General features: G+C 62.4%; 824 protein-coding genes, 7 tRNA genes and 17 pseudogenes (2 of these 848 cut by a window edge). 448 read left to right on the top strand and 400 right to left on the bottom strand.

All coding sequences use genetic code 11. The annotated features are described in order from the left end of the window. Positions 1–337, top strand: the final stretch of a protein-coding gene (locus DV532_RS17005) for an alpha/beta hydrolase (RefSeq protein ID WP_056801380.1). The gene continues 632 nt to the left of window position 1, outside the view; the window shows 337 of its 969 coding nt (coding positions 633–969); its start codon lies beyond the left edge, outside the window; it ends in the stop codon at positions 335–337. A gap of 133 nt (positions 338–470) precedes the next feature. On the opposite strand, the gene DV532_RS17000 is transcribed toward DV532_RS17005, so the two are convergent. Beyond that, positions 471–1,763 carry an aminotransferase class V-fold PLP-dependent enzyme gene (locus DV532_RS17000; protein WP_056801378.1) on the bottom strand — a complete coding sequence of 431 codons (1,293 nt, stop codon included), beginning with the start codon at positions 1,761–1,763 and terminating at the stop codon, positions 471–473. Between the two features lie 17 nt (positions 1,764–1,780). Continuing rightward, on the bottom strand, positions 1,781–3,127 hold the full coding sequence (locus tag DV532_RS16995; RefSeq protein WP_056801376.1) for a dipeptidase: 1,347 nt from the start codon (positions 3,125–3,127) through the stop codon (positions 1,781–1,783). 211 nt (positions 3,128–3,338) lie between these two features. Between DV532_RS16995 and DV532_RS16990 the strand changes: the two genes are divergently transcribed. Next, complete coding sequence (locus DV532_RS16990) at positions 3,339–4,958, top strand: hypothetical protein (RefSeq protein ID WP_056801374.1); 1,620 nt, start codon at positions 3,339–3,341, stop codon at positions 4,956–4,958. 35 nt (positions 4,959–4,993) lie between these two features. On the opposite strand, the gene DV532_RS16985 is transcribed toward DV532_RS16990, so the two are convergent. Genes DV532_RS16985 through DV532_RS16975 form a run of 3 tightly spaced genes read right to left on the bottom strand, consistent with a single transcriptional unit; the run spans position 4,994 to position 9,538 of the window. Further along, positions 4,994–6,397, bottom strand: a complete 1,404-nt coding sequence (locus DV532_RS16985; RefSeq protein WP_056801372.1) for an efflux transporter outer membrane subunit — start codon at positions 6,395–6,397, stop codon at positions 4,994–4,996. A 3-nt stretch (positions 6,398–6,400) separates the two neighbouring features. After that, the gene (locus tag DV532_RS16980) at positions 6,401–8,365 is read right to left on the bottom strand and encodes a MacB family efflux pump subunit (RefSeq protein WP_056801370.1); all 1,965 of its coding nucleotides are present in this window, start codon (positions 8,363–8,365) and stop codon (positions 6,401–6,403) included. Further along, on the bottom strand, positions 8,366–9,538 hold the full coding sequence (locus DV532_RS16975; RefSeq protein WP_056801367.1) for an efflux RND transporter periplasmic adaptor subunit: 1,173 nt from the start codon (positions 9,536–9,538) through the stop codon (positions 8,366–8,368). It lies immediately after the preceding gene. Between the two features lie 225 nt (positions 9,539–9,763). On the opposite strand from DV532_RS16975, the gene DV532_RS16970 reads away from it, so the two are divergent. The 3 genes from DV532_RS16970 (at position 9,764) to DV532_RS16960 (ending at position 12,283) form a co-directional block, all read left to right on the top strand. Then, positions 9,764–10,240, top strand: a complete 477-nt coding sequence (locus DV532_RS16970) for a sigma-70 family RNA polymerase sigma factor (protein ID WP_056801365.1) — start codon at positions 9,764–9,766, stop codon at positions 10,238–10,240. Positions 10,241–10,408: 168 nt separating this feature from the next. Next, positions 10,409–10,888, top strand: coding sequence for a response regulator (locus DV532_RS16965; RefSeq protein WP_056801363.1), 480 nt, complete (start codon positions 10,409–10,411; stop codon positions 10,886–10,888). Positions 10,889–10,960: 72 nt separating this feature from the next. Continuing rightward, complete coding sequence (locus DV532_RS16960) at positions 10,961–12,283, top strand: MFS transporter (protein WP_056801361.1); 1,323 nt, start codon at positions 10,961–10,963, stop codon at positions 12,281–12,283. Between the two features lie 87 nt (positions 12,284–12,370). Here the strand turns inward: DV532_RS16960 and DV532_RS16955 are convergent, their stop codons facing one another. Next, positions 12,371–14,053 (bottom strand): electron transfer flavoprotein-ubiquinone oxidoreductase, encoded by a 1,683-nt coding sequence (locus DV532_RS16955; RefSeq protein ID WP_082477002.1) that lies wholly within the window; start codon positions 14,051–14,053, stop codon positions 12,371–12,373. 537 nt (positions 14,054–14,590) lie between these two features. Between DV532_RS16955 and DV532_RS16950 the strand changes: the two genes are divergently transcribed. From DV532_RS16950 to DV532_RS16910, 9 genes are all read left to right on the top strand, one after another. Next, positions 14,591–15,340 carry an electron transfer flavoprotein subunit beta/FixA family protein gene (locus DV532_RS16950; RefSeq protein ID WP_120715358.1) on the top strand — a complete coding sequence of 250 codons (750 nt, stop codon included), beginning with the start codon at positions 14,591–14,593 and terminating at the stop codon, positions 15,338–15,340. Then, positions 15,341–16,270, top strand: a complete 930-nt coding sequence (locus DV532_RS16945) for an electron transfer flavoprotein subunit alpha/FixB family protein (protein WP_120715357.1) — start codon at positions 15,341–15,343, stop codon at positions 16,268–16,270. A 76-nt stretch (positions 16,271–16,346) separates the two neighbouring features. Next, positions 16,347–17,168 (top strand): ABC transporter substrate-binding protein, encoded by an 822-nt coding sequence (locus tag DV532_RS16940; RefSeq protein ID WP_056803478.1) that lies wholly within the window; start codon positions 16,347–16,349, stop codon positions 17,166–17,168. Positions 17,169–17,177: 9 nt separating this feature from the next. Next, positions 17,178–17,531, top strand: a complete 354-nt coding sequence (locus DV532_RS16935) for a DUF4398 domain-containing protein (RefSeq protein WP_056803476.1) — start codon at positions 17,178–17,180, stop codon at positions 17,529–17,531. Next, positions 17,528–18,340 carry an OmpA family protein gene (locus DV532_RS16930; protein WP_056803475.1) on the top strand — a complete coding sequence of 271 codons (813 nt, stop codon included), beginning with the start codon at positions 17,528–17,530 and terminating at the stop codon, positions 18,338–18,340. The genes DV532_RS16935 and DV532_RS16930 overlap by 4 nt, the downstream gene beginning before the upstream one ends. 252 nt (positions 18,341–18,592) lie before the next feature. Continuing rightward, positions 18,593–20,035 (top strand): PLP-dependent aminotransferase family protein, encoded by a 1,443-nt coding sequence (locus DV532_RS16925; protein WP_056803472.1) that lies wholly within the window; start codon positions 18,593–18,595, stop codon positions 20,033–20,035. Positions 20,036–20,098: 63 nt separating this feature from the next. Beyond that, positions 20,099–20,578, top strand: coding sequence for a hypothetical protein (locus tag DV532_RS16920; protein ID WP_056803470.1), 480 nt, complete (start codon positions 20,099–20,101; stop codon positions 20,576–20,578). Between the two features lie 130 nt (positions 20,579–20,708). Further along, a complete protein-coding gene (locus DV532_RS16915) occupies positions 20,709–20,963 on the top strand; it encodes a YkgJ family cysteine cluster protein (RefSeq protein WP_056803467.1) in 255 nt (84 codons plus the stop codon). 33 nt (positions 20,964–20,996) lie between these two features. Continuing rightward, positions 20,997–21,602 carry an START domain-containing protein gene (locus DV532_RS16910; RefSeq protein WP_056803463.1) on the top strand — a complete coding sequence of 202 codons (606 nt, stop codon included), beginning with the start codon at positions 20,997–20,999 and terminating at the stop codon, positions 21,600–21,602. A gap of 61 nt (positions 21,603–21,663) precedes the next feature. On the opposite strand, the gene gltA is transcribed toward DV532_RS16910, so the two are convergent. After that, on the bottom strand, positions 21,664–22,953 hold the full coding sequence (gene gltA / locus DV532_RS16905; protein WP_056803460.1) for a citrate synthase: 1,290 nt from the start codon (positions 22,951–22,953) through the stop codon (positions 21,664–21,666). A 352-nt stretch (positions 22,954–23,305) separates the two neighbouring features. On the opposite strand from gltA, the gene sdhC reads away from it, so the two are divergent. The 11 genes from sdhC to DV532_RS16845 all read left to right on the top strand — a co-directional run bounded on the left by sdhC (position 23,306) and on the right by DV532_RS16845 (position 37,411). Beyond that, the gene (sdhC, locus tag DV532_RS16900) at positions 23,306–23,692 is read left to right on the top strand and encodes a succinate dehydrogenase, cytochrome b556 subunit (RefSeq protein ID WP_008091902.1); all 387 of its coding nucleotides are present in this window, start codon (positions 23,306–23,308) and stop codon (positions 23,690–23,692) included. Further along, the gene (sdhD, locus tag DV532_RS16895) at positions 23,686–24,054 is read left to right on the top strand and encodes a succinate dehydrogenase, hydrophobic membrane anchor protein (RefSeq protein ID WP_003254214.1); all 369 of its coding nucleotides are present in this window, start codon (positions 23,686–23,688) and stop codon (positions 24,052–24,054) included. The genes sdhC and sdhD overlap by 7 nt, the downstream gene beginning before the upstream one ends. Positions 24,055–24,057: 3 nt before the next feature. After that, positions 24,058–25,830, top strand: a complete 1,773-nt coding sequence (gene sdhA, locus DV532_RS16890; protein ID WP_056803458.1) for a succinate dehydrogenase flavoprotein subunit — start codon at positions 24,058–24,060, stop codon at positions 25,828–25,830. Positions 25,831–25,841: 11 nt separating this feature from the next. Continuing rightward, positions 25,842–26,546 carry a succinate dehydrogenase iron-sulfur subunit gene (locus DV532_RS16885; protein ID WP_008091906.1) on the top strand — a complete coding sequence of 235 codons (705 nt, stop codon included), beginning with the start codon at positions 25,842–25,844 and terminating at the stop codon, positions 26,544–26,546. 246 nt (positions 26,547–26,792) lie between these two features. Further along, positions 26,793–29,624, top strand: a complete 2,832-nt coding sequence (locus DV532_RS16880) for a 2-oxoglutarate dehydrogenase E1 component (protein ID WP_056803455.1) — start codon at positions 26,793–26,795, stop codon at positions 29,622–29,624. A gap of 42 nt (positions 29,625–29,666) precedes the next feature. Then, positions 29,667–30,887 (top strand): 2-oxoglutarate dehydrogenase complex dihydrolipoyllysine-residue succinyltransferase, encoded by a 1,221-nt coding sequence (gene odhB / locus DV532_RS16875; protein WP_056803453.1) that lies wholly within the window; start codon positions 29,667–29,669, stop codon positions 30,885–30,887. A 96-nt stretch (positions 30,888–30,983) separates the two neighbouring features. Continuing rightward, positions 30,984–32,420, top strand: coding sequence for a dihydrolipoyl dehydrogenase (lpdA, locus tag DV532_RS16870; protein ID WP_056803450.1), 1,437 nt, complete (start codon positions 30,984–30,986; stop codon positions 32,418–32,420). 172 nt (positions 32,421–32,592) lie between these two features. Continuing rightward, a complete protein-coding gene (gene sucC, locus DV532_RS16865; protein ID WP_056803448.1) occupies positions 32,593–33,759 on the top strand; it encodes an ADP-forming succinate--CoA ligase subunit beta in 1,167 nt (388 codons plus the stop codon). Further along, positions 33,759–34,643: a succinate--CoA ligase subunit alpha gene (gene sucD, locus DV532_RS16860; RefSeq protein WP_004376004.1), complete on the top strand. Its 885-nt coding sequence runs from the start codon at positions 33,759–33,761 to the stop codon at positions 34,641–34,643. Before sucC ends, sucD begins: the two co-directional genes overlap by 1 nt. Positions 34,644–35,125: 482 nt before the next feature. Then, a complete protein-coding gene (brnQ, locus tag DV532_RS16850) occupies positions 35,126–36,439 on the top strand; it encodes a branched-chain amino acid transport system II carrier protein (RefSeq protein WP_056803445.1) in 1,314 nt (437 codons plus the stop codon). 222 nt (positions 36,440–36,661) lie between these two features. Next, a complete protein-coding gene (locus tag DV532_RS16845; protein WP_056805335.1) occupies positions 36,662–37,411 on the top strand; it encodes a DUF599 domain-containing protein in 750 nt (249 codons plus the stop codon). Between the two features lie 67 nt (positions 37,412–37,478). On the opposite strand, the gene DV532_RS16840 is transcribed toward DV532_RS16845, so the two are convergent. Beyond that, positions 37,479–37,760, bottom strand: a complete 282-nt coding sequence (locus DV532_RS16840; RefSeq protein WP_056803442.1) for a hypothetical protein — start codon at positions 37,758–37,760, stop codon at positions 37,479–37,481. A 152-nt stretch (positions 37,761–37,912) separates the two neighbouring features. Here DV532_RS16840 and DV532_RS16835 point away from each other — a divergent pair, with 152 nt between their 5' ends. The 4 genes from DV532_RS16835 to DV532_RS16820 all read left to right on the top strand — a co-directional run bounded on the left by DV532_RS16835 (position 37,913) and on the right by DV532_RS16820 (position 41,648). Continuing rightward, a complete protein-coding gene (locus tag DV532_RS16835; RefSeq protein ID WP_056803440.1) occupies positions 37,913–38,389 on the top strand; it encodes a PaaI family thioesterase in 477 nt (158 codons plus the stop codon). Next, on the top strand, positions 38,386–38,868 hold the full coding sequence (locus DV532_RS16830) for a PaaI family thioesterase (RefSeq protein ID WP_056803438.1): 483 nt from the start codon (positions 38,386–38,388) through the stop codon (positions 38,866–38,868). Before DV532_RS16835 ends, DV532_RS16830 begins: the two co-directional genes overlap by 4 nt. A gap of 70 nt (positions 38,869–38,938) precedes the next feature. Continuing rightward, positions 38,939–40,843 (top strand): molecular chaperone HtpG, encoded by a 1,905-nt coding sequence (gene htpG / locus DV532_RS16825; RefSeq protein WP_056803436.1) that lies wholly within the window; start codon positions 38,939–38,941, stop codon positions 40,841–40,843. A gap of 79 nt (positions 40,844–40,922) precedes the next feature. Continuing rightward, positions 40,923–41,648 (top strand): dienelactone hydrolase family protein, encoded by a 726-nt coding sequence (locus tag DV532_RS16820; protein ID WP_056803432.1) that lies wholly within the window; start codon positions 40,923–40,925, stop codon positions 41,646–41,648. A gap of 31 nt (positions 41,649–41,679) precedes the next feature. On the opposite strand, the gene DV532_RS16815 is transcribed toward DV532_RS16820, so the two are convergent. Beyond that, positions 41,680–42,543: a pirin family protein gene (locus DV532_RS16815; protein WP_056803429.1), complete on the bottom strand. Its 864-nt coding sequence runs from the start codon at positions 42,541–42,543 to the stop codon at positions 41,680–41,682. A 117-nt stretch (positions 42,544–42,660) separates the two neighbouring features. Here DV532_RS16815 and DV532_RS16810 point away from each other — a divergent pair, with 117 nt between their 5' ends. Then, a complete protein-coding gene (locus DV532_RS16810) occupies positions 42,661–43,665 on the top strand; it encodes an amidohydrolase family protein (RefSeq protein ID WP_056803428.1) in 1,005 nt (334 codons plus the stop codon). 174 nt (positions 43,666–43,839) lie between these two features. Here DV532_RS16810 and fabB read toward each other — a convergent pair whose 3' ends face one another. The 5 genes from fabB to DV532_RS16780 form a co-directional block, all read right to left on the bottom strand. Further along, positions 43,840–45,060 carry a beta-ketoacyl-ACP synthase I gene (gene fabB / locus DV532_RS16800; RefSeq protein ID WP_056803426.1) on the bottom strand — a complete coding sequence of 407 codons (1,221 nt, stop codon included), beginning with the start codon at positions 45,058–45,060 and terminating at the stop codon, positions 43,840–43,842. Positions 45,061–45,071: 11 nt separating this feature from the next. Further along, on the bottom strand, positions 45,072–45,587 hold the full coding sequence (fabA, locus tag DV532_RS16795) for a 3-hydroxyacyl-[acyl-carrier-protein] dehydratase FabA (RefSeq protein ID WP_008089108.1): 516 nt from the start codon (positions 45,585–45,587) through the stop codon (positions 45,072–45,074). Between the two features lie 207 nt (positions 45,588–45,794). After that, positions 45,795–47,726, bottom strand: a complete 1,932-nt coding sequence (locus DV532_RS16790; RefSeq protein WP_056803423.1) for an ATP-binding protein — start codon at positions 47,724–47,726, stop codon at positions 45,795–45,797. Then, on the bottom strand, positions 47,723–48,610 hold the full coding sequence (locus DV532_RS16785) for a hypothetical protein (protein ID WP_056803422.1): 888 nt from the start codon (positions 48,608–48,610) through the stop codon (positions 47,723–47,725). The genes DV532_RS16790 and DV532_RS16785 overlap by 4 nt, the downstream gene beginning before the upstream one ends. Further along, positions 48,610–50,757 (bottom strand): TonB-dependent siderophore receptor, encoded by a 2,148-nt coding sequence (locus DV532_RS16780; RefSeq protein ID WP_177339543.1) that lies wholly within the window; start codon positions 50,755–50,757, stop codon positions 48,610–48,612. The genes DV532_RS16785 and DV532_RS16780 overlap by 1 nt, the downstream gene beginning before the upstream one ends. Before the next feature lie 402 nt (positions 50,758–51,159). Between DV532_RS16780 and DV532_RS16775 the strand changes: the two genes are divergently transcribed. The 14 genes from DV532_RS16775 to DV532_RS16710 all read left to right on the top strand — a co-directional run bounded on the left by DV532_RS16775 (position 51,160) and on the right by DV532_RS16710 (position 65,338). Next, positions 51,160–52,185 (top strand): NAD(P)H-dependent glycerol-3-phosphate dehydrogenase, encoded by a 1,026-nt coding sequence (locus DV532_RS16775; protein ID WP_056803419.1) that lies wholly within the window; start codon positions 51,160–51,162, stop codon positions 52,183–52,185. A 35-nt stretch (positions 52,186–52,220) separates the two neighbouring features. Then, a complete protein-coding gene (locus tag DV532_RS16770; protein ID WP_056803416.1) occupies positions 52,221–52,568 on the top strand; it encodes a DUF4389 domain-containing protein in 348 nt (115 codons plus the stop codon). Further along, the gene (sixA, locus tag DV532_RS16765; RefSeq protein WP_056803414.1) at positions 52,565–53,023 is read left to right on the top strand and encodes a phosphohistidine phosphatase SixA; all 459 of its coding nucleotides are present in this window, start codon (positions 52,565–52,567) and stop codon (positions 53,021–53,023) included. Before DV532_RS16770 ends, sixA begins: the two co-directional genes overlap by 4 nt. Positions 53,024–53,157: 134 nt before the next feature. Continuing rightward, positions 53,158–53,532 (top strand): hypothetical protein, encoded by a 375-nt coding sequence (locus DV532_RS16760; RefSeq protein WP_056803412.1) that lies wholly within the window; start codon positions 53,158–53,160, stop codon positions 53,530–53,532. 93 nt (positions 53,533–53,625) lie between these two features. Beyond that, on the top strand, positions 53,626–54,414 hold the full coding sequence (locus DV532_RS16755) for an alpha/beta fold hydrolase (RefSeq protein ID WP_056803409.1): 789 nt from the start codon (positions 53,626–53,628) through the stop codon (positions 54,412–54,414). Then, positions 54,411–55,265: an alpha/beta hydrolase gene (locus DV532_RS16750; RefSeq protein ID WP_056803406.1), complete on the top strand. Its 855-nt coding sequence runs from the start codon at positions 54,411–54,413 to the stop codon at positions 55,263–55,265. Before DV532_RS16755 ends, DV532_RS16750 begins: the two co-directional genes overlap by 4 nt. Positions 55,266–55,374: 109 nt before the next feature. Next, on the top strand, positions 55,375–56,169 hold the full coding sequence (locus DV532_RS16745; RefSeq protein ID WP_056803404.1) for a DUF4892 domain-containing protein: 795 nt from the start codon (positions 55,375–55,377) through the stop codon (positions 56,167–56,169). A gap of 12 nt (positions 56,170–56,181) precedes the next feature. After that, positions 56,182–57,234, top strand: a complete 1,053-nt coding sequence (locus DV532_RS16740; RefSeq protein WP_056803401.1) for an AI-2E family transporter — start codon at positions 56,182–56,184, stop codon at positions 57,232–57,234. Positions 57,235–57,410: 176 nt separating this feature from the next. Beyond that, positions 57,411–57,500 carry a K(+)-transporting ATPase subunit F gene (gene kdpF, locus DV532_RS16735; protein WP_056803398.1) on the top strand — a complete coding sequence of 30 codons (90 nt, stop codon included), beginning with the start codon at positions 57,411–57,413 and terminating at the stop codon, positions 57,498–57,500. A gap of 9 nt (positions 57,501–57,509) precedes the next feature. Beyond that, entirely contained in the window at positions 57,510–59,204 is a 1,695-nt protein-coding gene (kdpA, locus tag DV532_RS16730; RefSeq protein WP_056803395.1) for a potassium-transporting ATPase subunit KdpA, read from the top strand. Between the two features lie 9 nt (positions 59,205–59,213). Further along, entirely contained in the window at positions 59,214–61,268 is a 2,055-nt protein-coding gene (kdpB, locus tag DV532_RS16725) for a potassium-transporting ATPase subunit KdpB (RefSeq protein ID WP_056803391.1), read from the top strand. Positions 61,269–61,279: 11 nt separating this feature from the next. Beyond that, the gene (gene kdpC, locus DV532_RS16720; protein ID WP_056803388.1) at positions 61,280–61,831 is read left to right on the top strand and encodes a potassium-transporting ATPase subunit KdpC; all 552 of its coding nucleotides are present in this window, start codon (positions 61,280–61,282) and stop codon (positions 61,829–61,831) included. A gap of 160 nt (positions 61,832–61,991) precedes the next feature. Then, a complete protein-coding gene (locus DV532_RS16715; protein WP_056803383.1) occupies positions 61,992–64,646 on the top strand; it encodes a sensor histidine kinase KdpD in 2,655 nt (884 codons plus the stop codon). After that, positions 64,643–65,338: a response regulator gene (locus DV532_RS16710; protein WP_056803380.1), complete on the top strand. Its 696-nt coding sequence runs from the start codon at positions 64,643–64,645 to the stop codon at positions 65,336–65,338. Before DV532_RS16715 ends, DV532_RS16710 begins: the two co-directional genes overlap by 4 nt. Positions 65,339–65,604: 266 nt before the next feature. Here the strand turns inward: DV532_RS16710 and DV532_RS16705 are convergent, their stop codons facing one another. The 9 genes from DV532_RS16705 to gloB form a co-directional block, all read right to left on the bottom strand. Next, positions 65,605–66,510, bottom strand: a complete 906-nt coding sequence (locus DV532_RS16705; protein WP_056803377.1) for a LysR family transcriptional regulator — start codon at positions 66,508–66,510, stop codon at positions 65,605–65,607. Positions 66,511–66,691: 181 nt separating this feature from the next. Next, complete coding sequence (locus tag DV532_RS16700) at positions 66,692–69,622, bottom strand: aminotransferase (protein WP_056803374.1); 2,931 nt, start codon at positions 69,620–69,622, stop codon at positions 66,692–66,694. Between the two features lie 259 nt (positions 69,623–69,881). After that, positions 69,882–71,489 carry an ABC transporter ATP-binding protein gene (locus tag DV532_RS16695; RefSeq protein ID WP_056803371.1) on the bottom strand — a complete coding sequence of 536 codons (1,608 nt, stop codon included), beginning with the start codon at positions 71,487–71,489 and terminating at the stop codon, positions 69,882–69,884. Between the two features lies 1 nt (position 71,490). Next, positions 71,491–72,510: an ABC transporter permease gene (locus DV532_RS16690; RefSeq protein WP_056803368.1), complete on the bottom strand. Its 1,020-nt coding sequence runs from the start codon at positions 72,508–72,510 to the stop codon at positions 71,491–71,493. A 1-nt stretch (position 72,511) separates the two neighbouring features. Beyond that, the gene (locus DV532_RS16685) at positions 72,512–73,585 is read right to left on the bottom strand and encodes a microcin C ABC transporter permease YejB (RefSeq protein ID WP_056803365.1); all 1,074 of its coding nucleotides are present in this window, start codon (positions 73,583–73,585) and stop codon (positions 72,512–72,514) included. Position 73,586: 1 nt separating this feature from the next. Continuing rightward, a complete protein-coding gene (locus DV532_RS16680) occupies positions 73,587–75,422 on the bottom strand; it encodes an extracellular solute-binding protein (RefSeq protein WP_056803362.1) in 1,836 nt (611 codons plus the stop codon). After that, positions 75,419–77,248, bottom strand: a complete 1,830-nt coding sequence (locus DV532_RS16675) for an extracellular solute-binding protein (RefSeq protein WP_201785248.1) — start codon at positions 77,246–77,248, stop codon at positions 75,419–75,421. The genes DV532_RS16680 and DV532_RS16675 overlap by 4 nt, the downstream gene beginning before the upstream one ends. A 166-nt stretch (positions 77,249–77,414) precedes the next feature. Next, complete coding sequence (locus DV532_RS16670; protein ID WP_056803356.1) at positions 77,415–78,845, bottom strand: lytic transglycosylase domain-containing protein; 1,431 nt, start codon at positions 78,843–78,845, stop codon at positions 77,415–77,417. Positions 78,846–78,944: 99 nt separating this feature from the next. Continuing rightward, positions 78,945–79,724 (bottom strand): hydroxyacylglutathione hydrolase, encoded by a 780-nt coding sequence (gloB, locus tag DV532_RS16665; RefSeq protein WP_056803353.1) that lies wholly within the window; start codon positions 79,722–79,724, stop codon positions 78,945–78,947. A gap of 85 nt (positions 79,725–79,809) precedes the next feature. On the opposite strand from gloB, the gene DV532_RS16660 reads away from it, so the two are divergent. The 4 genes from DV532_RS16660 (at position 79,810) to DV532_RS16645 (ending at position 84,245) form a co-directional block, all read left to right on the top strand. Then, positions 79,810–80,583 (top strand): class I SAM-dependent methyltransferase, encoded by a 774-nt coding sequence (locus tag DV532_RS16660; RefSeq protein WP_056803350.1) that lies wholly within the window; start codon positions 79,810–79,812, stop codon positions 80,581–80,583. 15 nt (positions 80,584–80,598) lie between these two features. After that, positions 80,599–81,045, top strand: a complete 447-nt coding sequence (gene rnhA, locus DV532_RS16655) for a ribonuclease HI (protein ID WP_016498736.1) — start codon at positions 80,599–80,601, stop codon at positions 81,043–81,045. A 51-nt stretch (positions 81,046–81,096) separates the two neighbouring features. Beyond that, complete coding sequence (dnaQ, locus tag DV532_RS16650) at positions 81,097–81,855, top strand: DNA polymerase III subunit epsilon (RefSeq protein ID WP_056803347.1); 759 nt, start codon at positions 81,097–81,099, stop codon at positions 81,853–81,855. A gap of 140 nt (positions 81,856–81,995) precedes the next feature. Beyond that, positions 81,996–84,245 carry an Orn/Lys/Arg decarboxylase N-terminal domain-containing protein gene (locus tag DV532_RS16645; protein WP_056803344.1) on the top strand — a complete coding sequence of 750 codons (2,250 nt, stop codon included), beginning with the start codon at positions 81,996–81,998 and terminating at the stop codon, positions 84,243–84,245. Here the strand turns inward: DV532_RS16645 and DV532_RS16640 are convergent. Further along, positions 84,229–84,447 carry a hypothetical protein gene (locus DV532_RS16640; RefSeq protein ID WP_056803342.1) on the bottom strand — a complete coding sequence of 73 codons (219 nt, stop codon included), beginning with the start codon at positions 84,445–84,447 and terminating at the stop codon, positions 84,229–84,231. The two genes, DV532_RS16645 and DV532_RS16640, sit on opposite strands and share 17 nt — an antisense overlap. A 157-nt stretch (positions 84,448–84,604) precedes the next feature. On the opposite strand from DV532_RS16640, the gene chrR reads away from it, so the two are divergent. Further along, complete coding sequence (gene chrR, locus DV532_RS16635) at positions 84,605–85,165, top strand: class I chromate reductase ChrR (RefSeq protein WP_056803339.1); 561 nt, start codon at positions 84,605–84,607, stop codon at positions 85,163–85,165. A gap of 54 nt (positions 85,166–85,219) precedes the next feature. Here chrR and DV532_RS16630 read toward each other — a convergent pair whose 3' ends face one another. Further along, positions 85,220–87,286, bottom strand: coding sequence for a TonB-dependent receptor domain-containing protein (locus tag DV532_RS16630; RefSeq protein WP_056803336.1), 2,067 nt, complete (start codon positions 87,284–87,286; stop codon positions 85,220–85,222). Between the two features lie 220 nt (positions 87,287–87,506). On the opposite strand from DV532_RS16630, the gene DV532_RS16625 reads away from it, so the two are divergent. Genes DV532_RS16625 through DV532_RS16615 form a run of 3 tightly spaced genes read left to right on the top strand, consistent with a single transcriptional unit; the run spans position 87,507 to position 88,470 of the window. After that, positions 87,507–87,755, top strand: coding sequence for a response regulator transcription factor (locus tag DV532_RS16625; protein ID WP_056803333.1), 249 nt, complete (start codon positions 87,507–87,509; stop codon positions 87,753–87,755). Between the two features lie 12 nt (positions 87,756–87,767). Continuing rightward, positions 87,768–88,115 carry a head completion/stabilization protein gene (locus tag DV532_RS16620; protein ID WP_056803330.1) on the top strand — a complete coding sequence of 116 codons (348 nt, stop codon included), beginning with the start codon at positions 87,768–87,770 and terminating at the stop codon, positions 88,113–88,115. Further along, positions 88,108–88,470: a hypothetical protein gene (locus DV532_RS16615; RefSeq protein WP_056803329.1), complete on the top strand. Its 363-nt coding sequence runs from the start codon at positions 88,108–88,110 to the stop codon at positions 88,468–88,470. Before DV532_RS16620 ends, DV532_RS16615 begins: the two co-directional genes overlap by 8 nt. On the opposite strand, the gene DV532_RS16610 is transcribed toward DV532_RS16615, so the two are convergent. Next, entirely contained in the window at positions 88,467–88,859 is a 393-nt protein-coding gene (locus tag DV532_RS16610; protein WP_056803326.1) for a helix-turn-helix domain-containing protein, read from the bottom strand. The genes DV532_RS16615 and DV532_RS16610 overlap by 4 nt on opposite strands. Before the next feature lie 200 nt (positions 88,860–89,059). Here DV532_RS16610 and DV532_RS16605 point away from each other — a divergent pair, with 200 nt between their 5' ends. Continuing rightward, positions 89,060–89,323 carry an ogr/Delta-like zinc finger family protein gene (locus tag DV532_RS16605; RefSeq protein WP_082477057.1) on the top strand — a complete coding sequence of 88 codons (264 nt, stop codon included), beginning with the start codon at positions 89,060–89,062 and terminating at the stop codon, positions 89,321–89,323. A gap of 97 nt (positions 89,324–89,420) precedes the next feature. On the opposite strand, the gene nuoN is transcribed toward DV532_RS16605, so the two are convergent. The 16 genes from nuoN to DV532_RS16525 all read right to left on the bottom strand — a co-directional run bounded on the left by nuoN (position 89,421) and on the right by DV532_RS16525 (position 108,169). Continuing rightward, positions 89,421–90,890, bottom strand: a complete 1,470-nt coding sequence (gene nuoN, locus DV532_RS16600; RefSeq protein ID WP_056803316.1) for an NADH-quinone oxidoreductase subunit NuoN — start codon at positions 90,888–90,890, stop codon at positions 89,421–89,423. Between the two features lie 7 nt (positions 90,891–90,897). After that, positions 90,898–92,430 carry an NADH-quinone oxidoreductase subunit M gene (gene nuoM, locus DV532_RS16595; protein ID WP_056803313.1) on the bottom strand — a complete coding sequence of 511 codons (1,533 nt, stop codon included), beginning with the start codon at positions 92,428–92,430 and terminating at the stop codon, positions 90,898–90,900. 40 nt (positions 92,431–92,470) lie between these two features. Then, positions 92,471–94,324, bottom strand: coding sequence for an NADH-quinone oxidoreductase subunit L (nuoL, locus tag DV532_RS16590; RefSeq protein ID WP_056803310.1), 1,854 nt, complete (start codon positions 94,322–94,324; stop codon positions 92,471–92,473). Then, on the bottom strand, positions 94,321–94,629 hold the full coding sequence (nuoK, locus tag DV532_RS16585; protein ID WP_003251446.1) for an NADH-quinone oxidoreductase subunit NuoK: 309 nt from the start codon (positions 94,627–94,629) through the stop codon (positions 94,321–94,323). The genes nuoL and nuoK overlap by 4 nt, the downstream gene beginning before the upstream one ends. A gap of 3 nt (positions 94,630–94,632) precedes the next feature. Beyond that, positions 94,633–95,133, bottom strand: coding sequence for an NADH-quinone oxidoreductase subunit J (gene nuoJ, locus DV532_RS16580; RefSeq protein ID WP_019438098.1), 501 nt, complete (start codon positions 95,131–95,133; stop codon positions 94,633–94,635). A gap of 10 nt (positions 95,134–95,143) precedes the next feature. Beyond that, positions 95,144–95,692, bottom strand: coding sequence for an NADH-quinone oxidoreductase subunit NuoI (nuoI, locus tag DV532_RS16575; protein ID WP_027592814.1), 549 nt, complete (start codon positions 95,690–95,692; stop codon positions 95,144–95,146). 11 nt (positions 95,693–95,703) lie between these two features. After that, positions 95,704–96,711 carry an NADH-quinone oxidoreductase subunit NuoH gene (gene nuoH / locus DV532_RS16570; RefSeq protein WP_056803307.1) on the bottom strand — a complete coding sequence of 336 codons (1,008 nt, stop codon included), beginning with the start codon at positions 96,709–96,711 and terminating at the stop codon, positions 95,704–95,706. Then, positions 96,708–99,422: an NADH-quinone oxidoreductase subunit NuoG gene (gene nuoG, locus DV532_RS16565; RefSeq protein WP_056803305.1), complete on the bottom strand. Its 2,715-nt coding sequence runs from the start codon at positions 99,420–99,422 to the stop codon at positions 96,708–96,710. Before nuoG ends, nuoH begins: the two co-directional genes overlap by 4 nt. A gap of 133 nt (positions 99,423–99,555) precedes the next feature. Continuing rightward, a complete protein-coding gene (gene nuoF, locus DV532_RS16560) occupies positions 99,556–100,920 on the bottom strand; it encodes an NADH-quinone oxidoreductase subunit NuoF (RefSeq protein ID WP_056803302.1) in 1,365 nt (454 codons plus the stop codon). After that, positions 100,917–101,414, bottom strand: coding sequence for an NADH-quinone oxidoreductase subunit NuoE (gene nuoE, locus DV532_RS16555; RefSeq protein WP_003251433.1), 498 nt, complete (start codon positions 101,412–101,414; stop codon positions 100,917–100,919). The genes nuoF and nuoE overlap by 4 nt, the downstream gene beginning before the upstream one ends. 2 nt (positions 101,415–101,416) lie before the next feature. Then, entirely contained in the window at positions 101,417–103,198 is a 1,782-nt protein-coding gene (nuoC, locus tag DV532_RS16550; protein ID WP_056803299.1) for an NADH-quinone oxidoreductase subunit C/D, read from the bottom strand. 79 nt (positions 103,199–103,277) lie between these two features. After that, entirely contained in the window at positions 103,278–103,955 is a 678-nt protein-coding gene (locus tag DV532_RS16545) for an NADH-quinone oxidoreductase subunit B family protein (RefSeq protein ID WP_003251429.1), read from the bottom strand. Between the two features lie 9 nt (positions 103,956–103,964). Next, positions 103,965–104,378, bottom strand: coding sequence for an NADH-quinone oxidoreductase subunit A (locus DV532_RS16540; protein ID WP_003251427.1), 414 nt, complete (start codon positions 104,376–104,378; stop codon positions 103,965–103,967). A gap of 382 nt (positions 104,379–104,760) precedes the next feature. Beyond that, positions 104,761–105,423, bottom strand: coding sequence for a lysoplasmalogenase (locus tag DV532_RS16535; RefSeq protein ID WP_082477055.1), 663 nt, complete (start codon positions 105,421–105,423; stop codon positions 104,761–104,763). 195 nt (positions 105,424–105,618) lie between these two features. Next, a complete protein-coding gene (gene aceA, locus DV532_RS16530; protein WP_012273289.1) occupies positions 105,619–106,944 on the bottom strand; it encodes an isocitrate lyase in 1,326 nt (441 codons plus the stop codon). 490 nt (positions 106,945–107,434) lie between these two features. Further along, positions 107,435–108,169, bottom strand: coding sequence for a secretin N-terminal domain-containing protein (locus DV532_RS16525; RefSeq protein WP_056803294.1), 735 nt, complete (start codon positions 108,167–108,169; stop codon positions 107,435–107,437). Between the two features lie 226 nt (positions 108,170–108,395). On the opposite strand from DV532_RS16525, the gene DV532_RS16520 reads away from it, so the two are divergent. Beyond that, positions 108,396–109,838: a SulP family inorganic anion transporter gene (locus DV532_RS16520; RefSeq protein ID WP_056803291.1), complete on the top strand. Its 1,443-nt coding sequence runs from the start codon at positions 108,396–108,398 to the stop codon at positions 109,836–109,838. A gap of 68 nt (positions 109,839–109,906) precedes the next feature. On the opposite strand, the gene fusA is transcribed toward DV532_RS16520, so the two are convergent. Both fusA and DV532_RS16510 read right to left on the bottom strand, forming a co-directional pair. Next, positions 109,907–112,018, bottom strand: coding sequence for an elongation factor G (fusA, locus tag DV532_RS16515; RefSeq protein WP_056803288.1), 2,112 nt, complete (start codon positions 112,016–112,018; stop codon positions 109,907–109,909). Between the two features lie 73 nt (positions 112,019–112,091). Then, positions 112,092–112,517 carry a hypothetical protein gene (locus DV532_RS16510; RefSeq protein ID WP_056803286.1) on the bottom strand — a complete coding sequence of 142 codons (426 nt, stop codon included), beginning with the start codon at positions 112,515–112,517 and terminating at the stop codon, positions 112,092–112,094. 214 nt (positions 112,518–112,731) lie between these two features. Here DV532_RS16510 and DV532_RS16505 point away from each other — a divergent pair, with 214 nt between their 5' ends. Beyond that, positions 112,732–113,034, top strand: coding sequence for a hypothetical protein (locus DV532_RS16505; RefSeq protein WP_056803283.1), 303 nt, complete (start codon positions 112,732–112,734; stop codon positions 113,032–113,034). Positions 113,035–113,037: 3 nt separating this feature from the next. On the opposite strand, the gene DV532_RS16500 is transcribed toward DV532_RS16505, so the two are convergent. Beyond that, positions 113,038–114,288, bottom strand: a complete 1,251-nt coding sequence (locus DV532_RS16500; RefSeq protein ID WP_056803280.1) for an aspartate aminotransferase family protein — start codon at positions 114,286–114,288, stop codon at positions 113,038–113,040. Between the two features lie 190 nt (positions 114,289–114,478). After that, the gene (gene gcvA, locus DV532_RS16495; RefSeq protein WP_056803277.1) at positions 114,479–115,375 is read right to left on the bottom strand and encodes a transcriptional regulator GcvA; all 897 of its coding nucleotides are present in this window, start codon (positions 115,373–115,375) and stop codon (positions 114,479–114,481) included. 255 nt (positions 115,376–115,630) lie between these two features. On the opposite strand from gcvA, the gene DV532_RS16490 reads away from it, so the two are divergent. From DV532_RS16490 to DV532_RS16480, 3 genes are all read left to right on the top strand, one after another. Continuing rightward, complete coding sequence (locus tag DV532_RS16490) at positions 115,631–117,013, top strand: amino acid permease (protein ID WP_056803275.1); 1,383 nt, start codon at positions 115,631–115,633, stop codon at positions 117,011–117,013. A 57-nt stretch (positions 117,014–117,070) separates the two neighbouring features. Continuing rightward, a complete protein-coding gene (locus DV532_RS16485; RefSeq protein ID WP_056803270.1) occupies positions 117,071–117,568 on the top strand; it encodes a PaaI family thioesterase in 498 nt (165 codons plus the stop codon). A gap of 87 nt (positions 117,569–117,655) precedes the next feature. Further along, the gene (locus DV532_RS16480; protein WP_056803268.1) at positions 117,656–118,351 is read left to right on the top strand and encodes a glutathione S-transferase N-terminal domain-containing protein; all 696 of its coding nucleotides are present in this window, start codon (positions 117,656–117,658) and stop codon (positions 118,349–118,351) included. Positions 118,352–118,401: 50 nt separating this feature from the next. Here DV532_RS16480 and DV532_RS16475 read toward each other — a convergent pair whose 3' ends face one another. Beyond that, positions 118,402–120,018 carry an inorganic phosphate transporter gene (locus DV532_RS16475; protein WP_056803265.1) on the bottom strand — a complete coding sequence of 539 codons (1,617 nt, stop codon included), beginning with the start codon at positions 120,016–120,018 and terminating at the stop codon, positions 118,402–118,404. Between the two features lie 128 nt (positions 120,019–120,146). Here DV532_RS16475 and DV532_RS16470 point away from each other — a divergent pair, with 128 nt between their 5' ends. Together DV532_RS16470 and DV532_RS16465 are read left to right on the top strand one after the other, a co-directional pair. Further along, positions 120,147–120,533, top strand: coding sequence for a DUF488 domain-containing protein (locus DV532_RS16470; RefSeq protein ID WP_056803263.1), 387 nt, complete (start codon positions 120,147–120,149; stop codon positions 120,531–120,533). A gap of 68 nt (positions 120,534–120,601) precedes the next feature. After that, entirely contained in the window at positions 120,602–121,033 is a 432-nt protein-coding gene (locus DV532_RS16465; RefSeq protein ID WP_056805328.1) for a GNAT family N-acetyltransferase, read from the top strand. Positions 121,034–121,084: 51 nt separating this feature from the next. On the opposite strand, the gene DV532_RS16460 is transcribed toward DV532_RS16465, so the two are convergent. Next, positions 121,085–121,324, bottom strand: a complete 240-nt coding sequence (locus tag DV532_RS16460; protein WP_056803260.1) for a hypothetical protein — start codon at positions 121,322–121,324, stop codon at positions 121,085–121,087. A 134-nt stretch (positions 121,325–121,458) separates the two neighbouring features. Then, positions 121,459–121,902 (bottom strand): hypothetical protein, encoded by a 444-nt coding sequence (locus tag DV532_RS16455; protein ID WP_056803257.1) that lies wholly within the window; start codon positions 121,900–121,902, stop codon positions 121,459–121,461. Positions 121,903–122,044: 142 nt separating this feature from the next. Between DV532_RS16455 and DV532_RS16450 the strand changes: the two genes are divergently transcribed. After that, the gene (locus tag DV532_RS16450) at positions 122,045–122,368 is read left to right on the top strand and encodes a hypothetical protein (protein WP_056803254.1); all 324 of its coding nucleotides are present in this window, start codon (positions 122,045–122,047) and stop codon (positions 122,366–122,368) included. Between the two features lie 70 nt (positions 122,369–122,438). Here DV532_RS16450 and DV532_RS16445 read toward each other — a convergent pair whose 3' ends face one another. After that, the gene (locus tag DV532_RS16445; RefSeq protein WP_056803251.1) at positions 122,439–122,834 is read right to left on the bottom strand and encodes a hypothetical protein; all 396 of its coding nucleotides are present in this window, start codon (positions 122,832–122,834) and stop codon (positions 122,439–122,441) included. Between the two features lie 319 nt (positions 122,835–123,153). Between DV532_RS16445 and DV532_RS16440 the strand changes: the two genes are divergently transcribed. From DV532_RS16440 to DV532_RS16420, 5 genes are all read left to right on the top strand, one after another. Continuing rightward, entirely contained in the window at positions 123,154–123,543 is a 390-nt protein-coding gene (locus tag DV532_RS16440; protein ID WP_056805325.1) for a helix-turn-helix domain-containing protein, read from the top strand. Between the two features lie 63 nt (positions 123,544–123,606). Further along, a complete protein-coding gene (uvrY, locus tag DV532_RS16435; protein WP_003251380.1) occupies positions 123,607–124,245 on the top strand; it encodes a UvrY/SirA/GacA family response regulator transcription factor in 639 nt (212 codons plus the stop codon). A 6-nt stretch (positions 124,246–124,251) separates the two neighbouring features. Further along, the gene (gene uvrC, locus DV532_RS16430; protein ID WP_056803247.1) at positions 124,252–126,075 is read left to right on the top strand and encodes an excinuclease ABC subunit UvrC; all 1,824 of its coding nucleotides are present in this window, start codon (positions 124,252–124,254) and stop codon (positions 126,073–126,075) included. 33 nt (positions 126,076–126,108) lie between these two features. Beyond that, a complete protein-coding gene (gene pgsA / locus DV532_RS16425) occupies positions 126,109–126,669 on the top strand; it encodes a CDP-diacylglycerol--glycerol-3-phosphate 3-phosphatidyltransferase (protein WP_056803244.1) in 561 nt (186 codons plus the stop codon). Between the two features lie 63 nt (positions 126,670–126,732). Next, positions 126,733–126,808 (top strand) — tRNA-Gly (locus DV532_RS16420). A gap of 209 nt (positions 126,809–127,017) precedes the next feature. Here the strand turns inward: DV532_RS16420 and DV532_RS16415 are convergent. From DV532_RS16415 to DV532_RS16405, 3 genes and pseudogenes are all read right to left on the bottom strand, one after another. Continuing rightward, positions 127,018–127,203, bottom strand: a pseudogene (locus tag DV532_RS16415) (transposase); the annotation flags it as partial. Next, positions 127,170–127,340, bottom strand: a complete 171-nt coding sequence (locus tag DV532_RS16410) for a hypothetical protein (RefSeq protein ID WP_082477053.1) — start codon at positions 127,338–127,340, stop codon at positions 127,170–127,172. The pseudogene DV532_RS16415 and the gene DV532_RS16410, both read right to left, overlap by 34 nt. A 34-nt stretch (positions 127,341–127,374) precedes the next feature. After that, entirely contained in the window at positions 127,375–127,521 is a 147-nt protein-coding gene (locus DV532_RS16405) for a transposase (protein ID WP_056803238.1), read from the bottom strand. Positions 127,522–127,767: 246 nt separating this feature from the next. Between DV532_RS16405 and DV532_RS30965 the strand changes: the two are divergent. Then, a pseudogene (locus DV532_RS30965) lies at positions 127,768–127,868 on the top strand (acyl dehydratase); the annotation flags it as partial. Positions 127,869–127,992: 124 nt separating this feature from the next. Here DV532_RS30965 and DV532_RS16395 read toward each other — a convergent pair. The 3 genes from DV532_RS16395 to DV532_RS16385 form a co-directional block, all read right to left on the bottom strand. After that, positions 127,993–130,275, bottom strand: coding sequence for an RHS repeat-associated core domain-containing protein (locus tag DV532_RS16395; RefSeq protein WP_056803235.1), 2,283 nt, complete (start codon positions 130,273–130,275; stop codon positions 127,993–127,995). A 63-nt stretch (positions 130,276–130,338) separates the two neighbouring features. Next, positions 130,339–130,647, bottom strand: a complete 309-nt coding sequence (locus DV532_RS16390; protein ID WP_056803230.1) for a DUF202 domain-containing protein — start codon at positions 130,645–130,647, stop codon at positions 130,339–130,341. Positions 130,648–130,658: 11 nt separating this feature from the next. After that, positions 130,659–131,039, bottom strand: a complete 381-nt coding sequence (locus tag DV532_RS16385; protein ID WP_056803227.1) for a YidH family protein — start codon at positions 131,037–131,039, stop codon at positions 130,659–130,661. Positions 131,040–131,284: 245 nt separating this feature from the next. Between DV532_RS16385 and DV532_RS16380 the strand changes: the two genes are divergently transcribed. From DV532_RS16380 to DV532_RS16365, 4 genes are all read left to right on the top strand, one after another. Then, positions 131,285–131,779, top strand: a complete 495-nt coding sequence (locus DV532_RS16380) for a cupin domain-containing protein (protein ID WP_056803225.1) — start codon at positions 131,285–131,287, stop codon at positions 131,777–131,779. Between the two features lie 158 nt (positions 131,780–131,937). Beyond that, a complete protein-coding gene (locus DV532_RS16375; protein WP_082477051.1) occupies positions 131,938–133,014 on the top strand; it encodes an MBL fold metallo-hydrolase in 1,077 nt (358 codons plus the stop codon). A gap of 2 nt (positions 133,015–133,016) precedes the next feature. Continuing rightward, positions 133,017–134,450, top strand: a complete 1,434-nt coding sequence (locus tag DV532_RS16370) for an MFS transporter (RefSeq protein ID WP_056803222.1) — start codon at positions 133,017–133,019, stop codon at positions 134,448–134,450. A 200-nt stretch (positions 134,451–134,650) separates the two neighbouring features. Next, the gene (locus DV532_RS16365) at positions 134,651–135,928 is read left to right on the top strand and encodes an OprD family porin (RefSeq protein WP_056803219.1); all 1,278 of its coding nucleotides are present in this window, start codon (positions 134,651–134,653) and stop codon (positions 135,926–135,928) included. Between the two features lie 40 nt (positions 135,929–135,968). Here the strand turns inward: DV532_RS16365 and DV532_RS16360 are convergent, their stop codons facing one another. From DV532_RS16360 to antA, 4 genes are all read right to left on the bottom strand, one after another. After that, entirely contained in the window at positions 135,969–136,823 is an 855-nt protein-coding gene (locus DV532_RS16360) for an alpha/beta hydrolase (protein ID WP_056803214.1), read from the bottom strand. Between the two features lie 90 nt (positions 136,824–136,913). Further along, the gene (antC, locus tag DV532_RS16355; RefSeq protein WP_056803213.1) at positions 136,914–137,939 is read right to left on the bottom strand and encodes an anthranilate 1,2-dioxygenase electron transfer component AntC; all 1,026 of its coding nucleotides are present in this window, start codon (positions 137,937–137,939) and stop codon (positions 136,914–136,916) included. 18 nt (positions 137,940–137,957) lie between these two features. Beyond that, complete coding sequence (antB, locus tag DV532_RS16350) at positions 137,958–138,449, bottom strand: anthranilate 1,2-dioxygenase small subunit (protein WP_056803209.1); 492 nt, start codon at positions 138,447–138,449, stop codon at positions 137,958–137,960. A gap of 2 nt (positions 138,450–138,451) precedes the next feature. Beyond that, on the bottom strand, positions 138,452–139,852 hold the full coding sequence (antA, locus tag DV532_RS16345) for an anthranilate 1,2-dioxygenase large subunit (protein WP_056803206.1): 1,401 nt from the start codon (positions 139,850–139,852) through the stop codon (positions 138,452–138,454). A gap of 229 nt (positions 139,853–140,081) precedes the next feature. Between antA and DV532_RS16340 the strand changes: the two genes are divergently transcribed. Next, positions 140,082–141,071: an AraC family transcriptional regulator gene (locus tag DV532_RS16340; RefSeq protein WP_056803203.1), complete on the top strand. Its 990-nt coding sequence runs from the start codon at positions 140,082–140,084 to the stop codon at positions 141,069–141,071. Positions 141,072–141,425: 354 nt separating this feature from the next. Here DV532_RS16340 and DV532_RS16335 read toward each other — a convergent pair whose 3' ends face one another. From DV532_RS16335 to DV532_RS16320, 4 genes are all read right to left on the bottom strand, one after another. After that, the gene (locus DV532_RS16335; protein ID WP_056803200.1) at positions 141,426–142,424 is read right to left on the bottom strand and encodes a transketolase family protein; all 999 of its coding nucleotides are present in this window, start codon (positions 142,422–142,424) and stop codon (positions 141,426–141,428) included. After that, a complete protein-coding gene (locus DV532_RS16330) occupies positions 142,421–143,269 on the bottom strand; it encodes a transketolase (RefSeq protein WP_056803195.1) in 849 nt (282 codons plus the stop codon). The genes DV532_RS16335 and DV532_RS16330 overlap by 4 nt, the downstream gene beginning before the upstream one ends. 20 nt (positions 143,270–143,289) lie before the next feature. Then, the gene (locus DV532_RS16325; protein WP_056803191.1) at positions 143,290–144,588 is read right to left on the bottom strand and encodes an MFS transporter; all 1,299 of its coding nucleotides are present in this window, start codon (positions 144,586–144,588) and stop codon (positions 143,290–143,292) included. 76 nt (positions 144,589–144,664) lie between these two features. Further along, positions 144,665–145,414, bottom strand: coding sequence for an SDR family NAD(P)-dependent oxidoreductase (locus DV532_RS16320; protein ID WP_056803188.1), 750 nt, complete (start codon positions 145,412–145,414; stop codon positions 144,665–144,667). Positions 145,415–145,610: 196 nt separating this feature from the next. Here DV532_RS16320 and DV532_RS16315 point away from each other — a divergent pair, with 196 nt between their 5' ends. Next, positions 145,611–146,531, top strand: a complete 921-nt coding sequence (locus tag DV532_RS16315; RefSeq protein WP_056803185.1) for a LysR substrate-binding domain-containing protein — start codon at positions 145,611–145,613, stop codon at positions 146,529–146,531. Between the two features lie 39 nt (positions 146,532–146,570). On the opposite strand, the gene DV532_RS16310 is transcribed toward DV532_RS16315, so the two are convergent. Next, positions 146,571–147,086 carry a DUF4880 domain-containing protein gene (locus DV532_RS16310; protein WP_056803182.1) on the bottom strand — a complete coding sequence of 172 codons (516 nt, stop codon included), beginning with the start codon at positions 147,084–147,086 and terminating at the stop codon, positions 146,571–146,573. Between the two features lie 439 nt (positions 147,087–147,525). Continuing rightward, on the bottom strand, positions 147,526–147,852 hold the full coding sequence (locus DV532_RS30960; protein WP_082477135.1) for a DUF6124 family protein: 327 nt from the start codon (positions 147,850–147,852) through the stop codon (positions 147,526–147,528). A gap of 114 nt (positions 147,853–147,966) precedes the next feature. On the opposite strand from DV532_RS30960, the gene DV532_RS16300 reads away from it, so the two are divergent. Continuing rightward, the gene (locus DV532_RS16300) at positions 147,967–148,623 is read left to right on the top strand and encodes a LexA family transcriptional regulator (protein WP_056805322.1); all 657 of its coding nucleotides are present in this window, start codon (positions 147,967–147,969) and stop codon (positions 148,621–148,623) included. Positions 148,624–148,969: 346 nt separating this feature from the next. On the opposite strand, the pseudogene DV532_RS16295 reads toward DV532_RS16300, so the two are convergent. Then, positions 148,970–149,113: pseudogene (locus DV532_RS16295) on the bottom strand (acetyl-CoA carboxylase biotin carboxyl carrier protein subunit); the annotation flags it as partial. Between DV532_RS16295 and DV532_RS30955 the strand changes: the two are divergent. Next, positions 149,104–149,250 (top strand): annotated as a pseudogene (locus DV532_RS30955) (Cro/Cl family transcriptional regulator); the annotation flags it as partial. The pseudogenes DV532_RS16295 and DV532_RS30955 overlap by 10 nt on opposite strands. 364 nt (positions 149,251–149,614) lie before the next feature. On the opposite strand, the gene DV532_RS16285 reads toward DV532_RS30955, so the two are convergent. Genes DV532_RS16285 through DV532_RS16270 form a run of 4 tightly spaced genes read right to left on the bottom strand, consistent with a single transcriptional unit; the run spans position 149,615 to position 155,173 of the window. Then, positions 149,615–151,567 (bottom strand): acetyl/propionyl/methylcrotonyl-CoA carboxylase subunit alpha, encoded by a 1,953-nt coding sequence (locus DV532_RS16285; RefSeq protein WP_056803179.1) that lies wholly within the window; start codon positions 151,565–151,567, stop codon positions 149,615–149,617. Beyond that, entirely contained in the window at positions 151,564–152,379 is an 816-nt protein-coding gene (locus DV532_RS16280) for a gamma-carboxygeranoyl-CoA hydratase (protein WP_056803176.1), read from the bottom strand. Before DV532_RS16280 ends, DV532_RS16285 begins: the two co-directional genes overlap by 4 nt. 3 nt (positions 152,380–152,382) lie before the next feature. Continuing rightward, positions 152,383–153,990, bottom strand: coding sequence for a carboxyl transferase domain-containing protein (locus DV532_RS16275; RefSeq protein WP_056803172.1), 1,608 nt, complete (start codon positions 153,988–153,990; stop codon positions 152,383–152,385). Between the two features lie 19 nt (positions 153,991–154,009). Further along, positions 154,010–155,173 (bottom strand): isovaleryl-CoA dehydrogenase, encoded by a 1,164-nt coding sequence (locus DV532_RS16270; RefSeq protein WP_056803169.1) that lies wholly within the window; start codon positions 155,171–155,173, stop codon positions 154,010–154,012. 209 nt (positions 155,174–155,382) lie between these two features. Between DV532_RS16270 and DV532_RS16265 the strand changes: the two genes are divergently transcribed. Further along, complete coding sequence (locus tag DV532_RS16265) at positions 155,383–157,065, top strand: AMP-binding protein (RefSeq protein ID WP_056803166.1); 1,683 nt, start codon at positions 155,383–155,385, stop codon at positions 157,063–157,065. Between the two features lie 122 nt (positions 157,066–157,187). On the opposite strand, the gene DV532_RS30405 is transcribed toward DV532_RS16265, so the two are convergent. After that, positions 157,188–157,349, bottom strand: coding sequence for a hypothetical protein (locus DV532_RS30405; protein ID WP_162948977.1), 162 nt, complete (start codon positions 157,347–157,349; stop codon positions 157,188–157,190). Positions 157,350–157,489: 140 nt separating this feature from the next. Between DV532_RS30405 and DV532_RS16260 the strand changes: the two genes are divergently transcribed. The 3 genes from DV532_RS16260 to glgB all read left to right on the top strand — a co-directional run bounded on the left by DV532_RS16260 (position 157,490) and on the right by glgB (position 165,175). Continuing rightward, the gene (locus DV532_RS16260; protein WP_056803164.1) at positions 157,490–159,508 is read left to right on the top strand and encodes an alpha-1,4-glucan--maltose-1-phosphate maltosyltransferase; all 2,019 of its coding nucleotides are present in this window, start codon (positions 157,490–157,492) and stop codon (positions 159,506–159,508) included. Between the two features lie 139 nt (positions 159,509–159,647). Continuing rightward, the gene (gene treS / locus DV532_RS16255; protein ID WP_056803162.1) at positions 159,648–162,968 is read left to right on the top strand and encodes a maltose alpha-D-glucosyltransferase; all 3,321 of its coding nucleotides are present in this window, start codon (positions 159,648–159,650) and stop codon (positions 162,966–162,968) included. Then, on the top strand, positions 162,965–165,175 hold the full coding sequence (glgB, locus tag DV532_RS16250) for a 1,4-alpha-glucan branching protein GlgB (RefSeq protein WP_056803159.1): 2,211 nt from the start codon (positions 162,965–162,967) through the stop codon (positions 165,173–165,175). The genes treS (DV532_RS16255) and glgB overlap by 4 nt, the downstream gene beginning before the upstream one ends. Positions 165,176–165,292: 117 nt before the next feature. Here glgB and DV532_RS16245 read toward each other — a convergent pair whose 3' ends face one another. From DV532_RS16245 to DV532_RS30400, 9 genes are all read right to left on the bottom strand, one after another. Beyond that, positions 165,293–166,369 (bottom strand): autotransporter outer membrane beta-barrel domain-containing protein, encoded by a 1,077-nt coding sequence (locus DV532_RS16245; RefSeq protein ID WP_056803156.1) that lies wholly within the window; start codon positions 166,367–166,369, stop codon positions 165,293–165,295. A 319-nt stretch (positions 166,370–166,688) separates the two neighbouring features. Beyond that, complete coding sequence (locus DV532_RS16240) at positions 166,689–167,483, bottom strand: endonuclease/exonuclease/phosphatase family protein (protein ID WP_056803154.1); 795 nt, start codon at positions 167,481–167,483, stop codon at positions 166,689–166,691. Between the two features lie 54 nt (positions 167,484–167,537). Continuing rightward, entirely contained in the window at positions 167,538–169,691 is a 2,154-nt protein-coding gene (gene glgX, locus DV532_RS16235; RefSeq protein WP_056803152.1) for a glycogen debranching protein GlgX, read from the bottom strand. A gap of 136 nt (positions 169,692–169,827) precedes the next feature. Then, positions 169,828–170,112, bottom strand: a complete 285-nt coding sequence (locus tag DV532_RS16230) for a DUF2934 domain-containing protein (RefSeq protein WP_056803144.1) — start codon at positions 170,110–170,112, stop codon at positions 169,828–169,830. Between the two features lie 14 nt (positions 170,113–170,126). Continuing rightward, complete coding sequence (locus DV532_RS16225; RefSeq protein ID WP_056803141.1) at positions 170,127–172,901, bottom strand: malto-oligosyltrehalose synthase; 2,775 nt, start codon at positions 172,899–172,901, stop codon at positions 170,127–170,129. Next, positions 172,898–174,967 carry a 4-alpha-glucanotransferase gene (gene malQ, locus DV532_RS16220; RefSeq protein WP_056803138.1) on the bottom strand — a complete coding sequence of 690 codons (2,070 nt, stop codon included), beginning with the start codon at positions 174,965–174,967 and terminating at the stop codon, positions 172,898–172,900. The genes DV532_RS16225 and malQ overlap by 4 nt, the downstream gene beginning before the upstream one ends. After that, the gene (gene treZ, locus DV532_RS16215) at positions 174,964–176,706 is read right to left on the bottom strand and encodes a malto-oligosyltrehalose trehalohydrolase (RefSeq protein WP_056803135.1); all 1,743 of its coding nucleotides are present in this window, start codon (positions 176,704–176,706) and stop codon (positions 174,964–174,966) included. The genes malQ and treZ overlap by 4 nt, the downstream gene beginning before the upstream one ends. A 14-nt stretch (positions 176,707–176,720) precedes the next feature. Beyond that, entirely contained in the window at positions 176,721–178,280 is a 1,560-nt protein-coding gene (glgA, locus tag DV532_RS16210) for a glycogen synthase GlgA (RefSeq protein ID WP_056803132.1), read from the bottom strand. A 538-nt stretch (positions 178,281–178,818) separates the two neighbouring features. Further along, a complete protein-coding gene (locus DV532_RS30400; RefSeq protein WP_236707537.1) occupies positions 178,819–178,986 on the bottom strand; it encodes a DUF6026 family protein in 168 nt (55 codons plus the stop codon). Between the two features lie 182 nt (positions 178,987–179,168). On the opposite strand from DV532_RS30400, the gene gnd reads away from it, so the two are divergent. The 5 genes from gnd (at position 179,169) to DV532_RS16185 (ending at position 184,620) form a co-directional block, all read left to right on the top strand. Next, positions 179,169–180,176, top strand: a complete 1,008-nt coding sequence (gene gnd, locus DV532_RS16205) for a phosphogluconate dehydrogenase (NAD(+)-dependent, decarboxylating) (protein ID WP_256659134.1) — start codon at positions 179,169–179,171, stop codon at positions 180,174–180,176. Then, on the top strand, positions 180,173–181,678 hold the full coding sequence (zwf, locus tag DV532_RS16200; RefSeq protein ID WP_056803127.1) for a glucose-6-phosphate dehydrogenase: 1,506 nt from the start codon (positions 180,173–180,175) through the stop codon (positions 181,676–181,678). The genes gnd and zwf overlap by 4 nt, the downstream gene beginning before the upstream one ends. An 83-nt stretch (positions 181,679–181,761) precedes the next feature. Continuing rightward, positions 181,762–183,558 (top strand): glycoside hydrolase family 15 protein, encoded by a 1,797-nt coding sequence (locus DV532_RS16195; RefSeq protein ID WP_056803124.1) that lies wholly within the window; start codon positions 181,762–181,764, stop codon positions 183,556–183,558. Between the two features lie 85 nt (positions 183,559–183,643). Then, on the top strand, positions 183,644–184,000 hold the full coding sequence (locus tag DV532_RS16190) for a VOC family protein (RefSeq protein WP_056803122.1): 357 nt from the start codon (positions 183,644–183,646) through the stop codon (positions 183,998–184,000). Then, the gene (locus tag DV532_RS16185) at positions 184,000–184,620 is read left to right on the top strand and encodes a TetR/AcrR family transcriptional regulator (RefSeq protein ID WP_056805319.1); all 621 of its coding nucleotides are present in this window, start codon (positions 184,000–184,002) and stop codon (positions 184,618–184,620) included. The genes DV532_RS16190 and DV532_RS16185 overlap by 1 nt, the downstream gene beginning before the upstream one ends. A gap of 46 nt (positions 184,621–184,666) precedes the next feature. On the opposite strand, the gene preA is transcribed toward DV532_RS16185, so the two are convergent. The 3 genes from preA to hydA form a co-directional block, all read right to left on the bottom strand. Next, positions 184,667–185,941 carry an NAD-dependent dihydropyrimidine dehydrogenase subunit PreA gene (gene preA, locus DV532_RS16180; protein WP_056803119.1) on the bottom strand — a complete coding sequence of 425 codons (1,275 nt, stop codon included), beginning with the start codon at positions 185,939–185,941 and terminating at the stop codon, positions 184,667–184,669. Further along, a complete protein-coding gene (locus DV532_RS16175) occupies positions 185,942–187,309 on the bottom strand; it encodes an NAD(P)-dependent oxidoreductase (RefSeq protein ID WP_056803116.1) in 1,368 nt (455 codons plus the stop codon). 65 nt (positions 187,310–187,374) lie between these two features. After that, entirely contained in the window at positions 187,375–188,814 is a 1,440-nt protein-coding gene (hydA, locus tag DV532_RS16170) for a dihydropyrimidinase (protein ID WP_056803113.1), read from the bottom strand. A gap of 341 nt (positions 188,815–189,155) precedes the next feature. Here hydA and DV532_RS16165 point away from each other — a divergent pair, with 341 nt between their 5' ends. Both DV532_RS16165 and DV532_RS16160 read left to right on the top strand, forming a co-directional pair. Continuing rightward, entirely contained in the window at positions 189,156–190,658 is a 1,503-nt protein-coding gene (locus DV532_RS16165) for an NCS1 family nucleobase:cation symporter-1 (RefSeq protein WP_056803109.1), read from the top strand. 125 nt (positions 190,659–190,783) lie between these two features. Further along, positions 190,784–192,067 (top strand): Zn-dependent hydrolase, encoded by a 1,284-nt coding sequence (locus DV532_RS16160; protein WP_056803106.1) that lies wholly within the window; start codon positions 190,784–190,786, stop codon positions 192,065–192,067. Positions 192,068–192,272: 205 nt separating this feature from the next. On the opposite strand, the gene DV532_RS16155 is transcribed toward DV532_RS16160, so the two are convergent. The 3 genes from DV532_RS16155 to nhaB all read right to left on the bottom strand — a co-directional run bounded on the left by DV532_RS16155 (position 192,273) and on the right by nhaB (position 196,342). After that, positions 192,273–193,232 carry a ribonuclease Z gene (locus DV532_RS16155; RefSeq protein WP_056803103.1) on the bottom strand — a complete coding sequence of 320 codons (960 nt, stop codon included), beginning with the start codon at positions 193,230–193,232 and terminating at the stop codon, positions 192,273–192,275. A 74-nt stretch (positions 193,233–193,306) separates the two neighbouring features. Further along, complete coding sequence (locus tag DV532_RS16150; protein WP_056803100.1) at positions 193,307–193,852, bottom strand: lipocalin family protein; 546 nt, start codon at positions 193,850–193,852, stop codon at positions 193,307–193,309. Between the two features lie 987 nt (positions 193,853–194,839). Next, positions 194,840–196,342, bottom strand: coding sequence for a sodium/proton antiporter NhaB (nhaB, locus tag DV532_RS16145; RefSeq protein ID WP_056803097.1), 1,503 nt, complete (start codon positions 196,340–196,342; stop codon positions 194,840–194,842). Between the two features lie 150 nt (positions 196,343–196,492). Between nhaB and DV532_RS16140 the strand changes: the two genes are divergently transcribed. Continuing rightward, the gene (locus DV532_RS16140) at positions 196,493–197,305 is read left to right on the top strand and encodes a crotonase/enoyl-CoA hydratase family protein (protein WP_056803095.1); all 813 of its coding nucleotides are present in this window, start codon (positions 196,493–196,495) and stop codon (positions 197,303–197,305) included. A gap of 36 nt (positions 197,306–197,341) precedes the next feature. Then, positions 197,342–198,172 (top strand): NAD(+) diphosphatase, encoded by an 831-nt coding sequence (gene nudC, locus DV532_RS16135; protein WP_056803092.1) that lies wholly within the window; start codon positions 197,342–197,344, stop codon positions 198,170–198,172. Here nudC and DV532_RS16130 read toward each other — a convergent pair. The 11 genes from DV532_RS16130 to DV532_RS16080 all read right to left on the bottom strand — a co-directional run bounded on the left by DV532_RS16130 (position 198,140) and on the right by DV532_RS16080 (position 211,427). Next, the gene (locus DV532_RS16130; protein WP_056803089.1) at positions 198,140–198,919 is read right to left on the bottom strand and encodes a TSUP family transporter; all 780 of its coding nucleotides are present in this window, start codon (positions 198,917–198,919) and stop codon (positions 198,140–198,142) included. The two genes, nudC and DV532_RS16130, sit on opposite strands and share 33 nt — an antisense overlap. Before the next feature lie 140 nt (positions 198,920–199,059). Further along, positions 199,060–199,890 carry an alpha/beta fold hydrolase gene (locus tag DV532_RS16125; protein ID WP_056803085.1) on the bottom strand — a complete coding sequence of 277 codons (831 nt, stop codon included), beginning with the start codon at positions 199,888–199,890 and terminating at the stop codon, positions 199,060–199,062. Positions 199,891–199,996: 106 nt separating this feature from the next. Further along, a complete protein-coding gene (locus tag DV532_RS16120; RefSeq protein ID WP_056803083.1) occupies positions 199,997–201,286 on the bottom strand; it encodes an FAD-binding oxidoreductase in 1,290 nt (429 codons plus the stop codon). Positions 201,287–201,394: 108 nt separating this feature from the next. Continuing rightward, entirely contained in the window at positions 201,395–203,338 is a 1,944-nt protein-coding gene (locus DV532_RS16115) for a DNA topoisomerase III (protein WP_056803080.1), read from the bottom strand. A gap of 171 nt (positions 203,339–203,509) precedes the next feature. Further along, positions 203,510–203,938, bottom strand: coding sequence for a GNAT family N-acetyltransferase (locus DV532_RS16110; protein WP_056803078.1), 429 nt, complete (start codon positions 203,936–203,938; stop codon positions 203,510–203,512). Further along, the gene (locus DV532_RS16105; protein WP_056803075.1) at positions 203,931–205,097 is read right to left on the bottom strand and encodes a cupin domain-containing protein; all 1,167 of its coding nucleotides are present in this window, start codon (positions 205,095–205,097) and stop codon (positions 203,931–203,933) included. Before DV532_RS16105 ends, DV532_RS16110 begins: the two co-directional genes overlap by 8 nt. 81 nt (positions 205,098–205,178) lie before the next feature. Next, the gene (gene purB / locus DV532_RS16100) at positions 205,179–206,549 is read right to left on the bottom strand and encodes an adenylosuccinate lyase (RefSeq protein WP_056805315.1); all 1,371 of its coding nucleotides are present in this window, start codon (positions 206,547–206,549) and stop codon (positions 205,179–205,181) included. Between the two features lie 200 nt (positions 206,550–206,749). After that, a complete protein-coding gene (gene hflD / locus DV532_RS16095; RefSeq protein ID WP_015270973.1) occupies positions 206,750–207,376 on the bottom strand; it encodes a high frequency lysogenization protein HflD in 627 nt (208 codons plus the stop codon). Further along, complete coding sequence (gene mnmA / locus DV532_RS16090; RefSeq protein WP_056803072.1) at positions 207,373–208,497, bottom strand: tRNA 2-thiouridine(34) synthase MnmA; 1,125 nt, start codon at positions 208,495–208,497, stop codon at positions 207,373–207,375. Before mnmA ends, hflD begins: the two co-directional genes overlap by 4 nt. 59 nt (positions 208,498–208,556) lie before the next feature. Beyond that, on the bottom strand, positions 208,557–208,997 hold the full coding sequence (locus DV532_RS16085; RefSeq protein ID WP_025339778.1) for an NUDIX hydrolase: 441 nt from the start codon (positions 208,995–208,997) through the stop codon (positions 208,557–208,559). A gap of 204 nt (positions 208,998–209,201) precedes the next feature. Next, positions 209,202–211,427 (bottom strand): NADP-dependent isocitrate dehydrogenase, encoded by a 2,226-nt coding sequence (locus DV532_RS16080; RefSeq protein ID WP_056803069.1) that lies wholly within the window; start codon positions 211,425–211,427, stop codon positions 209,202–209,204. Between the two features lie 428 nt (positions 211,428–211,855). On the opposite strand from DV532_RS16080, the gene icd reads away from it, so the two are divergent. Next, the gene (gene icd / locus DV532_RS16075) at positions 211,856–213,112 is read left to right on the top strand and encodes an NADP-dependent isocitrate dehydrogenase (RefSeq protein WP_056803066.1); all 1,257 of its coding nucleotides are present in this window, start codon (positions 211,856–211,858) and stop codon (positions 213,110–213,112) included. 74 nt (positions 213,113–213,186) lie between these two features. Here icd and cspD read toward each other — a convergent pair whose 3' ends face one another. Then, positions 213,187–213,447, bottom strand: a complete 261-nt coding sequence (cspD, locus tag DV532_RS16070; RefSeq protein WP_056803063.1) for a cold shock domain-containing protein CspD — start codon at positions 213,445–213,447, stop codon at positions 213,187–213,189. 230 nt (positions 213,448–213,677) lie between these two features. Here cspD and clpS point away from each other — a divergent pair, with 230 nt between their 5' ends. Both clpS and clpA read left to right on the top strand, forming a co-directional pair. After that, positions 213,678–214,040: an ATP-dependent Clp protease adapter ClpS gene (clpS, locus tag DV532_RS16065; protein ID WP_056803059.1), complete on the top strand. Its 363-nt coding sequence runs from the start codon at positions 213,678–213,680 to the stop codon at positions 214,038–214,040. A gap of 30 nt (positions 214,041–214,070) precedes the next feature. Beyond that, complete coding sequence (clpA, locus tag DV532_RS16060; protein ID WP_056803056.1) at positions 214,071–216,341, top strand: ATP-dependent Clp protease ATP-binding subunit ClpA; 2,271 nt, start codon at positions 214,071–214,073, stop codon at positions 216,339–216,341. 139 nt (positions 216,342–216,480) lie between these two features. Here the strand turns inward: clpA and infA are convergent, their stop codons facing one another. From infA to aat, 3 genes are all read right to left on the bottom strand, one after another. Beyond that, complete coding sequence (gene infA, locus DV532_RS16055; protein WP_002553999.1) at positions 216,481–216,699, bottom strand: translation initiation factor IF-1; 219 nt, start codon at positions 216,697–216,699, stop codon at positions 216,481–216,483. A 101-nt stretch (positions 216,700–216,800) separates the two neighbouring features. Next, entirely contained in the window at positions 216,801–217,508 is a 708-nt protein-coding gene (locus DV532_RS16050; protein WP_056803053.1) for an arginyltransferase, read from the bottom strand. Positions 217,509–217,564: 56 nt separating this feature from the next. Continuing rightward, complete coding sequence (aat, locus tag DV532_RS16045) at positions 217,565–218,245, bottom strand: leucyl/phenylalanyl-tRNA--protein transferase (RefSeq protein WP_056803051.1); 681 nt, start codon at positions 218,243–218,245, stop codon at positions 217,565–217,567. Between the two features lie 346 nt (positions 218,246–218,591). On the opposite strand from aat, the gene DV532_RS16040 reads away from it, so the two are divergent. The 6 genes from DV532_RS16040 (at position 218,592) to cysG (ending at position 226,257) form a co-directional block, all read left to right on the top strand. Continuing rightward, a complete protein-coding gene (locus tag DV532_RS16040) occupies positions 218,592–221,159 on the top strand; it encodes a DNA translocase FtsK (RefSeq protein ID WP_372339973.1) in 2,568 nt (855 codons plus the stop codon). Positions 221,160–221,221: 62 nt separating this feature from the next. After that, complete coding sequence (lolA, locus tag DV532_RS16035) at positions 221,222–221,845, top strand: outer membrane lipoprotein chaperone LolA (RefSeq protein WP_056803045.1); 624 nt, start codon at positions 221,222–221,224, stop codon at positions 221,843–221,845. Positions 221,846–221,857: 12 nt separating this feature from the next. Continuing rightward, positions 221,858–223,183, top strand: coding sequence for a replication-associated recombination protein A (locus DV532_RS16030; protein ID WP_056803042.1), 1,326 nt, complete (start codon positions 221,858–221,860; stop codon positions 223,181–223,183). After that, on the top strand, positions 223,180–223,554 hold the full coding sequence (crcB, locus tag DV532_RS16025) for a fluoride efflux transporter CrcB (protein WP_056803039.1): 375 nt from the start codon (positions 223,180–223,182) through the stop codon (positions 223,552–223,554). The genes DV532_RS16030 and crcB overlap by 4 nt, the downstream gene beginning before the upstream one ends. Before the next feature lie 30 nt (positions 223,555–223,584). Continuing rightward, positions 223,585–224,865, top strand: coding sequence for a serine--tRNA ligase (serS, locus tag DV532_RS16020; protein WP_056803036.1), 1,281 nt, complete (start codon positions 223,585–223,587; stop codon positions 224,863–224,865). Next, the gene (cysG, locus tag DV532_RS16015) at positions 224,866–226,257 is read left to right on the top strand and encodes a siroheme synthase CysG (protein WP_056803033.1); all 1,392 of its coding nucleotides are present in this window, start codon (positions 224,866–224,868) and stop codon (positions 226,255–226,257) included. A 33-nt stretch (positions 226,258–226,290) separates the two neighbouring features. Here cysG and DV532_RS16010 read toward each other — a convergent pair whose 3' ends face one another. From DV532_RS16010 to DV532_RS15975, 8 genes are all read right to left on the bottom strand, one after another. Beyond that, positions 226,291–227,250, bottom strand: a complete 960-nt coding sequence (locus DV532_RS16010) for a glutathione S-transferase family protein (RefSeq protein WP_056803030.1) — start codon at positions 227,248–227,250, stop codon at positions 226,291–226,293. Between the two features lie 91 nt (positions 227,251–227,341). Further along, positions 227,342–228,346, bottom strand: coding sequence for a glycosyl transferase family protein (locus DV532_RS16005; RefSeq protein WP_056803027.1), 1,005 nt, complete (start codon positions 228,344–228,346; stop codon positions 227,342–227,344). Continuing rightward, the gene (locus tag DV532_RS16000; protein ID WP_056803024.1) at positions 228,343–228,678 is read right to left on the bottom strand and encodes a TusE/DsrC/DsvC family sulfur relay protein; all 336 of its coding nucleotides are present in this window, start codon (positions 228,676–228,678) and stop codon (positions 228,343–228,345) included. Before DV532_RS16000 ends, DV532_RS16005 begins: the two co-directional genes overlap by 4 nt. Next, positions 228,675–228,971, bottom strand: a complete 297-nt coding sequence (gene tusB, locus DV532_RS15995; protein WP_056803021.1) for a sulfurtransferase complex subunit TusB — start codon at positions 228,969–228,971, stop codon at positions 228,675–228,677. Before tusB ends, DV532_RS16000 begins: the two co-directional genes overlap by 4 nt. Further along, on the bottom strand, positions 228,971–229,330 hold the full coding sequence (tusC, locus tag DV532_RS15990; RefSeq protein ID WP_056803019.1) for a sulfurtransferase complex subunit TusC: 360 nt from the start codon (positions 229,328–229,330) through the stop codon (positions 228,971–228,973). Before tusC ends, tusB begins: the two co-directional genes overlap by 1 nt. A gap of 1 nt (position 229,331) precedes the next feature. Next, positions 229,332–229,724, bottom strand: coding sequence for a sulfurtransferase complex subunit TusD (tusD, locus tag DV532_RS15985; protein ID WP_056803015.1), 393 nt, complete (start codon positions 229,722–229,724; stop codon positions 229,332–229,334). A 136-nt stretch (positions 229,725–229,860) separates the two neighbouring features. Then, positions 229,861–231,240, bottom strand: a complete 1,380-nt coding sequence (locus tag DV532_RS15980; protein WP_056803012.1) for a nucleobase:cation symporter-2 family protein — start codon at positions 231,238–231,240, stop codon at positions 229,861–229,863. A 253-nt stretch (positions 231,241–231,493) separates the two neighbouring features. Beyond that, complete coding sequence (locus DV532_RS15975) at positions 231,494–232,165, bottom strand: Bax inhibitor-1/YccA family protein (protein WP_056803009.1); 672 nt, start codon at positions 232,163–232,165, stop codon at positions 231,494–231,496. A gap of 134 nt (positions 232,166–232,299) precedes the next feature. On the opposite strand from DV532_RS15975, the gene DV532_RS15970 reads away from it, so the two are divergent. Next, positions 232,300–232,387 (top strand) — tRNA-Ser (locus DV532_RS15970). A 257-nt stretch (positions 232,388–232,644) separates the two neighbouring features. Here the strand turns inward: DV532_RS15970 and DV532_RS15960 are convergent. The 6 genes from DV532_RS15960 to DV532_RS15935 form a co-directional block, all read right to left on the bottom strand. Beyond that, positions 232,645–232,998 carry a DUF5329 domain-containing protein gene (locus DV532_RS15960; RefSeq protein WP_372340002.1) on the bottom strand — a complete coding sequence of 118 codons (354 nt, stop codon included), beginning with the start codon at positions 232,996–232,998 and terminating at the stop codon, positions 232,645–232,647. 61 nt (positions 232,999–233,059) lie between these two features. Beyond that, entirely contained in the window at positions 233,060–234,634 is a 1,575-nt protein-coding gene (locus DV532_RS15955; RefSeq protein ID WP_056803003.1) for a phospholipase D family protein, read from the bottom strand. A 165-nt stretch (positions 234,635–234,799) separates the two neighbouring features. Continuing rightward, a complete protein-coding gene (locus DV532_RS15950; RefSeq protein WP_056803000.1) occupies positions 234,800–235,243 on the bottom strand; it encodes a DUF421 domain-containing protein in 444 nt (147 codons plus the stop codon). 9 nt (positions 235,244–235,252) lie between these two features. Next, positions 235,253–235,705 carry a hypothetical protein gene (locus DV532_RS15945; protein WP_236707536.1) on the bottom strand — a complete coding sequence of 151 codons (453 nt, stop codon included), beginning with the start codon at positions 235,703–235,705 and terminating at the stop codon, positions 235,253–235,255. 64 nt (positions 235,706–235,769) lie between these two features. Beyond that, positions 235,770–236,273, bottom strand: a complete 504-nt coding sequence (locus DV532_RS15940) for a CinA family protein (protein WP_056802995.1) — start codon at positions 236,271–236,273, stop codon at positions 235,770–235,772. 155 nt (positions 236,274–236,428) lie between these two features. Then, positions 236,429–237,286 (bottom strand): SDR family oxidoreductase, encoded by an 858-nt coding sequence (locus DV532_RS15935; protein ID WP_056802991.1) that lies wholly within the window; start codon positions 237,284–237,286, stop codon positions 236,429–236,431. Between the two features lie 196 nt (positions 237,287–237,482). On the opposite strand from DV532_RS15935, the gene DV532_RS15930 reads away from it, so the two are divergent. After that, positions 237,483–238,007 (top strand): hypothetical protein, encoded by a 525-nt coding sequence (locus DV532_RS15930; RefSeq protein ID WP_056802988.1) that lies wholly within the window; start codon positions 237,483–237,485, stop codon positions 238,005–238,007. 81 nt (positions 238,008–238,088) lie between these two features. On the opposite strand, the gene DV532_RS15925 is transcribed toward DV532_RS15930, so the two are convergent. From DV532_RS15925 to DV532_RS15910, 4 genes and pseudogenes are all read right to left on the bottom strand, one after another. Then, positions 238,089–238,628 carry a type 1 glutamine amidotransferase domain-containing protein gene (locus DV532_RS15925; protein ID WP_056802985.1) on the bottom strand — a complete coding sequence of 180 codons (540 nt, stop codon included), beginning with the start codon at positions 238,626–238,628 and terminating at the stop codon, positions 238,089–238,091. Between the two features lie 306 nt (positions 238,629–238,934). Then, positions 238,935–239,216, bottom strand: a pseudogene (locus tag DV532_RS30710) (short-chain dehydrogenase); the annotation flags it as partial. A 138-nt stretch (positions 239,217–239,354) separates the two neighbouring features. Continuing rightward, positions 239,355–239,996: a 3-oxoacid CoA-transferase subunit B gene (locus DV532_RS15915; protein ID WP_056802979.1), complete on the bottom strand. Its 642-nt coding sequence runs from the start codon at positions 239,994–239,996 to the stop codon at positions 239,355–239,357. Between the two features lie 8 nt (positions 239,997–240,004). Beyond that, positions 240,005–240,700, bottom strand: a complete 696-nt coding sequence (locus tag DV532_RS15910; protein ID WP_056802975.1) for a 3-oxoacid CoA-transferase subunit A — start codon at positions 240,698–240,700, stop codon at positions 240,005–240,007. A 370-nt stretch (positions 240,701–241,070) separates the two neighbouring features. On the opposite strand from DV532_RS15910, the gene DV532_RS15905 reads away from it, so the two are divergent. Beyond that, positions 241,071–243,257, top strand: coding sequence for a methyl-accepting chemotaxis protein (locus DV532_RS15905; RefSeq protein ID WP_372339972.1), 2,187 nt, complete (start codon positions 241,071–241,073; stop codon positions 243,255–243,257). Positions 243,258–243,350: 93 nt separating this feature from the next. On the opposite strand, the gene DV532_RS15900 is transcribed toward DV532_RS15905, so the two are convergent. Together DV532_RS15900 and DV532_RS15890 are read right to left on the bottom strand one after the other, a co-directional pair. Beyond that, positions 243,351–243,536, bottom strand: a complete 186-nt coding sequence (locus tag DV532_RS15900; RefSeq protein ID WP_056802970.1) for a hypothetical protein — start codon at positions 243,534–243,536, stop codon at positions 243,351–243,353. 704 nt (positions 243,537–244,240) lie between these two features. Continuing rightward, positions 244,241–245,146 carry a LysR family transcriptional regulator gene (locus DV532_RS15890; RefSeq protein ID WP_056802966.1) on the bottom strand — a complete coding sequence of 302 codons (906 nt, stop codon included), beginning with the start codon at positions 245,144–245,146 and terminating at the stop codon, positions 244,241–244,243. Between the two features lie 98 nt (positions 245,147–245,244). Here DV532_RS15890 and DV532_RS15885 point away from each other — a divergent pair, with 98 nt between their 5' ends. Further along, positions 245,245–246,006 carry a TSUP family transporter gene (locus DV532_RS15885; protein WP_056802964.1) on the top strand — a complete coding sequence of 254 codons (762 nt, stop codon included), beginning with the start codon at positions 245,245–245,247 and terminating at the stop codon, positions 246,004–246,006. Positions 246,007–246,013: 7 nt separating this feature from the next. Here DV532_RS15885 and DV532_RS15880 read toward each other — a convergent pair whose 3' ends face one another. The 4 genes from DV532_RS15880 to DV532_RS15865 all read right to left on the bottom strand — a co-directional run bounded on the left by DV532_RS15880 (position 246,014) and on the right by DV532_RS15865 (position 250,193). Next, complete coding sequence (locus DV532_RS15880; protein WP_056802961.1) at positions 246,014–247,438, bottom strand: GGDEF domain-containing protein; 1,425 nt, start codon at positions 247,436–247,438, stop codon at positions 246,014–246,016. A 132-nt stretch (positions 247,439–247,570) separates the two neighbouring features. Then, complete coding sequence (locus DV532_RS15875) at positions 247,571–249,400, bottom strand: SLC13 family permease (protein ID WP_056802958.1); 1,830 nt, start codon at positions 249,398–249,400, stop codon at positions 247,571–247,573. A gap of 138 nt (positions 249,401–249,538) precedes the next feature. Further along, positions 249,539–249,931, bottom strand: coding sequence for a glycine zipper domain-containing protein (locus tag DV532_RS15870; RefSeq protein WP_056802955.1), 393 nt, complete (start codon positions 249,929–249,931; stop codon positions 249,539–249,541). Positions 249,932–250,004: 73 nt separating this feature from the next. Further along, entirely contained in the window at positions 250,005–250,193 is a 189-nt protein-coding gene (locus DV532_RS15865; RefSeq protein WP_056802952.1) for a hypothetical protein, read from the bottom strand. 224 nt (positions 250,194–250,417) lie between these two features. Between DV532_RS15865 and DV532_RS15860 the strand changes: the two genes are divergently transcribed. The 3 genes from DV532_RS15860 to DV532_RS15850 all read left to right on the top strand — a co-directional run bounded on the left by DV532_RS15860 (position 250,418) and on the right by DV532_RS15850 (position 252,987). After that, the gene (locus DV532_RS15860) at positions 250,418–251,578 is read left to right on the top strand and encodes a GGDEF domain-containing protein (protein ID WP_056802949.1); all 1,161 of its coding nucleotides are present in this window, start codon (positions 250,418–250,420) and stop codon (positions 251,576–251,578) included. A 73-nt stretch (positions 251,579–251,651) separates the two neighbouring features. After that, positions 251,652–252,002, top strand: coding sequence for a hypothetical protein (locus DV532_RS15855; protein WP_056802946.1), 351 nt, complete (start codon positions 251,652–251,654; stop codon positions 252,000–252,002). 163 nt (positions 252,003–252,165) lie between these two features. Further along, positions 252,166–252,987, top strand: coding sequence for a bifunctional 2-polyprenyl-6-hydroxyphenol methylase/3-demethylubiquinol 3-O-methyltransferase UbiG (locus DV532_RS15850; RefSeq protein WP_056802943.1), 822 nt, complete (start codon positions 252,166–252,168; stop codon positions 252,985–252,987). Here the strand turns inward: DV532_RS15850 and DV532_RS15845 are convergent, their stop codons facing one another. The 4 genes from DV532_RS15845 to DV532_RS15830 form a co-directional block, all read right to left on the bottom strand. Beyond that, positions 252,988–253,755, bottom strand: a complete 768-nt coding sequence (locus DV532_RS15845; RefSeq protein WP_056802940.1) for an SDR family oxidoreductase — start codon at positions 253,753–253,755, stop codon at positions 252,988–252,990. It abuts the gene before it with no gap. Positions 253,756–253,791: 36 nt separating this feature from the next. Then, positions 253,792–254,859, bottom strand: coding sequence for a phosphotransferase family protein (locus DV532_RS15840; RefSeq protein ID WP_056802937.1), 1,068 nt, complete (start codon positions 254,857–254,859; stop codon positions 253,792–253,794). 202 nt (positions 254,860–255,061) lie between these two features. Next, entirely contained in the window at positions 255,062–255,379 is a 318-nt protein-coding gene (locus DV532_RS15835; protein WP_056802935.1) for an SCP2 sterol-binding domain-containing protein, read from the bottom strand. Positions 255,380–255,435: 56 nt separating this feature from the next. Next, the gene (locus tag DV532_RS15830) at positions 255,436–256,146 is read right to left on the bottom strand and encodes a histidine phosphatase family protein (RefSeq protein WP_056802931.1); all 711 of its coding nucleotides are present in this window, start codon (positions 256,144–256,146) and stop codon (positions 255,436–255,438) included. 197 nt (positions 256,147–256,343) lie between these two features. On the opposite strand from DV532_RS15830, the gene sohB reads away from it, so the two are divergent. Further along, positions 256,344–257,363 carry a protease SohB gene (gene sohB, locus DV532_RS15825; protein ID WP_056802928.1) on the top strand — a complete coding sequence of 340 codons (1,020 nt, stop codon included), beginning with the start codon at positions 256,344–256,346 and terminating at the stop codon, positions 257,361–257,363. Between the two features lie 154 nt (positions 257,364–257,517). After that, positions 257,518–257,591 (top strand) — tRNA-Cys (locus DV532_RS15820). A 168-nt stretch (positions 257,592–257,759) separates the two neighbouring features. On the opposite strand, the gene adhP is transcribed toward DV532_RS15820, so the two are convergent. Further along, complete coding sequence (gene adhP / locus DV532_RS15815) at positions 257,760–258,770, bottom strand: alcohol dehydrogenase AdhP (protein ID WP_056802925.1); 1,011 nt, start codon at positions 258,768–258,770, stop codon at positions 257,760–257,762. 57 nt (positions 258,771–258,827) lie between these two features. After that, positions 258,828–259,532, bottom strand: coding sequence for a hypothetical protein (locus DV532_RS15810; protein WP_056802922.1), 705 nt, complete (start codon positions 259,530–259,532; stop codon positions 258,828–258,830). A gap of 426 nt (positions 259,533–259,958) precedes the next feature. Between DV532_RS15810 and DV532_RS15805 the strand changes: the two genes are divergently transcribed. Continuing rightward, on the top strand, positions 259,959–260,156 hold the full coding sequence (locus DV532_RS15805) for a hypothetical protein (RefSeq protein WP_056802916.1): 198 nt from the start codon (positions 259,959–259,961) through the stop codon (positions 260,154–260,156). 1 nt (position 260,157) lies between these two features. On the opposite strand, the gene DV532_RS15800 is transcribed toward DV532_RS15805, so the two are convergent. Next, positions 260,158–260,571, bottom strand: coding sequence for a DoxX family protein (locus tag DV532_RS15800; RefSeq protein ID WP_056802913.1), 414 nt, complete (start codon positions 260,569–260,571; stop codon positions 260,158–260,160). A gap of 104 nt (positions 260,572–260,675) precedes the next feature. After that, positions 260,676–260,760: transfer RNA gene (locus tag DV532_RS15795), tRNA-Leu, on the bottom strand. 358 nt (positions 260,761–261,118) lie between these two features. Here DV532_RS15795 and DV532_RS15790 point away from each other — a divergent pair. Genes DV532_RS15790 through DV532_RS15780 form a run of 3 tightly spaced genes read left to right on the top strand, consistent with a single transcriptional unit; the run spans position 261,119 to position 264,095 of the window. Then, entirely contained in the window at positions 261,119–262,279 is a 1,161-nt protein-coding gene (locus DV532_RS15790) for a nitrogen regulation protein NR(II) (protein ID WP_056802910.1), read from the top strand. A 5-nt stretch (positions 262,280–262,284) separates the two neighbouring features. Continuing rightward, positions 262,285–263,730 carry an ATPase domain-containing protein gene (locus tag DV532_RS15785; RefSeq protein ID WP_056802908.1) on the top strand — a complete coding sequence of 482 codons (1,446 nt, stop codon included), beginning with the start codon at positions 262,285–262,287 and terminating at the stop codon, positions 263,728–263,730. An 11-nt stretch (positions 263,731–263,741) separates the two neighbouring features. Beyond that, the gene (locus DV532_RS15780; RefSeq protein WP_056802905.1) at positions 263,742–264,095 is read left to right on the top strand and encodes a response regulator; all 354 of its coding nucleotides are present in this window, start codon (positions 263,742–263,744) and stop codon (positions 264,093–264,095) included. A 46-nt stretch (positions 264,096–264,141) separates the two neighbouring features. Here the strand turns inward: DV532_RS15780 and csrA are convergent, their stop codons facing one another. From csrA to DV532_RS15745, 8 genes are all read right to left on the bottom strand, one after another. Then, a complete protein-coding gene (gene csrA, locus DV532_RS15775) occupies positions 264,142–264,339 on the bottom strand; it encodes a carbon storage regulator CsrA (RefSeq protein WP_004375914.1) in 198 nt (65 codons plus the stop codon). Positions 264,340–264,592: 253 nt separating this feature from the next. Continuing rightward, positions 264,593–265,615, bottom strand: coding sequence for a DNA topoisomerase IB (locus DV532_RS15770; protein ID WP_056802901.1), 1,023 nt, complete (start codon positions 265,613–265,615; stop codon positions 264,593–264,595). 57 nt (positions 265,616–265,672) lie between these two features. Continuing rightward, positions 265,673–266,764, bottom strand: coding sequence for a molybdenum ABC transporter ATP-binding protein (modC, locus tag DV532_RS15765; protein ID WP_056802898.1), 1,092 nt, complete (start codon positions 266,762–266,764; stop codon positions 265,673–265,675). A 1-nt stretch (position 266,765) separates the two neighbouring features. Beyond that, complete coding sequence (modB, locus tag DV532_RS15760; RefSeq protein ID WP_056802896.1) at positions 266,766–267,446, bottom strand: molybdate ABC transporter permease subunit; 681 nt, start codon at positions 267,444–267,446, stop codon at positions 266,766–266,768. Further along, positions 267,446–268,204 (bottom strand): molybdate ABC transporter substrate-binding protein, encoded by a 759-nt coding sequence (modA, locus tag DV532_RS15755; protein WP_056802893.1) that lies wholly within the window; start codon positions 268,202–268,204, stop codon positions 267,446–267,448. Before modA ends, modB begins: the two co-directional genes overlap by 1 nt. A gap of 118 nt (positions 268,205–268,322) precedes the next feature. Next, the gene (locus tag DV532_RS15750) at positions 268,323–269,399 is read right to left on the bottom strand and encodes a nitronate monooxygenase family protein (RefSeq protein ID WP_056802891.1); all 1,077 of its coding nucleotides are present in this window, start codon (positions 269,397–269,399) and stop codon (positions 268,323–268,325) included. 46 nt (positions 269,400–269,445) lie between these two features. Next, entirely contained in the window at positions 269,446–269,616 is a 171-nt protein-coding gene (locus DV532_RS30395; protein ID WP_162948976.1) for a hypothetical protein, read from the bottom strand. Between the two features lie 7 nt (positions 269,617–269,623). Then, a complete protein-coding gene (locus DV532_RS15745; RefSeq protein ID WP_056802889.1) occupies positions 269,624–269,926 on the bottom strand; it encodes a DUF1883 domain-containing protein in 303 nt (100 codons plus the stop codon). Between the two features lie 159 nt (positions 269,927–270,085). Between DV532_RS15745 and DV532_RS15740 the strand changes: the two genes are divergently transcribed. The 8 genes from DV532_RS15740 to DV532_RS15695 all read left to right on the top strand — a co-directional run bounded on the left by DV532_RS15740 (position 270,086) and on the right by DV532_RS15695 (position 277,562). Then, positions 270,086–270,445, top strand: coding sequence for a hypothetical protein (locus DV532_RS15740; protein WP_056802886.1), 360 nt, complete (start codon positions 270,086–270,088; stop codon positions 270,443–270,445). 77 nt (positions 270,446–270,522) lie between these two features. Continuing rightward, complete coding sequence (locus tag DV532_RS15735; RefSeq protein WP_056802883.1) at positions 270,523–271,173, top strand: cytochrome c; 651 nt, start codon at positions 270,523–270,525, stop codon at positions 271,171–271,173. Further along, on the top strand, positions 271,170–272,084 hold the full coding sequence (locus DV532_RS15730; protein WP_056802880.1) for a c-type cytochrome: 915 nt from the start codon (positions 271,170–271,172) through the stop codon (positions 272,082–272,084). The genes DV532_RS15735 and DV532_RS15730 overlap by 4 nt, the downstream gene beginning before the upstream one ends. Positions 272,085–272,322: 238 nt before the next feature. Further along, the gene (gene galU, locus DV532_RS15720; protein ID WP_056802878.1) at positions 272,323–273,162 is read left to right on the top strand and encodes a UTP--glucose-1-phosphate uridylyltransferase GalU; all 840 of its coding nucleotides are present in this window, start codon (positions 272,323–272,325) and stop codon (positions 273,160–273,162) included. 187 nt (positions 273,163–273,349) lie between these two features. Then, on the top strand, positions 273,350–274,705 hold the full coding sequence (gene gorA / locus DV532_RS15715) for a glutathione-disulfide reductase (RefSeq protein WP_056802875.1): 1,356 nt from the start codon (positions 273,350–273,352) through the stop codon (positions 274,703–274,705). Between the two features lie 246 nt (positions 274,706–274,951). Further along, complete coding sequence (gene ahpC / locus DV532_RS15705) at positions 274,952–275,515, top strand: alkyl hydroperoxide reductase subunit C (protein ID WP_004375926.1); 564 nt, start codon at positions 274,952–274,954, stop codon at positions 275,513–275,515. Between the two features lie 125 nt (positions 275,516–275,640). After that, on the top strand, positions 275,641–277,203 hold the full coding sequence (ahpF, locus tag DV532_RS15700; protein ID WP_056802871.1) for an alkyl hydroperoxide reductase subunit F: 1,563 nt from the start codon (positions 275,641–275,643) through the stop codon (positions 277,201–277,203). 170 nt (positions 277,204–277,373) lie between these two features. After that, positions 277,374–277,562, top strand: a complete 189-nt coding sequence (locus DV532_RS15695; RefSeq protein ID WP_056802869.1) for a hypothetical protein — start codon at positions 277,374–277,376, stop codon at positions 277,560–277,562. A 4-nt stretch (positions 277,563–277,566) separates the two neighbouring features. Here the strand turns inward: DV532_RS15695 and DV532_RS15690 are convergent, their stop codons facing one another. The 3 genes from DV532_RS15690 to nhaR form a co-directional block, all read right to left on the bottom strand. Continuing rightward, positions 277,567–278,214, bottom strand: a complete 648-nt coding sequence (locus DV532_RS15690) for a YceH family protein (protein ID WP_056802867.1) — start codon at positions 278,212–278,214, stop codon at positions 277,567–277,569. An 88-nt stretch (positions 278,215–278,302) separates the two neighbouring features. Continuing rightward, on the bottom strand, positions 278,303–279,514 hold the full coding sequence (gene sstT, locus DV532_RS15685; protein ID WP_056805312.1) for a serine/threonine transporter SstT: 1,212 nt from the start codon (positions 279,512–279,514) through the stop codon (positions 278,303–278,305). Between the two features lie 133 nt (positions 279,515–279,647). Beyond that, on the bottom strand, positions 279,648–280,541 hold the full coding sequence (gene nhaR, locus DV532_RS15680; protein ID WP_056802864.1) for a transcriptional activator NhaR: 894 nt from the start codon (positions 280,539–280,541) through the stop codon (positions 279,648–279,650). 132 nt (positions 280,542–280,673) lie between these two features. Between nhaR and DV532_RS15675 the strand changes: the two genes are divergently transcribed. After that, positions 280,674–280,913: a hypothetical protein gene (locus DV532_RS15675; protein WP_056802861.1), complete on the top strand. Its 240-nt coding sequence runs from the start codon at positions 280,674–280,676 to the stop codon at positions 280,911–280,913. A 28-nt stretch (positions 280,914–280,941) separates the two neighbouring features. Continuing rightward, positions 280,942–281,694: a TerC family protein gene (locus DV532_RS15670; RefSeq protein WP_056802857.1), complete on the top strand. Its 753-nt coding sequence runs from the start codon at positions 280,942–280,944 to the stop codon at positions 281,692–281,694. Between the two features lie 69 nt (positions 281,695–281,763). Here DV532_RS15670 and DV532_RS30390 read toward each other — a convergent pair whose 3' ends face one another. Continuing rightward, positions 281,764–281,940, bottom strand: coding sequence for a hypothetical protein (locus DV532_RS30390; protein ID WP_162948975.1), 177 nt, complete (start codon positions 281,938–281,940; stop codon positions 281,764–281,766). 223 nt (positions 281,941–282,163) lie between these two features. Between DV532_RS30390 and DV532_RS15665 the strand changes: the two genes are divergently transcribed. Further along, complete coding sequence (locus DV532_RS15665; protein ID WP_056802853.1) at positions 282,164–282,850, top strand: peptidase C39 family protein; 687 nt, start codon at positions 282,164–282,166, stop codon at positions 282,848–282,850. A 120-nt stretch (positions 282,851–282,970) separates the two neighbouring features. On the opposite strand, the gene DV532_RS15655 is transcribed toward DV532_RS15665, so the two are convergent. Then, positions 282,971–284,254, bottom strand: a complete 1,284-nt coding sequence (locus DV532_RS15655; RefSeq protein ID WP_056802850.1) for an FAD-binding oxidoreductase — start codon at positions 284,252–284,254, stop codon at positions 282,971–282,973. Between the two features lie 203 nt (positions 284,255–284,457). Here DV532_RS15655 and DV532_RS15650 point away from each other — a divergent pair. The 8 genes from DV532_RS15650 (at position 284,458) to DV532_RS15615 (ending at position 291,162) form a co-directional block, all read left to right on the top strand. After that, positions 284,458–284,534, top strand: a tRNA-Val gene (locus tag DV532_RS15650). Positions 284,535–284,744: 210 nt separating this feature from the next. Further along, a tRNA-Val gene (locus DV532_RS15645) sits at positions 284,745–284,821 on the top strand. A gap of 155 nt (positions 284,822–284,976) precedes the next feature. Then, positions 284,977–286,347 carry an oligosaccharide flippase family protein gene (locus DV532_RS15640; protein ID WP_056802848.1) on the top strand — a complete coding sequence of 457 codons (1,371 nt, stop codon included), beginning with the start codon at positions 284,977–284,979 and terminating at the stop codon, positions 286,345–286,347. 80 nt (positions 286,348–286,427) lie between these two features. Then, positions 286,428–287,402 (top strand): DUF535 family protein, encoded by a 975-nt coding sequence (locus DV532_RS15635; RefSeq protein ID WP_056802843.1) that lies wholly within the window; start codon positions 286,428–286,430, stop codon positions 287,400–287,402. Positions 287,403–287,639: 237 nt separating this feature from the next. Beyond that, on the top strand, positions 287,640–288,782 hold the full coding sequence (locus DV532_RS15630) for a hypothetical protein (RefSeq protein WP_056802840.1): 1,143 nt from the start codon (positions 287,640–287,642) through the stop codon (positions 288,780–288,782). 32 nt (positions 288,783–288,814) lie between these two features. Next, positions 288,815–289,930 carry a glycosyltransferase family 61 protein gene (locus tag DV532_RS15625; RefSeq protein ID WP_056802837.1) on the top strand — a complete coding sequence of 372 codons (1,116 nt, stop codon included), beginning with the start codon at positions 288,815–288,817 and terminating at the stop codon, positions 289,928–289,930. A gap of 120 nt (positions 289,931–290,050) precedes the next feature. Beyond that, complete coding sequence (locus DV532_RS15620; protein ID WP_056805307.1) at positions 290,051–290,620, top strand: SPOR domain-containing protein; 570 nt, start codon at positions 290,051–290,053, stop codon at positions 290,618–290,620. A gap of 116 nt (positions 290,621–290,736) precedes the next feature. Beyond that, complete coding sequence (locus DV532_RS15615) at positions 290,737–291,162, top strand: GTP pyrophosphokinase (RefSeq protein WP_056802834.1); 426 nt, start codon at positions 290,737–290,739, stop codon at positions 291,160–291,162. Positions 291,163–291,165: 3 nt separating this feature from the next. Here DV532_RS15615 and DV532_RS15610 read toward each other — a convergent pair whose 3' ends face one another. From DV532_RS15610 to DV532_RS15600, 3 genes are all read right to left on the bottom strand, one after another. Next, positions 291,166–291,858: an endonuclease gene (locus DV532_RS15610; RefSeq protein WP_056802831.1), complete on the bottom strand. Its 693-nt coding sequence runs from the start codon at positions 291,856–291,858 to the stop codon at positions 291,166–291,168. A gap of 6 nt (positions 291,859–291,864) precedes the next feature. After that, the gene (locus tag DV532_RS15605) at positions 291,865–292,107 is read right to left on the bottom strand and encodes a DUF1654 domain-containing protein (protein WP_056802828.1); all 243 of its coding nucleotides are present in this window, start codon (positions 292,105–292,107) and stop codon (positions 291,865–291,867) included. 345 nt (positions 292,108–292,452) lie between these two features. Then, positions 292,453–293,541 carry an asparaginase gene (locus tag DV532_RS15600; RefSeq protein WP_056802825.1) on the bottom strand — a complete coding sequence of 363 codons (1,089 nt, stop codon included), beginning with the start codon at positions 293,539–293,541 and terminating at the stop codon, positions 292,453–292,455. 401 nt (positions 293,542–293,942) lie between these two features. On the opposite strand from DV532_RS15600, the gene DV532_RS15595 reads away from it, so the two are divergent. The 7 genes from DV532_RS15595 (at position 293,943) to DV532_RS15565 (ending at position 300,881) form a co-directional block, all read left to right on the top strand. Beyond that, entirely contained in the window at positions 293,943–294,899 is a 957-nt protein-coding gene (locus DV532_RS15595; protein ID WP_056802822.1) for a sugar ABC transporter substrate-binding protein, read from the top strand. A 20-nt stretch (positions 294,900–294,919) separates the two neighbouring features. Next, entirely contained in the window at positions 294,920–296,473 is a 1,554-nt protein-coding gene (locus DV532_RS15590; RefSeq protein ID WP_056802819.1) for a sugar ABC transporter ATP-binding protein, read from the top strand. Continuing rightward, positions 296,470–297,468 (top strand): ABC transporter permease, encoded by a 999-nt coding sequence (locus DV532_RS15585; RefSeq protein ID WP_056802818.1) that lies wholly within the window; start codon positions 296,470–296,472, stop codon positions 297,466–297,468. The genes DV532_RS15590 and DV532_RS15585 overlap by 4 nt, the downstream gene beginning before the upstream one ends. 1 nt (position 297,469) lies before the next feature. Continuing rightward, positions 297,470–298,492, top strand: coding sequence for a LacI family DNA-binding transcriptional regulator (locus tag DV532_RS15580; protein WP_056802815.1), 1,023 nt, complete (start codon positions 297,470–297,472; stop codon positions 298,490–298,492). A 15-nt stretch (positions 298,493–298,507) separates the two neighbouring features. Next, a complete protein-coding gene (gene rbsK / locus DV532_RS15575; protein ID WP_056802812.1) occupies positions 298,508–299,416 on the top strand; it encodes a ribokinase in 909 nt (302 codons plus the stop codon). Beyond that, positions 299,413–299,811, top strand: coding sequence for a D-ribose pyranase (rbsD, locus tag DV532_RS15570; RefSeq protein WP_056802808.1), 399 nt, complete (start codon positions 299,413–299,415; stop codon positions 299,809–299,811). Before rbsK ends, rbsD begins: the two co-directional genes overlap by 4 nt. A 101-nt stretch (positions 299,812–299,912) precedes the next feature. Continuing rightward, positions 299,913–300,881 carry a nucleoside hydrolase gene (locus DV532_RS15565; RefSeq protein WP_056802806.1) on the top strand — a complete coding sequence of 323 codons (969 nt, stop codon included), beginning with the start codon at positions 299,913–299,915 and terminating at the stop codon, positions 300,879–300,881. Here DV532_RS15565 and DV532_RS15560 read toward each other — a convergent pair. After that, a complete protein-coding gene (locus tag DV532_RS15560; protein ID WP_056802803.1) occupies positions 300,853–301,065 on the bottom strand; it encodes a hypothetical protein in 213 nt (70 codons plus the stop codon). The genes DV532_RS15565 and DV532_RS15560 overlap by 29 nt on opposite strands. Before the next feature lie 259 nt (positions 301,066–301,324). Between DV532_RS15560 and DV532_RS15555 the strand changes: the two genes are divergently transcribed. Further along, positions 301,325–301,645 (top strand): I78 family peptidase inhibitor, encoded by a 321-nt coding sequence (locus DV532_RS15555; RefSeq protein WP_056802800.1) that lies wholly within the window; start codon positions 301,325–301,327, stop codon positions 301,643–301,645. Positions 301,646–301,717: 72 nt separating this feature from the next. Here DV532_RS15555 and DV532_RS15550 read toward each other — a convergent pair whose 3' ends face one another. Continuing rightward, complete coding sequence (locus DV532_RS15550) at positions 301,718–301,930, bottom strand: cold-shock protein (RefSeq protein WP_003250656.1); 213 nt, start codon at positions 301,928–301,930, stop codon at positions 301,718–301,720. Between the two features lie 162 nt (positions 301,931–302,092). Then, complete coding sequence (locus DV532_RS15545) at positions 302,093–302,398, bottom strand: hypothetical protein (RefSeq protein WP_056802797.1); 306 nt, start codon at positions 302,396–302,398, stop codon at positions 302,093–302,095. A 337-nt stretch (positions 302,399–302,735) separates the two neighbouring features. On the opposite strand from DV532_RS15545, the gene thrS reads away from it, so the two are divergent. From thrS to DV532_RS15495, 9 genes are all read left to right on the top strand, one after another. Beyond that, positions 302,736–304,658 carry a threonine--tRNA ligase gene (thrS, locus tag DV532_RS15535; RefSeq protein WP_056802793.1) on the top strand — a complete coding sequence of 641 codons (1,923 nt, stop codon included), beginning with the start codon at positions 302,736–302,738 and terminating at the stop codon, positions 304,656–304,658. Continuing rightward, positions 304,658–305,209: a translation initiation factor IF-3 gene (infC, locus tag DV532_RS15530; RefSeq protein ID WP_012052879.1), complete on the top strand. Its 552-nt coding sequence runs from the start codon at positions 304,658–304,660 to the stop codon at positions 305,207–305,209. Before thrS ends, infC begins: the two co-directional genes overlap by 1 nt. Before the next feature lie 60 nt (positions 305,210–305,269). Continuing rightward, complete coding sequence (gene rpmI / locus DV532_RS15525) at positions 305,270–305,464, top strand: 50S ribosomal protein L35 (RefSeq protein WP_003250667.1); 195 nt, start codon at positions 305,270–305,272, stop codon at positions 305,462–305,464. A gap of 27 nt (positions 305,465–305,491) precedes the next feature. Next, positions 305,492–305,848: a 50S ribosomal protein L20 gene (gene rplT, locus DV532_RS15520; protein ID WP_003250671.1), complete on the top strand. Its 357-nt coding sequence runs from the start codon at positions 305,492–305,494 to the stop codon at positions 305,846–305,848. 109 nt (positions 305,849–305,957) lie between these two features. Continuing rightward, the gene (gene pheS, locus DV532_RS15515; protein WP_056802790.1) at positions 305,958–306,974 is read left to right on the top strand and encodes a phenylalanine--tRNA ligase subunit alpha; all 1,017 of its coding nucleotides are present in this window, start codon (positions 305,958–305,960) and stop codon (positions 306,972–306,974) included. Between the two features lie 34 nt (positions 306,975–307,008). After that, positions 307,009–309,390, top strand: a complete 2,382-nt coding sequence (pheT, locus tag DV532_RS15510; protein ID WP_056802788.1) for a phenylalanine--tRNA ligase subunit beta — start codon at positions 307,009–307,011, stop codon at positions 309,388–309,390. A gap of 4 nt (positions 309,391–309,394) precedes the next feature. Beyond that, positions 309,395–309,697, top strand: a complete 303-nt coding sequence (gene ihfA, locus DV532_RS15505; RefSeq protein ID WP_003250679.1) for an integration host factor subunit alpha — start codon at positions 309,395–309,397, stop codon at positions 309,695–309,697. Continuing rightward, positions 309,678–310,034, top strand: coding sequence for a MerR family transcriptional regulator (locus DV532_RS15500; RefSeq protein WP_003250681.1), 357 nt, complete (start codon positions 309,678–309,680; stop codon positions 310,032–310,034). The genes ihfA and DV532_RS15500 overlap by 20 nt, the downstream gene beginning before the upstream one ends. Positions 310,035–310,134: 100 nt before the next feature. Next, a tRNA-Pro gene (locus DV532_RS15495) sits at positions 310,135–310,211 on the top strand. Positions 310,212–310,290: 79 nt separating this feature from the next. On the opposite strand, the pseudogene DV532_RS15490 reads toward DV532_RS15495, so the two are convergent. Beyond that, positions 310,291–310,866: pseudogene (locus DV532_RS15490) on the bottom strand (tyrosine-type recombinase/integrase); the annotation flags it as partial. 387 nt (positions 310,867–311,253) lie between these two features. Between DV532_RS15490 and DV532_RS15485 the strand changes: the two are divergent. The 4 genes and pseudogenes from DV532_RS15485 (at position 311,254) to DV532_RS15465 (ending at position 313,759) form a co-directional block, all read left to right on the top strand. Then, on the top strand, positions 311,254–311,610 hold the full coding sequence (locus tag DV532_RS15485; RefSeq protein WP_120715353.1) for a hypothetical protein: 357 nt from the start codon (positions 311,254–311,256) through the stop codon (positions 311,608–311,610). Positions 311,611–311,812: 202 nt separating this feature from the next. Next, positions 311,813–312,076, top strand: a pseudogene (locus tag DV532_RS30950) (hypothetical protein); the annotation flags it as partial. A 96-nt stretch (positions 312,077–312,172) separates the two neighbouring features. Then, positions 312,173–312,967, top strand: a complete 795-nt coding sequence (locus DV532_RS15475; protein WP_056802780.1) for a hypothetical protein — start codon at positions 312,173–312,175, stop codon at positions 312,965–312,967. A 594-nt stretch (positions 312,968–313,561) separates the two neighbouring features. Continuing rightward, positions 313,562–313,759 (top strand): hypothetical protein, encoded by a 198-nt coding sequence (locus tag DV532_RS15465; protein ID WP_056802775.1) that lies wholly within the window; start codon positions 313,562–313,564, stop codon positions 313,757–313,759. 229 nt (positions 313,760–313,988) lie between these two features. On the opposite strand, the gene DV532_RS15455 is transcribed toward DV532_RS15465, so the two are convergent. Continuing rightward, positions 313,989–314,192, bottom strand: a complete 204-nt coding sequence (locus DV532_RS15455; protein ID WP_056802770.1) for a DUF6434 domain-containing protein — start codon at positions 314,190–314,192, stop codon at positions 313,989–313,991. A 289-nt stretch (positions 314,193–314,481) separates the two neighbouring features. Between DV532_RS15455 and DV532_RS15450 the strand changes: the two genes are divergently transcribed. From DV532_RS15450 to DV532_RS15430, 5 genes are read left to right on the top strand one after another with little or no spacing between them, the layout of a single operon-like run. Continuing rightward, positions 314,482–315,018 carry a chalcone isomerase family protein gene (locus DV532_RS15450; RefSeq protein ID WP_056802767.1) on the top strand — a complete coding sequence of 179 codons (537 nt, stop codon included), beginning with the start codon at positions 314,482–314,484 and terminating at the stop codon, positions 315,016–315,018. 2 nt (positions 315,019–315,020) lie between these two features. Further along, the gene (locus tag DV532_RS15445; protein ID WP_056802764.1) at positions 315,021–315,557 is read left to right on the top strand and encodes a DUF3833 domain-containing protein; all 537 of its coding nucleotides are present in this window, start codon (positions 315,021–315,023) and stop codon (positions 315,555–315,557) included. Further along, positions 315,554–315,859, top strand: a complete 306-nt coding sequence (locus DV532_RS15440) for a DUF6482 family protein (RefSeq protein WP_056802761.1) — start codon at positions 315,554–315,556, stop codon at positions 315,857–315,859. The genes DV532_RS15445 and DV532_RS15440 overlap by 4 nt, the downstream gene beginning before the upstream one ends. An 8-nt stretch (positions 315,860–315,867) precedes the next feature. After that, positions 315,868–317,394 (top strand): cryptochrome/photolyase family protein, encoded by a 1,527-nt coding sequence (locus DV532_RS15435; protein WP_056802758.1) that lies wholly within the window; start codon positions 315,868–315,870, stop codon positions 317,392–317,394. Next, positions 317,391–317,537, top strand: a complete 147-nt coding sequence (locus DV532_RS15430; RefSeq protein ID WP_082477043.1) for a DUF2256 domain-containing protein — start codon at positions 317,391–317,393, stop codon at positions 317,535–317,537. The genes DV532_RS15435 and DV532_RS15430 overlap by 4 nt, the downstream gene beginning before the upstream one ends. Here DV532_RS15430 and DV532_RS15425 read toward each other — a convergent pair. The 7 genes from DV532_RS15425 to DV532_RS15395 form a co-directional block, all read right to left on the bottom strand. Then, on the bottom strand, positions 317,511–317,999 hold the full coding sequence (locus tag DV532_RS15425) for a DUF2878 domain-containing protein (RefSeq protein ID WP_056802756.1): 489 nt from the start codon (positions 317,997–317,999) through the stop codon (positions 317,511–317,513). The two genes, DV532_RS15430 and DV532_RS15425, sit on opposite strands and share 27 nt — an antisense overlap. After that, positions 317,999–319,261 (bottom strand): cyclopropane-fatty-acyl-phospholipid synthase family protein, encoded by a 1,263-nt coding sequence (locus DV532_RS15420; protein WP_056802753.1) that lies wholly within the window; start codon positions 319,259–319,261, stop codon positions 317,999–318,001. Before DV532_RS15420 ends, DV532_RS15425 begins: the two co-directional genes overlap by 1 nt. Further along, complete coding sequence (locus tag DV532_RS15415; RefSeq protein WP_056802750.1) at positions 319,236–320,045, bottom strand: DUF1365 domain-containing protein; 810 nt, start codon at positions 320,043–320,045, stop codon at positions 319,236–319,238. Before DV532_RS15415 ends, DV532_RS15420 begins: the two co-directional genes overlap by 26 nt. Further along, positions 320,042–321,289 carry an NAD(P)/FAD-dependent oxidoreductase gene (locus tag DV532_RS15410; RefSeq protein WP_056802747.1) on the bottom strand — a complete coding sequence of 416 codons (1,248 nt, stop codon included), beginning with the start codon at positions 321,287–321,289 and terminating at the stop codon, positions 320,042–320,044. Before DV532_RS15410 ends, DV532_RS15415 begins: the two co-directional genes overlap by 4 nt. 6 nt (positions 321,290–321,295) lie before the next feature. After that, positions 321,296–322,048 (bottom strand): SDR family oxidoreductase, encoded by a 753-nt coding sequence (locus tag DV532_RS15405; protein ID WP_056802745.1) that lies wholly within the window; start codon positions 322,046–322,048, stop codon positions 321,296–321,298. Next, positions 322,045–322,467 (bottom strand): nuclear transport factor 2 family protein, encoded by a 423-nt coding sequence (locus DV532_RS15400; protein ID WP_056802742.1) that lies wholly within the window; start codon positions 322,465–322,467, stop codon positions 322,045–322,047. Before DV532_RS15400 ends, DV532_RS15405 begins: the two co-directional genes overlap by 4 nt. 101 nt (positions 322,468–322,568) lie before the next feature. After that, positions 322,569–323,015 (bottom strand): PAS domain S-box protein, encoded by a 447-nt coding sequence (locus tag DV532_RS15395; RefSeq protein ID WP_056802739.1) that lies wholly within the window; start codon positions 323,013–323,015, stop codon positions 322,569–322,571. Positions 323,016–323,169: 154 nt separating this feature from the next. On the opposite strand from DV532_RS15395, the gene DV532_RS15390 reads away from it, so the two are divergent. Beyond that, on the top strand, positions 323,170–324,054 hold the full coding sequence (locus DV532_RS15390) for a MerR family transcriptional regulator (protein WP_056802736.1): 885 nt from the start codon (positions 323,170–323,172) through the stop codon (positions 324,052–324,054). A 414-nt stretch (positions 324,055–324,468) separates the two neighbouring features. Beyond that, complete coding sequence (locus DV532_RS15385) at positions 324,469–324,816, top strand: DUF2834 domain-containing protein (RefSeq protein WP_056802733.1); 348 nt, start codon at positions 324,469–324,471, stop codon at positions 324,814–324,816. A 101-nt stretch (positions 324,817–324,917) separates the two neighbouring features. Here the strand turns inward: DV532_RS15385 and arfB are convergent, their stop codons facing one another. Both arfB and DV532_RS31235 read right to left on the bottom strand, forming a co-directional pair. Then, a complete protein-coding gene (gene arfB / locus DV532_RS15380) occupies positions 324,918–325,331 on the bottom strand; it encodes an alternative ribosome rescue aminoacyl-tRNA hydrolase ArfB (RefSeq protein ID WP_056802729.1) in 414 nt (137 codons plus the stop codon). A gap of 56 nt (positions 325,332–325,387) precedes the next feature. Further along, a pseudogene (locus DV532_RS31235) lies at positions 325,388–325,482 on the bottom strand (IS5/IS1182 family transposase); the annotation flags it as partial. Positions 325,483–325,612: 130 nt separating this feature from the next. Here DV532_RS31235 and DV532_RS15375 point away from each other — a divergent pair. Together DV532_RS15375 and DV532_RS15370 are read left to right on the top strand one after the other, a co-directional pair. Further along, positions 325,613–326,038, top strand: a complete 426-nt coding sequence (locus DV532_RS15375) for an SRPBCC family protein (protein ID WP_056802725.1) — start codon at positions 325,613–325,615, stop codon at positions 326,036–326,038. After that, the gene (locus tag DV532_RS15370; protein WP_056802722.1) at positions 326,035–326,469 is read left to right on the top strand and encodes a MarR family winged helix-turn-helix transcriptional regulator; all 435 of its coding nucleotides are present in this window, start codon (positions 326,035–326,037) and stop codon (positions 326,467–326,469) included. Before DV532_RS15375 ends, DV532_RS15370 begins: the two co-directional genes overlap by 4 nt. A 35-nt stretch (positions 326,470–326,504) precedes the next feature. Here the strand turns inward: DV532_RS15370 and DV532_RS15365 are convergent, their stop codons facing one another. Then, positions 326,505–328,028: an FAD-dependent oxidoreductase gene (locus DV532_RS15365; RefSeq protein WP_056802720.1), complete on the bottom strand. Its 1,524-nt coding sequence runs from the start codon at positions 328,026–328,028 to the stop codon at positions 326,505–326,507. A 261-nt stretch (positions 328,029–328,289) separates the two neighbouring features. On the opposite strand from DV532_RS15365, the gene DV532_RS15360 reads away from it, so the two are divergent. The 3 genes from DV532_RS15360 to DV532_RS15350 all read left to right on the top strand — a co-directional run bounded on the left by DV532_RS15360 (position 328,290) and on the right by DV532_RS15350 (position 331,272). Further along, the gene (locus tag DV532_RS15360; protein ID WP_056802717.1) at positions 328,290–329,504 is read left to right on the top strand and encodes an MFS transporter; all 1,215 of its coding nucleotides are present in this window, start codon (positions 328,290–328,292) and stop codon (positions 329,502–329,504) included. Between the two features lie 161 nt (positions 329,505–329,665). Further along, on the top strand, positions 329,666–330,568 hold the full coding sequence (locus tag DV532_RS15355) for a LysR family transcriptional regulator (RefSeq protein ID WP_056802714.1): 903 nt from the start codon (positions 329,666–329,668) through the stop codon (positions 330,566–330,568). 95 nt (positions 330,569–330,663) lie between these two features. Next, positions 330,664–331,272, top strand: coding sequence for a DsbA family protein (locus DV532_RS15350; protein ID WP_082477041.1), 609 nt, complete (start codon positions 330,664–330,666; stop codon positions 331,270–331,272). Between the two features lie 94 nt (positions 331,273–331,366). On the opposite strand, the gene DV532_RS15345 is transcribed toward DV532_RS15350, so the two are convergent. Continuing rightward, positions 331,367–332,461: an acyltransferase gene (locus DV532_RS15345; RefSeq protein WP_082477133.1), complete on the bottom strand. Its 1,095-nt coding sequence runs from the start codon at positions 332,459–332,461 to the stop codon at positions 331,367–331,369. Between the two features lie 351 nt (positions 332,462–332,812). On the opposite strand from DV532_RS15345, the gene DV532_RS15340 reads away from it, so the two are divergent. From DV532_RS15340 to DV532_RS15330, 3 genes are all read left to right on the top strand, one after another. Further along, positions 332,813–333,109: a hypothetical protein gene (locus DV532_RS15340; protein WP_056802705.1), complete on the top strand. Its 297-nt coding sequence runs from the start codon at positions 332,813–332,815 to the stop codon at positions 333,107–333,109. 36 nt (positions 333,110–333,145) lie between these two features. Further along, the gene (locus DV532_RS15335; RefSeq protein WP_056802702.1) at positions 333,146–333,367 is read left to right on the top strand and encodes a hypothetical protein; all 222 of its coding nucleotides are present in this window, start codon (positions 333,146–333,148) and stop codon (positions 333,365–333,367) included. 87 nt (positions 333,368–333,454) lie between these two features. Beyond that, positions 333,455–333,751: a hypothetical protein gene (locus DV532_RS15330; protein WP_056802700.1), complete on the top strand. Its 297-nt coding sequence runs from the start codon at positions 333,455–333,457 to the stop codon at positions 333,749–333,751. Positions 333,752–333,974: 223 nt separating this feature from the next. On the opposite strand, the gene DV532_RS15325 is transcribed toward DV532_RS15330, so the two are convergent. The 5 genes from DV532_RS15325 to DV532_RS15305 all read right to left on the bottom strand — a co-directional run bounded on the left by DV532_RS15325 (position 333,975) and on the right by DV532_RS15305 (position 339,485). Next, positions 333,975–335,210, bottom strand: coding sequence for an MFS transporter (locus tag DV532_RS15325; RefSeq protein ID WP_056802697.1), 1,236 nt, complete (start codon positions 335,208–335,210; stop codon positions 333,975–333,977). Positions 335,211–335,284: 74 nt separating this feature from the next. Beyond that, complete coding sequence (locus DV532_RS15320) at positions 335,285–336,331, bottom strand: DUF3445 domain-containing protein (RefSeq protein WP_056802693.1); 1,047 nt, start codon at positions 336,329–336,331, stop codon at positions 335,285–335,287. Between the two features lie 17 nt (positions 336,332–336,348). Beyond that, a complete protein-coding gene (locus tag DV532_RS15315) occupies positions 336,349–337,317 on the bottom strand; it encodes a PDR/VanB family oxidoreductase (RefSeq protein ID WP_056802690.1) in 969 nt (322 codons plus the stop codon). After that, positions 337,314–337,919 (bottom strand): dimethylamine monooxygenase subunit DmmA family protein, encoded by a 606-nt coding sequence (locus tag DV532_RS15310; RefSeq protein ID WP_056802686.1) that lies wholly within the window; start codon positions 337,917–337,919, stop codon positions 337,314–337,316. The genes DV532_RS15315 and DV532_RS15310 overlap by 4 nt, the downstream gene beginning before the upstream one ends. 141 nt (positions 337,920–338,060) lie before the next feature. Next, positions 338,061–339,485, bottom strand: coding sequence for a gamma-aminobutyraldehyde dehydrogenase (locus DV532_RS15305; protein ID WP_056802683.1), 1,425 nt, complete (start codon positions 339,483–339,485; stop codon positions 338,061–338,063). Positions 339,486–339,700: 215 nt separating this feature from the next. On the opposite strand from DV532_RS15305, the gene DV532_RS15300 reads away from it, so the two are divergent. From DV532_RS15300 to DV532_RS15285, 4 genes are all read left to right on the top strand, one after another. Then, a complete protein-coding gene (locus DV532_RS15300; RefSeq protein WP_056802680.1) occupies positions 339,701–340,450 on the top strand; it encodes a FadR/GntR family transcriptional regulator in 750 nt (249 codons plus the stop codon). A gap of 42 nt (positions 340,451–340,492) precedes the next feature. Next, entirely contained in the window at positions 340,493–341,239 is a 747-nt protein-coding gene (locus tag DV532_RS15295; RefSeq protein ID WP_056802677.1) for a cache domain-containing protein, read from the top strand. A gap of 398 nt (positions 341,240–341,637) precedes the next feature. Continuing rightward, positions 341,638–342,879 (top strand): cytosine deaminase, encoded by a 1,242-nt coding sequence (codA, locus tag DV532_RS15290; protein ID WP_056802673.1) that lies wholly within the window; start codon positions 341,638–341,640, stop codon positions 342,877–342,879. Positions 342,880–343,165: 286 nt separating this feature from the next. After that, the gene (locus tag DV532_RS15285; protein ID WP_236707535.1) at positions 343,166–344,479 is read left to right on the top strand and encodes an amidohydrolase; all 1,314 of its coding nucleotides are present in this window, start codon (positions 343,166–343,168) and stop codon (positions 344,477–344,479) included. Between the two features lie 45 nt (positions 344,480–344,524). Here the strand turns inward: DV532_RS15285 and DV532_RS15280 are convergent, their stop codons facing one another. Next, positions 344,525–345,451 (bottom strand): LysR family transcriptional regulator, encoded by a 927-nt coding sequence (locus tag DV532_RS15280; RefSeq protein WP_056802667.1) that lies wholly within the window; start codon positions 345,449–345,451, stop codon positions 344,525–344,527. Positions 345,452–345,700: 249 nt separating this feature from the next. On the opposite strand from DV532_RS15280, the gene DV532_RS15275 reads away from it, so the two are divergent. Beyond that, positions 345,701–346,525: a phytanoyl-CoA dioxygenase family protein gene (locus DV532_RS15275; RefSeq protein ID WP_056802664.1), complete on the top strand. Its 825-nt coding sequence runs from the start codon at positions 345,701–345,703 to the stop codon at positions 346,523–346,525. Positions 346,526–346,605: 80 nt separating this feature from the next. Then, positions 346,606–347,997: an amino acid permease gene (locus DV532_RS15270; protein ID WP_056802662.1), complete on the top strand. Its 1,392-nt coding sequence runs from the start codon at positions 346,606–346,608 to the stop codon at positions 347,995–347,997. Between the two features lie 118 nt (positions 347,998–348,115). Here DV532_RS15270 and DV532_RS15265 read toward each other — a convergent pair whose 3' ends face one another. After that, positions 348,116–348,880: a hypothetical protein gene (locus DV532_RS15265; RefSeq protein WP_056802660.1), complete on the bottom strand. Its 765-nt coding sequence runs from the start codon at positions 348,878–348,880 to the stop codon at positions 348,116–348,118. A gap of 74 nt (positions 348,881–348,954) precedes the next feature. Beyond that, the gene (locus tag DV532_RS15260) at positions 348,955–350,232 is read right to left on the bottom strand and encodes a bifunctional O-acetylhomoserine aminocarboxypropyltransferase/cysteine synthase (protein ID WP_056802657.1); all 1,278 of its coding nucleotides are present in this window, start codon (positions 350,230–350,232) and stop codon (positions 348,955–348,957) included. 236 nt (positions 350,233–350,468) lie between these two features. On the opposite strand from DV532_RS15260, the gene DV532_RS15255 reads away from it, so the two are divergent. After that, a complete protein-coding gene (locus DV532_RS15255) occupies positions 350,469–351,662 on the top strand; it encodes an ATP-binding protein (protein ID WP_056802654.1) in 1,194 nt (397 codons plus the stop codon). A gap of 41 nt (positions 351,663–351,703) precedes the next feature. On the opposite strand, the pseudogene DV532_RS30945 reads toward DV532_RS15255, so the two are convergent. The 8 genes and pseudogenes from DV532_RS30945 to DV532_RS15215 form a co-directional block, all read right to left on the bottom strand. Beyond that, a pseudogene (locus DV532_RS30945) lies at positions 351,704–351,979 on the bottom strand (tyrosine/phenylalanine carboxypeptidase domain-containing protein); the annotation flags it as partial. A 4-nt stretch (positions 351,980–351,983) separates the two neighbouring features. After that, on the bottom strand, positions 351,984–353,387 hold the full coding sequence (locus DV532_RS15245; RefSeq protein ID WP_306109954.1) for an MFS transporter: 1,404 nt from the start codon (positions 353,385–353,387) through the stop codon (positions 351,984–351,986). A gap of 311 nt (positions 353,388–353,698) precedes the next feature. Beyond that, positions 353,699–356,131 carry a TonB-dependent siderophore receptor gene (locus DV532_RS15240; RefSeq protein ID WP_056802649.1) on the bottom strand — a complete coding sequence of 811 codons (2,433 nt, stop codon included), beginning with the start codon at positions 356,129–356,131 and terminating at the stop codon, positions 353,699–353,701. 98 nt (positions 356,132–356,229) lie between these two features. After that, on the bottom strand, positions 356,230–356,727 hold the full coding sequence (locus tag DV532_RS15235) for a RidA family protein (protein WP_056802647.1): 498 nt from the start codon (positions 356,725–356,727) through the stop codon (positions 356,230–356,232). A gap of 16 nt (positions 356,728–356,743) precedes the next feature. After that, a complete protein-coding gene (locus tag DV532_RS15230) occupies positions 356,744–358,324 on the bottom strand; it encodes an FAD-dependent oxidoreductase (RefSeq protein WP_056802643.1) in 1,581 nt (526 codons plus the stop codon). A gap of 44 nt (positions 358,325–358,368) precedes the next feature. Beyond that, positions 358,369–360,522 carry a TonB-dependent receptor gene (locus DV532_RS15225; protein ID WP_056802640.1) on the bottom strand — a complete coding sequence of 718 codons (2,154 nt, stop codon included), beginning with the start codon at positions 360,520–360,522 and terminating at the stop codon, positions 358,369–358,371. Positions 360,523–360,753: 231 nt separating this feature from the next. Next, the gene (locus tag DV532_RS15220) at positions 360,754–361,773 is read right to left on the bottom strand and encodes a 5'-nucleotidase (protein WP_056802636.1); all 1,020 of its coding nucleotides are present in this window, start codon (positions 361,771–361,773) and stop codon (positions 360,754–360,756) included. Between the two features lie 59 nt (positions 361,774–361,832). Next, positions 361,833–362,078: a hypothetical protein gene (locus DV532_RS15215; RefSeq protein ID WP_056802633.1), complete on the bottom strand. Its 246-nt coding sequence runs from the start codon at positions 362,076–362,078 to the stop codon at positions 361,833–361,835. Between the two features lie 276 nt (positions 362,079–362,354). Between DV532_RS15215 and DV532_RS15210 the strand changes: the two genes are divergently transcribed. After that, positions 362,355–363,233: a YafY family protein gene (locus DV532_RS15210; RefSeq protein ID WP_056802630.1), complete on the top strand. Its 879-nt coding sequence runs from the start codon at positions 362,355–362,357 to the stop codon at positions 363,231–363,233. 254 nt (positions 363,234–363,487) lie between these two features. On the opposite strand, the gene DV532_RS15205 is transcribed toward DV532_RS15210, so the two are convergent. From DV532_RS15205 to DV532_RS15195, 3 genes are all read right to left on the bottom strand, one after another. Further along, a complete protein-coding gene (locus DV532_RS15205) occupies positions 363,488–364,465 on the bottom strand; it encodes a D-2-hydroxyacid dehydrogenase family protein (RefSeq protein WP_056805304.1) in 978 nt (325 codons plus the stop codon). Between the two features lie 61 nt (positions 364,466–364,526). Next, on the bottom strand, positions 364,527–365,018 hold the full coding sequence (locus DV532_RS15200; RefSeq protein ID WP_056802627.1) for a DUF1543 domain-containing protein: 492 nt from the start codon (positions 365,016–365,018) through the stop codon (positions 364,527–364,529). A 68-nt stretch (positions 365,019–365,086) separates the two neighbouring features. Continuing rightward, a complete protein-coding gene (locus tag DV532_RS15195; protein WP_056802624.1) occupies positions 365,087–365,995 on the bottom strand; it encodes a LysR family transcriptional regulator in 909 nt (302 codons plus the stop codon). Positions 365,996–366,090: 95 nt separating this feature from the next. Between DV532_RS15195 and DV532_RS15190 the strand changes: the two genes are divergently transcribed. Continuing rightward, positions 366,091–367,266 (top strand): MFS transporter, encoded by a 1,176-nt coding sequence (locus tag DV532_RS15190; protein ID WP_056802622.1) that lies wholly within the window; start codon positions 366,091–366,093, stop codon positions 367,264–367,266. Between the two features lie 76 nt (positions 367,267–367,342). On the opposite strand, the gene DV532_RS15185 is transcribed toward DV532_RS15190, so the two are convergent. Beyond that, positions 367,343–367,966, bottom strand: a complete 624-nt coding sequence (locus DV532_RS15185) for a glutathione S-transferase family protein (protein ID WP_056802618.1) — start codon at positions 367,964–367,966, stop codon at positions 367,343–367,345. A 198-nt stretch (positions 367,967–368,164) separates the two neighbouring features. On the opposite strand from DV532_RS15185, the gene DV532_RS15180 reads away from it, so the two are divergent. Then, the gene (locus tag DV532_RS15180) at positions 368,165–368,467 is read left to right on the top strand and encodes a DUF3077 domain-containing protein (RefSeq protein ID WP_056802614.1); all 303 of its coding nucleotides are present in this window, start codon (positions 368,165–368,167) and stop codon (positions 368,465–368,467) included. Positions 368,468–368,546: 79 nt separating this feature from the next. Then, positions 368,547–369,269, top strand: a complete 723-nt coding sequence (locus tag DV532_RS15175; RefSeq protein WP_056802610.1) for a hypothetical protein — start codon at positions 368,547–368,549, stop codon at positions 369,267–369,269. A 73-nt stretch (positions 369,270–369,342) separates the two neighbouring features. On the opposite strand, the gene DV532_RS15170 is transcribed toward DV532_RS15175, so the two are convergent. From DV532_RS15170 to DV532_RS15145, 6 genes are all read right to left on the bottom strand, one after another. Then, on the bottom strand, positions 369,343–370,278 hold the full coding sequence (locus DV532_RS15170; protein WP_056802608.1) for a cyclase family protein: 936 nt from the start codon (positions 370,276–370,278) through the stop codon (positions 369,343–369,345). 98 nt (positions 370,279–370,376) lie between these two features. Beyond that, positions 370,377–370,919, bottom strand: coding sequence for a WYL domain-containing protein (locus DV532_RS15165; RefSeq protein ID WP_056802606.1), 543 nt, complete (start codon positions 370,917–370,919; stop codon positions 370,377–370,379). A gap of 108 nt (positions 370,920–371,027) precedes the next feature. After that, positions 371,028–372,014, bottom strand: coding sequence for a zinc-binding dehydrogenase (locus tag DV532_RS15160; protein WP_056802603.1), 987 nt, complete (start codon positions 372,012–372,014; stop codon positions 371,028–371,030). A gap of 171 nt (positions 372,015–372,185) precedes the next feature. Next, the gene (locus tag DV532_RS15155) at positions 372,186–372,593 is read right to left on the bottom strand and encodes an SRPBCC family protein (RefSeq protein ID WP_056802601.1); all 408 of its coding nucleotides are present in this window, start codon (positions 372,591–372,593) and stop codon (positions 372,186–372,188) included. 21 nt (positions 372,594–372,614) lie between these two features. Next, complete coding sequence (locus DV532_RS15150; protein ID WP_056802599.1) at positions 372,615–373,412, bottom strand: SDR family NAD(P)-dependent oxidoreductase; 798 nt, start codon at positions 373,410–373,412, stop codon at positions 372,615–372,617. Positions 373,413–373,504: 92 nt separating this feature from the next. Beyond that, positions 373,505–374,422 (bottom strand): LysR family transcriptional regulator, encoded by a 918-nt coding sequence (locus DV532_RS15145; RefSeq protein WP_056802597.1) that lies wholly within the window; start codon positions 374,420–374,422, stop codon positions 373,505–373,507. Positions 374,423–374,538: 116 nt separating this feature from the next. Here DV532_RS15145 and DV532_RS15140 point away from each other — a divergent pair, with 116 nt between their 5' ends. After that, positions 374,539–375,549 carry an aldo/keto reductase gene (locus DV532_RS15140; RefSeq protein ID WP_056802594.1) on the top strand — a complete coding sequence of 337 codons (1,011 nt, stop codon included), beginning with the start codon at positions 374,539–374,541 and terminating at the stop codon, positions 375,547–375,549. 115 nt (positions 375,550–375,664) lie between these two features. Here the strand turns inward: DV532_RS15140 and DV532_RS15135 are convergent, their stop codons facing one another. Together DV532_RS15135 and DV532_RS15130 are read right to left on the bottom strand one after the other, a co-directional pair. Continuing rightward, entirely contained in the window at positions 375,665–376,060 is a 396-nt protein-coding gene (locus tag DV532_RS15135; RefSeq protein ID WP_056802591.1) for a hypothetical protein, read from the bottom strand. Positions 376,061–376,233: 173 nt separating this feature from the next. Beyond that, positions 376,234–377,658 carry a PLP-dependent aminotransferase family protein gene (locus DV532_RS15130; protein WP_056802589.1) on the bottom strand — a complete coding sequence of 475 codons (1,425 nt, stop codon included), beginning with the start codon at positions 377,656–377,658 and terminating at the stop codon, positions 376,234–376,236. Between the two features lie 325 nt (positions 377,659–377,983). Between DV532_RS15130 and DV532_RS15125 the strand changes: the two genes are divergently transcribed. Further along, complete coding sequence (locus DV532_RS15125; protein ID WP_056802586.1) at positions 377,984–379,393, top strand: amino acid permease; 1,410 nt, start codon at positions 377,984–377,986, stop codon at positions 379,391–379,393. Between the two features lie 196 nt (positions 379,394–379,589). After that, positions 379,590–380,366: a trans-aconitate 2-methyltransferase gene (gene tam / locus DV532_RS15120; protein ID WP_056802583.1), complete on the top strand. Its 777-nt coding sequence runs from the start codon at positions 379,590–379,592 to the stop codon at positions 380,364–380,366. Here the strand turns inward: tam and DV532_RS15115 are convergent. Together DV532_RS15115 and DV532_RS15110 are read right to left on the bottom strand one after the other, a co-directional pair. Beyond that, positions 380,356–380,727, bottom strand: a complete 372-nt coding sequence (locus DV532_RS15115) for a DUF2784 domain-containing protein (protein WP_056802581.1) — start codon at positions 380,725–380,727, stop codon at positions 380,356–380,358. The genes tam and DV532_RS15115 overlap by 11 nt on opposite strands. Before the next feature lie 50 nt (positions 380,728–380,777). After that, a complete protein-coding gene (locus tag DV532_RS15110; RefSeq protein WP_056802578.1) occupies positions 380,778–381,647 on the bottom strand; it encodes a LysR substrate-binding domain-containing protein in 870 nt (289 codons plus the stop codon). Positions 381,648–381,890: 243 nt separating this feature from the next. Here DV532_RS15110 and DV532_RS15105 point away from each other — a divergent pair, with 243 nt between their 5' ends. From DV532_RS15105 to DV532_RS15085, 5 genes are all read left to right on the top strand, one after another. Then, positions 381,891–383,207 (top strand): MFS transporter, encoded by a 1,317-nt coding sequence (locus tag DV532_RS15105; RefSeq protein WP_056802576.1) that lies wholly within the window; start codon positions 381,891–381,893, stop codon positions 383,205–383,207. 15 nt (positions 383,208–383,222) lie between these two features. After that, the gene (locus DV532_RS15100) at positions 383,223–384,614 is read left to right on the top strand and encodes an FAD-dependent oxidoreductase (protein WP_056802573.1); all 1,392 of its coding nucleotides are present in this window, start codon (positions 383,223–383,225) and stop codon (positions 384,612–384,614) included. Positions 384,615–384,711: 97 nt separating this feature from the next. After that, entirely contained in the window at positions 384,712–385,422 is a 711-nt protein-coding gene (locus DV532_RS15095; protein ID WP_056802571.1) for a YebC/PmpR family DNA-binding transcriptional regulator, read from the top strand. Positions 385,423–385,551: 129 nt separating this feature from the next. Beyond that, positions 385,552–386,496, top strand: a complete 945-nt coding sequence (locus DV532_RS15090; protein ID WP_056802568.1) for a LysR family transcriptional regulator — start codon at positions 385,552–385,554, stop codon at positions 386,494–386,496. 127 nt (positions 386,497–386,623) lie between these two features. Then, the gene (locus DV532_RS15085) at positions 386,624–388,036 is read left to right on the top strand and encodes a DOPA decarboxylase (RefSeq protein WP_056802565.1); all 1,413 of its coding nucleotides are present in this window, start codon (positions 386,624–386,626) and stop codon (positions 388,034–388,036) included. 35 nt (positions 388,037–388,071) lie between these two features. Here the strand turns inward: DV532_RS15085 and DV532_RS15080 are convergent, their stop codons facing one another. Beyond that, a complete protein-coding gene (locus DV532_RS15080; RefSeq protein ID WP_056802561.1) occupies positions 388,072–389,445 on the bottom strand; it encodes an MFS transporter in 1,374 nt (457 codons plus the stop codon). A 288-nt stretch (positions 389,446–389,733) separates the two neighbouring features. On the opposite strand from DV532_RS15080, the gene quiC reads away from it, so the two are divergent. Continuing rightward, on the top strand, positions 389,734–391,641 hold the full coding sequence (gene quiC, locus DV532_RS15075; RefSeq protein WP_056802558.1) for a 3-dehydroshikimate dehydratase QuiC: 1,908 nt from the start codon (positions 389,734–389,736) through the stop codon (positions 391,639–391,641). Between the two features lie 138 nt (positions 391,642–391,779). On the opposite strand, the gene DV532_RS15070 is transcribed toward quiC, so the two are convergent. From DV532_RS15070 to DV532_RS15045, 6 genes are all read right to left on the bottom strand, one after another. After that, positions 391,780–392,448 (bottom strand): bifunctional 2-polyprenyl-6-hydroxyphenol methylase/3-demethylubiquinol 3-O-methyltransferase UbiG, encoded by a 669-nt coding sequence (locus DV532_RS15070; RefSeq protein WP_056802555.1) that lies wholly within the window; start codon positions 392,446–392,448, stop codon positions 391,780–391,782. A gap of 27 nt (positions 392,449–392,475) precedes the next feature. Then, positions 392,476–393,837, bottom strand: a complete 1,362-nt coding sequence (gene chrA / locus DV532_RS15065; protein WP_056802553.1) for a chromate efflux transporter — start codon at positions 393,835–393,837, stop codon at positions 392,476–392,478. 17 nt (positions 393,838–393,854) lie between these two features. Further along, positions 393,855–394,718 (bottom strand): GGDEF domain-containing protein, encoded by an 864-nt coding sequence (locus DV532_RS15060; protein WP_056802549.1) that lies wholly within the window; start codon positions 394,716–394,718, stop codon positions 393,855–393,857. Between the two features lie 96 nt (positions 394,719–394,814). After that, the gene (locus DV532_RS15055; RefSeq protein WP_056802546.1) at positions 394,815–396,143 is read right to left on the bottom strand and encodes a TolC family outer membrane protein; all 1,329 of its coding nucleotides are present in this window, start codon (positions 396,141–396,143) and stop codon (positions 394,815–394,817) included. Position 396,144: 1 nt separating this feature from the next. Next, positions 396,145–397,485: an HlyD family type I secretion periplasmic adaptor subunit gene (locus DV532_RS15050; RefSeq protein ID WP_056802543.1), complete on the bottom strand. Its 1,341-nt coding sequence runs from the start codon at positions 397,483–397,485 to the stop codon at positions 396,145–396,147. A 5-nt stretch (positions 397,486–397,490) separates the two neighbouring features. Continuing rightward, positions 397,491–399,227, bottom strand: coding sequence for a type I secretion system permease/ATPase (locus DV532_RS15045; RefSeq protein WP_056802541.1), 1,737 nt, complete (start codon positions 399,225–399,227; stop codon positions 397,491–397,493). A 532-nt stretch (positions 399,228–399,759) separates the two neighbouring features. Here DV532_RS15045 and DV532_RS15040 point away from each other — a divergent pair. Beyond that, on the top strand, positions 399,760–410,523 hold the full coding sequence (locus DV532_RS15040; protein ID WP_056802538.1) for a peroxidase family protein: 10,764 nt from the start codon (positions 399,760–399,762) through the stop codon (positions 410,521–410,523). Between the two features lie 56 nt (positions 410,524–410,579). Here the strand turns inward: DV532_RS15040 and DV532_RS15035 are convergent, their stop codons facing one another. From DV532_RS15035 to DV532_RS15025, 3 genes are read right to left on the bottom strand one after another with little or no spacing between them, the layout of a single operon-like run. Then, positions 410,580–410,876, bottom strand: a complete 297-nt coding sequence (locus DV532_RS15035; RefSeq protein ID WP_056802535.1) for a chorismate mutase — start codon at positions 410,874–410,876, stop codon at positions 410,580–410,582. A 42-nt stretch (positions 410,877–410,918) separates the two neighbouring features. Then, complete coding sequence (locus tag DV532_RS15030; protein WP_056802532.1) at positions 410,919–411,620, bottom strand: ATP-binding cassette domain-containing protein; 702 nt, start codon at positions 411,618–411,620, stop codon at positions 410,919–410,921. Beyond that, complete coding sequence (locus tag DV532_RS15025; RefSeq protein ID WP_372340001.1) at positions 411,617–412,360, bottom strand: hypothetical protein; 744 nt, start codon at positions 412,358–412,360, stop codon at positions 411,617–411,619. The genes DV532_RS15030 and DV532_RS15025 overlap by 4 nt, the downstream gene beginning before the upstream one ends. Before the next feature lie 473 nt (positions 412,361–412,833). Between DV532_RS15025 and DV532_RS15020 the strand changes: the two genes are divergently transcribed. Then, entirely contained in the window at positions 412,834–413,328 is a 495-nt protein-coding gene (locus DV532_RS15020; RefSeq protein WP_056802527.1) for an isochorismatase family protein, read from the top strand. Between the two features lie 135 nt (positions 413,329–413,463). On the opposite strand, the gene catA (DV532_RS15015) is transcribed toward DV532_RS15020, so the two are convergent. Together catA (DV532_RS15015) and DV532_RS15010 are read right to left on the bottom strand one after the other, a co-directional pair. Further along, on the bottom strand, positions 413,464–414,363 hold the full coding sequence (gene catA / locus DV532_RS15015) for a catechol 1,2-dioxygenase (RefSeq protein ID WP_056802523.1): 900 nt from the start codon (positions 414,361–414,363) through the stop codon (positions 413,464–413,466). Positions 414,364–414,530: 167 nt separating this feature from the next. Next, entirely contained in the window at positions 414,531–416,219 is a 1,689-nt protein-coding gene (locus DV532_RS15010; RefSeq protein WP_056802520.1) for a sigma-54-dependent Fis family transcriptional regulator, read from the bottom strand. A gap of 370 nt (positions 416,220–416,589) precedes the next feature. Between DV532_RS15010 and DV532_RS15005 the strand changes: the two genes are divergently transcribed. The 7 genes from DV532_RS15005 (at position 416,590) to DV532_RS14975 (ending at position 422,184) form a co-directional block, all read left to right on the top strand. After that, positions 416,590–416,847 (top strand): phenol hydroxylase subunit, encoded by a 258-nt coding sequence (locus DV532_RS15005; RefSeq protein WP_056802518.1) that lies wholly within the window; start codon positions 416,590–416,592, stop codon positions 416,845–416,847. A gap of 55 nt (positions 416,848–416,902) precedes the next feature. Next, the gene (locus DV532_RS15000) at positions 416,903–417,898 is read left to right on the top strand and encodes an aromatic/alkene monooxygenase hydroxylase subunit beta (RefSeq protein WP_056802511.1); all 996 of its coding nucleotides are present in this window, start codon (positions 416,903–416,905) and stop codon (positions 417,896–417,898) included. After that, a complete protein-coding gene (locus DV532_RS14995) occupies positions 417,895–418,164 on the top strand; it encodes an MmoB/DmpM family protein (RefSeq protein WP_056802508.1) in 270 nt (89 codons plus the stop codon). Before DV532_RS15000 ends, DV532_RS14995 begins: the two co-directional genes overlap by 4 nt. A 31-nt stretch (positions 418,165–418,195) precedes the next feature. Then, positions 418,196–419,710, top strand: coding sequence for an aromatic/alkene/methane monooxygenase hydroxylase/oxygenase subunit alpha (locus DV532_RS14990; RefSeq protein ID WP_056802505.1), 1,515 nt, complete (start codon positions 418,196–418,198; stop codon positions 419,708–419,710). A gap of 64 nt (positions 419,711–419,774) precedes the next feature. Then, the gene (locus DV532_RS14985; protein ID WP_056802502.1) at positions 419,775–420,134 is read left to right on the top strand and encodes a phenol hydroxylase subunit P4; all 360 of its coding nucleotides are present in this window, start codon (positions 419,775–419,777) and stop codon (positions 420,132–420,134) included. Positions 420,135–420,145: 11 nt separating this feature from the next. Then, entirely contained in the window at positions 420,146–421,207 is a 1,062-nt protein-coding gene (locus tag DV532_RS14980) for an NADH:ubiquinone reductase (Na(+)-transporting) subunit F (RefSeq protein ID WP_056802499.1), read from the top strand. Between the two features lie 77 nt (positions 421,208–421,284). Next, on the top strand, positions 421,285–422,184 hold the full coding sequence (locus DV532_RS14975) for a transporter (protein ID WP_056802496.1): 900 nt from the start codon (positions 421,285–421,287) through the stop codon (positions 422,182–422,184). A gap of 170 nt (positions 422,185–422,354) precedes the next feature. On the opposite strand, the gene DV532_RS14970 is transcribed toward DV532_RS14975, so the two are convergent. Next, positions 422,355–423,053: a pirin family protein gene (locus tag DV532_RS14970; RefSeq protein WP_056802494.1), complete on the bottom strand. Its 699-nt coding sequence runs from the start codon at positions 423,051–423,053 to the stop codon at positions 422,355–422,357. Between the two features lie 176 nt (positions 423,054–423,229). Between DV532_RS14970 and DV532_RS14965 the strand changes: the two genes are divergently transcribed. The 5 genes from DV532_RS14965 (at position 423,230) to DV532_RS14945 (ending at position 430,056) form a co-directional block, all read left to right on the top strand. Then, positions 423,230–425,746: a UvrD-helicase domain-containing protein gene (locus tag DV532_RS14965; RefSeq protein ID WP_056802492.1), complete on the top strand. Its 2,517-nt coding sequence runs from the start codon at positions 423,230–423,232 to the stop codon at positions 425,744–425,746. 186 nt (positions 425,747–425,932) lie between these two features. Then, positions 425,933–426,859, top strand: coding sequence for an alpha/beta fold hydrolase (locus DV532_RS14960; RefSeq protein ID WP_056802487.1), 927 nt, complete (start codon positions 425,933–425,935; stop codon positions 426,857–426,859). Positions 426,860–426,933: 74 nt separating this feature from the next. After that, complete coding sequence (locus DV532_RS14955) at positions 426,934–427,359, top strand: VOC family protein (RefSeq protein WP_056802484.1); 426 nt, start codon at positions 426,934–426,936, stop codon at positions 427,357–427,359. Beyond that, positions 427,356–428,135, top strand: a complete 780-nt coding sequence (locus tag DV532_RS14950; RefSeq protein ID WP_056802482.1) for an alpha/beta fold hydrolase — start codon at positions 427,356–427,358, stop codon at positions 428,133–428,135. The genes DV532_RS14955 and DV532_RS14950 overlap by 4 nt, the downstream gene beginning before the upstream one ends. A gap of 241 nt (positions 428,136–428,376) precedes the next feature. After that, a complete protein-coding gene (locus tag DV532_RS14945) occupies positions 428,377–430,056 on the top strand; it encodes an MFS transporter (protein WP_056802479.1) in 1,680 nt (559 codons plus the stop codon). A gap of 107 nt (positions 430,057–430,163) precedes the next feature. Here DV532_RS14945 and DV532_RS14940 read toward each other — a convergent pair whose 3' ends face one another. Further along, complete coding sequence (locus DV532_RS14940; protein WP_056802476.1) at positions 430,164–430,733, bottom strand: hypothetical protein; 570 nt, start codon at positions 430,731–430,733, stop codon at positions 430,164–430,166. Positions 430,734–430,856: 123 nt separating this feature from the next. On the opposite strand from DV532_RS14940, the gene DV532_RS14935 reads away from it, so the two are divergent. After that, a complete protein-coding gene (locus tag DV532_RS14935) occupies positions 430,857–431,522 on the top strand; it encodes a response regulator (RefSeq protein ID WP_056802473.1) in 666 nt (221 codons plus the stop codon). Between the two features lie 81 nt (positions 431,523–431,603). Here DV532_RS14935 and DV532_RS14930 read toward each other — a convergent pair whose 3' ends face one another. Next, positions 431,604–431,990, bottom strand: a complete 387-nt coding sequence (locus tag DV532_RS14930) for a VOC family protein (RefSeq protein WP_056802469.1) — start codon at positions 431,988–431,990, stop codon at positions 431,604–431,606. 253 nt (positions 431,991–432,243) lie between these two features. Between DV532_RS14930 and DV532_RS14925 the strand changes: the two genes are divergently transcribed. Continuing rightward, positions 432,244–433,149 (top strand): LysR family transcriptional regulator, encoded by a 906-nt coding sequence (locus DV532_RS14925; RefSeq protein WP_056802467.1) that lies wholly within the window; start codon positions 432,244–432,246, stop codon positions 433,147–433,149. A gap of 51 nt (positions 433,150–433,200) precedes the next feature. Here DV532_RS14925 and DV532_RS14920 read toward each other — a convergent pair whose 3' ends face one another. Beyond that, positions 433,201–433,674 carry a YMGG-like glycine zipper-containing protein gene (locus DV532_RS14920; RefSeq protein ID WP_056802464.1) on the bottom strand — a complete coding sequence of 158 codons (474 nt, stop codon included), beginning with the start codon at positions 433,672–433,674 and terminating at the stop codon, positions 433,201–433,203. Positions 433,675–433,825: 151 nt separating this feature from the next. Here DV532_RS14920 and DV532_RS14915 point away from each other — a divergent pair, with 151 nt between their 5' ends. Genes DV532_RS14915 through DV532_RS14900 form a run of 4 tightly spaced genes read left to right on the top strand, consistent with a single transcriptional unit; the run spans position 433,826 to position 437,235 of the window. Further along, the gene (locus tag DV532_RS14915) at positions 433,826–434,422 is read left to right on the top strand and encodes a paraquat-inducible protein A (protein ID WP_056802461.1); all 597 of its coding nucleotides are present in this window, start codon (positions 433,826–433,828) and stop codon (positions 434,420–434,422) included. Then, positions 434,419–435,063 carry a paraquat-inducible protein A gene (locus tag DV532_RS14910; protein WP_056802458.1) on the top strand — a complete coding sequence of 215 codons (645 nt, stop codon included), beginning with the start codon at positions 434,419–434,421 and terminating at the stop codon, positions 435,061–435,063. Before DV532_RS14915 ends, DV532_RS14910 begins: the two co-directional genes overlap by 4 nt. Continuing rightward, complete coding sequence (locus DV532_RS14905) at positions 435,047–436,687, top strand: intermembrane transport protein PqiB (RefSeq protein WP_056802454.1); 1,641 nt, start codon at positions 435,047–435,049, stop codon at positions 436,685–436,687. Before DV532_RS14910 ends, DV532_RS14905 begins: the two co-directional genes overlap by 17 nt. Positions 436,688–436,698: 11 nt before the next feature. Next, positions 436,699–437,235 (top strand): membrane integrity-associated transporter subunit PqiC, encoded by a 537-nt coding sequence (locus tag DV532_RS14900; protein WP_056802451.1) that lies wholly within the window; start codon positions 436,699–436,701, stop codon positions 437,233–437,235. Positions 437,236–437,259: 24 nt separating this feature from the next. On the opposite strand, the gene DV532_RS14895 is transcribed toward DV532_RS14900, so the two are convergent. Beyond that, positions 437,260–439,023 (bottom strand): phosphoethanolamine transferase CptA, encoded by a 1,764-nt coding sequence (locus tag DV532_RS14895; RefSeq protein ID WP_082477039.1) that lies wholly within the window; start codon positions 439,021–439,023, stop codon positions 437,260–437,262. 155 nt (positions 439,024–439,178) lie between these two features. Here DV532_RS14895 and DV532_RS14890 point away from each other — a divergent pair, with 155 nt between their 5' ends. Further along, the gene (locus DV532_RS14890; protein WP_082477037.1) at positions 439,179–439,325 is read left to right on the top strand and encodes a DUF2986 domain-containing protein; all 147 of its coding nucleotides are present in this window, start codon (positions 439,179–439,181) and stop codon (positions 439,323–439,325) included. 39 nt (positions 439,326–439,364) lie between these two features. Here DV532_RS14890 and DV532_RS14885 read toward each other — a convergent pair whose 3' ends face one another. After that, positions 439,365–439,745 (bottom strand): hypothetical protein, encoded by a 381-nt coding sequence (locus DV532_RS14885; RefSeq protein ID WP_236707534.1) that lies wholly within the window; start codon positions 439,743–439,745, stop codon positions 439,365–439,367. A 232-nt stretch (positions 439,746–439,977) separates the two neighbouring features. On the opposite strand from DV532_RS14885, the gene DV532_RS14880 reads away from it, so the two are divergent. Continuing rightward, positions 439,978–440,469, top strand: a complete 492-nt coding sequence (locus tag DV532_RS14880) for a GNAT family N-acetyltransferase (RefSeq protein ID WP_056802441.1) — start codon at positions 439,978–439,980, stop codon at positions 440,467–440,469. 14 nt (positions 440,470–440,483) lie between these two features. Here DV532_RS14880 and DV532_RS14875 read toward each other — a convergent pair whose 3' ends face one another. Further along, entirely contained in the window at positions 440,484–441,392 is a 909-nt protein-coding gene (locus DV532_RS14875; RefSeq protein WP_056802438.1) for a LysR family transcriptional regulator, read from the bottom strand. A gap of 93 nt (positions 441,393–441,485) precedes the next feature. Here DV532_RS14875 and DV532_RS14870 point away from each other — a divergent pair, with 93 nt between their 5' ends. Genes DV532_RS14870 through aroE form a run of 5 tightly spaced genes read left to right on the top strand, consistent with a single transcriptional unit; the run spans position 441,486 to position 445,324 of the window. Further along, positions 441,486–442,433, top strand: coding sequence for a ketopantoate reductase family protein (locus DV532_RS14870; RefSeq protein ID WP_056802435.1), 948 nt, complete (start codon positions 441,486–441,488; stop codon positions 442,431–442,433). Beyond that, positions 442,430–442,828 (top strand): VOC family protein, encoded by a 399-nt coding sequence (locus DV532_RS14865; RefSeq protein ID WP_056802432.1) that lies wholly within the window; start codon positions 442,430–442,432, stop codon positions 442,826–442,828. Before DV532_RS14870 ends, DV532_RS14865 begins: the two co-directional genes overlap by 4 nt. Next, positions 442,825–443,280: a MaoC family dehydratase gene (locus tag DV532_RS14860; RefSeq protein WP_056802430.1), complete on the top strand. Its 456-nt coding sequence runs from the start codon at positions 442,825–442,827 to the stop codon at positions 443,278–443,280. Before DV532_RS14865 ends, DV532_RS14860 begins: the two co-directional genes overlap by 4 nt. Further along, on the top strand, positions 443,277–444,509 hold the full coding sequence (locus DV532_RS14855) for a CaiB/BaiF CoA-transferase family protein (protein ID WP_056802427.1): 1,233 nt from the start codon (positions 443,277–443,279) through the stop codon (positions 444,507–444,509). The genes DV532_RS14860 and DV532_RS14855 overlap by 4 nt, the downstream gene beginning before the upstream one ends. Further along, entirely contained in the window at positions 444,506–445,324 is an 819-nt protein-coding gene (gene aroE, locus DV532_RS14850) for a shikimate dehydrogenase (protein ID WP_056802424.1), read from the top strand. Before DV532_RS14855 ends, aroE begins: the two co-directional genes overlap by 4 nt. A 111-nt stretch (positions 445,325–445,435) precedes the next feature. Here aroE and DV532_RS14845 read toward each other — a convergent pair whose 3' ends face one another. Beyond that, the gene (locus DV532_RS14845) at positions 445,436–446,794 is read right to left on the bottom strand and encodes an 8-oxoguanine deaminase (protein ID WP_056802422.1); all 1,359 of its coding nucleotides are present in this window, start codon (positions 446,792–446,794) and stop codon (positions 445,436–445,438) included. A gap of 2,100 nt (positions 446,795–448,894) precedes the next feature. Continuing rightward, complete coding sequence (locus DV532_RS14840) at positions 448,895–450,277, bottom strand: APC family permease (RefSeq protein WP_056801203.1); 1,383 nt, start codon at positions 450,275–450,277, stop codon at positions 448,895–448,897. Positions 450,278–450,558: 281 nt separating this feature from the next. Here DV532_RS14840 and DV532_RS14835 point away from each other — a divergent pair, with 281 nt between their 5' ends. The 3 genes from DV532_RS14835 (at position 450,559) to DV532_RS14825 (ending at position 454,427) form a co-directional block, all read left to right on the top strand. Beyond that, positions 450,559–451,401 carry a helix-turn-helix transcriptional regulator gene (locus tag DV532_RS14835; RefSeq protein WP_056801205.1) on the top strand — a complete coding sequence of 281 codons (843 nt, stop codon included), beginning with the start codon at positions 450,559–450,561 and terminating at the stop codon, positions 451,399–451,401. 42 nt (positions 451,402–451,443) lie between these two features. After that, positions 451,444–452,826, top strand: coding sequence for an aspartate aminotransferase family protein (locus DV532_RS14830; RefSeq protein WP_056801207.1), 1,383 nt, complete (start codon positions 451,444–451,446; stop codon positions 452,824–452,826). A 107-nt stretch (positions 452,827–452,933) separates the two neighbouring features. Then, positions 452,934–454,427: an aldehyde dehydrogenase gene (locus DV532_RS14825; protein WP_056801209.1), complete on the top strand. Its 1,494-nt coding sequence runs from the start codon at positions 452,934–452,936 to the stop codon at positions 454,425–454,427. A gap of 36 nt (positions 454,428–454,463) precedes the next feature. Here DV532_RS14825 and catR read toward each other — a convergent pair whose 3' ends face one another. Next, a complete protein-coding gene (catR, locus tag DV532_RS14820; RefSeq protein ID WP_056801210.1) occupies positions 454,464–455,336 on the bottom strand; it encodes an HTH-type transcriptional regulator CatR in 873 nt (290 codons plus the stop codon). A 135-nt stretch (positions 455,337–455,471) separates the two neighbouring features. Here catR and DV532_RS14815 point away from each other — a divergent pair, with 135 nt between their 5' ends. From DV532_RS14815 to DV532_RS14800, 4 genes are all read left to right on the top strand, one after another. After that, entirely contained in the window at positions 455,472–456,593 is a 1,122-nt protein-coding gene (locus DV532_RS14815) for a muconate cycloisomerase family protein (RefSeq protein ID WP_056801212.1), read from the top strand. Positions 456,594–456,727: 134 nt separating this feature from the next. Then, entirely contained in the window at positions 456,728–457,018 is a 291-nt protein-coding gene (gene catC, locus DV532_RS14810) for a muconolactone Delta-isomerase (protein ID WP_056801214.1), read from the top strand. Between the two features lie 43 nt (positions 457,019–457,061). Further along, entirely contained in the window at positions 457,062–457,997 is a 936-nt protein-coding gene (gene catA / locus DV532_RS14805) for a catechol 1,2-dioxygenase (RefSeq protein ID WP_056801216.1), read from the top strand. Positions 457,998–458,151: 154 nt separating this feature from the next. After that, the gene (locus DV532_RS14800) at positions 458,152–458,646 is read left to right on the top strand and encodes a GNAT family N-acetyltransferase (RefSeq protein ID WP_056801218.1); all 495 of its coding nucleotides are present in this window, start codon (positions 458,152–458,154) and stop codon (positions 458,644–458,646) included. Positions 458,647–458,670: 24 nt separating this feature from the next. Here the strand turns inward: DV532_RS14800 and DV532_RS14795 are convergent, their stop codons facing one another. Continuing rightward, positions 458,671–459,495: an aldo/keto reductase gene (locus tag DV532_RS14795; RefSeq protein ID WP_056801220.1), complete on the bottom strand. Its 825-nt coding sequence runs from the start codon at positions 459,493–459,495 to the stop codon at positions 458,671–458,673. Positions 459,496–459,742: 247 nt separating this feature from the next. On the opposite strand from DV532_RS14795, the gene DV532_RS14790 reads away from it, so the two are divergent. Continuing rightward, positions 459,743–460,621, top strand: coding sequence for a DMT family transporter (locus tag DV532_RS14790; protein ID WP_056801223.1), 879 nt, complete (start codon positions 459,743–459,745; stop codon positions 460,619–460,621). Positions 460,622–460,684: 63 nt separating this feature from the next. On the opposite strand, the gene DV532_RS14785 is transcribed toward DV532_RS14790, so the two are convergent. The 3 genes from DV532_RS14785 to DV532_RS14775 all read right to left on the bottom strand — a co-directional run bounded on the left by DV532_RS14785 (position 460,685) and on the right by DV532_RS14775 (position 463,859). After that, positions 460,685–461,587, bottom strand: coding sequence for a LysR family transcriptional regulator (locus DV532_RS14785; protein WP_056801225.1), 903 nt, complete (start codon positions 461,585–461,587; stop codon positions 460,685–460,687). A gap of 90 nt (positions 461,588–461,677) precedes the next feature. Further along, positions 461,678–462,127, bottom strand: coding sequence for a GNAT family N-acetyltransferase (locus DV532_RS14780; protein WP_056801227.1), 450 nt, complete (start codon positions 462,125–462,127; stop codon positions 461,678–461,680). A gap of 43 nt (positions 462,128–462,170) precedes the next feature. Continuing rightward, positions 462,171–463,859, bottom strand: coding sequence for an NAD(P)H dependent flavin oxidoreductase family protein (locus tag DV532_RS14775; RefSeq protein ID WP_120715351.1), 1,689 nt, complete (start codon positions 463,857–463,859; stop codon positions 462,171–462,173). A gap of 78 nt (positions 463,860–463,937) precedes the next feature. Here DV532_RS14775 and DV532_RS14770 point away from each other — a divergent pair, with 78 nt between their 5' ends. The 3 genes from DV532_RS14770 (at position 463,938) to DV532_RS14760 (ending at position 467,279) form a co-directional block, all read left to right on the top strand. Beyond that, positions 463,938–465,437, top strand: coding sequence for a PLP-dependent aminotransferase family protein (locus DV532_RS14770; protein ID WP_056801232.1), 1,500 nt, complete (start codon positions 463,938–463,940; stop codon positions 465,435–465,437). 142 nt (positions 465,438–465,579) lie between these two features. Next, positions 465,580–466,485, top strand: coding sequence for a LysR substrate-binding domain-containing protein (locus tag DV532_RS14765; RefSeq protein ID WP_056801233.1), 906 nt, complete (start codon positions 465,580–465,582; stop codon positions 466,483–466,485). Between the two features lie 89 nt (positions 466,486–466,574). Further along, positions 466,575–467,279: an SDR family oxidoreductase gene (locus DV532_RS14760; RefSeq protein WP_056801236.1), complete on the top strand. Its 705-nt coding sequence runs from the start codon at positions 466,575–466,577 to the stop codon at positions 467,277–467,279. Between the two features lie 6 nt (positions 467,280–467,285). On the opposite strand, the gene DV532_RS14755 is transcribed toward DV532_RS14760, so the two are convergent. Continuing rightward, positions 467,286–467,684 carry a tetratricopeptide repeat protein gene (locus tag DV532_RS14755; RefSeq protein ID WP_056801238.1) on the bottom strand — a complete coding sequence of 133 codons (399 nt, stop codon included), beginning with the start codon at positions 467,682–467,684 and terminating at the stop codon, positions 467,286–467,288. A 253-nt stretch (positions 467,685–467,937) separates the two neighbouring features. Between DV532_RS14755 and DV532_RS14750 the strand changes: the two genes are divergently transcribed. Then, positions 467,938–469,563 carry a methyl-accepting chemotaxis protein gene (locus tag DV532_RS14750; protein WP_056801240.1) on the top strand — a complete coding sequence of 542 codons (1,626 nt, stop codon included), beginning with the start codon at positions 467,938–467,940 and terminating at the stop codon, positions 469,561–469,563. Between the two features lie 91 nt (positions 469,564–469,654). Here the strand turns inward: DV532_RS14750 and DV532_RS14745 are convergent, their stop codons facing one another. Beyond that, the gene (locus DV532_RS14745; RefSeq protein WP_056801241.1) at positions 469,655–471,496 is read right to left on the bottom strand and encodes a potassium transporter Kup; all 1,842 of its coding nucleotides are present in this window, start codon (positions 471,494–471,496) and stop codon (positions 469,655–469,657) included. Positions 471,497–471,761: 265 nt separating this feature from the next. Between DV532_RS14745 and DV532_RS14740 the strand changes: the two genes are divergently transcribed. Both DV532_RS14740 and DV532_RS14735 read left to right on the top strand, forming a co-directional pair. Further along, positions 471,762–472,508 carry a hypothetical protein gene (locus DV532_RS14740; protein WP_156675991.1) on the top strand — a complete coding sequence of 249 codons (747 nt, stop codon included), beginning with the start codon at positions 471,762–471,764 and terminating at the stop codon, positions 472,506–472,508. A gap of 56 nt (positions 472,509–472,564) precedes the next feature. Beyond that, the gene (locus DV532_RS14735) at positions 472,565–473,137 is read left to right on the top strand and encodes a hypothetical protein (protein WP_056801245.1); all 573 of its coding nucleotides are present in this window, start codon (positions 472,565–472,567) and stop codon (positions 473,135–473,137) included. 74 nt (positions 473,138–473,211) lie between these two features. Here the strand turns inward: DV532_RS14735 and DV532_RS14730 are convergent, their stop codons facing one another. Continuing rightward, on the bottom strand, positions 473,212–473,529 hold the full coding sequence (locus tag DV532_RS14730) for a hypothetical protein (RefSeq protein WP_056801247.1): 318 nt from the start codon (positions 473,527–473,529) through the stop codon (positions 473,212–473,214). A 411-nt stretch (positions 473,530–473,940) separates the two neighbouring features. Between DV532_RS14730 and DV532_RS14725 the strand changes: the two genes are divergently transcribed. Next, positions 473,941–474,729, top strand: a complete 789-nt coding sequence (locus DV532_RS14725; RefSeq protein WP_256658900.1) for a transporter — start codon at positions 473,941–473,943, stop codon at positions 474,727–474,729. Between the two features lie 23 nt (positions 474,730–474,752). On the opposite strand, the gene DV532_RS14720 is transcribed toward DV532_RS14725, so the two are convergent. Next, positions 474,753–475,979: an MFS transporter gene (locus DV532_RS14720; RefSeq protein WP_056801252.1), complete on the bottom strand. Its 1,227-nt coding sequence runs from the start codon at positions 475,977–475,979 to the stop codon at positions 474,753–474,755. Between the two features lie 255 nt (positions 475,980–476,234). After that, positions 476,235–477,110 carry a universal stress protein gene (locus DV532_RS14715; protein ID WP_056801545.1) on the bottom strand — a complete coding sequence of 292 codons (876 nt, stop codon included), beginning with the start codon at positions 477,108–477,110 and terminating at the stop codon, positions 476,235–476,237. A 270-nt stretch (positions 477,111–477,380) separates the two neighbouring features. On the opposite strand from DV532_RS14715, the gene DV532_RS14710 reads away from it, so the two are divergent. Beyond that, on the top strand, positions 477,381–478,166 hold the full coding sequence (locus DV532_RS14710) for a 2-keto-4-pentenoate hydratase (RefSeq protein ID WP_056801254.1): 786 nt from the start codon (positions 477,381–477,383) through the stop codon (positions 478,164–478,166). 34 nt (positions 478,167–478,200) lie between these two features. Here DV532_RS14710 and DV532_RS14705 read toward each other — a convergent pair whose 3' ends face one another. Then, positions 478,201–479,025, bottom strand: a complete 825-nt coding sequence (locus DV532_RS14705; RefSeq protein ID WP_056801256.1) for a helix-turn-helix domain-containing protein — start codon at positions 479,023–479,025, stop codon at positions 478,201–478,203. Positions 479,026–479,133: 108 nt separating this feature from the next. Here DV532_RS14705 and DV532_RS14700 point away from each other — a divergent pair, with 108 nt between their 5' ends. Then, on the top strand, positions 479,134–479,559 hold the full coding sequence (locus tag DV532_RS14700) for an MAPEG family protein (protein ID WP_056801259.1): 426 nt from the start codon (positions 479,134–479,136) through the stop codon (positions 479,557–479,559). Positions 479,560–479,770: 211 nt separating this feature from the next. Further along, positions 479,771–480,004, top strand: a complete 234-nt coding sequence (locus DV532_RS14695) for a hypothetical protein (RefSeq protein WP_056801261.1) — start codon at positions 479,771–479,773, stop codon at positions 480,002–480,004. Positions 480,005–480,094: 90 nt separating this feature from the next. Here the strand turns inward: DV532_RS14695 and DV532_RS14690 are convergent, their stop codons facing one another. After that, positions 480,095–480,475 (bottom strand): hypothetical protein, encoded by a 381-nt coding sequence (locus DV532_RS14690; RefSeq protein WP_056801263.1) that lies wholly within the window; start codon positions 480,473–480,475, stop codon positions 480,095–480,097. 201 nt (positions 480,476–480,676) lie between these two features. Here DV532_RS14690 and pstS point away from each other — a divergent pair, with 201 nt between their 5' ends. The 9 genes from pstS to DV532_RS14645 all read left to right on the top strand — a co-directional run bounded on the left by pstS (position 480,677) and on the right by DV532_RS14645 (position 491,856). Next, a complete protein-coding gene (gene pstS / locus DV532_RS14685) occupies positions 480,677–481,708 on the top strand; it encodes a phosphate ABC transporter substrate-binding protein PstS (protein ID WP_056801265.1) in 1,032 nt (343 codons plus the stop codon). Positions 481,709–481,780: 72 nt separating this feature from the next. Then, the gene (pstC, locus tag DV532_RS14680) at positions 481,781–482,746 is read left to right on the top strand and encodes a phosphate ABC transporter permease subunit PstC (protein WP_056801267.1); all 966 of its coding nucleotides are present in this window, start codon (positions 481,781–481,783) and stop codon (positions 482,744–482,746) included. Beyond that, a complete protein-coding gene (gene pstA, locus DV532_RS14675) occupies positions 482,746–483,639 on the top strand; it encodes a phosphate ABC transporter permease PstA (RefSeq protein ID WP_056801269.1) in 894 nt (297 codons plus the stop codon). The genes pstC and pstA overlap by 1 nt, the downstream gene beginning before the upstream one ends. Before the next feature lie 75 nt (positions 483,640–483,714). Next, a complete protein-coding gene (gene pstB / locus DV532_RS14670; RefSeq protein ID WP_056801547.1) occupies positions 483,715–484,476 on the top strand; it encodes a phosphate ABC transporter ATP-binding protein PstB in 762 nt (253 codons plus the stop codon). A 19-nt stretch (positions 484,477–484,495) separates the two neighbouring features. Next, positions 484,496–485,194: a hypothetical protein gene (locus DV532_RS14665; protein WP_056801271.1), complete on the top strand. Its 699-nt coding sequence runs from the start codon at positions 484,496–484,498 to the stop codon at positions 485,192–485,194. Next, positions 485,194–485,793: a hypothetical protein gene (locus DV532_RS14660; RefSeq protein ID WP_056801273.1), complete on the top strand. Its 600-nt coding sequence runs from the start codon at positions 485,194–485,196 to the stop codon at positions 485,791–485,793. The genes DV532_RS14665 and DV532_RS14660 overlap by 1 nt, the downstream gene beginning before the upstream one ends. A 257-nt stretch (positions 485,794–486,050) precedes the next feature. After that, a complete protein-coding gene (locus tag DV532_RS14655; RefSeq protein ID WP_056801275.1) occupies positions 486,051–487,235 on the top strand; it encodes a porin in 1,185 nt (394 codons plus the stop codon). Positions 487,236–488,825: 1,590 nt separating this feature from the next. Further along, positions 488,826–489,989 carry a nitric oxide-sensing protein NosP gene (gene nosP / locus DV532_RS14650; RefSeq protein ID WP_056802416.1) on the top strand — a complete coding sequence of 388 codons (1,164 nt, stop codon included), beginning with the start codon at positions 488,826–488,828 and terminating at the stop codon, positions 489,987–489,989. After that, on the top strand, positions 489,919–491,856 hold the full coding sequence (locus tag DV532_RS14645) for a NahK/ErcS family hybrid sensor histidine kinase/response regulator (RefSeq protein WP_372339971.1): 1,938 nt from the start codon (positions 489,919–489,921) through the stop codon (positions 491,854–491,856). Before nosP ends, DV532_RS14645 begins: the two co-directional genes overlap by 71 nt. 82 nt (positions 491,857–491,938) lie before the next feature. Here DV532_RS14645 and DV532_RS14640 read toward each other — a convergent pair whose 3' ends face one another. The 6 genes from DV532_RS14640 to DV532_RS14615 form a co-directional block, all read right to left on the bottom strand. After that, positions 491,939–492,604, bottom strand: coding sequence for a response regulator transcription factor (locus DV532_RS14640; protein WP_056802409.1), 666 nt, complete (start codon positions 492,602–492,604; stop codon positions 491,939–491,941). A 56-nt stretch (positions 492,605–492,660) separates the two neighbouring features. Beyond that, positions 492,661–493,221 (bottom strand): PQQ-dependent catabolism-associated CXXCW motif protein, encoded by a 561-nt coding sequence (locus tag DV532_RS14635; protein WP_056802407.1) that lies wholly within the window; start codon positions 493,219–493,221, stop codon positions 492,661–492,663. Between the two features lie 142 nt (positions 493,222–493,363). Continuing rightward, positions 493,364–494,155, bottom strand: a complete 792-nt coding sequence (locus tag DV532_RS14630; RefSeq protein ID WP_056802404.1) for an ABC transporter permease — start codon at positions 494,153–494,155, stop codon at positions 493,364–493,366. After that, a complete protein-coding gene (locus tag DV532_RS14625) occupies positions 494,155–494,892 on the bottom strand; it encodes an ABC transporter ATP-binding protein (protein ID WP_056802401.1) in 738 nt (245 codons plus the stop codon). Before DV532_RS14625 ends, DV532_RS14630 begins: the two co-directional genes overlap by 1 nt. After that, positions 494,889–495,878, bottom strand: a complete 990-nt coding sequence (locus tag DV532_RS14620; RefSeq protein WP_056802398.1) for a YVTN family beta-propeller repeat protein — start codon at positions 495,876–495,878, stop codon at positions 494,889–494,891. The genes DV532_RS14625 and DV532_RS14620 overlap by 4 nt, the downstream gene beginning before the upstream one ends. Positions 495,879–495,910: 32 nt before the next feature. After that, complete coding sequence (locus tag DV532_RS14615) at positions 495,911–497,104, bottom strand: ABC transporter substrate-binding protein (RefSeq protein ID WP_056802396.1); 1,194 nt, start codon at positions 497,102–497,104, stop codon at positions 495,911–495,913. A 155-nt stretch (positions 497,105–497,259) separates the two neighbouring features. Here DV532_RS14615 and DV532_RS14610 point away from each other — a divergent pair, with 155 nt between their 5' ends. After that, complete coding sequence (locus tag DV532_RS14610) at positions 497,260–498,537, top strand: histidine kinase (protein ID WP_056802394.1); 1,278 nt, start codon at positions 497,260–497,262, stop codon at positions 498,535–498,537. Then, complete coding sequence (locus DV532_RS14605; RefSeq protein WP_056802392.1) at positions 498,534–499,172, top strand: response regulator transcription factor; 639 nt, start codon at positions 498,534–498,536, stop codon at positions 499,170–499,172. The genes DV532_RS14610 and DV532_RS14605 overlap by 4 nt, the downstream gene beginning before the upstream one ends. A 357-nt stretch (positions 499,173–499,529) precedes the next feature. Here DV532_RS14605 and DV532_RS14600 read toward each other — a convergent pair whose 3' ends face one another. Next, entirely contained in the window at positions 499,530–500,189 is a 660-nt protein-coding gene (locus tag DV532_RS14600; protein WP_056802390.1) for a pentapeptide repeat-containing protein, read from the bottom strand. Between the two features lie 63 nt (positions 500,190–500,252). Beyond that, positions 500,253–502,148, bottom strand: coding sequence for a quinoprotein ethanol dehydrogenase (gene exaA / locus DV532_RS14595; RefSeq protein ID WP_056802388.1), 1,896 nt, complete (start codon positions 502,146–502,148; stop codon positions 500,253–500,255). 254 nt (positions 502,149–502,402) lie between these two features. Here exaA and pedF point away from each other — a divergent pair, with 254 nt between their 5' ends. The 12 genes from pedF to DV532_RS14535 all read left to right on the top strand — a co-directional run bounded on the left by pedF (position 502,403) and on the right by DV532_RS14535 (position 514,690). Next, positions 502,403–502,876: a cytochrome c-550 PedF gene (pedF, locus tag DV532_RS14590; protein WP_056802385.1), complete on the top strand. Its 474-nt coding sequence runs from the start codon at positions 502,403–502,405 to the stop codon at positions 502,874–502,876. Positions 502,877–502,881: 5 nt separating this feature from the next. After that, positions 502,882–503,757, top strand: a complete 876-nt coding sequence (locus DV532_RS14585) for an ABC transporter substrate-binding protein (protein ID WP_056802383.1) — start codon at positions 502,882–502,884, stop codon at positions 503,755–503,757. Positions 503,758–503,935: 178 nt separating this feature from the next. After that, positions 503,936–504,697, top strand: a complete 762-nt coding sequence (locus DV532_RS14580) for a quinoprotein dehydrogenase-associated SoxYZ-like carrier (protein WP_056802381.1) — start codon at positions 503,936–503,938, stop codon at positions 504,695–504,697. Between the two features lie 41 nt (positions 504,698–504,738). Further along, positions 504,739–505,698, top strand: a complete 960-nt coding sequence (locus DV532_RS14575) for a quinoprotein relay system zinc metallohydrolase 1 (protein ID WP_056802379.1) — start codon at positions 504,739–504,741, stop codon at positions 505,696–505,698. A gap of 119 nt (positions 505,699–505,817) precedes the next feature. Beyond that, on the top strand, positions 505,818–507,632 hold the full coding sequence (gene pedH / locus DV532_RS14570) for a PQQ-dependent alcohol dehydrogenase PedH (protein WP_056802377.1): 1,815 nt from the start codon (positions 505,818–505,820) through the stop codon (positions 507,630–507,632). 135 nt (positions 507,633–507,767) lie between these two features. Further along, positions 507,768–509,288: an aldehyde dehydrogenase family protein gene (locus tag DV532_RS14565; RefSeq protein WP_056802374.1), complete on the top strand. Its 1,521-nt coding sequence runs from the start codon at positions 507,768–507,770 to the stop codon at positions 509,286–509,288. 272 nt (positions 509,289–509,560) lie between these two features. Further along, positions 509,561–509,632, top strand: a complete 72-nt coding sequence (pqqA, locus tag DV532_RS14560; protein ID WP_003253598.1) for a pyrroloquinoline quinone precursor peptide PqqA — start codon at positions 509,561–509,563, stop codon at positions 509,630–509,632. Between the two features lie 64 nt (positions 509,633–509,696). Then, positions 509,697–509,969, top strand: a complete 273-nt coding sequence (gene pqqD / locus DV532_RS14555) for a pyrroloquinoline quinone biosynthesis peptide chaperone PqqD (protein ID WP_056802372.1) — start codon at positions 509,697–509,699, stop codon at positions 509,967–509,969. An 89-nt stretch (positions 509,970–510,058) separates the two neighbouring features. After that, complete coding sequence (gene ercA / locus DV532_RS14550) at positions 510,059–511,222, top strand: alcohol dehydrogenase-like regulatory protein ErcA (protein WP_056802369.1); 1,164 nt, start codon at positions 510,059–510,061, stop codon at positions 511,220–511,222. Continuing rightward, positions 511,206–512,870, top strand: a complete 1,665-nt coding sequence (locus DV532_RS14545) for a NahK/ErcS family hybrid sensor histidine kinase/response regulator (RefSeq protein WP_056802367.1) — start codon at positions 511,206–511,208, stop codon at positions 512,868–512,870. Before ercA ends, DV532_RS14545 begins: the two co-directional genes overlap by 17 nt. 247 nt (positions 512,871–513,117) lie before the next feature. After that, positions 513,118–513,435 carry a helix-turn-helix domain-containing protein gene (locus DV532_RS14540; RefSeq protein WP_056802353.1) on the top strand — a complete coding sequence of 106 codons (318 nt, stop codon included), beginning with the start codon at positions 513,118–513,120 and terminating at the stop codon, positions 513,433–513,435. Further along, complete coding sequence (locus DV532_RS14535; protein ID WP_056802350.1) at positions 513,428–514,690, top strand: type II toxin-antitoxin system HipA family toxin; 1,263 nt, start codon at positions 513,428–513,430, stop codon at positions 514,688–514,690. Before DV532_RS14540 ends, DV532_RS14535 begins: the two co-directional genes overlap by 8 nt. 110 nt (positions 514,691–514,800) lie before the next feature. On the opposite strand, the gene DV532_RS14530 is transcribed toward DV532_RS14535, so the two are convergent. The 5 genes from DV532_RS14530 to DV532_RS14510 all read right to left on the bottom strand — a co-directional run bounded on the left by DV532_RS14530 (position 514,801) and on the right by DV532_RS14510 (position 520,384). After that, positions 514,801–516,162 carry a D-serine ammonia-lyase gene (locus tag DV532_RS14530; protein WP_056802348.1) on the bottom strand — a complete coding sequence of 454 codons (1,362 nt, stop codon included), beginning with the start codon at positions 516,160–516,162 and terminating at the stop codon, positions 514,801–514,803. 286 nt (positions 516,163–516,448) lie between these two features. Continuing rightward, positions 516,449–517,171: a hypothetical protein gene (locus DV532_RS14525; RefSeq protein WP_056802346.1), complete on the bottom strand. Its 723-nt coding sequence runs from the start codon at positions 517,169–517,171 to the stop codon at positions 516,449–516,451. Between the two features lie 73 nt (positions 517,172–517,244). Then, positions 517,245–518,024, bottom strand: a complete 780-nt coding sequence (locus tag DV532_RS14520; RefSeq protein WP_056802344.1) for a transglutaminase family protein — start codon at positions 518,022–518,024, stop codon at positions 517,245–517,247. After that, positions 518,021–518,971, bottom strand: coding sequence for an alpha-E domain-containing protein (locus DV532_RS14515; RefSeq protein ID WP_056802342.1), 951 nt, complete (start codon positions 518,969–518,971; stop codon positions 518,021–518,023). Before DV532_RS14515 ends, DV532_RS14520 begins: the two co-directional genes overlap by 4 nt. Positions 518,972–518,974: 3 nt before the next feature. Next, entirely contained in the window at positions 518,975–520,384 is a 1,410-nt protein-coding gene (locus tag DV532_RS14510) for a circularly permuted type 2 ATP-grasp protein (RefSeq protein ID WP_056802339.1), read from the bottom strand. A gap of 939 nt (positions 520,385–521,323) precedes the next feature. Between DV532_RS14510 and DV532_RS14505 the strand changes: the two genes are divergently transcribed. The 3 genes from DV532_RS14505 (at position 521,324) to xth (ending at position 523,164) form a co-directional block, all read left to right on the top strand. Next, a complete protein-coding gene (locus DV532_RS14505) occupies positions 521,324–521,938 on the top strand; it encodes a hypothetical protein (protein ID WP_056802337.1) in 615 nt (204 codons plus the stop codon). Between the two features lie 189 nt (positions 521,939–522,127). Then, positions 522,128–522,370, top strand: a complete 243-nt coding sequence (locus DV532_RS14500; protein ID WP_056802328.1) for a hypothetical protein — start codon at positions 522,128–522,130, stop codon at positions 522,368–522,370. Beyond that, the gene (gene xth / locus DV532_RS14495) at positions 522,367–523,164 is read left to right on the top strand and encodes an exodeoxyribonuclease III (protein WP_056802326.1); all 798 of its coding nucleotides are present in this window, start codon (positions 522,367–522,369) and stop codon (positions 523,162–523,164) included. The genes DV532_RS14500 and xth overlap by 4 nt, the downstream gene beginning before the upstream one ends. Positions 523,165–523,210: 46 nt before the next feature. Here the strand turns inward: xth and DV532_RS14490 are convergent, their stop codons facing one another. The 4 genes from DV532_RS14490 to DV532_RS14480 form a co-directional block, all read right to left on the bottom strand. Continuing rightward, a complete protein-coding gene (locus DV532_RS14490) occupies positions 523,211–523,567 on the bottom strand; it encodes a hypothetical protein (protein WP_056802325.1) in 357 nt (118 codons plus the stop codon). A 124-nt stretch (positions 523,568–523,691) separates the two neighbouring features. Further along, positions 523,692–524,801, bottom strand: coding sequence for a mechanosensitive ion channel family protein (locus DV532_RS14485; RefSeq protein WP_056802323.1), 1,110 nt, complete (start codon positions 524,799–524,801; stop codon positions 523,692–523,694). A 170-nt stretch (positions 524,802–524,971) separates the two neighbouring features. Continuing rightward, on the bottom strand, positions 524,972–525,115 hold the full coding sequence (locus DV532_RS30385) for a hypothetical protein (RefSeq protein ID WP_156675995.1): 144 nt from the start codon (positions 525,113–525,115) through the stop codon (positions 524,972–524,974). Between the two features lie 24 nt (positions 525,116–525,139). After that, on the bottom strand, positions 525,140–525,604 hold the full coding sequence (locus DV532_RS14480) for a hemerythrin domain-containing protein (protein WP_056802321.1): 465 nt from the start codon (positions 525,602–525,604) through the stop codon (positions 525,140–525,142). A 342-nt stretch (positions 525,605–525,946) separates the two neighbouring features. Between DV532_RS14480 and DV532_RS14475 the strand changes: the two genes are divergently transcribed. Genes DV532_RS14475 through DV532_RS14465 form a run of 3 tightly spaced genes read left to right on the top strand, consistent with a single transcriptional unit; the run spans position 525,947 to position 527,777 of the window. Further along, on the top strand, positions 525,947–526,546 hold the full coding sequence (locus tag DV532_RS14475) for a hypothetical protein (RefSeq protein WP_056805301.1): 600 nt from the start codon (positions 525,947–525,949) through the stop codon (positions 526,544–526,546). Further along, positions 526,546–526,974, top strand: coding sequence for a phage holin family protein (locus DV532_RS14470; protein ID WP_082477035.1), 429 nt, complete (start codon positions 526,546–526,548; stop codon positions 526,972–526,974). The genes DV532_RS14475 and DV532_RS14470 overlap by 1 nt, the downstream gene beginning before the upstream one ends. Next, positions 526,971–527,777 carry a DUF3618 domain-containing protein gene (locus tag DV532_RS14465; protein WP_056802317.1) on the top strand — a complete coding sequence of 269 codons (807 nt, stop codon included), beginning with the start codon at positions 526,971–526,973 and terminating at the stop codon, positions 527,775–527,777. The genes DV532_RS14470 and DV532_RS14465 overlap by 4 nt, the downstream gene beginning before the upstream one ends. 75 nt (positions 527,778–527,852) lie before the next feature. Here DV532_RS14465 and DV532_RS14460 read toward each other — a convergent pair whose 3' ends face one another. From DV532_RS14460 to DV532_RS30940, 7 genes are all read right to left on the bottom strand, one after another. Then, positions 527,853–530,933, bottom strand: coding sequence for an efflux RND transporter permease subunit (locus DV532_RS14460; protein WP_056802314.1), 3,081 nt, complete (start codon positions 530,931–530,933; stop codon positions 527,853–527,855). Further along, positions 530,930–532,036 (bottom strand): efflux RND transporter periplasmic adaptor subunit, encoded by a 1,107-nt coding sequence (locus DV532_RS14455; RefSeq protein ID WP_056802311.1) that lies wholly within the window; start codon positions 532,034–532,036, stop codon positions 530,930–530,932. Before DV532_RS14455 ends, DV532_RS14460 begins: the two co-directional genes overlap by 4 nt. An 80-nt stretch (positions 532,037–532,116) precedes the next feature. Beyond that, positions 532,117–532,731, bottom strand: a complete 615-nt coding sequence (locus DV532_RS14450) for a TetR/AcrR family transcriptional regulator (RefSeq protein WP_056802310.1) — start codon at positions 532,729–532,731, stop codon at positions 532,117–532,119. A 303-nt stretch (positions 532,732–533,034) separates the two neighbouring features. Beyond that, positions 533,035–533,472: an acetyltransferase gene (locus DV532_RS14445; protein WP_056802305.1), complete on the bottom strand. Its 438-nt coding sequence runs from the start codon at positions 533,470–533,472 to the stop codon at positions 533,035–533,037. A gap of 425 nt (positions 533,473–533,897) precedes the next feature. Further along, positions 533,898–534,206 (bottom strand): hypothetical protein, encoded by a 309-nt coding sequence (locus DV532_RS14440; RefSeq protein WP_019579374.1) that lies wholly within the window; start codon positions 534,204–534,206, stop codon positions 533,898–533,900. Positions 534,207–534,250: 44 nt separating this feature from the next. Further along, positions 534,251–534,964: a YafY family protein gene (locus DV532_RS14435; protein ID WP_056802302.1), complete on the bottom strand. Its 714-nt coding sequence runs from the start codon at positions 534,962–534,964 to the stop codon at positions 534,251–534,253. Then, the gene (locus DV532_RS30940) at positions 534,957–535,178 is read right to left on the bottom strand and encodes a hypothetical protein (RefSeq protein WP_056802299.1); all 222 of its coding nucleotides are present in this window, start codon (positions 535,176–535,178) and stop codon (positions 534,957–534,959) included. Before DV532_RS30940 ends, DV532_RS14435 begins: the two co-directional genes overlap by 8 nt. Before the next feature lie 193 nt (positions 535,179–535,371). Between DV532_RS30940 and DV532_RS14425 the strand changes: the two genes are divergently transcribed. Further along, positions 535,372–536,118: an enoyl-CoA hydratase gene (locus DV532_RS14425; protein ID WP_056802296.1), complete on the top strand. Its 747-nt coding sequence runs from the start codon at positions 535,372–535,374 to the stop codon at positions 536,116–536,118. A 7-nt stretch (positions 536,119–536,125) separates the two neighbouring features. Here the strand turns inward: DV532_RS14425 and DV532_RS14420 are convergent, their stop codons facing one another. Further along, positions 536,126–537,460, bottom strand: a complete 1,335-nt coding sequence (locus DV532_RS14420; RefSeq protein ID WP_056805298.1) for an MFS transporter — start codon at positions 537,458–537,460, stop codon at positions 536,126–536,128. Beyond that, a complete protein-coding gene (locus DV532_RS14415; protein ID WP_056802293.1) occupies positions 537,457–538,440 on the bottom strand; it encodes a flavin reductase family protein in 984 nt (327 codons plus the stop codon). Before DV532_RS14415 ends, DV532_RS14420 begins: the two co-directional genes overlap by 4 nt. A 186-nt stretch (positions 538,441–538,626) precedes the next feature. Between DV532_RS14415 and DV532_RS14410 the strand changes: the two genes are divergently transcribed. The 5 genes from DV532_RS14410 to DV532_RS14390 all read left to right on the top strand — a co-directional run bounded on the left by DV532_RS14410 (position 538,627) and on the right by DV532_RS14390 (position 545,976). Next, positions 538,627–540,063 (top strand): coniferyl aldehyde dehydrogenase, encoded by a 1,437-nt coding sequence (locus DV532_RS14410; RefSeq protein WP_056802291.1) that lies wholly within the window; start codon positions 538,627–538,629, stop codon positions 540,061–540,063. 32 nt (positions 540,064–540,095) lie between these two features. Further along, positions 540,096–541,676: an amidase gene (locus tag DV532_RS14405; RefSeq protein ID WP_056802288.1), complete on the top strand. Its 1,581-nt coding sequence runs from the start codon at positions 540,096–540,098 to the stop codon at positions 541,674–541,676. 141 nt (positions 541,677–541,817) lie between these two features. Then, positions 541,818–543,539, top strand: coding sequence for an FAD-binding protein (locus tag DV532_RS14400; RefSeq protein ID WP_056802285.1), 1,722 nt, complete (start codon positions 541,818–541,820; stop codon positions 543,537–543,539). Then, positions 543,536–545,212, top strand: coding sequence for an FAD-binding protein (locus DV532_RS14395; protein ID WP_056802283.1), 1,677 nt, complete (start codon positions 543,536–543,538; stop codon positions 545,210–545,212). Before DV532_RS14400 ends, DV532_RS14395 begins: the two co-directional genes overlap by 4 nt. Then, a complete protein-coding gene (locus DV532_RS14390) occupies positions 545,209–545,976 on the top strand; it encodes an SDR family oxidoreductase (RefSeq protein WP_056802279.1) in 768 nt (255 codons plus the stop codon). The genes DV532_RS14395 and DV532_RS14390 overlap by 4 nt, the downstream gene beginning before the upstream one ends. A gap of 131 nt (positions 545,977–546,107) precedes the next feature. On the opposite strand, the gene DV532_RS14385 is transcribed toward DV532_RS14390, so the two are convergent. Continuing rightward, positions 546,108–546,893, bottom strand: coding sequence for an enoyl-CoA hydratase (locus DV532_RS14385; RefSeq protein WP_056802276.1), 786 nt, complete (start codon positions 546,891–546,893; stop codon positions 546,108–546,110). Positions 546,894–547,030: 137 nt separating this feature from the next. Between DV532_RS14385 and DV532_RS14380 the strand changes: the two genes are divergently transcribed. From DV532_RS14380 to DV532_RS14335, 10 genes are all read left to right on the top strand, one after another. Next, a complete protein-coding gene (locus DV532_RS14380) occupies positions 547,031–547,804 on the top strand; it encodes an SDR family oxidoreductase (RefSeq protein ID WP_056802273.1) in 774 nt (257 codons plus the stop codon). 57 nt (positions 547,805–547,861) lie between these two features. Beyond that, positions 547,862–548,830 carry a bifunctional MaoC family dehydratase N-terminal/OB-fold nucleic acid binding domain-containing protein gene (locus DV532_RS14375; protein ID WP_056802272.1) on the top strand — a complete coding sequence of 323 codons (969 nt, stop codon included), beginning with the start codon at positions 547,862–547,864 and terminating at the stop codon, positions 548,828–548,830. A gap of 12 nt (positions 548,831–548,842) precedes the next feature. Then, positions 548,843–549,976, top strand: a complete 1,134-nt coding sequence (locus DV532_RS14370; protein ID WP_056802269.1) for an acyl-CoA dehydrogenase family protein — start codon at positions 548,843–548,845, stop codon at positions 549,974–549,976. Further along, on the top strand, positions 549,948–550,367 hold the full coding sequence (locus DV532_RS14365; protein WP_056802268.1) for a MaoC family dehydratase: 420 nt from the start codon (positions 549,948–549,950) through the stop codon (positions 550,365–550,367). The genes DV532_RS14370 and DV532_RS14365 overlap by 29 nt, the downstream gene beginning before the upstream one ends. 14 nt (positions 550,368–550,381) lie before the next feature. Beyond that, positions 550,382–551,560 carry a lipid-transfer protein gene (locus DV532_RS14360; protein ID WP_056805295.1) on the top strand — a complete coding sequence of 393 codons (1,179 nt, stop codon included), beginning with the start codon at positions 550,382–550,384 and terminating at the stop codon, positions 551,558–551,560. 10 nt (positions 551,561–551,570) lie between these two features. Beyond that, positions 551,571–552,740: an acyl-CoA dehydrogenase family protein gene (locus DV532_RS14355; protein ID WP_056802266.1), complete on the top strand. Its 1,170-nt coding sequence runs from the start codon at positions 551,571–551,573 to the stop codon at positions 552,738–552,740. Positions 552,741–552,826: 86 nt separating this feature from the next. After that, a complete protein-coding gene (locus tag DV532_RS14350; protein ID WP_056802264.1) occupies positions 552,827–554,032 on the top strand; it encodes an acyl-CoA dehydrogenase family protein in 1,206 nt (401 codons plus the stop codon). Beyond that, a complete protein-coding gene (locus DV532_RS14345) occupies positions 554,029–555,183 on the top strand; it encodes an acyl-CoA dehydrogenase family protein (RefSeq protein ID WP_056802262.1) in 1,155 nt (384 codons plus the stop codon). The genes DV532_RS14350 and DV532_RS14345 overlap by 4 nt, the downstream gene beginning before the upstream one ends. A gap of 22 nt (positions 555,184–555,205) precedes the next feature. Next, the gene (locus DV532_RS14340; RefSeq protein ID WP_056802260.1) at positions 555,206–556,894 is read left to right on the top strand and encodes a class I adenylate-forming enzyme family protein; all 1,689 of its coding nucleotides are present in this window, start codon (positions 555,206–555,208) and stop codon (positions 556,892–556,894) included. A 108-nt stretch (positions 556,895–557,002) separates the two neighbouring features. Beyond that, a complete protein-coding gene (locus DV532_RS14335; protein ID WP_082477031.1) occupies positions 557,003–558,361 on the top strand; it encodes a DUF1329 domain-containing protein in 1,359 nt (452 codons plus the stop codon). A 1,701-nt stretch (positions 558,362–560,062) separates the two neighbouring features. Here DV532_RS14335 and DV532_RS14330 read toward each other — a convergent pair. After that, positions 560,063–561,388 carry an MFS transporter gene (locus DV532_RS14330; RefSeq protein WP_056801277.1) on the bottom strand — a complete coding sequence of 442 codons (1,326 nt, stop codon included), beginning with the start codon at positions 561,386–561,388 and terminating at the stop codon, positions 560,063–560,065. Between the two features lie 240 nt (positions 561,389–561,628). Between DV532_RS14330 and DV532_RS14325 the strand changes: the two genes are divergently transcribed. From DV532_RS14325 to DV532_RS14275, 11 genes are all read left to right on the top strand, one after another. After that, positions 561,629–562,711, top strand: a complete 1,083-nt coding sequence (locus DV532_RS14325) for an alkene reductase (RefSeq protein WP_056801279.1) — start codon at positions 561,629–561,631, stop codon at positions 562,709–562,711. Beyond that, complete coding sequence (locus tag DV532_RS14320) at positions 562,708–564,561, top strand: long-chain-acyl-CoA synthetase (protein ID WP_056801281.1); 1,854 nt, start codon at positions 562,708–562,710, stop codon at positions 564,559–564,561. Before DV532_RS14325 ends, DV532_RS14320 begins: the two co-directional genes overlap by 4 nt. Further along, positions 564,554–565,708 (top strand): MBL fold metallo-hydrolase, encoded by a 1,155-nt coding sequence (locus DV532_RS14315; protein ID WP_082477007.1) that lies wholly within the window; start codon positions 564,554–564,556, stop codon positions 565,706–565,708. The genes DV532_RS14320 and DV532_RS14315 overlap by 8 nt, the downstream gene beginning before the upstream one ends. Next, positions 565,686–567,362, top strand: a complete 1,677-nt coding sequence (locus DV532_RS14310) for a DUF1302 domain-containing protein (RefSeq protein WP_056801283.1) — start codon at positions 565,686–565,688, stop codon at positions 567,360–567,362. Before DV532_RS14315 ends, DV532_RS14310 begins: the two co-directional genes overlap by 23 nt. 49 nt (positions 567,363–567,411) lie before the next feature. Continuing rightward, entirely contained in the window at positions 567,412–568,623 is a 1,212-nt protein-coding gene (locus tag DV532_RS14305; RefSeq protein ID WP_056801285.1) for a thiolase family protein, read from the top strand. A gap of 5 nt (positions 568,624–568,628) precedes the next feature. Then, on the top strand, positions 568,629–569,573 hold the full coding sequence (locus tag DV532_RS14300; RefSeq protein ID WP_056801286.1) for an OB-fold domain-containing protein: 945 nt from the start codon (positions 568,629–568,631) through the stop codon (positions 569,571–569,573). Between the two features lie 252 nt (positions 569,574–569,825). Beyond that, positions 569,826–570,794 (top strand): YCF48-related protein, encoded by a 969-nt coding sequence (locus tag DV532_RS14295; protein WP_056801288.1) that lies wholly within the window; start codon positions 569,826–569,828, stop codon positions 570,792–570,794. 10 nt (positions 570,795–570,804) lie between these two features. Beyond that, positions 570,805–573,207, top strand: coding sequence for an RND family transporter (locus tag DV532_RS14290; RefSeq protein ID WP_056801290.1), 2,403 nt, complete (start codon positions 570,805–570,807; stop codon positions 573,205–573,207). Positions 573,208–573,362: 155 nt separating this feature from the next. Further along, positions 573,363–574,598, top strand: coding sequence for a helix-turn-helix transcriptional regulator (locus tag DV532_RS14285; protein WP_056801292.1), 1,236 nt, complete (start codon positions 573,363–573,365; stop codon positions 574,596–574,598). 93 nt (positions 574,599–574,691) lie between these two features. Beyond that, on the top strand, positions 574,692–575,459 hold the full coding sequence (locus DV532_RS14280; protein ID WP_056801294.1) for an SDR family oxidoreductase: 768 nt from the start codon (positions 574,692–574,694) through the stop codon (positions 575,457–575,459). Between the two features lie 12 nt (positions 575,460–575,471). Further along, positions 575,472–576,305 carry an SDR family NAD(P)-dependent oxidoreductase gene (locus DV532_RS14275; RefSeq protein ID WP_056801296.1) on the top strand — a complete coding sequence of 278 codons (834 nt, stop codon included), beginning with the start codon at positions 575,472–575,474 and terminating at the stop codon, positions 576,303–576,305. A gap of 104 nt (positions 576,306–576,409) precedes the next feature. On the opposite strand, the gene dmpG is transcribed toward DV532_RS14275, so the two are convergent. The 4 genes from dmpG to DV532_RS14255 form a co-directional block, all read right to left on the bottom strand. Further along, entirely contained in the window at positions 576,410–577,432 is a 1,023-nt protein-coding gene (dmpG, locus tag DV532_RS14270; RefSeq protein WP_056801298.1) for a 4-hydroxy-2-oxovalerate aldolase, read from the bottom strand. A 10-nt stretch (positions 577,433–577,442) separates the two neighbouring features. Further along, positions 577,443–578,366 carry an acetaldehyde dehydrogenase (acetylating) gene (locus tag DV532_RS14265; RefSeq protein WP_056801300.1) on the bottom strand — a complete coding sequence of 308 codons (924 nt, stop codon included), beginning with the start codon at positions 578,364–578,366 and terminating at the stop codon, positions 577,443–577,445. A gap of 21 nt (positions 578,367–578,387) precedes the next feature. Further along, positions 578,388–579,179: a fumarylacetoacetate hydrolase family protein gene (locus DV532_RS14260; RefSeq protein ID WP_056801302.1), complete on the bottom strand. Its 792-nt coding sequence runs from the start codon at positions 579,177–579,179 to the stop codon at positions 578,388–578,390. A 77-nt stretch (positions 579,180–579,256) separates the two neighbouring features. Beyond that, entirely contained in the window at positions 579,257–580,030 is a 774-nt protein-coding gene (locus DV532_RS14255) for a glucose 1-dehydrogenase (RefSeq protein ID WP_056801303.1), read from the bottom strand. A gap of 207 nt (positions 580,031–580,237) precedes the next feature. Between DV532_RS14255 and DV532_RS14250 the strand changes: the two genes are divergently transcribed. Genes DV532_RS14250 through DV532_RS14230 form a run of 5 tightly spaced genes read left to right on the top strand, consistent with a single transcriptional unit; the run spans position 580,238 to position 587,050 of the window. After that, a complete protein-coding gene (locus DV532_RS14250; RefSeq protein WP_056801305.1) occupies positions 580,238–581,425 on the top strand; it encodes an acyl-CoA dehydrogenase family protein in 1,188 nt (395 codons plus the stop codon). A gap of 26 nt (positions 581,426–581,451) precedes the next feature. Beyond that, the gene (locus tag DV532_RS14245) at positions 581,452–582,474 is read left to right on the top strand and encodes a ferredoxin--NADP reductase (protein ID WP_056801306.1); all 1,023 of its coding nucleotides are present in this window, start codon (positions 581,452–581,454) and stop codon (positions 582,472–582,474) included. A gap of 20 nt (positions 582,475–582,494) precedes the next feature. Continuing rightward, complete coding sequence (locus DV532_RS14240; RefSeq protein WP_056801308.1) at positions 582,495–584,102, top strand: FadD3 family acyl-CoA ligase; 1,608 nt, start codon at positions 582,495–582,497, stop codon at positions 584,100–584,102. A 48-nt stretch (positions 584,103–584,150) separates the two neighbouring features. Then, positions 584,151–585,791, top strand: a complete 1,641-nt coding sequence (locus DV532_RS14235) for a DUF1302 domain-containing protein (protein WP_056801310.1) — start codon at positions 584,151–584,153, stop codon at positions 585,789–585,791. Positions 585,792–585,820: 29 nt separating this feature from the next. Next, positions 585,821–587,050, top strand: coding sequence for an NADH:flavin oxidoreductase (locus DV532_RS14230; protein ID WP_056801312.1), 1,230 nt, complete (start codon positions 585,821–585,823; stop codon positions 587,048–587,050). A gap of 79 nt (positions 587,051–587,129) precedes the next feature. Here the strand turns inward: DV532_RS14230 and DV532_RS14225 are convergent, their stop codons facing one another. Then, entirely contained in the window at positions 587,130–587,963 is an 834-nt protein-coding gene (locus DV532_RS14225) for an alpha/beta fold hydrolase (RefSeq protein WP_056801313.1), read from the bottom strand. Positions 587,964–588,200: 237 nt separating this feature from the next. On the opposite strand from DV532_RS14225, the gene DV532_RS14220 reads away from it, so the two are divergent. The 3 genes from DV532_RS14220 to DV532_RS14210 are packed head-to-tail and all read left to right on the top strand — an operon-like array spanning position 588,201 to position 590,355. Further along, on the top strand, positions 588,201–588,935 hold the full coding sequence (locus DV532_RS14220; protein WP_056801315.1) for an SDR family NAD(P)-dependent oxidoreductase: 735 nt from the start codon (positions 588,201–588,203) through the stop codon (positions 588,933–588,935). Between the two features lie 14 nt (positions 588,936–588,949). Beyond that, complete coding sequence (locus DV532_RS14215) at positions 588,950–589,720, top strand: SDR family NAD(P)-dependent oxidoreductase (RefSeq protein WP_056801318.1); 771 nt, start codon at positions 588,950–588,952, stop codon at positions 589,718–589,720. Between the two features lie 5 nt (positions 589,721–589,725). Beyond that, positions 589,726–590,355, top strand: a complete 630-nt coding sequence (locus tag DV532_RS14210) for a nuclear transport factor 2 family protein (RefSeq protein WP_056801320.1) — start codon at positions 589,726–589,728, stop codon at positions 590,353–590,355. Between the two features lie 209 nt (positions 590,356–590,564). Here DV532_RS14210 and DV532_RS14200 read toward each other — a convergent pair whose 3' ends face one another. Next, positions 590,565–591,755 carry an acyl-CoA dehydrogenase family protein gene (locus DV532_RS14200; protein WP_056801321.1) on the bottom strand — a complete coding sequence of 397 codons (1,191 nt, stop codon included), beginning with the start codon at positions 591,753–591,755 and terminating at the stop codon, positions 590,565–590,567. After that, positions 591,752–592,912 carry an acyl-CoA dehydrogenase family protein gene (locus DV532_RS14195; RefSeq protein ID WP_056801323.1) on the bottom strand — a complete coding sequence of 387 codons (1,161 nt, stop codon included), beginning with the start codon at positions 592,910–592,912 and terminating at the stop codon, positions 591,752–591,754. Before DV532_RS14195 ends, DV532_RS14200 begins: the two co-directional genes overlap by 4 nt. 285 nt (positions 592,913–593,197) lie before the next feature. Between DV532_RS14195 and DV532_RS14190 the strand changes: the two genes are divergently transcribed. From DV532_RS14190 to DV532_RS14100, 18 genes are all read left to right on the top strand, one after another. Next, positions 593,198–594,088 (top strand): VOC family protein, encoded by an 891-nt coding sequence (locus tag DV532_RS14190; RefSeq protein ID WP_056801549.1) that lies wholly within the window; start codon positions 593,198–593,200, stop codon positions 594,086–594,088. Between the two features lie 13 nt (positions 594,089–594,101). Further along, complete coding sequence (locus tag DV532_RS14185; protein ID WP_056801325.1) at positions 594,102–594,977, top strand: CoA transferase subunit A; 876 nt, start codon at positions 594,102–594,104, stop codon at positions 594,975–594,977. 23 nt (positions 594,978–595,000) lie between these two features. Beyond that, positions 595,001–595,798 (top strand): CoA-transferase subunit beta, encoded by a 798-nt coding sequence (locus DV532_RS14180; protein WP_056801327.1) that lies wholly within the window; start codon positions 595,001–595,003, stop codon positions 595,796–595,798. A 10-nt stretch (positions 595,799–595,808) separates the two neighbouring features. Then, on the top strand, positions 595,809–596,726 hold the full coding sequence (locus DV532_RS14175) for an enoyl-CoA hydratase (RefSeq protein ID WP_056801329.1): 918 nt from the start codon (positions 595,809–595,811) through the stop codon (positions 596,724–596,726). Next, positions 596,723–597,847 carry a nitronate monooxygenase family protein gene (locus DV532_RS14170; RefSeq protein ID WP_236707522.1) on the top strand — a complete coding sequence of 375 codons (1,125 nt, stop codon included), beginning with the start codon at positions 596,723–596,725 and terminating at the stop codon, positions 597,845–597,847. The genes DV532_RS14175 and DV532_RS14170 overlap by 4 nt, the downstream gene beginning before the upstream one ends. Further along, positions 597,844–598,596, top strand: a complete 753-nt coding sequence (locus tag DV532_RS14165; RefSeq protein ID WP_056801332.1) for an enoyl-CoA hydratase family protein — start codon at positions 597,844–597,846, stop codon at positions 598,594–598,596. The genes DV532_RS14170 and DV532_RS14165 overlap by 4 nt, the downstream gene beginning before the upstream one ends. A 9-nt stretch (positions 598,597–598,605) precedes the next feature. Next, a complete protein-coding gene (locus tag DV532_RS14160; RefSeq protein ID WP_056801334.1) occupies positions 598,606–599,769 on the top strand; it encodes an acyl-CoA dehydrogenase family protein in 1,164 nt (387 codons plus the stop codon). Between the two features lie 10 nt (positions 599,770–599,779). Beyond that, on the top strand, positions 599,780–600,838 hold the full coding sequence (locus tag DV532_RS14155) for an acyl-CoA dehydrogenase family protein (protein WP_056801336.1): 1,059 nt from the start codon (positions 599,780–599,782) through the stop codon (positions 600,836–600,838). Positions 600,839–600,841: 3 nt separating this feature from the next. Then, on the top strand, positions 600,842–601,993 hold the full coding sequence (locus DV532_RS14150) for an acetyl-CoA C-acetyltransferase (protein ID WP_056801338.1): 1,152 nt from the start codon (positions 600,842–600,844) through the stop codon (positions 601,991–601,993). A 35-nt stretch (positions 601,994–602,028) separates the two neighbouring features. Next, the gene (locus DV532_RS14145; protein ID WP_056801341.1) at positions 602,029–602,907 is read left to right on the top strand and encodes an SDR family oxidoreductase; all 879 of its coding nucleotides are present in this window, start codon (positions 602,029–602,031) and stop codon (positions 602,905–602,907) included. 39 nt (positions 602,908–602,946) lie between these two features. Then, positions 602,947–603,732: an SDR family oxidoreductase gene (locus DV532_RS14140; RefSeq protein WP_056801342.1), complete on the top strand. Its 786-nt coding sequence runs from the start codon at positions 602,947–602,949 to the stop codon at positions 603,730–603,732. A 10-nt stretch (positions 603,733–603,742) separates the two neighbouring features. Beyond that, positions 603,743–604,213, top strand: a complete 471-nt coding sequence (locus tag DV532_RS14135; protein ID WP_056801344.1) for a MaoC family dehydratase — start codon at positions 603,743–603,745, stop codon at positions 604,211–604,213. Between the two features lie 6 nt (positions 604,214–604,219). Continuing rightward, entirely contained in the window at positions 604,220–605,428 is a 1,209-nt protein-coding gene (locus tag DV532_RS14130) for an acetyl-CoA C-acyltransferase (RefSeq protein WP_177339535.1), read from the top strand. 298 nt (positions 605,429–605,726) lie between these two features. After that, complete coding sequence (locus DV532_RS14120; protein ID WP_056801346.1) at positions 605,727–606,722, top strand: hypothetical protein; 996 nt, start codon at positions 605,727–605,729, stop codon at positions 606,720–606,722. Next, on the top strand, positions 606,719–609,085 hold the full coding sequence (locus DV532_RS14115; protein WP_056801348.1) for an RND family transporter: 2,367 nt from the start codon (positions 606,719–606,721) through the stop codon (positions 609,083–609,085). The genes DV532_RS14120 and DV532_RS14115 overlap by 4 nt, the downstream gene beginning before the upstream one ends. A gap of 72 nt (positions 609,086–609,157) precedes the next feature. Beyond that, complete coding sequence (locus DV532_RS14110; RefSeq protein ID WP_056801350.1) at positions 609,158–610,375, top strand: helix-turn-helix transcriptional regulator; 1,218 nt, start codon at positions 609,158–609,160, stop codon at positions 610,373–610,375. Between the two features lie 87 nt (positions 610,376–610,462). Then, entirely contained in the window at positions 610,463–611,875 is a 1,413-nt protein-coding gene (locus DV532_RS14105) for a DUF1329 domain-containing protein (protein ID WP_056801351.1), read from the top strand. Between the two features lie 139 nt (positions 611,876–612,014). Then, positions 612,015–613,055, top strand: coding sequence for a Rieske 2Fe-2S domain-containing protein (locus DV532_RS14100; RefSeq protein WP_056801353.1), 1,041 nt, complete (start codon positions 612,015–612,017; stop codon positions 613,053–613,055). Here the strand turns inward: DV532_RS14100 and DV532_RS30380 are convergent. The 4 genes from DV532_RS30380 to DV532_RS14085 all read right to left on the bottom strand — a co-directional run bounded on the left by DV532_RS30380 (position 613,036) and on the right by DV532_RS14085 (position 615,554). Further along, entirely contained in the window at positions 613,036–613,242 is a 207-nt protein-coding gene (locus DV532_RS30380) for a hypothetical protein (RefSeq protein ID WP_056801355.1), read from the bottom strand. The two genes, DV532_RS14100 and DV532_RS30380, sit on opposite strands and share 20 nt — an antisense overlap. Before the next feature lie 120 nt (positions 613,243–613,362). Beyond that, positions 613,363–614,307 carry an electron transfer flavoprotein subunit alpha/FixB family protein gene (locus DV532_RS14095; protein WP_120715350.1) on the bottom strand — a complete coding sequence of 315 codons (945 nt, stop codon included), beginning with the start codon at positions 614,305–614,307 and terminating at the stop codon, positions 613,363–613,365. Between the two features lie 16 nt (positions 614,308–614,323). Beyond that, positions 614,324–615,073, bottom strand: a complete 750-nt coding sequence (locus DV532_RS14090; protein WP_120715349.1) for an electron transfer flavoprotein subunit beta/FixA family protein — start codon at positions 615,071–615,073, stop codon at positions 614,324–614,326. A 121-nt stretch (positions 615,074–615,194) separates the two neighbouring features. Then, entirely contained in the window at positions 615,195–615,554 is a 360-nt protein-coding gene (locus DV532_RS14085) for a response regulator (RefSeq protein WP_056803481.1), read from the bottom strand. A 147-nt stretch (positions 615,555–615,701) separates the two neighbouring features. Here DV532_RS14085 and DV532_RS14080 point away from each other — a divergent pair, with 147 nt between their 5' ends. After that, positions 615,702–616,832 carry a sensor histidine kinase KdpD gene (locus tag DV532_RS14080; protein WP_056803484.1) on the top strand — a complete coding sequence of 377 codons (1,131 nt, stop codon included), beginning with the start codon at positions 615,702–615,704 and terminating at the stop codon, positions 616,830–616,832. A 122-nt stretch (positions 616,833–616,954) separates the two neighbouring features. Here DV532_RS14080 and DV532_RS14075 read toward each other — a convergent pair whose 3' ends face one another. The 6 genes from DV532_RS14075 to DV532_RS14050 form a co-directional block, all read right to left on the bottom strand. Next, positions 616,955–619,390: a TonB-dependent receptor gene (locus tag DV532_RS14075; RefSeq protein WP_056803486.1), complete on the bottom strand. Its 2,436-nt coding sequence runs from the start codon at positions 619,388–619,390 to the stop codon at positions 616,955–616,957. Positions 619,391–619,465: 75 nt separating this feature from the next. After that, on the bottom strand, positions 619,466–620,302 hold the full coding sequence (locus DV532_RS14070; protein ID WP_056803488.1) for a FecR family protein: 837 nt from the start codon (positions 620,300–620,302) through the stop codon (positions 619,466–619,468). Continuing rightward, on the bottom strand, positions 620,299–620,823 hold the full coding sequence (locus DV532_RS14065) for an RNA polymerase sigma factor (protein WP_056803491.1): 525 nt from the start codon (positions 620,821–620,823) through the stop codon (positions 620,299–620,301). Before DV532_RS14065 ends, DV532_RS14070 begins: the two co-directional genes overlap by 4 nt. A 141-nt stretch (positions 620,824–620,964) precedes the next feature. Then, positions 620,965–621,981, bottom strand: coding sequence for a GlxA family transcriptional regulator (locus tag DV532_RS14060; RefSeq protein ID WP_082477060.1), 1,017 nt, complete (start codon positions 621,979–621,981; stop codon positions 620,965–620,967). Between the two features lie 226 nt (positions 621,982–622,207). Further along, on the bottom strand, positions 622,208–623,593 hold the full coding sequence (gene gabP / locus DV532_RS14055) for a GABA permease (RefSeq protein ID WP_056803495.1): 1,386 nt from the start codon (positions 623,591–623,593) through the stop codon (positions 622,208–622,210). 83 nt (positions 623,594–623,676) lie between these two features. Further along, a complete protein-coding gene (locus DV532_RS14050; protein WP_056803498.1) occupies positions 623,677–624,450 on the bottom strand; it encodes a creatininase in 774 nt (257 codons plus the stop codon). A gap of 328 nt (positions 624,451–624,778) precedes the next feature. On the opposite strand from DV532_RS14050, the gene DV532_RS14045 reads away from it, so the two are divergent. The 6 genes from DV532_RS14045 (at position 624,779) to DV532_RS14020 (ending at position 631,035) form a co-directional block, all read left to right on the top strand. Next, complete coding sequence (locus DV532_RS14045) at positions 624,779–625,906, top strand: extracellular solute-binding protein (RefSeq protein WP_056803501.1); 1,128 nt, start codon at positions 624,779–624,781, stop codon at positions 625,904–625,906. A gap of 24 nt (positions 625,907–625,930) precedes the next feature. After that, the gene (locus DV532_RS14040; RefSeq protein ID WP_056803504.1) at positions 625,931–626,851 is read left to right on the top strand and encodes an ABC transporter permease; all 921 of its coding nucleotides are present in this window, start codon (positions 625,931–625,933) and stop codon (positions 626,849–626,851) included. After that, entirely contained in the window at positions 626,848–627,657 is an 810-nt protein-coding gene (locus DV532_RS14035) for an ABC transporter permease (RefSeq protein WP_056803507.1), read from the top strand. The genes DV532_RS14040 and DV532_RS14035 overlap by 4 nt, the downstream gene beginning before the upstream one ends. A gap of 28 nt (positions 627,658–627,685) precedes the next feature. Next, positions 627,686–628,774, top strand: a complete 1,089-nt coding sequence (locus DV532_RS14030) for an ABC transporter ATP-binding protein (protein ID WP_056803510.1) — start codon at positions 627,686–627,688, stop codon at positions 628,772–628,774. A 91-nt stretch (positions 628,775–628,865) separates the two neighbouring features. Next, entirely contained in the window at positions 628,866–629,429 is a 564-nt protein-coding gene (locus tag DV532_RS14025) for a hypothetical protein (RefSeq protein ID WP_056803512.1), read from the top strand. 394 nt (positions 629,430–629,823) lie between these two features. Further along, positions 629,824–631,035 carry a M24 family metallopeptidase gene (locus DV532_RS14020; RefSeq protein WP_056803515.1) on the top strand — a complete coding sequence of 404 codons (1,212 nt, stop codon included), beginning with the start codon at positions 629,824–629,826 and terminating at the stop codon, positions 631,033–631,035. A gap of 145 nt (positions 631,036–631,180) precedes the next feature. Here DV532_RS14020 and DV532_RS14015 read toward each other — a convergent pair whose 3' ends face one another. Continuing rightward, positions 631,181–631,426, bottom strand: a complete 246-nt coding sequence (locus tag DV532_RS14015) for a hypothetical protein (RefSeq protein WP_056803519.1) — start codon at positions 631,424–631,426, stop codon at positions 631,181–631,183. Between the two features lie 374 nt (positions 631,427–631,800). On the opposite strand from DV532_RS14015, the gene DV532_RS14010 reads away from it, so the two are divergent. Further along, positions 631,801–632,577: an ABC transporter ATP-binding protein gene (locus DV532_RS14010; RefSeq protein ID WP_056803522.1), complete on the top strand. Its 777-nt coding sequence runs from the start codon at positions 631,801–631,803 to the stop codon at positions 632,575–632,577. Positions 632,578–632,636: 59 nt separating this feature from the next. Here the strand turns inward: DV532_RS14010 and DV532_RS14005 are convergent, their stop codons facing one another. From DV532_RS14005 to DV532_RS13995, 3 genes are all read right to left on the bottom strand, one after another. Next, positions 632,637–633,875, bottom strand: a complete 1,239-nt coding sequence (locus tag DV532_RS14005) for an SfnB family sulfur acquisition oxidoreductase (RefSeq protein ID WP_056803525.1) — start codon at positions 633,873–633,875, stop codon at positions 632,637–632,639. Between the two features lie 12 nt (positions 633,876–633,887). After that, on the bottom strand, positions 633,888–634,499 hold the full coding sequence (locus tag DV532_RS14000; RefSeq protein ID WP_082477062.1) for an OmpW family protein: 612 nt from the start codon (positions 634,497–634,499) through the stop codon (positions 633,888–633,890). Between the two features lie 283 nt (positions 634,500–634,782). Further along, positions 634,783–636,021 (bottom strand): acyl-CoA dehydrogenase family protein, encoded by a 1,239-nt coding sequence (locus DV532_RS13995; RefSeq protein ID WP_056803528.1) that lies wholly within the window; start codon positions 636,019–636,021, stop codon positions 634,783–634,785. A 339-nt stretch (positions 636,022–636,360) separates the two neighbouring features. On the opposite strand from DV532_RS13995, the gene msuE (DV532_RS13990) reads away from it, so the two are divergent. From msuE (DV532_RS13990) to DV532_RS13960, 7 genes are all read left to right on the top strand, one after another. Further along, positions 636,361–636,921 carry an FMN reductase gene (gene msuE, locus DV532_RS13990; RefSeq protein ID WP_056803531.1) on the top strand — a complete coding sequence of 187 codons (561 nt, stop codon included), beginning with the start codon at positions 636,361–636,363 and terminating at the stop codon, positions 636,919–636,921. A gap of 26 nt (positions 636,922–636,947) precedes the next feature. Then, on the top strand, positions 636,948–638,039 hold the full coding sequence (gene sfnG, locus DV532_RS13985; protein ID WP_056803533.1) for a dimethylsulfone monooxygenase SfnG: 1,092 nt from the start codon (positions 636,948–636,950) through the stop codon (positions 638,037–638,039). Positions 638,040–638,050: 11 nt separating this feature from the next. After that, on the top strand, positions 638,051–639,175 hold the full coding sequence (locus DV532_RS13980) for an AMP-binding protein (RefSeq protein WP_056803536.1): 1,125 nt from the start codon (positions 638,051–638,053) through the stop codon (positions 639,173–639,175). Between the two features lie 9 nt (positions 639,176–639,184). Further along, entirely contained in the window at positions 639,185–639,967 is a 783-nt protein-coding gene (locus tag DV532_RS13975; RefSeq protein WP_056805344.1) for an ABC transporter ATP-binding protein, read from the top strand. Positions 639,968–639,987: 20 nt separating this feature from the next. Then, a complete protein-coding gene (locus DV532_RS13970; protein ID WP_056803539.1) occupies positions 639,988–640,869 on the top strand; it encodes a branched-chain amino acid ABC transporter permease in 882 nt (293 codons plus the stop codon). A 12-nt stretch (positions 640,870–640,881) separates the two neighbouring features. Next, a complete protein-coding gene (locus DV532_RS13965; RefSeq protein ID WP_056803542.1) occupies positions 640,882–641,949 on the top strand; it encodes a branched-chain amino acid ABC transporter permease in 1,068 nt (355 codons plus the stop codon). A 72-nt stretch (positions 641,950–642,021) separates the two neighbouring features. After that, positions 642,022–643,347: an ABC transporter substrate-binding protein gene (locus DV532_RS13960; RefSeq protein WP_056803545.1), complete on the top strand. Its 1,326-nt coding sequence runs from the start codon at positions 642,022–642,024 to the stop codon at positions 643,345–643,347. A gap of 67 nt (positions 643,348–643,414) precedes the next feature. Here the strand turns inward: DV532_RS13960 and DV532_RS13955 are convergent, their stop codons facing one another. The 6 genes from DV532_RS13955 to DV532_RS13930 form a co-directional block, all read right to left on the bottom strand. Beyond that, positions 643,415–644,263 (bottom strand): amidohydrolase family protein, encoded by an 849-nt coding sequence (locus tag DV532_RS13955; RefSeq protein ID WP_056803548.1) that lies wholly within the window; start codon positions 644,261–644,263, stop codon positions 643,415–643,417. Further along, positions 644,260–645,390 (bottom strand): FMNH2-dependent alkanesulfonate monooxygenase, encoded by a 1,131-nt coding sequence (ssuD, locus tag DV532_RS13950; RefSeq protein ID WP_056803551.1) that lies wholly within the window; start codon positions 645,388–645,390, stop codon positions 644,260–644,262. Before ssuD ends, DV532_RS13955 begins: the two co-directional genes overlap by 4 nt. Positions 645,391–645,480: 90 nt before the next feature. Next, complete coding sequence (locus DV532_RS13945) at positions 645,481–646,584, bottom strand: sigma-54-dependent Fis family transcriptional regulator (RefSeq protein ID WP_056803553.1); 1,104 nt, start codon at positions 646,582–646,584, stop codon at positions 645,481–645,483. A gap of 8 nt (positions 646,585–646,592) precedes the next feature. Further along, the gene (locus tag DV532_RS13940) at positions 646,593–647,780 is read right to left on the bottom strand and encodes an acyl-CoA dehydrogenase family protein (protein WP_056803557.1); all 1,188 of its coding nucleotides are present in this window, start codon (positions 647,778–647,780) and stop codon (positions 646,593–646,595) included. 13 nt (positions 647,781–647,793) lie between these two features. Further along, positions 647,794–648,357: an FMN reductase gene (msuE, locus tag DV532_RS13935; RefSeq protein ID WP_056803559.1), complete on the bottom strand. Its 564-nt coding sequence runs from the start codon at positions 648,355–648,357 to the stop codon at positions 647,794–647,796. A gap of 365 nt (positions 648,358–648,722) precedes the next feature. Further along, positions 648,723–650,102 (bottom strand): LLM class flavin-dependent oxidoreductase, encoded by a 1,380-nt coding sequence (locus DV532_RS13930; protein WP_056803562.1) that lies wholly within the window; start codon positions 650,100–650,102, stop codon positions 648,723–648,725. 544 nt (positions 650,103–650,646) lie between these two features. Between DV532_RS13930 and DV532_RS13925 the strand changes: the two genes are divergently transcribed. The 11 genes from DV532_RS13925 (at position 650,647) to DV532_RS13875 (ending at position 665,322) form a co-directional block, all read left to right on the top strand. Then, positions 650,647–651,216: an acyl carrier protein gene (locus DV532_RS13925; RefSeq protein WP_056803564.1), complete on the top strand. Its 570-nt coding sequence runs from the start codon at positions 650,647–650,649 to the stop codon at positions 651,214–651,216. Positions 651,217–651,227: 11 nt separating this feature from the next. Then, positions 651,228–652,502, top strand: a complete 1,275-nt coding sequence (locus tag DV532_RS13920) for a beta-ketoacyl-[acyl-carrier-protein] synthase family protein (RefSeq protein ID WP_056803567.1) — start codon at positions 651,228–651,230, stop codon at positions 652,500–652,502. 169 nt (positions 652,503–652,671) lie between these two features. Beyond that, a complete protein-coding gene (locus tag DV532_RS13915) occupies positions 652,672–653,586 on the top strand; it encodes a hypothetical protein (RefSeq protein ID WP_056803570.1) in 915 nt (304 codons plus the stop codon). Next, positions 653,583–654,881, top strand: a complete 1,299-nt coding sequence (locus tag DV532_RS13910) for a beta-ketoacyl synthase (protein ID WP_056803573.1) — start codon at positions 653,583–653,585, stop codon at positions 654,879–654,881. Before DV532_RS13915 ends, DV532_RS13910 begins: the two co-directional genes overlap by 4 nt. Next, positions 654,878–656,089 (top strand): beta-ketoacyl synthase N-terminal-like domain-containing protein, encoded by a 1,212-nt coding sequence (locus DV532_RS13905; RefSeq protein ID WP_056803576.1) that lies wholly within the window; start codon positions 654,878–654,880, stop codon positions 656,087–656,089. Before DV532_RS13910 ends, DV532_RS13905 begins: the two co-directional genes overlap by 4 nt. A gap of 38 nt (positions 656,090–656,127) precedes the next feature. Then, positions 656,128–658,998 (top strand): aminotransferase class III-fold pyridoxal phosphate-dependent enzyme, encoded by a 2,871-nt coding sequence (locus DV532_RS13900; RefSeq protein WP_056803578.1) that lies wholly within the window; start codon positions 656,128–656,130, stop codon positions 658,996–658,998. 9 nt (positions 658,999–659,007) lie between these two features. Beyond that, on the top strand, positions 659,008–659,745 hold the full coding sequence (locus DV532_RS13895) for a 3-oxoacyl-ACP reductase family protein (protein WP_056803582.1): 738 nt from the start codon (positions 659,008–659,010) through the stop codon (positions 659,743–659,745). Beyond that, positions 659,742–660,506 carry an SDR family NAD(P)-dependent oxidoreductase gene (locus DV532_RS13890; RefSeq protein WP_056803585.1) on the top strand — a complete coding sequence of 255 codons (765 nt, stop codon included), beginning with the start codon at positions 659,742–659,744 and terminating at the stop codon, positions 660,504–660,506. Before DV532_RS13895 ends, DV532_RS13890 begins: the two co-directional genes overlap by 4 nt. 2 nt (positions 660,507–660,508) lie before the next feature. After that, positions 660,509–661,792, top strand: coding sequence for a DUF1302 family protein (locus DV532_RS13885; protein WP_056803587.1), 1,284 nt, complete (start codon positions 660,509–660,511; stop codon positions 661,790–661,792). Between the two features lie 50 nt (positions 661,793–661,842). After that, positions 661,843–662,679 carry an outer membrane lipoprotein-sorting protein gene (locus DV532_RS13880; RefSeq protein ID WP_020192855.1) on the top strand — a complete coding sequence of 279 codons (837 nt, stop codon included), beginning with the start codon at positions 661,843–661,845 and terminating at the stop codon, positions 662,677–662,679. Positions 662,680–662,712: 33 nt separating this feature from the next. Continuing rightward, entirely contained in the window at positions 662,713–665,322 is a 2,610-nt protein-coding gene (locus DV532_RS13875; protein WP_056803589.1) for an RND family transporter, read from the top strand. A gap of 69 nt (positions 665,323–665,391) precedes the next feature. On the opposite strand, the gene DV532_RS13870 is transcribed toward DV532_RS13875, so the two are convergent. The 3 genes from DV532_RS13870 to DV532_RS13860 form a co-directional block, all read right to left on the bottom strand. Then, positions 665,392–665,775, bottom strand: a complete 384-nt coding sequence (locus DV532_RS13870; RefSeq protein ID WP_003253954.1) for a MerR family transcriptional regulator — start codon at positions 665,773–665,775, stop codon at positions 665,392–665,394. A gap of 166 nt (positions 665,776–665,941) precedes the next feature. Then, positions 665,942–666,520 carry an NAD(P)H-dependent oxidoreductase gene (locus DV532_RS13865; protein WP_056803592.1) on the bottom strand — a complete coding sequence of 193 codons (579 nt, stop codon included), beginning with the start codon at positions 666,518–666,520 and terminating at the stop codon, positions 665,942–665,944. Between the two features lie 621 nt (positions 666,521–667,141). After that, positions 667,142–668,245, bottom strand: coding sequence for a helix-turn-helix transcriptional regulator (locus DV532_RS13860; protein ID WP_056803595.1), 1,104 nt, complete (start codon positions 668,243–668,245; stop codon positions 667,142–667,144). A 236-nt stretch (positions 668,246–668,481) separates the two neighbouring features. Here DV532_RS13860 and DV532_RS30935 point away from each other — a divergent pair, with 236 nt between their 5' ends. Together DV532_RS30935 and DV532_RS13850 are read left to right on the top strand one after the other, a co-directional pair. Beyond that, positions 668,482–682,272, top strand: coding sequence for a putative Ig domain-containing protein (locus DV532_RS30935; RefSeq protein ID WP_120715348.1), 13,791 nt, complete (start codon positions 668,482–668,484; stop codon positions 682,270–682,272). A gap of 166 nt (positions 682,273–682,438) precedes the next feature. Then, positions 682,439–682,718, top strand: a pseudogene (locus DV532_RS13850) (transposase); the annotation flags it as partial. Positions 682,719–682,892: 174 nt separating this feature from the next. On the opposite strand, the gene DV532_RS13845 reads toward DV532_RS13850, so the two are convergent. The 6 genes and pseudogenes from DV532_RS13845 to DV532_RS13820 all read right to left on the bottom strand — a co-directional run bounded on the left by DV532_RS13845 (position 682,893) and on the right by DV532_RS13820 (position 687,747). Further along, positions 682,893–683,354 carry a type II toxin-antitoxin system YhaV family toxin gene (locus tag DV532_RS13845; RefSeq protein ID WP_056803623.1) on the bottom strand — a complete coding sequence of 154 codons (462 nt, stop codon included), beginning with the start codon at positions 683,352–683,354 and terminating at the stop codon, positions 682,893–682,895. Continuing rightward, positions 683,354–683,670, bottom strand: a pseudogene (locus DV532_RS13840) (type II toxin-antitoxin system PrlF family antitoxin). The gene DV532_RS13845 and the pseudogene DV532_RS13840 overlap by 1 nt, the downstream one beginning before the upstream one ends. Before the next feature lie 378 nt (positions 683,671–684,048). Next, positions 684,049–684,510, bottom strand: coding sequence for a type II toxin-antitoxin system YhaV family toxin (locus tag DV532_RS13835; protein WP_056803623.1), 462 nt, complete (start codon positions 684,508–684,510; stop codon positions 684,049–684,051). Beyond that, a pseudogene (locus DV532_RS13830) lies at positions 684,510–684,826 on the bottom strand (type II toxin-antitoxin system PrlF family antitoxin). The gene DV532_RS13835 and the pseudogene DV532_RS13830 overlap by 1 nt, the downstream one beginning before the upstream one ends. Positions 684,827–685,172: 346 nt before the next feature. After that, the gene (locus DV532_RS13825; protein WP_056803626.1) at positions 685,173–686,480 is read right to left on the bottom strand and encodes an MFS transporter; all 1,308 of its coding nucleotides are present in this window, start codon (positions 686,478–686,480) and stop codon (positions 685,173–685,175) included. A gap of 430 nt (positions 686,481–686,910) precedes the next feature. Beyond that, entirely contained in the window at positions 686,911–687,747 is an 837-nt protein-coding gene (locus tag DV532_RS13820; RefSeq protein ID WP_056805347.1) for an IclR family transcriptional regulator, read from the bottom strand. Between the two features lie 82 nt (positions 687,748–687,829). On the opposite strand from DV532_RS13820, the gene DV532_RS13815 reads away from it, so the two are divergent. The 7 genes from DV532_RS13815 (at position 687,830) to DV532_RS13785 (ending at position 697,040) form a co-directional block, all read left to right on the top strand. Then, a complete protein-coding gene (locus tag DV532_RS13815) occupies positions 687,830–688,636 on the top strand; it encodes an enoyl-CoA hydratase/isomerase family protein (protein WP_056803630.1) in 807 nt (268 codons plus the stop codon). A gap of 3 nt (positions 688,637–688,639) precedes the next feature. Beyond that, positions 688,640–690,721, top strand: a complete 2,082-nt coding sequence (locus DV532_RS13810; protein ID WP_056803633.1) for an acetate--CoA ligase family protein — start codon at positions 688,640–688,642, stop codon at positions 690,719–690,721. Positions 690,722–690,938: 217 nt separating this feature from the next. Further along, a complete protein-coding gene (locus tag DV532_RS13805; protein ID WP_082477086.1) occupies positions 690,939–691,766 on the top strand; it encodes an ABC transporter ATP-binding protein in 828 nt (275 codons plus the stop codon). 26 nt (positions 691,767–691,792) lie between these two features. Continuing rightward, the gene (locus DV532_RS13800; RefSeq protein WP_003258714.1) at positions 691,793–692,560 is read left to right on the top strand and encodes an ABC transporter permease; all 768 of its coding nucleotides are present in this window, start codon (positions 691,793–691,795) and stop codon (positions 692,558–692,560) included. A gap of 36 nt (positions 692,561–692,596) precedes the next feature. Then, entirely contained in the window at positions 692,597–693,595 is a 999-nt protein-coding gene (locus DV532_RS13795; RefSeq protein ID WP_056803637.1) for an ABC transporter substrate-binding protein, read from the top strand. A gap of 80 nt (positions 693,596–693,675) precedes the next feature. Continuing rightward, entirely contained in the window at positions 693,676–694,929 is a 1,254-nt protein-coding gene (locus DV532_RS13790; RefSeq protein ID WP_056803640.1) for an OprD family porin, read from the top strand. Positions 694,930–694,955: 26 nt separating this feature from the next. After that, complete coding sequence (locus tag DV532_RS13785) at positions 694,956–697,040, top strand: 3-hydroxyacyl-CoA dehydrogenase NAD-binding domain-containing protein (RefSeq protein ID WP_056803642.1); 2,085 nt, start codon at positions 694,956–694,958, stop codon at positions 697,038–697,040. A 10-nt stretch (positions 697,041–697,050) separates the two neighbouring features. On the opposite strand, the gene DV532_RS13780 is transcribed toward DV532_RS13785, so the two are convergent. Continuing rightward, positions 697,051–698,160 (bottom strand): AbrB family transcriptional regulator, encoded by a 1,110-nt coding sequence (locus tag DV532_RS13780; RefSeq protein WP_056803646.1) that lies wholly within the window; start codon positions 698,158–698,160, stop codon positions 697,051–697,053. Between the two features lie 100 nt (positions 698,161–698,260). Between DV532_RS13780 and DV532_RS13775 the strand changes: the two genes are divergently transcribed. After that, entirely contained in the window at positions 698,261–699,163 is a 903-nt protein-coding gene (locus DV532_RS13775) for a LysR family transcriptional regulator (protein ID WP_056803649.1), read from the top strand. Positions 699,164–699,266: 103 nt separating this feature from the next. Beyond that, the gene (pcaF, locus tag DV532_RS13770) at positions 699,267–700,484 is read left to right on the top strand and encodes a 3-oxoadipyl-CoA thiolase (RefSeq protein WP_056803652.1); all 1,218 of its coding nucleotides are present in this window, start codon (positions 699,267–699,269) and stop codon (positions 700,482–700,484) included. Between the two features lie 78 nt (positions 700,485–700,562). Here the strand turns inward: pcaF and DV532_RS13765 are convergent, their stop codons facing one another. Further along, the gene (locus DV532_RS13765; RefSeq protein WP_056803655.1) at positions 700,563–701,489 is read right to left on the bottom strand and encodes a LysR substrate-binding domain-containing protein; all 927 of its coding nucleotides are present in this window, start codon (positions 701,487–701,489) and stop codon (positions 700,563–700,565) included. Positions 701,490–701,640: 151 nt separating this feature from the next. Between DV532_RS13765 and DV532_RS13760 the strand changes: the two genes are divergently transcribed. Continuing rightward, positions 701,641–702,564 carry a carbon-nitrogen hydrolase family protein gene (locus DV532_RS13760; RefSeq protein WP_056805351.1) on the top strand — a complete coding sequence of 308 codons (924 nt, stop codon included), beginning with the start codon at positions 701,641–701,643 and terminating at the stop codon, positions 702,562–702,564. A 141-nt stretch (positions 702,565–702,705) separates the two neighbouring features. On the opposite strand, the gene DV532_RS13755 is transcribed toward DV532_RS13760, so the two are convergent. From DV532_RS13755 to DV532_RS13725, 8 genes are read right to left on the bottom strand one after another with little or no spacing between them, the layout of a single operon-like run. Continuing rightward, positions 702,706–703,434 carry an alpha/beta fold hydrolase gene (locus DV532_RS13755; protein ID WP_236707540.1) on the bottom strand — a complete coding sequence of 243 codons (729 nt, stop codon included), beginning with the start codon at positions 703,432–703,434 and terminating at the stop codon, positions 702,706–702,708. A gap of 15 nt (positions 703,435–703,449) precedes the next feature. Further along, complete coding sequence (locus DV532_RS30930) at positions 703,450–703,599, bottom strand: hypothetical protein (protein WP_236707541.1); 150 nt, start codon at positions 703,597–703,599, stop codon at positions 703,450–703,452. After that, the gene (locus tag DV532_RS13750) at positions 703,596–704,408 is read right to left on the bottom strand and encodes a substrate-binding domain-containing protein (protein WP_056803663.1); all 813 of its coding nucleotides are present in this window, start codon (positions 704,406–704,408) and stop codon (positions 703,596–703,598) included. The genes DV532_RS30930 and DV532_RS13750 overlap by 4 nt, the downstream gene beginning before the upstream one ends. Before the next feature lie 25 nt (positions 704,409–704,433). After that, positions 704,434–705,369, bottom strand: coding sequence for an SMP-30/gluconolactonase/LRE family protein (locus DV532_RS13745; RefSeq protein WP_056803666.1), 936 nt, complete (start codon positions 705,367–705,369; stop codon positions 704,434–704,436). Positions 705,370–705,405: 36 nt separating this feature from the next. Further along, positions 705,406–706,350 (bottom strand): amidohydrolase, encoded by a 945-nt coding sequence (locus tag DV532_RS13740; protein WP_236707542.1) that lies wholly within the window; start codon positions 706,348–706,350, stop codon positions 705,406–705,408. 59 nt (positions 706,351–706,409) lie between these two features. Continuing rightward, positions 706,410–707,228, bottom strand: coding sequence for an SDR family NAD(P)-dependent oxidoreductase (locus DV532_RS13735; RefSeq protein WP_056803670.1), 819 nt, complete (start codon positions 707,226–707,228; stop codon positions 706,410–706,412). A 10-nt stretch (positions 707,229–707,238) separates the two neighbouring features. After that, entirely contained in the window at positions 707,239–707,799 is a 561-nt protein-coding gene (locus tag DV532_RS13730; RefSeq protein ID WP_056803673.1) for a carboxymuconolactone decarboxylase family protein, read from the bottom strand. Positions 707,800–707,810: 11 nt separating this feature from the next. After that, positions 707,811–709,163, bottom strand: a complete 1,353-nt coding sequence (locus tag DV532_RS13725) for a cation:dicarboxylate symporter family transporter (RefSeq protein WP_056803676.1) — start codon at positions 709,161–709,163, stop codon at positions 707,811–707,813. A 166-nt stretch (positions 709,164–709,329) separates the two neighbouring features. Between DV532_RS13725 and DV532_RS13720 the strand changes: the two genes are divergently transcribed. Continuing rightward, positions 709,330–710,256, top strand: a complete 927-nt coding sequence (locus tag DV532_RS13720; protein ID WP_056803679.1) for a LysR family transcriptional regulator — start codon at positions 709,330–709,332, stop codon at positions 710,254–710,256. A 212-nt stretch (positions 710,257–710,468) separates the two neighbouring features. Further along, complete coding sequence (locus DV532_RS13715) at positions 710,469–711,350, top strand: alpha/beta fold hydrolase (protein ID WP_056803682.1); 882 nt, start codon at positions 710,469–710,471, stop codon at positions 711,348–711,350. 436 nt (positions 711,351–711,786) lie between these two features. Here DV532_RS13715 and DV532_RS13710 read toward each other — a convergent pair whose 3' ends face one another. Beyond that, positions 711,787–712,701 carry a LysR family transcriptional regulator gene (locus DV532_RS13710; protein ID WP_056803685.1) on the bottom strand — a complete coding sequence of 305 codons (915 nt, stop codon included), beginning with the start codon at positions 712,699–712,701 and terminating at the stop codon, positions 711,787–711,789. 206 nt (positions 712,702–712,907) lie between these two features. Here DV532_RS13710 and DV532_RS13705 point away from each other — a divergent pair, with 206 nt between their 5' ends. The 5 genes from DV532_RS13705 to DV532_RS13680 all read left to right on the top strand — a co-directional run bounded on the left by DV532_RS13705 (position 712,908) and on the right by DV532_RS13680 (position 721,246). Next, on the top strand, positions 712,908–713,930 hold the full coding sequence (locus DV532_RS13705; RefSeq protein WP_056803689.1) for a zinc-dependent alcohol dehydrogenase family protein: 1,023 nt from the start codon (positions 712,908–712,910) through the stop codon (positions 713,928–713,930). Between the two features lie 547 nt (positions 713,931–714,477). Beyond that, the gene (locus DV532_RS13695) at positions 714,478–715,863 is read left to right on the top strand and encodes a hypothetical protein (protein WP_056803692.1); all 1,386 of its coding nucleotides are present in this window, start codon (positions 714,478–714,480) and stop codon (positions 715,861–715,863) included. Then, the gene (locus DV532_RS13690) at positions 715,863–717,224 is read left to right on the top strand and encodes a GntR family transcriptional regulator (protein ID WP_056803695.1); all 1,362 of its coding nucleotides are present in this window, start codon (positions 715,863–715,865) and stop codon (positions 717,222–717,224) included. The genes DV532_RS13695 and DV532_RS13690 overlap by 1 nt, the downstream gene beginning before the upstream one ends. Before the next feature lie 99 nt (positions 717,225–717,323). Further along, positions 717,324–718,979, top strand: coding sequence for a VRR-NUC domain-containing protein (locus tag DV532_RS13685; RefSeq protein ID WP_056803697.1), 1,656 nt, complete (start codon positions 717,324–717,326; stop codon positions 718,977–718,979). Beyond that, positions 718,976–721,246 (top strand): ATP-dependent DNA helicase, encoded by a 2,271-nt coding sequence (locus DV532_RS13680; protein ID WP_056803700.1) that lies wholly within the window; start codon positions 718,976–718,978, stop codon positions 721,244–721,246. The genes DV532_RS13685 and DV532_RS13680 overlap by 4 nt, the downstream gene beginning before the upstream one ends. On the opposite strand, the gene DV532_RS13675 is transcribed toward DV532_RS13680, so the two are convergent. After that, positions 721,243–722,424, bottom strand: a complete 1,182-nt coding sequence (locus tag DV532_RS13675) for an NnrS family protein (RefSeq protein ID WP_082477088.1) — start codon at positions 722,422–722,424, stop codon at positions 721,243–721,245. The two genes, DV532_RS13680 and DV532_RS13675, sit on opposite strands and share 4 nt — an antisense overlap. 214 nt (positions 722,425–722,638) lie before the next feature. On the opposite strand from DV532_RS13675, the gene xerC reads away from it, so the two are divergent. From xerC to ureG, 9 genes are all read left to right on the top strand, one after another. Next, entirely contained in the window at positions 722,639–723,553 is a 915-nt protein-coding gene (gene xerC, locus DV532_RS13670; RefSeq protein ID WP_056803703.1) for a tyrosine recombinase XerC, read from the top strand. A 278-nt stretch (positions 723,554–723,831) separates the two neighbouring features. Next, positions 723,832–724,665: an urease accessory protein UreD gene (locus tag DV532_RS13665; RefSeq protein WP_056803706.1), complete on the top strand. Its 834-nt coding sequence runs from the start codon at positions 723,832–723,834 to the stop codon at positions 724,663–724,665. 9 nt (positions 724,666–724,674) lie between these two features. Next, a complete protein-coding gene (locus DV532_RS13660) occupies positions 724,675–724,977 on the top strand; it encodes an urease subunit gamma (RefSeq protein ID WP_003256923.1) in 303 nt (100 codons plus the stop codon). Positions 724,978–724,996: 19 nt separating this feature from the next. Beyond that, positions 724,997–725,314: an urease subunit beta gene (locus DV532_RS13655; RefSeq protein WP_056803709.1), complete on the top strand. Its 318-nt coding sequence runs from the start codon at positions 724,997–724,999 to the stop codon at positions 725,312–725,314. Next, positions 725,311–727,014 (top strand): urease subunit alpha, encoded by a 1,704-nt coding sequence (gene ureC, locus DV532_RS13650; RefSeq protein WP_056803712.1) that lies wholly within the window; start codon positions 725,311–725,313, stop codon positions 727,012–727,014. Before DV532_RS13655 ends, ureC begins: the two co-directional genes overlap by 4 nt. Before the next feature lie 10 nt (positions 727,015–727,024). Then, the gene (gene ureE, locus DV532_RS13645) at positions 727,025–727,522 is read left to right on the top strand and encodes an urease accessory protein UreE (RefSeq protein ID WP_056803715.1); all 498 of its coding nucleotides are present in this window, start codon (positions 727,025–727,027) and stop codon (positions 727,520–727,522) included. Positions 727,523–727,539: 17 nt separating this feature from the next. After that, positions 727,540–728,085 carry a HupE/UreJ family protein gene (locus DV532_RS13640; RefSeq protein ID WP_056803718.1) on the top strand — a complete coding sequence of 182 codons (546 nt, stop codon included), beginning with the start codon at positions 727,540–727,542 and terminating at the stop codon, positions 728,083–728,085. Further along, a complete protein-coding gene (locus DV532_RS13635; protein ID WP_056803721.1) occupies positions 728,085–728,759 on the top strand; it encodes an urease accessory protein UreF in 675 nt (224 codons plus the stop codon). The genes DV532_RS13640 and DV532_RS13635 overlap by 1 nt, the downstream gene beginning before the upstream one ends. 11 nt (positions 728,760–728,770) lie before the next feature. Then, entirely contained in the window at positions 728,771–729,394 is a 624-nt protein-coding gene (ureG, locus tag DV532_RS13630) for an urease accessory protein UreG (RefSeq protein ID WP_056803724.1), read from the top strand. A 36-nt stretch (positions 729,395–729,430) separates the two neighbouring features. On the opposite strand, the gene DV532_RS13625 is transcribed toward ureG, so the two are convergent. From DV532_RS13625 to mcpP, 11 genes are all read right to left on the bottom strand, one after another. Then, positions 729,431–730,159 carry a thioredoxin family protein gene (locus DV532_RS13625; protein ID WP_056803727.1) on the bottom strand — a complete coding sequence of 243 codons (729 nt, stop codon included), beginning with the start codon at positions 730,157–730,159 and terminating at the stop codon, positions 729,431–729,433. Positions 730,160–730,253: 94 nt separating this feature from the next. Further along, positions 730,254–732,455 (bottom strand): LTA synthase family protein, encoded by a 2,202-nt coding sequence (locus DV532_RS13620; protein ID WP_056803730.1) that lies wholly within the window; start codon positions 732,453–732,455, stop codon positions 730,254–730,256. 136 nt (positions 732,456–732,591) lie between these two features. Next, complete coding sequence (locus tag DV532_RS13615) at positions 732,592–733,872, bottom strand: hypothetical protein (protein WP_056803733.1); 1,281 nt, start codon at positions 733,870–733,872, stop codon at positions 732,592–732,594. Positions 733,873–733,918: 46 nt separating this feature from the next. Continuing rightward, positions 733,919–734,671, bottom strand: coding sequence for a hypothetical protein (locus tag DV532_RS13610; protein WP_056803737.1), 753 nt, complete (start codon positions 734,669–734,671; stop codon positions 733,919–733,921). A 44-nt stretch (positions 734,672–734,715) separates the two neighbouring features. Continuing rightward, complete coding sequence (locus DV532_RS13605; RefSeq protein WP_056803740.1) at positions 734,716–735,396, bottom strand: C39 family peptidase; 681 nt, start codon at positions 735,394–735,396, stop codon at positions 734,716–734,718. Positions 735,397–735,458: 62 nt separating this feature from the next. Continuing rightward, a complete protein-coding gene (locus DV532_RS13600; RefSeq protein ID WP_056803744.1) occupies positions 735,459–737,003 on the bottom strand; it encodes a hypothetical protein in 1,545 nt (514 codons plus the stop codon). 51 nt (positions 737,004–737,054) lie between these two features. Beyond that, positions 737,055–737,633, bottom strand: a complete 579-nt coding sequence (locus tag DV532_RS13595) for a hypothetical protein (RefSeq protein ID WP_056803747.1) — start codon at positions 737,631–737,633, stop codon at positions 737,055–737,057. 1 nt (position 737,634) lies between these two features. Then, entirely contained in the window at positions 737,635–738,069 is a 435-nt protein-coding gene (locus DV532_RS13590) for a hypothetical protein (protein WP_056803749.1), read from the bottom strand. A gap of 297 nt (positions 738,070–738,366) precedes the next feature. After that, a complete protein-coding gene (locus DV532_RS13585) occupies positions 738,367–738,936 on the bottom strand; it encodes an AAA family ATPase (protein ID WP_056803752.1) in 570 nt (189 codons plus the stop codon). Next, positions 738,933–739,499 (bottom strand): nicotinamide riboside transporter PnuC, encoded by a 567-nt coding sequence (gene pnuC / locus DV532_RS13580; protein ID WP_056803754.1) that lies wholly within the window; start codon positions 739,497–739,499, stop codon positions 738,933–738,935. Before pnuC ends, DV532_RS13585 begins: the two co-directional genes overlap by 4 nt. A gap of 134 nt (positions 739,500–739,633) precedes the next feature. After that, positions 739,634–741,268: a methyl-accepting chemotaxis protein McpP gene (gene mcpP, locus DV532_RS13575; RefSeq protein ID WP_056803757.1), complete on the bottom strand. Its 1,635-nt coding sequence runs from the start codon at positions 741,266–741,268 to the stop codon at positions 739,634–739,636. 299 nt (positions 741,269–741,567) lie between these two features. On the opposite strand from mcpP, the gene DV532_RS13570 reads away from it, so the two are divergent. Both DV532_RS13570 and DV532_RS13565 read left to right on the top strand, forming a co-directional pair. Then, positions 741,568–742,398: an undecaprenyl-diphosphate phosphatase gene (locus DV532_RS13570; protein WP_056805360.1), complete on the top strand. Its 831-nt coding sequence runs from the start codon at positions 741,568–741,570 to the stop codon at positions 742,396–742,398. Beyond that, a complete protein-coding gene (locus DV532_RS13565; RefSeq protein ID WP_056803760.1) occupies positions 742,391–742,804 on the top strand; it encodes a DUF1294 domain-containing protein in 414 nt (137 codons plus the stop codon). The genes DV532_RS13570 and DV532_RS13565 overlap by 8 nt, the downstream gene beginning before the upstream one ends. Positions 742,805–742,901: 97 nt before the next feature. Here DV532_RS13565 and DV532_RS13560 read toward each other — a convergent pair whose 3' ends face one another. Both DV532_RS13560 and DV532_RS13555 read right to left on the bottom strand, forming a co-directional pair. Next, positions 742,902–743,261 (bottom strand): MmcQ/YjbR family DNA-binding protein, encoded by a 360-nt coding sequence (locus tag DV532_RS13560; RefSeq protein WP_056803763.1) that lies wholly within the window; start codon positions 743,259–743,261, stop codon positions 742,902–742,904. Then, entirely contained in the window at positions 743,254–744,156 is a 903-nt protein-coding gene (locus DV532_RS13555) for a LysR substrate-binding domain-containing protein (RefSeq protein ID WP_056803766.1), read from the bottom strand. The genes DV532_RS13560 and DV532_RS13555 overlap by 8 nt, the downstream gene beginning before the upstream one ends. Positions 744,157–744,289: 133 nt before the next feature. Here DV532_RS13555 and DV532_RS13550 point away from each other — a divergent pair, with 133 nt between their 5' ends. Continuing rightward, entirely contained in the window at positions 744,290–744,901 is a 612-nt protein-coding gene (locus tag DV532_RS13550; RefSeq protein WP_049277030.1) for an FMN-dependent NADH-azoreductase, read from the top strand. Positions 744,902–744,995: 94 nt separating this feature from the next. Here the strand turns inward: DV532_RS13550 and DV532_RS13545 are convergent, their stop codons facing one another. Beyond that, on the bottom strand, positions 744,996–745,595 hold the full coding sequence (locus tag DV532_RS13545) for a helix-turn-helix domain-containing protein (RefSeq protein WP_056803768.1): 600 nt from the start codon (positions 745,593–745,595) through the stop codon (positions 744,996–744,998). Positions 745,596–745,634: 39 nt separating this feature from the next. Continuing rightward, a complete protein-coding gene (locus tag DV532_RS13540; protein ID WP_056803770.1) occupies positions 745,635–747,587 on the bottom strand; it encodes an FAD-dependent oxidoreductase in 1,953 nt (650 codons plus the stop codon). Between the two features lie 273 nt (positions 747,588–747,860). Here DV532_RS13540 and DV532_RS13535 point away from each other — a divergent pair, with 273 nt between their 5' ends. The 4 genes from DV532_RS13535 to DV532_RS13515 all read left to right on the top strand — a co-directional run bounded on the left by DV532_RS13535 (position 747,861) and on the right by DV532_RS13515 (position 750,162). Continuing rightward, positions 747,861–748,745, top strand: a complete 885-nt coding sequence (locus DV532_RS13535; protein WP_056803774.1) for an EamA family transporter — start codon at positions 747,861–747,863, stop codon at positions 748,743–748,745. Positions 748,746–749,063: 318 nt separating this feature from the next. Further along, positions 749,064–749,384, top strand: coding sequence for a YbjQ family protein (locus tag DV532_RS13525; RefSeq protein ID WP_008098148.1), 321 nt, complete (start codon positions 749,064–749,066; stop codon positions 749,382–749,384). Between the two features lie 136 nt (positions 749,385–749,520). Next, entirely contained in the window at positions 749,521–749,709 is a 189-nt protein-coding gene (locus DV532_RS13520; RefSeq protein ID WP_056803777.1) for a hypothetical protein, read from the top strand. Positions 749,710–749,850: 141 nt separating this feature from the next. Then, positions 749,851–750,162 (top strand): hypothetical protein, encoded by a 312-nt coding sequence (locus DV532_RS13515; RefSeq protein WP_056803779.1) that lies wholly within the window; start codon positions 749,851–749,853, stop codon positions 750,160–750,162. Positions 750,163–750,207: 45 nt separating this feature from the next. Here the strand turns inward: DV532_RS13515 and DV532_RS13510 are convergent, their stop codons facing one another. Both DV532_RS13510 and ampC read right to left on the bottom strand, forming a co-directional pair. Further along, the gene (locus tag DV532_RS13510) at positions 750,208–750,540 is read right to left on the bottom strand and encodes a hypothetical protein (protein ID WP_056803782.1); all 333 of its coding nucleotides are present in this window, start codon (positions 750,538–750,540) and stop codon (positions 750,208–750,210) included. Between the two features lie 301 nt (positions 750,541–750,841). Then, entirely contained in the window at positions 750,842–751,984 is a 1,143-nt protein-coding gene (gene ampC, locus DV532_RS13505; protein WP_056803786.1) for a class C beta-lactamase, read from the bottom strand. A gap of 119 nt (positions 751,985–752,103) precedes the next feature. Here ampC and DV532_RS13500 point away from each other — a divergent pair, with 119 nt between their 5' ends. Continuing rightward, a complete protein-coding gene (locus tag DV532_RS13500; RefSeq protein ID WP_056803789.1) occupies positions 752,104–753,090 on the top strand; it encodes a bile acid:sodium symporter family protein in 987 nt (328 codons plus the stop codon). 25 nt (positions 753,091–753,115) lie between these two features. Here DV532_RS13500 and DV532_RS13495 read toward each other — a convergent pair whose 3' ends face one another. Continuing rightward, the gene (locus tag DV532_RS13495) at positions 753,116–753,709 is read right to left on the bottom strand and encodes a DUF4157 domain-containing protein (protein WP_056803790.1); all 594 of its coding nucleotides are present in this window, start codon (positions 753,707–753,709) and stop codon (positions 753,116–753,118) included. Beyond that, complete coding sequence (locus DV532_RS13490; protein WP_056803793.1) at positions 753,696–754,259, bottom strand: TetR/AcrR family transcriptional regulator; 564 nt, start codon at positions 754,257–754,259, stop codon at positions 753,696–753,698. Before DV532_RS13490 ends, DV532_RS13495 begins: the two co-directional genes overlap by 14 nt. An 89-nt stretch (positions 754,260–754,348) precedes the next feature. On the opposite strand from DV532_RS13490, the gene DV532_RS13485 reads away from it, so the two are divergent. Further along, positions 754,349–755,080 carry an SDR family oxidoreductase gene (locus tag DV532_RS13485; RefSeq protein WP_056803796.1) on the top strand — a complete coding sequence of 244 codons (732 nt, stop codon included), beginning with the start codon at positions 754,349–754,351 and terminating at the stop codon, positions 755,078–755,080. Between the two features lie 29 nt (positions 755,081–755,109). Continuing rightward, the gene (locus tag DV532_RS13480; protein WP_056803799.1) at positions 755,110–755,724 is read left to right on the top strand and encodes a 2-hydroxychromene-2-carboxylate isomerase; all 615 of its coding nucleotides are present in this window, start codon (positions 755,110–755,112) and stop codon (positions 755,722–755,724) included. Here DV532_RS13480 and DV532_RS13475 read toward each other — a convergent pair. From DV532_RS13475 to DV532_RS13455, 5 genes are all read right to left on the bottom strand, one after another. Then, positions 755,697–755,978, bottom strand: a complete 282-nt coding sequence (locus DV532_RS13475; RefSeq protein WP_236707543.1) for a hypothetical protein — start codon at positions 755,976–755,978, stop codon at positions 755,697–755,699. The two genes, DV532_RS13480 and DV532_RS13475, sit on opposite strands and share 28 nt — an antisense overlap. Positions 755,979–756,039: 61 nt before the next feature. After that, the gene (locus tag DV532_RS13470) at positions 756,040–756,585 is read right to left on the bottom strand and encodes a cupin domain-containing protein (protein WP_003248033.1); all 546 of its coding nucleotides are present in this window, start codon (positions 756,583–756,585) and stop codon (positions 756,040–756,042) included. 79 nt (positions 756,586–756,664) lie between these two features. Further along, positions 756,665–757,870, bottom strand: a complete 1,206-nt coding sequence (locus DV532_RS13465) for an MFS transporter (RefSeq protein WP_056803801.1) — start codon at positions 757,868–757,870, stop codon at positions 756,665–756,667. An 86-nt stretch (positions 757,871–757,956) separates the two neighbouring features. Continuing rightward, entirely contained in the window at positions 757,957–758,490 is a 534-nt protein-coding gene (locus tag DV532_RS13460; protein WP_056803804.1) for a cytochrome b, read from the bottom strand. Then, the gene (locus DV532_RS13455) at positions 758,487–759,539 is read right to left on the bottom strand and encodes a catalase family peroxidase (protein WP_056803807.1); all 1,053 of its coding nucleotides are present in this window, start codon (positions 759,537–759,539) and stop codon (positions 758,487–758,489) included. The genes DV532_RS13460 and DV532_RS13455 overlap by 4 nt, the downstream gene beginning before the upstream one ends. 124 nt (positions 759,540–759,663) lie before the next feature. On the opposite strand from DV532_RS13455, the gene DV532_RS13450 reads away from it, so the two are divergent. After that, positions 759,664–760,185 (top strand): sigma-70 family RNA polymerase sigma factor, encoded by a 522-nt coding sequence (locus tag DV532_RS13450; RefSeq protein ID WP_056803810.1) that lies wholly within the window; start codon positions 759,664–759,666, stop codon positions 760,183–760,185. Further along, positions 760,182–760,934, top strand: coding sequence for an anti-sigma factor (locus DV532_RS13445; protein WP_056803813.1), 753 nt, complete (start codon positions 760,182–760,184; stop codon positions 760,932–760,934). Before DV532_RS13450 ends, DV532_RS13445 begins: the two co-directional genes overlap by 4 nt. Positions 760,935–761,259: 325 nt before the next feature. On the opposite strand, the gene xthA is transcribed toward DV532_RS13445, so the two are convergent. Further along, positions 761,260–762,072 (bottom strand): exodeoxyribonuclease III, encoded by an 813-nt coding sequence (gene xthA, locus DV532_RS13440; protein WP_056803815.1) that lies wholly within the window; start codon positions 762,070–762,072, stop codon positions 761,260–761,262. Positions 762,073–762,237: 165 nt separating this feature from the next. On the opposite strand from xthA, the gene DV532_RS13435 reads away from it, so the two are divergent. Genes DV532_RS13435 through DV532_RS13425 form a run of 3 tightly spaced genes read left to right on the top strand, consistent with a single transcriptional unit; the run spans position 762,238 to position 768,354 of the window. Next, a complete protein-coding gene (locus tag DV532_RS13435) occupies positions 762,238–762,888 on the top strand; it encodes an N-acetyltransferase (RefSeq protein ID WP_056803817.1) in 651 nt (216 codons plus the stop codon). 52 nt (positions 762,889–762,940) lie between these two features. Then, positions 762,941–764,683: an autotransporter assembly complex family protein gene (locus DV532_RS13430; RefSeq protein WP_056805367.1), complete on the top strand. Its 1,743-nt coding sequence runs from the start codon at positions 762,941–762,943 to the stop codon at positions 764,681–764,683. After that, entirely contained in the window at positions 764,680–768,354 is a 3,675-nt protein-coding gene (locus DV532_RS13425) for a translocation/assembly module TamB domain-containing protein (protein WP_056803822.1), read from the top strand. Before DV532_RS13430 ends, DV532_RS13425 begins: the two co-directional genes overlap by 4 nt. A gap of 72 nt (positions 768,355–768,426) precedes the next feature. Here DV532_RS13425 and DV532_RS13420 read toward each other — a convergent pair whose 3' ends face one another. The 3 genes and pseudogenes from DV532_RS13420 to DV532_RS13410 all read right to left on the bottom strand — a co-directional run. After that, entirely contained in the window at positions 768,427–768,744 is a 318-nt protein-coding gene (locus DV532_RS13420) for an RHS repeat domain-containing protein (protein ID WP_056803826.1), read from the bottom strand. Between the two features lie 106 nt (positions 768,745–768,850). After that, positions 768,851–769,114, bottom strand: a complete 264-nt coding sequence (locus tag DV532_RS13415) for a PAAR domain-containing protein (RefSeq protein ID WP_056803829.1) — start codon at positions 769,112–769,114, stop codon at positions 768,851–768,853. Between the two features lie 39 nt (positions 769,115–769,153). Beyond that, positions 769,154–769,273: pseudogene (locus DV532_RS13410) on the bottom strand (IS5/IS1182 family transposase); the annotation flags it as partial. Between the two features lie 12 nt (positions 769,274–769,285). On the opposite strand from DV532_RS13410, the pseudogene DV532_RS30925 reads away from it, so the two are divergent. Further along, positions 769,286–769,409, top strand: a pseudogene (locus DV532_RS30925) (IS5/IS1182 family transposase); the annotation flags it as partial. A 70-nt stretch (positions 769,410–769,479) separates the two neighbouring features. On the opposite strand, the gene DV532_RS13405 reads toward DV532_RS30925, so the two are convergent. From DV532_RS13405 to DV532_RS13390, 4 genes are all read right to left on the bottom strand, one after another. Further along, positions 769,480–770,040 carry a DUF2589 domain-containing protein gene (locus DV532_RS13405; RefSeq protein WP_120715346.1) on the bottom strand — a complete coding sequence of 187 codons (561 nt, stop codon included), beginning with the start codon at positions 770,038–770,040 and terminating at the stop codon, positions 769,480–769,482. 68 nt (positions 770,041–770,108) lie between these two features. Further along, entirely contained in the window at positions 770,109–770,792 is a 684-nt protein-coding gene (locus DV532_RS13400; RefSeq protein ID WP_056803835.1) for a DUF2589 domain-containing protein, read from the bottom strand. 65 nt (positions 770,793–770,857) lie between these two features. Beyond that, the gene (locus DV532_RS13395) at positions 770,858–771,238 is read right to left on the bottom strand and encodes a Mor transcription activator family protein (protein ID WP_056803838.1); all 381 of its coding nucleotides are present in this window, start codon (positions 771,236–771,238) and stop codon (positions 770,858–770,860) included. Positions 771,239–771,489: 251 nt separating this feature from the next. Beyond that, on the bottom strand, positions 771,490–771,948 hold the full coding sequence (locus tag DV532_RS13390) for a hypothetical protein (RefSeq protein WP_056803839.1): 459 nt from the start codon (positions 771,946–771,948) through the stop codon (positions 771,490–771,492). A 151-nt stretch (positions 771,949–772,099) separates the two neighbouring features. Between DV532_RS13390 and DV532_RS13385 the strand changes: the two genes are divergently transcribed. Beyond that, complete coding sequence (locus DV532_RS13385; RefSeq protein WP_003248064.1) at positions 772,100–772,288, top strand: hypothetical protein; 189 nt, start codon at positions 772,100–772,102, stop codon at positions 772,286–772,288. Positions 772,289–772,323: 35 nt separating this feature from the next. On the opposite strand, the gene DV532_RS13380 is transcribed toward DV532_RS13385, so the two are convergent. Further along, positions 772,324–772,698: a hypothetical protein gene (locus tag DV532_RS13380; RefSeq protein WP_056803842.1), complete on the bottom strand. Its 375-nt coding sequence runs from the start codon at positions 772,696–772,698 to the stop codon at positions 772,324–772,326. Between the two features lie 214 nt (positions 772,699–772,912). Between DV532_RS13380 and DV532_RS13375 the strand changes: the two genes are divergently transcribed. Then, the gene (locus tag DV532_RS13375; RefSeq protein ID WP_120715345.1) at positions 772,913–775,201 is read left to right on the top strand and encodes an acylase; all 2,289 of its coding nucleotides are present in this window, start codon (positions 772,913–772,915) and stop codon (positions 775,199–775,201) included. Positions 775,202–775,314: 113 nt separating this feature from the next. On the opposite strand, the gene DV532_RS13370 is transcribed toward DV532_RS13375, so the two are convergent. Next, positions 775,315–776,037, bottom strand: a complete 723-nt coding sequence (locus tag DV532_RS13370; protein WP_056803848.1) for a UDP-2,3-diacylglucosamine diphosphatase — start codon at positions 776,035–776,037, stop codon at positions 775,315–775,317. Next, positions 776,034–776,534: a peptidylprolyl isomerase gene (locus DV532_RS13365; protein ID WP_056803850.1), complete on the bottom strand. Its 501-nt coding sequence runs from the start codon at positions 776,532–776,534 to the stop codon at positions 776,034–776,036. The genes DV532_RS13370 and DV532_RS13365 overlap by 4 nt, the downstream gene beginning before the upstream one ends. Before the next feature lie 248 nt (positions 776,535–776,782). Here DV532_RS13365 and DV532_RS13360 point away from each other — a divergent pair, with 248 nt between their 5' ends. After that, positions 776,783–778,486 (top strand): glutamine--tRNA ligase/YqeY domain fusion protein, encoded by a 1,704-nt coding sequence (locus tag DV532_RS13360; RefSeq protein ID WP_056803853.1) that lies wholly within the window; start codon positions 776,783–776,785, stop codon positions 778,484–778,486. A gap of 9 nt (positions 778,487–778,495) precedes the next feature. After that, positions 778,496–779,878: a cysteine--tRNA ligase gene (gene cysS, locus DV532_RS13355; protein ID WP_056803856.1), complete on the top strand. Its 1,383-nt coding sequence runs from the start codon at positions 778,496–778,498 to the stop codon at positions 779,876–779,878. A gap of 33 nt (positions 779,879–779,911) precedes the next feature. Here cysS and DV532_RS13350 read toward each other — a convergent pair whose 3' ends face one another. The 3 genes from DV532_RS13350 to csiR form a co-directional block, all read right to left on the bottom strand. Continuing rightward, positions 779,912–781,303 (bottom strand): HAMP domain-containing sensor histidine kinase, encoded by a 1,392-nt coding sequence (locus tag DV532_RS13350; protein ID WP_056803858.1) that lies wholly within the window; start codon positions 781,301–781,303, stop codon positions 779,912–779,914. Continuing rightward, positions 781,281–781,961: a response regulator transcription factor gene (locus DV532_RS13345; protein ID WP_012272507.1), complete on the bottom strand. Its 681-nt coding sequence runs from the start codon at positions 781,959–781,961 to the stop codon at positions 781,281–781,283. Before DV532_RS13345 ends, DV532_RS13350 begins: the two co-directional genes overlap by 23 nt. A gap of 127 nt (positions 781,962–782,088) precedes the next feature. After that, positions 782,089–782,784 carry a DNA-binding transcriptional regulator CsiR gene (gene csiR / locus DV532_RS13340; protein WP_056803860.1) on the bottom strand — a complete coding sequence of 232 codons (696 nt, stop codon included), beginning with the start codon at positions 782,782–782,784 and terminating at the stop codon, positions 782,089–782,091. A 195-nt stretch (positions 782,785–782,979) separates the two neighbouring features. Between csiR and glaH the strand changes: the two genes are divergently transcribed. The 6 genes from glaH (at position 782,980) to proP (ending at position 790,730) form a co-directional block, all read left to right on the top strand. Continuing rightward, the gene (gene glaH, locus DV532_RS13335; RefSeq protein ID WP_056803864.1) at positions 782,980–783,957 is read left to right on the top strand and encodes a glutarate dioxygenase GlaH; all 978 of its coding nucleotides are present in this window, start codon (positions 782,980–782,982) and stop codon (positions 783,955–783,957) included. Between the two features lie 114 nt (positions 783,958–784,071). Then, entirely contained in the window at positions 784,072–785,322 is a 1,251-nt protein-coding gene (lhgO, locus tag DV532_RS13330; RefSeq protein ID WP_056803867.1) for an L-2-hydroxyglutarate oxidase, read from the top strand. 150 nt (positions 785,323–785,472) lie between these two features. Continuing rightward, positions 785,473–786,864, top strand: coding sequence for a GABA permease (gabP, locus tag DV532_RS13325; protein ID WP_056803869.1), 1,392 nt, complete (start codon positions 785,473–785,475; stop codon positions 786,862–786,864). A gap of 87 nt (positions 786,865–786,951) precedes the next feature. Continuing rightward, positions 786,952–787,845, top strand: coding sequence for a PA4780 family RIO1-like protein kinase (locus tag DV532_RS13320; protein WP_056803872.1), 894 nt, complete (start codon positions 786,952–786,954; stop codon positions 787,843–787,845). Between the two features lie 216 nt (positions 787,846–788,061). Further along, entirely contained in the window at positions 788,062–789,036 is a 975-nt protein-coding gene (gene hemB / locus DV532_RS13315) for a porphobilinogen synthase (protein WP_056803875.1), read from the top strand. A 191-nt stretch (positions 789,037–789,227) separates the two neighbouring features. Further along, positions 789,228–790,730: a glycine betaine/L-proline transporter ProP gene (proP, locus tag DV532_RS13310; RefSeq protein ID WP_056803878.1), complete on the top strand. Its 1,503-nt coding sequence runs from the start codon at positions 789,228–789,230 to the stop codon at positions 790,728–790,730. Here proP and DV532_RS13305 read toward each other — a convergent pair whose 3' ends face one another. The 4 genes from DV532_RS13305 to DV532_RS13290 form a co-directional block, all read right to left on the bottom strand. Next, positions 790,731–791,432: a YoaK family protein gene (locus DV532_RS13305; RefSeq protein ID WP_056803881.1), complete on the bottom strand. Its 702-nt coding sequence runs from the start codon at positions 791,430–791,432 to the stop codon at positions 790,731–790,733. Between the two features lie 9 nt (positions 791,433–791,441). Continuing rightward, entirely contained in the window at positions 791,442–792,068 is a 627-nt protein-coding gene (locus DV532_RS13300) for a riboflavin synthase (RefSeq protein WP_056803884.1), read from the bottom strand. 103 nt (positions 792,069–792,171) lie between these two features. Then, positions 792,172–794,238 (bottom strand): maltose alpha-D-glucosyltransferase, encoded by a 2,067-nt coding sequence (treS, locus tag DV532_RS13295; protein ID WP_056803887.1) that lies wholly within the window; start codon positions 794,236–794,238, stop codon positions 792,172–792,174. Positions 794,239–794,372: 134 nt separating this feature from the next. Then, a complete protein-coding gene (locus DV532_RS13290) occupies positions 794,373–795,290 on the bottom strand; it encodes a LysR family transcriptional regulator (protein WP_056803890.1) in 918 nt (305 codons plus the stop codon). Positions 795,291–795,409: 119 nt separating this feature from the next. Here DV532_RS13290 and DV532_RS13285 point away from each other — a divergent pair, with 119 nt between their 5' ends. From DV532_RS13285 to DV532_RS13250, 8 genes and pseudogenes are all read left to right on the top strand, one after another. Then, the gene (locus DV532_RS13285; protein ID WP_056803893.1) at positions 795,410–796,168 is read left to right on the top strand and encodes a 5-oxoprolinase subunit PxpA; all 759 of its coding nucleotides are present in this window, start codon (positions 795,410–795,412) and stop codon (positions 796,166–796,168) included. An 89-nt stretch (positions 796,169–796,257) separates the two neighbouring features. Next, complete coding sequence (locus DV532_RS13280) at positions 796,258–797,145, top strand: allophanate hydrolase subunit 1 (RefSeq protein ID WP_056803896.1); 888 nt, start codon at positions 796,258–796,260, stop codon at positions 797,143–797,145. Further along, entirely contained in the window at positions 797,142–798,113 is a 972-nt protein-coding gene (locus DV532_RS13275) for a biotin-dependent carboxyltransferase family protein (RefSeq protein ID WP_056803899.1), read from the top strand. Before DV532_RS13280 ends, DV532_RS13275 begins: the two co-directional genes overlap by 4 nt. Before the next feature lie 182 nt (positions 798,114–798,295). Next, entirely contained in the window at positions 798,296–799,165 is an 870-nt protein-coding gene (icmH, locus tag DV532_RS13270) for a type IVB secretion system protein IcmH/DotU (protein ID WP_120715344.1), read from the top strand. A 12-nt stretch (positions 799,166–799,177) separates the two neighbouring features. Beyond that, positions 799,178–799,978: pseudogene (locus DV532_RS13265) on the top strand (type VI secretion system Vgr family protein); the annotation flags it as partial. A gap of 143 nt (positions 799,979–800,121) precedes the next feature. Then, a complete protein-coding gene (locus DV532_RS30270) occupies positions 800,122–800,823 on the top strand; it encodes a hypothetical protein (protein ID WP_156675998.1) in 702 nt (233 codons plus the stop codon). Then, positions 800,820–801,635: a DUF6708 domain-containing protein gene (locus DV532_RS31230; RefSeq protein WP_330219491.1), complete on the top strand. Its 816-nt coding sequence runs from the start codon at positions 800,820–800,822 to the stop codon at positions 801,633–801,635. The genes DV532_RS30270 and DV532_RS31230 overlap by 4 nt, the downstream gene beginning before the upstream one ends. Continuing rightward, positions 801,632–801,889 (top strand): PAAR domain-containing protein, encoded by a 258-nt coding sequence (locus DV532_RS13250; protein ID WP_056803911.1) that lies wholly within the window; start codon positions 801,632–801,634, stop codon positions 801,887–801,889. Before DV532_RS31230 ends, DV532_RS13250 begins: the two co-directional genes overlap by 4 nt. Positions 801,890–801,918: 29 nt before the next feature. Here DV532_RS13250 and DV532_RS13245 read toward each other — a convergent pair whose 3' ends face one another. Continuing rightward, complete coding sequence (locus tag DV532_RS13245; RefSeq protein WP_056803914.1) at positions 801,919–802,767, bottom strand: TIGR03915 family putative DNA repair protein; 849 nt, start codon at positions 802,765–802,767, stop codon at positions 801,919–801,921. After that, entirely contained in the window at positions 802,758–803,978 is a 1,221-nt protein-coding gene (locus DV532_RS13240) for a putative DNA modification/repair radical SAM protein (RefSeq protein ID WP_056803917.1), read from the bottom strand. Before DV532_RS13240 ends, DV532_RS13245 begins: the two co-directional genes overlap by 10 nt. Before the next feature lie 178 nt (positions 803,979–804,156). On the opposite strand from DV532_RS13240, the gene mqo reads away from it, so the two are divergent. Next, a complete protein-coding gene (mqo, locus tag DV532_RS13235) occupies positions 804,157–805,734 on the top strand; it encodes a malate dehydrogenase (quinone) (RefSeq protein WP_056803920.1) in 1,578 nt (525 codons plus the stop codon). Between the two features lie 19 nt (positions 805,735–805,753). Here mqo and DV532_RS13230 read toward each other — a convergent pair whose 3' ends face one another. The 6 genes from DV532_RS13230 to DV532_RS13205 are packed head-to-tail and all read right to left on the bottom strand — an operon-like array spanning position 805,754 to position 811,608. Beyond that, positions 805,754–807,274 (bottom strand): glycosyltransferase family 39 protein, encoded by a 1,521-nt coding sequence (locus DV532_RS13230; RefSeq protein WP_056803922.1) that lies wholly within the window; start codon positions 807,272–807,274, stop codon positions 805,754–805,756. A gap of 3 nt (positions 807,275–807,277) precedes the next feature. Next, complete coding sequence (locus DV532_RS13225; RefSeq protein WP_056803926.1) at positions 807,278–807,550, bottom strand: lipid-A-disaccharide synthase N-terminal domain-containing protein; 273 nt, start codon at positions 807,548–807,550, stop codon at positions 807,278–807,280. Continuing rightward, a complete protein-coding gene (locus DV532_RS13220; RefSeq protein ID WP_056803929.1) occupies positions 807,547–808,290 on the bottom strand; it encodes a glycosyltransferase family 2 protein in 744 nt (247 codons plus the stop codon). The genes DV532_RS13225 and DV532_RS13220 overlap by 4 nt, the downstream gene beginning before the upstream one ends. Before the next feature lie 34 nt (positions 808,291–808,324). After that, positions 808,325–809,299 (bottom strand): NAD-dependent epimerase/dehydratase family protein, encoded by a 975-nt coding sequence (locus tag DV532_RS13215; protein WP_056803932.1) that lies wholly within the window; start codon positions 809,297–809,299, stop codon positions 808,325–808,327. Then, complete coding sequence (locus DV532_RS13210) at positions 809,287–810,624, bottom strand: UDP-glucose/GDP-mannose dehydrogenase family protein (protein WP_056803935.1); 1,338 nt, start codon at positions 810,622–810,624, stop codon at positions 809,287–809,289. The genes DV532_RS13215 and DV532_RS13210 overlap by 13 nt, the downstream gene beginning before the upstream one ends. A 48-nt stretch (positions 810,625–810,672) precedes the next feature. Further along, the gene (locus DV532_RS13205; RefSeq protein WP_056805369.1) at positions 810,673–811,608 is read right to left on the bottom strand and encodes a LysR family transcriptional regulator; all 936 of its coding nucleotides are present in this window, start codon (positions 811,606–811,608) and stop codon (positions 810,673–810,675) included. Positions 811,609–811,725: 117 nt separating this feature from the next. On the opposite strand from DV532_RS13205, the gene DV532_RS13200 reads away from it, so the two are divergent. After that, on the top strand, positions 811,726–812,589 hold the full coding sequence (locus DV532_RS13200; protein WP_056803938.1) for a type 1 glutamine amidotransferase domain-containing protein: 864 nt from the start codon (positions 811,726–811,728) through the stop codon (positions 812,587–812,589). 120 nt (positions 812,590–812,709) lie between these two features. Continuing rightward, positions 812,710–813,756, top strand: a complete 1,047-nt coding sequence (locus DV532_RS13195) for a class I SAM-dependent methyltransferase (protein WP_056803941.1) — start codon at positions 812,710–812,712, stop codon at positions 813,754–813,756. Positions 813,757–813,814: 58 nt separating this feature from the next. Here the strand turns inward: DV532_RS13195 and DV532_RS13190 are convergent, their stop codons facing one another. The 6 genes from DV532_RS13190 to yghU all read right to left on the bottom strand — a co-directional run bounded on the left by DV532_RS13190 (position 813,815) and on the right by yghU (position 820,995). Then, positions 813,815–815,059: a saccharopine dehydrogenase family protein gene (locus DV532_RS13190; protein ID WP_056803944.1), complete on the bottom strand. Its 1,245-nt coding sequence runs from the start codon at positions 815,057–815,059 to the stop codon at positions 813,815–813,817. Between the two features lie 33 nt (positions 815,060–815,092). Next, on the bottom strand, positions 815,093–816,190 hold the full coding sequence (locus DV532_RS13185; RefSeq protein ID WP_056803947.1) for a carboxynorspermidine decarboxylase: 1,098 nt from the start codon (positions 816,188–816,190) through the stop codon (positions 815,093–815,095). A 346-nt stretch (positions 816,191–816,536) separates the two neighbouring features. Next, positions 816,537–817,454 (bottom strand): pyridoxal-phosphate dependent enzyme, encoded by a 918-nt coding sequence (locus DV532_RS13180; RefSeq protein ID WP_056803950.1) that lies wholly within the window; start codon positions 817,452–817,454, stop codon positions 816,537–816,539. Next, positions 817,451–818,125, bottom strand: coding sequence for a transcriptional regulator (locus tag DV532_RS13175; protein ID WP_056803954.1), 675 nt, complete (start codon positions 818,123–818,125; stop codon positions 817,451–817,453). Before DV532_RS13175 ends, DV532_RS13180 begins: the two co-directional genes overlap by 4 nt. 178 nt (positions 818,126–818,303) lie before the next feature. Further along, the gene (locus DV532_RS13170; protein WP_056803957.1) at positions 818,304–820,007 is read right to left on the bottom strand and encodes an amidase; all 1,704 of its coding nucleotides are present in this window, start codon (positions 820,005–820,007) and stop codon (positions 818,304–818,306) included. Positions 820,008–820,155: 148 nt separating this feature from the next. Continuing rightward, positions 820,156–820,995, bottom strand: coding sequence for a glutathione-dependent disulfide-bond oxidoreductase (gene yghU / locus DV532_RS13165; protein WP_056803961.1), 840 nt, complete (start codon positions 820,993–820,995; stop codon positions 820,156–820,158). Positions 820,996–821,194: 199 nt separating this feature from the next. On the opposite strand from yghU, the gene DV532_RS13160 reads away from it, so the two are divergent. Further along, positions 821,195–822,241 (top strand): dienelactone hydrolase, encoded by a 1,047-nt coding sequence (locus DV532_RS13160; RefSeq protein ID WP_056803965.1) that lies wholly within the window; start codon positions 821,195–821,197, stop codon positions 822,239–822,241. On the opposite strand, the gene DV532_RS13155 is transcribed toward DV532_RS13160, so the two are convergent. From DV532_RS13155 to DV532_RS31070, 6 genes and pseudogenes are all read right to left on the bottom strand, one after another. After that, positions 822,203–823,396 (bottom strand): MFS transporter, encoded by a 1,194-nt coding sequence (locus DV532_RS13155; RefSeq protein ID WP_056803967.1) that lies wholly within the window; start codon positions 823,394–823,396, stop codon positions 822,203–822,205. The genes DV532_RS13160 and DV532_RS13155 overlap by 39 nt on opposite strands. A 248-nt stretch (positions 823,397–823,644) precedes the next feature. Beyond that, entirely contained in the window at positions 823,645–825,231 is a 1,587-nt protein-coding gene (locus tag DV532_RS13150; protein ID WP_056803969.1) for an ABC-F family ATPase, read from the bottom strand. A gap of 20 nt (positions 825,232–825,251) precedes the next feature. Continuing rightward, a pseudogene (locus tag DV532_RS13145) lies at positions 825,252–825,640 on the bottom strand (site-specific integrase); the annotation flags it as partial. A gap of 116 nt (positions 825,641–825,756) precedes the next feature. Beyond that, positions 825,757–827,010, bottom strand: a complete 1,254-nt coding sequence (locus tag DV532_RS13135; protein ID WP_056803977.1) for an arsenic transporter — start codon at positions 827,008–827,010, stop codon at positions 825,757–825,759. 7 nt (positions 827,011–827,017) lie between these two features. Beyond that, the gene (locus DV532_RS13130; protein WP_056803980.1) at positions 827,018–828,262 is read right to left on the bottom strand and encodes an MFS transporter; all 1,245 of its coding nucleotides are present in this window, start codon (positions 828,260–828,262) and stop codon (positions 827,018–827,020) included. Positions 828,263–828,343: 81 nt separating this feature from the next. Further along, positions 828,344–828,479 (bottom strand): annotated as a pseudogene (locus DV532_RS31070) (integrase); the annotation flags it as partial. A gap of 125 nt (positions 828,480–828,604) precedes the next feature. On the opposite strand from DV532_RS31070, the gene DV532_RS13125 reads away from it, so the two are divergent. The 4 genes from DV532_RS13125 to DV532_RS30920 all read left to right on the top strand — a co-directional run bounded on the left by DV532_RS13125 (position 828,605) and on the right by DV532_RS30920 (position 831,381). Beyond that, entirely contained in the window at positions 828,605–828,826 is a 222-nt protein-coding gene (locus tag DV532_RS13125) for a hypothetical protein (RefSeq protein ID WP_056803982.1), read from the top strand. Positions 828,827–829,055: 229 nt separating this feature from the next. Then, a complete protein-coding gene (locus DV532_RS13120) occupies positions 829,056–829,817 on the top strand; it encodes an SDR family NAD(P)-dependent oxidoreductase (RefSeq protein ID WP_082477092.1) in 762 nt (253 codons plus the stop codon). Between the two features lie 119 nt (positions 829,818–829,936). After that, positions 829,937–830,377, top strand: a complete 441-nt coding sequence (locus DV532_RS13115; protein WP_306109953.1) for a GFA family protein — start codon at positions 829,937–829,939, stop codon at positions 830,375–830,377. 26 nt (positions 830,378–830,403) lie between these two features. After that, on the top strand, positions 830,404–831,381 hold the full coding sequence (locus tag DV532_RS30920) for a DUF6196 family protein (RefSeq protein ID WP_236707545.1): 978 nt from the start codon (positions 830,404–830,406) through the stop codon (positions 831,379–831,381). Between the two features lie 81 nt (positions 831,382–831,462). Here DV532_RS30920 and DV532_RS13105 read toward each other — a convergent pair whose 3' ends face one another. The 4 genes from DV532_RS13105 to DV532_RS13090 form a co-directional block, all read right to left on the bottom strand. Continuing rightward, entirely contained in the window at positions 831,463–832,728 is a 1,266-nt protein-coding gene (locus tag DV532_RS13105; RefSeq protein ID WP_056803987.1) for an MFS transporter, read from the bottom strand. Between the two features lie 33 nt (positions 832,729–832,761). Next, entirely contained in the window at positions 832,762–833,832 is a 1,071-nt protein-coding gene (locus DV532_RS13100; RefSeq protein ID WP_056803990.1) for a sugar phosphate isomerase/epimerase, read from the bottom strand. Positions 833,833–833,944: 112 nt separating this feature from the next. Continuing rightward, positions 833,945–835,450 carry a PLP-dependent aminotransferase family protein gene (locus tag DV532_RS13095; RefSeq protein WP_056803993.1) on the bottom strand — a complete coding sequence of 502 codons (1,506 nt, stop codon included), beginning with the start codon at positions 835,448–835,450 and terminating at the stop codon, positions 833,945–833,947. A 168-nt stretch (positions 835,451–835,618) separates the two neighbouring features. Continuing rightward, a complete protein-coding gene (locus DV532_RS13090; RefSeq protein WP_056803996.1) occupies positions 835,619–836,752 on the bottom strand; it encodes an aminotransferase class V-fold PLP-dependent enzyme in 1,134 nt (377 codons plus the stop codon). Positions 836,753–836,955: 203 nt separating this feature from the next. Between DV532_RS13090 and DV532_RS13085 the strand changes: the two genes are divergently transcribed. Beyond that, the gene (locus tag DV532_RS13085; protein ID WP_056803999.1) at positions 836,956–837,666 is read left to right on the top strand and encodes a tellurite resistance TerB family protein; all 711 of its coding nucleotides are present in this window, start codon (positions 836,956–836,958) and stop codon (positions 837,664–837,666) included. 104 nt (positions 837,667–837,770) lie between these two features. Here DV532_RS13085 and DV532_RS13080 read toward each other — a convergent pair whose 3' ends face one another. Further along, positions 837,771–839,153: a PLP-dependent aminotransferase family protein gene (locus DV532_RS13080; protein WP_056804001.1), complete on the bottom strand. Its 1,383-nt coding sequence runs from the start codon at positions 839,151–839,153 to the stop codon at positions 837,771–837,773. A 121-nt stretch (positions 839,154–839,274) separates the two neighbouring features. Here DV532_RS13080 and DV532_RS13075 point away from each other — a divergent pair, with 121 nt between their 5' ends. Together DV532_RS13075 and DV532_RS30915 are read left to right on the top strand one after the other, a co-directional pair. Further along, the gene (locus DV532_RS13075; RefSeq protein WP_056804004.1) at positions 839,275–840,144 is read left to right on the top strand and encodes a DMT family transporter; all 870 of its coding nucleotides are present in this window, start codon (positions 839,275–839,277) and stop codon (positions 840,142–840,144) included. Positions 840,145–840,317: 173 nt separating this feature from the next. Continuing rightward, positions 840,318–840,611: a hypothetical protein gene (locus DV532_RS30915; protein WP_056804006.1), complete on the top strand. Its 294-nt coding sequence runs from the start codon at positions 840,318–840,320 to the stop codon at positions 840,609–840,611. A 28-nt stretch (positions 840,612–840,639) separates the two neighbouring features. On the opposite strand, the gene DV532_RS13065 is transcribed toward DV532_RS30915, so the two are convergent. Then, entirely contained in the window at positions 840,640–841,305 is a 666-nt protein-coding gene (locus tag DV532_RS13065; protein WP_056804009.1) for an SOS response-associated peptidase, read from the bottom strand. Positions 841,306–841,762: 457 nt separating this feature from the next. Between DV532_RS13065 and DV532_RS13060 the strand changes: the two genes are divergently transcribed. Both DV532_RS13060 and DV532_RS13055 read left to right on the top strand, forming a co-directional pair. Next, positions 841,763–842,131 carry a hypothetical protein gene (locus DV532_RS13060; RefSeq protein ID WP_056804012.1) on the top strand — a complete coding sequence of 123 codons (369 nt, stop codon included), beginning with the start codon at positions 841,763–841,765 and terminating at the stop codon, positions 842,129–842,131. Between the two features lie 131 nt (positions 842,132–842,262). Then, a complete protein-coding gene (locus tag DV532_RS13055; protein WP_056804014.1) occupies positions 842,263–842,574 on the top strand; it encodes a hypothetical protein in 312 nt (103 codons plus the stop codon). Between the two features lie 11 nt (positions 842,575–842,585). On the opposite strand, the gene DV532_RS13050 is transcribed toward DV532_RS13055, so the two are convergent. Beyond that, on the bottom strand, positions 842,586–843,443 hold the full coding sequence (locus DV532_RS13050; protein WP_056804017.1) for a LysR family transcriptional regulator: 858 nt from the start codon (positions 843,441–843,443) through the stop codon (positions 842,586–842,588). Positions 843,444–843,533: 90 nt separating this feature from the next. Between DV532_RS13050 and DV532_RS13045 the strand changes: the two genes are divergently transcribed. The 3 genes from DV532_RS13045 to DV532_RS13035 all read left to right on the top strand — a co-directional run bounded on the left by DV532_RS13045 (position 843,534) and on the right by DV532_RS13035 (position 845,950). After that, positions 843,534–843,959: a VOC family protein gene (locus DV532_RS13045; protein WP_056804020.1), complete on the top strand. Its 426-nt coding sequence runs from the start codon at positions 843,534–843,536 to the stop codon at positions 843,957–843,959. 17 nt (positions 843,960–843,976) lie between these two features. Beyond that, the gene (locus DV532_RS13040) at positions 843,977–845,236 is read left to right on the top strand and encodes a cation:dicarboxylate symporter family transporter (protein ID WP_056804024.1); all 1,260 of its coding nucleotides are present in this window, start codon (positions 843,977–843,979) and stop codon (positions 845,234–845,236) included. Between the two features lie 354 nt (positions 845,237–845,590). Further along, positions 845,591–845,950: a hypothetical protein gene (locus tag DV532_RS13035; RefSeq protein ID WP_056804027.1), complete on the top strand. Its 360-nt coding sequence runs from the start codon at positions 845,591–845,593 to the stop codon at positions 845,948–845,950. A gap of 1 nt (position 845,951) precedes the next feature. On the opposite strand, the gene osmE is transcribed toward DV532_RS13035, so the two are convergent. Beyond that, entirely contained in the window at positions 845,952–846,314 is a 363-nt protein-coding gene (osmE, locus tag DV532_RS13030) for an osmotically-inducible lipoprotein OsmE (RefSeq protein WP_056804030.1), read from the bottom strand. A 48-nt stretch (positions 846,315–846,362) separates the two neighbouring features. Beyond that, positions 846,363–846,569: a hypothetical protein gene (locus DV532_RS13025; RefSeq protein ID WP_056804034.1), complete on the bottom strand. Its 207-nt coding sequence runs from the start codon at positions 846,567–846,569 to the stop codon at positions 846,363–846,365. Positions 846,570–846,796: 227 nt separating this feature from the next. Between DV532_RS13025 and DV532_RS13020 the strand changes: the two genes are divergently transcribed. The 7 genes from DV532_RS13020 to DV532_RS12990 all read left to right on the top strand — a co-directional run bounded on the left by DV532_RS13020 (position 846,797) and on the right by DV532_RS12990 (position 853,164). Further along, positions 846,797–847,777: a quinone oxidoreductase gene (locus tag DV532_RS13020; RefSeq protein WP_056804037.1), complete on the top strand. Its 981-nt coding sequence runs from the start codon at positions 846,797–846,799 to the stop codon at positions 847,775–847,777. A 13-nt stretch (positions 847,778–847,790) separates the two neighbouring features. Continuing rightward, positions 847,791–848,639, top strand: a complete 849-nt coding sequence (locus tag DV532_RS13015) for a TauD/TfdA family dioxygenase (protein ID WP_056804040.1) — start codon at positions 847,791–847,793, stop codon at positions 848,637–848,639. A gap of 51 nt (positions 848,640–848,690) precedes the next feature. Further along, entirely contained in the window at positions 848,691–849,743 is a 1,053-nt protein-coding gene (locus tag DV532_RS13010; RefSeq protein WP_056804044.1) for a 3-keto-5-aminohexanoate cleavage protein, read from the top strand. A gap of 121 nt (positions 849,744–849,864) precedes the next feature. After that, the gene (locus DV532_RS13005) at positions 849,865–851,178 is read left to right on the top strand and encodes an MFS transporter (RefSeq protein ID WP_056804046.1); all 1,314 of its coding nucleotides are present in this window, start codon (positions 849,865–849,867) and stop codon (positions 851,176–851,178) included. Further along, positions 851,175–851,828: a DsbA family protein gene (locus DV532_RS13000; RefSeq protein ID WP_056804049.1), complete on the top strand. Its 654-nt coding sequence runs from the start codon at positions 851,175–851,177 to the stop codon at positions 851,826–851,828. The genes DV532_RS13005 and DV532_RS13000 overlap by 4 nt, the downstream gene beginning before the upstream one ends. Further along, positions 851,825–852,151 (top strand): Rieske 2Fe-2S domain-containing protein, encoded by a 327-nt coding sequence (locus DV532_RS12995; protein ID WP_056804053.1) that lies wholly within the window; start codon positions 851,825–851,827, stop codon positions 852,149–852,151. Before DV532_RS13000 ends, DV532_RS12995 begins: the two co-directional genes overlap by 4 nt. Further along, positions 852,148–853,164, top strand: a complete 1,017-nt coding sequence (locus DV532_RS12990) for a YeiH family protein (protein ID WP_056804057.1) — start codon at positions 852,148–852,150, stop codon at positions 853,162–853,164. The genes DV532_RS12995 and DV532_RS12990 overlap by 4 nt, the downstream gene beginning before the upstream one ends. A gap of 293 nt (positions 853,165–853,457) precedes the next feature. On the opposite strand, the gene DV532_RS12985 is transcribed toward DV532_RS12990, so the two are convergent. Then, complete coding sequence (locus DV532_RS12985) at positions 853,458–854,486, bottom strand: AraC family transcriptional regulator (protein ID WP_056804059.1); 1,029 nt, start codon at positions 854,484–854,486, stop codon at positions 853,458–853,460. A gap of 207 nt (positions 854,487–854,693) precedes the next feature. Here DV532_RS12985 and DV532_RS12980 point away from each other — a divergent pair, with 207 nt between their 5' ends. From DV532_RS12980 to DV532_RS12945, 8 genes are all read left to right on the top strand, one after another. Further along, complete coding sequence (locus tag DV532_RS12980; protein ID WP_056804063.1) at positions 854,694–855,272, top strand: alpha/beta hydrolase; 579 nt, start codon at positions 854,694–854,696, stop codon at positions 855,270–855,272. 74 nt (positions 855,273–855,346) lie between these two features. Beyond that, positions 855,347–857,302: a DUF1302 domain-containing protein gene (locus DV532_RS12975; RefSeq protein ID WP_056804066.1), complete on the top strand. Its 1,956-nt coding sequence runs from the start codon at positions 855,347–855,349 to the stop codon at positions 857,300–857,302. A gap of 38 nt (positions 857,303–857,340) precedes the next feature. After that, a complete protein-coding gene (locus DV532_RS12970; protein ID WP_056804069.1) occupies positions 857,341–858,699 on the top strand; it encodes a DUF1329 domain-containing protein in 1,359 nt (452 codons plus the stop codon). A 21-nt stretch (positions 858,700–858,720) separates the two neighbouring features. After that, a complete protein-coding gene (locus tag DV532_RS12965) occupies positions 858,721–859,716 on the top strand; it encodes a YCF48-related protein (RefSeq protein WP_056804072.1) in 996 nt (331 codons plus the stop codon). Between the two features lie 15 nt (positions 859,717–859,731). Beyond that, a complete protein-coding gene (locus tag DV532_RS12960) occupies positions 859,732–862,197 on the top strand; it encodes an RND family transporter (protein ID WP_056804075.1) in 2,466 nt (821 codons plus the stop codon). Next, a complete protein-coding gene (locus tag DV532_RS12955; RefSeq protein WP_056804078.1) occupies positions 862,190–863,968 on the top strand; it encodes an acyl-CoA dehydrogenase C-terminal domain-containing protein in 1,779 nt (592 codons plus the stop codon). Before DV532_RS12960 ends, DV532_RS12955 begins: the two co-directional genes overlap by 8 nt. A gap of 11 nt (positions 863,969–863,979) precedes the next feature. Then, positions 863,980–865,626 carry a fatty acid--CoA ligase gene (locus DV532_RS12950; RefSeq protein ID WP_056805382.1) on the top strand — a complete coding sequence of 549 codons (1,647 nt, stop codon included), beginning with the start codon at positions 863,980–863,982 and terminating at the stop codon, positions 865,624–865,626. Positions 865,627–865,750: 124 nt separating this feature from the next. Continuing rightward, complete coding sequence (locus DV532_RS12945; RefSeq protein ID WP_056804080.1) at positions 865,751–866,251, top strand: methylated-DNA--[protein]-cysteine S-methyltransferase; 501 nt, start codon at positions 865,751–865,753, stop codon at positions 866,249–866,251. Positions 866,252–866,272: 21 nt separating this feature from the next. On the opposite strand, the gene DV532_RS12940 is transcribed toward DV532_RS12945, so the two are convergent. Then, positions 866,273–867,004 (bottom strand): carbon-nitrogen hydrolase family protein, encoded by a 732-nt coding sequence (locus tag DV532_RS12940; protein WP_056804083.1) that lies wholly within the window; start codon positions 867,002–867,004, stop codon positions 866,273–866,275. A 76-nt stretch (positions 867,005–867,080) separates the two neighbouring features. Beyond that, entirely contained in the window at positions 867,081–867,596 is a 516-nt protein-coding gene (locus DV532_RS12935) for a DUF3016 domain-containing protein (RefSeq protein ID WP_056804085.1), read from the bottom strand. 75 nt (positions 867,597–867,671) lie between these two features. Between DV532_RS12935 and DV532_RS12930 the strand changes: the two genes are divergently transcribed. Further along, positions 867,672–868,397, top strand: coding sequence for a metallophosphoesterase (locus DV532_RS12930; RefSeq protein ID WP_056804088.1), 726 nt, complete (start codon positions 867,672–867,674; stop codon positions 868,395–868,397). On the opposite strand, the gene DV532_RS12925 is transcribed toward DV532_RS12930, so the two are convergent. Next, positions 868,345–868,959: a LysE family translocator gene (locus DV532_RS12925; protein WP_056804091.1), complete on the bottom strand. Its 615-nt coding sequence runs from the start codon at positions 868,957–868,959 to the stop codon at positions 868,345–868,347. The two genes, DV532_RS12930 and DV532_RS12925, sit on opposite strands and share 53 nt — an antisense overlap. A 130-nt stretch (positions 868,960–869,089) precedes the next feature. Continuing rightward, the gene (locus tag DV532_RS12920) at positions 869,090–869,899 is read right to left on the bottom strand and encodes an AraC family transcriptional regulator (protein WP_056804094.1); all 810 of its coding nucleotides are present in this window, start codon (positions 869,897–869,899) and stop codon (positions 869,090–869,092) included. Between the two features lie 130 nt (positions 869,900–870,029). Between DV532_RS12920 and DV532_RS12915 the strand changes: the two genes are divergently transcribed. After that, the gene (locus DV532_RS12915; RefSeq protein ID WP_056804095.1) at positions 870,030–870,653 is read left to right on the top strand and encodes a LysE family translocator; all 624 of its coding nucleotides are present in this window, start codon (positions 870,030–870,032) and stop codon (positions 870,651–870,653) included. Here DV532_RS12915 and DV532_RS12910 read toward each other — a convergent pair. The 14 genes from DV532_RS12910 to DV532_RS12845 all read right to left on the bottom strand — a co-directional run bounded on the left by DV532_RS12910 (position 870,650) and on the right by DV532_RS12845 (position 886,326). Next, the gene (locus DV532_RS12910; RefSeq protein ID WP_056804098.1) at positions 870,650–873,076 is read right to left on the bottom strand and encodes an autotransporter outer membrane beta-barrel domain-containing protein; all 2,427 of its coding nucleotides are present in this window, start codon (positions 873,074–873,076) and stop codon (positions 870,650–870,652) included. The genes DV532_RS12915 and DV532_RS12910 overlap by 4 nt on opposite strands. Before the next feature lie 134 nt (positions 873,077–873,210). Next, positions 873,211–873,486, bottom strand: coding sequence for a peptidylprolyl isomerase (locus DV532_RS12905; RefSeq protein WP_056804101.1), 276 nt, complete (start codon positions 873,484–873,486; stop codon positions 873,211–873,213). A 127-nt stretch (positions 873,487–873,613) separates the two neighbouring features. Beyond that, positions 873,614–874,093 carry a serine protease inhibitor ecotin gene (gene eco, locus DV532_RS12900; RefSeq protein ID WP_056804104.1) on the bottom strand — a complete coding sequence of 160 codons (480 nt, stop codon included), beginning with the start codon at positions 874,091–874,093 and terminating at the stop codon, positions 873,614–873,616. A 55-nt stretch (positions 874,094–874,148) separates the two neighbouring features. Continuing rightward, positions 874,149–874,919, bottom strand: a complete 771-nt coding sequence (gene hbdH, locus DV532_RS12895) for a 3-hydroxybutyrate dehydrogenase (RefSeq protein WP_056804108.1) — start codon at positions 874,917–874,919, stop codon at positions 874,149–874,151. A 10-nt stretch (positions 874,920–874,929) separates the two neighbouring features. Then, complete coding sequence (locus DV532_RS12890) at positions 874,930–876,321, bottom strand: GntP family permease (RefSeq protein WP_056804110.1); 1,392 nt, start codon at positions 876,319–876,321, stop codon at positions 874,930–874,932. A gap of 220 nt (positions 876,322–876,541) precedes the next feature. Then, positions 876,542–877,936: a sigma-54-dependent Fis family transcriptional regulator gene (locus tag DV532_RS12885; RefSeq protein ID WP_120715343.1), complete on the bottom strand. Its 1,395-nt coding sequence runs from the start codon at positions 877,934–877,936 to the stop codon at positions 876,542–876,544. A 76-nt stretch (positions 877,937–878,012) separates the two neighbouring features. Next, a complete protein-coding gene (locus DV532_RS12880; protein WP_056804116.1) occupies positions 878,013–879,029 on the bottom strand; it encodes an ABC transporter permease in 1,017 nt (338 codons plus the stop codon). Continuing rightward, positions 879,029–880,087 carry a microcin C ABC transporter permease YejB gene (locus DV532_RS12875; protein WP_056804119.1) on the bottom strand — a complete coding sequence of 353 codons (1,059 nt, stop codon included), beginning with the start codon at positions 880,085–880,087 and terminating at the stop codon, positions 879,029–879,031. Before DV532_RS12875 ends, DV532_RS12880 begins: the two co-directional genes overlap by 1 nt. After that, on the bottom strand, positions 880,084–881,895 hold the full coding sequence (locus tag DV532_RS12870) for an extracellular solute-binding protein (protein ID WP_236707546.1): 1,812 nt from the start codon (positions 881,893–881,895) through the stop codon (positions 880,084–880,086). Before DV532_RS12870 ends, DV532_RS12875 begins: the two co-directional genes overlap by 4 nt. A gap of 126 nt (positions 881,896–882,021) precedes the next feature. Further along, positions 882,022–882,303: a peptidylprolyl isomerase gene (locus DV532_RS12865; RefSeq protein ID WP_056804125.1), complete on the bottom strand. Its 282-nt coding sequence runs from the start codon at positions 882,301–882,303 to the stop codon at positions 882,022–882,024. Positions 882,304–882,384: 81 nt separating this feature from the next. Beyond that, complete coding sequence (locus tag DV532_RS12860; protein WP_056804126.1) at positions 882,385–883,446, bottom strand: 3-deoxy-7-phosphoheptulonate synthase; 1,062 nt, start codon at positions 883,444–883,446, stop codon at positions 882,385–882,387. 552 nt (positions 883,447–883,998) lie between these two features. Then, complete coding sequence (locus DV532_RS12855; protein ID WP_056804129.1) at positions 883,999–884,550, bottom strand: YbhB/YbcL family Raf kinase inhibitor-like protein; 552 nt, start codon at positions 884,548–884,550, stop codon at positions 883,999–884,001. A 47-nt stretch (positions 884,551–884,597) separates the two neighbouring features. After that, positions 884,598–884,918, bottom strand: coding sequence for a hypothetical protein (locus DV532_RS12850; RefSeq protein ID WP_056804132.1), 321 nt, complete (start codon positions 884,916–884,918; stop codon positions 884,598–884,600). 112 nt (positions 884,919–885,030) lie between these two features. Beyond that, positions 885,031–886,326 carry an MFS transporter gene (locus DV532_RS12845; protein WP_056804135.1) on the bottom strand — a complete coding sequence of 432 codons (1,296 nt, stop codon included), beginning with the start codon at positions 886,324–886,326 and terminating at the stop codon, positions 885,031–885,033. A gap of 263 nt (positions 886,327–886,589) precedes the next feature. Between DV532_RS12845 and DV532_RS12840 the strand changes: the two genes are divergently transcribed. Next, a complete protein-coding gene (locus DV532_RS12840; RefSeq protein WP_056804138.1) occupies positions 886,590–887,465 on the top strand; it encodes an AEC family transporter in 876 nt (291 codons plus the stop codon). 112 nt (positions 887,466–887,577) lie between these two features. On the opposite strand, the gene DV532_RS12830 is transcribed toward DV532_RS12840, so the two are convergent. After that, positions 887,578–890,094 carry an excinuclease ABC subunit UvrA gene (locus DV532_RS12830; RefSeq protein ID WP_056804141.1) on the bottom strand — a complete coding sequence of 839 codons (2,517 nt, stop codon included), beginning with the start codon at positions 890,092–890,094 and terminating at the stop codon, positions 887,578–887,580. Between the two features lie 248 nt (positions 890,095–890,342). On the opposite strand from DV532_RS12830, the gene DV532_RS12825 reads away from it, so the two are divergent. Further along, on the top strand, positions 890,343–892,403 hold the full coding sequence (locus DV532_RS12825; protein WP_056804144.1) for a TonB-dependent receptor: 2,061 nt from the start codon (positions 890,343–890,345) through the stop codon (positions 892,401–892,403). A 156-nt stretch (positions 892,404–892,559) separates the two neighbouring features. On the opposite strand, the gene DV532_RS12820 is transcribed toward DV532_RS12825, so the two are convergent. Further along, entirely contained in the window at positions 892,560–893,216 is a 657-nt protein-coding gene (locus DV532_RS12820; RefSeq protein WP_056804147.1) for an HAD family phosphatase, read from the bottom strand. Positions 893,217–893,308: 92 nt separating this feature from the next. Here DV532_RS12820 and lexA point away from each other — a divergent pair, with 92 nt between their 5' ends. The 4 genes from lexA to DV532_RS12800 are packed head-to-tail and all read left to right on the top strand — an operon-like array spanning position 893,309 to position 899,048. Further along, positions 893,309–893,926 (top strand): transcriptional repressor LexA, encoded by a 618-nt coding sequence (gene lexA, locus DV532_RS12815; protein ID WP_056804150.1) that lies wholly within the window; start codon positions 893,309–893,311, stop codon positions 893,924–893,926. After that, on the top strand, positions 893,926–894,546 hold the full coding sequence (imuA, locus tag DV532_RS12810) for a translesion DNA synthesis-associated protein ImuA (RefSeq protein ID WP_056804152.1): 621 nt from the start codon (positions 893,926–893,928) through the stop codon (positions 894,544–894,546). Before lexA ends, imuA begins: the two co-directional genes overlap by 1 nt. A gap of 6 nt (positions 894,547–894,552) precedes the next feature. Then, entirely contained in the window at positions 894,553–895,971 is a 1,419-nt protein-coding gene (locus DV532_RS12805; protein ID WP_056804154.1) for a DNA polymerase Y family protein, read from the top strand. Next, positions 895,968–899,048 (top strand): error-prone DNA polymerase, encoded by a 3,081-nt coding sequence (locus tag DV532_RS12800; RefSeq protein ID WP_056804157.1) that lies wholly within the window; start codon positions 895,968–895,970, stop codon positions 899,046–899,048. The genes DV532_RS12805 and DV532_RS12800 overlap by 4 nt, the downstream gene beginning before the upstream one ends. A 133-nt stretch (positions 899,049–899,181) precedes the next feature. On the opposite strand, the gene DV532_RS12790 is transcribed toward DV532_RS12800, so the two are convergent. Beyond that, positions 899,182–900,003, bottom strand: a complete 822-nt coding sequence (locus tag DV532_RS12790) for an aldo/keto reductase (protein ID WP_056804160.1) — start codon at positions 900,001–900,003, stop codon at positions 899,182–899,184. Beyond that, positions 899,991–900,896, bottom strand: coding sequence for a LysR family transcriptional regulator (locus DV532_RS12785; RefSeq protein ID WP_056804163.1), 906 nt, complete (start codon positions 900,894–900,896; stop codon positions 899,991–899,993). The genes DV532_RS12790 and DV532_RS12785 overlap by 13 nt, the downstream gene beginning before the upstream one ends. A gap of 140 nt (positions 900,897–901,036) precedes the next feature. On the opposite strand from DV532_RS12785, the gene DV532_RS12780 reads away from it, so the two are divergent. From DV532_RS12780 to DV532_RS12745, 9 genes are all read left to right on the top strand, one after another. Then, entirely contained in the window at positions 901,037–901,735 is a 699-nt protein-coding gene (locus DV532_RS12780; RefSeq protein ID WP_056804166.1) for a CoA transferase subunit A, read from the top strand. 35 nt (positions 901,736–901,770) lie between these two features. Continuing rightward, entirely contained in the window at positions 901,771–902,427 is a 657-nt protein-coding gene (locus DV532_RS12775; RefSeq protein ID WP_056804168.1) for a CoA transferase subunit B, read from the top strand. A gap of 151 nt (positions 902,428–902,578) precedes the next feature. After that, a complete protein-coding gene (locus DV532_RS12770; protein WP_056804171.1) occupies positions 902,579–903,997 on the top strand; it encodes a short-chain fatty acid transporter in 1,419 nt (472 codons plus the stop codon). Positions 903,998–904,084: 87 nt separating this feature from the next. Then, positions 904,085–904,627 (top strand): helix-turn-helix domain-containing protein, encoded by a 543-nt coding sequence (locus DV532_RS12765; RefSeq protein WP_056804175.1) that lies wholly within the window; start codon positions 904,085–904,087, stop codon positions 904,625–904,627. Between the two features lie 262 nt (positions 904,628–904,889). Then, positions 904,890–905,066 (top strand): EPS-associated small membrane protein EppA, encoded by a 177-nt coding sequence (eppA, locus tag DV532_RS30265; protein ID WP_162948974.1) that lies wholly within the window; start codon positions 904,890–904,892, stop codon positions 905,064–905,066. A gap of 251 nt (positions 905,067–905,317) precedes the next feature. Beyond that, a complete protein-coding gene (locus tag DV532_RS12760; protein ID WP_056804178.1) occupies positions 905,318–905,875 on the top strand; it encodes a polysaccharide biosynthesis/export family protein in 558 nt (185 codons plus the stop codon). 24 nt (positions 905,876–905,899) lie between these two features. After that, positions 905,900–907,015, top strand: a complete 1,116-nt coding sequence (locus DV532_RS12755) for a hypothetical protein (protein ID WP_056804181.1) — start codon at positions 905,900–905,902, stop codon at positions 907,013–907,015. 19 nt (positions 907,016–907,034) lie between these two features. Then, a complete protein-coding gene (locus DV532_RS12750) occupies positions 907,035–908,597 on the top strand; it encodes a Wzz/FepE/Etk N-terminal domain-containing protein (protein ID WP_056804184.1) in 1,563 nt (520 codons plus the stop codon). Between the two features lie 11 nt (positions 908,598–908,608). After that, positions 908,609–909,415 carry a CpsD/CapB family tyrosine-protein kinase gene (locus tag DV532_RS12745; RefSeq protein WP_056804187.1) on the top strand — a complete coding sequence of 269 codons (807 nt, stop codon included), beginning with the start codon at positions 908,609–908,611 and terminating at the stop codon, positions 909,413–909,415. A gap of 139 nt (positions 909,416–909,554) precedes the next feature. Here the strand turns inward: DV532_RS12745 and galE are convergent, their stop codons facing one another. Continuing rightward, positions 909,555–910,504 carry the 3' portion of a UDP-glucose 4-epimerase GalE gene (galE, locus tag DV532_RS12740; protein WP_056804190.1) on the bottom strand. 25 nt of this gene lie beyond the right edge of the window, so only the last 950 of its 975 coding nucleotides appear in the window; its start codon lies beyond the right edge, outside the window — the gene reads right to left on this strand; it ends in the stop codon at positions 909,555–909,557.

Raw genomic sequence — 910,504 nt, 5'->3', positions numbered from 1 at the left:
CGAGGGTTACCTGCTGGAGACGCCCACGCTGGAGTGGTTCTACCGGCATTATGCGCCGCAGCCAGAGCAGCGCCTGGACTGGCGGGTGTCGCCGTTGCTGTCGACGCTGCGCGAGCCGCTGGCGCCGACGTACTTGTGGGTGGCCGAGTATGACCCGTTGCATGACGAAGGCATGGCCTATCGCGACTGGTTGCGGGCGGGCGGGACGGCGGTGACCTTTGCGCGGGGGGAGGGGCTGACCCATGACTTCCTGCGCATGTCGGGGATTGTCGGGCAGGTGGAGGGGATTTATCGAGATGTCGGGGAGTGGCTGCAGGCAATCGGGGGCCAGTCCTGACTTGCGATTGCCGAGGGCGCTGTGCGCCCCTATCGCCGGCAAGCCAGCTCCCACTGCCCCACTACAGATTTCAAGCCGTGTGGCGTATCTGTGGGAGCTGGCTTGCCGGCGATAGGGCCGGTCCAAGCAAACCTTAAGCGCGCAGGTGGCGCTTCAGCACCGCCACCAACCGCTCGATCTCGGCCTCGGTATTCAACAACCCGGGCGCCGTCCGCACTACCGGCCCCACATCCCGCGACACCGCGTCCACCACAATGCGCTGGCTATTGAGATGCTGGGCCACCTGATCGGCATCCTGCCCCTTGACCCGGAAGAAGGTGAACCCCGCTGAATACCGCGCGCTGTGCGGTGTCACTAGCTCGATTGCCGGCAGGGCCTGCAGCCGCTGCCGGAGGTAGTCATTAAGCCCATGAATCCGCGCCTGCACCTTGGCCTTGCCCAACTGCAGGTGCAACTCGAATGCCTTGCCCAGCGCCCAGCGATGCTCGAACGCGTGGTAGCCCCCAGGCGTCATGACCGTGGCGAAGTCTTCGTTCTGCGAAAACGTGGCAAGGGTCGGGGTCAGTTGCTTAATCTCGGTGGACGCCGCGCAGATGATCCCGGTACCTCGCGGCCCGAACATCCACTTGTGCGTGCCGGCGATGAAGTAATCGCAGTTGAGGTCGGCAAAGCGCATGTCCTCGACGCCAAAACCATGGACACCGTCGATCACGTAGATGATCTGGTCGTGCTCGTCACGCTGGCGGTTGACCTCACGCACCAGCGCGCCGATTTCGCCCACCGGCAGCTTGACGCCACTGCCCGAGTGCACCCAGGTCATGCCCAGCACCCGGGTTTTCGGCGCAATTGCGCCGGCAATGGTGGCCAGTACCTGGTCGCTGCTGACCTTGGCCGGGTCGTCGAACAGGCGCAAGCGGCGCACCGGGGTGCCGTCACGCGTGGTGCGAAAGCCCAGGGTATGGCGCGCGGCCGAATGCTCGTGCACGGTGGTGAGAATTTCCTGCCCCGGTGCAATTTTCAGCCCGCCGTAGATCAGCCCCAGGCCTTCGGTGGTGCTGCCGGTCAGGGCAATTTGCCGGGGCGTCACTTCGAGGTAGCGGGCCGCCCATTCGCGCACGGCGGCTTCGTGCTTCCATTCTGACTGGCTGTCCCAGTCGACCATGCGGGCCGGGTGGCGGTCGAAGCGGGCACGCAGGGCCTCGATGGCTTCACGCACTGGCCTGGGGTGCGAGGTGATCAAAAAGTTGGCGAAGTGTGCGTAGGTCGGGTCCAGCTCGAACAGGCCGCGAAACGCGGCCCAGTCATCGGCAGTGGCGGGCTTGGCAGGTGCCGCGTGGGCGGCTGGCAGTAACGGGCCGGGGCCGCTCAGGGGCAGGGCGGCGGCCAGCAGGCCAGCCTGCTTGAGAAAAGTGCGACGGTCGTTCATCACGTTGCTCGCAAGGGTCAGGGAGAGGAGCTGGCAACAGGTTGCGCGGCGCGCTGCACCTGTTCCCACACCCGCAGGAAGTTGCCGCCCCAAAGCTTGGCAATATCGGCTTCGGAGTAGCCGCGGCTGATCAGCTCGGCGGTGACATTGCGTGCTTGGCTGGCGTCCTGCCAGCCGTCGATACCGCCGCCTTCGTTGAAGTCCGAGCTCAGGCCGACGTGGTCGATGCCGACCTTGCGTACGGTGTAGTCGATGGCGTCGCCATAGTCCTTGAGCGTGGCCACGGGCTCCTCCTCGAGAATGCCGTACAACGCGTTGGCGTACGCGCCGACCTTCTGCTCGGGCCAGCCGGCGATCACCGGGTCGCCGGGCATCAGCGCGTAATTGAGGTTGGCCAGCGGCGGCAGGTCGTAGCGGGCGCGCAGGGCGTTGAGTTGGTCCTGGGTTTTGCTGCTCAGCGGCTTGAGGTAGGTGGAGAAGGCCACCAGCTGGACCACCCCGCCGCTGTCCTTGATCAGTTGCAATTCCTTGTCGGAGAGGTTGCGGTCAATGTCGACCATGGCCCGTGGCGCCGAGTGCGAGGCCACCACCGGGGCGCGGCTAAGGGCCACGGCTTGGGCCAGCGCCTTGCTCGACATCTGCGACACATCGATGATCACGCCCAGCTCATTGAGCCGTTGCACCGCGCGCTTGCCCAGCGCTGACAGGCCCTCCAGGGCATCGGCAGTGTCATTGAAAAACGGCAGCGGGCGCGAGGAGTCGGCCCAGCTGTTGTTGCCCACGTAGCTGAAACCGAACATGCGCACACCGCGTGCGGCCCAGCGGTCGAGCTGGTCGATGTCGTCGCCCAGGGCGTAGGCGTTGAGCATGCTGATGAACACCGCAAACTTGCCTTCGCCGTGCAGACGCCGCAGGTCTTGTGGCGTATAGGCAATGCCGACTTGTTGCGGGAAGTCGCGAACCATGGCGGTGATGGCGTTGTAGCGCACTTCCTGAGTATGCCGGGCGGCCTCGACGAAGCCTGGGGTAGGGCGGTGCGGGCCATCGTTGCCGGTCCAGGACTCTGGCCAGGCGAAGACGGTAAGGGCGGCGCCCGACAAGCGCCCGCGTGCGGCCTTGGCCAGGTCGAAGCGGCCATTGCCATCCTTGTCGGCCTCACTGCCCTCGGTGCCGAAGGTCAGCGGCAGGGTGACGTGGCTGTCGAACGAGATGATGCGTGCCTGCAGGTCGTTGGCTTGGCGGGTCACCTCCCTGGAATAGCCGGCAGGTGTGGCGAAGTAGTGCCAGGCGGCAAACCCGGCACCGGCGGCAACCGCCGCGGCCAGGCTGATAAACAGGGCTTTGTTCCAGCGTGGAGTCGTCATCTTGGTCTCAGTTGGTTCACCGTCGAGGGATGGGCACGAAGGCCGCCGCTACCTGCAGTGAACGAGCTCGCAACCCGGAAATTTAGTGCCTGCAGGGGGCCGCCTTGCGGCCCCATATGCAGACAGCGAGTCTATAAATTTCGCCGGCAGTGCAACGTTCTAGGCTTGGACGGGCCGTGTTCCATGGCCGCAATGAATGCACAGGTATGCAATGACGATTTCCCGACGCGGTTTCATCGCCGGTGTGGCATTGACGGGTGTGGTGGTGCCCGGTGCGGTGGGTGCGCTGTATGTGCAGCGCCAGCGTGCCGCCGAGCAATTCCCGGAAACGCCCGGCGAGGCCGTCGTCGAGCTGGCCGATACCCGCCTGCAGCAGTTGGGCGATACCTTGCGCGGCATCTGGCGCTGCACTTTGCAGGGCCAGGACGCGGGCTTGCAAGGCTTGCCGGCGGGCGAGCTGGAGCTGTTCCTTGACGTTGCCGCCAGTGGGCGCGCCCTGCGCGGCTACCTGGATACCCCCGAGCGCCTGCGCGCAGATGCAGAACCGCGCTACCGCGTGGTGGGTGACCTGCTGGCGGACAAGCCAGGCACTTTGCGCTGGCGGTTGTTCTCGGCCCAGGCGCGTTATGAATGCCATGTCGTGCTCGACGAGGTGTGGGGGCGCTTCGGCAACGCCGGGCCGGCGACGCTCAACGGGCGCATTGCGCGGCTGGACCGGGCGCTGTCGTTGCCGGTGCAGGACAATCAGTTTTTGGCCTTGAAGCGCACTTTCCCCGAAGCCCGTGAACGAACCCCGCTGAACCCGCAACTGCTGGCCTGGCTGATCGCCCCGGAGCATCGCCTGTTCCACCAACTGTGGCACGCGTCGCGGGACAAATGGCACAAGCTGGACAAACACAAGCAGGGCGCCCTGCGTGGCCTGGGCTGGCAGCCCGGGCCGCGTGACCGCGAGCGTGATGCGCGTGGCCGACACAAGGACCGTAATGGCTCGGGCGAGGACTTCTTGTTCATGCACCGGCATATGCTCGGCAGCGCCCGTGCCTTGCAGGACCTGCCTTCCTGGCCACGTTTCCCGCTGCCGCAGCCAGAGCTGGAGCGTGACCGCGCAGGCTTCGCCCGCTACTTCGACAACCATGACGGCAACGCCCTACCGCCCACCTGGCTGGCCAGCGGTGACGCGGAGTACACCCAGTGGGTACGCGATATCAAAACGCCGGATACCTTCCATGGCAACTTCCAGGTTTGGGAGTCGCGCTACACCGACCCGGAGTACTTGAGCAGCCTGACCCTGGGGCAGTTCGGCGCGGAAGTGGAGTTGGGCCTGCACGATTGGTTGCACATGCGCTGGGCTTCGGTGCCGCGTGACCCGTCCAACGGCATGCCGGTGCCGACGGCGCGCACGCCGGACGACTTTGCCGAACGCTGGTTCGCCGCGCACAACGACTTCCTCGGTGACCCGTTTTCATCCCATGTAAACCCGGTGTTCTGGCACTTCCATGGCTGGATCGATGACCGCATCGAGGACTGGTTCCATGCCCATGAGCGGCTGCACCCTGGCGAAGTACGGCGCTTGCAAGTCAACGGTGTGCCTTGGTTTGCGCCGGGGCGCTGGGTGGAAGTGGCAGACCCGTGGCTGGGGCCGGATACCCACGGTTGTTCGACGGTGCCAGGGCTGCGGCCCGGGCGCAGCGTGGAGATGGACCCAGAGACCATGAAGCTGGCGTTGCGCATCATCTACAGCGATGAGGGCTTGTTCGACAAGCTGCGGCCCAAGGTGCCGCAGCGGCCGTGGTATGCGCGCAACCTGAAGGGTGTGCAGCGCTCGCCCTGACAGGGCTGCGCAGCAGCCCCAGCAGGTAACGCGGTCTAGCGCTCGACTTGCCACCCCCCACCCAATGCCTTGTACAACGCCACGCTCCCCTGCAACCGGGCCAAGCGCAGTTGCGCCTGCTGGTCCTGCGCCACATACAAGGTGCGCTGGGTTTCCAACACACTCAACAAGGTCTCCGCCCCCGCCCCATAACGCTGTTGCGCCAGGTCGAATGCCAGCCGCGCCTGCTGCAGCTCTTCATCCTGCCAGTGCCGCTGGCGGTCCACCCCCTCGATCGCATTGAGCGCTTTTTCGACATCGGCAAAGCCGGCCAGGATGCTGCTGCGGTAAGCCTCGAGCAATTCCGCCTGTTCGGCCTCGGCCAGTTCACGCGCAGCGCGCAGCCGGCCGTTGTTGAAGATTGGCGCGATCAGGCCGCTGGTGAGGGTGTAGTAGGCGCTGTCGAGCACGTGGGCAAAGCTAGTGGCGCCAGCCCCCAGGTTGGCCCCGAGGGTGAGCTTGGGCAGCATGGCGGCACGGGCGACCTGCACGTTGGCGCTGGCGGCGGCCAGCCGTGCTTCGGCGGCGGCAATGTCTGGGCGGCGGGTGAGTAGTGCGCTAGGCACGCCGCTGCCAATGGCCGGCCATTGCAGGTTGGCAATCGCTTCCTGGCTGGCGGGCAGCGCCTGCACGGGGTCACCGAGCAGGGTCGCCAGGATGACCCGGCTGTCCTGCCACTTCTGTTCCAGCAAGGGCAACTGGCGTTGCTGGGCGGCTACCAGGCTGCGCTGCTGAGCCAGCTCCAGGCGTGTGGCGGACCCGCTGCGCTGGCGTGCCTCGACCAGCCCCAGCACGTCCTGGGCATTGCGCAGGTTCAGGCGGGCGATGCGCAGCTGCTCTTCCACGGCCAGCCCCTGCAGGTAGCTGTCGGCCACCGCGCTGACCAAGGTCAGTTCAACGGTCTGGCGGTCGAAACGGCTAGCATCCAGGCTGCGCAGGGCATTGTCGCGGGTCGCCCGCAGGCCGCCCCAGAAGTCGATTTCGTAGCTGGCGCTGAGCTGCATGTCGAACGAGGTGCTGGTGGGTTCGCTGCGGCTGACGTCGAGCTGGTCGTTGCCCTCGCCGTGCAGCAGGCGTTGGCGGCTGCCGTCCAGGCCCAGCTTCAGCTCCGGCAGCAACGGTGCGCCGGCGATGAGCGCGCGGGCCTGGGCTTGGCGCACGCGCGCGGTGGCGGCGGCCAGGTCGTGGGCATTGTGCAGGGCATGCTGCACCAGGCGGTCCAGTTCGCGGCTGGCGAAGGCGTGCCACCACTGGCGCGTCGGCAGGTGTGCCGAGGGTGATGCGGCTTCGCCTTGCCAGGCGAGCGGCGCGCTGACGCCGCTGGTGGGGGTGGGCGGCGTGCTGCAGGCCACCAGGCTTACACACAGGGTCAACAAGCTGATGCGGCTGGGCAGGGTCATGGGTTATTCGCTGGTAAGGGCTTTGACCGGGTCGAGGCGGGCAGCCTTGCGCGCTGGCATGAAGCCGAACACGATGCCGGTGACGACGGCGCAGGCGAAGGCCCCGAGCATGGCGGGCAGGGCAAAGGCCACCGCCACTTCGGCCACTACCAGGGCGCCGCCGATGGCCAGGGCCAGGACGATGCCGGCCACGCCGCCGACCATCGACAGCATCACCGCCTCGCTGAGAAATTGCCGCAGAATGTCGCGCTGGCGTGCGCCGGTGGCCATGCGGATGCCGATTTCGCGGGTGCGCTCGCGCACGGTCATCAGCATGATGTTCATCACGCCGATGCCGCCCACCAGTAGCGAGATCGCGGCAATGGCCCCGAGCATCAGCGACAGGCTGTTCTGCGTGCGCGCTTCGGCCTGGATCAAGGCGGCGTCGTTGGTCAGTTCGAAGTCCTGGCGGCCGCTATGGCGTTGGCGCAGCAGCTTGTCGATGGCCGCTTCGGCTTGGTTGACTTGGGTGGAGTCGAGGGCGGCGACGGCGATGTAGTCCGGGTCGCGTTGGCCGAACAGGCGGATGGCGGCGGCGGAGTAGGGCACCACGATGCGCCCGTCGCTGTCCTGGTCGCCAGAGCTGGCGCCCTTGCCGGCGAGGATGCCGACTACCTGGAACGGCACATTGCCGATCAGAATGTACTGCCCCAACGGGTCGCGCCCGGGGTCGAGCATCTTTTCCCGCACCTTCTGGCCAATCACCGCCACTGCTGCGGCGTTGGCTTCATCGGCAGCGGTGTAGAAACTGCCTTCCACCGCCGGCCAGTTGAAGATATCGGGGAACTCGGTGTTGTTGCCGCCCACATAGAACTGCTGGCTGTTGTTGCCGTGGCGCACCATCATCTTTTCGCCGATCACCGGCATCACGTGCTTGACCTGCGGTAGTTGGCCAATGGCGGCGACATCGTGAAGGGTGATGGTGCCGGCCTGTTCACCCAGGCTCGCCGGCTTGCCGTTGAGATAGAGGATGTTCGAGCCAAAGGCGGCCATCTGCGCCATGACCTGGCGCTTGCTGCCTTCGCCCACGGCCAGCATCACCACCACCGAGGCCACGCCGATGACGATGCCGAGCAGGGTCAGGGCGGTGCGGAAGCGGTTGACCCACATCACCCGCCAGGCAGCCTGCAGGGCTTCGAGCAATTCGCCTTTCCAGGCCCCGCGCAAGGTCGCGCCACGGTCCAGGCGCTGGCGCAATTCGTCGGCCTGCAGGCCTTGTCCGTTGTCGGCTGGGGGCGGGGCGGTGGCCGAATCACGGGTGATCAGGCCGTCACTGATCTCGATCACGCGCTGCGCCCGCGCCGCCACGTTGCGGTCATGGGTGATCAGGATGATCACGTGGCCCTGGCTGGCCAGTTCGTCGAGCAATGCCATTACCTCGGTGCCGCTGTGGCTGTCGAGGGCGCCGGTGGGTTCGTCGGCGAGGATGATATGGCCGCCGTTCATCAAGGCCCGGGCAATCGACACCCGTTGCTGCTGGCCGCCGGACAACTGGTGCGGGCGGTTGCCCGTGCGGCTGGCCAGGCCCAGGCGGCCAAGCAGGGCATTGGCGCGGGCGTGGCGTTCGCTGGCGGCGATGCCGGCATAGATGGCTGGCATTTCGACGTTTTCCTGGGCCGAACCTGAGGGGATCAGGTGGTAGCCCTGGAACACGAAGCCAAACGCCTCACGGCGCAGCCAGGCCAACTCGTCGCTGCCCAGCGTGGCCACGTCCTTGCCGGCGAAGCGGTAGTGGCCAGAGGTGGGCTGGTCGAGGCAGCCGAGGATGTTCATCAAGGTCGACTTGCCGGAGCCGGAGGCGCCGACGATGGCGACGAATTCACCGGGGTAGATGCGCAGGCTGATGCCATGGAGGATATCGACCTTGGGTGTATCGACGCCGCCGTAGGACTTACGGATGTCGACCAGCTCGATCAAGGGCGTGCTCATTTAGCCTCCGTTTGCGTCGGCGGCGCCGATCACCAGGCGTTCACCTTCGTCGAGGCCGTCCAGCACCTGTACCCGTAGGCGGTCGCTGAGGCCGGTGCGTACCTGGCGCTGTTCGACCTTGCCGTCGCGGCTCAGCACATGCGCCAGGCGCGTGCCATCAGCGTCGTCCAGTGCCGCCAGCGGCACGGTCAGCACTTGGCGGGCTTGGCCTGCAACAAAGAACACTTGGGTGGTCATCTCGGCCATCAGCGCGCCGTCGGGGTTGTCGACATCCAGCAACACGCTGTACTGCACCACCTGGCTGCCGGCGCTGCCATTGCTGACGCTGGCCGGGCTACCGCCGCCCTGGCTGGCTTGCTCCAGCGGCTTGGGTGGGATCGGCAACACTTGCCGCACGGTGCTGGTCCAGCGGCGCTTGCCGCCGGCCAGGGTGGTGAAGTAGGCGGTCATGCCGGGTGTGACATTGCCGATGTCGGCCTCTGACACCTGGGCCCACACCGTCATGGGCGAGAGCTTGGCAATGCGCAGGATCAGCGGCGTTTGCTGCTGGGCGTTGAGGGTTTGCCCTTCCCGGGCATCCACCGCCACTACGGTGCCGTCCATCGGCGCGTAGATGCGTGTGTAGCCCAGTTCGGCCTCGTCGCTGCGCAGGCTGGCCTGGGCCTGGCGGATTTGCGCCTGGAACATGTCGATGCGGGCCTGGGTGACTTTGAGCTGCGCTGCGGCGGTTTGCACGTCTTCGGCGCGAGTGGCACCGGCAGCGGCCAGGTCGCGTTGGCGCCTGAGCTGTTGCTGGGCCAGTTGGAACTGCGCGCGCTGTTCGGCCAACTGGGCTTTGAGGTTGTCGATCGAGTAGCGCCCGGCGTCCAGCCGTGCCTGCTGGGTCGAAGGGTCGATCTCGACCAGCAACTGGCCTTTGCGCACCGTGTCGCCGACTTCGACGTGCAGCGTGTGGATCTGCCCGGACGCCTGGGCGCCAACGTCCACGTAGCGCCGTGGTTGCAGGGTGCCCAGTGCGGTGACGCTGCTTTCGATGTCGGCGCGGGTCACGGCGACCGTGCTGAGCGGCTGTGCGCCATAGGGCAGCGCCTTCCACGCCAGCAGGCTGCCCAGGCTGAGCAGGCCCAGGCCGGTGAGCAGGGCTCGGCGACGGGTGTTGGATAAAGGTCTCATGCAGGCATCCAGCCGAGGGGGTGCCAGATAGACGAAAGCGCCAGGAAGGGATTTAGCGTGCAGGGTTGGCGCGTGCTGTGGGAACGCGCGACGGTCTAGCGCCGTGCACGTTATTGCTGAGAATCATTATAATTTGTAAGATTGCACATTGATATCACTGGGTCCCGCGTTACTGCCTGAAAGGGCTTTCGGGTAGTGGCTGGCAGGACGATCTCAGGTAACGTCGTGGAACATTACTATCGCGAACTGGTGGGTTTCCTTTCTGCGCGCCTGGGCAATCGTCAGGCCGCCGAAGACGTAGCGCATGATGCCTACCTGCGGGTGCTGGAGCGCACCGGCGCCGAGCGCATCGAGCACCCGCGTGCCTTTCTTTACCGCACCGCGCTCAACCTGGTAGTCGACCGCCACCGGCGCCACCAGGTGCGCCAGGCCGAACCGCTGGAGGTGCTGGACAGCGACGAACGCTGGCACACCCCGGCGCCAGCCCACGGCATGCAGCTTGACCAGCGCCTGGCGCTGATGCAGCGCGCCCTGGATGAGCTGAGCAAGGTGTGCCGCGAGTGCTTCCTGTTGCGCAAGCTCGAGGGCCTGTCACACCAACAAATTGCCCAGCATTTGGGCATTTCCCGCAGCCTGGTGGAAAAGCACATCGTCAATGCCATGAAGCACTGCAGGATGCGCATGCGCGAATGGGAATGCTGATTGCCGGGTCAAAGGCAAATGAAAATTCCGTCAGTCACTCACTTGATTTCTGCCGCTTTCCCGACTTCTATCAAAGAAGACCCCTGCCACAGGTAGCCTTGGCAGCAGCCGTTACTGGTGCCGTATGGTCGTGGAGCGTACCCATTACCCAACTGCCCAGGTCCGACCATGGCAAACAAGTCCCTGCGCATTCTCATCGCCGATGCCCACCTATGCCAGCGCCTGCAGCTGGAACGGCTGCTCAATGGCCTGGGCTACTACCGGATAGCGCCGGTGGACAGCTTCGAGGAGCTGCAGCGCTTGGTGCTGTGTGCTTTGCAGCCCTTTCACCTGCTGCTGGGCAATATCGAGCTGGCCAGCCACGCTGGGGTCGACCTGGCGCGCTTCTGCCGCGTCAGCACGCAAATCCAGCACGCGCTGCTTTATCACTCCAGCCAGTTGAAAGTGCCCTCGGTACCGCAGGCCGAGCGCCAGGCCGTCAGCCTGAGCCTGCCACAGGCACCCGATAACGAGGCGTTGGAGGCGTTCATGGCGATCATCGACACGCCGCTGGTGGTCGGCAAGCTGCCGCTGCCGGGCGCTTTGCCAGCGCCGTCGGGGCGGCCACGGCCACGGGCCAACTTCGCGCACACGGTGTTCAACCGCTAGCGTTGCCGCCAGCGGGGCAAGCGGGCAGCTATTTGCTATCCTCTTGCCCTTTGCCGATTTGCGGACCCTGCCATGACAGCCATCGATACCGCTCGCCCGCCCCGGTTCAGCCGCGGCGACCACCGGACCTTGGGCCTGGCGGCATTGGGCGGCGCGCTGGAAATTTACGATTTCATCATTTTCGTATTCTTTGCGCTAACCCTCAGCCAGCTGTTCTTCCCGCCTGAGATGCCCGAATGGTTGCGCCTGTTGCAAAGCTTCGGGATCTTCGTCACCGGCTACCTGGCGCGGCCGTTGGGCGGCATCCTGATGGCGCACTTCGCCGACCACCTGGGGCGCAAGCGGGTGTTCAGCCTGAGTATCCTGATGATGGCCCTGCCGTGCCTACTGATCGGGGTAATGCCGACCTACGCCGACATCGGCTATGCCGCACCGCTGCTCCTGCTGGGCCTGCGTATCCTGCAGGGCGCAGCGGTGGGCGGCGAAGTGCCGAGTGCCTGGACCTTCGTCGCCGAGCATGCCCCGGCCGGGCGGCGCGGCTACGCCTTGGGCTTCCTGCAGGCCGGGCTAACCTTCGGCTACCTGCTGGGGGCGCTGACCGCGACGTTGCTGGCGCAGCTGTTCACCCCGCAGGAAATCCTCGACTATGCCTGGCGCTACCCGTTCCTGCTGGGTGGGGTGTTTGGGGTGATTGGCGTATGGCTGCGCCGCTGGCTCAGCGAAACACCGGTGTTCCTCGCCCTGCGCGCACGCCAGGACCAGCCAGTAACCTTCCCGCTGCGGCGGGTGATTAGCGAGCACCGCCGGGCGTTGATCCCGGCGGCGCTACTGACCTGTGTGCTGACCTCCGCCGTGGTGGTGTTGGTGGTGATTACCCCGACGGTGATGCAGCAGCGCTTCGGCATGACAGCTGGGCACACCTTTGCTCTAAGCAGCGTGGGCATCGTCTTCCTCAACATCGGCTGCGTACTGGCCGGGCTGCTGGTCGACCGCGTGGGCGCCTGGCGTGCGCTGATGCTGTACAGCCTGTTGCTGCCGCTGGGTATTGGCGTGTTGTACGCCAGCCTGGTGGGGCAATGGGGCATGACCTGGCTGGCCTATGCGCTGGCGGGGTTAAGCTGCGGTGTGGTGGGGGTGGTGCCATCGGTGATGGTTGGGCTGTTCCCGGCGGAGATCCGTGTGTCGGGCATTTCCTTCACTTACAACGTGGCCTACGCGCTGTGGGCCAGTACCACGCCGCTGGCGCTGATTGCGCTGATGCCGTGGAGCCCGTGGGTGTGTGTCGGTTTTTGCCTGATCATGGGCGCGGTGGGGTTGCTGACGGCGTTGTATTTCGGGCGGCGTGAGTCGCTGACAATGATCGAGGCAGACTTGCCGCTGACGCGGGCTTTGTAGCAGCGGCCAGGGCAGCCAGAACAGGTAAAACAAAAAGCCCCCGGCTCGAGAGAACCGGGGGCTTTTCGTTAGCGCAAGGGCAGGGCCTTACATGTTCGGGTAGTTCGGCCCGCCGGCGCCTTCAGGGGTAACCCAGGTGATGTTCTGGGCTGGGTCCTTGATGTCGCAGGTCTTGCAGTGCACGCAGTTCTGCGCGTTGATCTGGAAGCGCTTGTTGCCGTCTTCCTGGGTGACCACCTCGTACACGCCCGCTGGGCAGTAGCGCTGGGCTGGCTCGTCGTACAGCGGCAGGTTGCTGGCGATTGGCACGTTAGGGTCGGTCAGTTTCAAGTGGCAGGGTTGTTCCTCTTCATGGTTGGTGCTGGAGAGGAATACCGAGCTGAGCTTGTCGAAGCTGAGCTTGCCGTCTGGGCGTGGGTAGTCGATTTTTTTCGAATCGGCCGCCAGCTTCAGGCAGGCGTAATCTGGCTTGGTGTCGTGCAAGGTGAATGGCAGCTTGCCGCCAAACCAGTTCTGGTCCACATAGTTGAACGCCGCGCCCAGCAGCGGGCCGAACTTGTGCATGGCCGGGCCGAAGTTGCGGCTGGCGAACAGTTCTTCGTACAGCCAGCTGGCCTTGAAGGCGCTGACGTAGCCGTTCAACTGGTCACCGCCTTCGCTGCCGGCGAGCAGGGCATCGGCCACCGCTTCGGCGGCGAGCATGCCGGACTTCATCGCGGTGTGGCTGCCTTTGATCTTGGCGAAGTTCAGGGTGCCAAGGTCACAGCCGATCAGCGCGCCACCGTTGAAGACCATCTTCGGCAGCGAGTTGAAGCCGCCCTTGCAGATGGCCCGGGCACCGTAGCTGATGCGCTTGCCGCCTTCGAGGTACTGGCTCATCACCGGGTGGTGCTTGAGGCGTTGGAATTCGTCGAACGGCGACAGGTACGGGTTGGCGTAGGACAGGTCGACGATCAGGCCGACCACCACCTGGTTGTTTTCCAGGTGATAGAGGAACGAACCACCGGTATTGTCCTTGGCCATCACATCCAGCGGCCAGCCGGCGGTGTGCACCACCAGGCCCTGCTCGTGCTTGGCGGGGTCGATTTCCCAGATTTCCTTAAGGCCGATGCCGTAGTGCTGGACGTCAGCTTCGCTGTCGAGGTTGAAGCGCTTGATCAGCTGCTTGCCGATATGGCCACGGCAGCCTTCGGCGAACAGGGTGTACTTGGCACGCAGCTCCATGCCTGGGGTGTACAGGCCGTCCTTCGGGTTGCCTTCACGGTCGACACCCAGGTCACCGGTGACGATGCCGCGGACTACGCCGTTTTCGTCGAACAGTGCTTCCTGCGCGGCGAAGCCTGGGTAAATTTCCACGCCCAGGTTCTCGGCCTGCTGGGCCAGCCAGCGGCACAGGTTGCCCAGGGAGATGATGTAGTTGCCCTGGTTATGCATGGTCTTGGGCACGAACAGGTCAGGCACCTTGGTCGAGCTGCCGGCATCCTTGAGCACATAGATGTCGTCGCGCTTCACTTCGGTGTTCAGCGGCGCGCCGAGCGCTTTCCAGTCAGGGAACAGTTCGTTCAGGGCGCGGGGTTCGAACACCGCGCCGGAGAGGATGTGGGCGCCGACTTCAGAGCCTTTTTCCACCACGCAGACGCTGATTTCGCTACCGGCTTCGGCGGCCTTCTGCTTCAGGCGGCAGGCGGCGGACAGGCCTGCCGGGCCGGCGCCGACGATGACCACGTCGAATTCCATGTATTCGCGTTCCACTGGTTCTCTCCTACTCATCAAGGCTCGTGCTGTTGCTTTGTCTTATTGGGTGCGCGGGCATTCGCAGCGGTTCTACGCAACGGCGGAACTGTAGCTGGACAAATGACGGACTACACCGTTTTGTCTTGGCCGCGCATTATATCTACACCACTTGGCGGGTCCAATACAAACGTTTGTTTGAATTTGCCGCAGGCCAGTAAAATCACAGGAACGCGGCTGGAGGGTGACCGATTTGCCGTATTGACCGGATTGGGTGTTACGGTCAAGATACGAGCGGTTTTACGTTCGCCGTAGGCTTGCAGCCGGGCGCAGGTACACCTCTAAAGACCAGGTGTGGAGCAGGGTTCAGCGGCCTTGGGCCGGGTTGTAGTGGAGTTTACACGCCACGACAGAAAATGACCCGTGAGTATTTGTCGCAAAGGTCCGAACCAGACTGTTCGGTCACTGTGAAGTTATTCGCTCCCGGTACGTTTTTAGAGGTGCCCTTGTACCCACGCGCATCGCCGGGCATGGCCCCAGGCGACTATCTATTCACCGGAGAGTAACGAGGAATCCATGAAGGTTCTTGTAGCTGTCAAACGAGTGGTCGACTACAACGTCAAGGTTCGCGTCAAAGCGGACAACTCCGGCGTCGACCTTGCTAACGTCAAGATGTCCATGAACCCCTTCTGCGAAATCGCCGTGGAAGAGGCCGTTCGCCTGAAGGAAAAAGGCATCGCGACCGAGATCGTCGTCGTTTCCGTCGGCCCGACCACTGCTCAGGAGCAACTGCGTACTGCTCTGGCCCTGGGTGCCGACCGTGCCATCCTGGTCGAAGCTGTTGACGAACTGAACTCCCTGGCCGTGGCCAAGGCGCTGAAAGCCGTTGTCGACAAAGAACAGCCGCAGCTGGTCATCCTCGGCAAGCAGGCCATCGACAGCGACAACAACCAGACCGGCCAGATGCTCGCCGCGTTGACCGGCTACGCCCAAGGCACCTTCGCCTCCAAGGTTGAGGTGGCTGGCGATAAGCTGAACGTCACCCGTGAAATCGACGGCGGCCTGCAAACCGTTGCGCTGAGCCTGCCCGCCATCGTCACCACCGACCTGCGCCTGAACGAGCCGCGCTATGCGTCGCTGCCGAACATCATGAAGGCCAAGAAAAAGCCGCTGGAAACCCTTGCGCCAGACGCGCTGGGCGTTTCCCTCGCCTCCACCAACAAGACCCTGAAGGTTGAAGCGCCGGCTGCCCGCAGCGCTGGCGTCAAGGTCAAATCGGTGGCCGAACTGGTCGAGAAGCTGAAGAACGAAGCGAAGGTAATCTAAATGACTATCCTGGTTGTCGCTGAACACGAGAACGGTGCCGTAGCCCCGGCCACCCTGAACACTGTTGCCGCAGCTGCCAAGATCGGTGGTGATGTGCACGTGCTGGTCGCTGGCCAGAACGTGGGCGGCGTTGCCGAAGCCGCTGCCAAGATCGCCGGTGTGGCCAAGGTGCTGGTTGCCGACAACGCAGCCTACGCCCACGCCCTGCCGGAAAACGTCGCGCCGCTGATCGTCGAACTGGCAAAGGGTTACAGCCATGTGCTGGCCCCGGCTACCAGCAACGGCAAGAACATCCTGCCGCGCGTTGCCGCGCTGCTGGACGTGGATCAGATCTCCGAGATCATCGCGGTCGAGTCCGCAGACACCTTCAAGCGTCCGATCTATGCCGGTAACGCCATTGCCACCGTGCAATCGAGCGCGGCCATCAAGGTCATCACCGTGCGTAGCACCGGCTTCGATGCCGTGGCTAGCGAAGGTGGTTCGGCTGCTGTTGAAGCGGTTGGCGCTGCGCACAATGCCGGTATCTCGGCCTTTGTAGGTGAAGAGCTGGCCAAGTCCGACCGCCCAGAGCTGACTGCTGCCAAGATCGTCGTTTCCGGCGGCCGTGGCATGGGCAACGGGGACAACTTCAAGCACCTGTACAGCCTGGCCGACAAGCTGGGCGCGGCCGTCGGTGCCTCGCGCGCCGCCGTCGACGCCGGCTTCGTGCCCAACGACATGCAGGTCGGCCAGACCGGCAAGATCGTTGCACCGCAGCTGTACATCGCAGTCGGTATCTCCGGCGCGATCCAGCACCTGGCCGGCATGAAAGACTCCAAGGTGATCGTGGCGATCAACAAGGACGAAGAAGCGCCGATCTTCCAGGTAGCCGACTACGGCTTGGTCGCTGACCTGTTCGAAGCCGTGCCAGAACTGGAAAAGCTGGTCTGATCCGGCTGCTTCACTTATAAAGAACCCGGCCCTCGTTTGGAGGGCCGGGTTTTTTTATGCGCTTGAGGAGCAAGGGATGAGGTTGCACGGAACGGGCAGAGTGCTGGCATGCTTGGCGGTTTTGCTGTCGCCGTTGGCCATCGCGGCAGGCAAGTGCGAACGCCTGGTGGCAACGGGAAGCCCCGATGCTCCGCCCTATTCCTGGCAAGACCCGCAAGACCCGAAACACCTGATTGGTACCAACGTCGACCTGTTGCGCCAGGTGGCTGGCGAGTTGGGCGTGAAGGTCGAGGTGTTGAATGCCGGTCGTCGTGACCAGGCGCTGGAAGAAGTACGCAGCGGGCGCATCGACCTGCTGCTCGACACCCCCATGCAGGTAGAGCAACTGACAGCGCTGGATTACATCCACCCACCCCTGCAACTGAATGAATACCTGGTATGGACGCGCCATGACGCTGCGCTGAGCTTTGATGGCCCGGCAGACCTGGGTAAATACCAGGGCAGTGTGTCTGAGCGGGCGCGCCTGACCCCGGCCTTCACCGCCTTCGCCAAGGCCCAGCTCAAGCTGGTGCCGGCGCAGAACCTGACCCAGGCGTTCCAGAAGCTGGTGCTTGGCCAGGTGGACTATGTGCTCGCCGGCCGCTATTCGGGCATGGCCATGGCCCAGAGCCTGGGCATGAGCAATGACCTGATCGCCCGCGGCCTGCCGGTGGATCGACCGGGCCTGTACCTGGCCGTTTCGCACAATTCGGCCTGCAATGACAGCTGGTTGCGTGGGCAATTGGCGAAAAAACTGACAGAATTGCCGATCTCCGGTGCGTCCGAGGCCGTGTTGCAACGTAATGTCGAGCGCTGGAAAGCGCAGTTGCACGTGTCGCCGGATGCCCCCAAACACTAGGAAGATTGCGTGAGAACCCAACCACTAATCCTTGCCCTGGCCGTGTTCGGCCTGGCTGGCTGCGCCAACGATCCGGCTCCCAACGAGCAGATGCGCATTTCCGAGCAAGCACTGGAACAGGCCAGGGCTGTCGGTGCCACCGAGCAGGTCGAGACGCTCAAGCTGGCAGAAGACAAGCTGGCCCGGGCCAAGACCAACATGCTCACCGAGGACTACCGCGATGCGCGCATGCGCGCCGAGCAGGCCGAGTTGGATGCGCGCCTGGCCGAAGCCCAGGTGTTGAACCAGAAGAGCGAAGAGCAACTGCAACTGCTGCAATCGCGGGTCAAGCGCCTGCGCAAGCAACTGGAGGTGCAGCCATGAACCGCCGTATGCCATTAGCGGCGCTGGCAGTGCTGGCGCTGGCGGCAGGTTTGCAAGGTTGCGCCAGCCAGCGCAGCAGCGCAGCACTGGATGATGCCACCGCGGCGTTCCAGAAGGTCAAGGACGATTCCGATGTACTGCGTAGCGCACCACGTGACGTGATCCGCGCCGGCGAGTCGCTGGCCCGTGCCGAGCGCCTGTCCAGTTACATCGGCACCGGGACCGATGTACGTCATTACGCCTACCTCAGCCAGCGTTACAGTGAAATCGCTAGCGAGCATGCCAAGTTGGCGCTGAGCCAGGAGCGCCAGGCCAAGCTCGACCTGGAGCGCCAGCGTCTGCAGTTGGCGCTGCGTGAGGCCAAGCTCGCCAGCGTGCAGCAGCAGGGCAAATGGCTGGAATCGCAGATTGCCGCACTGGCCTCCGAGCAGACCGACCGCGGCCTGGTGATGACCCTGGGCGATGTGTTGTTCGACACTGGCCGTGCCGACCTGAAGAACTCTGCGAGCCGTACGGTGCTCAAGCTGGTGCAGTTCCTTCAGCTCAACCCACGCCGGGTGGTGCGTATCGAGGGTTATACCGACAGCACCGGCACGCCGGAGGACAACCTGAAGCTGTCCAGCGACCGGGCACAGGCGGTGGCCGACATGCTGGTGGATCTGGGGATCGATGAAAAGCGCCTGCAGGTGGAAGGGTATGGCGACCAGTACCCGATCGAAGCCAATGCCTCGGAGCGGGGCAGGGCGCAGAACCGCCGGGTAGAGATCGTGTTCTCCGATGACAAGGGCAAGCTCGCGCCAGCGCGCTGAGTTTTCTGAACGCGGGGCCGCGTTGCGGCCCTTCGCGGGCAAGCCCGCGAACGAAGTCGGTGCCATGCTGCGCACCTACGCTTCTGCAGGCTCTGGCAATTTGTGGCTTAATCGTTTCTATAGCTGTCACGCAACTGTATTGTTGACTATCCTGCGATCTGTCCCAGTACACTTTGCAACTGTTACGGTATTCTCTACTGTCAGTGAACCGCACAAGAATAACGAGCCCGTCCCGCGCGTCGAGATCCAGCCATGACCAACCTGCTGCTGTACCAGCGTATCGCCCAGCAACTGGCCGATGACATCCGTCGCGGTGTCTACCAGCCAGGCGAGCGGGTACCCTCCGTGCGCAAGATGAGCGCCCAGCTCAATGTCAGCCATGCCACGGTGTTGCAGGCCTACGCCAACCTCGAGGACCAAGGCCTGATCCGCGCGCGGCCGCAGTCCGGCTACTATGTGCACCAGACGCCGGCGCTGACCGCGCAAACCCCGGACATCGCCCGGGTGGAACGCCCCGGCCTGGTCACCCGCGCCAGCATCATCCAGCAGGTGCTGACCGAGGCGCGCCGCGACGGCGTATTCCCGTTCGGCGCCGCGGTACCGCACGTCGATTACTTGCCGGTGCGTGCCTTGCACCAGCAAATTGCCAAAGTGACGCGCTTTCACAGCCCGCGCGCCTTCAGCTACATGTTCAGCCCCGGTTTTGAGCCGTTACGCCGGCAAATTGCCATTCGCATGCGTGATGCCGGTGTGCTGGTCGACCCGCGCGAAGTGATCGTGACCCATGGTTGTGTCGATGCGCTGCAGATGTCGCTGCGCGTGCTGACCCGCCCCGGCGACCTGATCGCTGCCGAGTCCCCGGCTTATTACGGCCTGTTACAACTGGCTGACCTGCTGGGCCTGAAGGTGATCGAGATCCCCAGCGACCCCTCCACCGGGATTAGCCTCGAGGCCTTGCAGTTGGCGGCTAACCAGTGGTCGATCAAGGCCCTGGTGCTGACGGCGCGGCTGAGCAACCCGCTGGGCGGCACGGTGCCGGAAGAACGGCAGAAGCAGTTGCTGCGCCTGGCATCGGACTTCGATATCCAGATCGTCGAGGACGATATCTATGGCGAGTTGATGTTCGAGCAGGGCAAGACCAAGGCGCTGAAGGCGTTCGATCGGCTGGATCGAGTGATCTATTGTTCGAGCTTCTCCAAAACCCTGTCTCCTGGCGTGCGCGTTGGCTGGATGATCGCTGGGCGCTACCAGGACGAAATCCAGCGCTTGCAAACCTTCACCACCCATTCGGCCTGCAGTGTGACGCAAATGGGGGTGGCGGCTTACCTGGAAAATGGCGGTTACGATCGGCACCTGCGCTACATCCGCCAGGAGTATCGCAAGAACCTCAGTGCGTACCAGTTGGCGGTGCAACAGCACTTCCCCGAGGGTACCCAGATGACCCGGCCGACGGGTGGTTTCATCCTTTGGGTGAGCCTGCCTGGGCGGGTCAATACCCAGGAGCTGCATGTGCGGGCACTGGAGCAGGGCATTAGTATTGCGCCGGGGCTAATCTTTAGTAACACCGAGCAATTCAACCACTGTATTCGTCTTAACTGCGCCATACCGTGGAACAAGGAAGCCGAGCGGGCTGTGATCACCCTCGGTTTGTTGGCCCAGCAACTATGCCGGGAGCCTGTAGGTTCACTGTTGTAGGCTTGCCAGGCGCTTGCGGAACAGAGAGCATACGCACTTTTCTTGCCAGCCTGTCCATTTGCCATGAATGTTTTGCGCCTATTCGCCCTTGTCTTGTGCCTTGCGCCGTTGTGCTACCTGGGTGCTGCGGCCCAGGCTGCGCAACCGGTTGGCCAGGCGCAGGCGGCCCAGGGCAAACTGGTGCCCAAGGCGGCGCACACGCCTGCGCAGAAGCAGCCAGTGAAAAAAGCCGCTCACCGCCAGGCCAAGCCTGCGCGCAAAGCGGTGAACAAGGCGGTGGCCAAGCCGTTGCCTGCGGCCAATATTGACCTCAGCCTGCCGGCGGACTTGGTCGACGATTTGGAGCCAAATGTTGGCAACCCATCGCCCATCCGGCGGCGCAAGCCTTTGCTACCGCCCATGTTCACCGAAAAACCAGAGGCCAGCGACAGCCCGTTCCAGCTCAATGGGCGGCTGATCAATAACGAAATGCAGCTGCAACTGCGCAATGACAGCCGTCATGATGTGGAGGGGGCGGCCATCGAGTTCGAGTACCGCCAGTAGTCGTCGAACTGACTGGTGGGTCATGGCACATTTCCGTGTGCCAGTAATTTCAAACGCCTGTTTGAGCGAGTACTATCCAGGGACGTTCGTCCCATTGTGTTCCAGGGAGTCCTGATTTTGGTGAGTAGCCATGAATTGCCGTGAGGGTTGTGGTGCCTGCTGCATCGCCCCGTCCATCACTTCTGCCATGCCGCGCATGCCCAATGGCAAGCCTGCTGGCGAGCGCTGCCTGCACCTGACGCTCGACAACCTCTGCGACTTGTTTGGCAAGCCCGAGCGGCCAGCCGTGTGTGGCGGTTTCAAGGCAGATGTCGAGGTGTGTGGCAATGATCGCGACGAGGCCATCAGGATTCTGGGTTGGTGGGAGCAGATGACGGCGGCGTGACAGGCTGGATCTTCGACAACAAGGATAAATATGATGAGATCGTTCAAGCGTATTGCACTGCTGTGTGGCATGGGTGTTCTGCTGTCGCCGGTGGCCTGGGCCGAAAACTGGCAGCTGGCCAAGGACGAGGACGGGATCAAGGTCTCCCTCAGCGAAGTAGCGGGCTCCAAGTACAAGGCCTACCGTGGGGTAACCGTGATCAAGGCGCCGCTGGCCAAGGTCGAGGCGCTGCAGGAGGATGCGGTGGGGGCTTGCGCCTGGATTCACGAATGCAGGACGCAAAAGGTGCTCAAGCATGAGGGCGATCAGACCTGGACCTACACCCAGTTCAATACCCCCTGGCCGGTGACGCCGCGTGACTCGGTGCTGCATGTGACCACGGTCAAGGAGGCCGACGGCAGCTTGGTGCGCAACCTGAAAGAAGAGCCGGCCTATGTCCCGGAGGAGAAGGGCTTTGTGCGGGTGACGAAAGTTGAAGGCTTCTGGAAACTGGTGCCCAAGGGCGATAGCACTGAGGTGACGTACCAGGTGCACACCGAGCCGGGTGGTAGCGTGCCGGCGATGGTGGCCAACAAGTTCGTGGTAGACGCGCCGTTCAATACCCTGAAGGGGCTGCGTGAGCGGGCTGAGAAAAACTGAGGTTCTGCGTCAATAAAAAAGGCTGCCCGAGGGCAGCCTTTTTGCGTTCGGCTATTAAAGCTTACTTGCGGTCCTGCAGCGCAACGATGTCGCGCTTCTGCTCGCCGGTGTACAGCTGGCGCGGGCGGCCAATCTTGTACGGGCTGGAGAGCATTTCTTTCCAGTGCGAGATCCAGCCGACAGTGCGTGCCAAGGCGAAGATCACGGTGAACATGCTGGTCGGAATGCCGATCGCCTTGAGGATGATCCCCGAGTAGAAGTCGACGTTCGGGTACAGCGAGCGCTCGATGAAGTAAGGATCGGTCAGGGCGATCTCTTCCAGGCGCATGGCCAGCTCCAGCTGCGGGTCGTTCTTGATGCCCAGCTCGCGCAGGACTTCGTCGCAGGTCTGCTTCATCACGGTGGCGCGCGGGTCGCGGTTTTTGTACACGCGGTGACCGAAGCCCATCAGCTTGAAGGGGTCGTTCTTGTCCTTGGCCTTGGCGATGAACGTGTCGATGTTCGAAACATCGCCGATTTCATCGAGCATGGTCAGTACGGCTTCGTTCGCACCGCCGTGGGCCGGGCCCCACAGTGCGGCGATACCGGCGGCGATACAGGCGAACGGGTTGGCACCCGACGAACCGGCCAGACGAACGGTGGATGTGGAGGCGTTCTGCTCGTGGTCAGCGTGGAGGATGAAGATCCGGTCCATCGCCTTGGCCAGCACTGGGCTGATCGGTTTGATCTCGCACGGGGTGTTGAACATCATGTGCAGGAAGTTTTCCGCGTACGACAGGTCGTTGCGCGGGTACATCATCGGCTGGCCCATGGAGTACTTGTAAACCATCGCGGCCAGGGTCGGCATTTTGGCGACCAGGCGCACCGCGGAAATTTCGCGGTGTTGCGGGTTATTGATGTCCAGGGAGTCGTGATAGAACGCCGACAAGGCGCCGACCACGCCGCACATCACCGCCATCGGGTGGGCGTCGCGGCGGAAGCCGTTGAAGAAGGACTTCAGCTGCTCGTGAACCATGGTGTGGTTCTTGACGGTGCTGACGAACTGCGCCTTTTGCTCGGCATTCGGCAGTTCGCCGTTGAGCAGCAGGTAGCAGGTTTCGAGGTAGTCGGACTGTTCGGCAAGCTGCTCGATCGGGTAGCCGCGGTGCAGCAGGATACCTTTGTCGCCGTCAATGTAGGTGATCTTCGACTCGCACGAGGCGGTCGCCATGAAACCAGGGTCGAAGGTGAAGTGACCAGTGGCCCCCAACCCGCGGACGTCGATTACATCAGGACCAACGGTGCCGGTTAAAATGGGCAGCTCGACGGGGGCAGCGCCCTCGATGACCAACTGCGCTTTTTTGTCAGCCATGTGGCCTCCTATTAATGCTTGAAATCATCAGACAGACCCCCCACGCAGGGCCCGCACCACTATAGAGGGATAAATTCAGATGTCAATTTGCCTAAAGGCTTGTTGAAACAGGCATTGGGGCCTGTTTTTTCGCGAAATTCTCGCCCATTTACGCCTTTTGTTCGCTAAAGGCAATGCGCTATTTGGGCTACCCCGTCACGTTGTCATAAGCAGCCTAACTGTCTATACTCGCAACCCGACCGCCAGGGGCTTGCAAGCCCGAACTGCTGGGGGTCGCCGTTCCCTGGGTGGTGGGTACCTGACCAGTACACTTACCAACAACTTTGCCCTGATTCGCTAGGGGCTCTTCAGTGTGAAAAAAGCCGTGAAAAGCCAACGACCTGTAAACCTAGACCTAAGGACCATCAAGCTCCCCGTCACTGCGTACACGTCCATCCTGCACCGTATCTCCGGCGTCATCCTGTTCATCGGCCTTGCCATCATGCTTTATGCACTGGGCAAATCGCTGGGTTCCGAGGAAGGCTTCGGTGAGGTGAAGGCGTGTCTGACCAGCCCGCTGGCCAAATTCGTGACCTGGGGCCTGCTGTCCGCCCTGCTTTATCACCTCGTGGCAGGTGTACGTCACCTGATCATGGACATGGGCATCGGTGAGACGCTGGAAGGCGGCAAACTGGGCTCGAAAATCGTGATTGTCATCTCCGTGGTGCTGATCGTTCTGGTGGGAGTTTGGGTATGGTAACCAATGTCACGAACCTGTCGCGTTCGGGCCTCTATGACTGGATGGCGCAGCGCGTTTCTGCGGTCGTTCTCGCGGCTTACTTCCTCTTCCTGATCGGCTACGTGGTCGCCCACCCAGGCATCGACTACACCCAGTGGCATGGTCTGTTCTCCAACAACGCGATGCGGATCTTCAGTCTGCTGGCCCTCGTTGCCCTGGGCGCTCACGCCTGGGTTGGCATGTGGACCATTGCGACCGACTACCTGACGCCAATGTCGTTCGGCAAGTCGGCAACTGCGATTCGTTTCCTGTTCCAGGCGGTATGCGGCGTTGCGATGTTCGCTTACTTCGTCTGGGGTGTGCAGATTCTCTGGGGTATCTGATCCATGGCTAGCATTCCAACCATTTCTTTCGACGCCATCATCATCGGTGGCGGCGGCGCCGGCATGCGCGCAGCGCTGCAGCTGGCTCAAGGCGGCCACAAGACTGCCGTAGTCACCAAGGTCTTCCCGACCCGTTCGCACACTGTATCCGCCCAGGGCGGCATCACCTGCGCCATCGCTTCGGCCGACCCGAACGACGACTGGCGCTGGCACATGTACGATACCGTCAAAGGCTCCGACTACATCGGTGACCAGGACGCTATCGAATACATGTGTCAGGAAGGCCCGGCTGCGGTCTTCGAGCTGGACCACATGGGCCTGCCGTTCTCGCGTACCGAAACCGGCCGTATCTACCAGCGTCCGTTCGGTGGCCAGTCCAAGGACTTCGGTAAAGGTGGCCAGGCCGCCCGTACCTGCGCCGCTTCCGACCGTACCGGCCACGCGCTGCTGCACACCCTGTACCAGGGCAACCTGAAAGCCGGCACCACCTTCCTCAACGAGTACTACGCTGTTGACCTGGTGAAGAACCAGGACGGCGCGTTCGTTGGTGTGATCGCGATCTGCATCGAAACCGGCGAAACCCTGTACATCAAGTCCAAAGCCACCGTTCTGGCTACTGGCGGTGCGGGCCGTATCTACGCCTCGACCACCAACGCCCTGATCAACACCGGCGACGGTATCGGCATGGCCCTGCGTGCAGGCGTACCGGTACAGGACATCGAGATGTGGCAGTTCCACCCGACCGGTATCGCCGGCGCCGGTGTACTGGTTACTGAAGGTTGCCGCGGTGAAGGTGGTTACCTGATCAACGCCCACGGCGAGCGCTTCATGGAGCGTTACGCGCCGAACGCGAAAGACTTGGCCGGCCGCGACGTTGTCGCCCGTTCCATGGTCAAGGAAATCATCGCCGGCAACGGCGTGGGCCCGAACAAGGACCACGTACTGCTGAAGCTGGACCACCTGGGTGAGGAAGTGCTGCACAGCCGCCTGCCAGGTATCTGCGAACTGTCCAAGACCTTCGCCCACGTCGACCCAGTTGTCGCGCCGGTGCCGGTCGTTCCAACCTGCCACTACATGATGGGCGGCGTTGCCACCAACATTCATGGCCAGGCCATCACCATGGACGCCGAAGGCAAGGACCACATCATCCCGGGCCTGTTCGCCGTTGGCGAAGTGGCGTGCGTATCGGTTCACGGTGCCAACCGCCTGGGCGGCAACTCGCTGCTCGACCTGGTGGTGTTCGGCCGTGCTGCCGGCCTGCACCTGGAGAAGGCGCTGACCGAAGGCGTCGAATACCGCGATGCCAGCGACACCGACGTCGATGTTGCCCTGAACCGCCTGAACAAGCTCAACGAGCGTACCAGCGGTGAAGACGTTGCCAGCCTGAAGCGCGAGCTGCAGAGCTGCATGCAGAACTACTTCGGTGTATTCCGTACTGGCGAATACATGCAGAAGGGTATCGAGCAGCTGGCCGGTCTGCGTGACCGTATCGCCAACGTCAAAATCAACGACAAGTCCCAGGCCTTCAACACCGCGCGTATCGAAGCGCTGGAGCTGCAGAACCTGCTGGAAGTCGCCGAAGCTACTGCCATCGCGGCCGAAGCCCGTAAAGAGTCCCGCGGCGCTCACGCCCGTGAAGACTTCGAAGACCGTGACGACGAAAACTGGCTGTGCCACACCCTGTACTACCCGGGTGAGAAGCGCGTTGCCAAGCGCGGCGTCAACTTTGCGCCGAAGGCCGTTCCGGCCTTCGAGCCAAAAATCCGGACTTACTAAGGGTGGCTGCTATGTTGAAAGTCGAAGTTTATCGTTACAACCCCGACACCGACTCGGCGCCCAAAATGGAGTCGTTCGACGTCGATACCGGCGGCAAGGACCTGATGGTTCTCGATGTATTGGCGCTGATCAAGGAAAAGGACGAGGGTTTCTCGTACCGTCGCTCCTGCCGTGAAGGCGTGTGCGGTTCCGATGGCATGAACATGAACGGCAAGAACGGCCTGGCCTGCATCACCCCGCTGTCGGGCGTGGTCAAGGGCAACAAGCTGGTGCTGCGTCCGTTGCCGGGCTTGCCGGTCATTCGTGACCTGGTCGTCGATATGAGCATCTTCTACAAGCAGTACGAGAAGGTGAAGCCGTTCCTGCAGAACGATACCCCGGCGCCAGCCATCGAGCGCCTGCAGTCGCCAGAAGAGCGTGACAAGCTGGACGGCCTGTACGAGTGCATTCTGTGTGCGTGCTGCTCGACGTCCTGCCCGTCGTTCTGGTGGAACCCAGACAAGTTCCTGGGCCCCGCTGCACTGCTGCAGGCCTATCGCTTCCTGGCCGACAGCCGCGACACCAAGACTCAGGAGCGCCTGGCGTCCCTGGATGACCCGTTCAGCGTATTCCGCTGCCGCGGGATCATGAACTGCGTAAACGTTTGCCCGAAAGGTCTGAACCCGACCAAGGCGATCGGTCACGTACGTAACATGCTGCTGCAAAGCGGCACCTGATACAAAGCGTTGTACCTGCAGTAAGCCGAGGTGCGGGTGGTGAGCCCGCACTGAGGTAAAACCCGAACAAGGGCCCACAAAGCCCGCGTTCATTACCTATGAAGATATGAGACCAGCAGGGGCTTTCCGGGCTGGTACCCGGAAAATCAGCAGGATCCAAGTGGCGTGGTTCAGTCGCTGTATTCGGACTTTTCCAGGTTTGCTGTGGCTCTCGCCGATCAGTCCCCTAATCGAGGGTGACCAAGCATGCAAGAAAGCGTGATGCAGCGCATGTGGGATAGCGCCCACCTTTCAGGTGGTAACGCTGCATATGTGGAAGAGCTCTACGAGCTCTACCTGCACGACCCTAACGCTGTGCCAGAAGAGTGGCGCACTTACTTCCAGAAGTTGCCAGCCGACGGCAGCACCGCTACTGATGTATCGCACTCGACAATCCGCGACCATTTCGTACTGCTGGCAAAGAACCAGCGCCGCGCCCAACCGGTATCTGCCGGAAGCGTGAGCAGTGAACACGAGAAGAAGCAGGTTGAAGTTCTGCGACTGATCCAGGCCTATCGTATGCGCGGCCATCAGGCTGCCAAGCTCGACCCGTTGGGGTTGTGGCAGCGCCCTGCGCCTGTAGACCTGTCGATCAATCACTACGGCTTGACCAATGCCGATCTTGATACGACCTTCCGTGCCGGCGACCTGTTCATCGGCAAAGAGGAGGGGAGCCTACGCGAGATCTTCGAGGCGCTCCAGAAGACATATTGTCGCACCATTGGCGCCGAATTCACCCATATCGTCGATTCCGAGCAGCGCAGCTGGTTCCAGCAGCGCCTGGAAAGCGTGCGCGGCCGTCCGGAGTTTTCCGCTGACGTGCAGGCTCACCTGCTCGAGCGCGTGACCGCTGGTGAAGGCCTGGAGAAATACCTGGGCACCAAGTACCCGGGCACCAAGCGTTTTGGCCTTGAGGGCGGCGAAAGCCTGATCCCGATGCTGGACGAAATGATCCAGCGTTCCGGTTCCTACGGCACCAAGGAAGTCGTGATCGGCATGGCTCACCGTGGCCGCCTGAACGTACTGGTCAACACCTTCGGCAAGAACCCGCGCGAGCTGTTCGACGAGTTCGAAGGCAAGAAGATGAACGAGCTGGGCTCCGGTGACGTGAAGTATCACCAGGGCTTCTCCTCGAACGTGATGACCCCGGGTGGCGAAGTGCACCTGGCCATGGCGTTCAACCCGTCCCACCTGGAAATCGTCTCGCCAGTGGTCGAGGGTTCGGTGCGCGCCCGTCAGGACCGCCGCAACGACACCGTTGGCGACAAGGTGCTGCCGATCTCGATCCACGGCGACGCAGCATTCGCCGGCCAGGGCGTGGTCATGGAAACCTTCCAGATGTCGCAGACCCGCGGTTTCAAGACCGGCGGTACCGTGCACATCGTGATCAACAACCAGGTTGGTTTCACCATCAGCAACCCGCTGGACTCGCGTTCTACCGAGTACGCCACCGACGTTGCCAAGATGATCCAGGCGCCGATCCTGCACGTGAACGGCGACGACCCGGAAGCAGTGCTGTTCGTCACCCAGCTGGCCATCGATTACCGCATGCAGTTCAAGCGTGACGTGGTCATCGACCTGGTTTGCTACCGCCGTCGCGGCCACAACGAGGCCGACGAGCCGAACGGCACCCAGCCGTTGATGTACCAGCAGATCAGCAAGCAGCGCACTACCCGTGAGCTGTACGCCGAGGCACTGATCCAGGCCGGCCGTATCGATGCCGAGCGCGCTCAGGCCAAGGTCGATGAGTACCGCAACGCGCTGGACAACGGTCTGCACGTGGTTAAAAGCCTGGTCAAGGAGCCGAACCGCGAGCTGTTCGTCGACTGGCGTCCATACCTGGGCCACGCCTGGACCGCGCGTCACGACACCCGCTTCGACCTCAAGACCCTGCAGGATCTGTCGGCCAAGCTGCTCGAACTGCCAGAAGGCTTCGTCGTTCAGCGCCAGGTTGCGAAGATCTACGAAGACCGCCAGAAGATGCAGGCCGGTGGCTTGCCGATCAACTGGGGTTATGCCGAAACCATGGCCTACGCCACCCTGCAGTTCGAAGGCCACCCGATCCGCATGACCGGCCAGGACATCGGCCGTGGCACCTTCTCGCACCGTCACGCGGTGTTGCACAACCAGAAGGACGCCAGCACCTACATTCCGCTGCAGAACCTGTTCCCGGGCCAGCCACGTTTCGACCTGTACGATTCGTTCCTGTCCGAAGAAGCAGTGCTGGCCTTCGAATACGGCTACTCCACCACCACGCCGAACGCGCTGGTGATCTGGGAAGCCCAGTTCGGCGACTTCGCCAACGGTGCCCAGGTTGTAATCGACCAGTTCATCACCAGCGGCGAGCACAAGTGGGGCCGCCTGTGCGGTCTGACCATGCTGCTGCCGCACGGTTATGAAGGGCAGGGACCGGAGCACTCCTCCGCGCGTCTGGAGCGTTACCTGCAGCTGTGCGCTGAGCACAACATTCAGGTTTGCGTACCGACCACCCCGGCACAGATCTACCACCTGCTGCGTCGCCAAGTGATTCGCCCGCTGCGCAAGCCGCTGGTGGTCCTGACGCCGAAGTCGCTGCTGCGCCACAAGCTGGCCATCTCGACGCTGGAAGACCTGGCAGAAGGCTCGTTCCAGACCGTGATCCCGGAAATCGACGCGATCGATCCGGCCAAGGTCGAGCGCCTGGTGCTGTGCAGCGGCAAGGTCTACTACGACCTTCTGGAAAAACGCCGTGCCGAAGGCCGCGATGACATCGCCATCCTGCGTATCGAGCAGCTGTATCCGTTCCCGGAGGACGACCTGGTCGAAATCCTGGCGCAATACAGCAACCTCAAGCATGCCGTCTGGTGCCAGGAAGAACCGATGAACCAGGGCGCCTGGTACAGCAGCCAGCACCACATGCGCCGTATCCTGGGCCGCCACAACAAGGCACTGGTCCTGGAATACGCCGGCCGCGACGCTTCTGCCGCGCCAGCTTGTGGATACGCTTCGAAGCACGCCGAACAGCAGGAAAAACTGCTGCAAGACGCCTTCACTGTCTAACGCCTTCGCGCACCTGAAACCGAATTTAAGGAAACACAGATAATGGCTATCGAGATCAAAGCCCCAACCTTCCCGGAATCGGTTGCCGATGGCACCGTTGCCACTTGGCACAAGAAGCCGGGCGAAGCCGTCAAGCGTGACGAGCTGATCGTCGACATCGAAACCGACAAGGTTGTTCTGGAAGTGCTGGCTACCGCTGATGGCGTGCTGGGCGACATCGTCAAGGGCGAGGGTGACACCGTCCTGTCCGACGAAGTGCTGGGTTCGATCGTTGAAGGCGGTGCTGCCGCTGCACCTGCTGCTGCCGCTCCGGCTGCCGCGCCGGCCGCTGCCGCCGCTGATGCTGGCGAAGATGACCCGGTTGCTGCCCCGGCCGCGCGCAAGCTGGCTGAAGAAAACGGCATCGACCTGGCTGCCGTTGCCGGTACTGGCAAAGGTGGTCGTATCACCAAGGAAGACGTGGTGGCTGCGGTTGCCAACAAGAAGTCGGCACCAGCCGCTGCAGCGGCAGCCAAGCCTGCCGCTGCCGCTGCCGCTCCGGTGGTAACCGCTGCTGGCGACCGCACCGAGAAGCGCGTGCCGATGACCCGCCTGCGTGCCAAGATCGCTGAGCGTCTGGTCGAAGCCCAGTCGAACATGGCCATGCTGACCACCTTCAACGAAGTCGACATGACCGAAGTCATGGCCCTGCGTTCGAAGTACAAGGACCTGTTCGAGAAGACCCACAACGGCGTACGCCTGGGCTTCATGTCGTTCTTCGTCAAAGCCGCCACCGAAGCCCTCAAGCGCTTCCCAGCGGTCAACGCCTCGATCGACGGCAACGACATCGTCTACCACGGCTTCGCTGACGTGGGTGTTGCGGTTTCCAGCGACCGTGGCCTGGTGGTACCGGTCCTGCGTAACGCCGAGTCGATGAGCCTGGCTGAAATCGAAAACGGCATCGCCACCTTCGGTAAGAAAGCCCGTGACGGCAAACTGTCGATCGAAGAAATGACCGGCGGTACCTTCACCATCACCAACGGCGGCACCTTCGGCTCGATGATGTCGACCCCGATCGTCAACCCGCCGCAGGCCGCGATCCTCGGCATGCACAACATCATCCAGCGTCCGATGGCCATCAACGGCCAAGTGGTGATTCGCCCGATGATGTACCTGGCGCTGTCCTACGATCACCGCCTGATCGATGGCAAGGAAGCAGTCACCTTCCTGGTCACCATCAAGAACCTGCTGGAAGATCCGTCTCGCCTGCTGCTGGACATCTAATCGCGCAGCTGTAAGCTGCGAGCCGCAAGCTTCAAGCCGAAGCCTGCCGGTCTCGCGGTTTGCAGCTTGCTGCTTGAAGCTAAAAAGGAATCTTTTATGACCCAGAAATTTGACGTAGTGGTAATTGGTGCAGGTCCTGGCGGCTATGTTGCTGCCATCAAGGCCGCACAACTTGGTCTGAAGACTGCCTGTATCGAAAAGTACACCGACGCCGAAGGCAAGCTGGCGTTGGGCGGCACCTGCCTGAACGTAGGCTGCATTCCATCCAAGGCGCTGCTGGACAGCTCCTGGAAGTACAAGGAAGCCAAAGAGAGCTTCAACGTCCACGGTATCTCCACGGGTGAAGTGAAGATGGACGTCGCCGCGATGGTTGGCCGCAAGGCTGGCATCGTCAAGAACCTGACCGGTGGCGTTGCTACCCTGTTCAAGGCCAACGGCGTTACTTCGATCCAGGGCCATGGCAAACTGCTGGCTGGCAAGAAAGTCGAAGTCACCAAGGCTGACGGCACCACCGAAGTCATCGAAGCCGAGAACGTGATCCTGGCTTCCGGCTCGCGTCCAATCGACATTCCGCCGGCCCCGGTCGACCAGAACGTCATCGTTGACTCCACCGGCGCCCTGGAATTCCAGGCTGTACCGAAGCGCCTTGGCGTAATCGGTGCCGGCGTGATCGGCCTGGAGCTGGGCTCGGTATGGGCTCGCCTGGGTGCTGAAGTGACCGTGCTGGAAGCGCTGGACACCTTCCTGATGGCTGCCGACACCGCCGTGTCGAAAGAAGCCCAGAAGACCCTGACCAAGCAAGGCCTGGACATCAAGCTGGGCGCGCGCGTCACTGGCTCGAAAGTCAACGGCAACGAAGTTGAAGTGACCTACACCAACGCCGAAGGCGAGCAGAAGATCACCTTCGACAAGCTGATCGTGGCCGTCGGCCGTCGCCCAGTGACCACCGACCTGCTGGCTGCTGACAGCGGCGTGACCATCGACGAGCGTGGCTACATCTTCGTCGACGACTACTGCGCTACCAGCGTGCCGGGCGTATACGCCATCGGTGACGTGGTACGCGGCATGATGCTGGCCCACAAGGCCTCGGAAGAGGGCATCATGGTTGTTGAGCGCATCAAGGGCCATAAAGCCCAGATGAACTACGACCTGATCCCGTCGGTTATCTACACCCACCCGGAAATCGCGTGGGTCGGCAAGACCGAACAATCCTTGAAGGCCGAGGGTGTTGAGGTTAACGTAGGCACCTTCCCGTTCGCGGCCAGCGGCCGTGCGATGGCTGCCAACGACACCGGTGGTTTCGTCAAGGTCATCGCCGATGCCAAGACCGACCGCGTCCTGGGTGTACACGTGATTGGCCCATCGGCTGCCGAACTGGTGCAGCAGGGCGCAATCGCAATGGAATTCGGCACCAGTGCCGAGGACCTGGGCATGATGGTCTTCAGCCATCCGACCCTGTCCGAAGCGTTGCATGAAGCAGCGCTGGCAGTGAATGGCGGCGCCATTCACGTGGCCAACCGTAAGAAGCGTTAATTATAAGAAACCACGGCGGGCTGCCCGTCGTGAGTCTTGCGTGCATGACTCACCGCGGAAAGTCCGCCGGACCGGATCACACGGGAAAACCCGGGGTCAACGGTCACAGGTGGTGCGGCGCCAGTAATGGCGCAGCGCCGAAGCGCAGTACCTAACGAAGACGGTAAAAAGCATGAATCTTCACGAGTATCAGGGTAAGCAGCTGTTCGCTGAATACGGCCTGCCAGTTTCCAAGGGTTTCGCAGTCGACACCCCTGAAGCTGCAGCAGAAGCCTGCGACAAGATCGGCGGGAACGAGTGGGTAGTAAAAGCCCAGGTTCACGCGGGTGGTCGCGGTAAAGCGGGCGGCGTCAAGCTGGTTCGCAGCAAGGAAGACGCCAAGGCGTTCGCTGCACAGTGGTTGGGCAAGAATCTGGTTACCTACCAGACCGATGCCAACGGTCAACCCGTCTCCAAGATTCTGGTCGAATCCTGCACTGACATCGCCAAAGAGCTGTACCTGGGCGCTGTAGTGGATCGTTCGAGCCGCCGTATCGTGTTCATGGCCTCCACCGAAGGTGGCGTGGACATCGAGAAAGTTGCGCACGAAACTCCTGAAAAAATCATCAAGGCTACTATCGACCCACTGGTTGGCGCTCAGCCGTTCCAGGGTCGTGAGCTGGCGTTCCAGCTGGGCCTGGAAGGCAAGCAAGTTCAACAGTTCGCCAAGATCTTCGTGGGCCTGGCCAAGCTGTTCAAGGATCACGATCTGGCCCTGCTGGAAGTGAACCCGCTGGTGATCAAGGCCGACGGCGACCTGCATTGCCTCGATGCCAAGATCAACATCGATGCCAACGCCATGTACCGTCAGCCTAAGCTGAAAACCTTCCACGACCCGTCGCAGGACGACGCCCGTGAAGCCCACGCTGCCAAGTTCGAACTGAACTACGTTGCCCTCGAAGGCAACATCGGCTGCATGGTCAACGGTGCCGGCCTGGCCATGGGTACCATGGACATCGTCAACCTGCACGGCGGCAAGCCGGCCAACTTCCTCGACGTTGGCGGTGGTGCTACCAAAGAGCGCGTTACCGAAGCGTTCAAGATCATTCTGTCCGACAGCAATGTCGCGGCCGTTCTGGTCAACATCTTCGGCGGCATCGTTCGCTGCGACATGATTGCCGAAGGCATCATCGGTGCAGTGAAAGAAGTCGGCGTTAAAGTTCCGGTCGTCGTTCGCCTCGAAGGCAACAACGCCGAACTGGGCGCTAAAGTACTGGCAGAAAGCGGTTTGAACATCATTGCGGCCACCAGCCTGACCGACGCTGCTCAACAAGTTGTTAAAGCTGCGGAGGGCAAGTAATGAGCGTCCTGATCAATAAAGACACCAAAGTTATCTGCCAGGGCTTCACCGGCTCGCAGGGTACTTTCCACTCCGAACAAGCCATCGCCTACGGCACCAAGATGGTTGGCGGCGTGACCCCAGGCAAGGGTGGTACTACCCACCTGGGCCTGCCAGTGTTCAACACTGTAAAAGAAGCTGTAGAAGCTACCGGCGCTGACGCTTCGGTCATCTACGTTCCGGCGCCTTTCTGCAAAGACTCGATCCTGGAAGCGGCCTTCGGCGGCATCAAGCTGATCGTGTGCATCACCGAAGGTATTCCTACCCTGGACATGCTGGATGCCAAGGTCAAGTGCGACGAACTGGGTGTTACCCTGATCGGCCCTAACTGCCCAGGCGTCATCACCCCAGGCGAGTGCAAGATCGGCATCATGCCAGGTCACATTCACCTGCCAGGCAAGGTCGGTATCGTTTCGCGCTCCGGCACCCTGACCTATGAAGCTGTGAAGCAGACCACCGACGCCGGCTTCGGCCAGTCGACCTGCGTCGGCATCGGCGGTGACCCGATCCCAGGCTCCAACTTCATCGACATCCTGAAGCTGTTCCAGGAAGACCCGAAGACCGAAGCGATCGTCATGATCGGTGAGATCGGCGGTTCGGCTGAAGAAGAAGCTGCGGCCTACATCAAGGCCAACGTTACCAAGCCAGTGGTTTCCTACATCGCTGGTGTTACCGCACCTGCGGGCAAGCGCATGGGCCACGCTGGCGCCATCATCTCCGGCGGCAAGGGCACTGCAGACGAGAAATTCGCTGCACTGCAGGACGCTGGTGTGAAGACCGTGCGTTCCCTGGCTGACATCGGCAAGGCCTTGGCCGAGCTGACTGGCTGGGAAGTCAAGAAGTAATACTGCTACACCCCCCCACGCGCACAGAGGCCACCTTCGGGTGGCCTTTGTCGTTCCTGGGGCTGGTATTTCCTGCACCGGCCTCTTCGCGGGTAAACCCGCTCCCACAGGATCGCCACGGCGGCAGCGGTTTATGCAGTACCTGTGGGAGCGGGTTTACCCGCGAAGCAGTCGGAACTGACGACATAGATTTTTCGATGGGTTTGATAGGAATTTTCACGCAGACGAATGTTTCAATCTGAGGATAATTCCGCCTGTCCCCGGTCGCACAGACGACAAACACATACGCACATCGGACAAGCAGCACTGTGCCAGTGCGTTTAAGTGGTAAAACAGTTACCCTACGCGCTCACTCTGTGCCCGTCCCCCAAAAGGGAACGACACGCTAAACGGGTCTGGCTCACCAAGCCGGGCAGCATTTCCCTCATCCATAGGGAAGTCCCTTCTCGAATCCCGATTTCAGCAGTGTGGTACTACTTCAAATGAAAGTTTTAAAAGGCCAGGACATCCTGGCACTTGGCTTTATGACGTTTGCGCTTTTCGTAGGCGCGGGCAATATTATCTTCCCACCTATCGTCGGTCTGCAGTCTGGCCCGAATGTATGGATGGCCGCCCTAGGCTTCCTGGTTACTGCAGTAGGCCTGCCGGTCATTACCGTGGTCGCGCTGGCCAAGGTCGGTGGCGGCATGGATGCCCTGAGCAGCCCGATTGGCAAATTCTTCGGTGGCCTGTTGGCAGCCGTGTGCTACCTGTCGGTCGGCCCATTGTTCGCCACCCCGCGCACCGCGACCGTGTCGTTCGAAGTGGGCGTAGCACCGCTGACCGGTGAAAGCCCGCTGGCGCTGTTCCTCTACAGCTTGGTGTATTTCATCGTGGTGCTGGCAGTGTCCATGTACCCGGGTAAGCTGCTCGACACCGTGGGCCGTTTCCTGGCACCGTTGAAGATCATCGCCCTGGCGGTACTGGGTATCGCGGCCTTCGCGCTGCCTGCCGGTGGTATTGGCGAAGCGCAGCCGGCCTATGCCGCCGCCGCGTTCTCCAAAGGCTTCTCCGATGGCTACCTGACCATGGATACCCTGGGTGCCCTGGTGTTCGGTATCGTCATCGTCAACGCCATCCGCTCGCGTGGTGTCGAGTCGCCGAAGCTGATCACCCGCTATGCCATCATCGCCGGCTTGATCGCCGGTGTCGGCCTGGCCCTGGTGTACATCAGCCTGTTCCGCTTGGGCGCTACCAGCCACGACATCGCGGCTGACGCCACCAACGGCGCGGCGGTACTGCATGCCTACGTGCAGCATACCTTCGGCTCGCTGGGCAGTGGCTTCCTTGCCGTGCTGATCGCCTTGGCGTGCCTGGTGACCGCGGTAGGCCTGACCTGCGCTTGCGCCGAGTACTTCAGCCAGGTTCTGCCGCTGTCGTACCGCGCATTGGTGGTGATCTTGGCCGGCTTCTCGCTGCTCATCTCCAACCTCGGCCTGACCAAGCTGATCATGTTCTCCATCCCGGTACTCACTGCCATTTACCCGCCGTGCATCGTGGTGGTTGGCCTGAGCTTCGTGAAGGACCTGTGGAACTCGCCGACCCGCATCCTGGCGCCAGTGATGCTGGTGTCGCTGGTGTTCGGTATGGTCGATGCAATCAAGGGCAGCAGTATTGCCCACGTGCTGCCGGACGTTCTGGCGAACCTGCCGTTGAGCGACCAGGGCCTGGCCTGGCTGGTGCCGTCGGTGGTGACCTTGGTTGGTGCTGTGGCCTGCGACCGCATGCTCGGCAAGCCGCGCGAGGCGCTGGCCTGATAGCCCACGCCTGAGGGCGGCATCGGCCACAAGCCGCAAGGTGCTCGCCAAGGGTGGAAGCCTGAAAGCCCCGTATCCCAGACGATGCGGGGCTTTTTGTTTGCCTGGAGTTGCCTCGTCGCCGGTAATGAAGATTTCAACGCCCAAGTGTGCCTTTTGCTGCTTGCCAGCGTCGAAATCCGGTCCCTATCCTTTAGGCACCTGGCCCTCTTGGAACCCTGCATGAATTTCATCCAAAGCAACCTCAACAACCTGTTGGCCATCGCCTGGTTCGCCCTGTGCTGGGGCGGGTACACCCGCTATGCCATTTGGAAGGGCCGTGACACCGCATGCCTGGCCAGCGTACTGCACTTGTACCGCGAGGATTGGATGCGCCGCATGCTACTGCGCGACAACCGCATCGCCGATGCCAGTGTGATCGGCAATCTCGAGCGCAACGCATCGTTTTTCGCCTCCAGCACTTTAATCATTCTCGCCGGTATCCTCACTGTACTCGGTGCCTCCGACCGGGCACTGTCGCTGCTGGCTGACCTGCCGCTGGTGCAGCAGACCTCCCAGGGCATGTCAGAGATCAAGCTGCTGTGCCTGGCCACGGTCTTCGTCTACGCCTTCTTCACCTTCAGCTGGTGCATGCGTCAATACAACTTCGCCGCTGTACTGGTGGGCTCGGCGCCAATGATTGGCGAACGGCTGGTCAATGAACTGGAACGCAAGGCGTTCGCCTCGCGAGCGGCCCGGGTGCTGTCTTTGGCTGCCAACCAGTTCAACTTCGGCCTGCGTTCGTACTACTTCGGCATGGCCATGTTGAGCTGGTTCATTAGCCCCTGGTTGTTCATGGCCATGAGTGTTGGGGTTGTGCTGATTTTGTACCGTCGCGAGTTCCATTCGGATGTGTTGGATGTGATGGTGTTCACACCGACTGAGAGTGCACCGGTTGAACTTGCCAAGGAAAATGCCGCACCCGGCGCCTGAAACGTTTAATCCAAAAGTTGCAGGTATAAAAAAACCCGACAATGTCGGGTTTTTTTGTTTTAGCCGATCACTGCTTGGCAGGTTCGGCCGGAGCAGCTGGTGCTTCCGGAGCCGGAGTAGCCGGTGCGGCTTCTTCGGCAGCCTTCTGCTCAGCTTCAGCCTGATCTTTGGCGGCTTCGGCGTTTTCCTTAGCGGCTTCGTTCATCTTATCCTGAGCTTCGCCCATTTTTTCCTGGGCTTGCTCGGCGTGTTGCTGTGCGTCCTGGGCTTTGTCTTCGCTCGCTTTATCGCAAGCAGCCAGGCCCATGGCAGCGGCCAGCATCAGAGCAAAAGCAAAAGGTTTACGCATGGGGGTGTTTCTCCTTGGTGGAATAAGTGACTTGTTCCTTCGAGTGCAACTACGCGGAAGAAGTTCCACGCATATTAAAGATATATAACGCCCCGTTCTATATAGACTTTTTTACGGTTTTATGCAGTTGCGGCATGCCGGTGGAGCAGCGAATGAGCGATTCAACCCTGATGGCCATGGCCGAGCGTTTCCTCTCGGCCCTGCAACATTGCCAGTTGTTGCAAATGCGCGTGGTGCAGGCCGACGGCGATGGTATGACCCTGGTACTGCCTTGGTCACCGCGCATTGTTGGCAACCCGCAGACTGGCGCCGTGCATGGCGGAGCCTTGACCACGCTGATGGACACCACCTGTGGCATGGCCACACTGTGCGTGCTGCCGCGCTTCGAGGTTTGCCCGACCCTGGACCTGCGTATCGACTACATGCACCCGGCCAAACCGGGCCAGGACATTTATGGTCATGCCCAGTGCTATCGGGTCACTCGCGATGTGATTTTCACCCGTGGCACTGCCTACCAGGATGACCCCGCTGAGCCGATCTGCCAGGTGGTGGGCACGTTTATGCGGCTGGGCCAGGAGATCAAAGGTGGCATCCGCTTTGGCAACAGCCTGAAGGAGGGCGGCGCATGATCCCGCACGCGGTTCGGCAGAAACTCAATGCTGCCCATGCGCAGGGCGACTACCGGCCTTTGCTGGCACTGATCCCCTACGCCGGCTTGATCGGCATCGAGTGCGAGCGCCAGGGCGATGACTTGTTGTTCCGCTTGCCGGCCAGCCAGGCCAACATCGGCAACCCACTGCTGCCGGCTATCCATGGCGGTGTGATTGCCGGCTTCATGGAGCTGTCCGCAGCGTTGTACCTGCTGATCTACAGCGAGAGTGCGAGCATCCCGAAAATCATCGACTTCTCTATCGATTACCTACGCGCTGGGCACTTTCGCGATACTTACGCCCAGTGCCAGCTGTGGCGCCAGGGGCGGCGGGTGACCAATGTGGCGATCACTGCCTGGCAGGGCGACAGGCAGTCGCCAATTGCCACGGCGCGTGCGCATTTCAAGATCGAACCGGAAAAGCCCTTGAAATCATCTGGGCAGCCCCCATCTGAATGACATCCGCCGTTAACGCAGGCCACAGTGGCCGCCCGGCGCCAACTGCCATCAGATCGGAGTTTTGAAGACCATGAGTGTGGAGACTCAAAAAGAAACGCTGGGCTTCCAGACCGAGGTAAAGCAACTGCTGCACCTCATGATCCATTCCTTGTATTCGAACAAGGAGATCTTCCTGCGTGAACTGATCTCCAACGCCTCCGACGCCGCCGACAAGCTGCGTTTCGAGGCACTGGCCAAGCCAGAGCTGTTCGAAGGCGACGCCGAGCTGAAGATTCGCCTGAGCTTCGATAAGGATGCCGGTACCGTCACCCTCGAGGACAACGGCATCGGCATGAGCCGCGAAGAGGTCATCGCACACCTGGGCACCATCGCCAAGTCCGGCACTGCGGACTTCATGAAAAACCTCACCGGTGACCAGAAGAAGGACTCGCACCTGATCGGTCAGTTCGGTGTTGGCTTCTACTCTGCGTTCATCGTTGCTGACAAGGTCGACGTGTACAGCCGCCGCGCCGGTCAGCCAGCTGCCGAAGGCGTGCACTGGTCGTCGAAAGGTGAGGGCGAGTTCGAAGTCGCCACAATCGACAAGCCACAGCGCGGTACCCGCATCGTCCTGCACTTGAAGAAGGACGAGCAGGAATTCGCCGATGGCTGGCGCCTGCGCAACGTGGTCAAGAAGTACTCCGACCACATCGCCATGCCAATTCAGCTGCCGAAAGAGCAAGCTGCTGCAGAGGGCGAAGCACAGCCGGCTGAAGAGTGGGAAACCGTCAACCGTGCCAGCGCCCTGTGGACTCGTCCGCGTACCGAGATCAAGGACGAGGAATACCAGGAGTTCTACAAACACATCGGCCATGACTTCGAAAACCCGCTGGCCTGGAGCCACAACAAGGTTGAAGGCAAGCTCGAATACAACTCGCTGCTGTACGTGCCGGCCCGTGCGCCGTTCGACCTGTACCAGCGCGAAGCGCCACGCGGGCTGAAGCTGTACGTGCAGCGCGTGTTCATCATGGACCAGGCCGAGTCGTTCCTGCCGCTGTACCTGCGTTTCATCAAGGGCGTGGTCGATTCCAACGACCTGTCGCTGAACGTCTCGCGTGAAATCCTGCAGAAAGACCCGATCATCGACTCGATGAAAACCGCGCTGACCAAGCGCGTGCTGGACATGCTGGAGAAGCTGGCCAAGAACGAGCCCGAGCAATACAAGGGCTTCTGGAAGAACTTCGGCCAGGTGCTGAAGGAAGGCCCAGCCGAAGACTTCGCCAACAAGGAAAAAATCGCTGGCCTGCTGCGCTTCGCGTCTACCCAGGACGAAAGCGGTGAGCAAGGCGTTGCTCTGGCTGACTACCTGGCCCGCGCCAAGGAAGGCCAGGACAAGATCTACTACCTCACCGGTGAGTCGTACGCGCAGGTCAAGAACAGCCCACACCTGGAAGTCTTCCGCAAGAAAGGCATCGAAGTGCTGCTGCTGACCGACCGCATTGACGAGTGGCTGATGAGCTACCTCAATGAGTTCGATGGCAAGGCCTTCGTCGACGTCGCCCGTGGCGACCTGGACCTGGGCAAGCTGGATTCGGAAGAAGACAAAAAAGCCCAGGAAGAAGTCGCCAAAGACAAGGAAGGCCTGGTCGAGCGCCTGAAGGGTGCGCTGGGTGAGAGCGTGGCTGAGGTGCGCGTGTCGCACCGCCTGACCGACTCGCCGGCGATCCTGGCTATTGGCGAACAGGACCTGGGCCTGCAGATGCGCCAGATCCTTGAAGCCAGCGGGCAGAAGGTGCCGGAGTCCAAGCCGATCTTCGAGTTCAACCCGACCCACCCGCTGATCGAGAAACTGGACAATGAGCAGAGCGAAGACCGCTTCGCCGAGCTGTCGCATATCTTGTTCGATCAGGCGGCCCTGGCGGCTGGCGACAGCCTGAAGGACCCGGCGGCTTACGTTCGTCGCCTGAACAAGCTGTTGGTCGAGCTGTCTGCTTGAGTTGATGGTTAGGAAAGCCCGCTTCGGCGGGCTTTTTTCATGGCGGGCGTTTTCAAGATGAGAGCCAAAGGAGTGCTTGATGAGCAAAGTAATCGTCGAATCGCTGGTCTATCACCTGTCCGGCAAGGCGTATGAAAGCCGCCTGGTGTACGAGCCGGGTGCGCTGGGCCGCCCAGGCCTGGTGATGGCGCCGAACTGGATGGGCATTGCTGAAGGGGCCGAACGCATCGCCAAGGAAGTGGCCGAGAAGGGCTATGTGGTACTGATTGCCGACCTTTACGGGCAATCGGTGCGCCCGTCCAATGCCGATGAGGCCGGCGCGGCGATGATGCCGCTGAAGAACGACCGTGGTGAACTGCGCAAGCGCATGCAAGAGGCCTTGGCGCAGTTGTTGGGGCAATCGAAGGCGCTGTTGGAGCCGGGCAAGGTCGCCACCTTTGGTTTCTGCTTCGGTGGTTGCTGTGCGCTGGAGTTGGCGCGAACCGGTGCCGATTTGCGTGCGGCTGTATCGTTCCACGGTACCTTGGACACACCGAACCCTGAGGATGCCAAGCGCATCAAGGGCTCGGTGCTGGTGCTGCATGGCGCTGCCGACCCGTTGGTGCCGAAAGAGCAGTTGCCGGCGTTCGAAGAAGAGATGAACGCGGCCAAAGTCGACTGGCAGTTGTTGAGCTATGGCGGTGCGGTGCACTCGTTTACCGACCCGGGCGCCAATGTGCCGGGCAAGATGCAGTATGACCGGCGCACCTCGGAGCGGGCGTTCCGCTCGATGCATAACCTGCTGACTGAGGTGTTCCAGCGCTGAGATTGCAAGGGGCTGCAAAGCAGCCCCGAAATCAACGCGGCAATTCGATTCTTGAGGTTTCCCCCGGCACCCTCGGCCAGTCCCCTGCTGCCCACCTGGCCCTGGCCTGCTCGATCAGCTCCGGGTCGCTGGCGACAAAATTCCAGTTCATCCGCCGCGGCCCATCCAGTGGCGCACCGCCAATCAGCACCAGTTGGCATTCCTGTTCCGCATACAGCGTTACCTCTTCACCCTCCGGCAACACGATCAGGCAGCAGGCCTCAACCTGTTCATCGTCCATCATCAGCTCACCATCGAGCAGGTACAGCGCCCGCTGCGGCTGCTCATTCGGCACCTGCAAGGTCGTCGCCGGCTGCATCTGTACGTGCGCGTAAAGGGTGGGGGAGAGTACCGGCACCGGCGATTCCAGGCAGAACCCGCTGCCGGCAATCATGCAGATACGCACCCCCAGGTTGTCACTGACCGGCAGGCTGGCAGCCGGGTGGTGGCTGTAGCTCGGCGGGCCTTGTTCGTGCTCGCGCGGCGACGCCAGCCACACCTGCAACCCATGCAAGCGTGAACCATGGGCCAGGGCATCTGCAGGCGTGCGCTCGACGTGGGCCACGCCGCTACCTGCGGTCATCCAGCTGACGTCACCGGGTAGCACCCGCTGCGCCGAGCCTAGGCTGTCCTTGTGCAGGATTGCCCCTTCGAACAGGTAGGTCAGGGTAGACAGGCCGATATGCGGGTGCTGGCGGATGTCCATGCCATGCCCTGGGGCATAGTCGGTTTCGAGCATATGGTCGAAGAACACGAACGGGCCAACGCTGCGGCACTGGGCCGACGGCAGCGGGCGCAGGATCGGCTGGCCCTCGACCGATTCAGCGCGCGGGCGGATGACCAAAGGGCTGCTCATGGGAGTGGCTCCAGGCAAGGTGGAAATGCCCCAAGCATAGCGGTTTGCCCAGCCCGGCTGAACCGTCTCGTTTGTTGGCCGGTCTACTGGGTTCGCACTTGGAAAAGGACGCTGCCCATGATAGCCAGAGCGCTGGCCGGCGCGCTGTTGTTCGCTTGGCTATGCCAAGTGGTACAAGCACGTGACTACCGCTACAGCGATGCCCACCTGCACTATGTCGATTTCTTCCAGGAAAGCGAAGGCATGCCGGCGTTAATCAAGGCCATGGACGCCGCGGGCATCGAGCAGTCGATGATTTCTGGCATTCCGGTGGCTAAGAAATGGCATGAAGACGAGCCCAAGCGCCCGCGCTATTACGCCGGTGACGATGCCGATGCTTACTGGTACAGCGCCACCGACATCTACGTGGCGGCGGCGTTGCAGCAATTGCCTGGCGACCAGCGCAAGCGTTTTCATGCTTTTTTGACCGGCTTCAACCCGGTGGACAAAAATGCGGTTAGCCATATTGAGCGTATGCTCGCCTTGTACCCAGGGCTGTGGCAGGGCATTGGCGAGGAATTCACCCGCCACGATGACCTCACGGCACTGACCAGCGGTGACACGCCGCGCGCCAACAACGAAGCCATGACGCGTATCTACCACCTGGCGGCCGAACGCGACCTGCCGGTGCTGCTGCATTCCAACATCACCTCCAAGCGCGAGCGCAACCCGCTGTACCTGGCAGAGATTGAAGAGCCGCTGCGCAACCACCCGCACACGCGGTTCATCTGGGCGCACGCCGGCAGCAGCCTGGAAATTCACCGCCACCAGACGCAGATGGACTTTCTGCTGCCGGTGCTGACGCGGTTGCTGGAGGAATACCCAAACCTGTATGTCGACCTGTCGTGGAGCGTGCTGGAGCCTTATCTGCTGGATAGTCGGGGCGTACCCCGCCAGGAGTGGGTAGCGTTGGTCGAGAAGTACCCGGAGCGGTTCATGCTGGGGTCGGATGTGGTGGGGCGGTTTGGTAGCCTGGGGGAGCAGATGCACGGCTTCAGGCCGTTTCTGGATGCCTTGCCGGAACAGGTGGCCAACAAAGTGGCCAGGGATAACTTCCTGGCTGTGCTGCCCAAGCAGAGATAATGGTTGCCTGTGCTGGCCCTATCGCCGGCAAGCCAGCTCCCACAGGGGGGCGCAGATCCCAAAGCCTGTGCAGTGCCTGTGGGAGCGGGCATGCCCGCGAAGAGGCCGGCACAGGCGACACAAATGAAAACGCCCCGAACCAGTCGGGGCGTTTTCGGTTACCGCGTCAGCGTCTTACTTGCCTTCCCAGCGCTTGAGCACCAGGGTGGCGTTGGTGCCGCCAAAGCCGAAGCTGTTGCTCATGACCGTGTCGATCTTGGCGTTTTCTTCGGTCTTGCGCAGGATCGGCAGGTCGGCGACCTCCGGGTCCAGCTCGTCGATGTTGGCGGAGCCGGCGATGAAGTTGTTTTCCATCATCAGCAGGCAGTAGATCGCCTCGTGCACGCCTGCGGCGCCCAGCGAGTGGCCCGACAGGCTCTTGGTCGAGCTGATTTTCGGTGCCTTGTCGCCGAATACCGCGCGAACGCCCTTGATCTCGGCAACGTCGCCGACCGGGGTCGAGGTGCCGTGGGTGTTCAGGTAATCGATCGGCGTGTCGACGGTGGACAGCGCCTGCTGCATGCAGCGAATGGCACCTTCGCCGCTCGGGGCAACCATGTCGTAGCCGTCGGAAGTGGCACCGTAGCCCACGATTTCGGCGTAGATCTTGGCGCCACGGGCCAGGGCGTGTTCCAGCTCCTCGACCACCACCATACCGCCACCACCGGCGATGACGAAGCCATCGCGGTCGGCATCGTAGGCGCGCGAGGCCAATTCCGGGGTTTCGTTGCGCTTGGTCGACAGGGCGCCCATGGCATCGAACAGGAACGACTGGCTCCAGTGCTCTTCTTCACCGCCACCGGCGAAGACGATATCCTGCTTGCCCCACTGGATCTGCTCCATGGCGGTGCCGATGCAGTGTGCCGAAGTCGCGCAGGCCGACGAGATCGAGTAGTTGATGCCCTTGATCTTGAACGGGGTGGCCAGGCACGCCGATACGGTGCTGCCCATGGTGCGGGTGACGCGGTATGGGCCGACGCGCTTGACGCCTTTCTCGCGCAGGGTATCCAGCGCTTCCATCTGGTTCAGGGTCGAGGCGCCGCCAGAGCCAGCCACCAGGCCGGTACGCGGGCTGGAAACCTGCTCTTCGGTCAGGCCAGAGTCCTTGATCGCGTCCTGCATCGCCAGGTAGGCGTAGGCAGCAGCGTGGCCGACGAAGCGGTAGACCTTGCGGTCGATCAGTTCTTCGAGGTTGAGGTCGATGGACCCGGAAACCTGGCTACGCAGCCCCATTTCCTTGTATTCCGGGTTGTAACGGATACCCGGACGGCTGTTGCGCAGGTTTTCGGTGACGGTAGCTTTGTCATTGCCCAGGCACGATACGATGCCCAGACCAGTGATAACGACGCGGCGCATGCGAATAACCCTTAGAAATTGTCAGTGGAGGTGAACACGCCGACCCGCAGGCCTTCGGCAGTGTAGATCTCGCGGCCGTCGACGCTGACCGAGCCATCGGCGATGGCCATGTTCAGCTTGCCCTTCAGGACGCGCTTGATGTGAATGTTGTAAGTGACTTTCTTGGCGGTAGGCAATACCTGGCCGAAGAACTTCACCTCGCCCGAACCCAGGGCGCGACCGCGGCCCGGCAGGCCCTGCCAGCCGAGGAAGAAGCCTACCAACTGCCACATGGCGTCGAGGCCCAGGCAGCCCGGCATCACTGGATCGCCTTCGAAGTGGCAGGCGAAGAACCACAGGTCTGGGGTGATATCCAGCTCGGCGACCAATTCACCTTTGCCGTACTTGCCGCCTTCTTCGCTGATATGGGTGATGCGATCGACCATCAGCATGTTCGGCGCGGGCAGTTGCGCATTACCTGGGCCGAACAGCTCACCGCGACTGCAGCGCAGCAGGTCTTCCCGAGTAAAGGCGTGTTGTTTGGTCATGCGAGCTCCTCAATAACCCCCTGTGGCAGGGGATGAATCTTCCCGACCGGCCCGAAAACCTACAGCTTCGGGGCGGCAGCCTACAGGTAGACTATTGCGTTGTGGTGAAAGTCACAGTGCACCTGGCGAAAGAAGTACAGGTGTGCACTGAAACGTCTATTTTCAGGTCCGATGAAGGTCCTGTCCAGTGTTTAAGACTGCCGCACTTTAGCATTTATCGCCAGTCGCGGTTGTCTGACCGGGTAGCCAGCGCTGCAGCACGCGCTGCAGTTCGGTGCGGCGCAAGGGTTTGCTCAGGTAGTCGTCCATGCCGGCGGCCATGCAGCGCTCGCGGTCGCCCTGCAAGGCGTTGGCGGTCAGGGCGATGATCGGTAGCCCGGTGCCGTTGGGCAACTGGCGGATGCGCCGGGTGGCTTCATAGCCGTCCAGATGCGGCAGGCGGCAGTCCATCAGCACGGCAGCAAAGCGCTGCTGGCTGACCCGTTCGACCGCCTCCAGGCCGTCTTCGACCGTGCATACCGCCAGCCCCAGGCTGCGCAGCATGGCCGCGATGACACTCTGGTTGACCGGATTATCCTCTACCAGCAGGACCTGATCATTGTCGGCCACCGTCGCTGGCGCATCCATGGGCGCCGTCAGCTGAACGAGGGCAGGGCTGGCCAGAGCCAAAGGCATTTCCAGGGTAAAGGTCGAGCCCAGGCCTTCACGGCTTTCGCCGCGAAGCTTGCCGCCCATGCGTTCGGCCAGGGTACGGGCGATCGACAAGCCCAGCCCGGTGCCACCATAGCGACGGGAAATCGAGCTGTCGGCTTGCTGGAAGGCGACGAACATCATTTCCAGGCGCGCGTTGTCGATGCCAATACCGGTGTCGCGCACGCTGCAGCTTAGCCAGATCAGTTGGCGGTCCAGCACCTGCCAGCGCGCCTCGACCTGCACCTGGCCGCGTTCGGTGAACTTCAGGGCGTTGCCTATCAGGTTCAGCAGAATCTGGCGGATGCGTGTGGGGTCGCCATTGACCTGCAACTGCTCGATCCCCGCCGGTAATTGCAAGTGCAGACCGAGGCCGCGCTGCTGGGCGCTGTGCTGGAACGACTGGACGCTGCTGGTGATCAGCTCGCCCAGGTTGAAGTCGATGTGTTCCAGTTGTAGCGCGGCGCGCTCGATGCGCGAGAAGTCGAGGATGTCGTTGATGACCTTCAGCAGGTGCCCAGTGGATTCACTGGCCACCGCGGTGTAATCGGCCTGCTCGTTGCTCAAAGGCGTGGTTTCCAGCAACTGCAGCATGCCCAGCACGCCATTCATCGGTGTGCGCAGCTCGTGGCTCATCATCGCCAGAAAGTCCGATTTGGCACGGTTGGCCTGTTCGGCTTCTTCGCGAGCCTGGACCAGTTCGGCAATGGCCTGCTTCTGTTCCGCGCTGGCCTGCTCCAGGGCGTGGGCCAGGTTGTTGATGTGGCGCGCCAGGTGGCCTAGCTCACTGTCATCGACCACCGGTAACAGGGTGCTGTACTCGCCCTGCTGGATAGCCTTGACCGCATCGCCCATGTCGCTGATCGGCTTGGCCAGGCTCAGGGCCAGGCGGCGCGCCAGCAAAAAGGTGAACAGTAGGGCGAACAGCGCGAGGATGCCGGCCTTGATCACGATTTCTTTCTGGCGCTGGCTGAAGGCACCATCGGACATGCCAACGATCACCCGCCCTAGGTAGTCGTCGCCGATGGCCGGGGTGGTGGCCTTGCCCTGTTGCAGGAAGTCGTTGTCCAGGCGGATTTGCTGCAGGCGAATGGGCGCCTGGAATACTTCCACCTGCTGCGCACGGTTGGCGCTTTCGTCGGACTGCTCGACGTACACCAGAATGTGGTTGCGGCTGTCCTGCACCTCGAGGAAGCGCACGTGGGGGATGCTGAGGGTGGCGCGCATCAGGCCTTCGAGCACTTCGTTATTACCCGAAATCACACCGTATTCCGAGGCCGGCGCCAACTGGTTGGCGATCAGCTGCCCGGTGTGGTTCAGTTCCTGGCGCAGGTCTTGGATACGCACGAAGGTGAAAAAGCTGATCAGCAGCAGGGTCAGCAGCAGGGCCGGGCCGAGGCTGATGATCTGCGTGCGAGTGTGAATGTCCCAGCTCAGGCGCTTGCTCATGGGGTCGGTTCTCCTGCGGCCAGGGCCTTGGCGGCGGCGTTCGGATCGATCGGTTCCAGGCCTAGGGCGCGCGCCACCTGCTGGTTGCCACTAACGCCGAAGCGTGCCGGGTACACGCTACGCGGCCAGCGCGCTGGCGGCTGGTCGAGCAACTGGTCGAGCACCGCCAGCCAGTCGTCCTGGTCGCTGTAAGTGCTGGCCAAAGCGCCCGCGCGGACGAAGCCCGCGTTCGGGCCTATCAGCGCCATCTGCCGGCCGTAACTGCTTAACAGCAGGTTCTTGGCGGTCTTGGAGTTGTACAGGTCGGGGTCGTCCAGGCCTAACAGCACGTCACTGTTGGCCAACAACGCTTGCAGCGGCCGGCTGTCGCGCGGGTCGGGCCAGTTCTGCGCAATGATCTCCAGGCCCAGCGGGCGGGCGGCATGGCGCAGCTCTTCGAGCAAGAAGCCGCTGTGCTCACCGTACAGCACACCAATGCGTTGGGCTTGTGGCAGCAGGTAGCGCGCCAGGCGCAGTTGCCGGCCCAGCGGCGGGTCACTCCACAACAGGGTGAGGAACGGAGGGCGCGACTTTCCCAGGCGCTGTTCAGCCTCTACCCGGCTCACCCGCATAGCCAGGGCCGGCGGGCCGGCGTTGTCCCCCAGGCGCCACTCCAGTGCGGCATTGTCGAGTAACACCAGGCGTTGGTCGGTCTTTAGCTTACCTGGGCGTGGTAGCTCGGCGGTGGTCTGGAAATGCACATGATCGTGCGGCCGGCGGCTTTCCAGCGCTGCGACGAAACTGCGAATGCCGGGCTGGTCTTGTGCGCCCACCAGCAGGATTTCGCTGGCAGACAGTGGCCCCAACGGCCATAGGCACAGCAACAACAGGCGCAGCAGGGCCATCAGAACTCCAGCTCCGCACTGACGCTCAGGCGGTGGCGGCTGTCAAAGCGGTTCTGGCTCGCCGTGGTCGGTTCATCGTCCAGGCGCTGTTGCCAGAGTGCCGCCAGCTCCAGGCTACTGCCGTACACCTGTAAGCGTTTGGCCAAGCGCAGGTCCAGGCGCTCATAACGGTACTGGTTGAGCGCATCGTCGCCGTAATAGAACAGCGCGCTCGACCAGCCGTCGCCCCATTCGCGCATCCACCCGGCCGAGCCGCTGTTGCGCGCACTGAGGCGGCGGTCGTCGGGGTTGCTGGCCCAGGCATCGACATAGGCGTAGGTCAGGCGCAGGCGGTCGCGCAGGCTGAGGCGCCAGTCCAGCTGCGCCTCGCTGCCGCTGAACCGGGCCTTGTTGGCGTTGCTGGCGATGTACTGGTTGTTTTTCAGGGGCTCGCTGATCATGCCGGTGATCTCGTCGTAGAACAGCTTCACGTCCATGCTCAGGTCGATGTCGCTGAAATAGCCGTTGTAGCCCAGCTCGCGCGAGCGCATGCGTTCTTGATCGAGGTCGCCCGGGCCGCGGGTCTTGACGAAGTACTCGCCGTTTTGCAGGCCGAACGCATTCGGGGTCAGGTTCTTGACCGTATAGCTCCAGTTGACGTTGTTCTCGAACATGTCAGGCGAGCGCACCGCCTCGGAATACACTGCGCGCAAGCCATGACGCGGGGTGATCAAGTAGTTGACTGCCACCCGTGGGGTCAGCGAGCTGCCCGACAGCCGCGAGTCCTCGAACATGGCGCCGCCCTGCAGGATCCAATGCTCGTCGGCACGCCATTCCAGCTGGCCGAACAGGCGCCAGGTCTGGTCGTCGAGGCTGCCGTTGAAATAGGTCTGCGAGTCGGCACGATCATAGCGGTAGTTCATGCCGCTGAGCAGGCGCAGGTTGTCGGTCAGGCTCAAGGTGTCCTGGATTTCCAGGTCGTAGCGGGTTTCGCGGGTGCTCTGGTCGACATCGCCGCACACTTGCTGCTTACCGCCGTTGGCCCATTGCTGTTGCACCTTTTGCACAAGCCCTTGGAGCACCGGGTCGTTGGTCGAAAGAGGCACTCCGGTAGCGATGCCGCGTGCCACTTTTTCGGCGAAGTCAGGGTTCGTTTGCCAGAGCTGGGTCAATTCAGGGCTGAACGACTGCAACGCGTCACAAGCGCGCCACACCTGTTGACGGTCAAAATGCTGGGCGGCGCCTTGGATATAGAGACTGTGCTCGGAGCTGAAGTCCTTGGTCCAGCGCAAAGACCCGGCGTAGTCCTTGGCGCTGACGTCAGCGTCGTTGCCTGCCTCGTATTTGGCGAAGACCGGCTGGTAGGTATAAGGCCGTTGGTTACTGCCTTCCTTTGCCGCCAGTTGCCATTCCAAGGTCTGGTCGACCGCCAGGTTGTGGCTGGCGCTGAGGTTGAAGCGGGTAAGCCGGCGGCTGTCGCGGTAATCCTGGCCGAACTGGTTCTCGTCGAAGCCATCGTCCTGCTGGCCGGACAGCGACAGGCGCATGTCGCCGCCATCCCAGCCGAAGCCGTGGCTGCTATAGAAGTCGTTGATGCCATCCTGGCCGCGGGTGATTTTCAGCCGCGTGCCATGGCTGTCAGCGGGGTTGCGGGTGAGGATGTTGACCACCGCCATCAGCGCGTTGGCGCCGTAACTGACCGTGTTGGGGCCACGGAACACCTCGATACGCTCGATGTCCTCCATGGCCAGGGGGATGTCGCTCCAGTCCACCGTGGCCAGGCCAGCGCGGTACACCGAACGGCCATCGATCAGCACCTGCATGCGTCGTGCGTCGTTGACGTTGCTGCCGTGGTAGTTGACCGTGGGTTGGTTGCCGGCGCCGTAGCCGATCATCATGCCCGGCACCAGGCGCAGCAGTTCGGGGATGTCACGGGCACCGCTGGCACGGATCAGCGCGCTGTCGAGCACGGTCATGCTGCCCGGGGCTGCCGCCGGGGATTGTTTCAGGCGCGTGGCAGTCAGAACCTGTGGCAGGTCTGTGTTGTCGATGAACAGATCGTCGGCCATGGCCGGGCCACCGAGCAGGGCGGTCAGTATCAGCAGGCGCGGGTGCGGGGGCGTGCCAGGGAACACGGTGTAGCCTTGTTTCAGGATTGAAACAGGCATGGTAACTGACCTTGGGGGTTTTGCCAGTGATCTGTCGGTGTACGTCTTGAAATGTGCAGCGTGGCGGAAATCGAGCGCCGCCCGCGCGGCGCTTCGCGGCACAAGGCCGCTCCCACATCTGTTTCGGGCCAATTGTTCCTGTACCAGGTGGGTTGCAGCCTTACTGCATGCCTTGAGACTGATGATAAGCAGCAGCGCAACCTTCAATATCAGATGGAACAAACAAGGCGGACAGCGCCGAACTCACAGGAGTGACTGGCCCGAAACAGATGTGGGAGCGGCCTTGTGCCGCGAAGCGCCGCGCGGGCGGCGCTCGATCTCAAGCGCGCAGATGAACACTCGTCATGCACTGCCGTATAATGGCGGGGTCGCCACTTAACTTTTGGCTTTAATGGACTGGATATGACTGAACAGCAACCTGTTGCAGTTCTGGGGGGCGGTAGCTTCGGCACCGCCGTGGCGAACCTGCTGGCGGAAAACGGTGTGCCGGTGCGCCAATGGATGCGCGACCCGGCGCAGGCCGAGGCCATGCGCGTCAACCGCGAGAATCCGCGCTATCTCAAGGGCATTCGCCTGCATGATGGCGTCGAGCCGGTCACCGACCTGTTGGCCACCTTGCAGGCCAGCGAGCTGGTCTTCGTTGCCCTGCCCTCAAGCGCCCTGCGCAGCGTGCTGGCGCCGCATGCCGAGTTGCTGCGCGGTAAGGGCCTGGTCAGCCTGACCAAGGGCATCGAAGCGCAAAGCTTCAAGCTGATGAGTCAGATCCTCGAAGAAATTGCCCCGGATGCCCGCATCGGCGTGCTGTCTGGCCCCAACTTGGCCCGTGAAATCGCCGAGCACGCGCTGACCGCCACGGTGGTCGCCAGTGAGGACGAAAAACTGTGTCAGCAGGTTCAGGCCGTACTGCATGGGCGTACCTTCCGTGTCTACGCCAGTGCCGACCGCTTTGGCGTCGAGCTGGGCGGGGCGCTGAAGAACGTATACGCCATCATCGCTGGCATGGCCGTGGCCCTGGGCATGGGCGAGAACACCAAGAGCATGCTGATTACCCGTGCCCTGGCCGAGATGACCCGCTTCGCCGTCAGCCAGGGCGCCAACCCCATGACCTTCCTTGGCCTGGCCGGCGTCGGTGACCTGATCGTCACCTGTTCTTCGCCCAAGAGCCGCAACTACCAGGTGGGCCACGCGCTGGGCCAGGGTTTGAGCCTGGAGCAGGCAGTCAACCGCTTGGGCGAAGTGGCCGAAGGCGTCAACACCATCAAGGTGCTCAAGGCCAAGGCCCAGGAAGTGCAGGTGTACATGCCACTGGTGGCGGGCCTGCATGCCATTCTGTTCGAAGGCCGTACGCTGAACCAGGTGATCGAGCACCTGATGCGCGCCGAGCCCAAGACCGATGTCGATTTCATTTCCATCAGCGGTTTCAACTGAGCCCTTGGGGCTCTGACAAGAGCAAGGAGCAACACATGAACGATACGCCCGAACACGCCCAGCGCGAGTCGATCATCCTGCGGGTACTGTGGATGCTGGTGTTCCTGGTGGTCTGGCAGCTGGCCGAACTGCTGCTCGCTGGGCTGGTGCTGGTACAACTGATCTATCGCCTGGTGTACGGCTCCCCCAGCGCTAGCCTGATGAACTTCGGCGACAGCCTCAGCCAGTACTTGGCGCAGATCGGCCGCTTCGGCAGCTTCCACAGCGACCAGAAACCGTGGCCGTTCGCCGATTGGCCGGCACCGCGTGCTCCGGAAGGCGAGGCGCCGCACGCCGTGGCCCCGGCCCCGCACCCGGTGCGTGACGAGGAGCCCAAGCTGTGAAGTTGTGGGTGTTGCGCCATGGCGAAGCGGAGCCAAGGGCCAACAGCGATGCCGAACGCCGGTTGACCGCCCATGGCCGCGAGCAGGTGCTGCACAGCGCCGCGCGCCTGCTGGGGCAGCCGTTGCAGGCGATCATCGCCAGCCCCTATGTGCGCGCCCAGCAAACGGCAGCTTTGGTGCATGACACCCTGGGCTTCACCGAGCCGGTGCGCACGGTGCCCTGGCTGACGCCCGAAAGTGATGTGCAGCAGGTCATCGGCGAAATCGAGCGGCTGGGCCTGGAGCATGTACTGCTGGTCAGCCATCAGCCGCTGGTCGGTACCTTGGTTGGGGTGTTGGAGCATGGTCACCAGCAGCAACCGGCGGGCATGAGCACTGCAAGCCTGGCAGAGCTGGAAGGGGAGTGGCCGCTGGCTGGGCTGATGACACTTCTGGCGATCAGCTCACCCGCCTGAAACCGGGCCGCTATGCGGCCCATCAGCCTCGCCATTCGCAAGGCAACTGGCATTTTTGTCAGTTGCCAGGCTTTCCCAGCCCTTGCTAGCGTTGCCCAAAACCAGCGGTCAGGGAGTGGCGAATGAGTGGTGTGATGGCGGAGCTCTTGAGTTCCTTGGAGCTGCAAGCCACCGTGGATAAGGTCCAACAAGGCGTCGCGCTGGATTTCGCCCAATACAGCCTGCTGCGCGAATCGGCTGACGCCAAGCTTTACCAACTGATGCACAAAGTGCAAGGCAACGGCCAGCTGGAGCCCGCCGTAAGGCAGCAAAGCGAGGACGACCTGCGCACGCTGCAGGCGGCTTGCCTGCGTGTCTCGCACCTGCTGCAAACCAGCTGCCTGGCCCTGCGTCGACTGCAGCTCGACTACCCGGACCAGCGCCTGGCACGCGAAGCACTGGAGAGCCAACTGGCCTGCATGCAGGCCTGTTTGCGCCGTTCACTGGCCAGTTTCGACCGCTCGGCATGACCTGATAGCCCTCGCCGATGACCTTTCCAGACATTGCCGAAGAGCCCCGTGATGCCGACAATGGGCCATCCTCCCCCAATCGGACCCGGCGCCATGTCGCAGCAGATTTTCTTCGCCCATGCCAACGGTTTCCCATCGGCTACCTACAGCAAACTGTTCGCTGCCCTGGCGCCGGACTACCAGGTGCAGCACCTGGCCCAACACGGGCACGACCCACGCTTTCCGGTAGACGATAACTGGCAGAGCCTGGTCGATGAGCTGTTGCACCACTTGGCCCAGCAGGGCCAGCCGATATGGGGTGTTGGGCATTCCCTGGGCGGTGTATTGCACCTGCACGCGGCGCTGCGCCGCCCTGAGTATTACCGCGGCGTGGTGATGCTCGATTCGCCAGTGCTCACCCGTGCCGACCAGTGGCTGCTGCGCACCGCCAAGCGCTTTGGCTTTATCGACCGTATCACCCCGGCCGGCCGCACCTTGGGGCGCCGTGAAACCTTCGCTGACCGCGACAGCGCCCGGGATTATTTCGCTAGCAAGTCACTGTTCCGCCATTTTGACCCCGACTGCCTCGATGCGTATGTAGAGCATGGCCTGCAGGCGATGGAGCAAGGGCTTCAACTGCGCTTCAACGCCACTACGGAAATCAGCATTTACCGCAGCATCCCGCATACCAGCCCCGCGCCTGCGCGGCAGTTGCAGGTGCCACTGGCCATGGTCCGGGGCGAGCGTAGCAACGTCATTCGCCGTCACCACACCCTGGCTGTGCGCGGCATGCCCACGGGCGAATACCACAGCGTGCCGGGCGGGCACATGTTCCCGCTGGAGCGGCCAGCCGACACCGCCAGCCTGATCAAGGGCCTGTTCGACCGCTGGAGCCAGGCATGAGCGCGCAGGTCGAGGAAATCCGCCTGAGCCTGGGCCACATCGAACTGGCCGCGCATGTGTTTGGCTGCGAAGACGGGCTGCCGGTGATTGCCCTGCACGGCTGGTTGGACAACGCCAACAGCTTCGCCCGCCTGGCGCCGCAACTGAAAGGCCTGCGCATCGTCGCTCTGGACCTGGCCGGGCATGGTTATTCGGAGCACCGACCGCGCGGCGCCGGCTATGCCTTGGCCGATTATGCCCATGACGTGCTACGCGTGGCCGAGCAGCTGGGTTGGCAACGTTTCGCCCTGCTGGGCCATTCGCTGGGCGCGATCATTTCGGTACAGCTGGCTGGCGCGTTGCCGGAGCGGGTCAGCCACCTGGCCTTGATCGACGGTGTCATCCCGCCGACGGGCGCTGAGCAGGATGCCGGTGAGCGGCTGGGCATGGCATTGCAGGCCCAGCTGCGCCTGGATGGCAAGCGCAAGTCGGTGTACACCACCCTGGAGCAGGGCGTGCAGGCGCGCATGAAAGGCATGGTCGCGGTCAGCTGTGAGGCTGCCGAGCTGCTGGCCCAGCGCGGCCTGATGCCGGTACCCGGTGGCTACAGCTGGCGCAGCGACAGCCGCCTGACCCTGCCTTCGCCAGTGCGCCTGAACCAGGCCCAGGCCATGGCCTATGTGCGGCGGGTGAGTTGCCCGGCCTGCCTGGTGGTGGCCGCCGACGGCATGCTGGTACGCCACACCGAGTTGCTGGAGCAGCTACCCTTCGAGCAGGTGACGCTGCCGGGTGGCCATCACTTGCACCTGAACGATGAGCAGGGCGCGGCCCTTGTCGCAGACTGTTTCAATCGCTTCTTTGGCTTTGCTTGACTTGCATCGGACAAGTGTCGAGGCTTGGCGGGTTGAACAGGGAGACAACCATGCAACTGCCAGACATCCTGGAGCTTCACCTCGGCGCTGAGCGCCGCCTGGGTCGCCAATGAGCGCACCTGTAGTCATCCGTCATGCTGTCGCCGCCTGCCTGGTATTGGCCAGCCCCGTACTGTGGGCCGGCAGCCTGCCGGTACCGTTGGATGCCAAGGTGGTCGACCAGCGCCCGGCCGTGGAGCAGGAACGCGTCTACCCGATGGGCCCGCTGCGCAAAATCAGCGGCCGCTTGCGGGTCGAGGACAAGGTCGAAAGCCGTGGCCAGGTTAGCTCGGTTACCTACGAACTGCCGGTCGAACGCACTGCCCGCGAAGCCTTCACCAGCGCACGCGAAGCACTGCAGCGTGACGGCGGCTACCCTTTGTTCTGGTGCCAGGGCCGCGATTGCGGCGAGGCCAGCTTGTGGGCCAACGACGTGTTCGCCAATGCTCGGCTCAACGGTGGCGACGAGCAGCAGGCATTCATCCTGCTGCGCCGCTCGGCGGAGCAGGCCGACACCTTGGTCGCGCTGTACAGCGTCACCCGCGGCAACCGCCGCGCCTATTTGCATGTTGAAGAGTTCGTCGCCGGTAGCCCGTTGGGTGAACTGTTGCCGACAGCCGCCACCGTGCTGCGCGAAATGCGTGACACTGGCAAGCTCGACTACCCTGACCTGGCCTCGCCGCAGGACACCTGGGTGAGCCTGCTGGCCCGCAGCCTGAACCTCGACAGCACCCTGCGTGCCAGCCTTAGTGGCGCCCAGGCAGAAGCCTGGCGTGAGGCGCTGGTCAAGGCGGGGGTGCGCAATGGCCGCCTCGAAGTCGGTAGCACGCCTACCGACGGGCTGCACCTTGAACTGATCCGTTGAACGAGCACCACCATGGTTAACAATGACCGCCTGCTGATCCAGATTTTGCTACTGGCGTTGCTCGGTGCTGGCCTGTGGGTGATGGCACCCTTTATTTCGGCATTGCTGTGGGGGGCCATCCTGGCTTTTGCCAGCTGGCCGTTGATGCGCTTGCTAACGCGGGCGTTGGGCGGGCGTGAAACCCTGGCAGCAAGCCTGCTGACCATGGCCTGGATCCTGATCGTGGCGCTGCCGCTGGTATGGCTGGGGTTCAACCTGGCTGACCACATCCGCGATGCCACGGCCTTTGTACGTGACGTGCAGGTGGACGGCCTGCCTGATGCGCCGGCCTGGCTGGGTGGCATTCCACTGGTTGGCGAGCGCCTGGTCAGCGGCTGGCAGTCGCTGGACCAGCAGGGCGCGGCCTTGCTGGCCTCGGTCAAGCCGCACCTGGGGCAGGTGGGCAACTGGTTGCTGGCCCGCAGTGCACAGATCGGCAGCGGGGTGCTGGAGCTGACCCTGAGCCTGGTGTTCGTATTCTTCTTCTACCGCGACGGCCCGCGCTTGTCGGCATTCGTCTTGCGCTTGCTGCACCGCTTGATGGGCGATCGCGCTGAGTACTACCTGGAGCTGGTAGCGGGTACGGTGCAGCGGGTGGTCAACGGGGTGATCGGTACGGCTGCGGCGCAGGGCGTGCTGGCGTTGATTGGTTTCCTGATTGCCGGGGTGCCTGGGGCCATCGTGTTGGGCTTGGTAACCTTCATGCTCAGCCTAATCCCCATGGGCCCGCCACTGGCCTGGATCCCCGCCACGGGCTGGTTGGTGTGGAAGGGCGAGTACGGCATGGCGGTGTTCCTGGGCATCTGGGGCACCTTCGTCATTAGCGGCGTGGACAACGTGCTCAAGCCGTACCTGATCAGCCGTGGCGGCAACCTGCCGTTGGTGATCGTGCTGTTGGGCGTGTTCGGCGGTTTGCTTGCCTTTGGCTTCATTGGCCTGTTCATCGGGCCGACCTTGCTGGCGGTCGGTTACAGCCTGCTGTTGGACTGGAGCCGCAACGCAGTGCAACAGCCGCCCCAGCAGTGAGCCTGTACCGGCCTCTTCGCGGGGTCACCCGCGAAAGGGCCAGTACAGACAACCCAAACCCCTAATCTTTACATCTTCTTTATTCCCATCCCCACCCCTCAATCTCGCCCCTTTACGCCCCTCCCGCGGACAATTTCCCCAAAGCGGCCCAAGCCGCATCACGGGGAGCTTCACACATGAACATGCTCGACGGGCTGTCACTGCTGCTGGCAGGGGCATTGGCGTTTTATCTGCTGGTGGCGCTGCTGCGCGCCGATCGCAGCTAGGGAGCGGCCATGCACAGTTACGATTTCGCCTTGCTCCTGGCCTTTTTCGCCATCGTGCTGCTACCTGCACCCTGGCTCGGGCGGTTCTACTACAAGGTCATGGAAGGCCAGCGCACCTGGCTGTCGCCGCTGCTCGGCCCGGTCGAGCAGGCCTGCTACCGGCTGGCTGGGGTAAACGCCAGCCAGGAGCAGAGCTGGCGGCAGTACACCCTGGCCTTGCTGGCGTTCAACCTGGCCGGCTTCCTGCTGCTGTTCGCCGTACTGCTATTGCAGGGCTACCTGCCATTCAACCCCCAGCACCTGCCTGGCCAGGAATGGTCGCTGGCTTTCAACACCGCCGTCAGCTTCGTGACCAACACCAACTGGCAGGCCTACAGCGGTGAAGTGTCGGTCAGCTACCTGAGCCAGATGCTCGGCATGACCGTGCAAAACTTCGTCAGCGCCGCCACCGGCCTGGCCGTGCTGGTCGCCCTGTGCCGTGGCATTGCCCGGCGCAGCGCGACGACGCTGGGCAACTTCTGGGTCGACATGACTCGCGCCACCCTTTACGGCCTGCTGCCACTGTGCCTGCTACTGGCACTGCTGCTGGTAGCGCAAGGGGTGCCGCAAACCCTGGCCGACTACGCCCACGCGGTCACCCTGCAAGGCACCGAGCAGACCATCCCACTGGGCCCGGCCGCTAGCCAGATTGCCATCAAACAACTGGGCACCAACGGCGGTGGCTTCTTCGGTGTCAACTCGGCGCACCCGTTCGAGAACCCCACGGCCTGGAGCAACCTGTTCGAGGTGGCTTCGATCATCCTCATTCCAGTGGCGCTGGTATTCACCTTTGGCCACTACGTGAAGGACCTGCGCCAGAGCCGTGCCATCCTCGCCTGCATGCTTGCCCTGTTCCTGATCAGCGGCAGCACGGCGTTGTGGTCCGAGCACCAGCCCAACCCGGCCTTGGCAAGCGCGCAAGTACTGCAAAGTGCGCCCATGGAAGGCAAGGAAAGCCGCTTCGGCACCACCGGTTCGGTGCTGTGGACAGTGACCACCACTGCCGCCTCCAACGGTTCGGTCAACGCCATGCACGACAGCCTCAACCCACTGACTGGCATGCTGGCGATGGTCAACATGATGGTGGGTGAGGTGATCTTCGGCGGCGTTGGCGCAGGGCTGTACGGCATGCTGCTGTTCGTGTTGATTGCGGTGTTCCTGGCCGGGCTGATGATTGGCCGCACCCCAGAATACCTCGGCAAGAAGCTGCAAGCCCGCGAGGTGCAGCTGCTGGTGGCAACACTGCTGGTGATGCCGGTCGGCGTGCTGGTGCTCGGTGCCATCGCCGCCAGCCTGCCCGGCCCGGCGGGGGCGGTCAGCAACCCCGGTGCGCATGGCTTCAGCCAGCTGCTGTATGCCTACACCTCCGGCACGGCCAACAACGGCTCGGCCTTCGCCGGCTTCGCCGCCAATACGGTGTACCACAACCTGATGATTGGCCTGGCCATGTTCATCGGCCGCTTCGGCTACATCCTGCCGGTGCTGGCGCTGGCTGGCAGCCTGGCAGCGAAAAAAAGCGCGCCGCAAGGGCTGAACAGCTTCCCCACCCATGGCCCGCTTTTCACCGGCCTGCTGCTGGTCACCATCCTGCTGGTCGGTGGCCTGACCTTCCTGCCAACCCTGGCCCTTGGGCCAATCGCCGAACACCTGAGCCTGGGTTTTTGAGGACCGACCATGAACATGCCCATCCCTGAAACACAAGCCCGGCACAATGCCAAGGACCAGACCCGTTTCGCCGCGCTGTGGCGCTCGGCGCTGGTGCAGGCCTTCATCAAGCTCGACCCGCGCCAGCTTAAACGTACGCCGGTGATGCTGGTAGTTGCCCTGACCGCGGTGTTGACCACGGTCCTGTGCTTCGCCCCCGGCAGCGGCGTGAGTACCGGCGTTGCCGTACAGATCGCTCTGTGGCTGTGGTTCACCGTGCTGTTCGCCAACTTCGCCGAAGCCCTGGCCGAAGGCCGTGGCAAGGCCCGCGCCGACAGCCTCAAGGCCGGCAGCCAAGGCCTGACCGCCCAGCGTCGCAAGGGCGATGGCAGCTACCAGATCGTTGCGGCCAGCGCCTTGCGCAAGGACGACGTGGTGCGCGTGGTGGCTGGCGAAATGATCCCCGCTGACGGCGAGGTACTTGACGGCATTGCTGCGGTCAACGAAGCCGCCATTACCGGCGAGTCCGCGCCGGTGATCCGCGAATCCGGCGGCGACCGCTCGGCGGTGACCGGCAATACCCGGCTGGTCTCCGACTGGCTGTTGATCCGCATCACCAGTAACCCGGGCGAATCGACCCTCGACCGCATGATTGCCCTGGTCGAAGGCGCGAAGCGGCAGAAGACCCCGAACGAAATCGCCCTCGACATCCTGCTGATCGGCCTGACTCTGATCTTTCTGATCGTGGTAGTGACCTTGCAGCCGTTCGCCCATTTCGTAGGGGGCAGCCTGCCGCTGATCTTCCTCGCTGCGCTGCTGGTGACGCTGATCCCCACCACCATCGGTGGCCTGCTGTCGGCCATTGGCATCGCCGGTATGGACCGCCTGGTGCGGCTGAACGTGATTGCGCGCTCGGGCCGCGCGGTGGAGGCGGCGGGTGACGTGCACACGCTGATGCTCGACAAGACCGGCACCATCACCTTCGGCAACCGCCGCTGCAGCGCACTGCATGCCGCCCCGGGCATCACCGCCCGCGAGTTGGGGGAGGGCGCCTTGCTGGCTTCGCTGGCGGACGACACCGCCGAGGGCAAGTCGATTGTCGAGTACCTGCGCCAGCTGCACGACTTCGTCGAACCACCCGCTGGGCAGTTCGAGGCCGTGGCATTCAGTGCCGAGACGCGCCTGTCGGGAATCGATTTGCAGCAGCACCGTTACCGCAAGGGCGCCGTCGATGCCGTGCTGGCGTTCGTCGGCATGCAGCGCCTGGAAATGCCCGTGGCGTTGGCCCGTGAAGTGGAGCGCATCGCCCAGAGTGGCGGCACCCCCTTGCTGGTGTGCATCGACCAGCGCCTGCTCGGCGTGATCCACCTCAAGGACGTGGTCAAGCCCGGCATCCGCGAGCGCTTTGCCGAGCTGCGCAAGTTGGGCATCCGCACGGTGATGGTGACTGGCGACAACCCGCTGACCGCCGCTGCAATCGCCGCCGAAGCCGGCGTGGATGATGTACTGGCCGAAGCCACGCCGGAGAAAAAGCTGGCACGCATCCGCCAGGAGCAGAACGACGGCCGCTTGGTGGCCATGTGCGGCGATGGCGCCAACGACGCCCCGGCGCTGGCCCAGGCTGACGTGGGCATGGCCATGAACGACGGCACCCAGGCCGCACGCGAGGCGGCCAACATGGTCGACCTGGACAGCGACCCGACCAAGCTGCTGGACGTGGTGCAGGTCGGCAAACAACTGCTGGTGACCCGCGGGGCGTTGACCACCTTCTCGATCGCCAACGATGTGGCCAAGTACTTCGCCATCCTGCCGGCGCTGTTCGCCGCCATCTATCCGCAGTTGGGCGTGCTCAACCTGATGCACCTGGCCAGCCCGCAAAGTGCAATTTTGTCGGCCATCGTGTTCAACGCTCTGATCATCATCGTGCTGATCCCGCTGGCACTGCGCGGGGTGCGGGTGCAGGCGGCCAGCGCAGCGCACCTGCTGCGGCGCAACCTGCTGATCTACGGGCTGGGCGGTATTGCCGTGCCGTTTGCTGGGATCAAGCTGATCGATCTGCTGCTCAATGCCTTGCACCTGGTCTAAAGGAGGCCACCATGAATGCTTATTTACGCCCGGCGTTGAGCCTGGCCCTGTTGATGACCCTGGTCACCGGCGCGCTGTATCCGTTGGCGGTAACAGGTATTGCCCAGGTTGCTTTCCCCAGCCAGGCCAACGGTAGCCTGGTGCGCGATGACCGGGGCCAGGTGCGTGGTTCGGCGCTGATCGCCCAGGATTTTCAGGGCGATGGCTGGTTCCATTCGCGGCCCTCGGCAGGCGCTTATGCCACCCTGGCCAGCAGCGCCAGTAACCTGTCGCCTAGCAACCCGGCGCTGGCCGAGCGGGTCAAGGGCGATGCGGCGGCGCTGTATCAGGGGCAGCAGGGGCCGGTGCCTCAGGCGCTGCTGACCACCTCGGGCAGTGGCCTCGACCCGCACCTGCCGCCGGAAGCCGTGGCCTACCAGATTCCGCGGGTGGCGGCGGCACGGCAACTGCCGGTAGCGCGCTTGCAAGGCTTGCTGGAAGAGGCCACCCTCCACCCATTGATCGGCCCGCCGCTGGTCAATGTGCTGGCCTTGAACCAGGCACTTGAGCATCTGAGCCACTGATATTGGGGCCGCTTTGCGGCCCATCGCCGGCAAGCCAGCTCCCACAGGTATTGCGCAGCATGTAGCGCTGTGCTGTACCTGTGGGAGCTGGCTTGCCGGCGATGGCCTGCAAAGCAGGCCCAAAACGGCTGCAGGACGCCGCCACACCAAAGGATGAAAGATGAGTGACTCCACCCGCGCAGACGCGCTGTTGGCTACCCTCCCGCACACCGGTCGGGGCCGGCTGAAGGTGTTCCTCGGTGCCGCCCCCGGCGTCGGCAAGACCTTCGCCATGCTTCAGGCCGCCCACGCCCAGCAACGCCAAGGCGTGCAGGTGCTGGCTGGAGTGGTCGAAACCCACGGCCGCGCCGAAACCGAGGCGCTGCTCGGTGGCCTACAGCAACAACCGTTGCTGCGCAGCCAGTACCGTGGCGTCACCCTTGAGGAAATGGACCTCGATGGCTTGCTCAAGGCTGCGCCGGCCCTGGCCCTGATCGACGAGCTGGCCCACACCAACGCCCCCGGCAGCCGCCACGCCAAGCGCTGGCAAGACGTGCAGGAACTGCTGGCCGCCGGCATCGACGTGTACACCACGGTCAACGTCCAGCACTTGGAAAGCCTCAATGACAAGGTCCGCGACATCACCGGCGTGCAGGTGCGCGAAACCCTGCCGGACTGGGTGTTGCAAGAAGCCTTCGAGCTGGTACTGATCGACCTGCCACCGCGCGAGCTGCTCGAACGGTTGCGCGAAGGCAAGGTGTACGTGCCAGAGCAAGCGCGGGCCGCCATCGACGCTTATTTTTCGCAAACCAACCTTACTGCCCTGCGCGAGCTGGCCATGCAGACCGCTGCTGCCCAGGTGGATGCAGACCTGGCCAACGGCTATCGCCAACGCGGGCAGGAAGCCCCGGCCTTGCGCGGGCGGTTGCTGGTGGGTGTAGATGGCGACGACCAGGCCGAACGCCTGGTACGCCATGCCAGCCGCGTGGCCCAGCGTCGTCACTTGCCTTGGAGCCTGGTGCACGTGGACAACGGCAGGCTGCGCGACGAAACCGCGCGCCAGCGCCTGCAGGCCGCGCAGCAACTGGCCCAGCGCCTGGGTGGGGAGGTGGTGCTGCTGCGGGCTGGCGAAGTGGCGCACACATTGATTCAGCATGCTGCTGAGCGGCGGGCCAGCCTGGTGCTGGTTGGGCAGTCCCGCGACCGCCTGCGCCGGCGCCTGTTAGGTGCCGGTGTGGCCGCGCGGCTGCTGCGCGAAAGCCACGGCCTGGAAATCAACGTGCTGGACCGCGACGTGCAGCCGCAAGCACCCCGGTCGGCGGTGCGACGGGTGTGGGTCTGGCGCCATTACCTGCTGGCGCTGTTGGCCACCGGCATGGCTGCGGGCCTGGCCTGGGCGGTGTCGAGTGTGCTGGCGCTGCCCAATATCTCGCTGGTGTTTCTGGCTGCGGTGTTGCTGGTCGCGGTGCGTAGCAGCCTGGGGCCTGCGTTGGCTTGTGCCGCGCTGTCGTTCCTGACCTACGACTTTCTGTTCATCCCGCCCAACTTCTCGTTCAGCATCCAGCGGGAAGAGGACGTGCTGACCTTGGTGTTCTTCCTGTTGATGGCGGCGCTTACCGGCAACCTGGCCGCGCGCCAGCGCCGCCAGTTGCAGGCCTTGCGCGAGACCCAGGCGCAGACCAGCCAGTTGCTCGACCTGTCGCGCCGGCTGACCGTGGCCACCGACCGTCAGGCAGTGTTCAACGCCGCCGGCCAGCACTTGAATGGCTGGCAGGACATGCAGGTGTGCCTGCTGGAGCGCAATGCCGAAGGCCAGCTGCAGGTGGCCAGCGGCGAACCCCATGCCTTCAGCGACACCGAGCGTGCTGCCGCCGAGTGGGCCTGGCAGCACGGCCAGGCCGCCGGCCATGGCAGTGACACCCTACCCAATGGCCGTTGGTGGTGGTGGCCGCTGGCGGTCGACGAACAGCCCTTGGCATTGCTCGGCGTGCGCCCACGCTCCGGCCAGCCGCTCAGCGACCCGCGCCGACGCCTGCTTACCGCCCTTGGCCAGCCACTGGCTCAGGCCCTGGCGCGCGCCCGCCTGGCCGAACAATTGGAGGCCGCGCGCTTGCATGGCGAAACCGAGCAACTGCGCAGCGCCTTGCTGGCCTCGGTATCCCATGACCTGCGTACCCCGTTGACGGCCATGCGCGGCAGCATCGACAGCCTGCTGGCGCTGGGCGAGGCGATCCCGTCCGCTGACCGCCGCGAACTGCTGGAGGGCACCCGCAACGAGGCCGAACGCCTCGACCGCTACATCCAAAACCTGCTGGACATGACCCGTCTGGGCCACGGCGGCCTCAAGCTGGCGCGCGACTGGGTGGCCCCGGCCGACATCGTCGGCAGCGCCCTCAACCGCCTGCGCGTGGTGCTGGCACCGCTGCGTGTGCACACCGACGTGCCCGCCGAGTTGCCGTTGCTGTTCGTGCATGCGGCGCTGATCGAGCAGGCGCTGGTCAACGTGCTGGAAAACGCTGCGCGCTTTTCGCCGGCCAATGGTCGGCTGGAACTGCAAGTGTTCGTGCAAGGAGAGCAATTGCGCTTCGCCGTCTGCGACGAGGGCCCCGGCATTCCGCTGGCCGACCGCGAAAAGGTCTTCGACATGTTCTATACCGCTGCCCGCGGCGACCGCGGCGGGCAGGGCACCGGCCTGGGCCTGGCGATCTGCCAGGGAATGATCGGTGCTCATGGCGGGCAGATCCTGGTGGACGAAGGCATCGATGGCCAGGGCACTCGCATCACTTTATGCTTGCCGCTACCCCCTCAACCTGAAGCCGAAAGCGAAACCCGATGAGCCAGTCCGCCACCCTATTGGTCATCGACGATGAACCGCAGATCCGCAAGTTCCTGCGCATCAGCCTGGTTTCGCAGGGCTACAAGGTGCTCGAGGCCGCCACCGGTAGTGAAGGGCTGGCCCAGGCTGCGCTGGGCAAGCCGGACCTGGTGGTGCTCGACTTGGGGCTGCCGGACATGGACGGCCAGCAGGTACTGCGTGAACTGCGCGAATGGAGTGCGGTGCCGGTGATGGTGTTGTCGGTGCGCGCCAGTGAAGTGCAGAAGGTTGATGCGCTGGATGGCGGCGCCAATGACTATGTGACCAAGCCGTTCGGTATCCAGGAGTTTCTGGCGCGGGTGCGGGCTTTACTGCGCCAGGTACCGCAGTCCGGTGGCTCGGAGGTGGCGGCCAGCGTAGGGCCGTTGACCGTGGACTTTGCCTTTCGCCGGGTGACCTTGGGCGGCGTGGAAGTGGCGCTGACACGTAAGGAGTATGCGCTGCTGGCGCAACTGGCCGGGCACCCGGGGCGGGTGATTACCCAGCAACAATTGCTCAAGGACATCTGGGGGCCTACCCATGTAGAGGACACCCATTACCTGCGCATCGTGGTTGGGCATTTGCGGCAGAAACTGGGCGATGACCCGACCGCGCCGCGTTTCATCATCACTGAGGCGGGGGTGGGATACAGGTTGATGGCACCGGTTGCATGACTCGGGCTCACGCGGCCCCATGTAGGAGCGGGCTTGCCCGCGAAGAATGTGACACGGTGCTTGGCACCGGCTTTGCCGGTGTTCGCGGGTAAACCCGCTCCTACAGCAGCCTGGTGGGCTCAGGGAGCTGTTCTTGACTCCAGATCCATTTCCGCTGGCCATACTACTCTGGGCGCCAGGCGCAGGGCGAACGCCCACCAGAGCACATCGTTGTGATCCTTGGGTTCCCCGGGTGGCGGCAGGGGGCAATAGATTACCAGCCATATTCAGGCCCGTGGCGGCTCCTTCTCGAACAGCTGGCGGATCACCTCCAGGTAGCGCCGCGCACCCAACCCGAGCGGGCGCGGCTTGACCCAGATGATGTCGACCCACAACCGCAACCGGCTGGCCATGTTGTCGAAGCGCACCTCCGCCAACGCGCCCGAAGCAATCAACGGTTCAACCAAAGGCTGTGGCAGGTAGGCCCAGCCGAGGCCGGACTGCACCAAATCCAGCGTGGCCAGGTAGCTGTCAGTCAGCCAGATGCGCCGTGACAGCACCATGCGCGGGTCCGAACCGGTGGCTTTACCTGAGGCCACGATGATCTGCCGCTGTTCGGCGAAGGCCTCCTCGGGCAACGGCGTGCCGTTGTTCTGCCCGGCCGGGTGGCGCGGCGAGGCGACGGCCACCAGCAGCTGGCTGCCGGCTTCGAGGAATGACTCGCGTTCATCGATGCCCGGCCGCTCGAACACCAGCGCCAACTGCACGCTACCGTCGTGTAGCAGGCGGATGGCTTCGGTCTGGGTAGCCGAGCGCACTTCGATTTCCAGGCTGGGAAATTCTTGGGCGAGGATTTCCAGCGGCTGGCTCCAGCGACCGGTCTGCAGCTCGGGCGCCATGGCAATGGTCAGGCGCTTTTCCAAGCCCTTGTGCAATTGCAGGGCCTGGGCGTCGAGCAGGTTGAGTTGGCAAATCACCTGCCTGGCCTGGGGTTCCAGCGCCAGCGCGGCACTGGTGGGCAGCGCCTTGCGTGTGGCCCGGTCGAACAGCGGCAGGTCCAGCTCCGCTTCCAGCTGGGCAATCGCCATGCTCACGGCTGAGGGCACTCGGCCCAGCTTGCGGGCGGCGGCGGAGAACGAGCCGGCATCCAGCACCGCGAGGAAAATTGCCAGGGAGTCGCTGGTGAAGGCCATGTTCATTGAACCTGATATCGGGGGCGTTGTGAGCGAAGAGTAATGGATTGATGTATCTGGGGGGGCTAAAGGTTGGTTTGAGATTTTCAGCGCCTGGGAGATCGAGCGCCGCCCGCGCGGCGCTCGATCTCACAGGCGCTGAAAAACCACCGCCAAGCGCCTTGAGCCCTCACCCAATCCCCTACAACCCTTCGCCCAGCACCCGGTCAATGCTGTCGACAAAGTAATCCACGCTCGCCTTCGTGGTGCACATCGGCGGCTTGATCTTGAGGATGTTCAGGTAGTCGCCGGTCGGCTGCATGAAAATACCCAGGTCACGCAGGCGGTCGCACAGGGCCATGGTTTCCTCGGTGGCCGGCTCGAGCGTTGCGCGGTCACGCACCAGCTCTAGCCCCAAATAGAAGCCCGAACCATGCGCCGCGCCAGCCAACGGGTGCTTGTCGACCAGTGCCTGCAGGCGCGCTTTGAAGTAGCGCCCGGTATCGCGGGCGTTGTCCCACAGGCCTTCCTCGTGCATCACATCCAGCACCGCCATGCCGATGCGGCAACTGACCGGGCTACCCCCGGCTGAGGAGAAGAAGTAGCCCTCGGCCTCCAGCGCTTCGGCGATCTCGCGGCGGGTGATGACCACACCCAGCGGCTGGCCGTTGCCCATGCCTTTGGCCATAGTGATGATATCGGGCACCACGCCCTGTTCCTCGAAGCCCCAGAAGTACTCGCCCAGCCGGCCATAGCCCACCTGAACTTCGTCGGCGATGCACACCCCGCCGCGGGCGCGAACCTTGGCATAGGCCTCTTGCAAATAGCCAGCCGGTAGCGAAATACCACCGGCATTGCCGTACACCGGCTCGCAGATGATGCCCGCCAGCTGGCGGCCACGGGCATCGAGGTCGGCCAGCTTGGCGTCGACGTCGCGCAGGTAGTCGGCGGCGCTGTCGGCACCACGGAAGCGGCCGCGGAAGGTGTTCGGCGCTTCGACCGGGTGCACCCAGTCCGGGCGGGTTTCCAGGGCCTGCGGGTTGTCGGCGATCGAGGTAGAGATGGCATCGGTGGCCACCGACCAGCCGTGGTAGGCCTCCAGCACGCTGAGCAGGTCGCGCCCGCCGCTGTAGGCCCAGGCCAGGCGAATGGCCAGGTCGTTGGCCTCGGTGCCACTGTTGACCATGAACACCCGGTCGAAACCTTCGGGCGCCAGCTTGAGCAGGCGTTCGGAGAACTCGGTGATGGCGGCGTAGTGGAAGCGCGAGTTGGTGTTCAGCAGCGACCACTGCCGCGCTGACTCGGCGACCATGCGCGGGTGGCCGTGGCCCAGCACCGCGACGTTGTTGAGCATGTCCAGGTACGAGCGGCCCTGCATGTCGATCAGGTAGTTGCGCCAGCCACGTTCGATGTGTGGTGGTTGGGCGTAGTAGTGCTTCTGCGAACGGGCGAAGCTGGCATCGCGGCGGGCCAACAGCGCCTGCGGGTCGGGCAGTGGCGCGGCATCGCAGTCGAAGCCCAGCAGCGCGGCCGGCGACGGGCACAGGGCCAGCCAGGCGGCAGCGTGCGACGGGGTGGCGAAGAACGGCGGCTGGGTGCCGCTGGCCAGGCACAGCTGCACGCTGAGGAAGCCACAGCTGCTGCCCAGCGACTGGCCTTTTTCGACCGCCTGGCCATCTGCCGGGGCGTCTTCCAGGCCCTGCAGCCACAACGCCCAGTGCGCGCTGCGCAGGCAACCACGGCCATCGCCATGGCGCTGCCAGGTGCCGCTATCTGGCGCTTGCACCCGGCTGCCGTTGGGCACATGCAGTTCGACGCCAAGGGCGCAGGTGGCAGGCTCTTCGGGGCGGTCGATATGGGTTTGCGACAGGCGATACTGCCCGTGCAGGCTGCAGGCCGGGGCCGGTTGCGCGCTCAGCAGGTACTGATCGAAGCCGGGTTGTTGCCAGTTGCCCGCCTCGCAATGCACGCTGAGCACACCCAGGTCGACACGTGTTACAGCCTGCCCGTTCAGCTCGGGCAGCAGCGGCGCGCAGCCGCTCAGGTCCGGTGTGGCGGGTTGCAGGCCGGCAGCCTGGAGGATGGCCGCCTCCATCAGCGCGAAAGGCACAGCGGTGGCGGTGTCGAAAATTTCCCATTCATGGGCGATGTTGTCGCGGGTGTACTGGTTGCCGGGGTCGACGCTAAGTTGTTGCTCGCTGCTCAATACCAGCACGGCAGCGCGGTTCAGTACCAGCGGCCAGAGCGCGCGCAGCTCGGCCTCGGTCAAGGGGTTGAGCGCTTGGTAGGCACGGATAGCTGGCAGAATCCGCAGCGGGTCGCCTTCGGCGTGGTGTAGCAACGCCGCGCAGGTCACCGACAGGTCGGCGATGCGCCAAGTGCGCAGCAGGTCGCCGAAATCGATCACCCCTTGCAGTTGCCACTGGCGCTCGCCGTCGCGGGCCCACACGGCATTGTCGTCAGTGATGTCCAGGTGCACGGCCTGGCTTGGCAGTTGGTCGACCAAAGGCGCCAGGTGGGCGGCGGCCAAGCGGGCGGCCTGCTCAATGCGGGCGCGTTGGTCGGCGTTGTGCAGCACGGGCAGCAGGTGCTGGATCAGCGCTTGGGCGTGTTGCGGGTCCCATTGCAGGGTGCGCTCAAGGCCTGGGTGGTCGAACGTGGCCAGGGCCTTGTCCAGTCGCGCGCAGAGCCCGCCCAGTTCGGCCATCAGGCGGGGTTGCATGTGCTTGAGGCGGGTCAGTGGCTGGCCTTCGATGTAATCGAGCAGGCGCATGCGCAGCGGTTGCCCGTCGATGTCCAGTTCCAGCAACGCCTGGCCGTTATTGGCCGTGCGCACGGCTGGCACTGGCAGGCCCTGTTCGCGCAAGAAGGCCAGGGCGGCATGCTGGGCTTCCAGCTCCAGTTGGGCGTAGCTGCCGTGGCAGGCCTTGAGCACGAAACGGCCGTGTGCGGTGTCCACGCGGAAGTTCAGGTCCTGCTGGCTACCCAGTGCCGACAGGTCGCCGGCAAGGCCGTAGTGCGTCTGCAGCACGGCGTGTGCCTGGGGCTCGCTGAGTGAAGGGCTGGGCAGACTGGAGCGCTGGATCAGTGTGGCTAGGGCGGGGGAGGAGGGCTGCTGTTGTGGGCTGGACATGGGACTCTACCGTTGCTGCTGGGGTCGACGGTGGAGAATTTATGCTTGGTACGGCTGATGATGAAAGACGATTGTTGTCAGAAAAATTGATGACCACCTAGATTTCTCGGGTGCCTGGGCGGGCTCTTTCGCGGGTAAACCCGCTCCCACAGGATCACCACAGGTTTCAAGGTAGACGCGGTAGCTGCGGGTTTACCCGCGCAGCAGGCACCGCGGTGGATGGCATGGGCTTCGCCCGTGTTCGCGGGCAAGCCCGCTCCTACGAAGCCTCCACCTGCAAAAACGCCGCCTCCAGCAACTGCCGGGTATACGGATGCTGCGGTGCATGGAAGATCGCCTGCGCATCCCCTTGTTCCACCACCTGCCCATGCTTGATCACCATCAACTGGTGACTCAACGCCTTGACCACCGCCAGGTCATGGCTGATGAACAAGTACGTCAGGTTGTACTTCTGCTGCAGATTGCGCAGCAACTCCACCACCTGCCGCTGCACCGTGCGGTCCAGCGCCGAGGTAGGCTCATCCAGCAGAATCAGCGCCGGCTTCAACACCAGCGCCCGGGCAATTGCAATGCGCTGGCGCTGACCACCGGAAAACTCATGCGGATAGCGATGTCGGGTGCGCGGGTCCAGCCCCACTTCTTCCAGGGCCGCAACAATCGCTGCTTCTTGTTCTTGCGCCGTACCAATCTTATGTATGCGCAGGCCTTCACCGACAATGTCCTCCACGCACATGCGGGGGCTCAGGCTGCCGAACGGGTCTTGGAACACCACTTGCATTTCGCGCCGCAGCGGTCGCACGGCCTGCTGGTTCATGCCTTGCAGATTCTGCCCATGAAAACGAATGCCGCCCTGGCTGGAGATCAGCCGCAAGATCGCCAAACCTAACGTCGACTTGCCCGACCCGGACTCGCCGACAATCCCCAGTGTCTGCCCCTGCGGCAAGCTGAAGTTCACCCCATCGACCGCCTTCACATGGTCAACCGTGCGCCGCAGCAAGCCCTTCTTGATTGGGAACCACACCTTGAGGTCATCCACCTCCAGCAATGGCGCCCCCACTGGGTTGTGCGCGGGCAGCCCGCTGGGCTCTGCATTGATCAGCATCTGCGTGTAGTGGTGCTGCGGCGCGCTGAACAGCCTGGCACATTCAGCCTGCTCGACAATTTGCCCGTGCTGCATCACGCACACACGGTGGGCGATGCGGCGTACCAGGTTCAGGTCATGGCTGATCAGCAACAGCGCCATGCCCAGGCGGGCCTGCAGTTCCTTGAGCAGCTCGAGAATTTTCAGCTGTACGGTCACATCCAGCGCCGTGGTCGGCTCATCGGCAATCAGCAACTCCGGCTCGTTGGCCAGCGCCATGGCGATCATCACCCGCTGACGCTGACCGCCAGACAGCTCATGCGGCAGCGCCTTGAGGCGCTTGCGCGGCTCGGGGATGCCGACCAGTTCCAGTAGTTCCAGCGTGCGCGCGGTAGCTTCCTTGCCGGTCAGGCCCTTGTGCAGCAGGAGGATTTCGTTGATCTGCTTTTCGATGCAGTGCAACGGGTTAAGCGAGGTCATCGGCTCTTGGAAGATCATCGCAATGCGGTTGCCGCGAATGCGCTGCAGGGCCTTCTCGCTCTGCTGCAGCAGGTCCTTGCCCTCGTAGCGGATGCTGCCGCTGGGGTGACGGGCCAGGGGGTAGGGCAGTAGGCGCAGGATCGAGTGCGCGGTAACCGATTTGCCCGAACCACTCTCGCCCACCAGGGCCAGGGTTTCACCCTTGCGGATATCGAAGCTGATACCGTCGACCACGCGGTGAGCCTGGTCACCGGTGACGAATTCCACCGCCAGGTCGCGCACTTCGATCAGGTTCTGTTCACTCATGTCACTTCCTCGGGTCAAAGGCATCGCGGGCGGATTCGCCGATGAACACCAGCAGGCTCAGCATCAACGCCAGTACCGCAAACGCGCTGATACCCAGCCATGGAGCTTGCAGGTTGGACTTGCCCTGGGCCACCAGTTCGCCCAGCGATGGCGAGCCTGCGGGCAGGCCGAAGCCGAGGAAGTCCAGGGCGGTGAGGGTGCCGATGGCGCCCGTGAGGATGAACGGCATGAAGGTCATGGTCGAGATCATGGCGTTGGGCAGGATATGCCGGTACATGATTGCGCCGTTGCGCATGCCCAGGGCACGGGCAGCGCGCACGTATTCCAGGTTGCGCCCGCGCAGGAACTCGGCACGCACCACATCCACCAAGCTCATCCACGAGAACAGCAGCATGATGCCCAGCAGCCACCAGAAGTTCGGTTGCACGAAGCTGGCGAGGATGATCAGCAGGTACAGCACCGGCAGGCCCGACCAGACTTCCAGGAAGCGCTGCCCGGCCAGGTCGACCCAGCCGCCATAAAAGCCCTGCAAGGCGCCAGCGATGACGCCGACGATGGAACTGGCCACGGTCAAGGTCAGGGCAAACAGCACCGAAATGCGGAAGCCATAGATCACCCGCGCCAGGACGTCGCGGCCTTGGTCGTCGGTGCCCAGCCAGTTGTCCGCCGAGGGTGGGGCAGGGGCGGGCACGCGCAGGTCGTAGTTGATGCTCTGGTAGCTGAACGGGATCGGCGCCCACAGCACGAAGCTGTGTTTTTTCTCCAGCAGGTCGCGGATGTATGGGCTCTTGTAGTTGGCCTCCAGCGGGAATTCACCACCGAAGGTGGTTTCCGGGTAGCGCTTGAACGCCGGGAAGTACCAGGCACCGTCGTAGCGCACGGCTATCGGTTTGTCGTTGGCGACCAGCTCGGCGCCCAGGCTCAGGCCAAACAGGATCAGGAACAGCCACAGCGACCACCAGCCACGGCGGTTGGCCTTGAAGCGCTCGAAGCGCCGACGGTTGAGGGGGGACAAGGCCATGTCAGTGCTCCCGGCTCGCGAAGTCGATGCGTGGATCGACCAGGGTGTAGGTCAGGTCGCCGATCAGTTTCACCACCAGCCCCAGCAGGGTGAAGATGAACAGGGTGCCGAAGACCACCGGGTAATCGCGGTTGATGGCCGCCTCGAAACTCATCAGGCCTAGGCCGTCGAGGCTAAAGATCACCTCGATCAGCAAGGAGCCTGTGAAGAAAATGCCGATGAACGCCGACGGGAAGCCGGCAATCACCAGCAACATGGCATTGCGGAACACGTGGCCGTACAGCACCCGTGGCCGGCTCAGGCCCTTGGCCTTGGCGGTGACCACGTACTGCTTGTTGATCTCGTCGAGGAAGCTGTTCTTGGTCAGCAGGGTCATGGTGGCGAAGTTGCCAATGACCAGCGCGGTGATCGGCAGCACCAAGTGCCAGAAATAGTCGAGAACTTTGCCGGTGGTGCTTAGTTCGTCGAAGTTGTTGGAGGTTAGGCCGCGCAGCGGGAACCAGTCGAAGTAGCTGCCGCCGGCGAACAGTACGATCAGCAGGATGGCGAACAGGAACGCCGGGATGGCATAGCCGACGATGATCGCTGAACTGGTCCAAACGTCGAAGTGGCTGCCGTGGCGCACCGCCTTGGCGATACCCAGCGGGATCGACACCAGGTACATGATCAGCGTGCTCCATAGCCCCAGCGAGATCGACACCGGCATCTTTTCGATGATCAGGTCGATTACCTTGGCATCGCGGAAGAAGCTGTCGCCGAAGTCCAGCTGGGCGTAGTTCTTGATCATGATCCACAGGCGCTCGGGCGGCGACTTGTCAAAACCGTACATGCGCTCGATCTCGGCGATCAGCGCCGGGTCCAGGCCCTGGGCACCACGGTAGTTGGAGCCGGCTACCGACACCTCGGCACCGCCACCGGCAATGCGGCTGGTGGCGCCTTCGAAGCCTTCGAGCTTGGCGATCATCTGCTCGACCGGGCCACCGGGGGCGGCCTGGACGATGATGAAGTTGATGATGAGGATACCGAACAGAGTCGGGATGATCAGCAGCAGGCGGCGCAGGATGTAGGCCAGCATGTTAGTTGGCCTCGTCCGCAGGGGCTTCGCTGACCGCTGGGGTCACGCCCGGCTTGATCCACCAGGTATCGATGCCGATGTCGTACTTGGGCGAAACGCTCGGGTGGCCGATGTGGTTCCAGTAGGCCACACGCCAGGTCTTGATGTGCCAGTTGGGGATTACGTAGTAGCCCCATAGCAGCACGCGGTCGAGCGCGCGACAGTGGTCGATCAGGCTCTGGCGCGAGTCGGCGTTGATCAGCTGGTCCACCAGCTGGTCGATGGCCGGGTCGCGCAGGCCGATGAAGTTACGGCTGCCAGGGTTGTCGGCGGCGGAACTGGACCAGAACTCGCGCTGCTCGTTGCCCGGCGAATTGGACTGTGGGTAGCCGCCGACGATCATGTCGTAGTCGCGTGAACGCAGACGGGTGATGTATTGCGACACGTCGACTCGGCGGATGTTCAGCTCGATGCCGAGGTCGGCGAGGTTGCGCTTGAACGGCAGCAGGATGCGCTCGAACTCGGTCTGCGCCAGCAGGAACTCGATGCTGACCGGCTTGCCTTGAGCGTCGACCATCTTGTCGTCGACGATTTTCCAGCCGGCTTCCTGCAGCAGCTTGTAGGCCTGGCGCTGCTGCTCGCGAATCATGCCGCTGCCGTCGCTGACCGGGTTATGGAAGGTTTCGGTAAACACCTGCTCGGGCACTTTGCCGCGCAGCGGTTCGAGGATTTTTAGCTCGCTGGGGCTGGGCAAGCCGCGGGCGGCCATTTCCGAATTGTCGAAGTAGCTGCCGGTACGGGTGTAGGCGCCGTTGAACAGCTGCTTGTTGGTCCACTCGTAGTCCAGCAGCAAGCTCAGCGCCTGGCGCACACGCACGTCCTGGAACACCGGGCGGCGGATGTTGAAGATGAAACCCTGCATGCCGGTGGGGTTGCCGTTGGGCAGTTCTTCCTTGATCAGGCGGCCCTCGCGCACGGCGGGTACATTGTAGGCAGTGGCCCAGTTTTTCGCGCTGACTTCCAACGCGTAGTCGAACGCACCTGCCTTCAGTGCCTCCAGGGCGACGGTGGTGTCGCGGTAGGCATCGAAGGTCATGACATCGAAGTTGTAGAAGCCGCGGTTGATTGGCAGGTCCTTGGCCCAGTAGTCCTTGACCCGTTCGTAGCGCACCGAGCGCCCGGCCTTGACCTCGGCAACTTTGTACGGCCCGCTACCCAGCGGGATTTCCAGATTACCGCGGTTGAATTCGCGGTTTTCGTACCAGTGCTTGGGCAATACCGGCAGCTGGCCAAGAATCAGCGGCAGTTCGCGGTTGTTCTTGTGCTTGAAGGTGAACAGCACCTTCAGCGGGTCTTCGGCGACCACTTCGGCAACGTCGGCGTAGTACTGGCGATACAGTGGCGCGCCGTCCTTGATCAGGGCATTGAAGGTGAACACCACATCGTCGGCACGCAGCGGGTGGCCGTCGTGGAAGCGCGCCTCCGGGCGCAGGTAGAAGCGTACCCAGCTGTTGTCCGGGGCCTTTTCGATCTTGCCGGCGACCAGGCCGTACTCGGTGAATGGCTCATCCTGGCTCTGGCGCATCAGGGTGTCGTAGATGATGCTGATGTTTTCGGCCGGCACCCCTTTGTTGATGAATGGGTTGAGGCTATCGAAGCCACCGAAGCTGGACTGGCGGAAAGTACCGCCCTTGGGCGCTTCAGGGTTGACGTAATCGAAGTGTTTGAAGTCGGCAGAGTACTTGGGCGGCTCGTCGTAAAGGGTGAGCGCGTGTTGCGGTGCGGCCAGGGTGGGAAGGCTCAGGCAGGCGAGCAACAGGCTGCCTGCCAGCCGGCGCAGTCGGTGCGTTGGCGTCATTGGGCTTTCTCCGAAGTCTTGATCCACCAGCTGTTCAGCCCGAGGGTGTAGGGCGGCGTGGTGACGAAGGCGAACCGGTTGCGATAGGCCAGCCGGTGGTTGTCGAGGTACCAGTTGGGGATCATGTAGTAATGCCATGAGAGCACGCGGTCAAGGGCGCGGGCTGCAGCCACCTGGTCATCGCGGGTGCGGGCCGCCAAAAGGGTGTCGAGCAGGTGGTCGACCACCGGGTCCTTGACCCCAGCATAGTTCTTGCTGCCCTTGGTCGCGGCCTGGCTGGAATGGAAGTACAGCCACTGTTCCAGGCCGGGGCTCAGGGTTTGGTTCAGGGTCATCAAGATCATGTCGAAATCGAACTGGTCCAGGCGTTGTTTGTACTGGGCGCGGTCCACGGTGCGCAAGCGCGCATCAATGCCGATGCTGGCCAGGTTTTCGACGTAAGGTTGCAGGATGCGTTCAAGGTTGGGGTTTACCAGTAGCAGCTCCATGCGCAGTTGCTGGCCTTTGCTGTCCACCAGGCGCTGGCCGTTCAGCTTCCAGCCGGCCTCGGCGAGCAGGCCTAGGGCCTGACGCAAGGTCTGGCGGCTGACGCCACGGCCATCGGTCTGGCTGACTTTGTAGGTTTCGCTGAACAGCTTGGCGGGCAACTGGTCACGGAACGGCGCCAACAGCAGCCACTCCTTGCCGGTGGGCAGGCCGCTGGCGGCGAATTCGCTGTTGGGGTAGTAACTGGTCGAGCGGCGGTAGGCACTGCTGAACAGGGCGCGGTTGGTCCACTCGAAGTCCAGCATCAGCCCCAGCGCCTGGCGTACCCGTGGGTCGCTGAAGCTGGCCCGGCGGCTGTTCATGAACAAGCCCTGGGTTTGGGTGGGGATGCGGTGCGGGATTTGCGCCTTGATCACCTCGCCACGCCGCACGGCTGGGAAGTTGTAGCCGTTGGCCCAATTCTTTGCTTGATGCTCGATGTAGATGTCGAACTCGCCTGCCTTGAACGCTTCGAAGGCTACCGTGGCGTCGCGGTAAAACTCGTATTCCACGCGCTTGAAGTTGTACTTGCCGCGGTTCACCGCCAGGTCCTTGCCCCAGTAGTTCTTCACCCGCTCGAACACCAGGCGCCGGCCTGGCTGCACTTCAGTGATGCGGTAGGGGCCGCTGCCCAGCGGCGGCTCGAACGTGGTCGCCTTGAAGTCGCGCTTTTGCCAATAGTGCTTGGGCAGTACTGGCATTTCGCCCAGGCGCAGAATCAGCAGCGGGTTGCCGGCGCGCTTGAACACGAAGCGAATGCGCAGCGGGCCGAGGATGTCGACCCGTTGCACTTCCTGCAGGTTGGTGCGGTAGATCGGGTGGCCGTCCTTGAGCAGCGTGCGGTACGAGAAGGCCACGTCTGCCGAGGTGATCGGCTTGCCGTCATGCCAGCGGGCTTCCGGGCGCAAGTTGAACACCACCCAGCTGCGGTCTTCGCTGTACTCCACCGAGCGGGCGATCAGGCCGTAGCTGGAAGTCGGTTCGTCACCGGACGGGTCGTACTGGCCGGTGCCGACCATCAGCGGCTCGTTCAGCTCGCTGACGCCGTACTGCTGGAAATTGGGTGTAGTAATCGGGCTCGACCCCTTGAAGGTGTAGGGGTTGAGGGTGTCGAAGGTACCGAAAGCCATGGCCCGCAAAGTACCGCCCTTGGGCGCTTGCGGGTTGACCCAGTCGAAATGGGTGAATGTGGCTGGGTACTTGAGCGTGCCGAACTGCGCGTATCCGTGGCTTTCGCTCACCATCGCGGCTACGGGAAAGCTCAAGGCCAGGCTGAGTGACAGCAGGAGGGGACGTATCAAGTCGGCATCCGATCCAGAGGCGTTGGGCTTTGATCGGGGTACAGTAACAGCTTGGTGGGGTTGGAAAAAGAGAGGCTTTGCAGGAGGGGGTAGCGGGTGTGCCCGCTTCCGTCTAGCTAGGGGGGCGCGGCTGCTGCTACAGGGGCCGCGCCATCCCCCCCGGGGATCAATGCGAGAGGTAGACGGTCAGGGTTTGCCCTGGCTTGAGAGCATGGCCGCTGCGCGGGTTCCAGCGCTTGAGGTGTTTCATTTCCACGTTGAAACGCTTGGCCACCAAGTACAGCGAATCGCCTTTGCGTACCTTGTATTGCGTGGAGCGCTGGGCGGATGCAGCCACCCGGTTACCGGCACTGCTCGGTGCGTTGGCGCCGCGCAGGGCCAAGACCTGGCCGGCACGCACGCTGTTGCCGGACAGACGGTTCCAGCGTTTGATGTCCTTGACTGAAACGCTGTTGGCCTTGGCAATTGCGCCCAGGTTGTCGCCGCGCTTGACCCGATAGCTGCGTGCCGCCACTGGCACCTTGCCCTCAGCCACCGCACGTGCGAACACGGCCTTGTTCGGCTGCAGGCTGACCAACTGCTCGGGCTTCAGGTTGGACAGGCTGTCGCTCAGCAATTGCGCCTTGGCGGTGGGTACCAGCAGTTGCTTGGGGCCGTCCACGGTCATGCGTTTTTTGAACGCAGGGTTCAGCTGGATCAGTTCGTCTTCGTCGATGTTGGCGAAAGCCGCCACACGCGACAGGTCGAGGCGGTCGTTGATGGCGACGGCTTCGAAGTAGGGTTCGTTGGCAATTGGGTTGAGGTTTACGCCGTAGGCTTCAGGCGTGGACACCACCTGCGACAGCGCCAGTAGCTTGGGCACGTAGTCGCGGGTTTCCTGCGGCAGCGGCAGGTTCCAGTAGTCGGTCGGCAGGCCGAGCCGTTCGTTGCGCTCGATGGCACGGCTGACCGTACCTTCGCCAGCGTTATAGGCAGCCAGGGCCAGTAGCCAGTCGCCGTTGAACATGTCGTGCAGGCGGGTCAGGTAATCGAGCGCGGCGTTGGTCGACGCGGTGATGTCGCGACGGCCATCGTAAAAGTTGGTTTGGCGCAAGTTGAAGTGGCGGCCGGTCGCCGGCATGAACTGCCACATGCCAGCGGCGCTGGCGCGTGAGTAGGCCATCGGGTTGTAGGCGCTCTCGATGGCCGGCAGCAGGGCCAGTTCCAGCGGCATATCGCGCTCTTCAAGGCGCTCGACGATGTAGTGCAAGTACAGGCTGCCGCGCTCGCCGGCGCTTTCGATGAAGCGTGGGTTGCTGGCGAACCACAGGCGCTGCTGTTCGATACGCGGGTTGACGTCGATGCTGTCTTGCAGCACGAAGCCCTGACGCATGCGTTCCCACACATCCTGCGGTGCCTGCTCGACAGGCTTGACCAGCAGTGGGGCCGGCTTGTGCTTGATACGTGCCTGATAATTGTGCGCGCGAACGCTGTCGGATTCGTCGAGCTGACGGGTGCTCTGGCAGCCCACCAAGGTGGCGGCCAGAGCCAGCGCACTGATTTGGGCCAGGCGCGTCAGGGCGACGGAATGAGAGGTTCTGCGGCTACGTAAAGACATCGGCTGATACAGGTATCCGGGCGAAAATTTCGGCGATTCTAGAAACCGCACCCGGCCTGGTCAACCTTTGACCCGTCTATGCGATATATCTTGAGGTTATCAGAAGGTGTCCTTCCAAGACCTCAAGGCAGCAAAAACAGCGACATGCGTGTCGTTTGAATGTCCCTTCCATTCGTCTGCTTTTTGTTTAACTAATGTTTCAGAAGTACGCAGGAAGGGGTTGGTAAGCCGTTCCAGGCCAATCGTTGATGGCAATGTGATGCGATTTTCGGCACGCAGACGGGTAACGTCATCAAATCGTTGTAGAACGTGCGGATTAGTAGGTTCCACCGCTTTGGCGAAGCGCAGGTTGCTGAGCGTGTATTCGTGCGCACAGTACACCTCGGTCTGCTCCGGCAAGGCTGCCAGGCGGGCGAGGGCGGGCTGCATCTGCTCAGGGGTGCCCTCGAACATGCGCCCGCAGCCGGCTGCAAACAGCGTGTCGCCGCTGAACAGGACGGGTGTTGGCGACTGGTCGCTAAACAAGGCGATATGCCCCAGCGTGTGGCCGGGCACCGCCAGCACCCGGAAGGTCACCCCCAGCACCTCTACCTGGTCGCCTTCGGCCAGCGCCAGGTCACGGCAGGGAATGGCTTCGTTGGCCGGGCCGCAGACTCTGGCGTCCGTCAACTGCTTGAGTCGCGCCACCCCGCCAACGTGATCGTTGTGATGGTGGGTAACGAGGATGTCGCTCAGCACCCAGCCGGGGTTCGCTGACAGCCAGCGCTCCACTGGGCCGGCGTCACCCGGATCGACCACCGCACAGCGGCGTTTGGCAGTATCCTGTAACAACCAGATGTAGTTGTCGGAGAAAGCGGGGAGAGCATCGATCTGTATCATGGTGCGGATCCGATTCGCCTAGCGTGGCACATGAGGGCATCTTATCCGCGATGGCGCGGTGCGAGAACCTTCGAGGGAGAGCGCAATGACCGACCAAGCCTTTGCCCAGGCCGACCCGGACTGGGTCAAGCTGATCAGCCTGGCCCGTGAGTGGTTCAATGGCCCACTCGGCCAACTGATGCTCAAAGAGGAAGAAAAACTGCTGGAAGAAGAGCTCGGGCGCTTCTTCGGTGGTTACCTGGTGCACTACGGCCCCTGCGCCGAGCCGCCGCCCAGCGCCCCCCAGGTGCAGCGCAACGTGCGCCTCGGCGCGCCGCTGCCGGGGGTGGAAATCGTTTGTGAAGAGCAGGCCTGGCCACTGAGCGAGCACGCTGCCGACGTGGTGGTGCTGCAGCATGGCCTGGATTTTTGCCTCTCGCCCCATGGCCTGCTGCGCGAGGCCGCCAGCGCCGTGCGCCCGGGCGGGCACTTGTTGGTTGTCGGGATCAACCCCTGGAGCAGTTGGGGTATGCGCCATTTCTTCAGCCATGGCGCCCTGCGCAAGGCGCGCTGTATTTCGCCTTCGCGGGTGGGTGACTGGCTCAACCTGCTGGGCTTCGCGCTGGAGAAACGCCGCTTCGGGTGCTATCGTCCGCCGCTTGCTTCACCGGCCTGGCAGCAACGCCTGCAAGGCTGGGAGCGGTTGGCCGGCGGCTGGCAGGGCTCCGGTGGCGGGGTGTACCTGCTGGTGGCGCGCAAGATGGTGGTAGGCCTGCGGCCGTTGCGCCCAGAGCGCCGTGAGCCGATGGGCAAGCTGCTGCCGCTGCCGCTGGCCAAGGTCAACCGCACGGCGGCCAACCCTGAAACTGACAAGCACTGACTTCAAGAGTGGTACATGAGCGATAGCGTCGAGATGTTTACCGATGGTGCCTGCAAGGGCAATCCCGGCCCAGGCGGCTGGGGGGTCCTGATGATTTACAAGGGCGTCGAGAAGGAACTGTGGGGCGGCGAGCGTGAGACCACCAACAACCGCATGGAGCTGATGGCGGCTATTCAGGGCCTGATGTCGCTCAAGCGTGAGTGCGAAGTGGTGCTGACCACCGACTCGCAATATGTGATGAAAGGCATCAACGAGTGGATGGTCAACTGGAAGAAGCGCGGCTGGAAGACTGCGGCGAAGGAACCGGTGAAAAACGCCGACCTGTGGCAGCAGCTGGATGAGCAGGTCAACCGCCACAAGGTGAGCTGGAAGTGGGTACGCGGCCATATCGGCCACCCCGGCAACGAACGCGCCGACCAGTTGGCCAACCGTGGGGTCGACGAGGTGCGCGCCCAGCGTTGAGCTGGGGTACAATCCCCGGCTTTGTAACTGATGCAAGTTGGAGCGCCCCGCGTGGAGCAGCAGCAAGATAAACGGTTCGTCATTCTCGATACCGAAACCACGGGTATGCCGGTCAGCGAAGGCCACCGGATCATCGAGATCGGCTGTGTCGAGGTGATCGGCCGGCGCCTCACCGGGCGGCACTTCCACGTCTATCTGCAGCCGGACCGCGAAAGTGATGAAGGCGCCATCAACGTCCATGGTATTACCGATACCTTCCTGGTCGGCAAACCGCGTTTCCGTGAAGTAGCCGAGGAGTTTTTCGCGTTCATCCAGGGCGCCACGCTGGTCATCCACAACGCGGCGTTCGACGTTGGCTTCATCAACAACGAATTCGCCTTGATCGGCCAGCAGGACCGCGCAGACATTTCGCAGCACTGCACCATCCTCGACACCCTGCTGCTGGCACGCTCGCGCCACCCAGGGCAGCGCAACAGCCTGGATGCGCTGTGCAAACGCTACGACATCGACAACTCTGGCCGCGAGTTGCACGGCGCGCTGCTTGACTCGGAGCTGTTGGCTGACGTCTACCTGGCGATGACCGGTGGCCAGACCAGCCTGTCGCTGGCCGGGCACGGGGCAGACGCCGAGGGTGACGGGCAGGGCGTTGGTGGCAGCGAGATCCGCCGGATCACCGGCCGTGCGCCGGGGCGGGTGATCATGGCCAATGCCGAAGAACTGGCGGCGCATGCCGAGCGCTTGGCGGCCATTGCCAAGTCAGCGGGTGGGCCCTCGATGTGGCAGGCCCTTACCGAGGTACCTGCCAGCTGATTGGTCGCCTGTTCCGGCCCTTTCGCGGGTAAACCCGCTCCTACAGGTGAAAATACCTTACCTGCGAAGAGGCCAGTACAGGCAATACCAGGCTCAACTACCCTGAAATGGACGATATGTCCTTCGGAGGTAGCCACCTGATGTACAAGGACCTCAAGTTCCCGATCCTCATCGTCCACCGTGCCATCAAGGCTGACAGTGTCGCCGGCGAGCGCGTCCGGGGCATTGCCGAGGAACTGCGCCAGGACGGCTTCGCCATCCTCGCCGCCGCCGACCACGCCGAGGCCTGCCTGGTCGCCGCCACCCACCACGGCCTGGCCTGCATGCTGATTGCCGCCGAAGGCGTCGGCGAGAATACCCACCTGCTGCAAAACATGGCCGAGCTGATTCGCCTGGCTCGGCTGCGTGCACCCAGCCTGCCGATTTTCGCCTTGGGCGAGCAGGTGACCCTGGAAAACGCCCCCGCCGAGGCCATGAGCGAGCTCAACCAGCTGCGCGGTATCCTCTACTTGTTCGAAGACACCGTGCCGTTTCTTGCCCGCCAGGTGGCACGCGCCGCGCATATCTACCTCGACGGCCTGTTACCGCCCTTTTTCAAGGCCTTGGTGCAGCACACCGCACAGTCCAACTATTCCTGGCACACCCCGGGCCACGGCGGTGGTGTGGCCTACCGCAAAAGCCCAGTAGGCCAGGCCTTTCACCAGTTTTTCGGGGAGAATACCCTGCGCTCTGACCTGTCCGTTTCGGTGCCGGAACTGGGCTCGCTGCTTGACCACACCGGCCCCCTGGCCGAAGCCGAGGCCAGGGCTGCGCGCAACTTCGGCGCCGATCACACCTTTTTCGTCATCAATGGCACTTCCACGGCCAACAAGATTGTCTGGCACGCCATGGTCGGCCGTGACGACCTGGTGTTGGTGGACCGCAACTGCCACAAGTCGGTGGTGCATGCGATCATCATGACCGGCGCTATCCCACTGTACCTATGCCCCGAACGCAACGAGCTGGGCATTATCGGGCCGATCCCGCTCAGCGAATTCAGCCCCGAGGCGATTCAGGCGAAGATCCACGCCAACCCACTGGCTCGCGACCGTGGGCAGCGTATCAAGCTGGCGGTAGTCACCAACTCCACTTACGACGGCCTGTGCTACCACGCCGGGCTGATCAAGCAGACCCTGGGCGCCAGTGTCGAGGTGCTGCACTTCGACGAGGCCTGGTTCGCCTATGCGGCATTCCACGACTTTTTCACCGGCCGTTATGCCATGGGCACGGCCTGCGCAGCAGACAGCCCGCTGGTGTTCAGCACCCATTCCACCCACAAGCTGCTGGCCGCCTTCAGCCAGGCTTCGATGATCCATGTGCAGGACGGGGCCCGGCGCCAACTGGACCGGGACCGCTTCAACGAAGCGTTCATGATGCACATCTCGACTTCGCCGCAGTACAGCATCCTCGCCTCGCTGGACGTGGCCTCGACCATGATGGAAGGGCCCGCCGGGCGTTCGCTGCTGCAGGAAATGTTCGATGAGGCGTTGAGCTTTCGCCGTGCCTTGGCCAACCTGCGCGAGCACATTGCCGCACACGACTGGTGGTTCAGCATCTGGCAGCCGCCGAGCGCCGAAGGCATTCACCGCCTGGCCGCCGAGGACTGGCTGCTGCAGCCGGGGGCAGAGTGGCATGGCTTTGCTGAAGTAGCGGATGATTATGTGCTGCTCGACCCGCTGAAGGTAACCCTGGTGATGCCCGGCCTGAGCGCAGGCGGTGCGCTGGGCGAGCATGGCATTCCGGCCGCGGTGGTCAGCAAGTTTCTCTGGGAGCGCGGGCTGGTGGTAGAGAAAACCGGCCTGTACAGCTTTTTGGTGCTGTTCTCCATGGGCATCACCAAGGGCAAGTGGAGCACCTTGCTCACCGAGTTGCTGGAATTCAAACGCCACTATGACGGCAATACGGCGCTAAGCCACTGCCTGCCCAGCGTGGTGGTTGCCGATGCCTCACGCTACCAGGGTATGGGCCTGCGTGACCTGTGCGAACAGTTGCATGGCTGCTACCGCGCCAATGCTACGGCCAAGCAGCTAAAGCGGCTGTTCACGCGCTTGCCGGAGGTGGCCGTGAGCCCGGCCCGGGCCTACGACCTGATGGTGCGCGGTGAGGTAGAGGCAGTGCCGATCGAGGCGCTGCTGGGGCGGGTGGCGGCGGTGATGCTGGTGCCGTACCCGCCGGGCATTCCATTGATCATGCCGGGGGAGCGGTTCACCGAGGCGACCCGCTCGATACTTGACTACCTGGCCTTCGCCCGCGCGTTCAACCAAGGCTTCCCTGGTTTCGTCGCTGACGTGCACGGTCTGCAGAATGAAAGCGGCCGTTACACCGTGGACTGCATTAGGGAATGCGAATGATCTCGACGCCGCTGCGGGCCAGTTCGAAACGGTTTTCACCCAGGTGGTTGACCTTGTCACCGATAGCAAGGCGGTAGGTGGTGACGGGGGCGCCCAGCGTGCTGCCGTCGAGTTGCAGGGTGGACTCCTGGAACTCGTGCACGGGGTAGATGCGGCCTTCGGCGTCACGGGCGTGGAATTGGCCGACCATTACTGCTGCCATTTGGGTGGAAACCTCTGAATTACGTAGGAAATGTTTGAAGTCATAGACCGTGGAACTGCGTTGGAAGTTTTCGCCTTGCGGAAAAAAAAACAAAGCGCCGAGGAACGGTCATCTATAACTACAACGTCACTTTACCCAGCAAAGGTTGGAAATTGCCATGAGCCAGGTGTATTCAGTTGCGGTTGTCGTCGGCAGCTTGCGCAAAGAGTCCTACAACCGCAAGGTCGCCCGCGCGCTTTCGGAGCTGGCGCCGTCCAGCCTTGCGCTGAAGGTCGTCGAGATTGGCGATTTGCCGTTGTATAACGAAGACGTCGAGGCCGAAGGAGTGCCAGAGGCCTGGAAGCGTTTTCGCGAGGACATCCGCCGCAGTGATGCGGTGCTGTTCGTTACCCCGGAATACAACCGTTCGGTGCCGGGGTGCTTGAAGAATGCGATCGATGTGGGGTCGCGGCCTTATGGGCAAAGTGCCTGGAGCGGCAAGCCGACAGCGGTGGTGAGTGTATCGCCGGGGGCGATTGGCGGCTTTGGTGCCAACCATGCCGTGCGTCAGTCGCTGGTGTTCCTGGACATGCCGTGCATGCAGATGCCCGAGGCCTACATTGGCGGTGCGGCTAGCCTGTTCGAGGAATCGGGCAAGCTCAACGACAAGACCCGGCCGTTTTTGCAGGCATTTGTCGACAAGTTCGCTTCTTGGGTGAAGTTGAACAGGGCGGTTTGAGGCCTGTCCATTCGGTGTCAGTCTTCATTGGGGCCGTGCAGCGGCCCCAGCGGTTTAGCGGAAGCTGTAGGAAACGCCGGTATATACGGCAAACCCTTCGCCCGGCGTCGAGCGGGCATTATCGTCGCCGGCATCGTTGTAGCCCGGCGTTACCGTTGCCGCGTAACGCTTGTTGGTCAAGTTGCGCAGGTCCAGCCAGGTTTGCCAGTCCTGTTTCGGTGAATTCCAGCCAATGCGGGCGCCGAGCAAGGCATACTCATCGGCGTGGTAGCTGTTGGCATAGTCGACCTGCACCTTCGACGCCATCTGTGTATTGACGCCGGCATACAAGCCGTTCGGCCAGTCGTAGCGCAGCTCGGCCTGGTAGTAGTGCATGGGGATGCCGGGCAGGCGGTTGTCGCCGAACTGATCGTCATCACGGTAGTGGAAGTCACTGAAGGTGTAGGCCTGGCGCAGGCTCAGCTTGCCGCTGCCGGCGCGCTCCCACAGGGTGCTGTCGAGGCCGGCTTCGACGCCCTGGTGCACGGTGGCGCTGGCGTTGAACTCCTTGGCCGGAGCACCTTGCACGATTTCCACCGCCAGCAACTCATGACGAACTTGCGAGTAGTACCATGCCAGGTCCCAGCGGCCCAGGGCCGATTCGCCGCGCGTGCCCAGCTCCAGCGTTGTGGCTGTCTGGTTTTGCATTTCGATCGGTTGGTTGGCAGTTGGCGCGCTCCAGATCAGTGCCCAGGGGTGGGGCGGTTCGACCGAGCGGCTCAGGTTGCCGTACACCTGCAGGTCCGGGCGGATGTCATAGCGCAACCCCAGGCGTGGTGCATAGTCCCAGTCATGCTGGCTGACTTTGCCGCCCCCAGCAGGGTGGTAAGTCACATCACTTTCGCGGCGGGTATAAATCATCGCCAGGCCGGTGGTCAGCCACAGGTCAGGGAGCAGCTCCAGGTCATTGCCGAAATGCAGCACCGTGTCCGACCCCTGGTAGGTGAAGTCACGGCTGCGTGCACCGAACACGTCGCCATTGCGGGCGAACTGCGAAGCGCCGCTGTTGGGCAGGTGTTTGGTGGTACGCCAGCCGAGGGTGGTCTTGCTCTCGTGGCCGAACAGGGTGTCGCGGCGCAAGTAGTTCAGCGTGCCGCTGACATCGGTATAGGCCACCTTCAGGCGCATAGGGCCTTCGCGCAGGTCCATCGGGTAGTCGTGATAGACCAGGCCGGCTTCCAGGCGCGCATCGTCGTCGAGGTAGAAGGTGGTCTTGTTACCCACCCAGGTGCTGCCCGGTTGCGGGCGGCTGTCGTCGCGGGCCAGGTAAGCCGGGTTGGCTGCACGCGGGTGGTGCTTGATCTGCTCCTTGGTCAGGCGCCCGGCCAGTTCGTTCTCGGTTTCGCGGTAGCGCAAGTAGAAGCGGGTTTCCAGGTTCGGGTTGAAACGGTAGCCGACGTTGGCGGCAATGCCCTTCGCGCTGCCGCTGCTGTGCGCCTGGTAGCCGTCATATTCCGCATCGGTCAGGGCCACATAGTAGTCGAGGTTGCCCAGCACCTGCCCCGAGCTGACGTGCCGGTGCTGGTAGCCGCGGCTGCCGACTTCGTAGCGCACCTGCAGCGGCGCGGCGTCGTAGCCGGTGTGGGTGACGTAGTTGATCGCCCCACCCAGGGCCAGTGCGCCTTGGTCGAAGCCATTGGCGCCGCGCAGTACTTCGGCACGGCTCAGCCACAGCGGCTCGAACAGTTCGTAGGGTGTGCCACCCGGCCCGGTCAGGGGCAGGCCGTCGAACATCGTATACACCCCGGAGCCGTGGGCGCCGGGCGCGCGGTTGATGCCCGAGCCGCGGATCGACAGCTTGATGCCATCGTTGCCCGCCGACTGGGCGAACACCCCGGGCTGGTAGGCCAGCACGTCCTGGTTGCTGGCCACCCGGCCTTGCCCCACGCGCTGCATGTCCACCAGGTTGCTGGCACCTGGCACTTCGCGCAGGCGTTCGCTGGCCGCCGTCAGGTCGTTCTGCTCTGCGTCGGTGATCAACACCTGGCCCAATTCGACCGAAGCTGCCGCCAAAACGGGCTGGGTGGCGCCGAAAGCAGCCAGCAGGCCAAGGCAGGGCGATAGGGGTAAAGCGCAACGCATTGTACGACTCCAGGCGAAAGACGAATGGACAACGGCGGTGAGACGAGCGAAACGGCGCTTGGAGCACGCAGAAAGTCAGCTAATTTCGTGCTGTCTTCGTCAGACGGCTTTGTATGAAAGTTCTTTACAGGCCGCGGTGGTGGAGCGGGGTGGCAGGTGCTCCGTAAGGTGACTGCAGATCGGCAGCGATGCCTCTCTCAATCACCCGTGGAGTTCAAACATGATTGACAACACACGACTGTCGCAGCAACCCATGGCGGATATTCCGGTTCGCCTGACGCCTCGTGAACAGCAAGTACTGTTGTGGTGCGCCTATGGCAAAAGCTCATGGGAGATTGGCCAGATCCTGGCGTGCAAGGAATCGACGGTGAACTTTCATGTGTCCAACATCCTGCGCAAGTTCGATGTGCCCACCCGGGTGGCGGCGGTGATCAAGGCCATTCGCTACGGCATGCTGGCTGAGCAGTGAGGGAGCTGACGCATGAGCAACGATCCTCTGTTACCGCGTTTTGCCGACAGCCATGACCCATTTTGGCCACGGGTGGACCTGGCCCAGCTACGCGAGCGGCTGAACCTGCAGCCGATTGTGAGCGAAGCTGCACTGGAAGTGGCCGCACGCTGCGCGGCCATCGCTGCGGCACGCGAATTTGCACGCTGGCGAGCGGTATTTCGAGAGCGGGGCTACAAGCGCCTCGAAGATGTGGCCGGGCACGACCATGGGCGTGCCTTGCGTGTGTGCTACCTACGCTTTGTCGAGGCTGCGGTCATGTACAACTTGGGCTCGGCTGCTTACTTGCCCGCTGCACGTCGAGGGCGCAACCATGCCTGAAGCATCCTTTTTCGACGCGCTGTTTGCAGCGCTAGTGGTGTTGCTGGGGGCGGATGGCAGTGTGCTATTCGCGGCGCTGTTGGGGGCGTTGCTGGTAAGCGCGGCGCGCGACCGTTTGATTACCAATACGGCCAGGCGCCTGAAGCTGGGCAAGAAACTGTTGCTCGTGTTCGTGACCATGGGCGTGGGCCACCTGTTCGAGCCTCTGGTTTCGTCACTGGCGCCCATGCTGACCCGTGGCATGGCGGCATTCGTGGCCGCCGTGGTCGTGATCCCCATCAGCCTCAAGGTCATGGTCTGGCTGGATACGCTGGACCCGCGCGAACTCATCCAACGCTGGCGCCGCCGCGGTTAGCCCTTGGCGACATCGGGTAGGTGGTGGGCCAGCCTACGCAGTTGCTGTTCCAGCTGCTGGATCCGCTGCTTGTCCTGAATTAGCAGCAAAACGGTTTGACGGTCAGGCAGCGACAACGTGCGCAGGCGCTCGAGTGTGTCGCGTTCCCAGGCTTCCTCGTCCTGGCAGGTGCGATGTTGTTGGGAGCTGCCCAGCAATAGCCAGTCCAGCGAGCAGGCGTATTGCCTGGCTACGTCTACGCAAAGTGAATATGGAATGCTGTCGCGTACCTTCCAGCTGCTCAGTGTTTGCGGGCTGATCGACAGCGCGCGAGCAAGCTCGGCGTCAGATTCCGTAGCGGTCAAAAGCTTCAGCCGGGCCAGCACCGAAGCAAGGACGTGGGTACTCATAACAAATATCCATGACTGGTTTAATGATATTCCATGGGCTTAAACTACTCGCTATGAATACAGCCCTGCGTTTCAAGGAGCATTTTTGCAATGAGAAGCATCAAACGGAAGAATACACCTACCTGTGTAGTCAATACTGACAAAACTAGGCGACCATTCTTGCAGAGAGGCCGCCTGAACCATGCTTGCAGGTACTTGCCGTGAGTACTTACAAGCTTGTTTGCCCCCATTGCCAAAGCCGAATGCGTATACGCACCAGTGAAGGGCGCCATATTTTCCTGCGCATCGCCTATTTGCAATGCACCAACGAGGCGTGTGGCTGGTCAGTGCGTGCCGAGTTCGAAATGACTCATGAACTTTCCCCCAGCGGAATGCCTAACCCGGAGGTGTACTTGCCGTCGGCCAATGGTGATTTACGTAGGGCGGCGCTGCCGGCGGCTGCCCAGGGTACCTCTGAGGAATGAGGTGCGATTGGATGCAGATAAAAGAACGTGCAGATAAAAAAACGCGCAGATAAAAAAACACCCCGCATAAGCGGGGTGTCTTGTTTTGCCGGTGCAATCAGCCGATCAGTTGCAGGCCCGCTTGCTGGACCATTTCCAGCAGCGGTTGCGGGTAAACGCCGAGCACGAAGGCGAGAATCGCGATGGCCAGCAGCATGACGCCGCCGGTGCGCTGTTCCCACTTCAGCGGGGCGTCGTGGCGACGCAGGTTCGGCTCGACCAGGTACAGGGTGACCATGACACGCAGGTAGTAGTACACGCCGATGGCGCTACCGATTACCAAGGCGCCGACCAGCCACCACAGGTGCGACTCGACGCCGGTGGCGATGATGTAGAACTTGCCGATGAAGCCAGCAGTCAGCGGGATACCCGCCAGCGACAGCATCATCACGGTCAGTACCGCGGTCAGGTACGGACGGCGCCAGAACAGGCCGCGGTACTCGTACAGCGCATCGGCGTCACGGCCGCCGTACGGCGAGGACATCAGGGTGATGACACCGAAGGCGCCCAGGCTGGTGATCACGTAGGTGACCAGGTACACGCCCATGGCTTCCAGGGCCAGGCCCTTGCTGGCGACCAGGGCAATGACCAGGTAGCCGAAGTGGGCGATGGACGAGTAACCGAGCAGGCGCTTGAGGTTGCTCTGGGTCAGCGCCAGCAGGTTGCCGATCAGGATCGAGGCCACGGCAATCACTGCCAGGACGGTGCTCAGCACGCCGCTGCTGGCAGCAGGGGAGAGCATGAACAGGCGCACAACCACGGCGAACACCGCGACTTTGCTGGCGGTAGCCAGGAACGCGGCGACCGGCGCCGGGGCGCCTTCGTACACGTCTGGTGTCCACAGGTGGAAAGGTACCAGCGACAGTTTGAAGGCCAGGCCAACCAGCATCATGCCCAGGCCCAGTTGCGCCAGCAGGCTTGGCATGCTGGTGGTGGCCAGGGCCTTGCCGATTTGGTCGAAGCTCAGGCTGCCGGCGTCGGCATACAGCAAAGCCATGCCGAACAGCAGGAAGGCCGAACCCGCGGCCGACAGCACCATGTACTTGATGCCGGCTTCCAGCGAACGCTTGTTGAAGAAGGCATACGCTACCAGGCCGTAGACCGGCACCGACAGCAGCTCCAGGCCGATGAACAGGCCGGCCAGGTGGTTGGCGCTGACCAGCACCAGGCCACCGAGGGCCGACATCAGCAGCAGCAGGTACAGTTCTTCACGGTTGCCCGGGAAGCCTTTGGCACCTTCGCCAAGGTAGGCGTGGGCGAGGGTGACGCAGGCCAGCGTCGCCACCAGGATGATCGCCATGTACAGGCAGGCGAACTTGTCGATGGTGATCAGCGAAGTGACCGCCAGCGGCGCGACCTTCAGTGCCGGCAGGATCGACAGCAGGGCCAGGTTCAGGCCCACGGTGGACAGCAGGAAGGTCTGCGAGTGGTTGCGCTTCCAGGCGATCGCCAGCATCACCACCACCGTGGTGATGGTGGTGATCAGCATCGGCGCCAATGCGATGAAGTGTTGAGTGGTGAATTCCATAGCGCTCTTACCGGGCCGAAGCGAGTTGAGTGAAAGCGGAACCGAGCCACTGCTGCACACCACTCATGGTGGCGGCAGAGGTGTCGAGGAATGGCTGCGGATACACGCCCAGCAGGATCAGCAGTACCGCCAGGCCCAGCACCATGACCAGCTCGCGAGTGTCCATGCCGGCCAGTACGGTGTCGGTCTTGGCCGGGCCGAAGTAGGCGCGGTGGATCATGATCAGCGAGTAGACCGAACCGAACACCAGGCCGGTGGTGGCAATTACGGTGACCCACGGTACATGCACGAAGCTGCCGATCAGGATCAGGAACTCGCCGACGAAGTTACCGGTGCCTGGCAGGCCCAGCGATGCCGCTGCGAAGAACAGGCTGATGGCCGGCAGGTAGGCGATGCGGTGCCACAGGCCACCCATTTCACGCATGTCACGGGTGTGCAGGCGCTCGTACAGTTGGCCGGCCAGGATGAACAGCGCGGCAGCCGACAAGCCGTGGGCCAGCATCTGGATCACCGCGCCTTGCAGGGCTTGCTGGCTGCCGGAGTAGATACCGATCAGCACGAAGCCCATGTGCGAGACGCTGGAGAAGGCGACCAGACGCTTGATGTCGGTTTGCGCGAAGGCCAGGAAGGCACCGTAGAAGATACCGATCAGGCCCAGGGTCATGGCGATTGGCGCAAACTCGGCCGAGGCATTCGGGAACAGTGGCAGGGCGAAGCGCAGCAGGCCATAGGCCGCGGTCTTCAGCAAGATGCCCGCCAGGTCCACGGAACCTGCGGTCGGTGCCTGGGCGTGAGCATCAGGCAGCCAGGAGTGGAACGGCACCACCGGCAGTTTCACCGCGAAGGCGATGAAGAAGCCCAGCATCAGCACGTACTCGACGCCAGCCGGCAGTTCGGCCTTGAGCAGGTCACTGTAGTTGAAGGTGAGCACGCCGGTAGTGTTGTAGTTGACCAGTACCAGGCCGAGGATCGCCACCAGCATGATCAGGCCGCTGGCCTGGGTGAAGATGAAGAACTTGGTCGCCGCGTAAATCCGGGTCTTCTTGCCGTCTGACGAGCTGTGACCCCAGAGCGCGATGAGGAAGTACATCGGCACCAGCATCATTTCCCAGAAGAAGAAGAACAGGAACAGGTCCAAGGCCAGGAACACACCGACCACGCCGCCAAGGATCCACATCAGGTTGAGGTGGAAGAAGCCGACGTGGCGCTGGATCTCTTTCCAGGAGCACAGTACCGACAGCACACCGAGCAGGCCGGTGAGCAGGATCATCAGCAGCGACAGGCCGTCGAGGGCCAGGTGGATACTGATGCCGAAGCGCTGGATCCACTGGATTTTGTATTCCAGGGCCCAGGCTGGTTCGGCGCCAGGAGCAGGGGCGAGGGTGTAGTCGCCGTTAGCCCACAGCCACAGGCCAATGCCGAGCAGCAGGGACATGGTCAGCAGCGCGATCCAGCGCGGCAGGGTGGCGCCGAAGCGCTCACCCAGCCAGCACAGGAAGCCGCCGATGAAGGGGATCAGGATCAGCCAAGGCAAAATCATGACGGGTTGGTTTCCTTTGGCAAAGTCGCAAGATTCATAGTCATACCGCAGCCACTACCACGGCACCGAGCACCAGCACGGCACCAACGGCGATAGAGGCGGTGTACCAGCGCAGTTGGCCAGTCTCGGTCTTGCTCATGGCGACGTGGCCGCCACGCGCCATCCGAGGAATCAGGCCAATGGTGCGGTCAACCGGGTCCTTGCGCAGGATGTGGCTGATCAGCAGGTACGGTTTGACGAAAAGCTTGTCGTAGATCCAGTCGAAGCCCCAGGCAGCGAACCACCAGGCCGACAGGACACGACCGATGCCGCTGTTGGCCACGGCGCTGACGAAGCGGCGTTTGCCCAGGAACAGCAGGGCCGACAGCAGGATACCGGCGATGGCGATGGCACCCGAGGTGATCTCCAGCGCATGCTTGGCTTCGCCACCGGCGTGGCCGGCGCTTTCAGGCAGCACGCCTGCCAGCGGCGGGGTGATCCAGGCGCCGACGAAGGTCGACAGCACGATCAGCACGCCCAGCGGCAGCCAGTGGCTGATGCCGTGGCCGGCGTGAGCTTCGGTCTTGGCTTCGCCGTGGAAGGCGATGAAGATCAGGCGGAAGGTGTACAGCGAGGTCATGAACGCGCCAACCAGGCCGGCATACAGCAGGCCAGTGTTGCCGCTGGCGAAGGCTTCCCAGAGGATCTCGTCCTTGGAATAGAAGCCCACGGTCACGATCGGCAGGGCAGCCAGGGCCGCGCCACCGACCACGAAGCTGGCATAGGCCAGTGGTAGCTTCTTCCACAGGCCGCCCATCTTGAAGATGTTCTGCTCGTGGTGGCAGGCAACGATCACCGCACCGGAAGCAAGGAACAGCAGGGCCTTGAAGAAGGCGTGGGTCATCAGGTGGAAGATCGCCGCGTCCCAGGCGCCAACGCCCAGGGCCAGGAACATGTAGCCGATCTGGCTCATGGTCGAGTAGGCGAGGATACGCTTGATGTCGGTCTGTACCAGCGCGGCAAAGCCGGCCAGTACCAGCGTCACGCCACCGACCACGCCCACCAGGTGCAGGATGTCCGGCGCCAGCAGGAACAGGCCGTTGGTACGGGCGATCAGGTACACGCCCGCGGTTACCATGGTCGCCGCGTGGATCAGTGCCGAAACCGGGGTTGGGCCCGCCATTGCGTCGGCCAGCCAGGTTTGCAGCGGCAGCTGGGCCGATTTACCGACCGCACCACCCAGCAGCATCAGCGTTGCCAGTACCATCCAGGTGTCGCCAGCCTGGAACTTCTGCGGTGCCAGCACCAGCAGCTCTTGCACGTTCAGGGTGCCCAGCTGGGCGAACAGGATGAACAGGCCGATGGCCATGAACACGTCGCCGATGCGGGTGACGATGAACGCCTTGAGTGCGGCGTTACCGTTGTTGCGGTTGCTGTAGTAGAAACCGATCAACAGGTACGAGCACAGGCCCACACCTTCCCAGCCGAAGTAGATGAACAGCAGGTTATCGCCGAGCACCAGGAACAGCATGCTGGCGATGAACAGGTTGGTGTACGAGAAGAAGCGCGAGTAGCCGGCTTCGCCACGCATGTACCAGGACGCGAACAGGTGGATCAAGAAGCCCACGCCAGTGACTACGCCCAGCATGGTGACGGACAGGCCGTCGACATACAGGGTGAAGTTGGGCGCAAAGCCGTCCACCGACATCCACTGCCACAGCAGCTGGCTGTAAGCGCCGCCCTCAGGTGGGGCGACGTTGAACTGCCAAATGACGTAGGCGGCCACGGCCGCCGAGAGGCCGACCGAACCGACGCCGATCAGCGCGGACAGGTTCTCCGAAAACCGCCCCCGCGAGAACGACAGCAGCAGGAAGCCGATGAGGGGGAAGACGAAAGTCAGGAAGATAAGGTTCATCCGCGCATCTCACTGGCAGCATCGATGTCGAGAGTGTGGAAGCGGCGATACAGCTGCAGCAGGATGGCCAGGCCAATACTGGCCTCGGCAGCTGCCAAGCTGATCACCAGAATGAACATCACCTGGCCGTCGGGTTGGACCCAACGGGCACCGGCGACGACGAACGCCAGGGCAGAGGCGTTCATCATGACTTCCAGGCTCATGAGCACGAAGAGGATGTTGCGGCGGACCATCAGGCCAACCAGACCTAAGCAGAACAGGATACCGGCGACCGCCAGACCATGCTCGAGAGGGATAGCACCCATGATTTACTCCTTCGCCTCGTTGCGGCCCAGGTGGAAGGCGGTGACGGCTGCAGCGAGCAGCAGCATCGAAGCCAGTTCGACCACCAGCAGGTACGGGCCGAACAGGCTGATACCTACTGCTTTCGGGCCCACGGTGGTACCGCTGATGCCAGCGCCGCTCGGGGTGACGAACAGCACATACAGCAGCTCAGCCAACAGCAGGGCGCCGAGGATTACCGGCCCGGCCCAGATGCCGGGCTTGAGCCAGCCGCGTTCCTGGGCGACCGAAGCCGGCCCCAGGTTGAGCATCATGACCACGAACACGAACAGCACCATGATGGCGCCGGCGTAGGCGATTACTTCCAGGGCGCCGGCGAACGGCGCACCCAGGGCGAAGAAGATCATGGCCACGGAAATCAGCGAAATGATCAGGTAAAGCAAGGCGTGCACGGGGTTGGTCCCGGTCACCACCCGAAGGGTGGAGACCACGGCGATCCCGGATGCGAAATAGAAAGCGAATTCCATCTTTCTGTCCTTAAGGGAGCAAGCTCTTCACGTTGATCGGCTCGGCTTCGTTCTGGGCGGAGCCTTTCGGCTTGCCAGCGATCGCCATACCCGCAACACGGTAGAAGTTGTAGTCAGGGTTCTTGCCGGGGCCGGAGATCAGCAGATCTTCTTTCTCGTACACCAGGTCCTGACGCTTGAACTCGGCCATTTCGAAATCCGGAGTCAGCTGGATCGCGGTGGTCGGGCACGCTTCTTCACACAGGCCACAGAAGATGCAGCGCGAGAAGTTGATGCGGAAGAATTCCGGGTACCAACGACCATCCTCGGTTTCGGCCTTCTGCAGCGAGATGCAGCCGACTGGGCAGGCCACCGCGCAGAGGTTGCACGCTACACAGCGTTCCTCGCCATCGGGGTCGCGGGTGAGGACGATGCGGCCGCGGTAGCGCGGCGGCAGGTACACAGCCTCTTCGGGGTACTGCAGGGTGTCGCGCTTGCGGAACCCGTGGGAAAACACCATTGCCAGGCTGCGCAGCTGGGTGCCGGTGCCCTTAACGATGTCGCCGATATACTTGAACATGGGTCAAATCCTCACTGGGCCGCGACGGCTGGCGTGTTGTAGAGCACAACCGCAGCGGTCACCAGCAAATTGATCAGGGTCAGCGGCAGGCAGAACTTCCAGCTGAAGTCCATCACCTGGTCATAGCGCGGGCGCGGGATCGACGCACGCAGCAGGATGAACAGCATGATGAAGAACGCGGTCTTCAGCGCGAACCACAGGAACGGTACCTGCGGCAGGACGCCGAACGGGCCGTGCCAGCCGCCGAAGAACAGGGTTACCAGCAGCGCCGAGATGAGGATGATGCCGATGTACTCACCGACGAAGAACATGCCCCATTTCATGCCGGCATACTCGATGTGGTAGCCGTCGGCCAGTTCCTGTTCTGCTTCTGGCTGGTCGAACGGGTGACGGTGAGTCACGGCGACGCCAGCAATGAAGAAGGTGCAGAAGCCGAAGAACTGCGGAATGATGAACCACAGGTTCTGGGCCTGGTATTCAACGATGTCGCGCATGTTGAACGAACCCACCTGCACTACCACGCCCATCAGCGCCAGGCCCAGGAACACTTCGTACGACACGGTCTGTGCCGAAGCGCGCAAGCTGCCCAACAGGGCGTACTTGTTGTTCGACGACCAGCCGGCGAACAGCACTGCGTAAACCGACAGGCCGGCCATGGCGAAGAAGAACAGCAGGCCGATGTTCAGGTCGGCAACGCCCCACAACGGCGTGATCGGAATCACGCAGAAGGCGATCAGCAGGGCACTCATGGCCACGACTGGCGCCAGGGTGAAGATCATGCGGTCGACGAAGGGTGGGTTCCAGTCTTCCTTGAAGAACATCTTCAGCATGTCGGCTGCGATCTGGAACATGCCGAACGGGCCAACGCGGTTAGGACCGTAACGGTCCTGCCACCAGCCCAGCAGGCGGCGCTCGACAAAGCTGAGCAGGGCGCCGCAGACCACCACGGCGAGCAGGACCACGATGGCCCGGATCACGGTGAGGATCACATCGATCACTTCGGGGGTGAACCAGCTCATTGTGCTGCCTCCTGCAGGCCTTCAACGGATGCACCGAAGATGGCAGGTGGGATACCGGCCAGGCCTTTCGGCAACGCAACCAGGCCAGCGCCCAGTTGTTCATTGATGCGCAGCGGCAAGCGCAGGGCCACACCAGCCACGTTCAGGCTAAGCAGTGCACCGTCGTTGACGCCCAGGCGGTCGGCCTCGGATTTGGCCAGGCCGACGTAGGCTGCCGGTATGCGCTGTTGCACCGGGGTGGCGCGCGAGGAGCTTTCTTCGCTGCCGAACAGGTGGAAGAACGGTACCGCCGTCCAGGTGCCACGGGCCGGGCTGAAGGCAGCCGGAATGGCGTTGAACCAGTTCAGGCGGTCGCCTTGCGATTCGATCAGGCGTACGCCCGGGTCACCGGCACGCAGGTGGCCACCGACCTCGTCCTGGAACTTGTTCCAGGCTTGCGGCGAGTTCCAGCCCGGCGACCAGGCGAACGGCACCTGCTGGCGCGGTTCAGCCGAACCCGAGTAGCCTTCCATGGAGAAGGCGAACGCGGTGTCCTTGTCTTGCGGGGTACGTGGCTCGTGCACGCTGATGTTGGCGCGCATGGCGGTACGGCCGGAATAGCGCAGCGGCTCGCGGGCCAGTTTCATGCCCTTGATGCGGAACGCGGCGCTTGGTGCGGCATTGACGATACCGGCCAATTGCGGAGCGGCTTCGGCGCAGGCGCTGGTGACGTGGTCCAGTTGGGTCCAGTCGACCGGCTTGTTCAGCAGGGTGGCACGCAGGGCGTGCATCCAGCGCCAGCCTTCGTGCACCAGGATGCTGCTGTCCAGGTACTGCGGGTCGAACACCTGGAAGAAGCGCTGAGCACGGCCTTCCTGGCTGACCAGGGTACCGTCGCCTTCGGCGAACGAGGCGGCTGGCAGCACCAGGTGGGCGCGGTCGACGGTAGCGGTCTTGGAGTGGTCGGCAACGATCACTACTTTGGCGGCAGCCAGGGCGGCGTCGACCTTAGCGGCCGGTACGCGGGCGTACAGGTCGTTTTCCAGCACGACGATGGCATCGGCCTTGCCGCCGATGACAGCGTCCAACGCGGCATCGACGGACTCGCCACCGAGCATGGCCAAGCCGAGGCTGTTGGCTTCAGGCACCACCAGGCTCAGCGAGCCGTTCTTCTCGCGCAGCTTCAGGGCCTTGGCGATGTTGCCGGCGGCTTCGATCAGCGCCGGGTCGGCCAGCGAGGTGCCGGCGACCACCAGTGGGCGCTTGGCAGTGACCAGGGCGTCGGCGATGCGCTGGGCCAGTGCTTGCGCGTCGGCGTCCAGGCCGGCGACGGCAGGCGCGCTCGGGTCGATGGCGTGGGCCACAGCGAAACCGATGCGGGCCAGGTCGGCTGGGGCGGCGTGTACGCACTCTTCGGCGACGTCGTCCAGCTTGGTTTCAGCCAGCGAAGCGATGAACAGCGGGTACAGCGCGTGCTGGCCGATGTTCTTCACGGCGGCGTCGAGCCACGGCTGCACCTTCATCGCTTCGGCCATGGCCTCGGCCTTGCCTTTGGTGGCTTGGCGCACGGCCAGGGCAACGCGGGCAGCGGTTTGGGTGAGGTCTTCACCGAGCACGAACACAGCGTCGTGGTCTTCGATGTCACGCAGGGTTGGTACAGGCAGCGGGCTGTTGTTCAGCACGTTCAGGGCCAGGCGCACGCGGGCCAGCTCGCCAGCCTCCATGCCCGAGTAGAAGTACTCGGCGCCGACCAGCTCACGCAGGCCGTAGTTGCTTTCGAGGCTGGCGCGTGGCGAGCCGATACCGACGATGGTACGGCCGCGCAGCAGGTCGGCGGCCTTGTCCAGGGCAGCGTCCAGGCCCAGCTTGGTGCCATCGGCCAGGTGTGGCTGGCGTGGGCGATCCTTGCGGTTGACGTAGCCGTAGCCGAAGCGACCGCGGTCGCACAGGAAGTACTGGTTAACCGAGCCGTTGAAGCGGTTTTCGACTCGGCGCAGTTCGCCGTAGCGTTCACCCGGGCTGATGTTGCAGCCACTGGAGCAGCCGTGGCAGATGCTCGGGGCGAACTGCATGTCCCACTTGCGGTTGTAGCGCTCGGAGTGGGTTTTGTCGGTGAACACGCCGGTCGGGCAGACCTCGGTCAGGTTGCCGGAGAATTCGCTTTCCAGCACACCGTCTTCAACGCGGCCGAAGTACACGTTGTCGTGGGCGCCATACACGCCCAGGTCGGTACCACCGGCGTAATCCTTGTAGTAGCGCACGCAGCGGTAACAGGCGATGCAGCGGTTCATCTCATGGGCGATGAACGGGCCGAGGTCCTGGTTCTGGTGGGTACGCTTGGTGAAACGGTAGCGGCGCTCGTTGTGGCCGGTCATTACCGTCATGTCTTGCAGGTGGCAGTGACCGCCTTCCTCGCACACCGGGCAGTCGTGCGGGTGGTTGGTCATCAGCCATTCGACGACGCTGGCGCGGAACGCCTTGGACTCGTCATCGTCGATGGAGATCCAGGTGCCGTCGGAGGCGGGGGTCATGCAGGACATGACGATACGACCACGGGTGTCGTTCTCGTCGGTGTACTGCTTGACCGCGCACTGCCGGCAAGCGCCAACGCTACCAAGCGCGGGGTGCCAGCAGAAATAAGGGATGTCGAGGCCGAGTGACAGACACGCCTGTAACAGGTTGTCTGCACCGTTGACTTCGAGCGCTTTGCCGTCTACGTGGATAGTGGCCATTGTTCAAAGTTCTTCGTTGGCCCGCGTGAGCGGGCGTGGCTAATGGAAATCGGTGAGCCTGTGGCACGCCACGAATCAATCGGGCCTGCCGGCAAGCTGGCGAGTGGCACGGGCCACCCGCCTTATCGTCTTGTTATGCGCCGACCACGATCGGCTTGGCCAGGTTCGGGCGCAGGGTGTCGGCAGCGGATGCTGGAGCGACACCGGCCTCGAACTCGGACCGGAAGTATTTGATGGCACTGCCCAGCGGCTCGACGGCACCCGGTGCGTGAGCACAGAAGGTACGGCCTGGGCCGAGGAAGTTGACCAGGCCCAGCAGCGTCTCGATGTCCTCGGCGCGGCCTTGGCCTTTTTCCAGTGCGCGCAGCATCTTCACGCTCCACGGCAGGCCGTCACGGCACGGGGTGCACCAGCCGCACGATTCGCGGGCAAAGAACTCCTCCATGTTGCGCAGCAGCGAAACCATGTTGATGCTGTCGTCCACCGCCATGGCCAGGCCAGTACCCATACGGGTGCCGACCTTGGCGATGCCACCGGCATACATCTGCGCGTCGAGGTGCTCGGGCAGCAGGAAGCCGGTACCGGCACCGCCTGGCTGCCAGCACTTGAGCTTGAAGCCGTCGCGCATGCCACCGGCGTAGTCTTCAAACAGCTCGCGGGCGGTGACGCCGAACGGCAGTTCCCACAGGCCCGGGTTCTTCACCTTGCCGGAGAAGCCCATCAGCTTGGTGCCGTGGTCTTCGCTGCCTTCGCGGGCCAGCGATTTGTACCAATCGTTGCCGTTAGCGACGATGGCTGGCACGTTGCACAAGGTTTCGACGTTGTTCACGCACGTTGGCTTGCCCCACACGCCAACAGCGGCAGGGAAGGGCGGCTTGGAGCGTGGGTTGGCGCGGCGGCCTTCCAGCGAGTTGATCAGTGCGGTTTCTTCACCGCAGATGTAGCGGCCGGCACCGGTGTGCACGAACAGCTCGAAATCGAAACCACTGCCGAGGATGTTCTTGCCCAGCAGGCCGGCGGCCTTGGCTTCATCGATGGCGCGGTTGAGGTTTTTCGCTGCGGTGGTGTATTCGCCACGCAGGAAGATGTAGCCACGGTAGGCCTTCAGGGCGCGGGCGCTGATCAGCATGCCCTCGACCAGCAGATGGGGCTGTTGCTCCATCAGCATGCGGTCCTTCCAGGTGTTTGGCTCCATTTCGTCCGCGTTGCACAGCAGGTAGCGGATGTTCATGGATTCGTCTTTGGGCATCAGCCCCCACTTCACGCCAGTGGGGAAGCCCGCGCCGCCACGGCCCTTGAGGCCGGAGTCTTTGACCGCTTGCACGATATCGTCCTGCGACATCTGCGCCAGTGCCTTGCGGGCAGCGGCGTAGCCGTTCTTGGACTCGTACTCGGCCAGCCATACCGGCTCGCCGTCGTCACGCAGGCGCCAGGTCAGCGGGTGGGTTTCAGCCGAGCGCGCAATGCGGTTGGCCGGGCCGAAGGAAGTAATGGTCATACGTAACCCTCCAGCAGTTTGGAAACGCCAGCCGGCTGTACGTCGCCAAAGGTATCGTCGTCGATCATCAGCGCCGGGGCCTTGTCGCAGTTACCCAGGCAGCACACTGGCAGCAGGGTGAAACGGCCGTCGGCGGTGGTCTGGCCGAGGCCGATGCCCAGCTCGCTTTGGATCTGGCTGACTACCGACTCATGGCCGCCGATGTAGCAGACCATGCTGTCGCACACGCGGATGATGTGACGGCCGACCGGCTGGCGGAAGATCTGGCTGTAGAAGGTGGCCACACCCTCGACGTCGCTGGCCGGGATGCCCAGCACTTCGCCGATGGCGTGGATGGCGCCGTCTGGCACCCAGCCACGTTCCTTCTGGACGATCTTCAGGGCTTCGATGGACGCCGCGCGCGGATCCTCGTAGTGATGCATTTCGTGCTCGATGGCCGAGCGCTCGGTTTCGCTCAGGGCGAAACGGTCTGTTTGGATAAGCGTGCTGTTCATGCTTAGCGGTCCACGTCAGCCATAACGAAGTCGATACTGCCCAGGTACGCAATGAGGTCGGCGACCATGCTGCCTTTGATCACCGAAGGGATCTGCTGCAGGTGCGGGTAGCTCGGGGTACGGATCCGGGTGCGGTAGCTCATGGTGCCGCCATCGCTCGTCAGGTAGTAACTGTTGATGCCCTTGGTCGCCTCGATCATCTGGAACGACTCGTTGGCCGGCATGACCGGGCCCCACGAGACTTGCAGGAAGTGCGTGATGAGGGTCTCGATGTGCTGCAGGGTGCGCTCTTTCGGCGGCGGCGTGGTCAGCGGGTGATCCGCTTTGTACGGGCCTTCCGGCATGTTGCGCAGGCACTGGTCGATGATGCGGATACTCTGGCGCATCTCCTCGACACGGACCATGCAGCGATCGTAGGCATCGCCGTTGTGGGCCAGCGGCACTTCGAACTCGAAGTTCTCGTAGCCGGAGTAAGGGCGGGCTTTACGCAGGTCGAAGTCGCAACCGGTGGAGCGCAGGCCGGCACCGGTGGTACCCCAGGCCAGCGCTTCCTTGGTGTTGTACGCGGCAACGCCAATGGTACGGCCCTTGAGGATGCTGTTCTGCAGGGCAGCCTTGGTGTATTCGTCGAGGCGCTTGGGCAGCCATTCGACGAAGTCCTTGACCAGCTTGTCCCAGCCGCGCGGCAGGTCGTGGGCGACGCCACCGATGCGGTACCAGGCCGGGTGCAGGCGGAAACCGGTGATCGCTTCGATCACGGTGTAGGCGCGCTGGCGGTCGGTGAAGGTGAAGAACACCGGGGTCATGGCGCCAACGTCCTGGATGTAGGTACCCAGGAACAGCAGGTGGCTGGTGATGCGGAAGAACTCGGCCAGCATGATGCGAATCACGTCGACCTTCTGCGGCACCTTGATACCGGCCAGCTTCTCGACCGCGAGCACGTATGGCAGGTTGTTCATCACCCCGCCAAGGTAGTCGATACGGTCGGTGTAGGGGATGAAGCTGTGCCAGGACTGGCGCTCGGCCATTTTCTCGGCGCCACGGTGGTGGTAGCCGATGTCCGGTACGCAGTCGACGATTTCTTCACCGTCCAGCTGCAGGACGATACGGAACGCACCGTGCGCCGAAGGGTGGTTGGGGCCGAGGTTGAGGAACATGTAGTCCTCGTTGGCGCCCTGACGTTTCATGCCCCAGGCTTCCGGGTTGAAACGTGCCGATTCCTCTTCAAGCTGCTGCTTGGCCAGGGTCAAGCTGTAGGGGTCGAACTCGGTCGCGCGGGCTGGGTAGTCCTTGCGCAGCGGGTGACCTTCCCAGGTCGGCGGCATCATGATGCGGCTGAGGTGCGGGTGGCCGGCAAAGTCGATGCCGAACATGTCCCAGACTTCGCGCTCGTACCAGTTGGCGTTAGGCCAGATACCGGTCACGGTCGGCAGGTTCAGGTCGCCTTCGCTGAGCGACACCTTGATCATCACGTCGCTGTTACGCTCGACCGACAGCAGGTGGTAGAACACGCTGAAGTCGGCGGCTGGCAGGCCACGGCGCTGGGTGCGCAGGCGTTCGTCGACGCCGTGCAGGTCGTACAGCATGCTGTACGGCTTGGCCACGCCACGCAGGAAGCTGAGCACCTCTTTGAGCTGGGCGCGTTTTACCCACAACACGGGCATGCCGGTGCGGGTTTCCTGGGCGACGAATGCTTCGGCGCCAAAGCGGTTGTGCAGTTCGACGACCACATCTTGGTCGTCAGCCTTGTAAGGCGGAATGAAAATAGCGTTGTCCGCTGTCATGGTCTCGGTCGCTTTGGGTCAACGTTAAGAATGAAGCCAGGCCGCCGGCTCCTTGGGGAGCGGGCGGCAGGTCGCTGGATCAGACTTCGTCGGGGCTGCGCAGGTTGGTTACGGCAATGCGCTGCTCACGACGCAGGTCTTTCTGGGCTGGCATCTCGGCACGGTAAATACCTTGATCACCAACAACCCAGGAAAGCGGGCGTCGTTCTTGGCCGATCGACTCCTGCAGCAGCATCAAGCCTTGCAGGAAAGCCTCAGGGCGTGGCGGGCAGCCAGGCACATAGACGTCCACGGGGAGGAACTTGTCGACCCCCTGAACGACCGAGTAGATGTCGTACATGCCACCGGAGTTGGCGCACGAACCCATGGAGATAACCCACTTCGGTTCGAGCATCTGCTCGTACAGGCGCTGGATGATCGGCGCCATTTTGACGAAGCAGGTACCGGCAATGACCATGAAGTCGGCCTGACGCGGCGAGGCCCGGATGACTTCGGCGCCGAAGCGGGCGATGTCGTGGGGTGCCGTGAAGGCCGTGGTCATTTCCACGTAGCAGCAGGACAGGCCGAAGTTGTACGGCCAGAGGGAGTTCTTGCGACCCCAATTGACCGCGCCACGCAGCACATCTTCAAGCTTGCCCATGAAGATGTTCTTGTGGACCTGGTCCTCTAGCAGTTGATCGGTGACGGTTTCCCGTTCACCGACCGGGTACTGCTCGTTGGGCGCATCCGGATCGATTCTGGTGAGATTGTATTGCATGCCAAAGCCTCATTGTTTCAGCTTCGCTTGCCGCTTGCGGCGACCTTCGGGAGCCCAATCAAGTGCCCCGACGCGCCATAGGTAGACAAGACCAGCCAACAGAATTGCTATGAAAACGAGTGCTTCGACGAATCCGGTCCAGCCGCTTTCGCGGACGGACACAGACCATGCAAAGAGAAAGAGGGCTTCGATATCGAAGATCACGAATAACATCGCGACCAGATAGAATTTGGCGGACAGGCGCAGGCGGGCGCTGCCGACGGGCAGCATGCCGGATTCGAAGGGTTCGTTCTTGGCGCGGCCCCAGGCCTTGCTACCAAGCAGGCTGGACAGGCCGAGCATGAAGGCACACAGGCCGACGACACCCAGGAGGAAGATGGCAAAGCCCCAGTTGTGGGCGATGAGTCCTGCCGAATCGGACATGCTAGAGATCCTTATACAGAGACCCAGCTCTGCAGTCTGAAATAAGTGTAGAGCGGCGACTTGGCGTCGCACATGCAGTGACCAAATGTCGCAGCTGAATCAATCGCGCTGATTTTATGGGTAAACCCGGTGCAAGTAAAATTTCTGTCGCAAATTTATTCGTAGGATTAAGTACAAAACCCGCTCGTAACCAGCTGAAAGCCTTGAGATTCGGGCATTGGGTGCGATTTTGTTAATTATGTTTCTTGCCACTGGTAACGAATTATAATCTTCGTAATGATAATTAATATCATTTAACCTGCTGCCGTATATTTCCCTTGTTCTGCGCCTTGTAAAGATCATCTGGCGAGTCCCCCTACTTGCAAATGGAAAAACGCCTTTTCTAACAGCTGCCAACGCTGCGTGCTCCGCTCTGGGTCAATACTTTGTCGATTGAACGATGTCTGGCGGAGGTTGCGATCGCCCACTGACCGAGCCAGTAGGTGAGGATAATCAAGTACGGCGCGGCGGCGAACGGGCTGACGAAGCGGTCGATACCGATCAAGCTGTCGGAGCATACGAACAGCGCGGCACCAAGTGCAGCCGGCCCGCTGCAGGCCAGCGCGCGCCAGAGCATGGCGCTGATGGCCAAAGCGTAGAGGGCTACTGGAATCAGCAGCGGGCCGAGGTCGTGGCTGGCGAGTACGCTAAACAGGCTGACCCCGGTAATGGCGCTGAGCGCCAGCGCGGGCGAGGCCGGGCGCAGGGTTATGCTGCAATAGGCGCGCAGGTAGGCCAGGTGGGCGCAGAGGAAGGCGACCAGGCCGAACACGAACAGGTCGGCGGGTATGGCCAGCAAGATGTCGCCCAGTACCGAGAAGGCCAGGCCGATAGAGATCCACTTTCGATAGGGTGAGGCGGGGGCGCTGCGCAGCCAGGCGATCAGCGCCAATACGGGGAAGGGTTTGACCGTCAGGCCCAGCAGCGTGTTGTTGCTAGCCTGTGCATATATATAGAGGGCAGCGGCGGCCAGGGCGAGAATCATCAGGTGGCTTGGGCGAGGCATGGGCGGTCCTTGCTGCGATGCTGCCTCAAGCATAGACCTTATCCTGGGATCTGCTTTGCCTGTGCCGGCCCTGTCGCTGAAGTACTGGTGCAGTAGCGGTAGGCGCGGGTTTACCCGCGAAAGGGCCCGGCCAGGCAAAAACAAAGGCCCAGGGCTTTCGCAAGCCCCGGGCCGTTGTTCACCAGCAACCCACTATCAGTGGAACTGCTCTTCCTCGGTCGAACCGGTCAGCGCAGTCACCGACGAAGCCCCACCCTGAATCACAGTGGTCATGTCGTCGAAGTAGCCAGTGCCCACTTCCTGCTGGTGCGCCACGAAGGTGTAGCCTTTGCTGGCGTCAGCGAATTCCTGCTCCTGCAGCTTCACGTAGGCGGTCATGTCGTTGCGGGCGTAGTCGTGCGCCAGGTTGAACATGCCGTGCCACATGTTGTGGATGCCGGCCAGGGTGATGAACTGGTGCTTGTAGCCCATGGCCGACAGCTCGCGCTGGAACTTGGCGATGGTGGCGTCGTCCAGGTTTTTCTTCCAGTTGAAGGAAGGCGAGCAGTTGTACGACAGGATCTGGTCCGGGTATTCCTTTTTAATCGCTTCGGCGAAGCGGCGGGCTTCGTCCAGGTCTGGCTTGGCGGTTTCGCACCAGATCAGGTCGGCGTATGGCGCATAGGCCAGGCCGCGGGAGATCGCCTGGTCGAGGCCAGCGCGTACCTTGTAGAAGCCTTCACGGGTGCGCTCGCCAATCACGAACGGCTGGTCGTACGGGTCGCAGTCGCTGGTCAGCAGGTCGGCGGCGTTGGCATCGGTACGGGCGAGGATGATGGTCGGTACGCCCGAAACGTCAGCTGCCAGGCGCGCAGCCACCAGCTTCTGTACAGCTTCCTGGGTTGGCACCAGCACCTTGCCGCCCATGTGGCCGCATTTTTTCACCGAGGCCAGCTGGTCTTCGAAGTGCACGCCAGCGGCGCCCGCCTCGATCATGTTCTTCATCAGCTCGTAGGCGTTCAGTACGCCACCGAAACCGGCTTCGGCGTCAGCCACGATCGGCGCGAAGTAATCGATGTAGCCTTCGTCGCCTGGGTTCTTGCCGGCTTTCCACTGGATCTGGTCGGCGCGGCGGAATGAGTTGTTGATGCGCTTGACCACGGTCGGTACCGAGTCAACCGGGTACAGCGACTGGTCCGGGTACATCGATTCGGCCGAGTTGTTGTCGGCGGCAACCTGCCAGCCGGACAGGTAGATGGCCTGGATGCCAGCCTTGACTTGTTGCACTGCCTGGCCGCCGGTCAGGGCACCCATGCAGTTGACGAAATCTTTTTCTGGGCGGAAGGACGGGTGGGCACCTTGGGTGACCAGCTTCCACAGTTTTTCTGCGCCTTGGCGAGCCAGGGTGTGCTCGGGCTGCAGGGAGCCACGCAGGCGAACGACATCAGCGGCGGTGTAGGTACGGGTCACGCCTTTCCAGCGCGGGTTCTCGGCCCAGTCTTTCTCGAGGGCTGCAATTTGCTGTTCGCGTGTCAGTGCCATGGAAATAAACCTCGTCGCATCGATCTTGGGTTAATTGTGCTGATGCTCGGAGCAAATCAGGAGCCAGGCGGCTGTCCTGTTCGCAGGAGTGCGGCGGCGAACGCGAAGGCTCGAAGGGGAAGGGTGTGCAGCTTAGGCGAAAGGGCGCTCCGGCAGGTTGGCTCGTGGTTGCCTTGCTGCGGTGCTACGCGATTGCCTGGACTGCGGTGATGCGCTTCCGTCCCTCGGGACAACTTCTTCGTTGCAGTCGCAATCCCGTCGAACCGCCTTGTGGGCCGTATAGACACGAAGCGCCTCCAGGGGTGAGAGGAGCGCGCCTCGAAGGCCCTTGCCAGGGCCCCTGATTAGCGGGAGCGAGGCCATCATGCCCTTGGGAAAAAGACCCTGTCAAATGTTTTGTAGTGCTTTTTTTCACTTACTACATCTTTGGTCTAATACGACTTGTTAGTCAGTTTCAAGGCCTTTGGTCGAGGCCTTGAATTGCCTGGCATCAGTCGACAAGGTCGACTTTTACCCGCAAAGTCATGTTTTCACCGCGTTGGGTGCTGTAACTGTGGCTTGACCCGCTGCGCTCAGCTTGGCTCTGCTGGTTATAGCCCGCCAGGGTGATCCATTCGCCGAGCCTGCCGGTAACCGTCGTGTCGGTACTTTGCACTTTCACTACATCTGCACGTTCCTGGCTGATGCGGTCATTATTGCTGCTTATTTGCAGACGAACCGTATCACCGCTCAGGCTCGGGGTGACGTAAAAACCCTGGGTCACGTTCCGGTATTCGGTGTTGCTCTGGATGCGCCCGTAACCGTCAGTGCTGGTGCTGGTAATCGGGATGCTCTGGCCAACCTGGATCAGCGCTGGCTGGCCTTCGCTGGCTTGTATCTGCTGCATGCCGCCGTCGCGGTTGCTGGTGCCGTAGTGGATGACCTGCGCGTTGCCCCGGTTGTCCTGGAAGTTACTGTCGTTGTTGTCGACGCTGATCAGCAGGCGCTTGGGGGCAGTGTCCAGTTGCAGCAGCACGGTGCGCAGGTCGTCGATGCGCTCGGGGCTGGCGTTAACGATCAGCTTGTTCTCGAACGCGCTGACCGTGCCGTCCTTGCCGATGAACGCCTGCGCTGCGGGCAGCAGTTCGGCGCTACTGCGGTGCTGCAAGGGCACGACCTCGGTGGCGGCGTGGGCGGTGAGGCTGGCGACCAGCAACAGGGAAGCAAAAACGGGGCGTAGCGGCATGTCCATGATCTCCGCGAGGTGAAACCGCCATGATGGCACATGAAACTATAGGCCTTGCCAGGCCGCTGCAGAACATTGCGCGGTGGCCGCTGTCAGACAAATTCCGTAACATCCGCCCCTCGATTTTAATCCGCTCTAAGGGCCGTACCGGTGCCTGGGGTACACCAGCGCCCCCGGGGCAGCGGGGAGTGCTTCTGGCTGCTGTTCGGCTTCACACAGGACTTTCATGAAACCCGCCCGACTCCGCGCCGACCTGCTCGCCGGCCTGACCACCTCGTTCGCCCTGGTGCCCGAGTGCATCGCTTTCGCCCTGGTGGCCCACCTCAACCCGCTGATGGGCCTGTATGGCGCCTTCATCATCTGCACACTGACTGCCGTGTTTGGTGGGCGACCCGGCATGATTTCCGGCGCTGCCGGCTCGATGGCGGTGGTGATCGTCGCGTTGGTGGTGCAACACGGTGCGCAGTACCTGCTGGCCACGGTGCTGCTGGGGGGCGTGGTGATGATGCTGTTCGGCCTGCTGCGCCTGGGCAAGCTGGTGCGCCTGGTGCCGTACCCGGTCATGCTCGGTTTCGTCAACGGCCTGGCGATCGTCATCGCCATGGCCCAGTTGGAGCACTTCAAGCAAGGTGAGCGGTGGCTCAGTGGCACACCGCTGTACCTGATGGTGGGGTTGGTAGCGTTGACCATGCTGGTGGTCTATGTGCTGCCGAAGCTGACCCGCGCGGTGCCGCCAGCGCTGGTGGCGATCCTGGGTGTTGGCGTACTGGTGTACCTGCTCGACCTGCCCACGCGTACCCTTGGCGATATGGCGCAGATTGCCGGCGGCCTGCCACAGCTGGCCCTGCCGGACGTGCCGTGGAACCTTGAAACCTTGACCATCATCGCCCCGTACGCCTTCTTGATGGCCATGGTCGGCCTGCTGGAAACCCTGCTCACGCTTAACCTGACCGATGAAATCACCGAAAGCCGTGGCTTCCCAGACCGCGAGTGCGTGGCGCTGGGTGCGGCGAACATGGTTTCGGGGTTGTGCGGTGGCATGGGGGGTTGCGCGATGATCGGCCAGACCGTGATCAACCTCAGTTCAAATGGTCGGGGGCGGTTGTCGGGGGTGGTGGCCGGGGGCATGGTCCTGCTGTTCGTGCTGTTCCTGGCCCCGCTGATCGAGCGCATTCCGCTGGCAGCGCTAGTCGGGGTGATGTTCGTGGTGGCGCAGCAGACGTTCGCCTGGGCGTCCTTGCGGGTACTGCACAAAGTGCCGCTGAACGATGTGCTGGCGATCATTGCGGTCACCGTGGTCACGGTGTTTACCGACCTGGCCGTGGCGGTGCTGTTCGGCATCATCATCGCGGCCCTGAACTTTGCCTGGCAGCATGCTCGGGAGCTGTATGCCGACAGCCATGAGGATGGGGCCGGCGGCAAGCATTACCAGGTGCATGGCACGCTGTTCTTTGCCTCGACCACCACGTTCCTCGAGCAGTTCGACGCAGCCAACGACCCCGCCCGGGTCACGCTGGACTGCCAGCATTTGAGCTTTGTCGACTACTCGGCGATTGCTGCGTTGCAGACGTTGCGTGAGCGCTATGCCAAGGCGGGCAAGCATTTGCGCGTGGTGCACGTGTCGGAACGGTGCAAGAAGCTGTTGAAGCGGGCTGGGGAGCAGCACTGAGAAGGTTGGTTGCCTGTGTCGGCCTCTTCGCGGGCGCGCCTGCGAAGAGGCCGGTGTAGGAGAAGGGTTTATTCCCCGCGGCTCTTTTTGACGATGGTATCGGCAATGCTCGCCGGGGCCTCGGCATAGCGGGTGAACTCCATCGAGAAACTGGCCCGGCCCTGGGTCATCGAGCGCATCGAGGTGGCATAACCGAACATCTCGCCCAACGGCACCTCGGCACGGATCACTTTGCCGGCCGGCGTTTCGTCACCGTCCTGAATCATCCCGCGGCGCCGGCTAAGGTCGCCGAGGATATCGCCCTGATACTCCTCGGGCGTCACCACCTCCACCTTCATCACCGGCTCCAGCAACACCGCGCCGCCTTTCTGTGACAACTGCTTGGTGGCCATCGAAGCGGCGATCTTGTACGCCATTTCGTTGGAGTCGACGTCATGGTACGAGCCGTCGAACACCGCCGCTTTCAGGTTGATCAGCGGGTAGCCGGCGAGCACGCCGTTCTTCATCTGCTCCTCGATGCCCTTCTGGATCGCTGGGATGTACTCACGCGGCACCACGCCACCAACGATTTCATTGATGAATTCCAGGCCTTCCTTACCCTCATCGCCCGGGGCGAAGCGGATCCAGCAATGGCCGTACTGGCCGCGGCCGCCGGACTGACGGACGAAGCGGCCCTCGATCTCGCAGGTGTTGCGGATTTTTTCGCGGTAGGCCACCTGTGGCTTGCCGATATTGGCCTCGACGTTGAACTCGCGGCGCATGCGGTCGACGATGATGTCCAGGTGCAGCTCGCCCATGCCCGAGATGATGGTCTGGCCAGTTTCTTCGTCGGTGCGCACGCGGAAGGACGGGTCTTCCTGGGCCAGCTTACCCAGGGCGATGCCCATTTTCTCTTGGTCGGCCTTGGTCTTCGGCTCCACCGCCACGGAAATCACCGGGTCGGGAAAGTCCATGCGCTCGAGAATGATCGGCTTGTCCATGTCGCACAGGGTGTCGCCGGTGGTCACGTCCTTCATGCCGATCAGCGCGGCAATGTCGCCGGCGCACACGTCCTTGATTTCGGCACGCTGATTGGCGTGCATCTGCACCATGCGGCCAATGCGTTCCTTCTTGCCCTTGACCGAGTTGAGCACCGCGTTGCCGGAGCTGAGCACCCCGGAATACACCCGGGCAAAGGTGAGCGTGCCGACGAACGGGTCGGTGGCGATCTTGAAGGCCAGGGCCGAGAACGGCTCGCTGTCGTCAGCGTGACGCTCCAGGTGCTTCTCTTCGTCATCCGGGTCGGTGCCGCGGATGGCTGGAATTTCCGACGGTGCGGGCAGGTAATCGATGACCGCGTCAAGCATCAGCGGCACGCCTTTGTTCTTGAACGATGAACCGAGGATGGTCGGCACGATTTCGTTGTTCAGTGTGCGTTTGCGCAGCCCGGCCTTGATCTCTTCGATGCTCAGTTCTTCGCCATCGAGAAACTTCAGGGTCAGTTCGTCATCGGCTTCGGCAGCCGCCTCGATCATGTGTGCGCGCCATTCGTCGGCCAGCGCCTGCAGCTCGGCGGGGATGTCTTCTTCGCGATAACTGGTGCCGTGATCGGCGTCGTTCCAGTAAATGGCCTTCATTTTCACCAGATCGATCTGGCCGATGAAGTTCTCTTCGCTGCCGATGGCCAACTGGATTGGCACTGGGTGGTGGCCCAAGCGCTGGTCGATCTGCCGGACCACCCGCAGAAAGTCGGCGCCCTGGCGGTCCATCTTGTTGATGTAGGCCAGGCGCGGCACATGGTACTTGTTGGCTTGGCGCCACACCGTTTCGGACTGTGGCTCTACCCCGTCAGCGCCGCTGAACACCACCACTGCGCCATCCAGTACGCGCAGCGAGCGCTCCACCTCGATGGTGAAGTCAACGTGGCCGGGCGTGTCGATGATATTGAAGCGGTACTTGTGGGCGAACTGCTTGCTCGAGCCCTGCCAAAAGGCAGTGGTCGCCGCCGAGGTGATGGTGATGCCGCGTTCCTGCTCCTGGGCCATCCAGTCCATGGTCGCGGCGCCATCGTGCACCTCGCCCATCTTATGGTTGACCCCGGTGTAGAACAGGATCCGCTCGGTGGTCGTGGTTTTGCCGGCGTCCACGTGGGCGACGATGCCGATATTGCGGTACAGCTCGATGGGCGTTGTGCGGGCCATGGCGGACTACCTGCGGGTGGGCGGATTCCCCCACGTTAGCAGACCGGCAGAATCCTGCCGTGCCGCCGGGCCGTCAGTCAACCTGTGCCTGCAGCATCCACTGGCCATCCACTTCGCGGGCCAGGCCGCTGGCTGGTAGCAGGGCCAGCAGGCGTGTGTGCAAGGTGGCTTCGGTGAAGGTTTTGAGGGTGCTCAGGTCCAGGCTGCCGACCAGGTTGAGGTCGGCCTTGGTGTACGACAGCCAGGCCTTTTTCAGGGCCTGGGCGACATCGCTGCCGGAGGTGCTGGCGAAGCGACGGTGCCACTGGCGGCCGTCGAAGGTGAAGCTGTGGGCGTGGCTGTAGGTGCTTTCGTCACCACCTTCGCTGCAGCGGTGGCACTGGCACGGGCCTTCGCCGAAGGCGTTGCGCAGGTAGTTGTTGAAGTCCACCACGGGCTTGAGGGACAGGCGTTTGTCGACTTCGAACAGGTCGGCGATCAGGGGTTCTTCGGCGCTCACTCGGGATCCTCGTGTGGTGTGGCGTGCATCGGCGGGCACCCTAACAGATCAGGCCCTTCAGATCACCTGTTGCAGGCCCCACCGCATCGGCCTCAAGCCTGGTGCAGTACCTGTGGGGGCTGGCTTGCCGGCGATGAGGCCGGTAGAGACAACGGAGACCGCCTGCCGTACTCTACGCGCCCATACGCCTACCCACCCACCGAGGTAACCCCGCTTGAGCACCAAGTACCCGTACATCGCCACCGTCACCATCAGCGCCGAAGACCGCGGAGGGGATACCGAAGCCTCGGAAAACCCCAACATGCGCGTTGGCCTGGAGGCGGTGACCGAAACCCTGAAAAAGGTGCATTTCGTCGGTACGCTCGCGGCGCCGGAAAAAAACGCCACGCACATCTGCGTGACCCTGGAGAACGGCCTGACCTACTATGGCCCGATCGTTAACGGCCACGCCGAACTCGAAGGCGGCTGGATTGCCTTCGAGTCCGACATGCTCACCCCGCAAGAGCTGGGCTTGTAAGCTTCAGCTCAGTTCTGCCAGGCACTGCTCGAGGATATCCAGGCCGTCTTCGAGCACGTCGGCCTCGATGGTCAGCGGTGCCAGCAGGCGGATGATGTGCCGCGCCTTGCCGCTGGGCATCAGCAGCAAACCCTTCGCCCGCGCCGCCTCCATCACCTTGGCCAATTGGGCCGGTGCTGGGCTGCCGTCGGCGTTGACCAACTCGATGCCGCGCATGGCGCCCACGCCAGTCAGGCGGCCAATGAACCGGCTCAGGCCCGAGGCCTTCCAGCGCTGATGGCGGCTGACAATTGCCTGCTCCTGGCGCTCGCCCCAGGTGGCGAGGTTCTCGTCGGTCATTTGCGCCAAGCTAGCCAGGGCCGCCGCACAGGCGATCGGGTTGCCCGAATAGGTGCCGCCCAAGCCGCCCTTGGGCAGCGCCGCCATGAGCTCTTTGCGCCCAACCACCGCACCTAATGGCATGCCGCCGGCAATGCTCTTGGCTAGCAGCAGCAGGTCGGGCTCGATGCCCAGGCGCGGGAAGGCAAAGCGCTGGCCGGTGCGGCCGAAACCCGATTGGATCTCGTCGATGATGATCAGGATCCCGTGCGCGTCGCAGAAGCGGCGCAGGGCTTGGGCGAAGGCGGGGTCGAGGGCGAGGAAGCCGCCTTCGCCCTGCACTGGCTCGAAAATGAACGCGGCCACGTCCTCAACGGCCAGTTCGACGCTGAACAGGCGGTCCATGGCCTTGAGGGCCTGCTCGCAGGTAACCCCAGTGTCGGCGCTGGGGTAGGGCAGGTGGTACACCGGCCCAGGCAGTTCACCGACCCGTTGCTTGTACGGGGCGACCTTGCCGTTGAGGTTCAGGGTGGCCAGGGTGCGGCCGTGGAAGCCGCCGTCAAAGGCGATGATGGCGCGCTTGCCGGTAGCGCCACGGGCCACTTTCAGGGCGTTTTCCGCCGCTTCCGCGCCGCTGTTGGTGAGCATGCCGGCCAGCGCATAGCTGACCGGTACGAACTGGGCCAGTTGCTCCATCAGCGCCAGGTACGGGCCGTGCGGGGCTGCGTTGAAGGCGTAGTGGGTCAGGCGGCTGGCCTGGGCCTGGATCGCCTCCACCACCGCCGGGTTGCAGTGGCCCAGGTTGAGCACGCCGATGCCGCCAACGAAGTCGATGTAGCGTTTACCGTCGGTGTCCCACACTTCGGCATTACGGCCATGGGAAAGTGTGATCGGGTGAACGATGGCAATGGATTGGCTGATACTTTCCTGGTTCATGGGGCACGCGGACCTTGTTCGAGTTTCTTATTATCCAAGCGTGCCGGCGGGTTATTCCGCAAACGAATTATTCGATTGCGGTCATTCCATGGATTCATGAATTGGTCATTAACAGGTTCGCCACAGGCCCGGGCAGTGTGCGATCCCTGTAGGGGCGGGTTCGCCCGCGAAAAGGCCGGCACAGACGGCATCAATCCCCCTCTGCCACCCGCTCCCGAATCCACTGCACAAAGGCCCTGATCTTGGGCACTTCGGCAGCATGCTCGGCATGCGCAATGAAGTGCCGGCCATTGCTCGCCACTGGATGGTCCCAGGCCACCACCAGCTTGCCTTCGCTCAGTTCCTCGGCCACCAGGTAGCGTGGAATCAGGGCAATGCCGCAGCCGGCGATGGCGGCGCGGATGCACAGGTAGAACGTGTCGAAGCGCGGCCCGTGGTAGCTGTTCTGGCTGTGCAAACCCAGCCCCAGGAACCATTCGTGCCAGGCCTCCGGGCGTGACACGCACTGCAACAGGCGGTGCTCGGTTAGCGCCTGGGCGCTGTCGAAACGGTGGTTGGCCAGTAGCTGCGGGCTGCACACCGGCAGCACTTCTTCACTGAACAGCTCGATGCAGGTTGCCCCAGGCCAGGTGCCTTGACCAAAGAAAAACGCAATATCGGCTTTGGCCTGGACCAGGTCGAACGGCTCCAGTTCGTTGCGAATGTCCAGGTGAATACGCGGGTAACGGTCGCCAAAGCCCTTTAGCCGAGGTACCAGCCAGCGCGCGCCGAAGGTGGGCTGGGTGGCGATGCGCAGCACTTCGGTTTCGTCGCCGTAACTGAGGATGTAGCGGCTGGAAATGTCGATTTGGGTGAGGATCTTGTTCACTTCGGTGAGGTACAGCGCGCCGGCTGGGGTCAGGTGCAGGCGCCGGCGAATGCGCTGGAACAGCGAGTGCGACAGCATGTCCTCGAGCTGCGCCACCTGCTTGCTGACGGCGCTCTGGGTCAGGTGCAGTTCCTGGGCCGCGCGGGTGAAGCTGAGGTGACGGGCGGCCGCTTCGAAGCACTGAAGGGCGGTGGTCGAAGGCATCAGGCGTTTGGACATGACGGGCAAATACCGAGCAAAAAAGGAAGGAGTTCATTCCGTAATGGAATCATGTGTTTCGAAAAGGTCGTTTGTTGACCCTGCCCTATAGATTAATACTGACCTGGATCAACGATTACAACCGGTCGTGCGAAGAGGAGGTCAGTACCCGCTTTCGGCATCTGCAAAACAACAACAACGATTATCAGAAATTTATAAGAATTCTGCTCCAACCTTCAGCCGCCTCGCTGCGGCCGACCCATTCGAGGGTTCTTCATGGCTTCGCTAGACAACAAGAAACAGCGCTCCCTGCAGCACGGCCTGACGTCCCGTCAGGTTTCCATGATCTCCATTGCCGGTATCATCGGCGCCGGCCTGTTCATCGGTTCCTCCAACGCCATCGCCACCGCCGGCCCGGCCATCCTCATTTCCTACGCCATGACCGGCCTGCTGGTGCTGCTGGTGATGCGCATGCTGGGCGAAATGGCCATCGCCAACCCTAACAGCGGTTCGTTCTCCACCTATGCCTCCGAAGCCATCGGCCCTTGGGCAGGCTTTACTATCGGCTGGCTGTACTGGTGGTTCTGGGTGTTGATCATTCCGGTCGAGGCGATTGCCGGCGCCGATATCCTGCATGCCTACTTCCCCGGTGTGCCGTCCTGGCTGTTCGCCTTCCTGATCATGCTGGTGCTGTCGGGCACCAACCTGATCAGCGTGAAAAACTTCGGTGCCTTCGAATATTGGTTCGCGTTGGTCAAGGTGGTGGCGATCATTGCCTTTATCGTGGTCTGCACCCTGGCGGTGTTCGGCGTTTGGCCGCTGGCCGAAGTGTCCGGGGTCAGCCGGCTGTGGGACAACGGCGGTTTCATGCCCAACGGTTTCGGCACCGTGCTGGGTGGCGTGCTGATCACCATCTTCTCGTTCTTCGGCGCGGAAATTGTCACCATTGCCGCAGACGAAACCGCTAACCCGAAAGACAAGATCCGCCGTGCCACCAACCTGGTGGTGTACCGCATCGCTATCTTCTACTTGGCGTCGATCTTCCTGGTGGTATCGCTGGTGGCTTGGAACGACCCGCAGCTCAAAGCAGTCGGTTCGTTCCAACGCGTGCTGGAAGTGCTGAACGTACCGGGCGCCAAGCTGTTGGTTGACCTGGTGGTGCTGGTGGCCGTTACCAGTTGCATGAACTCGGGGCTGTACACCGCGTCGCGCATGCTCTATTCGCTGGGCGCCCGTGGCCAGGCGCTGAGCGTGACCAAGCGCATTTCCGGTTCGGGCGTGCCAACCGTGGCGGTCATCTTCTCTACCCTGGCCGGCTTTGCCGGGTGCTTGGTCAACTACGTGTTCCCAGGCAAGGTATTCGGCTTCCTGCTGTCTACCACTGGCGCCATTGCCTTGCTGGTGTACCTGGTAATTGCCGTGTCGCAACTGCGCATGCGTGCCCGTGCCGAGCGTGAAGGGCGGCCGCTGGAGCTGAAGATGTGGCTGTTCCCGTGGCTGACCTGGCTGGTGATTGGCACCATTGTCATGGTGCTGGGCTACATGCTGTTCAGCGATGCCTACCGCTACGAGACGCTGATGACCGCCGGGGTAACCGCGTTCATCCTGCTGGTTTCGCTGACCCAGCGGCGCGCCAAGGTGGTTGCCCAGACCGCCTGATGTTTCTGCTTTAATGGGGGCGTTGCGCGCCCCCATATCTATAAGCACAGGAAGCGTATGAACGACCATTCCCTTTCCCTTCAGGCCCTGGCTGCGCCGGATGGCACCTGCTACGGCTGCGGTTGCTCCCACCCCAGCGGCCTGCACCTGCAAAGCCACTGGGACGCCGACGGCATTCACCTGGTGTGCCGGCACGCACCCGACAGCACCTTTATCGGCTGGCCCGGCCTGGTCTACGGTGGCCTGTTGGCAATGCTGGTCGACTGCCACTCCAACTGGACAGCCATGGCTTACCACTACCGCAACGAAGGCCGCGAACCGGGTAGCCTGCCACGCATCGACTGCGTCACCGGCACGCTCAACCTGACCTACCTGAAACCTACGCCAATGGGCGTCGAGCTGTTGCTCAAGGCGCGGGTGGAAGGCGAAGTGGGGCGCAAGAGCCGGGTGATATGTGAAGTCTGGGCCGACGATGTGCTGACCGTGGCCGCCGACTCGGTGTTCGTCCGGGTCGATACCGAAAAGCTAAAGCTCAAGGCCCACGGGCAAGCCTGAACCGCCCGTGCAGATGAGTGGCCGGTGATGGTCAGCAGCCGGGGATGTCTCTACAGTGATGGGTTCATTCCCCAGGCAAGGCTGATCATGACCGATCTCAGTGCGTTCCCCGTTACCCACAAGTGGCCCGCCAAATACCCCGAGCGCTTGCAGCTGTATTCGCTGCCCACGCCCAATGGGGTCAAGGTGTCGATCATGCTTGAAGAGATTGGCTTGGCCTATGAAGCGCACAAGGTCAGCTTCGACAATGATGATCAGCTGAGTCCCGAGTTCATTTCGCTCAGCGCCAACAACAAGATCCCCGCCATCCTCGACCCCAACGGCCCGGGCGGCCAGCCGCTGCCACTGTTCGAGTCGGGGGCGATCCTGCAGTACCTGGCGGAGAAAAGCGGCCAGCTGCTTAGCCAGGACCCTGCACAGCGCTACCAGACCTTGCAGTGGCTGATGTTCCAGATGGGCGGTATCGGGCCGATGTTCGGCCAGGTCGGGTTCTTCCACTTCTTTGCCGGCAAGGAATATGAAGACAAGCGCCCGCGGGACCGTTATGTCAACGAATCCAAGCGCCTGCTCGGTGTGCTGGACCGGCATTTGAAAGGCCGGCAGTGGATGGTCGACGAATACAGCATTGCCGACATCGCGATATTCCCCTGGGTGCGTAACCTGGTGGAACGTTACGACGCCCGTGAGCTGGTGGGCTTTGATGAGTTCAGGGAAGTGCAGCGGGTGCTGGCGGTGTTTCGCGAGCGGCCGGCGGTGCAGCGCGGGCTTAAAATCCCCGGCTGAACAGGCACCACCGAGCTTGTAGGCCGATCTTACAGGGGTTACTCCAGCGGTTAGAGAATCTGGTGCAGCAACCAGTACAGGCTGCCCGCCAACAGCATCGCCGCCGGCAATGTCAGCACCCAGGCCATCAGCAAATTGATCAGCGTGCGCTTCTGAATCCCCGAACCGTTGGCCACCATGGTGCCGGCCACCCCCGAGCTGAGCACATGGGTGGTCGACACCGGCAGCCCGAACATGTCTGCTGCGCCGATGGTGCACATCGCCACCACTTCGGCCGAAGCACCTTGGGCATAGCTGAGGTGGGTTTTGCCGATCTTTTCGCCTACCGTCACCACGATGCGCCGCCAGCCGACCATGGTCCCCAGCCCCAGCGCGATGGCCACGGCCACTTTCACCCACAGCGGGATATAGCGGGTAGCGTCGTCAAGCTGCGTCTTGAGCAACTGCACATGGCTGCGGGTGTCGGCATCGAACGTCACCAGCTGGTGCTTCTCGATCAGTCGGATCGCTTCGCTGGTCAGGTACATGTCATTGCGCACGTTGGCCATGGCCTCGGCGGGTACGCGCTTGAGTGAACCGTAGCCTTTGACTTCTTTGCCTATCATGCCGGTCAGCGCCGCCAGTGCGGGCACCAACTGCGGGCCGGCCTTGGGTTCGGCCACGAATGCACTGAGTACCTGGCGCGGGTCGGCTGGGGGCGCTTGCGGGTCATTGCGTACCAGCGCCTGGCGGGTTACCTCGGCGACGGCAGAAAACTGCAGGGCCTGCTCATTGGGCATGGTCTTGTTCAGCGCGTAAGCCATCGGCAGGGTGCCAACCAGAATCAGCATGATCAAGCCCATGCCTTTCTGGCCGTCGTTGGAACCGTGGGCAAAGGACACGCCGGTACAGGTCAGAATCAGGGCGCCGCGTATCCACCACGGCGGTGGCGTCTGGCCTTCTGGCGCCTGGTACAGCGCCTTGCGCTTTACCAGCGCGCGCAGCGCCAGCAGCAGCAGGGCGGCGCAAGCAAAACCAATCAACGGCGAGAACAGCAGGGCATAACCAACCTTGCTGGCCTGGGCCCAGTCCACGCCGCTGGTGCCGTCGCGCCCGTGCATCAATGCATTGGCCACGCCCACACCAATGATCGAACCGATCAGGGTGTGCGAGGATGACGCAGGCAGGCCCAGCCACCAGGTGCCGAGGTTCCAGATGATTGCCGCCAGCAGCAGGGCGAAGACCATGGCGAAGCCGGCCGAGGAGCCGACTTGTAGAATGAGCTCCACCGGCAGCAGGGCGATGATGCCGAACGCCACCGCGCCGCTGGAAAACAGCACCCCAAGGAAGTTGCACAGCCCGGACCACACCACCGCGACCGGGGCCGGCAACGAGTGGGTGTAGATGACCGTGGCCACGGCGTTGGCGGTGTCATGAAAACCATTGACGAACTCGAAGCCCAGGGCTATCAGCAACGCCAGGCCCAGCAGCAGAAACGGCGTGACCGTGGTGATTACCGTGCCGCTGGCCGTTACATCCTGTTTCAGGCTCCAGGCGGTGTAGGCGATACCGGCCAACAGCAGGGCGAAGAACAACACCAGGGTGGCGCGCCCAGGCTTGTGGGCAAGCTGCGGGCGGGCGTCGCGTTGGGCCAGTTGCGGCTGGCTGGCCAGTGACGGGGTTGCCATGGGGGCTCCGGTTGGCGTTGGGCAAGGGTGCCGAAGGCCTTGAGCATAGAAACAATTGGTAAACCGGCCGTGACCTTGATCAATGAATTATCTAGGCTCAAGACGGACGGTAAATGCGGGAGAAGCCCATGATTCGCTGCAAGCGTGTTTACGATGCGGTTGAGCAGGACGATGGCCAGCGCGTGCTAGTCGACCGCCTGTGGCCGCGTAACAAACGCAAGGAAGACCTGCACGGGCAGTGGTTGCGTGAAGTGGCCCCCTCGGGCGAACTACGCAAAGCATTTCACCAGGGTGAGGTGGACTTTGCCGGTTTCACCCAACGTTACCAGCACGAGCTGGCAGCCCACCCCGAGCATTGGTACCCGCTGCTGGACCTGGCCGGGAAGGGCACGCTGACATTGCTTTATGCTGGCAAAAACACCGAGCACAACAATGCCCGGGTGTTGGCTGAATGGCTGGAAGATGAACTGGACCGACGTGGCCCTGGGAGTTCGCCAGTGTGTTATGCCCGATGAATGATATTGGCTATAGCGGCCTTATCGCCGGCAAGCCAGACCTGCCAAACGCGAGAGCCCATTGTGCGATGTCCCTACAACTAACTCCTGCCGATGACAGCTACCGTACCTTCGCCCGCGACCTAACGCGCCGTGCCATGCTGCCGTACTACCGCGAATACGACCTGCTGTGGATCGAGGAAGCTTTCGATGAAGCCTGGGGCTGGCGCGAGCAGTGGCTGGTGACTGAAGGTGAAACCGTGCTCGGCTTCTGCAGCCTCAGCCAGGACCGTCAGGCATTGTTCATTCGCGAGTTGCACTTGCTCCCCGAACACCGCGGGCGCGGCGTTGGCAGCTGGGTGCTGGAACAATTGGCCCTTTGGGCCACGCAGCGGCGCCTGCCGCTGCTGCGGCTGATGGTGTTTATCGGTAACCCGGCGCGGCTGCTGTACCAGCGTCACGGCTTCGTCGAAATGGGGCAGGACGAATGTTTTGTGCGCATGCAGCGAACGCTGGATTGAAACCTGGCGCATAATGCATGCGGGTTGGAACAGCTTGGGTGCAAATGTCAATTAAGGCTTTGTCATGTTGAAGCTGCCCTTGACATGGTAAGACTTGTTCTCGGCTTCGAAGGTGAACTCAAATGTGCCACTGACATTTTTATCGGATTGATACTTTTCGATTTCAAGCGTCCCTTTGCCTCCTCCAGATACATTATTTTCCCCATCCATAACCCAAAAACCACAATGGTCTCTCCCTTGTCGAATTTCAAAGCCTCCGCTGTCGAATTCGGCAGAAGTTAATGCGATCATGAGTGACGATCCGGTGGTTGCTTCCGAGCCATTGCTTGCGTTGAGGGAGGAGCACCCAGCTCGCCGGTTTGCTATGTGGGCTATGTAAGTAAGCAGTTATAAGGCAATGGCCTTCTACTGGCTGCAAGCCCTGTTCAGGGTGTGATTCTGAAAGTGCCGCTAATTGTGTGTATGGTGCCAGTGCCTTCATCATAGGTTAGATGGTAGTTGCCCATGATAATCAGGTTGCTGATTTCAGTGATGTTTATATATCCTTTTGTTGCAAGGGCGGATATAGTGATCCCTTCCTTCTCAAGCTTAATGTCGAGCTGTGAGCGCATTGTGTTGGCGTCGAATTTATTTTTGTTTAGCTTGAACTCAGAGTTGGAGCTCAACGTAATATGGTACCAGTCGTCCGGGCCGTCCTTGCCTCTGCCGGTAATGGCCATTTTTGAGAAGGTTACTTCACGGAGGGACTGGGCTTTGAGTTTCCGAGATGCCTTGCCATCTGGTCTGTAGAGTGTGCCTGTTAACTCGATGAAGCCGTTTGCTTTGTGTGCAGAAGGTGTGTGATCCACTGGGCTGAGTTTCGTATTCATGGCTGCCTCTGAGTGGTGGGTAGAGTGCTTACCCTAAAGTGGTTTTGCGATCTACTGTAACTGGCAACTTTGTCAGGTGCCTGAGTGGCGGCGCCGCGGTAGAATGATGGATTGTCTACTAGAGTCGCCTGGGTGTATTTGTATGGCCTGCAAACTACCTCCCGCCGATGACAGCTACCGAACCTTCGCCCGCGAGCTCACGCGCCGCGCCATGCTGCCGTACTACCGCGAATACGACCTGCTGTGGATCGAGGAAGCCTTCGATGAAGCCTGGGGCTGGCGCGAGCAGTGGCTGGTGACTGAAGGTGAAACGTTAGCCGGTTGGGCGGTTCAGCGGCACCTGCCATTGCTGCGGTTGATGGTGTTCAATAGCAACCCTGCGCCGGCACTGTACGCGCGCAATGGGTTCGTAGCGGTGGGTCAGGACGACTGCTTCATCCGCATGCAACGTGTCTTGGCGGGGTAGCCTTGGCCATTCGCCTGCTTCCATGATGGCCAGGGCAGTCACCTGTCAACGCTCATTGCGGGAGTCGGGGTCATTCAACCTTAATCAAATTGAGCTTTCCATTCACGTTCTGCGTTTGGTTGTTGCGCACGAAGCTGAGTTCGTAATCGCCCTCTAGTTTCCTATAGGGCAGGTACTCTCGGATTGTCAGTGTTCCACTGGCAAGTGTGCCTTCATTGTTCTCTCCGTCGCTAATTGCAAAGTAGACTTTATCGTTTTCGGGGTGGAAGGACAGTGTTGTGTGTTGTTCAAATGTTTGACTGGGAAGATAGAATAATAGATCGACTTTTTCATCGATGCTAAATGCCTGGATCCTATTTTGGGAGATTCTAATGTTTGTCAAGTTTCCCTGCCATAATGGCTTGCTGTCCGTGGTCGCGTCGGCGGAAATAGTGCCTCCGATAGGCAGGGTATCGTTGTCTTTCATGGCGTGTTCCGCTTGGTCTGTTCGGTATTTAAGTTTGATATGAAGGGTGCGTTGGCGAAACTGGTAAAACTGTCAGTTGGCTTCAGTGTTGTAATGTGAAAGCCTGGTAGTTTTGAAGCATTTGTTACTTCACGCATTTTGCTGTGCGAGAAAGCGGGAGGGCTAGTGCACCCCTTTACGCTGGCGGCGTTCCTTGGATGGCATAATAGTGGCTTGCAGCTGTTGGTCGCCAAGAGCATAGTGGTCGCAGCCTGTAGCTGCTCTAGTACGTCGTCAGCGGCTCGGCGCGATGGCAAAGTAAATGACGGAGAAACGCTTCATGAACGGATTCGGACCGCGGCTAAGAAATGAGCGCGAGCGTTTGGGTATGACCCAGCGGGTTTTTGGCGAAATTGGTGGTGTAGAACCTAACGCGCAGGGCAAATACGAAAGCGGCCTGCGGGCGCCAAGAATCGATTACCTGGCGGCCTTGGCCGCCAAAGGTGTGGATGCGCTTTACGTGCTAAGTGAGGTTCGCACACCGGTACCACTGGGCGGCATGTCACCGGATGAAGCCAGCCTGCTCGGTGCATTCCGACGCTTGGCCGCAGCCGATCAGGCCGCACTCTGGCATTTGCTGAGGCGTCTGTCGGCGGAGGGCAATCACCCCGAAACGGTGAGCCCCCTCACAGTTGCAAGATCGTCATTTCTGACAGAAGGAATGCGTTAGGCCCACCTTGAAAAATTTTGTTAAGGTGGCGGGATCCAATCGCCCTGCTGACGAGGTGTGTGCTTGATTAGGGTCTTAGTGGTCGACGATCACGATCTGGTACGAACCGGTATTACCCGCATGTTGGCCGACATCGATGGCCTGCAGGTGGTGGGTGAGGGTGATTCGGGCGAGTCGGCCCTCAAGCTGGCCCGTGAGCTGAAGCCGGACGTGGTCCTGATGGACGTGAAAATGCCCGGTATCGGCGGCCTGGAAGCCACCCGCAAGCTACTGCGTAGCCACCCGGACATCAAGGTGGTTGCCGTGACCGTGTGCGAGGAAGACCCGTTCCCCACCCGCCTGCTGCAGGCCGGCGCCGCCGGCTACCTGACCAAGGGGGCCGGCCTTGACGAAATGGTCCAGGCCATCCGCCTGGCCTTTGCCGGCCAGCGCTACATTAGCCCGCAGATCGCCCAGCAGCTGGCGCTGAAACCCTTCCAGCCACAGGGCTCGCCGTTCGATGCCTTGTCTGAGCGGGAAATCCAGATCGCCCTGATGATCGTCGGTTGCCAGAAAGTGCAGATTATCTCCGACAAGTTGTGCCTCTCGCCCAAGACCGTCAATACTTACCGTTATCGGATCTTTGAAAAACTCTCGGTCACCAGCGACGTCGAACTGACCTTGCTGGCCGTTCGCCACGGTATGGTCGACGCAAGCCTGTAAAACCTCATGTCCCAAGTTTTCGATGCCAGCGCATTCCTCGCGACCTGCAGTGGTCGCCCGGGCGTCTACCGGATGTTCGACGCCGAAGCCCGGCTGCTTTACGTGGGCAAGGCGAAGAACCTCAAGAAGCGCCTGGCCAGCTATTTTCGCAAGACCGGCTTGGCGCCCAAGACCGCCGCGCTGGTAGGCCGTATCGCCCAGGTCGAAACCACCATCACCGCCAATGAAACCGAGGCGCTGCTGCTGGAGCAGAACCTGATCAAGGAATGGCGGCCGCCGTACAACATCCTGCTGCGCGATGACAAATCCTACCCCTACGTGTTCCTGTCCGACGGCGAATTCCCGCGGCTGGGCATTCACCGTGGGGCGAAAAAGGCTAAGGGCCGCTACTTTGGCCCGTACCCCAGCGCCGGGGCCATTCGCGAAAGCCTCAGCCTGCTGCAAAAGGCCTTTTCGGTGCGGCAGTGCGAAGACAGCTACTACGCCAACCGCACCCGCCCGTGCCTGCAGTACCAGATCAAGCGCTGCAAAGGGCCCTGCACGGGCCTGGTGAGCGCCGAGGAATATGCTGAGGACGTGCGCCACTCGGTGATGTTTCTCGAAGGGCGTAGCCAACAATTGGGCAACGAGCTGAATGCCGAGATGGAAAAGGCCGCCATGGCCCTCAATTTCGAGAAGGCCGCCGAGCTGCGCGACCAGATCGCCCTGTTACGCCGCGTGCAGGACCAGCAGTACATCGAAGGCGGCAGTGGCGACGTCGATGTCATTGCCGCCTTCGTCAACCCCGGTGGCGCCTGTGTGCACTTGATCAGCGTGCGCGGCGGGCGGGTACTAGGCAGCAAGAACTTCTTCCCCCAGGTGGGCATCGAGGAGGAGGTGGCCGAAGTGATGGCGGCCTTCCTTTCTCAGTACTACCTGGGCAATGCCGAGCGCGAGTTGCCAGGCGAACTGATTGTCAACGTGGTGCATGAAGACTTCGAAGCCATCATCGAAGCTCTGCACACGCTGCGCGGCCGCGAGCTGAGCATCAGCCACCGGGTACGCGGCACCCGCGCGCGCTGGCAGCAGCTGGCGGTGACCAACGCCGAGCAGGCGCTCAACGCCCGCCTGGCCAACCGCCAGCACATGGCCGCACGTTTCGAGGCCCTGGCCGAGGTATTGGGCCTGGACGAAGTACCGCAGCGCCTGGAGTGCTACGACATCAGCCATTCCAGCGGGGAAGCCACGGTGGCCAGCTGCGTGGTGTTCGGCCCCGAAGGCCCGCTCAAGTCCGACTACCGGCGTTTCAACATCGAAGGCGTTACTGGCGGCGACGACTATGCCGCCATGCACCAGGCATTGAACCGCCGCTATGGGCGCATCCGCGACGGCGAGGGCAAGCTGCCCGATGTGCTGCTGGTAGACGGTGGCAAGGGCCAGCTGAACATGGCCCGCGACGTCATGCAGGAACTGGGCTTCACCGACCTGACCCTGCTCGGCGTCGCCAAGGGCGTCACCCGCAAGGCAGGTTTCGAAACCTTATACTTGAACGATGTGCACCACGAGTTCACCCTCAAGGGCGATTCACCGGCCCTGCACCTGATCCAGCAGATTCGCGACGAAGCTCACCGTTTCGCCATCACCGGCCACCGCGCCCGTCGTGGCAAGGCCCGGCGGGTGTCCAGCCTGGAGGACGTGGCCGGGGTAGGGCCCAAACGCCGGCGCGACCTGCTGAAACATTTCGGCGGCCTGCAGGAGCTCAACCGTGCCAGTATCGATGAAATCGCCAAAGCCCCCGGCATCAGTAAAAAGCTTGCCGAGTCGATTTATGCCAGCCTGCATAGCGAGTAGAATGCCGGGCTCAACTTGCGGCCAGTCGTACCGATGAATATTCCAAACCTGCTCACCGTTCTACGCGTCCTGCTCATCCCCATCTTCATCCTGCTGTTCTACATGCCGTACCACTGGAGCTACACCGCGGCCAGTAGCGTGTTCGCCGTTGCCGCCGCCACCGACTGGCTGGACGGCTACCTGGCGCGTCGCCTGCAGCAGAGCACGCCGTTCGGGGCGTTCCTCGACCCGGTGGCCGACAAGCTGATGGTGGCGGTGGCCTTGGTGCTGCTGGTGCAAACCCACGCCAACTTCTGGCTGACCCTGCCGGCGGCGGTGATCATCGGTCGCGAAATCGTGGTATCGGCCCTGCGCGAGTGGATGGCCGAGTTGGGCGCGCGGGCGCATGTGGCGGTGTCCAACCTTGGCAAGTGGAAGACAGCAGCACAGATGCTGGCGCTGGTGATCCTGCTGGCCAACGCGCCGGCGGTGACGTTCTGGGTGATCCTGGGCTATGCGCTGCTGCTGGTGGCGGCGGGGCTGACGCTGTGGTCGATGGTGCACTACCTGCTGGCTGCCTGGCCGCACCTGCGCGAAGGCTCCGAACAGAAATAAAAGTTTTTTGAATCAAGGGGTTGACGCCGTTTTAGAAATCGCTAGAATGGCACCCATCACGACGCGGGAATAGCTCAGTTGGTAGAGCACGACCTTGCCAAGGTCGGGGTCGCGAGTTCGAGTCTCGTTTCCCGCTCCAAATATAGATCTACAGAGTTCCATGGAAGTCTGTAAGTCGTTGAAATCAGACGCTTCGGCGTCTTTTTTCGTTCCAGCGCAGTCTGCCTGAATCCACCAGTAGCCACGAAATTTAAGTACATTTTTAAGTACAGCGATTCCGGGTAGTTGGCGTAACGGATTGATGGCTGAGCTGGGCCTCTGGCATCGATATACATCTCCTCGACCTTACAACCAATTCTTTCTGCCGATCACGAAGGGCCGGATGGCGCGTTCGGCAGCGTTGTTATCCATGGGCAGGAACCCTTCCTCGACGTACCGCTCGAGTTTGCTCCAGTTGCTCGCCAAGTAGTTGATCGCTTTGCCCAAAGCGTTCTGCGCGGTCACTTGCGGCTGGGTCTTTTCCATCCAGCCTCGTTAAACAGCGCCATTTGTGGCGTCAGCGGGTCCGCTGACTGCTCGGACTTGCGTCCGAACAAACGCTGGCGCAGCAAGGCATTTTCCTCTTCGAGGTGAACGATCTTGCCCTTGTCCGATTCACGCTCACTGATCATCTGCCCGAGCAATTGCTTGAGCAGAACAGGATCGTCAGGGAGGTCTTAAAAGTACCGGGTCGAACACGGCCACCTTGATATCAAACTCCACCAGAGCGGCCAGCCCATCAATGGATTTTCGGAAGTTGACGGGCTTGGGATAGAGGTAAACCTTTTCGACTTTGGCGTCGGGTCGCATCATGGTGAACGGGCTCCTGAGAAAACGGAGCACAGCATCGGGCATCAACAAGCGGCTTTGAATGTGGGGTTCATGGCGCGCTTACGTTCATACCCTATCCAAGAGAGCTACCAATGCATCCGCATCCCATAACCCGCTTCGGCGTCAAAACCCAAGGCAGGAGCCGTATGCGGTAATTCTGCACGTACGGATCTGTGCGGGGGGTGGCAGGTGACTGCCATTCCTACCGCGACCAAGGCGGTCGAGCTGAACCAGCGCGGCACCCAGCTGACTCTGGAGATCAACACCCATGTGGTTGGCCAGCAGCGGCCGTCGGTGATCATGACCTGGTGATCCTTTACCAGCGTTGATAGTTGGATGGCACCGGCTGCGCCGGTGTTCGCGGGCATGCCCGCTCCTACAGGTACTGCGCAAGGCCCAAGGGCTGTGCAGATTCCTGTGGGAGCGGGTTCACCTGGGTAGGGGACGCATGCATTAGCCCAGGTAACTAATGACAGGGGCTAGATTATAAGTGTGAAGCAAGCGCTCGTCATTCCTTGAGAAGCAGTATGCATGAACATGATGGCCTGCAAGAGACTCCCATTGATCGAGCTGGGCACGGGTGACCCCTTTGAGATCGCTACCTCTCAGATCATGAATGTAGATCTTACGGTTGCGTAAGTTTTTGCGCACATCTCGATAGTCATAGTTGGTCCCATTCAGAATATTGTAGCTATTAACATCACCTTTTGTGACTAATCTACGCAAGCGGTCGCTGGGTTTGGAATGGGAAAAGGCCGCTTTGTCTTCAAAAAGGAATTCTGCGTCGTTGAGATAAGGATCGCGTCTGACTGTAACTTTACCTGTGGGGCTTCGGTAGCTAGTGAAGTTATCTCCAACCTTATCGCCGTGAGCACCTGTATAAGCATGGATGTCACTATTTGAGTTGCGCCTCGATATTTTAATGAGTGCATCTTTTACGTCGCTTTGGGTTACAGACATGTCAGCGGTCCATAGTGTTCTTTGCAGGGGGCCGGGCAGTGGGTCCTGATACCATACGGGAACCCTACCGGGGGCTGTGTGAGAAATCACTTGTTGGGACTTGTTTCCGAATACCTTGAGCCCTGGAGTTTTACCTCCCATAGGATTGCCTGGATATGAGGTTGGTCGCGGAGCATGGGGTGATCTAACGGCATATTTGAACGGTTTTTGCCGCAGCGATGCGCGCAAAACACGCAGCTCTTGAAACCCTTCGCGAAGCACCGAACTCAGCTTCTTCACTCCAGCATGGGCGAGGTCAACCAAGCCAGCAGCCATCGCCGCCCATCCCAGTTTCTCTGCCAGTTCAGGGTTGCTCTGTTGCACCGCTAGCTGAGCGATGGTCAAACCTGTATACGCCATCGTCGATCCGTACATTACCGCCTTCGCCACCCCGACCATCTGCGAACCGAATGCCGGCGCACTGGCCAGTGCCATCATCACTTGCCCCACGGGCTCCAACATCCGCGACAGCTCCGGGTCCGACTGCCTCAGTGCCATCCCCGTCGCCGCGACTGCGGCACCCATTGTGTAGCCGATCATCAGGCCTGCGATCACCGGCGTACTGAGGGTGCCCGCCGAAGCTATGATCATCACTGCGCCAAAAAACGCCAGGCCAGCGAACAACAGCCATTCCCCCATGCTGGCAGCCTGGGGCGGCGCCGTGCTGGGCGTCAGCGCGGCAATAATGGTATCGAGCCTTGCCAGGCTGGCTGTCTGGGCCTGGTGGCTGACCATGATATGGCCACTGGGGTCCTCGAAGTTGACCGGATCGGCCTTCGGGCAGTAGGCACGGTCATTCGGGCCGGCTGCACCCAAGGGGCTCCAGTCGTCGGGCTGGCAGAACACTTTGTGCTGGGCGTCGTAGTAGCGGTAGCCGTCGCCCAGATGGAAACCGCCCGTCACCCGATCCACCCGCTGGCGGTTGTAACCGACGCCCACCGATTGAGCGTTGAGGGTGGTCGAGCATTGAGTCATGCTGCCCAGTTCGTCGTATTTGTACGTCTCTTCCTTGATGGCATGCCCTTCGTCATCCTTGACCTCCTCGCCATCCACTGCGTTCACCGTCCATTTCTGCAATTCATCGCTGGTGCCGGTCACGCTGGTGTAATAGACGAATGTCTCGGTTCTTGCCCGCGTGCCGTCACGGTACAGCGTCTTGCTTAGCAGCTGGCTGGTCGGTGACCAGGTTTGCTCGTAGCGCACCTTTTCCTGGCCGTTCAGCGCATAACGGCGCGTGGTCTCGCGGCCGAAGGCATCGTAGTCGTGCAGCACCTGCAAGTGCTGGCCGCTGCGCATGTCCTGCACCGTCAGGCAGGCCAATTGGCCCAGTGCGGTGTAGGTGTAATGGTATTCGAGTGACCCGCGGCGCAACCGGCTGCGGTAGCCTTGGGCATTCTCCCAGGCCTGCAGGGGCAGGCCGTTGCTGTGCCATGTGCCGGTCACGGCGCCGCGCAGGGAGGCCAAACCCTCATTGCGCAGCTGTTGGCCGTGCACCGTCCGGTTGAAGCGCCAGGTGCCCAGCAGCAGCGGCTGCAAGGTTTCGCTGGTGACCAGGCTTTGATGATCACCCTGCACCGGGCGTTCGGCCTGGATGGCCTGCGTGACGGAGTTCAACTTGAAGGTGACCAACGCTGTCTTGGCTGTCTTGCTAGCGGTGCTGTTGCCTGTTTGTGCATACCAGGACAGGCTGCCATCGTCGTTGCGTGCATGGTAAAGGCTGGTGCCGTCTGGTTTCACGTAACCGTCTGGTCGGGTTCGCAGCGTTTGGCTGGTATCGCTGCCCCTGACCAGCGTCGCCGATCAAGCGCCGTACAATGCTGCAATACTCAGCACCGTAACGCCCAACCCCAATGCCAGCACAGTGCCCAGCCGGGGTGCCGAGCGTTCTTCGCGGATATGCCGCGCCGACCTGCGATAGCCGCCGCTGATCAACAGCGAGTAGCCCAAGCCGATAGCCAATGCCATGAGCAAGAGCGTGGTCATGGCAAGGTTATGTGCCAAGTCATGACGAAAAACGATGCATCCCAATACCAGGGTGGACAGTACCGTGCGCTCCCAGGTCAGCGCCGTGCGCTCGGGCTGCAGGCCGTGGTCGTCATGCAGGGCCATGTAGGGTGTCTTCAAGGCAGTAACAGCAAGGTGGAAACGATCAGCCCGAACACGCCCAACAGCGGTGCCAGGATTGGGTACGGAAGCGCTTGCCGATGGCGCAGGGCGCGCTCGACATTGAGCCAGCGTAGGGTTGCACTGACGCTGAGCAGCAGCGCCATGCCAGTCAGGGCATAGGACAGCAGCATTTGTGGGCGCCCGGCCAACAGCCCCAGCGGCAGTGCATCCAGTGCGATGCCGCTGGCCAGCAGGGCAAGGGCTGTGCGAATCCAGGCCAGAAAGGTGCGTTCATTGGCGAGCGTGAAGCGCGGGTCGGGCTCGCAGCCATCGGCCAGTGCTAAGACCTGACGGAATCTGGCTTTAAGCGTTTTTTCAGTGGGTGGATGCAGCATGGCAGCGAACCTTCTATTCAAACGCCGGTGTTGTGCAGTCGTTCGACCGCCTGCGTTGCCATTCTGAATGGTTTTGCTTGCTTGGCTAGCGCAGTTCTTGCTGAACCCTATGCACTTCTTGGCAGTGGTCTTACTAAAAAAGCACAGCGTTAATCGAATATCTGCATAGCCCGCACGCCGGGCAGTTGGCTAAGGTCAGGCTGAGTAAAACATCCGACCCATTATATTTTAACGAGGTGAACTAGATGACGTCAGATAACTTGCACTCAGCGCAAAACGTGCCACTGCCTTTTGGTGTTGACGACATAAAATCCATGATCGGCCGTAAAGTCTGGAACGTCTTGGGTACTTCGTATTGGCCGATTCTGGGCGGGGATGACCAAAGCAGTTTTGCCTGGTTGACCTATGACCCGCCCGGCAGTTTCATCCCGCCGCATACGCACCCGATCCAGGATGAGCATGTGTTCGTTCTGGAAGGCGAGTATTCGCTGTACAAAGATGGCGAGTGGACTACCGCCAAGCCGGGCGATTATGTCTGCTGGCCGCGCGGTTCGAGCCACGGGTACCGCATCGATGCCGACAAACCCGCCCGCGGGTTGTTCTGGGTAAGCCCGGGTAACGACCTGTCCAGCCTGTTCGATGAGCTGCACAACCAGGCCAGCCCCGAAGAGGTGGTCCGGCTGTCTGGGCTGCGCAACATCCTGTTTGCCAAGCCCGGTACGTCGCCCAATTTCGAATGATCCTGTGGCTCAGCCATCCCGCCGGGGGTGGCTGTTGGCACAAAGCAGAAATGAATATAAACCCAGCGAAAACCGCATAGTGATATACCCAGTTCCTGAATTAGATTGATTTGGCAATAACCCGCATCGTTAATTAATTAGAATAAAAAGGTAGTCCAATGAGCCAGGCAAATCATTCCGGAATGACTGTTCACACGCTCGGCACGGGTGGTGGTCCAGTCGTATCTGCCAGCCGCGCCGGTATCTCGACAGCGGTTGTAGTTGATGGCTGTTCCTACGTGTTTGACTGTGGCATGGGCAGTATTCGTAACTACCGCTCGCATTGCACGTGGGATCAATTACGCGCGATCTTCATCACCCATCACCATTCTGATCATATTTACGACCTGGGCTCTTATTTGCTGACCGGCTGGCAGGTACCGGGCGAGTCTTTCAGCCAGCCGATTCACGTTTATGGCCCGGCCAAACCACCGCGCGTACCGGCCCTGCATAGTCACAGTGATCACCCGGTGGTGCCCGGTTGCTGCGGCGGCGACCACCCGATGGTCGGCACGGCGGATGTGGTGGATGCGTTGATCAACCGGGTATTCGCCTCTGACGTCGCCATTCGCATGGCCGACGAAGGGCGCTCCAGCCCCAGCCAGTGGGTGTATGGCCACGACATCGAAGTACCGGCCGAAGCCAAGGCGGACCCCGTGCTGGCCCGTCACCCGGCCATGGACCCCTTCGAAGTTTACCGAGACGAAAAAGTCGTGGTATCGGCCATTCTGGTCGATCACCGCCTCTGCTACCCCGCCTTCGGTTTCCGTATCGATAGCCAATACGGCTCGGTGGTGATTTCCGGTGACACCACCTATTCGCAAAACTGCATCCGCCTGGCCCAGGGAGCCGACGTGCTGCTGCATGAAGTCATCGACCTGGATGCTATTCTCGCGACCTTCCCCGAAGGGCCGACTCGCCAAGGTATTGCCGTGCACCTTGAGGAGTCGCACACCTCGTACGAGCAGGTCGGCAAGGTGGCGCAGGCAGCCGGTGTCAGCCAATTGATCCTGCACCATATCGTGCCGAATGTGCCGGGCGCGGCAGACATCGAAAAAATGCTCCGGGCCGCCCGCCGTGACTTCAATGGCATGGTTTGCGCAGCAGAGGATAACGACAGCTTCCGCGTTGGCGGCACTGCCACTGTAGCCTCCCCAAACACTGTGTTGCATGCGTCTGAAGCCGCCGAGGTGTGAACATGACAGAGCTGACTCAAACCGCATATCCGCCTCATACACTGCGTGCTGCGGTCGCCACGGGGCAGATGAACCGCCGCGCCTGGTTGATCACCGGCATGCTGGTGATCTTTCAAATGATCAACTTTGCCGATAAGGCTGTTCTGGGATTGGTTGCCGAGCCTGCGATGCGTGAGCTCGGTTTGTCGGCGAGTGAGTTCGGTTTTATCGGCAGTGCTTTTTTCTTTCTGTTTGCAATCAGTGCAGTGTGTGTAGGTTTTCTCGCGGCGAGGGTGCCTACCCGCTGGATCTTGTTGACCATGGGCGTGCTGTGGTCGGTGTTGCAGTTTCCGATACTGTTTGGCGGCGGCGCTGCAGTACTGCTGGTGACCCGCATCGTGCTTGGTGCCGCCGAAGGGCCCGCTACGCCGACGACCTTGCACCATGTGCACGGTTGGTTCCCCGCGCGGGAGCGCGGTTTGCCTAGCACGCTGGTGGCCATTGGCTCTACCTTGGGGCCGATCGTTGCAGCGCCAATCCTGGCCTATATCATCGCCCACCCGCAGTGGGGCTGGCGCTGGGCATTCGGTTTTCTCGGGTTGGTCGGTTTCATTTGGTCGGTACTCTGGCTGCTGGTCGCCAAGGAGGGCCCTTACAGCCATCTGAAGGGCAAGCATCAGGAGGGCGCTCAAGGCGCGGAACCCGCGCAAGACCAAGCCCCTGGCAAGGAGCGAGCAAGCATTGCAGAAAACGCCGACACGCTTAAACAGGTGCCTATTTTCCGAGTGTTCTGCTCGCGGATGTTCATCATTGCCACGCTGGCCGGTGCCGGTTGCTTCTGGGCGCAGGGCTTCCTGACCACTTGGTCGCCCCGTTACCTGGGGGCGGTGGTGTCGCTATCACCCGAGATGGTCGGGCTGGTATCGACCTTTCCGTGGTTGTTCGGCGCGCTGACCTTGGGTGTGCTGGGTTATGCGTCACGGGTAATGATGCGCCGCGGGGTTTCGGTTTACCTGTCTTTGGGGGCCTCGTTCGGCCTGGTCCTGCTGCTGTCCGGGGTGTGCTTTTTGATTCTTCCGCACCTGCAAGGGTACGCCGCAGTCACCGTGCTGGTTGTTGCCGCAGGGTTGGCGATGACCTTTCCGCTCGCGCCAACGGCAGTGGCCTTTTGCGTGGCTTCCAAGCAACGTGGGGCGGTGATGGCGACGCTGACGGCCGTAGCGTCGCTAGGCGGCATCGTAGCGCCGGTCATGGTCGGCTTTTTGATGGAGCGGGCAGGTTACCTGCAAGCGGGCAAGGGCGCGCCACAGAGCATGGAAATGACTGCACGGCTGGCCGAAGGGATGAATGCTTCGTTCGCCTACATTGGTTGTTATCTGGTGGTCGTGGGCTTTGTCAGCATCTTTTGCCTTAACCCTGACCGTACAGCGAAGAAACTCCAGAAGCGTTTTGCCTGACGCACCGGGGGCTCGCTCCCGCCCCGCGTAGGCGCGACACAAGGTTGCGCCTACGCGCGCGCGCACGCACCGGCGGGCCCCTCCGATGCCGTAAGTGGTCATAACAATAACAAGGTAGGTCGAGTGCCCGAACGCTGCCTTTCGGCCCACTGATCTGCTTCCACGGCTGTGCTTTGCACTCCTCAGAAGGGCTCACCTCGATGTTCCATAAAAATTGGCTGGCCAGCGGCGTTGCCGCGGGCTTGATGGGGATGTTCGTGCCGATTTCTGCCCAGGCAGACTTCGTGAAAGACCGCCAGATCAGTCTGGGGCTGCGCAACTTCTACCTGGATCGCGACTTCAAACAAACCGGGGCGCCACAGTCACGGATCGGGAGTTGGACCCAGGGCTTCGATTTTCGGGCGATCTCTGGTTACACCGAAGGCCCCGTGCAGTTCGGGCTCGATGTGTCGGGGCAGTATGCCTATCGCCTTGATGGCGGCGGCGGTCGCGGGCCGGATAGCGTCATTCCCTACGATGACAGCAAAGGCCAACCGGTACACGACTACGGCCGCGCGGCCTTGACCGGCAAACTGCGCTATTCCAAGACCGAGCTGAAAGTGGGCGAGCACCGGCCATTGCTGCCGGTTGCCTTCATCGACGATACGCGGCAACTGATTACCACTTACCACGGTCTGTTGCTGGAGTCGCGGGAAGTGGACGGCTTGGTCCTGACGGGCGGGCGCTTTACCGAAATCAGCAGCCGCGAGTCTTCCAATCGCGAAAAGATGTACCTGTTCACCGGGCCCAATGGCCCGCGCCGCACCAGCGATGGGCTGAACTTCGCCGGCGCCAGCTACGCATTCACCCCGCGCCTTTCGGCTACCTACTTCTATGGGCAACTGGAAGATATCTATCAGCAGCAATACCTAGGCCTCACCCAGAGCAACGACCTGGGTAATGGTTTCGCGTTGAAGACCGATTTACGCTATTTCGACAACAAGGAGGATGGGCAGGCCCTGTATGGCAACATCGACAACCATTCCTACGGTTTGCTCAGCAGCCTGAGGAAAAACTCGCACACCGTCTCGGTCGGTTATCAGCGCATGCTTGGCGAAAGCACATTCCCCACCCTCAATGGCTATGCGCCGCAACCCTACCTGGTGAACTGGTCTGCCGTCGGCTTCGTCAAACCCAACGAAAGCTCATGGCAGTTGCGTTACGACCTGGACTTTGCCGGCTACGGTGTGCCGGGCCTGAAGCTGATGACCCGCTACCTGCGCGGCACCGGTATCGATCGTGGCAACAATGCCCTGGACCAGAACGTCGAGAGCGAGCGCAATCTCTTCATCAGCTACGTGGTGCAGAGTGGCCCGCTGCAGGGCGTTGCGTTCGAGTGGCGCAACATCGACGTCAAGACCCGCTATGGCAACGCTGCGGCCGCAGGGATGGATTACCAGGAGAACCGCTTGATTACCAGTTACACCTTCAAGTTCTAGTGACTCGCAGGCCGCCCTCAGGGGCGGCCGCGTTCATGCATCAGGCTGTTTCAGTAGTAGGGCAGACTGCTTGGTACAGGTTGTCGATCAGCCCAAGCAGCATGCCGCCCGGCCCCGCGAACTCCTGCAAAACCGTGAAATGATCACGGCCTGCGACCTCCAGGCAGATCGCCGGGCTACCTGTCAGCGTCCATGCCTCCATCATGTTGCGGTTCTGCTCAAGAAACGCTGGCGTTTCCTCACCCCCGACGACAAAAGCTGCCGGCACCAGATCACCGCTCACGCGGGCCAGTGGCGAGCAAGCCTGCGCCTGGCGCATGTCCAGGCGTAGTTTGTCATTCAGGCTGGTTTCCAGCAGCGGCGCTAAATCGTAGATCCCGCTGATCGGGACTATCGCTGCGATAGGGCGCTGCTGCGGCGCGAGCGCGGTTTGCGCCATGGCCAACTCGACCGCAAGGTGTCCCCCCGCCGAATGCCCGGCAACTATCAGCGGCAACCGCTGGTCACTGGCCGCAAGTGTCGTGAGGCTGAACAGTAAACCGTGGCTAACGCTGGCGACTATTTGCTCGACAGCTACATCAGGGCACAGTGGGTAGTTCAGTAGGGCGACGTTATAGCCGCGTGCACTCAGCGCCGAGGCGATAAAGCGAAACTGCACCTTGTCCCGCGACTGCCAGTAGCCGGCATGCAGATACACCAGGTTGGCTTTGGCGCTGCCTTTGGCAAAGCACACATCCAGGGTCTGCCTGGGATGTAGACCGTAGCGCACGTCCAAAGCCCAGGGGCGCTCGCGTAGTACCTGGTCGTTGGCTAATTGGTATTGCTCGAACAGCGCGGTGAAGCTGGGGCGATACTGCCCGGTGACGTATTGGTATTCAGCGGTGTTGTTTGGCATGGCGCAGTCTCTTGCGTTGAAGGCAGGTTCAACAGAAAAAACCGAACCGCCAAGCGGCGGTTCGGCATTCGAACAATGCTCCCTGAGGGCTCAGGTGTTGCTCTGGGCGAATTTTTCGTAGTAGAGGTGGCTGTTTTCCAAGCCTTGCTCATTCAGCCAGTTTTTCACCGACTCGACCATCGGCGGCGGCCCGCACAGGTACATGTCGAACGGCGTGGCGTGCAGGCTCGGCAAGTCGAAATGTTGCGTGACATAGCCGCACTTGCCGTGCCACAGCGGGTCGGCGTCGCTGATCACCGGGGTGAAGCTGAAGCCTGCAATGCGCTTGGCGTAGCCCGCGATCCGCTCCAATTCGCAGAGGTCCGCCGCCTGGCGAACGCCGTAGTAAAGATGCACGGGTTGGCCACACCCACCACGTTCGGCAATCTCGTCGAGCATGCCGAGGAACGCCGACAGGCCGGTACCGCCGGCAACCATCACCAGAGGCCGGGTGATGTGGCGCAGGTAGAAGGCGCCCAACGGCGCCTCGAATAGCAACTCATCGCCAACCTGGCAACGTTCACGCACGTAGTTGCTCATCACCCCGTCGGGCAGCAGGCGAATCAAGAACTGCAACTGGTTAGCGCTGTTGGGCTGATTGGCGAAGGAGTACGAACGTTTGTGATCGGTGCCTGGGACCTGAATGCGGGCGTACTGGCCGGGCAGATAATCCAGGCGCTGCGCTGCCGCGCTGGCATCCACATGAAGAATCGCCGTGGTCGGCGAAACCTGCACCACGGCGCTGACAGTGCCGCGTTGTTCATGGGTGCCCGCGCCATGGCAAAGCGTGGAGTCGAAATCGAAATAGAACGCTGCGTCCGACTGCACGCGCGTCTGGCAGGTCAGCACTTTGCCCTGGGCAAGGTCTTTGGCCGAGAGCGCCTCGTCGTCCACATAGTCCTGGGTGTACTGCCCCGACTCACAGCGGCCCTGACAGGTGGCGCACACCCCTTCGCGGCAATCCAGCGGAATCTTGATGCCTGCACGCAGCGCCGCATCCAGCAGCACTTCGTTGCCCTGAACGGTGCAGAACAGTGTTTTTCCATCGGCAAAGTTAAAGGCAACCTTGTACGTCATGATGGCTAACCCGCCCAGTCAAAGATGGTAGAAATCGAGCACCGAATTGATCGTGTCGTTGAGCAGCACCACATGCTTGCGGGCAATCTTCCAGCTGTCGCCGTGGGGCCGCAGGCGGTAGGTGGCGCGGCCGAAGAATTGCTCGGCGTTCTGCAGGCGGTAGTACAACGTGTGCCAGTTGACCTTCACTTCCAGCTCACCCCCTTCCAGCGGGGCAATGCGCACGTTGCTGATCAGGTGCAGGGTGCGCGGCATGGGAATGGTCGAAGCCGCTTTGCCGGTGCGAATGCGAAACACCCGATCTTCCAGCCCGCCGCGGTTGGTGTAGTAGATCAGCGACATGCCTTTCTTTGGGTCAAGCGTGTAGACGTGCTCCGAATCCCACTGCGGCAGGTGAAATTCGCTGTCCTCACTGAACATCGCCAGGTAGGCATCCCAGTCCTGGGCATCGCAGGCCTCGGCGTTACGGTAGAAAAACTGTTCGACGCGGTATTGCAGTTCGCCATTCATGTTCACACCTCTTTGAGCTTGAGGGATTGTTGTTCTTCGGCCTTGCGGGCCAGGCCCTCGAGCAGGAAGCGCTGCCAGTTGCCATGTTGGTTGACGTACAGGCCTTCGTGGGTGAACTCGGTGCCGGTCAGGGCCGGGGCGATGCCGATGGTCTCGCTGTTGCGGGTAGGGCCTTCGACCCATTTGTCGCTGCCGCGGGAAATGTCGCTCCAGCGCTCCAGGCGCGCCTGGAAACCGCGTTGCGCTTCACGAAACTCCACCAGGTCGTCTGGCGTACCAAGGCCCGAGACGTTGAAGAAATCCTCGAACTGGCGGATGCGGTTCTCGCGGTCGGCGTCGGACTCACCTTTGACGCCCAGGCAAAAACTGTGGATCTCGGTTTTGTTCCAGGCCAGTGGGCGGATGATGCGCAGCTGCGAACTGATCTGGTCGAGGAAGAACATGCTGGGGTAGATGTTCAGGTTGCGCAGGCGGTGCATCATCCATTCGGCCTTGTCCTGGCCATGCTCTTCAACCAGGCGCGGCATGATCGCGGCGTAGCCGGGGCGCACGGCTGGGTTGGGCATGTCACTGAACAGCACGCTATGGCCGTTGTGGAAGGCAAACCAGCCATCGTCGGTTTCCTTGTCACCGGCCCCCAGTTTGCTGTAGTCCAGGGTGCCGCTGGCGGTCAGGCCTTTCTCGGCGTTGACCTGCTGGCGATGCTGCACGGTGGCGACGTAGTTGTAGTGCACGGTGCTGACGTGATAACCGTCCAGGCCATTTTCGTTCTGCAGCTTCCAGTTGCCGTCGTAGGTGTAGGACGACTTGCCCGGCAGCACTTCAAGCTCGCCAGTGCTGGACTGCGCAACCATCATGTCGAAGAACACCCGTGCGTCGCCCAGGAAATCTTCCAGCGAATCCTTGCCGTGGATATCGAGGCTGACGAAGACAAAGCCTTTGTAGCTTTCGATGCGGGCTTTTTTCAGGCCGCGAGTGGCCTTGTCGAAGTTTTCCGGGTATTCACCCGGCGCCTTGACCTTGACCAGGCGCCCGTCGCTTTTGTAGCACCAGGCATGGAAGGGGCAGGTAAAGGTCGATTGGTTGCCCTTGCCGACGCGGGTCAAGGTGGTACCACGATGCTGACAGGCGTTGATCAGCGCGTTGAGCTGGCCGTCGCCGTCGCGGGTGATGATCAGCGGCTGTCGGCCGGCGCGCAGGGTGACGAAGTCGTGCTTTTCGGCGATTTCGCTTTCGTGGCACGCATAGATCCAGTTTTTCTCGAAAATCAGCTCCATCTCGAGATCGAACAGCGCCGGCTCAGTGAACATGTCACGGGCGATGCGGTACACGCCCTCCACGGGGCGAAAGTCGAGGCAGCCCTTGATGAAGTCCTGCCACTGGGCAATTGATTTGGTGCTCATGGAGTCTGACCTTTGCTTGCTGCGGGAATGGCTTGATTAAACCCCCCAGCCCGCCCCGGCACTATTCGGCTAACACGTGATTGCTATGCAGTTTTGCGACTTTCAGCTGGCCGCCGGCTGGACTGATGGTGCTTGACGTGGGCGCGTGTGAGAAATAGCGTGGCCCTGCGTGCTACCGCCAAAGCGCATAAATCAGACGTTCGCGGTTCGAGCTCCATGAGGAAATGCCATGCGTTACCCCCACAATAAAAACAATGCCAGTCGTCAGCAGTTCTCAACCGTTCTCAACACGCCCGCGCAAGCCGTACAGTGGATGTTGAACATCAACGGGCCACATGACCTTGACGTGCCCAAGCCTAGCGAGCTGGATTTTCGTCATCACGGCACGATCATTGGCAATGCCGCTATCGGGGAAATCGAATATTCGACTTTGGTGAGCGTCAAGATCCAGGACTTGCAAGAAAGCTACAGCATCAACTTGCCCGTGTTCGGGGAGCAAAGCATCGAGCATCAGGGCAAGGCCTTCGTTTCCAACCCATCCGTGGGCGTGGTGCTCTCGCCCAACCAGCCCATGCGCATGACCATTGGTGAGAAGTGCCGAAAGAAAATGGTCAAGCTCTCGCGCAGCGCGCTGGAGGCAAAGCTAGCGAAGTTGCTGGGTCGGCAAATTGCGCAGCCGATAATTTTCGAACCCATGGTGTATGTGGAAGGGGCGATGCAAGAGTGGTGGAAGCTTGCAGAAAGTGTTCAGGCGATGCTGCAGGCCGAGAACTCTTTGTGCGACCTGCCCGAAGTGTGGAGCAACTTTGAAGGCAGTTTGGTCACGAGCCTGCTGTTCTCTCAACGGCATAATTATTTTGATGAATTGCACGCGCGGCAAACCGGGCGTCCGCAGTACTTGGCCCAGCTGGAAGCGCTGTTCAATGCGTCCCTTGAAGCGCCACTGACGCTCGAAGATCTCGAGCACGCTGCTGGGGTTTCACGCGAGCGCCTGTATCGTGATTTTCATACCCATTACGGTATGACGCCGATGGCGTATTACCGCCAGTTACGCTTTGAACAGGTACGTGTGCGCCTGACCCAGGCACGCGCTTCGGAGAAGGTCTCGAGTATTGCCATGGATTACGGTTTTCAGCAGTTCGGCCGGTTTTCCAAGGAGTACAAGGAGCGTTTTGGCGAGTTGCCTTCGCACACGCTGAAGGCGCATCGTACCCGCTGAAGGCCGATGGGTAGGTTTGTCATGGGGTGCAAAGCCGAGAGTAACAGGGAGAGATTATCCACAAGGACTATTCACTTAGTCCGTCTCGGGAGGTCCAGTGATGACGAGCGACATGCTGAGTGGAGTCGGGAATCCACTCTAGTCTCGGAAATTGCCTCAATGCGGACACGGGCCATTCCCGCTTCTCGTCCTGACGCATGAACTGCTTCATACGTCCCGAAACGCATGATCCAGCACCCGCGAACACCGGCGAAGCCGGTGCCATCCGCGGCGTGGCCTGTTTCACGGGCAAGCCCGCCAACAGGCTTCATGCTGCCTTCGCGCCTTTTCCGGTAGCGCCGGGAACAGGCTCGGCTACAACCACCCCTTGATCTGCTTCGACACCGCGTTCGTGGAAATCCCGTAGCGGTCATGCAGCGTCGGCAATGCCCCTGCATCGAGAAATGCATCCGGCAGCGCGATCTGGCGGAAAGTGGGGGTAACGCCATTGCGCAGCAGCACGCCCGCTACAGCCTCACCCAGGCCCCCGATAATCGAGTGGTTCTCCGCTGTGACCACCAGGCGCCCTGGCTTGCGGGCCTCGGCGAGGAGGGTCTGTTCGTCGAGGGGCTTGATGGTCGGCACGTGCAGCACCGACACGTCCACGCCGTCCTTTTGCAATTGCTCTGCAGCCTCGAGTGCGCGCATGGTCATCAGGCCGCTGGCAATCAGCAGCACGTCTCGACCACCGCGCAACACCTGGGCCTTACCCAGTTGAAACCGGTAGTCGTAGCGGTCCAGCACCAAGGGTACGTTGCCACGTAGCAGCCTCATGTAAACCGGGCCTTGATGGGCGGCGATCGCTGGCACGGCCTGTTCGATTTCCAGCGCATCGCAGGGGTCGACGATCATCAGGTTGGGCATCGCCCGGAAGATGGCCAGGTCATCGGTGGCCTGGTGGCTCGGGCCATAACCGGTGGTCAGGCCAGGCAGCCCACAGACGATCTTGACGTTGAGGTTCTCTTCTGCGATCGCCATGCAGATGAAGTCATAAGCCCGACGCGAAGCGAACACCGCATAAGTGGTAGCAAAGGGGGTCATGCCTTCCCTCGCCATGCCGGCGGCAGCGCTCATCAGCAACTGCTCGGCCATGCCCATTTGGTAGAAGCGCTCGGGGTGGGCTTTGGCGAAGATGTGCAAATCGGTGTATTTGGACAGATCGGCGCTCAGCCCGACAATATCGTCGCGTTGCTCGGCCAGGCTGGCCAAGGCATGGCCGAACGGGGCAGGGCGGGTCGGTTGGCCGTCGGCAGCAATCGAGGCGATCATCGCCGAGGTGGTCAGGCGTTTCTTCGGTGAGTTTACAGTGCTCATGCTTGGCTCCCGGCGTCCAGCGCTTTGAGGGCGAGGTCCCATTCGTTTTCATCGACGCGAATGAAGTGCGTCTTGTCGCGGTTTTCCAGGAAAGGCACGCCTTTGCCCATGCGGGTATCGCAGATGATCACGCGCGGTTGTGCGCCCGAATGGGCGCGGGCTTGGTCGAAGGCGTCGACCAGGGCGCCCAGGTCGTTACCATCCACCCGTTGCACGAACCAGCCGAAGGCCTGCCAGCGGTCGACGATCGGCTCGAAGGACAGCACCTCGCTAGCATGGCCATCGGCCTGCTGGTTGTTCACATCGATGATGGCGATCAGGTTGTCCAGGCGCCAATGGCTGGCCGACATGGCGGCCTCCCAGGTCGAGCCTTCGTTCAGTTCGCCATCGGACAGCAGGTTGTACACCCAGCTGTCCGACCCCTTGCGTTTGAGCCCGAGGCAAGCGCCGACGGCGATGCCCAGCCCGTGGCCGAGCGAGCCACCGGTGATCTCCATCCCCGGGGTGTAGGCCGCCATACCGGACATCGGCAGGCGGCTGTCATCGCTACCGTAGGTTTCCAGCTCTGCCTCAGGGATGACACCGGCCTCGATCAATGCGGCATAGAGGGCGATCGCGTAGTGCCCGATGGACAGGTAGAACCGGTCGCGCTGCTCCCATTCGGGGTTGCTGGGGTCAAGGCGCAGCGCATGGAAATACGCTACTGCCAGCAAGTCGGCGGCGCCAAGGGCCTGGCCGACATAGCCCTGGCCCTGGACTTGGCCCATGCGCAATGCGTGGCGGCGGATATTGCGAGCGCGCACAGCCAGCGGCAGCGCCTCAGTGTAGGTAGGCACAGCAGTCATTGGGGTGACTCCTTTTCGAATCAACGGTTGACCAGATGAGCCGGCACTCGCGACACCAGGAAGGCGCCAAACACGAGTACCGCGGTGATGAGATACATGCCGATGGCATTGCTGCCCAACGTGGTGGTGACCCAGCCGATCAGGTAGGGCGAGAAGAACCCGGCGAGGTTGGCAAAACTGTTCACCGCAGCAATGCCGGCTGCTGCCGAAACCCCGCCCAGCAACGTGGTGGGCAGCATCCAGAACAGCGAAGAGGCGGACAGCACCCCTGCCGCAGCGAGGCACAGGCTGAGGATCGACAGTGTCAGGCTGCTGCCCAGTGCTGCCGCCAGGCTCAGACCCAGTGCACCGAACAGCATGGGGATTGCCAGGTGCCAGCGGCGTTCACGGTGGCGGTCGCCACTGCGCCCGGCCAACAGCATTGCGACGATGGCGCACAGATAGGGCAGGCTGGTCAGTAGGCCGATGTGCAAGGGTTCGCTGACACCGGCATTGCGCACGAGTGTGGGTAGCCAAAAGGTGATCGCGTACTGGCCCATCACCACGCAGAAGTAGATGCCGGCCAACAACCAGAGCCGCCGGTCGCGAACAAAGTCCGCTACCGAGCCGTGCTTGACCTTGTGTTGCTCGTCCTCAGCCAGTTCCTTGCGTACCAGGGCTTTTTCTTCATCGCTCAGCCAGTGCGCCTGGTCAACGCCGTCCTTCAGGTAGCTCAACACCAGGATGCCCACCAGCACGGTGGGGATGGCTTCTAGCAGGAACATCCACTGCCAGCCCGCCCACCCGTGCACGCCGGCAAAGCGCTCCATGATCCAGCCCGACAGCGGGCCGCCGATCATGCCCGAGAGCGGGATGGCGATGAACCACAGCGCGGTCATCTTTGCCCGGCGGTAAGACGGGAACCAGTAGGTCAGGTACAGCAGCAGCCCCGGCGCCAGGCCTGCCTCAGCGATCCCCAGCAAGAAGCGCAGGGCATAGAACTGCCAGGCGGTCTCCACTAGGGCGAACATCGCCGAGATGATGCCCCAGGTGATCATGATACGGGCGATCCAGCGCCGAGCGCCGACCTTGTGCAGGATGATGTTGCTGGGCACTTCGCAGAGGAAATAGCCAATGAAGAACATGCCGGCGCCCAAGCCATAGACCGCTTCGGACAGGGCCAGGTCGTCCATCATCTGCAGCTTGGCAAAGCCGACATTGACCCTGTCCAGGTAGGCGCACAGGTAGCAGAGCATGAGAAAAGGCATCAGTCGCCAGGCCGTTTTACGGTAGGCGCTGCTGCGAGCGGCGGCTGCCGCGTCGAGCGCGAGTGTGGTCATTTCGTTCTGATCTCTTGTTGTTATCGAACGCGTGACCTGCGCCGGGCTCGGGCGCCGGTCACGGTGCAGCGGGTGCTCAGTGGATCAGCATCCCGCCGTTGACATCCAGGGTAATGCCCGTCAGGTAGCTGGACAGGTCACTGGCCAGGAACAATGCCGCATTGGCAACATCCCGCGCCTCACCCAGGCGGCCCAGCGGGATGCCTTCGATGATGGCGTGACGGCGCTCGTCCTGCATCAGGCCGCCGGTGATGTCGGTGTGAATCAGGCCTGGGGTGATCGAGTTGACGCGAATGTTGTCCGGCCCCAGCTCGCGGGCCATCGCCTTGCCCAAACCCAGCACGCCAGCCTTCGCTGCGCTGTAGTGGGGGCCACCGAAGATACCCCCACCCCGTTGGGCAGACACCGAGGACATGCAGATGATGCTGCCGGCGCGTTGCGCACGCATGGTGGGGATCACCGCCTGGGACATCAACAGTGTGCCACGCAGGTTCACGTTGAGAATCCGGTCATAGTCCGCCCCGGTGATGTCCAGGGTTTTCACCGGTTGGGTGATGCCGGCGTTGTTGACCAGCACGTCGATCCGACCGAAGTGCGCGAGTACCTGGGCGATGGCATCACGCACCTGGGCTTCATCGGCAACGTTGGCCGCCAGGCCAAGGTGGCCTTCGCCCATTGACGCGGCCGCCTCGGCTGCGGCAGTAGCGTCCAGGTCCAGGATCGCGACTTTGGCGCCCTGGTCGGCAAACGCCTGGGCGGTTGCCCGGCCGATACCTCGGGCAGAGGCCGCGCCAGTGATCACGGCAAATTTTCCTGTTAACAGCATCGAAGTGGCTCCCGCTGATTATTGTTGTGAGCGACGGTTCCGGCAGAACCGATAGGCACAGCTTCGTGCCAGGCGGCAGCCCAAGCAACGCTGCCTCTTTCACCCGATGCTGAAAAAAATTCAGCCCTCGGCTTGTGCCCGGGGCTTATGCGAAGGTACAAGCCTTGGTACCGCTGCAAACCTTTCAGGAATGGTCATGAGCCTGGACACCCTTCGAAAATCTCCACCCATCCCCTCGCTGAAAGCCATTCAGGCCTTTGAACAAGTCGCCCGCTTCGGCAACGTTGCCCGTGCCGCCGAGCAGTTGAACCTCACCCCCTCGGCGGTCAGTCACCAGATTGCAAATCTGGAAGCCTTGATCGGTCGGCCATTGTTCATTCGCGAGGCGCGCGGTGTTGCCCTCACCCCGGCAGGCGAGCAGTACCTGCGCGAGGTGTCAGGCATATTGCAGAGCTTGGCCACGGCCACCGAGCGCGCCGGTAGTTCGGTGGGTTTCGATTGCTTGCGGCTGCATTCTGCGCCTAGCTTCGGCCTGCTCTGGCTGCTGCCGCGTCTGGACCACTTTCGTAACAGCCACCCGCACATCCAGATCAACCTGTCGTGCTCCTACGAGTCACTGCACTTTGGCCGCCATCAGATCGACCTGGATATCCGCCACGGCTACCCCAACTGGCCCAGCCTCGAGGTGCGCACCATTCGGCATGAGCGTGCCACGGTGCTGGCTTCGCCAACGCTTCTCGAGCGCACACCGGTCAGGCAGCCTGGCGACTTGCTGGGGCACAACCTGATCTTGTCGGAAGCCGCGTTGGTGCAATGGCCCCAATGGTTTGCCCAGCAAGGTGTGGCGTTGCCTCAAACGCCGTACGCACTGAGCTTCGATCGCTCCTACATGAGCCTAGAGGCCGCCAGCCACGGCTACGGGCTGGCCTTGGAGAGCTCCTTGCTGGCCCAGGACTACATCGCTCGGGGTACGTTGGTGCCGGTGTTCGCAGACGACCTGGCGACACCGGTCAGTGCACACCATCTGGTGTTTCCTCGGGGCCATGCTGACACCCACAGGGTTCGACAATTTCTTGAATGGGTGCAGGGCCAGCTAGGTCATGATTTCACTTACTGAGGGCGGTGGGCTCTGCCGCCTTCGTGAGCTGGGATGTTATCAGGCCCAGAAGCCAAACAGCACCAACACCGCCACACCCAACCCGACGGCAACCGAACAGCCCCCCAACGACAGCGCCGCCCGACCGTGCCGGTACCAGCCGTCCTGGCCTAGCTGCCGTGCCGGTGCCAACAAGCTGCGCCAGCGCAGTTCCGTTTCGTGAAACGCCTGCAAATTCCCGGTGTCCGCATCCAGCCAGCGGCGGAAGTCGATTCGCTCGCATGCGGTCACCTGTGGGCTCTGCAAGCGCACATACCATCGCCCGGCAACGCTCGCCAGCACATCCCGGCGCGGGCGGCCGGCCTGTAGCGCCTGGCCCATGTAGCGCTCGATGCTCGCCACTGGCAGTTCAAGGCGGGTAGCGATGCTGGCGAAGCCCAATTGGTCGAGGCGGTTGAGCAAGAACACTTGTTGAACCCGCCGTGGCAGGCGCTTGAGTGCATGCAGCAAGGCATCATCGGCATCGTGTTCAGCCACAACGGGTGGGTGCTCAAGGGGCAGTAGCAGACGGGTCATGGACAGCTCCTTGCTCTACACAGGGGAGGGGGTGGGGGCATCGTCCTTGATGCGAGATCAGCGTAGGCGAAACGAGATTGATTCTCAAGTGCTAATTCCGCAAAGTTTTGTAACGAGCGTTCACGCCCTGAAACACCTTTGCTATCATGCGCGCCATCACGATCTTCATTAGCCTGAAGAGCCAAAAAAAAGACCCGGCAATAAGCCGGGTCAAAAACCGTGATTAGCCTGATGAGGAGATAATCTGAGAGCGACCTAAGCTCCAGGTTATCCAGCGGATCTCGCGATCAGCTGAGCGCAATAATAATGGTTATCATTTGCCAGTCAAATGAATTTTCGCTACTCCGGTAAAAAATCTTTTACCGGTGCGCCTCCTTGTCCCGGCAATCGGGGCCTTTGCCGTTACGCGGCCATCACGTTCTCTCCCTTCTTTTGCGGTCTACAAGCTCGGGGGCACGGTGCGTTTGTGTTCCAGCAGCGCGCGGGCCATATCCATCATGTGCATCAGGGCGAACGTCAGCTCGCGCTGGCTACCCTGCTGGTGGGTGGCGGTTTCCTGGGCGGTGGCGGCGGCGCAGCGCAGCAGGGCGATGGCGTGCTCCTGGGCCTGGTCGGCGGTGACACCCTCGTGCAGGGTCCAGATCTTGTTGTCGAGGGTGGGCCGTGGCGGGTTGGGGTTGAGGTAGTAGTCGAGGGCGCGGCGGGCGGCTTCGCTGTCGAGATCTGTTTCGTCGTTTTCGGTTGTTTCATCGCGATACCTACTGATTTCCCTTCAAACACAATGAAATCAGAAGATAGGTCAATCTGTATTGTTGTGCTTGTCACAAATAATTCAGAGTGTGTATTGAAGCTGGTAATACAGTCCGTATTGTTGCCGCTCATGGAAAACTGGAACGCATTTCTCAAGCGCTACAAGCGCGAACACGGGCTCAGCCAGCTCAAGCTGGCCGAACGCCTGGGTATGACCCAGGGCGGCGTAGGGCATTGGCTGCGCGGCACGCGGCGGCCGACGCTGGAAACCATCAATGAAAAGCTGGAAAAGCTTGGGCTGGTATTTCTGGAAGCCCAGGTCATGGTGGTTGAGCGTGACCTTGTGCGTGAAGCGCCTGGGCGTTATGCGGCGGAGCAGCCGGTGTCGGCCGAAGCGTTGCTTTATGCGAGCTTTCGCTTCCCGGTGCTGGCATGGGCTGATTTGCACGGGCCCTTACCTGGCACGAGCAAGTTCCATGAACAGACGGACTACATGCCCGCCGGCAATGCGTTCTGGCTGGTAGTGGAAAACGACTCGATGAATGCGGCCAGTGGCAGGAGCGTGCCTGAGGGGATGCGGGTGCTGGTGGATACTGGTCTGCCGGCAGAGCCAGGCAGGCTGGTGATTGCGCGGCAGCCTGGGCGGTCGGCAGTGTTGCGGCAACTGGTCGAGGAGGGCGGCGACAAGATGCTCAAACCGCTGAATACGCGCTATCCGACTGTTCTCTGTGAAGAGGGTTGCGAGTTTCTGGGTGTGGTCGTGCGGGTGCATGGAATCTGTTTATAGGTTTCAGAATGCATTTCGGCTGCTAAGTGCTCGTCACGACATTCTGGTTGCCTTTGAAATCGAGCGCCGCCCGCGCGGCGCTTCGCGGGACAAGCCCGCTCCCACATCTGTTTCGGGCCAGTCACGCCTGCGCCATAGACGCGCGCCCCCGGAGTGCACGGCTGAAGGTTGATGCAGAGCAACGACACTAACCTGGATCTCGGATGGAACAGACAAGGCGGGCAACCCACCTGGCACAGGAGTAATTGGCCCGAAACAGATGTGGGAGCGGGCTTGTCCCGCGAAGCGCCGCGCGGGCGGCGCTCGATCTCACAGGCACCACAAAACCCCAGCCAAGCAGCCTTGGTCACTCCACCAGCTCGACCAGCACCGTCCCTTCGCTGACCATATCGCCTTCTTGGCAGAACAACACCTTCACCGTCCCGCCATGCGGCGCACGAATGCTGTGCTCCATCTTCATGGCCTCCAGCACCACCAGCGGCTGACTTGCATGGCCCTTTGCCTGAAATCAGTAATGTTCACGAACAAACGGACTACATGCCCGGCGGCAATGCGTTCTGGCTGGTAGTGGAAAACGACTCGATGAATGCGGCCAGTGGCAGGAGCGTGCCTGAGGGGATGCGGGTGCATGGAATCTGTTTATAGGTTTCAGAATGCATTTCGGCTGCCAAGTGCTCGTCACGACATTCTGGTTGCCTTTGAAATCGAGCGCCGCCCGCGCGGCGCTTCGCGGGACAAGCCCGCTCCCACATCTGTTTCGGGCCAGTCACGCCTGCGCCATAGACGCGCGCCCCCGGAGTGCACGGCTGAAGGTTGATGCAGAGCAACGACACTAACCTGGATCTCGGATGGAACAGACAAGGCGGGCAACCCACCTGGCACAGGAGTAATTGGCCCGAAACAGATGTGGGAGCGGGCTTGTCCCGCGAAGCGCCGCGCGGGCGGCGCTCGATCTCACAGGCACCACAAAACCCCAGCCAAGCAGCCTTGGTCACTCCACCAGCTCGACCAGCACCGTCCCTTCGCTGACCATATCGCCTTCCTGGCAGAACAACGCTTTCACCGTCCCGCCATGCGGCGCGCGAATGCTGTGCTCCATCTTCATGGCCTCCAGCACCACCAGCGCCGTGCCCGCTTCCACCACCTGGCCAGGCTCCACCAGCACGCGCACGATACTGCCGTTCATGGGCGCACCCAGGCCGCCTTGGTGGCTGTGGCTGGCTTCTGCTTCGGCAATCGGGTCAAACGCTGCAACGGCGTGCATCTCGCCGTCCCAGTGCAGGTACAGCGTGCCACCGCGGCGGATCGCCAAATGCTGGCGGCGCACGCCGGCCTGGTCATGCACCAGCTGCTCACCCCGCAACTGCCAGGTGGACGCGGCGCTACGTTCCAAGGCTACCGCCTGGTTCTCCCCGCCACTCGCCAAGTGCAAGCTGCTGCGCGCCGGCAGGCCCAAGCGCAAGCCGTTGCGCTCGGCCCATGGCGAGTGCAGGTCGTCACCCCGCGCATGCCCGGCCTGGCCCTGCAGCCAGGCCTCGGCCGCTGCCTCCCAGAAGCTGGCCGGCAACGCCTGTGGCGCTGGCAGCAATACGTCCTGGTGGCGCGGAATAAAGCCGGTATCCAGCTCGGCTGCGGCAAACGCCGGGTGCGCCAGGATGCGACGCAGGAAGGCGATGTTGGTCTTCAGCCCGCCAATGGCAAACTCGTCAAGCATGGCCAGCAAGCGCAGGCGGGCCTGTTCGCGGTCTTCGCCCCAGGCAATCAGCTTGCCCAGCATCGGGTCGTAGAAGGGCGACACCACATCACCCTCGCTGACCCCACTGTCCACCCGTCGCCCTTCGCCAGGTGCCGACTCACGGTACAGCGCCAGCGTGCCGGTCGCCGGCAGGAACTCGTTGGCCGGGTCTTCGGCATACAGGCGCACTTCGATGGCATGGCCGATCAGCGGCACCTGCGCCTGGGTGATCGGCAGGGCTTCACCGCAGGCCACGCGAATCTGCCAAGCCACCAGGTCGAGCCCGGTAATGGCCTCGGTCACCGGGTGCTCCACCTGCAGGCGGGTGTTCATCTCCATGAAGAAGAACTCGCCACGGGCGTCGAGCAGGAACTCCACGGTGCCGGCGCCCACGTAGCCGATGGCTTGGGCCGCGCGTACTGCCGCCTCACCCATGGCCCGGCGCAATTCGGCTGACAAGCCTGGCGCCGGGGCTTCTTCCACCACTTTCTGGTGGCGGCGCTGGATCGAGCAGTCACGCTCGTTGAGGTACAGGCAGTTGCCGTGCTGGTCGGCGAATACCTGGATTTCCACGTGGCGCGGCTTGAGTACGTACTTTTCCACCAGCATGCGCGCATCGCCGAACGATGACTGCGCTTCACGCTGGGCCGAGGCCAAGGCGTCCGCCAGCTGGCTTTCTTCCTCGACCACTTTCATGCCCTTGCCACCGCCGCCAGCACTGGCCTTGAGCAGCACCGGGTAGCCGATGCGTTCGGCGGCGGCGCGGAAGGTGTCCAGGTCTTGGGCTTCGCCGTGATAACCCGGCACCAGTGGCACCCCGGCGGCTTCCATCAGCGCCTTGGCTGCCGACTTGCTGCCCATGGCGTCGATGGCACTGGCCGGTGGCCCGAGGAAGATCAAGCCGGCTTCTTCGATGGCGCGGGCGAAGCCTGCGTTCTCGGACAGGAAACCATAGCCTGGGTGAATGGCTTGTGCGCCACTGGCCTTGGCAGCGGCCAGCAGCTTGTCCACCAGCAAGTAGCTTTCGGCGGCCTTGGTGCCGCCAAGGTCGACGCGGATATCGGCTTCGCGGCTGTGCCGGGCGTCACGGTCGGTGGCGCTGTGCACGGCGACGGTGGTCAGGCCCATGGCCTTGGCGGTGCGCATTACCCGGCAAGCGATTTCGCCGCGGTTGGCGACCAGCAGGGTGGTCAAAGCGGGGCGGCTCATGGGCGCGGTTCCTTCTTGTCGTCGGTTTGCCAGGCGGGGCGGCGTTTTTCCAGGAAGGCGCGCAAGCCCTCCTGGCCTTCGGCGCTGACGCGGATGCGGGCGATGGTGTTTTCGCAGTAACGGCGCAGGGCCGGGCTGAGCTCGCCGTCGTCCACTTCGCGCAGCAGGTCCTTGGTGGCACGCAGCGCTTGCGGGCTGTTCTGCAGCAGGTTGGTTACCCAGGCTTCGACCTGCGTGTCCAGCTCGCTGGCCGGGTACACCTCGGCCAGCAAGCCCAGTTCACGGGCGCGCACGCCGCTGAAACGCTCGGCGGTGAGGGCATAGCGGCGCGCCGCGCGCTCGCCGATGGCCTTGACCACGAACGGGCTGATCACCGCCGGGGCCAGGCCAATGCGCACTTCCGACAGGCACAACTGGGCATCTTCGGCGCCAATGGCCATGTCGCAGCAACTGATCAGGCCCAGTGCGCCACCAAAGGCCGCACCTTGCACCACGGCCAAGGTTGGCGCCTTGAGACGGTGCAGGGCGTACATCAGCTCGCCCAGCTCGTGAGCGTCATCCAGGTTGGTGTTGAAGTCCAGCTGCGCCGACTGCTGCATCCAGGCCAGGTCGGCACCGGCGCTGAAGTGCCGGCCGCGGCCGCGCAGCAGCACAAAGCGCAGGCCGGCATCTTCGGCCAGCTGGTCGAGGGCGACGATCAGCTCGCGGATCATCTGTGCGTTGAAGGCGTTGTTCTTGTCCTCGCGGCTCAGCCACAGGGTGGCGAAGCCGCGCGGGTCGCGGATCACTTCGAGGGTGCTGAAATCGCTCATGGGTCACATCCGGAAAATGCCGAAGCGGCTCTGTTCGATTGGTGCGTTCAGCGCGGCAGACAACGCCAGGCCGAGCACGTCGCGGGTTTGTGCCGGGTCGATGACACCGTCGTCCCACAGGCGGGCGCTGGAGTAGTAGGGGTGGCCCTGGTGCTCGTACTGGTCGAGGATCGGCTGCTTGAGCCTGGCTTCGTCTTCGGCGCTGAACGGCTGGCCACTGCGCTCGCTTTGCTCGCGCTTGACCTGGGCCAGCACGCCGGCGGCTTGCTCTGCACCCATCACGCCAATCCGCGCGTTGGGCCACATCCACAGGAAGCGCGGGTCGTAGGCACGGCCACACATGCCGTAGTTGCCGGCACCAAAGCTGCCTCCGATAATCACCGTGAACTTCGGCACCTGAGCGCAGGCCACGGCAGTTACCAGCTTGGCGCCGTGCTTGGCGATGCCGCCTTCTTCGTACTTTTTGCCGACCATGAAGCCAGTGATGTTCTGCAGGAACAACAGCGGGATGCCACGCTGGCAGGCCAGCTCGATGAAGTGCGCGCCTTTTTGCGCCGCTTCGGCGAACAGAATGCCGTTGTTGGCCAGGATCGCTACCGGGTAGCCATGCAGGTGGGCGAAGCCGCACACCAGGGTGTTACCGAACAGTGCCTTGAATTCATCGAACACCGAGCCATCGACCAGCCGTGCAATCACTTCACGCACGTCGAACGGTTGCTTGGCATCGGCCGGCACCACGCCATACAGCTCGTCGGCGGCATACAACGGCGCCACCGGGGCCAGGCGCTGCAGCTTGCCCAGCTTATGCCAGTTGAGGTTAGCCACACTGCGCCGGGCGATGGCCAGGGCGTGCTCGTCGTTGTCGGCATAATGGTCGGCCACGCCGCTTGTGCGGCAATGCACATCGGCGCCGCCCAGGTCTTCGGCGCTCACCACTTCACCGGTGGCGGCTTTTACCAGCGGCGGGCCGGCGAGGAAGATGGTCGCCTGCTGGCGCACCATGATCGCTTCGTCGGCCATGGCTGGCACGTAAGCGCCGCCAGCGGTGCACGAGCCCATCACCACGGCGATCTGCGGGATGCCCAAGGCGCTCATGTTGGCCTGGTTGAAGAAGATCCGCCCGAAGTGCTCGCGATCGGGGAACACTTCGTCCTGGCGCGGCAGGTTGGCGCCGCCGGAGTCCACCAGGTAGATGCACGGCAGGCGGTTCTGCAGGGCGATGGTCTGCGCCCGCAGGTGCTTCTTCACGGTCAGCGGGTAATAAGACCCGCCTTTGACCGTGGCGTCGTTGGCCACGATCATGCATTCCACGCCCTCGACGCGGCCGATGCCGGCAATCACGCCTGCAGCCGGCACGTCTTCGCCGTACACCTCATGGGCGGCCAACTGGCCAATCTCTAGAAACGGCGAGCCCGGGTCCAACAGGCGGTCGATACGCTCGCGCGGTAGCAGCTTGCCACGCGAGGTGTGCCGCTCCTGGGCCTTGGGCCCGCCGCCCTGGGCGACTTGGGCGAGCAGGCCGCGCAGGGCCTGAACCTGTTCGAGCATGGCCGCGCTGTTGCCGGCAAACTCCGCCGAACGCGGGTTGATCTGGGTATGCAAGGTAGCCATGTGCGCCCGTCCCTTATGCTCAGCGGGTTTCGTTGAACAGTTCGCGGCCAATCAGCATCCGCCGGATTTCGCTGGTGCCGGCACCGATTTCGTACAGCTTGGCGTCGCGCAGCAGGCGGCCTGCCGGGAATTCGTTGATATAGCCGTTGCCGCCAAGAATCTGGATCGCTTCCAGGGCCATTTGCGTGGCGCGTTCGGCGGTGTACAGGATCACCCCGGCGGCGTCCTTGCGGGTGGTCTCGCCACGGTCGCAGGCCTGGGCCACGGCGTACAGGTAGGCGCGGCTGGCGTTCAGCTGGGTGTACATGTCGGCGATCTTGCCCTGGATCAGCTGGAACTCGCCGATGCTCTGGCCGAACTGCTTGCGGTCGTGGATGTACGGCACCACCAGGTCCATGCAGCTTTGCATGATGCCGGTCGGTCCGCCCGACAGCACCACGCGCTCGTAGTCCAGGCCGCTCATCAGCACGCGCACGCCGCCGTTGAGCTGGCCAAGGATGTTTTCTGCCGGCACCTCGACGTCGTCGAAGAACAGCTCGCAGGTGTTGGAACCGCGCATGCCCAGCTTGTCGAACTTGTTGCTGCGGCTGAAGCCTTTCCAGTCACGCTCGACGATGAACGCGGTGATGCCGTGCGCGCCCTTGTCCAGGTCGGTCTTGGCATAGATCACGTAGGTGTTGGCATCGGGGCCGTTGGTGATCCAGGTTTTGCTGCCGTTGAGCACGTAGTGGTCGCCGCGCTTTTCGGCGCGCAGTTTCATCGACACCACGTCGGAGCCGGCGTTGGGCTCGCTCATGGCCAGGGCGCCGATGTGCTCGCCGCTGATCAGCTTGGGCAGGTACTTGAGCTTCTGCTCATGGGTGCCGTTGCGGTTGATCTGGTTCACGCACAGGTTGGAGTGCGCACCGTAGGACAGCGCCACCGAGGCCGAGCCACGGCTGATTTCTTCCATCGATACCACGTGAGCCAGGTAGCCCAGGCCGGCGCCGCCATATTCTTCCGATACGGTGATGCCCAGCAGGCCCATGTCACCGAACTTGCGCCACATGTCGGCGGGGAACAGGTTGTCGTGGTCGATTTGCGCGGCGCGCGGCGCCAGTTCGGCGGCGACGAAGGTGCGCACCTGGTCGCGGAGCATGTCGATGGTTTCGCCCAAGGCGAAGTTCAGGGAGGGGTAATGCATGCTGGGGCACCTTCTTGTTCTTGAAATTGGGTAACACCGTAGCTCAAGGATCCAAGCCGGGGCCGGTGTCGTTCATCACCTTTACGTTAACGTAAACCTGCGAGGGTTTACTGTCAATCGACTCATCACCTTTACGTAAACGTAAATCTGCGCCAGAGTATTTGCGCTTGCTTCAGTCGTGCCCAGAACAACCACAAGAAGGGACACCCATGAGTCAACCGAGCTATACCCGCGGTCGCCAGGACCAAGCCTTGCTGACCCAGACCATTGGCCAGGCGTTCGATGCCACTGTGGCCCGTTGTGCCGAGGGTGAAGCCCTGGTGTCACGCCACCAGGGCCTGCGCTATAGCTGGCGGCAGCTGGCGGAGCAGGTAGAAATGCATGCGCGAGCCCTGATGGCTCTGGGCGTGAACACGGGCGACCGGGTCGGCATCTGGTCGCCCAACTGTGCTCAGTGGTGCATCCTGCAGTTAGCCAGTGCCAAGGTCGGCGCAATTCTGGTCAACATCAACCCGGCTTACCGTGTGGGCGAGCTGGAATATGTACTGCGTCAGTCTGGCTGCCGCTGGCTGGTGTGCGCTGGCGCCTTCAAGACGTCTGATTACCACGCCATGGTTCAGGAACTGGCACCCGAGCTTGCCGGCGCCACCCCGGGTGAGCTGGCCAGTGAACGCCTGCCCGAGCTGCGCGGCGTGATCAGCCTGGCAGCCAACCCGCCCGCAGGCTTCCTGCCCTGGCAAGCACTGGCCGAGCGGGCAGGGAACACCTGCGCCGAGGCCTACCGCGCCCGCCAGCAAAGCTTGCAGTTCGACCAGCCGGTGAACATCCAGTACACCTCTGGCACCACCGGCGCACCCAAGGGCGCCACGCTCAGCCACTACAACATCCTCAACAACGGTTTCATGGTCGGCGAAAGCCTGGGCCTGACGGACCGCGACCGCATGGTGATCCCGGTGCCGCTGTACCACTGCTTTGGCATGGTCATGGCCAACCTCGGCTGCATCACCCACGGCAGCACCATGGTCTACCCCAACGACGCCTTCGACGCCGAGCTCACCCTGCGCGCCGTGGCTGAAGAGCGCGCCAGCGTCCTGTATGGCGTACCGACCATGTTCATCGCTATGCTCGACCACCCGGCGCGGCAAAGCATGGACCTCTCAACCCTGCGCAGCGGCATCATGGCCGGCGCCACCTGCCCGATCGAAGTGATGCGCAGGGTCATCGACCAGATGCACATGGCCGAAGTGCAAATTGCCTACGGCATGACCGAAACCAGCCCGGTGTCGTTGCAGACCGGCCCCGACGACGAACTGGAACTGCGCGTGACCACCGTTGGCCGTACCCAGCCGCAGCTGGAAAACAAGCTTGTGGACGCCGAGGGCTGCATCGTGCCTCGCGGTGAGATCGGCGAACTGTGCACCCGCGGCTACAGCGTGATGCTCGGCTACTGGGACAACCCTCAGGCTACCGCAGATGCCATCGACCCAGCTGGCTGGATGCATTCGGGCGACTTGGCGGTGATGGACGAACACGGCTACGTGCGCATCGTCGGGCGCAACAAGGACATGATCATTCGCGGTGGCGAGAACATCTACCCGCGCGAGCTGGAAGAGTTCTTCTACACCCACCCTGCAGTGGCCGATGCCCAGGTGGTCGGCATCCCGTGCAGCCGTTATGGCGAAGAGATCGTCGCCTGGATCAAGCTGCACCCGGGGCACAGTGCCACGGTCGAGGAGCTGCAGGGCTGGTGCAAGGCACGCATCGCGCATTTCAAGGTGCCGCGGCATATCCGCTTTGTCGACGAGTACCCGATGACGGTGACCGGTAAGGTGCAGAAGTTCCGCATGCGCGAGATCAGTGTGGCGGAGATCTCGGCTGTATCTACGGGCTGAGAGGTAATGTCTTCTGGCCCTTTCGCGGGCAAGCCCGCTGCTACCCGTACAGCGCCGCATGTACGTGATTGGGTTCACCCGCGAAAGGGCCGGCCCGGCCTGCACAAAATCCTGGTCTACCCTTAAGCCTTCACCGGTGGCTCTTGGCTCGGCGGGTCGCCCACCGTCGGCGGCACGGTCGGCTTGATCGGCAGCTCGTCCGGCTCTTCTTCCGGCACGGGCGGCGGCAACGTCGGGTCGTCGATGTTGGGATCGGGAGTTTCCGGTGGAATGGGAATGTTCATGGCCTGACCTCGCAGGGGTGATTGAAGAGGTGCTGCAGGCTTCGACTCCTGGCAGTTGCCGTTCGCTCAATTATTTTGAACCCCACGCCTGTACCCGGCTCTGAACCCTTACCGCTACCAGCCTGAGGGAGCAAGGTCCGATGTCACGAAACGAGCCCTTCGAAAGCGTGCCCATGGCCAACGATCACCCGGACCAGGCCATCAGCCTGTCCCAGGCGCTGCTGGCGCCGCGCATCGTGATCGAGGACACCCAACCTGTGCTCGAAGCCGGCACCTTCGCTGCCAAGGCCATCAGTGGCCAACCGGTGGCGGTCAGCAGCAAGGTCTACAGCGACGGCCACGATCGCCTGGCAGTGATGCTCAACTGGCGCCAGGCACACAGCCGGCGCTGGCACTGTGTGGCCATGCACTCGCCGGGCAACGACCTGTGGCTGGCCGAGTTCACCCCTACCGAGCTGGGCCCGCACCTGTACACCATCGAGGCCTGGATCGACCCATTCGCCACCTATTGCCATGACCTGGAGAAGAAGTACCACGCCGGTGTCGAAGTGAAGCTCGAACTGGAAGAGGGCCGGCTGATGCTGGGCAAGGGCATCGAGCTGAGTAGCGGCGCCCTGCGCGAGGAGCTCGAAGCACTGCAGCAGCGCCTGCTTACACTCGATGCCGACAGCCAGGTGGCGCTGCTCCTCGACCCCACCAGCGCCCGCTTGATGGGTGAGGCCGAACACCGCAGCTACCTGGCCCGCAGCCGCGAATTCCCGGTCGATGTCGACCGCCCAGCGGCGCAGTTCGCCAGCTGGTACGAGCTGTTCCCACGCTCGATCACCGACGACCCGCAACGCCATGGCACCTTCAATGATGTGCATGAACGCTTGCCGATGATCCGCGACATGGGCTTTGACGTGCTGTACTTCCCGCCCATCCATCCTATCGGTATGCAGCACCGCAAGGGCCGTAACAACGCGCTGACAGCCGAGCCCGACGACCCGGGCAGCCCGTATGCGATTGGCGGCCCAGAAGGCGGCCACGAGGCGATTCACCCGCAACTGGGCTGCCGCGACGACTTCCGCCGCTTGGTGGCCGCCGCCGCTGAACATGGCCTGGAGATCGCCCTCGACTTCGCCATCCAGTGCTCCCAAGACCACCCCTGGCTCAAGGAGCACCCCGGCTGGTTCAGCTGGCGCCCGGACGGCAGCATCCGCTACGCGGAAAACCCGCCGAAAAAGTACCAAGACATCGTCAACGTCGATTTCTACGCCCCCGAGGCCGTGCCATCGCTGTGGCTAGCCCTGCGCGACGTGGTGGTCGGCTGGGTCGAGGAGGGCGTGAAGACCTTCCGCGTCGACAACCCGCACACCAAGCCGTTGCCGTTCTGGCAATGGTTGATCGCCAATGTGCGTAGCCAGCACCCCGACGTCATCTTTCTCGCCGAGGCCTTTACCAAGCCGGCGATGATGGCGCGCCTGGGCAAGGTGGGTTATGCGCAGAGCTACACCTACTTCACCTGGCGCAACAGCAAACAGGAGCTGCGTGAGTATTTCGAGCAACTCAACCAGCCACCTTGGAGCCAGTGCTACCGGCCCAATTTCTTCGTCAACACGCCGGACATCAACCCATTCTTCCTGCAGCACTCCGGTCGGGCAGGTTTTTTGATCCGTGCCGCGTTGGCGACCATGGGCTCGGGCCTGTGGGGCATGTATTCCGGTTTTGAACTGTGCGAGGCCGCGGGGTTGCCGGGCAAGGAAGAATACTTGGATTCGGAAAAGTACGAGATTCGCCCACGTGATTTCACCCAACCCGGCAACATCATTGCCGAGATCGCCCAGCTCAACCGCATTCGCCGGCAGAACCCAGCCTTGCAGACGCACCTGGGCGTGGCGTTCTTCAACTGTTGGAACGACAACATCCTGTACTTCGCCAAGCGCACGCCTGAGCGCGACAACTACATCCTCATCGCCGTGAGCCTCGACCCGCACAATGCCCAGGAAGCCTACTTCGAACTGCCGTTGTGGGAACTGGGGCTGGATGATAACGCTGAGACCCATGGCGAGGACCTGATGAGCGGCCATCGCTGGTCGTGGTACGGCAAAACCCAGTTCATGCGCATCGAACCCTGGCACCAGCCGTTCGGTATCTGGCGCATCGAAAAGGCCCTTTAGCCTTGGCTGGCGGTCGATTGTAGGAGCGGGTTCACCCGCTAAAACCGGCAAAGCCGGTGCCATCCACCGCGGTGCCTGCTACGCGGGTAAACCCGCTGCAAAAGGGGCAGAGCAAACCAGGATAGGAAAGGAGTCGCACATGGCCAAGCGTTCTCGCCCGGCAGCCTTCATCGACGACCCGCTGTGGTACAAGGATGCCGTCATCTACCAGTTGCACATCAAGTCGTTCTTCGATTCCAACAACGACGGCATCGGCGATTTCGCCGGCCTGATCAGCAAGCTCGACTACATCGCCGAACTGGGCGTGAACACCCTGTGGCTGTTGCCGTTCTACCCTTCGCCACGGCTTGACGACGGCTACGATATTGCCGAGTACAAGGCCGTCCACCCCGACTACGGCAGCATGGCCGATGCCCGCCGCTTCATCGCCGAGGCGCACAAACGTGGCCTGCGGGTCATTACCGAGCTGGTCATCAACCACACCAGCGACCAGCACCCGTGGTTCCAGCGCGCCCGCCACGCCAAGCGCGGCAGCAAGGCGCGGGACTTTTATGTGTGGTCGGATGACGACCAGAAGTACGACGGCACGCGCATCATCTTCCTCGATACCGAAAAGTCCAACTGGACCTGGGACCCGGTCGCCGGCCAGTACTTCTGGCACCGCTTCTACTCGCACCAACCGGACCTCAACTTCGATAACCCGCAAGTGCTCAAGGCGGTGATCGGGGTGATGCGCCTGTGGCTCGACATGGGCGTCGATGGCCTGCGCCTGGACGCCATCCCCTACCTGATCGAACGTGATGGCACCAACAACGAGAACCTTGCCGAAACCCACGCCGTACTCAAGGCGATCCGTGCCGAGATCGATGCCAACTACCCCGACCGCATGCTGCTGGCCGAGGCTAACCAGTGGCCAGAAGACACCCGCCCATACTTCGGTGAAGGTGAGGGCGACGAATGCCACATGGCCTTCCACTTTCCACTCATGCCGCGCATGTACATGGCCTTGGCCATGGAAGACCGCTTCCCGATCACCGACATCCTGCGCCAAACCCCGGAAATCCCCGCCAACTGCCAATGGGCGATCTTCTTGCGCAACCACGATGAACTGACCCTGGAGATGGTCACCGACCGCGAGCGCGACTACCTGTGGAACTACTACGCCGAAGACCGCCGCGCGCGTATCAACCTGGGCATCCGCCGGCGCTTGGCACCGTTGCTGCAGCGGGACCGTCGGCGCATCGAGCTGCTCACCAGCCTGCTGCTGTCGATGCCCGGCACGCCTACGCTGTATTACGGCGACGAACTGGGTATGGGCGATAACATCTACCTGGGCGACCGCGACGGCGTGCGTACGCCCATGCAGTGGTCGCCAGACCGCAACGGCGGGTTCTCCCGCGCCGACCCGCAGCGCCTGGTGCTGCCGCCGATCATGGACCCGCTGTACGGTTACCAGACGGTCAACGTTGAAGCACAGAGCCACGACCCGCACTCACTGCTGAACTGGAACCGGCGCTTGCTGGCGGTGCGCAAGCAGCAAAAGGCCTTTGGCCGCGGTAGCCTGCGCATGCTAACCCCCAGCAATCGGCGCATTCTTGCCTACCTCCGCGAGTACACCGACGCCGATGGCAATAGCGAAGTCATCCTGTGCGTCGCCAACGTGTCCCGCGCCGCCCAAGCGGCCGAACTGGAATTGTCACAATACGCCGACAAAGTACCGGTAGAGATGCTTGGCGGCAGCGCCTTCCCGCCGATTGGCCAACTGCCGTTTCTGCTGACCTTGCCACCCTATGCCTTCTACTGGTTCCTGCTGGCCGCTCACGACCGCATGCCCAGCTGGCACATCCAGGCCACCGAGGGGTTACCCGAATTGACGACGTTGGTGCTGCGCAAGCGAATGGAAGAACTGCTCGAAGCCCCCTCCAGCAACACCCTGCAAACGGCCATCTTGCCGCAGTACCTGCCCAAGCGGCGCTGGTTCGCCGGCAAGGAAGGGCCGATCGACGCTGTACGGCTGTGCTATGGCGTGCGCTTCGGCACGGCCACCACGCCGGTGTTGCTTAGCGAGATTGAAGTGCTCAGCGACGGCACCGCCAACCGCTACCAGTTGCCGTTCGGCCTGCTGCCAGAGGACCAGATTAACACCGCGTTGCCGCAGCAGCTGGCGTTGTCACGGGTGCGCCGTGCGCATCAGGTTGGCCTGATCACCGACGCCTTTGTCCTCGAACCTTTCATCCGCGCGGTACTGCGCGCCTGCCAGGGTGGCATGCAGTTGGCCTGTGGCAACGGCGAGGGCGAGCTGCGTTTCGAAAGCACCGAACAGTTGGCTGGCCTGGCGTTGAACGAGGAAAGCCCCGTGCGCTACCTCAGCGCCGAGCAGTCCAACAGCTCGGTGGTGATCGGCGACCGTGTGGTGCTCAAGCTGATCCGCCGGGTCAACCCGGGCGTGCACCCGGAGCTTGAAATGAGTGCCTACCTGACCGCCGCAGGCTTTGCCAATATCTCGCCGTTGCTGGCCTGGGTCAGCCGGGTGGATGAACAGGGCGCACCGCACCTGCTGATGATCGCCCAGGGCTACCTGAGCAACCAGGGCGATGCCTGGGCCTGGACCCAGAACACCCTGGAGCGGGCCATTCGCGACCAGATGGAGCCTGCCAGCCTCGACGCCGAGCTGCACACTGACGCACTCGTCGAGCTAACCGGCTTTGCCGCCTTGCTCGGCCAGCGCCTGGGTGAAATGCACCTGCTGCTGGCCGCACCGACCCACGACGAAGCCTTCCAGCCGCGCCCCAGCGATACCCACGACAGCGAGCGCTGGAGTGCGCAGATCAGCGCCGAGCTGACCCACGCCCTCGACCTGCTGGCCCAGCACCGCGACAACCTGGACAGCGACAGCCAGGCGCTGGTCGATGACTTGCAGCAACAGCGCGATGGCCTGGCCCAGCACGTCGCCAACCTGGCCCAGCAGGCCTTGGGCGGTTTGCTGATGCGCGTGCACGGCGACCTGCACCTGGGCCAGGTGCTGGTGGTGCAGGGCGATGCCTACCTCATCGATTTCGAAGGTGAACCGGCCCGGCCGCTGCAAGAGCGGCGGGCAAAACACAGCCCCTACAAGGATGTCAGCGGCGTGCTGCGATCCTTCGACTATGCTGCTGCGATGATCTTGCGCAGCGCGTCTGCGGTGGACCTTTCCGACCCCGCACGCCAAGCCCGGCAACGGGTTGCCAGGCAGTACCTGCATCAGTCGCGGCATGCCTTTGTCGAAGCCTATGGTTTGGCCACCGCAGCCATGCCGCATGCCTGGCAGCAGGCCGAGGGCGAGCGTGCTGCACTGGAGCTGTTCTGCCTGGAAAAAGCTGCCTACGAAATTACCTACGAAGCCGAAAACCGTCCAAGTTGGTTGGCCGTGCCTTTGCATGGTCTGCATGGACTGATCAGTACCTGGGGAGAGTCAGAATGAACGTAACAACGCGTGAAAACGGCGGCCTTCGGCAACGGGATCTCGACGCCCTGGCCCGCGCCGAGCACGCCGATCCATTTGCCCTACTCGGCCCCCATGGTGACGGCGCAGGCGGGCAGGTGGTGCGCGCCTTCCTGCCCAATGCGCTAAATGTGCGCATCCTGGCCCGGCATGACGGGCGTACCCTCACCGAAATGCAGCAGGGCAGCCTGCCTGGGCTGTTCAGCGCGCACCTCGATGAGGCACAGCCCTACCTGCTGCAAATTGCCTGGGCCGGTGGCGAGCAGGTCACCGAAGACCCCTACAGCTTCGGCCCACAACTGGGCGACATGGACCTGCACTTGTTCGCCGAAGGTAACCACCGCGACTTGTCCGGGCGCTTCGGTGCGCAGCCCATCACGGTGGATGGCATCGATGGCGTGTGCTTCTCGGTGTGGGCACCGAATGCACGGCGGGTGTCGGTGGTGGGTGACTTCAACAATTGGGACGGGCGCCGCCACCCCATGCGCCTGCGCCACAGCGCTGGGGTGTGGGAGCTGTTCGTGCCGCGCCTGGGAGTGGGCGAAGCCTACAAGTTCGAAGTGCTGGGCAAAGACGGGATATTACCCCTGAAAGCCGACCCGCTGGCGCGCGCCACCGAGCTGCCGCCGAGTACCGCGTCCAAGGTGGCGGGTGCGCTCAGCCATGTTTGGCAGGACCACGACTGGATGGCGCAGCGCGCGCAGCGCCATGCCTACAGCGCGCCGCTGTCGATCTACGAACTGCACCCAGGCTCTTGGCGCTGCGAGCTGGATGAGGCCGGCGAAGTTGGGCGCTACTACAACTGGCGCGAACTGGCCGAGCGCCTGGTGCCGTACGTTCAGGCGCTGGGTTTCACCCACATCGAGCTGCTGCCAATCATGGAGCACCCGTTCGGCGGCTCCTGGGGTTACCAGCCGCTGTCGATGTTCGCGCCCACCTCGCGCTATGGCAGCGCCGAGGACTTCGCCGCCTTCATCGATGCCTGCCACCAGGGTGGCATTGGCGTGCTGCTTGACTGGGTGCCAGCGCATTTCCCCACGGACGAGCACGGCCTGGCGCGTTTCGACGGCACCGCCCTGTACGAGTACGACAACCCGCTGGAGGGCTACCACCAGGACTGGAACACGCTGATCTACAACCTGGGCCGCAATGAGGTGCGCGGTTTCATGATGGCCTCGGCCCTGCACTGGCTGAAGCACTTCCACATCGACGGTTTGCGGGTCGATGCGGTGGCCTCGATGCTATACCGCGATTATTCGCGCAAGGCCGGCGAATGGGTACCGAACCGCCATGGTGGGCGCGAGAACCTGGAGGCCATCGACTTCATCCGTCACCTCAACGGTGTCGCCGCCCATGAGGCGCCGGGGGCGCTGATCATCGCCGAAGAGTCCACGGCCTGGCCCGGCGTCAGCCAGCCGACCCAGCAGGGCGGCCTGGGCTTTGCCTACAAGTGGAACATGGGCTGGATGCACGACACCCTGCATTACATCCAGAACGACCCAGTGCACCGTACCTACCATCACAACGAGATGAGCTTTGGGCTGATCTATGCCTATTCCGAGCACTTCATCCTGCCCATCTCCCACGATGAAGTGGTGCACGGCAAGCATTCGCTGATCGACAAGATGCCGGGCGACCGTTGGCAGAAGTTCGCCAACCTGCGTGCGTACCTCACCTTCATGTGGGCGCACCCGGGCAAGAAGCTGCTGTTCATGGGCTGTGAGTTCGGCCAGTGGCGTGAGTGGGACCACGACAGCGAACTGGACTGGTACCTGTTGCAGTACCCCGAGCACCAGGGTGTGCAGCGCTTGGTGGGCGACCTCAACCGCCTGTACCGCGAGGTGCCGGCGCTGCATGAGCAGGATTGCCAGCCGCAGGGCTTCCAGTGGTTGATTGGTGACGATGCGCAGAACAGCGTGTACGCCTGGCTGCGCTGGAGCAGCAACGGCGAGCCGGTGCTGGTAGTGGCCAACTTCACCCCGGTACCGCGCGAGGGCTACCGTATTGGCGTGCCGTTCGGCGAGCGCTGGGAGGAGCTGTTGAACAGTGATGCCGAGCTGTACGCCGGGTCCAATGTCGGCAACCTTGGGGGGGTGGAGAGTGACGAGGTGGCCAGCCATGGCCAGCCGCTGTCGCTGGCCCTGAACCTGCCGCCGCTGGGAGTACTGGTGATGAAACCTGCCTGATTTGTTGCCTGTACTGGCCTCTTCGCGGGTGAGCCCGCGCCTACAGGGACTGCGCACAATTCAAGTATTGTGGGCTCCCTGTAGGCGCGGGTTTACCCGCGAAGAGGCTGCCCCTGCCTACCACCGCATCCGCACCCCAAGGCTGCCAATCAACCCGTTCAAATCATTGCCATCCACATCACTGCTGTAATCGGCACTGACAAACAGCGCCACCGAAGGCGTCACCCGCGCCACCAGCCCCAGGCCCAGTTCCACCGTGGTCGAATAGCGCGAGCTGGAGATCTTGTCGACCTGGTCCAGTTGCACTTCATCGGCACTGCTGAAGTCATACCACACGTTGGTCCGCACATAGGGCTCGACAGGCATGCCCCGTACCTCATAACGCCCAGACAACTTGGCACCCACCCGGCCGCTCCAGCTCGGCTGGCTGTCGAAGGCCTGCAGGGTTTCTTCCTGCACCCGGCTGCCGGGGAAGAACTGCTGGTTGATCAACTGAGCCTGCGGCTCGATCACCCAGCCACCACCCAGCCCGATGGGATAGCCGCCTTCCAGCGAAAAGGTCATCGCATGGCCGCTGTCGTCCAGCCGTTGGCCATTCTCGCCGCGGCCATTGACGTCAATGCGCGAGCCCATGGCCACGGCATCCAGGTGCCAGCCCCGTTCATGGGTCATGCTCCAGTACACCCCCAGGCTTTCACCGCTCAGGTTCACCGCATTGCGCTGTTTGTCACCCAACAACCGGCGCGTGCCGTTGAAGCTGCTCTGCAGGTTGTTGTGCCCCACGAAAATCCCCGCGCGGTGCACGTTGCCCGCTGCAGTTTCACGCATGAACAGGTCCGGGCCGATCATCAGTTGCTGGCTGGGCGCTTCCAGTTGGTCTGGAGGCTGCGCGCCACCGCGCGCGGTGCTGGGGAAAAACTGCGCCCACTGGCTAGCCACCAGGTGCGGTGCCGCCTGCCCCTGGCGCTCGCTCATCTTTTGCGAAAAGGCGTTCAACGTACCGATATTCAAGCCATTGACGGTGGCCTGGTCGAGCGACGGTTGCGGCACCGCCGGTTGCTGTAAGAAGCCGGGCGAGGTGGGGTCATCCTGCAGCTCGTACGCGAAAGTTTCCACCGGGGTTGCCAGAAGCAGCGACGTGGAAACCGCGTAGAAAATGCTGTCGAAGCGCAATGGGTTCGAGGTGCTTTTCATGGCGGATCTCCTTTGTTTTTGTGGGTTACAGCCCTGGGACCTGGCCTGTTGTCACGAGCTGTTACGGCAAAAACAGTGGGCGACCCAAACCAGCACGCCAGCGTTCGCTAGCACGCACGAAGGCGCGAGCTAGAGGCCCGGCGCGAGATCTTTACTACTCGGTAATGTTCAGCTAAGGAGAGTTCGCCGCTTGCGTCAAGAAAGCGTGAAGGAACTGTTGATGTTGCGTGGGGCGGCACAATCCATTGATTTTCCGACTAAATGAGTAGGGCATAGCGGGGTTCGCTATTTGCCGTGCCGTGACTATGAAAAATCATTGTTAGAGCCTGACTTCGACTGCCAACGGCAGGTGGTCTGACAGGTGCGACCAAGGTTTGTGCCCCAAAATCCGCGGCCCTTGGCTTTCGGCGTTGCGCAGGTAAATGCGGTCCAGCCGCAGCAGTGGCAGGCGGGCAGGGTAGGTGCGGGCCAGGTGCCCGTGATGGCGTTGGAACGCCTCGTGCAGGTCAGGTTGCAAGCCCAATGTACGGTTGCCGTGGGCTTTCCAGTCGTTGAAGTCGCCAGCGATGATTACCGGGGCTTCAGTGGGCAACGATTCAAGCAGTTTGCGCAGCAGTTGTAGCTGTTTCTGGCGATGGCGTTCCAGCAATGACAAGTGCACACAGATGGCATGCACGTGATGCGGCCCGGGTACGTCGAGAATACAGTGCAGCAGGCCACGGCGTTCGGGGCCGGTGATCGACACGTCGAGGTTGCGGTGTTCGATGATCGGGTATTTGGACAGTAGCGCGTTGCCGTGGTGGCCGTCGGGGTACACCGCGTTGCGGCCGTAGGCAAAGTCGCTCCACATGCTGTCGGCGAGGAATTCGTATTGGGAGGTCTGCGGCCAACCGGGGTAGCGCGCAGCGTGGCGGTCGTGGCTGCCGAGCACTTCCTGCAGGAACACGATGTCGGCCTGGGTGCTGCGCACCGCCTCGCGCAGTTCCGGCAGGATGAAGCGCCGGTTGAAGGCGGTGAAACCCTTGTGGGTATTCACCGTCAGCACCCGCAGGCGCTTCACGGCCGGGGCCTGGTTGACGCTGGCGAAACCTTGACTGCCGGCTTCGGGGTTCACGGTTACTCCTCAGGCAAAGGGCTTACACAAGGGACACAGGCCAGCCGTTCAGGTTCACTCTTCATCCCGCTGCAACACCATCAGCAACAGCGACCGCCCCTTTACCTCGAATGTGCTATCGAACTGCAGATGTTGGCCCTTGCGCAGCTCCGGGCGGTCGGTATCGACCAGGCAGCTCCAGTAATCCCCTTCGGGTACCGCTGGCAGCTTGAACGGCACGATGTCGTGGTGGGCGTTGACGATCAGCAGCACGGTGGCCTCGGCGCCTGGCCGGGCGATACCGCTGACCTGCGCCCGGCCATCGATCAACATGCCCAGGCAGCGCCCGTGCGGGTCTTCCCACTGCGCCACGCTCATCTCGTTGCCATCCGGTGCCAGCCAGGTCACGTCCTTGACCCCGATGGCCTCATTGTAGTCACCCACCAGAAAGCGCGAGCGGCGCAGTACCGGGTAGGCCAAGCGCAGGCGGGTCAGGCGCTTGACGAAGGCCAGCAGCTCTTCGCCTTCCTGGTCCAGGTCCCAGTCCACCCAGCCAATCTCGCTGTCCTGGCAGTAGGCATTGTTGTTGCCGTGCTGGGTCCGGCTGAACTCGTCACCGGCGACGATCATCGGCGTGCCCTGGGCCAACAGCAGGGTGGCAAAGAAGTTGCGCATCTGGCGCATGCGCAGGGCATTCACCGCCGGGTCGTCGGTCGGCCCTTCGGCGCCGCAGTTCCATGACAGGTTGTTGTCGGTGCCGTCCTGGTTGTTTTCGTCGTTGTCTTCGTTGTGCTTTTGGTTGTACGAGACCAGGTCGCGCAGGGTAAAACCGTCGTGGGCGGTGATAAAGTTGACCGAGGCATAGGGGCGCCGGCCACGGTTATTGAACATGTCACCCGAGGCGGTCATGCGCGAGGCAAAATCGGCCAGTTGGCCTTCGTCGCCTTTCCAGAAGGCACGCACGGTGTCGCGGAAGCGGTCGTTCCATTCTGCCCAGCCCGGTGCGAAGTTGCCCACTTGGTAACCGCCCGGGCCGCAGTCCCAAGGCTCGGCGATCAGCTTGACCTGGCTTAGCATCGGGTCCTGGCGGCAAGCGACGAGGAAGCCATGGCGCTCGCTGTAGCCATCGTGGTAACGGCCCAAAATGGTTGCCAGGTCGAAGCGGAAACCGTCCACATGCATTTCGCCGGCCCAGTAGCGCAGTGAGTCGGTGACCAGTTGCAGCACGCAGGGGTGGCTGAGGTCGAGGGTGTTGCCGGTGCCGGAATCGTTGATGTAGTAGCGTTTGTTGTCGGGCATCAGGCGGTAGTACGAGGCGTTGTCGATGCCGCGCATCGATAGGGTGGGGCCGCGCTCGTTGCCTTCGGCGGTGTGGTTGTAGACCACGTCGAGGATCACCTCCAGCCCGGCGTCGTGCAGGTGCGCGACCATTTCCTTGAACTCGGCGATCTTGCCGCTGGCCAGGTAGCGTGGGTGCGGGGCGAAAAAGGCGATGCTGTTGTAGCCCCAGTAGTTGTTCAGGCCCTTGTCCAACAAGTGCTGGTCGTTGACGAAGGCGTGGATCGGCAGCAATTCGATGCTGGAAACACCCAGCTCTTTGATGTGCTTGAGCAGCGCGTCGTTGGCCAGCCCGGCGAAGGTGCCGCGCAGCGCTTCTGGCACCGCCGGGTGGCGCATGCTGATGCCGCGGGTGTGGGCCTCGTAGAGGATCGTGCGCTCCCACGGCACCGACACGCGCTGGTCACGGCCCCAGGTGAAGGCCGGGTCGATCACCTTGCATTTGGGCACGAACGGCGCGCTGTCCCGCTCGTCAAACGACAAGTCGCCGTCAGGGTGGCCGATGGTATAGCCGAACAGCGCCTCGGACCATTGCAGGCTACCGACCAGTTGCTTGGCGTAGGGGTCGATCAGCAGCTTGTTGGGGTTGAAGCGGTGGCCGTTTTCCGGCTCATAGGGGCCGTACACGCGGTAGCCGTAGACCAACCCGGGGTGAGCGTCGGGCAGGTAGCCGTGGTAGATCTCATCGGTGTATTCGGGCAGCTCGATGCGTTCGATTTCCTGCTCGCCGGTGGAATCGAACAGGCACAGCTCGACCTTGGTGGCGTTGGCCGAGAACAGGGCAAAATTGACCCCAAGGCCATCCCAGGTGGCGCCGAGGGGGAAGGGCAGGCCTTCGCGGATGCGCGATGGGGCGACTGAGCGGGTTTTCTTCGGGGTGCGGGGGCTCATGGCGGTCCTCGTGTGGCCGTGGTGAAGGGGAGCGAGGTTGTCCTGCACCGGCCTCTTCGCCGGTGACCCCGCTCCCACACAGAATGGCGGTAACCCTTGTAGCAGCGGGCTTGCCCGCGAAAGGGCCGGGACAGGCTCAACCCGCTGTGGGCTTTTTCGCTGCCCGAGGCTTTTTCGCTGCCGCCGGTTTAACCCCAGGCAGGGCGGCCACCTTGGGCTCGGCAGGGGCCGTCGGCGCCGCTGTCACTTTCGGCTTGGCCGGCGCCCGCTTGCGCGGTGCCGCCTTGGGTGCCAGGGCCTCGGCTTCAGCCAGCTTGCGGGCCATTTCCCAATGGCGATCTTCCTGGCCGGCTGGCTTGCCCTCGGATTCCCAGATCTGATAGGCAAATTCGCGGATACGTTTTTCTTCAACACTCATCACGACGCTCCTGAATCTCAAAATTGTTGTATCAGCAAGTTGACCGGAAACTCCGCCAGCACGGCGCTCAACAACAGCTCCTTGGAAGAGCTGACCGCAGCACTGGGGAAAAGTCCCGTCGAGTTGGCAGGCGACAAGGCAAACGGCAGGCTTACCCGTGTGTCGTCCCAGTTCTGTGCCGGGATCAGGGGTATGGGCACAGCAGCCAGCAGGGTACTGGCCAGGCGTGGCGCGATGATGACGGCCCGTTCGCCTTCGCCCAGGCGGGCGAACGCCACCACCTTGTCGGCATGGCGCCCGTGCACGGTCAAGGGCAGGTAGGCGCCGCGGCGGAACAGCTCGGCATGGGCCTGGCGGCAGTCCAACAAGCGCGCCACCAGGGCCTGCTTGAGGCGGCCGTCGCGCCAGTGCGCCAGCAGCTCGGCTAGCGGTGTGGCGTCGTCCAGGGTGCGGCGCCGGCAAGCGTAGTCCACGGCGCTGCGGTTGTCTGGGTCGACCAGGCTGAAGTCCCAGTACTCGTTGCCCTGGTACAGGTCGGGCACCCCGGGTGCAGTCATGCGCAATAGCGCCTGGACCAAGCTATTGAGGGCGCCGGGGCAGGCCAGCAGCTGTGCGGCATCAGCCAGGGATTTACGCAACTGCTGGTTCTCGTTGCCCAGCAGCAGGTCGTCGATGTAGCGAGCACAGGCGCTTTCGTAGGCTTCATTCGGCGCGCTCCAGCTGCTGCGCAGCTTGGCCTCGCGCAGGGCTTTTTGCTGCCACTGGCGAATACGCTCGGCGTACTGGCGTAGGGCGCTGTCGTGGTGCAGGTCAAGTTCCAGCGGCCAGCTGCCGAGCAAGGTCTGCAACAGCATCAGCTCGTCGCCGGGGCTGGGTGCCAGGCCGTCGTCCAGCGGCGTACGCAAAGGGGCGGCCAGTTCGCGCCAATGTTCCACCCGGCTGGCCAGCCACGGGCCACGCTCGCTCAGTACGGCCAGGCGCGCGCGGGTGTCTTCGCCGCGCTTGTGGTCATGGGTGGCGGTGGCCAGCAGGTTGTCGGGGAAGTCGCGCAGGCGCCGCTGGGCCTCGTTGTGGAAATGTTCCAGCGGGGCACTGAAACGTTCAGCCTCGAAGCCCACGTCATTGCGCGACAGCAGCCGGGCGCTGCGGTAGAAGGCGGTGTCTTCCACGGCCTTGGCGGCGGTGGGTGCGGTCAACTGCTGGAAGCGCACGCAGGCGTGGCGTAGCTGCTTGCGCGTGCGCCCTGGTGGCAGGTGGCGCCAGGCTTGCCCCCCCAGCCATTGCTCCAGTTGCTCGAGCAGCGGCCAGTCGGCTTCGCCAAGGTCCTGGCGGGCATTGGCCAGGGCCTGCTGGAAAAACCTTTCGTCTTCTGCCGGGCGCCCGCAGGCAGTGAAGTAGGTGCGGTACACCGGGTAATGCGCCACCAGCGCCTGCAAGGCGCGGCGGATGGCGCCCAGGGTCAGGTCGCGGGTCATCAGGTCGTTGCGTGCTACCTGCAACAGCGCCTGGGCCACCGATTCGCAGTCGCCGGCCAGGCTGGCGTTGAGCACCAAGTGGCGGGCTTGGCGTACCTCTTCGGGGAAGCCTGGGCGTTCGCTGACGCTGGCCCACAGCTCGGTCAGCGCGGCCTCGCCTGCCGGGTCGTGCTGCAACAGCGAGACCTGGTTCATGAATTCATAGCCGGTGGTGCCGTCGGTCAGCCAGTCGCGGTGCAGATGCTCGTTGGCGCCGAGAATCTTCTCGACGTAGATCGGGAAATGCTCCAGGGCGGCCGTCAATGGCCGCCGCGCCAGCAAGCCATCGACCCGTCGGCGTAATTTGCGGCAATAACCGCGCGGGTCGGCCAGGCCGTCGATATGGTCGATGCGCAGGCCGTCCACCAGGCCGCGCTCGATCAGCTCGAACAGTTTGGCGTGGGTGGCCTCGAACACCACCGCGCGCTCCACCCGCAGGCCGCCCAGCTCGTTGATGTCGAAGAAGCGCCGCCAGTTGATGTCGTCGGCAGCAGTGCGCCAGCTGGCCAGGCGGTAGGTCTGGCGTTCCAGCAGCAGGTGCAGGCGCTTGAAGCCGTTTTCGCTGCGGCTGTCGAATGCCCGCAGCGCCGGCTCGAGGTCGGCGCCCTCACGCACCAGGCGCGCCAGCTCGGCGTGCAGGGGCAGGGCGTCAGCCAATGGGCTGGCCGACGCGTTCAACGCGGTAAAGCGCTCAGCCAAGGCCTTGAGGGCGGGGTCCGGGCTTAGGGCAAGAATCCAGCCGTAATCGGCCGGGCAGACCGGGAAGCGGTGTTGATAGTGGGCGATTTGCAGCAGCCCTTGTTGCTTGTCGAACTCAAGCGGTATCTCGCCATTTTTCAACGCCACGCCATAGTCGCTACCGAGGAACGGCAACAGCAGCTGGCCGGCCAGCAGCGGGTCGCTGGAGTGCCACTGGATGTCGAAGAACTCCGCATAGGGGCTGCGCCGGCCCCAGGCCAGCAGGCTTTGCCACCAAGGGTTGTCGGCACCGCCCACGGCCATGTGGTTGGACACCGTGTCGAGGATCAACCCCATGCCGTGCTGGCGCAGGGCGGCGACCAGCCGTTCGAGCGCCGCCTCGCCGCCCAGCTCGGGGTTGACGCAGGTGGGGTCGACCACGTCGTAGCCGTGGCGTGAGCCGGCACGGGCCTTGAGGATGGGCGAGGCATACAGGTGGCTGATGCCCAGCTGGGCGAAATACGGCACCAGCGGCACGGCGTGGTCAAGGCTGAAGTCGCTGTGAAACTGCAGGCGCAGGGTCGCGGTAAGTGCTTTCATCGGTCACGCTCCCAGGCTTGTTCGCGGGCTTGGGCCAGCAGTTCCAGGCGCCGCGCGGCATCTTCGTCGTCAAGCAACTCAGCGGTTGGCCGGGCAAAGCGGCGGCGCCAGTTGGGGTGGCCGCTGGTAGTGCCGGGCAGGTTGGCTTGCTCGTCGCAGCCCAGCAGGTCTTCGAGCGGCAGCAGCACCAGTGGTGCGCGGGTGTGGCCCAGGTAGCGGATGGCCGCATCGATCAGCGCGTCGTTGTCGGCCAATGCGCCGTAGTTGGCCTCCAGGGTATGGCGCAGGCCGTCGTGCTCCTTCTGGCGGGCGTGGCGCCAGTGCAGTTCGGTGGCCGCGTCGATCAGCTGCAAGCGGTGGCTCCAGTCGATATCACGGTTTGCCAGCCAGCCGGCCAGCGGCGCCAAGTCGTGGGTGCCGGTGGTGGCCAGGGCGTTGTCCGGCCAGTCTAGAATCGGCGTGAACTGGCCGGGCTGGGACTGCTCGAACGGCAGCACGCGCATGCCCAGCACGGCTTTGCCGGCCAGTTGCTCGCGCAAGCCGTCGGGCACGGTGCCCAAGTCTTCACCGAGGATGATCGCCTGGTGGCGCACCGACTCCAGCGCCAGCAGGCGCAACAGGTCGTCCAGCGGGTAGTTGAGGTACGCCCCTTCGCTGGGCTTGGCCCCCTGTGGGATCAGCCACAGCCGGCGCAGGCCCATGACATGGTCGATGCGCAGGCCGCCGGCATGCGCAAGGTTGGCCCGCAGCATCTCGATGAAGGCACGGTAGCCGTTGCGCTTGAGGCCTTCGGGTGAAAAGGCGCAGATGCCCCAATCTTGGCCCGCGCGGTTGAGGATGTCGGGCGGGGCGCCCACGTTCAAACCTGCCAGCAACTCGTCCTGGCGGCTCCAGGCCTGGCTGCCGGCACCGTCGGCACCCACCGCCAAGTCAGCGATCAGGCCAACCGCCATGCCGTTGCCGCGTGCTGCTTGCTGAGCGCGTTGCAGGCCCCGTTCGGTCAGCCATTGGCAGAAAGCGTGGAACTCGACCTTGGCCGGGTAGGCGCTGGCGAAGGCCTCCACTTCCGGGTGATACGGGTCGTGCCAGGCCTTGGGCCAGTTGCGCCAGTCGGCCCCCAGGCCCTGTTCCACCGCCTGCGCCTGCAGCACCTCGAAGCGGCAATGGTGCTCCAGGGCCTGGCCGCCCGCTTCGCGGAAACTGTCGAAGTCGCTGCGCAGCGGGTGGTCGGCTTGGCTGAAACCCTCGTACAGGGCTTCGAGCAGGCGCAGGCGGGCGCTGGCGGCGCGCGGCCAATCGACCAGCGGGTGTTGTTGCAAATCCTCCAGCTGTTGCGCCAGGCCACAGGCTTCGATGGCCACGCGCACCGCACGCTCGCCCAGCACCGCGGACGGGCTGGCGTACAGCGTGTTGAGCAGCAGCCGGCTAGAGGGCGAGTAGGGGCTGTAGTGCTCCTGGTCGTGGGCCGACAGGGCGTGAATCGGGCTGATGGCCAGCGCATCGGCGCCACGCTCGGCGGCCGAGCGGGCCAGTTGCTCCAAGGCCAGGCAGTCGCCATAGCCGCCATCGCCGGGGCGGCGCAGGCTGTACAACTGCACCGCCAGGCCCCAGCAGCGCGGCGGTGGCTGCTGCACCGCGTCGGCAAGGCTGTAGCAGCGGGGCGGGGCGACGGCCACGGTGAAGCGGCGGCTGTCGATTTCCACCTGGTGGTAGCCAATCGGCAGCGCACCGGGCAGGCGGGCCTGGTCGTCGAGGCTGAGGGTGAGTGAGGTGTGGTCTTCGAGGGTGCAGTGGGCGACGCTGGCGGCACTGAAGTAGCGCGCCAGCGCCAGTGGCTGGCCCTGATCGGCGGTGAGTAGTGGCGGCAGGTGCTCGCTGTCTTCGGCGGTTTCCACGGCGCGCAGGCTGGCGGCGATGGCCGCGTCATCGGCGGCAGGGTGGCCCAGGCCCTCGAGAATATTGCGCAATACTGCGTCACTGACGCGCTGGGGCTGGGCATTGGCGTCGATCCAGTCGCGGCTCAGCCCGACGCGGGACGCCAGGCGGTGCAGGGCAGTTTCGCTCATGGGCGCTCCTGGGCAGGGGGAAGCAGGCTGACCACGCAGCAGTAGCCGGCCAGATGGGTATCGGGGTGGCGGGTGTCGCTGCTGTCATACAACCGGAAGGCCGGTGCCGGCAGCTCGACCGGCTGTGGGTTGGCGGCTAGGTTCAGGTCGATACGCAGCGTGTTGCCATTGCCCAGGCGCCAGCGTGCCGTCAATGCTTTGTCGCTGTGGACTTCGGCGCCCAGTGCACGGCTGCCGGGCAGGTGCGGGATTACATGGCGGCGGCGCAGGTCGAGCAGTTGTTGGTAGAGGCCGTGCCAGCCAGCGATGACCTCGTTGTTTTGTAGGCGCGACGCCGCGAAGGTTTGTTCAGCATTGGGGTCAGGAATGCGCTCGCGCTGCTCGGGGTCGGCAAACGCGGTGAAGTGGGCGAACTCCGCGCGACGGCCTTCGCGTACGGCGTCGGCCAGTTGGTCATGGAAGTCGGTAAAGAACAGGAACGGCCGGCAACTGCCGTCTTCATCGCCCATGAACAAAAGCGGGATCATCGGCGCCAACAGCAACAGGCCAGTGGCCGCTCGCAGGGCAGGCGGCGGGCACAGGCGGGTCAGGCGTTCGCCCAGGGCGCGGTTGCCGATTTGGTCGTGGTTCTGCAAAAACAGCACAAAGGCGCTGGGCGCCAGGTGTGCGCTGGGTTCGCCGCGTGGCGTACCGTGACGGTTAGCCTGGCCCTGGAACACAAAGCCTTCGCCCAGGCAGCGCGCCAATTGTTCAATGGGGCGGTGTTGGTAATCGGCGTAGTAACCTTCGGTTTCACCGGTTAGCAGCACATGCAGGGCATTGTGGCCGTCGTCGTTCCACTGGGCGTCGAAGCCTTGCTCCAGCAAAAAAGCCTGGTTGTGTTCGTTTTCCAGCACCAGCCACACCTGGCGGCCCGGCGCCACGCTGGCGCGCACCCGCTGCGCCAGTTCGACCAAAAAGTCGGGCTGGTCGATGGCATGCACGGCATCCAGGCGCAGGCCGTCGCAGCGGTAATCGCACACCCACATCAGGGCATTTTGGATAAAGTATTCGCGTACCTGCGGGCGGCGGAAGTCGATGGCGGCGCCCCATGGCGTCTGCCGGTCTTCGCGAAAAAACGCGCTGGCATACTGGTGCAGGTAATTGCCGTCGGGGCCAAAGTGGTTGTAAACCACATCCACCAGCACCATCAGCCCTTCGCCGTGCGCCTGGTCGACCAGTGCGCATAACTGCTCGGGGCTGCCATAGGTGTGTTGCGGCGCATAGGGCAGCACGCCGTCATAACCCCAGTTGCGCTCGCCAGGGAACTGCCCAAGGGGCATCAGCTCGACCGCACTGATGCCGATTTCGGCCAGGCGCGGCAACTGCCGGGCAACCCCGGTATAGCCGTCGAGCAGGCCGACATGCAGCTCCTGGATCACCGCTTCGTGCCAGGGCCGGCCCTGCCAGGGGTGCTGCCAGGCATAACTGGCCACATCCACCACCTGGCTGGGCCCCTGCACACCCTCGGGCTGGTAGCGCGAGGCCGGGTCGGCCACTTGCAATTTGCCGTCTACAAGGTAGTGATAACGGTCACCGGCCTGGCACCGGGCTACTCCGGTGAACCAGCCGTCCTCCGCGGGCAGCAACTCGACGGCCGGTTGCTGCTCCAATTTCACGCTCACGCTGCGCGCATCCGGCGCCCAGAGGGCGAAGCGCGCCGACGTGGCGTCCAGCAAGTGTGCGCCATGCCTGTGCATCTTCTGCTCCCCGCTCAGTAGTGGCTGAACTGCGCCTGCTTGACCAGGTCCTCGTATAGGCGCGCATAGGGTTCCACGGCCTGGCACCAGTTGAAGGGCTGGGTCATCGACAGGCAGCGCATGGCGTTCAGCAGGTCCTTCTTGCCGTACACATAAAACGCGCGGCTAAGGGCCTGGCGGTAGCTCTCCACAGTCGACTCGTTGAACAGGAAACCAGTAACGCCGCATTCGATGGTGTCGGCCAACCCGCCGGTGTTGCGCGCCACTGGCAGCGAACCGAAGCGCTGCGCATACATTTGGCTGAGGCCGCACGGCTCGTAGCGCGACGGCATCAACAGGAAGTCGCTGCCGGCGAACATGCGCCGCGCGTCGGTTTCGTTGAAACCAATGCGTACGCCAATGCGGCCTGGGTGACGCAGTGCCAGTTCGCGCATGGCCTGCTCTTCTTCCGGCTCACCGCGGCCGATGATCGCAATTTGCCCGCCTTGCTCGACGATGTAGTCGGCCACGCCCAAGGTCAGGTCCAGGCCCTTTTGGTAGACCAGGCGCGAGACCACGGCGAACAGCGGGCCGTCCGACGCTTGCAGGTTGAACAGCGCGCGCACTTCCTGGGTGTTGCGCGCCTTGCCTTCCCAGTCATTGATGCTGAAGTTGTGCTGCAGGTGCTTGTCGGTGGCCGAGTCCCAGCTTTCGTCGATGCCGTTGGGGATGCCGCCGAGCAGGCCTTGCTGGGCCTTGCTGGCGAGAAAACCGTCCAGGCCGCAGCCGAATTCCGGGGTGGTGATTTCCCGCGCATAGGTGGCGCTGACCGTGGTGATGTGGCTGGAGTAGGCCAGGCCGGCCTTGAGGAACGACAGCTTGCCGTAGAACTCCATGCCTTCTTGCTGCATGGCGTGCTCGGGGATCGCCAGCTCCGGGCTGCAGCCGCGGCTGTACACACCCTGGTAGGCCAGGTTGTGGATGGTGAACAAGGTTGGCGTACTCAGCCCGCGCCAGTGCATGTAGGCCGGCGCCAGGCCGGCTGGCCAGTCGTGGGCATGCACCACTTCGGGCTGCCAGTGGATCTTGCCTTCGCCGGCCGCGATTTCGGCGGCGGCCAGGCCCAAGCGGGCGAAGCGGATGTGGTTGTCGGGCCAGTCGCGGCCGTTGTTGGCACCATAGGGGGTGCCGTCACGCTGGTACAACTCGGGGCAGATCAGTACATAGATGACCAAGCCATCGGCCATGTCCATACGCCCGATCTTGCACGGTGGCAGGGCGGCGTGGCCGCCCAGTTCACCGACGATGTGGATGGGGTTGTCGCTTTCCATCACCTGGCGGTAACCGGGGATCAGCACCCGCACGTCGTGCAGGTGCGCCAAGGCGCGGGGCAGGGCGGCAGACACGTCACCCAGGCCGCCGGTTTTCACCAGGTCGGCAATTTCCGAGGTGACGAACAAAATCTTGCGCTTGTTGCGGTTGTGCTGGCGCTGGGCGCCGGGTGCCTTGCCTGTCGTGGCGAACTCCGGGGTGAGCGGTTCGCGGTTGTCCGGGTTGAATGAATCTACGTGAGGCTCGACAGCGGCACTGATCATACTTCTCTCCGTCCCTATGCTTGGCCGGGTGCTGGCACCCGTGGCGATGTTTCGTGCTGGTTCTCTCTGGTTCTGAATGTTGCGTAGTGCGTTCCATGCTCCGGGATCGTGCGCGCAGGCACGGCGCGATCGGCATTCCGGCCGAAGGCGATTGGGCTGGTTGAGGTGTGTCGGCCGCGGCGGGGAAGTCCCTTGGCGTTTGGCCTACTTAGTTCCTGACCTGCCCGCTTTCCGGAAAGTTCGACTTTTTTTCGTCACTCTTCCGTTGAGCAAATGGCGGGCCGAAACCCGAGTGTAGGAGAGAAAGAGATAAAAAGGTGACCCACTGGTCACTAATGTGAGGGTGCGCAATAGACGCAAACGTTGGCGTTTGTGTTCGACTTTGAACAAGTGCGCAGGGGGTGGTTTTGCGGTGCGCCAAATTGTGGCCGGCGTGGGCGCATGCACCAAGATGGGGCGCGTAAAGGCGGGCTTGGAAAAGCTGAAAAGGGGGATCAGCAAGGTGGGAGCTGTGCAACCCCCACGCAAGAAGGGAAAATCAGAGGCTGAAAGCGTTGTCACCCGCGCGTTGTTGCGCCAGCAGCAGGTTCAACTGGGCCACCTGTTCACGCAATTGGTCGCGTTCATCCTTCAATTTACGCAGCTCATCACGGCGCACGGAAACATAGAGTGTCTGGGTTGGGGTTGCAGGCATCAAAGTACCCATGAGCACACCTCGCGGTTTTGGCTAGTGACAAGTCAAAGCGTAGACGCTTCACGCGGGGCGCATTCTGGATTCTTTCGCAGGCCTTGGGAACTTTTTTGTTTATCGTGGTCTCGCCGTTCGTCGCTGAACCCTTGAGCGGTACCCTGGACTAATCTGAAAAGCTGGACTGTGTTGTGTCATTTATTTCGCAAAGGGAGCATCGGCTCATGCAACTGGGAATTATCGGGCTGGGCCGCATGGGCGGCAACATTGCAAGGCGCCTGATGCGCGCCGGCCACCGCACTGTGGTGCACGACCGCAACCGCGAGGCCATCAGCGGTTTGGAGGGCGAGGGCGCCCAGGGTGCTCACGACCTTGGTGCGCTGGTACAAAAACTTAAAGCACCGCGCGCGGTGTGGGTAATGCTGCCGGCCGGTGAGCCCACCGAGCAAACCATCGCGCAACTGGCCGAGTTGCTGGAGCCGGGCGATGCGATCATCGATGGCGGCAACACCTTCTACAAGGACGACATGCGCCGTGCCGGCGAACTGGCCAAGCGCGGGCTGCATTACCTGGACGTGGGCACCTCCGGCGGTGTGTGGGGCCTGGACCGTGGCTACTGCATGATGATCGGTGGCGAAAAGGACGTATTCGAGCGCCTGGAACCGCTGTTCAAGGCGTTGGCACCGGGTGTGGGTGACATTGCGCGTACCCATGGCCGTAGCGGCGAGCACCAGCGCGCCGAACACGGCTACATCCACGCCGGCCCACCCGGCGCCGGGCATTACGTGAAAATGGTGCACAACGGCATTGAATACGGCCTGATGCAGGCCTATGCCGAAGGTTTCGACCTGCTGCGCAGCAAGGGTGGCAGCGAGTTGCCGGAGGACCAGCGCTTCGACTTGAACGTGGCCGAGATCGCTGAAGTGTGGCGGCGCGGCAGCGTGGTTACCTCGTGGCTGCTCGACCTTACCGCCGACGCGTTGGTGGCCGACCCGCAGCTGTCGCAGTTCAGTGGCTCGGTGTCCGACAGTGGCGAAGGCCGCTGGACCATCGATGCCGCGGTCGAGCAGGCGGTGCCGGTGCCGGTGCTGTCCAGCGCGCTGTTCGCCCGGTTCCGCTCGCGCCAGCAGCAGGGCACCTACGGTGACAAAATTCTCTCGGCCATGCGCCTGGGCTTTGGTGGCCACGTCGAGAAGAAAGGCGAATGACTAAACCGAGCATTCCGGCCGCACCCCCTTGCACGCTGTTTTTGTTCGGCGCCAATGGCGACCTGGTAAAGCGCCTGCTGATGCCGGCGCTGTACAACCTCAGCCGTGACGGTTTGCTGGACCGCAACCTGCGCATCGTCGGTGTAGACCACAACCCAGCCACTGCCGAGGCGTTCGCCGAGCGCCTGCAGGCGTTCATGCTCGAGCGGGACAAGGGCGCCGAGGGCTCGGCCAAGTGCCTGGACGAGAAGTTGTGGGCGCGCCTGGCCAAGCGCCTGGATTACCAGACCGGCGACTTCCTGGACCCCGCCACCTACCAGGCTCTGGCCAAGCGCATCGAGAAAACCAGCCATGGCAATGCCATCTTCTACCTGGCCACCTCGCCGCGCTTCTTCCCAGAGGTGGCCCTGCGTCTGGGCCAGGCCGGCTTGCTGGACGAGTCTGCCGGGGGCTTTCGCCGCGTCGTGGTGGAAAAGCCGTTCGGCACCGACCTGGCCAGTGCCGAGGCGCTCAATGCCTGCCTGCTGAAGGTGATGGGCGAGCGGCAGATCTACCGCATCGACCATTACCTGGGCAAAGAAACGGTGCAGAACATTCTGGTCAGCCGCTTTTCCAATGGCCTGTTCGAATCGTTCTGGAACAACCACTACATTGACCACGTGCAGATTACCGCTGCCGAAACTGTCGGTGTCGAGACCCGCGGTGCGTTCTATGACGGCACCGGGGCCCTGCGCGACATGGTGCCCAACCATCTGTTCCAATTGCTGGCGATGGTGGCCATGGAACCCCCGGCTGCGTTCGCCGCCGATGCCGTGCGCAGCGAGAAGGCCAAGGTGGTCGGCGCCATCCGCCCGTGGTCGGCGAAGATGGCCCTGAAAAACTCCGTACGCGGCCAATACAGTGCCGGCAAGCAGGGGCGTAAGACATTGCCCGGCTACCGCCAGGAGGCCAACGTCGCGCCCGACAGCCAGACCGAGACTTATGTGGCGCTGAAGGTGATGATCGACAACTGGCGCTGGGCTGGCGTGCCGTTCTACCTGCGCACCGGCAAGCGCATGAGCGTGCGCGACACCGAAATCGCCATTTGCTTCAAACCCGCGCCGTATGCGCAGTTTCGCGAGTCGGAGCTGGAGCGGCCCAAGCCCAATTACCTGAAAATCCAGATCCAGCCCAACGAAGGCATGTGGTTCGACTTGCAGGCCAAGCGCCCTGGGCCGGAGCTGGTGATGGAGAACGTGGAGCTGGGCTTTGCCTACAAAGACTTCTTCAAGATGACCCCGGCGACCGGCTACGAGACGTTGATCTACGACTGCTTGACCGGTGACCAAACCCTGTTCCAGCGCGCCGACAACATTGAGAATGGCTGGCGTGCAGTGCAGCCGTTCCTGGATGCCTGGGCCCAGGCCGGTGAGGTGCATGAGTACCCGGCCGGTGACGATGGGCCCGAGGCCGGCAATGAATTGCTGACGCGGGATAAGCGGGAGTGGCATCGGTTGGGGTGAGGTTTTGCTAAAGCCAGTGGCGGCCTTTGCGCGGGTTTAGCCGGCGAAAGGGCCGCCACAGGTGAACAGATAAAGGAGCCCCAATGCCCGCCCACATCGAAGACTACGCCCTGCTGGGCAATTGCCGTAGCGCCGCCCTGGTCAGCCGCGATGGCTCGCTCGACTGGCTGTGCCTGCCCCGCTTCGACGCCCCCGCGGTATTCGCCGCCCTGCTGGGCAATGAAGAAAACGGCCGCTGGCGCCTGGCGCCCAGCGACCCGGTCGAACATAGCAGCCGGCAATACCTGGGTGACACGCTGCTGCTGGAAACCACCTGGGTGACCGCCAGCGGTCGTGCCCGCGTGCTCGACTTCATGCCACTGGGCGAGGCCAATTCGGTGGTGCGCATCGTCGAAGGCCTCGCGGGCGAAACCACGTTCGAAATGGACCTGGTCATGCGCTTCGACTATGGCCGCAGCGTGCCCTGGGTAGAACGGCTCGACCCGCACACCCTTAGCGCCGTCGCCGGCCCTGACCGCCTGATCCTGTGCAGCACCGTGGCCCCGCACGCTCGCGATCACCACACCGTTTGCCGCTTTCGCCTAGGCGCAGGCCAACGCCAGGTGTTCAGCCTGCGCCACCAACCTTCGCACCTGCCGCTGCAACCTGACTGCGACATCGACGCTGCTCTGGCCTGCACCCGTGACTATTGGCAGGCCTTTGCCGACCGCTGCCCGCAGGTGGGGCCGTACACCGCACTGGTGCGCCGTTCGCTACTCACCCTCAAGGCCATGACCTATGCGCCCACTGGCGGCATTGTCGCCGCGGTTACCACCTCGCTGCCCGAGCGCATCGGCCACGAGCGCAACTGGGACTACCGCTTCTGCTGGCTGCGCGACGCCACCATGACCTTGCTGGCGTTCATGAACCTTGGCTACTTCGACGAAGCCGAGGCTTGGCGCGAATGGCTGCTGCGCTCAGTGGCCGGCAACCCCGAGCAGATGCAGATCATGTACGGCCTGGCTGGCGAGCGCGACCTGCAGGAATACACCTTGCCGTGGCTGGCCGGTTACGAGCATTCGCAACCGGTACGCGTGGGCAATGCCGCGTCCGAGCAGATGCAGTTGGACATCTATGGCGAACTCGCCGATGCCATGACCCAGGCGATCAAGGGCGGTTTGCCCCGCCACCCGCGCAGCGCCGCTATCGCGCGCTTGATCTTGCCGTACGTCGAGCGCATCTGGCGCGAGCCGGACGAAGGCATCTGGGAAGTGCGTGGCGGCCGGCAGCAGTTCGTGCACTCCAAAGTCATGGCCTGGGTCGCGTTTGACCGTGCCGCCGGGCTGGCCGACACCACCGAAGAAGGCCGCGAACGTGGGCAGCATTATCGCCAGGTGGCCAACGACATTCACCGTGAAGTGTGCGAGCACGGCCTGGACGCCAGCGGCCAGTTTTTCGTCCAGGCCTACGGCTCGGCCGAGATGGACGCTAGCCTGCTGCACATTGCCCTGACCGGCTTTTTACCGGTTGATGACCCTCGTTTTTTGCGCACGCTCGAACAGATCGAGCGACGCCTGCTGAAGAACGGCCTGCTGCTGCGTTACGACAGCGACCGCTGCAGCGACGGCCTCACCCCCGGGGAGGGCACCTTCCTGGTGTGTTCGTTCTGGTTAGCCGACGTGTATGTACTGCTGGGGCGCCAGGCACAGGCGCAGGCGCTATACCAGCGCCTGATCGGCCTGTGCAACGACCTTGGCCTGCTGGCCGAGCAGTACGACCCAGCCGGCCAGCGCATGCTCGGCAACTACCCCCAGGCGTTCAGCCATATCGGCATCATCAACACCGCGCTGAACCTGCACCGTGCCCAGTGCCCGGTGCGTGACCGGGCCAATGGCGGATAACGCTTGGGCAATTCAGAGGGCGGCCTGTAAAAGTCGGAAAAGTCCGGAGTAGACTAGGGCAAACACCACTGGGCACGGAGCACACATGGCTATTCGCGGTAAGGACCGGCAGATCGACAACATTGAGTTCAATGTCAGCGACATCGCACGGAGCAAGGCCTTCTACGGCAGTGTGTTCGGTTGGGCCTTCACCGATTACGGGCCCACCTACACCGAGTTCAGCGATGGCCGGCTGACCGGTGGTTTTACCACGGGCGAACCGGTGCGCCCGGGTGGCCCGCTGGTGATCCTGTATGCCGACGACCTGGAAGCCACGCAGCAACGTGTCGAGGCGGCAGGCGCCACGATTAGCCGGGCGACGTTTGCCTTCCCGGGCGGGCGACGCTTTCACTTCATCGACCCGGATGGCTATGAACTGGCGGTGTGGACGGCCCTAGCCTGATGGCCAACCACAAGATCGAAATCCGCCGGCGCAACATCGAGAAGATTCTGCAGGCGGCGGAAATGGTTTTTGCCGAGAAAGGCTACGCTGCCACGTCCATGGGCGATATCGCCGAACAGGCCGAGTTGCCGCGCTCCAACCTGCATTATTACTTCAGCACCAAGGACGAGTTGTTCCGCGCGGTGCTGCAGGACCTGCTGGATGTATGGAAGCAGGACGCCCTGTGTTTCGAGAACTTCGACGACCCGCGTGTGGTACTGACCAGTTACATCCGGGCGAAGATGGGCCATTCCCGTTCACGCCCGCTGGGCTCAAAAATATGGGCCGAAGAAATGCTGCATGGGGCGCCGGTGCTCGGGGTGAACCTGAATGAAAGCCTGGTGCCCTGGGCCCAGTTGAAGGAGGCCAAGATCCGCCGTTGGGTGGAAGAGGGGTACATCCTGCCGGTAGAGCCATCGGCGCTGCTGTACATGATCTGGGCCTCGACCCAGCACTATGCCGACTTTGGTTACCAGGTGCAGTTGCTTAACGGTGGGGAGGCGTTGTCGGACATGGCCTTCGAGAGTGCGGTACAGACGGTGACCAGTGTGATCTTGCGGGGGATTGGGCTGGAGCCTTGAGGCCGCGATTGGGGCCGCTATGCGGCCCTTCGCGGGCCCAATCGCCTCAGCTGGCTTCGTGGTAGGGGTTGCGTGGGTCCTGGGTCCAGTTCAGGTAGGGCTTGCCGGTATCCTGCGCGACCATTTCGATGCAGCTTTCCACCGGGCAGGTGATCTGGCACAGGTTGCAACCCACGCATTCCTCCTCGATCACGCTGTAGGCATGCGTGCCATCCGCCTTAAGTGTGCTGGCAATGGCCTGGTGCGAGGTGTCCTCACAGGCGATATGGCAACGCCCACAACCAATGCACGCCTGCTGGTCGATATGCGCCACCGACTTGTAGTTCATGTCCAGGTACTTCCAGTCGGTGGTGTGCCCCACCGCCTGGCCACGGAACGCCTCGATGTTACGGTGGCCATGCTCGTCCATCCAGCGCGCCAGCCCGTCCTTCATGTCTTCGACAATGCGAAAGCCGTGCAGCATCGCCGCCGTGCACACCTGTACCGCGCCACTGCCCAACGCCATGAACTCAGCCGCGTCACGCCAGCTGCCGATGCCACCAATACCGCAAATCGGCAAGCCGCGGGTTGTTGGGTCGCGGGCGATTTCCGCCACCATGTTCAGGGCAATCGGCTTCACCGCCGAACCGCAGTAACCGCCATGGGTGCTCTGGTCGCCGACGATGGGGTGGGCCACCATGCGGTCCAGGTCGACGCTGGTGATGGAATTGATGGTGTTGATCAACGACACCGCATCGGCCCCGCCACGGTGTGCGGCGCGGGCCGACAGGCGAATGTCGGTGATGTTCGGGGTGAGTTTGACGATCACGGGCAGCGCGCTGTGGGTCTTGCACCAGCGGGTGACCATTTCCACATACTCCGGCACCTGGCCGACCGCGGCGCCCATGCCGCGCTCAGGCATGCCGTGCGGGCAGCCGAAGTTCAGCTCGATACCGTCGGCACCGGTAGCCTCTACCAGCGGCAGGATGAACTTCCAGGATGCTTCTTCACACGGCACCATCAGTGACACGATCAGCGCACGGTCGGGCCAGTCTTTCTTCACCTGGGTGATTTCGCGCAGGTTGATCTCCAGCGAGCGGTCGGTGATCAGCTCGATGTTGTTGATGCCCTGCACTTGGCGGTTGGGGCCGTAGTGCGCCGAGTAGCGCGAAGACACGTTGACTGCTGCCGGGTCTTCGCCCAGGGTCTTCCAGACCACGCCGCCCCAGCCGGCCTCGAAGGCGCGGACCACGTTGTAGGCCTTGTCGGTTGGCGGTGCGGAGGCCAGCCAGAAGGGGTTGGGTGCCTTGATGCCGGCAAATTCAATAGACAGGTCGGCCATTTACGCTGCCTCCACGTTGAGCATGAGTTGGGCATGGATGGCTTCGGCGGCCAGCTTGCCGTGTTGCACGGCCTGGACGGTGAGGTCCTGGCCCAGCGCAGTGCAGTCGCCACCGGCATACACCCCCGGCAGGCTGGTCCGCAGCTGCTCGTCGACGCGGATGCGCTCGCCATCGCGGGCCAATTGTGCGGCCAGCGGGTCGCCGAGGCTGGCGTCGTCGAAACGTTGGCCGATGGCCTTGAAGATGGCATCGGCGGCCAGCTCGAAGGTTTCACCGGTGTCGCGCAGGTGGCCATCGGCGAGCTCGGTGCGGGCAAAGCGCATACCGCGCACTTTGCCGCTGTCGTCCAGCAACACGGCATCGGGGCGGGCCCAGGTGTGCAGGCGTACCTGGTTGGCCTTGGCAATGTCCTGCTCATGGCCGGTGGCGCCCATGTCGGCGTGGCCACGGCGGTACACCAGGTTGACATCGCGGGCGCCTAGGCGGCTCATCTGCACGGCCATGTCGATCGCGGTGTTGCCGGCGCCGATCACCAGGCAGCGGTCGGCCAGCGGCAGTTGGCTCAGGTCATCGGCCTGGCGCAGCTCGCGGATGTATTCGGTGGCGGCGACCACGCCGGGTGCTTGTTCATCAGGCAGGCCCAGCTGGCTTACGGCGTTCAGGCCGAGGCCGAGGAACACCGCGTCGTACTGCTCGCGTAACTCGCCCAGGCTGAGGTTGCCACCCAGGCGTTGGCCGTGGCGAATCTCGATACCGCCGATGCCGAGCAGGAACTCAACTTCACGCTGGGCGTAATCGTCCACCAGTTTGTAGCGGGCGATGCCGTACTCGTTCAGGCCGCCGGCCTTGTCGCAGGCTTCGAACACCACCACGTCATGCCCGTGCATGGCCAAGCGATGGGCGCAGGCCAGCCCGGCAGGACCGGCGCCAACCACGGCGATGCACTTGCCAGTGGCCGGCGCGCGCTTGAACGGGTGCTCGGTGAAGTGGGCGTTGTCCAGCGCATAGCGCTGCAGCTGGCCGATCAGCACCGGCGCGCACTCTTGGGCGTTGTTGCGCACGCAGGCTTGCTGGCAAAGGATTTCGGTGGGGCAGACGCGGGCGCAGCTGCCGCCGAGAATGTTGGCCGAAAGGATGCGCTCGGCGGCGCCTTGCAGGTTTTCGTCACTGATGCGATGGATGAATGACGGGATGTCGATGTCGCTGGGGCATGCGTTGACGCAGGGTGCGTCGTAGCAGTACAGGCAGCGCGCGCTTTCGACGGCGGCCTGGCGGGCGGTAAGGGGTGGGGCCAAGTCGCTGAAGCGCTCGGCCAGCTGGTCGGCACCGGCGCTGGGGCGCGGCAAATGGTTCAGGGCATCGATCACGGTTATAGCCTCTCTTTTTATATGGGGCTTGCCGGCGATGGGCTGCGCAGCAGCCCCCAATGGTCTCAGCGCTGAACGGGCGTTGGCCGCTGTTGCTCGGCCCTGCGCCCCAGCACCTCGTACACCGACGGATACGCTGGCCGCTCCACATAGCGCCCCGCACCCGCTTCGGCGCGCAGGTCGCCATTGGCCCACAGCACTTTGCCCTGGCTGATGGTGTAGCTGGGGATACCGCGTACGGTACGGCCTTCGAAGATGTTGAAGTCCACCTGCTGGTGGTGGGTTTTTGCCGAGATCGTGCGGGTGCCCTGTGGGTCCCACAGCACCAGGTCGGCGTCAGCACCTACGCGAATGGCGCCCTTGCGTGGGAACAGGTTGAAGATTTTCGCGGTGTTGGTGGAGGTCAGCGCGACGAATTCGTGCATCGACAACCGCCCACTGTTGACCCCGGCATCCCACAACACCGCCATGCGGTCCTCGATGCCGGCGGTGCCATTGGGGATACGGCTGAAATCATCGCGGCCCATGGCTTTCTGCTCGGCGCAGAAGCAGCAGTGGTCGGTAGCGGTGGTGTGCAGGTTGCCCGACTGCAGGCCGCGCCACAGCGCTTCCTGGTGTTCGCGCGGGCGGAACGGCGGGCTCATCACGTAGCCGGCAGCGGTGGCCCAGTCTGGGTCGCGGTAGACGCTGTCGTCCAGCAGCAGGTGGCCGGGCAGTACCTCGCCGTACACCGGCTGGCCCTTGGCCCGGGCGTAGGTGATCTCATCCAGCGCTTCACGGCTGGAAATATGCACCACATACAGCGGTGTACCAATCGTTTCGGCAATGCGTATAGCACGGCTGGCCGCTTCACCCTCCACCTGTGAAGGGCGCGAAAGGGGGTGTGCTTCTGGCCCGGTCAGGCCCTGGGCCAACAGTTTTTTCTGCAGGTGGTACACCAGCTCACCGTTCTCGGCATGTACGGTGGGCACCGCACCCAGCTGCAGGCAGCGCTCAAAACTGGCCACCAGGGTGTCGTCGGCGGCCATGATTGCATTCTTGTAGGCCATGAAGTGCTTGAAGCTATTCACCCCATGCTTGGTTACCAGCTCGCCCATCTCTTCAGCCACCTGCTCGCTCCACCAGGTGATGGCGACGTGGAAGCCGTAGTCACTGGCGCTTTTTTGTGCCCAGCCGCGCCAGGTGTGGAAGGCCTCCAGCAACGACTGCTGTGGGTTGGGGATGACGAAGTCGATGATCGACGTGGTGCCCCCGGCCAGGCCGGCGGCGGTGCCGCTGAAGAAGTCCTCGCTGGCCACGGTGCCCATGAAAGGCAACTGCATATGGGTGTGCGGGTCGATGCCGCCGGGCATCAGGTATTGGCCGCTGCCGTCGAGGATTTCGCAGCCGGTGGGTGGTTCGAGGTTTTGACCAATGGCGCGGATCAGGCCATCGGCACACAGGACATCGGCGGGGTAACGCTCTTCGTGAGTAACCACGGTGGCACCACGGATCAACAGGGACATGCCGTTCTCCTCGCAGGCTGACCGGTCTGGGCCGGTTCTTGGAATTGTCTGGCGGCCGGGCGGGCAGGTCGGTTAATCCTGTCAGGCCTGACAAGATTCGAGGCTAGATGCTGATCCCGGATTCAGCAAGCAAATTTCCTATTAATTTTGTGGCTTTTAACCTATTGAATTTAAAGGATTAATTATTAATAGAGTGTTGAGTACGGGGCTTTCAGGATTTTTGACTAACTTGACAAGATGAAAATCTGGTCGAAATTTCTAAGCACCATTGCGCGTGTGTACTCCCGGCCATCGCCTTAGCCCGTTGAGCAAACAACTACAAGAAACCTGGAGAGGTTCCCATGCAGCAGAGCAGGCAGCAGAGCAGATCGGAAGTGGTCGAGCAGGGTGGCCTGTTCGAGCTGACTGAAGGCAGCGATGTCCTCGACAGCCCGCGCTATAACCACGACATCGCACCGACCAAGGTGCACCAACGCACCTGGAACAAATGGCACATCACCGCCTTGTGGGTGGGCATGTCTATCTGCGTGCCTACCTACACCCTCGGCGGGGTGCTTACGGCTTACTTCGGCCTCAGCGTCGGCGAGGCGCTGATGGCGATTTTGCTGGCCAACCTGATCGTGCTGATCCCGCTTACCCTCAACGCCTTCCCCGGCACCAAGTACGGCATCCCGTTCCCGGTGCTGCTGCGTTCGTCGTTCGGCATCCTTGGCTCCAACGTGCCGTGCTTGATCCGTGCCGTCGTCGCTTGCGGCTGGTTCGGCATCCAGACCATGTTCGGCGGCCTGGCCATTCACCTGTTCCTGGGCTCGGTGTTCGACGGCTGGAAGGCCCTGGGCGGCGCTGGCGAGGTGATCGGCTTCATGATCTTCTGGTGCCTGAACCTGTGGGTGGTGCTACGCGGTGCCGAGTCGATCAAGTGGCTCGAAACGCTGTCGGCACCGCTGCTGGTGGCGGTGGGCGTAGGCTTGCTGTTCTGGGCCTTGCCGCACATGTCGATGACCGAACTGTTGGCCCAGCCGCCCAAGCGCCCGGCGGGCGCGAACATGCTCAGTTACTTCTGCGCCGGGCTTACGGCCATGGTCGGCTTCTGGGCCACGCTGTCGCTGAACATCCCCGACTTCAGCCGTTACGCCCGTAGCCAAAAGGACCAGATTCTCGGGCAGATTTTCGGCCTGCCGCTGACCATGTTCCTGTTTGCGGCGTTGGGTGTGGTGCTGACTGCTGCTTCGGCCTCGTTGGTAGGCGAGACGGTGTCCGATCCGGTCAGCTTGATTGGCAAGATTCACAGCCCGTTCTGGGTGGCGCTGGCCATGGCGCTGATCGTGATTGCCACGCTGTCGACCAACACCGCGGCGAACATCGTGTCGCCGACCAACGACTTCCAGAACATTGCCCCACGCTTGATCGGGCGTACCCGCGCGGTGTGGCTGACCGGGTTCATCGGCCTGGCGCTGATGGGCCATGAGTTGTTGAAGAAGCTCGGCTGGATAGTCTCCGACCTGAGCCTGGAGAGCGTCTATTCCAACTGGCTGCTGGGCTATTCCAGCCTGCTCGGGCCAATCGCCGGGATCATGGTGGTGGACTACTTCCTGATCCGCCGGCAGAAGCTGGACCTGGCCGGGTTGTACCGCGATGACGTGTACCCGGCGTGGAACTGGGCCGGTTTTGCTGCCTTCGCCTTGCCTGTAGGTCTGACGGTGATGGCCATTGGTAACAGCAGTTTCAGCTGGTTCTACGACTACGGCTGGTTCACCGGCTCGCTACTGGGTGGGGCGCTGTACTACGTGTTTGCCAGCATGGCGGCGCGCAGCCCGGCGCGTGTGGCCAAGCCCTTGCCTTGAGGCCGCACCGGCCAGCCAACTCCCACAGGGCCTCTACGGTATTGGCAACCTGTGGTGCCCTGTAGGAGCGGGTTCACCCGCGAAGGGGCCCGTGCAGACAACAAAAAATGCCTGAGGAGAAACCCGTGACCCCCGTCCAAGAAATCCTGAAGACCACCGCCCAGCACGTCGACAGCACCCGCCTGTGGCAATCGCTGATGGACCTGGCCCGCCTCGGCGCCACTGCCAAGGGCGGCGTGTGCCGCCTGGCCCTGACCGACCTTGACCGCCAGGCTCGCGACCTGTTCGTGCAGTGGTGCGAGGCCGCCGGTTGCACGGTCAGCATCGACGCAGTCGGTAACATTTTTGCCCGCCGCCCAGGGCGTAATCCCAAGCTGCCCCCGGTGATGACCGGCAGCCATATCGATACCCAGCCTACTGGTGGCAAGTTCGACGGCTGCTTTGGGGTAATGGCCGGGCTGGAGGTGATCCGCACCCTCAACGACCTCGGCGTAGAAACCGAAGCGGCGCTGGAAGTGGTGGTGTGGACCAACGAGGAAGGCTCGCGCTTTGCGCCGTGCATGATGGGCTCGGGGGTGTACGCCGGCAAGTTCACCCTGGAGGAGACCCTGGCCAAGCGCGATGCCCAGGGTGTCAGCGTTGGCGAGGCGTTGGCCGCCATTGGCTACGCCGGCCCACGCGCGGTGCTGGGCCACCCCGTCGGGGCTTATTTTGAAGCGCATATCGAGCAAGGGCCAATCCTCGAAGACCAGGCCAAGACCATCGGCGTGGTGCTTGGCGCCTTGGGCCAAAAGTGGTTTGACCTGACCTTGCGCGGTGTCGAAGCCCACGCCGGCCCTACGCCCATGCACCTGCGCAAGGACGCCCTGGTCGGCGCCGCTGCGGTGGTGGAAGCGGTCAACCGCACCGCCCTGGGCCATCAACCGCATGCCTGTGGCACAGTGGGTTGCCTCCAGGCGTACCCAGGCTCACGTAACGTGATCCCGGGCGAAGTGCGCATGACCCTGGATTTCCGCCATTTGGAAGGCGAGCAACTGGATGCGATGATAGCCGAGGTGCGCGCGGTGATCGAGGCCACCTGTGCCAAGCATGGCCTGAGCCACGAACTGGTGGCCACGGCTGACTTCCCGGCGCTGTACTTCGACCCAGGCTGTGTCGATGCCGTGCGCGAGTCGGCAAAGGCGCTGGGCTTGGCGCACATGGACATCGTCAGCGGCGCGGGGCATGACGCGATCTTCCTGGCCGAGCTGGGGCCGGCGGGGATGATATTCGTGCCGTGCGAGAACGGCATCAGCCATAACGAGATCGAGAACGCCACGCCCGGGGACCTGGCAGCGGGTTGCGCCGTGTTGCTGCGGGCGATGCTGGCGGCGTCGGAGGCGATTGCCAGTGGGCGCTTGGCGGCCTGACCCGAGATCGATTGCACCTGCACCGGCCTAATCGCCGGCAAGCCAGCTCCCACAGGTACTGCATATGCCTCAGGGCCAGTGCATCCTGTGGGAGCTGGCTTGCCGGCGATTAGGCCGGAACAGGCAATGAAAGGCTTGGCAGAAACGCCGCAATCTGCGGCCCACCCCGCACATGCACCATCGGCATCCCCAACCGTGCGCCAATTTATCCGATCGGCTCAAGACAGCCGTCACGGGCAATGTGATAGCGCTGCAGGTCCTGCGCCAGGGTCAGTTGCCCGCTGTAATGGCCGAGGGCTTCGTCGCGCACGTTGTCGATGTTCGGGCTGCGCCGTGGGTCGTGCTGGTAGCGGGCGCTGAAATGCGTCAGGACCAGGTTGCGCACACCGGCGGCCTGGGCAAAGCGCGCCACGGCTGCAGCGGTGCTGTGGCCGAAGGTGATCCCCGTACGCTCGACTATCGGCTGGGTAAACGTGGCTTCGTGCACCAGCACGTCTGCGCCCCGTGCGGCGTCGGCCAACAGCTCGGGGTTGTCGTTGTCGCCGCACACGATCACCCGCCGTGGTGGGCGTGACGGGCGCAAGTAATCCGCGCCGTGCAGCAGCAGTTCGCCATGCTGCACTGACAGGCCCTTGGCCAAATCGCCCCACAGCGGGCCGCGGGGGATGCCTTCGGCCTCCAGGCGCGGGATGTCCAGGCGCGGTTCGGGGTTGAGTTCGGTGAACACGAAGCCGACGCTTGGCACCCGGTGCGACAGCTGCACAGTGGTCACCTGCAGGGCGTCACTGTGCCACTCCACCAGGCCTTCCACAGCCAGCAGGCGCACTTCGAACGGCAGGAACGTGTCGCTGACGACCAGGCCGTGGCGTACCCAGTCGTGCAGGGCAGCGGGCAGGACCAAGTCAAGTGGTTGGGTGCGCCCGCTCATGCCGGCACTGGCCAGCAGGCCCGGCAGGCCGAAGCAGTGGTCGCCGTGCACGTGGGTAATGAAAATCGCCCGCAGGTCGCGGAGCGACAGCGGTGTGTGCAGCAACTGGTGCTGGGTGCCTTCGCCGCAATCGACCAGGTACCAGTGGCTGCCACTGGCTTCGATCACCGCCGTGGCGCTGACATTGCGTGCCTTGGTTGGCACCCCGGCGGAGGTACCGAGGAATAGCAGGTCCATGCTCAGGTTCCTTGTTCAGCCCATCAGCGACGGGGCACACCTTAGCTGGATTGCCGTATGTCGTCGATGGCCCGCTACTCGGCCTGCCGCCAGATCAGCTTGCTGGTGTCATAGCCTTGGTCGCGGGCGATGGTCAGCAGTTGTTCACGCTGCTGGTCAGTGACCGCTGTCGTGCGCGACAGCAGCCACAGGTATTCACGGTTGGGGTGGCCGACCAGGGCCATGCGGTAGTCCTTGTCGTGGTACAGCACCCAATACTCGCCCTTGGTCAGGCTGGGGGCCAGGCGGCTGAACCAGTTGTCGAAGCGCACCCAGAGCTTATCGGTGCTGCCGGGTTGCTGGGCTTCGGCGATGCCTTTGGCTTGGTTCCACTGGCCGTCCTTTTCCTGGCAGCGGTTGGTCACGTCGATGCGGCCGTCGGTGCGCAGACCATAGTGTGCCTCTGACTGCACGCAATTGCGCTGGAAGAACATCGGCAGCCGCGCCAGTTCGTACCAGGTGCCCTGGTAGCGTTGCAGGTCGACCTGCTGGGTGCGCGGTGGTGCCGGGTGATCGTTGCCGGCGCAGCCGAGCATCGCCAGCGTCATGCAGGAAAGCAGCAGCGTGGTACGCAGCGCCATGGTTGATCTCCTTGCTGTGGTGGGGCTTACCTGTGTTTCGATGCGAGTATGGCGGGAAAGTTGTATGGGGTTGAGATTGGCTTAAGGCTTGTAGGTGCATGGCTTGAGGGTGATGACGTCTGTGAGATCGAGCGCCGCCCGCGCGGCGCTTCGCGGGGCAAGCCCGCTCCCACATCAGTTTCGGGCCAGTTATTCCTGTGCCAGGTGGGTTGCAGCCTTGGTGCCTGGCTGGAAATGTATGCAGAACAGCTCTATCCCCTCGATATCAAAGGGAACAAACAAGGCGGACAGAGGTGACCTCACCGGCGTGATTGGCCCGAAACAAATGTGGGAGCGGGCTGGAAATGTATGCAGAACAGCTCTATCCCCTCGATATCGAAGGGAACAAACAAGGCGGACAGAGGTGACCTCACCGGCGTGATTGGCCCGAAACAAATGTGGGAGCGGGCTGGAAATGCAGAACAGCTCTATCCCCTCGATATCGAAGGGAACAAACAAGGCGGACAGAGGTGGCCTCACAGGCGTGATTGGCCCGAAACAAATGTGGGAGCGGGCTGGAAAGTATGCAGAACAGCTCTATCCCCTCGATATCGAAGGAAACAAACAAGGCGGACAGAGGTGACCTCACCGGCGTGATTGGCCCGAAACAAATGTGGGAGCGGGCTGGAAATGTATGCAGAACAGCTCTATCCCCTCGATATCGAAGGGAACAAACAAGGCGGACAGAGGTGACCTCACCGGCGTGATTGGCCCGAAACAAATGTGGGAGCGGGCTGGAAATGCAGAACAGCTCTATCCCCTCGATATCGAAGGGAACAAACAAGGCGGACAGAGGTGGCCTCACAGGCGTGATTGGCCCGAAACAAATGTGGGAGCGGGCTTGCCCCGCGAAGCGCCGCGCGGGCGGCGCTCGATCTCACAGGCGGTATCATCTTCAAGGCATACACCTTTCAACCGTGATGAAACCGCAGCCCACCCGCCGAACACTCACAACCAGTAGGTCACCGCCCACCACCCAAGGCCGCCCATCACTACGGTATAGGGCAAAGCCATCCACACCATCCGCCCATACGATAGCCGGATCAGCGGCGCGATTGCCGATGTCAGCAGGAACAGGAACGCCGCCTGCCCGTTGGGGGTCGCCACGCTGGGCAGGTTGGTGCCGGTGTTGATCGCCACCGCCAGGGTCTCGAAATGCTCACGGCTCATGCCGCCATTGAGGAACGCTTGCTTCACCTCAGTGATGTAAATGGTGGCCACGAACACGTTGTCACTGATCGCCGACAGCAAGCCGTTGGCCAGGTACAGCATGCCCGGCTGCTGCTCGGCCGGCAGCGTCAGCACCCAACTGATCAAGGGGCTGAACAACTGCTGCTGGTGAATCACCGCGACCACGGCAAAAAATACCACCAGCAGCGAGGTGAACGGCATGGCATCCTGGAAGGCGCGGCCCAGGCGGTGTTCGTCAGTGATACCGGTAAACGCCGTGATCAGCACGATTACCATCAGGCCGATCAGGCCGACCTCGGCCACGTGCAAACCCAGGCACACGATCAGGATCAGTGCAGCCAACCCTTGCACCCACAGCGCGATCCGTTGGGCCGGGGTACGCGCGGCATCGTCCTCGGCGGCATAGGATGCCAGCACTTGGCGCACCGGTTCGGGCATCAACGTGCCGTAGCCAAACAGGCGCAGTTTCTCCAGCAGCACGCAGGTCAGCAGGCCGGCGCCCAGTACCGGCAGCGAGACTGGCGCCACCTTGAAGAAGAAGTCGGCAAAGTGCCAACCCATCTCATGGCCGATCAGCAGGTTTTGCGGTTCGCCGACCAATGTGCATACGCCACCCAGGGCAGTACCCACTGCGCCATGCATCAACAGGCTGCGCAGAAAGGCGCGGAACTGGTCCAGGTCTTCGCGGTGCAATTGCGCGATCTGCAGGTCGCTGTCCAGCGCGCTGTCTTCACGTGGGTTGGTCCCGGAGGCGACGCGGTGGTACACCGCATAAAAACCAACGGCAGCGCTGATGATGACCGCGGTTACGGTCAGCGCATCGAGAAACGCTGAAAGAAACGCCGACAGCACGCAGAACAGCAGCGCCAACGTCGCCTTCGAGCGCACACCCAGCAGAATGCGCGAGAACAGGAACAACAGCAGTTCTTTCATGAAGTGAATACCCGCCACCATGAACATCAGCAGCAGGATTACCGGGAAGTTGTGCAGCAGTTCCTCGTACAGCGCCTGCGGCGTCGTCATCTTCAACAGCAGCGCTTCGACCAGCAGCAGGCCGCCCGGCATCAGCGGGTAGCACTTCAGCGCCATACCCAGGGTGAAGATAAACTCGAGCACCAAGGCCCAGCCGGCAGCGACCGGGCCCACGCTGACCAGCAGCAACGGGTTGAGCACCAAGAACAGGCAGATGACCGCCTTGTACCAAAGCGGCGACTGCCCCAGAAAACTGCGGGCGAGCGTGCCGGGCAGGGAGCGCGACATTAATATGTTTCCTTATGATTCGGCGATGGCGCACGTTGCCGCATCGGCGCGCCATAGGCAAGGCACGCAGTCCCGTTTTTGGCACAAGTGCGGTCATCGGGCTGGGTTACCATCCTCGCTATGAACCCTTCACCCGTAGGAGTGCCGCCTGTGACCGAGTACAGCGCGTTCAAGGTCGAACTGACCGACAACATTGCCCACGTTCAGATCAACCGCCCGGAAAAGGTCAACGCGATGAACGCGGCTTTCTGGGAAGAGATCGTCCAGATTTTCCAGTGGATCGACGACACCGATGCCGTGCGCGCAGTGGTCATCAGCGGTGCCGGCAAGCATTTCTCCGCCGGCATCGACCTGATGATGCTGGCCTCGCTGGCCGGGCAGATGGGCAAGGACGTCGGCCGTAACGCGCGCTTCCTGCGCAGTACCATCCTGCGCCTGCAGGCCTCGTTCACTGCCGTGGACAAATGCCGCAAGCCGGTGCTGGCCGCGGTGCAAGGCTATTGCATCGGCGGCGCCATCGACCTGATCTCGGCCTGCGACATGCGCTACTGCAGCAGTGATGCGCAGTTCTCGATCAAGGAAATCGACATGGGTATGGCCGCCGATGTCGGCACTCTGCAACGTTTGCCACGTATCATCGGCGACGGCATGATGCGTGAGCTGGCCTTCACCGGGCGCAATGTCGAGGCCGCTGAGGCGCTGCGTATTGGCCTGGTCAACCGGGTCTATGATGATCATGCCGCGCTGCTGGACGGGGTCTTTGCCATCGCCCGCGAGATTGCTGCAAAATCGCCGATCGCCGTGGCCGGCACCAAGGAAATGCTCAGCTACATGCGTGACCATCGTATCGACGATGGCCTGGAATACATCGCTACCTGGAACGCCGCGATGCTGCAGTCCGAAGACCTGCGCGTGGCCGTGGCGGCGCACATGAGCAAACAGAAACCGACGTTCGCCGACTGACCAGGCCGGGGGACGCGCAGTAAAGGAACCCCCGACATGTCAGCACGCTGGACTACTGCAGTACTCGACCCGCAGATCACCGGGGGGCTGGCCGTGGCCCGCAGCCCGGAAGGCTTCCTGGTTGACGACAACGGCGCGCTGTTCCCCCGCGACTGGCTCAAGCGCCAGGGCCTCGACGTATTGTGCGAGCACGGCATCGGCCACTTCGACGGCCAGCCGGTGTTCCTGCTGGAGCTGCGCAGCGCCAGCGACGTGCCCAGCTGCAGCTGGCGCGGCTTGCGCGCGTTCATGCTCGAAGGCGACTTCGACACCTACAAAGTATTGGGCTACGCCGCGCAGATCGGTACCTGGGCCCGCGAACACCGCTTTTGCGGCAGCTGCGGCCAGGCGATGACGCAAATCCGTTGGGAGCGGGCGATGTACTGCCAGCCGTGCGACCTGCGCAGCTACCCACGCATTTCGCCGAGCATGATCGTGCTGGTGACCCGTGGCGATGAAATCTTGCTGGCGCGTTCGCCGCGCTTCGTCACCGGGGTGTACAGCACCCTGGCGGGCTTTGCTGAGCCGGGTGAGTCGGCCGAGGACTGCCTGGTGCGCGAAGTGCGTGAAGAAGTGGCGGTGGAGGTGCACAACATCCAGTACGTCGGCAGCCAGTGCTGGCCGTTCCCGCATTCGATGATGCTCGGCTTCCATGCCGAGTACGCCGGGGGTGAGATTGTCATGCAGCCCGACGAGATCGAGGATGCCCAGTGGTTCAGCGTCCACGACCTGCCGCCGCTGCCAGCCGGGCGCTCGATTGCCCGGTACCTGATCGATCTGTATGTGGCCAGGCGTTTAGGCTTGGCCGAACCAGTGTTGCCACGCTAGGCGTACGGTCAATGCCAGCACCACGGTGATAAATACCGGGCGGATGAACTTGCTGCCGCCACTGATCGCCGTGCGTGCGCCGAAGAACGCGCCAACCATCACCGACAGGCCCATGCACAGGCCGACCACGTAATCCACCTGCCCGGAAATGATGAACACCGTCAGTGCCGCGATGTTGCTGACGAAGTTCATGCTGCGCGCCACACCGCTGGCGCGGACCAGGTCGATGGGGTACAGCAACAGGGTGCTGACCGTCCAGAACGCGCCGGTGCCGGGGCCAGCGACGCCGTCATAAAAGCCCAGGGTGAAGCCCTGCGGTATTTGCCACGTTTTCTTGATTGGCGCGTCGGCATCCAGCGGCGCCTTGGGCGTACCGCCGAACAGCAGGTAGATGCCACAGGCGAAAACAATTACCGGCAGCATCTTGTTCAGCCATTCAGCCGGCATGTAGTGGGCGATCACTGCGCCGATCAGCGCCCCGGTCAAAGTGGCGAAAAGGGCCGGGCGCCACTGCGCCGGGTGGAACAGCTTGCGCTTGTAGTAGGTGAAACCGGCGGTGGCCGAGCCGAAGGTGGAACTGAGCTTGTTGGTGCCCAGCACCAGGTGCGGCGGCATGCCGGCGGTGAGTAGCGCGGGGGTGGTGAGCAGGCCGCCACCGCCGGCGATGGCATCGATGAAACCGGCGACGAAGGCGACCAGCGCCAGGATCAGCAGGGTAAGGGGTTCTACGGTGAGTTCGAAGGGCATGGAATTTTGACAGGCAGGAAGGCAAAGGGGCGGAAAAGGGCCGCGCTAGAAGGGCGACATGGTAATCCTGGGAGAGGTGGGTTGCCAGTGCCGGCCACTTCGCGGGCACGCCCGCGAAGTGGCCGGCACAGGCGATAAGATCAGCTACGGATAAACGCCAGTAGATCCGCATTGATCACATCGGCATGGGTAGTCGGCATGCCATGCGGGTAGCCTTTGTAAGTCTTCAGGGTGCCATTGGGCAGCAACTTCGCCGCCAGCACCCCGGCGTTTTCATACGGCACGATTTGATCATCGTCGCCATGCATGACCAGCACCGGTTGTTGGATGCCCTTCAGGTCCTCGGTGAAGTCGGTCTGGGAAAACGCCACGATGCCATCGTAGTGGGCCTTGGCGCTGCCGATCATGCCCTGGCGCCACCAGTTACCGATAATGCCTTCGCTGGCTTCGACTCCCGGGCGGTTGTAGCCGTAGAACGGCCCTGCCGGTACATCCCGGTAAAACTGCGCGCGGTTGCTGGCGACCTGGGCTTGGAAGTTGTCGAACACCGACTTGGGCAGGCCACCCGGGTTGCCGGGTGTTTGCACCATCAGTGGCGGTACAGCGGCGATCAGCACCGCCTTGGCCACCTTGTCGCTGGGGTGGCGGGCCATGTAGCGCACCACTTCGCCACCACCGGTCGAGTGGCCGACATGCACAGCGCCCTGGATGCCTAGGTGGGCGACCACGGCGGCTACGTCGTCGGCGTAGTGGTTCATGTCGTGGCCGTCCCATACCTGGCTGGAGCGGCCATGGCCGCGGCGGTCGTGGGCGACCACGCGGTAACCCTGGGCGAGGAAGAACAGCAGCTGGGCATCCCAATCGTCGGCACTGAGCGGCCAGCCGTGGTGGAAGTGGATAACCGGGGCATCGCGTGGGCCCCAGTCCTTGTAGAAAATCTGCACGCCGTCCTTCGTGGTCACATAGCTCATGGTCGTGTCTCCTAGGTGGAGGAGCCAAAGGGAGCTATTGAGATTAGGAGATATTTGGCTGGGTACTGGAGTATGTGGGAGCCTGGCTTACGCGCTCCCACAAGGATCAGACGCGGTCGCGCATCCGGTACCAAGCCTTGGCAGCGGCTTCCAGCGGTGCCGCCAGCAGGTCGCCGCCCGGGAAGCGGCCGTTGTCGATGCTTTGGTACAACGCCAATAGGTCATCATCGCCAAGAATGGCATCGCTTACCGCCCGCGCGGCCGCCAGGGTCGGCAGCACGCCGTGCCCGGAGAAGCCCTGTAGCCAGTAACGCTGGCCTTCGCAACCGACGTCCGGGGTGCGCTGGATGCTGCAGTCGATGTGGCCGCCCCAAGCATAGTCGATGGCCACGCCGGCCAGCTGTGGGAACACCCGTTCCAGAAAGGGGCGGGTGGCCTTCGCGACGTCCTTGGGGATGCCGCCCAGGTAGGTGCAGCCGCCGCCAAACAGCAAGCGGTGGTCCGGGGTCAGGCGGAAATAGTCGGGCACGAACTGGTTGTCGATCACGCAGCTGTTGCGCGGCAGCAGCGAGCGGGCAAAGTCGGCCTCCAGTGGCGCCGTGGCCACCTGGTAGGAACCGACCGGCAGCAGCCGACGCGACAGGCTGCGGTCGAGGCGGTCGATGTAGGCGTTGCAGGCCAGCACTAACACGTGGGCGCGTACTTCGCCGCGGTCGGTACGGGCGATATAGCCGTCGCCAGCTTGGTGGTAGCTGAGCACCTGGCTTTGTTCGTAGATGCGCCCCCCGGCCGCTTCGACGGTGCTGGCCAGGCCCTGGGCCAGCTTTAGCGGGTTGAGGTGGGCACCTTTGGCGTCGTATAGCGCGGCCTGGTAGCGCGGGCTGTCGATCCATTCTGGCAGCTCATCGCGGCCGATCAGGCGCAGGGCGTCGTAGCCCCACTTGTGTTCGGCCTCGTGCCGGGCGTGCTCAAGCATTTTCAGCCGGCGCGGCATGACTGCGGTCCACAGGCTGCCCAGCCGGTAATCGATATCGAAACCGTGACGCTGGGGCAGCTCGCGCAGTTCCTCGGCGGCCCAGCACATGCTTGCCCACAGGCGTTGGGTACGTTCGATGCCGAGGGCCTTTTCCAGTGGAGGCATGTCGCAGGACCAGCCCAGCAGCGCCTGACCGCCGTTACGACCGGAAGCGGCCCAGGCCACGCGGCTGGCTTCGAGCAGCGTTACACGCTTGCCAGCCTGGGTCAGGCGCAGCGCGGTGTGCAGGCCGCTGAAACCGGCGCCGATGATCAGCACATCGGTGTCGTGAAGGCCTTGTAGGGTCGGGCGCAGGGGGATGCTGGTGGGGTAGGTCTGGGCGTAGTAGCTGGCGATGTGCTGGGCGGATTGTTTGAACATGCAGGGCCCTCATGAAAATTATTGTGATTATTTTCATGAAAACTTAGCAGGTAAATTTCATGGCGCCAATGTGTTGGGCGGGTTTTGTCGCCTCTACCGGGAAAAGCCTCAGGTTGCCGGCTTTTTCCGAGGCTGCCTTGGCTTGCCAGTGGCTGCTTTGCTTTTACCCCCAGCCCGGCGTTTCTTCTTCCAAGGCGGCGCCGCCCCCGCCGCTGGCCCGCTGATGGTCATGCGCATGCCGCTGCAGCGCTCAACCAGCTTGCCCATCCACGCCGACTGCCGGGCGACGAACTCTTCCAGGGTCATCTCGCCACTCTGCACCATGTCCAGCGCCTGCTCCCAGATCGCCGTGGTGCCGGGGTCGGCAATCGCCCGGGGTACCGCGTCGATCAGGCTGAACGCCGCAGGCGTGGCCGCCAGCGCCTTGCCGTTCTTCACCAGGTAACCACGGTCGAGCAGGCCCTGGATGATGCTGGCGCGGGTGGCCTCGGTGCCGATGCCGGTCGTTTCCTTAAGCTTCTGCTTCAGCCGTGGGTCGTCCACCAGCTTGGCCACGTTCTTCATCGCCTTGATCAGGTCGCCTTCGGTAAACGGCTTGGGCGGCTGGGTCCACAGGTCTTTCAGTTGCAGGCCTTGCACGGCGCAGTCCTGGCCTTCGCGCAGCGCTGGCAGCACCTGGGCCGGTGGTGCTTCGCGGCCCTTGGCCGGGGTTAACGCTTCGGGCAGGGCACGGCGCCAGCCCGGTTCGACGATTTGTTTGCCCACCGCACGCAGGGCATGGCCGGCACAGTCGAAGTCGGCCTGGGTGCGATCATACTCGTGGTTGGGCAGGAACTGCGCCAGGTAGCGGGCGCGAATCAGGGTATACACCGCCTTGTACTTGGGCGGCAGGCGTGACGGGTCGCTGGCGGCGGCGGTGGGGATGATGCCGTGGTGGGCGCTGACCTTGGCGTCGTTCCACGCTCTGGAGCGGCGCTGGGGCTCCAGGTGGGGTTGCAGGGGGGCCAGGCTGGCATCGGCCCGCTGCAGGGCGGCGAGGATCGCCGGTGCCTCGGCGTGCTGGCTTTGCGGCAGGTAACCGCAGTCGCTGCGCGGGTAGGTGATCAGCTTGTGGGTTTCGTACAGGGCCTGGGCGATGTCGAGGGTTTCCTGGGCGCCGAGGCCGAACTTTTTCGAACACAGCTCCTGCAGGGTGCCCAGGTCGAAGAGCAGGGGGGCGGCTTCACGCACACGCTCGGTGACCACTTTGACGGCGCGGGCAGTGCCGGCATTGCCGATGTCGCTGGCGGCCTGTTGCGCCAGGGCCTGGTTCAGGCAGCGGCCTTGGTCGTCGCAGGCGCCCTCGGGGGCACGCCACTGGGCGTTGAAGGCTTGCCCGGCGTGTTCGAGTTGCACGTCGATGGCCCAGAACGGTACCGGTATGAAGTTGGCGATGCTACGGTCGCGGTCAACCACCAGGCGCAAGGTTGGCGTTTGCACCCGGCCCACCGGCAGCACGCCTTGGTAGCCGGATTGCCGGCCCAGTAGGGTGAACAACCGGCTCATGTTCATGCCGATCAACCAGTCGGCGCGTGAGCGGCCCAGCGCCGAGTGGTACAGGTTGAAGGTTTCGTGGCCTGGCAGCAGGCGCGCCAGGGCCTTGCGGATAGAGGCGTCGTCCAGCGCCGACAGCCACAGGCGCTGCACGGGGCCGCGGTAGCGGCAATGCTCGACCAGTTCGCGGGCAATCATTTCGCCTTCGCGGTCGGCGTCGGTGGCGATCACCAGTTCCCGCGCTTCGCCGAGCAGGCGCTTGACTGCTTTGAACTGGCTGGCGGTTTTGGGCTTGACCAGCATCTTCCACTTTTCTGGGATGATCGGCAGGTCGGCCAGGCTCCAGCGCTTGTAGCGTTCGTCGTAGCTGTCGGGCGGGGCGGTTTCCAGCAGGTGGCCGATGCACCAGGTTACGCAGACGTCGGTGCCTTGCCAGCAGCCGTCGCCCTTGCGGGTGGCGCCGAGCACTTTGGCGATGTCTTTTGCCTGGGAGGGTTTTTCGCAGAGGAACAGGCGCATGGCCGGGGACGCTTCATCGGGGGTGATGGGCACTAGGATGCGCAAGCGGGGGCGCAGAGGCAAGTTTTATCTGGATGGATGTACAGGTTTTTGTCAGTGGAGGTGTATTTGACTGTACCGGCCTCTTCGCGGGTAAACCCGCTCCCACAGAGGCCGGTGCAGGTTAGCGGGTCAGGCGCGCGAGTCGCGCACCATGTCCACGTGCGGGATGCCGGCTTCGAGGAACTCCTCGCTGACTACGCGAAAGCCCAGCCGCTCGTAGAACGGCGTGGCGTGCACCTGGGCGCTGAGCATCTGCTGCTTCAGGTCGCGGTCTTGCGCTTCGACGATGACCGCGTTCATCAGTGCATCGCCCACCTTCAGCCCACGCCAATCTTTCAGCACCGAAACCCGGCCAATGGTGCCGTCGGGCAGCAGGCGTGCGGTACCGATCGGGTAGTCGCCTTCCAGGGCCAGGAAGTGCGCGGCGGTCGGGTCGTCCGAGTCCCACTCAAGCTCCGGCGGCACATGCTGTTCGGCAATGAACACTGCTTCGCGGATACGGCGAATGTCGGCGTTGTCCTTTTGCCAATCAGCGAGGCGCACACGAATTTTATTCATTGGCGAATCCCAGGCTTCCTTGTTTGACCAACTGCTGTACCAGCATAAGGCCATCTTCGTCCTGTAGCCACTCGCCGAGGTTGTCGATGTGCAGGGCGTCAGCGGCGCAGATCAACTTCAGCAGCTCGCGCAGTTTGCCCGGCAGCGGGCAGCTGCGGCCGCTGGCGAACAGCAGCAGGTCGTCCTCGAACTCCGACCACGCCATGCGCGCGCTTGGGTTGCGGATCAGGATGGCGCCTTGTTCAAGGGCGTCGATCAGCTCTTCTTCGGTCAGCTCTTCGCCAACGATCTGCTCAGGGTAACGCGGCTCGGTCATGAACTGGCCGAACCAGGTCAACAGCAGGTCTTTGTCACCCATGTGCTTGTCGAGCAGGGCCTTGAGGCGATCGAGGGCGTCGTGCTGGATCTGGTGCGGGTCGCTGACCGGCTGGGCATCGGCGTCACTGTAGCGCTCTTCATCGGGCAGGAACTGGCCAAGGAAGTCGGTGAAGTGGGTCAGCACTTCGGCGGCGCTGGGTGCGCGGAAGCCGACCGAGTAGGTCAGGCAGTCGTCCACGGCGACGCCGTAGTGGGCCAGGCGCGGAGGCAGGTAAAGCATGTCGCCTGGTTCCAGGGTCCATTCTTCGCTCTGCTCGAATTCGGCGAGGATGCGCAGGTCAGCGTGTTCCAGCAGTGGGCTGTCGCTGCTGCACATCTGGCCGACTTTCCAGTTGCGCTGGCCGTGACCTTGCAGCAGGAACACGTCGTAGTTGTCGAAATGCGGGCCGACGCTGCCACCCGGGGCGGCGAAGCTGATCATCACGTCATCGATACGCCAGCTGGGCAGGAAACGGAAGTTTTCCAGCAGTTCGGCCACTTCCGGGACGAACTGGTCCACGGCTTGCACCAGCAGGGTCCAATCCTTTTCCGGCAGCTCGGCGAAGGTGTCTTCGGTGAACGGGCCGCGACGCATCTCCCACGGGTGAGCGCCGTGCTCAAGCACGATACGCGACTCGACTTCCTCTTCCAGGGCCAGGCCGGCCAGCTCGTCAGGGTCGATCGGGCTGATGAAGTCCGGGAAGGCCTGGCGCACCAGCAGCGGCTTTTTCTGCCAGTAGTCGCGCATGAATTCGCGGGCCGAGATGCCGCCGAGCAGCTGCAGTGGAGTATCAGGATTCATGTTCAACCTATTGAAAAAATGTAATTTTCGTCCGGGAATAAAAACGCCCGGCCAGGCCGGGCGTTGAACGCGACGCTCAGCTTAGATGCGTTTAGCCTGTGCTGCCGCGTTGCCGATGTAGGTAGCAGGGGTCAGCTGCTTGAGCTCGGCCTTGGCTTCGGCTGGCATGTCCAGGCCGTCGATGAAGGTCAACAGCGCTTCAGGGGTGATGCCTTTGCCACGGGTCAGCTCTTTGAGCTTCTCGTAGGGGTTTTCGATGTTGAAGCGGCGCATCACGGTCTGGATCGGCTCGGCCAGTACTTCCCAGCAGGCGTCCAGGTCGGCAGCGATGCGGGCTTCGTTGACTTCCAACTTGCCGATGCCTTTCAGGCTGGCTTCGTAGGCGATGACGCTGTGGGCAAAACCCACGCCCAGGTTGCGCAGCACGGTGGAGTCGGTCAGGTCACGCTGCCAGCGCGAGATCGGCAGCTTGCTGGCCAGGTGCTGGAACAGCGCGTTGGCGATGCCCAGGTTGCCTTCGGAGTTTTCGAAGTCGATCGGGTTGACCTTGTGCGGCATGGTCGACGAGCCGATTTCGCCGGCAACGGTACGCTGCTTGAAGTAACCCAGCGAGATGTAGCCCCACACATCACGGTCGAAGTCGATCAGGATGGTGTTGAAGCGGGCAATGGCGTCGAACAGCTCGGCGATGTAGTCGTGCGGCTCGATCTGGGTGGTGTACGGGTTGAACTGCAGCCCCAGTTCGTCTTCGATGAAGGCGCGGGCGTTCTGTTCCCAGTCGATCTGCGAGTAGGCCGACAGGTGGGCATTGTAGTTGCCCACGGCGCCGTTGATCTTGCCCAGCAGCGGCACGGCAGCGACCTGGGCGATCTGGCGCTCCAGGCGGTACACGACGTTGGCCAGCTCTTTACCCAGGGTGGTCGGCGAAGCCGGCTGACCGTGGGTGCGCGACAGCATTGGCACGTCGGCGTGGGCGTGGGCCAGGGCGCGGATGGCATCGGCAATCTGGCGCATCAGCGGCAGCAGCACGTCGTCACGGCCGGCGCGCAGCATCAGGGCGTGGGACAGGTTGTTGATGTCCTCGCTGGTGCAGGCGAAGTGGATGAACTCGCTGACTTTGGCCAGCTCAGGCAGCTTGGCAGCCTGCTCCTTGAGGAGGTATTCGATCGCCTTGACGTCGTGGTTGGTGGTGCGCTCGATTTCCTTGACGCGTTCGGCGTGCTCGAGCTTGAAGTCGGTGGCCAGGCTGTCCAGCAGGGCGTTGGCTTCGGCGGAGAACGCCGGCACTTCGCCGATCTGCGGGTGGGCGGCCAGACGCTGCAGCCAGCGCACTTCGACCAGGGCGCGGAAACGGATCAGGCCGAATTCGCTGAAAATGGGGCGCAAGGCCTGGGTTTTGCCGGCATAACGGCCGTCTACAGGGGAAACCGCAGTGAGCGAAGAAAGCTGCATGGGGTGTTCTCGGACAGTCAGGCTTTTGGAAGGGCGCATATCATACATGAATTTTGCGCCTGGGTCGGGTGGCTGACCAAAGGTCGGGCCTATAAAACATGTCACAGTCCCCCTGGAGGAGCGGGTTTACCCGCGAATGCGACGGCACATTCGGCATCGCATTCGCGGGTGAACTCGCTCCTACAGGGTCGGCGTCGTCTTCAGGAAGGCGAACGCATCATGTCGTACAGTTCGTTGAGCAACTTGCGCCGGCTGAACACCAACTGCCAGCGGTGCCCGCCCAGCTGGCGCCACAGGCGCGCGGCGCGGATACCGGCTAGCAGCAGTGCACGAATTTTCGAGGCGTTGCTGGCCTGCTGCAGGAAGCGCATGTCGCCATGCACCTGGATGCGCTGGCGCAAGGTGCTGAGGGTGTCTTGGTACAAGGCGCCACTGGAAGCGATGACGTTTTCATGGACCAGGCCGAAATGCTCGGCCTGGGACTGAATTTGCGGCAGGCGGTTGCCGATGGTGTCGAGCAGGTCGCCACGTTTGTTCAGCTGGCGCTCCAGGCCCAGCATCGACAGGGCATAGCGCAGCGGCTCACGCTGCAGGCTGCTGGGGTCGCGCTCCAAGGCGCCGACCAGCGCCCGGTAGCCGTCGCGCAGGTTCAGGTCGTCGCCGCCGAACACCTCCAGGGTGTCCTTGGGGTCACGAACCAGCAGGCTGCCCAGCATGCAACCGATGTTGGCCTCGCTGGCCTGGCCGGTGCGGGCGATACGGTCCACCAGTACAGCGGCCTGGAACACACCGCCCAACGCAATCAGCTGCTCCTGCAGGTTGCTCATGCGCGCGGGCTCCACGGCTCGGCGGCTTCGATCACGCCACCACCCAGGCACACTTCGCCGTCGTAGAACACCACCGACTGGCCCGGGGTGACGGCACGCTGCGGCTCGTCGAACACGGCGCGGTAGCCGCTGGCGGTGCGCTCCAGGGTGCACTGCTGGTCGCTCTGGCGGTAGCGCACCTTGGCGGTGAGCTGGCGCGGGCTGCTGAGGTCGACGGGGTTGACCCAGAAGATGTCCGAAGCGAGCAGGGCGCGGGAGAACAACCACGGGTGTTCATTGCCCTGGCCGACCACCAGCACGTTGCGGGTCAGGTCCTTGTGCAGCACGTACCACGGCTCGTCGCCGGCGTCCTTCAGGCCGCCGATGCCCAAGCCCTGGCGTTGGCCGATGGTGTGGTACATCAGGCCGTGGTGGCGGCCGATGACTTCACCGTCGGTGGTTTCGATGTTGCCGGGCTGGGCCGGCAAATACTGCTTGAGGAAGTCGCTGAAGCGGCGTTCGCCGATGAAGCAGATACCGGTGGAATCCTTCTTCTTGGCGGTGGCCAAGCCGTGCTTTTCGGCGATGGCGCGCACTTCGGGCTTTTCCAATTCGCCGACCGGGAACAGGGTGCGGGCGATTTCCTTGCCGCCGACAGCGTGCAGGAAGTAGCTCTGGTCCTTGTTCGGGTCCAGGCCTTTGAGCAGTTCGGTGAGGTCGCCGGTGTCGCGGCGGCGCACGTAGTGGCCGGTGGCGATCAAGTCGGCACCCAGCGACAGGGCGTAATCGAGGAACGCCTTGAACTTGATTTCGCGGTTGCAGAGGATGTCTGGGTTGGGCGTGCGGCCGGCCTTGTATTCTTCGAGGAAGTGCTCGAACACGTTGTCCCAGTATTCGGCGGCGAAGTTGGCGGTGTGCAGCTTGATGCCGATGCGGTCGCACACGGCCTGGGCGTCGGCCAGGTCTTCACGGGCGGTGCAGTATTCGGTGCCGTCATCCTCTTCCCAGTTCTTCATGAACAGCCCTTCCACCTGGTAGCCCTGCTCGATGAGCAGAAGGGCGGAGACGGAAGAGTCCACGCCGCCGGACATGCCGACGATGACGCGGGTCTTGGCGGGGTCTTTGAATGCTGGGCTGGTCATGGGTACCGGTGTGTATCAAGGGGGAAAAACGCCGATTCTATCAAACCCGCGGCGCCGCGTCAGTCACGCAGCAGGTCAAGGCTGTGCAAGGGGCCTTTGAGGTAATCGTCAAGGCAGCGTGGCACCAGCTCGCTGCGCCAGCGGGCCGGGTCGGCCAGCAATTCGTCGCGGGTCAGCCATACGGCGCGGACGATGTCGCTGTCCAGTGCCAGGTCGGCGTGGTGGCGCACGGGGCGGGCGGCAAAGCAGATGCGCTGGTAGGTCACGCCGTTGCTGGGGGCGGTGTAGAGGTAGATGCCGACGACGCCGGTGAGCTCGACTTCCCAGGCGGTTTCTTCGAGGGTTTCGCGCAGGGCGGCCTGGGGCAGGGTTTCGTTCGGTTCGAGGTGGCCGGCGGGTTGGTTGAAGACGTGTTGGTTGGCTTTGAATTCTTCGACGAAGAGGAACTTGCCTTCGTGTTCGACGATGGTGGCGACGGTGATGTGCGGTTGCCAGGTCATTTGCGGTGTCCTTTCAGATTGCCGGGAGCGCTTTGCGGTCCATCGCCGGCAAGCCAGCTCCCACAGGTACTGTGCAGATCCTGAATCTTGTGCCGTATGCGAGGGAGCTGGCTTGCCTGCGATGGGCTGCAGTGCAGCCCCATTTCCCAGAAAGCACAAACCCCGGTGCGTGGCCGGGGTTTGGGCTGTTACTTCAAGCGGACCTTACAGGGCGGCAATGGCGCTATTCAGGGTTTGGCTTGGGCGCATCACCTTGGCGGTCAGCTCGGCATCCGGGGCGTAGTAGCCACCGATGTCGGCCGGCTTGCCCTGAACGGCGTTGAGCTCGGCGACGATGGTCTCCTCGTTCTCGGACAGGGTTTTAGCCAGTGGGGCGAAGCGTGCCTGCAGGGCAGCGTCGTCGCTCTGGGCAGCCAGGGCCTGGGCCCAGTACAGGGTCAGGTAGAAGTGGCTACCGCGGTTGTCGATACCACCGACTTTGCGCGAAGGCGATTTGTTGGTGTCGAGGAACTTGCCGGTAGCCTGGTCCAGGGTGTTGGCCAGGACCTTGGCGCGCGGGTTGTCGTAGGTGTTGCCCAGGTGCTCCAGGGAGGCGGCCAAGGCCAGGAATTCACCCAGCGAGTCCCAACGCAGGAAGTTCTCTTCTACCAGCTGCTGCACGTGTTTCGGTGCCGAACCGCCGGCGCCGGTTTCGAACAGGCCACCGCCGTTCATCAGCGGCACGATCGACAGCATCTTGGCGCTGGTGCCCAGTTCCATGATCGGGAACAGGTCGGTCAGGTAGTCGCGCAGTACGTTGCCGGTCACCGAGATGGTGTCCTTGCCTTCGCGGATGCGGGCCAGGGAGAACTTGATGGCGTCGACCGGGGCCAGGATGCGGATGTCCAGGCCGGAGGTGTCGTGATCCTTCAGGTACTTCTGCACTTTCTCGATCATCACGCCATCGTGAGCGCGGGCTGGGTCCAGCCAGAACACTGCAGGGGTGTTGCTGAGACGGGCACGGTTGACGGCCAGCTTGACCCAGTCCTGGATCGGCGCGTCCTTGACCTGGCACATGCGGAAGATGTCACCGGCTTCGACGTTTTGCTCCAGCACCACGTTGCCCTTGCCATCGACCACGCGCACGACGCCGTCGGCCTTGATCTGGAAGGTTTTGTCGTGGGAGCCGTATTCTTCGGCCTTTTGCGCCATCAGGCCAACGTTCGGCACGCTGCCCATGGTGGTTGGGTCGAAGGCGCCGTTGGCCTTGCAGTCTTCGATGGTGGCCTGGTAGATACCGGCGTAGCAGCGGTCCGGGATGATTGCCTTGGCATCCTGCAGTTCGCCGGCGGCGTTCCACATTTTGCCCGAGTCACGGATCATGGCTGGCATCGAGGCGTCGACGATTACGTCGCTCGGCACGTGCAGGTTGGTGATGCCTTTGTCGGAGTTGACCATGGCCAGGGCTGGGCGCTCGGCGTACAGGGCCTGGATGTCGGCTTCGATTTCGGCCTGCTTGTCGGCTGGCAGGTCCTTGATGCGGGCGTACAGGTCGCCGATGCCGTTGTTGGCGTTGAAGCCGACTTCAGCCAGCGCAGCGGCGTGCTTGGCCAGCACGTCGTTGTAGAACTCTTCGACGATGACGCCGAACATGATGGGGTCGGAGACCTTCATCATGGTGGCCTTCAAGTGCACCGACAGCAGCACGCCGGCGGCCTTGGCATCGGCGATCTGCTCGGCGATGAAGGCTTTCAGCGCCTTGCGGCTCATGGTCGCGCAGTCGATGATTTCGGCGGCTTTGACCGCGGTCTTTTCTTTCAGCACGGTGGTGCTGCCGTCTTTGCCGAGCAGCTCGATGCGCAGGCTGTCGTCAGCCTCGATCAGTGCGGCTTTTTCGCTGCCGTAGAAGTCGCCTTGGGTCATGTGGGCAACGTGCGACTTGGAGTCGGCAGCCCAGGCGCCCATCTTGTGTGGGTGCTTGCGGGCGTAGTTCTTGACCGACAGCGGGGCGCGGCGGTCGGAGTTGCCTTCGCGCAATACCGGGTTCACGGCGGAGCCCTTGATGCGGTCGTAGCGGGCGCGGGACTCTTTTTCTTCCGCGGTGGCCGGCTCGTCGGCGTAGTCAGGGATGTTGAAGCCCTTGCCTTGCAGTTCCTTGATCGCGGCTTTCAGCTGCGGTACCGAGGCACTGATGTTCGGCAGCTTGATGATGTTGGCTTCAGGAGTGGTAGCCAGTTGGCCCAGTTCCGCCAGGTGATCGCCTACTTGCTTCTCTGCGCCCAGTTGCTCCGGGAAGGCGGCGAGGATGCGGCCAGCCAGGGAGATGTCGCGAGTTTCGACGGCGATGTCAGCCGAAGCGGTGAAGGCTTCGATGATCGGCAGCAGCGAGTAGGTGGCGAGGGCGGGGGCTTCGTCGGTGAAGGTATAGATGATCTTGGAACGGGTGGGCATGCGGGTTAACTCTCTGTGTGCTGAGCGTGCTCGAGTCTCGTGGTGCGCAGGGTAGGCGCATCGCCCTGGCAGCGCCATGAGCGGAAAGTCGAGAGGCTGCGAGCGGTGATGGTGGATGCATCAGTCGAGCGTCAAGTGCTGAGCTGCGGTAACAGATCAGGCTTAGTGGCCAGGCCTACAGGCCATTCTTGGCCAAGGGCGGTCCGCATTTTCCTGGGATTCGCCCCGATGACCCTTCGGTCGCGGCGGAGTATACCAAACCATTCGGGCTAATCAGCAAGGCTAAGTGATATCGGCCCATTTATAAGACCAAAGACTAAGCGGCAATGTGGCGTAATGCCGCATGCCTTGCAGGTCGGCAGATGTGGTTTAGGCTGAGTGGATCGCACGATGTCCAACCACACACCCGACAGCGGAGTAGTGCAAGCATGGGATACCAGAAAATCACGGTTCCGACCGACGGCACCAAGATCACCGTCAATGCCGACCATTCGCTTAACGTGCCTGACAACCCGATCATCCCCTATATCGAGGGCGATGGGATTGGCGTCGATGTCTCGCCCGTGATGATCAAGGTGGTCGATGCCGCCGTGCACAAGGCCTATGGCGGCAAGCGCAAGATCGCCTGGATGGAAGTGTTCGCCGGTGAAAAGGCTACCCAAGTGTACGACCAGGACACCTGGCTGCCGCAGGAAACGCTAGACGCCGTGCGCGATTACGTGGTGTCGATCAAGGGCCCACTGACCACCCCGGTCGGTGGCGGTATCCGTTCGCTCAACGTGGCCCTGCGCCAGCAGCTCGACCTGTATGTGTGCCTGCGTCCAGTATTGTGGTTCCAGGGCGTACCGAGCCCGGTGAAAAAGCCCGGCGACGTGGACATGGTGATCTTCCGCGAGAACTCCGAGGACATCTATGCCGGGATCGAGTGGAAAGCCGGTTCGCCCGAGGCGAACAAGGTGATCAAGTTCCTCAAGGAGGAAATGGGCGTTACCAAGATTCGCTTCGACCAGGACTGCGGTATTGGCGTCAAGCCGGTGTCCCGCGAGGGTACTAAACGCCTGGTGCGCAAGGCCTTGCAGTACGTGGTGGACAACGACCGCGAGTCGCTGACCCTGGTGCACAAGGGCAACATCATGAAATTTACCGAGGGCGCCTTCAAGGACTGGGGCTACGAAGTGGCACGTGATGAGTTCGGCGCCGAACTGCTCGATGGCGGCCCTTGGATGAAGTTCAAAAACCCGAAAACCGGCCGCGAGGTCATCGTCAAGGACGCCATTGCCGACGCCATGCTACAGCAGATTCTGCTGCGCCCGGCCGAATACGACGTGATCGCCACCCTCAACCTCAATGGTGACTACCTGTCCGATGCCCTGGCGGCGGAAGTGGGCGGTATCGGCATCGCCCCTGGTGCCAACTTGTCCGATACCGTGGCCATGTTCGAAGCCACCCATGGTACCGCGCCCAAGTATGCCGGGCAGGACAAGGTCAACCCGGGGTCGGTGATTCTCTCGGCAGAGATGATGCTGCGCCACATGGGCTGGACCGAGGCGGCCGACTTGATCATCAAGGGCACCAATGGCGCAATTGCTGCCAAAACCGTGACCTATGATTTCGAACGGCTGATGGACGGGGCCAAGTTGGTAAGCAGTTCAGGGTTTGGCGATGAAATGATCAAGCACATGTAAGGCAACGAAAACCGGCCGCCTCTGGTTAAGGAGGCGGCCGGTCTTTTCGTTTACCAGCAGGCAGCGCGGCAATTTCAGGCGTCGGCAGTGCTGCTGGCTGGTCGTGCGCTAGCTGGCGCAGGTGCGGCAGTGGAGGCGCTGGCGATGTTGATCGCATGCAGGCCTTTGGGGCCCTGGACGATGTCGAAGCTCACGGCCTGGCCGGCCTTGAGGGTCTTGTATCCGTCCATCTGGATGGCTGAGTAATGAGCGAACAAGTCTTCGTCCTTGCCCTCTTCATTGATGAATCCATAGCCCTTGGCATTGTTGAACCACTTGACTTTACCGCTTGCCATCCCTATGTCCCTCTGCAAAGGACTCCATCACTGGAGTATCATCCACTTCATCCGCATACGAACCTTGCGAAAAATCTGGTTGACTGCGCGGATCTTTATCGACCACGGTGGGTTCTTATTGGTTGTAACACCGTTTTGCCGATAGTCAAGGTCACGCGGCGCCTGCGCCGGCTGCGGCCTGTGCAGTCAACCCACAACCTTAACCTGACGCTCATGATGAAATTCTTTCCATGCATGTACCTAGTGAGATTCGACTAACATTCAATCAGGATCGCCCGCAATCGAATGAGGACGACGGCTCAGGTCTTGCAGTTCAGGAAGCCAAGCCGATCCTGCAGGCGCCACCGATGTACAAGGTGGTTTTGTTCAACGATGACTACACGCCAATGGATTTCGTCGTCGAAGTGCTCGAGACGTTCTTCAGTCTGAACCGCGAGCTGGCGACCAAGATCATGCTGACCGTCCATACCGAAGGGCGGGCAGTGTGCGGATTGTTTACCCGTGACATCGCCGAAACAAAGGCCATGCAGGTCAACCAATACGCCAGGGAAAGCCAGCATCCGCTACTCTGTGAAATCGAGAAGGACGGTTAATCGCCGACCACTTGGGTATGAGGTGAAGCTATGTTAAACCGCGAGCTCGAAGTCACCCTCAATCTTGCCTTCAAGGAGGCTCGTTCGAAACGTCATGAGTTCATGACCGTCGAACATCTGCTGCTAGCACTCCTTGACAATGAGGCTGCCGCGACCGTTCTGCGCGCCTGTGGCGCCAATCTCGACAAACTCAAGCACGACCTGCAAGAGTTCATCGATTCCACCACGCCCCTGATTCCGGTCAACGATGAAGACCGCGAAACTCAGCCGACCCTGGGCTTCCAGCGCGTATTGCAGCGTGCTGTGTTCCATGTGCAAAGCTCCGGTAAGCGTGAAGTCACCGGCGCCAACGTGCTGGTGGCGATCTTCAGCGAACAGGAAAGCCAGGCTGTGTTTCTGCTCAAGCAGCAGAGCGTGGCCCGCATCGACGTGGTCAACTACATCGCCCATGGCATCTCCAAGGTGCCGGGCCATGGTCCGCAGTCTGAAAGCGACCAGGAAATGCAGGACGAAGAGGGTGGCGAAACCTCCTCTTCGAGCAACCCGCTGGATGCCTATGCCAGCAACCTGAACGAGCTGGCCCGTGCCGGCCGTATCGACCCGTTGGTAGGCCGCGAGCAGGAAGTGGAGCGCGTGGCGCAAATCCTTGCCCGCCGGCGCAAGAACAACCCGCTGTTGGTGGGTGAGGCTGGCGTCGGCAAGACCGCTATCGCCGAAGGCCTGGCCAAGCGCATCGTTGATGGTCAGGTGCCCGACCTGTTGTCACAGAGCGTGGTGTATTCCCTCGACCTGGGTGCCTTGCTGGCCGGTACCAAGTACCGCGGTGATTTCGAGAAGCGCTTCAAGGCGCTGCTGGGCGAGCTGCGCAAGCGCCCGCAAGCGATTTTGTTCATCGACGAAATTCACACCATCATCGGTGCCGGTGCGGCTTCGGGCGGGGTGATGGATGCGTCCAACCTGCTCAAGCCACTGCTGTCGTCGGGCGAGATCCGTTGCATTGGCTCCACCACCTTCCAGGAGTTTCGCGGCATCTTCGAGAAGGACCGTGCCCTGGCGCGGCGCTTCCAGAAGGTCGATGTCAGTGAGCCGTCGGTCGAAGACACCGTGGGCATCCTGCGCGGCCTGAAGGGGCGTTTTGAAAGCCACCACAACATCGAGTACAGCGACGAAGCCCTGCGCGCTGCTGCCGAGCTGGCCTCGCGCTACATCAATGACCGGCACATGCCGGACAAGGCCATCGACGTGATCGACGAGGCCGGTGCCTACCAGCGCCTGCAGCCGGAGGCCAACCGTGTCAAGCGCATCGACGTGCCCCAAGTTGAGGACATCGTCGCCAAGATTGCGCGGATTCCGCCAAAGCATGTCACCAGTTCCGACAAGGAGTTGCTGCGTAATCTGGAGCGCGACCTGAAGCTGACGGTATTTGGTCAGGATCAGGCGATCGACTCGCTGGCCACCGCCATCAAGCTGTCCCGTGCCGGCCTGAAGTCGCCCGACAAGCCCGTTGGTTCGTTCCTGTTCGCTGGCCCTACCGGCGTCGGCAAGACCGAAGCGGCGCGGCAGCTGGCCAAGGCGCTGGGCGTAGAGTTGGTGCGCTTCGATATGTCCGAGTACATGGAGCGCCACACCGTGTCGCGCCTGATCGGTGCCCCGCCTGGTTATGTTGGCTTCGACCAGGGTGGTTTGCTGACCGAGGCCATCACCAAGCAACCGCACTGCGTTTTGCTGCTCGACGAAATCGAGAAGGCCCACCCAGAAGTCTTCAACTTGCTGCTGCAGGTGATGGACCACGGTACCCTGACCGACAACAACGGGCGCAAGGCTGACTTCCGTAACGTGATCCTGATCATGACCACCAACGCCGGTGCTGAAACTGCTGCGCGGGCCTCGATCGGCTTCACCCATCAGGACCATGCGTCCGATGCCATGGAAGTCATCCGCAAGAGCTTCACGCCGGAGTTCCGGAACCGCCTGGACACTATCATCCAGTTCGGCCGCCTGAGCCACGAGACGATCAAGAGCATCGTCGACAAGTTCCTTATCGAACTTCAGGCGCAGCTGGAAGACAAGCGTGTACTGCTGGAAGTCAGCGACGACGCGCGCGGCTGGCTGGCGGCTTCGGGCTATGACGTGCAGATGGGTGCGCGGCCGATGGCGCGGCTGATCCAGGACAAGATCAAGCGGCCACTGGCTGAGGAGATCTTGTTTGGCGAGCTGGCCGAGCATGGCGGCGTGGTGCACGTCGACCTGCGCGATGGCGAACTGGTGTTCGACTTCGAGACCACGGCTGAGGTGGCGTAAACGGCTGGGGCCGCTTAGCGGCCCATTAAGCGGTACCTGTAGGCGCGGGCTTGCCCCTGAAGGGCTGCCAAGCAGCCCCTTGCAATCTTGCAGGTACAAAAAAGCCCGGCACATGGCCGGGCTTTTTTATGGCTGGAGCTTAGCGCGCACGGTAAGTGATGCGGCCCTTGCTCAGGTCGTAGGGCGTCAGCTCGACGCGAACCTTGTCGCCAGTGAGAATACGGATGTAGTTTTTGCGCATCTTTCCGGAGATGTGCGCGGTTACGACGTGCCCGTTTTCCAACTCCACGCGGAACATGGTGTTGGGCAGGGTGTCGACGACAGTACCTTCCATTTCGAAGCTGTCTTCTTTCGACATGCAGTAGAACCCTCGGATCCAGTGTTGGCCCGACGCATAACCGCACCGGGCAAAAAAGTGGCGTGGATTATGCCCGAAAACTGTGTGTCAAGCCAATGCTTTCAGTTGAGGGTGACCCAGCGCTGGTTTATCAACAACTCGATAGGCCGATACTGCGTCTTATAGTTCATTTTCTTGCAGTTCTTGATCCAGTAACCCAGGTAAACCGCCTCCAGGTTTTGACGCAGGGCTTCGGTGATCTGCCAGAGGATGGCGAAGCGGCCCAGGCTGCGGCGCTCTTCATCGGGTTCGTAGAAGGTGTACACCGCTGACAGGCCATTGGGCAGCAGGTCGCACACCGCTACCGCCATCAAACGACCGGCAAGGCGAAACTCGTAGAACCAGCAGAACGGTAAGTCGCGCACCAGGAAGGTGGAGAACTGGTCGCGGCTGGGCGGGTACATGTCACCGTCGGCATGGCGGGTTTCGATATAATGTCGGTACAGGTCGAAGTACTCTTCCTTGAACGCTGGGCGCGCCGCAGTCACCGTGAGGTCGGCGTTGCGTTTGAGGATGCGCCGTTGCTGGCGGTTGGGTAGGAAGCGCGCCGCAGGGATGCGTGCTGGCACGCAGGCGTTGCAGTTTTGGCAATGGGGGCGGTACAGGTGGTCGCCACTGCGGCGGAAGCCCATTTCCGACAAGTCGGCGTACACGTTGACGTCCATCGGCTGGCTGGGGTCGAGGAATAGCGTGGTCGCCTGCTCATCGGGCAGGTAGCTGCAGGAGTGGGGCTGAGTGGCATAGAACTTCAACCGCGCCAACTCTGTCATGATCAACCCCCTCGGTGAGCCTTTGTTTTAAGTGTAAGCCAGCTATGGGAACTCGCCTAGGGAACCCATGTGGCGCTGTTGGGCTGGTCGAGGTGACGTGCCAGGTAACCAGCGAAATCGGTGCGGCTGATGGCGCGTGCGCCAAGGCTATGCAGGTGGTTGGTCGGCATCTGGCAGTCGATGAGGACGAAACCGGCTTGGCGCAGGTGGTTGACCAGGGTCACGAAGCCGACCTTGGAGGCGTTGTCGGCGCGACTGAACATCGATTCGCCAAAGAACAGTTGGCCCATGGCCAGGCCGTAGAGGCCGCCGACCAGTTCGCCGTCCTGGCGTACCTCCACCGAATGGGCGATGCCACGCCGGTGCAGTTCGCAATAGGCGTTGCGCATGGTGTCGGTGATCCAGGTGCCGTCGGCGTAGTCGCGCGGCGCGGCACAGGCTGCGATCACTGCCGGGAAGTCGGTGTCGAAGCTGACCTGGTAGCGGCCCTGGCGCATCAGCTTAGCGAGCGAGCGTGACACGTGAAGCTGCTCTGGGAACAGCACTGTGCGTGGGTCGGGCGACCACCAGAGGATCGGCTGGCCCTCTTGGTACCACGGGAAGCAGCCGTGGCGATAGGCCTGCATCAGGCGCTCGGGGCTCAGGTCGCCGCCAGCGGCGAGCAGGCCGTTGGGGTCGTGCAGGGCCTTTTCCAGTGGCGGGAAGGTTAGCGAGTCGCGGGTCAGCCAGGTGAGCATGGTCTATCGTGCGGTGGGGGAGGGGAGAGGGCAGCATGGCCTGGGTGAAAAGCAGGGTCAATCTCTTTGGCTGCTTCGCGGGCGCGCTCGTCTCCACAACAGCCCCAAAGCCTTCAAGGCTTGCACAAGGCACGAGGAAATTAGGCAATTTCCTACACATTCATCAAGCTGCAGGCACCATCCGCTACATTTGCTGTCACACCTGTGCAAAAACACAGCATAAGCCTTTGTCACAGAAGAAAATGCGTGCTCAAATTGCAGCTATTGAAAGTCGCCCCCGGCCAAATCCCCTTATGGCGTGCCGCCATGGCGGCTGGCGGGCAGTAATGTTAAAAGTAGTGGTTCATTGGTCGCTCCGCCGGCCGATCACTATTGGACGCGCAGCACGCGCAGGAATAGACGCGTTTTGAAGAAATCCACCGCAACCCCAGCTCCTTTGCCCGTGCCCCTGTGGCGGCAGCAGCTGCATTATCGCCTCAAGGAAGGTGCGTTGATCGCTGTCGGCGCCCTGTGCCTGTACCTGTGGATGGCGCTGCTGACCTACGACACCTCGGACCCGGGCTTCAGCCACACCAGCAACGTCGACCAGGTGCAGAACGCCGCTGGGCGTGCCGGTGCCTACTTCGCCGACATCCTGTTCATGGTGCTGGGGTACTTTGCCTATATCTTCCCGTTGTTGCTGGCGGTCAAAACCTGGCAGATTTTCCGCCAACGTCACCAGCCGTGGGATTGGAGCGGCTGGCTGTTCTCCTGGCGGCTGATTGGCCTGGTGTTCCTGGTGTTGTCTGGTGCGGCGCTGGCGCATATCCACTTCCACCCACCGGCGAGTCTGCCGTTTTCCGCGGGTGGTGCCCTGGGCGAAAGCCTGGGAGAGCTGGCGCGCAACCTGTTGAATGTGCAGGGCAGCACGCTGATGTTCATTGCCCTGTTCCTGTTCGGCCTGACCGTGTTCACCGACCTGTCCTGGTTCAAGGTAATGGACCTGACCGGCAAGATCACCCTGGACCTGTTCGAGCTGGTGCAAGGCGCCGCCAACCGCTGGTGGGAAGCGCGCAACGAGCGCAAGCGCCTGGAGGCGCAGCTGCGTGAGGATGAGCCGGTGGTCAAGGCAGCACCGATGGCTGCCGAGAGGCGCGAGCCGGCCAAGCCGGCGCTGCGTGAGCGCATCTTCAAGCGTGAAGAGGCACCCGCCCAGCCGGTCGAGCCGCGCGAACCCACCCTTGCGCGCGAGCCGGTGGTTGCGCCACGTGAGCCTGTAGTGCCGCGTGAACCGGTGGTGGCGCGTGAACAGCACACGTTACCGACCATCGTGCCACCGGCGCCGGCGCCGGCACCGGTCAAGGCGCCAGAGCCAAGCAAGCGGGTGATGAAAGAGAAGCAGGCACCGCTGTTTATCGACAGCGCTGTGGAAGGCACCTTGCCGCCTATCTCCATCCTGGACCCGGCCGAACAGAAAAAAATCGAGTACTCGCCAGAATCCCTGGCAGGTGTTGGCCAGTTGCTGGAAATCAAGCTCAAGGAATTCGGTGTGGAAGTGGCGGTGGACTCGATCCACCCGGGCCCGGTGATTACCCGTTACGAAATTCAGCCGGCCGCCGGTGTGAAAGTCAGCCGTATCGCCAACCTGGCCAAGGACCTGGCGCGGTCGTTGGCGGTAACCAGCGTGCGTGTGGTCGAGGTCATCCCCGGCAAGACCACCGTGGGTATCGAGATACCCAACGAAAACCGGCAGATGGTGCGCTTCTCCGAAGTGCTGGCTACCCCGCAGTACGAAGAGCAGAAGTCGCCAGTCACCCTGGCCCTGGGCCACGACATTGGCGGCAAGCCGGTGATTACCGACCTGGCCAAGATGCCCCACCTGCTGGTGGCCGGTACTACCGGTTCGGGTAAGTCGGTAGGTGTGAACGCGATGATCCTGTCGATCCTGTTCAAGTCCGGCCCGGAAGACGCGCGGCTGATCATGATCGACCCGAAAATGCTCGAACTGTCGATCTACGAAGGTATCCCACACTTGCTATGCCCAGTGGTCACCGACATGAAGGACGCCGCCAACGCCCTGCGTTGGAGCGTGGCCGAGATGGAGCGGCGCTACAAGTTGATGGCCGCCATGGGCGTGCGCAACCTGGCCGGCTTCAACCGCAAGGTCAAGGACGCCCAGGAAGCCGGCGAGATCATCCATGACCCGTTGTATCGCCGCGAGAGCATGGACGACGAACCGCCTGCGCTGAAAACCCTGCCGACCATCGTGGTGGTGGTGGACGAGTTCGCCGACATGATGATGATCGTCGGCAAAAAGGTCGAAGAGCTGATCGCCCGTATTGCGCAGAAGGCGCGTGCGGCGGGTATTCACTTGATCCTCGCCACCCAGCGCCCGTCGGTGGACGTGATCACCGGCCTGATCAAGGCCAACATTCCAACCCGCATGGCGTTCCAGGTGTCGAGCAAGATCGACTCGCGGACCATCATCGACCAGGGGGGGGCCGAGCAGCTGCTGGGGCATGGTGACATGCTGTACATGCCACCGGGCACCAGCCTGCCGATCCGTGTGCACGGTGCGTTCGTTTCCGACGATGAAGTACACCGTACGGTCGAAGCGTGGAAGCTGCGCGGCGCCCCGGATTACAACGACGACATCCTCAACGGCGTCGAAGAGGCCGGCAGTGGCTTTGATGGCGGCGGCGGCGGCGGCGGTGGTGATGGTGACGATGCCGAAACCGATGCCCTGTATGATGAAGCCGTGCAATTCGTGCTTGAGAGTCGTCGTGCTTCCATCTCGGCTGTACAGCGCAAGCTGAAGATCGGCTACAACCGGGCGGCGCGCATGATCGAGTCGATGGAGATGGCCGGCGTTGTCACCCCGATGAACAGCAACGGCTCGCGGGAAGTGATTGCCCCGGGCGGCCCGCGCGACTGATGAACACCTTGTCGGGCGCCAACCTTGGCGCCTGGCCTATTCAATGCTCAATGAGGATTACCATGCGCGCGATTCGCATGCTGTTGGTTTCTGCCCTGACCCTGGGCTCGGTTACTGCTTATGCCGGTGAGCAAGACGTACAACGCCTGACCCAGTTGCTGGAAAAGTCGCAGACCATCGAGGCCAACTTCTCCCAGCTGACCCTGGGTGCCGATGGCACCAGCCTGCAGGAAACCTCGGGCAAGATGACCGTCAAGCGCCCCGGCCTGTTCTACTGGCACACCGATGCGCCGCAAGAGCAGGTGGTGGTGTCCGACGGCAAGAACGTCACCCTGTGGGACCCGGACCTGGAACAGGCCACCATCAAGAAGCTCGATGTGCGCTTGAATCAAACCCCAGCGCTGCTGCTGTCGGGTGATGTGTCGAAAATCAGCCAGAGCTTCGACATCGCCTCCAAGCAGCAGGGCGAAGTCATGGACTTCACCCTCAAGCCGAAAACCAAGGACACCCTGTTCGACTCACTGCGCGTATCGTTCCGCAAGGGCCTGATTAACGACATGCAGCTGATCGACAGCGTCGGCCAGCGCACCAATATCCTGTTCAATGGCGTCAAGGCCAACCAGTCGGTGCCGGACAGCACGTTCAAGTTCGACATCCCCAAAGGCGCGGATGTGATCAAGGAGTAACCAGAGCTCGTCATGGACCTGTTTCGAAGCGAACCCGTCGCCCAGCCCCTGGCCGCCCGCTTGCGCCCGTCCAACCTGGACGAGTACGTCGGCCAGGAGCACCTGCTGGCGCGTGGCAAACCGCTGCGCGAGGCGCTGGAGCAGGGCGCGCTGCATTCGATGATCTTCTGGGGGCCGCCAGGGGTGGGCAAGACCACTCTGGCGCGGCTGCTGGCGCAGTTCTGTGATGCGCACTTCGAAACCGTGTCGGCGGTACTGGCCGGGGTGAAAGAGATACGCCAGGCGGTCGAGGTGGCCAAGCAGCAGGCTGGTCAGTATGGCCGCCGCACCATCCTGTTCGTCGACGAAGTGCACCGCTTCAACAAATCGCAGCAGGACGCTTTTTTGCCCTATGTCGAAGACGGCACGCTGCTGTTCATTGGCGCCACCACCGAAAACCCGTCGTTCGAGCTAAACAACGCGCTGCTGTCACGCGCGCGGGTGTATGTGCTGAAAAGCCTGGACGAGGCAGCGCTGCGCAAGCTGGTCAATCGCGCGCTGACGGAAGAGCGCGGCCTGGGCAAGCGCAACCTGCGGGTTGGCGATGACGCCTTCAAGATGTTGATGGCGGCGGCCGATGGTGATGGCCGGCGCATGCTCAACTTCCTCGAGAATGCCTCGGACCTGGCCGAAGATGGCAGCGAAATCGACGTCGAGATGCTGCAGAGCCTGCTCGGTGACAGCCGCCGTCGCTTTGACAAGGGCGGCGAGGCCTTCTACGACCAGATCTCCGCGCTACACAAATCGGTGCGCGGCTCCAACCCCGATGGCGCCCTGTACTGGTTTGCGCGCATGCTCGACGGCGGCTGCGACCCACTGTACATCGCCCGCCGGGTGGTGCGCATGGCCAGCGAAGACATCGGCAACGCCGACCCGCGCGCGCTCAGCCTGTGCCTGGCGGCGTGGGATGTGCAGGAGCGCTTGGGCAGCCCCGAGGGCGAACTGGCGGTAGCCCAGGCCATCACCTACCTTGCCTGTGCGCCGAAGAGCAATGCGGTGTATATGGGCTTCAAGGCCGCGCTGCGCGAAGCCGCCGAGCAGGGTTCGCTGGAGGTGCCCCTGCACCTGCGCAACGCTCCGACCAAGCTGATGAAGCAACTGGGCTATGGCGACGAGTACCGCTATGCCCACGACGAGCCTGACGCCTACGCCGCCGGCGAGGATTACTTCCCCGATGAGTTGCAGCCGCGCCAGTACTACCAGCCGGTGCCGCGTGGCCTGGAGCTGAAGATTGGCGAGAAGCTACGCCACTTGGCCGACCTCGACCGCAACAGCCCCCGTCAGCGGAGAAAGCCGTGATTGCATTGATTGCCGCGGTCAGCGCCGGTGGGATTGCCGGCACCTTGTTGCGCTTTGCTACCTCGAACTGGGTAGCGGCCCACTGGCCACGGCACTTCTATGTCGGTACGCTGGCGGTCAACCTGGTCGGCTGCCTGCTGATCGGCCTGCTCTATGGCTTGTTTCTGCACAAGCCGTTGGCGCCGGTCGAATTGCGCGCCGGCCTGATCGTCGGCTTCCTCGGTGGCCTGACGACCTTTTCCTCCTTCTCGCTCGACACTGTGCGCCTGATGGAAAGTGGGCAGGTCCCACTGGCCTTGGGCTATACCAGTATCAGCGTAGTGGGCGGGCTACTGGCCACTTGGGCCGGCTTGTCCCTGACCCGATTCTGAACCAACACCTACACATAACGAGAGAACGATATGCTCGATTCCAAACTGTTACGCGGCCAACTTCAGGAAGTGGCGGATCGCCTGGCCTCCCGTGGCTTCAGCCTGGATGTCGCGCGCATCGAATCACTGGAAGAGCGCCGCAAGGCAGTGCAAACCCGCACCGAGCAGCTGCAGGCCGAGCGTAACGCCCGTTCCAAGTCTATCGGCCAGGCCAAGGCCAAGGGTGAAGACATCGCGCCGCTGATGGCCGATGTCGAGCGCATGGCCAACGAACTGGCCGCCGGCAAGGCCGAACTGGACGAGATTCAGGCGGAACTGGACGGCATCCTGCTGACTATTCCTAACCTGCCAGACGCCAGCGTGCCGGTCGGCGCCAGCGAAGATGACAACGTTGAAGTGCGCCGTTGGGGCACGCCGAAAGCGTTCGACTTCGAAATCAAGGACCACGTCGCCCTCGGTGAAATCAGCGGTGGCCTGGATTTCGAAGCTGCCGCCAAGCTGTCCGGCGCTCGCTTTGCCGTGCTGCGTGGCCCAATCGCCCGCCTGCACCGCGCCCTGGCCCAGTTCATGATCAACTTGCACACCGGTGAGCACGGCTACGAGGAACACTACACCCCGTATCTGGTACAGGCCCCAGCCCTGCAAGGCACCGGCCAGTTGCCGAAGTTCGAGGAAGACCTGTTCAAGATCACCCGCGAAGGCGAGGCCGATTTCTACCTGATTCCTACTGCCGAAGTGTCGCTGACCAACTTGGTGGCCGGTGCCATCCTCGATGCCAAGCAACTGCCGCTGAAGCTGGTGGCCCATACGCCATGCTTCCGCAGTGAAGCCGGTGCTTCCGGCCGTGACACCCGCGGCATGATCCGCCAGCACCAGTTCGACAAGGTGGAGATGGTGCAGGTAGTCGAGCCGGCCAAGTCGATGGAAGCCCTGGAAGGCCTGACCGCCAACGCCGAGCGCGTACTGCAACTGCTGGAGCTGCCGTACCGGGTACTGGCGCTGTGCACCGGCGACATGGGCTTTGGCGCGGTGAAAACCTACGACTTGGAAGTGTGGGTGCCGAGCCAGGACAAGTACCGCGAGATCAGCTCGTGCTCCAACTGTGGCGACTTCCAGGCACGCCGCATGCAGGCCCGCTGGCGCAACCCGGAAACCGGCAAGCCAGAACTGGTGCACACCCTCAACGGCTCTGGCCTGGCAGTGGGCCGTACGCTGGTGGCCGTGCTGGAGAACTACCAGCAGGCTGACGGTTCGATCCGTGTGCCGGAAGTGCTGAAACCCTACATGGGCGGCGTCGAGGTCATCCGCTAAATGGATTACCTGCCGCTGTTCCACAAGCTGCAGGGTGGCCGCGTGCTGGTCGTCGGCGGCGGTGAGATCGCCTTGCGCAAGGCGCGCCTGCTAGCCGATGCCGGCGCTGCGCTGCGCGTGGTGGCACCGGATGTCGACGGCCAGCTGGCCGCGCTGGCCCGGGAGGGTGGCGGTGAGGTGCTGGTGCGAGGCTATCAGGCAGCCGACCTGGTCGGTTGCCGGCTGGTGATTGCAGCCACCGATGACCCTGGGCTGAACGCCCAGGTGTCGGCCGATGCGCAGGCACTTAGCCTGCCGGTCAACGTGGTGGATGCGCCGGCCCTGTGCACGGTGATCTTCCCGGCGATTGTCGACCGTTCACCCTTGGTGATTGCCGTCTCCAGCGGCGGGGATGCCCCAGTGCTGGCACGTTTGATTCGTGCCAAGCTGGAAGCCTGGGTGCCGTCCGCCTACGGTGAGTTGGCCGGGTTGGCAGCGCGTTTCCGGCACAAGGTCAAATCCTTGTACCCGGACGTCAACCAGCGTCGTGGTTTTTGGGAGACTGTATTCCAGGGGCCGATTGCCGAACGCCAGCTAGCCGGGCAGGGCGCCGAGGCCGAGCGCTTGCTACAGGCGATGGTCGATGGTGCGCCGATGCAACAGGGCGGTGAGGTGTACCTGGTGGGGGCAGGGCCGGGTGATCCGGATTTGCTGACCTTCCGTGCCTTGCGCCTGATGCAGCAGGCTGACGTGGTGCTGTACGACCGCCTGGTGGCACCGGCCATCATCGAGATGTGCCGGCGCGATGCCGAGCGCATTTACGTGGGCAAGCGCCGCGCGGACCATGCCGTACCGCAGGACCAAATCAATCGCCTGCTGGTCGAGTTGGCCCAGCAGGGCAAACGCGTGCTGCGCCTGAAGGGCGGCGACCCGTTCATTTTTGGCCGGGGTGGTGAAGAGATCGAAGAGCTGGCCGAGCATGGCATCCCGTTCCAGGTGGTGCCGGGTATTACGGCGGCCAGTGGCTGTTCTGCCTATGGTGGAATTCCGCTGACTCATCGTGACTATGCCCAGTCGGTGCGCTTCGTGACCGGGCACTTGAAGGACGGCAGTAGTAACCTGCCATGGAATGACCTGGTGGCGCCGGCACAGACCCTGGTGTTCTACATGGGCTTGGTGGGCTTGCCGACCATTTGTGCCGAGCTGATTCGCCACGGCCGTGCGGCCAGTACCCCGGCGGCGCTGGTGCAGCAGGGGACTACGCGTAATCAGCGGGTGTTCACCGGTACCCTGGCGGATTTGCCAAGCCTGGTGGCCCAGCATGAAGTGCATGCGCCAACCCTGGTGATTGTCGGGGAAGTGGTGCAGTTGCGTGACAAGCTGGCCTGGTTCGAAGGTTCGCAAAACAGCTGAAATTGCTGGGGCTGCTTTGCAGCCCCGACGAGCTCAAGCCTGCCAGATCCCCTTGCCCGCCAACCGTTCCCGATCATGCGCAAGGCCAAAGTCCTGCAGCGGCCCTTTGGGCACGATCCCGTTCGGGTTGATGGTCTTGTGGCTCATGTAGTAGTGCTTCTGGATATGCTCCATGTTCACCGTGCCCGCCACCCCAGGCCACTGGTACAACTCACGCAACCAGTTGGACAGGTTGTGGTAGTCGCTCAGGCGCCGCAGGTTGCACTTGAAGTGCCCGTGGTACACCGCATCGAAGCGCACCAAGGTGGTAAACAGGCGTATATCAGCCTCGGTCAGGTATTCGCCCGCCAGGTAGCGGTTGCGGCTGAGCAGGTCTTCCAGATAATCCAATTCGTTGAACACATCGTCGAACGCAGCCTCGTAGGCATCTTGCGCGGTGGCAAAGCCTGCGCGATACACGCCGTTGTTTACCGCCGGGTAGATGCGCCCGTTCAACGCTTCGATGGTCGGGCGCAGTGGCTCTGGGTACAGGTCGAGGTTATTGCCGGTCACCTCGTTGAACGCACTGTTGAAGATGCGGATGATCTCTGACGACTCGTTGTTGACGATGCGCTGCTCTTGCTTGTCCCATAGCACCGGTACCGTAACGCGGCCAGTGTAGTGCGGGTCATCCTGGGTGTAGCGCTGGTGCAGGTACTCGAGGGCGTCAAGGTGATCACCGGAGGAGCCTTGCTGCTGGTCGAAGGTCCAGCCATGGTCCTGCATCAGCCAGCTGACCACGGACACGTCGATCAGCGGCTCCAAGCCCTTGAGCGCGCGGAAGATCAAAGTGCGGTGCGCCCATGGGCATGCTAGCGAAACATACAGGTGGTAGCGGCCGGCTTCGGGAGCGGGTAGCTGATGACGGCGCTGGGCGTTTTCGCGTTTGAACGTGCCGTCCTTGCCATTTTCGTACCACTGGTCATGCCAGCGGCCGTCGATCAATAGGCCCATGGTGAGCTCCTCGAACAAAGTTGTTTGTCGTTGGAGCCCAGTCTAGGGGAAATAATTCGAATAAATAGCGCAAATACTGCCTGCAAACCATCTACTTATCCGATTGATTCCTCGCCCTCCAGTAGGCGCGTGCCGTGACGAACGCCTGCTCGCGGTCCTGGCCCAAGCCACGCAGGGCCAGGGCCATGGTCGCCACCACGGCCAGTTCACCATAGCTGTCCTCGGCCTGGCCGCGCCAAACTGCCAGCAAATGCTCGGGCTGCAGGCTCGGCGGTTTCACGTGCCGACGTTCGCTTAGCGCCGGCCACTCCTCATCCCAGGCTTCGCCTGCCGTGGTGCCGTACAGGTGGCTGATGACATCGGGGTTGACCTCCAACTCGCCGCCATCGCCCTTGATTACCACGACATGATCACCCAGCAGGCGGCTGGCCTCGCGGTGCACCGCCTGGTAACCGGGGTGGAAGATACTCTGCAAACCACAACGTGCGCCCAGCGGGTTGAGCACCCTGGCCAGCGAGTGGATGGGCGAGCGCAAGCCCAGGGTGTTGCGCAGGTCGATCATGCGCTGCAACTGCGGAGCCCAATCCTGCAGCGGGAAGTAAGCCAGGTGGTGCTGGTCCAGGGTTTGGCCGACCGAACGCCAGTCGCGGCATAGCGGGATTTCCAGCAAAGACAGCAACTGCTCGGTGTACATGCGCCCGGCGGTGTGCGCACCGCCGCCGTGCATCAAAATACGTACGCCATTGACGGCCAGGCATTTGGCGGCCAGCAGGTACCAGGGCAGGTGGCGCTTCTTGCCGGCGTAAGTGGGCCAGTCCAGGTCGACGGCGATGCGCGGTGCTTGCAGATGCGCGCGCAGGGCCTCGGTGAAGCCGGCCAGTTCGTCGGCGCTTTCCTCCTTGTGCCGCAACAGCATGAGAAAAGCACCGAGCTGGGTGTCTTCGACCCTGCCTTCCAGCAGCAGGGTCATGGCTGCATGGGCTTCCTCACGGGTTAGGCCGCGCGCGCCGCGCTTGCCTTTACCGAGAATGCGCACAAATTCGGCGAACGGGTGTTCGGCGGGGGTTTCCAAGGTCAGTGGGCGTGGCTGGGTCATATGCAGTTGGTCGGCTTGGGCAGGCCCGCCAGCTTGGCGGCGAGTTTGGCTGGAGTGCCATTGAACAGGCGGTTCAGGTGCGGGCTGTTGCCCTTGTCCGGGCCCAGCTTCAGGGCCGTGTACTTGATCAGCGGGCGCGTAGCCGGGGATAGCTGGTACTCCTGGTAGAACTGGCGCAGCAGTTCGAGGATCTCCCAGTGGTCCGCTGTCAGCGGGATACCCTCGCGCGCGGCCAATGCCTCGGCAGCGGCGTGGGACCAGTCTTGCAGGTCGACCAGGAAACCGTCCTTGTCCAGGGCGATCGCCTGATCACCAATATTGAGCGTATTCATAGCCAGCTGTTGACCTTGTCATAGTGCAGCGACAGTTCGACGAACCCGGCGTAGTCCACGGCTGTGGCCAGCGCGTTGGCGACCGCGCGTGCCTGCACGTCCTCGTCCAAGGCGAACAGGCGTGGGGCTATGCCGGCGGCTTGCAGCTGGCGATACGGTTCGCTGCCGCTGCACAAGGCATACACCGCGTCACCGCACAGCAGCAGGGCGTCGCTGGCACCAAGCAGGCGCAGGCAGCTGGCCAGGCGCTCGTCGCCAAACGGGGAGTGGGCAATTACATGCAGGGTTGTCATCACAGCGTTACCACTTGGTCAAAACGGGCGATCAGTGCGGCCAGTGCCGCGTCATCCAGCACTTGTACCGGCAGGGCAAGGGTGTCCGCTGCCAGGCCGCGGCGGGTGATGCTGTGGCTGCAGGCGAACAACGCCTCGACGCCGAACATTGGCAGTGCTTGCAAGTTGGCGGCCAGGTTCTTCTGTTGCACGGCTGTGGGTTGCTGGCCCGGGGCGAGCTGGAATACGCCGTCGTCGAGGAACAGCATGCCCAGCGGCAAGTCGAACGCACCACCGGCCAGGGCGATGTCCAGCGCCTCGCGGGCTGATGGGCCGTTCCAGGGGGCTTGGCGGCTGATGATCAACAAGGATTTGGCCATTTCAGTCGCCTCCGAAGCAAACAAGGCGATCGGCTACCTGTACCGCCTCATGCAGTTGGCCCAGCCCCGACAGTTCCCAGGGTTTGGGCAGGTTCACAGCCGGGCGTTGGTAGCGACTGGCCTCGGCCTCGTCGAGCACGCCACGGCGCAGGGCGGCGGCGATGCACACTACGGCGTCCAGCTGGTTGGCCTGGATAAAGGCACGCCACTGGCCGGCCACGTCCACTTCGTCCTGAGGGGCGACCACGTTGGCCGAGGCACTATGTACCCCGTCCTGGTAGAAGAACAGCCGGGCAATCTCATGCCCGCCGGCCAGCACTGCCTCGGCGTAGCGCAGGGCTCGCCGCGAAGACGGTGCATGGGCCGGGGAGAACACCGCGATAGCGAATTTCATGGGTAACTCATGCAAAGGAATGGTGCCATGATAAAGCAAAAAAGCCCGTGCCCGCTTGTGCATGGCGGGGCGGGCTTTGTATTCAATCGTGTGGCCTGTGCAGTAGCGCCATGGCCCTAACCGACAGGCACCTGACTCAGGCCTGTTCCTTACTCTCTGGCAAGAACCAGTTCAGCACCAACGCGCAGATACCCCCAGTAGCCACACCCGACTCCAGCACATTGCGAATTGCTGCCGGCATATGCGCCAGGAATTCCGGGACCTGCGCCACACCCAGGCCCAGCGCCAGCGACACCGAAATAATCAGCAGGGCACGACGATCTAGGCGGGTGCTGGCTAGAATATTGATCCCCGAAGCCGCAACCGCCCCGAACATGACCATGGCTGCGCCACCCAGCACCGGCTCCGGTACCGCCTGGATCACCCCGGCAACGCTCGGAAACAGCCCCAGCAGCACCAGCATCACGGCAATCCACATACCGATATGGCGGCTGGCAATACCGGTCAGCTGAATAACGCCGTTGTTCTGGGCAAAGATCGAACTCGGGAAGGTGTTGAACAAACCCGCCAGCAGCGAGTTGGCCCCGTTGACCAGCACGCCGCCCTTGATGCGTTGCATCCATAGCGGCCCTTCGACCGGCTGGCGCGACACTTTACTGGTGGCGGTAACGTCACCAATGGCTTCCAGCGAAGTCACCAGGTAGATCACCAGCATGGGAATGAACAGTGCCCAGGAGAAGCTCAGGCCAAAGTGCAGCGGGGTTGGCACCTGAAACAGCGCAGCCTCATGCATGCCGGTGAAGTCCAGGCGGCCCATGTAGCCAGCCAGTGCGTAGCCGACCGCCAAGGCAATAACGATGGCGCAGCTGCGCATCCACACCACTGGGATACGGTTGAGGATGACAATGATCGCCAGCACCACGCCCGACAGCAACAGGTTTTCGCCGTTGGCAAAGGTGCCATTGGCCATGGCGCCGAAGCCGCCACCCATGCTGATCAGGCCGACCTTGATCAGGGTCAGGCCGATCATCAATACGACGATGCCGGTCACCAGCGGTGTAATCAGGCGTTTGACGAAGGGCAGGATGCGCGACACGCCCATTTCGACGAACGAACCGGCGATTACCACCCCAAAGATGGCCGCCATCACACCTTCTACCGGTGTGCCTTGCTTGACCATCAGCGCACCACCGGCAATCAGCGGGCCGACGAAGTTGAAGCTGGTGCCTTGAACGATCAGCAGCCCCGCGCCGAACGGCCCGAAGCGCTTGCACTGGACGAAGGTGGCAATGCCTGAGATGACCAGCGACATGGACACGATCAGGTTGGTATCACGCGCCGAAACGCCCAGCGCCTGGCAGATCAGCAGGCCAGGGGTAACGATCGGTACGATGATCGCCAGCAGGTGTTGCAGGGCTGCCAGCAGGCCAATCAACAGCCGTGGCTTGTCCTCAAGGCCAAGCACCAGTTCATTTGCAGGCGCCGCTGCGCCTGGGCTGTGTTCGTGTGAGCTCATTGCTGAAAGCTGCCCCGGAAGAAAAAGGAGCGCATTCTACGGGGTGGTAAGGGATTGCGGTAGAGAAAAGCACGATGGCGGCATGATCGACGGCTACTTGAGCAGTAAGCTGACTTGTTGGTCAGCTTTAGAGTGTGCTTGACGGGTGGGTTGGGGCAGGGCTACCAGGTGCCTGGCTTGGGCTTTGTGTTTGGGCTGAACCGTGCAGGCACAAAAAAGCCCGCCGAAGCGGGCTTTCTCATGCAGCAATCAATCAGTCATCACGACCCATGATGCCAAACAGCTGCAGCAGGCTGACAAACAAGTTGTAGATCGATACATACAGGCTGATGGTCGCCATGATGTAGTTACGCTCGCCGCCATGAATGATCGCGCTGGTCTGGAACAGAATGCACACCGACGAGAACAACACGAAGCCAGCGCTGATTGCCAGTTGCAGGCCGCTGATCTGGAAGAACAGGCTGGCCACTACGGCACCCAGCAGAACAAAGAAGCCCGCGGTAATGAAACCGCTGAGGAAGCTCATGTCCTTGCGGGTAATCAGCACATAGGCCGACAGACCACCGAACACCAGTGCAGTCATGGCAAACGCCGAGCTAACCACCTCAGCGCCACCGGCCATGCCCAAGTAACGATTGAGGATAGGGCCGAGGATGAAGCCCATGAAGCCGGTGAGGGCGAAGGTGGAAACCAGGCCCCAAGCCGAATCACGCAGTTTGTTGGTAAGGAAGAACAGCCCGTAGAAGCCGATCAGCACGACGAACACGTTCGGGTAGCCGACGCGCATCTGCTGGGCCACAAAGGCCATGACACCGCTGAAGGCGAGGGTGAGTGCCAGCAGGCTGTACGTGTTGCGCAGGACCTTGCTGATCTCCTGCTGCTCGACCTGCTGGCCGTGGTGTACGGCGTAATCCTGTTCGCGCATGGCGACACTCCTTGGTAAACCGGTGGTTTTCAAACGTTCAGATGCTAGGAGTCTATCAGAGCTCCCGCAACCCGCGACACAGAGAGTTTGACAGCGTGTTTCATTGCGGTATGATGGCGCCCGCAAAACGAGCTGGAAGCGTGGCCGAGTGGTTTAAGGCAACGGTCTTGAAAACCGTCGATGGGCAACTATCCTAGAGTTCGAATCTCTACGCTTCCGCCACATTCAAAGCCCTGATTATTCAGGGCTTTTTGCGTTTCTGGGGCATAGAAAAACGACCCGTTGGAACACCATTGCGAATTTCGCCTGTGAAGCGGGTGGGATGTTGTCATCGTGAGCGGGTGAGGTTGCTAAGCCAAGCTGGCTATGCACGCTACGACGAGTCCGCGGCTAGACGTCTTCATCCACTAGTGAGTCGTGCCGTTTCTTGCTAGCGATGGGCGGTTGTCGGCCCAGCGATCTACTGGCTTACGAAAAGACTATTGAAGTTGCCGTTGCCTCTGTAGTTCTCTTTGCAACCAAGTGCTTGCGGGTTCTGCACCTTCTGAGCATCGAACCTCGTAGATACGGCCACTCACACTGCTTTTGGTGGCAGCGAGGTCGATGAAGTCCTCCGCGCTTTTCACCAGGTTCTTGCTTTCGAGATAATGCAGCTTCTCCTCCAGATGCGCTCGAGCTCGGGGGCCTGAGTATTCGGTGCCGTTGCGAAAAAACTTGCAGCCACTGTGCTCTACAAAGTCCAGCAAGCGCGTTATTTCTTGCGTGGCTTGAGGTGCGGCTAATGCCCGTGTGTCTACGATGATTGCGATAACGCAAAAACCCAGCGCCATCATCGATTGGCTGATAAGCCGGTCGCGGCCCCTCGTCCATATCTGCATGATTTATCCTGCCCCGCTATAACATCTTTTCCAGCCCAATCGTGCTGCTGAGCCACGAATTGAAGTGCCGCCACCAACTCCCCGGTTCCTCGGTCAACGTATGTTGTTTGCCGTTATCTTCGGTGTCCCATATCAGCTGCTTGTTTTCCAGCCGAGTGTGATAGCTGAGAGCCGGTGCCATCCCCTCCAGAGCCAGCTCGCGCACCCGCCCGGCGAGCTCGGGGTCATCGACTAATACCCCGACTTCGGTGTTCCACAATAACGAGCGCGAGTCGAAATTGAACGAACCAATAAACGCCTTCTGCTGGTCGAAAATCATCGCCTTGCTATGCAGGCTGGAGTCGGAACTATTGGAGGATCCAGTGTGAAACATGCGCGACCCACTGTCGCTGTCGCCATTGGCACCGGATTGGCGGCGTAACTCGAACAACTGCACACCATGCTCCAGTAAGGTTTTTCGATAAGGCGCGTACGCACCGTGTGCGGCAGGTACATCGGTGGCTTCCAGTGAGTTGGTCAGCAAGCTGATCGACACGCCGGCGTCGGCCCGTCGGGTCAAGTACACCACCCCCGGTTTGCCAGGCACCATGTAGGCCGACACCAGGATCAGTTCCTTGGTGACCCCGTTAAGCTCGGGTGCCAACTGGGTGGTCAACAATAAGTATGGGGCGGGCTCGCCATTCGACAAGACCTTGCTCGGAGCATCCCACATCGCTTTATTCCAGGCCCAAATCAACTCCCGGCGCCAGTCGTTCAGGCGGGGGTGGGTGGTGTAGCTCATCAATTGTTGATAGAGCGCGTGATTCTGGGTGCGCGTTTCCTCCAAGGAGGTGTTCAGCCGAGCCCGAAGATTTCTCAGGTCTTCAGTCGTCGGCTTGATCGAAATAAACTGCTCGATAGGCTTGCTCAGGGCATTGTTCCAGTACTGGTCGAAACTCTGGTCCAATTGCTGTGCCACCGGGCCGACACCGAGCATGTCGATGTCAGTGAAATTCCTGCTGGGCTCGGCGTCGAAGTACTCATCCCCCAAATTGCGCCCTCCGACAATGGCCACAGAATTGTCCACTACCCATAATTTGTTGTGCATACGCCGGTGTTGCTGCGACAGGTTGAATAGCCGGCCCATCGTTCGTGTCACGACAGTGCTGCGGCCCAAGTGAAGCGGATTGAACACACGGATCTGTATATGCGGATGCGCGGCCAGGGTCGCGATAGTTCGCTCCAGGTCATCGCTAGTGGTGTCATCGAGTAAAATCCGCACGCGGACTCTGCGATCGGCGGCGTCAAGCAGCTCGCTCAATAATATCCGCGTACTGATGCCGTCGTGGACGATGTAGTACTGCAAGTCAATGCTGCTTTGAGCATTGCGAATCAGCTCGGCGCGGGCGGCGAAAGCCTCGGCGTTCTCCGGGAACAGGCGAAAGCCTGATCGGCCTTGATGGGGGGCTACCTGGGCTTGGATCGAACGACCGAGCGCTGAAGCGTTGGCAGGCAGGGCCTGACTGGGCTCATGGGGGACATTTGGTGTCGTACAACCACCAACAAACTGGGTGAGTAACAGAACTGCAAGCAGGGGCTGTTTGAATCTCACGGAGCGTACCCCGGCTGATGGCGATGAGGGTGTCGATCCCGAAGAATGGCCATTCCCTTACCACCAACATTTGGCCGTAACGGCCCTGTGCAATGTTTCTTCGATCTGCGGTGTTGCTTTAAAGCGTAGTTCATCCCCTGATGATTGCGGAGCCAGCTCCACGCCTTAGTCGACGCGAATAAACGAGATCTTGCCATTACGCTCGACGATGGCAAATTTCACCTGCTCGATGTGCTCGATACCTTGGCTGTCGCGCGCGGACTCAAGAATATCGTCCTCGGTAAGGCGTACCCGCCGCATTCGTTGGTGAAGGAATCGCCCGTTTTCAACAACCAGCGTGGCGTGCCCATCCAGAAGCCGGGCCAACGGCTTGGAGGAGAGTTTCGCCAGCGATAGGCCCACATCTAGAACGATCAGCGTAGCGATCACCAGCATGGCGTTGGTGAACGAAAAATCCTCACCCAGCAGTGCCTGCTGGGTGGCTTCCCCAATGATCAGCAGCAAGACGAAATCGAAGGTGGTCAGGTCAGCCAGCGAGCGCCGCCCGGCCACGCGAAACAGCAGCACGAGTGCGACGTACATCCCGGCTGCGCGGAGGATCGAGTCCATGACGCACTCCTAGGGGTACATGAACGTGGAAAAGTGCACTGCGCTGGTCGGGCCGGCGCTGACGGCGCCCTCCAAAGTGCCCACGTGCTCACTGCGCAGCGTCAGGTACAAAGTGGCTAAGCCGTCTTTGCTGGTGCCCAGTTGCAGCAACAGAGCCGGGCCATGTGACAGCGAAACTTGCGGTTGTGGCTGTATCGTCTCGATACTGGCTTGACGCAGTAGCGTCCCCTCAAGCTCTACCATCACCGGCTGGCCAGGGTGGCCTTGAACGGTGATGAACAGGCTGTCGGTCGTACCACTGCGACTCAGGCGCTGATATTCAACTTTTAACCGACCATCCTGGCTCACCACCTTGGCATCACTTAACGGGCCATCACCAAATAGCCCGCCCAAGCCAAGCAGCACGATAACCACGAGCACGTACCAGCCCACTCGCTCGAAACGCCAGACACGCCGCTGCATCGGCATGTCCTCTTGCACTGGATGACTCCTCGATAGCCGTTCATCTTCCGCCATCTTCACGCCCTCAAGCGCGCTCGCCGCGCAGCCAGCGTTGGTGATAGTGGGCAATTCTGGTCAGACCGAACAGTGCCCCCTGGCGCATAACCTCTGACCGCTCACCGAAAAAACGTTGGGTGCGGGTGAAAACGGCTGGCGTGTCGCCGGCAAACGCCCAGGCAAAACACAGGGTGCCCGGCGGTATGCCTGATTCAGCTGCAGGCCCAGCCACACCGGTGGTGGCAATCACCACGTTGGCATCGCTGTCTCTCAATGCGCCCAAGGCCATTTCCCAGGCCACCGCCTCGCTGGTAAGGCCGTAGCGTTCGATGGTTTCGGCGCTTACGCCGAGCAAGCGCTTCTTAGCGCTGGGGGAGTAGACGACATAGCCACTTTCCAGCACCTCTCCGGTACCGGGCACTGCCGCTAACAACGCCACTATGCAGCCAGCGGTACACGACTCCGCAGTCGTCAAAATCAACCGGTTGTCTTTGAGATAGCTAAGTGCAGCTAATACGGGTTCGCTGGCCATTCGAAAATCGACTCGCTTGTTGTTTCGCGGTGGACGCAATCCAGCCTTGATTAGTTCATCGCAACGTTTGCCCGCCCATCCCATGCAGTAAACATAGCCTGAAAGTATCCGGAAAAATCAGCGGGTGAGGCTCGCTTTTTGGCGAGCCTGTTTCGTTAAAGGATGGGTTTGCCGCCGGTGACGGCGTAGCGTGAACCGCTGATGTAGCTGGCCTCATCGGAGCCCAGCAGCACGTAGATCGGCGCGACTTCAACAGGCTGCCCTGGACGCCCCATAGGGTAGCTGGAACCGAAGTTTTTCACCGCTTCGTCGGGCATGGTAGCCGGGATCAAGGGCGTCCAGATGGGGCCGGGCGCCACGCTGTTGACCCGAATACCCTTGCTGCCAAGCAACTGGGCCAAGCCAGCGGTGAAGTTGGCAATAGCGCCTTTGGTCGTGGCGTAGGCCAGCAACTTTGGCGACGGGTCGTCGGAGTTGACCGAGCTCGTGTTGATGATTGAACTGCCCTTCGGCATGGACGGCAACGCGGCCTGACAGATACGGAAGATAGCGGTGATGTTGGTATCGAAGGTTTTTACCCATTCATCATCTTCGATTTCTCCCAGGGTCTCGTGGGACATCTGGAAGGCGGCGTTGTTGACCAGGATGTCGATGCGACCGAACTGTTTGACGGTCTTTTCAACGATGTCATAGCAATGTTGCTTCTGCGCCAGGTCTCCAGGTAGCAAAAGGCATTGTCGGCCTGCAGCCTTGACCCAGCGCGCGGTTTCTTGCGCGTCTTCATGCTCATTGAGATAGGCGATGGCAACGTCGGCACCTTCGCGGGCATAGGCAATGGCAACCGCCCGCCCAATGCCACTGTCACCTCCGGTAATCAGGGCGATCTTGCCTGTTAATCGACTATGGCCGGTATACGACTGCTCACCACAGTCCGGATACGGCTCCATCTTGCGCTGAGAGCCTGGGACGTGTTGCGGCTGGGACGGGAAGGGGGGCGTCGGAAAGTCTCGCATGGTAGAAGCTCCTGGGTTAGAGAATGCTCATACCGGTTGGAAAGGTCTGGCGCCTATGCGTTGGTTTCAATGCGCGATGCCTGCGACGAGCGGTGCAAGGTTGGCAACTGGATTGAATTTCAGCCGACATTGCTTGTTCTACCGCATTGAACTCCGCGCGCTGTTATAGCCGGGAGCCCAATTGCAGGAGGAGCGAGTGCCTCGAATCATTACCCCAGCGACCCCAGAACACGAAATAAACGAGCACAATGCCAGGATGTTCGGCTCTCCCAAGGAGCGCCTGGATTTTTACCGGCGTGAGATCCAATACGAAACCAGCATTCTGGCCAATCGCACAGACGCCTACCTGGCTGCTCAGTCCTTTTTGGTTATTGCCTTCGTCTCTTCCATGGGCAACCTTAACCAAGGGTGGGGGGAGATGTTCACCCTGATCGTGCCAGCGTTCCTGGCGCTGCTTGGGGTGTTGAGTTCGCTCAATGCCTGGCCGGGCATTCGCGCGGCATACAACATCATCGATCACTGGCAGCTCAAGCAAAGCCATTTGCTGCGCAGCGAGCCCTTGATGGGTTTGGCTTACGACGAGTCACCGCTATTTTGCGAAGCTGAGACCTCCCGGTCAGGGCATCGGAAGTCATTGCTGTTTTCGCTACGCACACCGTGGATCTTCCTGGTGTTTTGGGTGCTGCTGGCTAGCTATTCGGTGTATATCCAGCTGGCGTGATAAACGCTGTTGGGCCACAGCGCGCGGCCCCCAGAGCGGTACAAACGCGCGGCTGGGGGCCTCGTTGCAGAAAGGCGTACGTCAGCTAGCCAACGCCCTGATCAACTGCTCGTTGAAGGCCGGGATATCGTCAGGCTTGCGGCTGGTGATCAGGTTGCCGTCCACAACCACTTCTTCATCCACCCAGGTGCCGCCAGCATTGCGAATATCGTCCTGCAAGGTCTTGTAGCTGGTCATCCGCTTGCCCTTGGCAAGGCCAGTCGACACCAATAACCAGGCGCCGTGGCAGATTACCGCCAGCGGCTTGTTTGCTGAATTGTGGCTTTTCACCAGTTGCTGAGCGCCAGGTATCAGGCGAATCGTGTCGGAATTCTGTACGCCGCCCGGCAACACGATGGCATCGTAAAGATCGAACTGGGCACTGTCGAAGGTTGCATCCACTGCAAATGCATCGGCGGGCTGGTCGTGGTTCCAGCCGCGCACAGTGCCTTCCTTGTCACACAAAATGTCGACCACCGCACCGTTTTTTTCCAAGGCTTCACGCGGGCCAGTCAGCTCCACCTGTTCAAAGCCATCGGTGACCAGAAAAGCCACGCGCTTGCCATTCAGTTGTGCACTCATCGTTGATGCTCCATTTTCGATAGACATGAAATGGAAGGCCGTCGACCCTATGCGAAGTTCCACCGCGACGCTTCAGCGGTGCCTGCGTTGGGCATGGGTAATGATGAACCCGGCGAGGAACCCGATGACGGCTGCACTCAACAACAGCGGCGCTTTGTCTCTACGGCTTATCCAGCTACCGTCCAGGCTTTGCGGGCCACTCGCTGGTGCGCGCAGATTTGCTGCAGGTTCCGCCGTGTTTGGGTTGCGGTTCAACGCTGTATCGGCGTGCTGCGGGTGGCCGGCTTGGTTTTTTTCGGTCATGGCGCTGACGTCCACTCTGCAAAGCTTCAGTGCTGTGCCATCCACCAAGGTCAGCGTCAGGTCTTCGATATCTCCTGCTACCCGATCAGGAAATATGGGTTCACCTGCGGCATCCAGATTGTCGTAAATGAAGCGTTTACCCTCCAACCAACCTACAGCGGTCAGTAGCTCAGGGCCGAGGTAATATTTGCCATCGAGAAAGAAACCTGGGAACTGGTGCGCACGTTCAACGTTCTCCACGCAGTAACGCTCACCCGTCTTCATACCTGTTGTTGGATCAATCATGACCACGCCCTCCGTATGCTGGTATAGCCATGGAGATTGCGCAGAGGATGCCTGTTCCGAACGGCTGACCAGCGGGCCAAACCGTTCGTACGGGGAGGGCAATGCCGGCAGGCGGGCATCTACCGGCGCTTTCGCGGATTACTTGATCAGCGGTACGCCACTGAGCTTCTGCAGTTCGTCGAAGTCGATATCAGCGCAGATCTCGACCACTTTCAGGCCGTCAGGCGTCACTTCCAGCACGGCCAAGTCGGTGTAGATGCGGCTGACGCACGCGATCCCGGTCAGCGGATAGGTGCACTCGGGCACCAGCTTGCTTTCGCCGGTCTTGGTCAGATGGTCCATCATCACGAACACCTGGCGGGCGCCAGTGGCCAGGTCCATCGCGCCGCCTACGGCAGGGATCGAACCTTCGGCCCCGGTGTGCCAGTTGGCCAGGTCGCCCTTGACCGACACTTGGAAGGCGCCCAGCACGGCGATGTCCAGGTGGCCGCCACGCATCATCGAGAACGAATCGGCATGGTGGAAGTAGGCACCCCCGGTGAGCAGGGTCACGTGCTGCTTGCCGGCGTTGATCAGGTCATCGTCTTCCTCGCCCGGCGCGGGGCTTGGGCCCATGCCCAGCAGGCCGTTTTCGCTGTGCAGGAACACTTCTTTGTCGCCCAAGTAGTTGGCCACCAGGGTCGGCGCGCCGATGCCCAGGTTTACGTACGCGCCTTCCTGGATGTCTGCGGCCACGCGCTGGGCCATCTCGGTACGGGAGAGCTTTTTGGTGATGGTCATGGCAGGCCTCAAACAGCTTTGGCGATCGAAGAAGCGGCAGCGCCGGAAACGGCGACCACGCGCTGGACGAAAATACCCGGGGTGATGATGTGCTCCGGGTCCAGTTCACCGAGTTCGACAATCTGATCGACCTGGGCGATGGCGGTCTTGGCGGCCATGGCCATGATCGGGCCGAAGTTGCGGGCGGCCTTGCGGTAGGTCAGGTTGCCCCAGCGGTCACCCTTGTGCGCCTTGATCAGCGCAAAGTCGGCGTGCAGCGGCATTTCCAGCACGTACTGACGGCCGTCGATCTCACGGGTTTCCTTGCCTTCAGCCAGCAGGGTGCCGTAGCCGGTTGGCGAGAAGAAGGCACCAATGCCTGAGCCGGCTGCGCGGATACGCTCGGCCAGGTTGCCCTGTGGCACCACTTCCAGTTCGATCTTGCCGGCACGGTACAGTTCGTCGAACACGTACGAGTCGGACTGGCGCGGGAACGAGCAAATCACCTTGCGCACGCTACCCGCCATAAGCAAAGCGGCCAGGCCGATCTCGCCGTTGCCGGCATTGTTGCTGATGATGGTCAGGTCGCGAGCACCGGTGGCGATCAGGCCGTCGATCAGCTCGGACGGCATGCCGGCTGTGCCGAAGCCACCGACCATGATGGTCGAACCGTCGGTGATTCCTTCCACCGCGCTGGCGATGGATTCAAACGTTTTATTGATCAAGGCGAGCTCCTGGTTGTTCCTGGAGTTATGGTTGTCGGGCTGGCCGGAGCGCGTGAAGCGATGGGGCCAGTCAGCATTGAACTTTGCTTGCTGACTTTGGCTATAGCGTGCCGCAAGATAGGGCAACAGTAGAGAGGGTTTGGCGGAATTTGTGCGATTATCGAACTGTTGTGCGATGTGCGAGCAGTTTTGGCCGCTATGTGTTCCCCTTAAGACAACGCCCGTAATCTTTCTATGTTGCCCCTCAATGGTGCGCCCACGGGCGTGCTCATAGCGTTTCTGCACCGCTGCAGCGCATCGAATGCCCCAAGTTAGCGATTAATGACTACTCCCGCCGTTGGCGTGCGACTTGCTATCAGATTGCCATCCGATGTCGCATATGGTGAAGATAATGTCGCTTTCCAGTGGTTCCATGCAGTTGTCATCACGTGAAAAGGGCTGGCTGCGCTGGTTCGGTAAAACCGGCAAGTTCAGCATGGGCTGGGCGTGCTACCTCAACCGGGCGAGCTATTCGCAAGTTGAGCAAACCTTCGAAGCCATTGCCCAGACCCGCGTGCGGTTGTTGCAAAACTGGGCGCGCGAACAATGGGATCATTTGGCTGAGTTGGCAGATCTGCTGGCGCCGGGTTTCGGCCAACTCGACAGCACCCTGCTGCAGGACAAGCTGGCGCAAACCGAGGACTTTTCCGAGTTGTTCGTCGTCGATGTTGCTGGCAACGTCATTGCTTCGACCTGGCCGCAACGCGGTACACCGCGTATCGAATACCTCGCGGCACTGACTCAAGGGCTGAAAGCACCGTTCCTGCACGGCCCCTACAGCGACCCGTTGACCCTGCGCATCGGCCCGTCGTCTTCACGCTTCCACGATGAAGTGACGCTGATGTTCTACCAGCCTTTGAAAACCGCCGGCAAAGTCCTTGGCTGCCTGTGCGGCCGGGTGCCCAACGATGTGTTGGGCGACCTGATCCAGCGTGAGGCTGGGCATATTTTTGCCGAATCTGGCGACAACTACCTGTTTATGGCGCAGTCGCGCTTTGACCCGGCGATCCAGCCCGGTACGGCGTTGTCGCGCTCGCGCTTCGAAGACGCAACCTTCACCCAGGGTGAGAACCTCAAGAGCGGCGTGCACACACCATGGGCAACCGTACAGGTCCAGCGACACACCGAACTGGAGCTGCGCTTCACTGACCCGTCGACCCGCGAGCTGCACCCGGGTGTGCGCGAAACCATTCGCTGTGGCGCCAACCTGTTCGTCACCTACCCAGGCTACGCCGACTACCGCCATGTGCCGGTGGTGGGTAAGGGCGTCACCTTCCAGCTACCGGGGTCGCCCGACCGCTGGGGCATGATGTGCGAGGCAGACCTGGAGGAGGTCTATCGCCGCCGCTCGCTGAGCTATGGGTTGATGAAACCCTACGTGGCGATCATGGCCGGCCTGTTCGGTTGCAATTACCTGGTGCAACACCTTGCCGGGCTGTCGCAGGGCCTGAACGATGCCATCGAAGCCTTGAGCATGCTCGCCGCCACGCTGCTGTTCTGCGTGCTCGGCCCGCGGCGCCTGGCTGCGCGTCTGAACGGCATGAGTGGTGTGCTGCGCACCATCGCCGAGGGTGAAGGCAATCTGCGCCAGCGCCTGGACGCCCGCACCCAGGCCAATGACGAGAGTGGCGACATGGCACGCTGGATCAACAGTTTCATCGACCGCCTGGATGCAGTGGTGGGGCAGGTGGTGAAAGCCAGCCGCACGGTCGGTGCCACCAATCAGGTGATGCTCGGCCGCAGCCACGATGCCAGCGCCACCTCTGCCGACGTGGCCGAGGCCGTGCACCAGATGATGATGATCATGGAAGAACAGCTGGGCGAGCTGCAGCAGGCCTCGGTCAGCGCCGAGCAGATGAAGCAGGCCATGGACGAAGTGGTCAGCCGCGCTCGCGAGCAGTACCTGGCAGTGCAGGTGGGTACCCAGTCGATCCGCGATGTGGTGGCGCGCTCATCGTCCAGTGTGCAGCGGCTCGATAGCCGCATGGTCGAGATCGGCAATATCACTGGGTTGATCAGCGACATCACCAACCAAACCAACCTGCTGGCGCTCAATGCCGCCATCGAGGCGGCGCGTGCCGGCGAGCATGGCCGTGGCTTTGCGGTGGTGGCCGACGAGGTGCGCAGCCTGGCCGCGCGTACCTCGCGTGCCGCCGACGACATTCGTCATATGGTCCAAGGCCTGCAGGGCGAAACCCGCCAGGCTGTGAGCTTCATGGAGCAGGGCGTACAGGATGTCGACAATAGCCTGCGCCTGGCCGAGGACGCCTCGTCCGAGAACGTGCAATTGCACCAGGCGGTGGAAGGAATGTTCGCAATCATCCAGCAGCTCAACCGGCGCAGCGTGGAATATGGCAAAACCATTGAGCAGGTCAACCAGTCTTCCGGTGAAATGCGCCAGACCGCGCAGGTGCTGCAGAACAGCGCGCAGAAAGTGAAGGTGGATGCCAGCAAGCTGGAGAAACTGGTGGGGCAGTTCGAAATCAGCGGCGACGGCAAGGGGGCTGCGGCCGCGTAAATTGAAATTGTGCGAGCAGTCGCTTGCATCGTGTGCCGGGGGCTGCGCAGGCTGGAGAAGGCGGTGTTCACAGGCGAGCCCCTGCCACGGGGTTCACTGCAAGGTCACAGGCTTCATGCCATCTGGGAGTTGTCGAATGGCAGCCTCTATCCTCGCGATTGGTCCTGCGAGTTCGTCCGCCTCCTTGTCCTTGCCCTCCAGTCTCAGGCGATCACGCGCCACGCGCAGGGTGAGCAAATTTTTCTGCAGCTTCAGGGCTGAGGCATTGAACGGGTCCATGCTTTTCTCATGCTGTAGGCATCCGTGCCGTTGTAGGAAAAATGGAACGTATCACCTCGAATATTGCTGAGAAACTGAGGTTTCATACAGCCAAATCGTGTCGCCGAGATTCTTCCTACATCGCTTGGTAAAAGGTCCTACAGATGGATTTCAAATCTTGTCTTGGTGATAACGCTCAACACCCGGTGTTAGCTGGGCAGGATCCGTTTCGGCAAGGCCGGCCCTGAACGGGGTGCGATGCAGGGCCTGTCGTTGTGTTCGAAACCTTATGTAGCAATTATCTATCGTCCTTTCGCCATCTGATCCGCTTTTTTTCCACAAACCTGAATCTGTAACCGTATCAGCCCAGGCTCGACAATATGCCCATTCCCGCATCACAACTGTAGAGGTTCCAATGGGCAAGCTCGCGCTATTCCTGGGTGGTTTTCTGCTGCTGACCATTCTGATTGGTATTCTTGGCACGATTCCACCAAGCTGACGTTTAGCACTCCTATCCCCCGCGGCCTGCCTATGCCCTTGGGCGGGCCCATTCATCTTCGTTATTGGCTGATTCACCTGCTGCATTGTGAGATAAGTCATTCTTTGCACAGGGAAAACTGTCCACAAAAAACGTGGGTAGGTCTGTGGATAAAGTGCTGGAGACCAGACCCGCGGCGGGCTCCGTTAAATTGAGCAGATTTTGAACAGCGGTTTCGGCGGCTGTTCTAGTCGGCCAGGCCGGCGCTGCGCAGGGCCGCCAGCAAGTCACGTACCCGCGCCGATAGCTCGCCGGCGGGGTACACCGCATGCATTTGCGGGTCCTGGCCGCTGCTGGAGGTCAGGCGGTAGTGTGGGCACACCCGTACCAGCCGCCCGGCGTTGGCTTGCGCTTCGCCGACCCAGGCGGCCAGGCGAGCGATGCCGGCACCGGCTAGGGTGCTGTGGTACACCGCCTCGCCGGAGTCCAGGCGCAGCCTGGGCCGCGGGCGCAGGCTGGTGATCTGGTCATCGCGGCAGAAGTGCCAGGCTTTGAGGATGCGTGGGGCGGTGTGCAGGATCAGTGCGTGCCCCTCCAGCTCTTCGGGGTGCTGTGGCGTGCCAGCCAGGGCCAGGTATTGCGGGCTTGCATAAAGGTGGCGCTGGTAGGCCCACAGCGGGTAGCCGATCAGCTCACTGGACTGTGGAAAGGCACCGCGCACGACAAAATCAAACTTGCCTTGCAGCGGGTCCAAGGCGCCATCGCTGTACTGCACGTCCAGGGTAACGTGGGGGTGGCGGCGGGAAAACGCGGCAAGCACCTCGGGCAGCACATGTTCAGCCAGCAACTGCGGCACGGCGAAGCGGACCCAGCCTTGGGCACTACCGCTTAACGCAGCCAGTTCGTCAGCGGCATCACGTTGCACATCCAGCAAGCGTTCAGCGTGGGGCAGCAGCCGCTCACCGGCTTCGGTCAAGGTGACGGCGTTGGCGTTACGGTTAAGTAGCTTGCTCCCCGCGTTGTCTTCCAGGGTTTGTACCGCGCGGGTTACCGCACTGGGAGAACGCCCTAAGGAACGGGCGGCGGCAACGAAGCTGCGCTTGTGCGCCACGCTGACGAACGCCTGAATTTCCCGCAGCATGTCCAATGCCATTGCCTGCTCCTTGTTGCAGTTTTCGCAATGTGGCATTTCAACACAAGCGCGCCAGTTTGATTAGCCTTGCAGGCGCCCCTACTGCCTGGAACCGCGTCATGATGGATATCGCTGTGCTTTCTGTATTCGCTTTCGCCGCTGGGCTGATCGACGCTGCCGTGGGCGGCGGCGGGCTGATCCAGATCCCGGCCTTGTTCAACGTGCTACCCAGCGCACAACCGGCGGCATTGCTCGGCAGCAATAAGCTGGCGTCGGTGTGTGGCACCGCCTTCGCAGCGCGTTCGTTCATCCGCAGGGTGACGCTGGACTGGGGGCTGATCGTGCCGGCGGCACTCAGTGCCTTTGTCATGTCGTTCGCCGGCGCTGCTACGGTGTCGCTGGTGCCACCCAGTGTGATGCGCCCGGCGGTGCTGGTGCTGATCGTGCTGATGGCCATCTACACCTTCTGCAAGAAGGACTTTGGCACACTGCACAAACCTGGGCAGATCGGGCGCAAGGAGCAGTGCCTGGCGGTGCTGATTGGCGGTGCGATCGGCTTTTACGATGGCCTGTTCGGGCCAGGCACCGGCAGCTTCCTGATCTTCCTCTTCATCCGCTTTTTCGCCCTGGACTTCTTGCACGCCTCGGCCTCGGCCAAGGTGGTGAACATCGCCACCAACCTGGCGGCGCTGGTGTTCTTCGTGCCATCGGGCAACGTGCTGTACGCCATCGCCTTGCCCATGGCGGCGTGCAACATCCTCGGCGCGCTGACCGGGACCTGGCTGGCGGTGCGCAAGGGTGCGGGCTTCGTGCGTGGGCTGTTCCTGGTGCTGTTGTGCGTACTGATCGCCAAATTGTCGTGGGACTTGCTGGCCGGTTAGCTCCGGTTCAGATCACTTGGCGCTGCGGCTCCGCCTGCTCGACGCGGTTGCGGCCGTGGGCTTTGGCCCGGTACAAGGCCTGATCGGCGTCGGCCAGCAGCTGATCCAGGTTGGGGGCTGGTATGCCTTCGGCGCAGCCGGCCACGCCGATACTCACGGTAATCTGCAGGCGTTGGTCGGCTTGGACCACGTGCAGGTCTTGCACGGCGCGGCGCAGGCGTTCGGCGCTGAACTTGGCGCGGTCCGGCGCAAGGCCAGGAAGGATGACCACGAATTCCTCACCGCCCAGGCGCGCGAACAGCTCGCCGTCGTGCAACTGGTCTTGCAGGGTGTGAGCGAACTGGCGCAGCACTTGGTCACCGACCGCATGGCCGTGGGCGTCGTTGATCGACTTGAAATGGTCGATATCCAGCATCATCAGGGTCAGCGGCAGCGCCTGGGCGTGTTGCTGACGGCTGTCCAGCAGTGCATTGGCGCGACGGGTGAAGGCGCTGCGGGTGAGCACACCGGTGAGGTGGTCGATGGTGGCCTGATGCGCCAGGCGGGCCATCAGGCTGCGGTTGGCCTGGCTGACGCAGGCCACCACCAGCGGGCCGAGCACCAGCATGGCGATGCCCAGGCGTGCCGACATCAGTGTGGTTACCCCCGGTTCGCTTTGCGGCACGCTGAAGTGCATGAGGTTTTGCGCCACCGCCACGATCAGCGTGCTACCGGCGGTGAGGGTCAGCAGGGAAACCAGGAAGGGCGAGTAGGTCCAGGCACACCACAGCAGCGCGGCAATCGGGAAGGCAATGGCCCCAGGCCCGCCGAAGGCAATGCTGAACGCCAGCGAAGCCAGCAGCCCCAGCAACGGCGCCAGGCGGATGGCTTGGGCACCACTGCGTACCAAGGCCCGCGCCGAGGGTGCCGTCAACAGCACGGGTAGCACCAGCACGCTGGTGGAGAATTGTTCGCTGAACCAGGCCAGCCAGGTGGCGCGCAAAGACTGTTCGAACCACGGCGCAGCCATTACCGCTGCCAGGCTGGCCGCCACCATGGCGCTGGCGGCACAGGCGGCGAACACACTGAGCACGCCGTGGGGGGGGCGCATGCGCCGGTGCAGGCGCGGCAAGCGTGAGAGCAGCAGCCAGAGGGTCACGACCACGCCTAGGTTGCACAGGTTGAACCACAGCGCCGGCACCCAGGCGCTGCCGCTCGCCAGGTCGGCGCCGACCATCGCCAGCCACACCAGGGCAAAGCCGGTAAGCGTGGCTTGCCGGGGGTAGCGCAGTAGCACGCCGGCTAACACCGCGTTGACCGGCCAGAACAACGACAAGGATTCGATCGGGCGTGCCAGGATGCCGCACAGGGTTAGGACAAAGGTCAGGCCGAGCAGAACGGCATAGGGCAACAAGCGCGATTGGGCGGGAAAAACCATGGGCTCGACCGGCAAAGCGGAAACGAAATCCAGGACAACGGCTTAAAGCACCTGGGGCGGTTACCCATCAGTGTGTTTCGTCGTGCTACTTGATGTCAATCTGCCGCGATCGTTCGAGATAACGCCCCCTTGCCTGCATCGGTAGCCTTATAGCCCGAAAAACCACGGCACCATCAATACGGTCACCAGCATTACCAGGAGGGTGAACGGCACGCCCACTTTGACGAAGTCGGCGAAGCGGTATTGCCCCGGGCCCAGTACCAGCGTGTTGACGGGTGAAGAGACCGGCGTCATGAACGCCGCCGAGGCGGCCAGCGCCACGGTCATGGCGAACGGGTAGGGCGACATGCCCAGCTGTGCGGCGGTGCTGACGGCCACCGGTGCCATCAGTACTGCAGTGGCGGTGTTGGAGATGAACAAGCCGATTACCGCCGTGACCGCGAACAGGCAGGCCAGAATGGCGCTGGGGCCGGCGCCGCCCAGCAGGTTGACCAACCCGCCCACCGCCAGGTCGATGCCGCCGGTTTTCTGCAGGGCTTGGGCAAAGGGCAGCATGCCGACGATCAGCACCAGGCTTTGCCAGTGGATGGCTCGGTAGGCGCTGTTCATGTCGATGCAGCGGCCCGCGCCCATTAGCAGGCAGCCGATCAGCGCGGCAATGACGTTGGGTACTGCACCGCTGACCATCAGCCCCACCATTACCGCCAGGCTCAACAGTGCTTGGGGGGCGCGTGTGCGGGCGGGCGCGACCAGGTCGATTTCCGCTGGCAAGCTCAGTACCAGGAAGTCCTTGGGCCTGCTTTGCAACTGGCGTACGGCCTTCCACGGGCCGACCACCAGCAGGGTGTCGCCCATGCGCAGCTTTTCTTCCACCAGTTGCTCTTCGATCGCTGCCTGTTCGCGGCGCAAGCCAACCACGTTGAGGTCGTAGTGGGTACGGAAGGCCAGTTCGAGGATGCTTTTGCCAATCAGTTGCGAGCCCGGTGGTAGCGAAACCTCGGCCATGCCCAGCTCTTGAGACTGGTCGATGAAATAGGCGGCCTTGAAGTGCAGGGGCTCCAGCAGCATGGTCTGGCACAGGCTGCGCAGGTTGTCGCGGTTGGCGAACAGGTCGAGCAGCAGCACATCGCCCTGATGCAGCACGGTAGCGGAGTCGGCGGCGATCACCCGGGTGGTGAACTTGTGCTGGCGCTCGATGCCGATCACGTTGGCGCCGTGCCGGGTACGCAGCTTCAGTTCGCCCAAGGTGTGGCCAATCAGTGGCGACTTGGGGCGAATACGCAGGCGCCGCTCACGGCCGTTGAGCTTGTAGTCCAGTACCAGGTCCAGCAAGGTGCGGCGGCTTTCCACGCGGCCGTCCTTGCGCACTTCGCCATTCAGCCAGTGCCGCGTCAGCAGCATGTAGCCGATGCCCAAGACCAGCACCACCAACCCGAACGGGGTGAAACTGAAGAAGCTGAAGCCCGCGTGGCCATGGCGCACCAGCTCGCTGTGCACCACCACGTTGGGTGGCGTGGCCACCAGGCTGAGCATGCCGCTGATCAGGCCGGCGAAGGCCAGCGGCATCATCAGGCGGCTGGGCGAGAGCTGCAGGCGTGCGGCGATGCTCAGCACTACCGGTATGAAGATGGCTACCACGCCGGTGGAGCTCATCATCGAGCCCAGCCCCGCCACGGCCACCATCAGCAGCACCAGCAGGCGCGCTTCGCTGTTGCCGGCTCGCTCGCTCATCCATTCGCCGATGCGGTAGGCAATACCGGTGCGCACCAGGCCTTCACCGATCACGAACAGGGCGGCGATCAGCACCACGTTGGGGTCGCTGAAGCCGGCCATCGCTTGCTCTACCGTGAGGATGCCAGACAGCGGCAGGGCGAGGATCACCAGCAGCGCGACCACGTCCATGCGTGGGCGGTTGATGACGAACAGGACGATGACGATGGCCAGCAGGCCGAGGACCCAGAGCAGCTCTTGGTTCATGGGGAGGGGGTGTTCCTTCACACGGGGGCACGATAGACAGTAGCAGCCAGTGTGCCAGCGTGCAGTGAAGGAGGTGTTGATGTGCTGCAGGGTTTGCCAAACAAAAGGGGCCGCAATGCGGCCCCTCGGTGACCACGATCAGTGATGGCGGTGGTGGTGTTTCTTGCTGCTGCGATTGTTGTCGCCCAAGTGGTTGCCGAGGGCACCACCGGCCGCGCCACCCAGGCCAGCGCCCACGGTCGAACCGGTCTTGCCGCCTACCGCGCCGCCCAGCAGCGAACCGCCGGCCGAGCCCAAGCCGCCGCCGATGGCGGCTTCGGTACGGTTGCCCTTGCGTGCACCTACGGCACTGCCGGCTGCACCGCCGACACCGGCGCCAATGGCTGCGCCAGTCTTGCCGCCGAGTTGTTGACCGACAACGTTACCCAGTACACCACCCAGGCCACCGCCAATGGCGGCAGTACCGTCACCGGCGAAAGCGCCCTGGCACAGCAGCAGGCCGAGAGCAAGGGAAGGCAGAGTCAGACGCATGGTACGAACCTCAAAAGGAATCATCAGGTTAAAAACCGCGCAACGGGCGGCGAGTCAGGGTTGAACAGACGCTTCAGCGGTAATAGCGGTCACCGCGGTATTGACGATTATCATCGTCGTCGTCGCGTTCGTGCCGATGGTGGTGGCGACGGTCACGGTCGCGGTCACGCCAGCCATCGTCGTCGTCATGGTAGCGATGGCTATGGCACCCTGCGGTCAGCAGGACAACGGCAATTAGCGAAAGGCTTGCAAGACGGGTCATCACGATATAGGTCCTTGATCCGCAAAGGTTTACGGCACACCTGTTGAGACTGGGAACGATCCATTTGGTTTCCCAGGCAGGTAACAATTTGTCGTGCTGGCGATGAGTGGCGTGCTTGCGGGCTGCTGTTCTGTCTCGTTCGGTCATGGCCGGGCCGTTGGTGGCACCTTAAACTTGACGGCAAGCCGCAGCCCAGACGGCAACCTGCCTCACGGTGAATCACGATGATCGCCCACACCCCTACGTTGTTCGCCGCCGTTGCCTTGGTGGCAACCATTCTAGCCTTCTGCCTGTTGCTGGTCGGGCGCAGCAAGCGCCACGACAACCTGTTGCTCACCGGCTGTGGGCTGTTGGTGCACGCCTTGGCCTATGTTTGCTACACCGTCTATGCCCAGGCCCCGCTGTGGCTCAGCTACGGCGTGGGCAACAGCCTGCTGTCGCTGGCCTTGGCGTTCTATATGGCCAGCTTGTTCCGGGTGCGGGAGCAGGTGGTGCCTTGGCGCGTCATCTTCATCATTCCAGCGTGCATGCTGGTGGGGCTGATGCTGCTGCTCGATTCACTGGAGCCGCGCATGTTGCTGGCCACGCTGGTGTTGATGCTGCAGTGCTCGATGCTCCTCTACTGGGCCTGGCGCCATGCCGAGCGGCCGGGCAGCGCTCATCTGTTGCTGGAGATTGGTGCGTTGATCAGCCTGGTTGGCCTGGGTATGCGCGTGGTAGCGGTGGCCAATGGCGCGGCAGTGGAAATGCGCTATGACACCAGCAACCTCAAGCAGAGCATTTCGGTGGGCATCGGCACCTCCACGGTGATGATGTACTCGATCGGGTTGGTGTTGATGGCCAAGGAACGCAGCGAGTCACGCTTGCAGCACCTGGCATTGCGCGATGTGCTGACGGGCACCTTCAACCGCCGGGCAATTCTGGAGCGCTTCGCCGTTGAACTGGACCGTGCTCGCGGGCTACAGCGCAGCTTGGCCGTGGCGATGATCGACATCGACCATTTCAAGCGCATAAACGATCTGTACGGGCACTTGGCCGGCGACGAGGTATTGTGCCATTGCGTACGCCAATTGCAGCAGCGCTTGCGCCAGGGGGACAGCCTTGGCCGTTATGGCGGCGAAGAGTTTTTGCTATTGCTGCCCGGTACTGACCGCAGCGGCGCGATGGCTGCGCTGCAAGGCCTGCGTGAGGCCATTGCTCGCAGCCCCGCGCGCTTTGCCGGTGACCAGATCGAGCTACGTTTCAGCGTCGGCTTGTGGTGCGGTGTGCCGGGCCCCGAGGACAGCACCGCCAGCCTGTTGGCCCAGGCGGATGCCGCGCTGTACCAGGCCAAGGCCGCTGGGCGCAATGCAGTGCACATGGCGGCATTGGTCGAAGCGGGTTGACGGCGCACAAGCATTCACGGGCGATACCCGCCAGTGCTAGAGTCGCCTTCTTTTTTTACCCTGAGGATGGAACATGCGTGCGATTCTGCCGATGGCCGCGGCACTGATGCTGGTCGGTTGTGCTTCTGCGACCATGGAAACGGCCCGCGGCGGCAAGCCAACCGCGCAGCTCGACTCGCAGAAGGCGCCCGAGCTGGTTGCCCAGTGCATCCAGTTCGGCTGGCAGGAAGAGAAGGTGTTCGGCGACGACGCCAGTGGTTATTTGGAGCCGCGCAAGCAGGGTGGGTTCACCGTGTATACCCGTGAGGCCGAGGCGTTCGTGGATGTGTACCCGCAAGCGGGTGGGGCGCGAGTGGATTACTACGCGCAGAAGAACGACGGCGTGGCGTTGCAGCGCCGTGCGGCGGCGGCGACCTGCCTGTAACGAGCGGGTTCACCCGCGAATGCGTTGTTGCATGTATCGATGCATTCGCGGGCAAGCCCGCTCCAGGGTAAGGCGCGCGAGTTTTACAATTTTTAGCGAGGGTGTTCTGTCATAGGGGGGCGGGGGCGGCTAGCATGGCCCGCAACCATACAAGGACGTCACCATGGATCACTCTCTGCAACTCAACCGCGCCAGCTGGGACGAACGGGCCCCGCTGCATGCTGCGTCGAAGGACTATGAGGTCGAGCAGCTCGTCCAGCACCCCGAACACCTCTCCGAAACCGTACGCTTCGACTTGCCATTGCTCGGCGCTATCAAGGGGCTCAACGCCGTCCACCTGCAGTGCCATATCGGCACCGATACCCTCTCGCTGGCGCGCCTTGGCGCCACGGTCTGTGGCCTGGACTATTCCGCGGCCTCGCTGGCCGAGGCGCGGGCCTTGGCCGCACGCTGTGCGGCGCCCATCGCGTACGTCGAGGCCGACGTCTATGCCGCCGACCAGGTGCTGCCGGCCGGCACGTTCGACCTGGCCTACACCGGCATCGGCGCGCTCTGCTGGCTGCCCCGCATCGAGCCGTGGGCGCGTACGGTAGCGGCCCTGCTGAAACCGGGCGGGCGGCTGTTCCTGCGCGACGGGCATCCAATGCTGATGGCGGTCAATGAAGACCACCAGGACCGCCTGCAACTCGAGTACCCGTATTTCGAGCATAGCGCGCCGACGGTGTGGCACAGCGACCACACCTACGTCGATACCGAGCAGCGACTTTCACACACCGAAACCCACGAGTGGAACCATGGCCTGGGCGAGGTGATCACTGCCTTGCTCGGCCACGGCCTGCAACTGACAACGTTGGTCGAGCACCAGAGCATCCCCTGGGAGGCGCTGCCGGGGCAGATGGTCAAGGGCGACGACGGTGAATATCGCCTGCGCGAGCAACCCGCACGCCTGCCCCTGAGCTACACCCTGGTGGCCATTAAAGCCTGATCAGGACAGGTAGCCGCCGTCGACATTGAGCGCCGTGCCGGTGGTGTAGCTGGAGGCATCGCTGGCCAGGTACAGCACCGCGCCGGCCATTTCCTTGGGGTCGGCCACGCGCTTGAGCGGGATTTGCTGCAACGCTGCGTTGAGAATGGCGTCGTTTTTCACCAGTGCCGAGGCGAACTTGGTGTCGGTCAGGCCCGGCAGCAGGGCGTTGCAGCGGATGCCGAACGGCGCGCACTCCTTGGCGAAGACCTTGGTCATGTTGATGACCGCCGCCTTGGTCACCGAATAGATGCCCTGGAACAGGCCGGGTGATACCCCGTTGATCGACGCCACGTTGATGATGCTGCCGCCGCCCTGCTCGCGCATCAGTTTGCCGGCCTCTACCGACATGAAGAAGTAGCCACGGATATTCACGTCCACGGTCTTCTGGAACGCGCCTGGGTCGGTGTCCAGCACGTTGCAGAACTGCGGGTTGGTGGCCGCGTTATTGACCAGGATGTCCAACCGCCCAAACTGTTCGCGGATGCCGGCGAACACCTGCTGGATCTGCTCCAGCTCACCGATGTGGCAGGCCACTGCCGTTGCCTTGCCACCGGCCGCGGCGATGGCATCGGCCACCTGTTGGCAACCGTCGAGCTTGCGGCTGGAAACGATCACATGGGCGCCTTGCTGGGCCAGCAGGTGGGCGATGGCCTCGCCGATGCCGCGGCTGGCGCCGGAAACGAAGGCGATTTTGCCGTCGAGGTCGAACAGGTGGGTCTTGGACATGCTGTTTTCCTTGTTATCCGTCGTCGAGGTCGGGGCTCAGAGGCTGGACTTGGCAATAACCTGCAAGGTCATCTGTTCCAGCAAGCGGTTCATGTGGATGAACTGGGCAAAACGCTTGTCCTGGGTCTGGCCGTGGTAATAGCGGTAGTAGATTTGCTGGACGATGCCCGCTAGGCGGAACAGGCCATAGCAATGGTAGTAATCGAAGTTTTCCAGGCGAATGCCAGCGCGCTCTGCGTAGTAATCGACGAACTGGCGACGGCTGAGCATGCCCGGCGCGTTGCTCGGCTGGCGGCGCATCATTTGCACCGGCGCTGGGTCGTCGGCCTCGATCCAGTAGGCCAGGCTGTTGCCCAGGTCCATCAGCGGGTCGCCCAGGGTGGCCATTTCCCAGTCCAGCACACCGATAATGCGCATGGGGTTGTCGGCATCGAGGATCACATTGTCGAAACGGTAGTCGTTATGCACGATGGCGGGCCGCGGGTGGTCGGCGGGCATCTTCTCGTGCAGCCAGGCGGTCACCTTGTCCCAGCGTGGCGCATCCGGGGTCAGGGCCTTTTCGTAGCGGCTGGTCCAGCCCTCGACCTGGCGCTGCACATAGCCTTCCGGTTTACCCAGGTCGGCCAGGCCGCAGGCGTTGTAGTCCACCTGGTGCAACTCTACCAGTCGGTCGATGAAGCTTTTGCACAGGGCCTCGGTGCGGTTGGCGTCCAGGCCCAGTTCGGGCGGAATGTCCGAGCGCAGGATGATGCCCTTGACTCGCTCCATCACGTAGAACTCGCCGCCGATCAGGCTGCTGTCGGTGCAGTGCACGTAGGCCTTGGGGCAGTAGGGGAAGCCGCTGTTCAACTGGTTGAGGATGCGAAACTCGCGGCCCATGTCATGGGCCGACTTGGCCTTTTGGCCGAATGGCGGGCGGCGCAATACGAAGTCGCGTCCAGGGTAGTTGACCAAGTAGGTGAGGTTGGAGGCGCCGCCGGGGAACTGGCTGATGCTTGGCAGGCCATCCAAGCCAGGGATGTTGGCTTTGAGGTAAGGGTCGATGACGGCCGCGTCAAGTTCTTCGCCGGGGCGTACCTGGGTGGATTGGTCGGTGAGCGTCATGCGTTTTCCTTATTCTCGATCGCCAGGACTATTGGCTAATCTAATGGTCTGCCGAGGATGGGACAAGCGTGCCAGGTGCCATATAGGCAAGGGTGTTGCTGCCTGATCAACTGCCTTGATGACACGTTGAGTGTGAGCGCACAGGCAAAAAAAAACCGAAGCCCGTCAGGCTTCGGTTTCGATCATCCGGTACCCCCAGCCCTCAGGACGGGAACAGCTCGCTGAGCTTCATCGACAGCATCATGTCGCCTTCAACGCGCAGCTTGCCGCCCATGAACGCCTGCATGCCGTCGGTTTCACCGCTGACGATACCCTTCAGGGTGTCGCTGTCCATTACCAGGGTGCAGTTGGCATCTGGGTTTTCACCTTCCTGCAGGTCGCAAGTGCCGTCCTTGACGATCAGCGCGTACTGCTTGTCTTCGTCGGTGATGTTGAAGCCGAACACCAGGTCCAGGCCGGCGGCAGCGGATGGGTTGAACTTCTCTTGCATCTTTTTGACGGCATCAGCTACGGAGGTCATGGCGCATTCCTTATAGAGTGATTTACACGTCCCCGCAGGGACACAACAAGCCGGGCTTATCGGTAGGTGACAAGCTCCGGCGCCTTCAACAGCTGCACATGGGCCTGGCTGTTGAAGGAAGCCAGTGCCACGTCGCGGCCGCGGAATTTCAGCTGGCTAAGCGACGTGTTGATGATTTGCCAGTTCAGCGCGAACGCCTGGCTGGGGGTAATACGGGTAACCAGGTGGAGCAGGGCGGCAATGGTGCCGCCCGAGGTGAAGATGGCGATATTGTCCCCGCCCGCGGCGGCATCCAGCACGCGCTGCAGGCCACTGTTCACGCGGGCGGTAAAGGCCTGCCAAGTTTCCAGGCCGTCGTCGGCATGTTCGCCGTCGTGCCAACGCTGCACCATCAGTGCGAACAGGCGCTGGAACTCGCTGCGGTGCTGCGCGCCATTGCGCAGGATGTGCAGGGCGTTAGGCTCTTGCGGCAACAGCCCGGGCAATAGGGCACGGATCACACCGTCGGCATCGAACTCATTGAACGCGGCGTCGGTCTCAACAGCCGGCACCGGGCAGCCATTAGCGTGCAAGGCAGCCAACGCCAGCCGCGCAGTGTCCTGCTGGCGGCGCAGGTCACCCGCCACGCAGCGGTCAAACTGCACACCGAGCTGGGCCAGGTGATGTCCCAGGGCCTGGCTTTGGCGCACGCCTACCGGTGAGAGTACGTCGTAGTCGTCAGCACCGAAGGAGGCTTGGCCATGTCGGATCAGGTAGAGGTTGCCCACGAAAGGTTCCGGCCTGTTGGAGGTTGTTGCGAGGTTAGGATGCGCCACCCGGGCTGTCAACGAAAAAACATACAAGCGTTTGAAAAGCTTGTTTGAAAGGTGTTGCCAGCGTTTACAGCGGCTGGCAGCAGTAAAGACGCAACGGTATGCTTGCAACAGTTACGCGCCGCATTGGCGCAGGTATTTAAGGAGTCAACGTGGAGTTTCTTGCCGAATACGCAAGCTTTCTCGCTAAAACGGCCACCCTGGTCATCGCCATCCTGATGGTACTGTCGGCCATCGCCGGTTTGCGCGGTAAAGGGCGGCGCAAACCGGGTGGGCAGTTGCAGGTCACCCGCCTGAACCAATTCTACAAGGACTTGCGCGAGCGCCTGGAGTCCGGCCTGCTCGACAAGGCCCAGCTCAAAGCCTTGCGCAAGCAGCAGGCCAAGGCCGAAAAACAGCAGAAGAAGGGCAAGGCCGAAGAAAAGGGCCGGGTCTTCGTGCTGGATTTCGATGGCGACATCAAAGCCTCTGCCACCGATAGCTTGCGCAACGAAATCACGGCGCTGCTCACCCTGGCCACTCCACGTGACGAGGTGGTACTGCGCCTTGAAAGCGGCGGCGGGCTGGTACACAGCTACGGCCTGGCGGCCTCGCAACTGGCGCGCATTCGCCAGGCGGGTATCCCCTTGACGGTGTGCATTGACAAAGTGGCCGCCAGCGGCGGTTATATGATGGCCTGCATCGGCGAGAAAATTGTCAGCGCGCCGTTCGCTGTGGTGGGTTCTATCGGCGTGGTGGCGCAATTGCCTAACATCAATCGCCTGCTGAAGAAGCACGACATCGATTTCGAAGTGCTGACTGCCGGTGAGTACAAGCGCACTCTGACTGTATTCGGCGAAAACACCGAGAAGGGCCGGGAGAAGTTTCAGGAAGACCTGGACATTACCCATCAGCTGTTCAAGGACTTCGTAGCCCGTTACCGCCCTCAGCTGCACATCGATGAAGTGGCCACGGGGGAAGTGTGGCTGGGGGTCGCGGCGCTCAACCGCAAACTGGTAGATGAGCTACAGACCAGCGATGAATACCTCAGCAACCGCGCGCGCACTGCCAACCTGTTCCACTTGCACTATGCCGAACGCAAGAGCCTGCAGGAGAGAATCGGCATGGTCGCCAGTGGTACGCTGGAGAACACGGTGGTGGGTTTGTGGAGTAAACTCGGCCGCCTGCGCTAACACCTTGAACCCGTTGAAATTTTTTTTCGTTCAGGGGGTTGCAAGGTTAGAAGAATGACGACATAATGGCGCCCATCGAAACGCAGCAAACTTTGAAAAAGGTTCAGCGTTTCAAGGAGATAGCGAAGCGCAAGCTGCTAGATCCGACCTTTGAGGCCGAGTAGCAAAGTGGTTATGCTCCGGATTGCAAATCCGTCTACGCCGGTTCGATTCCGACCTCGGCCTCCACCATTCGAAAGCCCCGCAACCTGTAAAGGTTGCGGGGTTTTTCATTTCTGCGGTTTTTTGCCGCTCCATTAGCGTGGAGCGATGGCATGGACTACGCCTTTGGTATCGAGAAGGTAAAAGGCCCGCAGATGGAAATCCGCGGGCCTTATTGTCGGTACTGTCCGGCGGTCAGCCCTCGAAGTTGATTACCATCCGTCCTTTGATCTTGCCTGCCAGCATCTCATCAAAGATCTGATTGATGTCCTCGATCGGCCGCAAGGTCACCTTCGGTACCACTTTGCCTTCCGCGGCAAACTGGAAAGCTTCCTGCAAGTCTTGCCGAGTGCCAACCAGCGAACCAATCACTTCGATACCGTCCAGTACCAGGCGGGGGATATTCAGGTTCATGGCTTCCGATGGCAGCCCCACCGCAACCAGCCGACCACCGGCGCGCAGGGCGTCGACGGCTGAGTCGAAGGCGGCCTTGGCGACCGCGGTAACCACGGCGGCATGGGCGCCCCCGGTCTTGGCTTGGATGACCTTCGCGGCGTCTTCAGCGCTCGGGTTGATGACCAAGTCAGCGCCCATCTCGCTGGCGAAGCGCAGTTGCTCTTCGTTAACGTCGACAGCGATTACCTTGGCGTTGAAGACGTTCTTGGCATATTGCAGCGCCAGGTTGCCCAGGCCGCCAAGGCCGTAGATGGCGATCCATTGGCCGGGGCGGATATTGGAGATCTTCACCGCCTTGTAGGTTGTAACACCGGCGCAGGTAATGCTGCTGGCGGCAGCGGAGTCGAGCCCGTCGGGCACCTTGACCGAGTAATCGGCCTTGACGATGCAGGCCTCGGCCATGCCACCGTCCACGGTATAGCCGGAGTTTTTCACCTCGCGGCAAAGCGTTTCGTTACCGCTGTTGCAGTACTCGCAATGCCCGCAGCCTTGGTAGAACCAGGCGACACTGGCGCGGTCGCCGGGCTTGAGGGAGGTGACGCCCGGCCCCACCTCCTGCACCACGCCGATGCCTTCATGGCCCAGCACAACGCCAGTCTTGTCACCAAAGTCGCCATTCTTGACGTGCAAGTCGGTGTGGCAAACACCGCAGCACTGCATTTTCAGCAACGCTTCGCCGTGTTCGAGTGGGCGAAGGGCCTTATCCACCACCGCCACGCGGTGGCCGGGTGCAACAACTGCAGCTTTCATACGCGCCTCCTTGTCCAAGTGCATGAAGCGCTCAGCATAGTACGAGTTGTCAGGCGCTTATTGCTTCAGGTCAGGTGGGAGCGACAAGTCCTTCGGGTAAACGCTGATGTAGGCCGCTATGTTCTGCGTATCCAGATCATTTACGTTAACCCTTGGCATTTGCGCCGATCTGCTGATTTGCGCAGCGATGTCGGCCTCTTTGAATGCCCGCTCAAGTTGCTGACTGCCTGGGCTGTCGTACAGCACGACCTGCAGCCCGGTGGCCTCCTTTGCCAGCATCAATTGCTTTATCTGGACCTGGGCGCCCGCTTTGTTCAGGGCGACGGCGAGCTGTTTGGCGTACTGCAGGGCCTCATCATCGTTGCGGATGATGTTCAGCAGTACGGTGGGTGCGGCCTTGTCTTTACTCAGCTGCGCTGCCAATGCCTTGAACGCTTCCTGTGCCTGCGGTGTCAGTTTTCTCGGCGTCAAGCGGGCTTCGATCTTCAGCCGGGCCTGTTTCTCGGCGTGCAGCTTTGTCGCCAGCTCCTGGTTTTGTTGCGTGAGGGTGTCAATCTTCAGTTGCAACTGCGCGGCAGATTCATTGGCTTTTGAAATAATCTGGCTGGCCTCTGCCCTGGAACTGTCCGAGTGTTTGCTTTGCACATCAGAAGTCATTTGCGCAAGGATGACGGCGCACGCGGCGATCAAGGCGGCAATGATGGCGGTAGCCGTGGCAATGGTGTGAATCAAACTTGCATTGTCTGCAGAGATATCAGGCATGAGCGGGTTCTTGAAATTTATCTTTTTCATGGCGTTGCTTAGTCGAAGGCCGTGGCAGATTGCCATAAACTTTCGGCCCATGCGACAGGTCGCGTCGCCACCAAGGTCCGCTTGACGGGGCGCGCGGTCGTGGGGGCATGAAAAAGAAAAGCCCGCGGCAAGGAGGCGGCGGGCTGCAAGAACGTACGGAGCTTGAGCAGTGTGCCCAGCCGGTTGTCAGTAAAGCGTGAAGTACAGGTGACGGGGCCGTTCATCGGTTAAGGAAAGGGTATAGCAAAAAAAGGCCCGCCATGAAGGCGGGCAACGTAACGTTTGAAGGGAGAGCTTTCAGAGTGGCCCCGGTCGGTTAACCGAGCATTAAGCGGCAACGCATTGACCGGCCAAGCCGATCAGCCTATAAGGCCTGCCTACAGCCCAGGAGCCAGCATGCGCGACGAAGACGACCTGCACGAACCCGAGCATGATCACCTGCTTGATCATGAGTTTCTCTATGCCGACATGCAGCCCGAGGCAGATGCCCAGGGCGCCGAGGATGAAGTGGAGGAAGACGAGGAAATGCTGGATGACCTCGATGACGAGGAACGCGATCACCCAGCCTGGTTTGACGATTGCGAAGACAACTGACTTAGCGGCCGTCCACCGAGAAGCGCCCGGGGCCGGTTACGGCCAGTAACAGCAAGCCGCCCATGATGCTGAGGTTTTTCAGGAACTGGGTCATGTTGGCGCTGCGCTCGGGGTCGACCATGTTCCAGAACGGGTGGCCCAGCAGTGCCGTACCCAGCACGAATAACGCAAACAGGAAGGCCAACGGCCGCGTGTAAAAGCCCAGGATCAGCAAGATGCCCACGGCGAACTCCATGAACACGGCAACTGCCGCCGCCAGCATCGGGGCAGGGGCGCCCAACGAGGTCATATAGCCGACCGTGCCTTCGAAACCGGTCAGTTTGGCCCAACCAGACAAGACGAACAGAATCATCAGCAGCACGCGAGCGATCAGGATAATCAAGTCGCGTTGGCCATCGAACAGGGAGTAGCGCATGGCGGCGTTCCAGTGGACGGGGACAAGCTCCACTCTAGCAGCTGCGCCAAGGATTGCTGGCGGGTAGCAAAAAGGCGCCGCAAGGGCGCCTTTTCAGAGAGTTTTGGTGCGAGTGGCGGGACTCGAACCCGCAAGGCTCACGCCGACAGATTTTAAGTCTGCTGTGTATACCAATTCCACCACACTCGCACGCTTGAAGGGGTCGCAGTGACCAGCTCGCTTCTAAGCAGAAGGGCTTCGCAATCAAGCGCGCTTTATAACCCATTGTTATATTTGCGTCAACCGCAGCGCCTATGATCAACAGAGTAAGGGCGTCGATTGGGCAATTGACACCTTGCTGTCATTACGCCACTGTTGCCCCTTTATTTGGATCCACCGAGTATGCGGCGAATGAGCCCGACGCTTGCGCGCGTATCGTAAGTGATGCCGAACACTCGCTACCGCAGCGCTGAACCTCACCAGCCCACGGGGCCAGCCACACGGGCGCTTGCAGGCGCGCACCTTCGGCCAGGCTCATTTTCCCGCCTGCTGTGCCAGTGGAGTTTGCATGGTTTCAGCTGACCGCCCCGACCACCCTGTTATGCCTGCCCATCGATATGAACAGCTGGTTCAATCGGTGGTGGATTACGCGATCTATATGCTCGACCCGTCCGGCCATGTGGTGTCGTGGAATGCAGGTGCAGAACGGATCAAGGGTTACCGCGCCGATGAAGTGATCGGCCAGCATTTCTCATTGTTCTTCAACCCGCAGGATTGTGCCGAGGGCCGCCCGGAGCGCCTGCTGCGCCAAGCGCTGGAACAAGGTGTGGCGCAGGATGAAGGCTGGCGCGTACGCAAAGATGGCACGCAGTTTTGGGCCTTGGCTGCGCTGGATGTGATCCGCGATGACCATGGCCATATCGTGGGCCTGGCCAAGGTTACTCGGGACATTACCGACCGCCGCGAGTCGGCGCTGCAACTGGACGCGGTGCGTGCCCAACTGTTCCAGGCACAGAAGCTGGAGGCCCTTGGCCAATTGACTGGCGGCCTGGCGCATGACTTCAACAATCTGCTGACCATCATTATCAGCTCGGCGCGCCTGGCGCTGACCACCCAAGACCCGGCACGTGCCCAGCGCATGCTGCAGCACATTCTCGACGCTGGGCAGCGAGGCACCGAACTGACCCAACAGCTGCTCAGCTTTGCCCGCCACCGCAAGCTTGATGTGGCCTGCGCCGCCCCAGCGGACCTTATTGCCGCCACCCGTGGTCTACTGGAGCATGCACTGCCCGGTTCGATTGAGTTGAAGGTGCTGTTGCAACCGGACCTGCCCTTGATCGAGGTGGATGCAGGGCAGTTGCAGATGGTGCTGCTCAACCTGCTGTTCAATGCCCGCGATGCCATCGTAGGGCAGGGCCGTATTGGTTTGACGGTCGATGTAGTAGAGCTGGCCGGTGAGGTGGAAGGGCTGCAGGGCGGGTTTGTGCGTTTCGAGGTGCAGGACAGCGGTGAAGGAATTGCGCCAGCGGTATTGCCGCGTATTTTCGAGCCGTTTTTCACCACCAAACCCTTCGGCAAGGGGACTGGCCTGGGCCTTAGCCAGGTGTATGGCTTTGCGCGGCAGAGCGGTGGCGCTATTTGCGTCGAAAGCGAGCCGGGCCAGGGAACTTGCATGCAGCTTTACTTGCCAATCTATCAGCGCCAGACGGAAAGCCAACTCGACAGGTAGACACCATGGCACAGGCACTCAAGCGGCTGGTGACGGGAATCGAAGGGCTCGATGCGCTGCTCAAGGGTGGCCTGGTGGCCGGTGCCTCCTACATTGTTCAGGGCCCGCCAGGGGCCGGCAAGACCATCCTTGCCAACCAGTTAGCCTGCGGCCATGTGCGCAGCGGCGGACGGGTGCTGGTGGCTACCTTGTTGAGTGAGTCGCACGAGCGGTTGTTCCAGTACCTGGCGACCCTAGCGTTTTTCGACCCAGCGCTGGTCGGCGACGCGATCCAATTTGTCAGTGCCTTCGACACCTTGGAGCAGGAAGGCCTGGACGCCGTGGTGCGGTTGCTGCGCCAGGAGATCGCCCGCCAGCAGGCCAGCCTACTGATTGTCGATGGCGTGCTCAATGCCCGGGTACGCGCGGAAACCGCGTTGGACACCAAGAAATTCGTCTCTGAACTGCAAGGCCATGCAGCCTTCGCCGGCTGCACCGTGCTGCTGTTGACCAGCGCGCGGCTGGAAGAGGGCAGCCCGGAACACACCATGGTCGACGGCGTGATCGAACTGGGTGAGCAACTGTTCGGCAGCCGCGCCGTACGTCATATTCAGCTACGCAAGACGCGCGGCAGTGCGGCATTGTCGGGGCGCCACGAGTGCCTCATCGATGAAGCTGGCATGCACGTCTACCCGCGCCTGGAGTCGCTGTTCAGCCACCCCAGCCAGTTGGGCGGCGCCACGTTGAAGCGCGTCAGCAGCGGGGTGCCAACCCTGGATGACATGCTCGGTGGCGGCTTGCCGGAGGGCTCGGTCAGCCTGCTGATCGGGCCCTCGGGTATTGGCAAGACGTCGTTGGGCCTGGCCTTTCTCGGCGCCAGCACACAGCAGGCGCCGGGGTTGCATTTCGGCTTTTACGAAACTCCACAGCGCTTGTACGTCAAGGCCGCGTCGCTGGGTTACGACTTTGCCGCGATGGAGCAGGGAGGTAGCCTGCAATTGTGTTGGCAGCCGACTACCGAGGGCCTACTGGACCAGGTCGGTGCGCGCCTACTCGAACGTGTCGAGGCGCACGGCTGCAAGCGCGTGCTGATCGACAGCCTTGGGGCATTCAGCCGCTTGGCCACCGACCCGACCCGGCTCAATGCGTTTTTCCGTGCCCTGGCCGGTGAGCTACGCGCGCGGGATGTCAGCGTGATGCTGACCTGGGAAATGCGCGACATCTTCGGTGCGGAAATCAGCGCTCCGGCGCCAGACCTGTCGAGTATCGTCGACAACCTGATGCTGATGCGCTTCGTTGAGATGGACACGCAGCTGCGGCGCATGCTGTCGATCCTCAAGGTGCGTGACAGTCACCATGACCCTGCCTTGCACGAGCTGTTGATCGAGCCGCAGGGCATTATCCTGCGCAAGGCCTTCGAAGGTGCCTGTGGTGTACTGTCGGGAACGCCAGTGCCGCAGGGAAGCGGATGACGGGGCGGGCGATGAATACCATCCTGGTCGTCGATGACGAGTACGTGATCGCCGACATCCTCGGCTTTGCCCTGGAGGACGCAGGCTTTCTGGTGGAAAAGGCGAGCAACGGCTGCAAGGCGCTGGAGGCGTTGAAGGAAAAGCGCGTTCAGTTGGTAATTACTGACTACATGATGCCGCTGCTCAACGGTGAGCAGTTGGTGCGCTCGATGCGTGAGGACCCAGCCTTGAGCGAGTTGCCGGTCATCCTCATGAGCGGCGCGCAGGCCAACCTGGGAGGCCCGGAACTGTTCGCCGCGGTGTTCAATAAACCGTTCGACATGGACAGTATGATCGCCAAGGTGCACGAACTGCTGGGCACCTGAGGCGCGGGGGCGATCAAGCGCGTCCGTGCGGCTTGAGGCAAGTCGCTCAGTGCGAGTCGTCGTGCTTTTCCGGGGCCGGGCTGCCGGCCTGAATACGCTTGAAGATCTCTTCACGATGGACCTGGACATCTTTCGGGGCATCGATACCGATCCTCACCTGCATCCCTTTAACGCCCAGAATGGTGACTTTGATGTCATCGTTGATGACGATGCTTTCGCCAACCTTACGGGTGAGTATCAGCATGTAGTTCTCCTTGGTAATAAAAAAGTCCGTCGGGCTAGTTGCCTCGGCGGCGGGAGCTTGTCCCTCTTCCTTCTCATTAAAGACGCTTTCGGCGGATAGTAATTCCCCGACAGACAAATTCTGTTGCGTGCCTTCAGTCGCAGGTGCCGCAGCAAACCGCCAGTGGTTTGTCGGCAAAGGTGCTCGCTGGCAAGAATAGGGGGGTTGGCGGCCAATGGGAAATTTCTTCGCATCATGGTCTAAATAGACAGGCTTAATGATCGCCCTGTTCCTCAAGCGCTTGCAGAAAAACCAGCAAGGCCACTTCTTCGCGGTCCAGGCCTTTGCGTATACGGCTTTTCGGCAAATTGGCCAAGCGCCCCAGGGCATAGTGTTCAAGGACCGCCGGGTGGATGTAGCAGCGCCGGCACACTGCCGGGGTATTGCCCAGGCGTGTGGCAACCTGGCGGACGATGGCGGCAACCTGGCGTTTGGCCTCGGTTTCGGGCTCCCAGGCCAAGGGCCTGAGTAGGTCCAGGGCCAGGCTGCTGCCAGCCCAGGTGCGGTAGTCCTTGGCGGTGAAGTCGGCACCCGTCAGCTGCTGCAGAAACTGGTTAACCTCGCTGGAGCCAATGGTGTGGCGCTGGCCGTTTTCGTCCAGGTACTGAAACAGCGCCTGCCCGGGCAGCTCCATGCAGCGTTTGAGCAGGTTGGCCAGCCGTCGGTCGTTGAGGGTGACATTGTGCTCGACGCCGCGCTTGCCGCGGAACTGGAAGCGGATGGTGCTGCCCTTCACCTCGACGTGGCGGTTGCGCAGGGTGGTCAGACCATAAGACTGGTTGTCGCGCAGGTAGCGCTGGTTGCCAATGCGGATCAGGGTGTGGTCCAGCAGGCTGACCACCAGCGCCATCACTTTTTCCCGGTCCAGGCCCGGCCGGGCGAGGTGGGCCTGCAGCTGTGCGCGCAGCTTTGGTAAGGCTTGGGCAAACGCCAGCATGCGCCCGTACTTGTGCTGGTCGCGCACTTCGCGCCATTGCGTGTGGTAGCGGTACTGCTTGCGGCCGCGGGCATCGCGGCCCGTCGCTTGCAGGTGGCCCTGCGGGTCGGCGCAAATCCAAACGTCGGTATAGGCCGGAGGGATCACCAATGCGGCGATGCGTGCCAGGGTCTCGCGGTCGTGCACCCGCTGGCCTGCGGCATCCAAGTAGATGAAGCGGCCGCGCCAACGCCGTCGCGTCAGGCCCGGCTGGCTGTCGTCAACGTAGTGCAGGGTGCGCGGTAGTGGGCAGTCAAGCATGGCTGGCAGGCCTCGATCAGGTCACTGATCAATGGACAGCAGCTACCGGCCGGATGCTCAGCCCAGCAGGGCCACCGACTTGATCTGGGCAAACAGCACCTGGCCGGGGTGCAGGCCGAGCTGGTCTGCCGAAAAACGGGTAATGCGCGCAAGCAAGGCGTTGCCGCCGGCATCCAGGCTGACCAGTACGTGGGCCGGGTTGGCGGCCGGGCGGCTTTCGCGCACGTGCACCGGCAGGCGGTTGAGGATGCTCGAGGTGCTGTCGGCTGCCAGCGCCAGGCTAACGTCACGGGCCTGCACTTTGACGCGCAAGGTACTGCCCATTACATGGGGCGGGTGAGCGATGCGCAGCAGCGGCCCATCGTTGCCAGGCAGGCGCAGGTCGAGCAGGTCGTAGTACGGGTCGTGGCCCACCACCAGGCCATCGAACACCACGCCGGCATCCTCGCCCTGTGCCAGCGACAGGTCGAGGCGAGCCAGGGTTTCGCCGATTGGGCCGCTGGCCACTGCCAGGCCTTGCTCTAGCAGCACCAGGTGGTCGGCCAGCCGCGCCACTTCGTCCTGGGCGTGGCTGACATACACCAGCGGGATTTCCAGCTCATCGTGCAGGCGCTCCAGGTAGGGCAGGATTTCGCGCTTGCGTGGGCCGTCGAGGGCGGCCAGCGGCTCGTCCATCAACAGCAAGCGCGGGCTGCTGAGCAGGGCGCGGGCAATGCCCACGCGCTGAGCTTCGCCACCGGACAACGTCGCTGGCCGGCGTGCCAGCAAGTGGCCTATGCCCAGCAACTGGCACGCCTGGTCGAGGCTGACCTTGCGCTCGGCGGGGGGCACGCGGCGCCAGCCAAACTCCAGGTTGCCGCGCACCGACAGGTGCGGGAACAGGCTGGCCTCCTGGAACACGTAGCCCACCGGGCGCAGATGCGGTGCCTGGAAATAGCTGCGGGCACTGTCTTCCCAAACTTCGCCGTTGACCTCGATGTAGGCACTGGCGGCCCGCTCCAGCCCGGCCAGGCAGCGTAGGCAACTGGTCTTGCCAGAGCCTGAGTGGCCGAACAATGCGCTGATGCCGCGCCCGGGCAGTTGCAGGTCGACATCCAGGGTAAAGTCATCACGCGCCAGTTTCAGGCGCGCCACAATCGATGCAGTCATTTCAGCTCCAGCCAGCTTTGCCACGGCGTCCAGCGTACAGCAGGAGCAGCACCAGGAAAGAGAACACCAGCATGGCCCCGGCCAGCCAGTGCGCTTGTGAATAGGCCATGGCCTCCACATGGTCGAAGATTTGCACCGACACCACGCGTGTCTTGTCGGGTATGTTGCCGCCAATCATCAACACCACGCCAAACTCGCCCACGGTATGGGCGAAGCCGAGGATGCTGGCGGTGATGAAGCCTGGGCGTGCCAGCGGCAACACCACATGCACGAAGGTGGCCCAAGGGCTGGCGCGCAGGGTGGCGGCCACTTCCAGCGGGCGCTGGCCGATGGCGCCGAAGGCATTCTGCAGCGGCTGGACCACGAAGGGCATGGAGTAGATCACCGAGCCGATTACCAGGCCGGTGAAACTGAACACCACGCTGCCCAGGCCCAGGGCTTGGGTCGCCTGGCCCAGCCAGCCGTGGGGGCCGAGGGCAATCAGCAGGTAGAAACCGATCACCGTAGGTGGCAGCACCAACGGCAAGGCCACCACTGCGCCCACTGGCCCGCGCAGCCATGAGCGCGTGCGCGCCAGCCACCAGGCGATGGGCGTGCCGACGATTAACAGGATCAGGGTGGTCAGGCTGGCCAATTTGACGGTCAGCCAGATGGCGCCCAGGTCACCGGCGTCCAGTGGCATCAGTTTTCATAACCGTAGGCTTTGATCACTGCGGCTGCTTTCGGGCCTTTCAGGTAGTCGACCAAGGCTTTGGCGGCGGGGTTGTCCTTGCCTTTCTCGAGAATGACGGCGTCCTGGCGGATCGGCTCGTGCAGAGACGATGGCACGATCCAGGCCGAGCCGCGCTCAATCTTGCCGTCCTTGTAGATTTGCGACAGGGCGACGAAGCCCAGCTCGGCGTTGCCGGTGGAGACGAACTGGAAGGCCTGGGTGATGTTCTGCCCCTCGACCAGCTTGGCTTTGGTGGCGTCGGTCAACTTCAGCGCGCCCAGCACTTGGGTAGCGGCCAGGCCGTACGGTGCGGTTTTCGGGTTGGCGATAGAAAGGTGCTGGTAGTGGTTTTTCTTCAGTACTTCGCCTTCGGCGTCGACATAGCCCGGCTTGGCCGACCATAGGGCCAGGGTGCCGATGGCATAGGTGAAGCGCGAACCCGGGACAATGGCCTTTTCTTGTTCGAGCTTGGCTGGGGTGCTGTCGTCGGCGGCAAGCAGCACCTCGAACGGCGCGCCGTTCTTGATCTGGGCGTAAAACTGCCCGGTGGCGCCATAGGCGGCGACCAGCGTGTGGCCGGTGTCTTTCTCAAAGTCCTTGGCGATGGCCTGGATGGGGGCTGTGAAGTTCGCTGCGACCGCGACCTGGACTTCTTCCGCCCAGGCAGTATTGAAAGTGAGCAGGCCGGCCACGGCGGGGGCGGCCAAGTGGTACGGGCGGATACGCATGAATACAGCTCCTGGGATTATCGTTATAGACTTAACTATATAGCGACAAGCCGTGGGCCGGGAAGGGTGTAGGCGCGGGTTTACCCGCGAAGAGGCCCGGCCTGCTTCAAGGCGATAGCTAGCACCCGATCACGGCCAGAGCTTTTTCGGCAATTTCCCGGGTCAGTTGACCCGCCGGTATGTGTCGCCCCAAGCGCAGCGCCTGCCCCGACCACAGGTTGCTGAAATCGCTACTGCCCTGCAGGTCGGTGATGGCGCGCAACGGCATCAATGCCCCACCGGCCAGCGGGAAGCGGGGTGCCAGCGCGCTCATCGGCCCCAGTTCGCGCATGATGCGGTTGTTGATGCCGCGCGCCGGGCGGCCGGTAAACAGGTTGGTCAGCGCCGTGTCACTGGCGGGCGCGTTGTCCAGGGCCTGACGATGCGCCGGCGAAACCTTGGCCTCAGGGCAGAACAGGTAGGCTGTGCCCATTTGCACTGCCGCCGCACCCAGTGCCAGCGCCGCCACCAGGCCGCGATGGTCGCCGATGCCGCCAGCGGCAATCACCGGTACGCTGACCGCATCGGCCACCTGCGGTACCAGGGCGAAGGTGCCGATCTGGCTGGTGATGTCATCGCTGAGGAACATGCCGCGATGGCCGCCGGCTTCATAGCCCATGGCAATGATGGCATCACAACCATGGTGTTCGAGCCACACGGCTTCTTCTACGGTAGTGGCGCTGGACAGCACCTTGGCTCCAGTGGCCTTGACCCGTTGTAGCAGGCCAGCCTGGGGCAGGCCGAAGTGGAAGCTCACCACTTCCGGGCGCAGTTGCTCGACCAGTTGGCAGCTTTGTTCGTCGAAAGGCGCGCGGTTGGACACGGGCGTGGGCGCCGCGAAGTCAGCGCCAAGTTCGGCGTAGTAGGGTGCCAGGGCTTGTTTCCAGCGCGCATCGCGCTCGGCATCGGGCGCTGGCGGCTGGTGGCAGAAAAAGTTCAGGTTCAGCGGCCGGCCGGGGCAACCGGCGCGGAAGGCGGCAAGCTCGGCACGCACCTGCTCGCCCGTGAGCATGGCGCAGGGCAGGGCGCCCAACCCGCCTGCCAGGCCCACGGCGATGGCCATGGGCGCACCCGTAGCTCCCGCCATGGGCGCCTGGAGAATGGGCAATTCGATGCCCAGCAGGTCGAGGATGCGGCGGTCGGGCCAATGGCTCATGCAATTCTCCTGGCGCGGGGCGATGCGGCGGGCTTTCGGCAGGTGCTTACAGGGCCTTGCTCACCTGGATGTCGCTGATCTTCTCGGCATCTTCGCCGTGGATCTTGCGCAGGGCCTGCAAGGCTTGCTCGTGAGAGGCATCGGGCATCAGCGCGAAGTCCCAGCGGCGCTGGCCGTCGAGCTTGTATTTGATGACGTACTTGGTGGTCTGGTTCATGGTGGCCTTATCTAAGCTTCGACGACGAGCGGCGGATGATCTTCACTTTGTGGGTCAGCGTTGGCTTACGCGTTACCGAGATCGGCCGGGTGGTCACAGTATCGATGGTGATGTTCCAGAAACCGGTGCTGGGGACGGTGATCTTCGCCGGGAACTTGTCGAAATGACCGCCGTGGTAGGTGTGACGGCCGCCGTTCTTGAAGCTGCGGAAGTTGGCGTCGTTCATCAGGCGGATATTGCAGCGCTGGGAGCACTCGACGACGACGATGTCGTCCTCGTTGAGGTGCTCACGCTGGTGTACGAATTTCATGTGATGCTCCGCAAGGATTGGTTCTGCAAAGGCAAAAGATACCACGATGTGGTGATAGGCTGCCGCGCTGTTCACCAGGCCTAGAAATATCTGCCCATGGCGGGAGCAAAATCGCTTGGCCATGGTCGAACGGGGTTCGTAAACGCAGAGGTGCGACAAATGAAGTGGATGGTGGCGGCGTTGGCGCTGGCGCTGGGTGGTTGTGTGAGTGTTTCGGAGCTGGAACAATCGCATGAAACCCTGGATGTGATCTCGGGCAAGACGCCGCGGGCGTATGCCGATTGCGTGAAGGGTAAGCTTGCAGACAGCCGCGACCCACTGGTGGAAGAGCAGCGCGGCGAAGGCCTGCGCTTGATCGTGCCGCAAAAGCTCACCGCAGGTGCCGGCCCGGCGGCACTGATCGATATCCACGAACGTGGCAGCGGCAGCAGCATCAAACTGCACGAGCGCTTGAACAACTTCCCGCTGCGCCTGGGCGATGTACGCACCGCAGCTACCCAATGCATCTCTGGTAATTGACCCACGGCAACGGCTTGCACTCCATTTGCTTATATGTTTTAGGCCTAAGCTTATAACAATAGAAATGGAGATTCGTGATGATACCGTTGAGTCGCGTCGTGATCGGCAGCCTGCTGATGCTGGCCTGGCCCACGGCGCATGCCGCCGATGGCCAAAAAATCTTTACCCAGGGCGGGGCCAACCCCGCTGCCATGGCCTGCTTGGGTTGCCATGGCCCGGACGGCAAGGGCATTGCCGCAGCCGGCTTTCCGCGCCTGGCCGGGTTGCCGGCCGGTTACCTGAGCAAGCAACTGCATGACTGGCGCAGCGGCAGCCGCAAACAGCCGGTGATGGAGCCGTTGGCCAAGGCCTTGACCGCGGATGAGATCCAGGCGGTCAGCACCTACCTGGCCAGCCTGCCGGCAGCCCCTGCAGGCGACTTGCGCCGGCAGCAGATTGCCGATGACCCCACAGCGCGCATGGCCCTGTACGGTGACTGGAGCCGGCAGATCCCGGGCTGCGTGCAATGCCATGGCCCGGGCGGTGGTGGGGTTGGCGAACACTTTCCGCCTTTGGCCGGCCAGCCGGCTAGCTACCTGGTGGCGCAGCTCAATGCCTGGCGCGATGGCAGCCGCAGCAATGACCCCAATCAGCTGATGGTCGGCGTGGCCAAGGCCATGACTGATGACGAGGTCAAGGCCATTGCCGAGTTCTTCGCCCGCCCCGCCAGTCAGGAGGTCACGCCATGAAACCGATGATTGCAGCCCTGTGGATGCTGGCCATGGGCAACGCCCATGCCGCCCCAATCGCCATGGAAGACCAGTCTCAGTTGAAAGTGCCAGCTGGGCAGGCAGCGCCGCAGTTCGTGCCGCCAGCCGAAAGCGACTTGCCCGACAATGCCTTTGGCAAGACGGTGCGTGAGGGGCATGCGTTGTTCGTCGACACTCGCCGGCTGATGCCTGAGGCTGTGGGCAACGGCATGAATTGCAGTAACTGCCACCTCGACCAGGGCCGTTTGGCGTATTCCGCGCCGATGTGGGGGGCGTACCCGATGTACCCCGCGTACCGCAAGAAAAACGACAAGGTCAATACCTATGCCGAGCGCATCCAGGGGTGTTTCCAGTTCAGCATGAACGGTAAGCCGCCTGCCGCCGACAGCCCGCAGATGACCGCGCTGGCAGTTTACGCCTACTGGCTGTCGACCAAAGCGCCAACCGGCGTCGAGATTGCTGGGCGCGGGTACCCGGAGGTGCCGCAGCCCACGGGCGGTTACGACTTCAAGCGCGGCCAGCAGGTATACCGTGAGCAATGTGCGATTTGCCACGGCGACAACGGCGAAGGGCAGCAGGTGGCGGGCGAGTACGTGATGCCGCCCTTGTGGGGCAAGGACTCGTACAACTGGGGCGCGGGGATGCATCGCATCAACACCGCGGCGTCGTTCATCAAGTACAACATGCCGCTGGGCAAGCCGGGCAGCCTCAGCGACCAGCAAGCCTGGGATGTGGCGGCCTGGGTCAACCGCCATGAACGGCCGCAGGATCCACGCTTGGTGGAGGGTTCAATCGAGAAAACGCGGGTTAAGTTTCATGCCAATGACGGGGTGAACCTGTATGGGCAGAAGGTGGATGGGGTGCTGATCGGGCAGGGCACCGGTAGTTGACGTATTGCCGGTACCGGCCTGTTCGCGACAAGCCTGCGAAGAGGCCGGTACAGCTAAGCTCAATTTCTTGTCATCCAACCGTCATGTATGACGGTAATATTTACGATCCCCCGGAACTATCTACACTGGGTAATCTCTATCTTCCCATCGGTCGGCCAGGGGTGGGGCATTGTAAGGTGAGTGCCGCCTGATTAGACTGCGCCGAATTCCACAGGCCTAGCCTTTTGTAAGGACGTATATGATCAAAAAATGCTTGTTCCCGGCAGCCGGCTACGGCACCCGCTTCCTGCCTGCTACCAAAGCCATGCCCAAGGAAATGCTGCCGGTGGTCAACAAGCCACTGATCCAGTATGGCGTTGAAGAAGCATTGGATGCGGGTCTGAACGAAATTTCCATTGTCACTGGTCGCGGCAAGCGCGCATTGGAAGACCACTTCGATATCAGCTACGAGCTGGAAAACCAGATCAAGGGCACCGACAAGGAGAAATACCTGGTTGGCATCCGTCGCCTGCTCGACGAGTGCTCGTTCTCCTACACCCGCCAGACCGAAATGAAAGGCCTGGGCCACGCAATCCTCACCGGCCAGCCGCTGATTGGCGACGAGCCGTTTGCCGTGGTGCTGGCGGACGACCTGTGTGTCAACCCAGAAGGCGACGGCGTGCTGACCCAGATGGTCAAGCTGTATAACCAGTTCCGTTGCTCGATTATCGCCATCCAGGAAGTCGACCCTCAGGAAACCAACAAGTACGGTGTTATCGCTGGCGACATGATCCGCGACGACATTTTCCGGGTCACCAACATGGTCGAGAAGCCGGCGCCGGAAGATGCACCGTCGAACTTGGCGATCATCGGCCGTTACATCCTGACGCCGGATATTTTCGACATCATCAAGAACACCCCGCCAGGCAAAGGTGGCGAGATCCAAATCACCGACGCACTGATGCAGCAGGCGCAAAACGGTTGCGTGATCGCCTACAAGTTCAAGGGCAAGCGTTTTGACTGCGGTGGCGCCGAAGGTTACATCGACGCGACCAACTTCTGCTTCGAGAACTTTTACAAGACTGGCAAGGCTTACTGATAAGCGCTGCCTGCATCACAGCTGATAACTGGGGCTGCTTTGCAGCCCTTCGCGGGCAGGCCCGCTCCTACTCGTAACGCGTAGACCGTCAAGGTTACGCCAAACTTGTGGGGGCGGGCTTGCTCGCGAAGGGCCGCAAGGCGGCCCCAGTGCGTTATGCTGGGCGCCTGCCTAGGAGACTGAATACATGGCCTACGATTTTGATCTGTTCGTGATTGGTGCCGGGTCCGGCGGTGTGCGCGCGGCGCGCTTCGCCGCCGGCTTCGGTGCGAAAGTGGCAGTGGCCGAGAGCCGCTACCTGGGCGGTACCTGCGTGAATGTCGGCTGCGTGCCGAAAAAACTGCTGGTGTACGGCGCCCACGTTGCCGACGAACTGGAACAGGCTGCTGGCTTTGGCTGGACGCTGGAAGAAGGGCATTTCGATTGGGGTACCCTGATTGCCAACAAGAACCGGGAAATCGAGCGCCTCAACGGCATCTACCGCAACCTGCTAGTCAACAGCGGGGTCACTCTGCTGCAGGGCCATGCGCGCCTGACCGGCGCCAATGAAGTGGAAGTGGAAGGCCAGCGCTACACCGCCGAGCATATCCTGATCGCCACCGGTGGCTGGCCACAGGTGCCGGAAATTCCGGGCAAGGAACTGGCCATCACCTCCAACGAAGCCTTCTACCTCAAGGACCTGCCACGCCGGGTGCTGGTGGTTGGCGGCGGCTACATTGCGGTTGAGTTTGCCGGTATCTTCCAGGGCCTGGGGGCCGCCACCACCCTGCTGTACCGTGGCGACCTGTTCTTGCGTGGCTTCGACGGCTCGGTGCGTACGCACCTGAAGGAAGAGCTGGAAAAGCGCGGCCTGGACCTGCAGTTCAATGCTGACATCCAGCGCATCGAAAAGCTTGAAGACGGCAGCCTCAAGGCCACCCTCAAGGATGGCCGTGAGTTGCTCACCGACTGCGTGTTCTATGCCACCGGCCGGCGCCCGATGCTGGACAACCTGGGCCTGGAAAACACCGGCGTCGAGCTCGACGCGCGTGGCTATATCCGCGTTGACCAGCAATACCAGACCACCGCGCCGTCAATCCTGGCCATTGGCGATGTGATCGGCCGCGTGCAGCTGACCCCGGTAGCCCTGGCCGAAGGCATGGCCGTGGCGCGGCGTTTGTTCAAACCCGAGCAGTACCGCCCGGTGGATTACCAGAACATCCCCACCGCGGTATTCAGCCAGCCGCCCATCGGTACCGTCGGCCTGACCGAGGAGCAAGCGCTGGAGGCCGGGCACAAGGTGCAGGTCTACGAAAGCCGCTTCCGCGCCATGAAGCTGACCTTGACCGACATCCAGGAAAAGACCCTGATGAAGCTGGTAGTCGATGCCGACACCGACAAAGTGCTGGGCTGCCACATGGTAGGCCCTGATGCCGGTGAGATCATTCAGGGCCTGGGCGTTGCCTTGAAAGCCGGGGCGACCAAGCAGCAGTTCGACGAAACCATTGGCGTGCACCCGACTGCGGCCGAAGAGTTCGTGACCATGCGCACCGTCACCCGCTGATTCATCCAGGCTACGCCTAGCGTTGTAGCAGCGGGCTTGCCCGCGAACACGGGCGAAGCCCGTGCCATCCACCGTGTTGGCCGGTTCGCGGGCAAGCCCGCTCCTACAACTGACTCTTCTATTAATAAACCCCGGTTATAGCCAAAACCAATCAAAAGCATGAGCTTTGCCAATGAGCCTTCAGCGGGATGATTAGTTAGGATTCTATCCATCAACTGATTCCAACCCCATGAAGGAGCGTCTCTCATGCCAATCATCAACAGCCAAGTCAAACCGTTCAACGCCACTGCCTACCACAAAGGCGAGTTCGTCCAGGTCAGCGAAGCCGACCTGAAAGGCAAGTGGTCTGTCGTGTTCTTCTACCCGGCCGACTTCACGTTCGTTTGCCCAACCGAACTGGGTGACCTGGCAGACAACTACGCCGAGTTCCAGAAGCTGGGTGTGGAAATCTACGGTGTGTCCACCGACACCCACTTCACCCACAAAGCCTGGCACGACACTTCGGACACCATCGGCAAAATCCAGTACCCGCTGATCGGTGACCCGACCCACGTCATCTCGCGCAACTTCGACGTGCTGATCGAAGAAGCCGGCTTGGCCGATCGCGGGACCTTCGTGATCAACCCAGAAGGCCAGATCAAGATCGTCGAACTGAACGACGGTGGTGTAGGCCGTGATGCTGCCGAACTGCTGCGCAAAGTGAAAGCTGCCCAGTACGTTGCTGCTCACCCAGGCGAAGTTTGCCCGGCCAAGTGGAAAGAAGGCGAAGCCACCCTGGCGCCATCGCTGGACCTGGTCGGCAAGATCTAAGGCCATGCGCAAACCGCGGGCGGTGAGCAGCCGCCAAAGCTGAAGTACTTACCGCCCCGTAAAAGCGCCCGGGCGACCTCGCCTGGGCGTTTTTGTATCCGAGATTTGAAAAAGGAATCGCCCGTATGTTGGACGCCACGCTTAAATCGCAACTGAAAACCTACCTGGAGCGGGTCACCCAGCCGATCGAGATCGTTGCTTCCCTCGACGACGGTGCGAAGTCCCGCGAATTGCACGACCTGCTGGTGGAAATCGCCGGCCTGTCGAACCTTATTAGCTTCAGCGCGGACGGCACCGATGCCCGTCGCCCATCGTTCTCGCTGAACCGCCCGGGCGCCGATATCGGCCTGCGCTTCGCCGGCATCCCCATGGGCCACGAGTTCACTTCGCTGGTGCTGGCGCTGCTGCAAGTGGGGGGCCACCCGTCCAAAGCCAGTGCCGAAGTGATCGAGCAGATCCAGGCGCTGGAAGGCGAGTTCACCTTCGAAACCTACTTTTCGCTGTCGTGCCAGAACTGCCCGGACGTGGTCCAGGCGTTGAACCTGATGGCCGTGCTGAACCCCAACGTACGCCACGTGGCCATTGACGGTGCATTGTTTCAGGATGAAGTTGAGTCGCGCAAAATCATGGCGGTGCCAAGCGTTTACCTGAACGGCGAAGTGTTCGGCCAGGGCCGCATGGGCCTGGAAGAAATCCTAGGCAAGATCGACACCAACGCAGGCAGCCGCCAGGCCGAGAAGATCAACGCCAAGGGTGCTTTCGACGTGTTAGTGGTCGGCGGTGGCCCGGCTGGCGCTGCAGCCGCCATTTATGCGGCGCGTAAAGGCATCCGTACCGGTGTTGCTGCCGAGCGATTCGGCGGCCAGGTGCTCGATACCCTGGCCATCGAAAACTTTATCTCGGTGCAGGAAACCGAAGGGCCGAAGCTCGCCACGGCGCTGGAAGAGCACGTCAAGCAGTACGACGTGGACATCATGAACCTGCAGCGCGGCGAAGCGCTGATCCCGGCCACCGATGGCGGCCTGCACGAAATACGCCTGGCCGGCGGTGCCTCGCTCAAGGCCAAGACCGTGATCCTGGCCACCGGCGCCCGCTGGCGCGAAATGAATGTGCCAGGCGAGCAGGAATATCGTGCCCGGGGTGTGGCCTACTGCCCGCACTGTGACGGCCCGTTGTTCAAGGGCAAGCGCGTGGCGGTGATTGGTGGTGGCAACTCGGGCGTGGAGGCGGCCATTGACCTGGCTGGTATCGTCGCCCAGGTGACGCTGATCGAGTTTGACAGCCAGTTGCGCGCCGATGCGGTACTGCAGCGCAAGCTGCACAGCTTGCCGAACGTGAAGGTGATTACCCGTGCGCTGACCACCGAGGTGTTGGGCAATGGCGAAAAAGTGACTGGCCTGCGCTACCAGGACCGCAGCACGGAGCAGCAGCACGAAGTGGCGTTGGAAGGCATTTTCGTGCAGATCGGCTTGCTGCCGAACACCGATTGGCTGAAGGGCACCGTCGAGCTGTCACCGCGTGGCGAGATCATCGTCGATGCCAAGGGCCAGACCAGCATCCCCGGTGTGTTTGCGGCGGGTGACGTGACCACGGTGCCCTACAAGCAGATCGTGATTGCGCTGGGTGAAGGGGCCAAGGCTTCGTTGGCAGCTTTCGATCACCTGATCCGCACTTCAGCGCCGGCGTAAGTCTGTACCGGCCTCCTCGCGGGCAAGCCCGTTCCTACAAGGGCCTTCACCGTTTTTGACGACGATGGAGGAAGTTGTAGGAGCAGGCTTGCCCGCGAATGCGTCAGAACTGACAAAGCTCACCTTGAGGGTGTCTATGATAACTGCAGACGCCCTTAGGAATGACCCTCATGACCCTGATCAGCCGCGAACCCTGGTGGCTAGTCCCCCCAAAGCCCGGCCAGAAAGAGCAGGACTTGCACTGGGGCTACCTGGAAATCTACGCCGACGGCCGCACGGTGTTCGTCGACCAGCGCCCCAGTGACCGCGAACTGGCCGAACGCAAGAGCTGCCGCCACTTCCCTGACCCCGAGCCGTGATGGCTCAGCTTTCCAATTCGGCCAAGCGCGCCTCCAGTGCCGCGATGCGTGCCTCCAGCGCTTCGATCCGTTCCTCGGACACATTGCCGCCACTGCTGCGTGCACCACCTTCCTGCTGGCGTGCAGCCAGGATCGCCTCGATTTCCGCCGGGTCGCCCAGTGCGTGGGTGTAGCGGTCTTCGCGCTGGCCGGTCTGGCGTGGCAGGTGCAAAGCCAAGCCGCGCGAGATCAGGCGCTCCAGTTGGTGCTGAATCTGTTCAGTATCGTCGAAGTCGTGCAGGCGGTTGCTGCGGGTCAGCAGTTCGTTGAGGGTTTGCGGCCCGCGCAGAAACATCAGGCCCATCAGTACCAGTTGCGCTGGCACCAGCTCCAGGGCTTTGTCCACCCGATGTTCCCAGCGGTCGGCGCGGCTGCCCATTTGCAGGCGGGTCATGCCCTGCCCTTCGAGAGTGCGCAGGGCTTGGCCGACCTGGCCTTGGGTAAGGTTCATCACCGGCTCGCGGCTGGTCTTCTGGTTGCACGCCAGGACCAGGGCATTGAGGGTCAGCGGGTAGGCTTCCGGGCTGGTGGCCTGCTTCTCGATCAGCGCGCCGAGAATGCGGACCTCGATGCTGTTGAAGCGGCCTTCACCTGCGGTTTCGTGTTCTGACATGGCCCTGTCTCATTGCTGGGGAAAGGCCACTAGGGTAGGTAATGCAACCGTGTAAGGCAATTGGGGCCGCACAGCGGCCCCTCTATTATCAACCGTTATGCCGCTCTTCAGCCCGGCACGCCGCTGCGGTAAACAGCACATCGGTCGACGAATTAAGCGCTGTCTCGGCCGAGTCCTGCAGCACGCCAATGATGAAGCCCACCGCCACCACCTGCATGGCAATCTCGCTAGGGATACCAAACAGGCTGCACGCCAGCGGAATCAACAGTAGCGAGCCGCCGGCCACACCCGAGGCGCCGCAGGCACAAATGGCGGCCACCACGCTTAGCAGCACTGCCGTCGGCAGGTCCACCGGAATACCCAGGGTGTGCACCGCAGCCAGGGTCAGCACGGTAATGGTGATTGCGGCACCGGCCATGTTGATGGTGGCCCCCAGCGGAATGGACACCGAGTAAGTGTCTTCGTGCAGGCCAAGGCGCTCCGACAGCGCCAGGTTGACCGGAATATTGGCCGCCGAGCTGCGGGTGAAAAACGCCGTGATGCCACTTTCGCGCAGGCACAGCAAGGTCAACGGGTAGGGGTTGCGGCGAATTTTCCAGAACACGATCAGCGGGTTCATCACCAGCGCCACGAACAGCATGCAGCCGATCAGCACCGCCAACAGGTGCAGGTAGCCGAGCAAGGCGTTCAGGCCCGATTGGGCCAGGGTGGCGCTGACCAGGCCAAAGATGCCCAGCGGGGCGAAGCGGATGACCACGCGCACGATCAAGGTGACGCCATTGGACAGGTCCTCGACTACGCTACGGGTGGTTTCGCCGGCATGGCGCAGGGCCACGCCCAAGCCAATGGCCCAGGTCAGCACGCCGATGAAGTTGGCGCTTAGCAATGCGTTGACCGGGTTGTCGACCGCGCTGAGCAACAGGTTCTGCAGCACCTCGGTGATGCCGCCCGGCGCGCTCAGCGTGGCTTCGCCGGTGCTCAGCACCAGGTTGGACGGGAATAACATGCTGGCGACCACGGCCACTACCGCGGCGCCGAAAGTGCCCAGCAGGTACAGCCACAGGATCGGGCGGATGTGGGTTTCCTGGCCGTGGCGGTGGTTGGCGATCGAGGCCATGACCAAGATGAACACCAGCACGGGGGCCACTGCCTTGAGGGCGCTGACGAACACTTTGCCGAGGAAGGCCAGGTCGCGGGCGATAGCGGGTGCGAGCAGGGCCAGGGCGATACCGGCGAGCAGGCCGATGACGATTTGCGTCACCAGGCTGGTACGGTTGAGAAGGCGGAGGACGGGGGTCATATGCAGCGATATCCCAGCATGTTCAAAAGGGCGCGACTTTACCATAGACCTTTGTCGAGCAGGTTCGGCCTCTTTGCGGGCAAGCCTGCTGCTGCAACGGCTGAGGCGGTTACCCGCGAGAGGGCCGTGGTGGCTACCAATGAAACAATTCCCGTCGCGCGCCCTCGGTAATCGCCATAATCCCCGGGTGCTTGACCTTGCGCTCCACCGAAATGGCATAGAACGACTCGTGCACGGCCTCGGTCTGGCCGATCAGTTGCACGCCATACTGGCGGCACACCTCCTCGGCGATCACGCTGGGCGCGACGAATATGCCGCTGCCCGACTGGCCAAACGCCTGCATCAGGGCACTGTCATCGAACTCGCCGACGATGCGTGGCTGCACCTGCTGCTCACCTAGCCAGCGCAGCAGGCGGCTGCGTACCACGGTTTCCTGCCCAGGAATCAGCAGGGGCGCATCTTGCAAGCAGGCTGGGAAGGGACCGGCATGAGCGCGTGCCAGGGCCGTTGTGGCGAAAAAGCTCAGCCCGCACTCGCCCAGCTTTTGGCTATAGCCCTTGATGTCCAAGTGGCTGGGCATGGGGCTGTCGGATATGACCAGGTCCAGGCGCTGGATCGCCAGGTCGGCCAGTAGCCGTTCGAGCTTGTCTTCGCGGCAGTTGATGCGCAGCACCTCGTCCAGCTCCATGGTCGGTGCCAGCAGGCGGTAGACGATGGACTTGGGCACCACGTCGGCCACGCCCACTCGGAACAGGATCTGCTCCTGCGGGCCGGCCCGCAGCATGGCCTCCAGCTCGCCACCCAGCTGGAACATCTGCTCGGCGTAGACCAGCGTTTGTCGCCCGGTTTCGGTCAGCTCCAGCTGGCGCCCGACGCGCTGGAACAACTCCAGGCCATAGGTTTGTTCAAACAGGCTGATCTGACCGCTGATAGTTTGCGGGGTCAGGTTCAACTGTTCACTGGCGCGGGTGATGCTGCCGGTCTTCGCCACGGCCCAAAAGTAGTGCAACTGGCGATAATTAAGCATCGGTGTCATCCGGATTCGCAAAAACCGAAGTATAACCGCTGAAAATACGAATTTTCCTGAAGTGTTGCCGTCTTTAGAATGCGACCCATCAGGCGCCTGTGCGCCTCAGGTATATCGACAAGCGAGGACCCCATGTTGCAACTTAAATCCATCGGCACGCCGCTGGTGCTGGCCTTGGCCCTGTTCACCCTGGCCGGTTGCGATCAGGCCGAAAAATCCGCCCAGCAGATGCTCGATCAGGCCGCGCAGTCGGCCAAGCAGGCTATCGACGACACCAACAAGGCTGCCCAGCAGGCGTTGAGCGAGGCCATCGGCGGCGAAGGGCAGAAGCCCAAGGGCGCCGAGCAGAAAGAAGACACTCAGGAAATCTGACCCCAACCGCCGCTGTAGGATTTGAACAATGGAATACTTGCTGGAACTCGCCGCTAGCCCTACCGCCTGGGTTGCCCTGGCAACGCTGATAGCCATGGAAGTTGTACTGGGCATCGACAACCTGATCTTCATCTCGATCCTGACCAACAAGCTGCCGGTGGCGTACCGCTCCAAAGCGCGCCGTATTGGTATCAGCATGGCCTTGGTCATGCGCTTGGCCTTGCTTAGCACGGTGGCCTGGATCGTCCAGCTGACCGACCCGGTGTTCGAAGTGTTCGGCAACGCCTTCTCCTGGAAGGACGTGATTCTGATTGCCGGTGGCTTGTTCCTGCTGTGGAAGGCGACCAAGGAGATCCATGAAAACGTCGACCCACACGGTGCCAAGGAAGAAGCCAAGGTTGCGTCAACGGTTACCCTGGGCTTTGCGGCGGCGATTTTCCAGATCCTGTTGCTGGACATCGTCTTCTCGGTCGACAGCATCATTACCGCCGTGGGCATGACCGAGCACTTGCCGATCATGATCATTGCGGTGATCACGGCAGTGATCGTCATGATGGTGGCTGCCGACCCGCTGGCCAACTTCATCAACGACAACCCGACCGTGGTAATGCTGGCCCTGGGCTTCCTGATCATGATCGGCATGACACTGATCGCCGAAGGTTTTGGCGCCCATGTACCGAAGGGTTATGTGTATGCAGCCATGGCGTTCTCGACGGTGATCGAGATGCTCAACATCTTCGCCCGGCGGGCGCGGTTGAAGCGCGAAGCCGCTGAGGGTTGATATGCCAAAGCGGGGCGCTTGCGCCCCGTTCGCGGGCAAGCCCGCGAATGGCCTGATGAAAATCTTGGGTCAGTGCGCCCCGGCATGCCGCCGCGCCCGGCGCTCAGGCTGTGGCTTGGTTGGAGCGTGCGGTGGCAGGGGGTGATGGGAATGTCGCCGCACGATACGCAGTACACCCCACAGCATGGCGGCTGCGACGCTCAGCCACATGCCCACCAGCATGAGGATTGCCATGGTCAGGCTCATCTGTGCCTCCATCTCTATGGTAAGCGCACGATTGGCCAGCGCTTGCCTTCCAGACACTGCTTTAGTCTAGCTCGCCCCGTGTGACGTTCCATTGACCGAAGGTCTATTGCTAGGTCCGATTCGCGCCAAGCCGCTGTCGGACTATACCCGCGCTATTGTCCGACCTATGATCGGTGGCCAGAGCTGGGCGCTGCCTGCCCGGCGTTGGAACAAGTGAGTGTCCATGCAGCAAGTTTCCGTCAAATCGCCGAACACTGCCCCACGCCGGTTGCTGTTAGCGTGCCTGGTGGCTGCCTGCCTGGCTGGCTGTGCCAGTGCGCCCCCTGCCAACCTCAAGGGCCTGCCGCAGCGGGTCGAGATCAGCAGCGTGCCGTTCTATCGCGGCAACGCCAACCACAGTGGGGCCATGGCCTTGGCGGCGGTGCTGTCGCAACAAAGCGCGCCAATTACCCCGGGGCTGCTGGAAAAAACCCTGAACCTGCCCCAAGGCGCCGAGGCGCTTGATACCGGTATCCCTCGCGTGGCGCGGGAATACGGCATGATGGTGTATCCGCTGGACAAGCAGCTGGACGCGCTGTTAGCCCAGGTGGCGGCGGGCAACCCGGTGTTATTGCGTTACGAGGACGGTTCGGCATGGTGGGGCGAGCCGCGTTATGCCGTGTTGATCGGCTACGACCGCTACAAGCAGCGGGTGCTGTTGCGTTCGGGTATGCACCGGCGGCAAGTGATGGCGTTCGGCAACTTCGCGTCAGCGTGGGCCAAGCAGGGCAGTTGGGCCGTGTTGGTGCAGCCGCCGCGGCAACTGCCGGCCCAAGTGGACCGTGAGCGCTGGTTGCGGGCTGCGGATGAGCTGGCGCGGGCGGGCCAGGAGATTGCGGCGAAGCAGGCCGTGAGTAGCCTGAACCAATAGTGGTGTCTGTGCCGGCCCTTTCGCGGGAACGCCCGCGCCCACAGGTACAGCACAGGATTTGAATATTGTGCAGTACCAGTGGGGGCGGGCGTGCCGGCGATAGGGCTAGCCCTGCTTACATCAGAAACCCAGGCGGTCGCGCAGGCTGTAGTACCAGGCGCCAATGGCGCTGAACGGCACGCGCAGCATCTGGCCACCGGGGAACGGGTAGTGTGGCAGGCCGGCAAAGGCGTCGAAACGCTCAGCCTGACCACGCAGGGCCTCGGCCAGTACTTTGCCCGCCAGGTGGGTGTAGGTTACACCGTGGCCCGAGCAGCCCTGGGAGTAGTAAATGTTGTCACCGATACGGCCAACCTGCGGCAGACGCGACAGGGTGAGCAGGAAGTTGCCGGTCCAGGCGTAGTCGATCTTCACGTTCTTCAGCTGCGGGAAGGCCTTGAGCATTTTCGGGCGGATGATCGCCTCGATGTTGGCCGGGTCACGCGCGCCATACACCACGCCACCGCCGAAGATCAGGCGCTTGTCGCTGGTCAGGCGGTAATAATCGAGCAGGTAGTTGCAGTCCTCGACGCAGTAATCCTGCGGCAACAGCGTGCGTGCCAGCTCCTCGCCCAGCGGCTCGGTGGTGATGACCTGGGTGCCGCATGGCATGGACTTGGCGGCCAGCTCCGGTACCAGGTTGCCCAAGTAGGCGTTGCCGGCAACGATGATGAACTTGGCGCGGATTTTACCCTGCGGGGTGTGCACCACTGGGTTGGCGCCACGCTCGATGCGTACCGCCGGGGTTTGCTCATAGATGATGCCGCCCAGCGACTCAACCGCGGCGGCTTCGCCCAGGGCCAGGTTCAGCGGGTGGATGTGGCCGCCGCTCATGTCGAGCATGCCGCCAATGTAGCTGTCGCAGGCGACCACTTCACGGATGCGCTTTTGGTCCATCAGCTCCAGCTGATTATGGCCAAAGCGTTCCCACAGGCGCTTTTGCGACTCCAGGTGGCCCATTTGTTTGCTGGTGAGGGCGGCGAACACGCCGCCGTCTTTCAGGTCGCACTGAATGTTGTACTTGGCCACACGCTCACGAATGATGCGCCCGCCTTCGAAAGCCATGTGGCCGAGCAGTTGCGCCTGCTTAGGGCCGACGGTGCGCTCGATGACGTCGATGTCGCGGCTGTAGCTGTTGACGATTTGGCCACCGTTGCGGCCGGATGCGCCGAAACCGACCTTGGCCGCTTCGACGATGCTCACCTTGAAACCGTTCTCCAGCAGGAACAGGGCGCTGGACAGGCCGGTGTAGCCGGCGCCGATGATGCACACATCGGTCTCCACCTCACCCTGCAGCGCCGGACGTGGCGGCACCGGGTTAGCCGAGGCGGCGTAGTAGGACTGGGGGTAGGGGGTGTTAGCCATGCTGCAGGAACCTCGTGTTTTATATTTTTAACGAATGTACTGATGCTATCAATAATAATAAACACCCGCTAGTCGTCCGTTGAAAATCCTTTACTCGGTCCCTGTCAGCGCGTCTGTCTATAAAGAGTTTAAGATTCAGTGAGTTAGCGCGAAAAAAAGTGTTGACAGGGTTTTTGGAATGCGTAGAATGCGCACCACACGACAGGCACATAGCTCAGTTGGTTAGAGCACCACCTTGACATGGTGGGGGTCGTTGGTTCGAGTCCAATTGTGCCTACCAAATCGAAGAAGGGGTGATCCGCAAGGGTCGCCCCTTTTTTCATTGGGATTTTATTCCCGCCTTTGGCGGCTGCGCAGCCGATCGCGACGCAAGGCCACGGTCATGCGGGCGCAAAGCGGCGCCTGCGCAAAAAACTCCAAAGTTTTTGATTTTTCTCAAAAAAACGCTTTACAGGCGCGCATTGGATCACTAATATGCGCACCACACGACAGGCACATAGCTCAGTTGGTTAGAGCACCACCTTGACATGGTGGGGGTCGTTGGTTCGAGTCCAATTGTGCCTACCAAGCGAAAGTCCCGGTTATCCGGGCCCAAAAAGGGCGATCCGAAAGGATCGCCCTTTTTGCGTTTGGCGTTTTGCGCGGGGCGCCCACTGTCCGAATAGCCGTATGGCGAATTGCGACTATAGTGAGTCTCTAGCAATAGGTTCAGAGATGCGGCTATGCCTTCGATTGATGTGTCGCCTCCCTTGAGCCTGCGCAGACGGGCCATGTGGGCCAGCGCGTTGAATCTTTTCGCTGTTTTCGCCTCTCAGGCCATTCGCTTGGGTGGCAATCTGGTGATCACCCGCCTGTTGGTGCCAGAAATGTTCGGCATCATGGCCATTGCGACCACTGTTGCAGTGCTGCTGCAGATGCTTTCCGACGTGGGGCTACGGCAAAACGTCATTCAGAGTTCGCGCGGCGACGAACCGTTGTTTCTCGATACTGTGTGGACCGTGCAGATCGTCCGGGGCTTTGTACTGTTCCTTTTGACGTTGTTATTGGCCCTGGGTGCCCAGTTCACGCAGTACATTCAGCTGTGGCCAGCGCAGTCCACCTACGCCTCACCCGAGCTCCCGATGGTGCTGGCGATATCAGGCATCGCCGCGATCATCTATGGCTTCCAGTCACCCAAAATTGATGTGGCCATTCGTCTTTTCCAGCAGAAGAGGGTAGTCATCGCCGAACTGATTTCGCAGGTGGTCGGTTTGCTAGTAATGCTCGTGGCAGGCTACCTCACACGCTCTATCTGGTCATTGGTGGCGGCGGGCCTGGTGGGTACCCTGGTTTTCACTGTTCTTAGTCACGTGATCTTCCAGGGGCCGCGCAATCGCCTGCGCTGGGACCGGGACGCGCTGCGCGAGGTGTTCGATTACGGGCGCTGGATCTTGCTGTCGTCCTCCGTAGGGGTGTTAGCGATGCAGGGCGACCGGATATGGTTCGGCGGCAGTATGTCGGCCACGGAGCTGGGGGTATATTCCATCGCCGTCTCCATCCTTGGGGTGATTCAGTCGGTCCTGCAGCGGCTGGCCGGGGCGGTTGCCTTACCGGCCTTCAGTGAGGCGACGAGAGATGGCGATAAAGAACGGGTACGCACCCTTTATTACCGCTCCAGGATGTTGTTCGACCTCAGCTCGCTGTTTGCTTGCGGTGTTCTGCTAACGGCCAGCCCCCTGCTGATCGGTTGGCTCTATGACGCTCGTTATGCCGGCGCCGGCAATACCATCGCCATTCTCTCGCTGTCGCTTTTTACCTTGCGTTTCACGCTGGCACACCAGCTCTGGCTGGCCATGGGGCTGACCAAGTACGTGGCGATGGATAACATAATCCGGGTGGTGGCGCTGTTCGTCCTGCTGCCGGTTTTGATGGCGATTGGTGGCGTAACCTATGCCATATGGGGGGTGGCCCTGCATACCTACTTCACGCTGTTGCTGATTTTCAAGGTTAACCGGCAACTGGGCCTGCTGGACCTGAAACGCGAGTTTGTCGTACTGCCCGCCCTGCCAATCGGCGTCTTGTTCGGCGAAATGATAACCAAGCTGTTTGCCTGAGTGGGCCGTCAAGGCGTGGGCAGGTAAGCACTTGGCCGGGTACAAACACTGTGCTGTGAATAAGGACAAGGTAAGACAGCATGATTTATAGAGCGATAGTGAAAAGCGTGTTTGTCCTGCATCCTGGCTATTCGCTGCGTGCCTTGCGCAACAAGCTACGGCTGGGGTTGCTCATTGTGCGTCATTGGCCCGGGCTCAAAGGTTATCTGCAGCGCCTGCGCACCACGCTTGGCCCAGAGGGATTCCAGCGCTTGGGGGAGGACTGCATCGGCCTCGCCCAGTGGCCCTACATCAGCAAATCGTGGGCGGCGCAAACCCGTTTCGATGCGCTGGCTTCGCACTATGAGGTGGTTGCTGAGTGTTGCCAGCCGCTGTTGCTGCTGGGCCGGGACGATTCCCTGCCGCTGGCTGACTTGACCCAATATTCCCCCAATTGCACCCTAGTGTTGGACCGGGCGTTTTGGTTCATGCGTGAGGGAGAGCTGGTGCTGAACCTGTTCCAGGGTGAGTTGCGCGTTGCCTCGCTGGCTTTCACCCTGTCTCGCTCGGAGGAAGGGTTGTGCATGTTCATCGGCGCGGTACAGGGCATTCACAAAGGCGTGGACAGCGAAACGTCACTGAATATCTACCGAGTCTTGACCAAGGACTTCGAAGGGCTACGCCCGCGCAGCCTGCTGATCGAGGTTCTCAGGCATATCGCCCATGGGCTTGGCGTGACCAAGCTCTATGCCATTGGCGACGGCTACCGTCACCATCGCCATCCCTATTTCGGCAAGGACAAATCCCAAGAATTGCTGGCCAATTATGACGTCATTTGGCAAGAGCACGGGGCGACGGCGTCCGAGCGCAAAGACTTCTTCAGCATCCCCCTGGTTGTTGCTCGACCGCCCCTGGATCAGATAGCCGCCAAGAAGCGCGCGATGTATCGCCGCCGCTATGAACTGCTGGATAGCCTATTCGCGCAAATGGACAGTGTGGTGCGCCATCAGGTGGTGACCCGTGGCAGGGGTGGGCTGGAATCGCTGGGCGGGGCATGCTCGGAAAATACGGCGTAGGGTAAGTGGTTGCTACGTTCCGCTATAGGCACAAAGGGAAAATTGGCGCCATGAAATATTCAGTTACCTGTGATTATTCACTGAATAATCAATAAGTAAGCGGTCTTGACAGATTATTTTCGCGCACCTTTAATCGTGGGTATCTGTCAATTCAAGGCACTTGGTTGTTACAGGTGGCTGACTGTTTATTTGGCAGCGCTCCTCGCAGGTCATCGGGGTAAACTCCAAGGATTTGAAATGAGAGAACGTATACGAGAGCTCCTAACGCCGTCGATGCGCTTCGAAATAAGAAAGTCCCTCAATTGGGCCCGGGACATAATGGGGCGCGCGTGTTTGTGGCGTTGGGAAGTCGCCAGGTTCCGCCTGCAAACAAATAACGATTACGAAGTGCTTTATGTCGGCAGAAAAGACCGCAAGGATATGGCCAAGCTGCTCATTGGCGGTAAACTCGAGGCCGACGCCAGCTCCGCCGATGGCGCGCAACAGGCAACCGGCGCGTCCCATACCGTGCTGATCAGCGAGATGCCCAGTGCCGGTGCCCTGTATGTGCCGCATTACCTAAGCGCAGTCATCCCCCTAGGGCGCCCGCTGGAAGAAATCACTGCACGCTATGACGGTGAACTGCGGCGTAACATCCGCAAATGTCGGCCGTTGTATCGCATGCAGCAGGTGCTGACGGACGAGGAGATCGCCAAGGCCGACCGGGAGATGCTGCAGCCTTATGCCCAGGCGCGGCATGGCCTGTATGCCAAGCAATTCGACTCGCAGGACGTGCTGCGCATCGCCAAAACCGTAGGCCGGCTCGACCTGATCATGCAAGGCGATGAGGTGGTCGCCTGCCATTTTGGTTGCGTGATAACCCGGGCCGGGAAGCGCTACTGGAGCACGCTGCGCTTCGGCTACCCCGAAGCCGTTTTCAACGACCCCAAACGCCTGCGCGAGGTTAACTCGATCACCACCTTCATGGCCTTGGAGTGGGCCATTGAACAGGGTTTCGATTACTACGATATCGGCCAATGCCTAGCTCGCCCGGACGATGGGCTTTTGAAATGGAAGCGCCGGCGTGGTGGTGATGTGGATACCTTGGGTAACCAGGCCTATATGTTCGTCCGGTTGCCAAAAACCGGTAGTGCAAAGTTTCTCTGGGAGTTTCCATTGTTCGCCGTAGAGGGCAACAAGCTCACGCTTCACTTGGGTTTGCCGGATGGGCCAAGTGAAGAGGAAATCGTCGACCGCTATCGCGAAATGGTATTCGGCGGTTTATTCAAGATATACCTTCATTGTGCAAAGGCGCCTGGCGAGTTGCTAATGGAGAGCCTGCGTGATCGTTATGCCCACTTCCAATCTCCGCCCATTCTGGAAAGAGTTTCGTCCAACTGAGCGTGAAAGATAGTCTTTCAAGAGAGCGCTTCATGAAGAACGACATTTTGGATGTAGAGACACCAGGAACTGCCCAGAAAAGTTGGAGTTTGGCCGCCTACAAGTATCTCGCCAGAAAGCGGCTGGGGCGCAAGGCATCGGAAAACTTGAAAAGCCTGGCGGTCAAAACCTGGGAAATCGCCCCGGCAGAGGATACCCCGGCGCCCCCGGCTATTTTCCTGCCGAATCAGTGGGAGCGCGTGACCGGCTGGGAAGCGACACGGTTCTTTCCTTTCGAGCATCCGCGCCGGACCATGGAAGGCTTGGGCAGCGTGGCACAGGGGCCGACCCGTGGCTATCTGATCAAGGACGTCATGTTGATCGATGGGGCGTTGTATAAAGACCATGCCAGCTTTTGGCTGTCTGACCGGCCTAGTCGCTTACCACGGATCGTTGTCGAACATGAGGTCCAACGGGGGGCTGCTTATTGCTCACGTTACGGTAACCGTTGGTTTGGTACATGGCTGGCCGAGGACTGCGTCACTTATGCCTTGGCCTGTAACGAAGGGGTGCCGGTGACCACGGCGCCGTCAAGCCGGTTTCCTCTTTTCTCCCAGGCTCCGGCCTACGAAGATTGGCTTGGCATGCAACCGCTTCGGCTGCGCAGTGCCTACTTTCGCGAGCTGGTACTGTTCGACGACGCCAGCCACAACACCAGCCAGTCGATAAGATACCGCGCCATGGGCCAGAAGCTGCTCTCGCGGGTGAACTACCAGCCTCACCCGGGTGTGTTCATCTTGCGGGGTTGCGCTGGTGATCTACGCCTGCTGCACAACGAACTGGAAATCGCCGAGCATCTGCAAAAACATCGGGGTTTTCGCGTCCTTGACCCCTTGAAGAGCGACCTGCGAACCATCGTGGAAACCTGCGCTGGGGCGCGGGTAGTGGTGGGCGTTGAGGGCAGCCAGCTCATCCATGGTGTCAATGTGCTAGCTCCCGGTGCTTCGGTCGTGACCTTGCAACCACCGGATCGCTTTGTGTGCTTTTACAAGTACCTGACCGACCGTGACCAGCAGCATTTCGCCTTCGTGGTTGGCATCCCCAATGGCGACAACTTCCGAATCGACCTCAATGAGCTCGAAAGGACCTTGGACCTGCTGCCGGCATGACCGGGTGCGGTGCGCCATGCTGAAGGGCGGGCCATTGGTTGCACCATGTAACGTATGGGCGCGGTCCTGGACCGCGGCCAGCATGCTAGAATCCGCGCCTTCGAAATTGGAGGTACACGCGTGCGCAAACTGGCTGTGGTAATGGCAGTGCTCGCCCTGGCGGGCTGTGAGAACGAGGTCGAAGGCGTGCACAAACAGGTGGCCGAACACCTGCACAACCCCAAGACCGCCAAGTTCGGCAACGTACGGATCGACACCCAGGGCACCATTTGCGGGCAGGTACGTGGCAAGGACGATGCCGGCCAGTACGAGGCCTACCGCAGCTACGTGGCGATCAAGCGTGATGGCCAGTACCAAATCATCGTCGACGACAGCGGCAACAACCTGCGTATCCGCGAAATGTGTGGTGGCGCCGACCTGCAGCGCCGCGCTGAGGCCTTGGCCGACCAGCCGGCACCGCAAGGCTGGGACGTCGAAGTGATCCAGGGTGCCAACATGGGCGCACTCAGCGACATGACCGCGCGCCTGATCGAAAAGGGCATCCCGTCTTCGGTGGAGTACCGCGATGGCAAGCCGGTGGTGCTGATGGGGCCGTTCCCTAGCCGTGAGCAAGCCGAAGCACGCAAGGCCGAGGTCATGGCCAAACTGGGCACCGATTCGGTAGTCATTCAGCACGGCGCAGCACGCTAAACCCCGCGCGAGCGGCTGCTATTACAGGGGCAGGCAGCACAGTCACGCTTGCGCTAGACATTGTTCACACAAGTTTGGCTATGCTAGGCAGGAAGATGCCGAACGGGGAGGGCCTCATGTCTACACTGGAGCGGGCCATTGCCGTGGCCGCCAGGGCGCATGAAGGGCAATACGACAAGGGTGGGGCAGCATATATCCTCCACCCGTTACGCGTGATGATGCGGGTTTCCACGCCGGAGCAACGGATTGTCGCGGTGCTTCACGATGTGATCGAAGACACCCCGGTGACCTTGTCCGACCTGGCGCGTGAGGGCTTCGCGCTGAAAATCCTGGCCGCCTTGCTGGCGCTTAGCCGCCGCGAGGGCGAGTCTTACCAAGACTTTGTGGCGCGCCTGGGCGGTGACTCGCTGGCGCGCACCGTCAAGTTGGCCGACTTGGCTGATAACAGCGACCTTTCGCGCATCCCTTGCCCGGGCCCCGCCGACCTGGAGCGGCTGGCGCGTTACCGTGCAGCCAGCGCCTATTTGCAGGCGCTGACCTGAGGTTCAGCCACAGGCCTTGAGGTTTACCGGCCCGACAAACTCATTGCCCCGCCCCATCACACAGGCGACCTGCTGGTTGCGCTGACGTTCCCAGGCTTGCGGCGGGTAGGTCTTGTTCCAGGCTTCGAACAACTGGCGGTCCTGCTTGGACAAGCGCAGGTTGTACTGTTTGCTCATGTAGAAGTAGGTGCGCGCGATCATGCCGCGGATCGACGGGCGTGGCATAACTTTCTTGGCCTTGAAGTCGACCTGGGTCAGGCAACTGCCGTACTGGCCGCGTTGCTCGGGCAGCCAGCCGAAACTGAAGTTACTGCGGTCGCCGTTGACCTCGCCGATGCTCGGCACCAGGTTGTGCAGGTCGGCCTCGGCCCGCTTGTACGCCTCGTCATGCTGCGCGCACTGCTTGCGCCCGCCGCTCTGCCAGCACTGGCGCTGATGGCCGATTTGCCAGGCCGGCACGATGTGCTCCCACTCGATGCGTGATGCCCGCTGGGCGTTTTTACGCGGGGCATAGCCGCAGGATGCCAGGTCGACTTTGTTGCCTTTGTACTTGCAGCCGCAATAGAACTCGGTCGATTGCGGTGCATACAGCTTCCAGGCGACCTTCTTTGCCTCCTGGAAGGTCCGTGGGGCGTCGGCCTGCACCAAGGGCGTGGTCAGCAATAGGCAAACAGCCGCGAAAAGCGAAACTCTCATGCGCGGTCAGTCTTCCTTCGGAACGGTCCAGAAAACCTGCACGCCGCCATCGTCGCGGTGGGCGAGGGTGACGTTGTCGTTTTCGGCGATTTCCGCGAGCAGGGTTTCCCAGTCTTCCGGGGTTTCCTGTTCCAGGCGAAAAATCAGCGCCGCGCGGCTGCGTTGGGCAGTGGGGCTGTTGATGATCTTCTGGATGCGCATACCCAATTGTTCATAGCTGCTCGGGGTGGCGGAGGCGGTGCTGGACACAGGCATTTCCTTGTTTTGCTGTATGCACATACAGTATTTCACTGTAAGTAATTTCGCAACAGCTTGCCCGGCGAAAAACACTAGGCATCAGCAAGCCTCACGGCTGTGCTTGGGAAAACGCAGGTGACTTTTACGATGAGGTATGGCACCGCGCAGCGTGGCGGGGGCGGGAGCGGGGCAATCGCCCTGATGGGAAGTCAGGGCGAATGCATCACCAAAGGCGGGAAATCGGTTTGCTGAAAACCATAGAAGCTCCCACAGGTAGGGTGCAGGGCACAAAGAGGCTGTGCTGTACCTGTGGGAGGCGGTTACCCGCGAAGCATGCGCCGCAGTGGCGCAGGTCGATCAATACTCCCAGAAGATCCGCTGCAGCTCTTTGCTGTCCTGGGTCTTGGTCATCGCTACCATCGCCAGGATCCGCGCTTTCTGCGGGTTCAGGTCATGGGCTACGATCCAGTCGTTCTTGTCGTCCGGCTGTTCGGCATTACGCAGCACGAAGCCACCCTGGTTGACGTGCGACGAGCGGATGATTTGCACGCCGTTCTTGCGCAGCTCCTGCAGCGCCGGCACCACCCGTGACGACACCGAACCGTTGCCAGTCCCGGCATGGATCAGCGCTTTGGCACCGTTCTGCGCCAGCGCCTTGTAGGCCGTGTCGGTGACATTGCCATAGCCATAGGCGATGTCCACCTGCGGCAGGCTGCTGATCTGTTTGATGTCGAACTCGGAGTTGACGGTATGGCGCTTGGCCGGCAGGCGGAACCAGTAGGACTTGCCTTCCACTACCATGCCCATCGGGCCCCAGGCGCTCTTGAAGGCTTCGGTCTTGATGTTGATCGACTTGCTCACATCACGGCCGGACTGGATCTCGTCGTTCATGGTCACCAGCACGCCCTTGCCGCGCGACTGTTTGTCGCTAGCCACGGCCACGGCGTTGTACAGGTTGAGCATGCCGTCGGCCGACATGGCGGTACCCGGGCGCATCGAACCGACCACTACGATCGGTTTGTCGGTCTTTTCCACCAAGTTGAGGAAGTAGGCGGTTTCTTCCAGGGTGTCGGTGCCATGGGTGATGACGATGCCATCGACGTCCTTGCTTTCGGCGAGTTCTGCAACGCGTTTGCCGAGCTTGAGCAGGTCGTCGTTGGAGATGCTTTCAGACGCGATCTGCATCACCTGCTCGCCGCGTACGTTGGCCAGGTCGGCCAGTTCTGGTACGCCAGCGATCAGTTTGTCGACGCCCACTTTCGCGGCCTGGTAGGTGGCACTGTTAGCTGCGCTGGCGCCCGCCCCGGCAATGGTGCCGCCGGTGGCGAGGATGACCACGTTGGCCAGCTTTTGCTGGGTTTCGGCTTCTTTGGCCGATACGGCGGTTGGCAGGATCAGCAGCAGAGCGAGTGCGCTGGGGGCGAAAGTTTTGAGTGCGGCATTCATCGTTATTGTTCTCTCTTCCTAGTGAGGTAGTTTTTGCGTCGCAGCAGAGCTGCAGGCACGTTTCGTACCAAGCTCAAGCGCGCTGTTTGTATGGGAGCGGCCTGGTGTCGCGATGGTCTGCGCAACAGCCCCAGGGTTCAGGCGCCATCAGCCAGTGCCGGGGCTGGCTGTAGGGCCTATCGCGACGCAAGGCAGCTCCTGCAGGGGAGTATTCCATTCGAGATCCCGAACAAATGTAGGAAAAGATGTTCGGTTTTCCGGAAAAATTCTGGATAATCGCCCCAACAGTCTTTTGACCTACGACAGCCAACGCATTTGACAAACCCCGGTCCTGTTTCCATAGTTAGTCAACGCAAACGTTTGCGATCCGACAAAAAACACAAGATCCGGAGTCATCGTCCATGAAGCTGCCGTTCCCCGGTCGTCTGCTGGCCCTCGCGGTCATTTCGTCATTGTCTTTGGTCCTACCGTTTTCCGCTGCCCACGCCGAGGACAAGCCCAAGGTCGCCTTGGTCATGAAGTCGCTGGCCAACGAATTTTTCCGCACCATGGAAGACGGCGCCAAGGCCTACCAAAACGCCCACGCCGATGAATTCGAGTTGATCGCCAACGGCATCAAGAACGAGACCGATACCGGCGAACAGATCCGCATCGTCGAGCAAATGGTCAATGCTGGCGCCAAGGCACTGGTGATTGCGCCAGCCGACTCCAAGGCACTGGTGTCGGCAGTGAAAAAGGCAATGGACCAAGGTGTAGTGGTGATCAACATCGACAATCGCCTGGACCCGGAACTGCTCAAGAGCAAAGGCATCAGCGTACCGTTCGTAGGCCCCGACAACCGCAAGGGCGCGCGCCTGGTGGGGGACTTCCTGGCCAGCCACAAGCTCAAGGCCGGCGACCAAGTCGGCATTATCGAAGGCGTGCCGACTACTACCAATGCCCAGCAGCGCACCGCCGGCTTCAAGGACGCCATGGAGGCCGCGCAGATCAAGATCGTCTCGGTGCAGAGCGGCAACTGGGAAATTGACAAAGGCAACGCCGTTGCCGCCTCCATGCTCAACGAGTATCCCGAGTTGAAAGCCCTGCTAGCCGGTAACGACAGCATGGCTCTGGGTGCGGTGTCGGCAGTGCGCGCTGCCGGCAAGACCGGCCAGGTGCAAGTGGTGGGCTACGACAACATCAATGCCATCAAGCCGATGCTTGCCGATGGCCGCGTACTGGCTACCCTCGACCAGGCAGCCAGCCAGCAGGCGGTCTTCGGCATCCAGGCAGCGTTGAAAATGGTCAAGGGCGAAAAGCCTGGCGTGGATGCTGACAGCGTCATCCAAACCCCGGTCCAACTCATAACCAAGCCCTGATCGCTGGCAGGAGAACGGCCATGCCTGCATCGGCCAATGCAGTGGTACTCACCGCCAGCGGCTTGGGCAAGACCTATGCCCAGCCTGTGCTCGGCGAGGTCAGCTTGAGCCTGCGGGCCGGTGAAGTGCTGGCCCTGACTGGCGAGAACGGCGCGGGTAAGAGCACCCTTTCCAAACTCATCAGTGGTTTGGAATCCCCCACTACCGGGCACATGAGCTTCCGCGGTCAGGCCTACGCGCCCAACAGCCGCAGCGCGGCCGAGCGCCTGGGTGTGCGTATGGTCATGCAGGAGCTGAACCTGCTGCCCACGCTGACCGTGGCGGAAAACCTGTTCCTAGACAACCTGCCCAGCCGCTTTGGCTGGGTCAGACAAAAGCGCTTACGCCAGCTGGCCACCGCCGCCATGGCCCAGGTCGGCCTCGATGCCATTGACCCCGACACCCCGGTTGGCGAGTTGGGCATCGGCCACCAGCAGATGGTCGAGATCGCCCGCAATCTGATCGGCGACTGTCATGTGCTGATCTTCGACGAGCCCACCGCCATGCTCACCGCGCGTGAGGTGGAGCTGCTGTTCACCCAGATCGAACGCCTGCGCCAACGTGGCGTGGCCATCGTTTACATTTCCCACCGCCTGGAAGAACTGCAACGCGTGGCCCAGCGCATCGTTGTGCTGCGTGACGGCAGGCTGGTGTGCGACGAGCCGATCCAGCGCTACAGCAGTGCTGAACTGGTCAACCTAATGGTCGGTCGCGAGCTGGGCGAGCATATCGACTTGGGGCGCCGGCAGATCGGCGCGCCGTTGCTCAAGGTCGACAAACTCAGCCGTGGTGACAAGGTGCGCGAAGTGTCATTCGAGGTCAGGGCAGGGGAGATCTTTGGCATCTCCGGCCTGATCGGCGCCGGCCGTACCGAGCTGTTGCGCCTGATCTACGGCGCTGACCGGGCCGACAGTGGCTGCATAGCGCTCGGTCAGCCGCTGCAGGTGCTCACTATCGACTCGCCCAAGGCCGCCGTGCGGGCCGGTATCGCGTTGATCACCGAAGACCGCAAGGGCGAGGGCTTGCTGCTGACTCAGTCGATCAGCGCCAATATCGCCCTGGGCAACCTGGGCGCAGTTTCACGGGGTGGCGTGCTCGATGGCGAGGCTGAACGGGCCTTGGCCGAGCGCCAGATCCAGGCCATGCGTATTCGCAGTGCCGGCCCGCAGCAAGTGGTAGGCGAGTTGTCCGGTGGCAACCAGCAGAAGGTGGTGATCGGCCGCTGGCTGGAGCGTGATTGCCAGGTGCTGCTGTTCGATGAGCCCACCCGTGGCATCGATGTGGGGGCCAAATTCGACATCTACGGCCTGCTGGCCGAGCTGGCGCGTCGTGGCAAGGCCCTGGTGGTGGTGTCCAGCGACCTGCGCGAACTGATGCTGATCTGCGACCGCATCGCCGTGCTGTCGGCCGGCCGCCTGATCGACACGTTCGAGCGTGACCATTGGAGCCAGGACCAGTTGCTGGCCGCCGCCTTTGCCGGTTATCAGAAACGTGACGCACTGCTGCACGATGCAGCCCCCAGGATGGATGCATGAAAACCACCCCGCTCGACAGCCAAGGCAGCACACCGGTGCGCCGCAGTGGCACTTACTTTGGCCTGGGCACCTACCTGGGCCTGGCTGGCGCCTTGCTGGCAATGATCGTACTGTTCTCGTTTCTCAGCAGCCACTTTTGGTCATACAACACCTTCAGTACCCTGGCCAACCAGATCCCCGACCTGATGGTGCTGGCGGTGGGCATGACCTTCGTGCTGATCATCGGTGGCATCGACCTTTCGGTGGGTTCGGTGCTGGCGCTGGCGGCCTCCGCGGTCAGTGTGGCAATCCTCGGTTGGGGTTGGGGCGTGCTGCCCTCGGCCCTGCTGGGCATGGCCGTGGCTGCGCTGGCCGGTAGCATCACCGGCAGCGTCACCGTGGCTTGGCGCATCCCGTCATTCATTGTCTCGCTCGGCGTGCTGGAAATGGCCCGTGGCCTGGCCTACCAGTTCACCGACTCGCGCACCGCCTATATCGGAGATGCTTATGCCTGGTTTTCCAACCCGGTCGCGTTTGGCATTTCGCCGGCGTTCCTCATCGCCTTGCTGGTGATTGTGCTGGCCCAACTGGTGCTGACCCGCACGGTGTTTGGCCGCTACCTGATCGGCATTGGTACCAACGAAGAGGCCGTACGCCTGGCCGGCATCGACCCGCGCCCCTACAAAGTGCTGGTGTTCGCCCTGATGGGCCTGCTCGCCGGCCTGGCCGCGTTGTTCCAGATATCGCGCTTGGAGGCGGCCGACCCCAATGCCGGTTCCGGCTTGGAGCTGCAGGTGATCGCCGCCGTGGTAATCGGCGGTACCAGCCTGATGGGCGGGCGTGGCTCGGTCATCAGCACCTTTTTCGGTGTGCTGATCATATCCGTACTGGCCGCAGGGCTGGCGCAGATCGGTGCCAGCGAACCGACCAAACGCATCATCACCGGCGCAGTCATCGTCATCGCCGTGGTGCTCGACACTTACCGTAGCCGGCGTGCAGGCCGGCGGAACCCATAACATGGCAACCATCAAAGACGTCGCCGCACTGGCGGGTATTTCCTACACCACCGTGTCCCATGTATTGAATAAGACTCGGCCGGTCAGCGAGCATGTGCGGCAGAAAGTTGAAGCCGCCATCGCCGAACTCGACTACGTACCCAGCGCTGTGGCGCGTTCGCTGAAGGCGCGCAGCACGGCCACCATCGGTTTGCTGGTGCCCAACAGCGTCAACCCGTACTTCGCTGAGCTGGCGCGGGGTATCGAGGACGCCTGCGAACGCAACGGCTACTGCGTGATCCTGTGTAACTCCGACGACAACCCGCAGAAGCAGCGTAGCTACCTGCGCGTATTACTGGAAAAGCGCATCGACGGCCTGGTGGTGGCCTCGGTGGGCCAGGACAGTGACCTGCTGCAAAGCTTGGCCGGCGTGCGCACGCCAATGGTCATCGTCGACCGCGAACTGGAGGGTGTCGATGCCGACCTGGTGCGCATCGACCACGAGCAGGGCGCTTACCTGGCCACCCAGCACCTGCTGGAGCTTGGCCACCGCGACATCGCCTATATCGGGGGCCCCGCCGAAACCGGGGTAACCCAACTGCGCCTGAGCGGCTTCCGCCGTGCCATGGCCGAAGCCGCTGCGCCGGTGCGCGGCAACCGTGTGTTGCACTGCGATTTCACCAGCCCGGGCGGCCATATGGCGGCGGCGCAGGTGCTCCAGGGCGAGCGGCCTACAGCGATTTTTGCTGGCAACGACATGATCGGTTTCGGTGTGTTGCGCGCTGCGGCGGAACGCAACATCAACGTACCTGCCGAGTTGTCGGTGATCGGCTTCGACGACATTGAGCTGAGCCGTTATGTGTACCCGCCACTGACTACGGTGGGCCAGTCGATTCGTGAGCTGGGTGAGAGCGCCGCCTCGCTGTTGCTGACTCGTATCGGTACACCGCGTCAGGGTGCGGCAGAACAACGTATCGTCGCCCCGCGCATCGTGTTGCGCGAGTCCACCGGGCCGCGCCCGGACCTGTTCAACGATTACCGCTAATGCTAAGGAAATGTCATGAATGCCAAGGTCGTGGTGGTCGGTAGCCTCAATATGGACCTGGTGGCCCGCGCCCAGCGCCTGCCTCGCGCCGGCGAAACCCTTCCCGGCGAAAGTTTTTTCACCGCGCCGGGCGGCAAGGGCGCCAACCAGGCTGTGGCGGTGGCACGCTTGGGCGGCAGCGTAGCGATGATCGGCAATGTCGGCGACGATGCCTACGGCCAGCAACTGCGCCAGGCCTTGTATATAGAGGGTGTCGACTGCCGGGCGGTTGGCACCTGCCCAGGCGTGTCCAGCGGTGTGGCGCTGATCACCGTGGATGCCGCCAGCCAGAACTGCATTGTCATCATTCCTGGTGGCAATGGCCTGCTGACGCCGCAGTCGGTGCAGCGCTTCGACGCGTTGCTGCGGGCCGCCGAGGTGATCATCTGCCAGTTGGAGGTTCCAGCCGACACCGTGGCTTGGGCCCTGGCCCGGGGGCGCGAGCTGGGCAAGCAGGTGATTTTGAACCCCGCGCCTGCCACCGGCCCTTTGCCCGCAGACTGGTTCGCGCACATCGATTACCTAATGCCCAACGAGAGCGAAGCCGAAACCTTGACGGGCGTGAGGGTGACTGACCAGGGCAGTGCTCGGCGCGCTGGCGAGTGCTTGCTGCAAATGGGGGTGGGTAAAGTGATCATCACCCTGGGTGCGCAAGGGGCCTTGCTGGTCACGGCCCAAGGCCACCAGCACTTTCCTGCGCCGGTGGTGCAAGCGCTGGACACCACCGCAGCCGGCGACACCTTCATTGGTGGCTTTGCCGCTGGCCTGGTGCGGGGCCTGGAGGAGGGTGAGGCTATCGTCTTCGGCCAGCGCGCCGCGGCACTGTCGGTCACCCGCGTGGGCGCCCAACCGTCGATTCCCTACTTGGCCGAGCTTACGCCATGAAGAAAACCCCGCTGCTGAACGTTGCCCTTTCGCGCACCATTGCCAGCATGGGGCATGGTGACATCCTGGTGATTGGTGATGCTGGCCTGCCGGTGCCGCCGGGCGTCGAGTTGATCGACCTGGCCGTCACGCCTGGCCTGCCGGATTTCGCCAGTGTGCTGAGGGTGGTGTTAAGCGAATTGCAGGTGGAGCGCCACGTGCTGGCCCAGGAGATGCAGAAAGTGGTGCCGCCGGCGCTGGTCGAGATCGAGCGGCTGAAGGGTAAGCTGGGCAAGCGGGAATGGCTGAGCCACGAAGATTTCAAAGTGCTGTCGCGCAGTGCCCGTGCCGTGGTGCGTACCGGCGAGTGCCAGCCCTACAGCAACATCGCCCTCATCTCCGGCGTGACCTTCTAGCAGCCGAAGCGCGGTGCTTTTGGGGGCGGTTGCCTGCGAGATCTGTTCTGGCGGCAAGGAGTGCCGCCCATGCTCAATCCCTGCTAAAAGGAATCGCCTTCATGGCCACAGTCACCACCCTACAGACCGCGCCGATCGAACTGATCATCGATACCGATCCCGGCGCCGACGACGTGGTTGCGCTGTTCTTGGCCATGGCCTCGCCCGATGAGCTCAATATCCGAGCCATCACCACCGTGGCTGGCAACGTGCGCCTGGACAAAACCTCGCGCAACGCCCGCCTGGCCCGTGAATGGGCCGGCCGCGAAGACATCCCCGTGTACGCGGGTGCTGCTCGCCCGCTGGTGCGCAGGCCCATCTACGCCGCGGCCGTTCACGGTGAAGAAGGCCTTACCGGTATACAAGTCCACGAACCGAAAGCGCCGCTGGCCAAGGGCAACGCCGTGCAATACCTGGTCGACACCCTCGGCGTCGCCCAGCCCCACAGCATCACCCTGGCCATGCTTGGCCCGCAGACCAACCTGGCTCTGGCGCTGATCCAGTGCCCAGACATCGCCAAAGGTATCAAGCAAGTGGTGGTTATGGGGGGAGCCCATTTCAATGGCGGCAACATCACCCCAGCTGCGGAATTCAACCTCTACGCGGACCCGCATGCCGGCGAAGTGGTGTTGGCCAGCGGCGTGCAACTAACCTACCTACCGCTGGATGTCACCCATAAGTTGCTGACCAGCGACGCCCGCCTCAAGCAACTGGCGGCCGTCAACAACCAGGCCAGCAAGCGCGTGGTGGATATCCTCGATGCCTACATCACCCACGACATGGACCTGTACGGCATGCCTGGCGGGCCGGTGCACGACGCCAGTGTCATCGCCTACTTGCTCCAGCCCGAGCTGTTCAGCGGCCGGCGTATCTACATGAGCATCGACAGCCGCGAAGGCCCCACGTTCGGCCAGACCGTTGCCGACTGGTATGGGGTGCTTAAACAGCCTGCCAATGTGATGTGGGTAGACCAAGGGGACGCCCAGGGCCTGTTCGACCTGCTCAGCGCCCGCTTGGCGCGATTGAAATAGCCGTGTGTGGGGCGTAGCGCTCGAACACCTGGTCGATGAAGCTGCGTGCCGCCTCGGCACCGTGATCGCGCACCAGCAGGTCGATGGCAATCAGTAGCAACTCTTCCGGCGTGCTAGGGCTGTACGCGCTCTGGCCTTCGGCCCATTTGACCTTGATATCGGCATCGATGCTGTGGCTGCTCATGGAAGGCTCTCGCTTGGGCCCGGTGCGGAGGGGTGAACACCGGTTCCTGGTGTTCGGGGGAAGGCACTGTGCCTTCACTTCCTAAAGTAAATCATGACTTTGCAGCGCAAACCAAGCGCCTCGTGGGTCGATCAGTAAAATTCGGTCACGATTGCCTTTCGCTCGGGGCGAGAGGTTCAGGCAGACTTGCCCGGTTTTGCAACAAATTCCTGGTGGAGCTGTCGGATCAGGCAGTTCCCAGATCGATTTAGGAGGATTCATGTTCCGTACCCGTGCTTTGTTGGCAACCCTGGCGGTGGCTGCTGTGCTGGCTGGTTGCAGCACTGGCGGTAACGCTGGTGGCGGCAAGGCGCCTGAGGCGCCGGCTGGCAACGATGGCCGCTGCGAAGCCAGCGGCGCCGATTTCGCCATTGGCAAACCGGGCAGCGCCGAGTTGCTGGAGCAGGCGCGCAAAGCCAGCGGCTCGCAGATGGCACGCATTCTCAAGCCCCACGATGTGGTTACCCTGGAGTACCGCTCCGAGCGCTTGAACCTGAATGTGGATGAGCAGGGCAAGGTGACCCGCGTCAACTGCGGCTAAGCGCTTGCCAGCGTTGCGCCGCACCCATAAAAAAACCCGCCACAAGGGCGGGTTTTTTTACAGCTATCCGAATTACTCCGGACGAACCTGTGCAGCCTGCATGCCCTTCTGGCCGCGCTCGGCGACGAAGGAAACAGTTTGGCCTTCTTTCAGGCTCTTGAAGCCGTCAGATTCGATGGCTTTGAAGTGTACGAACAGGTCGTCGCCGCCGCCTGCTGGGGTGATGAAGCCGTAGCCTTTCTCATCATTGAACCATTTGACGGTGCCTTGTTGGCGATTGGACATGGGTGAATCTCCAGAACATTTAGTTTTTTCAGTGGTGCAATGCGGCCGAGGCTACGGAGCACGGGACACATCATAGTATAATTCTGCGCATCTAGCGCCTTTTACATTCGCAGGATATTGATCCCGGTCAAAGAATGGCTAGCCTGGTCGGGCTTTAAGGTTTCAGCTCTTCGGTGCGCACGCCTGTTTCACGATCGTCTGAGCCTTTTGCATAAGCTTGGCGTCGACGCCATCCTGGCTGTCGAGGTCGGCAATCTCCGCATCGGAGAAATTCTTTTTGATCGCTTGGGCGCCACAGTCGCAATGTTTTTTCGCCGTTGCAGCGTCAACGCCTTGGCCGCTAGCCACTTGCGTGCACTGAGTCATGTAGGCGGCCTCCTTTCCAGCTGGGAAGTTGCCAGCGTTCGCGGCCATGGGCAGCAGCAGGGCCCCAGCGGCCGCCAGGGCCAGAAGAGACGGAACTCGCATAACCAGTTACTCCTTGGGTTAAGGTCTCATCAAGAGTAGGTTGCTTCCCAAGGTCTGATAGGGTTTTTTCTGCGTTAGTTCACCCAAAAGATGTAATTGCCAAATATTTCTGCCTGGGGTGCAACCCGCGTGCTAGCATGCCCCGCTTGTGGCCGCGCGGTTGCCGGCTGCAGCTATCTTTTTACTTTCCAGTCACTCTGGTTCGTCCCTGGCAAGCCGAAAGGCTTCTGCCACTGTGAGGCAGGCTTCCCTTAAAGGAAGGCAGGTCGGATCTTGTACTGGCTCATCCCAACCCACGTGACCTTTGGTAGGGGTCACCACTAGGAGAGGAGGCGCCATGCCCGTTATTACTCTTCCCGATGGCAGTCAACGTTCGTTCGATCACGCCGTATCCGTAGCCGAAGTCGCTGCTTCCATCGGCGCCGGTCTGGCCAAGGCCACCGTGGCCGGCAAGGTCGACGGCAAACTAGTCGATGCATGTGACTTGATCAGCCACGACGCCACCCTGCAGATCATCACCCCTAAAGATGCAGAGGGACTGGAGATCATCCGTCACTCGTGTGCCCACTTGGTTGGTCACGCGGTGAAGCAGCTGTACCCGAGCGCCAAGATGGTTATCGGCCCGGTGATCGACGAAGGCTTCTATTACGACATCGCCTACGAGCGCCCCTTCACCCCTGAAGACATGGCCGCCATCGAAAAGCGCATGATGGAGCTGATCGAAAAAGACTACGACGTAGTCAAGAAGGTCACCCCGCGCGCCGAAGTCATCGACGTGTTTACCGCCCGTGGCGAAGACTACAAGCTGCGCCTGGTCGAAGACATGCCAGATGAACAGGCCATGGGCCTGTACTACCACGAAGAATACGTCGACATGTGCCGCGGTCCGCACGTGCCGAACACCCGCTTCCTCAAGGCATTCAAGCTGACCAAGTTGTCTGGCGCCTACTGGCGCGGCGATGCCAAGAACGAGCAACTGCAGCGTGTGTACGGCACCGCCTGGGCTGACAAAAAACAGCTAGCCGCCTACATCCAGCGCATCGAAGAAGCTGAGAAGCGCGACCACCGCAAGATCGGCAAGCAGCTCGACCTGTTCCACCTGCAAGAAGAAGCCCCGGGCATGGTGTTCTGGCACGCCAACGGCTGGACCGTCTACCAGGTGCTCGAGCAGTACATGCGTGGCGTGCAGCGCGAAAACGGCTACCAGGAAATCAAGACCCCGCAAGTTGTCGACCGCATCCTCTGGGAGCGTTCCGGCCACTGGTCCAACTACGCCGAGAACATGTTCACCACTTCGTCGGAAAGCCGTGACTACGCGGTCAAGCCGATGAACTGCCCGTGCCACGTGCAGGTGTTCAACCAAGGCCTGAAAAGCTACCGCGACTTGCCGCTGCGCCTGGCCGAGTTCGGTGCCTGCCACCGTAATGAGCCGTCCGGTGCCCTGCACGGCATCATGCGCGTACGTGGCTTCGTACAGGACGATGCGCACATCTTCTGCACCGAAGAGCAGGTAAAGAAAGAAGCCGCCGACTTCATCAAGCTGACCCTGGACGTGTACAAAGACTTCGGCTTCAGCGACATCGCCATGAAGCTGTCCACTCGTCCGGCCAAGCGTGTCGGTTCCGAAGAGCTGTGGGATCGTGCTGAAACGGCGCTGGCCGATGCTCTGAACGAATCCGGCCTGGAGTGGGAATACCAGCCAGGCGAAGGTGCATTCTACGGCCCGAAGATCGAGTTCACCCTGCGCGACTGCCTCGGCCGTAACTGGCAGTGTGGTACCCTGCAGTACGACCCGAACCTGCCAGAGCGCCTGGATGCCAGCTATATCGCCGAAGATAACGCCCGTAAGCGTCCGGTAATGCTGCACCGCGCCATTCTTGGCTCGTTCGAGCGCTTCATCGGCATGCTCATCGAGCATTACGCTGGCGTGTTCCCGGCATGGCTGGCTCCAACTCAGGCGGTGATCATGAATATCACCGACAAGCAGGCCGATTTCGCCCTTGAGGTTGAGAAATCTCTGAACGGTAGCGGTTTCCGTGCCAAGTCGGACTTGAGAAATGAGAAGATCGGCTTTAAAATCCGCGAGCATACTTTGCTCAAGGTCCCGTACCTTTTGGTTATAGGGGATCGCGAAGTCGAAACGCAAACCGTCGCTGTGCGTACTCGCGAAGGCGCAGACCTGGGCTCCATGCCCGTCGCCCAATTCGCTGAGCTCCTGACACATGCGGTTTCCCGGCGTGGTCGCCAAGAATCGGAGTAATGACTATTAAGCGTGAAATGAGAAACGATAAACGTGCTGTACCGAAGGCCCCGATCAACGAGAATATCTCGGCCCGCGAGGTTCGGTTAATTGGCGCAGACGGCGAGCAGGTTGGCATCGTCTCGATTGATGAAGCGCTTCGTATCGCTGATGAAGCGAAGCTGGATCTGGTGGAAATCTCTGCAGACGCGGTACCGCCTGTCTGCAAAGTCATGGACTACGGCAAGCACCTCTTCGAGAAGAAGAAGCAGGCTAACGAAGCCAAGAAAAACCAGAAGCAGATCCAGATTAAAGAAATCAAGTTTCGTCCAGGGACGGAGGATGGGGATTACCAGGTAAAACTACGCAACCTGGTACGTTTCCTTACCGATGGGGACAAGGCCAAGATCTCTCTGAGATTCCGTGGTCGTGAGATGGCCCACCAGGAGCTGGGCATGGAGCTGTTGAAGCGGGTCGAAGCTGACCTCGCCGAATACGGCACCGTTGAGCAGCATCCTAAGATGGAAGGACGCCAGCTTATGATGGTCATCGCCCCCAAGAAAAAGAAGTAATCTCCCGGGCACGGCAGGCCTGATGATTATGTGTAATTTTATCGAATGCGGAGTTCCAACATGCCAAAAATGAAAACCAAGAGCGGTGCTGCGAAGCGTTTCCTGAAGACAGCTTCGGGCTTCAAGCACAAGCACGCTTTCAAGAGCCACATCCTGACCAAAATGTCGACCAAGCGTAAGCGTCAACTGCGCGGTGCCAGCTTGCTGCACCCGTCCGACGTAGCAAAAGTCGAGCGCATGCTGCGCGTTCGTTAATTCTGGTTAAGATAGAGGAAGTTACTCATGGCTCGTGTTAAGCGCGGCGTTATCGCTCGTAAGCGTCACAAAAAAATTCTGAAGCTGGCTAAAGGTTACTACGGTGCTCGTTCGCGCGTATTCCGTGTTGCCAAGCAAGCGGTCATCAAGGCAGGCCAATACGCCTACCGCGACCGTCGCCAGAAGAAGCGTCAGTTCCGCGCACTGTGGATCGCTCGTATCAACGCCGGTGCCCGCACCAACGGTCTGTCGTACAGCCGTCTGATTGCTGGCCTGAAAAAGGCTTCGATCGAAATCGACCGTAAGGTTCTGGCCGATCTGGCAGTGAACGAAAAAGCGGCGTTTGCTGCGATTGTCGAGAAAGCTAAAGCCGTTCTGGCTTAAGTACCCGCGACAATCACCCGGCGGCGCTAGCGTCGTCGGGCATTGAACGTCATCGATAGGGGAAGAGCCTTCAAAGCTCTTCCCCTATTTTCGTATCTGGAGTCTGTACATGGAAAACCTGGATGCGCTGGTCTCCCAAGCCCTAGAGGCCGTGGAGCGCGCTGAAGACATCACTACCCTGGAACAGATCCGGGTTAATTATCTCGGCAAGAAGGGCGAACTGACCCAGGTGATGAAGACCCTGGGCAACCTGCCAGCCGAAGAGCGGCCGAAAGTCGGCGCGCTGATCAACGACGCCAAAGAGCGCGTCACCGTCGTGCTGAACGCACGCAAGGCAGCCTTCGAAGAAGCCGAGCTCAGCGCTCGCCTGGCTGCCGAATGCATCGACGTCACCTTGCCAGGCCGTGGCCAGGCCACCGGTGGCCTGCACCCGATCACCCGTACTCTCGAGCGCATCGAGCAGTTCTTCACCCACATCGGCTACGGCATTGCCGAAGGCCCAGAGGTCGAAGACGACTACCACAACTTCGAAGCGCTCAACATCCCGGGCCACCATCCGGCGCGAGCGATGCACGACACCTTCTACTTCAATGCCAACATGCTGCTGCGCACCCACACCTCGCCGGTGCAGGTGCGGACCATGGAGTCCAGCCAGCCGCCGATTCGCATTGTCTGTCCGGGCCGCGTTTATCGCTGCGACTCGGATATCACCCACTCGCCGATGTTCCACCAGGTCGAAGGCCTGCTGATCGATCGCGACATCAACTTCGCCGACCTCAAGGGCACCATCGAAGAGTTCCTGCGCGTGTTCTTCGAAAAAGAACTGGCGGTTCGTTTCCGCCCATCGTTCTTCCCCTTCACGGAGCCGTCCGCTGAAGTCGACATCCAGTGCGTGATGTGTTCCGGTAATGGTTGCCGCGTGTGCAAGCAAACTGGCTGGCTGGAAGTGATGGGTTGCGGCATGGTGCACCCAAGCGTGCTACGCATGTCTGGCATCGACCCTGAAGAGTTCCAGGGCTTCGCCTTCGGCATGGGGGCCGAGCGTCTGGCCATGCTGCGCTATGGCGTCAACGATTTGCGTCTGTTCTTCGATAACGACCTGCGGTTCCTTGCCCAATTCCGCTAGGCCCAATCGACGCACTTTCTAGGAGAAGAACAGCATGAAATTCAGTGAACAGTGGCTGCGCGGTTGGGTAAACCCGCAAGTCTCCCGTGACGAATTGGTTGCCCGCCTGTCCATGGCCGGCCTCGAAGTCGACAGCGTTACCCCTGCCGCCGGCCAGTTCAGCGGCATCGTCGTGGGCGAAATCCTCGCCACCGAACAACACCCTGACGCCGACAAGCTGCGCGTGTGCCAGGTAACCAACGGCCAGGAAACCTTCCAGGTCGTATGCGGCGCTCCTAACGCCCGCCCTGGCATCAAAATTCCGTTCGCTATGATCGGTGCCGAGCTGTCTGGCGACTTCAAGATCAAAAAGGCCAAGCTACGCGGCGTCGAGTCCTTCGGCATGCTGTGCTCGGCTGCCGAGTTGGAAATCAGCGAAGAGAACGACGGCCTGCTCGAACTGGCTGCCGACGCCCCGGTTGGTGAAAACATTCGCACCTACCTGAACCTGGACGACGCCAGTATCGAAATCGGCCTCACGCCGAACCGCGGTGACTGCCTGTCCATCGCAGGGCTCGCCCGCGACGTCAGCGCCCTGTACGACACCCCGGTCACCCGCCCAGTCGTGCCGGCCGTACCGGCTGCCCACGACGAAGTGCGCCCGGTAGAAGTCAGTGCCCCGGCCGCCTGCCCACGCTACCTCGGCCGCGTTATCCGTAACGTAGACCTGAGCAAGCCGACCCCGCTGTGGATGGTCGAGCGCCTGCGCCGCAGCGACGTGCGCAGCATTGATGCTGCCGTTGACATCACCAACTACGTGATGCTCGAACTCGGCCAACCGATGCATGCCTTCGACCTCGCGGAAATCAATGGCGGCATCCGCGTCCGCATGGCCGAAGAGGGCGAAAAGCTTGTCCTGCTCGACGGCCAGGAAGTCGCCCTGCGCGCCGACACCCTGGTGATCGCCGATCACACCCGCGCCCTGGCCATCGCCGGCGTCATGGGTGGCGAGCACAGCGGTGTGAACACCGAAAAAACCCGCGACCTGTTCCTCGAAAGTGCGTTTTTCGAGCCGATCTCCGTCGCCGGTAAAGCCCGTTCCTACGGCCTGCACACCGATGCCTCGCACCGCTATGAGCGTGGCGTCGATTCGCAGCTGGCCCGCGAAGCCATGGAGCGCGCTACCCAGTTGCTGCTGGACATCGTTGGCGGCGAAGCCGGCCCGGTGGTCGAAGCAGTAAGCCAACAGCACCTGCCGCAAGTGGCCCCGGTCACCCTGCGCGCCGAACGCATCACCCAGATGCTCGGCATGGAAATGGACCCAGCCCAGGTCGAGCAGCTGCTCAACGCCCTGGAGCTGACCACGACCAGCGAGGGGGCAGGGCAGTGGACCGTCAACGTCCCAAGCCACCGCTTCGACATCAGCCTGGAAGTGGACCTGATCGAAGAGCTGGCCCGCCTGTACGGCTACAACAACCTGCCGGTGCGCTACCCGCAAGCCCGCCTTGCCCCTCAGGGCAAGCCGGAAACTCGCGGTGACCTGCCGACCCTGCGCCGCCTGCTGGTTGCTCGCGGCTACCAGGAGGCCATCACCTACAGCTTCATCGACCCAAAACTGTTCGAACTGTTCAGCCCGGGCGTAGAGCCGCTGCTGCTGGCCAACCCCATCTCCAGCGACATGGCCGCCATGCGCGCGTCCCTGTGGCCGGGCCTGGTCAAGGCACTGCAGCACAACCTGAACCGTCAGCAAGACCGCGTGCGTCTGTTCGAAAGCGGCCTGCGCTTCGTCGGCCAGCTTGGTGACCTGCAGCAGCAACCAATGATCGCTGGCGTAATCACCGGTAGCCGCCTGCCAGAAGGCTGGGCCAATGGCCGCGATGGTGTCGACTTCTTCGACGTGAAAGCGGACGTGGAAGCCCTGCTGGGCTACTCCGGCGCGCTAAGCGACTTTACCTTCAGCGCCGGCAAACACCCAGCCCTGCACCCGGGCCAAACCGCCGCCATCGAGCGTGACGGCAAGCTGGTCGGCTACCTAGGTGCCATCCACCCAGAGCTGGCCAAAGCCCTGGGCCTGGACCGCCCAGTGTTCCTGTTCGAGCTGGTGTTGGGGGACGTGGTCGAAGGCCGGCTGCCGAAGTTCAGCGAGCTGTCCAAATTCCCGGAAACCCGCCGCGACCTGGCTTTGATTGCAGGACGTGATGTAGCTTCTAGCGCGGTCCTTGAATTAATTCGTGACAATGCAGGCGAATGGCTCACAGACCTCAGGCTGTTTGATGTCTACCAAGGTAAAGGCATTGATCCTGATAGAAAAAGCCTGGCCGTCGGCTTGACCTGGCAGCATCCATCGCGCACTCTTAACGACGATGAGGTGAACACTACCCTGCAAAACATCCTCACCTCGCTTGAACAAAGGTTGAACACCACGTTAAGGAAATAACGGCATGGGTGCTCTGACGAAAGCTGAGATGGCCGAAAGGCTGTACGAGGAGCTGGGGCTTAACAAGCGTGAGGCCAAGGAGCTGGTCGAGCTGTTTTTTGAAGAAATTCGGCACGCACTTGAAGAGAACGAGCAGGTCAAGCTGTCCGGTTTTGGCAACTTCGACCTTCGCGACAAGCGCCAGCGGCCGGGCCGCAACCCCAAGACCGGGGAAGAAATCCCGATCACCGCACGGCGCGTCGTCACCTTTCGTCCAGGGCAGAAGTTGAAGGCCCGGGTTGAGGCCTATGCTGGAACCAAGCCATAACGACGAACTGCCCCCCATACCGGGCAAACGCTACTTCACCATAGGTGAAGTAAGTGAGCTTTGTGCGGTGAAGCCGCACGTGCTGCGGTATTGGGAGCAGGAGTTCGATCAGCTTAACCCGGTAAAGCGGCGCGGGAACCGCCGGTATTATCAGCGGCAGGATGTGCTGATGATTCGGCAGATTCGAGCGCTGCTTTATGACCAAGGGTTCACCATTGGCGGGGCTCGATTGAGGCTCTCCAGTGATGAGGCTAAGGATGAGTCAAGCCAGTACAAGCAGCTGATTCGACAGATGATTGTCGAGTTGGAGGATGTGTTGGTGGTGTTGAAAAAGTGATCTGGTTTGCTGATGAATGGTTTTTTTGAAAAAAAAGCTTCCATTTATCAAAAGCTTAGGGTAGATTCTTCATCGTTCTTAGAGGTTTTGAGAACATAGTCGGGGCGTAGCGCAGCCCGGTAGCGCACTTGCATGGGGTGCAAGGGGTCGAGTGTTCGAATCACTCCGTCCCGACCAATAATCCCAATGGGAAAGGCCAATGTTCAGAGCATTGGCCTTTTTCATTTGCGTGACTTTTGCGTGACTTCTCTCTTTTTCATGCCTTCCTCTTGGTCAGCATCGTGAATACCGGTCCACGGGAATCTGTTGCGGACACATTGTTGGCTGCCTCTATCAGTTGCCCGATCTCCGCGCCTGAGTAGTGACTGGTGATGCTGCCGTTCTGTCCGAGCAGCGCCTTGCGGTCTTCCTCCGAAACTCTTGCAGCCTTGAGTCGCCGGCCGAACGTGTGTTTAAGATCATGCACACGGAACGATGCGAACTCCTCGTGCGCCGGCCTCAGGTTCTTCTCCTGCCAAACCTTGGCCGCCCTGGCCCGGGCCTTCTTCCATGCCGAATCGTTCATTCGAGGCATCGGCGTCTCATCGTGGTACGGGAATACCCATTCCTTGCTGATCCCGCGCTGTCGGTTGACGATCAACCTGGCAACGCTGTTCAGCACCACCAGCCTCTCGTCGCCGTTCTTGACCTCGGATTTCTCTGTCCGGCCGCCGAAGCCGGCGGGAATCAGGAATACTGTGGCGTCGATCTCGAGCACATGAATCTCCCAATCCCAGCGAAGTTTGCATACCTCCTGCTCCCGGCAGCCCGTGTTTACCTTGAACAGGGCCATCTTGTGGTTTTTTTCGAGTACATGGCGACCTCCAGGTTGGTTACGCGACCGCATTGGTCAGGAGCCAGGCGCGGGTGACCAAACCCACCGTGAAAGGTGGCCTGGCGCCTGCCAATGCAGCCTGCGATAGGGTGCAGGGCATCGGGCAGTTAGCGTCAGGCGGACGCGTTGCTGGTTGTTCAGAATGGTTCAAGGGCCTTATGATCTGAACGGTGTCTTGGTTTGACGCTGAGACTCACCTCCTTTGAAGGACATGAGCATGGGACAGTATTTCGGTAATTCAGGCCTATTCAAGACTGCTTCGTATTCCTGCAACGAGCTCCTGATCAGCGGCATCGCCAGCTGGGAGCGTAAAAACATTGCCCTGAATACAAAGGAGTTTTTGATATGTCCAAAGAACTACTCGGAGTTTCTGCTCTAGGCTTGATGGTGGTCGGTGAGTTCTGTGCAATCTACAGTGAGGTCGTAGTCGCTAAACTTGCGCATACAGGAAGTGCCTCGTGGGGAGCCATCAGTTTCCCCTTGGCACTGATGTGTTTTGCAGGGATTTGTCTACTGGCGGCATACTGGCTTGGATACGTTGCAGTCGGTGATATCTGGATCGTCACCGTGGTATCAGTCACCTCTTTGTTGCTTCTCGAGCCCGTAGTTGTGTGGTCTCTTTTCCATGAGACACCAGGGCGGGGAGCACTCATTGGCTTCGTTCTGGGGGCCTTGGGTATGCTGTCCACTGCATTGCTTTAACTCACCATTTTTGGCCCAGCAACTGTTTGCTGGGCCAATTCGCACGACCCACATGGATTTCCCGTCTGCCCCTGTCGCCAGGCCAGCCAGTGAAATCGTCATGCTGCGAACAGCTCTTCCTGACTTGAAGCCCTGGTCTTTCAGGTGCATGCCGTGTTCCTCCGTTGGATTCCCAATGCCGCCTCATCGAAGCGGCATCAGTGAATCTTGTAGTGGGCTGCACGGTGAGATCAAGCGACTGCGGGACGGCCATCGAGCCACCTGCGATACCATTGCTACCCAGCAGCGCCAGGCAGGAACCTTTGCCGTCGTGGTGCTCGGGGGATTGCTTGAAGAGGCTGAGCGAATGGCGGGCAACTGCTCAGCAGCGCTTGAGCGAAGTCGAATAGCGGGGCTGGTATGCGAGGCTACTTATGCAGTGCTCATCAGTGGGGGTAGGGTTGCGAAGCGTGACGTGACCGCTTGAACGCGGCATCCCTCGCAACCCAAATGGCTCTATTCTAGGCAATTGGACTGATGTGGTATCTTGGCGACCTTTAGACCGATTTCAGGATGAGATCTCATGCAACACAGGTTGGAATGCGTAACTGGAACACAAAACTTTCTGGGCCTTCTTTGCAAGAACCGCTTGGAAATTAGGTATAGCGCGCTTGCCGCCGGCGTTTTTGCCGTTTTAGTGAGCGTTGCTGCCCGGGCAGATGACATTGCCGGCGTATCAATCGGCTCATCGATGGAGGAAGCTAAAGTAGCTATTTCCAAAGCCAACCCCAACTACAAACTGTCCCCACTGATGCTGACTAACGGCAAGGAAGCCGGCGTTACAGCGGTGACTGGTGACAGATTGCCTGGAACTGGTACTACCAATTCTGGTGGGGCTTCAGATGAGTTTGTAGCCTTACAAACCGATGCCGGAAGAATTTGGTTCGTTGCAAGGGTCCAACGCTTTGATGAAGGCGGGCGCATCGGAGTGGACGCTCTCAAGGATGCGTTAACGGAGAAATTCGGTAGCCCATCACCCAGCGTGAACCTTATGGGCCTCAGCATGAGCTGGCAATATGATCGGAACGGAAAGCAATGGTCTGGATCGGGCGTAGAGCCATGCCAATTACAACATGGGTCATATCACATCCCAGGCGTGACGGTAAGCGCACCGCAATCGTTCAGCCCGAACTGCGGTAAGGTTATATCCGTTAATGCCTCTACCCAGCCGGACGGCATGGTTCCCCATTACTCGATCACCATCACCGACGCAAAATCTATGTTTGATGAGCTGGCCGCTCGCGATGCGAAGGCTGAAGCTGAGCGGAAGCAGAGTCTCGCAGACGAAAAAGCTAAATCGGTCAAACCTAAGATTTGAGAGCAGATTGGCGCCGCCTGGATGTCTTGGGGGCGCTCGCGTGCGTGGCATTTAAAACGTTCTAGCTGGCCACCTCTGGCAGTCTTGGTCGACTTTGACCAAGACTGCCAGCTGTTGGATGTTGCCGTGGTATGGTCTCCGATGGTTTATGATCGCGCCACAACAGCGTGGTTGACCCTGTAATCTACGGTGTGCCGCTTGCGTTGCTTCTTCTCAATTTTGACGCCCAGAGAACCTGGACGCCTGCGGTGCACGCCGGTGCTCCATCCGCATAGGGGTAGCTACTCGATACTCAACTAAACTTTCGATAGTTGGGGGCGGTGAGGTGGGTTATGCGCTACTCGAAAATCAGACCGTTTCTCTGGTGGGCTGGCGCCCTGCAGTTTTTTGCGATTTTGGCAGCCATTGAGCACAGGGCATGGGACGTTGTGTTCATTTGCCTGATGGTGATCGCAGTGGGGATATGGTTTGCCAGAGATGTACAACGATTGGAGGCTCACAAGCAGCCAAGTACCAGGTAGGCGAGCTTCCGTCGGAGTCGTGCATCGTTTGAGAGGGGCTAGGCTGAGTGGATACCTGCTCGAGGGCTCTCAGATGACCAAGTGCAAAAGGTGCGAAGAAGAAATTCAGTTCGATCTTGATGACACGAAAGATCAGGTCGAAGCGGACTGCCCAAAATGCGGGGCCCGGCATGTCATCAGCTGGGTTGCTTCATCGGTGTCGACTCCCGGCGGCCAGTTCATTGTTGATCTGGTCGAGAAAGCACGATGGATCGACCGCGGCAACGGCTGAGGCGCTGGCGGGTAGCGCCAGAGGTCAGGCCGGATCAGCGAGCGGCAGGGCCTTCTGGTCTAGATCGGAGGTGCCGGCAGGTCGAACAGTGTTGAACCCAGTCTCAACAGCCGACAGAGCCTCGATCCAGTGGCTTTCCCGCTGAGTGATGTAGGCCGCCAAGTAGGTGCAGAACGCCGTGTAGGCGAGTTGGTAGGGTTGCTCAGAGGCTGCAGCATCGCTGAGGTGGTTAGTGCGTCCGCAGCCACTCATCCGCGACATCACCCATGGTGGATGGGGCGCCACTCTTTATCCAAGACATGAAGGCGCGATCGAACTTGAAACCATCGCCACATTCATTCACCAGGAACTGCCGGACCTTCTGCGTGTTTCGGTAGTTGCTGTTGAGCGGAGTAGAGCGGGTAATCGGTCCAGCGTGCCAGTCGAAGCGCATTTCCTTTTCCTTGGATGGCAAGTTAGCCAAGAGCCTAGCACTGCTCGCACCACTTAGCACTGATGCGTCGATTTGTGGCGCGGACAACTGAGGTAATTGCACGGACCACCAACCCTAGAAGGTCACCGGCTACCGCGACCTCGCCGAGAGCGAGATCGACGGCCTGAACACCTATGGCTTCAACCCGGTGGTTCGCAGGGCCGTGTTGTGCATAAAAACTATACAAGACCACAAAAAATATGTACAAAATTGTGCTGCTGTATAGTATTTGAAAGTGCTTGAGGTGAGTATGGCGCACCCTACTCGTTGGACCTGCCTTTGCCTGCTACTCACCGCCTTGTCGGCGGTGGCGGACTGGCGAGCGGAGCTGCCTGCGGCGCAACGGCTGGGCGTAGGTGAGTTCACTTGGTTTGGCCTGCGCCTTTACACCGCCCAGTTATGGACAGTCGGCCCGGTTCAAGACTGGAACCAGCCTTTCGCGCTTGAGCTTCTCTATCACCGGGCATTGTCGAAGGACGCGCTGGTAAAGGCCAGCCTCGAGGAAATGCAACGCCTGGATGCCAGCGGTGCGACGCCGCAGCAGCGCGCTGCGTGGGCCCACGCGATTGAGCTGGCATTTGTGGACGTCCGCCCTGGCATGCGCATTACGGGCGTGTATCTGCCGGGTCAGGGTTGCCGCTTCTATGTCAACGGCAAACTCAGCCGCGCCATCGCCGACCCTGGCTTTGCCCGGGCGTTCTTCGCCATCTGGCTCGATCCGCGGGCCAGGGACGCACAACTGCGTCAGCGCCTGCTCGGGCTGGCTGACAATGACCGAGGAACCTGAACATGCGCAAAGCGCTATTGCTAGCTGCCTGCCTGTTTCTAGGCAGTTGTGGCAATGTCGGTGTCGAGCACTATGCCCAGGAGCAACCAAAGCTGGACCTGGCGGCGTTCTTCTCGCGACCGGTGCAGGCCTGGGGGATGTTCCAGAAGCGTTCAGGGGCGGTGGTCAAACGCTTTCACGTGCGCATCGACAGCCGCCGTGAAGGTGAGCGGCTGATCCTCGACGAGCATTTTCTCTACAGCGATGGCACACGCCAGCAGCGTACCTGGACGCTAGTGCCTGACGGCCCTGGCCGCTGGCGCGGAACCGCCGGGGACGTGATCGGTGAGGCCCGCGGCGAAGTGGCGGGTAATACGCTGCGTTGGCGTTACCAGCTGGATCTGCCAGTTGACGGGCAGCACTGGCAGGTAGACCTGGACGACTGGATGTACCTCATGGATGACGACACCCTGATCAACCGCTCGAGCATGAGCAAACTGGGCGTGGAGATCGGCCAGATAACCCTGTTCTTCCGCCGCCTGCCAGAGGGCACACCATGAACCTGTTCGCGCTTAACCAGCGGGTGTCGACCGGCGAAGCAAAGGAACTGGAACTGCTGTCGCTGGAGGGTGGGTTCTACCTACTGCGCGCCTTGACCGACGCCGGTCCAGTGACATTGAGCGATGCCCATGGGCAGCCAGTTCGCCTGCGCTCCACTACCGAGCTGCGGCAGTTGCTGGCCGACCTGCCACCGGTACCCTGCAGCTTGGTACAGCAGGTGGTACATGATGAAATGTGCGGGCAACGTGACGGCCCAATTGCGCCGCTGCGCGTACCCGTAACGCTGACCAGTCAGTGGTAGCCTGAACGATGCGCCTGGGCCTGGTGCTGGGTGACCAGCTGTCGTTCGATCTGGCAAGCCTTGCTGCACTGGACCCTGCCCGCGATGCTGTCCTGATGGCGGAAGTGGAGGGAGAGGCCAGGTACGTGCCGCATCATCCGCTGAAGATCGTACTCATCTTCAGCGCCATGCGGCACTTCGCCCAGGCGCTGCGTGAGCGGGGTTGGCAAGTGCATTACGTCGAGCTGGACGCAGACGGCAACAGCGGTAGCATCGTAGGCGAGTTGCGTCGCTGGCATCACGCCTTGGGCGCCACGCACATTCACGTGACCGAGTGCGGTGAGTGGCGCCTGGAGCAGGCGTTGCGCGATGCCGCACTGCCGCTTGTGTGGCATCGCGATACGCGGTTTCTGTGCTCTCGCCAAGCCTTCGCCCGCTGGGCCCAGGAGCGTCGGCAGCTGCGTATGGAGCACTTCTACCGTGGTATGCGCAAGCGAACCGGTTTGCTGCTGGAGCCTGACGGCAGCCCGGCAGGTGGCGCCTGGAATTTTGATGGCGACAATCGCAAGGCATTGCCACGCCGGCTGCGCGGGCCGTTTGCTGCGCATTTCGCGCAGGACGAGATCACGGCAGCGGTGCAGGCATTGGTGCGTCAGCGCTTCAGCGACCACTACGGGGCCATCGACGGCTTCGACTACCCCGTGACTCATGCCGCGGCACGACAGCTCTGGCAACATTTTCTGGACTTCGGCCTGGCGGCCTTCGGTGACTACCAGGATGCGATGGCCGAGGGCGAGCCGTACCTGTTCCACGCGCGCATCAGTGCGGCCCTCAACATCGGGCTGCTGGATGTGCGTTGTCTGTGCGACGAGGTCGACAAGGCCTGGCGCGAGGGGCGGGTGCCGCTCAATGCAGCTGAAGGTTTCATCCGCCAGCTGATCGGCTGGCGCGAGTATGTGCGCGGCATTTATTGGCTGCGCATGCCTGACTATGCAGGGCTCAATTACCTGGGCAACGACCGTGCGTTGCCAGCATTCTATTGGACCGGGCACACCCGCATGCGCTGCATGGAGCAAGCCATCGGGCAGACCCTGCGGTTGGGCTACGCTCACCATATCCAGCGCTTGATGGTCACCGGCAACTTCGCCTTGCTGGCCGGTATCGTGCCGGCGGCGATTTGTGAGTGGTACCTGGCCGTCTACATGGATGCCTTCGACTGGGTCGAGCTGCCCAACACGCTTGGCATGGTGATGCACGCCGATGGCGGCTACCTGGGGTCCAAGCCGTACTGCGCCAGTGGTCGTTATATCCAGCGCATGTCCGATCATTGCAAGGCTTGCAGTTACAGGGTCGACCAGGTGGTCGAGGATGATGCTTGCCCGTTCAATGCCCTGTACTGGCATTTTCTGATCCGCCATCGCTCGCTGCTTTCGGCTAACCCGCGTTTGGCCCTGGTCTATCGCAGCCTCGATAACATGTCGGCTAGCCGTCGTGACGCCGTGTGGCAGCGTGGTCAGTCACTGCTGGCGCGGCTCGATTCGCAGCAGGCGTTATGAAAAAGAGCCTTTTACCCAGCAAGATCTGCGTGGTGTGTGGACGACCGTTCAACTGGCGCAAGCGCTGGGCTCGCTGTTGGGAGCAGGTGCGCTACTGCTCTGAGCGATGCCGCAGGTCAGCGCCGCGCCGCGAGGCGCGCTAGCAGAGGCAAGGCCAATGCCCATATCGGCATCAGTAGCAAGCCGGTTACCACCGCGCCCAACGGCAAGGCGACGTCCGCAAGTCTTGCGCCGCCTACGTAAGCCAGTGGGCCGCCAAGTGCGCCCAGCAGCGCACCGAGCCGGCAGTGCCTACCGGCCCATGCCAGGCTGTGGCGCATGCCGCTAGCCAGCACCAGCCAAAGCAGTGCCAGCCACAGCGGCAGCGGCCAGGCGTCGAAACCCAACACGCCCAGTGCCCCCAGCGCGCTGTCGAGCACACAGCCGGCCAAGGTTACGCGCAACAGCGCCTTGACCTCGGCGTTGATGTCCGGGCACAGGCGCAGGTGTAGCGCCACACCCGGAATCACCAGCAGCAACAGCCAGGGGTGTTCGGCGCCCAGCACGCAGGCCCACCAGCCAGCCTGTAACCAGACGGCATTGGCGACCACCCAACTGCCCAGCATCAGGCACTGCCAGGCATGGGCGCGCGCCGTGCCTGGGGCGCTGCCCAGAGCAGGTGCGCAACGCCGATGGTGCGCTCTTCGAAGCCGCCCTGGCAGTAACACAAGTAGAACTCCCATAGGCGCTGGAACCTCTCGTCGTAGCCCAGGTCCGTCAGCGCTGTGCGCGCCTGGCGCAGGTTTTCACGCCAGTGCCGCAGGGTGTGGGCATAGTCCTGGCCGAAGTCCTCCATGTGCACGAGGTTGAGTGCGGTATGCCGGCTGGCAGTGTCGAGCAACACGCTCAGCGAAGGCAGGGCACCACCGGGGAAGATGTAGCGCTGGATGAAGTCGACCGAGCGCCGCGCCTGTGCATAGCGCTGGTCGCGGATGGTGATTGCCTGCAACAGCATCAGGCCGTCGGGCTTGAGCAGCGAAGCACACTGGCGGAAATACACCGGTAGGTAACGATGGCCGACAGCCTCGATCATCTCGATCGAAACCAGTTTGTCGAAAGTGCCTTGAAGGTCGCGGTAGTCTTCGCGAAGCACCGTCACGTGCTGCTCCAGTCCCAAGGCCTGAACGCGCTCCTGGGTATGGCTGTACTGCGCCTCGGAGAGCGTGGTGGTGGTGACCTTGCAGCCGTATTGGGTGGCGGCGTGGATCGCCAGGCTGCCCCAGCCGCAGCCGATTTCCAGCAGGTGCTCGCCAGGGCGCAGTTCAAGCTTCTGGCAGATGCGCTCCAGCTTGTGCAATTGGGCTTGCTCCAGTGTTTGCCCAGGATGCTCGAATTGGGCCGCCGAATACATCATGGTGGGGTCCAGCAGCCGCTCGAACAGCGCATTGCCCAGGTCGTAATGCGCCAGAATATTGCGCCGGGCGCCGCGCCTGCTGTTGCGGTTGAGCCGGTGCAGTAGCCGTAGGGCAGGGCGGCCGAAGCGGGCCAGGCCACCCTCGAGCGCGTCGAGCACTTCGAGGTTGGCGACGAACAGGCGAGTCACCAGCGCCAGATCGGGGCTTCGCCAATAGCCGTGGATGTAGGCTTCTCCAGCACCGATCGAGCCGTTGCCGGCGATCAGGCTCCAGGTGGCGTCATCAAGGATCTCCACCTCGGCCTGCAGCGGGCTGTCGGCATCACCGAAACTCCATTGCTGCCCGTGGCTGAGCAGGCGCAGGTGGCCGTGGCGCAGCTTGCTCATCTGGGCGAGCACGGCGCTTCGTGCCAGCCCGCCGAACAACGGCGCAAGGCCTGCGAACTTGCTAACGCTCAGGGTGGGATTCGACATCGTCAGGGTCCTCGCAAGGTTGGCCGAGCGCCAGGTGGCCCTGGCTGATGGTGTGGTCATGCACTGGGGTGCGTTTGAGCAAAAGGCATAGCGCTTGCCAATAAATGGCTGAGAGAGTTCGCAGGCTCATCCATGGGAAGGTCAGTACATACCGACGCAGGGCGACGCCATCCAGTGGTTGACGGTGCAGGGCGAGCTCGGCCTCGAACACCTTGCTGTCGCCCTGCCAGTTCTGCATGTGAATGCGTATATGGTCCGCGTTGAGGAAGAAGCGCAGGCGATAGTCCATGTCCCGTGGCATGAATGGCGACACATGGAAGGCCTTGGCCACGGTGAAGGGCTTGGCAAGGTTGTGTTGCACCGGTAGCACGTAATGAAAGCGTTCACGCCACGGGGTGTTGCGCACCTCCATCAGGATCGCCGTTAGGCGCCCGTCGCGGTCATGGCAGAAATAGAAGCTCACCGGGTTGAATGACAGCCCCCAGCAACGCAGTTGGGTAAGTAGCCTTACCGGGCCTTCGGGCATATGCCCCGTCGCCTGATAGACCAACAAGCGTGCGGCCTGGGCCAGGGTTTCGCCGTGGCGGGTCTGCGCGGGCAGGTAGTCGGTCTCGCGCCAGCACAGCGGTGCCAGGCGCCAGCGCCCTAGCCAGCGTGACAGGCCCATCAGCCAGGTTTGTTCGTCCAGGTCCAGGTAAAACATGCCGATCCGGTAGCGGAAAGCGTGGAGCCGCGGCGTCAGCCGACGGTGGCTGACCCAGCCCATACAGAGGCTGCAGTTCACAGCTGTTCTCCAAAATGCGCGGCCACCTTCAGTGCACTGACCACCCCGTCCTCATGAAAGCCGTTGCCCCAGTAGGCGCCGCAGAAGTAACTGTGCTGCTGGCCCTGCAGGTGTGCTTGGCGCGCCTGCGCGGCGGATGCCGCAAGGCTGTACTGCGGATGGGCATACTGGAAGCGGGCGATCACCTGTGCTGGGTCTATCAGCGCGGTTTGGTTGAGGCTCACGCAGAAGGTTGTCGCTGCCTGGATACCTTGCAGAATGTTCATGTTGTAGGTCAGTGCAGCGGGCGCCTGCTCTGGTCCGCCCAGGCGGTAGTTCCAACTGGCCCAGGCGCTTTTGCGGCGTGGCAGCAGACGGGTATCGGTGTGCAGCACCACATCGTTGCTGGCGTAGCCGATGGCGCCGAGCACTTCTCGCTCCTGCATGCTCGGCGCTTCCAGCAGCGCCAGGGCCTGGTCGCTGTGGCAGGCGAACACCACGTTGTCGAAGCGCTCGGTGCCGGCCGCGCTCACGAGGGTCACGCCACCTTCGTCACGGCTAACCCGGTAAACCTTGCAGTTGAGGCGAATGCGTTCGGCGAACGGTCGGCACAGCGGCGCAACGTAGCTACGCGAACCGCCTTTAATCACCCGCCACTGTGGGCGTTGGTTGACCGACAGCAATCCGTGGTTGCGACAGAAGCGCACGAAGAACTCAAGGGGGAAGTGGAGCATGTCTGCCCGCGACATCGACCAGATCGCCGACCCCATCGGCACGATGTAGTGTTCGATGAAGCGCTGCCCATAGCGCTGTGTTTGAAGGTAGGCGCCCAGGGTGGTGTTGGCATCGATACGCTGGTTGTCCAGGTCGGCCAGTGCCTGGCGGTTGAAGCGCAGAATGTCCCGTATCATGCCCCAGAAACCTGGGGACAGCAGGTTGCGGCGTTGGGCAAACAGTGTGTTCAGGTCGTGACCGTTGTATTCCAGGCCAGTGATCGGGTCATGCACGGAAAAACTCATTTCGGTCCGCTGCGAGGTGACCTTGAGCTGGTCGAGCAAGCGGATGAAGTGCGGGTAGGTCCAGTCGTTGAAAACGATGAAGCCGGTGTCTATTGCGTGGCGCTGGCCCTTCCAGACCACGTCGAGGGTGTGCGTATGGCCCCCGATCCACTGCTCGGCTTCGAAAACCGTTACTTCGTGCTTACGTGACAGCAGATGGGCGCAGGTCAGCCCCGCGATGCCACTGCCGATGATTGCTATACGCATGGGGCATCATTCCTGTTCATGGCGGGCGAGGCGTTGGCCCAGTGCCAAACGAAGGCGCGCGGGCAGCGCCCCGAGCAGGCGTAACAGCAAGGTGAAAAGACCGGGGAAGTTGATTTCCAGAGGGCGCCGGGGCAGGCGCCTGGCGATATATCGGGCAGCGCGCTGCGCAGCCCACAACTGCGGCATGGGGAAATCGTTGCGGCGGGTCAGTGGCGTGTCGACGAAGCCAGGGCTGACCAGGGTGACCGCGATACCCTCGTGAGCCAGGTCGATTCGCAGTGACTCCACCAGATAGCGCACCGCGGCCTTTGATGCGCCGTAGGCGCCGGCGCGGGGCAAGGCCAGCCAGGTCACCGAGCTGCCCATCACCACCAGGTGGGGGCGCTGGCCGGCACGAAGCAAGGGCAGTGCCGCCGCCAGGCAGTAGCTGACACCCAGCAGGTTGGTGCGCATTACCCGCTCGACCAACGCCGGATCGAAATGCCCAGGCTCAAGGTATTCGCAGGTGCCGGCATTGAGAATGGCCATGTCCAGGCGTCCCCAGGCCTGCTCGATCCGTGCGGCGATTGCGGTGACTTGCTCTGGGTTATCAAGATCGCCAACGGCCAGCAATACCTGCCCGGGAAACCGCTCGGCCAGAGGGGCAAGGCGATCGGCCTGTCGCCCGCCCAAGGCAACCTGGTGGCCTTGTTCCAGGAGGATTTGTGCGAGTGCAGCACCGATACCGCTACTTGCGCCGGTCAACCAGCAGCAGCTCATGCCAGCCGACCTTTGAGCCAGCGGATTGTACCGCCCATGACGGGAAGGTGTTCATAAAGCAGGGCACCGGCGTCGAAATAGTCCTGGTGAAAGTACACACGGTCGCGCCAATGCAAGCAGCTGCACCCTTGTAACCTGATCGGCTGACCGCGGGCCAGGCGTGGGTGGCAAAACTGCAGGGTCCAGCGCAGGTAGCCCTGCCCAGGCCTCACCTCGTCGGTGCTGGTGAGCGCATAGTGGATATCGCTGGCGTTGGCGTACAACTGCTCGAAATACGCCCGTAGGGCCTGCAGCCCCTGTATGTGATGCAGAGGGTCGCGAAAGGTAACATCTTCGCTGTACAGTTTTTCCAGCGGGGCGAGGTTAGCCGCATCGAGGCTGGCGAAGCGCTCGGCGAATTGCTGCAGGTATGCTGACATACTGGGCTCCAGGCAATCCTGTACAAAATTTACTTGTTGTACAGGTATAGCTGAAAACCAAGCATTAATCTATGCAAGATGACGATCTTGTATAGCTTTTGTCAGCCCTCGGCCTGCCCCAGTTGCTGGCGCAATCGAACCACTTCAGCCTCTAGCTCACGAACCTTTTCCTCAGCGAAAATCTGTGCTGTGACGTCGCGCTGGATGCCAATGTAGTACGTCAGCTCGTCCGCCTCGTTGTGCACGGGCGTGATGGATAACTCGTTCCAGAACAGGCTTCCGTCCTTGCGATAGTTGCGCAGCACCTGGCGGCAGGGGCGGCCTTCGCGGATCGCAGCGCGGATGGTTTCGAGGCCTACCTGGTCGTGGTCCTTGCCCTGAAGAAAACGGCAGTCTTGATAGAGGATGTCGTCGGCGTAATAGCCGGTCAGGCGCTCGAAGGCGGGGTTAACGTAGATAAGGATGCTGTCATTGCCTTCCTGCTCGGCGACGACGATGCCATCGTTTGAATGCTCGACCATCAGTTGCAGGAGTTTCGCGTTGATCATAGGGCCCACCTACAGGCGTTTCATATGCGATATGCGCAGCGTAGCTTCTATGCAGAAGGCTTCGGCGCCGTTTGTTGCATGATGAACCAAGGCGGTTCGCCGCAGAAGGTGCATATGGGTTTAGAATGTTCTACCACCTGGAAACCCCCTCGCTATGACTGACGCCACCCCACCCGATTTGCTACCCATGCGCGATGTGGTCAGCTTGACCGGCATCAATCCGGTGACCTTGCGTGCCTGGGAGCGGCGCCATGGGTTGATACGCCCGCAGCGCACCGAGGGCGGCCATCGCCTGTACACGGCGGGGGATGTTCAGCGCATACGCGACATCTTGCGCTGGACCGGCAACGGCGTGCCCATCAGCAAAGTCGGCGATAGGCTCGCAAGCCAGCCTGAGGTATCTGTGCAGCTCTCGGCCTTTGACGAATGGCGCGCCGCCGTGGCACGCGCATCCAAGGCATTCGATGTGAAGGCACTGGAGGGGGTCCATGGTCAGTTGTTCACTCTCTTCCCCAAGGCCACCGTGCTGCGTGAAGTGCTGATGCCGGTTTGGTATGACCTGGCTTCTGGGGCTGCGCCAGGCCAGCGTAGCCAATGGGTGTTTCTCGATACGTTCTTGCGCGCCCGTTTGCTGCTGCGTCTGCAGATGAATCAATCCGATGCGCCGCGGGTGTTGCTCGCAGGTGCCGAGGGGCAAGCCGAACTCCAGGTGTTGTGCGCCGGGCTGCTGTTGAGCAGCGAGCAACAGCACATCGAAGTACTCGGCTGCGGGCAGCCGCTGGAAGAGCTTCCTTTGCTGTGTGCTGCGATGCAGCCTGCGGCACTGGTGATTGTGCTGCAGGCGCCGGTGAGCCCCACCTTGGCCAAGCGCCTGCGTTCGTTGCAGATGGACATTGCGTGTCCGCTGGCCTTGATTGGCGAGGGGCTTACCGATTCGCAACTAGCCTTGAAAGGCATTCCACTGTGTCTGCTGGACCAGGAAAGCGCCGACGTCGCGCGTATGCTAAGCGCCTTGCTCAGTGGTGCCCTGGATCTTTGACCTTGGCGGAAGTATATGCCCCGCCATCGGATTCATCCCGTCGAAGGAACCTGCGGTGAGGGTGACCGTGCACCTCGTCCCGGGCGTATCCCGTCATGCCGAGGAATATCGAATTAGCACGCAGAACGGTACCTTTGAGACGACCGCCTGAGTCTGCTCGATTGCGGTAACGACATCCTCGGCTTCGCTGTGACGAGGCTTGGGGCGCAATATCCCGGAGGAAGGGCGTATCCTGATAGCCAGGGTATTTTCTAAGATCCAGAGCAATGCGGGGGGCCGCGCCGTCTACCATTCTCGAACACAGCGTCATGCAGTAAATACACTGGCTAATACAGGGTTCAGGGCGTTCGTCAGTTGAAGCGAACCTGGCAGTGCCGGCCCGTTAGTCAAGCGTTAGCCCCCACAGGAGACACCATGCAGATCCTCTACATTCTTCTTTGCATTGCGGGAACGGTATTGCCTCTGTCTCAGTTTGCTCCCTGGCTTTCGGCTCACAGTCTCAATGTGCCGTTACTGTTGCAGCAGGCTACCTCAAGCTATATCGCTGCCTTCGCTTGGGCTGATGTGCTCGTTTCGGGTGTTGCAGTAGCGGTGTTCGTCGTTGTGGAAAGCCGTAGATTGGCAATGCGTCGGTTGTGGCTGCCGCTTTCCTGTTTGGTGGTTGGCCCTTCATTGACACTGCCGCTTTTCCTTTTCCTGCGGGAGCGCCATCTTGCGGCATTAAGGTCTAGCCATTTATCCAAGTCGATGCCAACTGTTTGAACTGGCTGACTTAATCCGATCAAGCCTTGCTCATTCGGGGGACTCTACAAAATCTCAGCGTTGGTGGCGCGCCAATTGGGCTTCTCGGATTCGTACAGAGCCTAGAACTCCACCTTGCCTCGCCCTGCCTTGACAGTGCTGCGCCTGGCTTTTCCTTCCAGGCGGCGGGTCTTCGAGCCGAGGGTTGGCTTGGTGGGCCGGCGTTTCTTCTCGGTCTTGCCGGCAGTGCTGATCAACTCGGCAAGACGCGCTAGTGCGTCAGTGCGGTTCTGCTCCTGGGTGCGGTACTGTTGGGCCTTGATGATCAACACCCCGTCGCCGGTGATGCGGCTGTCACGCAGCGCCAGCAGCCGCTCCTTGTAAAACTCGGGCAGCGACGAGGCGGGAATGTCGAAGCGCAGGTGCACGGCGCTGGCCACCTTGTTCACATTCTGCCCACCGGCGCCTTGCGCGCGGATGTACGTCAGTTCGATGTCGGCATCTGGCAGGTGCACATTATTAGAGATGGTCAGCATGGCATGGCCCTTATGATTGCCCTCTATTATCGCAGTCTTCGCCGCTCGACCACAGGGTGCAAGCGTTTGAGCAACTGATTGAATGCGCCTGGTCTCCCCACAGCCAAAACCGTTGATAGACCGTTGACCATCGGCCAAAGCGCTGCGGCAGAGAGTCCAGCATTGTCGGTGAACCGGCCGCTTATTTAGTCGGCACCGACCACCTGAGCGGTTTCCTACTGGTTTATAATTGTAAATATATTTACTATGCCGCTCCAAAAAAACGAGCCAGGGAGCGAGCTGTGCAAATCAAGGCGTCCATTGAAATTCAAACCGAGCCTGCGCGCGTTTTCCGCCTGTATCAGGACGCTGCTCACTGGAGCGACTGGGATCCAGAGGTGGTTGCCGCAAGTTTGCCCGATGGTCTGAAGCTTGGGGCTAAGGGGTGGCTGAAACCCAAAAGTGGACCGAAGGCCAACATACAGATCGTGGAGGTGACGCAAGGCATGTCATTCTCGGTACAGACTAGGTTGCCGTTGTGCCGTATGCGGTTCGGTCACAGCTTGTCGGCGAGCAAGGGATCGACTGTTGCAACCCACTGGGTCGATTTCAAAGGCCCGCTGAGCTTTTTATTTCGATATTTGATTGGCAGGTCGATTCAAGCTTCGTTACCTAACACGATGTTGGGCCTCAAGCGCGCCAGCGAAGCCCGCGTGAGGGCAGCATGAGTGCAGGCAAATTGAACACTGGCGAACAGTGGAGTGGTTCTGCCTACGCAGGGCCGAGCTGCAGCCCTGGGTTCCGACTCTGGCGCGAATTCCTAGATTGGCAACGACAGCTCAACGCGCTGTTGAAACCCTTGGGGCTCACTCAGCCGCAGTTCGCGATTCTTGCGGTGTGCGGTTGGTTGACGCGAAATTGTGAGCAGATTACTCAACAGGGTATCGCGAGCTTCACCAGCATGGACCGTATGCACATCTCTCAGATCATATCGCGCTTGGAAAAAGATGGGCTGGTCGAGAAACGGATAGACCCTGATGATCACCGCGCGAACCTGCTATCACTCAGCAAGGAAGGGCTTGCTCGGTTACGCATCGCGATGCCGATTGTCGAAGCGTTCGACCTCGCGTTCTTTGGTAAAACCGCGTGCGGTGACTGAAGGGCGAAACCCGCCGGAGTATCGAATAGCCTCTTTCAATTGGGCAGCATGCCGTGCGCCTGAAAATATCGGCTCAAGGTGGATGCTTCGCCCTCAGGATCAGCCAGCGCGACATAAGTATCAGGCCGCATTAGATAAGTAGCATTTTTGGCAACGCCGGCTTTCTGGTATGCAGGTTCCCAAGCGAACATATGCAGCGGAATGCCGTGCTTGCTGCACCATTGCGACAACTCTGCCTTGGCTTGGCCATAAACATGCACCTGCCACTGAATGGCTGCCAGTGAATCGTAGTTGTCCGCCGTGGCCCCAGGTAGCCAAGGCAAGCGATCACCGCCCTGAACCCCACCGGCCTTACCCTGGCTCAGCGGGCTGTCGTGGTAATTCAGGGTGGTTTGCGAAACCACTCGGAACAGGTACTCACGAACGTTTTCGTTCTTGTACGCAACGCTTGCGAAGATCGGCGCGATGCGAGTGCGTACAAAGTCGGCAAACCCGCCCTGAGCGGTAACCCACGTGAACAGTTTGTCCGTTGTCTCTACCAGCGTGCGGGCAAATGCTTGGCGTTCAATCGGGTAACTGTCGAGTAAGGTATCGGGCGCCTTGCCTTTTACCACCGCTGCCAACTTCCACGCCAGGTTGATCGCGTCGAGGATGCCGGTGTTCATGCCCTGGCCACCGGCCGGGCTATGCACATGCGCTGCATCACCCAGCAGAAACGCTCTGCCACGACGGAAGTGATCGGTGACACGGTGATGAACACGGTAGGTGGAAAACCAGTTCACCTCGGTAATCTGCAGGTTCAAGCCATTGATGGCATCATGGCCAACGTCTGCGAATGTCAGCTGCTCAGGATGCTCGGCGCGCTCATCACGCACGGTGCCAATCAGGCGGTATTGGTCTTTTTCGCCGGAGCATAACAGCAGCACAAAGTCGGATTTATCAAAAGCGATGTGCGCCTCGCCTGCGGGCTCGATGCCAGTTACCCTGACATCCGCGACATAGAAAAGCTGCTTGTAGGTGCCGCCCTCGAAACCGCTGCCGATCACATGCCGAATACGTGAACGAGCGCCATCGCATCCCGCCAAATAAGCTGCAGCAAAGGATTCTTCTCGTCCATCAGCCTGTTTCAGGAGGGCAGTGACATGGCCTTCACCCTCCTCAAAGGACTGCAGTTCGGTTTGCCATTCCACCTCCACGCCAAGTGACTGCAGCCGCCTTACCAATAAGCGCTCATGGCGATCCTGGGGATAAATCAACACAAAGGGATACGCAGAAACCTGTTTGCCTGCATCGACCAAGGGGATACGCGCTCTGTGGCTGCCCCGTGCCCACAGGTTCATGGCCGGTGTTTTGTAGCCCGCAGCTATCACGGCCTCAGTCATACCTAGCTGGCGATAGAGCTCTAGCGTGCGGGCTTGAACAGCCATGGCGCGAGAAGCTTCGCCTGGACCACTGCTCTTGTCGACGATCCTTACGCAGACGCCTTGCCGGGTGAGCCAAAGCGCTAGCGCCAGCCCGGTCGGGCCAGCGCCAACAATGAGAACGTCGGTTTGCGCCATGATCTCACCTCAAAAAAATGAATGACTGCAGAGTCATGAATGTTCTTGCGAGCAGGCAAAGTCAACGATTCATACATCAGTGCACTGACAAGTCTCTGGCACCGTCGGGATTGACGACTGGCTCACACCCACAGCCGTCACCACCTGCTGTCAGTTTTGCGCAGCGTGCATAAGTTCGTTGCTGGAAGTTCGTATTCCAGCAACGCGCCCTCACGCTTAGGCTTGCGCTTGAACTTTTTCAACTCATTCGGATATGTCGCCATGTCAACGAGCAGCCCTGAAACACTAACCGTCGCGTCGGCACCTGCCAACTCAGCTCCGACGCTGTCCAAAGCCTTGGTTATCTTCCTCGCGTTTTGCTGTGGTGCAGTCGTTGCAAACCTCTACTACGCACAGCCCATCGTTGAACTCATCGCCCCGAGTATTGGCCTGTCGCCGGAACATGCCAGCCTGATCGTTGCGTTAACCCAGTTCGGCTATGCCGCTGGCCTGCTGTTCCTGGTCCCGCTGGCCGACTTGATGGAAAACAAACGTCTGGTGCTTGGCTTTACCCTGGTTGTAGGCGCGTTCCTGGCGGCGGCAGGCTTCGCCGAATCACCGTCACTGTTCTTGATCGCGTCGCTGATGATTGGGCTGACGTCTGTCGCCGTGCAGATCCTGGTGCCGCTGGCCGCGCATATGGCGCCTGAAAGCAGCCGTGGCCGCGTTGTAGGGAATATCATGAGCGGCCTGCTGCTTGGTATCCTCCTCGCTCGCCCGGTTTCCAGCTTGGCCTCTGAGTTCATTGGTTGGAGAGGTGTATTCTTCAGTGCCGCAGGGCTGATGGGGGTGATCGCTGCACTTGTGGCACTGCTGTTGCCCGAGCGCATGCCGAATCATCACACCACTTACGGTCGCCTGATCGGCTCCGTTTTCGGCCTGGCCAAGCAACATGCTGTTCTTCGTGAGCGCTCGCTTTATCAAGGCCTGTTGTTCGCAAGCTTCAGCTTCTTTTGGACTGTTGTACCGATCGAGCTGATTCGCCATTACGGCTTCAGTCAAAACGGGGTAGCGCTGTTCGCCCTGGTCGGTGCAGTGGGCGCTATCGCGGCCCCGATCGCTGGCCGCTTGGCCGATGCCGGCCATGGCCAGGTAAGCACACTGGTGGCGTTGATAATGGCCCCGGCAGCGCTGCTGATCGGGGGTATCCCTGGGCTGGGCTATCTGGGTTTGGTTGCTGCTGCAATTGCGTTGGACTTTGCGGTGCAGTTGAACATGGTCCTTGGCCAGCGCGAAGTCTACGCGCTGGACCCCAACAGCCGGGCACGCCTAAACGCAGTATTCATGACCAGCATCTTCGTAGGCGGCGCACTGGGTTCGATGCTCGCCAGCCCGCTTTATGAGCGCTTTGGTTGGGCCACCACTAGCATCACTGCCGCAGCGATCCCCGCTCTGGCGCTTGCCATGTTTCTGGTAAAACATGCCGGTAAGCGCTGATCCGGACTAAGGTTGGAGGGCCATTTGTGCATCCAGGCGCTCCAGCCATAGCACACCTGTCATATCTTCAAACCGTTGAGGTGACTATGATCCAGGCTGCCTGCAAGCTAGACAGGTAGCGCCACTACCTTCCCTCATGGACCATCAGCAGAGTTGAACTAATGGATAAGTTTCTCGCGTTGAGCATGTTCGTAGAGACGGTGCGTTGCGGCGGCTACTCAGCAGCGGCGCGCAAGCTCGGCGTGGCTACATCGTCGGTCGCGCGGCAAGTGGCAGCATTAGAGTCGGATCTGGGCACCACACTTCTCACTCGCAGCACCCGACAAAGCAGCCCGACCGATTTGGGCCTGGCCTATTTCGAAAATGCGGTAGCCATCCTTGATGCAGTCGCTGCAGCAGATAGCATGGTTACGGATAGAGGAAGCGAAGCAAAAGGCAAGCTGCGGGTTAGCGTTCCGGTGGAGTTCGGCCGCCGCTTGATCTCACCCCACCTAGGGCGGTTTCTTGCAAGCCATCCACAATTGGAGGTTAGCCTGACCCTCAGTGACGAAATGGTGGACCTGTACAAAGATCGGATCGATCTGGCGGTTCGATTAGGCTCAACGGTTTCCAGCGAAGACGTCATTTGCACCACCATTGGCCACTTCCAACGCTGGCTGGTGGCCAGCCCTGGCTATCTGGAACAGCATGGAGCCCCAACGCAACCTAGCGAGCTCTCCCACCATTCGTGCATGCGCTTCGATTACGGTGGGCCTATGCGGGACTGGCATTTTGAAGTTGATGACCAAACTGTTCCTATTGCGGTACACGGCCGGATGCAAAGCAACAACGCCGATATTCTCAGGCAGGCGGCAGTCGCAGGGCAGGGCGTGGCCCTGTTAGCCGACTGGCTGGTGGCGGAAGATGTGCTGCACGGGCGACTCACCCGCTTGCTGCCTGAATATGAAGCGAATCCCACGTCAGTGAACGCCTCTATTAATATCGTTTATCTACCGATTAATCGCGAATCAACGCGTATCAAGGTGTTTTCGCAATTTATGAAAGACTTGCTCGATAGGGCCTAGCGGTATGCGCAATGCTTTATTGCGTGCTTTTCGGATTCTGTCTACCTGGTTAACGCCATACCCTTAAGCTTAATAAAATTTTCAGGGTATTGGACATGCAAACTTCTCCCATTCTAGCATTCGACTTCCTTGACCCTTGGGGCTGGGTAGCAGAGCGCCGGCTTAACATTGCGATGACTCAGGCAGGTATAACTCGGGATGTCACATTCCATCCCTGCCGCTCTTCCTTGAGTCAATCAGCAACTGCAATGACCTATCCTGCCTTCTTGGAGCGCCGATTCGGAACGCAAGCTGCAAGCCATCAATCCCTAGTGGCGGTAGAACTGCGAAAGCTAGGCATCGAACCGGCGTTTGCCGCAATCACCAATCTTCCGGATTCCTGTCCCGCACTTGCGGCTGTGCTGTGGTTACAGCGCAGGGGAAGGTCCGCTCAACATTTCGTGGGAAGCGTGTTTGCAGCTTTGTATTGCCATGGTCAGGATATCGGTGATCCGATTGTTATGGAAAATTTGCTGAGCCGAGAAATGCTGGCTTTCGGCGATATCCAGGAGTTCATGCATAGCGACGACTTTGGTGATGAATTACGGGACACCGAAGCTTCGGTCGCGGCGTGGTCGGGGCGTGTCATTCCCTCTGTTCGCATCAACGGGGCTGTTGTATTCGGTGCGCAAACACCAAGCGTTTTGATCCCCATGCTCCGTTAGCCTGCGCAATCGTTCCTTTGACGGGGCAGGGCGCACTTTCGTTGTTATGGCCTAGACGCGCGAACCCAAGGGGGGCGCGTCTGGACCTTGCCCGTTAGGAGTTTTGCACCGCCGACCTTTTCGCATGACTCTGCTTTATCCATAGCATCGTGGGTTTCTCCACGAAGATATGCAGTGCAAGCGAAGCGACATAAGCAGAAATGACTGCCGCGCAGATCGATGAGTAAACCCCCAATCCATTGTCTAGGGCAACATACATAATCGAATACCCGAAAAGTGCATGGACTACATATATTGGGTAGCTGATGTCTGCAAGGTGGGACAGAAATGCATTGTCTTTTATTTTGTCCTTAAGATAGAAGCAAGCATTGAAAGTGAAAATCGCAAGGAGGTATCCGTACACCCAGTGTTGCGTGTATTTGGTTATTCCGGTTCCGCAAAACCAAGTGATTGGTATTAGTGCGCAGAGGATGGCTTGGAGTAGTATAAATTCCTTTTTTGATATTTTATTATTTATAAATTTGTAGAAGGCCACTCCAAGCAAAAGCATCAAGCCAGACCCTATCTGTACTCCGAGTAGGTACTTGTTGTTGTGCATTACCAGGAAAGCAATAAATGAGACGAGGAGAGATGCTGCTATTGTTTCTTTTATTCCATTTCGCAGTAAAAGTTTGGCGGTCGCTAGCATGATGAGGTAAAAGTATATTTCAACTTCTAGAGTCCAGCTTATCCCGTCAATGCGGTCTACCCCAAGCGGTCCGCGCGTAATGACGCCGAAGTGCGCGAATATCTCACCTGGGGTGTATTTGAAGTCACTGCCTGCATACCTTGAAAGCAAGTAGATCGACAGGATTACGATGCAAAAGCCAACGATGTAGACAGGGTATATCCTGATGGCGCGGCGCAGGATGAAGTCCTGCCAAGATACATTTTTCAGCGATATCGGTATGACTAACCCGCTGACAATGAAGAATACGCCCACGCCAAACTGGCCAAAGACAATGCAGTATTCGGAAAGCAACTTCAATGCATCAGGGAGGCTCGGGAAGGTGAGTAGTTCGGGTACACCCATCAATTTGCTAATTTCAGGGTGGGCAAGCCAGAATATCCCAATGTAATGTGATACGAGGACTGAAAGTGCTCCAATTCCTCTTAGTTGGTTGGCAAATATAATTCTATTGCTGCTCATTCTGTTCTCGTCGCGCATTGTTAATTTTCAGTTTTTTTGCTGTGCACGTTTGACTTGATGATACAGGATTTCCCCACCGAAACCATTTCCCCTCACTCCTGCTTGCTGCCCCTCAGCGGTAGACATGTGGCGCACAGACAGCTTCGTGCCCCTCCTGAGCGACCGTGATCAAAGGCCGATAAAACCACATGGAGGCACCTGACCTTGTACGGCATTGACCGGGCTGTATAAGTTTTCCGACCGGTTATCAGATACAGTTATCCGCGCCGCCTTAAGCGGTTGAAAGCCGCTGCGCTTGCGTTATTTTGAGTATTCAGAGAAGGCTAACAATATCGGTTGCAGGAGGGCTGTATGAGAGTCCGTGGCGATGTTTTCTGGGCCTGGGCAGACCCCACGCTCCATCATCGAACCCATGAAGAGACCCTGGATGACGGCACCTACATCGATGTGCAGGTGAGGCTGTCGCGCACCGGCAGCACGCAGATGTTCATTGGCGTGTATGCGTCATCTGGTATGGCATTGCATGAGGAGGCGTTCGACGCTCGTCCAAACGAGTCAATGACTCGTGCGCTCGCTTGGGGCGTAGGCCATGCCCGCAAGGTGGCTCACGACAGAAAGCATGTCCGGGTAGCCTCCAAGGCATCGTAGAGGGGTACTTAACATTCTTCATAGAGCCGACTACCCATGGCTAGCGAACCGACAAACCAACAAGTGGCGAACGAAATTGGTATTGAAGAGATCCAGGTGGAGCAATACCGAAGAGAAACCCTGCCACTAGGCGATGGGGCTTGGCTGGTGCATTTCTCCTACGACATGCCCAAGGCCCTTCGGCATCACTTCACCGGAAGTTTCACCGCAGTCATTCAGGCGAGGCCTTCAATCACCGATGCACGGCAAAGCGATTAGCGGCGCCGCGCGTCGCGTCCCGATGCGCGCGCCTATCAAGTGGGCTATGTATAGTGTTCCGGAGGCCACTTAAACGGCGGGACCTGAATGAAGCGATTATTTTGCAGCGCGCTGCTCCTCTTAATGGGCGGCCCCTCGTTCGCAGATGTTCCGGCTGTCAATGCCGTTTGCCCAGGACATATTGAGGTGCGCGTCAATGAAGGCGGGCCGGTTTTCATCAATGGAAAAGAGGCGAAGCTGCACAAAGTCAGCGAGAGCTTCTTTGAGGCCAAAGGCAGCGGCGTGACCGTCTCGGTTTCAGTCGAGCCTGACGGCTACGTCAGCGTGTCCTACACCGGCAAGGGTGGGGTAAACGGCGTCTGCGAGGTTGAGGAGCAGGACTGACTGTTCCCATCGAAAGGTCGGCGACACATCTAATGCTTCGCAGAATTGCTTGCCAAGGCCTATCAGAAGGCAAGCGCGCGATTTGCCAGCACGCTTAAAAGCACGCTCGACAGAATTGACCAGCGTTTTGCTTCATTTTCAATTTGGCTTGCCATTAATCACTCCTATCGATTCGCTCGCGCAAGGGAGGCACGGCGTACCTCCCTTGCGCCGCTGCGGTCAGTCAGCTCGCGGTGGAGCCAACGACAGTTGCCGGGTTAACGGAGTCCGTTGAGATTGAGCCGTGATGACGACGGATGCTCGCCAGGGGTACAGCGACTAGCAGCAGGGTGAGCACCACAGTGACGGCGATGCCCCAGGCGGCCAGGGTAAAACCCCCCAACGAAATCAACCCGCCCGAAATTGCCGGGCCCACCGCCAGCCCCAGGCTGAGGAAGCTACCCGCAGCAGCCACCACCCGGCCTTCGCGGTCCAGGGCAGCGGCCAGGCCGGTCAGGTAGCTGAGGGCGTAGAAATAGGTGATGCAGATGGTCATCACCCCGGCGGTGTACAGGGTCTTGGAATGCTCGCCCAGTACATAGCTGAGGCTGGTCGCACCGGTCAGCAGAATCGCCAGGAGCACCGGCGTGCTCATGCCGAAACGCTTGCCGACCATTGCCGCGATCAGCGGCCCGATCAAGCCCACGAACGACTGGAACGACAGCAGCACACCCAGTTCATCGCCGCTGTAGCCGACCATGGTGCCGATCCGTTCGACAAAGGCCCAGCCCATGGTATCGCGGGCCTGGAACACGAACATCGCCAGCATCATGCAGATGGCCGGCAGGCTGAGCAGGATGTTGCTTGGCGCGTGCTTGCCGGTTGGCACCTGCGGTGAAGGCTCGGCAACCGGTGCGCGCTGCACCATCGCCGGGATGGCCAGCAGCATCACCGCCATGGTCGCCGCCATTGCGTAATACAAACCGTGCAGGCCATACGCAGCCATGACCTTGGCATAGCCCAGCATCACCACGATCATCAGCAGCACCGACAGCACGTTCATGTGCCCGGCGACCCGGTCCGGATGCTTGGCGCTGGACACGGCGGCGTTGCCACAAGCCAGCGCCAGGCCAGCACCGACACCGGCGACACAACGTACTGCGGCGAGTGCGTAGATGCCGTCGACGTTGGCGCTGAGCAGGTTGGCGGCAATCGCCAGCACGGTGCCGACAAGCGCCAAGGTGCGCCGTGGTGCGCGGCCCATGAAGGGGGCGACCAACAGCGAGGCGAGCATGGTGAAGCCGAATTCGGCTGACATCAGCAGCCCGGCTTGGGCTTCGTTGAGTTGCAAGTCGTGAATGATGGCGCTGATCAGGAACGGCAAGGCCCACAGCCCGAGCAGGCCGACGCCGTAGGCAGACGCGGCGGCGGAGAACACCAGGCTCCAGCTCTCGGGCAAGCAGTGTTTTATTGTTTTCATTGGGGTAACCCCTGATTTGTCGTGCACAGCGTTGAGTAGACGCGCGCCGGACGTCGGCGCGCGCAGGGTATGGGTTACTGCTGGCTTTCGTCGACCGGGGTGCCGTCGTCGTACTGCGACAGCCAGCTGACCATGGCGTCGCGGTAGCGGGTGAAACCCTTGTAATCGACCAGCTCCTGGTCCAGGTCGCGGATCACCCGATGCATGCGCTTGGCCCACTGCGGCGCGAATTCGGCCAGCTCTTGCAGGCTGACCAGGTAGGTACGCACCGGGAACAGCACAGCGTTACTGCGCGGCAGGCGGTGCAAGGGCTGCAGTTCGATACGCAGGTTGACCAGCTCGCCGGCGTTTTCGGCGGTGACGATGGTCCGCTCCGGGGCCCAGTCGGGCAGGGTCTCGGCGGAGGTTTCCAGGCGTGGGTTGACGGTGATCGACCAGTTGGTACGGCGCACCGGGTGGCCTGGGCGCAGGCGCAGGAGGAATTTCAGGGCGCGTTGCAGAATGCCCATCTCATGCAGTTTGGGTACCGGGCCGTGGAACTCCATGAAACTCATGCCGAGGTTGAAGCGCAACGAATAGTCGGCGCGCTGGGTAGCCATACCGGCGCCCATCACCAACGTGTCGTCACGTTCCTCGAGCAGGATGAATTCGCCCTGGGCCTGACGGGTGATGTATTCCATCGGCTCCATCGGCAGGGTGCTGGCGTCGCCAAAGGTGAAGGTCTGGTCGATTTGCAGTGGGCGGTTGATCCAGTGCCACTGGCTGCCTTTCTTCTCCAGAGTGAAGTGCTCAGGGTAGTCGCGCGAGTACGACTCCATCAGCAGCTCCAGCAGGTCCCACTGGGCTTCCATCATGTGCGGCAGGGCGGCGTAATGGATGCCCGGCTGGCTGTCGAGGGTGTGCGCCCGGTGGTTGCACTCGGAAATGTAGTGTTCGTCGATGTCGAATTGCCCGCGCAGCGCGCCATTGCCGAAGGGCACGTGCGGCTCGACGTTCATCGAGTACATGTACTGGTCTTCTGGGTAGGGGAAGGGCAGGCGCAATATGGCCTCGCGGCTGTTGCTGTAGGTGTGGCCCTTGCCTGCGTCGGCGTAGGTCTCGATCGGCTTGAAGACGGTCATGTTGTTGTTTTCCTGTTTCAGAGGTCTACGACCAGGCGGCTGCAGTTGGCGCGGGATACGCAGGGCATGAATTTGCGCTTGCTCAGCTTGTCTTCCTCGCTGAGCCAATCATCGCGATGGTCGAGTTCGCCATCGAGGTCCAGTACTTCGGTCTCGCAGTAGCCGCAAGCACCGCCGCGGCACAGGTACGGCACCTTGTAGCCGGCCTGTTCGGCGGCTTCGAGCAGCGACTGCTCGGCCGGTACCTCGAGGGTTACCCCCTGGCGTGCCAGGGTTACGCTGAACGGCTGGCCGCTGGAACCCTGCTCGACGAAGCGTTCGTAGTGGATGTGGCTGTCGGTCCAGCCCAGGGCATGGGCGCTGTCGAGGGTGTCGTCGATCATGCTGTCAGGGCCGCAGACATACACGTGGCTGCCCAGCGGGCGATCGGCGAGAACACTGCGGATGTCCATGCGCGCATCGACGCCTTGCACGTAGAGGTGCACGCGCTCGCCGTAGCGTGCCTGCAGTTCCAGGCCCAGGGCGGTGTGCTCGGGGCCGCGTACGGCCAGGTGCAGCTCGAAGGTGGCTTGCTTGAGCTGTAGCTCTTCCAGTTGCGAGTACACCGGGGTGATGCCGACGCCGCCGGCAATGAACACGTGCTGGCGGGCATGCTTGGCCAGGGGGAACAGGTTGGCCGGCTGCAGGATTTGCAACAGGTCGCCTTCACCGACGTTGTCATGCAGGTAACGCGAGCCACCCCGGCCATCGCTGACCCGGCGCACGGCGATCTGGTAGGCACTGGAGTCGTAAGGTGAGCTCATCAGCGAGTAGGCATTGCGGTGCGTCTTGTCGCCGTCTTCGAGGACCACTACCACATGGCTGCCACCGGAAAACGCCGGCAGGTGCTTGCCGGCCGGGTCGACCAGGGTGAAGCGGGTGATTTCCGGGGTAAGCGCTTCGATGCGGGCGACGCGCACACTGAGGGTGCCGTTATGGGTATTCATGTGTCGAGCTCCTCGGCTGCTGGCAGTTCGCCCGGGACTTCGCCATCGGCCTTGATGCCCTGGAAGGCGGCTAAACGGCGGGAATAATGGTCACGCACCACCAGGTCGAGCTGGCAACCGGGGCAGCTGAACACGCGCTGGGTGACGTTTTCGGTGTAGGTATCGCAGTGCGCGCACCACACGCGACGTACCAAGGTGCCGCTGTGCTCGCGCAGCACTTCGTCGCGGTTCAGGTCGACGGCGTTGGCCGCTTGCATGGCGGTGCCGATGAAGCTTTCCGAGCCGCTGAGGTACAGCCGCGTGCCCATGTGGGCCTGGCCAAGGCGTTCGCGCAGGGCGGCGATCAGTGCCTGGTTGCTCGGGAATACCTCCAGCTCGCCCGCCTCTGCGGCTTGCAGGGCCTGTAGGTGGTCGTGCCCAGAGAATGACTCGGTGGAGTAGAGCAGGGTGCTGTGCGCGCGCTGTGCGGGCGACATGTCTGCGATCAGGCGCAGCATGGCCGCGCCGCCGCTGCCCTGGCCCGCGATCAGGTGGCGCAGGCCGCCTGTCATGGGGCGCAGCTGGTCATAGACCGGGCGGCTTTTGATGCCAGTGATAAGCATGGTGACACACCTCGTAAGCCCGAACCCCCGGCGTGGGCCGGAAGGTAACGTTGGCGGCTGATTCAGGCTCGGGCATAGATAAAAGCAGAACCTATGCCATATTGCCTATGGTTTTATATGTTTTATGACCAAAATCGACAATCAGTGCTTGAACATCACGTGGCGCACGCAGGTGTAGTCTTCCAGGCCGTACATGGACATGTCCTTGCCATAGCCCGATTGCTTCATGCCGCCGTGGGGCATTTCGCTCACCAGCATGAAGTGCGTGTTGACCCAAGTGCAGCCGTATTGCAGGCGTGCGGCCAGGCGGTTGGCGCGGCCGACGTCGCGGGTCCACACCGAGGAGGCCAGGCCATAGTCGGAGTCGTTGGCGTAGGCCAAGGCCTGAGCTTCGTCGGTAAACGGGGTGATGCTGACCACCGGGCCAAACACTTCGCGCTGGACGATCTCGTCGTCCTGGCGGGCATCGGCCAGCACCGTTGGTTGGAAGAAGAACCCGTCGCCTGCACCACGCTGGCCGCCAGTGATCAGGCGGATGTGTGGCTGGGCCTTGGCGCGCTCGACAAAACCCTCGACGCGCTCAAGGTGTTCGCGGGTGATCAGCGGGCCCAGCTCGGTTTCAGGGTCGTCCTGCAAGCCCATGCGCAGGCTGGCCACGGCTGCGCCCAGCTTGCTGACGAATTGCTCGTAGACCCCCTGCTGAACATACAGGCGGCAGGCCGCGGTGCAATCCTGGCCGGCGTTGTAGAAGCCGAAGGCGCGAATGCCCTCGACCGCCGCGTCGATGTCGGCGTCGTCGAAAATCAGTACCGGCGCCTTGCCACCCAGCTCCATGTGGGTGCGCTTCACGGTGCTGGCGGTGCTGGCGATGATCCGCGCACCGGTGGCCACCGACCCTGTCAGCGACACCAGGCGCACCTTCGGGTGGTTGACCAAAGGCTCGCCGACGCTAGGGCCGCGACCGAAGAGGATGTTGACCACGCCCGCCGGGAACAGCTCGGCCATGATCTGGCCCAGCGCCAGCGCCGTGAGCGGGGTCTGCTCGGAGGGCTTGAGCACCACGCAATTGCCGGCGGCAAGCGCTGGAGCGAGCTTCCAGGCGACCATCATCAGTGGGTAGTTCCACGGCGCGATCGAGGCCACCACGCCCAGTGGGTCACGGCGGATCATCGAGGTGTGGCCGGGCAAGTACTCACCACCTGCCGAGCCCGACAGGCAACGGCTGGCACCGGCAAAGAAGCGGAACACATCGGCAATAGCCGGGATTTCGTCGTTGAGGGCGGCCAGGTAAGGCTTGCCGCAGTTCTGCGACTCCAGGCGGGCGAGGGTGGCAGCTTCGGCTTCGATGCGGTCGGCCAGCTTGAGCAGCAACTGTGCACGATCCTTGGGTGCAGTCTGCGACCAGCCGGCAAAGGCCTGGTCGGCGGCCTGCACGGCGGCGTCGACTTGGGCCGCACTGGCTTCGGTGATATTCACCAGCACCGTGCCTTCGGACGGGTTGTACACGGCATACGGGCTGCCTTGCCCGTCGACCAACTGGCCGTTGATCAGGAGTTTGGTTTGCATGGCGGATTCCTTGGTCGGTCTTATTGGTAGAAATCTAAACCTATGAAACCATATCTTAATATTTTTATTTTGCCAACTGCTGCGAATATCCACTTGCAGGCGCTAGAATGCCCCGTCAATCGGTATCGGAGCCTGGCCCGTTCGCTATAAGCTGCGTAACCGAACTTTTTAGCCGGGCCCGCGCCACGCCTGACAATGCTCGATAGGGAGAGGCAATGACTGCCCTGAATAGTGCTCGTAACACCGCCTTTATCCGGTTGCGCCAGGAAGGGCGGACCGATGAAGTGGCACGCCGCCTGGTGGAGGCGATCGAGCTGGGGATGTTCGCTGAAGGGCAGCAACTGCCCAGTGAATCGGAACTGGCCCTGCAATTGGGCGTCGCCACAGTCACGCTGCGTGAAGCGCTGGTAGTGCTGCGCCAACGGGGCTTGATCGAGACCCGCCGTGGGCGCAATGGTGGCAGTTTTGTCTGCGCCCCAGTGGAGCTGCCCGAAGCGCTGCTGCTGCAACGCCTGTGCGACATGAGTGGCCCCGACCTGCGCGACCTGGGCGATGAACAGACCGCCATTTCCGGTACCGCGGCGCGCCTGGCTGCCCGGCGCAGCACCCCAGAGCAGCAGGCGCGCATCGCCCAGCATATCGAAACCCTTAGCCAGGCCAGTTCGCGCTTGGCCCGGCATCGCGCCGATGCGCGCTTTCATATCGAAGTGGCCGCCGCCGCCCAGTCGCTGCGTCTGACCAGCGCCGAGATGCGCCTGCAGTCAGAAATTGGCGAGCTGCTGTGGATGGAGGCCGCCGGTGGCGGTGATGTGACCGTGGTCGAGCACGAGCACCGAGCGATTCTCGAAGCGCTGGTCGCCGGTGATGCGGTGCTGGCCGGTGCGCTGGCCGAGGCCCATGTCAGCCGAGGTATCAAGCGCCTGATCGGCCTGCGCCTGGAGCTGCTGGCCGACGGCCAGGACTGAGGCGCCCATAACAACAAAGCTGTACCTGCGTGAGGTAATGCCATGTTTGCCCTGAGCGACAACGACCCGCTGTCAGCCTGCGCCCAGCAGCTGGACCACACCCTGGGGACCATCTTTGGTCAAGTCCGCCAGCTGGTGGAAGAAACCCGAGCGTTATGGGAGCGCGTGTTGGCCGAGGGCCGCCAGCCCTGCGCGAAAGACCTGGCGACGCTGCGCCCGGCCATTGACCAGCAGTTGCTTACCACCGGCGCCTTTGGCTGCGGTGGCGGCGTCATCGTTGAGCCCAACGGCCTGGCTGATCGCGAGATGCACCTGGAATGGTGGTACCTGGCCGACGGCGGCAAAACCCTGCCCCTGCGCCCAAACTTCGACCGGCGCCGCGAGAACTACTACGACTACACCGAAATGCCCTGGTACAGCCGGCCGATGAAAACCGGCAAGAGCGTGGTCGAAGGGCCGTACGTGGACCTGTACGGCACCAACATGTATGTGCTGACGTTCACCATGCCGATCGAAGTGCAAGGCCGCTTTATCGGCGTCGCCGGGCTGGACCTGTCGCTGCATAATGTCGAGCGCTTGCTGGTGCGCAGCCTGATGCGCCTGGAGCATGAAGCAGTACTGATCTCGGCGGACGGGCGGGTGATTGCCTCGAACACGGCGAACTGGATGGTCGGTGACCTGGCGCATACGTTGTTGAACACCTTGCCACGCGATGGCATCCGCCTGGCGTTGGCCGAGTCCGAAGCAGGGTGGTCGTTGGTGCGGCTGCCGGTGCTGAGGCATAAATGATCGGTGGCGCCTGGGACGCGGCAGACGCCCTACGGCGTCAAACAGTTTGGGCTTTTTCGCGTTTCGCGGCAGGGCGATTTTTAAAGGTGTTGGTCAAGTGTGGCGATTGTTGCGACTCACGAAAAAGAAACGCGTTAGAGCGTTGCGCAAATGGTTTTTCTACTTCGCTGTTGCCGGGGTGGCGGGCAATTCCAGCCGGTTGTTCGACTACCTTTCTCTCTATAAACCCTGGCGTCTAGCCAAGGGCTTTGCGGCATACCTCATAGCCTCCTGAGCTGGAAAATTGGCCCGCGTATTGCTATTGGTTGTCCTATCGACACCCCGCAGCACCGTGCAAACGCTGCTCTCGCCATGCTGGAAATGGCGCATGAAGGAAGACCAAGTTTAGGAGTAACGCCATGAACATCATCAATGCCCGCCTGCGTGGCAAGGCCGGCCTGTTCCGTATCGAACTGCACGGCGAGCGGATCGCCGCGATCGCGCCACAGGCCGGTGTGGTCGCCCTGGCCAGCCCGGTTGACCTGGACGCCCAGCAGAACCTGGTAGTGGCACCCTTCGTCGAGCCGCACATCCACCTCGACGCCACCCTCACCGCCGGCGAGCCGAAATGGAACATGAGCGGCACCTTGTTCGAAGGTATCGAGCGCTGGGCCGAGCGCAAGCAAATCACCACCCACGACGACATCAAGACGCGTGCGAAAAAAACCATTGGCATGCTGGTGGACCATGGCATCCAGCATGTGCGCACCCATGTCGATGTGACGGACCCAACACTCACCGCGCTCAAGGCCATGGTCGAGGTGCGTGATGAAGTACGCCACCTGGTTGACCTGCAGATCGTCGCTTTCCCCCAGGAGGGCATCGAGTCTTACGCCAATGGCCGGGCGCTGATGACCGAAGCGGTGGCCATTGGCGCCGACGTGGTGGGTGGCATTCCGCATTTCGAGAACACCCGCGAACAGGGCGTGTCGTCGGTGAAGTTTCTGATGGACCTGGCCGAGCGCACCGGTTGCCTGGTGGATGTGCACTGCGATGAAACCGACGACCCGCAGTCGCGCTTCCTCGAAGTGCTGGCCGAAGAGGCCCGGGTACGCGGCATGGGCGCGCGGGTTACCGCCAGCCATACCGTGGCCATGGGCTCTTACGACAACGCATACTGCTCCAAGCTGTTCCGCCTGCTGAAGATGGCGGGCATCAACTTCGTCTCATGCCCCACCGAAAGTATCCACCTGCAAGGGCGTTTCGATAGCTACCCAAAACGCCGCGGCTTGACCCGTGTGGCCGAAATCGACCGTGCCGGGATGAACGTGTGCTTTGGCCAGGACTCCATCGTCGACCCGTGGTACCCGCTGGGCAACGGCAACATCCTGCGCATCCTCGAAGCTGGCCTGCACATCTGCCACATGCTCGGCTTCGAAGACCTGCAACGCAGCCTGGACCTGATCACCGACAACAGCGCACGCACCCTCAACCTTGGCGAGCGCTACGGCATCGAAGTCGGGCGGCCGGCCAACCTGCTGCTGCTGTCGGCGCCGGATGACTACGAGATGGTCCGCAGCCAGGGCCATGCCCTGGTATCGGTGCGCAACGGTAAGGTGCTGATGCGCCGCACACCCGCGCAGGTCGAGCGCTTTGCCTGACACTGCGTTGTAGAGGCGTTATTCGCCGTGCCCCGCCGGCCTTGGTCAGGCGAGGTGCTTTGCCATGGGCGGCGGGCGCTCTGAAGCGCTTGCCGAACGACTGTTCGACGCTGCTGTTCAGAGGCGGAAAAATGTAGAAGCAGAATTATTATTGATAGCTTGCTAAGTAATTGTTAGGTTGAGTCTTCCTGTCACAGCCTAGGCCAACGCTAAGTTGGTACGGGCAAAAAACTGCCTGGATGTTGCCAATATGCCTGCTAGAAAATCCCTGCGACCTTCTCCATCGATGAGTGCGCTCTGCATCGCTATGCTGTCGTTTGCCAGCCAAGCATCGGTACAACCCACCACTCTGGAGGAGCAGGCCTTTACCCGTGCAACGCAGGTCGAACAGCAGATGATCGAGTGGCGGCGGGACATTCACCAGCACCCTGAGCTTGGCGAACAGGAAATACGAACGTCCAAACTGGTCGCCGATCATCTGAACAAGCTTGGCCTTGAAGTGCATACCGGCATCGGCCGCACAGGGGTAGTCGGTATTCTGCAAGGCGCTAAGCCAGGCCCTACTGTGGCGCTGCGCGCAGATATGGACGCCTTGCCGGTCAAGGAGCCTGCGGGTTTGCCATTCGCCTCGACGGCACGAGGCACCTACCATGGTCAGCAGGTGCCGGTGATGCACGCCTGTGGTCACGACACCCATACTGCGATGCTGATGGCTACTGCGCAGATCCTGGCGGGTATGCGTGACAGCCTGCCCGGCAAAGTCATGTTCATTTTTCAGCCGGCTGAAGAGGGCTCCAGCCTGGTCAAAGGCGGAGAAGGGCGCCGCTGGGGGGCGCAGTTGATGCTGCAGGAAGGCTTATTCGACAAGCTCAAGCCTGATGCGGTGTTCGCTGTGCATGTCATGCCCGGGCCTTCCGGGCAGTTGAGTTGGCGCTCGGGCGCCACAACCGCCAGTAGCGATGATTTGAGCATCAAGGTTGTCGGCCGTCAGGGGCATGGCGGTATGCCCTGGAACACTGTCGACCCGGTAGTGACCTCTGCGCAGGTCATTGGTGGCCTGCAGACCGTGGTAAGCCGCCGCACCAATCTCACCCAGTCGCCTGCCGTGATCACGGTGGGCATGATCAATGGGGGCAGTGCGCCGAACATCGTGCCGGAGAACGTCGAAATGGCAGGCACCATTCGTACTTATGACCCGGCTGTGCGCGCGCAAGTGGCCCATGATGTGAAACTCACGTCCGAGAAAATTGCCGAAAGTGCCGGTGCTACGGCCCAGGTTTCGATCGTGCCAGCCTATGACATGACGATAAACAACGATCAATTGACCGAGCGGATGGCACCGGTGCTCAAGCGTGCTGCACATGGCAATGTCGCTACCACGCCCTTGGTCGGTGCTTCGGAAGACTTCTCGTTCTTCGCCGGCAAGGTACCTGGCCTCTACTTCTACCTTGGCGTGACACCCCATGGGCAGGACCCGGCTACGGCTGCACCGAATCACAACCCCAAGTTCTTCGTCGATGAACAAGCGCTGATCGTTGGCGCGCGGGCAATGTCGGGGCTCGCCGTTGGCTTTTTGTCTGAGCAGGCCGCTCAGCAGTAAGCCAGTCTATTTGCACAGCGCCTGAAGCCAATATTAGCGCCGCCGTTATGGGTGATGATCGGCTGCAGAGCCCGCGCCTGCCAGCTCCCGCGCAACCCAGCTTTTGAACGCCTCTGCTACTGGCGAGGGGTGCATCGCGCCTGATTGGGCCAGCACCACTTTTTGTGGCGATACCGCTTCCAACAATGGCCGGCATAACAGCGGTGTACCGTCATAGCAGTGGTCCCCGGCGGGCCGGGTGCATGACAGGGCCACCCCGTAGCCATGCGCGACGAGGCCCCTTTGCATCTCGAAGGTCTGGGTGTATTGCTGGGAGCGCGGTTGCAGGTTATGCGCCCAAAATAGCGAAAGAAAGTACTCCCGCGTTTGCGCGATATCCTCAAGAATCAAACACTCTTGCGCTAACGCTTGCAGTGGTATCGCTGCCAGCGCGGCCAACCGGTGGTCAGTGGCAATAAGCGCGTAGGGTTTCAATTCGGCAAGTACCTGTCGCGGCAGCGCGGGATCAAGGCCGATGTCATAGGTAAGCGCGAGCTCGGCTTTACCGGCGCTGAGGTGGCGGTGTACGCCGGCCAAGTCGGTCTCGAACAGCGTTACCTCGACCTCGGGATACTGCTTGCGAAAAGTCGATAGCAGCCGCGGTGCGTAATAAGGGCCCAAGTCTTGAAAGCAGATCAGCGACAGGTTGCCGCGCAGCGATCCTTGCGTGGTATCTGCCTTTTGATTCATGGCGATGGCCATGCCAATGATGTCGCGTGCCTGGGCCAGCAAACGTGTGCCCGCTGACGTCAGCTCCAGCCCACGGCTAACCTGGCGGCGGAAGAGTCGTTCGTTCAATGCCTCTTCAAGCTGGGCAATCGCAACCGAAACCGATGGCTGTGAAACGTGCCGGGCTCTCGCCGCAGCGCTGATGCTGCCATGTTCGGCCACAGCGACGAAGTACTCGAGTTGCCTGAAGGAGAACCCTATCATTTTTTCCTATACTCAAAATTAGGAAATATATTCTTTTCCTATTGGTGCTAAAAAGCAATACTCAGCGTGCACTGTTTAATTCGCTACAAGCGGGTTGCTCGATAAATTTTTCGCAATCGTGGGTTCAGTGCGTGACCTCAGTTTTACTTGCAAATGTCGCGATAGTTTTTATATCGCGATGCGCACTTTATGGCGCAAAACATAGAGTTTGTGTGCGCCGGCCCCAATAAAAAGACTAAAGGGTGCTACATGAAACAGTCCGCCGAATTTCAATTGAGCGATGAAACCATCGCGGCCTTCCAGCGTGAGGGGGCCGTGTGCATACGTAATGTGTTCACCCCGGAAGAAGTTGCGCTGCTGGAAACCGGCATTGAACAAAACCTGAAAGCCCCCAGCGAGCGCGCTAAAGTGGCGAGCCGCCCGGACGACCCGGGTTGGTTCTTCGAAGACTTCTGCAACTGGGGCGAAATTTCGGCCTATCGCCAGTTCATCTTCGAAAGCCGGGTGGGTAGCGTTGCAGCCCAACTGATGGGCAGCGAGACAGCCCGGCTTTATCACGATCACCTGCTGGTCAAAGAACCTAACACCCGCCAGCCCACGCCTTGGCATCAGGACCAACCGTATTACAACATCGACGGGCGCCAGAACTGCAGCATGTGGATGCCCATCGACCCTGTCGCCAGAGAGTCCACTCTTGAATTTGTCGGGGGCTCGCACCTTGGGCCGTGGCTGATGCCCCGCAGTTTCCTGGACAGCCAGGCGCAATGGTTCCCGGAAGGCAGCCTGGCGGACTTACCTGATATCGAGGCCGATCGCAGCGCCTGGAACATCCTCGGCTGGGAACTCTCCCCGGGCGATGCTGTGTTCTTCCACATGCTGACCTTGCATGCCTCTGGTGGCGTCGGCGGGAATCGCCGGCGTCGCGCCTTCTCGGTGCGCTTTCTGGGCGACGACATTACTCACGCACCGCGGCAGTGGAAAACGTCGCCGCCGTTTCCCGGGCTCGAAACGCAATTGGCCAGTGGAGCGCCAATGAACCATGCACTGTTCCCGCTGCTGTGGCCTAGGCCTTGATGATTGAAACAATGCGTGCCTGATGAAAGCGCACAGCATCTGCGTTGTGCGGACCTGATAATAAAACCAAGAAGGTATCTATGAACGCTCAATCCTCACACCCGCTAAAGCGGGGCCTCACTACCCGGCATATTCGTTTCATGGCGTTAGGTTCTGCAATCGGCACAGGGCTGTTTTATGGCTCGGCATCGGCGATAAAACTGGCGGGGCCTTCGGTTTTACTTGCCTACCTGATAGGCGGTGCAGCTATTTACATGATGATGCGCGCCCTTGGTGAAATGGCGGTTCACAATCCGGTGTCAGGGTCATTCGGGCACTATGCCAGCCAATACCTGGGTCGCTACTTTGGCTTTCTGACAGGGTGGAGCTACGCATTCTCGATGTTGGTCGTGTGTTTAGCTGACGTGACGGCATTTGGCGTTTATATGGGGCTGTGGTTCCCTGACACGCCGTCCTGGATCTGGGTGCTCGGGATCGTGTTGTTTATCGGCGCGCTGAACCTGTGTAGCGTGAAAGTGTTCGGCGAAATGGAATTTTGGCTGTCGTTACTGAAGGTCACCGCTATCGTTGCCATGATTGTGGCGGGCGGGGCAGTGTTGCTTCTGGGCATCCGCTTGGACAACGGTGCAGGCACTGTGGCCGGGATCTCGAACCTTTGGAGCCACGGCGGCTTCTTCCCTAATGGCCTGGGGGGGATGATTGCTTCCTTCACCGTTGTGATGTTCGCCTTTGGCGGGGTCGAAATGATCGGTATTACCGCAGGCGAGGCGAAGGACCCAAAGCGCGTGCTGCCAAAGGCTATCAACTCTGTGCCGCTGCGTATTCTGTTGTTCTATATCCTTACCCTGTTGGTACTCATGGCCATTTACCCGTGGACCAGTATCGGCAGCCACGGTAGCCCCTTCGTACAGATCTTCAGTGGCTTGGGCATTAGCTCAGCGGCAACCGTGTTGAACATCGTGGTGATCTCTGCCGCTGTTTCGGCGATCAATAGCGATATCTTCAGCGCGGGGCGCATGATGTACGGTATGGCGCAAAACGGCCAAGCACCTGCCGGTTTCGCCTCATTGTCGCGTTTTGGTGTGCCGTGGATGACTGTGGCAGTGATGGGCGTGGCGCTACTGCTCGGCGTGGTATTGAACTACCTGGTACCCGATGACTTGTTCCTGGTGCTCGCAGCGGTAGTCACGTTCTCCATTGTGTGGGTTTGGTTGATGATCTTGCTGTCGCAAGTGGCCATGCGGCGCAGCATGAGCAAGGAGCAGGTGGCTGCACTGGATTATCGGGTGCCACTGTGGCCGGTAGGGCCCGCTTGCGCGATTGCTTTCATGCTGTTCATTTTCGGCGTGCTCGGTTGGTTCCCGGCCAGCCGCACAGCCCTGTATGTTGGGATTGGCTGGTTGGTGCTGCTATCCCTGGTTTACGGGTTGTGGGGCGCGCGCCGCCCCCGCCCCGTGGCAGCCAGCGCTTGAGGCGCTGAACCGCACCCGCGGCTACCTTCAAGGCGTGTGCAGTACCGGTAGGAGCGGGCTTGCCCGCGAAGCAACCAACGCGGTGTATGGCGGCCAAGATTGCCACAGCGCTGGTGTATCAGCGCTGTCGCAACGCAGTAGCCAAACCGACAGTCAGCCCCACAGCGCAGAGCATGGCCAAGCTGATGGTAACGCCGACGCCGCAGTTTTCGAGCAGGCCCGCCACCACCAGGTAAAACGCGATCACGCCTACAGCCCCGATCGCATTGCCCCGCACCATCGCCGCCATCCCAGCCCGCCCGCTCTGCACATGGGCGAACACCACCAGCGGCCAGGCAATCACCGGAATCGGCGCCAGCATCCCGCTGGTTGCCGGCCCCAGCCAGCTGGCCAGGCGGGTGGTGACCATCAGCAGGGCGGTGGCAGACACCATGCGCAGGGGGATTTCCCAATAACGATGCCGGGGCCGGGCCAGGGTGTCTGGTTTGGGCTCGCGGCCGCTGGCGCGTATCAGCACGCCGATCAACACCAGCGCCACAGCAATCGACAGGTACACGCTGCCCCAGTGGGTAAACGCATAGGCGGCCAGGCCATAGAACAAGATCGCCAGCAGTACCGCCGCGCCGATAGCGAGCCTGCGCGTGGCCAACAGGTAGAAGGTGTAGGTGGCCTGCACCGCTGCCAGGCCGCCCAGCGCACCGGGCACTGCGCCCAAAGCGAAGGGCGTGCCCTGTTCCAGGCACAGGAAGGTCATCACCAGCGCCGAGGTGATCGGCAGGCCGGACAGCAACCCGCCTAGCAGGCCACCCCAGCGCCGCGAGGCGAGGGAGATGGCCCACATCAGCAGGGGGGTGACGAGGAGTTTCAGGTAAAACAGGCTCATTGCGGGGCAATCCGGGTGTGCAGAGGTTTGCAGACAGTACGCCCGCCGTCGGCATTGGGTGGGGCGCAGGTGAATCAACCGCGGCTGGCGTCCAGGGCTTGGGCCAGGTCAGCCAGGATGTCGTCGCTATGCTCGATACCGATCGACAGGCGTACCATGTCCCGTGGCACGCCAGCCTTCTGCAGTTCTTCGTCGTTGAGCTGGCGGTGGGTGGTGGAGGCGGGGTGGCAGGCCAGCGACTTGGCATCGCCAATGTTCACCAGGCGCACCACCAGCTGCAAGGCATCGATGAAGCGCGCGCCGGCCGCTTGGCCGCCCTTAATGCCGAACGACAGAATCGACGCTGGCTTGCCCGCGGTGTAGCGCTGGGCCAGTTCATGTTCAGGGTGGTCGGGCAGCCCCGCGTACTTCACCCAGGCAACCTGTTCGTGGGTTTGCAGGTAGTGGGCGACCTTGAGTGCGTTCTCGGTGTGGCGCTCCATGCGCAGGGCCAGGGTTTCCAGGCCTTGCAGAATGAGGAAGGCGTTGAACGGCGACAGCGCCGCACCGGTGTTGCGCAATGGCACCACGCGGCAGCGGCCGATGAAGGCGGCGGGGCCGAAGGCTTCGGTGTAGGTGACGCCGTGGTAGGAGGGGTCGGGGGTGTTGAGCAGGGCGAAGCGCTCTTTGTTGTCGGCCCAGGGGAACTTGCCGGAGTCGATGACGATGCCACCGATGCTGGTGCCGTGGCCGCCGATATACTTGGTCAGCGAGTGCACGACGATATCGGCACCGTGCTCGAACGGCCGGCACAATATCGGGGTGGCCACGGTGTTGTCGACAATCAGCGGCACACCGTGGCGGTGGGCGGCCTCAGCCAGTGCGGCGATATCGACGATATTGCCGGCGGGGTTGCCAATGGACTCGCAGAACACCGCCTTGGTGCGCGCATCGATCAGCGCTTCGAGGGCGGCAATGTCATCATGGGCGGCGAAGCGGGTGTGGATGCCCATGCGTGGCAGGGTGTGGGCCAGCAGGTTGTAGGTGCCGCCGTACAGCTTGGCCACTGACACGATGTTGTCGCCGGCCTCGGCGACGGTCTGGATGGCGTAAGTGATGGCTGCCATGCCCGAAGCCACCGCCAACGCGCCGACCCCACCTTCCAGGGCAGCCATGCGCTGCTCGAGCACGTCGTTGGTGGGGTTCATGATGCGCGAGTAGATGTTGCCGGCCACCTTCAGGTCGAACAGGTCGGCACCATGCTGGGTGTCGTCGAAGGCGAAGGAGGTGGTCTGGTAGATGGGTACGGCCACCGCCCGGGTGGTCGGGTCGGGGCTAAAGCCCGCGTGGATGGCGAGAGTTTCCAGCTTCATGCAATCGTTCCTTGAGCGTGGGTGGAAGCGTTCGAGCATGCGGCGGTGGGCGGGGGTGGGTCAAGGGTATCGTGGTGGCGGCCGGCAAGCGGCGTTGCACACCCAATGTGCGAATGGAACGGGCCGCTAAGGTGCTGTCATTTCCTGTGCTGACGAGCTTGGCTTTGCGTTGCTGAATCAATCGAGATTAGCTAAATTATCAAAATTCGATAACTTTACTAATCTCGGTATAAATCATGGACCCGATCGCTAATCCCTATTCCCCGGGGGCGGGCGCGCCACCGCCGGCATTGGCTGGTCGCGACGTATTGCTGAAGCAGGTCAGCATCGCCATCGCCCGCATTCGCCGGGGCCGAGCGGCGAAGAGTGTGCTGATGGTCGGCTTGCGCGGCGTGGGCAAAACGGTGCTGCTCGAAAAAATGCGCATTGAAGCCGAGGCCGACGGTGTTCACGCCATACGCATGGAGGCGCCGGAAAATCGCTCGCTGCCTGCATTGTTGGCACCTCAACTGCGCTTGGCGCTGCTTCGCCTGAGCCGGGTGGAAGCGGCTCGGGACCTGGCTCAGCGAGGTTTGCGAGCCCTTGCCGGTTTTGCAAAGTCGTTGAAGGTTACCTATGCGGATATAGAAGTGGGCCTGGATCTGGAGCCGGAACCCGGCTTGGCTGATAACGGTGACCTCGAAGGCGATTTGGCGACCTTGCTAGAGGAGGCCGGCAAGGCCGCACAACGCGCGGACACTGCGCTGGTAATGTTCATCGACGAGTTGCAGTACGTTGCCGAAGATCAGTTGGCTGCGTTGATCACAGCCTTGCATCGCTGTGCCCAAGGCCAGTTACCTGTCACGCTGGTGGGGGCTGGCCTGCCTCAATTGCGCGGGCGCTGCGGCAACGCGAAGTCCTATGCAGAGCGGCTGTTCGATTTCCCTGAAATCGGCCCGCTTGCGCCTGAGGCCGCAAGGTTCGCATTAGTGCAGCCTGCAGAAGATGAAGGCGTGGCTTTCGCAGAGGTGGCGCTGGAAAGTGTGCTGGCGCATTCACAGGGCTACCCCTACTTTTTGCAGGAATGGGGCAAGCATTCCTGGGATGTAGCCACGCAGAGCCCCATCACCCGAGCTGATGTTGAAATAGCTTCAGAGCAGGCCATTGCCACACTGGATGAGAGCTTCTTCCGGGTGCGCTTTGACCGCCTGACGCTTGCGGAAAAGAGGTACCTGCGTGGCATGGCGGATCTGGGGCCAGGTCCCCATCGTTCTGGAGATATTGCGGCCAGCCTGGAGCGGAAGGTTTCCACACTCGCACCGCTGCGCAGTGCTTTGATCGATAAAGGGATGATCTATAGCCCGAGCCACGGTGATACGGCGTTCACGGTGCCGCTCTTCGATGAGTTCATGCGACGTATCATGCCGGGCGAAGATTGGCGGATGGCGTAATTTGGCTGTACGGGCATGCCTGTTGCCAGGCACACCACAGTGGCGAAATCCACGGCCGGGATGTTCGCCTCGCTCGGCGCGATCTGCTCGCCGCCGAGCAGGGCGTCGGTGGTCTTGAGAAAAAAACCGGCCGCGTCGAACATGGTCAGTTGTTGTCTGGGGTAGAAGAAGTCGGGACGGCGGTACAGCGCCGACGAATACCCCGTGAATGCGGGCGTGCCGATCGCCCCCAGCATGCGCCCGGCAGTCGCATAGCTACAGCATAGCCGCTGCCGAATTTGTTCGATGACAGCGCATTCTCGGGCTGGGCGCAGCAGGACGTCAGCCACTTGCCACTGCCTGGCCAGAGTCCTGCCGCAGGCGGCTGAATATCAGGCCGGACAGCACGCTCAGCAGGCTGACCACCGCCATGGTCAGGCCGATGTCTTCAAGGGTCGGCAGGCTGTGCCCGTTGATACGTTGTATCCATCCCAGCAGCAGAGCGGCGATACACACCGCCAGGCTCATACCTAGTTGTACCGACATCGCTGACAAGGTGCTAGCCTGGCCGGCCAGCTCGCGGCTCACATCGGCGTAGCCCAGCGCGCCCAAGGTGCTCATCTGCAGCGAGCGGGACACGCCGCCCGTGAATAGCAGAAGCAGTGTCAGCAACAGCCCAGTATCTGGCCGCAGCAAACCGCACAGGGCCATGCAGCCAGCGCCGACCAAGGCGTTGCACACCAGGATGCGGCGAAAACCGAAGCGTCGAACCAAGCGTACCGAGATGAACTTGATGAACAGCGCGCCGGCCCCCCCGGCGAAGGTCAGCAGCCCGGCATGCAGGGCGCTCAGACCAAAGCCCAACTGGAACAGCAACACCAGCAGGAAAGGCAGCGAGGCACTGCCCAGACGGAACACGGTACCGCCCAGCAGCACGATACCGAACGTGTGAATGCGCAGCAGAGAAAGGTTCAGCAGCGGTGCGGGGCTATGCCGGGCGTGGCACACGTACAAGGCGCCTAACACCAGGCCTGAAGCCAGCAGCGCTGCAGGCCAGTAACCGCCAAGCAGCTGGCCGTGGCCCAGCGATTCGAAGGCCAGCATCAAGCTAGCCAGCGCCGCGCTGCTGAGCATGAAGCCGACTTTGTCCAGGTTATGTTGCGGTAGGCCACCGTAGGCGGGAACGTTGCGCAGCACCAGCACGATGCCCAGCAGGCCGATGGGCAGGTTGATGAGGAAGATCCAGTGCCACGACAGCGCGGTCACCAGCAGGCCACCCAGCGGCGGGCCTAACACCGGGCCGAGCAATGCAGGCATGGTCAGGAAGGCCATGGCACGCATCAGGTTGGCCTTGCTGGTGCTTCGTAGCAGGATGATCTGCCCCACCGGCACCATCAGCGCGCCACTTGCGCCTTGGCAAAAGCGCGCCAGCGAAAGCTGCAGCAGCGAAGCCGATAGGGCGCACGCCAAGGAGCAGAGCATGAACAGGCAAATGGCTGTGATGAACACCCGCCGCGGGCCGAAACGTTCCGCCAGCCAGCCGCTGATGGGAATGAAGATGGCCGCGGCCAGCAAGTACAACGACACGATCAGGTTCATGCGCACGCTGGCCTCGCCGAAATCGTTGGCGATTTGCGTCAGGGCGGTGAGCACGGCGGTGGCGTCGAGCAGCTCCATGAACAGGGCACAGCCGATGATCATCGGTACCTTGCGGTCCAGTGGGGCATCGGGTGCGTTTGCCGGCAACTGTGTTGCTGGCGCGTTCAGAGGGCGCGGCCGTGGTTGTTTGGCTGGCGGAATGGGGCGTATGGCATGAGAGCGCTCCAAGCTAGGATGGCGCACCTTAGCGAGTTTGCGCTGGGGCTGTGAAATACCCAGCGGCGCTATGTTAATAATTAAAATAAATAATATTTATGTTCTTATAATATGTTCTTTTTTTGGTGGGGCCCCTGGGTGCAGGGGCGGGTTTACCCGCAAACACCGGCGAAACCGGTGCGACGCACCGCGCCATGGGCCGCGGTGCGCGTAGGGGCAGTCCTTACTGCACCGCCGCCAGCTCAGAAGGTGTACGTCAACCGGGTAAAGTAATACCCACCCGTAAACCCATACGGCGAATAGGCGCCATAGCCCTTGGTCATGGTCTTGCTGCTGGGGTTTTGCCGCTCGGGGTAGATGTCGAACAGGTTCTGCGCACCCACCGCCAGGTTCAGGTCCTCGGTCAACTGGTACCCCACGTCGATATCGGTAATCCAGCGCGCTTTGTATTCGCGGTCCAGGCTGCGGTCGCTGGCCGAGTTCACTTCCCGCCACGAGCCATAGCGGGTCAGGGCCAGGTTGGTAGACCAGCGCTCGCGTTGCCAGTTGGCGCCCAGAATCAGCTTGGTGTTGGGCTGCACGTCAGTGAGGAAGTTGCGCGCCTGGCGGTCCATCAGGCTGTAGTCGCTACCCTGGATGTTGACGCTTTCCTTGTAGCTCAGGATCTGCGTCTGGTTCCAGTTGAAGGCGGCGGTCCATTTCACCTGGCCCCAATGGCCCAGGTCCTGGTCGAAGTTGCCGACCAGGTCCAGGCCCTTGGTGCGGGTGTCGGCGCCGTTGGTAAAGTAGCGCCCGCCGGAGGTCGAGTCGATGCCGTTGTCCAGCAGCGCCTGGGTGACTTCGTCGCCCAGCAGGGTGCCGGTGAGCGTGATGCGGTCGCGCACATTGATCACGTAGGCGTCGGCGGTAAACGACAAGCGTGGGTCCGGCTGGTAGGTCAGGCCCAGGCTGTAGTTGGTCGAACGTTCCGGCTTCAGTGGGCTGGCACCCAGCGCCTTGGCTGCCGCCGAGTCCACTGGCAACACGCCGTAGTTAATCGACTGGTACACGCCATTGACCACGCCGAAGGTGGTCGAGCGTGCGCTGAACAGGCTGTTGGCCAGGGACGGCGCGCGGAAGCCGTTGCTGACCGTGGCGCGCACGGCCAGCTCGGGGGTGAATTCGTAGCGGGTGGTCAACTTGCCGCTGCGGGTGGCGCCAACGCCGCGGTTGTAATGCTCGTAGCGCAGTGCGCTGCCCAGGTACCACTGTGGCAGTGGGTTGAAGCCCACATCGATGTAGCTGGCCACGCTGTTGCGACTGGTGCTGGTTGCTTCGTCTGGCGAGATGCCGTTGGTAACCTGCGCCCCTGATGCCGCGCAGTCTCCAGGCGCTCGGCAATAGCCGCCGTTGGCCCACGAGGCCCAATCGCCGTCACGCACCTGGTAGGTGTCGCGACGGTGCTCCAGGCCCCACGACAGGTCCAGTGGCTTGTCCAGGCCAATGTCGAAGCTGCGTTGCAGGTCCAGGTTGCTGGTCAACTGGGTGGCGACCCAGGTGCCAGATTCGAAATGGTTTGGCGTGGCCTCGCCCAACGAGGGGTTCTGGTTGTGCGTGGTGCCCTGCTGCGCTTCGTTGCGCCCGTAGGTGCTGGACAGGTCCCAGGCCCATTCCCCGGCATTACCTCTGGCGCCGAACGCCCCTTGCACGTCGTCTTCTTCGATGTACCAGGTGGGCGTGTAGCCGCCGGGGTAACCGTTGGGGCCGGTGGTGATGGTGTTGGTGATGGTCGGCAGGCGGAAGTTCTGGCCTTGCTCGGCTTTACGGTGCGAGTAGGTAGTGAACGAATACAAGGTCAGGTCGTCACTCACCGGTAGTTCGGCGTTGTAGCCCAAGGTCAGCAGGTTGATCTTGGGCGTGCCGTAGCCGCCGTAGGTGGCCTTGCCGGCTTTGTCCAACGCTTCGGCATAGCTGTAGCCGTTAGCGCTGGCCTTGTTGTCGTCGTTTTGGCTGCGCGCATCCAGCGCCAGTTGCAGGATACCGCTATCGCCCACCTCGAAGCCTTTGTTCAGGCCGTGTTGCACGGTCTGCTTTTTGCCATCGTAGCCTTGGCCGATGTTGGTCACCGATGTGCCCGAATCATCCGCCTTGAGGATCACGTTGATCACCCCGGCGATGGCATCGGAGCCATATTGCGCGGCAGCGCCATCGCGTAGCACCTCGACGCGCTCAATGAGGCTGATAGGGATCAAATCCAGGTCGGTTGGTGCTGCCCCCGCTTGGATGCCGCTGATGTTCAGGGTAGCGCTGGTGTGGCGGCGCTTGCCGTTCACCAGCACCAGCACCTGGGCCGCATTCAAGCCCCGCAGGCTGGGTGCGCGGGCCATGCCGCTGGCATCCCAGCCAGTTTTTTCCGGCAAGGTGAAGGAGGGTATGGTGGCACTCAGGGCCTCCATCAGGCCAGGCTTGCCGGTTTGCTGCAGTTGCTTGGCGCTGATCACGTCGATCGGCACCGGGCTGGTGGTGACGGTGCGTTTCTCCGAGCCACGGTTGCCGGTGACGATCACGGTGCCCAGTTGGGCGGAATCGGTGCCTGCAGCGGTGTCTTGGGCGAAGGCGGCAGGGGCGGCGACGCTGGTGGTGCCAATGGCCATCGCCAGCAGCGCGGAGCTGGGCAGTTTCAAAGCGTGGAGCATGTTCTCTCTCCATGAGGCTGTCATTCAGCGAGCGCACGGCGCCTGTCCGCCGGGCGAACCCGGCAGGCAAACGAAATAGGTTGGGGGTACTGGGCGTATCAGGGGGCTTTGGCGGCGATCGCTTCGATCTCGACCAGGGCACCGGGCAGCGGCAGGGCCACCACCTGCAGGGCGGTGCGGGTTGGTTTTTTCGGTTGGTCTGCGGTGGCGAAGAATTCGGTGTAGGCCGCCTGCAGGCCGGCAAAGTCCAACTTGCCCCCCTTGGCAGGGTCGCCCACCAGGAACACCCGCAGTTGCACCACGTCACCCAGTGTCAGGCCCTGGCCGTGCAACGCAGCCTGGATTTTCTTCAGTACCGAGCGGGCCTGGGTTTCAGTGTCGCCGTAGGCGGCGATGGTTTGTGCTGGCGCCTTGGGGTCGGCCACGTCGGGTAGGGTGCCACTGACAAAGGTCAGCGCGGCGCCGGCAGGTACGCTAACCAGTTGCGAGATGGGGAAGGTGGAGCCCGGCGGGTCGACGCGTTTGAGGGTGTCGGCCTGGGCGGTGAGGGTGGACAAAGACATGAGGGCTCCGAGCAGCAGGGCAGTTTTGGTCATGGGTAAGCTTCCTTGTTCAGGCGGCGACGCCGCGTTGCTGATGCAGGGCGTGTTGGGCGATTTGGCCGACCACGCGGCGGGCCGAGTCCGCCGCGCTGTTCTGCCAGATACCCACACCGCCGTGGGCCAGTGAGTCGCTGGCCAGCCAGGTACGGCCTTGCGGCTGGTTGAGGTGCGAGTAGCCGGGCTCGGCCAGTACGTCATGCACAATCCACGGGCTTTCGCTGAACGGCACCTTGGACCAGTTCACCGCCACGCCGCGTTGCAGCTTGCCGGCATGGCCGGGGTGCAGTGAGCCCACGGCCTGGCGCGAGGACGCCAGTTGCTGATCGAGTGAACGGGCGGCAAAGGTGCGAGCCACCTCGCCGGTGTTGTAGGTGCCCACCAGGATGCCCTCGGCACTGTTCAGGTGGTCGCTGGGGTACCACAGCAGCCGCGCTTCGTGGTTGATATACGAAAGGCCGCCGTAGATCTGGTAGTCGCTTTCCCAGAAGCGCGGCGCCTGCCAGGCCACCTTGTTGGCCAGGTCTGGCTTGGCCTGGGCGATGGCGGCTTGGGTGGCCTTGCCGAAGTTGTGCGCAAGCCGGGCCAGCAGTGGCAGGGGCAGGGTAACGATGGCGTAGTCGGCGGTCTCTACCTGGGTCGTGCCGCTGCGCCGGTCGCGCCAGGTTACCTGGCTGCTGCCATCGCCGGTGCGGATCGCCTGCACTTCGGCGTGCAGTTGCACGCTGTCCTGCACCTTGGCGTACAGCGCCTTGGCAATTTGGTCCATGCCGCCGACCGGCTGGAACATGGTGGCCGAGAACTCGGGAATTTCATCGAACACCAGCGGCAGCATGAGGTTGGGGTTGAGCAGTTGTTTCAGCGCCACCGGTTGGCGCTGGATTGGTGTCTGGTCGCCGGCCCCGGCAAAGCGGGTGTAACCGGCGCGTACCGAGCCCTTGTAATGGCGCTGCTCGTCCAGGTCGCCGTACACCTTGAGGAAGTCCAACAAGGCCTTCTGGTCGCCGGTGTCCAGCGTTTTGTCCAGTGCCTGGGCGCTGATGCTGCGCGATAGCAGTTCGCTCAAGTGCCCGCGGGTGTCGTTCACCGCCTGGCGCAACAGCAGCGGCGGTTGTGCCAGGTCTGGCTGGGCCAGGGCATTGCGGCTGCTGTTGACCAGTACTTCCAGCGGCACGCCCAGTTCGCGGCAGTAGCCCAGAATGGTCAGGTGGTGACTGGGCAGGCGGGCGGGGCCGGCGTTGAAGTAGTAGCCGCTGTTGAAACTGACCTGCTGGCGGCTGCCATCGTTGTGCACCACCTCGTCGCCGTTGCGCAGCGTCCAGGCCCGGCCACCGATGCGGTCGCGGGCTTCCAGCACGCGTACCTCGAACCCGGCCTTGCGCAATTCATAAGCCGCTACCAGGCCGCTGATACCGGCCCCCACTACCAGTACGCGCTTGCCGTTGCCAGACGTAGCGGGCAGGCCCAGCGGCGCAAAGGTGCTGGCTTGGGCAGCACTGGGCAACAGGCCCAGCGCCGACAGGCTGCCCAAGGCGGCGCCGTAGCCACCGGCGGCCATCAGGTGGGAAATAAGGTCTCTGCGGGTCAAGCCCATGGTCAGTACTCCTGCTGGGTAAGGGGATTCCGTTCGGGGCGGCGCTACAGCTCGTAACGCACAGTCAGCAGCACGGTGCGCGGGTCGTTGACCGAGTAGTAGGCAGTGCGGCTGGCAGCCGAGTAGGCGATGCTTTGCGGGTAGGCGCGGTCGAGCAGGTTCTTAACCGACAGGGTGGTGGTCCAGTGGCCGTCTGCGCTGGCGTAGCTGGTGTTGGCGTTCCAGAAGCCCTGGGCGGGCACTTCGTAGATATCGGCGTTCAGCGGGTTGGCGTAGGAGCGGGTCTGGTACTGGTAGTCGGTGTTGGCCGTCAGCTCGCCCGGGAGGTTGGCCGGTACTGTCCAGTTGAGGCCCAGGCTGGCGTTCCATTCCGGCGCGAAGATCATCCGCTTGCCATCGGCGCTGACCCCTGGCCCGCTGGCGTTCTGGAAGTCGTCGTACTGGCTTTTCAGATAGCCCAGGTTGGCAGTCAGGCGCAGGTCGCGTGCCAGCAGCACGGTGTTCTCCAGTTCCACGCCATAGGTGTGGGCGCTGCCGACGTTGGTGCGCAGGTTGGCGCTGATGGCCGGGTCCCAGGCGTTGGTCTGCAGGTCTTCGTAGTCGTTGTAGAACAACGCGATGTTGCTGCGCAGGCGGCCGCCGGCAAAGTCGCCCTTGAAGCCCATCTCGTAGGTAGTGACGTTCTCTGGTTCAAAGCCTTGCTCGGCGGCGGCGCGGGTGGGGGCGCGGTTGTCGAAACCGCCGGCCTTGAAGCCACGGGCCACGTAGCCGTACTGCACCAGGTTGTCGCTCCAGGCGTACTCCAGGCCGATCTTGGGGCTGAGCGATGCCCAGGAATCGCTGGTTTGTGCAGCGAAGTTGGTGCCGGTAATCGCCCGGTCGGTGGTGATGGCGTAGTTGGTGTAGTCGAAGCGCTTGTGCTCGTGGGTGTAGCGCAGGCCTGTAGTCAGCGACAGGCGAGGGGTGAGCTTGTAATTGCTCTGGCCGTACAGTGCATAGCTTTCGGTATCGGTGGTGCTGTACTGGCCGCTGGCATTGACCCGGTTTTGTGCGACCGAGAACGTCAGGCTGTCGCGCTCGGCACGGAAGCGTTCCTTGTACAGGTACGCGCCCAGCGTATAGCTGAACCGCTCGTAGTCGCCGTTGAGCTGGAATTCCTGGGTGGCGTAACGCTGCTTGTAGGTGATCAGGTTGTTCTGGATCGGTGAAGCCGTGCCGCTGTTGGCCTGCCCGGAGTTGTCGTAGTCCACCGGTTGGTCGAATTCCGACCACGCCGTGACCGACTTGAAGTTCAAGTGGTCGTCGATGTTGTAGATCGCCCGCAGCACCGCGCTGCCCTGGTCCAGTTTGTTCTTGGGGTCGAGGCTGCTGTAGGTCTTGAACTTGTCGAAATGGCCATTGGCTGGGTCGAATGGGGTATAGCTGGTGGTATCCCCGCGGTCGAAGGTGCCCGCCAGGGTCAGTTGCACGTCCCACGGCGAATCCACGGGCGCCAGGCGCAGCTTGCCGCGGTACGACTGCAGGTCGATGTTGTTCACGTCCTTGTGGCGCGTGCGGTTGTACACGCTGCCGTCGCGGGTCAGGCGGATCGCCGAAAAACTGCCGAACAAGGTGTCGTCCACTAACGGCCCACTGACCAGCAGGCGGCCGTTCTGGGCGTCGTAATTGCCGGCACCCAGCTCGACAAAAGCACGGGTCTGCTGCGTTGGGTCGCGGGTGATCACTCGTATCGCGCCTGCTGCACTGTTACGCCCGTACAGGGTGCCTTGCGGGCCCCGCAGCACTTCGACGCGCTCGACATCGTTGAAGTCCAGCATCGAGGAAATCGCCCGCGGGATGTACAGGTCGTCGGCGTACACCGCGACTGCAGCTTCCTGAATCGGGTCGGTTTCGCCGATGCCGCGGATGCCATAGGTTTGCGCGCTGTAGGAAATCGACTGGCGGTTCAGGGTTAAGTTGGGCACCCGCCCGGACAGATCGCGGATGTTGTTGATCTGGGCATCCTGCAGGGTGCGCTCGTCGAAAGCGCTGATCGCCAGCGGGGTTTTCTGCAGGTTTTCTTCACGGTGTTCGGCCGTGACGGTGACGGTTGGCAGCTTGTCACCCGTAGCCCCGGCAGGCTCTGCCAAGCTGGCGGGGGCGAACACGGCAAGCGCAATGGCGGCGGACAGGTGATTGCGAACAGGGTAGGGCTTCATGTTACAGCTTCCAGATAACCAGCAACGAATGGGTTTTCGGATACCTGGATACCGGAGCCGGGTAGCTGACCCGAGGCTGAAGGAGGTATTAGGTTCCTTTGCCTCCGCCAGTCAGGGGTCGGTCTGGTGAGAACATATCTCTATGAAAAACGCTTTTGAAATACTTGTTTAATCTAAGCTAATATTATAAAAATGAATTATATGTGTGCATTGAAATCTAATAATTGCATTTTAAGGTTGGGCAGCTGTTCGCGGGTGAGTCCGCTCCTGTAGTGGCTCTTGCGCCTGGCTTGGCCCGTCAAGCGGGGAAGTTGCCAGTGAGCGCCCCCCATTTGCCACCCCAAACGGCACATGCACCATCGGCAAATCCCCCGCCGGCGATTGCAAATGGCTGCGCTGGTCATCGAAGAACACATGCGGCTTCAAGATCGACAGCACTCTGGGTTTTTCCATCCCGCCCAAAAAGAAGCACTCATCCGGCGACACGCCCCAGTCCTTCAACGTCGTCACCACCCGCTCATGCGAAGGGGCATTGCGCGCCGTCACGATCGCAATCCGCAAAATGCGCTTGTACCCCGGGTCCTCGGCCAACTTGCGGTCCTCCAGCATGCGTATCAGCGAAAGCTTGCGGTACAGGTCCGCCAACGGCCCCGGTGAATGCGGGATGCCCTTGCGCACCCGCTCATGCTCCTGAAACTCGTCCAGATTGTCGTCGCGCTTGTACACGCGCTCTGCCTCGTCATCGGCAATCACCCCGTCAAAGTCGAAGGCTACCCGCAGTTCGGTGTCGATCTCGTCATCGTAGATGCGCGTCGGCAGCACCCGCCCGGCCGGGTAGTTGGCATCGATGGCCTTCTGTACATCCTCTTCATTGGCGCTGAGGAACAGCGAGGCATTGAACGCCGGGATGTACTCGTAGGGCGAGCGGCCCGACATGAATGCGGCGCGGGTGATGTCCAGCTGGTAGTGGTTGATCGAACGAAACACCCGCAAGCCGGTTTCCGGTGAGTTGCGCGACAACAGCACCACCTCCACCGGCAACTGGTCGGGGAAGGCCTGGTTGATGCTCAGGAAGCGGCGAATGAACGGGAACGCCACGCCCTTGGGGAGCGGTTCATCAAGTTTTTGTTGCTGGTGCTGGCGGTAAGCCTCGACGCCTTGGGTCTTGTAGATGTCGTCCGAGACGGTGAGGTCGAACAGCGCACTCGAAGCAACGCCGATGACCAGTTTCTGTTCGATGGGGTAGGGCATGAAACAACTCCTGAGCGTGTGCTGCAGGCAAGTGTACCCGCGTGCCGTGACGAAAGCCCTCAGGCCTCCGGGACCAGCCCGAGCAACACCTGAACCTGGCGCTGCAATTGGCTTACATGCTCGCGTTCGGCGCGCAGGGCAGAGTGCAGCTCGCGGTTTTCCTGCTGGTGAATGCGGGCGCTGCGCTCTCGTTCGCGGTCGCCTTGCAGCAAGGCCCATATCTCGCCCTGGCGGGCGTGTAGCAGGCACACCAGTAGCAGGGTGAAGCCGCAGATGACCAGCAGGGAGATTTCGATGGCTTCCATGTGACGCTTCCTTGAGTAGTGGCTGATTGCCGGTAAGCGAAACGATATGTCGTCTTCTACTACATGTCGATATTGGAGACTTGTACAGGTAAAGGAATGGTGCAGGTTCGCCGGGCCCCGAATGCACGAACAACGGCGTGCAGGCGTTTTGGCGTGATACATATGCCTGATTGGTTTACATACCGTGCCTGTCTTGCTTTGCGTCTGACTAGACACGTACGATTTGGTGACACGTCATTTACCGGGGTAGGCAGCACAGCCCCTTCAGGAACCGCCATGAAACGAACACAACGCATGGAACAAACCCGCTGGGACCTGGCCCTGCGCTACCGGTTGATCGAGACGGTGGTTTGGTGGGAAGGCCGGCTGACCACCAACCACCTGATCCAAAGCTTCGGTATCAGTCGTCAGCAGGCATCCAAGGACATCAACACCTACATCAACGACTACGCCTCGAAAAACCTGGTGTACGACAAGCAGATCAAGGGCTACGTGCCCACTCGGCAGTTCAAGCCGCTGTTCATCGACGACAGCGCCAGTGCCTACCTCGACCTGCTCAACCAGAACAACGAACGCGCCCCGCATATTGAAGGCCTGGCCCTGGCGTATGCCCATACCGAAGTACTGAAAGTGCCGGACCGCTCGATAAAACCCGAGATCTTGCGGCCGTTGCTCAAGGCCTGCCGCGAAAAGCGGCGTCTGGACATCGAGTACGTGTCATTCAACAGCCCCGAGCTGGAAGGGCGCACCATCGCCCCGCACACGTTGGTGTACACCGGCATGCGCTGGCATGTGCGGGCGTATTGCGAGAAGAACCGCACCTACCGGGACTTCGTGCTCAGCCGTTTACGTGGTGTGCCGGAGCTGCATGATGGGGAGACCGGCAACGGTATCGATCAGGACCTGGAGTGGAACACCCCGGTCGACGTGGTCTTCAAGCCCGATGAGCGCCTGACCCCGGCGCAGCGGGCGATCATCGAGGTGGACTTCGGCATGACCGATGGGCAGTTGGTGGTGGGGAGTTCACAGGCGTTGGTGAAGTATGTAGTGAAGCGCTTTGGGGTGCATGCCAACGTACATGATCCGCGGCCAGAGGCGCAGCAACTGGTGCTGGCGAACCGGGCCGAGCTGAGGCCTTGGCTGAGCCTGGATTGAGGCGCCTTGGGCTTCGCTGTCGCGCAGAGAACCGATTTCGCAAGCGGTTCGCGTACCCTGTGGGAGCGGGCGTGCCCGCGAACAATCCAACGCGGTGCCTAGCACCGGCTACGCCGGTGTTCGCGGGCACGCCCGCTTCCACAGGGTCCCTGCTGAATCAATGAGTTATGTGCAGTTCTATGAGAGCGGGTTTGCCGGCGAATGCAGGGGGGGGCACTGCAGCACAGGCGTCTGGTTCTGAGTGCCGTGGTGAATCAACGCCGAACGGCCAGTGCCTCTGGGTTGGCAACGTTTTTTGGCCGGCCCTCGAAAAATGCCAGCGCATTGTCGAAGGCATCGCCAAAGTACAGCTCATACCCGTTCTTCTCCACATACCCCAAATGCGGCGTGCACAGCACGCGAGGATGCCGCAGCAGTGGATGGCCCGGGTCCAGCACGGGTTCATTGTCATACACGTCCACCGCCGCATAACCTGGGCGGCCCGCATCCAGCGCCTTCAGCAGCGCCCCTGGGGCAATTAGCTCGGCGCGGCTGACATTCACCAGCAGGGCGTCGGGCTTCATTCTCGACAGGTCGTCAAAGGTAACCCGGTGGCGGGTTTGTTCAGATAGGCGCAAATTCAGGCTAACGATATCCGCCTCGGCAAAGAACGCTTCACGCGAAACCGCGGCGCGGTGGCCATCGGCCTCAGCTGCGGCCCGGCTGCTGTCGCTGCCCCATACCAGCACCGGCATGTCGAAGGCTTGCGCATAGCGCGCCAGCCGCTGGCCAATCTTGCCATAGCCCCAAATGCCCAGCAGTTGGCCGGCCAGTGCCTGGCCCAGGTTGACCTGCCATTGGCCTTGGCGGCAGGCATCGATGGCCGGCACCAGTTGCCGGCGGGCATTCAACATCAGCGCCCAGGCCAATTCGGCGGGAGCTACCGGCGAGCCTCGCCCCTCGGTCACCACGATGCCGCGCGCGGTGCAGGCGGCCAAGTCGAGGTGGCTGGAGACTTTGCCGGTTTGGCTGATCAGCTTCAGCTTCGGCAGGCGTTCGAGCAGGGCGGCATCGATGCGTGTACGTTCGCGGGTAAGCACCAGTGCGTCGGCAGCGGCGAAGCGTGCCGCCAGTTGCCCCAGCGTGGCAGGTTCTCGTTCATGAAAAACGCTGACATCGTGCCCGCGCAGCCGGCGGTAACAATCGAGTGTGCGGATCACGTCCTGGTAGTCGTCGGGAATGACAATGCGCATGGTGGCCTGGCCCTGGCGGTACGGTGATAGGCTGAAGATAACCCAAGGGGGGGCCACCGTGTCAGATCAGGATGTAGTCGCTGCGCACCACCACCGGTTGATATGACCCCTCGACCAGGTGCACGAACTGCCCGGCCACCTGGTCGATCGCCAGGCAGTCGTCGACATCGAGCAAGGCGTCGGTATGCGGCTTCAGCCAGTCCGCCTGCAGGCGTTGCTTGCCCAGGGCCTTGGCCTCGGCCTTGTTGTGGGCAGCAACCAGCAGGTAGCGGTGCGCCTCGCCGAACACCCCGCGCTCGTAGCCGCCGAGGTTGATGAAGTACAGGCGCAGGGCACCCCGGGCAGGGGCGTCGGGGCGCAATTCGATGCGCTGGCCGTCCACACCGTGAACCTCCAGCCACGAATCGATGTGCAAACCTTGCGGGCTGCCGAACCAGGCCTGGCGCAGCTGCGGGTAGGCCTGTTCAAAGGTGTCGGCCTGGGCGAACACCACATCGTGGACTTCAATTTTGGCGCCGGGGTGGCGGCCGCCGAGCATGACGACGTAAAGCATGGGCGATCCTTTGCATGACTAATGTGAACGTGCAGCATTGTACTGTTTGATTACCGCGTGCTGCGCCCCTACACGGGGGTAGGCAGACCTGATAGCTGCTCCACGAGAAAATCCACGAACACCCGCACCCGCGCCGGCATTGCCGGGCCACCGACGAACACGGCATGGATCGGCTCGCGGTCGCCGGGGTTGTAAGCCTCAAGCAACGGCAGCAGCCGCCCAGTGGCCAAGTCATCGGCCACTGTGAAGGTGCCGATGCGCGCCACGCCGGCGCCGAGCCTGGCCAACTGTGCCAAGGCTTCGCCGCTGCTGCATTCGATATTGCCCGCCACCTTCAAGGCAAACGCCTGCCCGTCGCGGCAGAACGGCCAGTCCGGCGCGGCGCGGCGGAAGTTGAAGCGCAGGCAGTTGTGCCGCGCCAAGTCTTCAGGCTCAAGTGGGGTACCGCAGCGTTGCAGGTACTCTGGCGAGGCAACTACCACCTGGCCGGTTTCGCCAATGGCGCGGGCGCTCAACGAGCTGTCCGGCAGGCGGCCAAAGCGCAGCGCCACGTCGGCTTGGCCGCCGAGAATGTCGGCCACTTCGTCACTGAGGGTAAGGTCGACCAGCACCTGCGGGTAGCGCGCGCTGAACGCGGCCAGCAACGGCACCACGGTCAGCCGGCCATGGCCCAGCGCAGCGCTGACCCGCAAGCGCCCACGTGGCACGCCCTGGTCGGTGATGGCCTCTTCCACTTCGAGCATGTCGGCCAGCACCCGCCGCGCACCGCGTAGGTACGCTTCACCTTCGGGGGTGAGGGTGATTGCCCGCGTCGTGCGCAGTAGCAAGCGGGTACCCAGGCGCTGTTCGGTGCGGGCGAGGATGCGGCTAACCGCCGAAGGCGTCAGGCCCAGTGCCCGGGCGGCGGCAGACAGGCTGCCCTCTTGTGCTACCTGGGCAAATACCGCCATCTCGCCGGATCTTCCGCTGCAGTCCATTTGTGCCCCGTAAGCAAAGGTGGTTCGCAAAAATGCAGTCTAGTGCGAAGTTTGTAGGGATCGTAGCATTCACGGCATAGATAAGGAGCTATGCCATGCGTATCAATCCACCGCTTGTCGCACTCGCTATCGGTGCCTTTGGCATCGGGGTCACCGAGTTCGCCCCCATGGGCATGTTGCCCAATATCGCCACCGACCTTGGCGTTTCCATTCCGGCAGCGGGGCTGCTGGTCAGTGCCTATGCGATTGGCGTGCTGATCGGCGCGCCGCTGATGACCCTGGCCACGGTGAAGATCCCGCGGCGTTACCTGTTGATCGGGCTGATGGCCATTTTCACCCTGGGCAACCTGATGTCGGCTTTGGCCAGCGACTACGCCAGCCTGCTGGTCGCCCGCGTGGTCACCTCGCTTAACCACGGCGCCTTCTTTGGCATCGGCTCGATCGTTGCGGCCAGCGTGGTACCGCCCGAGAAGCGTGCCGGGGCGGTGGCCGCCATGTTCATGGGGTTGACCCTGGCCACCATTGGCGGGGTGCCGCTGGCGACTTGGTTGGGTGAAATGCTGGGGTGGCGCACGGCCTTCTGGGGCATCGCCGGGCTTGGCCTGGTGGCGATGACCACGCTCTGGTACGCATTGCCCAATGTGCCTTCGCCCAAGGGTGACGGAGCCCTGGCCGAGATTCGCGTGCTGGGCCGTTGGCCGGTGCTGGCGGCGTTACTGCTGACCGTGGTGGGTTCCAGTGCGATGTTCACCGTGTTCACTTACATCGCGCCGATCCTACAGAGCGAGGCGGCTGCGTCCACCACCTTCGTCACGGCCATGCTGGTGCTGTTCGGGGTCGGCCTGACCTTGGGCAACGTGTGGGGTGGCAAGGCCGCGGACCGTTCGATCGACCGCACACTGATCGTGTCGTTGGCGTTGTTGATTGCCGTATTGCTGGTGTTCCCGCTGGTAATGGATTGGCCGCTGCCGACTGCGCTGGCCATTCTGGTCTGGGGCGCTGCCAGCTTTGCCTTGGTGCCACCGCTGCAGATGCGCGTGATGGAAGCGGCCAAGGACGCGCCCAACCTGGCGTCAGCGGTGAACATTGGTGCGTTCAACCTGGGCAATGCGATTGGCGCGGCGCTGGGTGGGGCGGTGATCAATGCCGGGCTAGGGTATGCGGCGATTTCCCTGGCAGGGGCAGCGATGGCGGCGGCGGGGTTGCTGATGGTGCTGCTGTTTGCCTGGCGTGGGCGGGTGCTGGCTGCGGCGCATCAGGTTGCGGTGTAACAGGCTGAGACCCGGGGGCGCTTTGCGCCCCTTTCGTGACACAAGGCCGCTGCTACAACGCGGTCTTTGTTCGGTATCACGGCGTACCGTTACGGCCATGCAGGTGATAGGCCGGGCGTTCGCTCAGCCGCTCGTAATAGTCCCGTACAGCCGGCAAGTGCGGGTGCTCGAAGGGTGTTTCGAACCAGCGGTTGACCGACAGGCCGATGGGGATGTCGGCCAGGGTGAACTGGCTGCCAGCCACATAAGCGCCGGTGCTGGCCAACTGGCGGTCGAGGATGTGCATGTAACGCGCCCAGTCCGCGCAACCGGCGGCGAGCGCTTGCGGGTCCTGGTGGGCGGGCGAGTGCCTGACCAGCGACATGAAGGCATAGCTCCATGACCGGTTGAGGTCCGAGGCCTGCCAGTCGATCCATTGGTCGACCCGCGCCCGCGCCTGCGCCTCGGGGGGGTAGAACGCCGTCGCGCCGTAACGCGTGGCCAGGTAGCGGATGATGCTGTTGGATTCCCACAGGGTGAAGTCGCCATCCTGGATCACTGGGATCATGGCGTTGGGATTGAGCGCAAGAAATTCGGCGCTGTCCGTGGGCTGGAAGCCCGCCCCCCAGTCTTCGCGCTCGAACGCCACCTCGAACTCGGCGCATGCCCACAGGACTTTTCGCACATTGATGGAAGAGGCTCTGCCCAGTATCCGAAGCATGGTGGTCGTCCTTGTGTGAGGGAGGTTGATCGTCCGTCACCACCGGGTGCCGGTCAAGAGCCAGGCGCGTGGCCGAACCTCCTCTTTGTGCTCTTCTTGTAGTCCATTTCCGAAAGTAAGCCTTTGCACGCCTCGGTGGTTGTGGCGGGGAAGGCAGCCCCCTAGTCTCGGCCCACTCGCAACCTCGAGGAATGGACCATGGATAAAGACACCCCGCAGGAAAACAGCCCCCTCAATATCGTGCGCGCAGCGGGCCGGTTCGGCCACGGCGGCGCCGAACTGGTGCAAATGAAAACGCAGCTGCCAATGCGCACGGCGCTGATGGAAGCCTCGAGCATCATGGGCTGCATTACCGAGCTCACCCGCAAGGCCATCGACCGCCCCGGCGACCGCAAGGTGATGATGCAAGCCACGTATTACCTGGCAGGCATGGCCAAGGCCCTGATCGATGGCCAGTTGCAACAATTGCGCCAGGCGCAGGCAGGTGAGAGCGAGTCCTAGTCAGGCTTGCCTGGGCGTCTCGAACTTGGCACCCTTGGTCAGTTTGAGTTGCCTGTATAACGACATAAGGAAGTTCGCATTGAGCTGGGACAAGGTGGGGAAACTCCTCGTAGCCGTGCTTATTGGCCTGATGGTGTTGTTGGCCGTCTATGGCGTGCTCAGGGGCAACCCGCGCCTGGAGGCATCGCTGACGTATGCCTACCTTACCTATCCCAGCCAGTTCAGCGAACGCATCAGCACGGCCAGCGAGCAGCTCAAGTACGAGCAATTGCAAGGGCGCATCAATAGCATTGGCCAGGGCGCGTTGAGCCAGGATCAAGTCGAGCGGCTGATCGAAATGGCCCAGGCACCGTATGCCCAGCTGTTTGCCAAGCCGTTCGAGGCCGGGTTGGTCGACCACCGTACAGGTGTGCTTATCGAGCTGCGCAACAGCGGTAATGCCCAGGTGCGTGAGGTGAAAATCCGCCTACCGGCCAAGGGCTTGGTGCAGGTGCGTGATGCGGCTGGCAACGACAGCATCCTGGAAGCCTCCACCCTGCAAGTGGACATCCCCACCATCGAGCCAGGCGGCACGTGCAAGGTGTGGGTGTATTTCGATGCGGACTACTCACAGATCCGCCAAGGCGGGGTCAGCATCAGCCACGCCGACGGTGAGGCGGACGTGCAGGTGTACCGCGAGGTCATCGGCTTCCCAGCCTGGGTGGCCCGCTACAGCCGCGAGCTGATGGCCGTGCTGGGTGTGTTGCTGGCCTGTGTGCTGGGTTTGGGCTATGCCTGCCTGGTGCGGCGTCGCCTGGCATAACCCCTGGCTGTCACGTTGGCAGGTCAACCCTTCTTGGATGGGGAGGCGCACAGCCGCCCCAGGATCAAGCCGATCAGTGAATGGCTACAGGGTTGATGTTCACCTGGGTCGAGCCCTTGTACAGCGGCTGCCCCAGCACGAACAGGAACTCGAACGCCTTGTCCTTCACCAGCGCGCGGGTGTCGATCAGCTCCAGGTTGTAGATACCGCGCTTGGCCAGCATGAACTGGTTGACCGGGAACTCTTCACCGGTCGGGTTCGGGTATACCTCCGACGCCCAGGTATCACCACCAAAAGCAACGATGCCCTGGTCCGCCAGCCACTCGGCCGCCGGAAGGTCGATGCCCGGTTCGGTGGCGAGGAACTGCTGGTTGTCCTTGCCGATCAGTTCCAGCCAGCCGGTGTTGAACAGCACCACGTCACCTTTGCGCAGGGTAATGCCTTCTTTCTTCAGCACGGCCTTGATGTCATTGACGGTGAACGAGGTGCCGCCCGGCACGATTGCCTTGCCGTAATGGGCGGTCATGTCCAACACCACGCCGCGGGTGACCATGGGCGGTACTTTCTCCACACCCAGCTTGGTCACACCTTCGACGGTGACGAACTCGGTAGCCTTATTGCCGTTGTAGTAGACGTTGTCGATACCAATGTGGCCGATGCCGTTGAGCTGGGTGCCGACGCCGGTCCAGCCGTTGACCAGCTCATCGTTGAAGCTGAACTTGTTGCGGCCCAGGGTTTGGCCGGCTTGTTCGCCAGGCTGGATGTTGTACAGGTGGAAGCTGCGGTGGCGGAAGGCCGGCAGGTCTTTGCTCACCGGCACGGCCAGCGGGTAGGTCTTGCCGGTCTTGACCAGGCTGACCGCTTGCTTGACCACTTCGGGGGTGAGCAGGTTGGCGGCGCCTATTTCATCTTGCTTGCCGTAGGGCGAGGCCTGCCAGTCAGCAGCCAGGGTGGCCTGGGCAGTGCTCGCCAGGGCGACGGCGAGCAGCAGGGGCTTGAAATGTTTCATGGGGTACTCCTGAAGGAAAAGCGTGGTCAGGAGTGGATTTTGCGTAGTGCCGCCAAGGGGAAAAAGCGGCCCGAGGGACAATGACTTTTGCTTGCCGGTCAATGACCGCTTTCGTGCAGCGCCAGGCTTTGGCGCAATTGCTCGAGCAGGGCCAGGCGCAGTGCTTGTGGCGCCTGTACCCGGATCGAACCCGCCTGGGATAGCAGCCAGCTCATCAGCGCGCGGTTGTCGTCGACGGTGGCCTCCAGCGTGGCACCGCCGTTCGGATGCGCTGCCAGCTGCATGTCCATGGCCAGTGGCTGCGCGTGCAGGCGCCGGGCCAGCCCGTCATCAACCCAGGCACGCAGTTCAATCTGTTCTGGGGGCGTAAGCGCGTCTGGTTGCAGCTGCTGTGCTTCGCCCAGGCTCAAGCCCGGTTGCCAGTACCAGCCATAGGGCATGCCTTTGCTGTTGCACTGCAGTGGGAACAGCGCCGCAAGTTCGACCAAGTCGCGCTCAACCGTGCGTTTGCTGGTGGTATGGCCCACGGTGGTCAGGGCGGCCTGCAACTGGGTGGAACTCATCCCAGGGTGGCGGCTGGGCAGCAGCTTCAGCAGCTGCCACTGGCGGGCGATGGTGTGGCGAGTAGGGTGGCTGGGCAAAGGGTTCGTCCTTGAAGGCAGGCTCGAAGCCTGCCGCAATAGTGGCTTTTAGCTATTGCCCAGCATACCTTGCCACAGAATGGGATCCAAGTTTTCGCGCTTACCCTTTTAGTCGAGCCGCGTCACCCATTTGCCAGCGCCGCGACCCTCTTTCAACTGGCGCAGTGCCTCTGGCAATGCCGTGAAGGCAAACTCACGGCGTTGTGGTGCGATCAGGCTGCCCGCGGCGATCGCTTGCAACAGCCCCTCACCGGCCACGCGCAGGGCTTGGCGGTCGGCCAAGAGGCCGTGGGCATGGACACTGTTCAGCGCCACTTCATGCAACGAGATAGCTGTGCTGAAAGCGACTGTTGGCGCGCTTTCCTGGCGGTCCTGGATGCACACCAAGTGGCCGTTGTAGCCCAGTAGGTGGGCAAGGTTGCCGGCATGGGCACCACTGACGGTGTCGAACAAGGCGTGCACCGGGCGCTCGCCGAGGGTGGCTTGCAGTTGGCTTTGCCAGCCGGCGTGGTGGTAGTCGAACACGCCGCTTACACCGAGGGCCTTGAGGGTGGTGTGGTGGCGCTGGGCGGCGCTGGCCCAGACGCGCAGGCCACGTTGCGCAGCAAGTTGTGCAAGGTAAAAGCCCACCGCGCCACCGGCGCCGATCACTAGCACATCGCGGCTGGCGCCATCGGGTACCTTGGCTAGAGCCTGCCAGGCGGTGAGTGCAGGGCAGGGCACCGCGGCGGCGGCGCTGTCGCTGAGTGCGCTGGGGATGCGCATCACCAGGCTGGCATCGAGCAGGCAGTGCTCGGCAAAGCTGCCGTCACGCGCTAGCGATTGGTGATAGGCGACGCGGCTGCCCACGGGCAGCCCGACGCCTGGGCCTGTGGCGACCACCACCCCGGCGCCATCCACACCGGGTACCGTGCCCTGCTGCCAGGCTGGGTGGCCCCACTCGCAGATTTTCCAGTCTACCGGGTTGAGGGCAATGGCGCGGTTGGCCACCAGCACTTCACCTGGGCCAGGTTGTGGCAAGGGTTTACGCAGTAGTTGCAGGCCGTCGAGGCCGGCGTTCGGGGTCCAGGCCCAGGCTTTGTGGTCGGTTGGCATGGTGCGGGTCCTTTCGAGGCGGGTGTGAGCTGCAAGCTAGCGGGGATTTGGCGGGGGATACAGGCGCGATACGGGCAAGGTGTTTTGATGGGTAAGCAAAAGCGAACGTCTTGATGATGAAGCAGGGCACCTATGCATGAGTGGGGAAACCCACTCATGCATAGGCTGGCGTTAGCCCAAGGTTTTCGCCAAGGCTTGCAGGCCACCTTCATAAATGCCCTTGAACAGCGCTTCGGCCTCGGTATCGCTGACACCGACCGGGGTGAACTCACCGAACCACTCCACCAGGCTGCCCTGGCCGTCGGCCTTGACCCGCAGGGTGGACAGGTAGCCGGTCACCGGAAACGGGCTGCTCAGGATGGTGTAGCTGTAGCTGCGCTGGAGGTCGTCGAAGGCCACCAGGCGCTCGACGATGCTGTTGCCGTCCGGGTCTTTCAGCGAGCGTACGCGGCCACCTTCGCTGGCAAGGCTCTCGGGGATGAACGGCAGCCAGTCAGGCAGGCTGTCGAAGCCGCCGATCAGGGCCCAGACATGGTCAGGGCTGTGCGTGGTTTTCAGGGAGGTGTAGGCAGTTGCCATGGTGCAGGTTTCCAATTGAGTTCAGATAGCGAGGCTGTCGACCACACCGCCGTCGACGCGCAGCGCCGCGCCGGTGGTGGCGGAGGAGTAAGGGGAGGCGAGGTACACCGCCAGGTGGGCGACTTCGTCGACATCGGCGGCACGTTGGATAATCGAACTTGGCCGTGCAGTACGCACGAAGTTGTCGGCTTCTTCGCGGATACTACGCCCGGACGCCTGGGCGGCATCGGCCACCAGCGCGGCCACGCCGTCGGTCAGGGTCGGGCCGGGCAGCACGGCATTGACGGTTACCCCAGTACCGGCCAGGCGCTTGGCCAGGCCATGGGACACTGCCAGGTTGGCCGCCTTGGTGACGCCGTAGTTGATCATGTCGGCAGGGATGGCGATGCCCGATTCCGAAGAAATGAACAAAATCCGCCCCCAGCCTTTCTCGACCATGCCTGGGGCATAGTGGCGGGCCAGGCGCACACCGGACAGCACGTTGGTGTCGTAGAACCGTGCCCACTCGCTGTCGGCTACGTCGAAAAAGTCGACGGCGTCGTAAATGCCCAAATTGTTGACCAGGATGTCAGCCCGTGGGTGGGCGGCGAACAGCGTTTCGGCACCGGCGGCGGTACCCAGGTCGGCAACTACGCCGTGCGCCTGCCCACCGCCGCCTTGCTCGCGCAGTTCGGCCAGTGCGGCAGCCACCGACTTCTGGCTACGGCCGGCAATGACCACGTCGGCGTTGGCGCGGGCCAGGCCGCGGGCGATGGCCAGGCCAATACCGCCGGTCGAGCCGCTGATGATGGCGGTGCGTCCGCTGAGGTCGATGTTCATGGATGGGCTCCTGTAGGTGAGTGGCATCGATGGGAGCCATCCTAGTGAAGCATCTTCAGACTGTAAAAGACGGAATTCGACTGAGTTCAGACCTAGATGGACTTATCAAGCCGTTCTTCTGCTAATGCCAGCACCTGCTCGCGGAAAATACCCACGATAGGCCGCAAGTCGACCTGGTGCCAGGCTGCCCACAACTGCACGCTTGGCTGGAACCAGTCCAACTGGCGCAGTACCACGGTGGGCCCGGCGCTGGCCGACAGGCTGCTTTGCACCATGGCCAGGCCCAGGCCGGCAGACACCAGGCCAAGCACGCTTAGCGGGTCGGTAGCCTCCAGCGATAGGCGTGGGGTGAAACCAGCATCGCCGCAACGGGCAATGAAATCGTCGCGCTTGTTCATCTGCTCGGGCTGGCCCCCGGTAATGATCCATTCCTGCTCATGCAGGTCGGCCGGGGTCAGTGCGGCCTTGCCGGCAAGCGGATGCGCGGCGGGGATGGCCAGCAGCATCGGGTCGTCCAGCACTGGCTGGCCGCGCAGGTCTGGGTCGTTCGCTGGCGGCGGCTCACACACCAAGGCAATGTCCAGGCTGCGCTGGCGCAGTCCTTCGAACTGCTCGTTGGGGGTCATGTTGTACAGCGCAATGTGAATGTTCGGGCGCTCGCCGCGAATAGCCCGTACTGCCCCTGGCAGCACGCCAGCATGGATGGCGTGGTTAACGTAACCGATACACAGCCCGCCTTCCTCGCCACGGCCAAGGCGCTTGCCCAATGATTCCAGGCGGTCGGCATGCTTGAGCAGGCCACGTGCCTCGGCCAGGAAGGTGCGCCCGTCTCGGGTCAGGTACAAGCGCTGGTTGCGCCGCTCGAACAGGGCCAGGCCAAGGTTGTCCTCCAGCTGGGCAATCTGCCTACTGAGTGGCGATTGGGAAATATGCAGCTGCTCGGCGGCTCGGCCGACGTTCTCGCATTCGGCGACGGCCACGAAGTAGCGCAACTGACGTAGATCTTGCATGAGACCTCCAGGGACTTAACTGTGACGAATTATGACTTGGACGGTCTAGGATTTGCCAGCCTAGGATGTGCCCACTTCGTCGCATGACGACTTAGCCCCCTTACTGGAGACTTTCCATGAACCTGAAAGACCTGATCGCCAACCCGCTGGGCTTCGGTACCGCACCCTTGGGCAACATGTTCCGCAACGTGCCGGACGCTGAAGTACAAGGCGCGGTGGACGCTGCCTGGAACAATGGTGTGCGTTACTTCGACACTGCGCCGTTCTACGGTGCCGGCCTGTCGGAAAGCCGCCTGGGCAAGGCCCTGGCCCAGCGCCCACGCAATGAATACGTGCTGAGTAGCAAGGTTGGCCGGGTGATCCTCGACGAACTGGAAAACCCGGCGGCCCGTGAGCTGGGTGAGAAAAGCGGCCTGTTCGAGCACGGTAACCGTAACCGCATCGTCAACGACTACAGCGCCGATGCCACCTTGCGTTCGATCGAGGACACCCTCAAGCGCATGGGCACTGACTACCTGGACATCGTGTGGATTCACGACATTGCCCAGGACTTCTACGGTGACGAGTGGCTGAGCCAATTCGAAACCGCCCGTACCGGTGCCTTCCGCGTGCTGACCCGCCTGCGCGAAGAGGGCGTGATCAAAGCCTGGGGCCTGGGTGTGAACCGTGTCGAGCCGATCGAGCTGACCCTGGACTTGGACGAGGCACGCCCGGACGGCTTCTTGCTGGCCGGTCGCTACAGCCTGCTGGACCACGAACGTGCGCTGCAGCGGGTGATGCCGGGCGCCCAGCTGCAAGGCTTGGGGATTGTTGTGGGGGGGCCGTACAACTCGGGTGTGATTGCTGGCGGTGACCACTACGAGTACCAGAAGGCCTCCCCGCAAATCCGTGCCCGCGTTCAGCGCCTGAACGAAGTGGCGACGCGTCATGGTGTGGGCATCAAGGCCGCGGCGCTGCAGTTCTCGCTGGCGCACCCGGCGGTGGCGGCAGTGATTCCGGGAGCGACCCGCGCGCAGCATGCCGACCAGGACCTGGCGGCGTTAAACGCGGTGATTCCTGCGGCCTTCTGGGCTGAGCTGCGGGAGCAGGGCCTGATTGCCCAGCATGCGCCAGTGCCCAAGGCCTGATACAGCAAGGGGGAGGGCTTCGCCATTCGCCTGATCGGTTAACGCGGTCACGTGTAGCAGCGGCCTTGTGTCGCGATCGGGCTGCCCAGCAGCCCGCGATTGCCGCGAATCGTTCCTAATCCGTCAGGATCACAGCGTTGGCGTACTTTTCCTGGTCCGGTGTGAAGGTGGTCAGCATGCCGGTGTGGTTACAGGTCAAGGTGATCTCTGTTCGTGTATCGATGAGCAGGTCTTCGCCGCGCAGGCCCTGCCATTGCGCCAGATATTTGAAAGAGCCGTACTTCATCGGTTTTTTCAATGCGCGATCATGCCCGCCTTTCCAGCCAAGCACCGGGAGTGCGCCATCGGCACAGTGCCGGGCAAGCTCTGGCTGAGCCAAAGCCCGCTCACGGCCAATCTCCCAGCAGCGGATCAAACCCTCGTCGGGCCCTTTCCAGGCTTCTTCCCAGGTGATTGAGGGGCGGATAGGGTGATGCAAGGGGCGGTGAATGACGCCGGCAGTTCGATCCATGAGCTGAGATTGTCCGTAATGTCCAGTTGGAGCGGATGCTACTAATTGGCCACTACTGTGTCCAGTGCCTGTGGGGCCCATGGCTGGTGCAGGCAACTGGCATATTTTCGGGGGCGCTCGATCTCACTGGCGCCGACAATCTCGTGGCGCACACCCCGGCCATACCACCGCTGTTACATCCCACCCCGCCGCACATGCTTCACCAACACCTTCTCCAACAACTCCCACATCGCCGGCTCGGTACTGAACGCCACATTGAACCTCATCCACCCGGTCGCCTTGGCATCCACCATGAACAACTGCCCAGGCCCCAACATGATGCCTTTCTCCAGCGCATCGTCCAGCAACGCCGCGCTGTCCGGAATCGCCGGGTGGCGGGTCCAGACGTACATGCCTTCATCCGATTCAATGAACAATTCAAAGCCCAATCGATGCAAATGCCGGCCAACTTCCTGGTGCGCTTCGGCCAACCGCTGGCGCAGCCGCTTCAGGTGCTTGCGCCAGCGCCCGTCGATAATCGCGGCGTATACCACCCGCTCCATCACCTGCGAGGTGGTCAGGCCTGAGCGCATCTTCAGGTGCAGCAGTTTCTGCATCAGCTCGGGGTTGGCCAGCATGTAGCCGACCCGCACGTTGGGCGAAATGCTCTTCGAGTAACTGCCCACGTACACCACCTGCTGCAGGTGGTCGAGGCTGGCCAGGCACGGTTGCGGTTCGGCGACCATGTCGGCGTACAGGTTGTTCTCCACCAGGCGGAAGCCATGCTGGCTGGCCAGTTGCAGCAAACGGTGCAACTGCGGCAGCGGGGTGCGCGAGCAGGTCGGGCTGTGCAGGTGCGGCTGGGTGAAGAACGCGGTCGGGCGGTGATGGGTGAGCAACTGCTCCAACTGGTTCAGGTCGTAGCCGGCCGGGGTGCGCGGCACGCCGACCAGGGTGGCGCCCTGGGTGCGCAGGATGCTCATCAGGTTGGGGTAACCAGGGTCGTCGACCAGCACCACATCGCCCGGGCGCACCAGGGTGCGCGCGGCCAGGTCCAAGGCCTGGCTGGCGCCGTGGGTGAGCATCAGCTGCGCCGGGTTGGCGACGATCGACAGCTCCTGCTGCAGGTTTTGCGCGGTCAGCGCGCGCAGCTCCGGCAGGCCCATGGGGTCGCCATAGCCCGACAGCTCCAGTGGGCTGCCGGCTACCTGGCGCAAACCGCGGCGCAGGCCCTCTTCGTACATCCAGTCGTTGGGCAACCAGCCGCACCCCGGTTTGTACGGCAACTGGCGGATTTCGAAGATTTGCTGCAGGTACCACTCGGAGTTGAACGTTGGTCGACTGGTGTCGGCCTCGACATTGTGCTGCTCCAGCAATTCGCCCGCCGCACGGTTGACGAAAAAACCGGCATGGCCCCGACTCACCAGCAAGCCCTGGGCGACCAGCCGGTCGTAAGCCTCGACCACGGTGAAGGTGCTCACCGAATAGCTTGCGGCAAAGGCCCGGATCGAGGGCACCTTGGCGCCTGGCTTGAGGGTTTGGTTGTCGATCAGCTCGCGCAACCCGTCGATGATCTGGTTTACCAGCGGGGTCGAGGAGTCTGGGTGTAATTCGAACATTCGGGGCCTTCAGGGTGCGTATCGCCTGGCGTTTGCAGGGTGTACTGCATGGGCGACCTGTACAGTGCAGTGCGAGTTTCATGCCACTGTGCATGGCTCTCTGCGTCGGACATTTTTACATTAGGTGTCAGATATCGCCACATAAAGCATGTTCAGTTCGCTCGAAGGGCAAACCTTCGGGCGCGTCAGCAGGCCGCCATGGATGGCCTGCGTGTGTTCGCTCACACCATCCTGCCCGCATTAGCACTGATGTACAGGTGAAACCGCCAGCCATCGGGGTTTTACAGTTTTCCTTGGATAAAAAGAAGCACGGGGTACACAACTGATGGACGCAACATCCACAACAAGCACCGCGAAAAGCGGGCACGAGAGCAAACTCAGTGCCTCGCTCAAGTCGCGCCACCTGACGATGATGTCGATCGCCGGGGTTATCGGCGGCGCCTTGTTCGTCGGTTCCGGCAGCGTGATCCACAGCGCCGGCCCAGCCGCTGTCCTGGCCTATCTGGCAGGCGGCATCCTGGTGGTGCTGATCATGCGCATGCTGGGTGAAATGGCAACTTCCTCGCCAGACACCGGTTCGTTCTCCACCTATGCCGACCGCGCCATCGGCCGTTGGGCCGGGTTCACCATCGGTTGGCTGTACTGGTGGTACTGGGTCATCCTCATGGCCTGGGAAGCTTATGTGGCGGGTAAGATCCTGCATGGTTTCTTCCCCGACGTCAGCGTCAACGTGTTCGTGCTGGCCACGACCCTGTTGCTGATCACCGTCAACTTCTTCAACGTCAAACACTACGGTGAGTTCGAGTTCTGGTTCGCCTTGATCAAGGTAATTGCGATCGTCTGTTTCCTGATTGTGTGTACCGCGGCCGTAATGAACGTCTGGCAGTTCGGTGAAGTGCGTGGTATCAGCCACCTCACCGCGGAAGGCTTCATGCCCAACGGCATCACCACGGTGATTGGTGCCTTGCTCGGGGTGATGTTCGCCTTCCTCGGCGCAGAAATCGTCACCATCGCTGCTTCCGAAGCCAAGGACCCGGCCGCGCAAATCGTCAAGGCCACCAACTCGGTGGTATGGCGTGTGTGCCTGTTCTACGTCGGTTCGATCTTCCTGATTGTCTGCCTGGTACCGTGGAACGACCCGCACCTGGGCGTTTCCGGTTATGGCGCCTACCGCCGCACGCTGGAGCTGCTGGGCGTGCCGTATGCCGAGCTGCTGATGAACTTCGTGGTGTTGACCTCGGTGAGCAGTTGCCTGATCTCGGGCCATTACACCGCTTCGCGCATGCTGTTCTCCCTGGCCCAGCGTGGCGACGCGCCGTCGGCCTTCAAGATTACCCGCGCCGGCACCGGTGTTCCGGTATTTGCGATCATGGGTTCGTGCGCCGTGGCCGTGGTGTGTGCGCTGATCAACTTCAGCGAAACGCTGCGCCCCAAAGACGTGCTCGACACCCTGATGAACACCACTGGCATGATCGCCCTGCTGGTGTACTTGGTGATTGCCTTCTCGCAACTGCGCATGCGCCGCAAGCTGATTGCCGAAGGCAAGGAAGTACGCCTGAAGATGTGGCTGTTCCCGTGGCTGACCTACTTGGTGATCGCCTTCATCGTGGCCGCCCTGGTGACTATGGCCTTCATGCCTGATTACCAGATCCTGGTGATTTCTACCGGTATCGCCGCAGCCGTCGTGGTGGCGATGGGTGTGGTGCACCAGATTCGCTCTGGCAAACAGCACTAAGCGTCACTCGCTTCTCGGAACGGCCGGCTCCCTTGGGGACCCGGCCGTTTCGCGTTGTTGGGCGTGGTTTTTTCCGTGGGCATGTGAAACGCCAGTTCATCCACGGCGAGCTGAGCAGGGCAGCGGCGGCGATCAGGGCCCGCACCGGCGACCGATGGCTTATGCTGAGCACATTGCCCGCCCAAAGGAGCTTCACATGGCTTGGTCCGCCACCCAGTATTCTCTGTTCGAAGACGAACGTTCCCGCGCCGTGCGCGACCTGCTTGCCGCTGTACCGCCACGCCCGGTACGCCACGCCACTGACCTGGGCTGTGGCCCCGGCAACTCCACCGAGGTGCTGCTGCAACGGTACCCCGATGCGCAGGTGACGGCCCTGGACAGCGACCCGGACATGATCGACAAAGCCCGTGCACGTAAACGGCTGTGCATCCCCCGGGTACGCACGGTCGTCGGGGATATTGCTGACTGGTCCGCCGCCGAGCCTCAAGACTTGATCCTGGCCAATGCCTCGCTGCAATGGGTACCCGACCACGCCTCGCTTTACCCGCACCTGGTGCGCCAGCTTAGCGAAGGTGCCAGCCTGGCGGTGCAGACCCCCGACAACCTCGATGAGCCCGCCCACCGGCAACTGCGTGAAATCGCCAGCCAAGGCCCGTGGGCGGCGAAATTCGCCGATTTTCAGCTGCCGCCACGGCACAGCGCGGCGTTCTATTACGACCTGCTCAGCCCGCTGTGCGCGCGCGTGGATGTATGGCGCACCACCTATCACCACCCTTTGGTTGGCGGCGCCGAAGCCGTGGTGGAATGGTTCAAGGGTTCGGCCTTACGGCCCTACCTGGCGCGGCTTGAGGCAGACGAGCAGGCAGGCTTCCTGCAGATGTACCTGCAGGCCATGCAGCGCGACTACCCGCCAGCCACCGATGGCAAGGTGCTGCTGCCGTTCCCGCGGTTGTTCGTGATCGCTACCCGCTAGGGCGGCGCCAGTGCCAGGCCACGTAGCTGTAGATGCCGAGGTTTAGCAGCAGCGCCACACTGCCTATCAGCAGTTGGATGTTGGGGGTGAGCCCGGCGGGGTAGATCAGCGGCCAGATGTAGTGCTCGATGAAGCCGCCCTGGTAGCCCGCGCTGCCGGCGGCGCTGCGCATGTGGTTTTCCCAGGCAGTCAGCGGGCAGTCCAGGTGCAGGTATTCCACCGCCAGGCCCCAGGCCAGGGCCGGCAGGTGCAACAGCAGGGCAGGGCGCCACTGCAGCACCAGCAGGCCGCCGAACAGCACCAGCAGGATGAAGGCCAGGTGCAGCAGGACCAGGCTGTCGGCGGCAAGGCGATAGAGCATGGTTGCTTGGTTTGTGGGTTGGGGTTATCCCAGCATAGTCCGGCACAGGCTTATAGCCCTTCCTCGACCATCTGCAGGAAGGTCGCCACCACCCGCCGCGTGCGCTGCTCACTGAGGCACACCAGGGTTTCGGTCAGGTGCCGCTGGCAATCGACAATCGGCAGCGCACACACCCGTGCATCGGCACCAAACTCCGCCGCCGACACTACTCCCACGCCAATCCCCACCACCACCGCCTCACGCGCCGCTTCCCGGCCCTCCACCTGGATCGCCGGGCGAATCCGCAAGCCGGCGCGCTGCATCTCTTCTTCCAGCGTCTGCCGCGTCACCGAGCCGGGCTCGCGCAGCACCAGTGGCATGTCGTCCAGGTCGGCCAGGCTGATCGAGCCACGGCTGGCCCACGGGTGCTGGTGAGAAACGAATGCCACCATCGGGTCGCGGCGCAGCGCCAGGCAGTGCAGCCGCTCATCGTCAACGTCCCGCCCCAGCAGCGCCAGGTCGGCCTGGTAGCTGAACAGTCGGGCCAGCGACTCATCGGTGTTGCCGGTCTCGATCTTTACCTGGATGCCCGGATAGCGCTGGCAGAAACGGGCGATCTGCGGCAACACGTGTACTGGTGCATCCACCGCCAGCACCAGGCTGCCGGTGTGCAGGGCCCGCGAATCCTGCAGCAGCTCATGGGCCTCGGCCTCGCAGGCGAACAAGCGCTGGCTGATGCCCAGCAGGCGTTCACCGAGGTCGGTGAGTTGCACCGAGCGTTTGTTGCGGTGAAACAGCAACACGCCAAAGCGCTCCTCCAGTTTGCGCACCTGGTCCGAGACCGCAGGCTGGGTCAGGAACAGCTTTGCGGCAGCGCGGGTAAAGCTGCCGTGCACGGCCACCGCATGGAAGGCTTTAAGTTGAGCGTGGGAAACCGACATGGCGACCTCAGTAACAAGCTGGGCTTATGTGTGAAATACAATAAATCGATTTTATTTATCAGTCAGCACCTGTTTCCATAGCGCTTAGCCCGACGCAGGCACCACAAGTGCCGCCAGGGCCATGGCCCCCACACGGTGCCATCTGACCCGATGACAGCCTCGTCATCGCTGTGCGTAACACAACAACAAGACAGGCATTTCTTCACATTCTGCCGGCACACTTAAGCAAGAGGTCAGACACACATGAACCAATCCCTAGCCGCGTTCAAACGCTGGCGCATGCAGATTTTCGCCATCACCTGGCTGGCCTACGCCGCCTTCTACTTCACCCGCAAAGCCTTCTCGGTGGCCAAGCTGGGCATCGCCGAAGACCCCAACTTCATGCTCGACAAGGCCGCCATGGCCAACCTCGACGCCATCTACCTGGCCGCCTATGCCGTGGGCCAGTTCACCTGGGGCATGCTTGCCGACCGCTTCGGCCCGCGCGTGGTGGTGCTTGGCGGGTTGTTGATATCCGCAGTGGCGGCGGTGGTGATGGGCAGTTACGCCACCTTCCCGATCTTCGCCACCTGCATGCTGGTGCAGGGCCTGGCGCAATCCACCGGCTGGGCCGGCTTGTGCAAGAACATCGGCAGCTTCTTCCCCGCTGGGCAGCGCGGGCGGGTGTTGGGCTTGTGGAGTTCCTGCTATGCCTTCGGCGGCCTGGTGGCCTCGCCGTTCGCCGGTTGGTGGGCTTATACCCTGGTCGGCACCTGGCATGCGGCGTTCTTCTCCACTGCCGCGGTGGTGGCGGGGGTGGCCGTGCTGTTCTTCTTCCTGCAGCGCAATAAGCCCGAAGACGTTGGCCTGCCGGCGGTGGAGCCCGAGCCGCAAAGCATGGCCCCGGCCAGCAACCTGTGCAGCGTGTGGGCGCCGTTGAAGGAGATTTTGCGCAACCGCACGGTGCTGACCCTGGGGCTTGCGTACTTCCTGTTGAAGCCGGCGCGCTACGCCATCCTGCTGTGGGGGCCGGTGATCGTCTTCGAGCAGATGCCCTCGGTGGGCAAGGTTGGCGCAGCGATCATCCCCACTGCCTTCGAGCTGGCTGGGCTGCTTGGCCCCATCATGATCGGCCTGGCCTCCGACAAACTGTTCGGCGCTCGGCGCATGCCGGCCTGCGTGATCAGCCTGGTGCTGCTGACCATGACCCTGGCGGCCTTCATGGCGGCCATGCACAGCGGCAGCGTGCTGCTGGTGGTGGCGCTGCTGTTCGTGATGGGCCTGACCCTGTACGGGCCGGATTCGATGATCAGCGGCGCCGCGGCCATCGACTTCGGCACCGCCAAGGCCGGCGCCACCGCTGCGGGCTTCGTCAACGGCTGCGGCTCGGTGGGCGCGGTGCTGGGTGGGCTGCTGCCAGGCTACTTCGATGGCGTCACGGTGTTCATCGTGTTTGCCGGCTGCGCGCTGTTCTCGGCGCTGGTGCTGCTGCCGCATTGGAACAGCCGCCCGGCCAGCAACGCGTATAGCGCCGATGTGGCACCGAACACCAGCATGGCAATCAAGCCACTGCGTACCTGAAAGGAAAGTGAGCGAATGAGACCCTTCTGGCTGCAACAGGCCTTGGATTCGGCGCCGGAGGCGGAGTGCCCAGCGCTACAAGGCGATGCCCGTTGCGATGTGTGCATCGTCGGTGGCGGCTACACCGGGCTGTGGACCGCGTTGATGCTCAAGGAGGCGGCGCCGGCCCTGGATATCGTGCTGATCGAGGCCGATATTTGCGGTGCCGGTGCCAGTGGCCGCAACGGTGGCTGTGCATTGTCCTGGTCAGCCAAGTACTTCACCCTCGAACGCCTGTTCGGGGTGGCCGAGGCGGTGCGCCTGGTGCGCGAGTCGGAGCGCAGCATCAGTGACATTGGTGCGTTTTGCGCAGCCAATGGCATCGACTGTGACTACCGCCTGGACGGCACGCTGTACACCGCCACCAATGCGGCTCAGGTCGGCGCTACCGACGCGGTGATCGCTGCGCTGCAGCACCAGGGTATCAATTCGTTCCGCCGCCTGCCGCTGCAGCAGGTGCAGCGCCTAGCGGGTTCGGCGCGGCACCTGGAAGGCTGGTTCTCGCCAGCTGCCGCCACGGTGCAGCCGGGCAAGCTGGTGCGCGGCCTGCGCCGGGTGGCCTTGCAGCGCGGCGTGCGCATTCATGAAGGCACGGCCATGACTGGCCTGCAGCACGGCGCGCCGGTGCAGCTGCACACGGCCCAGGGTACGGTGCGCGCCGACCGCGTGGTGCTGGGCCTCAATGCCTGGATGGCGCGGGCCTTCCCGCAGTTCGAGCGCAGCGTAGCGATTGTTTCCAGCGACATGGTGATCACCGAGCCGTGCCCCGACCTGCTGCGCCAGGTTGGCCTCGACAGCGGCATCAGTGTGCTCGATTCGCGCATTTTCGTGCATTACTACCACAACACTTCCGATGGCCGGCTGATGCTCGGCAAGGGCGGCAATACCTTCGCCTATGGCGGGCGCATGTTGCCAGTGTTCGACCAGCCGTCGCCGTACCGGCCATTGCTGCGCGAGAGCCTGGGCGGGTTCTTCCCGGCGCTGGCCGAAGTGCCGTTGGCGGCCAGCTGGAACGGGCCATCGGACCGCTCGGTGACCGGCCTGCCGTTCTTTGGCCGGCTGGACGGGCAGGGCAACGTGTTTTACGGCTTTGGCTACTCCGGCAGCGGTGTTGGGCCGTGTCACATGGGCGGGCAGATTCTTTCGTCGCTGGTGCTGGGGCTGGACAATCCGTGGACGCGCTCGGCGCTGGTCAAAGGGCCGCTGGGGCTGTTCCCGCCCGAGCCGATCCGCTACCTGGGGTCGCTGATGGTGCGCAATGCCATCCGTCGCAAGGAGCGCGCCGAAGACCACGGTTTGCGCCCGCGCCGCCTGGATGTGCGGCTGGCGCGGTTTGCCGCGGCGGCAGGCAAAGCGGATAAAGGCTGATGAGATTTCTTGTCGATCCCATGCCTGAGGGCGTATAAACTGCACCCACTTTTGGCCGGTCGCTTCCTGAACCGGCCGCTGAAACAAGAGAGTCGACATGGGCGCACAGTGGAAAGCCAAACATAGAGAAACCGCGGCCAATGCCAAAGGCAAGGTCATGGGCAAGCTGGCCAAGGAAATTCAGATTGCTGCCAAGTCTGGCGCCGACCCGGACATGAACCCGCGCCTGCGTCTGGCCATCGTCCAGGCCAAGAAAGCGTCGATGACCCGTGAGACCCTGGAGCGTGCGATCAAGAAAGGCGCCGGTCTGGACGGCGAGGCCGTGCAGTACCATGCCGTCAGCTATGAAGGCTTCGCGCCGCACCAAGTGCCGTTGATCGTCGAGTGCCTGACTGACAACGTCAACCGCACCGTCGCGCAAATCCGTGTGCTGTTCCGCAAGGGCCAGTTGGGTGCCAGTGGTTCGGTGACCTGGGACTTCAACCATGTTGGCCTGATCGAAGCCACTCCGGAAGGCGACGCCGATCCGGAAATGGCTGCTATCGAAGCCGGTGCCCAGGACTTCGAGGAAGGTGAAGAAGAAGGCTCGACCCTGTTCATCACCGACACCACCGACTTGGATGCGGTACAGAAGGCCCTGCCGGAGCATGGCTTCACCGTGACCTCGGCGAAGATCGGCTACACCCCGAAAAACCCGGTGAGCGCGGCCAGCCTGAGTGCCGAGGCGCTGGCTGAGGTTGAAGCGTTCCTCGAGGCGATCGACGAGAACGATGACGTGCAGAACGTGTACGTCGGTCTGACTGACTGATCTGCGTATCTGCGGCCGCTTTGCGGCCTTGCGCCCACAGGTAGCTCACAGTTTTCAGAAACTGTGGTGACCCTGTGGGAGCGGGCAAGCCCGCGAATAGGCCCTTAAGCCCCACTGCAGGGAGCCTGCATGAACCCCGCTTTCGCCTCCCTCAGCCTCGCCCACCTGCGCACCCTCGACCACCTGTTGCAGCTAAAAAACCTCAGCCACGCCGCCGAGCGCCTGGGCGTCAGCCAGTCCGCCCTAAGCCGCCAGTTGGCTCACCTGCGCGAAGCCTTCGACGACGCGTTGCTGGTGCGCCAGGGCCGTGGTTACGTGCTCAGCGAACATGCTGAGGCCTTGGTCGAACCGCTGCGCCAGGTCCTTGATGAACTGCACGCCCTGCGCCAACCCGCAGTGTTCGACCCGGCGCGCTGCGAGCGGCGCTTCTGCCTGGCGGCGTCGGACTATGTGGCCGAGCACATGCTGCCGTTGCTGGTAGCCGCCCTGGAGCGTGAAGCCCCCGGTGTATCGCTGGAGTACCGCACCTGGCAGGCCGGCCAGTACGCCTTGCTGGCCAGCGGCGAGATCGACCTCGCCACCACCTTGTTCGACGAGTCGCCAGCCAACCTGCACGGGCGCCTGCTGGGCGAGGACCGCGCAGTGTGCCTGATGCGCCACGACCACCCGCTGGCCGCCTACGGTGCGCTGAGCCAGGCCGACTACCTGGCGCACAAGCATGTGCGTATTTCCGGCGGTGGCGACAAGGACAGCTTCATCGATCGCCACCTGCGCGCCCAGGGCCTGCAACGCCGGGTCAGCCTTGAAGTGCCGTTCTTCTCCGCCACGGTGCAGGTGATCGCCAACAGCCAGGCGCTGGCCACCGTCCCCGAGCACATCGCCCGGCAGTTGTGCCGGCTGCATGAGCTGGCCTGGCGGCCGCTGGGCTTCATCGACCACAGCCAGCGCTACTGGGTGGTGTGGCACCAGCGCCTGCAGGCCTCGGCCGAGCACCGCTGGTTGCGCAATCGGGTGTTTGAGTTATGGCGCCAGTCGCAGTTTGGCGTACAGGGCGGGCATGCGGGTTTGCCATAGCAGCTATGCGCAAGGCGGGCTTATTCGCTGCGGTTTAGGTGCCTAGACTGGGGCCTTGTGTTGCCTGTACTGGCCCTATCGCCGGCAAGCCAGTACAGGCAGCGGAGAACCCACAGGAGACCCCCAGGTGACCCCAGAACAATTCCGCCAGTACGGCCACCAACTGATCGACCTGATCGCCGACTACCGCCAAACCGTCGGCGAACGCCCGGTCATGGCCCAGGTCGACCCCGGCTACCTCAAGGCCGCCTTGCCTGCAAGCGCACCCCAGCAAGGCGAACCCTTCGCGGCCATCCTCGACGACGTTAACCAGCTGGTCATGCCCGGCCTGTCTCATTGGCAGCACCCGGACTTCTACGGTTACTTCCCCTCCAACGGCACCCTGTCTTCGGTACTGGGTGACTTCCTCAGCACCGGCCTGGGCGTATTGGGCCTGTCGTGGCAGTCCAGCCCGGCGCTGAGCGAGCTGGAAGAAACCACCCTCGACTGGTTGCGCCAGCTGCTGGGCTTGTCTGGCCAGTGGAGCGGGGTGATCCAGGACACCGCTTCGACCAGCACCCTGGTGGCGCTGATCAGCGCCCGTGAGCGTGCCACTGACTACGCGCTGGTACGCGGCGGCCTGCAGGCCGAAGCCAAGCCTTTGATCGTGTACGTCAGCGCCCACGCCCACAGTTCGGTGGACAAGGCGGCGCTGCTGGCCGGTTTTGGCCGCGATAATATCCGCCTGATCCCCACCGACGAGCATTACGCCCTGCGCCCTGCGGCGCTGCAGGCGGCGATCGAGCAAGACCTGGCCGCCGGCAACCAGCCCTGCGCCGTCGTTGCCACCACCGGCACCACCACCACCACCGCCCTCGACCCGCTACGCCCGGTGGGTGAGATTGCCCAGGCCCACGGCCTATGGCTGCACGTGGACTCAGCCATGGCCGGCTCGGCGATGATCCTGCCTGAATGCCGCTGGATGTGGGACGGCATCGAGCTGGCCGACTCGGTGGTGGTCAATGCCCACAAGTGGCTGGGGGTGGCCTTCGATTGTTCGATCTATTACGTGCGCGACTCGCAGCACCTTATTCGGGTGATGAGCACCAACCCCAGCTACTTGCAGTCGGCGGTGGACGGCGAGGTGAAAAACCTGCGTGACTGGGGTATCCCCCTGGGCCGCCGGTTCCGGGCATTGAAGCTGTGGTTCATGCTGCGCAGCGAGGGGGTGGAAGCGCTGCAGGCACGGCTGCGGCGTGACCTGGGCAATGCCCAGTGGCTGGTCGAGCAGGTTGCGGCGGCGGGGGAATGGGAGGTACTGGCGCCGGTGCAGTTGCAGACCTTGTGCATTCGCCATCGGCCGGCGGGGCTGGAAAACCAGGCGCTGGATGTGCATACCAAGGGCTGGGCGGAGCGGCTGAATGCGTCTGGGGATGCCTATGTGACGCCGGCGACGCTGGATGGGCGGTGGATGGTGCGGGTGTCGATCGGAGCCTTGCCGACTGAGCGGGGGGATGTGGAACGGCTTTGGCAGCGCCTGCAGGAAGTGGTCAAAGGCTGAAATTGCCGGGCCGCGTTGCGGCCCCTTGCAATCTATCAGTGGCTCACCGCCTGAAAGCTACCTTTACGGCTGGCTTCATACGCCTCTTTATCCATCGGCTTGGCCTGCGGGTTGCCCAGGTCTTCCATCGCCAGGCGATGGGTTTCTGGGGCAATGTAGGCCGCCAGGGCACACACGCAGGTGATGAAGAACGCCAGGCCACCGACTACCAGCGGGATGTTGTCCGAACCGGGCGGGGCAACCAGGGCGAACAGCGCTGGCAGCATGGCGGTCAGCATGGTGCCGATGTTCTGCGCGATGGCCATGGCCGAAACCCGATAGCGGGTATGGAACAGCTCTGGGTAGAAGCTGGGGAATACCGCGTTGTAACCCTGGTAGACCATGCCCCACATGACGATCGACGCAGCGAACGCCAGCGGCACGTTCTGGATGCTGATCGCATACAGGTAGACGAACGCCAGCAGGCCCGAGCCCAGGCAGCCGGCGATCATGGTCGGGCGACGGCCGATCTTGTCGGACAGGTTACCCACGAACGGAATTACCAGCACCGCGACGATGTTGCCGACTACCGGGATCCACAGGTACACGCTCTTGTCGAAGCCGATGCCATAGGCCGGCTGCACCGCGTAGGCCGCACCGAAGATGGTGGCCACCACCGGGATCACGTTCATCAGCGCCATGAACATCACCAGCACCATGTGCTTCCAGCTGTGGCGGAAGGCTTCGCTGATCGGCGATTTGGCGACTTTGTCCTGTTTCTCTTCCTTCACGAATGCCGGGGTTTCGTGCACTTCCTTACGGATGATGAAACCAGCAAGGAGAACGAAGGCGCTCAACAGGAACGGAATGCGCCAGCCCCAGTCGTTGAAGGCTTCGCTGGGCATGAAGTAGGCCAGTGGCAGGAACACCGCCGCTGCCAGCACCTGGCCGGCCTGTACGCCTTGCAGGGTGAAGCTGGCGTAGTAGCCTCTTCGACCGAACGGTGCGTGCTCCATGATCATCGAACTGGCACCGGAGATTTCGCCGGCCACCGCAAAGCCCTGGATCAGGCGCAGCACCACCAGCAAGGCCGGTGCGAGGAAGCCGATGTCGTGGTAGGTAGGCAGCAGGCCCACGGCCATGGTCGACAGGCCCATCAGGAACATGCACAGCAGCAGTACGTTCTTGCGGCCGCGGGTGTCACCCCAGTGGCCCAGCACGAAGGCGCCGACCGGGCGCGCCAGGTAGCCGACGCCGTAGGTGGCCAGCGAGGCGATGATGGCCATTTTCGGGTCGGTGTTAGGGAAGAAGATCTGCGGGAAAATCAGTGCAGCGGCCTGGGCGTAGATGAAAAAGTCGTAGTACTCGAGTGCCGAGCCTATCCATCCACTGGCGGTCGCTTTTTTGGCTTGCGAGCTGGAGTGAGCCATCGTTGTCTCCGTTGTTATTGTTGTTTGCGCAGGGTCCGCCAGGGTTGTCGCCAAGGCAGGAGGCAGTGGTCGGTGTGCCTGCGTCTGTGGTTCATGTTGACCACGGGCCAGCGGTCTAGCAATTCGCTAAAACGGGTTTTGTGCGATAATCGAACGCAAAACTAACCATTCCGTACAAAGAGATTGAAGCAGCGACTTTACCTGCGAATAATCGATCGTGCCATAAACTGTGACAGTGGTTTTTACCTGACTGGCACCGCTATTCCCCCAACAACAAGGAACTCCGCCATGCAGCGTTCGATCGCCACTGTGTCCTTGAGCGGCACCCTGCCGGAAAAGCTCGAAGCCATCGCCGCCGCCGGTTTTGACGGTGTCGAGATCTTCGAAAACGACTTGCTTTATTACGCTGGCAGCCCGCGCCAGGTACGGCAGATGTGCGCCGATCTAGGCATCGCCATCACCCTGTTCCAGCCGTTTCGCGACTTTGAAGGCTGCCGCCGTGACCGCCTGCAGAAAAACCTCGACCGCGCCGAGCGCAAGTTCGACCTGATGCAGGAACTGGGCACCGACCTGGTGCTGGTGTGCAGCAACGTCCAGGCCGATGCCCTGGGCGAAGAACAGCTGCTGGTCGACGACCTGCGCCTGCTGGCCGAGCACGCCGGCAAACGCGGCCTGCGCATCGGCTACGAAGCGCTGGCTTGGGGCCGCCACGTGAACACCTACCAGCAAGTCTGGAACCTGGTGCGCCAGGCCGACCACGCGGCCCTTGGGGTGATCCTCGACAGCTTCCATACCCTGTCGCTGAAGGGCGACCCGAGCGCGATCCGCGACATCCCCGGCGACAAGATCTTCTTCGTACAGATGGCCGACGCCCCGATCCTGGCCATGGATGTGCTGGAGTGGAGCCGCCACTTCCGCTGCTTCCCGGGGCAGGGCGAAATGGACATGGCCGGTTTTCTGGCGCCTATCCTCGCCACCGGCTACCGCGGGCCGCTGTCGCTGGAAATCTTCAACGACGGCTTCCGCGCCGCACCGCCCCGGCAGAATGCCGCCGACGGCCTGCGTTCGCTGCTGTACCTCGAAGAGCAAACCCGCTTGCGCCTGGAGCAGGAAACCACGCCAATCGAGCCCGGTGTGCTGTTTACCCCACCGGCGGCCAGTAGCTATGACGGCGTGGAGTTTCTTGAGTTCGCGGTCGACGAAGCGGTCGGCGCGCGCCTGGGCAGCTGGCTGAAGCGCCTGGGCTTTGCCGAAGCCGGCAAACACCGCAGCAAAGCGGTGCAGCTGCTGCGCCAGGGCGATATCAACATTGTGCTGAACGCCGAACCGTATTCCTTCGGCCACAACTTCTTCGAGGCCCATGGCCCATCGCTGTGTGCCACCGCGCTGCGGGTCAAGGACCAGCAAGCTGCCCTGAAGCGCGCCACCGCCTACCGTGGCCAGCCGTTCCGCGGCCTGGTCGGGCCTAACGAGTGCGAAGTACCGGCGGTGCGTGCGCCGGATGGCAGCCTGCTGTACCTGGTGGAGCAGGGCACGGCCGGCCCAACCCTGTACGACACCGACTTCAGCTTGGACACGAGCGCCACCGCCAGCGGCGGCCTGCGCCGCATCGACCACATGGCCTTGGCCTTGCCGGCCGAGTCGCTGGACAGCTGGGTGTTGTTCTACAAGAGCTTGTTCGACTTCGCCGCCGATGACGAAGTGGTATTGCCTGACCCTTATGGCCTGGTCAAGAGCCGCGCCCTGCGCAGCCAGTGCGGCACTTTGCGCTTGCCGCTGAACATCTCGGAAAACCGCAACACCGCCATCGCCCATGCGTTGTCCAGCTACCGCGGCTCGGGTGTGCACCACATCGCCTTCGATTGCGACGACATGTTCCGTGAAGTGGCGCGGGCCAAGCTGGCCGGGGTGCCGCTGCTGGAAATCCCGCTGAACTACTACGACGACCTGGCGGCACGCTTCGATTTTGACGACGAGTTCCTCAGTGAACTGGCGTACTACAACGTGCTGTACGACCGCGATGCGCAGGGCGGCGAGCTGTTCCACGTGTACACCGAGCCGTTCGAGGAGCGTTTCTTCTTCGAGATCATTCAGCGCAAGGGTGGCTATGCCGGATACGGCGCGGCCAACGTCGCAGTGCGCCTGGCGGCGATGGCCAAGGCCCGCAGCGGGGCGGCGCGCAAGCCGGTGCTGTAGTTGCTTGGCTGTACCGGCCTCATCGCCGACAAGCCAGCTTGCACAGGTACTGTTTAGGCGACTGTATAGGCCTGTCGGGCTGCGGTGATTCTGTGGGAGCTGGCTTGCCGGCGATGAGGCCGGTAAAGCCACAGCTGTTCAGAGGCGCTCAGCCACCATCAACAACGACTGCGGCACCGCACTCTGTGGATGCTGCGGTTCCTGCAAACTCACCAGCCGCAACCCCGCCATGTCCAGCGCGTTCAGCCAGCTGGCCAAGGTGCGGAAGTACCACGGCATCACCTGCCAATCCCCGGCGAACCCGGCAAACCGCTCCTCCCGCCAGCCATCCTGGTAGTCCCCGCCCGCCACGCTCCAGGGGTGCAGGGTCTGGATCAGCAACGCACCGCCGGGCACCAGCAGTGCATTCATCGCCGCCAACAGCGGGATGATGTCCTGCTGCAACAGGGCGAAGTTGGCACACACCAGGTCATAGTCGTTGCCCACGTAGGCCTGCGCATTGGCCAACTGTGCGTAGCTGGCCAGGTGCACCTTGGCAGAACCCGCCGCGCGTGCAGCCTCCACCAGGGTCCTGTCGCCATCCACACCCACGGCCTCGACACCACGCTCGCCCAGTGCCCGCAGCAACCAGCCTTCACCGCAGCCCAGGTCAAGCACGCGCTCGGGCTGGCGGCTGAGAATGGCCAGCAGGATGGCTTGGTCGGTGACTTGGCGACGGCTCTCGATGCTGGCGCTGCGCACCGCGTCGATCCAAGCCTTGGCGTTGTGCTGCCAGCTGTCGAGCAAGGCGTCTTCAGGGCTGCGCATGGTCATCTCCGGTGGGCGAGCGAGGTTTCACTGTGCCGCGCTCAACAGATGGCTGGCAAGGCCTGCCAGGGCACACGCCAGCAACACCTGGATCACCCCACGTTTGTAGCGAAAAAGCGCTACGGCCGCCGCCAGCGCAATGACTGCCGAAGGCCAGTCGAACGGCCCGTCGAAACCGGCCGGCCATAGCACGTGGTAGCCGAAGAACAGCGCCAGGTTGAGGATTACGCCTACCACGGCGGCGGTTATCCCGCTCAGTGGGGCGGTGAACTTCAGTTCGTTGTGGGTCGATTCCACCAGCGGGCCGCCAGCGAGGATGAACAGGAACGAGGGCAGGAAGGTGAACCAGGTCACCAGGCTAGCCGCCACCGCGCCGGCCATGAACGCCTGCTCGGCGCCGAACATGGGGTGCACATAGCCGCCGACGAAGCCGACGAAGGCCACCACCATGATCAGTGGCCCAGGGGTGGTTTCACCCAGTGCCAGGCCATCGATCATCTGCGTTGGCGACAGCCAGCCGTAATGGCCGACGGCACCCTGGTAGACGTAGGGCAATACCGCATAGGCACCGCCGAAGGTCAACAAGGCCGCCTTGGTGAAGAACCAGCCCATTTGCGTTAGCGTGCCCTGCCAGCCAAACACGGCCATCAGCGCAGCCATGGGCAGCAGCCACAGTGCGGCCCCCACCAGCAGCAACCTCAGCAGGCGCCCCCAGCTAAAGCGGGCGTGCGCTGGTGCTGGGGTGTCGTCGTCGATCAGCGCCGGGCCATGGCTGGCCTTGGCCGCCGGGTGGCCGCCGCCAGGCGCGAACTGCGCCGGTAGCAGGCGCCCGCCCACATAACCCAGCAGCGCGGCCGCCAGCACAATCAGCGGGAAGGGCACGTTAAGCGCAAAGATGGCCACGAACGAGGCGCCGGCAATAGCCCACAGCCAGCCATTTTTCAGGGCGCGCGTGCCAATGCGGTGGCTGGCATGCACGACGATGGCGGTTACGGCTGGCTTGATCCCATAGAAAATCCCGGCCACTACCGGCACTTCGCCCCAGGCCAGGTAAACCCACGACAGGCCGATCAGGATGAACAGCGACGGCAGCACGAACAGCACCCCGGCAATCACCCCACCCCAGCTGCGGTGCATCAACCAGCCGATGTAGGTGGCCAGTTGCTGGGCTTCGGGCCCAGGCAGCAGCATGCAGTAGTTGAGGGCGTGCAAGAAGCGCCGCTCACTGATCCAACGGCGCCGCTCCACCAGCTCCTGGTGCATGATCGCGATCTGCCCGGCTGGCCCGCCGAAGCTGATGAAGCCCAGCTTTAGCCAGAACAGCAAGGCTTCGAACAGGCCGATGTGGCCAGGCGCTCGCTCGGCAGTGCCTTGCAGGTGTTCTGTCATCCTGTTCCCCTTGACGCTCAGCCTAGCGCGGTGCGCTGTCGCTTGATCCGGTACATGTCCCCATCAGCATGACGCAGCAGCATGTCGGCGTCGTTGCCGTCCTCGGGGAAGCAGGCCATGCCAATGCTGCAGGACGGCGCGTCGATGCCAACAAACTCGGCACCCAGTGGCTCGGCCATGGCGGCCAGGATGTGGGCCATTTGTTCGACTATGGCCTCGGGCGAGGTGTAATCGGCCAGCAGTACAGTGAACTCGTCACCGCCCATGCGTGCCACCGTGTCGGTCGCCCCCACGCAAGCCTCCAAGCGCTGTGCCAGTGTGCACAGCACGCGGTCGCCCACGCTGTGCCCGTGGTTGTCGTTGATGTTCTTGAAGTCATTGATATCGAGGAACAGCAAGGCCAGCGGGCGGTTGTGGCGCCGGGCCGCGGCCAGGGCGGTGTCCAGCCGTTCATTGAACATGGCCCGGTTGGCCAGGCGGGTCAGCGGGTCGTGGTGGGCGAGGAAGCGCAACTCCTCCTCGGCCTGGCGTTGGGCGGTGACGTCGCGGGCCACACCGATGCGGGCATTGGCCTCTTCGGACCAGGAGGCCGCCCACAGAATATGCACGATGCCGCCATCCTTGCGCAGGTAGCGGTTGCGGAAGTCGTAATGCGGTTGACCGTTCATCACCCGCACAATCGATGCGCGGGTCATCGCCAGGTCGTCAGGGTGCATGTAGTCGGTGATCGGGGTACCGATCAGTTCGCAGGCCTGATAACCCAGCAGCGCCTCGCAGGCATCGCTGACGAAAACGATCTGGTTATCCCTGTCGACCACGAACACCGTGTCCAGCATCAGGTGAATCAGCCTGGGATACAACGTTTGCAAGTCTACGGGCATGGTTCAGGGCGTCCGCGGCGGGGTGAACGCACATAGCTTGCAGGAATACGTCGCAGCTATGCAATGCTCGTTGTGGGCACACGATGGTGCTGGCCATCAGTTACTCACTATCAGCTCCGGCCCAAGGTAGTCGTTGATCTGGTCGATGTCGTCATCGCCCAGGTTACCCACCGCCGACGCCAGGCGCAGCCGCGACATCAGGTAGTTCAACTTGGCCTCGAACAGGTCGTGACGGGCGTCATACAGCAGCTCTTCGGCATTGAGCACATCCGAATTGGTGCTGGTGCCGCCTTCCTTGAAGCCCTTGCGGGCCGAGGTCAGCGAGCGCTCGTTGGACGCCACGGCCTTTTCCAGCGCCTGGATGCGCAAGGCGCCACTCTGCACCCCGCGGTACTCGCGGGTGGTGCCCGAAATCACCTCCTGGCGCGTGGCGTCCAGCTCATCCAGGGCCTTGGAGCTGTTGGCGCTGGCCTGGCGGGTCAGGGCGCTGGTGCTGCCACCGCTGTACAGCGGGATGTTCAGCTCCAGCCCGATTGAGCTGTAGTGGTTACGTTGGTTCAGTTCGGAAATCGACTGGCTGCTACCAGCGGTATAGCCCGCGACGAAATCCAGGGTTGGGTAGTGCCCAGCGCGGGCGCGTTGCACCTCTTCTTCGGCCAGCTCGTAACTGTGCCGGCGCGCGTGAATCAACGGGCTGTCGGCCTGGGCCTTGACCAGCCAATCCTGCAGGTTGCCTGGCATCAGCGGTGGGGTGTTGAAGCCTGGCTGCAAGGTGGTCAGGGACTGCGGGGTTTCACCGATGTATTCCTCCAGTTTGCGGCGGGCGTTGACCAAGTTGTCCTGGGCCTCGATCAGGTCGGCCTCGGCCAGGTCGCGGCGGGCCACCGACTCGTCGATGTCGGTGACCGTACCAGCGCCCAACTCCATGCGCCGCTTCGCCGACGCCAGCTGCTCTTCGAAGGCATGCAACTTGGCTTTGGCCAGGGTAATGGTTTCACTCGCCAGCAGTACGTCGAAGTAGGCGTCGGCCAGGCGCACCGCGGCATCTTGGCTCTTGGCGTCGAACACCGCCACGCTGTAGTCGGCACGTTGTTGGCCTTGGCGATACTCGGCCATCTTCTGCTTGTTGAACAGCGGCTGGCGCAGGCGCACGTTGGCGCCCTTGGAGTCATAGTCCAGGTCGTTGTCCTGGCCGTTCTGGCGCTGGCTGCCATTGATCTTGTTGAAGTAGCCGCCGGCGTTGATCTGCGGCAGCAGGCCGGCCTGGCCGATGGCGCGGTTTTCGCTGCCGGCTTCTTTCTCATGCACGGCGGCGCGGTAGATCGGGCCCTGGTACTGCAGCAGGTCCCAGGCTTGTTTAAGGTCCATGGCATTGGCCTGTACGGCCACCCCCAGCAGGCACAACATCAGGCATGGGCGTTTCATGTCATTGCTCCTTGAACGCGGCGTCCACGCGTTCGAGCATCGGTTTGAGCAGGTAGCTGAGCAGGTTGCGCTCACCGGTCTTGATGGTGACGGTGGCCGGCATGCCAGGGCGAATGTGGTTACTGCCCAGCAGGCTCATGCCGGCCTGGGTCACTTCTACCTGGGCCAGGTAGAACGGCTGCTTGCTTTCTTCGTCCATCAGGCGGTCGGCGGAAATGGTTTTGACCCGCCCGGGGATGTTCGGCGTTTGCGCATGGTTGAAGGCCGGGAAGGCTAGGTCCACGTCCAGGCCTGGGACCATCTTGTCGATGGCCTGCACCGGAATCATCGCGTCGACTTGCAGCGGTTCGTCGAGCGGCACCACCTCCATGATCTTGGCCCCAGGCTGGATGATGCCGCCGACCGTGGCGATGCTCAGGGCCTGGACCATGCCGTCGATCGGTGAGCGGATCACCGTATGCGTCACTTCGTAGTCCAGTGCGCGCAGGCGGTCGGCCAGGGTGGTGTTTTCCTTGGCAGTGTCGGTCAGTTGCGACTCCACCTCCTTCAGGTAGTCGTGCTGGCGCTGCAGGATGCGCAGTTTGATTTCGGTGGCCTGGCTGCGGGCCCGGGCGATGTTGTTGAGGTTTTCGGCCTGGCCGGCGGACAGGTCGGCATTGCTGCGCTCCAGCTCCAGCAGGCGGTTGCGCGGCACATAGCCCTCGGCGGCCAGCACCCGGGTGCCTTGCAGTTCTTGGTTGAGGAAGCCGATCTGCGAGGCGCGGGCGCCGTATACCTGCTGCAAACCCTTGAGCTGCACCGCCGTGGCGGCCAGGTTTTCCTCGAGGATGCTCAGTTCACCGGCAAGGCCGGCGCGGCGAGTGTCCAGCAGGCGCTGTTGCAGGTCCATGGCCGCCAGCAGGCGCGGGTCGCTGCCAAAGTGCTTGAGCAGGGCAGGGTCGAAAGTGATCGTGTCGCGGCCATCGCGCTCAGCTTCTAGGCGGTTTTCCACGGTTTTGCTGACGATGTACTGGGCACTGAGCGCGCCCTGTTCGGCTACGGCGCGCAGGGCGTCGAGGCGCACCACCTCCTGGCCTTTCTTCAACACATCGCCTTCATGTACCAGAATCGCCTCGACGGTGCCGCCGGTCAGGTGTTGCACCGCTTTGCGGTTGCTGGTGACCTTGACCGTGCCGGTGGCGACCACGCCGGCATCCAGCGGCGCCAGGCACGACCACAACAGGAAACCGCCAAAGCCGGCGACGACCAGCCACACGCCCCAGCGTACTGGCCGGCCGGCATCCAGGTCGATCAGGTTGCGCGCCTCGGCGGGGATCAATTCGGTGGGTTGGCTCATCTGCATGGTCGTCACTCCCGTACTTTTACTGAAGTCAACGGCGCAGCCGCCGTTGCCGGGATTACGCTGGCCTTGCGCAGCGCCGCGAACACTTCGTCGCGGCTACCAAGCATGTGCACGGCACCGTCGCGCAGCATCAGCACCTTGTCGACCGCGCACAGCACGTTGGGCCGGTGGGAGATCAGGATCACCGTGGCCGCACGCGCCTTGAGCTCAGCCAGCGCGTCGACCAAGGCCTTTTCGCCGAGGTCGTCGAGGTTAGCATTGGGCTCGTCCAGCACCACCAGGTTGGGTTCGCCATACAGCGCGCGGGCCAGGGCGATGCGTTGCTTCTGGCCGCCTGACAGCGGGCTGCCGTCGGCCGCCAGGCGGGTGTCGTAGCCCTGCGGGAAGCGCAGGATCATATCGTGCACGCCACTGCTGCGGGCGGCGCGGATCACTGCATCGCTGTCCACTTCGGCAAAGCGGGCGATGTTCTCGGCGATGCTGCCTTCGAACAGCTCCACGTCCTGCGGCAGGTAGCCCAGCCAGGGGCCTAGTTCGGCCTTGTTCCAGGTGAAGATGTCGGCACCGTCCAGGCGCACCTTGCCGGCTTGGGCCGGCCATACCCCTACCAGCAGGCGGGCGAGGGTGGACTTGCCCGAGGCCGAAGGGCCGATGATGCCTAGGCTCTCGCCGGGCATCAGGCTGAAACTCACGCCGCGCACGATGGTGTTGTTAGTGCCGGGGGCACCGGCGATTACGTTTTCTACGGCCAGCATGCCCAGTGGCCGCTGCAGCGACATGCTCGGTGGCCGCTGTGGGTAGTCTTGCAGCAACTCGTTGAGCCGGCCCCAGGCCGAGCGGCAGCCTAGCAGTTGCTTCCACGAAGCGATTACTTGTTCCACCGGGCCCAGCGCGCGGCCGGTCAGGATCGAGCAGGCGATCATCATGCCGGGGGTGATTTTGCCTTCGATGGCCAGCAGTGCGCCGGCACCGAGGATCACCGACTGCAAAGTGATGCGCACGAAGCGCCCGGTACTGCTAATCAGCGCCGCGCGGTCGGAAGCCAAGGTTTGCATCTGCAGGATGCGCAGGTGGCCTTGGTACCAGCGCTTGCCGATGGCGGGCAGCATGCCCATGGCTTCGATCACTTCGGCGTTGCGCAGGTTGTTGTTGGCGTAGCTGGCCGACGACAGGGCCGCCTGGTTGGCTTCGGCCAAGGGCTTTTGCGTCGCCTTTTCGGTGAGGTAGGCCAGGCCCACCAGGAGCAGCGAACCGACCAACGTGACCAGCCCCAGCAAGGGGTGGATCAGGTAGCAGACCAGTAGGTAAATCGGGGTCCAGGGGGCATCGAAGAAGGCGAACAGGCCATTGCCGGTAAGAAACTGGCGCACCTGCGCCAGGTCTTGCAGGGCCTGGGCCGGGTTGCCGCCGGCGCGGCTCAGGTTGCGCTCGAAGGCGGCGCTGAACAGGCGTCGGTTGAGGTCCATGTCCAGGCAGTTGCCGACGCGGATCAGTACGCGGGTGCGGATCATCTCCAAGGCCGACATCAGCAGAAACAACCCCACCACCAGCAGCGTGAGCATCGTCAAAGTAGTGACGTTGCGGCTGACCAGAGCACGGTCGTATACCTGCAGCATGTACACCGCTGGCGTCAACATCATGACGTTTATCACACCGCTGAAGGCGGCCAGGGCGTAGAAGCTGCGACGCAAGCGAAACAGCGCATCAGCCAGTTCGGAACGGGTACGCGGCGGCTTGTGCATCGAAGGCCTCCCTTATCACAAAACGGGGAAGCCCTTGCGGCGCCCCGTACAGCGGTAGTCGTGGCTTATGGTCGGCTCGCAGAAGGGTCGGCCGCTGCGGCCTGGTTATAGGCAGCAGCGTAGGTTGCAACGACACAATTGGTAATATCTTTTCGCTCTATAAATTCTTTGAACTTTTCATAAGTGCCGAAAAAACAGCTAGTTGCAAGGCGTTATCATCGGCATGCGAATTTTTTGACGAGATATTGACAAGGTTTTCTTCTGCGACTTTAGTCTGATGTATTCGGACCCCGTGCGAGCTGGGGTCGATGCGTGTGCGTTACACCCCTGTATCGCACCGTTTACAAGGTTCCCACCTCCTCGGTGGGGGCCGGCTTGCCGGCGATGAGGCCAGTGGCGATAGCGCACCGTAGTGCCCAACTGCCCCAGAACCCCGAACACTGAACAGAAACTGCGCACGTCAAACCTGACTGGGCGCGGGAAGGACCCTGTTGCCCTGTGATTACTCCCGATAGATCGAGGGCAATTGAAAATGGCCAATTTCAGCAAGGCGGACCTGGAGTTCATTCTCAAGCAGATTTTCATCGCCGAAGCCCATGCCGCTGGCGCCAGCCTGCTCGACCTGCTGCCCAACAGCCAGGTGCCATTCGGCCTGCGCACCGTGGACGGCAGCTACAACAACCTGGTGAACGGGCAGAGTGAGTTCGGTGCCGCCGACAACGCTTTCCTGCGCTTGCTCGACGCTTCTTACCGCGCCAACTACGGTAGCCCTGGCACCGTTGTCGATGCGCAACCGCGCACCATCAGCAACCTGATCGTTGACCAGACCGCGCACAACCCGGCCGCCGTCGAGGCCAACGGCGGCGCCGCCCCGGTGATCAGCCCAGGTATCGATGGGGTGTTCGGCACGGATGACGACACCGAAGTGTTCTTCATCCCCAACGTCTCGCCTGACGTCGGCCTGACCGCCAGCTTCAACGCATGGATGACGTTCTTCGGCCAGTTCTTCGACCACGGCCTGGACTTGGTCACCAAGAACAGCAACGAGATCGTGTTCATCCCGCTGAACCGGGATGACCCGCTGTACGACGCCAACAGCCAGACCAACTTCATGGTGCTGCCACGCGCCGTGCGCACCGCCGGCGCCGACGGCGTGGTGGGCACCGCCGACGATGGCCAGCCCAATACCACCTCGCCGTTCGTCGACCAGAGCCAGACCTACAGCTCTCACCCCTCGCACCAAGTGTTCTTGCGCGAGTACACGCTCAACGCCGCAGGCGACCCCGTAGCCACTGGCCGGTTGATAACCAACCGCGACCTGGGCATCGATGGCAAGTTTGGCACCAGTGATGATGGCAATAGCGAAAGCGGCGGCATGGCCACCTGGGCGGTGGTCAAGGCCCAGGCCCGCGACCTGCTGGGCATCAACCTTACCGATGCCGATGTGCACAGCGTGCCGCTGCTGGCCACCGATGCCTACGGCAACTTCCTGCGTGGGCCCAACGGCATGCCACAGGTGGTGATGCGTGTGAACAACGGCCAGGATGGCGTCGCCGGTACCGCCGACGACGTCACTACCCTGGTCGAAGGCAACCGCGCAGCGCCTATCAGCCTGGCCAATGCCGTGAGCACCGGGCATGGCTTCCTCGATGACATTGCCCACAATGCCGCGCCGGTAATCGTCGGCGGCGAACTGCGCCCCGACGGCGACAGCTTGGTCGGCAACGCACAGCCCCCGGGGCCTGGCGGCAGCAACCTGACCTACGACAACGAACTGCTCGACGCCCACTACATCGCCGGTGACGGCCGGGTGAACGAAAACATCGGCCTCACCGCTGTGCACCATGTGTTCCATTCAGAGCACAACCGCTTGGTGCAGCAAACCAAGGACACCCTGCTGGCCGCAGGTGACCTGGCGTTTCTCAATGAGTGGCTGATCGTTGATGTCACTGCCATCCCCACCACGCCCGCCGGTATAGCCGCGCTGGTATGGGACGGCGAGCGGCTGTTCCAGGCTGCCAAGTTCGGCACCGAAATGCAGTACCAGCATTTGGTTTTCGAAGAGTTCGCCCGCACCATCCAGCCGCAGGTCGACGAGTTTCTGGCGCCCAATGGCTACGATACCTCGATCAACCCGGCAATCCTCGCCGAGTTCGCCCACGTGGTGTACCGCTTCGGTCACTCGATGCTGACCGAAACCGTCGACCGTTTCGACCCTGCCTTCGACACGGTCAACGGTGACCCGCAACTGGGCTTGATCGCGGCCTTCCTCAACCCCCTGGCGTTCGCCGAAAGCGGCGCCACCGCAGACGAGGCAGCCGGTGCGATCATCCGTGGCGTAACCCGGCAGGTCGGCAACGAGATCGACGAGTTCGTCACCGAGGCGCTGCGCAATAACTTGCTGGGCCTGCCGCTGGACCTGCCGGCGTTGAACATCGCCCGTGGCCGCGATACCGGTATCCCCACCCTGAACGAGGCGCGCCGCGAGTTTTATGCCGCAACTGGCGACAGCCAACTCAAGCCTTACATCAGCTGGGTCGACTTTGCCGACCACCTCAAGCACCCGGCGTCGCTGGTCAACTTCATTGCGGCCTACGGTACCCACAGCACCATCACCCAGGCAGCCAGCGAAGCCGACAAGCGCGCCGCAGCCTTTGCTTTGGTGTTCGGCGGTGACGGCGCGCCGTCCGACCGCCTGGCCTTCCTCAACGGCACGGGTACCTGGGCCAACAATAACGGGGTAACCATTACCGGCCTGGATGCTATCGATTTCTGGGTCGGTGGCCTGGCCGAGAAAAAAATGCCGTTCGGCGGCATGCTCGGCTCCAGCTTCAACTTCGTTTTCGAAACCCAGCTGGAAGCCCTGCAAAACGGCGACCGCTTCTACTACCTGTCACGCACGGCGGGCATGCACTTCGGCACCGAGCTGGAGAACAACTCGTTCGCCAAGCTGATCATGGCCAACTCCGATGTGACCCACCTGTCCAACACCGTGTTCCTCACGCCCACCTTCACCCTCGAGGTCAACCAGGCCAACCAGTTCACTGGCCTGGGCGCAGACGGCAAGGCAGACCCAACGGGTGGCATCGAGATCAACGGCGTGGAAATCGTACCGTTGGTGATCCGCGACAACCCCGATACCGTCGGCCCAGACGCCAACTACCTGCACTACACCGGTGAAGACCATGTGGTGCTGGGCGGTACTGCGAGCGACGACATCATCATTTCCGGCGATGGCGACGACACTGTGTACGGCGACGGCGGCAACGACCGCCTCGAAGGGGGGGCGGGTAACGACGCGGTACTGGGCGGCGCAGGTGACGACATCATCACCGATTCGTTCGGCGACAACCGCCTGGAGGGCAACGCCGGTAACGACGTGATCGTCGCCGGCAGCATGCTGGCGGTCGGCAACCTGATCCTGGGCGGCGATGGCCAGGACTTCATCATCACCACCGAAGACATCAGCACCACCTTTGGCGGCCAGGGCGACGACTTCATCCTTGGCGCCAAGACCAACCTGCCACCTACTGGCAACGAGGGTGACGATTGGATCGAGAAGGGTACCCAGGACGGTGCGCCCGGCGACAACTTTGCGCCGCTGCTGGCTGACGAAGTGGTCGGCAACGACATCTTCGTCGGTGGCGGTGGCTTCGACGAGATGATCGGCGAAGGTGGCGACGACATCTTCGTTGGCAGCGATGCCCAGGACAAGATGGACGGTATGTCTGGCTTCGACTGGGTGACCTACAAGAATGACCAGGTCGGCGTCACCGTCGACCTGAGCTTGGCCGCCCTGGCCCAGCCGCATGGCAACGCACCAAACCAGAACACTGGCATATTCAACCCGGTCGGCGCCTCGCCGGCCTCCATCCTCGACCGCTTTGCCGAAGTGGAAGGGGTGTCCGGGTCGAAATTCGCCGATGTGCTCAAGGGCGATGACGTCGATGCCGTGACCATCCTCAACCACGGCGGCGCTACTGGTAGTGCGTTGACCAACGTCGAGTTGATCCATGGTCTGCGCGATTTCCTGGAGGCCGCCGGGTTACCAACCACTGGCTTTGCCACCGGCAACATCCTGCTGGGCGGCAACGGCAGTGACCTGATCGAAGGCCGTGGTGGCGATGACCTGATCGATGGTGACAAGTGGCTCAACGTGCGCATTGCCGTGTACGCACCCGGTGACGTCGACCACACAGGGCCCGAGATCGCCAGCTTCGACAGCATGGTCGACATGATCCCGTTCATGCTCGACCGCACCTATAACCCTGGGCAGTTGAAGGCCGTGCGGGAAATCCTGCCCGGCACCTCGACGGCGGGCGCGGCGTTCGACACTGCAGTGTTCTCGGGTGTGCAAAGCGAGTACACAGTGACGCAGAACAACAAAGGCACCCTGGACACGTCTGATGATGTCTGGACCGTGACCGACAGCGTGGCTGGCCGTGATGGCGTCGATACCCTGCTGCACATCGAGCGCCTGCAGTTTGCCGACAGCCAGCGCGTGCTGGTCGAAGGCCTGAACGCGCAACCCACCGGCCGCCCAATCATCAGCGATGGCAACGGCGCTGCGATCACCGTTGGCGATATGCTCACGGTGAGCGTGGCGGGGGTACGCGATGCCAACAACGTTAGCGCCGGCAACCCACTAGGCACGCTTGCCAACAGCTCGGTGTCCTACTACTGGCAGTTCGAGGCCACCCCGGGCAGTGGTGTGTTCGAGGACATTATCCTGCTGCCGGCCGGCGACCTGGCGTTTCAGAGTGCCGACGGCACCGCGTTCAAGGTGTCACCAGACCTGGCCGGCCTGAACCTGCGGGTCAAGGCAATCTACCAGGACGACCATGGCACCACCGAAGTGCTGTTCTCCCAGCCCACCGGCCTGGTGCAGCCGGGCGCGCCCGTGGTGCCGACGCCGGCTGTGCCGGTGGTGGATGCCGCTGATGGTGGCGCAGGTTTGCACATGGTGCGCTCCGACCTCAACTTCATCCTGGCGCAAATCAAGATTGCCGAGGCCGATGCCCATGGGCAGGACATCCTCTCGCTGATCCCCAACATTCGCGCGCCACTTGGCCTGCGGGCGGTGGATGGGTCGAACAACAACCTAATGAACCTCAACGGCATCAACAACACCGGGTTCGGTGCCGCCGACAACGTGTTCCCGCGCTTGAGCGACCCGGTGTTCAACCAGGCCGAGGGCGTGGATGCCGGCTTCTTCGGCCCTGGCTCGCCAGCCGTCTCCGGCTCTTCGTACCAGCAAACCAGCGGCGCGGTGTTCGACTCGCAACCGCGTACCATCAGCAACCTGATCGTTGATCAGACCTCGAACAACCCGGCGGCCTATGCCAACGCCTATGACCCAGGCCTGAACGGCAAGCTGGACTTCGGTGCACAAGGCAGTGACGACGTGCTCAAGGATGGCGTGCGTGTCGTCGCCAGCCCAGGCCTGGATGGCCAGTTCGGCACCAATGACGACCACGATGTGTACCTGTTCGAGAACACCGCTGCCGACGCCGGGCTGTCTGCGCCGTTCAACGCCTGGATGACCTTCTTTGGGCAGTTCTTCGACCATGGCCTGGACCTGGTCACCAAGGGTGGCTCGGGTACGGTGTACATCCCGCTGAAGCCGGACGACCCGCTGTACAAGGAAAATGCGCCGACCAACTTCATGGTAGTGACCCGTGCCACCAACCTGCCTGGGCCTGATGGCATCCTCGGCAACGCCGACGACATTCACGAGCATACCAACACCACCACGCCCTTCGTGGACCAGAACCAGACCTACAGCTCGCACCCCTCGCACCAGGTGTTCTTGCGCGCCTATGTGATGACCGACCATGGCCCGGTCGCCACCGGCCGGCTGATTACCAACCGTGACCTGGGCGCGGATGGCAAGTTCGGCACCGCGGATGACCACGAAATCGGCGGCATGGCCACCTGGAAGGTGGTCAAGGCTCAGGCCCGCGACCTGCTCGGCATCAACCTGACCGATGCCGACGTCGACAACGTGCCGCTGCTGGCCACCGACGCCTATGGCAACTTCATCAAGGGGCCGCATGGCTACCCGATGGTAGTGATGAAAGGTGTGGACGGCATCGCCGGTACTGCCGATGACCAACAGGTAGAAGGCAATCCGCTGGCGCCGATCAACCTCGCAGACGCGGTGCGCACCGGCCACCAGTTCCTTGCTGACATCGCCCACAATGCCGTGCCGGTGTTCAGTGGTGGCGTACTGGTGCCAGACGCCGGCACCGAAGTGGGTAACGCTGTGCCGGTGAGCCAGCAGGGGGCCAACCTGGCCTACGATAACGAACTGCTCGACGCGCACTACATCGCCGGTGATGGCCGGGTCAACGAGAACATCGGCCTGACCGCCGTGCATGCGATCTTCCACTCCGAGCACAACCGGCTGGTGGCACAGACCATGGACACGGTGCTGGACGCTAAAGACTTGGCCTTCCTCAACGAGTGGCTGCTGAACCCGGTAACGGCATTGCCAACCACCCCGACCGAGGTCAACGCCCTGGTGTGGAACGGCGAGCGGCTGTTCCAGGCTGCCAAGTTCGGCACCGAGATGCAGTACCAGCACCTGGTGTTCGAGGAGTTCGCCCGTACCGTGCAACCACGGGTGGACCTGTTCTTCGCCCCGACCCAGGTGTACGACGTCGACCTCGATGCATCTATCGTGGCCGAGTTCGCCCACACTGTGTACCGCTTCGGCCACTCGATGTTGACCGAGACTGTCGACCGCTTCGACATCGACTTCAACGTCATCAAGGACCCGGCAAGCGCCAACCCCGAGCAGCAACTGGGGCTGATCGCGGCGTTCCTCAACCCGCTGGCCTATGCCGCCAGTGGCGTCACCCCCGAAGACGCGACCAGCGCCATCGTGCGCGGGGTTACTCGCCAGGCCGGTAACGAAATTGACGAGTTCGTCACTGAGGCGCTGCGCAACAACCTGCTCGGCCTGCCGCTGGACCTGCCGGCCATCAACATCGCCCGTGGCCGTGACGTCGGCATCCCCTCGCTGAACGCCTTGCGTCGTGATATCTACGGGCAAACCGGCGACACCCAGCTCAAGCCGTACACCAGCTGGGTCGACCTGGTGCAGCACCTGAAGCATCCCGAGTCGCTGATCAACTTCATTGCGGCTTACGGCACCCACAGCACCATCACCGGTGCCACCACGTTGCTGGAAAAACGCGCGGCAGCCATGGCCCTGGTGTTCGGCGGCGATGGTGCGCCAATCGATCGCCTGGACTTCCTCAACAGCAGCGGTGCCTGGGCCAACAAGACCCTGGCCGGCAAGGATGGCGTGCTGGGCAACGCCGATGACCTGAAGGGGGTGACCATCACCGGTGTCGATGCCATCGACCTGTGGATCGGCGGCCTGGCCGAGGAGAAAACCCCGTTCGGCGGCATGCTCGGCACCACCTTCAACTTCGTGTTCGAGAACCAGATGGAGAAACTGCAGGACGGCGACCGCTTCTACTACCTGGAGCGCACCGCCGGCCTCTCGATGAACGCCGAGCTGGAAAGCAACTCGTTCGCCAAGCTGATCATGGCTAACACCTCGGCCACCCACCTGCCGGGCCTGGTCTTCTCCGACCCTGGCTTCTACCTGGAAGTGGACAGGAGCAAGCAGTACAACGACGGCCTGGGCAACGCTGACCCGCTGGGCGAAAACGGCCAGCAGGTGGTGTTCCGTGACAGCCCGCTGACGGTTGGCCCAGACAGCAACTACCTCCGTTATGCCGGTACCGAGCACATCGTGCTGGGCGGTACCAACGGTGACGACATCCTGGTGTCCAGCGAGGGTGACGACACGGTTTGGGGCGATGCTGGCAATGACCGCATCGAGGGCGGCGACGGCAACGACCAGCTGCGCGGTGGTGCCGGCGATGACATCATCAGCGACATGGGCGGTGACGACAATATCCAGGGTGGCGACGGCAACGATGTGCTGCACGGCGGTAATGGCGTCAACCTGATCATTGGCGGTTTCGGCAACGACTTCATCGTCACCGGTGAGGATGCCTCCGAAGCCATTGGCGGCCAGGGCAACGACTTTATCCTGGGCAGCAAGGCCAACGAGCAGGACATGGGCAACGAAGGTGACGACTGGATCGAGAAGGGCACCTCGGACGGTGCACCTGGCGACAACTTCGACCCGCTCGGCAACGACCCGATCATCGGCAACGACGTGTTCATCGGTGGCAACGAGAACGACAAGTTCAACGGTGAAGGCGGCGACGACATCATGGTCGGCAGCCTGGGCTTCGGTGACCGCTACATCGGTGGCTCAGGCTACGACTGGGCAACCTTCAAGGACCTGGCCCAAGGCGTGACCATCGACTACAGCGACCGCTTCTTCGATGTGCCGCCGGTGCCGGGCTCGGGTGCTTCGGCGCTGGTGCGCTTCGACATCATGGAGGGCCTGTCGGGGTCGGCGCATGGTGACTTCCTGCGTGGCGACAATGCAGACGCCGCCAGCTTGCCGACCGCCGGCGCCAACGGCAGCGTGCTAACCAACATCAGCCTGATCAATGGGCTGTCCAGCCTGCTGGCCGCTGGCGCGACGTTCTACGATGGTGGCAACATCATCCTGGGCGGTAGCGGCAGTGACCTGCTCGAAGGGCGGGGCGGTGACGATATCCTGGACGGTGACAAGTGGTTGAACGTGCGTATCAGCGTACGCGCCAACCACGACGGCAGCGGCCCGGAAATCGCCAGTTTCAATAGCATGGAGCCGATGGTGCCACTGATGCTCAATGGCACTTACAACCCAGGCCAGCTGGTGATCATCCGCGAGATCCTCAGCGGCACCGACAACTACGACACGGCGCTGTTCTCGGGGGTGGCCAGCGACTACGACGTGGTGGTCGATGGCAACTCGGTGACCGTTACCGACCGGGTGGCCGGGCGGGATGGCGTCGACCACCTTACCGGTATCGAGCGCCTGCAGTTCTCTGACACCTCAGTGGCCTCCGGCGTGGGTACGGCGGTTAACGCAGGCCCGGCGGGCCACCTGGTGATCCTCGACGCTGCCAGCGGCGTGCGTGACGACACACCGGTCAGCGGGCAACTGCTGAAGGTCACCAACCTGGCGGTGCACGATGCCGACAACGCCAGCGCGGCCAATGCCAACGGCGCCGTCAATGGCCCGATGGCCTACTACTGGCAGGTCGAACGCCTGCCGGGCTCTGGGGTGTACGAAGACATCACCTTCGTTGCCGCCGGCGAAGTGTCACGGGCCATCGGCAGCACCTACCGGGTGACCGACGATGTGGCCGGCCTCAGCATCCGCGTACGCGGGGTGTATCAGGACGCCAAAGGCACGCTGGAAATCGTCGATTCGTCGGCCAACAGTGCGCCAAGCGCTGGGCCGACCGTTACCGGGTTGCTGAGGCAGAACCAGACGCTCAGCGCCAACCCGGCGACCATCGTCGACGCCGACGGCCTGAGCAACCCGCAGTTCACCTTCCAGTGGCAGTCCAACCGCGGGGTAGGTTGGGTCAACATTGCCGGCGCTATCAACAGCACCTTCGTGCTAACCCAGGCGCAAGTGGGGCAGAACATGCGGGTGGTGGTCAGCTACGTGGATGACTTTGGCGTGCAGGAAAGCATCGCCTCAGACATCCTCGACCCGGTGGCCAACGTCAACGATGCGCCGACCGGTAGTGTGTTGATCAGCGACACCACACCCAACCAGGGCCAGACGTTGACCGCGCAAACCGGCAGCATTGCCGACCTGGACGGCTTGGGCGCCTTCAGCTTCCAATGGCAGCAGGGCACTGGCGGCGTCTTCGCCGACATTGTCGGCGCTACCGCAGCGACCTTTACCCCTGGCTTTGCCCAGGGCAACCAACAGCTGCGGGTGGTCGTGCGCTACACCGACGGCTTTGGCACCCTGGAGTCGCTCACCTCCGCTGCGACTACGGCCGTGGTGCCGACACCGGGCGTGGTGCTGGTGGGTACCAACGGTGCCAACACCCTCACCGGTGGCGCGGGCAACGACGTAATCTCGGGCTTGGGTGGCAACGACACGCTCAATGGCCTGGGCGGTGCCGACCAACTGTTCGGCGGGGTAGGCAACGACGTCCTCAATGGGGGCGACGACCCTGACACGCTCGACGGTGGCGACGGCAACGACACCCTCAACGGCGGGCTTGGCGCGGATGCCATGATCGGCGGTGCCGGCGACGACACCTTCGTGGTCGACAACCTCGGCGACACGGTGACAGAAGCACTGAACGGCGGTACCGACCAGGTGCAGACCAGCCTGGCCAGCTACACCTTGGGTGCCAACGTCGAAAACCTGACCTACACCGGCAGCAGCGCCTTTACCGGTACCGGTAACGCTCTGGCCAATACCATAACCGGTGGCGCCGCCAACGACCTGCTCAACGGCGGTGCAGGTGCCGACCGCCTGGTGGGTGGCGTGGGTAACGACATCTACGTGGTGGATAACGCCGGGGATGTGGTGGTCGAGGCCAACGGGGCGGGCACGGACACCGTGCAGACCACGCTGGCCAACTACACCTTGGCCGGCAACGTCGAGACCTTGACCTATACCGGCGCGGGCAACTTCACCGGTACGGGTAACGGCCTGGCCAATATCATCAACGGCGCGGCAGGCAACGACACGCTCAATGGTGACGGTGGCAACGACACCCTCAACGGCAATGCTGGCAACGATACCCTCAACGGCGATGCTGGCGATGACCAGCTGTTCGGTGGCGTGGGTACCGACACCCTGAACGGCGGCGGTGGTAACGATACCCTCGACGGCGGTGTCGGCAACGACACCTTGCGCGGTGACGCTGGCAACGACAACTTGCTCGGTGGGGCCGGCGATGACAGCCTGGACGGCGGCAACGGCAACGACACGCTGGAGGGCGGTGATGGCAACGACACGCTGTTTGGTGACGTTGGCAGCGACACCTTGCTCGGTGGTGCTGGCAATGACTTCCTCAACGGTGCGGCGGGTAACGATACCGTCACGGGCGGTGCTGGTAATGACACGATGATGGCAACTGACGGCAACGATGTATTCCTGTTCGCCGCTGGTTTCGGTAACGACTTCATCATCAACTTCGATGCTATCGCCGCGGGTGGCCAGGATCGGCTGGATATCAGCGCCCTCAACATCACCGCAGCCACCTTTGCGGCCAGCGTCACCATCGCCGATGTCGGCGCGGATACGCTGGTCAGCATTGGCGCTGCCGACTCCATCCGCCTGGTGGGGGTGGCGGATGCAACCACGGTGACCGCGGCGGACTTCATCCTGGCAGGTTGAGGGCCTGAGGGATAAGCGGTTGGCTTGAAATGCAGGGGTCGCAAAGCGGCCCCTGTTTATTTACCCGCTAACCTGGCATGCACCTTCAACTCTTCGTCGATGAACGCCGCGATCATCGCCCGATACACCCGCTCCACTACCTCTGGCGAAGCCCCCGTTTCCCCAGCAATACCCCGTACCTTGGCAATCACCTGCTCGACCCGCGCCGGTGCGCGCACGTCGTCGGTGGTCTGCTTGAACGCGGCCGCCTGGGCCACCAGCTGGCCACGCTGGGCGAGCAGGGCAACCAGGCGTTGGTCGATGAGATCGATGCGTGTGCGAACGTCATCGATCGAGGTGCAGCGTACGTCCATGTGTGAGGCTCCTTGTTAAAGGCCCCCCACTATAGCGAAGAATTACAGGGCGGCGTTGATGAACGCATCATCAAGTGACGTAGCCTGGTAACGGGTCAGAAACTGATTACCACTTTCAAAGGCTTCGAGTTGCCCCTGCGCAAGCATGTAAAACCGATTGCAGTGTGCGACGATTTCTTGCGTGTAATGGGATGAGACCAGCACGCTTGCACCTTCCTTGCAGGCGCTGCTGATTCCGAGCCAAATGTAGTGCCGGAATTCGGGGTCTACACCGGCGGTAGGTTCGTCGAGGATGATCAGGTCGCTGTCCAGCAGTAGCAGCGTCAGCGTGAAATAGCTGCGAATCTCGCCATAGCTGCAGGTGGACACTTTTTTCTGTGAGATTTCAGCGTAGCGTCGGCCTAGTGATAGCGACCACCCAGACAGCCGAGAGACAAGTTCGGCGTGGCCGGGCACACGAGGTGCGTTCAGCTGGGCAACCAGGCCGGCCGCTTCTGACATCCGCAAAGAAGGCGGAGGCGTTAGTACCTGCGTGAGATACACCTGGCGGTGGGAGGCATTATTGATTTCGCCACGGCAAGGCTTTCTCAATGCGCAGATCAGGTCGAACAGTGTTGTTTTACCGGCGCCGTTGCGCCCTAGGATTCCGAGTACCTCACCCCTGGCTAAGTGGAAAGATACGTTATCCAGGAACGGTTCTTTATTATAAGAGAAGCCAATATTGGTCAGCGTCAGAATACTCATGAGTATCGGCTCCAAATGGGCTGGATGCGGAAATATTTCGCTGTTAGCAGCAACCCGGCGGTGGAAGCTGCCAATGCTGCAATGAAGCTGGGGAGTAAGGGCAAAGCGCCGTTGACAATTTGGGTGGTGAGGTACAGCGGGTTGATAAGATTGAACCAGGGATAACTGCCGTGGCCATGCATAGACCCGGCATAGCCGGAAGCGAGCATTAGGAAGGACATCAGTGAAAATAGCGTGCCGGCGGTACTGAACTTAATAGGAAGTGCCGCTATGATGAGGCCTATGCAGGAAAATATGAGGTAGCTGGTGTAAAAGCAGGTTGTTAACTGCAGGTACTCCCCAAATGAGTACTCGCCATAGAGTGGTTTGGTCGTGAGGTAGAATACGCTGCAGTAAATAAGGCTGATCACCGTGTAACTGGTGGCGTGTGAGAAAAGGAACAAGAAGATCGCGTTGCGCTGATAAATGAACGAGCGGATGAAACCGCTTTCTCGACGGCCGATCAGATAGAAGCTAAGGCCGAAAAAAGCGACATTTGCGGCGATGTAAGCGTAAAACCATGCTGCATTGGCTCGGTACGCCTGGTTGGCGGCTGGGTAGTTGGAAGTCACGATCATGAACATCAGGCAGGGTGCCAGGCCGGTCCAGAGGAGTGCTGTAGGTTCCTGCAAGTGTTCTTTTATCAAGATTCTGGAGATGTTCCAGATTTTTACTATTCGTAAGGTGTGCTGTCGGCGGATGGCGGTCATTGGGCACCTTTTTTTGTTATTGATGAGGGATGTGGTTGTTTTCTCCCCCTTGATGTCTCTACGGGTTGCGAGGGTGTGAAATTTTTAGGGTTTGGATTAATCGGTGTCAACAGGCTCTATTTGGCGTTTCGAGGAAATAAGCGCGGTGGTGTTTATAGGCGGTGGATTGTTTGTAAGGGTATTCCTAAAGATAATTCCGACATGCATCTGCCCTCTGAGGTGCCACGATCGGGAGCCTCTGTAAACTGTGGGGCTTTTTATGTCGTTTACTCTGTAAATGATCTCAGCAGTTGCGAATGGGCTGTTTAAAACTATGACTGCCCGAGAAATGTTTCTTTTTTTGTCCGCAGCCTTCAGTCCTGCGCAGGCCCGGTCGGGTAGAGGTATAGGGCGATAACCTGGCGCCGTTCGCGAGACGAGATCACGTTATACTCAGCGCCTTTTGCCAGCACCGGAATCCGCCCATGCGCCAGGTTTTGCTCATCGTCGATGTCCAGTCCACCTTCAGCCCGCCCGAGTGGTTGGTCGATGGCCTGCGCCGGTTGTCGGCCAACATCCCCACCGTTGCCTCGGTGGCGTTGCACGATGAACAGGCCACGCCGTTCGAGCGCCAGCTCGGCTGGCACCCGGCGGCGGACGACGAGAGCCTGGTCGAAGCCGACCAGGTGTTCGTCAAGCATGGCTACGGGCAGAGCGCCGAGGCCATCGCGTACATCCGGCAACTGGGTGCGGAGCGGGTGCTGGTGTGCGGGCTGCAGACCGAAACCTGTGTGCTGGCCGCCGGTTTTGCCCTGTTCGATGCGGGGCTGATGCCCACCTTGGTCACTGACATGACGGTAGGGTCTTCGCTGGACAGGTCGGGCAAGCTGGGCATCGAGCTTTGGCAGCATCACTTTCGCCAGGTCACCACCTCGGCCGAGGTGCTTGCCGAACTGGCTGCGCAAGGTCAGCACATGTAACCCACTTTGCGGTCATGTGGCGGACGAAGGCGCGGACGTGCCCGCGAACACCGGCGCAACCCAACGGGCTGGGTAATCGCCAACGGTAGGAGCGGCCTTGTGTCGCGAAAGGGCTGCAAAGCAGCCCCGGCAATCTCAAACCGTCTGCAAAGCCCGCGGCCGCTGGCTGCGTTGCTCATCATCCGCATGTGCCGCCGGCTGCAGACAGAAGTCGAACACCACCCGCGCCACACCGCCCTCGAGCTGCTGCACCTCGCCCACCAACCCGTCGCGGGTAGCGTGGGCAAAGTCATCCCACAGGTACTCGTCACCCGCCAGGTTGATCTGCGTGGTCAGGTGCCGGTACCCCGGTGCACTGACGAAGAAGTGGATGTGCGCTGGGCGCTGGCCGTGCCGGCCCAACTGGTCCAGGCAGGCCTGGGTGGGGCCGTCGGCCGGGCAGCCATAGCCGCTGGGGACGATGCTGTGGGCGCGGTAGCGGCCCTGGGCGTCGGTGACGATACGGCGGCGCAGGTTGTAGTCCGATTGGCTTGAATCGAAGTAGGAATACAGGCCTTGGGTATTGGCGTGCCACACGTCGACGATAGCCCCGGCCAGCGGCTTGCCAGCCAGGTCCAGCACCTGGCCTTCGAGCAGCATCGGTCGGCCCGGGTCGCGACCATCGTCCAGCCGTGCCTCGCCTGCGCACAACGGCGCGCCGGCCACATACAGCGGGCCTTCGATGGTACGTGGTGTGCCACCGTTATTCCCGGCCTGGCTGTCGCGGGCATCGCTGAGCAGGTCGAGGAAGTGCTCCAGGCCAAGCCCCGCCATCAGCAGGCCGGCCTCGCTGCGGCTGCCAAGGCGGTTGAGGTAGTCGACCGCCTGCCAGAATTCGTCGTCGCTGATCGCCAGGTCTTCGATCAGCTTGGCGCTGTCCTGCAGTATGCGCAGCACGATCTGCTTCAAGCGCGGGTTGCCCTGGTCGTTGCCAATGCCAGCTGCTTTCGCGAAGAAGGCTTGTACTGCGGGGGAGTGGGAAATCGCTACAGTCATGGTTGCCTCACCGGTCGTTGTTGTTATTGCGGTGCAGGGCCTTGAGCAAATGCGGTGCCATGTTCATAACTAGTTGATATAAAAGGATTTTGTATTTTGCTGGCCGGCGGCAGCGGGCGCGTGTTCGATCATTTGATCAACCCGCAGCCAGGCCATTGCGCAAATGCTCAAGGCTTGTCGGGCGCTTTCTTCAACCGGTAGGCGAGGGCCGGTCGGGTCATGCCGAGCAGGCGCGCGGCCTCGGAAACGTTCTGCCCACAGCGCTGCATGGCTTGCTGAATCAGCGCCTCTTCGACGGCATCCAGGCCGGTGCCGCTGTCGAGAATTTGCGCTACCCAGCCAGGTGCTGCCTGATCGCTGGTCGCCACCAGCCGGCCATCGCTGCCCAAACCGATGCTGTCGATGGCCGGTGGTGTATGCGGGAACAGCGCATCCAGGCCGATGCTCTGGTTCTCGTCGGTGATGATCACACCGCGCTCCATGAGGTTTTCCAGTTCGCGGATGTTGCCCGGCCAGTCGTACTGCAGGCACACCTGCAAGGCCCGGTCGCTGAGGCCACGGGTTTTCTTGCCATAGCTTTGGTGCAGCCGGCCGAGGAAGTGTTCGATCAGCAGCGGGATGTCTTCGCGGCGCTCGCGCAGCGCCGGGATATGCACCGGGAACACGTTCAACCGGTAGAACAGGTCGGCGCGAAAACGCCCGTCCTTGACAGCCTGTTCGAGGTTTTCGTGGGTGGCGGCGATCACCCGCACATCCACTGGCCGCGTGCGGCTGTCACCCACCCGTTCCAGCTCGCCCTCCTGCAGCACGCGCAACAGGCTGGCCTGGGCACGCGGGGTTAGCTCGACGATTTCATCGAGGAACAGGGTGCCGCCGTTGGCCCGCTCGAAGCGGCCCATGCGCGCCTGCTGGGCGCCGGTGTAGGCGCCTTTCTCGACGCCGAACAGCTCGGCCTCGATCAGGTCGGGCGGGATGGTCGCGCAGTTCAGGGCCACGAACGCTGCGCCTGCGCGCTCGCTGCGCAGGTGCAGGCTGCGCGCGATTACCTCCTTGCCGACCCCGGTTTCACCCAGCAGCAGCACCGACGCCTTGCCCGGGGCCACTTTGTCGGTCAGTGCGCAACAACGCCGATACACCGCCGACTGGCCGATGCCGTAGAACTGCCCCGACTCGTATTGCAGGCGCTGGCGCAGGTTGGCCACCTGCACCTGCAGCGATTGCAGCTCATCGATCACCGGGTCGCTCTGGAAGTAGCGCAGGAAGGTCTCGGCGTCGTCCCATTGCTCCACCGGCTTGCCGATGATACGGCATTCGTTGCCACCGCAGCCGCGGCAGCTGACTTCCTTGTACAGTACCTGGCGGCCGAGGAAGAACGAGCTGTAGCTGATCGCGTAGCCAAGCAGCATCCAGCACACCGGCTGCTCGGAATGCAGGGCTTCGGACTGGCAGTTTTCCACCTCGAAGGAGTCCTGCCACTCGATGTCTGCGTAGAAGTGGCCGTTGTCCAGGTCGATTTCCAGCTGCAGCGGGCGCACCTTGACCATGCCCTTGAGCGAGTGCAACTGCGGGCCGATGAAGAACATCTCCACCGGGTTGCCATTGGGGCGCAGCTTGCGTGCCAGTTCGGCGTCCTTGAGCCCCGACTGGTAGCCCAGGCGCAGGAAAAAGCCCTTGGCCCGCTCCACGCCGAGCATTTCGATCAGCTCGCGGCGCATGCTGGCCATGGTCGCGGCCTGCACCAGTAGCATGCGCTGCTCGTCCAGCCAGATCTTGCCTTCGGTACCGAGGAACCGCACCCGTTCGGTAAGGTCTTTCAGCGCCGGTGCAGGTTCCGGCGCCCTGTACTGGGTAATCATTCGCTTGCGCCCCTTGCTTGTAATTGTATGGGGAGGCGGCGTGCGCCCGCTCAGGCAAAGTGGGTATTGGCACGCCGGGGCGACCGCGGCGCTGCAGGCAAGGCTCGGGTCGCTCTTTTTCTAAAGCGCCTGAAAGCGGCGCAAAAGTCAATCGCCGGCCTTGTTCGCCATTTGCTCGAAGCGCCCTGGGCCGATTGCGCAAATGATCAATCGGGCGGCCTGCGGCGCGCCGGCTCAGCCAGGCTCGGTCAACTGCTGGAAAATTTAAAACACTTCAAAAACAATTAGTTATCAGTGTTTTTGGCGTTTTTCCAGCACCTGGCACAGCCGTTGCTCTAGCCCTTGGCACGTCCCACCGGAGCACCCACGCATGCCCCCAGCCACCACACCCTTCGAGCAGATGCCGCGCTACGTCCGCGTACGCAGCGAGCCGGACGCCGCCTTTGTCGAGTTCGACTTTGCCATTGGTTACCCGGACCTGTTCGTCGAACTGGTCCTGCCGCGCACAGCCTTCGCCAGCTTCTGCGCCAGCAACCGGGTCCGCCACATGGATGCCGCGATGGCCGCCGCCGTCGATGCCGACATGCAGAAGTGGCGCTATGGCGAAAGCTGCGACGAGGACGAATGAAGCGCTGTTTGCCGGCGCGTTGAATCCCCACAACAACAAGTACAGGACGCCTTGCATGAGTATCGAGATCAAGACGGCCACGGTCGAGCCGATCCGCCAGACCTTCAGCCACACCCGCCGCCGTTTCGGTGACAAGCCAGCCAGCCGTTACCAGGAAGCCAGCTTCGACATCGAAGCCGCGAGCAACTTCCACTACCGCCCGCTGTGGCAGCCCGACAAGCTGCTCAACGACCCCAGCCGCACCGCCGTGCAGATGGCCGATTGGTACGTCGTCAGCGACCCGCGCCAGTACTACTACGGGACCTACGTGCAGGCCCGGGCGCGTATGCAGGAAAACGCCGAGCACAGCTTTGCCTTCTGCGAAAAGCGGGAGCTGCTGGCCAGCCTGCCAGCTGAAACGCGCACCTTGATCGCACGCCTGCTGCTGCCGCTGCGCCACGCCGAACTGGGCGCCAACATGAACAACAGCGGCATCGCCGCCGACGCCTTCGGTACCAGCGTCACCCAGATGCACATGTTCCACGCCATGGACCGCCTGGCCATTGCCCAGTACCTGTCGCGCATCGGCCTGCTGCTGGAGGACGACGGCCTGGCACTGCTGGCCGAGGCCAAGCAGCGCTGGCTGGACGAACCGGCCTGGCAAGGGTTGCGCCGCTATGTCGAGGACAGCCTGGTCATACACGACTGGTTCGAGCTGAGCCTGGCGCAGAACCTGGTCAGCGACGGTTTGTTGTACCCGCTGCTGTTCGAGCACTTCGACGCACAGCTGATGGCCGTCGGGGCAGGGCAGGTGGGCATGCTCACCGAGTTCATGCGCCTGTGGTTCGCCGAGAGCCAGCGCTGGGTCGATGCGCTGGTCAAGACCGCCGTTGCCGAAAGCCCGCACAACCGCCAGCTGGTCGAGGGTTGGGTCAGCCAATGGCGCAGCCGCGCCGTGCAAGCGCTGCTGCCGCTGGCCGAGGTTGGCCCCGGCCGCGATGCGCTGGATGCCATTGACAGCGCTTTTGGCGCACGCCTGAAAAAACTCGGCCTCAGTGGAGATGCCGCATGACTTCCCTCGTCTACATCGCCTTCCAGGACAACGACAGCGCCCGCTACATCGTCGAGGCCATCACCCAGGACAACCCCCACGCCCAAGTGCAGCACCAGCCGGCGATGATCCGCGTGCAGGCCGAAGGGCGCCTGGAAATCCACCGTGCCACGGTGGAAGAAAAGCTTGGCCGTGAATGGGACGTGCAGGAAATGCTGATCGACGTGATCACCCTCGGCGGCAACGTCGAGGAAGACGAAGACTGCTTCGCCCTGCACTGGAACTGATCCGCACAACGACAAGAACCCGGAGACCACCATGGCCGCCAAGCGCCTCAACCAGAAAGACAAGTATCGCTGCCTGACCCGTGACCTGGGCTGGGAGCCGAGCTATCAGAGCAAAGACGCCATCTACCCCTACGAGCGGTTCGAAGGCATCAAGATCACCGACTGGGACAAGTGGGAAGACCCGTTCCGCCTGACCATGGACGCCTACTGGAAATACCAGGCCGAGAAAGAGAAGAAGCTGTACGCGATCTTTGATGCCTTTGCCCAGAACAACGGCCACCAGAACATTTCCGACGCCCGCTACGTCAACGCCCTGAAGCTGTTCTTGAGCGGTGTCACGCCCCTGGAGTACCAGGCCTACCAGGGCTTCGCCCGGGTTGGCCGGCACTTTGGCGGGGCCGGTGCGCGGGTGGCCTGCCAGATGCAGGCCATCGACGAGCTGCGTCACGTGCAGACCCAGGTGCACGCCATGAGTCACTACAACAAACACTTCAATGGCCTGCATGACTTTGCCCACATGCACGACCGGGTGTGGTTCCTGTCGGTGCCCAAGTCGTTCTTCGAGGACGCGCGCACGGCCGGCCCGTTCGAATTCCTCACCGCCATCTCGTTCTCGTTCGAGTACGTGCTGACCAACCTGCTGTTCGTGCCGTTCATGTCTGGCGCCGCATTCAATGGCGACATGGCTACGGTCACCTTCGGCTTCTCGGCGCAGTCTGACGAGGCCCGGCACATGACCCTGGGCCTGGAGGTGATCAAGTTCCTGCTTGAGCAGCACGAGGACAACGTGCCTATCGTGCAGCGTTGGATCGACAAGTGGTTCTGGCGCGGCTACCGGTTGCTGACGCTGGTCGGGATGATGATGGACTACATGTTGCCGAACAAGGTGATGTCTTGGGCCGAAGCCTGGGAGGTGTACTTCGAGCAAGCCGGAGGTGCGTTGTTCAAGGACTTGGAACGCTACGGCATCCGCCCGCCGAAGTACGTGGAGCAGACCACCATCGGCAAGGAACACATCAGCCACCAGGCCTGGTCGATCTTCTACCAGTACAGCCAGGCCACCAACTTCCACACCTGGATTCCCACCGACGAGGAACTGGACTGGCTGTCGGCCAAGTACCCGGACACCTTCGACCGCTACTACCGGCCCCGCTACGAGCACTGGCGCGAACTGCAGGCGCGCGGCGAGCGCTTCTACAACCCGACGCTGCCGATGCTGTGCCAGGTCTGCCAGATCCCGCTGGCCTTCACCGAGCCGGATGCGCCCACGCAGTTGAGCCACCGCAGTCTGGTGCATGAAAGCGAGCGTTATCACTTCTGCTCCGATGGCTGCTGCGACATCTTCGCCTTCGAACCGGAAAAGTACGTGCAAGCTTGGCTACCGGTGCACCAGATCCTGCAGGGCAACTGTGGTGGTGGCGATGTCGAAGCAGTGGTGCGCGACTACTACAACATCACCCCGGGGCAGGACAACTTCGAGTACCAGGGCTCACCCGAGCAGCAACGCTGGCAAGCGCTGCACGGTGCCGAACGCAAGGCGGTCTGAGCCGTTGAACCCTCAGGGCGCCGTTGCCGCGCCCTGGCCTTACAAGAACAAGAGGAACATTGCCATGCCCGTGACCGCTATCGGCGCCTATACCGCCCAGCCCCTGGACCGCCAGGCCAACTTCCACGGTGCCCAGCTGGTGTACCTGTGCTGGGAAAACCACTTGCTGTTCTGCGCACCGTTCACCCTGCCGGTGGACCCGGAGCAACCCTTCGCCGCCTTCATCGAGCAGGTGGTCAAGCCGGCCATTGCCCTGCACCCGGATGCCGCCCAGGTCGACTTCGCCGCTGCCCGCTGGCGCCTCGACGAGCAGCCGTTCAGCCCCGACCTGGCCCGTGGCCTGGCCGCCAACGGTGTTGCCCACAAGAGCCTGCTGCACCTGCACACCCCTGGCCTCGAAGGCCTGGGCGGCAGCCATAACTGAGGAATGCCGCCATGAGCTATCAAGTCACCATCGAACCCACCGGCGAACAGATTGAAGTGGAGGAGGGCCAGACCATCCTTGAGGCCGCCTTGCGCCAGGGCGTGTGGCTGCCGTTTGCCTGCGGCCACGGCACTTGTGCCACCTGCAAGTGCCAGGTGCTCGAAGGCGAGGTCGACCTGGGCGCTGCTTCGTCATTCGCGCTGATGGACATGGAACGCGACGAGGGCAAGGTACTGGCCTGCTGCGCCATCCCGCAGAGCGATCTGGTGATCGAGGCCGACATCGATGTCGACCCGGACTTCGCTGGCCTGCCAGTACAAGACTACCGCGCCGTGGTCACCCAACTGGTGGAACTGTCGCCGACCATACGCGGCGTTCACCTCAAGCTCGACCGGCCAATGGCCTTCCAGGCCGGGCAGTACGTGAACTTGCAACTGGCGGGCATCGAAGGCACCCGCGCGTTCTCCCTGGCCAACCCGCCACAGCGGCCCGACGAGGTGGAGCTGCACGTGCGCCTGCTGGAAGGTGGCGTGGCCACCGGGCACATCCACCAGCAGCTCAAGGTTGGCGATACGCTGGAGCTGTCCGGCCCATACGGGCAGTTCTTCGTGCGCAGCTCGCAGCCGGGTGACTTGATCTTCATCGCCGGTGGCTCGGGGTTGTCCAGCCCGCAGTCGATGATCCTCGACCTGCTGGCGCGTGGCGACACCCGGCGCATCACCCTGTTTCAGGGCGCTCGCACCCGTGCCGAGCTGTATAACCGCGAGCTGTTCGAGGCGTTGGCCGACCGCTACGCCAACTTCAGCTATGTGCCGGCCCTCAGCCAGGCCGCCGAGGACCCGCAATGGCAGGGGGTGCGCGGCTACGTGCATGACGCAGCCAGGCAGTATTTCGATGGCCGCTTCAATGGCCACAAAGCCTACCTGTGCGGCCCGCCACCGATGATCGATGCGGCCATCACCTGCCTGATGCAGGGCCGCCTGTTCGAGCGCGACATCTTCATGGAGCGTTTCTACAGCGCCGCCGATGGCGCTACCGAAGGCCAGCGTTCGGCCCTGTTCAAGCGCATCTGAGCCGCTTCACGCCCGGCGCCCCGATCACGTGGGGGCCGGCGTGCACCCGACCGATAACAACAACAAAGGTTGACCCGATGACCCCGACCCTTGCGAACCTGCTCCGCCTTGGCGTGTGTGCCACGCTGTTCGGCACAGCCAACCTGTCCCATGCCACCGAAGGGGGCGGCACCTCCTACCCGCTGGGTGCCGAGAACTACCTGTCCGGCGCCATGCCGCCGCCGGGCTTCTATGGCCAGTTGTTCGTCAATCACTACGAAGCTGACAACCTGCGTGGCAACGATGGGCGCAAACTGCCGGTGGACTTGCGTGTGCGCGCCAACGCCGTCGTGCCGCGGCTGATCTGGGTGAGTGACTACACGGTGCTGGGCGGCAGCTTGGCACTGCATGCGATCGTGCCGCTGGTGGACATCAAGGTTTCGCTCAATGGCCAGTCGCAGCACAACAGCGGCCTGGGCGACGTGATCTTCGGCCCGGCGCTGGGTTTTCACCACAGCGACAAGTTCCACAGCATCCTGGCCTTCGACATGATTGCCCCCACCGGCCGCTACGACAAGGCTGACCTGGCCAACCCTGGGCGCAACTACTGGGTGTTCGAGCCGGTGTACGCGATGAGTTACATTGACCCGGCCGGGCTCAACCTGGATGCCAAGGTGATGTACGACTTCAACCGGCGCAACCCGGCCACCGATTACCGCTCGGGTCAGGAGTTTCATGTGGACTATGCGGTGGGGTGGGGGCTGGGCAATGGCTGGGTGTTGGGGGTAGGGGGGTATTACTACCGGCAGACGACCGACGACCACCAGGGCGGTGAGCGTATTGAAGACAATAAAGGACGTAGCTTTGCCATCGGCCCGTCGATTAAATACAGCGGTGAGGGGGGGTGGTTCGTGACGGCGAAATGGTCGAAGGAAACCGAAGTGCGCAACCGCGCCCAGGGTGATGCCTACTGGCTCAAGCTGACCTTACCGTTCTAGATTGCGGGGCGAACGCATACCCCTGTGGGAGCGGCCTTGTGTCGCGATCGGGCCGCAATGCGGCCCCTTTCTTTCAGCCATGCTGCTTATATTGCTGGGGCCGCTGGGCGGCCCGATCGCGACACAAGGCTGCGCCTACAGGTATTACGCGCTATCAAGGCCAACAGTGATCAGGCCACATCCACCAGCACGATCTCGCTGTCTTCAATAGCCGTCACTCGCAGGACTGCTTCCTGCTCGATTGCCACGCCGTCGCGAGCATTGGCGCGCAGGCCGTTGACCTCCACCAGCCCCTTGGCCGGCACCAAGTAACCCCGGCGTGCAGCATCGAAGCGGTACTCGGCGGTTTCCCCAGCACGCAAGGTGGCAGCCACCAGGCGGGCATCGGTGCGAATCTGCAGGCTGTCTTTGTCACCCGCGCGGCCGCTGGCCAGGGTCACGAAGCCTTCGCCACGCTCACCTTTGGGGAACGGCCGGGTGCCCCACTGCGGTGCTTCACCGGTGCGCTCTGGCACGATCCAAATCTGGAAGATGCGCGTGTCGACGTCTTCCAGGTTGTACTCGCTGTGCACAATGCCGCTGCCGGCGCTCATTACCTGTACATCACCGGCCTCGGTACGGCCTTTATTACCCAGGCTGTCCTGGTGGGTGATCGCACCTTCACGTACATAGGTGATGATCTCCATGTCGCGGTGCGGGTGCGGCGGGAAGCCGCTGCCGGCAGCGATCAGGTCGTCGTTCCAGACCCGCAGGTTGCCCCAGTGCATGCGCGCTGGGTCGTAGTACTCGGCAAACGAGAAATGGTGGTGGGCATCGAGCCAGCCGTGGTTGGCGTGGCCGAGGCTTTCGAAGGGTCGCAGTTGCAGCATGGTCGTGCTCCTTGAATCAGTGGAATGACGCCATGATGCGCTAACAAAACATCGAAAATAAGCGTAAATATCGGCTTAAAATAATCAGTAAAATAGATGTTTAACGGTGGAGAGTTTTCCTCCGTTTCATCGCCTAATGCACTGATCTGCAAGCATTCGCTGGCGATTTTTTGTCGATGCAGCGAACATGCCCGCTGATTTTGTACATCAACGGAGTGACCGTGGCCCACGAGCAACCCCTGGCCCCCGCCGACCTTACCCCTCCTGCCCAGTTGCCCTGGTTTCGCCGCCTGGCCGCCCGCTTGCTGGGCCGGGGCCTGACCCGCCTGCAGGCCCAGCACCGTGACTCCTGGTTTCTCGGCCACGCCACCGGCCAGCGCAGTGGCCTCGCCGATGGTATACGTGAAGGGTTCGAGCGCGGGCGGGTGGAGGGCTACGAGGCTGGGCGCCAGGTACTGGTGATTCGCGATACCCGCCCCGACACTGCCGCGGTGCCGGGCCAGGACGACAAGTTGTTCGATGACTGGCGCCTGCCTTTGAGTAGCGAGCTAAAAAAGCGCTTCAAGGCCGATGTCGCCCAGCGCCTGCCCGCCGAGGCGCAGCCCAGCGCCGCGCAATGGAAGCTGATTTTCAGCGACACGCCGTCTACCTGCGTGGTGGCCGGGGCCGGCGCCGGCAAGTCCACTTCACTGGTGCTGCGCATCCTGTTGTTGCGCCATTACCTGGGCTACGAGCTGGACGCGATGACCGTGGTCACCTTCACCCGCGAGTCGCGCAAGGACTTCATCAAGCGCCTGCTGCACGTGTTCACTCTGTGGCAGATCAACCTGCAACCGCAGCAGGCACGCGAGCTGGTGCGCACCTTCCATTCGCGCATCCTGCCGCTGGTGCGCAGCCTGCCGGGCTTTGGCCAGGTGCGTGCGTTCGAAACCCTGGGCAACGAGATGCCTGCCGGGCGCGAGGCGGAGGCCGACAGCAACCCGTTCGACCTGCGCCTGAACGACGCCCAGCGCCAGCAACTGAACCACTGCTACAGCAGCTTGCTGGGCGCCAGCCCACGCTTCGCCGAGCTGGTCGGCCTGCTGCGCAGCGAAGCCCTGCAACTAAAGCCGCTCGACCCCAATAACCCCGATGTGCAGAAACGTGCGCAGGTGACCCAGCTGGCGGCCCAGCGCGACGAAGAGCTGTGCGACGTGATCGAAGACCTGTGGTTCGCGGCCGGCGCCTGGCCGATCAAAGGCATCGAACCGTGCCGCGACACCGTCGAGATCCGTGGCAGCCGCTTTCATGTGCATGGTCGCCTGGCCGGCCAGGGGCCGTTGCTGGTGCTGGGCTTCGACCCGGCGGAAAGCGCGCAGTACCAGCGCCCCGGCGCCAAGCTGGCGGTGCGCGCCGAATGGGCGGTGAAGCGCACCCTGTTGCAGGCCTTCTGCGACAAGCCGCTGATCTGGCTGGACAACTACGCCATGGCCCGGCGCCTGGCAGCCTCGCTGGCCGGTGATGCCGTGGCCGGCCCGGGCTTTGAATACAAGGTAAAGGGTGAACTGGCCCCGGCGCCGCTGCTGGATGCCTTTGTCGGCGCGGCCAACTTCATCGAAAACCTTGGCTTGGACGTGAACACTGCCGTGGCGGCGATGAGCTTCCCGTCCGGCGACAGCGACGCGCTGTTCTTCGAGGCCCTGGCCCTGTACTGGAAGGCCCTGGAGACGCACCTGCTGGACCAGTCGCCACCGGTGATGAGCTACAACCGCATGTTCGCCCTGTTCAGCGAGAACAACCCGGAAAACCTGCAACTGCTGCCCGACCCGTTGCTGCGGCCACTGGCGCATCTGATGATCGACGAATTCCAGGACGTGTCGCCGCAGATCGTCAGCTGGCTGCGCGCCAGCCTTGCCGAGATCCGCCGGCGCGGCCCGGCCATGCACACCGGGCGCCATGCCCAGCATTCCTCGCTGATGTGCGTGGGCGACGATTGGCAGTCGATCTACGGTTGGCGTGGCAGTTCGCCCAAATACTTCATGGAGTTCACCAAGGCTTTCCCGTCGCCGGCCAACACGCGGGTGATGCTGGTGGACAACTACCGTTGCCAACAGCAGGTGATCGACGCGGCCGAGCACTTGGTCAAGGGCACCCCGGCAATTGCCGGCAAAAAAGCCCGGGCCAGTGGCCCAGCGGCCGAATTGCCCGGCTCGCCGGTCAAAGTGTTCGACCGTGACGAAGCCGCCTTGGGTGAAACGCTGTTCGAGCACTATCAGCGAGGCGAGACGGTGATGATGCTGTACCGCAAGGGCAGCGACCGGGCATTGATGAACGAGCACCTGCAAAACGTGCTGCACGCCGAGGCGGCATTGCCCGCTGAGCAGCGTCGGCTGCGGCAACTCACCTACCACAGTGCCAAGGGCTTGCAGGCTGACGCGGTGTTCATGCTCGGCGACTGCCAGTACCTGACCAGCTCGCCCTACAAGAACCAAGTGTACCGCCAGGCTGGGCTGGGCAAGGCCGGTGATGCCCAGCCGTTCGATACCGCACAAAAGGAAGAAGTGCAGCGCCTAGCCTACGTGGCAGTCACGCGTGCGGTGCAGCACTGTTACTGGTATGTCGAGGCCGCCAACGGCGAGGCCGCTGCAGCACCGCGGGCGTCTAGCCAGGTGGATGGCAAGCAGGCGTTCTTCGAGGACCTGCGCGGGCAGTGAGGGTCGGTGACGGTTAAGTCACGGTCGGTGACGGGCCAGTGGTGTGCCTGAGGTTGCGCCAAGGTAACGTGTCGGAGCGCTGCATGGCCCGGCGCAAGAGTTGCCGCTGGCGACAGGATTCGAAGGGGCCAGCGGCGTATTCGGCCTGGTGTGGTTGTACCAGGCTACAAGTCAGGAAGCGTACCCATGCGTTCTTCATCGACACCCAAGGATCACCTGCTTGACCTCAACGGCATTGAAATTGCCGTGCGTTGCTGGGGGCCAGAAGACGGTATCCCGGTGCTGGCCCTGCATGGCTGGCTGGACAACGCCGCGTCGTTCGAACGCCTGGCGCCGATGCTCGACGGCTGCTTCGTGGTGGCCCCCGACTTGGTCGGTCATGGCCGCTCGGACCACCGCCGCCACGACAGTGGCTACTACCTGTGGGAACATGCTGAGGACATGCTGGCGGTGACCGACAGCCTGGGCCTGGCGCAATTCCACGTGCTGGCCCATGGCATGGGCACCGGCGTGGCGTCGCTGCTAGCGGCCATGACCAGCGGTATAGCCAGCATGACCTTCCTCGACGGCATGGGCGCACCGTTCACGGTGGCCGCGGATGACCGCGTGCAACACCTGGCCCGGGCCTATCGGCTCAAGCGCATGGTGCAGCGTAGCCAGTTGCAGGGTTTTGCCGAGCCGAACGTCAGCCGTTTCGAGGACCTCGACACGGCCTTGGCGCAACGCCGCGAGCGCCTGGACACCGAGCTGTCGCAGGGTGCGGCGCGGCTGCTGGCAATGCGCGACCTGCTGCAGCTGGGCGATGGCTATTGCTGGCGCCACGACCCGCGCCTGGTGCTGCCCGAACCCATGCCGTTGACCGAGCGCGAAGCCTGCGACTTGCTCAGCCAGATCCGCTGCCCGTTGTACCTGCTGTTTGGCCGCCAGGGGGCGTTTACCGGTGATGCGTTTACCCGGCGCCAGGCGGCGTTGCCCTGCCAGGCGAAAATATCCTGGCACCCGGGCGGTCATCACTTCCACCTGGATGCGCCGGACCGGGCGCTGGTCGACCAACTGCTGCGCATTCTGGCCTGCCATGAAGGCGGCGTGCTGCAACGGTTGGTAAACGAGTAGGTGATTCTGGCCACGCCGGGTTGCCTGGGCTATGGTGGCGGATGTATTCGCGCTAGCGCCACAAGGAACCTGGCATGCGACCGTTCGCCATCAAGCACATCGACCACCTGGTGCTGCGGGTCAGCGACCTGCCGCGCAGCATTGCCTTTTATACCGAGCTGCTCGGCTGCACGGTCAGCCGCGTTCGCGATGACTTGGGGATGGTCCATTTGGCCACCGGCACGGCCATGATCGACCTGGTAACCCTGCACGGCCCATTGGGCCGGCCAGGCGGGGCGGCGCCAGGGGCCGAGGGGCGCAACCTGCACCATTTCTGCCTGCGCATCGAACCGTTCGATGAGCTGGCATTGACGGCCTACCTGCAAGCTGCGGGGGTTAAGGTAGAACCTGCCGAAAAGCGCTATGGCGCGGAAGGCGAGGGGTTGTCGTTGTACTGCTACGACCCGGATGGCAACCAAGTGGAGCTGAAAGGGCCGGTGCCGGCAACGGCGGCGCCATGAGCACGCTGGCTACCTGTGAGCACTGGATCGACACCGCGCAAGGCAAGCTATTTGCCCAGCAGTGGGTGCCACAGCAAGCGCAGGGTGCGCCTATCGTTCTGCTACATGATTCGCTGGGTTGTGTCGCCTTGTGGCGCGAATTCCCGGCGCAGCTGGCGCAAGCCAGCGGGCACCGCGTAATCGCCTATGACCGCTTGGGCTTTGGCCGCTCCGACGCCCACCCGGGCAGATTGCGCCTGGGCTTTGTCGAGGATGAGGCGCGGCAAGGGTTCACGGCGCTGCGCGACTATTTCGCTATTGGCGACTTCATTGTCTTCGGCCACAGTGTTGGCGGTGGCATGGCCGTGGCTTGTGCGGCGGCGTTCGCCAACCAGTGCTTGGGGCTGATCACCGAATCGGCGCAAGCGTTTGTCGAGGCACGCACCCTGGAAGGCATCCGCGCTGCGGACCTGCAGTTTGCCGAACCCGGGCAATTGCAACGCTTAATGCGTTACCACGGCGGCAAAGCCGAGTGGGTATTGCGCGCCTGGGTGGACAACTGGTTGGCCGATGACTTTGCCGAGTGGAACCTGGATGCCGTGCTCGCGCAGGTACGCTGCCCACTGCTGAGCCTGCATGGCGATAACGACGAGTTTGGCTCGCCGGCACACCCCGAGCGCCTGGTGGCGCTGGCTGGCGGGCCGGGGTTGATGCAGCTGCTGCAAGCGTGTGGGCATGTGCCGCACCGGGAACAGCCTGAACGGGTACTGGCCGCGGTCCTGCAGTTTTTGCGCTGAACGTTTTGTTGAAACTGACGCGGCCCCTGTCGGGGCGTGGGCCTTGCCTGCGCCGATGGTTCAAGCGCTGGGCAAGTGGATATCCCGACAAAGCCTATTATGCTTCAGTTACCTTGCTGCGATCCGAGGCGGCCCGCCTCGTCGTGCTTCGCATAACCAAGCAAGCCCCAGGGCCTGGGTGCGACGGTGCAACAGCAATGAGGTGCTCCCGGCCTGTATAACGACAAGACGGAGGCACCCCATGGCGGTTCTCGACAGCGCATCCACGGGCAGCAGCGCGCCCCAACGCGGTATTACCAAGGAGGAACGCAAGGTCATCTTCGCCTCGTCCCTGGGCACGGTGTTCGAATGGTACGACTTCTACCTATATGGCTCGCTGGCGGCGATCATCGCCAAGCACTTCTTCGCCGGGGTCAATGAAACCACCGCGTTCATCTTCGCCTTGCTGGCCTTTGCCGCTGGTTTCGCTGTGCGGCCGTTCGGCGCCATCGTGTTCGGCCGTTTGGGCGACATGATCGGGCGCAAGCATACCTTCCTCATCACGATCATCATCATGGGCTTGTCTACCGCCTTGGTGGGCTTGTTGCCCAGCTACGCCTCGATTGGTGTGGCCGCGCCGGTCATTCTGATCACCCTGCGCTTGTTGCAAGGCCTGGCCTTGGGCGGCGAGTACGGCGGGGCGGCCACCTACGTGGCCGAACATGCGCCCAAGGGCCGACGCGGCTTCTTCACCGCGTGGATCCAAACCACGGCTACCTTGGGGCTGTTCCTTTCACTGCTGGTGATCATGGCCTGTCGCACCGCCATGGGCACTGAGGTGTTCGAGGCCTGGGGCTGGCGGGTACCGTTCTTGTTGTCGATCCTGCTGCTGGCCATTTCGGTGTATATCCGCCTGCAGCTCAACGAGTCACCGGTGTTCATGAAGATGAAAGCCGAAGGCAAGGCGTCCAAGGCACCGCTGACCGAATCGTTCGCCCGCTGGGACAACCTCAAGGTGGTGATCATGTCACTGCTGGGCGGCACCGCCGGGCAAGCGGTGGTGTGGTACACCGGGCAGTTCTATGCGTTGTTCTTCCTGTTGCAGATGCTCAAGATCGAACCGCAAACCGCCAACCTGCTGATTGCCGGCTCGCTGCTGATCGGCACGCCGTTCTTTATCGTTTTTGGCAGCCTGTCCGACCGCATCGGCCGCAAGAAAATCATCATGGCCGGCTGCATCATTGCGGCGTTGACCTACTTCCCGATCTTCAAGGCGCTGACCCAGTACGGCAACCCGGACGTGTTCGTCGCCCAAGAACAGAACCCGGTGGTGGTGATGGCCGACCCTGGCCAATGTGCGTTCCAGTTCGACCCAGTGGGCAAGGCTAAATTCACCAGCTCGTGTGATATCGCCAAGAGCCTGTTGGCCAAGCGCGCCATCCCCTACACCAACGAAGCGGCCGAACCGGGCAGTGTGGCGCAGATCCGCATTGGTGAGCGGGTATTGCCAAGCTTTGACGGCAGCAGCTTGGCAGCGGCGGACTTCAAGGCGCAGAGCGACGCCTTTACCGCGACCCTGAGCGGTGCGTTGAAAGAGGCGGGCTACCCGGAAAAGGCCGACCCAGCGAAGATCCACTACCCGATGGTGCTGTTGCTACTGACCATTCTGGTGATCTACGTGACCATGGTCTACGGGCCGATCGCCGCTTGGCTGGTAGAGCTGTTCCCGGCGCGTATTCGCTACACCTCAATGTCGCTGCCTTACCACATCGGCAACGGCTGGTTCGGCGGCTTCCTGCCAACCGTAGCGTTTGCCATGGTGGCGGCGACCGGGGATATCTATTACGGCTTGTGGTACCCGATCGTGATTGCCCTGATGACGGCAGTGTTGGGGATTTTCTTCATGCCGGAGACCAAGGACCGGGAAATCAGCCATAGCTGATTGATAGTTGCCTGAACCGGCCCTTTCGCGGGCAAGCCCGCTCCTACAGGGATCACTGAACCTGTAGCAGCGGGTTTATCCGCGAAGGGGCCGGCACAGGCAAGCCATCAGTCGAAATACCCCCGCAGTCCAAAGGCATACCCGGTATCCACCGCCGCCGCCTCACCCTGGCTCCAGCGCTTCTTCAACACGAACTCGAACGCCGGCTCGTACAACCCGTCGCGCACCAGTGCACCCGCTAGCACCTCCACGTCATACCAGCCATTGTCCAGTTCGATGATCGGCCGCCCCGGCACCTGGTAGCGCGCCATCAGGTCACCCAATGTCTTGGGCGTGAAGTGCTGCAAAATGCGCCAGGTGTATAGCATCAACGCGCCGTGTTCGACGCGCAGCACATAGCCATTGCGCCGGTGCTTGAGGCGGCTGCCGGGCTCGCGCAGGGCCGGGGTGTGGTTGTCCAAGGTGAACAGAATACGGTAGGGCAGGTTGTCGACCCCGGCCAGCGGCAGCACGATACCTTCGCGCACCGCCTGGTCGCCGCTGTCACCGTGGGTAAAGGCGTGGGCCAGGTCGTCGGGCAGTGCATGGGCTTGTTTGAAGTGCTCGAGCAGCTGGATATCGCCGAGCAGAAAGTAGTCGACCAGGTCGTTGAGTACTTCGCTGAATTCGTGGCGCATCTGTTTTCCTTGTGGGTGCGCGTGGCGGCAATGGCAAATGTAGCACTTCAGATTGGCTTCAGATTGCCCCCGGATACTGGCCAATGCTTTACTCAAAGCGATCAAGCACGAATAGGATTGAGCATGCGACTGCTGTTGGTTGAAGACGACGCCGCGCTGGGGGAGGGGATTTGTGATGGCCTGCGCCGCGAGGGCTATACCCTTGACTGGCTGCAGGATGGCGCCAGTGCCTTGCATGCCCTGTGCCACGAGGAGTTCGACTTGGCTATCCTCGACTTGGGCTTGCCGCGCCTGGACGGCATCGAGCTGCTACGGCGCTTGCGTGCTGCCGGCAAAAGCCTGCCGGTGCTGGTGCTGACAGCCCGTGATGCCACCGACGATCGCATCGCGGGGCTGGACGCCGGTGCCGATGACTACCTGGTGAAACCCTTCGACCTCAACGAACTCAAGGCCCGCCTGCGGGCCCTGCTGCGGCGCAGTAGTGGCCGCGCCCGCTTGCTGATTGAGCACGCAGGAGTGTGCCTGGATCCGGTCAGCCAGCAAGTGCTCTACCTGGGCCAGCCCGTAGTACTCACGCCTAAAGAATACCTGCTGCTGCACGAGTTGCTGGCCCAGCCGGGCAAGGTGTTCACCCGCGAACGGCTGACACAGTTGCTGTATGGCTGGGATGAGGAGCCAGAGAGCAACACCCTGGAAGTGAACATCTACCACCTGCGCAAGAAGCTGTTCAACGGCCTGATCCGCACAGTGCGCGGTATCGGCTACCTGGTGGAACGCAAGGTGAGCTAGCGCCAACGCCCACCTGCACAGCCGGGGCGGCCACCCTCAGCCGTGCAAGCTGGCATTCCAGATGTGAGGCGGTGAAGGCAGCTAGTGCTTCTGGGCGATCTGGATCAGGTTGCCGCAGGTGTCATCGAAGACGGCCACGGTGACGGGCCCCATGGGCGTGGGGGGTTGGGTGAACTGCACGCCTGCCGCGCACAAGCGGGTGTATTCGGCCTGGATATCACGCACGCCGAACGAGCTGGCGGGGATGCCGTCTTGCTTGAGTGCGGCCTTGTACACCTTGGCTGCCGGGTGTGCGTCGGGTTCCAGCAGCAGTTCGACGCCGTTGGGGTCGTTGGGGGAGGTGAGGGTCAGCCAGCGGTGGCGGCCCATGGGGATGTCGTGCTTTGGTTCAAAACCGAGTACGTAATGGTAGAAAGCCAGGGCCTTGGCTTGGTCGTCGACGAGAATGCTGGTGACCACGATCTTCATAGGCGTACACCGTATGCTAAGGGCCGATGAATATCAGTAAAGCCGCTCGGGGCGTTTTGACCAGCGGCAATGGCGGTGCAGGGGCGCCTTTCGCTAAAACGCGCGCGTCCATGGAGAACCAACGCCCCCCCCTCAAAAAACCTGCTTAAGCCATAGGTAAATCCTTTATCAGCCGTTCTCCATCCGGGCCCTGCCAAGGGTAAAGTGACAGGCACGATCCCTGCGCGCCCAGACCGGCGTCAACGAGGTGCCCGTGGCTGCCTACACCTTGCGACAACTCAAATACTTCGTCACCACCGTGGAGGCCGGCAGCGTTGCCGAGGCTTCACGCCAGTTGTACATCGCCCAGCCGTCCATCTCCACGGCCATCAAGAGCCTGGAGGAGAGCTTCGGCGTGCAGCTGTTCATCCGCCACCACGCCCAAGGCGTGTCACTGACGCCCAGCGGTAAGCGCTTCTATGCCAAGACCAAATCGCTGCTGCAAATGGCCCACGAATTTGAACAGAATGCCTTGGCCGACAACGACACCGTGGCCGGCCAGATCGACATCGGCTGTTTTGAAACCGTGGCGCCACTGTACCTGCCGCGGCTGATCGCCGCCTTCCGCCAGCGCTACCCAGGCGTGGATATCCGTCTGCGCGACGGCGAGCAGCAAGAGCTGATCCAGGGCCTGACCGCTGGTACCTTCGACCTGGCGTTTCTGTACGACCATGACCTGGACGGTACCATCGAGGCCGAACCGCTGATGCCGCCGCAGAAACCCTACGTACTATTGCCCGAGAACCACCGCTTTGCCGGCCAGGCCCAGGTGTCGCTGCGCGATCTATGCCCGGAGCCGATGATTTTGCTGGACGTGGCACCCAGCCGTACTTACTTCGTCAGCCTGTTCAACGAAATGGGCCTAACGCCGAACATTGTCTTCAGTTCGCCGTCGATCGAGATGGTACGGGGCATGGTCGGGCAGGGCTTTGGCTTTTCGCTGCTGGTGACGCGGCCGCATTCGGACTACACCTACGACGGGCAACGCCTGGCCATGCTGGACATCGCTGAACCGGTGGCGCTGTCGGGGCTGGCGGCGGCGTGGTTGAAGCGGGTGCAGCTGACCAAGCCGGCACAGCTGTTTGTGGAGTTTTGTCGGGAACAGCTGGTGAAGTTGTAAAACCGGCACGCCATGCTTCGCCCAATAGGGCAAGCATGGCGTGCCTGCTGATCAAGGGTTGACCTGGTAACCACGCCCCTGCAGGCAGCCGCTGTAGGCACTGGCATGGGCCTGGGTTTTCGCTTCATCCTGGCCGCGGCGGTCCTGGCGCCGGTCCTGGCGCTGGCGCATGCCACCCACCGCGGCACCGGCCGCAGCCACTTCACCTGCACGGTTTTGCCGGTATTCCTGCTTGGCATCGTCACCGACCCGGTCATACACCTCATCGTGCTGGTTACCGCGCACCTGTGCACCTGCCGCACCCGCCACCGCGCCGGCGGCGGCACCGCGTGCCCGGCCGCCAACATGCGGGTCGTTGGACGTCGCGGCGCTGTTCGCGGCATTGGTCGCGACGGTATTGCAATCGTTGATATCCAGTTGCATCTGCTGGCTGCTCTGGCCTTTGAGCGGCACCACCGACTGCGCTTGGGCTACCGATGCCGCGCACAGCAGCACCAGCAGGTAACTCCATGTGAACGTACGCATAGCACACCTCCAGCGGGGGGGAACCCCGTCTCACAGGATAGTTCGCCTTTGGCGCAGAGCATGGCAGTTTTGCCCAGATGGTCTAAACCGGATAACAAGCGTTGTTCACCTGCGCATTTCGGCCTGAATCCGGCCTCCCAGCGGAAACATAATGAGCCAGCCCCAGCCCCTGATCATTTGCGAATACTGCGACACGGTGTACCACCGCGCGCCGCTGCTCAAGCACCAGCGCGCCCTGTGCCAGCGCTGTGGCGGCGTGCTGTACCGGCATACCTCGCTGACCGTGGAGCAGCGGCTGGCACTGAGCGTGACGGGCGGCATCCTGCTGGTGTTCGCCAACTTCTACCCGGTCATGACCATTGGCATGCAGGGGCTGACCCACTCGGCCACGCTATGGGACTCAGTGCAAATCCTCAGCCACGGTAGCATCACCCTCATTGCCCTGGTCATGGCCTTGTCCATCATCTTTGCGCCGGTGTTGCAAATTGGTCTGCTGTGCTGGCTGTTGGGTTTCGCTTTGGCGGGTCATCGGGCCCCTGGTTTTGCCCTGTGCATGCGCAGCCTGGAGGGGCTGCGGCCGTGGAGCATGCTGGAGGTGTGCCTGCTAGGGGCGATGGTGGCGGTGATCAAACTGGCGGGGCTGCTCGACGTGATCCCCGGCATCGGCCTGCTGGCCTTGGCTGCACTAAGCATGCTGATCATCCATATCGCCGGTAAGGACATCCGCGACTTGTGGGAGCAGGTATGAATACCCCAGCCAATGCCGACGACCTGGGCCTGTGCCTGTGTCATGGCTGCGGCCAGGCCTGCCCGCTGAACAGCGGCGCGCACACCTGTGGCCGCTGCGGCGCCGCCATTCACCGGCGCAAAGCCAATGCCATCAGCCGCGGCTGGGCGTTTTTGCTGGCAGCGCTGATTCTCTACATCCCCGCCAACCTGCTGCCGGTGATGCACACCGAAATGCTCGGCAGTGGCAGCGAAAGCACCATTGGCGGTGGTGTGCTGGAGTTTTGGGAAGCTGGGGCTTGGGACATCGCGTTGATCATCTTCATTGCCAGCGTGGGTGTGCCGGCGATCAAGTTCTTTTCCCTTGGCCTGTTGCTGTACACCGCCCAGCACGGTTCTACCTGGGCCTGCCGTCAACGCTCGCAGCTGTACCGCTTCCTCGAGCTGATCGGTTACTGGTCGATGCTTGATGTAATGGTGGTCGCGCTGGTGGCGGCATTGGTGCAGTTGCGTGGGCTGGGCACTATCGAACCGCGGGTGGGCATCCTGTTTTTTGGCATGGTGGTGGTACTGACCATGTTTGCTGCGATGAGCTTCGATCCACGCCTGATCTGGGATAGCCAAGCCAACGAGGGAGAGCGTATTGATGGGGCAACAGACTGACAAACCCGATGGCGCGGGACATGCCGAGGTGCGTACCCGGCGCTGGAGTGTGTCGCTGGTGTGGATCGTGCCGATCCTGGCGATTCTGATCGGCGCTTCGCTGGTAGTGCGCAACTGGATGCAGCAGGGGCCGGTGATTGCCATTTCCTTCCACACCGGGGAAGGGCTGGTGGCGCACAAGACACAGGTCAAGTACCGCAGCGTGGTGATTGGCGAAGTCACTACGGTGGACCTGGCCGACGATAAGAAAAGCGTGGTCGCCAAGGTGCAGCTGTCCAACGACGCCCGCGCGTTCGCAACCCAAGGTGCGCGCTTCTGGGTGGTGCGGCCGCGCATTGGCGTGGGCGGCGTTTCTGGGGTGGATACGTTGTTGTCGGGCAGTTTCATCGGCGCGGACTCCGGTGAATCGAAGCTGCCGGAAAAGTCCTTTGTCGGCTTGGAGCTGCCACCGCCGATAACCTACGACGAGCAGGGCAAGCGCTTTGTGCTAACTGCCAGCGACCTGGGTTCGCTGGATGTTGGCTCGTCGATCTACTACCGCAAGATCCCGGTGGGTGAAGTGGTTTCCTTTGCCCTGCAGGACGATGGCAAGGGCGTGGAGATTGGGGTGTTCGTGCAGGCCCCCTACGACAGCTTCGTCACCGCCGATACCCGTTTCTGGAATGCCAGTGGCGTTGACATGCAGATCGGTGCCAACGGCCTGAAGGTCGATACCGAATCACTGTCGTCGATCCTGGTGGGCGGCCTGGCCTTTGGTTCACCCGATTTCGCCCCGCAAGCCGAGCCCGCTGCCGACCAGGCCAGTTTTCAGCTGTTTGCCGACCGCGCCACGGCCCTGGCGCCGCCCAATGGCCAGGCGCAATACCTGCAATTGCGCTTCGACCAGGCCATGCGCGGTCTGTCGGTGGGCGCCCCGGTGGAGTTCAAGGGGGTGGAGTTCGGCCAGGTCACCTCGGTCAAGCTTGACTACGATGCCGCCCGGCAGACCTTCCCGGTAGTGGTCGATGCAGTCATCTACCCGCAACGGCTGGGGCCGGTGCACCGCAAGATGCTAGCGGTGTTCAAGCACAGTGAAGGCGATATGGACGGTGCGCGGCGCCTGATCGGTACCTTCGTCGAGCACGGGCTGCGGGCCCAGGCGCGCAGCGGCAACCTGATTACTGGGCAAATGTTCATTTCCCTGGACTTCTACCCGGATGCCCCCAAGGTAGCGTTCGACAAGAGCGCCGACCCCATCACCATCCCGACGCTGCCGGGCAGCCTGGAGCAGTTGCAGGAGCAGTTGCAGCGGGTGGTGGAGCGTATTGCCAAGCTGCCGCTGGAAAGCATTGCCGCCAACCTCGACGGCAGCCTGCGTGAACTGCGCGCCAGCCTCAAACAGTTCAATGGCCAGACCCTGCCGGATGTGAAGGTGGCGCTGGACGAAGTGCACAAGACCCTGCGCACGGCTAATTCGGCCATTTCCGAGGACTCGCCGCAGCGCGAGCGGATGGGCGAAACCCTGGACGAACTGGAGCGCATGTCGCGATCGCTGCGAGACCTAGCTGATTACCTGGGCCGGCACCCCGAGTCGCTGATACGCGGCCGACCGAAAGCGGCCGGCGCCGCCGCCCTAGAACCTTGAGGAAACTGCCGATGCAACGATTGCGCAATGCGTGTGGGGCGGGCCTGCTGGTGCTGCTGTGGGGCTGCAGCAGTACCCCAAACAACTATCACACGCTGGTACCGAACGAACCGGTGCGCGACAGCGGTCAGCGTATCCAGGTGGCCAGGGTGGCGGTGCCGCCGCAGGTAGACCGGCCGCAATTGGTGGTGCGCCAAGGGCAGAGCGGCCTGGCGATCCTTGAGACGGAGTGGTGGGGGGCTAACCTGGTTGATGAGTTTCGCAGCGCGTTGCAGGACCAATTGGGTGGCCCGGTGGGCGCCGGCAACACGCAGCTGCGGGTTGACGTGCAGCGCTTCGATAGCGTGCCGGGGCGTTACGCCTCGCTGGAAGCGGTGTGGCGCCTAAGCCAGCCAGGGCAGGCCGGGCTGACCTGCCGTACTTCGCTGCAAACACCGGCGGATAACAGCATCGCCGGCCTGGTCAACGCCCATCAGGCCAACCTGCGCAGGCTGGCCGAGGCGGTGCGGGGCAGCGCCCGCCAGGGCCGTTGTGTGCAACCTGCCTGATGGGCTATCTCAACTGCGCAACGGTCAGTTCAGGCGTTTGCCGCTACTGGCCGTTTCCTGAGCCTGCTCGGTCTTGTCCAGCGGCAGGTGGTCGAACTCGCGCAAGCCATCCTTGCGATACGGGTCGCCAATCCAGCGCGGCGCTGCCACGAACTGGGGGTTTACCAGGCTCTTGGCCGGCTCGTAGCGGTCATAGCTCAGCCCGGCCAGGTCGGACAGGGTATGGATCAGGTGCGAGCTGCTGTAAGGGCGATTGGCCATCGCCTGCAAGTCGCGCGGGTGCGCGGCCTGCCAGCTTGGCGAGGTCCACAGCAGGAACGGGATGGTGTACATCGGCCGGGTCGGCGCACCTTCGTTGCGCCCCAGGCGGTCGTGGTCGCCAGAGCTGTACACGTCTTCACCGTGGTCCGACAGGTACAGCAAGAAGCCATTGGGGCTGCCGGCCGAGTAACGTTTGATCAGGCTCGATACCACATAGTCGTTGTAGCGCACGGCGTTGTCGTAGAAGTTGTAGGTTTCCACCTGGTCGGGCGTCAGCTTGGCGGGCGCCCCCTGGTTGCCGGTGAAATGCGCGTAGTCGTTCGGGTAACGGTAGCGGTAGTCCATGTGCGTGCCCAACAGGTGCACGATGATGAACTTGTTCGGCGCGGGGTCTTGCAGGGCCTTCTCGAACGGCGCCAACACCACGTCGTCATACTGGCTGGCATTCTGGTTGCGCTGGTTGTTCAGGTACACCGGCGCGTCCGTCTGTTGCGAGAAGGTGGTCAGCATGGTGTTGCGCTTGGTCATGGTCTGCTGGTTGGTGATCCAGAAGGTCTTGTAACCGGCCTGTTTCATCAGGTTGATCAGCGACGGGTCGGTGAGGAAGCGGTCCGGGTTCTGCTCATCGCCGAAGGTAAGGATCTGCTGCATCACTTCGATGGTGTACGGGCGTGGCGACACCACGTCGCGGAACACCGTCAGGCCCTTGTCGCTGGCGGCCAGCGCATCCAGGTTGGGGGTAGTGTCGCGGTTGTAGCCGTACAGGTGCATGTGCTCGCGGGTGGTCGATTCGCCCAGTACCAGCACCAGCGTGCGTGGCGCCGCACCGCTGCTGTCAGCCAGGTTTTGCAGGGGCGGCAGCGCGGCATTCTGGGCCAGCAGTTGCTGCATGTTGTCCAGTTGCTGGCGGTATTGCCGGTAGCCAACCAGCAGCTGCCAGGGCACGGCGGGTTCCATGCGCTGCTGCACCTTGTCGGCGGCGTCGGCGAAGCTACGTTCTTGGGTGACCATCTGCTTGTAGAAGGGGTACACCAAGTTGGCCAGCAGCAGCAGGGCGACCACCGGCAAGCGGCTGCGCAGCGGCAGGCTGACCGGGCGCACGCGCTTCCACAGCAGCACCGCCACCAGCGTATACAGCAGCAGTGCCAAGCCCAGCCACACGCTGAAGTACTGGCTGAAGTATTCACCGGCTTCAGCGGTATTCGACTCGAACATCACGAAAATGACGCTTTGCGAAAATTCCTGGCGGTAGATGCCGAAGTAGCTCAGGCCCACCAGCGACGCGCCCCACAGTACCAGGCCAATCACCGCTGCCGTGGCGCGGGTGAAGCGTGGCAGCAGCAGTACCGGGGCCAGCCACAGGCTGCTCAGGAAGAATGCATCGCGAAAACCGGCAAACCCGGTAGTACCGCTGAACAGCAGCAATGCCTGGGTCACGCCCGAGAAATACCAGAAGAACAGCAAAAGCCAGCCCAGGCCGGCCCAGTCCACGCGCTTGGGCGCGGAGGGGGATGTTGTGTGTGACACGTATGCCTCGTCGTACCTTTGGCGGCCAGCGGATGTGCTCGTGGCCGGAAAGGCCGTGACGCTAATCTGCCGAGTGTGAAAATTACGTCAACGAGCTGCTGGCCGAGGCAAGGTATGATGTGTTCAGGCAAACCAGACCGACAGGCCGAGTACAAATGAACCGTCGCAAGAAAATCAAGCAGCTATTGCAGGCGCATGCCAAAAAGGCCAGTGCCAAACTGGCGCCGCGTAAGGCCAAGTACATTTGCAAAGCCGACCGTTTGAAGATGGAAGCTGAGGCGGCGGGGGAAACCCCCACCTGACCGACCAGCTTCTACAGGGCACGCGTTAGCGGCTTGCGATCAACGGCGGTAGTAGCGGTGGTCATCATAATGACGCTGCTGCATGGCCCGCTCATGGCGGCGCTCCCAATCGCGGCGGCGCTCCCAGTCTCGGCGCCGTTCCCAGTCACGCCGGGCTTGCTCGCGGCGCCACTGTTCGCGGCGCCAATCGCTGCGGTGGTCGTGCCAGCGGTCGTCATCGTGGGCCAGCAGCGTGGCTGGCTGTTTATCGGCCACACTGGCCACCCGGGACCAGGGGCTGCCGGCAGGCTGCAACGGCGTTTGAACGGTTTGGGCCGGGGCCGGCGCCACCGGCGCTCTCATTTGTGTTGCCGATGCCGTGCCCATCGCCGCCAACGAGAACAGGCCGAGCAGCATCAACCTTGCGACATGTATTTTCATGAGCGAAGCCAACCTCTGATAACAATTGAGCCATCTGGCCAGCAGGTGCGGGCGAAGCGTTTTCGCGTTGCGCTGCCTTTCTGTGCCTCCCACATAGACCGGCAAACAGGAAAAAGTTCGCAGCAGCAACAACTTGTAGGATTTTTTCCCGTTTGGGCTGAGGGATCGCGCACGATTCTTGATGCTCATTTACCATGGTGGCTGCTTTCACCCATCGCCAAGGAAACCCACCATGAGCCCCACCCAGTTCCGCACCCCCACAGCCGCCGATGCCGAACGCTGCTACGCCATCGAAATTGGCGCCTACGAAGGGGATGAGGCGGCCACACTGGAGAAAATCCGCACCCGTATTGCGCAGTACCCGCAAGGCTTCCTGGTATTGGAAAGCGCCGGCGAAATCGTCGGCTTCATCAACAGCGGCTGCGCCCACGACGTGGTAATGGCCGACGAAGCCTTCAAAGAGCTGGTCGGCCATGACCCGGCGGCACCGAACGTGGTGATCATGTCGGTGGTGGTCGACCCCGTGCATCAAGGCAAAGGCTACGCCAAGCGGTTGATGGCCGAATTCATCGCCCGTATGAAAGCGGCGGGCAAGCAGAGCATTCACCTGATGTGCAAGGAGCAGCATGTGGCGCTGTACCAGAAGCTGGGCTACCAGTATGTGCAGCCGTCGCCGTCCGACCACGGTGGCATGGCTTGGCATGAGATGGTAATGGAGCTGTAACCCACGCCGGGGCGTCAGGCTTGGCGGCTGAACAGCGCGTGAATCACCTCCCTGAACCAGCGGTTGCCGCTGTCTTGATGGTAGCGGGCATGCCAGTGCTGTTTTACGGTGAAACCCTCGACCGCGAAGGGGCAGTCATGCATCTGCAGGTCGTGCATGTCGGCAAGGGTTTGGCCGATATGCCGCGGCAGGGTGGCGACCAGGTCGGTGGTACCGACGATCATCCCCAGCCCGAGAAACGCCGGTAGCTCCAGCACGATCTGGCGTTCGATGCCGGCCCGCGCCAGCCCCGCCTCCAGCAACTTCTGGCCGGTCCCCGCGCTGATGTGTACATGGCCTTCGGCGCGGTAGCGTGCCACGTTCATGCCGTGTGCCAAGCGCGGGTGCTGGCGGTTACTCAGGCAAACCCAATCCTGCTCGAACAGCACCTGCTGGTACATCCCACCGCCGAGCCACGGCACGAAGCCGATGGCTAGGTCGGCCTCGCCCGATTCCAAGGCGCTTTCGCTATTGCCGTCAATGCGCACCGCCTCCAGGCGGATACCTGGGGCGTGGCTGCGCAGGTGGTTGAGAATGCTGGGCAGCAGAGTGATATGGCTGGCATCGCTGACACACAAGCGAAAGCGCCGTTGTGCGGTGGCGGGAATGAACTGTGGTTCCCAGGCGGTCAACCGACGCAGCGATTCGAGCACTTCGCGGCAAGGCCCGATCAACTGGTCGGCGCGCGGGGTAGGGGCCATGCCACCGGGGGTACGCACGAACAGCGGGTCGTTCAGTTGCTGGCGCAGGCGCGCCAGCCAGATGCTGATGGTCGGCTGGCTCTGGCCCAGCTGTTCGGCGGCGCGCGTGACACTACGGCAGTGGTAAAGCACGTCGAACAGTTGCAGCAGCTTGGGCTCGGGCAGGGCGTCGGCGACGGTCATTATTAAAAAACTCAATTAGCGTATTGAGGTCATTGTATAGCGCGAATATGGCCCGCTGCATAAGGTGATCGCAAACCACAGGAGGTCTGCGATTTGAAAATCTGCATTCTGGGTGCCGGCGCCTTGGGCTGCGCCATCGGCGCGGCGTTGAGCGAAGCCGGGCACCCAACCTGGCTGCTCAACCGCGGCCGTGAGCATGTCGAAGCCATGAACCTGCACGGGTTGCAGGTGCAGGACGAGCGCGGTGAGCGCCAGGTGCGCGTCCACGCCACCCGCGACGCCAATGACGTGGGTGTGGCCGACCTGGTCGTGGTGCTGGTGAAGTCGTTCCACACCGCCGAGGCGATTGCTGGGGCCACGGCGCTGCTGGGGCCGCAGACGCTGGTGCTATCGCTGCAGAACGGCCTGGGGCACGAGGACATTCTGGCCGAAGCCGTTGGCCGGGAGCGGGTGCTGGCGGGCAAGACCTATGTCGGTGGCGTGCTGCTGGCACCGGGTTCGATTCGCGCCGGCGTGGCGGGCAAGCATACCTACATCGGTGAACTCGACGGGCAACTGACGCCCCGCGTGCAGGCTATCGCCGAGGCCTTCAACGCTGCCGGGCTGGCCACCACGGTTAGCGACAACATCCTCGGCACCATGTGGGACAAGCTGCTGGTCAATGTCGCCACCGGCGCCCTCAGCGGCATCACCATGCTCAGTTACGGCCAGCTGTACAGCGAGCCCTTGCTGGAACACGCCGCCAAGGCTGCCGTGGCCGAGGCCATCGCCGTGGCCCGCAGCGCGGGTATCCGCCTGAGCCTGAGCAGCCCCGAAGCTGCCTGGCAGCTGGCCGCCGAAGGCCTGCCGGCAAGCTTCCGTACCTCGATGCTGCAGAGCCTGGAAAAGGGCTCGGTCACCGAAATCGACTTCATCAACGGCGCTGTCGTGCGCTGGGGCCAGCGTCACGGCATCGCCACACCGGTCAACGCCACCTTGGTGGCCTGTATCAAGGGCATCGAACGCGCGATGGCCGACCACCAGAAAAGGGACAACCGATGAGCCAGCCGAAAGCCTACCTCGAACACGTTGCCTTCTGGGTGCAAGACATCCACTGGCATATTCGTTTCTTCAGCGAAGTGTGCGGCATGACCATGCGCGAAGTGCAGGGCAGCGTCGAGCAACCAGCGCAGTACTGGACCCTGGGTGGCTTGCAGTTCATTCACCAGCCCGACTTCGCCGGCCCCGAGGGGCGCATGGCGCACTTGGGTATCATGTGCGAAGACTTGGAGGCCGCCCTGGCCGCCGCCCAACGCTTCGGCGTCAGCGAAATGCCCCAGGGGCGCAACTGGCTGCGCCTGCCCGATGGCCTGGCGGTGGAATTCATCCAGGCGCTGCCGGCGGTGTGTGTCGCCCAGGCACTGGCCATCGACCCGCGTGCGCAGGTGCTGGCATGAGCGTGATTGAAAAGTACTGGGACGATGCCCGCGAAGGCGATGAATGCATCAGCCCCACCTACACCGTCACCCGCGAGCGCATTTTGGCCTACGCCGACCTCACCGGTGACCACACCCCGGTGCATGTCGACGAGGCATACGCCAACGCCAGCCACTTCGGCTGCCTGGTGGCTCACGGGCTGTTCGGCCTGTCCATCGCCGATGGCCTGAAGACCCAGTGCGAGTATCGCTTCCTGCCGGGCATGTCGCTGGGCTGGACCTGGGACTTCGTGCTGCCGATCAAGGTCAACGATGTGCTGCATGTGCGCATGCGCGTGGGGGCCATGCGCCCGAGCAACAGCCGACCTGGCTGGGGCATCGTGGTGCTGCCATCGGAACTGATCAACCAGCACGGTCAGGTGGTGCAGCGTGGCGAGCACCGGTTGATGGTGCCGCGGAGGGTAGAAGCATGAGCCAGGCATTGCCATTGGCGGGTATCCGCGTCATCGACTACAGCCACTTCCTCGCCGGGCCCTATGTGGGGCGCTGCCTGGCGGCGCTGGGCGCCGAGGTGATCAAGGTCGAACGGCCGGGCAGCGGCGACGCCGGCCGCCAGCATGCGTTCACCCTGGACGAGCAACAGAGTGGCTACTTCCTGCAACTGAACATGGGCAAGCAGGGCGTCAGCGTGAACATGAAGGACCCACGCGGCAAGGCCTTCATGCAGCGCCTGACCGACTCGGCCGACGTGTTCATCGAAAACTACCGCCCCGGGGCGCTGGACAAGCTGGGGCTGGGTTATGCCGAGCTGGCGGCGCGCAACCCGCGTTTGGTGTATTGCTCGATTTCCGCCTACGGCCACACCGGGCCGGATGCGCACCGGGCCGGTTTCGGGCTGATCGCCGAAGCCAAGAGCGGCATCATGCAGATGGTTGGCGTACCGGGCGAAGCGCCGCCGTTGTTGCGTATTTCGCTGGGCGACATGTACACCGGCATTCATGCCGTGGCGGCGATCAACGCAGCGTTGTTGGGGCGGGTCAGCAGTGGTCGCGGCCAGCACATCGACATGGCCCTGTACGACACGCTGGTGTCGATGCATGAGTACGCCGTGCAGTGCTTCACGCTGTCCGACGGCACCGTGCTGCCCGAGCAGACCGGCCATGACATGCCTACCTCCACCTTGTATGGCGTGTTCCGCGCCGCCGACGGCGACCTGGTGATCGCTGCCCAGGTCGACGATGCCTGGCAACGCTTTGCCGCCATGCTTGAAGCCAACGGCGGCCCAGCCGGCTTTGGCACTGACAGTCGCTACCACAACCTTAACGGCCGCAATGCCCACCGCCAGGCAATTCTGGCAGTGGTGCGCGATTGGGTGGGCGCGCGTTCGGTGGCCCAGATCCTGGCCTTGCTCGATGCCATCGACATCCCCAGTGCCAAGGTCCAGCGTATCGATGAGGTACTGGCCGACCCGCAGATCCAGGCGCGCAACATGGTCATCGAACAGCAGCACCCACGCTACGGCACCTTACGCCTGCCCAACCTGCCGTTCCGTTTTTCCGACTGTGACACCACGATCCACCAGGTGGCCCCGGACCTCGGCCAGCACAACGCCGAAGTGGCCGCCGGGCTTGGCTTCAGCCCGGAAGAAATCACCGCCATGCAGGCAGACGGTGTGCTGTTCACCCACGGAGATGCACGATGAGAGACCGCTACGCAGTGATCGGCCGACCGATCAACCACACCAAGTCCCCGCTGATTCATGGCCTGTTCGCCCAGGCCAGCGGCCAGCACCTGGAATACGGGGCCATTGAAGGCTCGCTGGAACACTTCGAGACGCAGGTGCTGCAGTTCCGCAGCGACGGCGGGCAGGGCATGAACATCACCGCGCCGTTCAAGCTGCGCGCCTTCGAGCTGGCCGAGCGGCGCAGCGAGCGTGCGCAACTGGCCCGTGCGGCCAACGCACTCAAGTTCGAGGACGGCCGTATCGTGGCTGAGAACTTCGATGGTATTGGCCTGCTGCGCGATATCGAGGAAAACCTCGGTGAACCGCTGCGCAGTCGGCGGGTGCTGGTACTGGGTGCCGGTGGCGCGGTGCGTGGGGCGCTGTTGCCGTTCCTGCAGGCCGGCCCCGCCGAACTGGTGATTGCCAACCGCGACATGGCCAAGGCCATGGCGTTGCGCAATGAGGTCGAACACCCGCGGCTGCGTATCAGCCGTTACGAGGAGCTGCAAGGGCAGGCCTTCGACATCGTGGTCAACGCTACCTCCGCGAGCCTGGTCGGTGAACTGCCACCGCTGCCCGCTGGGGCACTGGGTGCGACGCGGCTTGCGTATGAGCTGGCCTATGGCAAAGGCCTCACGCCGTTCCTGCGTGTGGCCCGGGAGCAAGGTGTGACGCGCCTGGCCGACGGCGTGGGGATGCTGGTCGAGCAGGCGGCAGAAGCGTTTGCCTGGTGGCGCGGGGTGCGGCCGGATACCCGTGCCGTTATCGAGCAACTGACCATCCCGCTGGAGTAGGCCCATGCTCGTACAGGGGCGGCTCAAGGGTTCAGATCGCTTGCCGGCGATGGGCCGCAAAGCGGCCCCAATTTGCTTAAGTGACGGGTATTAACACTGCGCCCGGGTAGATCAGGCGCCGCTGACCAGTTGGTGGGCCAACTGGTTGTGGCGCTCCAGCACGCGCGGCAGGTCGACGGTGGCCAGTTGGCCGTCCTTCACCACCACGCGGCCGTTGATCACGCTGGTGTGCACCTGGGTCGGGGTACAGAACACCAGCGCGGCCAATGGGTCGTGGAGGCCGCCGGCATAGGCCACGTGGCCCAGGTCGAAGGCGACGAAGTCGGCAACCATGCCCGGGGCGAGGGCGCCGATGTCATTGCGGTTAAGCACCTTGGCGCCGCCCAGGGTGGCGATTTCCAGCGCCTCGCGCGCCGTCATCGCGTCGGGGCCGAAGCCCACCCGTTGCAGCAGCAGCGCCTGGCGCACTTCACCGATCATGCTGGCGCCGTCGTTGGAGGCCGAACCGTCGACACCCAGGCCTACCGGGACACCGTGATCACGCATCTTGCGCACCGGGGCGATGCCCGAGGCCAGGCGCATGTTCGAGCAGGGGCAGTGGGCGACACCGGTGCCGGTGCGGGCGAATAGCTCGATGCCATGCTGGTCGAGTTGCACACAGTGGGCATGCCACACATCGTGGCCAACCCAGCCAAGGTCTTCGGCGTATTCGGCGGGGGTCATGCCGAACTTCTCGCGGCTGTAGGCAATGTCGTTGACGTTTTCGGCCAGGTGAGTATGCAACGACACCCCGTACTGGCGCGCCAGCACGGCGGCTTCGCGCATCAGGTCGCGGCTGACCGAGAACGGCGAACAGGGCGCTACCACGATGCGGCGCATCGAGCCATGGCTGGCATCGTGGTAGTCCTCGATCAGGCGCTGGGATTCCTTGAGGATGTCGGCTTCCTTTTCCACCACCGAATCAGGCGGCAGGCCGCCCTGGCTCTGGCCCACGCTCATACTGCCGCGCGCGGCGTGGAAGCGCATGCCGATCTCGGCGGCGGCATGGATGCTGTCGTCGAGCTTGCAGCCGTTGGGGTAGATGTACAGGTGGTCACTGGAGGTGGTGCAGCCGGACAGGATCAGTTCGGCCATGGCGGTCTGGGTCGACACCGCGATCATCTCGGGGGTCAGGCGCGCCCAGATCGGGTACAGGTTGGTCAGCCAGTTGAACAACTCACCGTCCTGGGCCGCCGGCACCACGCGGGTGAGGCTCTGGTACATGTGGTGGTGGGTGTTGACCAGGCCGGGGATGACCACCTTGCCGGCCATGTCCAGCACCACGTCGGCGTGCTGCGGCAGGGTCTCGCTGGGGCCTACCTGGCGGATCAGGTTGTCTTCGATGAACAGGCCGCCATTTTTGATCTCGCGGCGTTCGCCGTCCATGGTGACCAACAGGGCGGCGTTTTTTACCAGTAGTGTCTTGGGCATAGCAGGTGCCTGCGCAATACCCAGCGGCGATTACCGCTGTCGTAGGCGCTGCGATATGTAAACAGAGTTTTTATATATTGTATACATCAGCAAAATCTGACGCTTGCGCGCGCTCATAGAACTGCACATAACTCATTGATTTAGCGGGGCTATGTGGGAGTGGGTTTACCCTAATGCCAGTCAGTTAAACAATTTGGGGTTGGGCTGATAGGCGCATGTCTTGAGATAGTTGGCGCCTGTGAGATCCAGCGCCGCCCGCGCGGCGCTTCGCGGCACAAGGCCGCTCCCACATCTGTTTCGGGCCAGTCACGCCTGTGGGGTCACCTCTGGGCGCCTTGTTTGCTCCACTCGATAGCGAAGGTTGCGCTGCTGCTTTTCATCCATCTCAAGCCATGCGCCAAGGCTGCAACCCACCTGGCACAGGAATAATTGGCCCGAAACAGATTGGGGTTGGGCTGATAGGCGCATGTCTTGAGATAGTTGGCGCCTGTGAGATCGAGCGCCGCCCGCGCGGCGCTTCGCGGCACAAGGCCGCTCCCACATCTGTTTCGGGCCAGTCACGCCTGTGAGGTCACCTCTGGGCGCCTTGTTTGTTCCATTCGATAGCGAAGGTTGCGCTGCTGCTTTTCATCCATCTCAAGCCATGCGCCAAGGCTGCAACCCACCTGGCACAGGAATAATTGGCCCGAAACAGATGTGGGAGCGGCCTTGTGCCGCGAAGCGCCGCGCGGGCGGCGCTCGATGTGTGCCCCCCTGCAAATCCCAAGGCCGCTCCCACATCTGTTTCGGGCCAGTCACGCCTGTGTGGTCACCTCTGGGCGCCTTGTTTGTTCCATTCGATAGCGAAGGTTGCGCTGCTGCTTTTCATCCATCTCAAGCCATGCGCCAAGGCTGCAACCCACCTGGCACAGGAATAATTGGCCCGAAACAGATTGGGGTTGGGCTGATAGGCGCATGTCTTGAGATAGTTGGCGCCTGTGAGATCGAGCGCCGCCCGCGCGGCGCTTCGCGGCACAAGGCCGCTCCCACATCTGTTTCGGGCCAGTCACGCCTGTGGGGTCACCTCTGGGCGCCTTGTTTGCTCCACTCGATAGCGAAGGTTGCGCTGCTGCTTTTCATCCATCTCAAGCCATGCGCCAAGGCTGCAACCCACCTGGCACAGGAATAATTGGCCCGAAACAGATTGGGGTTGGGCTGATAGGCGCATGTCTTGAGATAGTTGGCGCCTGTGAGATCGAGCGCCGCCCGCGCGGCGCTTCGCGGCACAAGGCCGCTCCCACATCTGTTTCGGGCCAGTCACTCCTGTGGGGTCACCTCTGGGCGCCTTGTTTGCTCCACTCGATAGCGAAGGTTGCGCTGCTGCTTTTCATCCATCTCAAGCCATGCGCCAAGGCTGCAACCCACCTGGCACAGGAATAATTGGCCCGAAACAGATTGGGGTTGGGCTGATAGGCGCATGTCTTGAGATAGTTGGCGCCTGTGAGATCGAGCGCCGCCCGCGCGGCGCTTCGCGGCACAAGGCCGCTCCCACATCTGTTTCGGGCCAGTCACGCCTGTGAGGTCACCTCTGGGCGCCTTGTTTGCTCCACTCGATAGCGAAGGTTGCGCTGCTGCTTTTCATCCATCTCAAGCCATGCGCCAAGGCTGCAACCCACCTGGCACAGGAATAATTGGCCCGAAACAGATTGGGGTTGGGCTGATAGGCGCATGTCTTGAGATAGTTGGCGCCTGTGAGATCGAGCGCCGCCCGCGCGGCGCTTCGCGGCACAAGGCCGCTCCCACATCTGTTTCGGGCCAGTCACGCCTGTGGGGTCACCTCTGGGCGCCTTGTTTGTTCCATTCGATATCGAAGGTTGCGCTGCTGCTTTTCATCCATCTCAAGCCATGCGCCAAGGCTGCAACCCACCTGGCACAGGAATAATTGGCCCGAAACAGATGTGGGAGCGGCCTTGTGCCGCGAAGCGCCGCGCGGGCGGCGCTCGATCTGTGCACCACCTCAAATCCCAAGGCATGCACCCTGCCTGCGAACCCAGTTCTCTGCGCGACAGCGCAGCCCAAAGGGCTGGGTGATCTCCCACAGGGACCGCGCAAGCGCAGCCGTCACTCGGCCATCTGCAACTCCGGCAGCTTCACCCGAAACGCCCGGGTGAGTCCAAGCAGCACGACAAGCCCCAGGCCCATCCAACCCAGGCCGATGCTGAACGACAGGCTAGTCAGGCTGCTCCACAGCCACAGCGTGCTGAGAAAACCCAGCCCGGGAATGGCGCCATACAGCAGGTAATTGCGGCCACCGCGCAGTTTTTGGTCGACCAAGTAGTGCTTGACCACCGCCAGGTTCACCGCCGAAAAGGCAAACAGCGCACCAAAACTGATCATGTTGGCCACGGTGTCGAGGGTGATTACCAAGGCAATCAGCGACAGCAAGCTGACCAGCAGGATGGCCGTGGCCGGTACGCGCTTTTTCGTCACCAGCTGCCCAAACACCCGCGGCAGCGCACCGTCGCGGCCCATGGCGAACAGCACGCGCGATACGCTGGCCTGCGACACCATGGCCGAGGCGAAGCAGCCGGCCACGTAGGTGGCGGTGAAGGCGGTCACCAGCAGCTCGCCACCGACCCGGCGCATCACGTCCACTGAAGCCGAGTCTGGGTCAGCGAAGCTGCCCCAGTCGGGGAACACCATTTGCGCGCAGTACGACACCACCAGGAACAACAAACCGCCAATCAGCGACACCGCAAGGATCGCCAGCGGAATGCGATAGGTTGGGTGGGTGGTTTCCTCGGCCATGGTCGAGACCGCATCGAAGCCCAGGAAAGACAGGCACAGCACGGCGGCGCCGGTCATCACCAATGGCACGCTGAAACCTTCATGGTGGAACGGCGCCAGCAGCGACACCGGCGCCGCCTGTGCGCTGAGGTTGTGGATGGACAAGGCGACGAAGACGATGATGAACACCAGTTGCACCACCACCAGGATCCAGTTGACCCGGGTGATGGACTCGATGCCAATCAGGTTGAGGAAGGTGACCAGGGCAATGGCGCCCAACACCCACACCCAGGCGTGGATGCTTGGGAAGTATTCCGACATGTAGATGCCAATCAGCAGGTAGCTGAGCAGCGGTAGGAAGATGTAGTCGAGCAGCAGTGTCCAGCCGGTGATGAAGCCGATGTGGCCGCCAAAGGCTTTGCGGGTGTAAGTGTAGACCGAGCCGGAGTAGGGGTGGGCCTGGACCATGCGGCCGTAGCTGTAGGCGGTCAGCAGCATGGCGGCGAGGGTTAGCAAGTAGGCGGTGGGCAGGTGCCCTTTGGTCATCTGGGTGACCAGCCCGTAGGTGGTGAATACCGCCAGGGGGACCATGTAGGCCAGGCCGAACAGGACCAGGGCGGTCAGCCCCATTGACTTGCGGAAGCGGCCGGTGCTGGCGCTGGGTTGCGATGGGGCATGCGGGGCAGGCGTATGGGCTGTACTTGTTGTTGTATGCATTGCTGACTCCTGAAAAGGGATGCAGGACGCCGCGGCAGGCGAGCGGGCTCGCTACCGTTGGGTGTTGTGCAAGGAGGCCGAGCGGGTGGCTCGTAGCGGTGGGGCGAATTGATGCTCCCACACCCCGCAGGTACCCGGAATCACCCGTTGGGGTGAGCCTTGGCAGCAGCGCCTTCGCTCACCCCAACGGGTGATTTCGGTGTTTGCAGCACCATGGGAGTATCTGGCCAACAACGCACCGTACTGGCGGCGGTGCCCCTACTTGATACGGCAGGCCCACAGTGACTAATCAATTGCTTTCAGAACAGTGGTTCGAGCACCTGGCCAAGGTCACCGAGGCGATCGGCCGGCCGGGCTTTGCGGCTACCTTGTTTGCCGCGCTGGGCGTGATCCGGCCAATCCAGGCGACCACGGTGTACCTGTACCCGCACGACGGCATGCCCAGTGCGCTGTTCGAGCAGGACGACAAGGCGCCCTGGCAGCCCGAGGGCAATGTCAGCCGCTACCTGTCCGGCTTTTATCTGCTCGACCCGTTCTACGGCGCCTGTGTGGAGCAGCTGGCGTCCGGTTGCTACGGCCTGTTCGACGTGGCGCCCGACCATTTCGAGGTCAGCGAGTACTACCAGTCGTTCTACCGGCATTCGCACCTGGAGGATGAACTCAACTACATCCTGCAGGTGGCGCCTGGGCAAAGCCTGGCGGTATCGCTGGCCTTCACCGACAAGCTCGATGGGCAAACCCGCACGCTGTTCGGGCACATCACCCCTTGGGTGCTGGCGGTGCTCAGCAAGCACTTCGCCGGCCTGGACAGCCGCGCCGGGCGCTTCGAGAACATTCTCGAACAGCGCATCCACGCGGCCCTGAACAACTTCGGCAGCTCGCTGCTGACCGAGCGTGAGTGCCGTATCGCCCAGCTGATCCTGCGCGGCCACTCGACCAAGTCGCTGGCCGAGCGCCTGGGGGTGTCGGAAGACACCATCAAATCGCACCGCAAGAACGTCTACGCCAAGCTCGACATCGGCACCCAGTCGGAGCTGTTCTCCTTGTTCATCGACGCCCTGGCCAATGCCCAGGGCGTACTGGGCAAGGACCCGCTGGAAAGCTACATGGGCAAGCTGCGCTGAGCGCACGCCACCCTGCAACCCGACCGCAAAGGAAAACCAACAATGAATGCGCCTTTCGCCCCGCAACGCCAGACCCGTGATTACCAGGCATCCGATGCCGCGCACCACATCCATGCCTTCCTCGACCAGAAGGCGCTGAACGCCGAAGGGCCGCGGGTGATCGTCGGTGGCGAACGCCTGCACCTGTGGGACAGCGAGGGCAAGCGCTACCTGGATGGCATGTCCGGCCTCTGGTGCACCCAGCTCGGCTATGGCCGCCGCGACCTCACCGCTGCCGCTGCCGCGCAGATGGACCAGTTGGCCTACTACAACATGTTCTTCCACACCACCCACCCAGCGGTGATCGAGCTGTCCGAGCTGCTGTTCAGCCTGTTGCCCAAGCACTACAGCCACGCGATCTACACCAACTCCGGCTCCGAAGCCAACGAAGTGCTGATCCGCACCGTGCGCCGCTACTGGCAAGTAGTCGGCCAGCCGGACAAGAAGATCATGATCGGCCGCTGGAACGGTTACCACGGTTCGACCCTGGCGGCCACGGCGCTGGGTGGCATGAAGTTCATGCATGAAATGGGCGGGCTGATCCCGGATGTAGCGCACATCGACGAACCGTACTGGTACGCCGAGGGCGGCGAGCTGAGCCCGGCCGAATTCGGCCGCCGCTGCGCGTTGCAGTTGGAGGAAAAAATCCTCGAGCTGGGCGCCGAGAATGTCGCCGGCTTCGTTGCCGAACCGTTCCAGGGCGCGGGCGGCATGATCTTCCCGCCGGAAAGCTACTGGCCGGAAATTCAGCGCATCTGCCGCCAGTACGATGTGCTGCTGTGTGCCGATGAAGTGATCGGCGGCTTTGGGCGCACAGGGGAATGGTTCGCCCATGAGTACTTTGGCTTCGAGCCCGATACCTTGTCGATTGCCAAGGGCCTGACCAGCGGCTACGTGCCCATGGGTGGCCTGGTGTTGAGCAAGCGCATTGCCGAGGCCCTGGTGGAGCGGGGCGGGGTGTTTGCCCACGGCCTGACTTATTCCGGCCACCCGGTGGCGGCGGCGGTGGCCATCGCCAACCTGAAAGCCCTGCGCGACGAAGGCATCGTGCGCCAGGTAAGGGACGACACCGGGCCGTACCTGCAGCGTATTCTGCGCGAGGTGTTCGCCGACCACCCGTTGATTGGCCAGGTGCAGGGCGCCGGGCTGGTGGCGGCGCTGCAGTTTGCCGAGCACAAGCCAACGCGCAAGCGCTTTGCCAACGAGAACGACCTGGCCTGGCAATGCCGCACCTTTGGTTTCGAGGAAGGGGTGATCATTCGCTCCACCCTGGGCCGCATGATCATGGCGCCGGCGTTGATCGCCAACCACAGCGAGCTGGATGAGCTGGTGGAAAAGACCCGCATTGCCGTGGACCGCACAGCGCGGCTGGTCGGCAAGCTCTAAACCGCTGCTAAGGGCAACCCATTGCCCTGTGGGAGTGGGCATGCCCGCTCCCACAGCAATCGCCTAGTTCCCTACAAAAATGGCTTCAACCGTTACCAGGAGTACAAATGTACACCCTCGAATTCTGGCAACAACGTGCCTGCGACCTGTACCTCCCGGCCCAGGCGCTGATCGACGGCAAACCCATCAGCGCCCAAGACGGCGCCACTTTCGCCGCCATCAACCCCGCCACCAACACCGTCCTGGCACAGGTCGCCGCCTGCGGCCAGGCCGAGGTCGACCTGGCAGTCGCCAGCGCCCGCCGGGCCTTCGAGCACGGCCCGTGGCCGCGCATGGCGCCCACTGAGCGCAAGAAAGTGCTGCTACGCCTGGCCGAGCTGATCATGGCCCACCGCGAAGAACTGGCGTTGCTCGACTCGCTGAACATGGGCAAGCCGGTCATGGACGCCTACAACATCGACGTGCCGGGCTCGGCCCACGTGTTCGCCTGGTACGGCGAGGCGCTGGACAAGCTCTACGACCAGGTGGCCCCCACCGCGCCCAACGCACTGGCCACGATCACCCGCGAAGCGCTAGGCGTGGTCGCCGCCGTGGTGCCATGGAACTTCCCGCTCGACATGGCCGCCTGGAAGCTCGCCCCAGCGCTGGCCGCCGGCAATAGCGTGGTGCTCAAGCCTGCCGAGCAATCGCCGTTCTCGGCCCTGCGCCTGGCCCAACTGGCGCTGCAGGCCGGTGTACCGGAGGGCGTGCTGAACGTGGTACCAGGCCTGGGCGAGCAGGCCGGGCAGGCGCTGGGCCTGCACCCGGACGTGGACTGCCTGGTGTTCACCGGCTCCACCCAGGTGGGCAAGTACTTCATGCAATACTCGGCGCAGTCCAACCTCAAGCAGGTGTGGCTGGAATGTGGCGGCAAAAGCCCCAACCTGGTGTTCGAAAACTGCCAGGACCTGGACCTTGCTGCAGAAAAGGCCGCTTTCGGCATCTTCTTCAACCAAGGTGAAGTGTGCTCGGCCAATTCGCGGCTTTACGTGCAGCGCTCCATTCATGACGAATTCGTCGAGCGCCTGCAAGCCAAGGCTCGTCAGTGGCTGCCGGGCAACCCGCTGGACCCGGCGAGCCGTGCCGGTGCGATTGTCGATGCCGAGCAGGCCGGCCGCATCGAGGCGGCCATTGCCCGGGCAGGTCAGGAGGGGGCGCGGCGGGTGTGTGGTGGTCGGCGCCTGACCATCGACGGCTCGGACAATTACATCGAGCCGACCATTTTCGCGGGTGTCGATGCCAGCATGAGCCTGGCGCGCGAGGAGGTGTTCGGGCCGGTGCTGGCGGTCAGTGCCTTTGACAGTGAAGCGCAGGCCGTGCGCCTGGCCAACGACAGCCTCTATGGCCTGGCGGCGTCGGTGTGGAGTGATGATTTCAACCAGGTCCACCGGGTGGCGCGTGCGTTGAAGGCCGGCACGGTGTCGGTGAACACCGTCGATGCACTGGATGTGGCGGTGCCGTTCGGGGGTGGCAAGCAGTCCGGGTTCGGCCGCGACCTGTCGCTGCATTCGTTCGACAAGTATTCGCAGCTCAAGACCACCTGGTACCAGCTGCGCCCCTGATGACACTCTCTGAACGGCATAAGGGCAACCCTGTTCCTACCCGGCCTGCTGTGCAATCAATGCCAGGCAGCGCTGCACCATCGGGCTGACATCGCCCTGGCGCCGGCTGAGGATGATCGGGCTGACCGCACCGCTGTCGAGCAGGCCGACATAGTCGATGTCGGTGCGGTGCTGCTGTTGCACCGACGCCGGCACCAGGGTCACGCCCACCCCGACGGCCACCAAGCCAATGGCGGTTTGCAGTTCGTTGGCCCACTGGCTGACACGGATACTCATGCCGTGGTGGGCGAATAGCGCCAGCACATGGTCGGCATAGCTGGGCCGGGGGTTGGCCGGGTACAGGATGAACGCCTCACCGGCCAGCTGGGCGAGGGTGAGCGGGGCGCCCGCCAACGGGTGGCCCTTGGGGAGCACGGCCACCAGCGGGTCCTCGCACAACACCTGCTGGTGAATGGCCGGGTCATCGATGCGAATGCGCCCGAAGGCGATGTCGATACGGCCGCTTTTCAGCGCCTCCACCTGTTGCAGCGTAGTCATCTCGTTCAGCCCCAGTTCCAGCTCGCTGTCCTGGCGCAGCTGGCGAATCAGCTCCGGCAGCACGGTGTACAGGGTTGAGGGCGCAAAGCCGATACCCAACCACTGGCGCTGGCCCTGGCCGATGCGGCGGGTGTTGTCGCTGATGTTCTGCAACTGTTGCAGCACGGTGCAACTCTGTTCGTAAAAGAAGCGGCCTGCCTCGGTCAACCGCAGCGGGCGCTCGCGCATCACTAGCAGCGTGCCAAGCTCGTCCTCGAGCTGGCTGATCTGCCGGCTCAGCGGTGGCTGGGCAATGTGCAGCAGCTCGGCGGCGCGGGTGAAGTTAAGGGTTTCGGCCAGCACCTTGAAGTAACGCAGGTGGCGCAGTTCCATCAGACCTCCAGGGTATGGTGGGAGATTCATTCGATATTGGACGGCTATCAGGGTCTCGCGCAATCCTTGAGCAATCAAGCAAATGCACCATTCGGGCCTGCGGCTGGCAGCCTGATATAACGGGACCTGGTAACAATGACAAGCGCGCTGATTGAACGTATAGAAGCCATTATCGTCGACCTGCCGACCATTCGCCCGCACAAGCTGGCAATGCACACCATGCAGCAGCAAACCCTGGTGGTATTGCGCGTACGCTGCAGCGACGGTGTTGAAGGCATCGGCGAGGCCACCACCATCGGCGGCCTGGCCTACGGTTACGAAAGCCCTGAGGGCATCAAGGCCAACATCGACGCGCACCTGGCGCCGGCGCTGATCGGCCTGCCGGCTGACAACATCAACGCCGCCATGCTCAAGCTGGACAAACTGGCCAAGGGCAACACCTTTGCCAAGTCGGGTCTCGAAAGCGCCTTGCTCGACGCCCAGGGCAAGCGCTTGGGCCTGCCGGTGAGCGAACTGCTAGGCGGCCGCGTGCGCGATAGCCTGGAAGTGGCTTGGACCCTGGCCAGCGGTGACACCGCCCGTGACATCGCCGAAGCCCAGCACATGCTGGAAATCCGCCGGCACCGGGTGTTCAAGCTGAAGATCGGCGCCAACCCACTGGCACAGGATCTCAAGCATGTGGTGGCGATCAAGCGCGAGCTGGGCGACAGCGCCAGCGTGCGGGTCGACGTCAACCAGTACTGGGACGAGTCCCAGGCCATCCGTGCCTGCCAGGTGCTCGGCGACAACGGTATCGACCTGATCGAACAACCGATTTCGCGCATCAACCGCAGTGGCCAGGTACGCCTGAACCAGCGCAGCCCGGCACCAATCATGGCCGATGAGTCGATTGAAAGCGTCGAGGACGCCTTCAGCCTGGCCGCCGACGGCGCCGCCAGCATCTTTGCCCTGAAAATCGCCAAAAACGGCGGCCCGCGCGCCGTGCTGCGCACCGCGCAAATCGCCGAAGCCGCCGGTATTGCCCTGTATGGCGGGACCATGCTCGAAGGCTCGATCGGCACCCTGGCCTCGGCCCATGCCTTTCTCACCTTGCGCCAGCTGACCTGGGGCACCGAGCTGTTCGGGCCGCTGCTGCTGACCGAAGACATCGTCAACGAGCCGCCGCAGTACCGCGACTTCCAGTTGCACATTCCACGCACTCCAGGCCTGGGCCTGACCCTGGACGAACAGCGCCTGGCGCGCTTCGCCCGCCGCTGAATCGGCATGGCTGAAATAACACACAACCCTTGTGGGAGCGGCTTTAGCCGCGAAGCAGGCAACGCTGTGGAGGGCACCGGCCATGCCGGTGTTCGCAGCTGCAGCCGCTCCTACAACGACTCAAGGAGAATTTCATGCTGTTCCACGTAAAAATGACCGTGAAACTGCCGCTCGACATGGACCCGGCCAAAGCCGCCCAGCTCAAGGCCGACGAAAAGGAACTGGCCCAGCGCCTGCAGCGCGATGGCAGCTGGCGCCACCTGTGGCGCATTGCCGGGCACTACGCCAACTACAGCGTATTTGATGTGCCCAGCGTCGAGGCGCTGCACGACACCCTGATGCAGCTGCCGCTGTTCCCATACATGGACATCGAGGTCACCGGCCTGTGCCGGCACCCCTCGTCGATTCACAGCGACGACCGCTGATTTGCCCCAGTCTGCCCGACAAGAACAAAATGAGGTAAACACGATGACCGTGAAAATTTCCCACACTGCCGATGTTCAAGCGTTCTTCAACCAAGTGGCTGGCCTGGGCCATGCCGAAGGCAACCCACGCTTCAAGCAGATCATCCTGCGGCTGCTGCAGGACACCGCGCGCCTGGTCGAAGACCTGGAAATCACCGAGGACGAGTTCTGGCACGCCGTGGACTACCTGAACCGCCTGGGTGGCCGCAACGAAGCCGGCCTGCTGGCGGCGGGCCTGGGCATCGAGCACTTCCTCGACCTGCTGCAAGACGCCAAGGATGCCGAAGCCGGCCTGACTGGCGGCACCCCGCGTACCATCGAAGGCCCGCTGTATGTGGCGGGGGCGCCGCTGGCGCAAGGCGAAGTGCGCATGGATGACGGCACCGACCCGGGCGTGGTGATGTTCCTTCAGGGCCAAGTGTTCGATGCCGACGGCAAGCCGCTGGCCGGTGCCACCGTCGACCTGTGGCATGCCAACACTCAAGGCACATATTCGTACTTCGACTCGAGCCAGTCCGAATACAACCTGCGTCGGCGCATCATCACCGATGCCGAGGGCCGCTACCGCGCGCGTTCCATCGTGCCATCGGGGTACGGCTGCGACCCGCAGGGGCCAACCCAAGAGTGCCTGAACCTGCTTGGCCGCCACGGCCAGCGTCCGGCGCATGTGCACTTCTTCATCTCGGCACCGGGGCACCGCCACTTGACCACGCAGATCAACTTTGCCGGTGACCAATACCTGTGGGATGACTTCGCCTACGCCACCCGTGACGGCTTGGTCGGTGACCTGCGCTTTGTCGAAGATGCCGCAGCGGCGCACGACCGTGGCGTGCAGGGCGAGCGCTTTGCCGAGCTTGCGTTCGACTTCCACCTGCAAGCGGCCCAGGCCCCGGCCGCCGAAGCGCGCAGCCACCGCCCGCGTGCTCTGCAAAGCGACTGAGGCCTGAAATGATCCCTCAGGTCCCCGACCACACGGTGAGTGACCTGATGTTCTGATTGGTTTTTGCCTGGGCCTTTCCGTGCGGGGAGGGCCTGGGTTTTTTGCTGCCAGGGGCGAGTGATCTAGAATTGGCCTTTTACCCGAGCCCCGCACCATGCTGCCCATCGAACTCTTGCCCACCACCGCCGACCAAGCCCCGCTGATTCGCAACCTCTACCAGTTTTACGCCTACGAGTCCTCCGCCTGGGAGCAGGAAGACGTCGACGTGGATGGCCGCTTCTATATCCATGACGAGCACTTGCAACGTTACTGGCAGGCCGATGGCTGGGCCGCCTACCTGGTGCTGGCAGACGGCTTCATCGCCGGCTTCGTGCTGGTGGAACGCAGCGAGCTGCCGAGCATCGAGGCGTTCGAGTTGGCCGACCTGTTCATACTACCTAAATACCGTCGGCAGGGCATTGGCCGGGCCGTGGCGCTGCAACTGCTGGGCGGCGAGGGCGATTGGCTGCTGCGCTGCTATGCCCAGGACGCGCCTGCGCTAGCGTTTTGCAATGCGCTGTTGGCGAGCCTGTCGCGACCAGCGCAAGCGATTAGCCTGGCTGATGATGCCGGCTTGCTCAATTTTCTGGTAACGGGCGCCCGCCATTGAGCGGTTACCAGCCTGGCCCAAGACTCAGCTGTTCCAGTCTGGCGCAAATGCTGGGCTGACCACTCGCTGGTCTTTGGGCAAGCCGGCAATCGCCGCGCGGTCCTCGTCATCCAACTGCACGTTCAGCGCCGCCAAGTTGGCCAGCTGGTTGTCGCGGCTGCTGGCCTTGGGGATCACCGCCACGCGGTCTTGGTCCAGTAACCACTTCAGCGCCACCTGGCTGGGCAGCACGCCATGTTTGCGGGCAATCGCCTGGATCACCGGCTGCGCAGCCGCCTGCCCACGGGCCAGCGGGGTGTAGGCGGTGAGCAGTAGGTCGTGGTGGCGGGCGTAGTCCAGCAGCGCTTGCTGGCTGAGCAGCACGTGGTATTCCACTTGGATCGCCGCCAATGGCGCACCCAGGGTTTCCACCACTTGGCGCAGCAACCCCAGCGGGAAGTTGGCGACGCCGATACTGCGCGCCTTACCCTCGTCTCGCAGTGCCACCAGGGTTTCGATGCTGCGGGCCAGGTCCCAGTCCTTGCCGGGCCAGTGGATGTAGAACAGGTCGACCTGCTCGGTGCCCAGCGTGCGCAGGCTGTCTTCCAGCGATTGACGCATGGCCTGGGGCGCCAGGCGATCCCACCACACTTTGGTGGTCAGGTGGATTTGTTCGCGCGGTACATCGCTGTCGCGCAGTGCCCGGCCGACGGCGGCCTCGTTGTCGTAGGCAGTGGCGGTGTCGATGTGGCGGTAACCCACTTCAAGCGCCTGGCGCACCGCTTGGGTGCACTCGGTGCCAGTCATTGGCCAAGTACCCAGGCCGATTGCAGGGAGGGCCAGGCCGTTACGGGTGGTGAGCCTTTGCATGTAAATTCCTTGTACGGTGTGCGGGGTTCGCAGTCGATGGTCGGCGATCAGCACGGCACGGGCCATGCGCGCGGGGCACAAAGTGGTCGATCAGCGAACAGAAGTTGCAATCGGCCTGGTCAAGCGGCAATTGAACTTCCTTATCCTGCGGCATCTCTTCTAGAATTCGAGCTGTTGCATCCGCCAGGCCATGCCTGCGCGACTTTGCCCGGGCGCCGCATCCAGCCGCGCCGTCATCGAGAGTGCCATGAGTTCCAGCACACCGCTGTCCGGCGTCAACCAACCCCTGCGTGGCATCGCCTTGGTGGTAGTGGCGACCTTCCTGTTCGCCAGCCACGATGCCCTGTCCAAATTCCTCGGTGGCGTGTACCCGATCATCATGGTGGTGTGGGCGCGGTATGTGGTGCACACGCTGCTGATGGCCGGTATCTTCCTGCCCAAGGCGGGCCTCAACGTGCTGCGCACCCGCCGCCCGCTGTTGCAGACGCTACGCGCCCTGAGCCTGCTGAGTACCAGCCTGCTATTCACCACCGGCCTGCAGTACCTACCGCTGGCCGAGGCCACGGCGGTGAACTTCCTCGCCCCGGTACTGGTAACCGCGCTGTCGGCGCCGCTGCTGAAAGAGCGGGTGACGGTGGCGCAGTGGGCGGCGGTGGTGATGGGCTTTATCGGCGTACTGGTGGTGGTGCACCCGGGTGGCGCGATGTTCACCCCGGCGATTCTGTATCCGTTCGGTTCGGCGCTGGGCTTCTGCTTCTACCAGTTGCTAACGCGGATCTTGGCTGCACATGACAGCCCGACCACCAGCAACTTCTATGCGGGGTTGTGCAACACCCTGGCGATGAGTGCGCTGGTGCCGTTTTTCTGGGCAATGCCACGTTGGGACCATGCGCTGCTGATGCTAGCGCTGGGTGGCTTTGGCATGACTGCGCACCTGCTGCTGACCCAGGCTTTCCGCCATGCGGCACCGGCGTTATTGGCACCGTTCAGCTATTGCCAAATCGTGTTTGCTGGCTTGCTGGGGTTTGTGGTCTACAGCCAGGTGCCAGATACCTTGAGCCTGGTGGGCATCTTGGTGATCTGCCTCAGTGGGCTGGGGGCGGCGTGGATGCAGCGGGCCAAGTAGGCTTTTGCGCTGGCATTGTGTTGCGGCCACCCGGGTAGCCCTTGCTCGATTTATCGCCAGCCCCTACCGCGCCATGAACTGCAGAATGCGTTCACGCAGCCAGCGCTCGGCGGGGTCGTTGTCCTGGGCGCCGCTCCACACCATCGACAGCTCGGCCTCGGTGATGTCGAACGGTGCCGGGTCGGCGCGCAGGCTGCCATCGTCGGCCAGGGCGCAGGCGGCGTAGTCGGGCACCGTGGCGATCAGCTCGGTGTTGCGCAGCAAGGCGCGCAGGCTGCCGAACTGCGGCACCGCCAGCACCACTTTGCGGCAGCGGCCGATGCGCGCCAGGTCGAGGTCGATGTTGCCACTCATGTCGCCCGAGAATGACACCATCACATGCGGCCGCGCGCAGTATTCGTCGAGGCTCAGCGGGCCCGGGCGGTTGTCGGCGCGCAACACCCGCACGCCAATGTCGCGCAGCTTACGGCGTTTGGCGGTGGCCGGCAGGTCGGTGGTGTAGCTTACCCCCACCGAGATTTCGCCGCTGGCCAGCAGCGCTGGCATTAGCAAGAAGTTGGCCCGCCGCACCACCACGCTGGTGTCCGGGGCTTCTTCGCGCAGGGCCTGGAGCAGGGCTGGGAACAAGCCAAACTCGGCATCGTCCGACAGGCCCAGGCGAAACACGTTGCAGCTGTTCGCCGGGTCGAATTCGCGGGCCCGGCTGATGGCAGCGGAGATCACGTCCATGGCAGGCCCCAGTTCGGCGAAGATCTGCATGGCCCTTGGCGTCGGCTCCATGGCCCGGCCGTTGCGAATCAGCAGCGGGTCGTCGAACAGCTCGCGCAGGCGAGCAAGGGCGGCGCTGACGGTGGGTTGAGTGATGAACAGCTTTTCGCCGACCCGGGTCAGGTTGCGTTCGATCATCAGGGCTTCGAACAACACCAGCAGGTTCATGTCGACACGGCGCAGGTCGTTGCGGTTCATGGGGCGCGAGTTCCGGAACAGAGGGCTTGGCGGTGTATTCAAGCATGAGGCGCGGCCTTGTGCCTTGTACGGATGTGCCGGCCGCTCGCCTCAGCCGGGCAGGCGCTTTTCCATTGGCTGATAGACCAGCCCGGCAAACTCGCCCACTTCGCCCGCCAGGGTGAAGCCGTAGCGTTGGTAGGCAGGCACTGACGTCAACGACGCCTTGACCGTCACCACCTCAACCCGGGCATGGCGCAGCGCAGCATTCATCAGGCGCATGCCGATGCCCGTACGTTGCCAGCCCGGGGCGACGAACAGCATCGCCACATGGCGGCCCTCCTTGAGTTCGATCAACCCCGCTATTGCGCCCTCAGATACACAGGCCAGCATCAGGTTGTCGCCCTGCATGCGCTCGGCGAATGCCTGGGCTGCCGCCACCTTGGCGAAGGTTTCCACACCCTGCGCCGACAGCGAGGGGGCGACTGCCTGCATAAATGCATCCATGCACAGTGCACTGGCGTGGGGAAGGTCATCAAGGGTCAGTTTGCGTATCTGCATGGTTGTCGTCCGTGTCTGCAAGCAGGGTTGGACAGTGTGCCGATTACGCTGCCGTTGCCGCAACCGGCCTGGCTTCACCGATCAGGATGTCTTCAAAAAACGCCCCAACGGGTTCGCTGGGGTGGCACAACTGGATCTCCAGTACCCATACCACCTCGCTCGGGACGATTTCCACCTCGGCCAGTTTGTCCTGCCCATACAACACATGCGGGAAGTCGGCAATGCGGTGCCCGGCCAGGTTGCGCTCCAACTGCCAGCCTTTTGCTTGGGCGCTGCGCTCGGCGAAGTCATACAGCTCACGCCCGGTCAGGCCGCGGCCCCAGGCCTGGCGGGTTTCGTCGAACACCTCATGCAAGGCCTTGACGCAGGCGTGGTGCAGGTCGCGCTCGCCAAACACGAAGGTGTCGCCATAGTCGCCTTCATAGCCATCCCACACTGGGCCGACGTCGACCACGACGATGTCTGAGGGGCGTAATACACGCTGCAGATCGATGCCTTGGCGGGGCGTGCGCACAGTATCGTCGCCAAAGCGGATATAGGTGGGGTGCCAGGTGTGTGATGCACCCATCGCTTGCAAGGTTTGCGCGGCCATCTCCAGTGCCTGGGCGGTGGTCATGCCGACATGGAGCTGGCTGGCGATCGCCGCCACCGACCGTACCGACTGCTCGCGGGCCGCGAGCATGCCGTCCAGCGAGTAGCGCGGGCCGACTTTCTCCAGCACTGGGTGCAGGGTGTTGGCCGCAGAAGCCTCGGGTACTAATGCACCGCTGGCAACGAAAGCCTCGGCGACAAAACGATGGGGCTGCAGGCCTGCCGCCAGGCACTGCTCGCGAGCCTGGCTGATCATCGCCGGGTTGCCGCAGGCATACACCTGGGTGTCGGCCCAGCGATGGGCCTGGGCCAGCGCCACCTGCTGCACCCGCGCCTGGCCCGCCAGCACCGGGTGCCAGCGAAAGCGTGAGTGCGTGCGGCTGGCCTGGTCGAGAAACGCACGGTCATAGAAGTCGGCGGTGGTTTTGCCGCCCCAGTACAACGTGACCTCGGCATCACTTGCCAAGGCGGTCAGCAGCAATGGCTTGATGCCGGCATAACCTGTACCGGTGGCGAACAGCACCAGGGGCCGGTGGTCATCGTGCTGCCAGGTGCAGGCACCCACCGGCCCTTCAAGTTTCAAGCTGTCACCGGCTTGCAGGGTTGGCAGCAGGCGTTCGGTAAACAGGCCGCCAGTGACCTTGCGGATGTGAAACACCAGCTGCCCTTGGGCCTGGGCGGGCAGGTTGGCGATGGAGAAACAGCGGCTGTCGCCGTTGTCGAGGCGAAAGCGTACGTATTGGCCAGCCCGTACTTCCAGCGGCTGTGCCGGCCGCAGCACCAACTCGATGATATCAGCGCTCAGTTCCCGCTTGCCCAGAACCTGGGCGTAGGTCTCCAGTGCTGGGGTTTCCAGCGACCAGCCGGGGATCTCCAGGCGCATGTCGCTGCAGGCATGGCTTTGGCACAGCAGCATTTCATCAGCGGCCAGGGGGTAGCAGGGGGCGGGCACGTCCGCCGCCCGCTGCTTGTCCTGATACTGCCCCGATACCACCTTGACCTTGCATGACCCGCAGGCGCCACGACGGCAAGAGAAAGGCACCGGCAGGCCGCTGGCGAGCATGGCATCGAGCAGCAACTCCTGGCTGGCTTCGAAGGTTTTGCCCGAGGGCGACAATTCAATGACGTGGCGGCTTTGCATGTACACCTCTGGGCAAATGGAGGTTGGATTGTTGCTATAGTCCAGGACCCGTAGAACCTCCAGTTTTGGTTAATTCACATGGTCCAGCTTCGCAAATGGCAACCGCTGCTCAAGCTCGACGGTGCGCAGCCGCAGGCTACGTACCGGCAGATTGTTGAGGGCCTGGTGGCCGCGATCAGCGAAGGCCGCCTGCGCCCAGGCACGGCGTTACCCGGCACGCGGGAAATGGCGCAGCTGCTGAACGTCAATCGCAAGACGGTGATCCTTGCCTACGAAGAAGCCGAGACCAAAGGCTGGCTGGAAAGCGTGCAGCGCCGGGGCACCTTCGTCAGTCGGCAACTGGCCGCTGGCAGCCTGCCCGAGCCTGGTGCCGCGCGGCCCTTTGCTCTGGCGCTGCAAGAGGAGCCCGCCGTGGCCTACTTTACGGCCAACCAACAAGCTGCCGCGCAGCAGGGCCGGCCGGGTGCGTTGTTCTTCGACAATGGCGCCTGCGACCACCGCCTGTTGCCGCAGGCGGTGTTGCACCGCTATTACCGCAATGCCTTGCGCAACAGTTTCGCTACCAACAGCGTGCGCCATGGCAGCGAGTGCAGCAGCCGCTACCTACGCAGCGCCTTGGCCGACATGTTGCGGCACAACCGCAGCCTGAACGTTGGCGCCGAGCATATCTGCCTGACCCAGGGCGTGCAGATGTCGCTGTACCTGGTGGCCAGTGTGCTGCTCAAACCTGGTGATGTGGTGCTGGTCGAGCGCCTGAGCTATCCGCCAGCGTGGGAAATCTTTCGCCAGTTGGGCGCCCAGTTGGTCACCGTGGGCCTGGATGACGAGGGCTGCCGGGTTGATCAAATCGATGCATTGTGCCGGCAGCACAAGGTGCGAATGTTGTACATCACACCCCATCACCAGTTCCCGACCACGGTCAGCCTGCCTGCTGGGCGGCGGCAGCAGTTGTTGGAGCTGGCGCGGCAGCACGACGTTTGCGTGGTCGAGGAAGACTACGACCACGAATACCACTATGCCGGGCGGCCTTATTTGCCGTTGGCCAGTGACCGTCAGCAGCGGCATGTGATTTACATCGGCTCACTGTCCAAGTCTTTGGGCAGTACCTTCCGCTGCAGCTTCATCGTGGCGCCAGCCCAGGTGGCTGCGGTGCTCGAGCGCAGGGCGACCTTGACCTTGGGGCAGGGCGATGCGGTGATGCAGCGGATGCTGGCGGACTTGATCAGCGATGGCGAGTTGAAGAAGCACTTGCGACGGGTTGCTCGAACGTATCGTCAGCGTCGGGAGACCCTGTTGGCGTGTTTGCAGGATGCCTTTGGTGACCAGGTAACCGTGCGCGAACCTGAAGGCGGGTTGGCGCTGTGGGTGAAGTTTGACGACGCGATCGATGTCGACCAGTTGGTGGGCAAAGCGTTGGAGTTGGACTTGGTGGTGCGCAGTGGTCGGCAGTTTTCCCCGTTTGGCCATGCGGAAAATGCCTTGCGCCTTGGTTTTGCCTCGCTGGATACGGATGAAATCCGCCTGGCCACCCTGCGCCTGGCTCAGGCGGCGAGGGCGATTGCAACGGCAGTCCTTTAACACCGGCCCTGCCGATGCCAGGCCCCGCGGCGCCTGCGTGGCTGGCTTGCCCGCTGCCTCAGGGGCAAACCATCGACTTCCCGGGGCGATGAGGTTAGCCTCGGCGTAATGCTGCTGGTCAGCCAATAGAAAAATCATCGCCATGCCTGCAGGTTTCCCCGGCTTACCCTCACTCAATGCGCTGCGCATGTTCGAAGTGGTGGCGCGCCACTTGAACTTTCGCCTGGCGGCCGAGGAGCTTGGTGTCACCCAGGCGGCCGTCGCCCAGCAGATTCGCGGGCTGGAGGCCGGGCTGGAGGTACGCCTGTTCGAGCGCTTGCCGCGCGGCCTTGGCCTGACCGATGCCGGCCACGCGTACAGCACCAGTGTGCGCAGCGCCCTGGCGATGATCGATGAGGCCACACGGCTGTTGCGCCCGGCGCCATCCCACCTCACCGTCAGCGTAACGCCAACCTTTGCTTCAAAATGGCTGATTCCCAAACTGGGCCATTTTGCCGAGCGTAACCCCGAGATAGACCTGCGGGTGTTGGCCACCGACCGGCTTTCGCATTTTCATACCGATGGGGTCGACCTGGCCGTGCGTTATGGGCAGCCGCCGTTTGGCGCCGGGCTTAATGCAGAGTTGCTGATGGAGCAACCGGTGGTGGCGGTGGCCAGCCCGGCGTTGTTGGCACAAGTGGGCTGGCCCGAGGGTTTTGCCGACTTGCAACGCTACGTGGCGTTGCACGATGCGCACAACTTCTGGCCGCAGTTCTGCGCCGAAGTGTTCCCAGGCCATCCGGCACCTGGTGCGAAGACCGTGCGCTTCAACCAGACCTCGCTGGCCATTGAAGCCGCCATTGGCGGCCAAGGCATCACCCTCGCCAGTCTGGCTTTCGTCAACGACGACATCGCCGCGGGCCGGCTGGTGCAGGTGTTCCCCCAGCAACTGCGGTTGGACAAGGCGTTCTACCTGGTGTGGCCGCGCAAGGGGCAGCCGCCTGTGGCCCTGCAGGTCGTCAGGGCGTGGCTGAAGATTCAGGCTGGCGAAAGAAAATCTACTGGCTAGGCATCGCCCTGCTGCCTCCCTCCGCGCCGGTGTGGCTGCTAGTGTGAATGCACGTGCAAACACCTGGTTTCATCGCCGAAGGAGGCAATATGTCTGTGGAAAAAGTAGCCATCATCACCGCCGGTGGCAGCGGCATGGGCGCAGCAGCGGCACGCCGCCTGGCTGCAGACGGCTTCAAGGTCGGTATCTTGTCGTCCTCGGGCAAGGGCGAAGCGTTGGCCGAGGCGCTGGGCGGTATCGGCATTACCGGTAGCAATCAGTCGGTCGAGGACCTGCAGCGGCTGGTGGATGCCGTGGTCGAAAAGTGGGGACGCGTCGATGTGCTGGTCAACAGCGCCGGCCATGGCCCGCGCGCACCGATCCTGGAGATCAGCGACGAAGACTGGCACAAGGGCATGGACACCTACCTGCTCAATGTCATCCGCCCGGCACGCCTGGTGACGCCGATCATGCAGCGGCAGAAGGGCGGGGTAATCATCAACATCTCCACCGCCTGGGCATTCGAACCCAACGAAATGTTCCCCACCTCGGCGGTGTTCCGTGCCGGCCTGGCCGCGTTCAGCAAGATATTCGCCGACACCTACGCGGCGGACAACGTACGCATCAACAACGTATTGCCCGGCTGGATCGATAGCCTGCCGGCTACCGAGCAGCGCCGCGACAGCGTACCGCTCAAGCGCTATGGCAGCAGCGAAGAAATTGCCGCGACCATTGCGTTTCTGGCCAGTGCAGGAGCGGCCTATATCACCGGGCAAAACATCAAGGTCGATGGCGGCCTGACGCGCAGTGTCTGACCGCCATTAGTGCGCAGCGGTCGGCAGCAGGCCTGAGCGCTGGGCATTGCGCGCGGCCTCAATCAGCTGCAGGTTGCGGTTGCGCAAAGCATGGTTGGCGCCAACCCGCAGGTTGGAGCGCAGCGCCAGGGTTTGTGCCTGTTCATACTGCCCTTGCTGAAGGCGCAAAACGCCCAGGTAGTGCAGCGTCGCCGGGTTGTTCGGCTGAATGTGCAGCGCGCGCTCCAGGGTGGCCGCTGCCTGGTCCAACTGCCCGTCGGCATACTGCTGCGAGGCCGTTTCGATCAGTACGGTCGAGGCACTGTTGCTGCGTGCCGGCGCATAGCGCTCGCCGGCCAGTGCGACCTGTGCCGTGACTGCGCTGAACAACAAGAGCAAAGCTGGCAGAACGGGTGCACTGGGCATTGGCAGTAGACTCGACAGGGCTTGGGCAAGCCCCTGGCCGGAGGGCGAGGGGATGCTATCGACCCAAGCGCAGCGTTGAAGTTCCCGCTTGGATAGGGGGGGGCTTTTCCGCAGCCTGTGGTTGGCAACATCTGTTCGGTTACCGCACATAACCACACCCCGCCGCCTCAAGCCTGCGCCTGTACCTCCGATAGCAGCACACCCACCGTCGAATCATCGACCAGAAGTGGTGCCAACAAGGAGTACTGCCTGCATGCTTGCCAACCTGAAGATCCGTAGCGGAATGTTCTGGGTGCTGTCGCTGTTCAGCCTGACCCTGCTGTTTTCGACCGTCAGTGCCTGGCGGGCAGCGGTGGGCAGTGACCAGCAGATCACCGAACTGGACCAGACCGCACACCAGTCGGACCGGTTGAACAATGCGTTGCTGATGGCGATTCGCGCCAGTGCCAATGTGTCCTCTGGCTTCATCGAGCAGTTGGGCGGCCATGAGGAAAGTGCGAACAAACGCATGGCGCTGTCGGTTGAGCTGAACGACAAGAGCCAGCAACTGGTGAACGCGTTTGTCGAAAACACCCGTGAGCCTGCACTCCACGCGCTGGCCGCCGAATTGCAGGCCACCTTCGGCGAGTACGCCAAGGCGGTTGCCGGGCAGCGTGAGGCCACCCGTCAACGCTCGCTCGAACAATACTTCAAGGTCAACACCGACGCCGGCAATGCCATGGGCCGGTTGCAGGCCTTGCGCCAGCAGTTGGTCGGGGCATTGAGTGAGCGCGGCCAGCAGATCATGCTGGAATCCGACCGGCGCCTGGCCCGAGCCCAGCTGCTGAGCCTGGCGCTGCTGGGCGTGACAGTGTTGCTGGCAGTGCTGTGCTGGGCCTTCATTGCCCAGCGCGTGCTGCTCCCGTTGCGCGAAGCAGGTCGGCATTTCCAGCGCATTGCCGGCGGCGATTTGAGTATGCCGGTGAACGGGCAGGCCACTAACGAGATCGGCCAGCTGTTCCATGAACTGGAGCGCATGCAGCAGAGCCAGCGCGACACCCTTGGGCAAATCAACAGCTGTGCCAGGCAATTGGACGCAGCCGCCACGGCGCTGAACGCAGTCACCGAGGAAAGCGCCAACAACTTGCGCCAGCAGGGCCAAGAGCTGGAGCAGGCCGCCACTGCCGTCACCGAAATGACCACGGCCGTAGAGGAGGTTGCGCGCAACGCCATCACCACTTCGCAGACCACCAGCGAATCCAACCAGCTGGCCGCGCAAAGCCGTCGGCAAGTCAGCGATAACATCGATGGCACCCAGGCCATGACCCGCGAGATCCAGACCAGCAGCGCGCACCTGGAGCAACTGGTCGGGCAGGTGCGGGATATCGGTAAAGTGCTGGAGGTGATCCGCTCGGTGTCCGAGCAAACCAACCTGCTGGCGCTCAATGCCGCCATCGAGGCCGCTCGCGCGGGCGAAGCGGGGCGCGGTTTTGCGGTGGTGGCGGATGAAGTGCGGACACTGGCCTACCGCACGCAACAATCGACCCAGGAAATCGAGCAGATGATCGGGCGTGTGCAGGCGGGCACCGAAGCGGCGGTAGCCTCGATGCAAGCGAGCACCAGCCGCGCCCAGTCGACCCTGGACGTCACCCTGGCCTCGGGGCAGGTGCTGGAGGGTATCTACAGCGCGATCGGCGAGATCAACGAGCGCAACCTGGTAATTGCCAGTGCCGCCGAAGAACAGGCCCAGGTGGCGCGGGAAGTGGACCGCAACCTGCTGAACATCCGCGAGCTTTCGACATCCTCGGCAGCGGGGGCGCAGCAGACCAGCGAAGCGAGCAAGGCACTGTCCGGGTTGGTAGGAGAGATGACGGCGTTGGTGGGGCGGTTCAGGGTGTGAGCCTGTAATAGGCCCGCTCCCACTTCAGTTCATCGTTCGTGCTTCGTTCTTGGCATGGGCAGCATCTGACCCCGGCCCCCAGCATGACCGCTCAAATCTCGACCTGAGTGCCCAGCTCGATGACCCTGTTCAGCGGTAGCTGAAAGTACTTGAGGTTGCTGTTGGCATTCTTCAGCAAAAAGGCGAACAGGTGCTCGCGCCAGCGGGCCATGCCCATTTGCTTGCCGGCGATGACTGTCTCCCGGCTAAGAAAATAGGTAGTGCGCATGGGGCCGAACTGCAGGTCCGTTCGCTGGCAGCGGCTTAACGCCAGCGGCACGTCGGGTTCCTCCATAAAGCCGAAATGCAGGCTCACACGGAAAAAGCCGTCACCAAAGGCCTCGACTTCGCAGCGTTTGCCCGCGCTGACCCGTGGCTCATCTTCGAACACCACGGTCAGCAGCACGATGTGTTCATGCAGTACCTGGTTGTGCAGCAGGTTGTGCAGCAAGGCGTGTGGCACCGCCTCGGGCCTGGCGGAGAGGAACACGGCGGTGCCGTTCACGCGGTGCGGCGGCTGGGCTTGGAGGCTGGTGATGAACAGCTGCAGCGGCAGCGAACTCTCGTCCAGCCGCTCGACGATGAGCCTGCGCCCGCGCTTCCAGGTCGTCATCAAGGCGAACAGCGCCACCCCGGCAATCACCGGAAACGCCCCGCCCTGCACGATCTTCGGCGCATTGGCGGCAAAATATAGGCTGTCAACCAGTAGCAACGCCAGCAGCATCGGCAGCGCCAGCCAGCGCGGCGCCTTCCAAAGCAGCAGCACCACCGCCGAGGCCAGCATCGTGGTAATCAGCATGGTCCCGGTCACGGCCACGCCATAGGCTGCCGCAAGTGCGCCGGACGACTCAAAGCCAACCACCAGCAGCACCACGCCAACCATCAGGGCCCAGTTAACCATGCCAATGTAGATCTGCCCCTGTTCCTCGCTGGAGGTGTGCTGAATGAACATGCGCGGCACATAACCCAGTTGGATAGCCTGACGTGTCAAGGAGAACGCGCCGGAAATCACCGCCTGGGACGCGATGATGGTGGCCAGGGTGGCTAACCCGATCATCGGCAACAGCGCCCATTCAGGCACCAGCAAATAAAAGGGGTTGCGCACCGCCTGCGGGTTATCGAGGATCAACGCGCCCTGACCGAAGTAATTCAGCACCAGGCCGGGCAGCACCAGCAGGAACCAAGCCCGCGCAATCGGTTTTCGGCCAAAGTGCCCCATGTCGGCGTAGAGCGCTTCGGCGCCGGTCAACGCCAGCACCACCGCACCCAGAATCGCCACGCCCATGCCGGGGTGCAGCAGAAAAAACTTCACTGCCCAAGCCGGGTTGAGCGCCTGCAGCACTTCCGGGCGCTGGACGATGCCATGCAGGCCCAGCGCCCCCAGCACAATGAACCACAGCACCATGATTGGCCCGAACAGAATGCCGATGCGCGCGGTGCCGTGCTTCTGGATCAGAAACAGCGCCACCAGCACCACCACCGATAGCGGCACCACCCAATGCGCGATCCCGTCGAAAGCCAGTTGCAAGCCTTCAACGGCCGACAACACGGAAATCGCCGGGGTGATCATGCTGTCACCGTAGAACAGCGCGGCGCCGAACAAGCCGAGCAGCACCAGCACTCTGCCCAGCCGCGGGTAGGGCGCTGCCGCCCGATGCGCCAAAGCCGTCAGGGCCATGATGCCGCCTTCGCCCTGGTTGTCAGCGCGCAGAATGAACAGTACGTACTTGAGCGACACCACCCACAGCAACGACCACAACACCAGCGACAACACACCGAGCACCCCGGCCGTGTTGGCCTGCACGCCATAGTGCCCGGCGAATACCTCTTTGAGGGTGTATAGCGGGCTGGTACCGATGTCGCCATACACCACGCCGACAGCGGCCACCAACATGCCGATGGGCCTGGATTTACGGGGAAGGGATTGATTTGCGGTGACGGCGGACTGGCTCACGAAGGGCTTCTCTGGGCAGACGGGTAGTGGTGCATGCCATCCCTGAGCATTGCGCGCCCAGTATTCCTTCAGGTTGTGTGCCCAGCCGTAAAAAGTGCGTAAAAAATCAGCCGGCGCCCTGGCCGAATAGAGCGAAGAAAAACCGACAGGGCAGGTAAAGGCATCCTATGCTGCTTTCGACGACTTCATTGCGCATGAGAGTATCGTGAACCGGACTTTCCCTATCCTTGGTACCTGTTTTTCATTACTTACATCGCTGGCCGGCTCAGCGTTCGCTGAAACGCCGCAGTCCTTTCGCCAAACCCCGCTCTACGAGCTTCGCGCCACCGCCACCGGGCCGCAATGCGTGCAGTCGGCTGCTGGTTTGCCGGCCTCTATCTGGACCCCTTCCAGCGACTACCAGGCGCACACGTCGATGTTATTCGAGGAAGGCAATGTGCTTGTGCTTTCTGCCGTGCACAAACCCTCCGGCGAGCATGTTTCCCATCGTTTTTACAAGCGCAGCGAGCTTTGCCAACAGGACCTGCAACGCAAGCCCGAAACCACGTCGCTGACCAAGACGGCTGGCGGCGATGGCCTGACGTATGTGCAACGGTTGCAGCGCGATTACGCTGCGCGGCTGCATTTCAGCTCGGCCCAGGCCGAGCGCGCGGTCAAGGCTATCAATATCGACTGCCGCGCCATGGACGGCCGCTACTTGCCGTTGCACAACGCGTTGCTGGCGCGGCTGGAAAACGCCAATGAGCCGAACGCCTGGGTCGAGACACGCGTTGCCAGTTCAGGCACCGGGCTGAAGGTTTACGACAGCGTCCATGTGCGAAATGACAAGGCGCAACAGCCGCAGCTTATTTTCGAGGTTAATGAGTGGGGCGCAGTCACCCAGCACGGCGTACGCAGCGATGCGCTAGAAAAGGCCTGCTTCGGGACTTACGGGCCCATTTGGCAATTTTGATACCCAGGCCCACGATTGTTGTGCTGCCTGCGATTAATCACCGGAGAAGTTGGCCTATGAAACTTACGCATTGCCCTGTACGTATTGTTGCCTTGGTGTCGCTGGTGAGTGCCAGCTTGGCCGCCCTTGCTGGCGAATTGCCGTTGGCCAGCGACGCCGTGAGCGAGCGCTTTGAAACCCGGGTATTGGCTGTCGATAGCGCCAAGCACCAAGTCACCATCGAAGGCCTCGACAAGCGCCCGGTCGCACTCCAGCTTACCGACCAGGCCAAGGCTGCGCGAAACCTGCAAGTGGGCGATAAGGTAGATATGCGTATCACCCGCTCGATCGATTACGTACTCGACACCCGCGTCGAGGGGGCGCCAAGTGTCAGCAATGATGCCTGGGTCAACCGCGCCGACCCCGCCGGCCTACCGGGCGGAGAGTTGTACAGCACCGTCAAGGTCACTTCCAAAATTACCCACATTGACCCGCCCAACCACCGGGTGACGGTGCTCAAGCCAGACGGCAACGAGCAGGTCATCACGGTGAATGACCCCAAGGGGCGGGCGTTGATCCCCCAACTGCAGGTAGGGCAGACGGTTGATGCGATTCACACCGAAGTGTTGAAAGTGGAGACCTCACGGTAAACCTGCTACCGCGGGCCGCCTGTGGTGTGAAGCACCGGGGCGGTTATGCCACCCCGGTGCGGCTTCAGCAGGGTTTAGCGGTCCTGGTCCCGCTGTGGGTTATCGCTTTGCGATTGTTGGCCGCCCATGCGGTCTTTATCGGTCTGGTTCTGCTTGTCAGTCACGTTCTGCCCAGACTGGCCGCCTTTGCTGCCGGTATCGCGGGAGCGATCCCAGTCCTTGTTCATCTTGTCTTCAGGCTTTTGCCCAGCCTGGCTACCGCCCTGTTGCTGCTGATTGGGCATGCCTCCCCCCGCGCCCTGGCCGCCTTGTTGGCCAGTACCGGTGGTGTTGCTGCCCATGCCAGTGTTGGCATTGCCTTGGTTGCCGCCCTTGTCTTGATTGTTAGCCATGATCGGTTACCTCAAGTCAGACACAGGAAGTTCTGTGTGTAGGTACGACTGCGGCTAGCGTCGAGTAGGTGCATGTAAGTGCGGCTTTTCGGATAAGCGAGACTAAACGCCAGTGCTTGAGACTGCGTGGCACTAAATGCCGAGGTGCAGCATGGCCCTCCCCGGGGGCTGCGGCGGATTGGCCACAGCCCAGGCTATTTGTAGGCCAGATGGCTGCACGTCAACTACAACAATACAGAGATCTCGGGCCTGACAGGAAGCGAGCGAATGTGGATGAAACACAAGCGGTGCGTTGCCAGGCTGTTTCGCTGTACCTGCGCATCGCTCATCGTCCTAGCCCACAGCACTTTCGCGGAAGATCTTGAGCCCAGGTCTTACGCCAATACGCCGGTCGGTATCAATTTCCTGCTCATGGGCTATAGCGACCTGCGCGGTAGCGTAACGGCCAACCCCTCAGTGCCGCTTGAGGATGCCAAGCTCGACATCAAGACCGTGGTGTTCGCCTTTGCCCGGTCCGTAGACGTTTGGGGCCGTTCCGGAAAGTTCGATATCGTCGTGCCCGAGGCCAGGTTGACCGGCTCGGCGCTGTTCGCCGGTGAACCCAGGGAGCGTGAGGTCAGCGGCTTGATCGACCCACGGGTGCGTTTTTCGGTCAACCTGTATGGCGCCCCGGCGCTGTCCCTGGCGGAGTTTCCCAGCTATCACCAGGATGTGATTATCGGCACCAGCCTGGCGATTACCGCGCCGCTAGGCCAATACGACTCCAGCAGGTTGGTGAATCTGGGCAACAACCGCTGGTCGTTCAAACCGGAAATTGGCATTTCCAAACGCTTGGGGCCCGTGACCCTGGAGTTATCGGGTGGGGCCACCTTTTACACCGACAATGACCGCTACCTAGGCGACCGCACCTTGTCCCAACGCCCGATGTACCAGACGCAGGTGCACTTTATCTATGCCTTTGACAACGGCGTATGGGCCTCGCTGGACGGTACCTATTTCGCCGGCGGGAGCACCTCTGTCGATGGGTTGGGGAACCACGACTTTCAGGAAAACACCCGCTATGGCGGCACCCTCACGCTGCCGTTGAATCGCAGGCACTCAATCAAGCTGTTTGCGAGCGAGGGTGCTCATACCCGTACCGGTAGCGACTACGATGTCGCTGGCATTGTCTGGCAGTACCGCTATGGCGGCGGGATTTGATACCCAGGGCCAAGCCACATCCGTCAGCCAGGTTGGGCTGCCAGGCTGTTGCTGACGTTGCGCCCCAGCAGCAGCACCGTGGCGAAACCGCAACCCACCAAGGCCGTGGCCAAGCTCAACAGTACCGAGCTGCCCAGCTGGTCGACGATCCGCCCACCGAAGAACGAACCCAAGGCAATGATCACCTGGAACATGGCGACGAATAGCGGCATGCCGCGTTCGACATCTTTGGGTGCGACGACAAACATCCAGATGCTGGCGCAGGCCGGGAAGGCGCCGAAGGCAAAGCCCCACAGCCCGATCAGCATCGCGGCGCCGGTCATGCCGGTGGCGAAGTGGGGGAACAGCGCGGTGCTGGTGCCGATCATTAGCGCAACCAACAACAGGGTGTGGCGTACGCTTCGGTTGGCGGCGAAGCCGGCAAAAATATTGCCGACTACCCCGGCTACGCCATACAGCAGCAACAGTGAGCCAATGGTCGGCCCATCGAAACCGGAGCTTTGTTTGAAGAACGGCGCGACATAGGTGTAGGCGGCAAAGTGCGCCAGGCCGATCAGCAAGACGGCAATCAGGCCAACCCGGGCTTGTGGGTTGATGAACAAGGCCGGCAGGTCGCTGATGCGGATTGCCTTGTCCGGGGTGAGCCGCGGCAGCAGCAGCACCTGCGCCAGTAGCACCGGTACGCCCAGTAGCGCGGTAACCAGGAAGGTCATGCGCCAGCCCATCAGGCCACTTAGCCAAGTGCCGACCGGCACGCCCAGCACGGTGGCCAAGGTGACACCGACCATGATGATCGAGGTGGCCTGGGCCACGCCCACGCCCTTGGGCGCCAGGCGGCTGCTGAGGGCGATGGCCGTGGCCCAGAAACCACCGATACTGATGCCCAGCAGCACTCGGCCGAACAACAGCAGGCTGAAGTCGCTGGCGTAGGCCACCACCGAGTTGGCGATGATCATGATCAGGGTCAGGGTAATCAGCAGGTAGCGACGGTCCAAGGCGCCAATACCCACCGACAGCAATGGGGCGGCGAGGGCGGCCATGATGCCGGGCAGGGTCACCATCAAGCCGGCCTGGCCTGCACTGATACCGAGGTCGCTGGCGACATCGTTGAGTACGCCCACCGGCAGGAACTCGCTGGTCACCAGGGCGAAGGCACCGACGGCGACTGAGAGAATCGCCAGCCACTGCTGGCTGACGCTCTGTTGATTATGTTCGGGAAGGCCGCGACGGGCCTGGCTGGCACTTGGCATGGTAGTGGATTCCAAGGGGGATGCCGCCTGTAGCAGGCGTAAGAGCGGGGGAGATTCGGGGGGGATTATAGGGGGCCTGTCTGCCAGGCCAACAAGCAGGCCGCTCGATAGTAATCATCAGCGCCATCGATTGAACGCCCTGCGCAGAGCGCCTGCTGCTATGCAGGTAACGCCTGGGCCGCTTGGCGGCCCTTCTGGGTGTAGCGCGTGGGCGTCGCTGGAGGACACATAAGCGTCCCCCGCATCACCTGAAACCTAAGGCGTCACCAGCACATCACACTGGGATTCGTTCAGCACATGCTTGGTGACGCTGCCAATCAGCAGCTCTTCAAGCGCACTTTCCCCTTGCTTGCCAACCACGATCAGGTCGCATTCCAACGCTTGCTCCTGCTCGGCAATCCGCCAGCTAGGGTCACCGTGCACGACGATTTGCCGCGCATCGCTCACTGCGGCTGTTTCACTCAAGGCGGCGAGCTGTTGCAGCGCATCCTTGCGGATGACATTGCGGTAATGGGTGAGGGTGTCGTGGTCGATGTGGGCGAAGCGCATGCTGCTTTCGAAGGGCGCTTCGTACACATGCAGCAGAATGATCTCGGCCTGCGGGGCAATGGTTTTCGCCAGGGCGATGGCGCGCAGCGACGCAGACGAAAAATCAACCGGCACCAGCACCGTGCGGTAAGCATCACGAGGTGCCTGCTTGACCACCAGCAAAGGGCAGGGCATGCGGTTCAGCATTTTCTGCACGGTGGAGCCCAGCAGCAGGCGCCGTGCCACGCTTTGGCCCTTGGCCCCACACACCAGCAGGTTGCTGCGTTTGTCCTGTACCACGCGGGTAATTTCCGGGGCCACCGAGCCGTTGGCCACGTGCACGCCAGGGGCGATATCGTAGCGATGGAACAGCATTGCCGCCTGGGCGCGAAGCTTTTCGCCAGCGGTAGCCAGTACGCGCTTCAGCAGGTCGTCGTCAGGTGCCACCAGCTGCTTCAGGCGCTCGAAGGGTGCTGGGTTGGCTACGTATAGCAGGTCCAGTGACGCCTGTTGCGCCTTGCTCAAGTGTGCCGCGCGCTCTGCCGCGTTGCGCGCAGAGCTGGACAGGTCGGTGGCTACCAGTACGTGGTTCAGCGGGCTCATGTGGGGCTCCTTATCAAGCCGCGCAGCGTGGTCGAGGGCGATGGCCTGAGCACGGTGCGCCTGGCGATTGTCGATTCGTTCCTTGCGGGCAGCCATCGTCTCGCGAACCCAGCCTGGCGGCTTGATTTGGGTCAATGGTGGCGCGGAGGTGCCCGATGCGTAATTTCATAACGGTTTGTGATGGCAGGCATCATGACAATATATTTATCCTTATCAATGCCAGGCCCTAGGATCTGGGGTCCACCATCGCCCCCTGATCTCGAGGTCTGGATGCACACTTCGCTGTTTACTCATCAACGTACCGCAGCCTTTTTATTGCAGCACTGGCGCAGCGGTGAGCTGCTGACGGAACTACCCGCCAGCCTCAAGCCAGAAACGCTGAAGCAAGGCTATGACAGCCAGGACCAGTTGTTTGCCGCCGCCGCAGGCCAGCGTGCCGGCTGGAAGTTGGGTGTTGGCAGCCCCGCAGGCATGCGTGCAGCGCAGTTGTCGCGGCCGTTGATTGGCCAGTTGGAAGCGGCGCGCTGTCATCCGGGTGGGGTGCATATCCAGCTGCCGGCCGTTACGCCGGTGACCATCGAATGCGAGGTCGCCTTCGTACTGGACCGCGATATCCCGCCGCAAGCCGGCCGTGTACCGGTCAGCGAAGATATTCGCGCCACCTGTGTCAGTTTCGAAGTGGTGCGCTCACGTTTCATCGACCGCAAAAGCGTCGGCTGGCCAAGCTTCGTGGCAGACAACGTGGGCTTTGAAGCGCTGGTGGTCGGCAACAGCCTTGGCGCGGGCATCAGTGTGCCGTTACTGGCTGACCTGGCCGCGACCTGCGAGGTGTACGTGGACGGTGAATTCCGCGCACGAGGCTTGTCTGGCGACGCGGCGACCGACCCGCTGGTGTCGCTGGCCCACCTTTATGCACACGCCGCAGAGCGCGGCCAGGCGCTGAAGGCCGGCGATATTGTGACCACCGGCGCCATGTGCCAGCCGTTTGACCTGAACGAATCGGGGCACCGCATCACAGCGAGGTACTTTGGCCAAGAGCTGTCGTTCTCGCTGTAACCACGCTTGCCCGCGAAGCGGCGGCTGGCCGGGGTTACTGCTGAGCATGATTCGCCGACCACTGCTGGAACGCCGCCTGCATGATTTCTCGCGTCAGTGCGTCGGCGGGGATCAAGTGCTCGATGCGCAGCGATTCCACGGTGATGTCCAGTGGCATGCCGAAGGTGGTGAACGTGGACAGGAACCGCAACTCGCCACCCGCAGTGTTCACACGGGTCAGCAACACCGGCGCGGCACCCGCAGCCTGCGTGGGGTTGCCTGGGGCCGGCAGGTCGCGCAAACGCCTTGCCAGCGCCGGGTTGCCGGCCGCCTCCCTGGCCGCGCGGTGCCAGGCAACCGCGCGGATCTCTGCTGCATTGGCCAGATGATCGCCCAGGCCGCCAGGGCTAAGCAGGGTTTCCAGTAAATTGAGGCCTGACGCCGCCTGTGTCGCAACGCCCACCATCGTCAGCAGCAAGCCGGTACTGGCATTGGCGGCGATGACGTCCCAGTTGCTGTCGATGACGATCGCAGGCGCCGGGTTGTTCGCCTGCAAAATGTGCTCAAGGGCGGCATGCACCAAGGCCAGCTCGGGCGCATCGAGCGGCGAGGCTGCGTAGCGGGGGGCGTACCCGGCCGCGACGAACACTTCGTTGCAGTGCTCCAGTGGCGTGCCAAGGGCCGCAAGCAGGGCATGCAGCGTGCCGGGGCTGGCCTTGGCGCGCCCGGTTTCCACGCAGCTCAGATGACGCTGCGATAGCCCGGCCAACAGCGAAAGCTCGAGCTGGCTGAGCCCGGCCTGCTGGCGCAGGTGGCGCAGTTGCTGGCCCGCCGATGTGCTGGGTGCGGGGCTTTTACGATGAAATGGATGATGGCTCATGCGTTGACCGTGACCTTCCTTGAGTTCGGCGTCATGACCTGACAGGTCATTGAGCGCAGGCAACCCTATCACTACCGTGCTGGTAAACCCTACTCAGGAGCTTGCGGCATGAACGATATGTTGTGCGTCTACGCGTTGTGTGTGGTTGTGCTGTTCCTCAAGATGTTCGGGGTATCTTGCTATCAGGGTTATCACCGTTTGCGCTTCGTGGCCTTCACCAACCCGGAGGATGCCGCCGTCTTCAAGCGCGCCGCGCAGCTAGCGGAGCGCCCGCAAGTCGCCCGCGCCGGTAGGGTGTGGGCCAACGATTTGGAAAATATCCCAGCATTCTTCGCGCTCGGCGGGCTGGCCATTGCCCTCGATGCGCCGGCGGCCGTCAGCGCGTGGTTGAGCATTGTGTTCACCCTTACCAGAGTGCTGCATACCTGCGCCTATCTGGCCGGTGTGCAGCCCTGGCGCACGGTGTGCTATGGCGTTGGGGTGCTGTGCTTGTTGGGTTTTTGCGTAGTCATCACAGCAACGTTGCTGAATTGATCTGCACCGCGGTCAAAGGCGACTGGCGCGAACACCTAATGCGCGCCCCGTAAGCTGATCGGTTGATGATGATTCGCAGTTGCGCGATAACGTTGCGAACGCTGCAGCAGGCCTGGCCTACAGCCAAGTTTGTTGCTTGGCACTATTTTGCATGAGTCAACTTGATGCTTTCCTGTAACGGTACTAATACTAAGGAACTGCCGGGAGAGGGATGATCATGCAGACGCGCTTCGTTGTGGTTCCTGCTGTGCCGCTGACGAAAGAAATTTATCCTCGCCGTCTTGGCTTCCCCGCCACCCTGAGTGAGGGGTTCGACCTCTACGATACGCAAGACAAGATTCGCCTGAGCCTGAATCTTCCGACGCGGGCTGAAGCCGAATTTGAATGTGGCTGCCGCAACCGTTGCCGCACTGCCGATGACACGGATATTGCCGGCAACGGTTGATGCGTTGATGCACCGTTAGCCGCGCCGCCAGGTGCGCGGGTGCCGAACGATGTGGGCCCAGCGCTGCACGCGATGCACCGCGTGTGGGTATCAACCGTGTTTACGCAGCGCCTCCACCAGCTGAGCCTTGGTCATGCTGGAACGCCCTTTGATGTCCTTGCTACGCGCCTCTTGCATCAGGCTCTCCTTGCTTTGCGTCTGCAGCGAACTGCCCGAAGCGCGCGCATGGCCCTGGCGTGTTTTTGCGGCGCGTTTGGCTGAGTCCGAACGCGCGGTCTTCTTCTCGCCCGCAGCGGTCTTGCTACCTGCACCTTCTTTTTTCTCGCCACCGCCCGATTGCTTGTTGACGGTGGCCCAGGCGCGGGCCTCAGCTTCCTGCTTCGATACGCCCTGGTGTTGGTAGCTTTCCTCGATATGTTCGGCCTTGCGCTTTTGCTTTTCGGTGTACTTGTCTTTGTCGCCGCGTGGCATGGTCTTCACTCCTGCAGGGTTGGCTTGAACGGTTGAAACTGTTCGCAGCGCCAGAGTGCCGCTCAATAGACGAGCGGCTTCTGTCCCGCAGCCATGCTGGCACCCACTGATGGCTCTAGGGTGCGGCCTGCCATTCATCGGTCACAAAGCTGTAACATTGCTGCTGCAAAGTGTGCCGGCCATCACACGGAGCGCTTTTCGATGATACGCCTGATGAAGTCTGCTGCACTCGCCGTTGCCGTTTCGCTTTGCGCCACTTCGGCATCCTTTGCCGCAGAGAACGTGCGCCTGACCGGTTCCGGCGCCAGCTTCCCAGCACCGATCTACCTGACCTGGTTCAAGGCTTTCAGCAAGCAAACCGACGGTGTCACCGTTGACTACCAGTCCAAGGGGAGCGGCGCAGGGGTTCAGGACTTTCTGAATAGAACCGTCGACTTCGCCGCCAGCGACTCGGCCATGAAAGCTGAAGAAATCGCCAAGGTAAGCGAGGGCGTGCAGTTGCTGCCAATGACCGCCGGTGAAATCGTCCTGGCTTACAACCTGCCAGGCAACCCTAAGGGCCTGAAGCTGCCGCGCGATGTGTACTCCAACATCTTCCTTGGCAAGATCACCCAGTGGAACGACCCACAGATCGTCGCTGCCAACCCGGACCTGAAACTGCCCGCCACGCCAATCACCGTGGTCGTGCGTGCCGACTCCAGCGGTACCACGGCGGTGTTCACCAAGCACCTGTCGGCCATCAACGCGGACTTCCAGCAAGCGCTGGGTGAGGGCAACACCGTCAACTGGCCGGCCAGCGACAAGTTCATCAAGTCGCCGAAGAACGATGGCGTAACCGCTACCGTGCGCCAAACCCCAGGCGCGATCGGCTACATCGAATACGGCTTCGCCAAGCTGGCCAAGGTCGACTTCGCCCAGCTGCAAAACAAGGCCGGCCAATACGTCGTGCCGAACGCCGAGAGCGGTGCCGAAGCGCTGGCTGCGGTGAAAATGCCAGAAAACCTGGTGGCCTGGCTGCCTGATCCGGACGGTGCCAAGTCCTACCCGATCACCTCGTACACCTGGATGATCTTCCGCAAGGACAACGGTAACCCAGCCAAGGCCAAGGCCATGCGCGACATGGTCGAGTACAGCCTGACCGAAGGCCAGAAGATCGCCGACTCGATGGGCTACATCCCACTGCCAGCGTCGGTTGTCGACCAGGTACGCAAAGCGTCGGCCAACATCCAGTAACACCTTCAGGCGCCCCCGGTGCGGCCTTGTTGCCATGCCGGGCGTGTTTGCCCTTTGTCCCGGAACTCGCCAATGAACACACCTTTTGCCATACCGGATAACCCCGACTCCGCCTGCCAGCCACCGTCTGCCAAAGACTTCCTGGTTGATCGCACCTTCCGTGCGCTTGCACGCATCGGTGTGGTGCTGGTGCTGGCGCTGGTCTTCGCGCTGGTCTACGAAGTGGGCCGCAAGGCGCTGCCCGGCATCGAGAAGCACGGCTTCGATGTGCTGTTCGGCAGCGTGTGGGACGTTAACCAAGGCAAGTACGGTATTCTGCCAGCGATTTGGGGCACGCTTTACAGCGCCTTGATTGCCCTGTTGATTGCCGGTTTCTTCGGTATCAGCATGGCCATTTTCCTCACCCAGGATTTTCTGCCGGCCAAGCTGGCAGCCGTCTTTCGCACCATTGTCGAGCTGCTCGCGGCCATCCCCAGCGTGGTCTACGGCCTGTGGGGGATCTATGTGGTCATCCCGGCCATTCGCCCGCTGACCACCTGGCTGAACAGCGAGCTGGGCTGGATTCCCTTTTTCGGTACCTCCCTGAGCGGCCCTGGGCTGCTGCCTGCTGCGCTGGTGCTGGCGATCATGATTCTGCCGACCATCGCCGCCGTTTCGCAGGATGCGCTGACCAGCGTGCCGATGAAAACCAAGCAGGCGGCCTACGGCCTGGGCGCCACCCATTGGGAAGCCATCCTCAAGGTGATGGTGCCATCCGCCGCCACTGGCATCTTCGGTTCGCTGGTGCTCGGCCTGGGCCGTGCGCTGGGTGAAACCATGGCGCTGGCCATGTTGGTGGGCAATGCCAACACCATTTCCCTGTCCTTGTTCGCCCCGGCCAACACGCTGGCGGCCTTGCTGGCCCTGAACTTCCCGGAGGCCGGCCCGAACGAGGTCGAGGTGTTGATGTACGCCGCACTGGTACTGATGTTCATCACCCTGCTGGTGAACGTGCTCGGCTCGATGATCATGCTCTACGCCCAGCGGGGTAACAAATAATGACAGACCTCTCTACCCCTGTTAACGCGTTGCCCAGCCTGCAGCGCAAGCTGGAAGGCCGTGCCCTGCGCAGCCTGGTGTTGACCACGCTGGCATGGTGTGCGGCAGTGGTGGCCAGTGTGCCGCTGATTTCCGTGTTGTACATGCTGATCACCCGCGGCGGCGCACGCCTTAACCTTGAGGTGTTCACCGAGCTGCCACCTACCGGCTTCGAGATGGGCGGGGGCTTTGGCAACGCCATGGCCGGTACCTTCGTCATGGTCGGTATTGCCGCGGCCATTGCCGTGCCGGTCGGTATCCTGGCAGCGGTGTTCCTCGCCGAACTCGGCCCGGACAGCAAGCTGGCCAACGCCGCGCGCTTCGCCGCCAAGATGCTCACCGGCTTGCCGTCGATCCTGGCCGGGGTATTCGCCTACGCCCTGGTGGTGATGACCACCGGTACCTACTCCGCGCCGGCAGGCGGCGTGGCCTTGGCGGTACTGATGCTGCCCATCGTCGTGCTGACGGCAGAAGAGTCGATGAAGATGGTGCCCAAAATCATGAAAGATGCCGCCTACGGCATGGGCTGCACCCGTGCGCAGGTGATCTGCAAAATCGTCCTGCCCACCGGTATGCCGGCCATTCTGACCGGCGTCATGCTGGCCGTGGCACGGGCCGCTGGCGAGACCGCGCCGCTGCTGTTCACTGCGCTGTTCAGCAACTACTGGATCCTGCATGACGGCGACCTGGCGGTCATGAACCCGACGGCATCGCTTGCCGTACTGATTTACAACTTCTCCGGCATGCCATTCGACAACCAGCTCGAGCTCGCCTGGGCGGCCTCGCTGGTACTGGTAATGATTGTGCTGGTAATCAACATTTTGAGCCGAGTATTCGGCAAGCCCAAGTATTGAGAAAGGGAGCATCCGAACTTGAACGTTTCCACTGCGCCAAAAGCCGCTCCCGTGCTCAGCGAAGCCCCCATCGTCATGGACTGCAAGCTGGACAAGATCTTCTACGGCAATTTCATGGCCGTGCGCGACAGCCATGTGCCGATCAGGAAAAACGAGATCACCGGCTTCATCGGGCCGTCTGGCTGCGGCAAGAGTACCGTGCTGCGTAGCCTCAACCGCATGAACGACCTGGTGAAGGGCTTCCGCTTTGAAGGCCACGTGCACTTTCTTGGGCAAGATGTGTATGGCAAGGGCGTCGACCCTGTGGTCGTGCGCCGCTACATCGGCATGGTGTTCCAGCAGCCGAACCCGTTTTCGATGAGCATCTTCGACAATGTCGCCTTCGGCCTGCGCCTGAATCGCTACAAGGGCGACATTGGCGACCGCGTCAAGCACGCGCTGCAGGGCGCGGCGCTGTGGGACGAAGTCAAGGACAAGCTCAAGGTCAGCGGCCTGTCGCTGTCCGGCGGCCAGCAGCAGCGTCTGTGCATTGCCCGCGCCATCGCCACCGAGCCGGAAGTGCTGTTGCTGGACGAGCCTTGCTCGGCACTCGACCCTATCGCCACCCGCCGGGTGGAAGAACTGATGGTCGAGCTGAAAAAGGACTACACCATCGCGCTGGTCACCCACAACATGCAGCAGGCGATTCGGGTGGCGGACACCACGGCGTTCTTCTCGGTCGACATCACCCAGGGCTCCCGCACCGGCTACCTGGTGGAAATGGGCCCGACCACGCAGATTTTCCAGGACCCGCGTGAGCAACTGACAGCTGACTACATCAGCGGCAAGTTCAGCTGATTCGCCATCAGGATTTCCCATGCGAGCGATGTGTCGTCTTGATTTGTCAGCAGTAGAGCGCGCCCTGCGCGAGGTGCAGGGCCGTTTTGCCGAACTCAGCCAGCATTTCACCGAGCCGCGGGATCCGTTCACCGACGAGGTGCTGCTCAACGTGGTTGAAGGCTATGCCTTGATTGACGACTATGTCGCACGCGGTATCGACCTGTTCGACCTGCAACAGCTGAACCTGATGCTGGAAATCAATGCCACCGTGCTGTGCGGCAGCGACCCGGCCCGCCGCCTGGAGTTCGCCCCGCACCTTGCTGCCACCGAAGCGCACTTTTTCAACAACGTCGAAGGTGGCATCAAGGATTTGTACAACTGGTACTGCGCTTACCGCAGTGATTCGATCTGGAAGCGCGCAGCCGGTGTTTACGTACGCATCCTCAGCAAGCCGCAGCTGTTCATCGAAGGCAACAACCGCACCGGGTCGCTCATTGTCAGCTACTTGCTGATGCGTGCGGGGCTACCGCCATTCGTGTTGTCACTGGACAACGCCGAGGGTTACTTCAACCCGTCCTCGGTCATTCGCAACTCCGCTAAACACGGTGTCAAGGCATTGTACGAATTACCCAAGATCAAGAAAAAGTACGCCGCGTTCCTCGAAGCGAAGGCGCCTGCGCCCGGCCAGTTCTTCCTCAGCAGCACAGTGGTGCCTGTTTGTGAGAGGCGCCGCTGATGGAACGGTGTTCATTGTTGGAACGCGGGCGGCAAGCTATCGAGCGCAAGTTCAAACGCGGCCAGGTACGCATTTCGTTCGATATCGACGACACCCTTGCCTGTCAGCCTGAGCACGCCGCGGCCGAAGACAGCAGGTTGCCGACATTCGTCCATCGCTGGTTGGGTGAACCCCTGCGCAGTGGTACGCGCGAGCTGATCCGCGACTTGCGCCGCCAAGGTTGCAGCATCTGGATCTACACCTCGTCGGGGCGCACCCCGGCCTACATCCGCCGCTGGCTGATGCTGTACGGCATTCGTGTCGACGGTGTGGTCAACAGTGACCGGCACCAGCATATCCTGGCCCAGAACGGGTTGGAGCACTCGCCATCCAAGCTGCCGTCGGCCTTCGATATCGATTTGCATGTGGATGATTCCGAGGGCGTGCGGCTGGAAGGCGTCGACCACGGCTTCCGCGTGGTGGTGGTGTGCCCGAAGGATAGGAACTGGGCGCAGAAAGTGAAAGACGCGGCGGTCGATGTGCAGGCCCGGCTGGCCTGGCAGCAACCGCACCGCTATGAAATGCCAGTGCGGCAGCGGTCGCAAGTGCTTGCTTCCTGAAGCGCAGCAGCTACGCCCAGCGCGTGTAAATGGGGCCGCAAGGCGGCCCCCGTTCGTTCAGCCGTATTGATACCTGCCGGCTATTCACGCGTACACCCTAAGTCCTGCCACCTGGCCCAACCCGTACTGGGCCCAAATCATCACGCCGCGTGCGCCGGCCCAAAGCACCTGCCAGCCCCCTCCAAGGCAGCGTTTCTGGCTGTTTGCCAGCTTCTGATAATCGCCTCCGACATCCCGTCCCCGTTTCGGAGCGCGCCATGTACAACAATAAGAATCTATCCTCCCGTTTGCTGGCAGCTGTCACCGTCAGCCTGTCGACGCTTTGCCTGAGCGGCGTCGCCAACGCCGAGATCATGCTGTACGACAAGGACCAAACGACGTTTTCCACCGACGGCTACATCAACGCCTTTTACGTCAACAGCGATGTCGATCGCGAGGGTGAGCAGTTCGACCGCCGCCAGTCACGGGTGAAAATGGGCTTCTTGCCCAACTACCTGGGCTTCAACATGGGCAAGCAGGTGGATGACCTGAAACTGGGGGCGCGCGCCTCGTTCTGGGTGACCATCAACGACAGCGAAACCAACGGTACCGACACCGCCATCGACGTGCGCCAGTTCTACGGCACCGTGGCTAACCCCGAGTGGGGTGAGGTGCTGATCGGCAAGGACTTCGGGCTGTTCGCCCGCTCCAACATCTTGCTCGACGAGTTGCTGGCCGGTTATGGCCAAGTCAGCGACACCTTGGGCCTGGTGGACGGCGGCGGGGTGTCGTTCGGCAACATCGGCAGCGGCTACCCATACCCGTTCCCCACCTCGCAGATCACCTACCGCACCCCGGTAATGGACGGCCTGCGGGTGGCGGTGGGCATCATGGACCCGGTGGACACCAACGACAGCAGCCCGACCGGCAAGGCCTACCAGGAAAACCCGCGCACCGAAAGCGAGATCACCTACCAGTTCGACCTGGGCGGGGCGCAGATCTACAGCTGGGTCAACGGTAGTTACCAAACCTCTGACAATACCGACTCGACCGTGGAGTCGGTCACCTCGAAAGGTGTCGGCTACGGTGTGCAGGCGAAGATGGGTGGGCTGTCGCTGACCGGCTCGGGGTTCCAGGCCAAGGGCATCAACCCGTTCTTCACCAACAACGCCGGTGAACCGGTGCTGCGTGATGTCGACAGTGACGGCTACCTGTTGCAGGGCTCGTACAAGTTCGGCAAGAACCGCGTGGCGCTGTCCTACGGCAAGACCAAGGACGATGGCAACGGTGCAGTGGGCAGCGGGGCGGATTATGAGACCCGTGGCGTGGCGCTGTTCCACGACGTGAACGACAACCTCAAACTGGTTGCCGAGTACAACCAGTTTTCCATCGATGGGCATGAAACCACGGCCCAGAACGAAGACACCGATACCTTTGCGGTGGGCGCGGTGTTGACCTGGTAAACCACCGGGGCTGCTGTGCAGCCCATCGCCGGCAAGCCAGCTCTCATAGAACTGCACATAACTCATTGATTTAGCAGGGCCATGTGGGAGTGGGTTTACCCTAATGCCAGTCAGTTAAACAATTTGGGGTTGGGCTGATAGGCGCATGTCTTGAGATAGTTGGCGCCTGTGAGATCGAGCGCCGCCCGCGCGGCGCTTCGCGGCACAAGGCCGCTCCCACATCTGTTTCGGGCCAGTCACTCCTGTGGGGTCACCTCTGGGCGCCTTGTTTGCTCCACTCGATAGCGAAGGTTGCGCTGCTGCTTTTCATCCATCTCAAGCCATGCGCCAAGGCTGCAACCCACCTGGCACAGGAATAATTGGCCCGAAACAGATTGGGGTTGGGCTGATAGGCGCATGTCTTGAGATAGTTGGCGCCTGTGAGATCCAGCGCCGCCCGCGCGGCGCTTCGCGGCACAAGGCCGCTCCCACATCTGTTTCGGGCCAGTCACTCCTGTGGGGTCACCTCTGGGCGCCTTGTTTGCTCCACTCGATAGCGAAGGTTGCGCTGCTGCTTTTCATCCATCTCAAGCCATGCGCCAAGGCTGCAACCCACCTGGCACAGGAATAATTGGCCCGAAACAGATGTGGGAGCGGCCTTGTGCCGCGAAGCGCCGCGCGGGCGGCGCTCGATGTGTGCCCCCCTGCAAATCCCAAGGCCGCTCCCACATCAGTTTCGGGCCAGTCACTCCTGTGTGGTCACCTCTGGGCGCCTTGTTTGTTCCATTCGATATCGAAGGTTGCGCTGCTGCTTTTCATCCATCTCAAGCCATGCGCCAAGGCTGCAACCCACCTGGCACAGGAATAATTGGCCCGAAACAGATGTGGGAGCGGCCTTGTGCCGCGAAGCGCCGCGCGGGCGGCGCTCGATGTGTGCCCCCCTGCAAATCCCAAGGCCGCTCCCACATCAGTTTCGGGCCAGTCACTCCTGTGTGGTCACCTCTGGGCGCCTTGTTTGTTCCATTCGATATCGAAGGTTGCGCTGCTGCTTTTCATCCATCTCAAGCCATGCGCCAAGGCTGCAACCCACCTGGCACAGGAATAATTGGCCCGAAACAGATGTGGGAGCGGCCTTGTGCCGCGAAGCGCCGCGCGGGCGGCGCTCGATGTGTGCCCCCCTGCAAATCCCAAGGCCGCTCCCACATCTGTTTCGGGCCAGTCACGCCTGTGTGGTCACCTCTGGGCGCCTTGTTTGTTCCATTCGATAGCGAAGGTTGCGCTGCTGCTTTTCATCCATCTCAAGCCATGCGCCAAGGCTGCAACCCACCTGGCACAGGAATAATTGGCCCGAAACAGATGTGGGAGCGGCCTTGTGCCGCGAAGCGCCGCGCGGGCGGCGCTCGATCTGTGCACCACCTCAAATCCCAAGGCATGCACCTGCCTGCGAACCCAGTTCTCTGCGCGACAGCGCAGCTCTCACGCTTTGCGCGGCCCCAATTGGCGGGGGCCTTTTACGCCCATGGAACCGTCCACCCGCTACCCAAGTAGCATTCGCCGTCCAAGTCGGCCTTCGTACACTCTTTGCTCAGCCACCTCGCGCCGGAGACCACCATGCAGCAGGCTCACAACGACGGGGTGGTCAGTGCCATGTCCCAGGCCACCGACGCCCGGCTAGCCGCCCAGGAACTGGCGGGCCAGTTGCTGCACCCGCACCTGGGCTTCGTGCTGTTTTTCTGCTCCGCCGAATACGACCTGCAGGCACTGGGCGAGGCCCTGGAGCAGGGTTTTGGCGGCATCCGCCTGGTCGGCTGCACCAGCGCCGGCGAAATCACCCCGCTGGGCTACGGCCGCAACTGCATAACGGCGGTGGGGTTCGATCATCGGCACTTTTCCATCGCCACCGAGCTGATCGATGAAATGGAACGCTTCAGCCTGATCGACGCGCAGCAGATGGTCGAGCGCCTAGTCGGGACCTGCCGCAGCAATACCCTGGCCCCAATCAAGGGCCACAGCTTTGCCCTGACCCTGCTCGACGGCCTGTCCAGCCGCGAGGAGATGGTGCTCGCCGCCCTCAGCGCAGCCTTGGGCGAGATTCCGCACTTTGGCGGTTCGGCCGGCGACGACAACTACCTCACGCGCACCCATGTGTATTTCGGCGGTGCGTTCCACAACGGCGCAGCGGTGGTGGTGCTGGTCAACACGTGGCTCGACTTCGAAGTGTTTACCACCCACCACATCCAGCCCCGCCAGGAAAAACTGGTGGTCACCGGTGCCGACAGTGCCCAGCGCCGGGTCTTCGAATTGAATGCCGAGCCTGCAGCCGAGGAGTACGCCCGCCACATCGGCGTGCCGGTGGCCGAACTGGACTATCGGGTATTCGCCGCTCATCCGCTGGCCGTGCGCATTCATGACCAGTATTACGTGCGGGCAATCCAGCAGGTGCACCCGGACCTCAGCCTGAGTTTTTACTGCGCGGTGGAAAACGGCATCGTGCTTACGGCCATGAACCCGGGGCCGCTGCTGCCCAACCTGCACCAACTGTTTGACGGCTTGCACCAGCGCCTCGGCCCGTTGCTGCTGAGCATCGGCTGCGATTGCTTCCTGCGGCGGCTGGAGCTGGAGGCCCAAGGTGGCCTGGAGCCAGTCGGCGCGTTTCTGCGCGAGCAGCGGGTGATCGGCTTCAACACCTACGGAGAACAGTTCAATGGCATGCATATCAACCAAACCTTCACCGGGGTCGCCATTGCCCGCAACCGGCCGCCTGTCGGCCGCTGAATTGCAGGCCGAGGTAAGCCGGCTGCAGCACGAAAACCACAAGTTGCAGCGGATCAACGGCGCATTGATCGAGCGCATCGAGTCGGGGGTAACGCGGGGCAACGACCCCTATGCGGCGTTTCAGCACTCGGTGGTGCTCGCCGAGCAAGTGCGTGAGCGCACCGATGCGCTGAACCAGGCCATGGCTGAGCTCAAGGCCGTCAACTACCTGCTCAGCGAAGCCCGGCAGCGGGCAGAGACGGCCCACCAGCACCAGATCCGCCTGATCACCGACAACGTCCCGGCGCTGATCGCCTACCTGAATGCCGACCTGGTCTACGAATTTACCAACAAGGTCTATGAACAGTGGTACTGCTGGCCGCACGGCGTGATGCTGGGCCAGAGCCTGCGCGAGGCCCACAGCGAGCAACACTACCAACGCCTAGAAGCCTACGTGGCGCGGGCGCTGGCGGGCGAGAGCGTTACCTTCGAGTTTGCTGAAACCAACATCAACGGCCAGGAGCGCTACATGCTGCGCTCCTACGTCCCCAACCGCCTGGCCAACGGCGATGTGGTGGGCATTTTCGTGTTGATCCGCGACATCACTGAGCGGCGCAACACTGCGCAGGCGCTGCACCAGGCCTACCAGCACCTCGAACAACGGGTACGCGAGCGCACCGCCGAGCTGACCAGCCTCAACCACCAACTGCTGCGCGAAATCGACGAGCGTAGCCGCGCCGAATCGCGCCTGCGCGAAGCCAAGCGCGAGGCCGAGCAGGCCAACCTGTCGAAAACCAAGTTCCTCGCGGCGGTCAGCCATGACCTGCTGCAACCGCTGAACGCGGCGCGGTTGTTCACCAGTGCCTTGCTCGAGCGCCGCGAGCCGCAAAACAGTGCGCACTTGGTGCGCAATGTCAGCAACTCGCTGGAAGACGTGGAAAACCTGCTTGGCACCCTGGTGGATATTTCCAAGCTCGATGCCGGGGTGATCAAAGCCGATGTCGCCCCGTTCGCCCTCAGCGAGCTGATGGACAACCTGGCTGCCGAATACGCCCAGGTGGCGCGCAGCGAGGGGCTTGAGCTGCACTTCGTCGGCTGTTCTGCGGTGGTGCGCAGTGACATCCAGTTGCTGGCGCGGATTCTGCGCAACCTGCTCAGCAATGCCATCCGCTACACCCGCAGCGGGCGCGTGGTCCTGGGGTGTCGGCGCCAGCGTGGCGGCGTGCGCATCGAAGTGTGGGACAGCGGTATCGGCATTGCCGAAGAGCACCTGGAAGAAATGTTCCAGGAGTTCAAGCGCGGCGACGTGCAACGCCCGGATCAGGACCGTGGCTTGGGCTTGGGCCTGGCGATCGTGGAAAAGATCGCGGGTATCCTCGGCCACCGGATTCGGGTGCGCTCCTGGCTTGGTAAAGGCTCCATGTTCGCCGTCGAAGTGCCGCTGAGCGCCACCGCGCCCAAGGCCCAGCCAAGCCAGGGCATCAGCCCGCTGATGCTCGAACGCCTGCGCGGGGCGCGGGTGTGGGTGCTGGATAACGATGCGGCGATTTGCGCCGGCATGCGCACCTTGCTGGAGGGGTGGGGCTGCCGGGTGGTCACCGCATTGTCGGAAGAGGACCTGGCCCGCCAGGTGGACAACTACCACGCCGAAGCCGACCTGCTGATCGCCGACTACCACCTGGACAACGACTGCAATGGCGTTGATGCGGTGGCGCGGATCAACGCCCGTCGCGCCCAGCCGTTACCGGCGCTGATGATCACCGCCAACTACAGCAATGAGCTGAAGCAACAAATCCGCGAGCTGGGCCACACCCTGATGCACAAGCCGGTGCGGCCGATGAAGCTGAAGACGGCGATGAGCCATTTGCTAGCCAGCAGCCAGGGTTAGCCTTGATGCAGGTGAGTCAAACTTTTTGGGGCTGCACGGCAGCCCCATTACCGCTAACTGTCAGGTATTGCAGCTAGCGAGTTCAGCGGCGCAGGTAATCAGTAAAATCGATATCGCCAGCACTGAGGATCGCCTGCACCCGGTTGTGTACGTTGAGTTTGCGCAGGATCGCCGAAACGTGGGCCTTGACCGTGGTCTCAGCGATATCCAGGGTGTAGGCGATCTGCTTGTTCGACTCCCCCTTGGTCATGCGCTCGAGCACCAGCAACTGTTTGCGGGTCAGGGCTTGGAGCATTTCGGGCGGGAAACTCGGGGCATCGTTGTGGCGCCGGCTGGTGCTGCTTTTCTGGGCGCGGATGATGTCGGGCGGCAGGTAGACATTACCGTTGAGGATCTGCTCGATGGCTTCGATCATCTGTGAGCGCGGCGAAGACTTGGTGATGAACCCCACCGCACCGTAGGTGATGGCCTGCAGCACGATCTGCTTTTCCTGCTCGGCCGAGACAATCACCACTGGCGTGGTCGGCGCCTCGTTGCGCAGGGTGATCAGGCCATTGAGGCCATGCATGCCGGGCATGTTCAGGTCGAGCAGGATCAGGTCGAGGTCATCGTGCACTTGGGTCAGCGCCAGGGCACTGTCCAGGTCGGCAGTTTCCATGACTTCGCTGCCCTGGAAACCATCGCTGATGACATTGTGGATGGCTTCGCGAAACAGGGGGTGATCGTCGGCAATCAAAATTTTGTACATGGCCTTTTCACCTCGTTTTTATTGGATGGAGCGGGGCACGCATGCGCAGGCAGTCATCAGGGGAAGGGCTCCGGTTGCGCCGGTTGCAGCGGCAGCTTGGCTTGTTGCCAGGCGTCCAGGCCGTCGCGGTACCAATACAGGTTCTTATAGCCCAGGGCTGTCGCGCGTTTTACCGCGTTCCAGCTTAACCAGCAATCCGAGCGGCAGTAAAACACCAGCGGTTGCTCGGTGCGCCCGGCGGTGGCTTGTTGCAGGTTGCGGGCGAAATAGCCCTGCCAGGCTGGGGCCAGTTCGCCGTCGCCGGTATTGGCCAGCCAGCGGCTGCCGGGGATGTTGCTGTGGGGTTCATCTTCGATGAAACGGCCTTGCAGCCATTGGCGGCGATAGACATCGATCAGCACTGGCCGGGGTTGCTGGGTGAGCAGCGTTTGCAGGGTGGCGGTGTCGATGACCTGGCCGCCCTCGACCTGCTGCGGCGTTGGGCTGCGATAGAGGCTGGTGCGATAGCCTGCGGCGGAAAACAACGGCGCGGTGTCGGCCTGGGCGATGCCCAGCGACAGACTCAGCGAAAGCGCCGCCAGCAAAGGGCGTGGCAGCCGGGGCAGGGCACGTGGCATGGGGTTGTTCCTTGTTGTTATAGGCCCATTACATGCCAGTGCCGGTGCTTTGTGAATGCGACGATAGACAGTAAATGCAGTACTAAAGTAGTAGGTCGCCAGGCGCATAGGGCGATGCGCGCGCAACACTTGAAGAGGCCAATCAGCGTGGCTTGCGCAGCGCTGCGTGCTGCGGGTTGAAGGTAACGATCGCGAGCAGCGTGAACAGCCCAGTCAGGCCCAGGCACACCGCCAGCGCCAGCAGGTTCAGCCGTTCGTACAAAGCAAAGCGCACCAGTTCCACCGCGTGGGTGAACGGGTTCACGGCACACAACCAATACAGCCACTGGCTGGCCTCGCGCATCTTCCACAGCGGGTACAGCGCCGAAGACAGGAAGAACAGCGGGAAAATCACGAAATTCATCACCCCGGCAAAGTTCTCCAGCTGGCGGATCGCGTTCGACAACAACAACCCCAGGGCGCTGAGCATCAGCGCCACCAGCAACAATGCCGGCAGCGCCAGCAACAAGCCCGCGGCCGGTGGTTGCACGCCGTACAACCAGGCAATGGCGAGAAACGCGTACACCTGCAGCAGGGAAATCAACGAGGTTGCCAGCAGCTTGCTGCCCAGCAGGAACGGCCGCGGCAATGGGCTGGTCAGCAGCACGCGCATGCTGCCCATTTCGCGGTCGTAGACCATCGACAGCGAGCCCTGCATGCCGTTGAACAGCAGGATCATGCAGGCCAGGCCGGGGATGATGTACACCTCATACGGGATGTAGGTGTCGTAGGGCGCGATGATCGCAATGCCCAGCGCCGCGCGAAAGCCGGCGGCGAACACCAGCAGCCACAACAGCGGGCGTACCAGGGCGCTGAGAAAGCGCGTGCGCTGCAACACGAACCGCAGGCACTCGCGCAGCAAAATACCGTTGAAGCATTGCCAGTAAGCGTTCATTAGGCGTTGGCTCCTGAGGGCACGCTGGTCAGGCGGGTAAAGGCATGGTCGAGGTCGCCGCCGTGCTGCAGGCTCAGGGCATCGGCTGTGCCGCTGGCCACCAGGCGGCCTTGGTGCAGGATCAGCAGGTCATCGCTGGGCTGCACTTCGTCCAGCAGGTGGGTGGTCCACAACACGCTCAGGCGCTGCTCGCGGCACAGCAGCCGCAGGTGCTGGTTAAGCGCCAGGCGGCTGGCCGGGTCGAGGCCGACGCTGGCTTCGTCAAGCAACAGCACGCGCGGTTCATGCAGCAGTGCGCGGGCAATTTCCACACGGCGCCGATGGCCGATGTTCAATGCCCGCACCGGCTCGCGTCGCCGTTCATCGAGGCCCTGACGGGCCAGTTCGGCATCGACCCGGGCATTGCCCTGGCGCCGTGACAGGCCATGCAGCGAGGCGTGGTAGCGCAGGTTCTGCTCAACGCTCAGGTCCAGGTCCAGGGTGCTTTGCTGAAACACCACGCCCAGCTGGCGCAAGGCCGGGCGTGGGGCATTGCGCAGGGAGTAGCCGCACACGCGGATGTCGCCCTGTTGCAAGTCATAAAGCCGCGTGAGCAGGGCGATCAAGGTCGACTTGCCAGCGCCGTTGGGCCCCAGCAAGGCGGCGAAGCGCCCGGGCGCCAGGCTGAAACTTACCTGTTTGAGCGCCTCACGCTGGCCGTAGGCAAAGCTCACGTCACTGACTTCGAGGGCGTTCATGGCGTCACCACCACGCCCCAGGGGTAACGGCCCACTTTCACCGACTTGAGCACTTTGCGGTTGTTCACATCGATCACCGAAACGTCGCCGCTGACCCCGTTGGTGGCCAGCAACTGGCTTTGGTCGGGGGTGAACGCCAGCTGCCACACCCGTCGCCCCACCAGCAGGTAGTCGAGCACCTCATAGGTCTTGGCATCGACTACCGCCACATGGTTGGCCGGGCCCAGGGCGACGAAGGCATATTTGCCATCGGCACTGAGCTTGATGCCCACCGGCTGGACTTTATCCGGGTGCACGCCCTTGATCTGGAAGTTCAGGGTTTTCAACACCTGGCGGCTGGCCACATCGAGGATGGTCACCGTGCCGCCGATTTCTGCCGAGGCCCACAGCCGCGTGCCGTCCTGGCTGAACTCGACGAAGCGCGGGCGCTGGTCCACTGGGGTGCTGTCTGCCAGGGTTTGGCTGCTGGTGTCGATCCAGTGCAGCATGTTGGTGGTTTCGCTGGTGTTGACCGCCCATTTGCCATCCGGGCTTACCGCCATGCCTTCGGGCTCGATGCCCACGTCTATCTGCCCCAGCACCTGGTCGGTCTGGGTGTCGATCACCGTCACCAGCGCGTCGTCCTCGTTGGACACGTACAGCCAGCGGTCATTGGGGTGCAAGGCGAACTGCTCGGGGTCCTTGCCGGAAGGCAGCTCCTTGATGATCTTGCGGGTGGCCACGTCCATTACCTGGACCCGGTCCGAATCGCTGGCGCAGATGTACAGCAGCTTGTTGTCGTGGGACAGCAGCAGGCCACGCGGGCGCTGGCCTACCGGCAGGGTCTCGGTGACTTCCAGGGTTTGCAGGTCGATCAGGCTGAGGCTGTTGTCCTTCTCGTTGGAGACCCAGGCGGTGGCCGCCAGGGCGTGGCTGCTGGCAAGCGCCAGGGCACCCGACAGCAGGCTGGGGTAAAACAGGGCCCGGTGGAATGGGGGGCGGCGCATGGCGAAATCCTTTTTTTGTTGTGGTTATCGGGTCAGGGGTAGCTGCAGGTCACTTCGGGCTTGTCGTAGCCCAGGCTGTCCATTTCGTTGAACGGGTGCAGGAAACCTTCCTGCGGCGAGGTGCTGACCAGGGCCCGTGGCTGCACCAGCGGGATCGGTTGGCGCAGTTCGCCGTTCCATGGGCGGTAGCTGAGCTTGCGGCCTTTGAAACCGTCCAGCGGCAATTGCTCGCTGAGCAGCAGCTGCTGCAGGGCGTGGGGCTCGGCCTGGCGCAGTTTGCTCACCGCGCTGGCGACGCTGCGCACGGCCATCCAGGCGGCGAAGTCGCGGTCGTTCATCCAGCGCCCGGCCTGGGCCTCGAAGCGCTTTTGCAACTGTGCTGCGCCGAAGGTTTCCACGCTCTTGTGCCAGCCGGTAGGCGTTAGGCCCTGGGTGCCGGCCACCGGGCGTGGGTACCAGGTTTGGTAGGGCAGGTACTCGCCGAAGTCGCCGCGTTCGTCGGCTACCAGCACCACGTCGTACTCGGCGGTTTGCGTGAACAGCGGCATGTCAGCCTGGGCGCTGCGGCGCTGGTCGTTGTCGAATGTCCAGGTTTTTTCCGCCACCAGTTGCAGGCCAAAGCGCTTCGCCGCACGGCGCAGGGCTGCCGCGTAGGCCCGGTCGTCCTCGGTCTGGCCAACGATCAGCAGGGCCCGTTGCCATTTGCGCAGCACCATGAACTGCACCAGGGCATCGGCCAGCATGGCGCGGCTGGGCAGGCTATGCAGCACGTTGCCTAGGCACTGGCTGCTGCGCAGGCTGTCGTCCGGGCTGCCAGCGTTGAACAGCAGGCTGTCGGGCAGGGCGGCAGACAGCGCGCGCAAGCTGGCTGCGGGGGCATTCACCACGAACAGCCGCAGGCCTTGGGCATGCTGGGCCTTGGCCGCTTGCAGCAGGGCTTCGGGGCTGTCGACGCTGGCGTCGGCCAGGTGGAACTCCTGCTTCAGGAAGCGCCCGCTGCTGTTGCTGTCGACAATGGCCAGCGCGGCGCCCTGCAGCCCGGCATCGGTGGGCTCGGGGATGATGTTGGACAAGAGCGGGCCGGGGTCGGGGCGATAGCCCAGGTAGCCGATGCGCACTTGCAAGGGTTGCGCGGCCTGGCCCTGGGCGGCGGGCGCCAGGGGCGCAGCCAGCGTCGCGGCCAAGGCCAGCAGGCAAGTCAGGGCAAGGTGGGCAGGCTGGCGCATAAAGCAACTCCACGGCAGGTGGCGCCAGCATAGGAAGCCCGCCGGGCGCGGGAAATATGCAGAAAGTAGCGCTCAGCCGGTACCAAGGTAGTAATTCGCCCCGCCGGCCTCGGTCTTACGATGGGCCGTAACGTTCCAACATGGGAAGAGTGCCCATGCGCCTCATCAATCTGTCGGCCCTGTGGCGGATCAACCTTTGCGTCACGTTTTTTTTCGCGATGGTGACGCTGGCCTGTGCCGGGGTGTTCTTGCACCAGGCGGTCGTCGATGTGGAGCGTGAAATGCAGTCCGCCGAAGCGGTCGTCGCGTACCTTGGCGACACTGCCGAGCGCGACCCGGCAAGCCTGCAACCACGGCTGACCCAAAGCCTGCGCCATGTACGGGTACATTGGCTGGCGGCGGGTGAGGCCGTGCAGATGCAGCAGCAGGCCGGCCTGGATGCCTGGCTGGGCCGCCACCTGCTCGGCGAGCGCCACGACAGCCCCCGGCTGCTGGAAATGGGTGACGGTCGCCGGGTATTGATTGCGGTGGATGCACGGGATGAAATCGACGAGGTTCGCGATTCCCTGCAGCAACTGTTCGTCCTGTGCGGCCTGGCTTTGTTGCTGAGCCTGTTGACCATCCGCTGGGCAGTACGCCGGGGCATGGGCCTGCTGGACGAGCTGTTGCAGGCCTTGCGCCAGGTCTCGGGTGGGCAACTGACCGCGCGCCTGCGCGAGGCCGGCCTGCCTGAGGCGCGGCAGTTGGCGGAGCACTTCAACCGCATGACCGGCTCACTGGAGCAGGCCCGGGCCGACAATGCCCAGCTGACCCAGGCGCTGCTGGCTGTACAGGAGCGGGAGCGTACCCAGCTGGCGCAGGCCCTGCACGACGACCTTGGGCAGTACCTGGCGGGTATTCGTGCCCAGTTGTGCCTGCTGCGCATGGTGGCCGACCAGCCCAGCGTGGTGGTGCAGACGACACGCGCCCTGGAACTCGATTGCGAACGCCTGCAGCAGGGGTTTCGTGCCCTGGTGCACGACCTGTATCCGCTGGCTTTGCAGCACATGCCGCTGGCCGAAGCCTTCAGCTTGCTGGTAAGCCAGTGGCAGGCCAGCCAGGGCATCGATTGCCGCCTGCGGGTCGGCGAGCACCTGCCGGCGTTGCCTGGGGCAAGCCGCACGCATTTGTATCGCTTGTTGCAGGAGGCGTTGACCAACGTCGCCCGGCACGCCGGTGCCAGCCAGGTGCGGGTGCGCCTGCAACGCAGCGCCAAGGGGTTGCGCCTGTTGGTGCGTGACAACGGTTGCGGCGCGCAACAGCCCCAGCGCCCTGGGGTAGGCCTGCACTCGATGGCCGAGCGCGCGCGCAGCCTGGGCGGTGAACTGCGCATCCTCAGCCGCCCGGGTGCCGGCTGGGCGCTGGCCCTGAATATTCCCATGGAGGTGAGATGAATATCGTGTTGGTCGATGACCATGCCGTGGTCCGCCAGGGCTATGCCAGCCTGCTGCGGACGGTACTGCCGACCGTACAGGTGCGCGAGGCCACCAGTGGTGAAGAGGCGCTGGCTCGGGTGCAGGAGCAGGTGCCCAACCTGGTGATCATGGACTTCGGCCTGCCCGGCATCAGCGGCCTGGAAACCACCCGCCGCCTGCGCCAGCGCCTGCCGCAGCTGCGGGTGCTGTTTTTTAGCATGCACGACGAGCTGCCGCTGGTGCGCCAGGCGCTGGACGCGGGGGCCTTGGGTTACCTGACCAAGAACTCGGCGCCTGAAGTGTTGATCGAGGCGGTGCAGCGGGTGTTGGCCGGGCATGCCTATATTGAACAGCCTTTGGCGACCCAGCTGGCCTGCACCGCACCGCGGCATGACAGCGACCCGCGCCTGCAGCGCATGACCCAGCGCGAGCTGGAGATTTTCGTGATGCTGGCCAAGGGCACACCGGTGCGGGTGATTGCCGAGCAGTTGTGCATCAGCGCCAAGACCGTGTCTAACCACCTGACTTTGCTCAAGAGCAAGTTGGGGGTTAGCTCGCATGCTGAGCTGGTGCACTTGGGGATTGATTTGGGGGTGGTGCGGGTGGCGGGGTGAGGGTGAGGGTGAGGGTGAGGGGATTGGGTTGGGGCTGACAGGTGCCTGGCATGGCATTTTTGGTGCCTGGGAGATCGAGCGCCGCCCGCGCGGCGCTTCGCGGGGCAAGCCCGCTCCCACATTTTTTTCGGGCCAATTATTCCTGCACCAGAGGCGCGCGCACCCTTGGCGTATGGCTGGAGATGGATTAACAGCAGATGCTTAACCTTCGATATTCAATGGAACAAACAAGGCCGTCGCGCGCCACTCTCACAGGAATAATTGGCCCGAAAATGTGGGAGCGGGCTTGCCCCGCGAAGCGCCGCGCGGGCGGCGCTCAATCTCACAGGCGCAGATAATGCCAAGGCGAACACCCACTCAATCCCCCCAACTCGCAGGGCACCCGCTACACCCCTCCATATTGGCATCCTGAAAATTCCCATAATGCTGGCGCGCCCCGCGCAAATCGGCGCGCGCCAGGTTGCTCTGGCCAAACTTGGCTTCCTGCAGGTTGGCATCCGCAAGATTAGCCCCTTGCAGATCAGCCTTGCTCAGCCAAGCCATTTCCAGGTCCGCCGCTTGCAGGTTGGCCTGCTGCAGCTTCGCCCCCGACAACCTGGCGAACTGCAGGTAGGCCGCGCTGAGGTCGGCCTTTGCAAATTGCGCCCCTTGGGCAAACAGCCCCCAGCCCTGAATCGCCACGAGTTTGCTGTTACTCAGGTCGGCCAGGCGCAGGTTGCTCTGTTGCAAGCTGGCACGGGTCAAGTTGGCGCCCTGCAGGCGGGCCTTCTCAAGGTTGGCCAGGTCCAGCCGGGCATGGCGCAGGTCGGCATCGCGCAAGTCGGCGCCAGCCAGGTTCATCTTGCGCAGGTCCTGGTTGGCCAGGTTGGCGCCACGCAAATTCGCCCCCGGGCACTGGCTGGCTTCGGCGATCAGGCAGCGGTTGATGGTCAACGGGGCATCGTTGCCAGTGTCGTCGGCATTCACAGCCATGGCCGGGGAAAGCACCAGCAGCAAGGCAAATGGCAGGTAGTTCATGGCGAAAGGCTCTCGGCAGGACAAGGGCTAGTGCGGGAGGGGCGCAGCCCCCCCCGGTGGCGATCAACGTTGCGCGGTGTGCTTGTCCCAACTCGGGATCTTGAACACCCAGAACGAGCCGCCCTGGGCCACCGGCTTGGTCAGCTCGGCCATATCACCACCCCACAGCGGCACCGCGCCGCCGTAACCCACGGTGACGCCAATGTACTGCTCGCCGTCCTGTTCCCAGGTGATCGGCGGCGAGACGATGCCGCTGCCGGTCTGGAACTTCCACAACTCCTTGCCCGTTTTCGCGTCAAATGCCTTGAAAAAGCCATCGCCAGTGCCGGTGAACACCAAGTTGCCCTTGGTCGCCAGCACGCCGGCCCACAGCGGCAGGGGCTCCTTGTGCTCCCACACCAGTTTGCCGGTGCTCGGGTCCATGGCACGCAAGGTGCCGACATGGTCGTCATACATGCGCTTGATACGGAAGCCCATGCCCAAATACGCCGACCCCTTCTTGTAGTTCACTTCCTCGGTCCAGTACTCCTCTTTCCACTGGTTGCCGGGGATGTAGAACAGCCCGGTGTCCTGGCTGTAGGCCATGGGGTTCCAGTTCTTGCCACCGAGGAACGGTGGCGAGACCTCCACCGGTTTGCCCTTGGTTTCACCGGGCAGCGGTTTGGCCGGGCGCTGGCCTGGGTTCTCCACTGGGCGCCCGGTCTTCAGGTCGATATGGCTGGCCCAGGTAATGTTGTCGACGAAGGGGAAGGCGTTCTGCAGCTTGCCGTTATTGCGGTCGACCACGTAGAAGAAACCGTTGCGGTCGGCGTGGCCGGTGGCCTTGACCAGTTTGCCGTCCTTGTCTTTGTAATCGAACAGCACCAGCTCGTTGTTGCCGGAGAAGTCCCAGGCATCGTTAGGCGTGTGCTGGTAGAACCATTTCACCTCGCCGGTGCTCGGGTCGACGCCGACCTGGCCCGAGGTATACAGGCTGTCGTAGTCATGCGGGTTGCCGTCCTTCGATGTGCGGGCCCAGGTGTTCCAAGGGCCCGGGTTGCCGGCACCGACGATGATGGTATTGCTTTCGGGGTCGAAGCTGGCGCTTTGCCAAGGGGCGCCGCCGCCATGGCTCCAGGCTTCGACCTTGCCGGTTGCGGTGCTCGGGTCGTCGGGCCAGGACGGCGCCTTGACGTCGCCGGTGGGGGTGCTGTCCTTGCCGTTCAGGCGGCCCATGTGGCCCTCGACGAAGGGCCGCATCCACACCTCTTCGCCAGTGTCTGGGTCGCGCGCGAACAGTTGGCCGACCACGCCGAATTCATCGCCGGAGCTGCCGTGGATCAGCAGCACCTTGCCGCTGGTCTTGTCCTTGATCAGCACCGGGGCGCCGGTCATGGTGTAGCCGGCGCTGTGGTCGCCGAACTTCTTGTTCCACACCACTTTGCCGGTGCGCTTGTCCAGGGCGATGACCCGCGCATCAAGGGTGCCGAAGTAGATCTTGTCGCCGTAGATCGCCGCGCCACGGTTGACCACGTCGCAGCACGGGCGAATGTTGTCGGGCAGGCGGTGGTTGTAGGTCCACAGGCGCTTGCCGGTCTTGGCGTCGAGGGCGAAGACCCGCGAGTACGAGCCGGTGACGTAGACCACGCCGTCGCTGACGATGGCCTGCGATTCCTGGCCGCGCTGCTTCTCGTCGCCGAAGGAGTACGACCAGGCCGGGGTCAGCTTGAACACGTTCTGGTCATTGACCTGGGCCAGCGGGCTCCAGCGCTGGGCGTTGGTGCCCATGCCGTACTGCAGCACGTCCTGGGGGGTGAGGTGGTCGTTGGCGATGTCTTCCCATGTGACGTTCTTGCTGGCAGCTGCCGCAGGGGTGGTGGCCGCTGTTGCCACGTTGCCCAGGGCCAGGCCACCGGCCAGCAGCAGCACGCGTACGCTCAGGGCCAGGGGGGAAAGGGCGGGTAGCGATCTTATTGTCATGGTTGCAGTTCCCAGTGGAGGTTTTGGCCTGCACAGGGTGGGGCGCAGCGGCGGTTGCGCGATACGGAAAAAGTCCCGCCCGTGCCGGGAAGAGTTCCCGAACGGCACCTCAATTGGCCCTTCGCCACAAGCCCTACTACCAAGGGAGTAAGGCCCGGCCACCAAAGCAGCATTCGGCCATGCGCAGGCTGTTTCTAAGATGGCTGCACGGCCTCTGTGGTTGAGGCCTTGCGTGCAATCGTGAGGGCATAACAATGACAACAAAACGCAACGTCTTGCTGGTTACCGGGCTGCTGGCTTCTGGGCTGATGAGTGCTGTGCTGAGCAGCGCGGCCTGGGCGCACGGCAATGTGGTGCCCCAGGCAGTGGAAACCCAGGGCCTGACCCCGATCAAGGACGCTGGCGTGACCCTGGACGGCGACGGCTGGGCGGCGGTCAACCCCTATCGCACCTCGCCCGAGCATGACAAGGCAGTAGAAATCGGCGCCTCGGCCTACAACCAGAACTGCGCGGCCTGCCATGGCCTGGAAGCCAAGTCCGGCGGCATTGCCCCCGACCTGCGCATGCTCGATGTCGGCGAGGCCGGGGATGAATGGTTCGTCGAGCGGGTACGCCACGGTGCGGTGCGCGACGGCCGGGTGTACATGCCGAAGATGGCTGACTACCTGAGCCAAGAAGCCTTGTGGGCGGTGCGCACCTACCTGGACAGCGTGCACGTCGAGGAGTGACGGCCATGCGCCTGTTGGCGGTGCTGTTGAGTGGCCTGCTGCTGTGTTGCGCGGCGGCCCAGGCGCAGGTGCGCAACTACGATGCGATCATCGCTGCCGGCGAGCTGAAAGTGGCGGTGTACAAGGATTTCGCACCCTACAGCTTCGAGGACCATGGCCAGCCGCGCGGTGTCGATGTCGAGCTGGCGCAAGCCCTGGCCACGGCCTTGGGGGTGCGCTTGCAGCTGATCTGGGCGCCGCCTGGGGAAAAGCTCGACGACGACTTGCGTGACTACATTTGGCGCGGCAGCCCGCTGCGCCACCAGCAGCTGGCCGACCTGATGATGCGCGTGCCGTACGACCACGCCTACGCGCAGCGGCGTAACGAGCTGGGTGAGCTGGAAAACGCCCAGGTGGTGATGTTCGGCCCCTACCAGGAGGAGCGCTGGCAGGTCGCCTATGACCGCCGGCGCATGGAATCTGTGGCCAGTGTCGCGGTGTTCCAGCAGCACCCCATCGGTGTCGAGGTGGACAGCGTGCCGTCGTTCTACCTGACCTCGGTGTTCAACGGCATGCTCAGCGCCAAAACCCATCATTACCCCAATGTGCAGCAGGCATTCGGCGCCATGCAGGCTGGGCAAGTGGACGCGGTGATGGCGATGCGCGGTGAGGTGGACTGGCAGTTGCACCAAGCCGCCGACCCGCAACTGGCACTGGCGGAAAACGCCTACCCGAACCTTGGCAAGCAGGCCTGGGAGATCGGCATGGCGGTGCACGAGAGCAACCGGCAGTTGGCCTATGCGGTGGAGGAAGCCCTCGAGGCGATGATTCGCGATGGCCGGCTGAAGGCTATGTATGCCCATTACGGCCTGCGTTACGAGGTGCCGGAGATGTACCAATAACAAATTGCCCAGGCCTGTGGGGTCGTAAGGGCAACACAACCCTCTGTGGGAGCGGGTTCACCCGCGAACACCGGCGAAGCCGGTGCCATGCCCCGCGTTGCATTCTTCGCGGGTAAACCCGCTCCTACAGGGGCCCTGCGCAGTCCGTTAGTGCTGTGTTGAACAACAGGAGTGGGTTATGAACTGGCGAGCAAGTTTCCTGCTGGCCTGCTGGCTGCCGTGGGCAGCCCAGGCCAGCGAACCCAGTGCCAAGCCAGACCCGGTGCCGTCGGTGATGTGGGACTTCTATCACAAGCAGCTGCTGGGCCAGGCGGCTTTCGTCTTCGATGACCGGGTCAAGCTGCTGGCACCCCCGTTTGCCGAGGACGCCCGCCAAATGCCATTGGAAATCGACGCCCGGGCGTTCACTGGCGAAGTGGTGCGGATTGTGGCCTGGGCCGAGCTTAACCCGCTGCCGCGCATTGTCGACTTCGCGCCCGGCGAGCGGGTGCTGCCCTGGTTGTCGATCCGCATCCGCATCGAACAGGCCACGCCGCTGCGCGCCGCGGTGCTGACACGCGACGGCCTGTGGCATGTCGGCTCAACCCTGATCGATGCCGCCGGCGGCGGTTGCACCGCACCCAGTGTGGTACGCAGCCAACCCGGCTGGGAGGAACACCTCGGCGAAGTGCTGGGCGGGCGCTACCCACGCGGCGACAGCAGCCGTTTGCGCTTGCAGGTGGCGCACCCGATGGACAACGGCCTGGTCAGCGGCATTCCCGAATTTTTCCTCAACCATGCCGAGTTGCAAGGCGCCAACGGCCAGCGCCTGGCCAGCCTTGAGCTGTATCCGGCAGTCAGCGAAAACCCCAACCTGGGCTTCGACATCCAGGGCCCCGGGCCGACCCGTTTGGTGTTGCAGGACAACAGCGGCAACCAGTTCGAGGCGGCGGTGCCTTGAGCACCTTGTCCCCTATCACTTCCTGACCCGAGGCGCCCGTCATGCGTTGGACCTTGCTGTTGCTGCTGTGCCTGGGCCTGTCGGCACAGGCAGACCTGGACTATCGGCTCAAGCCCCGGCAAATCGCCGAGGGCACCTGGCTGCTCGAGGGCAGCACTGACAATTTCGCCAAGGCCAACGGGGGCAACATCGTCAATACCGCGTTCATCGTCACTGACAGCGGCGTGGTGGTGATCGACAGCGGGCCTTCCAAACGCTACGGCGAAGCCTTGCGCCAGGCCATTGCCGCCACCACCGACAAGCCGGTGCTGGAGGTGCTGCTGACCCATCACCACCCCGACCATGTGCTGGGCAATCAGGCCTTTGCCGATGTGCCTATCGGCGCCCTGGCGGGCAGCGGCGAACTGTTGCGCCAGCAGGGCGAGGCCATGGCCGAGAACATGTACCGCCTGGTGGGCGACTGGATGCGCGGTACCGAGGTGGTGCTGCCGACCCGGGTGCTGGACCCGGGCGTCCATGAGGTTGGCGGGCATCGGCTGCGGCTGCTGGCGCTGGGTGGGCATACCGGTGCCGACCTGGCGATTCTGGATGAACGTACCGGCGTGCTATTCGCCGGCGACCTGGTGTTCTACGAGCGGGCGCTGACCACGCCCAACAGCCCGGGGCTGGAGGTTTGGCTGAAAGACCTGGACACCCTCCAAGCGTTGCCCTGGAAGCAGCTTGTGCCAGGGCATGGGCCGGTGGCCAGCGATACCCGGCCGTTCGCGCAGATGCGTGATTACCTGGGCTGGCTGGACGGCCTGATGCGCGATGGGGCGGCGCGGGGCGACGACATGGCCGAGATGATTCGCAGCCCGATCCCGGAGCGCTTTGCCGGTATCAGCCTGACCCGTTATGAGTTGATTCGCAGTGTCAGCCACTTGTATCCGCGCTACGAGCGCCAACAGCTGCGGCGCGTCGACGCCAAGCCAGCGCCCACAGGGGTCGAGCAAGTTCACTGATACCAAGGAACTAGAAAACTCCGCACTGCGGGCAATTGTTGGCAAGCAGGTCGCGACCAAGAATTCTCGGCACACCGGGAAATTTTCCCGGATACAACAAAAAACCAAAGGTAGCCGTCATGACCCGATCCCCACGCCGTCCCGTGTTCGCCGTGAGCCTGGTGCTCAGCGCCATGCTGCTTGCCGGCGCGGCCCACGCCGCTGTCAGCAATGAAGAAATCCTCCAGGACCCGAAAAACCCGCAGCAGATCGTGACCAACGGCCTGGGCGTACAGGGCCAGCGCTACAGCCCGCTGAATATGCTCAATACCGACAACGTCAAGGACCTGCGGCCGGTGTGGGCGTTTTCCTTCGGCGGTGAGAAGCAGCGCGGCCAGCAGGCCCAGCCGCTGATCAAGGACGGGGTGATGTACCTGACCGGCTCCTACTCGCGGGTGTTCGCCGTGGATGCCCGCACCGGCAAAAAACTGTGGCAATACGATGCCCGCCTGCCCGATGACATCCGCCCGTGCTGCGACGTGATCAACCGCGGCGTGGCGCTGTACGGCAACCTGGTGTTCTTCGGCACCCTGGACGCCAAGCTGGTGGCGCTGAACAAGGACACCGGTAAGGTGGTCTGGAGCAAGAAGGTGGCCGACCACAAGGAAGGCTATTCCATCAGCGCCGCGCCAATGATCGTCAACGGCAAGCTGATCACCGGCGTGGCGGGCGGCGAGTTTGGCGTGGTGGGCAAGATCCAGGCCTACAACCCGGAAAACGGCGAGCTGCTGTGGATGCGCCCCACTGTGGAAGGGCACATGGGCTACGTGTACAAGGACGGTAAGGCGATCGAAAACGGTATTTCGGGCGGCGAAGCGGGCAAAACCTGGCCCGGCGACCTGTGGAAGACCGGCGGCGCCGCACCTTGGCTGGGTGGCTACTACGACCCGGAAACCAACCTGATCCTGTTTGGCACCGGCAACCCGGCACCGTGGAACTCGCACCTGCGCCCCGGTGACAACCTGTATTCCTCGTCCCGCCTGGCCCTTAACCCGGACGATGGCACCATCAAATGGCACTTCCAGAGCACACCCCATGACGGCTGGGACTTCGACGGCGTCAACGAGCTGATCTCGTTCAACTACAAGGACGGCGGCAAAGAGGTCAAGGCTGCGGCCACCGCCGACCGCAATGGCTTCTTCTACGTGCTGGACCGCACCAACGGCAAGTTCATCCGTGGCTTCCCGTTCGTCGACAAGATCACCTGGGCCACCGGCCTGGACAAGGACGGCCGGCCGATCTACAACGAGGCCAGCCGGCCGGGGGCGCCGGGTAGCGAGGCCAAGGGCAGTTCGGTGTTCGTCGCCCCAGCCTTCCTCGGCGCCAAAAACTGGATGCCCATGGCCTACAACAAGGACACCGGGCTGTTCTACGTGCCGTCCAACGAGTGGGGCATGGACATCTGGAACGAAGGCATCGCCTACAAGAAGGGCGCGGCGTTCCTCGGTGCCGGCTTCACCATCAAGCCGCTCAACGAAGACTACATCGGCGTGCTGCGCGCCATCGACCCGGTCAGTGGCAAGGAAGTGTGGCGCCACAAGAACTACGCGCCGCTGTGGGGCGGGGTGCTGACCACCAAGGGCAACCTGGTGTTCACCGGCACGCCAGAAGGTTTCCTGCAGGCGTTCAACGCCAAGACTGGCGACAAGGTCTGGGAATTCCAGACCGGTTCCGGTGTGCTCGGTTCGCCAGTGACCTGGGAAATGGATGGCGAGCAATACGTTTCGGTGGTCTCCGGCTGGGGCGGCGCGGTGCCGCTGTGGGGCGGCGAAGTGGCCAAGCGGGTCAAGGACTTCAACCAGGGCGGCATGCTCTGGACCTTCAAACTGCCCAAGCAATTGCAGCAGGCCGCCGATGCCAAGGCGCAAACGGCGAGCGCCAAGCCGCAAAGCTGATGCACTGCCGTGAGTGACCCTACTACCAAATGACGAGAGCCCCGCTGCCAACGATGCATTCGCCTGGCACGCGGGGCTTTTTACCATCGGTCCATCGCCTGTCGTTGAGCAGGCATCGACCCACAGAGGCTCAGCATGATCTACGCACAACCCGGAACCCCAGGCGCCATCGTGTCCTTCAAGCCACGCTACGGCAATTTCATCAACGGTGAATTCGTGCCGCCGCTGGCGGGCCAGTACTTCACCAACAGCTCGCCGGTCAACGGCCAGCCGATTGCCGAATTCCCACGCTCCACGGCCCAGGACATCGAACAGGCCCTGGATGCCGCGCACGCCGCCGCCGAGGCCTGGGGCAAGACCTCGGTGCAGGACCGCGCGCGGGTGCTGCTGAAAATCGCCGACCGCATCGAGCAGCACCTGGAAGTGCTGGCCGTTACCGAAAGCTGGGACAACGGCAAGGCCGTGCGCGAAACCCTTAATGCCGACGTGCCGCTGGCGGCGGATCACTTCCGCTACTTCGCCGGTTGCATCCGTGCCCAGGAAGGCGGTGCCGCAGAGATCAACGAAGGCACCGTGGCCTACCACTTCCACGAGCCGTTGGGCGTGGTTGGGCAAATCATCCCGTGGAACTTCCCGCTGCTGATGGCTGCCTGGAAGCTTGCCCCGGCCCTGGCTGCCGGCAACTGTGTGGTGCTCAAGCCGGCGGAGCAGACGCCGTTGTCGATCACCATTTTTGCCGAGTTGGTCGCCGACCTGTTGCCTGCCGGTGTACTGAACATTGTCCAGGGCTTTGGCCGTGAAGCCGGCGAGGCCCTGGCCACCAGCAAGCGCATCGCCAAGATCGCCTTCACCGGCTCCACCCCGGTGGGCTCGCACATCATGAAATGTGCGGCTGAGAACATCATCCCGTCCACCGTGGAGCTGGGCGGCAAGTCGCCGAACATCTTCTTCGAAGACATCATGCAAGCCGAGCCTGCGTTCATCGAAAAGGCCGCCGAAGGCCTGGTGCTGGCGTTTTTCAACCAGGGTGAAGTCTGCACCTGCCCATCGCGGGCGCTGATCCAGGAGTCGATCTACGAGCCGTTCATGGCCGAGGTGATGAAGAAAATCGCCAAGATCAGCCGTGGCAACCCGCTGGACACCGAGACCATGGTCGGCGCCCAGGCATCCGAGCAGCAATACGACAAGATTCTTTCGTACCTGCAGATTGCCCAGGAGGAGGGCGCGCAACTGCTCGCCGGTGGCGGCGCCGAGCGGCTGCAGGGGGACTTGGCCAGCGGTTATTACATCCAGCCGACCCTGCTCAAGGGCAACAACCAGATGCGCGTATTCCAGGAAGAAATCTTCGGCCCAGTGGTGGGGGTGACCACCTTCAAGGACGAAGCCGAAGCCCTGGCCATTGCCAACGATACCGAATTCGGCCTTGGCGCTGGCCTGTGGACCCGCGACATCAACCGCGCCTACCGCATGGGCCGCGGGATCAAGGCCGGGCGTGTATGGACCAACTGTTATCACCTGTACCCGGCGCATGCGGCGTTCGGTGGCTACAAGAAGTCTGGCGTCGGCCGTGAGACGCACAAGATGATGCTCGACCACTACCAACAAACCAAGAACCTGTTGGTGAGCTACGACATCAACCCGCTGGGCTTCTTCTAGAACCTGCCATGGCCTCGGGGGGCTGCTGGGCAGCCCATCGCAGGTAAGCCAGCGCCTACAGGTACGGCATGGGCCTTGAGCCTTGTGCCATCCCTGTGGGCGCGGGCGTGCTCGCGAAGAGGCCGGTACTGACAGATACGAAGCTTCAGCGGTTCGCCGAATCCGCTACCAAGGCACCCCGCAAGCTCGTTCCAAAGTAGCATTCGGCCGCGCCGCCCCCCGTGCATTAATGCCTCTACCGGAATCGCCCGGCACAACAAGAGGATTGCCCCATGTGGACTAAACCCGCCTTTACCGACCTGCGCATTGGCTTCGAAGTGACAATGTACTTCGCCAATCGTTGATGGTGTTCCGGCCATCGTTGCGGTGGCCGGTTCCTCCTGTGTAGCTGGCATCTGGACGTTCCCTGTGAAGCTGATCGAACCCGAGCAGGCCTTGGCATTGGCCCGCGGCTTCCGCTTGCGCTGGGAGCCGTGCCAGGCGCGCCATGTGCTGCATTACCCCGAAGGCATCATCGAACTCAACGCCAGTGCCGGCTGGGTACTCGAGTTACTGGACGGCCAGCGCAGCGTGGCGGCGGTGATTGAGCGCCTGGCACAGCGGTTCCCCGGTGTGCCGGGGCTTGACGAGGACGTACTGGCGTTTCTTGAGGTGGCCCGCGCCAAGTACTGGGTCGAATAACCCGTGACCACGCTTTGGTCTGGTTGCTTTCGCCACGGGATGCTTTACGCTGGCGGTTACCTTCCAGAACAATAAGAACAGGCTTTCCAATGAGCCAGAGTTTCAGCCCACTTCGCAAGTTCGTATCGCCTGAAATCATCTTCGGTGCCGGCTGTCGGCATAACGTCGCCAATTACGCCAAAACCTTCGGCGCGCGCAAGGTGCTGGTGGTCAGCGACCCCGGCGTGATTGCCGCCGGGTGGGTGGCGGATGTAGAGGCCAGCCTGCAGGCCCAGGGCATCGATTACTGCCTGTACAGCGCCGTGTCGCCCAACCCACGGGTCGAAGAGGTGATGCTCGGCGCCGAGATCTACCGGCAAAACCACTGTGACGTGATTGTCGCGGTCGGCGGCGGCAGCCCGATGGATTGCGGCAAGGCCATCGGCATCGTGGTCGCGCACGGGCGCAGCATCCTCGAATTCGAAGGCGTGGACATGATCCGCGTGCCCAGCCCGCCGCTGATCCTGATCCCGACCACCGCCGGCACCTCGGCCGACGTGTCGCAGTTCGTGATCATTTCCAACCAGCAGGAGCGCATGAAGTTCTCCATCGTCAGCAAGGCGGTGGTGCCGGACGTGTCGCTGATCGACCCGCAAACCACCCTGAGCATGGACCCGTTCCTGTCGGCCTGCACCGGCATCGATGCGCTGGTGCATGCCATCGAAGCGTTCGTTTCCACCGGCCACGGCCCGCTGACCGACCCGCATGCGCTGGAGGCCATGCGCCTGATCAACGGCAACCTGGTGGAGATGATCGCCAACCCCACCGATATCGCCCTGCGCGAAAAGATCATGCTCGGCAGCATGCAGGCTGGGTTGGCGTTTTCCAACGCCATTCTGGGGGCAGTTCACGCCATGTCGCACAGCCTGGGCGGGTTCCTCGACTTACCCCATGGCCTGTGCAACGCGGTGCTGGTGGAGCATGTGGTGGCGTTCAACTACAGCTCGGCGCCGGAGCGTTTCAAGGTTATTGCCGAGGTCTTTGGCATCGACTGCCGTGGCCTCAACCACCGGCAGATCTGCGCGCGCCTGGTAGAGCACCTGATCGCGTTGAAACATGCCATTGGCTTCCAGGAAACCCTGGGCCTGCACGGGGTACGCACGTCCGACATCCCGTTCCTGTCGCAACATGCGATGGATGACCCGTGCATCCTTACCAACCCCCGTGCGTCGAGCCAGCGTGATGTCGAGGTCGTTTATGGCGAGGCCCTCTGACGAGCAGCAGCGGGCACTGGCCGGGCTGCTGGGGCTGGGCGACCACTCGGCGCGCAAAAGCCATTACCCGGAACTGTCCGCCCGCTTAGATGAACTGGAGGCTGAACGCAACCGCTACAAATGGCTGTTCGAGAATGCCGTACATGGGATTTTCCAGGCCAGCCTGCAGGACGGCATGCGCGCCGCCAACCCGGCGTTGGCGCGCATGTTGGGCTACGACGACCCGCAAGAGGTGCTGTTTTCCCTGACTGATCTGGCCACCCACCTGTTTGATGGCGGTGCCGATGAATTGCAGGCGATTACTGCGATCCTCGCCCGTGAACACAGCCTGCACGGTTATGAAACCCGCTTGCGCCGCAAGGACGGTAGCCACCTCGATGTGCTGATGAACTTGCTGCTCAAGCCTGGCCACGAAGGGCTGGTGGAAGGCTTTGTCGCCGACATCACCGAGCGCAAGCAGGCCCAGCAGCGCCTGCAGCAACTCAATGACGAACTGGAGCAACGGGTCGCTGCGCGTACCGATGAATTGTTGGAGGCCCGCGATGCCGCCGAAGCCGCCAACCGCAGCAAGGACAAATACCTCGCCGCTGCCAGCCACGATCTGCTGCAACCATTGAACGCCGCCCGCCTGCTGATTTCGACCTTGCGCGAACGGCCATTGCCAGCCGCCGAACATGTGCTGGTGGAGCGTACCCACCAGGCCCTGGAGGGGGCAGAGGACCTGCTGACCGACCTGCTGGACATTTCCCGGCTGGACCAGGCAGCGGTCAAGCCGGATGTGGCGGTGTACCGCCTCGACGAACTGTTCGCGCCGCTGGTCTCGGAATTTGGTTCGGTGGCGGATGCCGCTGGGCTGAGGTTGCATGCCCGCATAGCCGACTACGCCATCAGCACTGACCTGCGGCTGCTCACGCGGATCCTGCGCAATTTCCTCAGCAATGCCTGCCGCTACACCGACGCGGGCCGTATCCTGCTGGGCGCGCGCCGTCGCGGCGAACACCTGCGCCTGGAGGTTTGGGATACCGGGCGGGGCATTGCGCAGGATCGCTTGCAGGCCATCTTCCTTGAGTTCAACCAGCTGGACGTTGGCCGCGCGGCGGACCGCAAGGGCGTGGGCCTGGGCTTGGCCATCGTCGAGCGTATCGCCAATATTCTCGGTTACCGCATCGAAGTTCGCTCGTGGCCAGGGCGCGGCTCGATGTTCAGCATCGAAGTACCGATTGGCAAAGAGGTGCCGCAGCCCATTCAGCAAACCTTGCCGCAGCCCAGTGCCGGCAACCCGCTACCGGGCCGTCGCCTGCTGGTGCTGGACAACGAAGTGAGCATCCTCGAAAGCATGGGCGCGCTACTGGGGCAGTGGGGCTGCGAGGTGGTGACGGCGACCGACCAGGAGGGCGCCTTGATGGCCTTGCGTGGCCGGGCGCCGGAGCTGATCCTGGCGGATTTTCACCTCGACCATGGTGTAGTGGGCTGTGAGGTGGTGCGCCATTTGCGTGAGCACTTTGCCACGCCGATACCGGCGGTAATCATCACCGCCGACCGCAGTGACCAGTGTCGGCGCGCGTTGCACAAGCTCGGGGCGCCGTTGCTGAACAAACCCGTCAAGCCCGGGAAACTGCGCGCAGTGTTGAGCCAGTTGCTGGGCTAGTCGCGAAATTGCAGGCCGCTCCTACCAGGGGCCGAAGATCCAGATTGCCCGCGAGATCACGCTGCGCGGGTCGCTGAGCGACGAGATCAGCATTGCAAGCACGCAAACATAAATATCAAATATTGTGGCTTAGCTGCGAAATGCTGATTTAAGCAACAATATATTGGATTTATTAAGATTGATGGCTTGGGCGTTCAGTTTTATAATTCTGGGTACTGACAACCATGAAGCGAGCTTGGTAACCACTATGCTGGATTTGAGCTTCAGCAAGCCGAGCGAGGTCGTCAAGCGCCTTTGCGATCGGCTGCGCACTGAACGCCTGGCGTTGGAAATGACCCAGGCCGAATTGGCCGGGCGTGCTGGTATTAACGCCAACACCGTATCCAACCTCGAAGCCGGGCGTAACGTTGGCTTCGAGAATGTTGTGCGGGTGGCAATGGCGCTTGGCCGAACCCAGGAACTCGAGGGCCTGTTCTTGCCCAAGCTCGATAGCATTGAGGACATACGGCGCTACGAGAGCAGCGCCAGCCGTCTTCGGTCAAAGAGGAAAGCGGGCAATGCTTGAGCAGGTGAATGTCTTCTACGAGGGCTGGGGCGAGCGCTGGCAGTGGGGTTCATTGGTATCTACAACCGCTCTGACCGGTCGCCCGCTTATCGTGTTCGAGTACAGCGTCGAAGCAAGGCGAAGAGGGCTGGAACTCTGTTCTTACACATTACCGCTACAAGGCCCGCCATTACGCCGGGAGTTCCCTCGTCACCAGCTTCATTTGCCTGGGCCTGTCTACGATGCGTTACCGGACGGGTGGGGGATGTTGCTGATGGACCGCTTGTTCAGGCGTCGGGGCCTCACCACGGCGCGCATTGGAGCCCTTGAGCGACTGGCTTTCATTGGTGGCAACGCCATGGGGGCCATGACATTTGAACCTGTCATGCCGGAAGGGCAGCAGCCAGAAGTTCACATACCACTGGAGAAGCTCGCCGCCGAGGTCACCGAGGTGCTCCACGGTGAAGGTGGCGAGTTCTTGCAGACATTGCTGCTGGTGGGCGGCTCGCCCCAAGGTGCCAGGCCCAAGGCGCTGGTTTACCGCAATCCTGAAACTGGCGAATTTACCACCGCAGCCACCGCTGGCCTGGAAGCCTGGTTGGTCAAGTTCCCCGCCAAAGGCGAGCACCCCGAAGTGTGCGCCATCGAAAGGGTCTACGCCGAGTGCCTGCGTCATTGCACCATCGAGACACCTGAAGCGCAGTACTTCAACCTGCCCAATGGGATGGCGGCGTTTGTCAGCAAACGCTTCGACCGGCAGCAGGGCATGCGTGTACCCATGCAGAGCCTTGCGGCTTTTACGGGGGCTGATTTCCAGTCCCCGGGTGTGCTGGACTACGTCAACTTCGTGCGCGCAACGCAGATGTGTACCAACGACGTGCGTGAGATGGCGCTGGCCTTCGAGCGAGCAGTCTTCAATATTGCATTTAACAACAGGGATGATCACCCCAAGAACTTTGCCTACCTGATGTCGCAAGAGGGTCATTGGCGATTAGCTCCAGCCTACGACGTGACCTTCTGCGAGGGCCCAGGTGGATACCACCAGATGGATGTGATGGGCGAGGCATTGGCAATTTCCCGCGCGCAAGTGCTAAGGCTTGCTGAAGAGGCCGAGGTGCCGTTGGGTGCTGCCTGCAAAATGATTGACCGTATCTGCGATGTGGCCAGTCAGTTTGCCGGCATTGCCGAGCAACTTTGCCCGGGCGCTATCACCCGGGATACGCTGCGTTCAGTTCAAGGGCGGATTGATCAGAACGTTGCCTTGATGCGCCAGTGACTGCCCGCAGCAGCCGCTGGATCGACAGCGGATGACTCTCGTAATAGGTGTGTTGCCTATAGTAGCCGCATTGTGCGCTGCTTGTTCATTCAGCAATCCTTGCGCACCGTTCAACGGCCGCTGTTAGCGTGCGCCTGCAGGCCACGGCCTTTCGCCAGGTAAGTGTCAAACTCGGTTGCTGGAACCATGCTTCCGCCCGTTCCCCATACAAGATGAGTGGCATTTTGCAGCTGAGTAGGGGTGTAGCCCAGGCGCGCCAGATACTCGCCGGATTGTAATACACGCACCATGCCGGGTACGCCCGCCAGCGCCGAAGGTTCGAGCTTGACCTTGTCCTGCTCGAAGGCAATTACCAGCAGGCGGTACAGTTCTTCGTCGGTCACGGTGTAGTAGCCATCGATCAGCCGCTGCATGGCTTTGCCGACAAAGCCGGACGGGCGCCCGACTGCCAGGCCGTCGGCGGCGGTGATGTTGTCGATGCCGAAGTCTTGCACGCTGGTTTCATCGTGCAGGCCGGTGTACACGCCCAGCAGCATGCAGGGGGAGTGGGTGGGCTCGGCAAAGATGCAATGTACGGCGTCACCGAACACCAGCTTCAAACCGAACGCGACGCCTCCAGGGCCGCCGCCGACACCGCAGGGCAGGTAGGCAAACAGTGGATGGTCTGCGTCCACCTGGATGCCGGCCTGGTCGAATTGTCGAGCCAGGCGCTCAGCGGCTACGGCATAGCCCAGAAACAGTTGTGGTGAATTTTCGTCGTCAACGAAGTAGCAGCTGGGGTCGGATGCCGCCTGCTTGCGGCCTTGCTCGACGGCAACACTGTAGTCTGACGCGTGTTCAACGACCTTTACGCCGTTGGCGCGCAGCTTGTCCTTCTTCCACTGCCTGGCATCCGACGACATGTGCACGCTCACCTGGAAGCCCAGCTTCGCGCTCATGATGCCAATCGACAAGCCCAGGTTACCGGTCGAACCCACGGCGATCTTATACTGGCTGAAGAACGCGCGAGCCTGGTCGCTCGCCAGTACGGCGTAATCAGCGCAGAGCGTGATTAGGCCGGCCGCCAAGGCCAGCTCCTCGGCATGCTTGAGTACCTCATGAATACCGCCGCGGGCCTTGATGGAACCGGAGATGGGCAAGTCACTGTCCGCCTTCAGCCACAGGCTGCCCACGTTCTGCAGTGATCCTTCCTCGATAAGCTGCTGGCGAAGCTGTGGCAGTGGCGCGATATGCGACTCGATCACGCCACCGGTAGCTGCCGTTTCAGGGAACACGGTAGCGAGGTAGGGCGCGAACCTCTGCAGCCGCTGGCGGGTGGCTTGCACATCTTCAGCGGTCAAGCCGACGTCGGCCAACGCTTCTGTAGCCTTGGCAATGCCAGGGTTGAACCAGCTGGTTTCCTTCAGGGCGACCAGGTCGGCGATGAGCGGATGGCTTTGTTGCCAGGCTTGGAGGGTTTTTCCGTGAATCATGCGGTCACCTGTAGCGCAGTCTTTGCACAATTAGAGCTCATTGCCCTGTGTGACTCAAACGTTCACTGCTCACTTCACAGGCGAGGCCCTGTCATGCATGGCGCCGGCGCTCAAGCTCACTCAGTTCAAGGCTGCCGCCGCGATTGCCACTGCCGCCCCGGCATGGGTTGCCTGTGCCGGCCTCTTCGCGGGTGAACCCGCTCCTACACGGAACCCATATTGTAGGAGCGGGTTTACCCGCGAAGAGGCCGGTACAGGCAACAGAGACGTCAGGGCGGTTGCCCGTTCAGCCATAAGGCGGCGCTGGCAGCTCGGCCAGCAGCGTCTTCAGGCCGTCGCTCCACTGCCGGCGAATTTGCTGGTAATAGGCATCGTCGCTGGCGATGCGCTTGGGCGTCGAGGCTTCCAGGGCGTTGTTGCGGTACACCAGCAAGTCCAGCGGCATGCCTACCGACAGGTTGCTGCGGATGGTGGAATCGAACGAGATCAGGCCACAGCGCAACGCTTCATCCAGCGGCGTATGGTAGTGCAGGTTTCGGTCGAGTATCGGCCGACCGTATTTGCTTTCACCCAGTTGCAGAAACGGGGTGTCCTGCGTGGCCTGGAAGAAATTGCCCTGGGCGTAGACGTTGTAGATGGCCATCGGCCCGCCGGTAATCTGGCCGCCAACGATAAACGAACTGCTCAGGTCGATGCCGGCGGCAAGCTTGCTGCGGTCGCGGCTGACCACTTCGCGCAGGGTGTCGGCGACCAGCACCGTCGCATCGTAGAGGGTGGCAACATTCAACAGGTGCGGCTCGTTGCCCTGGGTGCGCTGCTTCAACAGGTTCACCACCGACTGCGAGGTTGCCAGGTTGCCGGCAGTCTGTAGCACGATCAGGCGTTCCCCAGGCACACTGAACACAAATAGCTTGGCAAAGGTGGAGATCTGGTCGATGCCGGCATTGGTGCGTGAGTCGCTGATGAAGACCAGCCCGTCTTCCAGGTGCATAGCGACACAGTAAGTCATGCTGTTTCCCTTCTGTTACGTATGAAATGGCCTTGCCGCACCCGCACGGCAAGACCGGCTTGAAGCACATTGGTCACTGGCGATGCACGTGAACGCTGGCCTGCATCGACTCCGCGCCGCCGCCACGGCGCACGCCCCTGACCGGGCAGGCATCGAGGTAGTCCAGGCCTATTGCCAGCTTCAGGTGACGCTCGGGCCGGGTCAGGCGGTTGGTGATGTCGAAGCTGTACCAGGCCTCGTCTACCCAGGCTTCCGCCCAGGCGTGGCTGGCCAGGTGCTGCTCGTCCTCGGTGCACAGGTAGCCGGAAACATAGCGGGCCGGCACCCCCAGGCTGCGTGCGCAGGCCAGGAACGCGTGGGTGTGGTCCTGGCATACGCCTGCGCCTGCGCTGAATGCTTCGCTGGCCGTGGTGCCCACCGAGGTGGCCCCGGGGCTGTAGGGCATGTGCTCGGCCAGGCCTTGCATCAGCCCGATCAGCGCTGCCCGGTCGCGGTGTGTACCGCATTGCCGGGCGGCGAAGGCAACTAGCGCCTCATCGGCCAGGGTCAGGTGGCTGTCGCGCAGGAACGGCAGCGGTGATTGGTCCGCCGCCTCCTGTTCGCAATCCGGGTCGATTTCGACCTGGCCGCTGGCGGTAAGCGCCAGGTGGCCGTGGGGTTTGTCCAGGGTCAGCACATGCAGGATGTTGCCATAGGGGTCGATCTGGCCCTTGACCTTGCAGGGTAGCTCCAGGTGCCATTCGACGATGCGCTGGCGTTGGCTGCTACGGGGCGTCAGGCGCAGGAACTGGATGCTGTTGCACACATCGCTGGCGTAGCTGTAGGTGGTGTCGTGGCGAATGGACAGTTTCATACGACCTCCAAATAGGAGTGATGGACCGCCTGGCCCAATTGGTTGATGCGGCCGATGAAGTCGCTCAGCCACGGGTGCAACCCGCCGTCGAGGATTTCATCGATGGCGGTGTAGCGCAGGCGCGCGTTGAGTTCGGCGGCCATGCGCTGGGCGGCGCGCCCGGTGCTGCCTGGCAGGCCGGCGAGGATCAGGTCCAGCTCTTCGATACAGGCATGTAACGAACGTGGCACGTCCACCCGCAGTAGCAACAGCTCGGACACTGGCCGGGCACTGGGCGCTGCGCGATAGAGTTCGTTAAAGGCCTCGTAGGACGTCAGCGCGCGCAGCAGGGCACTCCACTGGTAAAAGCCGCGGGCGGAGTCGTCGCTGACCTCGTCGGAGGCCTCGCCGAACATCTCGTAGCGCGCATCGAGCAGGCGCAGGGTGTTGTCGGCCCGCTCCAGGAAGGTGCCCAGGCGAATGAAGCTGTAGGCGTCATTGCGCATGATGGTGCCAGAGGTGGCGCCACGGAACAGGTGCGAGCGCTCCTTGACCCAGTCGCAGAACTGGCTGATGCCATAACGGCCGAGGCCATTGCTGGCGATGTTGCGCATCTCGATCCAGGTGGCGTTGATGTTTTCCCACATGTCGGCGGTGATTCGCCCGCGCACCGCATGGGCGTTGGTCCTGGCCGCCTGCAGGCAGCAGTAGATGCTGCTGGGGTTGGTCGCGTCGAGGGCGAAGAAGTGCAGCATGCGCTCGGTGTCGAGCTCGCTGTGGCGGCGGATATATTCGTCCAGCATGCCGGAGGCCAACAACGACATCGCCAGTTCGGCATGGCCGTCGCTGCGCCCGGCCTGCGGCATCAACGACAGCGAGTAGCTGACTTCGAGCATGCGTGCGAGGTTTTCCGCACGCTCCAGGTAACGGGACATCCAGTACAGGTCGGAAGCAGTTCGCGAAAGCATGGTTCAGTCCTCTACCACCCAGGTGTCCTTGGTACCGCCGCCTTGCGACGAGTTGACCACCAGCGAACCTTCCTTCAGCGCCACCCGGGTCAGGCCGCCGGGTACCAAGCGGGTTTCGCTGCCCGACAGCACGAACGGGCGCAGGTCGATATGGCGTGGCGCGATGCCGCTGTCGACGAAGGTGGGGCAGGTTGACAGGCACAGGGTCGGTTGCGCGATGTAGGCGTGCGGGCGGGCTTTGATGCGGGCACGGAAGTCTTCGATCTGCGCGGCAGTCGAGGCCGGCCCGACCAACATGCCATAGCCGCCGGAGCCCTGGGTTTCCTTGACCACCAGTTCGGGCAGGTGGGCCAGTACGTGGGACAAGTCGGCAGGCTTGCGGCACTGCCAGGTTGGCACGTTGTTGAGGATCGGCTCTTCGCCCAGGTAAAAGCGGATCATGTCGGCGACATAGGGGTAGATCGACTTGTCGTCGGCCACGCCGGTGCCGACCGCGTTGGCCAGCACCACATTGCCGGCGCGGTACACCGAGATCAACCCGGGCACACCCAGCATCGAGTCAGGGTTGAACGACAGCGGATCAAGGTAGTTGTCGTCCAGCCTGCGGTAAATCACGTCCACCTGCTGGGGGCCGGCGGTGGTGCGCATGTACACATGCTCGTCGCGTACGAACAGGTCGGCGCCTTCGACCAGCTCGATACCCATTTCCCTGGCCAGGAAGGCATGCTCGAAATAGGCACTGTTGAAGCGGCCAGGGGTGAGCAGCACGGCAGTGGGGTTGTCCAGCGGGCTGGCGCTCTTCAGCGTGTCGAGCAGCAGGTTGGGGTAATGGTCGATGGGCGCGATGCGCTGGGCGGCGAACAGTTCGGGGAACAGGCGCATCATCATCTTGCGGTCTTCGAGCATGTAGCTGACGCCGCTGGGGGTGCGCAGGTTGTCTTCCAGCACGAAGTAACTGCCGTCACCGTCACGCACCAGGTCGACACCGGCGATATGCGCGTACAGCCCGCGGTGCAGGTCCAGGCCCTGCATGGCGATTTGGTAGCCCTCGTTGGCCAGCACCTGCTCTGGCGGGATGATCCCGGCCTTGAGGATGCGCTGGTCGTGGTAGATGTCCTGCAGGAACAGGTTCAGGGCCTGCACCCGCTGGATACAGCCGCGCTCGACCGTGCGCCACTCGCTGGCGCGGATGCTGCGCGGGATGATATCGAAGGGGATCAGGCGCTCGGTGTCCTGTTTGTCGCCATATAAGGTAAAGGTGATACCGGCGCGGTGAAACAGCAGGTCGGCCTCGCGTCGGCGCTGCTCCAGCAGCTCCAGCGGGGTGTTGGCCAGCCAGCGGGCAAACTCCTGGTAATGCGCACGGCAGTTGCCGTTGGTTTCGTACATTTCATTGAAAAAAACCCGGGACATACCCACTCCTTGCCGCCGTTGCCGGCAGCTTCATTGCGGTTCATCTGCGTCTTTCTGGGTGCGGCCTTGCTGGGTAAGTGGGTGCTATGTCTGGCCTGAGCCTCGGTTGTAATGAGTGCCTGTGTGTCATGCACAGCAACCATTGCAATGAAAGTGCCGAAAACCCTGTGCTGTACCGGAGTTGCAGGCAATGGCTGGCGAACCGGCGAATTTACCGGGCAGTGGTAGCCATGGCCGCGCGTGGGTTGCGCGTGGCCGATCAGCCGGGGTGCTTCAAAATGGGGCGTTTTGCATCGGGTTTTCGGTTTTGACCCGAGTTGGGGCGAACCCGCGTTGCCTTGCCGCAGCCCGAGGCCGGCGCACCCACAGCCACCGATATCGCTCGGCGCTTGCAACCCGTTGCCAGGCCGGCGCGGTTGCTTGGAAGCGCCGCCTTACAGCGCAATAGAGCACTTCAAAGTCGGCTGAGAAGTTTGGATCCAGTTGTTTTTAAAAACTTTCCATTTGGTCAAGTTGCATTAACTTAGCAAACTAACTAACTTGCCAAGTTGTACCGCTTGTCGGTCGTTTTGCTCGAAAAATGAACGATTTGGCCCGCGCTGACTCCTATTTGCCAGCAGGTGCTTTCCGGGTGGAAGTTCACCTCGCGTCTTTCCCCAGAACTTATGGACGTTCAACCTCATCGGCATCGAAGGGATGCCGTGGGGCTTTTCTTTTGAAGCGTGGAGTAAAGCCATGGCCAACCGAGGCTCTTTGGGTGAGCCATTGTGTGTATAAAATAACGAACTGCTGTTTTACTTAACGATATAAATTTGGCCTTGTGCGTGCGATTTAAGCGTTCGCGTGCCTATTGCAAGGTCATCTAGCGCTAACGTATTACGTGGAGAAAACGTCGTGGAGATTAATACAATTATTAGCCTGTTCGGGCAAAAAGAATCCATGGAGCTGGTACGGCTGTCAGTCATTTATATTCATTTATTGGCCTGTTGCGTGGCGATCGGCCTGGTATTCGCCAGTGACGCCGAGATGGTCAAGAACTTGTTGAAAGGTCATAGCAAAGCTGGGCATGACGCTGAGCATATGGCCAGTTTGCAGAAGTCCGTGGCCAATGCCCTGATCTTCTTGTGGCTGACCGGCGCCGCGGTCATTGGTATCGACTACCTTGAAAAAGGCATGAATTACTTTGCCAATCCAAAACTTCAGGCAAAGATCATTATAGTGCTGTTGCTGACCTTCAACGGCATGTTGTTGCACCGTTATGTATTGCCTGCCCTGCTCAAGGCAGGTTCGTTGCTTAAGCTGAATATTGGCGTGCGGATGTTCGCATTGTTTTCCGGCGCGTTGTCCGGTGTGTCCTGGCTGTATGCGGCGATGCTGGGCGTTGGCCGGCCACTGGCCTGGAAATACTCATTGACCGAGTTGCTGCTGGCCTACCCGGTGATGATCTTGTTGGGCTTTGCCTTGATGGCGGCCCTGACCCAGTGGGCGCGTAAACGCAGCCAGGGCGAAGCGGTTCAAGCACCGGTTTGGCACTTGGCGGGCATTCCTACCTGATTACCTGAGCAACGCTTTTTAATTACGCCGCGAACCGGGACTCCCGGTTCGTGGCGAGCTCGTTTCGGCCAAAGGGCCTTGCCAAGTGGGCCGTATCCCAAACGCAACCGCAGCCTCGCAGAAGCATCGCAGTTGAACGTCGCGCCATGGCCGCGCTCTTAATGCAAAGGGTACAGCGAGGGCCCGCTAATGAGCATTGAACGCAGCATCCCCGAACTTGAGGCCTGGTATGCGCAGTACGACGACATCAGTTACCGGCGTGAGTCGCCGGATGCCTACCACCATGAACTGCTGCGCACCGCCGAGGCCTTGCGTGACGATGGCGCCATCGATTGGGACGATTGGCTGGCACTCAAGGCTTTGGCCGATGACGCCCATGTGCACGCCCTGCAGGATGCCGTGCAGGCCCATGTGAACGACCCCGACGCATGAAAGCGCTGAAAATTGCCACGTTCAATATCAACGGCATCCGCAGCCGCCTGCCGGCACTGTTGGCCTGGCTGCAACGGGAACAGCCCGACATCGCCTGCCTGCAGGAGCTGAAAGCTGCCGATCAGCAGTTCCCGCGCCAGGCGCTGGAAGCAGCTGGTTATGGCTGCCTCTATCACGGGCAGCCTGCGTGGAACGGCGTGGCCATTTTGGCCCGAGGCAGCGAACCGCTGGAAGTACGCCGCGGCCTGCCAGGCATGGAGGACGACAGCCAGAGCCGCTACCTCGAAGCTGCAGCTCACGGCGTGCTGGTGGCCTGCCTGTACCTGCCCAACGGCAACCCGCAACCCGGGCCGAAGTTCGATTACAAGCTGCGCTGGTTCGAGTGCCTGAATACGCATGCGAAAGGGTTGTGTGCCAACGGCCATCCCACGGTGCTGGCGGGCGATTTCAACGTGGTACCTACCGACATGGACATCTATAACCCGCAGTCGTGGTTGAAGGACGCGCTGCTGCAGCCCGAGTCGCGAGCGTGCTACCAGCAACTGCTGCAGCAGGGCTGGGTCGATGCCATTCGCCAGTGCTATCCCGAGCAGCGCATTTACACTTTCTGGGATTACTTTCGCAACCACTGGGCGCGTAACGCCGGGTTGCGCATCGACCATTTGCTGCTCAACCCCGACCTTGCGCCTTACTTGAAGGCGGCGGGCGTCGATGCCTGGGTGCGTAATCAAGCCAAGGCCAGCGACCATGCGCCCGTGTGGATCGAACTGGGTACACGTCGCCGGCGGCCATAGGCTGTTCGAGCAACACGTATCCTCGAACGCGGCTTAACGACAGCCTTCAACTGCCGGAACCGCTGCTGGAGCCCGAGCCAGTGGCACCGCCGTGCCCGCTATCCGTCGCGCTGCCGGGGCTAGCGCTTGGCGATCCGTCGCGGCCGCTACTTGAGCCGTCAGTGGTGCCATCGCCACCGGTGTTGTCAGTGCCATTGTCATCGGTTCCGCCAGACCCGGTACCCAGGCCATCCGCAGGCGTGCCGGCGCCGGAGGCTGCGCCTTGGTCGCCCATCTGCCCGCTGCCTTGCGGTTGCGTGCCAGGGCCCCGCTGATCGTTCATGTCGGTGGCGGCCTGCGCGAAGGCGGCGCTGGCCGCCAAGCACAGCGCCAGCAGTAACGCATGAGGCTTGAGGTTTTTCATGGGAACTCCTTTACGAGTGGTTACCCTGTGTTCGGCCGGTATCGCCAGCAACAGTGCAGTGCGACTGACGGATGGTGGGTGGCAGGCACACCGGATGCCAGGGTGCTGATAGACACCGGCGTGGTTATCCCACCTGCATGTTCTGAGGCCCACGGCGTGAGTCTTCAGGCAAGGCTGTGACCTTGATCGCACGTACCGGTACGGCGAATTTGGCGCCGATTTTCGCGAAGCGTTCGAGCAGACGGAAATTGATCGCTTGCTGAATGTCCATGTACAAGTTGTAGCCGGGGTCCTTGACGATATACACGCACTCGAACTCCAGCGCTTCTTTGCCGAAGCCGCGCAGGTGAGCACGGTCGAAGCGCACGTGTTCCTGCGCCTTGATCGCTTCCTCGACGAGGCTGGGTGCTTTTTTTACCGCGTCGGTTGGCGTGTCGTAGGACAGGCCGAACTCGAACACGATCCGTCGCTCCTGCAGGCGCTTGTAGTTCTGGATGGTGCTGCTGATCATGCTGGCGTTGGCCATGACAATCTGCTCACCGCCCAAGCTGCGGATGCGCGTGGTCTTCAACCCCACGTGCTCCACGGTGCCGGCCAGCGGGCCGATGACAATGAAGTCGCCCACCTCGAACGGCTTGTCCACGGCAATCGACAGCGAGGCGAACAGGTCGCCAAGAATGTTCTGCACGGCCAGCGCAACCGCAATACCGCCTACCCCCAGGCTGGCGACGAAAGCGGTGATGTTAACCCCCAGATTGGAGAGCATCGCCAGCAGCACCACTGACCACAGCAGCACCCGCGCACCCCATGCCGACAGCGTGGCCAGCGCGCTGCCCTGGTTCAACCCATCGGCGCGGTGCCGGGCGAAGTAGCGGCTCAGGCCCAGGCCGATGGCGCGGTTGGCCCACAAGCCGATCTGCAACGCCGCCACCACGAACCACAGGCTACCCACTCGGGTCAGCCAGCGCTCGGGCAGGTCGAGCATGCTCAGGCCGACCAGCAGCGAAGCGAGCAGCAGCAGGAAGTTGCTGGTGCCGGCGAGCACCTTGGCCAGCACTTGGCTCAGTGCCCCGTCGTGTTCTGACCAGCGCCTGACCCGCCGTAGCAAAAAACCGATGGCTGCCCGGGCGACCAGAAAGGTCACCAGGGCGACGCCCAAGGCGAGCAACAGGTTGACAATGGAAATGCCGAACAGGGTGGTGTCAGCGAACAGTGCGATGATGCGATCACTCATGACGGGGCTTGCCTCCTTGCGCGAGGATTGGGTGACGGTAGGGCGGGCTTGCCGGCACACGCAGCGCAGTTGCAAGCGCGCCTACAGTCATTAGGGGGAGAGGGGGCCGGCGCAGTTCGATCGGATCGCTACAAACCCACCATCACTGCCGAGCCCGCGGGGCATGAGCTTCAGCCGTCGGACTGCTCCTCCGGCGGCACCTGGCCTTCCGGCCAGTCGGGTGCCTGCTGTTCCGGTTCAGGCGTGGGGACCGGCTCGCCGGGGTTGTGTGGCACTTCATCGACGTACGGGTCGGGGTGGTTGGGGTCGATCATGGCGTAGCTCCTCGCAGGTGAGTATCAGGCGGCACGTTGTTCGCCTTTAAGCAGTTTCTTCTGCGCTTCCATGGCCTGGCCCAGCTCGTCCAGTTGCTGCTTGCCCAGCAGCTTGCGGGCCGTTGGGAACAGCTCGCTTTCTTCTTCTTCGATATGGTGCTCCAGCAGCTCCTTCAGCACTTTCACCCGCCCGGCGAACTCGACGGTGCCGGTTTCGGTTTGCAGCAAGTCCGGCAGTACCAGCGAATCGACAGTGCGGTGCTCTTCCTTGGCTTCGTAATACATCTTGGCTTCTTCCTTGCCGCCGGCCTGCTTGATGGCCGGGTACAGCAGTTCTTCTTCCAGGGCGGTATGGATGGACACTTCTTGTTTGATCCGTTCGAGCAACTCGGCGCGTTTTTTCACGGCGCGTTCGGTGGTGGAGGCCAGTTCTTCCAGCAGTTTCTTCACCAGTACATGATCTTGGATCAGCAGTTCGATAGCGTTCATGAAACACCTCGTCAGGTTCGGAAAAATCACGATTGCCTCCGGTGGAGTGAGGCGTAAGCGGCAAGGTTCAAATCGGCTGATCAACGCACCGGGTTCAATGCTGGCTGCCAGATCGCTCACGGCTGGGTCTGGTTGAATGCGGGGTCAGCCGCCACGGTCAGGCGGTAGTTGGGGCCATGCACCAATGCATCGCCCCGAGGTTACCGGGGCGCCGGCCATTAGGCCGCTGGGCAACTGTCACAGATCATCGCAAGTGAACTCAGCGCAGCTTCGCTACGTCCTTCGAATGAATGCCCGGCTAAATTCGGCATTTGTCCAACAATCATCTTCGAGGGCGTCATGATGGAAACGACCGATCAAAGTTCGACCTCTCCACCCGACCGCGGCCAAGACCACATGCACGCCATCGGGGAAGAAGCCGGGGCACTGCTGGGTGAGGCCAGGCAAAAGGGCGGCGAGCAATTCGAGCACTATCGCGACACGGCGGCCGATCAGCTCGAATCGCTCGAGGAAGGCGCCCGCTCGGCGGCAACAGCGCTGCAAGGCAACGACAGCCTTGGGCTTTCGCAGTACCTCACGCAGGCGGCGGAGTGCGTAGGCGAGTTTGCCGAACAGGTGCGCCACGAAAGCGCCGAAAGCTTGTTGCAGCGCGGGGCGCAGTTGGCGCGGAGCAACCCGGCCCTGTTCCTGGCCGGCAGCGTGGCAGTCGGCTTTGCCATTTCGCGTTTCATGCGCGCCAGCGCCACCCATGCGCCAAGCCCGCCCGAGCCTGCCGCGGCTGGCTTGGCCGAGCCCCGGCATACGCAACCGGTAACGCCCGACCGCGGCAGTGACGTATCCACCCGCGAACCTTTTACCCCCGTCGATCCCATCGGGCCTGGTGCCGGCACGCCAGTCAGTGGCAGCCCGTTCGAGCGCGACCCGCTGAAAGGAGGCGAATGATGAACAAAGATCCTTTGCACACTACCCCAGGGTTACACACCCCGCCTGACGACCCGGTCGGCGTCGGTGGCCTGCTGCGTCAGCTGATGCGGGAAGTGCCAGAGCTGTTCACCAAGGAACTGGCATTGGCCAAGGCCGAGCTGCAGCACAACCTGGCCACCTTGAAGGCCGGCACCGCGGCCGTGGCGGCAGGGGCGATCGTGGTACTGGCAGGCTTCGTCATCCTGTTGCTGGCGGCGGTCTATGCCTTGGCACTGGTCGTCCAGCCATGGCTGGCAGCCTTGATTGTCGGGGCGGTTACGGTGGTGATCGGCTTCGTCATGCTGCAGTCGGGCAAAAAGCAGTTCGCGCCCACTCAACTGGCCCCTGACCGTACCCTGCATGCCATGCAGCAGGACAAGGACACGCTGAAGAGGAAACTGCCATGACCACGTCCTTTGAACATGAGGCGCACAAAGACCCGGACCTGCTCGAGCAGGAAATCAATGCCAAGCGCGAGCATATCAGCGACCTGGTCGATGCCTTGGAGCAGCGGCTTAGCCCAGGCCAGATGGTCGACCGCCTGCTGGCCTATGCCAAGGGCAATGGCGGCGAATTCTTCCAGAACCTAGGCACCACCCTCAAGAATAACCCCGTGCCCGCCACCCTGACCGTGCTGGGCCTGGCCTGGTTGGGGCTAAACCAGAACCGCCCGTTCAACCCTGGGCCGGTGCACCCGGGGCCAGGGCTGGGCGACAAGCTCGGCGAGGCGGTGGATACCGTGAAGGGCGCGTTCGCCTCGGCGGGGGAGGCGGTGCATGATGCCAGCCAGAAAGTGCGCATGAAAGCGCATGACATGCGCGACCGGGCCAGCGAGTTGGGCAGCGGTGCGCGTGATTCTGTGGGCGCGTCCGCCGATACCCTGCGCAGTTCCGCGCACAAGGTTGGCGACCAGGCGAGCGCATTGAAAGGCCAGTTCGACCATCTGCTGCAGGAGCAGCCGCTGGTGCTGGCCGCGCTAGGTATTGCCTTGGGGGCTGCATTAGGGGCGGCGTTGCCCGGTACCGAAAAGGAAGATCAGCTCATGGGGGCCGCCAGTGATCGGGTGACCGACACGCTCAAGGCCAAAGGCAGCGAGGTGAAGGCGTCTGTCGAGCAGTCTCTTGACCACACCAAGGACAAGCCGCCAACCTCGTCAGGGCGCACTGCTGAAGGGGCTGACCTCTCTTCAGGTTTGGGCTTCACTCCCTGACCCTGGCGCCTGGCAGTCACCAGCCCCTTCGCGTGTGCCGAAGGGGCTGGCGTTGCCAACGGCATTTCGCCAGCCTTAGGCTGTGTTACCCATCCTCTGTGGTGCCGGGCGGATCTTGAACCAGATTGCGTACATTGCGGGGAGGAACACCAGGGTCATGACCGTGCCGACCAACGTGCCGCCGATTAGCGTGTAGGCCAACGTGCCCCAGAACACCGAATGGGTAAGTGGGATAAACGCCAGGATGGCCGCCAGCGCTGTCAGCAACACGGGCCTTGCACGCTGCACCGTGGCCTCTACCACGGCCTTGAACGGGTCGAGGCCTTGTTGTTCGTTGTGGTGTATTTGCCCTATCAAGATCAGGGTGTTGCGCATCAGAATGCCTGACAGCGCAATCAAGCCGACAAGCGCGTTGATCCCGAAGGGTTGCCCGAACAGCAACAGCACAGGCACCACGCCGATCAGCCCCAACGGTGAGGTCAGAAACACCATGACCATCGCCGAGATCGAGCGCACCTGAAGGATGATGATCAGCAAGGTGAGCGCGATCATGATGGGCAATAACGGCAGGATCGCCTGGCTTGCCTTGCCCGACTCTTCAATGGAGCCTGCCATCTCGATGCGGTAACCCGCCGGTAGCGTCGCGATGATCGGCTGCAGCGCGTGCCACATCGCTGTGGAAACGTCCGGAGGCTGTAGCCCCTCGGCAATGTCGCCACGGACGGTGATCGTGGGTGTGCGATCACGGCGCCGTAGAATGGGTTCTTCCATGCGCACGCTCACTTCGCCAATCTGCGACAGCGGTATCTTTTGACCGGCAGCGCCAATAAGGGTGAAGTCTTCTATTTGGGAGGGATCGAGCCGAATATCTCCCGCCGCTCGGCCTACTACCTGCACCGAGCGGATATCTTCGCGCACCGTCGTGATGGGTACGCCCGAGAGCAGGAACTGCAACTGCTGGGCTACTGCGTTCGAGGTTAGGCCAACAGCCTGCAAGCGATCTTGCTCCAGCGCGAAGTGCAGGGTGGGTACAAGTGCGCCCCAATCGCTGTTCACGGTTTTCATCATCGGGCTGGCATGCAGCACCTCTTGAACGCGGGCAGTAATCTGGCGCAATTGCGATTTATCGGGCCCCATCACTCTGTAGGCTACCGGGAACGGGGAGTACGGGCCGAATACCAGTTGGGTCACCCGCACTTGCGCTTCAGGCGCTAGCCCCTCTGAGGCAGCCTCGCGAAGGCGGTATTTGAGAGCCTCTCGGGCCTCCTGGCTGTCAGTGAGTACGACGATCTTTGCAAACGAAGGGTCGGGCAGCTCAGGCGCCATCGCCAAGAAGAAACGAGGGGGGCCTTGACCGATGTAAGCGGTCACGATTTTTGCCTCTTCTTGCTTGCGCAGCCACGATTCAACCTTGATCGCGGTGGCCTGGGTCTGCTCGATTGAAGTGCCATACGGCATCTGCAACTCGACGAGCACCTCAGGCCGATCGGAGGTTGGGAAGAACTGCTTTTTGACCAGGCCCATGCCCAGTACCGCTACCACCAATGCGCCGATAACAGCGCCTGCCACCAGCCATTTATGGGCGATGACCCGGGCCAGTAACGAGCGGAATCGATTGTAGTGGCGGGTATCGTAAATCGCTGCGTGGCCACCTTCCACGGTTTTGATAGCCGGCAACATCTTGACCCCAAGGTACGGGGTAAACGCTACTGCGACTAGCCAGGAGGCAACCAGCGCGATGCCGACGATCCAGAACATGTTGCTGGTGTACTCACCGGCGGTAGATTGAGCGAAGCCGTTGGGCATGAAGCCGATGGCAGTGACAAGCGTCCCGGCGAGCATGGGGGCGGCAGTGTGGCTCCACGCATATGCCGAAGCGCTCAGGCGGTCATAGCCTTCTTCCATTTTCACCACCATCATTTCAATGGCGATGATGGCGTCATCGACGAGCAAGCCGAGGGCAAGAATCAGTGAACCTAGGGTAATACGGTCGAAGCTCTTGCCGGTTGCAGCCATCACCACGAACACAATGGCCAAGGTCAGCGGCACGGCAGCCGCTACCACGACCCCAACGCGCCAGCCCATGCTGATGAAACACACCAGCATCACCACCAGCAATGCGACAAAGAACTTGACCATGAATTCGTCAACCGACGAGCTGATGTTTACGGCTTGGTCGGTGACTTTGCTCAGCGTCATGCCTAACGGCATGCTTTCGTTGATCTGCGTCGTCTCGGCATCGAGTGCCTTGCCCAGATCCAGGCCGTTCCATCCTTCGCGCATCACTATACCGAGCAGCAGTGCCGGCTCGCCGCCATTGCGTACAAGGAAGGTAGCCGGGTCTTCATAACCGCGTTGTACCTGCGCCACATCGGATAATTTGAGGATCCGTCCTTGCGCGGCGATAGGCGTTTCACGGATTTTCGCCAGTTGGTCGAAGGCGCCGTCCACCCGTATCACCACCTGTGGCCCCTGGGATTCAACAGAACCGGCGGGTGTCAGTGCATTCTGGTTGTTAAGGGCGGCGAAGATATCCTGAGGTGTAACGCCCAACGTCGCCAGGCGATCATGGGAAAACGACACGAAGATTCGCTCCGCCTGTTCACCAAGGATGTTGATCTTTTTCACGCCGGGTACATGCAGCAAACGCTGACGCAGCGATTCCGCGTCCCGTACCAGTTGGCGCTGCGGCTCACCTTTAGCCTTCAAGGCATAAACTGCAAAGGTGACGTCCGAGAACTCGTCGTTGATCATTGGGCCAATGACGCCCGCTGGCAGCGTCTTGGCTTCATCACCGAGCTTTTTGCGCGCCTGGTAGAAAGCTTCCGGGACTTGCGACGGTGGTGTGCTGTCACGCAGAAATACCACGCTGAATGCGAGCCCGGCCCGGGTGTAGGTTTCAGTGCGGTCATACCAGCGCAGCTCCTGCATGCGCTTTTCAAGCGGCTCGGCAACCAGGTCCTGCATTTCTTGAGCGGTGGCGCCAGGCCAGGCGGCAACAATGGTCATCTGCTTGACGGTAAACGGCGGGTCTTCTGCACGCCCCAGCTTGAAAAATGCCAAGGTCCCGGCGATGGCAATCAGTAAGATCAGAAAGAGGGTGGTGGAGCGCTCCCGCACGGCCAGCGCAGAAAGGTTGAAGCGCGAGTCGCTCATGGCTGGCTCCCCGCTATTTCCGCGGGTGCGGCTGGCGCAGTGCGGACTTGTTGCCCATCGCGCAGCAGATGCACACCTAGTGCAACCACCTGTTCACCTGGTTCCAGCTCGCCAACCACTCGTGCGGTATTGTCAGTGACATTCAGTACCTGGACCGGGCGCCATGAAACCTTCGTGGGCTCGCCGGCTATCATCCAAACGCCCGGCCCATTGCCGGGGTCGTACAGTGACCCAATAGGCACCTGGAGTGCTTCGGGTGCAGGGGGCTGCTGGCCGATTCTCAGCGTGATCGTGGCACCAAGCGGCGAGTTCGCCAGCGCGCCTGCAAGGACGTACCTGGCTTCGAATGTGCGGGTGGTAGCATCTGCTGCCTCGGAGAGCAGACGCAGTGTTGCCGGCACTGCATGCGCAGGGTTGCCATATAGCGTGGCTTGCGCAACTGAACCGACAGCGGGGCGTAGTGTTTCCGGGAGGTGCACAACGACCTCCCGTTGGCCCGCCCGGGCCAAGCGCACCACAGGTTGGCCGGCACTGACCACTTGGCCTGGCTCTGCCAAGGTTTCCATCACCACACCATCAGCATCCGCCAGCAAAGCGGCATACCCAGTGGCGTTTTTTGCCACATCAGCTTCAGCCTGGGCGGCGCTCAGCTGTGCCTTTGCGGTGTCTGCAGCTGCTTTTATTCGGTCATAGGCCGATGCCGAAACGGCACCTTCAGCGACCAGCTTGCGGTATCGCGCCTCGTCATCCGCCGTTTGTTTAGCGAGCGCTCTAGCCGATGCTACCGCGTCCAACTGTGCTCGAGCTTGCAGTTTGAGGTCGACAGGATCCAGGCGCATCAGGGGCTGGCCGCGTTTGACCGTCTCTCCGGTATCTACCAGGCGTTCAAGTATTTTCCCCTCCACACGGAAGCCGAGGTCGCTCTGGGTACGGGCAGCAACGACACCGGTGAAGGCGCGAGCAGCTTCGAAAGAACCCTCTACCGTGGCCACCTTGACCAGTGGTGGTGTGTCACGAGGGTCTTTGTGGGCGTACGAATCGCCGCATGCCGCCAGGATCAGCGGCAGCGTGCAAATGGCTAAGGCGGCGAGATGGAGGCGCATGGGATCCCTTACTCATAGAGCTATCTAGGTATCCCATTCTTATTCTAGTGACCAAATCTGTCAATGGTCACAAAGCTCCGCTAAGGCGCTAGGCTCCTCAGTATCAACGCGGGTAGCAACACGACCGCTTCCTGGACTGTGTCCAGGTTGTACTGCAACTGGGCTGCATTAACGTATGGCTTTAGCACCAGGTAAACCGCTTGGCTAGCCTCATCCAGTGGGGTTTTGCGTTCAAATTCACCCCGTTCACGGCCCTCCAGCAAAATCGCGTTGATGACCTGAAGCAGGTGCGCCTCGTGAGCCTTCACCGATGGCCACTGATCACGCGAGGCCACTGCGGCAATGTCATAGAGCTTGCGATCATGAAAGAACAGATCGCTTCCGGCTTCTGCAATGCAGCGAAATAGGCGCCTTACCTTCTCTGATGCAGTCGGCGCAGAGGCAATCGATTCATTGACGATTTGCATGATCAACGACAGCCGGTGAGCGCAAATGACCTCGCCAATCGCTTGTTTGGAGTCAAAGAATTTGTAGACGTAGGCCTTCGAGAAGCCAATCGCCTTGGCCAAATCGGAGACCGTTGTTTTTTCATACCCGTAGTGGGCGAAATGCGCCATCGCAGCTTGGATCACTTGCTCGCGGACGTCATGGTCCGCAGGGCCGCGGCTGGGAGTGGGGGGAGTATGTGTAGTCATGCTCAAAGCGTACCCTGCGGGAGAGCTGATTGACAGGCGGTGACCAATTTGTAGCTTAGTCACTATTGTATAGCTGTACCAGACGTACCCTGCATCGTTATCGAACGATAACGCTCGTGTTGAGCACCCGCCTGGTTGCGGGGTGCATGGTTGGGCCTGATTATAAACAGCCGAAGGCGCCGTTGGCCGTTAGCGCCCTGCAAACACGCCTTCCTGACGCCATCGCTTAGGGCGACAGATTCGTGCCTTGGCGGCACAGGCGTTGCAGTTGCAGTCCCAGGTCAAGGCGATGAGATTACAGCCCTAGCCGGGTAGGTTCAGGTGCAGCAAGGGGAAGGGGCGGCCCTCGCCATCCAGCGGAGAGCGACCCGTTTGAACAAACCCGTAATGTAAATAGAACCCTACCGCTTCGGGGTTCTGTTCATTCACATCAACACTCATCTGACTGCGCGAACTGCGGGCATGATCCAGCAGCGCGCGGCCAATCCCTTGGCCTCGCAGATCGGGTTCGATGAACAGCATCTCTACGTGGTTTTCATTCAGCCCGATGAACCCTAGCGGGCAGTCCTCGGCATCTACCGCAACCCATAATTCAACAGCGGGTAGGTAAATATCGCGGAGCTGAGGGAGCAATGCCTCAATATCGGATTCTTGTAGGAAGTGATGCGTGGCGCGAACGGAGCGCAGCCAAATGTTGAGCAGTTGCGGATGGTCGGCGTTAGTAGCCTGACGAATGATCATGGAATCATCCTTAACACTTGATACCGGAAATGAGGCGCGCCAGTAGATAGCGACCGTATAAGTGTCGGCAACGTGTATGACCGCTTCGCGAGTTAACGCCTGGGCGGTTCACGGCAGAGGTAGCCGGAAAGGAGGGAGGACGGACGATACTCAGAGGCTTTTTGGGTGTCAATAAAAAATTACGGACGGGAATGGTGGAAGCATACCTGACAGAGGGCGGCCGGGCCGGTAGGGATCTGCTGTGGAACGCTAGAAACGGATGATGTCAGGCGCTTACGGTGACTTACCCGGATGCTTACAAAAGTGTTGGTGCATGTTCTAACTCGTCTGCCATGGCCCGCGAACACTTACACTGGAAGCGACGACACCGATGCCTGACAGCAAAGGCATCGGTGTCTCTTGCTTGCTCTGGCCGTCCGCCGGGGTCAACTCATCTCTGGAACGAGGTGACTCATGAACGTCAGGTTTTCAATAGCGTACATATACTCAGAGAACCTCGGATCGCCATCGTTGAACGCCTTTGCCACTTTTTGCGCGTTCTCAAGACTGTCCCACATTGCTAAGTCCGCGAAGATTCGGTCATCGCTCATCGGGCAGTAGGCACGGTACTCAATCAAACCAGGAAAAGTCTTTAACGTTTCACGAAGCCCGGCGCGGAGCACAGGCACTTGCGCAACGCATTCCTGTTTGACTTTGAAAATGGCTAATTCGAGTACATGAGATGAGTGCTGCATAGGGATGACCTTCTGTGGGTGAGGGAGTCCCCATTATCAGTGGCTCATACTGACAGCGTAGTGTCAGTAGTGGTGATCGCTTTCCACTGGCTTGCTTGGTGCTTCATATACGCTTGGAGATCAAGGGCAGGATTGTCGGGTGATGGTTGTTGGGCAATAGCGATGGAGGCTATGCGATCGACCCGAAAATCGCGGTAAGCCGCCCGGGCGCTACACCAGCTTCCAACCGTCCACTTTCCTCCCCAGTAGAAAAGGCCAAGGGGGAAAATGACGCGTTGCGAAACCACACCGTCCAGGCTGGTATAAGTTATTTTCAGCGCCTGAGGGTTTTCGATGGCATTTCGAAGGGTTGCCAAATGGCCACGGGTCGAGGACGGTGTGGTTCCAAGTGCCCTGATTTTTGCCGTGCTGGGGTCAAACTTGTGATGGACTATGGACGCTGAAATTTTGCTCAACAACATCCTTGCAGCAGCACTTAGGTCGTTATCGGCGGAAGCTGAAAGCATTTCCATCCCAAGCATCAATGCATCCAGTTCGAGCCTGTTCAACGTTAAAGGCGGCATCTCAAAATCGGCATCCAAGGCATACCCCACGCCAGCGGTACCATAGATTGGGATTCCGCTGAAGGAAAGGTCGTCGATGTATCGGTAGATTGAGCGAACGGAAACGCCAATTCGGCTAGCCAGTCGTTCAGCAGAGATTGGCTGATGGACACGAATTAGATTTACCAATTGAAATAAGCGATCAGCTTTACGCACTAGGGGTGCTCAACTGAGAGTCCTTTGCACGCTCAATGGCCGCGTTAATGTCGGCCCGAACCTGGGGGCTATTCTTCCAGCAAGTCGATCCCACTGCTGCCGACGCCTGAGCCAGGATGTCACAAGCATTCGCTTTGCTGAGCACCGCAAGCGAGTCAATGCCTACACCCTTTGCGGCCAACAAGGCAGTATGTTCCGTCAGTGGCAATGGCATCCCTAAACTCCTGTTATCGGCCAATGAAGCAACCGGAGTTTGCCCGACGGGAGAGGGCATCTCAATAGATGGCTCCATCCACTGCTGGCTCGGTACGTTGCCGAGGTGCCTACTCAATTCGGACGTTTCAGGCCAAGCCTCAACATTCTATAGGTAGCCCACCAATCCTGGCCCCGGCTAATCCGAGAGCAGCATGCACGAGATCCTTACCCAGCAAACCGCAGGCGTCCTGGTGGTCACCTTCAACCGCCCAGCCCGCAAGAACGCCTTCACTACCCCGATGTACCAAGCGCTCAGGCAAATCCTCGAAAGCGCCGCCCATGCCAACGACATCCACGCTGTCGTGCTGCAGGGCAGTGCCTCGGTGTTTTCGGCAGGCAACGACCTCAATGATTTCATCGAGTTTCCGCCCTTGGCGGCGCATGCCCCGGTGTGGCAGTTGCTGCATGCCCTGAATGACTTCCCCAAACCGCTGGTGGCGGCAGTCTGTGGGCTGGCAGTGGGTATCGGCAGCACCTTGCTGTTGCACTGCGACCTGGTCTACGCCGCCACCGACGCACGCTTCAGCTTGCCGTTCGTCAACCTTGGGGTGTGCCCCGAGGGGGCATCGACCTTGCTTCTGCCAAGGTTGCTGGGCTACCAGGTGGCGGCCGAAGCGCTGATGACCGGCGAGCCCTTCGATGCCGATTTTGCGCTACAGGCAGGGTGGGTCAACCGCCTGTTGCCTGCGGCTGAAGTGCAGGCTTGGGCATTGGCCCAGGCGCACAAACTTGCGCAAAAGCCATCCGCCGCCCTCATTCAGACCAAGCGCCTGCTCAAGCTGGGCATGCAGGCTGAAGTGAGCGCCCGCATCAACGCCGAGGCACAAGCCTTTGCCACGCTGTTGCAGGCACCGGCGGCGCAAACCGCCATCGCCGCCTTCGCCCAGCGCCCGCGCTGAAGCGCCGTTACTCCACGGGCAAGGCCGCTGGCCGGGCTTGCCCCGTCACATGCAGCGACGTGCGCAGCAACAGCAGCACCGCACCCAGCACCGGCAGGCTGACCAGCAGCAACGCATAACGCAGCGATTGCACGCCGTACAGCGGTTGCAGCAGGTCGCTGAGCAGGCCCGTCAGCAAGGGGCCGACACCTACGCCCAGCAGGGTGCTAACGATAGTCTGCAAGGCCATCGCCGTGCCGCGCCGCTGGGGCGGGACCAGTTGCGTCACCAGGTTGTACGACGGCGCGACCCACCACACCGCAAAGAAGCTGTACAGCGCACACCAGAGCATGGCCGCCGGTACCGGCAGGGCACCGAGGGTGAGCAGCAGGTCGCTGGGCCACAACAGGTAGCTGATCAACGCCGAAAGCGCCGCCAGGTGGCCGAACATGGGCAGCGACAGTTGCCAGTGTGCGGCGCGGCGGCCCAGGCGGTCGCTCAGCCAGCCGCTGAACAGCCCGCCAACCCCGGCAGCGCTGCCGCAGACCACGCCAGCGAGGATGCCGGCGTCCTGTAGCGACAGGCCATGGGAGCGCACCAGGAAGCTGGTATTCCACATGGCCACGGCGTAGGAGCCCAGCGTGGTCAGCCCACCGGCGACAATCAGCCAGCGATACGGCGCCAACGCCCACAGCGCGGAGGCTTCGGCGCGCAGGCCAAGGCGCACTGCAGGGGCAGGGTGGGCGCTCAGGTCCCAGCGGCCGCGTGCTGGTTCACGCACCAGCAGCCCAAGCGTGGCGGCAAATACCAGGGCAGGCAGGCCCAAGGCGACAAACGCCGTGCGCCAGCCATATTGCTCGACCACCCAGGCACCGATGCTCAGGCCGATGATCGACGAGAACGTCGGCGCAGCGGTGAAGCAACTGATGGCGAACGAGCGCCGTTGCGGCGGGTACAGGTCGGCGATCAGCGACAGCGACGCCGAGGTGGTCGGTGCTTCGCTCACTGCCACCAGCATGCGCGCCAGGGCCAGCACCAGAAAGCTGCCCGCCAGCCCGCACAGCATCGTCGCCAGCGCCCACAGCAGGCAGGCCACAGCCAGCAGGCGCACCCGCGGCAGGCGGTCGACCAGGCGCCCGGCGGGCAGGCCGAGCAGGGCATAGACGGCGGCGAACGCCAGGCCCGAAATCAACCCTAACGCGCTATCGCCCACGCCGAACTCGGCCTTGATCGGCTCGAACATCACCGCCAGGATCTGCCGGCCAACGAAGTTGTCGGCGAACACCGCCGCCATCAGCAGCAACAGGCCATGGCTGCGCCAGCCGACCCTCGTCGCCGGCAGGGTCGGCGCGGCGCTGCTCATCGCGGCGCCCACAGGTCGGGCAAGCCGGGGTCACTGACCACGATCAAGCGCTTGAGCAGTACCTTGAGCATGTGCGCATCGGCTTCGCCCAGTTTGGCGATGAGTTCCTCCTCCACCACCTTGGCCAGGGCTACTTGCTGCAACGACAGCTCGCGGCCATCAGCCGTGAGCACGAAGCGCGGCTGCCCGGCAGCGCCTTCAATGGCCACCAGGCCCTGGCGTTCGAGGAAGCGCATGCCGGCCAGGGTGACCACGTGGCCGGTGTAGCTGACGAAGGTGTTGAGTTCTTCGAGGCTCAGGTCGTCACGGATCGACAACACGGCCAGGACGAAGAAGGCCTGTTCATCCAGCTGGCGGTTGCTCAGCAGGTGGCGCAATTGGTTGAGCACCTGGTAATGGCTACGGCCCAGCAGGTAACCCAGCAAGTCTTCGGTGTAGCTGCATTCGGGCGGCGGTGGCGTGGTCGCCAGGCGCAGCTCGCTGCGTGGTTTGCGCGTGGCCAGGGCGTACTGGCCGCTTTGGAAGGCCAGCGGCGCGCGGTCGCTGTGGTCGAAGGCCAGCACCTCGCCAACGAAGATCACATGGTCGCCGCCCTCGTACTGGAAGGCCGTGCGGCACTGAAAGCGCGCAGTGCAGTCCTGCAGCAGCGGGGCATCGCTGATGCCGTTATCCAGTTCGATTTCGGCAAACTTATCCTCGCCCTGGGTGGCGAAGCGGCCAGACAGTTTTTCCTGTTCGATCGACAGCACATGCACGTTCCAGTGCTTGCCGTTGCTGAACGCCGGTAGGCTACGGGCCTGCTTGGACAGGCTCCACAGCACCAGCGGCGGGTTCAGCGACACCGAGTTGAAGCTGTTGGCGGTAATGCCAACCGGCGTGCCGTCATCGGCCTGGGAGGTGATGATGGTGACGCCGGTGGTAAAGGTGCCGAGTGCGGCCCGGAAGGCCTGAGGGTCAAAACCGATCTGTTGGGTTGCCATGGCTGGCCTCTTGCGGGTGGCTTTTTCGTGGCCTCAGTATTGGCCGCCAGGCCTTGCCAGGCATCGTCTCAACGGACTAACGCTTTTGCTCGATTCTGGTCCGATTGGACGAGGCGCCAACCCCGGCGCCATGGCTAGTGTGGCGCCGTGCGCATCGGGCGCACCTCATAGCCAGAGGAGACACCTATGCAACCCGCTCCGTCATCGGTCGAGGCGCTTTGCGCCCTGTTAACGCGGCAAAAAAGCGCCTTCGCTGCCGAGGGTGCGGTCAGTGCCGAGTGCCGTCGCCAGCGCCTGCAGCAGGTGATCGACCTGCTGGTGCGCCACCATGCAGTCCTGACCCAGGCCATTGACGAAGACTTTGGTGGCCGGCCTGCCGGCTTTACGCTAATGAACGATGTGATCGGCGCCCTGGCCAGCCTCAAGCACGCCAGGGACCATCTGCAGCAGTGGATGGCCGATGACCAACGGCAACCGTTCGCGCCCTACGACCAGTTGGGTGCCAAGGCCTGGGTGCGTTACCAGCCCAAAGGCTCGGTGGGCATCATTGGCACCTGGAACGCCCCGCTGTACACCTTGTTCAGCCCGTTGGCGTCGGCCCTGGCCGCTGGCAACCGGGCTATCCTCAAGCCTTCGGAAGTGCTGCCGCGCACCGCTGCGTTGGTTGCCGAACTGTGCGCTGCGCACCTCGACCCGCTGCAGGTGGCGGTAGTGACCGGTGGGCCGGACCTTGCCGAAGCCTTCACCGCTCAGCCGTTCGACCACCTGGTGTTCACCGGCAGCACCGCGGTGGGCCGCCTGGTAATGGCCAATGCCTCGAAAAACCTGGTGCCGGTGACCCTGGAGCTGGGTGGCAAGTCGCCGGTGATCGTGTCGGCCACTGCCGACCTGGCCAAGGCGGCCTTCAGCGTTGCGCTGGCCAAGGCCACCAACGCCGGGCAGATCTGCATCAACCCAGACCTGGTCTATGTGCCCCGTGCTGCCTTGGAAGGCTTTGTCGCCGAGTTGCGCAGCGCCTACTGTGCGTTCAACCCGACCGTTGCCGATAACCCAGACGTAGTCGCGGTGGTCAATGCCCGGCACCTGGCGCGGGTCGATGCACTGGTGCAGGACGCGCAGGCACTCGGCGCGCGCATCGAAGCGATGCCCGCGGTCGCCCCCGGGGCCGCGGGTGAGCGCCGCCGGCCGTTGCAGGTGGTGGTCAACCCGCCCGCGCAGGCGCACATCATGCACGAGGAGATTTTTGGCCCGGCACTGGTAGTGCTGGCCTATGACGCCTTGGACGAGGTGATCGCCCAGATCAACAGCCGGCCCAGGCCGCTGGCGCTGTACTACTTTGGCGACGACCTGCACGAGCAACAGCGGGTACTCGCCCACACCCTGTCTGGCGGCGTCACGCTTAACGACGTGATGATGCATGCAGCGCTGCACGACGCACCGTTCGGGGGTGTGGGCGCCTCGGGCATGGGGCATTATCACGGTCGTGAGGGTTTCCTGGAATTCAGCCACCCGCGCAGCGTGTTCCAGGCGCCAGGGCACGACCCGCGCCGTGAATGGGGGCTGCTGCCGCCCTACGGCGAGCATTACCTCGCCGCCATGCTGGCCCAGGTCACTGCCGACTGATGCGTAATCACAACAATAAAGAACAGGACGCCATGACTACCCAAACCCCAGACCCACACACCACCCCCAGCGACACCACGGCCAGTTGGTCCCGGCGCAGCGTGCTCAAAGCCAGCGCAGTTGGCGTGGGCGTTGGCCTGCTAGGGCGTTTTGCCGACGCGGCTGGCAGCGGTCTGTCGCCAGCCGACTATCAAAGCCTCGACGCCTGGGCCATGGCCGAGGCGGTGCGCGCTGGCCGCCTCAGTGGCGAGGAGCTGCTGGCTGCGGCGCTGGCCCGGCATGCCGCCGTCAACCCCCGGGTGGCGGCGGTGAACATGCTGCACGAGGATTATGCACGGGCTTTGCTGGCCCGCCGGCGCAGTGCCGGTGACAGCGCCAAGGGCGCGCTGGCCGGGGTGCCGCTGCTGCTCAAGGACCTCAACACTTACCTGCAAGGCACGCCCACCAGCAATGGTTGCAGGCTGTTCCGCGACGCGCCGCCGGCCAGTGTCACCAGTACCCTGATCGCCCGCTACGAGCAGGCCGGCGCGGTGCCGTTCGGCAAGACCACCTGCCCGGAGTTCGGCCTGACCACCACCACCGAATCGCTGCTGTGGGGGCAAACCCGCAACCCGTGGAACCTGGCCATGAGCGCCGGTGGTTCATCGGGCGGTGCGGCTGCGGCGGTGGCGGCCGGGATCGTGCCGGTGGCGCATGCCACCGACGGCGGTGGCTCAATCCGTATCCCGGCGTCGTACTGCGGCCTGGTCGGGCTCAAGCCCAGCCGCTATCGCACCCCCAGCGGCCCGCTGCACTACGAGGGCTGGTTCGGCGCCAGCGTCGGCAACGTGGTATCGCGCACGTTGCGTGACACCGCGTTGTTCCTCGATGCCGGGCAGGGGCACGAGGCCGGCAGTGCCTACTGGAGCGCACCTCTGGAGCGCCCCTATGTAGACGAACTGCAGCGTGCCCCGGGCAAGCTGCGGGTGGCCGTGGTGCGCCAGTCGCTGACCGGGGCGCCACTCGATGCGGCGGTGGCTGCCACCCTCGAACAAACGATCAAGCAGTTGCTCGGCCTTGGGCATGAACTTGAAGAGCTGCAACTGAAGGTGGACCCGCGCGAATTGTTCGGCGCCCACGGCACGGTGATCGGCACGGCGCTGTCGAGCCTGGTTCACGAGCGCGAGCAGCTGCTGGGGCGTGCAGCCGGCCCGGCCGACCTGGAGCAGATCACCCAGGTGGTACTGGAGCGCGCCCGCGCCACCAATGGCGAGGCGATGTACCGCGCGCGGCAAAGTTTCGAGCGCATTGGCGCGGCCATGGAGCAACCGTTCGCCCGTTTCGATGTGATTCTGTCGCCGGTCACGGCCAACCTCACCCCGGCGTTGGGCCAGCTTAGCCTCGACCAGCCGTGGGACAGCTACGCCCAGCGGGCGATGGGCAGCGCCGGCTTCACCGTGCTGGCCAACGTCAGTGGCCAGCCGGCGATTTCCCTGCCATTGGGGCACAGCGACAACGGCTTGCCGGTGGGCATGCTGTTCACCGCCCGGCTGGGCGGCGAGGACGTGCTGCTGCGCCTGGCCAGCCAGTTGGAGCAGGACCGCCCGTGGGCCGCGCGTAGGGCGGTGCTGTAACGCCAGCAGGGTAGGCGGGCGCCTAGTCCGCTTTGACGATGAGTGCCCGTCGGCCAGCGCCGATCATGGGATGCCCGCCGCCGGCAAAGGCTCGATGGCGCTGGCGGCATCTCCCTGACCTTAGCGAATGGCACAACAACAATGACGGCTCAAGATCAGTCTCAAACCCAGTACGACGTGATAGTGGTCGGCTCGGGGGCCGGTGCGATGACCTCGGCGGTGTTTCTTGCCGACCAGGGTTTCAGCGTGCTGGTCCTGGAAAAGAGCGACAAGTTCGGCGGCACCTCGGCCATCTCCGGGGGCGGCATCTGGATCCCCAACAACCACTACTTTGCGCGCCAGGGCGGCAACGACAGCGTCGAGCAGGCACGCCGCTACCTCGATGCCGCTGCGGGCGGCCAAGTCGACCCGGCCCGCCTGCAGGCCTACTTGGACAACGCCCCGAAAATGATCGAAGCGTTGACCCGCTGCAGCCGCGTGCGCTATGCCGTGGCGGCGAAATACCCAGATTATTACCCGCACTTACCCGGTGCCTTGCCGGGCGGGCGCACCCTTGACCCGGAGCTGTTCGACAGCAGCCTGCTCGGCGCCGAACTGGACAACCTGCGCAAGCCGTCGCCGTCGACCCTGCTGATGGGGCGCATTGCCTGGACCGCGCGCGATGCGCACAAGGCCATGGCCCGCAGCTTTGGCTGGCGCCTGTTGATCCTGCGGTTGATGCTGCGCTACAAACTCGACTTCAAATGGCGACGCAAAAGCCGCTTCGACCGCCGCGCTGCGCTGGGCAGTTCGCTGGTGTGCTCGCTGCGCCGCTCGCTGATGGACCGCAACATACCGCTGTGGTTGAACAGCGACTTCCGCGAGCTGCTGATGGAGCACGGCCGGGTCACCGGTGTGCGGGTGTGCCGCGATGGCCGCGACATCAACCTGCAGGCCCGCCACGGGGTGATCCTGGCCTCTGGCGGCTTCGAGCAGAACCAGGCCTTGCGCGAGCAATACTTGCCCAAGCCAACGCGCATGGCCTGGAGCGCCACGCCGCCGGGCAACAACACCGGTGCTGCGCTGCAGGCCGGCCTGGCCCAAGGCGCCGCCACGGCGCTGATGGACTGGGCCTGGTGGGCGCCGACCATCGCCGTGCCGGGTGAAGACAAACCGCGCGGCATTTTCGCCGAGCGTGCGTTCCCCGGCGCCATCGTGGTCAATGGCCACGGCCAGCGCTTCGTCAACGAGGCCGCGCCGTACCTGGAATTCGTCGATGCCATGCACCGCGATAACACGCGCAGTGGCGGGCGTTCGGTACCGGCCTGGGTGATTTTCGACGGGCACTTCCGCTTCAACTACGCCATGGGCCCGCTGATGCCGGCCCAAGTCATGCCCGACAGCCGGTTACGCAAAGAGTGGCGCGATACCCTGTACTGGAAAGCCGACACCCTGGAGGCGCTGGCCGGCAAGATCGGCATCGACGCGCAGGGCTTGGCCAGTACGGTGGACAAAGTCAATGACTATGCGCGCAGCGGGGTCGACCTGGACTTCGGCCGCGGCGGCAATGTGTTCGACCGTTACTATGGCGACTGCAACATTAAACCCAACCCGTGCCTGGCCCCGCTGCGCAAGGGGCCGTACTACGCCATGCGCCTGGATGCCGGCGATATCGGCACCAAGGGCGGCCTGCTGACCAATGCCCAGGCCCAGGTGGTGCGTGAAGATGGCTCGGCAATCGCCGGCCTGTATGCCATCGGCAACTGCTCCGCCTCGGTGATGGGCACCAGCTACCCCGGTGCCGGTGGCACCCTGGGCCCAGCCATGACCTTTGCCTATGTGGCGGCTAACCACCTCGCTGCACAGCGCCGGGAGCGGGTATGAACACGACCGTCACGCCGATTCTCGAACCCCTGCAGGTAAATGACGCCGCTGCACTGCAGTGGCAGGCACAGTGTGATGTGCTGGTGATCGGTTGGGGCGCCGCCGGGGCGTGCGCGGCGCTGCAAGCGCGCGCCCAAGGTGCCGATGTGCTGGTCGCCGACCGCTTCAATGGCGGTGGGGCCAGTGCCCGCAGTGGTGGCGTGGTGTATGCCGGTGGTGGCACGCGGCATCAGCAGGCGGCGGGTTTTGCCGACACGCCCGAGGCGATGTTCGACTACCTCCGGCACGAAACCCAAGGCGTGGTCAGTGACCAGACGCTGCGGCGCTTCTGCGACGAAAGTGCCGCCAACCTGCAATGGCTGGAAAGCCACGGCGCACCGTTCGCGCACCAGATGCCGCCCGGCGGTAAAACCTCGTACCCCCCCGACGGGGCCTTCCTGTACTACTCGGGCAACGAACTGGTACCGGCCTACGGCGGTGCACAGGCGCCGGCGCCGCGCGGTCATCGCACGGTCGGCAAGGGCCAATGCGGTGCGGTGCTGTATGGCCACCTGCAGGCGGCCTGCCTGCGTGCCGGAGTGCGGCCGTTGCCGCAATCGGCGGCCAGGCGCCTGGTGGTCGACCTTGCCGGGCGGGTGATCGGCGCCGAGTTGTGGCGCCTGGCGCCGGGCAGCAAGGAGGCACGCGAGCATGCCCGCTTGGCGGCGCGCGCCGAGCGCCTGCAGAACTTCGTGCCGGGCTACTGCGACCGCTTGCGCCGGCGGCTGAGCGCGCTTGAGCACAAGCACGCCAGGCCCTGCTTGGTGCGGGCGCTGGACGGGGTGGTCCTGAGCACCGGTGGCTTCATCTTCAACCGTGAACTGATCAAGGCCCATGCGCCAGCGTTTCGGCGCAACTTCAAGGTCGGCACCACCGGCTGCGACGGCAGCGGCCTGCGCCTGGGCCACAGTGTCGGCGCTGCCAGCGACCGCCTGCAGCGGGTATCGGCCTGGCGCTTCATCAACCCACCGTACAGTTGGCACAAGGGCATTGTGGTCAACCGTGCCGGCGAGCGTTTTTGCAACGAAGAAGTGTATGGCGCCACCCTTGGCCAGCCATTGATGGAAGAGCAGGGCGGGCAGGCCTGGCTGGTGCTCGATGCGCCGCTGCGCAAGCGCGCCCTGCGCGAGGCGTTGTTCGGTGGCTATTGGTGGTTCCAGGCGTTGCCGGCATTGGTGTTGATGCTATTGGGCGCGCGCAAGGGCAAATCCGTGCAGCAGTTGGCGCAAACCACCGGCATGCAGGCCGAGCACCTGCGCCAGGCATTGCTGGCCAACAACGCCGCCGCCCGCGGCCAGGCAGCGGACCCGTTCGGCAAGTCATTGGCAGGGCGCCAGGTGTTGGAGCAGGCACCGTTCTACGCCTGCGACATTTCTGTGGGTAACCCGATCTTCCCGCTGGGGGCGCTGACCCTGGGGGGCCTGCGCGTGGACGAGCAAAGCGGCGCGGTGCTGGATGACGCTGGCCAGGCAATCGCCGGGCTGTTTGCAGCCGGGCGCACGGCGCTGGGTATTCCTTCTCATCTTTATATCAGTGGCCTGTCACTGGCCGACTGCGTGTTCTCCGGGCGTCGCGCCGGCGCAGCCGTGGTGGCCGGGGCACGTTTGAACACAGACTGCGAGGTGGCGTCATGAGTGAACGAAACGGGCGGGTGCAGGGCAAGGTGGCCTTGGTCACCGGGGGCGCCAAGGGTATTGGTGCGGCCAGTGCACGGCTGCTGGTGGAGCAGGGTGCCCAGGTGCTGATCAGCGATATCGATGAACAGGCCGGGCTGGCCTTGGCCGAAGCCCTTGGCCCGGCGGCCAGCTTCATTGTTCACGATGCCAGTGATGAGGCGCAGTGGCAGCGGGTGATGGACGTGATCGCCGAGCGCCATGGCCGGCTGGACATTTTGCTGAACAACGCCGGCATGCTGCAGCCCGGCAACATCGAGGATACCGAACTGCGCGACTGGGACCGGCTGATGCGGGTCAATGCCGCCAGTGTATTTCTCGGCTGCCGGGCAGGTATCGCACTGATGAAGCAGCACGGTGGGTCGATCATCAACCTGTCGTCGGTGGCGGCCCTGGCCGGGCGTGACGATTACTTGGCCTACAGCGCCTCGAAAGGTGCGGTGGCGGCGTTGACCCGTTCGGTAGCGGCGTTGTGCCGGCGGCGCCGCTATCGCATCCGCTGCAACTCGCTGCATCCGGACGGCGTGCTGACCGACATGACCCGTGGCGGCTTCCCCGAGGGTGTCGACCCGGCCCGGTTGACCATCGACAGCGACCCGATGAACCGCATGTGCCTGCCCGAGGATGTGGCGGCCAGTGTGCTGTACCTGGCCAGTGATGAGGCGCGGGCGGTGAATGGGGTGGAGTTGCGAATCGACAGCGGGCAGTTGGTGATGTCGATCTGAAGCGACCGGGGCCGCTTTGCGGCCCTTCACGGGCACGCCCGCTCCCACAGGATTGGCGCAGCCCAGGAGGCATGCGCGGTCCCTGTGGGAGCGGGCGTGCCCGCGAAGGGCTGCAAAGCAGCCCCCCCTGTTCAGCACCCCTCAAACCGCGCCGGCCGTTTCTCGATAAACGCCTGCATCCCTTCCTTCTGGTCGCGCGAGGCAAACAGCAACGCATTGGCCTTGCGCTCCAGCGCCAAGGCCGCGTCCAGTGGCGCATCCATCCCCGCCAAAATCACTTCCTTGATCTGCTCGGCGGCCAGCGCCGGCATCGCTGCAATCACCCGCGCCAGTTCCAGCGCGTGGGCCTGCACCTGGTCATCGTCGACCAGGTCGCTGACCAGCCCGGCCACCCACGCCTCCTCGGCACTGATCGGCTGCCCGGTCAGGGCCATGCGCATGGCCTTGACCTTGCCTACAGCCCTCAGCAGGCGCTGGGTGCCACCGATGCCGGGCATGATGCCAATGCGGATTTCCGGTTGGCAGAAGCGCGCGCCGCGCCCGGCCACGATCAGGTCGGCGAGCATCGCCAGTTCACAGCCGCCGCCGTAGGCATAGCCGCACACGGCCGCGATCACGGGTTTCGGGCAGTGCTGAATCGGCGCCCAAACCCGCTCGGTGTGCCGCTGGTAGATATCGATCGGGCCCACCCCGGCCATGCTGCCGATGTCACCCCCGGCAGCGAACACCTTGTCACCACCGGTCAGCAAAATGCAGCGCACCGCCGGGTCAGCGCCCAGTTCGGCGAAGTGCTGCGATAGCAGGGCTTGCAGCTCCAGGCTCAAGGCATTGGTGGCGTGTGGGCGGTTCAGGCGCAGCAGCGCCACGCCGGGTAGCGGGCGTTCGAGCAGGACCGGTGGTGCAGCGGTGTCAGGCATGGTTTTCCTCACGTGCAAGGGGCGCGATGGCCGCCAGTGTTGCCCCTGGCCCTGGCCTATTCATCGTCCGTTCAGACGAAGTACGGCCTGCCGCGAGCCTCTAGAGTCGGTATGCACAGCAGAACGAGGAACATGCAATGGGGCTTGATTTCAGTGGCAAGGTGGTACTCGTCACCGGCGGCAGCAAGGGCATCGGGGCCGGCATCGCCGAGGGGTTTCTGGCGGCCGGGGCGCAGGTGATCGTCTGCGCCCGCAGCCAACCCGAGCAACTGCCGAGCGCCAATGGGCGCAGCGCGGCGTTCATCGCCGCCGATGTACGCGACGGCGATTCGCTGCAAGCGTTGTTCGACAGCGTCGAGCGTGACTTCGGCCGCCTCGACGTGCTGGTCAACAACGCCGGTGGCAGCCCGTCGGCGGTCGCCGCCACGGCCTCGCCACGGTTTCACGAGAGCATCCTGCGGCTCAACCTGATTGCGCCGCTCAACGCAGCCCAGCATGCCAACCGCTTGATGCAAAGCCAGGCCGAAGGTGGCTGCATCGTCTTCATCGGCAGCATCAGTGCCTTGCGCGCATCGCCCGGCACCGCAGCCTATGGCGCGGCCAAGGCCGGGGTGCTGGCGCTGGTGCAGTCGCTGGCCGTGGAGTGGGCGCCCAAAGTCCGCGTGGTTGCGGTCAGCCCAGGCCTGGTGCTGACCGACCAGGCCCACCTGCACTACGGCAACGCGCACGGCATCGCCGCCGTCAGCGCCGGCATACCCGCCGGGCGTATGGCCGATGCCAGCGACATCGCCAACGCCTGCCTGTACATCGCCTCACCGCTCGCCAGCTACGCCAGCGGTTGCAACCTGCTGCTGCACGGCGGTGGCGAACGCCCGGCGTTTCTCAGCGCGGCACAGGCCTTACCCACTTGATCGACCACCTGGCGGTGGCCGCATCGGCTTGCCGCCCTCACGTTGCAGGAGACGACTTTGGCTGATCCACAATTGCTATCCAGCGTGCGCGCCCTCGTGGGCCGCGAATATGGCCGGGTGTATGCCTGGGATGCGGTGAATGCGCCGATGATCCGCCAGTGGTGCGAGATCATGGGCATCGATAACCCGCTCTACAGCGACGCCGACTTTGCCCAAAGCAGCCCGCACCAGGCGATCGTCGCACCGCCGGCCATGCTTCAGGTGTGGACCATGGAAGGTCTGCATGCCAACAACTACCCACCGGGTTCCACCGAGCAGAACCCCTACGAAGTGCTCAAGCTGATCGAAGAATACGGCTACGCCTCGGTGGTGGCGGTGAACTCCGAGCTGAGCTTCACCCGCCCCGTGCAGCTGGGCGAGCGGCTGTACTACACCACCCGCTTGGACGCGGTGGGCGACGAGAAGACCACCGCCCTGGGCACCGGCTTCTTCGTCACCCTGGTGATGAGCCATTTCGTCGAAAAGCCAGAAGGCGACGAACCGGTGGGCGAGTTGCTGTTCCGCGTGTTCAAGTTCCGCCCGGCCAACCCGCAGCCGGCGGCTAAGCCACAGGCCGCGCTGGCCAAGGCCAAGCGCCCGTTGCCGGGGGTCAGCGACGATACCCGGTTCTTCTGGGAGGGCTGTGCCGAAGGCCGGCTGCTGATCCAGCGCTGCACTGCCTGCGCCACCTTGCGCCACCCACCGGCACCGGTGTGCATGCAGTGCCACAGTTTCGAGTGGGACAGCGTGCAGGCGAGCGGGCGCGGCAGCCTGTATTCGTTCGTGGTCATGCACTACCCGGAAGTGCCGCCGTTCGACCACCCCAACCCAATCGGCCTGATCGAGCTGGACGAAGGCGTGCGCTTGATTGCCGGGCTTAGCGGCGTGCAGCGCGAGCAGTTGCAGATCGGCCAGCGCCTGCAGGTCGAGTTCCACACCTTCGATGAGCAGCAGACCCTGCCATTGTTCCGGCCCGTGGCCGAGTAGGAGGGTGCACGCATGGATTTTCAATTAAGCGAAGACCAGCGCGCCATCGAACAGATGGCCGATAGCCTGTTCAGCGACCACTGCCATGACGACTACCTGCGCCAATGGGACAGCAGTGGCGAGCCGTTGATGGCGCCGCTGTGGGCGCTGTGCCAGGAAACTGGCTTGCACGCCCTGGCCATCCCCGAAGCCCAGGGCGGCAGCGGCCTGGGCATGACCGAGCTGATGTTGGTGCTGCAGGCCCAGGGCCGTAGCCTTGGCCAGGTGCCGCTGTGGCGCCACCAACTGGCTGCCGCGACCCTGGCCTCCTTCGGCTTGGGCGAGGCGGCGCAGCTGGCCGCCAAGGCTGCGTCTGGCAAGCTGTTGCTGAGCCTGTCGCTGGACGGCTTGCATGCTGCGGGCGGCATCGCCCTGAACGCCAGCGCTTGCGCCGAGGGCTGGCAGGTGGCCGGCCAGGTGGCTGCCTTGGCGTTGGGCGGGCAAGCCCAGGCGGCGCTGCTGCCGGTACTTGCCGACGGCCAGCCGCGGTTGTTGTTGCTCGAGCTGGGCGACCCGGCCGTGCGCCGCGTGCCCGGCGTGCTCACCCACGGTGAAGCCATCAGCGACCTGCAGGTCGAGGGCCTGCGGGTCAGCGCCGACCGTGTGTTGCCAGCCGCCGCGCTGGCCTGGCTCGAACCACGCGCCATCGCCGCCTTGGCGGCCTTGCAACTGGGCGTCAGCGCCGAGCATATCCGCCGTACCGTGGCGTATGTCGGCGAGCGCCAGCAGTTCGACCGGCGCATCGGCAGCTTCCAGGCCGTGCAGATGAGCATGGCCGACGCCCATATCGCCTTGGAGGCGTTGCGCAGCGCCCTGTGGCAATTGTGCTACCGCCTGGACGCCGGCCTGCCGGCGCCGTCCGAGGCGCTAGCAACCGCCTACCTGGCTTGCGAAGCGGGCCACCGCATTGGCCATGCCGCCCAGCACGTGCACGGCGGCATTGGCGTCGACCTGACCTACCCGATTCATCGCTTTCTGTACTGGAGCCGCGCCCTCGGGATTGCCCTGGGCGGTTCGGCGGCATGCCTGGAACGGCTCGGCGACTGGCTGAGCGACAACGACAAGCTGGGATGGAAATATGACCTCGAAGAACACCAAGCGCTTTGACGATGTGCGCCCCGGCGAAACCTTGCCGCCCCTGGAAGTGCCGATCACCGTGGCGCTAATCGCCGGCGGGGCGATTGCCACCCGTGACTATTTCCCCGGCCACCACGACCTGGATGCTGCGCGTGAACTGGGCTCGCCCCACGTGTTCATGAACATCCTCACCACCAATGGCCTGGTCCAGCGCTTCGTCGAAGCCTGGGCCGGGCCGCTGGCACGCTTCACCTCGCTGAAAATCAAGCTGGGCGTGCCCAACTACCCCGGCGACTGCATGACCTTCAGCGGCAGTGTGACCAGCCAGGACCCCGAGACCCGCACGGTGGAAGTGACCCTGAGCGGCAAGAATTCCATGGGCAACCACGTGACCGGCACGGTCGCGCTGGTGCTGCCATGACCAGCGGAGGCAGCATGAACGACCTTTCCATTTCTGGGCGCGCCGCCATTGTCGGGCTGGGCGCCACTGAGTTTTCCAAGAACTCCGGGCGCACCGAACTGCGCCTGGCCCTCGAAGCCACCCTGGAGGCCCTGCGCGACGCCGGCATCGACCCGTCGGAAGTGGAGGGGTTCAGCTCCTACTCGGTGGACAAGGTGCCGGAGTACGAAATCGCCCGCCTGCTGGGCTGCAAAGACGTCAAGTTCTTCTCCCAGATACCCCACGGCGGCGGTGCCGCCTGTGCGCCACTGATGCACGCGGCAATGGCGGTGGCCACCGGCGTGGCCAAGGTGGTGGTGGTGTACCGGGCGATGAACGAACGCTCCTGGTACCGCTTTGGCAGCGGCAGCTACGGCTTTGCCGCCACGCCGGTGTTCGACAACGTTAACTACGGCTGGTACATGCCCCACGGCTTCCATACCCCGGCCGCCTGGGTCGGCATGTTCGCCCAGCGCTACATGCACACCTATGGCGCCACCTCCGAGGACTTCGGCCGCGTAGCGGTGGCCGCGCGGGACTTCGCCGCCACCAACCCGAAGGCGTTCTTCCACGGCAAGCCGATTACCCTGGAAGAGCACCAGGCTTCACGCTGGATCTGCGAGCCGCTGCACCTGCTCGACTGCTGCCAGGAGTCAGATGGCGCGGTGGCTATGGTTATCACCTCGGCCGAACGTGCCCGCGACCTGCGGCAGAAGCCGGTAGCCATCAAAGCCGGCTCCCAAGGCATCAGCCAAGGCCAGCAGAGCATGACCTCGTTCTACCGCGACGACATCACCGGCCTGCCGGAAATGGGCGTGGTGGCCAAGGAGCTGTATCGCCAGTCCGGGCTTGGCCCCGAGGCGTTGCAGACAGCGGTGATCTACGACCACTTCACCCCATTCGTGTTGCCGCAACTGGAGGAATTCGGCTTTGCCCGCCGTGGCGAGGCCAAGGAATTCATCCGCGCCGGGCACCATGCCCGTGGCGGCAAGCTGCCGATCAACACCCACGGCGGGCAATTAGGTGAGGCCTACATCCACGGTATGAATGGCGTTGCCGAAGCCGTGCGCCAGGTGCGTGGCACGGCGGTCAACCAGGTGGCGGACGTGGAGAACGTGCTGGTTACCGCCGGTACCGGCGTGCCCACCAGCGGCCTGATTCTTGGCGCGGCCTGAGGAGCGCAGCATGTTCGTCGATCTTACCCCCGAGCAACATGCGCTGCGCCGCCAGGTGCGCGATTACTTCCAGGCGCTGATGACCCCCGAGCTGCGCGAGCGCCTGCGTGGCCAGGAGGGCGGCGAGCTGTACCGGCAGACCGTGCGCCAGATGGGCCGCGATGGCTGGCTGGCGGTGGGTTGGCCCAAGGCCCATGGTGGCCAGGGTTACGCCGCCACCGAACAGTTGATTTTCTTCGAGGAGGCCAACATCGCCGGGGCGCCGCTGCCGTTCGTTACCATCAGTACGGTGGGCCCGGCATTGATGGAACACGGCAGCGCGGCGCAGAAAGCGCGTTTTCTGCCGGGCATCGCCGCGGGCGAAATCATGTTCGCCATCGGCTACTCCGAACCTGATGCCGGTAGCGACCTGGCCGTGCTCAGGACCAGCGCGCGCCTGGATGGCGAGCACTTCGTGGTCAACGGCAACAAGCTGTGGACTTCGGGTGCCGAGTCGGCGGACTTCATCTGGCTGGCCGCGCGCACCGACCCCAGCCAGGCGCGGCACAAAGGCGTGTCAATCCTGATCCTCGACACCCGCCTGCCAGGCTTTGCCAGCACGGTGATCCCCACCACCAGCAACCCGACCGCTGCCACTTACTACGACAACGTCCGGGTGCCCAAGGACATGCTGGTCGGCGAGCTGCATGGCGGCTGGAAGCTGATCACCGCGCAGCTCAACCACGAGCGCCTGGGCCTGGGCTCCTGGTCGGACAAGGTTGCCGGGTTGTTCCGTCGCGTTTACCTGTGGGCCAAGGCGCGTGACGAGCAGGGCCGCCGGGCGATGGACAAGGCCTGGGTGCGCAGCTCGCTGGCCGAATGCTACGCCCGCCTGGAAGCCATGCGCCTGATCAACCTGCGCATTGCCGCCAACCTGGAGCGCGAGCACATGGACGTGGCGCTGAGCTCCACCACCAAGGTGTATGGCTCGGAATCGGCCATCGAGATTTTGCGCCGGCTGTCGGCCATTGTCGGCGCCAATGGCATGGTTCGCGGCGGGGGCGCCGCTGCGCTGCTGCACGGCGACCTGGAGTATGAGCTGCGTGCCTCGGTCACCGTGACCTTCGGCGGCGGTACCAATGAAATCCAGCGCGAGCTGATCGCCCAGTTTGGCCTGGGCATGCCGCGCACCCAGCGCTGAGCCGGTAGCGCTCGGTTCACCCACAACAACGACAACAAAAGGCCCCGCCCCGGCGATGACCGGGGCCGGGCCGAGGGCTGCATCCGATGAGCACGCTAGAGCAATTCCGGCACGACACCCGTGCCTGGTTGGAAGCCAACTGCCCGCAATCGATGCGTACCGCCATGGGCGAAGGCGATGTGGTCTGGGGCGCCAGCCAGCCGCAGTTCCCCAATGACGATGCGCGCGTGTGGTTCGAGCGCATGCGCGACAAGCGCTGGTTCTGCCCCGAATGGCCTGAAGCCTACGGCGGTGCTGGCCTGGATGCCGAGCACGTAGCGGTGTTGGAAAGTGAAATGCGCCGCCTCAAATGCCGGCCACCCCAAATCAACCTGGGTATCTGGATGCTCGGGCCGGTACTGCTGGCCTACGGCAGCGAAGAGCAAAAGCGTAGCCTGCTGCCGCCCATGGCACGCGGCGAAGTGCGCTGGTGCCAGGGCTTTTCCGAGCCGAACGCGGGTTCCGACCTTGCCAGCCTGAAGATGGCCGCGCGCGATGCTGGCGACCACTTCGTGGTCGATGGCAGCAAGATCTGGACGTCTTACGGCGACAAGTCCGACTGGATGTATGCGCTGGTGCGCACCGACCCCCAGGCGCCCAAGCACGAAGGCATCAGCCTGATCGTGCTGGACATGCGAAGCCCCGGGGTGAAGGCGGTGCCAATCGATCTGATCAGCGGCAAGTCGGCGTTCTGCCAGGTGTTCTTCGACGCGGTGAAGGTGCCCAAGCACCAGTTGATCGGCCCGCTCAATGGCGGCTGGAACCTCGGCAAGTACCTGCTGCAGCACGAACGCAAGGCCATGTCGAAGTTCGGCGAGTTCAGCCTGCCGTCGCACTTCGACCTGCTGGCCCTGCTGCGCGAGTACCTGCCCCAGCCCGTCAGCCAAGGTGAACTGGCCTTGCAGGCGCGTGCGGTGGCCTGCGCCATGGACGAACACGCCTATGGTCTGACGGTGCAGCGCATGGCCGAGGAGGGGCGCAGTGGCGACGACATCAGTGGCCTGCTGGCAATCATGAAGCTGCTGCACACCGAGCAGGAACGCGACAAGTTCGAGGTACTGCTCGATGTCATGGGCGGCCATGGCCTGGGCTGGCAGCAGCCGGGCTTCAGCGAGCGCGAACTGGCGGTGACCCGCGCCTGGCTCAACAGCTATGCCCTGACCATTTCCGGTGGGGCCTCGGAAGTGCAGCTCAATGTCATCGCCAAGCGCGTGCTGGGCCTGCCCGACGGCAAAAAAGGAGTATCGGCATGAACCTGCGTTACAACGACGAACATCGCCTGCTGGCCGACAGCGCGCGGGACTTTTTGGCCGCACGCAGCCCGGTGGCGGCACAGCGGCGCCTGCGTGACCAAGGCGTGGCGCAAGGCTTCGATAGCCTGCTGTGGCGCGAGGCGGTTGAGCTGGGCTGGAGCGCGATCCCGTTTGCGCCGCACCTGGGTGGGTTGGACTTTGGTTGCATGGGCCTGGGGCCGCTATTCGAAGCCAAGGGCCAACACCTGTCAGCGACACCGCTGTTGTCCAGCGTGGTGCTGGCCGGCTCGCTGCTGGCACTGGCCGGTTCGGCCCAGCAGCAGGGCGAATGGTTGCAGCCAGCGATTCGCGGTGAGCGGCGCCTGGCCTTGGCCCTGGAGGAGAGTGGTCGCCATCGGCCCCGCGACATTGCCCTGGCGGCGGTGGCCAATGGTGAAGGCTTTTGCCTCACGGGGGAAAAGTTTTGGGTCATCGACGGTGTCGGTGCCGACGCCTACGTGGTGGCGGCGCGTACCGCCGGCCAGCCGGGCGAGGAGCAGGGCATCAGCTTGTTCCTGGTGCCGGCGGATACCCCAGGCCTGAAGTGCAGCGTGCTGCCCTTGATTGACTCGCGCAACAGCGGGCGCTTGCACTTCGACCAGGTACGCCTGGGCCCTGAGGCGCTGCTGGGTGTGCCCGGCACTGCCTGGGCGGTGCTGGATGCTGTGCTGGACCGCGGCCGGGCGTGCCTGGCGGCAGAGCTGCTGGGCGCCGCGCAGCAACTGTTCGAGACCACCGTGGAGTACCTCAAGACCCGCGTGCAATTCGACGTGCCGATCGGTTCGTTCCAGGCCCTGCAGCACCGCGCGGCAAAACTGTACAGCGACCTGGCCCTGGCCCGCAGTGCAGTGATGGCCGGTTTGGCGGCGCTGGATGAAACGCAGCTGGCCCCGGCCCAGCGCGGGCGGTTGGTCAGCTTGGCCAAGTGGAAGGCCGGCGATACCGCGCTGAAAGTCGCCAACGAAGCGGTGCAGATGCACGGCGGCATTGGTGTGACCGACGAGCTGGATGTCGGCCTGTACCTCAAGCGGGTGCGGGTGGCCCAGGCCTGCCTGGGTGATCGCGACTTCCATTGCGAACGTTATGCGGCCCTCGACGAAGCCTGCGCCTGAGCGCAGCGGCTGGAGAACCCTGATGAGCATTGACCATTGGCGACAAGCCTGGGAGCAACTGATTGCCCCAGGCTCGCCTTTCGAAGTGGTGACCCCGGCCGACGGCGGCCCGCGTTACTTCCGCCACGCGCCGCGCAACCTGTTGCAGGTGATCGACGCGGCACGGGTGCATGGCGACAAGGAGTTTGTCGTCTGGCAACAGCAGCGCCTGAGCTTCGCCGCCTATTTCGACGCTGTCGACCGGCTGGCCGGGCAGTTGGCTGGTCCGCTGGGCCTGCGCCCCGGCGAGCGGGTGGCCATTGCCATGCGCAACCAGCCGGCCTGGCTGGTGGCATTTGCCGCCATCCAGCGGTGCGGGGCAGTGTGCGTGCCGCTGAACAGCTGGGGCCTGCATGATGAGTTGCTGCATGGCGTTGAGGACAGCGGTGCGCGTCTGTTGATTGGCGACGAGGCGCGCCTGGCGTTGCTGCAGGATGACCTGGCGGCGAGCGGGCGCACCTTCATCGTGGTCGGCCGCGCCGCCGCCGCCAAACTGCCCGCGCATTGCCTGCGCTACGAGGACCTGCTGGCGGCTGCGCCGCTGCCCGTGGCGGCCGTGGACATCGAGCCGCAGGCCCCCGCGCTGATCCTCTACACCTCCGGCACCACCAGCCGGGCCAAGGGCGTGTTGTCCAGCCACCGAGCGATCTGCCAAGCCCTGGCCGCGTTGGAGTTTCAGGGTGCGTTCTGCGCGCTGACGTCGCCCGAACGAATTGCCGGCATGCTCAGCAGTGGCTTTGCCTCGACCACCTTGATGGCGGTGCCGTTGTTCCATGTCAGTGGCCTGCATGCGCAGTTCCTCTCAGCCTTGCGCGGTGGCCGACGCTTGCTGCTGATGTACAAGTGGGACGCCGAGCAAGCGCTGGACCTGATCCGCGACGAGCGCTGCACCCAGTTCAATGGTGCGCCGGTGATGATGCAGCAGCTGCTGGCTTCGCCCCGTTACGGCGGCGCTGACACCGCCAGCCTGTTCGGCCTTGGCCTGGGCGGTGGCGCCTCGTCGGCCGGTTTGCTGGACGAAATGCTCGGGCGCAAGCCACAGGTGATTGCCGGCAGTGGTTACGGCCTGACGGAAAGCAATGGCATTGGCGCGGCGGTTGGCGGCGATGTGTTCGCCTACCGGCCGGCAGCGGCGGGCTGGCCGTTGCCGATCGTCGAGGTGTGCATTGGCGACGACCCGTCGCAACCGTTGCCTGCTGGCCGCGAAGGGCTGATCTGGTTGCGCTCGCCGACCTTGATGGAAGGCTACTGGAACCTCGCCGAGGCCAGCCAGCAGACCCTGCGCAACGGCTGGCTGGACACCGGCGACCTCGGTTACCTCGATGAACAGGGCTTCTTGTACATCAGCGGGCGGGTCAAGGACCTGATCAACCGCGGCGGCGAGAAAATTTCGGCAGTCGAGATCGAGACCTGCGTCAGCGACATGCCCGGTGTGCTGGAAGCGGCGGCGTTCGCTGTCGACCACCCGTTGCTCGGTGAAGTAGTGGCGCTGGCGATCCACGGTGCGGCAGCCAGCCTGCCGGCGGACCAGCAGGTACTTGCTTTCATTGCCGAACGCTTGGCGGCCTACAAGGTGCCGGCCCAGGTTTATCGCGTCGACCAGCCATTGCCACGCAACGCTACCGGCAAGGTGCTCAAGGCTGAGCTCAAGGCACGTTTGGGCAGCGTGTGATTGTTAGTCCCTCCGGACGATGCCGCGCCCGCCGGAACCGGAACAATGAAGCCATACCACAAGCCTTATCAGCGAAGGAGGCAGTACATGAAAACAACAACAGGTGTGATGCTTGCAGCCGCTTTAACCCTGAACACGGGCCTGATCACCGGCGCCTATGCGGCCGTATCGCCAGAAGAAGCCGCCCGGCTTGGCAAGGACCTGACCTGCGTCGGTGCCGAGCAGGCCGGCAATGCCGCGGGCACCATCCCGCCCTACACCGGCAAGTACCTGGGCCAGGTGCCGGGCTGGAACCACGTCAAGTTCTCCGGCGACCAGCCGGTGGACCCGTATGCCGATGAAAAGCCAATCCTGGTGATCACCGCGCAGAACATGGCCCAGTACGCCGAGCACCTGACCGAAGGGCAAAAGGCGCTGCTGAAGAAATACCCCAGCACCTACAAAATGAACATCTACCCGGGGCACCGTGACTTTCGTTACCCCGACTACGTGTGCCGCCGGGTCATGGAAAACGCCGTGAGCGCCAAGTTGGTCAACGACGGGCTGGGTGTCGAGGGCCTGGGCCAGGTGCCGTTCCCCATCCCCAAGAACGGCATGGAAGTGCTGTGGAACCACCAGTTGCCAGCACGCGCCTACACCGAGGAGAAAATCTCCGACCTCGCCTCGGTACTGCCTAACGGCAGCATCGGCTGGGGCCGCGCCCATGCGCGCAACCTGTCGCAGGCCAACTCACCGACGGTGGAGCCGAAAACCTCCGACATGATCCAGGCGATGAGCTACAACACCACGCTCAAGCCGGCCCGTGACAACGGTGTGATCAGCATTGCCCATGAGCCTTACAACTTCGTCACCTCATCGCGCCAGGCCTGGGCCTACAGCCCGTCGACCCGTCGTGTACGGCAGATGCCAGGGTATGGTTATGACCAACCGATGATCGGCACCAACGGCACCATGACCGTGGACGAGGACCGCCTGTTCAACGGCGCGCCGGAGCGTTACAGCTGGAAGCTGCTGGGCAAGCGTGAAATGTACATCCCGGCCAACGCCTTCAAGGCCAACGCCGGTACCGTCAAGTATGCCGAGCTGCTGACGCCCAACCATCCCAACCCGGAGTTCATGCGTTATGAGTTGCGCCGGGTGTGGGTAGTCGAGGCCGACCTCAAGGAAGGTTACCGCCATGTGTACGGCAAGCGTGTGCTGTTCATCGACGAAGACACCTGGAACGCGGTGATGGCTGACAACTACGATGCCCGTGGGCAGTTGTGGAAGCACGCCATGATCAATTACTACTACCACCCGGACATGAGTGGCTGGCAGGCGGGTTCGCAGTTTTTCATGGACCTGAATTCTGGGCAGTACACCGGGTACGGGATGACCAACGAGGCGAAGAAGGGGCCGATTCTCAACGAGAGCAAGTTTACCCCGGACATGTACACCGCCGATGCGGCGCGGGCGATTGGGCGTTGATGGGCTGAGGTATTCGCATGTGTAAAAGGCCTGGCAGGGGCGACCCTGGCAGGCCTTTTTTGTTGTGTTGCAATGTCGGGAAGTAGTGGCTGCGTTGAGGGGGCGGGAGATTGGGGGAGGGCTGCCAGGTGCCTGCCTTGGGATTTGCAGGGGGGCACACATCGAGCGCCGCCCGCGCGGCGCTTCGCGGCACAAGGCCGCTCCCACATCTGTTTCGGGCCAGTCACGCCTGTGAGGTCACCTCTGGGCGCCTTGTTTGTTCCATTCGATAGCGAAGGTTGCGCTGCTGCTTTTCATCCATCTCAAGCCATGCGCCAAGGCTGCAACCCACCTGGCACAGGAATAATTGGCCCGAAACAGATTGGGGTTGGGCTGATAGGCGCATGTCTTGAGATAGTTGGCGCCTGTGAGATCGAGCGCCGCCCGCGCGGCGCTTCGCGGCACAAGGCCGCTCCCACATCTGTTTCGGGCCAGTCACGCCTGTGAGGTCACCTCTGGGCGCCTTGTTTGTTCCATTCGATAGCGAAGGTTGCGCTGCTGCTTTTCATCCATCTCAAGCCATGCGCCAAGGCTGCAACCCACCTGGCACAGGAATAATTGGCCCGAAACAGATTGGGGTTGGGCTGATAGGCGCATGTCTTGAGATAGTTGGCGCCTGTGAGATCGAGCGCCGCCCGCGCGGCGCTTCGCGGCACAAGGCCGCTCCCACATCTGTTTCGGGCCAGTCACGCCTGTGGGGTCACCTCTGGGCGCCTTGTTTGCTCCACTCGATAGCGAAGGTTGCGCTGCTGCTTTTCATCCATCTCAAGCCATGCGCCAAGGCTGCAACCCACCTGGCACAGGAATAATTGGCCCGAAACAGATTGGGGTTGGGCTGATAGGCGCATGTCTTGAGATAGTTGGCGCCTGTGAGATCGAGCGCCGCCCGCGCGGCGCTTCGCGGCACAAGGCCGCTCCCACATCTGTTTCGGGCCAGTCACGCCTGTGAGGTCACCTCTGGGCGCCTTGTTTGTTCCATTCGATAGCGAAGGTTGCGCTGCTGCTTTTCATCCATCTCAAGCCATGCGCCAAGGCTGCAACCCACCTGGCACAGGAATAATTGGCCCGAAACAGATTGGGGTTGGGCTGATAGGCGCATGTCTTGAGATAGTTGGCGCCTGTGAGATCGAGCGCCGCCCGCGCGGCGCTTCGCGGCACAAGGCCGCTCCCACATCTGTTTCGGGCCAGTCACGCCTGTGAGGTCACCTCTGGGCGCCTTGTTTGTTCCATTCGATAGCGAAGGTTGCGCTGCTGCTTTTCATCCATCTCAAGCCATGCGCCAAGGCTGCAACCCACCTGGCACAGGAATAATTGGCCCGAAACAGATTGGGGTTGGGCTGATAGGCGCATGTCTTGAGATAGTTGGCGCCTGTGAGATCCAGCGCCGCCCGCGCGGCGCTTCGCGGCACAAGGCCGCTCCCACATCTGTTTCGGGCCAGTCACTCCTGTGTGGTCACCTCTGGGCGCCTTGTTTGTTCCGTTCGATAGCGAAGGTTGCGCTGCTGCTTTTCATCCATCTCAAGCCATGCGCCGAGGCTGCAACCCACCTGGCACAGGAATAATTGGCCCGAAACAGATGTGGGAGCGGCCTTGTGCCGCGAAGCGCCGCGCGGGCGGCGCTCGGTCTCCCAGGCGCTGCCACTCTAGAGGCAGGTACAGCCCCTAAACAGCCACAGCACCAATCACCTTGGCAGCGGCCAAGCCCTTGATCTGCGCCCGATAACGCGGCAAGGCCAACGCCAGAAACACCGCCGCCAACACCAACAACACCACCGAGGCCGCCAGCGCATACCGCAACGACTCCCCCTGCAACCGCGGCAGGAACAGATCACTGAGCATGCCAATCAGCAACGGCCCCACGCCAACCCCAAGCAAGGTCATAGCCATGACGAAGATCGCCGTGGCCTGGGCCAGGCGGTTGGCCGGGAACAGATGGGTAATCGCGCCCAGGCACGGTGTTGCCCACCACACACCAAAGAAGCCGAACGCGCTGTAGAACAGAAACGCCTGCGGCACCGGCGTGTCACCGATGTAGAAGGCGATGCCCTGTGGCCACAGGAAGTAGGCCAGGGCAAAGGGGATGCTGAGCAGGGTGCCCAGCAACGGCACGCCGATCTGCCAGCCAACATCACGTTGGGCCAGGCGGTCGGTGAGCATACCGCACACCAGGGTACCGATAGTCGACCCGGTGCCACCGATCACCCCCACCAGGAAGCCCGCTTGCTGCATGTTCAGGCCATGGGAGCGGATCAGGAAGCTCGGGCTCCAGGTGCCAATGGCGTAGCCGGCGATCGCCGCTGAGCCGCCGGTCAGCACCAGCCAGGTAAACGAGGGCATGCGCAGCAGCTCGACCAGGGTCTGCCGCCAGCTTTCGCTCGCTGCGGCGCTGGCCTGCTGCAATTTTACTGGCGCCGGCGTGCGCACGGTCAGCAACAGCACCAAGCCAAGGAAAATGCCCGGCGCACCAATTAGCAGGAACGCATAACGCCAGCCATGGTGCTGGGCAATCCAGCCACCCAGGCCCAGGCCGACGATGGCGCCCAGGCTTGAGCCAAGCATCAACACCGCCAGGGCCGTGGAGCGGCGCTGCGGCGGGTACAGGTCGGAGACCATTGCCACTGAGGGTGCGGTGCCGCCAGCCTCGCCAATGGCTACGCCGATTCGCGCCAGGACCAAGGTCAAGAAGTTGCTAGCCATGCCACAAAGCATGGTCATCAGGCTCCAGGCCATGCAACTGAAGGCAATCACCGGCTTGCGCCCGATACGGTCCGACAGCCGCCCCAACGGTAGGCCGAATACCGTGTAGAACACCGCGAAGGTAACCCCCGAGAGCAGCCCGATACCCGTGTCGGAAATGCCGAACTCCAGCTTCACCGGCTCGATCAGGATCGCCATCAACTGGCGGTCGATGTAGTTGAACACGTAGATGCTGGCCAGTACCAGCAAGGCGTAATGGGTACGCCAGGTCACAGGAGGGGATGGGTTCACTGTACGGCTCCGCTTCTTGTTTTAGATGCGCACGATGCTCGGCGCATCCTGGCGCGATTTCATCGTCTGTTCAGACCATTACCGGCGCCTGGCAACGGCCCGCGCCGGGCGTTTGCCGGGTAGCGCAATACTAGTCTCGACGGACGATGTTTCGCACCTGCCCAAGGTGAATCATTCAGCCCATGCCCGGTGTTTCGCGCCCCTTGCACACCGGTAACAAGAAGAACTGAAGGAGCTGAAATGAGCATGTTGTTCGAGCCTGTGCGGCTGGGCGAACTGCAGTTGGCCAACCGCATCGTCATGGCCCCGATGACCCGTAGCCGTGCCGACAGCCAAGGCGTGCCGGGCAGTGACATGGTTTCCTACTACCGCCAACGGGCCACTGCCGGGCTGATCGTGGCCGAGGGCACCGCGCCTTCCGCCAGCGGCCTGGGCTACTGCCGCACCCCGGCGATCTACAGCGCCGAACAGATTGCCGCTTGGCGCCAGGTGACCCGCGCCGTGCACGCCGAGGGCGGGCGCATGGTGCTGCAACTGATGCATGTGGGGCGTGCCGCCAGCCGTCATAACAAGCCGCAGGGCGCAGCGACGGTGGCGCCGTCAGCGATTCGTGCGCGCACCCAGTTGTTCAGCGATACCGCCGGCATGGTCGACACCGAGATGCCCGAGGCGCTAACGGTCGAAGGTATCGCCGGGGTGATCGACGACTACCGTCAGGCCGCGCTGAATGCCCGCGAAGCCGGTTTCGATGGCGTCGAGCTGCACTGCACCAGCGGCTACCTGCCGATGCAGTTCATGGCTGCCGGCAGCAACCAGCGCAGCGATCACTACGGCGGCAGCGCCGACAACCGCGTGCGCTTTGCCCAGGAGGTGCTCGCAGCCATGGCCGCGGCGATTGGCGCCGGCCGCGTGGGCCTGCGCCTGTGCCCCGGCAACCCCTACAACGACATCGACGACAGCGAGCCGGCCGTGACCAGTGCGGCGCTGTGCGCGGCAGTGGCGCCGCTGGGCCTGGCCTACCTGCACATCATGCGCTCGCCCGTACCCGGCCTGGATGCTTTCGCCCTGGCACGCCGCTACAGCCCGCAAGCGTTGATCCTCAATGACGGCTTCGACGCTGTATCGGCGCAGGCCGCCTTGGCGGCCGGGCAGGGCGCGGCCGTTTCCTTCGGCCGGCACTTCATCGCCAACCCCGACCTGGTCGAGCGTTTGCGCCACGGCCGGCCATTGGCGGGGTTCGACCGCAAGACCCTGTACACCCCCGGGCCACACGGCTACAGCGATTACCCCAGCTGGCAGGCCAGCCTGGAGGTGACGCCATGAACCTGCCGCAGGTGATGACCCCGGCACGCCAGCAACCGGTCAGCCGCGAGCAGACCCAGGCCTTGCTCGACCGGCGCAGTGCCGCCAGCGCACTGATCAAGCCGCGCGACCACTACACCTTGGCCGATCGCCTGGAGGCGCAGGCCGACGCCCACGCCGAGCGCCCGTTCCTCATCTATGGCGAGCAGGTGCTGAGCTACGCCCAGCTCGACGCGCTTGCCGACCAGATGGCCCATGCCTGCCTGGCGCGGGGCCTGGGCCCCGGCGACGTGTGCGCCTTGCTGATGGAAAACCGCCCGGCGTTCTTTGCCTGCTGGTTTGGCCTGGTCAAGCTCGGTGTGGTGGTGGCCTTCATCAACACCCAGGTCTCCGGTAAGCCCTTGCTGCATGCCCTGCAAACCACCGGTGCCAAGGCGTTGGTGGTCGGCGAGGAGTGCCTGGGTAGCCTGCAGGCCACCGCAGGCCTGCCGCAACTGCCGGTGTGGTTGGTCAACGATACCGAGCAGCCGTGGCCCGGCCCGCTGCCACACGGTGTCGACACGGCCTTCGCCGGCGACCTGGCAGCGGCCCCGCGCAGCCGTTTCCCGCGAGAGCTGCGTGCAGGCATCGAGGCGCAGGCGCCGACGCTGCTGATTTTTACCTCGGGCACCACCGGCTTGCCCAAGGCCGCGCGCTACAGCCACATGCGCTGGATGTCGTCGGGTGACGTGATGGAAGTGACCTTGCAGGCCACCGCCGATGATGTCTTTTATTGCTGCCTGCCGCTGTACCACGGCGCCGCCGCTACGTCGGTCACGTCCACGGCGCTGCGCGTCGGTGCCAGTATCGTGGTGCGGCGCAAGTTCAGCGTGCGCGAGTTCTGGCGCGACGTCGCCCGCCATCGCATCAGCGTGTTCCAGTACATCGGCGAAATCTGCCGCTACCTGCTCAACCGCCCAGTACAGCCTGGCGAGCGTGAACACAGCCTGCGCTGCATGCTCGGTGCCGGCTTGTCGGGCGACGCTTGGCAGCGCTGGCTCGAGCGCTTCGGGCCGATCCAGGTGTTCGAGGGCTGGGGGGCCACCGAGGCCAATACCAACCTGATCAACGTCGACAATTACCTGGGCTCCTGTGGCCGGGTACCTGACTGGAACCGCACCAACCTGCGCCTGGTGCGCTACGACGTGGAGAACGACTGCCACCCGCGCGACGAAAACGGCTTTTACCAGTTGTGCAAGGTCGGCGAAGTGGGCGAGGCAATGGGCTTTATCGTCGACCACCCCGACATCGGCGGTGGTCGCTTCGAGGGCTATACCTGCGCTGCCGCCACCGAGAGCAAGATCCGCCGCAATGTGCTGCAGGCTGGCGATGCCTGGTGGAGCTCCGGCGACCTGCTGCGCGAGGATGCCGACGGCTATTGCTACTTCGTCGACCGCATCGGCGATACCTACCGCTGGAAGAGCGAGAACGTCTCTACCCAGGAGGTGGCCGACGCCCTCAGCGACCTGCCTGGCCTTGAGCTGATCAACGTCTACGGCGTGCAAGTGCCTGAACACGAGGGCAGGGCGGGTATGGCCGCGGTGCTGATGCAGCCAGGCCACGTCTTTGACCCGCAGGCGTTGTACCAGCTGGCCGAGGCCCGTCTGCCGCGTTATGCCGCGCCCGTGTTCGTGCGGGTGAGTGCGGCAGCGGACATGACCAGCACCTTCAAGTTGCGCAAGGTCGACTTGCAGCGCCAGGGCTATTGCCCGCAGGCCTGCGCCGACCCGCTGTTCATCCGTGACGAAAACAGCCGCAGCTACCAGCCCTATTCGGTGGAAATGCTGGCGCAGGCCGGCCTGCCAGCGTTCATCGGTGGCCAACATGGTTGACCGCGACGGCAACGGCCACACGCTGGAGGGCGGCCTGCGCTACCCCTGGCCACAGGCGCAAGGCAGCGGCGAGTGGCGCGAGGTGCTGGACGGCGTGTGGTGGCTGCGCATGCCCCTGCCGTTCCGCCTCGACCACATCAACCTGTACCTGCTGCGCCATGCTGATGGCTGGGTGGTGGTGGACACCGGCATGAACACCGCGCACACCCGTGACGTGTGGGAGCGGGTGTTTGCCGAGCTGTTCGCCGGCCAGCCGGTGCTGGCGGTGATCTGCACCCATTACCACTCCGACCACGCCGGCGTCGCCGCCTGGCTCGCCGAACGCTATCGCTGCCCGGTGTACATGACCGCCAGCGAATACCGCTCGCTGTACATAACGGTGCCGCCCGAGCAGGCCCCGGGCTGGGACTTCTGTGACTTCCTCCTCAAGGCCGGCTTTACCAGCCAACAGGTCGACGAGCTGTACCGGTTGATCCAGAGCGGCCACTTCCGCCCGTTGCATTTCAACAGCTACCGGCGTTTGCGCGACGGCGACCGCTTGCCCATCGGCAGCCGCCAGTGGCGTGTGGTGATCGGCCGTGGCCATTCCCCCGAGCACGCCTGCCTGTATGCCGAGGATGGCAGCGTGCTGATCGCCGGCGACCAGGTGTTGCCACGCATCACCCCGACCGTGGGCGTGCATGCCACCGAGCCCGAGGCCGACCCGCTGCGCGACTGGCTGGCCTCGCTCGACCACCTGCGCGGCTTGCCGGACAGCGTGCTGGTGCTGCCCGCCCACGAGCGGCCGTTCTACAACCTGCACACGCGCCTGGACCAGTTGCAGGCGCATCACCAGGCCCAGTTGTCGCGGATGTTGGCCAGCTGTGACGAGCCGCGCAGCGCGCTCGAACTGATGGCCGTGCTGTTCCCCAAGCTGTCAGGGCGTTTCGACGAACTGATGGCGCTTGGTGAAACGTTGGCCCATGCCAACTACCTCATGGCCGAAGGGCTGCTGGTGCGCGAACGCCATCAGGCGCATTACCGCTACCGCCGGGGCCCGCAGGGGCAACCTGCGGTTGCACCTGGCCCGACGGCGACATTGAACATTCCTGGCAGCCAGGTGGTTGCCCATCAGGAGAGTCCGTGTGATCGACAAGAACAACAATAACGGTAGTAACGGTACTGGCCTTGCTGGCCGCGGCTTGCCCTTGGCCAGCCTGACGGCAGCGATTGCCCTGGCATCAGCGCCTACTTGGGCGGGGGAGACCATCGAGTTCGACAATGGCGCCACCATCGATTGGTCGGTGACCACCAGCTACGGCATCGGCGTGCGCCTGGCAAAGCCCAGCGACCGCCTGATGGGGGTGAACGCCGATGACGGCGACCGCAACTTCAACCAGGGCAGCCTGACCACCAACCGCCTGGGCGCACTGGGCGAAATGATCATGCGCATGGACAACTATGGCGCCGTGGTGCGCGCCAGTACCTTCTACGACGACGTTTATCACCGCAAGAACGACAACAACTCGCCGGCAACGGTGAACAAGGACGGTGACAACGACGAGTTCACCAGCGACGCGAAGTACTACAGCGGTGGCCGTACTCGCTTGCTGGATGCCTATGTGTTCGGCGGCTGGCGCTTCGACAACGACTCGATGCTCGACGCCAAGGCCGGGCGCCATATCGAGTCGTGGGGCGAAAGCCTGTATTACCCTGGGGTCAATGGCGTGCAAAACCCTTCCGATGCAGTCAAGGCCGCGCAACCAGGCGTCGAGGTCAAGGAGGTGCTGCTGCCGGTGGGCCAGGTGTCGGCTTCGTACCGTTTCAACCCGCAGTTCACCTTCGGCGCCTACATGCAGTACGAGTGGAAGGGCACCGAATTGGCCCCGGTGGGCAGCTACCTGTCGGGCACCGATGTGATTGGCCCTGGCCGTGAGTTTCTCATCACGCCGACCGGCAACGTGCCCTACCGGGGCACCGACGAGCCGCGCGACAGTGGCCAGTGGGGTGTGCAGTTGCGCTACCGGCCGGTACCGGCCGTGGAGCTGTCGCTGTTCCACGTCAACTACCACGACAAAAACCCAGCCACCGCGCTGGTCGGCTACAGCCCGGTGCCGGTCGGCGGGGGCTTGTCCGCCTTTGCCGCCAACGGCTATCGGGTGAAGTACTTCGAGGACATCAAACTCACCGGTATCAGCGCATCGACCAAACTCGGCGATACCCAGGTCGGCGCTGAATGGTCCTACCGCGACGGTGCGCCAGTGATGGTCAACACCGGCCTGGGGCCAACCCCGGCACGCGGCAAGGGCCAGCAGTTCCAGCTGTCGGCCATGCGTGTACTGGGCGACCGCCCCTGGGCCAGCCAAACCACGCTGACCGGCGAAATCATTCACGTGCGCGTCGACAGTGTCGAAGCCACTTCGGCAGCCGGCAACCTGCAGGGCGTGGCACTGCTGCCGAGCCTGCAACCTTTGGTCGGAGCCTCCGATGATTACACCTACAAAACCGCGACGGGCTGGCGCTCACGCGATGCCAGTGCCTACACCGTCGGCGCATCGTTCAGTTATCCGGGGGTTTTCCAAGGCTGGGATATGGAAGTGCCGGTGCGCTTCTCCAACGTGTTCAGTGGCGCGACACCCATGTCCGGGAGTATCTCCGGGGTGCAGGGCGACCGCCGCATCAGCGTAGGCACCACCTTCAAGTACCTGGGCAACCTGGAAGCCGCGTTGACCTACGTGGGTTATCTCGGCTCACCGGATGCGATCAAGCGCCCGTATGCCGACCGTGACTACGCCACCTTCTCGTTGAAATACACCTTCTGACCGTTCACCTGACAACGCTGGCGCCTGCGGGCGCTGGCACGGAGGCATCATGGGGCTCAAAGGCCACGCAGCAATCGTCGGTACCGCGCAGTACAAAACGGAAAAGTACGCCACCGCACCGAAGATGTTCCACCTTGAACAGGTCGCCGACCTGGCCGCCCAGGCCCTGCGCGATGCCGGCCTGCATGCCTCGGACCTGGACGGCCTGGTGATCAACGGGCCGCAGTTTCACGAAGCATCGGTGTTCGTCCCGGCCATGGCCGCCGAATACCTGGGCCTTCGGCTGAACTTCGCCGAAGTGGTCGACCTCGGTGGTTGCACCTCGGTCGGCATGGTTTGGCGCGCCGCCGCGGCCATCGAGCTGGGCCTGTGCCAGGCGGTGCTGTGCGTACTGCCGGCGCGTATGGCGCCATTGGGGCCGGACGAAGACCCAGGCTGGATGGCGCGGGCCATGCGCTTTGGTGGCCACAGTACGGCGTTTGGTGCGCCAGAGGCGGAATTCGACCTGCCCTATGGGCACATGGGCCAGAACACCGGCTACGCGATGATCGCCCAGCGCTACGCCGCGCAGTACGGTTACGACCCACGCGCACTGGCAAAAATTGCCGTGGACCAGCGCAGCAACGCCCAGGCCAACCCGCAGGCGATGTTCTTTGGCCAGCCGCTGAGCGTGGAGCAGGTGCTGGCCAGCCGCATGGTCGCCGACCCGCTGCATGTGCTGGAGATCGTCATGCCGGTGGCCGGCGGCGCGGCGCTGATCATCACTAACAAAGCGCTGGCCGCCCGTGCCCGCAAGCGCCCGGCGTTCATCACTGGTTTTGGTGAGCACCTGGCGTTCAAGTCGCCAACCTACGCCCAGGACATGGTGCACACGCCGATCGGCCCGGCCTCGCGCCGCGCCTTCGCCATGGCCGGGCTGAAACCCGCCGATGTCGATGCCGCACAAATTTACGACTGCTACACCATCACCGCCTTGCTGACCTTGGAAGACGCCGGTTTCTGCGGCAAGGGCGAGGGCATGGCGTTTGTCCGCGAGCACGACCTGACCTGGCGCGGTGATTTCCCCATGAACACCCACGGCGGCCAGCTTAGCTTCGGTCAGGCCGGTTCGGCCGGCGGTATGTCGCAGGTGATCGAGGCGGTTACGCAGCTTGCCGGGGCCGCTGGCGAACGCCAATTGCAGCGCTGCGACAGCGTTTACGTCTCCGGTACCGGCGGCGTGATGAGCGAGCAGGGCGCATTGATCCTTCAGGGAGCATAACGAGTATGTCGAATAACAAACCGATGCCGGTCGCCACCGAGATTTCCGCACCGTTCTGGGAAGGGCTCAAGGCCCGCCGCCTGCTGGTGCAGCAGTGTGCTGCCTGTGAGCAATGGCTGTTCTACCCCCGCCGGCACTGCCCGGCCTGCTTGGCGCCGGAGCCGGCGTGGCGCGAGGTGAGCGGCCAGGCGACCCTGTACAGCTTCACCTTGACGCGCATTCCGACCCTGCCGGACTTCATTGATGAAATGCCGCAGAAGCTGGCCGTGGTGGAGTTGGCCGAAGGGGTACGGATCAATACCACCCTGGTGGGGTTGGAGGAGGGGCAGATCCGCATTGGCATGCCGCTGCAGCCGGTATTTGCCCAGGTCGATGGCAACGGCAAGCGGCTGTTGCGCTTCACTGGCTTGGAGCAGGATGTCGCGCGCTTGGAAAGCCCGCCAGTGGTCGACCACGCAGCACCTGCCGAGGCCCCGGCGGCGCGCCTGCAAGTCGACTGCCAGGACCAGGCCGCGCTGCAGGCATTGGTTAGCGAGCAGTACAGCGACTGGAGCAACAGCGTGCTGGTGGACCAGGCGCTGATCGATGCCTTCGCCCAGCTGTCGGGTGATGACTACTGGATTCACACCGACCCTGAGCGCGCCCGGCGCAGCAGCCCATTTGGCGGCACCATTGCCCATGGCGCCTTGGTGCAGGTGCTGCAGTCGCGGCTGAAGCTGGCGTTGGGCTTCGAGATCACGGGCTTTACCACGCAGATCAACTACGGCTCCGACCGCTTGCGCTTCCCGGCGCCGGTGCCTGCTGGCTCGCGCATCCATGCCCGGGCCAGGGTCAAGGCGGTCGAGGTGAAGGCGCGCGGCACCCAGCTGACGCTGGAGATCAATACCCACGTGGTGGGCCAGGAGCGGCCGTCGGTGATCAACGACTTGGTGATTCTGTACCAGCGTTGAGGATGGCACCGGCGCCGCCGGTGTTCGCGGCTAAAGCCGCTCCTACAGGTATTGCGTCCCGTAGGAGCGGGCTTGCCCGCTGCGCCGGTGTTCGCGGGCCAACGATAGGACAATACCGACAAACCTTAAGCCATTTGGACGATGTTTCCCGAACCCGCCCAACCGACTATCCCCATGCCCCCCGCCTAACAAGAACAAGAGGAATGGCTCCATGGCTGCGTTGCCCATGCACCCCGATCAGGAGCGATACCCATGCGCTCGGTGATTGGCTACCTGGTCTGCCTGATCGTCGGCCTGACCATCATCTTTACTTTCCTGCCTCGCCCAGAAGCCGCCCCCGTCAATGCGCCGCTGCGTACCGACCGGGTGCAAGTCAATGCCTTGCTCGACCTTGGCCCACGCGTGCTAGCCGTGGGCGAACGCGGCAGCATTCTGTTCAGCGATGACCAAGGTGTCAGCTGGCAACAGGCAGCGGTCGAACCGCAACGCCAAGTGGCCTTGACCGCCGTGGTGGCACTCGATGCACAGCGCCTGCTGGCGGTCGGCCATGATGGCTGGATCCTGCGCTCCGAGGATGGCGGCCGGCAGTGGCGCGAGGTGCGCCACGATAACAAGCTCGGCGAGCCGCTGCTGGGCGTGTGGACAGCCGGTGGTGAGCGGGTACTGGCCTACGGCAGCTTTGGCAAGTTCTACCAGTCCGACGACGCCGGGGCGACCTGGCAGGCGTTGGCGCTGGACATCGACAGCGCTCACCTCAACGGCATGGACGGCGGCGCCGATGGCCGGCGCATGCTGGTCGGCGAGCAAGGCCTGGTGCTGCGCAGCCAGGACGGCGGTGGCCAGTGGCAGACGCTGCCGGCGTTCTACAGCGGTTCACTGTTCGGCATCGTGCGCCTGAGCGGCAACGATTGGGTGGCCTACGGCATGCGCGGGCATGTGTTCGTCAGCCATGACTTTGGCGAGCACTGGCGCCAAGTACCCATCGGCAACGCGCTGCCGCTGTATGGCCACACCCGCTTGCCGGGCGGTGGGCTAGTGATTGTTGGCGCCGGCGGTTCACTGGTGCGCCTGGATCAGCACGGCGAATTGCAAAGCACTACACGCCTGGTTGGGCACGGCACGCTGACCTCGGCGGCAATGGTGGGTTCACGGCTGTTGCTGGGCGGTGAACAAGGGGTTTTCGACGCCAGCGCGGGCAGCCTTGCCGCGCTGAGCCAATAAGAGGCAAACCATGAAAAAACCAGACACTCGCGCCGCACGTTGCGTCCAGGCCACGGCCAGCGCCTTGATGAAAGGGCGCAAAGGCCTGTTGTTGCTGTTCGTGCTGCTGACCCTGGGCCTGGGCTACAGCGCCACCCATACCCAGCTGGACCCAGGCTTCAACAAACAAATCCCGGTTCGCCATGACTACATGGTGAACTTCCTGCGCTTCAGCCAGTACTTCACCGGTGCCAACCGCTTCCTGGTCAGCGTGCGCTGGAAAGGCGAGGGCGACCTCTATAACCCAGAATTCCTCGACACCCTGCGCAAAGTCACCGACGACGTGTTCTTCATTTCCGGGGTCAACCGCGCCAGTGTCACCTCGCTGTTCACCGCCAACGTGCGCTACATCGAAATCACCGAAGCAGGCTTCTACGGTGATGTGGTGGTGCCGCCGCGCTTCAATGGCAGCGCTGCCGACCTGGCCCAGGTGCGCAGCAACGCTGCGGCCTCCGGGCAGGTCGGCCGGCTGCTCGCCAACGACCTGAAGTCGGCGATGGTGCGCGCCGACCTGCAGGACATCGACCCGCAGACCGGTAAACCGGTGGACTATGTCGAAGTCGCCAAGCGCCTGGAGGAGCTGCGCGCCAAGTACGCCAGCGCTGACATCGAAATCAGCATCGTCGGCTTCGCCAAGCTGGTAGGCGATGTGGTCGAGGGGCTGAACACGGTAATCGGCTTCTTCGTGATCGCCTTTGTCATCACCGCACTGTTGCTGTGGCTGTATGCACGGTCCTGGCGCCTGACCCTGGTCGCCCTGGTGGTGGCGCTGCTGCCGGTGGTGTGGTTGCTCGGCCTGTTGCCGCTGCTGGGGCTGGGCATCGACCCGATGTCGATCCTGGTGCCGTTCCTGATTTTCTCGATTGGCGTGTCCCACGCGGTGCAGATGACCAATGCCTGGAAGCAGGACGTGGTGGCGGGCGCCAGCGCCCAACAGGCCGCGCGTTCGGCCTTCTGCAAGATATTCATCCCCGGCTCGCTGGCGTTACTGATGAATGCCCTGGGTTTTGCCGTGATCATGCTGATCGACATCCCGATCGTGCATGAGTTGGGGGTCACTGCCTGCATCGGCGTGATGCTGATGATCATCACCAACAAGCTGATGCTGCCGATTATCCTCTCTTGGCTGCGCCTGGAGCCCGCCGCGCTGCAACAGGCCAAGGCCCGCGAGGCCGGGCGCCACCGCCTGTGGTGGCGGCTGTCGGCGCTGGCCGAACCGGGCCCGGCGTTGGCCGTGTTCGCCGTGAGCCTGGCGCTGCTGGTAGCCGGCGCCTGGAAGGCACGCGACCTGGCGGTGGGCGATATCGGTGCCGGCGCGCCGGAGCTGCGCAGCGACTCACGTTACAACCAGGACAATGCGCGAATCATCGGCAGCTACTCGATTGGCCTGGACGTGCTGTCGGTGTTCGTCGAGGTCAACGGCATCGAGGAGGGTTGCCTGTCGCCCGAGGTCATGCGTGCGGTCGAGGCCTTCGACTTCCGCATGCGGGCGGTCAGTGGCGTGCAGTCGGTGCAGAGCGTGGCCGGCATGGGTAAGCGGGTTATCGCCGGTAACAACGAAGGCAACCCGCGCTGGGCGGCCATCCCCGGCTCGGCCCGGGGCCTGAGCCAGGGCGCACGGGCGTACATGCCGGACGACGGCCTGGTCACCGAAGGCTGCCAGCAGATGCAGATTCTGGTGTTCCTCGCCGACCATGAAGGCGCCACCATCAGCCATGCCCTTGGCGAGGCTCGGCGCATCATCGCCGACGTGCGCACCCCGGCGGTCGACTTCCTCCTCGCCGGTGGCAACGTCGGGGTCATGGCGGCTTCCAACGAAGCGGTCAAGCGCGCCGAAGTGACCATGTTGGCGGCGCTGTTCGGCTCGGTGGCGCTGTTCTGCTGGCTGACCTTCATGTCGCTGCGTGCGGTGCTGTGCATTCTGGTGCCGCTGGCCATCGTCGCGATCCTGTGCAATGCGCTCATGGCCTTGCTCGGCATTGGCCTGAAGGTTGCCACCTTGCCGGTGATGGCCCTCGGCGTTGGGGTCGGCGTGGACTACGGCATTTACCTGTACGAACGCATTCAGCACGAGATGGCCGCCGGTGCCACGCTGCGCGAGGCGTTTTACCTGGCCATGTGCCAGCGCGGCACGGCTGCCGTGTTTACCGCCTTGACCATGTCCATTGGCGTTTGCACCTGGGCGTTCGCGCCGCTCAAGTTCCAAGCCGACATGGGCGTGCTGTTGTCGTTCATGTTCCTGGTCAACGTATTGGGGGCGATTTTCCTGTTGCCGGCACTGGCGGCGTGGTTCAACCGCGGGCGCCCATTGGTGGCCCGACAAACGGCGCAGCACGCGGTGCAGGTGGGCCAAACGGCAGAAGACATCCGGTAACAAAAAATAAACCCTGGCGCCCCTATTGTCGGCGCCGGGGCGGGGCAGCGAGACTGTGCCGCGAGCATCGACAGCAGCACCGGGCCAAGGCCTTGGCGCCGAAATTATAAAAATAACAAGGGAAGGCCACGCCTTACCCGAGCGAGGAGAAGACTGTGGAAAAAGCTGTCTTGACCCATGATGCACTGGCCAGACTCGGCTGCGACTTGGCGACCTTCGATCGCCTGGTGGGCGAAGTCTACGAAGGCGCCCTCGACCCCAAGCTGATGGCCAACGCGCTGACCAGCTTCCGTACCCTCTACGACGCCAATTACGTGACCTTGATCTTGCGCGTGCCGGACCAACCGGACATGGGTGTGATGATCATTGCCGGGGACATTGAAGGGGCCGGTGATGTGACCTACATGACCTACCCGCAAACCAACACCCCGTTTGCCAACCAGCCGCCAGACCAGGTGTTCGCTGTCGACGACGTCATGACATACCCCGAGTGGGAGCGCAGTGCCTACTTCAAGATGTTCTGCAGCCAGCAGGACGTGTACCACGTGATGGGCGCTGACATCTCCACACCCGATGGCGGCAAGTTGCGTTTTCGCATCACCCGGCCCAAGCGCTTGCCGAACTTCTCGGCCGATGAGCGCGCCCTGTGCGGTATGTTCGTGCCGCACCTGCGCCGCGCCTTGCAGATGCATAACCTGCTCGACCGCAGCGAGTCGCTCAGCGAGCTTTATTCGCAGGCCATCAGCCGCCTGTCGGTGGCCACGCTGGTGCTGGACGAAAGCGGCAGCGTGCTGCAGGTCAACCCGGTGGCCCAGGACATCCTGGCCAGTGCCGACGGGCTGAAGCTGGTGGGCGGGCGCCTGGAGGCGACCTACCCGAGTGATAACCGCGAGCTGCAGCGTTTGATTCGTGCGGCGTTCTCCGAAGATGCACCGAGAGGCGCCGAAGCCATGTCGGTGACCCGGCCGTCGGGGTTGGTCAACCTGGGCCTGGTGGTGGAGTCGATCCCTTCGCTGGACTGGGCCGACGAGCGCGGCCAGCCGGCAGCGCTGGTTTACATCCGCGATGCTGCCAGCAAGTCGCTGGCCAGTGAGGTGGTGACCAAGCAGCTGTTCAACCTGACCCGCGCCGAAACCGCGTTGGCCATGGAGCTGGCCAACGGGCTGTCGCTGGAAGAAGCCGCCGAAGAGCTGAACATTCGTCGCAACACGGCGCGGGCGCATTTGCGCTCGATTTTCTCCAAGACCGGGGTACGCCGGCAGACCGAGCTGGTGCGCATCCTGCTTAACAGCGTGGTTGCCCTGGGCAAGCCCAAGGTCGCGCTGAAGGCGGTCGAACGCCTCAAGGTCCCGCCACCAAAGCTGGCCGTGGCCACTGCGCGCAGCGCCTGAGGCGCGGCCGACGCGCCGGCTTTAGTCCGCAAGGACGATGCCGGCGCGTTTTGCTTCTGCCGATACTGGGCAGACCTATCCTGGAGATCGATTATGTCTGTTACAGCTATCAGTGGCAGTGCCTCGGGCATTGGCGCGGCGGTGGCTGCCGCGCTGCGTGCGGCAGGCCATGAAGTCATCGGCATCGACCGCGCCAATGCCGAGGTGGTGGCCGACCTTTCTACCGCGCAAGGCCGTGCGGCGGCCATTGCCGAGGTGCTCGAGCGCAGCGGCGGGGTGCTCGATGGCCTGGTGTGCTGCGCTGGGATCGGGGTGACCGCACCGTCTTGCGGCTTGATCCTGGCGGTCAATTACTTTGGCGTGAGCCAGTTGCTCGACGGTTTGCAAGGTGCCCTGGCGCAGGGGCGCAACCCGGCTGCGCTGGTCATCGGCTCGGTGGCCGCGACCCAGCCGGGGGCTGACCAGCAGGCGATGACCGCGGCGATGCTCGAAGGCGCCGAGGGCCATGCGCTGGAGCTGGCCAACGGCCTGGGCCAGCCGCATGTGGCCTATGCCTGTTCCAAGTACGCCATTGCCCATTACGCCCGGCGCCTGGCGCCGACCTGGGGCCAGCAGGGCATCCGCTTGAATGTGGTGGCACCCGGTGCGGTGCAAACGCCGTTGCACCAGGCGTCGCTGGACGATGCCCGCTTTGGCAAGGCTGTACGGGATTTCGTCGCGCCGCTGGGGCGGGCTGGGCGCCCGGAGGAAATCGCTGCGCTGGTGGCGTTCCTGCAGTCCGAGCAGGCGTCGTTCGTGCATGGCAGCGTAGTTTTCATCGATGGCGGTATGGACGCGATGGTGCGTGCGCCGCGTTTCTGACAAGGAAAAAGCATGAATAAAGTAGCCTTCATTACCGGTGCCAGCCGTGGCATCGGCCGGGCGGCGGCACTGGCGTTTGCCCGTGCCGGTTACGACCTGGCGATCAGTGCGCGCACCCTCGAAGAGGGCGAACAACACCAGCATGCCTTGCGCGACGCCGCTGGCGCGCCGTTGTCGGGTAGCCTCAATGGCACCGCTGAGGCGATCCGCGCGCTGGGCGGCCGGGTGTTGGTGGTGCCGATGGACTTGCTCGACAGCCGTTCGGCCGAGCACGCCTGCGCGGCAGTGCTGGCCGAGTACGGGCGTATCGATGTGCTGGTGAATAACGCCATCTACCAGGGCAGCGACCTTAATTCGACGTTCCTGGCGCTGCAGCCGCAGACCCTGGAGCGGATGTTCACCGGGTACATCCTGACGCCGTTCCTGCTGACCCAGGCGGTGGTGCAGCGGATGCTCGGGCAGGGCAGTGGGGTGGTGATCAACGTCACCTCCGGTGCCGGCGAGAGCGACCCACCGGTGGCGGCGGACAAAGGCGGCTGGGGCTATGCCTACGGTGCCGGCAAGGCGGCGGTATCGCGCTTGTCGGGGATTTTGTCGACGGAGCTGGGTGAGCGAGGTATCCGTGCCTACACCTTGAACCCTGGGGTGGTCACCACCGAAGCCTTGAAGGTGACCATCGGCGAGCAGGGGGTCATTGCCTTGCGCGCCGGCAGTGCACCGCCCGAGGTGCCGGCGGCGGTAATGTTGTGGCTGGCCACCGATCCCCGTGCCGAGCAGTATCAACGGCGCACCCTGGCGGCGCAGGCCTTGGCCTTGGAGTATGGGATCGTCGCCGACTGGCGCTGATGGGCGAGCCAGCTTTAAGCCGCAAGCTGCAAGAAAAAAGCAGCCCGTATGTGGGCCGCTCATTCTTGTAGCTTGTAGCTTTTTACACTGCCGCCAATGGGTCCTCAGGCCCGGCGCTTGGCCAGGGTCATTGCGGTGTCTTCGATCATGTCCTCCTGGCCTCCGACCATCCCGCGCCGGCCCATCTCGACCAAAATTTCCCGCGCCGACACGCCATACTTCTGCTCGGCACGTTTGGCAAACAGCAGGAACGAGCCATACACCCCCGCATAGCCCATGGTCAGCGCATCGCGGTCACTGCGGATTGGGAAGTCCATGATCGGCACCACCAGGTCCTCGGCCACGTCCTGAATGGCAAACACATCCACCCCGGTCTCGATGCCCATACGCTTGCACACCGCTACCAGCACCTCCATCGGCGTGTTCCCAGCCCCGGCGCCGAGCCCGGCGCAGGCCGCATCGATACGGCTGGCACCGGCGGCGATCGCGGCAATCGAGTTGGCCACGCCCATCGACAGGTTATGGTGGCCATGGAAACCAATCTCGGTCTCCGGACGCAGCGCGGCACGCATCGCCGCCACGCGTTCGCTGACCTGATGCGGCAACAGGTAGCCCGCCGAATCGGTCAGGTAGATGCAGTTGGCGCCATAGCTCTCCATCAGCTTGCCCTGGCGGGCCAGGCCTTCGGCGCTGTTCATGTGCGCCATCATCAAGAAGCCCACGGTGTCCATGCCCAGGTGCCGGGCATGGGCAATGTGCTGCTCGCTGACATCCGCCTCGGTACAGTGGGTGGCCACACGCAAGGTGCTCACCCCCAGGCCATGGGCCATTTTCAGGTGCTCTACCGTGCCGATGCCCGGCAGCAGCAACGCCGACACCTTGGCCTGCTTCATCAGCGGAATGACCGCCGCCAGGTAGGCCTCGTCACTGTGCGCCGGGAAACCATAGTTGACCGAGCTGCCGCCCAGGCCATCGCCGTGGGTCACCTCGATCAGCGGCACCCCGGCGGCATCCAGGCCACAAGCGATGCGCTGCATCTCATCCAGGCTGATTTGGTGCCGCTTGGGGTGCATGCCGTCGCGCAGGCACATGTCATGTACGGTAATGCGTTTGCCGTTGAGGTCCATGGTCGGCTCCTTAAGCCAGGGCAGCAGGGGCAGGGCGCAGCACCAGCTCGCCCTTGAGAATTTCTTCGGCGAACAGCTCGGCGGTACGCGCCGCTGCCGCCGTCATGATGTCAAGGTTGCCGGCGTAGCGCGGCAGGTAGTCGCCCAGGCCTTCCACCTCCATGAAGATCGACACGCGCTTACCGTCAAACACTGGCCCGTTGACCAAGCGGTAGCCCGGCACGTAGCGCTGCACCTGCTGGATCATCGCCTCGATGGCGGCGCGGATTGCGTCCTGGTCGGGTTCGTCGTCGGTCAGGCAATGCACGGTGTCACGCATGATCAGCGGCGGTTCGGCCGGGTTGATGATGATGATTGCCTTGCCCTGCCGGGCGCCGCCCACCTGTTCCACCGCGCTGGCGGTGGTGCGGGTGAATTCGTCGATGTTCTTGCGCGTCCCCGGGCCTACCGACTTCGAGGCGGCGGTGGCGATGATCTCGGCATAGGCCACCGGCTGCACGCTGGACACCGCTGCCACCAGCGGGATGGTCGCCTGGCCGCCGCAGGTGACCATGTTCACGTTCATCACCCCCAGCCCGAGGTTGGCCTTGAGGTTGACCGGTGGTACGCAGTAGGGGCCGATGGCCGCAGGGGTCAGGTCGATCATCAGCACGCCGAGGGCGTTGAGCTTGTGGCTGTTTTGCGCATGCACGTAGGCCGAGGTGGCATCGAAGGCGATCTGGATGTTGTCTTCGCGTACGTGCGGCAGCAGGCCGTCGACGCCGTCGGCGGTGGTTTTCAGGCCCATCTCGCGCGCGCGCGCCAGGCCTTCGGAGCTGGCATCGATGCCCACCATCCAGACCGGCTCCAGTACCTCGCTGCGTTGGAGTTTGTACAGCAGGTCGGTGCCGATGTTGCCCGGCCCGATCAATGCACATCGGATTTTCTTGCTCATGTTCATCGCTCCAGGAAAAAGTCAGGGCACGAAGCGCAGGCTGGACTGGCCCAGCCCGCTCATGCTCAGGCTGATACGGTCGCCGGCAGTGACCGGCACCAGCGGCGCCAAAGCACCGGACAGGATGATTTCGCCGCGGCGCAACGGCATGCCCAGCTCGCCCAGGGTGTTGGCCAGCCAGGCCACCGCCGCGCAGGGGTGGCCCTGAACGGCCGAGCCCAGGCCGCTGCCGGCCGGCTGGCCATTCTTGAGCACCTGCATCTGCACCTTGGCCAGGTCCAGCGTGCGCGGGTCGAGGCGTTGCTTGCCAAGGGCGAATACGCCGCACGAGGCGTTGTCGGCCACGGTGTCTTGAATGCGGATCTGCCAGTCGTCGATGCGCGAGTCGACGATTTCGAAGCAGGGCATCACCCACTGCGTCGCGGCCAGCACGTCCTCGGCGGTAATGCCAGGGCCGTGCAGGTCTTCGCCGAGCATGAAAGCGATCTCACCTTCGGCGCGCGGCTGGATCAACTGGTGCTGGGCAAGGCTGACATCGCTGCCATCCGCCACCTGCATGGCGTCGGTCAGAAAACCGAAATCCGGCTGGTGCACGTCGAGCATTTCTTGCACGGCGCGGCTGGTCACGCCGATTTTCTTGCCAACCACGCGCTCGCCCAGGGCTTCGCGGCGCTGCAAAAAAGCCAGCGAAATGCGGTAGGCCTGGTCGAGGGTCAGGGCCGGGTGGCGGCGGGTCAGCGGTTGCAGGGTATGGCGACCGCGCAGGGCGTCGAACAGCTGGTCGCCAAGCGCTTGGATCAGATGGGCATCCATGGCGGGGGCTCTCTGTGTGAGGGAATAAAAAAAGCCGGCCCGAGCAAAAAGGGAGGCCGGCTTGAGAAAACGCTTGGTCAGCCAGCCCAGACGCTGCAGTCGGCACCACCGTCGACATCGATGATCTTGCCGGTGACCCAGGCGGAAGCAGGCGAGGCCAGGTACAGGGCGGCGGCGGCGATGTCTTCGGGGCTGCCCAGGCACTTGAGCGGGGTGTTGGCTTCCATGGTCTGGCGCATGGCGGCCGGCATCACGCTGTTCAAGGCGGCCGTCAGGGTAGGGCCGGGGGCCACGGCATTGACCCGCACCTGTGGCGCGAAGTCCTGGGCCAGCAGGCGGGTCAGGTGGCTGAGCGCCGCCTTGGCCGTGCCGTAGGCACTGAAGTGGCGCTGCGCGTAGCGGGCGGCCACCGAGCTGATGTTGACGATATTGCCGCCGCCAGCGTCGCGCATCAGCGGTACGCACAGCTGGCAGAAGGCGTAGGCACTGGACACGTTGAAGCGCAGGATTTCGTCGAACTGCTCAGGGCTCAGGCCCAGCGGGTCATTGGGGCCGCCGCCGCCGACGTTGTTGACCAGGTGCGTGATGCGGCCAAGGTGCTCGTGACTCTGGCGCACCAGGGCCTGGCGCTGCTCGCTGTCGTTGACGTCACAGGCGAACGCCAGGGCATTGCGGCCCAGCGCGCGGATTTCCTCGGCCACCGCTTGGACGTCGTCCAGCGAACGCGCGGCGCACACCACATCGGCGCCGGCTTCGGCGTAGGCCAGGGCGATGGCCCGGCCGATGCCGCGGCCACTGCCGGTGACGATGGCAACGCCGCCGTCGATACGGAATCGTTGCAGGATACTCATGGCAGAAACTCCTCTCAGGGGCTCATCGGCTCAGGGCTGTGAATGGCGCTGACTATGGTCATGCCAGCGGTGGCTTACATCGTCTCAACGGACTAGCGCCCAGGGCGCGCCGGCACTAGTCCGCTTTGACGATGAACGATCGCCTGGCCACCCCGATGATCGATCCCAGCTCGCGCAGTGGCGCAGCGAGACCGGGAGAGACCAGTGATGCACAGCTTGCGAGAAAAGACCCAGGAAGAAGTCGAACTGATCGAACGAGCGCGGCACTTGGTGCCGCAGCTCAAGGCCCGCGCGGCACAGGCCGAGCGCGACCTGCGCATCCCCGACCAGACCATCGACGAGCTGCAGGCGGCGGGTTTGCTGCGTGCTCTGCAGCCGCGCGCCTTTGGCGGCTACGAAGTCGACCCGCGCACCTTCTTTGAAATCCAGATGATCCTCGCCGAAGGCTGCATGTCGACCGCCTGGGTGTATGGCGTGATGGGCGTGCACCCTTGGCAGGTAGCGCGCTACCCGATCGAGGCGCAGCGCGAGGTCTGGGAGCAGGACCATGGCGCGCTGATTTCTTCTACCTACATGCCGGCGGCCAAGGTCAGCGTGGTACCGGGCGGCTATCGCATCAGCGGGCGCTGGGGCTTCTCCAGCGGCAGTGAGCATTGCCAGTGGGTATTGCTGGGCGGCATCCTGCCTGCCGATGGTGACTTTGCCAGCGAGCATGGCACCTTCCTGCTGCCGCGCGCCGACTACCGTATCGAACACAACTGGGATGTGCTGGGCCTGCGCGGCACCGGCAGCCACGACATTGTGGTCGAGGACGCCTTCGTCCCCGCCCACCGCGTGCAACGCACCAACAACTGGCAGATCGAAGCAACGCCGGGGCGCCTGGTCAACACCAACCCGATCTATGCAATCCCGTTCGCCCAGGTGTTCTCCCGCGCGGTCTCGACCTCGGCCATCGGCGCCTTGCAGGGGGCTATCAATGCCTTCCGCGAGAACGCCGCCCAGCACATCGGCAAGCACGGGGCGCGCACCGCCGACGACCCGGTCGCCCAAACGGCGGTGGCCGAGGCGGTGATTACCGTTGACAGCCTCAAGTTGGTCCTGGAGCGTAACTACGAGCAACTGATGCAACTGGCCCGGGCCGGCGAGTATCCAGACACCGAAACGCGCCTGCTGTACCGCTACCAGTCGTCCTACGTCACCAACATTTGTGCCGAGCGTGTCAGCGACCTGCTGCGCAGCATGGCCGCCTCAGGGCTGTACAACGGCAACCCGGTGGCGCGCTTGTTCCGCGACCTGCACCAGGCCCGCGGGCATATCGCCAACAATTTCATGGCTTACGGGCGCAGCTTCGGTGCGGTGCAGTTGGGCCTGCCCAACCCCGATCCATTCGTCTGAGCCGGGTAACAGCGAGTACCTGAACCATGAATGACTATTTTGCCTTGCGCGTGGCGCGGGTGATCGAGGAAACCGCCGACGCCCGTTCGCTGGTGTTCGACGTGCCCGAGTCGCTGGCCGAGCGCTTTCACTACAAACCGGGCCAGTTCCTGACCCTGCGTGTGCCGTTCGACGGCGGCTGGCTGCCACGCTGCTATTCGCTGTCGAGTACCCCCCTGCTCGACGAACCCTTGCGGGTCACCATCAAACGGGTGCGTGACGGGCGCGCTTCGAACTGGCTGTGTGAACAGCTGCAGGAGGGCCAGACCCTTGAGGTGCTGCCACCGGCCGGGGTATTCGTGCCCCGCGACCTGCAAGGCGACTTGCTGCTGTTCGGTGGCGGCAGCGGGGTGACGCCGGTGCTGTCGATCCTGCGTTCGGCGCTGCTGGCGGGGCAGGGGCGGGTGCTGCTGATTTACGCCAACCGCGACGAGCACTCGGTGATCTTCCGCGATGAGCTGCGCATGCTCGCCGCCGTCCACCCGCAGCGCTTGCAGGTGGTGCATTGGCTGGACGCGCTGCAAGGCGTGCCAAGCGTGGCCCAACTGGCCGAACTGGCCCGGCCATTTCTAGACGCCCAGGCCTTCATCTGCGGCCCGGCGCCGTTCATGGATGCCGCCGTGCAGGCACTGGCCAGCCTGGGCATGCCGGCTGGCCGGGTGCATGTGGAGCGCTTCGTGTCGCTGCCGGGGGAAGGTGAGCTGCCCCCGGCCAGCCACAGTGAGGCGGCGATGGCCGCGGAACTGGCCGTACACCTTGACGGCGAGGATCACCGCCTGGCCTGCGCCAGCGGCGAGACGCTGCTCGATGCCATGCAGCGCGCCGGCCTCAACCCGCCCAGCGCCTGCCGTGTGGGCGGGTGCGCCTCGTGCATGTGCACCCTGGAAAGCGGCGAAGTCGAACTGTTGCACAACGATGCCCTGGATGCTGGGGAACTGGCCGAAGGCTGGATCCTGGCCTGCCAAGCGGTCCCCACCAGCCCAGTGCTGCGTATCCGCTTTCCCGAGTGATACCGATGAGCGAACCCTGCATGAACCCGACCCTCGATACCCTTGCCGGGCAGGCCGCTGTGCCTGCCACCATTGCCCGCCTGCTGTACGACAGCGCGCAACGCTTTGCCGGCCATACCGCCATCGAAGAAAACGGCGAGCGCCTGGATTACGCCGACCTGCCAGCGCAGGCGCTGCAGGTTACCCGTGGCCTGATGGCGCTGGGCATCCAGCCAGGCGACCGGGTTGGCCTGTGGGCCGCCAACAGCCGTGAGTGGATCCTGGCGGCGCTGGGCATCCATTGCGCGGGTGCCGTGCTGGTGCCGATCAACACCCGTATGAAGGGGGGCGAAGCCGCCGATGTGCTGGCCCGCAGCGGTTGCCGGGTGCTGTTCATGCAGCAGCGCTTCCTGGAGGTCGATTACCCGGCACTGCTTGCACCGCATCGCCCGGCCACCCTGGAACACCAGGTGATTTTCGCCTGCGAGCAGCCAGCGGCCGCCCCCGACCTGAGCTACGCGCAGTTTCTGCTTGGCGCCGCGACCATCGAGAAACTTACGGCCGAGCGCCGGGCCCTGAGCATTCAGCCCGAAGCCATCTGCGACCTGCTGTTCACCTCCGGGACTACCGGCAAGCCCAAGGGCGTGATGAGTGCCCATGGGCAGAACCTGCGGGCATTTGCCGAGTACGTGCGGGTATTGGGGTTGGTGCCGGGCGACCGCTACCTGATCGTCAACCCGTTCTTCCATGCCTTTGGCTACAAGGCCGGCTGGCTGACCTGCTTGCTTGCTGGGGCGACCATTCTGCCGCATGCGGTGTTCGATGCCGAGGCGGTGTTCCAGCGCATTGCCCGCGAGCGCATCAGCGTGCTGCCGGGGGCGCCGACCTTGTACCTGTCGCTATTGGCCCACCCACGCCTGGCGCAAACCGACCTGTCGAGCTTGCGCATCGCTGTGACCGGCTCGGCGAGCATCCCGCCCAGCCTGATCGAGCGCATGCGCAACGAGCTGGGCTTCAGTGTCGTGACTACCGCCTATGGCCTGACCGAATGCGGTGGCCTGGCCACCCTGTGCGACCCGCAGGCCCCGGCCGAGGTCATTGCCGGTACCAGCGGGCAACCGTTGCCGGGCACCGAAGTGAGCATCCGCGACGCCGCCAACCGCGCCTTGCCGCAGGGCGAGACCGGGGAAATCTGCCTGCGTGGCTTTCACATCATGCAGGGGTACTTCCAGGACCCGGCCGCCACCGCCGAGGCCATCGATGCCGAAGGTTGGTTGCACACCGGCGACGTCGGCCGCCTGGACCCACAGGGCAACCTGGCCATCACCGACCGCCTCAAGGACATGTACATCGTCGGTGGCTTCAACTGCTACCCGGCAGAAATCGAAGCCGCGCTGCTGGCGCACCCGGCCATCGCCCAGGTGGCGGTGATCGGCATTGCCGATGCGCGCATGGGTGAGGTCGGTTGTGCCTGTGTGGTGCTGCGCGAGGGGCAGCAACTCGACGAGCAGGGGCTGATCGGCTGGAGCCGCGAGCGCATGGCCAACTACAAAGTGCCGCGCCAGGTGCGGTTCTTCCCGGCGCTACCGCTGAACCCGTCAAACAAGGTCGCCAAAAACGACCTGAGGGCTGCCGTGGCCCAGGCTTGAGGCCCCAGCAAACGGACGATGCAAACAATAACAACAAAGGAGAGCAGCATGTTTACGTCGAACACCGGCCTGGCCCGGCGCCGCTGGCTGGCCGTGGCCATTGGCTTGGCCAGTGGTGGCGCCAGCGCCGGGCCCACTCTGGAACTGGGGGAGGACACCACCCTGGACTCATCGCTCACGGTCAACTACACCGCGTCGATGCGTACCGCTAAACAGGCCGACCAGTACCTCAACGACTTCAACAATGACGACGGCACACGCAACTTCAAGCGTGGCTCGTTAATCACCAATCGGCTCAGCCTGTTCGGTGAGCTGCGCCTGCGCCATGACAACGTCGGTGCCGTGGTGCGTGGCAGCCACTTCTACGACGACGTCTACCATGAGCGTAACGCCAACGACTCGCCGCAGACGGTGAACAAGGTTGGCCGCCCGGATGGTTTCGTCGAGGACACCCGGCGCCTGAGCGGCAGCAAGGCGCGGTTGCTGGATGCCTACGTGTATGGCAACTACGAGCTGGGCGAAACCCAGTACCTGTCGGTGAAAGCCGGGCGCCATTTGGTGGCCTGGGGCGAGAGCCTGTTCTGGGCCAACATCAGCCAGGGCCAGGCGCCAGTGGACGCGACCAAGTTCAACGTGCCAGGCACCGAAGCCAAGGACGCCTACTTGCCGGTAGGCCAGGTGTCGGCCTCCTGGTCACTGAACGAGGACCTGGCGCTGGTCGGTTTCTACCAGTACGAATGGGAAAAAACCGAACTCAACCCGGTCGGCGACTACTTCGGCAGCGACTACTTTGGCCCGGGTGCGGAGTTTTTCCGGCTCGGAGCCGGGGTAATCGACAGCCTGCCGGACAAGACCTTCACCGGCGTCAACTATGCCGGCGAGGTCAAACCACGTGACAGCGGCCAATGGGGCATGGGCGTGCGCTACCGGGTTACCGAAAACACCGAGGTGGGGCTGTTCCACTACCGCTATCACGAGCGGGTTGGCTCGCTGTTCTTCGACTTCAGCGGGCAAACCCACTATTCGTCCAATTCGCGCATTAGCCAGCGCGCCAACACTGGCGCCGCGCCGGCCTATCGCCTGGGTTATTTCGAGGATGTCGAGCTGACGGGGGTCAGCTTCAGCTCCAAGGTGGGTGATTCGGTGCAGTACGCCGGCGACCTCAGCTACCGCGACGGTGCTTCGGTGTATTTGAACAATGGTGCGCCGACAACCGGGCAGCTCTGGCAGGCCAACCTCAACGCTTCGTACATCCTTGGCCCCAGCTGGCTGGCCCAGCAGACCACCTTCATGGGCGAAGTGGTGCAGCAATACATCGAAGGGGTCGACACCCTGGTCATCAGCGGCGGCGGTGCCGGTGTCGATGGCCGCTTCGACGATTTCCAGTCGGCCGTCCAGACCCGTGATTCAACCCTGCTGGGCGTCGGCGCCTACATGGATTACCCGTCTATCGCCGACGGCCTGGACCTGACCACCCGCGTGATCTGGCAGCAAAACGTCGATGGCAGCGCCTACCAGGGCCTGGGCCGTGACGAGAAACGCCTGACCGTAGGCGGCGACTTCAAATACCTGGGCAACTTCCAGGTTGGCCTTACCTATGTCGCCTACCTGAGCTCGCCGGATGTTGCCCAAGGTCGCCTGCTGGCCGACCGCGACTACCTGTCGTTCAACGCCAAGTACACCTTCTGAGCCCTATTGCACCGAGGACAAGGCCTGCCATGAACCACACCTCCAACCGATCGCCGTTCAGCCCGGTCAGTATCGGCCCGCTGACCCTGAAAAACCGCTTTGTCAAAGCCGCCACCAACGAGGGCATGAGCGCCCAGGGCGTGCCGTCCCGGCAACTGGCCCAACTGCACGCCGGCCTTGCCCGCGGCGGCGTGGCGCTGACCACGGTGGCCTATTGCGCGGTCAGCCGCGACGGCCGCACGCTGCCCAACCAGCTGATTCTGGAGCGCGAAAGCCTGCCGCACTTCAAGGCCTTGACCGACGCGGTGCACCGCGAAGGTGGCCTGGCCAGTGCGCAGATTACCCACGGCGGTTGTTTTACGTTCATTCGCGAGCGCTCCACGCCCAGGCCGTTGTCGGCCAGTGGCGGCTTCAACAAGATTGGCATGATGAGCGGCATGTTCCTCAAGCAGGCGATGAACGAAGCCGATATGCAGCAGGTGGTGCGCGACTTTGCCCAAGGCGCGCGCCTGGCCCGCGAGGCCGGTTTCGATGCGGTGGAAATCCACATGGGCCATGGCTACCTGCTCAGCCAGTTCATCTCACCGTTGTACAACAAGCGCCGCGACCAGTACGGCGGCAGCCTGGAGAACCGCCTGCGCTTTCCGCGGCGGGTACTGCGCGCGGTGTTGGATGCGGTTGGCCAGGACCTGGCGGTGGTGTGCAAGTACAGCATCACCGAGGGCGTGCGTGCCGGCAACAGTGCCGAGGACGGCGCGCAAATCGCGCGCATGCTGGAGCAGGAGGGCGCGCACCTGCTGGTGCTTAGCGCTGGGATGAACGCCGAGTCGATCACCACCATGTTCGGCTCGTCGTTCCCCAAGGAGAACCGCGTGCAGCAGAAGAACCCGGTGATTGCCCTGGCCATGGCGCTGCAGCGGCGCATGGACCCGGTGGTGGAGTTTCGCGAGCTGTACCTGCTGGAGCATGCACGCAAGGTGCGCGCGGCGGTGAAAATGCCACTGGCTTATCTGGGCGGGGCCAAGAGCCTGGCGAGTATCGAGCAGGTGATGGCCGAAGGTTTTGACCTAGTGGCCATGGGGCGGGTGTTGATCGCCGAGCCTGATTACGTGAACAAGCTGGCCAGTGGCGCGAGCCGCAATTCGATCTGCACGGCGTGCAACCGCTGCGTGGCGATGATGTATACCCCGGGCGGCACATCCTGTGTGCTGGGCCAACCCGGCGATGCCCAGCTCAATAGCCAGCGCGCTGCTGGCTAAGCTGGATGGCATGGGCTTTGCCCGTGTTCGCGGGCAAGCCCGCTCCTACCAGGGCCGGCGTTAACCGGCCAAGGCTGCATCAACCGTGCTGCAGGAACTCCAGGCAGCTACGGTTGAACAGCTCGCGATGCTCCACCTGCACCCAATGCCCGCAGCGGTTAAGCACGATAAACCGTGCCTGGTGTGCGCCATCGATGATGTGCTGGGCGCCACTGACCGGGTTGAAGTTATCGTTGCTGCCCCAGAAGCCGAGGATCGGGCATTCGATTTCACCTAGGCGCGAGCGCATGTTCGGCACCAGCATGGTGCTGAACAGGTTTTTCGGCTGGGTAACCGCCACCGCTACCCGCTCCAGCAGCAGCTCCTCAGGCAGGATCGCGTCATCGAACAGCTGCAGGCGCATCATGCTGCGCATTTCCTCAAGGCCAATGGGGCCGGCATTGAACAAGCCGACCATGCGCAGGATGCCGGGCATTTGGAAGTAGGTCTCGCGTTCCTCTACGCCCCCCGGCGCCAGCAGGATCAAACGCTCCGCTAACTGCGGCTGGCGCAACGCCAGGCCCAGGGCAATGGCGCCGCCCAGCGAGTTGCCAAGCAGGGTGCAGCGGCCGATGCCGAGCTGCTTGAGCAATGCCGCCACGCAGTCGACGAAGAAATCCAGCTCGTAGCGCACGTCGTCGGGCTTGTCCGAGCGCCCGAAGCCGGGCAGGTCGAGCAGGATGTTGCGGTAGCCGGCCGCGACCAGTGCGGGGTAGTTGCCCTTGAAGTTGCTGAAACCGCTGGCGCCCGGGCCGCTGCCATGCAGCCAGAGCACCACCGGCCCTTGGCCTTCGTCCAGGTAATGCAGGCGCAGGCCGTTAGGCAAGGTGGCGTAGTGGCCAGTGGGCAAAGGCAGGTCGACGGGTTGGTTCATGCCGGTTCTCCAGTTCTCGATGGGGTGAGGGCATGCCGGGCCGGCCATCGTGCCGCCTGAAGGGGAAGGCCAGGCCGGCCCGGTATGCGTAGCTGATCCTGTGCCGCACAGGCGCGGCCAGCATCGTCCATCCGGACCACGACGTGCGCGCTGCGCTAGTCCTATCGGACGATGTTCGCTACGGGCCGGCGGCCAATGATGGTGCAAGACCAACAGGCTTCAACCAAGGAGAACGCTATGAAACTGCAGAACAAAGTGGCTTTCGTCACCGGTGCCGGTCAGGGCATGGGCCAGGCCATCGTGCGCCGCTTCGTCGCCGAAGGGGCGAAGGTGGTGGCTGTCGACCTCGACCAGGCCGCGCTCGCTGCCAGCCTGGCCGACCTCGGCGCGGCGGTATTGGCGCTGGGCTGCAACGTTGCCGACGGTGCGTCCGTGGCCGATGCCATGGGCCAGGTCGAGGCGCATTTTGGTGGCCTGGACATTGTCGTCAACAACGCCGGCGTCGGCGCCCTCGATGCCTTCCTCGACACAGCGGACGACAGCTGGGCACGGGTTATCGGGGTCAACCTGGGTGGCACCTTCCTGTGCTGCCGTGAGGGCGCCCGTTTGATGCTCAAGGGCAAGCGCCAGGGGGTGCTGATCAACCTGTCGAGCACCGCCGCGCTGACAGGTGAGGGGCCGAGCCATTACTGCGCCTCGAAAGCTGCAGTCATGGGCCTGACCCGCTCGATTGCCCGTGAGCTGGCGGCGCAGGGCATCCGCGTCAACACCCTGGTACCCGGCCCCACCAACACGCCGATGATGGCCGGCATTCCTGATGAACACATGCAGGCGTTGCTGAAGAACGTGCCGCTGGGGCGCATGTGCGAAACCGACGAAATCGCCCGGGTGGCGGTATTCCTGGCCAGTGATGACGCCAGCTTCATTACTGGGCAGAACATCGCCGTCAACGGCGGCATGGCCTTTATCTGACAGGGGATTAGCTGATGAGCAAACGTCTGCAAGGCAAGATCGCCTTTGTTACCGGGGCCGGTTCGGGCATTGGCGAGGCGACCGCGTTGCGCTTCGCCGAGGAGGGCGCCCTGGTGGTGCTGTGTGGGCGGCGCCGCGAGCCGCTGGAGGGTGTGCGCGAGCAAATCCTTGCCCGCGGTGGCTGCGCCGAGGTGGCGGTGGCCGATGTCAGTGACGAACAGGCCTATGTCGCGGCGCTGCAAGCCTGCGCCCAGCGCCATGGCGGCCTGGATATCCTGGTCAACAATGCCATGGCCTACACCTGGGGCGGCATCGACAACATGACTACCGCCGACTGGCACGCCAACTTCGCCACCACCGTGGACGGTACCTTCTGGGGCACGCGTACGGCGATGCAGTTGATGAAGGGCAAGGGCGGTTCGATCGTCAACATCGCGTCCATTTGCGGGCTGTTCGGCACCGCCTGGATGGCCGGTTATTCCGCCGCCAAGGCGGCGGTGATCAATTTCAGCCGCGCGGCGGCCAGCGAAGGCGCGGCGGACAATATCCGCTGCAACGTGATCATCCCTGGTGTGGTCGACACCCCAGCGACTGCCGGCATGCTCAGCGATGCCAAGGCCCGGGCCAACACCGAGAAAGTCATCCCCATGCGCCGGGTGGGCCTGCCGCAGGAACTGGCCAACGCCATTCTGTTCCTGGCCAGCGACGAAGCTTCGTACGTGACCGGCGCGAGCCTGGCGGTGGACGGTGGGCGCGGTTCGGACCTGTACACGGTGCTGGAGTGACGGCCATGGAGAGCACCTCGCTGCTGCAGCGCATCGACCGCCTGGAGTCGCTGGACGCAATTCGCCAGCTGGCCGGCAAATATGCACTGGCCCTGGACATGCGCGACATGGACGCCATGGCCAACTGCTTCGCTGCCGATGTGCGGGTGGGTCGCGACCAATACGGCCGGGCGCACCTCAAGGCCTGGCTGGACGAAACCATGCGCAAGCAGTTCCAGGGTACGTCGCACCACTTGGGCCAGCACATCATCGAGTTCAGCGATGCCGACCATGCCACCGGCGTGGTGTACTCGAAGAACGAGCATGAGACTGGGCCTGAGTGGGTGATCATGCAAATGCTGTACTGGGATGACTACGAGCGGATCGACGGGCGCTGGTGTTTCCGCCGGCGCCTGCCGTGCTACTGGTACGCCACCGACCTGAACAAGCCACCGATCGGTGGCCTGAAAATGCGCTGGCCGGGGCGTGAGCCGTATGCCGGCAGTTTCCACGAGCTGTTCCCGTCGTGGGATGCGTTCTGGGCGCAACGGCCCGACAAGGACGCGCTACCGCAGATCGCCGAGCCGGCGCCGTTGGAGGGCTTTCTGCAAACCCTGCGGCGTGGGGCAGGGGACCCGAAGATTCGCGTGCGCTAGCTTCTGCTGCCAGGGCAGGTGACCCTGCCAGGGCAGGTGACCCTGCCTTGCGCCTCTTCCAAGGGCTGGCGCGACCATTGTGGGAGCGGGTTCACCCGCCAACACCGGCGTAGCCGGTGCCATGCACCGCGGTGAATTCTGCGCGGGTAAACCCGCTCCCACAGGGTCCGCGCAGCGCCTGCCAACGCCCATGACCGCAATGGGGGCGCTCAGCGCCCCTTCACCTCCCGCGGCATGCCCAGTGCCCGTTCGGCAATCACATTGCGCTGAATCTCGTTACTCCCCCCATAGATCGTATCAGCCCGGGTAAACAGGAACAGCGACTGCAACCGGCTCAGGCCATACGGCGCGCTTTCCAGCACCTCGGCGGCATCCCCCAGCACATCCATGGCCAGCTTGCCCAACTCGACATGCCAGCTCGACCAGGCCAGCTTGTAAATCATCGCTTCGCGCGCCAGGCTGCCATCCTGCGGCCCGGAGAGCATGCGCAGGGAGTTGTAGCGCAGCACCTTCAGGCCTGACCAGGCCTGGGCCAAGCGCTGGCGCAGCAGCGGGTCGCGGGCGGCGCCGTTGGCGCGGGCAATGCGCAGCACTTCCTCCAGTTCGTTGTGAAACTGCATCTGCTGGCCGAGTGTCGACACACCGCGCTCGAAGCCCAGCAGCGCCATGGCGATCTTCCAGCCTTCGCCGGGCTGGCCGACCAGGTTGTCGCGCGAGGTCTCGGCCTGGTCGAAGAACACCTCGTTGAATTCGCTGGTGCCAGTCAGTTGCTGGATTGGCTGCACTCGGATGTTCGCCTGGGCCATCGGCACCAGCAGGAACGACAACCCCTGGTGGCCAACGCTACCAGGCTCGGTACGTGCCAGCACGAAACACCAGTCGGCCTCGTGGGCCAACGAGGTCCAGACCTTCTGCCCGCTGATCAGCCAGCGCTCACCGCTGGCATCCAGGCGCGCGCGGGTCTGCACGTTGGCCAGGTCAGAACCGGCACCGGGCTCGGAGTAGCCCTGGCACCAGAACGCCTCGCCCTTGAGGATGCCCGGCAGCAGGCGCTTGCGCTGCTCGGGCGTGCCAAAAGCCGCAAGGGTAGGGCCGACCAGCCCCTCGCCGATATGGCCCATGCGCCCCGGGCCGCCGGCCCGTGCGTATTCCTCGTGGAAGATCACTTGCTGGCTGATGCTCAGGCCGCGGCCACCGTCTTCGGGCTTCCAGCCCACGCCCACCCAGCCACCGGCTGCCAGCTGGCGCTCCCAGGCTTTGCGTTCGGCGGGGAAGCTGTGCTCGTCGCCTGGGCCACCGCGAAAGCGCAGTGGGGCGAATTCACCTTGCAGGTGCGTCGCCAACCAACCGGCGACCTCTTGGCGGAAGGCTTCGTCCGCCGTGCTAAAGCCAATTTTCATGGTTGTTCTCCCAATAGCTCGGCGGCCAGGCATTCACGGTGCCAGGCCGGGTTGCCGAGCAGCTGTTCGCTGGCCCTGGCGCGCTTGAAGTAGAGGTGGGGGTCGTATTCCCAGGTGAAACCGACCCCGCCGTGCAGTTGGATCGATTCGGCCGCGCAGTGAAAAAACGCCTCGCTGGCATGGGCCTTGGCCGTGGCCGCAGCGCCCAGCAATTCGCCGCGCACCGCCAGGTCGCCGTCTTCGGCCAGGTACTCGCGGGCGACGCAGGCGGCGTACCACACCGCCGAGCGGGCGCATTCGATTTGCAGCATCATGTCGGCACAGCGGTGCTTGATGGCCTGGAAACTGGCCACCGGGCGGCCGAACTGGCGGCGCTCGCCAACGTACGCCAAGGTCAGGTCCAGGGCTTGCTGGGCGCCGCCGAGCTGCTCGGCAGCCAGGCCGATGGCGGCGATGCGCTGGGTGGCCTGCAGCAGTGGCCAGGCCTGGTCGATGGCGCACAGGCGCTGTGCTGCGGTGACCTCGACGTGGTGCAACTCGATGCGTGCCAGGCGCCGGGTTTGGTCGAGGGTGGGTAGCGTGGTACGTACTACGCCAGTTGAGTCGGCCGGCACGGCGAACAGGCTGATACCGTGTGCGCCGACACTGCCTGGGCGGCGGGCGGCGATCAGCAGCAGGTCGGCCTGGGCGCCGTCGATGACCTGAGCGTGGCAGCCATCCAGGCGGTAGCCGTCGCCTGCAGGCCGCAGTTCGACCTGCAGCTGCTCGGCCTGCAGCGGGCAGGCCAAGGTAGCGTGCACCTGGCCTGCGGCGATGGCCGGCAGCCAATGGGCCTGCAACGCCGGGTTTTCGGCCAGCAGCAGGGCCGGGGTGGCCAGGCAACTGGTGGCGAACAGCGGCGAACCGAGCAGAAAGCGCCCGCATTGCTCCAGCAGCACGGCCAGTTCGACGAAGCCAAGGCCCATGCCACCGTGGGCTTCGGGCACCAGCAGTGCGGGCCAGTAAAGCGCCTGGCCAATCTGTTGGCACAGTTCGGGGTCATAGCCGGCGTCACGGCTCATGCCCGCGCGTACAGCGTGCGAATCGCTGGCCTGGGCGAGAAAACGCTCGGCACTGTCGCGAATCATCAACTGTTCCTCGGTGAAAGCGAACTCCATAGTGGGCATCTCTAGGCTGGTGGGGCGGCGTTGCCGGCCTTCGCAGGCAAGCACGCTCCTACGGGGCGGACTTTGCCCGCGAAGGGCGCCAGGGCAGCCCCGGGGTTCAGGTGAACAACACCTCGAATCTAGGGCCGGGCCGGTTCAGGCGAATCATTGAAACGGACTAGGCGCATCGCCCGCCGCACCGTGCACCGCGCTTAGTCTCAACGGACGATGAGCGCGGGCTTGGCGCTTTGCACAATGTTCCCCAAGGCAACCCCTTGAGCCAGGAGGAACATGGGCATGATCGACATACGTGGTTTGAGCTATTTCGTCTCGCAGATCGAGAACCTCGGCCAGTGGCAACGCTACGCTGAGGACGTACTCGGCATGCAGGTGCAGGCGGCACCCGGCGGCGGCCTGTACGTGAAGATGGACGAGCGGCCTTACCGCATGCTGGTGGTCGAGGGCGACTCGCCACGCTACCTGGCCAGTGGCTGGGAGTTGCCCAGCGAACAAGCGTTCAAGCAGGCCCTGCAACACCTGGAACGCTGCGGCGTGGCCTGGCAGGCCGGCAGCGCCGAAGCCATCGAACAGCGTGGCGTGCAGGCGCTGGTGACGCTGACCGACCCGTCGGGCAACGCCCATGAGCTGAGCTGGGGGCACCGTTCGGACTGCCAGCCGTTTGTGTCGCCGCAGGGCGTGCCGCGTTTCGTTACCGGTGACATGGGCCTAGGCCACACCGTGCTGCCCGCACCGAATTTCGACGCCACCCTGGCGTTCGCCAAGGACGTGCTCGGCTTTGGCCTGTCGGACATCTTCAATTTCCGCCCCGACCCGTCGGCGCCGCCGGTGCGTATCCACTTTCTGCACTGCGCCAATGCCCGCCACCACAGCCTGGCCCTGGCCGAATACCCAGTGCCGTCCGGCTGCGTGCACGTGATGGTCGAGGTGGACTCGATGACCGAGGTCGGCCGCGCCCATGACCGCATGCAGGCCCACGGCGCGCAGCTGTCGGCCACCCTCGGCCAGCACCTGAACGATGGCATGACCAGTTTCTACATGAAGACACCGTCCGGCTTCGACCTGGAGTACGGCTATGGCGGGTTGCAGGTCGACTGGGCCGAACATTCGGCCTTCGAGTTCACCCGCGTCAGCATCTGGGGCCACGACTTCTCGGTCGGCCGCCAGTAAGGAGCAGTTGAGCATGAACAAGCAAATGACCAGTGCCGATGCCGTCGCCCAGCTGCGCGACGGCATGACCATCGGCTTCGGTGGCTGGGGGCCACGGCGCAAGCCGATGGCCATCGTCCGGGAAATCCTCCGCTCGCCGGTCAAGGACTTGACCGTGGTCGCCTACGGCGGCCCGGAAGTGGGCATGCTGTGCGCCGCCGGCAAGGTGCGCAAGCTGGTGTTCGGCTTCGTCACCCTCGATGCCATCCCGCTCGAACCCTACTACCGCAAGGCCCGCGAGGCCGGCGAACTGGAACTGATGGAACTCGACGAAGGCATGTTCCAGTGGGGCTTGCGCGCCGCAGGCATGCGCCTGCCGTTTTTGCCCACCCGTTGTGGCCTGGCCACCGACGTGACGCGCCTGAACCCGGCGCTGAAGACCGTGCGCTCGCCCTACGACGACGGTGAGGTGCTGCTGGCCATGCCGGCGCTGGAGCTGGACGTGGCATTTCTGCACGTCAATGTCGCCGATCGCCTGGGCAACTGCCTGGTCACCGGCCCCGACCCGTATTTCGACCACCTGTTCGCCCGTGCCGCCAAGCAATGCTTCGTCTCTTGCGAGCGCCTCGAACAGCGCCTGCAACTGGATGCCGCGCAGGCCCGCTACAACACCTTCGAGCGTTACCTGGTGACAGGTGTGGTGCATGCCCCGCTCGGTGCCCACCCGACGTCGTGCCCGTCGGACTACGGCTGGGACCTGGAACACCTCAAAGGCTATGTCGCCAGTGCCCAGGAAGAGGGCGGTTGGCAGCGCTATGTGGAGGCCTGCGTGGCGGGTGGCGAGCAAGCCTATCAGGCGCACAACGGCGGCGCCGCACGCATGGGCGCCTTGCCCTTACCCGTGTTCTGACCCGTGTTCCGAGGAGCTCAAGTATGACTGCCACCCCTGAATTCACCCTTGCCGAACTGTTGATCGTCGCCGCCGCCGAAGCCTGGCGTGGCAACGGCGAGGTCATTGCCTCTGGCTTGGGCGTGATCCCGCGCCTGGGGGCGAGCCTGGCCAAGCTCAGCCACAGCCCCGAGCTGCTGATGACCGACAGCGAGGCGTTTCTGGTCGAGGAGCCGCTGCCGCTCGGCCCACGTGGCGAGCAAGCGCCACGCTACAGCGGCTACCTGTCGTTCGAGCGGGTGTTCGAGTGCGTGTGGGGTGGCCGTCGCCACGCCATGGTCGGGCCGACCCAGGTCGACCGCTGGGGCCAGACCAACCTGTCCTGCGTCGGCGATTACCACAAGCCACGCACCGCCATGCTCGGCGTGCGCGGCTTGCCGGGCAACAGCATCAACCACATCAACTCGTTCTTCGTGCCCAACCACAGTACCCGGGTGTTCGTCAGTGGCGAGGTGGACATGGTTTCGGGCGTGGGCTTCAAGGCCGAGCGCTGGCCTGAAGGTGCACGCCGCGACCTGATGGACATCCGCCAGGTGATTACCGACCTGTGCACCCTGGACTTCGACGGCCCAGGCCGCGCCGTGCAGGTGCGCACCCTGCACCCGGGCGTGAGCTTCGACGAAGTGCAGGACAAGACCGGTTTCCCGCTGCTCAAGTCGGCGCAACTGCGCGAAACCGCGCACCCCAGCGCCGAGCAGTTGGCGCTGATCCGGCGTCTCGACCCCCATGGCTTGCGCGCCAGCGCGATCAAGGGCAACCCGCCTGGCATTCGCGCCGCCTGAGGACACCAGCATGCACAGCAGTGATAGCCAATTCGTCAGCCGCGAAGATTCGGCCGTGTACGAAACCCAAAGCCCGGTGCTCTATGACGTGGCCGAGGGCATCGCCACGCTGACCCTCAACCGCCCGGCGTTCAACAATGCGCAGAACTCGCAGATGACCTACGCCCTGGACGCGGCCTTGCGCCAGGCGGTGGACGACGACAGCGTCAAGGTCATCGTGCTGTGCGGTGAGGGCCGGCATTTTTCCGCCGGCCACGATATCGGCACCCCCGGGCGCGACATCAACAAACCGTTCGAGCGCGCCCATCTGTGGTGGGACCACACCAACAAACCCGGTGGGGAGCAGCTGTATGCCCGCGAGCAGGAAGTGTACCTGGGCATGTGCCGACGCTGGCGCGAGCTGCCCAAGCCGACCATCGCCATGGTCCATGGGGCCTGTGTGGCGGGTGGGCTGATGCTGGCGTGGGTGTGCGACCTGATCGTCGCTAGCGACGATGCGTTCTTCCAGGACCCGGTGGTGCGCATGGGCATCCCGGGGGTGGAATACTTCGCCCACCCCTACGAGCTGAACCCGCGCATCGCCAAGGAGTTCTTGTTCTGTGGCGAGCGCATGAGTGCCGAGCGCGCTTACCAGATGGGCATGGTCAACCGCGTGGTGCCGCGCGAGCAATTGCAGCCGGTGACCTATGCGCTGGCGGCCAGCATTGCCCGCCAGCCGCGCATGGGCCTGGCGCTGACCAAGCAGGCGATCAACCACGTCGAAGACCTGCAAGGTAAGCGTACGGCCATGGATGCGGCATTCGCCTGGCACCACTTCGCCCATGCCCATAACGAGCTGCTGTCGGGTGACAAGCTTGGCGGCTTCGACGCCAAGGGCATGGCCCAAGCCAACAAGCAGGCGCTGCAAGGCGAAGGGGGCGAGCGGTGAGCCGCTGGATGAACACGCCCCTGACCGAGGCGCTGGGTTGCCGCTACCCGGTGGTGCAAACGGCCATGGGCTGGGTGTCCGATGCCAACCTGGTGATCGCGACTACCCAGGCTGGTGGGTTCGGCTTCCTGGCTGGTGCCACCTTGGCCGCCGATGCGCTGGAAGGCGAGATTTGCAAGGTGATCGAGGCCACCGGTGGCAGCAACTTTGGTCTCAACTTCCACATGTTCCAGGACAACGCGGCGCAGTGCGTCGACCTGGCCATCCGTTATCGGCTGCGTGCGGTCAGCTACGGGCGCGGGCCGGATGCGTCAACCATCGCCCGCTTCAAGGCCGCCGGGGTGTTGTGCATTCCCACCGTTGGCGCCCTCAAGCATGCGCTCAAGGCCCAGGCACTGGGCGCTGACCTGATTACCTTGCAGGCGGGCGAGGGCGGTGGCCATACCGGCGGTGTGCCGGGCTCTATCCTGTTGCCGCAGGTGCTGGCGGCAGTGCGGGTCCCGGTGATCGCCGCCGGTGGCCACTCCACCGGGCGCGGCCTGGCCTCGGTGCTGGCCGCCGGTGCCAGCGGCATCGCCATGGGCACGCGGTTCTTGATGACCCGCGAGTCGCCTACCCCGGCCGCCACCCTGGCGCGCTACCTCAAGGTCGACGACCCGCAGCTTGTGCGGGTAACCACTGCGGTGGACGGCATGCGCCACCGCATGATCGAAAACCGCTTCATCAACCGCCTTGAACAGGCCGGGCCGTTCGGCCGCCTGCGCATCGCCCTGGCCAGCGCCTGGCAATGGAAGCAGCACACCGGCATGAGCCTGGCGCACATGGGCGCGGTGTTCCTGCGGGCCCTGCGCGAAGACCCGGCGGCGCTGTCGCAAGTGGTCATGGCCGCTAACCAGCCAGTGTTGTTGCAGCGTTCGATGGTCGATGGCCAGCCGGACGCCGGCATCTTGCCCAGTGGCCAAGTGGCGGCGGCGATCAGCGAGCTGCTGAGTTGCCGCGAGGTCATCGAAGGCATCGTCGCCGAAGCCGACCAGTGCCTCGACGCCTTGCTCGCGCGCTGCCCGGCCGAGCCTGTGGCAACCCCCAACGACAGACTTGCCCTTAGCGGAGAACGCTCATGAACCAGGCCTTTACCACCCAGATCGACCAGGGCATTGCCGAACTGGTGATCGACAAACCGCCGGTCAACGCCCTCGACAGCCAGCAATGGCGCGCCCTGGCCGCGCAAATCAACACCCTCGGGGCCAACCCCGAAGTGCGCGTCATCGTCATTCGCGCCGAAGGGCGCGGCTTTTGTGCCGGGGTCGACATCAAGGAACTGGACGCCCACCCCGAGCGCATCGTCGAGGTCAACGCCGGCAACTATGAAACCTTCAAGGCGGTGCACCGCAACCCGGTGCCGGTGATCGTCGCCGTGCATGGCTTCGTGCTGGGCGGCGGCATCGGCATTACCGGCGCCGCCGACATCGTCGTGGCTGCCGACTGCGCCCGTTTTGCCCTGCCGGAAGTGGACCGTGGCGCCATGGGCGGCGGCGCCCACCTGCAGCGGCTGTTCCCGGTGCAGAAGGTGCGTTACCTGTTTTTCACCGGCGACAGCATCGGCGCCCAGCAAGCCCAGGCCTACGGCTTCATCGAGCGTGTCGTGCCCAAGGCCCAGCTGCGTGAAACGGCACTGGAGATCGCCGCGCGCATCGCCGCCAAGAGCCCGGGCATGATCCGCATCGCCAAGGAGGCCTTGAACGGCATCGAGGACGGCAACCTGGAAGACAAGTATCGCTGGGAGCAGGGCTTTACCTTGCAGGCCTACACCAGCCCCGATTCGGCGGAAACCCGCCGGGCGTTCGTCGAAAAACGCGACGCCAAGTTCTGAGGGAACGCCATGCACCTGACCTATACCCCCAAACAGCAGGCGTTTCGCGCCGAGGTGCGGGCCTGGCTCGCGCACAACCTGCCACGCCAGCCGCTGGCTAGCTATGACACCCGCGAAGGCTTTGAACAGCACCGCGCCTGGGAGGCCAAACTGTTCGAAAGCCGCTGGTCGATGGTGATGTGGCCCGCCGAGCTGGGCGGGCGCGGCTGCGACCTGATCGAATGGCTGATCTTCGAGGAAGAGTACTACGGCGCCGGGGCGCCGATGCGCGTCAACCAGAACGGCCAGTTACTGCTCGGTCCGACCTTGATGGAATTCGGCACTGCCGAGCAGAAGCGCCGCTTTCTGCCGCGCATGGCGGCCAGTGTGGACATGTGGGCGCAGGGTTGGTCAGAGCCCAACGCTGGCTCCGACATGGCGGCGATCACCAGCAAGGCGCTGCTCGACGGCGACCACTATGTACTCAATGGCCAGAAAACCTGGTCGACCCGGGCGATTTTCGCCGATTGGCTGTTCGGCCTGTTCCGCAGTGAACCTGGCTCCAGCCGCCACCATGGTTTGTCGTTCCTGATGGTGCCGCTCGATGCGCCGGGGGTGAGCATTCGCCCAATCAAGGCGCTGAACGGCAAGGACGCCTTTGCCGAGGTGTTCTTCGACGACGTGCGGGTGCCGGTGGCCAACCGCATTGGCGCCGAGGGCCAGGGCTGGCACGTGGCAATGGCTACCGCCGGCTTCGAGCGCGGGCTGCTGCTGCGCTCGCCAGCGCGCTTCCAGTACACCGCGCGCAAGCTGGTCGAGCTGTTCAAGGCGTGCGGCGAGAGCGCGGCGCGCGACCCTGGGCTGGGCGAAGCGGTCAGCGACTGCTGGATGGGCGCCGAGGCCTATGCATTGTCGGCCTACCACACGGTCGGTCGGCTGTCCCGGGGTGAACAGATCGGCGCCGAGTCGAGTATCAACAAGATTATCTGGTCTGAGCTCGACTTGAAGATGCACGAAACCGCCATGCGCCTGCTGGGTGCCCGTGGCGAACTGTTGGCCAGTGCCCCGGCGGCGGTAGCGGCGGCGAGCTGGCTGGAAGGCTTCCTGTTCGCCCAGGCTGGGCCGATTTATGCCGGCACCAACGAGATCCAGCGCAACATCATTGCCGAGCGCATGCTCGGCCTGCCCAAGTAAGGACCAGGCCATGGACTTCACCTTTACCGATGACCAGCTGGCGTTTCGCGAAGCCATCAGCCGTTTCCTGATGACCGAAGCCGCCCCGGAAATGCTCCGGGAAATCTGGGAAACCGACGCCGGGCGCTCGCCCGACCTGCGCAACCGCATTGCTGCCCAGGGCCTGACGGCGCTGTCGGTGCCCGAAACCGAAGGCGGCCTGGGCATGGACGATGTGGCCTGGGCCCTGATGACCCAGGAACTGGGCTACTACGGCATCCCTGATTCGCTGGCCGACACCGCCTATGTGGCCGCTGGCCTGCTGGCCAGCCTCGACCCTGGGCACCCGGCGCGCACCGAGCTGCTGCCGCGCATCGCCGAAGGCAGTGTGCGCTTGGCGATCAGCCACACCATCAACCCGCTGGTCAGCGACGCCCAGCTCGCCGAGGTACTGATTTTGCCGGCGGGCGCCGACCTGCACCTGGTGCCGCGGGCGGCGGTGGATGTGCAGGCCAACCCGAGCATCGACGCCTCGCGGCGCCTGGGCCAGGTGAGCTGGAACCCGTCAGCGCAGACCTTGCTGGCCGCTGGCGAGCAAGGCCGCCGCCTGCAGGCGCAGATGCTCGACCGTGGCGCGCTGTCGGTGGCCGGGCAGTTGCTTGGCCTGGCCCAGCGCATGCTCGACCTGTCGGTGGACTACGTGGCCCAGCGCAAGCAGTTCGGCCGGCAGATCGGCAGCTTCCAGGCGGTCAAGCATCACCTGGCCGACGTGGCGCGCCAGATCGAGCAGGCCAAGCCGGTGCTGTACCGCGCCGCCCATGGCCTGGCGCGCGGCCAAGCGAACGCCTCGGTATGGGTGTCGCAGGCCCGCCTGGCCTGCTGCGAGGCCAGTTGGTTGGCCGCGCGCCACGGCATCCAGGTGCATGGCGCGATGGGTTACACCTGGGAAGTCGACCTGCAAATGTTCATGAAGCGAGCCTGGGCGCTGGATGCGTCCTGGGGAGACCGCGGTTTTCATAAATCCCGTGTCGGCGCCTACCTGTTCGCCGACGGCACCCGGCTTGGGCCGGGGCACACCTTCGAGGAGTAGAACATGGCACAGGCATATATTGTCGATGCGCTGCGCAGCCCCACCGGCAAGCGCAAGGGCGCGCTGGCCGAGGTGCATGCCATCGACCTGGGCGCGCATGTGCTCAAGGCCCTGGTCGCACGCAACGCCATCCCCGCCGAGGATTACGACGATGTGATCTTTGGCTGTGTCGATACCATCGGCGCCCAGGCCGGTGATATCGCCCGTACCAGTTGGCTGGCCGCCGGGCTGCCGCTGTCGGTGCCGGGGACCACGGTCGACCGTCAGTGCGGGTCATCGCAGCAGGCGCTGCACTTCGCTGCCCAGGCGGTGATGAGCGGCACCCAGGATGTGGTCGCCGTAGGCGGCGTGCAGACCATGACCCGCATTCCGATTTCCTCGGCGATGCTGGCCGGCCAGCCACTTGGCTTCGCCGACCCGTTCTCTGGCAGCGAGGGCTGGCGCGCGCGCTTCGGCACGCAGCCGGTCAACCAGTTTTATGCCGCGCAACGCATTGCCGAGCATTGGCAGATCAGCCGCGAGCAGATGGAAGTGTTCGCGCTGGAAAGCCATCGGCGGGCGTTGGCGGCCATTGCCAGCGGGCGCTTTGCCCGTGAGATCGTCGGCTACCCGGGCTTGGCGGTGGACGAAACCCCACGCCAGACCAGTTTGGCGAAAATGGCCGAGCTGCAACCGGTCGACCTGCAGTTCCCGTCGATCACGGCGGCGGTTGCCAGCCAGACCTGTGACGCTTCGGCAGCTTTGCTGGTTGTATCGGAAGCGGCGCTCAAGCGCTACGACCTGACGCCCAGGGCGCGCATCCACCACCTGACGGTGCTGGGCGACGACCCCATCTGGCACCTCACTGCACCGATTGCCGCCACCCGCAGGGCCTTGCAACGCAGCGGCCTGCGCATGGCCGACATCGACCGGGTGGAAATCAACGAAGCCTTTGCCTCGGTGGTCATGGCCTGGAGCAAGGAACTCGATTTCGACCCGGCGCGAACCAACGTCAACGGTGGCGCCATCGCCCTCGGCCACCCGCTCGGCGCCACCGGTGCCCGCTTGACCACCACGCTGCTCAACGAACTGGAATGCAGCGGCGGCCGCTATGGCTTGCAGACCATGTGCGAAGGCGGTGGCCAGGCCAACGTAACGATCATCGAGCGCCTGTAAAGCGCGCTTTTCATACCCGGTAAAAGGATTCAGACATGGCGATATGTGAAGGCCGCACGGTAATCATCACCGGTGCCGGCGGCGGTTTGGGCCGTGCTTATGCGCTGGCATTCGGCGCCGAGGGCGCCCAGGTGGTGGTCAACGATATTCGCGCCGAGGCCGCGCAGGCGGTGGCCAGCGAGGTCCGCGCCAGCGGTGGCCAGGCCATTGCCAACAGTGACGACATCACCACCCTGGCCAGTGCCCAGCGCATTGTCGACGCGGCGCTCGACGCGTTCGGCGAAGTGCACGTGCTGGTCAATAACGCCGGGGTGCTGCGGGACCGCATGTTCATCAGCCTGGAGGAGGACGACTGGGACCTGGTGATGCGCGTGCATCTCAAGGGCCACTACTGCCTGGCGAACATCCTCGGGCGCCGTTGGCGCGACCTGGCCAAGGCCGGCACCCCGGTGGCGGGGCGGATCATCAACACCAGCTCCGGCGCTGGCCTGCAGGGCTCGATCGGCCAGTCCAACTACGCCGCGGCCAAGGCCGGGATTGCCGCGCTGACCCTGGTGCAGGCGGCAGAACTTGCCCGCTACGGCATTACGGCCAACGCCCTGGCACCTGCCGCGCGCACAGCGATGACCGAAAGCGCCATGCCGGATGTGGTCAAGGCCCCCGCAGACGGCAGCTTCGATGCCTGGGCGCCGGAGAACGTCGCGCCGTTGGTGGTGTGGCTGGGCAGTGTCGAGTCGGCGCAGGTGACCGGGCAGGTGTTTGAAAGCCAGGGTGGGCGGATATCGCTGGCCGATGGCTGGCGCACCGGTACCACCGAGGACAAGGGCGGGCGCTGGCAGGTAGCGGAAATTGGCCCAGCGGTGGCGCAGATCCTGGCCCAGGCGCCGCCGGCGCAAAGGGTGTGGGGCAGCTAGGCCGCGCCAGAGCAGACCATCGACTACAGGAAACCACCTATGAAACAAGCTCCCCCGTATGTACCCGGCCACCAGTTGCTGGCCGGCAAGTCTGTGTTGATTACCGCCGCTGCAGGTGCCGGGATAGGCTACTCGGCAGCCCGGCGCAGCGCCGAGGAAGGCTGCCGCGCGCTGATGATTTCCGATGTGCACCCACGTCGCCTGGAGGAGGCGGTGCAACGCCTCAAGGCAGAAACCGGGCTGCAGGCCATTTATGGCCAGCTGTGCGACGTTACCGTGGAGGCCGATGTGCAAGCACTGGTCGACCGCGCCGAGGGCCTGCTGGGCGGCGTCGATGTGCTGATCAACAACGCCGGGCTCGGCGGCCAGAAGGCGGTGGTCGAGATGAGCGACCAGGAATGGTCACGGGTGATCGACGTGACCCTTACCGGCACCTTCCGCATGACCCGGGCCATGCTGCCACACATGCAGCGGCGCGGTGCCGGTGCCATCGTCAACAACGCCTCGGTGCTGGGCTGGCGGGCGCAGAAGGAGCAGGCGCATTACGCTGCGGCCAAGGCCGGGGTAATGGCGCTGACCCGCTGCAGCGCACTGGAAGCGGCCGAGCATGGCGTGCGCATCAACGCGGTGTCGCCGTCGATTGCCCTGCATGACTTTCTGAAGAAAGCCTCCAGCGAAGCGTTGCTCGCCAGCCTGGCCAGCCGCGAGGCTTTTGGCCGTGCCGCTGAGGTTTGGGAAGTGGCCAACGTGATGATGTTTTTGGCCAGCGACTATGCCTCGTACATGGTCGGTGAAGTGTTGTCGGTCAGTTCACAGCAAGCCTGAGGAGCCCCCCATGAGCCATGTGTTCAACAGTGCCCAGGCCTTGCTGGCTGCCGAGGGCACCGACCTGGGCTGCAGCGAATGGCTGACCATCAGCCAGCAGCGCATTGACCTGTTCGCTGAAGCCACCGGCGACCACCAATGGATTCATGTCGACCCTGAGCGGGCGGCGCAGGGCCCGTTCGGCGCCTGCATTGCCCACGGTTACCTGAGCCTGTCGCTGGTCAACCTGTTCCTGCCGCAACTATTGACCATCGACAACCTGGCGATGGGCGTCAACTACGGCAGCGACCGTGTGCGTTTTCCGGCGCCGGTGCGCGTGGGTGCGCGGGTGCGCGGCCGTGGCCAGGTGCTGCGCGCCGAGCAGGTAGCCGACAGCGTGCAGCTGGTGGTGCGGGTCAGCGTCGAAATCGAAGGCGAAAGCCGCCCTGGTTGCGTGATCGACACCATCAGCCGTTATACCTTCAACCCTGTAGCCGAGTGAGCCGTCATGGACCTGAATGAAGCCGTCATCGTTGCCACCGCGCGTACCGCGCTGGCCAAATCGTTCCGTGGGTCGTTCAACGACACCGAGGCACCGGTACTGGGTGGGCATGTGGTGCGTGCCGTGGTCGAGCGTAGTGGGGTCGAAGCCGATGCCATCGACGATGTGATCATGGGCGCTGCCGTGCAGCAGGGCACCCAGGCCTACAACATCGGCCGCTTGTGTGCCTATACCGGCGGGCTGTCGTACAGCGTGCCGGGCATGGCCGTGGACCGCATGTGCGCCTCGGGGCTGATCAGCATCGGGATGGCCGCCAAGGGCATTGTCAGCGGTGAGCTGAACATTGCCATTGGCGGCGGCGTGGAGTCGTTGTCGCTGACCCAGACCAAGCACAAGAACACCTACCGGGCGCAGTCCCAGGCCGTGCAGGCGCTGATGCCGGATGCCTACATCCCAATGCTGGAAACCGCCGAGATCGTTTCGCGCCGCTACGGCATCAGCCGCGCCGTGCAGGATGAGTACTCGCTGCAGAGCCAGTTGCGCACGGCGGCCGCTCAGCGTGATGGGTTGTTCGACGAGGAGCTGGTGCCGTTGGAGGTCGACAAGCTGCTGTTCGACCAGGACGGCCAGCCTGCCGGGCATCAGCGGGTGCGGGTAGACCGTGACGAGTGCAACCGGCCGAGTACCCGGCTGGAGGACCTGGCTGCGTTGAAGCCGGTATGGAAGGACGGCAAGTGGGTGGGCCAGGGCGAGTTCGTCACGGCGGGCAATGCCTCGCAGTTTTCCGATGGTGCCTCGGCCAGCTTGTTGATGAGCCGTGCCGAGGCGCGCCGGCGTGGTCTGGTGCCGTTGGGCATTTACCGCGGCATTGCCTTGGCCGGGTGTGCGCCACAAGAAATGGGCATTGGGCCGGTGCTGGCGGTGCCCAAGCTGCTCAAGCGTTTTGGCCTGGGGGTGGCGGATATTGGCTTGTGGGAAATCAACGAGGCGTTTGCCTGCCAGGTGGTGCATTGCCGGGATGCGCTGGAAATCCCGCCGGAGCGGTTGAACGTCAACGGAGGGGCAATTGCGATCGGCCACCCGTTTGGCATGTCGGGCGCGCGGATGGTGGGCCATGCCTTGCTCGAAGGGCGCCGGCGTGGCGTGCGCTATGTGGTGGTCGCAATGTGTATTGGTGGCGGGATGGGGGCGGCGGGGTTGTTCGAGTTGCCTTAATGCCCGTCAGTCAGGGGCGCCCGGGGCTGCTGCGCAGCCCTTCGCCGGCCGTACCTGTGGGAGATCACTCAGCCCTCTGGGCTGCGTTGGCGCGCAGAGCACTGAGTTTGCGGGCGGTGCGCTGACCCTGGGGGGAGCGGGCATGCCCGCGAAGCATCCAACACGGTGCCTGGCACCGGCTGCGCCGGTGTTCGCGGGTAAACCCGCTCCTACAAGGGCGGGGTTAAGCCATTTGGACGATGTAGCCCTGGGCAGGGCAGCCGGATCATGCCGGCACAATTCCAAGAGGGTCACCCCAATGCAGCCTGCCTCGCGCCAACTGATCGGTTACCTGATGAGCGCTATCGTCATCGCCGCCGTCGCCTTTGCCTTCGCCCCACGCCAGCCCACGCCGCTTGCCGTCAGCGAGGTGCTGGTCGACCGGGTTCAGGTCAATGCCTTGGTCAGCGTAGGTGACCGGCTGGTCGCCGTCGGTGAGCGCGGCACGCTGCTCACCAGCCACGACAGCGGCCGCAGTTGGCAGGCCAGCCAGCTGGGCGGCGGGCGTGACGCCACGCTGACCGGTGTGATCGCCGTCAATGCCCAGGTGCTGGTTGCCGTGGGCCACGACGGGTGGATCTTACGCTCCGCCGACGCCGGCCAAACCTGGCAGGAAAAGCACCACGACGCCGAGCTCGGCGAACCGCTGCTTGGGGTTTGGAGTGGGGATGGCCTGCGCGTGGTGGCCTACGGCAGCTATGGCAAGTTTCTGGTTTCGGAGGATGCGGGTGAACACTGGGTGGTTCGCGACATGCCAGGTGACGGCGCCCACTTCAACGGCCTCGACGGCGGCGCAGACGGGCAGCAGATGCTGGTTGGCGAGCAAGGCCTGGTGCTGCGCTCCAGGGATGGCGGCCAGCATTGGCAGCTTATGCCGCCGTTCTACAACGGCTCGTTGTTTGGGGTGGTACGCCTCTCGGCTTCGTCCTGGCTGGCCTACGGCATGCGCGGCCATGTTTTTCGCAGCAACGACTTTGGGGGCAGCTGGCAGCGTATCGATGTTGGCAGCAGCCAGCCGATCTACGGCCACGCCCGCTTGCCGGGGCAGGGCGGCTTGGTGCTGGTGGGGGGCGCCAGCCGGCTGATCCGCCTGGATGCCCAGGGCAACCTGTTGGGCATCGACCAGCGCAGCGGCTTGGGCACCTTGACCTCGGCTGTGGGCCTCAGTGGCCGCCACCTGCTGGTGGCCGGTGAACGCGGCGTGTTCCAGGGCCAGCAACCCACCGTTGCGGTCAGCCAGGAGGCTCAGCCATGAGCCGCAGCCGCACCGATCGCTGGGTACGCGCTGGCGCCGACCTGCTGCTGGACGCCAGGCGGGCCTGGCTTGGGTTGTTCTTGCTGATTAGCCTGGCGCTGGGTTACAGCGCTACCCACGTGCGCCTGGACCCCGGGTTCAACAAGCAGATCCCGGTGCGCCACGAGTATATGCTCAATTTCCTCGATTTCAGCCGGGCATTCACCGGGGCCAACCGCCTGCTGGTGAGCGTGCGCTGGAAGGGCGAGGGTGATATCTACCGGCCTGAATTCCTCGAGGTACTGCAACGCGTCACCGATGACGTGTTTTTCATCCCTGGGGTCAGCCGGCCCAGCGTGACCTCGCTGTTCACCCCCAATGTGCGCTATGTGGAAGTGACCGAAGAGGGTTTTGTCGGTGACCTGGTGGTGCCGCCGCAGTACACCGGCACCGCCGAAGACCTGCAGAAGGTGCGCAGCAATGCCGCACGCGCCGGCCAGGTAGGGCGCCTGCTAGCCAATGACCAGCGCGCGGCGTTGGTGCGTGCCGACCTACAGGACAGCGACCCGCGTACCGGCCAGCCGGTGTCGTACGTGGAGGTGGCCAAACGCCTGGAGGAGATCCGCGCGCGCTACGCCAGCGCCGACATCGAGATCAATGTGGTGGGCTTCGCCAAGTTGGTGGGTGATGTGGTCGAGGGGCTGAGCACGGTGCTGTTGTTCTTCGTCGTCGCCTTGCTGATTACCGCCCTGTTGCTTTGGGTGTACTCGCGCTCCTTGTGCCTGACCCTGGTGGCATTGCTGGTGGCGCTGCTGCCGGTGGTCTGGCTGCTGGGGCTGCTGCCGCTGCTGGGCCTGGGTATCGACCCGATGTCGGTGCTGGTGCCGTTCTTGATCTTCTCCATCGGCGTGTCGCATGCCGTACAGATGACCAATGCCTGGCGGCAGGACGTGCTGGCCGGGGCAACGGCAGCGCAGGCGGCCCATTCCGGCTTCTGCAAAATTTTCATCCCCGGTGCATTGGCGCTGCTGATGAATGCCCTGGGCTTTGCCGTGATCATGCTGATCGACATCCCGATCGTGCACGAACTGGGCGTAACGGCCTGCCTGGGGGTGATGCTGATGATCGTCACCAACAAGATGGTGTTGCCGTTGCTGCTGTCCTACCTCAAGGTCAAGCCGCCGGCGGCGGTGCAGGCAGATGCGCGGCACCACCCGCTGTGGTGGCGCCTGTCGGCACTGGCGCAGCCTGGGCCTGCGTTGCTGGTGTTCAGCATCAGCCTGCTGCTGCTGGGGGTGGGGGTGTTCAAGGCGCGGCAACTGGCGGTGGGTGACATCGGCCCTGGCGCGCCGGAGCTGCGTGCCGATTCGCGCTACAACCAGGACAACCAGCGCATCGTCAGCAGCTACGCCATCGGCCTCGACGTGCTGGCGGTATTCGTCCAAACCCACGGCATCGACGAAGCCTGCCTGGCCCCGGCGGTAATGCGCGCTGTCGAGTCGTTCGACTTCCAGATGCGCAACGTCGCCGGGGTGCAGTCGGTGCAGAGTGTGGCCGGCATGGGCAAGGCAATGATTGCTGGCAACAACGAGGGCAACCCGCGCTGGGCCGCCATACCTGGGTCGGCGCGGGGCCTGCAGCAAGGCTCGATGGCGTATACGCCGGATTCGGGGCTGGTCACCGAAGGTTGCCAGCGCATGCAGGTGCTGGTGTTCCTCAACGACCACGAAGGCGCGACCGTGGCCCATGTGGTCAGCGAGGCCCGGCGTATCATCGCCAACGTGCAGGTGGCGCAGGCCACGTTTCACCTGGCCGGGGGCAATGTCGGGGTAATGGCCGCGGCCAACGAGGCGGTCAAGCAGGCCGAGGTCTGGATGCTGGCGGCACTGTTCTGTTCGGTTGGGCTGTTTTGCTTGCTGACCTTCCGGTCATTGCGTGCGGTGCTGTGCATCGTGGTGCCGCTGGGCATCGTGGCAATCCTGTGCAACGCGCTGATGGCGTGGCTGGGCATTGGCCTGAAGGTCGCGACCTTGCCAGTGATGGCGCTGGGGGTTGGGGTGGGGGTGGACTATGGCATCTACCTGTATGAGCGCATTCAGCATGAAATGGCTGACGGCCAAGACCTGCGCAACGCCTTTTACCGCGCCATGTGCCAGCGCGGCACGGCGGCGGTGTTCACTGCGCTGACCATGTCGATTGGGGTGGGCACCTGGGCCTTCGCGCCGCTCAAGCTGCAGGCCGACATGGGCATCCTGCTGGCGTTCATGTTCTTGGTGAACGTGTTCGGCGCGATCTTCCTGCTGCCGGCACTGGCGGCCTGGTTCGACCGCGGCCGGCCACTGGTGGCACGTAACCTGCTGCCGAACGCCGCGGTAGGGCACTGAAGGGCGCTGCGCCCGACACCATTACGAGCATGCGCGGGCCGGGGTTACCGGCCCCGCGCTGGGGGCTTGCCTATGCAAACCACGTTGTCCAATGCCCAGGTGCTGGCCCAACTGGGTATCGAACTGGCTGAGTACGAGCGGCTGATCGGCAACATGTATGACGCCGCGCTCGACACGCGGCGCCTGAACGAGGCCCTGCAGCAACTGCGCGAGGTCTTCGCAGCAAGCTACGTGACACTGATCCTGCGCGTGCTGGATGAGCCGTTGCTGTCGCCGATGATGGTGGCCGGCGATGTCGAGCCCGGCGAAGGCGGGGTCAACCACTTTGCCTATTGCGAAAAAGCCTCGCTGTTCGACCGCCTGCCGGTGGACACGGTGTTCACCATCGACGAGTTGATGAGCGATGCCGAGTGGGCCGGTTCAGCGTTCTACCTGTTGTATTGCGAACCTTACGGCTGCTTCCACATGCTCGGTGTCGATATCAGCATGCCGGACGGCGGCACTGTGCGCCTGCGCATCAACCGACCGCGTGAGCAAGCACGGTTCGCTGCCATCGAACGGGCGTTGTGCGCCATGCTGGTGCCGCACCTGCGCCGTGCCTTGCACATGCACGCCTTGCTCGACCGCAGTGCGTCGCTGGGCACGCTGTACTCCCAGGCCATCAACCGCCTGGCGGTGGCGACCATCGTGCTGGATGAAACCGGCAGCGTGTTGCAACTGAACCCGGTGGCCCGTGAGATTCTCGCCAGCAATGACGGCCTCAAGCTGGTAGGTGGCCGCCTGGAGGCGACGTACCCGAGCGACAACCGCGAGCTGGCCCGGCTGGTGCGCTCGGCCTTTCTGCGCAGCCGCCTTGGCCAAACGGCCGGGCAGGGTGCCGAGGCCATGTCGGTTTCGCGCCCTTCCGGGCAGGTCAACCTGGGGCTGGTGGTGGAGTTGATCCCCAGCCAGGAGCTGGTCGAGGGCAAGGGCAAGCCGACCGTGGTGGTGTATGTGCGGGACGCAGTGGGCAAGTCGCTGGCAAGTAGCGGGGTGACCTCGCAGCTGTACCACCTCACCCCGGCCGAGACTGGCCTGGCACTGGAACTGGCCAACGGCTTGTCGCTGGAGGAGGCCTCCGAGCGCCTCAACATTCGCCGCAACACGGCCCGCGCGCACCTGCGCTCGATCTTCTCCAAGACCGGCGTGCGGCGCCAGACCGAGCTGGTGCGGATCATGCTCAACAGTGTGGTCGCGCTGGGCGAAGCCGCGCCTTTGGCGCCGCCGGGGCCGGTGGGACAGGCCCTGTAGCGGGGCGTTAGTCCGAGCGGACGATGCTCCTTGTGCGAGGGCCTACCGATACTGGGCCACCGCTATCGGTAACCAAGGAGAACAATAATGACCGACAGTAATCCGGCCCACCGCTGCCTGGCCCACGCGCGCAGTAGCGCTGTGCGCGGCTTGGCCATCGGCCTGCTGCTAGGGGCCGCGAGCCCGGGTATTGCCCTGGCCGCCCCCGAGGATGTCGAGCGCCTGGGCAAGGATCTCACCTGCATGGGCGCGGACCCGGCCGGCAACGCTGATGGCAGTATTCCCCCTTATGCTGGCAAGTGGTTGGGTGTGCCGCCGCATGTCTCGTTCAAGGGCACAGGCCAGCATCCGGTGGACCCCTATCCGGACGAGAAACCGCTGTTCGTGATCACGGCTGACAACCTGGCCCAGTACGGTGATGCCCTGTCTGACGGGCAGAAGGCGCTGTTCAAGCTGTACCCGGCCACCTTCAAGATGCCGATCTACCCCAGCCACCGAGATTTCCGCTTCGACGACGCGGTGTGCCAGGCCACCCGCGAGAATGCCAAGGTGGCCAAGCTGGTGGACGATGGCGAAGGCGTGGTCGGCAAGACCGGGGGCACGCCATTCCCGGTGCCGCGCAGCGGCCTCGAACTGTTGAAGAACGCCTCGACCTTTACCTTGCGCGCCTGGACCGAGGAGTACATCTCCGACAACGCCTACGTGCTCAAGGACGGCAATATCAACTGGGGCCGGGTGCATTCGCGCAACCTGGCACCGGCGCTGGAACCGGGCAAAGTGGGCGATACGGTGGGCAACTCGTCGTTCTACCTCAACGAAACCCTGTTGCCGCAACGCGACAAAGGCGAGATCAACACCGGTACCGAGTTTTGGAACGACAAGACCGAACCGCGCCAGGCCTGGCGCTATGACCCGGGCACGCGCAGGGTGCGGCAATCGCCGGGGTACGGCTTTGACATGTCGTTCCCGGGCAGTGGTGGTTCGATCACCGTCGACGAGGTACGCCTGTTCAACGGCTCGGGCCAGCGCTATGACTGGAAAATCGTCGGCAAGCGGGAAATGTTCATCCCCTACAACGCTTACCGCGTGCATGCCCCGGACCTCAAGTACGCCACCCTGCTGACGCCTGGGCACCTCGATCCGCAGGCCATGCGCTACGAGCGCCATCGGGTGTGGGAGCTGGAAGGCACCCTCAAGCCCGGCTATCGCCACCTGTATGGCAAGCGCAAGTTGTACATCGACGAGGACACCTGGTTCCCGATCATGGCCGACAACTATGACAACCGCGGCGAGCTGTGGCGCACCTCGATGGTCAACTACTTCTATGCCTACGAGTCGCAACGGCCGCAAGCCGGCGTGGGCCTGTACCACGACCTCAACGCCGGCAGCTACCTGGCGTTCAACCTGATCAACCAGCAGCGCAATGGCTACCAGCTCAACCGCACCGGCTTCAGCCCACGCGATTTTGGCCCGGAGGCGGCGCGGCGTTTCGGCCAATGAGGCGCGCTCGGGCCTGACCTAGTCCGATTGAAGGATGAGGGCCCGAGCCGGCTGCTCAAAGATAGCTGCCAGGTATTCCCCCTAGGACCGCAGGGGTATTGCCGGTGACTGGCGTATCCACTACAGGAATAACAACAACATGACCAAACTCGCCGAACTTTCCATCGAAAGCGCCCAGCGCGCGCACCGTTATGCCAGGGGCTGGCATTGCCTGGGCGTGGCCGACGACTACCGTGATGGCAAGCTGCATACCCTGGACGTTTTCGGCACGCGCCTGGTGGCCTTTGCCAACAGTGCCGGTGCCATCAGTATTCTCGATGCGTTTTGCCCGCACATGGGCGCCGACCTGTCCCAGGGCACCATCGAAAACGACACCGTGGTGTGCCCGTTTCACCACTGGAAATACGATACCAGTGGCAAGTGCGTGGAGATCCCCTATTGCAAGCGCATACCGCCCAAGGCAAAGACGCGCAGTTGGCTGACCTGTGAGGAAAACAACCTGCTGTTCGTGTGGAACAACCCCGAAGGGCGCCCGCCCAAGGACGGCGTGGTCATTCCGCACTTGCCAGAAATGGACGACCCGGAGTGGATCCACGACTGGAACATCGACACCATGCTGATCGACACCAACCCGCGCGAGCTGGTCGACAACCTGGTCGATGCGCAGCACTTCGGGCCGGTGCACGGCACCCCGACCAAGTATTTCGCCAACGTGTTCGAAGGGCATATTGGCCGGCAGATTTTCCATGGCGACTCCGAGCGCCTGGGTGGCGACCTGATCGCGCCTTCGGCGTATTACGGGCCGGCCACGCACTTCACCGAATTGAGCTCGATGTTCGGCGACCTGCGCGTGCACGCGATCTTGCTCAACAGCCACGTACCGGTTACGCCAGACAGCTTCGTGCTGCGGTTTGGCTGCATGGTCAAGCGCGTGCCTGGCCTTACCGATGAGCAGAATGGCGAGATTGCCAAGGCCTACGTTCAGAGCAACCGTGAGTCGTTTTACCAGGATGTGGTTATTTGGAAGCACAAGGTGCGTATCGACAAGCCGGTGCTGGCCGAAAACGACGGCCCGGTTTACCAACTGCGTGAGTGGTACCAGCAGTTCTTCACGGACGAAGACCAGGTGCCGGCGAGCATGGCCGAGCGCCGCGAGATTGTCACGGTGGATGAACGCTAAGGGCCACAGCGCCGCGCCAGCCTGGGGCTGGTGCGGCGCCGAACGAGGGGTTGGTGATGAAGATACAGAGCTTTTTGGCGTACTGCGTGCCACTGTCAGTGGCCTTGATCATCGGGCTGACGCTGATCGCTTCGGCCGCGCCCGAATCGGCGGCGGCCAAGGCGTGCCGGCAGATTCCCGGCTGCATGCACGTCTTGCCAAGTTTTCAAGGCTTGCCTGGCGTGCGCTGAAGCGTGGGGCCGTTGCAAGGCAACGAAAAAAGCCGGCGCTCTTGACGAGGCCGGCTTTCACAGCTGACACAGGTCAATCAGAGCAGATTCTCCAGCTCCGGCACGGCTTCGAACAGGTCAGCGACCAGGCCGTAGTCGGCTACCTGGAAGATCGGCGCTTCTTCGTCCTTGTTGATCGCCACGATCACCTTGGCGTCTTTCATGCCGGCCAGGTGCTGGATTGCGCCAGAGATACCGACGGCGATGTACAGCTGCGGTGCAACGATCTTGCCGGTCTGGCCGACCTGCATGTCGTTGGGCACGAAGCCGGCGTCAACGGCGGCGCGCGAGGCACCGACGGCCGCGCCCAGCTTGTCGGCCAGGCTGTACAGGTGCTTGAAGTTGTCCCCGTTGCCCATGCCACGGCCGCCGGAAACGACGATCTTGGCAGCAGTCAGCTCTGGGCGGTCGGACTTGGCCAGCTCTTCACCTACAAAGGCCGAGATACCGGCATTGTGCGCAGCGCCAACCGCTTCAACAGCAGCCGAACCACCTTCGCTAGCCACGGCATCGAAGCCGGTGCTACGCACGGTGATGACCTTGATGGCCGCGCTCGATTGCACGGTGGCAATGGCGTTACCGGCGTAGATTGGGCGCTTGAAGGTGTCTGCGGACTCGACCGCGATGATCTCGGAGATCTGGTCCACGTCCAGCAGCGCGGCGACGCGCGGCAGGATGTTCTTGCCGTTGCTGGTAGCGGGGGCCAGCACGTGGCTGTAAGCCTTTGCCCCGTTTTGATCAACAAGCGCAACGATCAGCGGCGCGACGTTTTCCGGCAGGGCGTGGGCGTAGGCTGCGTTGTCGGCAACCAGCACTTTGGCCACACCGGCGATCTTGGCAGCGGCTTCGGCAACGCCGCCCACGTTCTGGCCGGCGACCAGCACGTGCACATCACCACCGATCTGGGCAGCTGCGGCAACAGTGTTCAGGGTGGCCGCGGCTACGGCACCGTTCTCGTGTTCTGCGACAACCAGGACAGTCATTTCAGGCTCCTCATGATTAAAGCACCTTCGCTTCGTTGTTCAGCTTCTCGACCAGTTCGGCCACCGATTTGACCTTGACGCCAGCGCTGCGGGCAGCCGGGGCTTCAACCTTCAGGGTCTTGTTGGTGGAGGCGAGGGAAACGCCCAGCGCGTCTGGGGTAAGGGTTTCCAGCGGCTTCTTCTTGGCCTTCATGATGTTCGGCAGCGACGCATAGCGCGGCTCGTTCAGGCGCAGGTCGGTGGTGACGATGGCGGGCAGGCTCAGCGCAACGGTTTGCAGGCCGCCGTCGATTTCACGGGTGACGTTCAGCTTATCGCCAGCCACCTCAACCTTGGAGGCGAAGGTGCCTTGGGCGTAGCCGGTCAACGCGGCGAGCATCTGGCCGGTCTGGTTGTTGTCGCTGTCGATGGCCTGCTTGCCGAGGATGACCAGCTGCGGCTGTTCTTTGTCGACAACGGCTTTCAGCGCCTTGGCCACGGCCAGGGCGTTCAGTTCGTCAGCGGCTTCGACCAGGATGGCACGGTCGGCACCCAGGGCCAGGGCAGTGCGCAGTTGTTCCTGGGCAGTAGGTGGGCCGACGGAAACGACGACGATCTCGCTCGCAATGCCTTTTTCCTTCAGGCGAACGGCCTCTTCCACGGCGATTTCGCAGAAGGGGTTCATGGCCATCTTGGCATTTGCCAGGTCGACACCGGTATTGTCCGCCTTGACGCGCACCTTGACGTTGTAATCGACCACTCGCTTGACGCTTACCAGTACCCTCATAAGTTCTCCAGTCATTAATGCTACAAACGCGGGCAGGCGGTTGCCTGGCAATGACGGTAGCGCAGTGGGGGGAGGCGGGGATCGTCCGTTTCAACTAGCCAACAGCGTGTTGCTGTTGAGTTCAATCAGTCCCTAGCAACTCGTCTAGCGCGCGGCTTAACCCATCCAAGGTGCAAGGCTTGCTAATAAAACGGGCATTCGACGGAAGAAACCCAGGCGTGAGCACCGTGTTGCCGGACACGATGATGACGGGAAGCTGCGGTAGGCTGGCCCAGATCGCTTTTGCCAGGTCCAAGCCGTTGAGGTGGCCGGGCAGGCCTACATCGGTAACTACCAAGGCAAGAGCGGGGTCGTCGAGTTGCTGCAGGGCTTCATCCGCGGTGGCGCACTCGGTGACATCGTGGCCCAAGTGCGTTACCGCTTCGGCCATGAGCCAGCGAAGGATTTCGTCGTCTTCGACCACTAGCACTCGGCTGCGCATATCACTCTCCCTGCCTATGGTCACTAGACATCGCTTATAACGAGTCGTTTTCAAAGGCTGACGGAAGGTACAACGCTTTCGTTCTACCGCTGGCGCTAGATCGGCTAGGCTGTTCGGACGGTTGATAAGTAGAGGATCGAGACCCCTATGAGGCTGTCCGACTTCATCGAGAACAGCATGGAGGCGATACTCCAGGCGTGGGAGCGGTACGCGCGCTCGGTTGATACAGACCTGCCCAAGCAGGACTCTACCGGCTTGCGAAACCATGCGGAAAAGATATTACGCACTGTTGCGGCAGACATGCGAACGTCGCAGAGCAGGCAGCAACAGGCCGAAAAGGCGCAGGGAAAAGGGCCCAGGACATCCAGCGATACAGCCGCGCAGACCCATGCGGTTGCCCGTTTGATCGCTGGTTTTTCGATGGATCAGATGGTGTCCGAGTACCGGGCTTTGCGTTCAAGTGTTTTGTCACTCTGGCTTGCCCAGGAGGTGTTTGCACAGGCGCATCAAGTTCAGGACATCATTCGGTTCAATGAGGCCATTGACCAGGCGCTGGTGGAATCGATTGCGGCCTATGGGGCAGCGGTCGAATCCACCCGCAAAATGGTGCTCGCAGTGCTTGGCCATGATTTGCGCTCCCCCTTGGGCGCCATACTCATGGCAGGCGACTTGATCCATCGGCAGAAGGGGTTGAACGAGAAGGGCAAAGTGCTAGCTAGCCAGGTGTGTACCAGTGCCCGCCGGGCGAACCTGATGATCAACGACCTGCTGGACCTGGCCCGTTGCAACCTGGGTACGGGCATTCCAGTGCACCTGCAGCAGGTTGAGTTGAACTTGATCTGCCACGCTGTTGTAGACGAACTACGCACGGCGTTCCCGGGGGCAAGCATTTTATTGGATGAGCAGGCGCACATCACCGGGCAGTTCGATGCTGAGCGGATCGCGCAGGTGTTCACCAACCTGATAGGCAATGCCCTTCGACATGGCGATTCGACGGCCCCGATCACGGTTACGCTGGGCAACCTGCAAGGTGTTCCACGGATAACGGTTCATAACTCGGGTGAGCCTATTCCCCCCGAAGTGATACCGTTTCTGTTCAAACCCGAAGGGCGATACTCAAGCTATTCATCGGGCGAACGGGGCTCGGCGGCCGGGCTTGGCCTTGGGCTGTTCATCGCTTCGGAGATAGTGGCGAGCCATGGCGGCAGGATTGAGGTGGAGTCGAGCGAAGCGCAAGGGACGACGTTTGAGGTAATGCTGCCCACATCCGCTGAGTGACCCTGATGTTCGTCAAGGGCCGCATGAAGGCGCGTGGGCCGCTACCCAACCAGAGCTACAGCGTGCCTGCCTGAAGGCTATGACCACCGGGCCCTGCACCGGCCCGGTGATGGTGCACGGCCTTACCAATTATGCGTATAGCTGGCCGTCAACACAGTGCCGGGTGCCGGCAAGTGGCTGGTGTTGTTGTTATTGCGCAGCAATTGGCTGTAGAGCGGGTAGTAGTCACGGTTGAACAAGTTCTGGATGCCGACGCTGACCTTATCGTCGGGGGAAATTTGGTACTGGCTGACCAGGTCCACTGTGGTATAGGTGCTGACCTGGTGGCGACCAAAGCTGTCCAGGCCATCGAGCCTATAGTCTTTGCCATCGAAGAACGTGGCTTGCAAGCGGTTGCTCCAGTCCAAGGTCGGCTTGTATTGCACGTAAGCGGTCAGTTTCAGTGGTGGTACGCGATAGCCGGTCATGTCTTGCCAGCCTTTGCCATCGGGCTTTTCGCGCCCACGCATCCAGGTTGCGCTGCCCCCGGTGCCCCATATCGCATCGTCCGACAGCCAATCGGCACTGGCTTCAGCACCGTAGATGCGCTCCTTGGTACGGGTCAGAATCAGGCCATTGTTGAAACTTTGCACGTCCCCCAGTTTGGAGGTGGTGTAGAACAATGCCAACGTGCCCAGGGTGTTGCTGCCCAGTTCGCCGCGCCAGCCAAGCTCATAGTTGTTGGTTTTGACCGGCTCCAGGTTCGAGGCATCGAGGTCGAAGCCACGGCGCGCATTGCGCAGCTGAATGCCCACGTCGGGCAATTGAAAGCCCTGGCTGAAGGAGGCGTAGACTTCTTGGCCAACCACTGGCGAATAGACGATGCCAAGGTTCGACAGCAGCGCATCGTAATGAATGTCGCCGCCCTTCACCGCCACTGGGGAAGCAGCCTTGGATTCGGACAATGGCACGAAGTCATCGAATTTGGCGGTGGAGTATTCGTAGCGCAGGCCGCCGTCCACCGACCACTGCTCATTGAAGCGATGCTGTAGCTGCGCGAAGGCACCGGCGCTTCGGGTTTTGAGCGCCGGTAGGTAGGTGAGCTTGCCAGTCTTGTCGAAGACCAGGCCGCCACTGGCGTCATACGCCGCCGGGTCGAAGACATCCAGCGGCATGTCGCTGCGTTCCTGGTTATAGTCGCCACCCCACACCAGCTCGGTACTGCCGCTGTCGCCAAGGGGCGTGCGCAGGGTAAGGCGGCTGCCAAAAACTTCGCTGTTTTGCATGATCTGGTCTACGTTGCCGCCACGGGTGGCAACGGCCCGGGCGTCGAACGGGGTGAAGCGGGTGAAGTAGTCCCGGTAATACATTTGTGCAGAAAGCCGGCTTCCGAGAATGTCGAGGTTCTCGTACTCCAGGTTCAACAGAGTGTTGCGGATGCGGTTCTGTTCGTCGAGGTCCAGGCCCTTGATGGCATTGGCCGGCACTGAGCCTGCGGCGAGTTTGGCGACGCTTGGGTCGGTGGCGTAGTCGGTGTCCTGGCGTGCGTCGTAGTGGCTGGCTGCAAGCTGGATGCGCTGGTTTTCGTCGATGTGCAGCCCCAGCTTGCCGCCGATGTTGTAGATGTTCGAGTCGAACAGGTCGCCTTGGCTGGGCTCTGGGGCGATCCGCTCGCCGTGCGCATCGTACGAGCCACCGATGTGACGGGTACCGAAGTCGAAGGCGTAATCCACCGCGCCTTGGGCGCCGGCAAAATACTGTTGGAACTGGCCACCCAGGCCATCGCTACCCAGGCGGGTAAGCGGCGAGGTGGCGCTCAAGCTGGTTTCGGCACGGTTTTCGCCACCGGCAGGCCGTGTGGTAATGGCGATGATGCCACCGGTGGCGCCGCTGCCGTAAATAGCGCTGCTACCGCGGATGACTTCGACCCGTTCGATCAGTGCCGGGTCGATGTTGGCCAGGTTGCGCGAAGAGTCGCGGTTGGTATTGAGCGGCACCCCGTCGACCATGACCAACAGGCTGCGCCCGCGCAGGGTTTGGCCGTACTCGGTGACGGTTCGGCTGGAGTCGGACATGCCCGGAACCGCCTTGGCCAGTATCGTGGCCAGGCTTTCTGAACCCTGGCGTAATTCTTGGAGTTGTTCGTGCTCAAGCAGGGTGGATTGCCGGGTCGCGGAAACCAGGCTGCTGCTGGTGCGCGAGGCGGTGATTTCCATCTGCGCCATTTCCACCGGCACGCTTGGGGTTTCGGGGCTGGCAGGGGCAGCCTGGGCAATGATGACGAATGTGCGCTGGTCCTTGGCCTGTACTTGCAAGCCACTGCCCTTGAGTAGCGTTTGAAGTGCTTCCTCGGGGGTGAACTGCCCCTTCACCGCGGGTGCGTTGTGGCCCGCACCGAGATCGCTGGCAAAGATGATCTGCACCGAAGACTGTTGTGCGAGGGCGTTGATGGCCTCACCCAACGGTGCGGCGGGGAGATCCACGTTCACCCTTTCCCGGCCTTGGGCCGACATTGCGATGAGCAAGCTACTGGCAAGCAATGACAGACGTAGTTGACGACTGCGAAGAGGAAAATGCACTTCTCGAATTCCTTTTAGGTGGTGTTTTTCCAATAGCCGCCATGGGCATTGCGAAACCCTACCTGCGGTTGAGAATTATTTTCCAGTCGGTTTGCGTTGGACCTGCACGCTGCCATCCTTTTGTGCCAGCACGGTAACGGGCAGGATGCTTGGCAGCAGATCCAATAGCCGGTCGACATTGCGCGCCTCGAACACCCCGGTCACTTTCAGCGCGGCCAGGCTTGGGTCGCTGAGGTGAATGGGGGCCTTGCGATAGTGGCGCAGCAAAGCCAGCGCTTCGTCCAGCGGCGTCTGCTCGAACACGATACGGCCCTCTTTCCAGGCCGTCGCCTTGGTGGCGTCGACCTTTGCCACCGGCATCAGGTGCCCACCAATGGCGTCGACCTGTTGCCCTGGCAGGAGGATGACAGGCGTTTGCCCAGCAGCCGTTGCGGCGACCTCCACGCGCCCACGCGCCAAGGTCACCCGGACGTTGTCGTGATCCAGGCGACGAACATTGAACAACGTACCGAGCACCTTGACGTTAGCGAGACCAGCGGACACTACGAAGGGGCGGTACAAGGCCGGGGATACTTCGAACAGGGCTTGCCCAGCGCGCAGGCTGACCTTGCGGCTAAGCAGGTGCCAACTGACATCGACTTGAGTGCCGCTGTCGAGCAGCAGTGTGCTGCCATCGCTGAGCAGCACCGTGCGCTGTTCACCCACGCGGGTAGCGAAACGCTCGCTGTTATAGGCGGGGTTAAGCCAGGCCAAGGCGGCAAAGGCGACCGCAAGCGCAAGCGTGATACCGGCTGGCTTGAGTGCTTTGGAGCGGGCTGGCCTACGAGGCGGCACGGGGAACAGCTGCTTGAGCTGTTCGCGGTGCCGCCCCAGTGCGTCGTCCAATGGCGCCGGTTCCGGTTGCTTGGTCATGCTTGCCCCTCATCGCGTCCCAGCCGTTGCCGGCATGCCGCCAACCCCAGGCGTAGGTGCTTTTCCACGGTCTTGATGGAAATACCGAGGCGATCGGCTACTTCGACCTGGGGCATTTGGTGAATTTTGTGCATGACGAAAACGGCCTGGCAACGGGGTGGGAGCTCAGCGATGGCGTTGACCAGCAATTGAAACTCGCGCTCGCTGTCATACCGGCTTATCGGCGTCGCCGCGGGGCAGGCCACCTCAGGCAGTTCGGCGATGGCCTCTACCCAGGCGGCGCGGCGACGCTCGCTACGGTAGCGACTGACGGCGGTGTCGGTGGAAATTTTGCGCAGCAAGGCCAGTGGGGTGTGAACGTCTTCCTTCTCACCGCGCTCGAGCAATTGCACACACACGTCATGCACAACCTCGCGTGCCATGCTGCGGTCGCCGAAGCGTCGACGAATGTGGTCCACCAGATCGTCGTAGTGACGTACCAAGGTAGACAGCAGCGTCGGTTTGGCGGGGTCGAATGACACGGTTCATCCTGAAAGAAAGCGAGGCTACGAAGCGAGGATCGAAGTGTAAATGAGAAATAATTACAAATAAACACCTTTGCAATGTGCTGGATCAGGGGTGGGTTAGCGGGTTGTCTTGTGCAGGTCGGCAAGGCCGCATGATCAGCAATGAGCCGCGGCTACCTGCTTGCGCTCCCCGATAGGAGAAACACCGAAGAAACGGCTGTAGCATTTGGAAAAATGCGCTGGCGAAATGAAGCCACAGGCGAGTGCGATATCGCGTACTTGCGACTCACTGTGCAGCAACAGTTGCCGGGCGCGCGACAGGCGTAATTCAAGGTAATACTGGCTGGGGGTACTTTGCAGGTGCTTGTGAAACAGACGCTCCAACTGGCGAACTGAAATGTCGTTCAACTGTGCCAGTTCCTCCAGGGTCATGGGGTCTTCAAGGTTGGCTTCCATGATGCTGACGATCTGGCTGAGCTTGGGTTGGGAGGTACCTAGCCGTTGTCGCAAGGGCACGCGCTGGCGTTCTTGTGAGCTGCGGACTCGATCACATAGCAGCAATTCGGCCGCATGTGCGGCGATGTCGCGCCCGCCAGGTTCACGGCTGATAAGTTGCAAGACCATGTCCATCGAGGCCACGCCACCAGAGCTGGTGTACCGGTCACGGTCAAGTTCAAACAACTGGTTGGAAATGATGATTCCCGGAAAACGCTCTTTCAGCGCTTCGATATCTTCCCAGTGGATGGTGCAGCGGTAACCGGTGAGCAAATTGGCGCGCGCCAACAAATGACTACCGGTGCAAATGCCACCCAGTGCCACCTGATCATGGGCGAGCTTGCGCAGCCAGTTCAGGATGGCGCGGGTATTGTGGTCGGAGACGATGGGGTTCGGCCCGACCACGAACAGCATGTCCAGCTTGGGCGCATCTTTGATGCTGTATTCAGGCAGGATGCGCATGCCGTTGCTGGCGCTCACCGGCTCCATGTCGGCGGCGATGATCAGCGTTTGGAACATCGTCCTACGCGCGGCCAGGTTAGCCATGCGCAAGGTCTCTACGGCAGAGGCGAAGCCGATGGTGGTGAAATTGGGAATTACCAAAAACCCGATGATCTTGGGCGGGGGGGCATTGACAGGGTATCCCGTGGCCAGCGGGGGGGATTTCAGCGTACCCATCAAACGGCTCCTTCAATGCAAAATGATGTGCTCTGCGCTTGTTTGCCGATAGCGGCAATTTATTGTGAACAAGGTATTTATGCCAACGTAGAGGGCATACTACACGGCGCGATCGGGCTAGAGGGGCACACTGGCCGATATTCGCCCCCTGTTTACGGCTTGACGCTAAAAAGTGAAAAACCCTGCGAAGGCATAGCCTTCGCAGGGGAAAGCGGCTTAGCCAGTTTTAGGCGGATTTGGCTGCAGCACTGGGCAGTGGGGGTTTCTTGGCCGAGAAGATCGAGCTCATGCACACGATGGACAATGCCAGCGCACCGGTTGCCAGCACTTCCATGCGGTGGCCTGGCATGATCAGCATCATCGCCAGAATGCCGATGATGGAGGCGACGACCACGTAGCTCAGCCAAGGGAACAACCACATCTTGAAGGCCATGACCTGACCGCGGCGGGTCATCTGCTTGCGCAGGATCAGTTGCGATACCGCGATGGCCAGGTAAACCAGCAGTGCTACCGCACCGGAGCTCGCCAGCAGGAAGGAAAACACCTCGTCCGGTGCGAAGTAGTTCAACGCCGTAGTCAGGAAGCCTACAGCGGTGCTGGCCAGTACCGCGACGAATGGCACGCCGACCGATGAGGTGCGCTGAAGGAATGCCGGGCCGTCGCCACGTTTGCTGAGCGAGTAGACCATGCGCGATGCGGTGTAGATCGCCGAGTTGAGGCAACTGGCAACGGCGATCAGGACGACGATATCCACGATCATCTTGGCGTGCGGGATATTCATCAGCTCAAGGGCTCTTTGATAGGAGCCGACCTGCACCAGCATAGGGTCGTTCCAAGGCACGATCGAGACGATCAGGAACACCGAGACGATATAGAAGATGCCCATGCGCCAGACGACTGAGTTGGTGGCGCGGGTGATCTGTTTGGAGGGGTTTTTCGACTCGGCGGCGGCGATGGTGACGATTTCAGTGCCCATGAAGCTGAACACCGTGGTCAGCATGGCACCAATTACAGCAGCCATGCCATTGGGCATGAAGCCGCCGAAGTCATTGCTCAGCTTGACCACGCCACTGACGCTGAGGTTTGGCAGCACGCCGGTCAGGGCCAGCGCACCCAGGGCGATGAAGCCCAGCACGGCAATGACCTTGAGCATGGCGAACCAGAACTCGAACTCGCCATAGCGGGCAACGCTGAACAAGTTGGTGACGGTCAGCAAGGCGGTAACGGCCAGTGCGAACTCCCAGGTTTCAATCGCCGGGAACCACGCATGCAGGATAGCCGCTGCGGCAATCGCTTCGATTGGAATGACCAGCACCCAGAACCACCAGTACAGCCAGCCAATGGTAAAACCGGCCGTGCGCCCCATGGCGCGTTCGGCATAGGTGGAAAACGAACCGGTATCAGGGGAGGCAACTGCCATTTCACCGAGCATACGCATGACCAGCACAACCAGTGTGCCGGACATGATGTAGGCCAGGATGGCGGCTGGGCCGGCTGCGGCAATAGCATGCCCCGAGCCGATGAAAAGGCCGGCGCCGATAGCGCCGGCTATTGAGAGCATAGTGACGTGGCGCTGCTTGAGGCCGGGGGCCAGAGTAGAGTGGCTGGACATTATCATTACCCTTGTTGTTATAGATGGCGGGTGAACAGCTAATGCGAATGGTGCTCTGGACAATTAATGCAGTGTCGTGACGCTTAGTTGAATGCCTCGCGGACGGCGTTGCTGATGCCTTCGGTGCAGACGCGCAAAATCAACTCGCCTTTCTCGCGGCTGGCGCCCTTGGGTGATGACAGGGTTCCACAGGCCGGTGTGCGCTCAGGCATGATCGGGAACACATCGTAGGGGGGGAAGGTGGCGGGCGGATGATCGACGGCGCGGGCCAGGTCGACTTTGTCGGGGTGCAGGGCGAGCATCAACGAGGTCTCGAAGACTCCCCCGTGCTCGATGTCCCAACCAAGGAATCCGTCCGGGTACAGCTCCTCAATCACCTCGGGGGCATTGACGAAATCCCAGTACGACAGGACTACGACCTTGAAGTCGGTGATGCCGGCATAACGCAGCTCGCGCAGCGCCAGGTCGATGCCTTCGACGATGAACATGGAGTTCTCGTAGTGCCCGTTCATCAGCACCAGCTGGCGCGCGCCATGCCGGGCCAGCTCCCTGATGATGTCCTGGATGGTATGCGTCAATGTCGCGCCATCCAGGCTGGTGGTGCCGGGGAAGTGATTGCCGCCGCCCGACTTTTGTTGCGACTTGTAGCCGTAGGCCAGGGCAGGCAGTACCAGGCCGTTAACATTGCGCGCTACCGCCTTGCACAGCGCAGTGGGTAGTAAGACGTCCACTTCCATGCACAGGTGATGGCCGTGTTGCTCCAGGGCGCCCACGGGTAAGAAAATCGGGCTGCCGGATGCTACACGCTGGGCGTACTCCGGCCAGGTGAGTTCGCCAATCACTACGCTATCGTTCATCGGGTGGTCTCTCTATGTTCTTGTAATCGTTGAGGTCGTCCGGCTTGTAGCAGGTAGCAGATGTCGCAATTGGATCAGATTGCAACCTGCAGGAATTGTCAGTTTCCGACCTGGAGTTGACCAATGCTGCCGCAGCTGTAGCCGTGGGCGCTGGGTGGCCCTGGCCGCGCGGCGAGGGGCGAGTTTGAAAAACTACAGGTCGGAAAAGTGCAAACCGCCCTGATGGCAATCTGCTGCAATCGGTAATCAACAAGGCGATAAAAATGTGGCCAGGCGTGACGAGAACACGACGGTGCCAAGGCATGTTTTGATTACCGAGGATATCTTCATGACGTATCGCGCCGATTTGTCACGCCGTACATTCATCAAAAACAGCAGCGTGCTTGCCGGTGCGGCAGCACTGGGCACCTGGCTGCCCAGCAACAGTTGGGGCGCAGCAGAAAAAGAACTGGTGATATTGGCTTGGGCCGGGCATGCCGCCCCCGATATCGTGGCTGATTTCGAGCGCCAGCACGGTATCAAGGTGCGTGCCAAATACTACACCGGCGGCGATAACATGCTTGGGCTGATAGCCCAGTCGCCACCCGGTACATTCGACCTGATCTTGTCGGATGCCGAGTATGTACAGCAACTTAACGCAGCCGATTATATCGAGCGACTAGACCCGGCGGATTACCCGTTCGATGACTTCTTTCCAGAATTCCAACACTTCCCGGGCCACTGGAAGGGGGATGAGTTGTATTCGGTGATGGTCCGCTTTGGTTTTCTTGGGATTGCCTTCAATACCCAACTGCTGGCCGAATCCAGAGTCAAAAGTTACCAGGTATTCTGGGACGAAAGTCTAAAGGGCAAGGTGGGGCACTTCGATTGGCACTTGCCGAATCTTGGGCAAGTTAGCCTGCTCAATAACAACCGTCTGCCCTACGACATTGATGCTGCGCAGTGGAAAAAGGTGCAGGAAAAAACCTTGAGCCTGCGCAGCCAAGTGGGCGGCTTCTTCGACTATGGCGGAACGTTCGCCTCGCTGAAGAATGGCCAGGTGCATGCGATGTGTGGCATTGGCGACTGGATCACCGGTGTTCTGCAGCGTGCCGGGGCCCCGGTGAAAACCGTCGTGCCAGAGGAGGGTGGCTTGCAGTGGACCGAATCCTACTGCATTGCGAAAAAGGCCCGTAGCCCCGAGCTGGCAAAAAAGTTCATTCAATACATCACCTCACCCGAAGGCCAGGTTAAGTCGGCGAAGATGGAGGCTTATCCAGCGCTGATACCCAACAAGCGCGGCTGGGCGTTGCTCAACCAAGTCGACCCGGCTGAAGCGAAACGGCAGGGCATGGTACTGGGCCAGCGCAACGTCATGGACGATATCCGCGAGGGACGTATCCAGTACCGCGCGCTCCCGGTGCAACAGAACTTGGAGCAATGGAACGACTTTTGGTCGGAATACAAGGGCGCTTGACGGCGCGCAACGAGGACCGGCGTAATGATCTCGAACAAGGTATCGCCCCCGCTGCCCGCCCGTGAGCAACCCAGTGACACGCGTGCTTCTGCTCAAAGCAGGCGAAGCTTTCGCCTGCCTTGGTATGGGTTGAGTTTTTCTTTACCGATACTGATCTGGCAATGGGTGTTCTTTGTATTCCCGCTGGTATTCCTGGTGACCATCAGCTTCTGGTTAGTCCGCAACTTTCGCATGCAACCGGCATTCGAAAGCCTGAACTGGAGCTACATGTTCAGCCGCGGGTTCTTCTGGGATGCCTACTTCCACACCTGGGCCATGGCAGCAGGTGCTTGTGCCCTGATCAGTGTCGTGGCGTTCCCCTGCGCCTACGCCATTGCCTTCAAGTTTCGCGCAGCGACCCGGCAGTGGCTGATCTTGCTGTTGATTACACCTTTTTTCACCAGCTACCTGGTCCGCACCTATTCCTGGCAAGTCTTCCTCAGCGATCAAGGCTTGCTCAATAGCGCGCTGGCACTGCTGGGAATAGGGCCATTGCCCATGCTCAATACTGCCTTCGGCAGTTACGTGGGTTACTTCACCCTGTGCTTGCCGCTGGTGGTGCTGTTGCAGGTGTTCAGCCTGATGTACATCGACCGAACATTGATCGAAGCGGCGCACAACTTACGCGCAGGCCGTGTGCGCACGGTGTTTCTGGTGATCATACCGTCGGCGCGGGTGGGCATCGTGGTGGCGGCGCTGTTCTGTTTCATCATGACTTTCGGCGATTTTGTCAGCCCGCTTTACCTCGGTGGCGGCCAACCGCCGACCTTGAGCACGCTCATTACCGACACCACCAAATCAGGGCAGCAATGGCCGCGTGCGGCGGTCATTGCCACGACGATGATCGTGACCTTGCTCATGGTGGCGTTCCTGATGGTTCGCTATGCCTACCGGAGGCGCGCATGAACGAGCATCGTGTCATCAACTTCATGTTGCGCAGCTTTGTCGCCGTGGTCTTCCTGTTCATCCTCACGCCGATCATTGGCAGCTTCGTGTTCTCCTTCAATGTCGACCGTTTCCCATCCTTGCCGCTGGGTGGGTTCAGTTTGCGCTGGTACGAGGCGATCGCAGCAGACCCGCAAGTGTGGCAAGCGTTCAAGAACAGCCTGGTCGTCGGGGTGGTGGTCTCGTTGGTTTCTACGCTGCTCGGTTTTACTGCGGCGTATACCGACTTCCGTTACCACTTTTTCGGCAAGTCGGTGTACATGGCGCTGGCACTGCTGCCACCGACCATCCCCGTGGTGATCCTTGGCCTGGCGATGCTGGCGTTCTTGTCGCGGGTCGGCCTGTCGGGCGAGCTGCAGGCCGTGATGATCAGCCACATTGTGATGTGTTCGCCTTTTGCGATGGCGGTTATCCGCATGCGCCTGGCGCAGATGGACCCGCAACTGGAGGCGGCGGCCTGGAACCTCGGCGCCAGCCAGTGGAACGCCATGCGCTGTGTGATCCTGCCGTTCACAGCGCCAAGCATTTTCGCCGCACTGTTCGTGACCATGGCGGTGTCGTTCGACGAGTTCGCGGTTGCCTGGTTTGTCTCGGGGCTCAACGAGACGGTGCCGGTGCGCATTCTCAATACCTTGCAAGGCCAAGTGAGCCCGACCATCAACGCTATCGGCACGCTCGTGTTCATCACCACGATCACGCTGACGACCCTCGCGCAGCTGTTGCTGATGAGCCGGCAGAAAAAGCCCGCTGACGGCAAACGCAGTTGAACCCTTCATGCCTATGCAGGACTTGAACATGACGCAACCGTTAGTGGTATTCGACAACGTGGTGAAACACTTCGGCAGTTTCGTGGCTGTCGAACCGATGAACCTGGAAATCTACAAGGGCGAGTTCGTGGCGATCATGGGCTCCAGCGGCTGTGGCAAAACCACCACGCTGCGCATGCTGGCTGGGCTCGACAAGCCAAGCTCAGGCGAGATTCGCTTGAACGGCCAGCGCATCAACGACCTTTACTCGTGGCAACGAGACACGCCGCTGGTGTGGCAAAACCTGGCGTTGTTCCCGTTTTTGAATGTGGTGGAAAACGTTGAATTTGGCTTGCGGATGCGCGGTATGGCCAAGGCCGCGCGGCGCAAGAAAGCATTGCAATGGCTAGAACGGCTTGACCTGGCGGAGTTCGCCACGCGGGACATCAGTATGCTCTCCGGCGGGCAGCGCCAGCGCGTAGCCTTGGCTCGTTCGCTGGTCACCGAACCGTCGATCCTGCTGCTGGATGAGCCGCTCAGCGCGCTCGATGCGCACTTGAGTGTGCGCATGCAGGCGGTGTTGACCGGTTTGCAGAAGGACTTGGGTATCACCTTTGTGTACGTCACCCACAGCCAATCGGAAGCCTTTGCCATGGCTGACCGGGTGGTGATCATGAGCCGCGGTCGGGTCGAGCAGATGGGTTCGCCGAAGAATATCTTTCTGGAACCACATAACCGTTTTGTCGCCGAATTCGTGGGTGGCAAGAACATTTTCGCCGGGGTTGCCCTTGGTTTCATCGATACAGGGCTGGTTCGAATCGATTCGCCCCATGGTCGCTTCCGTGCACGCGTGCCTGAAGGCCGCACGGTTGGTTTGGGGGAGGAGGTAACGGTGTGCATCGGCGCCGAACATATCAACCTGACCACGCAACCGACAGCCGATTGCCAGTTGCCTTGCACGGTGGTGGGTGAGGAGTTCAACGGCTCGATGGTCAACGTTTACCTGGAAACCCGCGACGGCCTGGAGTTGCAGGTGCAGCGGCCGAACGCGGACTACCACGCGCTTGAGTTGAAGGCCGGCCAGACCGTGTATGCCGGCTGGGCTGATGCGCGTGCGCTGATTTTGCGTGGCAATTAGGGGTCGAAATCTGACATATCTGGCCAAGCAACTGCTGGGACAATCGTGAAGTTCGCAGTAAACGCTGCGTGGGTAAAGAAGGAGGCAGTACATGCAGCATTTAACTGAAGTCGCCCAGCAGCGGGTAAGCACCGTGCGCATTGGCTTCTTGTTGAGCGAAGGGTTCGATTTCTACGCGTTGGCCGCCGCGTTGGAGCCGTTGCGCCTTGCCAATGAAGTTGCCCGGTGCGCTGTGTGCCAGTGGCAGATCCTTAGTCTTAGCGGTTGGTCGTTGAAGGCGAGCAACGGCATTGCCACGGCCACCGTGGAGTTGAGCCAGGCGAAACCACTGGATGTACTGATTGTGTGCCGCGGTGATGAAATGGGTTCAGGCACAGGCGCGCTACAACCGCGCCACCGTGTATCGAGGCCGACGATGCGCCGCTCGGTGGGGCAGGTGACGTGGTTGTTGCCCCCCGTTGCCGATCAGGCAGACCTGCCTGCCGGTCACATCCGGTATGTGCATACGCCGAGTCGCGTTTCGGAACAGGTCCAGCAGACCCTGGCGTTGATCACGCCGTCTACCTACCCCCTACTTGGAATCAACGAACTGGCAGCGCTGATCGGGGTTTCGCGGCCCGTTGTTGAACGCTTGTTCGCGCACCGCGCACACTGAATCGTCACCCTCTGTTGCCGGGGTTTGCGCCTGCAATGGGCGCGACTGCAACGGGCCCGCACTGCAGGGTTTAAAACCCCGCATATAGCCTGCCCACTGCGTTGTTGGTTTTCTGCCTGCTATCGCCATAGACCCCAATAAAAGGTGCTGCTCGCGCGCGCGGGAACGCGTGGCGAGTACCCTGCAGCCAAACCGCCTTTTCAAACAACGACGCCTGAAATTCGGTGCAGATTTTCTGCGCCTTCGCAGCCTTTAGCCTCGTTTGCAGGGCGACGGATCTGATCACTTACGGGTCGGATTCGCGCAAAAAAGCATTCGGTTTATCTGGTCGAATGATCACCAGTGGCACCGATAACTGGGCCTCTCTGCTGCTCACTACCAAGGAATAGAAGACATGCAAATGCCAACAACCATTCAGATCAAGAACGGCAAAAAAGTTAAGCCAACGTTCTCGCAACAGGAATATGCCAACCGTCAGTCCAAGTTGCGCAGTTACCTGGCACAAAACAATATCGATGCTGCGGTCTTCACTTCCTACCACAATATCAACTACTACAGCGACTTCCTTTACTGCTCGTTCGGCCGCCCCTATGCACTGGTGGTAACGCAGGAAGCGGTCGTGTCGATCAGCGCCAACATCGATGGTGGCCAGCCATGGCGCCGTACGGTCGGTACCGACAACATCATTTACACCGACTGGCAGCGTGATAACTATTTTGTCGCGATTCAGCAGGCACTGCCCAAGGCTGGGCGTATCGGCATCGAGTTCGACCACCTGAACCTGATGAACCGCGACAAACTGGCCAGCCGTTATCCGCAGGCCGAACTGGTGGATATCGCCGCGCCGTGCATGCGCATGCGCATGATCAAGTCGGCTGAGGAACACGCGATCATTCGGCAGGGGGCCCGGGTTGCCGACATCGGTGGTGCAGCGGTCGTGGAGGCCCTGCGTGATCAGGTCCCTGAGTACGAAGTGGCGCTGCACGCTACCCAAGCGATGGTGCGTGAAATCGCCCGTACTTACCCGGACTCCGAGCTGATGGATACATGGACCTGGTTCCAGTCCGGCATCAATACCGACGGCGCCCACAACCCAGTGACGTCGCGCAAGGTCAACAAGGGCGACATCCTTAGCCTCAACTGCTTCCCGATGATCGCGGGTTACTACACCGCGCTGGAACGGACGCTTTTCCTGGACCACTGCTCCGATGAACACCTGCGCCTTTGGGAAGTCAACGTCAAGGTGCATGAGGCGGGCCTGAAACTGGTCAAGCCCGGCATGCGCTGCAGCGATATCGCCCTGCAGTTGAACGAGATCTTCCTGGAGCACGATCTGCTGCAATACCGCACGTTTGGCTACGGCCACTCGTTCGGGACGCTGAGCCACTACTACGGTCGCGAGGCAGGCCTAGAGTTGCGTGAAGACATCGACACCGTACTCGAGCCCGGCATGGTGGTATCGATCGAGCCGATGATCATGCTGCCCGAGGGCCTGCCCGGTGCTGGCGGCTACCGTGAACATGACATCCTGATCGTCAATGAGCACGGCAGTGAAAACATCACCAAGTTCCCGTACGGCCCAGAGCACAACATCATCAAGAAGTAACTGACCAAGCCGCACAGGCACCCTGTGCGGCTTTTTGCCCTTCGACAGTGCCGGGCGTGTGGCGGGCAGGCATGGTACAGGCTGAATGAGGCCTGTGATGCGAGAAACGGTTGGCGCAGTAGGATGAACAAGCACGGCACTCAGTTCAGCCCGGCTCCATCGCCGTGTTCTTTTTCCAGCCACGCAGGTTCATGACACACAGGCAGACCTGCAAAATGATCAGCGCCCAGGCCTGCGCCTGCCAGCCCCAGGCTGCCCACAGCACATTACTCGCGATGAAACAGCAGAACCCAAGTTTGCGCCGGCCGGGCCGCCGCGAGCCAATGCACCAGGCGGCGGCCACAGTCAGGGCCATCGCCGGCCATTCGAGAAAGTCGATCCAGTCATCCATCATGCACGCCACCCACTTGATTGCGTTTCGATTTGTGACCGAGGAAAACCAAGCGCGGTTCAGATCGCTTATCCGGCAAGGCAGCTCTCTTGCAGTTGAACATTTGCCTGGCGCGAGCAACTGTTCGTGGCTGGGCAGTCGTTCAGCAGCGCTGTCCTCAGGCAGGCATCTCTATTGTTTTGTTTTTTTGTAAGCGACTGTTGTTAAAGCTTTTTATTTTTTGGCATGGATCCTGTGTCGGTGCTGCGGGGTGGCTCGGATAGTTTGCTACTGGGCGTATCGACCTGGCCCCTCCTGCCACCTCAACGCCTCAGCGCGGTGGCCGAACACCAACGATCAACGGGCGCCGAGAGCGCTGCACGAGGAAGGCATCCATGGTCCATGCGATTCTTGCACCCGCCGCGCACCAAGCGCTGCTGGCGGTAAACGACATCGAAGTAATCTACGACGGCGCTATTCTCGCTGTGGCCGGGGTTTCACTGCAGGTCGGGCAGGGCGATATCGTCGCGCTGCTTGGCGCCAACGGCGCTGGCAAAAGCACTACGCTGAAGGCGATCTCCGGGTTGGTCCAGGCCGACCGTGCGCAGGTCAGCCGTGGCCAAATCCGCTTTCAGGGGCAGGACACCGCCGGTGTCGCGGCCCACGCGTTGGCACGCGAGGGGATCGTCCACGTCTTGGAGGGGCGGCATGTATTCGCTCACCTGACCATCGAGGAGAACCTGCGCTGCGCCGGCTTTCTGCGTAACCCAACGCGGCGCGAGCTGGAACAGCAACTGGAGCGTATCTACGCCTGGTTTCCGCGTTTGAAGACCAAGCGCAAGGCACAGGCCGGGCTGACCTCGGGCGGCGAGCAACAGATGCTCGCCATTGGCCGCGCGTTAATGACCACGCCACGCCTGGTGCTGCTCGACGAGCCTTCGATGGGCCTGGCACCGATTATCGTCGAGGAAATCTTTGCCATCGTCGCCCAGCTCAACGCCCAGGAAGGGATGAGCTTTCTGATCGCCGAACAGAACATCAACGTCGCCCTGCGGCATGCCAGTTACGCCTACATCCTGGAGAACGGCCGGGTGGTGGGTGAGGGGGCCGCCGCCGAGCTGGCGGCACAGGAAGACATCCAGCATTTCTACCTGGGCGGCAAGGCCGGCTGATAGGCACCGACCTCTGCAGCAATGCCCTGACCGAGCCCTGCGCCCGGCCAGGGCCGCGCTCAGTTCCAGGGATGGCGCGGCGGCTTGATGCCGTTGAGCAGGTAGTTGCCGATGATGTGGTATTTCCAGCGTACCGGGTCGTGCAGGGTATGTACCCGAGCATTGCGCCAGTGACGGTCGAGGGCGTACTCCTCTAGGGTGGAGCGGGTACCGGCCAGTTCGAACAGGCGGTTGCTGGCGAGGATGGCCACCTCTGTGGTGAGCACCTTGGCTTCGGCGGTGCGGATGGAGGCCTCGGCCACACTCTCTTCGCTGGGTTCGCGTAGCGCCAGGTCGATGGCGTCCGCCGCCAGGTCCAGTACGGCCTCGGCGGCACGTAGGCGAATCTGTAGATCACCCAGTTGCTGGAGGATGTAAGGGTCATCGGTGGCCTTGTCCAGCCCGGAGTCGATCCAGGGGCGGGTATGCCGGCGCACGTAGTCCAGGGTGTCGGCCAACGCTCCTCGGGCCAACCCTGCATCGATGGCCGCCTGGATGAACTGCGAGATCGCCCCGCCAGCCGTGGGGCGGTCGAAGGCTTGCCAGATCGGCACCACCTGGCTGGCCGGCACGCGGACCTGCTCGATCAGCACCGTGCCGCTCGCCGTGGTGCGCTGGCCGAAGCTGGACCAGTCGTTGATCACCTTGAGCCCTTCGGTTTCCCGTGGCACGACGGCCAGGTGCGGGCGCCCCTGATCGTCCACGCTGACGATGGGAATCCAGTGCGCCAGCAGGGCGCCGGTGGAGAAGAATTTCTGCCCGTTGACTAGGTAGTCGTCGCCAGCGTGGGTGATCCGGGTCTGGAAGTCCGCGACATGCTTGCCATTGCGCTCGGAGAAGGCATTGCCGAAACGTGCGCCGGACAGGGCGAGGTCGAAGAAGAAACGCTTCTGCTCCTCGCTGGCGTCGAAACCGATGTGGGCGAGAATGACGAAGTGGTTCTGCGGCAACTGGCCGAGTGAGCCGTCGGCTGCCGAGATGATCTTGAACACCTCGCCGACGGTGCGGTAACTGGCGCCCAGGCCGCCATAGGCTTGGGGCACGATGATGCTCCAGAGGCCGCTTTGCGAGTAGGCCTCCAGCTCCGCCAGGGGCAGGCGGCGTTCGCGATCACGGGCGGCGGCTTCGCGGCGGAAGTCCTGTGCCAGGGCGTGCGCTGCCGCGATGGCTTCGCGCTCGCTGCCAAGACGGTGGGCTGGGATGCTGGATTGGCGCAGCACGATGGTTTCATCACGCTGCTGCAGGTGGTTTTCGCTCATTGATGGGTTCCTTCAGAAACGGTAGGCGAGGTTGAGGCTGTAAATGAACGGGTCGACGTCGACGCTGCCGACCTTCTGCCCGTCGATCTTCACGTTGCTGTCGATGCGGGCGTAACGCACATCGCCGCCCAGGCTCCACTGCTTGTCGAGGGCGAAGTCGAGGCCGGCCTGGAGCGCGGCGCCCCAAGAGTCGGAGAGTTCAAGTTTGGCGCCGTTGTCCAGGTGCTCGTCGTAGAAGTAGGTGTAATTCAGCCCCACACCGACGAAGGGGCGCACCTTGGCACCCGGTGCGAAGTGCCATTGCAGGGATACGATCGGCGGCAGGTGCTTGGTGCTGCCGACCTTGCCGCCGTTGAGCTGGATGTTGTGCTTGAACGGCAAACCGCCGAGGACGTCCAGCGCCAGGTTGGGGGTAAAGAAATAGGCGACGTTGAAACTCGGCCCGGTATCGTTGTCGATGTCGATCTTGCCGGGGGTGATGTTGCCGGGGTCGGAGGTCGGGACGATCTTGCTGATGCCGGCGCGAATCAGCCAGGGGCTCTCGGCAGCGAGTATTGGGGCGCTGAGCCCCAGGAGCAGACCGCCGAGCAGAGCAGGGCGGGACCAGGGTGCGGAGAGGCGCATGCATGGCTTCCTTTCGAAGTGTGAGGTCGATGCCGCCTCCGTGCGTTCGGTTGGCGTGGCACAGTCCTCTTTTCATCTTTCGTGCCACTCTCTAAGTTGCTGAAATAAAAGGAAATGTTTCTTTTGTGGAGTGTTTCGTGGGAGGCAGATTTCGTAAGTGCTGCTGCTGCACGAACAGGTCATCAGGCACGGCCTTTGGCCCTAGTGGCGCGCTGAAAAAATACGCCCACCCGCGAGCCGGGCTCGGGGTGGGCGTGATTGCAGCGGGCGTGGAGAGGTGTTTTCAGCGCTGCTTGGCGCCACCGCCGATCTGCCAGACATAGGGCGGTTCGCTGCCATTGACGTGCCAGTCACCGATGATGCGTTCCTTGTAGATCACCGGGTTGTGCGAGGCGGCGGTACGGGCGTTGCGCCAGTGGCGGTCGAGTTGCCTGGTGGTGCTGGTGCCGGACGCACCCAGGGTGTTGAACAGGTCGCTGGTGGCACGCAGCACCAGCTCCACGGCGGCCACCTGGGCCTGGGCCGACTCCAGCTCGGCGGCGATGTTAGCCTGGCGCTCGGCGCTTTCGTCATTGTCGAAGCGCGCCACGTAAGCCTGCTGCGCGGCCTCGCTGGCGCGTAGGGTGCCGGCCTCGGCGGCATAGATCAGCCCCGAAGCCCTGCCGATAACCTGCAACACCTGTGGATCCTCACTGACTGCTGCAGCATTGCCATGGCTGAACACGCGCGAACGCTTGCCGGTTTCCTGGCTGAAGTCGCGCACAGCTGCGCGGCCTGAACCGACGATGACGGCGAGCAGCACCAGTTGGTAGAAGGCCGTCTGGTACTTGAAACGGGTGGCGAAGTCTAAGATGTTCTCTTCCTCGACCACCGCGTTCTCGAACACCGAGGTGCCACTGCCGGTGGTGCGCTGGCCGAAGCCATCCCAATCGTCGCTCTGGGTGATGCCGGGCTGCTGGGTACGGATTGCCGCGATCACGTCGGCGCCAGTGTCGTCGCGGCGGGCGAACAGGTCGATCCAGTCGGAAAAGAGGCTGCCGGTGCTGTAGTACTTGGTACCGTTGACCACCCACTGGTCACCCTGGCGCGAGACACGGGTGATGACGTCGCCAATTTTCACCGCACCTACCTCTGTCCAGGCGCAGCCCACCAGATCGCCTTCGACGAAGCGTTTGAACCAGACGTCCTGCGGTGCGCTGGCATGGGCATTGAGACGATCCTCGACAAAGGCGAAGTGCCCGCGCAGCGCCTGCGGCACGTTGGAGTCGGCTTCGGCCAGCTCGATCAGTAGCTGGAACAATTGCGGCAGTGAGGCCCCCGCACCGCCGTGCTCGATGGGCACGCGCACGGCGCCGAAGCCGGCTTCCTTGAGCCAGCGAATGGGCTCGAAGGGCAGACTGCGGGTGCGTTCGCGCTCCACGCTGCCTTCGGCGATACGCGCGAAGACCGGGCGGAAGCGGGCGGCAAGGGATGGGTAGTCGGTGCCGGTAGATAGATGTGGCACATGGGCTTGAGCGGTCATCGCGGTTCTCCTCGATTGGTGCGATTACGGACCGTGGTGCCCTCGCAAACTCTGTGCCTTTCCAAAAAAACCTTTTAAATCAGTGGCTTGTATTTTCTCGCCGACACTCAGGCTGTACCGCTGGCAACAGCCTGTTGAACGGTTGTTGCCAGGCGGTCAGCTGGGCTTCCTGGCGTCACTGTTGCCTGGCGGTCATTCATTCAACAGCTTGCTTGCGCAGGTGCAGCAAGAGCTGTTTGATACATCGATCAACGTATTGATTTAAAAGACTTTTATTGGGTGGCACGGTTGCTGCTCAGGTACTCCCGAACGTAGCCCATACGGGCAGGAGGGATGTACATGAGCGCAAGCGTTATCAAAGTCGTGGTGGTCTCTGGCAGCCTGCGTGCGCCATCACGTACTCATGGGCTGCTGCAGGCCCTGGTGGAAAGGTTGCAGGCAAGGTTGCCGAACCTGGACGTGCATTGGGTGCGTATCGCCGCGCTGGCCGACGTATTGTCGGGCTCGCTCGAGCGCGACAGCGCCTCTGCCGCGTTGCAACCGCATCTGCAGGCGATCGAGCAGGCTGATCTGCTGCTGGTCGGCAGCCCGGTCTACCGGGCGTCCTACACCGGCCTGTTCAAGCATCTGTTCGACCTGGTCGACCATCAGTCACTCAAGGGCGTGCCGGTCGTGCTGGCCGCCACCGGTGGTAGCGAGCGCCATGCGCTGATGATCGATCACCAGCTACGCCCACTGTTCGCCTTCTTCCAGGCCCACACCCTGCCGTATGGCCTGTACGCCAGCGTCGAGGCCTTCGACCAGCATCGCCTGGCCGAGCCCGCGCAGTTCGAACGCATTGAGCGGGTACTCGATACCGTCAACACCTTCTTCCAGATCCCGGTCGCCACGGCGGCCTGACTTTCCGTGCAACAGGAGATATCGTCATGAGCCAACCGATCAAATTTGCCTACTGGGTACCCAATGTCAGCGGCGGCCTCGTCGTTAGCAAGATCGAGCAACGTACCCATTGGGACATCGACTACAACCGCAAACTAGCGCAAATCGCCGAACGCTCCGGGTTCGAGTACGCGTTGTCGCAGATCCGCTTCACGGCTGGCTATGGCGCTGACAATCAGCATGAGTCGGTGACGATCAGCCACGCCCTGCTGGCCGCCACCGAGAAGCTCAAGGTGATCGCCGCGATTCTGCCAGGGCCGTGGACGCCGGTACTGGCAGCCAAGCAACTGGCGACCATCGACCAGTTTACCGGTGGTCGTGTCGCCATCAACGTGGTGTCCGGCTGGTTCAAAGGAGAGTTTCGTGCCATCGGCGAGCCCTGGCTGGACCATGACGAGCGCTACCGCCGCTCCGAGGAATTCATCCGTGCCCTCAAGGGTATCTGGACCCAGGACAACTTCAGCTTCCACGGCGACTTCTACCGCTTCCACGACTACAGCCTCAAGCCCAAGCCGCTGCAGCGCCCGCATCCGGAAATTTTCCAGGGCGGCAGCTCGCGAGCCGCGCGTGACATGGCTTCACGGGTATCGGACTGGTATTTCACCAACGGCAACACCGTCGAGGGGATCAAGGCTCAGGTCGAAGATATCCGCAACAAGGCGGCCGCCAACGGCCATTCGGTGAAGATCGGGGTGAACGCTTTCATCATTGCCCGCGACACCGAGGAAGAAGCCCGCGCGGTGCTGGCGGAGATCATCGCCAAAGCCGACCCGGAAGCGGTCAACGGCTTCGGCAGCGAAGTGAAGAATGCTGGCTCGGCCAGCCCCGAAGGCGAGGGCAACTGGGCCAAATCCACCTTCGAGGATCTGGTGCAGTACAACGACGGCTTCAAGACCAACCTGATCGGCACGCCACGGCAAATCGCCGAGCGCATCGTCGCGCTCAAGGCAATTGGCGTTGATCTGATCCTCTCCGGCTTCCTGCACTTTCAGGAAGAGGTCGAGTACTTCGGCAAGCATGTACTGCCGCTGGTGCGCGAACTGGAGCAGGCGAAGGCCGCATCATTGGCCTTGGCCTGAGGCGCCCCACCATGCACGAGGAACTCGCGGACAACCTGCCGGCCAGCCTGCTGGCCCGCGCGCGCCAGCGCGCAGGTGATGTAGCGCTGCGCCACAAGCACCTGGGTTTGTGGCAGCAACGGAGTTGGAGGCAACTGCTGGCCGAGGTTCAGGGGCTGGCCACGAGCCTGCGCGCAGCCGGTTTTGCGGTTGGTGACAGCCTGGTGATCCTCAGCCGGCCACGCCCCGAGGCGTTGCTGGCGAGCCTGGCGGCGCAGTGGCTGGGTGGTGTCGCGGCACTGCTCGACCCGTTGGCCGCAGGCGATGAGCAGGTGACCTTGCTGCGTGAACTGGGGAGTGCTTTCGTCTTCGCCGAGGGCCAGGAGGAGGTCGAACGGGTGCGCCAGGCGGGCCTGAGCCCCCGCCTGCTGTTCTACGCCGATGCGCGTGGCCTGTCGGCATCCGGCGTGGATGGCTACGCCAGCCTGGTCGCGCAGCCGCTGCAAGGTGACTTGCCGATCCTGGCCCGTGGCGAGCTCCCTGCGTTCAGCTTCCATCGCCTGGAAGCCGGGCAGGCCCAGCAGCATTGGCTCAGGCACGCGCAACTGCTCGATGAAGGGCTGCGCCTGATCGAACAGGAACGCCTGAGCTCGGCCGAGGAAGCCCTGGCGGCGCGTAGCTTCGCCGCCAGCGGGCAGGCGCGCTACCTGCTGGCGCCCTGGCTGCTGGCCGGGTTTCGCCTGAATTTCCCGGAAAGCCTGGCGACCCGTGACAACGACCGCCGCGAGCTGGGCCCAACCCTGGTGCTCGGTACCCACGACAGCTACGGCCGGCTGTTTGGAGAGGCGCAGCAGCGCCTGCCGCTGCCCGGCAGCCTGCTCCGGCGCTGGCTCGACTGGGCCCTGGACGGTCGCGACGGGGTGCTGCGCAACAGCTTTGGCCATTGGCTGCTACGCCGGCCGCTGCGCGATGTATTGGGGCTGAGCCGCACTCGAGTGCCGTTGCTGGTCGGCGAGGCCTTGCCAGCTGAGGCCCAAGCGTTCTTCGCCGCCCTTGGCGTTGCACCACGGGCCTGGCCGGAAGCCCCGCAGTGGCAGGCCGCGCAACACCTGCGCCCATCCACCGCCTGGCCGCAGGGCCAGGTTCAGCCTGCGTGAGTGCTGCCCATGTCGAATCCTCTATTGCTCGAGCTGGAAGGCATCAACCTGTCGTTCCAGGGCGTCAAGGCCATCACCGATATCGGTTTCAGCGTCGCCGATGGGGAGATCTGCGCGCTGATCGGCCCCAATGGCGCCGGCAAGAGTTCGCTGCTGAACATCATCAATGGCGTCTACCAGGCGCAGCAGGGGCGCATTCGTTTCGCCGGCCAGGAGCGGCGGGCGATGCAGCCGCACGCAGCGGCCCTTGGCGGCATCGCGCGTACCTTCCAGAACATCGCGCTGTTCAAGGGCATGAGCGTGCTCGACAACGTGCTCACCGGGCGCAACCTCAAGCGTCGCAGCTCTTGGCTGGAACAGGCGTTGCGTTTCGGCCGCGCACCCGCCGAAGACGACCGCCAGCGTGCCGCCGCCGAGCGGGTGATTGAGTTCCTGCGCATTCAGCCATGGCGCGACGAGGTCGTCGGTACCTTGCCCTACGGCCTGCAGAAGCGCGTCGAGCTGGCCCGCGCGCTGGCCGCCGAGCCACGCCTGTTGCTGCTCGACGAGCCGATGGCCGGCATGAATGCACAGGAGAAGCGCGAGATGAGCCGCTTCATCGTTGAGATCAACCGCGAGTTCGGCATCACCGTGGTGTTGATCGAGCACGACATCGGCGTGGTCATGGATATTTCCCATCACGTGGTAGTGCTCGACTATGGGCGCAAGATCGGCGACGGCACGCCCGATCAGGTTCGCCATGACCCTGACGTGATCGCCGCCTACCTGGGCGTGCGCCCAGCCGCGGCCTAGCCCGAGTACAGGAGCGTTCCATGGAGTTCTTTCTCGAAGTGTTGATGGGTGGCCTGCTGGCCGGGGTGATGTATTCCCTGGTGGCCATCGGTTTCGTGCTGATCTACAAGGCCAGCGGTGTGTTCAATTTCGCCCAAGGGGCGATGGTGTTGTTCGCCGCGCTGACCTTCGTCAGCCTGCTGGAGCGCGGCGTGCCGTTCTGGCTGGCATTTCTCGTCACCCTGGCGGCGATGGTGCTGTTGGCCCTGCTGATCGAGCGCGCCGTGCTGCGCCCCTTGGTCGGCCGCTCGCCGATCACCCTGTTCATGGCCACCCTGGGCCTTGCCTACATCATCGAAGGCGCCGCTCAGGCGTTGTGGGGTGCCCAGGTGCATGGCCTTGAGCTGGGCATCAGCGACGAGCCGCTTGAGCTGGGTGGCCTGCTGCTGTCGCAGTTCGACCTGTTCGCCGCCGCCACGGCGGCAACCCTGGTGCTGCTGTTGTCGCTGCTGTTCAACCGTACCCGCATTGGCCTGTCATTGCGTGCGGTGGCGGACGACCCGCGTGCGGCCATGGCCATCGGCATCCGCCTGCCCAAAGTGTGGGCAGTGGTATGGGCCGTCGCCGGTTTCGTCGGGCTGGTCGCCGGGCTGCTCTGGGGTGCGCGCCTGGGGGTGCAGTTCTCGCTCTCGCTGGTGGTACTCAAGGCTTTGCCGGTGCTGATCATCGGCGGTTTCACCTCGATCACGGGCGCGATCGTCGGCGGCTTGATCATCGGGGCCGCGGAAAAGCTTGCCGAGGTCTACCTCGGGCCGATCATCGGTGGCGGCCTGGAAAACTGGTTTCCCTATGTGCTGGCCCTGCTGTTCCTGCTGGTCCGTCCGGCCGGGCTGTTCGGCGAGCGCGCCATCGAACGGGTTTGAGGAGTGTCGAGCATGTTGTATCGAGAAGCTGGCCAGTTCAGCCTGCGTTACGCCGATGACCGTCGGTTCTTCCGCCTGCGCCAGGATCGCCTGGCATTGGCAGCCTGGCTAGTGTTCGCCTTCATCGGCGTGCCACTGTTGGGCAACGACTACTGGTTCAGCGCCATCCTGATTCCATTTCTGGTGCTGTCGCTGGCAGGGCTCGGGTTGAACCTGCTGACCGGCTATGCCGGGCAATTGTCACTGGGTTCGGCGGCCTTCATGGCAGTGGGCGCCTTTGCCGCCTACAACTTCGAGCTGCGCGTGGCGGGCCTGCCACTGCTCGCCAGCCTGCTGCTCGGCGGCTTGGTGGCGGCGCTGGTGGCGATCCTCTTCGGCCTGCCGAGCCTGCGCATCAAGGGCTTCTACCTGCTGGTATCGACCCTGGCGGCGCAGTTCTTCGTGCAATGGGCGCTGACGCGTTTCAGCTGGTTCAGCAATGACAGCGCCTCCGGGGTGATCAGCGCACCGCCACTGGTGGTGGCCGGCCATGACCTGTCGTCGCCGGCAGGGCGCTACCTGCTGACGCTTGCAGTGGTCAGTGCGCTGTTCTGGCTGGGCGCCAACCTGGTACGCAGCGAGCTGGGGCGCAGCTGGATGGCGGTGCGCGACATGGATACCGCTGCTGCGGTGATCGGCATTCCCTTGCTCAAGACCAAGCTGCTGGCGTTCGCCATCAGCGGCTTCCTGCTCGGCATCGCCGGTTCGCTCTGGGCTTTCACCTACTTGGGCACGGTGGAGCCGCATGGCTTCGACCTGAACCGTTCGTTCCAGATCCTGTTCATCATCATCATCGGCGGCCTAGGCAGCATCCTTGGCAACTTCCTCGGCGCCGCGTTCATCGTGCTGTTCCCCGTCCTGCTGTCGAACCTGGCTGCGCTGTTGCCAGCCGGGCTGATCGATGCCGGGCAGGTGGAGAACCTGCAGAAGATCATCTTCGGCACGTTGATCATCGTTTTCCTGATCAAGGAACCGGAGGGCCTGGCGCGCCTCTGGCAACGTTTTCGCGAGCGCGCACGGCGTTGGCCGTTGCGCTACTGAGCGAACCCATGCAGCGGGCGGATGGCCGCCTGCACCCCAACACTACCCACTGATTTGCTAAGGATAATCACGATGTCCACCCGATCCGTCCTCGGCCGCCTGGCGCTGGCCGTGAGTCTCGCTGCGGGCGCACTCAACGTGCACGCGGCCAACGAACAATACTTTCCGCTGCAGAGCTACCGCGTCGGCCCGTATGCCGCCGGCGGTACCGGCTTCTTTGGCGGCTTCATCGATTACCTCAAGTACGTCAACGCCAACGGCGGCGTGAACGGCGTCAAGCTGACCTGGAGCGAGTGCGAAACCGAGTACGTGGTGGAGAAGGGCGTGGAGTGCTATGAGCGCCTCAAGGGTGGCCTCAACGGCGCGCCGGCTGCCGCCACCAACCCGCTGTCGGTGGGCATTGCCTACGCCACCCTGGATCGCTCGACGGCCGACAAGCTGCCGCTGATCACCATCAACCACGGGCGCACCGACTCCACTGATGGCAGCGTGTTTCCCTATGTTTTCCCGTTGCAGCTGAACCCCTATTCGGAGGTGTCGGCCATCGTCAACTGGATCGCCCAGCAAGCCGGCGGTGAGCAGGGCCTGAAAGGCAAGAAGATCGTCACCCTGTACCACGGCTCGCCCTACGGCAAGGAAACCAACGAGGTGCTGCAGACCCTGGCCGACAAGTACGGCTTCGAGTTGACCCTGCTGGAAGTGCCGCACCCGGGCAACGAGCAGCAGTCGCAGTGGCTGAACATTCGCCGGCTCAAACCGGACTGGGTGATCCTGCGTGGTTGGGGCGTGATGAACCCGGTGGCGCTGAAGACCGCGCAGAAGGTCGGTTTCCCTGCTGATCACATCATCGGCAACATCTGGAGCAACTCGGAAGAGGATGCAGCCCCGGCCGGTGCCGCCGCCAAGGGCTTCATCTCCATCACCACGCACCCGTCCGGCACCGGCTTCCCGGTGCTGCAGGGTATCAAGCAGCAGGTGGTGGACAAGGGGCAGGGTGACCTGGCCGATCCCAAGCGCTTCGGCACGGTGTACTACAACCTCGGGGTGGTCAACGGCATCCTCAACGTCGAGGCGCTGCGCCTGGCGCAGGAAAAGTTCGGTCAGCAGCCTCTGACTGGCGAGCAGGTGCGCTGGGGCTTCGAGCACCTCAACCTGGACGACGCACGCCTGCAGGCCCTCGGCGCCAAGGGCCTGGTGCAGCCGCTGAAACTGTCGTGCTCCGACCACGAAGGTGGCGGTGCGGTGCGGTTCCAGCAGTGGGACGGGCAGAAATGGAACCTTATCAGCGACTGGGTGCAGGCCGACCGCGCGCTGCTGCGGCCGATCATCGAGGCGTCATCGCACACGTACGCCAAGGAGAAGGGCATCACCCCGCGCGATTGCAACCAGGAAGGCTGATGCAGCAGGGCTGGCCGAGGCGCATGCCTCGGCCAGTTCGCTCCCTCAAGCACTTGTCGTAGCGCGCCTAGCCAAGCTTGAACAAGCGCTGGGCATTACTACTGAAGAACTTCTCCACCACCTCGTCCTTGAGCCCCAGGCGCTGGGCGTCCTCGATGCTCTGGCGGATCGGGCGGAAGGTGTAGGACGATCCGAACAGCAATTGCTCGGCGAGGAAACCGTTGGCCGCCTGTACGTAGCCTTCGCTGCCGGGCAGGAACAGGTACATGTCCGGCACCAGGTGGATGTTCTCGTAGCGGAAAGCCACACCGATAGCCTGTTGCACGTTGGGCCAGTAGCCGTGGTAGACCACGATCTGCAGGGCCGGAAAGGCGCGAGCCACGGCTGCCAGGCGCGCGGGGTCGTTGTGGCTCGGGTTCGGTGTGGTCGGCCCGCTCATCAAGAACAGTGGGATACCGCGCTGTTGCAGGTGCTCGTAGATCGGCCAGTAGAGCAGATCGTCCGGGTGTCGCGCCGGCTCGGCGAAGCCGGGTTCCAGGTCGATGCCGGCCAGGCCGAGCAGGTCGATGGCGCGGTCGATTTCCTTGAGTGCGCCGTCGATACCTTGCACTGTCGGATCCACCGAGCCGATGCCGAGCAGTTCGTCGTGGCCATCGACGATGCCGTGGATCGTATCGTTAGGCAGGTGCTGGCTCGGCGTATGGCGGCCGACTACCACGGCCTTGTGCAGGCCCGCCTCGCGTACTTCGGCAAGGAAGCCTTCGGGCGTCAGCGAGCGCTCGAAGTGGTTATCTGCACCACGGGTGCCGACGCGGCGATTGAGCCAGCGGGCGACAGCGTGCTCAGGCGAGCCCGGCACGCCACCGAAGAACGGATGCAAATAGGCCGGACGGCAGCGCAGGTCGATGACCTTCATGCGACGTTCTCCTTGCCAGCGCGCACGTCGAATGCACCGCCGGTGAAGGCGCCCTCGACCGTGACCCTGCCCTTGCCAGGCAGCAGCGGGAACACCAGTTCGGCAAAGCGATAGGCTTCCTCCAGGTGGGGGTAGCCGGATAGCACGAAACTGTCGACACCAAGGTCGGCGTATTCCAGCAGGCGTGCGGCGACGGTTTCCGCATCGCCCACCAGCGCGGTGCCGGCGCCGCCGCGTACCAGGCCGACACCGGCCCAGAGGTTGGGCGCGACCTCCAGTTTATTGCGCTCGCCACCGTGCAGCGCGGCCATGCGCCGCTGGCCCTCGGAGTCCATCTTGGCGTAGTTGGCCTGGGCGGCGGCGATGGTGGCATCGTCCAGGTGACTGATCAGCTCGTCGGCGGCGGCCCAGGCCTGCTCGCTGGTTTCGCGCACGATCACATGCAGGCGCACACCGAAGCGCACCGTGCGCCCGAGCCTGGCGGCGCGGGCGCGCACGTCGGCGATTTTTTCGGCCACGGCGGCGGGTGGCTCGCCCCAGGTCAGGTAGGCATCGACGTGCTTGGCCGCCAGTTCGTGGGCGGCAGGGGAGGAGCCGCCGAAGTACAGCGGCGGGTAAGGCTTCTGCACCGATTCGAAGAAGTTCTGCGCGCCGCGTACCTTGAGGTGTGTGCCGTCGAAATCGACCTTCTCGCCCTGTAACAGGCGGCGCCAGATGCTGAGAAATTCGTCAGAGGCGGCGTAGCGCTCGTCGTGGGCGAGGAAGACACCATCGGCCTCCAGCTCGGTGGCGTCGCCGCCGGGCACCACGTTAAGCAGCAGGCGCCCACCGCTGGCTTGATCCAGGCTGGCGGCCTGGCGCGCGGAAGCGGTGGGATTGCCCAGCGAGGTGCGCAGGGCCACCAGCAGCTTGATGCGCTGGGTGACCGGCACCAGGCTGGCAGCGGTGACCCACGGATCCAGGCAACTGGCACCGGTGGGAATCAGCAAACCGTCGTAGCCGAGCTGGTCGGCTGCCACGGCGATCTGCCGCATGTAGGCATTGGTGGCAGGGCGGCCACTGGCGGAGTGACCGATGTAGCGGGTGTCGCCCGATGTGGGCAAGAACCAGAAGATATCCAGGCTCATGGGAATCGATCCTTGTGCGGTTGGGCGTCTGGAAGGGCCTGCGGCTCCTGCTCGGAAGCGCACGTACGGGCAGGCCTGGCGTGTTCGTTATCAGATTGACAATTGCACGGCCCGATCGGGATGGGCCTGCGTCTGCGGCCGGCGTCGATTGACGACCAGCTCACCGATGGCGATCAGCCGCGCGCGGGTGATGTTGCGGCTCAGCCCCAGCAGGCTGGCCGTGTGCACCTGGTTGTAGTGGCAGAAGCGATAGGCCGCGCGCAGCAGGCTGTCCTCGACCTTCTCGTGCAGGCCACCGGCTTGCTCCTCGAACAAGCGGTGGAAGGCACGTAGCAATTGCTCGTCGGCGTTCTCCACGGGCAAGACCTGTGGCTGTTCCTGGCGCTCGATGCGCAGGTGCGACAGGCGCAGGTCGTCGTCCTGCACCAGGCCGTTGCGGCACACCAGCAGGGTGTGGTGGATGACGTTCTCCAGCTCGCGGATGTTGCCAGGCCAGTCGTAGCTCACCAGCTTGCGCTCGGCCTCGGGGGACAGGCGCACTTCGCCGTAACCCAGGCGGTTGCAGTAGGTTTTGATGAAGTGGCGGGTCAGCGGCAGGATGTCGCCTGGCCGTTCGCGCAGCGGGTAGAGCTGCAGGCTGACGACGTTGAGGCGGTAGTAGAGGTCCTCGCGGAAGTTGCCGGCGCCGATGGCCTTGTCCAGTTGCACGTTGGTGGCGGCGACCACGCGCACGTTGATCGGGATGCTCTTGCGCGAGCCCAGGCGTACCACCTCGCGCTCCTGCAACACGCGCAGCAGCTTGACCTGGATGGCCATGGGCAGATCGCCTATTTCGTCGAGGAACAGCGTGCCGCCATTGGCCTCCTCGAACCAGCCGGCCTTGGCCGCCAGGGCGCCGGTGAAGGCGCCTTTGTCGTGGCCGAACAGTTCTGCCTCCACCAGCGATTCGGAAAAGGCTCCGCAGTTGACCGCGACGAAGGGGCCGTTGCGCCGGCCACTGAGATTGTGGATATGGCGTGCAACCAACTCCTTGCCTGTGCCGGTCTCACCGATGATCAGGACGCTGGCCTCGCTGGGGGCGACCTGTTGCAAGTGGGCGAGCAGCGCCTGCGATCTAGGGTCTTCGAAGACCTGTGCGGTCGCCCGGATCGAGGTAGCCAGTGTCGGCGAAGGGGGGAGGGTCAGCAGTTGCATGGGAATCCCTATGAATAGAAGGTGGGCGTAGGTCGCGTCTGGTTCAGCGCCCACTCACCCAGCTCATGGAGCTTGTAGTCCAGTGGGTCGTGCAGGCTCTGGGTGCGCAGGTTGCGCCAGTAACGGTCGAAGCGGAGCGAGGCGTGGGTGGCGCGCGCGCCGACCACCTCGAACAGCCGGTTGCAGATGTCCAGGCCGGTGCGCACTGCCGCTACCTTGGCGGTGGCGATGGCCAGCGCCAGTTGTGCGCGCTCTTCGGCACCCAGGGCGTGTTCCTTGTGCCAGGCGGCATCGAGCTGCTCGGCAGCACGTTCCACCAGCAGGCGCACGCCTTCCAAACCGACCCAGAATTCGCCGTAATGGCGCAGGATGTAAGGGTCTTCACTGACGTGCTGGGCCTTGGAGCGGAACCACGGGCGCCCCTCCTTGAGGGTGTACTGGCGTGCTTCTTCCAGGGCGCCTTCGGTGATGCCAAGGAAGATGTAGGCAAAATGCAGTTGGGCGATCAGCGGGCGCAGGCAGGCGAACGGCGTGCTCAGCGGGCCGGGGTCGAGCAGCAGTTCGTTCGCCTCCACGCGCACGCGCTCGAAGGTGGCGCTGCCGCTGTCGGTCTGGCGCTGGCCCATGTTGTTCCAGTCGCTATGCAGTGTGATGCCGGTGCGTGCGCTGGGAATGGCGGCGATCAGCAACTTGCCACCGGCGCGTTCGTCGATGGCCGAGGCGATCAGCATTTCAGAATCGCTGGCGCCGGAGCAGAAACTCTTCTTGCCGGAAAACTCGTACCAGCCATCGAAGCGCTTGAGTACGGTACGGGTGTCCAGCGGATTGAGGGCATTGCCCCAGAACCAGTTCTTGCGCGCGGTCTGCTCGAACCAGGGTTGCCACTGATCTGGGCGGGCAAACAGGCGCACGGTCGCCAGCATCAGGTGCTGGAAGCCGAAGACATGGGCGATGGAACTGTCGACCTTGGCGAACTCGCGCACCACGCCGAGGGTTTCGCTCCAACTGGCACCGAGGCCGCCAAACTGCGTCGGGATGCTCAAGGCCAGCAGGCCGCTCTGGCGGATCGCATCGCGCTGCTGCTTGGGCGTGCCACCGGCCTCGTCGCGTTCGACGGCGGTTTCGGCGAACTCCGTCGCTAGGCGACGGGCGGTTTGCAAGGGGCTGAGCACGGTGGGTTGTTGATGGGTTCTCATGCGTTCGCGCTCCTTAGGCGATCTTGCGCAGCGCATGCGCCTGGTTGCTGAACACGCTTACGGCGCGTTCCGCCGCCAGCTCCACACGTGCCTGCAAGGCTGGGCTGACGATACGGTAGTCGGCGAAATCGGCTTCGCTGGCGTAGACCCCGATGGGCAGGGTCAGCGACTGGAAGAAGCTCAGCAGCGGGCGTAGCTGGTGTTCGAGCACCAGGGCATGGCGTTCGCTGCCACCGGTAGCAGCGAGCAGTACCGGTGTGTTGATCAGGGCGTCCTGGCCGATCAGGTCGAACAGGTGCTTGAACAGCCCTGGGTAGGTACCGCGATAGACCGGCGCGGCGACGATCAACAGGTCGGCCGACTCGATCTGGCGCAGCTCATGTTCGACGGTTTCCGGCAACTCCTTGCGCCACAGTGCGCTGCCCAGCGGGCGGGCGATGTTGCCCAGCTCGATCAGGTGCGCATCGATGTTCAGACGCCGGCCAACCTCGCTGACGATGGCCTCGGTCAGGGCCAGGGTGCGCGAGGGGCGGGCGGTGCCGCCAGAGACGGCGACGACTTTGAAAGGAGTGCTCATCCGGTAAATTCCTGTAGGGCTGTTGGTGTAGGCTCAGTCCTTTGAGCAAGCCCTGTACCAAGAGCGAAGCCCCCGTAAAAACTGGGGCGCAGGCCTGGTGACAAGCGCAGGGCTGTTGCCTTGGCAGACGATTTGTTGATCCGCTGTTGCCGAGCAAACAGTTGCCGGCCTGTTGCTGTGGCAACAATGGCGGCTGCAACAGCGGGTCGAGGCGCTGGATGCGCTCCTGATGGCTCACTTATAGAGATATTTTGTTATCTCTAAAAATAATATAAGTAAATATTTATATGCTTTTTAGTTTTAACTGGGTGGGCCTAAAACCAACCCGTCCAGCGCAAGCTGGGCGGGTTTTTTCGTCACGGCAATCAGCCCTGAGTAAACCTGAAGCGTGCTCCATAGGCATTGCTTGGCAGATGGTTGGCGCCGTCACCGCGCAAGCGTGAGCGCAAGGTGCCGCGTTGCGCGGCAGTGCGGTACAGCCCGCGTTTCTGCAACTCGGGCACGACCCATTCGGCAAAGTCGGTCAGCGTACCGGGGCTGATCAGCGGGTTGAGCATGTAGCCGGTGGTGCCAGAAAGCCGCGCGTGTTCCTCGATCTTTTCGGCTACCTGGGCTGGCGTGCCGACCAGAATCAGATCGGTGCCACGGGTGACCTTGGCGAAGCGCTGACGCACGTCGCCGGCGGTCAGCGGCTTGCCGCTGCCATCGGGGCGCATCACGTAAGAGGTCATGCCTTCGGTCTGGGTGGTCAGGGGCTCGTTGTCGGCATAGCGGCCGATATCGATGCCAGTGTCGCCGGCATAGCTGACCAGTTGCGCCTTTAGGTGATAGTGACTTTGCAACTGATCGTATTTCTGCTGCGCCTCAATGGCGGTCGGCGCGGTGACAATCCGCAGCACGGTGAGCGATTTCACGTCATCGGCGGCGCGGCCGTTAGCCACTGCCTGGCGAGCGATATCGTCGAGCCCGGCGCGAATCTCCAGCGGGTCGGACTTGGCGGTGAAGATCAGCTCGGCATGCTTGGCGGCGAACTGCCGGCCCCGTCCGGACCATCCCGCCTGGATCAACAACGGGCTGCGTTGCGGCGAAGGCGCCGTCAGGTGTGGTCCGGCTACCCGGTAGTAGGTGCCTTCATGGTCGATTGGGCGTACCCGCTCGCCACGGGCGTATAGCTGCTTTGCCTTGTCGGCGACCACCGCATCATCGGCCCAGCTGCCTTCCCAGAGTTTATAGACCACCTCCATGAACTCTTCGGCGCGCGCGTAGCGGTCGTCGTGGCGGATCATCTGATTCAGGCCGAAGTTGCGCGCCGCGCTGCTCAGGTAAGAGGTGACGATGTTCCAGCCGATGCGCCCGTCGGTCAGGTGATCCAGCGTGCTGAAGCGCCGCGCGTGGCTGAATGGGTGTTCGTAGGTGGTACTCACCGTCGCGCCGAAGGCCAGGTGCTCGGTCAGCGCGGCCAACGCCGGGATGTGCAGCAGCGGGTCATTGGCCGGTGCTTCCACGGCCCATTTCAGGGCGGCGTCATGGTTGCCACCATGCACGTCGTAGAAGCCCAGTACGTCGGCGAAGAAGAACAGGTCAAGGTTGGCCTGTTCGGCGATGCGCGCCTGATTCGACCAGAATTTCAGGGTGTTGATGCCCAGGCGCTCGTCGGCCGGATGCGTCCACAGGCTGGGCGCACCGCCACAGCCGACGCTGGCTTGCTCGTAGAGGCCGAAGAGCAGGGGAGTTGGATCGGACATGAGGATTCTCTATTTATCACGGTCGCGCTGGATGCCTTGCCCCTGCGCTGCTTTGGCAAGGGCGCAAGGAGGCGGCGGGAAAAATCGAGGGTCCGGTGGTCCGGTTTTTATATCTTAAAAGATATAAAAATATAATTTAAATACTCATTAGTAATAAGTATGTGCCTAGGAATTGGATCAGCCCCGGCGTGTGGTATCCGAGCCTGAAGTCGGTCCGACACCGTGCCTGAAATTTACGTCGCGCAAGGACAGAAATGTTCCCCCAAAAATACACTTCGATACCCCAGCAGACTTCTGGAACTATCGTGCTGTTTCAAGCAATCGTTTTTGTCATTTTTCGATTCCTCTCCAAGCACCCTTGAGCTGCATAAATCCAAGGTTTTAGGGCGCGTCGGGATTTCTCACAGAAAGAAATGATGGCGCGTTGACTCTCCCCTTAGGGGGAGACTTTAGACTCCCGGCCCTCGATAGATCTGGCCTGAAAACAGCTTTTTTGGCCCGGTGACTTTATTCATTCAATGCGGCTTTTGTAGGGAAACAATCAATGAATAATCCGTTGGAATTGGACAGCGTTATCAGCAGTACACAGGAGATTCTTGCGCAGTTGCTGGTGTTGGATAGGGGCGACGTGGCAGAGCACAGCAGTATCGTTGACGACCTCAGCGCCGACTCGCTGGACATCGTCGACCTGAGCTTCCAGCTGGGCCGTCAGTACGGTTGCACCTTGCCGAAAACCAGCGTGCTGGATCACGCGGTAGCGGTGTTCGGCGACGCCACCCGGTTTGTCGAAAAAGGCCGAATCACGCAGGACGGCGTGGCCTTGCTGGAGCAGAGCCTCAGCGCTTATGCGCCGGGCCAGTTGCACGTGGGCATGCAGCCGGGCGATGTCTTCTCGGCCACCACCGTGCGTAACTGGGCGCAGCAATGCCATAACGTTTTCAACTACCTCCCCGAGACCTGCCCTGAGTGTGGCGCGGTTCATGCCCAACTCAATGAACGCAAACAAGTGGTGTGTGGCGGTTGCAGTGCTCGCCTGACCCCTCTGGACGGTGACTCGATCTCGCGTCTGTTGGTTGAGCATTACGCGGCCACCCAGTTGAAGGCTTCGGCGTAGGGGGTGCCTTGATGCAGGCCCGAGAGGTTCTGGTCACCGGCTATGGCCTGGTGGCTCCCACGGCACTGGATGCGGCCTCGCTGTTCACGACGATCAGCGAAAACCGTTCCTGCATTCGCCAGCACCCGGCGTTTGTCGAACTGGGGTTTGCGAACCCGGCGGCCGGATTTGTCGATGAGCAACAATGGCAGGTCATCGCGGCGGCCTTTCCGGGCGACCTGCAGACCACCTCCCGCCAGGAATGGCTGGCGCATTACGTGGCCCGTCAGGCGCTGGCCCATGCCGGGTTGGCCGACGGCGCATTTGCCCGAGTCGCCAGCGGTATTTTCGTCGGGGCCAACAAACATTGCGTGAGCGGTGATTTGCGGGACGCCAGCCGTTATATGGACGATCAGGGGCGGGTCGATCTCGACCAGTACCTGGATAACCACACCCTCAGCGGTGGGGCGTTTGCCCGGCGGGTTGATCAGCAAACCCGCCATCTCGCCAAATGGCTGGGTGTACGTGACCATATCTCCACACATTCCGATGCCTGTGCCGCCGGCACCATGGCCATCGGCAGCGCCTATCGAGCGATCGCCCGTGGCGAGATCGACCTGGCGTTGTGTGGCGCGGTGGAGTTGATGGCCCATGAATTGTCCTACTACAGCTTTGATGGGCTGGGCGCACTCTGCCAGCGAGTGGACTTTTCCCCACAAGAACAGAGCCGGCCGTTCATGCCGGACCGCTGCGGTTTTGTGCTGAGTGAAGGGGCGGCGCTGTTGGTGCTGGAATCCCGCGAGCATGCCGAGCGTCGTCAGGCCTGTTCGCTGGGCCGGGTGCTGGGTTACGCGAATCTGTGCGAGGCAGAGAAAATCACCTCCAGCAGCCGCGACGGCAGCAAGTATGCCGCCTGCATGACGGCGGCCCTGGTCGATGCCGAACTGACCAGTGCGGCTGTGGACCATGTGAATGTTCACGGTACGTCGACACAGGCCAATGACCGTTGCGAAGCCCTGGGCCTGGCGCAGGTCTTCGGCGAAACCCTGGAGCAGATGACGTTCACCGCCAACAAATCTGCCGTAGGGCATTCGTTGGCCGGCAGTGGTGCCATTGAGGCGGTGCTGTCGTTGATGAGCATTCAGTTGGGCGTGGCCTTGCCGACCCTCAATTTTCAGCCGGATAAATCCGAATTTCCGGAGTTGAAATTCCTTTGCGAACCGTTGCAGCAACCGATCGATGTCGTGCTCTCCAACTCCTTCGGGTTTGGTGGCGTGAACAGTTCGTTGGTGCTGGGCAGGGCATGACATGACCAGATCCAATTCAACCGCTGTTTATATCACTGCTGCGTCGGTACTCAACGCCGCCGGAACTGAATGTGCGTCTCGTGGCAGTCAACCTCAGGCCGCGCAACCGCTGGATTTTGACCCGGTACGTCTGGCCCATTGTGTCGCAGCGCCCGCCTTGCCAGCTGGTGTGTACGACCGCAAACTGTCCCGCAGCCTTGAGCCTCAGGGCGCGCGCCTGCTGTATTGCGCCGGCCGTCTCGCCGAGACCTTGCGTGGGCTGGAACTGCCCGACGAGCGGATCGCATTGACCGCTGCCATTCCGGAAGTGGATGGCCCCAGCTCGTGCTGGGATGCAGTGCAGGCCATTGGCGCACAACCGGCAGATCTGTTGGCGCAATTCTTTGCCCACACACCGCCGCTGCATGCGCTGATGATGCTCAACAGCAGCGTCATGGCCCACGCGGCTGAGGCCTTGCGTTGCAAGGGTCCCATGGGCGGTTTTTGCTCCCAGGGCAATGCGGGGCTGGATGCTTTGATGGAGGCCGCTGCCCATCTGAGCGAAGGCCGTGCCGATGCTGCCGTCGTCGTCAGTAGCAGTCCGAACATCACCCCGGCGTTGTACCTGCGTGACGCTACTCACCCACCTGTGAACCCCAGCCCGTGGGTTTTCGGCGAAGGTGCTGCGGCACTGTTGCTGACGACCAACCCGGGCAGCGGTGCTCAATCTGCGTTGCGTATTGCCGGGTTTGCCCGTGGTTACAGCGTGCAACCCGAGCGTGGACTGGCGGTCGGTCGCGACGTCATTGAGCGTGCTTTGAGCAACGAAAAACTGTGCCTCAGCGATGTCGGGCAAGTCGTCGCCGATGCACAGGATCCGCAGATTGCCGCGTTGTTTACCCTATCCGGGCACACCCTCGAACACTCCAAGGCGTTGGTAGGTGACTTGGGCGCCAGCGCCTTGCTTAGCGAAATCGCTGTGACCTGGGCACTGGATTGCAGCCGTTACACGCTGTTGCTCGAACATAGCCGAGGCGGGCATTGGGGCGCGGTGCTGCTGGCCAGAACATCCTCGGACACAGAGACAATGGAGAGTTACCCATGAGCCCCACACGGATCGTGATCACGGGCATGGGCGCCGTCACCGGCTTCGGTTTCGAGTGGCAGTCCATGTGGCAAAGAATGTTGGCCGGCGAGCATTGCATTCGGCCATGGCAACCGCAAGGCGTCGAGGCGGGTGCGTTCCCCGTGCGTTACGCAGCGCCCGTGGATATGGGCTTGATGCCGGCACACTTGAAAGACCATCCGGCCTGGGGATTGTCGCTGGAAAAACGCACCCGCTTTGGTTGGGTCGCGGCTACCCAAGCCATTGCCGATAGTGGTCTGAGCCCCGAACAGTTGCGTGGCGCGGCGGTATTGTCAGCGTCCGGCGCACCTGCACATCGTTTGCAGGACATGCTGCTCAGCCTGGCGGATAACCCGGCGCAGGCGCCGTCCTGGGCTCAATTGATGGCGCGACAGGCGCAGGTCGATCCTGACAGTTCACTGTGTCAGAGCAACGACCGCCTTGCGCGGGTGATTGCCGATGGCATCGGCAGTGAAGGCCCGGTGATCAATATCAGCAGCGCCTGCGCGGGAGCGTCCCAGGCTATCGGCAATGCATTCCAGATGATCCGTCGCGGCGAGGTCGAGCAGGCCATTGCCGGGGGCGCCGATTCGGTGCTGAGCCTGGACACCATGACCGCGCTGTATCTGCTCGGCGCCGCCAGCAGCGAACAGCGTTGGGGCACCGAACTGTGTCGGCCGTTCGACCGCCATCGCAGTGGCTTGATTGCGGGTGAAGGCGGTGGTTTTGTAGTGCTCGAAACCCTCGAACGGGCGCTCGCCCGAGGGGCAACGCCGTACGCCGAAGTGCTGGGTTTCGGCAGCAGCCTGGATGCCTACAAAATCACCGCACCCGACCCGCAGGGCCGGGGAGCGGTGCTGGCGATGCAGGCGGCCCTGACGGATGCCGGGCTGGAGCCGCAACAGGTCGATCTGATCAATGCCCACGGTACGTCGACACCCCTCAACGATGCCGCCGAAACCCTGGCGATCAAGACCCTGTTCGCCGAGCGCGACCATTATCGGCGGTTACTGGTGACGGCCAACAAATCCCAGTTCGGCCACCTGATTGCGGCCGCCGGAGCACCGGAGTTCATGCTCACGGCCCTGGCGTGCCGGGATGATCGGGTCACGCCGACCCTGAACCTGCATGATGCCGACGAACAATGCGACCTCGACTACTGCGCCCATCAAGCGGTCGAGCGCAAGGTCGACGTTGCCCTGAGCAACTCCTTCGGTTTCGGCGGCCTCAACACTTCACTGGCGCTGGGCAAGTACCAAGAGGGGCCGCGATGAAACAGGCGGTCGCGATTGCCGGTGCGGGTTGCGTGTTGCCCAGCGGCTGGGGTGTCGAGTCTTTCTGGGCGGCCGCAACCGAAGGGCGCAGTGCAATTACGGCGCTGAACGCCCGACGGTTCAGCAGCGAACGCGTGGTGGCGTTCGGGCAAATTCAGGATCAGGACCACCAACGCAGCCGACAAGACCTTGCGCAAAACCTTCAGCGTTACTGCACGCCGGCAGTGATCTGGGGTATCAGCGCGGTACGTCAGGCGTTGGAAGAAGCAGGCCTGGCCGATGAGCAGCCGGATGTCCGTTTCGGTTTGTATTGCTGTCAGGGCGGCTACACCCATCCGTCTTTGGAATCCTATGCCGAGTTGTTGCTCGGCTGTCGGCAGGACGGCGTCGCCGACATGGCGGCGTTCGCCAAACGGATCCTGCAAGACCGTGCCCAGGACCCTTTTCTGGTGCTCAAAGGCTTGAGCAACTGCTTGCTGGGTGTCACCAGCCTGGCGCTGAAACTGGTGGGTGAGTGCAACGCCTATATGCAAGGTGTCGCCGGCAACCTGGCAGCCTTGCGTGAGGCTACGGCCGCTTTGCAGGATGGCCGAATTGACGCGGCAATCGTTGTCGGTGCGGGCAGCGAGCTGGATGCCCTGGCGCTGTCCGGGTTGGTCCAGGCGGGTGTCATCAGCGCCAACGGCTCGAACACTCTGCTGCCGTTTGACCTTCGGGGCACCGGCGGCATTGCCGGGGAGGGAGCGGCAGCATTGGTGCTGCGCCGGCGCGAAGACCTTCCGGCCGGTCCTCAGGCGTGCCTCGCCGACATGACGGCCCATGCCACCCTCGGTCGCTTGAGCCTGCCCGACAGCCCAACCGATGTGTTGGTGTGCAGCGGCACCGGCGATGCGCACAAAGACCGCGTGTTGTGCCAGACGCTGGCCCTTGCACGCGCCTCGCACATCACCAGCGGGTTGGCGATCAACGGCATTCTCAGCGCGGCGCCGAGCCTGGTGGATCTGATGCTTGCGCGTTGCGCATTGCAGGCCCAAAGCGTGCCGCCGATTGCCGGTTTGCAGCAGCCAGTGGCGAACCTGCCGTTTATTCAGGGCGCGCCCCACGCCGCGAGCCTTGCGCATTGCCTGGTGCTGAACCGCGACGACAACGGATTCAGCGCCGCCTATCAAGTGCTCTACAGCGCAAAGGTCACTCAGGACTGCCGCTGACTACCGCCTCTTTTTTACTTTCAAGGGATATGACTGTCATGGATTATCGCGATTTCGTTCGGCCCAAATTCGTCGGCCTGCTCCAGGCACTGGGCCTGGAGATTGAATTTCAGCGCGCCCTCGGTAGCCAGTTGTTCTACCGCAACCCCAAGGGCGATATGGTCACGGTCACCGACTTTCTCGGCGGTTACGGTGCGGCACTGTTCGGCCACAACGACCCACAGTTTGTCGATCAGCTATGTGCGCTGCTGCGCAGCGACGTGCCGTTCAACGCACAAATGTCGATCCGCGGTGCGGCCGGGCAATTGGGGCGAGAGCTCAGCGACGCCTTCAATCGCGAACTGAAGAACACCGAACGTTATATTTCGACTTTCTCCAACAGTGGCGCGGAGGCGGTGGAAATCGCCGTCAAGCACGCGGAGTTTCGTCGCCAGAAGAGCCTGAAAAAGCAGTTCGACGACATCGATTTCACCCTGGCCCGCCTGACCGCCAGCGAACGCGCTTACCGCGAGCTGGATGTGGCCGACCTCGACCTGCCTGCAGGTGTCCTGCCGGCCACCCTGAACAGCGTGACCTTGCGTCAGGTGGTTGAAGCCGTTCGCCAACACAACCTGGCGCAGTTGCACATCGAACCGGTATTCGTCGCCCTGCGCGGCAGCTTCCACGGCAAATTGGTCAATACCGTGCAACTGACCTATGGCCGTCAGTACCGCGCGCCGTTTGCCCGTTTTGGTCTGAACGTCGAGTTCATCGACCCACAGCAGCCCCATCAGTTGCAGGAATTGCCGGCCCGGCACACGCACCATTGGTTGAGCCTGCAATGGGACGGCGAACACCTGAACGTGCTGCAACTGCCGTTCAGTGCGATTACCGCCGTGTTGATGGAACCGATTCAGGGTGAAGGCGGTATCAACGAGTTCGCGGCCGAGTTCTATCTGGGGCTGCGCAAGCTGTGTAACGAGCAACAATGCCCGCTGGTGGTCGATGAAGTGCAGTCGGGTTTTGGTCGCGCCGGGACGTTTCTTGCCAGCAGCCAGTTCAACCTGCAAGGCGACTATTACTGCCTGTCCAAGGCCCTCGGCGGCGGCTTGATGAAAATCGCCGCGACGGTGATCCGCAGCAGCCACTACGAAGGCGAGTTCAGCTACATCCACAGCTCGACCTTCGCCGAGGACGATCCGTCCTGCCATATCGCGCTGTCGGCATTGCGCCGGTTGTTCGCCAATGACGACGCGATGCTCAAAGACATACGCACCAAGGGCGCCTACCTCAAAGCCTCGCTCAATGAACTGAAGATGGCCTATCCGGATGTGATTGCCGATGTGCGCGGGCGTGGCTTGCTGGTGGGTTTGGAATTGCATGACTTGAGTGTCAGCAGCTCGCTGGTACAGGCGTCGGCCCAGTACAACGATGCCTTGGGTTACTTGATCGCCGGTTACCTGTTGCAATTCGAAGCGTTGCGGGTAGCACCGTCGGGCAGCAACTCCAACGTGATTCGCCTGGAGCCGCCAGCCTGTATCACCCTGAGCGAAATCGACGGGCTGATCGGAGCCCTGCAACGGGTCTGCGACATGCTGCGCCGTGGCGATGCGTTGCCGTTGGCGGCGGGTATCTGCGCGGACTCGATTGCCGCCGTGCCAGCCCGTCAAGACGATTTTCGGGGGGCCGAGCCCGTTGAAAACATCGATGCCAAGGTCGAAGTCGTCGCTCGGGTAGCGTTCATCAACCACCTGATCGATGCCGATATCCTCGGTGACGTCGATCCCTCGCTGGCAGCCCTGAGCCCGGAACAAAAACGCACGTTCATCAATCGCACCAAGCCTGAACGCCGCGCTGTGCCAGTCGGCCCGGTGATCATTCGGTCACGCCTCGGCATGGCGGTGGAGTTCACGTTGTACCCGCTGTGCATGGATTCGGATGCCATGGCCGAGTACATCCTCAGCGGTGACCTGGACAGCATTCGCGAAGAAGTCGGCAGGCGTGTCACCGATGCCCGCGCCGATGGCTGCAACATCGCCGGCCTCGGGATGTACACCTCGATCGTCACCAACAATTGTCAGGCGCTGAAGATTGCCGACATGGCCCTGACGTCCGGCAATGCCCTGACCATCGGCATGGGGCTCGAAGCCATCGAGCAAGGCTGTGTACAGCAAGGTCTGGCACTGCGCGAGCAAACCGCTGCCGTTGTCGGTGCCGCCGGTAACGTTGCGTCGACCTATGCCTCGGTGCTGTCCGCCACCGTCGATCACCTGATTCTGATTGGCAGCGGTCGTGACGGCTCGGTTCGGCGCCTGGAGAAAACTGCGCAACAGATTTACGCCGACGCGGCCCGTTCGATCCTCAAAGGCACGGCCGAACACGACCGGTTGGCGCAGCGACTGCTGACCCTTGATGGTTTTCGTGGCTTGTTGCACTTACATGGACAAAAAGCCGACCTCGGTTTGCACATCGCCCGTCTGGTGGATGAGCGCCTTGGCGCGAACGCCTTCATCACGGTCACCCACGATCTCGACGCCCTCAAGGGCGCACGGATTGTCCTGTGCGCTGCCAATGCGCCTCAGCCGTTCCTCGGTGCCGAACATTTCGCCGAGCGCAGCGTGATTTGCGATATCGCCGTGCCGCTGAACGTCCATCAAGACCTGCCGAGCCAACGCGAAGACGTGCTCTACATGCACGGCGGCATCGTCCAGACGCCGTTTGACGACGGCCTGGCGCCCAACGTGCGGGCCTATCTGAAAAAAGGTCAGCTGTATGCGTGCATGGCCGAGTCGGTGTTGATGGGCTTGTCGGGCATGAGCCAGCACGGCTCCTACGGCGATATCAGCCGTGAGCAAGTTCAGCAGGTCCGCGCACTGGCCGCGACCCACGGCTTCACCCTCGCGCAATTCAAAACTCAAAACTCACTTTAAGGAGCGGTCATGACTCAGAAAATAGCTGTCGTGACCGGCGGCAGTCGCGGCATTGGCAAGTCCATCGTGCTGGCCCTGGCCGGCGCGGGTTATCAGGTTGCCTTCAGTTATGTCCGTGACGAGGCGTCAGCCGCTGCTTTGCAGGCGCAGGTCGAGGGGCTCGGCCGGGAGTGCCTGGCCGTGCAGTGTGATATCAAGGATGCGCAGAGCATTCAGGCGTTTTTTGAACGGGTCGAGCAACGTTTCGAGCGTATCGACTTGTTGGTCAACAACGCCGGTGTTACCCGTGACGGTTTGCTCGCCACGCAATCGTTGAGCGACATCACCGAGGTCATCCAGACCAACCTGGTCGGCACGTTGTTGTGCTGTCAGCAGGTGCTGCCCTGCATGATGCGCCAACGCAGCGGGTGCATCGTCAACCTCAGTTCGGTGGCCGCGCAAAAGCCCGGCAAGGGCCAGAGCAACTACGCCGCCGCCAAAGGCGGTGTAGAAGCATTGACACGCGCACTGGCGGTGGAGTTGGCGCCGCGCAACATCCGGGTCAACGCGGTGGCTCCCGGCATCGTCAGCACCGACATGAGCGAAGCACTGGTCGGCGCCCATGAGCAGGAAATCCAGTCGCGGCTGTTGATCAAACGGTTCGCCCGGCCTGAAGAAATTGCCGACGCGGTGCTGTATCTGGCCGAGCGCGGCCTGTACGTCACGGGCGAAGTCTTGTCCGTCAACGGTGGATTGAAAATGTTATGAGCCAGGCACGCACGATTGTGATTACCGGCGCGGCCAATGGTATTGGCCGCGCCGTCGCGGAAAATTTTGCAGCCCAGGCCGAGCACCTTTTGATCTTGCTTGATCGGGATCTGGCAACCTTGCAGAGGTGGGTCACCGAGGGCGAATTTGCCGCTCGCATCGAAACCCATCAAGCGAACATCGCCGATCTCGCCAGCCTGCAACTTCTGTTCAAGGGCCTGGCCAACCGGGTCGGCTTTGTCGATGTGCTGGTCAACAGCGCCGGGGTCTGCGACGAGAACGAACCCGAAGACCTCGACAACTGGCACAAGGTAATTTCGATCAACCTCAACGGCACCTTTTACGTCACCTCGTTGTGCCTGCCACTGTTGGCGGATGGTGGGCGGATCGTCAACATGTCGTCGATCCTCGGCCGAGCGGGCAAGGTCCGCAACACCGCTTACTGCGCCTCCAAGCACGGCATCATCGGTATGACCAAAGCCTTGGCGCTGGACCTGGCGCCACGGCGAATTACCGTCAATGCCATCCTGCCCGCCTGGATCGACACACCGATGCTGCAAGGCGAATTGGCGGCTCAAGCGCGCATCGCCGGGATCACCCACGAGCAAATCCTGCGCAATGCCAAGAAGAAGTTGCCCCTACGGCGCTTCATTCAGGGCGACGAAGTGGCGGCCATGGTTCGTTATCTGGCGAGCCCGCAGGCGAGTGGTGTCACGGCGCAAAGCCTGATGATCGACGGCGGTGCCGGGTTGGGAATGTAGCCATGGCTCGACTGGGATTGAACCGCGGCCTTTTGGCCGCGCTGGTCAGCCTCGGCTCGCCAGTGGCGATCGCCGAGTGGTTGCCGGAGCATCATGAAGCGGAGATCGGCGTTGCCACGGCCGTGCGTCTGCACGGTGACGACCAGGTCACGCAAAAGGCCGTGTACCTCAAGTTCAGCCTGGAGGATGCCTGGGACAGCGGCTACTACAAGGCCAAGGGCCGAGCCCGTTACGACTTCCGTTATGACGGCAACAACCCATACAGCGCGCAAGCCCGGGACGATTACCGGGCGACTGCCGATTGGCGGCACCTTTACTGGGGGCTCTACGTCGGTGACGGCGAGCTGACGGTGGGCTGGCAGCAGGTGGTGTGGGGGCGTGCAGATGAATTACGGGTGCTCGATCAGATCAACCCGCTGGATTATCGCGAGGGTGTGATCGGTCTGTTGGAAGACAGCCGCATCGCCGTGCCGATGATTCGCCTGCTGCAGCCGGTCGCCGAGTGGGAGCTGGAAGCGCTGGTGATCACTGATTTTGTGAAAAACCAGGCGCCGGCCGTCGGCAGCGAGTTCGATGCACCGATCTTTGCCACACCCGATCCGCAGATGTTTGTGGTCGATTCGCGGCCCGGTTATGACGGTCACAGTGGCTTCGGTTACGGCGCCAGTGCCAACGGCCGGATCGGCACGGTGGATGTCAGCTTCGTTGCCCTCAACGCCCGCCAACAGGACCCGGTTTACGCCGTCGAAGGCCAGACCGAAGAGGGCCTGATTCGCCTCGAACGGCAATTCCCGCGCTATTCCATGGGCGGCTCAAGTGTGGCCATCGATGCCGGCCACAGCATCGTGGTACGCAGTGAAGTCGCCTATTTCGACAATTGGCGCGTCACCAATCCTTACCGCGCTTACGGCAGCGACCAGACGGCGATGACCAAGTCGCTGCTGGGCGTCGATTACCTATTGCGGGACTGGCTGATCTCGATGCAGTGGCAACATCAGCGGCTGCTCGACTGGCAGCCCGGCATGGTCCAGGACAAACGCGACGACCTGTTCACTGTGTCTGCCGAAGGCTCGCAGTTCCAGGATCGCCTCAAGACCCGTCTGGTTTTCGGCATGTCGCCGCCAGCGCAGGACGACAGTTTCGTTCAGGGGATCTTCACCTACAAACCGGTGGACTGGCTCAAGTTGGGGCTCGAAGTCGATGTGTTCTTCGGCAAGCCCGACCGCCAGTTCGGTGCGTACGCCAACCGCGACCAGGTGCGCTTATCCGCCGGTTATCTGTTCTGACCACACCGGTGCGGTGTGCGAACCACTCAAACAATGAAAAGGAAATCGCGATGTTGCCCATCTTCAAGACCCTGACTGTAAGCGCACTGCTGCTGAGCGCCGCTGCCGCCATGGCAGCTGAAACACGCACGGCCGACGACATCATTCGCCAGGCCCGGGACCGCGATGACGGCAAGAGCTTCATGTCCCAGGTGTCCCTGATCCTGATCGACAAGCAAGGTAACAGCCGCATCCGCGAGTTCAGCTACCTGCAAAAGGATTACCCGGACAGCGACAAATTCACCATGTATTTCTCCGCGCCGAGTGATGTGCGTGACGTCGCCTTCCACATTGAAAACCCGCGCGAGGCCCTGGGCCTCGAAGACAGCCAATGGATGTATTTGCCGGTCAGCCGACAGACCCGAAGGATTTCCACCACCGACAAACGCGGGGCGTTCATGGGTAGCGACTACTCCTATGCCGACCTCGACAAGATTCGCGCCGAAGACTATCGCCAAACGCTGGTTGGCGAAGAGCAGTTGCAGGGCCGCGATTGCTACGTGATCGAGCGTGAGCCGGCGACGCCTGCCGTGCTGGCCAAGACCGGCTACAACAAGCTCAAGGTCTGGGTTGACAAGAAGAACTCACTGGTGCTGCGCCAGGACTTCTTCGATGTAAAAGGTGTGATGTTCAAGCAGATGCGAACCCTGAAGACTGAAACCATCGACCAGATCGACAGCATTACCCTCAGCGAAACCGAGGACTTCATCGCCGGTACGCGCTCTCAGCTGCGCTTCAACCAGTTGCAGTACAACGTCGCGCTGGACGACCGCCTGTTCACGCAGACCGCGATCAAGCGCGGGCTGAAAGCCGGCGACTTGCCGGAATACGCCGTGTCTGCCCGCTAAGCGCCGCTCTCGATTCATCTGGAACCCTCATTCATGGAAAGATACCTGAACTTCGTCGAGCGCTATGCGCGGGCAATTGTGTTCGTGCTGGTGGCGATCACCGCCTACTTCACCTACACCCTCGGCGCGCTGATGTCGGACACCAATCCGTATCTGCTCAAGGACACTCACCCGGCGCGCAAGACGATCATTGATTTGCAGCGCGAGTTCACTGGCACGTATGACTCGGTCATGGTGGCGCTGAACAACCCCGAGAGTGTCTTCAACACCACGTCGCTGAACGCCCAGTTCGAGCTGTCCCAGGCCATACGCCGGTTGATGCTGGCGAACGATGAGGACCGGGTCGAACTGCAGCGCATCGTCGGACTCCACAGTGGCGACCATGATGCCCAGGGTTTGCTGGTGCAGATCCTCGCCGAGGGTTTTTCGCAGAACGATTACGCTGCCGCCAAAGCGCTGCGCGACCATGGGATTGCCCGGCACTGGGACAGCCATGACCTGCAGTTCCTGAGCTTTCTTGCCGAGCGGCTCAACCCGATCCAGGAAATGGCCTCGATGGCTGACCTGGAAAACATCAGCTTGAGTGCCGATGGCGAGTTGTGGATCCACAAGACCTTGCACGCCCTGGATATGGACCCGATCAAGGTCGAAGCGCAGATCATGGGCAACGAGCAGATGGTCGGTGGCGTCGTCTCGGCGGACAAGAAAGTCGCCATGGTCGTCGCCGAACTGGGCACCAAACAGGACGACGCTCAGGCCCAGTTGCGTGCCTATCACCAGGTCCGCGAGATCATCGCGAAGTACCAGGCCGCTCACCCGGAATTCACCGATGAGGTGTTCATCGCTGGCATGCCGATCTTCATTGCGGCCCAGCAGGAAATCATCGATCACGACTTGGCGATGCTGTTCCCGATTGTGTTCCTGTTGGTGACCTCTCTGCTGGTTTTCTTCTTTCGCAAACCACTTGGCGTGGTGCTGCCGCTGTTCAATATCCTGTTCTGCACCATCTGGACCCTTGGCCTGATGGCGCTGCTGCGTGTGCCGATGGACTTGCTCACCAGTGTCTTGCCGGTGTTCCTGTTCACCATCTGTTGTGCCGACGCGATCCACGTCATGGCCGAGTATTACGAACAGCTCAATTCGGGTAAGTCTTTCCGCGAAGCCAACCGTGAAACCCAGCGCCTGATGGTCACGCCCGTAGTTTTGACAACGGTCACGACTATTGCGACGTTCTTGATTTCCACCACCAACAACATTGTCAGCATCCGCAACTTTGGCGTGTTCATGTCCATCGGCCTGACGGCGGCGCTGATCATCTCGTTGCTACTGATTCCGGCGTGGATTTCGATCTGGGGCAAAGATGCTGTCCCGCGCAAAGTGCAACTCAAAGAGTCGCTGATCTCCCACTATCTGGTGGTGTTCTGTGCCTGGCTGATTCGCTGGCGCAAGCCGGTATTGCTGGTGACCCTGCCGTTGTTGGCGATGATGACGGTGTTCACGTTCAAGGTGGATATCGAAGACTCGGGCATTGCCTACTTCAAGAAGGACAGCCCGGTGCGGATGTCCGACGAGTTCATCAACCGGGCCGGAGTCGCGGGGACATCGCCGGGCTGGATCGCTTTCGACACCAAGACTCCGCGTGGCGCGCTGACCACTGAAACCGTGCAGTTCCTCGAACGTCTGGACCAGTTCATCAAGGCCCAGCCGAACGTGAGTTACACCTATTCGGTGGCGACCTACATCAAGCGCATGAACCTCGTGCTCAACGACATGAACCCTGCTTTCCTGCGGGTGCCGCAGGCGGTGGAGCAGGTGACGGTGGTCGATGATGACGGGAAACCGGAGACCTTCGATGTCGATGGCAACTCGCTCATCGAACAACACATCATGATGTTCGAGAACGGTGGCGGCACTGACTTGCAGAACGTGCTCAATGCCGATTACTCGAAGGCGGTGACGCTGTTCACCATGACCTCCTCTGTGGCGGGCGATTACCAGGCGATGCTCGATAAACTGGACGCCTGGCTGGTCATCAACAAACCGGCCAACCTGCAAGTCACCCATGCCGGTACGCCGTACATATGGACCGGGGTGTTGCAGGAAATCACCCAGGGTCAGGTGCTGAGCTTCTCGCTGGCGTTGCTGGCCGTGACCTTGATGATGATGTTCTGGCTCAAGTCAGTACGCCTGGGCATCCTCGGCATGCTGACGTTGCTGACCACGTCGGTGACGGTGTACGGCAGCATGTACCTGTTGGATATCGAGTTGAACATCGGTACCACATTGGTGACGTTCCTGGTGGTGGGCGTCGTGGATTACGCCGTTCACCTGCTGTCACGGATCAAGATGCTGGTGCAGAAGGGCATCGAGATCGACGAGGCCATCCTGGCGGCCATGCAGGGCGTCGGGCGCTCGACGGTGGTCAACGTCGTGATCTTCTCGATGGGCTTTGTCGCGCTGCTGTTCTCCGCCTACAAACCCGTCATTGACCTGGGTGTATTGGTGATACTGGCGCTGTCATCCAGCGGCTTCATGACCATTTTGTTGGTCACGCTGATTTCGCCGTGGTTCTTTGCCTCGATTGTGCTGCAGCCAGCAGTGCAAGAGGGCGAGCAGCCGGGGGGTGAGACTGTGCCAGGCTAAATCGCCGGGGCGCCTGCGTGCTGAAAACGGCACGGGGCGCCATGGCCGTTCAGGGGCGGCGGAGCGGATTCAGCGGGCTTTTTCCAGGTGTTCGAACTGGCATTGCATCTGAGCATCTTTGAGGCTCAGCTCAAACTCAACCAAGCCGTCATGCACTTGCTGCAAGGCCTGGATCTGCCCCATCAATTCCTGCTTTTTGTTATCGATGGCCTGCATGGCCAGATCCCAGGGCAGCTCCTGGCCGCGATGATCCTGCAGAATGGCCTGCATTTCCTTGAGCTTGAAACCGAGTTGCTGAGCGCATTTGATGAAGGTCAGCAGCTCTACGCTTTGCTGGCTGTAGATGCGGTACTTGCCTTCGCGTTGCGGGGGGGGCAACAGGCCGATTTCTTCGTAATGTCGAATGCTTTTGACGGTGGTGCCCGATAGCTGGGCAGCTTTGCCGATGTACATGAAAATCCCTTTTGTTGACGCATCAGAAGCGAAAAGATGTCGCGTGCTCGTACAGGCGCGCGACATCTTTGCACAAGCGTCAGGGGGTGGGAAGCCAAGTTGGACAAGGTGTCACAGCAGGGAGGCTCGGCTGGACAGCGCAGGGGCACGGCCCGACCGGGGCCGATCAGCAGCTGGCGACTGCCTGGACTTGTTTGAGCCAGGCTTCACGCTGTTCCGGCTTGGAGCCCAATACCGGACCGAAGGTCAGGGTTTTCAGGGGTTTTATGCCGCAGAACTCCAGGGTGGTCTTGCGCATTTGGTGCAGGCCCGGCATGCGATACACCCACCGGTAGTACCACGGTGGCGTGTCCATGGTCACCAAAAGGTGAGCCGTGCGGCCCTTGAGCAGCTTATCCGGGAAGGGCGAGCCCTTGCGGTACTTGAAGGCAAAACCGGGCAGAAACACGCGGTCGAAGAACCCCTTGAGCAACGCCGGAATGCCGCCCCACCAGATCGGGTACACCAATGTCAGGTGTTCGGCCCAGGTAATGTCGTTCTGGGCGTCGATCAAATCGGGCTCAAGCAACTGGATCTGGTTATAGCCATCGTGCAAGACCGGATCGAAATCCAGGGTGTCCAGGCGCAGCAGGCGCACCTCATGGCCTGCTTGCGTGGCGGCCTCGACATAACGTTCGGACACAGCGCCGCAAAAGCTGTCGTTCGAAGGGTGGCCGAGGATTACGAGCATGCGTTTGCTCTTCATGACAAACTCCAGGTAATGAAGTGCCAAGGGTAAAGTCTGCCCCTTACGGTAGAGTCAAGCCTTGCCGGTTAGCGGTAGAGACAAACAGTCCAGCAGCGCTCGGGTGGAGCCCGGAGCATGTCAAAGCCAGAAAACCAGGGGGCTGCCCTGGTGTTCAATAATCCTCGCCTGCAAATCGAGCTTTTCTGAGCCCAGAAGTCAGCCGTTGCCGGGTGCTGGGTGAGTTGCTTGGAGTTTCCCTAAAGACTGTCAGGGTCGCCGAAGAACATTTGGACATAGCTCTGGGGCGGTATTTTTGGTTAACGAAATCAGAAATGTACCCCCAGAAATACCCTTGGATACCCCCATCAGGATGTGCGATCAAGAATGGCAATTTCTGACAGCTGTTGAGGTGGCGCATACTGGACTGCAGTGTACCTCCATGGCGGGATGGCCAGAAGCAGGGCGGTGCTGCGTCCGTATGGGGGCGCTTATCACGAACGGCACCAGACGACCCCAAGCTAGTGAACGTAATCGACAATGCGGCTAGAACAGCGGCAGGTTTCTCGGCGCGCTACTTGGCCAGTAGGACAAACTGGTAGCCCGAACACCGCTTCGGAATGCGAGAGGGAAGCCTGATGCCTAGACACGCAAGCGACCGATCAGACTGACCAGGTCGGCCTGGCGGCTAGTGTCGGTCTTGCGGAACAGAGCGCGCAGTTGCGTGCGCACGGTGTTGATGGACACGCTCAAACGGGCGGCACAGTTTTCCGGAGTGTGACCCTGAGCCAGTAGTTCAGCCAGACGCTGTTCGGCCGGCGTGAGTTGGAAGAGCTCGGACAGCAGCTGAGATTGCGGCTGGTTTTCCAGCAGTGCCAGCAGCACCAGCGGCTTCTGGAAGTGCTGGTTGAAGCTGGCTTGGGCCGGTACCGGCGTGACCAGCAGCTCCTGCGGCTGGGTGGTGTTGAGGCACAGCCAGCCGGCGCGGCGCTTGCCGTCCTTGCCGGCGGCGCGGCGGATCAGCCCTAGCAGGTGGGTATCCTGACTCTTGCTGTGCAGGCGGTTGAAGTGTTCATAGAGCGGGAAAGTGCTCTCCCTCATGTGTTGCGCCGCCATCTGGTTGCAATAGAGTACGTGACCGTCGTCGTCCAGCAACCAGAGCGAGGCGCGATGCTGGTCGAGCAGCAGGTCGCGTGTGGCCAACTCCAGTTCCAGGCGGTTGACCTTGTTGGAGAGTTTGGCGGCCTTGAGCAAGTGCGGGCTAATCCGCAGCAGCAAGGCCTGCTGTTCGGCGGTTGGCAAGGTCGAGCCGACTTCGTTGAGCACGGTTAGGTAGATGCCTGAATCGGCTTGCTCCTGCAGCTTGACGCAGGAGAGGTTATGTAGCCCGTAGGGGTAGTAGAACTCTTGATAATAAGGGTCGCACCGAATGCGTTCGGGACCGAAATCCATGAGGTCGTTGTACCAGTCACCCACTTTGCGGGAGCGGATGAGGACAAGGCCCGGATCCAGATTGCAGTAGTGGCGGTTGTAGACGTCGATCCCGGCGGGGTCGCACAGGTTGAGCGTGGTGGAGGCGTGAGTACCGCTCTTGAGGTAATCGGTGAACAGCAACAAGCCCTGCTGTCGCCCGCTGGCCGCGACCAGTAGTTCGAGCAGTGGCCGCCAGGCGGAGTTGTCCAGCACGCACTCATAACAAAGGCCCACTAATTCGTCGTAGGCCTTCTGTATATCCAATCGTGGCATGACAAGCCTTCCTACTAGCGGTTGGCGTAGCGCCGTCGAACTTGCCGAGGCTACGTCTTCATATGGCGTATGGTCGAGCTTTCTGCAATGCCGGTGGTCGGGAAAGAGCGCTTCTGTGTGGTTCGATTATCAGACGAAAGGCTTGTCGGATCATTCAAACAGATGAGGGAGAACGGGGGGACTGCGATCTACACTGATGAGACCGTAAAAATCTCGAGTGTGTAAGGGGTTAGGTCATGGCAATCATCAATGGTAATGAAAACGCCAATACCCTGACGGGTGGCTCAGCGGCCGACACCCTCAATGGTCTGGGCGGCAATGACACACTCTTGGGTAACGGTGGTAACGACACTTTGGATGGTGGTACCGGCAATGACCTGCTCATAGGTGGACTCGGCAGCGATACTTACCGTTTCGGTCAGGGTTATGGCTTCGATGTAATCGACAATTCCGGTGGCGCAAATAACGACGTCGACACCATTCGGTTGACCAATCTCAACGCGAACCAGATCCGCCTGACCCGGATCGGTAGCGACCTGGTGCTCAGTGTCCTGACCACTGGCGAAACCCTCACCGTCAGCCAGCATTTCCTCGATGCCGGCCATGCCATGGACCGCATCCAGTTTGTCGACGGCAGCCGCTGGGACAGCAACGCCATCCTGGCCAACCTCTATTACCCGGCCGTTACGCCGACTGAGGGTGCCGACCTGATCAACGGCAATCCCGACGACGACGTCCTGCAAGGCCTGGGCGGCAACGACTCGTTGTTCGGCAACGGCGGCAACGACCTGCTCGATGGCGGCCCTGGCGCCGACCGCATGGAAGGCGGCATTGGCAATGACACCTACGTGGTCGACAACCTTGGCGATCTGGTGGTCGAGGCGGCCAACAGCGGCGATGACACCGTGCAGGCGAGCATCGACTATACCCTCGGCAACAATGTCGAGCGCCTGACCCTGCTGGGCGCCGCCCATCTCAACGGGACCGGCAACGCGCTGGCCAACATCTTAGTCGGCAACAGTGGCAACAACCAGCTGGACGGCGGCGATGGCGCCGACGTTCTGCAAGGCGGTGCTGGCAATGACACCTTGCTGGGCGGTGCCGGGAACGACAGCCTGACCGGCGGTGACGGCAACGATATGCTCGATGGCGGAGCGGGCAATGACAGCATGGCTGGTGGTACCGGCGATGACCTTTATCTGGTCGCCCAGGCGGGCGACAGCGTCAGCGAGGCAGCGGGCGAGGGCAACGACACGGTCCGCGCCGCCATTGCCTACACCCTCGGCGCCAACCTGGAAAACCTCGAACTAACTGGTACCACCAACCTGGCCGGTACCGGCAACGCCCTCGACAACCGGCTGACCGGCAACAGCGGTGGCAACACCCTCAACGGCGGTGCCGGTAATGACTGGCTGGCGGGGCGGCAGGGTAACGACACCTACCTCTATGGCCTGGGTTATGGCAACGACGTCATCGACAACAGCGGCGGCCTGGCCGCTGACCTCGACAGCCTGCGGCTGACCGATCTCAACCCCAGCCAGGTGCGCTTGACGCGGGTTGGCGACGACCTGGTGCTGAGCGTGCTGGCCAGTGGTGAAACCCTCACTGTCAGTCAGCATTTCCTCGATGCCGACCATGCCATCGACCGCATCCAGTTCGCCGATGGCACTACCTGGACCAGCAGCAACATCCTCAGCAATCTCTATTACCCGCCCGCCACCCCGACCGAGGGCGCGGATGTGCTCAACGGCAACCCTGGCGACGATGTGCTGCAAGGCCTGGGCGGCAACGACACGCTGTTCGGCAACGGCGGCAACGACCTGCTCGATGGTGGCACCGGTGCAGACCGCCTGGAAGGCGGCATTGGCAATGACACCTACGTGGTCGACAACCTTGGCGATGCGGTGGTCGAGGCGGCCAACAGCGGCGACGACACCGTGCAGGCGAGCATCAACTATACCCTCGGCAACAATGTCGAGCGCCTGACCCTGCTGGGCACCGCCCACCTCAACGGCACTGGTAACACGCTGGCCAACACCCTGATCGGCAATAGTGGCAACAACCAGCTGGACGGCGGCGATGGCGCCGACATCCTGCAAGGCGGTGCCGGCAACGACACCATGTTGGGTGGCGCCGGCAACGACAGCCTGTCCGGTGGCGATGGCAACGACCTGCTCGACGGGGGCGCGGGCAACGACAGCATGGCCGGTGGTGCCGGCGACGACCTGTATCTGGTCGCCCAGGCGGGCGACAGCATCAGTGAGGCGGCAGGCGCGGGCAGCGATACCGTTCGCACCGCCATCGCCTACACCCTCGGCGCCAACCTGGAAAACCTCGAGCTCATCGGTACTGCCAACCTGGCGGGTACCGGCAACGAGCTTGATAACCGCCTGACCGGCAACAGCGGCCGCAACACCCTCAACGGTGGCGCCGGCAATGACTGGCTGGCGGGGCGCGAGGGTAACGACACGTACGTCTACGGCCTGAATACCGGTAATGACGAGGTCGACAACAGCGGAGGACTGGCCGGCGACGTCGACACACTGCAACTGGCTGGTCTCAACCCGGCCGACGTGCGCTTCCAGCGCAGCGGCAATGACATGGTGATGCTGGTCAACAGCACCTCCGCCACACTCACCGTGAAGAATTTCTACCTGGGGTCCGACTACGAGATCGACCGTGTCCAGTTTGCCAACGGCACACTCTGGAACCGCGCGACACTGTTGGCCAACGTGCAGCCGGGTGCCACCAATGGCGCCGACCTGCTGATCGGCAGCAACGGCGATGACTTGATCCAGGCGCTGGGCGGCAATGACGAGATCCGCGCGCTGGGTGGCAACGACACGCTTGATGGTGGTACCGGTGACGACGCCATGTTCGGTGGCGCGGGGGACGACCTCTATGTAGTCGACAGCACCGGCGACCAGATCAGCGAACTGGCCAACGAAGGCAACGATAGCGTCCGCGCCTCGGTCAACTACACGCTTGGCAGCAATGTCGAGAACCTCACGCTGACGGGCACTGCCAACCTCGACGGCACCGGCAACGCTGGTAACAACCAGGTGTTGGGCAACGCCGGCAACAACACCTTGCGTGGCGAGGCCGGTAACGATGTGTTGCAGGGTGGGGGTGGGGTCGACTTTCTCTGGGGTGGAGATGGCAACGACACCTTGGTCGTGGGCAACAGCCAGACCGGGACACTCCTGTTGGGCGAAGCCGGTGACGACACGCTGGACGCTCGCAACCTCAGCAATGTTGGTGGCTATGTCGGGTTGAGCGGGGGCAGTGGAAATGACACCTACCTGATCGACGGCAGTGGCGACGTCACCATTGGTGATGACAACGGTCTGGGTCAGTTCAACGTCGTGCAGTTTTCGGCGGGTATCAATCCTGGGGATCTGCACTTCGTGCGGCCGCTGGATAGTTACAACCCGTCCGGCAATCTAGTGATCGAGTTTGCCAATGGGCATCGTTTGTTCATTGGCAGTATGGGGTTACCGTACCCGCAAGACTCTGGTGAAGGCTCCGGGGTGCAGGCGTTCCACTTTGCCGATGGCACCGTGTGGGATCGCGCCGAGATCATGCACCGGGCGGGCTGGTACTTTGGCACCACGCAGAACGACAGTTTCGTGGGTAGCGCAGGGGCCGATTACCTGAACGGTTCTGCGGGTGATGATCAGCTCAATGGGCTTGCAGGTAACGACTACGTCAATGGCTCGACCGGTAACGATGCGGTGGCCGGTGGTGACGGCGATGATCTGCTCGATGGTAGCGACGGTGACGATATTGTCAGCGGCGGCGCGGGTGATGATCAACTGTATGGCAACTACGGCAACGACACCCTTGCTGGCGACAGCGGTAATGACGTGTATCACTACTTCCTCGGTTATGGCCGCGACACCGTGGACAACCGCAGCGCCGGCCAGGCGGACTTCGACGCCATCGTGCTGGAAAACCCCATACTGCCATCCCAGGTAAGTGTGAGCCGCATCAATGATGACCTGGTGCTTACCCTCAATGCCAGCGACCGCATCACTGTGCTGGATTACTTCCTTGGTGGGGTGGCTCAAGTTGATGAGATACGCTTTGCCAATGGCACGGCGTGGGCGCCCGCAACTGTACTGGCCATGTTCAGCGCACCTCCCAGTTCGACCGATGACAGCGCCACTACCGACGAAGACACACCGCTAGTGTTGCAGGCGAGTGATTTCGGCAATTACAGCGACCCGCAAAATACCCCGATGGCCGCGGTGAAGATTACCAGCCTGCCAGCACTTGGTAGCCTGCAGTACAACAATGGAAGCGCCTGGGTTGCGGTGGTTCAGGATCAGGTAATCAGCATGGCTGACCTCGATGCTGGCAAGCTTCAGTTCGTGCCGGCTCTCAATGGTAATGGCAACGGCTATGCAAGCATCGGCTTCAAGGTGAGCGACGGCACAGACTTCGCCGTTAACGCCAGTACCCTGAGCATCGATGTGGCGGCGGTCAATGATGCGCCGATCTTGCAGGTGCCACTTGCCAATCAACTCAGCGGCTTGGGGCGCGCCTTCAGTCTTACTTTGCCGGTGAATACCTTTGCAGACATTGATGCCGGCGACACGTTGGTCTTGAGTGCCCGCTTGGTGAATGGTGACCCATTGCCGGTGTGGCTGAGCTTCGATGCGACGAGCCGCAGCTTCACCGGCACCCCACCGGCCGGTACAGAGCCTGGGGAAATTGACATCACCGTCACCGCGACCGACGCGGGTGGGCTTTCGGTGAGTGATGATTTCACGTTGAGCCTGCTGAGTGCTTTGGTCGGCACGCCGAACGATGACGTGCTCAATGGCAGCGTGGTCGACGATGCGATCTATGGCTTGGCCGGTAACGACCAGCTGTTCGGTTTTGGCGGCAATGACCTGCTGGATGGGGGCAGTGGCTTTGACACGCTTTCCGGGGGGCAGGGTAATGACACGCTGCTGGCAGGTAATGACAACGATGGCAGCGTCTTGTTGGGCGAGGGCGGCGATGACACGCTGATCGGCAGCGGCGGCTCGGACACTTTGTACGGTGATACAGGCAACGACTCGATCAGTGGCGGTAACGGCAATGATCGTCTGCAAGGTGATATGGGCAGCGACCAGTTGCAGGGCGGCGATGGCAATGATTTCCTGGAGGACTTCGACCAAAGCGGTCAGGCAAGCAACAACAACCTGGATGGCGGTGCCGGCGATGACACGATCCTGGTCTATCAGAGCCACGCCAATGCCGTCACCACGATTGCTGGTGGCAGCGGGCGTGATACCTACATCTTGCAGGCAAACTCCATCGGCCATCTGCTGGCGAGCGACTTCGCTGCTGGCGCCAACGGCGATATCCTCAACATCAACCAGCTGCTGCTGTTGAGCGGCGGCTACAGCGGCGGCAATCCGTTCGACCCGGTGTTGGGCTACTTGCGTTTAGTACAGCAAGGTGCCGACACGTTGCTGCAGTGGGATCGGGACGGCGCGGCCGGTGTCACCAACGATTGGCAGACCGTCATCACCCTGCAGAACACCCAGATAAACAGCCTGACCCTCGACAATTTCTCGCCTGCTTCACCTCCGGATGGCAGTTCATCGGGGTTGACGCTGAGCGGCACGCCGAACGATGACGTGCTCAATGGCAGCGTGGTCGACGATGCGATCTATGGCTTGGCCGGTAACGACCAGCTGTTCGGTTTTGGCGGCAATGACCTGCTGGATGGGGGCAGTGGCTTTGACACGCTTTCCGGGGGGCAGGGTAATGACACGCTGCTGGCAGGTAATGACAACGATGGCAGCGTCTTGTTGGGCGAGGGCGGCGATGACACGCTGATCGGCAGCGGCGGCTCGGACACTTTGTACGGTGATACAGGCAACGACTCGATCAGTGGCGGTAACGGCAATGATTTCCTGGAGGACTTCGACCAAAGCGGTCAGGCAGGCAACAACAACCTGGATGGCGGTGCCGGCGATGACACGATCCTGGTCTATCAGAGCCACGCCAATGCCGTCACCACGATTGCTGGTGGCAGCGGGCGTGATACCTACATCTTGCAGGCAAACTCCATCGGCCATCTGCTGGCGAGCGACTTCGCTGCTGGCGCCAACGGCGATATCCTCAACATCAACCAGCTGCTGCTGTTGAGCGGCGGCTACAGCGGCGGCAATCCGTTCGACCCGGTGTTGGGCTACTTGCGTTTAGTACAGCAAGGTGCCGACACGTTGCTGCAGTGGGATCGGGACGGCGCGGCCGGTGCCACCAACGATTGGCAGACCGTCATCACCCTGCAGAACACCCAGGCAAACAGCCTCATCCCTGAAAACTTCGCACCCGCTACCGGTATCGTCACTATTGAGGTGGTAAACCTGAATGCCCCACCGGTGGTTGGTACCCCACTGTCCGACCAGTCGGCCAGTGAGGACGCTGTCTTCAACTTCACGCTTGCGGCCAATGCATTCATCGACCCGAACGTAGGCGACAGCCTGACCTACGGTGCCCGCCTGGCTGATGGCAACCCGCTGCCCGCCTGGCTCAGTTTCGATCCCGCCAGCCGTACCTTCAGCGGTACACCGGGCAATGCCGACGTGGGTACTCTGAGTATCAGGGTGACCGCTACCGATACTGGCAACCTCAGTGTCAGCGATGACTTTACCCTGAGTATCGCCAACACCAACGACGCACCGACCGTTTCCGTCCCGGTAATCCTGACAAATGGAGTGGAGGACCAGAGCTACACCTTCACCGCTGCTCAGCTATTGGCCAACGCCAGCGATGTGGATGTGAGCGATACGCTGAGCGTGCAAAGCGTCAGCGTTGCGCTGGCCGATGGCAGCGTGACCGCCAATGGTGATGGCACCTGGACCTATAGCCCGGCGGCCAATCGTAATGGTGCGGTCAATTTCACGGTGGTGATCAGTGATGGTTCGGTCAGCATCAACACTACCGCTAGCCTGGATCTGGCAGCGGTGAACGATGCGCCGACCATGCAGGTTCCTATTGCCAACCAACTCGGTGGGTTAGGACGTGCTTTCACATATACCTTGCCAGCGAATACGTTCATCGATGTGGATGCTGGCGACAGCCTGACGCTGAGTGCGACGCTTGCCGGTGGCGCCTCATTACCTGCCTGGCTGAACTTCGATGCAGCGAGCCGTACGTTCAGTGGTACATCGCCAGAAGGGACAGTAGCGGGTAGTCTCGATATCGTCGTGACCGCGACGGATGCGGGCGGGCTTTCGGCAATCGCGGGGTTCAGCCTGGATTTGCTGGGTGCGATTATAGGTACTCCCAACGCCGACATACTCAACGGCAGCGTGGTGGCGGATGCGATCTACGGCCTGGCAGACAATGACCAGCTGTATGGTTTTGGTGGCGATGACCTGCTGGATGGCGGTAGCGGATACGACCAGCTTTATGGCGGCCAAGGTAACGATGTGTTATTGGCTGGCGATGATAGCAATGGAAGTTTTCTGGATGGCGAAGCGGGTGATGACAGCCTGACGGGTAGCAATGGGAGTGACTACATGTTGGGCAGAGCCGGCAACGATTTGCTGGCTGGTGGCGATGGCAACGACAATCTCTTTGGCGACGAGGGGAGTGATGTGCTGATCGGCGGAGACGGCAATGACTACCTCGAAGACAGAGGTGGCGAGTTGGCGACGAACACCCTCGATGCGGGTGCCGGTGATGACACGATTGTTGTTGCCCAAGGCAATATCAACACCGTGACCACTGTCACGGGCGGTAGTGGTCGCGATACCTACCTGCTTTATCCCTACACCAGTGGGCAACTGCTGGTCAGCGATTTCGCAAGCGGTGCGGGTGGCGACATCCTGAGCATCAATGTGCTACTGACCAATAGCAGCGGCTACAGCGGTGGTAACCCCTTCGACCCGGCGCTGGGCTATCTGCGCCTGGTGCAGCAGGGCGCCGATACGCTGCTGCAGTGGGACCAGAACGGCACGGCCGCAGGGGGCGACGGTTGGCGGACCGTCATTAACCTGCAGAATACCGTGGCCAGCAGCCTCACTATTGATAACTTTGCACCGGCGGCACCGCCGGATGGCAGTACGGTGGGACTCACCTTGATCGGCACGCCCAACGCCGACACGCTCAATGGCAGCGTGGTGGCGGATGCGATCTACGGCCTGGCAGACAATGACCAGCTGTATGGTTTTGGTGGCGATGACCTGCTGGATGGCGGTAGCGGATACGACCAGCTTTATGGCGGCCAAGGTAACGATGTGTTATTGGCTGGCGATGATAGCAATGGAAGTTTTCTGGATGGCGAAGCGGGTGATGACAGCCTGACGGGTAGCAATGGGAGTGACTACATGTTGGGCAGAGCCGGCAACGATTTGCTGGCTGGTGGCGATGGCAACGACAATCTCTTTGGCGACGAGGGGAGTGATGTGCTGATCGGCGGAGACGGCAATGACTACCTCGAAGACAGAGGTGGCGAGTTGGCGACGAACACCCTCGATGCGGGTGCCGGTGATGACACGATTGTTGTTGCCCAAGGCAATATCAACACCGTGACCACTGTCACGGGCGGTAGTGGTCGCGATACCTACCTGCTTTATCCCTACACCAGTGGGCAACTGCTGGTCAGCGATTTCGCAAGCGGTGCGGGTGGCGACATCCTGAGCATCAATGTGCTACTGACCAATAGCAGCGGCTACAGCGGTGGTAACCCCTTCGACCCGGCGCTGGGCTATCTGCGCCTGGTGCAGCAGGGCGCCGATACGCTGCTGCAGTGGGACCAGAACGGCACGGCCGCAGGGGGCGACGGTTGGCGGACCGTCATTAACCTGCAGAATACCGTGGCCAGCAGCCTCACTATTGATAACTTTGCACCGGCGGCACCGCCGGATGGCAGTACGGTGGGACTCACCTTGATCGGCACGCCCAACGCCGACACGCTCAATGGCAGCGTGGTGGCGGATGCGATCTACGGCCTGGCAGACAATGACCAGCTGTATGGTTTTGGTGGCGATGACCTGCTGGATGGCGGTAGCGGATACGACCAGCTTTATGGCGGCCAAGGTAACGATGTGTTATTGGCTGGCGATGATAGCAATGGAAGTTTTCTGGATGGCGAAGCGGGTGATGACAGCCTGACGGGTAGCAATGGGAGTGACTACATGTTGGGCAGAGCCGGCAACGATTTGCTGGCTGGTGGCGATGGCAACGACAATCTCTTTGGCGACGAGGGGAGTGATGTGCTGATCGGCGGAGACGGCAATGACTACCTCGAAGACAGAGGTGGCGAGTTGGCGACGAACACCCTCGATGCGGGTGCCGGTGATGACACGATTGTTGTTGCCCAAGGCAATATCAACACCGTGACCACTGTCACGGGCGGTAGTGGTCGCGATACCTACCTGCTTTATCCCTACACCAGTGGGCAACTGCTGGTCAGCGATTTCGCAAGCGGTGCGGGTGGCGACATCCTGAGCATCAATGTGCTACTGACCAATAGCAGCGGCTACAGCGGTGGTAACCCCTTCGACCCGGCGCTGGGCTATCTGCGCCTGGTGCAGCAGGGCGCCGATACGCTGTTGCAGTGGGACCAGGATGGCGCGGCAGTGGACGCGACCAGTTGGATGTCCATCATTACTTTGCGTAACACCACTGCCAGCACCCTTACTCTGGACAATTTCGCGCCGGCCACAAGCATTACCAATATCGAGGTAGTAAACCTTAACGCTCCGCCGACGCTCAGCATTTCACTCTCTGACCAGGCAGCCAACGAAGACGCCGCCCTCAGCTTCACAATACCGGCCAACGCCTTCGTCGACCCGAACCCCGGTGACACGTTGAGCTACAGTGCCCGCCTGGCCAACGGCTCCGCGCTACCAACCTGGCTGAGCTTCGACACCGCCACCCGCACTTTTATCGGCACCCCGAGCAACGCCGAAGTAGGCAGCCTGGACATCCGCGTGACTGCTACCGACACCAGCAATGCCAGTGTCAGCGATGTCTTCACCCTGACCATCGCCAACACCAACGACGCCCCGACCGTCAGCAGCCCGGTAACCCTGGCCAATGGCACGGAGGACCAGAGCTACACCCTGACCAGCGCGCAATTGCTGCCCAATGCCAGCGATGTGGATGTCGGCGCCACCTTGAGCGTGCAGAGCGTCAGCGTGGCCCCGGCCGATGGCAGCGTGGCTGACAATGGCAACGGCACTTGGACCTTCAGCCCCGCAGCCAACCGCAACGGCACGGTCACTTTCACCGTGGTTATCACTGATGGCACCGCTACGGTTTCGACCGCCGCAACCTTGAACCTGGCCCAGGTAAACGATGCCCCGACCGGCAACGTCACCCTGTCCGGCACGGCCCAGCAAGGCCAGACGCTGACCGCCAGTCACAATCTGACCGACGCTGATGGCCTTGGCGCTGTAAGTTACCAGTGGCAGAGCTCCAGCGATGGCACTACCTGGCAGAACCTTGCCGGCGCTACCACCGCCAGCCTGGCACTCGGATCGGCGTTGGTCGGCCTGCAGGTCCGTGTACTGGCCAGTTACACCGATGGCGGCAATACCCTGGAGTCCGTCGCCAGTAGTGCGACTGCCGGGGTTACGCAAGCGCCCAATACCGCTCCGGTGCTCAGCACCCCGCTCGCAGACCAGACGGCCAACGAGGACGCCGCCTTTACCTTCACCGTTCCGGCCAATGCCTTCGCTGACCCGAACCCTGGTGACACTTTGAGCTACAGTGCCCGCTTGGCCAACGGCTCCGCGCTACCAACCTGGCTGAGCTTCGACACCGCCACACATACTTTCACCGGTACCCCAGGCAACGCCGAAGTAGGCAGCCTGGACATCCGCGTGACTGCTACCGACACCAGCAATGCCAGTGTCAGCGATGTCTTCACCCTGACCATCGCCAACACCAACGACGCCCCGACCGTCAGCAGCCCGGTAACCCTGGCCAATGGCACGGAGGACCAGAGCTACACCCTGACCAGCGCGCAATTGCTGCCCAATGCCAGCGATGTGGATGTCGGCGCCACCTTGAGCGTGCAGAGCGTCAGCGTGGCCCCGGCCGATGGCAGCGTGGCTGACAATGGCAACGGCACTTGGACCTTCAGCCCCGCAGCCAACCGCAACGGCACGGTCACTTTCACCGTGGTTATCACTGATGGCACCGCTACGGTTTCGACCGCCGCAACCTTGAACCTGGCCCCGGTAAACGATGCCCCGACCGGCAACGTCACCCTGTCCGGCATCGCCCTGGAAGGCCAGACACTGACTGCCAGCCATACCCTGGCCGACGCCGACGGCCTGGGCGTGGTCAGCTACCAGTGGCAGACCTCGACCGACGGCGCCGCTTGGCAGAACCTTGCCGGCGCCACCGCAGCCAGCCTGGTGCTGGGTACGGTACTGATCGGCCTGCAGGTCCGTGTAGTAGCGAGCTACACCGATGGTGGCAATACCCTGGAGTCCGTCGCCAGCAGCTCGACTGCAGGGATTGCGCAACTGCTCAACCCCATCGACGGCACCGACGGCAGTGACAACCCATTGCTCGGCACAGACGGCGCCGACCTGATTCGCGCCAGGATGGGCAACGACGTCGTCCAGGCTCGGGCGGGCGATGACACGGTGTTCGGCGAGGAGGGGGACGATGTCCTGTTCGGCGAAGACGGCAACGACAGCCTCGACGGCGGCAGCGGCTACAACCAATTGCTGGGGGGCAATGGCAACGACACGCTGATCCTCGGCACGGGCGCCACCGATAGCAGCTATGCCTCCGGTGGCTCGGGTGATGACCTGTTAATTGCCAATGGGTTGGCCAACACCTTCGCGGTCACCGTCATCGGTGACAGTGGCAGCGACACCTATCGCTTCGACGGCAGCGGCAATGTCGCGCTATCGGATTACGTGAACACCTCGACGGCGAGCGATGTCAATCGGCTGGAACTGGCCGCCGGCATTACCCCGGCCAGCGTCACGGTCAGCGGTGACGGCAACAGCATCACCCTGGGTTTCGCCACTGGCGGAACCCTGCTCCTGGCGAACCAGCTGCTGGCTAACCAGGCCAGCGACAACCCTAACCAGTATGGCGTACAGGAAGTGCGCTTTAGCAACGGCACCGTGTGGAGCCGGCAAGACCTGCGCGAGCTGGCCGGGTACTTCATTGGTGCCGACGCGGTTGATGACACGATCAGCACCGGCGCGGGCAACCAGTTCCTCTACGGGCACGGCGGTAATGACAGCTTGACGGCCGGGGCAGGGGATGATCAGTTGTATGGCGCTCTGGGCGATGATGTGTTGAATGGCGGTGACGGCAACGACGTGCTGTTCGGCGAAGATGGCAACGACAGCCTCGACGGCGGCAGCGGCTACAACCAGCTGCTGGGGGGTAATGGCAACGACACGCTGATCCTCGGCACAGGCGCCACCGATAGCAGCTATGCCTCCGGTGGCTCGGGTGATGACCTGTTAATTGCCAATGGGTTGGCCAACACCTTCGCGGTCACCGTCATCGGTGACAGTGGCAGCGACACCTATCGCTTCGACGGCAGCGGCAATGTCGCGCTATCGGATTACGTGAACACCTCGACGGCGAGCGATGTCAATCGGCTGGAACTGGCCGCCGGCATTACCCCGGCCAGCGTCACGGTCAGCGGTGACGGCAACAGCATCACCCTGGGTTTCGCCACTGGCGGAACCCTGCTCCTGGCGAACCAGCTGCTGGCTAACCAGGCCAGCGACAACCCTAACCAGTATGGCGTACAGGAAGTGCGCTTTAGCAACGGCACCGTGTGGAGCCGGCAAGACCTGCGCGAGCTGGCCGGGTACTTCATTGGTGCCGACGCGGTTGATGACACGATCAGCACCGGCGCGGGCAACCAGTTCCTCTACGGGCACGGCGGTAATGACAGCTTGACGGCCGGGGCAGGGGATGATCAGTTGTATGGCGCTCTGGGCGATGATGTGTTGAATGGCGGTGACGGCAACGACGTGCTGTTCGGCGAAGATGGCAACGACAGCCTCGACGGCGGCAGCGGCTACAACCAGCTGCTGGGGGGTAATGGCAACGACACGCTGATCCTCGGCACAGGCGCCACCGATAGCAGCTATGCCTCCGGTGGCTCGGGTGATGACCTGTTAATTGCCAATGGGTTGGCCAACACCTTCGCGGTCACCGTCATCGGTGACAGTGGCAGCGACACCTATCGCTTCGACGGCAGCGGCAATGTCACGCTATCGGATTACGTGAACACCTCGACGGCGAGCGATGTCAATCGGCTTGAGCTGGGTGATGCTTTCAGCCCGGCCAGCGTCACGGTCTTTGGCGACGTCAGCAACATCACCCTGAGCTTCACTTCGAGCAGGACCGTGCTCCTGTCGAACCAGATAATGGCCAACCAGGCCAGCGACAACCCCAACCAGTATGGGGTGCAGGAAGTGCGCTTTAGCGACGGCACCGTATGGAGCCGGCAAGATCTGCGCGAGCTGGCCGGCTTCTACATTGGCGGCGACGCGACCGATGACAGCTTCAGCACCGGGGCGGGTACTCAGGTCCTCTATGGACACGGTGGTAATGACAGCCTGTCGGCGGGGGCTGGTGATGACCTGCTCAATGGCGGGCTGGGCGATGACCTGCTGGAGGGTGGCGAGGGCAACGACTTTCTGTCCGGCGATGACGGCAATGACACGCTGGATGGTGGCAGTGGTTTCAACCAGCTCATCGGTGGCAACGGCGACGATATCTTCCGCTTCTCAGCGGCGCCCGACGCCGCTAGCAGCAACATTGTCATCGGCTTCGCGAATGGCGCAGACATCCTTTCGCTGAGCAGTGGAGTGTTCCAGTTCAACGGTGAGCCCGTCGAGCGAGTGCTTGCCAATGTCAATGGACTGACCGAGCAGATGGGTGCTCACCTGGTATTCAACCAGTCCGACCAGACGCTTTATTACGATGCTGATGGCGCTACCAACGGCAACTCCGTCGCTGTGGTGACTTTGGCTGGGGTGGCGAGCCTGGCGGCGAGCGATGTGCAGCTTTTCACTTGACTGTACAAGGTGTGAAACGTGGGATTCGTTTTGCTGCCCGCGCTTCACCCGGCTTAATGTCTGGCATTCCACAAGCCTGGATAGGGATTCTCCGATCAAGTCAGCACAGGCCGGTCTGACTTGTGCTGAAATAGCCCTCCTTTCAACCACCCAACAAGCCTTGCCCATGAGTCAGATGAGCTTTTCTGATTTCGAGTACGCCGGTAAGCGCAAGCAAACCGCCGTGAGCGTTTCCTGGCCGAGATGAAACAGGTCGTACTGTGGAGTGGCTTGATGGCGTTGATGAACCGCACTACCCAAAGGCGGGTGGTGGTCGCAAGCCGTATCCTCTGGAAACCATGCTGCGTATTCACCTGCTGCAAAACTAGTTTTCGCTGAGTGACCCGTCCATGGAAGAAGCACTTTACGAAATCACGTCGATGCGCCAGTTTGCTCGACTGACGCTCAGCGCGCCGACTCCGAAGAACATTTGGCCGTTAATTTAAATCAATAAGTTATGAATAGAAGAGTGATTTTGTACCCTCAGATGTACCCCTTTTTGCAGCAACTACGCGTGGACTACAGTGGCCGCACCGAGGGGGGCGGTGTCAAACGTGCAATCCCTCACCCAGTCGCGCAGCTTATGCTTTGGGCTCGTCCCAGTTGCTACGCGTTGCAGTAATCAGCGCATCCCAGTCATCAGGAGGGTTGCCGCGGCCCAGCGTCTTCTCGAATACGGCGTAGGGACCGGATTTGCTGCCTGCAGACCGGAGGGTATTTTCGTCGTTGACCCATGCATAGACGATGACCTTGGATCTTGAGTCGTAGCGAAAGAACAGCCGAAAGCGCCTACCGATCTTTGCCCGCCGCCAATGTCGGTAGGAGGTGCCCAGCGTGTTGCCTTGGCGAAACTCATCACGGCCCGGGTCGGCAGGCACAGCCTCCATGATCAGATGGCTCAATGCCCGAAACAGCTTCACGTTGGCGTTGCTTTCAAAACCGTGTGGGTCGTTCTGCTCGGCCCGGGCGGCGGCTTCTTGCAATTTGCGTAGCTGTAAAGTCACACCTTCATGGAACAACAGTGTCCAGCCATGTCGCACCATCAGATCGCGACCTCACCGTCGATCTCTTCGTCCAGGTTTACAGGGTGGTTTGCGTTGGCGAGCATGGTTTGCGCCAAGTCTTCCGGAGAGTGGTGAGGTTGCGGCCGCCTCGGATATCAGCCTCCAGCAAACCCAGGAACGCACCGATGGCAGGGTCTTCGTGGGTGGTTTCTACGCGGCTGACCACGATTTCACCCCCGCGTACGTCGAATGCAATCTTGCCACCGGTATCAAGCCCGAGTAGCTGGCGAACGGATTTGGGCAGTGTGACCTGCCCCTTTGAGGTCAGTGTGGCGATTTCCCGGATGGCAGGCATGAGTGTTCTCCCGGATGAATTGAATGAATGGTAAGGAATAATCCTTACCTGGTCAATCTTGGTTTCCTGCTGATCGAGCATGGGTGGCGCGGACGTTCAGCAACGCCGCAGGATGAGTTACACCACTGCCCGGGACACGATCGGTATTAGTGCTGAACGGTTCCTGAAAGGCGGCTTTTGAATGCCTCTGAGCCGCTCTAAAGACTGTCAGGATCGCCAAAAAACATTTGGCCATTCATTTAAATCAATAAGTTATGAATAGAAAAATGATTTTGTACCCCCAGATGTACCCCTTTTTGCAGCAGCTACGCGTGGACTACAGTGGCCGCACCGAGGGGGGCGGTGTCAAACGTGCAATCCCTCACCCAGTCGCGCAGCTTATGCTTTGGGCTCGTCCCAGTTGCTACGCGTTGCAGTAATCAGCGCATCCCAGTCATCAGGAGGGTTGCCGCGGCCCAGCGTCTTCTCGAATACGGCGTAGGGACCGGATTTGCTGCCTGCAGACCGGAGGGTATTTTCGTCGTTGACCCATGCATAGACGATGACCTTGGATCTTGAGTCGTAGCGAAAGAACAGCCGAAAGCGCCTACCGATCTTTGCCCGCCGCCAATGTCGGTAGGAGGTGCCCAGCGTGTTGCCTTGGCGAAACTCATCACGGCCCGGGTCGGCAGGCACAGCCTCCATGATCAGATGGCTCAATGCCCGAAACAGCTTCACGTTGGCGTTGCTTTCAAAACCGTGTGGGTCGTTCTGCTCGGCCCGGGCGGCGGCTTCTTGCAATTTGCGTAGCTGTAAAGTCACACCTTCATGGAACAACAGTGTCCAGCCATGTCGCACCATCAGATCGCGACCTCACCGTCGATCTCTTCGTCCAGGTTTACAGGGTGGTTTGCGTTGGCGAGCATGGTTTGCGCCAAGTCTTCCGGAGAGTGGTGAGGTTGCGGCCGCCTCGGATATCAGCCTCCAGCAAACCCAGGAACGCACCGATGGCAGGGTCTTCGTGGGTGGTTTCTACGCGGCTGACCACGATTTCACCCCCGCGTACGTCGAATGCAATCTTGCCACCGGTATCAAGCCCGAGTAGCTGGCGAACGGATTTGGGCAGTGTGACCTGCCCCTTTGAGGTCAGTGTGGCGATTTCGTGGATGGCAGGCATGAGTGTTCTCCCGGATGTATTGAATAAATGGTAAGGAATAATCCTTACGTGGTCAATCTTGGTTTCCTGCTGATCGAGCATAGGCGGCGCGGACGCTCAGCAACGCCGCAGGATGAGTTACACCACTGCCCGGGACACGATCAGCGGGTTAACCCGCTCCCACAGACTACGTGTCGCGCTGACGAAACCAGTTATCTTTTAGTGTCCGCCGTCCTCCAATGCTAATCCTATCTAGGGTCTTACAGAGCAAACAGCTACGTTCGGTTGGACCGTGGAGGCGAACAGCGCCCTACTTTTTTATTTGCGTTGGTTTGCGCACAGAGATTTAGCGAAGATGCCCGCTATCTCATGACTCAAAGGCTTTGTACTTGACCAGGAAACTGAGAACAATCGTCAGCACAGTCGCTAAACAGAGCATGAACGCCATGCCCATCAAGCCAGCGCTGAACGAACCAGTCACATCTTTGAGCCAGCCGACAGCGTAAGGTCCGACCAAGCCGCCCAAGCTACCTGTTGCATTGATGAATGCAATGCCACCTGCGGCTGCTTGCTTACTCAAAAAGGTCGAAGGGATGCTGTAGAAGCAGGTACGTACGGAACACAACCCGATAAGAGCAACGGTCAGTCCAAATAGAGCGGGTAAAAAGTCGCTATAGACCACAGAGAATATAAAGCCGGCAGCCCCGGTACCGCAGGTGAGCGCCAAGTGAAGGATGTAGCGTCTTTTACGTGCCAGTACCTTTGCCCACACCAGCATGGCAGCGCTGGCAATCAAGTAGGGAGCAGCGGAAATCCATCCGATCTGCATGGTAGTCAGGTTGTGACTCTTCAGAATTTGTGGCAGCCATACGCCGATGCCTAAAATGCCGATGATGTAGCTGAATAGAATTGCAGCAAGCAACCAGACCCGAGGGTCTTTAAGCGATTGGCGGAAGCTGTGTGCGCTTTTGGATTCATGCTCAGCGTCCAAAACGGCTTGTAGAGCTGCTTTTTCTTCTGTCGTCAACCAACCGGCATCAGTTGGCTTGTCAGCTAAAAAGCGCAAACACAAGAGCCCTAGGAAGCATGCTGGAAGCCCTTGGAGGACGAGTAACCACTGCCAGCCAGCAAAGCCCCAGATGCCATCCATTTGCAACATCGCGGCGGACAAGGGGCCGCCAAGAACGGACGACATTGGGATCGCGAAAAGAAACCACGCCATAACCTTGGTGCGGTAATGAGCGGGGAACCACAACGAAAGGAAGAAGATAACGCCAGGGAAAAATCCTGCTTCAGCAATTCCCGCGAGCAAACGGATAATCGCATAACTGGTGGGGCCTTGTGCCAGAGAGGTTGCGGCGGCAAACAACCCCCACGTAATCATGATCCTTGCAAGCCACCGTCGAGCCCCATACTTGTAGAGGGCCAAATTACTGGGGACTTCGAATATGCAATAACCCAAGTAGAAGATTCCTGCTGCGAAACCAAACTGCGACGCAGTTAGCCCTAGGTCATCATTCATTGTAAGAGAGGCGAACCCTACGTTAGTACGGTCCAAATAGTTGAAGAAGTAGGCAAGGGCCAAGAGAGGAACAAGCCGTAGCGCTGCTTTTTTACAAGCCCGTATTTCCGCAGGGTCTCGTTCCCGCGCGATTGAAGCAGTCAAGGTAGGCATCTGGCGACCATTATTTTTGTAGGGACAGGGCTCAGCAGCATAGAGCAGCTAGAACGCAGATCGCCAAGACCTTTACACCATGACTTGCTATACCATTGCGGCATACATTTGCCATGCCTTTCAGGAATTGCATCCTATAAAAACAAAGCATTTGAATTTTTTTTGATAATAAATAATCTCTCAGGCTGCGTTTCGGCCCGGTTCAGAAATGCGTCCAGTGCAGCGACAAATCAGAATTCCCATACTTAGTAGTGACGTCTGGCTTATGCTCAGTTCTTTCACACACCGCTTAGCTACCGTGCGGGTACGCTAGGCGTTTTTTTTGCCCGGGGTTTGGGGGCGCGGTGCGTGGATGCAGGCGTGAAATAACGGCTGTAGGTCTGCTTTTCACAGTCTCATAGGCCATGGCGCGAAAATGGAGCCTGAGTTCTCACTCATTCTCAGGCCGAGCAAGCATTGCACGGATGGCATCGGCGAGGCTCAGAAGAATCGGAGCATACCGTTCGATCACACCTTCCTGAGCTTCGACCGTCGATAGGCTGATGTTCAGAGCGTGAGTTGTGTACACCGGGTGGCTCAGCGGGGTAGCGATGGCGATGACTTCAGGCTGCCATGACGCTACGCAATACCCGTTGTTTTTCACATCGGCAATCGCGGCCTCGATCTCTAGCGCAAGTTGTCCAGCCCTGGCTTCGCATCGTCTTGATCTGAACAGCTCGATCAGAGGCCGTCGTTGCGCTTCGTCCAGGATCGATAGATAGGCTCTACCCAAGGATGTCATTTCCATGGGCTGCCGCTGGCCGGTCAGTACGTTTCGCGGAGATTTGCGTTTACTAAAACGTATCGACTCGAGGTAGATCATCTCGTCACCGTCCGCTGCGGCTAGGCCAACATTCACTTGGTGGTCTCGCGCCACCTGGGCCATCAGAGGCGTAGCGACTTGAAGCAGAAAGCTGCCGTGGTACATGGAGTGGGCCATGCCAAGTACCGAAGGCGCTAGCCTGTAGCCCCTGGAAATACTGTCGAAATCCAGGAAACCAGAGCGTACGAGGGTCTGTGTAAGCCTGCTGACAGTGGACTTTGATAGTCCGGTGATCTCGCTCAGGTCCCCATTGGTCAGATGTTCGCTGCCGGGTCTGAAGGCGCGAAGAATATCTAGCCCGCGCTCCAGCGAGCGATTGAGCGGTGCCTTGCCTTGCCCAGGGATGTGAGGTGAGGTAAGGCCGCTCTCGCCATGTTCCAATAGGTGGAACGGTCGCGTTGTCATGAAAATCACTCTCCCTCAGATTGGAATCAAGCTTGGCTCATTGCTGGGCGGTCAATCAACCGAATAATAAGAGAGGCACCGCATGACGACTTCCCCGGAATTGTCGACTCCGATCGACCTTACCGTCACTGACGGTATCGCAACCCTGACGCTCAACCGTCCAGAGGCACGTAATGCCATCAGCGATGAAATGCGATCGCTGCTCATCGAGCACCTTGAGCATGTCGCGGCGGACAGCAGCATCAAAGCGCTGATCCTGACCGGCACTGGCAAAGGTTTCTGCGCCGGCGGCGACATCAAGGGCATGCAAGCCCGGATGAGTGCACCGGCCGGTTCGGTAGCCTTCAACGGCTGGAAGCGGCAGCAGCGCGTCCACCATGCAGTGTCGCTGCTCCATAACCTGCCTAAACCCACCATTGCTGCAGTCAACGGCGCGGCAACCGGGCTGGGCTGCGATATGGCGCTGAGCTGTGATTTCATCATCGCATCCGAGCAAGCCTCTTTCGCTATGAGTTACATCGCGCGGGGCCTGATTCCTGATGGCGGTGGTTTGTACTTCCTTCCACGCCGTGTTGGGCTGAGCAAAGCAAAAGAGCTTATCTTCAGCGGTCGCAACGTTTCGCCATCCGAAGCACAGCAGATCGGGATGATCGATCGCGTGGCACCGCATGAGAACCTTCTCCCTGCAGCTCGGGATTGGGCTCAGCAGATCTCTGCTGGCTCGGCTACCGCTTTGGCGCTGAGCAAGTCGATCCTCAATAACACCTTCGAGCTGACCCAGAGCCAGATCTTCTCCATGGGCAGCCAAGCCCAGGGAATCTGCTACACCTCCAGCGAGCATCAGGAGTCGGTTGCCGCCTTCCTTGCTCGCAAGGCAGAGCGGAGCTGAATCATGGACCAGATTGCACGTCTTCTCAGCCCTGCCAGCGTCGCCGTTATCGGCGCATCGGGTGACGCCCGGAAAACCTCCGGCCGCCCCATCGCATTCCTTCGCAAACATGGCTTCCAGGGCCGGCTATACCCGGTGAACCCGCGGTATGAGGAAATCGACGGATTGCGCTGCTATCCCTCGGTGGAGGCGCTGCCGGAGGTGCCGGATGTGGCGATCATATTGCTTGGTCCAGAGCGGGCCAACCAGGCTGTTGCCGATCTGGCTGCACGCGGCTGCCCAGCAGCAATCGTACTGGCGGGTGGTTATGGTGAGACCGGCACAACCGGGGCTCTACGGCAAGAAGAGCTCAAGGCAGCACGCGGCTCGATGAGAATCCTTGGTCCTAATACCATCGGGCTGGTCAACCTCACGGAGCACGTGACCCTCTCTGCAAGTGGTGCATTGGACATGGACGCACTGCTCCCCGGCCGTGTCGCTGTGGTTTCTCAGAGCGGCGGTATCCTGGGCGCTCTTCTTTCTCGCGGTGTCGCTGCCGGAATTGGCTTCTCAAAGCTCATTTCCACCAGCAACGAGGTCGATCTCGACGTCGCAGACTTCGTCGACTATCTCGCTGATGACCCTGCCACATCGGTCATCGCGCTGTACATCGAAGGACTGCGCGACAGCGAAAAATTCAGTCGAGCAGCTCGCAAGGCCAGCAGTGCTGGTAAGCCAGTTGTGGTTTACAAGGTAGGGCGGTCCGAAGCAGGTGCTCATGCCGCCAATTCGCACACGGGCGCGCTGGCTGGCTCTGACGACTTGTACTCCGCTTACTTCAAGCAGCTCGGTGTGATCCGCGCGGAAACTTTCGCGGATTTGCTCGATATCCCCTTCGCGTTGGCAAGCGGGAGATCGATGAATGGCTATCGTGTAGCGATCCTGACCTCGACCGGCGGAGCTGGCACCCTGATCGCCGACAACCTGGGCATGAGCGGTTTCGAAACACCTGCGCCTGGGCCGGAAACTGCCGAGAAGCTGCGTAACTTGGACATCGGTGACCAAGCGGTGCTCGACCGCAATCCCATCGATTTGACCCTCGCAGGCTTGCAGCCAGAGTTGATGCGCAGCGCCATCGGCATTCTGCTCGACAGCGATGACTACGATGCGGTGGTCAGCGTAGTTGGCTCATCGGGTGTCGCTCAACCTCATTTGATGGCGGACGCTATTCGCGACAGCCTAGCGAGTTCGGATAAGCCAGTCCTGGCCTACATCAGTCCCCACGCCCCCGCAGCAGCTCAGCGTATCAACGGCTCGGGTGGTGTTGCGTTCAATGCTCCGGAGAGCTGCGCTAGCGCGCTAAAGGCTTTGGTCATGAGCGGTCAGGTGAGGTCGGCGAGTGCGGCCGATGTAGCCCCGTCAGCGGCAGCAGTTAGGGTGGAAGAACTGCCAAGTGGTCCGCTTGATGAGGAGCGTAGCAAGCGCTTGTACGCGGGCTTTGGCATCCCGGTCACTCGCGAACGGGTAGTGAAGAACGGGCAAGAAGCAGCGCAGGCCGCGAGCGAACTCGGCGGTCATGTAGCCTTGAAAGTGCTCTCGGAACTGATCCCGCACAAGAGTGAAGTGGGTGGAGTAGCGTTGCATCTTACTTCGGACACCATCGGGGATCGTTTGGAGCGCATGCGGGATGAGGTCGGCGGGCATGTCGGCTTCACCCCGGAGTCGTTCCTGGTCCAGGAGATGGTCACTGGCGGGCAGGAGCTGATCCTCGGCTTCCACCGGGACCCTCAGCTCGGCCCAGCACTGCTGCTCGGAATGGGAGGCGTCACTGCGGAGCTTTTCCAGGATACGACCTTGCGTCTTCTGCCTGTGAGTGAAGAGCAAGCCCGGGAAATGCTGAGTGAACTGAAAACCTACCCGCTATTGGATGGCTTCCGCGGCATGCCAAAGGCAGACGTCGACGCCGCAGCCAAATGCATCGTGGCGTTTTCGCAAATGGCCATGCAGCTCGGCGACCGATTGGTCGAGGCGGAAATCAACCCGCTCCTTGTTCGTCCTGCGGGTAGCGGGGTCATCGCTCTGGATGGCTTGACGATCATCGCGTGAAAAAATCGGCTGTTCCATTCAGTGGAACAGCCTCTTTGACCTCATATCTCACGCTTGCATAATCAAAGAACGCTTCATTTCTGACTCATAAAAATAAGTAGGTCGCTATGAACACTCTCTATTCCGCCGCTTCTCGGCGCAGCGCTCTTTCGACCACTTCAGTTGCGACAGTCAAGATTTTTGAGCTGAACGCCACCTTCGTGCCGGGAGTATCGCCATGACCGCCGTGTTGAAAAGTGCCACTTCACCTGAGCCTATCGGCGCAAAAGCCGTCTCACCGACGGTTATTTCGTTCAGAGAGGTTTCGAAGTCATTCACCGTGAAGGGGGTTGCCAAGCAAGCCTCCCACAGCATCAATGTCGACATCCAACAAGGCCAGGTGGTGACCATCATCGGTCCTTCGGGTTGCGGCAAGTCCACTCTTTTGAACATGGTCGCCGGGCTGTTCGCGCCTACAACAGGTGAAGTGCTTTACCGGGGCCAGGCTGTTCAAGGTATCAACGGCCGTACCGGTTACATGACCCAAAGCGACCATTTGCTGCCATGGCGTGATGTGACTGGCAATATCGCCATTCCGCTGGAAATCCAAGGGGTCCCGAAAGCCAAGCGACAGGAGCGGATTCGCGAACTACTGTCCCTTGTGGGTCTTGAGGGGCATGAAAAGGCGTATCCCAGCCAGCTTTCCGGGGGCATGCGCAAGCGCGCTGCGCTGGCTCGATTGCTGGCTTACGACCCAGAAACCTTGCTGATGGACGAGCCATTCGCTGCACTCGATGCACAGCTGCGTATGCGTATGCAGACCGAGCTGTTCAAGCTCAGCCGTCAGCTCAACAAAACGGTGCTGTTCGTCACGCACGACCTGGATGAGGCCGTGGCATTGGGCGATCGCTGCCTGATCTTTTCTGGACGTCCGGGCACTATCGTTCGCGACGTGAGTATCCCTCTAGGTGATGACCGCAACATTCTCCAGCTACGCAAGGACCCGCGTTACCACGAGTTGTGCGGCGATCTTTGGGAGTTCATTACTCCCTCTCATGACGCCTAAGGTCCTTCTTCCGGAGAATTACGAACATGAAAATCTTCCTCGGCCGTGTCGCCATTTTTGCTGTGCTCTTTCTGTCCTGGCAATTCGCTTCAGGCCCATTGATCGACCCGTTTTTCGTGAGTTCGCCATTGGAAATCGGAAGCCGCTTCATTGACCTGGTCGCCAGTGGCCGTCTGTTCTCGCATGGTTGGATCACTGTGGTTGAAACCCTCGTGGGCTTCTTCTTCGGCGCTTGCGCAGGTATATCGGTTGGCCTGATCCTCGGTCGCAATGAGCTTCTGGCTAAATTGCTCGACCCGATTCTTGTCTCGATTTACAGCCTGCCGAAAGTCGCTTTGGCTCCACTTTTCATCATGTGGTTCGGAATCGGCATAGAGATGAAAATCATACTTACCGCCACCATCGTCTTCTTCCTGGTGTTCCTCAACACCTACAGCGGTGTTCGTGCTGTGGAGCGCGAGCAGTTGGAAATTTTGCGGTTGATGGGTGCCAAAGAGCATCACCTGATTACCAAAGTCGTCCTGCCTTCGGCAATTCAGTGGGTATTTACCGGCCTCAAGATGTCGGTCCCGTACGCGCTGATCGGCGCCATCGTTGGCGAGATCATGGCCGCCAACCGAGGCTTGGGCTATCTGCTGCAGGACGCTGCCGGGCAGCTGGATACGGCAGGCGTGTTCGCCGCGCTCATTGCAATCATCTCGCTTGCGCTGATCCTCCAAGCCGCTGTGCGCAAACTGGAAGCGTCATTGATGCCTTGGAAAAAAGATCAGGAAGAACGTGAACTGTCCGTCTGATTGCAACCAACACAACAACAAAAAGAGGTCTTTGCCATGTCTATCAAGCGTCTGTTCTCTGCGCTGGGGTTGAGCGTTGCCATGAGTGCAACCAGCTTTTACGCGCAGGCTGCCGAAACCGTTAAAGTTGCTCTGGGTACGGAGGGGTTTGTTCACATGCCCTTGTTCGTAGCCTTGGACGGCGGCAAGTTCAAAAAGCATGGACTAGATGTCGAACTGGTGAAATTCAAAGGTGGCGGCGCGGCGGCCTCAGGGCTTGCCAGTCGCTCGGTCGAGTTCTGCTCGTGTGCTATCCAGAATGCGATCAACGCGAAGGTGAAGGGCGCGGACATCACCCTGCTTGGTCGTTTGGTCGGCCAATACGCAAGCAACATAGTTATCCATCAAGACCTCGCTGATCGCCTGGGCCTCACAGCAGACTCGACGGTTGAGCAACGTTTGGCTGCGTTCAAGGGGCTACGCTTGGCAGTCAGCGGCGCCGGCGGCAGTGCAGACTTCCTCGTGCGCTTCCTCGGTAAAGAAGCGAAGTTGAATGCAGAAAAAGACTTCACGCTTCTGTACCTCAACAACGGTGCGGCGATGCTGGCAGCATTTGCCCAGAACAAGATCGACGGCTTTGCGCTTTCGTCGCCGGCGTCCGATAGCGCGGTGATCGACCATAAGGGCTACACGTTGCTCGACATGTCCGAAGGAATGGTACCGGAACTCGATGGCTACCCATCGATTGCACTCAGTGCTCGTCGTCAGTGGGCGACTGAAAACCAGGACACAGTCAAAGCCTTCCTGGCTGCCTTGAGCGATGCCACGAAACTCATCAACGAGCAGCCTCAGGAAGCCATGAAGTCCGTTCGCAGCCGCTTCGAGGGCGTGAACGACAAGGTTTATGCAGCCGCGTGGGAGAACAATCGCAAGTCGTTCCCCCAGACACCCTACCTCACCGATGAGGAAGTCAATCGTGCGATCAAGTTCCTGGGTGAGATCCAGAACGAGAAAATCCCGGGTAAAGCCGAAGACTACCTGACCCAGGTGCGCTGAAGCGCCTTGCAAACTCCTGCCTGATCAGCGCGGTGGCTACGGACTGCCGCCGCGCGCGATCAACTTCTTGGTAAGCAGTAATGATGAAAAAAAATATGCCGCTCTGCGCGGCAGGGGTTGGCTTTGCCGTGTATCTGCCGCTTGCTGGTGCGCAAGGGTTCTTTGAAGACAGCAAAGCTTCTCTGGAGCTGCGCAACTTCTACATGAGCCGAGACTTTCGCGAAGGCAGTGCGCAATCCAAGCGACAGGAATGGGCCCAGGGTTTCATTCTGCGCTACGAGTCGGGCTACACGCCGGGTGTTATAGGTTTTGGCTTCGATGCAATCGGCATGCTCGGGGTCAAGCTGGACTCAGGGCCGGGTCGTTCGGGTACTGGGTTGTTGCCCGTGCAAGATGATGGTGATGTGCCGGACAATTACTCCAAAGCCGGTGGGACACTCAAGGTCAAGGTGTCCGAGAGCGAGCTCCGTGTCGGCACGTTGATACCAAAATGGCCGACCCTGGTCTCTAACAACGGACGTTTGTTGCCCCAGACATTCGACGGTGCCCAGATTCAGGTCAACGAATGGAAAGCCTTGGAGTTTACCGGGGCGAAGATCCAGGGAACTGTATATCGCGATCAATCCGGTTCCACAGGGCTGGCACTGAACAACAAGAACCGTCGGTTTAGCGGCCCTCTTGATGGCGGTGATTTCAACCTGATGGGAGTGACGTACCACGTTGCTGATAGTACGGATTTGTTGGCTCAGTACGCGGTTCTCGAAGACGTCTATACCCAGCGATTCTACGGTCTGACTGATCGTAGAAAGGGCACCTGGGGCTCATTCACGAGTGATGTCCGCGTGTTCGATAGCGACGATCAGGGGCAAGCCCGCGGCGGACCTATCGACAACCGCGCACTTAGTGTCATGGGTACTTACAAACTGGGTGGCCACGCTTTTGGTCTCGGCTACCAAAAAATGTCCGGGGACTCGGCATTCCCCTACGTGGATGGCACTGACCCCTACCTGGTCAACTTCGTGCAGGTGGGCGACTTCGCCGAGAAGGACGAGCGCTCCTGGCAGGCTCGCTACGACTTCGATCTTGCGAGCGTGGGTGTCCCAGGGTTGACCTTCATGACTCGATATCTGAAAGGCAACCAAGCTGATGTGCGCGGAGTGGATTCGGGCTCGGACGGCGAGCGCGAGCTCGATGTCGAGTTGCAGTACGTGTTGCAGAGCGGGTCCCTGAAGGGGCTGAGCATGCGTCTGCGCAGTGCCACCTACCGCGCGGACTTCGCTCGGGATGCCGATGATGTGCGGGTGATTGTCAGCTACCCGTTGTCGCTTCTGTAATCAATATCCTCACCAGGAGAGAAACGATGCACTCCCTCGTAGCGCTTCAACGCGAAGGTGATGTCGGTCTGATCATCATCAACAATCCGCCAGTAAATGCCCTCTCGCGTGAGGTCCGTGAACAGGTACTTGCGAGACTCGAGCAGGCGGCGGGTGACGCCGATATTCGGGCAGTAGTGATCGTGTGTGAGGGGCGTACCTTCATCGCCGGTGCCGATATAAAAGAGTTCGATCTGCCTTTGCAGGCTCCGCACCTGCCTGATGTATTGGCGGCAATCGAAAACTCGCCGAAGCCTGTTATCGCTGCGATGCATGGTTCGGTCCTAGGTGGTGGCCTTGAGCTTGCGCTTGCCTGCCATTACCGCATCGCAGGTCCAGGCACTCAGTTCGGGCTACCCGAAGTGGGTTTGGGCTTGATCCCCGGCGCTGGCGGAACGCAACGCCTGCCGCGCTTGTGCGGGATGCTCCCGGCGCTCGATATGGTATTGGGCGGGGAGCAGCTAGGTGTTGAGCAAGCGTTGGAGATTGGTTTACTGGATCGCTTGAGTCGCTCATCGGTATTCGAGTCTGCTCTGGAGTTCGCCAAAGAGATTGTTGGGCAGCCGATACCGCGCTCATGCAATCGGACCGTGGCAGCATTTGATCTAGCGGTTTTCCAGCGTAGGGCTCAAGCGATTCTTCATAAGCTTGTGGGGCAGGAGGCTCCACCTCTCGCGCTCCAAGCACTGCAGGCAGCTTGGCAGGTTCCCTTTAACGCGGGCATGGCGTTGGAGCGAGAGCTGTTTATTTCCCGGCGTGAAAGTGCTCAGGCACGCGCCTTACGGCATGTCTTCTTTGCCGAGCGTGATCTTGCCTCTCGCCGCCGCACATTAGCTAGACAAGCCCAAGTTCGTGCCGTTGATTCGGTCGCGGTGATCGGAGCGGGCACGATGGGTAGTGGTATCGCGTTGTGTTTGGCTAACGCGGGTATCGAGACACTGCTGATCGATACTCAGCCTGCGGCGCTTGATCGCGGACGAGCGACTGTCGAGCGCTACTATGCCAGCGCGTTGGAGAAAGGCCGCCTCTCTGCAGAAAAGGCGGCTGAGCATGCTGGCCATATTCGATACGAAGGAAGTCTTGAGGCGATCGCGGATACAGATTTGATCATCGAGGCAGTGTTTGAAGACTTGGCCGTCAAGCAAGACGTCTTCCGAACGCTGGATCGTTTTGCCAAGCCCGGGGCGATCCTGGCAACCAATACCTCTTACCTCGATGTCGATGCGATTGCCGGTGTTACCGATCGCCCAGGAGACGTCATCGGTATGCATTTTTTCAGCCCCGCTCACGTCATGAAGCTGCTCGAGGTTGTGAAAACCGCTCACCTGCAACCCGATGTGCTGGCGACGGTGCTCCAATTGGGTGGGCGCTTGGGTAAGACTGCGGTTGCGGTAGGGAACTGCTACGGCTTTGTAGGGAATCGGTTGTTGGCCGTCCGCGAGCGCGAAGCGACATTCTTGCTGGAGGAAGGGGCATCACCAGAGGATGTCGACCGAGTGCTACGTGGCTTCGGCTTCCCGATCGGTCCCTTTGAACTGCGTGATCTGGCTGGCGTTGATATCGCGTGGTTCAACAGGAAAGGCCGGGGGGAACACCTCGGCCAGGCTGAGCGTCGATGCAATTTGATTGAGCAGCTCCACGAAGCCGGCCGTCTTGGCCAGAAGTCCGGCGCGGGGTACTACCGATATGAAGAGGGGCAGCGCAAGGGGGCTCCTGACCCATTCGTTGCGAGAATGCTTATTGAGCACCGTCACGCGAGAGGACTGGAGCCGCGGATAATCTCGGACGAGGAGATCCTGCAGAGGTGCTTGTTCGTAATGATCAATGAAGCCGCTCACATGTTGGAGCAAGGTATCGTCGACAGCCCTAATGACATCGATCTTGTCTGGATCCATGGATATGGCTTCCCGCGCTATCGGGGTGGGCTTCTCTATTATGCAGATCAGGTCGGGCTGACTCAGGTCGGTGAAACCTTGGGGCAGTGGGCCCTCAAACATCCTGATCGGCAATTGAATGTTTGCGCTTTGCTTCAATCCAGAGCAAAAGAGCACGTTCCACTTAGCCAAGGCTGATTGTGCGGGTTTATTTTGGGTCGGCCGTTGACCACAACTTCGGCTGTCCCTTTTTTTCTGCCGGGGCAGTGGGCGCCGCTCGCAAAGCGTGGCGCGCTATCACCACGCTGACCAATACCACGGAAAACAACCTCAGCGTTTGGGTGGCGAGCACGAAGCCAGTGTCTGCGTGCGTTTCGACAGCGAGGATCGCCATGGCGTCTAGGCCGCCTGGGCTCGTAGCTAAGTACATCGAGAGAAAATCAATATTCATCAACTTTGCAAGGCACCAGGCAGAGCCGGCACACAGCAAAATAAGGGCGCTAGAGCTCAGAACCATTGCGGGCATCTGCCGCCAGACGTACGTGACGGTTCGTTGGTCAAATCTAAGGCCGATGTAGCACCCGATCAAACCGTAGCCCAGGCTGAAGATCCAACTGGGAAGATCAATCGTGAGTGCACCAGACAGCTGAAGTCCACCACCAAGCATCAGTGGCACCAGCAGTGCGCCCGCCGGTAGACGTGTCCCCGCTGCAACGCCGGTTAAGATGACCCCGAGACTTATAACTAAGTCCGTCAGGTTTCCAACCGGGCCCACATTGGCGGCTCCCGAGGAGGGCGTTTGTGCACCTAGCACATGACTCACCAGTGCTCCTACTATTACCACGCAAACCACCCTAACGTACTGCATGGTCGCCACCACACGTGCATCAGCTCCATAATCCTCCGACATTGCCACCATCGCCGATGCTGCACCGGGTGCTGTTCCCCAAGCTGCAGTTGCTTTAGATAGGCCACTGAATCGGATAGCTCCTAGGCCTACCAGTGCGCTCATGGCCAGTGTCAGGGCTGTGACACCCAACATCTGATACCAGGATTGTGCGAGCGTCTGGATGACTGGCCAAGTCATCGAGTGAGCCACCAATACACCTACGCAACCTTGGCCGAAGCGAAACGCATGACGATGAACACGGATTGTCACGCCCAGAAGACCACAAGCAATGCCCGCGAGCATGGGCCCGAGGAACAGACCTGCAGGGATATGCAGGAAGTGAAAAAATTGCCCCGCAGCGCCGGCTGCGAGTACCACGCATAGCCACTGCAGCAGGGCGGGCTTCGAGAGTGAAGAGGGGTTTGGCACTGGAGAATCCTCGGATGCTGGGCCAGATGATTATCCGAGGGGCTAATGGGCGTGGTCCATTTGCTGTTTTTGATGAACCGATTACCGAGAGTTATGAATCATGGATCTTAGGGACCTCACTTACTTCGAGACCATTGCCCGAACGGGTCATCTCGGTAAAGCTGCAGAGTTGTTGCACAAAAGTCAGCCTGCGCTCAGCAAAAGCATTCAGCGTCTCGAAGAGGCTTTAGGCGCGCAGCTTTTCAGGCGAGAAGGCAGGAGAATAAGGCTCACTGAGGTTGGCGAGCTCCTTCTCCAGCGCGGGCGGCAGTTACAACTGAGTATTGCGGAGACCGAGCGCGAAGTACGAGACTTTGCGAGCGGGCAGATTGGAACCATACGCCTGGGCTGTTCCGCGAGCATGGCCGAGCACCTCCTTCCGCAGCTGGCATCCTTCTTGTTGGAGCGCGCTCCCGAGCTGCGTTTGAAACTCTCGATCGGCCAAGATGACATCCTCAGGGAGTCCCTGAGCTCCGGGCGCCTGGATGCGATTATTTGCCCTTTGAATGCCGGCGATCCACATCTGCTTACCTTCCCAATTCTTCAAGATGAGGCTGTCGTCGTAGCCAGCGCAGATCATTCCGTCTTCTCTTCTGCTATCAGCATCGCAGCCCTATGCCAATACCGCTGGGTTTTGCCTGGCGACGCAGTTGCCTCCAGACGCTGGATCGACGAGGCCTTCAGGTCACATCAGTTGCCTGCTCCTACGGTCCAGATTGAAGCAAATGCCGTTTCCTTGCTGCCTAGACTGATCGCCAAAACGCAATTATTGAGCTTTCTGGCCCGGGAAACATTAGTGTCTGGACGTTGGCAATCCACGCTGAGAGAGGTCCCTATTCCAGAGACTACAATGACTCGGACCGTCGCCGTTTCAGTGCGAGCGGAGGCCTATCTGGCACCGGCTGTGCGGCTGATGGTCGAGCTGCTGAAGGCAGACGGGAAGCGATTTTTCTCAGAGATCTGATTCCAGTCAGTGGAACTAGCTCATTGTCACTGCTGAAGTGCTCTCCGACACTGTGGGCGCGCGTCGACTGGCAGCGCTGACCCTTCGTGTATGGAGAGCTTTGATGAGTCGCGATGTTTACATCTGTGATGCAGTACGCACCCCTATTGGCCGCCTGAATGGAGCCCTTTCAGCGATGAGGGCGGATGACCTTGCTGCCATCCCACTCAAGGCGTTGATTGAGCGCAACCCAGGCATCGATTGGGCCGCCGTGGACGAAGTCTTCATGGGGTGCGCCAACCAGTCAGGTGAAGACAATCGCAACGTGGCGCGCATGGCGCTATTACTTGCTGGGCTCTCCCCATCGGTACCTGGTGTGACGTTGAATCGGCTGTGCGCATCCGGTCTGGAAGCTGTTGGTGCGGCTTTCAGGGCGATTGCTAATGGTGAAATGGAATTGGCCGTTGCCGCAGGCGTTGAGTCGATGACTCGCGCACCCTACGTGATGGGAAAAGCTGACGGCCCGTTTGGTCGCACGCAGAAACTTGAGGACACGACGCTCGGTTGGCGCTTCATCAATCCGGCAATGAAAAGCGCGTACGGTGTCGATAGCATGCCGGTGACCGGTGACAAAGTTGCCCAGCAGTACGGCATTTCTCGTGAGGATCAGGACGCCATGGCTCTGCGTAGTCAAGCACGAGCTGCTAGCGCGATCGAGCGTGGGTTTTATGCTGAAGAGATTGTTCCTGTCATCATACCCGGCAAAAAGGGCGAAACCGTTGTCGTGTGCGATGAGCACCCCCGTCCTGAAACCACTGCAGTAGCTCTGGCCAAACTCAAACCGGTAAATGGTCCTGACTGCACGGTAACTGCCGGCAACGCTTCAGGCCTGAATGACGGTGCCAGCGCGATGATCCTCGCCAGTGCTGATGCTGTAGACAAGTTCGGTCTAAGGCCTCGTGCCCGGGTCCTTGGAATGGCCAGCGCCGGCGTTCTGCCTGAAATAATGGGAATTGGTCCAGTTCCCGCTGTGCGAAAGCTTCTGCAACGGCTGAACATGACAATTGATGCTTTCGACGTCATTGAGCTCAATGAAGCGTTCGCAGCGCAAGGATTGGCAGTGATGCGCGAGCTCGGTTTGCCAGATGACAGTGAGCGAGTGAACCCCAACGGTGGAGCGATAGCGCTGGGTCATCCTTTGGGGATGAGCGGAAATCGACTGGTCTTGACAGCGGTGCACCAGCTCGAGAAGACGGGGGGGCGCTTTGGTATGGCCACGATGTGCGTGGGGGTGGGACAAGGCTTGGCGCTGGCCTTCGAACGTATCGACGCTGTCACCTAGCGGCATCAAAGATATTGCTGTGCTGGTGGACCATAAGCCGCCAGCCTGACTGGGCCAGCAGCGTCTCTGTCTTTTGAATCAACCGACGACCACGACACCAGGCAATTGGGCGATGACTTCACGAATCAAGGTAATGATCAGGCCAATGGCAGGATCACGCGCGTTGTCGATTCGCCATCCCAGTTCTATCGAGTAGCGCGGAAGGTTGATTGGGCAGGGGTGGCATTGGACGCTGCTGACGCTGGCCAAGGCTGTGGCGGCATGGGTCGGCAAGGTGGCCACGCAGTCGCTGTGCTGCAGAAGCGCGGGAAGCGCGGCGAAATGGGTGGTTGAAGCCTCCACTGTGCGATTCAGCGAGTGCGCAGCTAGCACCTCGTCAACCACGCCCACATAACCGCCCGATGAAACCAGAATGTGGCGCTTTTCAAGGTAAAACTCGGGTGTCAGCGGGGTGGCGTCAGCGCGGGCCGCGGTAAGGCAGGTGTAGTCACCCGTTGCAAGCGCCAGCCGCCCCAGCGTCTTCGAGGCCACGGCGCCCGATGTCAAGGCAAGATCAAATTGCCGGTTCATCAAAGCATCGCTTGCCAGCAAGCTGTGGGTTTGCTTGAACACTAGGCGGATACCAGGCGTCTGTTCCCGGACTTTATTGATCAACAGCCTGCCAATTGCTAGTTCGAAGTCATCCGACATGCCCAGTGCAATGGTGCGCCCGTGAATCGCCGTATCGCCATGGAGTGCCAACATCAGACCCTGACGACACTTGTCCAGCGCGGCGGCCACGATAGGGCGCAATTCCTCGCTTTTTGCGGTGGGTTTAAGACCACGTCCTGTCCGTTCGAACAAGTGGTCACCGAACACTGCCCGCAGTCTGGATAGCGCAGCGCTCACCGCTGATTGGGTAATGCCCAGGCGAATGGCGGCGCGGCCCGCGCCACCTTCCTCATACAAGGCTTCGAAAACCTTGAAGAGGTTCAGGTCCACAGAGGCGATGTCCAGCTTTTTCATGATTGATGGAAACTTTCCAGGCGCATAGGTAGCAATCCGCCAATGGTCGCACGATATGATTTTCATTGATATCAGATCAAGTCTGCGCAGTATTGCTCAATAACGGCTTGAGGCCGAACATTACCTGCACTACTTCATGCGAGAGCTCATCATGTCCCTTACCACCGTTGCAGCGCTGCAGGTTGGCTCCCATCCACTCGGAAAGGCCGAGACGCTGAAATCTATCCTCGTGTATGAGGCAGAGATAAAGTCGAGTGGGGCGAAACTGGTCGTATTGCCCGAGGCGATCCTAGGCGGGTACCCGAAAGGGCAGATATTCGGCACTTTCCTGGGTTATCGCTTGCCGGAGGGGCGTGAGACATTTCAAGCCTATTTCGAGAATGCTATTGATATCCCCGGCGCGGAGACAGACGAGCTCGCTGCGTTGTCCGAACGCACGGGTGCTCACCTGGTCGTCGGGGTGATCGAGCGTTCCGGTAACACGCTGTTCTGTTCCGCGCTGTTCTTTTCACCAGAGGGTGGAATCATCGCCAAGCACCGCAAGTTGATGCCAACGGGTACTGAGCGCCTCATCTGGGGTCAGGGTGACGGCTCGACATTACCTGTTGTCGATTCGCCAGCCGGCAAGCTTGGCACGTCGATCTGCTGGGAAAACCACATGCCGTTGTTACGCACCGCGATGTACGCCAAAGGCGTGCAGGTATGGTGCGCGCCGACAGTCGATGAGCGTGACGTCTGGCTGGCCAGCATGCGGCATATCGCTCACGAGGGGCGGATGTTTTTGGTTAGTGCCTGTCAGGTGCAGAAATCGCCACGTGAACTGGGTATCGAGGTACCAGCCTGGGATCCTGACCGTCCCCTGATTCAGGGCAACAGTGTCATCGTCGGGCCGCTGGGTGATGTACTCGCCGGTCCACTGCGTGGTGAAGAGGGATTACTGACGGCAGAAATCGACCTTGATGAGTTGGTGCGTGCTCGCTACGACTTCGATGTGGTTGGCCACTACTCGCGTCCCGATGTGTTTTCGCTGAGTGTCGATGAGCGCGCCAGGCCGGGTGTCGACTTTTTCAAGTGAGGTGTTTTCGGAACCTGCGGCAGACTTTGATTAGCTTTGCGAAGCGGAAATGCGCCGAGATGTCGTCGGTCGGGCAGGGGCAGTGAAACGTGTATGTGCAGACCAAGGGCGGGCGCTTCGCGGCGCCCGTCCTGGTTTCTATCAATGCGCGTACTGAGCTTTGGCAAACGTCGCAATAGCGTCGGCCATTGCCTTCGGTTGCTCAGGCGCCATCGCATGCCCGGCGTTTTTGAGCACCACTACCTGAACGCGATCGCCCAGCATGCTTTGCAGAACGCCTGAGAACCTGCGTGGGGCTACTGTGTCGGATTCACCCTGCAGGTCCAGGATCGGGGCCTTGCCAGCCGCGAAGTAGTCATCGACCGGTGTGGTATTGCGTGCGTGGGACTGAGCCTCATGCGTTTCGTCGTGCCATCCGCCAAGCCAGACACGAGGGTCGTTGCCGGGGGCGAAGAATGCTTTGTGCAGGTAGACCAGACGTTGCTCTTCGGGCAGAGACATGTCACCGGCCCCATCGATTGCCTGGCGCATCTCGGCGTTGATGGGCTTCTCAGTCGATCCGGGTGGAACCTTGCCGGCAGAAGCCGCTGCGAGCACCACGCCACGCACCAGGTCCGGCCTATCGGCCGCCAGTTGTCGAGCCGGGAAGTTACCCCAGGCATGCCCAACCACCACTACCGGTCCTTGTTTCTCGTGCTCGACAACTGCAGCAATATCGCGGGCAAAGTCATGGACTGACAGCTTTTCCATCGGGCCTTTGCTTTGGCCTATGCCGCGGGGTTCAGGGCGCACCACCCTGAACCCATCTTGCTGCAGATAATTTGCCACTTGGTCATAGTCACGACCCGAGCGTCCCAGCGAGGGAAGCATTACGATGATCGGGCCCTAACCTTGTGAGTTGACTTCGATCTGGACGTTGTCGTACCGCACCATTTCCTGTTGCACTGCATTCGTTGCGGCAGGGGTGCTAGCCATGGCGATGGAGGCGGCCAGGGTCAGGGACGCACCCATGATGAAGTGAGTAATCTTTTTCATTGTTTTTTTCCTTGGGCAGTAAGCGAGGGGGCAGGCTCAAGGCCGCTTTCCTCAAGCAATTTGTGAGCTTCGGCACTGTTGAGGTACTCGAGGAACTCACGTGCAACCTTGGTGTTGGTAGTGCTGCTGGCCACGGCTGCATAAAACCGGCTGACTTTCTGTACCTCCTCGGGAAGTGGGCCCAGGTAATCCACGCCAGGGGTTACCTTCAGTTCGCTGATCTGTTGCATGCCGATGTCCGCGTCGCCGCGAGCAAGCGCGGTGCCCACCAGTTCCTTGCCTTGAATCTCGACTGTTTTGTGCTTGACCGAATCGGTGATGCCCAAGCGAGCAAACAGCTCTGTCCGGATGTAGACACCGCTAGCGCCTTGGGAATATGCGATTTTGTCAGAGCTCAGTAGCGCGGTACGCAGGGCTGGCACCGTGGATACATCCAGATGCGGATGGCCTTTAGGTACGCCTACGCCGATACGGGAGTCGGCGATTTCTCGGCGAGTGCTCATGTCGAAAGCCCCGGTAGGCCCCAGTAGATCCAGGGTCTCGCTGGCCATGATGGCCAGGTCCATAGGCTCCTTGTGCTTGATTCGCTGCGGGATGGACTCAGGAGAGTCCCCCATCGAAGGTCCCCAGCTGATGCTGAGGGTGTTGCCACTGGCTTTCTCGTACGCTGGCTGTAGTTGGGCCATGGCCCCCTTCAGCGCACCGCTCGCGATTATCTTGAGCTCTGATGCTTCAACGCCGACAGAAAGGGTCAGAAGACCGGCGAGACCAGTCGAGAGCAGTAGCGGAGCAGATCTTGTTTTTTTCATATGGCTACCTTCGGAAGGGCGCGCTTCAGGCGCCGCGAGTGTTAACGAACAGCGAATACAATGAGGTTGTGGAGGCCATCAGCAGGCGGTTGCGCCGAGGGCCGCCGAAGCAGAGGTTGGCGCATCGCTCAGGCAGATCGATGTGTCCGATAGGGTGACCGTCAGGTGCGAAAACGCGGACCCCATCCAGGCCAGCCTCGGGAGCCCCCCAGCCACACCACAGGTTTCCGTCCACGTCGACGCGTATGCCATCGGGCAGGCCATGGCCTGCATCGATGAGTTCCCTACGCTCACTGAGCTGGTTCTGGTCATCGACGCTGTATGCGACGATGCGGCGTGGGCGAGCTCTCGACTCGACCAGGTAGAGGATTTTCTCGTCGGGTGAGAATGCGAGTCCGTTAGGACCTTCGACATCTTCGGCAACGCAGTGAAGCTTTCCGTCCGGCGTTAGGCAGTACACGTTAGCCGGCAGCGCTGCTTCGCCTTGACGGCCCATGTAGTCACTGACCAAGCCAAAGGGCGGATCGGTGAACCAGATACTGTCGTCCGACTTCACCACGATGTCGTTTGGAGAGTTGAGTGGCTTGCCTTCAAAGTGACTTGCCAGAACGGTGATGCTGCCGTCGTATTCCGTGCGTGTGACTTGTCGACCACCGTGTTCACACACCAGGAGGCGGCCTTGGCGATCGCGCGTCATTCCATTGGCCTGATTGGCCGGTTGGCGAAATACACCGAGGACACCGGTGGCTTCATCCCACCGCATGATGCGGTCGTTGGGCAGATCGGTGAACAGCACATACCGGCCATCTGCGAACCAAGCCGGCCCCTCAGCCCATCGCATTCCCCCACCCAAGCGTTCCACTTTTGCGTGGGCGAGGCGGTAATGTGCAAAGCGTGGGTCAAGCTCCCGTACGGCCGGATCAGGCACACGGGTGCTTGGACGCCAATCTCTATCGTCCATTATTCGTTTCCGTCAGTGTGTTGAAACCAAAAGTGCTCAGCGGTACAAGCGGGCCGGGTTGTCGACCAGAACGGCTTGTTTCAGTGCAGGGCTGTCACATACCTGTTGAATGAAGTCGAGCAGTTGGCGGTCATCCGGAGGGGAGCCCTTGATGTTTGGATGCGGCCAATCGGAGCCCCAAATCGCGCGTTCCGGGGCGTACTCCAGAAACTCGCGAACGTAATCCAGAGCCTGCGGCCACGGGCCAGGTTGGCCCTGCATGGCGCGATCGATACCGGAGAGCTTGATCCATCGAGCCGAATGCTCAAGATGCTTCTTCAGAGCAGCAAGCTCTTCTCTATCGAGGGGTTGGGTGAAATCTGGGCGCGCCATGTGATCAATGACCAGAGGCGTCTTCAGGTCCTTCCACTGGTCCAGGAACGGCAACAAAGTGTGCAGTTCTCCGTGAACCAACACATGCCATCCAAATGGAGCAACACGTTCGGCCAGTTGTCGCAGCTTTTGAGGATCCCGTGCGCCTGGCAGGTGCCCCATCAGGTTGAAACGGATGCCACGCAGCCCGCCGTCGTGCAGAACCTGCAGCTGCTCATCGGTGGTGGTTTCGTCGATCAGACCAACGCCGCGGTAGTGTCCACCGCTCTCAGCGATTGCGGCCAGGATGGCGGAGTGATCCGTTCCATAGGGCGCAGCTTGAACAAGCACACCGTGCTCAATGCCAAGGCGCTGATGCAACGCCAGAAGATCTGAAAATGGCGCGGGGGCGGGAGTGTATGCGGCGTTCGCAGGGAGTGGGAAACGATCCCAGGGGCCGTAAATATGGGTGTGGCAATCCCACATCCCAGGCGCATTGGTTGGACTGGACATGGAGGCTCCAAATGTCTGGCTGGTTGCTCCGCCGAGTAGGGTGATACCTGCTGCAGCGATGGCTGTGTGCTTGATGAACAGGCGTCGTGAGGCCTGAACTTGATTTTGATCGTCCATGGTGACCTGCTCTTATTGTTTGTCGGTGGACGAGGGGCCATGGCCGGCCCCTATAGAAGTCAGCCGCAGCGAACGGTCATGCCGCCGTCGACGACGATCTCGGTACCAGTCACGAAGCGCGACTCATCACTGGCCAGGTACAGCGCGGCGTAAGCGGTGTCACGACCATCGCCCATGAAGCCCAGTGGAATTCGAGCCAGGCGGGAGTCGAGCAGCTTGTTTACGTCGCCGCCGGTGCGCTGCCCTGCGAGACGGACTTCGACCATAGGCGTATGCAACTGACCGGGTACCACGGTATTTACGCGAATACCTTTGGGGGCGTACTCAACGGCTGTAACGCGGCCCAGTTGGATGACACCGGCCTTGCTCGCGGCGTAGGCGACTTGCGCAGAGCCGGTGAACCGGATGCCGGACGTCGAAGCAGTGTTGATGATTGAGCCGCTGCCTTGTGCCTCCATTACCGGGATCACGTGTTTACAGGTCAGGTACACACTTTTCAGGTTCAGAGCGATCTGGGCGTCGAACTTGTCCTCTGGCAGGGCAACAGCGCCACCCGCGGCGGAACCGCCGACGTTATTCACCAGGATGTCTACAGTCCCGTACGCTTGCTTGCAGGCTTCTACCATGGCAGCTACCGCTGAGTTGTCGGTGACGTCGCAGGCATACGGCGTCACTTCACCACCCGCTTCACGAATACGGCCCAGCGTTTCCTCCATGGCGCCGAGGTCGCGATCGACAGCGAACACCTTGGCGCCGGCAAGAGCAAACAGTACTGCCACGGCACGGCCATTACCCCAGCCGGCACCCACACAACCTGCACCGGTGACGATGGCGACCTTGCCTTTCAAGCGATCGCTGGTTGGAATAACTTCAGTCATGGGGTAATCCTCAATTCAACGTGGTAGGCAGTTCGAGAGCGACACCAGCCGGTGGCGGTACTTCGAAGACCTTGATAGTCATGGAAATCAGCGTGTAGTAGCCGGCAATGCCAACGAGATCGACCGCGGCGTCGTTACCCAGCAGCTCAATGAACTCTTTGTAGAGGCCGTCGCTAATGCCGCGGGTGTCGTGGAGTTCACGAACGAAGCGATAAACCAATGCTTCGTCGGCTTTGTGAAAGCTCGGCTCTTTACCATCGCGGATGGCGTCGATGATCTCGGGAACCAGGCCGGCTTCCAGAGCAAACGGCTTATGTGCAGCCCACTCATACTCTGCGAGCCAATGACGCCCCATCAGCAGAATGGCCAATTCAGAGAGGCGCGGTTCCAGGCAGCTGTCGTAGCGGCAGTAGCGTCCGAGGGCCTGGGCGCACTCAGCCAGTTCTGGTCGATGTAGCCAGATGGCGAGCGGGCCGCGAACACCTTTGCGTGGGCCGTTGGCGATGCGGTCGTAAACGACACGCTGGGCGTCATTCAGTTGTTGCGGATCAATGGGAGGCAAGCGATTCATGGCCGTTCCTGTTACGAGTGCTGGGTTTGCGATTGGGGCTGAGGTTGGGCTTGCACAGCAGTTTCGGGGGCAGTTACTTGAGCTGCGCTGACATCCGAGGGGCGCAGCAGGCTGCGGCCAGGGGCACGGCCCGTTTCACGTTCGAACGCCTCCGGATCAAAAGCACCCTCCCAGCGGGCGATTGCGAAAACGGCGATGGTGTTGCCAACGATGTTGGTCAGGGCTGTTGCTGTCGCCATGATCCGATCAATCCCGAACAGAAGGCCCAGGCCGCTCAGTGGAAGGGTCTGTACAGACTGCAGGGTGGCTGCCAGCTTGATGAAGGCACCACCTGCGACGGTGGTACCGCCTTTGGAGGTAATGCTGAGGATTGCCAGCAGGCCGGCCTGTTGCCACAGCGAGAATGGAGTGTCAGTGGCTTGAGCAATAAAGCCGATGGCAATTGCCATGTAGATGGCTGTGCCGTCCAGATTGAAGCTGTAGCCGGCTGGCAGCACGAATCCAACAACCACCTCATCACAGCCAGTACGTTTCAGTTTCTCGATAAGACGAGGGAATGCGACTTCACCCGACGCGGTACCGAAGACAAGCAGGATCTCATCGCGGATCAACCGCAGTACGGTCATGAACGGCAGGCCAACCGACCAGCTGATGGTGCCGAGCACTCCGAACACGAACAGGAGCGAGGCGGCGTAGTAAACGGCGATGAGCTTGAGAAGGTAAAGCAGAGTGTCGCCACCGTAGCTACCGATCGCAGCGGCCATTGCGCCAAATGCGCCAAGGGGGGCCAGCTTCATGATGAAGCTGAGCATCTTGAAGAGGATGGATTGAGCCTCGTCAATCGCGCGCACTGCAACGGACTCTGGCCCGCACGTACGATTGATAGCAATACCGGCCAGTACTGAGATCAGCAGGACTTGAATGATGTCGCCTTTGGCGAAAGCATCCACAAGGGTGTGCGGAATCAAGCTCAGCAGGTAGGTGATCACCGAGACTTCACCAGCTGCGGCTGTAGCTTTGATGGCCGCCGAGGATTCATTCATCCCCGTTGCGTGCAAACCTACGCCTGGCTCGACAACGTTTACCAGCACAAAGCCGACGAGCATCGCGACCGTGCTGACGACTTCAAAATAGAGCAGTGACTTGATGCCCAGCCGGCCGAGCTTTCGCATGTCCTGAACGTGGGTGAGGCCATGCACCAAGGTCACGAAGACGATCGGAGCGAGCATCATTTTTAGGAGCGCGATAAAGGCCTGACCTAGTGGTTTCATGGCAGTGGCCCATGTGGGCGCGGCGAAACCGAGGATGACGGCAGCGACAAGTGCTATCAGCACCTGAACGTGGAGTTTCTTCAACTGGTTCATGGCAATTCCTCGCCCATGGAATGGGCGTCATTGTTCTTGTGGTTCGCATGCTGGGATGGCCAATCCCACCGGCATAGCTATTAGAACTGAGCATAGAGATCTGGCGTAATCGGTGCAAAAACCTTATTTTGATAAAAAGCTATGCCAATACAGCATGGGGTGAAAGGTGGATATTCGTGAGCTACGTTCCTTCGTCAAGGTCGCCCAATGCGGTGGATTCAGCCGAGCTGCAAGGGATTTATTCATCGCTCAGCCGGCGCTCAGTCGACAGATTGCAAAGCTGGAGGAGCAGTTGCAGGTCGAGCTATTCACTCGACATGGGAGAGGCGTTGAGCTGACCGCAGCAGGCTCTCGCTTGCTGGAACGCGCAGAAATCATGCTCCGCTACATGGAAGAGACTGCAGACCATGTGCGCAACACCGCGGATGAGGAGCGGGGACATCTGGCGATAGGCCTCCCCCCGGCAATTGGATCAATTGTTGGGCCTCAGCTGATTCGTAAATTCAAGGAACGGTGGCCAAAGGCGTCGCTGCATGCGCTTGAAGGCCTCAGCACATCGCTTCAGGAATGGTTGCTGGAGGGCCGTATCGATGTGGCAGTTGTCTATAACCAACCCTTGATCGAGGCGTTCGATGTACGGCCCTTGTTTAGCGAACGGATGGTGCTGGTTGGGCCACCTGGCGAGGCTTCACGTAACGTACGCCTGACTGCGCTTGGTGATTTCCCTTTAATTTTGCCAGGTTTGCCGCATAGCAACCGCCGCCTTGTGGAACAGATCGCCGCGCAAAACGCGGTCCGCCTGAATGTTGTGCTTGAGGTCGATAGCGTCAGCTTGACGAAGCGGCTGGTCGCTGAGGGGCTTGGCTACTCGATTCTCGCGCATGCCGCTGTTCAGGAGGATATGAACAGTCACGCGCTGGTAGGTCACGCAATTGAAAGGCCCGGTATTCGCTCAACTGTCTCGTTGACTCGACTACGCGAGCGACGCAGCTCTCGTCTGGCCTTGAGCTATGAAAAAATCTTGCTGGAGACCCTGGAGGAATTGGTTACGGTTGGTGCTTGGAAAGAGGCAACCCACTGGTTGGCACAATGAACGGCATGCTCAAACCTCAGTCTGCCCCGTGTTTGACTTCGATCTCCCAAACGAGTCTTTTCATCGTCGAAGAGTATGGAATGAGCCATGCTCGATAGTCATGAATAGCTATCGATACAAGGTATTTGTCAAGTTTTGTCAAACGCATAGTCTGCTGTCAGCGGGGCAGATACCAGCTTCCGCATCTCAGATAAAAATAAGAGGCATAGACCATGCGTTCTACGTATTTTGCGACTTCACTGACTCTGCTCAGTTTTTGCTTGGCGAGCCAATTTGCGCACGCCACGAGTGATGTGTCCGTCCTGACGGCCAGCAAGGGCGATGTCCACATTGAGGCGTTGGTTCAGGGCTCTGGAAAAACCATCGTTATCCTGCCGTCCAAGGGACGAGGCGCTCACGACTACGATCAGGTAGCCAGTTACTTGGCTGATGATGGTTACCGAGTCATTCGGCCAGAGCCGCGGGGTGTCAATGGAAGCCGGGCTCCCATGGACACGCCTACGTTGCATGATTTTGCAGCCGATGTTGCGCTGGTGATGGACAAGGCTCATACCGGGGCAGCAATTGTCGTCGGCCATGCTTGGGGAAGTCAGCCAGCTCGAGTCCTTGCGGTTGATCGTCCAGACCTTGTGAAAGGCGTAGTGTTGGCTGCTGCCTCTATTGGCAAGTTGCCTCCAGGATCTTCCGAGAAACCCTATGGAAGGATGGTTGAAGCCATCAAGGGCGCGGGGAACTATGCCTTGCCCGAAGCCCAGCGCCTAAAATACCTTGAGCTGGCATTCTTCGCCCCAGGTAATGATGCGCGAGCCTGGCTGACGGGGTGGTACGACAAAACCCATGTGGCTCAAGATCACGCCCGAGATAGCACTCCGGTTGAAAGCTATTGGTCTGCTGGAAACACGGTACCCATTCTTGATTTACAAGCTGAAAAGGATGCTGTGGTAATCCCAAACATCTTGAAGTCAATGCTTGGTGATCGAGTGGAACACCAAGTAATTGCCGGAGCAGGCCATGCCCTTGCACCTGAGCGGCCGAAGGAGATGGCTGATGCGATTTCCAGGTTTGCTGATCGGGTTTACGCAAGTAAGGATTGACCCCTCCACCATCACTCGGCTCGAGGTCCACATAATTTCTAAGCACATTTGTCGTGTTCAAGAATCTGGCCATCGTTGATGGCCAGTTGGGGGGGCTGAAAAGCGCCTACATCAGCTGTACATGGTCAACAGGCCATTGCCGGTTGGCTTTGCCTCGCTGGATAGAAGGCTTTAGCCGTGATCAGAACAGGGTCACGATAAGGCCAAGCGCCTGTTCTCCCGCAAGGGGAGCTTAGAGAGACCATCCGTTGTTTCGATATCACCAGTCGCGAGCACTACCGCACTATCTGACCGTTGGTCAGCGCCGACAATCTCAAACCATCCAGAGCATGCCCTCAAATATGCCCCAAATGTAGCAATTAGCTGGAAGTAAATGGCGCTTCGAGGTTAGGAAAAGGCAGAAAAAATGATCAGCTAACAAGCATGCGCGAAGCTCCTAAAGACTATCCGGATCGCCAAAAAACATCTGTATCCGCGACCGCAACCAGCGCTCCGCCGGGTCATTGTCCTGCGCCCCGCGCCAGGCCATGTGCAGTTCGAAACTGCGCACCTCCAGCGGCAAATCCTCAGCCCGCAAACCACCCGCTGCGGTCAACGCATCCGCTGTGTAGTCCGGCACCGTGGCGACAATATCGGTGCCGGCCAGCAAGCTCCCCAGCCCGTTGAACTGCGGTACCGCCAGCACCACATGGCGCTTGCGGCCGATCGCTTCCAGCGCTTCATCGATGAACCCCGACAGGTCCCCGGCAAACGACACCAACGCATGCGGTCGCGCACAGAAATCGTCCAGGGTGATGCTGCCGGGCACGCTGTCGGCACGCAGCAGTTTCGGCATGCTGCGGCGCAGTATCTTGCGCTTGGCGTTGGCCGGCAGTTCGCTGGTGTAGCTGACCCCCACCGAGATCTCGCCCGAGGCCAGTAACGTCGGCATCAGCAGGTAATTGACCCGGCGCACCACCAGCACGATACCCGGCGCTTCGGCGCGAATGCGCTTTAGCAACTGTGGCAGCAGGGCGAATTCGGCGTCGTCCGACAGGCCGATGCGGAACACCGCGTTGCTGGTGGCCGGGTCGAACTCGGCGGCGCGGCTGACCGCTGTGGAAATCGAGTCCAGCGCCGGAGACAGCAGGGCGAAGATTTCGTTAGCCCGCGCCGAAGGCTCCATGCTGCGGCCAGTACGCACGAACAGCGGGTCGTCGAACAGGTTGCGCAGGCGCGACAGGGCCGCACTAATGGCAGGCTGGCCGAGGAACAGTTTTTCCGCGGCACGGGTCACGCTGCGCTCGTGCATCAGCGTTTCGAATACGATCAGCAGGTTGAGGTCTACGCGACGCAGGTCGTTTCGATTCATCGGTGCGCTTCGCCTAATATGGGGCAGGGGTGAATCTTAAGGCCAAAGGCTGGTACCCTGCACGGGTTTAGGGGGACCAATCGCAGGGAAAGTCGGGTGCCCAATCGATAACAAGCATGTCGACTATTAATGACCACTGATGGTCTAACCGGCAAAGCCCGGATAAAGTCCGTGGTAATTAGAGATTCACAAAGGCGAGGTATGCGATGTCCCGCATGATCCGTTTCCACAAGTTCGGCGCTGCCGACGTGCTCCGTTGCGAGGAGCAGGTCGAACTGTCACCGGCTGCCGATGAGGTGCAAATCCGCGTCGAGGCGGTCGGCGTGAGCTGGTATGACGTGCTCTGGCGCCAGAACCTGGCCCCCTCCCAAGCGCGCCTGCCGGCGGGTATCGGCCACGAGATGGCCGGGGTGGTGACCGCGGTTGGCGAAGGGGTCGAGGACATTGCGGTAGGCGACCGGGTGGCCAGCTTCCCGGCCACCAGTGCCAACGATCACCCGGTGTATGGCGATGTCATCGTGCTGCCGCGTACCGCCATAACCCGCTACCCCGATGTGCTCACCCCGATCGAGGCCAGCGTGCACTACACGCCACTGCTGATTGCCTATTTCGCCTATGTCGACCTGGCCCGGGCCAAGGCCGGGCAGACTGCGCTGGTCACCGATGCCAGCCACTGTGCGGGCCCTGCCTTCGTGCAACTGGGCAAGGCCCTGGGGCTGAAGGTGTTCGCCGCGACCAAGGAGGCGGACCAGCGTGAGTACTTGCTGGGCCTGGGCGCCGACAAGGTGATTGTCACCGAAGAGCAAGACTTGCTGCTGCAGGTTGGCAAGTACACCGATGGCCGCGGCGTGGACATGGTCCTCGATGGCATGGGCGGGCCGCAGATGTCGCTGCTGGGCGATGTTCTGGCGCCGCGCGGCAGCCTGGTGCTGTATGGCCTGCAAGGTGGCAACCAAACGCCGTTCCCGGCCTGCGCGGCGTTCCAGAAGAACATCCAGTTCTATGTGCATTGCATCGGTAACTTCACCGGCAAGCCGGAGTTGGGCATTAGCCAGGACCAGGTGGCGCTGCAGCGCGCCCTGCGCGATATCAACCAGTTCACTGCCGACCATTTGCTGACACCGCAGATCATCAAGGTGTACCCGTTCGAGCAGGTGGTGGAAGCGCATCGGTACATGGACCAATGCCCGTGCGGTGGGCGCGTGGTGTTGGATATGGCGCAGCACTGAAGGGTGTCTTGCTGTGAGGTGCAGCTTGCCTCAGCATTGTTGTTGCCTTCGAGATCGAGCGCCGCCCGCGCGGCGCTCGATTTGCCCAAAGCACAAGTTAGAATATTAAATTTAAGAATCTTCCTACAATAAGTTAGGAAAGAGCCTGCATTCAAATCAATCCCCGCCCAGGTTTGTCGAAATATCCCGCCACTCATTAAACATTGAACGCTACCCACATTAGGTCCAATGTGCTCTCGCACTTGAGCTGAATGGTTTTTTTACCCCGATCTGTATCTTCTATTCGCGCTGCATCCCTCGATAATGGCCCAATGATAGTTTGCGCAAGGAGCGTGGGATGAGCAGGGCTATGCCCGAGCCAGGGCAGTGGGTGGTAGCAGCGGGCCGTCGCAGCGGTGCTTTTTTTTCGATGGCTTGGCGACAGTGAAGGGTTACGTCATTACTTCCACTTAGTTGTAGGAAATTTCTTCTGGAAAAGTCGAGGCATGTTCACGTCCAGGTTTCTGTTCGGCGTGCGTTGGCTGCATGAAGTTGATGAGGTGATTTCGTGACTGCTATTCACGATCAGGCTATGCAGTATATCTACCAGCAAGTACTTGAGCGCTTGCTAAGTCATATGTCCCAAGCGCAGCGTGCTTCTTTGCAGTTGCTGATACAACGGTTGCTGGTTGCAGCAGGTGGGCCCGAGTACATCGGCACGTTCCGCTTGTTGGTGCTGCAGGGCAGCGATCGCCGCAGTGCCCGGCTGCTGGCCATGCTACGCGCCGCACAGTTGAGCATTGCCCTGCGCGCGCCGGTAACGTTCCAGTTGCAAGTGCTGGTGGCCAGCTTGCCCGCAGCCGACAGCGCCACGCTTGAAGCCCATGAACGCAGCTTCAGTGCCCTGTTCATGCAGGATGACGCACGGGTGCAACTGCAAATGATCGAGGGGCGTGCGGTGGTACCTTTCAACCGCCAGCCGTCGACAGCGTGCGACCGCTGGCTGCAAGCCCGAGATGCCATGTTGATATTCGGCCATCTGGTCGATGCCAGGCCAGAAGCCCTGCTGGGTTGCCGCCTGCACCTAGAGTTGGCGGATGCTGTGGGTTTTGCGTTGCGGGCCCAGGCACCTGCCGACGTATTGGTCACCGCCATCCCTGCGCGCCAGCGGCGCCGTTACCTGGCGTGGGCCAGGCGCAGCTTGCGCATGGCCGGGGCGCGCGGCCCACACGGGGCGCATCAGTGTCTGGCAGCGTTGGCCCAGGGGCTGAGCTGGCTGCACGGTACCGTCGGGGGGCCACTCGGCGTCTTGGCCGAACCGACACCGGGCACAGCGGCGGAGGACGCGCCGCTGCGGATAATTACCATTGACGACCTGTTGCCGCATCTGCTCGAAGCGCCGCAACTCGACCGTATGCTGGGTTGTTGTTTCGAGGCTGCCCAGGACGCCTGGCCATTGGCGGCGTTCGTTGACCCGTTGGCCCCGGCGCACTTGCACGAACTGCGCGCACGTAGCCTGGAGCCGCAGGCCAGTCGCCCAGCGCTAAGGCTGGCTGGTAAGCCGGGCGCCAGCCAGCGGCGCGATGCGCATCAGTTGCAGCTTGGCAAAGCCTACGGCATCGACCAGACCCAACTGGTGTGCCTGCTGTTCAGCCCGTTTGCCAGGCAGGGCAAAAACCTTGAACGGTTCCTGCAGTGCCGGCATGCCGACATGCTGGTGGCATTGCCGTACCTGCACCGGGCCCTGCAGGGCAAACCCTGCCCAGCGGCGGTGAAAGACTGGCTGGTGAATACCAGCGGCCTGCCGCTGGCGCAATTGCGGGCAATCTATGACGGGCGTTTACCAATGACGGCCTGGCGCCTCATGAGCACCCTGACCCGGCGCGATATCCACCTGAAGTTGCTGCCGCGACGCCCGCTGGTGCGGCAGCGTGGTTTTGCGGGGCTGCCCTGATGGTAACGCCGGGCAGCGGTGAGTTCGCCTACCGAAAGGTGTACCGCTACTTGCAAGCGTTGATCGACGAAGCGCCAAGCGGTAGCCCCTGCCGTTTACCGTCGCTGCGCGCACTGTCGCGGCGGCTGAGGGTGTCGTTGGCCACTGTGCAGAGTGCTTATAGCTTGCTGGAGGAGGAGGGCCGCGTACAGTGCCTGCCGAGGTCGGGCTATTACGTGCAAAATGCTGCCGGAGGAGAGCCTGCGGCCATGCCCCGGCAGCCCCCTTTGCCGGCACAGCCTATGCTCGAGCGAGCCCTGTTTACCCACGAGCGGCGCTTGGCACGGCAGCGTGCGCACAGCGTTGCACCCTGGGAAGAGCTCGGCAGCGCCCGCCTGCGCAATGCAGTGGCTGAACGTTATACCCGCTCCTCCAGCCAGTACTGGCGTGCCGAGGATGTTCACCTGGCCCCTGATGTGCAGGCGTTGCTGGACACCCTGCTTGCTGCGCTAGCCTTGCAAGGCGGGGCCGTGCTGGTGCACTCGCCCTGTTGCAGGCAGGTGTTGCGGGCCCTGGCACGTGCCGGCATGCGTGTTTTGGAGGTGCAAGCGGATACGCGCGGCAACCCGGACTTGCGGGCCTTGGCCCGGCTCTTGGGGAGTGAGCCGGTGTGCATGCTGGTCATGCCGTCGTGCCTTGGCATGCCGCACGGGCGGTTAGTTTCCCCGCACTACCAGCAGCAGCTCGGCCTGTTGCTTCGTCACCACCCGGTTTGGTTGCTGGAAAACGACCTGGACAGTGACCACTGCTACAGTGGCCCGCCTACCAAGCGCCTGCGCGACTGGGTAGACCCCCGCTGGTTGTTGGTGTTGGGGTCGTTCGAGGCCGTGGTGGGGGCCGAGGCGCCCTACGCTTATGTGCTGGGTCATGCTGCCGCGTTGGCCGAGGCGTTTGCCGACCGCGCATTTCGGCTTGCGCCCCTGCGCTTGCAGGCGCTTGCGCACATGCTGAGCAGGGGGGAGGTGGAGGCGCAGTTCATACAGCTACGAACGGACCTGCAACGGCGCGTGCAATGCCTGGCACGTGCACTGGAGTTGCAGTTCGGCCAGCGCGTGGCGTTGGAAATGCCCGAGGGCGGGCGCACACTCTGGGTGCGTTTTCGCCAACCGCTGCCGTGGCAGGACATTGTTGCGGCGCTGGCGGGTTCAGCACTGCATGCGCTGCCGGGAGCGCAGTTCAGCCTGCAGGGGCGGTATCAGCAGTACCTGGCACTGGCGTGGTTAGATGAGCAAACGGGGGCCTTGCAGCAGGCCGTGGAGCGCCTGGCCCAGGCACTGGAACTGCGCTGCGGGCGGCCCGGCCGGCAAGGCAATAGCTGTTGATCGGTTGGGGGAGGGCAGCGCGAGCTGACCCACGGCACTTGCAGGGCTAGTTATCTGTATGTATAACCAGTGTCTGTTTCCGCTACCCGACCCTGCCTCGTGATCGCCCATTCCGTCGACGACCCGTTCTACTACCTGCACAATTTCCGCCAGGTCCTGCTGTGGGTCGAACAGCGTTATGAAGACCTGCTCGACGATCAGGAGCTCGCTTTCATCCGCACCTTCAGCCAGCTGGCCGTCCCGGCACAGGCGTTGATGGTGCGCATGGTCATGCGCAAAGGTGAGCTGTTTCGCAACGATCGCCTCGATTATGCCGAAATCGGCGACACCGGGCAGGCCCTGCAACCGTTGCTGGCCCTCGGTTGGGTGCGGGAGCCCGCACAGCTGGCGCTGGAGCAACTGTTCGCCGTGCTGCGCAAGGAGGAACTGGCCCGCTGTTTCGCCCACCAGTTGGGCCGCCCCCGCGCTGCCAAGCGGGACCTGCTGGCGCAGTTGCAACCCCTGGGCCTGCACGCGCGCTCGTTGGCCGAGTGGTTCCCGGACAGTGGCGTACGCATCTTGCAGTGGTGCCTGCAACCGCTGTGCGACCGCATGCGCCTGCTGTTCTTCGGTAACTTGTACCAGGACTGGTCAGACTTCGTCCTCGCCGACCTTGGCCTGTTGCGCTACGAACAGGTGCCGTTCAGCACTGATTCGCGTGCCTTGCAGCAACGCGCCGAAGTCGATTTGGCCATGGCGTTGCACCAGTGCGCCGAACGCCTGGAGCAGGGTGCCGACCCGCTATCGATCCTGGCCGCCATGCAGGGGCTGCATAGCGACAACCCCTGGTTGGCCCGGCGCCATGCACGCCTGCTATTCGCCCTGGGCCAGCGCTGCGAGCGCCTGGGCGACTGGGTGCAGGCCATGGCCGTTTACACCCAGTGCAGCCATGCCCAGGCGCGCATCCGCCAGGTGCGGGTGCTGGAGCGTAGCGAGCAGTGGCCCCAAGCCCACGCCCTGGCGTTGCAGCTGGCGGCGGCACCGGCCAACGCACTGGAAGTGCAGGCGCTGGAACGCATGCTGCCACGCCTGGCACGCAAGCTCGGTGGGCCACCCCAGCGGCGCCAACGCGTTGCACCGCTGGAGCTGATCGAGCTTGAGCTCCCTCGCGAGCAGGCCGCGCTAGGTGTGGAGGAGGCAGTGCGTCAGCACCTCGCCGAGGCCGAGGGCGGTAGCCAGGTGCACTACGTGGAGAACACACTGTTCAACAGCCTGTTCGGCCTGTTGTGCTGGGAGGCGATCTTCGCCCCAGTGCCGGGCGCGTTCTTCAACCCGTTCCAGGCCGCCCCCCAGGACTTGCATGACAGCGATTTCCAGCAACGGCGCAGTGCACTGTTCGAGCGTTGCCTGGGGCGACTCGACGATGGTAGCCATCGCCAGGCGATTCTCGACTGCTACGCCGCCAAGCAAGGCCTGCAGTCTCCATTCGTAAGCTGGTCCGTGCTCAGCGACGAGCTGCTAGAGCAGGCCTTGGCCTGCTTGCCCGCGGCGCATCTGCAGCAGTGTTTCCTGCGCCTGTTGCAGGACATTCGCGCCAACCGCGCAGGCATGCCCGACCTGATCCAGTTCTGGCCGGAGCAATGCCGCTACCGCATGGTCGAGGTCAAGGGCCCTGGCGACCGCCTGCAGGACAACCAACTACGTTGGCTGGAGTTCTGCCGGGCCCACGGCCTGCCGGTCGCGGTGTGCCATGTACGCTGGCGCGAAGCGCCGTGAGCTATAGCGTGGCGGTGCGTGCCCTGTGTGAGTTCAGCGCCAAGGTCGGCGACCTGGACCTGCGCTTCACGCCATCGCCCACCGCCCAGCAGGGCATCGAGGGGCATCAGCGGGTGGTGGCCCAGCGCGCTGCCGGCTACGAGTCGGAAATCGCCCTCGAAGGCCAGTTCGAAGCGCTGAAGGTGCGTGGCCGCGCCGACGGTTACGACCCAGCCTGCAACCGCCTGGAAGAGATCAAGACCCACCGCGGCGACCTGGCGCGCCAGCCGGCCAACCATCGCCAGCTGCACTGGGCACAGGCCAAGGTGTATGGCTGGTTGATGTGCCAGGCACGCCAGCTGTCGGCCATCGAGGTGGCGCTGGTGTACCTGGACGTTGACAGCGATGGCCAGACGCTGATCAGTGAACACTGCACGGCGGCTGAATTGCAGGCCTTCTTCGAAAGCCAATGCCAGGTATTCCTGGCCTGGGCCCACTACCAGGCGCGGCGCCTGGCCGAGCGTGATCAGGGCCTGCAGGCGTTGGCTTTCCCCTATGCCCAGTTTCGCCAGGGCCAGCGGCAACTGGCCGAAACCCTGTACAAGGCGGTGAGTACCGGCCGCTGCCTGATGGCCCAGGCCAGCACCGGCATCGGCAAGACCCTCGGCACCTTGTTCCCGCTGCTCAAAGCCATGGTGCCGCAGCAACTGGACAAACTGTTCTTTCTTACCGCCAAGACCCCAGGCCGGGCGCTGGCCCTCGATGCCCTGCGCCAGATCACCGACGCCACGCCGCAGCCGGCGCTGCGCACACTGGAACTGATCGCCCGCGACAAGGCCTGCGAGTACCCCGACAAGGCCTGCCATGGAGAGTCCTGCCCCTTGGCGGCAGGCTTCTACGACCGCCTGCCCGCAGCGCGCGAGGCGGCGGCAGCGTTGCCGTTGCTCGACCGCGCGCAGCTGCGCGATGTGGCCCTGGCGCACCAGGTTTGCCCGTACTACCTGGGCCAGGAGATGGCGCGTTGGGTCGATGTGCTGGTGGCGGATTACAACTACTACTTCGATGCCCACGCCTTGTTGTTCGGCCTGACCCAGGCCAACCAGTGGCGGGTGGCAGTGCTGGTGGACGAGGCACACAACTTGGTCGAACGCGGCCGCGCCATGTACAGCGCCAGCCTCGACCAGGGCCAACTGCTGGCGCTGCGCAAAAGCAAACCGCATGGGCTGGTCAGTGCACTGGACCGGCTGAACCGGCAGTGGAACGCGCTTTACAAGGAGCAGCGAGCGCCGTACCAGGCCAGCGAGGCGTTGCCAGACGGGTTATTGCGCGCTCTGCAGCAGTGCATCGGGCTGATCCAGGAGCAGATGAACCAGGCGCCTGCGCAAATCGACCCGCAGGTTTTGCAGTTCTTCTACCAGGCGTTGCAGTTCAGCCGGGTTGCCGAACTGTTCGACGCGCACTTCCTGTTCGACATCAGCCAGCGCCAAGGCCCGCGCCAGCGGCGCCTGGCCACCCTGTGCCTGCGCAATGTCAACCCGGCGCGCCTGCTAGGCCCGCGTATGCAGGCAGCGCGCAGTGTGACGCTGTTTTCCGCCACGTTGAGCCCGCGGCATTTCTACAGCGACCTGCTGGGTATGCCGGCCGATACCGCCTGGCTGGAAGTGGCGGCGCCGTTTCGCGCCGAACAGCTGGAGGTGCGCATTGCCAGCCAGGTCTCCACCCGTTACCAGCAGCGCCAAGCCTCCCTGGCGCCGATTGTGCAGTTGATTGCTCAGCAGTACGCACGAATGCCGGGTAATTACCTGGCGTTCTTCAGCAGTTTCGAGTACCTGCAGCAGGTGGCCGCGCTGCTCGCCGAGCAGCATGCGCAAATACCCTTGTGGGCCCAGCAACCGGGCATGGACGAAGCAGCCCGCGCGGCTTTTCTCGAACGCTTTGTCGCGAATGGCCGTGGGGTAGGCTTTGCGGTGTTGGGCGGCGCCTTCGGCGAAGGGGTGGATTTGCCGGGTACCCGGCTGATCGGTGCCTTTGTGGCCACGCTCGGGCTGCCGCAGGTAAACCCGGTCAACGAGCAGTTCAAGCAGCGCCTGGGGCGGCAGTTTGGTGCGGGGTTCGATTACGCCTATCTCTACCCAGGTGTGCGCAAGGTCATTCAGGCGGCAGGCCGAGTTATCCGGGGTGATCAGGACCGTGGCGTGCTGGTACTGATCGACGAGCGCTTCGCCGAACCCCGGGTACAGCAGATGTTCCCGGGGTGGTGGCCTACGGCCGTTCCGGAGGGCAGCTAGCCCGGCATGCCGTCTGCCCGTGGCCGCAGCAGGATGGGCAGGTAATGGCGCAGGAACAGCAGCAGCGCCAGGCTCCAGCACAGCACTGAAAGGCTCACCCCCAGCGGCGTGAACAGGGCCAGTACCACCCGCGCCAACGTTGCCAGTTGTATCAGGGCAAAGGCCCAGCCAATGCTAGCTGGCACCTGCAGCGGCCTGCCGGTATGGCCTAGGCTAACCCGAGCCATCATCGCCATTATCAGGCCGGTCATGGCGCCGATGGTCAGGGCATGGGTCACCAGGCTGGGGGGCAGTGCCACGCCGGCGTGCCATAGCGCCATGCCCAGGCAGGCTGCGGCAAGCCAGGCATAGGCCAGGTGCAGCGACCACAGCAGCGGTACCCGCCACAAGCCGCGGTCATGCCACAAGGCAAGGCGGGCAGCGTGCAGGACGAACAAGGCACCAAACAGCACGGCCAAGCCTATATGGGGTGTATCGGCCAAGCCCGAGGCAAAGGCCAGTGGTACCGCCACGCTCAACAGCAGGCAGGCCCGGTCCAGCCAGGGGCGGGCCGCAGCGGGTGCCATGTTGCCCAAGCCGCGCCGGGTGAAGAACGGAATCACCCGCCCGCCAAGCACGGCCATCATGGCCGCGACTAGCCACAACCCGGCAAACACCCCGCGCCGCTGCCACAGTTCGTCTTGCTGCAGCCAACCGGCCAGGGTAAGCCACTGGCAGGCGGCAATCAGCAGCACCAGGCCGACGATTGGGTAGTTGTTGCGCAAGCGCCGTTGCACGATCGGTCGCGCCAGGGCCACGGCCACCAGCGGCAAGAAGCTGCCCTCGATCAATACCAGCAAGCCGCTCGGCAGCGGCATGAACCAACTCGCCCGGCCCAGCAGCCAGAGCAGGAACAGGCCCTGTAGCGCACGCCCGCTCAGGCCCGGGATGCCGCTCCAGTTCTGCACCGCAGTCAGCAAGAAACCGGCGACGATGGCGGCGGCAAAGCCATAGAGCATTTCGTGACGGTGCCAGGCGAGCATGCCGCCGGCAGGCGTGGGCTGCAGTGCCCCGGCCAGTACGCCGGCCCATAACAGCAAGGCGCCCAGCGCAAACAAACTGCCGCCCAGGAAGAATGGACGGAAACCCAGGCCCCAGACGGCCTGGCGTGGGCGTGAAGCGATCGGTTGCACAAGCATGGGCGGACCTTCGTTCGTTCAGTAGGCTTAATTGGGGTAACATCACAATCCGTGCCAGCTTCAAACCCCATGTATATCAAGGTGATGGCACCTCTCGGGGTCCGAATGACCTGCGCCGTGCGCTGTCATCTCGACTTGCTGGTATGTCGTTTTGACTTGCTTCACAGTTTGGCCGGTTTGCCGCTGGCCAACACTTCGCTACAGGATTCACGTTTTGTCCGATTTCTCGAAAAATCCACTGCTGCAGTACATGGCCCGCCTGGCGCCCTCCAGCCAGCAAACCATGCGCTACATCCTTCAGGACGCCGCCGACCGGCTGGGTTTTGTCGACTGCAATATCGTCGATGTGCCCTGGCATCGGCTTGAACCTGGCCATGTGATCGCCTTAGTAGCGGCCTTGCGTGAAGACGGCTACGCGCCCAACAGTTCGTCGCTGTACGTCAACGCCATCCGCGGGGTGATGAACGAAGCCTGGCGCCAGGGCCTGATCGACCACGAGCAGTTGTTGCGCATCCGCGAGGTCAAGCCGGCCACCGGCAGCCGCCTGCCGCCGGGGCGCAACCTGCGGCGCAGCCTGATTCGCGAGCTGATGGATGTGTGCGCGGCCGACCCCCGGCCACAAGGGGTGCGCGATGCGGCGATCATCGCCTTGCTGTATGGCACCGGCATGCGCAAGTCAGAGTCGGTGGACATCGACTTAAGCCAGGTCGACTTCGAGGCGCGCAGCCTGCAGGTGCTGGGCAAGGGCAACCACCAGTTGATCAAGTACGCCCCGCCTTGGGCGTTCGACAAGTTGCAGGCATGGCTTGACCTGCGCCGCCAGGACCTGCCGGCCGGGGCCGAAGACGACCCGTTCCTGTTCAACCGTATTCGTCGTGGTAACCACATCACCCGGGCGCGTATCACCAAGCATGCCATTTACTACATCGCCCGCCAGCGCGGTGCCCAAGTGGGGGTGAAGATCATGCCGCACGACTTCCGCCGGGCGTTCATCACCCGGGTGATCGAAGAGCACGACCTGTCGATTGCGCAGAAGCTGGCGCACCATGCCAACATCCAGACCACTGCCATCTATGACCGGCGTGATGACAACGAGCGCCGGCGGGCAGTGGACCGCTTCGACTACTGATTAGCCGACCCGTTGACGCAGTGCTGTGGGTTTCTGCGTACAGCGGCCCGGCACCGAAACAGGGCCACTACGCGCCCCCGCATTGTGCACCCACCCCTGAATGCTCGATACCAGAGCGGCTGCGGTAAAAACTGAATCGTCGTTAACCGGCAGAGTTGGCCCGCAACCTGCTATGTCCAGCCTGAGAATTTGATCGAGTGGTCAGGCCGCGCGCGCTGTAACCGTGCATGCCTTGCCCTCTAAACGGCCAGCAGGCCACGGATTTCAGGGGCCGCAGGATGTCGCTCGCGGAGCAGATCGAACCACAACAAGACGCTGAAGGCTGGAGCGCCCACCTGCAGTTGCGCTTCGTCCGGCGCGGTGATGTGACCCGCCTTGGTGCGTGGCGGCATTCCGGACCTCTTTTGGTGCAGCGGCCGTTCTATCCCGAAGGTGCGCCGTGCCATGTCTATGTGCTGCACCCACCCGGTGGCATCGTCGCCGGCGACCGCCTGGAGCTGGACGTCCACCTGGAACCCGGCAGCCACGCGCTGCTGACCATGCCCGGCGCCAGCAAGTTCTATCGCAGCATCGGCCCGACCGCATGGCTGGCCCAGCGCTTTCACCTGGCGGCCGACAGCACTCTGGAGTGGCTGCCGCAGGACAGCATCTTCTTTTGCGGCGCACGCGCCAGCCTCGACAGCCGTTTCACCCTCGAACCAGGGGCGCGCCTGCTGGCCTGGGAAACCTTGTGCCTGGGGCGCCCGGTGATGAACGAGCGGTTCGACCAGGGGGCGCTCGACAGCCGTTTGCACATCGAACTGCCCGACCAAGTCGGCCTGCACGAGCGGCTGCGCCTAGAAGGCGGGCGCCTGGCCAAGCTTGGCGGGCACCCACTGCTTGCTACCTTCTGCGCGGCACCTGCCGACCAGGCTGTGCTGGAGCAGGTTCGCCAACTGCTCGATGACCTGGGCAACCCGGCCGGCGCCACCCTGCTCGGGTCACTGCTGGTGATCCGCGTGCTCGACCATGACAACCAACACCTGCAACGCACCCTGCAACGCCTGTGGCATGTGCTGCGTCCGGCCGTCCTTGGCCTGCCGGCTTGCCCACCGCGTATCTGGGCCACCTGAGAGAGCGCCATGGAGCTGACCCCAAGAGAGAAAGACAAACTGCTGCTGTTCACCGCCGCGTTGCTGGCGGAGCGGCGCCTGGCCCGTGGCTTGAAGCTCAATTACCCGGAGGCCGTGGCGCTGATCAGTGCTGCGGTGTTGGAAGGCGCCCGCGATGGCCGCACCGTGGCAGAGCTGATGAGCCTGGGGCGCGAGGTACTGAGCCGCGAGCAGGTAATGCCCGGCATTGCCGAAATGCTCCACGACGTGCAGGTCGAAGCGACCTTCCCGGATGGCACCAAGCTGGTGACCGTGCATGACCCCATCGTCTGAAACTGCCCAGGAGCCCCGCATGATCCCAGGTGAAATCCAGGTCGCCGACGGCGACATCGAGCTGAACAGCGGCCGCGCGACGGTCAGCGTCACCGTGGCCAACCATGGCGACCGGCCGGTGCAAGTCGGTTCGCACTATCACTTTTACGAAGTCAACGAGGCGCTGGTGTTCGAGCGCGAGCCGACCCGGGGGTTTCGCCTGGACATCCCCGCTGGCACCGCTGTGCGCTTCGAGCCGGGCCAGGCGCGCACCGTGCAACTGGTGGCCTACGCTGGCAAGCGTGAGGTGTACGGCTTCCAGGGCAAGGTAATGGGCGCGCTGGAGGGCAGGGCATGAGCCGAATTTCCCGCCGGGCCTATGCCGACATGTTCGGCCCCACCGTGGGCGACCGCGTGCGCCTGGCCGACACTGCGCTGTGGGTAGCCGTGGAGAAGGACTTCACGGTATATGGCGAAGAGGTCAAGTTTGGCGGCGGCAAGGTTATCCGCGATGGCATGGGCCAGGGCCAGATGCTGGCCGCCGAAGCCATGGACTTGGTCCTGACCAATGCCCTGATCATCGACCACTGGGGCATCGTCAAGGCCGATATCGGCATCAAGCACGGGCGTATCGCCGTGATCGGCAAGGCCGGCAACCCCGACGTGCAGCCCGGCGTCAACGTGCCGGTGGGCCCCGGCACCGAAGTGATCGCGGCCGAAGGCAAGATCGTCACCGCCGGTGGCGTCGACTCGCATATCCATTTCATTTGCCCGCAGCAGGTGGAGGAGGCGCTGAACAGCGGCGTCACCACCTTCATTGGCGGCGGCACCGGGCCGGCCACCGGCACCAACGCCACCACCTGCACGCCCGGCCCTTGGTACCTGGCGCGCATGCTCCAGGCGGCCGACAGCCTGCCGATCAACATCGGCTTGCTGGGCAAGGGCAATGCTTCGCGCCCTGAAGCGCTGCGCGAGCAGGTCGCAGCCGGTGCCGTTGGCCTCAAGCTGCACGAAGACTGGGGTTCGACACCGGCGGCCATCGACTGCTGCTTGGGCGTGGCCGAAGAAATGGACATCCAGGTGGCGATTCACACCGACACCCTCAACGAGTCGGGCTGCATCGAAGACACCTTGGCGGCCATTGGCGACCGTACCATCCACACCTTCCATACCGAAGGGGCCGGTGGCGGCCATGCGCCCGACATCATTCGCGCGGCGGGGCAGGCCAACGTCTTGCCGTCCTCGACCAACCCCACCCTGCCATACACCGTCAACACTGTGGACGAGCACCTGGACATGCTCATGGTCTGCCACCACCTGGACCCAAGCATCGCCGAGGACGTGGCCTTCGCCGAATCGCGCATCCGCCGCGAAACCATCGCTGCCGAGGACATCCTCCACGACATGGGCGCCTTTGCCATGACCTCGTCCGATTCCCAGGCCATGGGCCGGGTCGGCGAGGTGGTGCTGCGGACCTGGCAGGTCGCCCACCAGATGAAGCTGCGCCGCGGGCCACTGGCGCCGGACACAGCCTACAGCGACAACTTCCGGGTCAAGCGCTACATCGCCAAGTACACCATCAACCCGGCGTTGACCCACGGCATCGGCCACGAGGTAGGTTCGGTGGAGGTGGGCAAGCTGGCCGACTTGGTGCTCTGGGCGCCGGCGTTCTTTGCGGTCAAGCCGGCCCTGGTGATCAAGGGCGGCATGATAGTCACCGCGCCCATGGGCGATATCAACGGCTCCATCCCCACGCCGCAACCGGTGCATTACCGGCCCATGTTCGGCGCCTTGGGCGCAGCGCGGCATACCACGCGCATGACCTTCCTGCCGCAAGCGGCGATAGACCGTGGCCTGGCCGCGGAGCTGAACCTGCGCAGCTTGATCGGGGTGGCCCACGGCTGCCGCCGAGTGCGCAAACCCGACATGGTGCACAACACCCTGCAGCCGCTGATCGAGGTGGATGCGCAGACCTACCAGGTGCGTGCCGATGGCGAGCTGCTGGTTTGCGAGCCGGCCCGCGAACTGCCGCTGGCCCAGCGTTATTTCCTGTTCTGAAGGAGCACCGATGATTGTCTTGACCCGCCGTATCACCGAGCCCGGCACCCGTGCCGAAACTGGCACCGTCACCTTGGATGTGGACAGCCGCATCAAGAGCCGCCTGCGGGTAACCCTCGACGATGGCCGCGAAGCTGGGCTGTTGCTCGAACGCGGCCACCTGCTGCGCGGCGGTGAACTGCTGGCCGATGCCGAGGGCAGCCAACTGATCCGCGTGCTGGCGGCGGCCGAAGCGGTGTCCACGGTGCACTGCACCGACCCGCACCTGCTGGCGCGCGCGGCCTATCACCTGGGTAACCGCCATGTGCCGCTGCAGATCGAGCCCGGCCTGTTGCGCTTCCAGCACGACCATGTGCTGGACGACATGCTGCGCGGCCTGGGCTTGACCGTACACGCCGAGCAGGCGCCGTTCGAGCCTGAGGCGGGTGCCTACCAGAGCGCGCCGCACAGCCATAGCCATGCCCACGGCCACGATCACCCGTTCGTGCGCCTGCCTGCCCATTCCTGAACTGCCTGGAGCAACCGATGAAAAAGACTTTCGCCCTGTTTCTGCTGATGCTGGCGCTGCCAGCCTTTGCCCACCCCGGGCATGACAGCAATCCGCTGCAAGATGGCCTGCTGCACCCGTTGACCGGCCTTGACCACCTGCTGATGCTGTTGGGCACCGGGGTGCTCGCCGCGCTGAGCAGGCGCAGCCTGACGCTGCCTCTGGCAACCCTGGCAGCGATGTTCGGTGGCGCGGTGTGTGGCCACCTGTTTGGCGATGTGCTGGGCATGGAAACGCTGATTGCCGTGTCGCTGCTGGTGGTTGCCGGGGCCGTGCTGCTGCCCAGCCGGCAACGGCTGTTGGCCATGGCCATGCCGGTGTTCGCCCTGTTCCATGGCTGGGCCCATGGTGTGGAGGCCACGCCAAGCGCGTTCTGGCAATTCAGCGCCGGGTTCGTCATGGTCAGCGGCCTGTTGCTGGCGGCTGGTTTCGCGGTGGGTTGCCTGTTGCGTCGGCACAGCCGCCTGCAGCAAGCCTTTGGTGGCGGCCTGCTGGCCGGCGCCGCAGTGGTACTGGCCGGCTGATGAACAGCGACCTGGCGTTACTGCGCCTGCTGCAGCTGGCCAGCCCCGGCTTGCCGGTGGGTGGCTTCACCTACTCGCAAGGCTTGGAATGGGCGGTCGAGGCGGGCTGGGTACGCGGCGTAGACGGTTTCGCTGCCTGGCAGCGCGAGCAGCTCGACGACACCCTGGCCGGCCTTGACTGGCCGGTGCTGGCGCGCCTGTATCGCGCCTGCCAAGCCGAAGACGTTGCAGCCTTCGAGCGGTGGAGCCGGTTTTTGCTGGCCAACCGCGAAACCGCCGAGCTGCGCCTGGAAGAGCTGCAGCGCGGCGCGGCGCTGGCGCGGCTACTCGATGGTTGGCAACTGGGCCAGGCACCGGCCTGGCGCGCCAACCTGGAACTCACCCAGTTGGGCGGCATGGCTTGGTTGGCTGCGCACTGGGCTATCCCGTTGCGCCAACTGGCTTTGGGCCATGGCTTTGCCTGGCTGGAGGGCGCGGTGATGGCCGGGGTCAAGCTGGTGCCGTTCGGCCAACAGGCTGCCCAGACCTTACTGCGCGACCTGAGTGCTGGTTTGCCCGCGGCCCTCGACCAGGCGCTGGCCTTGGACGACGACCAACTCGGCGGTGGCCTGCCAATGTTGGCGATTGCTTCATCACGTCACGAAACCCAATACACCCGTTTGTTCCGTTCTTGAGGACTGCCTGCATGCAAAGCTATCAACAACCCCTGCGCGTCGGTGTCGGCGGCCCAGTCGGCTCTGGCAAGACTGCACTGCTCGAAGCCCTGTGCAAGGCCATGCGCGATCACTACCAGATCGCCGTGGTTACCAACGACATTTACACCAAGGAAGACCAGCGCATCCTTACCGAAGCCGGCGCCCTGGAGCCGGAGCGCATTGTTGGCGTGGAAACTGGCGGCTGCCCACACACGGCGATTCGGGAAGACGCTTCGATGAACCTGGCGGCAGTCGAAGCGCTGGCGCGCAAGTTTGGCAACCTTGAGGTGATTTTCGTCGAGAGCGGCGGCGACAACCTGAGCGCCACCTTCAGCCCAGAGCTGGCGGACCTGACCATCTACGTGATCGATGTGGCCGAGGGCGAGAAAATCCCGCGCAAGGGCGGCCCGGGCATTACCAAATCGGACTTTTTGGTGATCAATAAAACTGACCTGGCGCCCTATGTGGGGGCCTCGCTGGAAGTGATGGCGAGCGATACCCAGCGCATGCGCCCGCAGCGGCCGTGGACCTTCAGCAACTTGAAGAAGGGCGAGGGGCTGCAGGCGGTGATCGACTTCATCGTCGAGCGCGGCATGTTGGGGGTACGCAACTGAAGGCTGGGGCTGCGTAGCAGCCCCAAGGCAACGAACTCAGGTGTGGCAGCAGTGAGGCTTGTCTGGCTGCTGGGCATAGCGGTCATGGTGCCGCACCCAGTCCATGGTTCCACTTTCGTTGCGCCCCAGTGGCGCAATGTCGAGGAAGTTGTAGGTGTTGACCAGGATATCCAACCCGCGGGCATAGGTTGAATAGGTGTGGTACACACTGCCATCCGGCTCACGGTAGAACGCACTCAACCCGGGCAACTCGCTTTCACTGCCGTCATATGGCTCATAGTTGTATTGCCGCTGGCCCTCACTGGCAACACTGACACCGAAGTCCTCGTTGAAGCCACTGCCGTTCGATGAGTACCAGGGGAACTGCCAGCCCATGCGCCGGCGGAAGGCCTGGAATTCGTCATACGGTGCCCGTGACACCGCCACCAACGACACGTCGTGGTGGGCCAGGTGCAGGTTGGCAGCGTCAAAGTGGTCGGCCAAAAACGAGCAACCGGGGCAACCTTCGCTCCAGCCCTCGGCGAACATGAAGTGGTAAACCAGCAGCTGGCTGCGCCCCGCGAACAGGTCGGCCATGCTCAGCTCGCCGTCTGCTCCGTGGAAGCGATAGTCGCGCTCGACCTTGACCCATGGAAGGGCGCGACGGGCTGCGGCCAGCGCGTCGCGGTGGTGGGTAAAGGCCTTTTCGTGCAGCCACAATTGCTGTCGGGCCGCCAGCCACTGGCTGCGGGAAACCACCGGGTGCCTGCTTTCGCTCGTGCTCATGGTGCTGTCTCCGTAAGTGGGATTCAGACACTAGTCGAGCAGCGCAGGGTTGAATCGACAGGCTCCGCAGGCTGGGCGATGAGCGGTGTGGTGCTTAACCCGAATGGGCGATAGGACCTTCGACCAGTTCATCCACCGGCTCATCTTCCCCCGGCAGCGCTGTGATGACGCTGAAGTCACTGACTTCCACCTGGCCACCGCCATAGCCCAGTAAATGGAAGGAAAACGCCTTGCGCTCGGTTGGGTTGTCGAAGCTGAACTCCATTTCCAGCGGCTCGTCAGCGGTCACTTTCACTTCCTCCGGCAAGCCCAAAGGCACATCTTGCTCCAACTGCTTGGCCTTGAGCTGGATATAGGCCGCGTGCTCAGGGTCCAGCGAGCGTACCTTGACCCGCACGCGGGTATGCGAGCCCCCCGGCATTTCCAGGTACTGGGCGCCAATCAGGTTGTCGGCCCAGTCATCGTCAATGCGCTTGCGCAGCTGTATCGGCGAAGGGCCGCCAAACTGGTAGCGCAGGTTGAGTGGCGTTTGCAGCAGGGACTGGTCGAGCACCCCGGCCAGTGCACCGATCTGCTGGCCGAGCAGGTTTTCACCGGGGCCAAGGTAGCGCGCCTGGTCGGCGATGAAACCCTCGCTGGCGTAACGCCGGCAACGCTGCTGGAAGTCGCATTCGGTGAACACGCCCTGGCCGTTGTGGTAACGCAACATGCCGTTGGTATAGGCGATCATTTCGCGACCGCTGTCGTAGTCGCGGTACAGCGAGCGGCCGCCGAGCGCCATTGGAATAGGCAGGGCAAAGTAGTCGAGCAGGGAGGTGGCCAGGTCGACATGGCCATAGGTGCCACGCTTGATGTGCGGCAGCTGCGCCTGCTCCGGGGCCAGGGTGAGGTTGAAGCCCCAGGACGAGGCCAGGCGCACACCATCGATGCCGTGGGACTCATCGGAGGTGACCACCACCAGGGTGTCCTTGAGCACGCCCTGGCGTTCGAGGTTGTCGAGGAACGCCCCGAGCGCGTCGTCCAGGTAGGCAACGGCCGCCTGTTTAGGCGTGTCGAAGCGCTCGAGGTATTCGGCTGGCGCCGAGTACGGCTGGTGGGTGCCCACGGTGAGCAGGGTCAGCATCCAGGGCTGGCCCTGCTTTTGCAACTGGCCGACGTAGTCCAGCGCACCTTCGAAGAAGGCCCGGTCGTCCTTGCCCCAGGGGAAATCCAGGTAGTTCTGGTTGCTGAACCACTCCAGGCCGTGCACCGCATCAAAGCCGATGTGCGGCATGATGCGGTCTTTGGCCATGAAACGCAGGCCGGCGCCTTGCAGGTAGTGGGTGGTGAAGCCGGCCTGGCGCAACTGTGCCGGCAGGCAGGCCTGGTTGCGTTCGTTCTGGGTCAGCAGCTCGACGCCCTTGGGCGTGCCGTTGGCCAACTTGTCGTAGTCACCACAGAGCATGGCGTACAGGCCACGGATGGTCTGGTGGGTGTGCAGCACGTAATCGGGGGTGTTCATGCCGCGCTCGGCCCACTGGCTGAGCTTGGGCATCAGGTTTTCGTCAAAGCGGCTGTGCAGGGCCTGGCGGTTGGCCTGCAGGTAGGCGCCGGGGATGCCTTCGACGGTGATGAGCAGCAAGTTGCGGGCATTGCCAGGCCCGGCCAGCAGGCGCTGGCCATGCAGGTCGGACTGGGTCAGGCCACTGCTGGGCAGCGGCGTGAAGGTTTGCGTCTGGCCCAACCAGCCTTCGACCTGGCGCTGCAAATTGCCTGCACTGGCGGACAACAGCTGGTGGGTGAGGTTGTATTGCCGCCATTGGTCGGCGTCCGACGGTGCCAGTTGCTGGCTGCCCCAATGGGTGCCAAACAGCAGCAGTGGAACGGCCCAGGCCTTGCGCGGTAGCGCTTGGCCGCGGTGAGCGCGGCTGCGCCAGGCAATGGCCAGCCAAGCCAGCAGGCCGTCCCCGAGGGCCCACGGCAGCCAGGCATGGGCCAGGCCGCCGCCGGTCGAATTCTCCATGAATTGCGGGTCCGCCAAGTACGCCAAGTCGGCGCTGGTGGGCAACCGGCCTACCGCGCTCACCAGTTCGGCTGAAGCCACCCACAGAGCTGCCCACGCCAGCAGCACGGGCAGGGCCAGCCACCAAGGCCGGCGGTGCAGCAGCAACACCAGCAGGCTGCCAAGGGCCAGGTCGGACAGGTAACCGAGCGGGTTTGACCAACCCAGCATGGCGCGCGTCCCCAGCGGGATCACCAGCACCAGGCTCGCCAAGGCGACCAACCGGACGCGAGAGTGGTCTGACAGGTTCTTCACAAAAACTTCCCTTTTGCCATTAAATCGTCATGCTTGTGTGCTTGATGATAACAGGCCAGGGCAGGGAACGCGGGCGGCTACAAGGCTGGTAACCAAAAGCCGGGCCCGCTCGCGCGGGCCCGGCCGATGGCAAGTATCAGAAGTAGTAGGGGAATTTCAGGCTGAAGGAAAAGTCCGGTGCATCGTCGGTCAGACCAATGGACAAGTTGGGCACGATGGTCAGGTTGTTGGTGGCCGCAAAGGTCATGCCGATGTTGAAGTTGGCCGCGTTGTAGTCGCTGTTGGTGATCGACTGCCACTCGCCGCCATCCGGCTTGATCTTGCTCTTGCGGGCGAACTGGTCAGACACCGAGAACGACATGCTCATCTTCTCGTTCAGAGCAAAGGCGATACCACCGCCGATCTGCCAGGAATCACCCAGCTTCACGTCACCCGGCACCTTGCTGTTGACTTGGGGGCTGATGTCGCTGAACGAGTCTTGCATGTTGTAGGTGTAGGAGAGGCTGCCGAATAGCACGGCTGGGTCGAAAGTCTTGACCAGCGAGAGGCCGGGTGTGATCGACCAGACGCCGTTGCCAGTCGGCAGGCTTTCTGGCACCGACAGGTTGTCGTTGCCATCGACCTGGCGCAGTTTGATGCCATAGGGGTCCTTGCCTGTCGGGGCCTTGACCCGCAAGGTGGCGACGGCGTCAGGCCAAGTCTCGTCCTCGTCGAGGAATTTATAGGCAACCCCGACGTTAACATCGCCGATTTCCGGGTCCCGGGTCACGCTTGCGTCCGAGGTGCTCGCGCCGGCGCCACCGGCGCCGCCGGAAGAGTAGGTCGATTCGCGGTACACGACAGGGACGTTGACGTCGAACTGCCAGCGCTGCGCCAGGTTGTAGCGGGCAGTCATGTCCAACGTCCAGTTATCCGCCTTGACCCGGTCAAGGTTGATACTGCCAAGGAAAATCGAGTCCAGCGCCAGGAAGCCGTTGAGCACCAGTGCGCGGGTATCGTAGTGGGTGTAAGTGACGCCGGTTTCGAAGCTGAACTTGCCGCCGCCGAAAAAGCCGCTGGCTTCGTCATACAGGTTGGAAACGCTTTGCGCCGGCTCCGAGTCGGCAGTGAGGGCCTGGCCGTAGGAGCTACCGCTGGTGCCCGGCGCGCCAGAGGCCACGGTCTGCGCTCCCTTGACCCCTTCGGCCGGGGATTTGACCAGGCGTTTGGGCTGTGGCGCTGCAGGGGCTTCCTCGACCTGGCGCACGCGCTGCTCCAGCACCATCAGTGCTTGCTGCTGGGCCTCGTAGCGGCGTTTCAGTTCGATCAGTTCCTGCTTGAGGGCCTCGACCTGAGGGTCGGCAGCGGCGTAGAGCATTGTGGCCGGGGCCAAAGTTGTCAAACACACAAAAGCTTTGAGCGTTAAAGATCGGTGCATGGGGTGGCCGTCCCTTCCGACTACTTTTGATGAGACTGAGCGTAGATCAGTATCCGAATGTGCGAAGACCTTTGAGCTGGTCAAGGCTGCCGTTCAGTGAAGCGGCTGTCGGCACGCTTTCACGCATGACCACGTTGAGAGAAGTGACGTTGTTGACCCGGTTGCCGTTGCCCAGCAGCGTGGTGTTCTGCATCAGGCCGCCCTGGGCCAGGCGTTGCACGCTGCTGCCCTGGTTGTTGCCGGCATTGATGTTGAACTGCACACCCACACCGCTGGCGGTCACGTTCAACGTGCCGGCGCCGTTTTCGCCCACCAGCGTCTGGCCGGCAGCCAGTGCCTGGCCCTGGGGCTGCACGGTAGGCGCCTGGTTGGCCTTGGTAACATTGATGTCGACGTTGTTGTAGGCGGTGTTGTTGTCGCCGGCGGCGCGCACCACCTGGGTGACGCCCTCGGCGGTGTTGAGCCCATTGCCACCCGTTACGGTCCCGGTGCCGGGCGCAGCGGCCGCCCTCGAGGCGCTGCCGCTACCTTTTTCGTCAATCATCGACACATAGAACTGCGGTTTGATGGTCGACTGCTGTATCTGCATCGTGCTGGTCGCGCCAATCACGTCGCCCTTGGCATTCTGCCAGGTGCTGGACATGACAATGCCGAAACTCACGATGCGCCCCGGCATGACGTAGCGGCCACGCAAGTTCGCCAGTTCCTGGTCCTTCAGTTCAATGGGTTTGAACGTTTCTGCGTGGGTTGGCAGGCTGGCTGCCAGGCAAGCCACTACCAGCCAGAGTGGATTCTTCATGGGGTGCTCCCGGAGCGTCGTGCTCCTTATCGTTAGCAGAGTCGTTAGAAGAAGTCGCTTTTGATGAAACCGAAGTCCAGCAATTCTGCGTCCTGGACGGGCGTAAAGTTGTTCACTCGGCCTTTGGCGGTTAGCGGCAGCGGCGGGTCAAGCAACACATTGTTCTTGTCATAGCCCTGGCCGATGACGGCGAAGATGATGCCGTTCCAACCTTTGAGGAAGTCCTCGACCTTGTAGCGCTTGTGGCCCAGCACCGGGTCGCCGACATACACCCAACCCTTGTCGACTTTCTGCAGGACCACGAAATGTTTGTAGCCGCGCACATCCATCAGCACCACCACCGGGATACGCACGTTGTGCAGGGTATCGGCCGCTACCCGGTAGCCGCGGGCTCGCATCCCCAAGCTTTCCACGTAGCGTTTCATGTCGAGCATCGAGAAGCCTTGGGTGCGTACCAAGTCCTGGTCGGCGTGAGCCAGCATGCCTTCGATGATGTGTTGTTCGTCGACATCCAGCCAGTAGGCCTGGCGCAAGATGGTGGCCAGTGCGGCGGCGCCGCAGCTGAAGTCGGTTTTCTGTTGCACCAAATCGGCGAACTTGCGCTCGCGTACGCTCTGCAGGGGTTTGAACACCACACCGCCGCCCGGCAGGACTGACAGCGGCATTTGTGCAGCTTCGCTCACGCTGGCCAGGCACAGCAAAAACGCCAAGGCGATAATGCGCATGATCGGTTGCCTTCCGGTTCGGTTGAAGAAAGGCCCCCCGAAGGGGGCCTCGAGCACAGCGGTCAGAACGAGGTGTTGGAGATGGCCAGCGAGTTGCTCTGCTGGTTGCCCACACCGGCCGCCACGTTCACGCCCAGGTTGCCGCTGCCACCGTTCACCGAACCGCTAAGGGTTGCAGTGTTGGTAACAGGGTTGGCCCAGCCGGTCGGGGTCAGCACTTGGAAGGACACGGTATTGCTCAAGTCGTAGGCGCTGCTTTCGCTGTAGCTCTTCGCCACGTCGTTCGAAGATTGCGACGATTGCTCGCCAGACTTTTCATACGCCGATTCCGAAGCATTGGCATAGGACGACTCGTGAGCTTTTTCATACGACGAGTCGCGAGACTTCGTGTAGGCCGAGTCGCGAGTCTTGTCGTACGACGAGTCGCGGGTACGGTCATAGGAAGACTCATGCGACTTGTCGAACGACGAGTCGAATGCTTTCTCGAACGATGCGTCGTACGAACTGTCCCGAGTCCGGTCAACGTCCACATTCAGCGAGGCGTTGAGCGAGGCATCGAAGCTGTCGGTGCGAGTGCGTTCGCGACGGCCGTCATCGGTGGTCACGGTACGGCTAGCATCGGCGGCGGCTGCCAGGGTGGCATTCAGGCTGGAGCTGCTGGACGAACTGGCGTTGCCGGCAACCGAGCCGCTGGCATTCCAGCTGTTGGAGCCGCTAGCACTGGCGCTGTTCGAGCCGCTGGCGCTCGAGCTGTTCGAGCCGCTGGCGCTGGAGCTGTTGGAGCCGCTGGCGTTCATGCTGCTCGAACCGCTCGAGTTCCAGGCACTGGAACCGCTGTTGCTGGCGCTTTGTGCACCCGCCACGCTGAAGCTCGAGGACGAGCTGCGGTCATCGGACGAGTTGAACGCACCCTCACGCGAGCTCGAACCACTTTTGGTGGTGGTGAAGGTCAGCGTATCTACCCGGTAGGTGCGGTCGGCGCCGTTGTTCACGGTCAGGCCTGGGCCGTTCTGATCGGCACGGGCGGTGGCCGTGGCGTTACCCAGCGGGGCACCGGTGTTGGCGATGGCCATGGTGTTTTTCTGCTGGTTCAGGTCGCCGCCAGCGATGTTGACGCCGACATTGCCCTCTGCGCCATCGGCCGAGCCACTCATGACCGCCGAAGACTGAGTAGACCAGTTGTCGACGCGGTTGCGGTTGCTGAACTGGCGAACGTCAGCGGTGGCTTCGGCGCTGCCGAACACGAAGCTGTTGTCCAGGCTCGACTCGGACGATGCGTTGGCAATGGCCGCGGCATTGTCCTGCTGGTTGCCGTTACCGGCCGCCACGTTGACACCCACGTTGCCGCTGGCGCCGGTGGCCGAGCTGCTCATCTCGGCTTCGTTGAGGGTGCCTTGGTTGGTGATGTGGTTATTGGTGCTGCTTTGGCTGTCTATGGCTCTGGCAGTGGCATTCACCGGGATCCGGGTTGGAGGCGGCGTGTGGTGGCCGTTGTTGTGACCGTTGTGGTGCCCGCCACGCCGGTCGTTTTGATCAGCTTGTACAGCAACAGCCATGACCGCAGCAATTGCGAAAACCAGAGGCTTGATTGCCATCGAGGGTTTCATGGTGATTCTCCGTACTCTATTTAGGTTAAGTGTCGTTCTTAACTGCCTGGGTCAATCCGCGACCCGGATGCTCAAGGTGTTGGCCATTCGGTTTCCCACCCCGGCACTCTGGTTCAACTGGATTACCCCACGGCTACCGGTGAAGGCCTGGTCACTGGTAGTGACTTGGCGGTTGCCGGTTGGGGTGTCAGGTGGACCGGAGTTGTTGAGCAGCGCCACGTTCTGTTGCATGAGGACGCTGTCGTCGATGCTTTGCGGCTGAGCGCCAATGCTGATGCTCAGAGCGTTGGCTTGCTGGGTATTGGCACCGGCGCTCTGGTTGACGCCCAAGGCGCCGCTGCCGTTGCTGAAGGCATTGCCTTGGATACTCGAACGAGCGTCCATGGCAGGGTCGGCGGGGGTATTCAGCCGTTGCCGTATTTGGGTGCTGGCATTGGCTTCAGGCCCGACGGCAATGGCCCGCGCGTTCACCTGTTGCTGTAGGTCGCCCGCGGCTTGGTTGACCGAGAGGTTGCCTTGATAGTGGCTGCCGGAGTTGTCGATGTCGGCGTTGTTGATCACCGGCACCAGGGATTGGGCGAAGGCTGAGGCACTGCACAGCGTGGCCAGGATCAGCAGCGTGTGCTTCATCTCACTTGCCTCCGCCGGTCAGAATCTGCAGCGGGGCGAGCCCACGCTGCACGCTCGAGTTGACCATGTTGGAGATGCCATTGCCTGACCCTGTGCCGCGTCCACCGGAAAGGTTGGGCAATTGCGTCTGGTTGAGGTTGCCGCCCAGGTTGTTGGTCTGCTGGGTGATCAGGTTGCTGATGCCGGCGCCACTGCTGATGTTGGCGAAGTCGCCATCGCTGAGCTCGTTGGTTTGTTTGAGCACGTGGGCAGACGGATTGGCATTGACGGTGGTGGGGTTCGGGTCGGGAATCAGCGGCGGTACTGTCGCGTTGCGCGTCTGTACGTCGCGGGTGATGATAATGATCCCTTTGTCGGCCTGCGCCGTCAGGCTCAACGAACCCAGTACACAGCCCACCAGCAACAGGTGATGCAGGCTTTTGTCAGTTTTCCTCACGACGGCAATTCCTTCTTTGTGCGCTGGCCCTGTTCAGCGATGTGAACGAGAGAGCAGAAGGTGTGCCGCTTTTGATAATGGTTTTTAGATCAATGGCTTAAGGCGCAAGGCTGACAAACTGCGGCGTATTCTGTCTCAGCCTTGAAACAGGTAGGAACGCAGGTTGGCGCCAAACGCAGCGGGGGCGTTGAGTGGAAAGGTTTTTGCAGGGGTGTTTCAGCGCTTTGACACTGGCCCCGGGTTGGGGGAAAGCCCCGCGTTTTCGGGGGTTCTGCCCCACCGGGATGTGTCAGCAGGTTAACAGTCGGAGGGCAGGGCTGGCGTATAGCTATCAAGGAGCGTAGACACTGTTTGCAGGGCCAGCAACTGGCGCTGTGGCCAATTGCCCTCAATTATTTTGTACGCCTGTTTATGCTGTTTTAGCCACAGCAGGCTGTCGTCGAAAAAGCGCTGGCGGTCGTCCAATTTGGGCTGGCTGCGCTGGCCATCGGCAACCCAATCCACGCCTTGTGGGCTAAGCAACAGGTGCAGGTGGTAATGCCGCGCCAGCAACGCCTGTTCCAACCAGGCCGGGCAATCATTGAACAGGGCCTGGCTCCAGAGCATATTGCTGAGCAGGTGGGTGTCGAGGATTAGCAGCGGCGGCGCCTGCTCGCGGGCGTGGTCTTCCCAGGCCAGTTGGCCGCGGGCGATGGTGGGCACATCGGCGTAGCAGGTGTCGCGGCCTTCCTGATCGATGAAGTGGCGCACGTACTCGGCCACGACCACGCCGCCGAAATGCGCCTGGATCACCCCGCTGAGCCAGCTTTTGCCGCTGGATTCCGGCCCGCACAGTACCAGCACTTTCATGGCCTGTTGCGCACTCATGGCCGCACCAACGCCGGGTCACGGCGCCACTCCAGCCAGCCGCGCACGGCAATCAGGGTAAGCACAGCAAAGAAGCCTGCGGTGAAGTACAACTGCTGGTGCAGGTATTGGCCGACGTAGACGATGTCCACCACCACCCACAGCGGCCAGCACTGCAGGCGCTTCTGCGCCATCCACAGTTGCGCCACCAGGCTGAAGCCGGTCAGGGTGGCGTCCAGCCAGGGCAGGGCGGCATCGGTCCAGTTGGCCATGGCCGTGCCCAAGGCCGCACTCAGTAGCGCCCCGGCGGCCAGGCCGGTGAACAATGCCGGGCGCTGCAGGCGCGACACCTGGCGGGCGTCTGCTGCATGGCCGGGGCGTTTCCATTGCCACCAGCCGTATACCTGCAAGATGGCGTAGGCCAGTTGCAGCAGCATGCCTGAATACAGCTTTACCTCGTAGAACAGCCAGCCATAGATCAGCACCATGACCAAGCCGATCGGCCAGCACCAGGCGTTCTGCTTGACCGTTAGCCAGACAGCGGTGACGCCGAGGACGGCGGCGATGAGTTCAAGGCCGGACATCGGCGATCCTTGGAGACTACAGGGGGAGGGGCGCGATTGTAGCGGGTCGCTCGAAGAAGGAGTAGGGCGCAAGAGGTGAGAAGCACATGCCATCCTGTGGGAGCGGGCGAGCCCGCTCCCACAGGCGGCTGGCTTTACACCCGGAACTGGCGCAGCAACTGTTCCAGCTCTTCGCTCAACTGCCCCAACGCCACCCCGGCATCACTGGACTGGCGCGCCGCATTGGCGGTCTGCTGGGACAACCCGGCGGTATCCAGTACATTGCGGTTGATTTCCTCGACCACATGCGCCTGCTGCAAGGTAGCGCTGGCAATGGAGGCATTCAATGCGGTGAGGTTGTGCAGCGCTTGGTTGATCGCATCCAGGCTGGCACCCGCTTCGCGGGCTTGTTCGACGGTTTGGCGCGAGGCCTCGCTGCTGGTGTCGATGGCCCTGACCGCTGCATCCGACTGGCTTTGCAGGTGCTCGATCATGGTGTGGATCTCGGCCGTCGACTGCGCCGTGCGCTGGGCCAGCAGGCGCACCTCGTCGGCGACCACGGCAAAGCCGCGGCCTTGCTCGCCGGCCCGTGCCGCCTCGATGGCCGCGTTCAGCGCCAGCAGGTTGGTCTGCTCGGCGATGGAGCGGATTACGTCGAGCACGCCACCGATGCGCGTGCTGTGCCCGGCTAGGTCACGGATCACCTGCACCGCCTGGTCGATGGTCAGCGACAGCCGGTCGATTTGCGCCAGGCTGCCGTGAATGGCCTCCTGGCCGTGTGCCACTTGCTGTTGCGCGGTGCGCATTTCCCCGGCGGCCTGCTCGGCGGTCTTGGCCACGTCCTGCACGGCGTACGTCACTTCGTTGACCGCCGTGGCCACCTGGTCCATTTGTAGCGATTGCTGGGCACTGTGCTGTTGCGCGGCGCCGGCGTTATCGCCCACATGCCCGGCGGACTGGGCCAGGGCGTGCGCCGCCCCTTGCAACTGGCCGACCACGCCTTGCAGCTTGCCGTTGAAACGGTTGAAGTGCGCGCCCAGGTGGCTGATCTCATCACGGCCATGGGTGTCCAGGCGCCGGGTCAGGTCGCTTTCGCCACTGGCGATGTTGCCCATGGCTTGCACGGCCTCCTGCAACGGGCGGGCGATGCTACGGGCAATCAGCAGGACCACCAGCGCCATCAACACGGCAATGCCCACGCCCAGCAGCGAGGCGTCGCGCAACTGGCGGGCGAATTCGGCTTGTACATCATCGACGTAAACGCCCGAGCCGATAATCCAGCCCCAAGGCTTGAACAGCTGGATATAAGAGGTCTTGGCCACCGGCTCGCTGGCACCGGGCTTGGGCCAACGGTAGTTGACTGGCCCTGCGTCTTGCTGACGGGCCAGGCCGACCATCTCGTTGAACACGGCAAACCCGTCGGGGTCGCGGATGGCCGACAGGTCCTGGCCGTCGAGCTTGGGGTTGGCCGGATGCATGATCATCTTCGGCCCCAGGTCGTTGATCCAGAAGTAATCGTCGTGGTCGTAGCGCAGCGCGCGCACCACTTGCAGGGCCTGTTGCTGGGCGGCCTCGCGGCTGAGTGTGCCGCTTGCCTCCAGGCCTTGGTAATAGGCCAGCACACCGGCTGCGGTTTGCACCACGTGGCGGGTTTTTTCCGCTTTGGCCTGGTACAGGTCACCGTGGATCTGGCGCAGCATCAACAGGCCCAACACCACCTGCATCGCCACCGCCACCACCAGGATCAGCCACAGGCGACGGCTGATAGACATCGATCTCAGGGTTTGCATCCCATAGCTCCCGCATTGTTCTTTTTATTCAGGTGCATCCAAGCATGCTTTGCCCCAGGCCCACACCCGACTAATGGCTAAGTGCTATATACCCAATAGTCTGTAGCGCTTGGTATAAGGCGATTGCAAAGGCGCTCTGCTAGGATTTCGGCCGCGCAAGATGAAACCTTTAGGCGGCGTGAACTTTTCTACTGGCGTTGCGCCCAACTGTCGCTGTAAAACAGCCGGGCCGCGTGCGGCAACTTCAAGCAAATCAAGAACAAGGGGCCTGCAGCGAGCAGCGCTCCATCGGGGGAATGATGGATTTTTGGACTGCCTTCCAGGCAATCATCTTAGGCGTGGTCGAGGGGCTGACGGAGTTTCTACCGATATCCAGTACCGGCCACCAGATCATCGTCGCCGACCTGATCGGGTTTGGTGGCGAACGGGCCATGGCTTTTAACATCATTATTCAGCTTGCGGCGATCCTGGCGGTGGTGTGGGAATTTCGTGGCAAGATCTTCGACGTGGTCTTCGGCCTGACCAGCCAGCCCAAGGCGCGGCGCTTCACCGGCAACCTGCTGTTGGCGTTCATGCCGGCCGTGGTGCTAGGTGTGCTGTTTGCTGACCTGATTCACCACTACCTGTTCAACCCGATCACCGTGGCGGCGGCCCTGGTGGTGGGCGGGGTGATCATGCTCTGGGCCGAGCGCCGCGAGCACCGCGTGGAGGTCGACCATGTGGACGACATGCGCTGGAGCCATGCGCTGAAAATCGGCTTCATCCAGTGCTTGGCCATGATCCCGGGCACATCGCGCTCAGGTTCGACCATTATCGGTGGTTTGCTGTTTGGCTTGTCGCGCAAGGCGGCGACTGAGTTCTCGTTCTTCCTGGCAATGCCGACCATGGTCGGTGCAGCGGTGTACTCGGGCTACAAGTACCGTGACCTGTTCCAGCCCAGCGACCTGCCGGTGTTTGCCATTGGCTTCGTGACCTCGTTCATCTTTGCCATGATTGCGGTGCGCGCACTGCTCAAGTTCATTGCCAACCACAGCTACGCGGCGTTTGCCTGGTATCGCATTGTCTTTGGCCTGCTGATTCTGGCGACTTGGCAGTTCGGCTGGGTTGACTGGGCGACGGCAAATGGCTGAGGCAGCACGCGGGCAGCGGATGGAGGGCGTGCGCAATGTGCGCCTGAAACTGCTGCTGTTGAGCCTGCTGTGCCTGCTGCCGGGCCTGGGGGCAGCGCGCATGGCCTGGGCCGACCAGGCCTGGTGGCCGCTGGCGTTGTACCCGGCAATGAGCCTGATCAGCCTGTTGCTGTATTGGCAGGATAAACGGCAAGCACGTACCCAGGCCTGGCGTACGCCCGAGAAAGTGCTGCATGCCAGTGAGCTGCTAGGCGGTTGGCCGGGGGCCCTGCTGGCGCAGCAGCTGTTTCGGCACAAAACCCGCAAGGTGTGGTACCAACTGGTGTTCTGGGGAATTGTGCTGATGCATCAGGTGTTCTGGGCCGACTGGCTGTTTCTCGACGGGCGTTATCTGCCTTTGGGTTGATTTTTGGCTGTGCCAGCCTCTTCGTGGGTAAACCCGCTCCTACCTGCATGGCCCGAATGTAGGAGCGGGCTTGCCCGCGAAGAGGCCGCTACTGGACCTAGAGCACCAAACCCACCTGCAGCCGCTTCGGCAACCGCCGCACTACCAGTTGATGCGAGCGCTGCAACAAATCACACAGCTCATCGCGCCCCATAGGGTAGGGCAGCGCCATGCTGATCCACCGCGCCCGCGCCAGATAGGGCGCAGGCCGCACCCCAGGGCGGTCGCAGTAACCGAGAAACAGCTCGTCGGCCACTTTGAACGACAGCCCCGCACCCGCCAGGTCGAGCACCGCGAACATCTTGTTGCCCGCCACCGAGAACACTCGGATGCCGCCCCATTTGTAGTCTTCCCGCGCACCCGGCAGGCTCAGGCAAAACGCCGCCACCTGGGCTTCGCTCATGTTCCGCTCAGACATAACGCTCTCCACAGGCCTCGAACGACGCCGCCAGGTGATCGATCCATACCCTGACCGCTGGCAGCAGCCCGCGCCGATGTGGGTACACCGCCTGCAGGTAGCCGCCTGGTAGCGACCAGTCTGGCAGCAGGCGCACCAGCTCACCGCGTTGCAGCTCTTCTTCGCAGAACATGCTGGGCAGCGCGGTAAACCCGAGGCCTGCCCGTACAGCTGCATTACGTACTACGAAATCATCGATGGCCAAGCGCGGTTCCAGGGCGATTTCCTGCTGTTTGCCCTGGGGGCCGAACAGGCGCAAGTGTACCAAGCGGTCTGCCTCGGCTGCGCCGAGCACCGGCAATGATGCCAGCTCGCTGGGCTCGCGGATGTGCTCAGCGAAACCGGGCGCGGCAACCAGCTGCATCTGTGCCTGGCGCAGGCGCCTGGTGACCAGGGCCGGGTCTTCATCGCCCAGGTCGCGCACGCGCAGGGCCACGTCGATGCCTTCGGAAATCAGGTCAACCCGGCGGTTGAGCAGCACCATGTCCAATTGCACCAGCGGGTACTGCTCAAGAAAGCGGCTGATCACATCCGGCAGGAAGGCGTGGGCTAATGCCACTGGGCAGGACACCCGCAAGCGCCCGCGCGGTTCGCTGCTCATGCTGGCCACGGTTTCATCGGCGGCTTCGGCTTCCAGCAGCATGGCCTGGCAGTGGTGCAGGTAGCGCTCACCCACGGCGGTGAGCTTCAGCTGCCGTGTGGTGCGCTGCAGCAGCCGAGTACCCAGGCGTTCTTCAAGCTCGGCGATCCGCCGTGACAGGCGCGACTTGGGGATGCCCAGTTGGCGCCCGGCAGCGGCGAAACCGCCGGCTTCGACCACGCGGGCAAAGTAGAAAAGGTCGTTGAGGTCCTGCATGGGAATGTCTCACTGTTCTATCTATGGGACAAACTAGCGCATTTTTGCCGACTTATCAGCCATTGGTGGCGTCGGTAGGATTCACTCCATCGTGATCGCCCAACACCGCGGTCGTCATTCACAGGAGAGTCCCATGAAACTGTTGCATATCGATTCGAGCATCCTGGGCGACAATTCCGCCTCCCGCCAGCTGAGCCGTGAAGTGGTCGAAGCCTGGAAAGCTGCCGACCCGAGCGTGGAGGTGGTGTACCGTGACCTGGCTGCTGACGCCATCGCTCACTTCTCCGCGGCTACCCTGGTAGCGGCTGGCACCCCGGAAGACATGCGCGACGCAGCCCAGGCTTTTGAAGCCAAGCTGAGCGCAGAAACACTGGAAGAGTTCCTGGCCGCTGATGCCGTAGTGATCGGTGCGCCGATGTACAACTTCACCGTACCGACTCAGCTCAAGGCCTGGATCGACCGCGTCGCGGTAGCCGGCAAGACCTTCCGCTACACCGAGGCCGGCCCGGAAGGCCTGTGCGGCAACAAGAAAGTGGTGCTGGTGTCCACTGCCGGTGGCCTGCACGCTGGCCAACCGACTGGCGCCGGGCATGAGGACTTCCTCAAGGTGTTCTTGGGCTTCATCGGGGTCACCGACTTGGAAATCGTCCGCGCCCATGGGCTGGCTTATGGCCCTGAGCACCGCAGCCAGGCAATTGATGCGGCCCAGGCGCAGATTGCCAACGAGCTGTTCGCAGCTGCCTGACCCCGCTGTCTTGCACAAGCTATAAAAGCTTGTGCGATCCTTATGGGAGCGGCCTTGTGTTGCAAAAGGGCCGCGCCCACTGCGCGGGTGGGTTTCAGAATGTCGGCGGTGTGATCACCCAGATCACCACAGCATCCACCTCGCCGGGGTTGCCATAACGGTGCGGTTCCTGGCTGGAGAAGCTGAAACTGTCGCCTTCGCCCAACTGGAAATGCCGTTCGCCCACCCACAGCTCGAAACTGCCGCTGAGGATGTAGCCAGCCTCTTCACCGTCATGGCTGTAGCTCTGCTGGCTGTAGCTCCCCGGGGGAAAGCGGGAGTGCAGGATCTCCAGCTGGCGGTTGGGTTGCGGCGTGAGCAGTTGATCGACGATGCCATCTTCGTAATGCACGCTTAGGCGGCTGTTGCGGCGTACCACATAGCCTTGGTCCTCGGGCGCAGTGGTGGCCTCGCTGGCGAAGAACCACTGGATGGTCACGCCCAGGCTGCGGGCAATGTTGAACAGCGCCGGAATCGACGGATAGGAGAGGTTGCGCTCCAGTTGGCTGATGTAGCCAGCGGTCAGCTCACTGTGCGCGGCCAACTCTGCCAGGGTCATGCCACGGCGTTTGCGCAGGCCGCGGATGCGGGTGCCGAGAAACTGCGGCGCGGCGCCCCCGGCTTCGCTGGCGGGGGGCGGGGGGAGTTGGCTCATGCACGTCGGTCCATCGGAAAAGCCGCAGTATGGACAGCCTCAGAGCGACCAGGCAACCGTCAGGCCGTCATGAATCGCTTCTTCGGCGGTGCGTGGCGCCAGGCAGTCGCCAACCCGGCGCACCTCGACCAAGCCGGTCAGCTCGATGGCCAGGCGGTCCTCCGGCTGATGGCCCAGGCACAGTACCAGGGTATCGATGCCGTCGAAGATCATTGGCTCGCCGCTGGCGGTGTGCTGTAGGTATACCGTGTTGTCGTCGCAGCCATACAGGCGGGCATACGGCGTGATGGGTATGCCCAGGCGATGCAGCTCGCCGGCCAGTTGGTCGCGTACGTACAGCGGCAGGTTTTCGCCACAGTGGGTGCCATTGACCGCCAGCTGTACCTGGTGCCCCTCGCGGACCAGGCGTTCGGCGATGCCGGGGCCGATCCAGTCGCAGCGCCAGTCGATCACCAGCACCGAACGCCCGAGTGGGGCTTCATTGCGCAGCACTTGCCAAGCATCCACCACCTGTAGCTGGCCGCTGCGCTCGAAGGCCGGCCAGTAGGGGGTAGCCCCGGTGGCGGCTATCACCAGGTCGGGGCGTTCACGCTCGACCAGTGCGCGGTCGACCCGGGTGTTGCGCACCACCTCCACACCTGCCAAGGCCATTTCCCGCTGTAGGTTGGTGCTGGCGCCACCGAACTCGCTGCGCCGTGGCAGCAACTGGGCCAACAGCACTTGGCCGCCGAGCTGCGGGCCGGCTTCGTACAGGGTGACCTGGTGCCCGCGCGCGGCGGCCACGGCGGCGGCCTTCATGCCGGCAGGGCCGCCGCCGGCCACCAGAATGCGCTTGGGGCTGCTGGTAGGTATCAGTTGCCCGTACTGCAACTCGCGGCCGGTTTCTGGCCGCTGGATGCAGGAAATGGCCAGGCCGCGGTGGAAGTGGCCGATGCAGGCCTGGTTGCAGGCGATGCAGGCACGGACGTCTTCTACCTGGCCGTGCTCGGTCTTGCTCGGCATCAGTGGGTCGCAGATCAGCGCCCGGGTCATGCCGCAAACGTCGGCCTGGCCGCGGGCGAGAATCAGTTCGGCTTCCTGAGGCTGGTTGATGCGCCCGGTGACGAACAGGGGAATGCCCAGCTGCTGCTTGAAGGTGGCAGCCTCTTTGGCCAGGTATGCCGGCGCGATGGCCATGGGCGGCACGATATGTACGGCGCCACCCAGGGATGCCGAGGTGCCGGCAACGATGTGCAGGTAATCGAGCTGGCCTTGCAAGGCTACCGCTGCGGCCAGCGACTCGTCCTCGCTCAGCCCCTGGCTATCGCGCTCGTCGGCACTGATGCGCAGGCCGATGATGAACTGCTCGTCGGTGGCCGCGCGTACGGCGGCCAGCACTTCGCGCAGGAACCGCAAGCGCTGTTGCAGTTCGCCGTTGTAGCCATCGGTGCGCTGGTTTACCCGAGGGTTGAGGAACTGCGCCGGCAGGTAGCCATGGCTAGCCACCACTTCAACGCCATCCAGCCCGGCCTGATGCAGCCGTCGGGCAGCGCTGGCATAGCCCTGGACAATCTCGGCAATCATCGCTTGGTCCAGCGCGCGCGGCATCACCCGAAAACGTTCATTGGGCACCGAGGACGCCGAGTAGGCCACCGCCAGCAAGCCGTCCGCCGATTCCATGATCTCCCGCCCGGGGTGGAACAACTGCGACAGCACCACGGTGCCGTGCTCATGGCAGGCCTCGGCGAGTTGGCGGTAGCCATCGATGCAAGCATCGTCGGTGGCCATCAGCACGTGCGAAGTGTAGCGAGCGCTGTCGTGAACACCGGCCACCTGCAGCACGATCAGCCCGACACCACCGGCGGCGCGGGCGCGTTGGTAGGCGATGAGCTTGTCGTTGACCAGGTTGTCGGTGGGCAGGCAAGTGTCGTGCCCGGTGGACATGATGCGGTTTTTCAAGCGTTTGCCGCGTATCTGCAAGGCTTCGAACAAGTGAGGGAAGGCGGTTTGCATACACGCGGCTCCGGTGGTTGTTGTTCTTGTTTTTGCTATAAAAGTGTAGCTTCAGTAAAAAATCAACTTGTTTTTTTACTGGCGCGGCACCGGCCGAAAGGACTGCGAGGATGCCCACTGCGTGCTGCGCGCTCATACTCGGGCAGGTGAAATGCGAGGGTCGTAACAGTCACTGTTGCGCAACCGTTGGCCTCAACTGTGCTGGTCCCTCGGAACGTAATACCCTTATGCTGTAACGAAATATGTATAAAAAGCCTCAAGAAGGAAGCCGCCATGCCGCTCAAGGACTTGCTCATTGCCCTGGTGGTGATCGTCGCCTGGGGAGTCAACTTCGTGGTCATCAAGGTTGGCCTTGATGGCTTGCCGCCGATGTTGCTGGGGGCGTTGCGCTTCTTGTTGGTGGCCTTCCCGGCGATCCTGCTGGTGAAACGGCCCAAGTTGCCGTGGCGCTGGCTGATCGCCTACGGCGCGACTATTTCGCTGGGCCAGTTCGCCTTCCTGTTCCAAGCCATGGACAGCGGCATGCCGCCAGGGTTGGCTTCGCTGATCCTGCAATCGCAGGCGTTCTTCACCCTCGGCTTCGCCGCGCTGTTTCTCGGTGAGCGCCTGCGCCTGGCCAGCGTGCTGGGGCTGCTGGTGGCGGCCAGCGGCCTGGCGCTGATCGGTAGTGAAAATGGTGGCCATGTGCCAATTCTGGCGTTGGCGCTAACCCTGTGTGGAGGTGCCATGTGGGGTGTGGGCAACATCATTACCCGGCGCTTTGGCTCGGTTGACCTGGTGGCGCTGGTGATCTGGGGCGGGCTGATCCCGCCACTGCCGTTCCTGGCATTGTCTTGGTGGCTGGAAGGGCCGGAGCGCATTGGCCATGCCCTGGCCAACATCAGCTTGAGTTCGGTGCTGGCCCTGGCCTACCTGGCCTTTGTCGCCACCATGCTCGGTTACAGCTTGTGGAGCAAGCTGCTGTCGCGCCATCCGGCGGGTAAGGTGGCGCCGTTCTCGCTGCTGGTGCCGGTGATTGGCTTGAGTTCGTCGGCGCTGTTATTGGGTGAACGCTTGACTGCAACCCAAGGCTGGGGGGCACTGCTGGTAATGGCCGGGTTGCTGGTGAACGTATTCGGCGCCCGGATTGGGCAGCGCTTGCGAACGGTCAGCGCCTGAACAGCTGCCATTGTCGGCGCGGGCTTGCCCGCGAATGCGGTGGTGCCGGCAGCGGTGAACCCCTAGGAGATATTGGCCGGCCGGTCCGGCCTATTCGCGGGTAAACCCGCTCCTACAACAAGCGACGGTGTGGGCGGTGGACAACGCAGTGTGCCAGCACCGCTATGGGCGTAGGAGCGGGCTTGCCCGCGAATGCGGTGGCGCTGGCAGCGGTGAACCCCTAAGAGAGATTGGCCGGTCGGTCCGGCCCATTCGCGGGTTAACACGTTCCGGCGCTCTGTTAGAATCTGCCTCTTTTGCCAGGCCAAGGGAGCGCCCATGATCATTTCCACCACCAGCCAGCTCGAAGGCCGCCCAATCGCCGAATACCTGGGCGTGGTCAGTTCCGAATCGGTGCAAGGCATCAACTTCGTGCGCGATTTCTTTGCACGGTTTCGCGACTTCTTCGGCGGCCGCTCACAAACCCTGGAAAGCGCGCTACGCGAGGCTCGGGAGCAGGCAACCGAGGAACTCAAGGCGCGGGCACGCCAGTTGCATGCCGATGCCGTAGTGGGAGTGGATTTCGAGATCAGCATGCCGTCGGTACAGGGCGGCATGGTCGTGGTATTTGCCACCGGCACGGCAGTACGCTTGAAATAGAGCCTTTTGCCGCTTGTCGGGTCCAGGGCGTTAGTTTGGGCGGTCGGCAAATGACCAGCTAGTCTCACTTTCAGGTCGCGTTTACCTGGGCAACTGGTCGGTTGCCGGCGCGCCCGCCACTGGAGGGAGACAGGGCATGAGCGAATCCTTTTTCGAAGACCTGAACGATGCGTTCCCCATCAACAGCCAAGTGCGTTGCGGCCAGGCGGCATACCGCTTGGGCTTCGCCCACATGACGCTGGATGATTCCGAACAGCTCCAGCCTGCACACCTGCAGCGCAGCAAAAAAGGCCGCTTTATGCCGCGGGTTCCGCTGAAGAAGTGATCCCGCTCCAGCACACCCCGCCGAATGGCGGGGTTTTTTGTGGCTGTTCGTTGATCCGCCTCATGGCATTGCCGGGTAGCGCTCGCCGGATGGTCAAGGCTGTGGTTTTCTTGCGCGGCATTCTCAGCAACGGAGGATTGAATGCTTATGCGAGTCAGGGAAGAGACCTATTGGCAGTGGGCCGATGCCCAGTTGCACAGCCGCAGCCACGACGAGGCACTCAGTGACGGCACCACGCTGGATGTGCAGGTGCGCTTGTCACGTCTGGGGGCTACCCAGTTGTTCCTGGGTTTGTATGGCGGAGACGGGCGGGCATTGCTGGAGGAGTACTACCCTGCACGACCAGGCGAGACCATGACCCGCGCCTTGGTGTGGGGTGTCGACCGTGCACGGGCGATGGCAATTGGTGCCTTGCCTTTGCCGCAAACTGGCAGCCAGCGGCGCCAGGCATGAAAAAGCCCGGCCTATGTGGGCCGGGCTCCGGTAAGGGTGGGAACCTCAGTTGAGCGGTTCGATCACCTTGACTGCCTGCTGCTCACGGGCAGCGGGCCATTCTTGTTGCAGGGTCTGCAGCACGCGGCCAACGAACTCGGTGTCGGCGGCGGCCTTCTTGCCGACGTAGCCTTGGCCGCGGCGGTAGACCTTGAAACGGGCACGCATGCTGGGCAGGTGCTCTTCAAATTCATCTTCGATAGTGTTCGGTGGCAGGCGGTCGAGGCGCACTTCACCGGTCTGGCTAACCCACAGCAGATGGTCGTCGAGGCTGTCTTTGCGCCCGGCGAACAGCTGGGCCAATTGGTCGATTGTGGGATTGTTGTTCAAGTTCATCATAAAGCCCCCATTACCCATTCGTAGGTGATTTTCACAGTTGGCGCTACCACGGTGTAGCGCACTACCAAGGCTGCTACAGCAGCATCGCAACAGGGGCTTTCTCACGCTGCCTTTTGGACAGTTTCCCTCTCCACGGACGGCTTGCGTTACCGCGCAAGCCGTCTGGAACACCCTTGCCACCGCTCCCGATCGGGGAGACGGCTTAATCATGCACAAGGGCGATGAACGGCGTCAACCATTTTGTAGTGAATATTTTTTGTCACTACATTCCTGTTGTTTTGTTCGACAATCGCGACTGGCACTACAGCCCGGACAGGATCTCGAAGGCTGCGCGCACGCGGGCTTCGTTTGGGTAATTGCGGTTGGCCAGTAACACGACCGCAAGCTGTTCGGCGGGCACGAACGCGGCATAGGCGCCGAAGCCATTGGTTGCGCCGGTTTTGTTGTACCAGGCTGCCGGTAGCGCCGGCAGTGCCGGTTGCAGGCGGGTGGTCGCCTGCGGCTCACGAATAAGCCGCGGGCTGTTGCCTTCGATCAGTGTGCTCAGCGTGACCGGGTAGGGGTAGCGCTCCCAGCCTAGGCCCTGGGTCATGGCGCTGACCTGGAAGTAGCCCCGTTGGGTGATGGCCGTGGCTTGCACCAGTGCCGGCGGCAGGCCCGCTGGCTGCATGTGCAGGCGCACGTAGTGCAGCAGGTCACTGGCGCTGGTCTTGATGCCATAGGCCTCGTCGGCATACGGGCCGGGGCCGACTCGCACGGGTTGGTCCGCGGCATCGTAGCCTTGGGCATAGCGCCCCTGGGCACTGTCTGGAACCGTCAGGTAGGTGTCCTTCAGGCCCATTTTTGCCAGCAGGCCGTAGGTCATCAACGTGGCAAAGGGTTGCTGCTGGGCGCGTGCGCCCAAGTCACCGAACAGGCCCAGGCTGGGGTTCGAGTAACAACGTTGGCTGCCCGGTTTGGCCCGCGGCTGCCAGTGGCGGAAAAACGCCACCACCTGCTGCTGCGTCTGCACCGTATCCGGGAACTGCAAGGGCAGGCAGGCGGCACTGTAGGTGCCCAGTTCCAGCACTGTCGCGTCGCCGAGGGGCGCGCCGGCCAGTGCTGGGTGATAGCGCTTGGCTGGGGCGTTGAGGTCCAGCTTGCCTTCGGCACTGGCCAGTGCGACCAAGGTGGCGGTGTAGGTCTTGCTTAGCGATCCGATCTCGAACAGCGTGTCTTGGCTGACAGGCACATTGTCAGCCTTGCTGGCCACGCCATAGTTGAAGTAGTGAGCGTGGTCGCGGGCATAGATCGCCACGGCCATGCCGGCGATGCCTTGCTCCTGCATCAACGGGCGAATGATCCGGTCGACCTTGGCGTGCAACGGGTCGTCGGCTTGAGCGGCGGCGTGGCCCAGGCAGAGGGTGATGGCGGCAGCCAGTGCAGCCAGGCGGTTGAGGGGCATGGGCGGGTCCTTTGCTGGAGCGTGTCCGTTGAGCGATACCGGTGGGGGTTCCGGCGTTAGCGGCGAAAAGCCGAAGACCTTATCGTCTGCCCTTGCACAATGACAAGACGGAAGCCGCTATGAAGTATTTGCGCATGTTATTCGACAACTTCACCTTGGCCTTGCTTGGGGTGGTGCTGATTGCCACCGTGCTGCCGTGCTCGGGCGACGGCGCGGTGTATTTCGGCTGGCTGACCAACCTGGCCATCGGCCTACTGTTTTTCCTGCACGGTGCCAAGCTGTCGCGCGAGGCCATTATCGCGGGCGCTGGGCACTGGCGCCTGCACCTGCTGGTGTTCTCCTGCACCTTCCTGCTGTTCCCGCTGCTAGGCCTGGCGTTCAAGCCGCTGTTCGTGCCACTGGTGGGCAACGAGCTGTACTTGGGCGTGCTGTACCTGTGTGCCTTGCCGGCCACGGTGCAATCGGCCATCGCTTTTACCTCGCTGGCACGCGGTAACGTACCCGCGGCGATTTGCAGTGCCGCGGCATCCAGCTTGCTGGGTATCTTCCTTACGCCGTTGTTGGTGATGCTGCTGCTGGGAGCCAGCGGTGATACCGGCTCGGGCCTGGATGCTGTGCTGAAAATCACCTTGCAACTGCTGGTGCCGTTTGTGGCTGGACAGATCGCGCGGCGCTGGATCGGCGCCTGGGTGAAGCGCAATGCACGCTGGCTGAAAATAGTGGACCAGGGGTCGATCCTGCTGGTGGTCTATACCGCCTTCAGCGAGGCAGTGGTTACCGGGCTTTGGCACACCGTATCGCCGCAGCATCTTGCCGGCTTGTTTGCCGTGTGCGGGATCTTGCTGGCGGTAGTGCTGTTCGGCACCCGGCTGCTCGGCAAGTTGCTGGGCTTTGACCTGGAGGACCGCATTACCATCCTGTTCGCCGGTTCCAAGAAGAGCCTGGCCACCGGGGTGCCGATGGCCCAGGTCCTGTTCGTCGGCAGTGGCATTGGCGCGATGATTTTGCCGCTGATGCTGTTCCATCAGATCCAGTTGATGGTGTGTGCGGTGCTGGCGCAGCGCTATGCCAGCCGTGAGCAGGTGGCTGCCGCTTCGGCGGCCTGACACCCAGTACGTTCCGGCGCTACTGCTATCTTGCCTGGCCAAAGCCACGCTCGCGTAGCGCCTTGCTCACCTCGGCCTCGATCTTGTATGCAGGCGCTTCCAGGTCGTCATAGTTGCGCGTATAGCGCCGGGCGAACTCCGCTACACCCAGCTGCTGATACTGCTGCACATGCTTGAGCTCGTGCGCCCACAACGCCACATTGTCTTCGGCATCGCCGGGGCGGCGGAAGATGACCGTATCGATCAGCGTCACGGCATTTACGTCGGGGTTCTGCAGCAGCGCATTGGCTGCGCTCATCTGCTGTTCGTCACCCACGCGGAAACGCGCCGCATCGAGCACCGCGAAGTCATACCAGGGTTCGAGTTGGGCGCGAATATGTAACGGGATCGGCTCGACGCCGCTGGCGGTGGCTTCGTCGCGGGCCTGCTGCAAGGCGTAGGTCAGGCTGGAGGACGCCATGACTTCGACATCCTTGAGGATCTGCCCGGCCTGCCCGGGGTCGATTGGCGCACAAAAACAACCCATCAGGCACACCTGGTACTGCCCTGGTGGGCAGGCCTGTTCGGCAAGCGCAGGCAGGGCTAGCAGCAGCCCCAGCAATGCACTAAGGCGCTTCATGAAGGGCCTTCTCGACAAACTGTCGGTTTGCGTCCAGGACTTGCGCCTGCACGCTTTCAGTAGCCAGCATGCGCCCAACCAACAAGGCGCCGACGCACTGGCTGATCAGCACCCAGGCTAATTGGTCGTCCTCCAGTGTTGTGCTCCAGGCTTGGTGCAGCTCCACCAGCCAATGCTCGGCCACCGCGCGCACCGGTGCTTCAGCCCGGGCAATCTCCACCCCCAGCGGCGGCAGCGGGCAGCCACCCTCGGCATTGTGCAGGTGGGCCAGGCTCAGGTACTGCTGTAGGCAGCGGCCCAGGCGTTCGCGGCTGGCGCCCTGGTTAGCCAGGCGCGCCAGGGGGCTGTTGCTCAGCTCTTGGCGTACCACCTCGGTAAATAGCTCGTCCTTGGACGGGAAGTGGTTGTAGAAGGCACCGCCAGTCAGGCCAATTGCCTTCATCAACCCGGCCACGCCGGTGCTGGCAAAACCCCCGCGCTTGGCCAGCGCGCCGCTGCTGGCCAGCAGCCGCTCGCGGGTTTGCTGTTTGTGTTGGTTGGAGTAGCGCATTCACTTGCCTCTGCAGGCGGGCTTGACGATGGCGGCGATCATAACATAGCGTTCGTTTACTAAACGATCATTCACCCATTGAGGCAGGCATGTCACAACAACAAAAAGTAGTGCTGGTGATTGGTGCAGGTGATGCTACGGGTGGCGAGATTGCCAAGCGCTTTGCTCGCGAGGGTTACATTGCCTGCGTGACGCGGCGCCAGGCTGACAAGTTGCAGCCGCTGCTGGATGAGATTCGCGCCGCCGGCGGCCAGGCCCACGGCTTTGGCTCCGATGCGCGTAAGGAAGACGAGGTGGCGACGCTGGTGGAGAAGATAGAGCGAGATATCGGATCAATCGAAGCTTTTGTCTTCAATATCGGTGCTAATGTGCCATGTAGCATCCTCGAAGAAACCCCGCGCAAGTATTTCAAAGTTTGGGAAATGGCCTGTTTTGCTGGCTTTCTAACAGCCCAGGCGGTCGCCCGGCGAATGGTCCAGCGCGAACGCGGCACCATCCTGTTCACCGGTGCCACCGCCGGCACCCGTGGCGCGGCGGGTTTCGCGGCGTTCGCCGGAGCCAAGCACGGCTTGCGTGCCTTGGCCCAAAGCATGGCGCGCGAGCTGGGGCCGCGAAACATTCATGTCGCGCATGTGGTGGTGGACGGCGCCATCGACACTGCTTTCATCCGCGACAGTTTCCCCGAACGCTACGCCCTCAAGGACCAGGATGGCATCCTTGAACCGGCCCACATCGCTGACAGCTACTGGTTCCTGCACGCCCAACCTCGTGACGCCTGGACGTTCGAGCTGGACCTGCGGCCTTGGATGGAACGCTGGTAAACCCCTTTAACCAAGCAAGGACCTTGTCTATGCAGAAGATTGTCGATTTCTTTTTTGACCTGGGCAGCCCGGCCAGTTACTTGGCCTGGACTCAATTGCCGGGCTTGTGTGCCCGCCAGGGTGCCACGCTGCGCTACCGGCCGATGCTACTGGGCGGGGTTTTCCAGGCCACAGGCAATGCCTCGCCGGCCATGATCCCGGCCAAGGGGCGCTACCTGTTTACCGACCTGGCACGTTTTGCTGCCCGCTATGGGGTGCCTTACGGGCTGCCACCGGGGTTTCCGGTAAATACCTTGACCCTGATGCGGGGGGCAGTGGGCACTCAATTGCGCTCGCCGGAGCGCTTCGAAGCGCTGCTGCAGGTGCTGTTCACCGGGCTGTTCGCGCAGCGCCGCAACCTTGGCGATAACGCCGTACTTGACCAGACGCTAAGCCAGGGCGGCTTTGACCCGCAGGTTTTTCGCGTGCTGGCGGCGGATGACGAGGTGAAGGCTGTGCTCCGGCAAGCGACCGAAGAGGCCGTGAAGCGCGGGGTGTTTGGCGCGCCGACCTGCTTCGTCGCGGATGAGATGTTCTTCGGCCAGGACCGACTGGACTTCGTTGAGGAGGCCTTGCGTCAAGGTGCCAGCAGCCTTTCCAGCTGAGTGCGCTCCCAGAGGCTGAGCAGGTCGGTGGGGTTGGTGCCATAGCGCTGCCAATCCTCGACCCCGGCCTGTTCGCCGTTGGGGGCTGTGCAGTGAACGCATTGGGCCAGGCCCTCGCTGTCCAGCGTCAGGGTCAGGTGCCAGTCGTCGATGGCAACGTTCACCACGCCATGGGCAAGGCGAGCCTCGATGGATAAGGCATGGATGCCCAGGGCGGCGTCGCGCAGGCATTGGTAGACAGTCCGCGCGTTCATGCTGCTCCAGTGGGGCTGTGTATTGCGAAAGGGCTGCGAAGCAGCCCCTTTCATCATCCAATCAGAAATTAGCCGGGGTGTTGGCGCTGATGATTTCGGCCTCGTCAGGGCCGATGTTCTTGAAGCTGTGCGGCAGGGTAGTGGGGATGTAGTAACCGTCACCGGAGTTGAGCACGCTCACCTGGCCATCGACCCATAGCTCGACCGTGCCCCGGGTAACCAGGCCACATTCTTCGCCCTCGGCATGCACGATCGGCTCGCCCGAATCGGCACCGGGTGCATACAGTTCACGCAGCATACGCATTTGCCGGCCTTCGACACTGGCGCCGACCAGCAGCATACGCAGGCCGTTGCGGCCCAGGTCTGGCTGTTCGCCACCACGGAATACGTAGCGCTCTTCGCGCACCGGCTCGTCGAAGCTGAAGAACTCCGCCAGGCTCATGGGAATGCCCTCGAGCAGCTTTTTCAGGGAACTGACCGAGGGGCTGACGCGATTCTGTTCGATCTGCGAGATCGTCGAATTGGTCAGCCCGCTGCGGCGGGCCAGTTCCCGCTGGGAGAGGTTGTTGCGTTCACGCACCAGTTTGAGTCGCGTCCCCGTGTCCATAGCCGCCTTGTAATTAGAGGTGTCAATAATAATGATCGACGCGCATTAAAACACACTCTGCACGCTTGCGCGCTGCTTGTCAGGCCCTTCGTTCGCGCGGCATCGGCCATAAGCCAACCAGCAGTAACAGCGCAGCCACCACCAGGAATGGCAAGCGTGGATCAAGGGCATACACCAGGGTGCCGGCCAGTGGCCCGATCACCGCGCCCATACCCTGGGCGGCGCCGATGGAGCCGGCGGTGGCGCCTTGCTCAGACGCGTGCATGGCATTGGCCGCCAGTGCGGAAAATGCCGGGAAGACAAAACCCATGCCCGCCGCCGCGACAAAGTAGCAAGCCCACAGCCCGGGCGCGGTAGTGGCCAGCGAGCCGCAGGCAAAGCCCAAGGCCGAAACCGTGGCACCCACCCGGATCATCTTGAGTGGCGGCCATTCCAGCTGGCGCAGCAGCACCTGCGCCAGTATCAGCGCCACGCCCACCGTGGTCAGGGCGACGCCGGCGGCCTGGGCGGCTTCGGCCGGGCCCAGGTGCAGGCGGTCGAGGGCGAAAAAACCGACGATGATCTGCGACACGGTGACGCTGAGCATGGCGCTGAACGCCACCAACAAGGGCCGCCGCAGGCGTGGGTCGTTCAGCCGCACCGGGCTGGGGGCGTAGTTGTGGGGCAGCGCCTGCGGCTTGAGGGTGAACAGCAGGACCAGGAAGGCACTGGCTGGCAGCAACGACATGATATGAAACGGCAGGCTCAGGCTATGCCGCGCCAGCAGCGCCGCCAGCGCCGGCCCAATCACCAGGCCGACAGCGTTGGCCGCCCCCAGCGAGGCCATGGCCCGGGCCCGGCGCTGTGGTTCGACATGGTCGGCGATCAGTGCGTTGCAGCCCACCGGGATGGCCGCGTAGAAGGCGCCGATGCAGCCGCGCGCAACCATCAGGCCGATGAAGGCCAAGGTTGCCCCCGGCAGCCAGCGCAGCGCCCCTTCGACGAACAGGCACAGCAGCCAGTAGGCCAAGGTGAAACCGGCACTGCCCAGCAGCAGGATGCGCCGGCGGCCCAGGCGGTCTGCCGCGCGGCCCCATGGCCGGGCCAGCAGCACCCAGACCACGCCCGCCACGGTCACGGCGGCACCGGCTTGCCAGGTGGCCATGCCAAGCTGGCGCGCGATTGGCCCGATCAGGGCGACGAACGCCATCATCGACATGGTGCAAGCCATGTTGGCTAGCAGCAGTGGACGCAAGTTCAAGGTGTTGGTGGGTAATAGGGTGGCAGTGTCCTTTGCAACGTTCATAGGGCAGTCCAGAGCGGTACGGCAAATACAAAGCCGAGCTTGTTAAGAATGGTTATGGAATGTCGAACCTCCTGGGCTGCCTTGGGTCATTCGCTACGGCGCAGGGGGCCAGGCCACATGCTACGCAACACGCCATCGCGGCGCACCCATGCATGCATCAAGGCGGCGCCTACATGCACCAGCACCGTGGCGAACAGCAGGTAGCCGGCCCAGCCATGGGCCTGGCGCAACACGGCGTATAGCTGCAGGTTATGCGGGGCGATGGCCGGCAAGCCCAGCGGGCGGGGGTAGGCGCCGGCCGACAGCATGGCCCAGCCGAGCAGTGGCATGGCCAGCATCAGGCCGTAGAGCAGCAGGTGCGAGGCCCCGGCAGCCCAGCGCTGTAGCATTGGCAGGTCTTGCGGTAACGGCGGGTGAGCCACGGCCAGGCGCACGCCGATGCGCAATACCACCAGTACCAGCAGCGCCAGCCCGGTGGCCTTGTGCAGGCCGATCAGCACGGGGTGGCGGGGCGATAGGTCGGCAACCATGCTCACTCCAATGAACAACATGGCCAGGATCAACACGGCCATCAGCCAATGCAGCAGGCGGGCGAAGGGGTGGAAGGCTGCGGGTTTCATGGGCGGGCTCCGGTGCTGAGCGATTCGCGGCTGCGGCGGTTGAAGGATTCCGAATAGGCGGCGGAGCGGGCGGCGAGGATCGGGTCGCCTGACGCTTCGATGCCGTGGGGCAGGATCAGCGGGTCGAAGTTGAGATCGCGGCACGCCCCTTGTTCGGGGGCATCAACCTGTTCCAGTACCAGGGTGCCAGCGTCGACATTGCGCCGCTCGGCAGGCCAGGGGCGGGCAGGGTCGTCCACCGCATCGCCTGGTTCGGCCAGTATCAGGCGCAGTGTCCAGCGCAAGGGGCCCTGGGCCAGGCGCTGCTGCAGGTCATGCTGCAGGAATTGTTTGTCATCTACTTGGGCGGGCAGGGCGGCAAACCCTGTTTGCGGCTCCAGCTGCCAGCGCACCGGGTGGGCTGCACCGCTTGCGTCGATGAGGCGGAAGGCATTGATGCTGTGGTACTGCGTGCTGGCGAAGCTGTCACTGGGCTTGTAGGCCGCCGCCCATTGGCGAAACGCTGCACTTTCCGGGTGAGCCGCAAAGAACGCCTGCATTTTGCTTGGGTTTGGTTTGCCGGTGGCTGGGTCCGGCGCGCCCGCCAGTACTTGCTCATAAAACCCTTGCGGCGTGCTTACCGCCAGTACCGGCGGGTTGTTCATACCAGTACGCCAGACCTGGCCGTCATCAGTGCTCAGCTGAATGGCCAGGCTGCGCACCGGTATGCCGGTGTCTGGCGCGAACGGGTTGGCGCCGCCAATGGCGAAGCGGCCGATCACCGGCACCCGGGCTTGGCTGAACGCTCGCGCCGTGGACAGGTTTGCAGCCTGCCCGCTGGGCTGGAAGTAACCGCTGACGCACAGGCCCTTGGCGTGGTTTTTGCGGTAGCCTGGGTAATGCCCCGCTTGGGTTTCGAAGGTGTCGATGATGCGTTGCGGGGTCAGCCGGGGGGCGCCAAGCCAGCCGGCGGCATAGGCAAAGCCGGCGCCCGCGGCCAGCATCACGGCGCCGATGGCGGCCAGGCGCAAGGCCTTGGCGTGGCCGTGCAGGGGTGAGTTCATGGTCATCGTCCGGTTCAGTGAAGGTGCCAGTACGACGGCGCAGGGAAAAACTTATTCCCTCATCGGGAATAGAATTTCCTGACAGGCGTCTGCCCCTTACACTGACAACCCCAGAGGCCGGGACTTTGCCATGCACGATCTGGACGACCACCAGTGGCGCGAGCTACTTGCCCGCTTGCGCCGCTTTGCCGTTTGGCTGACCCGTGAGCCGGGCAGCGCCGACGACCTGGTGCAGGCCACGGTTGAGCGAGCCTTGAGCCGGCGCGACCAGCAACGCGATGCCGATGCGTTGCGGGCCTGGCTGTTTACCATCCTTTATCGGCTGTTCCTCGACGGTAAGCGCCGCGACCGCCTGCATGCGCGCTGGCTGTCGTGGTTTGGCCGAGGCGAGCGCGACGACGAGCCCGCCGGCGGCAACCTCGAGGCCATTTTTTTGGCCCAGGCCGACTTGCAGGCCTTCGCCCAGCTCACGGCAGAGCAGCGTGCCTTGTTACTGCTAGTCAGCATCGAAGGTTTGAGCTACAAGGAGGCCGCCCAGGCCCTGGGTATACCTATTGGCACGGTGATGTCGCGCTTGTCGCGCGCCCGCAATGCCTTGCGTGAATTGACCGAGGGCAACCCGCAGCCCCCGGCCTTGCGGAGACTGAAATGACGCGCCTGATCCCCAGCGAAGATGAATTGCACGCCTACGTCGATGAGCGCCTGGAGCCTGTGCGCCGCGCTGAGGTGCAGGCCTGGCTGGCGGTCAACCCGCAGGCGGCGGCCAAGGTCGAGGGTTGGCGTACCGATGGGCGTCGGCTGCGTGCGGCGCTGGCCGGCTTTGGCGAACTGCCTGGGGCGGCGCAGTTGGACCTGGGCCAGTTGCGCCGGCAACTGCGCCAACGTCGGCAGCGGCGCTGGGCCATGGCGGCGGTGCTGTTCCTGGCGGTTGGGGTTGGCGGCCTGGGCGGTTGGCAGGTGCGCGATGCGGCCTTGGCCCGCGCCGACCTGCCGATGGCCGATGCCGTCCAGGCGCACCGTTTGTTCGCCGGCAGCGAGGCGCTGGATATTCAGGCCACTGACCCTGGGCAACTGCGTGATTGGTTGGGGCGGCATTTCAGCCGTGTGGGGCAGGTGCCGGACTTGGCAGGGTATGGCTTCAAGCCGGTGGGCGCGCGGCTGCTCAGCAACGAGCAAGGGCCGGCGGCGTTGCTGGTGTTTGAAGATGGCAAGGGGCAGCGTATCAGCCTGTTCCTGCGCTCACCGGGTGAGCAGTACCGGCGCATGCCGGACGGGCAGCGGGTGGATGGCCAGCTGGAGGCGCGGTATTGGTCACATGGGCCTTACAACTTTGCCTTGGTCAGCGCGGCGGATGATGTGCGCCGGGCGGGAGTGGGGGAAGCGTTGCGGTTGGGTTTGTGAGCATGCCTTGGGGCCTGCGTTGACTGTGAGATCGAGCGCCGCCCGCGCGGCGCTTCGCGGGGCAAGCCCGCTCCCACATCTATTTCGGGCCAATTATTCCTGTGCCAGGTGGGTTGCAGCCTTGGTGCATGGCTGAAGACTGATGAACAGTAGCCGCCCCCTAGATATCGAATGGAGCAAACAAGGCGGACAGAGGCCTCACAGGAGTGACTGGCCCGAAACAGATGTGGGAGCGGGCTTGCCCCGCGAAGCGCCGCGCGGGCGGCGCTCGATCTCACAGTCAACGCAGGACCCAAGGCATGCACCAGGTGCCCCACTACTAAACTCAGCTCAACTCCAGCCAGATCGGTGCATGATCCGACGGCTTTTCCATCCCGCGCAGTTCATAATCGACACCTGCCGCCTTGATCCGCGGCACCAAGTGCTGCGAGGCCATGATCAGGTCGATGCGCAGGCCGCGCTTGGGGTCGTCCTCGAAGCCGCGGCTGCGGTAGTCGAACCAGCTGAAGCGGTCGCTCACCTCTGGGTGCAGGTGGCGGAAGCTGTCCACCAACCCCCAGCCCTTCAAGCGTTCCATCCACTCACGCTCTTCCGGCAGGAAGCTGCACTTACCGGTCTTGAGCCAGCGCTTGGCGTTGTCCGGGCCGATGCCGATGTCGCAGTCCTGCGGCGAGATGTTCATGTCACCCATCACCAGCAATGGCTGATCGTTGCGGAACTGGCCTTCGAGTAACGCTTGCAGGTCACTGTAGAAGCGTTGCTTGGCCGGGAACTTGGTGGGGTGGTCGCGGCTTTCACCCTGGGGGAAGTAGCCGTTCATGATGGTAATCGGGCTGCCGTCGGCATCGGCGAAGGTGCCCCAAATGAAGCGGCGCTGGGCGTCCTCGTCATCGGTGGCAAAGCCCTTGTGCAAGCTTAGTGGGGCCTGGCGCGACAGCAAGGCGACGCCATAGTGGCCTTTCTGCCCGTGGTAATGCACGTGGTAACCCAGGGCCTGCACGTCGGCCAACGGGAACTGATCGTCGCTGACTTTGGTTTCCTGCAGGCCAATCACGTCCGGCTGGTGCTTTTCGATCAGCGCCGCCAGCTGGTGCGGGCGGGCCCGCAGGCCGTTGATGTTGAAACAGACGATCTTCATGGAAAGACAATCCCGGTAAAAGGCGCGATGCTAGCCGACATCGCATGTCACCACCAGCATGGCGGCTTTCGGAGCCTGCTGCTAACGTCCTTTCCTGGGGGGGAACGATGCGCGGTGAGCGCACCTCCAAGGCACTGTATGCCCATTCCAGGAGGTCTACTCGCAATGCCCGAAACCACTGTCGCCCCAGCCCGTGTCTGTTTGCTCGATGATGGTTACAGCCGCGAGGCGCGTTCGTTGCTGTACAACGCCTACCGTCACGAGCCCACCTTTGCCTATATTTTCGAGGCCCAGCGCCCAGGCTATGAACGGCGCCTGCGGGTGATGGTGCGTGAGTGGGTGCGTCAGCACTTCTATTTGCAACTGCCTGCCATCGGCCTGCTGGTGGAGGACCGCCTGATTGCCCTGGCACTGATCGTACCGCCGCTGCGCCGGTTGGGCGTGGCCGACAGCTGGGCTTGGCGCCTGCGCATGATGCTGGGCACCGGCTTGCGCTGCACGCGCCGCTACATGGATTACCAGGCCGCCCTGGCCACTTGCCTGCCTACCGACAAGGTCCACGTGCTACCGCTGTTAGGCGTCCACCCGCAATTTCAGGGCAAGCACTATGGCGAGCAATTGTTACAGGCTGTGCACGACTGGTGCGCGGACGATGCAAGCACTCAGGGCGTGGTGCTGGACACTGGCAATGAGCACTACCTGGCCTTTTACCAGCGCCAGGGTTATGAGGAAATTGGCGAGGTCGCTGTAGGGCCAATCCGAGAGAGGGTGTTCTTCCATCCCAATCCGGTCTCTTCCAATTCCGCTTTTGCCTGAGCAGGCCGCGCGGCGGCTCCCTTGAGCGCCCGGCTCTGGTAGCATGCGCCGCATGACGTATTCAGGAAGATTGACCTGGGGCTTGGTTATCTGGGCCGCCAGTTTCGCAGCATGGGGCCAGAGCGAGTTGCTGGTGAAGGTTAAACCGGCCAACAAAGCGCTCAAGGCTAATGTCGAAGGCTATATCGGTACCCTTGGCGACCGCGATGAAGAAGCGCTGCTGCGCTTCAGTCGCGGCGCACTGGAGCAGGCGCACAAAGCCGCGCAGGCACTTGGCTACTACCAGGCGCAGATCGATACCGAGGTCAAACCCGCCAGCCAGGCTGACCGTGCACCGCAACTGATCATCACCATCGACCCGGGCGAGCCGATTCGCCTGCGCAATGTGACCGTGCGCATCGAAGGCCCCGCCAGCGACATGAAGGCCTTTCGTGTGCCTGACAGCAAGGCGCTGCGCGCGGGCGAACAACTCAACCACGGCCGTTACGAAGATGCCAAGCGGCTGATCCAGAACCAGGCGTCACGCTATGGCTTTTTCAGTGGGCGCTTCAGCCGCCAGCGCCTGGCGGTCGACCCGCAGGCTGGCGTGGCCGATATCGAACTGGTCTACCAGAGTGGCCCGCGCTATCACCTCGGCGCGGTCACCTTTGGTGGCGACACACCGCTGGACGACGACCTGCTGCAGCGTATGGTCTCGTTCAAGCCCGGCACACCCTACGATTCCGAACTGGTCGCCGAACTGAACAATGACCTGCAATCGAGCGGCTATTTCGAAGGGGTACGCGTCGATGCCGCGCCCACCGCGGCAGTGGGCGAGGAGGTCCCGGTGGATGTTCACCTGGAAACCCGCAAACCACGCACCATGGGCCTGGGCCTGGGCTTCTCGACTGACGTTGGGCCGCGCGGCAAGGCCAACTGGACCCGCCACTGGGTCAACCCGCAAGGCCACAGTTATGGCTGGGAAACCGAACTGTCGGCGCCCCGGCAGAACGTCGGCCTGTGGTACGACATCCCGCTTGACCCGCCGCTGACCGACAAGCTGCGCTTCGCCGGCGGCTACCAGAACGAAGAAATCGCCGGGACCGACACCCTGAGTAAGCTGTTGACGGTCGGCCCGGAGTGGCACAGCAAACTGCCCAGCGGCTGGCAACGGGTCATCTCGCTCAAGTATCAGCGCGAAGAATACCGCCTGGGCGACGACTCCGGCCTGAGCAATCTGTTGATGCCAGGGGTGAGCTATTCCTACCTGCGCAGCGACAACCGTATCGACCCGCACAACGGCTACCGCCTGCAGTTCGATGCTCAGGTTGCCAAGGAGGGGCTGGTTTCGGACACCAACCTGCTGCATGGCAATGTCCTGCTCAAGGGCTTGACCACGCTTGGCCACAAGCATCGTTTACTGGGCCGCGTGCAATTCGGTGGCAGCGCTACCAATGGCTACAAGAACAATATCCCACCGTCGCTGCGCTTCTTTGCCGGTGGTGACCAGAGTGTGCGCGGCTATGACTACCAGACCCTGTCGCCCAAAAACAGTGACGGCGACCGCATCGGTGGGCGCTACTTGGTGGCAGGCAGCGTGGAATACCAATACTCGCTGGCCGAGAAATGGCGGGTGGCGACGTTTGTCGACCAGGGTAACTCGTTCAATGACCTGGAGCTGCCCACCCTCAAGACCGGTGTCGGTTTTGGCGTGCGCTGGGTTTCTCCGGTCGGCCCGCTGCGGCTAGACCTGGCCAAAGCGCTTGATGATGACGGCGGCATTCGCCTGCACTTTTCCATGGGGCCTGAGCTGTGAAACGCGTGATCAAATTCATTTCGCTGGGCCTGTTGGGTGGGGTTACGAGCGTGGGCCTGGCCGTTGGCGTGTTGCTGGGCACCGAAGGTGGCAGCCGCTGGGTGCTGGGCCAGGTACCTGGGCTTGAGGTGAGCGACTTTCACGGGCGCCTGGTCGGCAGTTGGCAAGCCAGCCGGTTGAGCTGGAGCGACGCCGGTAACCGGGTCGAGGTGCAGGCACCGTTACTGGCTTGGTCGCCTGCGTGCCTGTTGCGCGCCACCTTGTGTATCGGCCAACTGCATGCGCAGCGCATCGACATGGCGTTTGCGCCAGGCGCTGATCAGGCCGAAAGCGGCCCCTTGCAATTGCCAGCCCTACGCTTGCCCATTGCCATCGAGCTGGGTGAAGTCAAAATCGGCCAGTTGCGCCTGGATGGCAGCGACCTGCTTGGCGACTTGCAACTGGCAGCGCACTGGACCACTACCGGGCTGCGCATCGACAGCCTGCAGCTGCAGCGTGACGACCTGCAATTGAACCTGAACGGCGACCTGCGGCCAGAAGGTGACTGGCCGGTGCAACTTCAGGCGCAGCTGCAACTGCCAGCGGTAGACGGCAAACCTTGGCAACTGGCGCTGACCGCCAGCGGCGAACTGCAGAACACGCTGAAACTCGAAGGCAGCAGCAGCGGTTACCTCGACGCCTCGTTGAGCGGGCAATTGCAGGCGTTGGCCGAGCACCTGCCAGCGAGCTTGCAGATCCGCTCCGAGGCATTCAAGCCGGCCGGCGCGCTACCCGACACTCTGCAGTTCAACCAGCTCAAGCTCGATGCCAAGGGCGACCTGCGCAAAGGCTATCAATTGTCGGGCTCGGCCAATCTACCCGCCGAGCAGTCGCCAATCGCCTTGCTGTTGTCCGGAGTGGTGGACAGCAAAGGGGCCAAGCTCGATGCATTGGACCTGAACGCCAGCGATACCCAGCGCGTCAAGCTGCAGGCCACGGCCGACTGGCAGCAAGGCTTGGTCGCCGATGCTCAACTGGACTGGCAAGACTTCCCGTGGCTGCGCTTGTACCCACTGGAGGCAGCGCCCGAAGTCACGCTCAAGCGCCTCATTGCCCAGGTGCACTATGGCGATGGCAACTACCAAGGCACTTTCAATGGCGACCTGGATGGCCCGGCCGGTGCGTTCAGCCTGGCCAGCCCATTCGAAGGCGACCTGAGCCAGGTGAAGCTGCCGCAGTTGCTGCTGAGCGCTGGGCAAGGCAAGGCCGCCGGCAGTGTTGCCGTGCGCTTTGCCGACACCCTGGCATGGGATGTCGACCTGCAGCTTTCGGCGCTCGACCCGGCCTATTGGCTGGCCGAACTGCCGGGCACGCTGGCGGGGCCGCTGCGCAGCAAAGGCGAGATGAAAGGCGACGGGCTAAGCGTCGATGCCCAGCTTGACCTGAAAGGCCGTCTTCGCGGCCAGCCGGCAGTGCTCAAGGTCGAGGCCCAAGGGGCAGGGCAGAGCTGGACCTTGGGCGCGTTGGCCATCCAGTTGGGTGATAACCGCATCAATGGCAGTGGCAGCCTGCAGCAACGCCTGGCCGGGCGGGTTGACCTCGACTTGCCGCGCCTGGGCCAGTTATGGCCAAGGCTGCAGGGCCAGGTCAAGGGCCGGCTGGACGTAGCCGGCACCTTGCAGGCCCCGCAAGGTACGCTGACCTTGCAAGGTCAGCGGCTGGCCCAGGGCGAAAACCGCCTGCAGCAGTTGGACCTGGATGCCCGCCTGGATAACGCCCAGCGCGGCCTGGTCGAGCTCAAGGCGAGTGGTATACGCCTGGGGGACACAGCACTTGGCACCTTGCAAGCCAACGGCAAAGGCGACATACGCCAGCAAGCCCTGACCCTGGCGTTGGATGGCCCACAACTCAAACTCGACCTGGGCCTGGATGGCCAGCTGAGCAAGGGGGATTGGCGCGGGCGCCTGGCCACCGGGCGGATCCAGGCTGGTGGCCAGGACTGGCAATTGCAGGCACCGGCGCGCCTGCAACGGCTGGCCAGCGGCCAACTGGATTTCGGCGCCCATTGCTGGCTTTCCGGCCAGGCCAGCCTGTGTGGCGAGGACCAGCGCCTGGCCCCCGAACCGCGCTTGCGCTACCACCTCAAGCAGTTCCCGCTGGGCAGCCTGGCGCAATGGCTGCCGAAAGACTTTGCCTGGCAGGGCCTGCTCAATGCCGACATCAACCTGGACATCCCGGCCAGCGGCCCAAAGGGCAACATCGTTATCGATGCCAGTGGCGGTACACTGCGTGTGCGTGACAAGGGCCGCTGGGTCGACTTCCCGTACCAGGCCCTGCGCCTGGACAGCACGCTGGCGCCAAGGCGCATCGATACGCGCCTGGCGTTTCGCGGCGAGCGCCTGGGCGAGCTGAACGTCAACGCTCGCCTCGACCCGCTGGGCAAAAATAAGCCGCTGTCGGGTGATTTCCGCCTGGCCGGGCTGGACCTTTCGGTGGCGCGCCCGTTCGTGCCAATGGTCGAGCGCCTGGCCGGGCAGCTCAATGGCAGCGGCCGGTTGTCGGGTACCTTGCTAGCGCCACAGGTCAACGGCAACCTCATGCTCAGCGGCGGCGAAGTCAGTGGCGCCGAGCTGCCGGCCAGCCTTGAGGACCTGTCACTGCAAGCGTTGATTGCCGGCGAGCAGGTGCAGCTTAACGGTGGTTGGCGCAGCGGTGAGGCGGGGCGTGGCCAGTTGCGCGGCAACCTCACCTGGGGCCAGGCACTGGGTATGGACCTGCGCCTGCAAGGCCAGCAACTGCCTGTCACGGTCGAGCCCTATGCGACGCTGGAGGTGGCACCGGACCTGACTTTGCGCCTGGTCGACGACAAGCTGGCGGTGAGCGGCAAAGTGCAAGTGCCCAAGGGCAAGATCACCGTGCGCGAGTTGCCACCGTCCACCGTGCAAGTATCGGATGACACGGTGATTGTCGGCCACCAGACCGAAGCAGGTAAACCGCCGATGGCGATGGCCATGGACATTGATGTTGAAGTGGGCCGTGACAAGCTGTCGTTCAGTGGCTTTGGCCTCACGGCCAACCTGCTTGGCCATGTGCATATCGGCGACAACCTTGATACCCGCGGTGAGTTGAGCCTGGCCGATGGCCGTTATCGTGCCTATGGCCAGCGCCTGACCATTCGCCGTGCGCGGCTGCTGTTTGCTGGCCCCATCGACCAGCCCTATCTGGACATCGAAGCGATCCGCAAGGTCGACGACGTGATTGCTGGTATCCGCCTGAGTGGCAGTGCCGAGCAGCCTACCACCAAGGTGTTCTCGGAACCTGCCATGAGCCAGGAACAGGCGCTGTCGTACCTGGTACTGGGGCGGCCTTTGGGCACCTCCGGCGAGGACAACAACATGCTCGCCGAGGCGGCGTTGGGTTTGGGCCTGGCGGGTAGCGCCGGCATCACCGGCAGCCTGGCGTCAAGCCTGGGGATCGACGACTTCCAGCTGGATACCGAAGGCGCGGGCACTACCACCAGCGTGGTCGCCAGCGGCAACCTTACCGAAAAGCTGAGCCTGCGTTACGGGGTCGGGGTGTTCGAGCCTGCCAATACCATCGCGTTGCGTTACAAGTTGAGCAAGAAGGTGTACCTCGAAGCCGCCAGTGGGCTGGCAAGCTCACTGGACATCTTTTACAAAAGAGATTTCTAGTGTGGGGGCGCAAAAAACACTGTGGTGAGTCAAGTTGCGTTATAGAGCCACGGCAGCTTGCAGGCTTTGTTCTCAGCGAGTAGCAACCTGCCGTTCACTGTTGTTCTCGTTGCGCAGGCGCACCAACTGGCCGAGCTTGTCCCAGTGGTAGGTGAGGGTGGTGTCGTTGGCGTTGTGGCGCTGCTGGGTCAGCCCGGCTTCGTTATAGTCCCAGCGGGTGAGGCGATGCAGGGCGTCGGTGAAGCTGAGCAGCCGGCCTTCAGCATCCTCACCACCATTGGCATCGATCATGGCGATGGGCAGGTTGTCGCTGTTGTAGGTGTACTGGGTCTTGTTCTCCAACGGGTCGAGGGTTTCGATGACGAGTTGGTCATTGCCGCTCGTGCACAAAGTTTTAAAGAGCTGGAATCAATCTAGCGATTGAAGCAGCGGTGGAGGCGGCAACAGCCATGCTGCTGTATGGCTGTTGTTCGCCTATTTCACTGACCTAATTGACCTAGCGATGGACGCCACCGTGTGATGAGCTGGCGATCAAGCTGGCCCCGCATGCGGTCTTCATGCCGTCGAGAGCGACGGCCACTCCGTTGACGCGATATGTGTCACTGCCCTCGATGATGGGAAATTCACCTTTACACAGAGGGCAGAAAACCATGTTGCCTTTGCCGGCCATTGGCTTTTCATTGAGGCTGGTGTGGGGAATGAAGCCAGTCACCTCTCCGCCGTGATCAGTTGCGTCTCCGGTGCGAACAATATTTTTCATGCTCTCCTGGAGTACCTCGTCATTTGGTTTTTATTTTTTCTAGGCTCTGTCTGAAAAGAGGTGTCTCAAACACCGCATAGCGCAGGCCAGCGAGACCATCGCGGCATAACTTTTCGCCAGCTTTTCGAAGCGCGTCACGATCCTCCGATTCTCTTTCAGCCTGGCAAGGGTATATTTGGCTGGCTAAAGGAGAGCCGACGAATCTTGACGCGCTTTGACAAACTCGCGAGCAGCTATACTGCTACAGTTTCAATGTCATTGTTCAATGCGATGTTTGCGCCATCTTATTTCGTAAAGGGCTTAATCAAATTCATTGACTAAGTCGAGGTGTACGAATTAGTAACGCTTGGCCATAGGAGCCGCCGTCAACGAACGGTGGCCGCCTCGATGAATTCATTGGAGTCGCTGGAGGCCGGGGGCGGGGGGCTAGGCATACGTACTGGAATCATCAGGCTGGTGTACTCCTCAATCAACCGGTTTAGTGCTTCGGGCGGTTCGCTGGCCTGGAACTGCATGCGGATCTGCACTTCGTCCGGGTCGCGGCTCTCGCCCTGACGCCCCTGGCCGCCGATGCTGACCTTGAAGCTTGCAGCCTTGTTTTCGCCTGCGGACATCAAAGCCTGTTGTGCTTCGGTGCCCTTGACGCGCACCGACAGGTCAACCTGCATGCGCTCCAAGGCCAGGCCTTTAGGGGATACCAGCGCGAACAGCGGTACGCGCATGATGTGCTGCCCATCCATGGCAACTTCAACCATCTTGGCCTTCATGGGGGCGCCGAGCGCTTCGGTGTCGCACTCGAAGAATTGGTCGAACAGGTTGATGTACTGCTGTGCGATCAGGCTGTTGGTGGCGCTGGCAGCTTCCTGCAGGCCGCGGGTGATCTCACGCAGGTCGATGGAGGTCATGGGGGCGGGGTGGGTGTCCAATCAGTTGGCTCCTCTGTGCGAAGGGTGCCCCCATTGATGCAATGGGGGCAGTTGCCTAAAGGGCTAGGTCAAGGAGTGCCGGCATCAGCACCAGCACCAGCACCAGCACCGGCACCAGCACCGGTACCAGTCGATTTGTCATTCAGCGTGTCTGCCGTCGAGATCGCCTCCGGGCTTTCCAGAGTCGCTGACTTGAGGATGGTCGGTTTGGTGGCGGCATCCGTGAGGAATTCGATTACCCGCATCATCGCTTCAGGGGGCTCTTGGCGCTTGAGTGTGGTATTGAAGGCGTAACGGGCGCGGGTATCGGTCTTGCGGGTTTGCGTGGACTTGTGGCTGATGCTGCCTTTCACATTCAGCTTGAATGGCCCCCAGCCCAGCGAGCCGGTGGCTTCGGCGCCCATGTCCTTCGCGGAGGTATCCTCCGACATCTGGTTGATGGTCAGCTCGAACTCGACATTGCCTTCTTCAATAGCGATGTTCGGGTGGGTGATGGCCGCCATCAGTGGCACTTTCATGGTCTTGCTGACGACACCCTGGTACTCGCCCTGTTCGTCGACGAGGGTTTCGTCGTAGTCGAACTGGATGGCGACCGCCTTGCCGTCCTGGACGCAGACTTGCATCAGGAAGTCGGCATATGACTTGCTGGCGGTAACCTGGGCCTGGACCATGGCCTGCAGGGGACCTGCGATCATGCGGTCCATTGGCAAGGCATTGATGACGGATCCGATGAGGCTGTTATCTATAGACATAGCTGGATTCTCGTTGTGGTTTGGGGCAATTAGTGGCCCTTAACAGCAGCCACGGGGGTTGGGCATCAGCGCACGCAAGGTTCCTGGCGACGGATGTTGCCGATCTGGCGCAGGCTGAGGCCGTACTTGTTGGCCAACAGGCTGCGTGACAAGCCGTTGGCGCTTTCTTTCTGGATTTGCAGGTTGCGCAGCTGACGTTGGAAGTGGTCAGCCTTGGGGATTTCCAGGGCAACCCCGGCAAAGCGCTTGATCAGTGCGTCAAGGGCTTCGGCTGGCAGCACGTCGGCCAGCTTGGTGCGCTCGCGGTGTTTGGGGATGTACTTGGGCCTGCCGCCGTAGGCGCAGGTCAGCTGGTAGGCGTTGTCGAGGCCGATGCACTCGATCAGGGCCTGCAGTGAATGGGGCAGTTGACTGATATCGATGTGGCTCAAGTCTGGCAATTCCATATGACGCTCCTTCGGGATGGATGGGATGTGCTAGCCGATCACCAGCGGCGTTATGTCGAAGGTGTGACTGAATTTTCTGCGACAGCCGGCGCAGGTCGCTAGGCGACATATGGGCTGGGGTTTGTAGCTTCGGTGAATAGGTTTTGCGGGCATCGATTTCCGGTGCTGTAGGACATGGCTTCAACCTCTGGCTGCAGCTGGTGATTTCTCATCACGACATTCCATTCGCTGTGTGTTGGGTGCAGTGACCCTTAGTCGCATGGATAGCTGTTTACCAGGCTGGCGCCGTGCAGGTAGGCCTGAGGGGTTGCGTGCATGCCTTGTGGCAGCGTGCGCCAGTCGACCAACAGGCACAGGGCATCGAGCGGCTGCCCGTCGCGTTGGCCGATCACCTGGCCGGCAAAACTGCGACGGTACAGCGCCTGAGTCTGTTGCACGGCCTGGACCTGGTCCGCGTCTGCAAGGGTTTGCCGGGCCAGGTCGGGTAATTGCGCTTGGGGAATACTGAAATGCAGCGATGCGCCGTTTGCCTGCAGGTAGCCGGCTTGGCGCGCGCGCTGCCACAACTGCTGCCATTGGCTAGCGCCGGCCTCGGAGGCCAGTTCACGGCCAAGTTCGAGCAGTTGCTCGGTGGAAACTTGATGGGTGTCTAGCGCATGAAGGGTAAAGGGAGTCAGGAACAGCGATGCGAACAGCAGGGGTTTGTACATGGTGCCTCCGGCATGGGTGCTTGGGAACCTCATGCTTTCAGGCAGCCGCTACCTCACCCAGCAGGAAATGCAGCGCCGGGGGCGGTGGGCGTTGTATCATTGCCGCGGCTCGTTGCGAGCCAATTGCCCCTGATGTTGCAAGGAACCTTCGATGACACACGTGCAGCGCCTCAAATATTCACTTCTGATCATCCTGGTGGTACTGGGCTTGATGCTAGGCCTGTCTCACCTGCAAAAGCAGGGCACGATCAGTGAACAGACCTTCCAGATGCTGGCCATTGCCATCGCTGTGGTGGTCGTGGTGATCAATGGCATTCTGCGACGCAAGGTCAAACCCTGACCTTGGTGGGCCGGCCAGATAGGCCGGCCGTGCGCTTAGCGCAAAGGCGTTTGCCCCAGCACGGCGCGCGCCTGGGGGTTTAGGCTGTAGCATTTGTCGCTGCCCAGCTGGATAACGCCTTCGGCGCACAGCCGCTTGAGCACCTCGCGCACGCTTAGAAACGACAGCGGAATATCCAGCAGCTCCAGCTGCGCGTGCACGCCGCGCACGCCAATGCTGCGGCCCTCGCGGTCGGCCGCGTGCAAGGCATCGATCACCTTGAGGCGGATCAGGCTGGTGCGCAAACCGAAAGCGCGCAACAGCTCCCGGATTTGTTCGTTGCCGATGCGTTCGTCAGTAAAAACGTCCTGTTCCTTGGGCGTTTTGACTGGGGCACGCCCAGCCTGGATCGAGGGTTGCGGGTTGTACATGTGAATGCTCCTTTTCGTCAACGAACCCGAAAGATGGGTGCCTCACTTACTAGGACGAATGAGAACGGAAAATCTGCAGCCCATTGGTAAAAAAACCTGTATCTGTTCAAGACGTTCCGCCCCCATTCAATACGTAAAATTTTTACCTGGCCATTCGTCTGATCGGGATGACCCCCGAACCTGAGGAGTGCCCGTGTTTACACTTTCCCGTTCCATGAGCTGTGCCGGCCTGGCCGCCGCCTTGGTGGCTTTCAGCATCGGTGTAGCGGCGCAGCCCGCTACAGCCGATGCTAGCGCACAAATTCGCCGAACCAGCTACGGGGTGCCGCATATCGTGGCCAAGGACGAGCGAGGCCTGGGCTATGGCATCGGCTACGCCTACGCCCAGGACAACCTGTGCTTGCTGGCCGATGAAGTGCTGACGGTGAGCGGCGAGCGTTCACGCTACTTCGGTGCCAAGGGCAAGACCCTGGAGCAGCGCGACAACCTGGCCAGTGACCTGTTCTTCACCTGGCTCAACAGCCCGGCAGCGGTCAGTGCTTTTTTGCAGGCGCAGCCGGCACCGGTGCAGGCGTTGCTGGCAGGGTATGCCAGCGGCTACAACCGGGCGTTGGCCGAGCGCCGCAGCCAAGGGTTGCCCGCCGAGTGTGGCAACGGCGAGTGGCTGCGCCCGATCAACAGCGAGGACCTGATCAAGCTGACCCGTCGGCTGTTGGCCGAAGGCGGTATTGGGCAGTTCGTTGAAGCACTGGCGGGTGCGCAACCGCCAACGCAGGCCAGCCAGCAGGCGCCGGCTGGTTTTGCCATGGCCTTGGCCCGGCAACAACGGTTTGCCACGGAGCGTGGTAGCAATGCGGTGGCCGTGGGAGCGCAGCGTTCGGCCAATGGCCGCGGCCTGTTGTTGGCCAACCCACACTTCCCCTGGATGGGCGGCATGCGCTTTTACCAGATGCAACTGACCATTCCCGGCCAGCTCAATGTGATGGGTGCGGCATTGCCGGGCCTGCCAGTCATCAACATTGGCTTCAACCAGCAGCTGGCCTGGACGCACACCGTCGACACCTCTAAGCACTTCACCCTGTACCGCCTGCAGCTCGACCCCCAGGACCCGACCCGCTACCTGCTCGATGGCAAATCACTGCCGCTGGCTCGGCAAACTGTTAGCGTTGCGGTCAAGGCCGAGGATGGCAACCTGCGCCAGGTACAACGCCAGGTGTACAGTTCGCAGTTCGGGCCGGTGGTGCAATGGCCAGGGCGCCTGGACTGGGACGCTCATACGGCCTACAGCCTGCGTGACGCCAACCTCGAGAACACCCGGGTATTGCAGCAGTGGTACCAGATCAACCATGCCGACAGCCTGGCGGCGCTGCAGCGCTCGATCGAGCAGTTGCAGGGCATCCCTTGGGTCAACACGCTGGCCGTGGACCAAGGGGGCCAGGCGTTATACCTGAACCAATCAGTGGTGCCTTATGTCGACCAGCAATTGCTGGGCGCCTGCAGCAACCCGCAGGCACAGGGGCGCATGGTGGTGCTGGATGGCTCGCGCAGCGCGTGCCAGTGGAAGATCGATGCGCAGGCGGCGCAGCCAGGTATTTTCCCAGCACGGCTGTTGCCGAGCCTTAAGCGCGAAGATTTCGTGCAAAACTCCAACGACCCGGCCTGGATGGCCAACCCGGCGCAGCCATTGACTGGCTACTCACCGCTGGTCAGCCGCCATGACCAACCGCTGAGCATGCGTGGCCGCTTTGCCCTGCAACGGCTGCAGGGCAAGGCCCGGTTAAGTGTCGATGATTTGCAGCGCATGGTTACCGATGACGAGGTTTACCTGGCCAGCCTGGTGTTGCCAGACTTGCTGCAATGGTGCCAGGGCGCCGGTGTGGATGTGCAGGCAGTATGCAATAGCCTAGCGGCCTGGAACGGCAAGGCCGACCTCGACAGTGGCATTGGCTTGGTGCACTTCCAGAACCTGCTCAGCGCCCTGGCCGAGCACCCGCAAAGCTGGCGGGTGGCCTTTGACCCCGCCGACCCGCAGCATACGCCGCGTGGCCTAGCGGTTGAACAGGCGGCCGTGCGCAAGCGGGTGCACCAGGCTGCGCTGGCTTCGCTCAAGCAGGTCAGTGACAGCGGCGTAGCGGGGGAGGTGCGTTGGGGGCAGGTGCAACTTGCGAGCGATGGCACACCGGTACCGGGCGGCCCGCAGGCACTGGGCGTGTACAACGCGATCCACAGCGTGCCGCACGGGCAGGGTAAGCGGCTGGTGGTCAGTGGTACCAGCTACTTGCAATTGGTCAGCTTTACTGACAAGGGGCCAGAGGCCCGCGGGTTGCTGGCGTTTTCCCAGTCAAGCGAAGCGGCATCGGCGCATGCCAGTGATCAGACCAAGGCGTTTGCGGCCAAGCAATTGGCGGTAATTCCGTTTACCGAGGCGCAGATCAAGGCTGACCCGGCGTACCGGGAAGTACTGATCAGTGAGCGGGACCAGGGAGCAGTGGATCTAAAGTAAGGCATTCTGGCCTCTTCGCGGGCTTGCCCGCTCCCCCGGTATCGCACCGCTTGCAGCCCTGGTGCAGTCCCTGTGGGAGCGGGCGAGCCCGCGAAGAGGCCGGCCCTGCAAGGTCAGGAAAACTCGAACGGCGCCAACTGAAAACCTTGCTCGTCAACCTGCAAGGCCCAGCCCCGGCGGTCCCAGTCACCCAGCACGATACGCCGTGCTGGGTGCCCGTCGACCACTAGCTTGTGTATCGCCGGCCGGTGAGTATGGCCATGCACCAATGTGCGCACGCCATGCGCTGCCATCACCTTCGGCACTTCCTCGGGCGTGACATCGACGATCTCGGTAGATTTCATGCGCGTTTGCGTGCGGCTTTCGCTGCGTAGTTTGCGCGCCAGCTTGTGGCGGGCTGACAGCGGTAGGTGCCGCAAGACCCACAGGCTCAGCGGGTTGCGTAGCAAACGGCGCATCTTCATGTAGCCCAGGTCGCGGGTGCACAAGGTGTCGCCATGCATCAGCAGCACCGGTTCACCGCCTAACTCGATCACGCTAGGGTCGTTCAGCAGCGTGCAACCCGCGGCGTCACAAAACGCTTGGCCGATCAGGAAGTCACGGTTGCCGTGCATCAGGTAGATGGCCGTGCCGCTGTCGCTCAGCCGGCGCATCGCCTGGCAGACTGACTCCTGGAAGGGCGTCATGGCGTCGTCGCCAATCCACGCTTCGAAGAAGTCGCCAAGGATGTAGAGCGCCTTGGCATGGCGGGCACGGCCATCGAGCAGATCAAGAAACGCCCGGGAAATATCCGGGCGTTCTTCTTGCAGGTGCAGATCAGAGATCAGCAAGATCACTCAATGATCTCTGCTTTCTCGATGATTACGTCGTCTTTCGGCACGTCCTGGTGGCCAGCTTTGGAACCGGTGGCAACTTTCTCGATGGCGTCGACCACTTCACGGCCTTCAATCACTTCGCCGAATACGGCATAGCCCCAACCTTGCGCGTTCTTGCCGCTGTGGTTGAGGAAGTCGTTGTCAGAAGCGTTGATGAAGAACTGTGCCGAGGCAGAGTGTGGGTCCATGGTACGGGCCATGGCGATGCTGTACTTGGTGTTTTTCAGGCCATTGTCCGCTTCGTTCTGGATGCTAGCGCGGGTTTTCTTCTGGCTCATGCCAGGCTCGAAACCGCCGCCCTGGATCATGAAACCTTTGATCACACGGTGGAACACGGTGTTGTCGAAGTGGCCGTCTTTAACGTATTGAACGAAGTTCTCAACAGTTTGCGGAGCTTTTTCGGCGTTCAGTTGCAGGACGATGTCGCCGTGGTTGGTGCTCAGTTTGACTTTGGACATGCTGAAATTCGCTCTTTCAAGGCATACGGAAATTAGGGTGCGCAAGGCGCGGGTTATCACCTGACGCAGGATCAGGCGATCGCGACACATGGCGCGCACCGGCCATTTTGCCAGGCTGCGGCAAAAAGCCGTGATAAATCACGCCAGTTTGTCCGGGCCTGACTGTCAGCAGCTTGACTGCTTCGGCTATGATAGGCCCTTTGATTCAATCGGCCTACCCAGGCCGGACACGTGCATTCAAGGATCCTATGAGCAAGCCCACTGCCGACAACGCGCCCAACGCCGCTGCCAAAGGCGCCCCCGCTGTCCCTGCGAACTTCCTGCGGCCGATCATCCAGGCCGACCTGGACTCGGGCAAGCACAGCAGCATCGTCACCCGCTTCCCGCCCGAGCCTAATGGTTACCTGCACATCGGCCACGCCAAGTCGATCTGCGTCAACTTCGGCCTGGCCAAGGAATTCGGGGGCGTCTGCCACCTGCGTTTCGACGATACCAACCCGGCCAAGGAAGACCAGGAGTACATCGACGCTATCCAAAGCGATGTCAAGTGGCTGGGCTTCGACTGGGCTGGCGACGTACGCTACGCCTCCAACTACTTCGACCAGTTGCACGACTGGGCGGTCGAGCTGATCAAGCGTGGCAAGGCCTATGTCTGCGACCTGACCCCTGATCAAGCCAAGGAATACCGCGGCAACTTGAAAGAGCCGGGTAAGAACAGCCCGTTCCGTGAGCGTAGCGTAGAAGACAATCTTGACCTGTTCGCCCGCATGAAGGCCGGCGAGTTCAAGGATGGCGAGCGCGTGCTGCGGGCCAAGATCGACATGGCGTCGCCAAACATGAATCTGCGCGACCCAATTCTGTACCGCATCCGCCATGCCCACCACCACCAGACCGGTGACAAGTGGTGCATCTACCCCAACTATGACTTTACCCACGGCCAGTCGGACGCCATCGAGGGCATTACCCACTCGATCTGCACCCTGGAATTCGAAGGGCATCGTCCACTGTACGACTGGTTCCTCGACAACCTGCCGGTGCCGGCACACCCGCGCCAGTATGAGTTCAGCCGCCTGAACCTGAACTACACCATCACGTCCAAGCGCAAGCTCAAGCAGCTGGTCGACGAAAAGCACGTTGACGCCTGGGACGATCCACGCATGTCGACCCTGTCCGGTTTCCGTCGCCGTGGCTACACCCCGGCCTCGATCCGCAACTTCTGCGAAATGATCGGCACCAACCGCTCCGACGGCGTAGTCGACATGTCGATGCTCGAGTTCAGTATCCGTGATGACCTGGATCGCACCGCGCCGCGTGCCATGTGCGTGCTGCGCCCGTTGAAAGTGGTCATCACCAACTACCCGGAAGGTCAGGTCGAGCAGCTCGAACTGCCGCGTCACCCGAAGGAAGATATGGGCGTGCGCGTGCTGCCGTTTGCCCGCGAGCTGTACATCGACCGTGACGACTTCATGGAAGAGCCGCCGAAGGGCTACAAGCGCCTGGAACCGGCGGGTGAAGTGCGCCTGCGCGGCAGCTACGTGATCCGCGCCGACGAGGCAATCAAGGACGCCGACGGCAACATCGTCGAGCTGCGCTGCTCGTACGACCCCGACACCCTGGGCAAAAACCCGGAAGGCCGCAAGGTCAAGGGCGTGATTCACTGGGTGCCGGCCGAAGGCAGCGTCGAGTGCGAAGTGCGCCTGTACGACCGGCTGTTCCGCTCTGCCAACCCGGAAAAAACCGAAGACGGCGGCAGCTTCCTGGACAACATCAACCCCGATTCGCTGCAGGTGCTGACCGGTTGCCGCGCCGAGCCATCGCTGGGCCAGGCTCAGCCTGAGGACCGCTTCCAGTTCGAGCGCGAAGGCTACTTCTGCGCCGATCTGAAAGACAGCCAGCCGGGCCGCCCGGTGTTCAACCGCACTGTCACCCTGCGTGACTCCTGGGGCAGCTGAGGAACCGCCGTGCTTACCATCTACAACACCCTGAGCAAAGCGAAGGAAACCTTCAAGCCGCTGGATGGCAACAAGGTACGCATGTACGTGTGCGGCATGACCGTATACGACTACTGCCACCTGGGCCATGGCCGCAGCATGGTGGCCTTCGACCTGGTCACTCGCTGGCTGCGCAAAAGCGGCTACGAGCTAACCTACGTGCGCAACATCACCGACATCGATGACAAAATCATCAACCGGGCCAACGAAAACGGCGAAACCTTCGACGCCCTGACTGCCCGCATGATCGACGCGATGCACGAAGACGAGCGCCGCCTCAACATCCTGCCGCCAGACCAGGAGCCGCGTGCGACCGAGCATATTGCCGGCATGCACGCGATGATTCAGACCTTGATCGACAAGGGTTATGCCTACGCCCCAGGCAATGGCGACGTGTACTACCGTGTCGGCAAGTTCGTCGGTTACGGCAAGCTGTCGCGCAAGAAGATCGAAGACCTGCGCATCGGTGCACGCATCGAGGTCGATGAAGCCAAGCAGGACCCGCTGGACTTCGTGCTGTGGAAAGGCGTCAAGCCGGGCGAGCCAAGTTGGGAATCGCCATGGGGCCCAGGGCGGCCGGGCTGGCACATCGAGTGCTCGGTGATGTCCACCTGCTGCCTGGGCGAAAGCTTCGACATCCACGGCGGCGGCAGCGACCTGGAGTTCCCGCACCACGAGAACGAGATTGCCCAGAGCGAGGCAGCCACTGGCAAGCAGTACGCCAATGCCTGGATGCACTGCGGCATGATCCGCATCAACGGCGAGAAGATGTCCAAGTCGTTGAACAACTTCTTCACCATCCGTGACGTACTCGAGAAGTACCACCCGGAAGTGGTGCGTTACCTGCTGGTGGCCAGCCACTACCGCAGCGCGATCAACTACTCCGAAGACAGCCTGCGTGACGCCAAGGGTGCGCTGGAGCGCTTCTACCACGCCTTGCGCGGTTTGCCACGCGTGGCCGCCCAGGGCGGCGAGGCGTTTGTCGAGCGCTTCAGCGTGGCGATGAACGACGACTTCGGCACCCCCGAGGCCTGCGCCGTGCTGTTCGACCTGGTGCGCGAGATCAACCGCCTGCGCGACAGCGACCCAGCGGCCGCTGCCGGCCTTGCGGGGCGCCTGCGTGAGCTGGGTGATGTGCTGGGTGTGCTGCAGCTCGAAGCCGATGACTTCCTGCGTGCCGGTGCCGAAGGCAAAGTGGACGCCGCTGAAGTCGAGGGCTTGATCCAGGCGCGCCTGCAGGCGCGTGCGGACAAGAACTGGGCCGAGTCTGACCGCATTCGCGACCAGCTGACCGCCATGGGTGTGGTGCTGGAAGACAGCAAGGGTAGCACTACCTGGCGTCTTGCTGACTGATCGGTGTAATGGGGCTGCTTCGCAGCCCCGTTTTTATTTAGCCAACCCCGCAAGCGGGCAGTGCAACACCAGCCTGGCTCCACCCAACTCGCTTTCACCAATCTCCAGCCCGAACCCATGCAGGTCGACGATCGCCGCAACGATCGACAACCCCAGCCCGAACCCCGCATGGCGGTGGCCTTCCTCGCTGCGATAGAAGCGCTTCAGCACCGCAGCACGTTCCTCTTGTGGAATGCCCGGCCCACTGTCCTCGATGGCCAGCTGCAGGCCATTGGCGTCTTGCGTCGCGGCAATCCGCACCTGCCCACCTTCGGGGGTGAACTTGATAGCGTTGCCCACCAGGTTGGCCAGCGCCTCGAACAGCAGCTCGCGGTCACCGTGCAGTGCAGGCAGCTGCGCTGGCTGCTGCAACACCAGGCGAATGCCGCCATCTTCGGCCAACGGCAAGTAGAAGTCGTGCAACTCCACCAGTAGTTCGTGCGGGTCGAGCTGGACGAAGCCTGCCCGCCGCTGGCGGTCTTCCAGCTCGCTGATGCGCAGCAAACCGCGAAAACGCGCCATCAGGGTGTCGGTTTCGCCGATGGCCTGGTCCAGCGCCTCGGCCTGGGTGGAGTCGGCGTCACTTTGCTGGCGAATGCGGTAAAGCTGGGCACGCAGGCGCGTGAGCGGGGTGCGCAGGTCGTGGGCGATGTTGTCACATACACCCTTGACCTCGTGCATCAGCCGTTCGATGCGGTCGAGCATGGCGTTAACGATGGCCGCCAGCATGTCCAGTTCGTCGCGGCGGGCCGACAGCGGCAGGCGGTGGGTGAGGTCGCCGGCAACAATCAGCTCGGCTTGGGCCTGGATCGCGCGGATGCGCTTGAGCGGCCTGCGCCGCAACAGGTACCAGCCGGCAAAGCCTGGAATCAAGGTCAGCGAAATACCCCACAGCAGGGCGTGCAGGATGATCCGGGTAACCACGAACAGCGAGCCGTTGTCACGCACCAGCACCAGCCAGCGGCCATCCTGCACGCTAATCGCCACGGCATCGCAGCTATCGCGCGGCATGTGCGGGTCGTCGGCGTCCAGGCAGCGCTCCAGTTCGTGAACCTTGCCATCGAGCCCCAGCTCGGGCGGGATGGCGCGGATGCGCCCGCCAATTGGGTTGAGCTGTTTGTCGAACAGGCCATAGGCGTCGAAGCTGCGTTCTTCGAAAGCCTGGCTGGCGATCAGGGCATCGTCCAGCTGTTTGCCACTCATGTGCGCGAACAGGTGCTGGCGCTGCAACATGGAATGGCGGGTAAGTTTGTTCAGGTAGCTGGACACCTCGAAGTACAGCACGCCCATGAGAATGCTGCTCCAAGCCACGAACAGAAAACTGTACAGCGCCAGCAGGCGGCTGGTCGAAGAGCTCCAGCCCTTAGACGGGTTCAGCAATGGCATAGCCGGAGCCCCGTACGGTACGGATCAGCGGCGATTGGCCGGGGGAGTCGATTTTCTTGCGCAGGCGGCCGATGTGTACGTCGATCAGGTTGGTGCCCGGGTCGAAGTGGTAGCCCCAGACTTCCTCGAAAATCATCATCCGGGTGATCACTTGGCCGCTGTGGCGCATCAGGTATTCCAGCAGCTTGTACTCGGTGGGCAGCAGGTTGAGCGTATTGTCGCCGCGGCGGGCTTCGTGGCTGATCAGGTCCAGTTGCAGGTCGGCGACCTGCAGGCGGGTCTGGGTCATGGGCACGCTATTGCGGCGCAGCAGTACCTCGACCCGTGCAGCCATCTCGTCGGAGGCAAACGGCTTGGTCAGGTAGTCGTCGCCGCCTGCACGCAGGCCACGCACCCGTTCATCGACGTCGGAAAGGGCGCTGATCATCAGGATCGGCGTGGCGATCTTGAGGCTGCGCAGGGTGGTGACGATGGTCAGCCCATCGACCTCGGGCAGCATACGGTCCAAGGTGATCAGGTCGTAGCCGCCGGCAATGGCCTTGGCCAAGCCTTCACGGCCATTGTCGGCCCAATCCACCTCCAGGCCGTGGCTGGTAAGTTCGGCGACGATTTCCTGGCCGGTGACGGCGTCGTCTTCGATGGTCAGTACGCGAGGCATGCTGGTTCCCAGGCTACTAATAAGGAGACTTGATTGTGCCAAATAATAGCCAACCGGCGATTTAAGAAAAATTCATCTAGCCACCTGGGCGTTTTGACGCGCACCCACAAGACACCGCGCAAGCGGTTCAGCGTGCGCCGATGCCCTCGGCATGCATGATCTGCGCAATGATTGGCACCGGGGTCATCAGGTGTGAGCGCATCATGGCGCTGGCGCGCTTGGCATCCCTGGCCAGGATCACTTCAACCAGCGCCGTATGTTCTTGGCGCTTGAGCTCCAGGGCCTGTTCAGAGAACACCGTCTGGGTCAGCCACAGGTGCCGGTAGCGCTCGGCCTGGTCGAACAGATAGGTGCGCGCCTGCAGCAAATGTTTAGACCCGCAGCCCGAGGCAATGGCGGTGTGGAACGCCTTGTGCCGTTCGTCCCACACATCCAGGCGCTGTTCACGGGTTTTCACTTCCACCACCTTGGCCAGGGTATGCGAGTGGGCCAGTACCGAGGCCTCCCAGGCATCGTCGCCACGCTCGATGGCCAGGGCGATGATCATTGCCTCCAGGTTGGCGCGGGCATCGTAGATGTCGTTCATCTCGTCCAGCGACATGGGTGCCACGCGGTAACCCTTCTGACTGATCGCGTTGACCAGGTGCTCGGCCACCAATTGCGATAGCGCTTCGCGCAACGGGCCTACGCCCAGGTCGTAGCGTTCTTTCAGGGTGCTCATCAAGAGCTTCTCGCCGGGCTTGAACACGCCGCGGATGATGTCCTTCTTGAGCCTCTCATACCCGCTGAATGCTGAGTTTTGTCGGGGGGCGAGCGCTTCCAAGATCCTGTTCCTCAAACCGTTTTGCCGATCATACCGAAAGCGCTCGCTGGCGAAAAACAATGGACAAATAAGCATTTCATCGCCAAAAAATAAAAATGTAGACATTTTGATGTTGTGGCGATATTTTTACCTCGCCCGCACTGATCCAGGTCATGACCGGACGGCGCCACTCACTCTTTTTGCCAGGACACCGCCATGAACGCTTTTACGCAGATCGACGAACTTGTGATGCCTCTGCCGCTCGAACCGCGTGGTTACACCATCGCCCCGTCGAAACAGTCGCCGCGCCTGCTTGAGATCACCTTTACCCGCGAAACGGTCGAAGCGTTCGTCCAGGCTGTTGCCCAGTGGCCGGTGCAGGCGCTGGAGTACAAATCGTTCCTGCGCTTCCGGCTGGGCGAGATCCTCGACGAACTGTGCCAAGGCACCCTGCGCCCCGTGCTGCTTAACACCATCCTCAACCGCGCCAGCGGTGGCATGCTGATTACCCCAGTTGGCCTGGATGATGTGAGCCAGGCCGAGGATATGGTCAAGTTCACCACCGCCTGCGCGCACCTGATTGGCCGCTCCAACTACGACGCCATGAGCGGCCAGTTCTATGCCCGCTTCGTGGTGGTCAACAGCGATAACTCCGACAGTTACCTGCGCCAGCCGCATCGGGTCATGGAGCTGCATAACGACGGTACCTTCGTCAACCAGATCACCGATTACGTGCTGATGCTGAAGATTGACGAAAAGAACATGGAAGGCGGCAATTCCTTGCTGCTGCACCTGGACGACTGGGAGCAGTGCGACGAGTTCTTCCGCCACCCACTGGCCCGTCGCGAAATGCGCTGGACCGCACCGCCGAGCAAGAAGGTGGCCGAGGATGTGTTCCACTCGGTATTCGACACCGATGCCGAAGGCCGCCCGACCATGCGCTACATCGACCAGTTCGTGCAGCCAGAAAACTTCGAGGAAGGCATCTGGCTGAATGTCTTGTCCGAGTCGCTGGAAGGCAGCCAAAAGAAAGTTTCGGTACCTGTAGGCGTGGGCAGCTTCCTGCTGATCAACAACCTGTTCTGGCTGCACGGCCGCGACCGCTTCACGCCACACGAGGGCCTGCGCCGCGAGCTGATGCGCCAGCGCGGTTACGTCGCCTTCCCTAAACCGCTGTACCAGCGCGGTCAATAATGACAGGGCGCGGGGCGGGCGCCCGCCCACGCGTCTTTGCACAAAACGATGCCACCCAGGCCCGTGCGGGCCTGGGTGAGCAAGCCAGGCAACGCCTGCGTGTGAGGTAAGGCTGTGTACGATTTCATCATCATTGGCGGTGGCATTGTGGGCATGTCCACGGCCATGCACCTGATCAAGGTCTACCCGGACGCGAAAATTCTCCTGCTGGAGAAAGAGTCCGGCCCGGCCCGCCACCAAACCGGCCACAACAGCGGCGTAATCCACGCCGGCGTGTATTACACCCCCGGCAGCCTCAAGGCGCGTTTTTGCCTGGAAGGCAACAAGGCGACCAAGGCCTTCTGTACTCAGCAGGGCATTCGCTTCGATGAGTGCGGCAAACTGCTGGTGGCCACCAATGACCTGGAGATGCAGCGCATGAAGGCGCTGTGGGAGCGCACTGCCGCCAATGGCTTGGAGCGCTACTGGCTGTCGGCAGCCGAATTGCGCGAACGCGAGCCCAACATCGTGGGCATGGGCGGCATCTTCGTGCCGTCCAGCGGCATCGTCAATTACGCTGAAGTGACTGCCGCGATGGGCGTCGAGTTCCAGCGTGCCGGCGGTGAAATCCGTTATGGCGCCGAGGTGGTCGGCCTGCAGGAACAAGCCAGCGAGGTCATCGTACGCACTCATGGCGACGAATTGCGCGGCCGTTTCCTGGTGACCTGCTCGGGCTTGATGGCCGACCGCGTGGTGAGCATGCTGGGCTTGCGCACCGAGTTCGTGATCTGCCCGTTCCGCGGCGAGTATTACCTGCTGCCCAAGCAGCACAACCAGATCGTCAACCACCTGATCTACCCGATTCCCGACCCGTCCATGCCGTTTTTGGGCGTGCACCTGACGCGGATGATCGACGGTACCGTCACCGTCGGCCCCAACGCCGTGCTGGCGATGAAGCGCGAGGGCTATCGCAAGACCGATGTCAGCCCCAGCGACCTGTTCCAGACCCTGACCACCCCCGGCATCCTCAAGGTACTGGCGAAGAACTTCCGCCCAGGCCTGATCGAGATGAAAAACTCGCTGTTCAAGGGCGGCTACCTCAAGCAAGTCCAGAAGTACTGCCCAAGCATCACCAAGGCCGACCTCACGCCTTACCCGGCCGGCGTGCGTGCCCAGGCCGTGTCGCGTGACGGCAAGCTGATCGACGATTTCCTGTTCGTCAACACCGCGCGCAGCGTCAACGTGTGCAACGCACCGTCGCCCGCTGCAACCTCCGCCATCCCGATCGGCGCCTACATTGTCGAGAAAGTGTGCGAACAGGTCGGCTTGCAGGGCGGCAGCTTCCCCAAGGCAGACCTGACGGCGCTGCAGCGGGTTGCCAGCTGACGCCGCCGTAACACGTTCTGCGGTTTCGTTTTACTCAACCCGTGCTGCCCTACTCACCATTTAGGGCAGGGCGGGCTTTTTCGCGCCTGCGTCGGTGACGTGCAGCCGGCGGCCCCAACGTGGGCATGACAAAAACAACAAGGTAGCGCCATGCAAACCCACAAGAACAATTTGAGTCATGGATTGAAATCACGGCATGTGACCATGCTGTCCATTGCCGGCGTGATTGGCGCCGGCTTGTTCGTCGGCTCTGGTCGGGCCATCGCCGAAGCCGGGCCGGCTACCATCCTGGCCTACATCCTGGCAGGCGGCCTGGTGGTGCTGGTGATGCGCATGCTGGCGGAAATGGCCGTTGCGTCGCCAGATACCGGTTCGTTCTCTACCTATGCCGACCTCGCCATTGGCAAATGGGCCGGCTACACCATCGGCTGGCTGTACTGGTGGTTCTGGGTGTTGATCATCCCAATCGAGGCCAATATCGCCGCCACCATCATCAATTCCTGGATCCCGCAGATGGAGATCTGGGTGTTGTCGTTGGTGATCACCTTGCTGCTGACCGCCACCAACCTGTTCAGCGTGAAGAACTACGGCGAGTTCGAGTTCTGGCTGGCACTGGTCAAGGTGGTGGCCATCGTCAGCTTCATTGCCCTGGGCGTCTGCGCCATCTTCGGCCTGTTGCCCGGCTCTGGCGTCAGCGGCGTTTCGCGCCTGTGGGACAGCGGCGGTTTCATGCCCAACGGCTTTGGCGCGGTACTGAGCGCCATGCTGATCACCATGTTCTCGTTCCTCGGGGCGGAGGTGGTGACTATCGCCGCGGCCGAGTCCGACGAAGCGGGCAAGCATATTTCCAAGGCCACCAACTCGGTGATCTGGCGGATCACGCTGTTCTATATCCTGTCGATCTTCATCGTTATCGCGCTGGTGCCATGGACCGACCCGCGTCTGGCCACTGAGGGCTCCTATGTCACGGTGTTGGACACCCTTGGGGTGGCAAATGCCAAGGCTATCATCGACTTCGTGGTACTGACCTCGGTTACCAGCTGCCTCAACTCGTCGCTGTACACCGCCTCGCGCATGGTCTACTCGCTGAGCCGCCGCGGTGACGCCCCGGCCTGTGCCCAGGTGACCAGCCGCAGTGGCACGCCCGTAGTGGCGGTGCTGCTGTCCACCGGTGCGGCGTTCTTGGCGGTAATTGCCAATTACCTGGTGCCAGCCAAGGTGTTTGGCTTCCTCATGGCCAGCTCCGGCGCCATTGCCCTGTTGGTGTACCTGGTAATCGCCATTTCCCAATTGCGCCTGCGCCAGCGCCTGACCGCCCAAGGCAAGACCCTGGGTTACCGCATGTGGCTGTTCCCGTGGTTGACCTGGGCGGTAATCCTGTTCATCAGCAGCGTGCTGGTACTGATGCTGTTCCGCCCGGATCACCGTCTTGAAGTGGTATCGACCATGGTCTTGGCCGTGCTGGTGGTGTGTTCGGGGCTATTGGTGACACGGCGGCGCGCGCGCGCGGTGGTAATCGGCAGCGTAGGGCAGGGCGCCTGATAGCGCCGCGCTGAAGACAGACGAGCAAGACGCTCCCGGCTGTGAGAGGATGTCCCCCATCACAGCCAGGACCCCGAACGCAGCCTGATGAAGACACCGAAAAGAATCGAACCCCTAATTGAAGATGGCCTGGTCGACGAAGTCCTGCGGCCGCTGATGAGTGGCAAGGAAGCCGCCGTGTATGTGGTGCGCTGTGGCAGCCAGGTACGCTGCGCAAAGGTTTATAAAGAAGCCAACAAGCGCAGTTTCCGCCAGGCAGCCGAGTACCAAGAAGGCCGCAAGGTGCGCAACAGCCGCCAGGCCCGGGCCATGGCCAAGGGCAGCAAGTTCGGCCGTAAAGAAGCCGAAGATGCCTGGCAGAACGCCGAAGTGGCGGCGCTGTTCCGCCTGGCCGGTGCCGGCGTTAGGGTGCCTAAGCCTTACGACTTCCAGGACGGCGTGCTGTTGATGGAGTTGGTAACCGATGCCGACGGCGACGCGGCGCCACGCCTGAACGACGTGCACCTCGACGCCGAGGATGCCCGCACGTTCCATGCCTTTGTCATTCGGCAGATTGTGCTGATGTTGTGTGCCGGGCTGGTGCATGGTGACCTGTCGGAGTTCAACGTACTGCTCGGCCCTGATGGGCCGGTGATCATCGATTTGCCGCAGGCGGTGGATGCCGCCGCCAATAACCATGCCTTCAGCATGTTGCAGCGCGACGTGGACAACATGGCCCATTATTTCGGGCGCTTTGCACCGGAGCTGAAAAGCACCCGCTATGCGCAGGAAATGTGGGCGTTGTACGAGGCCGGTAAGTTGCTGCCCGACAGCCCGTTGACTGGGGTGTTCGAAGATGATGAGCATGAAGCTGACGTAACGGGCGTGATGCGTGAGATCGACGCGGCCCGGCTGGATGATGCCCGCCGGCGAGCGGCGCGGGACGAAGCCGAGCATGGCCCGGCCCGGGCAGAGGAGCCGACACCGCCCTGGCTGCAATAATCAGTTGCCCGTAGTGGCCCTATCGCCGGCAAGCCAGCCCCCACAGATACCGCATCGCCCTTGGGCCAAATGCAGTACCTGTGGGGGCTGGCTTGCCGGCGATGAGGCCATTGCCGGCTTGTTGCCTTTGATGCAAGGCAATATCTCGTCATTTGGCCTTTTCACTGGCGCGTGACGGGCATAAGGTATACGCCGTTCAAATTCCCTGGAGCTGTCATGTCCAACCAATTCCCGTCCGTTCGTCCACGGCGCTTGCGTCAGAACGAGTCCCTGCGCACGATCTTCCAGGAAACCGAGTTCCGCCTCGAAGACTTGATCCTGCCGATCTTCGTCGAAGAGGGCATCGATGACTTCGTGCCGATCACCAGCATGCCGGGCGTCAACCGCATTCCTGAGAAGCTGCTGGCCCAGGAAATCGAGCGCTATGCCCGCGCCGGTATCAAGTCAGTGATGACCTTTGGCGTTTCGCATAACCTGGACGCTGTGGGCAGCGACACCTGGAACGAAAACGGCCTGGTTGCGCGCATGTCGCGCATCTGCAAGGACACCGTGCCGGAAATGGTGGTGATGTCCGACACCTGTTTCTGCGAATACACCAGCCACGGCCACTGCGGCGTGCTGCACAACCATGGCGTGGACAACGATGCCACCCTGGCTAACCTAGGCAAGCAAGCGGTCATTGCCGCCGCTGCCGGTGCCGACTTCATCGCCCCGTCAGCGGCGATGGACGGCCAGGTGCAAGCTATCCGCAGTGCGCTGGACGCTGCCGGCTTTCACGACACCGCGATCATGGCCTATTCCACCAAATTTGCCTCATCGCTGTATGGCCCGTTCCGTGAAGCCGGCGGTACCGCGCTGAAGGGCGACCGCAAGAGCTACCAGATGAACCCCATGAACCGCCGCGAAGCTGTGCGCGAGTCGCTGCTCGACGAGCAGGAAGGGGCAGACGTGCTGATGGTCAAACCGGCCGGCGCCTACCTCGACGTGATTGCCGATATCCGCGCTGCATCGCGCCTGCCGCTGGCGGCGTACCAGGTGAGCGGTGAATACGCGATGATCAAGTTCGGCGGCCTGGCTGGCGCCATCGATGAAGGCCGCGTGGTGCGTGAAAGCATCGGTGCGATCAAGCGTGCCGGTGCCGACCTGATCCTGACCTACTTCGCTATGGACCTGGCCCGAGAGGGCATTTGACACACGCCTATCGGCCGCAACGGCCTCAGCCATGTTGATGCTGAAACCCGAGGGGGCGCTTTGCGCCCCTTTCGTGCCCCCCCAGCAGCCCACTCCCATGCTCGCCCGAGCACAAAAAAACCGTAAGCGCTGAATTATTTAGTGTCGCGTTGTATCTGAACCCTTAGAGCATTCATCGACAGGGAACAGGAATGAAATCTCGCAAGAAAAACGTCCAGCCAATCGGCCTCAACGACATCACTATCGTTGACGACGCCAAGATGAAAAAAGCCATCACTGCCGCGGCATTAGGCAATGCCATGGAGTGGTTCGACTTCGGCGTGTACGGCTTCGTCGCGTTCGCCCTCGGCAAAGTGTTCTTCCCCAATGCCGACCCCAGCGTGCAAATGATCGCGGCGCTGGCGACCTTCTCGGTGCCGTTCCTGATCCGGCCACTGGGCGGGCTGTTCTTCGGCGCCTTGGGTGACAGGTTCGGCCGGCAGAAAATCCTTGCCGCAACCATCGTTATCATGTCGCTCAGTACCTTCGCCATTGGCCTGATACCGTCCTACGCCAGCATCGGTATCTGGGCGCCTATCCTGCTGCTGTTGGCCAAGATGGCCCAGGGTTTTTCGGTGGGCGGCGAGTACACCGGTGCCTCGATTTTCGTTGCCGAATACGCCCCCGACCGCAAGCGCGGCTTTCTCGGCAGCTGGCTGGACTTCGGTTCGATCGCCGGCTTTGTGCTAGGGGCAGGGGTGGTGGTGTTGATCTCGACGCTTCTCGGCGAAGAAAAATTTCTGGAATGGGGCTGGCGCCTGCCGTTCTTCCTGGCCCTGCCGCTGGGCATCATCGGCCTCTACCTGCGCCACGCGCTAGAGGAAACCCCAGCGTTCCAACAGCACGTCGACAAACTGGAGCAGGGCGACCGCGAAGGCCTGGTGTCCGGGCCCAAGGTGTCGTTCAAGGAGGTTGCCACCCAGCACTGGCGCAGCCTGGTGACGTGCATTGGCGTGGTGATCGCCACCAACGTTACTTACTACATGCTGCTCACTTACATGCCCAGCTACCTGTCGCACAACCTGCATTACAGCGAAGACCATGGTGTGCTGATCATCATTGCGATCATGGTTGGCATGCTGTTCGTGCAGCCCATCATCGGGCTGTTGAGCGACAAATATGGCCGTCGGCCCTTCATTGTGGTGGGCAGTGTCGGGCTGTTCGCACTGGCGATCCCGGCCTTCATGCTGATCAACAGCGGTATGCTTGGGCTGATCTTTTCTGGCTTGCTGATGATCGCCGTGCTGCTCAACTTTTTCATTGGCGTGATGGCTTCGACCTTGCCGGCGATGTTCCCTACCCACATCCGCTACAGCGCACTGGCCGGTGCCTTCAACATTTCGGTGCTGATCGCCGGACTGACACCAACGATTGCGGCCTGGCTGGTAGAAAGCAGCGGCAACCTGTACATGCCGGCCTATTACCTGATGGTGATCGCCGTGGTTGGCCTGGTCACTGGCTTGACCATGAAGGAAACCGCCAACAAGCCACTGCGTGGTGCGGCACCAGCGGCTTCGGACATCGAGGAAGCGCGGGAGCTGCTGCAAGAGCACCACGACAACATCGAGCAAAAGATCGAAGACATCGATGCGCAGATCGCCGAGCTAGAGGCCAAGCGCAAGCTGCTGGTGCAGCAGCACCCACGCATCGACTGATTAGCGTGGCATGTAGCCGCGCTGCCAGGCGCGTGGAATGAACCGCGACACCAGGGCCAGTACGCAGGCCAGCGCGCAGCTGCCAGCCAGGGCCTGCAGGCCTAGGTGTTGCTGCAGCCACGCGCCCAAGGCGGCACCCAACAGCATGCCTGCCCAAGGTACCAGCTGTACCCGCCAGCCATTGCGCCGCTCACCCAGCAGCCAGCGCCCCAGGCCACGGCCGAAGCGGGACAGGGCGCCGGTGACGTAGGTCAGGCCGATGGGCAGGCCGTTTACCTGTTCGACCACGGCATTGATCATGCCCATGGCCAAGGTGGTGGCCAGCAACGCCGGAAAGGTGAACTCCAAGGGCCAGGCCGCCGCGCCGGCCAGCAATGCGGCGACCACCAGCAGCACCGGCCAGGCCCGACGGCGGAAGCCGCGCGCCAGCAGCACGCCCAGGGCGTTGCCGGCGACGAAGCCCAGCACCGCGCCACTTAGGCGCAGCACCAAGGCCAGGTCCGCCTGGCTGATGGCCACAGCCAGGCGCGTGGTGTTGCCACTCATGAACGACACGAAGTCGCCCAGCGCCAGCAAGCCAATGGCATCGGTCATGCCGGCCAGTACCGACAGGCCGGCGACCAAGCCCAGGCCGACACGCCCACGCAGTACTTGCAGGCGCAACCGTTTGGCCGTGCGCCCCGGGAGGGTGTTGGGCAGCATGCTGGGGCCTCAGCGCGGCATTTCGCGGGCGAGGGTGCTCTGGATAGTGCGCTCCACCACATCGACCAGCACCATGGTCTGGTGGTCCACTTCGATGTTGAGCAACTCACCGGCCTGGTATCTGGCGAAGGTGGTTTGGCGCAGGGTTTCCGGGATCAGGTTGATGGTGATCAGGTTGTCGTCGACATCGGCAACGGTCAGGCTGCAGCCATTGACCCCGATAAAGCCACGCGGGAACACGTACTTGCCCCATTGCGCTGGCATGCGGAACTTGAGGTAGGCGCCGGTTTCCTCAATCGACAACTCGACGACTTCGGCGGTGGTGGCAATATGCCCTGCCATCAGGTGGCCGCCGACTTCGGCGTTCATCTTCGCCGACCGTTCGATGTTGACGCCCTGGCCGGCCTTGAAGCCGCGCAGGTTGGTGCGCTCGAGCGTGGCGGTCATGGCATCGAACCTGACCTGGGTGCCGTCGATTTCGGTGACCGACAGGCAAGTGCCCTCGACGCTGACGCTGGCACCGATCTTCAGCCCGTCGAGCAGTTCTGGGGTGAGGTCGATAGTGAACTGGTTGTGGCCCGGAAAAGTGGTCACATCAAGCAGAGGGCGGACGGCCTGGACGATGCCGGTGTACATGGAGTTGCTCCTGGGCACAGAAAAGAAAACACCCGAAAGCTATGCCCGTAGCGCGGCAAATGCAAGGCGACTGTGCGGGCCGCTTCACGGGCAAGCCCACGCGTCAGACATGGCCGCTACTGTTTACGATACGCAGGCACAGCGCCTCGTACGGGTCCAGGTTGACCATTAACCGCCCATCCTCGGTCAAATCGCCTTCGACCGTTTCATTGATCATGTCCACCACCGGCCCCGGCGTGAAGCCGCTCAGCAGCAATTGCTCGGCAATCGCTTGCTGGCCAAAGTTCAGCGCACTGATCTGGATGCCGCGCCCGGCCGGCAGCTCATGCACCATTACCAGCAACCCGGGGCTGCTGACCTCGGGCACCAGTACCTGGCGACTGGTGGCGATGCCGTAGGCTTGGCGCACTGCGAGCAGTTTCTTCACCTTGCTGGCGAATGAGTTGCCGTTGTCCAGCTGGCTGTCGAGGCTGCCATACAGCGCCTGGGCACGCGGCATGCCGCGTACTGACGCTTCGGCCTCTGGGTGCAACCCCGCCAGGTCGTAACCGCCCCGGTGAATCCAACGGGTATCGCCATCCGTCATGCGCTGCGCAACCGCTTCGGCGGGCAAGGGCAGGGCGCCCACCAGGTCCCAGCCAGACAGCGCGACGACTCCCGGCTGCATGGCGTTGTACATCACCAGCAGCAGGTGCACCTTCTGGATCAGCTCGATCTGCGCTGCGCCGATCTGCCCCAGGTCGCGGATGCCCAGCGCTGCAGCGATCAGGCTGACGGTGGTGCAGGCGATCCCATTGGTGACGAAACGCAGGTTGTACGGCGCATGCTCGCCCGACAGCCGTTCGTAGATTTCTTCGCGGATATGTTCGCGCAGGATGCCGCCGGGCAGGGTTTGGCCTTTGTACAGGTACATGTCGTGGGCGTGCAGCGTCCAGAAATGCACCAGCTCTACGGTCAGCTCGTCATGGTTCTGCAGGGCATGGATCAACGAGGCCGGGTCGATACCGAAGGCGTGCATTTCCTTGAGCATCAGGCGCAGGAATTCGGTGTCGCCGGTCAGCAGCGCATGCTGGTAGGCCGGGCGGGTGATGAAGTCGTAGGACAGGTCGGCGCCGCCCTTGGACATCTGCGCGATGTCATCAAGGGTCAGGTTCAGCTCCTGGAAGCTGAAACCGCCGGCTTTGCGGATCATGCCGCCGATCAGTTGGTTGCCGACCAGTGACAGCGGGTGGCTTTCCGACCAGGCGGTGCCGCTGGCGCGCGTTTCTACACCGAGAAAGCCATTGGCGTCCAGGCGCAAGCCGCGGGCGCCCAGGCAATCCAGGGCGTGCAGGGCATCGCCGATGATCATCTGCTGGGCGGCGAAAGTCGGGTCTAACCAGTTCAGTGACGGCTGGCCTTCCTTGAAATAGTGCAGGTACACCCAGCGCCGGGTCTTGCCATCCACACCGGTCACCGGCGGCGTGGCGCTCCAATCGGTTTCCTTCACGCCCGGTTCAAAGAAAATCACCCGCTGCAGTTGGCCAACGATGTAATGACGGGCCTTGAGTTCATCGCACTGGGCCGGCAGCAGGTTGACCGCGTCGCGGCCAGCGGGCACGTCGGGCAACAACGGCCAATCTTCTTCACGGATCTCGACCATGTGATACAGCCCAGGGTAGGGGCCGTGGGCCATCTCGGCCAAGCGGAAGTCAGCACCTTTGCCGGTGTGCGAGGGGATCAGGTCGTCGATGGTCACGGCGTTGTGTGCGGCGGCCATGCGGCTCATCTGGATCAGCTCCTGCTCGCTGCCGTATAACGGGTCGATGTCAAAGCTGATGCGGTCAAAGTTACCGTCTACGCTGGGGGTGAGCTCGCGACCACGCAAGCCGCCAGACAGCTTGATCGGGCCGGTGTGCAGGCCCTGGATGCCGATTTCGGACAGGCGCTTCCACAACGCCTCATGGGCCAGGGCGCCGAGCACCGAACAGCCTTCAGGGGCGATGATCGCGTCGGGGTAAACCGTCAGCCAGACCGAGGCGATTTCGATGGCACGGCGGGGCTGGGCTTCGGCGTAGGGTTGCTGCCACAGGCGCGACTGGCCGGAGTACAGGCTGGCGCGCTGTTGTGAAGCCTTGAGCATGGCGCGGTCTTCAAGCCATTTGACATATGACGGGTCTGGCTGGGTCATTTCGCATCCTCTTTGCGTGTCGGCACCGGCTCAGGTTATGACGGCACGGCCGGCTGATCGTTCGGCTTGAGCATAGTTTCGCGGGCACGCCAGCTCGCATAGGCCGCGAAGAGACCGGGCCTGCTAAAGCAGGGTCAACGCCGGGCAGACAACTGCTGCGGTGCCAGAAACGCATCATGGAAGTAATCGCGCACCGCCTGCATCGCCGGGCTGAACGCCCGCTCCCGGTGCCAGGCCAGCCCCACGCTCATCGCGGTCACCGGGTCGCTGATGGTCACCGTCTCGATGCGCTTGCCCTCTAGCGACCAGGGCCGGTGCACCAGGTCCGACAGGATCGCCACGCCACTGCCATTGGCGACCATGCTACGCACCGCCTCCACCGAACTGGTCCGCACCCGCACCTTCGGCCGCTGCCCGGCTTGTTCCCAATAGCGCATGGCGCTTTGCTCGGCCTCGTCCACGGTCAGCAGGATGAACGGTTCGCAGGCCACGTCGGCCAAGCTTACCGCCGAGCGCTCGCACAGCGGATGGTGCCCAGGCAGCCACAGCCGGCGTTCGGAGTTGAACAAGGTCTCGGAAACTATGTCGGGGTGGGTGAGGTTTGCAGTGAGTACCACCGCCATGTCGAAGTGCCCCGCCAGCAGGCCTTGCTCAATGGCGCTGCGCTCTTGCTCGTACAGCTCCAGCGTCACGTCTGGGTGCCAATGCTCCAGCCGCTGCAGGTGGTGCGGGAGGAAGTAGCCGATCACTGTATAACTGGCCGCCAAGCGCAGCAGGCCACTGGCGCGCACGTTCGGCAGCGGGCTGTTCAGCGCATCATCCACGCTGCGCAGGATCACGTAGGCACGGTTGAGGAAGTGCCTACCGGCCTCGGTCAGGCTCATGCCCTGGGCCGAGCGCTGGAACAGCAACACGCCGAGCATCGCCTCCAGCTCTTTGATGGCTGTGGTCACCGCCGATTGGGAGATGTTCAAATGGATCGCTGCCTGGGAGATCTGGCCAATCTCGGCAGTGGCGACAAAGTAGCGAACCTGGCGCAGGGTAAGTGACACGGTAGGCTCCTGGGTATCTGATTTTCCGAAGACACCCTATCTGTTTATAAATCTTCCCAAGGGGGTATGGAGAATCTAACGTGGCTCTCAAGCAGTCACAAGCGCCAGGAGAGACAGTCATGCAGGTGGTGGATTTCAATTCGGACATGGGTGAGGGCTTTGGCCCGTGGACTATTGGCGATGGCGTCGACAACCAGCTGATGGGCTATATCAGCAGCGCCAACATCGCCACTGGCTTCCATGCCGGCGACCCCGGCACCATGCGCCGCACCGTCGAGCGGGCCAAGGCCTTGGGCGTTGCGGTAGGTGCCCACCCAGGCTTCCGCGACCTGGTTGGCTTCGGCCGTCGGCATATCAACGCCGCGGCCCAGGAACTGGTCGACGACATGCTCTACCAGCTCGGCGCCTTGCGTGAGATTGCCCGCGTCCAGGGCGTGCGCCTGCAGCACATCAAACCGCACGGGGCGCTGTACATGCACCTGGCGCGCGATGAAGAAGCCGCGCAGCTGCTGGTGGAAAACCTGCAGCTGATCGAGCCGGAACTGCTGCTGTACTGCATGCCGGGTTCGGTGATTTGCCGTATTGCCCAAGCACTCGGCCAGCCCGTGGTGCGCGAATTTTATGCCGACCGCGAGTACGACCTGAGCGGTTCGATCGTGTTCACCCGCAATGTGCGCGGCTACCAGCCCAAGGCGGTTGCTGAGCGGGTGTTGCGGGCTTGCCAGCAAGGTGTGGTGCGCACCGTTGAAGGGCAGGACTTGGCTATCGAATTCGATTCGATCTGCTTGCACAGCGACACACCTGGCGCGCTCGACCTGGTCGAGGCCACGCGCCAAGCGCTGGACGCTGCCGGTATCGCGGTGCGCGCCCCACGCTGAGTGCGCAGGGCATCCGGCGCGCACAAGCCGCAGCCCGTGACCTTTGCTTTCGCCTGCCTTTCTATAAGACGTCAAGAAAAGGAACAGTCATGGCCGAACCGCTTGCTACAACCCCAATCCGTTACAGCTTCGGCGCCGACGAGCACCTGTTTGCCGAAGTCAGCGACAGCATGTCGCTGCAAGCCTTCTTCAAGGGCATGGCCGTCACCCGAGCGGTGCAGCGGTTGGCTCTGGATGGCGTGCTGGACGTGTGCCTGGCCAATGCCTCGTTCCAGATCCGCTTCGACCCGGACCGCATCGCACCGGAGGCGCTACTTGCAGCGGTGCGCCGTGCCGAAGCGCAGGCGGTGGCCGAGCGCTCGCTGCAAACGCGGATCATCGAGATTCCGGTGCTGTACAACGACCCCTGGACCCATGAAACGCTGATGCGTTTTCGTGACCGTCACCAAGACCCGGGCAGTACCGACCTGGAGTACGCCGCCCGCATCAACGGCCTGGCCGATGTCGAGGCGTTCATTGCCGCGCACAGTGGCGCGCCGTGGTTCGTGTCGATGGTCGGCTTCGTGGCTGGCTTGCCCTTCATGTTCCAGATGGTCGAGCGCGAGCGGCAATTGCAGGTGCCCAAGTACCTGCGCCCGCGTACCGACACGCCCAAGCTCACCCTCGGCCACGGTGGCTGCTTCGGCTGCATTTACTCGGTGCGCGGGGCAGGCGGCTACCAGATGTTCGGCGTTACCCCGGCGCCGATCTACGACCCGCAGCAAACCCTGAATTACCTGAAGCAGCACATGGTGTTCTTCCGGCCGGGTGACATCGTGCAGTTCAAGCCCATCGACCGGCGTACCTACGACCAAGCGGTGGCGGATGTCGAAGAGGGCCGCTTCGACCTGCGCATTCGCCCGGTGGAATTCTCCCTCGACGCGTTCCTCGCCGACCCGGTCGGCTACCCACGGACTTTGCAGGAGGCGCTGGCATGATCAAGGTACTTAAACCCGGCCTGGCCACCTCGGTGCAGGACCTGGGCCGCGAAGGCTACTATCACCTGGGCATCCCGCCATCGGGCGCGCTCGACCAGTATGCGCTGAGTGCGGCCAACCACTTGGTAGGCAACCCGGCCGGCGCTGCGGGCCTGGAGTGCGCGCTGGTGGGGCCGGAGCTGGAGTTTCAGCAGGATGCACGGGTGGCAGTGTGCGGTGCGCAGATGCCAGCGTTGCTCGATGGCCGCGAACAACGCCCGGACACCGCGTTCGCCGTGCGTGCCGGGCAGGTGTTGCGCTTTGGCTTCCCCAGCGCAGGCGCCCGCGCTTATCTGGCCGTGGCCGGTGGTATCGACGTCCCCGAGGTGCTCGGTAGCCGCTCCACCTATGCGCTGGGAGCCTTGGGTGGGTTCCATGGGCGCAAGTTGATGGCGGGCGACCTGCTGCCGGTTGGTGTGCCCAACGGCAAGGCCCGCGCCGGCGCAAGCCTGCCGATGGCGCTGCGCCAGGCTTTGGGCGGTGAAGTAGTGTTGCGGGTGGTGCCAGGGCTGTATTTCCATCGCCTGACCGAAGCAGCCGCCCAGAGCTTTTTCACCGAGGCCTGGACGGTTGGCTCAGAAGCCGATCGAATCGGCTACCGCTACAAGGGCGGCAGTGCCTTGAGCTTCCAGCCACGGGAGCAGCCGTTCGGGGCGGGCTCGGACCCGTCGAACATCGTCGACAGCTGCTACCCGATTGGCTCGATCCAGGTGCCGGCGGGGCTTGAACCGATCGTCCTGCACCGTGACGCGGTGTCGGGCGGCGGCTATGCGATGATCGGCACGGTGATCAGTGCCGATCTGGATTTGATCGGCCAGATGCAGCCCAACCAGCAGGCGCGGTTCTTGGCGGTGAGCCTGGAGGATGCACTGCAGGCTCGGCGCTCGTACAAGAAGAAGCTGGGTTTTCTGGCCCGGTTGTTTGGCTGATTGAGCGGAGTGGCGGGTCGCCGCCCCCGCCAGGTCGTTTCAGCAAACGCACATTGTTCAGTCCAGAACGGGGAGTCAAGTCGAAAATTCCTACAACAGGTTAGGAAGCGCCGGACTCCCCAGAGAATTCATTCCCGTATAGCGTTCCTGTCTTCAGTCTGCTGGAAGACAAGGACCTCTTCATGCCCGGCCAAACCCCTTCTCATACTGGTTCCCAGGGCGCTTGCAAGGCCCGTGGCGTTACTGAAAACAGCCTGCATACATTGCTCGAAACCTCGGAAGGCAGTTCGTCGCCTTACTTGGCCGGCGCAGGCGCGCCAGCAGACCTGGCAGGCTACCCGGCCGACCCCGATTTCCAGCTGCGTGGCGGCTTCGACAACCTGATGCTCGACGCAGCAAGCCCACTGTTCGGCCTGGTCATACGCCTGCGCACGCTAGATGACCTGCCCAACATCGAATACGTGCACAAGGCCCTGCAAACTCAGGTCAGCGCCATCCGCCAAGAAATACAGCAGCACGGCTATTCCACTACGCATCTCGAAGTCTATTCGTACGGCTTGTGTCTATATCTGGACGAGGCCGTGATGAGTCGCCCCTGGGGCAACAATTCGTGCTGGAGCCAAGCACCGCTGCTGAGCATCTTCCACGACGAAACCCAAGGCGGCGAGAAGATCTTCGTCCTGCTTGAACGCATCATGCAATCGCCCGAGGAGTTCCAGGATGTGCTGGAGTTTCTGTACTTCTGCTTTTGCCTAGGCCTTAGAGGCAAGTACGCCCTTGATCCCAAGTGCGAGGACATCATCAAGGCCCTGATCTCGCGGATGCACAAGGTCATTCGCGAACTGCGTGGCCCCGCGCCGGAATTCCCCTCCGACCCCTACACCAACGTGGTCCATCGCCCTTACCGCATGCGCCGGTGGGAGTGGCCTTGGTGGAGCCCGCTGGTCATCTCCGCCATCGCCATGGCCTGTGCCTACAGCTACTACAGCTACCGCCTCGACTTGCTGACCGCCGAGGTTCTGGAGTCGCTCAACGGTATTTTGCAGCAGTGACAGGGGAGCCACATGTCTAGCCAATCCGATTTGCACTTTACCTTCCAGCCGCTGGCTGGCCGGCTTGAATTCGAAGTGGTTTCGTTCGAACTCGACGAAGCGATCAGCTCACCGTTCCAGCTGAAGCTGGAATTGATCAGTTTCGAAGACGATGTCGACTTCGGTCAGTTGCTCGACAAACCGGTGCTGTTCACCCTCTGGCGGGGCGAGCGCCCACTGCGCTACGTGCATGGCCTGGTCAGCAGCTTCAGCCAGGGCGAGACGGGCTTTTATCGCACCCGTTACCGCGCCTTGGTCGAGCCCGTGCTGGCCCGGGCTGGGCTGCGTTCGAACTGGCGTATCTTCCAGCAGAAAACCGTGCCGCAAATTCTCGAACTGATGCTCCAGCGCCAAGGCATCAGCCGTTTCGAGATCAAGAGCATCAGCAACCATCAGGTGCGCGAGTTCTGCGTGCAGGCTGGTGAAACCGACTTGGACTTCATTGCCCGCCTGGCTAGCGAAGAAGGCTTCGTCTACCGCTTCGAGCACACCCCGAAACACCACCATCTGATCATCACCGACCGGCTGCTGGCGCTGGGCCAGATCAGCCGGGGGGCGATCGAGACTGATGACGATGATGAAGGCTTCTTCGAAGAGGACGACATCGACCCCAACCAGGTGCTGTACCGCGCCACCCGCGGCGGTGATCAGGCCGGGCCCTGCCTGCGCCACCTGCGTTACAGCGAACAGGTACGGACTGCGCGGCAGGTGCAACGCGACTATACGTTCACCAACCCGGCCTACCGCCAGGAACACCGCGCGGCGGACAGCAGCATCAAGCAATTAATGCGACGAGGCGCACTGCCGCTGCGGGTGATGATGCAGCGAAGTATCAACATTTTTTTTCATTCCTCTTGTATGGCTCTGGCACTTTGGCGTTTGGTGCTGCAGTACTCCGACCCTTGGTTTTTGGGCCGGTGGGACTGGCGGTAGCCGTTACGCTTGCTGCTTATGGACTGAGTAAACGCGCTCAGGAGAATGAATCAACTGATTTGGAACGCTGGATAAGGCGGTGCTACTTTGGAAGAGCGGACGAAAAGCCTGCCATTCATTGGAATAGTCCAGAGCATGCGGATATCGCCTTTGCCGAACTCAATGCCGTCACGCTAGGCGTCCAGGCGAAGGTGGATTTTGAGTCGCGCTTGGCGACTGATCCAGGTCTCCCGAAAATAGGTGGTTTAATTAGTATTGAAACAATTAGAAGGCTCAAGTTTTTCATAGTTTTTCCCATGTACAATGAACGGCGTTCGGGATACCGCTGGAGATTGATTGTACACCGTCGCGGTGATGGTATTCATCCTGATTACGTTGGTGGGGAAGTTATTGCTTCGGGCGATTTTTTTGCAAATTCTGCTGAATCCCTATCATCATCCTCTTCATTTTCTAGCTTTGCATCGCCATGGCTCCCCGACTATGAGCGCGACTATGCAATTGAGAGAAAAAAATATTCTTCTGACGATGCGAGACTCTGCCAGTTAGAAATTTCAGGTTCGATACCGCTCATGGCGACTATAGGAAAATCCACAATTTTAGCAGCTACGCTGTTGGTGATGTACTGGCCGGATCGGAGCCTGCCTAGTGGGTACCTTGAAGTTTGCGTCAGGGAGATTAACGAGTGAAACGTGATGCCAAAGTTTTGTGGGAACGTGCTTTAGGCTGGAGTTATGATCTGCCCAAGATGGACGAAGTGCCAAAGTGGCGGATTGGGTGGGCGAGTGTAAAGCCAGCCCCCAACTATTTCGATGGCGTGTATCTCGAATTGCCGCGGAGCAGTACCAGTGTTCGCGGTTTTATATTCCTAATCGGCGTTCCTGGTTTGCTTTTTCTTCTCGGAGTGACGATTTACTTGTGCTGGAATTTTTTGCATGATGGTTGGCAGCGCGATTGGTTTATGAATTCATTGGTTATAATTATTACTCCGGCAATATTAGGGGCTTTGATTCCTGATATTAAGCTTGATTTGGTTGTTCCTAGGGATGAGCCAATTCGCTTCAATCGACTTCGCCAAAAGATATATATTTATGAGTTTCGATATGATCGCATTTTCATCTTCAGCCGCAAACACTGGGGCGTCAAACCGGTCGCCTACAACTGGGACGACGTAACCGCCGAAGTCTACCGAGTCTACGCCCCCGGCCACGGCGGCCTGATCGAAAACGTCATGCTGTCGGTGCGCAACCCGGAAACCAACGAAGTCATCGACCGCGTGTTCTTCACCCACGACCTCTACCACGGCGAAGCCTACTGGGCCATCGCTCGGCTGTTCATGCAGCAAGGCCCCGAAGCCCTGCCGAAGTTCGTGCATCCACCCCGTGACTGGAACGATGACGATGGCCTGAGCCCCATGCACTGCCTGGCGCCGAAGGTTAAATGGCCAGAGGACATTGACCGTGAATCCCGCACCGCACCGTCTGAAGGAGAGGTCCGATGAAGCCTGTCGTCCTTGTAGGCCATCGACACTTCTGCCCGCTGCACGGCCCCAATCAGGTGGAAAGCGGCAGTGCCAGGTATACCTTCAATGGCCGGCCAGTTGCCAGGGTGGGGGACCGGACCACGTGTGGCGCAGTGATCGAGAGTGGCGCTGAGCATTTCCTGATCGAAGGCGCGGCCGTGGCGCGCATAGGTGATCGGACTGATCACGGCGGTGTGCTGGAAGAGGGCGATGCTGGCTGGATGCTGGATTGAGGGAACCCTGTTCGCGGGCAAGCCCGTGGCTACATCGATCGCGCTGGTTTACTGATTTGTTTGCCGGCTTGGGCGGCGACTTCCTGAGCCTGGCCGTCCCGTTGCTTGCCCTGGCGCGCCAGGCCCTCGAGTTGGGGTATCAGCATCCCCTCCGGCAAGTGCCGCCAGAACCGCCCGGGCATGTGCAGGCGTAAGGCATCGGGGTTGAGGCGGGCAGGGTTGAAGGTATGGCGGTAATAGGTGCGCCATAGCTCGGCGCCCGGGTCCTCAGCATTGTGGGCCCATTGGCGCCAGGCTTCAGGGCACTGGCGTTGGTAATCGAACGCCTGGCCGTCGAAACGTATGCCATCGCCCGGTGTAGCGATCAACCAGCGCAAACGCCCCAGCCGGTCGGCGAAGTGCGGGCTGGCACTTTGCAGAATGTCATGGGCCGGCTCGTGGTAAGCCACCAGGTCAAGCTGCAAAAGCTCAGCCAGTTCATCTGGCAGCGGCACGAAACGCACAAAGGCATGCAGGTGATGCGCCTCGCGGCTGACCTGTTTGATCCGCCGCTGCAGCTCGCTACCCAAGCGGTCACCGGCCAGCATGGCGGTGCGGTCGCCATGGGCCACGCGCCACAGCACCTCGTACAGCAGGTTCCAGCGTTGCTGGCCACGGTAGCGGGCAGCCTGTTCCAGCTGGCTTAGCAGCGCCGCCGGGACCTTGGCGCGAAAAGGGCCGGGGCCTGTTGGGGGCGTCGCTGGCACCGCCAACAAGTCAGCCATCGGCCCTTGCGACCAGGTGACCTGCGCGGGATCGATACCATGCCCCAGCAGCACCCGGGCCTGATCTCGCCAGGTGGTGAACAGGTCGTCGCAGTCGAGCGCGATCACCCCCACAACCCCATCTGCACCGGCGCTTGCGGTTCACGCAAGCGCGCCCGCAGCAGGCCACTGCGCAACTCGCCCTCGGCTGGGCGGTAGTCGCTGGTGACAATGAAAGGGCGGGCCTTGTCCAACACGCAGCGCAGCTGAATCAGGTCGTCATAGCGGATGCGTCGTTCGCGCCGCAACGCCACCAGGCGCTGCACACTGCGCAGGCCGATACCCGGAATACGCGCCAGCAACGCGGGCTCGGCGCGGTTCACGTCCAGTGGGAAGACCTCGCGGTTGGCCAGCGCCCAGGCCAGCTTGGGGTCGATGTCCAGCGCCAGGTTGCCGCTTTGGCCCAGCAGTTCGCCGGCCTTGTAACCGTAGCCACGCAGCAGGAAGTCAGCTTGGTACAGGCGGTGTTCGCGCAGCAGCGGCGGCGCGGCCAAAGGCACGCTGCCCGGGCTGTCGGGAATCGGGCTGAAGGCGGAGTAGTACACACGCTTTAGGCCATAGCCTTGGTACAGCGATTCGGCATTGCGTAGCAGGGTGCTGTCGTCGGTGCTGTCGGCGCCGACGATGACCTGGGTGCTTTGCCCAGCGGGGGTGAAGCGTGGGGCCTTGGGTTCGTTGGCCACAGCTTGTTGGCCGAGGTGGATCACGCCCATGGCCTGGCGAATGGTGTGTGCGTGTTTTTCCGGCGCCAAGCGCTTCAGGCTGGCGTCAGTGGGCAGTTCGATGTTGACGCTGAGGCGGTCGGCCAGGCGGCCGGCCTCTTCGATCAGCAGCGGGTCGGCATCAGGGATGGTCTTTAGATGAATGTAGCCGCGGAAGTTGTGTTCCTCGCGGAGCAATCGGGCCACGCGGATCAATTGCTCCATGGTGTAGTCCGCCGAGCGGATAATGCCAGAGCTCAGGAACAGGCCACTGATGCAGTTGCGCCGGTAGAAATCCAAGGTCAGGCGTACTACCTCTTCGGGGGTGAAGCGGGCGCGGGGCACATTGCTGGAGCGGCGATTTACGCAGTACTGGCAGTCGTACAGGCAGAAGTTGGTCAGTAGCACCTTGAGCAGTGATACGCAGCGGCCGTCGGGAGTATAGCTGTGGCAGATGCCTATGCCGTTGGTAGCGCCCAGGCCATCAGCGCCGCGCGAGTTGCGCTTGGGCGCGCCGCTGCTGGCGCAGGAGGCGTCGTACTTGGCGGCGTCGGCGAGGATGCCGAGTTTGGCGATGAGTTGCATGGGTCTATCCCGAATACTGATTATTCATACAGTATTTTGAGAAGGCTCCGATTGCAAGTGCCTGTGACGAATACAGCGTTAATGGTGCGCTCGGCATACCCGACTAAATCCCTCAGCTAAGCTTGTAGCTGGACTTTTCGGACAGCAGTGGGGCGTGTGTTGCCCCGCGGGAGCGAATATGACGATCACGATCAAGCCAAAGTTGGCGCTTGCGGGGTTAGTAGTGGCGTTGGGCATGCTCAATGCCCAGGCGGCAGAGCCCAACAAGGTCGATGTTTTGCTGGTAGGCGGCGGCATCATGAGCTCGACTTTAGCGGTATGGCTCAACGAACTCGAGCCGGGCTGGTCGATGCAAATGGTCGAACGCCTGGACAAGGTCGCCGAAGAAAGCTCCAACGGCTGGAACAACGCCGGCACCGGGCATTCGGCCTTGGCCGAACTGAACTACACGCCGGAAAAAGACGGCAAGATCGACATCAGCAAGGCGGTGGAGATCAACGAGTCGTTTCAGGTCACCCGCCAGTTCCTCGCCTGGCAGGTGAAGCAGGGCGTGCTGAAAAACCCGCATTCCTTCATCAACACCACCCCGCACATGAGCTTTGTCTGGGGTGACGACAATATCCGCTTTCTGAAGAAGCGCTATGAGGCGCTGCAGGCCAGCCCGCTGTTCAAGCCCATGCAGTATTCCGAAGACCCTGAGCAGATTCGCAAGTGGGTGCCGCTGATGATGGAAGGGCGTGACCCCAAGCAGAAATTAGCCGCGACCTGGACGCCGATCGGCACCGACGTCAACTTTGGCGAGATTACCCGGCAGTACGTGGGCTACCTGCAGACCCAGCCGAACTTCAACCTCACGCTCTCCACCGAGGTGCAGGCGATCACGCGTAACGGTGACGGCTCCTGGCATGTCGAGTACAAGAACCTCAAGGATGGCAATACCGCAGCCACCGACGCCAAGTTCTTGTTCATCGGTGCTGGCGGCGCGGCGCTGCCATTGCTGCAGAAGTCAGGGATAGACGAAGCCAAGGACTATGCCGGCTTCCCGGTCGGTGGTTCGTTCCTGGTCACTGACAACCCGGCCATCGCCCAACGCCATATGGCCAAAGCCTACGGCATCGCCGCCACCGGTGCACCGCCAATGTCGGTTCCGCACTTGGACACCCGCGTGCTCGATGGCAAGCACATGATCCTGTTTGGGCCGTTCGCCACCTTCTCGACCAAGTTCCTCAAGCAGGGTTCACTGCTTGACCTGTTTGCCAGTGTCAGTGTGCACAACACCTGGCCAATGGTGCGGGTTGGGGTGCGCGAGTTTGACTTGGTGCAGTACCTGGTCGGCCAGGTGCTGCAATCGGACGATGATCGCTTCGAAGCACTGCGCACCTACTTCCCCGAGGCAAAAAAGGAAGACTGGCGGCTGTGGCAAGCGGGCCAGCGGGTGCAGATCATCAAGAAAGACGAGGCGTTGGGTGGCGTGCTCAAGCTCGGTACTGAAGTGGTTACTTCGAAGGACGGCAGCATCGCCGGCTTGCTCGGCGCCTCGCCCGGCGCCTCCACCGCGCCGCCGATCATGCTTGAGGTGCTGAACAAGGTGTTCAAGGACAAGGTGGCATCCGCCGAGTGGCAGGCGAAGATCAAACAGATCATCCCGTCCTACGGCATTCGCCTGAACGACCACCCCGACCAGGTACAGCAGGAGTGGGCGTACACCAACGAGCTGCTGCAGCTTGATCCTCCGGCGAGCACCACTGCGCCCTAGTAAAACCAGCTGTCTGCCACTAAGTCGAGCCCGCCCAGGCGAAGTGGTAGACGTGGCTGGGGGCGTTGGCCTGGCACTGGCCATTGTCGGCATCGGCACCGACCACATACCACTCGGCGCGTGAGGTCTCGCCCAGCCTGCGCGCTTTGTCGGCAGTGAAGCAGCGGCCCAGTTCCGTGGCCGGGACCAAGGCGAAGGCGGTGGGGTTGTGACGTAGCCAATAGGCGGCTGCCTCCACCTTTGATTGCTCGGTGAAACCGAAGTGCACGATGGGTTGCCGGGCAAACAGCCAGTGCCCCTCACGCCAGTTGACCAGTACCAGTTCGGCGCCGCCGGTGGCGCGCGCGGCTTCACTCATCAAGGTGTCATGCGGGTTGTGGCCTTCTTTCAGGGGTTCGACGAAGCCGCGTGCGAACCACAGCGCGAACCAGGCCAAGGCCACGGCAGTGAACGCTTTGCGCCACGCTGGTCGGCGCTGTAGCCAGCGCTTGAGCAGCCACGGCAGCAGTGGTGCGATGGCTAACACCAGGCCTGGCAACGCGGGGAAGATGTAAATTTTGCGCTTGCCGCTGCTGAGGCTGAAAAACAGCAGCACCAGCGCCACCCAGCCGAGCAGCAGCAGGAAGCGCCCGTCGCGCTTTTGCAGCTGCCGGCGCCAGGCCGGTACCAGCCAGGGCAGGGCCAGCACCAGGGGCAGCCAGTACTTGGGGATGACCTTGACGAAAAAATACCAGAACGGTTCGCGATGGTCCCAGGCATTGGCATAGCGGCTGGCGGTCTGGCGCAGCAGGATTTCCGTCAGGTAGGCCAGCTCCGCCGCACCACCGCCATGGGCAATCGACGCCAGCAAAGGCACCAGCCACACCGCGCAACCGCCCAGCAGCCACACCAGGCCCAGGCTCCAGCGCCAAGCCTGGCCCGGCATGGCCACCACCCCATGCCAGCGCTGGCGCACCGCCCAGGCATAGGGCAGCAGCATCAGTGCTGGGACAAAGCCCACGCCTTTGCTGATGATGCCCAGCCCCATGGCCGCGCACGCGAGGTAGAACCAGCCCCAGGCGGGCCCCAGCAGCAGATGGCGAACCATGCCATAGAAGCCCAGCGCCACCCACAGGCACAGGAAGCTATCGATCTGCCCGGTGCGCAGGATGCTGTAGCTCTGATAGGTGGCCAGGAAAAGCAGGGCGGCGATGACGCCGATGCGCCGGTGCCACAGGCGCCGCCCGAGGTCATGTAGCACCCAGGTGATGGTTGCCGCCGACAACAGCCCAGGCAGGTACAGGGCGACCGTGGGCGAGCCGGTCAGGTGGCTGAACAGGGCCACGGTCCACATGAACAGCGGTGGCTTGTCGCCGTAGATCTCCGCTGCTCGGTGCGGGATGAACCAGTTGCCGCTCTGCAGCATTTCCAGGGCGACGCCGAGAAAGCGTTCTTCGTCCACATTCATCGGTTGGCGCCAGCCGATACCCGCGCCTACCAGCAATAGCGCGAGGGTAATCAGGGCCAGGCGCTCGGCCCCGAGGGTGTTGAACCTTGGCACAGGCTATTCCTTCTGTTCCTGGTGGCGGGCGATCAACTGCAAGTTGCGCAGGTAAACCAGAAAGCCGAAGCTCTGGCCGATGATGAACACTGGGTCCTGGCGGTAGATGGCGTAGGCCAGCAGCAACGCACTGCCGAGCATGCTCAGGTACCAGAAGCCCACCGGGATCACGCTGCGGCGCTTGAACTCGCTGTACAGCCATTGCAGCACGAAGCGCCCGGTAAACACGGCCTGGCCGGCGAAACCGATGACCAACCAGAGCGTATCGCGGGTCATCCTTCGAGCTCCTGAGGGCGCGCATCCAGGCGGGTGCGGCGGATCAGCCACCAAACCCCGAACAGGTCGAGGATGCCAACCAGGGCGCGGTCCAGGTTGCCGTACTTGGACACCCCGGCGTGACGTGGCCGGTGGTTGACCGGGTGCACCAGCATGCGGCCGTTGTGGCGCAGGATCAGCGCCGGGATGAAACGGTGCATGTGGTCGAAATAGGGCAGGCGCAGGAAGGCCGCACGCTCGATCAGTTTCAACCCGCAGCCGGTGTCTGGCGTGGCGTCCTTGAGCAGGCGGCGGCGCAGGCCGTTGGCAAAGCGTGAGGCCCAGCGCTTGCTGGCGCTGTCGCGACGGTTGACCCGGTGCCCGGCCACCAGCTTGACGCCGCCGGCCAGGTCCTGGTTGGCACGTACCAAGGCCAGCATGCCGGGGATGTCCGCCGGGTCGTTCTGGCCATCGCCGTCCAGGGTCGCTAGCCAGCGCCCGCGAGCCGCCTGGGCGGCATGCCACAGCGAGGTACTTTGGCCTAGCGAACGCGGGTGACGAAGTATGCGCAGTTGCTTGTAACCCTGGCTTTTTAGTTGCTGCAGTACGCTTAGGGTGCGGTCGTTGCTGCCGTCATCGACCACCAGCACTTCATAGTCTTCAGCCGCCAGTGCGGTGCGTATTTCCATCAGCAGTGACGGCAGGTTGTCGACCTCGTTCTTGGCCGGAATGAGTACCGAGAGGTCCAGTGGATCTGTCATGGGGCTACCTGTGATCTTGTTGTGGTTGCGCGGATCAAACCCGGTAGAAATCCCGGTACCAGCCAACGAAGGCGTTGACGCCGTGTGCCAGCGAAGTGCCTGGGGAGTAGTTGATCCAGCGCGCCAGCGCGCCCACGTCCGCCCAGGTTTCCAGCACGTCACCGGCTTGTTGCGGCAGGTAGTCGCGCCGTGCCTTGATGCCTAAAGCCTGCTCCAGGCAGTCGACAAAGTGCAGCAGCCGTACCGGCTGGCCGCGGCCGATGTTGAACAGCTGGCAGGGCGGTTGCCCCTCGGCTGGCTGTGGCGGTTTCCGGCGCAAGCGCACGATGCTTTCGACGATGTCGTCGATGTAGGTGAAGTCACGCCCCATCAGGCCGTTGTTGTAGACCTCGATCGGCCGGCCTTCGAGCATTGCTCGGGTAAACTTGAACAGCGCCATGTCGGGGCGGCCCCAGGGGCCGTAGACGGTGAAAAAGCGCAGGCCGGTGGTTGGCAGCTGGTACAGGTGGGCATAGCTGTGCGCCATCAGCTCATTGGCGCGCTTGCTGGCGGCATACAGTGACATCGGCTGCTCGACCGGGTCGTCTTCGCGGAACGGCAGCTTGGCGTTGGCGCCGTACACCGAACTGCTGGAGGCGTAGATCAGGTGGGCGGGTGGCTGCTGGCGGCAGGCCTCAAGGATGTTGAGAAAACCCACCAGGTTGGCCTGGCCATAGGCGCCGGGGTTGTCCAGCGAATAACGCACCCCGGCCTGCGCCGCCAGGTGGATCACTTCAGTGAAAGCCTGCCCGGCGAACAGCTGTTGCAGTTCAGCTGGGTTGGCGATGTCGAGGATGTGGAAGCGGAAGTTGGCCAAGCCGAGCAACTGCTGCAGGCGCGCCTGCTTCAGCTGGACGCTGTAGTAGCCATTGAGGTTATCGATACCGACCACTTCAATGCCTGCCTCGCACAAGCGGCGGGCGAGGTGGTAGCCGATGAAGCCGGCAACGCCGGTAATCAGTACGGGCATGTTGGCTGCACCTGGCCACGGCCGATGCCGTAGTACGTCAGGCCGGCGGCGGCCATGTGTTCGGGTTCGAACAGGTTGCGCCCGTCGAACACCACCCGGTCAGCCAGCTGTTGCGGCACTTTGTCCAGGTTGAGCACGCGGTAGTCCTGCCATTCGGTGACGATCACCAAGGCATCGGCGCCATGCAGCGCATCGTCCTTGCACGGCGCCAGCAGCAAATCGGGCCGGGGGCCATAATGCCGCTGGATCTCCTCCATCGCTTGCGGGTCATGGGCCTGCACCCGCGCGCCGGCGGCCCACAGGGCTTCCAGCAGGACCCGGCTGGAAGCCTCGCGGATGTCGTTGGTATTGGGTTTGAACGACAACCCCCACAAGGCGAACACCTTGCCGCGCAGGCCGCGTGGGTAGTGGCGCTGGATTTTGCTGAACAGCCGGCCCTTTTGCTGCTGGTTAACCGACTCCACCGCGCGCAGCAGTTGAGGCTCGAAACCTTCGGCCTCGGCGCTGCGGCGCAGGGCCTGCAAGTCTTTGGGGAAGCACGAGCCGCCAAAGCCACAGCCGGCGTAGATGAAGTCGTAGCCGATGCGCGGGTCTGAGCCGATGCCGCGGCGCACCATTTCGATGTCGGCCCCCAGGTGCTCGGCCAGGTTGGCGATTTCATTGATGAAGGAGATCTTGGTCGCCAGCATGCAGTTGGCGGCGTATTTGGTCAGTTCGGCACTGCGCGCGTCCATGACCATGAGCTTTTCGCGGTTGCGGCTGAACGGCAGGTACAGCTCGCGCAGCAGTTCCACTTCGGCCGGTTCCGCGCCGCCGATGATGATGCGTTCAGGGCGCATGCAGTCGTCCACTGCCGAGCCTTCCTTGAGGAATTCGGGGTTGCTGATGACCTGGAAACGCCCGGTGTCGGCCACAGCCTGGGCGATGCGCGCCTTGATGCGCTGCACCGTGCCGACCGGCGCGGTGGATTTGTTGACGATGACCTTTGGGCCATGGGCATGTTCGAGGATGCTGTCGACCACGGCAAACACGTGCTTCAGGTCGGCGCTGCCATCGGCCTGTGGCGGGGTGCCAACGGCAATGAACTGCAACCTGGCATAGTTGGCCGCCTCCCCGGCATCGGTGGTGAAGCGCAGGCGGCCACAGGCCAGGTTTTTTTGCAGCAGCGGCGCAAGGCCGGGCTCGAAGAGCGGGCAATGGCCTTCATTAAGGGTGGCGACCCGCTTGGCGTCGACGTCCATGCACAACACCGAGTGCCCCACTTGGGCCAGGCACACTGCCTGGGTGAGGCCGACATAGCCGGTACCGAAAACCGTGACCTTCATTTAACAGCTCCTTGGCGAGAAAGCTGAAAAAAAATGTCACATTGTTGTTTAGGAATTGTGACCTACGCAGGCCGTCGTCGCTTGGGCAACAGCCCATAGCTGTTGGCGGAACCACCGACGCAAGGGGTCGGTATGGGTGCGTTGGTGCCAGATCTGCATCACCTCGACTGCAGGCAGTGCCAACGGCAGTGGGTACATGAGCAGGTCGTCATCACGTTCGGTGGCTTCGATGGCCAACGAGCGTAGGCACGTTAGCAGCAGGTCGGTGCCGCGCAGCAGGCGCGTGGGTGCGACGAAACTCGATAGGCCAGCCACGACCCGTCGGTGCTTGCCTTGCGTGTGCAATGCGCGGTCGACCAAGCCGTCAAGGTCGCCGGTGAGTGTGGTGAGCAGGTGTTCGCTGGCAAGGAAGGTGTCGAGGTCCAGGCCATTGCCCAGGCCTGGATGGCTGCGTGAGGCCAGCACTACAAAGTGCTCGCTGAGCAGCCGCTGTTGGTGGAAGGTTTCTGGCAGGTCGCTGTAAAACCCGGCAACGGCCAAGTCACAGGTGCCTTTTTCCAATTCTTCGCGGGGTAGTAGCCCGCGTGTGTTGTGGGTGACCAATGCCAGGTTCGGTGCCTGGCTGCGCAGAATCGGCAGCAGCCTGGGTAACAGTGTTTGTTCCACATAATCGGTGCTGTACAGGTGCAGGCGGGCAGGGCGGCTGAGAAAGTCCAGCCCTTCGCAGCGTTCATAAAAACCTTCCAAGCCCTCAACCAGGCGTTCTACTTCGGGCGCCAACTCATGGGCGCGCGGCGTGGGCGTGAGCCCCCTGGGCGCGCGCACGAACAAAGGGTCGCCAAACTGATGGCGCAACTTGTTGAGCTTGTGGCTGAGCGCAGGCTGGCTCAGGGCCATGCGCTGGGCGGCGAGGGTAGCGTTGCGTTCCTGGTACAGCACATGGAACAGGTACAGCAGGTTGAGGTCCTTGCTGGTGATATTCATTTTCTGGATCACAGGCATGCAGGCTTTCGAATTATCGAATCATAGCCTTGCCGTTAGTCTGTGCGCATCCCGCCAACGTCAGCGGATCGCCCATTTGCCAGATCAGGAGATTGTTGTATGACCAAAATGTCCAAGCTTGCCTTGGCTGTTGCCAGCACATTGCTTGCTGCTGGCGCCCATGCCGCGCCGAAGGGCGAGGTGCTGGTGCTGCTGTCCAGCGAGCAGCAGCTGCCGCTGCAGGATGGCAAACACTACGCCACCGGCTACTACCTCAACGAGTTCGGGGTGCCTGCCGACCAGTTGCTGAAAGCGGGCTACAAGCTGGTACTGGTTACCCCCAAGGGCAATGCCCCTCGTGTCGACCAGCGTTCGATCGACCCAAGTTACTTTGCCGGTGATGCCGCCGAGATGCGCCGGATCGAGAAGGTCGTGCAAGGCCTACCAGGTATCGACGATACGCTGTCGGTGAAAGAGGTGCTGGCGGGAGACCTGGGCCGCTATGCCGGGTTGTTCATACCTGGCGGCCACGCGCCGTTGATCGACCTTGCCAACAACCCGGACGTGGGCGTGTTGCTGCGGCACTTCCACCAGGCTGGCAAACCCACTGCGGCCATCTGCCATGGCCCCATTGCCTTGCTCTCGGCCCAGCAGGACCCGGCAGGCTACCAGTCGGCGCTGGCGCGTGGCGAAAAGCCGGCGGCCAATGACTGGTTGTACAAGGGCTACAAGATGACCATTTTCTCCGACCCGGAGGAGCAGGTATTCGAGGGCTCGCTCAAGGATCAGCGCTTGTTGTTCTACCCGGCCAATGCCATGGCGTCAGCGGGGGGGAACATGGGCTACGCCAAGGCCTGGCACCCCAACGTGGTGGTGGACCGCGAACTGATCACTGGGCAGAACCCGTTCTCCGACAAGGCGCTGGCCAAGGTGCTGTTGGAAAAATTGAGTGAGCGGGCAAAGCGCACCGATCAAGGCATCTAGACTTAAAATTGGCCTGCATTGGGTAAAAGCAAGGCAGGCCGACACCATCCAATCGACCACCGCCTCCCCGGAGCAAACGTCCCTCGTTGGCGATGGCCTTCTTGAAGAGGAGGGCAGGTCATGGACGAGGCAAGGCTTCACGACTTCATGGGCAAGCTGGTGGGCGACATGGGCGCGGCGGCGACCTTGGCCAACGTTATTCTTGGCGATGAACTGGGGTTGTATCGGGCCATGGCCGACAGCCAGCCGACCACCCCGGAGGCGCTGGCAGAAAAGACCGGCTGCCACCCGCGGCTGGTGCGCGAATGGCTGAACGCGCAAGCCGCCTCGGGCTATATGGTGCATGACAATGGCCGCTTCGTGTTGCCAGAAGAGCAGGCCATGGCCCTGGCGCTGGAGGATTCCCCGGCGTACATGGCCGGTGGCGCGTCAGTAATAGCGGCGCTGTTTCATGACAAGGACAAGCTGGTCGCCGCCATGCGCAGCGACGGCGGGCTGGCCTGGGGCGACCACCACCCGTGCATGTTCAGCGGCACCGAGCGGTTCTTCCGGCCGGGCTACCGCACCTTTCTGGTAGCTGAATGGCTACCGGCGCTGGAGGGCGTGGTGGCGAAGTTGCAGGCAGGCGCCAAGGTGGCGGACGTGGGCTGTGGGCATGGTGCTTCGACGCTGGTCATGGCCCAGGCATTTCCGGCGTCCACCTTCGTCGGCTACGACTACCATGGGCCTTCCATCACCATTGCCAACGAGCGTGCGCGCGAGGCAGGTTTGGCGCAGCGGGTGAGTTTCCAGCAGGCCAGTGCCAAGGACTACCCGGGGCATGACCATGACCTGGTGTGCTTTTTCGATTGCCTGCACGACATGGGCGACCCGGTGGGGGCCGCGAAGCATGCCTACCGCGCGTTGAAGGCCGACGGCACGGTGATGCTGGTGGAACCGTATGCCGAGGATTCGCTGGAGGGCAACCTGACGCCGGTTGGGCGTTTGTTCTATGCGGCGTCGACGTTCATCTGCACACCGAACTCGTTGTCGCAGGAGGTGGGGCTGGGGCTGGGGGCGCAGGCCGGGGAGGCGCGCTTGCGGGCGGTGTTCGAAGAGGCGGGGTTCAGCCGGTTCCGCCGGGCCACGCAAACGCCGTTCAACCTGATTCTGGAGGCCCGTAAGTAGAGGCCGGGCCTGCGAAAGCAGAAGGGGCGCCTTATTGGTGCCCCTTCTGTTGTGCTGCTTAGGCTTCAGCGTCCCACGGACGATCGCCTTTTTCATCTTTGACGCGGGTCGGCAGGCCCATCACGTCCAGCGCCTTGAGGAACGGCTCGGCGGGCAGCTCCTCGACGTTGACCATGCGCTTGGCATCCCACTCGCCACGGGCAACCAACAGGGCGGCAGCCACTGGCGGTACACCGGCGGTGTAGGAAATACCCTGGCTGTCGGTCTCGGCGTAGGCTTCTGCGTGGTCGGCCACGTTGTAGATGAACACTTCGCGCGGCTGGCCATCCTTGGTGCCTTTGACCAGGTCGCCGATGCAGGTCTTGCCGGTGTAGCCTGGGGCCAGCGAGGCTGGGTCGGGCAGCACGGCCTTGACCACTTTCAGCGGTACCACTTCCAGGCCTTCGGCAGTTCTCACCGGTTGCTCGGAGAGCAGGCCAAGGTTTTTCAGCACGGTGAACACGTTGATGTAGTGCTCGCCGAAGCTCATCCAGAAGCGCACGTTCGGCACGTTGAGGTTCTTCGAAATCGAGTGAACTTCGTCGTGGCCGGTCAGGTACAGGTTTTGCGAACCCACCACTGGCAGGTCGTCGGTACGCTTGACCTCGAACATGCTGTTGCTGGTCCACTGGCTGTTCTGCCAGCTCCACACTTGCCCGGTGAACTCGCGGAAGTTGATTTCCGGGTCGAAGTTGGTGGCAAAGTACTTGCCATGCGAACCGGCATTGACATCGAGAATATCGATCGAGTCAATCTGGTCGAAGTATTGCTGCTGCGCCAGTTTGGCGTAGCTGTTCACCACACCCGGGTCGAAACCGACACCGAGAATGGCGGTAATGTTCTTTTGTTGGCACTCTTCGAGGTGTTTCCACTCGTAGTTGCCGTACCACGGCGGGGTTTCGCAGATTTTGCCCGGCTCTTCGTGGATGGCGGTGTCCAGGTAGGCCACGCCGGTATCGATGCAGGCGCGCAGCACCGACATGTTGAGAAACGCAGAGCCCACGTTGATCACGATCTGCGATTCGGTCTCGCGGATCAGTGCCTTGGTGGCCTCGATATCGAGGGCGTTGAGCGAGAAGGCTTGGATATCGGCGGGTACCTTGAGGCTACCCTTGGCCTTGACGCTGTCGATGATGGCCTGGCATTTGGAGATGTTCCGTGACGCGATAGCGATACGACCCAGTTCGTCGTTATGCTGCGCGCACTTGTGGGCCACCACCTTGGCGACACCTCCTGCACCAATGATAAGAACGTTCTTCTTCAATTTACCTTTTGCTCCTTACTTGGTAAGCCGGTCTTACGACAGGCTGGAAACGTAGTCTTCAAAACCGAACTCGCGGACCACTTCGACGCTGCCGTCGAGTTGCTTGACCACGATGGAAGGCATCTTCAGACCGTTGAACCAGTTTTTCTTGACCATGGTGTAACCCGCCGTGTCGATGAACGACAGGCGATCGCCAATGGCCAGCGGACGATCGAATTGGTATTCGCCGAAGATGTCACCAGCCAGGCACGATTTGCCGCAGACCATGTAGGTGTGCTCGCCATGGTTGGGGGCCATCTTGGCATTGAGGCGGTAAATCAGCAGGTCGAGCAGGTGCGCTTCGATCGAGCTGTCGACCACGGCCAGGTGCTTGCCGTTGTACAGGGTGTCGAGCACAGTGACTTCCAGCGAAGCACTGTTGGTGATGGCGGCTTCGCCGGGCTCCAGGTATACCTGCACGCCGTACTGTTCCGAGAAGGCTTTAAGGCGCGCGCAGAAGGCGTCTACCGCATAGTCTTCACCGGTGAAGTGAATGCCGCCACCCAGGCTGACCCAGTCAACCTTGTGCAACAGGTGGCCGAAGCGCTCTTCGATATGCGTGAGCATCTTGTCGAACAGGCCGAAGTCACCGTTCTCGCAGTTGTTGTGGAACATGAAGCCAGAGATCTGCTCGATCACCTGTTCGATCTTTGCCGGGTCCCATTCGCCCAGGCGGCTGAACGGGCGCGCCGGGTCGGCCAGCAGGTAGTCGGAGCTGCTGACCTGTGGGTTGACGCGCAGACCACGGACTTTGCCTTCGGACTGTTCGGCGAAGCGCTGCAGTTGGCCGATCGAGTTGAAGATGATCTTGTCGCAGTTCTCAAGCATTTCCTCGACCTCGTCGTCGGCCCAGGCCACGCTGTAGGCATGGGTTTCGCCGGCGAACTTCTGGCGGCCGAGCTTGAGCTCGAAGAGGGACGACGAGGTGGTGCCGTCCATGTACTGCTGCATCAGGTCGAAGACCGACCAGGTGGCAAAGCACTTGAGGGCCAGCAACGCTTTGGCACCGGAGTGTTCGCGCACGTAGGCGATCTTCTCCATGTTGCTGAGCAGCTTGGTTTTATCGATGAGGTAATACGGCGTCTTGATCATTTAAGGCCCCCGGCCAGGCCGGCCAAAAAAAGGACACGCATTGTGCCTTCACTTGCCGCATACCGAAAGGGTGGGATACGCATTTCGTCAGGGTTGCTGACATTGCGAGGGGGTTTTCCGGTTGCGACGGGCTCAGTAGAACAGCGGCATGTGACTATCGTAATCACCGGCAGTGGGCAGCAAGGAGAATCCGATGAGCTACGTTGTGCATGGGATGGCACGGGCTGCGCCCGTGTTCGCGGGTGAACCCGCTCCTACAAGGATTGCGCCGGCTTCGAGTGCTGTGCAACCCGATGGGCGCCCTATGAGAGCGGGTTCACCCGCGAAGAGGCCGGTACAGGCAACCTCAATCGACCTGCTTCAACCACGCCCGGATCTGCTCCAGCGTCGCTGTAGCCCCGCCACACACCACCACCAGCACATTCTGGTAGTTCGCCAGGGCGCCGGGGGCATACGCCAATGCCAGCGCCGCCCCGCACGCCGGCTCTACCAGCACGCGATGGTCCAGCAAGAACCGCTCGCAGGCTTCCAGCGCCGCGCGGTCGGTGACCAGATGGCTACGCACCGGGTGCTGCTGCACGCACACCAGCGCCTGATCGGCGACACGCTTGGCCCCCAGTGATGTCGCCACCGAGGCGATGCGTTCGAGTTCCGCCGAATGCCCGGCCTGCATGGCCGCATGCAGCGATGCCGCGCCCTCGGTCTCCACCGCCAGCACTGGCACATCGCCCCAGCCGTTGCGCTGCAGCCCCTCGACCACGCCGCTGAGCAAACCGCCACCACCCACCGACAACACCACGGCATCCGGCTTTACGCCAGCCTCGGCAACTTCATCCACCAGGCTGGCATGCCCGGCCCACAGCAGCGGGTCGTCGAACGGGTGGATAAAGGCGTCATCCGCGCCGACCAGGGTTTGCGCCAGGGTGTTGGCCTCTTGCCAGGAGCTGCCGTGCACCACCACCTTGGCGTCTTCCAGGCGTAGCAGCTGCTTGGCCCGCTCGGTGGTGGTCTCGGGCACTACCACGGTCACCGGCACGCCCAGCTTGCGCCCGGCATAGGCCACCGCCAGGCCGGCGTTACCACCCGAGGAGGAAACGAAGTGCCGCGCGCCACGGGCATGGTGCACTTCGCAGGCGTGGCCCACGCCACGCAGCTTGAACGAGCCGCAGGGCTGCAGGGCATCGAGCTTGAGCCAGATGTTGCGGCCTGCGGCCAGCGACAGCGGGCGGGATTCGAGCAGGGGGGTATGGATATGCAAGGTCATTGCTGGGCTCCGCGCAGTTGTTCGAGGTAGTTGTAAATGGTGTAACGGGTCACGCCCAAGGCGCTGGCAGCCTTTTCCACGCCGCCCTTGACGATGAACAGGCCGCGCTCCTGCATCACGCGCACGGCCTCGACCTTGGCCTGCTTGTTCATCCGCCCCTGGCCACTGCGCTGCAGTGAGGCCTGGATGATCTCGTTCATCAACAGTTCCATGTCAGCGGGCTCATCGACGCTAGGTGCGACGCCCAGCGGTTGGAACTGCTGGAGAAAACTCATGGCCGCGTCCAGGCCGGTAACGTCGGTGTTGATACAGAGGCTGGCAAAGGGGTGGCCGCTGCTGTCACGGAAGATTGCCGTGGCGCTGCGTAAGCTGCGGCCCTTGAGGGTGGTGGGGTAGTCGGGCAGCACGACCGGCTCGCCGCCATGCTGGTCGGCAGAGGCCTGCAGCAGTGCCTTGAAACCCTGGTCCTGTTCGGGGGCCGCGAGGATTGGGCTGCCGACGCTGCGGCCAGAAAGATGGCCGTTGACGATCGCCACCACGGAGTGCTCTGGGTGGTCGAGGTCATGCAGGAGGATTTCCATGTTGCGCGCGGCAACGCTGCCCAAGGCCTGGATGGCGGCTTTGAGCACGGTGAGGGTGAGCTGGCGTTCTTCACGGGGAGTAATGGGCATGGCAAATCGCGCATATCAACATTTTGTGTATTTTTACACGTTAAGTTGAATTTCGCGATTTACTTTTTCAGGCCCATTCGCGGGCCAGCCCGCTCCCACAGGTACTCTAGCAGCCCGGTGGAGTACCTGTGGGAGCGGGCTTGCCCGCGAATGGGCCGCAAAGCGGCCCCTGTAAAACTCAGCCCAAGGCTGGGGTGCGCGGTGGGATCATCCGTCGCGAACCGGTGGCTTCAAAGGCCGCACCAAAGCTCAGCAGCGCGTTGTCGCTGTAAGCCCGGCCAGCAAAGGTCAGCCCCACCGGCATGCCGATATCGGCCATCACGCCCATCGGTACGGTCACGGTTGGCACGCCCAGGTGACGGATCGCCAGGTTGCCGTTGGCCACCCAGATACCGTTGCTCCAGGCGATGTCCGCCGATGCCGGGTTGACGTCGGCATCCGCCGGGCCCACGTCGGCCACGGTGGGGAACAGCACCGCGTCCAGGCCCAGGTTGTCCATCCAGTCTTCCAGGTCCAGCTTGCGGGTCTGCTCCAGGCCGCGCAGGCCGTCGGGCAGGGTCTCGATCTGGTCCCAGGTCTTCAGGCCACGCTTGGCCATGTTGACGTACTCGTCCATGCCAGCGGCCAGGTCGTCCTCACGGTTGGGCAGGGTACCCGGGTCGTGGGGGAAGATTTGTGGGCCATCGACATCGGCCAGGCGGTTAAGCTTGGGATCGTTGTTGGCCCGCAGGAAGTCGTCGAAACCCCAACCCGACAGCTCCCACAGCTCATCATGCAGGAACTCTTTGCTGACGATGCCACGGTTGTACACGGTCGGTGCGCCTGGGCGGTCGCCCTCGCAGTTGGACACCAACGGGAAGTCCACTTCCAGCACTTCGGCGCCGGCCGCCTCCAGGGCCTGGCGTGCCTGCTGCCACAGGTCGATCACCGTAGCGCGGGTGTTGATGCGTTGGCCGGTTGGGCCGCCGATGCCGGGTTTTTCTGAGGTACCAGCCTCGGCATCAGCGTTGATGTACATGCGTGGCACGCCAAAGCGCTTGCCCTTGAGCGCGCTGGCATCCACCGCCAGGTCCAGGTACGAAGCCGGGCGCACCTCGGATGCCGCGGGGATGGGTACCCAGGGTTGCAGGCGCCACAGGTCGCCGCGCTTGTCGGCGTCATCGGCTACCACCACGTCGAGGATTTCCAGCAGGTCGGCCATGGTGCGGGCAAACGGCACCACCACGTCCATGGTGGGCGTCAGCGGCCAGTTGCCACGTACCGAGATCACCCCGCGCGACGGGGTGTAGGCACACAGGCCGTTGTTGGAAGCCGGGCCACGGCCGCTGGACCAGGTTTCTTCGGCCAGGCCGAAGGCGCTGAAGCTGGCGGCGGTGGCGGTACCAGCACCGTTGGACGAGCCGGAGGCGAAGGGCGCAGTCAGGTAGTTGGCGTTATACGGGCTTTCGGCGCGGCCATACACGCCACGCTGCATGCCACCGTTGGCCATGGGCGGCATGTTGGTCTTGCCCAGGCACACGGCGCCGGCGGCGCGCAGGCGTTCGATGGTAAAGGCGTCGCGCTGGGCCACCAGGTCCTTGAAGGCCGGGCTGCCGGAGGCAGCGGTCAGGCCTTTGACCAAGTAGCTGTCCTTGGCGGTGTAGGGGATACCGTCCAGCGGGCTCAATACCTGGCCTTTGGCGCGGCGGGCGTCGGATGTCTCGGCTTCGTTCAGCGCCTCTGGGTTACGCACCACCACGGCGTTCAGGGCCGTGGCGGTGTCGGCGCCATCGTAGGCGTCGATACGCGCCAAGTAGGCCTTGACCAGCTCGACCGCCGTCGTGCGGCCCGACTCGAGCGCATCGCGCAGCTCGGCAATGGAAACCTCGGTTACCTCGATCATGCGTTCACCAAAAAATTGTGCAGGTGGGGGCTAATGCGAGGAGTGTACAAGAAGGGCTTGACGGGCGCAGGCTTGCGCGGGGGCAAATGGTTTTATGCAGGCGGGCATTGTCGGGGCCTGCTGAAGGCATGAGCGGCCCCGATTGCGCTCAGTCCAAGTCCGCTGCTACATGCCGCTCCGGTACCTGGCTGGCCTCATCGCCCCAGGTCCGGTTCACCCGGGTACCGCGTTGCACCGCCGGGCGCAGGGCAATCTCCTCGGCCCAGCGCTGCACATGCGGGTACTCGTCCACCGCCAGAAACTCCGCCGCACCATACAGGTTGCCGCGCACCAACTGGCCGTACCACGGCCACACGGCGATGTCGGCGATGCTGTATTGCTCGCCGCCCAGGTAGCGGCTTTCGGCCAGGCGACGGTCGAGTACATCCAGCTGACGCTTGGCTTCCATAGTGAAACGGTTGATTGCGTATTCGAACTTTTCCGGCGCATACACATAGAAGTGGCCAAAGCCACCGCCCAAGTAAGGTGCCGCGCCCATTTGCCAAAACAGCCAGTTCAGGCTCTCGGTACGTGCAGCCGGCGACTGGGGCAGCAGAGCGCCGAATTTTTCCGCCAGGTACAACAGGATCGAGCCCGACTCGAACACCCGCACCGGCGGTTCGACGCTGCGGTCGAGCAGGGCGGGGATCTTCGAGTTGGGGTTGACCTGGACGAAGCCGCTGGAAAACTGGTCGCCCTCGCCAATGCGGATCAGCCAGGCATCATATTCGGCGCCTTGATGGCCCAGCGCGAGCAGCTCTTCGAGCGCAATGGTGACCTTGACACCATTGGGCGTGGCCAGGGAGTACAGCTGCAGCGGGTGCTTGCCCAGCGGCAAGTCCTTGTCGTGCGTGGGGCCAGCAACCGGGCGGTTGATGCTGGCGAACTGGCCGCCGGACGCTGCGTCGTTGCGCCAGACCTTGGGTGGCACGTAGGCAGGCTTGCTCATGCATGAGTCTCCTTCAATGGCGCGAAACGGTCACGTAAAGACGTCGACCTACATCTATGCCACGGGTTCGGCAAAAAGCGCAATTGCATAACACGCCGGCGCAAAACACATGACCATGGTTTCATCCAGGTTTCATCCGGCCCACGCCAGGGCGGTTCTATGCTGGGCTACTGATTGCCCTGCACGGAATTGCCGGCAGATGAAAATCCCTTGCCGTGTGTTGGCGCTTGCCCTGCTCGGCGGCCTGCTGGCCCAGGCCGACGCCGCGCCGCGGGTCGCCGGCCTGCACCACATGACCCTGGCCGACCCGGTCGATGCCCGCCCGATGCAAGCGCTGGCGTTTTACCCGGCCGTTGGCGAACCCCGCAGCCGCCGCCTGGACGGTTATCCAATCGTCGTGGCCGAAGAAGCGCCCGTGGCCATGGGGCAGTTCCCGTTACTGGTAGTGTCCCACGGCAATACCGGTAGCCCGCTGGCTTTGCATTACTTGGCAACGTGGCTGGCGCGGCAGGGTTTTGTCGTGGTGGCGGTGGTGCACCCTGGGGACAACGCCCGCGACCACAGCCGCTTGGGCACCCTCAGCAACCTCTATGGCCGGCCGCTGCAAATCAGTGCAGCCATCACCGCCGCTCGCGATGACACCTTGCTGGGGCCCTACCTGAGCGATGGCAAGGTGGGGGTGATCGGCTACTCGGCGGGGGGTGAAACGGCGTTGATCCTGTCGGGTGCACGCCCCGACCTAGACCGCTTGCGCCGGTACTGCCTGGATCGCCCAGAAGACGCCGACGCCTGCAAAACCCACGGTGTACTGATTGCCGACCGCAGCGAACTGGCGCCGGTGGCTGACCCACGGGTGGGCGCGGTCATGCTGATGGCGCCGCTAAGTTTGCTGTTTGGGCGCCATGCCTTGGCCGGCGTGCAGGTGCCGGCGCTGATCTATAGCGGCGACAGCGACCAGCTGGTGGCGGTGGACCGGAACGCCGAAGCCTTGGCGCGCAAGCTGCCGGTCACGCCAGACTACCGCCGCTTGGCCGGCGCCGGGCACTTCGTGTTCATGGCCCATTGCGATGCCGAGCAGTACGCGCGGATGCCGGCGCTGTGCAAGGACGCCGAAGGCGTGGATCGCCGCCATATCCACCATTCACTGCAACGCGAAACCGCGGCGTTCTTCAGCCAGGCGCTGGGCGCGCCGCAGCCGGCCGAGCGTTCAGCGGCGACCAGCGCGCCGCGCCAGCAACAGCGTTAGGCCTACACCGGCCAGGGCCAGCAGCGCCGCCACACAGAAGATCGAGGCATAGCCCAAGTGTGCGGCCACTGCACCCATCACCGGCCCAGCGACAGCCAGGGCCAAGTCGAAAAATACCGCGTAGGCGCCCAGCCCCGCGCCGCGGCTGCTGCTGGGCACCTGCTTGATCGCCTCCACCCCCAGCGCCGGGTACACCAGCGACAACCCAAAACCGGTAAGCCCCGCGCCGACCAGCGCTAATGGCGGCGATGGCGCTAGCCACAGCAGGCTGAGGCCAAGCACTTCGGTGGCCATGCACGCGACCGCCACGGTGTAACCACCAAACCGGTTGACCGCGTTGACGAATAGCAACCGCGAAATGATGAAGCACACACCGAACGCGCTTAGGCACCAGGCCGCGCCGGCCCAGCCGCGCTCCAGGTAATACAGAGTGACGAAGGTGGTCAGGGTGCCATAGCCAATCGAAGCCAAGGTTAGCCCTAAGCCACAGGGCGCGACCCGGCCGAATGCCGACCAGAAGGGTAGGCGCTCGCCGCGCACTACCACTACGTCAGGCCGCTTGCGCAGTACCAGCAAAGCGAGCAGCGCCAGCACCAGTAATGTCGGCCCCAGCACGCTGAAGTCCAGCCCGTCCACAGCCAGTACGCCCACGGGGGCGCCAATGGCGATGGCGCCATAGGAGGCAATACCGTTCCAGGAAATTACCCTGGCGGTGTGTTCGGGGCCGACCTGGTTGATGCCCCAGCTCAGCGTGGCCACGCCAATCAACCCCTGGGCGATGCCCAGCAGCACGCGCCCGCCGAGCAGCAGTGCCAGACTCAGCAGCGGTAGGGGCAAGGTCCAGGCCGAAAACAGCGTCAACACCCCGCAGCCGGCAATCCCCAGCAGGCCGAAGCGAATGGCCCGTTTGCCGCCCAGGCTATCTGCCACTCGCCCGGCAAACGGGCGGCTGAGCAGGGTAGCCAGGTATTGCAGGCCAATGGTCACCCCAGCAACCACCGCGCCAAACCCCAGCTGGTCGTGCACATAGCTGGGCAGCACGGCAATCGGCAGGCCGATGCAGAGGAAGGCAATAAAGGTGTAGAAAACGATCGACAGGATCTGCAGGGTGATGCGCTGCGTGTTGCTGGCGGGGGAGGGTTGTTGCGCGGTCATGGGCTCGTTCGCGGGCGGGCGGTTGGGCGTGGTCCCATCATGGCCGTAGCGCGAAGGAAATGAAAGCAGGCTAACGAATTATTCGTTGGGGGAGTGTCAGCGTGTGAAATTGGCGCTAGGTTCTTCGCGGGCTCGCCCGTTCCCACAGGTACTTGATGGGCTTTAGAACCAGTGAAATTACTGTAGGAGCGGGTTTACCCGCGAAGAGGCCGGCCCGGCCACGCCAATGGCCGGGCCTTACCCTTCAATCAGACCAACACGCCCTGGCTACGCAGGTAATCGTCGTAGGTGCCGCTGAAGTCCACCACACCATCAGCCGACAGCTCGATGATGCGCGTGGCCAGCGACGACACGAACTCACGGTCGTGGCTGACGAACAGCAGGGTGCCCGGGTAGTTTTCCAGCGCCAGGTTCAGCGCTTCGATCGATTCCATGTCCAGGTGGTTGGTCGGTTCGTCCATCACCAGCACGTTCGGCTTTTGCAAGATCAGCTTGCCGAACAGCATGCGGCCTTGCTCACCACCAGAGATCACCTTCACCGACTTGAGGATCTCGTCGTTGGAGAACAGCATGCGCCCGAGGGTGCCGCGGATCACCTGCTCGCCGGAGGTCCACTGGCCCATCCAGTCGAACAGGGTCATGTCGTCTTCGAAGTCGTGGGCGTGGTCCTGGGCGTAGTAGCCCACTTCGGCGCTGTCGGTCCACTTCACCGAGCCCGCATCCGGGGTCATCTCGCCGACCAAGGTGCGCAGCAAGGTGGTCTTGCCAATACCGTTGGGGCCGATGATCGCTACGCGCTCGCCCGCTTCGACGGTTATGTCGAAGTTTTTGAACAGCACCTTGTCATCGAAAGCTTTTGCCATCTTCTCGACGACCACAGCCTGGCGGTGCAGTTTTTTGTTTTGCTCGAAGCGAATGAACGGGCTGACACGGCTGGATGGCTTGACCTCGGCCAGCTGGATCTTGTCGATCTGCTTGGCACGCGAAGTCGCCTGCTTGGCCTTCGAGGCGTTGGCCGAGAAGCGGCTGACGAAGGTTTGCAGTTCGGCGATCTGGGCTTTTTTCTTGGCGTTGTCCGACAGCAGTTGCTCGCGCGACTGGGTGGCCGCGGTCATGTACTCGTCATAGTTGCCCGGGAACAGGCGCAACTCGCCGTAATCCAGGTCGGCCATGTGGGTGCAGACGCTGTTGAGGAAGTGCCGGTCGTGGGAAATGATGATCATGGTGCTGTTACGCGCCGTGAGGATCGTTTCCAGCCAGCGAATGGTGTTGATGTCCAGGTGGTTGGTGGGTTCGTCGAGCAGCAGCACGTCCGGGTCCGAGAACAGTGCCTGGGCCAGCAGCACGCGCAGCTTCCAGCCTGGTGCCACTTCGCTCATCGGGCCGAAGTGCTGTTCCAGCGGAATACCCAGGCCCAGCAGCAGTTCACCGGCACGGGATTCGGCGGTGTAGCCGTCCATTTCGGCGAATTCGGTTTCCAGCTCGGCGACGGCCATGCCGTCTTCTTCGGTCATTTCTGGCAGCGAGTAGATGCGGTCGCGCTCGGCCTTGACCTTCCATAGCTGGCCGTGACCCATGATCACCGTGTCGATTACGGTGAATTCCTCGTAGGCGAACTGGTCCTGGCGCAGTTTACCCAGGCGGGTGTTCGGCTCGAGCATGACCTGGCCACCGGACGGTTCCAGGTCGCCGCCGAGGATTTTCATGAAGGTCGACTTGCCGCAACCGTTGGCACCGATCAGGCCGTAGCGGTTGCCGTTGTTGAATTTGACGGAAACGTTTTCGAACAGCGGCTTGGAGCCGAACTGCATGGTGATGTTAGCGGTGGAGATCAAAGGGCTTACCTATCAGTAACTTACGACGCTGGGCTTTCAGCTGATACCGATTTGATACCAATCTTGAGTTTTTCCAGCTCGCTCCAGTTGGAGCTTGAGTTAAGCCAACGGGCATGCGTCGACAGCAGCATCTGCACGCTGTGACCCAGCTGTTGGGCGATAAATGCGGGGTTGAGGCCGGACATTACGCACATTGTCGCATAGGTATGACGGCAGTTGTATGGGGTCGACGCCTGATCCCCAATTCATTCAGCACCGGTACCCACTGTTTTTGCAGACCGGAGGTCTGTTTCACGTACTCGGAGTTCTTGGAAGGCGGGAGCAGGAACGGTGTTTCGGTCACCACTCCCTTCCTATCCCTGCGGCGGTCCGCGTAATGCCCGGCGAACTGGATCGCGTGCAAAGCCCGTCTTCCTTGTCGAACCACATCATGCGGCTGGCGCTGCAGGGGGCCAGCACTTTGGCTGCGGCGCTCACGGCATCAGCTTCTTTGGCACCTGGACGGTATCTCCGGGCGTGACCGATTCACACCCAAAGCGCCAGCAGTGCCGCTGCCAGTGCAGGGGGCGTCACCAGCAGCCCCAGGCGCAAAAAGTGCCAGGCGCTGACATGCTCCCCTTCGCGACGGATCGCCACCAGCCACAAAAGGGTGGCCAGGGATCCGGTAATCGACAGGTTCGGCCCTAGGTCGACGCCGATTAGCAGCGCAGCGGTCGCCTGCTGCGGCAGCGCCACTAGCGAACCCATGGACCCGGCTATCAGCCCAGTCGGCAAGTTGTTCATCAGGTTGCTGGCGATGGCCACGCCTACGCCGCCCACCCAACTGGCCCTGATCGGCGACTCTGCTGCCAGGGTGGCCAGCGCCTGGGCAAGCCGCACGATCAGGCCGGTTTGGGCGACAGCTTCTACCAGTATGAACAAGCCCGCCACCAGCGGTAGCACGCCCCACGCCACATGGCGCAGTACCGGCATCGGGCTGCGCCGTTGGCGTAAGTGGATCAGCGCTGTGGTCGCCACGCCGGCACAGAACGTCGGTAGGCCGAGTGCCCGGTCCAGCGCGGAGGCCCCCAGCAGCAAAGTAGCGGTGAGCGCGATGCCCACTGCGCATAGGCGGGCGCCTGGAGACAGCGGCTGGGTATCCACATTCAGCGTCAGCGGTTTGCGGAGCTGCCGGCGCTGGGTCAGGCGCAGCACTAGAAAGGTCAGCGCGATCGCCACAAGCGATGGCAGGCTGAACTGCCGCAGCCAGTCCAGTAGCGGGGGCATCTGGCTGCCGAAGACTACCAGGTTGGCTGGGTTGGAAATCGGCAGCACGAAACTGGCGGCGTTGGCGATGAAGGCACAGATGAACAGGTAGGGCAAAGGCTCGGCCTTGGCAGCCTTGCACGCTGCATATACCGCAGGGGTCAGCACAACCGCTGTTGCATCGTTGGACAGGAATACGGTGACCAGCGTGCCCACCAGAAATACCAGGTCGAACAGCCGTTGCCCCGAACCCCGGGCGTGGCGGACCGCGTAGCGGGCTAGCCAGTCGAACAGCCCCTCCTGGCGTGCAAGCTCGGCCAGCACCATCATGCCTACCAGGAAGAGGTACACGTCGCCACCTTCGGCCACTGCCGCTAGAGCGCTGCGCGGTGTGATCAGGCCTAGGCCAATCAGTAGCAGCGCACCGCCCATGGCCCAGACGTATTCCGGTATCCGCCATGGGCGCAGGATGACTCCGCAGGTCGCCAAAGCGGCTAGCAGCCAGATAATCGAAGCGTTTTCGCTGAGAGGCATGAGGCGTTCAGGTTCCGGCAGGGGTCGGCAGGGGCGATGGTGTGACGCGGGGGTGAGTCTCGGGCAGCGCCATCAGCACGAGTACGAATGCGACCGAGGCAATGCCGGCCAAGGTCAAGAATGCAGCATCGTAGCCGGCTACTTGAACAACCAACCCTGCAATCCCAGGGCTGAGCGCAGCGCCCAGCCCGAACACCGCCGCCAGCGCGCCGAGGCTGACATTGAAGCGCCCGGTGCCTTCGGTCAAGTCCTTGACCACGATCGGGAACAACGCACCGAAGATGCCCGCGCCGATTCCGTCGAGTAATTGCACGCCAACCAGCCAGAATGGATTGTCGGACGCCACGTACAGGGCTCCGCGCAGCGGCAAGATGAAAAAGCCGGCCAGAAGGAACGGCCTGCGCCCCCAAGTCTCGGCCTTTGCACCTACCAGCAGCGCCATCGGCACCATCACCAACTGCGCTGCGACGATGCAGGCGGATGTGAGCGGGGTGGCCAAGCGCAGGTCGACTTGCGACAGCTTCTGGCTCACCAGCGGCAGCATCGCCGCGTTGGCCAAGTGGAACAAGGCGCAGCACACAGCGAACACCAAGAGCGTGCGGTTGTGCACAAGGACCTTGAGCTGGGCAAGGTTGTGATCATGACCCGGACCATGGGCAAGGCCGCGAGCCAACTGGTGGTCGATGGCCGCTGCCGGCACACGCCCCATCGCCACGATACTGGCTACGGTCATAACCGCCATGAGATAGAACACCACCGCCGGGCCGAACAGGTACGCCAAGCCACCGGCCAGCAATGCTGAGCAGGCATTGCCCGCGTGGTTGAAAGTCTCGTTGCGGCCCACCCTACGAGTGAAGGCCTTGGGGCCGGCGATGCCTAGCGAGATAGCGGCAATCGCCGGCGCGAACAGCGAACCTGCTAGGGCACCGACCGTCTGGGTTAAGGCCACCCCGCCGAACGACGAAATCCACGGCAGCAGCAGGCAGCTGCCAGTCACCAGTACGGCGGCGATTACCACCACCGCGTGCTTGGCCGTCGTGCGGTCGATCAAGGCTCCAGCCGGCGTTTGCGCCACCAGTGCAGCGATGCCTGCCAGGCTCATCACCAGGCCAATGCTTGCCGGCTGCCACTGGTGCACGGCAAGCAGGTAGATGGCGAGGTAGGGCCCGAGGCCGTCGCGCACATCAGCCAAAAAGAAGTTCAGCCAGTCGAGGGCGCGGTCGTGTGAGGCGGGACGACTTGAGTGTTCCAAGAATGCAGTCTCTGAAAAGCCAGGGGGGCGCGATCGGCAGCTACCGCACCGATGCTGGTGGTTGGGGAATGGAAGGGGCGTAAGCGGGTTCGCGATGAGCCCGGGGTTCATCCTAAGCATGAGGCACAGGGTTGTGGCGGATGTCGTACTGACGGCATTCACGGATATTCAGCGCCTTTAGCGCCGATTTGAATTGACGGATTGTAACACTTGGCTCGGTGTTCGGCGGCAGGCGTGATCAAGCCTGGCGGCGCCGCCTTCGCCGGTGAGGCGTGCACTGGTGGCAATTTGATTTCATTTGGGCTATTGGTTGTGATTCCAGACCAGTGAGTTGAATTCCCGATGGACCGCGAGCCAACAAATCAGGAAGTCGCAGCAGTTGTCGGAATTGAAGAGAGCCAGGTTGAAAAGTACCGGCAGGACGCTTTGTTGCTGGGCGACGGGTCCTGGCTTGTCAACTTTTCCTACGACATGCCGCGAGAGCTGCGGCACAGCTTCACCGGAAGCTTCACGGCGGTCGTCGCCTGCGTTGCGTCTGATGTAGACGCTCGCTCAGTCGACTGAGGTGCTCATCGGTGCGCCTGGCCGGGGAGGCGTTCCCCCGCCATTGCCAGATGCGCCATGGTGGCAATTGGATTTTGAATAGGGTATTACGGGTGGCCGGCAGGAAGCCGGATCAAAAGGAATTTGAAATGCACTACACCGCCATAGGGCCGTTCGAGATCACACTCAATCCGGAATCTCGTCCCGGTCGATCGGTAGCCGTATTCGTCAACCGATTTGAGATGTCCCTATGAAACCCAACCCGCCAATCGATAACGTATTACGCGTCGCGTTGGTTACAGGGTCCACTTCCGGTATTGGCGCAGCCATTGCACGCGTGCTAAGCCAGGCAGGCTATGCGGTGGTGCTTCATTCGCGAAGTTCTGCGGAGACGGGACGCGCTATGGTTGCCGAAATGAAGCAGGCTGTTTACGTGCAAGCTGATCTGGCATTCGAAGCTGACAGGGTCAGGCTTATTAACGAGGCGATCGCCGCGTGGGGGCAGCTCGACGTATTGGTCAATAACGCCGGTATTAGCAAAGTTATTCCGCACCGCGACCTTGGCTCGGCCAACTCGACGGTGTGGCGCGAACTTAACGAGGTTAATGTCGTGGCGCCGTTCCACCTGGTCGCATTGGCCGAGTCGGCACTGCGCGATGCCGCCCGTTACCGTCGAGCAGGTTGCGTAGTGAACATCAGTTCGCATGCTGGTATCCGTCCTAAGGGGGCATCGATTCCTTATGCGGTAAGCAAAGCTGCGCTGAATCACATGACCCGCTTGCTCGCGGTATCGTTGGGGCCAGAAATTCGCGTAAACGCTGTGGCGCCTGGCTTGGTCGACACGCCTCTGACCGCAGGGTGGACAGAAGCGCAAGAAATGTGGCGAACTCGCGCACCTATGCGCAGGGCGGCTAGCCCAGACGACATCGCAAAAGCTGTGGTAATGCTGGTCGAGTCGGACTACTTGACGGGCGAGATACTCCTTTCAGACGGCGGGTTGAATCTGACCTAGGCCTTCTCGTTTTTTACGATCGACCCGTTCCGCAAGCGGCATGGCGTCTTTGTGTTTTCAACCCATAGCTGCCCTTCGTCCATCTGAGACCCTGAAGTTTTTGGTAAGGCGCTCTTTTAATGTGTACTGTATTTATGTACAGTTATTTTTTATGGGAGAAAGCCATGCTTAAGGGTAGCTGCTGCTGCGGAGCGGTGAGGTTCTTGGTGTCGAGTGCTCCAACAATGATGGGAACATGTCATTGCTCTCGTTGCAGAAAGGTCGGAGCAAGTACCTTCGTGTTTGTAAAGCGCTCATCGTTCGAGCTGATTTCCGGCGCAGATTCCATCACCACTTTCACGCCTGAAGCACCTTATAAGTACAACCGTTGCTTCTGTTCGCAGTGCGGAACAGCATTGGGCGAGGTGACATCAACCGCTGATTCGTTTCCCGTGGCTGCGAACTGCATCGATGGGGCATTGACAATCACCAATCTCTTCCATGAGTTCGTCAAGGAAAAGCCAAGCTGGTACGACATCTGCGACAGCGCGCAGCAGTTTCCAGAACATCCACACCAATAACCGGCGCCCCCGACCAAGGCTTGAACGTGGCAATTCAATCTAATCTAACCTATTGGCGGCGACTGGCTCTCGATCATCAAGGCCTAGGTTCGAGCAAGGTATTTGGCCATGGTCTTGAGGGCACGCTCCGCGCGATAGAGCATTTAGGTTATGTGCAAATCGACACGTTGTCTGTCGTTGAGAGAGCGCATCATCACATCCTATGGAGTCGCGTGCCCGGGTATTCCTTGGACGCTCTCAACCAGCTGACATGTGCTGGGCGGGTTTTTGAGTATTGGTTTCACGCTGCCGCTTACCTGCCGATTCGAGACTACCGTTTTGCATTGCCGCGCATGCTGTATTTTCGGCGTGGTGAGAGTCCCTATTTCAGGAATGTCAGCGCCAAGTTGATGGCGGAAATCCTGGATCGGGTGCGAGGTGAAGGCATGCTGCGCACACGCGACCTCAAAGAGCGGGGCAAAGGTCAGGGCTCATGGTGGGACCACGGGCCTGGCCGGCGCGCGCTGGACAAGTTGTTCATGCAGGGCGATTTGTATGAAAGGGTGAACATTTCCCATGAAACGGCACGGGACACGGAGCGCCGACTGTTGCACGTAATGACCGAAGCGCGTGTCCGGTTCTTCCCCGGCACGTACACGTTCCTGGAGTTTCCTCTGTCATCGTTTTCTAGTGCCGCACGCCCGGATGCACTGGCGCTGGTACGAGATGACAAGGTATGGAGTCAACTAGTCCCCTGTGCGGACGTCGAGCAAGAGCTGTTTGGTGTCTTCAGATTCCATTTTCCGGAAGGCGCCGATAACAGCGGGTTCGTTGGCTGGCTGGCAATGCGCCTGAAGCAGCGGTTTGGGACCGGGGTTTTTGTTACGTGTGGCCAAAATCGAGATGAGGGCGGGATCTTTGATTATTGGGGCGTCCCGGCGAGCCTAGCTTCAGATGTCTTCGCAGAGATCCAGGCGTTGGTAGATGGCCAAGTGGACGTGGAGGGGGAGTTTTCCTGTAGCTAAAAAACCGGTGCGTCCGGCGTTGTGGGCGGAGGAGGAATCGGCATGATGGGCGATCCCTCCTCCTGAAACCCATGGCGTTAATTAGGCTTGTACCGCGCTGACCCCGCCAGTGAGCATGGATTTTTTGCGCACCGCTTGATAGAGAAGGCTGGACACCATGAAGCCCGCAATGGCCAGCATGCTCATCAGGGTGAACACATAGTTGTAGCCCTGTTGACCTGGGAAGTGGTCGAGGATCGCGCCATAGATGACGTAGGCAAACATGCCGGGTGCATAGCCGATCAGGCAACCAATGCCGAAGGCCGAGCCAGTGATGTGCTGGGGAATGCCGACTTCGCCCATGGGTGCCCAAAACACGCCGCGCATCGAGAACACAATCAGGGCGAAGGAGAGGGTGGCTGCCATCCCTGCATAGATGAAGCCCGGGCTTTTAGGAATCAGCATGATCACGCCCATCAGCGGCAATAACGCAAGAAATGCCCACTTTAGGTAACGGCTGGTACTCTTGAACTGCTTGTCGGCAATGAAACCGCCGGCAGGCCCGCCGAGGATTTTCAGGAAATATTGGTTGATGATGCCGTAGGCGCCTACCAACGCCACGGGCAAGCCATACATTTCCTTGAGGTAGGGAATGAAATAGGTCAGGCCGCAGTAGACGATGTAGACCATGAACACGTTGAGACTGACCAACCAGATACCGGGTACCTTGATCGCCTCCATCAGGTTCGCCAGACCGTTTTTCGGCTTGGCGGCCGATTGCGCTTTACCGCCCTTGAGCAGCACCCAGGTCAGGGCGCCCGCCAGAATATCGATGACCGAGTAGAACAGGATCGCCGATTTCAGGCCGGTTTCCCCCGAGCCCATGGCGACGAACACGCCCAGTGCGGAAAAGGCCACCAGCGTATCAACCACGCCACGCCCGCCTTCCAGCAGGCCGAACAACCGGCCTTGTTCCTGATCGTCACCCAAGTTACGGATGGCTTTGAGCAGCGACGGCCAAAACAGGCAGTCGGCGCAGATGGCTAACAGACTGAACACGATCAGCAAGCTGCTGAAGGGCGGAAAGGTTGCCAAGTACAACCCAAGACTTCCGGTCCCGATCAGGCCGAGAGGGATCAGCTTGCCCGTGTCGTAGCGATCAGCGAGCAGGCCGCCAAGCACAAACAGTGCAGTCGCGATGATCGCGTTGGCACTCAACAGTATGCCGATTTCAGTGTGGCTCAGGCCCATGAATTCCTGCATGGGGACATAGAAGGCGTCCTTGAGGTTCGCCAACTTGTAAATGGTGCCGCCACCGAGGATGAGAATTAGGAATCTGAGCCATTTGGCCTTGTTTTGAGTTGTCATTATTGTTCTCCGGGCGTAATCGGGTCGTCAGGTTCAGGCGTTGGAAGGGGTGGCCAGGGTCAGTTCTGCCAAGGTGCGCAGTTCGCCCAGCAAGCGTCGGACATAGGCCACCTGATTGTTCGCCCAGCGGTGTTCGTCGGCCAGCATGCGTTCGAGCGAGTAGCCTTTGGGGAGCGGTGTTTCGCTCATCTCCCGGTAAGCAATGAATGGATCGGCCGCTTCAAGGCTCTGGCGGAAGGCCGGGGCTATGTAGTGATTTTCCTGCTCAAGAATGAACGCGATCACCTGTGGGGTCGCTTCGCCCAGCATCAACAGTTCGAACAGCATGCGGGCGCTGGGCAGATCGTCTTCGTCGCTGCCTTGCAATACGCCGTAATGGCCGAAGCCGTTTTGTTCGGGGACGATGCGCACGCCCTTGAGGTGAACCTGGCGGATGTGCGGCGCCAGGTTGTGCAGGGCCTGCAGGGGCTGTTCGCAGGCATTGATCATGTTGCCGAAGTCGAACAAAGCATGCAGGCGAGGGTGGTTGAGTCGGCTGAGCAATTGCGCGATTTCGCAGCTCTTGAGTTCTTCGTGTTGCTCGAAGTCAAAGTACAGATCGTTAGCGTCGGCCTGTTGTGCGAGGTAGTGCAGGTCGGTCTCAATCACGTCCATCACCCGCGACAGCGTGCCCTCGTAACGTGAGTAAACACGGATGTTGCGCACCCCCAGGGCCTTGGCGATGGCGATCACTTGGTCGACATCCTTTTTCAGCGTGCTGCTGATTTCCAAGTGCACATCCAGCCCCAGCGACTTGGCCTTGCTGGCAAACGCCTGAAGCTGCTCTGGCGACATTTGGCTCAGGCTGTTTTCCTCGCCGTCGAGCAGGTGCAGGCTCAGGCCTTGCAGCTCGTGGCGATAGGCGAAGTCCAGCAGGTCGGCGGGGGTGACTCGACCGTGGGTGAGGTTGGTCAGTAGCGGGTAGGCGTGGGCAAACAGGCGCAATTGCCCGAGGCGCTCAAGCAACCGCTGGGCCAGTGCCTCCGTCAGCACGGGAGCAGCCCCGTGTTCGACCACCTTATGGCTCAGCAAGGCGTTGAATCGTTCCTGGATCTTATTGTTCATTAGCATCGTTCCTGGTTCAGACACCGGGTCTACCGGCGCAGCCTTTATCGCGCCAGTCAGGAACGCTCGATAGATCCATTATCAATTAATTGATAAGGCCACTTGCCTCGCATCAAGTGGTCGGTGAAAGATAACCCAGCGTGCGCAAGGCCTGGGCCAGCGCCTCGACACGCTCGCGCGCCTGTTTTTCAGGCGTGCCGGCAAAGCCTATCAACAGGGCAGGCGGCAGGTCGTGCTTGATGCGATAGTCGCTCAAGGCGTAGGTGTGAATATGGTGTTGGGCCAGTTGCCGGGCGATCTCGGTGTCACTGAGTTCGGGGGGGAGCCAGGCGATCAGGTGCATGCCAGCGTCCGTCGGAGTGATCCTGAAAAAGCTGCCGATCTGCTTTTCAAGTTGTTCGATCAATGCCTGCTGGCGCGCCTTGTACAGTGCACGCATGCGGCGGATGTGCCCCAGGAAGTGGCCTTCGCTCATGAAGTCCGCCGTGGTGGCCTGAAGCAGTGTGGGCGGGCTGCGATCCATGACCGCGCGCAGGGTGCAAAAGGGCTCGACCAGCGCCTGCGGCAAAATCACGTAACCCAGCCTTAGTGACGGAAAGAGCACTTTGCTGAACGTGCCGACGTAGATCACCCGGGCCATCTGGTCCAAGGCATACAGTGCTGGGAGAAGTCGACCACTGTAGCGAAACTCGCTGTCGCAATCGTCCTCGATGATCCAGCTCTGATGCTGCGTAGCCCAGTCGATGAGTGCCTGGCGCCGCACATAACTCAGGGTGACACCCAAAGGATGCTGGCGCGAAGGCGTACAAAATACCAGGCGCGCATCAGGGCACTCGGTAAGGCCTTGTTGCACATCGATCCCCTGTTCATCAACGCGCAGCGGAATTATCTGGGCCCCCTGGGCTTGCAACGCAATGCGCGCGGCGATGTGCCCAGGGTCTTCCATCCAGACACTGTCCTGCGGATTGAGCAGTAGCATGCCCAGCAGGTTGAACGCTTGCTGTGCACCGGAAACGATCACCACTTGCTCGGCAGTGCAGTCGATACCTCGCGCATCGAAGACGTATTCGGCAATCGCTGTGCGAAACGCCTGCAAGCCTTGTAACTCGCCATAACCCAGAATCGCCTTGGTTGGCTTGAGCAAATGACGGTTCATCAGGCGCCGCCAGATGGCTTGCGGAAATCCTTCATAGGTGCTGTGACTAGGCAGGAAAGAGGTCGGCGTCGCAGGATCCCAGTCGGCATACGACACCCCGCGAAAATGATCGCTGCGCAGCGACAGCATCGACTGGCTCAGTTCGGACAGCCGCGGTGGCTGACGCGGTGGCTCGTCCTCGCTACTCCGGCTTTCCCACTCAGTACCGACGTACGTACCTGCACCCGTGCGCGAGGCCAGGAAACCTTCGGCAATCAACTGATCGAAAGCATTGAGAATGGTGATCCGCGACAGCCCCAATTCAATGCTCAAGGTCCGGGTCGATGGCAGGCGCACGCCCCCCTGAATTCTGCCGTTGAGTATCTGTTTACGAATCTGCAGATACAGCTGACGGTACAGGGGTATGACACTGGCACGGTCCAGTTCAATAGCCGACAGCAGCAAACCTGTGGGGGATTTCATGACATGCTCGTCTGGGTGAAATGGGACTTGACCTGGAAACCGTCAGGCGACGGGGAGGTTAGGGTAGCGAGCGATACCCGATAAGTCATCCGTGCGGCGTTGATGTCTGGCGCAAGGGCGGCCCAAGTCATCCACGGCCTGGGCCTGCCGTGCAACCAGGATCAGCGCTTAGCTCACCAGCACTTCGTCCAGTGCCTGCTCAAGGGTACTGACCGTGCGCTCGATATTGTGCAGTTTTTCGAGCCCGAACAGCCCGATGCGGAAGGTCTGGAAGTCGGCCGGCTCGTCACATTGCAACGGCACCCCGGCGGCTATCTGTAGGCCGTGCTCGGCAAATTTCTTGCCGTTCTTGATGTCGGCATCATCGGTGTAGCTCACCACTACGCCAGGGGCCTGAAAGCCTTCTGCGGCTACGCTTTTGATGCCTTTGCCGGTCAACATTGCGCGCACCCTGACGCCCAGCGCCTGTTGCTCGCTGCGGACCTTGTCGAAGCCGTAGGCTTGCATCTCGTTCATCACTTCGTTGAACCGCGCAAGCGAATCACTGGGCATGGTCGCATGGTAGGCATAGCCGCCCTGTTCGTAGGCTTGCATGATCTGAAGCCACTTTTTAAGGTCGCAGGCAAAGCTGCTGCTCTGCGTCTGCTCGATGCGCTCAAGGGCCAGGGCGCTGAACATCACCAGAGCGCAGCAAGGGGAGGCGCTCCAGCCTTTCTGCGGTGCGCTGATCAAAAGGTCGACTGCGCACGTGTGCATGTCAACCCAAAGCGTGCCTGAGGCGATGCAGTCCAGCACGAACAGGCCACCCACCGCATGCACGGCGTCGCCGACGGCCCGCAGGTAGTCGTCGGGCAGGATGATCCCTGATGAGGTTTCAACATGGGGGGCGAAGACAATTTGCGGTTTGTGCGCTTGAATGGCTGCCAGCACTTCGCCCAGCGGAGGTGGCGCGTAGGCAGCCTGGCGACCCGCGTCGACCGGCCGGGCTTTCAGCACCGCGGTGGCCGCTGGGATGTTGCCCATGTCAAGGATCTGGCTCCAGCGATAGCTGAACCAACCGTTGCGTATCACCAGGCATTGCTGGCCGGTGGCGAACTGGCGCGCTACCGATTCCATGCCGAATGTACCGCTGCCCGGGACTATCGCCACAGCCTGGGCGTTGTAGACCTGCTTCAGGGTCGCGGAAATGTTCTTCATCACGCCTTGAAATGTCTGCGACATGTGGTTGAGCGAGCGGTCGGTGTAGACCACCGAGTACTCGACCAGCCCCTCAGGATCGACACTGGGATATAGCTTTGACATGGAATGACTCCTTTGGCAGAGATCTCAGTGGTATGGACCCTGCCTTAAGCCTTGGCAAATGACAAGATTGGGCGGGGCTGATTGCGGCTTCTGTCGACGGCAGATACCCACCCCAAAACCGTCGGCCAGGCGGTCATGGCGGTTCGCCTTGCGAGGGCTATCGTTGCTTGTCTGGGCAACCACCATCGAGCGAGGCTAGCGCCATGAACACCCGTGACTTACTCGAACAGCTGCTGCGGGCCGGGCAGGGGGCGCACGCGCAACAAGGCAGCGGCGGCGGGGCCTCGCAAGACAGCTTGGGTGGCTTGCTCGGAGGGTTGCTAGGCGGCGGTAGTACAACGGGTGGCGGTGGCCTGGGTGGTTTACTGGGCGGCTTGTTGGGTGCGGGTAGCAGCAGCGCTGGCGGCACTGCCGGGGGGCGCTCTGCAGGGGGCATCAATTACGCGGCGCTGGCGTCGTTGGGCATGATGGCGTTCCAGGCCTATCAAAGCTGGCAGCGCAGCCAGGCGGCGGCCCCGCAACAGGCGGTGCGTACTGTCGATCAATTGTCTGGCCCCGAAGCCGAGGGCCATAGCCATGCAATCTTGCGCGCGCTGATTGCCGCCGCCAAAGCTGATGGTCGCATCGACAAGCAAGAAGAACAGTTGATCTACGCTGAAATCAAACGTCAGACCAGCGACCCGCAACTGCAGCAGTGGTTGGATGAAGAGGTCAGTAAGCCGCTCGATGCTGCCGAGGTGGCATTGTCGGCCAAGGACCGCGCCATGGCCGCGGAAATGTACCTGGCCAGCGTGATGCTGGTGGATGAGCAACAGGACGCAGAGCGGGCCTACCTTGACCAGCTGGCCAGTGCACTGCAAATCGAGCCGACACTGCAGGTGCACCTGGAACAGCAGGCCAAAAGAGCCGTCTGACGGGCTGAGATGCGCGCAGGATACTGGCCCGAACCAAACGTAGGGTCGGCACCTTTAGTCGTAGCAAGTTCTAACTGATGTGGCGATGTGGATTGGACTCGCGACTAAGCACTCAGGGCGCGCTTCAACACTTCGTAGATTTTTGCGTCTTCAGATTGAGCAACGTTGAAACGGAGGAACCCCCCCGCAGTCCTGGACTGGCTAAAGGCATTTCCGGGTGCTAGCACTACACCTTCATTCAAACACGCCCTAGCCAGCGTTGCTGCATCCTTACCTTGAGGGAGTTGGCACCAGACGTACATGCCTGCCTGGGGCATCATCCAGGGCTCGATTCCAATGGCCTGAAGCCTCGCTACTGTTCTGTCCATTGCCTCGGCTAACCGGAGACGAATGCTTTCCATGTGTTTTCGGTACCCACTATCGGTAATCGCTTGATGGATGATGTCTGCGGCCAAGCGGCCACCGCCGAAGGTGGTCGCAATTTTGAGGTCGACCAGGCCCTCGATCCATTCCCGCCGAGCAGCGATGTAACCGCATCGAATTGAAGCGGAAATGGTCTTGGAAAAGCTGCCTATCTGGATGACATGAGAGAGACCATCGAAAGCGGACAGCCGTGGGGCCGGAGTACTCTCGAAATCCCCGAAGATGTCGTCCTCGACAATTACCAGGCCAGAGGCGTCGGCTAGCTTTAGCAGCCGGTGCGCTGTGACCGGAGACAGGGTGGCCCCGGTTGGGTTGTGGATGCCTGAATTGGTTATGTACAACCGGGGAGAGTGGTTGAGCAAGGCAGCGCCAAATGCATCGATGTCTGGGCCCGTCTCCGTGTACGGTACTCCTACAATCTTCACCCTATGGGCTTTCAGTAGTGCGTGAAAATTGAAATAGCAGGGGTCGTCGACCAGCACGGTGTCTCCTGGCTCTAACAGGAAACGGCAAATCAGGTCAATGGCGTGAGTGCCGGACTCAGTGAGCATGATCTGCTCCAGAGGGGCATCGATCCCGATGCCTGCCAGTCGTCGCGACAAGAATTGCCGGAGGGGCGGATGCCCCCACGGTGAAGCGTACTCAGCCAGTTCCAACGTGTCAGAACGGGCAGCGACTCGAAGCGCTTTACGCATGCCGGCTTCGTACATCCACGCTGCAGGTAACCAGCCGCAGCCTGGTTTCAATGCATCGCTGGACGTTTCAAGAGACTGGCGCGAGATCCACAGCGGGTCGACGTCACGATCCAGTTTGGGGCCGAGCTCGGTGAGTACCAATGGCGCCACTGGCCCGGCTACGTAAAAGCCGGCGCCAGGGCGGGAGCTAAGGGCTCCCTCTGCCATCAACCGTTCATAGGCCTCAAGCACGGTAGAAACCGATACTTGCATGGTCTGAGCCATTGCGCGGACGGAAGGAATTCTCGCGCCAGGTGTGTAGGTTCGTGAGGCAATCCTGGACTGGATCTCACCCATGACCGCTCGAATTCGCGTTCCGTTGCGTTTCATTGCACGCTCGACTGTAGTGGATTTGTGTGCATAACAGTTCGGTTAAACTGTACTGGATTGTACCTAGCCTTGGTGAGCCTGTCAGTGATGTACTGAACCCCGGCTTATCGAGGGTTTACCAATGGAAAAATCAACAAGCGGGTGGATCAATGGCTTCATAGGCGTCGCCATTTTTGCGGGCTCGTTGCCGGCGACCCGTGTGGCAGTGGCGGCCTTCGAACCTACGTTTCTGACCTGTGCCAGAGCCACAATCGCTGCAATATTGGGTGCACTTTTTTTGATCGTACTGCGCCAGCCGCCACCTAAGCGTGGTGATTTGTCGTCATTGGCGGTAACAGCGCTTGGCGTTGTTATCGGCTTCCCGCTGCTCACGGCACTGGCCCTCCAGCACGTCACCTCTGCTCATTCCATTGTTTTTGTCGGGCTTCTGCCGCTCTGTACCGCAGGGTTTGCCGTTCTGCGCGGTGGTGAGCGACCCCGGCCTCTGTTCTGGTTGTTCTCGTTGACAGGGGCTGGGCTAGTCGTTGGCTATGCGTTGATGAGTGGAGCAGAGGCGTCGGCGGTGGGTGATCTGCTGATGATGGCTGCGGTGGTTGTGTGTGGGTTGGGTTATGCCGAAGGGGCGCGTCTCTCGCGAACATTGGGTGGTTGGCAAGTGATCAGTTGGGCATTGCTTGTAGCGTTGCCGTTAATGCTGCTGTTGACTATCGCTAATCTTCCAGCGCCCGGTGCCTTTGCCAAGGTAAGCGCCCCAGCGTGGTTCAGCTTCGGTTACGTTTCACTGTTCAGCATGCTGATTGGGTTTGTGTTTTGGTACCGCGGGCTCGTCCAGGGTGGCATTGCAGCGGTGGGCCAACTGCAACTCTTTCAGCCGTTCATGGGGCTTGGGCTTGCAGCGTTGCTTTTGCACGAGCAAGTCAGCTGGATGATGCTTGTCGTGACGCTGGGCGCTGTCATTTGTGTTGCCGGGGCCAAGAAATACGCCCAGTAGAGCAAGGGCCAGGACCCCGTGATCACGTGGCACTGTAAATAGGCGCGAAGCAGCAAAAAAATGGAGCTTTTGGTCGTGGCCGGTGGTCAAGCTAGTTGGATAGGCTTAATCCTAACTAAGGGGGGCTTATCCGTTCTGCTTGCACATCATCAACCGGCGGTGGAGGGGGCTGTATGCGAATGCGAGGCAACGTGTACTGGACGTGGGCAGACCCCACACTTCACCACCAAACCCATGAAGAAACCCTGCACGACGGCACCCACATTGATGTTCAGGTCCGCCTTTCGCGCACCGGCAGCACTCAGCTTTTCCTTGGCGTTTACGCTCGGTCGGGTATGGCATTGTATGAAGAGGCGTTCGGCTCCCGGCCCAGCGAATCAATGTACCGGGCGCTGGCTTGGGGTGTTGGCCGAGCGCGTCGTATTGCTGGCGATCTGTGCGCAGTGGACCGCAACGCGTTTTCGTAAGCGGTGATGCGCTAACGAACCTGCCGCTTCACTGAAGCGCTTCCACCAGTTCGGCGCCTTGGTTGCGCACATTCCCCACGGCCGCGCTCACCCGGTACCATTCAAAGGCGTCTGCTGGCTCACCCAAGTTGAGCAGCAGTTGCTCGGCATACTCGCTCGTTATCCCAGCCGCGATCCACTCACAGGCCAGTTCTGGCGATAGCACGACAGGCCGACGGTCGTGCACATCGACCATGCCGCCTTGGGCGTCAGCCGTGATGATCACGAAGCCGTCGTGCGGGTTACCGGCGAACTGGCCAATCGATGCGCACAGGGCAGGGCGCCCGTCACGTCGGCGAATGTAATAAGGCTGTTTTTTAGGCCCGCCTTCATCGACCCATTCGTACCAACCGTCAATGGGCGTTATCGCGCGGTGCGGCCAGATCGCTCGGAAGAAGGGGCCGTGCGCAACTTTTTCGACCCTGGCGTTGATCGGTGCCGCACGGTCGGTCGCCCAATGTGGTCGCCACCCCCACCGCACCAGGTCCGCCCGCGGGCCTGCCTCATCCACGCTAAGCACCGCTACTGGCGTGGTTGGCGCGACGTTGTATCGGCCTAACGGTTGGTCGCCGACATTGTTGTTCCAGGCCTCGGGCAAGCTCAGGGTTTCAACGAACTCGCGTATACCCCGGTATTGGCTCAACCTGCCGCACATACATCACCCCCTTTTCAAGCAGGTAAGCATAGTGCGCCCAGCACTGTTGGTGCAGCTGCCTTGTTGAAATGGGAATTGCTGTGGTCCTGAGCATTGATCAACGCGGAGAGCGCAAACATGACTCAAGATGACCGCTATTACATGGTCTTTGTGGTGGTTGCTGTGCTGGTCCTGGATTTGGCGGCAACTTTAGTATTTCTGAAGGCCATTGCTTGACCCCTATTCTGGGCTAAGCCGCACCCAGTACCGGGTTTTTTTGCAGCTTACAAGGCGAGGCGGCAGCGATCTGATCGGCACATGAAGCCTCCCCGGCATGCCCTCGCCACAGCCGATATAGCAAACCAGCATATGGCCACGCTGACATTGAGCAGTAACATATGCCAACAGAACCAAAAAATGGACATGCGACTTAGCAGCACTTTCCTACCTTCTCCAGGGGGCAGCAGGAGCGTGTCGCGTGAAGAGCTCAAGTTCGTTAGCAGGCGCAATGCTATTGTCCGCTTTTACCTCGCTGTTCGTGGCAGGCTGCGCACAAAACCCCGATGTGCGTGACGGCCACGATTATACCTCTGGCACCACGGCAAAAAGCCCGCCGGCTTACTTGGGGTGTGTGCAAGGTGAACTTCAAGGTCATGTGAAAACGTACCAGGTCGATGGCGATAACTCTGTCACACTGTTCCTTGACAGCACCGACCCCAACAAGGCGGGTGGCTTGGTCGTGATGCGGAGCACAGGCACCGAGCATCCGTTCACGGCGTATCAACGTGATGCCTGGTACGACCATGGCAGGCTGCTGGATGCCGCGCTGATGTGTTCCAAAGCATGATCAATTAACCCACCCACACAATAAGCCCGCCCTCGACAGCGGGCTTTTTGCAATTGTGGGCGCCAGCCGCAATAATCCGCCTATTTGAGCGGAGAGAGCCCCGGGTGGAAGCAAGAAGCGTTGTCGCCGAAATGTTCATTGGCATTCCTACGCATTTTTGGGTGTTGCCAGTTGCTGGCCTGATTGCCTGGTTCGGCCTGAAATGGGCCGACCAATCCTCTGGCCGTGCCGCCATGCTCCGGGCGGTGACCTACCTGCTGCTTGTCGCCCTGGCTGTGTTGCCTAGCGGTTTCTATGCCCTGTTCCCACCTGCACCCGACATGCCCGAGTTGCTGTTGAATCGCGAACCGCTGCCCAGCTATGAAGGCCGCTTCTACCTGGATGCGTTCTATGTGTTCAGCGGTTGGGCGCTGAGTAAAGTGGCCAAGCTCAAGTTCAGCTGAGCGATGCAGGGTCAGGTCATTAATACGGATGCCAATAACTTGATTGCCGACGCGCGGTGATGCCCGGCATGGTGGGCGAGCACTATGTCGCGGCAGTACTTTGGATCATTGGTCAGGATGTGAGCGTTTGGCGACTGCTGCAGCAGTGAAGGCCATTGTGGTACCAACGAAACACCTTGCCCTTGCGACACGAGCAGGCTGATGGCCTCAAGCGCGTCCAGGTCGCACGTCACACAGGGGGCCAGGCTCAGGTCATCCAGATAGCGTTGGGTTATCAGCCCTCCCCAAGACCTGGCGGCATAGCGGATATAGGGCCCGGTGGCCAGCATGCTGTGCGCCTCGTCCTGGGTGACTGCGGCAGGCGCCAACAGGCACAGCGGTTCGCTGCGCAGTGTGACCATCCTCAACGATTTTTCTGTTTTGAAAGGTGGCGCCACCAAAATTGCCGCATCCAGTTCCTGATTGACCAGCTTGTCATAAAGAAGCTTTGAGTCACCGGGTGTGATGGTGAGTTTTAGACCTGGCGCGGAGGACGATAGTTGTTCCAGTGCCGCCGGTACAAGGCCGGTGAGCGCGGTTGATATAGCCCCGATGCGCAGTTCCCCGATCAACGTGTCGGCGTTCAGGTCGTTGCTGAGTTGATGGGCGTGTTCGACGATGCAACGTATCCGGGGAATCACTGCCAGCAGCTTTTCGGAGGGTTTTATCGAGTGGGCATCTCTATTGAAAAGCGTGCACCCCAAGTGTTTCTCCATTTTTCGAATGCGCAAACTTACTGCAGTGGCTGAGATGTTTGCTTTTTTTGCTGCGCCAGCAATAGAGCCACAATCAACAACGGATATGAGGCTCTCCAGGTTTTGAATGTCCATAACGAATGCTTATGCTCAGGCCAAGTGTTGGTTGGTGTACATGAGTGCGAGGCAGTGGGAGTATAGTGGCTCCGTTATCGGAGTACAGCTATGTTGACCCCCTTTCATGTTGCTTATCATGTCAGAAATTTAAATGAGGCGATAAAGTTCTATAAAGAAGTGCTTGGTTGTGTCGAGGGCCGCAGCACCGATACTTGGGTAGATTTTGACTTCTTTGGTCACCAAATATCTCTGCATGTGGGCGAGCCCTTTGAGACCCGCCGAACGGGTAAGGTTGGCGCACACCTGGTGCTGATGCCTCACCTCGGGGTGATATTACCCTTGGATCGTTGGCGGGCCTTGGCTGAGCGCCTTGAAACCGCGGGGGTGCAGTTTGAGATTCCGCCGGTTGTGCGTTTCGAGGGCGAACCCGGCGAGCAGTGGACGATGTTTTTTCTGGACCCAAGTGGTAACCCGCTTGAAATCAAAGGTTTCAAAGATTCCCGTGCTATTTTTGCCGCCGCGCGCGCCTTATAACAACAAGAGTAAAATTCGTGAAGATAAAAATAAATTTAATCACGCAGATTGCAATCGGTTTGGTCGTGGGTGTAAGTGTTGGGTTGCTGTTAAATCACTTTCCAGATTACAAGGCCTGGTGGATTGATCAGGTGCTCCAGCCGGCGGGCGATGCGTTTATCAAGCTGATGAAAATGATCATCGTGCCCTTGGTGTTTTCTTGTATGGTAGTGGGTATAGCCGGCTCTGGCAGGCGCTCCCTGGGTCGGGTGGGAACAAAGAGTCTTGTCTATTTCTTTGCGGTAACCGGGGTCGCGATCGTTTTTGGCTTGCTGGTCGGTAACGTACTGCAGCCCGGGACTGGCGCGCACTTCTCTGTTCCGTCGGCGGGTGAGGTTGCCCCACTTGTGCAAAACAGTTCGTCGGGGCTTGGCAAGGTACTGCTGGGCATTATTCCTGATAACGTCGTTGCCGCAATGGCAGAAGCGAAGCTGTTGTCAGTACTGTTCTTCGCCATCTTGTTCGGGGTGGCATTGTCTACGCTGGAGGAACCCAAACGGCGGCCTTTGGTCGCTGTGCTGCAGGCGGTAGTGGATACGATGTTCAAGATCACTCATATGGTCATGGCCTATTCACCGGTCGGAATCTTCGCCCTGATAGCGGTTACGGTGTCGACGTTCGGGGTCGATTCGCTACTGCCGTTGGCGAAGTTAATAGGCATTACGTATGTAGCCGTATTGTTCTTTGCGATTGTGGTGTTGGGCCTGGTGGCTAGGGTTGTTGGCGAGAATATCTTTGAAATTATCAGGGCCTTCAAGGATGAACTGATACTGGCCTTCAGTAGCGCAAGCTCTGCCACCGTCATGCCACAATTAATGGCGAAGAGCGAAGCACGGGGTGTGCCCCGTGCTATCACGTCTCTAGTGATTCCGTTGGGTTACTCATTCAACTTGGATGGCGCCTCGCTGTTTGCCGGCCTAGGTACACTGTTTATCGCCCAGGCTTACAATATCGAATTGGCTCTGGCAGACCAAGTGATGCTGGTATTCATCATGGTGTTGACATCCAAAGGCGCTGCCGGAGTGCCCGGTTTCATGTTTGTCATTCTCACCGCAACCCTGACCGCGGCCGGGTTGCCACTGGAAGGCGTGGCCCTGATTGCCGGGGTATACCGATTGATGGACATGCCGGTTACGGCACTGAACGTACTGGGCAACGCGCTAGCGCCAATCGTGGTTGCGAAATGGGAAAGCCGATCGAGTTCATTACAGCCTGATTCGGGCGTTCATACCGTGTAATGTTCGGCGACCAAATAATTCCCCGACAACACCTGTTTAGCCGCCCGTCGCGAGGTACTTGGAACGAGAATTGCTGCCCTTAGGATACTTACGCATTTGGGGGAAACGGCAATGCTTCCGGAAGATCAGTACCTCATGCTCCTCTTCGCCGCCGCCGTGTTGGCCCTTGATGTGGCAGCTATTGTGCTTTATCGGGGGGCCAAACCCTAACCCACGTTGGGGGGCTTTCGCCCAGTGGCAACAGGCAAAGCGGTGGTGGCACCCGCTTTGCCCCCTGTCGAGGCAGCAGGGTCAGTGCGTGCTCACTGCAGCAAGACCTTGGTTGGTTAGTGTCGGGCTTTAAACTTCGCTAAAATGCTGCGTATCCTTAATGGCCAATTGCAAATGCCTATTTTTCGTATCGCTCTTGCTTCGTTGTTGGTGGCCAGCCTTGCCGGCTGTGCGACACCTGGTAAACCCACTGCCAGCAAATTGACCGATAAAAAGCCCGAGCAGTATGCAGCTTGCGTACTGCCCAAGTGGCAAGCGTTAGCGCCACTCGCCACGCAAAAGTCGATCGCCCACGGTTACCGGCTGACAGCACCGAGTGCGGTGGCCTCCGATGATGTGCTAGACGTAGTCGAGTATCACGACGGCAGCCGTGCAACCTTCTACAAAGGCAGCTTCCTGTCAGGCGATAAACTGCGCCAGGCGGCCCGGGAGTGCCTGGAGTGAATCAGTAGCCCGAACCGCTGGAACCGCCCATGCTGGGTGCCGGCTGGCGGGCCTTGCGTTGCGCCGCGCTCCACTCGGCGCAGGTCATGAAGGCCGTCTTGTCCACCTTGCCAGCGCCGTCGAAGCTGACGCTGTAGGGTTGCCGTGCGCCGGCCTGGGTGAGCATGTAGTCGAAGCAGGTGCCGGGTACCACGATACGCTCGGACTCGGCATCGGGTTTTCCGCCAATCTGCATGACTTGGTCTTTGCTCATGCCGGTGTCGACTTTCGCCACCAGCGGCTGGTCATGGTACCGCGCAGCGTTAGAGGAGCAGGCAGTAAGTGCGGTCAGTGCGCCGATCAGCGTGTAACGGGCGAGGTTCATGGCAGTGCTCCGGTGGAGAACGCTGATGAGGGCAGGCTTCTACAGTGATCAGCCCATATCACTGCGTTTATTCAGCTGTTCGCATTGCAGCTGCGCATCCGTGCGGCTGGGATAGCTGGGCTTTAGCCGTTCCTTCGCTTGGTTGTCGTAAATGTCGAACCCCCCACAAACGGTGGCTGCGTAATAGCGGCTACCCACGCGGAACGACTCCTTTTCGATCGGCACAGCCGGAACGATAACGAATCTTGGCTGCATGTTTCGTGCCTCCCCAGGCAGAGACTTAAGTATTAGTCTGGCCGTGGATAAGCATCAAGGCGACTCATGAATAAAGCAGGGTTTGCTGAGCCATGGGCGGCCACTGCAGTGTCATCAAATGAAAACCCGCTGTCGTCCGATGCGAAGCACCCTGTACAGCAAGGGCATACAGTCCAATCACCCAGAACTGACGCCGCGCGTCCAGATCGATGATTGGAGAGACAAGCATGTCCAAAGTCGTACGTTTCTATCAAACCGGTGGCCCCGAGGTCCTGCGCTATGAGGACGCCGAAGTCGGCGAGCCTGGGCCGGGCCAGGTGCGTTTGCGCCAAGTGGCGGTGGGCCTGAACTATGCCGACACCTACTTCCGCAACGGTACCTACCCGATCCCGCTGCCCAACGGTATTGGCGTGGAAGCTGCTGGCGTAGTAGAGGCGGTAGGCGAGGGCGTGACCCAGGTGGCGGTCGGTGACCGGGTCACCTACACCGGTTTTCTCAATACCTTGGGCGCCTATTGCACCGAGCGCCTGATCCCCGCCGCAGCGCTGATCAAGTTGCCGGACACCATTGCTTTCGAAACCGCCGCCGCCATGACCATGCGCGGTCTGACTTCCGCTTACCTGCTTCGTCGGCTCTATGACTTCAAGCCTGGCGACAGCGTGCTGCTACATGCCGCCGCCGGTGGGGTTGGGCTGATCGTCGCGCAGTGGGCGCGGCTGCTTGGGCTGAACGTGATCGGCACCGTGTCCACCGAGGCCAAAGCCGAAGTGGCCCGCGCCCACGGCTGCCACCACGTCATCAACTACAGCGTCGAGGATGTGGCCGCGCGTGTGCGTGAGCTGACCGAGGGGGTGGGGGTCAACGTGGTGTTCGACAGCGTTGGCAAAAACACCTTCATGGGTTCGCTCGACTCGCTCAAGCGCCGTGGCCTGATGGTTTGTGTGGGCACGGCGTCGGGCACCATCCCGCCGTTCGACCCGCAGTTGCTGGCGATCAAAGGTTCGCTGCAGCTCACCCGCCCGGCCTTGGCCGACTTCATCGCCGACCCGGCAGAAAAGGCCGACCTGGCCGGCGAACTGTTCGACCACGTTAGCAGTGGCCGCATCCGCATCGAAATCAACCAGCACTACGCGCTGCAGGACGCCGTCCAGGCACACCGTGACCTGGAAGCCCGCAGGACCACTGGCTCGTCGATCTTCCTCATCTGAAGAGGGCAACAGCATGCACATCGAACAACTGACCTGCGCGATCGGTGCCGAGGTAAGTGGGGTCAACCTGGCCGACGCGATCCACGATGATGACCTGTTCGCCCAGCTGCGCGCGCAGTTGCTTCAGCACCGTGTGCTGTTCCTGCGCGATCAGCACTTCAGCCGCGCCGAGCACGTGGCCTTCGCCCGCCGCTTCGGCGACCTGGAGGACCACCCGGTGGCAGGTAGCGACCCGGAGCATCCGGGCCTGGTGCAGATCTACAAACGCCCCGAGCAGCCCAACGACCGCTATGAAAATGCGTGGCACACCGACGCTACCTGGCGCGAGGCGCCGCCCATGGGCTGCGTGCTGCGCTGCATCGAATGCCCACCGGTGGGCGGCGACACGATGTGGGCAAACATGGTGCTGGCCTATGAAAACCTGCCAAGCGATGTGAAGGCCAAGATCGAAGGCTTGCGCGCCCGCCACAGTATCGAGGCAAGCTTTGGCGCCGCCATGCCGCTGGAGAAGCGCCTGGCGCTGAAAGCGCAGTTCCCCGACGCCGAGCACCCGGTGGTGCGTACCCACCCGGAAACCGGCGAGCAGGTGCTGTTCGTCAACGCCTTCACCACCCATTTCAGCAATTACCACACCCCACAGCGGGTGCGTTTCGGCCAGGACGCCAACCCCGGCGCCAGCGACCTGCTGCGCTACCTGATCAGCCAGGCTTACCTGCCCGAGTATCAGGTGCGTTGGCGCTGGAAGCCCAACAGTGTGGCGATCTGGGACAACCGCAGCACCCAGCACTACGCCGTCATGGACTACCCACCGTGCCACCGCAAGATGGAGCGCGCCGGGATCAAGGGCAGCCCTACGTTCTAAGCCTGCCGTCATCGGCGGCACCCGCACAATAACAATAGCGAGGACCACAGCATGCAATTCTTCGACGATTCGTTGCACCCGGAAAACATGGAAAAGGTGGTGATCACCGTGGCCCCCTATGGCCCGGAGTGGATGCCCGAAGACTTCCCTGAAGACATTCCGCTGACCATGGACGAGCAGGTGCAGAAGGCCGTCGACTGCTACGAGGCAGGCGCCACGGTATTGCACCTGCATGTACGTGAGCTGGACGGCAAAGGCTCCAAGCGCCTGTCCAAGTTCAACGAACTGATCGCCGGGGTGCGCGAAGCGGTGCCGGACATGATCATCCAGGTGGGCGGGTCGATTTCCTTCGCCCCCGAAGGCGAAGGCGAGGCGGCCAAATGGCTGTCGGACGACACCCGGCACATGCTCGCCGAGCTGACGCCACGCCCCGACCAGGTGACCGTGGCCATCAACACCACGCAGATGAACATCATGGAGCTGCTGTACCCGGAGTACCTGGAAGGCACCTCGCTGGCCAGCCCGGCCATCCATGCCGCCTACAGCGAAATGACCGTACCGGCCGGCCCGGCGTGGGTCCGCGAGCACCTGCGCCGCCTGCAGGCCAGCAACATCCAGCCGCATTTCCAGCTGACTGGCATGCATGCCCTGGAGACGCTCGAGCGCATCGTCCGCCGTGGTGACTACATGGGCCCGCTGAACTTGACGTGGATCGGCATTGGCGGCGGCTTCGACGGCCCCAACCCGTTCAACTTCTTCAACTTCATCCACCGCGCGCCAGACGGTTGCACCCTGACCGCCGAATCGCTGCTGAAGAACGTACTGCCGTTCAACACCATGGCCCTGGCCATGGGCCTGCACCCGCGCTGCGGCAATGAAGACACCATCATCGACCAGCACGGCAAGCGCTTTACCTCGGTGCAGCAAATCCAGCAAACCGTGCGTGTGGCGCACGAACTGGGCCGCGAGATTGCCAGCGGTAAAGAGGCACGGGCCATTTACCGCATTGGGCAGCAGTACGACAGCATCGAACAGACCCTCAAGGCCAACGGCATGGCGCCCAACCGCCAGCCGGGCGTGAAGGGTGTGCCGCAGCGTACCTGACAACGCAGGCACGGCCTTTTCGCGGGCATGACCGCGAAGAGGCCACCAAAAGCAACATGTGCTCTGGCTGTTACCCATAACAACAAAAACAACACCCACGCCCCATACCCAAGGAGGCAGCATGGCCACCTATCTCGCCAGTGCCGAAGATTCCGGCACCGACACCGCCCACAGCGTCCCCCGGCGCTATGCCTGGATAGTCTTTGCCCTGACCTTTGGCCTGTTGATCTCCGACTACATGTCGCGCCAGGTACTCAACGCGGTATTCCCGCTGCTCAAGGGTGAATGGGCACTGAGCGACAGCCAGCTTGGCCTGCTCAGCGGCATTGTCGCCTTGATGGTTGGCCTGCTGACCTTCCCCCTGTCGCTGCTGGCCGACCGCTTTGGCCGGGTGCGCAGCCTGGTGCTGATGGCGGTGCTGTGGAGCCTGGCCACGTTGGGCTGCGCCCTGGCGGAAAACTACCCACAAATGTTCGTCGCGCGTTTTCTGGTCGGGGTCGGCGAGGCGGCCTACGGCAGTGTCGGTATCGCCGTGGTGGTCGCCGTGTTCCCCCGCGACATGCGCTCGACCCTGGCCGGTGCGTTCATGGCCGGCGGCATGTTCGGCTCGGTACTGGGCATGGCCCTGGGCGGCGTGCTGGCCCAGCACCTGGGTTGGCGCTGGGCATTTGCCGGCATGGCATTGTTTGGCCTGTTGCTGGCAGTGCTGTACCCGATGATCGTCAAGGAGGCGCGCATTGCCCCCAAGTGCGCGCAGTCGCAGGGCAAGGCCAGCCGACCGTTGCGTAGCCTGTACAGCAGCCGTTCGGTTATCGCCGCCTACGTCGGCAGCGGCCTGCAACTGTTCGTCGGTGGCACCGTGATCGTGTGGATGCCCAGTTACCTGAACCGCTATTACGCCATGGGCACTGACCGTGCCGGGGCGATTGCCGCGGTCATCGTGTTGTGCAGCGGCATCGGCATGATCCTCTGCGCCATGCTCTGCGACCGCCTTGGGCGGCAGCGCCCGGACCGCAAGATCAGCCTGGCCATCGCCTACTGCCTGGGCAGTTGCGCGCTGTTGTCCCTCGCTTTCGCACTGCCAGCAGGCACCGCGCAACTGGTGCTGATCTGCTTGGGCATGATGATAGCCGCCGGCACCAACGGCCCCTCCAGTGCCATGGTCGCCAACCTTACCCACGCCTCGGTGCATGGCACGGCATTCGCCACCTTGACCCTGGCCAACAACCTGTTGGGCCTGGCCACCGGGCCGTTGATTACCGGGCGGGTTTCTGACCTGATCGGCCTGCACGCGGCCTTCCAGCTGGTGCCGCTGATGAGCATCGGCGCGGCAGGGGTGTTTTTCCTGGCCAAACGTCATTACCACCGCGACATGGAGCGTCTGCATACGCCGGCACACAACGATGCCAGCGCACCCCTGGAGTTGAAACCGTGAAACAGCAGTTGTCGGTCGAGGTGTTCTTCGATTTTGTCTGCCCTTGGTGCCTGATTGGCCAGCGGCACTTGCAGGCTGCCCTGTTGCTGTTGCAGCGCGAGCAGCCGCAGGTACAGGTGCAACTGCAATGGCGAGGGGTGCAGCTGTTGCCTGGTTTGCCCGCCAATGGCTTGCCGTTCCATGCGTTCTACTTGCAGCGGCTGGGCAGCGAGCAAGCCGTGCGCGAGCGCCAGGCGCAGGTGCGCGCTGCTGCCAGTGTGGTAGGTGAGGACATCGACTTTTCGCGTATTCGTCGCATGCCCAACACTGGCAATGCTCACCGGCTGCTGCAGCGGGCTACCGGGTTGCTGCAGGCGTCGCAACTGGAAGCCTTGCTGGCGCAGTTGTTCATTGCCTATTTCCACCAGGGCCGCGACCTGGGGGACAGCCGCGTGTTGCTTGGCATCGCCCAGCATTGCGGGTTGGAGGCCGTGCAGGTCGCCGACTGCCTGCGTGACGACGGCAGCCCGTTTCTCGATGGGGCAGGCCGCGCAGGCAGCGCCGTGCCGCGTTTTCGCTTCAATCAAGGGCCGCTCATTGCTGGCGCGCAACCTGCCGAGGTGCTGTTCGCTGCCATGACCGAAGCGCTACAAGAGGTTGCACGGGCATGAGCCGGCGTATTGCATTGCCCCCCAGCCAAGTGCCGGAACGCAACGGCCGCGTGCTGTTGGCCTGTGAAGGGCGCAGCGTGGCGTTGTTTAACGTTGCCGACGCGCTATATGCCATCGACGACAGCTGCCCGCATCAAGGCGCGTCATTGTGCGGCGGTCGGTTGGAAGGCCGTGTCATCCAGTGCTGCGCGCATGGCCTGCGCTTTGACCTGGCCAGCGGCTATCTGGTCAATTCCAAAGCGTTAAAGGTTGCCAGTTACCCGGTCGAGCAGCAGGGCGGGCAGGTCTACATCGTGTTTGACAGCGAGGAAACAGGGCAATGAACACACTGGCACTAAGCGCTACCCAGCAGCGTATCCGCACCCTCGCTCCGGGGGTGGTAGTCAGCCTTATCGTCGGCGCTGCCGCCAGCTTTCTCAGCGAGCACTATGCGGCGCCGGTCATGTTGTTTGCCCTGCTGCTGGGGATGGCGCTGAACTTTCTTGCAGTCGACGGCCCGTGCAAGGCCGGCATCGAATTCACCGCCCGCGCAGTACTGCGCCTGGGTGTAGCGCTGCTGGGCATGCGCATCACCCTGGACCAGATCGCCAGCCTGGGTTGGAAGCCCGTGGCCTTGGTCATCACCCTGGTGGTGGTGACGATCCTGGTCTCGGTGGTGGTGGCCAAGGCGCTGGGCTTTTCACGGCTGTTCGGCATGCTAACGGGTGGTGCCACGGCCATTTGTGGTGCCTCGGCCGCGCTGGCGCTGGCAGCCGCGCTGCCCCAGCACCCGCGCAAGGAGCATGCAACCCTGTTCACCGTCATCGGCGTGTCGGCCCTGTCGACCCTGGCGATGATCCTCTACCCGATGATCGCCCAGTGGTTGCACCTACCGCCAGCGCAGGCCGGGGTCTTTCTCGGCGCGACCATTCATGACGTGGCCCAGGTCGTGGGGGCGGGCTATAGCATGTCTACCGAAACCGGTGATATTGCCACGGTGGTGAAGCTGATGCGGGTGGCCATGCTGTTGCCGGTGATTGTCTGTGCGGCAATGATTACCCGTCGCCAAGGCCTCGAGACCGGTGGCCAGCGGCCGCCCTTGTTGCCATGGTTTGCCGTCGGCTTTCTGCTGCTGGCCTGCGTTAACAGCAGCGGGTGGGTACCGGTGGCCGTGCAGGGCGGTATCAATGAACTGTCGCGTGGCTGCCTGGTGGTGGCGATCAGTGCCCTGGGTATGAAAACCCAGCTCAAGGCGCTGGCGTCGGTTGGGCTCAAACCCATCGCGCTGATGGTCGGGGAAAGTGTGTTTCTGGTGCTGCTGGTGCTGGCGCTGATGCACTGGGTGGGGTCGGCTTGAGGCATTGTGGTGCCTGTGAGATCGAGCGCCGCCTGCGCGGCGCTTCGCGGCACAAGGCCGCTCCCACATCTGTTTGGGGCCAGTCACTCCTGTGAGGTCACCTCTGGCCGCCTTGTTTGTTCCACTTGATATCGAAGGTTGCGCTGCTGCTGTTCATCAGTATCAAGGCATGCACCAAGGCTGCAACCCACCTGGCACAGGAGTCATTGGCCAGAAACAGATGTGGGAGCGGCCTTGTGCCGCGAAGCGCCGCGCGGGCGGCGCTCGATCTCAAAGCCACCACAAATCTCAAGTCAAACGCCTGGCGGCCCTGACGTAACCTGATCAGCATTCTGCGCCCGCCAGCTGGCCGGCGGCATGCCGAACTGGGCGATGAACCAACGAGTAAACGAGCTGGGCATCGAGTAGCCGAGCATGTCGGCGATGCGCCCCAGCGAATAGCCGGGGTTTTCCAGGTAGCGCATCACCAGGTCACGGCGCACGCTGTTGATCAAGTCCTTGAAGGTTAACCCGCCTTCCTCCAGGCGCCGCTGCAGGGTGCGCACGTTTATGCCCTGGGACTGCGCCACCTGCTCAATGGTCGCGCGGCCCATAGGCAGCAGCAGGTAGATGGTCTTGCGCAGTTCCAGCTCCAGCGACGGCACACCACTGGCCGGCAGGGTGTCCAGATAGCGCTGCGCCAGGCGTGCCATGGCTTCGTTGGCCTGTGGGCTGGCGCTGTCGAGGTCGGCAGCCGGGCAGACGATGCCGTTGAACTCACTGCCGAACACCAGCGTGCAGCCAAAGATGCGCCGGTGGGTGGCCAGGTCGGCAGGGGCCACGTGGGTGAAGTTGGCGCTGATCGGGTGCCAGTGGGCACCCAGCAACGCCGCACACAGGCGCATCATCACACCAATCGCCAGCTCAGTGGCCTGGCGGCTGCACGGCGCGCGCTCATTGATCACCTCTTCGCGAATGACCACGGTCTTGCCGGCTTCCTCGATATGAATGGCCAGGGCGTCATTGAGCAGGTGGCGGTACTGCACGATCACCTGCAGGGCATCGCGCAGGTTGCGCTGGTGGCTGAGCAGCAGGCTGATTTCACCGAAATCCGACAATTGGCGCAATTCGGCCATGCGCAGGCCAAAACTTTCGCAGCGGGTAGCGCTGGCAGAGGCCTCCAGCAAGTTAATGACGCTGGCAACCGGGATGCGCCGGTTAGGGTCGTCGAGCATGGCAGCGCTAAGGCCAACCTGTGCCAACAGCGCATGGGGGTTGAGGCCTAGGTGGCGTGAGACTTCGAGGTAGTTGGTCAAACTAGCGGCACGGACTAGGGCAGGCATTTTTGTTGTTTTCCATGCGGTTTTTTGTAGTGGGTCAAGCCGACATGCGTTTTGTGGTTTATAGACTGCGTGTCATGAATTGAAAAGCAAAGCCCTTGCACGGCCATTGTCATCAAATGAAAAGCCCCTGACGCCCAATGTGAAGCACCCCGAGGGCGGGCTGTTTACTGTGAACCTCAAGAGCTGCACCCGATACGAGGTTCCAACGTGGAAAAACTACAAACCACTGCCACCGTGTTGATCGTCCCCGGCCTGCGCGACCATGTCGCCGAACACTGGCAGACCCTCCTCGCCAACCGCCTGGCCAAGGTCCGCAGCGTACCGCCGTTGCAGGTCGACGGGCTGAGCTGCACGGCCCGGGTCGAGGCGATCCAGCGCGAACTGGAGCAGATCGACGGCGAGGTCGTGTTGGTCGCGCACAGCGCCGGCGTATTGATGGTCGCTCACTGGGCGGCGCGCTATCAGCGGCCCATCAAAGGGGCGCTGCTGGCGGCCCCGCCGGACCTCGATGCGCGCTGGCCTGCCCATTATCCAAGCCCGGCCAGCCTGGCCGAGAACGGCTGGTCACCCCTACCGTCCGCGCCGCTGCCGTTCCCGAGCATTGTCGCCGCTAGCAGCGATGATCACCTGGCCAGCTACGCCGCTGCTGCAGAGCTGGCCCGCGGTTGGGGCAGCGAACTGATCAGTTTGGGTGCCGTCGGCCACCTTAACCCGGCTTCCGGTTTCGGCCATTGGCCGCTGGCCGAAGCCCTGGTCCGCCGACTGGACAACCGCAACCCGCTATAGCGCATGGACGCCCCAGCCACGCCCGCAAAAGACGGGCGGCGTAGAAAACAATAACAATACGTGGAGCCATCGTAATGTCTGAACACCGCATTCACCGTGCTGTGAAACCACAGCGCTGCCTGCTCGCCTGCGCCATCGGCCTGCTCACGCTGCCCGCCGCACAGGCCTTCGAAGTGGATACCGGCAATGAAAGCTGGGCTGTGCGCTTCGACAACACCGTCAAGTACAACTACGGCGTGCGTACCGAAAGCGCCGACCAGCGCATGCTGGGCACGCCCAACAGCAACGACGGTGACTACAACTTCCGCAAGGCCGGCACCAACATCACCAACCGCGTCGACCTGCTGACCGAGCTGGACGTGGTTTACCAGGGCAACACCGGTTTTCGCGTCAGCACCGCCAGCTGGTACGACAAGGCCTACGACAACACCGGTTCCAACAGCAACCCGTTCGTCAACGGCAACGGTGACCAGTCGGGCATCAACCCCAGCCTCAATGGCCTGCCGGGCACCGGCGTGCCACTGGGCAGCCCGCACCTGAGCAACTACGCCCAGCGTTACTACAGCGGCCCGTCCGGTGAAGTGCTGGATGCCTTCGTGTTCATGAGCCGTGACGTGGGCGAAGCCTCGCAGGTCAGTGCCAAGCTGGGCCAGCACAACCTGTTCTGGGGTGAAACCCTGCTCAACCCGGTGCACTCGCTAAGCTACGGGCAGTCTGGCCTGGACCTGGCCAAACTGGCGGCTTCGCCAGGCACCGAGGCCAAGGAACTGTTCGTGCCGCGCAACCAGTTGTCGACCTCGTTCCTGGTCAACTCCGAACTGACCTTTGGCGCCCAGTACTTCTTCGACTGGGATGCCGCCCGCCTGCCCGAAGCCGGTACCTACTATGGCGGCTCGGACGTGGTAGGCGAGGGCGCGCAGAGCTTCCTGCTCGGCCACACCGGTACTGCAGGGCTGATCCCGGTGCAGGGCGCGCTGACCACCATCCGCCGTGGCCACGACCTCACCCCAGGTAAAAGTGGCGACTGGGGCGTCATGGCCAAGTGGTCGCCCGAGTGGCTGGGCGGCACCCTCGGCTTTTACTACCGCAAAACCTCCGAGATTCTCCCGCAGGCTTGGCTCGACGCGCGCGGCATGACCATCGCCAATGGCCCGTTCGGCAACCCGCCGGGCAGCCGCCAGGGCGCAGTGGGCAACCTGTACAACTCGCTGCAAAGCACGACGTACCAGTTCGCCTACGCCGACAATATCGACATCTATGGCCTGAGCCTGTCCAAGGATGTAGCCGGCATCAGCGTCGGCAGTGACCTGAACATCCGCCACAACATGCCGCTGGCGAGCATCCCGGCAATCGTCAGCTCGCCAGGCCAGGGCGGCTTGGGCGGCGGCTTTGGCCTGCTGCCAGCACGCCTGCCGAGCAGCGGGGTGATCTACGACGTGCCTAACGATGGCGACGGCATGGGCGCTACTGGCGATACCTTGCACTGGACCTTGAACGGCCTGATGACCCTCGGCGACACGCCGTTATTCGACTCGGCAACCCTGCTCGGCGAGCTGTTCTACAGCAACCTGCTCAAGCTCGATAGCCACAACGAGGCGTTGTACAAGGGCAAGAGCAGCTACCGCGGCATCGACAAGGCTACCCGCGACAACTGGGGCATCGCCGTCAACTTCACCCCCACCTGGTACCAGGTGCTGCCCGGCATGGACCTGAGCATGCCGTTGTCGGTCAACGTTGGCCTCGACGGTGTATCGCCAGTGCAGGGCGGTGGCGCCGAGAACACCGGCAACTACGCGCTGGGCGTAAGTGCCGCCATCTACAACCAGTACTTCGTCGACCTCAAGTACGTCGACAGTTTCGGTGAGACCAAGGCCTGCAAGGACGGCCAGACCGACGGCAGCACCCCCAATGCCCTGGACGGCGAACAGGATTACACCTGCTACGGCGGCGGCTACGCCTCCTTCTCCGGCGGTGGTGCTACCACCGAGGACCGTGGCGCCCTGTACCTGACCGTCAAGACGACCTTCTGAGTCATGTTTCCTACCGCTTACACAGGAAGACAACCATCATGAATTTCGTACGTACCCTGCTGGCCTCGTGCCTGTCGTTGGCCGCCCTGAACGCAGCTCAGGCCGCCGTTTCCCCTGACCAGGCCGCGCGCCTGGGCACCAGCCTGACCGCCATTGGCGCGGAAAAGGCCGGCAATGCCGATGGCTCCATCCCAGCCTACCAAGGCGGCCTGCTGACACCGCCGGCTGGCTACCAGAGCGGCGCCAGCATGCGCCCCGACCCGTTTGCCAGTGACAAGCCGCTGCTGGTCATCGATGGCAAGAACGCCGAGCAATACAAAGGCCAGCTGACCGCCACCACCCTGGAACTGCTCAAGCGCTACCCCAGCTACCGGGTCGATGTGTACCCCACCCACCGCAGCGTGGCGTTGCCCCAGGCGGTGCTCGACAACACCCGCAAGAACGCCACCGGCGCCAATAGCAAGGAAGGCGGCACGGCAGTGGACAACGTGCTGCCGGGCATCCCGTTCCCGATTCCGCAGAACGGCGCGGAGGCCATGTGGAACTTCCTGCTGCGCTATCAAGGCGTGAGCATGACCGCCAAGTATGACTCGTGGAACGTCGATGCCGCGGGCAAGCCATCGCTGTCGACCACCGGCCAGGCCAACATCAGCTTCCCGATCTACGAGGACATGAGCAAGCCGATCGGCGCCAAGGACACCTACTACCAGATGAAGCTGGTGTACACCGGGCCCGCACGCCGTGCCGGCGAAGCGATGATGCTGCGCGATGCCGCCAACCCGCTGGTACAGCCACGCAGTGCCTGGCAGTACCTGCCAGGCCAGCGCCGGGTCAAGCTGGCGCCCAACCTGGCCTACGACACGCCCAACCCAGGCACCTCGGGCTCGGGTACTTACGATGACGTGTTCGTCTTCAACGGTGCACTGGACCGCTACGACTGGACCCTGGTCGGCAAGCAGGAAATGTACGTGCCGTACAACACCTACCAGCTGACCTACAACACCGACGTCAAGCAGGTGATCACCCCTAACCACCTGGCGCCACAGTTCGTGCGCTGGGAGAAGCACCGGGTATGGGTAGTGGAAGGCAAGCTCAAGGACGGTGCGCGCCACATCTACCACAAGCGCCGCTTCTACCTTGACGAAGACAGCTGGATGGCCCTGGCCTCGGACCAGTACGACGCTCGTGGTCAGCTGTACCGCGGCTCGTTCGCCTTCCTGACCCAGAGCTACGACAAACAGACCCCAGATGCCACGCCGTTCATGATCTACGACTTGATCGGTGGCACCTACAACCTTAACGGCGTGGTTGGTGCCTACGGCGGTATCCGCTACATCGAGCCGCTGTCGAAAACCCAGTGGTCGCCCGAGTCGCTGGCCGGCAACGGCATTCGCTGAACGCACCGAGCAGAGGTGGCAATGTCTGTTTTTAAACGATGCAGCGTGGTGATATTGGCCTTGGCCACGCTGCAGGGCGCGGCCCAGGCGGCGCCCTTCAGCGATGTGCTGGACCTGCCCGCCAGGCCCAGTGCGCTGGTCACCAGCAGCGCCTTGCGTGATGTAACCCTGGCCGGGCAGCGCCTGGTTGCGGTGGGCCCGCGTGGGCACATCGTGTATTCCGATGATAACGGCGCGCACTGGCAGCAGGCCCAGGTGCCGGTCAGCGCCGACCTGAACGCCGTAAGCTTCGCCACACCCGAACGGGGGTGGGCGGTCGGCCACGATGGCGTGGTGCTACACAGCAGCGATGGCGGCGTGCACTGGCAAAAGCAACTGGATGGCCGGGCGCTGGCCGAACAACTGCCGGGCACCGGCAGCGACAATGCCTTGCTCGACGTGTGGTTCAGCGATGCCCGCCACGGCTTTGCAGTGGGTGTCTTCAACCTGCTGTTGCGCACCGTCGATGGTGGCGAGCACTGGCAGCCCTGGCTCGAGCACAGCGATAACCCGCAAGGCCTGCACCTGACCAGCTTGGCTGCAGTGGGTGACGACTTGTACATCACTGGCGAGCAGGGCCTGCTACTGAAGCAGGACGGTGAGCGCTTCACCCGTGTCGCAACACCGTATGCCGGCACCCTGTTCGGCGCGGTCGGCAAGCCCGGCGTAGTGCTGGTCTACGGCCTGCGCGGGCATGCCTTGCGCAGCACCGACGGTGGCCAACAATGGCAACCGGTCACCACCGGCATCAACACCAGCCTCACCGCCGCTGGCGTTGACCGTGCCGGGCAGCTGTGGCTGGCCAGCCAGGCCGGCGATGTGCTGCTCAGCCAGGATGACGGCGCCAGTTTCCGCCCGGTGCCGCAAAGCGCCCGTGGCCCGGTCACCGCGCTCACCACCGACACCGGCAACGGCCTGGTGCTGGTTGGCGAGCGGGGCGTACGCAACCAGGCCGGTAACCCCACGCTGCACCCATAACAAGAGAAGACCCTGATGGCCGCTACCCGCCAAGACACCCTTCCGGTGATCAGCAACCTCGACGATTTCGACCCACGCTCGGGCAACCGCCTGGAGCGCCTGGTGTTCAACCATCGCTTGCCATTCCTGCTGTGCATGCTGCTGGCGACCCTGGTACTGGGTTACATGGCCGTGGCGCGCCTGGAGCTGCGCCCCAGCTTCGACAAGATGCTGCCGCAGAGCCACCCGTACATTCAGAACTACCTGGAAAACCGCCCATCACTGCGTGGTTTGGGCAATGCGGTGCGGGTGGTGGTGGAGAACACCCAGGGCGATATCTTCGACCCGGGCTACCTGCAGACCCTGCGCCATATCAACGACGAACTGTTCCTTAGCCAGGGCGTGGACCGGGCCTGGGTAAAGTCGTTGTGGAGCCCGGCGGTGCGCTGGACCGAGGTCACCGAGGAGGGCTTCCAGGGCGGCCCGGTGATGCCCGACGGCTACCAGGGCGCGGCGGGTGATATCGAGCAATTGCGCCAGAACATCGAGCGCGCCAACATTGTCGGCAGCCTGGTGGCGCGTGACTTCAAGTCAAGCATGCTGATCGTGCCGCTACTCGACCAGGACTCGGCTACTGGCAAAGGCCTCGACTACCACGCCTTTTCGCAAAAGCTCGAGCAATTGCGTAGCCAGTACCAGGCCAGCGGCCAGTACCGCATCCATGTGATCGGCTTCGCCAAACTGATGGGCGACCTGATCGACGGGCTGATCGAGGTGATGGCGTTCTTCGCCTTGGCGGTGCTGACCAGCCTGGTGATCATCTACTGCTATACCCGCTGTGTGCGCAGCACCCTGCTGGTGGTGTTGTGTTCGTTGACCGCGGTGGTGTGGCAACTGGGCATTGTCGCCTGGCTGGGCTACGCCATCGACCCGTATTCGATCCTGGTACCGTTCCTGATCTTCGCCATTGGTGTATCCCACGCGGCGCAGAAGATGAACGGCATTCTCCAGGACATCGGCCGCGGTACCCACCGCCAGGTAGCGGCGCGCTATACCTTCCGCCGCCTGTTCGTGGCGGGGGTGACTGCATTGCTGGCCGATGCCGTGGGCTTTGCCGTGCTGATGCTGATCGACATCCCGGTGATCCAGGACTTGGCCATCACCGCCAGCATTGGTGTGGCAGTGCTGATTTTTACCTCATTGCTGCTGATGCCGGTGGCGCTGTCTTACGTCGGCGTAGGCCGCAAGGCGGCCGAACGGGCCCTGTTTATCGATGCCCGCGCAGCCCAGCATCGTGGCTTTGGCCGCCTGTGGGACCTGCTCGACCGTTTCACCGAACGCAAATGGGCCACTGCCGCGTTGTTGGTGGCCCTGGTGCTGGCCGCCCTCGGCACCTGGGGCAGCCTGCAGCTGAAAATCGGTGACCTCGACAGCGGGGCGCCCGAGCTGCGCGCGGATTCGCGCTACAACCTCGACAACGCCTACATCACCCAGCACTACGCGCTGTCCAGCGACACCTTCGCGGTCATGGTCAAAACCGCCCCTGAAGGCTGCCTGCAATACCAGACCCTGGTCTTGGCCGACCGCTTGGCCTGGGAGCTGCAACAATTACCGGGCGTACAAACCACCGTGTCGCTGGCCAACGCCGTGCGCCAGATCACCGCCGGTACCTACGAAGGCAACCCGCGCCTGAACAGCCTGCAGCGCAACCAGGACGTGCTCAACTACGCGGCCCAGCAGGCCTCGGTCAACGCCCCGGAGCTGTTCAACAACGACTGCTCGCTGATGCCGGTCATCGCCTACCTCAAGGACCACCGCGCCGACACGCTGGCCCAGGTAGCCGCCGTGGCCGAAGGTTTCGCCCAGGCTAACAGCAATGCCGACCACCAGTTCTTGCTGGCCGCTGGCAGCGCCGGTATCGAAGCCGCCACCAACGTGGTGGTCCGCGAAGCCAACCATCGCATGCTGTTGCTGGTGTACCTGGCAGTGACGCTGTTTTGCCTGTTCACCTTCCGCAGCTGGCGCGCCACGCTGGTGGCGATCCTGCCGCTGATGCTCACCTCGGTGCTGTGTGAAGCGCTGATGGTAGCCATGGGCATCGGCGTCAAGGTCGCCACCTTGCCGGTGATCGCCTTGGGCGTTGGCATTGGCGTGGACTACGCGCTGTACCTGCTGAGCGTGCAGCTGCACTACCAGCGCGCCGGGTTGAGCCTGGGCCAGGCCTACCAGAAAGCCGTGGCCTTCACTGGCCGGGTGGTCGGGCTGGTCGGCATTACCTTGGCCGCCGGCGTGGTCGGCTGGGCTTGGTCGCCGATCAAGTTCCAGGCCGACATGGGCCTGCTGCTGACCTTCATGTTCCTGTGGAACATGCTCGGCGCGCTGGTGTTGATCCCTGCGTTGTCGCACTTCCTCCTGCGTGGCCAGGCCGCCCCGGCGCCTGCCGAAGCCTCGGCCACGCCGCTTTCGCAAACCCAAGAAACCGAGTGCTCGCCTCATGTCTGATTACCTTCCGCCACTGCGCGACATGGATTTTCTGTTCAACGAAGTGTTCGACATCCCAGCCTGGTGGGCGCAAACCCCCGCCTTGGCCGAACAGGTCGATGGCGACACTGCCCGGGCCGTGCTCGAACAGGCCGGCCGGCTGATTGCCGAGGTAGTGGCGCCGCTCAACCGCAGCGGCGACGAGCAAGGCTGCCGCTGGGAGGCAGGCCAGGTGTATACCCCCGACGGCTTTGCCGACGCCTACCGGGCATTTGCCGCCGATGGCTGGGTGGGTGTGGCCGGTGCCCCGGAATACGGTGGCATGGGCATGCCAAAAGTGATCGGTGCCCAGCTCGAAGAAATGCTCAATGCCGCCAACCTGTCGTTTGGCCTGTACCCGATGTTGACAGCCGGGGCCTGCCTGTCGCTGCTCAACCATGCCAGCGAGCCGTTGAAGGCGCTGTACCTGCCGCCCATGTACCAAGGGCGCTGGACCGGCTCGATGTGCCTCACCGAGCCTCACGCCGGCACCGACCTGGGCCTGCTCCGTACCCGCGCCGAAGCGGCTGCCGATGGCCGTTACCGCATCAGCGGTACCAAAATTTTCATCACCGGCGGCGAGCAGGACCTGACCGAGAACATCATCCACCTGGTGCTGGCACGGCTACCGGATGCGCCTGCCGGCCCCAAGGGCGTCTCGCTGTTCCTGGTGCCCAAGGTGCTGGTTGACGCCGAGGGGGTGCTGGGCGAGGCCAATGCGGTGAGTTGTGGGTCGATCGAGCACAAGATGGGCATCAAGGCCTCGGCCACCTGCGTGATGAACTTCGACGGCGCCATCGGCTACCTGGTCGGTGAGCCGCACAAGGGCCTCAACGCCATGTTCACCATGATGAACTACGAGCGCCTGGGCGTGGGTATTCAGGGCCTGGCCCTGGGCGAGCGGTCTTACCAGGGCGCTATCGCCTATGCCCGTGATCGCCAACAGGGCCGAGCGCCGACGGGCGCCGAAGCGCCGGGGCACACTGCCGACCCAATCATCGTCCACCCGGACGTGCGGCGCATGCTGCTGACCATGAAAGCGCTGAACGAAGGCGGGCGGGCGTTTTCTACCTACGTGGCGCTGCAACTGGACGTGGCCAAGTACAGCGAAGCCCCGGCCGCACGCGCCCAGGCCGAGGCCAAGGTGGCGTTGCTGACGCCAGTGGCCAAGGCCTTCCTGACCGACATGGGGCTGGAAACCACCGTGCACGGCCAGCAGGTGCTGGGTGGCCATGGCTATATCCGAGAATGGGGCCAGGAGCAGTTGATTCGCGACTGCCGGATTACTCAAATCTACGAAGGCACCAATGGCATCCAGGCCCTCGACCTGGTGGGGCGCAAGCTGTTTGGCGATGGTGGGCAAGCCTATCGCAGCGTGTCCGAAGAAATAACCGCCTTTGCCCAGACACTGCCTGCGGCGTGCGCCGAGTTCAGCGCGCCGCTGCTTGCTGCCGTGCGCAACCTCGACGAGCTGACCGCCTGGTTGCTCGACCGGGCCCAGGGCAACCCGCGCGAGCTTGGCGCGGCGGCCGTGGAATACCTGCAGGTATTTGGCTACACCTTCTACGCCTACCTGTGGGCACGCATGGCCGTGGTGTGCCACGGCCATGCGGCGCCCGAGCCGTTCCACCACAGCAAGCTGGGCACCGCGCAGTTCTACTTCGCGCGCCTGCTGCCGCGCATCCACTCGCTCAGCGCCAGTGTCAGGGCCGGTAGCGATAGCCTGTACCTGCTCGAGGCTGGGCAACTGTGAAGGCCGCCAGCATGATAACCACCCGCATCATGCCTGCCGCCGAGCAGGCCTACGCCTACCCGTTGCTGATCAAGCGCCTGTTGTTATCAGGCGTGCGCTACCAGCCCAACCAGGAAATCGTCTACGCCGACAAGCTGCGCTACAGCTACACCACGTTGCTCGAACGCATCCAACGCCTGGCCAATGTGCTGACCGCTGCTGGGGTTAAGCCTGGCGACACCGTGGCTTTGCTCGATTGGGACAGCCACCGTGCGTTGGAATGCTTCTTTGCCGTGCCGATGCTCGGCGCGGTGCTGCACACAGTGAACGTGCGGCTGTCTACCGAACAGGTGCGCTACACCATGAACCATGCCGAGGACCGCCTGGTGCTGGTGCATGATGACTTCCTGCCGTTGATGGCGCAGTTGCAGGATGACTTGCCGACGGTCACGGGCTTCATCCGCCTTAGCGACGGTGGCCCTGAACCGCAGGGTGTGCCGTTGCTGGGCGAGTACGAAGGGCTGCTGGCGGCTGCCGAGCCGCAGTTCGACTTTGCCGATTTCGACGAGCACTCGCTTGCCACGCTGTTCTACACCAGCGGTACCACCGGCAACCCCAAGGGCGTGTACTTCAGCCACCGGCAGTTGGTGCTGCATACCTTGGTCGAGCAGGGCATCCTGGCAGCGTGCGGCGAGGTGCCATTGCTGCGCAGCGGCGACGTGTACATGCCCATTACGCCGATGTTCCACGTGCATGCCTGGGGCGTACCCTATGTGGCCACGGCGCTGGGCATCAAGCAGGTTTACCCTGGGCGCTACGAGCCTAACCGCCTGGTGCGCCTGTACCGCGACGAGGGCGTGACGTTTTCCCATTGCGTGCCCACGGTGCTGCAAATGATGCTCGACAGCGAAGAAGGGCGGCGCGGCGACCTGACTGGCTGGAAAATGCTGTTGGGCGGTAGCGCGCTGACCCTGGGCCTGGCGCAACGCGCCAGCGAACGCGGTATCAGCGTGCATTGCGGCTACGGCATGTCGGAAAGCTGCCCGCTGCTCAGCATCACCCACCTCAGCGCCGACCTGCTGGCATTGCCCTTGGCGCAGCAGCTGCCGCTGCGTATCGATGCGGGCGTGCCGATTGCCCTGGTAGACCTGCGCATTGTCGACGCTGACGGTAATGCGCTGCCACACGATGGCGAAAGCCTGGGTGAAGTCGTGGTGCGTGCGCCGTGGCTGACCCAAGGCTACCTGCATGAGCCGGAGCAGGGCGCCGCCTTGTGGCTGGGGGGCTGGATGCACACCGGCGACCTGGCGTGCATCGACTCGGCGGGTGTGGTGCGTATTCGTGATCGGATCAAGGATGTGATCAAGACCGGCGGCGAGTGGGTCAGCTCGGTGGCACTGGAGAACCTGATCAGCCAGCACCCGGCTGTCGCGTCGGTGGCGGTGATCGGCATCCCCGACCCGCAATGGGGGGAACAACCCTTGGCGCTGGTGGTATGTTGTGACGGCCAGCAGTTTGACCAAGCTGCGTTGGCCAGGCACCTGCAGCCGTTTGTCGACAGCGGGCACCTGAACAAATGGGCGATACCGCGCCAACTACGCTGTGTGGCTGAGATCCCCAAGACCAGCGTGGGCAAGATCGACAAGAAGCGCATTCGCCAGGCCGAGTGCTGGACTTAGCCTGCGCTTTGGGGGCGCATTGCGCCCCATTGCCGGTTGCGCGATTACCTGAGCAAGAAAGCGGGTGCATGCAGGGCTGTAGATGCGTACAGTGCGTGGATCGCAACCTGGCAGGAACCCGTTTATGTCCAGTGCATTCACCTTGATGCAGTCGCCTGTCGGCACCTTGACCTTGGTGGCCCGTGGCGATTGCCTGGCAGCCGTACTGTGGGAAGAAGAGCGCGAAAACCGCGTGCGCCTCGGCACCCTGCAGCGCGACGACCAGTGCCCGGTGCTGCTGGAAACCGCCCGCCAGCTTGGCGAGTACTTTGCCGGCAAACGGCAGCGCTTCGAGCTGGCGCTGGATTTTGCCGGCACCGAATTCCAGCGCCAGGTGTGGGCCGCGCTGCTGGCGATACCGTTTGGTGAAACCCGCAGCTACGGTGATATCGCCCGCCAGATAGGCAACCCCAGCGCGGTGCGTGCGGTAGGCGCTGCCAACGGCCGTAACCCCATTTCAATCATCGCCCCGTGCCACCGGGTGATCGGTGCGTCGGGCAGCCTGACCGGCTTTGCTGGCGGCCTGGCAGCCAAACAGTATTTGCTGGCGTTAGAAGGCCGGCAAAGTTTGGCACTGGACCTGTAACGCTGCAGTAGCGCCCATGGATCAGCCCAGGGGCACGGCCAAGGCGCTCGCGGTGGTGGTGTCCAGCACGATCAGCCCTTCGCTCTGGTCATCCAGGCTGGCCAGTAAGCGCCCGTGGCTGTCCCACGCCGCCGAGCCACCGGCGCCGATGAAGGTGTCGGCCGGGCCGACACAGTTGGCCATCAATACTGGCATGCCCAGTTCGCGCGCGACCTCGCGGTAGTGCGCATAACCTTCGCCGATACCTTTGGCCGTTTTCGCCACGCTGACCAGGTACAGGTCGGCGCCGCGTTCCCGGGCCGCAGCAGCATGCGCCATGAACATCGATTCGTAGCAGATCGCAGGCGCTATCCGCTGCTTTCCTACCTGCAGCAGCACGGCTTGATCGCCTGGGGTGAACCAAGGCAGCTCGTCATCATGCAGGCGCCGCTTGGCATAGGCCTGGCGCGGTGCCCCAGGGCTGAAAATTGGCATGCCGATGCGGATGCCATCGGGTGTCGGTAGTGGCAGGCCCACGGCTACGGTGATGCCAAGCCGGTCGCAGGCTGCCTGCAGCGGGTCCAGCCGCGCGGAGCTAACCGGCAGCGCGGCTTGGCGCGCGAGGGTGGGTTCATAGCCGGTCAGCGACAGTTCAGGGAACACTGCCAGTTCGGCGCCAAGGGCCGCGGCCTGCTCGATGCAGGCCAGGTGGCGTTCGAGGTTGGTTTGCACATCGCCCTTGAGCGAGGCCAGTTGCACGGCGCACAGCTTCATGAAAACCCCTTCCTTGGCGCAGGTTGAGAGCCCGAGCATACTATCGGCACCAACACCTGTACCAGGGAAGGGTTTTTCAGCAGGCCGGGGCCACGGCGAAGCGTTGGCGGAACCAGTCGTCAAGCATGGCCTTCTCGGCATACAGGCGGTCGCTGCTGCTGGCCACCCGCCCGGGGCGGCTGAGGTACATCTTGTCGCTGACCCGCTCCTGGGCCTGCTGGTCGGGTTTGCCCGGTTGGCTGAGGGTGTAGCTGAGGTCGATGCTCGGCCAGGTGATTTCGCGCATGAAGCGTACATCGTAAGCCTGACTGTGCCAGGGCTCGAAACGCCCGGCCAGGTCGATGTCGCGGATGTCGATAACCAGCTGCTGGCCCGCTTGCAAATAGCGCTGGCCGAGTTTTTGCAGGTACTGGCTCAGGGTTTTCATCACATAGGTATCGGCGCCCCGCGCGTAACCGTGGTTGTCGAGGCTGGCATCACGGAACGTTTCTGGGTGGTCGAAACGCACCTCGACCTGCGCGGCCGGGGCACCTTGTGCCATGCTGTTCAGTAACAGCACCATGAGCACAGCACACACGTGGGCGGTACGCATGATGCACCTCCGGAGTGAGTTGGGTGTATTTCCATTTTACCCCTGGCACCGCGGCACCAGCAGAGGAAGAGTGTAATGGAACGGTTTCGGCGGCTAGCTGCCAACACCCGGGGGCGGGACCTGGCGGTGGGGGATATCCATGGGCACTTCCAGCGCCTGGTTCAGTGCCTGGAAGCCGTGGCATTCAACCCAGCAGTGGACCGTTTGTTCAGCGTGGGCGACCTGGTCGACCGGGGGCCATACAGCGATGCTGCGTTGGCGTGGTTGGCACAGCCCTGGTTCCATGCTGTTCAGGGCAACCATGAAGCTTTGGCGATTACCCGGCTGCGGGGCGGGCGGCTGGACCTGGAGATGTACCGTGCGGCAGGGGGCGGCTGGTTTCTTGAGTTGCCGTACCTTGAGCAATTGCGCTTCGTGGAACGCTTCGAGCAGTTGCCGCTGGCTATCGAGGTGCAAACTGCCGAGGGCCTGGTTGGCTTGCTGCATGCCGACAGCCCGTTTCCCGACTGGGACGTACTGCGCAGTTGCCTGGAGCTGGATGACGACCCCGACGTGCGGGAAGTGTGCCAGTGGTCGCGGCGGCGCTTGAAAAAAGACGATAACCGGCCGGTGAATGGCTTGCGAGCCTTGCTGGTCGGCCACACACCGGTGTTGCAGGCCAAACAGCTGGGCAATGTCTGGCACCTGGACACCGGCGGTTGGGCCAACGGCCATTTCAGCCTCATGGACTTGGCCACGCTGCAACTGGTTAGCCCCGCACCAGGTGCAGCAACAACGCCACGGCCAACAGCACCAGCATGACCCCCGAAGCGCGCTCCAGCCATGGCAGGCTGCGGGCGAAACGGCGCAGTACCAGCGGGTTGCCAATGGCTACGGCTACCAGCAGGTCCCACAGCAGCACAATGCTGAACATCCACAGGGCATAGGCCGCTTTCCAGTGGGCGCTGGTGCTGGCGACCATGCTGGCCAGGCTGGCATAGAACAGGGCGTTCTTGGGGTTGAGTATGCCGGACAGCAAACCCCTGCCCAATCCGCGCCACCAGCCTTGAACAGCTAGGTTGCCAGTGACTGCCGCCAGCCCGACCTGGCCCGCGTGGCGCATGAACAGCACGCCGATATACAGCAGGTAGCCGGCCCCGGCCAGCTGCAGGGCCGTGAACAGCGGGGTGCCTTCCTGCAGCACCGACAAGCCGGTGAAGGCCATGGCGATGAACGCGCCGTTGGCCAGGGCGATTCCCAGGCAGGCACCGCTGGCGACCCGCCAGCCGCTGCTGACGGACGTACGCGCGACCAGGAAGAAGTCCGGGCCGGGCGAGAGCAGGGCGAGGAAGTGGGCGAGGGCGATAATCAGGAATTGCTGCATGAGGCTGCTCTGGCGGAAAAGGCCAACTCTGCCCTGCGGCGTTCACACCGTATTGAACAATATTGCAAACCCAACCAGCCGACGCGGTGTAGGCGCGGCCCGGTGTCGCGGTTGGCCGCATAGCAGGTCTTTAGTTGCCCCGGTATTGCCCTGGCGTTACCCCCACATGGGCCTTGAACACTCGTTGGAAATGGCTCTGGTCGGCAAACCCGAGCCGATAGGCCACCTCCGCCAGCGGCTGCCCTTCACCCAGTAGCTGTCGGCCGCGGTTGACCCGGGCATTGAGCAGATAGGCATGCGGGGTAAACCCAGTGGCTGCACGAAAGGCACGGATAAGTTGATAACGCCCAAGCCCCGCCTTGCGGGCCAGTGCGTCGAGGTTCAACTGCGCGGGGTCCTGGCCTTCGATGTGTGCGAGCAACCCGCTCAACGCGCTCGCCCCCAAAGCCGGTGCCGCTGCCAGCGGCGCATGCGCGGAAAAGTCCAAGTCGCCTAGAAAGGCAATCAGCGCAGCATCCTTCTCTGCGATGCTGGCACTGGAAAACAACGCCCCGTTCAGTTCGCAGAACTGGCGATACACCGCCGGCTCGCGGCAAATACGGGCCGGCTCGCCGGGGCCGGCACCGCCCAGCCCCGACTCCAGGCGCAGCTGCGCCAGCCAGTCGGCAGCCACATGCAGCATTTGGTAGCTCCACGCCTGCCCAGGCTCGGGGTTGCAGGCATGTACGCGACGCGCCGGGACCATTACCAGCGTACCGGGTGTCAGGCGTTGCTGCCCGTCACCGGCGCCCGTGAAGTGACTGACGCCAGCATCCACCGCACCGATGGAAAACGTCGGGTGGCTGTGGGCCTTGTAGCAGGCCCGACTTTGGCAGGCGCGGCGGCTTTCGACATGCGGTAGGGCCGGGTCGCGCCATAGCGCGGCGTGGGAGCGGGGCATCACAGGGTCCTCGGTATGGCCGCAAGCTTAACAGACCTGCGCACCCATACAGTTTTTTCCCCTGGCTGTAGCTTGACCGTAAGGCATGTGACACGCCGAAATAGACGCCTGTTGCCAAAGGAAAACAACAATGGACCTTTCAAGCCTGCTGCTTTTCATCCCCGCCTGCTTTGCCCTGAACATGGCACCAGGGCCGAATAATCTGCTGTCGCTGCACAATGCCAGCCGCTATGGCCTGCGTACGGCGTGCGTAGCGGGTGGCGGGCGCCTCGTCGCCTTCAGCGGCATGATCGCCCTGGCGGCCTTGGGCCTGGCCGTGGTACTGCACACCAGCGAATACCTGTTCCTGGCTATCAAGGTGGTGGGGGCGGCGTACCTGTTCTACATCGCCTGGCAGCTGTGGCGTGCACCGGTGGGTGAGGCGCTGGTGGCTGCTGATCATCCGCGAGGCACCTGGCGCCTGGCGCGTCAGGAGTTTTGGGTGGCAGCCGGCAACCCGAAGGCGATCCTGATTTTCACTGCTTTCTTGCCGCAGTTCGTCTCGGTCGGCAGCGCCACCCCGGTGAGTGAGCAGTTCCTCTGGCTGGGGGTGTTGTTCCTGCTGCTGGAGTGGGCGGCCATCGCCATCTACGCCGGCCTTGGCGCCTACCTGCAGCGCTGGTTCAGCCAGCCCGGGCCGCGTCGGCTGTTCAACCGGGTCAGTGCCTCTTTGCTGGGCTGCGCCGGCCTCGGTCTGCTGGCTGCGCGGCGCTAAAACTGCAAATGCAAGCCAATGACACCGCCGCTGGCTTCCTGCTGGCGGCTGTCCAGGTTGGTGGTGTACTGCACGCCGCCATGCAGGCTCAGCGCTTCGTTGACCTGCGCCACCACGCCGCCCTCAAACTGTACTGAGGTGTAGCGGTAGTCGGTGTTGATCTTGTCGACGTCATCGAAGGTCAAGGTGTCGCGGCCACCGTCGCCGTGCCACAGGTTGATCTGCGCGTAGGGCTGCAACAGGCGCCCGCTGGTCCCGCTGAAAGTACCCTCAAGTCGCACCCCCAGGCGGCCGGTCAGCTCTACCTGCGCATCGTGGCTGATACGCGAGACGCTGTCGCTGGCGGTGTCGAGCGAGACCTGTTGCGCGATCAGCTGGGCTTGCGGCTCCAGGCTCCAGCGTTCGGACAGCGCGATGGGGTTGCCAGACTCCAGCGAAGCAGCCCAGGCGTAGCCGTCGAGATCCAGTTTGTCACCCCGGCTCGAGCGCGCCCGGCCATCAAGGTCGGTGTACTGCAGCACCGCATCGAGGTACGCACCCTGTGGCCCGACCAGTGTCCAGTAGGCGCCGGCGCTGTCGCCATCGAGCCGCAAGTCACCGACGCTGCGATCCTCCATGGCCAGGGCGAAGCCTTTGACGTCGGCGTCCAGGCGGCTGTGGCTGACATAGACACCGACATGCTGACGGTAACCGCTGTCGGCAACCTTGGCGTAAAGGTCCTGGCCCACCTTGAAGCCGTACAAGTCGCCGTCCAAGCTCGGGCTGACCGTGCCGCTCCATTGCTGGCGCAGCGCACCGCCGTACGCCTGGCCCCAGCTGGCGGGCAGGGCGCCTTCACCTTGCAGCAACTGTTGGTCGCCTTGGCGCTGGTGGAATGTGCCCAAGGCCTGGCGGGCAATGATCGCCGCGCCCCGGGGGGCAGCGGCATAGACCGGAACTTCCGGGCGATACAGTGGCAGGCTTTCGCCCTGGACCGGTGCGGGCAGGTCGACCTGGCCGGGGGCAGGCGCCGCTACCGGAGGGGTTGCTGCCGGGGCGATCACGGGGGGCTCGCCGGGTTGCGTGGGTTGTGTCGGCGTTCCGGGTAGTGGAACAGTGGCCGGAGCGGGGGCCGCGACCAGGGTCGAACGCAGGTACCAGCTGTTTTCGCTGCCAGCCGTTACCCCACCTTTGAACAACCGGTAGTCATAGGCGCCCACCGATAGGGTCTGGGTCTGCACAAAGGCGGTAGCGGTGCTGATGGCGCCGTCACGGGCCTCAACGACCTGGATACCGTTCTGTGCCGTGGCTGCACCCGCGCCACCGAGGTTGTTGATGTGCAACAGGGTGGCGCCGCTGATGGTGCCTTGGCTGACCACCAGGCGGTCAGAGGCGGCGTTATCCCCGGCGAGCACGCTGTTCAGACGTAGCGTGCCGTTGTCGCCCGTGTAATCACCCTGGATGCTCAGGCGGCCCTTTGCATCGTTGCCACGGCTCAGGTCGATGGTGCCGGCGTTTCTAACCGACACCTTGTTGCCACGCTGGATGCTGATAATGCTGCCCTGGCGGCTGATCAATGTGCTGGACGCATCGATCTGCAGGCTACCGGTACCCGTGGCGGCGATGGGCCGCGACTGGTCGGCGCCGAGGTCACCCAAGGTCAAGGTGTCGTTGAGGGTGAACGCGCTGCCTTGAGCCAGGTTGATGGACTCCCAGTTGAGGTACAAGGCGCCTTGGCCGACTCGGGCCTGCTCGAACGTAAGCGTGTCGGTGCCGGTACCGCCGTCCATGGGCACTGTCGATTGGCTGAGGTCGAGCGTGCTGACGGTGGCGGTGTCATTGTCATTGCCTAGGTCAACCCGGCCTCCGATGCTACCGCCCGACCATTTGAAAACATCCTTACCCGCGCTGGCCAGGACGCTGCCTATCAACGTGCCGTCGTTGATCCAGATGATGTCCATGCCGCCGCTGGTGCTGAGGTTGCCGCCAATGGTGCCACCCAGGATGAAGAAAATGTCGTTGCCAAAACCACTGACCACGTTGCCAATGACCACAGCACTGACGCCGAGCTGCTCGGACATCTCAAAGTAATTATCAGCCAGCTTCAGGTCTACTCGGCCAATGCTGCCGCCTTTGAACCAGGCGGTGTCACCATCTTCAAACGCTCCGGTGATGGTCCCGCCGGTCATGACGAACACGTCCATGTCACCGCCTTGATTCAACGTTTCTAGCGTACCGCCACTCATGGTGTACCTGTCTCTGCCATTGCCTTGCTGCAATGACTGAACCGTCCCGCCACTGATGGTGAACTCGTCGTCAGCGTCGGTTTGGACGACGGCGCCCAGGTTGTCAGGCGGTGAAACCGTTAAGGATTGCGAATGAGCCAGCAACGGCAGTGTGAGCAGGGGGAGTGCAACCGGCAACAGCAGGCGAGGGCAGCGCATAGGCAGGTGTCCGTGTTGTTTAACGGGTCCACTACCTGAAGCGACGCTGGTGCAGGCCGCTTCGGCCCTGCCTGAGTTGTATGTAATGCGTGAGGGCGGGACAACTGGCAAAAATGCTAGGTGGCCCTTGGCTATTAGTCGCGATAGAAGGTTTGCACCAGGTGATAGCCAAACTTGCTCTTGATTGGCCCGTGCACCACGCGCAGAGGCTTTTTGAAAATGACCTGGTCGATGGCGCCGACCATTTGGCCTGGGCGGACCTCGCCCAGGTCGCCACCACGCTTGCCCGAAGGGCAGGTGGAGAACTTTTTCGCGAGCACATCGAAAGCTTCGCCGTTGGTGATGCGCTGCTTGAGCTTTTCGGCTTCGTCAGCGGTCTTGACCAGGATGTGGCGAGCTTGGGCTTTCATGGGGTACCTGTGCTTCAGGGGCAAAAAGGACGCATTATGCCTGATTGAGCCGGGATGAGGCGATTGCGGGCGCGGCCTTGCGTCGCGAAAGGCCGCGACACGAGGCCACCCCACAGGTGAGGGCTGTTTACTCTACTTTAGCTTTTTGCACGTCCTGCGACGCGGACCAGACGCGATAGCGCACTTCGACATCCTCGGGTACATACACCACCACCGGCAGCTTGCTGTTGTAGCGCAGCATGAAGCCTTCACCGACCACCGGCACGAAGGCCTCGGTCTTCTTGCCATCGGGGCAGGCCATCAGCGTGCTGGCCGGGCCGTTGACCTTGTCCAGGCGGTAGTAGCTGTAGCCCCAGCCTTGCAGGGTCCGTTGCTCCAGGCTGCCGCCCAGGCGCTGGCGGTTGCAGTCTACCAGCAGGGTCTTGCCGGCGAGGATTTCCAGTTGATAGGCCGATTCATCGGCCTGGGCCGGCAGGTGGATGACCTGTCGGCTGAAGCCTTTTTCCGCCTCAGGGTAGGGCGCGATGTCTTTCAGGCTGGCAGCTGACGCTTGCGCGGCAGCCGCCAGGGTCAGGGCCAGAATCGCGGTGATTGGGGTTGGGCGCATAGGGCCTCCTTGCAGATAAACGAATGCAAGACCGCCGCCAGGCCCAAGCTAGCCGTTATTGGGCCAACCAGCCACCATCGACGTTCCAGGCGGCACCGCGAACCTGGCTACCGGCCTCGCTGCACAGGAATAGTACCAGCTCACCCAAATGTTCGGGGGTGACGAAGGCAAGCGACGGTTGCTTTTCTGCCAGCAGATCGTGTTGCGCTTGCAGCGGATCACTGCCGTTGGCTGCACGATCGTCGATCTGCTTCTGCACCAGCGGAGTCAGCACCCACCCCGGGCAAATGGCATTGCAAGTGACGTTGCTGGTGGCGGTTTCCAGGCCCACCACCTTGGTCAGCCCGACCACGCCGTGCTTGGCCGCCACATAGGCCGCCTTGCCGGTCGAGCCGACCAGGCCATGCACCGAGGCGATGTTGATGATGCGCCCCCAGTTGCGCGTGCGCATGCCGGGCAGGGCCAGGCGTGTGCCATGGAACACCGCCGACAGGTTCAGGGCAATGATCTTGTCCCAGCTTTCCAGCGGGAACTGCTCAACCGGCGCCACATGCTGGATACCGGCATTGTTGAGCAGGATGTCGACCCCGCCGAATTCGCGCTCGGCCAGGGCGAACAGCGCTTCGATCTGGGCCACGTCGGCCAGGTCGGCTGGGTGATGGATCACCTTCACCCCGTGGCGGGCGATCGCCGCGATAGCGGGGGCCGGGTCGCCAAAGCCATTGAGCACAATGTTGGCACCTGCGCGGGCCAGCACCTGGGCAATGCCCAGGCCGATGCCGCTGGTGGAACCGGTGATGAGTGCAGTTTTGCCTTTGAGGGTCATGCAAAGCTCCTTAGACGATGCCAGTGGCGTAGAACGTGGTGATGACCACGAACACCGCCAGGGTCTTGATCAGGGTAATACCGAAAATGTCCTTGTAGGCCTCACGGTGGGTCAGCCCGGTCACCGCCAGCAAGGTGATCACCGCGCCGTTGTGCGGCAGGGTGTCCATGCCGCCGCTGGCCATGGCGGCCACCCGGTGCAGCACCTCGAGCGGGATGTTGGCAGCGTTGGCGGCGGCGATGAAGCTGTCGCCCATGGCCGCCAGGGCGATGCTCATGCCGCCCGAGGCCGAGCCGGTGATGCCCGCCAGCAGGGTAACGGTGATGGCTTCGTTGACCAGCGGGTTAGGGATGCCGCGCAGGGCATCGGCCAGTACCAGGAAACCCGGCAGCGAGGCGATTACCGCACCAAAGCCGTATTCCGAGGCGGTATTCATGGCCGCCAGCAGGGCGCCGCCCACCGCGCTTTTGGTCCCTTCGGCCAGGCGTGTGCGAATGGCACCGAAGGCGCACACCAGCACCATCAGGATGCCCACCAGCAACGCCGCCTGCACCGCCCAGATGGCGGTGAGCTTGGCCACGTCGCTTTGCACCGGCGCGCTCATGCCGGGCAATTGTAGGCTGTGGCTGGGGCCGTACCACTGCGGGATCCAGTGGGTGAACAGCAGGTTCATCACCCCCACCAGCAGCAGGGGTGACAAGGCCAGCCACGGGTTGGGCAAGGCCAGGTCGGCGGCGGTTTCGGGTTCGTTGCGCAAGTTGCTGCCATAGCCTTCAGCGGCACGTTGGGCCTTGTTGCGCTGGCGTTGCAGGTACGCCATGCCTACGCAAAACACGAACAGCGTGCCGATCAGGCCCAGCCAAGGCGCGGCCCAGGCGGTGGTGTTGAAGAAAGTGCTGGGGATGATGTTCTGGATTTGCGGGGTGCCGGGCAGGGCGTCCATGGTGAACGAAAACGCGCCCAGGGCGATGGTGGCCGGGATCAGGCGCTTGGGGATATTGCTTTGGCGGAACATCTCGGCGGCGAACGGGTACACCGCGAACACCACCACGAACAGCGAAACGCCGCCGTAGGTGAGCAGGGCGCAAACCAGCACGATCACCAGCATTGCTTGGCGAGTGCCGAGCACACCAATGGCGGCGGCGACGATCGAACGGGAAAAGCCGGACAGCTCGATCAGCTTGCCAAACACTGCGCCCAGCAGGAACACCGGGAAGTAGAGTTTGATGAAGCCGACCATTTTCTCCATGAACACCCCAGTGAATGCGGGGGCCACGGCGGACGGGTCGGTGAACAGTACCGCGCCGAGGGCGGCGATGGGGGCGAAGAGGATTACGCTGTAACCGCGGTAGGCCGCGAGCATCAGCAGGGCGAGCGCGGCGAGGGCGATGAGCACGGTCATCGGGGTGGGTCTCCTGGGTGAGTCTTGTTTTTATCGGTGAGCAGGAGATAGCGGGAATCGTGCCAGTTTTTAAGGTATTGATTTACATAGATATTTTGTTATTTTTTGAATTTTTGTCTCTATCTTGAGATTGCTGGGCCGCTTTGTGGCCTATCGCGACACCCAGGCCGCTCCTACAGGAACAAGCCCTGGCAGCGATCTCAGATCAGAAACATCAGTCTCAAATCGGAGACGAAATTCCCAGGGCCACCATCTTCTTGTACAAGGTCGACCGCCCCAACCCTAACGCGGCTGCAGCCTCTGGCACATTTCCTTGATGCTCAGCCAATGCCCCGGCAATCAACCTGCACTCAAATTCCGCACACGCCTCACGGTAGCTCTGCCGCACCGGTGGCGCCGCCACCGGGCTCAATGGCCCCAGTGCCGCACGCAAATCCGCAGCCCCCAGCCGCGGTTGATCCGCGAGCAAGGTGGCCCGCTCCAGCACATTGCGCAATTCGCGAATATTCCCCGGCCACGCATGCCGCGCCAGCAACTGCTGCGCTTCGGCTTCCAGCTCGTACTGGCTGCCCAGTTCACCCAGGATGGCCTCGCACAGCGCTGGCAGGTCCTCCAGGCGTTGCCGCAGCGGCGGCACCTCGATCGGCAGTACGTTCAGCCGGTAATACAGGTCGGCGCGGAACGCCCCGCGGGCGATGGCGGCGGGCAGGTCGATGGAGGTGGCGGCAATGACGCGCACATCGCTGCGTAGCATCTGGTTCGAGCCTACCGGCTCGTATTCCTTTTCTTGCAGTACCCGCAACAGCTTGCTCTGCAGGGCCAGCGGCATGTCGCCGATCTCGTCGAGAAACAGCGTGCCACCCTCGGCCAGTTGCAGCTTGCCGCTGCGGCCCTTGCGGTCGGCGCCGGTAAAGGCGCCGGGGGCGGTGCCGAAGAATTCAGCTTCCAGCAGCGTCTCGGGAATGGCCGCGCTGTTGATGCTGACAAACGCCTTGTGCGCGCGTGCCGACGCGGCGTGGATGGCGTGGGCCAGCAGCTCTTTGCCGGTGCCGGTTTCGCCTAGCAGCAACACCGGTGAATCACTGCTGGCGCCACGCCGGGCGCGGCGTTTGGCCTCCAGGCTGGCAGCGCTGCTGCCGACAAATTGGGCAAAGCTGTATTTGGCTTGGCGAGCCCGCAACTGCGAGCGGGTCGAGGCCAGTTCTTGCTGCATGCTGGAGTAGCGTTTTAGCAGCGGCGACAGGCTGCGCAGTTCATCGAACAGGGCAAAGCCGATGGCGCCAATCAGTGCACCCCGGTCGTCATGGATGGGCAGGCGCATGACCACCAGTGGCTCGTTCGGGGTATCGAGCATGTCCAGCAGGATCGGCCGGCCATTGCTGACCACCTCGCGCATCAGGCTGCCCGGGATCACCGCTTCGCAGGGTTGGCCGATGGCACTGGCGGCATCGGCCAGGCCAAAGCGCCGGGCGTAGCGTTCGTTCATCCAGACGATGCGTGCCTGGCGGTCGACAATGACCGTGCCTTCGCTGGACTGTTCGATGATCTCGAACAGCGAGCGGATCGCCAGTTGCCGTACCTGGGGGTAGTCCTTGAGGCTGTCGCTGTCATGCATGGGTAAACATCCTGAATCCTATAAGCAGGCCCGGCCTTTTCGCGGGCAAGCCCGCGAAAAGGCCGGGCCTGAAAACCTATCCCCTGGGGTCGAACGCCTCACGCAAGGCATCGCCGATAAACACCAGCAGCGACAAGATCACCGCCAACGCAAAGAACGCGGTAAAGCCTAGCCACGGCGCCTCCAGGTGCTGCTTGCCCTGGGTCACCAATTCACCCAGCGAGGCACTGCCAGCCGGCATGCCAAAACCAAGAAAATCCAGCGCCGTCAGGGTAGTGATCGCCCCTGTCAGCATGAACGGCACCAAGGTCAGCGTGGCATTCATGGCATTGGGCAAGATGTGCCGCAGCATCACCTGGGTGTCTGACAACCCCAGGGCTCGCGCGGCTTTCACGTACTCCAGGTTGCGCCCCCGGAGGAACTCGGCGCGCACCACGTCGACCAGGGTCAGCCAGGAGAACAGCGCCATGATTCCCAGTAGCCACCAGAAGTCCGGCTCGACGAAGCCGCTGAGGATGATCAGCAGGTACAGCACCGGCAACCCCGACCACACCTCCAGCAAGCGCTGGCCGAGCAAGTCGACCCAGCCGCCGTGGTAGCCCTGCAGGGCGCCGGCCGCCACCCCAATCAGCACGCTGACCACGGTCAGGGCAAAAGCGAACAGCAACGAGACACGCGTGCCATACAGTACCCGGGCCAGTACGTCACGGCCCTGGTCGTCGGTGCCCAGCCAGTTGCTCGCGCTTGGCGGGCTGGGGGTGGGCACTTGCAAGTCGTAGTTGGGTGTGTCGGCACTGAACGGGATGGGCGCAAACAGCATCCAGCCGCCCTGGGCTTCGATCAGTTGGCGCACATAGGCGCTGCGGTAGTCAGGCTGAAATGGCAGCTGGCCGCCGAACTGCTGCTCGCTGTAGCGCTTGAGCGCCGGCACGTACAGCTCGCCCTGGTAGCCCAGCAGCAGCGGTTTGTCATTGGCCACCAGCTCGGCACCTAGGCTTAGCAACAGAAGGCCGCCGAACAGCCACAGCGATACCCAGCCGAGGCGGTTGCGGCGAAAGCGATGCAGGCGACGGCGGACGATGGGCGAAAGCATCACTGCGCCCTCGTCGCAAAGTCGATGCGCGGGTCGAGCAAGGTGTATGACAGGTCACCGATCAGGCGGATCAGCAAGCCCGCCAGGGTGAAGATGAACAGGGTGCCGAACACCACCGGGTAGTCCCGCGATACGGCCGCTTCATAGCTCATGCGGCCCAGGCCATCGAGCGAGAAAATCACCTCGATCAGCAACGAGCCGGCGAAAAACACTGTGATCAGCGCCTGCGGCAGCCCGGCCACCACCAGTAGCATGGCATTGCGCAGCACATGGCCATACAGCACACGGCGCTCGCTAAGGCCCTTGGCCCGGGCGGTGACCACGTATTGCCGAGAAATCTCGTCAAGGAAGGCGTTTTTGGTCAGCAAGGTGAGGGTGGCGAAGCCGCCGATCACCAGCGCGCCGACCGGCAGCACCAGGTGCCAGAAGTAGTCGGCGACCTTGCCCAGCAGGCTGAGCTGGTCGAAGTCATCCGAAACCAGGCCGCGTACCGGGAACCAGTTAAGCGAGGTACCACCGGCGAACAGCACGATCAGCAGCAGGGCGAACAGGAACGAGGGCAAAGCGTAACCGATCACGATCAGCGCGCTGCTCCAGGCATCGAAGCGGCTGCCGTGGCGCACCGCCTTGCGGATGCCCAGCGGGATCGACACCAGGTAGGTGATCAGTGTGGCCCAGAAGCCCAGCGACAGGGTAACCGGTAACTTGTCGAGGATCAGGTCGGTGACCTTGGCGCCGCGAAAGAAGCTGCTGCCGAAGTCCAGCCGGGCGTACTGGCCCAGCATCAGCCACAGCCGCTCGGGGGCGGATTTGTCGAAGCCGTACTGGCGCTTGATCTCCGCGATCAGTTTTGGGTCCAGGCCACGCGTGGCGCGGGATTCACCGTGCACCACTTCAGCCCGGGCACCGGGGGCGCCGCCGCCAATACCTTGCAAGCGCGCCACGGCTTGTTCCACCGGGCCACCCGGTGCGGCCTGGACGATGGCGAAGTTGACCAGCAGGATCGCCAGCAGGGTCGGGATGATCAGCAGCAGGCGGCGCAGGATATAGGCGGTCATGGCGAGGCCTTCAGGCGTTCGGCCATTTGCGCATTGGTCAGCGCTGTGGGGCTGACTTCCCACCAGGTGTCCAGGCCCTCGTCATAAGCCGCCTGGACCTTGGGCAGGCCGAAGCGGTTCCACCAGGCGGTGGAGCTGCCCGGTGGGTAATAGTTGGGAATCCAGTAGTAGTTCCATTGCAGCACCCGGTCCAGGGCGCGGGCGTGGTGCAGCATGTCAGCCTGGGTGTCGGCGCGAACCAGGCCATCGATCAAGCGGTCCACCGCCGGGTCCTGCAGCACCATCAGGTTGCTCGAGCCGGGGTCGTGGGCGGCTGCCGAACCGAAATAGTTGTACAGCTCGGCCCCCGGCGACAGGGTGACCGGGTAGCCGGTGACGATCATGTCGTAGTCGCGGGCCATCAGGCGGTTGACGTATTGGGCCGAGTCGACGTTGCGGATGTTCAGGGTTACGCCGATTTGGGCCAGGTTGCGCTTCCATGGCAGCAGCAAGCGCTCCATGCCCGCCTGGCCGTTGAGGAAGGTGAACGCCAGCGGCGTGCCTTGGCTGTCCACCAAACGGTCGCCTTCGGGGTGCCAACCGGCTTGTTCGAGCAACGCCAATGCCTGCAACTGCTGCTTGCGGATGATCCCCGTTCCATCCGTGACCGGCGCGCTGAACACGCGGGTGAAGACTTCCTCCGGCACCTTGCCGCGCAGCGGTTCCAGCAGCTTCAACTCGCCGGCATCCGGCAGTTGGCGGGCGGCCAGTGGGGTATTGGAGAACACGCTCTGCTGGCGGATGTACATATTGCGCATCATCTGCCGGTTGCTCCACTCGAAGTCCCACAACAAGCCTAGCGCCTGGCGCACACGGCGGTCCTTGAACGGTGGCTGGTCGAGGTTGAACACGAAGCCCTGGGCGACCTGCGGCTTGGCTGGGCCCAGGTGGGCACGCTGCAGGCGGCCGTCGTCCAGTTGCGCGCCGTTGTAGCCCAGCGTGTAGGCGGTGGCGGAGAACTCGCGGTTGTAGTCGTAGCCACCACCTTTGAGCACCTGGCGCGCCACTTCGGTGTCGCCGAAGTACTCGATGCGCAGCGTGTCGAAATTGTAGCGGCCACGGCTGACCGGCAGGTTTAGCGCCCACCAAGTTGGGTCGCGCTCGAAGGTGATGCTGCGGCCATTGTCGATGCGCCCGATACGGTATGGCCCGCTGCCGACCGGTCTATCGAAGCCGGCGCCATTGGCGAAATCGCGCTGCTGCCAGTCGTGCTCGGGTAGCACCGGCAGGCTGGCGAGGTCCAGCGCCAGGGTGCGACCGTGGTCGGGTTTGAAGTCGAACCGCACGCGCTGCGGGCTTTCCACGGTAACAGCGGTCACGTCGGCGAACTGGGTACGGTACTTGAGGCTGCCCTTGCTCATCAGCAGCTCGAAGGTAAAGCGTACGTCCTCGGCGCGTACCGGCTTGCCATCAGCGAAGGTGGCACGCGGGTCGATCTCGAAACGTAGCCAGGCATCATCCGGGCCGCGCTCCATGCGCCGGGCGATCAGGCCATAGACGGTATAGGGCTCGTCGAACGAGCGAACGGCCAGCGGCGCGTAAAGCAGGCCATCGACCTCGCCGACGCCGATGCCTTTGTCGATGTACGGCAGGATATGGTCGAACTGGCCGATCTCGATGGCCGAGCGGCGCAGGATGCCGCCTTTGGGGGCGTCGGGGTTGACGTAGTCGAAATGCTGGAAGCTGGCGTGGTAGCGCGGGGCTTCGCCGTAGACGGTGAGGGCGTGGCTGGGGGCGGCGTGAGCTTCGAAGGCAAGACAAAGCAGCATCAGACAACGCAACCCCTGTAGGAGCGGGTTTACCCGCGAATGCGTCCGAGCAAGCAACCTTGTTGCCTGAGCTGACGCATTCGCGGGTAAACCCGCTCCTACAGGGGCCTTCACGGCTGCGAGGGCTTAGTCCTGGCGGCTGGTCACTTCCAGCAGGTGGTAGCCGAACTGGGTTTTCACCGGGCCTTGTACGGTGTTGAGCGGGGCGCTGAACACCACGGTGTCGAACTCCCTGACCATCTGGCCCGGGCCGAACGAGCCCAAGTCACCGCCCTGGCGGCTGGACGGGCAAGTGGAGTTGGCTTTGGCGATTTCAGCAAAGTCGGCGCCTGCTTCGATCTGGGCTTTCAGTTCGTTGCATTTATCTTCGCTGCTGACCAGGATGTGGCGGGCGGTTGCACGGGCCATGGGTACTGCTCCTTGGGGGTAAAAAAAGCAAGCCTAGCGCACTTGTTTAGGAAATGTCTCGCAAGGCTTACAACCCGCTGCCTACAGTTTTTGTGCCGCCTCGCGCAACAGGGTTTCGGTCGACGCCCAGCCCAGGCAGCCGTCGGTGATCGACACGCCGTATTTCAGCGCGCCCTTGCCCAGCGCTTGGCAGCCATCGAACAGGTGCCCTTCGATCATCACGCCAACGATCGAGCGGTCGCCGGCCAGGCGCTGCGCCAGCACATCGTTGAATACCGCCGGTTGGCGCGCCGGGTCCTTGCCGCTGTTGGCATGGCTGCAATCGACCATGATGCGCGCCTGCAGCCCAACTTTGGCCAGTGCCTGACGGGCCATGGCAATGCTGTTGGCATCGTAGTTCGGGCCGTTGTGGCCACCGCGCAGTACCAGGTGCGTGTCTGGGTTGCCCAGGGTCTCGATGATTGCCGGGTAGCCCTGCACATCCATGCCGAAGTGGCGGTGCGGGTGGGCGGCGCTGCGCATGGCGTCGCTGGCGATGGCGATACCGCCGTCGGTGCCGTTCTTGAAGCCCACCGGCAATGCCAGGCCACTGACCATTTCGCGATGGACCTGCGATTCGGTGGTGCGGGCGCCAATCGCGGCCCAGGCCAGCAGGTCATCGAAGTAGCCGGCAGCCATGGGTTGCAGCAGCTCGGTGGCAACCGGCAGGCCGCGCTCGATCATGTTCAGCATCAGCCCGCGGGACAGGGCGATACCGGCGTGCATGTCGTCACTGCCATTGAGGTGCGGGTCGTAGGCAAGGCCTTTCCAGCCGACTGTGGTGCGTGGTTTTTCGACGTAGGCGCGCATCACCAGTAGCAGCTTGTCGTCGACTTCGCGGCTGAGGGCGGCCAGGCGGTCGGCGTATTCCAGGGCCGAGCGCGGGTCGTGGATCGAGCACGGGCCAACGATCACCAGCAGGCGCGGGTCGCGGCCTTCCAGGATGTCACGAATGGCTTGGCGGTGGGCATGGACTTGCTGGGTAAGGTCGCTGGGCAGCGGCATTTGCTGCTTGAGCAGGTGCGGGCTGGGCAGGCGCTGGCTGACGGTGGCGTTGGCCGCTTGCGGCTGGGTCAGGGGCAGGGCGAGGTTGGAAGCATGCATGGCGTTTTTCCCTGGGCGGACGGCGGGTTCTGGCCCGCGTGGTCGGCCCTATCGAAGTGTTCGACAGATCGTTGAATTGCTATTGGCTGCTGCATTGCCACCTGTGGAGGACCGTACGGAGGCGGCAGGCTGGCCCGAACGGGATTGGCTAAATCGCCAGGCATAGGTGTTTGCGTAGTAATAAGTGGCGTAGTTCATGGGGCTGTCCTCAATGTGAATCGGGTTGTTCAAAGGCCTGAAAAGCAAAACCCCCGGTCGGGGAGCCGACCGGGGGTTTGAGTATTCTCATGTTCGGCGGCCCCTCGAAGGTGGGCGCCGTGTGGGTATCGGCGCCTAGTGGCTAAACCAATACCCAAAGTAATAGCTGGCAGGTGCCACGCAGCCGACAACGGCCAGCACAGGGCGCAGTGTGCGACCGGTGTGGTTGGCGTGGTTGCGGGTGTGTTTTGGCATGTTGCTCTCCAGTGAATGAGCCCGAGCTTACTTCAGTTCAACCGGGCCATTCAATGGATAAATGCTAGGGGGGCGATCATTTGTTTTGTACTAATTGGTTCAGTGGCCGTAGCGCCCGACCAGGCTCTGTGCGCCCAGCGCGTGGCCTTGCAGCAGTTGCAGCAAGCCACTGCGGTCCAAGCCTTCGGGCAGAGTGCCCAAGGGCAGGTCGGTGGCGATCAGGGTCAGTGCATAGTGGTGCGGGTTGTCGCCGGCCGGCGGGCAGGGGCCCCGGTAACTGAGCGTGCCGCGCGAGTTGCGCCCCACCGTCACACCTGGCCCGGTCAATCCGGCGCTGCCTTCCTTCAGCCCATCCTGGGCTGGGTCGATGTTGTAGGCGACCCAGTGGACCACGCCGATGCCCTTACCACCGTCCGGGTCGAACATTACCAAGGCCAGCGACTGTGTGCCGGCAGGGAGGTTGTCCCAGCTCAATTGCGGGGTGCGCTGCTCACCGGCGCCGCAGGCTGGGTCTGGGCCTACCTGTTGCAAGGCGATTACCCCGCCATCGGTGAACGACGAGGAACTGATCGACAGCGCGCCTTGGCCGGCAGCGACGGCCAAAGCGCTGCACGGCAGCAGCATGGTGAGCAGCCAGGGCTTGAGATTCATGATGAATCCTTGGCAGGGCGATGGGCGCAGTGTAGCCCAGCCCGGCCTCAATGGCTGTCCTGGTCCTCGGCAGTGCCACCGCTATGGCCGGCGCCGGAGCCGGTGGCTTCGCCGGTGCTGTTGGAGCCTCCGGCGGCGCCGTCTGCGGCGTCGCTGTTACTGCCAGTGTCGCTGCTGTCGTTGCCTTTACTGCTGCCGGGGCTGTTGACGCTGCTGCCTTCACCAGCGGTCTTGCCGCCAGACTGGTCGGTTTGCGGGCGGCTGTCGGTGTTGGTGTCAGGGGTGGTGTAAGTGGCGGCGAAGCTGGTGCCAGTGAGGGTGGCCAGGGCGAGCACCAGGCACAGTGAGAGCGGGCGAATGCGGATCATGGAACGTCTCCTTTGCGGATGATCTGTCATTCGTTGGGCTGGGGGCGGGCTGTGGGGTGCCGCCTGGGCGACGAGTGGTAACGGCGGCGGGGCCGCGCAGCGGCCCCTTGGCTTAGTACGTTTCGTTACGGCTAGCCTGCACAGGCTCGGTAGGCTCCAGCGGTGGGTGCTCCTGCGCCGCATGCATCAGGTCTTCAGTCACCCGCAGCTCGGCACCGGTCGGCGAGAACGTGGTCGAAGCGGTGAACGGCGCCGGGTGCTCCGCCGCCGGGCGCTTGCCACGGCGCCACAGGAAGAAGCACACCATGGCCAAGTTGACCACGGCAAACGCCCAAAACAAACCGGCCTCGCCAAACTCGGTCATCATCGGCGAAATGGCCACCGGTGCCATGGCCGAGCCCAGCGAGTTGATCAGCAGCAAGCCCTGAATCATCGGCACCAGCGCATCGGAGGGGGCCCGGTCGGCCGCGTGGCTGACCGCCACCGGGTACAGGGTGAACACGCCACCGCCCAGCAGGAACAACATGGCCGGCAGCAAGAACGAGTCCGATGGCAGGAAAGCCGTGACCAGCGACAGCACCACGCACAGCGCGGCCAGGGCAATCAGTACATCCTGGCGGTCCTTGCGGTCGGACCAGCGCCCGACGGGGTATTGCAGCAGCATGGCACCCAGGATCACCCACGCCATCATGTTGCCGACCTCGCCCACGTCCAGGCCAATGCGCTGCAGGTACAGCGGCAGCAGGGCATAGATGCCGGCAATGGCCACACCCGAGCCGAAGCAGCCGACCAGGCCCGACGGTGCCACGCCCAGCAACTGGCGCGGCTTGAGCGGTTCGACCTGGTCCAGCAGCGGCGACACCCGTGGCAGAATCACGATCGGCAACACCGACAGGGCGGCCAGCACACCAGCCAGCATGAAGGGGGCGGTGTCGCCCAACTGAGTGATTTCGCCAAGGCCGGCCTGGGCAATCACCCCGGCGCCGTAGAAGGCGATCATGTACAGCGCCAGCAAGCGGCCGCGAATCTTGGCGTCACCGGCCAGCAGCAACCAGCTCTCGATCACCAGGAACACGCCCACCGCTGCCCAGCCGTTGATCAGGCGCAGCACCGACCACCAGGTAACGTCGTAGAACAAGCCTTGCAGCAGGATGGTTACCGCGATCAGCGAGGCGAAACTGGTGTAGGCGCGGATATGGCCGATGCGCAGGATCAGCCGATCATTGAAGATGGCACCCAGGGTCAGGCCGAGGAAGTAGGTGGAGGAGACGACACCGATGGTGGTGGCTGACTCGCCGGCAGCGCCCAGGCGCAAGGTGGTAAGGGAAGACATGAAGCCGTTGCCCAGGGCAATGATGAACAGCCCGAGCAGGGGCGCCAGCGCCATGGCCAGCAAACGCGGAGACATAGGTACCTCTGGTTGGATGAGCGGGATCAGCGCCTTCTCGGACGCGCACACCGGCTCGGCCCGACAAGTCGACACGCAAAAAGGACGCGCGATTCTACGGGCTTGACGGGGTTTGCCCAAGGGGGCCGGGCATGCGACGAGACGCCGCAGGCTGGCGGCGCCACGAAGGTGTCTGTGGCAAACATGCCGGGGCGGCAAAGCAGCGCCGGAAGCTTGAAGGATTAGGGCATAATCGCGGCCTGACATCCCCAAGGAAGGCTCCCATGTTCGCGTCACTGTTCGCCGTCCTGTCCCCGGTTTTCATCGTCGCCGGCATCGGCTACGCCTGGGCCCGCAGGGGCCTGGATTACCCCACCGAATTCATCGCCCGGGTAGTGATGACCGTTGGCACGCCATCGCTGGTGCTGTCCACCCTCAGCCGCACCGAACTGCACCCGGATGCGTTCACCAGCATGGCCATGGCCTGCCTGCTGTGCACCCTCGGCATGGCCTTGAGCGGCTGGCTGGTGTGCCGCGCTTCGGGCCTGCACTGGCGGGTGCTGCTGCCGGCGTTCATGTTCCCCAACACTGGCAACATGGGCCTGCCGATCAGCCTGTATGCCTTTGGCGAACAGGGCCTGGCCCTGGCCGTAGCATTTTTCCTGACCCTGTCGATCGTGCAGTTCACCCTCGGCATGGCCATCTCCGGCACCGCCGCTTCGTTCAAGGCCCTGCTGCGTAACCCCATCGTGATCAGCCTGGCCGGTGCCCTGCCGCTCATTTTCCTCGACTTCGAGCTACCCCGCTGGCTAGCCAATACCGCAGACCTGCTGGGCGGCATGACCATCCCGTTGATGTTGCTGACCCTGGGCGTGTCGCTGGCCAGCATTCGCTTGCGCCATGTGGGCCGCGGTATGTTGCTGGGCGGTTTACGCATTGGCCTGGGGGCAGCGGTGGGCTGGGTGGTGGGCGCGGCATTGGGCATGGAAAACCTCGAGCGCGCGGTGCTGGTGGTGCAGTCGGCAATGCCGGTGGCGGTGTTCAATTACCTGATGGCGGTGCGGGCCAATCGCGAGCCGGAGCAGGTGGCGAACCTGGTGATGTGCTCGACCGTGCTGTCATTCGCCTGGTTGCCGGTGGTGCTGGCGTGGTGGATGTAACCTGTACCGGCCTATTCGCGGGCAAACCCGCTCCTACACGTTCACCACAGGTTTCGGAAACTGTGCAGTACCTGTAGGAGCGGGCTTGCCCGCGAACAGACCGGTACAGGCGCTACAAGGCCTTGGCCAGAAACGCCGCTGTCCGGCTTGCCCCGCACCCTGCCACCACCTGCGGCGTACCACTCACCACCACCTTGCCCCCGGCATCCCCGGCCCCTGGCCCGATGTCGATCACCCAGTCACTCTGCGCCACTACCCGCATGTCGTGCTCGACCACCACCACGCTGTGCCCGCCATCGACCAAGCGGTTGAGTTGCACCAGCAGCCGGTCGATATCCTGCGGGTGCAGGCCGTTGGTAGGCTCGTCCAGCACATACAGTGTTGCCCCACGCGCCGAGCGTTGCAGTTCGGTGGCCAGCTTGATCCGTTGCGCTTCGCCGCCGGACAACTCGGTGGCCGGCTGGCCCAGGCGCAGGTAGCCCAGGCCGATGTCGTGCAGTACTTGCAGGCAGCGCCGCGCCGGTGGTTGTTCGGCAAATACCAGCAGGGCTTGGTCGACAGTCAGTTGCAGCACTTGCGCGATGTTCATGCCTTGCCAGTTAACTGCCAGGGTCTCGGGGTTGTAACGGGCGCCGTGGCAGGTTGGGCAGGGCGCATAGACGCTGGGCATGAACAGTAATTCGACGCTGACAAAGCCTTCACCCTCGCAGTTGGCGCAACGGCCCTTGGCCACGTTGAAGGAAAAGCGCCCGGCATCGAAGCCCTGTGCCTTGGCTTGTTCGGTGGCAGCGAACAGTTTGCGCACATGGTCGAACAGGCCGGTGTAGGTGGCCAGGTTGGAGCGCGGCGTGCGGCCGATCGGCTTCTGGTCAACCTGGACCAGGCGCTTGATGCTACCAAGGCCTGCGCTTACATGCCCGCCGCTGGCCTGTTCGGGGGCGTCTTCCAGGCTCTGCTCTTCGGCTTCGTTGCGCGGCTCGGCGTGGCCCAGGTGCGCGCCAACCAGCTCCAGCAGGGCTTGGCTGACCAGGCTCGACTTGCCCGAGCCGGAAATGCCGGTGACGGCGGTGAAGCAGCCCAGTGGGAATTCGGTATTCAGGTTAGCGAGGTTATTCCGGGTGATGCCTTGCAGCTTCAGCCAGTCGTGGGCCTGGCGGGGTACGCGCGTGGCCTGGGTTGGGGCACCGAACAGGTAGGCCCGGGTGCACGATTGTTCGACCTGGGCCAGGCCGACGGGCGGCCCGCTGTAGAGGATAGTGCCGCCATGCTCACCGGCGGCAGGCCCCACATCTACCAGCCAGTCGGCGCGCCGCATGGTGTCCAGGTCGTGCTCAACCACGTAGACCGAGTTGCCCGCCTGCTTCAAGCGTTGCAGCGCTTCGAACAGCGCTTCGCTGTCGGCCGGGTGCAGGCCGGCCGAAGGCTCATCAAGCACGTAGATCACACCGAACAGCTGCGAGTTCAGCTGGGTGGCCAGGCGTAGGCGTTGCAGCTCCCCAGAGGACAAGGTCGGCGTGCTGCGTTCCAGCGCCAGGTAGCCCAGGCCGAGGTCGAGCAGGGTGTCGATGCGTTCGAGCAGTTCGTTGGCGATGCGTTGCGCGGCCAGGCGCTTTTCCAGGGTCAGGTCGCCCTGCTGTTGCGCCAAGTAGTCGGCTGCCGCCACCTTGCGGAACACCTCTGCCAGCGCCTGCAGCGACAGGTGCGACAGCTCGGCGATGTCCAGGCCGGCGAAGGTCACCGCCAGTGCCTCACGCTTCAGGCGCTTGCCCTGGCACAGTGGGCAGGGGCTGGGGCGCATGAACTGGGCCACGCGCTTGCGCATTTGTGCGCTCTGCGAGTGCATGAAAGTGTGCAGTACATAACGCCGGGCGCCCATGAACGTGCCCTGGTAGCTGGGCTCCTGCTTGCGCTTGAGTGCGGTGCGGGTCTGGGCCGGAGTGAGGCCGGCGTACACCGGAGCGGTGGGGGTATCTTCGGTGAACAGGATCCAGTCACGCTGCGCCTGGGGCAGGTCGCGCCAGGGGATGTCGACGTCATAGCCCAGAGTTACCAGGATGTCGCGCAGGTTTTGCCCCTGCCAGGCCATCGGCCAGGCCGCCACCGCGCGTTCGCGAATGGTCAACGATGGGTCGGGGACCATGGTCGCTTCGGTCACCTCGTAGACCCGGCCCATGCCGTGGCATTCTGGGCAGGCGCCCTGGGGCGTGTTCGGCGAAAAGTCCTCGGCATACAACATGGCCTGGCCGGCCGGGTAGTGGCCGGCGCGGGAGTAGAGCATGCGGATCGAGCTGGACAGGGTTGTCACGCTGCCCACCGAGGAGCGTGCACTGGGCGTACCGCGTTGTTGTTGCAGGGCCACCGCCGGCGGCAAGCCCTCGATGGTATCCACGTCCGGCACGCCCACCTGGTCGATCAGGCGCCGGGCATAGGGCGCCACCGACTCGAAATAGCGGCGTTGGGCTTCGGCGTACACGGTGGAGAAAGCCAGCGAGGACTTGCCCGAGCCGGACACACCGGTGAACACCACCAAGGCGTCGCGGGGGATATCGACGTCGATGTTCTTCAGGTTGTGCTCGCGGGCACCCCGAACGCGGACAAAGCCGGCTGGTGGCGTTTGGCGAAGGGGCATAGGGCGTTCCTTGGCTGGGGGAGGAGGTGAAGGTATCAGTAAAGTGCGATGGGGTTCCAAGCCACTCGCGTTTACCGGTTAGCCAAGCACGACCTGCCGGCGGCTGAGGCCAGTACCCACTTCGCGAATGAGATGGTTTATCAATAGTATTTACTTCCCATTACCTTTACCTCAGACTCCGCTCCGCCAGCGCCCAAGTGCGCATGCATACGGCACATAACAACAGCAATCTGTCGAAGGAGCGGGGCGTGGACGTCAAGCAAAGTACACTGGCACTGGCGGTGGGCTCGGCCCTGTACCTGGCCAACAGTGCCTGGGCCGCGGCACCGGCGGGTGCGGTAGAGCTGGAACAAATCACCGTGACTGGGGAGAAGATCAACCGCACCCTGGAGCAAACCCAGTCCAGCGTAGTGGTGGTCACCGACAAGCAGTTACGTGAAAAAGAAGACCACAACCTGGTCGATGTGTTTGCCCGCACCCCGGGCGTGTACAACCAGTCTGGCAATGAAAACTGGGGTATTCGTGGGGTACCGGTGTCCGGTTTCGACGACCAGGGCCCGGCTACGCTCAACGGTGCGGTGTCGGTGTTCGTTGACGGTGCGGTACAACCGAACCGCGCCTTGACCTTGAGCCCCATGCAATTGTGGGACGTCGAGCAGGTCGAGGTATTCCTCGGCCCGCAATCCACCACCCAAGGCCGCAATTCCCTGGCCGGCGCGGTGGTAATCCAAACCCGCAACCCAACCTTCGAGCCGAGTTTTGCGGCGCAGACCAACATGGGCAACTACGCCGAGCGCGGGGCGGCGGTGGCCGGGGGCGGTGCGCTGGTCGACAACAAGATCGCTGGCCGAATCGCGGTGGACTATCAAGAAGGCGATGGCTACATCGACAACACCAGCTTGCACGACGACGCCAACCCCGGGCGCTCTGCCAATACCCGCGGCAAACTGCTGATCTTGCCAAGCGACGACCTCGACATCCTGCTGACCTATGCCCACGGTGAAAGCCGCAAAGGCGATAACACGGTCATGCGTGAAAGCGGCAAGGTCCGTTATTACAAGATGACCTCCAACACCAAGGCCTTCGACAAGCTGCAGCAGGACACCGTCAGCGCCAAGGTCGACTACCGGCTGGACGACTACTGGTCGCTGACCAGCCTTACCGCCAACACCCGTTCGGACTACGACGCCCGCCTGGACTTCGACCAGTCCGCTGATGCCAACCAGGTGGTGTTGCGCCAGCAGGACGGCAACCTGTTCAGCCAGGAGTTGCGCCTGAACTACACCGGCGACACGGTGAAGAGCTTCGTCGGCGCCTACTACGGGCACAACACCAACGACTTCCATGACCGCCTGCTGTTCAACGAACGCCTGTTCGGCACCGCCAAAGGCGATACCACCATTGAGAACCAAGCGCTGTTCGGCGAGATCAACTGGACCTTCGCACCGCGCTGGACGCTGATCACCGGCCTGCGCTACGACCACGAAAACAACGACACCGACATCGACCAGGACGACTTCTCCAGCCCCGGCAAGGTCAGCAAGTCGTTTAACGCCGTGCTGCCCAAGCTTGGCCTCGATTACCAGCTGGCCGATGGGCAATACCTGGGCTTCATGGTGCAGAAGGGCTATCGCGGTGGTGGCGTGAACATGCGTGCCGGGGGTGGGCATGAGGCCTATGACCCGGAGTACACCACCAACTACGAGTTGTCCTACCGCGGCACGTTCTACGACGACACGCTGCGCACGCGTGCCAACCTGTACTACACCGAATGGAAGGACCAACAGGTCAGCGTGCTGGACCCGAACACTGAGTTTCTCCATGTGTTCAACGCTGGCAGCAGCGATATCAAGGGCCTGGAAGTGTCTGTCGAGAAAGACCTCGGCGCACAGCTCACGCTCAATGCTGCCGCCTCGGTTACCGACGGCAAGTACAAGGACTTTGTCACCGGCGATGGCCGTGACATGAGTGGCGAGGCCTTCCTCTATTCGCCCAAGTACAAGATGGCGCTGGGGGCGACCTACCGCTGGAACGAGCGCCTCACCCTCAATACCGATGTCATCTACCAGAGCACCTCACCTTCGGAGTACGCGTTCGATGACGCCGGGCAGGTCACTGACCAGCGCCGCAGCGACAACTACTGGCTGGTCAACTTCAACAGCGAGTACAAGATCACCCGCAATATTGCAGTGTCCGGGTTTGTGAAGAACGCCTTCGACAAGGAGTACATCACCAACAACCGCAGTGGCGACATCCTCGATGTGGGGGCCCCGCGCACGCTGGGCATAGCGTTGCGCTACGACCTGTGACCCCAGGGCCTGCGCTGGTCGCCAGCTCGGCGGCGGCGCGGCCGAGGTGCGCGGTGGTTGGGGGGTTACGGCTTCAGAGTTGTGGTGTTGTTGAGATCGAGCGCCGCCCGCGCGGCGCTCGATCTCATCGGCGCTAGAAAACCCAAGCCAGGCACCTCACCCCATGCTCTCGATCAATGCCCACAGCGCAGGGTCATTGAAATCAGCAACCACCAACCGCGCCCCCGCCGCCAGCAACCGCTCTGGCGTCTGCGTGGTAGCCACACCCACGGTAAAGATGCCCGCGCCACACGCCGCCACCACCCCCGGTAGCGAATCCTCGAAGGCCAGTGCCTGCCCAGCTTCGGCACCCAGCTGCTGCAACCCGGTCAGGTAGGGCAGCGGGTCCGGCTTGGGCCGGGCCAGTTCCTCGGCCACCAGCACATGCGCGAAGCGCTGGCTCAGGCCCATGGCGTTCAACATGTGTTCGGCATTGAGCCGCGGTGCGTTGGTCACCACGCACATGCCCAGCGCATGTGCCCGGGCATGCTCCAGCAGGCGCAGCAGGCCCGGCATCGGCTCCAGGCTGGGCGATAGGTCGCGGAACAGCGCTTCCTTGCGGTCGGCCAGCGCTTGGCACTGTTCGGCACTGGCTCCGGCAAACAGCTCGGCGAACAACTCACCATTGGCCCGGCCGCTGACCTGGGCATCGAATTGCGCCTGGCTCAGCTCACGGCCGTCCTGCTCCCGCAGCAGTTGGCGAAAGGCCTGCAGGTGCAGGGTGTCCGTGTCAGTCAGGGTTCCGTCGAGGTCGAATAGCAGGGCAGTCAGCATTGGGTATCCAGATCAAAAAAACACACGCCTGAGGATCATAGCGAAAGCTGACGACGAAGGGGGCTGTTCAGCGTGCACCGAAAAGAGTACAAATGTGCTCCATGGACACGCTTACCCCCAAACGCCGCGCTATCTTCGACTTCATCCGTGAGCGCATCGCCGACCACGGCCAGCCACCGAGCCTGGCCGATATCGCCACGCGCTTCGGTTTTGCCTCGCGCAGCGTCGCGCGCAAGCACATCACCGCCTTGTGCCAGGCCGGCTACATCGATGTCACGCCGAACCAGGCGCGGGGCATTCGTTTGGCCGCACCGCTGCGCCGCCCGGAAATCCTCGAAATACCGGTGCTCGGCCAAGTGGCGGCAGGTGCCCCTATCGGCCCGGACCTCGACATCCACGAGCAGTTGCTGCTCGACCCTAGCCTGTTCCGCCGTACCCCCGACTACCTGTTGAAGGTGCGTGGCGACTCGATGATCGACGACGGCATCTTCGATGGTGACCTGGTCGGCATCCTGCAACAGGCCGACGCCCGCGACGGGCAGATCGTGGTCGCACGCCTGGACGGCGAGGTGACCATCAAGCGCCTGCAACGCCAGGGCAACGGTTACCGGCTGTTGCCGCGCAACCCGGCCTATGCGCCCATCGATGTGCAGCCGGAACAGGCGTTTTTCATCGAAGGTGTGTTCTGCGGCTTGCTGAGGCGTGACTGATGGGCGCGGTGGTCGACCTCGACAGGCTGCTCGACCAGCGCCGCGTATGGCGCGGCCGGCAGGCCCAGGCGCGGCCACTCGGCCAGCAGCCCACCGGCCATGCCGCCCTCGACCAACGCTTGCCTGAAGGCGGTTGGCCGGCTGCAGCACTCAGCGAACTGTTGTTGGCCAGCCCCGGCTGTGGCGAACTGCAATTGCTGTGGCCAACGCTGGCGCGCCTGAGTGCTGAAGGTGGCCGGGTGGTGCTGGTGGCGCCGCCCTTCATTCCTTACGCCCCGGCCTGGCAGGCCGCGGGGGTGGACCTGCGCTGGCTGGTGCAGGTAGATGCCGACCCGGCCGATGCCCTGTGGGCCGCCGAGCAGTGCCTGCGTTCCGGCAGTTGCGCGGCGGTGCTGTGCTGGCCGGCGCGTGCCGATGACCGTACCCTGCGGCGCTTGCAGGTGGCCGCCGAAACCGGTCAGGCGCTGGCGTTCGCCTGCCGGCCGCAACAGGCGGCGCACAACCCTTCACCGGCAGCGCTGCGTATTGCCGTCGACACGCGCCCGGCGCAATGGCGCGTGCTGAAAAGCCGTGGCGGCATGCCACCGGCGCTGCCCATTGCCTGCCCGGGGCGGGGCTGATGCACCATGCTCTGGGCCTGCATTCTGCTTCCGCAGCTGGCGCTGGACACGGTCCTGCGTGAGCGTGACGACCCCGAGACACCCCTGGTGCTGCTTGGCGGGCCGCCCCAGCGACGAGTGCTGCAGGCGGTCAACCCGGCGGCAGCCGCGCTAGGCCTGCGGGCCGGGCAAACCCTGACGGCCGCGCGCGCCCTGGCCGATGGCTTCAGCTGCGTCGAAGCCGACCCCAAGCGCATCGACCAGGTGCAGCAGTTGCTGGCAGCCTGGGCCTACCGCTTCAGTGCCCAGGTCAGCTTGCACTACCCACGGGCACTGCTGCTGGAGGTGGGCTCCAGCTTGCAACTGTTCGGCCCCTGGCCCTTGTTCGAGGCCCGCCTGCGCCAAGAGCTGGCCGACTTGGGCCTGCGCCAACGCATCGTCCTGGCCAGCAACCCGGTGGCGGCGCGCATGCTCGCCAACGGCCACGATGGCCTGGCCGTGTGTGATGCCGAGGCGACCCGTGCGGCGCTGCTGGGCATGCCCATCGAGCGTATCGGCTTGCCAGCAGAGGCCGCCGAAGCCTTTGCCCGTATGGGGCTGCGCCAGTTGGGCCAAGTACTGGCCTTGCCCCGCGATACCCTGGCCAGGCGCTTTTCGGCCCAGGTACAGCTGCACCTGGACCAGTTGCTCGGCCTGCGCAATTTGGGGCTGAGCTTTTACCAGCCACCTGACCGCTTCGAAACCCGGCTGGAGCTTAACTTCGACGTCGAGTCGCACCAGGCCCTGCTGTTCCCGCTGCGGCGCATGCTCAACGACCTTGCCGCGTTCCTCGCCGGGCGTGACTGTGGCGTGCAGCGCTTCTGCCTGCACCTGGAGCACGCCGAAGGGCCGGACACCCTGCTCAAGGTGGGCCTGCTGGCCGCCGAACGCGATGCCGCGATGCTGTTCGAACTGGCGCGCGAGCGCCTGGAACCGCTGCGTATTCCCGCACCGGTGCGCAACCTGCGGCTGGTGGCCGAAGACCTGCCACCCTTTGTGCCGCAACACCAAGCGTTGTTCGACCCGCGTGCGCAACAGGCACAACCCTGGGAGCAATTGCGCGAACGGCTGCGCGCCCGCTTGGGGGACGAGGCGGTCAAAGGCCTGAGTGCGGCAGCCGATCACCGCCCCGAATGTGCCTGGCAAGCGGTAGAGCAGGGTGCCCCGGGCAACATGCCGGTTACGCCCAATAGCCGCCCGGGCTGGTTGCTGGCGGCGCCCCTGGCGCTGGACGAAACCGGCTACCGCGTGCAAGGCCACGCCGAGCGCATCGAGTCGGGCTGGTGGGATGGCGGCGACGTGCGCCGTGATTACTACCGCATCGAAACCCGCGACGGCCTGCGCGGCTGGGCCTATCGCGACCTGAGCCAGGCCGGCCCGTTGTGGCTGCAGGGTTGGTTCGCATGAATACCTCGGGTTATGCCGAGCTGCATTGCCTGTCCAACTTCAGCTTCCAGCGCGGTGCGTCGAGCGCTGACGAGCTGTTGCGCCGTGCGCGCGAGCAGGGTTACCAGGCCCTGGCGATCACCGATGAATGCACCTTGGCCGGTATCGTCCGGGCTTGGCAGGCCGCGAAGGAGCACCAGCTGCGGCTGATCGTGGGCAGTGAAGTGCAGTTGCAGGATGGCCCCAAGCTGGTGCTGCTGGTGCAGGACCTGAGCGGCTACCAAAACCTGTGCGCGCTGATCACCCGGGCCCGGCGGCGGGCGCAAAAGGGCCAGTACCAGCTGTTTCGCGACGACCTGCAGCAGCACCATCAGGGCCTGCTGGCACTGTGGGTGGCCGATGACAGCGCCGATGCCGCCCCCGGGCAGTGGCTGCACAGCGTGTTCGGCGACCGCCTGTGGCTGGCCGTGCACCTGCACCGCGGCAGCGACGATGCCTTGCGCCTCGAGCGTTTGCGCGGCCTGGCGGCCACGGTGGGGATCCGCGCGGTGGCCTGTGGCGACGTGCACATGCACGTGCGCGGCCGCCGCGCCCTGCAGGACTGCATGACCGCCATCCGCCAGCACTGCCAGGTAGCCGAGGCCGGGCGCTTCCTGTTTGCCAACGGCGAGCGGCACCTGCGCAGCCAGGCGCAGCTGGGCGAACTCTACCCGGCCGACCTGCTGGCCGAAACCCTGGTCATCGCCGCGCGTTGCCAGTTTGAACTGAGCGAGCTGAACTACCAGTACCCACGCGAACTGGTGCCCCAGGGCCATACCCCGGCGAGCTGGCTGCGGGCATTGTGCGAGCAGGGTTTGCCGTTGCGCTGGCCGGCCGGGCCCAGTGGCAAGGTGCGGGAGGTGCTGGCCAAGGAGTTGGCGCTGATCGAGGACCTGGGCTACGAAAGCTACTTCCTGACGGTGCACGACATCGTCACCTTCGCCCGTAGCCAGGGCATTCTTTGCCAGGGGCGGGGTTCGGCCGCCAACTCGGTGGTGTGTTTCGTGCTGGGTATCACCGAACTCGATCCCATGACCCACCGCTTGCTGTTCGAGCGCTTCCTGTCACGCGAGCGTAACGAACCGCCGGATATTGACGTGGACTTCGAGCACGACCGCCGCGAAGAAGTGATCCAGTATGTGTTTCGTCGCTATGGCCGCCACCGGGCGGCGCTGACTGCGGTGGTCAACACCTACCATGCCGCCGGCGCGGTGCGGGATGTGGCACGGGTGCTGGGGTTGCCGACCGACCAGGTGGACGCCTTGGCCAAATGCTGTGGCCGCTGGAGCGACCGCCTACCTGATGACTCGCGCCTGGCCGAGGCCGGTTTCGAGGCCGGTAGCCCTTCGCTGCGGCGGGTGCTGGTGCTGGCCGGTGAGCTGATCGGCTTCCCCCGGCACCTGTCACAGCACCCAGGCGGTTTCGTTATCTCGCAGCAACCCCTGGACGAGTTGGTGCCGGTGGAGAATGCCGCGATGCCGAAACGCACGGTGATCCAGTGGGACAAGGACGACCTGGACATGCTTGGCCTACTCAAGGTCGACGTGCTGGCGCTGGGCATGCTCAGTGCCTTGCGCCGTTGCTTCGACCTGCTGCAACGCCACCGCGGCCGGCACCTGACGTTGGCCACCATCCCCGGCGAAGACCCGGCCACCTACGCGATGATCAGCCGCGCCGAGACCATGGGCGTGTTCCAGATCGAGTCGCGCGCGCAAATGGCCATGCTGCCTCGGCTGCGCCCGGAAAAGTTCTACGACCTGGTCATCGAGGTCGCCATCGTCCGCCCCGGGCCAATCCAGGGCGACATGGTGCACCCTTACTTGCGTCGGCGTCTGAAGCAAGAGCCGGTGACGTACCCGTCGCCGCAACTGAAGGAAGTGTTCGAACGTACCCTGGGCGTGCCGCTGTTCCAGGAGCAAGTGATGGAACTGGCCATCGTCGCGGCCGACTACAGCCCGGGCGAGGCTGACCAGTTGCGCCGCAGCATGGCCGCCTGGAAGCGCCACGGCGGCCTGGAGCCGCACCGCCAGCGGCTGGTGCAGGGTATGTTGCGCAATGGTTACGAGCTGGCGTTTGCCGAACGCATTTTCGAGCAGATCAAGGGCTTTGGCAGCTATGGCTTCCCGGAATCGCACGCGGCCAGCTTTGCCTTGCTGTGTTATGCCAGCAGCTGGCTCAAGTGCCATGAGCCGGCGATTTTCACCTGCGCGCTGGTCAACAGCTGGCCCATGGGCTTCTACAGCCCCGACCAGTTACTGCAAGAGGCCCGGCGCCAGGGTATCGAGGTGCGCCCGGTGGATGTTTGCCACAGCGAGTGGGATTGCACGCTTGAGCCTGAGGCAGAAGGCGCACTGGCTATCCGCATGGGCTTGCGCCTGGTGCGCGGGCTGGCCGAGGCCGATGCCAGGCGCCTGGCTCAGGCCAGGGCGCAGCGGCCATGGCGCGATGTCGAAGACCTGTGCCTGCGCGCCGGGCTCGACGCGCGTGCCCGTGCCCGCTTGGCGGATGCCGGTGCGTTGCGCGCCTTGGCCCGCGATCGCCACCAGGCGCGCTGGCAGGTGGCGGCAGTGCAGCCGCAACTGCCCTTGTTCGCCGACGTACACGCCTTGCCAGAAAGCGCCGTTGAACTGCCGGTGCCCACTGTGGGCGAGGACCTGATGGCGGATTACCAAACCCTTGGCACCACGCTTGGCCCGCATCCGCTGGCCTTGTTGCGCGCACGGCTGAGGGCACTGGGCTGTCGCAGTTCATGCGAGCTGCAAGGTGTCGAGCATGGCGACACTATTGCCGTGGCCGGGCTGGTGGTAGGCCGCCAGCGGCCACAGACCGCCAGCGGCGTGACCTTCGTCACCCTGGAGGACGAGCATGGCATGGTTAATGTGGTGGTGTGGCGGGACCTGGCCGAGCGGCAGCGACGGGCCCTGGTGGGCGCGCAGTTGCTCAAGGTCAGTGGGCGGCTGGAGCAGGAGAATGGTGTGCGCCACCTGATAGCGCGGCGGCTGGAGGATATGAGCCCGCTGTTGCAGGGGCTGGATGTGCGCAGCCGGGATTTTCACTGAGCCCAGTTGCGGCATTGCCCAGGCACCTGTGGGGGCGGGCGCGCCCGCGAAGAAGGCCCCGCAGTGTATGGCACCGGCGTTGCCGGTGTTCGCGGGCACGCCCGCTCCCACAAAAGCGGTTTCGTGTCAGTAGCTAGACCATCGCCAACCGCTGCTTGCGCGTCGGTGCTGGGAACGCTCGGTCGATCGCCCACAGGTCTTCGCTGGTCAAGGTCAGCGAACCCGCGGCCGCATTCAGCCGCACATGCTCGGGCGCCACGGCCTTGGGAATGGCAATCACGCCGTCATCGCGGGTCACCCAGGCCAGGCTGACCTGGGCTGGTGTGGCGCCATGGCGCTCAGCGATTTCCGCCAGCACAGGGTGCTGCAACAGGCGCCCGGCCTGGGCCAGCGGGCAGTAGGCCATGGTCGGCAAGGCGCGCTTTTCGCACCAGGGCAACAGGTCGAACTCGATGCCACGCTGGGCCGGGTTGTACAACACCTGGTTGGTGGCGCAATCGGGGTTGTGCAGTTCGCGCAGGTCGTCGACGTCGAAATTGGAAACGCCCCAACGTTTGATCTTGCCTTGCTCGCGCAGGCGCTCGAAGGCTTCGACGGTTTCGTCCAGCGGGTGCTGGCCACGCCAGTGCAGCAGGTACAGGTCGATGCAGTCGGTGCCCAGGCGTGTGAGGCTGCGCTCGCAGGCGGCCGCCATGCCGCGTCGGCTGGCATTGTGCGGGTAGACCTTGCTGACCAGAAACACCTGGTCACGGCGCCCGGCAATGGCTTGGCCAACGACTTCCTCGGCGCCGCCTTCAGCATACATCTCGGCGCTATCGATCAAGCTCAGGCCAAGTTCGATGCCCTGTTGCAGCGCTGCTACCTCGGCGGCGCGCAAGCCTGGATCTTCACCCATGTACCAGGTGCCTTGGCCGATGGCCGGAACGCTCGAACCTGCCAGTTTCACGTAACGCATGTCACCTCCGGGATCTGGGTAGTGGAAAGCACAACCTCAAGCAGCGCCTGCGCTGCAGTAGAAAGCTTGTGTTCACTGAGGGCAATCACGCCGATGCGGCGCTCGACCGTGGGTTCGACCAGGGTCACGCAGCGGGCGCCAAGTTCTTGCATCTGGTTGATGCACAGCGCCGGCACGGCACTGACCCCCAGGCCGCTGGCAACCATACGGCCGATGGTTGCCAACTGGTGGCTCTCGAAGGCTACCGTCAGCTTGCCATGATGGGCGGCTACGTTCTGCTCCATCAGCAAGCGCACCGCCGATGGACGTTGCAGGGCCACGAAGTCTTCGGCCATCAGCTGCGCCCAACTGACTTGGGGCAGCAGCGCCAATGGCGAATCGGCGGGCACCACCGCAACGAAGCGGTCCATGTACAACGGGTGGAAGTTCAGGCCGTCGATGTTGTCCGGCTCGAAGCCGATGCCCAGTTCGACGCGGCGATGGCGCACCAGTTCCTGTACCTGTTCGTTGATCACGTCATGCACGGTGACGTTGACCTTTGGGTAGCACTGGCGAAACACCTTGAGCGAGCGGGGCAGCAAGTTGCCGGCGAAGGCGGGCATGGCCGCCACCGAAACCCGGCCCAGCTGCAGGGTGAAACGCTGGCGTAGCATCTCTTCGGTGTCGTCCCAGTCGGCCAGCAGGCGCCGTGCCAGTGGCAGCAGCACCTCGCCTTCGGCGGTCAGGCTGACGCTACGCGTGGTGCGGCTGAGCAGGGCGCCGCCAAGGTTTTCTTCCAGGGCCTTGATGGTCAGGCTCAGCGCCGGTTGCGAGACATGCAGGTGCTCACCGGCTTGGGCGAAGCTTTGGTACTTGGCCACGGCGACAAAGGCGCGCAGTTGCTTGACGTTCATGACGGGCCTACTGGTTGTTTTGCAAAAGTTATCAATCGATGATTAAAACAAAATTAACAAATCAGTCGCTTGCGGTGAAGATGTCCCCACACGCTCACCGACAGCCTCGTCGGTTCAACAACTACAAAAGGCGGATCAGCATGGCCGGACTGGACAAGCGCGTTGCAACCTATGAACAGGCCCTCGAAGGCCTGACCGACAACATGACGGTACTGGCGGGCGGTTTCGGCCTGTGCGGCATCCCAGAAAACCTCATCAGTGAAATCAAGCGCCGTGGCGTCAAGGGTTTGACCGTGGTTTCCAACAACTGCGGCGTCGATGGCTTTGGCCTCGGCGTGCTGCTGGAGGACCGGCAAATTCGCAAGATGGTCGCGTCCTACGTGGGCGAGAACGCTGAGTTTGAACGCCAGCTGCTGAGCGGTGAACTGGATGTGGAACTGACCCCGCAGGGCACCCTCGCCGAGAAGATGCGCGCTGGCGGCGCCGGCATCCCGGCCTTCTACACCGCCACCGGCTACGGCACCCCGGTTGCCGACGGCAAGGAAGTGCGCGAGTTCAACGGCCGCAAGTACATCCTCGAACAATCCATCACCGGTGACTTCGCCATCGTCAAGGGCTGGAAAGCCGACCACTACGGCAACGTGGTGTACCGCAACACCGCGCAAAACTTCAACCCGCTGGCAGCCACCGCCGGCAAGATCACCGTGGTCGAAGTGGAAGAGATCGTCGAGCCCGGCGTGCTGCTGCCCAGCGAAATCCACACCCCGGGTATTTACGTGGACCGCGTCATCGTCGGCACCTTCGAAAAGCGTATCGAAAAGCGCACCGTCAAGGCCTGAGCGCCATCCACCAGAACAACAAAGAGATCCTGACCATGGCACTGACCCGCGAACAGATGGCGCAACGTGTTGCCCGTGAACTGAAAGACGGCTACTACGTCAACCTGGGCATCGGTATTCCGACCTTGGTGGCCAACTACGTACCTGCCGACATGGATGTAATGCTGCAATCGGAAAACGGCCTGCTTGGTATGGGCGAATTCCCCACCGAAAGCACCCTGGATGCCGACATGATCAATGCCGGCAAGCAGACTGTCACCGCCCGCCGTGGCGCCTCGATCTTCGACTCGGCGCAATCGTTCGCCATGATCCGTGGCGGCCACGTCGACCTAACCGTACTGGGCGCTTTCGAAGTGGACGTGCAAGGCAACATTGCCTCGTGGATGATCCCGGGCAAGCTGGTGAAGGGCATGGGCGGCGCCATGGACCTGGTGGCCGGTGCTGAGAACATCATCGTCACCATGACCCATGCTTCCAAGGACGGCGAGTCCAAATTGCTGGCGCACTGCAGCCTGCCGCTGACCGGTGCCGGCTGCATCCGCAAGGTGCTGACCGACCTGGCCTACCTGGAAATCGAAGACGGCGCCTTCATCCTGCGCGAGACCGCGCCCGGGGTGAGCGTTGAAGAAATCATCCAGAAAACCGCCGGCAAGCTGATCGTGCCGGATGACGTGAAGGAAATGACCTTCTAAAGCAATACGTGATCCTACCTGTGGGAGCGGGCGTGCCCGCGAATGCGTCGTGAATTCACCACAGCATTCGCAGGCAAGCCCGCTCCCACAGTTGTTTGCGTTATCCGGCAATACTGTTTCGCCTCATAAAACCAATAAAAGGAATTGAACCGTGGCCGCTGAAATCCAAGACAGCCGCTCCGCCCGCTTTGCCTTGCGCTGTTCCAACTGGGCCGAACGCTGGTTCCCAGACTCCTGGGTATTCGCTGCCCTGGCGGTGATGCTGGTGAGCATCGGCGCCTTGGTCACGGGCGCCAAGCCGACCGACACCGCCAAGGCCTTTGGCGATGGTTTCTGGAGCCTGATCCCATTCACCATGCAGATGGCCTTCGTGGTTATCGGCGGCTATGTGGTGGCCAGTTCGCCGCCCGCCGCCCGGCTGATCGACCGCCTGGCGCGCATTCCGAAGAACGGCCGTTCGGCCGTGTGTTGGGTGGCGCTGATTTCAATGCTGGCGTCGTTGCTCAATTGGGGCCTGTCGCTGGTGTTTGGTGGTTTGCTGGTGCGGGCCCTGGCGCGGCGCACCGAGCTGAAGATGGATTACCGCGCCGCCGGTGCTGCCGCCTACCTGGGCTTGGGCGCCGTATGGGCGCTGGGCTTGTCTTCGTCGGCAGCGCAGTTGCAGGCCAACCCGGCCAGCCTGCCACCGTCGATCCTGTCGATCACCGGGGTAATCCCGTTCACCGAAACCATCTTCCTCTGGCAGTCCGGCGTGCTGCTGGCGGCGTTGGTGGTGGTCTCGCTGGTGGTCGCCTATGCCACAGCCCCAGGCCCGAACAGCGCGCGCAGCGCCCAGGACTGTGGCGTCGACCCCAGCTTTACCGCACCGCCGGCACCCCAGCGCACCCGCCCAGGTGAGTGGTTGGAATACAGCCCTATCCTGATCCTGCTGCTGGTGGCGCTGGCCGCCGGCTGGCTATACCAGGAGTTCGCCACCAAGCCGGCAATTACTGCCATTTCTGGGCTGAACACCTACAACCTGCTGTTCATCATGCTCGGTGCCTTGCTGCACTGGCGCCCGCGCAGCTTCCTCGACGCGGTGACCCGGGCGGTTCCGACTACCACGGGGGTGCTGATCCAGTTCCCGCTGTATGGTTCGATCGCCGCCATCCTCACCCAGGTGAAGGGTGTCGACGAGCAAACCCTGGCCCATCACATTTCGTTGTTCTTCACCCAGATCGCTACCCATGACACCTATGCCTTGCTGATGGGGGTGTATTCGGCAGTGCTGGGCTTCTTCATCCCTTCGGGGGGTGGCAAGTGGATCATCGAGGCACCTTACGTGATGCTGGTGGCCAACGATTTGCAGTACCACTTGGGTTGGGCAGTGCAAATCTACAACGCCGCCGAAGCTTTGCCGAACCTGATTAACCCGTTCTACATGCTGCCGCTACTGGGTGTACTGGGGCTCAAGGCGCGCGACCTGATTGGCTTCTCATTCGTGCAGTTGCTGGTGCATGTGCCGCTGGTGCTGGTGTTGCTGTGGGCATTGGGTACGACGTTGCAGTACCTGCCGCCGGTGATGCCGTAAAGTCGGGGGCTGCGCGCAGCAGCCCCAGCATTTCCCTGTCAGTCCACGTATGATGGCCAGGCTGCCTCAGCCTGGAACCCGCGTCACATGTCTATCCGATTGAAACTGCTGCGAAAGAAACTGGGGATGACCTTGGAGCTGCTGGCCGACAAGACCGGCATGACCAAAAGCTACCTGTCCAAGGTCGAGCGCGGCCTGAACACCCCCTCGATCGCCGCCGCGCTGAAGCTGGCGCGGGCACTGAATGTCAATGTCGAAGAGTTGTTCGCCGAAGAACAGACCCGCCAGAGCCGCTACAGCCTGGTGCGTCACGGCCAGCGCCAGGCCCTGGTCGGGGACGGGGTAGGGCCGGGGTACGCTGCCTTGACCAGCCAGGTTGGGCAGCGCAGCCTGCTGCCGTTTTTGATCCAGCCGCCCTCCGAGTTCAGCGACCCTACGTTCAAGGAACACCTGGGCGAAGAATTCCTGTTCGTCCACAGCGGCCAGGTAGAAGTGGACTTCATGAACGAGCGGGTGCTGCTGGAGCAAGGCGATGCCCTGCATTTCAATGCCCAAACCCCGCACCGCCTGCGCTCGGTGGGGCCGCTGCCGGCGCAGTTGCTGGTGGTGGTACACCACGCAGAGGCATGAAACCACAGGGGGGCGCTTATGTGCCCCACAGAGGTTACTGCCCTTTCTCAGCGGTGAAACGCTGCCGCCATCCACAGCAGCGCCGCGTGCATAATTCATATGTCGATATTTTGACGAACCCGCCAGTTGTCCATTGAATTTTATTATGGTGTCGGATCATTGACGTAGTGTCACTGTGCCCATAAGCTCAATTCAACAGCGAAACAACTCCTGCAATACCGCGCCAACAAATAATTGATTTTACTCACCAATAGGGTGGCGTATGCGCACAGCTCTGATTATCAAATCGATGTTTTTGCTGGTGCTTTTGAGTGGTGCAGCGCGTGCGGCAGATTCTTATATCAACCAGAACAGTATCATTCCTGTTTCAACCGCTGGCTGGTTCTTTGCCTTTGCCGTTGTTGGCTTTGTGGCAGTGGCTAACAGAAGAAAAATCTGAGCCCATCAGCCGCATCACGGGTGGTGCCACCGCTCAGGGCTCGCCTTGTTAATTTCCCAACCGTTGCTATATTGCCAGTAGCCCGTGCAGGTCCACGGTTACACGCAGCGCAAGCTGCATAGCGTCAAGGTAAGGGCCTCCAGGAAGGTCGAGGCCATCGCGGCGGGGTACTTGCCGCGAAGCGGAGCGAGAGTTGGTGTGCTGTTCTCATTCAGTGCTCTTTTTCGGGCCATTTGGCCGGAGGGACCCTCATGGTGCGTTCATTGTTTACCGCGTTCTGCATGTTGATGGTGTGGTCCGGTGCCGGCAGTGCCGACTCGAACAGCGCTACCTACCTGCTCAGCCCTGGCGATGTCGTGTTGGTTTCGGTGTGGCAGGAAGAAAGCCTGCGTCAAGAAGCCACCGTACTTCCCGATGGCAGTATCACCTTCCCCTTGGCCGGGCGCATCAATGTCGCCGGGCTGGATGTAACGGCAGTTGAAAAGCAAGTGGCTGCCAAACTCGAAAAATTCCTCCCCGACCCGAACGTCAGCGTTGTCGTCAAGAGCATCGCTGGCAACCTGGTCTATGTGCAAGGCAAAGTGATCAAGCCTGGGCCAGTCCAAATGGCGGGCCCTACGGCGGTGCTGCAAGCCTTGAGCATGTCGGGCGGCCTGGACAAGTTTGCCGACGAAAGCGAAATCAAGGTGGTCCGCGGCACCGGTGCTTCCCAAAAGATCCTGCCCGTGCGATATAAGGACCTGGTGACAGGACGTGACATGTCCACCAACATTCAACTTCAGGCTGGCGATACGCTGGTCGTTCCTTGATCTTGCCTTTAATAAGAACACTTAATGCCTCTTCTTAGAACAACTAGCATTGCAACGGCAATCATGATGATGCCGTTGGCGAATACAGTACTGGCGGCAAATTGGCAGTCTTCGGTGGTGGTACCGACATCCGTCGAGTACGACAGCAACCCGTTGCTGATTTCGTCGGGTGAAAAGGGTGTAACGCGCACGATCATCGCGCCGGATTACACCCTGATCGGCAGCTTCGACCGTGACGAACTGAGACTGGGGCTGGGCATGCATGTGTTGCGCTCCTCCGACACGGCGGTGGTCGACGACCGGGAAGACCCGGATGTAAGCCTGGGCTGGCAACGCCAGACCGAGCGCGGGCGTTTTGGCCTGTTGGCGCGCTACAACGAAAGCTCGACGTTGTCGGGGACGGTGCTGGATACCGGGGTGGTTACCACCGACGGCACGCAAAAGTTGTACACGTTGACCGGCAACTGGAGCCAGGCGGTTACCGACCGCAGCACCCTGAGCAACGAGACCACGTATAACCGTGCCCGTTATGACATCAGTACGCTGACGGGTTATGACGAACTGGCGAACGTGTTTACCTGGACCTACGCCTTGAGCGAGCGGGCTGATACGTATACCCGCTTTGGCGCCCGCCGATATGAGCCGGAACAGGACCAGACGGCAACGGCCTCCAACAGCTACAGCCCGGCGGTGGGGGTCAAGTACCAGCTTTCTGAACGCTTCAGCGCCGATGCGCACGTCGGCGTCACCGAGGTCTCCGGCGACGACGGTGGCCGCCGCGGGGAGGGTGGGGTTGCGCTGCTGTACACCGGTGTGCGCGCCGACGCCAGCTTTACCGCCGAACGCAGCACGGTGGCCAGCGCCGAAGGCGGCTTCGCCGAGCTGGACCAGGTACGCGGTGTATGGAGTTATGCCGTCAGCGAACTGACGCGGGTGGGCGCAGACGCCGCCTGGCAAGACAGCAAAGGGCAAACCCCAAACACGCTGCAGACTTACAGCGTATGGGCCAGCCGCGAATTTTCGCCGTACTGGGACCTGCGCTTGTCGCTGATGTACAAGGAACGGCAGCAGGACCACGAAACTGATGCAAACGCGACCATCGTCGGTTTGACGTTGACGTACAGGTACCCCGACATCTGAACAGCAGGCAGGTGGCCCAATGAAGTCTGACTACGAGCTTTCTCTCAGAGATTACATCGCCATTATCAAGGACAGGGCCCTGTTATTAGGGGGAAGCATCGTAGTCATCCTGGCCGCGACCGTGGCTGTCGCTGTAACGGTGCCGCCGATCTACCAGTCGACCGGCACCATCCTGGTGGAATCGCAGCAAATTTCGCCTGAGCTGGTATCGACCAACAACACCAGCTTTGCCGATGAGCGCATCGAGGTGATTCGCCAGCGGGTAATGACCCGCGAGAACCTGCTGCGCATCATTGACAAGTACAACCTGTTCGCCGACAAGCGCTTCAGCGAAAGCGACAAGATCGAGCACATGCGCACTGCCGTGGTGGTCGAGACCCTTACCACCTATGTGCGCGGGCGCGGTGAAGCGACCGTGGCATTCAATGTGTCCTTCGAGCACAAGCAACCGGAAGTGGCCAAGGAAGTCGCCGACGAACTGGTGACGCTGTTCCTCAACGAGAACCTCAGGCAGCGTACCGAACGGGCCAACGAAACCACCGAGTTCCTCACGCAAGAGGCGAACAAGCTGGGGGCTGAGCTGGCCAGCCTGGAAAACCAGCTGGCGGACTTCAAGCAGGCCCATGCCAATGCCTTGCCCGAGCACCAGACCCTGCGCATGAACATGCTGTCGCGCTCGGAACTGGAATTCCGCGAAGTCGACCGAGATTACAAGGCCGCGCAGGAAGAACTGCGTTACCTGGAACTGGAACTGTCCGCGGCCAATGCCGGGCTGGCCACCAAGGCCGCCGATGGTGGCAGACCGGCCAGTGTCGACCAGCCCCAGGACCTGCCCAGCCTGAAGGCCGAGTATGCCCGGTTGCTCAGCCGCTACAAGGAAGCCCACCCCGATGTACTGGCGGTAAAGCGCAGAATCCAGGCGCTCGAAGCCGGTGGCAATCGCACGGCAGCAGTCTCCACGGTCAGCCTTGACGTTGCCCGCGTGCGGGCCAAGATTAGCGCGGCACAGGAGCGCATCGCTTCGCTGGCCGAGCAAAAGCGTGAGTTGACCCGAAAGATGGAAGGCTACGAGACCGAGATCCTCGAGGCGCCGCAGGTCGAGCGCGGCCTGGTGACGCTGATGCGTGACCACGACAACGCGCGCAAGAAGTACGAGGAAATCCGCGCCAAGGAAATGGGCGCGAAGATTACCGAAAGCCTGGAGCAGGAGAACAAGGCTGAGCGCTTCGTGCTGCTGGAGCCACCGCTGATGCCCGAAAAACCGATCAAGCCCAACCGCAAGAAAATCGCCGCGCTGGGCTTGGTGCTGGCACCGGCCGGTGGCGGTGCACTGGTGATGTTGCTGGAAATGTTCAACCAGCGCATTCGCGGTGTCGGGGCTTTGGAAAACCTGCTGGGCAAACGGGTGCTGGCGGCAGTGCCCTACATCGAGACCAAAGCTGACGTGGCCAGACGCAAGCGTTGGCGCAATGGTTTGATCCTGGCGGCACTGGCACTGGCGGCTATCATGGTGGTGCTGGTGCACGTGTTGTACATGCCATTGGATGTGCTGTTGTTCAAAGTCATGTCTCGGTTTGCATAGGGAACGCAGTGATGGACAGGACCAAGCCGGCTGTTGGCAATAATCTTCATCAGGTTACCCCGGGCACCCCACAGGCGCTGTCACCCGCACCGGGTACAGCGCTGGCGGAGGTGCCAGGCCAGTTCGATTACGTGAACACCAAGGTGGTGTCGCTGCACGCCGAGCACCTGGAACGCCACCGTATCGTGGCCTACAACAAGAACTCCCACATGAACGGGCCGATCGACCTGCTGCGCACGCAAGTGCTCAGGATCATGGACGAGAACGGCTGGCGTACCCTTGCGATCACTTCGCCAACGCCTGAAGCGGGCAAGACGGTGCTGGCGATCAATCTGGCCATGAGCATCGCCCACCACACCACCAAGACCGCGTTGCTGGTGGACTTTGACCTGCGTCGGCCCAAGGTCGGCAGCAGCCTGGGCCTGCCCATGGACCAAGCGCTTAACGAGTTTCTGACGGACCAGGCCGAGCTGCAAGACTGCCTGGTCAACCCCACCTTACCCCGGTTCGTGGTGCTGCCGACGCGGGTGCCGGTGCCGTTGTCTACTGAAACGCTGTCGTCGCCCAAGGTGAACAACCTGATCGGCGAACTGCGCAACCGCTACGAGTCGCGCATCTGCATTTTCGATTTGCCGCCATTGCTTAGCTCTGACGATGCGATCACTGTGATACCCAAGTTCGACTGTGTGTTACTGGTGGTGGCCAACGGCATGAACAACAAGAAGGAAATCGAAGATTGCCTGCATCACCTAGCCAGGGTGAATTTGGTCGGTACGGTGTTGAACAAGGCCGACGAGCAGCCACGGACTTATTACTAGGGCCGGATATTCTAGGGCTGCAGCGCAGCCCATCGTGACGCAAGGCCGCTGCTACAGCTACAGCGTAAATCTCGACCATTACGCTGTCGCTGTAGCAGCGGCCTTGCGTCGCGATGGGGCGCAAAGCGCCCCCAACATTTCAGCCTTGGCGCATCACCCACGGATACTGCAACTCCCATTGCCAGGCATGCCGCACAATCTGCTCCAGTGAGGCAAATTCTGGCCGCCAGCCCAGCACCCGCATGGCCTTGCTGGCGTCTGCCACCAGCCTGGGCGGGTCGCCGGCGCGGCGTGGGGCATCGAGCGCATGGATTTGCCGGCCGGTCACCGCCCTGGCCGTATCGATCACCTGTTGCACCGAAAAGCCCAAGCCATTGCCTAGGTTGAACGCGGCACGTTCGCCACCTGCCAACAGGTACTCCACCGCCAGCGCATGGGCCGCAGCCAAATCCGCTACGTGCACGTAGTCGCGTATACAGGTGCCATCGGGCGTGTCGTAGTCGCGGCCAAACACCGTCACCGCCTCGCGCCGTCCCGAAGCGGCCTGCAGGATCAGGGGGATCAAGTGGGTTTCTGGGTCATGCCGCTCGCCCAGTTGGCCTTGCGGGTCTGCACCCGCCGCATTGAAGTAGCGCAGGCATACTGACTTCAAGCCATAGGCCCGGTCGAAGTCTTCGAGAATCTGCTCGACCATCCATTTGCTCAACCCATAAGGGTTGATTGGCTCTTTGTCATGCGCTTCGTCGATAGGCACATAGTGCGGGTTACCGTAAACGGCAGCGCTGGAAGAAAACACCAGCCGTTTGATACCCGCATTGACCATGGCCTGCAGGAGAGTAAGCGTGGCCGCGACATTGTTTTGGTAGTACTTGCCGGGCACGCTGACCGATTCGCCCACCTGGATGAACGAGGCAAAGTGGAATACGGCATCGAAGTGGCAAACGCCAAACAGTACATCCAGGGCAGCCTCGTCGGCGATGTCCAATTTGGCCCACTGGATGCCGGGGCCGGGCGAGACCAGGTCCGCCACCACCACCTCATGGCCGGCACCCAGCAGGTGCTTGACCATGTGTGAGCCAATGTAGCCTG

The sequence above is a fragment of the Pseudomonas sp. Leaf58 genome (assembly GCF_003627215.1).
Lineage (GTDB): Bacteria > Pseudomonadota > Gammaproteobacteria > Pseudomonadales > Pseudomonadaceae > Aquipseudomonas.
Note: the sequence above shows the minus strand (reverse complement) of the source record. Positions and strands in the feature narration are given on the sequence as shown.

What these genes read in the sequence shown, in the direction of transcription:
- DV532_RS17000 (WP_056801378.1), bottom strand. Translation starts at nt 1,763, where the DNA reads ATGAACGACCGTCGCACTTTTCTCAAGCAGGCTGGCCTGCTGGCCGCC.
- DV532_RS16995 (WP_056801376.1), bottom strand. Translation starts at nt 3,127, where the DNA reads ATGACGACTCCACGCTGGAACAAAGCCCTGTTTATCAGCCTGGCCGCG.
- DV532_RS16990 (WP_056801374.1), top strand. Translation starts at nt 3,339, where the DNA reads ATGACGATTTCCCGACGCGGTTTCATCGCCGGTGTGGCATTGACGGGT.
- DV532_RS16985 (WP_056801372.1), bottom strand. Translation starts at nt 6,397, where the DNA reads ATGACCCTGCCCAGCCGCATCAGCTTGTTGACCCTGTGTGTAAGCCTG.
- DV532_RS16980 (WP_056801370.1), bottom strand. Translation starts at nt 8,365, where the DNA reads ATGAGCACGCCCTTGATCGAGCTGGTCGACATCCGTAAGTCCTACGGC.
- DV532_RS16975 (WP_056801367.1), bottom strand. Translation starts at nt 9,538, where the DNA reads ATGAGACCTTTATCCAACACCCGTCGCCGAGCCCTGCTCACCGGCCTG.
- DV532_RS16965 (WP_056801363.1), top strand. Translation starts at nt 10,409, where the DNA reads ATGGCAAACAAGTCCCTGCGCATTCTCATCGCCGATGCCCACCTATGC.
- DV532_RS16960 (WP_056801361.1), top strand. Translation starts at nt 10,961, where the DNA reads ATGACAGCCATCGATACCGCTCGCCCGCCCCGGTTCAGCCGCGGCGAC.
- DV532_RS16955 (WP_082477002.1), bottom strand. Translation starts at nt 14,053, where the DNA reads ATGAGTAGGAGAGAACCAGTGGAACGCGAATACATGGAATTCGACGTG.
- DV532_RS16950 (WP_120715358.1), top strand. Translation starts at nt 14,591, where the DNA reads ATGAAGGTTCTTGTAGCTGTCAAACGAGTGGTCGACTACAACGTCAAG.
- DV532_RS16945 (WP_120715357.1), top strand. Translation starts at nt 15,341, where the DNA reads ATGACTATCCTGGTTGTCGCTGAACACGAGAACGGTGCCGTAGCCCCG.
- DV532_RS16940 (WP_056803478.1), top strand. Translation starts at nt 16,347, where the DNA reads ATGAGGTTGCACGGAACGGGCAGAGTGCTGGCATGCTTGGCGGTTTTG.
- DV532_RS16930 (WP_056803475.1), top strand. Translation starts at nt 17,528, where the DNA reads ATGAACCGCCGTATGCCATTAGCGGCGCTGGCAGTGCTGGCGCTGGCG.
- DV532_RS16925 (WP_056803472.1), top strand. Translation starts at nt 18,593, where the DNA reads ATGACCAACCTGCTGCTGTACCAGCGTATCGCCCAGCAACTGGCCGAT.
- DV532_RS16920 (WP_056803470.1), top strand. Translation starts at nt 20,099, where the DNA reads ATGAATGTTTTGCGCCTATTCGCCCTTGTCTTGTGCCTTGCGCCGTTG.
- DV532_RS16915 (WP_056803467.1), top strand. Translation starts at nt 20,709, where the DNA reads ATGAATTGCCGTGAGGGTTGTGGTGCCTGCTGCATCGCCCCGTCCATC.
- DV532_RS16910 (WP_056803463.1), top strand. Translation starts at nt 20,997, where the DNA reads ATGAGATCGTTCAAGCGTATTGCACTGCTGTGTGGCATGGGTGTTCTG.
- gltA (WP_056803460.1), bottom strand. Translation starts at nt 22,953, where the DNA reads ATGGCTGACAAAAAAGCGCAGTTGGTCATCGAGGGCGCTGCCCCCGTC.
- sdhD (WP_003254214.1), top strand. Translation starts at nt 23,686, where the DNA reads ATGGTAACCAATGTCACGAACCTGTCGCGTTCGGGCCTCTATGACTGG.
- sdhA (WP_056803458.1), top strand. Translation starts at nt 24,058, where the DNA reads ATGGCTAGCATTCCAACCATTTCTTTCGACGCCATCATCATCGGTGGC.
- DV532_RS16885 (WP_008091906.1), top strand. Translation starts at nt 25,842, where the DNA reads ATGTTGAAAGTCGAAGTTTATCGTTACAACCCCGACACCGACTCGGCG.
- DV532_RS16880 (WP_056803455.1), top strand. Translation starts at nt 26,793, where the DNA reads ATGCAAGAAAGCGTGATGCAGCGCATGTGGGATAGCGCCCACCTTTCA.
- odhB (WP_056803453.1), top strand. Translation starts at nt 29,667, where the DNA reads ATGGCTATCGAGATCAAAGCCCCAACCTTCCCGGAATCGGTTGCCGAT.
- lpdA (WP_056803450.1), top strand. Translation starts at nt 30,984, where the DNA reads ATGACCCAGAAATTTGACGTAGTGGTAATTGGTGCAGGTCCTGGCGGC.
- sucC (WP_056803448.1), top strand. Translation starts at nt 32,593, where the DNA reads ATGAATCTTCACGAGTATCAGGGTAAGCAGCTGTTCGCTGAATACGGC.
- sucD (WP_004376004.1), top strand. Translation starts at nt 33,759, where the DNA reads ATGAGCGTCCTGATCAATAAAGACACCAAAGTTATCTGCCAGGGCTTC.
- brnQ (WP_056803445.1), top strand. Translation starts at nt 35,126, where the DNA reads ATGAAAGTTTTAAAAGGCCAGGACATCCTGGCACTTGGCTTTATGACG.
- DV532_RS16845 (WP_056805335.1), top strand. Translation starts at nt 36,662, where the DNA reads ATGAATTTCATCCAAAGCAACCTCAACAACCTGTTGGCCATCGCCTGG.
- DV532_RS16840 (WP_056803442.1), bottom strand. Translation starts at nt 37,760, where the DNA reads ATGCGTAAACCTTTTGCTTTTGCTCTGATGCTGGCCGCTGCCATGGGC.
- DV532_RS16835 (WP_056803440.1), top strand. Translation starts at nt 37,913, where the DNA reads ATGAGCGATTCAACCCTGATGGCCATGGCCGAGCGTTTCCTCTCGGCC.
- DV532_RS16830 (WP_056803438.1), top strand. Translation starts at nt 38,386, where the DNA reads ATGATCCCGCACGCGGTTCGGCAGAAACTCAATGCTGCCCATGCGCAG.
- htpG (WP_056803436.1), top strand. Translation starts at nt 38,939, where the DNA reads ATGAGTGTGGAGACTCAAAAAGAAACGCTGGGCTTCCAGACCGAGGTA.
- DV532_RS16820 (WP_056803432.1), top strand. Translation starts at nt 40,923, where the DNA reads ATGAGCAAAGTAATCGTCGAATCGCTGGTCTATCACCTGTCCGGCAAG.
- DV532_RS16815 (WP_056803429.1), bottom strand. Translation starts at nt 42,543, where the DNA reads ATGAGCAGCCCTTTGGTCATCCGCCCGCGCGCTGAATCGGTCGAGGGC.
- DV532_RS16810 (WP_056803428.1), top strand. Translation starts at nt 42,661, where the DNA reads ATGATAGCCAGAGCGCTGGCCGGCGCGCTGTTGTTCGCTTGGCTATGC.
- fabB (WP_056803426.1), bottom strand. Translation starts at nt 45,060, where the DNA reads ATGCGCCGCGTCGTTATCACTGGTCTGGGCATCGTATCGTGCCTGGGC.
- fabA (WP_008089108.1), bottom strand. Translation starts at nt 45,587, where the DNA reads ATGACCAAACAACACGCCTTTACTCGGGAAGACCTGCTGCGCTGCAGT.
- DV532_RS16790 (WP_056803423.1), bottom strand. Translation starts at nt 47,726, where the DNA reads ATGAGCAAGCGCCTGAGCTGGGACATTCACACTCGCACGCAGATCATC.
- DV532_RS16785 (WP_056803422.1), bottom strand. Translation starts at nt 48,610, where the DNA reads ATGGCCCTGCTGCGCCTGTTGTTGCTGTGCCTATGGCCGTTGGGGCCA.
- DV532_RS16780 (WP_177339543.1), bottom strand. Translation starts at nt 50,757, where the DNA reads ATGCCTGTTTCAATCCTGAAACAAGGCTACACCGTGTTCCCTGGCACG.
- DV532_RS16775 (WP_056803419.1), top strand. Translation starts at nt 51,160, where the DNA reads ATGACTGAACAGCAACCTGTTGCAGTTCTGGGGGGCGGTAGCTTCGGC.
- DV532_RS16770 (WP_056803416.1), top strand. Translation starts at nt 52,221, where the DNA reads ATGAACGATACGCCCGAACACGCCCAGCGCGAGTCGATCATCCTGCGG.
- DV532_RS16760 (WP_056803412.1), top strand. Translation starts at nt 53,158, where the DNA reads ATGGCGGAGCTCTTGAGTTCCTTGGAGCTGCAAGCCACCGTGGATAAG.
- DV532_RS16755 (WP_056803409.1), top strand. Translation starts at nt 53,626, where the DNA reads ATGTCGCAGCAGATTTTCTTCGCCCATGCCAACGGTTTCCCATCGGCT.
- DV532_RS16750 (WP_056803406.1), top strand. Translation starts at nt 54,411, where the DNA reads ATGAGCGCGCAGGTCGAGGAAATCCGCCTGAGCCTGGGCCACATCGAA.
- DV532_RS16745 (WP_056803404.1), top strand. Translation starts at nt 55,375, where the DNA reads ATGAGCGCACCTGTAGTCATCCGTCATGCTGTCGCCGCCTGCCTGGTA.
- DV532_RS16740 (WP_056803401.1), top strand. Translation starts at nt 56,182, where the DNA reads ATGGTTAACAATGACCGCCTGCTGATCCAGATTTTGCTACTGGCGTTG.
- kdpF (WP_056803398.1), top strand. Translation starts at nt 57,411, where the DNA reads ATGAACATGCTCGACGGGCTGTCACTGCTGCTGGCAGGGGCATTGGCG.
- kdpA (WP_056803395.1), top strand. Translation starts at nt 57,510, where the DNA reads ATGCACAGTTACGATTTCGCCTTGCTCCTGGCCTTTTTCGCCATCGTG.
- kdpB (WP_056803391.1), top strand. Translation starts at nt 59,214, where the DNA reads ATGAACATGCCCATCCCTGAAACACAAGCCCGGCACAATGCCAAGGAC.
- kdpC (WP_056803388.1), top strand. Translation starts at nt 61,280, where the DNA reads ATGAATGCTTATTTACGCCCGGCGTTGAGCCTGGCCCTGTTGATGACC.
- DV532_RS16715 (WP_056803383.1), top strand. Translation starts at nt 61,992, where the DNA reads ATGAGTGACTCCACCCGCGCAGACGCGCTGTTGGCTACCCTCCCGCAC.
- DV532_RS16710 (WP_056803380.1), top strand. Translation starts at nt 64,643, where the DNA reads ATGAGCCAGTCCGCCACCCTATTGGTCATCGACGATGAACCGCAGATC.
- DV532_RS16705 (WP_056803377.1), bottom strand. Translation starts at nt 66,510, where the DNA reads ATGGCCTTCACCAGCGACTCCCTGGCAATTTTCCTCGCGGTGCTGGAT.
- DV532_RS16700 (WP_056803374.1), bottom strand. Translation starts at nt 69,622, where the DNA reads ATGTCCAGCCCACAACAGCAGCCCTCCTCCCCCGCCCTAGCCACACTG.
- DV532_RS16695 (WP_056803371.1), bottom strand. Translation starts at nt 71,489, where the DNA reads ATGAGTGAACAGAACCTGATCGAAGTGCGCGACCTGGCGGTGGAATTC.
- DV532_RS16690 (WP_056803368.1), bottom strand. Translation starts at nt 72,510, where the DNA reads ATGGCCTTGTCCCCCCTCAACCGTCGGCGCTTCGAGCGCTTCAAGGCC.
- DV532_RS16685 (WP_056803365.1), bottom strand. Translation starts at nt 73,585, where the DNA reads ATGCTGGCCTACATCCTGCGCCGCCTGCTGCTGATCATCCCGACTCTG.
- DV532_RS16680 (WP_056803362.1), bottom strand. Translation starts at nt 75,422, where the DNA reads ATGACGCCAACGCACCGACTGCGCCGGCTGGCAGGCAGCCTGTTGCTC.
- DV532_RS16670 (WP_056803356.1), bottom strand. Translation starts at nt 78,845, where the DNA reads ATGTCTTTACGTAGCCGCAGAACCTCTCATTCCGTCGCCCTGACGCGC.
- gloB (WP_056803353.1), bottom strand. Translation starts at nt 79,724, where the DNA reads ATGATACAGATCGATGCTCTCCCCGCTTTCTCCGACAACTACATCTGG.
- DV532_RS16660 (WP_056803350.1), top strand. Translation starts at nt 79,810, where the DNA reads ATGACCGACCAAGCCTTTGCCCAGGCCGACCCGGACTGGGTCAAGCTG.
- rnhA (WP_016498736.1), top strand. Translation starts at nt 80,599, where the DNA reads ATGAGCGATAGCGTCGAGATGTTTACCGATGGTGCCTGCAAGGGCAAT.
- DV532_RS16645 (WP_056803344.1), top strand. Translation starts at nt 81,996, where the DNA reads ATGTACAAGGACCTCAAGTTCCCGATCCTCATCGTCCACCGTGCCATC.
- DV532_RS16640 (WP_056803342.1), bottom strand. Translation starts at nt 84,447, where the DNA reads ATGGCAGCAGTAATGGTCGGCCAATTCCACGCCCGTGACGCCGAAGGC.
- chrR (WP_056803339.1), top strand. Translation starts at nt 84,605, where the DNA reads ATGAGCCAGGTGTATTCAGTTGCGGTTGTCGTCGGCAGCTTGCGCAAA.
- DV532_RS16630 (WP_056803336.1), bottom strand. Translation starts at nt 87,286, where the DNA reads ATGCGTTGCGCTTTACCCCTATCGCCCTGCCTTGGCCTGCTGGCTGCT.
- DV532_RS16625 (WP_056803333.1), top strand. Translation starts at nt 87,507, where the DNA reads ATGATTGACAACACACGACTGTCGCAGCAACCCATGGCGGATATTCCG.
- DV532_RS16620 (WP_056803330.1), top strand. Translation starts at nt 87,768, where the DNA reads ATGAGCAACGATCCTCTGTTACCGCGTTTTGCCGACAGCCATGACCCA.
- DV532_RS16615 (WP_056803329.1), top strand. Translation starts at nt 88,108, where the DNA reads ATGCCTGAAGCATCCTTTTTCGACGCGCTGTTTGCAGCGCTAGTGGTG.
- DV532_RS16610 (WP_056803326.1), bottom strand. Translation starts at nt 88,859, where the DNA reads ATGAGTACCCACGTCCTTGCTTCGGTGCTGGCCCGGCTGAAGCTTTTG.
- nuoN (WP_056803316.1), bottom strand. Translation starts at nt 90,890, where the DNA reads ATGGAATTCACCACTCAACACTTCATCGCATTGGCGCCGATGCTGATC.
- nuoM (WP_056803313.1), bottom strand. Translation starts at nt 92,430, where the DNA reads ATGATTTTGCCTTGGCTGATCCTGATCCCCTTCATCGGCGGCTTCCTG.
- nuoL (WP_056803310.1), bottom strand. Translation starts at nt 94,324, where the DNA reads ATGAACCTTATCTTCCTGACTTTCGTCTTCCCCCTCATCGGCTTCCTG.
- nuoK (WP_003251446.1), bottom strand. Translation starts at nt 94,629, where the DNA reads ATGGGTGCTATCCCTCTCGAGCATGGTCTGGCGGTCGCCGGTATCCTG.
- nuoJ (WP_019438098.1), bottom strand. Translation starts at nt 95,133, where the DNA reads ATGGAATTCGCTTTCTATTTCGCATCCGGGATCGCCGTGGTCTCCACC.
- nuoI (WP_027592814.1), bottom strand. Translation starts at nt 95,692, where the DNA reads ATGTTCAAGTATATCGGCGACATCGTTAAGGGCACCGGCACCCAGCTG.
- nuoH (WP_056803307.1), bottom strand. Translation starts at nt 96,711, where the DNA reads ATGAGCTGGTTCACCCCCGAAGTGATCGATGTGATCCTCACCGTGATC.
- nuoG (WP_056803305.1), bottom strand. Translation starts at nt 99,422, where the DNA reads ATGGCCACTATCCACGTAGACGGCAAAGCGCTCGAAGTCAACGGTGCA.
- nuoF (WP_056803302.1), bottom strand. Translation starts at nt 100,920, where the DNA reads ATGACCATTACTTCCTTCGGCCCGGCCAACCGCATTGCGCGCTCGGCT.
- nuoE (WP_003251433.1), bottom strand. Translation starts at nt 101,414, where the DNA reads ATGAACAGCACGCTTATCCAAACAGACCGTTTCGCCCTGAGCGAAACC.
- nuoC (WP_056803299.1), bottom strand. Translation starts at nt 103,198, where the DNA reads ATGACAGCGGACAACGCTATTTTCATTCCGCCTTACAAGGCTGACGAC.
- DV532_RS16545 (WP_003251429.1), bottom strand. Translation starts at nt 103,955, where the DNA reads ATGCAATACAATCTCACCAGAATCGATCCGGATGCGCCCAACGAGCAG.
- DV532_RS16540 (WP_003251427.1), bottom strand. Translation starts at nt 104,378, where the DNA reads ATGTCCGATTCGGCAGGACTCATCGCCCACAACTGGGGCTTTGCCATC.
- DV532_RS16535 (WP_082477055.1), bottom strand. Translation starts at nt 105,423, where the DNA reads ATGCCTCGCCCAAGCCACCTGATGATTCTCGCCCTGGCCGCCGCTGCC.
- aceA (WP_012273289.1), bottom strand. Translation starts at nt 106,944, where the DNA reads ATGGCACTGACACGCGAACAGCAAATTGCAGCCCTCGAGAAAGACTGG.
- DV532_RS16525 (WP_056803294.1), bottom strand. Translation starts at nt 108,169, where the DNA reads ATGCCGCTACGCCCCGTTTTTGCTTCCCTGTTGCTGGTCGCCAGCCTC.
- DV532_RS16520 (WP_056803291.1), top strand. Translation starts at nt 108,396, where the DNA reads ATGAAACCCGCCCGACTCCGCGCCGACCTGCTCGCCGGCCTGACCACC.
- fusA (WP_056803288.1), bottom strand. Translation starts at nt 112,018, where the DNA reads ATGGCCCGCACAACGCCCATCGAGCTGTACCGCAATATCGGCATCGTC.
- DV532_RS16500 (WP_056803280.1), bottom strand. Translation starts at nt 114,288, where the DNA reads ATGAACCAGGAAAGTATCAGCCAATCCATTGCCATCGTTCACCCGATC.
- gcvA (WP_056803277.1), bottom strand. Translation starts at nt 115,375, where the DNA reads ATGTCCAAACGCCTGATGCCTTCGACCACCGCCCTTCAGTGCTTCGAA.
- DV532_RS16490 (WP_056803275.1), top strand. Translation starts at nt 115,631, where the DNA reads ATGGCTTCGCTAGACAACAAGAAACAGCGCTCCCTGCAGCACGGCCTG.
- DV532_RS16485 (WP_056803270.1), top strand. Translation starts at nt 117,071, where the DNA reads ATGAACGACCATTCCCTTTCCCTTCAGGCCCTGGCTGCGCCGGATGGC.
- DV532_RS16480 (WP_056803268.1), top strand. Translation starts at nt 117,656, where the DNA reads ATGACCGATCTCAGTGCGTTCCCCGTTACCCACAAGTGGCCCGCCAAA.
- DV532_RS16475 (WP_056803265.1), bottom strand. Translation starts at nt 120,018, where the DNA reads ATGGCAACCCCGTCACTGGCCAGCCAGCCGCAACTGGCCCAACGCGAC.
- DV532_RS16470 (WP_056803263.1), top strand. Translation starts at nt 120,147, where the DNA reads ATGATTCGCTGCAAGCGTGTTTACGATGCGGTTGAGCAGGACGATGGC.
- DV532_RS16465 (WP_056805328.1), top strand. Translation starts at nt 120,602, where the DNA reads ATGTCCCTACAACTAACTCCTGCCGATGACAGCTACCGTACCTTCGCC.
- DV532_RS16460 (WP_056803260.1), bottom strand. Translation starts at nt 121,324, where the DNA reads ATGATCGCATTAACTTCTGCCGAATTCGACAGCGGAGGCTTTGAAATT.
- DV532_RS16455 (WP_056803257.1), bottom strand. Translation starts at nt 121,902, where the DNA reads ATGAATACGAAACTCAGCCCAGTGGATCACACACCTTCTGCACACAAA.
- DV532_RS16450 (WP_056803254.1), top strand. Translation starts at nt 122,045, where the DNA reads ATGGCCTGCAAACTACCTCCCGCCGATGACAGCTACCGAACCTTCGCC.
- DV532_RS16445 (WP_056803251.1), bottom strand. Translation starts at nt 122,834, where the DNA reads ATGAAAGACAACGATACCCTGCCTATCGGAGGCACTATTTCCGCCGAC.
- DV532_RS16440 (WP_056805325.1), top strand. Translation starts at nt 123,154, where the DNA reads ATGAACGGATTCGGACCGCGGCTAAGAAATGAGCGCGAGCGTTTGGGT.
- uvrC (WP_056803247.1), top strand. Translation starts at nt 124,252, where the DNA reads ATGTCCCAAGTTTTCGATGCCAGCGCATTCCTCGCGACCTGCAGTGGT.
- pgsA (WP_056803244.1), top strand. Translation starts at nt 126,109, where the DNA reads ATGAATATTCCAAACCTGCTCACCGTTCTACGCGTCCTGCTCATCCCC.
- DV532_RS16410 (WP_082477053.1), bottom strand. Translation starts at nt 127,340, where the DNA reads ATGATCAGTGAGCGTGAATCGGACAAGGGCAAGATCGTTCACCTCGAA.
- DV532_RS16405 (WP_056803238.1), bottom strand. Translation starts at nt 127,521, where the DNA reads ATGATGCGACCCGACGCCAAAGTCGAAAAGGTTTACCTCTATCCCAAG.
- DV532_RS16390 (WP_056803230.1), bottom strand. Translation starts at nt 130,647, where the DNA reads ATGGCCCTGCATGACGACCACGGCCTGCAGCCCGAGCGCACGGCGCTG.
- DV532_RS16385 (WP_056803227.1), bottom strand. Translation starts at nt 131,039, where the DNA reads ATGCTGCATCCACCCACTGAAAAAACGCTTAAAGCCAGATTCCGTCAG.
- DV532_RS16380 (WP_056803225.1), top strand. Translation starts at nt 131,285, where the DNA reads ATGACGTCAGATAACTTGCACTCAGCGCAAAACGTGCCACTGCCTTTT.
- DV532_RS16375 (WP_082477051.1), top strand. Translation starts at nt 131,938, where the DNA reads ATGAGCCAGGCAAATCATTCCGGAATGACTGTTCACACGCTCGGCACG.
- DV532_RS16370 (WP_056803222.1), top strand. Translation starts at nt 133,017, where the DNA reads ATGACAGAGCTGACTCAAACCGCATATCCGCCTCATACACTGCGTGCT.
- DV532_RS16365 (WP_056803219.1), top strand. Translation starts at nt 134,651, where the DNA reads ATGTTCCATAAAAATTGGCTGGCCAGCGGCGTTGCCGCGGGCTTGATG.
- DV532_RS16360 (WP_056803214.1), bottom strand. Translation starts at nt 136,823, where the DNA reads ATGCCAAACAACACCGCTGAATACCAATACGTCACCGGGCAGTATCGC.
- antC (WP_056803213.1), bottom strand. Translation starts at nt 137,939, where the DNA reads ATGACGTACAAGGTTGCCTTTAACTTTGCCGATGGAAAAACACTGTTC.
- antB (WP_056803209.1), bottom strand. Translation starts at nt 138,449, where the DNA reads ATGAATGGCGAACTGCAATACCGCGTCGAACAGTTTTTCTACCGTAAC.
- antA (WP_056803206.1), bottom strand. Translation starts at nt 139,852, where the DNA reads ATGAGCACCAAATCAATTGCCCAGTGGCAGGACTTCATCAAGGGCTGC.
- DV532_RS16340 (WP_056803203.1), top strand. Translation starts at nt 140,082, where the DNA reads ATGCGTTACCCCCACAATAAAAACAATGCCAGTCGTCAGCAGTTCTCA.
- DV532_RS16335 (WP_056803200.1), bottom strand. Translation starts at nt 142,424, where the DNA reads ATGAGCACTGTAAACTCACCGAAGAAACGCCTGACCACCTCGGCGATG.
- DV532_RS16330 (WP_056803195.1), bottom strand. Translation starts at nt 143,269, where the DNA reads ATGACTGCTGTGCCTACCTACACTGAGGCGCTGCCGCTGGCTGTGCGC.
- DV532_RS16325 (WP_056803191.1), bottom strand. Translation starts at nt 144,588, where the DNA reads ATGACCACACTCGCGCTCGACGCGGCAGCCGCCGCTCGCAGCAGCGCC.
- DV532_RS16320 (WP_056803188.1), bottom strand. Translation starts at nt 145,414, where the DNA reads ATGCTGTTAACAGGAAAATTTGCCGTGATCACTGGCGCGGCCTCTGCC.
- DV532_RS16315 (WP_056803185.1), top strand. Translation starts at nt 145,611, where the DNA reads ATGAGCCTGGACACCCTTCGAAAATCTCCACCCATCCCCTCGCTGAAA.
- DV532_RS16310 (WP_056803182.1), bottom strand. Translation starts at nt 147,086, where the DNA reads ATGACCCGTCTGCTACTGCCCCTTGAGCACCCACCCGTTGTGGCTGAA.
- DV532_RS16300 (WP_056805322.1), top strand. Translation starts at nt 147,967, where the DNA reads ATGGAAAACTGGAACGCATTTCTCAAGCGCTACAAGCGCGAACACGGG.
- DV532_RS16285 (WP_056803179.1), bottom strand. Translation starts at nt 151,567, where the DNA reads ATGAGCCGCCCCGCTTTGACCACCCTGCTGGTCGCCAACCGCGGCGAA.
- DV532_RS16280 (WP_056803176.1), bottom strand. Translation starts at nt 152,379, where the DNA reads ATGAGCGATTTCAGCACCCTCGAAGTGATCCGCGACCCGCGCGGCTTC.
- DV532_RS16275 (WP_056803172.1), bottom strand. Translation starts at nt 153,990, where the DNA reads ATGGCTACCTTGCATACCCAGATCAACCCGCGTTCGGCGGAGTTTGCC.
- DV532_RS16270 (WP_056803169.1), bottom strand. Translation starts at nt 155,173, where the DNA reads ATGCATTACCCCTCCCTGAACTTCGCCTTGGGCGAAACCATCGACATG.
- DV532_RS16265 (WP_056803166.1), top strand. Translation starts at nt 155,383, where the DNA reads ATGAGTCAACCGAGCTATACCCGCGGTCGCCAGGACCAAGCCTTGCTG.
- DV532_RS30405 (WP_162948977.1), bottom strand. Translation starts at nt 157,349, where the DNA reads ATGAACATTCCCATTCCACCGGAAACTCCCGATCCCAACATCGACGAC.
- DV532_RS16260 (WP_056803164.1), top strand. Translation starts at nt 157,490, where the DNA reads ATGTCACGAAACGAGCCCTTCGAAAGCGTGCCCATGGCCAACGATCAC.
- treS (WP_056803162.1), top strand. Translation starts at nt 159,648, where the DNA reads ATGGCCAAGCGTTCTCGCCCGGCAGCCTTCATCGACGACCCGCTGTGG.
- glgB (WP_056803159.1), top strand. Translation starts at nt 162,965, where the DNA reads ATGAACGTAACAACGCGTGAAAACGGCGGCCTTCGGCAACGGGATCTC.
- DV532_RS16245 (WP_056803156.1), bottom strand. Translation starts at nt 166,369, where the DNA reads ATGAAAAGCACCTCGAACCCATTGCGCTTCGACAGCATTTTCTACGCG.
- glgX (WP_056803152.1), bottom strand. Translation starts at nt 169,691, where the DNA reads ATGAGCCCCCGCACCCCGAAGAAAACCCGCTCAGTCGCCCCATCGCGC.
- DV532_RS16225 (WP_056803141.1), bottom strand. Translation starts at nt 172,901, where the DNA reads ATGAAAGCACTTACCGCGACCCTGCGCCTGCAGTTTCACAGCGACTTC.
- malQ (WP_056803138.1), bottom strand. Translation starts at nt 174,967, where the DNA reads ATGAGCGAAACTGCCCTGCACCGCCTGGCGTCCCGCGTCGGGCTGAGC.
- treZ (WP_056803135.1), bottom strand. Translation starts at nt 176,706, where the DNA reads ATGCACAGGCATGGCGCACACTTGCTGGACGCCACGTCGGCGCGCTTC.
- glgA (WP_056803132.1), bottom strand. Translation starts at nt 178,280, where the DNA reads ATGATCAGTGCCGCTGTCGAGCCTCACGTAGATTCATTCAACCCGGAC.
- DV532_RS30400 (WP_236707537.1), bottom strand. Translation starts at nt 178,986, where the DNA reads ATGGGTACTTTGATGCCTGCAACCCCAACCCAGACACTCTATGTTTCC.
- zwf (WP_056803127.1), top strand. Translation starts at nt 180,173, where the DNA reads ATGACTAAACCGAGCATTCCGGCCGCACCCCCTTGCACGCTGTTTTTG.
- DV532_RS16195 (WP_056803124.1), top strand. Translation starts at nt 181,762, where the DNA reads ATGCCCGCCCACATCGAAGACTACGCCCTGCTGGGCAATTGCCGTAGC.
- DV532_RS16190 (WP_056803122.1), top strand. Translation starts at nt 183,644, where the DNA reads ATGGCTATTCGCGGTAAGGACCGGCAGATCGACAACATTGAGTTCAAT.
- DV532_RS16185 (WP_056805319.1), top strand. Translation starts at nt 184,000, where the DNA reads ATGGCCAACCACAAGATCGAAATCCGCCGGCGCAACATCGAGAAGATT.
- preA (WP_056803119.1), bottom strand. Translation starts at nt 185,941, where the DNA reads ATGGCCGACCTGTCTATTGAATTTGCCGGCATCAAGGCACCCAACCCC.
- hydA (WP_056803113.1), bottom strand. Translation starts at nt 188,814, where the DNA reads ATGTCCCTGTTGATCCGTGGTGCCACCGTGGTTACTCACGAAGAGCGT.
- DV532_RS16165 (WP_056803109.1), top strand. Translation starts at nt 189,156, where the DNA reads ATGCAGCAGAGCAGGCAGCAGAGCAGATCGGAAGTGGTCGAGCAGGGT.
- DV532_RS16155 (WP_056803103.1), bottom strand. Translation starts at nt 193,232, where the DNA reads ATGGACCTGCTATTCCTCGGTACCTCCGCCGGGGTGCCAACCAAGGCA.
- DV532_RS16150 (WP_056803100.1), bottom strand. Translation starts at nt 193,852, where the DNA reads ATGGCGCTGCGTACCACGCTGCTGCTTTCCTGCATGACGCTGGCGATG.
- nhaB (WP_056803097.1), bottom strand. Translation starts at nt 196,342, where the DNA reads ATGTCGCGCTCCCTGCCCGGCACGCTCGCCCGCAGTTTTCTGGGGCAG.
- nudC (WP_056803092.1), top strand. Translation starts at nt 197,342, where the DNA reads ATGTCAGCACGCTGGACTACTGCAGTACTCGACCCGCAGATCACCGGG.
- DV532_RS16130 (WP_056803089.1), bottom strand. Translation starts at nt 198,919, where the DNA reads ATGCCCTTCGAACTCACCGTAGAACCCCTTACCCTGCTGATCCTGGCG.
- DV532_RS16125 (WP_056803085.1), bottom strand. Translation starts at nt 199,890, where the DNA reads ATGAGCTATGTGACCACGAAGGACGGCGTGCAGATTTTCTACAAGGAC.
- DV532_RS16120 (WP_056803083.1), bottom strand. Translation starts at nt 201,286, where the DNA reads ATGTTCAAACAATCCGCCCAGCACATCGCCAGCTACTACGCCCAGACC.
- DV532_RS16115 (WP_056803080.1), bottom strand. Translation starts at nt 203,338, where the DNA reads ATGCGCCTGTTCCTCTGCGAAAAACCCTCCCAGGCAAAAGACATCGCC.
- DV532_RS16110 (WP_056803078.1), bottom strand. Translation starts at nt 203,938, where the DNA reads ATGAATAAAATTCGTGTGCGCCTCGCTGATTGGCAAAAGGACAACGCC.
- DV532_RS16105 (WP_056803075.1), bottom strand. Translation starts at nt 205,097, where the DNA reads ATGAATCCTGATACTCCACTGCAGCTGCTCGGCGGCATCTCGGCCCGC.
- purB (WP_056805315.1), bottom strand. Translation starts at nt 206,549, where the DNA reads ATGCAGCTTTCTTCGCTCACTGCGGTTTCCCCTGTAGACGGCCGTTAT.
- hflD (WP_015270973.1), bottom strand. Translation starts at nt 207,376, where the DNA reads ATGAGCAACCTGCAGGAGCAGCTGATTGCGTTGGGCGGTGTGTTCCAG.
- mnmA (WP_056803072.1), bottom strand. Translation starts at nt 208,497, where the DNA reads ATGACCAGCCCAGCATTCAAAGACCCCGCCAAGACCCGCGTCATCGTC.
- DV532_RS16085 (WP_025339778.1), bottom strand. Translation starts at nt 208,997, where the DNA reads ATGACCTGGCAACCGCACATCACCGTCGCCACCATCGTCGAACACGAA.
- DV532_RS16080 (WP_056803069.1), bottom strand. Translation starts at nt 211,427, where the DNA reads ATGCCCACCCGTTCCAAGATCATCTATACCTTCACCGACGAAGCCCCC.
- icd (WP_056803066.1), top strand. Translation starts at nt 211,856, where the DNA reads ATGGGATACCAGAAAATCACGGTTCCGACCGACGGCACCAAGATCACC.
- cspD (WP_056803063.1), bottom strand. Translation starts at nt 213,447, where the DNA reads ATGGCAAGCGGTAAAGTCAAGTGGTTCAACAATGCCAAGGGCTATGGA.
- clpS (WP_056803059.1), top strand. Translation starts at nt 213,678, where the DNA reads ATGCATGTACCTAGTGAGATTCGACTAACATTCAATCAGGATCGCCCG.
- clpA (WP_056803056.1), top strand. Translation starts at nt 214,071, where the DNA reads ATGTTAAACCGCGAGCTCGAAGTCACCCTCAATCTTGCCTTCAAGGAG.
- infA (WP_002553999.1), bottom strand. Translation starts at nt 216,699, where the DNA reads ATGTCGAAAGAAGACAGCTTCGAAATGGAAGGTACTGTCGTCGACACC.
- DV532_RS16050 (WP_056803053.1), bottom strand. Translation starts at nt 217,508, where the DNA reads ATGACAGAGTTGGCGCGGTTGAAGTTCTATGCCACTCAGCCCCACTCC.
- aat (WP_056803051.1), bottom strand. Translation starts at nt 218,245, where the DNA reads ATGCTCACCTGGCTGACCCGCGACTCGCTAACCTTCCCGCCACTGGAA.
- lolA (WP_056803045.1), top strand. Translation starts at nt 221,222, where the DNA reads ATGCGCGCGATTCGCATGCTGTTGGTTTCTGCCCTGACCCTGGGCTCG.
- DV532_RS16030 (WP_056803042.1), top strand. Translation starts at nt 221,858, where the DNA reads ATGGACCTGTTTCGAAGCGAACCCGTCGCCCAGCCCCTGGCCGCCCGC.
- serS (WP_056803036.1), top strand. Translation starts at nt 223,585, where the DNA reads ATGCTCGATTCCAAACTGTTACGCGGCCAACTTCAGGAAGTGGCGGAT.
- cysG (WP_056803033.1), top strand. Translation starts at nt 224,866, where the DNA reads ATGGATTACCTGCCGCTGTTCCACAAGCTGCAGGGTGGCCGCGTGCTG.
- DV532_RS16010 (WP_056803030.1), bottom strand. Translation starts at nt 227,250, where the DNA reads ATGGGCCTATTGATCGACGGCCGCTGGCATGACCAGTGGTACGAAAAT.
- DV532_RS16005 (WP_056803027.1), bottom strand. Translation starts at nt 228,346, where the DNA reads ATGACCCAGCCACGCCCACTGACCTTGGAAACCCCCGCCGAACACCCG.
- DV532_RS16000 (WP_056803024.1), bottom strand. Translation starts at nt 228,678, where the DNA reads ATGAATACGCTCAATATTGGTGATCAGGCGATCGCCCTGGACAAGGAC.
- tusB (WP_056803021.1), bottom strand. Translation starts at nt 228,971, where the DNA reads ATGACAACCCTGCATGTAATTGCCCACTCCCCGTTTGGCGACGAGCGC.
- tusC (WP_056803019.1), bottom strand. Translation starts at nt 229,330, where the DNA reads ATGGCCAAATCCTTGTTGATCATCAGCCGCCAAGCCCCCTGGAACGGC.
- tusD (WP_056803015.1), bottom strand. Translation starts at nt 229,724, where the DNA reads ATGAAATTCGCTATCGCGGTGTTCTCCCCGGCCCATGCACCGTCTTCG.
- DV532_RS15980 (WP_056803012.1), bottom strand. Translation starts at nt 231,240, where the DNA reads ATGAGCTCACACGAACACAGCCCAGGCGCAGCGGCGCCTGCAAATGAA.
- DV532_RS15975 (WP_056803009.1), bottom strand. Translation starts at nt 232,165, where the DNA reads ATGCGCGAACAGGATTACGCCGTACACCACGGCCAGCAGGTCGAGCAG.
- DV532_RS15960 (WP_372340002.1), bottom strand. Translation starts at nt 232,998, where the DNA reads ATGATGGCGCTGGGTTTTTGCGTTATCGCAATCATCGTAGACACACGG.
- DV532_RS15950 (WP_056803000.1), bottom strand. Translation starts at nt 235,243, where the DNA reads ATGGACTCGATCCTCCGCGCAGCCGGGATGTACGTCGCACTCGTGCTG.
- DV532_RS15945 (WP_236707536.1), bottom strand. Translation starts at nt 235,705, where the DNA reads ATGCAGCGGCGTGTCTGGCGTTTCGAGCGAGTGGGCTGGTACGTGCTC.
- DV532_RS15940 (WP_056802995.1), bottom strand. Translation starts at nt 236,273, where the DNA reads ATGGCCAGCGAACCCGTATTAGCTGCACTTAGCTATCTCAAAGACAAC.
- DV532_RS15935 (WP_056802991.1), bottom strand. Translation starts at nt 237,286, where the DNA reads ATGCGAGACTTTCCGACGCCCCCCTTCCCGTCCCAGCCGCAACACGTC.
- DV532_RS15925 (WP_056802985.1), bottom strand. Translation starts at nt 238,628, where the DNA reads ATGAGTGCACAACTGAATGGCAAGCGCGTGGCTTTTCTGGTCACCGAT.
- DV532_RS15915 (WP_056802979.1), bottom strand. Translation starts at nt 239,996, where the DNA reads ATGACCATCACCAAAAAGCTCTCCCGTACCGAGATGGCCCAGCGCGTG.
- DV532_RS15905 (WP_372339972.1), top strand. Translation starts at nt 241,071, where the DNA reads ATGTCGCATATGGTGAAGATAATGTCGCTTTCCAGTGGTTCCATGCAG.
- DV532_RS15900 (WP_056802970.1), bottom strand. Translation starts at nt 243,536, where the DNA reads ATGGACCCGTTCAATGCCTCAGCCCTGAAGCTGCAGAAAAATTTGCTC.
- DV532_RS15890 (WP_056802966.1), bottom strand. Translation starts at nt 245,146, where the DNA reads ATGGCATTGGACATGCTGCGGGAAATTCAGGCGTTCGTCAGCGTGGCG.
- DV532_RS15885 (WP_056802964.1), top strand. Translation starts at nt 245,245, where the DNA reads ATGATGGATATCGCTGTGCTTTCTGTATTCGCTTTCGCCGCTGGGCTG.
- DV532_RS15875 (WP_056802958.1), bottom strand. Translation starts at nt 249,400, where the DNA reads ATGAACCAAGAGCTGCTCTGGGTCCTCGGCCTGCTGGCCATCGTCATC.
- DV532_RS15870 (WP_056802955.1), bottom strand. Translation starts at nt 249,931, where the DNA reads ATGCGTCTGACTCTGCCTTCCCTTGCTCTCGGCCTGCTGCTGTGCCAG.
- DV532_RS15865 (WP_056802952.1), bottom strand. Translation starts at nt 250,193, where the DNA reads ATGACCCGTCTTGCAAGCCTTTCGCTAATTGCCGTTGTCCTGCTGACC.
- DV532_RS15860 (WP_056802949.1), top strand. Translation starts at nt 250,418, where the DNA reads ATGATCGCCCACACCCCTACGTTGTTCGCCGCCGTTGCCTTGGTGGCA.
- DV532_RS15855 (WP_056802946.1), top strand. Translation starts at nt 251,652, where the DNA reads ATGCGTGCGATTCTGCCGATGGCCGCGGCACTGATGCTGGTCGGTTGT.
- DV532_RS15850 (WP_056802943.1), top strand. Translation starts at nt 252,166, where the DNA reads ATGGATCACTCTCTGCAACTCAACCGCGCCAGCTGGGACGAACGGGCC.
- DV532_RS15845 (WP_056802940.1), bottom strand. Translation starts at nt 253,755, where the DNA reads ATGTCCAAGACCCACCTGTTCGACCTCGACGGCAAAATCGCCTTCGTT.
- DV532_RS15840 (WP_056802937.1), bottom strand. Translation starts at nt 254,859, where the DNA reads ATGACGCTCACCGACCAATCCACCCAGGTACGCCCCGGCGAAGAACTT.
- DV532_RS15835 (WP_056802935.1), bottom strand. Translation starts at nt 255,379, where the DNA reads ATGACCTCCGTAGCTGATGCCGTCAAAAAGATGCAAGAGAAGTTCAAC.
- adhP (WP_056802925.1), bottom strand. Translation starts at nt 258,770, where the DNA reads ATGAAAGCTGCAGTTGTTGCACCCGGCCACCGCGTGGCGGTGGTGGAT.
- DV532_RS15810 (WP_056802922.1), bottom strand. Translation starts at nt 259,532, where the DNA reads ATGCCTGATATCTCTGCAGACAATGCAAGTTTGATTCACACCATTGCC.
- DV532_RS15805 (WP_056802916.1), top strand. Translation starts at nt 259,959, where the DNA reads ATGCGCGACGAAGACGACCTGCACGAACCCGAGCATGATCACCTGCTT.
- DV532_RS15800 (WP_056802913.1), bottom strand. Translation starts at nt 260,571, where the DNA reads ATGCGCTACTCCCTGTTCGATGGCCAACGCGACTTGATTATCCTGATC.
- DV532_RS15790 (WP_056802910.1), top strand. Translation starts at nt 261,119, where the DNA reads ATGGTTTCAGCTGACCGCCCCGACCACCCTGTTATGCCTGCCCATCGA.
- DV532_RS15785 (WP_056802908.1), top strand. Translation starts at nt 262,285, where the DNA reads ATGGCACAGGCACTCAAGCGGCTGGTGACGGGAATCGAAGGGCTCGAT.
- DV532_RS15780 (WP_056802905.1), top strand. Translation starts at nt 263,742, where the DNA reads ATGAATACCATCCTGGTCGTCGATGACGAGTACGTGATCGCCGACATC.
- csrA (WP_004375914.1), bottom strand. Translation starts at nt 264,339, where the DNA reads ATGCTGATACTCACCCGTAAGGTTGGCGAAAGCATCGTCATCAACGAT.
- DV532_RS15770 (WP_056802901.1), bottom strand. Translation starts at nt 265,615, where the DNA reads ATGCTTGACTGCCCACTACCGCGCACCCTGCACTACGTTGACGACAGC.
- modC (WP_056802898.1), bottom strand. Translation starts at nt 266,764, where the DNA reads ATGACTGCATCGATTGTGGCGCGCCTGAAACTGGCGCGTGATGACTTT.
- modB (WP_056802896.1), bottom strand. Translation starts at nt 267,446, where the DNA reads ATGCCACTGGACGCCGGTGACCTGGGCGCCATCTGGCTGACCGTCAAA.
- modA (WP_056802893.1), bottom strand. Translation starts at nt 268,204, where the DNA reads ATGCGTATCCGCCCGTACCACTTGGCCGCCCCCGCCGTGGCCGGCCTG.
- DV532_RS15750 (WP_056802891.1), bottom strand. Translation starts at nt 269,399, where the DNA reads ATGAGCCATTGGCCCGACCGCCGCATCCTCGACCTGCTGGGCATCGAA.
- DV532_RS30395 (WP_162948976.1), bottom strand. Translation starts at nt 269,616, where the DNA reads ATGAACCAGACCACCAAGTACGTCATCAAATACAAGCTCGACGGCCAG.
- DV532_RS15745 (WP_056802889.1), bottom strand. Translation starts at nt 269,926, where the DNA reads ATGAAATTCGTACACCAGCGTGAGCACCTCAACGAGGACGACATCGTC.
- DV532_RS15740 (WP_056802886.1), top strand. Translation starts at nt 270,086, where the DNA reads ATGAAGTGGATGGTGGCGGCGTTGGCGCTGGCGCTGGGTGGTTGTGTG.
- DV532_RS15735 (WP_056802883.1), top strand. Translation starts at nt 270,523, where the DNA reads ATGATACCGTTGAGTCGCGTCGTGATCGGCAGCCTGCTGATGCTGGCC.
- DV532_RS15730 (WP_056802880.1), top strand. Translation starts at nt 271,170, where the DNA reads ATGAAACCGATGATTGCAGCCCTGTGGATGCTGGCCATGGGCAACGCC.
- galU (WP_056802878.1), top strand. Translation starts at nt 272,323, where the DNA reads ATGATCAAAAAATGCTTGTTCCCGGCAGCCGGCTACGGCACCCGCTTC.
- gorA (WP_056802875.1), top strand. Translation starts at nt 273,350, where the DNA reads ATGGCCTACGATTTTGATCTGTTCGTGATTGGTGCCGGGTCCGGCGGT.
- ahpC (WP_004375926.1), top strand. Translation starts at nt 274,952, where the DNA reads ATGCCAATCATCAACAGCCAAGTCAAACCGTTCAACGCCACTGCCTAC.
- ahpF (WP_056802871.1), top strand. Translation starts at nt 275,641, where the DNA reads ATGTTGGACGCCACGCTTAAATCGCAACTGAAAACCTACCTGGAGCGG.
- DV532_RS15695 (WP_056802869.1), top strand. Translation starts at nt 277,374, where the DNA reads ATGACCCTGATCAGCCGCGAACCCTGGTGGCTAGTCCCCCCAAAGCCC.
- DV532_RS15690 (WP_056802867.1), bottom strand. Translation starts at nt 278,214, where the DNA reads ATGTCAGAACACGAAACCGCAGGTGAAGGCCGCTTCAACAGCATCGAG.
- sstT (WP_056805312.1), bottom strand. Translation starts at nt 279,514, where the DNA reads ATGACCCCCGTCCTCCGCCTTCTCAACCGTACCAGCCTGGTGACGCAA.
- nhaR (WP_056802864.1), bottom strand. Translation starts at nt 280,541, where the DNA reads ATGCTTAATTATCGCCAGTTGCACTACTTTTGGGCCGTGGCGAAGACC.
- DV532_RS15675 (WP_056802861.1), top strand. Translation starts at nt 280,674, where the DNA reads ATGTTGCAACTTAAATCCATCGGCACGCCGCTGGTGCTGGCCTTGGCC.
- DV532_RS15670 (WP_056802857.1), top strand. Translation starts at nt 280,942, where the DNA reads ATGGAATACTTGCTGGAACTCGCCGCTAGCCCTACCGCCTGGGTTGCC.
- DV532_RS30390 (WP_162948975.1), bottom strand. Translation starts at nt 281,940, where the DNA reads ATGAGCCTGACCATGGCAATCCTCATGCTGGTGGGCATGTGGCTGAGC.
- DV532_RS15665 (WP_056802853.1), top strand. Translation starts at nt 282,164, where the DNA reads ATGCAGCAAGTTTCCGTCAAATCGCCGAACACTGCCCCACGCCGGTTG.
- DV532_RS15655 (WP_056802850.1), bottom strand. Translation starts at nt 284,254, where the DNA reads ATGGCTAACACCCCCTACCCCCAGTCCTACTACGCCGCCTCGGCTAAC.
- DV532_RS15640 (WP_056802848.1), top strand. Translation starts at nt 284,977, where the DNA reads ATGCCTTCGATTGATGTGTCGCCTCCCTTGAGCCTGCGCAGACGGGCC.
- DV532_RS15635 (WP_056802843.1), top strand. Translation starts at nt 286,428, where the DNA reads ATGATTTATAGAGCGATAGTGAAAAGCGTGTTTGTCCTGCATCCTGGC.
- DV532_RS15630 (WP_056802840.1), top strand. Translation starts at nt 287,640, where the DNA reads ATGAGAGAACGTATACGAGAGCTCCTAACGCCGTCGATGCGCTTCGAA.
- DV532_RS15625 (WP_056802837.1), top strand. Translation starts at nt 288,815, where the DNA reads ATGAAGAACGACATTTTGGATGTAGAGACACCAGGAACTGCCCAGAAA.
- DV532_RS15615 (WP_056802834.1), top strand. Translation starts at nt 290,737, where the DNA reads ATGTCTACACTGGAGCGGGCCATTGCCGTGGCCGCCAGGGCGCATGAA.
- DV532_RS15610 (WP_056802831.1), bottom strand. Translation starts at nt 291,858, where the DNA reads ATGAGAGTTTCGCTTTTCGCGGCTGTTTGCCTATTGCTGACCACGCCC.
- DV532_RS15600 (WP_056802825.1), bottom strand. Translation starts at nt 293,541, where the DNA reads ATGAATGCCGCACTCAAAACTTTCGCCCCCAGCGCACTCGCTCTGCTG.
- DV532_RS15595 (WP_056802822.1), top strand. Translation starts at nt 293,943, where the DNA reads ATGAAGCTGCCGTTCCCCGGTCGTCTGCTGGCCCTCGCGGTCATTTCG.
- DV532_RS15590 (WP_056802819.1), top strand. Translation starts at nt 294,920, where the DNA reads ATGCCTGCATCGGCCAATGCAGTGGTACTCACCGCCAGCGGCTTGGGC.
- DV532_RS15585 (WP_056802818.1), top strand. Translation starts at nt 296,470, where the DNA reads ATGAAAACCACCCCGCTCGACAGCCAAGGCAGCACACCGGTGCGCCGC.
- DV532_RS15580 (WP_056802815.1), top strand. Translation starts at nt 297,470, where the DNA reads ATGGCAACCATCAAAGACGTCGCCGCACTGGCGGGTATTTCCTACACC.
- rbsK (WP_056802812.1), top strand. Translation starts at nt 298,508, where the DNA reads ATGAATGCCAAGGTCGTGGTGGTCGGTAGCCTCAATATGGACCTGGTG.
- rbsD (WP_056802808.1), top strand. Translation starts at nt 299,413, where the DNA reads ATGAAGAAAACCCCGCTGCTGAACGTTGCCCTTTCGCGCACCATTGCC.
- DV532_RS15565 (WP_056802806.1), top strand. Translation starts at nt 299,913, where the DNA reads ATGGCCACAGTCACCACCCTACAGACCGCGCCGATCGAACTGATCATC.
- DV532_RS15560 (WP_056802803.1), bottom strand. Translation starts at nt 301,065, where the DNA reads ATGAGCAGCCACAGCATCGATGCCGATATCAAGGTCAAATGGGCCGAA.
- DV532_RS15555 (WP_056802800.1), top strand. Translation starts at nt 301,325, where the DNA reads ATGTTCCGTACCCGTGCTTTGTTGGCAACCCTGGCGGTGGCTGCTGTG.
- DV532_RS15550 (WP_003250656.1), bottom strand. Translation starts at nt 301,930, where the DNA reads ATGTCCAATCGCCAACAAGGCACCGTCAAATGGTTCAATGATGAGAAA.
- DV532_RS15545 (WP_056802797.1), bottom strand. Translation starts at nt 302,398, where the DNA reads ATGCGAGTTCCGTCTCTTCTGGCCCTGGCGGCCGCTGGGGCCCTGCTG.
- thrS (WP_056802793.1), top strand. Translation starts at nt 302,736, where the DNA reads ATGCCCGTTATTACTCTTCCCGATGGCAGTCAACGTTCGTTCGATCAC.
- infC (WP_012052879.1), top strand. Translation starts at nt 304,658, where the DNA reads ATGACTATTAAGCGTGAAATGAGAAACGATAAACGTGCTGTACCGAAG.
- rpmI (WP_003250667.1), top strand. Translation starts at nt 305,270, where the DNA reads ATGCCAAAAATGAAAACCAAGAGCGGTGCTGCGAAGCGTTTCCTGAAG.
- rplT (WP_003250671.1), top strand. Translation starts at nt 305,492, where the DNA reads ATGGCTCGTGTTAAGCGCGGCGTTATCGCTCGTAAGCGTCACAAAAAA.
- pheS (WP_056802790.1), top strand. Translation starts at nt 305,958, where the DNA reads ATGGAAAACCTGGATGCGCTGGTCTCCCAAGCCCTAGAGGCCGTGGAG.
- pheT (WP_056802788.1), top strand. Translation starts at nt 307,009, where the DNA reads ATGAAATTCAGTGAACAGTGGCTGCGCGGTTGGGTAAACCCGCAAGTC.
- ihfA (WP_003250679.1), top strand. Translation starts at nt 309,395, where the DNA reads ATGGGTGCTCTGACGAAAGCTGAGATGGCCGAAAGGCTGTACGAGGAG.
- DV532_RS15500 (WP_003250681.1), top strand. Translation starts at nt 309,678, where the DNA reads ATGCTGGAACCAAGCCATAACGACGAACTGCCCCCCATACCGGGCAAA.
- DV532_RS15485 (WP_120715353.1), top strand. Translation starts at nt 311,254, where the DNA reads ATGTCCAAAGAACTACTCGGAGTTTCTGCTCTAGGCTTGATGGTGGTC.
- DV532_RS15475 (WP_056802780.1), top strand. Translation starts at nt 312,173, where the DNA reads ATGCAACACAGGTTGGAATGCGTAACTGGAACACAAAACTTTCTGGGC.
- DV532_RS15465 (WP_056802775.1), top strand. Translation starts at nt 313,562, where the DNA reads ATGACCAAGTGCAAAAGGTGCGAAGAAGAAATTCAGTTCGATCTTGAT.
- DV532_RS15455 (WP_056802770.1), bottom strand. Translation starts at nt 314,192, where the DNA reads ATGCGCTTCGACTGGCACGCTGGACCGATTACCCGCTCTACTCCGCTC.
- DV532_RS15450 (WP_056802767.1), top strand. Translation starts at nt 314,482, where the DNA reads ATGGCGCACCCTACTCGTTGGACCTGCCTTTGCCTGCTACTCACCGCC.
- DV532_RS15445 (WP_056802764.1), top strand. Translation starts at nt 315,021, where the DNA reads ATGCGCAAAGCGCTATTGCTAGCTGCCTGCCTGTTTCTAGGCAGTTGT.
- DV532_RS15440 (WP_056802761.1), top strand. Translation starts at nt 315,554, where the DNA reads ATGAACCTGTTCGCGCTTAACCAGCGGGTGTCGACCGGCGAAGCAAAG.
- DV532_RS15435 (WP_056802758.1), top strand. Translation starts at nt 315,868, where the DNA reads ATGCGCCTGGGCCTGGTGCTGGGTGACCAGCTGTCGTTCGATCTGGCA.
- DV532_RS15430 (WP_082477043.1), top strand. Translation starts at nt 317,391, where the DNA reads ATGAAAAAGAGCCTTTTACCCAGCAAGATCTGCGTGGTGTGTGGACGA.
- DV532_RS15425 (WP_056802756.1), bottom strand. Translation starts at nt 317,999, where the DNA reads ATGCTGGGCAGTTGGGTGGTCGCCAATGCCGTCTGGTTACAGGCTGGC.
- DV532_RS15420 (WP_056802753.1), bottom strand. Translation starts at nt 319,261, where the DNA reads ATGTCGAATCCCACCCTGAGCGTTAGCAAGTTCGCAGGCCTTGCGCCG.
- DV532_RS15410 (WP_056802747.1), bottom strand. Translation starts at nt 321,289, where the DNA reads ATGCGTATAGCAATCATCGGCAGTGGCATCGCGGGGCTGACCTGCGCC.
- DV532_RS15405 (WP_056802745.1), bottom strand. Translation starts at nt 322,048, where the DNA reads ATGAGCTGCTGCTGGTTGACCGGCGCAAGTAGCGGTATCGGTGCTGCA.
- DV532_RS15400 (WP_056802742.1), bottom strand. Translation starts at nt 322,467, where the DNA reads ATGTCAGCATACCTGCAGCAATTCGCCGAGCGCTTCGCCAGCCTCGAT.
- DV532_RS15395 (WP_056802739.1), bottom strand. Translation starts at nt 323,015, where the DNA reads ATGATCAACGCGAAACTCCTGCAACTGATGGTCGAGCATTCAAACGAT.
- DV532_RS15390 (WP_056802736.1), top strand. Translation starts at nt 323,170, where the DNA reads ATGACTGACGCCACCCCACCCGATTTGCTACCCATGCGCGATGTGGTC.
- DV532_RS15385 (WP_056802733.1), top strand. Translation starts at nt 324,469, where the DNA reads ATGCAGATCCTCTACATTCTTCTTTGCATTGCGGGAACGGTATTGCCT.
- arfB (WP_056802729.1), bottom strand. Translation starts at nt 325,331, where the DNA reads ATGCTGACCATCTCTAATAATGTGCACCTGCCAGATGCCGACATCGAA.
- DV532_RS15370 (WP_056802722.1), top strand. Translation starts at nt 326,035, where the DNA reads ATGAGTGCAGGCAAATTGAACACTGGCGAACAGTGGAGTGGTTCTGCC.
- DV532_RS15365 (WP_056802720.1), bottom strand. Translation starts at nt 328,028, where the DNA reads ATGGCGCAAACCGACGTTCTCATTGTTGGCGCTGGCCCGACCGGGCTG.
- DV532_RS15360 (WP_056802717.1), top strand. Translation starts at nt 328,290, where the DNA reads ATGTCAACGAGCAGCCCTGAAACACTAACCGTCGCGTCGGCACCTGCC.
- DV532_RS15355 (WP_056802714.1), top strand. Translation starts at nt 329,666, where the DNA reads ATGGATAAGTTTCTCGCGTTGAGCATGTTCGTAGAGACGGTGCGTTGC.
- DV532_RS15350 (WP_082477041.1), top strand. Translation starts at nt 330,664, where the DNA reads ATGCAAACTTCTCCCATTCTAGCATTCGACTTCCTTGACCCTTGGGGC.
- DV532_RS15345 (WP_082477133.1), bottom strand. Translation starts at nt 332,461, where the DNA reads ATGAGCAGCAATAGAATTATATTTGCCAACCAACTAAGAGGAATTGGA.
- DV532_RS15340 (WP_056802705.1), top strand. Translation starts at nt 332,813, where the DNA reads ATGAGAGTCCGTGGCGATGTTTTCTGGGCCTGGGCAGACCCCACGCTC.
- DV532_RS15335 (WP_056802702.1), top strand. Translation starts at nt 333,146, where the DNA reads ATGGCTAGCGAACCGACAAACCAACAAGTGGCGAACGAAATTGGTATT.
- DV532_RS15330 (WP_056802700.1), top strand. Translation starts at nt 333,455, where the DNA reads ATGAAGCGATTATTTTGCAGCGCGCTGCTCCTCTTAATGGGCGGCCCC.
- DV532_RS15325 (WP_056802697.1), bottom strand. Translation starts at nt 335,210, where the DNA reads ATGAAAACAATAAAACACTGCTTGCCCGAGAGCTGGAGCCTGGTGTTC.
- DV532_RS15320 (WP_056802693.1), bottom strand. Translation starts at nt 336,331, where the DNA reads ATGACCGTCTTCAAGCCGATCGAGACCTACGCCGACGCAGGCAAGGGC.
- DV532_RS15315 (WP_056802690.1), bottom strand. Translation starts at nt 337,317, where the DNA reads ATGAATACCCATAACGGCACCCTCAGTGTGCGCGTCGCCCGCATCGAA.
- DV532_RS15310 (WP_056802686.1), bottom strand. Translation starts at nt 337,919, where the DNA reads ATGCTTATCACTGGCATCAAAAGCCGCCCGGTCTATGACCAGCTGCGC.
- DV532_RS15305 (WP_056802683.1), bottom strand. Translation starts at nt 339,485, where the DNA reads ATGCAAACCAAACTCCTGATCAACGGCCAGTTGGTCGACGGGCAAGGC.
- DV532_RS15300 (WP_056802680.1), top strand. Translation starts at nt 339,701, where the DNA reads ATGACTGCCCTGAATAGTGCTCGTAACACCGCCTTTATCCGGTTGCGC.
- DV532_RS15295 (WP_056802677.1), top strand. Translation starts at nt 340,493, where the DNA reads ATGTTTGCCCTGAGCGACAACGACCCGCTGTCAGCCTGCGCCCAGCAG.
- codA (WP_056802673.1), top strand. Translation starts at nt 341,638, where the DNA reads ATGAACATCATCAATGCCCGCCTGCGTGGCAAGGCCGGCCTGTTCCGT.
- DV532_RS15285 (WP_236707535.1), top strand. Translation starts at nt 343,166, where the DNA reads ATGAGTGCGCTCTGCATCGCTATGCTGTCGTTTGCCAGCCAAGCATCG.
- DV532_RS15280 (WP_056802667.1), bottom strand. Translation starts at nt 345,451, where the DNA reads ATGATAGGGTTCTCCTTCAGGCAACTCGAGTACTTCGTCGCTGTGGCC.
- DV532_RS15275 (WP_056802664.1), top strand. Translation starts at nt 345,701, where the DNA reads ATGAAACAGTCCGCCGAATTTCAATTGAGCGATGAAACCATCGCGGCC.
- DV532_RS15270 (WP_056802662.1), top strand. Translation starts at nt 346,606, where the DNA reads ATGAACGCTCAATCCTCACACCCGCTAAAGCGGGGCCTCACTACCCGG.
- DV532_RS15265 (WP_056802660.1), bottom strand. Translation starts at nt 348,880, where the DNA reads ATGAGCCTGTTTTACCTGAAACTCCTCGTCACCCCCCTGCTGATGTGG.
- DV532_RS15260 (WP_056802657.1), bottom strand. Translation starts at nt 350,232, where the DNA reads ATGAAGCTGGAAACTCTCGCCATCCACGCGGGCTTTAGCCCCGACCCG.
- DV532_RS15255 (WP_056802654.1), top strand. Translation starts at nt 350,469, where the DNA reads ATGGACCCGATCGCTAATCCCTATTCCCCGGGGGCGGGCGCGCCACCG.
- DV532_RS15240 (WP_056802649.1), bottom strand. Translation starts at nt 356,131, where the DNA reads ATGCTCCACGCTTTGAAACTGCCCAGCTCCGCGCTGCTGGCGATGGCC.
- DV532_RS15235 (WP_056802647.1), bottom strand. Translation starts at nt 356,727, where the DNA reads ATGACCAAAACTGCCCTGCTGCTCGGAGCCCTCATGTCTTTGTCCACC.
- DV532_RS15230 (WP_056802643.1), bottom strand. Translation starts at nt 358,324, where the DNA reads ATGGGCTTGACCCGCAGAGACCTTATTTCCCACCTGATGGCCGCCGGT.
- DV532_RS15225 (WP_056802640.1), bottom strand. Translation starts at nt 360,522, where the DNA reads ATGAAGCCCTACCCTGTTCGCAATCACCTGTCCGCCGCCATTGCGCTT.
- DV532_RS15220 (WP_056802636.1), bottom strand. Translation starts at nt 361,773, where the DNA reads ATGCCCTACCCCATCGAACAGAAACTGGTCATCGGCGTTGCTTCGAGT.
- DV532_RS15215 (WP_056802633.1), bottom strand. Translation starts at nt 362,078, where the DNA reads ATGGAAGCCATCGAAATCTCCCTGCTGGTCATCTGCGGCTTCACCCTG.
- DV532_RS15210 (WP_056802630.1), top strand. Translation starts at nt 362,355, where the DNA reads ATGAAACGAACACAACGCATGGAACAAACCCGCTGGGACCTGGCCCTG.
- DV532_RS15205 (WP_056805304.1), bottom strand. Translation starts at nt 364,465, where the DNA reads ATGCGCATTGTCATTCCCGACGACTACCAGGACGTGATCCGCACACTC.
- DV532_RS15200 (WP_056802627.1), bottom strand. Translation starts at nt 365,018, where the DNA reads ATGCTTTACGTCGTCATGCTCGGCGGCCGCCACCCCGGCGCCAAAATT.
- DV532_RS15195 (WP_056802624.1), bottom strand. Translation starts at nt 365,995, where the DNA reads ATGGACTGCAGCGGAAGATCCGGCGAGATGGCGGTATTTGCCCAGGTA.
- DV532_RS15190 (WP_056802622.1), top strand. Translation starts at nt 366,091, where the DNA reads ATGCGTATCAATCCACCGCTTGTCGCACTCGCTATCGGTGCCTTTGGC.
- DV532_RS15185 (WP_056802618.1), bottom strand. Translation starts at nt 367,966, where the DNA reads ATGCTTCGGATACTGGGCAGAGCCTCTTCCATCAATGTGCGAAAAGTC.
- DV532_RS15180 (WP_056802614.1), top strand. Translation starts at nt 368,165, where the DNA reads ATGGATAAAGACACCCCGCAGGAAAACAGCCCCCTCAATATCGTGCGC.
- DV532_RS15170 (WP_056802608.1), bottom strand. Translation starts at nt 370,278, where the DNA reads ATGAAACATTTCAAGCCCCTGCTGCTCGCCGTCGCCCTGGCGAGCACT.
- DV532_RS15160 (WP_056802603.1), bottom strand. Translation starts at nt 372,014, where the DNA reads ATGCCAACCGACCACAAAGCCTGGGCCTGGACCCCGAACGCCGGCCTC.
- DV532_RS15155 (WP_056802601.1), bottom strand. Translation starts at nt 372,593, where the DNA reads ATGGCAACTGCCTACACCTCCCTGAAAACCACGCACAGCCCTGACCAT.
- DV532_RS15150 (WP_056802599.1), bottom strand. Translation starts at nt 373,412, where the DNA reads ATGAACATCGACCTCAGCGGACGCACCGCCATCATCAGCGGCTCGACC.
- DV532_RS15145 (WP_056802597.1), bottom strand. Translation starts at nt 374,422, where the DNA reads ATGCAAGATCTACGTCAGTTGCGCTACTTCGTGGCCGTCGCCGAATGC.
- DV532_RS15140 (WP_056802594.1), top strand. Translation starts at nt 374,539, where the DNA reads ATGAACCTGAAAGACCTGATCGCCAACCCGCTGGGCTTCGGTACCGCA.
- DV532_RS15135 (WP_056802591.1), bottom strand. Translation starts at nt 376,060, where the DNA reads ATGGATCGAACTGCCGGCGTCATTCACCGCCCCTTGCATCACCCTATC.
- DV532_RS15130 (WP_056802589.1), bottom strand. Translation starts at nt 377,658, where the DNA reads ATGTTCGAATTACACCCAGACTCCTCGACCCCGCTGGTAAACCAGATC.
- DV532_RS15125 (WP_056802586.1), top strand. Translation starts at nt 377,984, where the DNA reads ATGGACGCAACATCCACAACAAGCACCGCGAAAAGCGGGCACGAGAGC.
- tam (WP_056802583.1), top strand. Translation starts at nt 379,590, where the DNA reads ATGGCTTGGTCCGCCACCCAGTATTCTCTGTTCGAAGACGAACGTTCC.
- DV532_RS15115 (WP_056802581.1), bottom strand. Translation starts at nt 380,727, where the DNA reads ATGCTCTATCGCCTTGCCGCCGACAGCCTGGTCCTGCTGCACCTGGCC.
- DV532_RS15110 (WP_056802578.1), bottom strand. Translation starts at nt 381,647, where the DNA reads ATGTCGGTTTCCCACGCTCAACTTAAAGCCTTCCATGCGGTGGCCGTG.
- DV532_RS15105 (WP_056802576.1), top strand. Translation starts at nt 381,891, where the DNA reads ATGAACCAATCCCTAGCCGCGTTCAAACGCTGGCGCATGCAGATTTTC.
- DV532_RS15100 (WP_056802573.1), top strand. Translation starts at nt 383,223, where the DNA reads ATGAGACCCTTCTGGCTGCAACAGGCCTTGGATTCGGCGCCGGAGGCG.
- DV532_RS15095 (WP_056802571.1), top strand. Translation starts at nt 384,712, where the DNA reads ATGGGCGCACAGTGGAAAGCCAAACATAGAGAAACCGCGGCCAATGCC.
- DV532_RS15090 (WP_056802568.1), top strand. Translation starts at nt 385,552, where the DNA reads ATGAACCCCGCTTTCGCCTCCCTCAGCCTCGCCCACCTGCGCACCCTC.
- DV532_RS15080 (WP_056802561.1), bottom strand. Translation starts at nt 389,445, where the DNA reads ATGGCTCACTCCAGCTCGCAAGCCAAAAAAGCGACCGCCAGTGGATGG.
- quiC (WP_056802558.1), top strand. Translation starts at nt 389,734, where the DNA reads ATGCAGCGTTCGATCGCCACTGTGTCCTTGAGCGGCACCCTGCCGGAA.
- DV532_RS15070 (WP_056802555.1), bottom strand. Translation starts at nt 392,448, where the DNA reads ATGCGCAGCCCTGAAGACGCCTTGCTCGACAGCTGGCAGCACAACGCC.
- chrA (WP_056802553.1), bottom strand. Translation starts at nt 393,837, where the DNA reads ATGACAGAACACCTGCAAGGCACTGCCGAGCGAGCGCCTGGCCACATC.
- DV532_RS15060 (WP_056802549.1), bottom strand. Translation starts at nt 394,718, where the DNA reads ATGCCCGTAGACTTGCAAACGTTGTATCCCAGGCTGATTCACCTGATG.
- DV532_RS15055 (WP_056802546.1), bottom strand. Translation starts at nt 396,143, where the DNA reads ATGAAACGCCCATGCCTGATGTTGTGCCTGCTGGGGGTGGCCGTACAG.
- DV532_RS15050 (WP_056802543.1), bottom strand. Translation starts at nt 397,485, where the DNA reads ATGCAGATGAGCCAACCCACCGAATTGATCCCCGCCGAGGCGCGCAAC.
- DV532_RS15045 (WP_056802541.1), bottom strand. Translation starts at nt 399,227, where the DNA reads ATGCACAAGCCGCCGCGTACCCGTTCCGAACTGGCTGATGCGCTGTTT.
- DV532_RS15040 (WP_056802538.1), top strand. Translation starts at nt 399,760, where the DNA reads ATGGCCAATTTCAGCAAGGCGGACCTGGAGTTCATTCTCAAGCAGATT.
- DV532_RS15035 (WP_056802535.1), bottom strand. Translation starts at nt 410,876, where the DNA reads ATGGACGTACGCTGCACCTCGATCGATGACGTTCGCACACGCATCGAT.
- DV532_RS15030 (WP_056802532.1), bottom strand. Translation starts at nt 411,620, where the DNA reads ATGAGTATTCTGACGCTGACCAATATTGGCTTCTCTTATAATAAAGAA.
- DV532_RS15020 (WP_056802527.1), top strand. Translation starts at nt 412,834, where the DNA reads ATGCGCCAGGTTTTGCTCATCGTCGATGTCCAGTCCACCTTCAGCCCG.
- catA (WP_056802523.1), bottom strand. Translation starts at nt 414,363, where the DNA reads ATGACTGTAGCGATTTCCCACTCCCCCGCAGTACAAGCCTTCTTCGCG.
- DV532_RS15010 (WP_056802520.1), bottom strand. Translation starts at nt 416,219, where the DNA reads ATGATTACCCAGTACAGGGCGCCGGAACCTGCACCGGCGCTGAAAGAC.
- DV532_RS15005 (WP_056802518.1), top strand. Translation starts at nt 416,590, where the DNA reads ATGCCCCCAGCCACCACACCCTTCGAGCAGATGCCGCGCTACGTCCGC.
- DV532_RS15000 (WP_056802511.1), top strand. Translation starts at nt 416,903, where the DNA reads ATGAGTATCGAGATCAAGACGGCCACGGTCGAGCCGATCCGCCAGACC.
- DV532_RS14995 (WP_056802508.1), top strand. Translation starts at nt 417,895, where the DNA reads ATGACTTCCCTCGTCTACATCGCCTTCCAGGACAACGACAGCGCCCGC.
- DV532_RS14990 (WP_056802505.1), top strand. Translation starts at nt 418,196, where the DNA reads ATGGCCGCCAAGCGCCTCAACCAGAAAGACAAGTATCGCTGCCTGACC.
- DV532_RS14985 (WP_056802502.1), top strand. Translation starts at nt 419,775, where the DNA reads ATGCCCGTGACCGCTATCGGCGCCTATACCGCCCAGCCCCTGGACCGC.
- DV532_RS14980 (WP_056802499.1), top strand. Translation starts at nt 420,146, where the DNA reads ATGAGCTATCAAGTCACCATCGAACCCACCGGCGAACAGATTGAAGTG.
- DV532_RS14975 (WP_056802496.1), top strand. Translation starts at nt 421,285, where the DNA reads ATGACCCCGACCCTTGCGAACCTGCTCCGCCTTGGCGTGTGTGCCACG.
- DV532_RS14970 (WP_056802494.1), bottom strand. Translation starts at nt 423,053, where the DNA reads ATGCTGCAACTGCGACCCTTCGAAAGCCTCGGCCACGCCAACCACGGC.
- DV532_RS14965 (WP_056802492.1), top strand. Translation starts at nt 423,230, where the DNA reads ATGCAGCGAACATGCCCGCTGATTTTGTACATCAACGGAGTGACCGTG.
- DV532_RS14960 (WP_056802487.1), top strand. Translation starts at nt 425,933, where the DNA reads ATGCGTTCTTCATCGACACCCAAGGATCACCTGCTTGACCTCAACGGC.
- DV532_RS14955 (WP_056802484.1), top strand. Translation starts at nt 426,934, where the DNA reads ATGCGACCGTTCGCCATCAAGCACATCGACCACCTGGTGCTGCGGGTC.
- DV532_RS14950 (WP_056802482.1), top strand. Translation starts at nt 427,356, where the DNA reads ATGAGCACGCTGGCTACCTGTGAGCACTGGATCGACACCGCGCAAGGC.
- DV532_RS14945 (WP_056802479.1), top strand. Translation starts at nt 428,377, where the DNA reads ATGGCGGTTCTCGACAGCGCATCCACGGGCAGCAGCGCGCCCCAACGC.
- DV532_RS14940 (WP_056802476.1), bottom strand. Translation starts at nt 430,733, where the DNA reads ATGCGCCACGAATTCAGCGAAGTACTCAACGACCTGGTCGACTACTTT.
- DV532_RS14935 (WP_056802473.1), top strand. Translation starts at nt 430,857, where the DNA reads ATGCGACTGCTGTTGGTTGAAGACGACGCCGCGCTGGGGGAGGGGATT.
- DV532_RS14930 (WP_056802469.1), bottom strand. Translation starts at nt 431,990, where the DNA reads ATGAAGATCGTGGTCACCAGCATTCTCGTCGACGACCAAGCCAAGGCC.
- DV532_RS14920 (WP_056802464.1), bottom strand. Translation starts at nt 433,674, where the DNA reads ATGCGTACGTTCACATGGAGTTACCTGCTGGTGCTGCTGTGCGCGGCA.
- DV532_RS14915 (WP_056802461.1), top strand. Translation starts at nt 433,826, where the DNA reads ATGAGCCAGCCCCAGCCCCTGATCATTTGCGAATACTGCGACACGGTG.
- DV532_RS14910 (WP_056802458.1), top strand. Translation starts at nt 434,419, where the DNA reads ATGAATACCCCAGCCAATGCCGACGACCTGGGCCTGTGCCTGTGTCAT.
- DV532_RS14905 (WP_056802454.1), top strand. Translation starts at nt 435,047, where the DNA reads ATGGGGCAACAGACTGACAAACCCGATGGCGCGGGACATGCCGAGGTG.
- DV532_RS14900 (WP_056802451.1), top strand. Translation starts at nt 436,699, where the DNA reads ATGCAACGATTGCGCAATGCGTGTGGGGCGGGCCTGCTGGTGCTGCTG.
- DV532_RS14890 (WP_082477037.1), top strand. Translation starts at nt 439,179, where the DNA reads ATGAACCGTCGCAAGAAAATCAAGCAGCTATTGCAGGCGCATGCCAAA.
- DV532_RS14885 (WP_236707534.1), bottom strand. Translation starts at nt 439,745, where the DNA reads ATGAAAATACATGTCGCAAGGTTGATGCTGCTCGGCCTGTTCTCGTTG.
- DV532_RS14880 (WP_056802441.1), top strand. Translation starts at nt 439,978, where the DNA reads ATGAGCCCCACCCAGTTCCGCACCCCCACAGCCGCCGATGCCGAACGC.
- DV532_RS14875 (WP_056802438.1), bottom strand. Translation starts at nt 441,392, where the DNA reads ATGACCGTCGCCGACGCCCTGCCCGAGCCCAAGCTGCTGCAACTGTTC.
- DV532_RS14865 (WP_056802432.1), top strand. Translation starts at nt 442,430, where the DNA reads ATGAGCCAGCCGAAAGCCTACCTCGAACACGTTGCCTTCTGGGTGCAA.
- DV532_RS14860 (WP_056802430.1), top strand. Translation starts at nt 442,825, where the DNA reads ATGAGCGTGATTGAAAAGTACTGGGACGATGCCCGCGAAGGCGATGAA.
- DV532_RS14855 (WP_056802427.1), top strand. Translation starts at nt 443,277, where the DNA reads ATGAGCCAGGCATTGCCATTGGCGGGTATCCGCGTCATCGACTACAGC.
- aroE (WP_056802424.1), top strand. Translation starts at nt 444,506, where the DNA reads ATGAGAGACCGCTACGCAGTGATCGGCCGACCGATCAACCACACCAAG.
- DV532_RS14845 (WP_056802422.1), bottom strand. Translation starts at nt 446,794, where the DNA reads ATGCCCAAGACACTACTGGTAAAAAACGCCGCCCTGTTGGTCACCATG.
- DV532_RS14840 (WP_056801203.1), bottom strand. Translation starts at nt 450,277, where the DNA reads ATGCATACAACAACAAGTACAGCCCATACGCCTGCCCCGCATGCCCCA.
- DV532_RS14830 (WP_056801207.1), top strand. Translation starts at nt 451,444, where the DNA reads ATGAATGCGCCTTTCGCCCCGCAACGCCAGACCCGTGATTACCAGGCA.
- DV532_RS14825 (WP_056801209.1), top strand. Translation starts at nt 452,934, where the DNA reads ATGTACACCCTCGAATTCTGGCAACAACGTGCCTGCGACCTGTACCTC.
- catR (WP_056801210.1), bottom strand. Translation starts at nt 455,336, where the DNA reads ATGGAACTGCGCCACCTGCGTTACTTCAAGGTGCTGGCCGAAACCCTT.
- DV532_RS14815 (WP_056801212.1), top strand. Translation starts at nt 455,472, where the DNA reads ATGACAAGCGCGCTGATTGAACGTATAGAAGCCATTATCGTCGACCTG.
- catC (WP_056801214.1), top strand. Translation starts at nt 456,728, where the DNA reads ATGCTGTTCCACGTAAAAATGACCGTGAAACTGCCGCTCGACATGGAC.
- catA (WP_056801216.1), top strand. Translation starts at nt 457,062, where the DNA reads ATGACCGTGAAAATTTCCCACACTGCCGATGTTCAAGCGTTCTTCAAC.
- DV532_RS14800 (WP_056801218.1), top strand. Translation starts at nt 458,152, where the DNA reads ATGCTGCCCATCGAACTCTTGCCCACCACCGCCGACCAAGCCCCGCTG.
- DV532_RS14795 (WP_056801220.1), bottom strand. Translation starts at nt 459,495, where the DNA reads ATGCAAAGGCTCACCACCCGTAACGGCCTGGCCCTCCCTGCAATCGGC.
- DV532_RS14790 (WP_056801223.1), top strand. Translation starts at nt 459,743, where the DNA reads ATGAGTTCCAGCACACCGCTGTCCGGCGTCAACCAACCCCTGCGTGGC.
- DV532_RS14785 (WP_056801225.1), bottom strand. Translation starts at nt 461,587, where the DNA reads ATGAACCGCAACGACCTGCGCCGTGTCGACATGAACCTGCTGGTGTTG.
- DV532_RS14780 (WP_056801227.1), bottom strand. Translation starts at nt 462,127, where the DNA reads ATGCAGATACGCAAACTGACCCTTGATGACCTTCCCCACGCCAGTGCA.
- DV532_RS14775 (WP_120715351.1), bottom strand. Translation starts at nt 463,859, where the DNA reads ATGCAAAGCCGCCACGTCATTGAATTGTCGCCCTCGGGCAAAACCTTC.
- DV532_RS14770 (WP_056801232.1), top strand. Translation starts at nt 463,938, where the DNA reads ATGGTCCAGCTTCGCAAATGGCAACCGCTGCTCAAGCTCGACGGTGCG.
- DV532_RS14765 (WP_056801233.1), top strand. Translation starts at nt 465,580, where the DNA reads ATGCCTGCAGGTTTCCCCGGCTTACCCTCACTCAATGCGCTGCGCATG.
- DV532_RS14760 (WP_056801236.1), top strand. Translation starts at nt 466,575, where the DNA reads ATGTCTGTGGAAAAAGTAGCCATCATCACCGCCGGTGGCAGCGGCATG.
- DV532_RS14755 (WP_056801238.1), bottom strand. Translation starts at nt 467,684, where the DNA reads ATGCCCAGTGCACCCGTTCTGCCAGCTTTGCTCTTGTTGTTCAGCGCA.
- DV532_RS14750 (WP_056801240.1), top strand. Translation starts at nt 467,938, where the DNA reads ATGCTTGCCAACCTGAAGATCCGTAGCGGAATGTTCTGGGTGCTGTCG.
- DV532_RS14745 (WP_056801241.1), bottom strand. Translation starts at nt 471,496, where the DNA reads ATGTTGGTGGCCGCTGTCGGCGTGGTGTATGGCGACATCGGTACCAGC.
- DV532_RS14735 (WP_056801245.1), top strand. Translation starts at nt 472,565, where the DNA reads ATGAAACTTACGCATTGCCCTGTACGTATTGTTGCCTTGGTGTCGCTG.
- DV532_RS14730 (WP_056801247.1), bottom strand. Translation starts at nt 473,529, where the DNA reads ATGGCTAACAATCAAGACAAGGGCGGCAACCAAGGCAATGCCAACACT.
- DV532_RS14725 (WP_256658900.1), top strand. Translation starts at nt 473,941, where the DNA reads ATGGGCTATAGCGACCTGCGCGGTAGCGTAACGGCCAACCCCTCAGTG.
- DV532_RS14720 (WP_056801252.1), bottom strand. Translation starts at nt 475,979, where the DNA reads ATGCCAAGTGCCAGCCAGGCCCGTCGCGGCCTTCCCGAACATAATCAA.
- DV532_RS14715 (WP_056801545.1), bottom strand. Translation starts at nt 477,110, where the DNA reads ATGAGCCCGCTGAACCACGTACTGGTAGCCACCGACCTGTCCAGCTCT.
- DV532_RS14710 (WP_056801254.1), top strand. Translation starts at nt 477,381, where the DNA reads ATGCACACTTCGCTGTTTACTCATCAACGTACCGCAGCCTTTTTATTG.
- DV532_RS14705 (WP_056801256.1), bottom strand. Translation starts at nt 479,025, where the DNA reads ATGAGCCATCATCCATTTCATCGTAAAAGCCCCGCACCCAGCACATCG.
- DV532_RS14700 (WP_056801259.1), top strand. Translation starts at nt 479,134, where the DNA reads ATGAACGATATGTTGTGCGTCTACGCGTTGTGTGTGGTTGTGCTGTTC.
- DV532_RS14695 (WP_056801261.1), top strand. Translation starts at nt 479,771, where the DNA reads ATGATCATGCAGACGCGCTTCGTTGTGGTTCCTGCTGTGCCGCTGACG.
- DV532_RS14690 (WP_056801263.1), bottom strand. Translation starts at nt 480,475, where the DNA reads ATGCCACGCGGCGACAAAGACAAGTACACCGAAAAGCAAAAGCGCAAG.
- pstS (WP_056801265.1), top strand. Translation starts at nt 480,677, where the DNA reads ATGATACGCCTGATGAAGTCTGCTGCACTCGCCGTTGCCGTTTCGCTT.
- pstC (WP_056801267.1), top strand. Translation starts at nt 481,781, where the DNA reads ATGAACACACCTTTTGCCATACCGGATAACCCCGACTCCGCCTGCCAG.
- pstA (WP_056801269.1), top strand. Translation starts at nt 482,746, where the DNA reads ATGACAGACCTCTCTACCCCTGTTAACGCGTTGCCCAGCCTGCAGCGC.
- pstB (WP_056801547.1), top strand. Translation starts at nt 483,715, where the DNA reads ATGGACTGCAAGCTGGACAAGATCTTCTACGGCAATTTCATGGCCGTG.
- DV532_RS14665 (WP_056801271.1), top strand. Translation starts at nt 484,496, where the DNA reads ATGCGAGCGATGTGTCGTCTTGATTTGTCAGCAGTAGAGCGCGCCCTG.
- DV532_RS14660 (WP_056801273.1), top strand. Translation starts at nt 485,194, where the DNA reads ATGGAACGGTGTTCATTGTTGGAACGCGGGCGGCAAGCTATCGAGCGC.
- DV532_RS14655 (WP_056801275.1), top strand. Translation starts at nt 486,051, where the DNA reads ATGTACAACAATAAGAATCTATCCTCCCGTTTGCTGGCAGCTGTCACC.
- nosP (WP_056802416.1), top strand. Translation starts at nt 488,826, where the DNA reads ATGCAGCAGGCTCACAACGACGGGGTGGTCAGTGCCATGTCCCAGGCC.
- DV532_RS14645 (WP_372339971.1), top strand. Translation starts at nt 489,919, where the DNA reads ATGGCATGCATATCAACCAAACCTTCACCGGGGTCGCCATTGCCCGCA.
- DV532_RS14640 (WP_056802409.1), bottom strand. Translation starts at nt 492,604, where the DNA reads ATGTACAAAATTTTGATTGCCGACGATCACCCCCTGTTTCGCGAAGCC.
- DV532_RS14635 (WP_056802407.1), bottom strand. Translation starts at nt 493,221, where the DNA reads ATGCCACGTGCCCTGCCCCGGCTGCCACGCCCTTTGCTGGCGGCGCTT.
- DV532_RS14630 (WP_056802404.1), bottom strand. Translation starts at nt 494,155, where the DNA reads ATGAACGCTTACTGGCAATGCTTCAACGGTATTTTGCTGCGCGAGTGC.
- DV532_RS14625 (WP_056802401.1), bottom strand. Translation starts at nt 494,892, where the DNA reads ATGAACGCCCTCGAAGTCAGTGACGTGAGCTTTGCCTACGGCCAGCGT.
- DV532_RS14620 (WP_056802398.1), bottom strand. Translation starts at nt 495,878, where the DNA reads ATGCGCCGCCCCCCATTCCACCGGGCCCTGTTTTACCCCAGCCTGCTG.
- DV532_RS14615 (WP_056802396.1), bottom strand. Translation starts at nt 497,104, where the DNA reads ATGCGCCAGCCTGCCCACCTTGCCCTGACTTGCCTGCTGGCCTTGGCC.
- DV532_RS14610 (WP_056802394.1), top strand. Translation starts at nt 497,260, where the DNA reads ATGCGCCTCATCAATCTGTCGGCCCTGTGGCGGATCAACCTTTGCGTC.
- DV532_RS14605 (WP_056802392.1), top strand. Translation starts at nt 498,534, where the DNA reads ATGAATATCGTGTTGGTCGATGACCATGCCGTGGTCCGCCAGGGCTAT.
- DV532_RS14600 (WP_056802390.1), bottom strand. Translation starts at nt 500,189, where the DNA reads ATGAACTACCTGCCATTTGCCTTGCTGCTGGTGCTTTCCCCGGCCATG.
- exaA (WP_056802388.1), bottom strand. Translation starts at nt 502,148, where the DNA reads ATGACAATAAGATCGCTACCCGCCCTTTCCCCCCTGGCCCTGAGCGTA.
- pedF (WP_056802385.1), top strand. Translation starts at nt 502,403, where the DNA reads ATGACAACAAAACGCAACGTCTTGCTGGTTACCGGGCTGCTGGCTTCT.
- DV532_RS14585 (WP_056802383.1), top strand. Translation starts at nt 502,882, where the DNA reads ATGCGCCTGTTGGCGGTGCTGTTGAGTGGCCTGCTGCTGTGTTGCGCG.
- DV532_RS14580 (WP_056802381.1), top strand. Translation starts at nt 503,936, where the DNA reads ATGAACTGGCGAGCAAGTTTCCTGCTGGCCTGCTGGCTGCCGTGGGCA.
- DV532_RS14575 (WP_056802379.1), top strand. Translation starts at nt 504,739, where the DNA reads ATGCGTTGGACCTTGCTGTTGCTGCTGTGCCTGGGCCTGTCGGCACAG.
- pedH (WP_056802377.1), top strand. Translation starts at nt 505,818, where the DNA reads ATGACCCGATCCCCACGCCGTCCCGTGTTCGCCGTGAGCCTGGTGCTC.
- DV532_RS14565 (WP_056802374.1), top strand. Translation starts at nt 507,768, where the DNA reads ATGATCTACGCACAACCCGGAACCCCAGGCGCCATCGTGTCCTTCAAG.
- ercA (WP_056802369.1), top strand. Translation starts at nt 510,059, where the DNA reads ATGAGCCAGAGTTTCAGCCCACTTCGCAAGTTCGTATCGCCTGAAATC.
- DV532_RS14545 (WP_056802367.1), top strand. Translation starts at nt 511,206, where the DNA reads ATGGCGAGGCCCTCTGACGAGCAGCAGCGGGCACTGGCCGGGCTGCTG.
- DV532_RS14540 (WP_056802353.1), top strand. Translation starts at nt 513,118, where the DNA reads ATGCTGGATTTGAGCTTCAGCAAGCCGAGCGAGGTCGTCAAGCGCCTT.
- DV532_RS14535 (WP_056802350.1), top strand. Translation starts at nt 513,428, where the DNA reads ATGCTTGAGCAGGTGAATGTCTTCTACGAGGGCTGGGGCGAGCGCTGG.
- DV532_RS14530 (WP_056802348.1), bottom strand. Translation starts at nt 516,162, where the DNA reads ATGATTCACGGAAAAACCCTCCAAGCCTGGCAACAAAGCCATCCGCTC.
- DV532_RS14525 (WP_056802346.1), bottom strand. Translation starts at nt 517,171, where the DNA reads ATGACTTACTGTGTCGCTATGCACCTGGAAGACGGGCTGGTCTTCATC.
- DV532_RS14520 (WP_056802344.1), bottom strand. Translation starts at nt 518,024, where the DNA reads ATGAAACTGTCCATTCGCCACGACACCACCTACAGCTACGCCAGCGAT.
- DV532_RS14515 (WP_056802342.1), bottom strand. Translation starts at nt 518,971, where the DNA reads ATGCTTTCGCGAACTGCTTCCGACCTGTACTGGATGTCCCGTTACCTG.
- DV532_RS14510 (WP_056802339.1), bottom strand. Translation starts at nt 520,384, where the DNA reads ATGTCCCGGGTTTTTTTCAATGAAATGTACGAAACCAACGGCAACTGC.
- DV532_RS14505 (WP_056802337.1), top strand. Translation starts at nt 521,324, where the DNA reads ATGGAGCTGGTACGGCTGTCAGTCATTTATATTCATTTATTGGCCTGT.
- DV532_RS14500 (WP_056802328.1), top strand. Translation starts at nt 522,128, where the DNA reads ATGAGCATTGAACGCAGCATCCCCGAACTTGAGGCCTGGTATGCGCAG.
- xth (WP_056802326.1), top strand. Translation starts at nt 522,367, where the DNA reads ATGAAAGCGCTGAAAATTGCCACGTTCAATATCAACGGCATCCGCAGC.
- DV532_RS14490 (WP_056802325.1), bottom strand. Translation starts at nt 523,567, where the DNA reads ATGAAAAACCTCAAGCCTCATGCGTTACTGCTGGCGCTGTGCTTGGCG.
- DV532_RS14485 (WP_056802323.1), bottom strand. Translation starts at nt 524,801, where the DNA reads ATGAGTGATCGCATCATCGCACTGTTCGCTGACACCACCCTGTTCGGC.
- DV532_RS30385 (WP_156675995.1), bottom strand. Translation starts at nt 525,115, where the DNA reads ATGATCGACCCCAACCACCCCGACCCGTACGTCGATGAAGTGCCACAC.
- DV532_RS14480 (WP_056802321.1), bottom strand. Translation starts at nt 525,604, where the DNA reads ATGAACGCTATCGAACTGCTGATCCAAGATCATGTACTGGTGAAGAAA.
- DV532_RS14475 (WP_056805301.1), top strand. Translation starts at nt 525,947, where the DNA reads ATGGAAACGACCGATCAAAGTTCGACCTCTCCACCCGACCGCGGCCAA.
- DV532_RS14470 (WP_082477035.1), top strand. Translation starts at nt 526,546, where the DNA reads ATGAACAAAGATCCTTTGCACACTACCCCAGGGTTACACACCCCGCCT.
- DV532_RS14465 (WP_056802317.1), top strand. Translation starts at nt 526,971, where the DNA reads ATGACCACGTCCTTTGAACATGAGGCGCACAAAGACCCGGACCTGCTC.
- DV532_RS14460 (WP_056802314.1), bottom strand. Translation starts at nt 530,933, where the DNA reads ATGAGCGACTCGCGCTTCAACCTTTCTGCGCTGGCCGTGCGGGAGCGC.
- DV532_RS14455 (WP_056802311.1), bottom strand. Translation starts at nt 532,036, where the DNA reads ATGCGCCTCCATCTCGCCGCCTTAGCCATTTGCACGCTGCCGCTGATC.
- DV532_RS14450 (WP_056802310.1), bottom strand. Translation starts at nt 532,731, where the DNA reads ATGACTACACATACTCCCCCCACTCCCAGCCGCGGCCCTGCGGACCAT.
- DV532_RS14445 (WP_056802305.1), bottom strand. Translation starts at nt 533,472, where the DNA reads ATGATCATTCGTCAGGCTACTAACGCCGACCATCCGCAACTGCTCAAC.
- DV532_RS14440 (WP_019579374.1), bottom strand. Translation starts at nt 534,206, where the DNA reads ATGCAGCACTCATCTCATGTACTCGAATTAGCCATTTTCAAAGTCAAA.
- DV532_RS30940 (WP_056802299.1), bottom strand. Translation starts at nt 535,178, where the DNA reads ATGCCATTGCCACTGACGGAACATACTGCCTTGTTGGCCGCAAAGGGT.
- DV532_RS14425 (WP_056802296.1), top strand. Translation starts at nt 535,372, where the DNA reads ATGCACGAGATCCTTACCCAGCAAACCGCAGGCGTCCTGGTGGTCACC.
- DV532_RS14420 (WP_056805298.1), bottom strand. Translation starts at nt 537,460, where the DNA reads ATGAGCAGCGCCGCGCCGACCCTGCCGGCGACGAGGGTCGGCTGGCGC.
- DV532_RS14415 (WP_056802293.1), bottom strand. Translation starts at nt 538,440, where the DNA reads ATGGCAACCCAACAGATCGGTTTTGACCCTCAGGCCTTCCGGGCCGCA.
- DV532_RS14410 (WP_056802291.1), top strand. Translation starts at nt 538,627, where the DNA reads ATGCAACCCGCTCCGTCATCGGTCGAGGCGCTTTGCGCCCTGTTAACG.
- DV532_RS14405 (WP_056802288.1), top strand. Translation starts at nt 540,096, where the DNA reads ATGACTACCCAAACCCCAGACCCACACACCACCCCCAGCGACACCACG.
- DV532_RS14400 (WP_056802285.1), top strand. Translation starts at nt 541,818, where the DNA reads ATGACGGCTCAAGATCAGTCTCAAACCCAGTACGACGTGATAGTGGTC.
- DV532_RS14395 (WP_056802283.1), top strand. Translation starts at nt 543,536, where the DNA reads ATGAACACGACCGTCACGCCGATTCTCGAACCCCTGCAGGTAAATGAC.
- DV532_RS14390 (WP_056802279.1), top strand. Translation starts at nt 545,209, where the DNA reads ATGAGTGAACGAAACGGGCGGGTGCAGGGCAAGGTGGCCTTGGTCACC.
- DV532_RS14385 (WP_056802276.1), bottom strand. Translation starts at nt 546,893, where the DNA reads ATGCCTGACACCGCTGCACCACCGGTCCTGCTCGAACGCCCGCTACCC.
- DV532_RS14380 (WP_056802273.1), top strand. Translation starts at nt 547,031, where the DNA reads ATGGGGCTTGATTTCAGTGGCAAGGTGGTACTCGTCACCGGCGGCAGC.
- DV532_RS14370 (WP_056802269.1), top strand. Translation starts at nt 548,843, where the DNA reads ATGGATTTTCAATTAAGCGAAGACCAGCGCGCCATCGAACAGATGGCC.
- DV532_RS14365 (WP_056802268.1), top strand. Translation starts at nt 549,948, where the DNA reads ATGACCTCGAAGAACACCAAGCGCTTTGACGATGTGCGCCCCGGCGAA.
- DV532_RS14360 (WP_056805295.1), top strand. Translation starts at nt 550,382, where the DNA reads ATGAACGACCTTTCCATTTCTGGGCGCGCCGCCATTGTCGGGCTGGGC.
- DV532_RS14355 (WP_056802266.1), top strand. Translation starts at nt 551,571, where the DNA reads ATGTTCGTCGATCTTACCCCCGAGCAACATGCGCTGCGCCGCCAGGTG.
- DV532_RS14350 (WP_056802264.1), top strand. Translation starts at nt 552,827, where the DNA reads ATGAGCACGCTAGAGCAATTCCGGCACGACACCCGTGCCTGGTTGGAA.
- DV532_RS14345 (WP_056802262.1), top strand. Translation starts at nt 554,029, where the DNA reads ATGAACCTGCGTTACAACGACGAACATCGCCTGCTGGCCGACAGCGCG.
- DV532_RS14340 (WP_056802260.1), top strand. Translation starts at nt 555,206, where the DNA reads ATGAGCATTGACCATTGGCGACAAGCCTGGGAGCAACTGATTGCCCCA.
- DV532_RS14335 (WP_082477031.1), top strand. Translation starts at nt 557,003, where the DNA reads ATGCTTGCAGCCGCTTTAACCCTGAACACGGGCCTGATCACCGGCGCC.
- DV532_RS14325 (WP_056801279.1), top strand. Translation starts at nt 561,629, where the DNA reads ATGAGCATGTTGTTCGAGCCTGTGCGGCTGGGCGAACTGCAGTTGGCC.
- DV532_RS14320 (WP_056801281.1), top strand. Translation starts at nt 562,708, where the DNA reads ATGAACCTGCCGCAGGTGATGACCCCGGCACGCCAGCAACCGGTCAGC.
- DV532_RS14315 (WP_082477007.1), top strand. Translation starts at nt 564,554, where the DNA reads ATGGTTGACCGCGACGGCAACGGCCACACGCTGGAGGGCGGCCTGCGC.
- DV532_RS14305 (WP_056801285.1), top strand. Translation starts at nt 567,412, where the DNA reads ATGGGGCTCAAAGGCCACGCAGCAATCGTCGGTACCGCGCAGTACAAA.
- DV532_RS14300 (WP_056801286.1), top strand. Translation starts at nt 568,629, where the DNA reads ATGTCGAATAACAAACCGATGCCGGTCGCCACCGAGATTTCCGCACCG.
- DV532_RS14295 (WP_056801288.1), top strand. Translation starts at nt 569,826, where the DNA reads ATGCGCTCGGTGATTGGCTACCTGGTCTGCCTGATCGTCGGCCTGACC.
- DV532_RS14290 (WP_056801290.1), top strand. Translation starts at nt 570,805, where the DNA reads ATGAAAAAACCAGACACTCGCGCCGCACGTTGCGTCCAGGCCACGGCC.
- DV532_RS14280 (WP_056801294.1), top strand. Translation starts at nt 574,692, where the DNA reads ATGTCTGTTACAGCTATCAGTGGCAGTGCCTCGGGCATTGGCGCGGCG.
- DV532_RS14275 (WP_056801296.1), top strand. Translation starts at nt 575,472, where the DNA reads ATGAATAAAGTAGCCTTCATTACCGGTGCCAGCCGTGGCATCGGCCGG.
- dmpG (WP_056801298.1), bottom strand. Translation starts at nt 577,432, where the DNA reads ATGGACCTCAACGGCAAACGCATTACCGTACATGACATGTGCCTGCGC.
- DV532_RS14265 (WP_056801300.1), bottom strand. Translation starts at nt 578,366, where the DNA reads ATGAGCAAGAAAATCCGATGTGCATTGATCGGGCCGGGCAACATCGGC.
- DV532_RS14260 (WP_056801302.1), bottom strand. Translation starts at nt 579,179, where the DNA reads ATGGATGCCCATCTGATCCAAGCGCTTGGCGACCAGCTGTTCGACGCC.
- DV532_RS14255 (WP_056801303.1), bottom strand. Translation starts at nt 580,030, where the DNA reads ATGAGTATCCTGCAACGATTCCGTATCGACGGCGGCGTTGCCATCGTC.
- DV532_RS14250 (WP_056801305.1), top strand. Translation starts at nt 580,238, where the DNA reads ATGCACAGCTTGCGAGAAAAGACCCAGGAAGAAGTCGAACTGATCGAA.
- DV532_RS14245 (WP_056801306.1), top strand. Translation starts at nt 581,452, where the DNA reads ATGAATGACTATTTTGCCTTGCGCGTGGCGCGGGTGATCGAGGAAACC.
- DV532_RS14240 (WP_056801308.1), top strand. Translation starts at nt 582,495, where the DNA reads ATGAACCCGACCCTCGATACCCTTGCCGGGCAGGCCGCTGTGCCTGCC.
- DV532_RS14235 (WP_056801310.1), top strand. Translation starts at nt 584,151, where the DNA reads ATGTTTACGTCGAACACCGGCCTGGCCCGGCGCCGCTGGCTGGCCGTG.
- DV532_RS14230 (WP_056801312.1), top strand. Translation starts at nt 585,821, where the DNA reads ATGAACCACACCTCCAACCGATCGCCGTTCAGCCCGGTCAGTATCGGC.
- DV532_RS14225 (WP_056801313.1), bottom strand. Translation starts at nt 587,963, where the DNA reads ATGAACCAACCCGTCGACCTGCCTTTGCCCACTGGCCACTACGCCACC.
- DV532_RS14220 (WP_056801315.1), top strand. Translation starts at nt 588,201, where the DNA reads ATGAAACTGCAGAACAAAGTGGCTTTCGTCACCGGTGCCGGTCAGGGC.
- DV532_RS14215 (WP_056801318.1), top strand. Translation starts at nt 588,950, where the DNA reads ATGAGCAAACGTCTGCAAGGCAAGATCGCCTTTGTTACCGGGGCCGGT.
- DV532_RS14210 (WP_056801320.1), top strand. Translation starts at nt 589,726, where the DNA reads ATGGAGAGCACCTCGCTGCTGCAGCGCATCGACCGCCTGGAGTCGCTG.
- DV532_RS14200 (WP_056801321.1), bottom strand. Translation starts at nt 591,755, where the DNA reads ATGAAAATTGGCTTTAGCACGGCGGACGAAGCCTTCCGCCAAGAGGTC.
- DV532_RS14195 (WP_056801323.1), bottom strand. Translation starts at nt 592,912, where the DNA reads ATGGAGTTCGCTTTCACCGAGGAACAGTTGATGATTCGCGACAGTGCC.
- DV532_RS14190 (WP_056801549.1), top strand. Translation starts at nt 593,198, where the DNA reads ATGATCGACATACGTGGTTTGAGCTATTTCGTCTCGCAGATCGAGAAC.
- DV532_RS14185 (WP_056801325.1), top strand. Translation starts at nt 594,102, where the DNA reads ATGAACAAGCAAATGACCAGTGCCGATGCCGTCGCCCAGCTGCGCGAC.
- DV532_RS14180 (WP_056801327.1), top strand. Translation starts at nt 595,001, where the DNA reads ATGACTGCCACCCCTGAATTCACCCTTGCCGAACTGTTGATCGTCGCC.
- DV532_RS14175 (WP_056801329.1), top strand. Translation starts at nt 595,809, where the DNA reads ATGCACAGCAGTGATAGCCAATTCGTCAGCCGCGAAGATTCGGCCGTG.
- DV532_RS14165 (WP_056801332.1), top strand. Translation starts at nt 597,844, where the DNA reads ATGAACCAGGCCTTTACCACCCAGATCGACCAGGGCATTGCCGAACTG.
- DV532_RS14160 (WP_056801334.1), top strand. Translation starts at nt 598,606, where the DNA reads ATGCACCTGACCTATACCCCCAAACAGCAGGCGTTTCGCGCCGAGGTG.
- DV532_RS14155 (WP_056801336.1), top strand. Translation starts at nt 599,780, where the DNA reads ATGGACTTCACCTTTACCGATGACCAGCTGGCGTTTCGCGAAGCCATC.
- DV532_RS14150 (WP_056801338.1), top strand. Translation starts at nt 600,842, where the DNA reads ATGGCACAGGCATATATTGTCGATGCGCTGCGCAGCCCCACCGGCAAG.
- DV532_RS14145 (WP_056801341.1), top strand. Translation starts at nt 602,029, where the DNA reads ATGGCGATATGTGAAGGCCGCACGGTAATCATCACCGGTGCCGGCGGC.
- DV532_RS14140 (WP_056801342.1), top strand. Translation starts at nt 602,947, where the DNA reads ATGAAACAAGCTCCCCCGTATGTACCCGGCCACCAGTTGCTGGCCGGC.
- DV532_RS14135 (WP_056801344.1), top strand. Translation starts at nt 603,743, where the DNA reads ATGAGCCATGTGTTCAACAGTGCCCAGGCCTTGCTGGCTGCCGAGGGC.
- DV532_RS14130 (WP_177339535.1), top strand. Translation starts at nt 604,220, where the DNA reads ATGGACCTGAATGAAGCCGTCATCGTTGCCACCGCGCGTACCGCGCTG.
- DV532_RS14120 (WP_056801346.1), top strand. Translation starts at nt 605,727, where the DNA reads ATGCAGCCTGCCTCGCGCCAACTGATCGGTTACCTGATGAGCGCTATC.
- DV532_RS14115 (WP_056801348.1), top strand. Translation starts at nt 606,719, where the DNA reads ATGAGCCGCAGCCGCACCGATCGCTGGGTACGCGCTGGCGCCGACCTG.
- DV532_RS14110 (WP_056801350.1), top strand. Translation starts at nt 609,158, where the DNA reads ATGCAAACCACGTTGTCCAATGCCCAGGTGCTGGCCCAACTGGGTATC.
- DV532_RS14105 (WP_056801351.1), top strand. Translation starts at nt 610,463, where the DNA reads ATGACCGACAGTAATCCGGCCCACCGCTGCCTGGCCCACGCGCGCAGT.
- DV532_RS14100 (WP_056801353.1), top strand. Translation starts at nt 612,015, where the DNA reads ATGACCAAACTCGCCGAACTTTCCATCGAAAGCGCCCAGCGCGCGCAC.
- DV532_RS30380 (WP_056801355.1), bottom strand. Translation starts at nt 613,242, where the DNA reads ATGCAGCCGGGAATCTGCCGGCACGCCTTGGCCGCCGCCGATTCGGGC.
- DV532_RS14095 (WP_120715350.1), bottom strand. Translation starts at nt 614,307, where the DNA reads ATGACTGTCCTGGTTGTCGCAGAACACGAGAACGGTGCCGTAGCCGCG.
- DV532_RS14090 (WP_120715349.1), bottom strand. Translation starts at nt 615,073, where the DNA reads ATGAGGGTACTGGTAAGCGTCAAGCGAGTGGTCGATTACAACGTCAAG.
- DV532_RS14085 (WP_056803481.1), bottom strand. Translation starts at nt 615,554, where the DNA reads ATGCGCAGCCGAGTGCTAGTGGTCGAAGACGACGAAATCCTTCGCTGG.
- DV532_RS14080 (WP_056803484.1), top strand. Translation starts at nt 615,702, where the DNA reads ATGAGGCTGTCCGACTTCATCGAGAACAGCATGGAGGCGATACTCCAG.
- DV532_RS14070 (WP_056803488.1), bottom strand. Translation starts at nt 620,302, where the DNA reads ATGACCAAGCAACCGGAACCGGCGCCATTGGACGACGCACTGGGGCGG.
- DV532_RS14060 (WP_082477060.1), bottom strand. Translation starts at nt 621,981, where the DNA reads ATGGGTACGCTGAAATCCCCCCCGCTGGCCACGGGATACCCTGTCAAT.
- gabP (WP_056803495.1), bottom strand. Translation starts at nt 623,593, where the DNA reads ATGTCCAGCCACTCTACTCTGGCCCCCGGCCTCAAGCAGCGCCACGTC.
- DV532_RS14050 (WP_056803498.1), bottom strand. Translation starts at nt 624,450, where the DNA reads ATGAACGATAGCGTAGTGATTGGCGAACTCACCTGGCCGGAGTACGCC.
- DV532_RS14045 (WP_056803501.1), top strand. Translation starts at nt 624,779, where the DNA reads ATGACGTATCGCGCCGATTTGTCACGCCGTACATTCATCAAAAACAGC.
- DV532_RS14040 (WP_056803504.1), top strand. Translation starts at nt 625,931, where the DNA reads ATGATCTCGAACAAGGTATCGCCCCCGCTGCCCGCCCGTGAGCAACCC.
- DV532_RS14035 (WP_056803507.1), top strand. Translation starts at nt 626,848, where the DNA reads ATGAACGAGCATCGTGTCATCAACTTCATGTTGCGCAGCTTTGTCGCC.
- DV532_RS14030 (WP_056803510.1), top strand. Translation starts at nt 627,686, where the DNA reads ATGACGCAACCGTTAGTGGTATTCGACAACGTGGTGAAACACTTCGGC.
- DV532_RS14025 (WP_056803512.1), top strand. Translation starts at nt 628,866, where the DNA reads ATGCAGCATTTAACTGAAGTCGCCCAGCAGCGGGTAAGCACCGTGCGC.
- DV532_RS14020 (WP_056803515.1), top strand. Translation starts at nt 629,824, where the DNA reads ATGCAAATGCCAACAACCATTCAGATCAAGAACGGCAAAAAAGTTAAG.
- DV532_RS14015 (WP_056803519.1), bottom strand. Translation starts at nt 631,426, where the DNA reads ATGGATGACTGGATCGACTTTCTCGAATGGCCGGCGATGGCCCTGACT.
- DV532_RS14010 (WP_056803522.1), top strand. Translation starts at nt 631,801, where the DNA reads ATGGTCCATGCGATTCTTGCACCCGCCGCGCACCAAGCGCTGCTGGCG.
- DV532_RS14005 (WP_056803525.1), bottom strand. Translation starts at nt 633,875, where the DNA reads ATGAGCGAAAACCACCTGCAGCAGCGTGATGAAACCATCGTGCTGCGC.
- DV532_RS14000 (WP_082477062.1), bottom strand. Translation starts at nt 634,499, where the DNA reads ATGCGCCTCTCCGCACCCTGGTCCCGCCCTGCTCTGCTCGGCGGTCTG.
- DV532_RS13995 (WP_056803528.1), bottom strand. Translation starts at nt 636,021, where the DNA reads ATGACCGCTCAAGCCCATGTGCCACATCTATCTACCGGCACCGACTAC.
- msuE (WP_056803531.1), top strand. Translation starts at nt 636,361, where the DNA reads ATGAGCGCAAGCGTTATCAAAGTCGTGGTGGTCTCTGGCAGCCTGCGT.
- sfnG (WP_056803533.1), top strand. Translation starts at nt 636,948, where the DNA reads ATGAGCCAACCGATCAAATTTGCCTACTGGGTACCCAATGTCAGCGGC.
- DV532_RS13980 (WP_056803536.1), top strand. Translation starts at nt 638,051, where the DNA reads ATGCACGAGGAACTCGCGGACAACCTGCCGGCCAGCCTGCTGGCCCGC.
- DV532_RS13975 (WP_056805344.1), top strand. Translation starts at nt 639,185, where the DNA reads ATGTCGAATCCTCTATTGCTCGAGCTGGAAGGCATCAACCTGTCGTTC.
- DV532_RS13970 (WP_056803539.1), top strand. Translation starts at nt 639,988, where the DNA reads ATGGAGTTCTTTCTCGAAGTGTTGATGGGTGGCCTGCTGGCCGGGGTG.
- DV532_RS13965 (WP_056803542.1), top strand. Translation starts at nt 640,882, where the DNA reads ATGTTGTATCGAGAAGCTGGCCAGTTCAGCCTGCGTTACGCCGATGAC.
- DV532_RS13960 (WP_056803545.1), top strand. Translation starts at nt 642,022, where the DNA reads ATGTCCACCCGATCCGTCCTCGGCCGCCTGGCGCTGGCCGTGAGTCTC.
- DV532_RS13955 (WP_056803548.1), bottom strand. Translation starts at nt 644,263, where the DNA reads ATGAAGGTCATCGACCTGCGCTGCCGTCCGGCCTATTTGCATCCGTTC.
- ssuD (WP_056803551.1), bottom strand. Translation starts at nt 645,390, where the DNA reads ATGAGCCTGGATATCTTCTGGTTCTTGCCCACATCGGGCGACACCCGC.
- DV532_RS13945 (WP_056803553.1), bottom strand. Translation starts at nt 646,584, where the DNA reads ATGCAACTGCTGACCCTCCCCCCTTCGCCGACACTGGCTACCTCGATC.
- DV532_RS13940 (WP_056803557.1), bottom strand. Translation starts at nt 647,780, where the DNA reads ATGAGAACCCATCAACAACCCACCGTGCTCAGCCCCTTGCAAACCGCC.
- msuE (WP_056803559.1), bottom strand. Translation starts at nt 648,357, where the DNA reads ATGAGCACTCCTTTCAAAGTCGTCGCCGTCTCTGGCGGCACCGCCCGC.
- DV532_RS13930 (WP_056803562.1), bottom strand. Translation starts at nt 650,102, where the DNA reads ATGTCCGATCCAACTCCCCTGCTCTTCGGCCTCTACGAGCAAGCCAGC.
- DV532_RS13925 (WP_056803564.1), top strand. Translation starts at nt 650,647, where the DNA reads ATGAATAATCCGTTGGAATTGGACAGCGTTATCAGCAGTACACAGGAG.
- DV532_RS13920 (WP_056803567.1), top strand. Translation starts at nt 651,228, where the DNA reads ATGCAGGCCCGAGAGGTTCTGGTCACCGGCTATGGCCTGGTGGCTCCC.
- DV532_RS13910 (WP_056803573.1), top strand. Translation starts at nt 653,583, where the DNA reads ATGAGCCCCACACGGATCGTGATCACGGGCATGGGCGCCGTCACCGGC.
- DV532_RS13905 (WP_056803576.1), top strand. Translation starts at nt 654,878, where the DNA reads ATGAAACAGGCGGTCGCGATTGCCGGTGCGGGTTGCGTGTTGCCCAGC.
- DV532_RS13900 (WP_056803578.1), top strand. Translation starts at nt 656,128, where the DNA reads ATGGATTATCGCGATTTCGTTCGGCCCAAATTCGTCGGCCTGCTCCAG.
- DV532_RS13895 (WP_056803582.1), top strand. Translation starts at nt 659,008, where the DNA reads ATGACTCAGAAAATAGCTGTCGTGACCGGCGGCAGTCGCGGCATTGGC.
- DV532_RS13890 (WP_056803585.1), top strand. Translation starts at nt 659,742, where the DNA reads ATGAGCCAGGCACGCACGATTGTGATTACCGGCGCGGCCAATGGTATT.
- DV532_RS13885 (WP_056803587.1), top strand. Translation starts at nt 660,509, where the DNA reads ATGGCTCGACTGGGATTGAACCGCGGCCTTTTGGCCGCGCTGGTCAGC.
- DV532_RS13880 (WP_020192855.1), top strand. Translation starts at nt 661,843, where the DNA reads ATGTTGCCCATCTTCAAGACCCTGACTGTAAGCGCACTGCTGCTGAGC.
- DV532_RS13875 (WP_056803589.1), top strand. Translation starts at nt 662,713, where the DNA reads ATGGAAAGATACCTGAACTTCGTCGAGCGCTATGCGCGGGCAATTGTG.
- DV532_RS13870 (WP_003253954.1), bottom strand. Translation starts at nt 665,775, where the DNA reads ATGTACATCGGCAAAGCTGCCCAGCTATCGGGCACCACCGTCAAAAGC.
- DV532_RS13865 (WP_056803592.1), bottom strand. Translation starts at nt 666,520, where the DNA reads ATGAAGAGCAAACGCATGCTCGTAATCCTCGGCCACCCTTCGAACGAC.
- DV532_RS13860 (WP_056803595.1), bottom strand. Translation starts at nt 668,245, where the DNA reads ATGCCACGATTGGATATACAGAAGGCCTACGACGAATTAGTGGGCCTT.
- DV532_RS30935 (WP_120715348.1), top strand. Translation starts at nt 668,482, where the DNA reads ATGGCAATCATCAATGGTAATGAAAACGCCAATACCCTGACGGGTGGC.
- DV532_RS13845 (WP_056803623.1), bottom strand. Translation starts at nt 683,354, where the DNA reads ATGGTGCGACATGGCTGGACACTGTTGTTCCATGAAGGTGTGACTTTA.
- DV532_RS13835 (WP_056803623.1), bottom strand. Translation starts at nt 684,510, where the DNA reads ATGGTGCGACATGGCTGGACACTGTTGTTCCATGAAGGTGTGACTTTA.
- DV532_RS13825 (WP_056803626.1), bottom strand. Translation starts at nt 686,480, where the DNA reads ATGCCTACCTTGACTGCTTCAATCGCGCGGGAACGAGACCCTGCGGAA.
- DV532_RS13820 (WP_056805347.1), bottom strand. Translation starts at nt 687,747, where the DNA reads ATGACAACGCGACCGTTCCACCTATTGGAACATGGCGAGAGCGGCCTT.
- DV532_RS13815 (WP_056803630.1), top strand. Translation starts at nt 687,830, where the DNA reads ATGACGACTTCCCCGGAATTGTCGACTCCGATCGACCTTACCGTCACT.
- DV532_RS13810 (WP_056803633.1), top strand. Translation starts at nt 688,640, where the DNA reads ATGGACCAGATTGCACGTCTTCTCAGCCCTGCCAGCGTCGCCGTTATC.
- DV532_RS13805 (WP_082477086.1), top strand. Translation starts at nt 690,939, where the DNA reads ATGACCGCCGTGTTGAAAAGTGCCACTTCACCTGAGCCTATCGGCGCA.
- DV532_RS13800 (WP_003258714.1), top strand. Translation starts at nt 691,793, where the DNA reads ATGAAAATCTTCCTCGGCCGTGTCGCCATTTTTGCTGTGCTCTTTCTG.
- DV532_RS13795 (WP_056803637.1), top strand. Translation starts at nt 692,597, where the DNA reads ATGTCTATCAAGCGTCTGTTCTCTGCGCTGGGGTTGAGCGTTGCCATG.
- DV532_RS13790 (WP_056803640.1), top strand. Translation starts at nt 693,676, where the DNA reads ATGATGAAAAAAAATATGCCGCTCTGCGCGGCAGGGGTTGGCTTTGCC.
- DV532_RS13785 (WP_056803642.1), top strand. Translation starts at nt 694,956, where the DNA reads ATGCACTCCCTCGTAGCGCTTCAACGCGAAGGTGATGTCGGTCTGATC.
- DV532_RS13775 (WP_056803649.1), top strand. Translation starts at nt 698,261, where the DNA reads ATGGATCTTAGGGACCTCACTTACTTCGAGACCATTGCCCGAACGGGT.
- pcaF (WP_056803652.1), top strand. Translation starts at nt 699,267, where the DNA reads ATGAGTCGCGATGTTTACATCTGTGATGCAGTACGCACCCCTATTGGC.
- DV532_RS13765 (WP_056803655.1), bottom strand. Translation starts at nt 701,489, where the DNA reads ATGAAAAAGCTGGACATCGCCTCTGTGGACCTGAACCTCTTCAAGGTT.
- DV532_RS13760 (WP_056805351.1), top strand. Translation starts at nt 701,641, where the DNA reads ATGTCCCTTACCACCGTTGCAGCGCTGCAGGTTGGCTCCCATCCACTC.
- DV532_RS13755 (WP_236707540.1), bottom strand. Translation starts at nt 703,434, where the DNA reads ATGCTTCCCTCGCTGGGACGCTCGGGTCGTGACTATGACCAAGTGGCA.
- DV532_RS30930 (WP_236707541.1), bottom strand. Translation starts at nt 703,599, where the DNA reads ATGAAAAAGATTACTCACTTCATCATGGGTGCGTCCCTGACCCTGGCC.
- DV532_RS13750 (WP_056803663.1), bottom strand. Translation starts at nt 704,408, where the DNA reads ATGAAAAAAACAAGATCTGCTCCGCTACTGCTCTCGACTGGTCTCGCC.
- DV532_RS13745 (WP_056803666.1), bottom strand. Translation starts at nt 705,369, where the DNA reads ATGGACGATAGAGATTGGCGTCCAAGCACCCGTGTGCCTGATCCGGCC.
- DV532_RS13740 (WP_236707542.1), bottom strand. Translation starts at nt 706,350, where the DNA reads ATGGACGATCAAAATCAAGTTCAGGCCTCACGACGCCTGTTCATCAAG.
- DV532_RS13735 (WP_056803670.1), bottom strand. Translation starts at nt 707,228, where the DNA reads ATGACTGAAGTTATTCCAACCAGCGATCGCTTGAAAGGCAAGGTCGCC.
- DV532_RS13730 (WP_056803673.1), bottom strand. Translation starts at nt 707,799, where the DNA reads ATGAATCGCTTGCCTCCCATTGATCCGCAACAACTGAATGACGCCCAG.
- DV532_RS13725 (WP_056803676.1), bottom strand. Translation starts at nt 709,163, where the DNA reads ATGAACCAGTTGAAGAAACTCCACGTTCAGGTGCTGATAGCACTTGTC.
- DV532_RS13715 (WP_056803682.1), top strand. Translation starts at nt 710,469, where the DNA reads ATGCGTTCTACGTATTTTGCGACTTCACTGACTCTGCTCAGTTTTTGC.
- DV532_RS13710 (WP_056803685.1), bottom strand. Translation starts at nt 712,701, where the DNA reads ATGAATCGAAACGACCTGCGTCGCGTAGACCTCAACCTGCTGATCGTA.
- DV532_RS13705 (WP_056803689.1), top strand. Translation starts at nt 712,908, where the DNA reads ATGTCCCGCATGATCCGTTTCCACAAGTTCGGCGCTGCCGACGTGCTC.
- DV532_RS13690 (WP_056803695.1), top strand. Translation starts at nt 715,863, where the DNA reads ATGGTAACGCCGGGCAGCGGTGAGTTCGCCTACCGAAAGGTGTACCGC.
- DV532_RS13675 (WP_082477088.1), bottom strand. Translation starts at nt 722,424, where the DNA reads ATGCTTGTGCAACCGATCGCTTCACGCCCACGCCAGGCCGTCTGGGGC.
- DV532_RS13665 (WP_056803706.1), top strand. Translation starts at nt 723,832, where the DNA reads ATGTCGCTCGCGGAGCAGATCGAACCACAACAAGACGCTGAAGGCTGG.
- DV532_RS13660 (WP_003256923.1), top strand. Translation starts at nt 724,675, where the DNA reads ATGGAGCTGACCCCAAGAGAGAAAGACAAACTGCTGCTGTTCACCGCC.
- DV532_RS13655 (WP_056803709.1), top strand. Translation starts at nt 724,997, where the DNA reads ATGATCCCAGGTGAAATCCAGGTCGCCGACGGCGACATCGAGCTGAAC.
- ureC (WP_056803712.1), top strand. Translation starts at nt 725,311, where the DNA reads ATGAGCCGAATTTCCCGCCGGGCCTATGCCGACATGTTCGGCCCCACC.
- ureE (WP_056803715.1), top strand. Translation starts at nt 727,025, where the DNA reads ATGATTGTCTTGACCCGCCGTATCACCGAGCCCGGCACCCGTGCCGAA.
- DV532_RS13640 (WP_056803718.1), top strand. Translation starts at nt 727,540, where the DNA reads ATGAAAAAGACTTTCGCCCTGTTTCTGCTGATGCTGGCGCTGCCAGCC.
- DV532_RS13635 (WP_056803721.1), top strand. Translation starts at nt 728,085, where the DNA reads ATGAACAGCGACCTGGCGTTACTGCGCCTGCTGCAGCTGGCCAGCCCC.
- ureG (WP_056803724.1), top strand. Translation starts at nt 728,771, where the DNA reads ATGCAAAGCTATCAACAACCCCTGCGCGTCGGTGTCGGCGGCCCAGTC.
- DV532_RS13625 (WP_056803727.1), bottom strand. Translation starts at nt 730,159, where the DNA reads ATGAGCACGAGCGAAAGCAGGCACCCGGTGGTTTCCCGCAGCCAGTGG.
- DV532_RS13615 (WP_056803733.1), bottom strand. Translation starts at nt 733,872, where the DNA reads ATGCACCGATCTTTAACGCTCAAAGCTTTTGTGTGTTTGACAACTTTG.
- DV532_RS13610 (WP_056803737.1), bottom strand. Translation starts at nt 734,671, where the DNA reads ATGAAGAATCCACTCTGGCTGGTAGTGGCTTGCCTGGCAGCCAGCCTG.
- DV532_RS13605 (WP_056803740.1), bottom strand. Translation starts at nt 735,396, where the DNA reads ATGCGCATTATCGCCTTGGCGTTTTTGCTGTGCCTGGCCAGCGTGAGC.
- DV532_RS13600 (WP_056803744.1), bottom strand. Translation starts at nt 737,003, where the DNA reads ATGAAACCCTCGATGGCAATCAAGCCTCTGGTTTTCGCAATTGCTGCG.
- DV532_RS13595 (WP_056803747.1), bottom strand. Translation starts at nt 737,633, where the DNA reads ATGAAGCACACGCTGCTGATCCTGGCCACGCTGTGCAGTGCCTCAGCC.
- DV532_RS13585 (WP_056803752.1), bottom strand. Translation starts at nt 738,936, where the DNA reads ATGAGTGCGCAACAGGCCATGAAAGTGCTGGTACTGTGCGGGCCGGAA.
- pnuC (WP_056803754.1), bottom strand. Translation starts at nt 739,499, where the DNA reads ATGTCCGGCCTTGAACTCATCGCCGCCGTCCTCGGCGTCACCGCTGTC.
- mcpP (WP_056803757.1), bottom strand. Translation starts at nt 741,268, where the DNA reads ATGCAAACCCTGAGATCGATGTCTATCAGCCGTCGCCTGTGGCTGATC.
- DV532_RS13570 (WP_056805360.1), top strand. Translation starts at nt 741,568, where the DNA reads ATGGATTTTTGGACTGCCTTCCAGGCAATCATCTTAGGCGTGGTCGAG.
- DV532_RS13565 (WP_056803760.1), top strand. Translation starts at nt 742,391, where the DNA reads ATGGCTGAGGCAGCACGCGGGCAGCGGATGGAGGGCGTGCGCAATGTG.
- DV532_RS13560 (WP_056803763.1), bottom strand. Translation starts at nt 743,261, where the DNA reads ATGTCTGAGCGGAACATGAGCGAAGCCCAGGTGGCGGCGTTTTGCCTG.
- DV532_RS13555 (WP_056803766.1), bottom strand. Translation starts at nt 744,156, where the DNA reads ATGCAGGACCTCAACGACCTTTTCTACTTTGCCCGCGTGGTCGAAGCC.
- DV532_RS13550 (WP_049277030.1), top strand. Translation starts at nt 744,290, where the DNA reads ATGAAACTGTTGCATATCGATTCGAGCATCCTGGGCGACAATTCCGCC.
- DV532_RS13545 (WP_056803768.1), bottom strand. Translation starts at nt 745,595, where the DNA reads ATGAGCCAACTCCCCCCGCCCCCCGCCAGCGAAGCCGGGGGCGCCGCG.
- DV532_RS13540 (WP_056803770.1), bottom strand. Translation starts at nt 747,587, where the DNA reads ATGCAAACCGCCTTCCCTCACTTGTTCGAAGCCTTGCAGATACGCGGC.
- DV532_RS13535 (WP_056803774.1), top strand. Translation starts at nt 747,861, where the DNA reads ATGCCGCTCAAGGACTTGCTCATTGCCCTGGTGGTGATCGTCGCCTGG.
- DV532_RS13525 (WP_008098148.1), top strand. Translation starts at nt 749,064, where the DNA reads ATGATCATTTCCACCACCAGCCAGCTCGAAGGCCGCCCAATCGCCGAA.
- DV532_RS13520 (WP_056803777.1), top strand. Translation starts at nt 749,521, where the DNA reads ATGAGCGAATCCTTTTTCGAAGACCTGAACGATGCGTTCCCCATCAAC.
- DV532_RS13515 (WP_056803779.1), top strand. Translation starts at nt 749,851, where the DNA reads ATGCTTATGCGAGTCAGGGAAGAGACCTATTGGCAGTGGGCCGATGCC.
- DV532_RS13510 (WP_056803782.1), bottom strand. Translation starts at nt 750,540, where the DNA reads ATGATGAACTTGAACAACAATCCCACAATCGACCAATTGGCCCAGCTG.
- ampC (WP_056803786.1), bottom strand. Translation starts at nt 751,984, where the DNA reads ATGCCCCTCAACCGCCTGGCTGCACTGGCTGCCGCCATCACCCTCTGC.
- DV532_RS13500 (WP_056803789.1), top strand. Translation starts at nt 752,104, where the DNA reads ATGAAGTATTTGCGCATGTTATTCGACAACTTCACCTTGGCCTTGCTT.
- DV532_RS13495 (WP_056803790.1), bottom strand. Translation starts at nt 753,709, where the DNA reads ATGAAGCGCCTTAGTGCATTGCTGGGGCTGCTGCTAGCCCTGCCTGCG.
- DV532_RS13490 (WP_056803793.1), bottom strand. Translation starts at nt 754,259, where the DNA reads ATGCGCTACTCCAACCAACACAAACAGCAAACCCGCGAGCGGCTGCTG.
- DV532_RS13485 (WP_056803796.1), top strand. Translation starts at nt 754,349, where the DNA reads ATGTCACAACAACAAAAAGTAGTGCTGGTGATTGGTGCAGGTGATGCT.
- DV532_RS13480 (WP_056803799.1), top strand. Translation starts at nt 755,110, where the DNA reads ATGCAGAAGATTGTCGATTTCTTTTTTGACCTGGGCAGCCCGGCCAGT.
- DV532_RS13475 (WP_236707543.1), bottom strand. Translation starts at nt 755,978, where the DNA reads ATGAACGCGCGGACTGTCTACCAATGCCTGCGCGACGCCGCCCTGGGC.
- DV532_RS13470 (WP_003248033.1), bottom strand. Translation starts at nt 756,585, where the DNA reads ATGGACACGGGGACGCGACTCAAACTGGTGCGTGAACGCAACAACCTC.
- DV532_RS13465 (WP_056803801.1), bottom strand. Translation starts at nt 757,870, where the DNA reads ATGAACGTTGCAAAGGACACTGCCACCCTATTACCCACCAACACCTTG.
- DV532_RS13460 (WP_056803804.1), bottom strand. Translation starts at nt 758,490, where the DNA reads ATGAAACCCGCAGCCTTCCACCCCTTCGCCCGCCTGCTGCATTGGCTG.
- DV532_RS13455 (WP_056803807.1), bottom strand. Translation starts at nt 759,539, where the DNA reads ATGACCATGAACTCACCCCTGCACGGCCACGCCAAGGCCTTGCGCCTG.
- DV532_RS13450 (WP_056803810.1), top strand. Translation starts at nt 759,664, where the DNA reads ATGCACGATCTGGACGACCACCAGTGGCGCGAGCTACTTGCCCGCTTG.
- DV532_RS13445 (WP_056803813.1), top strand. Translation starts at nt 760,182, where the DNA reads ATGACGCGCCTGATCCCCAGCGAAGATGAATTGCACGCCTACGTCGAT.
- xthA (WP_056803815.1), bottom strand. Translation starts at nt 762,072, where the DNA reads ATGAAGATCGTCTGTTTCAACATCAACGGCCTGCGGGCCCGCCCGCAC.
- DV532_RS13435 (WP_056803817.1), top strand. Translation starts at nt 762,238, where the DNA reads ATGCCCGAAACCACTGTCGCCCCAGCCCGTGTCTGTTTGCTCGATGAT.
- DV532_RS13430 (WP_056805367.1), top strand. Translation starts at nt 762,941, where the DNA reads ATGACGTATTCAGGAAGATTGACCTGGGGCTTGGTTATCTGGGCCGCC.
- DV532_RS13415 (WP_056803829.1), bottom strand. Translation starts at nt 769,114, where the DNA reads ATGAAAAATATTGTTCGCACCGGAGACGCAACTGATCACGGCGGAGAG.
- DV532_RS13400 (WP_056803835.1), bottom strand. Translation starts at nt 770,792, where the DNA reads ATGTCTATAGATAACAGCCTCATCGGATCCGTCATCAATGCCTTGCCA.
- DV532_RS13395 (WP_056803838.1), bottom strand. Translation starts at nt 771,238, where the DNA reads ATGGAATTGCCAGACTTGAGCCACATCGATATCAGTCAACTGCCCCAT.
- DV532_RS13390 (WP_056803839.1), bottom strand. Translation starts at nt 771,948, where the DNA reads ATGTACAAACCCCTGCTGTTCGCATCGCTGTTCCTGACTCCCTTTACC.
- DV532_RS13385 (WP_003248064.1), top strand. Translation starts at nt 772,100, where the DNA reads ATGACACACGTGCAGCGCCTCAAATATTCACTTCTGATCATCCTGGTG.
- DV532_RS13380 (WP_056803842.1), bottom strand. Translation starts at nt 772,698, where the DNA reads ATGTACAACCCGCAACCCTCGATCCAGGCTGGGCGTGCCCCAGTCAAA.
- DV532_RS13375 (WP_120715345.1), top strand. Translation starts at nt 772,913, where the DNA reads ATGAGCTGTGCCGGCCTGGCCGCCGCCTTGGTGGCTTTCAGCATCGGT.
- DV532_RS13365 (WP_056803850.1), bottom strand. Translation starts at nt 776,534, where the DNA reads ATGTCCAAAGTCAAACTGAGCACCAACCACGGCGACATCGTCCTGCAA.
- DV532_RS13360 (WP_056803853.1), top strand. Translation starts at nt 776,783, where the DNA reads ATGAGCAAGCCCACTGCCGACAACGCGCCCAACGCCGCTGCCAAAGGC.
- DV532_RS13350 (WP_056803858.1), bottom strand. Translation starts at nt 781,303, where the DNA reads ATGCCATTGCTGAACCCGTCTAAGGGCTGGAGCTCTTCGACCAGCCGC.
- DV532_RS13345 (WP_012272507.1), bottom strand. Translation starts at nt 781,961, where the DNA reads ATGCCTCGCGTACTGACCATCGAAGACGACGCCGTCACCGGCCAGGAA.
- glaH (WP_056803864.1), top strand. Translation starts at nt 782,980, where the DNA reads ATGAACGCTTTTACGCAGATCGACGAACTTGTGATGCCTCTGCCGCTC.
- gabP (WP_056803869.1), top strand. Translation starts at nt 785,473, where the DNA reads ATGCAAACCCACAAGAACAATTTGAGTCATGGATTGAAATCACGGCAT.
- DV532_RS13320 (WP_056803872.1), top strand. Translation starts at nt 786,952, where the DNA reads ATGAAGACACCGAAAAGAATCGAACCCCTAATTGAAGATGGCCTGGTC.
- hemB (WP_056803875.1), top strand. Translation starts at nt 788,062, where the DNA reads ATGTCCAACCAATTCCCGTCCGTTCGTCCACGGCGCTTGCGTCAGAAC.
- proP (WP_056803878.1), top strand. Translation starts at nt 789,228, where the DNA reads ATGAAATCTCGCAAGAAAAACGTCCAGCCAATCGGCCTCAACGACATC.
- DV532_RS13305 (WP_056803881.1), bottom strand. Translation starts at nt 791,432, where the DNA reads ATGCTGCCCAACACCCTCCCGGGGCGCACGGCCAAACGGTTGCGCCTG.
- DV532_RS13300 (WP_056803884.1), bottom strand. Translation starts at nt 792,068, where the DNA reads ATGTACACCGGCATCGTCCAGGCCGTCCGCCCTCTGCTTGATGTGACC.
- treS (WP_056803887.1), bottom strand. Translation starts at nt 794,238, where the DNA reads ATGACCCAGCCAGACCCGTCATATGTCAAATGGCTTGAAGACCGCGCC.
- DV532_RS13285 (WP_056803893.1), top strand. Translation starts at nt 795,410, where the DNA reads ATGCAGGTGGTGGATTTCAATTCGGACATGGGTGAGGGCTTTGGCCCG.
- DV532_RS13280 (WP_056803896.1), top strand. Translation starts at nt 796,258, where the DNA reads ATGGCCGAACCGCTTGCTACAACCCCAATCCGTTACAGCTTCGGCGCC.
- DV532_RS13275 (WP_056803899.1), top strand. Translation starts at nt 797,142, where the DNA reads ATGATCAAGGTACTTAAACCCGGCCTGGCCACCTCGGTGCAGGACCTG.
- icmH (WP_120715344.1), top strand. Translation starts at nt 798,296, where the DNA reads ATGCCCGGCCAAACCCCTTCTCATACTGGTTCCCAGGGCGCTTGCAAG.
- DV532_RS13250 (WP_056803911.1), top strand. Translation starts at nt 801,632, where the DNA reads ATGAAGCCTGTCGTCCTTGTAGGCCATCGACACTTCTGCCCGCTGCAC.
- DV532_RS13240 (WP_056803917.1), bottom strand. Translation starts at nt 803,978, where the DNA reads ATGCAACTCATCGCCAAACTCGGCATCCTCGCCGACGCCGCCAAGTAC.
- mqo (WP_056803920.1), top strand. Translation starts at nt 804,157, where the DNA reads ATGACGATCACGATCAAGCCAAAGTTGGCGCTTGCGGGGTTAGTAGTG.
- DV532_RS13225 (WP_056803926.1), bottom strand. Translation starts at nt 807,550, where the DNA reads ATGACCCGCGATACGCTCTGGTTGGTCATCGGTTTCGCCGGCCAGGCC.
- DV532_RS13220 (WP_056803929.1), bottom strand. Translation starts at nt 808,290, where the DNA reads ATGACAGATCCACTGGACCTCTCGGTACTCATTCCGGCCAAGAACGAG.
- DV532_RS13215 (WP_056803932.1), bottom strand. Translation starts at nt 809,299, where the DNA reads ATGCCCGTACTGATTACCGGCGTTGCCGGCTTCATCGGCTACCACCTC.
- DV532_RS13210 (WP_056803935.1), bottom strand. Translation starts at nt 810,624, where the DNA reads ATGAAGGTCACGGTTTTCGGTACCGGCTATGTCGGCCTCACCCAGGCA.
- DV532_RS13205 (WP_056805369.1), bottom strand. Translation starts at nt 811,608, where the DNA reads ATGAATATCACCAGCAAGGACCTCAACCTGCTGTACCTGTTCCATGTG.
- DV532_RS13200 (WP_056803938.1), top strand. Translation starts at nt 811,726, where the DNA reads ATGACCAAAATGTCCAAGCTTGCCTTGGCTGTTGCCAGCACATTGCTT.
- DV532_RS13195 (WP_056803941.1), top strand. Translation starts at nt 812,710, where the DNA reads ATGGACGAGGCAAGGCTTCACGACTTCATGGGCAAGCTGGTGGGCGAC.
- DV532_RS13185 (WP_056803947.1), bottom strand. Translation starts at nt 816,190, where the DNA reads ATGATCAAGACGCCGTATTACCTCATCGATAAAACCAAGCTGCTCAGC.
- DV532_RS13180 (WP_056803950.1), bottom strand. Translation starts at nt 817,454, where the DNA reads ATGACCTTGCATATCCATACCCCCCTGCTCGAATCCCGCCCGCTGTCG.
- DV532_RS13175 (WP_056803954.1), bottom strand. Translation starts at nt 818,125, where the DNA reads ATGCCCATTACTCCCCGTGAAGAACGCCAGCTCACCCTCACCGTGCTC.
- DV532_RS13170 (WP_056803957.1), bottom strand. Translation starts at nt 820,007, where the DNA reads ATGATCGAGGTAACCGAGGTTTCCATTGCCGAGCTGCGCGATGCGCTC.
- yghU (WP_056803961.1), bottom strand. Translation starts at nt 820,995, where the DNA reads ATGAGCAAGCCTGCCTACGTGCCACCCAAGGTCTGGCGCAACGACGCA.
- DV532_RS13160 (WP_056803965.1), top strand. Translation starts at nt 821,195, where the DNA reads ATGAAAATCCCTTGCCGTGTGTTGGCGCTTGCCCTGCTCGGCGGCCTG.
- DV532_RS13155 (WP_056803967.1), bottom strand. Translation starts at nt 823,396, where the DNA reads ATGACCGCGCAACAACCCTCCCCCGCCAGCAACACGCAGCGCATCACC.
- DV532_RS13135 (WP_056803977.1), bottom strand. Translation starts at nt 827,010, where the DNA reads ATGCCTCTCAGCGAAAACGCTTCGATTATCTGGCTGCTAGCCGCTTTG.
- DV532_RS13125 (WP_056803982.1), top strand. Translation starts at nt 828,605, where the DNA reads ATGGACCGCGAGCCAACAAATCAGGAAGTCGCAGCAGTTGTCGGAATT.
- DV532_RS13120 (WP_082477092.1), top strand. Translation starts at nt 829,056, where the DNA reads ATGAAACCCAACCCGCCAATCGATAACGTATTACGCGTCGCGTTGGTT.
- DV532_RS13115 (WP_306109953.1), top strand. Translation starts at nt 829,937, where the DNA reads ATGTGTACTGTATTTATGTACAGTTATTTTTTATGGGAGAAAGCCATG.
- DV532_RS13105 (WP_056803987.1), bottom strand. Translation starts at nt 832,728, where the DNA reads ATGACAACTCAAAACAAGGCCAAATGGCTCAGATTCCTAATTCTCATC.
- DV532_RS13100 (WP_056803990.1), bottom strand. Translation starts at nt 833,832, where the DNA reads ATGAACAATAAGATCCAGGAACGATTCAACGCCTTGCTGAGCCATAAG.
- DV532_RS13095 (WP_056803993.1), bottom strand. Translation starts at nt 835,450, where the DNA reads ATGAAATCCCCCACAGGTTTGCTGCTGTCGGCTATTGAACTGGACCGT.
- DV532_RS13090 (WP_056803996.1), bottom strand. Translation starts at nt 836,752, where the DNA reads ATGTCAAAGCTATATCCCAGTGTCGATCCTGAGGGGCTGGTCGAGTAC.
- DV532_RS13085 (WP_056803999.1), top strand. Translation starts at nt 836,956, where the DNA reads ATGAACACCCGTGACTTACTCGAACAGCTGCTGCGGGCCGGGCAGGGG.
- DV532_RS13080 (WP_056804001.1), bottom strand. Translation starts at nt 839,153, where the DNA reads ATGAAACGCAACGGAACGCGAATTCGAGCGGTCATGGGTGAGATCCAG.
- DV532_RS13075 (WP_056804004.1), top strand. Translation starts at nt 839,275, where the DNA reads ATGGAAAAATCAACAAGCGGGTGGATCAATGGCTTCATAGGCGTCGCC.
- DV532_RS30915 (WP_056804006.1), top strand. Translation starts at nt 840,318, where the DNA reads ATGCGAATGCGAGGCAACGTGTACTGGACGTGGGCAGACCCCACACTT.
- DV532_RS13065 (WP_056804009.1), bottom strand. Translation starts at nt 841,305, where the DNA reads ATGTGCGGCAGGTTGAGCCAATACCGGGGTATACGCGAGTTCGTTGAA.
- DV532_RS13055 (WP_056804014.1), top strand. Translation starts at nt 842,263, where the DNA reads ATGTTCATTGGCATTCCTACGCATTTTTGGGTGTTGCCAGTTGCTGGC.
- DV532_RS13050 (WP_056804017.1), bottom strand. Translation starts at nt 843,443, where the DNA reads ATGGACATTCAAAACCTGGAGAGCCTCATATCCGTTGTTGATTGTGGC.
- DV532_RS13045 (WP_056804020.1), top strand. Translation starts at nt 843,534, where the DNA reads ATGTTGACCCCCTTTCATGTTGCTTATCATGTCAGAAATTTAAATGAG.
- DV532_RS13035 (WP_056804027.1), top strand. Translation starts at nt 845,591, where the DNA reads ATGCTGCGTATCCTTAATGGCCAATTGCAAATGCCTATTTTTCGTATC.
- osmE (WP_056804030.1), bottom strand. Translation starts at nt 846,314, where the DNA reads ATGAACCTCGCCCGTTACACGCTGATCGGCGCACTGACCGCACTTACT.
- DV532_RS13025 (WP_056804034.1), bottom strand. Translation starts at nt 846,569, where the DNA reads ATGCAGCCAAGATTCGTTATCGTTCCGGCTGTGCCGATCGAAAAGGAG.
- DV532_RS13020 (WP_056804037.1), top strand. Translation starts at nt 846,797, where the DNA reads ATGTCCAAAGTCGTACGTTTCTATCAAACCGGTGGCCCCGAGGTCCTG.
- DV532_RS13015 (WP_056804040.1), top strand. Translation starts at nt 847,791, where the DNA reads ATGCACATCGAACAACTGACCTGCGCGATCGGTGCCGAGGTAAGTGGG.
- DV532_RS13010 (WP_056804044.1), top strand. Translation starts at nt 848,691, where the DNA reads ATGCAATTCTTCGACGATTCGTTGCACCCGGAAAACATGGAAAAGGTG.
- DV532_RS13005 (WP_056804046.1), top strand. Translation starts at nt 849,865, where the DNA reads ATGGCCACCTATCTCGCCAGTGCCGAAGATTCCGGCACCGACACCGCC.
- DV532_RS12995 (WP_056804053.1), top strand. Translation starts at nt 851,825, where the DNA reads ATGAGCCGGCGTATTGCATTGCCCCCCAGCCAAGTGCCGGAACGCAAC.
- DV532_RS12990 (WP_056804057.1), top strand. Translation starts at nt 852,148, where the DNA reads ATGAACACACTGGCACTAAGCGCTACCCAGCAGCGTATCCGCACCCTC.
- DV532_RS12985 (WP_056804059.1), bottom strand. Translation starts at nt 854,486, where the DNA reads ATGCCTGCCCTAGTCCGTGCCGCTAGTTTGACCAACTACCTCGAAGTC.
- DV532_RS12975 (WP_056804066.1), top strand. Translation starts at nt 855,347, where the DNA reads ATGTCTGAACACCGCATTCACCGTGCTGTGAAACCACAGCGCTGCCTG.
- DV532_RS12970 (WP_056804069.1), top strand. Translation starts at nt 857,341, where the DNA reads ATGAATTTCGTACGTACCCTGCTGGCCTCGTGCCTGTCGTTGGCCGCC.
- DV532_RS12965 (WP_056804072.1), top strand. Translation starts at nt 858,721, where the DNA reads ATGTCTGTTTTTAAACGATGCAGCGTGGTGATATTGGCCTTGGCCACG.
- DV532_RS12960 (WP_056804075.1), top strand. Translation starts at nt 859,732, where the DNA reads ATGGCCGCTACCCGCCAAGACACCCTTCCGGTGATCAGCAACCTCGAC.
- DV532_RS12955 (WP_056804078.1), top strand. Translation starts at nt 862,190, where the DNA reads ATGTCTGATTACCTTCCGCCACTGCGCGACATGGATTTTCTGTTCAAC.
- DV532_RS12950 (WP_056805382.1), top strand. Translation starts at nt 863,980, where the DNA reads ATGATAACCACCCGCATCATGCCTGCCGCCGAGCAGGCCTACGCCTAC.
- DV532_RS12945 (WP_056804080.1), top strand. Translation starts at nt 865,751, where the DNA reads ATGTCCAGTGCATTCACCTTGATGCAGTCGCCTGTCGGCACCTTGACC.
- DV532_RS12940 (WP_056804083.1), bottom strand. Translation starts at nt 867,004, where the DNA reads ATGAAGCTGTGCGCCGTGCAACTGGCCTCGCTCAAGGGCGATGTGCAA.
- DV532_RS12935 (WP_056804085.1), bottom strand. Translation starts at nt 867,596, where the DNA reads ATGCGTACCGCCCACGTGTGTGCTGTGCTCATGGTGCTGTTACTGAAC.
- DV532_RS12930 (WP_056804088.1), top strand. Translation starts at nt 867,672, where the DNA reads ATGGAACGGTTTCGGCGGCTAGCTGCCAACACCCGGGGGCGGGACCTG.
- DV532_RS12925 (WP_056804091.1), bottom strand. Translation starts at nt 868,959, where the DNA reads ATGCAGCAATTCCTGATTATCGCCCTCGCCCACTTCCTCGCCCTGCTC.
- DV532_RS12920 (WP_056804094.1), bottom strand. Translation starts at nt 869,899, where the DNA reads ATGCCCCGCTCCCACGCCGCGCTATGGCGCGACCCGGCCCTACCGCAT.
- DV532_RS12915 (WP_056804095.1), top strand. Translation starts at nt 870,030, where the DNA reads ATGGACCTTTCAAGCCTGCTGCTTTTCATCCCCGCCTGCTTTGCCCTG.
- DV532_RS12910 (WP_056804098.1), bottom strand. Translation starts at nt 873,076, where the DNA reads ATGCGCTGCCCTCGCCTGCTGTTGCCGGTTGCACTCCCCCTGCTCACA.
- DV532_RS12905 (WP_056804101.1), bottom strand. Translation starts at nt 873,486, where the DNA reads ATGAAAGCCCAAGCTCGCCACATCCTGGTCAAGACCGCTGACGAAGCC.
- eco (WP_056804104.1), bottom strand. Translation starts at nt 874,093, where the DNA reads ATGCGCCCAACCCCAATCACCGCGATTCTGGCCCTGACCCTGGCGGCT.
- hbdH (WP_056804108.1), bottom strand. Translation starts at nt 874,919, where the DNA reads ATGACCCTCAAAGGCAAAACTGCACTCATCACCGGTTCCACCAGCGGC.
- DV532_RS12890 (WP_056804110.1), bottom strand. Translation starts at nt 876,321, where the DNA reads ATGACCGTGCTCATCGCCCTCGCCGCGCTCGCCCTGCTGATGCTCGCG.
- DV532_RS12885 (WP_120715343.1), bottom strand. Translation starts at nt 877,936, where the DNA reads ATGCATGACAGCGACAGCCTCAAGGACTACCCCCAGGTACGGCAACTG.
- DV532_RS12880 (WP_056804116.1), bottom strand. Translation starts at nt 879,029, where the DNA reads ATGCTTTCGCCCATCGTCCGCCGTCGCCTGCATCGCTTTCGCCGCAAC.
- DV532_RS12875 (WP_056804119.1), bottom strand. Translation starts at nt 880,087, where the DNA reads ATGACCGCCTATATCCTGCGCCGCCTGCTGCTGATCATCCCGACCCTG.
- DV532_RS12870 (WP_236707546.1), bottom strand. Translation starts at nt 881,895, where the DNA reads ATGCTGCTTTGTCTTGCCTTCGAAGCTCACGCCGCCCCCAGCCACGCC.
- DV532_RS12865 (WP_056804125.1), bottom strand. Translation starts at nt 882,303, where the DNA reads ATGGCCCGTGCAACCGCCCGCCACATCCTGGTCAGCAGCGAAGATAAA.
- DV532_RS12860 (WP_056804126.1), bottom strand. Translation starts at nt 883,446, where the DNA reads ATGCATGCTTCCAACCTCGCCCTGCCCCTGACCCAGCCGCAAGCGGCC.
- DV532_RS12855 (WP_056804129.1), bottom strand. Translation starts at nt 884,550, where the DNA reads ATGAATCTCAAGCCCTGGCTGCTCACCATGCTGCTGCCGTGCAGCGCT.
- DV532_RS12850 (WP_056804132.1), bottom strand. Translation starts at nt 884,918, where the DNA reads ATGATCCGCATTCGCCCGCTCTCACTGTGCCTGGTGCTCGCCCTGGCC.
- DV532_RS12845 (WP_056804135.1), bottom strand. Translation starts at nt 886,326, where the DNA reads ATGTCTCCGCGTTTGCTGGCCATGGCGCTGGCGCCCCTGCTCGGGCTG.
- DV532_RS12840 (WP_056804138.1), top strand. Translation starts at nt 886,590, where the DNA reads ATGTTCGCGTCACTGTTCGCCGTCCTGTCCCCGGTTTTCATCGTCGCC.
- DV532_RS12830 (WP_056804141.1), bottom strand. Translation starts at nt 890,094, where the DNA reads ATGCCCCTTCGCCAAACGCCACCAGCCGGCTTTGTCCGCGTTCGGGGT.
- DV532_RS12820 (WP_056804147.1), bottom strand. Translation starts at nt 893,216, where the DNA reads ATGCTGACTGCCCTGCTATTCGACCTCGACGGAACCCTGACTGACACG.
- lexA (WP_056804150.1), top strand. Translation starts at nt 893,309, where the DNA reads ATGTGCTCCATGGACACGCTTACCCCCAAACGCCGCGCTATCTTCGAC.
- imuA (WP_056804152.1), top strand. Translation starts at nt 893,926, where the DNA reads ATGGGCGCGGTGGTCGACCTCGACAGGCTGCTCGACCAGCGCCGCGTA.
- DV532_RS12805 (WP_056804154.1), top strand. Translation starts at nt 894,553, where the DNA reads ATGCTCTGGGCCTGCATTCTGCTTCCGCAGCTGGCGCTGGACACGGTC.
- DV532_RS12800 (WP_056804157.1), top strand. Translation starts at nt 895,968, where the DNA reads ATGAATACCTCGGGTTATGCCGAGCTGCATTGCCTGTCCAACTTCAGC.
- DV532_RS12790 (WP_056804160.1), bottom strand. Translation starts at nt 900,003, where the DNA reads ATGCGTTACGTGAAACTGGCAGGTTCGAGCGTTCCGGCCATCGGCCAA.
- DV532_RS12785 (WP_056804163.1), bottom strand. Translation starts at nt 900,896, where the DNA reads ATGAACGTCAAGCAACTGCGCGCCTTTGTCGCCGTGGCCAAGTACCAA.
- DV532_RS12780 (WP_056804166.1), top strand. Translation starts at nt 901,037, where the DNA reads ATGGCCGGACTGGACAAGCGCGTTGCAACCTATGAACAGGCCCTCGAA.
- DV532_RS12775 (WP_056804168.1), top strand. Translation starts at nt 901,771, where the DNA reads ATGGCACTGACCCGCGAACAGATGGCGCAACGTGTTGCCCGTGAACTG.
- DV532_RS12765 (WP_056804175.1), top strand. Translation starts at nt 904,085, where the DNA reads ATGTCTATCCGATTGAAACTGCTGCGAAAGAAACTGGGGATGACCTTG.
- eppA (WP_162948974.1), top strand. Translation starts at nt 904,890, where the DNA reads ATGCGCACAGCTCTGATTATCAAATCGATGTTTTTGCTGGTGCTTTTG.
- DV532_RS12760 (WP_056804178.1), top strand. Translation starts at nt 905,318, where the DNA reads ATGGTGCGTTCATTGTTTACCGCGTTCTGCATGTTGATGGTGTGGTCC.
- DV532_RS12755 (WP_056804181.1), top strand. Translation starts at nt 905,900, where the DNA reads ATGCCTCTTCTTAGAACAACTAGCATTGCAACGGCAATCATGATGATG.
- DV532_RS12750 (WP_056804184.1), top strand. Translation starts at nt 907,035, where the DNA reads ATGAAGTCTGACTACGAGCTTTCTCTCAGAGATTACATCGCCATTATC.
- DV532_RS12745 (WP_056804187.1), top strand. Translation starts at nt 908,609, where the DNA reads ATGGACAGGACCAAGCCGGCTGTTGGCAATAATCTTCATCAGGTTACC.